This is a genomic window from Yersinia sp. 2540 StPb PI (assembly GCF_052217165.1).
GTDB lineage: Bacteria > Pseudomonadota > Gammaproteobacteria > Enterobacterales > Enterobacteriaceae > Yersinia > Yersinia enterocolitica_E.
Genome location: NZ_JAZGQC010000001.1, coordinates 3,689,905 through 4,612,650 on the forward strand (window position 1 = coordinate 3,689,905; position 922,746 = coordinate 4,612,650).

The following is a 922,746-nucleotide window of genomic DNA, read 5'->3' on the forward strand; positions in this document are numbered from 1 at the left end:
CCTTGGTGAAGTTACTTAACTTCGCCCATCGCTTTCAGTTTTTTCGACAATTCACGACGTTCTTTAGACAGATCGGCATTTTTGATGGTGTAATCATCAACACGATCTTCGTAAGCAGTACGCATGTCCGCGATAATGGCCTGAATTTCTTCAATACTCATCCCCGGCTTGATGTAATCACTCAAGTTATCGAGCAACAGAACGCGTTTTTGGTTATCACGGATTTTCTTTTCGTTATCAACGATTTCACGCTGCAACTTGTTTTTGCGACGAAACATACGCACAAACTCCAAAACGTCCTGGAAAGTCGGCTTAATTGCATTATCCATTTTTACACCTTCACTTAAGTTTTACACAAATTCAATTGCTGGTGACCAGGCTACCTGCACCATACCGCTTTGCCGTACCTGGTGACAAGATTCATTGGCTTATCTTACCTGCTTTACTCGCCAGACAGAAATTTCATCTGCCTTCAGCGGCGAGAGATCACCGGCATAACGTCATATTAATCAGATAGTCGAATTCCTCAAGCTGTTTGGTTAGCTCCATCCTCAGCCAAACATAGCCATAAATCGGCGTTTCTACCTGCTGCTCCTGCGTTACCGCCAGCATCAATGATTTCACTGCGGTCGTAATTTCACTTAATTCGGCGGCAACCTCTCGCTCATGTGCTGAACTGACTCAGGGCGGCTTTCAATTTAGGTTCTAAGCGCGGGCAGTTGACACATGCGCTGACAGGTAAGCGGCGTAGATCTGGCTGATAAGCGGATAATCAATGATGAGACATAAACTGGAAAAGTTATTCCCCGCAATCTGTCGTTATGCGGGGAGAAATGTTTATTTAAAATCAACCGCCATTTGCTGCTGGATAGTTATTCCATGGCTGGACTCCACACAACAGGCAATATAATCCGTGAAGCGTGGTGATCTTGGCATACCCAAACTGAGCAGGCGTTCATTACTGAACCGCACATTTAACACTGCAAAAGAGCCATATAAACGCATGGCTTTCAACATTAAGCGCTCATTGCAGGGGCCGAAAATGCTTTTTAGTTGGTTACGCATCTGCACCAAAGCACCGTAGTCTACCTGGCAATAATCTGTACCCATCGGTTTTTGCCGCGCGGCCCATGACATCGCTTGATCAATTTCGGCAAAACTGACGCTGTCTTTTTCTCCGGCAGAAATATGATAAATATTTTCGGTCAAGTGGGGATGGAACAAAATACACAGCAGAGCATCCGCACAATAATCGACCGGGATAACGTCGATATAGTCATCCAATGAACACATAAACTTACGCAGCATTAATGCCATGCGAAATACCCAGAAAATACTGCTAGAGGGCTGACACCCCAAACGGGTATGCCCAACGACAATCGATGGCCGGGCTAATACCAGCGGTAAATTCGGGCATTGCTCTGCCAGCAATCGTTCAATAGCTGATTTGGACTTGGTATATTCCACTAAATGCGCATCATCTTGCGCTGATAATACTTGCTCGCTAACCACCGTTCCGGCATCCGGTGTGCACGACATGGCGGTACCCACGTGGATAAAGCGCTGTAATCCCACTACATTTGCCATTCTTTTGCCAAACGCCAGAGTGCCGTCTACATTTACTTTCCAGATTAAGGGATTATTACCAAATGACGCGACAGCAGCACAGTTAATAACATGGGTCACATCATCGATACGTGGGTCATTAATAAAGCTATCCGGCTCTGCCAAATCGCCTAATAAAATATGGTTGATATTTATTTTATTCAGCCGCTGACTGGGGAGATAAAATTTCGACAGATTTTCACGGATGCGGTTTAGCCCCTGCTCCGGCGTAGTCGCCCGTACTAATAATAAATAATTAAAATCGGCGTCTGCCAACAATAACTTTTCAAGCACTGCCCCGCCCAGAAACCCTGTTGCGCCGGTTAGCAGAAGTTTTTTCACCATGATTCCTACCGTGTCATTTAGTAGGCGAATTGTATGAATAGCTGAGTAAACGGTAGGTAAATACTAATTAGATCGGCATGTTTCTGGCAAAACATAAGTATGTCGAAATAAATCCTGACGTCTCGGCGCACTTGAAATGATATTCTAACACTAACGTTATTGGTCACTGCGGCTTACCACCAAAACGGTGGCCCATCACTAAAGAATGACCATAGTAAAAAGGGTTAAACCGAATAATGTCAGATAAAAATAAGCAACCTACTTTCTACATTCACGATTACGAAATAAATAATATAATTACCTGAAATATATATGATTACACATCATAAACCTCAAATTATGTACTCAGTTATGTACTCATTTTGTCCGCGAAATCTTTGGAATGTTATCAATTCCCTATCTACCGCTAAAAAACAGATTGAATTCCTCTTTGCCGTTACTGTATAAATACACAGTAAATTAGCAAGGGGGTACCATGGCAAGAAATCCTAAAGATGAATTTACAGGGATGAGGGAACTGACTTCTTTTGATACGGCTCACAGTGCCTTTGGTGAGTTCATTATTATGCGATCGTCATTCACCGATACCCTCACCGGCTTCAGGCAGATTGAGCCGGAGCATTACCCAGACCAGCAAGTCATGATTCGTTTGGAAGCCGCTAAAAAACTGATTAGAGAACTACAGAAGCGCGTGGACTACATCGAGTCTGGTATTGAAGATGTTAACACCAAAACCCGCTATCACAGTTGAGAGGGATTTATGAAAGTTGAACTGGTTTACGATAAGCGAAACGTGAAAGAGATACCAGGTGCCAATGAACTGATCCTGGCTGAACTAACCAAGCGTGTACACCGTGTCTTCCCTAAAGCTGATGTCAAAGTTAAGCCTATGCAAGCGAACGGCATCAATACCGACGCCAGCAAAGGTGATAAGGCTATTCTCAATCGGCTGGTTGAGGAAATGTTTGATGAGGCTGATCAGTGGCTGGTTATCGATATTTAATTGAGGGGGATTTATGCTGCGTGTCGAAGTCACTATAGATAAGCTGAACGCCAAGAGTTTTCCGGCGGGCTATACCAACGCACTTACGGAAGAATTAACAAATCGCCTCAGTCGTAAATTTAGCGATCTTGACGTAAAAGTAAGGTTTGCGGGGGCCGATGGGTTAACGGTTCTTGGTGGGAGTAATGAGGACAAAAAAACGATTGAAGAGATTTTGAAGGATACTTGGGAAGGTGCTGATGATTGGTTCCAGCCTTAAGCCATCGGTCGATGATGCTAATGAATAGACCGGGCCATTAAGCCCGGTTTTGTATTTACGCTTCAGTTGAAACGGCACTCGGTACAACTGGCCACTCAATATCCGGTGTAAAAGAAACATCGATGTTCTTCACTTTTACACGATACTGTTTCCACGCTTTTAAGTCAGCACGGAGTTTATCTGGCACATCATCGCCACCATCTTCTAGCCCCTCAATTTCATCTGACAACGCACCTATCATGTCGGATGCCTGTGATAAAATCGTTGTCTGATTTTCTCTGGCTTCAATAACCATCTGTTGCAGCACTTGCGGTGAGGGGCCAACTAACCATTCGCCATTTTCATTTGCGTAGTAAGTCGGATCTGGTCTGGGGCCATTCATTACAATGCAATTTTCCGGTAACTGAAACGCATCTGAATAGCTGATATATTCAACATTGGTTCCCAGCTCTGAGTATATTTTCATGTTTAAGCCCCCAATCCATCAATTGTCCATACAACAACCCTATAGGGGGCGGAAGTAATACTGGATGCGGAGGGAAATGAGTTAGCGGTCATGTTCGCAACATGCAGAACAAAGGACGCCCCACTCCATATCACGATATTATCCCCCCATGGGATAGCTAAAGCCCCCGCTGAAAATGTTCCAGACCCAACGTTACTACCATACCCAGCAACTCCCCATATTCCACCAATCTGGACTTCACATCGATAGTCTATTTTTCTGCCGGTGAAGGGATTATCCAACACTATTCGCTGTGATAATCCAAGGGTGGCTGGTGCGGCTGCGGAACCACCCGGATAAAGATATGTGAATTTTTGATGACCCTCGAGTGAAGTTACGCGCGTTGCTAACAATGTTATTTGAGTGGCCAACTCAAGTGCGTTTATCTGCCCTTCATTGAATGAAGAACCCGCCAGTTTGATAACATAACAACCCGTTGCGTTGAGCATCCTGTTTTCATCGGCAACAAGAACATTTGCCGCAAGAGAAGCATCAAAAGTGATTTTACCCTGTCCAGCATTTGTCGCCGAGTAAGCTGGATATGGGGCTGACGTGTTTGTATTGTTGGAGAAAGCCCCGGTTGCTATATTTCCGTTTAGTACCTGAGAGTTAGGCAGACTGCCCGTTATATTTCGAATGGCATCCATCTGAATTGTGCCAGTTACACCGTTCGATTTAGCGCCATCGCCACGCCGAACGGGAGCGCCAACACTGCCAGGTGATTTACCGTTCTCATCGGGCAGTCTGAACGTAGTTGTACCGTTGCCGCTCGACCACCGCATCCTTTTAAGTGGGTCTGCTTGCCATTCAGCCTCTGTAATTACAAGGCCTTTAGCTTGAGCCTCCGCCCATGCATCCGGAAACAAAGCACGGCTTAACTCTTGCCCGTCACGGGGTGCAGTTCCATCAGGGATATGGTCGCGGTTTTCTTCCCACCAACTGAAAAGCAGCGGTAAACCTCCAGAAGGTTTTGCATCCAACTGTTGCTTGGTAACTGCACCTTTAGGGTCTATTGCGTCACCGGCTAGTATGACAGGCCCTGTAAATGTTCCGCCTGTGGTATGCATAAGTAAATCGGGATTGACGCTTGCGGCAAATTGTTCCGCTTCATTGCGTGCAGTAACAGCCCCATCTTTGCTTTGCGTTGCAGTTGTTGCAGCATCTGTCGCAGCCGATGCTGCACCGGTAGCAATTGTTGCAGCGCTAGATGCTGTAGTTGCGGAACTGGCTGCCGCTGTTTTTGCTGATTGAGCGGCGGTGTTTGCTGACTGAGCAGCAGTCTTTGCCGTGACCGCTTCATCTCTTGCCGTTTCTGCCCCAGCTACCGCCTCCCCAGCGTTCTCTATCAGCTCCCTGTTATCGTTAAACCACGTCTTCGAGTCGTTAACCCAGGCAGTCAAATCACTTAAAGATGGAATAACCACTGTCGAGCCATCAGGCGCAATAATAGTGACATCTCCTGTGCCAGTAGTTATATCTTGCCAATCCTCCAGTAGCTTCTGATATAAAGCCAATTGAACAGCAGTTCTTCGCGCTAAATCTGACATTGAATTTGATACGGTCGTGACAATTGCGTATTCGGAGTTATCAATTGGTGATGCTATATTTCGGGTTATGCGGATTTTAGTATCGCTATCGACAGAAAGTATTTCATATATAACAACCTGCCCCGCACCGGGGACAAAAATCATCTGTCCCGCAGCAATGCCAAATATTGGATTATTCCATAACGTGCCTGTTCCGGTAATCACATTCGTCCCAGCTACGGACGTGACTGTACCTGCCTCATACCAAGACATAATTGTATCCCCATTAAGTTATTTGTTAAGCGTAGCCGAGTGAGGCTTTATAATATTGGTCGTACAGTGCTGTTTCTATATAAGGGCAACCTTTAGAAAAGCCATCTGCGGAACCGCCCCCCGCACTCTGTGAAATTTGCCTGAACACTGGAGTTATAATGCCGGACGAAAAACCTGTGAAGCAAAACAGGAAAATAAGTATGGTCGGTGGGTTTGTCCCCGGAATACCCTGGGTTAGCTGCCTCGCTACTGAACAAATTGTGGCGCATGGCACTGTAGGCGCGGGTGTGGTCAGTTGCGGACGCGCCCAAAATTTGATGTCCAGTGGGAGGCAGTTCCCTGTATAGACCATCTGATTGTTTTTGTAGAAGTAAATCCCCCACTCTGGGACGTTAGCTACGAACTCCGAGAAAACGTAGAATCGCATGGTATGGACTAAACCAGCGGTCCCCGCTACGGTGTGTACTCTCCAATATCCATTGGGCCCCTGCTCGGCATAGTGTAGAACGCCGCCACTGGCACCAGATTGACTGCCGGTAGATAGCATTTTATGGAAGACAAAGCACTTCTTAGCGTTCGGAACAATAGTATCGTAATAGTATTGAGCGGATACATCCCCAGTATAGTCTGCCGACCTGTCCATAACCTGTACCAATACGGTGGGCGTGAATTCTGGGGAAGCGAATATCACCCCATCATCACGCGTTATTTGCATGCCAAATTCAGCCATTACACCACCCACACGATAATAGAATTACCGGCAGCGTTAGACCACGTTACCGTACTACCGGAAACTGTCACCACTGCCTCAGTAGCGAATGACCCCGCTGTTGTGAAGTATGCTTTAGCTCTAAGGCTCTTACCTGCGGGCACGGTATACGACCGTGAGCCGCTAGCGCTACCCACAAAATAGTCCATCATATAAGCAGGTAGAAAAGCATTAATAACATCAAACGTTCCACCCGGCATAAATAACTGAGCGCCCCATGTAGACATAGTTACACCACCAGTTTTTTGCCAATAACGACGACGACTTGATTGCTTTCATTAAATACAGTGATTCGATTATTAACAAAATTCAGTCTACCCTCCCCAGCAACAGCACCATTAATCTCTATTTGCCCCGATCTCATTCCAATACGGATGCCAGTTGTGTTGGAAACCCAATTAGTAGATTGAAGGTAATCGGTTATCTTTGCAGATCCGATTGTCGCATCAGCAATAATTGCTTCGTTTATGAACACTTGGCCGTTAGTTACCGCGAATGGGGAAAAAACATTACCAGCAGGACCCGAGAGCAATATAAATTGATCAGCAGTAAAGCCAATTGATGATTTAGCTACGCCACCAATAAACTCAGCACCGATTACCATCCCAGCACTAACAAACTGACCGTTATAATTTAGTCCCGCTCTCAAGCTGTAAGTTGCACTGGCACCATCAGCATCAACAACGGCCGTCATCTTCTGGTCAATTGCAGCGGTCTGGTCCTCAAATGTCGATGTAACAAGTGTTTCAAACTCAGCGAATGCCCGTTCAGCATCAGCCACGGTGGTGGTTAAGTGGATAACACCGGCCTTATTCTCCCCGTATTGCGCCCATTGCTGCACGATACCAGCATTATTAGCGACAGCATTTTCAAGAATACCTTCCGCATTCATGAAGTCATCATTAAGCAGTTGCTGACCCGCCACGGTGTTATTAATGAAATCATCGCCAATCGCTTCGAGAATAGCGCTTGTGTCTGTGCTCGACATGCCACGAACCCAATCTATCCACGGCGACTGATTACCGGATTTATCCACGATCCGTGCACGGAACCAGAACACTTGCCCCGCCCTTAATCCCTGCATGGTGTAGTTTCGTTGCGGATGTGGTACATCACTCAACAATAAGGGAACAGTGCCATCAGCAGACAGGCTATATTCAATCTCGGTTTTAAGCGCATCTTCCGAGCCGGCGGGGTAACCCCAGTTCAGGGTTATGCCAAAGAGAATACTGGTAGCCGCAAAACCCACTGGCATTGGAGGGTTTCCCTCTTTACCGTTTAATGCTGTTTCAGTGGCGTTGGCCCAGATACTTGATATCTCAGCCGCATTGATAGCCCTGACTCTGCACTGATAGCGCCCGGCGTAAATACCCGTAACATCAAAGCTACGTGTAGACGTGCGCGGGGCGGCGATCCAGTTGCCATTATCGCGCCGCCACTCGGCCTCGTAAGCAATTGCACTTTCAGCGGCATCCCATTCTACATGCAAGGTGGTGACAGCAAGCCCTTGGGCTATTGCAGAAAAACTGGTTATTTCAATGTTTTTTGGTGGCGGCTGAACACCAGGTGGGATTACGCTAATCGGGCGATCTTCAATAATTGCGCCGCTTTCTATCTTGGCCCATTTATTTTCATCGTACTCAATAGCATTAATTTCATAGGCTATTTCCTTCTCTGTTGATGCGTCCTTGATGCCAACAACGCGATAGAGCTGTACTGCCAGATCATCGGCATCAACACTCCAGGCACATTCAGCGGTAGGTAATTCACTGTATGCAACACTAACAGTGACCACTTTATCATTCACTGATTGCACCGTTCTTGCCTGCGCCACCCCACTCGGAAGGTTAACAATAAGGCGATGCCCTGGCTTTGCGTCAGGCTTGCGATCAAGGGTAACATTGCGCCCGACTGCGCTACTTATGCGCCCTCCAAGCACTCGCCCAGCCAATAGCTGATCGGCAACCCCAACAACCCAACCAGGCAAGGGAATGCGGCCCTCAAGCCCCACTGTGAACGAAACCGCCCTATCCTTTTCATTGGTATAAAGAACCCACTTACCTCGGCGGATAGCCTCACTGCGCCGAGTACAGCCTATGGCCGTTATGTCAGCATTTAAAGTACCGTAACGCCTAACCAGGGACCGAACGACGACAGGTTCAATATCATCCTGATAGCGATTGTCAGGATTTGAATATGACACCATAGCCTGGCTGTAATGGGTTCGCTCACTGGCCGAGCTATACTGAAAACCATCTTTCACATTAGCGCGAGAGTAAACCATATCAACTGGACGACTCATATCGGCCAGCGCCCTGATCTCGCCGCCAGCCCAATAGAACATGCCAGAAAATATACTAATGATGTCACTCAGAACGTTAATTGCATCTTCTTGCCCTTGGATATAAACATCACATAGGTGACGAGGCTCGGTACCGCCGCGACCGTCAGGGACAAGCTGATCACAATATTTTGCTATCTCGTACAATTCCCATTTTGAGGTTGAGAGATTATTTGCCTTAATCCATTGGCCCAGCCCATATTCCTCATTAATGCAGAGGTCATAGAAAATCCAGGCTGGGTTATTGGTCCATGCCCACTTAAATGAACCATCCCAAACGCCGGAATAAGTTCTGTTAATAGGATCATAATTTGATGGGACGCGAATTATGTCCATTTTAGGTTTGCACGTTATTGTCGGGATGTTCTGGAACTGTTTTGCATCAAACTGGATATACAGCAACGCCAGATTCGGGTAGCGCAATTTTGCGTCAACAATTTCGACGACGGCATCAACTAACATCCGATCGGCAACCCGGGCTGTATTTGTAGTATTTGGTGTTATCCTCCGAACGCGGATCTGCCAACCCTCTGTTGACGCGGGCAAATCAATACGGTGAGAGCGTGGATACCCCGTTGTTGATTTACCATCGACCGCAGACCGTAAAACCTCATTGTAAGCCCCGCCACCGGTTGCTAAATCAATCGCGTACTCAACTCGGTATCCAACAACATCACCATTATCGAGCTGTTGCTGCAATGCCGGCCATGATAGGCGAACACGCACGGCAGAGAGATCAGTATTGGTGATTGCCTTAACCCATGGAGTTTCATATTTCAGCTCAACGCCCACAGCAATGTCATTCTGAACATCTGGCATTCCCTGAATATAAGTTTGATGCTGGGTTCCTGGGCGAAACTCCCACTGCACGCCGGGGAAATTGACACTGCCGTCCGCATTGCCGATTGGCGTCCCATCCAGAAAAATACGAGTATTATCCAGCCCACCAACCCACTCACCATGGCCCAATACCAGCAGCATCTTTGCAAATGAAGTAGCAATTAATGAATCTGGTGATTCAACCGGAGTGTGGCTGTCTGAACCACCCGCCTTTTTACCCACAATTGCCGACATACTTTTCTCCAGGCGAAAAAAAACCGCCCGGAGGCGATTCAATATTAAAGTTAATAGTTACATCTGATCTTCGGTATAGATACCGGCTGAAATAATGGCACCGCCGATAATTCGCTCACCGTAACCGATGGGGATAGGGTTTCCCTGCGCCACTGTATTCACTGGCCCACCAAACGCATAGCTTGGGGTATTCTCTGCTGATTGCCTTGATGCAAGTCCGCCCTGTTGCGGTGATAACATTTGCACCACACCACCGAGCATCATTGCTGCACCGACTTTAAAAAAACCAGCGGCTAAAGGGCTTGCAGTACCACCAGACATCCAAGTCATAACCGCACCCACGGCGACAAGAACTGCTCCAAGTATTGTTTGGAATACACCTGCTTTCTTACTACCAATAATAACGGGGATAATACGGATAGGTTCTTTACCGTTAAGACTTAATTCATTCTCACCAATATTCCGTTTTCCATTAAAGACCGCAAATGTAAGCCCCTTGGATTCACTATCAAGCAGAAACTGCCTAAATCCCTTAATTTGTAAACTTAGAGCTTCTATTGCTTCTTTATGGTTGGATACATCCCAGTTATATTCCCGCCCGAATTTCTTACCTAAAACTCCACCGAGGGTTATTTTTCTTCGCATTTATTACTCCACGCACAAAAAAACCGCCTCTCGGCGGCTTAGTTTCAATTCAAACTTATGGGTTTTATATCTAAGTTTCCGCTTGGGTCAGAAAACAGCCTAACCCCTTTGCTTTGTCCTGCTTTTAAATTAATCTCCTGTTCTGTTGGGAGTTCGTCAGCGATACAGACTTTACCTTCTCCCTGAAACCCAATCATCCACTCCCCAGGCAACAAATAAAAACTAACTTTTTCGCCGGGATTTAAACTTGCGGCCTTCTTTCCATTAAGGAATACTGCCGCATAGCATCCACCACCAAGGAAACCACTATCTCTGACCACTGTCAGTTGCGAGGCACCTGGTAGCAAGTTTTGATATAAAAATACTCTTTCCTTGGGTGCTTGTAGCGCATTGCTTGGTTTAACAGCGGTTGTAGCGCAGCCCGATAGCCCCAACAAAAGAATTACCATAAATATATTTTTCATATCGTTACACTCATCAGTTAATTACTGATAATCATAACATCAGGGCTTTATGCCGCAACTTTACTGTAGTGCGATCTTGATAATACCCGCCAAATGGCACCATCTTACTCATATACCCGTACATGTGATGAATCATCATCCCATCGCCGATATAGATTGCTGCATGGTTCGGGACTGGTGCGCTTACTTGCATGATAATGACATCACCAGGCAATAACTCGCCGTCAATCTCCACAAACCCCGCGTTGCTATAATTATCCATGTACAAATTTTCGGTACCGGATTCCCACCAGCAGGGTGAGCGTTCAAAATTGGGCAGATCAATACCTCGTTCCAGCTTGTACCAGTCGCGAATAATGCTGAAGCAGTCCCACACCCCATGCACGAACGGACGCCCCTCGAGCGGTCGCGGCCCTATAACCGGCTCAACTATTCGTAAGTCACCTTCCGGCCAACTGACAATAACCCAGGGTAACTCGGACATATCACACTGGGCATGATCAACATTACTGGGTTGGGTTGTTGCATCAGGGTGACTGTGAGCAATATGGGTGACACGCCCCCAATCCTCGGCGGCGGCGTAATCTTCCGGGTGCAAAATGAAATTATCGCGTGGCTCAGTGGACTGATTGCGGCACGGAAAGTATTTTTCCGTTCGTCCATTGCGACAAATTAAACCACAAGCCTCGCGGGGGTAGTCTTTTTCAGCATGCGCAAAAATCGCTGTCTGGGTTTTCTTCTGCATGCTTATCTCCTTAAGAGCGATGAACCTGGCTCGGCGCCATAAGGCAAAGGTTCAGCACCATGCCGTAGTTTGCAGGCCCGAAGTGATCCACTGCATTCATCACGACTCGGATCATCAGTTGGGTTATCATTTTCATCAAAATACAGCGTTCCGGCATAATCACAGCCCCGCCCCGTTCGATACCAACCCCGCATACAATGACGGCAAACACTCCCCTGAATTTGTTCCCGAGGAATTTTGATGCCCTGCATATTGTAAGGACCGGATAAATCGAACTGTATTCCGCCTGGGCCTTCACCTGCTTTGCGGTCGATGAAATAAACATACAATGTTTCATCATACGGGCTGGCGGAGGGATTACCCTCTAAAAAATTACGCGCATCAAGATAGTGAGAGAAGGTTTTGTGTACCTGTACTTTCGCCTGAGCCAAATCCTGATAAGCGAGACACATTGCGCTGATGGTACCGTCAATGTTTCCAACGCTAAGTGCGGGGGTCGGTGCAGTACCATCACCGGCTATTTCTATTCCGGTCAACTCCACTGGCCACGGCAAATACTCGACGCCTTGCCACCAGATAGATTTAACAGGAAGTTTTGTTATATTCCCATCTGCCGCGCGCAGCTCTTGGGAGGTGTACGGTATTTTATGATTATGAAAAAAGAGTTCAGGACCATTAAAGGCGGTGCAATCAACCGCATAAAGCCAAACCTCGTTGCCGGGATCCAGCGTTTGATAATCGTGTTTTATACCCATATTAAACCTTACGGATGATAAGCAATTTCGAGGGGGACATTGAGCTGAAACATCGGTTTACCGGCTGAGTTTTTACCTTTTGCTGTCGGGTCATATGCCTTGCAAACATAAAGGCCCAGCTCACCCATGGGGTTAGTCCATTCAAAAGCGGTGTGTCCCTGATGTTCATCCAGAAAATCGAGGATTGGCTTTATATAGTCCCAATCCCCAATAAACTGGAGTGTCCATTCCGTTGATTTGGTGTTTATCCCATCACCGGCCCGCTGGATATACCCGTCACCAAACTGAATCTCTCGGGTTCGAAACTCGGTTTTTGCCGTAGCCTCTACCCGGGGGCAGAACGTGAAGACCTTTATCACTATCTACCCCCTTGGATGGCTGTTGTAATAGCGCCTCGCTGACCTAAATCTTTTTGTATCAACTCTCTGTATTTACTTTCGACGAAACGGCCAATTTCACTGCCAAACTGCTCGTATCCAGATGAAGACTGTGAGCTGGTACCACTGTCATTTATCTCAATGAAAACCTGTGGCGGCGCGCCACCCGCAGTTGATGAAATCTCAGGTTGCCGGGTTGTTAAGGCACGAACACCTAGCGAACCATCGGCTGATCGAGTCAGTGGCATAATGGCTTCCGGCCCCGCCTCACCCATAACGCCAGCACCTTTCGCAAAAGCAAAGAACGTCGGTGAACTGACAACCTGCCCGCTATAGGCGCTCAAACTCGGAGAGTCATAAACACCCCCTTTGGCGTTAAATGACAAACCACTGTAAGCCCCCGTAGAAAAAGCACTGCTGGCCGTACCCGCCGCCCCACTCGCGCCCCCCATAAACCCGCTCATTAGGCCGCCAGAAACACCGGTAATGGTCTGCATAATCGAACTGGTAATAAGGGCTTGCGCTGCCATATCAATAAGATTCTTGATAATCGACTGAGATAGTGAGGCAAATAAATTAGACATAGCCTCTTTAGTTGACTGAGTGCCATTCACTAACCCGGTCAACATATTAGTAAGGCGGTCTTGAGAATCTTGAAACAGATCCACGGCCATTCGTTGCAAGTCACCTTGTGAGGCGAATAATTGCAAGGATGCCTGGTATTGCTGTTCGCGGGTTTCTGTTTCAGAGGCAAGGATGAGCTGATTTTTACGCTGCTCAGTAATCACACCCGCTGCTGCATAGGTCTCTATCAGCGCCTGGCGTTTTGCTAATTGGTTACTGAGATTTTGTACTGGATCGACATTACCGGCCAGCTCATCATTCGCGCTGACGGCGGAACGTTGGTTAGCATCGGCTAGCGCACTTAGATAGTCCGTGTGGATCTGCTCTTTGCGGCGATAGAGTTCCTCGGTGCTTTGTATTTCACCCCCCGCAATCTGCCGCTGAAGCTGTTCCCGCGCCTGCCGCTCAGATTCTGCGGCACTGCGGTAAGGATCTGACGCAATAGCAGCATTGTGGTCTTCCCATCGCTGTTTTGACTCTGTGAGGGTTTTATTCAACAGTTCCAGTTCAGCGCGCTGACCATCAGTATATTTCGCACCAGTTTCAATTGATGCGGCAAATAATGATGCAGCAGCCTCACCCTGTGCCAATCGAACAGACTCAATCTGTATTTCTTTATTCAGGTTAGCAACAGCTTGCTCATAAGCTTTGGTTGCGCTTTCAGCCGCTTTAGTTGCACTGGCCGCCTTACTTTTTGCTTGCTCATTCGCCTTATTCTGCTCGGACTGATCGTAGTTCCTGAGTTCACCACTTACGAACTTTGATACCTCGGTGGGATCGGTGATTTTGAGCCGTTCAGCTTCCTGCCTGGCGATTTCAGTCGCCTGCGCCCTGCCCGACAGCTTCAATATAGCAAGCTTATCATCCTGCACTTTTTGCGCGTTTTTCAGTTCTTCGCTAACAGGTAAAATCAGACTGGTCGAATTAAACGCGGTTTTGGCTTGGGTAGCAATATTCAGAGAGTTGGTAAAATTAGCCATCATTCCGGCTGCAATGCCAACCTCAACTTGTTCCAGCTTGAGGATGCCTACGCCCTCCTGAATCGTGCCATTTAACTGAGCACTCAGAACATTGGCACCATTTACAGCCCTGCTTTTATTGTCCTGCGCATCAGTCAGTTCATTGAGTGCTATCGCCTGATTATTGAGAGAAACATTTAACTCTTCAGCGGCCTGCTTCCCAATGACTGAATCATCTCCCCATAAGTAAATCTGCCGGCGGTTTCGCTCAACGGCTTCAGTCGCTTTGTCGTAATTTTTTTGTGCATCTGCAACAACAGAAGAAAGTGCCGGTAATGAGTTATTCAGCTTGCCGATTTCAGCCGCTAACTGAACATTCCCCATTTCCCGCATTTTATCAATCAGCCCACCGACTCCACCCGCCAGCTCTGTCGCTGACCGTTTTGCCTGTTCTGATTTTTCGTAGAAATAATAGATTGCACCGGCTGCCAGCATTGCGGCCCCGACGGGGCCACCCACCAGACCCAGCGCCTTACTTGCCAGCCCGGAAGCAATATTCAAGCGGCCCTGTGCTGCTGCAAGAGCATCGGTTGCAGCAACTTCGGCGCGGGATGCCGCCGCAACAGCAGCAGAGTTAACTGCCAGTTGCGCACGAATACTAGCGCGGGCCTTTTCTGTTTGTGCCAACTGTAATTGAGCGACCAACGAACGTTGCGCCGCAACCGCTGATTCTCGCTCGGTCTGAATTTGTAGCAATGACGCCTGAACACCCTCAACCTGCGCAGCAGCAAGGGCAAGCTGTGATCGGGTCGCAGTTATCAGATTGCCGGTTGCACTGGTAATGCTACTGGCTAATCCACCGAAGTACCGCGCTAATCCAAGTCCCACCAAACCGGTACCGGCTGCAACCAGAACATCAATATTATCTGCCGCTGTGCCAATCACACCGGAAATTGCCGCTGTCACACCCATTGCACTATTGGCATCACCAATATAGGCTTTCCAGTGGTTTGACAGTTTAGTGATGGCATCACCGACCGTCGTCGGCATGGCCTCTGCAAGTTCAGCATTACGGTCTTTTGCCGCTATCACCGCCTTGGAAAAGGTATCCATTGATAACTTTCCAGCCGCGCCAAGTTTTTTCACCTCAAGCTCAGTGGTACCCAAATAACGGGCAATATCACCGATAACAGTCGGCATAATCTCCATGACGGCATGCCACTGATCACCAGCAACCTTGCCATTCACCATAGATTTAGACAGCGCATTAATCGCGCTTTCGCCCTTTTCAGCACTGGCGGCATTGATGGTTAGGGCGCTGGAAATTGAATCAATAAAATCAATGGTGCTGGCCGTGGAGAAGCCAAGTTCCTTCATTGAGTTAGCACTGCGTATATATAGCTCGGATTGCTCCTCGATACTTTTATACGTGCGGTCACTGATCTCCATTAAGCGTTGCTGAACGCTGTTATATTCTTCCTGTGAGCCGGTCGCCATTTTGATTCGGGATGAAATTTGCCCGTATTGGTCTGCTGTACTGATCAGACTACCTACTGCAAATGCCCCGGCAAACATCCCCACCATGCCGCTGGCCGACTCTTTCACGGTGACCAGTTCGCTATTAAGTTCAGCTAATGCACGCTTACTCTGGCGTGTAGCTGCTTCCGCCTTGCGCGAACCGCCCTCCATGGTTTTATAATACTCACTCCCCATACGTGAGGCGCGGGCCATCTCCGTTTGATAAGAGGACGAGTTAGCCGTGATTTTAACGATCAGTTCGCGCAATGCCATATCAACACCAGTAAAGTAAAAAACCCGCCGAAGCGGGTTAGGTTATGAGGGATTCAAAGAAAGACTCCAAAGCGGTACTGTCTTCCTCTGTCTCTTCAGGCTCTTTCCATTGCAGCAATAAATCTTCAAGACTGACGTTACCGCCCTGCGACCGATATACCGCACTGGCTATTTGTGCCGCATGAATATCCCCACGCCGATCCCCAATAGGGCTGCCAGCATCAAACTCAATCCACATAGCCAACTCACGCGCTGTCATTGTGGTTTCAAGTTCATGCAGGGTTCGCCCCAGTCGCAATGCCAACATCATGAGAAAGGACATGCCCGGCGTGTTTACTTTTTTTCAGCAGTTTCAATATCCTGCTTACTGAGGTCGAGCGCTTCTTTGAGCAAGCGAGCATGCACCGGCCCATAACTTTCAGCGACCAGGGGAATATCTTCATTAGAAAACGCCTGTAGACCACTCTCATCAAGAAGCACATCAACAAACAACGTGACATCGGAGAGAATATTGTTGGTGATCCGGTCCTCAATCGAGGCTTTTACCATTTCATCTGGGTTCGCCTCGCCTTTTACCGCAACCTCTCGCCAACGTAGCCAGGCACCCGAAGAGGCTTCACGTAGTATCACCGTGGCACCATCCCATTCAGGAACGACCACTGTTTTGTGTCGAAACCCTGCGCGGGGCGCAATAGCCAGTGATCGCAAATCCTTTTTAGTCATGATTATGCAGCCTCAGTAACAGTAAAATTACATGTTGCGGTAAAACCACCATCTGCCGCAGTAAAGGTGACAATTGCAGCGCCATCGTCCAGACCTTCATACTGACCGGTCACCGGATCGACGCTCACAATGGCAGGCGCTGACGAAATGAAAGTACCTGTTTTATTGGTGGCATTAGCCGGTAAAAATGTCGGGATTAACACACCGGTATCACCAACTTCGATAGCAACATTCGATTTATTTAGCGTGACGCTGGTAACAGGAACATCAGTAGCGGCAATACGAACCGGTTTACCTTTGATGCGCAGTGTGAATGATGCGGATACCACACCCGAGGTGCCAGCACTCCAACTGTTCTGACGCACTTCAGCAAGATAGGCATAACCATTGCCGCTGGGGAAAACAACCTTGATCGAACGCAGTGTGTCCGTGTCGTAGGCCTCGTTTAGTGAATATTGAGCCTCTTCGTCTGGACTCCAGTTGCGGGAGATAGTCATTTCTGACGGTGCAGGCAGTCCGTTCGTCACTTCCTGCTCTACTGAGCATAGAGTTGTGACGTCGATATCCGCCTTTTGTCCACCGGTAAAGCTGATCTCTTTGGTGGCACAAGCCGCTGACAACCACACCACCGAGCCAGTCGGCAAAGGCTGAGTCGTCACACCAGCAGAAACATAAATTTTCGTGCCCTGCGTTTTTTCATAAATACTGGTCATATTTTTCTCCAGACATAAAAAAACCGCCCGGAGGCGGCTGGTAACTTTCTTTGAGGGTTATTCCCACACCTGAACTTCAAGCAGAGCGCGGAAAAGGGAGGTATCCGGTTCGAAATCAGTGATCTCATTCATCTGAACGGGCGAAAGCGGTTTAATAAGCGCCCTCACATCACGGCGAATGGCGCGGGCCTCGTCAATGGTTCTGGCATAGACATCAATTTGAAGCATCGATGCTGTGGCAGCCTGACCATCCAACACATCATCAGTCATGCTGGATGGCAGAATGAAAACCACCCACGGCGGGGATATTGCAGGTCCACTACCATCCGTTTTTTGCGGGGCAATGTAGGGATATACCTGCCCGTTCGCCAAATGTTTGATCAGGGGGTAAATATCAGCCTCGGTCATTTTGCTAATACCTCGTCAATAGCCAGGATTGCACGGTCAATCGCAGCCTGTGCAGAGGCGTCGGCTTTAGAGTCAAATGCTGGGCGGATAAAAGGAACGGCGGGAAACTTAGACGTGCCAAGCTCAAGAAAGCGCCAATAGAATGAATTGTTCCTGTTGATCGCTTTTTTGGTATTGTCGCTATTGGTGCCTGAAGGATTTGCCCCCCTGACCCGAATACCGGCGGTTGCTTCGGTCGCACTCCCTTTACCGTTGGCAATAATGATATTGCGCTTTAGTTTTCCGGTGCGTTCTGGCACGCGGTTTTTGGCCTCCGTTTGAATAACAGCCGCTCCCGCACGAACAGCCTGCCGCAGTACGGTACGGCTTTCGGCTTTACTGAGTAATTCAAGCTCTTTGTCCAGATCCAACATGCCGGAAAAGTCGAGATTTATGTCAATCATGATTTCACTCCACGCTTACATAACAGCTCAAGCCGTGTATTATTTTCGGCGGTAATCACTGAAACAATGTCATAAATCTCACCATTGCCAGTCGGAGGCTCATGCACAATTCGATTAGCCGATGTAACGGGAAAAGAACGATAACGCCGCATCCAGATCCTGACCGTGGTTTCTGCCAGTTCAGCCCCCGAAGAAATTAGCTCTCGCCCAGAGATATCGGTTATATCAGCTCTAACGGATATTAATTTCTCCCAGTCAGTTACGGGCTGCCCGGATGGGAGAACACCAGAAGCACGTTTCTGAACGGTCACGCGGTATCGAAGTTTGCCTGCTTTCATACGCCGTAAATCCTGTAAGGTTGCAGCAGCGAATCGACTGTAAACTCAAGCTGTTTTGACGTAACGCCAATGACTGTGGCCTCTCGGTTGGTGTACCAGTGACCGATCAGTAGCAAAATGGCTGTATCAATATCCTCTTCATAAAGCAGTCCATCCTCTTCTGAATAACCCTCATCACTGGCTTCAGCATACAACTTGCGGCGGGTATAGTTTTCTACGAAGCGCTCACCGGCCTTAATTCTGGCCTCTAACCAGGCATCATCCTCCGTGAACTCCGGTTCGATGTTGCAGTGATGCTTCACCTGATCCAGTTCCAGCATAGGTTCGCCTTATTTAGCTTTAGTTTTCTTACCACCAGCACTGGAGTCAGGGGTTGGCTCCGGTGCTTCCGGTGCTTCCGGTGCTTCCGGTGCTTCCGGTGCTTCCGGTGCTTCCGGTGCTTCCGGTGCTTCCGGTGCTTCCGGTGCTTCCGGTGCTTCCGGTGCTTCCGGTGCTTCCGGTGCTTCCGGTGCTTCCGGTGCTTCCGGTGCTTCCGCAGGTTGTAATACCTCAGGCAGCTTCGCATAACCTTTTTTCAGTAATTCACGCCCATGCTGCTCACCCGTTTCAAATTCTTGACCAAGCGCCAACACGCTATAGCCGAAATAAATCTGCTTTAGTGCTATCAGTTTCATAATGTTATCTCTGATAAAGCGGCCCGCAGGCCGCTCATTGAGGTGAATTGATTAACCGCCGACAGGGGCAGGAACCGTAAACGCACCGGTAATAAACGCTTCAGGGCGATACACTGCCAGTGCGAGACGCTCTTCGCAACGAATGGTGATCATGTTTTTCTCAAAGTCGTCGGAGTTTTCGGTACTGATCACCACATTGGCGTCTTCGCGGTCAAAAATCTGAGCGCCCGCGTTAAAGGCACCGGTCAGGAACTTGCCTTTGAATGCCGCCGCTTCTGTAGCGACAACAGGCAAGCCCCATAAGGTCGGCGTAGTCAATGCTGACGGATTACCCAGGATGTAACGGCCCAACGTGTCTTTGGTCAGCTCGATCTTGGCCCAATCAATAAAGTGCAACACATGACCAGAGGCGGAGAAACGTGCAAGCTGAGACTGCAACATAGCCAGACGTAAATCATCAATGCCGTTCTGTTGGGCAACGTCAAATGACGGATCGAATACTGACGCCTGCGGCATAATCCCTTCAAGATGGACACCAGTGCCATCACCAAACAAGATCTCTTGCTCTTCGGCATATTTCAGGCCAAAGCGCATTTCAGTATCAATCGTTGATTGTAACTGTGAGAAATCATCAAGGATCTGTTTAGCGGCTTTAAACAGGTGGGCAATGGTACGAACGGGCGTGATTTTTTCTCCGAACTGAATATCGCTGTAAGGCTTTTGAGTGTTTTCAGCAACGACTCGCGCATTATTGGTGAATCCGGTCTGCTGAACCCAATAAATGGTGCTTGATTGAGTGCGACCAGGTGCAAGTAAATCACGGATAAACAAACGCTGTTTAGGCGCAACATCGATACCAGGTAGGCGGTGTGGCGCGACAATTTGCCCCGGAACATCGACAGACAATAGTGCGGCTTTCACCGGAATACTGATCCGCTGACTTGCGGCAAGCGTTGATGCAAAACCTTTTAACGCCTCGGCTGATACAACCTGCTGACCAATTGATTCAACAGTCTGTACGGCATTACTCAATGGCATCTGGGCAACGTGCTGCTCCAGTTCACCCAAGGCCACTTTGAGGGTTTTCTCTGCTGCTGTCAGAGCGTTAAACTCTAACGCCATTTTGTCTACAGCTTCTTTAGTAGATGCAGAAAGCTGGCCCGCGTTTTTAGCCTCTGTCAGCGCTTCTTCTGCCTTGGCGTTAAACTTGCCAGTGGCCTCTTCCAGTGCTGCGGAAACCTTTTTCAGTACATCGTTTACATCAGACATATATTCTCCAGATTATTGGCACGCCGCTTTCAGTCCACTTAATGCAGACTCGAAGCTAGCTAAAGTTTCAGTATTGATTTCGGTGGTAGCGCTTGGCGTACCGGATGGAGTAACAGCAGCGCCCGGCATACTGTCGGTTAAGGCTTTAAGTAATTTTCGGCGCTCGGAGCGCGGGGTATTGGCTTTCGCCAGCAGCGCATCGAGTTTGCGAATAGCTGCTGACGGGCTTTGGTCATCATTGGTAATTTCATCAGCCGATAACAAACTGTCTGCGAAGCCTTTTTCCACTGCATCACTGCCTGCAATGTAAGTTTCATTGTCCATCATGGCTGCAATATCAGCCGCTGGGAGACCGGTACGAGCTGAATAGATATCACCCATGGCACGATCAAAAGGTTCAATATCAATAGCCGCTTTTGCCAGGTCGTGGCGGTTGCCCATCATGACAATCCAACAGTTGTGGATCATCAGAAACGCCCCGCGCCCGACCTGAATTTCATCACCGGCCATTGCAATGATGGAGGCGGCAGAAGCGGCAATCCCCAACACTTTCACCGTGACCCTGCCGCTGTACTCGCGCAGCAGGTTATAGATAGCCAAACCCTCGAACATGTCACCACCGGGCGAGTTGATGTTAACCGTCACATCCTCCCCGCCCATCGACCGCAGTGCCGCGGCAATGCGTTTTGTGCTGACGCCTTCGCCCCAGTAGTCCTGCCCGATCACGTCAAAAATTGAGATACTGTTCTCGCCAGTGGCAGCGGCTTTTAACCCACCGTTCCAGCGCTCTACTGCGCTGGGCGAAACCTCACAGGAAACACCCGCGCACGGGCGGCCCACCGGAGCTGCCGGAAGGTTTTTAATTGTCATTAGGTTCTACTCCTAAGCGGCTTCTTTTAGTGGAGACTGTTCGAGGGGAATATCTGGGAACAAATACCCATGAAGCTCGGTGATGGCTTTCGCTTTAACAACAGCGTTATGTGATTTAAGGTCTTCAAGTGCAACAAGGTTAAGTTGCACGGTATAGATATCGCCGCCCGGTATCGGAGGTAGATTTTCAAGGCGGCGAACATCGTTGCGGTTCATCCAGCCATTTTGCAGCGCAGTGGTGTAGTAGGCGGAACGACCCGCACTGTCGGCGCGCAACAAACCTTCAACAGAGAATTCAGCAAAGTAATCCTCATCACCGGCCAACAGGCAACGGACAATTTCCTGCTCAATATTAACAAGTAGCGGGCGCAGGGTATTGCTCAGGAAAAGCAGGTTCATCCCCTCAACACTGGAAGCCCAGCTGCTTTGCTTGGTCATATGGCCCACCATAAATGGCGGCACCCTAAACCAGCGGCAAATCTCTTCGATGCTGAACGAACGGCTCTCCAACATCTGGGCAGATTCAGGATTCATGGTCACGCTTTGGTAGGTTAAATCCGCTTCCAGCACCATGACTTTACCGGCATTTTTGGAGCCGGCGAACTCAGAGAGACTCTTACGTAAATTTTCTCGCTGATTACCCTTCAGTGCTGCTTTACTGGAAAGAAAACCCGAGTTTTGCATACCGTTTTCAAAAATCTTCGCCGCTGACTCTTCGACCGCCATTGCAGCCCCGAATACATCACGGCCGGTACTCATTGGCATTAATCCACATATACCATCCAGACCAAACCCCCGGATGTGCATCATGGTTTTGACCGGAACAACCCGCTTATTGCCGTTCTCGGTATAGGTGTACTCGAGCTGTCCACTGTCCAGGCGCTTAACCACCATATTCTGTGGTAGCAGTGGAATAAGAGAGATAACACGATTACCGATCATTCTCTTTTCTATGAACGCATTGCCCCGCAAACAGATACTGGCCACCAGCATCAACATAAAGCGCGAGGGGGTCATTTCTGAATTTGGGCTACGGCATAGCACGAGATACAGCGGGTGATCAGTCGCCGTTCCTCGAGAGCCGTCCGGCATTCGCTTATACAATTTCAAGGGGAGAGTCGAAACTGACTCACTGATAAGCCGGACACATGCCCAGGCTGCGGCCAACTGAATAACTTTATCAGCGGTGACCACCTTGCCGCTGCTGCTGGTGCCAAACCATTCTTGAAAGAAAGTGCCAGTAGTGAGGCTAATTGGCACACCAAGCCAGTTAAGGAGCGCGCTTTTAACGCGCCCCGGATGTTTATTTCGTGCCATTAGATACCTACTATTATTGGGTTATCAAAGAAACCATCCAGATCGCCCTCTTCCTCAATATCGGCATCTTCAGCAGCGCCGATTGCCATTGCAGAAGCAACCACCCCATCAATGCGACCGGTGCTTTTCTTCTTGGCAAAGATACGGTTATCTTTCTGGTCTGCTTCGAGTACCGCCGAGGCTGCATTCCAGCGTAGACAAGGGTTACGCTTGATAATCAACTCTTTGTTATTGAGTTTTTCCTCAAACAGCTCTATAGATCGCGGCATCCATAAACCGGACTCCTGCGCTTTGTAATAGCCCTGCCCATGGGGTACCAAAACGACACTGACCGAGTTGTTTTCCAGTTCAGGCTCAAGGTATTTGATGCGGTATTGGTCAAAAGCGATGCATTTGATATCAAACATGGCTGTTAGCTCACCGATTCTGTGGGCAACAAAACCATAGTTCACAGCCTTACCCGGTGGCGCGTGGATAAAGCCAGCCTTTAGCCATTTGTCGTAAGGCACTCGGTCAGTTTTGGCCCGCTCAAGCAGACTGTCTTTAGGTGTCCAGAACTCGACAAACAAGCGGTTATGTTTGGGAAAAAAGAGCGCCAGCGAGGTTAAGTCGCGGGAGCCAGACAAATCGAGGCCGCCATAGCACTCCTCCCCCGCCAGTTCCTCAATATCGAATTCGTCTTCACAGTCCATCCAGGTATCACCGCCGATCCACGGCGTGGCTGATTCTACCCATTCACAAAAGTTGAGACGGCGCACAATGCTTTCTTTGGCGGGCATACCTCGAGCAGCGGTAACCTGTTCGCGCAGGTATTTAAGTTCAAAGGTTTGGCCTAGCGAGGGGTTAGCTTTGCCCCAGCAAGATTCGTCTTTAAATGGATCGTCACCTTCGTCCAGTGAACAGATGAAACTAAAGAAGCTGTCATCCTCCAAATCACTGTTAGCAACTTTTCTGCCATATTCGTGATAGTCATAACAAACGCTGGTCTTATCATGGCCGCTGTTAGTGATCAGGAATATCAGAGCCTGACGCCGCCCTTTTGTCCCGGCGCGCATCATTTCAACGACGGTGTTGTTCTTGTGTTCGTGCACTTCGTCAATTAGCGCACAATGGGGACGTGGACCTGATTGTCCATCATCAGAACTGATAGGCCGGAAGAATGAGCCGTTTTGCAAAAAAGCCAGATTCCACTCTTTCCCTGCTCCACCTGACGGCTCTATTCGTTGAGATAGCGCCGGTGACTGTTTAACCATCGCTACCGCATCACGAAACAGGATCATAGCTTGGTCTTTTTTAGTCGCCGCTGCATAGACCTCTGCGCGAGGCTCTTTGTCTGCAACCATGCAGTACAACCCGACACCGCCCGCCAAGGGCGATTTTCCAGAACCCTTACCAGATTCAACGTACACCATGCGAAAGCGGCGGGTGCCATCACTGGATTTCCAGCCGAATATCGAACCAACAACAAAGCATTGCCAGGACAGCAAAATAAAGGGTTTACCCTCATGCTCACCGCCGTTCAACTTCAATATTTTGGCGAAAAAGTCTATCGCTCGACTTGCTGACTCCACATCCCATACCAAGCCTCTTGCGGGGCCAAACTCCAGATCACGCAAATGCCGAGCGCAAGAGTGACGAATATCGGGGCCAGCAAGAATGGTTCCTGCTGTTACATCCATTGCATATTGTGTTGCAGGGTCAACCGAAGAACTGGGCGAGCGGGTCTTCTTCTTTTTCTCCGCCATTAATGTTCACCTTTGATCTCGCGGCTGGGGTAAGGCCGAATTCAATTAAGTAACCTTTGAAGCGGCGATCCGCATCGGCAAGTTGTCCAACGGCGGGATGCCCTTTGATAAGGAAATCACCCATTTGGGTTTTGGTTGTGTAGGTGTTGCCCTCATCAAGAACCTGCTGGCGCAACCGTAGAATTTCCGCATACAAATCACAGAGACGTTCCAACGCCATAGTATCGGCAACGGTCAATACGCCCATCTGATCAAGCAGTAAAGTCAGACGTCCCCAAGCCGCCTTACCCCAGTCAGTTAAATGAGTTGGAGGGCTTGGAATTTCGCGGGCTGGCTGAGGTTCATTCTTATTCAGTGGGCGCTTGCCCGGATTACCGGTGACCACCTTCAAGTGGGTCGGTTTTGGTCGGCGTCCAGCCATGGAAAACCTCCCAAAAAAAAGTTTTCAATTCGCGGTTGTGCACAGAAATGACGATGATAGGTCTTTGGGGATCAAAGCCCTGAACTTTCACCCCACCCTCCCCCTTTGATAGTCATTCTCATCTGCAAGTATGGAGATTGGTTCTCATTTAATGTCTGGGTTTTCGATTCGAATTGTGCTGATTGACTCTTTACCTGCCACACTCAGTGACATTGTCAATTCAGGTACTGTGTGAGGAGTGAAGTGTGTCAGATGAAGCGAGGTGATGCCTGTTACTTCCACTCCATCAATCTCAAGAATATGGAACCGTCCGTTCCTGTATTTAATAGTCAGGTCTTTCATCATCGGTTCCAATGTGAGTTAGGGTCAATCGGCATGCCATCAGCATTGCAGCCCGCCACATAGCCACTCTTCTCTTGCCGTTGCTTAGTTGAGCTATGGTGTGAGGTACACAGTGATTGCCAGTTCTTTCTATCCCAGAATAGTTTCTGAGCCTTGGCTATCTGCGCTGCGTTACCTGACATCAAGGCTTCTTTGAGTCGATGCGGTTCGATGTGGTCAACGACTGTTGCGGCTTCTATCCGTCCCTGTTGTTGGCACATCACACACAGGGGATTATCACGTAGGAAAGCCACTCGAGCCTTGGCCCATCGGCTACCGTATACCCTTGGCTCTTTCATGGCTGATTCCAAATAGAAGAGCCACCAACTTATTAGGCTAGTGGTTTAGGTTGTGCATTATCGATGGCGCTCATTGAGTACCATCTGTAATGCTTAGTCTTAGTGAGCCATCAGATCGGCTTCTTCAACCCATTCGCTTAATGCGCGCCCTGTGGCATCTTTGTAAAAGATATAATACTGAACGGAGCCTGATAGATACTCAGCCCTTGCCTTTACCGACCCTTGCTCACCACTGATCGTAATTACAACTTCTTGACCTAATTGAAACTCGAACATTAACTGCTCCTTTACTGGGATGCTTTCGTCCAGGTCTTTACGGCCTTGGGTGGGATTATCAAAGAATTCAGCAGCCATAATTAACCTCAAGAAATGCTCATGTGGATAAAACTGAATAGCCATAGAATGAACTCAATCACTCCCCAGCCAACAACCGCGCAGATGCAACCAAGAACAATGAATGTTCCTGTGCCTGGTAAGTCATACATTACGTTTTTCTCCCCGCGTTCTGCCGCCAGCTAATGATTTCATCGAGCCGACCTTTGCAGATACGCAGCTCACGCTTCAAAGCCAATGCATACAGCCCACTATCGCCCCAAGTGGTACCGACGAACTCCGGCACTTCGCATTGTGTTAATGCTGATTCTGGGGGGAGCAATAGAGGGCAAGTTGTGGCTGGACGTGGTACAGACTTACTCGCGCATGATGTTAATGCTAGCGTCAGGCATGCGCTGAATAACACACTTATCATCTGACGACGCCGCCAGAAACCGCTTAAGCCGATCTTCACTTTCATTGCGTAATTTCCTCTCGTTCTCAAGCTGGCGAGAGGTGGCAGCTCGGTTGGCAGTTTCATTTATCTGATATGCATCTATGATGTTGCCCAGTGCCGTGTTTGTGGCTTGCTCATCACTCAGCGCTTTTTCCGCTTTTTGGATATCATTTGAGAGGCGGTAACTGTTAAAGAACAGAGCCGATACAATGACCACCAGCACAGTAATGACTAATCCAATGGCCTTATTCATCCAGCCCCCAGCATGTCAGATCGCTTTCTTGTGCGCGGCGCTCAATCTGCCCGTAGCAATTGTTAGAGCGAATATTGCAATCCTTCCCGCCGTCATGTACCCAGCGCTTAATCTCAGCGCATGCGCCTTTACGGTCGCCAGCATTGAGCTTTCGATAGAACGTAGAAGTGAAGCACTTGCTTGGGCCAATGTTATAGGGGCAAAACGAAGCGATACCGGCAATCTGTGGTTCAGTCAGCGGTACCCTGATGTTTTTCTTTACCCAGGTTATAGCCTTGTCAGCCTCAAGCTTATTCACCGCAGCGCATTTTTCCGCTGTTAGCTTCATTCCTTTCACTACCGGTTTTCCATCAATTACTGTGGCACCACGGCAGATAGTCCATATTCCCTTACCATCTGGATAAGCCGAAAGCCGGTTACCCTCTTTCTCATCCAAAAGCTGATCAAGAATTACTGTAGCCGGTGCTGCGACCATAACCAAAGCCAGAACTGCCGCGCTTAATTTGCTTTTTGTCGAGGTCATCACTCACCATCCGGTTTATAACCGTGGCGACGATCCCAAATCTTGATGCCAGCATTAAGCATGAATGTCAGGGCCATGAAGAATAACGAACCAAGAACACCAATTACCGTCCACTCATCTGGTGTGAAGCCAGCAATCAGCTCTTTAACCCAGAAAATAAAACTACCACCCGACACCAGGTAGGAAGCATTAGAAGCGATATTGCTCATTTTCATGATCTCCCCCTCCCGTTCAGCAGGTTGGGCGCGTAGTGGAAATAAAAAAGGCCACGCAATGCGCAGCCTCACAATTATTTGTCTGTTATTTATCCACCTCAGGCGAGAGTGGTATCTTGGTGTGTTTAATCAACCAATAAGGAAACCTAATGTCTAAGAAAGACGATATTCCCGTATTCCCTGTGGCGGGATGGCAGGCAGGACCTCTACCTGGTCATGATATGCTCATTTTAAAATTCCAGTTCATTTCCTCACCAATGCAGAAACTTGGTGAAGCTCAGGAAAGCCAATTCTATGCTCTGCAACCCGACATGGTTAGAAGCTTGATTTCTGATTTAACCAGACACCTTGAGGTATTGGAAAGGTGCGGTGTTCAATTCCCTGTAGAGAAGAAGCACTAACACTGTAAATTTTTGAAATCTGACTTGAGTTAAAGCACCGTGTCTCGATGGTGCTTCTTAGTTTTTTGCCATCCATCTTATTCGGCATTTGTTAGTTGCTGGTATTTAGCTCACCAGTGCAACCACTCATTAGCAGTAATGTGTGTGGAGTTGATTGGGTGACTGGTGGGCTAAAATGAAAAAGCCCCAGCGAATGCCAGGGCTCAATAATTAAACGAGCTATCTCGACTGTTACATCACTACGAAGTCACACTAAAGCAGGATTTTATTAATTTTACCTTGAATCTCTAGCTGCAATGACGGCGACTCGATACTTCCACCTAGTGGGCTTTTGTCCATCAGCATGGAGTCGAGTTTCTCACGTTCTGTAGGGCTCAGAGTGCAATACAAAGCTGCAACTATCTTTTTCAATGCTAATAATTCAAGCGTTAAATGTGACGTGACGTCTGACATGCTTTACCTCTCAGGAATTCTCTTGGTTTCGAGAGTATAGCTATTTCTGGTAGAAACTCTCTAACATAAATCGATACCATAATTAATAATTTGCAAAAAACGTCAGCACCTAACCAAGCCATTGTTGCAGCAATGATCTGAATATATTGGGATATGAACCCGTTACTCAGTGAAGCTCAGGCGAATGTGGAAATGAAAAAAACCAACAGTTTAGGGTTGGACCATAAAATACAGTGCGGTGATAGCCAGTTCCACTGGATAGAACAACTGAGCCAACAGTCACTAATAAAGAAACTATAACTTCACTATATAATCAGCATTGCAAATACATACAAACACTCAAGAGCTCTGTATTTATAATTATTGCCGGTCTTTCCCGGCTGTCAGTTTTCATATTGATAAGACACGCTCAACTTTCGTTTAAAGATTGATAAGTGGTAATCAACCTGAGCATATCTCGCAATCAGTATAGTCGAAGTTTTTTCTGGCCTTCAAATTTATTACTCAACTCAATGCTGTCAGGCAATAACGCCCAGGCAACATAGAGATCATGCGACGTCAGTTAACTCATGAGCCAAGTGTAAATACCTGTGTAGCCATAGGAATCACGCACAAAGCCAATATGGTAACCATCGCAAGGATTGAGCAATAACACTGCCTTGCAGTCCATATCAGACGTTGGCTTCTCGTCTGCTGGATGAAATACCAAACTATCAGTGGACAGTTTTGACATTGTCAGACCTCAGAAACGACAAAACCCCGCCGAAGCGAGGTTTATTCGACTGGATAAGAGCTACTGCACAACCAACTCTTATCACACTCACGCTTAATTTCTAAATCGTACATTTCGCCAACGGTCTGATTAAAAAGCTCCTCTCCAGCATCCCCCTTCAGACCCAACTTTGCGGCGGCCTTTAAGACGCTCCCGAAAGTTATAACCCTTTTGATGTTAAACGTGCCACGTGCTCGACAAATAGTTGAACAGGGTTGGTACTGCTGGTAACCACCCCCGCAGTTTGATTGATAGCATCCAAGTGATCCATTGAATAATCAGAGCGGATAACTTTGCCGAGATGCATACTATAGCGCCCAACCAACCCATCATTCTGTAAACGTTCTTTTGTGAACAGAAATGAGAGGGCAACCATTGAAATATGCAGCGGATCAAAATTATTGAGCCCCTGCTCAATCGGGTTGTAATTAATCACCCCACCCCAAGAATAATAATAAACGCCATTCTCATATTCTTTACCTTCTCCTCCCCAATTGCTTGGCAAACCCTGCGGATATTTGGCATTGAATTTAGCGACGCCTTCGCTGGTGAGCGAGTTAAGCGCTGCGACACTGTCTTGTGGCAGGGAGGGACGACCAGTCATAATGGAAAGGAATGAGCCAAAAGCATTCATCACTGCGCCCGCAATCGCTTCTGGAAGGGAGCCTGGTTTCATCGCCAAGCGTACCAGATCGGCAATTTCCGAGCCAAAGTTTGCCCCATTAACGGAGGTAACAGACGCAACCAGTTCGGGATGAATGGCGGCGACGTAGCGACAGGCCAAAGGGCCTTGGCTGTGGCCAATCAGGTTGACCTTCTGGGCTCCGGTTAACTGGATGACTTGTTTTACAAAACTGAGTAATTGTTCACCACGAGCTTCATTACTGTTTTCTGCCGATATAGAGGCAGTGAATACAGTAGCTCCGGCGTTTTCCAGTGCTTGCTGAATACCGAAAAAATAAGGATAGATTCCAGCAATCTTATCGAAACCACTGAAGCCATGAACGAGAATAATGGGATATTTTAATGAATTAGACATGATGAATACCTTTCAGGATTATTTGTCGATGTGGCAAAAATAAATAGTAAATAAAGATGATGATTACAATCCGTCATTACTGTTGTGTGGCGAGTACTACAAAGAATGCCTAATGGTTACGCTGTTGATCATTAATAGAACATGCGCTTTTGAATGAAGGTATCCGCCCATTCCACAAACAAAAAAGCCCTGACTTATGTCGGGGCTTATCATTTTTGAAGTCGGTTACGGTTCCGGCGTCAACACCTACCAATGCGCTGACCGCATACACTTAAAATACAAAAGGCCCACAGAAGTGAGCCTTAAAATTAAAAAGTTGCTGATTATCTAACTGATAGTTCCAGTCGCTTGCCCAGTGCAGTCAAAGCCGCCTCTGTTGTATCAATCTTTGTGTTATGCCCTAACGTGACAATCCGCTGAACCTCCTGCGGCTTAAGCCCCATTCGGCGCGCTAATTCAGCGTTAGTTACTCCAGTCTCAAGCATTGCGTTGAGCAATAGAACTTTTGCCCATACGCTCGCCGGAGCGGACACAAAGTCATCACCCAACTCACTTGGAAGCGGGACCGGGCGATTATCTTCGAAGTAAAAATCAAATGCCATTACCAGAGCGTCACGCGCCATTTCTAAAGCTTCTTCTCTGGTTTCGCCCTGCGTTAATGCTTCCGGTATATCAGGGAAACTAACAAAGTACCCATCACCGTCTTTCTGTAATTTTACTGGATATCGCATATTTAACACGATGAACCTTTGCGAGTAACCAGCCCCTAAGGGCCAGTTTATTATTTAATGCCTAACTGTTTGATTATCGCTTTCCTTAGCGCTTCCCCTAACTCTTTACTGGGATGTATCGGCATTACTGACTGTTTGCCTTGGTAGTAGAGTTTAAGATGATTAGTACCGCTCTTAATCTCTACCCCTTGAGCTTCTAGCCATTTTCGATACTCGCTCTGCTTCACCACCTCCTTCTGTTTGTTTAACTCGGAATAATTATAAACATTTTTGTTTATATCGACAAGCTAAATATAAACATTTTTGTTTATTCATTCAGGAGGTATCCGGCTGGATACTGTTTCACAACGATTGGATTAACCAATCCAGTACCCATGTGAATGTTGGTTCACTCTTTGTTGGCTGATTCTACATAAGGGATAATCACACATGTAAAAAGCCCTCGAGCTATTAACTCAAGGGCTGGAATAGTTGCCGGTCTTTCCCGGCCGTCACTCCTTCAAGAAACTAGTGCTACTTAACTAAAGGGGACTAAAACTAAGTGCACAGTCTCTTTCTCTGAAGTATGGAGCGTCCAGCCGGGATCGAACCGGCAATATCTGCTTGGAAGGCAGGGGTTATACCATTTAACTATGGGCGCATTTGGTACACCGTACTGGACTTGAACCAGTGCCCTATTGCTTAGAAGGCAATTGCTCTATCCAACTGAGCTAACGGTGCGATGGTGGCCCTTGCTGGACTTGAACCAGCGACCTGACGATTATGAGTCGCACGCTCTAACCTGCTGAGCTAAAGGGCCAAACGATGCGGGTAATCTATCAATCACTAACACATTATGGCTATTGCGATATTTGACACTGGTATTTCATTAAAGAAAAAATAACCAACTAATAATGGCTGCATATAACTCAGAAACAACAAAACCCCGCACAACGGCGAGGTCTTAATTAATTTTCTTTGCGCTCGTCTACAGAAACGCCCATGATTTAAATAATTTACGCCAATTTCGGACAAAATGCAAGTTAATAATCAAACTTTGTCGCTAATGGCACCAATCATGACGCTATCGTGTTATTCGCTGAAACTCATCCTCAGCATAACTCTCTTCAATGTCGCATTTAGCCACCAGCGACTCATAGAATGGTTTCCAATTACGCCGCCATGTCCTTTCGTTGAGTTCTGGAAGCAACGCTGTAATCGCTCTGTAAGCTGTTGTTGAGGGTGTCCGTTTGTATCCAATTCCTGAGCAGCGTTCACACTCTTTCTCTACTGGCGCGCCAAGCCGTTTGGATTTCTCAAGGTCACGCACTTTACCGGTACCATTACAGCGGCAGCGAATAGAAATAGCACCCTTACCGTTACAGGATTGGCACAACTCCCGCACTTGTTCATTTTTGATGGTCGGGGATATCTTTTCTTCGCCATCTGCACCGATGTAACCAGAGTAAGTAACAACATCCCGAGTGACAGTGATAAATCGACGCCCACCGCAACATTTGCATGGGATAGTTGCCGCTGCTGAACTGCTGTATTCCTCGTAGGCAAATTTAGCCAGAATCACCATGCATTGAGCCATTCGGCGGCCCGATACTTTACCGACATGTTTCGGGGCATTCTTCATTGCAAACTGGGTAAGCTGTTCGACAGTTCTGATCCGGTCCTCTTTGCTGATGCCAACCTTGCCAAGATATGCAGCCATTCCGAAACTGGCCCGAGCCTCAACCATTCCCATTGCAGCAGCCAGATCAGGCCCCTTAAGCGAGTCGGAAGAGGTAGCGCGGGGTGAATCCGTAATCATCTGGCTCTTGGCGCTGAACTGTTTCATTGCTGATTCTAATTTCACTATGCTGCCCTCTTTGTATAGACCTGCTCACGAACCTGGTCGCCGTTCATCACGAAATCATTAAAATCGCCGTTATCGGGCCAGCGTACGCTGACAGATATCAAATCGTTTTTTGCTCTGAGATTGGCGGTAGCACAATTAAACGCTGCGGCCTGTCCAGTGGCTGAATGTTTATCCATATCAGCAAAAATAATGAGGTGTTTGACACCTGCCGGTACCCTGAACTTCTCCATGAATCCAGCATTGATTACTGACCATGTGTTTATCCCGTACACCTGATAGCAGGACAGTGATGTTTCAATGCCTTCAGCAATGCCCAGCGTGGAGGCAACCGGAAACATGCGGATTGCCACTGAGCGGGTATGATCAAGGTAGTTCTGTTCCTGTAGTGATTTAAGCCGTTTAGCGCTATCACCGATATTCGCTTTTTTATCCCCATCAAGCAGGGTCTGATGCAGGTAACAGAGTTCCCCCTTATCATCTGTCGCCAGAGAATAAAGCGCCTGATATACCCGCCCTGCATGCCGCTGTTTATCGCAAAACCGGACGGCTTCAACAGGAAGCCGATTAATACCGCGCTGGCGCAAATAATCTGCGGCAGTGGTACCGCGCAAATCCACCAGCTTTGAAAACTTACTGATAACTCGCTGCCGCTGTTTCGCTGCTGAACTGGTGACAGGAATGCTGATGTGTCGGTAGTTATTGCCAATAAGCTGATCCACCTCGGCGCACAGCTCAGAAAATGATTTATTCTGAGTCAGGTTAAGCAGTTTCATGCCATCGCCGCTATCACAGGTACAAATCCACATTCCAACGCCTTCACGATCATCAATACGGAACTTGCCGCGAGCACCGCATACCGGACATTCCCCCTTGAAGTGATTTTTGCCAGTGATTGGCGGTAAACCGAAGTATTCAAAAATCTCAGCCCATCGGCCCTTTGCTGCTTCTGCTGTCTTCATGCTGGTTTCCTTAAACTTTTCCGTATTTCTTCAAGGTGATTTCTGGCATCAATAATTGCTGTGGTGGCGTCAATATTTCCGGAATTACATTGCTGAACTGGTGGCTTTAATTTCTCCCGGCCTTTAGCAAAGGAGATGCGTTTATGTTTGATGTAGCTGCTGACTTCCGGTGTTATTTCCATCGGGAAATCACTTAAGCCATTAGGCCATTCGCTAAATTTGTCGTGGAAGGTATGTGAGCACCACCCATCGCTTACGGGCTTACCCATCGATGAGCGCTGACGTTGATAGAACTTGATCTGACTCCACCAGGCTTGCTTGTCGGATTGGGTGAATACACGCTTTCCCTTGCCTAATTTTTTCAGTCCGCGCTGGGTGTCGGTATCCACGTCCTGTCCTGCCAGTGGCTTAAATCCACATTTTGGGCAGACGTATACCCCTGCGGGTTTCATGAAATGACACTCGGTGCATTCTTTAGGGAGTTTTTCAGTGCGTTCCTCTGCCTCACGACTGGCGCTATCTTTCATTCCGTCGCTTTTGGATGGCAGTTCGTTGTATTCGATAGAGTCAGGGAAGCCTAAGCGGTGAACAGTGCCGCTGTGATCGAAAACAAGGCAAGACTCTTTACCCGGCGCAGTACGCAAGCCACGCCCAAGCGCCTGCAACCAACGGATTTCGCTTTTTGTGGGTCGGGCGTAGATAACGCAGCGAACATCACTATCAAAACCAGCTACCAACACGCCCACACTGACGATAATTTTTGTGGCGCCCATTTCGAAGCGATGAATAATGAGTTGACGCTCTTCATGCGGGGTTTCAGCTACCATCACCTCAGCGTTAATCCCCACCTTATTGAATTGTATGGTGACGTAATTGGCGTGATCTACATTTACGCAAAATGCCACAGTGGGCAGATCCCGCCCGTTCTGTAGCCAGTTATCAACGATGTCGCCTACGAGGTCAGCACCACACATGATTTCTGCCAATTGGTTTTCGTTGTAGTCTCGCCCGCAATCAATGGTATTAGTTGTTTTCACGCCTTTCAGGTCTGGCTTGCTCGGCGCATAGAACTCGTAACCGCTCAGGTCGCCGCGCTGGATTAACTCCCCGATGGTGGTCGGCTTAACCAGTTGCTGGTAGTAATTACCCAGGAATGGCGAAAAAGGCGTACCGGATAAACCAATAACTTTCACCTGTGTTTCGCGTGTCAGGCGCTCAATCTCAATCAGAATTTGTTTCTGCCGGAGGTGAGCCTCGTCAACGATCAGTAAGTCAATATTGTCCGGGAACTGACGGCGGATCAGCGTGGCGGCACTGGCAATCTGAATTTTTAACGTTGGATCATAGCTCGGATGTTTCTGCCAGATGAAACTAATCTCGTCCTCAGGGAGTCCATACTCGATAAAACGCTGCGCAGTCTGGTTAATTAAAATTGTGTATGGGGCAATGAAGAGCACACGCATACCACGACTAACAAACCCATCTGCGATAAATGCCGCCAAACCGGTTTTACCGCTGCCTGTCGGTGCATAGACCATGAAAGAGCCGAATGACTTCCAGTCACTGCGCAGCATGTTCAGAGCGCGTTCCTGTGCGAAGTTCGGTGTAATGTTCAGCATTGCGTAACCTCTCGCCAATTAACTATTCCAGAGAAAACCTTTCTTCTGGTCTATGCCTACTCTGCATATCATCTTGCTAGTACGGTGCATTTTGGAGGGCCAACCCCTAGATCGAGATCTACCTAACCTATGGAGTGGTCTGTTGGAAAAGGCCTATTCCAATCCCACATCCACCTCCCCCCTTACCCCCCTCCTCCTTCTCCCTTATTCATGTACTAGCTAACGAGTACATTGATACGAAAAAAGACGGACAAAGAATCTCGACCTGCTAACACCTGACACCTTCAAGTCAGCGTGTAATTTACTGCTTCAAGCCGCCACACCTTCGGGGCTGCTATTACTTCACTACCAACGGCGGACTGACTGTGTAACCCTGTAGTGCTTTTCCGTGGCTTTTCACAAACAATCTCAATCGCGTATTAGCTTCATGCCTTGCTTTGTTCTCTTGACGGTATGAAACAGACTCCGTGTAAAACGCGACCTGATAAGCCTCTGCATACTTAACGACAACCCTTCTGCGCAACGAGGGTGCCAATTGCTGTAACTGCTCCTGAATCCACTTCCCATCCTCGGGACAAAACACCGTTGGCATGATTACCGGGACGAACTGCTCATAAGCCATCAATGCCCCTTGCCGCTAAACTAATCCGAGCTGAATCTGAGACTTTGGTTGCCGCTTCCGGCTCGGCTTGCGTTCTGCTTTCGAACAATTGAACTGAACCCACAGACGCGCTTCCCTTAAGCAATCATCAAAAGCTGCACCCTTGCGGCTTGCCTGAGCAAGTTTGTGGTAGTGCTTGACGCCTTCGTCTGCCCCCCCCCTAGCAATCACGTCAGGGACACCATCAGCCACCAGCGCAACTAAAATGTGTTTGTGGATGAATGCCTCAGGAGTCATGAGTTAGTCCTGAGCGTAGAGAGAGTGATTGAATTTAAGTTTTCCCTCAGTACGATAAGCAGCCTCGGCAGCCCGCCCCTTTGGAATTAATCGGCCTGGGCGGCTACGCCACTGATAAACTGCTTCTGGTGAAATTCCATAAAAAACAGCAACTTTAACTACACCGCCAAAGTATTTTTCAATATCATCAGTTGTCATAATGCCCCCTTCAAAGGCAAAGCTAATATAACTTAGATATTAATTGCTAAGTTATATTCAGTCAATTAAAATTAAGATAACTTAGGTTTGAATGCAGGAGATTGTTATGGAATCGATAGGGCAACGCATCAAAAGACTTAGACAAGTAACTAAAACAACACAAAAAACACTAGGTCAATACTGTGGTGTTTCTGACGTTTCCGTTGGGTATTGGGAGAAAGATTTAAACGTACCCAAAGGAGAATCTCTTCTAAAACTAGCAAAGTACTTCAACACTTCTGAAAGCTACATATTATACGGTTCTGAATTACAAGGATTGGAGCCTCTAATTACAGATATGAGTAAGCTACCTATTCTTTCATGGGTTCAGGCGGGGTTATTTACTGAGAGTGAGCCGAGAGAATTGTTTGAATCTGTTGATGAATGGTTGAGTACCGGGTTAAGGGTTTCACCATCATCTTTCGCCCTTAAAGTTAGGGGCGACTCAATGACTAACCCCAATGGATTACCAAGCATCCCTGAGGGGTCAACTATTATTGTTGATCCTGAAGTAGAGGCAAGCAATGGAAAAATTGTCGTGGCTAGGGTTGACGGAACGAACGAGGCAACCCTTAAAAAATTAGTTATTGATGGGCCTAACAAATACCTTGTTCCGTTAAATCCACGCTATAACAACATCCCAATAAACGGTAATTGTGACATTATCGGTGTTGTGCGCGGCGTCCAATACGAGTTGTAGTTCCAGAGGCCTCGATATCTCAGAGGCCCCCCTCATTCCTCCTATCCTCTTCTTAATTCTCACAAATAAACTCACAGCTAATTTAACTTAATTTAATCTTGACGAAAAAGCTAACTTAAGTTAGCCTTATTTCATCGGCAACGAAAAGGCAGGAAGCCCACGCAGTAGCTGCCAATGGCATATGAAGCATTGGATAATTCGTTGACTGGTCAGTAATTACGCAAGCCAATTAATCTCTTACTAGAGAATAAATCATGACCAGAAAAATTTTATTAACCCTTCCGTTATCCCCGGAAGAAAATTATGAAATCCTAATGTATTACGATGATGGAACTTGCTTAGTATTTAGATTTAGTAGCCCAGAAAAAGTAACTAAAACACAGATCGAAAGATTGAATTTATTTAGCCCTCAAGTCATACCCAGAATAGAAGAAATACTTAAATGTAAGTTAGGGTAACAACCCAGCCCCGCACCTAATAACGAGGTTGATATGATTTCATTAACCATGCCAAAACATAAAGTTGAAGATGCCAGTGAACGCGCTGCTGAGATATTCGTTCTCGTCACTATGGTGAAAGATGCTCTCGATGGCGATAAAGAAGTAACTGATATCGCCTTTGCTGTATCAGCAATTATCAAGTTAGCAGGTGATTTAAACTCATCATTGTATTATTTATTGAATGATGGAAATGGTAAGGCTAAATAATGAGCAATTTAATTAGTGAAATAGACAAAGCAAAAATAATGGCTAGGAATTCAGAGGTTTTATTAAGAGCTGCTCTTGAACCTGATAGCGAAGATGATGGCGATGTTCTTTATTATTTAGCATTTACCCAAATTATTGAACTTCACGCATACCTTGCTGGGTTACTTAATACTATTGGGGCTAAATCATGAATAACCTATCTAATCTTGTTAGTTCGGCTCTGGTACCGCGCCAACGAAACCAGAACCTAGCCTTAAATAATGCCTGCGACGGTTTTAATAAGGTTGAAACGGATTCTATCTTAACGGTATTCATCTTTGCAACCATTAAGCGCTCTGACGTTAAAGCCAAGCCGGTAATGATGCGTGTAACCGCCCATAGTTACAAAGAAGCACGGCAACAATTGATAAGCGATTACGTTATTTCTTTTGCTGGTCGCATTCCAAGTCAGGAGAGAATGGCATGAGCAAAAAACAAATTACTCTGGATGATGTTATGTGTCGGATCCAGCAGGCTCAAACAATATTATCTTTTTGGCGTGAAACTATGACCACTGATGATGGTAGTTACCCTGACATTGTTGACGCCGTGCTAACTATTCTTGATGGGTTGCCTGACGCTGTAGCTATTGAAATGGATAAACCTAGTGGGGCTAATCATGGCTAAATTAACCAAGTTAGATTTAGCAAATATCCTTAATGATATGGCAACAATATTAGATTGCGCGGCAATTCTTCGCGGCGACCCTAACCAAGGCACGATGTTAGCAAATGAACTTGATGCGTATGTCGAAGATTACGCCAAAACAACAGCGGCCAGAATAGTTAAAGAAGGGGCTGACCATGAATAGTCTATTCGAAGTGACCGATGATGGCTGTATTTTCGATGAAGTATCCGAGGTTGTCAGTGCTCTTACTTTAGCCGAAACGACTTTAGGGCCAAAAGATAATACTTGCAGTGAATCAGCCATCATCAATATGAGCATCAAGCAGCTTAATCGTGTGTTGCGAAGAATGAGGGCGATCCATGACTAATTTACCTATAACCAATTTTCACAGCTCTGGCAACTCGGTGAATAAACATAGCAAAGCATATAACCTGAACCTGTTTACTCCAATCGAGCAAAACAAATTCATGGTAGTAATGCCCGACGACACAATGACAGGTGAAATTGAGTGTCGTGATAAGGTCATTATCGATACAACACCAATTCGTTATTTTGAAGATGGAATATTTGCTTTCTTTCTTGACGGTATTTTCATGATTAAGCGGCTCCAATTCATCCGTAATAATGTTTGGGTTCTACCATCCAATCAGTTCTATCAAAGTTTCGAGATTGCCAGTGATAGTCTCATCGAACTTATGATTATAGGTCGTGTTATTTACAGCCAAGAAATCAGGAGTCACTAACAAATGAACATTGATAAAGTTGACCCAGCCAGATTCGAAGAGTGGGAATTTGATTTAATTGATGATGGTGGTATCGAGGTTGCATTCCAATTAAGACCAGAACCTGTTTATTTCGTTATGCGTCACGGTCGCCGTAAAAAATGCTTTAGCCGTGAAACTGCGATTAATCGTCTCGCTCACTTCATGACTGAAAAAGTATTTAAACGCGCAGGTGTTAGTTCTCGGGTTGGCGAAAAATACACCCAAGTGGATGGCTGTATTCACTGGGAAAGAGGTGAGCCATCACCAAGATATATAGCCTCACATAATCGCTGTATGCGTCGCATTCGTCGCCTGCTAGCCAAGCAACGCGAAATGCTTAAATGGCAGAAGAAATATGAGGAATGGTCAAGCCAGCATATTGAGCTGATGAAAACCAAACCTTATTAATTAAGTAATCGTAAAACAAAATTTAATTACAGCCTTTCGGTTGGGGAATCTCTCAGCCCAAAGATAGAGAAAAGGTAATTAGCCATGTCAGACAAAATTAACAAAATCGAATTAAACAGACGGCGTATCGCCCTCGCCTATCTGGATTTTTGCCAGCGTCATTATGGCGGCGATTGGGCGAACGTGACCATTAACAAAGCAAAGGTTCGTGTCGAGGTTTCACAGGTAAGCATAGAGCTTTGCTTGAAAGAAATCGTAGAGAAGCAACTTCGTGCTGAATACGGCATTGCAGACGGCCAGCGCCAAATAGCCACCTCGTATGAAGCGATGCTGAACCGTGATGCCAGCAAATTAACCCCGCTGGGCGCTCAGGTCATGGAAGAAATGATGCTCGATGCCGTTACCGACAAATTGCAGAACCCGGACAGCATTTTATTGCAGGTGGTGGCATGAACAATTACGCCCAAAAAGCAGAGCAAGCAATCGAGCTTGAAGCTAAAGGGCTATACCGCCGCGCTGCATGTGTTTGGCGTGACGCGTTACCAATGGCCCCATCCATAGAACTGCAAAGCATATGCGCCAGCAATGCCCAACGCTGTTCTGACCAGGGTAAATACAAGGGGAAACCAGAACTATGACCTTATCAGGTAACCGCATCCCGCTTCGGATCTACATCGGGGCCACTCAGATTTTAAACCGGTACCGCCGTGGAGCCGTTCGCCCTCGCCGCACGTATCAGTATGGCTATCTGTCTTTACGCATTACCCACCGCTGGCGGTTGTTATCGAAAGACGGTGGGCAGCACTGGGAGGCCATGAGCCACCAGCGATACAACAAAGAGTTAGGGGTGTAACTGATGAGTACTGAACTGAATCCAGAATCGACGCCTGACGGCATTAAAACGGGGAACCGTGTCATTGGATACTCCGCTGCAATCCGTCAGCTTGATAGTGGGTATTACGACAAAAAAATCTCTGAAGGTCTGAGGACTTTAGCCTGCATTCAAGACGCGAAAGTTAACGGCTGGCTGAGTTTGAGCATTGAAAAGGAAGTCATTATTTGGCGGTGGCTCGTCGTGACCGTGTTCATCAATGAAGAGCGAGAAAAAAATGGCACGGCTGAAATCCTGAACGATGAAGGCGGATCTGACCTTGCCGTTATCTACATCGGAAAGAATGGAGGCATAAGCATTTACCCAAGCCCCCTGCGCTTCTCCTTGGCAAATCACGTTGAGGGATGCGCTATCGAGAAATATGGCTCTGGCTCTAAGGATGTATCAGGACATGGTGGTGGTGTGCCAGAAGCAAGGTTTTAAGTTATCGGCAATGGGCCGCGAAGGTCTGGAAATGCTGCACGATGAATTTATCGCGATGATCAAAACCGAAGGCATCCCAGATATGCCAGTGGTCCACTGAGGAATAGAGAATGAACAAAAAAGCTGAACTGGTAATCAATGGTGTACCCATGATGAGTAGTGAAGAGATTGCCACCCTGACAGGGAAAAACAAATCAGATGTGCATGTGGATATCTGGAATATCTTAAAGCAACTTTATGATATCGATAAAGATGATGGAAAAAACCATCATATTAAAAATCAACGAGTTGTGATTGTTAATGGCGTCATTATCAGCGTTGATGGTCGAGGATATATCTCTGAGTTTCTGCTTGATCGCCGACATACTGAAATCTTGATTTCTGGTTATGACGTCAAGCGCCGCGCTGCAATAATTGATCGTTGGCACGCACTTGAAACATCTGAAGCCCAGCCTCGCCTTGAATCGCCGCAACCTCAACAAACCTTTGCATCAATGAACGACAACATTCTTTCCCTGGCTCGCGTTGTGGCTGAGGCAACCGCATCGGCAACCATGAAAGCGGTAATTGATATTGTTGGTATTCAAAAGTATCAGCCAGTAGCTGAACCGGTTACGGCTATCACACCACCAGCACCCGAAACATTGCAGATTAATAACCAAGCGGCTGCTAGTGAAGAATCTGAGTACGCACTCGTATCTGAGCTGTCATGGGTCAGCGGCCTGTCTGACTCTACGTGCCGCCGACTGGTTACATTCGCCAACTTACTTACTCGTCTTACCAATGGAGCGCGCGGCCATTTGCAGATCAATCGTGAGTCGTTCATGAAAGCCGCTCAAACGTTGCTTGATGAATCCACACCACCCACAGGAAAACTTAAACGCTGGCAGCATCCAGCGTTCGGTGGCTTCACCTTGCGCCTGAAATCCGAAAGCCACACAGGAGAAGCTGAATGAAGAAGGTATTTGAGCTGATCATGTGGACGTTGTTCTTTTCTACCCTTGGAGGTTTTGGGCTTATTTCTGGTTTCTATGTTTGGCTTGGCTGGATTATTTGGTTACGGGAGCTGCTGGTATGAAACACGATTATTCAGATGTTGTTCCTGAGAATTTCTATACACCAGAAGGTCATATTAATTTTGAGACACTGGTTACCCGTGAGGATCACCTTTGTGCTCTGTCAGTTGCAACGCGCGCACTGGACAATATTGAAGAATATATCAGTGGGAACCCAAACGGCAGTGAAGAGTGGAGGCAAAAGGCTAATGCAGCTCATAAGCGCTGGACGTGGTTACTGGCACGTATAAGAGAGAGGTTGTCTGTTTTTAAGTCCAGAGAGAAGAATGTCAAACTGTCTCGTAGCGTCCTGATCAGAAAGTATCTGGTACAAGAACTAAAAAAGCATGTTCCTCACTCGGTTTATAAAGAATGTGATCGCATTGCTAGAAAGCTTGCACGTGAAGAAGCAAATGGGCAGCACTCAATCAAGGAGTCTATCTGATGTCTAGCACCGATATGATTGAAGAGAAAGAAGTGATGGCTAAGCTCAGGATCTCTTCTCGCATGACAATCTGGAAGTACACAAAGATTTATAATTTTCCTCTACCAGTGAGGACGCACCCAAAGCAATACTTACTGGCAGAGGTCGAGCAATGGATACTCAACGGCGGGGTTAACCAGCGAGCTTCTTAATATGCCAAAATATCTTCTCGGCATACAGTTCATAAGCTTCGCGCTGTTCTTCAATCCAGTCATGCTTGTTGTATACAGCCATGATGCCGCCTAGTTCGTGGCCCAGCATTTTTTCAATTACATGCGGGGCCACCCCTTCTTCAGACAATCTAGTTGCGAGGGTTCGGCGGAAATCATGCGCTGTCCATACCCCTGCATTAACAACGTTCCTAATCCTGCCAATATAACGATTAGCAGCAGCTATTGTCATTGGAGCATTAAGCTTTTGCCCTGGGAATAGTACGTTTCCGTAAGTCAGCTTTGCCTTTTCAAAGAGAGGGAGTACCTGGCTGAAGATTGGCCGACGAATTATTTTATTCGTTTTGGATTTTTCGGCCGGAACAATCCAAAGTTTGTCTTCTTCGTTAAAGTCACTAAGTTCTGATAGCCTTAATTCTCCATTCCTTGCACCCCACAACATGAGCATCTGATGAAGCAGCTTATTAGATGTTGACGCCCTACTACGTTCGATAGCCAGCCATATGCGGGCCAATTCATTGTAAGTAAGAACCTTGTCCCCTACCGCTGGTTTCTCACCTATATCTCGAGGGCTGATTTTCATAAGGCTACAACCATCAATAAATTGACGCCTGATACACCAATTAATCGCTGATCGAAGTTGCACTAAAAGATGGCGAGCGCGGCGCTGGTTTATTTTCTCTTCTTCAGTAAATAAATCCATCCAGTTACGAACGGTTATTTCATCAATAGGCACACCAGGGAAAGCGTTAGACATGTTCTTTATGACGGTACATCTATAAAGCTGCTGTGTCTTATCCCTCAAGGAGACACTCACGTATGTTTCTTCCCAGTAAGCAAGACAGTCCTTAACTGTTGGGCTTTTGGCGTTTTTGTTTTGACTGGTGAGCAATCGTGGATCTAATCCTCGAGCTAAATTCTCACGGAAGTCAGCAACTTTGTTTCTCGCATCTTTTAACGTTACAGCCGGGTATCGCCCTAAACCAATACGGTGTTGCTTACCTTCCCATCGAAAGCGATACTGAAAAGTTATTACGCCCTTTGGTGATACCCTTATCCCAAGCCCATCCAAATCCGTTACTTCTGGTGCTCCTGAATATGGTTTACCATACAGAGCGCGTAATTTTGTATCACTGATAGCCATTTTATTTTTTGTACTCAACATTAATAGTGATTTTGTACTAACTTGGTACTCAATATCACATGGACTATCTTAAACATCAATATACAAACACATACATTGAATTACGCACAAATACATAAGTCACATTAAACCATTGAAATTAATGTACAAACCTGGCAAACAAAGAGCATATAAATACAGTGAAAGACAAGCCAATACAAAAGACGTTTTACATTCACGATTACGAGACCTTTGGTCAGCGTCCGGCATTGGACCGGCCGGCCCAGTTTGCCGGGGTACGCACCGATTTAGATTTCAATATTATCGAAGAGCCATTGGTCATTTACTGTGCTCCCGCCGATGACTATCTGCCACAGCCAGAGGCTGTGATGATAACCGGTATCACGCCACAGCATGCCTTAGCCAATGGCGTGAATGAGGCAGAATTTGCCCGCCAAATCCATCAGGCTTTCAATGTGCCGGGCACCTGTATCCTCGGTTACAACAATATTCGTTTTGATGATGAAGTCAGTCGCAATATTTTCTACCGCAATTTTTACGATCCCTATGCCTATAGCTGGCAAGGAGGGAATTCCCGCTGGGATCTGTTAGATGTGATGCGAGCTTGTTACGCCCTGCGCCCGGAAGGTATCGTCTGGTCGGAAAATGAAGATGGCCTGCCGAGTTTCAAGCTTGAGCATCTGACCAAAGCCAATGGCGTTGAGCATTTGCATGCCCATGATGCGATGTCAGATGTGTATGCCACCATCGCGATGGCGAAATTGGTCAAACAGGCGCAACCCCGCCTATTCGACTATTTATATCAACACCGCAGTAAGCATAAAATAAACGCACTGATTGATATCGCGGAGATGACGCCGTTGGTTCATGTCTCTGGCATGTTTGGCGCGGCACGGGGCAATACCAGTTGGGTTGCGCCGCTGGCATGGCATCCTGAGAATAAAAATGCGGTGATTATGTGTGACCTGGCCGGTGATATGTCGCCATTGCTGGCGTTGGATAGCGATACACTGCGCGAGCGTCTGTATACCCGCCGCGACAAACTCAATGCACAGGATGCAGCGGTGCCACTGAAACTGGTGCATATCAATAAATGCCCGGTACTGGCTCCCGCTAAAACTTTATTACCGGAAAATGCTGATCGTTTGGGCATTGATCGCCAACGTTGCCTGCAAAATTTACAATTATTGCGGCAAAATCCGCAAGTACGTGAAAAAGTGGTGGCACTGTTCGCCGAAGCCGAACCTTTTGCGGTATCCGATGATGTCGATGCACAACTGTATAATGGCTTCTTCAGCGATGCCGACCGCGCCACCATGAAGATCATTTTACAAACTGAACCGCAAAACCTGCCCGCACTGGATTTGACCTTTCAAGATCCACGGCTGGAAGCGCTATTTTTCCGCTTTCGCGCCCGTAATTACCCCAATACGCTGACTGACAGTGAGCAACAGCGTTGGCTGGAACATCGCCGCGAAGCCCTCAATCCTGAAAGAGTGCAGGACTACGTGCTGCAACTGGAACAATTCTATAACCAGTATCAAGACGATAAAGAGAAGCTGGCACTGCTGAAAGCACTGTTTGAGTATGCCAGAGGCTTGGTGAGCTAGGGTTGTGGCAGTAAATTATCCCATAAAAAACGGAGCCATCAGGCTCCGTTTTAGTCAGCAATTGCGCAATATCAGATGCGACTACTGTGCCAGTTCGCCATTAAATTGAGGCAGAGCCTGACGGAAAACACGGGTTTTCCAGACCATATAAGCCAGACCAATCGCGCCCCACACCAGCCCCAGTGTCATTGAACTGCTTTCCAGATTCATCCACAGCACCCCCACCGTTCCGGCACCAATCATTGGCAGAATCAGGTAGCTGAAATGATCCTTAAACGTTTTGTTACGGCGTTCACGGATATAGAACTGTGAAATCACTGACAGGTTCACGAAGGTAAAGGCCACCAGCGCACCAAAGTTAATCAATGCGGTCGCCGTCACCAGATCAAAGGAAATAGCTGACAATGCCACGCCACCGACCAACAGTACGTTGATTGCCGGAGTCCGCCATTTCGGGTGCACGTAACCAAATATTTTTTCTGGGAATACCCCATCGCGGCCCATCACATACAGCAGACGCGAAACGCCAGCATGTGCCGCCATCCCTGATGCCAATACCGTGACACAGGAGAAGCACAAGATAACTGACTGGAAGAATTTGCCAGCAACAAACAGCATAATTTCCGGCTGTGACGCATCAGGATCAGTGAAGCGCGAAATATCCGGGAAATAGAGCTGTAAGAAATAAGACACCACAATAAAGATCACGCCGCCAATCAATGCCGTCAAGAAAATCGCTTTCGGGATCACTTTACCGGCATTGGGGGTTTCTTCAGACAATGAACTGATGCCGTCGAAACCCAGGAATGAGAAGCACAGTATCGTGGCCCCGGTTATCATCGGCACCAAATGGGCATTTTCAGAATAGAACGGGCGTGGGCTTACCAATGTGCCCGCACCTTCACCCTGATAAACACCATGAATCAATAGCCCCATAAAGACCACCATGATAGCCACCTGAACCACAACAATAACCGAGTTCAAGTTTGCCACCACGTTGATGCCACGCAGGTTAAACAGCGTCATCAGGCTGACCAGCGCGCCAACAAAAATCCATGATGGCACACCAGGGAAAATTGCTTCGAGGTAAATTTTTGCCAATAGAATATTAATCATCGGCATGAACAGATAGTCCAGCAGTGATGACCAACCCACCATAAAGCCAACATTCGGACTAATGGATTTCTGGGCGTAAGTATACGCCGACCCCGCAGACGGGAAGCGTTTAACCAGTTTGCCATAGCTGATTGCCGTGAACAGCACCGCAATCAACGCAATGGCGTAAGAGGTCGCGACATGACCATCGGTCAAACCGGAAACAATGCCAAAAGTATCGAAAATGGTCATCGGCTGTAAATAAGCCAGACCCATCATCACCACTTGGACCAGTGTTAGTGTTTTTCTGAGTTGGACGCGGTTGTTGGTACCCGTTTGGTTAGTACCGACTGCAACAGTAGCGTTATGCGTCATGATTCAGCCTCCCCATACCTTTAACCCGATTCGCAAGTGTAGCGCACAGGTTAGAGGTGACGGGGAAACTTCGTATCTGCCTGGGATACGTAAGTGGGGAAATAAGAGCGGAGTAACGGGTATTTGCCATACCTGCTGCGCCATAATCGCTGCATGTGCAGCGCATACCGGTGGGCACCGGTGCCAGTGTGAATAATTGCCCCATCTTTCTTTCCTCATAACGGCGATTTCAGTATGTGAATAATCGCTCGCGGACCTGTTTATCTATCCGGATCGTTGTCCGGCCTCTTGATTTGTGAAAACATGAATGCAAAAAAATAACCGACGCGTTTAAACGTCGGTTATTGCATGGCGCGTATTCTGCCCTAAGTTGAGAGCAAAAAACAAGATGTTAAAGCACTTGAAACAATATTCTTATGACAGTTTGATCTATACCCTAAATAATTCGAGTTGTAGGAAGGCGGCAAGCGAGAAAATCCCGATGAGCTTACATGAGTAAGTGATTCGGGTTATTGAGCGTAGCCAACGCACATGCAGCTTGAAGTATAACGGGTATAAACGGTTATTCCCGCGTGCTATCAGTGCTGAGCGGCCATTTCTACCCGCTCAATTGCCGCCCACAGTTTGTCTGAATTCAATGCAATAGGCAGATAATGAATTGATTCACTCGGCTTCAGAATTCGACCAATCACCCGCTCAATAGCATCGCGATCATTAATATCAACATCCAGCGCCGCTAAATGGGTTGGCAAGCCCAACTTTTTAAACGCCACAATCAATGACTGTAATGCCTCATCCTGCTCCAGCAGGGCTGTCTGGACCAAAATCCCATAGGCCACTTTGGTGCCATGCAGAAAATGCTCAGTTTGGGGTAACAGAGTCAGGCCATTGTGCACTGCATGTGCCGCCGCCACCCGGGTATAACGCTCCCCCAACCCACCAACCATGCCGCCCCCGGCAATAATCGCATCCACCACATCCAGAAAGTCCTGTGTCAGTTCAGCTTGCTTAACCGCCCGTAACGCGGCTTCACTTTGCTTTAGCAGCACATTACGAATATCCAACGCAGCCTGTAATCCGAGGCGAACGGTGAGAGATAACGTTTCCGGCTGTGGGCTAAGTACCACGGCTTCGTACCATTTTGCCAAGGTATCGCCAATACCTGCCAGCAGATATTCCACCGGTGCTTGCAAAATGATGCGCGGTTCAACTAAGACTAAGTGATTAGCATCTTTGAAAATTTCAAAATTCAGTGCCTGCCCGGCGTCGCTATACCAGACGGAGAGTGGCGTCCAGGCGGCGCAGGTTGCAGCGATAGTCGGGATAGCGACCAGTGGCAACCCCAGCTTACGTGCCACCACTTTTGCGGTATCCAATACTGCCCCACCGCCGATACCGATCACCACCTGGCGGTCATTGCCCGCCGTTTTCACCAAATCCGCAACAGTAGACTCACTGCAATGGGTTGAAAACGCAGCACGCACCGCTTGCGGCCCGTGGAACGCGGCGGGCAAGTAATCACTGGCTGCCGCCAAAGCACGCTCACCAAAGATCCACAGTGCCTTATCCAGGGCCGCCGGAGGGTAGAACTCACTCAGTTTGTCGATAGCACCCGGAAAAGAAAAATAGTTGGCCGGACCTACCTGTACCCGGATTGCATTCGTGCTCATCGCGCGTTCCTTTTAAATTACGTTCTTATCGCTGTTTTTCTCATCTTAAGGGGTAAGCCAGCAATGTTTAATAATTTTTTGATATACCTTAACTACTTTAGTTTGTTGCGAATAATAGAAACTGTGTTAAAAAAGAAATCTATCAGCAGCATTATTGACTGCCTGTTTCTCCGGTTGATTGACCTGAGAAAAATCGTAAGCCTATTTCTGAATAGCAAAAAGGGGTAGGTCGCCAAAATACTTTATAGGGCAGTCACAGAAATTTATGTCCAGCATCAGCTCCTCCCGCCTTGAGATGCGCAATATCTCTATTTCGTTTTCTGGATTCCATGCACTACAACAAGTTGATTTTACACTGGAAGGTGGTTCCACCCATGCACTGGTCGGTGCTAATGGTGCAGGAAAATCAACCTTGATGGCTATTCTTTCCGGCGCTCACAGTCACTATCGTGGTGAGATCTATATTGATGGCCAACAGATAGATATTCATTCCCCCCGACAAGCCAAACAACAGGGTATCCATGTGGTTCAGCAAGAGGTTGATGTCGCGCTGATCCCCACCCTGTCTGTGGCGGAAAATATTATGCTGGATACACTGGCAGAGCAGGGACATCTGTTTAACTGGCCGCAGCTTTACCGTCAGGCAGAAGCGCTACTCGGGCAACTTGATGTTAAATTAAATGTGCGTCAACGTCTGGAATCCTGCACGCTGGCAGAGAAACAACAGGTGTTATTAGCCCGCGCCCTTTCCCACCAATGCCGTTTCCTGATTTTAGATGAACCCACCGCACCACTGGATCAAGAAGAGAGCGCGCGCTTGTTCCGCGTAGTCCGCCGTTTGCAATCGGAAGGCATGGCAATCGTTTTCATTTCACATCGCATCCATGAATTACGCGAAATTTGCGATCAATTAACGGTGTTACGTGATGGGCGACGTGTCAGCCATGATGCCATGGGTGAGCTAAGCGGCGAGCAGATTGTGGAAAAAATGCTTGGCCATACGCTGGATGATATTTTTCCCCCTCGGCGAGCGGCGGTCAGCCGTAAAACACTGCTGGCAGTACGTGGTTTACATGATCAACACAAATTGCGCGATATTTCCCTGACACTGCATGAAGGGGAGATTCTGGGTATTGCCGGGTTAGCCGGTGCGGGGAAAACCGAACTGTGCAAAGCGTTGTTTGGCGCAACACCCAGCCGTGTCGACAGTGGCGAATTACAAGGTAAAACTTGGAAGCCACGCTCGCCCGCCCAATCTGTCGCACAAGGATTGGCATTGGTACCGGAAGAGCGGCGCAAAGAAGGTATTTTTATCCACGAAGGGATTGCGATGAATCTCAGTGTGGCCGCCGATGACAGTTTTTCCCGCTGGAGTATTTTTAGCCGCCGTCAGGAGCTAAATTGGGCCAAAGAGTTAATTCAGCGTCTTGGGATACGTGCCTCTTCGCCGCAACAGAAACTCGCGCGCCTATCGGGAGGCAATCAGCAGAAAGTGGCAATCGGCAAGTGGTTGCGCGGTGATGCGCAGGTACTGATTTTTGATGAACCGACTAAAGGTGTCGACATCAAAGCCAAGCAAGACCTGTTCACTCTGATTGACGCTTTAGCACAGAGTGGGAAAGGCATTATTTATGCATCCGGTGAATTCTCAGAATTGGTCGGTTTATGCTCTCGCATCTGTGTGTTGTGGGATGGGCGTATTGTCGCCGAACTGAACGCCGCCGATGTTGATGAAGAGACATTATTACTATTCTCTACTGGAGGAACTCCTCAGTGAACAAAGAAATCCCCCTAGCCGACGCACAACCATGGCGTCATCAGCTCTTTGATTTTCTCTACAAATGGGGGATGTTACTCACCGTTGTGGCGCTAATCGCGTTATTTGGCTTGGCATCGGATAACTTCCTCGATCCAAACAATATTATCAATATTTTGCGCTCCATCGCCATCGTGACGGTGATTGCCATTGGAGTGTCGATTTCGCTGTCGATTGGTGGTTTTGATCTGTCGGTGGGTTCCACCGCTTCGTTGGCCAATGCCATCGTGGTATCGCTATTTGTCTGGTACGGTTTTGGTACCACTGGCGCCATTATTCTAACGCTACTGATTTGTACCTTGGTCGGCCTGTTTAACGCCTTTCTGATCGTGGTACTGAAGATCCCTGACATGCTGGCCACCCTTGCCAGTCTATTTGTGATTCAGGGCGTGGCGATGACCTACAGTTATGGCGGGTCTATCACGCAAAATATGTTGCTACCCAGCGGCGATATGGCGGAAGGCGTCATTCCTGAGATGTTTTCAGCGCTGGGCCAAGTGCCGGTAATTGTGCTGATTATGCTGGCGGTGACAATTGTAGTGCAGTTGTATCTGTCGCTAACCAAGCATGGCCGGCGCATGTATGCAATTGGGGGTAATCCAGAAGCGGCTCGATTGGCGGGTATCCGTACCGTGCGTTATCGGGTGCTGGCCTATGTGCTCTCTTCCCTGTTAGCGGCACTGGGTGGCATTCTGCTGGCATCACGTATTGGCTCGTCGCAGGTGAACGCCGGGGGGAGCTACCTAATGGATGCCGTGGCAGCAGCGTATATCGGTTTCTCTTTGGCCGGTTCTGGCAAGCCTAATGCTTTCGGCACCTTAATTGGCGCGGTGATCTTGGGTGTATTACAAAACGGCCTGGTGATGCTGTCAGTACCTTATTATGCCATGGATATCATCAAAGGACTGGTATTAGCGATGGCGCTGGCGCTGACCTATATCCATCAAAAGCGGTGATAGGGCATTGATTCTTATGTTGTAATGCTTTCAATATCCATTCAAGGCATAGCGAGCGAAAGTAGTTTGGGTGCGGCCAGCGCGCAAAAACCGGAGCGTACACGTAGTACGTGAGGATTTCGAGCACTGCCCAAGCCCAAAATACAAACGCTCAGTAGCCGATAAGATAATTAATTCAAAGGCATTCGATTTGGGTCTGGATATTGATACTCAAACCCCAGCTCGCTACAAATTTTGCTGCCATCAATCTCACGTGGTGCTTCCTCAATATCCTCGGGAGCAAACTCCGGTGGCGTCAATTGTAATGCTCGCGCGCACTCAGGATAGAAATCACGCTTGGCGGGATGGTGTGGCGCACACAAATTATAAATATGGCCTCCCCTTGGCAGCTTAAGCAACAACTCGATGGCTGAAATAACATCTTCCTGATGCACCAGGTTAACCCCCAGTGAGCCGCCTTGCACACCGCATTTCCCTGCCAGAAAACGGCCAGGATGGCGATCGGTGCCCACTAGCCCGGCAAGGCGCAAGATATCCACCGAAGTATTGGGTAACTTATGCAACCAAAGCTCTAGCTCCATCAGTGTTTTACCGGCAGTGGTCACCGGTTGAAGCGGTGAACTCTCTTTGATTCGGCCACGGGTTTCGCCATACACCGAGGTAGAACTGGTAAAAATAATGCGCGGCATACCGAAAGCCAATGCGCTGTCGACCACCATCTGTACCGCCTGAAGATATTGTTCCCCACGTTCGGCGGTGCGGCTGGCAGGTAAGGTAATGACCAAAGCATCAGCGGTCATCAGTTGCTCCAGATCGTCTGGAGAGCAAATCAGTTCCGGTGTCAGTTGCAATTGAAAACAATCAACTCCGCTCATTCTGGCGGCATCGACACCATCTGGCGTAGTCTTACTGCCAACCACTTGTATTCCACGACGGATTAATGATTGCGCCAATGGCATCCCCAGCCAGCCCAACCCAATAATGGCTACTTTCTTCATTTCAATTGCTCTCCACGGATTCATACCGATAACCTATACCCTAAATAATTCGAGTTGCAGGAAGGCGGCTAATGCACATGCAGCTTGAAGTATGACGGGTGTATACCGATAACACACGTAATACGCATAAGTTACGCCAACTACTGTTACCTAACAATTACTCTCTATTATGGGCCTCTTTCTATAAATCGGTATAATGACGCTGGGTAAATATTTCATGCTTATACTGACATAAAACAAAGTGATAATGACTAAGTAGAAAACCATTACTGGTTGATAAGCCGCACCCTTCCAGGGTGAAATAAATGCATCAGGCGAAAAAAAGGTTGCGCGCTACCGAGCAGATGGTTTAGGTTGATTGACAGAAGTTATGCCACGTCATGGCTATATGGATACATCAAGGCTATTTTGATTTGCTCAAAACCGCCCAAACAGAGAAATTATTATGAACTGCGTTCAATTTAATCACCATCATCACCATCATCCTGACTAGTCTTGCAGGCCGATGTGTGCTGGAAGACGGTTAACGAATCTTCCAGGTGGCGGTAGAACGCAATAGAGAAAGCCCTCGGAAGATTATCTTCCGAGGGCTTTTTTGTTGCTCATCATTTTATATGATTAATTAATAGATTGAGGATTTACCATGCTGGATAAAACACGTTTACGCATTGCAATGCAGAAATCAGGCCGCCTGAGTGATGATTGCCATGAATTGTTATCGCGCTGCGGGATTAAAATCAATTTGCAACAACAGCGCCTGATCGCTTTTGCAGAAAATATGCCAATCGATATCCTGCGAGTACGTGATGACGATATCCCAGGACTGGTGATGGATGGGGTGGTTGATCTGGGGATTATTGGCGAAAACGTGCTGGAAGAAGAGTTACTGAGCCGCCGTGCTCAAGGCGAAGATCCCCGTTACTTCACCTTACGCCGCCTGGATTTCGGTGGCTGTCGCCTGTCACTGGCAGCCTCACTGGATACCGAGTATACCGGCCCGCAATGCCTGCAAAATAAGCGCATCGCCACCTCTTACCCACACATTTTAAAGCAATACCTTGATAAACAAGGGGTTACCTTTAAATCTTGTTTACTGAACGGTTCCGTTGAAGTAGCACCACGTGCCGGTTTGGCGGATGTTATCTGTGATTTGGTGTCAACCGGTGCCACCCTGGAAGCCAACGGCCTGCGCGAAGTTGAAGTCATTTACCGCTCCAAAGCGTGCCTGATTCAGCGTGATGGCGAAATGCCAGCCGATAAGCAACAACTGATTGATCGCCTGATGACCCGAATTCAGGGCGTTATTCAAGCACGTGAATCCAAATACATCATGATGCATGCACCCAGTGAACGTTTGGACGAAATCATTACTCTGCTGCCAGGTGCCGAGCGCCCTACTATTCTGCCATTGGCCGGTGATAAGAGCCGTGTCGCCATGCACATGGTCAGTAGCGAGACGCTGTTCTGGGAAACCATGGAAAAGCTGAAAGCGTTAGGTGCCAGCTCCATTCTGGTATTACCGATTGAAAAAATGATGGAGTAACTGATGCAGCCGACGAATTTCAATACCCTAATCGACTGGCAGCAATGCAGCGAAGAGCAGAAAAAATCGCTGTTGAGCCGCCCGGCAATTAATGCCTCTGACAGAATCACCGCAACCGTCAGCGAAATCCTTGATCGGGTGAAAGCCGAGGGTGACAGTGCCTTGCGTGATTTCAGCCAACGCTTTGATACGGTGCAGGTTACCAATATCCGCATCAGTAGCGATGAGATAACTGCCGCCGTCGGGCGCTTGAATGACGACATTAAACAAGCCATGGCGCAAGCAGTATGTAATATTGAAATCTTCCACAACGCGCAGAAAATGCCCGTGGTGGATGTTGAAACGCAACCGGGCGTACGCTGCCAGCAAATCACCCGTCCGATTGCCTCCGTCGGCTTGTATATTCCCGGTGGTTCCGCCCCGCTGCTGTCTACCGTACTCATGCTCGGTACCCCAGCACGCATTGCCGGTTGCCAGCGGGTCATTTTATGTTCCCCGCCGCCGATTGCCGATGAAATACTGTATGCCGCGCAACTGTGTGGGATTAATGAAGTGTTCCAGATTGGTGGAGCACAAGCGATTGCTGCCATGGCATTCGGTAGCGAATCAATACCGAAAGTGAACAAGATTTTTGGCCCCGGCAACGCGTATGTCACTGAAGCGAAGCGTCAGGTAAGCCAACGTTTGGATGGTGCTGCAATTGACATGCCAGCTGGCCCGTCAGAAGTGTTGGTTATTGCCGACAGTGGTGCTACACCGGCGTTTATTGCCTCTGATTTGCTGTCTCAAGCGGAGCACGGGCCGGATTCACAAGTGGTATTACTGACCCCGGATGCCGCCATTGCCCAAGCAGTCGCTGTTGAGGTAGAGCAGCAACTTAAATTGTTATCGCGCGCTGATATCGCTCGTCAGGCACTGGAAAGCAGCCGTTTGATCGTCACCAAAGATTTGCAACAATGTATTGATATCAGTAACCAATACGGCCCAGAACACTTAATTTTGCAAATCCGTCAGCCGGAAGACATTATCGATCAGATTAATAATGCCGGTTCAGTCTTTATGGGTGACTGGTCGCCGGAATCTGCGGGTGATTATGCCTCCGGTACCAACCACGTGTTACCGACTTATGGTTATACCTCAACTTATTCCAGTTTGGGTCTGGCCGATTTTGTTAAGCGAATGACAGTACAGCAATTAACACCGCAGGGCTTGCTGGGTCTGGCTTCGACTATCGAAATTTTAGCGCAAGCCGAACAACTCACCGCCCACAAAAACGCCGTTACCCTACGTGTTGCGGCCCTGACAGCCGCCCAAAAGGAGCAAGCATGAGCCAATCTACCAACGTCACCGATTTGGCCCGTGCCAATGTCCGTGCCCTGACCCCTTATATGTCTGCCCGCCGTTTGGGCGGTAATGGCGATGTTTGGCTTAATGCCAACGAATACCCGCTAGCGACCGAATACCAACTTACGGCACAAAACTTCAATCGCTATCCAGAATGTCAGCCGAAACAGGTGATTGAGCGTTATGCCGCCTATGCCGGTTTAGCAACTGATCAAGTGTTAGTCAGCCGTGGTGCCGATGAAGGTATTGAGCTGCTAATCCGTGCATTCTGTGAACCGGGTGAAGATGCGATACTCTTCTGCCCGCCAACCTATGGTATGTATGCCGTCAGCGCCGAAACCTTTGGTGTTGAATTGCGTACCGTGCAAACCACCGCGGACTGGCAGTTAGATCTACCGGCAATTAAAGAAAACCTGGATCGGGTGAAATTGATCTATGTTTGCAGCCCAAATAACCCAACTGGCAATTTAATCAACCCAGCCTCTCTGCGTGAAGTGCTGGAACTGGCGCAAGGTCGCGCTATCGTGGCTATCGATGAAGCCTATATCGAGTTCTGCCCACAGGCCTCGGTAAGCGGTTGGCTAAAAGATTATCCGAATTTAGTCATTTTGCGCACCTTATCGAAAGCTTTTGCATTGGCCGGTTTACGTTGTGGCTTTACCTTGGCCAACAGCGATATCATCCAATTGTTGCTGAAAGTGATCGCGCCCTATCCGTTGTCTACACCGGTGGCCGATATTGCTGCACAAGCGCTCAGCCCACAAGGTCTTGAGCAAATGCGCCAGCGGGTAAACGAAGTACGGACTAACCGCGCATGGTTACAAAGCGCGCTGCAAGACTGTGCCTGTGTTGAGCAGGTATTTACCAGTGAAAGTAACTATTTACTGGCCCGTTTTACCGCCGCCAGCAATGTATTCAAAACACTGTGGGACCAAGGCATCATCCTGCGTGACCAAAATAAGCAACCTGGGTTATCCAACTGCCTGCGCATTACGGTAGGCACCCGTCAGGAGTGTGAGCGAGTGATTGCCGCCCTTGCTCCCCTGCCCGGTATCAATAGCCCCAATAGCACTAATACCTCCAGCCTGCGTAAGGAAACGATATGAGCCAGAAATTTCTTTTTATTGACAGAGACGGCACCCTGATTGCTGAGCCACCGGAAGACTTTCAGGTTGACCGGCTGGACAAACTGGCGCTGGAGCCAGAAGTGATCCCGGCCTTGCTGGCACTGCAAAAAGCGGATTATCGTTTGGTGATGATAACCAATCAAGATGGCTTGGGTACCCACAGTTTCCCACAGGAAACGTTTGATCCTCCCCATAACCTGATGATGCAAATATTTAGCTCTCAGGGCGTCAATTTCGAGCAAGTGCTAATTTGCCCGCACCTACCTGCGGATAATTGTACTTGCCGTAAGCCGAAAACCGAGTTGGTAGAAAGTTATCTGGCTGAAGGCGTAATGAATAGTGCTAATAGCTATGTTATCGGCGACCGAGAAACTGACCTGCAATTGGCTCACAATATGGGCATCAGCGGCTTGCGTTATCAGCGTGATGGTTTGAACTGGTCGCAGATTGCCAAGCAGCTAACCCAACGAGACCGTCATGCCTATGTTAACCGTGTCACCAAAGAGACGGCAATTGATGTAAATGTGTGGCTCGATCGTGAAGGGGGCAGCAAGATCAAAACTGGCGTGGGCTTCTTCGACCATATGCTGGATCAAATCGCCACTCACGGCGGTTTCCGTATGGATATTCAGGTCAGCGGTGACCTCTACATTGATGACCACCACACCGTAGAAGATACGGCACTGGCACTGGGCGAAGCGATTAACAACGCGCTCGGTGACAAACGCGGTATTGGCCGTTTTGGTTTTGTCTTGCCAATGGACGAGTGTCTGGCGCGCTGCGCGCTAGATATTTCCGGCCGCCCGCATCTGGAATACAAAGCGGAATTTAACTACCAGCGCGTGGGTGACCTGAGCACTGAGATGGTTGAGCACTTCTTCCGCTCCCTCTCTTATGCCATGGCCTGTACCCTGCACTTGAAAACCAAAGGCCGTAACGATCACCACCGGGTCGAGAGCCTGTTTAAAGTGTTTGGTCGTACTTTACGTCAGGCGATCCGCGTTGAGGGCAATACCCTGCCAAGTTCCAAAGGAGTGCTGTAATGAATGTGGTGATTCTGGATACAGGGTGCGCCAACCTCTCCTCTGTCACCTATGCGGTGCAACGTTTGGGTTATGCACCCGTTATCAGCCGTGACCCTGAGATTGTACTGCGTGCAGATAAGCTTTTCCTGCCAGGTGTCGGTACTGCCCATGCAGCAATGGAGCAGTTAAAAGAACGCGAACTTATCGAACTGATTAAGAGCTGTACTCAGCCGGTATTGGGTATCTGCCTGGGAATGCAGTTGCTGGCGACCAGCAGCGAGGAGAGTGGTGGCATTGAAACTCTCGGTATTATTGATACGCCGGTAAAACAGATGATGGATTTTGGTTTACCGCTGCCGCACATGGGCTGGAATCAAATTACCCCACAAGCGGGTAATCATCTGTTTCGTGGGATCCCGGATGGGACCTATTTCTACTTTGTGCACGGATATGCAATGCCAATATGCCCAGATACCATCGCCCAGGCCAATTACGGCGAGCCGTTTACCGCCGCAGTAGAAAAAGACAACTTCTTTGGCGTGCAGTTTCATCCGGAACGCTCCGGTGCGGCTGGAGCCCAATTGCTGAAAAACTTTCTGGAGATGTGAGCACCATGATTATTCCTGCGTTGGATTTGATCGAAGGCAAGGTGGTGCGTTTGCATCAGGGCGATTACGGCCAGCAGCGTGATTACGGTAATCACCCACTGCCTCGCTTACAGGATTATCAGCAGCAAGGCGCTCAGGTGTTACATCTGGTCGATCTTACCGGGGCCAAAGATCCGGCAGCCCGTCAGATCCCCTTGCTGCGCGAGTTACTGGCTGGTGTGGATGTCCCGGTGCAGGTGGGCGGCGGTATCCGTAACGAACAAGATGTGGTCGCACTGCTGGAAGCCGGTGCAACACGGGTTGTTGTGGGTTCGACAGCCGTTAAGCAGCCAGAAATGGTGCAACAGTGGTTTGAGCGCTATGGCGCTGAAGCCATTGTATTAGCGCTGGATGTCCGAATTAATGAGGCGGGTCGCAAACAGGTGGCTATCAGCGGTTGGCAGGAAAACTCAGATGCTACGCTGGAACAAATCGTCGAGCAATACCTGCCGTTTGGCCTAAAACATGTGTTGTGTACTGACATTTCCCGCGATGGCACCCTGAGTGGTTCCAATGTAGAACTGTATCAGGAAGTGTGCCAGCGCTACCCACAAGTGGCATTCCAGGCTTCCGGTGGTATCGGTTGTCTGGATGATATTGCCCGCCTGCGTGGCAGTGGTGTGCAAGGTGTGATTGTGGGCCGCGCGCTATTGGACGGCAAGTTTAACGTGAAGGAGGCGATCGCATGCTGGCAAAACGTATAATCCCTTGTCTGGATGTGAAAGACGGCCAAGTGGTCAAAGGCGTCCAGTTCCGTAATCACGAAATCATCGGCGACATCGTGCCACTGGCGCAGCGTTATGCACAAGAAGGTGCCGACGAGCTGGTGTTTTACGATATTACTGCGTCATCTGACGGCCGTGTGGTCGATAAAAGCTGGGTATCGCGGGTCGCAGAAGTGATTGATATTCCTTTCTGCGTGGCGGGTGGGATTAAAAGCGTTGAAGATGCAGGTCAGATCCTGACCTTCGGTGCCGATAAAATCTCTATCAACTCACCGGCGCTGGCAGATCCGACCTTAATTACCCGTTTGGCCGACCGCTATGGCGTACAATGCATTGTCGTCGGTATTGATACTTGGTATGACGCGGAAAGTGACAGTTATCAGGTTTATCAATTTACCGGCGATGAAAAACGGACCAAAGCCACCACCTGGCAGACCGAGGATTGGATCAAAGAGGTCCAGTTACGTGGAGCCGGTGAGATTGTGCTGAATATGATGAACCAAGATGGCGTGCGCAACGGCTACGATTTACGTCAGTTGAAACAGATGCGAGCCATCTGCCATGTTCCGTTGATAGCCTCTGGCGGTGCAGGTACCCCAGAACACTTCCTTGAGGCTTTCCGTGACACAGATGTCGATGGTGCGCTGGCAGCCTCGGTGTTCCATAAACAAATCATTAATATCGGCGAATTGAAAAAGTATTTGTCTGAACAAGGCGTGGAGATAAGAGTGTGTTAAGCGAACAACAAATTGCCCAACTGGATTGGGATAAAGTCGACAATCTGATGCCAGCCATCGTTCAGCATGCCATTTCCGGTGAAGTTCTGATGATGGGGTATATGAATCAGGCCGCACTGACGGTGACACAGCAAACCGGCAAGGTTACCTTTTTCTCTCGCACCAAACAACGTTTGTGGACCAAGGGCGAAAGCTCCGGTAACGTGCTGAATGTAGTGAATATCTATCCTGACTGCGACAATGATACCCTGCTCATTCTGGCTAATCCTGTTGGCCCAACCTGTCATTTAGGCAATAACAGTTGCTTCGCCCCGGCGGCCAGCGATTGGGGCTTCCTGTACCAGTTAGAGCAGTTATTAGCCTCACGTAAATCAGCCGATCCAGCCAGTTCTTACACCGCCAAGCTGTATGCCAGCGGCACTAAGCGTATCGCACAAAAAGTGGGGGAAGAAGGGGTAGAAACCGCCCTCGCCGCAACAGTGAATGACCGTGAAGAGTTGACCAACGAAGCATCGGATTTGATCTATCACCTACTGGTGTTGTTGCAAGACCAAGATTTGAATCTGAGTAAAGTGATTGGCCGTCTGCGCGAACGCCACGAGAAGTAATTTTCGAGTTAGCTTTCTTATTGGCAAAAAAACGCCCTCGACTCAGCATCGAGGGCGTTTTTATTAAGGCAAATATCAAATACTGAAGTTTTGGTTGCCCGCAGTAAGACAGGAGAAACACTCAGATCGTAAAGACGCCATTAATCCATCCCTGGAGGCTCGAGCCGCACCGTCCTGGCGCGGACGCTTTACTCTTCTGAGCATTCCACCGGTTTTAAGTCATCGAATCCTCTTTGCCAAAAAAATTAAGACAAAGCGTAATCCGTTAAAAGGATTACTCCATCCACTCGGTATGGAACACACCTTCTTTATCAGTACGCTTATAGGTATGCGCACCGAAATAGTCGCGCTGTGCCTGAATCAAGTTGGCTGGCAGTACAGCTGAACGGTAGCTATCGTAATAATTAATCGCCGCAGAGAATGTTGGTGTTGGGATACCGTTTTGAACTGCATAAGACACTACATCACGCAGTGCTTGCTGGTATTCATCAGCGATCTGCTTGAAGTAAGGTGCCAACAGCAAATTAGCAATATCTGCATTTTCTGCATATGCATCAGTGATTTTTTGCAGGAATTGTGCACGGATAATACAACCCGCACGGAAAATCTTGGCTATCTCACCGTAATGCAAATCCCAGTTATTTTCGTCAGAAGCGGCTTTCAGTTGAGAGAAGCCCTGAGCATAAGAGACGATTTTACCCAGATACAACGCACGACGGATTTTCTCGATAAATTCAGCTTTATCACCGACAAAAGGCTGCACTTTAGGGCCAGTCAGTACTTTAGAGGCAGCTACGCGCTGATCTTTCAGAGAAGACAAATAGCGAGCAAACACAGACTCAGTGATCAGTGTTAATGGCTCACCCAAATCCAGAGAACTTTGGCTGGTCCATTTACCGGTGCCTTTGTTCGCCGCTTCATCCAGAATCACATCGACCAGATATTTACCGGCTTCGTCTTTTTTGGTGAAGATATCTTTGGTGATATCAATCAGGTAGCTGTTCAGCTCTCCCTTGTTCCACTCAGCAAAGGTGCTAGCCAGCTCTTCGTTGCTTAAACCTAAAGACTGTTTCAACAGGGAATAAGCTTCTGCGATCAATTGCATGTCACCGTATTCAATGCCGTTGTGAACCATTTTAACGTAATGGCCGGCACCATCGGCACCGATATACGCCACACAAGCATCACCGTCATCAGCACGGGCAGCAATCTTCTCAAGGATAGGCGCAACCAGTTCGTAGGCTTCTTTCTGGCCACCTGGCATGATAGATGGGCCTTTCAATGCGCCCTCTTCGCCACCGGAAACACCAGTACCGATAAAGTTGAAGCCTTGCGCAGAAAGTTCACGATTACGGCGGATGGTGTCTTTGTAATAAGTATTACCACCATCAATCAGAATGTCACCTTTATCCAGATGTGGAGTCAGTGAAGCGATAGTCTTATCAGTGGCTTCACCCGCTTTCACCATCAGCAGGATGCGACGCGGTTTTTCCAATGAATCAACAAAATCTTCCACGGTATAACTCGGCACCAGATTTTTACCTGGGTTCTCGGCAACCACTTCGTCGGTTTTGTCTGATGAACGGTTAAAGATAGAAACGGAATAGCCACGACTTTCGATGTTGAGCGCCAGGTTACGGCCCATCACCGCCATACCGACAACGCCAATCTGTTGTTTGGACATTAAAAAACTCCTGTCTGAAGGATGACACCTGTTACCGGCCTTGAGGCCAACAGGTTTTTGATGTGGGAAACATGTTAACTCAGGATTATGTCAGCTGGGTAGTGATTGGTGCGATAGATAGCACAACTGACCAGTTGCTGTTCGCACACGTTTGCTTTGGTAAAGTGCAAACCGATTTGACTCAATTGACCTGGCTGGTTTATAGACAAAAAAAGCAACCCCATGGATTGCTTTTCATTGCTGCTGAAATTGGCTTATGCCACGAACTCTTTCAACCAGGCTTTAAATTCTGCACCTTGTTTGGGGTGACGCAGGCCGTAGGCGACATAAGCCTGCATATATCCGAGCTTCTCGCCACAATTATAGGATTGGCCGGTTAATGCCACACCTTCGACTGGTTTAATCGCAGCCAGAGCATCAATGGCATCGGTCAGTTGGATACGGCCCCAAGCACCAGGCTTGGTTTTTTCCAGCATTGGCCAAATATCCGCAGATAAGACATAACGCCCTACTGCCGACAGATTGGATTTGAGGTCAGCCGGACTTTGCGGTTTCTCAACCATTGCGTTAATTCGGCTACTTTCACCCGGTGCCAGATCCGCTTTTTCACAAGAAATGACCGAATAGTTCGATAACGCCTCAGGTTCGACCGAGTGAACCAACACTTGGCTCGTACCGGTCTCTTCGAAACGTCTAACCAACTGAGCCAAATTATCACGGGTTAAATCCGATTTTGCGTCATCAATCAAGACATCTGGCAACAACACCGCAAATGGTGAGTCACCTACTAGCGGTTTGGCACACAACACCGCATGCCCCAAACCTTCAGGATGCCCTTGACGGATATGCATGATAGTCACACCCGGTGGACAGATAGATTGTACCTCATCCAATAGCTGACGTTTCACACGCGCTTCCAACATGGCTTCCAGCTCATAAGACGTATCGAAATGGTTTTCTACCGCATTTTTCGAAGAATGGGTTATCAGAATGATTTCTTTAATACCAGCAGCAACACATTCGTTGACCACATATTGGATCAATGGTTTATCGACAATAGGCAGCATTTCTTTTGGAATGGCTTTAGTCGCGGGAAGCATTCGCATACCTAAACCGGCAACTGGGATCACTGCTTTCAATTTGGTCATAATTAACCTACTGATTTCTTGAAGCGAATTTAAAATCTATTCCTACTCAGCCGCTAAGCTGAAGTTAGTCAATTTGCTGTTTCAGCCAGGCGGTAAAGCTCTCGCCCTCGGTGTTATGGCGCACGCCATAAGTGACAAAAGCTTTCATATAACCCAATTTGTCCCCGCAGTCGTGCGATTTACCGGTCATATGAAAAGCCTCAACATCCTCTTGCTCCATTAACATTGCAATGGCATCAGTAAGCTGAATTTCATCACCCGCCCCGCGTGGCGTTTTCTTCAGCAGCGGCCAAATGTCTTTTGACAATACATAACGCCCAACCACGGCAAGATTAGAAGGCGCATCAGCAAGTGAGGGCTTCTCTACCACTGCCGTCATTAGGGTACTTTCACCCGGAGACAAAGCCACATGATCACAATCAGCAATACCGTACTTGGAAACATCAGCTTTAGGCACCGGCTCCACCATGATCTGGCTACGCCCGGTCTCTTCAAAGCGCTTAATCATACTGGCAAGATTTTCTTTAGATAAATCTGCTGTTGAATCATCAAGTAAAACGTCTGGCAGCAGCACAATAAATGGGTTATCACCCACCATCGGTTGGGCACATAATACCGCATGCCCCAAGCCCTTGGCATGGCCTTGGCGCACTTGCATGATAGTGACATCCGGCGGGCAGATATTCTTAATCTCTTGCAATAGCTGCCGCTTAACACGTGATTCCAGTGCAGCTTCCAGCTCAAATGATGTATCAAAATGGTTTTCTATCGCATTTTTAGAGGAATGGCTGACCAGCACTATCTCTTTTACTCCGGCGGCCACACATTCATTAACGATATATTGGATCAGAGGCTTATCCACCACCGGCAGCATTTCCTTTGGGATCGCTTTAGTCGCTGGCAGCATTCGGGTACCAAGCCCGGCAACAGGGATCACAGCCTTCAATTTCTTTTCCATCTACCATACCTTTTCTGGAGTGGCCATTAAGCAGGCCTTTGAATAGATACAAATACGATCTGGTAATACGAGCAATATGACCGCGCAAGACTGTATTCCAAATCCTACTTATCCTATATTTATATATTATTTCAATGTGTTACTAATACATGTTAACTGGGAAAAATAAAAAATTAACGCCCTAATGCCGTATTATATTCCACATTAACATTTTGTTCAGCCAACCTTCCGTAATTTGCCGATTTATAAGACTCTTTTAGCTATTTTAAGAATAAACCGAACAAATATATATCATGGCTGGATGCTTTAACTGCTTAATTGATTGTTTTTCAATCTATTTAAGCAATGCTTTTCCACTTTTTGTTGCTGTTGATTATTTGCGCCATTTGCAATCAGTGTAGGTTATTACATGATTGGATGTTGAATTTTAGCTTATCAGCGCCCATTATTCACTTTGGCGGCATAAACCGTAGAAATCAAAGGTGAAATTGGATATATGGAATGGATCGCAGATCCTACTATTTGGGCAGGACTGGCAACGCTGGTCGTGCTCGAAATTGTATTAGGCATTGACAACCTGATATTTATCGCCATTTTGGCAGAAAAGCTTCCACGTCATCAACGAGATAAAGCCAGAGTTACCGGTTTACTGTGCGCACTGTTGATGCGTTTGGTGCTGTTAGCCAGTATTTCATGGCTGGCCACATTAACGGCTCCCTTGGTCACCTTATCTGGCCACCCGTTCAGCGCCCGTGACTTAATCATGCTAGTCGGTGGGATATTCTTGCTCTTTAAAGCCACCATGGAGTTAAACGAGCGGCTTGAGGGCAAGGACCAGCATCAAGGTCAGCAGCGCAAAGGCGCACGGTTCTGGCCGGTCGTCGCACAAATTGTGGTGCTGGATGCCATATTCTCGCTCGATTCGGTTATTACTGCCGTCGGTATGGTAGACCACCTCGCGGTCATGATGGCTGCGGTGTGTATTGCCATAGGTTTGATGCTGTTGGCCAGTAAGCCATTAACCCGTTTTGTCAACGCGCATCCAACCATTGTCATACTCTGTCTGAGCTTCTTACTGATGATCGGTTTCAGCTTAGTGGCTGAAGGCTTTGGTTACCATATTCCAAAAGGGTATCTGTACGCTGCGATTGGTTTCTCCGTCATTATTGAATCGCTCAATCAATTCGCACAATTCAATCGCCGTCGCTTTTTGTCAACGGTTAGACCGTTACGTGAAAGAACCGCAGAAGCAGTGTTACGTATGCTAAGTGGCAAACACGAAGAGGCCGAGCTGGATAACCATACTGCTAACCTGATCGCTGATAATACCAGTGTCGGCCAAGAGGTGTTCAATGAGCAGGAACGCCGCATGATTGAACGGGTGTTGGGGCTGGCGCAACGTACCGTGAGCAGCATCATGACATCACGGCATGATGTTGAGTATCTGGATCTTAACGATCCGCCAGAGAAACTGACTCAGTTGCTGACAAAAAATTTGCATACCCGAATTGTGGTTACTGAAGATAGTTCGACCGATGAACCCTTGGGTGTTATTCACGTCATTGATTTATTAAGGCAGCAGTTAGCAGATGAAAAGCTCGACTTACGCGCATTGATTCGCCAACCGTTGATTTTCCCCGAGCAGGTTTCGCTGTTGATGGCATTAGAGCAGTTCCGTCAGGCACAGACGCATTTTGCCTTTGTCGTGGATGAATTTGGTTCCATCGAAGGGGTGGTTACCCTGACCGATGTGATGGAAACCATTGCCGGTAATCTGCCCGTGGCCGGTGAAGAGTTGGATGCCCGTCATGATATTCAGCAAACCGAGGATGGTTGCTGGATTGCGAATGGCTATATGCCGCTGGAAGATTTGGTGCTCTATCTGCCGCTACCTATCGATGATAAACGTGAATATCACACCTTGGCCGGGTTAATCATGGAGTATACCCAGCGCATCCCGCAGGTCGGTGAACAGATGAAAATTGGTGACTACCTATTTGAGCCGTTGGAAGTCAGCAGCCATCGTATCTTGAAGGTAAAAATAACACCGTTGAAAGTGCCTGACCCAGATTATGAAGTGTAATAAACCGTCGTGATTTGGCGTAAAAGCCGGGTAAACTCGCCCGGCTTTTTTATCGTGATAGATTGTGATTACAAGTGCACAGGCACCAGAATCTCAGTGGCAACAATCACCACCACCAACCCGACTAAAACCGGTACCGAGGTGCGTTTCACCACTTCAAATGGTGAAATTTTTGCCATACCAGCAACAGCAACCACCACGCCTGAAACCGGGGATAAAGTACGCCCCAAATTTGAAGCCTGTAGCATCGGAATAACCAGATAGGCTGGATTTATCCCCATCTGAGCTGCCAGTTTTGGAATCAATTCAACAAACGCATAGAACGGCGCATTGCCTGACCCGGTGGTCATAGCCGCCAGCATCGTAATCACCACCAGTACCAGCATCATAATAATGCCACCGGTACCAAAAGATTGAGCTAGCCCAATCAGACCACTGATAAAACCAACGGTACTCAACCCTTGTGCAAATACCCCGGCGGCAACCAAAAGCATTACTACAGTAGCAAACGCATCGGCCATGCCACGATAAGCCACCTCAAGGCCGGTAAATACTGTTTTAGCACTGAAGCTGCGTAAGAATTCAATGACGGCGGCAATCAGCATGCAAATCACCAACACTGTAATAATATGCAGTTCCGGCCCCCATTTACCGTCAAATATCAGCACGCCGATAATCGGGGTAAAGGGTAAAATGGCATAGAAACCCGGCGCATTGGTGGTGATGTCATTAACATCCATCATCTCATGCTTTTCCTGACTTTTATTATCCAGATAGCGCTGCCAGAAGAAGTGCGCGATAGCCATGCAGACAATCGCGGCAATAGAGATAGGTAAGGTGGTTTTAAAAGCAAAATCGACTAATGGCATCTCAGAGGCTTTCGCTGCCAGTACCACATCGCCTGAGGTTGGCGCGAGAATAATTGCCGCCGGTGATGCACAGATTGCAGCTGCGGCACCCCGACTGATACCGACGTTAACCATCACTGGGAACAGTGTCGCCATCAGTAACACGCCCAACCCGGTTGCCGATGATACCGCCAACGACATCAAGCAAGCCACAAGATAAGCCGCAACCATCAGTAAGTATGGGGAATTGATCATTTGCAGTGGTTTAGAGGCAATCTTAACCACGACATCATTGGCACCGATATGGGTCATATAAGCCGCAAAGCCACATAACATCATGATCATCATGCCAAGATCGCCACCACGGCTCATCAGCAAGATTTTGACATATTCAACAATGTCCGTCGCCCGCCAGCCGGTTGAGGTCGCACTGGCAGGTAATACATTCTTGCCCATCAAGGCACTGATAATTAATAGCAGTAAGCCACCGACCATCAGCACACCTGTTGCTGAATAGCCTTTAATAATATAACGGCCTACACCTACGGCCACGACTATCCCAATCAAAAGATCTAACATATACCCTCTCTGAATCTTGCCTGTTGCTGTGTGTTGCTAAATATTGCTTCAGCATTATTATCGTTAAAATACTTAAATGGCTCTGCACTCTGCCCAAAGTCCATCGGCGAGTTTATGACATCTATCAATGATTCGCAGAGATTTTAGAAACAAATAGTAGTTTGTGAGCAAGAGAGAGGATTTTATGTTTTGAATGGCGAGATTGGTGAACAATTATACAACAAATAGATAACAGTATGCCGTCATTATCTCCGATAAACAGCCATGCCTATCGGAGATAATGGGTAATTAAAGCTTATCGATAAGCTTTTTAAGATCTTTGCTAGCACGGTTTTGTTGATTACGCTCTGCCCAATCATTGAGTGCTTTTTTAGCTCGCTGCTGTAATTCATTACGCAACAACTGTTCGACATTCAATTGATAGCTAAGCTGAGTCCACGGACCATAAATGCGCAGAGGGATATCAGTAGCTTGCAACATTTTTACCAGGCTATCTTGCCCGCTCCAGCCTTGCATAACCCGCACCGCCAGATTCATATCACATTGCTGTGCGGGTAAATTAAGTGACCCATTACCTTTAATGGAAATCAACGCCGAATCGGCACTAAGATTACTGACTTTCATTGATCCTCGGTGCAACGCCAAGCTCGCTTGTAGCTGTGTAACCTCAGTATAACGCTCATAACGATCCTGACCTTTGACATCACTGGAACTGCGAGTCACCGCCTGTTGAATAAGCTGTTGAATATTCAGCCCTTCCAGCCGCGCATTAGTCATGCCGAACTGCGCATCCCCCTGCCAACGGTGGTTGAATGCCTCAACATTGAGGCCATCACCAGACAACTGCGCTTTCATGGAAAATTTGCCCGTCATCATCGGCGGCAAACCGGCGGCCAATAGAACCGGCCCCAATTCCATATGGTTTATCACTGGGTTAACGGTAGCCAGGACCCTCTTGCCCGTCACATCCAGTGAGCCTGGCAACGAAAAATCGCCCTCAACCGCACTACCGGTTAAGCGGCTAATCTCTACATTCCCGCGCTGATTAGAGGCTTGAAGATTGAGTTGACTGATTTTAATCGCCCGATAGACCAGGTTATTCGCCGTTAGCGATATTTGGGCGGTAAAGTCGCGTAATGCCTGCAAGTCCTGCCCGACATCATCATCAGCCTGAATCGCAATCACCGGCGCTGTCACGGCAAGCTGTTTGGCCGTTTCTTTGCTGGCAACCGTACTTTTAGACTCCCAACCAAAAATAGAATCCAGATTAAGATTGTCGGCAGCCAAATTGATAACATAATCGGGTACCTCCCCCAAGGTGGCCTTGGCGGTCCCCGTCAACTGGTTGTTATTAGCCGAGAAGCTCAGTTGGTTCAGCAATAATTGTTGAATATCGTGTTGATAACTGGCTTGTAGTGTCCCTTCGCCGCTCACGCCGCCAACAGGAATATCCGCACCTTCCAATTTATAACTGAATTGGCTGATATTGGCGCTGTACTGCTGTGGATAATGGCGCATGTCTGCATCCGCGACCAGTGAGAAAGTCACATCACGTTGGTTACGGTTAACACGGCTGGAGAGAGAGATATGTACTTGGCGTTGGGCATCTTGTTGAAGTTCAAGATTGATATCACGTACATTGACTTGATCATTGTCTGCCCGCTGCCAAATCAACAGGCTATCAGCGATTTGTACTTTATTAATGTCGAGCTTCCAGGCACGGTGCTCATTAACAGGCACATTACCGGATGGTGCAACAGGAGCGTCAGGCTGTTGTTGGGCTTCACTGTCGGGCGTCAAGCGGATAACCGCCCCTTTCAACATCACCTGTTTTACTTCAAGTTGATGTGATAATAGAGGCCAAAGTTTGACATCCAGCCGCATATTTTCAGCACTGACAACCGGTGCCGCCGCACCGGGGGCAGTCAGCGCGGTCCGGCCAGCAATAATGCTAAGCTGGGGCCAGACATGCCAGCGCAAATCCCCTTCCAGTTGCAACTGATAACCACTTTTTCTCTCTACCTGTTTGACCATGTAGGCGCGAAAGTCATTAGGATTAACCAGCAATACTAATGCGCTCATCCCTGCAACTAACACAACCAGCAGGATAATTAACGTCGTCAGTAATCGTCTCATGACATCCTCTTGTCTAATCAGGCTAAAAAGTCCAAACAGGCTAAACTTTGCGCAAGAAATGGCTAATCTTTATCGATACGACTGGCTACAGCACCTTGTTGACCACGATATTTTGCGTCCTGACGGCTGTTATAAGGGCGCGCTGCCGGGCCGGAGAGTGGTTCAAAACTCAGCGCGCCAATTAACATCCCTGGGCGTAGCGCCAATGGCAGCTTACCTGAATTATAGAACTCCAGCACAATCCTGCCTTGCCAACCCGGATCTATACGGTGTGCGGTAACATGCACCATTAATCCAAGGCGAGCTAATGAGGAACGACCATCAAGCCAGCCGACCAAGTCATCAGGGATTGTCACCGACTCCAGTGTCACTGCCAGCGCCAACTCCCCTGGATGCAGGAAGAATGCCTCTCCTTCCGGCAGATTGATTTCATCGCTCATGACTCGTTCCAGCGCTTCGCTGACTTCATCCTTCGGACCGCTTAAGTCAATAAATGCCGCCGTGTGACCATTGAATACACGGAATTGGTTGCCTAAGCGAACATCGACTGTGGCACCATTGATACGTTCTACCGGTGGGCGAGGATCAATACCTAATTTACCGCTGTCCAGCCAGGCTTCTATGTCACGATCGCACAGTCTCATTGCTAAAATCCCCATCAAAATTCGCATGTTACAGCTTATCTACTACGCAAGCTGCCATATTAAGAAGCAAAGGTCCAGACGAACATTACTCAAAGAACTGACTGATTTTCGCTTTTAGAATATCGATCGCAATTCGGTTCTTACCACCGCGAGGAACGATAATGTCAGCATATTGTTTGGATGGTTCTATAAATTGCAGAAACATTGGACGCACAGTCTTCTGATATTGCGCCATCACAGAGTCCATCGAACGACCACGCTCATTAACATCACGCTTCATACGGCGCATCAGGCAGATATCCAGCGGGGTATCAACAAAGATCGAGAAATTCATCTCCTGACGCAGACGGATATCGGTCAACAACAAGATCCCTTCCAAAATAATCACTTTTTTGGGTTCTAAATGGACGGTTTCTTTTTTGCGGGTGTGCTCAGTGTAACTGTAAAGCGGCAGTTCAATCGACCGGCCTGCTTTCAACGATTGCAAATGCTCCAGCAATAAGTTGTGATCCATGGCACTGGGATGGTCATAGTTGGTTTTGACCCGCTCTTCCATTGACAGATGACTCTGGTCTTTGTAATAACCATCCTCAGGGATAACGCCGATATGTTGGTCACCTACCTGCTCGCGTAATTCGCGATACAGCGTGCTGGCGATAAGACTTTTTCCGGAGGCTGAGGCACCCGCTATCCCGATAATGACGCACTGGTGTGCTTTGTCAGTCATAAAATTAAAGACCTGATTACGAAGTGTGAGGGGAGACAAAGCACGCTAGGTGCTTCGAGCGCGGCAATTATAAGGAGTTAGCGGGTTTGATGCCAGCACTATACCCTGCGTCTTTGACGCCGCAGGGTATAATTTTGCGTCTTTGACGCCGCAGGGGTGTTAGCGGCTGTTACACCGCGCGGAATGAGATTTCCGTTGGGATAGCTTCCCCTTGCCAGTACATCTCTGCCGCCACATTTGATGCCAGTTGGCGATAGATATCAGCAAATTCACTGTCAGGGTGGCTAATAACCGTTGGTTCGCCGCGATCAAGATCTTCGCGCAAAGAAATATGCAATGGAATTTGGCCCAACAGTTTGCAATGGTACTTCTGCGCCAGTTTCTCCGCCCCGCCGGTGCCGAAAATAGGCTCCAAATGGCCGCAATTGCTGCAAATATGCATGCTCATATTTTCAATAATACCCAACACTGGCACATGCACTTTCTCAAACATCACAATGCCTTTCATGGCATCGATTAAGGCAATGTCTTGTGGCGTTGTCACCACCAATGCTCCCGTCACCGGGATATTTTGCGACAGCGTCAACTGGATATCACCGGTACCCGGTGGCATATCAATCACCAAATAATCCAAGTCCGGCCATAAGGTGTCTTGCAGCATCTGCATCAATGCCTTACTGGCCATCGGGCCGCGCCACACCATAGCGTTCTCATCAGTGACCAGATAACCAATCGAGTTAGTCGCCAGACCGTGAGCCATGATCGGTGCCATATGCTTGCCGTCAGGGGACGTTGGCCGCTGATTCATGGTTCCAAGCATATTGGGAATGGAAGGGCCATAAATATCGGCATCCAGAATGCCGACTTTGGCCCCCTCTTCCGCCAATGCCAGTGCCAGATTAACGGCGGTACTGGATTTCCCCACACCACCTTTACCCGAACTGACAGCCACAATATTACGCACGCCTTTGATACCCGGCTGATCATTGGCACGTTTGAGCGTGGTGATATTATGTGACAGCTTCCAATCAATAGCTTTAGCACCAGTCACTGCCAGCAATTCCCCGCTGACCGACTCTTTCAATGCATCAAAACCATATTGCCAAGCAAACGGCATCACCAGCTCGATATGCAACACATTGTCCAATAAGGCGCAATGGTGGATAGCACGCAGGGTATGGAGATCCTTTTGCAAGGTTGGGTGAGTAAAGGCCGTAAGAACCTTTGAAATTTGTGATTGCAGCAGGTCAGGGGTGGTCTGCTCGGGGGATTTTGGGCTCATCCCGGCTCCTTGAATTTATCGTTATTAACCAATGATAGTGTACCAGAACTCAGTTGCCCCTGTGTCACCAAAGTAAACCGATTATGACTTAAGGCAAAGTGCGGGTTGCCTTACCCTAGCGGCAAGCCAGCATATCGGTTAACATCAAAGACCCTTTAATCGACATAAAGAAAGCAATTTCCCACTATGGCTCAAGTCGCGAAAAAAATATTGGTGACGTCCGCGCTACCATACGCTAACGGTTCTATACATCTCGGCCACATGCTCGAGCACATCCAGGCAGATATCTGGGTCCGTTTCCAGCGAATGCGCGGCAACCAGGTTCATTTTATCTGTGCAGATGATGCCCACGGCACCCCGATCATGCTGAAAGCTCAGCAACTGGGTATCGAACCAGAGCAGATGATTGCCGAAATGAGCCAGGAACACCAACAGGATTTCGCCGGTTTCGCTATCAGTTATGATAACTATCACTCCACTCACAGTGATGAAAACCGTGAACTGTCGAGCCTGATATACAGCCGTCTGAAAGCAAACGGTTATATCAAGAATCGCACCATTTCTCAGCTCTATGACCCTGAGAAAGGCATGTTCCTGCCCGATCGTTTTGTCAAAGGCACCTGTCCGAAGTGTAAAGCGCCAGATCAATATGGCGATAACTGTGAAGTGTGTGGCGCAACCTACAGCCCGACTGAACTTATCAGCCCAAAATCGGCGGTTTCTGGTGCGACTCCGGTGATGCGCGAATCTGAACATTTCTTCTTCGACCTGCCGGCCTTCAGCGATATGTTGCAAGCCTGGACGCGTTCTGGTGCGCTGCAAGAGCAAGTTGCGAACAAAATGCAGGAATGGTTTGAGTCTGGCCTACAACAGTGGGATATCACCCGTGATGCGCCCTACTTCGGTTTTGAAGTGCCGGATGCGCCAGGTAAATATTTCTATGTCTGGCTGGATGCCCCAATCGGCTATATGGGGTCGTTTAAGAATCTGTGCGACAAGCGCGGCGATCTGGACTTTGATGAGTTCTGGCGTGAAGGTTCTGAAACCGATCTTTATCACTTTATTGGTAAAGACATTGTTTACTTCCATAGCCTGTTTTGGCCTGCCATGTTGGAAGGCAGCAATTTCCGCAAACCGACCAATATCTTTGTTCATGGTTATGTCACGGTAAACGGCGCGAAAATGTCGAAATCACGCGGCACATTCATTAAAGCCAGCACCTACCTGCAACACTTTGATGCTGATTGCTTGCGTTATTACTACGCCGCGAAACTCTCTTCACGCATTGATGATATTGATTTAAATCTGGAAGATTTTGTCCAGCGTGTTAATACCGATATCGTCAATAAAGTTGTGAATCTGGCTTCGCGTAATGCAGGTTTTATCAATAAACGCTTTGACGGTAAATTAGCCGACCAGTTGGCAGATCCGGTGCTGTATAAAACCTTCACTGATGCGGCTATCAGCATTGCAGATGCCTATAACAGCCGCGAATCAGGCAAAGCTATCCGTGAAATCATGGCACTGGCTGATATTGCCAATCGTTATGTTGATGAACAAGCCCCGTGGGTGATAGCGAAAGAGGAAGGTCGCGATGCCGACCTACAAGCGGTTTGCTCCTTGGGTATCAATCTGTTCCGCGTACTGATGACTTACCTGAAACCGGTATTGCCATCGCTGACTGAACGTACTGAGGCTTTCCTCAATACCGAACTGACGTGGGATAGCATTCAACAACCGCTGTTAGGCCATCAGATCAATACCTTTAAAGCCCTGTTCAATCGTATCGATTTAGATAAAGTTAACGAAATGGTTACTTCGTCTAAAGCGGATATGGCACCAACAGTGGTAGCCACCGGGCCATTAGCTGACTCTCCGATTCAGGAAACCATCAGTTTTGATGATTTTGCTAAAGTGGATATGCGTATTGCGCTGATTCAGCAGGCAGAATTTGTTGAAGGCTCTGATAAGTTATTGAAATTGACTTTGGATATCGGCGGCCAAACTCGCCAGGTCTTCTCTGGCATCCGTTCTGCCTATCCTGACCCGAAAGTATTGGAAGGCCGATTGACCATGATGGTGGCTAACCTGGCACCACGCAAAATGCGCTTCGGTCTTTCAGAAGGTATGGTGATGGCAGCAGGCCCTGGCGGTAAAGATATCTTCCTGCTTAGCCCAGACAGTGGTGCCCAACCCGGCATGCAAGTGAAATGATTTGATGTATGACAGAGTTCTCTGACGAAAGTGGTTGTCAGGGAATAACTAAATTGTCAGGAAATAGCAAAAATGCCGGTCAGGGGAAACCCAACCGGCATTTTTTATCGCACAATGTTGGTAATGGTGGACAACCGCTCCCGTTGCCATGCCTCCAACCAAAACAGCATATTAATAAATAAGCTTAATGAGAAAATAAGAAACAGAATACTGTCCAGCAAGGAAACCTTAATTAGCGCATTAATAATAATATTCTTATGATGTTTCATCTCGACAAAACCTGATGCGAAAAACCAAAATACGCCGATGACGCCTAATAAATTTAACATCACAACCGGCCAATGCCACCTTGCCAGTAAAAAGAAAATCCACGACAGTAACATCAGGGAAATAACGGCATCATCCAGTTCAAATAATAGAAAGAAACTTATATATAATGCACTAAAGCAAGCAATAGTGAGACCAAACGGATACTCTTCCGGTATAACAGCAGCAAATTGTTTTTTTCGCTCACAATCTGGCAGTTTCACATTATAAATATTGATAAATATCAGATACAGTAAAAATAAATCTGATAAGAATGAGGTAACTGTATTGTGTATAACCATTTCAATAATGGGGAAAAGATGAAAAACCAACCAATAAGGCGTCAGATTTTGGTAGGTTAACCGATTGTAGCAAGGCAGCAATAAGACTAATGAGTAGACTGCGGGGAAAACCTGAATCGATAAAGACAAGAGTTCATCTGCTAAATCAGGAAATAGTATCATTATTAAAAAAATGAGTACCGTTAATGCTAATAAATAGCGAATAAATAGAAATAAAAACTCACTGCGTGACAGATAAAAATAGATATTCTTATAGGTAAAACAGCACAAACTCAGTTGTGTTCTATCAGCACTCTCCTGCCTGAATTTATATAGACTGCTAACTTTTTCCATAGTGACTTTAATCCTTTAAATATCATTAACTTTAACATTACAAAACCTATCTATATTATGGAATTGAACCTCTATTATTGATTACTACACATTTTCATTAGGGTCTCAGTACTGAGCAAACAACGAAATAAAAAATTAATCCTAATAAAAATAAGGAATACTCATCGTCAGAATAAACCATTGCAATAGAAAGGTTATTAAGCCTATTTCCTCGCAGCATAATAATCCATTCGCCCTATTTTGCTGCTTATTTAAGCCATCCAAACTAAAAGATATAACCCAATCCAAAAATTCATAACAAAGTTAATTCCTAATCAAAATAGTTATGGTTATGATGCTGTACAGCAGCGAATAGACGTCTAGACACAAAGATAGCCATAACAACGACAACAACACTCACTTTGCATAACTTATCGACACCATGACGGAGTTTCGGATGAAAAAAATTGCTTCCCCTTTGCTGGCCCTGAGCCTACTGACAGCACTGCCGGTATTCGCAGCGGACACCGCCACGGTAGCCCCGATCCCAGATGCTATCGCCAAACATCCAGGGCAGATTAAAATTGCCGTGATCCGTAACCTGGGATCTGATGACAACACCACTCAGTTTTTGTCCGGTGTATTAAAAGAAGGTAAAAAGCTCGGTTTCAAAGTCGATACCTTCTTGAGCAATGGTGACGACGCCCGTTTTCAAGACTTTGTGAATCAGGCCATCAGCCAAAAATATGACGGCATCATTCTCTCTCAGGGGCGTGACCCGTACTCAACCGAACTGGTCAAACGGATTGCAGCCAGCGGTATTGCGGTATCGGTGTTCGATACCGCTATTCAGGGCGAGATTCCCGGCCTGACCGTCACTCAGCAGGATGATGCATCCCTGACCAATGAATCCTTTGGTCAATTGGTCAAAGACTTCAACGGTAAAGCCAATATCATCAAGCTTTGGGTTGCCGGTTTCCCACCGATGGAACGTCGCCAGGCCGCTTATCAGGCACTGCTAAAACAGAATCCGGGTATTCATGAACTGGAGTCTATCGGAGCCGTGTCTTCTGATGTGCAGGGTGATACCGCCAATAAAGTCGGTGCCGTATTGGCAAAATATCCGAAAGGCAAAATCGATGCAATCTGGGGAACTTGGGATGCCTTTACTCAAGGCGCTTATAAAGCCTTACAGGAAAATGGCCGTACCGAGATCAAACTCTACAGCATTGATATATCGAATCAGGATTTACAACTGATGCGTGAAGCCAATAGCCCATGGAAAGTCAGTGTTGCCGTCGATCCTAAACTGATTGGAGCCGTTAACTTGCGTTTGGTCGCCAAGAAGATTGCTGGGGAAGAGACGCCTGCCAGTTATGAGTTCCGTGCTGCATCCATTCCACAAGCCTTGCTGGCCAGTCAACCCGGCGCGGTTAACGTGGCAGGCTTGAGTAAAATCATTCCGGGCTGGGGCCAATCTGATGATTTCAACTCACCCTGGTTTGCCACCCTTGCCGCCAAAAACGGCCAGTAAATCTAACCGATTGGGAGTGAAATAGATGGCAGCGCAAGCTTCCTTGCCACAACCCGAATACAGCCGCAATATGCGGCTGATTGGCCATAGCAATCAGGGCGGAAAACCCGACGGTGTACAGGTAATGGTGCACCGTGGCTACGCCTATGTCGGCCATATGGTATCGCAAGGGGTATCAATTATTGATGTGCGGGATGCAAAAAATCCGCGCCCGGCAGGTTTTATCGCCGCCCCCCCCAATACCTGGAACGTACACTTACAAGTCCATGATGACCTGCTGCTGGTGATTAACGCACGCGACCTGTTTGCCGACGCCAGTTTTGCGCAAGAGAAAGTCTATTACACTCGCTCCGTAGCACAAACCGTCAGTACCCGGCAGGAAGGTCGCAGTTGGAGTGCCGGTTTACGTATTTTTGATATTTCGATACCGGATAGACCGCGTGAAATTAGCTTCCTGCCGCTTGATGGTATTGGTATTCATCGCATCTGGTATGTTGGCGGCCGCTGGGCTTATGTTTCTGCATTGCTGGATGGCTACAGTGATTATATTTTCCTGACCATTGATCTGGCTGACCCGCAAAAACCACTGGTGGCGGGGCGTTATGCTTTACCCGGCATGCATACTGCGGCGGGTGAGCAACCAAGCTGGCCAGAAGGCAAACGTTACGCATTGCATCATGCCATTATCAGCGGTGATACAGCCTATGGCAGTTGGCGCGATGGTGGCCTGACCCTGCTGGATGTCTCTGACCGGCATGAGCCGAAACTGATAAGCCATCGCAACTGGAGCCCTCCCTTTGGCGGCGGCACCCATACTGCACTCCCATTGCCAGACCGCGACCTATTAGTGGTGCTGGATGAGGCGGTGCTGGATAATCAGGAAGATGGTGAAAAGCATATTTGGCTGTTCGATATTCGTGCGCCAAGCAATCCGGTGAGTATCTCAACTTTTCCGGTACCTGGTGAGCGAGATTACGTCTCAAAAGGGGCGCATTTCGGCCCGCACAATCTGCATGAGAACCGCCCAGGCAGCTTTATCAGTTCGTCACTGATTTTTGCTACCTATCAAAATGCCGGAGTGCGCGCTTACGACATCAGTAACCCATACCAACCGAAGGAAACCGGTGCATTAGTGCCTGCAGCCCCGGAAAAAATGGTGGATAAACGCCCTGGTCGGCCACAAGTTATTCAGTCATGTGATGTGTTTGTTGATGCACAAGGGCTTATCTACAGCACCGATTATAACGCTGGGCTGTCAATCATCGAATATTTAGGTTAATTATCCTCTTCGTCCTTGACGTTACTGCTATGTTAGCGGTAACGCCCATGACCTTGGCGATATCAATTAATGGCAGATCGATTCAGGTCGATCTGCTGCTTACAAAAATTTTTCCTCCCTCCCCCTCTTTTTATCGCCGCAATAGTCTAATGTAGTTGGTTGAGCCACTGTCGTAGCGCTGTGCGAGTCATTCTTTTTATTAGAAATAATCCGCATAGATATATCTTATTATCCAAATAATTAAAAAAGAAAATACCATGAAAGGATTTCCATCACGTGTCACTAATTTATTGATTGCTTCGCTGGTCCTGACTATTGGGCGAGCTATCACCCTGCCCTTTATAACTATCTATTTGGCTGAGCATTTTCAGTTGGCTCCCGATAAAGTCGGGCTGGTGTTAGGGGCAAGTTTGACGCTAGGTATTTTCACTAGCCTATATGGTGGCTATCTGGTGGACAAATTCAATAAAAAGCTATTGATTTTGCTAGCAATAAGTCTGTTTTCTGCCACGTTTTTTACTTTGCCATGGATTGAGCATCCGGCCTGGATCATTCTGATTTTGGCGCTGCTGCATTCGGCCTACTCGGTTTACAGTATCGCGCTCAAAGCCTGCTTTGCTGATTGGCTGCCAGTAAATGAACGTATTAAAGCCTTTTCAGCTAACTACACACTGGTCAATGTCGGCTGGGCGGTGGGGCCGGCGATGGGGGTTTTGGTGGTTGGTTTTGGCTCACAATTGCCTTTTATCATTTCGGGGGTATTGGCGTTGCTGGTCGCGGTGGCGTTGAAATTCAGAATAAGCAGTACCGATATGTTAGCAACAGAACATTCAGCTAGCGAATCAGTACCGGATTTCCGCCAAACATTTACTATCTTACGTTGTGATAAACGGCTGATTTATTTCACCCTCGGCAGCATGCTCAGTGCTATTGTCTTTGGCCAATTCTCGGGTTATTTATCTCAATATCTGATTACGGTGTCAGATGCTAAATTTGCCTATCAGGTGATCGGGGCAGTAATGACCGTTAATGCAACTATTGTGATTACCCTGCAATACTTATTAAGTCGCCGTATGAATCAGCAGAACTTAATGCGCTGGCTGATGTTTGGCACCCTGTTCTTTATCATTGGCCTACTCGGATTTATGGCGGCTCAAGATTCAATTCCACTATGGATGCTGGCAATGGCGATTTTCTCATTGGGCGAAATTATTGTTATCCCAGTCGAATACTTGTTTATCGATTTTATTGCTCCAGCGAATCTCAAAGGCAGTTACTATGGGGTACAAAATCTCGGTCAATTAGGCGGAGCCATTAATCCGGTACTTTGTGGCTTCTTGCTAGCCTGGGCCGCACCGCAGATGATGTTCTATATGCTGATTATCGCGGCTATTTTGGGGCTGGCATTTTTCTATCGTGGCTATCGATTGGCTAAGACGCAGTCGGCTCAACCCCATCAGGTATCAGAACATACCCAATAGTCGCCCAAATGCAGCAAGGAGGGCTGCGAATAAGTTATGTGTAGTAGCAAATCAACACGCTCACAGTTTGATACATGATGAGTCTATTATTCATAGTGTGACAGCTAGCACATAATCAAACTTAATTGTATGATGAATGCACTCCGTAACTCAGGACCTTTTCTATGCGCAATGTGACTTCACTTTGCTGGCAGTACCTGCGGGCTTTCGCCATTATTTATCTGTGCTTATGGGCGGGTAAAGCACTGGCCTTGTTGCTGCCTATCACCATCCCTGGCAGTATCATTGGGATGCTGATTCTATTTGCTCTGCTGGCATCCCAGATATTGCCTTCAACCTGGGTGAAACCCGGTTGCCACCTACTGATCCGTTATATGGCGCTGTTGTTTGTGCCGATTGGTGTCGGTGTGATGCAGTACTACGACCAACTGACTAAACAGTTTGGTCCCATCGTAGTTTCCTGCTTTGTCAGCACCCTAATTGTCATGCTGGTGGTAGCTTACAGTTCTCATTATGTTCACCGCGAACGCAAAGTCATTGGTTCTCCTACCCATACCGAGGACGACAAATGATCAGCAATTTATGGTGGTCACTGCCACTCACCTTAATCGTATTCTTTGGTGCGCGTCGTTTAGCCCGCTGGCTGAAAATGCCACTGCTTAACCCATTATTGATATCGATGGTTGTTATCATTCCATTGCTGCTGGTCACGCATATGCCCTATGCCAACTATTTTGCTGGCAGCAAAGTATTGAATGATTTACTGCAACCCGCCGTGGTGGCGCTAGCTTTCCCGCTATATGAACAATTGCATCAAATTCGCGCCCGCTGGAAATCCATTATCAGTATCTGTTTTATTGGCAGTATTACCGCCATGGTCAGTGGTACGGCGGTCGCCCTGTGGATGGGAGCAACCCCGGAGATTGCGGCTTCGGTATTGCCTAAATCTGTCACCACACCTATTGCCATGGCCGTCGCTGAGTCTATCCATGGCTTACCCGCCATCAGCGCAGTATGCGTCATTTTTGTCGGTATTCTGGGTGCGGTATTTGGCCATAGCTTGCTAAATTTATTAAAGATAACCACTAAGGCCTCGCGAGGTTTAGCCATGGGTACCGCCTCCCATGCACTGGGCACCGCCCGTTGTGCTGAAATGGACTTTCAGGAAGGCGCATTTAGCTCACTGGCACTGGTAATCTGCGGGATTATCACTTCACTGTTGGCTCCTTTCCTATTCCCGGTGTTACTCCATTTGTTCGGCTAATGGCGTGAGACCCTGGCGCGCAAACGCACATCAGGGTCTACAGTAACAAGGTGAAATAGCGTCCGTTTTCAGGTTTAAATTTGAGATACATCTCTCATTTGAGATTTTACTTGCATCGATTTCATTAGTAATGAGACCTCAATCACATCAAGAAGCCCCTAAGCTGCCTAAAATAGTTTCCCGTTACTCTTGGAGAGACTCCCTATGCAAGCACGTTTTCATGCCCCTTGGGCTAAGCTACCCGCTTCACTGCAATCAGCACTTGAACCTATTCTGAGCGCAAACGATTTCCCTGCCATGTTGACAGCGAAGCAAGTGGAAACGGTAAAAAGCATCAGTGGGTTGGATGACAATGCGCTGGCATTCGCGTTGTTGCCGCTGGCTGCCGCGTGTGCGCTGGCGCCAATCTCTCATTTTATGGTTGGTGCTGTCGCTCAGGGGAGCAGCGGCAACCTCTATTTTGGCGCCAATATGGAGTTTAGCGGTGTACCGCTACAACAAACCATTCATGCCGAGCAGTGTGCGGTTACTCATGCCTGGTTACGCGGCGAAGCCAGCCTGGTCGCAATTACTGTTAATTACACTCCCTGTGGCCATTGCCGCCAGTTTATGAATGAGCTGAATAGCGGAACCGACCTGCATATCCATTTGCCGGGCCGCCCTGCCGCAACCCTGGGTCACTATTTGCCAGATTCTTTCGGCCCGAAAGATTTGGATATCACCACGCTGCTGATGGATCCGGTGTTTCATGGCTACACCGTGGCTGAAACCGATGCACTGACTCAGGCAGCCCTCGAAGGTGCGAACCACAGTCATGCCCCTTATAGCAATGCTCATAGCGGTGTTGCATTGGAAGCGGCTGATGGCGCTATCTATGTGGGCCGTTATGCAGAAAATGCCGCCTTCAACCCCAGCCTGCCACCGCTGCAAGCTGCATTGATCCTGACCAACATTACCGGTGGGGATTGCGCGGCCATTCGCCGTGCGGTGCTGATTGAGGGCAGTAATCCGACACTGACTCAGTGGGATGCCACACTGGCAACACTGGCAGCCTTGGGTTGCGATGATGTAAAACACGTGACATTTTTGCCGAAATAATACCCAACTAATCGGGGGTTACATGGCTAACCCCCGGTTATCACGCTAATCCTACCTATTCCCCTAAATAGCAGTGAAACTCATTCCCGCGTGTACGACCTGATCAATCATCTGGTATTCCAAGCCATAAGCCGGCCTGAGCGATGCCGATCATAGCACCAAGACCTCGCAACGAATGACGCCGGGTTCCAATAAACTGCTCAGCTAAATCTGCAAGTTAACTCGCACTTTTACCGATTACAGACATATTTAACTAACAAAAGCTGTACATATTCTTCTTATCTTTTAGGATCAGGGCAACAATTGCTATCAATACCCATAGTCATATAAGAGTAAAACTCATGGAACTTGAATACGAAAGTAAGCGCACCCTCTATATCCCCTACGCTGGTCCGATCCTGTTGGAATTCCCTCTCCTTAACAAAGGCAGCGCCTTTACTAATGATGAGCGCAACCACTTTAACTTACACGGATTGTTGCCTGAAGCGGTTGAAACTATTGAAGAACAAGCTGAGCGCGCTTACCGCCAGTATCAAGATTTTAAAAATGACGACGATAAGCATATCTATCTGCGCAATATTCAAGACACCAATGAGACTCTGTTTTACCGCCTGCTGGACGCCCATCTCAGCGAGATGATGCCAATTATCTACACGCCTACCGTTGGCGAGGCTTGTGAACACTTCTCTGATATCTATCGTCGTGCGCGTGGGTTATTTATCTCTTACCCAAACCGTGAACACATTGACGATATGTTACAAAACGCCACTAAACAGAACGTAAAAGTTATCGTGGTAACCGACGGTGAGCGTATTCTCGGCCTTGGCGATCAGGGCATTGGCGGCATGGGGATCCCCATTGGTAAATTGTCGCTGTATACCGCGTGCGGTGGTATCAGTCCAGCCTATACATTGCCGGTAGTGTTAGATGTCGGGACCAACAACCCGCAACGCCTGAATGACCCGCTGTATATGGGATGGCGTCATCCGCGTATTTCCGGTGATGAATATTATGCTTTTGTTGACGAATTCATTCAGGCGGTCAAACGCCGCTGGCCAAATGTGTTGTTGCAGTTTGAAGATTTTGCGCAGAACAATGCCACCCCGCTGCTGAACCGCTACCGTGACGAGCTATGTTGTTTCAATGATGATATTCAGGGTACCGCGGCGGTCACGCTGGGTAGCCTGATTGCTGCCAGCCATGCCGCAGGCAGCCAGTTACGCGACCAAACCGTCACCTTCCTCGGCGCCGGATCAGCAGGTTGCGGTATTGCTGAACAGATCATTGCACAGATGATTTCAGAAGGTTTGAGTGAAGATCAGGCCCGGGCGCGAGTCTTTATGGTTGACCGTTTTGGTCTGTTGACTGACAAACTACCTAACTTATTGGATTTCCAAAGTAAACTGGTGCAAAAGAGTGAGGCGCTACAAAGCTGGAATCTGGCCAGTGACTCAATTTCACTGCTGGATGTGGTGCGCAATGCTAAACCGACTGTGCTGATTGGTGTCTCAGGCCAGCCGGGGTTGTTTACTGAAGAGCTGATCCGCGAGATGCACCAGCACTGTCCACGGCCGATTGTAATGCCATTGTCTAACCCGACATCACGGGTTGAAGCACGGCCAGAAGACATTATTAACTGGACCGATGGTGCCGCATTGGTTGCCACGGGCAGCCCATTCTCACCGGTTAGTTACAAGGAGAAGCTGTATCCGATTGCACAATGCAATAACTCTTATATCTTCCCAGGGATTGGTTTGGGGGTGTTGGCATCGGGCGCCCGGCGGGTGACCGACGGTATGTTGATGGCAGCCAGCCGTGCATTGGCTGACTGTTCACCACTAGCATCGAACGGTGAAGGGGCATTGCTGCCGCGTATCGACGATATTCAGGCTGTGTCAAAGAGCATTGCAATGCAGGTGGGCAAAGCGGCGCAGTTGCAAGGTGTCGCCATTGTTACCTCAGAAGAAGCGCTGGCAAAAGCCATTGAGCATAACTATTGGCAGCCGCAGTACCGCACTTATAAGCGCACATCGTTCTAGTTATTATTCGGCCTGTACTTCGGTATGGGCCGAATAACGAATCCCCCTGTAGCTTCAAGGTCAAAGATAATACCCAAAGGCATTGGAGTTACAGCTAGCCGGCCAGTGAAATAATCCCGATGAGCTGACTCATGTCAGTGATTCGGGTTAGCACGCGCAGCCAACAACGCTGTAGCTTCAAGGACGAAGGGTATAAGGCTTGCGCCGCATGCGCAGGTAAAGTAGCCTTGCAAATATGACCAGTAGATTGAATGCATCAAAGGCCTGAGAATGTGGAAACGCCTGATTATTAGCTTGATTACCATCGTAGGGTTGCTGATGGTGACTGCTATTGCGCTCGATCGCTGGATTAGCTGGAAAACAGCCCCCTTTATCTATGATGAGCTACAAGACTTGCCCCACCGGCAGGTCGGTGTGGTCTTGGGTACAGCTAAATATTATCGCACTGGTGGTATTAATCAGTTTTATCAATACCGGATTCAAGGGGCGATAAACGCCTATAACAGTGGCAAAGTCAGTTATTTACTGCTCAGCGGTGATAATGCGCTGCAAAGTTATAATGAGCCGATGACCATGCGCCGCGACCTGATCGCCGCCGGTGTCGCCCCCGCTGATATCGTACTGGATTACGCGGGCTTCCGTACATTGGACTCCATCGTGCGCACCCGTAAGGTATTCGACACCAACGATTTTATTATCATTACCCAGCGCTTCCACTGCGAACGGGCACTGTTTATCGCCCTCCATATGGGGATTCAGGCGCAGTGTTTTGCCGTCCCGTCCCCCAAAGATATGCTCAATGTGCGAGTGCGTGAGATTTTTGCCCGTCTCGGCGCATTGACGGATCTCTATATTCTGAAACGCGAACCACGTTTTCTTGGGCCATTAATCCCTATCCCTGCGATACATGTGATCCCCGATGACGCACAAGGTTATCCGGCCGTCTCACCAGAACAATTGGTTGAACTGGAACACCGGCTGGCAGAAGAAAAGCAGAAAAATCCAGCACCAGCACCATGATTTTGAATTAGCTTTTGCTATTGGATTGGGTTTATCAAAGGTCAAGTGAGCTGTGAGGCACTAACTACCGAAATCTAACCCGATCCTGTTTTTAATAATACACCCGTCCGGTTAACCACTTTGCCCCAAGAATGCCCCTACATCACTCTCAACCTCCCCCATCTGCTGTAACAACTGCAAAGTTTCCAGCGCTTCCTCTTCATCCAGCCTGCTCATGGCAAACCCAACATGCACCAGCACCCAATGGCCGATTAATGCCAGACTGGCCTGCGAGTCGGCAGCCACCAGCATAATATTCACCGAACGCCGCACACCGCACACATCCACCCAGGCGGTACCGGGCTGAGTTTCATCCAGTGCGACAATTTGACCAGGGATACCTATACACATAGCCTGGCCTCTGCGTTATTCAATCGCCCAATTTCAGTTAAAAAAAGTAAACTCATTCCACCTCCAGTCGCTTAAGTATGACGCCATCATCAGATGCGCCGATGCGTAAATGGCTCCCGGCACACAATGGGCAACGTATCACTTTGCTACTCAGCAAATTAACCTGCTGCTGGCAATCAAAGCACCACACCTGTGACGGCTGCTGGCTAAGATGCAGCACACAACCTTCCGCCAGTGTGCCTCGGCATACCAACTCAAAACAGAACTCTAATGCCTGCGGTTCGACGCAGGAAAATGCGCCGGTTTCCAACCACACCCCGGTAATTCGCTGCGCGCCATGTAAGCGGGCCTGCTGTTCCATCATGGCAATAGCATGCTGGCACAAGGTTATTTCATGCATGACCGTGCTGCTCCTGTGGCGTATCCCTGACAATAGCGATGCAAAGAAGATGCCAGCCACGCGCTGATTTTCACCTGTGCGAAGAATCATCTAAACAGCTAATAAATAACACTATTACTTAGATATGGCCGCGACCAGATGATTAAGGTGAGCAATCACTGTCGAAGTGTCATTGATGAGCGGCGGTTTCGTCACTAATGTCGACACTTAACCACCGTAATTACGCCATTTTCACTGCCGTTTAAATCTCCGCTATTTACTCCCCCCGCCCCAATGCACAGCAGGCGTGCCTTCACCGCTCTTTTACAGCAGCAGCAGGCGTGCTGGCACAGAATATGCTTTGCAGCTTAGAAATGATTGCTATCAGCCTGACTGTCACCAGATTTTTGTCCCGGAGGGTATGGCTATGAACCGCTTTGTCATTGCGGAGTCAAGGCTTTGTATTGGATGCAATACCTGCATGGCTGCTTGCAGCCAGGTGCATAAAGCCAAGGGTTTACAACAGCACCCCAGATTGACCGTGATGCGAAATGCCACGGTCACAGCACCGATTCTCTGTCGCCACTGCGAGGATGCATGGTGCGCGCGAGTCTGTCCGGTCAATGCCATCACGTTGACCAATAACGCCGTTGAGTTGGATGAAACCACCTGCATCGGCTGCAAGCTCTGTGGTATCGCCTGCCCGTTTGGCGCAATTACGCCCGCGGGCAGTAAGCCATTAGCCGTACCGGAGAGCTTCCCTGAATATATTCCGATGACCGAGCTGTCTGATGTGCCATTCAGCCCAGCCAATATGAACCCATTCCTGGCCTGGACGGCCGGTGTTCGTGCCATTGCTGTGAAATGTGACTTATGTAGCTTCCAACCACAGGGACCGGAATGTGTACGGGTCTGCCCCACCAACGCGCTGATGTTGGTGGATGAACACAGCATCGAGCAAGCCAATCAGGCTAAACGGCTCGCTGCGGCCCGTGGGTTTGCCAACGACCTGCCCTTTATTACCGGGGACAGCTCGCCCACCCTCTCTCACGAGGAGCAGAAAAGATGATGAACTCTCTGGAGCTACTGTGGCTCTCCTTACTGCTCTATCTGGCTGGTGCACTACTTTCGCTGCTTTTGGCTCGTCGCGAAACGCTGGCGATTTATGCCGCAGGGCTGGCCTCATTGCTGGGTGGGGTCGCTGGCTTGTTTGCCGCCGCGCCAACCTTATTGGGGGGCGATATCATTACCTTTATCACCGCCGGACCCTTCCCCTTCGCGGCCTTCAGTCTGCGCCTTGATCCATTGGCGGCCTTTATGCTGATGGTCATTTCACTGCTGGTGGTGGTCACTTCGCTGTATTCACTGGCTTATGTGCAGGAATACAAAGGGCGTGGGGCGTGGGGAATGGGGGTATTTATGAACCTGTTCATCGCCTCGATGGTGGCACTGGTGGTGGTGGATAACGCCTTCTACTTTATTATTTTCTTTGAAATGATGTCATTGGCTTCCTACTTCCTGGTGATTTCCGATCAAGACGACGATGCTATCAGCGCCGGCCTACTCTACTTTCTGATTGCCCATGCCGGTTCCGTGTTAATCATGATTGCCTTCTTCTTATTGTACCGCCAGAGCGGCAGCCTGGAATTTGCCGCCTTCCGGCAGGTGCATCCAGAGCCGGTGATGGCTTCCGTTATCTTCCTGCTGGCTTTCTTCGGTTTTGGTGCCAAAGCCGGGATGCTGCCATTACATGGCTGGCTCCCACGCGCCCACCCCGCAGCCCCATCTCATGCCTCGGCCTTGATGTCCGGCGTGATGGTAAAAATTGGTATCTTCGGCATCATCAAGGTTGGTATCGATTTACTCGGTGCCAGCCAAATGTGGTGGGGAGTGGTGGTGCTGGCCTTTGGTGCGGTGTCATCGGTACTGGGAGTGCTGTATGCATTAGCCGAGCACGATATCAAACGGCTGCTGGCTTATCACACAGTTGAAAACATCGGCATTATTCTGATGGGCGTTGGGGTTGGCATGATAGGTATCGCGGGCCACCAGCCTATATTGGCCGCCCTTGGCCTACTGGGTGCACTCTACCATCTGCTTAACCATGCAGTATTCAAAGGGTTATTGTTCCTTGGCGCTGGCGCCGTTATCTACCGGGTGCACACCAAAGATATGGAAAAGATGGGTGGGTTGGCAAGGATGATGCCGTATACCGCACTGGCGTTTCTGGTGGGATGTATGGCAATTTCAGCGCTGCCACCCTTCAATGGTTTTGTCAGTGAATGGTTCACCTATCAATCGTTATTTACTATGACCAAAGATGGTGGATTTATTATTCGTCTGGCCGGACCGATTGCCATCGTCATGCTGGCAATTACCGGCGCGCTGGCGGCCATGTGCTTCGTTAAAGTCTACGGCATTAGCTTCTGCGGCCTGCCGCGCACGGAAAAAGCCGCACAGGCGCGGGAAGTGCCGTGGCCAATGACGGCAGCCATGCTGTTGCTGGCCCTGCTGTGCCTGGCATTGGGGATTGGTGCCACCCAGGTAGCACCGGTGATTGCCCGCATTGCCAGTAGCCTGATAGCGGTCCCTGCGGCACAGTCGTTACAGGTTGCACAAGGGGCGCTGTTGTTCCCACAACACAGTTCTCAAGCGATGCTGTCTACCCTCTACATCTTCTTCGGCTTATTAATCCTGCCATTGGTGATTTTACTGATAGCCAGTCTCTACAAAGGCAGCCGTCTGGCATTTCGCCATGGCGGTGACCCATGGGCCTGTGGTTATGCCTACGAACAAGCAATGACCGTCTCCGCCGGTGGTTTTACTCAACCCTTGCGGATGATGTTTGCCCCACTCTATCGAATACGCAAAACCCTCTCCCCCGCACCGATGATGCAACGTGCTCTTGAGCACTCGATCAGTGGTGCCGGGCGGGTAGAGCCGCTATGGGACGACAAAATTGTGGCCCCGCTTATTCGCCTGATCCAATGGCTCAGCCAGCGTATTCAATGGCTACAACAGGGTGATTTCCGCCTCTACTGTCTGTATGTGGTCGCCGCACTGGTTACCCTGCTGATAATCGCGGCTCTTTAAGGAGACGAGCAATGCCAACTACTGATATGCCCGCGGTCTCTATGATTGCCTTCGCCATTGGGCAGGCGCTTTTCATGCTGGCGCTGGCACCATTGATGTCGGGTATTTCGCGCATGGTAAAAGCCCGCATGCACTCACGCCGTGGGCCGGGCGTGCTACAAGACTATCGTGATTTAGCCAAACTGTTAAAACGTCAGGATGTAGCACCGGCGAATGCAGGCATCATCTTCCGTCTGATGCCTTATGTGTTATTAGGCAGCATGTTGCTGATTGCGATGGCGCTGCCCATTTTCACGCTGGCATCGCCATTTGGCGTGGCAGGAGACCTGATAGCCCTGCTTTATCTGTTCGCGCTGTTCCGCTTCTTCTTCTCACTGGCCGGTCTGGATAGCGGCAGCATCTTTGCCGGTATCGGTGCCAGCCGTGAGTTAACCCTTGGTGTGCTGGTGGAACCGACACTGATTCTGTCGCTACTGGTAGTGGGGTTAATCGCCGGTTCGACCAATATCGGCACCATCAGTACTGCACTTTCGACCGGCCACTGGCAATCGCCGACCGCAACCGCGCTGGCGTTACTGGCCTGTGGTTTCGCCGTGTTTATCGAGATGGGCAAAATCCCGTTTGATGTCGCCGAAGCGGAGCAAGAGTTACAAGAAGGGCCGCTAACCGAATACTCAGGTGCCGCGCTGGGTCTGGTCAAATGGGGCATCAGCCTGAAACAAGTGGTGGTGGCACAACTGTTCCTCGCCGTGTTTATCCCGTTCGGCAAGCTGGCAGTACTCACTGGATTTGGCCTGCTGTGGGCGCTACTGGCCTGCATTATCAAGCTGGTGGTGGTGTTTGTACTGGCCTCCATCGTGGAAAACAGTATCGCCCGTGGGCGCTTCCTGTTGACCTCCCGTGTTACCTGGCTGGGGTTTGGTGTTGCTGCCTTGTCCCTGGTTTTCTATCTCACCGGTCTTTAAGGAGCTAATAAACCCATCATGGAGAACATGGCTCTTATGAATATCGCCCTAATGAACATCGCCATTGCGACCATTCTGGTCCCATTTGCCGGTGCCATCCTCACGGCCTGCTTGCCACAGCAATGGGCGAAATGGTCCTGTACTTTCTTTTCACTACTGGCAACCCTCGGAACCCTGTTGCTGGCCTATATCTACTTAAGTGGCGGGAAGATTGATGTCACGGTTGATCTGATTCACTACGGCGATATGGCGCTGTTTGGCCTGACTATCGACCGCATCAGTACCTTGATTGCTTTCGCCGTCGTCTTTCTTGGGCTGTTGGTCAGTATCTATTCTACCGGTTATCTGACCCTGGATAATCGCGAGCATCCGCACGAAGGCACTAACCGCTACTACGCCCTGTTGCTGGTATTTATCGGTGCAATGGCCGGGTTGGTATTGTCATCCACTCTGCTGGGTCAGTTGTTCTTCTTTGAAATCACCGGCGGTTGTTCGTGGGGATTAATTGGTTACTACCAGAGTCAGAAGTCACTGCGCTCGGCACTGAAAGCGCTGCTGGTAACCCATGTTGCGGCTATCGGTCTGTATCTGGCGGCCGCAGTGTTGCTGGTTAATACCGGCACCTTTGCCCTAACGGCACTGGCGCAATTGGACAACAGCACCAAAATCATGGTGCTCGGTGGCATCCTGTTTGCCGCTTGGGGGAAATCCGCCCAGTTGCCACTGCATATCTGGTTACCGGATGCGATGGAAGCCCCGACGCCGGTCAGTTCATACCTGCACGCCGCTTCTATGGTCAAGGTGGGGGTTTATATCTTTGCCCGCGCTATTTATTCCGCTGGCGATGTACCACAAATAATTGGCACCGTGGGCATGGTGATGGCGGTGATTACACTGATCTATGGCTTCTTTATGTATCTGCCACAAAAAGATATGAAGCGGCTGCTGGCCTACTCCACCATCACCCAGTTGTCTTACATCTTCTTCGCTCTGTCGTTGGCTATCTATGGCTCAAAAATGGCCTTTGATGGCGGCATTGCCTACATCTTTAACCATGCGTTTGCCAAGAGTCTGTTCTTCTTAGTGGCTGGTGCGCTGAGCTATAGCTGCGGTACCCGTATGTTACCCAAACTCAAAGGCATCATGGGCAAAATGCCACTGCTGGGGGTGGGGTTCTGTGTCGCCGCACTGGCGATCACTGGGGTTCCGCCTTTTAATGGCTTCTTCAGCAAATTTCCTATTTTTGCCGCCGGCTTCTCGCTCTCTCACGAACATTGGCTACTGATACCCCTGCTGGTGCTGGCGCTACTTGAATCGGTAGCGAGCTTTGGCTGGTTCCTCTACTGGTTCGGACAGACCGTCCCCGGTAAGCCATCACCAGAGGTCGCCTGCGCCAAACCGCTGCCACTGGCGATGCAGGGGGTATTGGTGATTCTGGTGATTATGTCGGTGTGCTCAAGCTTTATTGCTGTCGCCTGGCTCGGATAAGGGAGTAGAAAATGACCGGAACACTTCTTGTCAACAATTTGGTCGTAAATAATCTCGCAGGGCTGCTGATCATTACCTCACTACTGGTAATCATCGCCAAGAAACCCGCCACTTCGGCACTGCTTTATGCCTTGCAGTCACTGGTACTGGTGCTTATTTTTCTGGTGCTGGCTGAAACCTTGGGTGCCCACGAGTTGTACCTGTGGTCGCTGAGTGCCTTTGTCACCAAGGTGGTGCTGGTGCCGTGGATTATGTATCGCGCTTTTCGCCAAATGGACGATCCCAAAGCCAATGGCGGCATCATTGGTACCGCCAGCCTGATTTTTATCGCCGCCATCATTATCTTGCTGAGCTACTTCGTGGTTGAACCGGTGCAACTGCCCATGGTCAGCGCACTGAAACCGGCTCTGGCCGTCTCATTGGGGCATTTCCTGATTGGACTGCTGTGTATCGTCACCCAACGCAATATTCTGAAAAATATCTTTGGCTATTGCCTGATGGAGAACGGGGCTCATCTGATGCTGGCGCTGCTGGCCTTCCGCGCACCGGAATTGGTCGAGATTGGCGTTGCCACCGATGCCATCTTCGCGGTGATTGTGATGACGCTAATGGCGCGCAAGATTTACCGCACGCTGCACACGCTGGATGTTAAACAACTGACGGCGCTAAAGGGGTAATGAAATGAGTAATACTGACCTGCTGTTGTTGCTGCTGGCGATACCTCTAATAGCCTCATTGCTCGCGTTCGCTTGCCGGGCGTTAGGCAGTGCCGCACGGATGGCAACCACTTGGGTGCATTTTACCGGCATCACTGTGTTGCTAGTGGTGGCGCTGACGGTAGTGTGTCGGGTTGCGCTGGGCGGGGAGATTCTGGCGGCACATAATTGGCTGCATATCGATAGTCTCAGCGCGCTGTTCCTCGCTATTCTGGGCATTATCGGCTTTATCACTGGCCTTTACTCCCTTGGCTATATGCGCCATGAAGTGAATAATGGCGAAATCACGGTTGGCACGCTGTGCAACTACTACGGTTTCTTCCATCTGTTCCTGTTCACCATGCTGTTGGTGGTCACCAGTAATAACCTGATCCTGATGTGGGTTGGTATTGAAGCCACTACCCTCAGCTCAGCCTTTTTGGTGGGATTATACGGGCAGCGCTCCTCACTGGAGGCGGCGTGGAAGTACATTATTATCTGTACCGTCGGTGTGGCATTCGGGCTGTACGGCACGGTGCTGGTATATGCCAATGCCGCGAATGTGTTGGCAGATCCGGGCAGTGCTATCTTCTGGACCGTGGTTTCTGAACACGCTAAAGAGTTGGACCCCAGCCTGATGCATCTGGCGTTTGTCTTTATCCTGATTGGCTTCGGTACCAAAACCGGGCTGTTCCCAATGCATTCGTGGCTACCGGATGCCCACAGTGAAGCCCCTAGCCCCACCAGTGCCCTGTTATCCGCCGTACTGCTTAACTGCGCCCTGCTGGTTATCATCCGTTACTACATCATTATCAGCGCCGCCATCGGGCCACATTTCCCACAAATGCTGCTGTTGGTGTTCGGCATGATGTCGGTTGCAGTATCCGCCTTCTTTATTCTGGCCCAGCGCGATATGAAGCGTTTACTGGCCTATTCCAGCGTCGAGAATATGGGGTTAATTGCGGTGGCGCTGGGCATTGGTGGCCCGCTAGGTGTGCTGGCAGCACTGTTCCACACCTTGAATCACAGTCTGGCTAAGACCTTGCTGTTCTGTGGTTCCGGCAATGTGTTATTGAAATACGGCACGCGGGATATGGGCGCGATTAAAGGCATTATCCGCGTCGCACCGCTGACTGCGGTGTTACTGGCTGGTGGCGCATTAGCGCTGGCCGGGATGCCGCCGTTTAACGTGTTTATCAGTGAATTTATGGTGGTGGCTGCCGCGATTAACGCCGGCCATATTTGGCTGGTTATCGTCCTGCTCTTGCTACTAACACTGGTACTGGCCGGATTGGTACGCATGATAGCCAACACCGTGTTGGGAACACCACCGGCAGCGGTCAGCAAAGGCGAACTGGGTATTCTGACCACCGCGCCGATGGCGATACTGTTGCTGTTGATGCTGTTGCTTGGCGTGCATATTCCGGCTCCAGTGACCCGTTTATTGACCGATGCGGCACAAATTGTTCTCAATAACGATGGCAGTGAGCCAACCCAGCAACAATTTATGCTGCCGTGGCAGCACCTCTCTCCACCGCAACCCGTAACTCAGCCCATTCCATCCGTTGCACAGAGCCATAGTGCGGTGCAACTAACCCCGAATCGTCAGGAGATGTAACGTGACTCGCGAAACCCCTATTTCAGCTATTCCGGGTTCAGGTCAGCCGGTGTCAAGCCATCCACACAGCGGTGAAAAGCTGGGTGCGGCCTATGTAGCCCGCCTGCGTGAACAATTTCCTGCGGCGATTTTAGATGAAGAGTGGCAAACCCCTGATCAACTGACCATTACCATCAAACTAAATAGCCTGCCCGATGTGGTAGAGCACCTTTATTATCAACAAGGTGGCTGGTTGTCGGTGCTGTTTGGTAATGATGAACGCAGCCTGAATGGCTATTTTGCCATTTACTATGTGCTGTCGATGGAAGGCCGTGAACAATATGGCGAAGAGACCGGTAAGCAGTATGGCGATAAGTGCTGGGTGATTGTCAAAGCACTTATCAGCCCCGAACGACCGGAGTTCCCGTCAGTCACACCTCGGGTACCTGCCGCCGTCTGGGGCGAGCGTGAAGTACGCGATATGTATGGTCTGCAACCGGTTGGTCTGCCTGATGAGCGCCGTTTAGTGCTGCCCGATGATTGGCCAGATGACCTCTATCCGCTGCGCAAAGACACCATGGACTATCGCCAGCGCCCCACGCCCACCAGCGATACGGAAACCTATCAGTTTGAAAACGAAGCAGGTAGCAGTAGCCGGGTGGTGCCTATTGGCCCAATGCATATTACCTCTGACGAACCGGGTCACTTCCGGCTGTTTGTCGACGGCGAAGATATTATTGATGCCGATTACCGCCTGTTCTATGTCCATCGCGGCATGGAAAAACTGGCTGAAACTCGCATGGGTTACAACGACGTTACCTTCCTGTCAGATCGCATCTGCGGCATTTGTGGCTTCACCCACAGCGTGGCCTACACCTCTTCCATTGAAAATGCTTTGGGCATTATCGTGCCGCCTCGGGCACAGATGATCCGCACCATTTTGCTTGAAGTGGAGCGGCTGCACAGCCATCTGCTCAATATCGGTTTGTCTTGTCACTTTGTTGGTTTCGATACCGGTTTTATGCAGTTCTTCCGCGTGCGTGAAAAAGCGATGACGATTGCAGAGATGCTCACTGGCGCACGTAAAACCTATGGTCTGAATCTGATTGGTGGCGTCCGCCGCGATATCCTGAAAGCTGATCGCATCAAAACGCTGCAATTGGTCTCGGAGATGCGTGCCGATATCGGCCAGTTAGTGGATATGTTAATGAGCACCGCCAATATCGAACAACGCACCGTGGGGGTGGGCCTGCTGGATCGCAAAATCGCCCGCGATTTCAGCCCGGTCGGCCCAATGATCCGCGCCAGTGGCTATGCGCGTGATATGCGCCATGACCACAGCTACGCCAACTATGCCAATGTGCCCAAAGAGTTGTTTACCCTCGATGGCTGCGATGTCCACTCCCGCCTGCTGGTGCGGGTGCGCGAGTTCTTTGACTCGCTGGTAATGATTGAATATGGCCTGAACCATATGCCTGGCGGGCCGCTGCTGGAAGAAAAAGTCAATTACCAACCTTACAAGTTCGCCCTCGGGTTCTCGGAAGCACCGCGTGGCGAAGATGTGCATTGGAGCATGACCGGCGACAACCAGAAGCTGTTCCGCTGGCGCTGCCGTGCGGCAACTTACGCCAATTGGCCGGTGCTGCGTTATATGTTGCGCGGCAATACCGTCTCTGATGCGCCACTGATTATCGGCAGCCTCGATCCCTGCTACTCCTGTACTGACCGGGTCACGCTGGTGGATGTGCGCAAGCAAAAATCCGTCACTGTGCCGTACAAAGAGATCGAGCGTTATGGCATTGAGCGCACCCATTCGCCGCTCAAATAGAGGGATGAAGAATGTTAAAACTGTTTAAAACCATCCTGAAAGTGGGCGACACCACGGTGAAATACCCGTTTAAGCCGCTTGAGGTCAGCCACGGTTTTCGCGGCAAACCGCAATATGATGCCGAGCAATGCATCGCCTGTGGTGCTTGTACCATGGCCTGCCCTGCCAATGCGCTAACCATGGAAACCGATCTTGCTAACGGCACTCGTCAGTGGCAGTTATTTCTCGGGCGCTGCATTTTTTGTGGCCGCTGTGAGGAGGTCTGCCCGACCCGTGCCATTGTGTTATCGCAAGAGTTTGAACTGGCCGTCTTCAACAAAGCGGATTTGTATCAGCGTGCCAGTTTTACCCTTGCCCATTGCCAGCAATGCCAGCAACCCTTTGCGCCGAAAAAAGCAGTGGATTATGTCATGGCACTGCTGATTCATTCCGGGATGGCGGCCGAGGATGTCGAGCAGCAGCGACCTCATTTTGAAACTTGCCCTGAGTGTAAGCGCAAACAGAATATCGTTATTAATAACAACGTTATGCTGGATCAGCACAACGAAGGGAGGGGCAAGCTATGAGCCAACCACATTCATTAAAACCGGGCTGGGGGCACCATGTTAGTCAACCGATCGCACTTGATCCCTCGGTTGCCCAGTTAAAAAGTAAATTATTGAAAGATATCAAGCGCTCCGCCTATGTCTATCGGGTGGATTGTGGTGGCTGCAACGGCTGTGAGATTGAGATTTTCTCCTCAATCACCCCACTGTTCGACACCGAGCGCTTTGGTATCAAAGTTGTTGCCTCCCCCCGCCACGCGGATATTTTGCTGTTTACCGGTGCGGTTACTCGCGCCATGCGCACACCGGCACTGCGCGCTTATGAATCGGCACCGGACCCAAAAATCTGCGTCTCTTACGGTGCGTGTGGTTGTGGTGGTGGCATCTTCCATGACCTGTACTGTGTCTGGGGTGGCAGCGATACCATCGTACCAATTGATGTGTACATTCCCGGTTGCCCGCCGACCCCAGCCGCGACCATCTATGGTTTTGCCGTGGCATTGGGTCTGCTGGAGCAGAAACTGAAAGGCGAAGAGCATCAGGAGAGTGCCGATGAACGCGTCGCGCTGATTCACCCCGATGCACCGCTCAATCTGCGAGTGCTGTTGGAGCGTGAAGCGCGCCGTATGGCCGGCTATCGCCAGGGGCGGGAAATCACCGACAGCTTCTTGTCGCTGCTGGTCAATCAGCCATTACCGGAATTTGAACAGCGCTGCCAGAACTACCTGCGCCAACAAGATGATCCGCGTCTGAGCGAGATATTCGCCAACCTGCAACACATTGCCCTGATACAACTGGCGGGAGGCAAAGCTGATGTTCGCTAAGGTTATTTTCTATGCACTGAATCAGAAGTTCCTCGACAGTGATGACGATATGCCCGAGCAAGCACAACAAGTGATGTATTACTCACTGGCTATCGGCCACCATGTGGGGGTGATTGATTGCTTAAAAGCCATCATGGAATGCCCGCTGGCAGAATATGAACAATGGTTTGGTCAGTTGCCCGCAGGCGAGGCTCACCGCAAGATGGCCGGCTTACTGAAGTTTGGTGAAATCACCATCGACAGTACCCATACCCAGTTATTGGCAAAAGCCTTCGCGCCGCTGGCTGAAAACCCAGCCTCGCTCCACCAGCCATGGAGCCAACAACTGCTGCAAACCCTGTACGATATCGAGCAGGAACCGGCCATCTATTTAATGGTGAAACGCCGCCCATGAACATGCCACATCCCCCCGCCACTCACACCACCGCTCTCAATCTGGTGTTAACCGTTGGCAACAGCATGATGGGCGATGACGGCGCAGGCCCACTACTGGCTGAACGCATGACACAACAACCACTGATTGACTGGCAGGTGATTGACGGTGGTTCGGCACCGGAAAATGTGGTGCATCGTATCCGCGCGTTGCAACCGACACGATTAGTTATTGTCGATGCTGCCGATATGGAGCTGCCGCCGGGTGAGATTCGCATCATTGACCCTGAGCGAATTGCCGAAATGTTTATCATGAGCACCCACAATCTGCCGCTCAACTTTCTAATTGATCAGTTAAAGGAAGATATTAGCGAAGTCATTTTTGTGGGGATTCAACCCACCTTAGTGGCGTTCTACTTCCCAATGACCGAGCCAGTAAAACAGGCGGTAGAAACGGTGTATCAACAACTACCACACTGGCAAGGTGACGGTGGTTTCGCGCATTTATAGCGAAATGACGGCATGCCGTCGTCAAATTTGCCGACGTCATGCCAGCCGACAGTTTCCCGTTAACCTCCCCGCCCACATCAGTATCCATTAATCCTTTATAAAACAATCATATTCATTCACTTTTATCTAGCCACTTCAAGTTGGCATAAACCATGCAGCATAAACCATGCAGTATGTAAGGCAATGAGCCAGATTAGCTGTTCTAAACGTGAATCTGCCAGATCTATCAATTTATACCCAATAGATTTCAAGGTGCAGGAAGGCGGCAAGCAAGTGAGTTCCGATGAACTTACTCAAGTAAGTGATTCGGGTGACAAATCTGCCGGGAGCAGATTTGAACGCTGCTTGCAGCGGCCTCGCAGAGGCGAGGCCCAAGGATGGGCCGAGTAACGAGTGCAGCCAACACCTCTGCAACTTGAAAGATGAAGATATTTATCCCCAATAGATTTCAAGGTGCAGGAAGGCGGCAAGCAAGTGAGTTCCGATGAGCTTACTCAAGTAAGTGATTCGGGCGAACGAGTGCAGCCAACACATCTGCAACTTGAAAGATGAAGGGGAAGGAGAGAAAACAATGAACCGGTTCATAATCGCAGACCCCAAAAAGTGTATTGGCTGCCGCACCTGTGAGGTTGCCTGCGTGCTGGCACACAACGGTGGCAAGCTGGACACGCTAACTAAAGCCAATTTCGCGCCTCGGCTGAAGGTGGTTAAAGGGCTAAATGTCAGTACCGCCATTATGTGTCGGCACTGTGAAGATGCCCCTTGTGCCAATGTTTGCCCGAACGGCGCAATTGTTCGAGCAGCGGACAGTATTCAAGTGTTGCAGGAAAAATGCATTGGCTGCAAAACCTGTGTCGTTGCCTGCCCGTATGGTGCGATGAGCGTCGTGACCAAACAGGTCGAAGTGATGTTTAACGGCCTCTCACAGGGATTCTGCCTGAAAGCCGAAGCACAGAAATGTGACTTGTGCGAAGGGCAAGCCGCCGGCCCGGCGTGTATCTCCGTTTGCCCAACGCAGGCGCTGCACATGATTGGCCACGACACCATGCAGGCCATGCTGCGCAAAAAACAGATGCGTGCTGCTTTAGATGAAGCCAACGAAATGAGCTTTTAGTCAATAAGGCTGCGGCCCCAAAAACGAAGGGATGACCCAAAGTAATTGGTGTTGCAGCAAGGCAGCAATTGAGCGAATCCCGATGAGCTGACTCAGGTCAGTGATTCGGGTGAACGAGAGCAGCTAACACCGCTGCGGCTCCAAGAACGAAGGATGATTAATATGCACAAGGCACTCACTGTCTGTCCTTACTGCGGCTCCGGCTGCAAAATCAATTTACTGGTCGAAAATGGCAAAGTTATTGGCGCTGAAGGCGCAAATGGCGTCACCAATCAGGGTGAGTTGTGTCTGAAAGGCTACTATGGCTGGGACTTTCTCAATGATACCAAATTGCTAACTCCGCGCCTTAAACAGCCGATGATCCGTCGCCAAAAAGGCGGCAAGCTGGAGGCGGTATCTTGGGATGAAGCGATTGAGTTTGCTAGCAGTAAACTGCGAGCAATCAAAGAAAAATATGGCCCGGAAGCCATTATGCATACCGGCTCATCCCGTGGCCCAGGTAATGAAACCAACTATGTGATGCAGAAATTTGCCCGTGCGGTTACCGGCAGCAACAATATTGACTGCTGCGCCCGTGTTTGCCACGGCCCGTCGGTCGCCGGGCTGCAAGTGACATTGGGTAATGGCGCGATGAGTAATTCAATCTGCGAGATTGAAGATACCAAATGTATTTTAGTGTTTGGCTACAACGCCGCTGACTCCCATCCGATCGTGGCCCGCCGTATTCTGAAAGCCAAAGAAAAAGGCGCGAAAGTGATTGTCTGCGATCCACGCCATATCGAAACGGCGCGTATTGCAGATCTCTGGTTACCCCTGAAAAACGGCTCCAATATGGCACTGGTAAATGCCTTTGCCAATGTGTTGATCACTGAAGAGCTGTACGATAAAGATTACGCCTCACGCTATACCGAGGGCTTCGACGAGTACCGTGAAATCGTCGCCAAATACACCCCGGAATATGTCGAAAGCATTACTGGCCTGTCGGCAAAATCAATTCGTGAGGCTATGCGTATCTATGCCGCCGCCCCTTCAGCCACTATCTTGTGGGGGATGGGTGTCACTCAGTGGGGCCAGGGGGTAGATGTCGTGAAAGGGCTGTCAGGACTGGCACTGTTAACCGGTAATCTGGGGCGCCCGAATGTCGGTGTTGGTCCGGTACGCGGGCAAAACAACGTGCAGGGTGCCTGCGATATGGGCGCATTGCCAAATATGTATCCGGGTTATCAATCTGTGACCGATCCCGCCACACTGGAAAAATTTGCCAAAGCCTGGGGGGTACCATCCCTGTCCGATAAAGTCGGTTACTCGCTGACCGATGTTCCACATAAAGTGAAAGAGGGGAAAATTAAAGCCAACTACGTGATGGGCGAAGATCCACTCCAGACCGAACCGGATTTGTCCATGATGCGTGAAGCCTTCAGCGAATTAGAACTGCTGATTGTGCAAGATATCTTTATGACCAAAACCGCAGCCGAGGCGGATGTTATCTTCCCCGCCACCTCGTGGGGCGAACATGAAGGGGTCTATTCTGCGGCAGACCGTGGTTTCCAGCGGTTTGAAAAAGCGGTTGAGCCACAAGGTGATGTAAAACCAGATTGGGAAATTATTAGTCTGATGGCGACCGCACTCGGCTATCCGATGAAATATAACAATACCAAAGAGATTTGGGATGAACTGCGTGAGTTGTGCCCGCTGTACTATGGCGCAACCTACGAGAAAATGGCAGGTTTGGGCTATATCCCATGGCCATGTACCACTGAAGACAGCCCCGGTACACCCTGGTTGTATGCCGGTAATAAGTTTGACCGCCCTGGCGGCAAAGGGTTGTTATTTGCCAGTGAATGGCGTGCGCCAATGGAACTGGTGGATGACCAATATCCACTGGTGTTGTGTACCGTGCGTGAGGTCGGCCACTACTCCTGCCGTTCGATGACTGGCAACTGTTCCGCACTGCAAACACTGGCCGATGAACCGGGTTATGTGCAAATCAGCCCGCAGGATGCGGATAAAATGCGCTTGCAGGATCAACAACTGGTGTGGGTAGAATCGCGTCGCGGTAAAGTTATTACGCGAGTTTCAGTCAGTGAACGCATTAATATCGGCGCGGTATATATGACCTACCAGTGGTGGATTGGTGCCTGTAATGAGCTGACGCTGGACCATCTGGATCCAATTTCAAAAACACCGGAATATAAATATTGCGCGGTGAAGCTGGAAGCCATCCCGGATCAGACGTGGGCAGAAAACTATGTGCAGCAGGAGTATAGCCAGTTGAAGGCGCGGTTACGTAGAGAAGCCGAAGTGGGGTGATCGGTTAACGGCTACTGCGCTTTGCCATTCTGGGTTTACGCAGTGCTCGCCACCGTCATGTACTTATGTACACTCCGGTGGCTGTGCGCTGAGCGCGCCCAGACTGGCTTTGCTCGCGACGCCTCGTTCAGGTAGAAGGGTTTGGCACTGCTTGGTTCAACACGGTATTCGGTAAATAGATACTAGTTTTATTCGAAGCAAATAAATGAGTTAATCCATCCCATCTTCATCTTCGATACTTTTTACTGATATTCCTAACCGCTGCATCCGGGATAACAAGGTGGTGCGTTTTAGCCCTAACTTAATGGCAGCCCCTTTTGGCCCAGCAACCACGCCGTTGGTTTCGCGTAATACTCGAATAATTCGCGTGCGCTCAGACTCTGAAGATTCAGGCTCTTCACTTTCGGGTAACAAGGTTTTATGCACTACCCTTTCTGCCACAGGTTTAGTAACCTCTAGCGGTGACAGATGATATTCCAGCTCTTGTAACTGCAAATTCAGCGTAGTGCCACGGCTAAGGATGACCGCCCGCTCAATAACATTTTCCAATTCACGAATATTGCCCGGCCACGGTAAACGGCTGAGCAAACGTAATGTTTCACCAGGAATTGTGTCGATAGTGCGATTCATCCGTTTGGCTATTTTTTGAGTAAAGAATTTTACCAGCAACGGAATATCTTCCGGCCGCTCACGCAGCGGAGGGATCACAATCGGAAAAACATTAAGCCGATAATAAAGGTCGCTGCGGTATTCGCGATTCACCATCATCAATTTTAAATCACGATTGGTCGCAGCAATCAGCCGAACATCCACCGGAATAATTTTACTGCCGCCAAGGCGTTCTATTTCCCGCTCTTGCAATACACGTAATAATTTAGGCTGTAGTTCCAGAGGAATATCGCCCACTTCATCAAGAAATAGTGTGCCACCGTCAGCCATTTCAAACCGGCCAATACGCTGTGATGATGCACCGGTATAAGCCCCCTTCTCATGACCGAACAGATCACTTTCCATCAATCCCGATGGAATGGCTGCACAGTTCATTTTCACCATGCGTTTATTCTTGCGGGTACTCAAATTATGAATAGCCCGGGCAATCAGCTCCTTGCCGGTGCCGGTTTCCCCCAGAATCAATACAGTACAATCACTGGAGGCCACCATCTCAACTTGTTCCAGTACCGCTTTAATCCCTGCACTATTACCGATTATTTCGCCAAACTCTTCATTATGAATAATCTGATCCGTTAGATAGAGATTTTCATTTACCAACGAATCTTTTAGGCGGGTAATTTCGTTGTAGGCCAGCGCGTTATCAACCGCAATGGCAATACGCGCCGCAATTTGGCGCAACAGTTTTACATTGCTATCAGTGAAAATATCACTCTGACATTGTGCCAGTTTCAAAACACCTAACATTTTGTGGCCGAAAAAAAGCGGCAACAGGCAGACAACTTGTAACCCTTCATCCAGCATATTTGCCAGTTGCTTATCATCCGGTGCCAAAAGAGAGATATCAGCCAAATTAACCAACAATAACGCTTTGCTCTGTAAAACCTGCCCAGCCAAAGTGCCGGTAATATCCACCCATGCCTGCTGATACTGTACGGCCTTACCACTCTGGTAGCGGGTAGAGAATACATTTAATTTATTTTTATCCTTATGGGTACCGCACAGCGCTAAGCTAATGTAATCAATATTAAAAAATCGATGTATCTCTTTTGAAACCTCTGCCGCTAATACATCCAATTCCAGCTTAGAAATAACCGTATTGGTCACATCCACTAAAATACGATAATGGTCGCGCTCAAAGCGCAGTTTTTCACGCTCAGAAAATGCCCGATTAATCTCAGCAATATTATCAACGGCAATTGCCACTACATCTGCCAGTAACCCCAGAAAAGTAACTGCTTGTTCATCAAACTCACTGTCATCAGTTTTAATAAATTCAATACAGCCTGACCAATGATTGTCATGGCCCAAGGGAAAATGGCAGCCAGAGTGCAATTCCTGATAGGGAATCAAATCACAAACAGCAGAAAACTCCCTTTGCATACGGCGATGGTCAGTCTGCAAAGGCGTCTGTTGCTGCCAGGCTAAGCCACCGGGGCCTTCGGCAAACAAGATATTTTGCGATCCCTGCACCCTGTTGGTCGCATCGTCATGGGTATAAAGGGTATTTTGGTTATAAAGAGGGTTAAGCAATAATAAATTGACCCGCTGAAAACGCACCACAGAAAAAGAGAGCTTTCTGAGTTCATTCACTAAATCGGTTATATCCCGTAGCAATAATAACTTTTTTGATACCGTGAACAGTGTATCTTGCCAAACTTGAGCCAATGTGGGACGGGGTAGTTTTTTTGCTCTATCCATAAACGTCGTTATTAAGCCCAGAAAAATGATCACTACTTTAAGGTATTAAACTGAACAAATATATATCAACAGCCGATAAGCTTGATCTGGGTTAACAAACTATTTCTCCGCAATTTATCTATCTTACCAATCAGTTGAAATTACGTCTCATTTTCATCGTAAGATAAATAAAAACATTAGGTTACATGTGATACTCACCACACATGTAACATCAAATCACAACTGGCGCTATATAAATAAATGCATATCGAAATCAAAGATACGTATTAATATCTGATTCGAAAAAAAACAATTTTAGGAAAAATACAAAATGCAACAATAAAAACCGCTCAATGAATGTCTGGTATGAAAAATGCATTACATTTAGGTCAGGAAAATAATTTATTAATATTTAGTTTTCATTCCCCTACACCGATAAAATAATAAGTAAGGAGTTATCAATGAGCATTGAAAATCCCTTTGATCTGCGCCTTCCGGTTGATATGGCAAAACTGGCAGAGCAAGTTGGTATATATAAAGCCACTAAGAATCCGGCCACCACCTTTTATTTAGCCATGACTGCCGGTGTATTCATCTCTATCGCTTTTGTCTTCTACATTACAGCAACAACCGGCACTGCTGGCGTGGTGGCATTTGGGTTGGCAAAGTTGGTAGGCGGCCTGTGTTTCTCTCTTGGCCTGATTTTAGTGATTATCTGTGGGGCTGATTTGTTCACATCCACAGTACTCATTGTGGTGGCTAAAGCCAGTGGCAAAATCAGTTGGCGGCAATTAATCTGTAATTGGGTGAATGTCTATTTCGGTAATCTTATTGGCGCACTGTTCTTTGTGGCATTGATTTGGTTTGCCGGTCAGCATACGGCGGCAAATGGTTTATGGGGTTTGAATGTGTTGCAAACTGCCGAACACAAATTACATCATACGTTTGTAGAAGCGGTGTGTTTGGGGATTCTGGCTAATCTAATGGTCTGCCTGGCAGTATGGATGAGCTATTCCGGCCATACATTGACGGATAAAATTGTGGTGATGTTACTGCCTATCGGCATGTTTGTCGCCAGCGGTTTTGAACACAGCATTGCCAATATGTTTTTGATCCCATTAGCTATTATCATCCGTGATTATGCATCACCGGAGTTCTGGCTATCAATTAATGCTACCCCGGATCAATTTTCTGCGCTGACCCTAAACAACTTTATTATCGATAATCTAATCCCGGTGACTATCGGCAATATTATTGGTGGTGGTTTATTGGTTGGCCTGACCTATTGGATTATTTATCTGCGCAATCCAGCTCATTGAGTCAATAGCGCCATTGATATCGACAAATATGACGAAATGACGTGAATAAAAGTGACACCCATAACAGAACAGCCAGCCGGGTTTACCCCTGACTGGCTGTTACGTTAATTCACAATAACCGATTATTTCTTCTTAGCGTATTTCAGTGAGTCTAATGCGACGGCAAAGATAATGATCGCACCTTTAATAATATACTGCCAATAAGGGTTCACACCGATATAAGTTAATCCGTAGTTAATAACGGTAAAGATAATTACCCCTGTCACTACACCGATAACGGTACCAACACCACCACTAAAGGACACACCGCCCACCACACAGGCGGCAATCGCATCCAACTCGTACATAAATCCAAGGTTGTTAGTCGCACTACCGATACGGCCTGCTTCCAACATACCGCCGAAGGCATAGAACACACCGGACAAGGCATAGATCATGATCAAGTTTAGTGGCACATTCACACCAGAAACTTTTGCCGCTTCCGGGTTACCGCCGATGGCAAAAATATTTTTACCAAAGCGAGTTTTATTCCACAGCACCCAGACAAAGCCGATAGCAATCAAAGCATAGAAGGTAATATAAGACAGTTTGAAATCACCAAACCGCAAGAACCCTTGAGCAAAGGTTGAGAATGCCGGATCAAAACCTGCAATCGGTGATGCGCCAACGAAATCGTAATACAGGGAGTTAATCCCGTAGACGATAATCATCGTACCTAATGTAGTAATAAATGGAGTCACATTCAGGTAAGCAATGATAATACCGTTGACCAAACCAATAATCGCACCAATCAAACAGACGGTTAAAATAACAATCGGAATCGGCACGGTGTGTAAATCAGGGAAAACTTTATTAACGTTATCCATTGCTTGCAACATGGTCGCCGCAACTACCGCCGCCAAACCTACCTGACGCCCGGCTGACAGGTCGGTCCCTTGGGTAACAATCAGCCCTGCCACACCCAGTGCGATAATAATACGCACCGATGATTGGGTCAGAATGTTACTTAAGTTCATCAGACTTAAAAACGTCGGGTCCTTAACAATAATAATTGCCAGTAATACGAACAACACCACATAAATCCCGCTCTCTTTAAGGTAAGTGAGCATACTTTTCTTATTTAACGCATTCATAATAAGAACCTTCGACTAGATTAGAGATGCAAGGATGCAAGACGTAATATTTCATTTTGCGTGGTTTGCTTAGTATCAACAATTCCCGCAACCTGACCATTACTCATTACTAAAATTCTGTCAGTGATCCCTAGTAGCTCAGGCATTTCAGAGGAAATAATAATAATCCCTTTGTCTTTCTTCGCTAATTCAGTCATTAACTGATAGATTTCAAACTTAGCACCGACATCAATACCTCGAGTCGGCTCATCCAACATTAATATTTCTGGTTGAGTCAGTAGCCAACGGCCAATAATTACTTTCTGCTGGTTACCACCGGATAAAGAGCCAATACTGGTACGGTGACCGGGCGTTTTTACACGCATCGCATCGATAACCCATTGGGTATCGCTCTTCATGCGCGTATTATCCAGCAGCCCAAATTTATTTTTATAGTTACGGATATTAGAGATTAGGGAATTAAAACCCACATCGAGATAAGCGTAAATCCCGGTTGAGCGGCGCTCTTCAGTTACCAGTGCAAACCCATGATTAATGGCTTCATTGGCACTATGGTTATTAATACTTTTGCCATGTAACTTAATGGTCCCGGCCACTTTTTCGCGGATACCAAATAAGGTTTCAACAATATCGGTGCGCTTGGCCCCAACCAAGCCAGCAATCCCCAAAATCTCGCCTTTATGCAAATCAAAGGAGACATCACGGATCGAGGGTTGGCGCAGCGAGGTCAGATTTTTCACTTCCAGAATGACTTCACCCGGCTTGTTCAGGCGATCAGGGAAACGCTGACTCAGTGAGCGCCCCACCATCATTGAGATTATCTGATCCATGGTCAGCCCTTCCAGCGGCTGGGTAGTAATCCACTGACCATCACGCAAAATAGTGATTTCATCACACAGTTGGAATATTTCTTCCATCTTGTGAGAGATATAAACAATGCCGCAGCCACGCTCTTTCAATTTACGAATAATCGTAAATAGATGATTAACCTCTTTCTCGGTTAATGAAGAGGTCGGCTCATCCATGATGACGATTTTGGCGTTATAAGAGAATGCCTTGGCAATCTCGATCATTTGCATTTGAGATACTGATAATGTTGCGACTTTATCGCGGGGATCAATATCAATATCCAATTCATCAAAGATAGCTTTGGTATCTTTGTACATTTTATCTTGATCGACAAAAAAACCTTTGGTTGGGTAACGACCCAGCCACATGTTGTCCATCACTGTACGTTGTAACACCAGGTTTAATTCCTGATGAACCATAGAGACACCGTGCTCTAATGCTTCTTTAGAGCTTTTAAATTCTATTTCTTGCCCCTGAAAGAGAATACTCCCGGAGTCTTTTTTATAGATACCAAACAGACATTTTAATAGCGTTGACTTACCTGCGCCATTTTCTCCCATTAATGCATGGATCGAACTTGGCCGCACTTTAAGATTTACGTTATCTAACGCCTTTACACCCGGAAATGATTTATTGATATTACTCATTTCCAGCAACCACTCACGGGGTTGTGCTGTATTAATATCGGCCATAGTTATACCTGGCTAAGAATTGCCACTCACCTGCGAGATAAATACCTTATCCGCCGATAAGTGCATATTCAAAATAAGGATCAATGCAAAAAACCTTCTGCCCCGGTGCTGGTTACCCAATATCGGGGCCAGAAGGTTAATAATTACTGCTTTACCCTTAGCACTGACACAGCTTTGGGCACCACCTATCACGACAGGCTGTTATTTAGTAAATTCAGCCAGGTTATCTTTATCAACACCTACATACGGAATACGTACGATTTTGTTTTCAATTTTCCAGTTAGTCCCTTCAGCAGCAGGTTTACCGGCAGCCAGATTTTTAACTAAATCGAAAGTTGCTTTAGCTTGATTGTTGGCATCGTTCAATACGGTACCGGCCATTTGGCCTGATTTCACCAGCGCTAACGCTTCTGGCAAGGCATCAACACCAAATACTGGAATACTGGTTTTGTTATGGGCTTTCAAGGCTTCTACTGCACCCATCGCCATCGCATCGTTGTTAGCAATAACCACTTCGATCTTGTTGGCGTTAGGGCCAGATAACCAGGCATCCATTTTATCTTTAGCTTGCGCGGTATCCCACATTGCAGTATCTAACTGCAATTGTTGAGTCGGCAGACCTTTTTCATTCAACGTTTTAATGACATAAGTTGTACGTGCTTCAGCGTCTGGGTGACCCGGCTCGCCTTTCAACAGCACAAATTGGATTTTGCCATCTTTGTTCAGATCCCATGCTGGGTTGGCTTTCCAGTGTTTCGCAATCAGCTCACCCTGAATAACACCAGACTCTTTAGAGTCAGTCCCTACATAGTAAGCTTTATCGTAACTATCCAATGCCTTACGTGAAGGTTCTTTGTTATAGAACACGATCGGCACATCGTTGCCGCGTGCTTTATCAATAACAACCGGTGCTGCTGCTGGGTCAACCAGGTTAATGGCCAGCCCTTTCACACCTTTAGCCAGCAATACGTCAATCTGATCGTTTTGCTTGGACTGGTCATTTTGGGAGTCATTCATCAATAAGGTAACGTCAGGAGATGCTTTAGCATCTTTCTCGATAGCTTTACGGACCACGGACATAAAGTTGTCATCATATTTATAAATAGTGACACCAATACGGGTATCAGCTTGAGCAGCCGCGCCAAACATCATGCTGGCAACCAGGGTCGCTAATGTGAAAACCTTCTTATTCATTTGTATCTCCGGGTTTATGTAGGGTAGTACAGGGTGATAACACCGTCGCCTTAACGTGAGAAAGACCCATCGTTCAAAGCTGCTGACACTGAATATCTATCGTCCTTGAGCGCACTCCACTCCGAGAAAGCCGCCTGAGTCGTCAAAAACCATGCCACTTACAAACTCAACATCTGCGGAACGCGTGTTTGTAAATCACTATTCTAAAACCCGCTACCGTGTGTTTTTTTATCCGGTAACCGATGACATATTGATACATTCAGGTAGAAAACAACTAGAGCATAGACGGGCCGTTGTTAAGAATCTGTGAATTTTCTCACAGATTGAAAACGGTTACACAAGAATAAATACGTAACTAGTGAGCGACCCCACAAATTGCGACAGAATGACGCGGTACCAATGTGGGTTTAAAACAATAAGCCGCGTGCGGGTCTGGCGGATGACTGGCCCCCTCAAGTGCCAGCTCTGTGGCTAAAGTTGCCATAGAAACAATAGGATAACGCACTGTGGTCAATTTGGGGCTGGTATAGCGGGCAATAGGGATATCATCAAAGCCCACCAGCGAAAACTGCTCAGGGACACTGATACCGTTTTCTTTCAACACCGCCAGCGCACCAGCAGCCATTGAGTCGTTATAGGCAAACACCGCACTGAGCTGTAAATTGCGACCCAGCAAGTCAATCATGGCACGCTCCCCCCCAGCCAGATCAGGAGTACCAAATGCTCGCCAACTGTCAGGAGCAGTGATACCGGCGGTCTCAAGCGCATTTAGGTAACCCGTTTGACGCTGGATAACATCATCAATCGGGTGGTTGGAACCGAGAAAACCGATACGTTGGTGCCCTTGTTTAAGCAGTAAACGGCATGCCATTTGCGCACCGCTAACATTGTCTAATCCTACACAACGGTGCTCAAACCCAGGAATAATCCTATTAATCAGAACCATACCTGGAACCTGATCTAAAAAAGCGATTAACTCACCGTCACTCAATGCCTTAGCGTGAACAACCAATGAATTACAGCGTTGACGCAGTAGCACTTCAATGGCATGACGCTCTTTATCGGCCTGGTGGTAGCTATTACCAATCAACAGATATTTTTGATGTCGTTGGGCTACGGTGTCTACCGCTTTCACCAAGGCACCAAAAAAGGGATCAGAGACATCCATCACCACCACACCGACAGTATCGCTACTTTGTGTTGCCAGTTTTTGTGCATTAGCATTTGGGCGGTAGCCCAGTTCTGACACCGCTTTCAGCACTGCGGCGCGCGTTTCTGGCCGAATAGCAGCGCTGTTATTGAGGACACGGGATACCGTAGCCAGCGAAACGCCAGCCCGCGAGGCCACATCACGAATGGTGATACTATTTCCAGATGAATGCAGAGCAGCCATGACCTTATCCTGTGAATAAGTAACCATGCGCGTGTTGATGTGAACTGGGCATGGCAGGTGGCTTATCCTACCCAGTTTGTTGAATTTGCCACGTGAAATGCGTCACAAGAAAGAAAACGTTTACATACAAATTTGCAACCCGCTCGATCATTTTTACTTTACAGACGCATTCAGGGCTTAGTGTTGCGTGGTTGTAACGATTGACCGCAAGCATAAGCGGTCAATTTTCGCCATAACCACTCGAGTGGCCCTTGGGCAAAGTAATGCAGCCATAGCAGGGAGAATAGGATATTACACAGCCAGACCAGTGGAACAATCGCGAGAAGTTGTAGGCGGTCAAGCTGTTGATATAAGCCGAAGTGATAGAAGATCAGCGTACATATCAATGTTTGCAGTAAATAATTACTCAGAGCCATGCGCCCTACCTGTGCCAACCAATGATTGACACGCCAACCGGATATTGTGGGACCGAAGCCATACAGCAGAGCCAGATAGCCCACAGCCTGTAATGGAGCCCCTAACTCACGGGGAACTTGCAACAAAAAACCGCTCCAACGGTAATCCCAGCCCACTGCCCATTGCAGTGCCACCCCCGGTATTTGGATAACTAATGAAAGCGGTATCAAACATGCCGCAAGCAAACGGTAGTGCCGCAAGCTAAAATCACCGCGTAGCCAGCCAGAACGCATTAACCCAGCACCAAATAACATCGAGCCTGCCAGCTCCCAGCCATATTGGGCGCCGATAGCAATCAAATTGGATGACAACAGATCTAACCGGTTCTTCCAGGCTTCCATGCCCCCCTGCAACTTCCAAAATTGCTCATATTGCAGATCCGCAGGCCCCGGCTGCCAAAATCGCCCCGGTTCACCATTGGTGATAAACCCCAGTAGCAGCAATACCGCGACACCCACTAAATACAGCACCGCACCGGTACGCAACAAACTGGCGGCATCTTTGGCATCACGAATCATTCGCCAACACACCAGACCGATCAAACCATAAGCAAATAGAATGTCTCCATCCCAGAAAAAGATACCGTGAATTAATCCCAGTAATAGCAATAAGGAAAGTCGCGCCCGAATCCAGCTCTTGCCGCGTTTAAGTAATAGCTCAAGGCCCGCACCAAACAGAATGGCGAAAATAGATAAGAACTTGGCCTGTGCCACAATATCGAGAATGGCCCAAGTCCAGGCATCGGATAGCGAAGGAAGGCCCAGATAGGCCGGATTAAGATAAGCAGCCTTTGACAGACCGAAGGCGCTGATATTGAGCAGCAGAATGCCAAGGATGGCCAGCCCTCGCGCACTGTCTAACGTTGCGATGCGTTGACGCATACCCGACATCCTGTGTACGGGCACCCACTGGCACCCTCTCTGAAAAGGCTAATTAGCCGTTGTGACGTTAGCTATTATGACGAACAGCACGCAGGAATTCCTGGCGTGTATTCTGGCTGGATTTAAATAACCCGCCTAATGATGTCGTGGTGGTCGCACTGGTAGCATCACGGATACCGCGCGCTTTAACGCAATAATGCACTGCATCGATAGAAACTGCGACATTATTAGTGCCTAACAGTGTCTGTAGTGCCAACAGGATTTGCTGTGTCAGCCGCTCTTGCACTTGCGGGCGCTGAGCAAAGAACTGCACGATACGGTTGATTTTAGATAAGCCAATCACACTGTCTTTGGGAATATAAGCGACAGTGGCTTTACCATCGATAGTGACAAAATGATGTTCGCAGGTACTGGTCAGGGTGATATCTCGTACCGTGACCATTTCATCGACCTTCATTTTATTCTGAATCAGGGTGATTTTGGGGAAATTTTCGTAATCCAGTCCAGAGAAAATCTCATCAACATACATTTTGGCAATACGTCTTGGCGTATCCGCCAGACTATCGTCAGACAAATCAAGATTCAGCAATTGCATGACTTCAGTCATATGCGCTTGAATCTTGGTTTTACGCGTTTGGGCATCTAACTCTTGTTTGCGCAGCGGGGTTTCAAGACCACGGGCCAGCAATGCCTCATGAACCAACTCAGCTTCTTTACTTAGCGATGACATTCTTTTCTCCAGCAGGCGTACACATCCGAACAGTATAAACATGATGTAGATCACGTTCGGATTTTGCTCCCCACTTTAGTTGAGAGCAAAATGATTATCCAGTGATTGTTATTCATATCGAATCGTTATTTACATCATGATGAAATAGTTGCATTTGGTGCATCCACGGTAGCGTAAATCAACCGGTAACCGTTTCCTGAGCGCGACGTGGCGTTTTGATAACCAACCCTCCAGCAATGAACAGTGCCACCACTGCCACGTACAGCGCAGGCTCTAACCGGTGAGTCAAGGTTGTTGAGATAGCGGATAAGATTGGGCCAACCAGTTGTCCAATAGCATAACCGGTAGTCAGTAAACCGGCCATATAGCGGGTGTGTTGCGGTGCCAGCTCCCGGCCATGCTGCAATGAAAGTTGCACCACACTCAGGAAACCGCCACCGGTCAGTAATGCCCCTAAGGCCAACCCACTCACTCCCGGCACTAGCTCCGCGCACAATACCCCCAATGCCTGTACCCAGAGTGTTAATGCCAGGCGGGTTTGCGAACTCAGGCAATGGCGGGTCAAAATACCGATAGTGATCCCTATCACCGCCGCGCCACCAAACACCGGCCAGACAAACTGGGCAAACAGGCTCTCTGGGAAGCGCGCTGCTGCCATTTGCGATAAAAATGTTGCGGGCAGAATATAACCGAATCCCGCCAAACTGTAGCTCCACACCAGGCGCTTGAGTGCTGGCGTTAAGGTCAGCGGAATCGCCGCAATATGCGGGCGATGTAGTTCCCCACTTCGCGGCAGATTAATACTTATCATGGCAATAATAACTAACGCCAATACACCATAGACCAGCCAGGCTTGAGCGGCCGATAAACCATAGCTATGAATAACCACTGCTAACATACCGCTGATGAATATGCCCGCGCCCGGCCCGGCAAATACTGCGGCACTGAGTGCCGGACGACCGAAGTGGGCCAGACGTTCATTGGTCCAGGCGGCGATAAGCACCATCGACCAGCCACTGGCCCAGCCAATGGCAAAACGTACCACGCCATGCCACCACGGCCCATCAACTACTGCGGATAGCAGCGTAAGCGTTACCGCCCCCCACAATCCGAGCCATAAACGGCGCTCCACATGGCGGCTGGCGCGCATAGCATCAAAAGCGCCAAACAGGTATCCCAGATAATTAAATGCTGCCACCAGCCCGGCACCGGTTAGGGTGAACTGATGCTCTGCGATCATTAGCGGCACTTGCGGCGTAAAAGCAAAACGGCCAATTCCCATCGCCACCACTAACGCGAGAAAACCACTTAATGCAATTCTTAATGCCATCTGCCCTGCCCATTGATTGCTGACAGATAATTCCTGCCAGACGGTTAAAAGAAAGTTGCCAATATCATGCCTGAGCATTAGAATCACAAAAAATGAATAATACTCATTAAGTTCATCACAAAAAGAGAACACCTATGGACCTGACCCAGCTACGCATGTTTTGCTGTGTAGCAGAAACCGGTTCCGTTGCCCGGGCAGCGGAGCAGATGCACCGCGTCCCGTCAAATTTGACGACCCGCCTGCGCCAACTTGAAGTTGAGCTGGGTGCCGACCTGTTTATCCGTGAAAAACAGCGCCTGCGGCTCTCCCCGATGGGCCATAACTTCCTCTGCTACGCCAACCGGATTCTGGCGCTAAGCGAAGAGGCAATGCGCATTACGCATGCTGGCGAACCGGCGGGTAACTTCCCATTAGGCTCGATGGAAAGCACTGCTGCCACCCGTCTGCCTAATTTGCTGGCGGCCTATCATCAGCGCTACCCACAGGTGTCCTTATCACTGATCACCGGGACATCGGGTGAAATCATTGAACAGGTACGGGCCGGAACACTGGCGGCAGCACTCGTTGATGGGCCAGTTCAACATGATGAACTGCACGGGTGCCGCTCTTTCGACGAGCAACTGGTGATCATTTCTTGTCTGGACCACCCTCCGATTATGCAAGCCCGCGATGCGGTGGATGAGACACTGTTTGCCTTTCGCCCCAGTTGCTCTTACCGCTTGCGCCTGGAGAGTTGGTTCCGTCAGGCCGGTGTCTTACCGGGCCATATTATGGAAATCCAGTCTTACCATGCCATGCTGGCCTGTGTTGCCAGTGGTGCCGGGCTGGCATTGATACCCCATTCGGTATTGGCGCTACTGCCGGGCCATGAACGGGTACAAGTTCATGCCTTACCGGCTGATGTTGCCAATACCGCAACTTGGCTTATCTGGCGTAAAGATGCCTTTAGCCCCAATGTCCGCAGCTTAAAAGAACTGATTATCGAGCAGATTGAAATTCAGTGACTTATCTGACGGCTTGCCGCTTATCGACCATAATTTATACAAACCATGTTGACTTACGCCCAGACAGCCAGATGCAACATATTAGATACATTAAAAATTCATTTATATAACACTCATCACACAGAAGCTATAGGAGCAACACCATGCAGATGATTAAAACTCGCGCCGCAGTCGCATGGGGGCCAAACCAGCCGCTATCGGTTGAAGAAGTTGATTTGATGCCACCGCAGAAAGGCGAAGTGCTGGTACGGATTGTCGCCAGTGGCGTATGCCACACCGATGCCTACACCTTGTCAGGCAAAGATCCCGAAGGGATATTCCCAGTGATCCTCGGCCATGAAGGTGGTGGGATTGTAGAAGCAATCGGCGAAGGTGTTACCAGCGTTGCAGTGGGTGATCACGTCATTCCGCTGTACACACCAGAATGCGGTGAATGTAAATTCTGCCGCTCCGGTAAAACCAATTTGTGTCAGGCGATCCGTAGCACTCAGGGCAAGGGTTTGATGCCTGATGGCACCACCCGTTTCTCTAAAAATGGCCAGCCGATCTTCCATTACATGGGGACTTCAACCTTCTCTGAACTGACAGTGGTACCGGAAATATCACTGGCAAAAATCAATAAAGAAGCGCCATTAGAAGAAGTTTGTCTGCTCGGTTGTGGCGTCACCACCGGCATGGGGGCTGTGATGAACACAGCAAAAGTCAAACCGGGCGACACTGTCGCCATCTTCGGCTTGGGTGGCATTGGTTTATCGGCAGTGATTGGGGCGAAAATGGCTGGCGCCAGCCGCATCATTGGCCTTGATCTCAATACCAGTAAATTCGAGCTGGCCCGCAAACTGGGCGCAACAGACCTGATTAACCCGAAAGATTATGATAAACCTATTCAGGATGTGATCGTCGAGCTGACCGATGGCGGCGTAGATTTCTCCTTTGAATGTATTGGTAACGTCAATGTTATGCGCTCAGCGCTTGAGTGCTGCCATAAAGGCTGGGGCGAATCAGTCATCATTGGTGTTGCCGGTGCCGGTGAAGAGATTTCAACCCGTCCATTCCAATTGGTCACCGGCCGTGTATGGCGTGGCTCAGCATTCGGTGGCGTTAAAGGACGCTCCGAGTTACCGGGCATCGTGCAGCAATATCTGGACGGTAAATTCGCTCTGAATGATTTTATTACCCATACCATGGGGTTAGATCAAATCAACGAAGCCTTCGATTTGATGCATGAAGGTAAATCTATCCGTACCGTGATCCATTTTAATCATTCCTCACAAAACAAATAAGGCAAGGAGGCAGGCAACGCATGAATACGTCACTTGAACTTCTCGAAGAGCACCGGATGTTTGGCGGGTGGCAGCAACGCTATCGCCACGCCGCCAGCAGCCTGAATTGCAATATGACCTTCAGCATCTATCTGCCCCCCCTACGGGATGACAACCCGCCACCGGTGCTTTACTGGCTGTCGGGTCTGACCTGTAATGATGAAAACTTTACATTGAAAGCCGGTGCGCAGCGGGTAGCCGCTGAGTTGGGTCTGGTACTGGTTATGCCGGATACCAGCCCACGTGGTGATGATGTGCCGAATGACGAAGGTTATGATTTAGGGCAAGGCGCGGGGTTCTATCTCAACGCAACACAAGCGCCCTGGTCTAAACATTTTCAGATGTATGATTATATCAGCCAGGAGTTACCGGCGCTGATCGCCCAGCATTTCGAAGTGAGTGGCCGTCAGTCTATTTGTGGCCATTCAATGGGGGGCCACGGGGCATTGATGCTAGCACTGCGTAACCCGCAGCAATACCAATCAGTTTCGGCCTTTGCGCCGATAGTCAATCCGTGTCAGGTGCCTTGGGGGCGCAAAGCCTTTACTGCGTATTTGGGTACCGATGAGAGTCAGTGGTTGCAATATGATAGTTGCCACTTACTTACACATGCCCACACCCAACTGCCGATGCTGGTAGATCAAGGTGATAGTGATCAGTTTCTGGCAGACCAATTACAACCGGCAAAATTAGCTGAATTGGCACGGCAACACGATTGGCTACTGACACTTCGTATTCAGCCGGGTTATGACCATAGCTATTTCACCATAGCCACATTTATTGAAGATCACCTACGCTTCCATGCGGAATTCTTACATCGCTAACGGATATCACTCAGCCGATCAACAATAATAGAAAACTTAAAGCTCCTTCGGGAGCTTTTTATTTTATTTAAGATATATAGCTTACTATTGTTACGCCAATAACTAATAATCCTTTAGTTTAATAACATAATTAATAAATTATTATAAAAAGCATGATGAAAAAAACATTGATAAAATAGGAGAAAAGAATTACAAATAAATAGCTCAATACTCACCGAGGGTGAGCAGCACAAGAAAGGAATAAACTTAAAAGGAGATTTATATGTTTACGTCGAATCAATCAAATGAAAGAATAAATAACACTCACTTAATGGCATTAAAGGCTAAGTTAGAGTCGTTAGAACAATCATTTAAAAATAATTTATTTTCTATAAATGACCATGAAATAGAAAATCTAAAACGCAGCAACTCCAACAACCAAATAACCGCCTGGAATTGGTCAAAAAGTTTTACACAACAATAAATCAAACAATGATGCTTTTAATTAAACCAAATTAAGATGCTATTAGTAGCATCTTAATTATAACAATCATTATCGTTTGGTGAATTTTAGAAAAAAATAACATCACCACTCTATTTTATTAAAATCAGCGAGATGTTTTCCATGCTAACAAGTGAATTTTTCAATGATCTGAAGCTAAGCCCAGTATCAAGCCTGTTAGCAATACTAATAACAGCTATAGGATTGATCTCACTATTTTTTGTATTGCTTCTTTATTTAACAAACTCTTGTATTGAAAAACATAATAGTAACTATAAAGATATATATCGGATAGAAACATCATTTAATCTACCTAACGGCGATGAAGTGAAGTCAGCACAAGTTCCATTCCCACTTATTTCCGTATTAAGAAATGATAAAGATATCAAAAAGATTGATTACATCGCACGTATTTTCACCAACCTACATATCAATGATAAGACGTATTCAAATATTGATATCTATGCAATTAGCACCGATTTTTTTAACACATTGAATCCCTATCAACAAAAAAATCTCTATCTGGCGCAGAATGAAATTATCATTACCCCAGAGTTTAACCGACAATATCTTCATCTGGATAATCCTCAAGGGCATGTCATAACGTTAGGTGATAAAGGCCAATTTCTTATTAAAGATGTTGTTGAATTTAATCCATCCAGCCGTTTTAAAACGACTGCAGTTATCGCATTCTCTCCTGAAATATTAGATGGCTACCACGATAAAAGACATGATTGGTATGATACCCATGCCTACGCTTTTATCACGATGAAATCTGGGATCAGCCCCACCCCAGAGCAACTAAACTCTCACGTTATTCAGCACGCACCACAGCTTCCAGGAGCCCCTTTTAGTCCAGAAGAATTCATTCAGCTTTCAGCACGTAATATTGCTGATATCCATTATGACAATGCATTGCCTGATGAAATTAGCACTGTAGTTTCAAACTCATACTTAAATATTTTATACGCCTCAGGTGTATTTATTTTTTTTGCTACGACAATGAATTTCTTCAATATTAACAATGTGATAAATACAAAGAAGAGAAACAGTTTCTATATAAAAAAAGCCGTTGGCGCGTCCCGTTACCAGCTAATCACAGAAGCATTTTTTATTGCTACATTCCAAACTGCATTTGTATTGTTAGTTGCTCTTTTTATTTTGATGTCACTCGTGCAATTTTCCGATAGTGCCAGAGAGCTTATCTTTACTCATGGCAGTTATGACTTCTCAACCGCGTTATCTATTACTACGGCGCTAACTTATGCAGCTATTTTACTCGCCCACTACCTCTTTTTGCTGACGCTGACTTTGCCTAATAATACCTATAGCCACAGCATTGCTGCACAATCATCACAGTCACACTATATGACTCGTATTATGTTCTGCATGCAGATAATTATTGCAGGTATCATCATATACCTGTGGGCGGGTATAATGACACAGATGCATTTTATGAAAGATTACAATTTTGGTTATGAAAAAGAAAATGTAATAACATTTATACTAAGTGACGAATTAAAATCAAAAACCGCAATAAACAATTTACAAGATGAATTAAGGAATGCAGCTGGAGTTAATAGTATCTCGCTGAGTAACTGGCGGCCATTTGACATGTCTCGGCAGAATACTTCTGTATTCCATAGTAATCAGCAAGAAAAAGACAAACTAGCCACAGTTAACATCCTAAAGGTAAATGAGCACTTTATTAATACCTGGGGGGTAAATATTCTGGCGGGGGACAAAAACCCATTATTACCCAGTGATAATAGCAAAATTTACCATGCAATTGCCACGAAATCGTTTATGACATTAATGGGACAACAGTCCTATGACCATATACTGAATACTATTTTTTATATTAATGAGAATAACTCGCAACATTCAGTTAGGGTACTGAATGTGATCGATGACTTTTATCTGGCAGATAGAGAGGAGACAGCGCCTCCCTTACTTATTCTCATTCAAAACAATCCCCAACGCTATGGCGCGGTCAAACTTGAAAACATTCAAGACATCGGGAAAATAGAGAAAATATTAAAACGCTATCACGTTAATACTGAGCATATAAAATCAGTCAGCAAGTTACACCAAGAATATTTCAGTAATAATATACTTATGTATAATACGATCAACACGGTAACATTATTTACAGTCATATTAGTATTAATAAGCACAATAATAATCAGCACCTCAGAGACCAAACGGCTCGAAAAAACACTAGCAATAATGGAGTCTATTGGCGGATCAATTTATACGCATATTATTTTCTTTATACAGCAGAACATTACACCTATCGTCATAGCAGTAATAATATCACTTCCTCTCGGTTTTATGTTATTGCATAATTGGCTGACACAATATAGTGTAATTAAAGGGTTATCTTATGTATATGCGACAGGTTCATTTATTACTTTTATTTTATGCGTAATTATCGTTATGACTATTACACTTATTTTCAATAGTAACACACTAAATAGTCAGAAGAAGAAATAACATCATGGATATAAATATTGAGCAGAGAAAAAATAAAAACACAACTGCTAAGTTAATTATTTTTTGCGTATTATTAGTTGTTATTGCTTGTCTTTATTATATTTATTATTTATCTACCGCTCAGCGCTCTTTACTCATATCACGAGAGAATGCTGTTTTCCATACTATTGAATCAGAAGTGTATCAGGATGTGCTGACAACCCGAGCTATCGCGGTACCTAAAGAAAGTATGATTGTATCAAGTGAACGAGGAGGAAAAGTCACTGAAGTCGCCAAACAGGCTTTCGATACTGTCGAGAAAGGCGATGTTATTATTCGTTTATCTAACTATGATTTTATGCTGGAAGCGACATCCAGAATAGTGAATATTACCGAGCAAATAAGCAATCTACGCAATATGAAAATACAATTGGAACAAGATAATAGAGAGACAAAACTTAATTTACAAGAGGCTCAGCATCAAATAACGACTATATCGAGAGATTTAGCCAGGCATCAAGTCCTCGACATGAAATCAATGATTGCAAAATCCGAACTGGAAAACCAAGTCGGCATGTTAAAAAACTGGCAAATAAAAAGTGAAATTTTAAAAGAACATGATAATAAAAATAAAGAATCATTCCCATTACAATTCAAGAGGATAGATGATTCTATATTATTACTGGAGAGAATGATGGATATCATAGAAAACGGGATGGAACAATTAGTTATAACAGCTCCAATTGATGGAGTTTTATCTATCCTTGATGTAGAACTGGGTCAACAAATAAAACCCGGCGAAAAAATTGCAATTATCGACAACCTTAAATCATATTATTTTAATGTTTATTTCAGTGAATATTACCTCGATAAAATTAAGCCACAAAGCCAAATCTTGGCAATAATAAATGGTCAAGATACACAACTACTTATTGAGTCAGTATCCACTATTGTTGAAAATGGTAAATTCAAAGCAAAACTAATCCCACTACATGACACTACCTCCCTACTTAAAAGAGGGCAATCTATTGAAATACAAATCCCACTACAAGAAAAAAACAGCTCTGCATTGATGGTACCAACTGATAGTATCATTTCCGATGATGATGGAAATAACTTCATCTACATATATCAGCCAGAAAATGATCTAGCTATTAAATCTAAAATAGAAATAGATCGTCGGAGCCCGATGAAAACAGAGATAATAGCAGGAATAAAGGTTGGGGAAATTATTGTCACCCCCCCAGAAACTAACAATAGTGAATACGATATTATTGAGTTCAAATAACATGCTAAATATACAAAATGCTGAAAAGTGTTATACCACCAAAACAATTAAAACCAAGGTTATTAATCATCTTAGCTTCAGCGTTGAAAAAGGTGATTTCGTTTCTATTATGGGGCCATCAGGCTCAGGAAAATCCACATTACTTAATATCATCGGTCTGTTTGACTCTCTTGATAATGGTTCATTCACACTGGCGAAAAAAAACATTATTGATATGAGCTACTCACAAAAAATAATATTAAGACGATTATTAATAGGTTATATATTTCAATCATTCAATCTCATTTCACACTTATCTATTTTTGATAACGTTGCCTTACCACTTAAATATCGGGGCATTGGTAAAAAGGAACGTACCGAACAAGTTAACCAAATTTTAAACCTGTTCGATATTGATAACCGGAAAAATCATAAACCAATGCAACTCTCAGGCGGTCAACAACAACGAGTCGCCATCGCCAGAGCGATGGTATCTAACCCTGCATTGCTCTTGGCTGATGAGCCTACTGGCAATTTAGACAGTAAAAATGCCCGTTCTGTATTACAGCAATTAAAATATATAAACCAAAAAGGTACAACTATTATTATGGTTACACATTCAGATGAAGCTTCTGCATATGGCAACAGAATAATAAACATGAGAGATGGAATACTTACATAAACAAATAGGAATATACTATGGATAATATAATTCCGGTAAAATTTATTGATTGCACTAAGATAAATGATATAGGTCTCAAAGAACTGGAAAAGCTCGATACATGTGAATACAGAACACTATCATCTTATCTTATTGGTAAAATACCAGCAAAAAAATTACTCGATAGTGATGAGCTAGATACATTCAACGAAGAGATTAAAAAAAGTATTTCAGTGAAAGCTATTCAAGCAAAAAAACTGGTTGTTGTGTTAAAGGCAACCCGTTTATGTAATCTTCGTTGTACCTACTGCCACTCATGGGCAGAAGGCCCCAATCAGACGGTGTCATTTCATACCCTCGTCCGGACAGTACGGCAGATCCTTGCCATTCCTAATGTAAATAGATTTGAGTTTGTCTGGCATGGCGGTGAAATAACACTACTAAAGCCATCATTTTTTAAAAAGCTTATTTGGTTGCAGCAACAATTCAAGCGGCCAGAGCAATATATAACCAACACCATGCAATCAAATGTCGTTAACATCTCAAATGAGTGGTTAATATTTATTAAAGGTATTGGCATGAATGTCGGAATTAGTCTTGATGGAGTACCAGCGGTAAATGATAAACGGCGGGTAGACTATCGAGGCAGAAAGACATCTGATCGCATAGCCAAAGGAATAAAAAAACTTCTAGAGTATAATATTCCATATGGTGCTCTTATTGTTGTTGACCGAGAAGTTTATCAAACTGACATGAAAGAGATGTTGGACTATTTTATCTCAATAGAATTAACCCACATTGAGTTTCTTAATATAGTTCCTGATAATAGACTCGTTAAAGGGCAGTATGTTGGCGAAGGATTTATCAGTTATGCTGAATTTATCCAGTTTCTATCAGAGCTGTTTACTATTTGGGTAAACGGTTATCAGGGAAAGATACATATTGCTGTTTTTGATGATTTTATTCGTGTATTGAAAGATACTAAAAATAAACCTTCCGCATGTTATTGGTCTGGCAATTGCTCGCAGGAAATTATCACCTTAGAACCCAATGGTGACATCTCTCCCTGCGACAAATATGTGGGTGATAAAGGTAGCATCTATGGATCTTTGTTAAATACTAACCTGGCGGATCTTTTAGCTCATTCATCGCATAATCAACAAGCCATCAATGAGGAAAAAAACGCGACTGAAAAAATGCAACATTGCGAGTGGTTTTCTATTTGTCATGGCGGCTGCCCTCACGACAGAGTTATTAATCGCAGACATACTGCAGGATATGATGATACATGTTGTGGAACAGGGAAATTACTGGCCACTATTAAGCATCATTTAGCCCATAGTTACTGAAGCCATCTTATTGTGGCTTCAGTTGTACACTACATTAGCCCTTTATAGTTCAACCTCTTGCCCTTTGCGGTGCAGGCGCAATGAAACCAGGAAGGTGACGAAGCACATTGCCGAAACGTACCAAAAGAAGCTGTTTTCCATATCAAAAGACTTGAGAGACAGCGCCACGTATTCAGCACTCCCACCAAACATGGCATTTGCAACTGCATAAGACAGGCCAACACCCAAAGCTCTGACTTCTGGTGGGAACATCTCTGCTTTTAGTAACCCGCCAATAGAAGTATAAAAACTAAGAATAATCAGAGCGGTAATAATCAGCATAAACGCAATATATGGACTGGTTACCCCTTTTAGAGCATGCAGAATAGGTACCGTTAATAGCATTGATAATAGGCCAAACGTTAGCATAGATGTACGGCGGCTAATGCGATCGGATAATGCACCAAATAAAGGTTGTACCAACATAAAAATAAATAATGCCGCCGTCATGACCAGACTGGCGGTTTTCACATCCATCCCGGCGGTATTGACTAAATACTTTTGCATATAGGTGGTGTAGGTATAAAAAGAAAGAGAGCCACCCGCGGTGAAGCCTAGTACCATAATAAATGCGCGACGGTTCTTCCATAGCCCTTTCAAGCTGCCCGCATCTTTCTTATTACGGTTCTTCTCATCCGAGGTTTCATTCAGTGAACGGCGTAAGTAAAGAGCAACCACTGCCAACAGTGCGCCCAGAACAAAAGGAATACGCCAGCCCCAACTGTGCAATACCTCTGATGAAAGTGTTTGCTGTAATAGAACCAGCACCAATAATGCCAGCAATTGGCCGCCAATTAATGTGACATATTGGAACGAAGCATAAAACCCTTTGTGCCCTTTCACTGCGACTTCACTCATATAGGTGGCACTGGTGCCATATTCGCCCCCAACAGATAACCCCTGGAATAAACGGGCGACTAACAGTAAGACCGGTGCCAGGCTACCAATTGACGCATAGGTTGGCAGGCAGGCAATCATCAACGAGCCGGCACACATCATATAGACCGAAATCAACATGGATAACTTGCGACCATGTTTGTCAGCAATATAACCAAATAACCAGCCGCCAATCGGGCGCATCAAAAAACCAGCAGCAAAAACACCGGCAGTCTGCACTAATTGGGTGGTTGGATTATCACTGGGGAAAAAAAGCGGGGCAAAATAGAGCGCGCAAAAAGAGTAAATATAGAAATCAAACCATTCAACCAAATTCCCAGAAGAGGCCCCAACAATGGCTCGTATCCGTTGCCGGGTATCTGCTTTATCTGTCAGACGTGCTGATGTTCCCTGACCTTCTACCACAGTAGTGTCTAATGAAGTTGTTTCAACCATAATGATGCGTCTGCCATATTGTTAAACGTCCATGCCATATAAGCTCAGAACCGAGAAATCACAGACACTGAACTCTCATTTTTATATTGTTAGATTGTTATATATTGGTAACATTATCGTTTCAATGAGAGTTATAGCGCAGAGAGTAGTTTAGGAAAAACCTCAATTTTCTGTGTGATGTCAATGGCATAAATATGTTAAGTCGACTATTTGGTGAAGGCTTTTTTGTGAGCGGCACGACAGAAACAAACGGGAACAGTACGTAGTAAAAGTGACGATAAGTGGCCAGCACAGCGATTTTGCTGACCCTGTATTCGTCTGCCCTTTTCCGCCTAGAAAGCAGAATCGGGCTGGAGAAGAAAAGCCTGTTCCTCTGCACTTGAGACTCGCCCAAGGATATGATTACGGTGTGGGTAGCGGCCAAAGCGATCAATAATCGCTTTATGGCGTAACTCATAATCAAGCTGATTGTCATTACCCAATTCGGTAAAGAGTTCTAATGCCTGTTTATGAATAAGCGCCGATTCGGAATGCATAAAAGGAAGATATAGAAAGCCGCGTTGAATATCAGATAATTGTTTCGTCTGACCACTGCTGATTGCTTCCTGCGCTAACACCAGCGCCATCCCGTCACAAGAAAATGACGCAGGTAAATCACGGAACAGGTTTCTGCTAAATTGATCCAGTATCAATATTTCCGCCAAACGCCCTTCAATTTTAAACCGCCAGTCGGCCAACTCCCCCTTTGATGCCGCTTGCCAAACCGGGCCAAACCGTTTGCGTAGCAGAGCATCAAAGTCCTCATCCTTTTTGAACCACAACGCCGGGTCCATCTCGTTAAACCAAAAGTCCAGAATCGATTGATACTCCATGTCACACCCCTGTGTTGCCTGCCGAAGGTTTATACCCATGAAAATAATAGCACTGATCAAGGTAGTATCAGTCTATCGTCTCTTTGCGCCGCCATCCATTCACCCACCTGACAATCTCTGCCATAATGGTTTCATTATTTGATGGTAGCTCAGCACCCATAATTACCTCTAGCTAACGGTGCACACTGACCACGGAGTCCAGCATGGATCACAGTAATACCTCGGATTTACTCTCTCTCGAACAAGCTCTGACTAAAATGCTGTCGCAGGTTACGCCATTGCAGGCAACAGAAATCATCGCATTGACCGAAGCGGCGGGACGTATCACCGCCAGTGCAATTACATCACCGATTGCTGTGCCCCCCTTCGCCAATTCAGCCATGGACGGATATGCTGTGCGTTGTAATGAGCTTAGCAGCACATTACCGCTGCCGGTGGCCGGTAAAGCTTTTGCCGGTGCGCCGTTTAAAGGTGAGTGGCCGGCCAATACTTGCGTGCGTATCATGACCGGTGCCCCAATCCCTGAGGGAGCCGATGCCGTCATCATGCAAGAACAAGCCGTGACCAGTGAACAAGGTGTCATATTCAATGGCCAGGTGCAGGTTGGGCAAAATATCCGCTTGCCGGGCGAAGATATCCAACAAGGTGCTGCCGTTTTCCCCGCAGGGGTAAAATTAGGTGCGGCGCAATTGCCGCTACTCGCCTCATTAGGCATTGCAGAGATTGCAGTATTTCGCTCACTAAAAGTGGCTATTTTCTCCACCGGAGATGAATTGCAACCAGTCGGGCAGCCCTTGGGCGAAGGGCAGATTTACGATACCAATCGTTTTGCAGTACGGTTAATGCTGCAACAGTTAGGCTGCCAGATAGTTGACCTTGGCGTGATCCGTGACGATCAACGCGCCTTGCGCACCGCATTTGAACAAGCCGATGCCGCCGCTGACCTTGTTATCAGCAGTGGTGGTGTCTCGGTGGGTGAAGCGGATTACACCAAACAGATGCTGGAAGAGTTAGGCGATATCGGTTTCTGGAAGTTGGCGATAAAACCCGGCAAACCTTTTGCTTTCGGTAAATTGGATAACGCCTGGTTCTGTGGCTTACCGGGTAATCCAGTCTCGGCTGCGCTAACATTCTATCAGTTGGTACAACCCCTTATTGCTAAACTCTCCGGCCATGCGGGGTGGCGTGCACCACTGCGCCTCAACGCAGTCGCGACGACAAAATTGAAGAAATCCCCTGGCCGTTTAGATTTTCAACGCGGTATTTTCTCCACCAATGCTAGCGGTGAATTGGAAGTACGTACCACCGGCCATCAAGGGTCTCACGTCTTTAGTTCATTCAGCCAAGGTAACTGCTTTATTGTGCTGGAACGAGAACGCGGCTCAGTCTCGATCGGTGAAACAGTTGAAATCGAACTGTTTAACGGGCTATTGGGACAATGAATTGTAAATTGTGCGGAGGCTGAGATGCTGCCAGAACTGACCGATGCCCAAGCCCTGCGTTATAACCGGCAAATCGTGCTGCGCGGTTTTGATTTTGACGGTCAGGAAAAACTGAATGCTGCCAAGGTGTTAATCGTTGGATTAGGGGGGCTAGGATGCGCAGCTGCACAATATCTGGCAGCCGCAGGCGTGGGCCACCTTACCCTGCTGGATTTTGATACGGTTTCGCTTTCCAACCTGCAGCGGCAGGTTTTGCATCGCGATAATCGTATCGGAATGTCAAAAGTGGCCTCTGCGGCATTGACGCTGTCTGAAATGAACCCCCATTTGGCACTGAAATCCATTGATGGTCAGTTAGATGACCAACAACTCGCGGCAACCATTGCTGAACATCAGTTGGTGCTGGATTGTACTGATAATGTCACCAGCCGCGAGCAACTCAATCGCCTGTGTCATGCACAACGTAAACCATTGGTTTCAGGTGCAGCAATTCGCATGGAGGGGCAAATCAGTGTTTTCACTTATCAGCCAAACCAACCCTGCTATCGCTGCCTCAGTCGGTTATTCGGTGACAATGCACTGACCTGTGTTGAAGCCGGGGTAATGTCGCCCCTGGTGGGGATTATTGGTAATTTACAAGCCATGGAAACCATAAAGCTGTTAGCTGATTATGGTCAGGTGATATCTGGGCGCATATTGATGTATGACGCCGCAACGGCAGAGTTTCGGACCATGAAGCTTGCCAAAGATGTCCACTGTGAAGTCTGTGGCAAAGATTAGCCGCCTATTTAGCGCAAAAAAAAAGCTGATGCAATGCATCAGCTCTCTTATCAACACACCATCAACTAATCAGGACTGAATACCCTGGCTACGCAGATAATCTTCGTAGTTACCGGTAAAGTCGATCAGCTTGCCTGGTGTCATTTCAATCACTCGGGTCGCCAAAGAACTGACGAACTCACGGTCATGGGAAACGAAGATTAGCGTGCCTTCGTACATTTCCAATGCCATGTTCAGCGCTTCAATCGATTCCATATCCAAATGGTTGGTTGGCTCATCCATTACCATGATGTTAGGGCGTTGCATCATCAGCTTACCAAACAACATCCGCCCTTTCTCACCACCAGACAAGACCTGTACTTTCTTCTTAATATCGTCCTGGCTAAACAGTAAACGGCCCAGCACACTGCGCACAGCCTGCTCGTCGTCTTTTTCCTGTTTCCACTGACTCATCCAGTCAAATACCGTCAGATCGATTTCAAAGTCGCTGGCATGATCCTGCGCGTAGTAACCGATCTTACTGTTTTCAGACCATTTCACGGTGCCAGAATCCGGCTCATAATCCCCTACCAAGGTTTTCAGCAAAGTCGATTTACCGATACCGTTTGGCCCGAGGATAGCCACTTTTTCACCCACTTCCAGGCGCAAATCCAGTTTTTTAAACAGCGGGCCGTCATCAAAACCTTTGGTCAACAGTTCAACTTCCAGCGCATTACGGAACAGCTTTTTATCCTGATCAAAGCGGATAAACGGGTTCTGGCGGCTAGATGCTTTCACTTCATCAAGCTGAATTTTATCAATCTGACGGGCGCGAGACGTCGCCTGTTTAGATTTAGAGGCGTTGGCACTAAAGCGGCTAACGAAAGATTGCAGCTCAGAGATCTGGGCCTTTTTCTTGGCGTTATCTGACAACAGACGATCACGAGCTTGCGTCGCCGCCGTCATGTATTCGTCATAGTTACCCGGATAAACACGCAGTTCGCCATAATCCAGATCCGCCATGTGGGTACACACCATGTTCAGGAAGTGACGGTCATGGGAAATAATAATCATGGTGCTGCTACGTTCGTTCAGCACTTGTTCCAACCAGCGGATAGTATCGATATCCAGGTTGTTGGTCGGTTCGTCGAGGAGCAAAATTTCCGGGTCTGAGAACAGGGCTTGCGCCAGCAATACACGCAATTTAAAGCCAGGAGCGATTTCGCTCATCAACCCATAATGTTGTTCAACCGGAATACCTACACCAAGCAATAATTCACCGGCACGGGCTTCTGCGCTGTAACCATCCATTTCACCATAGGCAACTTCCAGATCAGCCACTTTATAGCCGTCTGCTTCGCTCATTTCAGCCATAGCGTAGATGCGGTCGCGCTCTTCTTTTACTTCCCACAGCTCGCCATGACCCATAATAACGGTGTCCAGCACTGTGTTGTTTTCAAAGGCGAATTGGTCCTGACGTAACTTACCCAGACGCTCATTCGGGTCAAGGAATACGTTACCGCCGCTAGGAACTAAATCACCGCCAAGGATTTTCATGAAGGTGGATTTACCACAGCCATTAGCGCCGATCAGACCATAGCGATTACCGCCACCGAATTTTACTGAAATGTTTTCAAACAGCGGCTTGCTGCCGAATTGCATGGTGATATTGTTAGTACTTAGCACAGAGCTCGCTCTCGATTGGATTACTGAATAGGGATATTCAAGAATTATAGAAAATGTGATTCGGCGCGCATTATGCCACAAGATGGCAAGAGTATCGCCTCCAGTTTTGCACGAAATCTCAGCAAGAGCTTAAATCTGGCGCTAAGTGGCTGCGGCAATAAAAGCTTGATGCCACTAAAAGGGGCTATTAGCCCCTTAAATAAATACCCTAAACCCTAGGTTATTCGTGCTGTTACTCATCAATACATTGCAATGCACTGTATTTATCCAGCAGGAATGGCCGCAGATAGCCAACTGTGTTAGACATCGGTAGCACCTCTTCGCTGAGATGGATATTCAGGATATCGCTGAGATAACTACGACGTTTTTGTATTCTTTGCCAAACATCAGGATACTGTGCAGCGAGCGCATTACGTAAATGCTGATCAGCCAGTGCAATACACTCCTCAGCACTCACTCCGGCATAACCTTTTACCGAAGGAATGATATCGATTTGGAATATCATCCCACTGCGAATTATCTCTTCAGAATCGCTATAAATGGGAGAGCACAACCACTCTTCATCAGCAACTAAATGGCCGGGATTTAGCGACCAATGGTATTGTGATTTTGGGAAAACAGTTTCCACTAATGCGTACATCTCTTTCCCTGGCATACCAATACGAATATTTTCCAGCCAAGCGACGACTGTTGTGTAATAAGGTAGCGCAACCTTATCAAGATAATCTCTTTCCGCGCGCGGTAGTTCATCTGCATGATGAACCGCATAGCCGGTTCTACTGCTCAAACCGCCTTTAAACCCGGTGGTCAATGATATTTTATCGCCGAGTTGTACCGCTTTATCACTGGGATATAAATTTGCCTGTTCAAATCTGGCGCCAGTCGCAGCAATTATCACAACACTGTTCGGTTGGCCTTCATCTGCCAGATAACTGCCCAGTTGCTTTTCTGTTATGCCGATATCAACCGCCGCCAATGCATTAAGAATACAATTCGACGCCAAATTAGCGCCATATTCATAGTGCGCCAATTCATTAGCATTATTGGTCACTCTAGCTGCAATATCACTGCCAATAAATAGACTGGTGGCGTTAATAATCGTTGCTACGGATGAAGCAGACTTTTTAATCGCATCCAAAATAAAATGCGGAATATCAAATAGCTGACTGTTATCGTCCAGCTTACTGGTAAACAGTTTCCATCCTGCAACCCCAATCTTTTTAGCCTGCTGAATCCCGGTTGCTGCCAATAATTCAGTAAGCGTTTTACTGTTGTCCATTGGTTGATTTGGCAATGAAAAATAGGGAACATGAATCGCGGTATTTCTGACTCTGGCATAGTCAGATAACTTTAAATTCTCGTTACCTAATAATAAATAGACCTCGCCTGAGGCATGTAACACCATAGCCGCTTCTTCAAAACGGGGAATAAACCCCGCCAGATATTCAAAGTTACCCCCATGCTCTTTGTCCGCATACACCAATAAATAATCGATAGCGGCACGGCGCATATTACTAATAACTTTAGCTTTGCGATATTCGATGGTTTCATCATTAATGGCTACCTTAGTAACAGCATCAAACCTTGGCGGCGTATCAATAGCGTTTAGTTTTACCTGGCGCTTAATAATCATCTTGTTCATAAGAATCATTACCTTGGTTAATTTATTTACACGCCGCCATACCCACTATTGATGTTGATGCTATAACCACTTGGCATCGCGGGTAAAGGAGATGGTTAGCCACCGATGAGGGCCGGACTCGCCAATTTCTTTGGCTATTTCATCGCGTAATTGGTCAAAATAACTGACACCACTCGTCTCCATCTCTGGTGGAATAACCACATGAATCTCGATAAACAACCCCCGCCCCATGCGGGTAGCATAGTGGGAGTAATCAATAAATTTATATTTCGCCATTAACTTATCCATTAAGCTCTCAATGGCATTATCCAGATTGTCTGGCGTCATTTGTAATACTTCACGAACTGCCGAAATGACTGTTTTTATTGGCACAGGTATTAAGATCAGGGTTAACAAGGCCAATACAGCGGGGTCGGTATAAACAATCAAATGCGCATAGCGGGTACCTTCCATACACCATGAAAGCAAGAAGGCTACTAATAACGCAGAACTGATGCAGGCCGACATTAACCAGCTTTTGGTATCCAATGCAATTAGCTCGGATTTAACTCGTTTATTTAAACGACGTTGTTTTAAAAAGAGGGTGAAACAGAAAATACTGACCACTAATGCATAAACAATCGCCCACCCCAACTCCAATTCCCTGCCGCCGTCGAAAATCCCCTTAATAGCATTGACGAATGCGTAAAGACAAAGAAAGGCCAGCAAGCTGCCATTGAAAGCCAGAACCAATGGTTCAACATGCCAGAAACCGTATTGAAAGCGCCGACTGTGCGGCTGACCGAGTAATCGGGAAACCAATAGCGATAAACTGCACATTCCAGCATCTAAAGCAGAGAACATACCATCGAAAATAATCGACATCGAACCGCATACGATACCAAAAACAATCCCCATAATGGCGATAAACAAAGTGCAAAAAATTGAACGTCTTAAAATCTGCTGTTCAAGCTTGGTGTCATGTAACAGAGGTGGAGCCTGTTCACTGAGTGTCGTCATGATTTAAACCCATTTTTTATTACAACCTATTGTTTTATTACAATCTATCGTTTATTACAACCAACTGTTTTATGACAATCTATTTTTTTATTTAGCTTAATGCGTGAATCACGATAAGAGTCTGAAGGTTAATCCGCACTAATAGTAGTGTGTCATATTATCTCATTTTTACCAGTAAATTGCGCAGTAACACCCAAACAGAGAACCTTGTTAATCTCTTGTTTTTATTAATTTAAAATATAGCGAATCCTATTGGCAGGGATTTTATATCGCCAATTGATATCCAAATGGATTGTTCGGTACTTCATTTTCATCCTTATCCTAAAGCCATCAGCGCCCAGCGCTTTATACTTTAAACCTAATAACAGATTTGTTTAATTTTAATAACATCTGGCTATAAACAAGATTTTTCATTAATGCAGGTATATGAGTAGAAGTTGTTATTCGTCAAGAATGCTATTTCTGCATAACGATATTATGCACCGCTTGGGCTAATACCCGTTCAGGGGGAAATATGGCGACAAAACTTAATATTGTATTGGTCCATGGAGCATGGGCTGATGGCTCACAGTGGCGCTATATTATCCCAGCCCTGCACCAGATGGGGCACCGGGTCATTGCAATACAAAATCCGCTGACATCATTAGCAGATGACGTGGAGCGGACCATTAAGCTAACTACCGCCTTATATGGCCCTACCCTATTAGTGGGTCACTCTTATGGTGGCATGGTCATTACACAAGTCGGGCATCTACAAAATGTGGTCGGTATGGTCTATCTCGCCGCTTTTGCTCCCGATGCGGGAGAGAGCTTATCCAGTACTTTTGCACTGCGTGAACCACCTGTTAGCGCCGCTTATATTCGCCCGGATGATAATGGATTTCTATGGATTGACACTGACCAGTTCCACGAAAATATGTGTCAGGACATTGATGAGAATGAAGCACTGGTGATGTCTATGGTGCAAAAACCCTTAGCAACTCGCGCTTTTACTGATAAGTCTGCTCAGCCTGCCTGGCGGGTCAAACCTTGCTGGTATCAGGTTTCATCGGAAGACAGAATGCTGCCGGTCGAAACACAACGCGGTTTTGCTGCTCGAATTCAGGCCCAAAAGGTGATTGAGTTACCCTCCAGCCACGCCTCGATACTCTCTCATCCACAGCAGATAATCGCGCTGATTGTCGATGCCGTAAATGCGGTTAAATAGTTATCATACGTCAGCCTCACCTCTGCATCATATGACAGGCGAAAAAAATCCGCCCGAAAGCGGATTTTTATCAGACACAGCATAATACCGTGAAAGATGAGTGCTAACTATTCTAAGCAGTCGCTTAGAAAGTGTAACCTACGCCAGCAACCCAAGTACCGACATCAACGTTGCGGATGCGGCTCTGTTCGTAAGAAACGTCCAGGGCAACATTTTGCATTGGGTTGAACTGCATACCTGCGCCGTAAGTAAAGCCGTAATCGCTGGTGCTGCTTTTATCGCTAGCAGAAGTTGGGTAGTTCTGGCTGAAACGACCGTAACCCACACCTACCAGGCCATAAACGCTAGCCCAATCGTTGATACGGTAAGCTGGGCCACCGGTGATAGCATTGTATTGTGCTTTGTTGTATACCGACGCGCTGTCACCGAAGCTGCTTTTTTCAGTGTGAGTGAAAGAGGTGATGTAACCCAGTTGAGAATCACTCCACTCGTAACGGTATTTCAGGTTGAAACCTGAAGATTTGTTAGCAACACCTTGATAATCGCTCTGGGCATAACCACCAGAAACGGTGCTTTGACCGGCAAAGGCTGAACCTGCGGTCACTGCTAATACACAAGCTGCTACTGCTGAAAGACATGCAATTTTATTCATAACCACCTCGAAAGACGCAAATTTTTAGATGAAACAAAAACACCATGAAATTATAACAATAAATAGTAGGAAACTCTGCCTACATATGATTGTCTAATCATTTATTTGGTGTAACAAAGGGTTTCAAGAATCTTCCATCTTACTAATACGCTTACGAATTTCCGCCATTCTACACCTTTTTGTGACTCCCATCACCAAAAGCCATTCCAGACTATTCTTAGTTTTAGCGCTTAAATAACCAGCAGAAATAGCGTTAAAAAACCGCAATGCTGAAAATTTATTATTTCTTTCACTGCTTTCCGTTTCTTTTTTCGCTCCTTTGGTGATTTTCAAACACTTGGCTGACATTTCATTTACACTGGCAAAGATAGTTACCTAATAATTTTCTTTGAGGCTTAACAGGATGTCTTTGTCTCCTTCATCCAAACATTCACTCCCCTTACCCTTAGTCCCTATTCTGTTGCTGGTGATTGCCATGATCTCCATCCAGAGTGGTGCATCGTTGGCGAAAAGTTTGTTCCCACTGGTTGGCGCGCAAGGAATAACCTCGCTGCGGCTCGGTATCGGCACACTTATTTTGTTTGTCATCTTTAAACCTTGGCGAATGCGATTCACCTCAGGCAGCCGCTTACCCTTGCTTATTTATGGTGTGACATTAGGTGGAATGAACTTTTTGTTTTACCTGTCACTAAAAACGGTGCCATTGGGTATTGCCGTCGCATTGGAGTTCACCGGCCCGTTGGCGGTTGTCATGTTCTCTTCTCGCCGCCCGGTGGACTTTATCTGGGTAGGGTTGGCCGTTCTGGGGCTATGGTTCTTATTACCGCTGGGACATAACATTGGTACCATTGATTTATTTGGCGCGGCTTGTGCCTTGGGTGCGGGAGCCTGTTGGGCGCTGTATATTATTTCAGGGCAGAAAGCCGGCGGTGATCACGGTCCTGGGACTGTCGCGGTGGGTTCTCTGATCGCAGCACTGGTATTTTGCCCAATTGGCGTAGCATATAACGGCCTTGCCCTGTTCGATCCCGCCATTCTCCCCGTTGCTCTGGCTGTCGCTATTTTGTCAACGGCATTGCCCTACTCACTGGAAATGGTCGCACTGACCCGGCTCCCTACGCGCACATTTGGCACGTTAATGAGTCTGGAGCCAGCACTGGCGGCCATTTCAGGGTTGGTATTCTTAAATGAACATCTGACATGGGTTCAATGGTTGGCTCTGGCATCAATTATCAGTGCCTCTATCGGGGCCACACTGACTATCAAACCCAAGCCACAACTGGATCAAATTGCCTGAAGGGTGCTGGCTAGTTCAGCTCTCTCACCTTCTATCCTATTGTTATTTATCAAACGCCAGCCCAGCACTGCACGGGTTGGCGTTTTTTATTAATTATTTTCCCTTTTTTTGCATCCAAAACACCAGGCTGATTCGTATAGGTAGATGTGAGGCAAGACTTCACCTCAACCCTCCTAAAAGGAATACATTATGAAAACGCTTCTTCGTACTGCTATCTGTGCTTCCTTACTGTTCAGTACTGTCTCTATGGCCGCCATGATGTCCGAAACTGTTATGGTAGGTGGTGCTTCGATGTTGCCGAGTAAAAATATTATCGAGAATGCGGTTAACTCCAAAGATCACACGACCTTAGTCGCTGCGGTTAAAGCTGCGGGGTTGGTTGATACCCTGCAAGGCCCCGGGCCATTTACCCTGTTCGCGCCCACCAATGCCGCGTTTGCAAAATTGCCCGCCGGTGCAGTTGAAAGTCTGGTCAAACCAGAAAATAAAGCCATGCTCACCCAAATCTTGACCTATCACGTGGTGGCCGGGAACTACGATATGAAACAGTTAGAAAGTAAAATTAAAGCCGCAGGGGGTACTGCCGAGCTGAAAACTGTCAATGGCCAATCACTGTGGATTATGAACAACGGGCCACATAACATTCAGCTTAAAGATGGAAAAGGGAACATCGCTAATATCAGCACCTATGATGTACAACAGAAAAATGGCGTGATCGATGTGATTGATACTGTTCTGATGCCTAAATAAAACCCGTCTATACTGGGTGCAGTGTCTCACTGCACCTGACGGCTTTTTTAGGGATTGGCGCATGAATGAATACTCACTGGAACAACAAATCGGGCTGATCGATGCCATTGCTCAAGGTGATCAGTCCGCGTTTGAAAAACTATACCGGCTCACTTCCCCCAGACTCTTCGCGGTCGCCTTAAGAATGCTGCGCAACCCTGCTCGGGCAGAGGAGGTTTTGCACGACTGTTTTCTCACCGTCTGGCATCGGGCCGATAATTACAATGCGCAACTCAGTGCCCCATTGACCTGGTTGACCCATATTGTACGTAATCGGGCCATCGATTTGATGCGCGGCAGTGATAATCGTCTGCAAACGTTGAACGATGATCAAACCGATTATTTGACCGATGACACACTGACGCCTCTGGCTCAATTGCAGCAAGACAGTGAAGCTAAACAATTGGCAGACTGTTTGGCACATCTACCGGTTGAGCAACGACAAAGTATTATGTTGGCTTATTATCAGGGGCTTTCTCATGGGGAGATCTCTACTCATCTACAACAACCACTGGGTACGATAAAAAGCTGGATACGTCGTGCACTCGATCACTTGAAGGGCTGCGTAGGCTTATGAAAAACAGACGCGAATATGACTCAGCATTGGCCGCTGAATATGCGCTGGGAACCCTGCGCGGACTTGCCCGGCTGCGTTTTGAACGCCGATTCCGTCGTGACCCACAGTTGGCGGCAGATGTTGCCAGTTGGCAGCGTCTGTTTACCCAACTGGATAATCAATTGGCCCCGCTGGAGCCCCCTGAACGCGTATGGAAGCGGCTGGAGTTAGAGTTACCACCAATCAATCTGCGCCATATCAAACGTAATCGTTGGTCTTATTTGGGTTGGGCTGTCGCCGCCGCACTGGCCGCAGTCCTGGTTATCCCACGTTTATTGGTAGAGCCACCAACAGCCGTCCCGGTGGCCGTGCTCTCCAATAGCCAGCAAAGTGGTCAATGGGTGGTCAGTCTGGAGAAATCGACTCGTAGCCTGACATTAACTCCCCTTAACCCCGTGGTAGTCAGTGAGCGTAATAGCCTTGAATTATGGAGTATTCCGGCGGGTGAAAAACCACACTCTCTGGGGTTACTCAATACCCATGGGCCGACACAACTGACTCTGACTGAAAACCAGTTAATGGCGAATTCATTATTAGCAATCAGTCTGGAGCCTCACGGCGGTTCGCCCACTGGCCAGCCAACCGGTGCGGTGCTGTTTAGCGGGCCATTGCAGAATCTATAATAGATAAATATGCACGCGTTAGCGGCTATCACTTATCCGCATTACTGATCTTTTTCTACCGGAGGTTATGCATGCAAGACTGGGATCCTGATTTATACCGCCAATTTGAAGCAGAACGTACCCGCCCTGCCGGTGATTTGCTCGCACATATCAGCACTACCCAGCCACAGCGCATCAGTGATTTAGGTTGTGGGCCAGGCAACTCTACCCAATTGCTGCACCAGCGTTTTCCGCAGGCGCAGCTGGTTGGGATTGATAACTCGGTGGCGATGTTGGCCAGTGCGCAACAGCGCCTGCCGGCATGTGCATTTCTTGAAGCGGATATTCGCCAGTGGCAACCCGCTGAGCCACAAGATCTTATTTATGCTAACGCATCGTTACAGTGGCTTACCGATCATCAGCAACTCTTTCCTTATTTGTTCTCCAGGTTGGCTACCCACGGCATACTTGCGGTCCAGATGCCAGATAATCTGGAGGAACCCAGCCATCGAGCTATGCGTGAAGTTGCAGAAAACGGTCCATGGCAGCAAGCACTACAAGAGGCGGGGGCAATACGGGCGAAGGTTCTGTCAGCCAATCAGTATTATGACTTACTGGCCCCCAATGCAGAGCGGGTAGATATTTGGCGCACTACCTATTACCACCCGATGCCTTCAGCGCAAGCCATCGTCGATTGGCTGCGAGCCACAGGTTTACGGCCTTTTCTTGAACCGCTCTCTGACGCAATGCGATTGGATTTTTTGCAAGACTATCTGGCAATCATTGATGTGGCCTATCCGCAACAGGCCGATGGCCGCCGTTTGTTGGCATTCCCCCGCTTGTTTATTGTTGCCCACGCCCGGTAGTCATACCGGGTATGTTGGTTGAATTTATTGACTGGCATAGCTGCTGATTCGTTCCGGTACGGAACTATTCATCGCATTATATATATTATTCATGTTCGCCAAGCCATTAATTAATAACACCTTCGCCTCATCCGTGACATTAAATATTATTGAAAGCACCCAAATGGATATTGACCTCATAAAAACCATACAAATCACAGTAATAGTTATTTTCAATTAGCCATAAACACCGCGATGAAAATATTATTAAAACGAAACAATAAATTACATTTACAAATAAACACCACTATCAACTATTTAATTGATAGGCCGAATCTACCCTACAAACTTAAATATCTTTGTTATACTTATTGCGGTGAAGAAATTGGTAATCAACTCAATAAAGGGATACCTATTATGAGTACAGCAAAACTGGTAAAAACAAAATCTTCCGACCTGCTCTATACCCGCAACGATGTTGAAGAACATGTCAAAGTTGACACCGTGAAAGCATTAAACCGTATGGTTATTCAGTTTATTGATCTGTCGCTGATGACCAAACAGGCTCACTGGAATATGCGCGGTGCCAACTTTATCGCGGTGCATGAAATGCTGGATGGCTTCCGCACAGCCCTCACTGACCACCTGGATACCTTCGCAGAACGCGCCGTACAACTAGGTGGTGTCGCATTGGGGACCACACAAGTCATTAATGATAAAACACCGCTGAAAAGTTACCCAACCAATATCCATAGCGTGCAAGAACATCTTAAAGCGCTGGCAGACCGCTACGCCGTGGTTGCTAATGATATTCGTAAGGCAATTTCAGAAGTAGAAGATGAAGACAGTGCTGATATGTTTACTGCCGCATCTCGTGATCTGGATAAATTCCTGTGGTTTATCGAGTCAAATATTGAGTAATCCTCAGTATGATACCCAATAGATCGTAAAATGGCAGGAAGATAGACCGGGTAATGAGAATAGCCAATACACCTGCAATTTTAACGATGATGGGTACAGGGCCGGTTATCCGGCCCTACGCACGGAGGTCATATGGCAAGTGGATGGGCCGGCGACGGCGCAGTACAAGATCAAATTGACTCCACCGTTGAAGATGCGGTGCAACGCGCAAGACAGGCTCTTGGCAGTGGTGAAAGTGAGCTATATTGCCTTGAATGTGGTCAAGCCATTCCAGAAGCACGGCGTAAAGTTCTGGCGGGGGTTAAATATTGCCTGAACTGCCAGAATCAATTAGACAAGCATCAGGCCAGCCATGCCGGATATAACCGCCGTGGCAGTAAAGATAGCCAACTCAGATAGCAATCCCTCCCCTTCCCCCCCTTATTGCACCATTATCGAACAAAAATCGGAGATAGTTAACAATATCGTTACATTGATGTTGATTATAGATTGTACATTATTAACGAATTAGTTAATAATAAGTAAATAATGGATTAGTTGCACCAAAATGATATTAACGCACTATTTTGGTGAGTCACTATGGTGCAAATAGTGTCAGCTAAGTAATTGCGTGCTAATCACTTAGAATAATTTCGTTATTTTTAAATAACTTGCATTTCTGGCACGATCTTTTCATATTGCTATCTGAAATATAAAAAACGGATCTCTATCCACAAAAGTACAAAGGAACTCCCACTTATGAAGTCATTTGTCAAAGTTTCATTGGCCGCGCTCACGCTGGCCTTTGCTGTTAGCTCCCACGCCGCAGAAAAAGAACTGATTGTTGCTACCGACACCGCGTTCGTCCCTTTTGAATTCAAACAAGGGGATAAATATGTCGGTTTTGATATCGACTTATGGGATGCCATCGCGAAGAAACTGGATTTGAAATACACCCTGAAACCAATGGATTTCAGCGGTATCATTCCAGCACTGCAAACCAAGAACGTGGATCTGGCACTAGCCGGTATCACTATTACCGACGAACGTAAAAAAGCCGTTGATTTCTCTGATGGCTACTACAACAGCGGCCTGCTGGTGATGGTAAAAGCTGACAACAATGACATCAAAGGCGAAGCTGATCTGAAAGGTAAAGTGTTGGCAGTCAAAAGCGGCACCGGTTCTGTCGATTATGCTAAAGCCAACATCAAAACCAAAGACCTGCGCCAATTCCCGAATATCGATAACGCCTATTTGGAGTTAGGTACTGGCCGCGCTGATGCCGTTTTGCATGACACGCCAAACATCCTTTACTTCATCAAAACTGCCGGCAATGGCCAGTTCAAAGCGGTGGGTGAATCTATCAAAGCCCAGCAATATGGTGTTGCATTCCCACAAGGCAGTGACCTGCGTGACAAAGTTAACGTTGCTCTGAAATCTCTGAAAGAAGACGGCACTTACGCTGCAATCTATAAAAAATGGTTCGGCGTAGAACCTAAGTAATTCATTTTTGCCGTTTTTAGACCAGGAGAATATCCATGCAGTTTGAATGGAGCGCTATTTGGCCCGCCATCCCAATCCTGCTTGAAGGCGCCAAGTTAACCCTATGGATCTCGGTCCTGGGGTTGCTTGGCGGCCTGATTATTGGGGTTATAGCAGGGTTTGCCCGCGCCTATGGCGGTTGGCTGAGCAGAAATATCGCATTAGTCTTTATTGAACTGATCCGTGGCACGCCGATTGTGGTGCAGGTGATGTTTATCTACTTTGCGTTACCGATGATGATGCCGGTGCGCATCGATCCTTTCTCAGCAGCCGTTGTGACAATTATTATTAACTCAGGGGCTTACATCGCAGAAATTACCCGTGGTGCGGTGCTGTCAATCCACAATGGGTTCCGCGAGGCCGGTCTGGCTCTCGGCTTATCCAAACGCGATACCTTGCGTTACGTAATAGCCCCTTTGGCCCTGCGCCGTATGCTGCCACCACTCGGTAACCAGTGGATCGTCAGTATTAAAGACACCTCACTGTTTATCGTGATTGGCGTAGCAGAACTGACTCGTCAGGGTCAGGAAATTATTGCCGGCAACTTCCGCGCCATGGAGATATGGAGTGCGGTGGCGGTGATCTACCTGATTATCACCTTGGCTCTGAGCTTCGTTCTGCGCCGGTTAGAAAGAAAGCTGAAAATAATATGATTGAATTCAAAAACGTCTCTAAACACTTTGGTAAAACCCAAGTGCTTCACGACATCAATTTGAATATCACCAAGGGTGAAGTGGTGGTTATTATTGGCCCTTCCGGCTCGGGTAAGTCCACCCTGCTGCGTTGTATCAATAAGCTGGAAGTTATCACCAGTGGTGAGTTGATTGTCGATGGTCTGAATGTCAATGATCCCAAAGTCGATGAGCGCCTGATCCGTCAGGAAGCTGGCATGGTGTTCCAACAGTTTTATCTGTTCCCCCACCTGACGGCCTTGGAAAACGTCGCCTTTGGTCCGATTCGCGTTCGTGGTGCTTCTAAAGAGGCAGCCAACAAACTCGCTATGGCGTTGTTAACCAAAGTTGGATTGGAAGAACGCGCGCATCATTTTCCCGCAGAGCTATCGGGTGGCCAACAGCAGCGTGTCGCTATCGCTCGGGCGCTGGCGGTAAAACCCAAGTTGATGTTGTTTGATGAGCCGACCTCGGCACTGGACCCAGAATTACGTCACGAAGTATTGACGGTAATGAAGGACTTGGCCGAAGAAGGCATGACCATGGTCATCGTCACCCATGAAGTGGGGTTTGCCCAGAAAGTGGCATCGCGTCTTATCTTCATTGATAAAGGTCGGGTCGCTGAGGATGGCAACCCGGATAGCCTTATCTCAAATCCGCCAAGTGAACGTTTACGGGAATTCCTCCAACACGTTTCCTGATGCGCAGGCTGACATTACCCTAAAATACCTCTGGCGGGCATCTTGATGATCCCCGCCAGATTTTTTATGCTGATAGGCCAATCATATCGGCGCTTGTTGATTCTTGACCTGAGCAAATGCGGTCATGAGTTTCACCACATCCTGCATCCCAATATTGACCTGATTAATAACCTCACCGGCATCTTGGGTCAGCGTCACCCCGCCCCCCGCTTGTTCGACACAAGTCCCCATACCCTTGATAGCCGCCATCACTCCATTCTGTATGCTCTTTGTCATCTGCTCGATTTCAGCCGCTGCCTTGCGTGACTGGTCCGCTAATATTCGGACCTCACTTGCCACCACCGAGAAACCCTTGCCATGCTCACCGGCATGAGCCGCTTCAATCGAGGCATTGATCGCTAATAGATTCGTTTGAGACGATATTTTACGAATCGCTTCCACCATGGTACCAATCTCTTGTGAGCAGCGGCCCAAATCACTGACCACATCAGAGGTTTCGCGTGCAATAGACTCAACCTCTTGCATACCACGAACCGCCTGTTGAACAATCTCAGCCCCTTGTGACGCTGAACGGTCGGTGGTTAATGATAAATGGTGCACATCGCGGATCAGGTTCTCCTCATGCTCCTGCTGCAACATCAATTGTGTAATATCCTGAGCAATCTTCACCACTTTAATCACTTGTCCCTCGTTATCCATAATCGGGTTATAACTGGCCTCCAGCCATACCCGTTTGCCATGTCTATTAAGACGCTCAAAACGGCCGATAATAAACTCACCATGGGCTAACCGCTGCCAGTGCTGATGGTACTCATCGCTATGTGCAAATTCTGGTGTGCAGAGTATCTGATGAGATTTATGTTGAATATCTGCCAGTGAATAACCAATAACCTTCAGCAGATTCTCGTTGGCATCCAAAATAATGCCTTGTGGTGTGAAAGTGATCATCCCCATTGAACGGTTAAGTGCTTTTAGCAAACTCTGGTGTTCCTGAGATTGCAAAATACGCTCGGTCACATCACTGGCGAGCTTAATAATTTCAATCACATTTCCACTACTATCGAGTACCGGTGTATAGGTTCCCTGCAACCAAACAATGCTGCCATCCTTGCGGATACGCTTAATATTATCGGTAATCGGTCGCCCTTCATTGAGCAGTTGCCAGTGGCGGCGGTAGGCATCAGTGAGTACATATTGTGGGTCACAGAACAGTTTATGATGTTTGCCGACCACCTCATCCTGTTGGTATCCCATTGCTTGTAAAAATAATGTATTAGCGTGTTTCACCGTACCATCTGGCTTGAAAATAATCATCGGGACAGCACTATCAATCGATGTCAGTTCGGCACGAGGGGATGCCTGAGATGAGCTGAAATTGAACAACATAAATTGAGTCCTTATGGCGAATGATTAAGCAAAAAATAAGTCATGTGGCTATCAACCTATTTGCACAATAAAACCCCTGCCCCGTGAAAGAGGGCAGGTGTAAGTTTTATTCTTCACCCTGGACGATGAGGTAGCTGAGTTAATAAAATCAAAAAGAAAAAATCATCACAATATAAGCAAGATTTGTCAGCTATAGCGCCTGACTAAGATTTATCTTAATTAGCATAGACGAAAATATGGGGGTTTGCTGTTAGTGCAATGAGAGGGAAATAGAGCAATATCCCTATAATTGAATATTGCCCATAGATATAACAGACTCAAATCAGTGATTCGGGTAAGTGCGCGCAGCCAACACCCCTGCGGCGTCAAGGACGAAGGGTATTACCAACGTTCAGCTTTCCACGCCACCTGCTGCTCCGGCGTCAGGAACGTCCATGCCACAAACCGGCTGACTTTTTGCCCTTGTGCCATATCAATGGTACGGACCTCAACGGCGTTGGCATAGCGCAGGGCATGATAGATTGCCGGTAAGGTGGTCTTCTTCGAGATCAATGAAGTGAACCAAAAGCAGTTTTGCGCCTTAGTTGCGCTCTCTGCCACCATGCGACTAACGAACCCTTCTTCTCCACCTTCACACCACAATTCGCTATTTTTCCCGCCAAAGTTTTGTACCGGTTTAGCGGCAACTTCACTTTTACCCAGTTTGTGCAACTTGCGACGCGTGGTTGCTGCGGCCTCTTCGGCGGAGGCATGGAACGGCGGATTACATAGTGTGGCATCGTAACGTTCATTCACCGCCAGAATACCGTCGAAAATAGCTTGTGAGTCTTTTTGCTGTTTAAGTCGTAAGGTGTTTTTCAGCGTCGGGTTCATTGACACCACCATTTTTGCCGCACTGAGTGCTTGCGGATCAATGTCAGTCCCGGTAAAACGCCAGCCGTATTCCCGCTGACCAATAATCGGATAAATACAGTTGGCACCGACGCCAATATCCAACAGCGCAATATTTCTACCCTGCGGGATAACCCCTTCATTACAACTGGCCAATAAGTCGGCCAGATGGTGCACATAGTCAGCACGACCTGGGATCGGTGGGCATAAAAAGTCAGCTGGAATATCCCAATATTCAATACCGTAGAAATGCTTCAGCAATGCCCGGTTGAGCATTTTGACCGCCAGAGGATCGGCAAAATCGATAGAAATATCACCATAGGCGGTAGCTGTCAGAAAAGGAACTAACTCCGGGCAACTTACTGAAAGAGCATCAAAATCATAGCGTGAGCGATGACGATTTCGGGGATGCAATCCGCTTTTTTCTTTGGGGAATATTTTTTTGTTTTCCATCGTCTGGCTCTCTGATCGGCATTTTCTGGCGCGTAAGATAGCATAAATTGCCGCAGAACGGGTGGTGGGTATTGCCATCAAAATAACAGCGAATCCTATCGGTAGGCGACTTCATTTGATGTTATCGCCACGATTTACTCAGAATAAATGGGCTTAGTTCAGTGCCACTCTCTGATACCACTTTACCCCGTCGCTCGCGCAAAAACTCACATAGCCTCAATCTGTTGCAGCGCATGCTCGAGGGTATCAGCCCGCCCGACTGCCACCAGACAACATGCTAACTGTTTTTGGATAGCATCAGGAATAGGCCATTCACCCGCCAAACAACCTTCAATCCAGCGGGCCGTTATGGCGGCATCTTTCGACGAGGGTAACACCAGTTCGCCCTGCTCTAACTGGCGATCCAGTAAAATTTGCTGTTCCCCCCCATTGATGTAATGAATTGGTGGGCAACGCGATGGGTTAGCATAAACCTCCCCTTCGGTCCCTTGCTGTAGCAGTGCCGGTGCGCCGATCGCCTGAAAGAAACCGCCGACTTTTTGCATATATTCTGGGTGCGAAACACTGGCAAGACGCAATGCATTCTCGTGAATAAACGGTGTTGCCAGTTTCGCCAATGTGTGACTGCTATTTCTAACCCCCATCCGCCAGCGTAACTGTAATTGTTGGTCTAATTGAGTCGATAATGCTGATACAGGGATAAATACCGGCAACCCGCTATCAAGCCGTTGTTGGGCTTCAGCGGCATCAAGTGACCACGGAATATTCAGTTGCTGGAAAATCTCGGCACTGGTTACCCGGCTGCTGTCCTCAGTCACGCCGTGTACCACCACCGGTAACCCCAGACGTGAAAGTAATAATGCCAATAACGGGGTCAGATTAGCCTGTTTGCGCGCACCATTATAACTTGGGATCACCACGGGGAGTGGATAATCCATTGGCGCGCGTAGTGGCATCACCTGTTCTTGCATCGCCTGATAAAAGCCCAGAATCTCCTGTTCGGATTCACCTTTAATACGAAAGGCTATCAGGATCCCCCCTAGCTCCAACTCGGGGACCTGCCCTGCCAACATGACTTTATACAGTTCATAAGCGGTAAGCTTGTCCAGATCACGCGCATGATTCTTACCGCGCCCAATCTCTTTAATAATTTTACTGTAATCCATGGTGCGGCATTTCCCCTGTCCGTCGCGGTTAAACATAAATCAGGTAACTTATTGCTGAAACTTTATCACTAATAGTGATAGCGATACCCGAAATAATTAGAACTGCGCGGCTAATAGAGAGGAGTGGTACTGATGGTAGGCTAGCGGGTGAAACCCGCCACTGCCAGAACAACTTGCGGCAGTGACAGGCAAACTACAGTGGTTTGTTTAACTCTTCCGGTGGGCTAAATAATACCCGATAAATAGCGCCACCTAAGGCTCCGCCTACCAACGGGGCCAGCCAGAATACCCATAATTGCTGCAATGCGATTCCACCGGCAAAAATAGCTACAGCGGTACTACGTGCGGGATTTACCGAGGTATTATCCACTGGAATACTGATTAAATGGATCAGTGTAAGACATAGCCCAATAGCCAACGGCGCTGCAATTGCATGAGAAGGTTTATCGGTCGCCCCCATGATAACCATCACAAACCCCATGGTAAGAACCACTTCAGCCACCAGTACCGCTTGTAAGTTATATCCCCCCGGCGAGCGAACACCAAAACCATTACTGGCGAACCCGGCACTGACATCAAACCCGGCTTTGCCACTGGCGATTAAATACAAAATAGCGGCCCCGGCCAGCCCCCCCAGCACTTGCGCCACAATATAAGGCACTAATTGTGCGCCAGAGAAACGCCCACCCACCCATAAACCGAGTGACACTGCCGGGTTAAAATGCGCACCTGAGACATGCCCCAGTGCATACGCCATCGTGACGACAGTCAGCCCAAACGCCAATGCCACCCCCAAAAATCCAATACCCGCCACCGGGAACATTGCAGCCAATACTGCGCTACCACACCCGCCTAACACCAGCCAGAAAGTGCCAATAAACTCTGCCATTAGCTGTTTCATTCTGCTTTACCCCTGCCTGCTAAACATGTCGATAACAGTTAACGTTGCCGCTAACCAATAACCCGCAATTTACACCGGAGGTACTGCCAGGCTTGACTTGCTAGAGTCAGCTCACCAGCGGCTTATATAATCTTAGTCATTGGATTTATACGCATAGAAAAAGATTTCAGATGAAAACAGTTTTCACTGTATTTATATGCATTTTCACAACAACTTCAGAACACAATAAAAACAAAATTAAAATAGTATTCCACATAAAATGGAATTATGTTTTAATTATGTGATGTGCAACTCGAATAACTTTTAGCATTAAAGGGATACTTTATTTGTGACAACATCATTTGTCATAAAAATGTTAATAAAAATGTTAATAAAAACATATTTTACGATATGCATATCTTCGGGGTGAGGTGGTAAGTTGGATATATTGCTTAGTTTAGTAAAAACACCAGCAGTAATAATTGCCATTGTGGCATTTTTAGGTTTACTCTTTCAAAAAGCATCTGTTTCTCGTTTAATTACCGGTACTTTCCTCTCTTTTATCGGGTTTACGATGATAAAAGTCGGTGGCAGTATTTTAATGAAGGTACTTACGGCATTCAGCACACTATTTTCCAGTGCATTTAATATTGTCGGTGTCGTACCCAGTAATGAAGCTATCATGGCGGCAACAATTGATAAAATTGGTGCAACAGCAGCACTTATTCTGCTATTTTCTATGATACTCAACATTCTGTTGGCAAGGTTTACCCGGTTCAAATTTATCTATTTATCATTACACCTTGTTTTATTTATGGCTTTTGCATTGACTGCCGTGCTTATGCAACTGGGCTACAGCCATTATCCAATAGTTATTATCGCCACAATTATTATTGGTTTTTATATGGCCGTATCACCCTATATTCTTAGCCGATTCAGTCGTGAAATCATTGGTTCAAATGAGTATGCTATTTCCCATGCCGCAATTTCCTCTTACGTAATAGGCTCTTACATGGGGAAATGGTTCGGTAATAAAAACTCTGACACTGAAAACATTAAAATCAGTAATAAGTTTGATTTCCTGCGCGAACCCAATATTGCCACACTATTAACCATGTTAATTTTGTTATTGATATCTTGTATTTTTGCGACACAACCGCAGATTACAGATGCAATGAAATTGGTTTATGGGGCCGGTGCTGCTGATAAAAATGTGATTATCTTCATCTTGGAGCAGTCGGCTATTTTTACATGCGGACTCTATTTAGCTAAGGCTGGAGTTAATTTATTTACCGCTGAAATCGTCCCTGCCTTTAAAGGCTTCGCGCGAGTATTTGCACCAGGCTCTGTACCTGCCGTTGATGTTATGGTGCTATTTACCAAAGCACCTAATGCGACACTAATCGGATTTTTGATGAGTTTTTCCGTCGAGCTGGTTTGTATCCTTATCTTCCCATTTATTGGATTGCCCATTATCGTACCAGGCATTATGGCCAGTTTTATTACCGGCGGTGCAGCCGCTATTTTTGGCAATGCGACGGGGGGGTTCCGTGGAGCACTTATCGCCAGTGGTATTAACGGGCTGCTTTTATGCGTGCTACCAGCACTAACATTGCCTCTGTTCTCTCATTTGGGCGCTCAGGGTGTTACTTTCGCCGATCCAGACTTTACATTGTCTTCATTAATTCTAGATCACGTACTCCGACTGTTTAACTAAAGGTTAAGGCCGGTGATGCCGGCCTTTTACCTCAACAGAATACAGAGCGTTTTGGTCTTCGCGAAAACATATCGTTTTAATGAATAAAGAAAACATGCTTATAAAACAGTCCGTTTCCGCCGCCCTCTTTTTACCGCCGCCTTCGCCGGGGCTTTTATTACCGCAGGCGGAATAATCACCCCCGCCGGCATCTCCGGTTGTTCAATTGGGAAGACCGGTAGTGCCGCCAACAATCGTGAACCATAACCCTTAGTCAATAAACGCCGATCGTAAATAACGATCTCACCGTGGCATTGATTACTACGAATCAAACGACCAACCTGTTGGATCAGATTAAACGAGGCACTTGGCAAACTTTGCACTTCAAACGGATAACGTTTTAACGACTTCAGCCACTCCCCTTCCGTGAGAATTACCGGGCTATCAATCGGTGGGAACGAAATTTTGTGAATATGAACCTGGGTCAACAATTCACCTTTCAAATCCAACCCTTCAGCAAATGATTGCAGACCAATCAATACACTGGCAGTACCGTTATTGACCCGCTTACGGTGCTCTTCCACCAGTCGGTAACGGGGTTGGTCCCCCTGCACCAGTAGCATCAAACGCAGATCGGTCACATGGCTGAGAAAGGTTTGCATCGCCCGATGACTACTGAACAAAATCAACATTCCTTTATGCCGCCCACTGGCCTGCTGCGCACGGAAAAATTGTGCCATTTCAGCCAGATGTTCAGCTTCATGGGCCATAGTTGGCTCGAAGCGCATTTTGGGAATAATCAACTTCCCCTGTTCAATATGGTTAAACGGGGAGGACAGTGTTTCAAACCGGTCGCCGGCCTTCTCACTCAGGCCACTGAGCTCCTGCAAGCGGGCAAAGCTGTTGAGTGAACGTAATGTCGCTGAAGTCACAATCACATGGGGGACTTTACGCCATAACATTTTATCTAGCTGGTCACTGACACGGATGCCAACACAGTGGAAATAGAGGTGCGTTTGATTCTCGCGATAATCACGGGTTACCCATTTGGATATCGGCGCATTCGAGGCTTTTTCCATTGCCGCGAGCCGCCAAAGTTTGCTCATGGCCTCCAGATAACCCAGTGTACGGCTCATTTGCAGGATGGCGCGATGCAGACGCACAATATCGTGCTTACCGGTTTGCTCACTCAAATCGTTCAGTACAAATTCGACCAAACCGCGCAAAGCATCGGTCAGCTTGAATAATTTGGCGCAATCTTCTGTCAAACTCCCCGGTAACTCACCCATTTCAAAACGGTACACCGCCGGATTGGCATCGGCAGGAAGCAGCTGACTGACTTGTTGTTCCACACTCAACATCAGCTCGCGCAACTGCTCGCAATGGTCTTTCAAGCGCTCTGGATTCGCTAAACCAGGCGGATTTTTAGGCCGGTATTGCACCATGCATTGATCCACCAGCCGCACAATCATATCCAACTGCATATTGGCAAAGAACGCGGTGATCTCACCTTCAATTTCTAGCGCATCGCGCGCTACATCAGGCAAATGGTGGCCTTCATCCAATACCAACAGTAATTCTTTCGGATTGGGTAGCACCGATTCAGTTTCCAATGCAGCCATCACTAATGCATGGTTGGCGACCACAACATCGGCACTTTCGATTTCTTTGCGCGCAATAAAGAACGGACACTCACGGAAATAATGGCAGTTACGCCCAAGGCAATTAGCCTTATCGGTACTCAATTTAGTCCACAGGCTATCACTAAGCGCCAACTGATGATGGTCACGCAGCCCGTCCCAGACATGGCTGCTCAGTAGCTTAGACAGCGTCAGACAAGTCGCTTGTTCCTCACCATTGGCGGGGGCCAATTCATCGCCGAGAAACAGCGATAAATCCCCTTGGCCAGAAACATCCGTACACATAGCCGCCAGATTACGTGGACACACATATCGTCCACGCCCGAAAGCACCGGTAAATTTAAGGTCGGGAATAATTTTCTTCAATAGCGGCAAGTCTTTACTGTAAATCTGATCCTGTAGCGCCACATTAGCGGTGCTCACCACCAGTGGTTTGCTTTCTGCTCGGCTGACTGCAATGCCAGGGATCAGATAAGACAGCGTTTTGCCAACACCGGTCGGTGCCTCAATAGCCAAATGACGGCCAGCATCACCGGCCAGCGTTTTCGCCACTTCGGCGATCATCTGGCGCTGCGGTGCCCGGGAGATAAAATCCGGGATCTGCTGCTGGAGAGCCTTATACCACTGACTGATTTGTTCTTTTACTGCCGGGGACAACGCCATGCATATCTTATCTAAACTGAGTGTTGCCCTATTGTCCCACACCACAACGCTGGCGTCAGCCCGAAAGCACCGCCGTAGTAGCTGAAATCCTCTGACCTGGCAAATCACCGCGTGCTGAAATTTACGCAATGTCGCAGTTATTTATGATTTGTCATAAATATATCACACAGATGCGGTAAAAATTCTGCGCTGGCCGAATTCAGATAGATATTGAATACAGCAAAAAAATCTTCTACTCGCGTCTTTTTAAATAAGAGAAACAGGGCAAAAATATGAAACGTAATCTTCTGGCAATCCTGGTACCGGCTTTATTAGTTGCCACTACGTCACATGCAGCAGAAATTTATAACAAGGACGGTAATAAACTTGATTTATACGGAAAAGTCAAAGCACTGCATTACTTTTCTGATAATAATAAAAGTGACGGCGATAAATCTTACGTGCGTTTTGGTTTTAAAGGTGCCACCCAAATTACTGACCAACTGTCCGGTTATGGCCAGTGGGAATATAACATTGCCGCTAACTACGCAGAAAGCCAGGAAACAAAAGACAATAAAACACGTTTAGCTTTTGCTGGTTTACGTTACGGCAAATTAGGTTCAATCGATTATGGCCGTAACTACGGTGTGTTATATGACGTGGCAGCCTGGACCGATATGTTGCCTGAGTTCGGTAACGACAGCTACACCAGAACCGATAACTTCATGACCGGTCGTACTACCGGTGTGGCTACTTATCGCAACACTGATTTCTTCGGTCTGGTTGATGGGCTGAAATTCTCGCTACAATACCAAGGCAAAAACGGCAGCGAAGCTGATAGCAATAACGGCCGCGCAGATGCCACCAAACAAAATGGCGACGGTTTCGGTTTGTCTTCCAGTTATGAAATTGGTGCTGGCGTGAGCGTGGCTGCTGCATATGCTTCTTCTAACCGAACTACGGCGCAGAAGAACGGCAACTTTGGTAAAGGCGATAAAGCTGATGCCTGGACAACGGGTCTGAAATATGATGACAACGGTGTTTATTTGGCCGCAACCTATGCTGAAACCCGTAATATGACCCCTATCTCAGGTACGGCAACCATTAATAATGTGTCAACTGGTGTAAGTGGTTTTGCTAATAAAACTCAAAACGTAGAATTAGTGGCACAATATTTATTTGATTTCGGTTTGAAACCATCGCTGGCGTATGTTCAATCTAAAGGGAAAGATATCGAAGGGATCGGTGATACTGATCTGGTTAAATATGTTGATATCGGTGCGTCTTATTACTTCAATAAAAACATGTCCACCTATGTTGATTATAAAATTAACCAGTTGAGTGATGATAATAAACTGAAACTGAATACTGACAACGTTGTTGCGGTCGGTTTGGTTTATCAGTTCTAAATTTTTCGCCTTAGTATGACCCTCATTAATTTACTGTTTGAATGCTTCATTGTGAATTTATTACCTGTTATTACGCCGGGATAACTCCCGGCTTTTTTTTGTTATTTATACCCTAATTAACTATTCACCTTGCTGAGTAGTCACGGCCAATAACCAGGTATCTCGCCGCGCTTCAGTTACCGCCCCTTTGCGCTTCGCCCCTTCCTTACTCGGCATAACAGTAAAGTCGGCTTGTTTGATCCACCGCTGATAGCGATTCTCGCCTAGCGCTTTATCTGCCTGAACCATCAGTGGTACCAACCGCACTCCCATGTGATCAAGACTGCGATAGGGCCACTTTGTCTGTTCATCAGAATAAGGAGCCATAAAATCAAGCGCTTTAATCAAACTACTGCCATTAGGTGTTTGATAACGCCACAAGTCGATTTGCACTTTATCCGCCAACTGTGCCATCAACGTCGCCGCCTGCAAACTGAAATAACTGTAATGAAAAGAACGGGTCCGTGCCAATTCCAGGGGTTGCGAGCCTTCCGCAGCGAGTTGAGTATCCAGTTTGGTTTTCAATAATTCAGCCATCTCGCGAACCCGTTGTGGTTGTTGCAAATACCAGGCAATTCCAGCCACCTGGACTGTGTACCAGCTACCGTGATTATTCTGCGCCGCCGCCTCTTTTTTACCTGCCGGGCTGTGCTGTAGCCAGTGTAAGTATTCCGTCATCCACTGTTGCATCTGCTTTTCATCTTGCGCCGTCCAACGTTTATTCTGCCGCAACATAATCAGTGAATCGACAATACGAGTGGCAAAGTAGCGCCCATCCAAAACACCGGTGCCACGTCCCGCAGCAATACCCGGCACGCCCTGAGCATAATCGAGGTTCGGGTTCATGCGCGTTTGCGGGTTGATAAACCAGGTTCGAATCATGCTAATCGCTTTATCAGCATATTTCTGCTGGCCAGAAAAATACCAGGCCAGCGTCAACGCCTGTACCTGAGCGGTAAAATCAGCCAGACGCACCCCGTCACTATCCGCATTTTTACTGGCCGGATTTATCTGCCCATCTTTGCGCATCCAAGGTAACCCATCACTTTTTTGGCTATCAGGCCACCAGTAGGCACTAAGACTGAGATAATCATGTTTCGAACCACTGGGCGGCACAATACTCTTGTCAGTGACACTTTGATCTGGCCGTTGCAGCGCTTTATCCGCCTGCTGTAATAACTGCTGGTAAGCCCGTATGGTCTCCTTTGGCGCCTGGTTTTGCGCAATACTCTGCTGGTTATGCTGCAATTCACTGGCAGACCAAAAAGCATAGTCACTGTTTAGCGAATTACTCTGCGCTGCATCGGCAAACGGGATTGCGAGCAAAATAAATAGCACCATCAACCCGGCGTATCTCCGCACCGGATTTAGTGTTCGAAAATCAAACCGGCGAGTGATTAGCAAAGCTGTTGATGTCATAAATAATTCGCCTTATCTGATAATTAACAATATAAGCATCGGATTTTATGCATCATGCCTGAAGCAACCTTAGCTTGCATGGGAAGCACTGAAACTATCAGTTGTTTATTAACTCATCAGTTATTATATTCAAGAATAACTCACTGTTTTTGCGTAAATTTCAGACGAAAAATTAAAACGTAAAAAAATGATAAAAACCTTTGCTAACGGCAGCTATTCTCATGTTTACTGATACCTCGATGTTTCACCGCTCCCTTTATTATTGAATAATTATGCTTAAGCAAAATAGCCGTAATCTGTGGTTGCTGGTTGGTTCACTTTTCACTTTATACTTCGTTTGGGGTTCGACTTACCTGGTCATACGTATCGGGGTAGAGAGCTGGCCCCCATTGATGATGGCTGGCTTACGTTACCTGATTGCGGGTGTACTGCTGTTCAGCTTTTTAGCCATTCGTGGTCACGCCCTGCCCACATTCCGCCAATGGCTGGGCGCCAGTGCGATAGGTATCTTATTATTGGCTATCGGTAATGGGCTGGTTACCATCGCCGAACATCAACATGTTCCCTCAGGGATTGCCGCCGTCATGGTGGCGACTGTTCCACTATTCACTTTGTGTTTCAGTATGTTATGGGGGATGCGTAACACAAAACTGGAATGGTCTGGGATTGCTCTCGGGTTGGTAGGTATCATCTTGCTCAATACTGGTAGCAACTTATTAGGTAATCCGGTGGGGGCAATGTTGATATTATTGGCCTCAGCCAGTTGGGCATTTGGCTCGGTCTGGGCTTCACGGCTGGCGCTCCCCAGTGGTGCCATGTCCGGTGCCGCACAGATGCTGGTTGCAGGTGTGGTGTTGTTGCTTGCCAGTACGCTAAGTGGTGAACAACTGGAACAAATGCCGACCATGGGTGGCATTCTCTCGTTACTTTACCTGATTGTTTTCGGCTCAATGCTCGCCATTAGCGCTTATATGTTCTTGCTAAAAAATGTGCGCCCGGCGGTCGCCACCAGTTATGCCTATGTGAACCCGGTTGTTGCGGTGTTGCTCGGTATTGGCTTTGCCGGTGAAAGTTTATCAACCACTGAATGGTGTGCATTAGCCGTGATTGTTTCTGCGGTAATATTGGTCACATTGGGGAAATTTCTGTTTAAGCCTCGTTAAGCTGCAACCGCCGGCGTGTTTATTTTATCCAGAATATAAATGCATCAACCATGTAACATGGTTGTTTCATTCAGTGAACAGATTATAATTCCCTCTGTTTCGATAAAAAGTGAAAAAATTATGCTAAGAAAAGCACTCATTATCCTGATTGCGATAATGGCACTGAGTTCATTAGGTGGCGTTTTTCTCGCCGGGTTGAACATCTATACCCGTTCAACCACCCCACATGAAACTGAAACGACCGAATCCTCCCCACTGTCTGATATTGGCCCTGCGGGCTTATCCAACAATGGTCAGGAATCACCGTAAGCGCCCATCCAATCGCGGCATCGTTGTTGCAAAAAAGTCTGTAAACCCCTGACCCGCTCTGATACCTGCGAGCGGTGGGGGCACAATAGATTTAAGGGTAAGACTTCGCCCTGCCAGCTTGGCAATACCTGAACCAAACGCCCTGACCGGATATCATCGACTACATCAATAGCAGCCTTATTGGCAATACCCAACCCCGCCAGTGCCCAACGTCGCGCTATCTCACCATCATCACTGACGTATTCACCGGACATCGTCACCTCTTGTTCTTCCCCCTGTCGCATTAACCGCCATTGGTTATAAAGTCGACCATTGCGCTGATATAACACCGAATGATGGTCGGCCAATTGAGCCGGTGTCTGCGGCACGCCGTAACGGGCAAGATAGGCAGGGCTGGCACATAACATACGCCGATGTTGAGTTAGAACGGGCAATGCCACCAAACTGGAATCGGTAGGCACCCCGAAACGCAAAGCAATATCTACCGGTTCGCGGAAAAGGTCGGCGTGGCGGTCGTTGAGTAACAAATGCAATTGAATATGCGGATGTTGTTGTTTGAAATCATTCAGCCAATCGACTAATAAGTTACGGCCAAAGTCTGAAGGGGCTGAAAGTTGTAATACTCCAGATAAGCCCGTCATTTTTTTCTGAATTGCCTGTTCTCCCTCAACTAATGCCCCTAACGCAATACGTGCACTATCAAGATAGCTGGCCCCTGCTTCTGTTAGGCGCAAACTGCGGGTTGAGCGGACCAACAAGCGCACACCCAATTGAGACTCCAGGCGTTTTACCGCAATACTGGCTGCTGCGGGTGTGATATTGAGCCGACGAGCAGCCTCAGACAAACTACCGCAATCAACCGTTCGAACAAAAACATCCAGATCACTAAATGAGATCATTAGTAAATTTCCTTTACAGGTGATTGTCTTTTTAGTCGATTGTTAGACAACTTTCAATAGATGACTATAGATGAAGAGTGAAACCCTTATTTAAATACAGGACTCATTATGGACATCACAACGTTATCTCAGCATCAATTCAGTTCTCCACTCAATCAACAAAAACTGGTTATTCTTGGAGGCAACAGTGGTATTGGCGCAGCCGTGGCTTATGCCGCCATCAGTCGAGGTGCCAAAGTCGTCTTGGTTTCGCGCCGTTCGGCAGGCTCACAATCTGTCGATCACGATAGTGCTATGTTGCGCTTATCTGCTGATATGACTGATGCAGAATCACTCAAGCGTCTGTTTGCACAGGTCGGAACCTTTGATCACTTGGTTATTACCGCCGGGCCTGCGGTGCAAGCACACGCTTTGGCAGACACCTCTTTAAGCGAAGCTCAGGAAAATTTTGATGTAAAACTGTGGGGAGCACTGCGGGCGATACAATCAGCGTTACCTTATCTGCACGAACAGGGTTCAATAACCCTGACGTCAGGTTTGTTGTCACGTAAGTTTGTCAGCGGCCAGTTCATCAAAACAGCTATTAATGCTGCATTGGAAGCAGTCGGTAAGCAGTTAGCCAAAGAACTGGCCCCACGACGGGTCAATGTGGTCAGCCCAGGCGTAACCGCGACTGAAGCTTATAATAGTATGAGTAATGAGCAGCGACAGGCTATGTTTACAAAAATGGCAGCCTCACTACCTGTCGGTCGAGTCGGCCAACCGGTTGATATTGCGGGTGCCTTTGTGTTATTGCTGGAAAACAGTTTTATGACCGGTAGCGTGATTGATGTTGAAGGTGGCGGCTTGTTGTAATTGATATCACTTAGTTTTTCTATTGAGCCATACACGGGGCAATGACTGCCTCGTGTACTGCACAGTAAAGTGCTTATCTCAGCGATTGCTTCAGCAGAAGATTGGCTTGTTTACTCACACCAATAACACTTCTTATCAAAGTGTTATTACTCCGGCTGAGAACGCTTTTTCTTGCATCCTTCTAATTACGTCATAAGCCGAAATTGGTAAAACACTAAATGATTTTATTAATAACCTATCTTTGGCAGACGCGGCTTCAGGAGAATTAACGGTAGCCGTAATAGCCTGGCGGATCTGGGTAAGCTGTAGTGCTGAAGTTGACAATGAAGTGATAAGTGGCAGGCCAGGAGCCGCATCGGTTTGCGCTATTATTTTTAATCCGGCAACGGCTGAGGGATTGGCTCGCTGTAATAGTGCAAAACTGACACAATCTATTGCGGCAATATCGGCCTGTCGCTGTTGGATCATCGAGATCGAATGGTAATGCCCGCCAGAGGCCAAACTGTGAGAAAAAAAATGCCCATTGATCGCCAATGGTGCAATTAAAGCACGTAGTGCATTGTATCCAGACTGAGAATCCATACTGTTATAGGCAACTATTCTATGGCGAAAATCTGCCAGTTGTTGGCCTTTTTCATCAGCACGGACCATAACCAAACTACGGTAATATTCCCCCGAACAGTAAGGTGATTGATAGCTAAATACCCCAATCAATTGCACCTGCTGTTGCAATAACGTCACCAGAGGAAAACCGCAGGTTTGGCTCAACAGCAAATTAGGATCACGCCAATGTTGCAGTAAATCAGTAGGCCAGATGAGTTGATCACTTATCCCTGTAGCACCATCTATCCCTATAACCCCATGACGGTGCAGTTGTTGCGATAATAACCGCCAAAAAGGCAGAACATCCTGCGGCTCGACACCATACATAGGAAGTGAAATTAGCATAGGCACCTGTTACTAATCAGAGCGCAAAACAGCCAAAACATTAATCGTGCCGGTCTATCGGAAGAGATTGTAATTCCCGCCAACGTGACAGCCGCCTGGCCCAACGAGCAAAAATCATATCCGTAATAATAGCCAATAGTGCGACCACAACCGCCCCCTGAATAACGTAAGCCGTATTAAAACCGCTAAGTCCGATAATGATCGGAGAACCCAAGGTTTTCGTCCCAACGGTTGACGCTATTGCGGCCGTACCTATATTGATAATGACCGAGGTTCGGATACCTGCAACGATAATAGGTGCTGCCAGTGGCAATTCAACCTGCCACAAAATCTGCCTGGCACTCATTCCCACCCCTTCTGCCACCTCATGAATGCCGCGGGAGACAGACTCGATACCGGTGATAGTTCCTTGTAAAATCGGCAATAAACCATAAAGCACCAAAGCGATAATGGCGGGTTTCTCACTAAATCCCATCACCGGTACGGCAATAGCCAGCACCGCTACCGGTGGAAAAGTCTGCCCCACAGCAACAACGGTTTCCACCACTGAACGAAACTCTTTCCCCATGGGACGTGTCACAGCAATACCCGCACTCACTCCTATCAAAACAGCGATAACACTGGAAACCAGCACCAATAAGACATGAGCAACCACTAGTGACCAGAATGTATCTTGCAGGTAGACAGGCCGATCGAGATCAGGAAATAACGCGGCAAAGAAACCGTGCAGAGAGGTCATACCAAAAACCAAACCGGTCAACAGCAGCAGCGCCCAGCACAGAGGGTCTTTTAGCCAACGCAGTACATCGGATACTACCCATTTAAACGCTTTCTTTGTTGGCTTATAAGTATGAGCCGTATCACGGGTATGAGCGGTATCAGGTTTCACACGCTCCCCTTATCTGCCACCAAATCAGCAAAATAAAGTACACCTAGTGATTGCCCATATTCATCGGCCACCGGCAGTTTATCGGTCTGACGAGAAACAAACAGGGAAAGCGCCTCGCGCAGGCTGGTAGTACCGAGAATCGGCGGCCCTCTCAACGTTTCACCGCGCCTGACCCGTTGTTCAGCCCACCCCAGTGATAACAGCTTAATTCCGAGATCACTACGACCAAAAAAATCACGAACAAAATCATTGGCGGGTTGAGTTAGCATTTCAAGAGGCGTTCCCTGCTGAATGACTCGGCCTTCATCCATCAGAACTATGCGATCAGCCAGACTCAACGCCTCATCAATATCATGAGTCACCAGCACGATAGTCCGACCCGATAATTGATGAATACGGGTAATTTCAAACTGGAGTGCCGAGCGCGTCACGGGGTCTAACGCCCCAAAGGGCTCATCCATCAATAAGACTTCAGGATCTGCTGCCAAGGCGCGAGCGACACCGACACGCTGTTGCTGCCCACCAGACAATTGATGAGGATAGCGGTGGAGAAATTGTTCTGGTTCAAGATGCAGTAGCTCAAGTAATTCGATGACGCGTTGGCGAATACGGTCCTGGGGCCATTTCAACAACTGTGGCACAGTGGCAATATTGCGCTCCACCGTCCAGTGTGGAAATAAACCTATCGATTGGATGGCATATCCCATCCGCCGCCGAATATCTTCAGGTTTATAGTTACGAATTTCTTCACCAGCAAAATGAATCTCCCCCTCATCATGTTCAATAAGGCGGTTAATCATTTTTAGTGTGGTCGATTTACCGGAGCCAGAGGTACCGATGAGTACAGTAAACTCACCCTTGGCTATCTGCAACGTCAGATTATCGACCGCTCGTTTACCGGCAAAATATTTACTTACCTGATGGAAATGAATCATCGACGTGAAGTATCCATAAAAATAACCATAAATTTAAACAGCGAATCAACCACAACCGCCATCACAATCACGGGGATAACGCCAAGCAGCACGAGATCCAATGCGCTGCTAAGCAAACCTTGGAACACAATCGCGCCTAACCCACCCGCACCAATCAATGCAGCCACTACAGCCAGCCCTACTGTTTGTACCGCGACAATGCGGATACCGGATAAGATAAGTGGCATCGCAATAGGTATTTGCACCTGAAAGAACAACTGGCTGCGAGTCATCCCCATACCTCGGGCCGACTCGACAACACTGTCAGGCACCGACTCTAGCCCTGCGACCACATTGCGCACTAATGGCAACAATGCATAAAGCACCAACGCGACAATAGCCGGGGCCAGACCGATACCGCTGACACCATGCTCTGCTAACCAGGGGAGAGCCGCAGCCAGCCCCGCTAAAGGCGCAATTAGCAGGCCAAATAAGGCAATAGATGGAATGGTTTGAATAATATTCAATGTCGAAAAAATGGTGCTTTGAAAATGACGAGAGCGAAAACAGAGTAAGCCGAGTGGGATCCCCAAAAGGATGGCGGGTATCAATGTTGCGAGTAAAATCTGAAGATGTTGCCATAGCGCATCATTAAATACGTCTTGCCGGTTAACGTACTCTTTCATTAACGATAGTTGATCCAACTGCCCCATCATGAGCAATATCACTACCGGCAGAAGCAGTAAGACATTAGCCACACTGCGCCACACAGGGTTAACAATGGCACGAGATAAGCTATCGACGGCAATCAATAGACTCATCCCACTCATCAGCCAGAACCCTCCACCTAATGAGGTACGTGCCAGACTCTCGCCACCTCCGGCAAGCTGTATGGCGGTCGTGCCAGCCAATAACAACAAACCCAAAAGCAGCAACTCGGCAAATAATACTGTTAGCCAATACAGCACGATATTTTGTCTTAAGAACGCAAAAATAAGCAGGATCAGAATAGGAATTAGCACCACCCCATTTGATCCACTTATCAGCGATAACAACGAGATCCCTTGCCCGGAAATCAATCGGTTAGGTGCATGGCTCACAAAAGACAGCCCAGCACCTGATAAAACCAATAAAATAGCCAGTACTAGCAGGACCCGGTTTTTGACAGCCATAAAAATCCATCTCCATGACAGGTAACCTTTGTTGTAATAACGAGTGACCTGTTTCTTTGATAGCGCTATAAATCAGGTGCCTACAGCGCCATCTCTGACACCCACCACTATCCTTTAACAAACCCTTTTTCTTTCAGATAATTAGCTGCCACTTTTTTCGCATCCTGACCTTCAACCGCAATACGGGCATTCAGTTTTTGTAGCGTCGGCCCATCAAGGGTAGCAAATACAGGATTGAGTAAAGCAGGTATCGTTGGATGTGCTTTCAGTGTGGCCTCACGAATGATCGGCGTCGGCGCATAAATAGGTTGCACACCCTTAGTGTCTTCGAGTGTTTGTAAGCCTAAAGCAGCAACCGGGCCATCAGTGCCATACGCCATGGCAGCATTAACACCAGAGGTCTGTTCTGCCGCAGCTTTAATCGTCACCGCAGTGTCACCACCGGCTAATGATAACAATTGGTCTTGATTCAATTTAAAACCGTAAGCTTGCTGGAAAGCAGGCAAGGCATCTGGCCGTTCAATAAACTCGGCGGAGGCCGCTAATTTGAATTTACCACCAGCATTAATCCATTTGCCCAAATCCTCCAGCGTTTTCAAGTTATTCGCTTGGGCTAAATCCTGGCGTACTGCAATGGTCCATGTATTGTTCGCTGGAGCAGGTGAGAGCCACACCAGTTTGTTCTTCTCGTAATCTAACGCTTTGACTTTTTCATAGCCTGCTTTCGCATTTTTCCAAGCGGGATCTTTTTCATCCGAGAAGAAAAAAGCCCCATTACCGGTATATTCAGGGTAAATATCAATCTCACCCGCAGTGATAGCACCACGCACTACTTTGGTGGTGCCCAACTGTGATTTATTGGTGGTTTTTATCCCGTTAGCATCCAGTACCTGCACAATAATATTGCCCAGCAATGAGCCTTCAGTATCAATTTTTGAGCCAACTCGGACAGTATCTGCGGCCTGTGATATACCGGTTGATGCCGTTAGCACCATTGCCGCCAATGCAAAAATCCGTCCACGGGTTAGGGTCATTGCCATGCTTACCTCTCATGTGCTCAAGGGTGAGTTAACGTTCATTCTTACATACTTGTAGTAGCTGAATGTTTACAGGGTGTGCGGCCAGGACATCTTTAACAGATGAGTAACCATATTAGATTTAGTCCAAAACAAACCAAATAACCAATTGATATTAAATATATTATTAGCGTTACATTAGGCTTATAGGTTTGTATCTATAATACGTAACAGTTTGATAGCTAAGTATTTAAGCTGTGTTGTAACAACAAAATTTTCAGTTAAGATTACATGAAATACTGTATATAACAACAGCAATTTTCAAATAACAGAAGAGATCGCTAAGAATTTTTTCGCCTGAATCCATAGCCGTCCTAACCTCAGCGGGCTGATTTAGGTTGATTCAGAATGCTGGCTACTACTTTTAATCACACCATACCGCTCTTCTGCCGCAACAGTTTTATTCTCGCAATCGTAAAATGGGTGTACTTCTATTTCCAACGCAGTAAAAGCAAATGCGTCAAACCATTGAGTATAGCCGTTCACGACAAATTGCCCGCTGCGCTGCTGATATTGAACGCGGTTTTCCAGATAAATCTGGCGTAGCCCGTACCAAGGTAAGGCTGGTAAATCATGATGCACCAGGTGGTAATTGAGGTTTAGAAATAGCAGACGCCATGGCCATGCAGCTTCATTCAGGGCTGAGCGCGCCGAACTCTCTGGCGCTGCACGATGTTCAAAAAAAGATCTTACTTTAGTCAGACTAAGTGCCGGATAGCTAATCGCCAGTAGGTAGAAAACGGCAGAAATACCATAGCCTGCCATCCAGTGAAGTAACCCGTAAAGTAGCCCTAAATGAATCAGCCACATGAATATGGCCGAGCGATCGCCGGAAATAAAAGCCCGGGCTGCGCTGCGAAGGGTATTAATGATGTCCAGTGATGGCCCGATGGCTAGCCGCCCCACAAAGGTGTTACTCGCACGTATAATACATTTGAGTAATATGTGGAAGTATTGCCATTGTGTTGCCGTGTAGTAATAGCACTCTGGATCTTTTTCTGGGTGCGTCAAATCCTCATCGCGGTGATGTTGAATATGAGAATCACGATAAAGGCCATAGGGGTACCATACCGCCAGTGGCAAAGTTCCAAATAGCTGATTTACCCACCGCCAACGGGTTGGATGGCCGTGAATCAACTCATGTTGCAAAGACATATACCACGCACTCAACAAGATCAGCAGAACACTTCCCATCACTGGCCCTAATTGCTGCCAATGAATAACACCAACAAACCACCCAGTGTAAATGGCACCGATCAATATCCAAGTGGGGATCTCCAGACGCCATAGCCAAGAACGGGACAACTGCTTTACCCTTGCCCGTTGCTGCTCATTAAGATAATGAGCAGCAGTTGTCGCGTGATTATTACGTTTAGTGTCAGCAGTGGGCATATTTAAAACTCATACATGGCCTAATTCGGGCCAGTATCAGCTAAATGAGGCTCACCACTAACTAACTTAAGGTGCTATGTAAATCTGAGAATTAGATAACCTCTCTTCGCATTGACATTGTAGAAATTAAAAATGTTAGCTGTAGCAGAATAGTCAATCTGTTAAGACATTTACCCAGCATCGTTCCTCGGCAGAAACGGCAATAGCATCCAATACTTTCGATACTTTCCAACCTTCTTCAAAATCCGGCCACATACGGTCATCGGCAGCAATGCCGTTAATCAAATCGCGGATCTCAACCGTTTTTTGATCGTTAAATCCAATACCATGTCCTGCACTGACACAAAAAGCCGCATAGTCTGGATGCTGTGGCCCTGTAAGTAATGTTTTAAACCCTTGTCTGGCCTGTGGATCATCATGGCAATAGAGCTGTAATTCCGCCATGCGTTCTTGAGAATAACTGATCGCACCTTTAGTGCCGGTGATTACATATGTCAGCCCCATTTTACGGCCACAAGCAATCCGTGAAGTTTCTATGGTCCCCATAGCACCATTGCTAAAATGTACCAATGCGCTGGCTTGATCTTCATTCTCCACAGCAAGAAGCGATGAGGGATCTTTCGGGTCAGGGCGCCGTCTGATGATAGTTTGCATATCGCCACAGACACGGGTGATATCGCCGACCAGATAATGAGCCATATTAACAATGTGTGCGGCTAAATCCCCCAAGGCCCCCAGACCTGCCTGCGCCTTGGTACAATGCCAGTCCAAAGGTGTGAGTGGATCAGCCAGATAATCTTCATTATGAGTACCATAAAAATGCACGACCTCACCAATCTCACCGTTTGCAATAATTTCTCGCGCTAACTGACTCGTTGGATTTTTCATATAGTTGAAGCCTACCAACGTTTTTACCCCTTTTGCGCGTGCAGCATCGACCATTTCTTTAGCATCGGCAGCACTCAGCGCCAGTGGTTTTTCTGAATAAACATGTTTGCCGTGGCTAATTGCTGCTAGAGCCATCTCCTTATGCAAGAAATTTGGTGCACAAATATCCACCACATCAATATCAGGATCGGCAACCAGTTCGCGCCAATGGGAGGTAGATCGGGAAAAACCAAATTCTACCGCACGTTTTTGAGCCAATTCAGGAGTCACTTCTGCCAACATCTCTAATACTGGCTGGCCCTTGAGTGGAAAAACAGTCGCAACCTGCGCGTAAGCAATGGCATGGCAACGGCCGATATAACCAGTACCAATAAGGCCAATTCGAACTTTTTTCATTTTATTCCCCTTACCTGTTTATAAATTAAAGCCCCGATAAGGTAGCTTTACTTGCCACTGGTTATACGAAATTAAAATTTCACCATCAAGCCAATATGAAATTAAAGTTATTTTTTGCGAGGCGCTACGAAGAAAAGAGTCAAGCTAATGAAAGCTTACATAATCAGGATGCTTCTATCAGTACGCAGTTCACAGATTGAATTACAAATTCAATTAATTGATTATATATTTTCATTATGTAATTCATTGAATAATAAATTTCAATAAATGCGAAGCGTTACGCATCATGAGTCAGTCGGGGTTTCAATAGCGTAATTTCGTTATATAGTGGGCATCAAGATGAAGCGATAAATCCCATCGCTCCTTTATAATGTTGACAGGTAACTTGCTATGAACTCACCTTTTCTGGTTACAGCACAATGGCTGGCAGAACATGCTAATGATGCCGATATCGTTATTCTGGATGCCAGAATGTCACCGCCGGGATTGATACCTAAAAGAGACATTCAGGCTGAGTTCGAGCAAGGGCATATCCCGGGAGCCGTTTACTTTGATATTGATGAAATTGCAGACCACAGTACTGAATTGCCACATATGCTGCCATCGCCACAGGAATTCAGTGAGAGGGTTGGTCAATTAGGGGTAAGTGAGCAACATACTTTAGTGATTTATGACGACGGTAACCTGTTTTCCGCACCACGCGTTTGGTGGACGTTCCGTACTTTTGGTGCCAAAAATGTGCGTATATTGGCCGGTGGTATCAACGGATGGCGGCAAGCGGGCTATGCATTAGAAAGCGGCCAGGCAAAACCAACCCCGCAAGTGTTCAATGTGGCTTTCAATAGTGCTGCGGTCAAAAACGTTGATGAGGTTGTCGCCGTGCTGGGAAATAGTGACGTACAAATTATAGATGCCCGGCCAGCCAACAGATTTAAAGCCCAAGAGCCTGAGCCTCGGCCTGGTCTGCGCCTTGGCCGTATCCCCGGCAGTATTAATGTCCCGTGGGGGAGCATGGTAGAAAATGGTAATTTGAAATCGCCACAAGCACTGGCAAGTATTTTTGCCGCTCAAGGCGTGGATTTAACCAAGCCCATTATTACCAGCTGTGGTTCTGGCGTAACAGCCGCAGTGGTGGCTCTGGGGCTGGCGGCATTAAACGCACCATCAGTATCACTCTATGATGGTTCTTGGGCGCAATGGGGGGCATTCGATTCACTGCCCATCGAGGATACTCGCCTCCCATAAGAGCCTGTCAGATAGCAACCAGGCCACGGACACCGTCTAACTCCATATCAGTGCCGTGGCCACGCTGGATAATTTTGCCACGGGACATCACTAAATAGTTATCCGCCAGCTCTGCGGCAAAATCATAAAACTGCTCAACCAACAAGATAGCCATATCCCCTTGAGCAGCCAGTTTTTTGATAACTATACCTATCTCTTTGATAACCGAAGGTTGAATTCCCTCAGTTGGCTCATCCAAAATGAGCAAACGAGGCTGGCAAGCTAATGCGCGCCCAATCGCTAACTGCTGCTGCTGCCCACCAGATAAATCCCCACCACGGCGATGTTTCATTTCTTGTAACACTGGGAATAACTGATAAATACTTTCAGGTACTACCTTGCTCTGGGCGCCGGGAAAACGAGAAAGCCCCAATAGAATGTTCTCTTCAACCGTTAATCTGGGGAAAATTTCTCTACCTTGTGGCACATAAGCAATGCCTCCTTTCACCCGTTGGTGTGGTGACTGATGGCTAATATTTTTACCTTCCCATGTAATGCTACCGTTTTTGACCGGCACCAGTCCCATCAAGCATTTGAGTAACGTCGTTTTACCAACGCCATTACGGCCCAATAAGCATGTAACCTCACCTATCGCAGCCTCGAATGACAAGCCACGCAAGATATGGCTGCCACCGTAATATTGATCAAGTTCATTCACTTGCAGCATATATTGCCCTTAAATATCCAGTTAACTGTTAGTCACCAAAACCCGATCACGTGATATGGCAGGAGAAACAACACCGATCAGCCGCTATGAATCAAGGCGCAATCCCCCGAAGTTTGGTCAACCCAAATGAGGGGGGAAGCAACACAGAGTCAGAGCGGCTCAGCGCCCCAAATATACCTCGATCACTTGCTCGTTAGCCTGCACCTCTGCCAATGACCCCTCGGCCAACACCTGGCCCTGATGCAACACCGTGACATGATCAGCAATGGACTCGACGAACCCCATATCGTGCTCCACGACCATCAGTGAATGCTTCCCGGCTAATTGATTAAACAACTCGGCGGTATAGGCGGTCTCGGCATCGGTCATCCCAGCGGCTGGCTCATCCAACAGTAGCAAATGCGGGTCTTGCACCAATAACATCCCAATTTCAAGAAACTGCTTTTGACCATGAGATAACAAGCCTGCCTGCCGCTGTCGCATCTCACTAAGGCGCAACATAGTAAGCGTTTCATCAATTTGATCCCGCTGCTCACTGTTCAACTTGGCGCGCAGACTGGCCCAGACCGTTTTGGTGCTTTTTTGTGCCAATTCAAGATTTTCAAACACACTCAGCGCTTCAAATACCGTCGGTTTCTGGAATTTCCGGCCAATCCCTGCTTGAGCAATCTCTATCGTATTCATCATTGAGAGATCATGGTGTTGGTCATAGGTCATCTTACCGGTCTGGGGACGTGTTTTACCGGTTATCACATCCATCAGCGTGGTTTTACCCGCACCATTCGGGCCAATAATGCAACGCAGCTCGCCAACACCTATTTGCAATGAGAGATCACGCAAAGCATGAAAGCCATCAAAGCTAACATTAATATTTTCGAGGGTTAACACCGGATCCCGTTGCTGGCGATGCTTGTCGGCCGCATGCTCTAACGCACCGGGTTCCTGAACAATTATCTCGGGATAAATCAGTTGTTCCGTAATTTGAAACCGGCTCATTTGTCTTTCCCCCGCCGCAGTAACCCGATAACACCCTTAGGTAAGAACAACGTAACCAAAATAAATATCAATCCGAGGAAGAACTGCCAATATTCTGGCATTGCCATGGTGAACCAGCTTTTTGCGCCATTGACAATGCCAGCCCCTAATACCGGGCCAATTAATGTCCCGCGCCCACCAAGCGCTACCCAGATAGCAGCTTCAATAGAGTTGGTTGGTGACATTTCACTTGGATTGATAATGCCAACCTGAGGTACATACAACGCTCCCGCCAGAGCACAGAGTACGGCTGATAATGTCCAGACAAACAGCTTGAAACCTTTCGGATCATAGCCACAAAATGTCAGGCGATTTTCAGCATCACGCACGGCGGTCAACACTCGCCCAAACTTGGTGCGGGCCAATGCAAATCCCAGTACCAAACTGGCGATTAACAAAGCGAGTGTGGCCAGAAACAGGGCAATACGGGTAGAGGTTGCCGATACCGGGAAGCCCAGCATAGTGGTAAATCCGGTGAAACCGTTATTACCGCCAAAGCCCGTTTCGTTACGGAAAAACAGTAACATCCCCGCGTAAGTCAGCGCCTGCGTCATGATAGAGAAATAGACGCCCTTTATTTTGGAACGAAAGGCGAAATATCCAAAAATAAAAGCCAGTAAACCGGGAACCAAGACGATCAAGCACAATGCCCAAATAAAATATTGGCTACCACTCCAAAACCACGGCAACTCAGACCAGGATAGAAAAGACATGAATGCAGGCAGGCCATCACCAGCCGCCTGACGCATCAGATACATGCCCATGGCATAACCACCAAGTGCGAAAAATAGGCCATGGCCAAGAGACAGTAAACCGGCATATCCCCATACCAGATCAAGTGCGATAGCCACTACTGCATAGCATAGAATCTTACCGATAAGCGTTAAGGTATAGGTTGATATTGCGAGAGGATTATCCGCCGGCAGCAGTGCTAAAAAAGGCAAAATAATCAGTGCAGTAACAACTACAGCCCCCAATGATAAGCTGATAACAGGTGCTTTTTGCGTCAAGGTTATAGCTAAAGGTTGATTCATTAATCACTCACCCTGCCCTTGAGGGCAAACAGACCCTGCGGCCGTTTTTGAATAAATAATATGATTAGCACTAAAATCAAAATCTTACCTAATACTGCGCCAATCTGCGGTTCCAAAATTTTATTCAGCATGCCTAACCCCAGTGCTGCAACAACACTACCAGCCAGTTGTCCGACACCACCAAGCACCACAACCAAGAAGGAATCGATGATGTAGCCCTGCCCTAATTCCGGGCCAACATTTCCCAGTTGTGACAGGGCAACCCCGCCTAATCCGGCAATACCCGAACCCAGACCAAAAGCCAGCATATCAACCCTGCCGGTTGCCACCCCACAGCAAGCAGCCATGGCTCGATTCTGCGTCACTGCCCGTACCTGTAGACCGAGACGGGTTTTATTTAGCAACAGCCAGGTGAGTAACAGAACAATGATCACAAAGGCGATAACGGCGATACGATTCCATGGCAAAACCAGATTTGGCAAAATCTGTACCCCGCCAGATAGCCACGCAGGATTAGCGACTTCCAAGTTTTGCGCGCCAAAAATCATACGCACGCTCTGAATCAGCATTAGACTAATTCCCCAGGTTGCCAACAGCGTTTCCAGCGGGCGGCCATAAAGATGCCGAATTACCGTTCGTTCCAAAGCCATGCCGATTCCAGCCGTAATAAAGAACGCGACCGGCAAGGCGACCAAAGGATAGAGGGCTAGCCAATGCGGAGCTAACTGCTGAAACAGAGATTGCACCAAGTAAGCTGAATAGGCTCCCAACATCAGCATTTCACCATGGGCCATATTGATAACACCCAATAGGCCGTAAGTGATGGCTAACCCAAGAGCTGCTAGCAACAAGATAGAGCCTAGTGATAACCCGCTGAATACTTGCCCAATAATATCCCCGACCATCAACCGATTTTGTACCTGTTTCAAACTACTGGCTGCCGCGGCACGCACTTGTGCATCAGGCTCGGTTTTAGCATCGGTTAAGCTTTGCAAACGAGATTGGGTTTGTGGCGAACCTGATTTTCCGAGCAATTGCACGGCATTCAGGCGCACCAAAGGGTTACTATCGGTCAGTTGTAAATTAGCCAAAGCAATACTTAGCGCCTCTTTGACTTTACTGTCTGTTTCCAATTTAAGACGCTGATTAAGTAACGGTAATTGATCACTTTGCGCTTGCTGCTGTAACTCTAGTGCCGCTTGCCAGCGCACTGATTCATCTTCACTTGCCAGCCGTTGAGCCGTCAGTGCATTAGCAATAAGAATACGTAAGCGGTTATTGAGCCAGATTTTCTTTGGTGTACCGACAGGTTGTAACTGCCCTTCCAGCGGGGTGAAACTCAGATTATGCTGGATGAATGCCTGCCCTGTGCTATCGACCACCAACGTTTCTTGTTTCAGTGCCTGCAATAAGGGTAATCGGCTAGCATCCGGTTCGGTCGCCCATTGCTGCAACATAGCGGCTTGCTGTGAACGATTAGCCACAGCAAAATCATGGGCTGGCCCTGCTGTTGCCAAGGCTGAAAAGCTCAGTAACAGGCCTATCAGCGGCCTGAGCAAAAGATTGACTGCTCTACTCCAAACAGGAATTAACAATTTCATAGGCCCGCTCATCACTGATATATGGCAAAAAAGATCCAGAGCCAGCAAAATCTGGCCCTGGAGTGTCATCGCTACTGCGTGCTTTTCACTGGATGATCCGGTTTCTTGTCATTTCCGGCGATGAACGGGCTCCATGGCTGAGCACGAATTGGCGCATCGGTTTGCCATACCACGTTGAATTGTCCGTTAGCCTCAATTTCGCCAATCATCACCGGTTTGTGCAGATGGTGATTAGTCTTATCCATTGTCAGCGTAAATCCTGATGGTGCTGGATAGGTTTGTCCGGCCATCGCAGCACGAACCTTATCCACATCGGTTGATTTGGCTTTTTCTACTGCCTGGGCCCACATGTGCATACCTACCCAGGTAGCTTCCATCGGATCATTGGTGACAGCAGTATCTGCATTTGGCAACTTATGCGCTTTGGCATAGGCTTTCCATTGTTCAACAAACGTCTTGTTCGTCGGATTATCCACCGATTGGAAGTAGTTCCAGGCAGCCAGATTGCCCACCAGTGGTTTGGTATCAATGCCACGTAGTTCCTCTTCACCCACAGAGAACGCAATGACAGGCACATCAGTCGCTTTGATACCTTGGTTGGCTAACTCTTTGTAGAAGGGAACATTTGAATCGCCGTTGATGGTGGAAATAACGGCGGTTTTGCCATCGGCAGAGAATTTCTTAATATTACCCACAATAGTTTGGTAATCGCTGTAACCAAACGGGGTATAAATCTCCTCGATATCTTTATCCTGAATACCTTTGGTATGCAGGAAAGCACGTAGGATTTTGTTGGTAGTGCGCGGGTAGACATAATCCGTCCCTAACAAAATAAAGCGTTTTGCACCGCCCCCATCTTCACTTAATAAGTATTCCACAGCGGGGATAGCCTGTTGGTTTGGTGCCGCACCGGTATAGAAGACGTTGGGCGACATCTCCTCCCCCTCATACTGTACCGGATAGAACAGTAGACCATTTAACTCTTCAAATACCGGTAAGACAGACTTACGTGAAACCGACGTCCAGGCACCAAATACGACGGCGACTTTATCTTGTGTTAATAATTGCCGCGCTTTCTCGGCAAAGAGTGGCCAGTTAGAGGCCGGGTCGACAATAACCGGCTCCAGTTGTTTACCCAATACACCACCATGAGCATTGATATCATCAATACTCATCAAAGCCATATCTTTCAATGGTGTTTCAGAGATAGCCATCGTGCCGGACAACGAGTGCAAAATACCCACTTTGATGGTGTCGGCAGCCAGCGTGCCAAAAGCCACACCCATACTGATAACCGAAGCTGAAAGAGCAAAAACCTTAATCAAGTTACGATGTTGCATAGCGTTAACCTCTGGTCGTTGAGTAAAACACACAAGATCGGATTACTCTGCGCAATCGCCATGCCAGTTTTATATCTTAATAATTTAATTGAAGATTATAGATAACGTTGCCAAATAACCGGATAAACGGCCTAATTGTCTGCACCAATAATGCGCAACGCACGGGCACAGATAGTGCAACAATGAGAGGAAGTATGTGAGCAGGTAATTAAAAAACAGAGTGGTGTTAATTCAGAGAGTGGTGAGAAGAGTGCCGCTTAATTTTAACGAAAAACAGGAGTGCCAAATTGCCACTCCTGTTTTGTTATTAATAATCTATATCAGATAGTTATATCGATATGATCAATTTTACTTTTTAGGACCACGTATACGTAGCGTCAAACCTTTCAGGAAATAACGCAAAGCCTGATCACCACATGGGCGGAAGTTTTTGCTGCCCTCTTTGCGGAACAGTGCATTTAGCTCAGGTTTGGATACTGGGAATTCAACCGCATTAAAGACATCGTGCATATCAGTATCTTTCAACTCAAATGCCACACGTAGTTTTTTCAATACAATATTGTTGGTAATGACTGGCTCTACCGCTGGGGCCGGGAACTTGTCATCTTTACCACGTCTAAAGAAGATCAAACCATTAAGGAAATGTGCCATTACCAGATCAGGGCAATCTTGATAACCGGCCTCATCTTCTTTTTTAAGAAAATTAACGACATCCGCATTGTTCACTTCAAAATCAGCCAGCTTAATGATTTCTGCTATCTTGATATCGTTTACGTTAAGCATGTAGCGAACACTACGGAGCACATCGTTGTTCATCATATTACTGCCCTATTCCTATTATTTAGAGTAGACGTGGGCGAATATCGCAAGAAAAACAAAAGGCTTCTTTCACGTCTAGCGGGCAGTATTGTATAGATTTACGTTGATTTTCTCAATGCAAATCTGATTAATGAGAAAAGTATGCATTCCGGTAAAATACATAAAACTCAATAATAATGAAATTTGAAGGACTAAGATAAATTAATATTCCCTTCATCTTTCTACTTTATTAAACATCAGCTATTCATCTTACTGTTATAGCTGGATTGATAAAGGGCGACATCCTCACCGGAAATGTATTTTCTACGTAATGTGGCAGATATTTTATCCATAATCATAACCACCACAACCATTATTAAGGTAATAAACATCACAACATCCCAGTTCCATAAACGCATATTCTCGGCATAAACCAAGCCAATACCTCCCGCCCCCACAAAACCTAATACTGCGGCAGAACGCGTATTTGACTCAATTTGATAAAGGCTTAGCGCTAACAGTGTTGGGAAGGACTGAGTAAAAATACCAAAGCGATGTTTTTGCAAAGCATTAGCCCCCATGGCGGTCAAGCCGCGATTAGGCGATTTATCAACAGCTTCATGCCCTTCAGCATAGAGTTTACCCAACAACCCTATATCTTGCATAATAATAGCTAACACCCCGGCAAGCGGCCCCATACCAACGGCACGAACAAAAATCAGCCCCCAAATTGCCATATCAATGCCACGAAAAACATCCAAAAAGCGCCGAATTATAAAGGAAATAATACGTAATCCTGGTGTCGACATTACGTTGCGTGCGGCTAAAAATGATAGCGGCAAAGCCAGCACCGTCGCGGTTAAAGTCCCTGCGAATACAATTGCCAAGGTAATAAATATCTGACTAAAATAGTATTTAAAGGGCCAATTAATGAAATCATGCCAAACAAACATACGCAAAAAATAGCGGCTTATTTGCTGGCTTCCATTAGCAAATGTCTGCCAAGGGATACCAAAGACTTTAAAGAAAAATAGATAATATAAAAAAATACCGACAGTAATGGCGGTGACTAACCTGATATACCGTTTTTGCTGTAAGAAAAACTGCGGATGTTGCTGTTTTAAAGTCAATATCTGTGACGGTGTTAAATGATGAGCCAACATTATGAAGCTCCTTCCACAACGTGCTGACGTAATTTACCCGAGGTATAATCCAACAGCGATACCACAATAATAATCAGCAGCAATGTCATGCTCACCTGATCATAACGGTCCAATTTTATTGACGTCATCAGCTCCTGCCCAATCCCACCAGCACCAACCAGTCCTAGAATGGTCGATTGGCGGAAATTAATCTCCAGACGCATAAAGCTATAAGAGAGAAATATCGGTTTTACCTGTGGCCACAGCGCAAAACGCATTCGTTGTAATTTACCCGCACCACAGGCCGCCAGCCCACGCACTGGTTTATCAGATGCCGTTTCAAGCGATTCATAAAACAACTTAGTCAGACTGCCAATCGTATGTAATGCCAGTGCCAGAAAACCGGGAATTGCCCCGATACCAAAAGCCATAACAAACATCACTGCCCATGCCAATTCCGGCATGGTGCGTAAAAATGCCACAAAAGTTCGAATAGATAACCGTAACCAAGGCGGGCTTTGAGTATTATTCGCAGCCAGGAAGGCCAAGATAACCGCAACCACCACGGATAAAATAGTGGATGCTACCGCCAATTGCAGTGTTTCCCAAATCAGTGGCAACTGTATGGGTAACCGATAACCCCAATAAGCCAGAGAACCCTCCGTGTGACCATCGGCAAGTAAATTGTGCCAATGGAGTACCGGTATCGTTTCGGCTAGATAATCAAAAAAATGTGGTATGGAAATAAAAACAGTATGTAAATTAAACTCAGCAATACTTCCAGCACCCAGATAAATAATTGCCAGCGTTAATGACCAAATCAACGTTTCACGTTTTTGTTTACCGCGAATCTGCTGGTAGTAGTGGTTAAAATCAGTATTCAAAATAAGCTACCACCTAAAAGCAATAGCTCCGGCAAGCCAGAGCTATTTCGTTTTATCCGCCGGACCGAATTAACGATCACCTTTGGTTAATTCACGCTTCATATCAATGATAGTTTGATACTCGCTGAGGGATGTTTCACCAATATGCTGTTTGCCACCCATCGCTTTAATGAAACAACCGTGATCCTCTTTATCCAGTTTTTTAACCGCGGCGACTAATTGCGCTTTAAATTCAGGCGGTAATGCACTGCGGACAAGAATCGGGCCGTTGGGGATCAGTGGCGACTGCCAGATGATACGGATCTGTTTCATTAAATCCGGGTGATCCATACGAATCATGCGCGTAAATGCACCACTGGTATAACCGGTGTTATAGTCACCGATCATGGAAGCCCAGGTGACAGCACCGGCGAATTGTCCGTTAATGACACCCAGAATATCTTGTTCATGACCACCAGAGAATGTCACGCTAGAGAAGAAGTCGTTATATTTATTATCCGGTGTTCCACCAAATTTCTGTTTAAAACTTTGATTAGGGATTAAAAAACCGGAGGTTGAATCTGGGTCAGCAAAACCGAACGCTTTACCTTTCAAATCTTCAATTTTCTGATAAGGGCTATCCGCTTTCACCACAACCACAGAGTGATAACCGCGTGATTTGTCAGTATCATCGATAGCAATACCTACAATATCAACGGCTTTAGGATCTTTAATATAAACAGAGGCAAAAGAGGAAGGAGACATACTTAATACCAAGTCAATCTTCCCACCTAATAGGCCTTGTATTACGCCAGAATAGTCTGATGCATTATGCAAGTTTGTTTTTACATTTAACTCTTTATCTAAAAACTCTTTGACACACATATTATCGCCAATTTGTTGTGTCGCATTCTGCCCACCAAGAATACCCAGATTAATTTCTTTTGGTGCATCCGCTGCTGTAGCATTAAATACTATCAAACTTGCCACTAATGAGGTAAGACAAAGTACTTTTTTCATTAAAATAACCTATTCTGATAAAGGGATAAGTGGGGATTAATGCAAAAGCTCAGTGGATTCGTCGCTGTAAATATCTTGAATAATAGAATCATTTAACAGTGAAGGATGCCCATCAAAGACAATCCGCCCGTGGGCAATCCCAATCACTCGGGTGCAATAGTCTTTCACCAAATCAACAGAGTGTAAGTTCACAATCACAGCAATATCGTTTTCACTTATTTTCTGTAATGTATTCATAATGCGGGTTGTGTTTTTTGGATCTAAAGAAGCGACAGGTTCATCAGCCAATAATATTTTGGGGTTTTGCATCATGGCGCGGCAAATGGCCACCCGTTGCATTTGGCCGCCAGAGAGATTCTCTGCACGCTGCAACGCATGGGGTAACATATTAAGCCATTGTAATAACTCAATTGCTCTAGCCCGATCTTCATCAGCAAATATTTTGAAAAATGATTTAAACGTGGAGGTGTAACTCAGGCGGCCTAACAAAACATTAGTAATAACATCAAGGCGGGGGACCAAACAGAAATCTTGGAAAATCATGCCGCATTTTGCGCGCCATTTACGCATCTGCTTGGTTGTTAGTGCTGCAATATTTTGCGTATCGCCATTGTCATGGTAATTAATAATTTCACCCGCACTGCTGGGGATCGTGCCATTTAAAACATGTAATAATGTTGATTTCCCGGCACCGGAGCGGCCAATAATTGCAACAAATTCACCGGCATGGAGTTCAAAATTAATATCATCCAGCACGCGGTGTTGTGATTGGTACGCTTTAACTAATCCCTTAACGGCAAGTACCTTCTTACGCGGTTCTTGCACCGCAGCCGGATAGTCAGCCACAGTGAATTTACGTAATGCCTGGCCCATAACATGTCTCTCAGATTGCCTGTCGTCATGAGCTATTAACGGATAATTCTATTGCATCTTGATGAAAGTTTTATGAGAGAAAGGTGACAAAAAATAGCCACCTTTCTTATACTTTACTCAATTACAGGATATTGATGAGTATCTAACTTCTTAATTTACGGTAGACGAACAGTACAACCAGTGAACCAATAACCGCCACGACAAAGCTACCAAAATTAAACCCATCAACTTTGCCCATACCAAAGAAGACACTAATATAGCCCCCCACCAGGGCACCGACCACGCCAAGGATTACGGTCATAATAAAGCCACCGCCATCCTCTCCGGGCATAATCCATTTAGCCAAAACACCGGCGATAAGACCAAAAATAATCCAAGATAGTATGCCCATAAACACCTCCATAAAATTAATATTTGCTGATAACTGATTTGACTACCCACTGTTGTTGATCCGCCTTTCAGCTTTGCGTTCAATCTTAAACATAGGTCTCAGGTAAACATAACGGGCTTAACCTGACAGTCTTAAAGCAGCTAACATCATTAAGTTAAGACCCGATTAACAAAATCTGCAAATCAGACCAGCCAAGTTAAATACAAATCAAATAACCGGCTGTCGCGGGGTGAAAACATGATTAATTCCCTGCTGTTGTAGCTTTTTCAATAAATCATATCCACCATTTGGCACACTATGCGCAAACTCTCGTTCGCTTGTAAAAACAGGGCTGACCCAATACATATTAACCGGATCACCTTGTTGAAGAGGTAGAGTAAGATTGTCTGCATCAGCATATAACGCTGATGATAAAATATAGCCTTCATAACCCTTAGGGGCGACAGCCGACTCCAGTGTATGCCCTTCGCCAAGCCAGGTTATTTTACTCCAGGGAACGTGGGCAAATCCTGCCAGCGCACTGGCCATGTGAATAGCGTTGTCTTCGTTGACATATTGGCTATCAATTGCAATCGCCATTTCCAAGCGCCGGTATTTAGCTGCATCATCATTAAATAATATTTCAACCCATGGCTGAGGACGAATACTGACCCCCACGGTCAGAAAGTAATATATTCCCTCTTTCTCATGTTGAGAGATGGCCATTGGCGGCCACGTCCCCTGATCGATGGCATAATATTTTACCGATGGACCGAAGTGCTGTTCATAATATTGAATATATTCAGCTTGTAATGCAGGCCACGGATTTCCCTCTTCCTGTTGCCAGGCCCGCCAAAATTGACGAGTATGTTGCGCATTGGCATATTGTGTATTCGTTGAAGCTGACCCCAGAGGTAATGTCAGGGGATTATCTTTAATACAACTGGCGGAATAGCAAATTGAGTGATCAATATAGAGGCTCCAGCCAGGAATAATTGCTAACAGTTGTCCCTGATACCACAATGCCGCACCGTCGTCACTTTCAGACCAGACTATCGTAATATATTGCGCATCCAGCTCCGCCTCACCCGCCACATTACGGCAGAACTCTGCGGCTAATCGTGGGGCCAACCCTTGTTCAAGGGCGGTATTATCAGCCGATTGTGGCGCAGCAACCAGATTTCTCACCCAACAAGCACGCACGGGAAAACGCTCTTCAAATGCCTCCTGCGGATAAATATAGAAGTAAACAACCCGATTATCCTGTTGCACCACAGCAACCAATGTCTGGTTTTCATTACTGACTTCGGCCAGTACCTCAGATTCTTTCATATCGCCTCAACTGTATCGGCAAAGGGTTTCAGGCGAAACATACTGTATTGCCTGCTGTAAAATAAGCCTATTAGCGGAACACAGATAATCTCATGCTAATAACTTTAATACTGGTAGTGTAAAGCATGGCATAGTGTAAAACGTCTTATCCCTTTAAATCATCAGCAAAAGTCTCAAAAATACGCCGAATGCGATTATTATTTGAATCTTATTTTTTATAATCGATTCAATATGATCCTATAGTGACCGATCGTAATTATAGACTGTCACCTCAATACCTATAACCAATAGTTGATAGTCTACAGCCTGAATTCACGCTAAAATAAAACCATTATTTCTCGCAGAATTGAGGGTTCACATGGCATATATACCGAAGAATTACACCCGGCTGGAAAGTGGCTATCGGGAGAAAGCACTGAAAATTTTTCCGTGGGTCTGCGGTAAATGTTCACGAGAGTTTGTTTATTCCAATCTGCGAGAGCTGACGGTTCACCATATTGACCATGATCATAGCAATAACCCAGAAGATGGCAGCAATTGGGAGATGTTATGCCTTTTTTGCCATGATCATGAACACTCTAAATACACCGAAGCAGACCAATATGGGTCGACTGTGATTGCCGGGGATGATGCCCAGAATGATCAGGGTGTTGCTACCCATAATCCATTCGCCAACCTAAAGTCTTTGATGAAGAAATAACGCTGTCTGGCCGTGGTATGCAACACGGCCGACATGACATCACCATCGGCTAAAAACCTAATAGCTGCCGGTAAGATTGCGTTTCTTGTTGTTGTGGCAATAGTCCTAATTTATCGGCTAACTGTTGGCATTCGACTTTAAGGCTATCCAGGGCCGTAGCATCATCAGTCATGATGGCTATTTCGGCAAAGTCGCCAAGACCCGCCAAGCTATCAACCGTGACATGAAACTTTCCAATAAAGTAGATACTCCGTATTTTTTCCAGCATAAATGCTGGCTGATAGCCTAACGTCGCCAGCATGCTTTGAACCTTGGTTATATCCTCAATATTGCTGGCCTCACAGCGTTCAGTTCCCGGCCCTTTTACTATCCATAAACGAATACCTGACGGGTTCATCTCACGTAAAACCATACTGACCTGTTTAGCCGCTAAATCACCGCCGTTGGCTTCCAGATAGATATCTTTTTCATGATTATTGAGGGTAAATGGCAATGCTTGATGTAATGCTAGTTGTTCATGTAATTGGCTGATGTTCGATAGATGGAACTTTAACTCAACTTCATATTTACCAACAAAATGCTCACTCATAAATGCCTTACTAATCAGTGTAATCATTAAACCCGATCCTATACCTCATCACGTAATGATCAAAATACTTATCAATATCCCCATGGCTCAACCTAGCCTTGATACGCTGAATAATTTTCTGATTAATCATTAATGTTGGTAATGTTTAAACGGCGGAAATGATGAAGGTTGAAGACAATTTAAGCACTAATAACGAGAGCTAGCTCACAAAGCAAACGATTCATCAGGAAACCCTTTCCTCCCTCATGTTTACTTCATGGCATCCGAAGATGCGGTTTGCTATCAGCCGATACGTGGATGAATGCTAACAAAAGTCAATGCCATTACAGGGAGCGGCACCAATGAATCAATCCAATGATGAAAAAAGGCAAACCTTGCTGAACCAGTTGCAGCAGATTGTGGGTGCGCGCTACTTGCTAACCGGCGAACGGCAGACAGAGCGTTATCGTACGGGTTTCCGCTCAGGAGCAGGGTCTGCTCTTGCGGTGGTGTTCCCTTCGACGTTATTACAGCAATGGCAGTTGCTACAAGCCTGTGTGGCCGCCGATACCATTGTTATCATGCAGGCAGCGAACACCGGGCTGACAGAAGGCTCAACCCCCAGTGGTAATGATTATGATCGACCCATTGTTATATTAAATACTTTGCGCCTCAATCAAATCCAGCTATTAAATGATGGAAAGCAGGTTATTGGTTTTCCTGGCAGTACGCTGAATCAATTGGAAAAACGTCTGAAACCTTATGATCGTGAACCCCATTCGGTCATTGGGTCCTCTTGCATCGGAGCCTCGGTGGTGGGGGGCATTTGTAATAACTCAGGGGGGTCATTGGTTCAAAGAGGCCCTGCCTACACCGAAATGGCACTGTACGCACAGATTGATGCTCAGGGTGAGTTACAGTTAATCAATCATTTAGGAATTAATTTAGGCAATACGCCAGAAGAGATTTTGCAACGGCTGGAACGGGGTAAATATCGTGCCAGCGATATTGCACAAGGTACACAACAAGCCTCCGACCACGAATATGCTACGCGAGTAAGAGATATTGATGCGCCGACCCCTTCGCGTTTTAATGCCGATCCAAGACGATTATTTGAAGCCTCGGGATGTGCCGGTAAATTGGCCGTATTTGCAGTACGGCTTGACACTTTTCCCAGTGAAAAACAGCAGCAAGTCTTTTATATCGGCACCAATCAGACTCAGGTATTGACTGAATTACGCCGTGCAATTTTACGTGACTTTAAACATTTGCCCGTCGCTGGTGAATATATGCATCGCGATATTTTTGATATTGCTGAAGTGTACGGCAAAGATACCTTTGTCATGATAAATAGCATGGGTACCAATAATATGCCCCGTTTCTTTACCCTAAAGGGCAAAATTGACGCGCGGCTTAGCAAAGTTCCTTTTTTAATCGACCATTTAACTGATCGAATTATGCAAGGCTTCAGCCAGGTACTGCCCAACCATTTACCTAAACGCCTCAAAACATATCGGAGTAAATATGAGCATCATTTGATGCTTAAAATGTCAGGTGCAGGTATTCCTGAAGCACAGCAGTTTTTGAAGGACTTTTTTGCGAAGGCGGAAGGTAACTTCATTACTTGTACCGCTGATGAAGGCAAGAAAGCCTTTTTACACCGCTTTGCCGCAGCCGGTGCTGCTGTGCGCTATCACGCTGTTCACGCTGATAAAGTGGAGGATATTCTGGCTCTGGATATTGCGCTACCGCGCAATGAAGAACAATGGTTTGAGACACTCCCGGCAGAAATAGACCAATGCCTGGTCGCCAAACTCTATTACGGCCATTTCTTGTGCCATGTCTTCCATCAGGACTATATTGTGAAAAAAGGTGTTGATACCCAGGCATTAAAACAAAAAATGCTGGCACTGCTGAATGACAAAGGGGCGGAATATCCGGCTGAGCACAATGTGGGGCATCTCTATATAGCCAAACCAGCCTTAAAGGATTTTTACCAACAGATAGACCCAACCAACAGCTTTAATCCTGGGATTGGTAAAACCTCAAAACGTAAATCCTGGCAGAAAGAATAATATCACACCGATACTGGGCTCCATATCAAGTCGAATTAGGCATTATCTGAATTCAAGTCTTCTATCTCCTGAATTCTGCCAAACAAACTATAGTCATAGTCTAGAGCCAACGAGGTTGGTGCGGCTAACAAATGTTAGTCGGTATTAATGCTAAATCTGGGAGACAGAATGAAAATAATACTGTGGATTATCGCCATTATTTTTATTGTCGGGTTGTTGACGATTACTGGTGTGTTTAAATTAATTTTTTAATGGTTATCAGAGAGATGTAAATATCCGCCAATTGCTTTAAGCAGAATTTGCAGCCCGCCTGCAAATTCTGCTATCTACTGACGGTGTTCTCTACCTATTCCGACACCTGAGCTAAACGCCCTTGCGCATCTTTTTGCTGACGATAGCTTTTGGCAGCCCCAGGGATCGGCGCGGCTTTACCGGTTTCCATCCAACTGCGTAGGCGGTTTGCATCTGCAAAATGCGTATATTTACCAAAGGCATCTAACACCACAAGAGCTACAGGACGATTGCCAATGACGGTGCGCATTGCCAAACAGTGCCCTGCTTGATTCGTAAAGCCGGTTTTAGTGAGCTGAATATTCCATTTATCGTTATAAACTAAATGGTTAGTGTTACGAAATGGCAGCGTATAATCAGGGTCACGGAAAGTTGCCATTTTCTCAGTGGTGGTGCTTAGTTGCCCAATCAGCGGGTATTGTTTGGTCGCCACCAGCAACTTGGTCAAATCATGCGCGGTCGAGACATTATCAATCGACAGACCTGTTGGCTCAACATAACGTGTTTTGGTCATTCCCAAAGATTTCGCTTTCGCATTCATTGCGTTAATAAATGCGTTATAGCCTCCGGGATAGTGATGCGCCAGACTCGCCGCAGCGCGGTTTTCCGATGACATTAATGCTAATAGCAGCATATCTTTGCGACTGATTTCACTGTTTACCCTAACCCGAGAAAATACCCCTTTCATTTCTTTAGTTTGATGAATATCTACTGAGATAATCTCATCCAGTGGCAATTTGGCATCCAACACCACCATTGCGGTCATCAGTTTGGTGATCGACGCAATGGGTACCACTTCATCAACATTGTTAGCGTAAATCACTTTATTTGTTTGTAAATCAACCACCATCGCGCTGCCGGATGCCAGTTCCAAGGGCGTTTTCCCTTTAATTTCAGCCGCCCCACCACTGGCAGAGGCTAAAGGAACAACACTGATACCGGTAGATAAAAGCAAAAAACTTAATAGTGCAAAACGGATTTTCACATGCATGTTCGTCAGCTTAGATAGGTTGTCGGGAGTGATTGTGGTTGGTTCGGCGCATTATAAATTACAGTAATGCACGGCGCACCACACATTCTTCAAATGATTGTTACAAAGATTAAAGCTGCCTAATTGCTACTCACCGGTAAACACTTTTCAAAGAAAGGAACAAAGACTTATTGTGAGCATTATTTTGAAAGATAGTGATTGTTTATAAAATAAGCAAGCAGCCATCGTGGCTCAATTTAGGTCAGGATAATTCAATTTTGCTAAATTGTGCGGGATGTGACGTTAATTGGCGGAAAGATTAGCGCTATAAATCTAAACAGATTATCAATAATGACAAAAAAAACGCTTGCTAGACTAATTATTACCCTATAATTGCCAACATAATTTTTAGATATACCCTAAATAATTCGAGTTGCAGGAAGTCGGCAAGCGAGAGACAAATCGGTCGGGAACCGATTTGAACAGCATTTATGCTGCCCGCAGGGTGAGGCTCATTAACCCCGATAAGCTTACATGAGTAAATGATTCGGGTGATTGAACGTAGCCAATGCAGCTGCTACTTGAAGTATGACGGATATAAAACTGATTCATAGGTATTTATATGGGAACAACAATCTTTGGTATTCTCTTTGGTGTATTTCTAATCGCGGCAGGTTTAGCGGATATTCATGATGAAAATCTAGCATCACTAACCTTCTGGGTTGACGCATTGCTGATTCTTGTTGGTGCAGTATTCCTATTGGGTATTGCAAAGTTTATCGGGCGTAAGAAGAAATAGCAGTGATATTTATCAGAAAAGGCCGCGCACGGCCTTTTCATTGTCAGCCTGTTATACCAAATCACTCATCACTAATTGTGCGATTTCAAAGTAAATAATCAGGCCCGTACCATCAATAAAGGTAGCAATAAAAGGTGCGGAGACCACCGCAGGATCAATTGACATCCGTTTTAATACCATCGGAATAATCGAAGAGACAATGGCACTCCACACGGTGATAGCAACAACAGTTAAGCTCACCACAATGGTGACTTCCATCCCTACGCCCAGGAACCAAGCGCGGATCCAGGCCGCCAGCCCAATCGTTGTTGCCACCATCAGAGAAGTAGAGACCTCTTTACGCAATACCGCCCCCACATTGCGCAGACTCACCTCCCCCAAAGCCATGGCTCGTACCAGAGTCGAGGTGATTTGCGTACCACTGTTACCACCGGTTCCAATCAGTAATGGAATAAAGAAAGCCAGCGCGATAGCGGCTTCCAATTGCTCTTCAAACGCTTTCAATACTGTTCCGGTATAAGCTTCTGCCACAAATAACAGTAATAACCATATAACGCGTTTACGCCATAATGTTATCGGGCTAGTTTGCAAATAAGGCTCGTCGAGAGGCAAACTGGCTCCTTGCCGTTGGGCATCCTCAGTATTTTCATCTTCGATCAATTCGGCAATATCTTTCGCCCGTAATACCCCCACTAATTTTCCGTGGCTTAATACCGGAACAATATCCAGGCCGCTTTTTGCCAGTAAACTTGCCGCTTCATGGCGATCTTGATCTGGAGATAGTGAGAAATAGCTCTGATTGATAATTTGGAATACTTTTATATCCGGCTGATCTTCAGTCAGTAAATTCTTAACCGAGAGTAAGCCGACCAAATGCTGCTTGCCATTTGTTACCAACAATTGCGTTGGTATTTCATTATCTGAGATATTCTGCAAGAAATAGGCTTTAGCCTCAGTGACTGACATATCAGCCGATACCGTAATATAAGCATCGCTGATATAGGCACCTAAGGTGGACTCTTTATCTTCGCCTTGATTGGATTGGTTTGGTATTGCTAAATCGAAATGTGAACTCATAAATGACCCTATTACTGTTATAAATTAACTAAACAGTCCTCACATAGGGGCGTAACCAGATTAGAGAGTGCTCAATGGCTATCTCCGTGTCTAAGTTTTAGCACTATACAACGTATCTGATTTCTCAGAAGTTACTTTGGGTTATACCTTAATCCGATATAACCTGTCCTAACCTTGGGCGTCTCTGGACGTCGTCAGATCAGTAACCTGTGTTTGTATAGGAGCCTCGCCTAACGAGATACTGCATTTAAAATGCAGGCACACTATAAACGCGATACTTAAAACAAATCAAAAGAATAACTATTCTTGTTTAAGCTATATTTAAGGTTAGGATTTATATGGCTAATATATAAGTAATAGAAAATTCATACCCGCAGAATAGCCAACGCAATATCTTTTGAGTTTTTTAACGCACGGATTTCACTGAATAAATCTGTGGCTTCAGCATATTCTTTACGTAAATAACCCAACCACTGTTTGATGCGAGCAACATGATACAGGCCGGTATCGCCCTGCTTTTCCAACTGCACATATTTTTGCAGCAGTTTTACCACTTCAGACCAAGCCATACGCGGTTCGTTATACTTCACCACCCGGCTCAGATTCGGTACATTTAATGCCCCGCGCCCTAGCATCACGGCATCACAGCCCGTGACCTTCATGCACTCCTGCGCGCTCTGGTAATCCCAGATCTCACCATTGGCGATCACGGGGATAGTCAGCCGCTGGCGTATTTCGCCAATCGCTTGCCAATTAATGCGCTCGGCTTGATAGCCATCTTCTTTGGTGCGGCCATGTACTGCCAGTTCAGTCGCGCCCGCTTGTTGCACTGCGTCTGCGATTTCAAACTGACGAGCGCCAGAATCCCAGCCCAAACGAATTTTGACTGTGACTGGCAAGTGGGCAGGCACGGCTTCACGCATCGCTTTGGCCCCCTGATAAATCAATTCAGGATCTTTCAGCAATGTGGCACCACCGCCACTGCCATTCACCAGCTTTGAAGGACACCCACAATTGAGATCGACACCGTATGAGCCAAGTTCTACCGCGCGAGCCGCGTTTTCCGCCAGCCACTCAGGATATTGACCCAATAATTGAATACGAACTAAGGTGCCGGAGGGAGTACGGCTTTGATGATGTAATTCAGGGCAGAGACGATAGAAGGATTTTGCTGGCAAAAGTTGATCGACCACCCGTAAAAACTCAGTGATACAAAGGTCATAATCGTTCACTTCGCTGAGGAGTTCGCGCACCAGTGAATCTAATACCCCTTCCATCGGCGCCAATAATACTCGCATGCTAATTACCCTGATCCATTATCCGCACTCGCCCAGTATAAGCGTAAAAAAGACCGGCAATGATACGGGGGAATTGAGGTGTAAAACAAGGAATAACCCAGCAGGAACGCCAATTCAGATGAAAAAAAACCGCCTCAAAGAAGCGGTTTGATCAGCGAAAGGGATTACTGCTTATTCGCCTGGTTTACTGCTACGGCCACGTGAAGCAGGGCCAGCCGGGCGACGTTGACCATCAGCCTGGCTACGTGGGCGACTGTTACGGCTATCGCCGCGACCGGCTGCACCACCGCCATTCTGTGGACGGCCTGCGCTGCTACCACGCCCCATTCCTGGACGTTGTGCGCCACGACCCTGACGACCATTTTGAATCGGATCAGCTTTGATGCTTGGGTCCGGCTCATAGCCATCCAGCGCGATGCGCGGAATTTCACGCTTCAGTAAACGCTCAATATCACGCAACAGTTTATGCTCATCAACGCAAACCAGTGAAATCGCTTCACCGGTGCGTTCCGCGCGGCCAGTACGACCAATACGGTGCACGTAATCTTCTGGTACGTTAGGCAATTCATAGTTAACCACATGGGGTAACTGATCAATGTCCAGACCACGGGCAGCAATATCAGTGGCTACCAGAACCCGGATTTTACCGTCTTTAAAATCAGCCAATGCACGAGTACGCGCGCCCTGGCTCTTATTACCGTGAATTGCCGCGGAGGTAATGCCGTCTTTATTCAATTGTTCAGCCAAATGGTTAGCACCATGCTTAGTGCGGTTAAACACCAACACTTGCTGCCAGTTGCCCTCACCAATCATCTGAGACAATAATTCACGTTTGCGGTTTTTATCCACAAAATGAACACTTTGCGCAATTTGTTCAGAAGCTGTATTGCGGCGCGCGACTTCAACGGAAGCCGGGTTGTTCAACAGCTTGCTCGCCAGACCTTTAATCTCATCTGAGAAGGTGGCGGAGAACAGCAAGTTCTGGCGCTTAGCGGGCAGTTTTGCCAATACGCGACGGATATCGTGAATAAAGCCCATATCCAGCATGCGGTCAGCTTCGTCCAATACCAAAATTTCGATCTTGGACAAATCTACTGCGTTCTGATGTTCCAGATCCAGTAAACGGCCAGGCGTCGCGACTAAAATATCAACACCACCACGCAGTTTCATCATCTGGGGGTTAATGCTAACGCCACCAAATACCACCAGCGAACGTAGCTTCAGATATTTACTGTAACTCTGTACGTTTTCGTCAATCTGCGCAGCCAGCTCACGGGTCGGCGTTAAGATCAACGCACGTACCGGGCGACGGCCTTTAATTGGCTGTTGATCCTGACTAAGCAGTTGCAGCAATGGCAAGGTGAAACCAGCGGTTTTACCGGTACCGGTTTGCGCACTGGCCATTAAATCACGGCCTTCCAGTACCACAGGGATTGCCTGACGTTGAATCGGTGTCGGCACAAGGTAGCCCTGCTCTTCAACAGCACGCAGGATGTCGGCGTTTAGGCCGAGAGAATCAAATGACATATTACAAGAAGCTCCAGATCTTCCCAATCCCAACGATATCGTCAGGTGCAGTTTCAAGGGAAGATTATCAGACGAGGCATGAATTGAGGCATTACCACGAGGATTGGCACAAACTGCAGTGCACCATTGCGGCTGATTGTAGCAGATCTTTAGCAAGAAAAGGGATATTTACACATTTCTTAAGATTTTTATTAGCGCAAACATCAAGAGAATTGATTTATTACTTGTCATTTATCCATCCCTGATCGCAAAAACCAGGCTTTTATCCGCGCTGACTTTACATATTCTTTGGGACGACCTAAAGTTAATCATATGATTGATTAATTGTTCGACTACCTCTTAGCATTTAACTAATTTCTATTTATTGAGTATGGTGACGATGTCTCATTCCACACCTCATTCCTTAATATTATCCACGCCCGTTACCAGCCGTGGTGAGCAAGCCCGCCAACAATTGATTCAGGCGGCTACCGAATTATTCGGTGAGTTAGGCCTGAAAGGGGCTACAACTCGGGATATCGCCCAGCGGGCAGGACAGAACATTGCGGCCATCACCTACTATTTCAACTCTAAAGAAGGGTTGTATCTGGCGGTCGCGCAACAAATAGCGGATTTCATTCAGCAGACCTTCTCACCGCTGGCGCAAGAGATTGACCAGTTTCTCCAACAACCGATTCACGCACAAACCGCCGAGCAACAGTTGCATTTTATTCGCCGTGGGTTGCTGGAATTCAGCCATCTAATGACGCAGCCAGAAACGTTGAATATGAGCAAAATCATGGCGCGTGAGCAACTCTCCCCGAGCGATGCTTATCCACTGATTCATGTGCAGGCTATTGCGCCATTACACCAAAAACTCAATCTGCTGCTGGCCGCATTTATTGGTGCTGATGCCAGTGCAACCAAAACGATTCTTCATACCCATGCCTTGATTGGTGAAGTGTTGGCCTTTCGCATGGGGCGCGAGACTATCCGCCGCCAGGCCGGTTGGCTGGATATTGGTGAGGCTGAAAGTGAAATGATCAATCAGGTACTTATCGAACACATTGACCTGCTGCTTTACGGATTGCGGGACAAATCAGTACGGTGAGCGTATTGAAGGGGTCGTTATAAAATTGTAGCTATAGACATGGTCGATAGGGAGCATTATGAATCGCAAGAAGATTATAGTGGCCGTCGTTATTGTTGCCCTACTGGCGGCGATAGGTTATGGCTGGAACTACTACCGTCAACAACACGACGCATCACTGACGCTGTACGGCAATGTGGATATTCGCACAGTGAATTTAGGCTTTCGGGTCGGTGGTCGGCTGGCGTCTCTGGCTGTCGATGAAGGGGATAAAATCCAGCCAGGGGAAGTTCTGGGGAAACTGGATGACGGCCCTTATCTCAATGCACTCAAACAAGCGCAAGCCAATGTTCAAAGCGCGCAAGCACAATTGGCTTTATTGAAGGCAGGATACCGTGACGAAGAGATAGCACAGGTAAAATCTGAAGTTGCTCAGCGAGAAGCGGCATTTAGCTATGCCGATAGTTTCCTAAAACGTCAACAAGGGTTGTGGGCAAGTAAAGCCACCTCGGCCAACGAGCTAGAGAATGCTCGAACTGCCCGTAATCAAGCACAGGCTAATCTGCAAGCCTCCAAAGATAAACTCGCACAATATTTGAGTGGCAACCGGCCACAAGAAATTGCGCAAGCCGAAGCGAATCTGGCCCAAAGTGAAGCTGAACTGGCTCAAGCTCAACTCAACCTGCAAGACACTACCCTGCTCGCGCCATCAGCGGGTACCGTACTCACTCGCGCGGTTGAGCCGGGGACCATTTTATCCGCCAGTAACACCGTATTTACCCTGTCACTGACCGATCCGGTATGGGTACGGGCCTACGTCAGTGAGCCCCACTTGAATCAGGCCATCCCCGGTACCGAAGTCGACGTATTTACCGATGGCCGCCCGGACAAGCCATATCACGGCAAAATAGGTTTCGTATCACCCACGGCGGAATTTACCCCTAAAAGTGTCGAAACGCCTGAGCTGCGTACCGATCTGGTTTATCGCTTACGTATCATTATCACTGATGCCGATGAATCGTTACGACAAGGTATGCCTGTCACCGTTCGTTTCGCACAACCTTAAGGCGGCATGAGCTATGAATGGAATCCAGCATCTTATTACTTTGGAGGGTGTTGAAAAACGCTTCCCCGGACTGGATAACCCCGCCGTCGCCAGCCTGACGACCGAGATCCGCAGTGGTGCAGTCACCGGTTTGGTTGGGCCGGACGGGGCTGGTAAAACCACCCTGCTCCGTATGCTCGCCGGATTACTCAAACCCAGTCAAGGCAAGATGACGGTGGTCGGGCTGGACCCGTTAGAAAACGATCGCCAGTTACATTCTATTCTCGGATATATGCCACAAAAGTTTGGTTTATATGAAGACCTCACGGTGATGGAGAACCTGACGCTGTATGCCGATCTACGCGGGGTTACCGGTGAGCTTCGCCGCCAAACATTTGAGCGCCTGCTGACGTTTACCGATTTAACCCGCTTTACTGACCGGCTGGCGGGAAAATTGTCCGGCGGGATGAAGCAAAAACTGGGCCTGGCCTGTACTCTGGTCGGTCAGCCCAAAGTACTGTTGCTCGATGAGCCGGGCGTCGGCGTTGACCCGATTTCACGCCGCGAGCTATGGCGCATGGTGCATGAGTTAGCGAGCGATGGCATGCTTATCCTGTGGAGCACGTCATATCTGGATGAAGCAGAGCAATGCCGCGAAGTGTTGTTGCTAAATGAAGGGAAGTTGCTGTACAGCGGTGCGCCGCAAAGCCTGACACAACGGATGAGTGGGCGCACAATTTTGCTGGCAGCGCAAACCGGGACCAACCGTAAACTGTTACAACATGCGCTGGCATTGCCCCAAGTGAGTGATGGGGTTATTCAGGGGAAGTATGTGCGGTTAATCCTCAAGCCCGACGTGGATCACAGCCAACTATTGCCACTACTCAATCAACCCAATGCCGAGATAACGGAAGCAGAACCGCGCTTTGAGGATGCCTTTATCGACCTGTTGGGGGGCGGCCCCGCCAGTGAGTCCGCGTTGGCGAAAATCATGCCCAAAGTTGCAGGTAGCCATCAGGAGACCGTGATTGAAGCCCAAGAGTTAACCAAAAAATTTGGCGATTTTGCCGCTACCGATCATGTAAATTTTCAGGTCAAACGCGGTGAGATATTTGGTCTGCTCGGTCCGAATGGGGCGGGTAAATCCACTACCTTTAAAATGATGTGCGGTCTGTTAGTCCCCAGCTCAGGCAAAGCATTGGTACTGGGAATGGATCTGAAAACCAGTTCAGGTAAAGCACGACAACATTTGGGCTATATGGCGCAGAAATTCTCGTTGTATGGCAATCTGACCGTTGAACAAAACCTGAAGTTTTTCTCCGGCGTTTATGGTCTGCAAGGCAAAACGCAACGCGATAAAATAGCTGACATGACCTCAGCCTTTAACTTTACCCCAATCCTCAAACAAACCCCGGACTCACTGCCACTGGGGTTTAAACAGCGTTTGGCATTGGCCTGCGCGTTAATGCATGAACCAGACATTCTGTTCCTGGATGAACCGACGTCCGGTGTCGACCCCCTCACCCGCCGTGAGTTTTGGTTGCATATCAATGGGATGGTAGATAAAGGTGTCACCGTCATGGTTACCACCCACTTTATGGATGAAGCGGAATACTGTGATCGTATCGGGCTGGTTTACCGTGGCAAAATTATCGCAGCCGGCACACCTGATGAGTTAAAACAACAGGTTGCCAGTGATGATAATCTTAATCCCTCCATGGAAGAGGCCTTTATTGGGCTGGTGCAGCGCTATGATCAGCAAAATGATAAGGAGCAACAGTCATGACCGAGCCACATCTATTGCCAGTGGATAAATCGTCGGTAAATGAGAGCGAAACTTATCAGGACACGGGGTTTTCCTGGCGTCGCCTACGAGCCCTATGCCGTAAAGAGACCCGGCAAATACTGCGTGACCCGAGCAGTGGATTGATAGCATTCGTCATCCCGCTGTTGCTGCTGTTTATCTTTGGCTATGGCATCAATCTGGACTCCAGCAAACTGCACGTCGGCATTTTAATGGAGCAACAGAGCAAACCGGCTCAGGATCTGGCTAACGCCTTCGCCAGTTCACCTTATATTTCACCGCAAATCAGTGATAATCGCCAGGCGCTAATTCAGGCGATGCAAGCCGGCAAAATTCGTGGGCTAATTGTTATCCCCAATGATTTTGCGCAGCAGCTTGCGCGCCCCGAAAGTAAAGCCCCCATTCAGGTGATTACTGATGGCAGTGAACCCAATACCGCCAACTTTGTGCAAGGCTACGCACAAGGGGTGTGGCAAATCTGGCAACAACAACAGGCGCAAAACCTAGGGCAAAAAAACGATCCTCTGATTGAGATTCAGGTCCGTTATTGGTTTAACCCTGCCGCCATCAGCCGACACTTTATTATTCCCGGAGCCATTACCATTATTATGACGGTTATCGGCGCGATTCTAACCTCGCTGGTGATCGCCCGTGAATGGGAGCGCGGAACCATGGAAGCGCTGCTGTCGACCCAGGTCACGCGCAGCGAGTTGCTGTTGTCGAAACTGATCCCCTATTACGTCTTGGGCATGATAGCCATGACACTCTGCATGGCGGTGTCGGTATTTATCCTCGATGTGCCTTTCCGTGGCTCATTGTGGATACTGTTTGTTATGACCAGCCTATTTTTGGCCAGCACTCTGGGTATGGGATTGCTAATTTCGACCATTACCCGTAATCAATTTAATGCCGCAATGGTGGCCTTGAATGCCGCATTCCTGCCGGCTGTGATGCTGTCTGGCTTCATTTTCGAAATTGACAGCATGCCCGCTATCGTGCGCGCCGTAACCTATATCATTCCGGCCCGCTATTTTGTCAGCAGTCTGCAAACCCTGTTTCTGGCGGGGAATATCGGCACCGTGCTGGTGATTAACCTGTTGTTCCTGGTCGCCTCAGCAGCCGTATTTATCGGCCTGACGGCATGGAAAACTAATCGTCGGTTAGATTAGACGCCGATTAGATTAAAGGAAGGAAGCAAGATATGTTTCACCGCCTCTACACATTGATTATCAAAGAGTTGCAGTCACTGCTGCGGGAGCCACAGACACGTGCAATCTTAATTATGCCGGTCATATTACAAGTCATTTTGTTCCCATTCGCCGCTACTTTGGAAGTGACCAATGCCACCATTGCTATTTATAGCGAAGACAGCGGGAAAGCCTCTGTAGAGCTGACCCAACGCTTTGCCAAAGCAGAGGCTTTTTCTCATGTCTTACTGCTCCACAGCCCGCAAGAAATTCAGCCAGTGATTGATAACCAGCAAGCACTGCTTTTGATACGTTTCCCAGAGCAATTCAGTGCTGACCTGGCGAATGGCAAAACCACTCAGTTGCAATTATTGCTGGATGGGCGCAACTCCAACAGCGCGCAAATTGCCGCCAATTACATTCAGCAAATCGTACAAAATTATCAATTAGAATTAACCCAAGGCCAGATAAAGCCCAACAACAGCGAGTTAGTCATCCGCAATTGGTATAACCCAAATCTGAACTACAAATGGTTCGTAGTGCCATCATTGATTGCGATGATTACGACCATCGGGGTGCTTATTGTGACATCACTGTCGGTGGCTCGTGAGCGGGAGCAAGGGACCCTCGAGCAGTTGTTAGTTTCACCGCTAACCACCTGGCAGATTTTTATTGGTAAAGCTGTCCCGGCACTGATTGTCGCCACTTTCCAGGCAAGTATCGTCTTGTTTATCGGTATCTTTTTTTACCAAATTCCGTTTGCTGGTTCGTTGGCACTGTTTTACGGCACCATGCTGCTCTACGGCTTGTCGCTCATTGGCTTCGGTTTGCTAATTTCCTCGTTATGTTCCACTCAGCAGCAGGCTTTTATTGGCGTGTTTGTTTTTATGATGCCCGCTATCTTGCTGTCCGGTTATGTCTCGCCGGTGGAGAATATGCCTATCTGGCTGCAAAATATTACGTGGATCAACCCTATCCGCCACTTTACCGATATCACCAAACAGATTTACCTCAAGGATGCCAGTTTCGATATTATCTGGCACAGTTTGTGGCCGTTACTCGTGATAACCGCCACCACGGGGAGTGCCGCCTATGGGATGTTTAGGCGGAAAATCGCATAGCGACATTAAACGGTAGCAAGACTTACTTGCATTCACCAAAAAGCAAAAAGGACACCACAGGGGTGTCCTTTAAAATTTTGATCAACCTATACAACGAGCAAGTTTGACGCATTGCAACCCTGAATCAGCCAGCTTAAGCTGAGTTTGATTCAGTGGCGAGACCAAAAAATTGACCGACGCCCGCAGCGCAGAAAGCGCAGTTGACATCGGTCAATGAGCATTTCGAGCAGCGTACGGCAAGCAAGTTTGCCGCATTGCAACCCTGAATCAGCTAGCTTAAGCTGAGTTTGATTCAGTGGCGAGACCAAAAAATTGACCGACGCCCGCAGCGCAGAAAGCGCAGTTGACATCGGTCAATGAGCATTTCGAGCAGCGTACGGCGAGCAAGTTTGCCGCGTCGCAGCCCTGAATCAGCCAGCTTAACGGCGGTTGCCGAAAATCCGCAGTAACATCAAGAACAAGTTAATGAAATCAAGATACAGCGTCAAAGCACCCACGATGGAATACTTGCGGAAGTTATCTTTATCATTGGCATCCAACTGTGAGCCCATGTTTTTCAACTTCTGGGTATCATAAGCAGTCAAACCAACAAACACTAACACCCCGATGTAGGTCACTGCCCACATTAGCGCCGTGCTTTTCAGCCAGATGTTAACAATCGATGCCAACACGATACCGATCAGGCCCATAAACAGCATGCTGCCCATACCACTCAAATCACGCTTGGTGGTATAGCCGTAGAAACTCATGGCACCAAACATACCGGCAGCAATCAAGAATGTGCTGGCGATAGAAGAGCTGGTGTACATGATGAAAATGCTGGATATCGTCAAGCCGGTTAATGCGGAGTAGAGCATAAACAGCGAGGTAGCCATCGAGCCACTCAGGCGGTTAACCATGCCAGAAATAACAAATACCAGACCTAACTGAACAATAATCAGCCCGAAAAAAGTGATCTGACTGGAAAATATAAAGTTGAGTATCGCAGGGGTATTCGCTGCGTACCAAGCGACAACCGCCGTTAATAACAGACCACAGGTCATCCAGCCGTATACCTGCGCCATGTATGCCTGAATGCCTGTGTTGGCACGTTCGACAATCGAACCATTAGAGCGTGGATAGCGATCCATGGTAGTTACCTTATGCATATAAATAATGATACAGGCCATCTAAATTGACAGCCCACCGACTTTTTAAGGGTACCACAGAAGTACAGTCAACAAGGGAGTAAAAATAGACATTTAGCAGTGATCTTTACACTGGTTTACGCTCAATTTACCAGCGCCTGGCCGCCTGATGATCACTGTCGCGTGATTCAACCCAACGTTCGCCGTCCGTTGTGGCTTCCCGTTTCCAAAATGGTGCCTTTGTTTTCAGGTAATCCATTATAAATTCAGCCGCATCAAACGCCATACTGCGATGGGTACTGGTCACCCCGACAAAGACAATTTCATCACCGGGGAACAGTGGCCCCACCCGATGAATAACGCTAACTCGCTGTAAAGGCCAACGGCTGCGGGCGTCATCAATAATCTCAGCTAACGCCTTTTCTGTCATGCCTGGGTAATGTTCCAGCGTCAGTGCACTGACGCTATCACCCAGGTTGTGATTACGGACTTTGCCGGTAAAGGTCACCACCGCGCCATCTTCATCACACTGTGACAACCAGTGATACTCATCACCCACACTGAAGGTCTCAGTGCCCACACGAATACGGGTATGCTCCATTATCAACCTCCGGTCACCGGCGGGAAGAACGCCACTTCATCACCCGCCACCAGCGGATGGTGAACATTAACCAGTGATTGATTCACCGCAGTCAGTAATTTGCCTTCTTCAAGGGCTAATTGCCAGCGTTCGCCCCGTTGGCACAGGGATTGGCGCAGTGCCTCGACAGTGGGAAATTCCGCCGCCAATTGCAGGCTGTCGGTTCCGACCAGTTCACGCACCTGAGCAAAAAAGAGAATCTGAATCATGGGTTCACCTTAAAATCACCGGATTTCCCGCCACTTTTTGCTAACAGGCGCACCGGGCCAATTATCATGTCTTTTTGTACCGCTTTGCACATATCGTAAATTGTCAGGGCGGCAACGGAAGCTGCCGTCAGCGCTTCCATTTCCACGCCGGTCTTACCGGTCAGGCGGCAGCAAGTTTCGATACGCACACGGTTGTGTTCTGGTTGTGCTTCCAGTTGAACTTCAACTTTGGTTAGCAGCAGTGGATGGCACAGCGGGATCAATTCCCAGGTTTTTTTAGCCGCCTGAATCCCGGCAATACGCGCAGTGGCAAAGACATCACCTTTGTGGTGGCTGCCCTCGATAATCATCGCCAACGTCGCGGCCTGCATTTCAACAAAAGCCTCTGCCCGTGCTTCGCGCACAGTTTCTGCTTTAGTGGAAACATCCACCATATGGGCTTCGCCTGCGGCGTTAATGTGAGTTAGTTGGGTCATATATTCTCTTCTGTTCTTAACGTTGCCCGCTATCAACCGCCAATAAACGATAAATTCTGGGTAATACCGCTGTTGCCCTGATGCAGAAAATGGGTCTGTTTCTTGGTTTGCAATGCACTCTGGATGCGTGCCATTAACTCATCTTGCTGGTCATCGCTGCCCAGTAAGTCACGTAGCGTAATACCTTGCTCGCCAAATAAGCATAAATGCAGATTTCCCAGTGCTGAAACACGCAAACGGTTACAACTGGCGCAGAAGTCTTTCTCATACGGCATAATCAGCCCGACCTCCCCCAGATAATCCGGGTGATAGAACACCTGTGCCGGGCCATCACTGCGTGCTCGCGCTTGTTGCTGCCAACCTTGTTGGAGTAATTGCTGGCGGATGACACCACCGGAGACATGGTGTTGACGAAACAGCTTGCCCCCCTCGCCGGTTTCCATTAATTCGATAAACCGCAGTTGAATCGGCCGCGATTTTATCCAGGTGAGGAAGGCATTCAGGCTGCGATCATTGACATCACGCATCAGTACGGCATTAATTTTGACTTTCTCAAAACCAGCATCGAAAGCAGCATCAATGCCTTGCATGACCTGATGAAATTTATCCTGCCCGGTTATGGCATGAAATTGTCGCGGGTCAAGGCTATCAACACTGACGTTAATGGCTGTCAATCCAGCCTCCCGCCATTGGGTGGCGTCACGGGCTAAACGGTAGCCATTGGTGGTGACTGCCAGCGTGCGGATCGCCGGATTTTGTTTGATAGTCGCGATGATATCGGTGAAGTCGCGCCGCATAGAAGGTTCGCCGCCCGTCAGACGAATTTTTTCTGTTCCCAGCAGAGCAAAGGCGCGGCTGACGCGGCTTATCTCGTCCAGACTCAGAAAGCTTTTTAATCCGTCGGGGCGATAGCCATCCGGCAAGCAATAGGTGCAACGGAAATTGCACACATCGGTGATTGATAGGCGCAAGTAATAGAACTTGCGCGCAAATGCGTCAGTGAGTTGTACCATAACACCTTTCCAAATACGGGAGATGCAGGCATTTCTACCTCGCACCCTGGTGGCTTAAAGCCACGGCCAGAGCATCATATTGTTCGCGGACGAGACAACGTAGACGCCAAGGCTAGGAGTTTATGTTCAGTGACAGTTTACCTACTGCCCACCGAACCATGGTTTAAAAAGTAAAGCGCTTAGTGGCAGGTGAGTCGCTAAAAACCCTACTTTTCCTAGAGATTCTAACGCTAAAACGGCAGGATAGCCAATGGCTGTTTTTCGTTATATATTTTTATATACAACGACTTATCTAACAAAACTCACTGTTATTCAGTCTATTGTAATCCGTTGCTAATACTTTGTTTAAAATCACGAAAACAATGGCTTTTATCGCGTTTTCGCGGCAAATCCGTTAACTTATGCAGCAATTTCACCCTTAGCTACGCTATTAGAGCCAGGCAACAATATTTAGACAGGAAAAATATGCGAAATCGCACATTAGCGGATCTCGATCGAGTGGTTGCTTTAGGGGGAGGCCATGGCCTGGGGCGCGTGATGTCAGCCCTTTCTCCGCTGGGTTCACGCCTGACAGGTATTGTTACCACCACCGATAATGGCGGCTCGACGGGTCGCATTCGCCGTTCAGAAGGAGGGATTGCCTGGGGTGATACCCGCAATTGCCTTAATCAGTTGATCACTGAGCCGAGTGTGGCTTCGGCAATGTTTGAATACCGTTTTAGCGGTAATGGCGAACTCTCGGGCCATAATCTGGGCAATTTAATGCTCAAAGCGTTAGACCATCTCAGCATCAGACCTATCGAGGCAATCAATCTGGTGCGTAGCTTGCTGAAAGTAGAGGCATGGCTCATCCCGATGTCTGAGCAACCGGTCGATTTGCTGGCCATCGATCATGAAGGGCACCCCGTTTATGGTGAGGTGAATATCGACCAACTGGCAAAAATGCCACAAGAGATGTTGTTGTCACCGCACGTTCACGCCACGCGGGAAGCCGTGGAAGCAATTAGCCAGGCCGATGTTATTTTGATTGGGCCAGGTAGTTTCTTAACCAGTCTGATGCCCTTGTTACTGCTCGATGACTTAACTCAGGCCTTACGGCGCAGCTCTGCCAGTATGATTTATATCGGTAATCTCGGGCGTGAACTCAGTGTGGCGGCGGCCGCGCTATCGTTGCAAGAAAAACTGGCGATAATGGAAAGCAAGATTGGCCGCAAAATTATTGATGCGGCAATTGTCAGTCCACAAATTGATATCAGTGGTGTAACGGACAGGATTATTATCCAGCAGCCACTGGAAGCCAAAGATATCCCTTATCGCCATGACCGCGAATTACTGCGTCAGGCGCTGGAAACCACGTTGCAACAATTGGGTGGGGTGGGCTCGGTGTAAGTCGAACCGGTATTTTGTTGCTGGTTATCACTGAATATTGGGATGATAGGCTCCAAAACTCGCTGCTGATAATTCACTTTAGCTACGTGTATTGGTAAGGTGTAAAGCCGCGTCAATGGCTCATCAGTTAATATTTCGCCGCTGGGGCCATACAGATACTCACCCTCTGGGTAAAGCAACAAAGTGTTATCTGCTATATGCCGTGCGTGCTGCGGTGAATGGGTGGTAAATAGTACTGTTATACCCTGTCTTGTAGATAACGCCCTTAATGTACTCAGCACACGGTCTTGATTTGATAAATCTAACGCAGAGGCAGGTTCATCCAAAATAATAATTTCTGGTTCACTGGCCAATGCCCGGGCAATACAAACCAATTGTCGCTCACCGCCACTGAGTTGATCAAAAGGCTTATCAGCTAATGGCAGTAATCCCATCAGTTCTAAACAACTTTGCGTTATGTCCCGATCAACGATACCAGGCGAGGCATACCAGCGCATATGGCGTACCCGCCCTAACATCACCATAGTCCGCACTGTGTAAGGGAAGGTTATGCTTTCTTGCTGCGGAACATAAGCGACCTCAGCTGACAGGCACGTATCCCCCTGCTGTGAGGGAATAAGGCCCAAAATCGCGCGTAATAATGTTGTTTTCCCGCGCCCGTTAGTCCCCATAATAGCCGCTATCTGCCCTTTACCGAGGTGAAATGACAGATCATTAAACAAAACCTTCCCCCCATGAGACAGACTTAATCTACTCACATTAATCACGATGCCACCCCTTATCCTGATTTTTTCGTAGTAACCAGACGAACACCGGCGCGCCAATCAATGCCGTAAGAACACCCAAAGGAATTTCAGCACTAGTAGCACTGCGAGCCAAGGTGTCTATGATAATCATATAGATAGCCCCAAATACCACGGCGGTTGGAAGTAATTTCTGGTGATCTGGCCCGACAATAATCCGTGTGATATGGGGAACAACCAACCCAACCCAGCCAATAGTCCCAGCAACCGCGACAGTCGCTGCCGTAATTAATGTGGTCGCTAGCAAAACTAACCAGCGAGTTTTCTCGACTGAAACCCCCAGTGCCGCCGCATTTTCGTCCCCCAGAGATAAAACATTGATACGGAAACGCAATAAAAACAACAGTAAAATGCCAAGTAAAACAGGCAGAGTGACCAAAAATAATTTGTGATAAGTAATGGTAGAAAAACTGCCCATTAACCAGAAAACAATCGTGGGTAATGTGCTATTAGGGTCAGCAAAATAGGTCAGCAAGGATATTAATGCGGTAAAGAAAGCACTGATCACCACCCCGGCCAATATCAACATTAAAACCCGAGTACTGCCGCCATAGCGCCCAAGAAAATACACCAATGTCATCGCCAATAATCCACCAACAAACGCTAATGCCGTGGTTAGCATCAGAGAGGAAAATAGTACTATCGCAACAGCACCGCCCAATGCCGCCCCCGAAGAGACACCAATTATTTGCGGCCCCACCAATGGATTACGGAAAATTCCTTGTAGCGCAGCCCCGGCAACTGACAAACCAGCGCCAGTCAAGGCAGCGATAAGAATTCGCGGTAAACGGATAGCCATAACAACACGCTGTTCTGTCATCGTCCATTGAGTCAATAGATTCAGATCTTCAATAGGGAATATTGCTGAGACTAAAACTGCCATCACCACATTGATACTTAATGGATAACGGCCGCTACACAGTGCCACCAGTATTACCACAATCAGCAATAGGCTAATCAGAAACCAAAAAGCAGCGGTTTTTTGGCGCAAAAAATGTAGGTATCTCATGATTCATCCTTGAATAAATCGATATAATGTACCGATAATTTATTGGCCTCTAGCTGCAAGATTTTATTGAGCTCGCGTTGACTTAAGTTGTAGCCATAAAGGAAAGAATAACTTTCGATAATTTTTGATTTTAATGGGCCGCTGATGTTTTCAGGATAAAAGATATCCATAAGCCATTGCCAATACAGTGGTGTTTCCTGACTGGGCGCATCCCAGATAAATCCTCCATTGGGGATTTTATACACTCTTTTATTTTTAACGGCTGCCACCTCGGCTAATGCTGGACTGGCATATATATCCGCAGGTATCACACCCGTTTCAAAGTTACCTAATAAAATGATGTCTGGATTCCAGACTATGATTTGTTCTTGATTGATAACTCTTGGCCCGTTAAATTCAGCGGTGATACTGACCCCGCCAGCCCGTTTAATATCCTGATTGGTATGCGAAGTACGGCTAATCGTTTGTATTTCCGATAGAAACCGTGAAAGATAGAGAACTCGAGGTTTTTGCTGCTGTGGTATTGAGGTTACCACCCCATCAAGATCCCGTAGTGTCTTTTGACGCCATAGAATAATTTCCTCCGCCCGCACCTCTTGGCCAATACTTTCCCCTATCAACGATATCCATTGCTGTGTCTGGGTATCATCATGGTAAGGATATAAAATCAGCGCAATATTTAAACCCGCCAGAACAATAGGATCGACAATGTCATTCCCCAGATGTCCCCACTGCCACACCAGGTCGGGTTGAATCATTAGTAATGTTTCAATATTAGGCATAAAGCCGTGACCAACAGTATCACTGGGTAGCGATGCCATTGTCGGAAACATTGTCACGAGCATTCCTTGTTCAGCTGCCACTTTGGCAAAGGGATGAATACCCGCAAGACGATCGGTGCCTTGATCCAGACTGACCTGTAGCGAAGCTGCGGGTATCGGGATGACAACAGCACGTTTTGCCAAAGTGTTCAGAACAACACTTCGCTGTTTCATGTCAGTTAATTGAATACTATCATCAGCCAAAGCCCAGGGTATGGCAAAAAAAAACAGGCAAGTGAAAATCACAACAGAATATATATTATTAACCATAATACTATTACCATTTACATTAGTGATTGCGCCTCTGGCGATTTTGATAAAAAAACATTTTTAATGGTGAATAAATTTAAAAACTATATGTAATACCACCATTAATCGATCGTCCCATACCGGGGAATAACGTGTTATTTTTCACGGATGTCACTTCGCGCCCGGCAATTGATGCAGTGGCATAACGCTTATTGGTTAAATTATCTAAACTTAAATATGTTGACCATCCATTAGGATGGCGATAATCAATCTTAAATCCCCAAATAGCATATTTATCACGGAATTGAATATCATAACGATTAATATGATCTACCGGTGTACGGGCTGGTAACCAATGAAGATTAGGTCCTGCACGCCAGTATTGCCATTTATACAATATTTCTGCGGAAAATTGTTGCGGAGGAATCCCCCCGATTCTCTTACCTTGATATTCGCCACCCAGAAAGCGGAAATCGTTATATGTCCAGGCCAAACGATATTCCATACTCGCATCATTTAACGGAATATCGCCTTTAAGCCCAGCTTCAATACCTTGATGCAGGGTTTTATGGCGATAATTAAAGGTACCCGTCGAATTTCCCTCTTGGTCATAATGCGTAATTAATTCATTTTTCACTATGCTGCGATACAGAGAGAGATCCCAGTTAATGCCAGCCTTCAACCTACCATCGCCGCCAATTTCCACAGTAATCGCCTGTTGAGGGACTAAACGATTAACCGCACCATTATTAGAAATAATTTCGCGGAAACTGGGGGCTTCATGGCTCCAACTCAGATTGGTGAACCCACGCAATTGTGGTTGAGGTGACCAACCCCCCCCCCAGTTTTGGTGTTATTAAAAACCAGCGTTGCCTTACTGACTGCCGATCATCGCGGGGGGTAACATTACGAATCGAATGGGTACCTTTCATACCCGTACTGAGATACCAATGCTCTGCCGCTTGCCAACCAGCATCTACAACCACGTTCTGATTCTCTGCAGTCATGGCATAACTGCCAATTAATTTACCATCATAAGGGGTTTCTCGCCGATTCTGTCGCAGATCACGATTCATATCTGAACGTTCAGTTGATAAACCAACACGATAATTAAACTGATTAATGGAGAGACTTGAGAGCCATAAGGCACCGTAGGTATTGCCGCCACTCAGTACATACACTGCTGGTGTTACAAAATTATCGTGAGTATGTTGTGCCCATAATCCTAATTCCTGCTGCCAATTTTGGCCTTGCCATACGGAATAGTTGGCGAAGCGAGCTTGTTCAACATTACGCCGCGGATCTCTTACCCACACCATTGGGTAAACCGCTGTAGGATTATTTTTGACTTCTGACTGTGAAAGCGTTCCCGCAACTTCAAAGCTCAGATCTGTCCAACTTAACCAAGTACGATTAGTAAAGTTAGGTTGTTCAAAACCGACATTTGCTCTAATTGAATTGCGCTGAGAGGAGGAGTGATCACGATAGCCAGAGAAGCGATCGCCACTGATACTCAAACGCCCATCCCACAGTTCAGTTTCATCCCCCCCGATGGCTCCATGCCAACCTTGCCGTCCGAAACTACCGTATTCGTAGCGTAATCGTCCAGGTTCATCCCTGCCAGTATAGGAAATAAAATCCAGCTCACCACCCAGTGTATTATTTGCAGGATTGGTCGCATTGGCACCACGACGTACACTGATAATTTTACTTTCCCGTGGCTCCAGCAGGCTGATATGAAAGCCTCCGTCTGCATCATTCAGTGGCAAGCCATCTTGTAATAGAGTAACGCCTCGGGAGAGTGGGGCACTTTGTACACCGGAACCGCGAATATTTAAGCGAGGCTGATCAGAACCACCAAAAAAATCTTGTACCACCAACCCCGGTTGGATACTCAATACATCATGTAATGTTGCTAATCGGCCTTCAGATTTAGGAATAATAAGGTTGCTACCGCCCGGGATGACCGCTAACTTATTTTTTTCTTTAATGACGACATAGCTCTGAGCATCCCCAACCACCTCCATATGGGTATTTTTTTTAACGTTATTTTCCTCAGCTAAGGAATAGAAAGCTAATGGCATAATAGATAACAGTAATAGATTCCCTAAAAACATTCCTTTCATAAAAATAGTCCATATTAAAAGTAATCACTTAATACAAACCCACATTAAAAACAGAAAAACATTAAAAAATGTAATATTTATTATTATTTTAAGTCGCAATAAAGTAATGCCGGAAAACAATTATGTCAATTCCATTTAATTATACTAAGCACAATTCATGGTCATTTAATAAATGTAAGCTAAAGTAAATTAATAATATTAAACTAGCGATAAGCTATAAGGTAAAATAAGAATCCTCATTGAGTATGATTATATGACTAATATTAATAATATATATATGAAAAACACATAACAGCAAACTTGTTTCAGACTGTTGACAAACCTCAACGACTCGATGTTGCAAGGTAAATAGAGGTAGAAGAGTAAAGCGTCCGCGCCATCAGGGATGCTTGTTTTAACAAAGAAAGTACGGCGTCTTGACGATCTGCCCGCTTTCACCGCTACGGGCACTTTGTCATTAACCTCTAACAGCAAAGCTGCTTTTAATTATCGTGGCTTAGCCTGTTTTTACAGGCTAAAAGGTCAGTGTATTAAAACTAATCTTTCAACCAATTAGTATTGCCAATCATATGTATATACAGCGCCTCCACTTTAGTTCTAGCCCATGGTGTACGGCGTAAGAACTTCAGGCTGGATTTAATGCTGGGATTGCTGATGAAACAGTTGATATTGATACGGTATGCCAACTCCTCCCAACCATAATGCTCAACCAGTTTAGTCAACAGTTGTTCAAGGGTAATACCGTGTAATGGATCTTTCGACAAGTGATCACTCATTATTTATCTCGCACTTTTACTCTTCGACTTGGGGTTGCTGAATTGTGGGTTTGCCACCAACCTGCAACGCCAGGTTATTTGAGTATATCTAGGTGATGATTTTATTAGCCGCACACCTTAATCAGGATAGGTTGATGCGACAAGCATAAATTCCCGATTTGTCGCACCATTGCTTACCGGCCACATAATGCAGGGCTGATGAGCATCAAGATATCGCGATAAATTGCTGGCGCAACTGATGGACTTGATCGCGCAGTTCTGCTGCCTGCTCAAACTCCAGATTTTGCGCGTGGGTGTACATTTTAGACTCCAACTCACGGATTTTCTGATCAAGCGCTTTCGGTGGCAAGGCGTGATAATTATTGGGATCGGCCACTTTGCCGCCCCGCCCTTTCCCTTTACCACGGGAAGAGGCTTGGCCCAGTTGCAAAATATCGCCAATCTTCTTGTTCAACCCTTGCGGAATGATGCCACGTTCTTCGTTGTAAGCTTGCTGTTTGACACGGCGCCGTTCCGTTTCACCAATAGCCTTTTCCATTGAGGCGGTAATTCTGTCGCCATACAGTATTGCTTTACCATTAAGGTTACGCGCCGCACGGCCAATGGTCTGGATTAAAGAGCGTTCAGAACGCAGGAAACCTTCTTTATCAGCATCAAGAATTGCGACCAGAGAAACCTCCGGCATATCCAAACCTTCGCGCAGTAAGTTGATTCCCACCAATACATCAAACTCACCCAAACGCAGATCACGAATGATCTCTACCCGTTCAACGGTATCAATATCCGAATGCAGGTAACGAACACGGGCACCATGCTCTCCCAGATACTCGGTCAGGTCTTCGGCCATACGTTTGGTCAGCGTGGTCACCAGCACCCGCTCGTTAATCGCTGCGCGAATACGGATCTCTGACAGCAAGTCATCAACCTGTGTGGCTACCGGCCGGACTTCAATTAACGGATCGAGCAGGCCCGTCGGCCGCACGACCTGATCGATGATATCGCCACCGGATTTCTCCAGTTCATATTTACCCGGAGTTGCTGAAACATAAATAGTTTGTGGTGCCAGTGCTTCAAACTCTTCAAACCGCATTGGCCGGTTATCCAGTGCCGATGGCAGCCGGAAACCATATTCCACCAGTGTTTCTTTGCGTGAGCGGTCACCTTTGTACATCCCGCCAATTTGCGGAATAGTGACGTGGGATTCATCAACCACCAACAGACCGTCAGCCGGTAGATAGTCAAATAGCGTCGGTGGCGCTTCACCTGGACCACGGCCCGAAAGGTAGCGGGAATAGTTTTCAATACCGGAGCAATAGCCCAGCTCATTCATCATTTCAAGGTCAAACTGGGTCCGCTGGCTAATACGTTGCTCTTCCAACAACTTGTTATTGGCTAATAGCACCTGACGGCGGTCGGCCAGTTCGACTTTGATCTCTTCCATGGCCTGCAAAATACGCTCGCGCGGGGTAACGTAGTGCGTTTTAGGATAGACCGTAAAGCGCGGTACTTCATGCTGTAACTGGCCTGTCAATGGATCAAAGATGGACAACCGTTCGACCTCTTCATCGAACAACTCTACCCGTAGCGCCCATTCATCAGATTCTGCGGGGAAGATGTCGATAACTTCACCACGCACCCGGAAGGTACCGCGCTGGAATACCTGATCATTACGGCTGTACTGCAATTCGGATAAGCGACGCAAAATAGAGCGCTGATCAATGATCATACCCTTAGTCAGATGCAGCATCATTTTCAGGTATAAATCAGGATCACCCAGACCATAAATCGCAGAAACCGACGCCACCACGATAACATCACGTCTTTCCAGCAGTGCTTTGGTCGCAGATAGCCGCATTTGCTCGATATGCTCATTTACCGAGGCATCTTTTTCAATAAACGTATCAGAGCTTGGGACATAGGCTTCAGGCTGGTAGTAGTCATAGTAGGAGACGAAATACTCTACCGCGTTATCGGGAAAGAACTCTTTCATCTCACCATAAAGCTGTGCTGCCAATGTTTTATTGGGTGCCAGCACCATGGTTGGGCGATTCAAATCAGCAATAACATTGGCTATCGTAAAGGTTTTACCCGATCCCGTTACCCCCAACAGTGTCTGATGAGCCAGACCATTCTCTAGCCCTTCTTCCAGTTTACGGATAGCCTCAGGCTGGTCGCCTGCTGGCTTAAACTCAGAATGTAGTTTGAATAATTTACTCATGAATTTGCTACCCACTGGAGAAACACACACTATCAGGAGGCTAATTATGAAAGCCCCATAGAATTTTGCCACCTCTATGATACTGGATATAAAACCAGCTTCAAGCACCAAAATGTAGGAATTTCTTTCACCAGGAGATTGTTTGCCTCGTTACAGTGACATCTAAACGACAGCTGCACTGTAAAAGCGTTTTTATCCCCAACTGTTAACATAAACACATTAGTGATAACTAATCGATTAAAGATCACTCATCAGCACCAGTTATGATTTTTCAGCGCTTGATTTTAAATAACCCATTGAAAGTAAAATAAATTATTAAAAAGTAGAGAATGCGGACAACAGGAGCGCAAGCCGCGCCCGCTCTCGCTTGCCATCAGTTTTCTATGGCTAATGCACAAGGTTATCCACAGGAATGGTGGATAACTCATTCAACCCCACAGCGGCTGGGAGTTGGCGAAAAGCAAAGCTTGGGAGATAAATGGGGACTAACTGGCTTTTTTAGTGTTTTTTTTACATTTTTATTTCACCGCATATTTCAATTAGTGCTAACTATGTAGCTTGCTAATTCTATAATTTTCACTAGTTAACACCTGCATCTAATGGCCTCTGACCTCTCTCTTTTTCTACTGCACCATTTTCTCCACCAAAGCACCGCTTAAGTGCAAGCTCGCCATCACTCTACGCTCGCACCCCGCCAGGCTGAGCTATTTTTACCCCACGCTGCGCGTTAAAACCATTTACAGCCTGTTAACAAACAGATTTTACTCTCTGTATAGCAACTTGGCCCAAGAGTTGCTTTATATCTCTGTGAAACGGAGAGATTAAAGGGGAAATGGTCTAAAGTGGTGCAACGCATTAATAGACTAAAAATCATCCTATCGCAGGGTGATTAAGGATAAAAATAGCCTGTTGATGCCATTTAATGCCGCAATTCGCCCATTTCACCTCAATTTACACCGACAACCACCCGTTAGAAGTGTGGTGTTTTATGCTGTACTGCCGCTACCAAGTATGCAGATTTGCTGGTTAATCCTTCACTAGCCGTTACAGAACACCGGGCCACCTGTGAACTACTGAGATCGACTGAGGAGAAGCACTGATGCTGAGTTTAACCGCTGTGAATCAATACTATGGACAGAATCATATCCTTTGGGATATTAATCTCGAGATCCCCCGTGGGCAGTGTACCTGCCTGATTGGCCGTAATGGCGTAGGAAAAACGACGTTAATTAATTGCATCATGGGGCATCTGCCAATTAAGAGTGGCACCATGACCTGGCAACCGAATCATGAACCGCCGCAGAATTTGCTACAGCAGCCGGTTGAGGGGCGCACTGCTCTGGGTATTGGCTATGTACCACAAGGGCAGCAGATCTTCTCTCAACTGAGTGTGGAGGAGAATATGCTGATAGCCGTGCTGGCGGGCCGCCATAAGTCGCGCCAAATTCCGGGCTGGATTTTTGATATATTCCCCCAACTGTATGACAAACGCACCCAACGTGGTGGGGAGCTAACCCGTAATCAACAACAGCAGTTGGCCATTGCCAGAGCACTGGTGACAGAGCCAGAACTGTTGATTCTTGATGAACCGGGGAGTGGTATTTTACCGCCGTTGACTGAGGATATTGGCAATATCCTACATCAGCTCAGTCGTAGCCTGGGTTTGACGGTACTTTTGGTTGAACACCGTTTACCCTTTATTCAGCATGTGGCGGATCGATTCTGTTTGATGGCCGATGGCCGAAATGTGGCACAAGGAACATTGGCTCAATTGGATGAAGAGATGATTATTACGCATTTGGCCAGTTAATATGGCGCAGAGTGGTTTCTCCCTCATGCAAACTAAAGCCGATGATAGCGGCCATACTCCGCAAAAAACTCAGGGCTAATAATATCTATTAGCCCTTTAAGGTCATATCGCCGTCAAAAATTCAGCTCAGTGGCACCTCAGCCAAAAGTCCTAAATCCAAATAGCCACCAAGATCACGCCGCTGGGTGATGGGATACACGTCAAGGTCCGTCAGATAGGGGACGACACCTAATCGCGGGGCACTGATCATCTGTGTCAATGTTGCCATATACTCAACTTGTCGCCCCCCCGCAGGTATCACCTCATTAGCTATCCACCCCACCAGTTTCAGCCCAGCTTGTCGGATAGCCAAAGCGGTCAACAAAGCATGATTGATACATCCCAACTTGATGCCAACAACCATAATTACTGGCAATTGCTCTCGTAAAACCCAATCGGCAAAAGTTGCCTGTGGCGACAGTGGGGTAAACCAGCCGCCAGCCCCTTCGACCAATATCCATTCTGCTGAGTGCTCAAGCTGCTGTAGTCCTTGCGATAAAATTGACAAATCAATCTCAAGCCCTTCGCTGGCACTGGCAATATGGGGCGAGGTGGCCTCCAGAAACGTGAGCGGATTCACCTGTGAATAACTAAGTGCCGCACTGCTGTTTGCTTGTAGCGCCAAAGCATCACTGTTGCGCAATCCGTCAGGCGTCATCTGGCTACCAGATGCCACCGGTTTATAACCGGCGGTGCGATAGCCCTGCTGGGCTGCGGTTTGCAGTAAGGCACAACTGGCAACTGTCTTACCGACATCGGTATCCGTGCCAGTGATAAACCAACGTTTAGTCACGATAGATAACCCCATAAACTAAGTGGTAACTCAGCGGGTAGGTGCCAGATTGGGTGCTATAAGCGCGTTGCAGGGCCACCAGCCGTTGGCGACCACTTAACCCGGAATGACGCCCCTGATGTAAATGCGTAGCACCAATGCCTTGCAGAGAGCGCATAAGCGCAATTACATCAGGAAACTGTTGCTGATATAACTCGGTTGTCAGGTGATGGCGATACCCCTGACAAGCGTCACTGATATGCTGAAAGGGGAGAAAATCATTCACATGGCGCTTGCCATCTACCTGTTGCCACGCCAGCCCCAGCTCATCAAGAGACCCTTTTGCCAAGGTAGAAAACAGGATGATGCCGCCAACTCGCGTGACACGATATAACTCAGCTAGCGCCTGCGCTAAATCAGCACACCACTGTAGCGCCAGATTACTAAAACAAATATCAACGCTTTGATCTGGCAGCGGTATATTCTCGATATCAGCCAATAAATAGCTGTCCGCAGCCTGCTGTCGCCGGGCGTGATCCAACATTCCGGCGGCCAAATCTAGCGCAGTTACATATCTGTCTCGTTCACGCCAACAGCGGCTAAAATAGCCAGTACCGCACCCGGCATCCAGTACCGACGCACCAGGATGCTGATAACCCAGCGCTAATAAGGTATTCCCCGTTTCCCGTTGCAAACTTGCCGCTGAGTCGTAGCTGCCAGCAGCCCGGCTAAATGCAGCCGCAATCGCCGGTTTATCAACCAAGGGTAATCGTGGATTATCAGCGACAAACGCCATACAGCACCTCCAGCAATCTGTCGATATCATCACATTGATGCACAGCACTCAGGGTAATACGCAATCTGGCCCCCCCCGGCGGGACTGTTGGAGGGCGAATCGCCGTTACCCATAACCCCTCGGCGCGTAGTTGCTCCGCCAGTGTCAGTGTTTGCTGATTGTCACCCACCAGCAGTGGCTGGATAGCGGTTTTAGATGCCCCTAATTGCAACGGTAAGTCTGCCGCTCCACGCCGAAATTGCGCAATACGTTGCTGAAGCTGCTGTCGCAAGTCATCACCTTGCTGAATACGTAATAGTGCCGCTTGCAGCGCACAAGCCTGTGCTGGCGGCATCGCGGTGCTGTAAATCAGGTGACGGGCATATTGCAGCAGATACTCGGCAACCGGCTCCTGACACAACACTGCCGCCCCACTCAGGCCGAATGCCTTGCCAAAAGTGACCACTAACAGTTCAGGTTTTACCCCTTGCTGCCAGCAACTACCACGGCCACCTTCGCCACACACCCCAATTCCGTGCGCATCATCCACCAGTAACCAGCCACCCGCCGCCACTGTTTTTTGCTGCAAAGCAGCCAGTGGAGCGCTATCACCGTCCATACTAAACACGCCTTCGGTGACTACCAATGTTTGGCCCGCACAGGGTTTATCGAGTAGGTTTTGTAGCGCATCGGGCTGATTATGCACAAAGCGCCGCAATTGAGCCGGAGAGTGTGCAGCCGCCTCCAGCAAAGAGGCGTGGCTGAGTTTATCGGCCAGTATCCTGTCGTCGGCGGTAGTTAACGCCGCCAATACTGCCTGATTTGCCGCGTAGCCTGAGATAAACAACAATGCACGCGGATAACCCAGCCAGTCCGCCAATTGGTGTTCCAGTTGGGCATGAGGCCGGCTATAGCCGGTAACATGGCCAGAGCCACCACTGCCAACACCATAGCGTTGCGCCCCCTGCTGCCACGCCGCAATCACGTCAGGATCCTGACTTAACCCCAGATAATCATTGCTGGAGAAGTTGAGATAACGCCGTTCTGCTGATTGCAACCAGCGCCCACTCGCCCCCTCATTAACCTGACGGCTACGGTAGGCCGCGGCGTCGCGTCGCTGTTGCAGCCCCTGCTCTATCTTGCTTTGCCAGTTCATCAGATTGCCGCGTTATAAAATTGTGTGCTCTCGCCGGGCAATGAGTCACGCTGCAAGAGTTGCTCAGTCAATACTTGCTGCTGTTCGCGATCCCCTTGCTCGGTGGCGGTTTGCTGTGGATTCAGCCCCAATTTACGGAACAGTTGCAGATCTTTATCTTCTTCAGGATTCGCCGTGGTAAGCAATTTACAGCCGTAGAAAATAGAGTTAGCCCCTGCCATAAAGCACATCGCCTGCGTTTGCTCGTTCATTTGTTCGCGACCGGCAGATAAACGCACGTAAGAGGTTGGCATCATGATACGTGCGATAGCGATGGTGCGGATAAACTCGAAAGCATCGACGTCGTCGTTATTTTCCAGCGGCGTGCCTTTCACTTTTACCAGCATATTGATCGGCACACTTTCAGGCGGTTTGGGCAAATTCGCCAGTTGTACCAGTAGCCCTGCGCGGTCGCGGACAGTTTCGCCCAACCCGACAATGCCTCCCGAACAGACTTTGATACCGGCATCACGAACTTCACTGAGGGTATCGAGCCGTTCCTGATAACTGCGGGTGGTAATGATGCTGCCGTAGAATTCCGGCGAGGTATCAAGATTGTGATTGTAATAATCCAGCCCAGCCTCTGCCAACCGGTGAGCTTGCTGTTTATCCAGCGAGCCAAGCGTCATACAGGTTTCCATCCCCATGGCCTTGACACCTTCAACCATTTTCTCCAGATAAGGCATGTCACGCTCATGGGGATTCTTCCAGGCCGCGCCCATACAGAAACGGGTTGAGCCGGCGGCTTTGGCCTTTTTCGCTGACTCCAGCACTTGTTCAACCTGCATTAAGCGCTCACTTTCCAAGCCAGTTTTGTAACGCGAGCTTTGCGGGCAATATTTGCAATCTTCCGGGCAAGCACCGGTCTTAATCGACAGCAAAGTACTGACTTGCACCTGACGCGAGTCAAAATGCTGACGATGAATCTGCTGCGCTTCAAACAATAAATCCAGCAGTGGTTTTTCAAACAGGGCCTGGGCTTGCCCGACTGTCCAGCGAATATAATTTGCCATTACGGCTTCTCCAGGGAAGAGAAAAAAGTTTCGCCAGTGTAAATAAACTCGATATACTGTCAACCATTCTTGTAATGAATTGGTTTACAACAATCCTCATGACACCTTCTGACCTGGCTTTTGATCAACGTCATATCTGGCACCCCTACACCTCAATGACTGACCCACTTCCCTGCTATCCGGTGGTCGCGGCCGACGGCGTTGAGCTGCAACTGGCTGATGGCCGACGTCTGATCGATGGCATGTCATCATGGTGGGCGGCCATTCACGGCTATAATCATCCGGTACTGAACCATGCGGCACATCAGCAGTTGGATAAAATGTCCCATGTGATGTTTGGGGGTATCACCCACCCGCCCGCCGTGGAACTCTGCCAACAGTTGGTTGCTCTAACCCCTTCGGCACTAGAGTGTGTTTTTCTCGCTGATTCGGGTTCGGTGGCCGTTGAAGTGGCGTTGAAAATGGCATTGCAATACTGGCAGGCCAAAGGTGAACGGCGGCAACGGATTTTAACCCTGCGCCACGGCTACCATGGTGATACTTTTGGTGCGATGTCAGTTTGTGATCCCCAGAATTCAATGCACAGTTTGTATCAGGGGTATTTAGCTGAAAATCTGTTTGCCCGCGCGCCACAATGCCGCTTCGACCAGGCGTGGAACCCGGAAGACATCACTGATTTTGCTGAAATGATAGCCACACATTCCAGCGAGATAGCCGCAGTCATTCTGGAACCGATAGTGCAAGGTGCCGGTGGAATGCGTATCTATCACCCCGCCTATTTGCGTGAGGTCAGAGCATTGTGCGATCAGCACCAGATTTTGTTGATTGCCGATGAAATCGCTACCGGTTTTGGCCGCACCGGCAAATTTTTCGCCTGCGAACATGCGCAAATCGTGCCGGACATTCTGTGTTTAGGTAAGGCATTGACCGGCGGCTACCTGACCTTATCGGCTACCTTAACTACCCGTAAGGTGGCAGAAACCATCAGTAACGGTGATGCGGGTTGCTTTATGCACGGCCCGACATTTATGGCTAATCCATTGGCTTGCGCTGTCGCCTCGGCAAGCTTGAGTCTGTTGGCTGAGAATCACTGGCAACAGCAGGTTGCCGCCATAGAAAACCAATTGAAACACGCGTTAATGCCACTTGCAGAACATGAAGCAGTGGCCGATGTGCGGGTATTAGGAGCAATTGGGGTAGTGGAAATGAAAGAGCCGGTTAACGTCGCGCGCCTGCAACGGCAATTTGTCGAACACGGCGTGTGGATCCGCCCGTTTGGTAAACTGATTTACCTGATGCCGCCTTATATTATCTCGCCGCAATCACTGGCGCAGTTAACGGATGCGGTGAAAGCGGCGATAGTAAATATCCACTAAAGCAGTGGTGGGCAATATCGTCCGCAGACTGGCGGGGCGACTGCACCGATGGGCGTTGCGACGGCTTACGCCGTTACGACCCCTTCGACACAATTCCCCGCCCGGTAATATTATTTTTAAACTCTTGGGGCCAAAATAGTGACCCACATTGGCCCTTTCCCTACCGCATAGCGCTTCAGAGTGGTTAGCTCACCGCTGTGTTGATCAATACGATACACGGCAATATGATCCGACTTCTGGCCGGAAGAGATCAGGAAGTTACCACTGTTATCGATATTAAAACCGCGTGGCTGTGCTTCAGTCTGTTGGTGCCCGACCAACGTAATCTCACGCCCATCCTCAGAAACACTGAAAATACCCAGCAGACTGGCAGTACGGTCACTGATATAGAGATGACGGCCATTTGGCGTAATATGGATATCAGCCGCCCAACGAGTGCCGGTAAAGTCTGTTGGCATCGCATCCAGCGTCTGTATTAGCTGGTATTCCTGGCCGTTTTTGCTGATTTGATACACATCTACCGAGCTATTCAGCTCGTTAACACAATAGGCGACGTGTTTATTGGGGTGGAAGGCCATATGACGTGGGCCTGCACCGGCAGCAACCGGTATCACCGCCTGAGCGTGTGGCGTCAGTTTACCCTCAAGGCTCAGATCAAATAACCGCACCTTATCTTCTTTCAGGCAAGGTACCAGTAAGATTTGATTGGTCGGATCAATATTCGCCGAATGTGGGGCAGGCAAATCATCCAATTGCTGAATAGGTGCCTGTACCACACCCTGCTCATCAATAGGGCTAATGCTGACACAGTTAAAGCTATAAGAAGCAGAGAACAGGAAGCGGCCTTGTAAATCAGTGCCGATGTGCGTTGGGCTGCCTGGAAGTGGTGCCCTGCCAGCAGCGGTCAATGTGCCATCGTCACTGATGTTGTAGCTGATAATGGCAAAATCGGGGCGCACCCCAACATATAACTGGCGCTGGTTTGGATTGATTGTCATCGGCTGCACTTGCCCCGGCACCTCTACCGTTTGCAATAAGGTTAATGCACCGGCGGAATCTAATTGCCAAACATGGATCTGCTGACTGTCTGGGCTTGCCACGTAAACCACTTGCTTCATCTCTACTCCTTAGTCGAACCTATTATACTCGTCATACTTCAAGCTGCATGTGTGTTGGCTTCGTTCAATCACCCGAATCATTGACTGGCGTCAACTCATCGGAACTCACTCGCTTGCCGCCTTCCTGCAACTCGAATTATTTAGAGTATAGGCAACTTTAATTGGCCGAATTTGTCTTTCCAAACAAACCGTGCGCTTAACACAATTGCAAAATTGCGAATAATTTAGCCTAGCTTACCTGACTCGGCGGACATAACAACAGTCTGCTGTCGCGCTGTTTAAAACTTATCCTGCTTATTTTTAGCTGATTATGCTACCCACTCCCAAGCTTGGTTTAATCAACCCACCATCCGGTGTACCATCAAGTAATACTATGCAAACATACTATTAATGCCCTTATCGACGAGACTATAGCTGCCATGACATATCGCATAATTGCACTGGATCTAGACGGAACGCTACTGGATCACAAAAAACGTATTCTGCCAGAATCCTTGTCCGCACTGGCACAAGCCCGTGCTGAGGGCATCAAAGTGGTAGTGGTGACCGGCCGCCATCATGTTGCTATTCACCCGTTTTATCAGGCACTAGAACTTGATACACCTGCAATTTGCTGCAACGGTACCTATATTTATGATTACCATGCAAAAAAAGTATTAGATTCAAACCCCTTGCAGCCTCAACAAGCGGTTCAGGTGTTGCAGTTGCTGGAGCAAACCGGTATCCACGGGCTAATGTATGTGGACGATGCCATGCTCTATCAACAAACCAGCGGACATGTGATTCGCTCACTCAGTTGGGCTGAGTCATTACCACCCGCTCAGCGCCCGACGCTACTCCATGTTGATAGCTTGCTCGATGCGGCCCACACTGCCAGTTCCATCTGGAAATTTGCCACTTCACACTCGGATATTGAGCAACTGAGAGCGCTCGCAACCCAGATTGAGAATGAAATGGGGTTGGCCTGCGAATGGTCATGGCATGATCAAGTTGATATCGCACAGGCGGGTAACAGCAAAGGTAAGCGGCTACAGCAATGGGTTGAATCTCAGGGTTTGAGCATGAAAGATGTGGTTGCCTTTGGTGATAACTTTAATGACCTGAGCATGCTGGAAAGCGCCGGTTTGGGGGTAGCGATGGGGAACAGCGCCGATGCTATCAAACAGCGGGCTGACCTGGTGATTGCCGATAACGAACAGCCTGGAATCGCTGGCGTCATCCGCCAGCATGTCCTGGCTTGATAGTAAAATACGCCCGGCTGACGGGCGTTTTATCATCGGGTAAACTCAAGGGTTAGCGCCCTCAATTCTTGCGGTTAAACGAGACACTTTTTATCTGTGCATACACCCACTGACCGGGTTTAAGCGCCAATTCATCCCGTGCCCACGGCGTGATCCGCGCCCACAGCCATTGATCACCAACCGCGAGTTTGACATCGACCTGCCCATCCACCTCAAGGCATTCGGCAATTTTTACCGGCAAGATATTACGGATACTGCTACTTTGCGGTGGCTGTAATACCAACGAAACATCGGCTGCATTAATCCGAATACGCATTGAGCTACCCTCTTGCGCATCAAGCTTACCCACCCACAATCGCTGATCACCTAACGCCAGCGCGGTCATGGCATAGCGGTCGTGGTGACCAATGACACTGACCCGCAGTATGCTGCTCGGTTCTTCCCGTTGCAGCCACGGGCGCAATGCACTACTGGCCCACACTTCCTCCAGCCCGCCGACCGCGCGCACTTTGCCACCATCCATAACCACCACTTGATCTGCCAGCCGCAGGATCTCATCCATGCTGTGACTGACATACAAAATAGGGGTGTTAACATCTTGCGCCAACCGCTCCAGATAAGGCAGCAGCTCACGTTTGCGGGGCAAATCCAGAGAGGCCAGTGGCTCATCCATCAACAACAGCTCGGGGGCGGTCAATAATGCGCGCCCAATAGCAACACGCTGTTTCTCGCCGCCAGAGAGGGTCAGTGGGAAACGACTTAATAGTGGCTCGATACCCAGCAAACCGACAATTGTGTCAAATTGCCCACGCATTGACGGGGCCATGCCGTATTGTAAATTGCCCCGCACCCGATAATGGGGAAATAAGCGCGCATCCTGAAATACGTAACCGACTTTGCGTTTTTCCGGCGGCAGATAGATTTGCTGCTCGGCATCCACCAGCACCCGGCCATTTAACACCACTTTGCCTTGCTGCGGGCGGGTCAGGCCACCAATGACATTAATTAATGAAGTTTTACCGGCCCCCGACAACCCGAAAATAGCGGTGATACCTTGGGCGGGCAGATTGGTGGAAACACGTAAATCCAAATCGCCCAGTTGCTGACTGAAATCCAGCTCTAACATGGTGCCCCCATGCGTTTTTTACCCCAGCGGGCCAGCCATTCGGATAATAACAACGCCACCAACGACAGAATAATGGCAATGACACACAAACGCGCAGCAGCAGCTTCCGCCCCAGGGGTTTCAATCAGTGTGTACATTGCCAGTGGAATAGTGCGGGTTTCACCGGGAATATTGGAGACGAAAGTGATGGTCGCCCCAAACTCCCCCAGTGAACGGGCAAAAGAGAGCACGGTGCCAGCAATCACCCCCGGTAAAGAGAGCGGTAACGTAATGGTGAAAAACACCCGCCACGGATTGGCTCCTAGCGTGCGGGCCGCCAGTTCCAGACGCGTATCAACTGCTTCCAACGCCAGCCGGATAGCCCTCACCATCAGCGGAAAGGCCACCACCGCCGAGGCTAACGCCGCACCACGCCAACTAAAACTGAAATTAATGCCAAACCAGCTATAGAGCCACTCGCCAATAAAACCGCGCCGCCCCATGCTTATCAACAATAAATAGCCAATCACCACGGGTGGCAGCACCAGTGGTAAGTGAATAATACTGTCTAACAACGATTTACCGGGAAAACGGCAGCGCACTAAAATCCACGCCATTAAAATGCCTAACGGCAAACTGCACGCCACCGCAACCGCTGAAACCTTCAGACTCAGAATAATTGCCTGCCACTCATACTCACTCAATATCATTAGCGTGGGGTAAATCCATAATTTTTGAAAATAACCGCCGCGGCTGGGCTTTTCAGGTAATCATAAAAAGCACTCACGGTCGGGTTTTCATGGCCTTTAACAATTGCCATCGGGTATTCAACCGGCTTATGACTTGCTTCCGGGAATATCCCCACAACCTTAACTTTGTTACTGGCTATCGCATCTGAACCATAGACAATACCCAGCGGCGCTTCTGCCCGTTCGACCAGTGCCATTGCACTGCGCACGTTATTGGCCCGCGCCATTTCAGGGGCTAAAGTTGACCAGGCACCTAAATTCTCCAGTGACTCTTTGGCATAAATCCCAGCAGGAACATGATCAGGATCGCCCACTGCCAAACGGCCACCATCCAATAATTTCTTCCAGTCGGTTTTTTTATCGATTACGACTTTATCTATTTTACTGTCTTGCGGAGCAATTAATACCAGTTCATTACCTAGTAAGGTGTAGCGAGTATTGGCAACAATTTGCTGTTTATCAATAGCATAATCCATCCATTGCTGATCGGCAGAAATAAACATATCAGCCGGTGCGCCCTGCTCAATCTGGCGTGCCAATGTTGAAGATGAAGCATACGACGCCACGACATCAACCTGCTTCTCTTTTTTATACTGTACGGCAATATCTTGTAATGCATTGGTCAATGAAGCCGCAGCAAACACTGTAATGTTGTCCGCCGCTAACGTGGTGCCGGAAAATGCTGCCAGCAGTGTTGCACTCGCTACCCAAACCTTGGCGTTACCGTATTGATTCTTCATGTTGTTCTCCGCATTAATGAAATCGCTATATACATTGGAATATAACGCAACATTATAAGCAGGTCATGCAGTTTATCGGCAAGATGTGAGGTATCTTGAGCTGTGGTAACAAGTGGGGGGAATGAGGGAGAAAAACGAAAATGCCCAGCGTCTATGCGCCGGGCATTCAGAAATCAGATTAAGAGCGTTCTTTGGTGTGACCGGTCTTAGAGATGACGTTGAACACCTCGCCCAGTCCATAGATAAGCCCCAGAATCACGGCCATCACCACCGGTACCATGACCACGGCAAAGACCAGACTTTTCAATAAATCCAACATATCAGCCTCTCATTACTGCTCATTGAGCGATAACTTACGTTATCACAATAACTAGGATCTATCATTTACTGTAAATTATATCAGCGATGAATGAACCCTGTTATTTTAACTAACAGCAAAAGAATGTAACCTGCCAAACGTGCGATTCAGGTGTATACAAGCACTTAGATAGCAATAATCCTTTCCCGCCGGAGTAAAAAATCATGCAGGCTGAAATTCTTCTTACCCTAAAACTTCAGCAACGGCTGTTTGCTGATCCCCGGCGTATCGCATTACTGAAACAAATACAGCATACCGGTTCCATCAGCCAGGGCGCAAAACTGGCTGGGATTAGCTATAAAAGTGCCTGGGACGCGATTAACGAAATGAATACCTTAGCCGAGGAAATATTGGTTGAGCGGGCAACGGGTGGTAAAGGCGGTGGTGGCGCGCACCTGACTCGTTACGGCGAGCGTTTAATTCAACTTTATGATTTGCTCGCCAAGATTCAGCAAAAGGCATTTGACACGCTGAAAGATGATTCGCTGCCACTCGATAGTTTATTGGCCGCTATTTCGCGCTTCTCTTTACAAACCAGCGCCCGTAATCAATTTTTCGGCACCCTGATTGAGCGGGATCATCAGCAGGTTCAACAACACGTCAATATCCTATTATCAGACGGCAAAACCCGGTTATCTGCGGCACTCACTCAACAGAGTGCTGATCGCTTGCAACTTTCGGCGGGCAAAGAAGTGTTGGCACTGATCAAAGCCCCTTGGGTAAAACTGGTTACTGATCAGGCACTGGCGGGTGCTGCTGATAACTCTCTGCCCGGCACCGTAGCCAGTATTGAACCCGGCAACGATCACAGTGAAGTTATCGTGACCTTGACCGGGGGAGCCAGCTTGTGTTCGACACAAAACAACAGCGAATTACATAAGCTGAATTTGCATGTTGGTAGTCACGTCATTGCTCAATTCAATGCAGATCGGGTCATTATCGCTACACTTTGCTAAATAATTCAGCTTAGTTATGCAAAATAACCTTAGTATTTACTGTTGACATTTTGCCCCTTTCCGATTATCCCTAACACCCTTATTGTGTTGCAAGATATGGAAAGAATGATGTCGGAGTTGCAAATATCGCAAGGTTGTTTTCGCCTGAGTGACACCCGGACACTCAACCTGCCAGCATTGCATGTTCAATCGGGTGATAGCTGGGCATTTGTCGGTGCCAATGGCAGCGGGAAATCCGCGTTGGCGAAGGCATTAGCAGGGGAATTAATCCTGTTGAGCGGCAGCCGCCACAACCATTTTCGCCACAGCGTGCATTTGTCGTTCGAGCAACTTCAGCAGTTAGTCAGCGAAGAGTGGCAGCGCAATAACACTGATTTACTCAGCGCAGATGAAGACGATACCGGGCGTACTACCGCAGAGATCATTCAGGAAGAATACGTTGATCCGCAACGTTGTCAGCAGTTGGCAGAGCAGTTTGGTATCAGCCAGTTACTCTCGCGTCGCTTTAAATATCTTTCTACTGGTGAGACCCGCAAAACATTGTTGTGCCGAGCGCTGATGCCACAACCGGATCTGTTGATTCTGGATGAACCCTTTGATGGTCTGGATGTGACAGCCCGCACGCAGTTGGCTGGTATGCTATCCACCCTTTCAGCACAAGGTGTCACGCTGGTGCTGGTACTAAATCGTTTTGATGATATCCCTGATTTTGTGCAATACCTCGGTGTGCTGGCAGATTGCCAATTAACCCAGACTGGCCCCCGCCAGCAGATTCTTTCCGAGGCATTGATTGCCCAACTGGCGCACAGTGAAAACCTTGATGGTATGTTGTTGCCAGAAACAGAACACCCGCAACAGCAGGCCTCTTTCGCACCAGATAAGCCACTAATTATCTTGCGTAATGGCGTGGTTGAATACAATGACCGCCCTATTCTTCATAACCTGAGTTGGCAGGTTAATCCCGGTGAACACTGGCAAATTATTGGCCAAAACGGTGCTGGGAAGTCAACTTTACTCAGCCTGATTACTGGCGACCATCCGCAAGGATACAGTAATGATTTGACACTGTTTGGCCGCCGCCGTGGCAGTGGAGAAACCATTTGGGATATTAAACGCCATATTGGTTATGTCAGCAGTAGTTTGCATCTGGATTACCGCGTCAGCACCAATCTACGTACCGTGATTCTCTCCGGTTTTTTCGATTCAATCGGTATTTATCAGGCGGTGTCTGATCGCCAACAACAATTAGCCGATCAATGGTTAGACTTACTCGGTTTTTCCGCCGTGACCGCTAATCAGCCCTTCCACAGTCTCTCTTGGGGGCAACAACGGTTGGCACTGATCGCCCGAGCACTGGTTAAGCATCCTGCACTGTTGATTCTTGATGAACCCTTGCAGGGTTTGGACCCGCTTAACCGCCTATTGGTACGGCGTTTTATTGATGTAATGATCAGTGAAGGTGACACGCAACTGTTATTCGTTTCTCACCATGCTGAAGATGCACCACAATGCATTACCCACCGTTTGACCTTTGTTCCTGATGGCAATATTTATCACTACCAACAGGAAAAGTTAGCAGGTTAAAACTCTTCAGGCTTTTCGTTGAGGATAATGAGAGCTATCCTCAACGGAAGCGGCGTTTATTGGCGGGGGCTTATGCTATCATTCTTACTGCCAGCCCCTATCAGCGCCGGCGATAAAGTTAACATATTCAGCCACCATCAGGATTTATACCCTATAAATTTCAGGTGCAGGCCAGCCGCAAGAGACAAACCGCTCATAAGCCGATTTGAACTGCATGTACGCAAGTCCGCAGGCTAAGTCTCAAAAGGGCTATAGCCCTATAAGCCGAGCGAATCAAGCGGCCAACGCACCTGCGATTTGAAAGATGACGGGCATAACATTAAAGGGATATTTATGTGGGGCATACTTGCTGCTTCGTTACTTTTCTTATCAATTAACCGGGTACTTTCCCTGTTTCTCTTGCTGTCGTCACTGTCAATTGCCTTGTATCACGGTGTTTTGACTCTGCCATCAGCCGCATTCTTGCTTCTAACATTGATTGTGGCACTACTACTGAAAAAATATCGTCACCGGAAATGGCCGGCCGTCGCACTGGAATTGCTGCTGGTGATGGCATCAATCGTACTGTTTCTGCATCTGGTACCCGGTTTTAATAATCTAAATGTATTGAATGAAGTGAAAACAGGGCCACTCAGCGCGCCCTTCAGCCTGTATTACAATCTTGATAAGGCATTAATACCTTTTATTTTACTGGCTTGCCTGCCAACCTTATTTGTCGCGAAAAAGCACCCATCAGTGAGCCGTGCAAGCTGGCTGGTATTGATTGTCAGTATCCCTGCATTGCTGTTGCTGGCTGTTGCCTTAGGCGGCCTGAAAATTGAGATGCACACCCCGGCATGGATAGGTTCCTTTGTGGTCGCTAATGTGTTTTTTGTTTGTCTGGCAGAAGAAGCACTGTTTCGTGGCTATTTGCAACAAAGGTTAAGTCAGTGGTTGGGTAACTATCCGGCCCTACTGCTCACCGCCCTGTTATTTGGCGCAGCACATATTGCAGGCGGCCCGCTATTGATGGTGTTCGCCGCATTGGCGGGGTTAATTTACGGCCTGGCATGGCTGTGGAGTGGTCGTTTATGGGTGGCGGTAGCCTTTCACTTCGCCCTGAATTTGATGCATTTATTGTTCTTCACTTATCCTCTTTATTCATCGCACTAATCTTTATCTACCCTGTTATCTACCGACCCGAGGCTAGCATTCTTAACTGGAATCGGGCGGTACATAACAGGCAGGACATTTCTGCTGAATTAATGGATGAGAACGCTACCAATCCAGTTATCTATGTGGTGACTGCTATTTATCTCTTGTTTTTGCCTATCCTTGGTTATTCCCCTGTCTTTATGCTTTTGCTGGGATTAAACTGGGAGAAATTTAAATGTAAACGATTCCATTATTGAGTGCAGATCACCTTTTCTTACCTAATGGCGTGCTATCTTTCTTAGACTAAAGTCATTCGAGGAGTCTTTTATGTACGTTCTGGTAACAGGTGGTAGCGGTTACATCGGTAGCCATACCTGTGTGCAATTGATTGAAGCTGGCTACCAACCGGTCATCCTCGATAACCTTTGCAACAGCAAATCCAGCGTATTAGCCCGGATACATGCCCTTAGCGGCTATACACCGAAGCTTTATCAAGGTGACATCCGTGACCGCGCTTTACTCGACCGAATATTTGCTGAGCAGTCTATCCATGCGGTCATTCACTTTGCTGGCCTGAAAGCCGTGGGTGAGTCGGTCAGTAAGCCACTGGAATATTACAATAATAATGTCTTCGGCACCTTAGTATTGCTGGAGGCCATGCGTGCTGCACAGGTCAAAAACTTTATCTTCAGTTCCTCTGCCACGGTCTACGGCGATCAGCCACAAATTCCGTATGTCGAAAGCTTCCCGACCGGCTTGCCATCCAGCCCGTATGGCCGTAGCAAGTTGATGGTTGAGCAAATTTTGCAAGATGTGCAACTGGCTGACCCGCAATGGAATATGACCATTCTGCGCTATTTCAATCCGGTTGGCGCACATCCGTCAGGCTCCATGGGTGAAGACCCACAAGGTATCCCGAATAACCTGATGCCATTTATTGCACAAGTTGCCGTTGGTCGTCGTGAGTCGCTGGCCATATTCGGTAATGACTACCCGACACCGGATGGCACCGGGGTACGCGATTATATTCACGTAGTCGATTTAGCAGATGGTCATGTGGCGGCGATGAAAAAACTACACAATCAGCCTGGCGTGCATATTTTCAATCTGGGTGCCGGCGTGGGTAGCAGTGTTTTACAAGTGGTCGAGGCATTCAGCAAGGCGTGTGGCAAGCCGCTGGCCTACCATTTTGCCCCGCGCCGCGCAGGTGACTTACCGGCTTACTGGGCAGACCCAAGCAAAGCTGCCGCACAATTGGGTTGGCGGGTGCGCCGCTCGCTTGATGAAATGGCGGCAGATACCTGGCATTGGCAATCCAATAATCCTCAGGGCTATCCCGATTAAGGTGTTGTTATGACTGATTTTAACCCTGTGGATCATCCACATCGTAGATACAATCCATTAAGTGATCAGTGGGTGCTGGTTTCACCTCATCGGGCCAAGCGCCCATGGCAAGGCCAGCAAGAAGCCCCGGCGACGGAGAATTTACCGGCGCACGACCCTGATTGCTTCTTGTGCCCTGGTAATACTCGGGTGACCGGCGATGTCAATCCTGACTATCCATCAACCTATGTATTTACCAATGACTTTGCCGCGCTGATGCCAGATACACCTGATGCGCCGCAAAGTGATGATCCCTTGATGCGGAGCCAAAGTGCGCGCGGCACCAGCAGGGTTATTTGCTTCTCACCTGACCACAGTAAGACACTGCCGCAACTCTCTTTGCCTGCGTTGGAAGATGTTATTCAGACCTGGCAGCAACAGAGTGCCGAATTAGGCCAAACCTACCCATGGGTGCAGGTATTTGAAAATAAAGGCGCGGCGATGGGATGTTCAAATCCGCATCCCCATGGCCAAATTTGGGCCAATAGTTTTTTGCCAAATGAAGCGGCACGGGAAGATAGCCTGCAACAGCACTATTTTCAGCAAAATCAGTCCCCCATGCTGGTCGATTATGCTGAACGTGAGCGTCGTGACGGCAGCAGGACGGTAGTTGAAACCGAGCACTGGCTGGCGGTAGTGCCCTATTGGGCAGCATGGCCATTTGAAATATTATTACTGCCCAAAGCCCATGTGCTGCGGTTAGAAGACCTCTCTATGGAACAACGCAGTTGTCTCGCCATTGCCCTGAAGAAGCTGACCAGCCGCTACGACAACTTGTTCTCGTGCTCTTTTCCCTATTCGATGGGGTGGCATGGCGCACCGTATAACGCAGACGACAACACACACTGGCAATTGCATGCTCATTTTTATCCGCCGTTGCTGCGTTCGGCGTCGGTACGTAAATTTATGGTGGGTTATGAGATGTTGGCTGAAACCCAGCGCGACCTTACAGCAGAACAGGCGGCTGAACACCTGCGGGCAGTAAGTGATGTTCATTATCGAGAAGCCGGAGTCAAATAATGAGTTTAAAACAGCATACCCAGGCTATTTTCCGCCAACAGTTTAATCAAGAACCTGACATCACTATCAAAGCGCCGGGTCGCGTCAATCTTATTGGCGAACACACCGATTATAACGACGGTTTCGTGCTGCCCTGTGCCATTGATTATGAAACCGTCATCAGTTGTGGCAAACGTGATGACCGCCAGATTCGTGTTATTGCTGCTGATTATGAAAATCAGCAGGATATATTCTCACTGGATGCGCCAATCGTCCCACATGCCGAATACCGCTGGGCGGATTACGTGCGCGGCGTGGTGAAACACTTGCAACTGCGCCATGCCGATTTTGGTGGTGCAGATCTGGTGATCAGTGGCAATGTGCCACAAGGTGCCGGTCTCAGCTCTTCAGCATCACTTGAGGTCGCGGTCGGGCAAGCGTTGCAGTCTCTTTATCAATTACCCCTTAGCGGTGTCGATCTGGCGCTGAATGGGCAAGAGGCAGAGAACCAGTTTGTTGGCTGTAACTGCGGCATTATGGATCAGCTCATTTCAGCGCTGGGTAAACAAGATCATGCACTACTGATCGATTGCCGTACCCTTGAAACCCGTGCCGTGGCCATGCCGGAAAACGTTGCGGTCGTTATCATTAACTCCAATGTGAAACGGGGTCTGGTTGATAGCGAATACAACACCCGCCGCCAGCAATGTGAAACTGCCGCCCGTTTCTTTGGTGTTAAAGCCTTGCGTGATGTGGATCCAACCCTGTTCTTCTCTATTCAGGATGAGCTGGATCCCGTCGTCGCTAAGCGTGCACGCCATGTAATTACCGAAAACGAACGCACGCTAGCGGCAGCAGATGCCCTGGCCTCCGGTGATTTGAAATTGATGGGGCAATTGATGCAGGAGTCTCATATTTCGATGCGTGATGACTTCGAGATCACAGTTCCGCCGATCGATAGCTTGGTGGATATTGTGAAATCCGTTATTGGGGAGCAAGGTGGTGTTCGTATGACTGGCGGGGGGTTCGGTGGCTGCATTGTCGCACTGATGCCAACATCGCTGGTTGAGCAGGTTCGTGCGGCCGTAGCCCAGGAGTATCCGGCTCATAGCGGCGGTAGGAAAGAGACCTTCTACGTATGTCAGGCTTCACAAGGAGCGGGTTTATGCTGAAAAACGACGCTGCATCATCAAGCAGTGTTGACCAGTTAGCACCAGATGGTCACCCCTTTGAATTGACCGAATTGCATAATAAAGCCGGTATGAGTGTAACGCTGATGGACTGGGGCGCAACCTGGCTGTCAGCGGTCCTGCCGCTGACCGATGGCGAAAAGCGCGAGCTATTGCTGGGCTGCCAGACCCCCGCAGACTACCTACGTCAAGCCGCTTATCTTGGTGCCACCGTTGGCCGCTATGCCAACCGCATTGCTAACAGCCAAATCACGGTGGAGGGTCAAACCCTCAATTTGTTACCTAATCAGGGACCTAACCAACTGCATGGTGGTCCAGAAGGTTTCCATGCTCGCCGCTGGCAAAAGGTTAAGCAGGATGAGAGGCAGGTGACTTATCAACTGCACTCACCTGATGGTGATCAGGGTTTCCCCGGTAATCTGACCGCCGAAGTGCAATATCTGTTGACGGAAGATAACCGATTGGAGATCCACTATCAGGCTCAGGTCGATAAAACCTGTCCGGTGAATCTGACCAATCATGCTTACTTTAATCTTGATGGTGAAGGGCTGGACGTGCGGGCGCATCGGTTGCAGTTATTTGCGGATCGTTACTTACCGGTTGATAGTGAGGGGATCCCAAGCGGCGGATTGGCCAATGTTGAGAAAACCGGTATGGATTTCCGACAACCAAAAACGCTGGCACGCGACTTCCTGCAAGACCGTTGTCAGCAGCGGGTTAAAGGCTATGATCATGCTTACCTGCTCCATCGTACTTGCGGTGCAACGGAAAGCCCGGCGGCTCATCTGTGGTCATCTGATAACCGGGTCCAAATGAGTGTTTATACCACCGCACCTGCGTTGCAGTTGTATAGTGGTAACTTCCTTGGCGGAACACCGGCCCGCAAAGGGGGCACTTACGCCAGCTACACCGGCGTAGCGCTGGAAAGTGAATTCCTACCTGATAGCCCTAACCACCCCGAATGGCCACAACCTGATTGCTGGCTAAAACCGGGGAAAACCTACCGCGCCACCACGGTTTATCACTTTATCGCGCTATAACGCTATATACCCAACAGATTTCAAGATGCAGGAAGACGAGATCCCGATGAGCTGACATAAGTCAGTGATTCGGGTGACAAATCGGTCGGGAACCGATTTGAACGCTGTTTGAAAGATGACGGGGATAACTACCCATATTGAGCACTGCCGACTACGCTTAACAGCATCTATCTGCGGTGATACTGACCTGTTTCCCGCCCTTTCCGACCCTCTACATTATTTAAGGAATGTTTATGCGCCTAACTACCCTATGGTTACTCTGTGCGGGATTACTGCTTAGTGTCAATGTGATGGCAGCAGATACGGCGAAAACACCGTCACCCGCTCAGGCCGCACAACAGAAGAAGATGACTGACTGTAATCAGCAGGCAACGACCCAATCACTGAAAGGCGATGATCGGAAGAAGTTTATGAGCCAATGCCTGAAAGCGCAGATTCATCCCGATGAAAAAGCCCTGACGCCACAACAGCAGAAAATGAAAAGCTGCAATGCCGACGCAGCGGCCAAAGCATTAAAAGGTGATGAGCGTAAAACCTTTATGAGTACCTGCCTGAAGAAAGCCGCCTAATCCCCGCAGCCGGAGGGGTATTTAGTACCCCTTTTTTAATTGGATATAAACCGATACCTAATAAATATCAAGATCCAGGAAGGCGGTAAGCGAGGGAACCCCAATGAGCTTAACTTCCGCTAAAAAATTGGCTATGGTTAAACACAAACCATTGCTGTTGGCGGCAATCCCGCAATATAATGATAATAGTTATCATTGAATATTAATCTATACCCTCCGGTAATAGCGTGGTTAGACAGCGTCTTCAAGTCCGACGGGTATAGAGATTGAGTTTCACATTAAAGGAGTTAACGCTATGGCAGTAACTAAGCTGGTTCTGGTACGACACGGCGAAAGTCAGTGGAACAATGAAAACCGCTTCACCGGTTGGTATGATGTTGATTTATCTGAGAAAGGCCGTGGAGAAGCACAAGCGGCCGGCAAGCTGTTAAAAGACGAAGGTTTCGCGTTTGATTTTGCTTATACCTCAGTACTGAAACGTGCTATCCACACCTTGTGGAGTGTACTGGATGAACTGGATCAGGCCTGGCTGCCAACAGAAAAAACCTGGAAACTGAATGAGCGTCATTACGGCGCACTGCAAGGTCTGGATAAATCAGAAACTGCGGCCAAATATGGCGACGAGCAAGTTAAATTGTGGCGTCGTGGTTTTGCTATCACCCCACCTGCGCTGGAAAAAAGCGATGAGCGCTTCCCTGGCAATGACCCACGTTACGCAAAGCTTACCGATGCAGAATTGCCAACCACAGAAAGTCTGGCGCTGACCATCGAACGTGTTATTCCTTACTGGAATGAAGTGATCAAACCCCGCATTGTCAGTGGTGAGCGTGTCATTATCGCCGCCCACGGTAACTCTCTGCGAGCATTGGTAAAATATCTGGATGACTTGAGCGAAGATGAAATTCTTGAGCTGAACATCCCAACTGCCGTACCTTTGGTGTATGAGTTTGATGAAAACTTCAAACCAATCAAACGTTACTATCTGGGTAACGCTGATGAAATCGCTGCTAAAGCCGCCGCTGTTGCCAACCAAGGCAAAGCGAAGTAATCATCCCTGATTAGCACCATTAAAAAACCCCCGAACATGATCAATGCCGGGGGTTTTTATTTGCCTGCTCGCTATTATTGGCGGCGCGCTTTCACGGCATCTGCTAACTCACGTAATACCGTTTCGGTGTCTTCCCAGCCGATACACGCATCGGTGACACTTTTGCCGTAAGTCAGTGGTTCGCCACTTTCCAGATTCTGATTGCCTTCCACCAAATGGCTTTCAATCATCACGCCCATAATCGATTTTTCACCATGAGCAATCTGGTTGCAGACATCTTTACTGACATCCATCTGCTTTTTAAATTGCTTGCTACTATTAGCATGGCTGAAATCAATCATGATCTGTGGTTCCAGGCCCGCTTTACTCAGCCCTTCTTTAACCGCAGCAACATGAGCACTGCTGTAGTTTGGCTCTTTGCCACCACGCAGAATAATATGACAATCGTCGTTACCGGCGGTATTTACAATCGCTGAATGACCCCATTTGGTCACTGACAGGAAGCAGTGCGGCGCACTGGCCGCATTAATGGCATCGATAGCGACCTTGATAGTGCCATCTGTGCCATTTTTAAATCCAACCGGGCAAGACAGACCTGAAGCCAGCTCACGGTGAACCTGAGATTCAGTGGTACGGGCGCCGATGGCACCCCAGCTCATCAGGTCAGCCAAATACTGCGGGGTTATCATATCCAAAAACTCACCCGCGGCTGGCAGCCCGCTCTCGTTGATATCTAACAATAACTTACGCGCGATACGCAGACCGTCATTGATGTCGTAGCTAGCGTCCATATGCGGATCGTTAATCAGACCTTTCCAACCCACCGTGGTACGCGGTTTTTCAAAATAAACCCGCATCACCACTTCAAGCTCGCCTTGCAGTTCTTCACGCAGGGTTAGCAAACGGGCCGCATACTCTTTGGCCGCTTGGGTATCATGAATAGAGCATGGACCGATGACAACCAACAAACGGTCGTCTTGGGCTCGCAGGATGTTATGAATAGCTGTGCGGGTCTTGGATACCGTTTCTGCTGCGTTCTCACTGGCTGGAAACTTCTCTAACAAAGCAACAGGGGGCAGGAGTTCCTTAATTTCATTAATCCGTAGGTCATCATTCAGGTAATTCATAGTTCTTCCATTAAGTCTTGTGACGGTCATCGCACAACGTCTATCGGTACCAATCTAGTTGAACCAATCTAGCTGGTGAATTGAACGCTGTAAATCTACTTTATTACATTTGGTGTTCTGTGCAGATAAACAGCAATAATGCGGTTTACTCGATTAGGTATCAACTTATTGAATGAAGCCATCAATTTTTATCTGGATTGTTATTTGTTATAAAATCATTAATAAGAGTCATACTCGGTTATCACCCCCCTCTTATCCCTAAAGGTTAATACGGTTTATGCCTAGGTTACTGTTAGTTGATGATCACCCTGTGGTGCATGTTGCCCTTGAAGCCGCACTGATGCGCGCGACACCACGTTATCATCTGCATTGCGCTGCTGATGACCAGCAGGCTTTGGCCTTATTGGCGGAATATCACTTTGATCTATTAATTTTGGATATCAGTTTGCCACAGCTTGACGGTTTGCAGTTTTTACGCAAAATCCGCCGCCACTATCCACAGCAGTCCATCATGATTTACACCGCCCAGGAAGAGGAAGTTTATGCCAAAATGGCTTATTCCGCTGGGGCACAGGGATTTATGCATAAAGGGCAGCCGATGGATAACCTATTGCAAGCCATTGATGCCGTTATTGCCGGCCAACGAGTATTCCCCGCCAGTACGCTGGATAGCGGCACACCTAACGATGAAAAATACCATTTAACCCAGAAAGAGCTGCAAATATTGGGATTACTCAGTAAAGGCCATTCTAATTTACATATTGCTGAGTTACTGAATATCAGCAATAAAACTGTCAGCACACATAAGAAAAATATTCTCAATAAAACCGGTGCAGCAAATTTACTGGCATTAATTGCCGTATTTAACGAGCTACAACCATGAGAAAATGCGGGTTAGTATTGCTATTCATTGTCCAATTCTGCCTGCTGCTACCCGCACAAGCGACCTCTACTTTGCACTACAATTTAGTTAGCAGCTTGAACATACCGGCCAGCACACCGTTTATCACACCTAATAATCCATGGCGTAATGCCACTTTGCGGGTTGGCATCCTCAACGACAATGTGAGCCCGTATAATATTATTGTCGATGGTGACCTGTACGGTCTGAATGCCGATTACCTTAACTATATTAAGCAAGCAACCGGGGCCAATGTGGAGGTGATAGGCTTCTCCGACGCCACAACCCTGAATCAGGCATTAAAACAAGGTGATATCGACCTACTGTTTGGTTTACCTCGCAGCGCATTAAATCCCAACTTATATATATCAAAACCTTATTATATCAGTAAGTTACTGGTGTTACGTAGCCGCCAAAATAGCCGTCAGGTAATGTTAAACTCGGCTGATGCGCGCATTGCTATTAGTAAAATGGCCGGTATGCAGTTGGTCGATGAAATTCAGAATAAAACCCCGCATAACCAGCTGTTTGATAATAATCTGCAAGCCATTTACTCCTTATTAAACGGCCTTAATGACTACTTTATTGCTGATGAAACCAGTGCCAGCTTTATTATTGATCAACTGCAACTGGGGCAAATTTATCAGGTTGAGAATGATATAAAGCCCGGCAGTCTCTCTTTGGTGTTTGCGGCAACCAATCCGGCATTGATAGAGACGCTTGATCACGTTATCAGCAACGTCCCTATGGACGTTCTTAATACCATTCAGGGCCGCTGGAGTAAAAAAATCCCCAGCTATCTCGATACCGGTAATGCTGATCTTACCCGCATGGAGCAAGAATGGGTTAAGGCCCATCCCGTGGTGTATTACGCCGCCATCGATGATGACTATCCCTTTACTTATCGTGGCCGCGATAAACAACCACGCGGCTATATTGTCGATATTCTCAATACCATTGCACAAAATACTGGCCTGCAATTTTCGCCGGTCTGGAGCAGTAACCCACGGTTGGCCGATCAACTGGTGCAACAAAATAAGGCCATGATGCGGGCTTTACTGCCGCTAGCCGGTGGTTTCAAAGCGCAATATGACAGCTCGATGCCAATTCACCGTGCCTTGTGGGGGGTGTATACCAACGCGTTCACCCATAATGTCTCAACGTGGGGAGATCTATCTGGCAAGCGTCTCGGTGTGGTGGAAGGGGATTTAGGTCAGCAACTGATCCCCCCCCAGACCTTGGCCACTGTCTTTGCTAACCGTAAGGCAATGTATGATGCACTGGCTAATGGGCAGTTGGACGGGCTGATAGATAATGTCATCTCCGCCAATTTTATGGTTCTTTCCCGCTATTCCGGGGTCATCAAACTGGCATTTGCGGCAGATAACATTGCTTATCCACTGGCCTTTGGCGTCGCGCAACACTCGCCGTTACTGCTGTCGATTCTCAATAAAAACTTGCTACAAATCCCCCCCGCCACCCTGCAATCACTGCGTGATGAATGGGTATCCGATCCTCGCAATATTATTGATGCGGTAAATGAAAATCGCATGATGCCCCCTGCCACCTGGTTGTTTAGCGCCCTTGGCGGGCTGTTGATACTGCTCTTGGTGGTGATGGTCCGCCGTTTTATTCAGCGGCGCAAAGAGCGACGTGAGCGAGAAGTCTTGGAACAGGCGCGCCTGCAAGCCGAAACCGCTAATCAGATGAAAAGTAAATTTCTGGCAACTATCAGCCATGAGCTACGAACACCAATGAATGCCATCCTTGGTTTGTTGGAACTGGAGCTTAAAAAAAACACTACCGCGCAGGGCAATTTGCCCGTTATTTACAGCTCAGCATCATCGTTATTAAGCCTACTCAATGACCTACAAGATTATGCCAAGTTAGAAATTGGCTCATTACAGCTTTTACCACAACCTACTGCATTGATTCCTTGGATTAATCATATTCGCGCGGTTTATCAACCGCTGTTGGGTATGCGGCCGATAACCTTAAATGTCAGTTACAGTGATAACTTACCTGAAACAGTTCTGCTTGATGGCGGTCGCTTACTTCAGGTCATGAACAATCTAATTAACAATGCCATTAAGTTTACCTGCCAAGGCGAAATTAATGTTCGGATGGCGTGGCAACCGCAGCACGAAGGGCAAGGAGAGTTGATATTGCAGGTGGAGGACAGTGGTTGCGGAATAGCCGCTGCGGAAATACCCCACCTGTTCCAGCCCTTTTATCGGGTTGAGACCAGCAACAATCTGATGATCCCAGGCAGTGGTTTGGGTTTATCGATCTGCAAAGAGCTTATTGACCGAATGAATGGCACTATCAGCCTGGCCTCAGAGCTGAATAAAGGCACCGTGGTCACCATCAAATTATTGCTTGCCATGGAGACGGTATCGCCGTCAATCCTGAGGCCCGCGACAGAAATTACGGACACGTTATGCCTGTATCCTCTTCGTGTCGCGATGGTTGATGACCACCCGAGTAACCTCCTGTTGATGCAACAACAGCTCAGGCATTTTGGTATTGAATCCGAGCTGTTTGATAATGCCCGCCAGCTATTACACGCTCATTTTCAGCAACCGTTCGATGTGCTGTTTGTCGATTACAATATGCCTACTCTGGATGGTTTTACCCTGGCGCGAATCATTCGCCGACAAGAGCGCCCATCTCAGTCTAAAGCGGTAAAAATCATCCTTTGCTCAGCCGATGTACAAGAATTTACCCGTATCCGGCCTGGGAATATCGTTATCGACCATTGGCTGACCAAACCGGTGACACTCAGTGATATTGAGCGGGTATTACGCATACAAACCGTTATGGCCACAGAGCAACCGGTTTACGATAACCTGCGGGAAATACTATTACGATTGGGTAATCAGGACCCAAAAATGGTGCGCAAATTAGTGGTGACGCTGCTTGATTCCATGGTGCATGACCGCCAACAACTTGTACTGGTACCACAGTCGCTAGCGGCCCGTGCACAGGTATTACACCGCATTAAGGGCAGTTTTCTGATATTGCAAAATGCCGCAGGTGCCGCATTATGCCAGCAGTTAATTAGCCAATGTCAGCAAGGCAAAATCGCTCCTGCGGCCTATACTAAACTGCAGAATCTATTAGCACAGTTGATTAAAGGTTTGAATCAAACCCTGTCAGAGCTAACATAAATCGACAGTTCTGTGCACACATCTTATGGTCCAAGGATAACTATGGCTGTATCTTCATTTTTCCCCCAAGACAGCAACAGTAAACGCCTACTGATAGCTTTTGTGGTTACCACTCTGTTTATGGTGGTGGAAGCCATTGGTGGCTGGCTATCGGGTTCGCTGGCATTATTGGCGGATGCCGGACATATGCTGACAGACTCAGCCGCATTATTTATCGCATTGATGGCAGTTCATTTCTCTCAGCGAAAACCTGACTCTCGCCATACCTTTGGTTATTTGCGCCTGACCACACTGGCAGCGCTCGTCAACGCGGCGGCATTATTGTTGATTGTGGTATTGATAGTCTGGGAAGCGGTACGGCGTTTCTTTTCTCCCCATGAAGTGATGGGGATGCCGATGTTATTCATCGCCATCGCCGGATTATGTGCAAATATTTTCTGCTTCTGGATACTGCATCGTGGCGAGGAAGAAAAGAATATCAATGTGCGCGCCGCAGCCTTACATGTGCTGGGAGATCTATTAGGTTCCGTTGGGGCGATAGTGGCTGCCGTGGTCATTCTGACTACCGGCTGGACACCTATTGATCCGATATTGTCGGTATTGGTCTCAGTGTTGGTGCTCCGCAGCGCCTGGCGGCTGCTGAAAGAGAGTTTTCACGAACTGTTAGAGGGCGCGCCGCAAGAGATTGATATCACCAAATTGCGCAAAGATTTATGCGCCAGCATATATGAAGTGAGGGACGTTCATCATGTTCACTTATGGCAAGTTGGCGAAAAACGGCTAATGACACTGCATGTGCAAGTGATCCCTCCGAGGGATAACGATGAATTATTGCATCGTATCCAGCACCATTTACTGCATCACTACAATATTGGGCATGCCACCATTCAAATGGAATATCAGCATTGCGCCGCACCCGATTGTGGTATCAATCAGACCGCCAGTAACAACGCGCACCATTACCACCCTCACTGAGGGCAAAAGGCCACTGTTTCAACGGAGATAAGCCCGATAAAACAGTGGCCTGACTTAGCCGCTAGTGACTCTGAGTTGATAACGGACGTGAATGATTTCTTGCCGCGCTCTTCATCCACAACCAAGAGCCATTCAGGGCAATCAGTGTCAGTATCACGTATTCCAGAGCCATCGCATAAACCCCCTGATAGGCGAAAATCGCTACACTGATGACATCAATCACCACCCAAATCAGCCAGTTCTCAACATATTTGCGTGTCATCAAGATCATCGCCACAATTGATAACACCATCATGGTGGAATCCCAGAATGGGAATGCATCAGGTTGCAGTTCAGGCATTTGCACATTAGCGCCCAAACGCTGCATCACCACCACTGCGGCACGGGTCAACCCGGCAAAAACAGTATCAATATGCAAGGTCATTAAAGCGATACCAGCCACGCACACTGCGCCCCAAATCAATGCTTTCGGCAATGATAACCAGCGAATTTTTAATTCAGCTTGATTGTCAGGCGTTTGCTTACTCCAGGCATACCAGCCATAGATATTGGCGACGAAGAAGAACAACTGTAATAGCAGGCTGGCATAGAGCTGAATCTGGAAAAAGATTACCGCAAATAACGTCACGTTAATCAGGCCAAACAAATAGTTAATTATCTTCTCTTTGCTGGCAAACCAAATACAGAGTAACCCAAACAGGGTACCAATCGCCTCTATCCATGAAAGGTCATACCCCCCCGCACCCAGCGGAATATGCACCAATATATTGCTTGTACTGAGGAAATCCATCTGGCAATCCTTTTATTGGGGAGAAATAATAAGTATTGAGGTCAATTGGTGTCATTTACGACTCAGGCGTTGCCTTTGACCTGTAACTTCAACTGGTTGGCAAAATCCAACATCCGATTCAGCGGTATCAGCGCCTGCTGACGCAATTCTTCATCGACATGTATCTCATGCATTACACCTCCCTGCTCCAGCCCCTCAGCAATCGCTCTGAGACCATTCATTGCCATCCACGGACAGTGAGCGCATGTTCTGCACGTCGCACCTTCACCCGCCGTCGGGGCTTCGAATAATTCTTTATCTGGGCACGCCTGCTGCATTTTGTAAAAAATGCCACGGTCAGTCGCCACAATAAGTTTTTGCTGTGGCAACGTTTTTGCAGCCTGAATCAGTTGGCTAGTCGAGCCGACAGCATCAGCCATATCAACCACTGCCTGAGGTGATTCCGGGTGAACTAACACCGCAGCATCAGGATGCAGTACTTTCATGCGAGCCAGTGCCTGGGTTTTAAACTCGTCATGGACGATACAGGCCCCCTGCCAGCACAATACATCGGCCCCACTCTTCTTCTGCACATAATTGCCCAAGTGGCGATCCGGCGCCCAGATAATTTTCTCACCCAGGCTATCGAGATGCTCAATAAGCTCAACCGCAATACTGGAGGTCACTACCCAATCAGCTCGGGCTTTAACCGCCGCAGAGGTATTGGCATACACCACCACGGTGCGGTCTGGATGGCTATCACAAAATGCGGCAAATTCATCCGCCGGGCAGCCTAAATCCAGCGAACACTCTGCATTCAGGGTTGGCATCAACACTTGCTTCTCAGGGTTCAAGATTTTGGCCGTCTCTCCCATAAAACGCACGCCGGCGACCAGTAATGTCGATGCCGGATGGTTATTACCAAATCGTGCCATTTCAAGGGAATCGGCGACGCAACCGCCGGTTTCTTCGGCTAAAGCTTGGATTTCGGGATCAGTATAATAGTGAGCGACTAACACCGCATCGCGCTGCTTCAGCAGTGTTTTGATCTTCTCACGGTAAAAGGCTTTTTCCTCTTCATCCAAAAGGACAGGTCGTGGAGGAAATGGATAAATAGCCGCATTCACATCAAAAGTTTCACTCATCGCTCACATCTCTGTTGCCAGTTATTCCAGAGTCAGCAAACGTTGCTGGCTGCCAGTAACACTTGATTTGTTTTTTATCCTAAACAAAATATCCAACATCCAGCTAAAAGTCGCCAAAAATTGTCTGATAATGGTGAAAATGTTTAATGGAGTTAAAAATGAGATGGGAAAGTGAGTCGTCGAAAGGATATTAGAGGATTATAGGGGTTATATTCAGGATGGAAAGGAAATCGATAAGAACACTAGGGAGATAAATCGGGAGGAGATGATGACAACTGGAAGATAATGGTGGGTTGTGCGGGATTACTTGACATAATGGTGGGTCGTGCGGGATTCGAACCTGCGACCAATTGATTAAAAGTCAACTGCTCTACCAACTGAGCTAACGACCCATTATGTATGCTGCTAATGACAATTCAGTGCCTGTCGTGCGGGATTACTTGACATAATGGTGGGTCGTGCGGGATTCGAACCTGCGACCAATTGATTAAAAGTCAACTGCTCTACCAACTGAGCTAACGACCCATTATGTATGCTGCTAATGACAATTCAGTGCCTGTCGTGCGGGATTACTCGCACTTCGGGTACTTTTTAGACAAAACAGGAAGAAAAATCTTTGCACTGATTTCAACTTCGTACATTCAAACCGGCGTGCGGGGAGAATGGTGGGTCGTGCGGGATTCGAACCTGCGACCAATTGATTAAAAGTCAACTGCTCTACCAACTGAGCTAACGACCCGCTGTAATGCGGTACTGCTTAACATAGTGGTGGGTCGTGCGGGATTACTTGTCCTGCGGACTCGCCCTTCGGGTCAACGCTACGCGTTGCTGTCTCGCTTCGCTCGGCTCGAACCTTTACGGTTCTCATCCCTACGATTTGATACCCTGATAACTCTGCATAATGGTGGGTCGTGCGGGATTCGAACCTGCGACCAATTGATTAAAAGTCAACTGCTCTACCAACTGAGCTAACGACCCATTATGTGTGCTGCTGATGACAATTCGGCGCCTGTCGTGCGGGATTACTCGTCCTGCGGACTCGCCCTTCGGGTCAACGCTACGCGCTGCTGTCTCGCTTCGCTCGGCTCGAACCTTTAACCAATTGATTAAAAGTCAACTGCTCTACCAACTGAGCTAACGACCCATTATGTGTACTGCTTACTATAATTTCCTGCTGCTTTAACGTTTTACAAGTTGTCTTGGCAACGGCGGCATATATTACTAATTTCTCTTCACAGTGCAACTTAAATTTCTGTTGAAGCGTTTAACTGCTTGTTCTTCACTCGCCAAAGTCCAGAAATTAGTCAATATGACCAATTCCTGGACTCGAAAATGGCTAAAGAGCAGATAAACGTTTCTGTGCCTGTTTAGCAGCATCAGTATTAGGATATTGCTTGATCACTTGTTGATAAACCGCCTTCGCTTTATCGCTTTGGCCTTTATCCTGCATGATCACCCCAACTTTAAACATCGCTTCTGAACTTTTTGGAGACTTTGGATAATTTTTTACTACAACAGCATAATAATATGCAGCGTCGTCTTTCTTACCTTTGTTGTAATACAACTGCCCTAACCAATAGTTGGCATTAGGCTGGTAAGTCGACTTTGGATACTGTTTCACAAAACCTTGGAAAGCAGTGATCGCTTGATCAAATTGCTTTTTCTCAAGAGCCAAAGAAACGGCTGCATTATAATCGCTGTTTTCATCACCAGTACTTGCTGCAGGTGCCGCTGTAGCAGCCGCTGCGCCTGCGGCAGCAGTATCGGAACTTCCAGCCGCAGAATTATCTGTCGCAGCACCAGTAGCCGCAGAAGCTGAACCCTGCGCCCCCTGACCACCGCTCAGACTCTCCATCTGCTGGTAGATCTGTTTTTGCCGCTCAACAATTTGATTGAGCTGGTACTGATTTTCTTGGATCTGACCGCGTAAACTATCTACATCGCGTTGCGAATCGGATAGCTGTTGCTGAAGTTGAGTTAATAGTTGGCTGTGAGCGTTGGAAATACGCTCAAGTTGAGTGACCCGATCTTCTACCGAGCCGGAGCCGACATTACTGATTGGCGCTTGGGCAGTAGCGGCCCATGGGACCGCTACGCCAACCAGTAACGACAGACCCACTAAGTGACGTCTGAAGTTACTGTTCATGCGATTCTCTTAGTAAACCAGAACTGCACGACGGTTTTTAGCGAACGCTGCTTCGTCATGGCCCAGTACTGCTGGTTTCTCTTTACCGTAAGAAACGATAGAGATCTGGTCAGCCGAAACGCCTTTACCTTGCAGATACATTTTCACAGCATTTGCACGACGCTCGCCCAACGCGATGTTGTATTCTGGCGTACCGCGTTCATCCGCGTGGCCTTCAACAACAACTTTGTAAGATGGGTTGCTACGCAGGAATGCAGCATGTGCATCCAGCATTTGAGCGAAGTCAGAACCGATATCGTATTTATCGAAACCGAAGTAAACGATATTGTTCTTTTGCAGTTCTTGCATCTGAAGACGAGCTTGCTCTTCTGAAGACAAGTTGCTGCCATTTTCTGTACCAGTGCCAGCGCCCATGCCAGATTGGTCATTATTTGCGCTTTTGTTAGAACTACACGCAGCGATTGCCAGAACTGGCAAAGCCAACATTAGCCCTTTTAGCACTTTGTTCAGTTGCATCTCTTTGATCCTTTTATAGTTTGCCATACATACGTATTTACACATGCATCACAGATACGGCGACCAGGCAGGAAATTTGACCTGTCCATCAGTTGCCGGAAGACGCGCTTTGAAACGCCCATCAGTCGAGACCAGCTGTAACACAGCTCCCAGCCCTTGTGTCGAGCTATAGATAACCATGGTGCCGTTAGGCGCGATACTAGGCGTTTCATCCAGGAACGTGTCCGTTAATACTTGAACGGCTCCCGTTTCTAGATCCTGTTTGGCGATGTGTTGTGCCCCACCATTAGAACTAACCAATGCCAGGAACTTACCATCAGGACTCACATCTGCGTTCTGGTTCTGAGAACCTTCCCACGTGATTCGCTGTGGTGCACCACCATTAATATTCACTTTATACACTTGTGGACGACCGCCCTGATCCGAGGTATAGGCCAGATTCTGGCTATCCGGGAACCAGCTTGGTTCAGTGTTATTGCTACGGCCATCAGTAACCTGGCTGATTTGACCAGATCCTAAGTCCATAACATACAAGTTCAAACTACCGCTTTTAGATAACGCGAAAGCCAATTTAGTCCCGTCCGGTGAGAAAGAAGGCGCACCGTTATGACGAGGGAATGAAGCCACTTGTCTGATTGCACCATTAGCCAGCGTCTGAATAACCAGTGCTGACTTACCACTCTCGAAAGTGACATAAGCAATTTTGCTACCATCTGAAGACCAGGCTGGTGACATCAAAGGTTGTGGCGAACGGTGAACGACAAACTGGTTGTAGCCGTCGTAATCAGAAACCCGCAATTCGTGTGGGAATTTGCCGCCGTTGGTTTGCACAACATAAGCAATACGGGTACGGAAAGCACCTTTGATCCCTGTCAGCTTTTCAAATACTTCATCACTGGCAGTATGCGCTGAATAACGTAACCATTGTTTAGTTACTTTATACTGATTTTGCGCTAAAACGCTACCGGCTGCACCAGAAGTATCGACTAACTGGTAAGAAACCACATAGCTACCATCAGCACTCGGTTGAACCTGACCAACAACAACAGCATCAATACCCAACGCAGTCCAGGCTGCTGGCGTTACTTCTGCCGCAGTTGAAGGCTGTTGTGGCATGCGAGCCGCATCAATTGGGTTAAATTTGCCACTGTTACGTAAATCTGCGCCAACAATAGCACCGATCTCTTCAGGTGGTGTACCCGGCCCCATCCATTTAAACGGAACAACACCAATTGGACGAGCAGAGTCTACCCCTTGGGTAATCTCAATTCGAACTTCTGCATGTAACACAGAAGCCCACAAAACTAAAAAGCCTAGCGCAACTCGAAATGCCTGCTTCATCTTATCTCCCTTATCCGAGCGGGATGCCCGCGATAATTAGCAGAATTTTAACAAACCAACGCAAACAAAACTACATAATCCACGGTTGATCAACAAAGTTATACCCCTGTTAATCAACCCTTATTGAGGTTTAAATACAAGCGGAGCATTCTTAAACACTTCATAAACATCCGAGCTTGGAGGCTTAGGAATCTTCGCTTGTTTTGCAGCAGCGATAGCAGCCTGGCACAGTGCCGGGTCACCCCCTTCTGCTTTAACATCAATTAATAGACCATCTGGTGCTAATTTAATTCGCAGATCACAGGTACGGCCTTTGTAAAGATCTGCATCATAAAATTTACTCTGGATCGCGGCAGTGATCTGGCCCAAATAGCCGCTGACATCACCCGCTGATGCTCCGCTCTTCTTGCCACCACCTTTACCCGCAGCAGCAGCGCCCGCGCCGGCCCCACTTTTCGGTGCATTTTTGGAGTTAGCTAAACCACCAAATAAATCATCAACATCGGTTGTTGCCGCCGCTTCTGCGGCCGCTTTTTTCTTGGCATCAGCAGCAGCGGTTTTTTTAGCCTCTGCGGCCGCTTTTTTCTCAGCATCAGCCGCAGCTTTCTTCTCAGCGGCGGCAGTTGCTGCTTTCTCGGCAGCATCAGCCGCTTTCTTCGCCTCAGCTTGTTTCTTCGCTGCTGCTGCTACAGCCGCCTCTTTTTTAGCTTCGGCTTCTGCTTTTTTCTGCGCGTCAGCTTGTGCTTTCACGATTTTATCAGCTTCTGCTTTTGCTTGTGCGGCTGCGGCCTCTGCCTGTTTCTGCTCTTCTTTCGCTTTTGCAGCAGCGGCAGCAGCAACTTTCTGTTGCTCAGCGGCCTCTTTTTGCTGCTCAGCGGCTTGTTTTTTCTGTTCTTCAGCCGCCTGCTTGGCATCTTCTTGCGCTTGCAGACGCTCTTTTTCCAATTCTTTCAGCCGTTGTTGCTCAGCAGCCTGCTTTTGCTGCAATTCTTCTGCTTGCTGATCGGCTTTTTTCTGGCGCTGTTGTTCTGCGCGTTTAGCGTCAGTCTGCTGTTGCTGCTGACGGTTATACTGTTCTGTTACTGCGCCCGGATCGACCATGACAGCGTCAATAACTTCGCCGCCAGCACCGCCGCCGCCCATTTCAGTCTTCTGCGTCAGAGAGCCCCAAATCAACAGGGCAATCAATATGATGTGCAGAACCACCGACACGATAACGGCGCGATTCAGCTTATCATTTTGCTCGGTTGCCTTACCCACGCTCGATTTCCACACTCGATGTCCGCATCTATTGCTAAAAAACGGAACTGCTAAAAACAAGGTATCTACTGGCTGGAGTGACTCTCAATCCAACCAATATCAACGCAAATTTATATCGGTTGAGTCATTAAGCCCACCGACGTCACACCCGCCTGATGCAGCATATTCAGAGCCTTGATAATTTCATCATAAGGCACCTCTTTAGCACCACCTATCAGGAACACGGTTTTCGGATTCGATTTCAATCTGGCCTGAGCCTCTGCTACAACTTGTTCTGAAGGCAGTTGCTCCATCCGCTGGTGATCTACCACCAACGAGTATTGCCCCACCCCTGACACTTCCACAATCACTGGTGGATTATCATCACTTGAGACGGTTTTTGAGTCCGTCGCGTCGGGCAGATCCACCTCAACGCTTTGCGTAATGATCGGCGCGGTCGCCATAAAGATCAGCAATAGCACCAGCAACACGTCCAGTAAGGGAACAATGTTAATTTCAGACTTAAGCTCGCGACGTTTACGACCACGTACTCGCGCCATACAACCCCCTACTTATTTGCTCTCGGCGCTGGCAAAAGCCTGACGATGCAGAATAGCAATGAACTCTTCCATGAAGTTGTCATAGTTTTGTTCAAGTTTATTCACGCGCTGGTTCAGGCGGTTATAGGCCATAACAGCAGGGATCGCAGCGAACAGACCGATCGCGGTAGCAATCAGTGCTTCGGCAATACCTGGTGCGACCATTTGTAACGTCGCCTGCTTTACTGCACCCAGAGAAATAAAGGCATGCATAATCCCCCATACTGTACCAAACAGGCCAATATACGGGCTGATGGAACCAACAGTACCGAGGAATGGAATATGAGTTTCCAGAGCTTCTAATTCACGGTTCATTGAGATGCGCATCGCACGGGAGGCACCGTCAATCACCGCCTCTGGTGCATGGCTGTTTGCGCGATGTAAACGGGCAAACTCTTTAAATCCAGAATGGAAGATCTGCTCGGAGCCCCCGAGAGTCTCGCGACGAGCCTGGCTTTCCTGATACAAGCGAGACAGCTCAATACCGGACCAAAACTTATCTTCAAAGGCTTCTGCATCGCGGGTGGCAGCATTCAGAATACGCGTTCGTTGAATGATGATCGCCCATGAAGCAATAGAAAAGCCCATTAATACCAGCATGATAAGCTTAACGAATAGGCTTGCCTGCAGGAATAAATCCAGAATGTTCATGTCAGCCACTACTTAAACTCCGCGACAATAGACTTAGGAAGCGCTCTTGGCTTCATTTGGTGTGGATCGATACATGCGATCAATACTTCTGCACTACTCAGAAGATTGCCATGTGTGTCGAGAATTCGTTGAGCAAACGTGAGAGAAGCCCCACGCATTGCGGTAATTTCACTCTGTACTTCCAGCATATCATCAAGACGTGCCGGTGCCAGGTATTCTACCGTCATGCGGCGGACAGCGAAAGCGACATGCTCACTGAGCAATTGCTGCTGGTGAAAATTGCGTTGGCGCAACATTTCAGTGCGCGCCCTTTCATAAAAGGCAACGTAGCGTGCGTGGTATACCACGCCGCCAGCATCGGTGTCTTCAAAATAGACACGTACCGGCCATCGAAACAACGTATTACTCACTCTACTTCCCAGTAATGCAGTTAACGGACACACTATACTGAAGAGCGCTAAGCTTTGGAATCACTTGAGGGAATAGAACGAAAATAATTATGGGCCGAATGGCCCATAAGGATAGATTGTGTTCAGATTAGGCGAAACGTGTACAGATTAGACAAAAAAGTAGAATAATCCCGCGGCCAAGCAAGCAATTGCGGGAAGTGGTGAGAAAAAAGCACGCAACCATATCCGCTTAGGGCGAAAACCTACCCCATGAATCACACCGGTACAAACCGCCCACACGATAAACACCTCTTGCCAGACCTCAAGTGAACTGGTTGCCGCCGCAAAACGCGAAGGGTCCCAAAACACACAGAATGCCACAGCAAAGGCGAGCACCAGTGAAAGGGCCCGCAGCGGGCCCTTATCCAGTAAATCGTATAACTTATCGGACAACATCATCATTGCCATTATTAGCGGCTTTCGCTGCTGCATTGGCTTCACTCTGCTCCAGCGCCAGAGCAGTAATGATACCAAAGGAGCAGGCCAGAAGTGTCCCTAGAATCCAGGCAAAATACCACATGCTTTATGCTCCTTAGTACAGTGAGTGCTTATTGTTTTCGATAAAGTCTTTATCAATGCGCCCGAACATCTTGTAGTAACACCAACTGGTGTACAGCAGGATGATAGGAACAAAGATTATCGCAACAACGGTCATCACTTTCAGCGTCAACAGGCTAGAGGTGGCATCCCACATTGTCAGACTGACATTCGGCACTGTGCTTGACGGCATGACGAATGGGAACATAGTTACCCCGGCAGTCAGAATCACACAGGCAATAGTCAGTGATGAGAACAGGAAGGCCCAAGCCCCTTTTTCAAAGCGCGACAGCAAAATGGTGAACAGTGGCAGAATAACCCCAAGAGCAGGCAGCGCCCACAGGCTTGGGTACTTATTGAAGTTAATCAACCATGCACCCGCCTGATGTGCAACTTCTTTGCGCATCGGGTTAGATTCAGCCGCCGTATCCAGAGCTGAAGTTATAACGAAGCCATCAATACCTTTAACTAACCAGATACCGGCCAACAGGAAGGCCACACTCATCACCAACGCAGAGATCTGAGCCGCAGTACGGGAGCGCAGATGCAACTCACCACGGGTACGCATTTGCAGGTAAGTAGCACCTTGCGTTACCAGCATGGTCAAGCTGACAACACCCGCCAGTAACCCAAACGGGTTCAGCAACTGGAAGAAGTTACCGGTGTAGAACAGGCGCATGTAGCTATCCATGTGGAACGGTACCCCTTGCAGCAAGTTACCGAATGCCACACCGAAGACTACCGCTGGCACGAAGCTACCAGCAAAAATGCCCCAGTCCCACATATTGCGCCAACGGTTATCTTCCACCTTAGAACGGTAATCAAAACCGACCGGACGGAAGAATAACGCAGCCAATACCAGAATCATCGCAATATAGAAGCCGGAGAATGCGGCTGCATACACCATTGGCCAGGCAGCAAACAGCGCCCCACCCGCAGTGATCAACCAAACCTGATTACCATCCCAGTGAGGGGCAATCGAGTTAATCATAATACGACGTTCTGTATCATTCTTACCGATGATACGCAGCAGGATACCGACACCCATATCGAAACCATCGGTTACTGCGAACCCAATCAGCAGCACACCGATCAGCAGCCACCAGATAAATCGTAATACTTCATAATCAAACATAAGTGGACTCCTGTTTACCGTGCTTCCTGCACTGGGGCAGTCGGCTGTTCAAAATGATAGCGGCCGGTTTTCAGGCTACTTGGCCCAAGGCGCGCGAATTTGAACATCAGGTACATTTCTGCCACCAGGAACAGCGTGTACAGACCACAGATCAACCCCATGGAGAATAGAATATCCCCAGCGGTGACTGACGAGTTTGCAATTGCTGTCGGCAGCACTTCACCGATAGCCCATGGCTGACGACCATATTCCGCCACAAACCAACCTGCTTCTACTGCAATCCACGGCAACGGAATACCAAACAATGCTGCGCGCAGTAACCATTTTTTCTCACCAATCCGGCCACGAACTACGTTATAGAAGGACAGACCGATAATCAGCAACATCAGGAAACCACAGGCAACCATGATGCGGAAAGCGAAATACAGTGGCAGAACACGTGGGATTGAGTCTTTAGCCGCCAACTGAATTTGTTCTTCAGTCGCATCGGTAACGTTTTGGGTATAACGCTTCAGTAACAGACCGTAGCCCAGATCTTGTTTCGCCTTACTAAAGGCTTCACGCACCGCAGGGTCAGTGTTACCCGAACGTAATTTTTCTAGCAGACTGTAAGCATGGATACCATTACGGATACGGACTTCATGTTGAGACATCAAATCACGCAAGCCGATAACCGGTGTATCCAATGAACGGGTCGCTATTATCCCCAAGGCAAATGGAATCTGAACCGCAAATCGGTTCTCCATGGTTTCTTGATTCGGGATAGCAAACAGCGTAAAGGCTGCCGGAGGCGGTTGGGTTTCCCATTCAGCTTCAATTGCAGCCAATTTGGTTTTCTGCACATCGCCCATTTCGTAACCAGATTCATCACCCAGCACGATAACCGACAATACGGCAGCCAAACCAAAGCTCGCCGCAATGGCAAAGGAACGCTTGGCAAACGGAATATCACGGCCTTTCAACAGATAGTAAGAGCTGATACCCAGCACAAACATCGCGCCAGTCACATACCCTGCCGCTACAGTGTGAACGAATTTCACCTGTGCAACCGGGTTGAGAACCAGTTCAGAGAAGCTCAGCATTTCCATACGCATAGTTTCAAAGTTGAAATCAGATGCAATCGGGTTTTGCATCCAACCGTTGGCAACCAAGATCCACAACGCAGAGAAGTTAGAGCCTAATGCAACCAGCCAGGTTACAGCCAAATGCTGATGTTTACTCAGGCGATCCCATCCGAAGAAGAACAGACCGACGAAAGTAGACTCCAGGAAGAACGCCATCAAACCTTCGATTGCCAGAGGGGCACCGAAGATATCACCGACGTAATGTGAGAAATATGACCAGTTAGTCCCGAACTGGAACTCCATAGTCAAACCAGTAGCAACCCCCAGAGCAAAGTTAATAGCAAATAACTTGCCCCAGAATTTGGTCATATCTTTATAGATTTGTTTACCAGACAGCACATAAACCGATTCCATAATTGCCAACATAAACGCCATACCCAGCGTTAGTGGGACAAATAAGAAATGGTACATTGCCGTTAAGGCAAACTGTAACCGTGACAGTTCGACAATATCAAACATCTTGACTCCTTGCTCCTCGCAGGAAGACTCCGACTTGCGGCAACCGAGCCTCCGCTAACTAAATTGGAAGCCCTGAAATTACCCCGCAGTGAATGCCCAAAAAAACACAACAAAAATAACAATATCAACTACCCAGTATTACACCGCGGTAATAGTACGCTTCTAATCCCACACAATAAATAGGATTTTACGTGACCCAGCGTTGAGTTCTGGATACAGGTCAACAAACAGGCCATTTGCCCATCCCGCCGTAGTTTGATCTAGAACAATTTAAGCTCATATGAACATTATTGCTATATTCAAAACTTGATTTAGGACAATTAATTCTTTTTCATGTTAATTAAAAGTTTGATTGTTTTTATATAACCCCGAACTGTTAATGAAATGTAATTTTATGGTTTATCTAATGCTTTATTACTGCGTTATTATGCGATCCAGATTAACGTTTAAATTTATTACACTCAGGGTGAGTTAAATCACAATTCCGAGTTTTATATAAATATATTAGTCTAACTTGAGGGAAGCGTTCGCAAGTGTTGCCATTTTGTTGCATGATGAAATGCTATTTCTTGATAAAATATTGAATCCTCTACAATGAAAAAAATAGCGCTCACCACATTACTCTGTGTCAGTACCGCTTCCATCGCCGCGCAACAAGTTGATATCACTATTTTAGGCACCTCTGATTTACATGGTACTTTTGTGCCGTGGGACTATGCCAGCGACAGTGAAAACTTAGCCGGCAGTCTGAGCCAGATAGCCACGAAAGTGCAAAAAATACGGGCTGAACAGCCGAATGTGATTCTGGTCGATGCCGGTGATACCCTTCAGGGCAACTTTGTTGAAACCTTTAAAAATGAGCCGATAAGCCCGATGATTCTCGGCTTCAATGCCTTGAAATATGATGCCTGGGTGATGGGCAACCACGAATTTGATTTTGGCCTGAAAGCCCTTTCCACTTCACTAAAACAATTTGATGGCACGGCACTGGCGGGGAATATCTTCTGGGATTCAGGTAAACCTTACCTCCCCTCTTATAAAATCATCGAACGTCAGGGGGTGAAAATCGGCATTATTGGCATGGATACCCCAATGACTGCGGAGTTTGCACAAGGCACCGACCGTATCAATGGCATTCATTTCACCGATCCAGTACAAGAAGTGAAAAAGGTTATTCAGCAAATCCAGCCACAAGTAGATGCCATCGTGCTGGTTGCCCATATGGGAGTCGATAATGAGAATCAGCGCCCTGGCACCGGGGTTGGCGATATCGCCAAGGCCAATCCAGAGCTGGCAGCCATTGTCGCAGGCCATATGCATGTGAAGATTGATAAAGCAGTGGTTAACGGTGTCATTATCACTGAGCCGGATAAGTATGGCCGCGCGCTCTCCCGCATTGACCTGAAATTTGAGCAGCGTGAGGGGAAATATCATCTGGTGGATAAAGACAGCTATACCTACCCGATCAAGGGAGTCGAGTCTGATAAAAAGCTGGAAGCGATTTACCAGCCTTATCATGATATTTTGCGCGCCAATGCTAATCGGGTGATTGCAACCTTGAGCGGCAGTAATCTGGTACCGGCCGATGAGATTAAAGGTATTCCTCAGGTTCATATTCAGGATACCGGTATCAGCGCGTTGTATCAGGAGGCGGCACATTATTATGCTCCTCAGGCGCAGGTTATTGCCTTACAGATTGATAACGACCATCCTAAACTGGATGTCGGGGATATCACCGCTAAAGACATTGCATTTAACTATCAATATGCCGGCGGTGAAATCACCGTTTATGCTCTGACCGGTAAAGCGTTAAAACAGTACATGGAGTGGTCGGCTGATTACTTTAATCAGGTTAAAGCGGGTGATGTCACCTACAGTTTTAATCCACAACGTCGCGCTTCAAAATATTCGACCAATGACTTCTTCGATGGTGTGACTTACACCATTGATTTACGTCAGCCAGTCGGCTCACGTATCACCGACCTGCGCCTCAATGACGGCACGCCTGTTACCGATAGCACCCCTATTCATCTGGGCATGAACAGTTACCGGATGGGGCATTTGACGCAAAAAGGTGGCGCATTGGAAGGACAGAAATTCCAAGTGTTATCAGACAGTAAAGCACAGTACGGTGAGGAAGACGGCACAATACGTAATCTGACCATTCGCTATTTGACTGATATTAAGGCCGGGAAGTATGAGGGTAAAGCTCAGCAGCGCTGGCATTTAATCGGGTTGGAAGGCTACGAGAAAGAGCGGCAGATTGTTAAACAGCTGATTAATAACGGCACACTTGCTGTGCCCGTGACGGCTGATGGCCGCTATACCAACATCGCGTCTATCAATGTCAAAGATAAGTTGTTTAAGGATAGAGCCAGTTATGATGCTGCATTGGCTGCGTTGCAGCAACAAACTGCCAGTGCCAGCACTGAGCAGGCTAAGCAACAAGCGCAAACAGATATTATCTTAATCACCGCCCTGAATACGTTCTGATTAGCCACAAAAAAGGCCACCGCAAGGTGGCCTCAGGTGTCGAACTAACACTGAAACCAGTGCACTTGATGTTATTTATTACTTTGGTAAACAGCTTTCACGGCATTACCAATTTCAGCCAGGCTACGGACTGTTTTCACACCGGCAGCTTCCAGCGCCGCGAACTTATCATCCGCAGTTCCTTTACCACCCGCAATGATGGCGCCTGCGTGGCCCATACGCTTACCTTTTGGTGCAGTTACACCGGCGATGTAACCCACAACAGGTTTGGTCACGTGATCTTTAATATAAGCTGCGGCTTCTTCTTCAGCGTTACCACCAATTTCACCGATCATCACAATAACTTCAGTCTGCGGGTCTTCCTGGAACAACTTCAGAATATCAATGAAGTTAGAGCCTGGGATCGGGTCGCCACCGATGCCAACACAAGTTGACTGACCGAAGCCGATATCCGTGGTTTGTTTTACCGCTTCATAGGTCAAAGTACCGGAACGAGAAACAATACCCACTTTGCCCGGTAAATGAATGTGGCCCGGCATGATGCCAATCTTACATTCACCTGGGGTGATAACACCTGGGCAGTTCGGGCCGATCATCCGTGCATCAGACTGTTCTAATCTGACTTTTACTACCAGCATATCCAGTGTTGGGATACCTTCAGTAATACAGATGATCAGTTTGATACCGGCATCAATAGCTTCCAGAATGGAGTCTTTACAGAACGGCGCTGGCACGTAGATAACAGATGCCGTAGCATCGGTAGTTTCTACTGCTTCACGTACGGTATTGAATACTGGCAGGCCCAGATGCTGGGTGCCGCCTTTACCTGGCGTTACGCCGCCAACCATTTTTGTACCATAGGCAATAGCTTGTTCGGAGTGGAAAGTCCCCTGGCTACCGGTAAAACCCTGGCAAATAACTTTGGTGTTTTTATCAATTAAAATAGACATTATTTAGCCCCCACTGCCGCTACAACTTGCTGAGCCGCATCTGTCAGGCTGGTCGCAGCAATGATATTCAAACCGCTGTCTGCCAATTTTTTGGCACCCAGTTCAGCGTTATTTCCTTCCAGACGAACCACCACTGGCACGTTTACGCCCACTTCTTCAACCGCACCAATGATGCCGTCAGCGATCAGGTCACAGCGCACAATGCCGCCGAAAATGTTAACCAGAACCGCTTTCACTTTGTCATCAGACAGAATGATTTTGAATGCTTCAGTCACGCGCTCTTTGGTTGCACCACCGCCAACATCGAGGAAGTTAGCTGGTTCACCACCGTGAAGTTTCACGATGTCCATGGTTCCCATTGCCAAACCGGCACCGTTAACCATGCAACCAATGTTGCCATCCAACGCCACGTAGTTCAGTTCCCACTGCGCCGCATCAGCTTCACGTTTATCTTCCTGCGACTTATCACGCATTTCACGCAGTTCTGGTTGACGGAACAAGGCGTTACCATCAGCACCCAGCTTGCCATCCAGACAGATCAGATCACCTTGTTTGGTAATCACCAGCGGGTTGATCTCAACCATCGCCAGGTCACGTTCCAGGAACAATGTTGCCAGGCCCATAAAGATCTTGGTGAACTGAGTGACTTGCTTACCGCTCAGGCCCAGTTTAAAGGCTAACTCGCGGCCCTGATAAGGCTGCGGCCCCGTCAACGGATCCAATGCAATTTTGTGGATCAGTTCAGGCGTTTCTTCGGCAACTTTCTCAATTTCAACACCGCCTTCAGTGGATGCCATAAACACCACGCGACGGGAACTACGGTCAATGACCGCGCCCAGATACAGCTCCTTATCGATATCAGTCGCAGCTTCAACCAGAATTTGGTGAACCGGCTGACCGTGGGCATCTGTCTGGTAGGTCACCAGGTTTTTACCCAACCACTGTTCAGCGAAAGCACGAATATCTTCTTTGCTGTTAACCAGTTTCACGCCGCCCGCTTTACCGCGACCACCCGCATGCACCTGACATTTAACCACCCACGGGCCAGCACCGATTTTAGATGCGGCTTCTTCTGCTTCACGCGGTGTAGTACAAGCGTAGCCAGTTGGCGCTGGCATGCCATACCGAGCAAACAGTTGTTTTGCCTGATATTCGTGTAAATTCATGATGTTCTATCCATATAAGGTCTGAGATGGGCCGAAGCCTACTAGGTAGCCTGATTGCACGGAGGCAGGTTAATCAACACCTTGCAATCAGACTGACCTTGTCATTTATCTTTTTTATACGTCGAGCAGTAAGCGAGCTGGATCTTCCAGCATCTCTTTCACCGTCACCAGATAACCCACGGACTCGCGGCCATCAATCAAACGGTGATCGTAGGACAGTGCCAAATACATCATTGGCAGAATCACTACCTGACCATTTACCGCCATTGGCCGGTCTTTGATAGCATGCATACCAAGGATCGCGCTTTGTGGTGGGTTAATGATCGGAGTCGACATCAGGGAGCCGAATACGCCGCCATTGGTAATGGTGAAATTACCGCCAGTCAACTCTTCTACTTTCAGTTTGCCGTCACGGCCTTTTACAGCCAGTTCTTTGATTTTCTTCTCGATATCAGCCATACCCAGTGTATCTACATCACGCAACACTGGAGTCACCAGACCGCGCGGGGTAGAAACCGCAATACTGACATCAAAGTAGTTGTGATAGACCACATCTTCGCCATCAATAGAAGCATTCACTTCAGGATAACGTTTCAAAGCTTCAACTACCGCTTTGATATAGAAGGACATAAAGCCCAGACGGACACCGTGGCGCTTCTCGAAAGCTTCACCGTACTGCTTACGCAGGTCCATGATCGGCTTCATATTGATTTCGTTAAACGTGGTCAGCATTGCTGTACTGTTTTTCGCTTCCAACAAACGCTCAGCAACACGTTTACGCAAGCGGGTCATAGGTACGCGTTTTTCGCTACGGCTAGCCAGTGCCGCAGGTGCGGCGGCGGCTACTTTGGTTTCAGCCACTGCCGGTGCCGTTTTACGGTTTGCCAAATGACTATCGACATCTTCACGGGTAATACGGCCACCCACGCCACTGCCTTTAATGGCAGTAGCATCAAGGTCGTGTTCTGCAATCAGACGACGAATTGCCGGGCTGAGAGTATCGTTACTCTCTTCTTCCAGGCTAGCGGTCTGGCGCTGCGCCGGAGTGGACTCAGTGCTTTGACTTTTTTCTTCCGTCGGCTTACCTGAGCTGTCACTTGGACGAATACGGCCCAGTACCTGACGTGAGGTCACAGTCGCGCCTTCGTCTTCCAAAATGGCGTCTAAAATACCGTCCTGACTGGCCGGAACTTCCAGAATCACTTTGTCCGTTTCAATCTCAACCAGCACTTCATCGCGTTTAACGCTGTCGCCCGGTTTCTTGTGCCAAGTTGCTACAGAGCCATCAGCGACAGACTCAGGGAGGTCAGGAACATTAATATCTACGCTACTCATTCTCTATCCTTTATATGTTAACCGGCTCGCTACTCGACGGTCAGCGCGTCATTAACCAGAGCTTGTTGTTGTTTCTGGTGTACGGAAATGTATCCAACTGCCGGTGAAGCTGATGCCGGGCGACCTGCATAACGCAAGGAAGCGCCAAATGGAATCACTTCGCGGAAGTTGTGCTGACTACAATACCAGGCACCCTGGTTCAGCGGCTCTTCCTGGCACCAGACGAAATCATGCACATGAGCGAACTGTTCCAACACCGCTTGTACAGCATGATGCGGGAACGGATAAAGCTGCTCGATACGCACGATAGCAACATCGGTTTGCCCATTCTTACGGCGTTGTTCCAGCAGGTCGTAATACACTTTGCCTGAACACATGACGACACGTTTGACGCCTTTCGCATCCAGCTCGTCAACTTCACCAATCGCTGGCAAGAAGCTGCCATTTGCCAATTCATCAAGCGATGATATGGCCAATGGATGACGCAACAATGACTTAGGTGACATTACCACCAGCGGGCGACGCATACCACGTAATGCCTGGCGGCGGATCATGTGGTAAACCTGCGCCGGCGTAGAGGGGATACACACCTGCATATTTTGTTCGGCACAAAGTTGCAGATAACGCTCCAATCGTGCGGAGGAGTGCTCTGGTCCCTGCCCTTCATAACCATGTGGCAGCAACATCACCAGGCCACACATCCGGCCCCATTTCTGCTCACCGGAGCTGATGAACTGGTCGATAACCACTTGCGCACCGTTGGCAAAGTCACCAAACTGCGCTTCCCAAATAGTCAGGGTGCGTGGTTCTGCGGTGGCATAGCCATATTCAAATGCCAACACCGCTTCTTCTGACAGCACGGAGTCCCAGACCTGGAAGTCACCCTGCCCGCTGTGTACATTCGCCAGCGGCACATAAACCGAGCCATTTTTCTGGTTATGAATCACCGCATGACGATGGAAGAAGGTACCGCGACCCGCATCTTCACCAGATAAACGAATCGGAATCCCTTCATCTACCAGCGTTGCGTAAGCCAGTGTTTCAGCCCCACCCCAGTCAAACGGTTTCTCACCACTTGCCATCAAAGCACGATCGCCATAAATCTTGGCAACACGGGATTGCATTTCAATGGCTTCCGGTGCATGGCTGATGCGACGCGCCAGATCTTGCAGGCGTTTCATCTCAACTTTGCTTGGATATTCTTCGTCCCACTCATGGTTCAGATACGGCGACCAGGTGAAGGATTGCAAATTCATCGGACGCCACTCTTCCACCACACAGTCACCACCATCCAGCGCATCACGATACAGGTTGACCATTTCCGTGGCATCTTCCAGGCTGGCGATATTTTGCTCGGTCAGCTTGTCAGCATAAATCTTGCGCGGCGTCGGGTGTTTTTTGATCTTCTGATACATCACGGGCTGCGTTGCACTTGGCTCATCGGCTTCGTTATGCCCATGGCGGCGGTAGCAAACCAGATCGATCATCACGTCACGTTTAAAGGTGTTACGGAAATCCAACGCCAGACGGGTAACAAACGCCACAGCTTCAGGATCATCAGCATTCACGTGGAAAATCGGAGCCTGTACCATTTTGGCGATATCGGTACAGTACTGGGTAGAACGCGCATCCAGTGGGTTCGACGTAGTGAAACCAATCTGGTTGTTGATAACAATGCGCACCGTCCCGCCCACTTCATAGCCACGTGCCTGTGACATATTCAGTGTTTCTTGCACCACGCCCTGGCCGGTAATCGCCGCATCACCATGAATAGTGATTGGCAGAACCATATTACTGCGTGCTTCATCCAGACGATCACGGCGTGCACGTACCGAACCGATAACCACCGGGCTGACAATTTCCAGATGGGATGGGTTAAAGGCCAGTGCCAGGTGAACCAGGCCGCCTTCAGTTTCCACATCGGATGAGAAGCCTTGGTGATATTTAACGTCACCGGTCCCCAGATGCTCTTTATGCTTACCGGCAAATTCGTCAAACAAATCTTCCGGCTTCTTACCCAAAACGTTGATCAATACGTTGAGGCGGCCACGGTGAGCCATCCCCAGAACCACTTCGCGGGTACCATTTTTCCCCGCATGGCGAATCATCTCTTTCAGCATGGTGACCAGCGAATCGCCGCCCTCCAGCGAGAAACGCTTCGCGCCCGGGAATTTAGCCCCTAAATAACGTTCCAGACCTTCAGCGGCAGTCAATTCGCTCAGGAAGCGACGTTTTTCTTCATCACTGAATGTCGGTTTCCCAACCACCGACTCAATACGCTGCTGAAGCCAGCGTTTTTCTTCGGTGTTGGTAATGTGCATGTATTCAGCGCCGATAGAGCCGCAATAGGTCTGTTTCAGTGCTGCATACAGGTCAGACAACTTCATGGTTTCTTTGCCAATAGCAAAAGAACCCACATTGAAAGTGTTTTGGAAATCGGCTTCGGTCAGGTGGTGGTAGGAAGGCTCGAGGTCTGGAACAGACTCCTGCTTCCACAAACCGAGTGGATCAAGGTTGGCATGTTGATGACCACGGAAGCGGAAGGCGTTGATTAACTGCAACACCTTAACTTGCTTGGCATCATTTTCAGGATCGCTGATGGATGAGTTATAACGAGAGGAATCCTTCGCCAGGCGACGGAAATACTCACGTGTTTGAGAGTGGAACTGATCAGGTTTTACACCCGTTGTTGGTAGCTGTTGAAAAATTGAACGCCAACTATCATCAACGGAACCAGGATCGGTTAAAAAGTCTTCATAGAGCTGCTCTATGTAGGACTGGTTCGCGCCCGCCAGATAGGAGGAATCCAGCCAGGCCTTCATTGCGCCGTTCTGCATCATGATCCCTTAAGCTTTGAAGCTTCAGTTTTCGCCGTGGTTAACATATACACCGTAGTATCAACGGTTTGCCGTAAAAACGGTTCACTCGACGTGCTCAATGCACGTTCTGTTATGGACCTTAACGGTCCCGTTCAAGGAACCTCTAAAAACTGACTGCATGCCGGCTTTTAGAGATTCCCTACCTTGAAGCAACCCGGGAAATACATTCCCCGGGTTAATAAACTCACATCATGCACTACGTTGCAACTATCATTCGCTACCCTGTAGCTATCAATCACTACACTGTAGCTATACATGCGCTACGCTGTAACTATCATGCGCTACGCTGTAACAACATAGACTTAATGTGACCAATTGCTTTGGTCGGGTTAAGGCCTTTAGGACAAACACTGACACAATTCATGATGCTATGGCAGCGGAAAACACTAAAAGCGTCGTCCAGGTCATCCAACCGTGCTGCTGTTTCGGTATCACGGCTGTCAATCAGGAAGCGATAAGCAGCCAGTAACCCTGCCGGGCCGACAAACTTATCTGGATTCCACCAGAATGACGGACAAGATGTCGAGCAACAGGCGCACAGGATGCATTCATACAAACCATCCAGTTTTTCGCGCTGTTCCGGGGATTGCAGATGCTCACGTGCCGGCGGATTTTTGCCATCATTCAACAGGTAAGGTTTAATTTTCTCGTACTGAGTATAAAACTGCCCCATATCGACCACTAAATCCCGCACCACCGGTAACCCCGGCAATGGGCGAATCACAATCTTTTTATTACCCTTTTGCAATGCCGAGACTGGCGTAATACAAGCCAGACCGTTTTTGCCATTCATATTCAAACCGTCTGAACCACACACACCTTCGCGGCATGAACGGCGAAACGACAAGGTAGGATCTTTTTCTTTCAACTGGATGAGCGCATCCAGCAACATCATATCCCGGCCTTCTTCCGCTTCCAGCTCATAATCCTGCATGTGCGGCGCGTTATCGATGTCCGGGTTATAACGATAAATTGAGAACTCAAGTTTCATGACCTTTTCCTCCGCAACGGGTTAGGTTTAACCCTATCAACACAACACATGCATTAATAAGAACGCACTTTCGGCGGGAATGCCGCGCGTAGCTTAGGCTGCATGTTTACCTCACGGCGGGTCATGCTCTCAGTGTCTGGCAAATAGAGCGAATGGCACAGCCAGTTAGCATCATCACGGTCCGGGAAGTCGAAGCGGCTATGAGCACCACGACTTTCGGTACGGAAGTTTGCTGATACGGCAGTGGAAAACGCAGTTTCCATCAGGTTATCCAATTCCAGACATTCAATACGCTGGGTATTGAACTCGCTGGAAGTGTCATCCAGACGGGCATTTTGCAGACGTTCGCGGATAGTTCTTAACTCTTCCAACCCTTTCGCCATCGCATCACCTTCGCGGAATACCGAGAAGTTATGCTGCATGCAAGATTGCAGTGCTTTGCGGATCTCAACTGGATCTTCACCTGAACGGGTGTTGTTCCAACGGTTCATTCGTTCCAGTGAGGCTTCAATATCTGATTCGCTGGCATCGCGGCTAGCACCCTGCTCCAGTAATGACTCTTGCAGATGCATACCGGCGGCACGACCAAACACCACCAGGTCCAGCAATGAGTTGCCCCCCAGGCGGTTGGCACCGTGGACGGAAACACAGGCGATTTCACCGACCGCAAACAAACCAGGGATGACAACATCTTCACCCTTTTCATTTACTGTAATTGCCTGGCCGGTCACTTTGGTCGGAATACCGCCCATCATGTAATGACAGGTTGGAATAACCGGAATAGGCTCTTTAATCGGGTCAACGTGAGCAAAGGTGCGAGATAACTCAAGGATGCCCGGCAGACGGGATTCCAGCACATCTTTACCTAAATGATCTAACTTCAGTTTGGCATGTGGGCCCCAAGGACCATCACAGCCACGACCTTCACGGATTTCAATCATAATGGAACGTGCAACCACGTCACGACCCGCCAAATCTTTGGCGTTCGGGGCATAACGTTCCATAAAGCGTTCACCGTGCTTATTCAGCAGATAACCGCCTTCACCACGGCAACCCTCGGTAACCAGCACCCCCGCCCCAGCGATACCCGTCGGGTGGAACTGCCACATTTCCATATCCTGCACCGGTACACCGGCACGCAGTGCCATCCCCACGCCGTCACCGGTATTAATGTGCGCATTGGTGGTTGATTGATAGATACGACCCGCACCACCGGTGGCCAGCACCGTGGCCCGCGCTTTGAAATAGACCACTTCACCGGTTTCAATACAGATAGCCGTACAGCCAACAAAGGCGCCATCCTGATTTTTCACCAGATCCAGTGCATACCACTCAGAGAAGATAGTGGTGTGGTTTTTCAGGTTTTGCTGATAAAGGGTGTGTAATAGCGCATGGCCGGTACGGTCAGCGGCTGCCGCAGTTCGCGCCGCCTGCTCACCGCCAAAGTTGCGCGATTGCCCACCAAATGGCCGCTGGTAAATGCTGCCATCTTCTAAACGGGAGAAAGGTAACCCCATATGTTCCAGTTCGAGTACCGCCTCTGGACCGGTTTTACACATATATTCAATGGCATCCTGGTCACCGATATAATCGGAACCTTTTACCGTGTCATACATATGCCATTCCCAGTTATCTTCATGGGTATTACCCAGCGCCACGGTAATACCGCCCTGCGCAGATACCGTATGGGAACGGGTAGGGAAAACTTTAGATATCAGGGCACAAGACAGCCCCATTTGTGAAATTTGCAGTGCGGCGCGCATACCTGCACCACCTGCACCGACGACAACAGCGTCAAACTCTCTGACCGGCAGTTTCATTTAAGCACCCCACACCACAATTGTTCCATACAATAGATAGACCAGCAGCGTAACCACGACGGCCAGTTGTAACACCAGTCGTACCGCTAGCGGCTTTATATAGTCCGTTAATACCTGCCACAGACCAATCCAAGCGTGAGCCAGAATCGACAGTAAGGTCAGCAGGGTAAATACTTTTGTGATGTGCGAGGCAAAAAAGCCGCGCCAGATTTCATAGGTGATGTCCGGGACAATAACGACGAAGCCCAGGATATAAAGAATATAAAGAGTGATGACGATTGCAGAAGCACGCAGTAACAGCCAGTCGTGTACTCCATTACGCCCTAACGCAGAAGCATTGCTTACCATACGAGGACTCCAGCTAAAACTGACAGCACCAAGGTTAACACCATTGTTACTTGGGCGGAGCGGGTCCCCGCAGCCAAGCTCTCTTCGATGTAGCCAAAATCCATAAGCAAGTGACGGATGCCACAGCAAACGTGATAGGCCAGTGCAGTAAGAATTCCCCAGAAGATGAATTTAACAATAAAACTATTCATGACAGCCGCTGCTTGCATGAATCCCTCTTGCGAGGAAACAGACAAACCTAACAGCCAAAGGAGGATACCAACGGCAACGAAAGTAATTACGCCAGAGACTCGGTGTAAAATGGACGCTATCGCAGTAACGGGAAATCGAATCGTTTGCAGATCCAAGTTGACAGGTCTTTGTTTTTTCACGGTTTTGCCCACACAGCTCTTATTATTTTCCTTCCTCCGGGCCTTGTTGGGATCAGACAGCGTTAAGAGCCGAAACCCTTCACATCGCACATTTAAACATAACATCCTGCATGCCTAGATGACGTGTTCTATATAACGCTGGGTGCTCCTACTTCAGGGTAATCCGGAGACCTGGCGGCAGTATAGGGGGTTCACATTCTTATTACAATTCCCACACAAACCGATTGGTAACATTTCCCCTGAACAGTGATTAGGATCACGATTTACACAATTTATATAAAATTAATTATCTGATTTGACAAAGAATAAACATTTCCATTACAACTAGGGTAGAAATAAGCCCTATGATGCACTAAAGGTCTGCGGATACACTTCCCCATAAGCCTAAGTTATGCAACAGTGTATTAAGTGAATATCCCCATAGATATCGTAGGCAATGAACTATAAACGATAAGCATCCGACAAATCGTTAACAACTTTGTAACGTCGCTATCGATCCAGCCTCTCGGATCGCTGGCCGCATTGGTAAGACACTCTGTACCCTAAATCATGTTTTAATCGTGAATAAAACGTTTAATCGTGAATCAAACAGAGCAGTGCCGATAAGATAATGCCCTACAGGCATCTAAGACATTCCAGTTGTTAGCGGTTTTTAAAATAAGCGCGAAGGAGACTGTAAATGGCTGATAAAAAAGCGACGCTGAATCTGGCAGGCGAAGCTGCGATTGAACTGAAGGTTCTATCCCCAACCCTCGGCACTGACGTGATCGACGTCAGCACTTTAGGTTCTAAAGGGTATTTTACCTATGACCCTGGGTTTACCTCTACCGCGTCCTGCGAATCAAAAATCACGTTTATCGATGGTGATAAAGGGATCCTACTGCATCGTGGATACCCTATTGATCAATTGGCAAAAAACTCTACTTATCTGGAAGTTTGCTACATTCTGCTGTACGGCGAAACACCCACAACAGAAGAGTATGAAACCTTCAAAGCGACAGTAACCCGCCACACCATGATCCACGAGCAAATCACCAGCTTGTTCCGTGGGTTCCGTCGCGACTCACATCCGATGGCTGTATTATGCGGAGTGACCGGTGCACTGGCCGCGTTCTACCATGACGCACTGGATGTAAACAACGAGCGCCATCGTGAAATTACCGCCTTCCGTCTGCTGTCTAAAATGCCAACAGTGGCTGCCATGTGTTACAAATATTCCATCGGCCAGCCCTTCGTTTATCCACGTAACGACCTGTCCTATGCCGGTAACTTCCTGCGTATGATGTTCTCCACACCGTGCGAAGAGTATGAAGTCAACCCGGTGCTGGAACGCGCGATGGATCGTATTTTTATCCTACATGCCGACCACGAACAGAACGCCTCTACCTCTACCGTGCGCACCGCAGGTTCTTCGGGCGCTAACCCGTTTGCCTGTATCGCCGCGGGGATAGCATCTCTGTGGGGGCCAGCTCACGGCGGCGCGAACGAAGCCTGCCTGAAAATGCTGGAAGAGATTAAATCTGTCGAGCACATTCCAGAATTTATCAAACGCGCGAAGGATAAAAACGACTCGTTCCGCCTGATGGGCTTCGGTCACCGCGTGTATAAGAATTACGATCCGCGCGCTACGGTGATGAAAGAAACCTGTGATGAGGTATTGAAAGAACTCAAACTGGAAAATGACAGCCTATTTGCTGTCGCGAAAGAGCTGGAACGTATCGCACTGGAAGACCCCTACTTCGTTGAGAAAAAGCTATATCCAAACGTGGACTTCTATTCAGGTATCATCCTGAAAGCCATGGGGATCCCGTCTTCAATGTTTACTGTGATGTTCGCGATAGCCCGTACCATTGGCTGGATTGCTCACTGGAATGAAATGCACGATGAGGGCCTTAAAATTGCCCGTCCGCGTCAGCTTTATACCGGTTATGCCGAACGTGACTTCAATAGTCAACTGAAGAAATAAGCAGAGTAGTTAGGCTGTTTATAATGAGAGCGCCACCTGTGAAGGTGGCGTTTTTTTATAGGAAAATCAGTGGATCGCGCCGCCTGATATGTGCAGATCGTGTTCAATTTGCATGGCAATAGAGATAGCCAGTTCTAAGGCTACCAGCACTGAATGTGTTGACATACTGGGTGCTCCGGGGTGAGCTACCGCCTGTTCCGGCAGATAAGGGATATGAATGAAACCACCCTTCACCTCACTATTGAGCTGATTTAACCGATGCAATAACCCGTACATCACATGGTTACAGACATAGGTTCCGGCCGTCTGGGAGACCGAGGCCGGAATGCCCGCCTCACGGATACCCTGCACCATCGCCTTGATGGGCAAACGGGTAAAGTACGCCGCCGGGCCATCTTCAACTATCGGCTGATCTACCGGTTGATTCCCCAAATTGTCAGGAATACGGGCATCATCAACGTTAATAGCTACCCGTTCGATAGTAATATCGGCGCGTCCCCCGGCCTGACCGACAGCCAACACCAATACTGGCTGAATCTCATCTATCGCGGCATTCAACGCAGTTAATGCTTCACCAAAGGCGCAAGGCAACTGGCGAGCCACCACTCTGACCCCACCCAGCATTAAATCATTCAATTGTTTGACCACTTCCCAAGAGGGATTTACTCGCTCCCCACCAAATGGCTCAAACCCGGTAATTAATACACTTCTCATCACCACTCCTAGAGGAACATCAGGAAATACAGCAAGAATACGTTAACAATCAAAAGAGTCACCCCGGTTGGAATCTGGGCTTTAATCACCGCATTCTTATCCGGCAACTCCAGTAACGCAGCAGGAACGATATTAAAGTTGGCTGCCATCGGGGTCATTAAGGTACCGCAGTAACCTGAGAACATACCAATAGCTGCCATCACTGCGGGATTACCGCCGTGTTGCAATACTAAAATTGGAATACCGATACCGGCAGTAACGATGGGGAAGGCAGCAAAGGCATTACCCATGATCATGGTTAACAGTGCCATGCCAATAGCATAGACCGCCACGGCGACAAAGCGATGATCGACTGCCAGATATTCCTGTGTCAGATGGGCAATAGCGGTTCCGACCCCGGCGGTGGTAAACAGCAGGCCAAGGGTGGCCAATATCTGTGGCAAGATAAATGCCCAGCCGATGGAATCGAGCAAACGCCGAGCTTCCTGCACCGGTTGTGCCGCGGTTTCGTGGGTCATGACGACCGCAATAATCAAACCGAGAACACAACCAACAGTCATCGAGAATAAGGTGACTAAGGTGGCGTGGTTGCCGGTACCAAACAGCCATTGATCCAGCGCGGGGATATTGTTAAACAGCAGCACACCAATAACCGTCACCACCGGGATAGCCAATGCCGGGATGAACAGCCTATTCCCCAAACGCTTGGCACTCACTTCGCGCTGTTCTGGAGTGCGTTGATGATAGCTACCCAGTTTTACCCCACCAAAACCGGCAATCAGCGCCATAATCACCACCACCACACCGACAGTAATATTCAGAATGCGCTTCTCATCCGGCCCCTCGCCCGCCAAAGTATTGGCCAGACGATAGGTCCAATCGCCCACCAGGAAAATCAGCCCGTATAACCCCCAAAATAAACCGGTGGTGATACGGCGTGGGTTGGCCTTATCACGAAATGACATTAACGCGACAATCAACAGCACTACGCCAGCCAGCCAATAAAGATATTGTTGTTGGAAAATCATTTTGCGTCTCCCTTGGTAGCCAAAGCAGACTGACTCAGCGCGGTTAACTCAGCGGCGAGATGTTTATCCAAACGTTGCAAACGGTAGGCGTGGATCAGGAAAGCACAAATCGCAGTCGGGATACCCCACAACGCAATGTGTAACGGCTCGGTCTGAATGCCACCGGATTCCAGCATAAAGTTGTGCATAAAAATAATCGCACCGAAAGCGACAAAAATATCTTCACCGAAGAACAACCCAACGTTATCGGTCGCGGCAGACATTGCACGCAGGCGATAACGCACTTTCTCCGGTAACTCACCATAACGGGTTTCAGCCGCCCCTTCTGCCATCGGTGCCAGTAATGGCCGTACCATTTGCGGATGACCACCCAGACTGGTTAAACCCAGCGCGGCTGTCGCTTCACGCACAAACAGATACACAATCAATAAACGGCCAGAGGTGGCACTTTTAATTTGTGAAATCCACGCCTGCGCTCGCTCTTTCAAGCCGTGGCGCTCCAGCAAGCCGATAACAGCCAGTGGCAGTAACAGAATCAGAGGTAGGTTGCGGGTATTGAGAAAACCTTCACCCAGTTTTTCCAAAATAGTGGCCATTGGCATTAGCGCCGCCAGACCAGTGATGATGCCGGCGGTAATCACCACCAGTACTGCGTTGATGCGCAGTAAAAATCCGATTACGATCGCCGCAATACCAATTAGCGGCCAAAGGTTTACCGTTTGTTCCAAGGTGACTCTCCTGTCCTAAAGTGTTGTTATAAAGTGTGATATGTATCTAATTGATGAAGCCATTCCACCCGGGCCAGGCGGTTATAATTTTTACTGCCCAACGTCCATCTTACTGCGCGGTTACCGTGATATTTTGCTGCTGAAAACTGTGGCGTAAACGGCGGGCAAAATCCAAGGCATGGGCGCCATCACCGTGGACGCATACTGTATCCGCCTGTACCGCTACCCAACTGCTATCACGAGCCTGAACCTGCTGACGCTGCACCATTGCCAACGTTTGTGACAACGCCAACTCGTCACTTTCAATTAAGGCATCTGGCTGGCTGCGCGGCACTAGAGTGCCATCAGGCTGATAGCGGCGATCAGCGAATACCTCTTGTCGGGTCACCAAACCTGCGCGCTCACCGGCACGGACCAATTCGCTTCCCGCCAATCCAACCAGCCGTAACGACGTGTCCACGGCTTTCACCGCTTTCGCTATTGCATCCGCCAGCAGAGGATCAACCGCCGCCTGGTTATACAACATGCCATGAGGTTTCACATGTTGCATCACGCCGCCCTCCGCCTTCACGATGGCTGCCAAGGCACCTAATTGATAAACCACTTGGGCATACACCGTCTCAGGGGGTAACTGCATCGCGGTTCGACCAAAATTCTCGCGATCAGGGAAACTCGGATGCGCACCGATAGCAACGCCATATTCCATAGCCCAGCGCACCGACTGGCGCATGGTCTGCGCATCACCGGCATGAAAGCCACAGGCAATATTGGCTGAACTGACCAATTGCAGCAGTGCTTGATCATTAGCGCAGCCTTCACCTAAGTCGGCGTTTAAATCAATCTTCATTTGGCCTCCGTCGCATCGAATCCTTGCTGTAAACCCCATGCGATCTGTTTTAAGAAATGCTGTTGCTCCGCTTTGGCCCGCAGCGCTTCCTCAACTGTGCATGGCACAAAATGCACCGGTTCGCCGAGCCTAAGCTGAGCTAAATGGTAAAGATCTGCTTCGATAACGCAGGCAATGCGCGGATAACCGCCGGTTGTTTGCGCGTCAGCCATCAGCACAATCGGTTGGCCGTTGTGCGGCACTTGCACCACGCCGGGTAATAATCCGTGGGATAACATCTCGCGGTCCGTGGTGCGCGCTAATTCGCGCCCGGTCAGGCGATATCCCATACGGTTGCTCTGTGGGCTGAGTTGCCAGGCTTCACGCCAAAAAGCACCCTGTGCGATATCGTCGAACTCATGATATTCCGGGCCAGGAACAGCCCGGACACGGTTACCAAATAACAGTTGTTTGATACCGACTGATTCACGTGGTAAACGTGTAGCTTGGCCTAATGCCAGGGTGTCGCCATCTTTGATCAGTCGCCCCTGATAACCGCCAAAACCGGCTTTCAGGTCGGTGCTGCGTGAACCCAACATCTCCGGTACTGCAATCCCTCCAGAGATGGCTAAATAGCTGCGCATTCCCCGATGTGGCACACTGAGTTTTAGCTGCTGCCCCGGCTTGACCGGATAACGCCAGCCGGTCCACAGCAACTGATTATCAAGTCGGGCATCGCAACCGGCTCCTGTCACCGCTATCCAGCCTGGTTGCGTAAATTGTGCCGTAAACTGACCCAGGGTAATTTCCAGCCCGGCAGCATCAGGCTCATTACCTACCAGCATATTTGCCATGCTGAGCGCCGGTAAATCGAGTGCCCCACCCTGACTGATTCCCAAACGGCGAAAACCGCCACGGCCACTGTCTTGGACTGTGGTATAAATACCTGAACGAATAATATTCAGCATACGCCCTCCTTTAAGGGCAGGAAGCGCACATTATCGCCGGGCCGTAACAAGGTTGGCGGCATCTCCAGCGGATTAAACAGTGCCAATGATGTGCGGCCAATAAGTTGCCAGCCACCGGGCGTTGCCAGTGGATAGATACCGGTTTGGCTACCGCCAATACCGACAGAACCGGGTGCTACCACTAAACGTGGTTCAGCACGCCGTGGCGTGGCGAGCTTTTCCGGCATCCCCCCCAGATATGAGAAGCCCGGCTGGAACCCCAAAAAATAGACGATATAGCTCGCGCCAGCGTGGCACTCCACCACCTGACGCTCTGTCATGCCAGTGTGATGAGCCACTTCAGCCAGGTCTGGGCCTGCCTCACCGCCATAAATCACTGGAATGGTGATATCACGTGATTCAGGCACTAATGATTCGCTCTCTTCCCACCAGCGTTGGAGGCGTTCAATGGCGTCCAGCGCCGTATTTTGTGGATCTGACAATAATAGAGTCAGATTATTCATACCCGGAATCGCTTCAAGGACATCAGGATGATGAATCAGACGATCAGCCAAGCCCCAGATCCGTTGCTGGCTTGCTAATGTTACCGGCGGTTCCAATTCCAGAACCACCGCACTCTCTCCCAATAAATAGCATCGTGCTCTTTGCACTCCCGTCCCCCTAAGACATGTATAGTTTTTATTTTCATTAGATAAATAGCTTTTATAAGGACATATTTATGCGTTAGCACCTAACTGCTGTCAATAGAACTGAATCAACCAATAGATATCAGCAATCACTAGATTCAATGTAAATACTGAAATTAACCGCTGGAAACCGCGTATTTTGAAGTTTTTTACGAAGGAAAGAGGTAAATAATCGATTCTTTTCTTATTTAGAATCAGGCTATAGAGAGCAAATATTCTTAAAAACTGTCGGTTTATCATCCAACTATGGCCAGATGGTGATTTTAAATAGCCAGAGAGAGGATAAAACCTTGTTTAAAGTATGGTTTAATTGCACATAAACAAGGAGATATCTACAGTAGGTTATGCACCGATACTTATTACCAGTGCATAATGTTGCATAATGGTCAGGCGGGATTGGGGATATCGATAAAGATAACTTCAAATTGATGCTTGCTAGCCAACCATTCACCTAACGCCTTGATGCCGTAGCGCTCAGTGGCGTGATGCCCCGCAGCATAAAAATTCACGCCCATCTCCCGGGCAATATGAATTGTTTGCTCTGAAACTTCACCAGTGATAAATGCATCAACACCAAAATCAGCCGCTTGTTGGATAAAACCCTGCCCGCCGCCGGTACACCAGGCAAGACGACGCACATCTACTGGCGCTCGATCACCACAATGTAATACCTCACGGCCCAACAACTTTTCCAGCCGTTCACGTAAAATTACCGCATTTAACGGTGCATCAAACTCACCATAAGGTAAGAAAGATTCAATTTCACCCACCCCCCGAATACCCAGTAATTTAGCCAATTGCGCGTTATTGCCTAATTCAGGATGAGCATCCAGTGGCAAATGGTAGCCATACAAATTAATATCGTTGGTAAGCAATGTTTTCAGCCGGTTACGTTTCATTCCACGCACCACGACCGGTTCATTTTTCCAAAAATAACCGTGATGAACCAAAATAGCATCAGCCTGTTGCCCAACCGCAGCATCCAATAGTGCCTGGCTGGCGGTCACGCCGGTGACAATGCGCTTGATCTCTTCGCGCCCCTCAACTTGCAAACCATTGGGTGCATAGTCTTGAAAAGCCGAGATATTCAGTTGGTTATTGAGTAGAGTTTCCAGTTCGGTATTGCGCATTTCATCAGCCTCAAAAAATATAAATGGGTAGTTAAAAACGCTGGCTATCGCCTTGCTCCATCAGGATAAAATTAACCCCCATATCATTGCCTTGTTGCAACTCAGTGGCAATGGTTTTACGCACATCTTGCCCCTGTTTAAATGAAGGTTTTATATGACTGATAACCACCGGTAGCCCCTTTAATGGTTGGCCTTCACCGCTGTATTTCTCCAGATTTTTCAATTCCTTCAGCAACCACTTAGGCGTCATATGGCCGTACAACTTGCTATCAGCAACGTCATTGGGGAAAGAAACTTCGATTATCATCCCTTTCAATTGCTGCTGTTTAACCTTTTCGGCCAGGTTACGCCACACCGTATCCAGATTTTTCGACTTTTCCATCTCATCCGGGCCAGTATCACCAAAATAGGCAAATGACTGATTATTACTGCTGATCAATAACATAGCAGAGGGGGACTTATCATGGCTCAGTGGATACAATTCCCCCGTCAAACGGGTTAAGCCCAGGCTTAGAGGTTGATTTGGCCGCACCATCTGCATGCGATAGGTTCCCAGCCGGGTACCGCTGCCGCTGTCAGTAAAGTTAGGCCAGACACGCCAGTTAAAATAGTAGTTTCGCAATACATCAATCGTGTCTGCCGAGGCATAAAGGGTCTTTTTGCTGTCTTCCGGCGAACCGATAATCAGGCCGGAAACATGGTCAAGATGGGCATGACTAAGAAAATAGCTGTTGATGCGCTGGCGGAAGATATAACCCTGACGTGTCAGCGGGGCGGCGGTTTCATCGGTAATCTCGGGGAAAGCGCCCTTCTCCAGAGCTTTGGCAATACCCGGTAACACCGAACCGGCATCCAGAGCTAAATAGACCGGCTGGCTATCATCACGAATCAGATAAGATGTCAGATTGCCATCGCTGACACCCCCATCCACCCCCAGTGCCACCACCTCAAAACCGGCCGCTGCCAGCGAGCTATATAGGCTAAACGATAAAATCAGCCCGGCGTTAAGCACCATGTGGGTTATCTTATTGGTACATAACGTGGGTTTCGTTAAAACATGGGTTTTAGTTGAAACACAGAATTTAGTCGAAATATATGTCAAAAACATGCAGGCTCCTGGTGATTAGGGATCCTTGCGGCCATCCCGCTTAGCGGCTTCAAATGCCGCGAGTGTAGCCAATCTGGCCAGCTTATGATCCACCAGCGGTAGTGGGTAATCCAGATGTTGCTGTTGCCGCTGCGCCCAGCGCCATGGCTGATGGATATCACTGTCTGGCACCCTCGCCAGCTCAGGTAACCAACGGCGGATAAAAACGCCGCTCGGGTCAAAACGCTCGCCCTGGGTGGTGGGATTAAAAATACGAAAATAGGGTGCAGCATCAGTACCCGTGGAGGCAGCCCACTGCCAGCCGCCATTATTGGCAGCCAAATCCCCATCCAATAGCTGGGACATAAAATAGCGTTCGCCGTGTCGCCAATCGATCAACAGATCTTTAACCAGAAAACTGGCGCTGATCATCCGCAGGCGGTTATGCATCCAGCCGGTTTCATTCAACTGCCGCATAGCTGCATCAACAATAGGGTAACCTGTTTGCCCCTGCTGCCAGGCAAGCAGTTGCTGTTCTGAGTGATGCCATATTACGCCATCAGCCCAGTCAATAAAGGGACGATGCTGGCATAAACGCGGATAGGCCACTAACAAATGGCGATAAAATTCACGCCAGATCAACTCATTAAGCCAAGTAAAAGCACCACCGTCGGAGTTTTCCAGCAACGCGGGGCATTCTGCCAACAAGCGGTTAAAGCATTGACGGGGCGAAAGTATCCCCAACGCCAGATAAGGTGACAAACAACTGGTCCCTGCCACAGCGGGCAGATCACGTTGTTGCTGGTAGTCCTGAACCTGCTCGCGACAAAAACTGCGCAGGCGGTGTAATGCCGCCTCTTCGCCTGCCGGAAATAATTGGCTATCTACCGGTTGTTGCGGATAGTCAAACGGGAGCAGTGGTAATGGCATGGCAGCTACCACGTTATCGCGCGTTTTTGGCGCAGGGACACAGCGGCATTCACTCATCATTAAACGCTGAATAAAAGCGCGGCGAAACGGGGTAAATACTTTGTACATCTCATTATTACCCGTCAGGACACTGCCCGGCGGCAATAACACACTGTCATCGAAACGGTGACAAGTAATGGTGTGACCGGCTTCTTGCCGATGATTGAGCCGCGTCACTAGCGCCCCATCTCGCAGTTGTTCATTTAACTCATACTGTTGGTTATAAAATAGCGCATCCACTTGCTGCTGCTGACAAAAATCATCCAGCCAGATAATGGAATCCTGAAAATTATCACACTGATGATAGTGTAGCGGTATCGCCCGTATAGCCAGTGCGTGCTGTAACTGTTGTAGGTTTTGCAGCAGGAAGGTGGCCTGCCGGGGAGCCATATCATGTGCCGCCCATTGTGCCGGCGTGGCGATAAATAGCGCAATCACAGTGGCTTGTGGATCCTGACAAGCGGCATGCAGCGCCAGATTATCCGTTACGCGTAAATCATTACGAAACCAGACCAGATGCGTCGCCATGCCTTATCCTTGTGCCGAGTAAAATGTAAAATAGCGTTGTCCGGCCAGATACTCATTCGGGAATTCAACCAAGTAAGCATTTATTTGGCCGATAGGGACACTCAAAGGCAACTCACCTACCCGATACTGCTCGATAAGCTGTGCCAATGCCTGACGTTGTGTTGACGTAAGGTAAGGCCGAAAATAGCCCTGTACATGCATTAATACGTTGGTGTGATTGGCGGACGTTGGCTGATGAGACAACAAATGCAGTAAACGCTGGCGATACTCATCAGTAAACTCAATTAATGATGACCATCTATCCATTGAGGCAATAAAAGGACCAATTTCGCGATATTCAGGCTGCGAATGCGCCAACAGCACTAACTTATACCGGCTATGAAAATCCATCAATTGGCCACGCGTTATGCCTGCTGCATATAACGCATCAAGCTCGTCTCGCGCATGGCAGTACTCAATACTGTGGGTTACCTGATTACTCTCCAGCATTCTATTCTCCCTTGGCCTTGGCAACTTCAACTTTTCTCATCACAGCATAACAGTTGTTGCCCGAGAACCACGCTATTGCTTGATACCTTTATATCTGGGGCAGATATCGCAGGCAGTAAAAAGCCCGCGAGTGTTAACCCACGGGCCATTAATTTTACGCCGTTTTTATCTACGAGCAGCTTACTGATTTATCTCAGTAAAAATCCTGTATTGCCGATTCAGACTGTGCCAACCACACCGGCTTATCACTGGTTTTAGCCCAAACCCGGTGCAGGTAACTGTAAAAGCGGGCACGGTCTTTGCGGAAAAACATCACCGGCAGTGCCAGTAAACCGACCAGAATCACTGCGCTCCGGCGCAAGAGAACCTGATGCAATGGGTATGCGTTGTACATGGTCATAACGATCCTCCTTTAAAACGCCTTTGTGTAACAGCCAACTCGGTTAAACAGAGAGTCGATTTACAACTTGGCGTTGAAAATAAAATAAACAAAATTGGAAACTGGACAAAATTTTACCGTATCGGTTGAAATTTTACCACTCATCCGACCACTCAATTGCATCAAAAGCCGAAATAAATTGTCAATTCTGTAATTTTGTTACAGTAAGGTTAATTTAAAACCAATCATTGGTTACATTACAGTTATGTACTCTTTAGTAATTGGCAAATTATATGTATTGACTTAGTGCCTAACCCTTCAAGGGCCAGAATTGGCGATACTGCGCTGCCACTGGTTAATTTACACCCATTTCATGTCTGTTTTTTGACCGTTTTTATACTTTTTTTACACCTCACGGCCATTTTTTATCAGGAACTTTTCGCCCGACTTCATAAGCTGTTGTTATCAAAAATAAGCGTTGTGGAGGTGTATCGTGAGTTTCAGCATCATTAGTGGTGCGCTGTTGGTCCTACTGCTTCTTGGCTATCTGGTTTATGCCTTGTTTAATGCGGAGGATTTTTAAATGGCAGCGTCAGGATTTCTGCTTATCGCCAGCTTCATGCTGGTGTTGTTGGTGCTGTCCCGCCCGTTGGGGAGCTTTTTGGCTCGCATAATCGAAGGCGAACCCTTTGCGCCATTGCGCCAAGTCGAGGCCGGTTTATGGCGTTGTAGCGGTGTAAAAAATGAAGAGATGAACGGCTGGCAATATGCGCTCGCCATTCTCTGCTTTAACTTACTGGGTATTGCCTTGCTGTTCACGCTGTTGATGGCGCAAGGTTCGTTACCGCTAAATCCTGAACACATGCCGGGTATGTCATGGCATCTGGCCTTAAATACCGCGGTCAGCTTTGTCACTAACACCAACTGGCAAGCCTATAGCGGCGAAAACACCCTCAGTTATCTCAGTCAAATGGCCGGTCTGACGGTACAAAACTTCCTCTCTGCCGCAACCGGCATTGCCGTCGCTTTTGCTCTGATCCGTGCCTTTGCCCGCCATTCGGCCCACACACTGGGAAATGCCTGGGTCGATCTGGTGCGCATCACCTTATATGTGTTGCTGCCGATTGCGCTGATTATCGCACTAATTTTCGTCAGTCAGGGGGTATTACAAAACCTGGATGGCTACCTGCATATCACCACCCTTGAAGGGGTAAAACAGACCCTACCAATGGGGCCGGTAGCCTCGCAGGAAGCCATAAAAATGTTGGGGACCAACGGCGGCGGTTTCTTTGGCGCTAACTCCGCACATCCATTTGAAAACCCAACTGCTTTTAGTAACTTTATGCAGATGCTGGCGATTTTCCTCATACCCTGTTCACTCTGTTTTGCCTTCGGTCAGGTGGTGGGTGATAGCCGTCAGGGCCATGCGCTGATCTGGGCTATGTCACTGATTTTTGTGGTGGCCGTAGTCGTGGTGATGTATGCAGAACTGGCCGGTAACCCGCACTTAACTCAGTTAGGTGCCGACAGCAATATCAATATGGAAGGTAAAGAATCCCGCTTCGGCATTCTGGCAACCAGTATGTATGCCGTGGTCACTACCGCAGCCTCTTGTGGGGCCGTTAACGCCATGCATGACTCCTTTACCGCCTTAGGTGGCATGGTACCGATGTGGTTAATGCAGATTGGCGAGGTGGTGTTTGGTGGGGTCGGTTCTGGGTTATACGGCATGCTGCTATTCGTGCTGCTGACCGTCTTTATTGCCGGGTTGATGATTGGTCGTACCCCTGAATATCTTGGCAAGAAAATTGACGTATTTGATATGAAAATGACCGCGCTGGCCATTCTGGTCACCCCGGCTATCGTGCTGCTGGGTACCGCACTGGCACTCTGCACTGATGCCGGGCGGGCGGGGATTCTTAACCCCGGTGCGCATGGTTTTAGCGAAGTTCTCTACGCCCTCTCCTCTGCGGCCAACAATAACGGCAGCGCCTTTGCTGGCCTGAGTGTCAATACGCCGTTTTATAACCTGCTGCTGGCCGCCGCCATGTTCTTCGGCCGCTTTGGCGTGATTCTGCCGGTATTGGCCATTGCCAGCTCATTGGTGGCGAAGAAGCGGCAACCCGCGGGTAATGGCACGCTGCCAACCGCTGGACCACTATTTATCGGTTTGCTGGTAGGTACGGTGCTGTTGGTCGGCGCATTGACCTTTATCCCAGCGCTGGCCTTAGGTCCGGTTGCTGAGCATCTGCAAGTTTGGTTAGCACATTGATGAGAGAACTACTATGACACGCAAACAACGCGCGATTTTTGAGCCAGCACTGGTTCGTACTGCGCTTATTGATGCCGTGAAGAAACTGGACCCACGCGTCCAATGGCGTAACCCAGTGATGTTCGTGGTCTATCTGGGGAGTTGGCTGACCACTCTGATTTGGCTGGCGATATTAAGCGGCCAAACCACCGGTAGTGCCATGTTTACCGGCAATGTGGCTCTGTGGCTGTGGTTTACCGTGCTGTTTGCCAACTTCGCCGAAGCTTTGGCCGAGGGGCGCAGTAAAGCGCAGGCAGAAAGTCTGCGTGGGGTGAAAAAAACCAGTTGGGCCAAAAAACTGTCAGAAGCCCGCTTTGATGCGCCACAGGAGAAAGTCTCCGCCGATAGCTTGCGCAAAGGCGATGTGGTGTTAATTGAAGCTGGCGATACCGTGCCCTGTGACGGCGAAGTGCTGGAAGGTGGTGCATCCGTTGATGAAAGCGCCATTACCGGCGAATCTGCTCCGGTTATCCGTGAATCCGGTGGTGACTTCTCTTCCGTGACCGGCGGTACCCGCGTGCTGTCCGACTGGTTGGTAGTTGAGTGCAGCGTTAACCCCGGCGAAACCTTCCTTGACCGGATGATCGCCATGGTTGAAGGCGCGAAACGGCGTAAAACCCCTAACGAAGTGGCGTTGACCATTTTGCTGGTGGCTCTGACCATTGTCTTCTTACTGGCGACGGCGACTCTCTATCCGTTCTCGGTGTTCAGTGTTGAGGCCAATCATGCCGGTTCACCGGTGACAATTACGGTACTGGTGGCGCTGCTGGTTTGTCTGATCCCAACCACCATCGGTGGCCTGCTATCAGCCATCGGGGTTGCCGGGATGAGCCGGATGCTGGGCGCTAACGTGATCGCCACCAGCGGGCGCGCGGTGGAAGCTGCCGGTGACGTTGATGTGCTGTTGTTGGATAAAACCGGCACTATCACACTGGGTAACCGCCAGGCGTCTGAGTTTTTACCTGCACCGGGTGTCACCGAGCAACAACTGGCCGATGCCGCGCAGCTCTCGTCTTTGGCGGATGAAACGCCAGAAGGCCGCAGTATCGTGGTGTTAGCGAAACAGCGCTTTAACCTGCGCGAACGTGACTTGCACAGTCTGAATGCCACCTTTGTGCCTTTCTCGGCACAAACACGGATGAGTGGTGTGAACGTGCAGGACAGAATGATCCGTAAAGGTGCTGTGGATGCTATTCGCCGCCATGTCGAGTCCAATCAGGGCCATTTCCCGCGGGCAGTGGAAGACGCGGTGGAAAGTGTCGCCCGCACCGGTGGTACGCCACTGGTAGTGGCCGATGGGCCACGGGTGCTGGGTGTAGTGGCGCTGAAAGATATCGTCAAAGGTGGCATCAAAGAACGTTTTGCCGAGTTGCGCAAAATGGGCATCAAAACAGTGATGATCACCGGTGATAACCGCCTGACAGCAGCCGCCATTGCCGCCGAAGCGGGTGTGGATGATTTTCTGGCGGAAGCCACGCCAGAGGCCAAACTGGCATTGATTCGCCAGTATCAGGCCGAAGGCCGATTGGTGGCAATGACCGGTGACGGTACCAACGACGCCCCGGCACTGGCGCAGGCTGACGTCGCCGTGGCGATGAACTCGGGAACACAAGCGGCGAAAGAAGCTGGCAACATGGTGGATTTGGATTCTAACCCAACCAAGTTGATTGAGGTGGTGCATATCGGTAAACAGATGCTGATGACCCGTGGATCGCTGACCACCTTCAGTATCGCCAACGACGTTGCTAAATATTTCGCCATTATCCCGGCTGCATTTGCAGCTACCTATCCGCAGCTTAATGCCCTGAATGTCATGCAGTTGCACTCCCCGGCGTCGGCCATACTGTCGGCGGTTATTTTTAACGCGCTGGTGATTATGTTCCTGATCCCGTTGGCACTGAAAGGGGTGAGTTACAAGGCGATGAGTGCAGCGGCGCTGCTGCGTCGTAACTTGTGGATCTATGGGCTGGGTGGCCTATTGGTGCCGTTTGTCGGTATCAAACTGATCGATCTGGTACTGACCGCCCTAATGATGGGCTGAAAACTCAGTAATTAATGTTTGCAATGGCCACGGCGTGTTTTGCTGGTGGCCGCTATTAAGACCTAATAGAGAGGCAATATCCATGTCATACCTGCGACCTTCATTGGTTCTACTGATATTACTGACACTTATCACCGGGATAGCTTATCCTCTGCTGACTACCGGATTGGCAAAATTGATGTTTGCCGAGCAAGCGCGTGGTTCACTGGCGATGCTGGGTGATGAAGTTGTCGGTTCTACCTTGCTAGGCCAAAACTTTACTCAGCCAGGCTATTTTGCCGGCCGCCCATCGGTAACAGCAGATATGCCTTATAATCCAATGGCCTCTGGTGGGAGTAATCTGTCCATCAGCAATCCCGCACTGGATCAGGTTATCAGTGAGCGAGTAACATTACTGCGTCAGGCTAACCCGACACAAACTGGCCCAGTCCCGGTTGATTTGGTGACAGCATCAGGCAGTGGTCTGGATCCCAGTATTTCACTGGAAGCGGCCTATTATCAGGCTCCCCGCATCGCCAGCGTGCGCCAGATGCCATTGTCTGAAGTGAAGCAGTTGATTGATAGTAGTGTGCAAAAAGCGACACCGAACTTCTTCGGTGAATCAGTGGTGAATGTGCTGAATCTGAATATGGCGTTGGATGCCCAAAGCCCGGTAAAAGTACCGATCAACCCGGCAAAATCTTAAGGACATAACATGGTGGATGCAGAACCAACCCGCCCCGACCCCGACAGCCTGCTCGCAGCAGCCAATGAGAAGACCCGTGGCCGGCTGAAAGTGTTTTTCGGGGCCTGCGCGGGGGTGGGCAAAACTTACGCCATGCTGCAAGAGGCTCAGCGCCTGCGGACTCAAGGGCTGGATGTATTGGTTGGTGTGGTGGAAACACACGGGCGTAGCGAAACCGCAGCGCTGCTCGAAGGGCTGACCATCCTACCGCAAAAGCGAATTCATCACCGCAATCGTCAGGTATGTGAATTTGATTTGGATGCGGCCCTGGCACGCCACCCGGCCCTGATCCTGATGGATGAGCTGGCGCACAGTAATGCCTATGGCTCGCGCCATCCGAAACGCTGGCAGGATGTTGAAGAACTGCTGGATGCAGGCATTGATGTGCTGACCACCGTCAATGTACAGCATCTGGAAAGCCTGAATGATGTGGTCGGCGGCGTGACCGGTATCCGGGTGCGGGAAACCGTGCCCGATCATATGTTTGATGAAGCCACTGAAGTGGTTTTGGTCGACCTCCCCCCCGATGACCTGCGCCAGCGGCTGAATGAAGGTAAAGTCTATATTTCGGGTCAGGCGGAGCGAGCCATCGAGCACTTCTTCCGTAAGGGCAATTTAATCGCCCTGCGCGAACTGGCACTGCGCCGTACCGCGGATCGGGTTGATGATCAGATGCGTGCCTTCCGTGATACTCAGGGGCGCGAACGTGTCTGGCATACCCGTGATGCCATCTTATTGTGTATTGGCCATAACAGCGGTAACGAAAAACTGGTTCGAACCGCTGCCCGGCTGGCAGCCCGATTGGGGTGTATCTGGCATGCAGTCTATGTGGAAACCCCCCGCCTGCATGGCCTGCCAGAAGCGAAGCGCCGGGCCATTTTACGCACACTAAAATTGGCGCAAGAGTTAGGAGCAGAAACCGCTACGCTGTCAGAACCCCGTGAAGAACAGGCCATCCTGCGTTACGCCCGAGAACATAATCTGGGGAAAATCATCATTGGTCGCCGCACAGAAAAACAGTGGAAACTGCGTGGTAGCTTTGCAGATCGCTTGGGCAAGCTGGGGCCAGATCTGGATTTGGTGATTATTGCACTGGAGGGCGATACCCCCCCCAATGTGGTGAAAGAGAGTGATTCTCGTACCTTTACTGAAAAGTGGCGGATGCAACTGCGTGGCTGTGCGGCAGCCATCGGCTTGTGTGCCCTGATTACGGTGTTATCGCAGTGGCTCATCCCCGGTTTCGATCAAGCCAACCTGGTGATGGTCTACTTACTGGGTGTTGTGATTATTGCACTGTTCTATGGCCGCTGGCCGTCAGTCTTGGCGGCAGTGATTAATGTCGCCAGTTTCGATCTGTTTTTTGTTCAACCACATTGGTCACTGGCGGTCACTGATGTGCAGTATCTGGTGACGTTTGGCGTGATGCTGATTGTCGGTATCGTGGTGGGTAATCTTACCGCCGGGGTGCGCTATCAAGCCAGAATTGCCCGTTATCGCGAGCAGCGCGCCAGACATTTGTATGAGATGTCGCGCGGATTAAGCCGTGCCCTAACGCCTGCGGATATTGTCAAAACCAGTCGTCATTTTCTCTCCAGCAGTTTTCAAGCGAAAACTGACCTGTTACTGCCACAAGAAGATGGACGCTTGCAGCAAGTCGCCACTGACGAAGGCGGCGCACTTTCTGTTGATGTGGCTATTGCCCGCTGGAGTTTTGACAAAGGCGCACCAGCAGGTGCCGGTACCGACACCCTGCCCGGTGTCCCCTATCAGTTATTACCGTTGACCGCCTCCAGGCAAACTTTTGGCGTGCTGGCAATCGAACCTGCCAACCTGCGCCAATTAATGGTGCCGGAGCAGCAGCGCTTGCTGCAAACCTTTACCAGTCTGATCGCCAATGCTCTGGAAAGGCTACATCTGGCCCGCAGTGCCGAATTGGCAAAACTGGATGCCGAACGCGAGCAACTGCGTAACTCACTGCTGGCGGCACTATCTCATGATTTACGTACCCCATTGACGGTGCTATTCGGTCAGGCCGAAATTTTGACGCTGGATCTGGCAGCGGAAGGTTCACGCCATGCGCCGCAAGCCAATCAAATCCGCCAACAAGTGCTGAGTACCACCCGGCTGGTGAATAACTTATTGGATATGGCGCGTATTCAATCGGGTGGGTTTAATCTACGTAAAGAGTGGCAATCACTGGAAGAGATCGTGGGTAGCGCCCTGCATATGCTAGAAACCGCCCTCAATCATCATCACATCAACGTCGAGTTACCGGATGAAATGGTGTTGATCAACTGTGACGGCAGCTTACTGGAACGGGTATTTATCAATTTGTTGGAAAATGCGCATAAATATGCCGGTCAGGGGGCATTGCTGGGGATTCGGGCCGCAGTACAAGGTGAGTGGCTAAATGTAGAAGTATGGGATAATGGCCCAGGAGTGACCCTTGGGCAAGAACAGCTAATCTTTGATAAATTCTCCCGAGGTAACAAAGAGTCAGCCATTCCCGGTGTCGGCTTGGGTTTAGCCATTTGTCGTGCCATTATTGATGTACACGGTGGGCGCATCTGGGTTGAGAACAATAAAGATGGCGGTGCTAGCTTCCGCTTCACGCTACCACTAGAGCGCGCGCCAGATATTGATGGTGAAAACATTGATAGTGAAAACATTGATAGTGAAAACATTGATAGTGAACACCTTGATGCTGAAAAATGATATACCCTAAATAATTCGTGTTGCAGGAAGGCGGCAACTGAGTAAGTCCCCGGGAGCTTACATAAGTCAGTGACCGGGGCCGCTGCAAGCAGCTTGAAGTATGACGGGTATGAGGAGAAGTGACTATATCCCCGACTAACATTCTAATCGTAGAAGATGAAAAAGAGATTCGGCGCTTTGTTCGTATTGCGCTGGAGAGTGAGGGCTGGCGAGTATTCGAGAGTGATACCTTGCAACGGGGGTTAATTGAAGCCGGTACCCGCAAACCGGACCTGATTATTTTGGATCTGGGGTTACCAGACGGCGATGGGCTGACTTATATTCAAGACCTGCGCCAGTGGAGTGCCATTCCTATTATCGTCTTATCGGCTCGTAACAATGAAGAAGATAAAGTGGCCGCGTTGGATGCCGGAGCCGATGACTACCTAAGTAAACCATTTGGAATCAGTGAGTTATTGGCTAGAGTGCGGGTTGCTTTGCGCCGCCATAGCGGTGGTAGTCAGGAAAGCCCGCTGGTGGGCTTTGCCGATATCAGCGTTGATCTGATTAATCGTCAGGTTACCCGTGCCGGCGAAAATCTGCACCTGACACCGATTGAGTTTCGCCTGCTCTCTGCATTGTTGGCGAATGCCGGTAAAGTCATTACCCAGCGCCAGTTATTAAGCCAAGTCTGGGGGCCAAATTATGTCGAACACAGCCACTATCTGCGTATTTATATGGGCCATTTACGGCAGAAATTAGAAACAGACCCGACCCGCCCTAAGCATCTGCTAACTGAAACCGGCGTCGGCTATCGCTTTATCCCGTAACATCTTGTGTGATATAAAAATTTACATTGATACTAGGAAAATAGCTGTCAGCGGCGTAGCATCAAACTTTTAAATGCTAATAGGTCTTATTATTCATGAGTACTTGGTTGATTTACGCCCTGTTATCTGCCTTCACTGCCTCTCTGGTCGCTATCTTCGGTAAAATCGGCTTGCAGCAGTTGGATGCCAATACTGCGACCGCCGTTCGTGCTGTCGTGATGGCGCTGTTCCTGGTCGGCGTGGTGCTAGCTCAAGGGAAATTCAATCTGATCGGTGGGGTATTGGCAGATAAAAAAGCCCTGCTATTCATTATTCTCAGTGGTGTTGCAGGTGCGTTATCCTGGCTGTTTTACTTTATGGCTATCAAGCATGGCAATGTCTCTCAAGTGGCCCCGATTGATAAACTCAGTGTAGTTTTTGCGGTGATTCTGGCGGTTATCCTGTTTGGTGAAAAAATCTCGCTGGTGGCGAGTTTGGGCGTCGCACTGATTACCGCCGGTGCTTTGCTGGTGGCATTGGGGTAATAACACATTCACCAAATCAATAACAAAGACCTCATTATAATTCATAACCTTATTATTAATTAAATGACAATAAATAATGAAATTAAGCTTCATTTAAAATAATGTTGATTGCTAATATAAAAAAGCATTATCACATTATATTTCAAATGAAAGGATATTAAATGAACATTAACCAGGAACAACAAAGACCAGTAAAAAAAAGCACAATCGACTGCACAGGTAATTTAATAATAAATGGCACTATGAATTCTATTGCACTGAGAGATGAACTGTCCGACAGAATCTTCTTTCGGTATTCAGGCTCAAACCTTACCGTTATTTTTTCAGACAAAAATAAAAATAAATACGAATATAAAACCTATAAAAAAATCATTGAAAACGGTGAGCTGAAGATTAAATCTATTATTTTCTATACTAATGACAAACAGAGAAAAGAACTATTCCTATCCAATGCCAAACAACCTCATAACTTTTATGATTCACGTAAGTACCTCTATATTCATAGAGAAGATCTTGTTGAATATCCTGCCGATGAACTGTTAACCATAGGATACTCAGGGAAACAGGCTGAAACCGTGACACTTAAAAAGTCGGACAAATATTTCACGGGTAAACACAGACTAAGAAATGGCGTTATCACCGAGCCTGGCGGCGGTGATAAAACCATTATCGGTGGTAAAAAAAATGATAACCTTGCTGGTGCCGATGGTAATGATTACATAGAGGGTAAAGAGGGTAATGACGCGCTGTTTGGCTGGGAGGGTCATGATACATTAATTGGAGGTAACGGTGATGACGGCTTATATGGCGGTGCCGGCAGCGATATCCTGGTGGGTGGAGAAGGTAATGACAGTTTAAATGGTGATTTAAATTACCATGATGTTAGCCAACTTGAGTCAGAACAAAGAGCGCAATCCCGCCGCGCGCTCGGAGATGATCAACTCTATGGTGGCAAGGGGAACGATCGCCTTCAAGGTGGTAAGGGAAATGACTATTTAGCCGGTGGCGAGGGAAATGACCTCTATGTTTTCGCCGCTAACGACGGTATAAATATGATAGTAGAATATGCAGGTGAAGAAGATACTATCGCTTTGATGGATCATAAATTTGAAGAGTTAAAGTTCAATCGTTATGGTGATCACTTAGTCATCAGCAGCCGCAATGAGGGTGATGACCTTACTATCGTCGTTCGTAACCAATTTACTCCTGATGGCTATAAAGTAAAATATTTGCATACAAAATCAAATGCCATGCTTATGCAAAATAACTCAGCGGAAATACTTCACAATCTAGTGATCAATAATCCTGAAACGTATAATGAAAAATTAAGCCAACTGAATAATGACTTGGCTGTAGATTTTCGTACTCATATCAGTTTTAAATTATCTGAGATATTTAACAGAAACATGCCTGATAGTGAAAAATTATATAATACAACCCTCAGCCAAGTTCTTATAGATAAAAACAATCAGATTAACTATGATTTAGAGTATAATTTTGACTACGATTACGCTAACGGTGGTGGTGGTGCATTACCCAGTATTGGGATGATCATTGATGCCCTATCGTCCTTCGCACCCAAAGAGGCGGCTCCGCTAGAACGATCTATATCAAAGGAAAATATATCCACCCAAAGTTTAGCTCAGGGGCTATTCGCCACTAACGTTAGAGTACCATGTTGTAATCACTAACTGACTTTCGTTATCAATGATAAAAAGCCAGAACCTAATAACAACCTCCTGTTATTTGATTCTGGCCTGATACTCTTAATCAGCGGTTTATTTAGCCCCTGCCAGTACATCACTGACAATATCTACGGCTTCCTGCTCTATCTTTTCACGATGCTCTGGGCTGATAAAACTTTCACAGTAAATTTTATAAGCGTCTTCAGTACCGGATGGACGCGCCGCAAACCAGCCGTTATCCGTCATCACTTTCAGGCCGCCAATGGATGCACCATTGCCTGGCGCGGTGGTTAAACGGGCAGTAATAGGATCACCCGCCAACATGTTGGCTGTTACCATCTCAGGTGACAGTTTAGACAACGCGTTTTTCTGCGCCTGAGTCGCCGGAGCCTGAATACGGTTATAGCTCGGTGCGCCAAAGCGTTTAGCTAAATCATCATAGTGATGCTGTGGATTTTTACCGGTAACTGCTGTGATTTCTGCCGCCAGCAAACACATGATAATACCGTCTTTATCAGTAGACCACGGCGTGCCATCGAAGCGCAGGAAGGAGGCCCCAGCACTCTCTTCACCGCCAAAACCAAAGCTACCGTCGTGCAAACCGTCAACAAACCATTTAAAGCCGACCGGGACTTCTACCAACTTACGGCCTAAATCAGCCACCACGCGATCAATCATCGCACTGGAGACCAGAGTTTTACCCACGGCCACCTCAGCGCCCCATTGCGGACGGTGCTGGAACAGGTAATTGATCGATACTGCAAGATAATGATTCGGATTCATCAACCCTGCCGGAGTCACAATACCATGGCGGTCATAATCGGGATCGTTAGCAAAAGCTAAATCAAATTTATCGCGTAACGCCAATAAGCCAGCCATGGCGGATTCTGACGAGCAATCCATCCGGATCACGCCATCATGGTCCAGATGCATAAAGCGGAAGGTCTGATCGATAGAATCATTAACCAGTGTTAGATCCAACTTATAGTGCTCACCAATACGTTGCCAATAAGCAATACCGGAGCCACCGAGAGGATCAACACCTAATTTCAAACCAGCACGTTGAATAGCCGGAATATCGACCACATCCACCAAGCCTGCAACATACGGCTGAATCAAATCTTGCTCACGCAGATGATTACCACGCCAGGCTTTATCCAGCGTTTGGCGTTTGATGCCCTCTAATTTCAGGCTGAGTAACTGATTAGCTCTTTTTTCAATTACCGAGGTCAGATTGGTATCGGCCGGGCCGCCATTCGGTGGGTTGTACTTGATGCCACCATCTTCAGGCGGATTGTGTGACGGTGTGATAACAATGCCGTCAGCCAAGGCTTTCCCCTGCACATTATGGCAGAGAATAGCATGTGAAATCGCCGGGGTTGGTGTAAAACCATTATCTTGCTGTACCACGACATCCACACCATTCGCCGTCAGCACTTCTAATACCGAGATAAATGCCGGTTCAGAGAGTGCATGGGTATCTTTACCCACATAACACGGGCCGCTAATGCCATGTTGATGACGAACTTCTGCGATCGCCTGAGCGATTGCCAAGATGTGTGCTTCGTTAAAACTGTGGCGTAATGAACTGCCACGATGGCCGGAGGTGCCAAATTTGACCGCATGGGCCGGATTTTCAGCATCTGGCTGCAATACATAATATTGTGACGTTAACTGCGCAACATTTATCAAATCGCTTTGCTGAGCGGGTTGCCCGGCACGAGGGTGATTGGCCACAGTCACTACTCCCTATATATCCCCTTCGCATTTGGAGCCGCAAGCTGCGTTCACTCACCCGAATCGCTTATTTGCGTAAGTTCATCGGGATTAGGAGCCTCTGATGAGGCTCACCCTGCGGGCCAGTGCAAGTGCTGTTCAACATGGTTTACAACCCATTTGTCGTTCGCTTGCTGCCTACCTGCAACTCCAATTTCTTTGGGTATCGGTTCAACGAAATTAAATAGTCCCGCACACTTTTTCGGTCAAATCCGGCGGGAACTGCATTGCCAGCATGAGATGTTGCACCATACTGCGTTTACGCTCGGTATTGGTATTGGTAATAACCCAGTATGGCGTACCTGGGACATGTTTGGGTTTGGTGTGCGTCCCGTTTTGCAACAATGTCTGTTGGTCACCCGCAAAATAAACCCGGGTGCGACCATGTAATGATTCAGTCGCCTCGGTAAACGCCTGTGCATCCAGCGTGTAAAGTGTGGATAACACCAACATAAAGCGGTTAACCGCCCTATTTTGCTCTGCATACTCATCGGACAACAGCAATTCACGCACTGCACGAACCCGATCTCGTGGTGCTGGAGCTGCCGCCGCTTTCACCGCATCAGTGCTGGCAGGGATACTGGGTACCGGCTGACCGGCCGTAAACTTCAGCATACGTCGTAAAATATCAGACGCGCTTTCGCCAATGTGCTGCGTATGGCTGGCAATATAGCGATAAAGTTCTTCGTCGAGTTCAATAGTTTTCATCTTTATCCAGTACGGGTTTCTACTTTCTTATACATATCTTAGGATTATAAAGTCAAAGTGCGCTGACGAGTACCTTTATAATGGCTTTATCGGGATAAATGGCCCGCCCCACCCACAGCAACTCAATAATCTACATATGACTGATGATAAGGCAAATAATTGTGTAACAGCACACCTTTGTTCAGCCATGATATCCTAACCACATTATCTCTCAGTATGAACGTCGCTATGAAATTAAACTTCCGCTTACAAAACGCGCTTTCTGCCACACCGTCCCTGCCAATCATGCTGATTCATGGGCTATTTGGTAATCTGGATAACCTGGGTGTTTTGGCCCGTGACTTGCAAAAAGATCATACCGTGGTTCAGGTTGATATGCGTGACCATGGTTTATCACCCCGCTCACCGCAAGTGGATTACCCTGCAATGGCCCAGGATGTGCTGGAGCTGCTCGACCACCTCGCAATAGAGAAAGCCATTATTATCGGCCATTCGATGGGGGGTAAAGTGGCAATGGCACTGACAGCAATTGCTCCTCATCGTATTGCAAAGCTGGTCGCGATTGATGTCGCCCCAGTCAACTATCAAGTACGCCGCCACGACACTATCTTTACTGCCCTCAATGCTGTGAGTGCTGCGGGTATAACCCAGCGACAAGAAGCCGCTCAATTGATGCGTGAGTCGATAAAAGAAGAAGGGGTCATTCAGTTCTTATTGAAATCATTCCACAACGGCGAATGGCGGTTTAATGTGCCCGCACTCTGGGATCAATACGAAAATATTGTCGGCTGGCAACCTATTCCACCGTGGCCGCACCCAATCCTCTTTATTCGCGGTGAGCTGTCGCCATATATTCAAGATAGCCATCGTGATGATATTGCCCGCCAATTCCCGCAAGCCCGTGCCTATGTGGTCGCAGGGACTGGCCACTGGGTACATGCGGAAAAGCCGGATTCTGTCTTGCGGGCTATCCACCGTTTTATTGATGAAAACAGCACCGATGAAAAAGAGGCTGAATAAAAAAAGTACAGCGCACGATGGGGATTGATTAAAAATCATCCCCTGGGGAAAAAAAATGTATTTCCTGTGGAAAAATTGTGCAAAAAAGAACGAATTAGCACAATCTAATCACAGTAAAGCATTGTCGTTGCTCAGTTGGCTGGGGTATTATGGCGCGCTCTAATTTTGCTGCGGACTTCGGTCGCTGTTCACAGATCGTAACCGGTGCAAATGCAAATTCAGGCTGCTGGTATATAGGTTATTCAATGCGCTCAAGCTATGTTCTCAACCTGAAACATGTAAACCGAATCGTCAGACAAGGCTTCGTTACGCTTTCTGATGTAAATCCCTTGTAGTACTGCTACCTATGGCAAAAGAACAAACGGATCGCACGACGCTGGATCTGTTCGCAGATGAACGCCGTCCGGGGCGTCCGAAAACAAATCCATTATCCCGTGATGAGCAGCTTAGAATTAATAAGCGGAATCAACTACGGCGCGATAAAGTGCGTGGCTTACGACGCGTGGAACTGAAGATTAATGCCGATGCCGTCGATGCTCTCAACAGCCTTGCAGAGCAGCGTAACATCAGCCGTAGTGAGCTGATTGAACAAATGTTGCTGGCTCAATTAGCCCACTCACAAGAAGGGTTTTAACCCTATCGGTTACCACGACGGCGTGGCGTAATCACTTACGCTACGCCGTTTTTACTTTATCCCGCCCATACTGAAGTCACCGGGTTGTTAGCGGTTTTTAGAATGTTTCCCAGTTTGCGTTGCTATCCACTCTCGCGCTGGCAGGTGCTGCGGTTAATGGGTTGGCCCGCGTTTTCACTGCCGGTTTTACTCGTTCGTCATCGGCCTTTAGTTTAAACACCGCTACCGCCCGGTTTAACTGAGTGGCCTGTTCTTCTAGCGAGGCCGCAGCACGGGAAGCTTGCTGTACTAACGCGGCATTTTGCTGTGTCACGCTGTCCATTTCTGCCACCGCTTGTCCGACCTGGCTAATACCTTTGCTCTGTTCATCAGATGCAGAAGCTATCTCACCCATTAAATCGGTCACATTGGTGATGGAACGAACAATTTCATCCATAGTAATACCAGCACTCTCCACCAAGGCCGAACCACTACTGACACGACTAACCGACTCATTAATCAAGCCATCAATCTCCTTCGCCGCCTGTGCACTGCGTTGTGCAAGATTACGTACCTCGCTGGCAACCACAGCAAAGCCACGACCTTGTTCACCGGCACGGGCGGCTTCAACGGCTGCATTCAGTGCCAAAATGTTAGTCTGAAAAGCAATGCTGTTAATTACCGTCGTTATATCGGCTATTTTCCGCGAACTGGCTGAAATCTCATTCATGGTGTTAACCACATCTGCCACCAATATTCCGCCCTTTTTCGCGGTGGCGGAGGCATTGGCCGCCAGTTGACTGGCATGGTGCGCATTATCAGCATTGTGTTTTACGGTTGCGGTTAACTGCTCCATGCTAGCTGCTGTTTCTTCAAGCGCCGCAGCTTGCTGCTCAGTGCGGGATGACAAATCGGTGTTGCCGGCTGAAATCTCGGCTGCACCATGATAGATCCCATCGGTGCTACTACGAATTGCCTGAACAGTATTCACCAAACTGGTTTGTACATCACGCAGCAGCGGGAATAACCGCCCAACACAGTTGCGACCAAAATCAGCAATAGGCAGACCAAGCTGACCAGAAGCAATCACGCGAAAATGCTCGCGAATATCGTCCAGTGGGCGCACCAGGTTGGCAACCAGATAGCGATCTGTTGCCAGTAAAATCACCAGACCGGCGATCAGCGCTGAGATAAGGGTAATGCTGCTCACTTTGGTCAAATGAGAGAATTGATCTTTAGCCACCCCGATAGCTTTTGATGCCGCCTGATTAAACTTTTCAGCCACTGAACCATACTGGCGACTCAATGCAGGTACCGTTTTTTTCGCTAAATCCTGATAAGCGGCGCTGTTATTGTCCATTGCAGCTTGATACAGCGGCGTAACCCCTTGTTCAATTAACCCACTCCACCCATCAATCACGCCGCTAACCAAAGCGGAGTCTAACTGTGCATGGTCAATAGTTTTAAATTCTGCCAACTTTTGCTTCAGGTTTTCCAAGGCAACATTGGATGATTTCAATTCTTTGTCAGCATCCACGATATTACCGCTCTGGCGGTAATCTACTGAACGAGACAGACGTGTCACCATACGGAAATATTGATCCGTCCCCTGATTAACCAAATTCATATTTTCAACCAACACAGTATTCGCGTTGGAGGATTGTGTCAGTTGGTTGAGTGATAACAAGGTATAAGCCGATACACCGCCCCAGAGCAGACAAAATGCGCCAAGTACCCAAAGCAATGCCGCCCTGATAGTAATATTTTTTAAAAACTGCATGTTCGTTCCCCTTATATATCGGATAGTTACCGTTAGAGACTCTGGTGTTATTTGATGACCGAAAAGCAATAAAGGACGTTCATACAGCTAACGACAACTCCTTTGCCGGCAGACCTTCATCTGACGGATTTCCCCCTGGCACCGCAAATTGCAACTATTCAGTTACACAACGGTTATCGGCAATGGAGTTATAAGGTTGAGCGACTCACAAAAATTTAATATCGCATAAACTTGATAAAAGCCTGATGGGGTTCTCTGGCATTATGTCGCCCTATACATGTGTTATAATATTGGGCAGAACGCTCAGTAATTTGCATAACTATTTGAATTTAAAAGGTATTTAGCTATATGGCAACTGTAGGCATTTTCTTTGGCAGCGATACTGGCAATACTGAAAACATTGCCAAGATGATCCAAAAGCAACTGGGCAAAGATGTTGCTGAGGTTCACGACATTGCCAAAAGCAGTAAAGAAGATTTAGAAGGCTTCGATATTTTGCTGATTGGGATCCCAACCTGGTATTACGGCGAAGCGCAGTGTGATTGGGATGATTTCTTCCCAACACTGGAAGAGATCGATTTCAATGGCAAGTTGGTGGCGCTGTTTGGTTGTGGTGACCAGGAAGACTACGCAGAATATTTCTGTGATGCGATGGGTACCGTGCGCGACATCATTGAGCCACGTGGTGCCGCAATCGTGGGCCATTGGCCAACAGCGGGCTACCATTTTGAAGCGTCCAAAGGTCTGGCGGATGACGACCACTTTATTGGTCTGGCAATTGATGAAGACCGTCAGCCAGAACTTACCAATGAGCGGGTTGAGGCATGGGTAAAACAGATTACTGAAGAACTGAGCCTGTCTGAAATCGTGGGTTAATCAAGCCTGTCGGAAACGCTATGGTCGTGTTCAACACTGCCGGGCGTTTCCGTTGCCTTTTATCCTTTTGATCTGTGCTTTTTGTCATAACGTTGTTTTCTCTCTCTTTAGCTCCCATCCCCGGTGAGCAGCGCGTCCGGCTATCCGATTGTGCTTTGTTAAGCGGCCCACAGATCCACATCTTCCTGCGCGCAAAATGAAAATAAACTGCTACAAATTTGTAACTTTATCGCTCGTCACTGTACACTTAAATGATGTGTTATCCCCATTCATCAATACACTGCATGATTAATCTTACAAAGTGTGCAATTATATCTTTGTTAACAACCACGGTTTTCATTTGGGGCTAGCAGTTCTATAATGAGACGCAATTGTAATTATTGCGCCACGGATGTCATAGGCTGAACAGCCTTAATTTGAATCGATAGTAACAGGACTGAATCCGCATGACTGACAACAACAAAGCCTTAAAAAACGCAGGCCTTAAAGTAACACTGCCCCGGCTTAAAATTCTGGAAGTGTTGCAAGATCCGGCGTGCCACCACGTCAGCGCGGAAGATCTTTATAAAAAGCTGATCGATATTGGTGAAGAGATTGGTTTAGCCACGGTTTACCGCGTACTGAACCAGTTTGATGATGCCGGTATTGTTACCCGCCACAATTTCGAAGGCGGTAAATCAGTCTTTGAGCTGACGCAGCAGCATCATCATGATCACTTGATTTGCCTGGATTGCGGCAAAGTGATTGAGTTTAGCAATGAATCCATTGAATCGCTTCAACGTGAAATTTCTAAACAGCATGGTATCAAGCTGACCAATCACAGTCTGTATCTGTACGGCCATTGTGAGACCGGTGATTGCCGTGAAAACGAGTCGGCACACGATAAAAGATAATGTGGTTTGAAAGCATTATCTTATAAAGATTTTAAGCACTGAATACACTACGGCTTATGTTTAATCCAGATTGATAGGTTCTACTGTTTGGTTAACATAAGCTATCAGCAAGATGGCCACCTTTCCCGTTCTATACCTGAGTATCTCTCGGTTGGGAGTCAGGTGGTCGTTCTTATTTATGCCCTTGATATTTATTTATCCCCTTGCTACTTAAAGCCACTAGAGTGTTAGCGATGCTCTGGGTTCGTTCGCCTGCTAGCTATCCACAACACCGTATCTACCCCGTTATTGATCTTTCCTGAGTGACAAATTTACTGTTTATCGCCCCCATTTATTGACTCTCCCCCCTTTAGCAGCTGCACCAATTTTGCAGCAAAAAAAACCCCGGACCTGCCGGGGGAAAAACCATCAACTCAACTTCACTTAAATTTGTTTAGCCAAAAAATAAAGCAAACAGGAGATAACATTAGACACAGCTCGATACTACCAATTTTCAGACTTTAACCGGCTCAGCACGGCTACTACGCTTACCGTCTGGGCTGGTGGAGCGGATCATCACCTCGCCACTCACGGTAGGTTGTGCCTTGGCATCATACTTCTGCCACTGCTTACCGCCATCAGTTGAATACTCGATAATCAGGCCCGGCAGTGAGATATTGGCTTCCAACTTTCCTGCCACAACCCGAGCACCGGGGACAGGCAAGCGATATGACACACCGGCTTTATCCAGTTTTGCCAGTTCACGTTGGCCCATGATGTTGGCAAAACGTTGCCAATCGATGTCCAACGCCTTGGTATCGACCCTGTGCGTCTGGCCACCTTGATATTCGCGGCCCGCTTTGTAATCTTGCTCCCACGAAGCGCGATGCCAGGCACGCTCAGCCAATGGCAACATCCGCGGGAAGATCATGTATTCCATCTGCTCATCAGTACGGACGGTTTCATTCCATGACTGACCCGAGATGCCATGTATACCCGGCCAAGGTTTATCGCTTTTCGCGCTGAAGTGATTACCATCGCGGTCCACTGAGGTCTCGGCATTCTGCGGCATGTTGTCTGGTGCGAAGCTGAATACTTTCGCTTCGTCATTAAAGCGGGTTGCCCAGTAGTAACCGCGTTCATTCGGATTAACTTCATATGGCATATCGAAGTAGACATAATCTGGATTTGACGCGACCACTTCATAACCTTTATTGGCCCAATCATTGATTGAGTCAGCACCACCCCAATAGAGGGTATCCCAGAAGTTGACGCCAACGCGTTTAGTGGCAAACGCTTTAGCATCTTTGGCGTCTTTCAACCCATCCTGCCAAGCCTGCATCTTCTCGATGCCGTGAGCATTAACCAACTTACTGACTTCAATGGCAAAATAGCTGGAAAGATGTTCAACATCCTGCACCTTGCCTTGTTTGACCATATCCTGACAAACTTGTGATTTGGCCCAAGGTTTATCTTCAACACTCTTATCAATAATGCCTTTACCCGCTTCAATCGGCCCGTTTTTGTCCTGATAACCCGCACCCAAACGGATATTTTTCGCTTCATCGCCACCAAAGTGCCAGGTAGTCAGGGGCATACCGGCTTCTTTATGCATCTGCGCCATTTCGCCAATCACTTTATCGACAAACCGCTTAGAGGAATCGAGGCATGGGTTGAGATAGCTTTTACGCTCATAGAACTGAACTGACGTGGTATTGGAATCATCAGTCGGGTCAAGCAGACGGAATTCGTTAGCTTCTTTTTCTTTGCCTTGTTTCATCAGATTATTGTAACGGGCTTCCATCGACACTACGGCTGCACGGGCGTGTGCTGGCACATCGATTTCAGGGATCACATCAATCTGGCGTGCTTTGGCATATTTCAGAATCTCAATATAATCATCACGAGTGAAATGGCCGCTACCCATATTATTGCTGTCTGGGCCAGAACCCAATTGCGGCAGCAAGCAGGTATTCTCCGTCAAATCGTGACAACGTTTGCTACCAACATCGGTCAATTCGGGTAAGCCTGGGATTTCAATACGCCAGCCTTCATCATCACTTAGATGGAAGTGGAATTTGTTCAGCTTATAAGCTGACATCTGATCAAGTAAGCGCAGCACTGCATCTTTGGTTTTAAAATTACGGCCAACATCGAGGAACACACCACGGTATTCAAAACGTGGCGCATCTTTCGCCTCAAGAGTGGCAATAGTCTTAGTGCCGTCAGTCGGAACCAACGATAGAATGGATTGCAGGCCATAGAACACGCCGCTCGGATCAAAACCAATAACCTGTGCCCCTTTCTCGCCGATTTTCAGCTCGTAAGCACCGGAAACCGCTAAGTCACCTTTAAACGCGGCAGGTTGAATCACTGTTTTTATCGGGAAACCGGCTGAATTGGCCTTCAGACCCAGTAATTCGAAGCGCTGCTGAGCTGCCTCTGCGGCAGCTTTTGGCAATACACTCAGATCCAGCGCAACCCCGTGACTCAGATCCACATCCTGTTTATAGAGCTTAATCTCCATAGGCGTAGGGATTATTTGCCCACGCAAGTTAGCCACAGATAACGTTTTTACTGCTTCGTTTTTAACAAAGCGTGATTCCGGCGTCATCAGCACATTATTGTCATCTTTGGTGCGTTTCCACTGATCGCCGGTAAACTGTGTCAGATACTCATTGATATCTTCGGTATCGGTATTTTTTAGTACTTTGGGTTTAGCATCGCCAGCAGTGGCATACCAGCGCGGCATAAAATCAGTGGCAAACAACTGCCAGTATTCGCCAGTAATAGGGATTTCAACCGCTTGATTGGCGGGGAAACCCGTGAATTTGGCGGTAGGTTCAATTTTATGCAAATCACCCGTCAGATGAGTAATTTTAAACTGACTGTTATCGACGGTCAGAATCTGGCGGATACTATGGAAATAAATAGCCCAGTCTTGGCCGACTATCTCATCCCCGGTGTTGGTCAGAGTAATCATGACTTTATTACAAGATGCCCAGTCGGCACCCAGTTTGGCACAATCAACGCCATTTTCAGCAGCACGGTTATCCAACAATTTATAATTAACTTTCAATGTGCTGAGTTGATCAACAAGTTGCTGATTACGGGTATCAGCATTGGCATATCCCATCAAGCCAAAGGTTGCGGTTATCGCCGCTAAAGCATTTAATTTGAATTTATTCATCACTAACCTCATCCGTAATTAATAACAGCTGCCAGAACGGTTATTGACAGTATTGCTGCTAGCAGCGTTATTGTTAGCTCAATTACCGTTATCCTAATATTTTTATCTTGGATATTATTTATCTGGATTATTATTACTGCGTATTTCTTGCCACAGCTTTCCGCATTGCGCGTCATAGGCCTGACCATTACCGGTATGTGCAGCATCAATGCAACGCTGGTAATCCAACACTCGAACGGTCTCTTTCTCAGTAAAAGCCTGATGCGCTTTCTCTTGTTTCAGCACATCTAGCACCGCCTTGCAGGGGATCAATCTTTCTGGCGAACCTTCGCTGGCATTGATGCACGCGCTGTAGGCTTGTTTGAGTTTGCTATCTTCCGGTTGAACTGGGGTTTGTGGTGCGCAGGCACTTAATCCCAATACCGTGGTAATAATAAAAAGCATTTTCTTCATGGCGGGTGCTCCATTATGTCCCCGGGTTGGTTACCGGGGATGGCAATCAAAAAGTGGTCAACATCAGAAGATGGTAAAGGGTGCAATCACGATGAATTTAACGTCTTTTTCATCCTGGAATACGTTGCCAAAACCGCCGCCAAAGCTTGGAATATTGGTGTGGTTGTCATACATGGTGTAATGCAGTTTGAAGAGCGTGCCTTTCGCCCGGCCTTCTTGCAGGGTGTAGAGAACATCAAAGTTCCAAGCAGATTCTTTCAGACGCGTATTCTGGTCATAAATTGGGTTAGTACTTGGTTTTGCATCCCAGCCATACGCATAGGAGGTTCCCACTGACCAGCCCGCAAGATTCCAGTTTTTCAGGTCATACATCACGCCACCAAACAGCGCTTTTTCGCCGTTGGCGTTGAAGTCAGAGCGGGAATCCCACCAAACATCCAAACGGCCATTAGAGGTCGCATAGCCTGGCGTCATACGTTGCAGGAAGTAACCTTGGTTACCGTCAGCTTTGGCCCAGGTACCTTCAAGACGCAAGTCAAATGGACCGGTGGTGTAGCCCAATGTCAGCGCTTGTAGCCAGGCTAATCCGTCATAGACGTCGTTTACATTGCTGGCACCGCCATCAACTTTATCTTTTGCACCGTAGAACTGATAAGAGGTACGAAGATCATTGCCAGCCACCGGGAAGGCGTAAGAAGCCTTGGCGAAATACTGGTCCATGTAATCTTTTGCCTGGCCAAATGCCGCTTCCATCACCAGTTTGTTTTTGAAATCGTATTTAGCACCGATTGAGTGCAGATAACTTACGCCGGTCTTGCCATCAGCCTGGCGGAAGTTGTACATATTCTGATACCAAGGCGCTTTATATTCATCAGTCCACATGTAAGACATGGACAAGGCACCGGCAGTATCAAAATCGAATTTAGCACCACCTTCAGCCCCACGGTAGGTCCCTGGCATAAAGCTCCAGTGTGGTGCGAGCAGTGTCTGACCCGTTGGTTGGATATAACCCCCCCGCGCCCAGAAATCACCTAGCTTAAATTTGGCCGCGGCTTTATAAACACTGACGCCACTCTTATCACCGGTCCATTTCTCATCCCAACGGGTTTTAGCATCACTGAAACCAATTTCGTTTGGCGCTGCCGGGCCACTGTTGGTCATTTCAACTGCCCCGAAAGCAGCCAAGTCAATACCAAACATGTCAGCCGCATAACCGGAAGAGAAATCCAGATTGGCGTTAAAGGTAGAGTGGTGCAAGTTGGCGACATATTTGCCGTACTCCGCACTCCCTGGCGTTAAATCTTTACGGTCACGCTGACGCTGCCAATAATAAATCCCACCGGTCAGTGACGAATCATCAATAAAGCCTTTAGCCTTGGCCTCTGGGGCTACCATGAACCCCGTTCCTAACAATGCACCCGCGACTGCGAGCGCCAGCGTTTTACGTTTAGCACCGTGCGTAACCATATGAAAAAATTCCTCTTTGACATCACATTTAAAGTGCGTTGCCTGTGTCCACCACAGCTCACAGGTTTAGCCTCAAAAAAACCCTAGTGGGTAAAATTTTTGCTGGGGAGCAATAACCACCAGCCATTACTGCTAAAAACTTCTGTTGCGAAAAACAACCGCTCTGTAGATTGCTGCTGCCACACAGACTATTTTTCGCGACGCGAATTATCAATTAAAAATAACGCTAATTATTCAAAGTATGACAACGAGCACATAACTGTGAAAAAATATTACAGAGTTCACCAAAGCTTTAAAAACAATGCATAACGTCATATTTTTAATTAGAAATCTTCTCTCATTGACATATTGAATGGTTTCAGCCGATGCAATAAAGCCTGCGTTTTCTCTTAATGAAATAGGGCTTTTCCCTCAGTTAATTCGTAAAGCGAATATTTAAGAAAGACTTACAGACAGCCGCTTTGTTGCTAAAAAAAGGAGCAATATGTCGACATTGACCAGGGGATAAAACGCAGCAGTGGAAAAGAGAAAGGGAGTTATTAGTGTTTAGTACAATAAACAATTTCAGTTTTATTTCTAATAAACCGGGTGTGCCACCAGACAACGCACAGCTATCTGGATGAACTTACGCAGTCATGTAATTTGGGTGAATACCCGTTGTTAACATCAAATTTGCAGGAACTCAGGGCATAAAAAAAGCGTGGACTAAGCCACGCCAATTCTACTGTTCTGAGTGAGAACTAAAACTTAACTGGTCGCTTTTGCCGCCCAGGTATCACGCAAACCGACAGTACGGTTAAATACCAAGGCATCAGGGCGTGAATAGCGGCTATCAGTACAGAAATAACCTTCACGTTCAAATTGATAGGTTCGCTCTGGAACTGCATCAACCAAACCTGGTTCAACAAAACCCTGACGGATAATCAACGACTCAGGATTGATGGTAGACAAGAAGTCTTCCGCCGCCGCAGGGTTTGGTACGCTAAACAGACGGTCATACAGGCGAATTTCTGCCGGCAATGCATGCTTAACAGAAACCCAATGAATAACGCCTTTAACTTTGCGCCCATCGGCTGGATCTTTGTTTAAGGTTTCTGCGTCATAACTGCAATAAAGCGTAGTCACATTGCCTTCTGCGTCCTTTTCGACACGTTCAGCTTTGATAACATAGGCATTACGTAAGCGCACTTCTTTGCCTAGTACCAAACGCTTGTACTGTTTATTCGCTTCTTCACGGAAATCGGCGCGATCGATATAAAGCTCGCTATCGAAAGGAACCTGACGCGTGCCCATCTCCGGGTTATTCGGGTGATTTGGCATAGTCAGCCACTCTTCCCCGGCCACACGATTTTCAATAATGACCTTGATTGGGTCAAGAACCGCCATGGCCCGTGGGGCATTTTCGTTGAGATCATCACGGATACAAGACTCCAGTGACATCATTTCAACGTTGTTATCCTGCTTGGTCACCCCAATACGGCGGCAGAACTCACGGATCGAAGCCGCGGTGTAGCCACGGCGACGCAAACCAGAAATCGTTGGCATACGTGGATCATCCCAGCCTTCCACGACTTTCTCGGTCACCAATTGATTCAGCTTACGCTTAGACATAATGGCGTATTCTAGATTCAGGCGAGAGAATTCATACTGACGCGGATGACATTCGATAGAGATATTATCCAGCACCCAATCATATAAGCGGCGGTTATCCTGGAATTCCAGCGTACAGAGTGAATGGGTGATCCCTTCAATCGCATCAGAAATACAATGGGTAAAGTCATACATCGGGTAGATGCACCACTTGTTACCAGACTGATGGTGTTCGGCGAACTTAATACGATACAGCACCGGGTCACGCATCACGATAAACGGTGACGCCATATCGATTTTGGCACGCAGACACGCAGTACCCTCAGCAAAACCACCAGCACGCATCTTTTCAAACAGCGCCAGATTCTCTTCCACACTGCGATCACGGTACGGGCTATTTTTCCCCGGCGCAGTCAGTGTGCCACGATATTCGCGCATCTGCTCAGCGGTTAACTCATCGACATACGCCAGGCCCTTATTAATCAGCTCGACAGCGTACTGATACAGTTGATCGAAATAGTCTGAGGAGTAACGCACATCACCGCTCCAGGTGAAGCCTAGCCACTCTACGTCGTGTTTAATCGACTCAACGAACTCAACATCTTCTTTCACCGGGTTGGTGTCGTCGAAACGCAAATTACACTGACCCTGATAATCTTGTGCGATGCCAAAGTTCAGGCAGATAGATTTGGCGTGACCAATATGCAGGTAGCCATTTGGCTCTGGCGGAAAGCGGGTATGAACCGACGTATGTTTACCGCTGGCTAAATCTTCGTCAATTATCTGACGGATAAAATTACTCGGGCGGGCTTCTGCCTCACTCATTGTTCTATTCCTCAATGCAAACGCAACAAATATAACCGCATATTTACCTAATAGATTTCAAGGATGCAGGAAGGCGGCAAACGAGAGACAAATCGGTCGGGAACCGATTTGAATAGCATCTATGCTAGCCCGCAGGGTGAGCCTCAAGGATGAGGCTCATTCATCCCGATGAGCTTACACAAGTAAGTGATTCGGGTGAATGAGAGCGGCCAACACACCTGCAACTTGAAAGATGACAGGTATAATCCAACAAGCCCGACTTGGAAACAACCGTTTGTTACAGGAAATAAAACAAAAAAACGGGAAGAGATTGCTCTCTTCCCGTTGGTTCAGCTAAAAGTTAAATCGGTTATTCAGGACAGCAGTCCCTTTTCACCATTAGCCTTAAGCTAATTATTTGCCACGGATCTCAAACAATGGGCTTTGACCGGCAACAACAGAGCTGCCTGCCAATACCGAGATACCGGCATAATCATCAATATTGCTCACCACAACCGGGCTAATCATTGAGCGCGCATTGGCGTTCAGATAAGCCAAGTCCAGTTCCAACACCGGTTGACCAGCAACGACAGTGGCTCCCTCATCGACCAGACGAGCAAAGCCCTGACCGTTCAGTTTTACCGTATCAATCCCGATATGAACCACAATTTCAGCGCCGGTTTCAGTTTCCAGACAAAATGCATGGTCAGTATTGAAGATTTTAACGATAGTCCCGTTCGCCGGAGAAACCACCATTTTATCAGTAGGACGGATGGCAACACCCTCACCGACTGCTTTGCTGGCAAAAGCTTCATCAGGAACTTGATCCAGTGCGACAACATCACCGGTAATAGGTGAAACCAGTACCAGAGAAGCGGTCTTAGTGGTGTTAATAACTGCCTGAGGCTTGGCTGCTGCTGGTGCCACAGAACTGCTGGCGGCAGGAACCGAACCACTTGCCAACACCGTACGCATTGCCGAAGCAATCAATTCTGCGCGGGTACCTACAATGATTTGCACACTTTGTTTATTCAGACGAATGACACCTGACGCACCTAAGCGTTTGGCAACACTGTCATTAACCTGGGCAGAATCTTTTACGTTCAGACGCAGACGAGTGATGCAGGCATCAATGCCAGTCAGGTTATCTGAACCACCGATAGCGCCAATATAGCGACGCGCCAGCCCGTTGATTTCACTTTCGTTCACTGCTGGGGTGTTATCAACATTGACGTCATAACCATCTTCTTCACTGCCTTCAACTGCCAATTCACGCCCAGGTGTCAGCAAGTTGAATTTCTGGATGGTGAAACGGAACACCACGTAGTAAATGGCGAAGAACACCAAACCTTGTGGGATAAGCATGTACCACTGTGTGGCTAACGGGTTGCGAGAAGAGAGCACCATATCCACTAAACCGGCGCTGAAACCAAAGCCGGCAATCCAATGCATGCTGGCAGCAATGAACACCGAAATACCGGTCAGCACGGCGTGCAAGAAGTACAGCACGGGTGCAACAAACATGAAGGAGAATTCAAGTGGTTCGGTGATACCGGTGAAGAAGGCTGCAAATGCACCCGCCAACATGATACCGGCCACTTTCGCTCTATTTTCAGGACGCGCGCAGTGATAAATCGCCAACGCCGCACCAGGTAAACCAAACATCATGATTGGGAAGAAGCCAGCCTGATAACGGCCAGTGATACCCACAACAGCTTTACCAGAATCGATAGATTGTTGGCCACCGAGGAAGTTAGGAATATCGTTAATACCAGCAACGTCAAACCAGAACACTGAGTTCAGGGCATGGTGCAGGCCGACTGGGATAAGCAAGCGGTTGAAGAAGGCATAGATACCCGCCCCCACTGAACCCATATCTTTGATATATTCGCCGAAGGTCACCAGTGCGTTATAAATCAGTGGCCAAACGTACATCAGAATGAAGGCAACCACGATCATCAGGAAGGACGTCAGAATTGGAACCAGACGGCGGCCGCTGAAGAAGGAGAGTGCTTTTGGCAATTCAACGCTGCTAAAGCGGTTGTACAACTCAGCAGAGATAATACCCACCAGAATACCCACGAACTGGTTGTTGATTTTACCAAAAGCTGCCGGAACCTGATCAACCGGGATCTTTTGAATCATCGACACCGCAGCAGGCGAGCACAGCGTGGTTAATACCAGGAAACCTACAAAGCCGGTCAGTGCAGCCGCACCGTCTTTGTCTTTTGACATACCGTAAGCAACACCAATTGCGAACAGCACGGACATGTTGTCGATAATCGCCGCACCGGATTTGATAAATAATGCCGCCAGTGCATTATCACCACCCCAGCTTACCGGATCGATCCAATAGCCTACGCCCATCAGTATCGCGGCTGCTGGCAGTGTGGCCACTGGGACCATCAAGGCCCGGCCCACTTTTTGTAAGTAACTAAGAATATTCACCTTTCCCCCTATTCGTCCGCTATCGGACCCTTTAAGTAGTTTATTTATTTGATTCACTACCTTTTAGAAAAACGCATGGCACATCTTTAATTTATTCACGGCATGTATTACTCATTGCGGAGTGTAAAAAATTTATTTCGTAACGCAAATTAAAACCCCCTATTCTGTGATAAACGTCACCAAAAAACAGTCAAAAAGCACCAATGCACTAGCCATAACACAAAACTTATTTTATCATTCGAAAAATGAACAAAGTATTGTACCAGCGCATGAGTCAAAATCTGAGTTACGCTTAGCTGAATGATTCAATCCGCGTAGAGTATAGCCACTATTAGCAATCAAAGAGGTGCAAGATGAGACTTATCCCACTGAAAAACACCACAGAAGTTGGTAAATGGGCAGCACGTCATATCGTTAGCCGTATCAACGCATTTAAACCAACCGCTGATCGCCCATTTGTTCTGGGGCTGCCAACTGGCGGCACACCGATGGAAGCGTATAAGCACTTGGTTGCGATGCACAAAGCCGGTGAAGTGAGTTTCAAAAATGTGGTCACTTTCAACATGGATGAATATGTTGGGCTGCCACAAGAACATCCCGAAAGTTACTACACCTTCATGCACTCCAATTTCTTCGATCATGTTGATATCCCAGCCGAGAACATCAACCTGTTAAATGGCAACGCGCCAGATATCGATGAAGAATGTCGTCGTTACGAAGAAAAAATTAAGTCTTACGGTAAAATTAACCTGTTTATGGGTGGCGTGGGCGTTGACGGTCACATCGCATTTAATGAACCGGCATCGTCTTTAGCATCCCGTACCCGTATCAAAACGCTGACGCAAGAAACCCGCATCGCTAACTCCCGCTTCTTTGGTGGTGATGCAAACCTCGTGCCGAAATATGCGCTTACCGTAGGTGTAGGTACCTTGCTGGATGCGGAAGAAGTGATGATTCTGGTCACCGGCCACGGTAAAGCACAAGCCTTGCAAGCTGCGGTCGAAGGTAGCATCAACCACATGTGGACCATCAGTTGCCTGCAACTGCATGCCAAAGCCATCATGGTGTGTGATGAACCTTCCACTATGGAATTGAAGGTTAAAACTGTAAAATACTTCCACGAATTGGAAGCTGAAAATATCAAAGGTCTGTAACAGTCATCAGGGGGCTAAGATGTACGCTTTAACTCACGGCCGTATTTATACCAGCCACGAAGTACTGGATAATCATGCTGTTGTCGTGGCTGATGGATTGATCGAACGTATCTGTCCTGCCGATGAACTTCCGGCTGATATTGAGGTGCGCGATTTGGGTGGCGCCATTCTGGCCCCCGGTTTTATTGATGTGCAGTTAAATGGCTGCGGCGGCGTGCAATTCAATGATTCTCTCGAAGCTATCTCCGAAGAGACGTTGGATATCATGCAGCGCGCGAATGAAAAGTCTGGTTGCACCAGCTTCCTGCCAACACTCATCACATGTAGTGATGAGTTTATGAAGCACGGCATTAATGTCATGCGTTCATACCTGCAAAAAAACCAACATAAAGCGTTGGGTCTGCATCTGGAGGGGCCATATCTTAGCCCGCTCAAGAAAGGCACACATAACCCAGCGTTTATTCGCAAACCAACCGCAGAGATGATTGATTATCTGTGTGCAAATGCGGATGTGATTACCCAATTCACTCTGGCACCAGAGATGGTTGATGACAAATACATTCGCCAGTTGACTGAAGCCGGTATTCTGGTTTCAGCCGGTCACTCGAATGCCACTTATCAGCAAGCCCGCCAAGGCTTTGCGGCCGGTATCCGCTTTGCGACACATCTGTATAATGCCATGCCATACATCACCGGGCGTGAACCCGGCCTGATCGGAGCGATTTTTGATACGCCGGAAATCTACACCGGGGTGATAGCAGATGGCCTGCACGTCGACTGGGCCAATATCCGCAACGCAAAACGCCTGAAAGGTGACAAGCTGGTACTGGTAACTGATGCTACCGCTCCGGCGGGTGCTGAAATTGATCAATTTATTTTTGCTGGCAAAACAATATACTATCGCGATGGTTTATGTGTGGATGAGAATGGCACATTAAGCGGTTCAGCACTGACGATGATCGAAGCGGTACAAAATAGCGTGGAACACGTTGGCATCGCACTGGACGAAACATTGCGTATGGCGACACTGTATGCGGCCCGCGCTATCGGCGTGGATAAGCAGTTAGGGAGTATTGAAGTCGGCAAAGTGGCCAACCTGACTGCCTTTACCCGCGATTATAAAATCACTAAAACCATCGTTAACGGTAACGAGGTTTTAAAATAAGCGAGTAATTTTATTGATGAGCACCGGCGGACAGTCACAAATTGGTAATGTGGATCTTGTGAAACAACTCAATGGTGCCGTTGTTTACCGGCTTATTGATCAGCAAGGCCCTATCTCGCGCATTCAGATTGCCGATCTCAGCCAACTCGCCCCCGCCAGTGTCACCAAAATTACGCGTCAGCTGCTGGAACGGGGGCTTATCAAGGAAGTTGATCAGCAAGCCTCTACCGGCGGTCGCCGTGCTATATCTATAGTGACAGAAAACCGCCAGTTCCATACCATTGCGGTGCGTCTGGGCCGCCATGATGCAACTATTACCCTGTTTGATATGAGCGGTAAATCACTGGGTGAAGAACATTATTCGCTACCTGAACGCACGCAAGAAACGCTGGAACACGCGCTGTTTACTATTATCAGCCAGTTTATTGAAGCCTATCAGCGCAAATTGCGTGAGCTGATTGCCATTGCGGTTATCCTCCCAGGTCTGGTTGAACCGCACAAAGGTATCGTGCGCTATATGCCCCATATCAGTGTCAGCAACTGGCCATTAGTCGAAAATCTGCAAAATCGTTTTAATGTCACCAGTTTTGTTGGCCACGATATTCGCAGTTTGGCGCTGGCGGAGCACTACTTTGGTGCAACTCGTGACTGTGAAGACTCCATATTGGTTCGTCTGCACCGTGGTACCGGTGCGGGTATTATCGTTAACAGCCAGATATTCTTGGGCAGTAACGGTAACGTGGGTGAAATCGGCCATATCCAGATTGACCCATTGGGTGAACGCTGTTATTGCGGCAATTTTGGCTGCCTGGAAACGGTTGCCTCCAATGCCGCCATTGAAAATCGAGTGCGCCACCTGCTCGCTCAGGGCTACCCAAGCAAATTAACGTTGGATGATTGTCATATCGGCGCTATCTGCAAAGCGGCTAACCGGGGTGACTTGCTGGCAAGCGAAGTGATTGAGCACGTGGGCCGCTATCTGGGCAAAGCCATTTCTATCGCCATCAACTTATTTAATCCGCAAAAAGTCGTTATTGCGGGTGAAATCATTGAAGCCGATAAAATCCTACTGCCAGCCATTCAGAGTTGCATCAATACACAAGTATTGAAAAACTTCCGCCTGAATCTGCCTATCGTGACGTCGCAGCTTGATCATCAGTCTGCAATTGGTGCTTTTGCTCTGGCTAAGCGCGCCATGTTGAACGGTGTATTATTGCAACGCCTGCTGGAAAGCTAACGCGTAGATGCAAATAAGGCAACGGCAGGGGTAAACGCCTTATCGGTCATGTTATAGTGGACCATTGCCGTGCAAAAATGAGTAATATAATACCCTTCTGACTTGAGGCTGCTGCTCTCACTGACCCGAATACTGACCAGCGTCAGCGCATCGGGATGCACTCATTTGCTGCCTAACTGTAACTCCAATTAATTTGGGTTTAACCATGACAATTAAAAGCGTTATTTGCGATATCGATGGTGTGTTGTTACATGATAATAAAGCGATACCGGGCGCTAACGACTTTCTGGCCCGGATCCAAAATGCCGGAATGCCGCTGGTTATTCTGACCAACTATCCGTCACAAACCGCGCAGGATCTGGCTAACCGCTTCAGTTCTGCTGGGTTGGACGTACCAGAAAGCGCCTTTTATACCTCGGCGATGGCCACTGCCGACTTCCTGCGCAATCAGGAAGGTAAAAAAGCCTATGTTGTGGGTGAAGGTGCATTAGTACACGAACTCTATAAAGCTGGCTTTACTATCACCGATATCAATCCTGACTTTGTGATTGTCGGTGAAACCCGGTCCTACAACTGGGACATGATGCATAAAGCCGCCTATTTTGTCGCCAATGGTGCGCGTTTTATTGCCACCAACCCCGATAGCCACGGGCACGGGTTTGCTCCGGCGTGTGGCGCATTGTGCGCACCTATTGAGAAAATCTCCGGTCGCAAGCCGTTTTATGTGGGCAAGCCCAGCCCGTGGATCATTCGCGCGGCGCTGAATAAAATGCATGCCCATTCAGAAAGCACGGTGATTGTCGGTGATAACCTACGTACCGATATTCTGGCCGGTTTCCAGGCTGGGTTGAAAACGATTTTGGTCCTGTCCGGTGTTTCAACGCTAACAGATATTGAAGCCATGCCATTTCGCCCGAACTACGTTTTCTCTTCCGTGGTTGATATCAATATTATCTAATCTCTATTGGCGGTCATGTCATGGCCGCCACTCTCTTTTTTGCCCCCTCCTCCTTTAGCGCTATGCCTTTTTTTAGTGCAGTGCACCAAAGTTTCTTGCCATTACGCCCTATTTTGGCGCATTTTCTTTTATAGCCTTCGTCCTTGAAGCTGCTGGGGTGTTAGCTGGGTTCACTCACCCGAATCACTTGGCTGAGTTAAGCTCATCGGGACTGACTCGCTGGCTGGCTGCCTGCAACGTCAAGTGCTTTGGGTATAGGTACCCATTGCCGTACCAACCATTGCACCAAAATAATAGCGCTGTGAATTGGCGTATAAATTGCATGTATTTCTCACATCTAGTTTAGAAATAATTTGGATGACTGCATCGTCATGGGGCATAACTTGCATCACTCATAAGCAAGTGTGAAAAAACAGATCCAGCGATGAACGACTCAAATTCAACATCATCACCGCCAAAGCAGAGAAGTTAGGGAGATTATTATGTGTTCTATTTTCGGGGTCCTCGACCTTAAAACCGACCCCATTGAGTTACGTAAAAAAGCGCTGGAAATGTCACGTTTAATGCGCCATCGTGGCCCGGATTGGTCTGGTGTGTGGGCAAATGATAAAGCCATTCTCGCCCACGAACGTTTGTCTATCGTTGACGTCAATACCGGAGCCCAGCCCCTGTTTAATGCGGCCCACACGCATATTCTGGCCGTTAACGGTGAAATCTATAATCATCAGGCATTACGTCAGCAATATGGTGACCGTTACGCGTTTCAAACCGGCTCAGATTGTGAAGTGATTCTGGCGTTGTATCAGGAAAAAGGCCCAGAATTCCTTGATGACCTGCAAGGTATGTTCGCTTTCGTCCTGTACGATACAGAAAAAGATGCCTATCTGATTGGCCGTGACCATTTGGGGATTATCCCGCTGTATATGGGCCATGATGAAAACGGCAACATGTTTGTTGCTTCAGAGATGAAAGCATTAGTACCGGTGTGCCGCACCATTAAAGAGTTCCCAGCTGGCAGCTATCTGTGGAGTAAAGAGGGTGAGATTCGCGAATACTATCATCGCGATTGGTTTGATTTCGACAACGTCAAAGACAATGTAACTGACAAAGTTCAGTTGGCTAACGCGTTAGAAGAAGCGGTAAAAAGCCACTTGATGTCTGACGTGCCTTACGGTGTATTGCTGTCCGGCGGTCTGGACTCTTCCGTTATCTCTGCTATCACCAAAAAATTTGCCGCCCGTCGTGTCGAAGACGATGAGCGCAGTGAAGCCTGGTGGCCACAACTGCACTCCTTTGCAGTAGGTCTGATTGGCTCACCGGATTTACGTGCTGCGAAAGAAGTCGCCAACCATTTAGGTACCGTGCACCATGAAATTCATTTCACCGTGCAAGAAGGTTTGGATGCTATCCGTGATGTGATTTATCACATTGAAACCTATGATGTCACCACCATCCGCGCCTCAACACCAATGTATCTGATGTCGCGTAAAATCAAAGCGATGGGGATCAAGATGGTGCTGTCTGGCGAAGGGTCTGACGAAGTGTTCGGCGGCTACCTCTACTTCCACAAAGCACCAAATGCGAAAGAATTGCATGAAGAGACTGTGCGTAAATTGCTGGCCCTGCACATGTATGACTGTGCGCGAGCCAACAAAGCGATGTCTGCCTGGGGTGTTGAGGCCCGCGTCCCCTTCCTGGATAAGAACTTCCTCGATGTTGCGATGCGTATCAATCCGCAGGACAAAATGTGTGGTAATGGCAAAATGGAAAAACATGTCCTGCGTGAATGTTTTGAATCTTACCTACCACACAGCGTTGCATGGCGTCAGAAAGAACAATTCTCTGATGGTGTCGGCTATAGCTGGATTGACACACTAAAAGAGAAAGCCGCAGAGCAAGTCACTGATCAACAGATGGAAACTGCCCACTTCCGTTTCCCATACAACACGCCATCGTCAAAAGAAGGTTACTTGTATCGCGAAATTTTTGAAGAGCTGTTCCCGCTGCCAAGTGCCGCTGAATGTGTCCCAGGTGGCCCATCAGTCGCCTGTTCATCAGCAAAAGCCATCGAGTGGGATGAATCATTCAAAAGTATGGATGACCCTTCCGGCCGTGCGGTTGGCGTGCATCAGGACGCTTATAAATAATTGAATGTGATGGTCTGCCTATATTGACTGTCCAATCTCAAGGCTGCCCTAGGGTAGCCTTGTTTTTTGCTGGCAAATTCAACAATTAATCACCATAAGTGCTGCTTTAATCACCAGACTGTTCACAAGCCACACAAACGAACCCTTTCAGCGCTTTTTTGGGAAAAAATTAGTTGACGCAATTCGGCCATATACGCATAATGCGCCCCGCAACGCCGATGAAGGTAATGCGGAAAAAGATGGCTACGTAGCTCAGCTGGTTAGAGCACAGCACTCATAATGCTGGGGTCACAGGTTCGATTCCCGTCGTAGCCACCATCTTTTTGCGGGAGTGGCGAAATTGGTAGACGCACTAGATTTAGGTTCTAGCGCCGCAAGGTGTGCGAGTTCAAGTCTCGCCTCCCGCACCATTATTCGTTCATCGGTTTGTCACAGCGGATGGGATATCGCCAAGCGGTAAGGCACCAGGTTTTGATCCTGGCATTCCCAGGTTCGAATCCTGGTATCCCAGCCATCTTTTTTTTGGATGGATAGCTGTAAGGCAAGAGAGTTGTCATATAAAAAAGAATTGTATTTCAGTTGGGATATCGCCAAGCGGTAAGGCACCAGGTTTTGATCCTGGCATTCCCAGGTTCGAATCCTGGTATCCCAGCCATACAACTTCTCAAGATTAAAGATTTAAAGATGGCTACGTAGCTCAGCTGGTTAGAGCACAGCACTCATAATGCTGGGGTCACAGGTTCGATTCCCGTCGTAGCCACCATCTTTTGGGGTATCGCCAAGCGGTAAGGCACTGGATTCTGATTCCAGCATTCCGAGGTTCGAATCCTCGTACCCCAGCCAAATTTAGAAAAGCTCGCTTCGGCGGGCTTTTTGCATTCTGGGATTTCACTATATTCCCTCTTATTGAGTCCGATGTCTCAAGTCCAGGTTGGATTAGGTTTCGATTGATGGTTGGTTGAGGCGACAAAGCCCGCAAAGAGAACAGATCGAATTTCAACCGAAACCAGCTCCGAACTGTCCCAAATATTAACTATTGAACTCAAAAAAAACAGATCCCCCCTACAGCCCCAATGCATACCTCAACGCATGTTCTTTCAATTTGCCCGCGCGCTGAGCGGCTATCAACGCCAGATTCCGTACGAATTTCACCGGTGGCAGATCATTGCTGAATGTGGTGTAAAACACATCCATACCACTTTGCATAATCAGATTATCAGTGCGGCGGCGGCGTTGATAACGCAGTAATACCCGCTCGCTGTGCCACGGTTCTGCCCGTTCACGCGCTTGATTTAGCACCTCCAACAGCGCATCGACATCGCGATATCCCAGATTCACCCCCTGCCCGGCCAGTGGATTAATGGTATGGGCTGCATCCCCGAGTAAGACCAATCCCGGCTGTACATAACGTTGTGCATGGCGACGCACTAGCGGGAAAGAGCCAGCAGCAATCGCTTTGACAGCCCCCAAACGTGATGGGAAAGCCTTGGCAATTTCCTGATTCAACTGTGCCATCGGCAGCGCCTGAAGCTGACGAATACGCTGCGGGCTGTCGTACCACACCAATGATGCCCACTGGCCAAATAGCGGTAAGAAAGCACGCGGCCCCGTTGGGAAAAACTGCTGCCAGGTGGTGTCTTGCTGAGCTGTATCCGTCTCTACCGTAATTAACATGCAAGACTGGCGATACTGCCAGCCATTGGTGCCGATACCGGCTAACCGTCGTACCAGAGAGTTGGCACCATCAGCACCTATCACTAAACGGCCCTGTATCTGTTGCTGAGCGTCTAACGTGATTTGCCAGCACTCATCTACTCTAACCATAGTTTGCAGCCGTGACGGGCACAGCAACGTTAAATTGGGGCACTCCGCTATCTGTTGCCATAATGCCAACTGCAAAATCCGGTTCTCAACCATAAACCCCAGCTCAGGCAAAGAGAGCGAGGCGGCATCAAACACCACCTGTGAACCGGGCTGCTCCCAGGTCTCCAACCGACGATAAGGTGCATAACGCATCTGCTGTACCTGCGGCCAGACACCGAGCTGTTTCAGCAACGACACCGAAGTGCAGCCGATAGCGGAAACCCGTAAATCGGGGGCACTGCTGGCATCAAACGGGGTGGGTGCTTCATGCTCGAGTAACGCGACTGACCAGCCTGTTTGTGCCAGCCCAAGCGCGGCAGCAGCACCGACCATACCGCCCCCCACCACCACAACATCATAATTTGGTTGCGATTTATTCATTTTGGCCATTCTTTAAAAGTTAAAATAACATCCATACTTTATCTGCCCTCAGTGTACCGGATTTTTCATCACCCCACAGAATAACTAAGCCGAACTGCGGTGGTCATCGCAACTGCAAATGACTACAATACCCCGCAACTAGTGAGCCTTTGCGCCTGGCGAACACATGGATCACCGCACCGCGCGATGTGACATTTATGATGAATTTTTGATGGTAGATAAGCCATGACGAAAAAACTGCATATTAAAACCTGGGGCTGCCAGATGAATGAATATGATTCATCTAAAATGGCAGATTTGCTGGCCAGCACCCATGGCTACCAGTTGACAGAGATCCCGGAAGAAGCCGATTTACTGCTACTGAATACCTGTTCAATTCGCGAAAAAGCACAAGAAAAAGTGTTCAGCCTGCTGGGCCATTGGAAGCTCCTGAAAGAAAAGAATCCCAATCTGATTATTGGTGTCGGTGGATGTGTAGCATCACAGGAAGGCGAACATCTGCGCCAACGCGCGCCCTGTGTTGATGTCATTTTCGGGCCGCAAACCCTGCATCGCCTGCCAGAAATGATTAACCACGTCCAAGGCACGCACAGTCCGGTGGTAGATATCAGCTTCCCTGAGATTGAAAAGTTTGATCGGCTGCCAGAGCCGCGTGCTGAAGGCCCGACCGCGTTCGTGTCTATCATGGAAGGATGCAATAAATATTGTACCTTCTGCGTGGTGCCTTACACTCGTGGCGAAGAGATCAGCCGCCCAAGTGACGATATTCTGTTTGAAATTGCACAGTTAGCGTCCCAAGGGGTGCGGGAAGTGAATCTGCTCGGCCAGAATGTCAATGCCTATCGCGGTGCCACCTATGACGGCGATATCTGTAGTTTTGCCGAGTTATTGCGACTGGTTGCCGCCATTGACGGTATCGATCGCATTCGCTTTACCACCAGCCATCCGATTGAGTTTACCGACGATATCATCGATGTTTATCGCGATACGCCAGAACTGGTGAGTTTTCTGCATCTGCCAGTGCAAAGTGGTTCCGACCGAATTTTAACCATGATGAAACGCGCCCACACCGCACTGGAGTACAAAGCTATCATCCGCAAACTGCGGCAGGCGCGGCCAGATATCCAGATAAGTTCCGATTTTATTATCGGTTTCCCTGGTGAAACTCAGCAGGATTTTGCACAAACTATCAAGCTGGTCGCGGAGATTCATTTCGATACCAGTTACAGCTTTATTTACTCTCCACGCCCTGGCACACCCGCGGCAGAGCTACCAGACGATATCAGTGAAGAGGAGAAAAAACAGCGACTGCATATTTTGCAACAGCGTATCACTCAGCAGGCCATGGAAATCAGCCGCGAGATGGTTGGCAGTGTGCAACGTATTCTGGTAGAAGGCCCCTCCCGCAAAAGTGCGATGGAGCTGGCTGGGCGTACCGAAAATAACCGGGTGGTGAATTTTGAAGGTACACCAGAGATGATTGGCAAATTCGTTGATGTCGAAATTGTAGACGTTTATGCCAGTTCACTGCGCGGTATTTTGCAGCGAACCGAAGACCAGATGGCGCTACGGGTTCATGAATCGCCACAATCGGTCATTGCGCGGACCCGAAAAGAAAATGAGATTGGCGTGGGGCTGTATCAACCCTGACCATAGTTGTTCGAGTTGACTCGCATTAGCAGGCGCTGCATTGTCAGTGCCTGTTTTATTTTAGTGGGCTGCTGCGCAGATTCGTACTTTTTAAGTTGCACCTCCAGAGGGTCGCTACTTGAATAGAGCGTGAAAGCACGGATTGATAAGTAAACTTGCGTCAGCACCATGCACCATGAATAATTCTTAAATGACATGTATGATTGACGTTATATGCCCAAGGCCATTTCCAGTACGAAAGGTATAATCGGGTATCAGACAAATAATATCCGTGAATGATATATCCAGAGGAACACAGTGACTCAGAGAAATAGTTTGCACGTAGTGACACAAGAAATCTTGCTAGAGCCCACCGACAATCAGCGTTTGTTGAGTCTGTGCGGCCCTTTTGATGACAACATCAAGCAGTTGGAGCGCCGGTTAGGTATTGAAATTAATCGCCGAGACAACCGTTTCAAGTTAGTCGGTAAGAATATCTGCGTTGTTGCAGCGGCAGATATCCTGCGCCATCTGTATGTTGACACCGCCCCCATTCGGGGTGTTACCCCAGAGATATCCCCGGAAGATATCCACCTTGCGGTGAAAGAGAGTCATGTATTGGAGCAAACGGCACAGAGCGTGCCCGATTACGGAAAAGCCGTGAATATCCGTACCAAGCACGGCATGGTTAAACCGCGTACCCCCAATCAGGCGCAATACATCGCCAATATTCTTGATCACGATATTACCTTTGGGATTGGTCCTGCCGGGACCGGTAAAACCTATCTGGCGGTAGCCGCGGCAGTTGATGCTCTGGAACGCCAGAATGTGCGCCGTATCTTACTGACCCGCCCGGCCGTTGAAGCGGGCGAAAAATTGGGTTTCCTGCCCGGGGACCTGAGTCAGAAAGTCGATCCATACCTGCGCCCACTTTATGATGCACTGTTTGAAATGCTTGGCTTTGAGCGCGTTGAAAAATTGATCGAACGTAACGTGATTGAAGTGGCACCGCTGGCATATATGCGGGGCCGGACACTCAATGATGCCTTTATCATTCTGGATGAGAGCCAGAACACCACCATCGAACAGATGAAGATGTTTCTCACCCGTATGGGCTTTAACTCCAAGGCAGTTATTACCGGTGATGTGACGCAAACCGACTTACCGCGCCACCAAAAATCTGGCTTAAGTCATGCCATTGAAGTGCTGTCTGAGGTAGAAGAGCTGAGCTTTAACTTCTTCCATAGCGAAGATGTAGTGCGTCACCCCGTGGTGGCCCGTGTGGTTATTGCCTATGAGGCCTGGGAAGCGGCGGAACAAAAACGCAAAGAGACTATTGCCGAACAACGTAAGCGGGAAAACCATACCCCGTCTGAGCAGGAGGCTCCGTGAGCCAAGTTATACTCGATTTACAAATTGCCTGCGCCGATAGCCAGGGTTTACCTGCCGAAGCTGACTTTCAGCGTTGGCTGGAGGCGGTATTACCGCAGTTTCAAGACGTGGCAGAAGTGACCATTCGGTTGGTTGATGAAGCTGAAAGCCATGAGCTGAATCTAACCTATCGCGGTAAAGATAAACCGACCAATGTCTTGTCTTTTCCTTTTGAGGCCCCACCTGAAATTGAACTGCCACTATTGGGTGATTTAATCATTTGCCGTCAGGTGGTTGAACAAGAAGCTATCGAGCAAGAAAAAGCACTATTAGCTCATTGGGCGCATATGGTTGTTCACGGCAGTCTCCATCTGCTAGGGTATGACCACATCGTGGACGATGAAGCAGAAGAAATGGAGTCAATCGAAACTGAAATTATGCAAAGTCTGGGTTATCCAGATCCGTATATTTCGGAGAAAGACCCCGAATAAACCCATCATATCGGGTGTTATAATGCCCTGTTAGTCGGGGAAAACTGTCGGCGGTGTGAGTCTACTGCTACCGATAAAATATAATCTTTACCCAACGTTATTGGAATTGCAGGTAGGCGGCAAGCAAACCTCGCTAGCCCCTACGGCATCAGATACAAGGGTATAACATGAGTAAACTTAACTAAAACGCCATGAGCGACGACCACTCACAAAACAACGATAGCCCCAGTCCCAAGAAAGGGTTCTTTACTCTTATCCTTAACCAGTTATTTCACGGTGAACCTAAAAACCGTGGTGATTTGGTAGAGCTTATCCGTGATTCTGAACAAAACGATCTGATCGATCCCGATACCCGTGACATGCTGGAAGGCGTGATGGATATTGCCGAGCAGCGCGTGCGGGACATCATGATCCCCCGTTCTCAAATGGTCACATTAAAGCGTAACCAAACGCTGGATGAGTGTTTGGATGTGATTATTGAATCTGCTCACTCCCGCTTTCCGGTGATTAGCGAAGATAAAGATCACATCGAAGGTATCCTGATGGCCAAGGATTTGTTGCCGTTTATGCGCACCGACTCCGAGCCATTTAGTATTGATAAAGTGTTACGGACGGCGGTTGTAGTGCCAGAAAGTAAGCGTGTCGATCGGATGCTGAAGGAGTTCCGTTCCCAGCGCTACCACATGGCCATTGTCATTGATGAGTTTGGTGGCGTTTCAGGGCTGGTGACCATTGAAGATATTCTTGAGCTGATCGTTGGCGAAATAGAAGATGAGTATGACGATGAAGAAGACAGAGATGTGCGTCAACTCAGCAAGCATACCTATACCATTCGTGCGCTGACGCAAATTGAAGATTTCAATGAAGTGTTCAATACCCATTTCAGCGACGATGAGGTTGACACCATTGGTGGCTTGGTAATGCAGGCATTTGGCCATTTACCTGCCCGGGGTGAAACCATTGAAATTGAAGGTTACTTATTTAAAGTTGCCATGGCGGATAGCCGACGTATCATTCAGGTTCATGTAAAAATCCCGGATGATGCTCCGCAACCCAAACTGGAAGAATAAATCCTTGATGCCTATTGCTTCATATCTTCAACGCCAGTGGGTTCGCGCCCTACTGGCGCTATTTTTTGGTGCCTGCGGTACGCTGGCCTATTCACCGTTTGATTACTGGCCGGCAGCCATTGTTTCACTGTTTGGCTTACTCAGTCTAACCCTGAACCGTAATACCCGACAGTCCGCCTTTATTGGCTTTTGTTGGGGAATGGGGCTATTCGGTAGCGGTATTAACTGGGTCTATGTCAGTATTTCCGAGTTCGGCGGAATGCCAACGGCAATCAATATTTTCCTGGTGGTACTACTGGCGGCCTACCTATCGCTCTACACCCTGCTATTTGCCGGTGTGTTAGCGCGTCTCTGCCCAAAAGCGACATGGTGGCGGCTAGCGATTGCCGCACCGGTTGTATGGCAACTGACAGAATTCTTACGCGGCTGGGTGTTGACCGGCTTCCCGTGGCTGCAATTTGGCTACAGCCAGATTAATGGCCCGCTGCGTGGGATTGCCCCAATACTCGGGGTTGATGGTATCACCTTTGTACTGATGGCAATCAGTGGATTACTGGTCTACGCCTGCTATCAGCGCCGGGTGACTGCGGCAATAGTGGCGATGGCACTGTTATTGTTACCATGGCCACTGCGCCAAGTGCATTGGTTCACGCCAGAGCCGGAACGCGCTGTCAATATCGCCATGGTGCAAGGTAACATTGCTCAGTCCATGAAGTGGGACCCTAAAGTCCTGCTTTCGACCCTGCAAGTCTATCTGGATGAAACTCGCCCATTTATGGGCAAAGCGCCGATCATCATCTGGCCGGAATCTGCCATTCCTGATATTGAAACCGATCAAACCGGCTTCCTGACAATGGTTGATGATCTGATGCGAGCCAATCATAGCAGCTTGATCACAGGGATTGTCGATGCCCAGCGCCGGCCTGAAGGTCAGGGGTATCATTTCTTTAATAGCGTCATCGTCTTAGGCGATAAAGAACCGTATCAATATCCGAGCCGAAACCGTTACAGCAAACACCATCTGGTCCCATTTGGTGAATTTGTGCCGCTAGAATCCTTACTGCGTCCGCTGGCACCGCTGTTTGACCTACCGATGTCAACGTTCAGCCGTGGCAGTTATGTGCAACCATCGCTCAAGGTGGCAGGATATAACCTGACTGCGGCTATTTGTTATGAAATCGTGTTAGGCCAGCAGGTACGGGATAATTTCAATCCTGATACTAATTTCCTGCTGACCGTCTCGAATGATGCCTGGTTCGGCCACTCAATTGGGCCATGGCAACATTTCCAGATGGCACGGATGCGCGCGCTTGAATTGGGTCGCCCTCTGCTGCGTAGTACCAATAACGGTATCACTGCGGTGGTTGGCCCGAGCGGTGAAGTGCTCGCCCAGATTCCGCAATTTACCCAACAGGTGTTAGAGGCCAAAGTTACACCAACAACGGGCGTCACCCCCTATGCCCGTTTGGGTTCATGGCCGATGTGGATTATCACGCTGGTGCTTGGCGCCCTCACGCTGTACCGCGCGATCCGTAATCGTTCTGATAACAAATAACATAATATGTGGGCATGTTATCTGCATGCCCGTTAATCTTGAGAGCCTTATGTCACTGAAGCCTGAATTTATCCTCACCAGCGAAGCACAACTCAGCGAGCACTACGCCGCCCCCTTTGAAACCGTGTTGAAGAAACAGATAGATCACATTGATGATTATGCTAAAAAACTCATCGCGGCAGCCCCCTTCGCCGTACTGGGTACCCTCGGCGCCAATGGGATCGACTGCTCACCCAAAGGTGGGGAACCGGGTTTTATCCATGTACAGGACAGTAAAACCCTGATGCTACCAGACCGCCCGGGGAACAACCGCCTGGATGGTATCCGCAACCTGCTGCATAACCCCGCTATCGGTATCTTGTTCCTGATCCCCAACTGGGACGAAGGTTTTCGGGTGAATGGCCGAGCTAAGATTTCGGTCGATCCTGAACTGTGTGAGCACTTTAGCCAAAATGGCCACCCCGCCCGCAGTGTGTTAGTGATCGAGGTTGATGAAGTGTTTATTCATTGTGGCCGCGCGATTACCTTTGCCAAGCTGTGGAATCCAGAAAAACACGCCGCAAAAGAGACCATTCCGACAGCATTGGATGTGTTTAAGGCCCATTTGGCTATCAACAACCAGCAATTAGGCTAACTGGCAGTAAAGCCGCTGTTTGGCGGCTGATTAATACCCGCAACTCCCCGTGGGTATTCTATAGCTCTCAATTTGTAGAGCTATTATCCTCATCTCTTCGCCGCGACTGGCACAGACCTTGCATTGTTTCTAACCATTATGTGTTAACTCTCGGCCAATGCCCGCCAATCTTTTAGCCGTGGTCGGGGATTACCGCAACAAGTAGGGAACACAGCGTTTCAAATGCGGGATCACGATTATTTACACGCTCGTTTATAGGGCATAGCCCGCACCATAGAAGTGCATTGCTGTTTTATTGCCTCTATTTGGTGCGATTTGCGTCCCAAAAAACAAACATTTATTCATCATTCGCATAACATTTGGCTATTTTTTAAAGATAATCTGATACAAGTAACAGCGAAAACCACGTACCGGCCAACAAAACATCGGTGGTTGTACCGCTGAAACGAAACAAAACGATTTCTCGCCTGACGAGATTTAGCAACAACGTATTTTTAGCATCACAACATCAAGTAATAAAACAACAGCAAAGGAGTTGGACCATGCATATGCGTAAATTGGCGTTAGCGCTACTGTTAGCTGGGATGGCAAGTGGCGTAGCCCAAGCAGAAGAAGCGGCAGCACAACCCGCAGCGAAAGCTGAAGCCCAGGCTGATACTCTGAAAAAGATTAAAGACAGTGGCGTTATCGTAGTGGGTCACCGTGAATCTTCCGTTCCCTTCTCTTATTACGATAATCAGCAGAAAGTTGTTGGTTACGCACAAGATTATTCTAATCTGATCATTGATGCAGTTAAGAAAAAACTTAATGCTCCAGACTTACAGGTCAAACTGATCCCAATCACCTCGCAGAACCGTATTCCACTACTGCAAAACGGCACCTTTGACTTTGAGTGTGGTTCCACCACCAATAATCTGGAGCGTCAGCAACAAGCGGCGTTCAGTAATACCATTTTTGTCGTCGGTACCCGTTTACTGACCAAAAAAGGGTCTGAAGTTAAAGATTTCAAAGATTTGGCCGGTAAAGCAGTGGTTGTAACTTCAGGTACTACATCTGAAGTTCTGCTGAATAAACTAAATGAAAAAGACAAAATGGATATGCGCATCATCAGCGCCAAAGACCACGGTGACTCTTTCCGCACCTTGGAAAGTGGCCGCGCAGTGGCCTTTATGATGGATGATGCTCTGCTAGCCGGTGAGCGAGCCAAAGCCAAGAAACCAGACCAATGGGATATCGTCGGTACTCCGCAGTCTCAGGAAGCTTACGGCTGTATGTTGCGCAAAAATGATCCGGCCTTTAAAGCCTTATTGGATGAAACCATTGCCAGTGCACAAACTTCTGGTGTGGCTGAAAAATCATTCGATCGCTGGTTCAAAAACCCAATTCCACCTAAAAATCTTAACCTGAATTTCTCACTGTCTGATGAAATGAAGGCGCTGTTCAAAGCACCTAACGATAAAGCATTGAACTAACAATAATAATCAGGGCGGGCGGTTGCCTGCCCGATTCGATTGATGATGGGCCGATTGGGATACAGGAAATGAATGCGGGGTGGCCGTTCCCCACTCCGCATTTTTTTGTGAGTCCTCAAGGTCGCCACGCATTAAATCATCAGTCATCAGGATGGCTTATCCATCCTTTTAAGGGAGTTTGTTATGTCAATAGACTGGAACTGGGGCATCTTCTTGCAACCTGCCCCCTTCGGCAATACCACCTACCTCGGCTGGATCTGGTCCGGCTTTCAAGTCACCGTCGCTTTATCACTGTGCGCCTGGGTGATCGCGTTTTTTGTCGGTTCACTGTTTGGTATTTTAAGAACCGTGCCCAATCGAGTCCTGTCAGGGATTGGGACCTGCTACGTTGAGCTGTTTCGTAACGTACCCTTGATTGTGCAATTCTTTACCTGGTATCTGGTGGTACCTGAACTGTTGCCAGTTGATATTGGCATGTGGTTTAAAAGTGAACTTGACCCGAATATACAGTTCTTTCTTTCATCGATGCTTTGCCTTGGCTTATTTACCGCAGCACGTGTTTGTGAACAAGTCCGTGCCGGGATTCAGTCACTGCCTCGAGGCCAGAAAGCAGCGGGTTTGGCTATGGGGTTGACCCTGCCACAAACCTATCGCTATGTGTTACTGCCCAATGCTTATCGGGTGATCATTCCCCCGATGACCTCAGAAATGCTCAACCTGGTAAAAAACTCCGCCATTGCTTCAACAATCGGATTGGTCGATATGGCCGCTCAAGCAGGTAAATTGCTGGATTATTCAGCTCACGCCTATGAGTCCTTCACCGCCATCACTCTTGGTTATGTACTGATCAACGCCGTGATCATGCTGTTGATGCGATTAGTTGAGAAGAAAGTGCAGTTACCCGGCAATCTGGGGAGTAAATAATGTACGAATTTGATTGGAGTTCTATCGCCCCCAGCATGCCCTATCTGCTGCAAGGGTTAGTGGTCACCGCCAAGATAACCATTACCGCTATCGTATTTGGCATTATCTGGGGGACGGTTCTGGCGGTCATGCGCTTGTCGCCGATTAAAGCCATCAGTTGGTTTGCAACTGCCTATGTCAACGTGTTCCGCTCTATTCCGTTGGTGATGGTGCTGCTGTGGTTTTATTTGGTTGTCCCGAGCTTATTACAAAATGTGCTGGGCTTATCACCAAAAACTGATATTCGGTTAATCTCAGCCATGGTAGCCTTTTCGCTGTTTGAAGCGGCCTATTACTCGGAAATTATCCGCGCCGGGATCATGAGTATTTCCCGTGGGCAATCCTCTGCTGCGCTGGCATTGGGCATGACCCATGGGCAGTCAATGCGGCTGGTTATCCTGCCCCAGGCTTTCCGCGCAATGGTGCCGCTCCTGTTAACTCAGGGGATAGTGTTATTTCAGGATACTTCACTGGTGTATGTCCTTAGCCTGGCCGATTTCTTCCGCACCGCCACCACCATTGGCGAGCGGGACGGTACTCAGGTCGAAATGGTGCTGTTTGCCGGTTTGGTTTATTTCGTTATCAGCATTGCCGCGTCGATGCTGGTTAACTATTTGAAGAAAAGGACTGTTTGATGATTTCCCTGAAAAATGTTTCTAAGTGGTACGGCCACTTTCAGGTGCTGGCTGACTGCACCACCGAAGTTAAAAAAGGTGAGGTTGTGGTGGTCTGTGGTCCTTCAGGCTCAGGCAAATCAACCTTAATCAAAACTGTTAATGGGCTGGAACCTATTCAAAAAGGCAGCATTACAGTTAATGGTATTGGTGTGAATGATAAAGGTACCAATCTGGCCCAACTGCGTTCCAAAGTGGGCATGGTGTTCCAACATTTCGAGCTGTTCCCACACCTGTCTATCATTGAAAATCTGACGCTGGCGCAAATCAAAGTACTCAAACGTGATAAAGCAGAAGCGCGTGAAAAGGGGTTGAAACTGTTAGATCGCGTGGGTCTTTCTACCCATGCAGATAAATTTCCTTCTCAGTTATCGGGTGGCCAGCAGCAGCGCGTGGCAATTGCCCGTGCACTCTGCATGGACCCCATTGCCATGCTGTTTGATGAACCCACCTCCGCACTTGACCCGGAAATGATCAACGAAGTGTTGGACGTGATGGTCAAACTGGCATTGGAAGGGATGACCATGATGGTAGTTACCCACGAAATGGGCTTCGCCCGCAAAGTGGCTAACCGCGTTATTTTTATGGATGAAGGGAAAATCGTCGAAGACAGCAACAAAGATGATTTCTTTAATAATCCTAAATCAGATCGCGCCAAAGACTTCCTGGCAAAAATCCTGCATTAATCATATTGCCTCCCCTGCATCCGTAGGGGAGGAATTTGCGCCTGTTCTCTTTTTACGCCCTGCGTGATTGCTTATCCGTTTTTTTGTGCGCATCCTCTGGTTAACACTGTGACTAACAAGAGGAAAAGTGATGCCCCGCTCTATTATCATTGATTGCGATCCCGGCCATGACGATGCTATTGCACTGATTCTGGCGTTGGCCTCCCCCGAACTCAACGTAGCAGCGGTTACCACTTGTGCCGGTAACCAAACTCCCGACAAAACTTTGCGTAATGCCCTGCGTATTCTGACACTGCTCAAGCGTCAGGATATTCCGGTGGCAGGCGGCGCACTCAAACCATTACTGCGCGAATTGATTATTGCCGACAATGTTCACGGTGAAAGCGGGTTAGATGGCCCCTCATTACCGGATCCAGATTTTGCCCCACAAACTGACAATGCGGTGGAGCTAATGGCGAGAATATTGCGTGCCAGCCCTCATCCGGTGACCCTTGTGGCGACAGGCCCATTGACTAACATTGCCTTGCTGCTGGCCGGTCATGGTGCTCTGACGGCCAAAATAGCGCGTATCGTCATCATGGGGGGGCCGTGATGCTAGGAAACTGGACCGCCGCTGCTGAATTTAATATTTTTGTCGACCCTGAGGCCGCTGATCGGGTATTTAAATCAGGTATTCCGATTACTATGGCCGGGTTGGATGTGACCCATCAGGCACAAGTGATGGATGAAGATATCGATCGCATTCGTCAGTTGAATAATCCGGTCGCCGACGTGGTAGCAGACTTACTGGACTTCTTCATGCTGTATCACCGCCAGGAACGCTGGGGTTTTCAAGGTGCCCCGCTACATGACCCTTGCACCATTGCCTGGTTATTGGCCCCCGAGTTATTCACTAGCATTGAACGCTGGGTCGGCATCGAAACGCGTGGTGAATACACCCAAGGCATGACGGTGGTCGATTATTACCAGCTCACAGATAATGTGCCTAATGCAGAAGTGTTGATGGGTATCGACAGGAAAGGATTTATTGATTTGCTGGTTGAACGGGTTGCCCGCTACAGCGAATAATCGAATGACACTCCGCCACTGCGGAGTGTCTCTTTTTAGCCCAAATTAATGTTAGGGCTGGAATGGCCGGCGGTTAAATTGATCATGCCCACACTTAGGGCAGAGCGGCAACACTTCAGGGGTATAGAAAGCCAGGTGATGGTGGCACTTTTCACACACCAGATTCCCTAATCCAACCACCTCACCACTGTGATACACCCCATGGTGGCTGACATCTTTAAACACTTCACGCCACTCTAGCTGTGTTTTGTCAGTGATATCCGCCAGCTCCTGCCACAGGCTCTCTTTAATCACCCGCATAAATACACTGTCAGTGAATTCGTCCTTACTCTCTTCATAACTACGGGCAAACTCCTCCAGATCGCGGCGCACCGCCTGAATGATTTGCTCAACCTCACTCCGGCTCAACTCTTCTACTGCGTCTAACCGCTGCTCGGCGCTTTCCACCAGCTTATCGATATCACGTTCACCATTTTTCAAGCGTTCAGTCAGTGATGCCACCAACTCACGATAATATTGAGCTACCTTGTTCATACTGTCTCCTCGATCCGCGATTGTGGTACAGCAAAGGTTGTTACAAAGAAAATAGTGATAGAGCCAATCTCTCGCCTGCTTATGGTTGCCCCGCTGCTGTTGTCTGCTGGTACTTACTCTGATATTAAAGCTAACGTTTATTATTTTAGCCGTAAATGACTGAAGTCACGTCATCATAAGGTTGTTACTCCCTCACTTTGATGATTTCTGCCATTCACCGCGCAGAAAAACCGTTCTGCGGGATGCTGAGTGTTGTTGCGCCTGCCGCTTATCAGCTATGCTATGCGGATCTCTCTTTATGATATGAAACAGATGATGCTACAGGCGTAGCTGTTTTTCACTATAGGACCACTGGCCGCCATGCAAGAGCAATACCGCCCAGAAGATATCGAAACGCAAGTACAGCTTCACTGGCAAGAGAAGCAAACATTTAAAGTCACTGAAGATACCAGCAAAGAAAAATATTACTGCCTATCTATGCTGCCATACCCTTCAGGACGCCTACATATGGGGCACGTTCGTAACTACACCATTGGTGATGTTATCTCACGCTACCAACGTATGCTGGGCAAGAACGTCCTACAGCCGATTGGCTGGGATGCGTTTGGCCTGCCGGCAGAAGGTGCAGCAGTTAAAAATAACACCGCACCGGCCCCATGGACTTACGACAACATCGAATATATGAAGAACCAGTTGAAACTACTGGGCTTCGGTTACGACTGGGATCGCGAGATTGCCACCTGTAAACCTGACTATTACCGTTGGGAACAGTGGTTCTTCACCAAGTTGTATGAAAAAGGCATGGTCTACAAAAAGACCTCTGCGGTTAACTGGTGTCCACAAGATATGACCGTGTTAGCCAACGAACAGGTGATCGACGGCTGCTGTTGGCGTTGTGATACCAAGGTTGAACGCAAAGAGATCCCGCAGTGGTTTATTAAAATCACCGATTACGCTGATCAGTTGCTTAATGATCTGGACACTCTGGAAAGCTGGCCGGAGCAGGTGAAAACCATGCAACGCAACTGGATTGGCCGCTCCGAAGGGGTTGATATCGTTTTCGACGTGCAAGATAGCGAAGAAAAACTGTCAGTTTATACCACCCGCCCAGACACCTTTATGGGTGTGACCTATGTAGCGGTTGCTGCCGGTCACCCACTGTCACTGCAAGCGGCTGCCACCAACCCGGCGCTGGCTGATTTTGTGGCTGAATGTCGCAATACCAAAGTTGCCGAAGCTGAAATGGCAACGATGGAGAAAAAAGGCATGGCGACCGGCCTATACGCCATCCATCCACTGACAGGTGAGAAGCTGGCTATCTGGGCCGCTAACTTTGTCTTGATGGATTACGGTACTGGCGCGGTAATGGCGGTTCCAGGCCACGATGCCCGTGACTGGGAATTTGCCACCAAATACCACCTGCCAATCAAGCCCGTTATTTTAGCCGCTGACGGTAGCGAGCCTGATTTGAGTCAGGAAGCCATGACCGAAAAAGGCACCCTGTTCAACTCCGGCGAGTTCGACGGTCTGGATTATGAAGCGGGCTTTAATGCCATTGCTGACAAACTGGTGGCTCTCGGTGTTGGCCAGCGTAAAGTGAATTATCGCCTGCGCGATTGGGGTGTATCACGTCAGCGTTATTGGGGTGCGCCTATCCCAATGGTGACATTGGAAGATGGCACCGTCGTGCCAACACCAGAAGACCAACTGCCGGTTATCCTGCCAGAAGATGTTGTAATGGACGGTATTACCAGCCCGATCAAGGCTAATCCCGAGTGGGCGAAAACCACCGTTAACGGGATGCCGGGCCTGCGTGAAACTGATACTTTCGATACCTTTATGGAATCATCTTGGTATTACGCACGCTACACCTGCCCACAATTTGACGAAGGCATGCTGGACCCTGCCGCCGCCAACTACTGGCTGCCCGTTGATCAGTATGTAGGCGGTATTGAACACGCCATCATGCACCTGATGTACTTCCGTTTCTTCCACAAACTATTGCGTGATGCCGGTCTGGTGAACTCCGACGAACCAGCCAAACGCCTGTTGTGCCAAGGCATGGTATTGGCTGACGCCTTCTACTACACCGGTACCAGCGGTGAACGTATCTGGGTTTCACCGGCTGATGCTATTGTCGAGCGTGATGAGAAAGGGCGGATTGTTAAAGCGACCGACGCGCAAGGCCATGAACTGGTGTATGCCGGTATGAGCAAAATGTCGAAATCGAAAAACAACGGTATCGACCCGCAAGTTATGGTAGAAAAATACGGTGCCGATACTGTGCGCCTGTTTATGATGTTTGCATCGCCGGCAGAAATGACGTTGGAATGGCAGGAGTCTGGCGTTGAAGGGGCTAACCGCTTCTTAAAACGTGTCTGGCGTCTGGTGTTTGAAAGCACTGCCAAAGGTGCAACTGCGCCGCTGGATATTGCCAGCCTGACAGAAGAGCAAAAATCACTGCGTCGTGATCTGCACAAAACGATTGCCAAAGTCACTGATGACGTGGGCCGCCGTCAAACCTTCAACACCGCCATCGCTGCGGTGATGGAGTTGATGAACAAGCTGGGCCGTGCACCTCAGGAAACTGAGCAAGATCGTGCTCTGCTGCAAGAAGCATTACTGGCAGTGGTACGTATGCTTTATCCATTCACCCCGCATGTTTGCTTCAGTTTGTGGCAAGCTCTCGGTGGTGAAGGTGATATCGATACCGCACCATGGCCAATTGCTGATGAACAGGCGATGGTCGAAGACTCTAAATTAGTAGTCGTACAGGTTAATGGTAAAGTGCGTGGCAGAATTACTGTGCCTGCCGATGCCACTGAACAGCAAGTTCGCGAACGCGCTGGTCAAGAGCACCTGGTGGCTAAATACCTGGATGGGGTTACTGTGCGTAAAGTAATCTACGTCCCTGGCAAACTGCTTAACCTGGTTGTAGGTTAAGACAAGGAGGAGTTGTGCGACATCGTATTCTGACATTGTTGCTGGGGTTAGCGGTGCTGGTCACCGCTGGCTGTGGCTTTAATCTGCGAGGCACCACTCAGGTGCCACCTGAACTGCAAAAACTGTTGCTGGAAAGTAGTGACCCTTATGGCCCGTTAACCCGAGCTGTACGTCAACAGTTGCGTTTAAGCAATGTCACCATTGTTGATGACCCGATGCGTAAAGACTTACCCGCCTTGCGGATCCTTGGTTCATCAGAAAATCAGGATACCGTGTCAATCTTCCGCAACGGGGTAACGGCGGAGTATCAGTTAGTGTTGCATGTGCAGGCGCAGGTATTGATACCGGGCCATGATATTTACCCATTACGGGTTAATATCTTCCGCACATTGTTCGATAACCCGTTAACAGCGCTCGCCAAAGATGCTGAAGCTCAGGTTCTCCGTCAGGAAATGCGTGAACAAGCCGCTCAGCAGTTAGTGCGTCAGCTTCTGACCGTACATGCTGCAGAAGTCAAAAATGCGCAAGAAAATGGTGACAAGCCGGTTGGCAATAATACAGCAACAGGCGCCGCCAAGATGGCAGAAACTAAAGAAATCAATATTGGCAAACCCGCAGTCAGTACCCCGGCCCAATGATCCGAGTCTATCCTGAACAACTTGTCGCGCAGCTCCATGAGGGGCTGCGCGCTTGCTATCTGTTATGCGGCAATGAGCCATTGCTGTTACAAGAAAGTCAGGACCACATTCGTCGGGTAGCAATAGAGCATGATTTCACCGAACATTTCAGTTTTGCGCTGGATACTCATACCGAGTGGGACAATATCTTTAGTCTTTGTCAGGCACTCAGTCTATTTGCCAGCCGCCAGACATTGACGCTGAGCTTCCCTGACAGTGGTTTAACCGCACCAATGAACGAACAATTGGTCAAGTTATCGGGCCTGTTACATCCAGATATTTTATTGATTTTGCGCGCAAATAAACTAACCAAAGCACAAGAAAACAGTGCCTGGTTTAAAGCACTCGGTAGCAATGGCGTATTGGTCAGTTGCCAAACGCCGGAGCAGGCACAACTGCCACGTTGGGTCAGTACACGGGCCAAAAGCCTGAATCTGGAGGTCGATGACCCCGCCATTCAACTGCTTTGTTACTGCTACGAAGGCAATCTGCTGGCGCTATCACAAGCTTTGGAACGGTTATCGTTGCTCTACCCTGACGGTAAACTGACGCTGCCTAAAGTTGAGCAAGCGGTCAATGATGCCGCGCATTTCACCCCTTACCACTGGCTCGATGCTCTAATAGCAGGCAAAAGCAAACGCGCCTGGCATATCCTGCAACAATTGCAGCAGGAAGAGAGTGAACCGATTATTTTGCTGCGCACCTTACAGCGAGAACTGCTCTTGCTGCTAACGCTAAAGCGCCGCATGGATCAGGTGCCACTGCGCACGCTATTTGATCAATTAAAAGTGTGGCAAAATCGCCGGCCCATGATGACACAGGCTCTGCAACGCCTTTCGCTGCCACAATTGCAACAAGCCGTTCATTTGCTGGCACAGATAGAAGTTCGCTTGAAACAGGATTATGGTCAGTCAATTTGGCCTGAATTAGAAACGCTATCTATGCTGATGTGTGGCAAAATATTACCTGAGAGCTTTTTTGATGCCCAATAAATCCCCGACTCGCGCCCTACATGCCCTGTTCGGCGGTACCTTTGACCCCATTCATTACGGCCACTTGACGCCGGTTGAAGCATTGGCTCAACAAGTGGGTCTGCAACATATTATTTTATTACCCAATAATGTCCCACCTCACCGCCCACAACCCGAGGCCAATGCACAGCAACGGCTGAAAATGGTGGAACTGGCGGTAGCCGGTAACCCGCTGTTCAGCGTCGACTCGCGGGAGTTATTGCGCGATACCCCCTCATTCACCATTGATACCCTGGAATCACTGCGTAAAGAACGTGGTGTTGAACTACCTTTAGCGTTTATCATTGGGCAGGATTCATTATTGTCGCTGCATAAATGGCATCGCTGGCAATCGATATTGGATGTGTGCCATTTGCTGGTTTGCGCCCGCCCTGGTTACTCACAAACGCTGGAAACACCTGAGTTACAGCAATGGCTTGATGAGCGACGGGTCTTGGATCCGCAAGCATTAAACCTGCAACCACAAGGGTTAATCTATCTGGCTGATACACCTTTATTGAATATTTCAGCTACTGATATTCGCCATCGGCGTCATAATGGTGAAAGCTGCGATGACCTGCTGCCACGTGCTGTCCAGCGATATATTGAGTTACAAGGTTTATATCGCCAAAAGAATTGAAGTTGCAGGTAGGCAGCAAGAGAATAAATCCCGATGAGCTTACTCAGGTAAGTGATTCGGGTGAGTGAACGTAGCGAACACCCCTGCGACTTCAAGTATGAAAGCGATTCGCGGCTGAGGGTTTATATCGCGACGCATTCACCCATGTTATACTCCGCCGCTAAATTTCAGGTATTCGCTGGAAACCCGATACATTATAACCGTTCATGTCAATAACTGTTTGCCGGATCACTCGCAAAACACGACCGAAGAACGTTATATACCCAAAGAACTTGGCGTTGCAGGTAGGCAGCAAGCGAACGAATTCCGATGAGCTTATTTATGTAGGGTCAACTACAGGTGAGTGATTCGAGTGAGTATGCGCAGCTAACACCCCGGCGACTTCAAGTACGAAGGGTATGGACAGAAATCACCCGAGGGGGAACCTTTGCAAGGTAAAGCGCTCCAAGAATTTGTTATCGACAAGCTCGATGACTTGAAAGGTCAGGACATTATCACTCTGGATGTTCAGGGTAAGTCCAGCATCACTGATTACATGATCATCTGTACCGGGACTTCTACCCGCCATGTTATGGCGCTGGCAGACAATCTGGTGCAGGAATCCCGTGTTGCAGGCATGATACCGCTGGGCGTAGAAGGCCAGGGTGTGTCTGACTGGGTTGTTGTGGATTTAGGCGAAATCATTGTGCATGTCATGCAAGAAGAAAGCCGCCGTCTGTATGAACTGGAAAAACTCTGGAGCTAAGCGGTGAAACTGCAACTGGTGGCTGTCGGCACCAAAATGCCAGACTGGGTGCAGACAGGTTTCATGGATTACCTGCGCCGCTTTCCCAAAGATATGCCCTTCGAGCTGGTAGAAATACCGGCCGGTAAGCGGGGCAAAAATGCGGATATTAAACGCATTTTGGAAAAAGAAGGCGAACTGATGCTGGCGGCGGTTGGCAAGAATAACCGCATTGTCACGCTGGATATCCCAGGCACTCCCTGGGAAACACCACAATTGGCTCAGCAATTAGAACGCTGGAAGCAGGACGGCCGTGATGTCAGTCTGCTGATTGGCGGGCCGGAGGGATTAGCCCCAGCCTGTAAAGCTGCCGCAGAGCAGAGCTGGTCGCTCTCTGTGCTTACGCTACCCCATCCTTTAGTGCGTGTTTTAGTGGCTGAAAGCCTCTATCGCGCCTGGAGTATTACGACCAATCACCCTTATCACCGGGAATAAGCGGCGATGAACCTGAGTAAAGTGATGGCTTTGAGTAACGTGTTGGTTTTGGACAAGATGAAGTAGCTGCGGGATGAAAAAAGAACCTAACCCTTTTCGCGACTATTCAGCTGAATCAGCCTTGTTTGTCCGCCGCGCCCTTGTGGCTTTCCTCGGTATCCTGCTGCTAAGCGGAATATTGATCGTAAACTTGTACAATTTGCAGATAGTGCGTTTCGAAGACTATCGCACCCGTTCCAATGAAAACCGCATTAAGCTGGTCCCTATCGCCCCTAGCCGCGGTATGATATTTGATCGCAACGGCACCCCGTTGGCGATGAACCGGACCATTTATCAATTAGAATTGATGCCGGAAAAAATCGAAGACCTCCCCGCGACACTCAATGCACTACGCCCGATAGTGGATCTGACGGATGAGGATATCGCTAATTTTGAAAAAGAGCGTAAGCGCTCACGCCGCTTTACCTCCATTGCCGTTAAGACCCCCCTTACCGAGGTGCAGGTCGCCCGTTTCGCCGTTAACCAATTCCGCTTCCCCGGTATTGAAGTCAAAGGCTATCAACGCCGCTTCTATCCCTATGGTTCAGCCCTGACTCACGTTATCGGTTATGTATCGAAAATTAACGATAAAGATGTCGAACGGTTGGATAAAGAAGGCATTCTGGCTAACTATGCCGCAACCCACGATATAGGCAAGCTGGGTATTGAGCGCTATTATGAATCCGTATTACACGGCAAAACCGGTTATGAAGAAGTTGAAGTCAATAACCGTGGCCGGGTGATCCGCCAGCTACATGAGCAGCCGCCGCAGGCCGGTAAAGATATTTACCTGACGCTTGATTTACACCTGCAAACCTATATTGAAAAACTGCTGAGTGGCAGCCGCGCCGCAGTGGTGGTCACGGACCCACGCACCGGCGCTATCTTAGCCTTGGTATCGAACCCAAGTTATGACCCGAACCTATTTGTCGATGGGATCTCCAGCAAAGATTATCAGGGGTTGTTGAACGATCCTGACCGCCCGCTGATTAACCGTGCCACTCAGGGTGTCTACCCCCCTGCGTCTACCGTAAAACCTTATATTGCCGTTTCTGCCCTGAGTGCCGGTGTTATCACCAAAAATACCAGCTTGTTTGACCCTGGCTGGTGGCAACTGCCTGGCTCAGAAAAACGCTTTCGCGACTGGAAAAAATGGGGTCATGGTCGGTTGAATGTCACCAAGGCGCTGGAAGAGTCGGCGGATACCTTCTTCTATCAGGTTTCCTATGACATGGGGATTGACCGTTTGTCCTCATGGATGAGTAAATTCGGCTACGGTGAATATACCGGTATCGATCTATCCGAAGAGCGCGCGGGCCTGATGCCGACCCGTGAGTGGAAACAAAAACGCCACAAAAAACCGTGGTACCAAGGGGATACCATTCCGGTGGGTATCGGCCAAGGGTATTGGACCGCCACCCCAATCCAGATGGCAAAAGCGTTAATGACGCTGATTAATGATGGGGCGGTTAAAACACCACATCTGCTACAAAGCACCCGGATTAATGGAGAGTTAGTCCCCTATCAACAAGAAGATCGCACGCAAATTGGTGATATACACTCCGGTTATTGGGAAATTGCTAAAGATGGCATGTATGGTGTAGCCAACCGCCCGAACGGAACGGGGCGTAAGTTTTTTGAAGGTACACCTTATAAAGCAGCGGCAAAATCCGGTACCGCCCAGGTGTATAGCTATGAAACCTATAATGCCCATAAAGTGGCAGAACACTTACGCGACCATAAATTGATGGTTGCGTTTGCGCCCTACGAAAATCCAACGGTATCTGTCGCCATGATTTTAGAAAATGGGGGTGCCGGGCCTGCGGTGGGGACCATTACTCGCCAAATTCTCGACCACATTTTGTTGGGTGATAACAATACTGAATTACCGGATGCGGCCCCTCTGCCTCCAGGTGTTGAAGCAGATTAATTGAAGTGGACTAAGGTAACTCATGACTGATAATCAACAAAAAGGCTCTTTGTGGTACAAAATGCACATCGATCTGCCGTTTTTGATTTGCATCCTGGCGCTGTTGGCTTATAGCGCCTTTGTGATGTGGAGCGCCAGCGGGCAAGATATCGGCATGATGGAACGCAAAGTTGGCCAAATCGCAATGGGCCTGATTGTCATGCTGGTTATGGCGCAGATACCGCCGCGCGTCTATGAAAACTGGGCACCCTACCTCTATTTCGTGTGCGTAATTTTGTTGGTATTGGTTGATGCCTTTGGCCAAATAAGTAAAGGTGCACAGCGCTGGCTGGACTTGGGTTTTATCCGCTTCCAACCTTCTGAAATTGCTAAAATTGCGGTTCCGCTGATGGTGGCTCGCTTTATGAACCGTGACGTCTGTCCGCCCTCATTGAAAAACACCGGTATTGCGCTAATTTTAATCTTTATGCCCACCTTATTAGTTGCCGCTCAGCCCGATTTGGGTACCTCTATCCTGATTGCGGCCTCTGGCCTGTTCGTACTGTTTCTCTCCGGTATGAGTTGGCGTTTAATCGCTATTGCCGCCGTATTGGTCGCTGCATTTATCCCGATATTGTGGTTCTTCCTGATGCACGGCTATCAGCGCGACCGCGTGATGATGCTGCTGGACCCGGAAAGTGATCCGCTCGGCGCCGGTTATCATATTATCCAATCAAAAATCGCCATCGGCTCAGGTGGCTTATCAGGGAAAGGCTGGCTACACGGGACTCAGTCACAACTGGAGTTTTTACCGGAACGCCATACTGATTTTATCTTTGCCGTACTGGCAGAGGAGCTAGGTTTAATTGGCGTGCTGGTACTATTAGCGCTTTATCTCTGTCTCATTATGCGTGGTTTGGTGATTGCCGCCCACGCACAAACCACCTTCGGCCGAGTGATGGTCGGAGGATTAATGCTGATACTATTTGTATATGTGTTTGTTAACATAGGTATGGTCAGTGGAATTTTACCTGTGGTTGGCGTACCTTTGCCTTTGGTCAGTTATGGAGGCTCGGCACTGATAGTTCTGATGGCCGGGTTTGGTATCGTGATGTCGATACATACTCATCGCAAAATGTTATCGAAGAATTTATAGAGGTGAGCAATGCGTAAGGAATGGCTTTGGATAGGCATCGCAGGCGTGCTGTTATCAGCATGTACCAGTCAGCCTCCGGCACCCCAGCAACAGGTGCAACAGACGTACAACGGCCCGGTTGAAGAGATTGGCGGGGCTGAACCGCGCTATGAACCCTTTAATCCTAATTTTAATCAGGATTATAAAGCCAATGGCCAGTCTTACAGCATTATTAAAGATCCACAAAACTTCACTCAGGTGGGTCTTGCCGCTTGGTATGGCGAAGAAGCTAACGGCAATACAACCGCCACTGGCGAAACGTTCGATCCTAATGCATTGACCGCCGCCCACCCTACTTTGCCCATTCCAAGTTATGTGCGCGTCACCAATGTCAGTAATGGCCGCCAGATTGTGGTGCGCGTGAATGACCGTGGCCCGTATACCCCTGGGCGAGTAATTGATTTATCCAAAGCGGCCGCTGATCGCCTGAATATTTCGAATAACACCAAAGTGAAAATTGATTTTATCAATGTCGCACCTGATGGCTCGCTGTCAGGCCCAGGTATGGTCGGTACCACCATTGCCAAGCAAAGTTATGCCTTACCAAGTCGCCCGGACTTGACCTCCAGCGGGATGGGGACGCCAGTGCAACAGGATGCACCCGCAGTAAGTGCGCCAGTGCGCCCTATCGCTAACAGTAATTTGTCTGGTGCGGATGCCACTCAACCGGTCGCGCCACAAAGTAGCGGCTTCCTGCGGGCATCGACCCCGGTACCGGCTGGCGTGTTGGAAAGCTCAGAACCTGCCGTGGATTCTGTATCCACTCAGGGTGCAGGGCCGGTGACACCACCGGTTGTTGCCAACCCCGGTCCCGTGACCTCATCAGTAGCAACAACAGGTGCTGCGACCTCTGGTGGTTATGTGGTTCAGGTCGGTGCGTTGAGTGATGCTCAACGGGCGCAAACCTGGCAGCAAAGCCTGAGCCAACGTTTTGGGGTACCGGGTAAAGTAGACACCAATGGTAGCGTGCATCGTGTCCAACTTGGGCCATTCAGTAGCCGCCAACAAGCCGTAGAACTGCAACAGCGCCTATCGAGCGAAGCTCAGCAGCAATCATTTGTGGTCGCGGCGCCTTAAAACATACATACCTTGTAGCAATTTAAGGTCTGTCAGATAAAAATAACCGTAACCCCCTGTGCAAACAGGATGTTACGGTGAAACCAATAAACGCCACACAGGTGTATAGCCAAATTTATTGGCGTTGCAGCAAGGCCGCAAATGAATGCATCCCGATGAGCATGTGATTCGGATGAGTGAGTGCCGCTAACGCCGCTACAACGTTAAGTAAGTAAGGGTATGGTATAGTGTGGCACTTTCTTAACTTACTCCCACGGATGTTGTTGTCCTGATCATGAAATATGTAACTACTTCTCGCATTATCAAGAGCCTGGCGCTCAGCACTGTTATTGTTATGAGCACAGCGTCTGCTGCAAACGCTGATGACGTCAATCTGAAAACCATGATCCCCGGCGTGCCACAGATCGACTCCGAAGCGTATGTGCTGATTGATTACAACTCCGGCAAAGTATTGGCAGAAATGAATGCTGATGCGCGTCGTAATCCGGCCAGCTTGACCAAAATGATGACCAGTTATGTTATCGGCCAAGCAATCAAAGCAGGCAAAATCGGGCCAGAAGATATGGTTACCGTGGGGAAAGATGCCTGGGCAACCGGCAATCCAGAATTCAAAGGCTCTTCGTTGATGTTTTTGAAACCCGGTGACCGTGTACCGGTTTCTAAACTGACTCGGGGTATCAATCTGCAATCCGGTAATGACGCCTGTGTCGCGATGGCTGATTATGTTGCTGGCAGCCAGGACTCATTCGTCAACCTGATGAACAACTACGTTAAAGCACTGGGCCTGCAAAATACCCAGTTCAAAACAGTTCACGGTTTAGATGCTGAAGGCCAGTACAGCTCTGCGCGCGATATGGCGCTGATTGGTCAAGCACTGATTCGCGATGTACCGGATGAGTATGCCATTTATAAAGAGAAAGAATTCACCTTCAACAATATCCGTCAGATGAACCGTAACGGTTTACTGTGGGATACCAGTTTGAATGTTGATGGTATTAAAACCGGTCATACCGATGCTGCTGGCTACAATCTGGTGGCCTCCGCTACCGATGGTCAAATGCGTTTGATCTCAGCCGTGCTGGGCGGTCACACCTATAAAGGTCGTGAAACCGAGAGTAAAAAATTACTGACCTGGGGCTTCCGTTTCTTTGAAACTGTCGCACCATTGAAAGTGGGTAAAGAGTTTGCGTCAGAGCCAGTCTGGTTCGGCGACAGTGACCGGGTGCAGTTGGGTGTTGATAAAGACGTCTACCTGACTATTCCACGTGGCCGTATGAAAGACCTGAAAGCCAGCTATGTACTGAATACCCCAGAGATTCATGCGCCACTGGCGAAGAATCAGGTTGTTGGCATGATTAACTTCCAGTTAGATGGCAAAACTATCGATCAGCGCCCATTAGTGGTGATGAATGAAGTTAAAGAAGGCGGATTCTTTAGCCGCATGGTGGACTACATCAAACTGATGTTCCACCGCTGGTTCGGTTAGTTGGCGGGCTTGAAAATCAGCAGACTATCCCCATATTATAAATAATCTGAAACTCCCGCCCCGGCGGGAGTTATAATTTTAAGGTCGGATAATTTTTTCTTTATCCTGGCACCTATCCGGCAGTAATCTGTCCGTCAACACCCCAGGAGCGCACATGAAAACTAAACTGAACGAACTGCTTGAGTTCCCTTGTTCTTTTACCTACAAGGTAATGGGCATTGCAGAACCACAGTTGGTAAACCAGGTGGTAGAAGTGGTACAGCGCCATGCTCCGGGTGATTATACCCCGCAGGTAAAACCGAGCAGCAAAGGCAACTTTCACTCCGTCTCCATCACCATTACAGCCACCCATATTGATCAAGTGGAAATCCTGTATAAAGAGCTGGCCGACCTTGAACTGGTGCGAATGGTACTGTAGTTAAGACCATATAGTTAAGACCATATAGTTAGGATCATCGAGTTAAGTCCATATTGCCTACGAGCAAGATACTTAATTTGTACCAAGCCCGCCTTATTATGGCCCGGAGCGGTTATTCACGCTCTGGGCCTTATTTTACCTTTTAACCCCATGGTTGAACCGCAAACCTGCTTTTTTAAATGTCAAAATAGTAGCCCCACACCGCTGGGCTGGTATACTGACGCCACCATTTCTGTAACCAGATGATGCCTCGCTTGCAACAACACAAGATCATTTTACGAAAGCTAGGGCTACAACCCTATGCCCCCGTATCTCAAGCTATGCATAATTTCACTGAGTTCCGTACTGACGCCACTCCAGATGAAATCTGGCTGGTTGAGCATCAGCACGTTTTCACTCAAGGTCAGGCGGGGAAAGCCGAACATGTACTGATGCCCGGTGATATTCCGGTTATCCAAAGCGATAGAGGTGGTCAGGTCACCTATCATGGCCCCGGCCAGCAAGTCATCTATGTCATGATTGACCTCAAGCGTGCCAAAATTGGTGTGCGGCAATTGGTTACCGCGATTGAGAATACCGTGATTCAGACATTGGCTCATTTTGCTATTGATTCACAAGCCCGCCCAGATGCCCCCGGTGTCTATGTCGGCCAGCAGAAAATATGCTCGTTGGGATTACGCATCCGTAGAGGTTGCTCGTTTCACGGGCTGGCCTTGAATATCGATATGGACCTGGAGCCGTTCCAACGCATAAACCCATGCGGTTATGCTGGCATGCAAATGACCCAAGTCAGTGCCTTAAAAACAGGGACAACTGTTGCTGATATCCAGCCAATCTTGGTGCGCGAATTTACCCGCCAATTAGGCTATCCGCAAGCGGAGCAGCAGCCATGGTCACTGGCAGACTATTTATCATCTGACGTATCCTAAGTTAGCCAATTGAAATCGCGGATGCCCTGACTCTTTTAATATAACCCACGTAATTGGGGGCTGAATAGGATAGGGTAATGATGATATAATTTTTAAACAATTTTCAAAAAATTTTTAACGCAAGCCATATCACGTTGAATTTAATGAAAAATCTCAAATTGAGAGATTCAGAACTGGAACCTGTACGATTATGAGTAAACCGATTCAGATGGAACGTGGCGTAAAATACCGCGACGCAGATAAAATGGCGTTAATCCCGATAAAAACCGTGGTTACCGAACGTCAGGAACTGTTACGTAAACCCGAATGGATGAAAATCAAGCTACCCGCTGACTCCAGCCGCATTCAGGGTATCAAGGCAGCAATGCGTAAAAATGGTCTGCACTCGGTTTGCGAAGAGGCATCCTGCCCTAACTTGTCAGAGTGCTTCAACCACGGAACGGCGACCTTTATGATCCTCGGCGCAATTTGTACCCGCCGCTGCCCATTCTGTGACGTTGCCCATGGTCGTCCGGTTACACCTGATGCCAATGAGCCAGAAAAGCTGGCTCAAACAATCAAAGATATGGGATTGCGCTATGTGGTTATCACCTCGGTTGACCGTGATGACTTACGCGATGGTGGCGCTCAACATTTTGCAGATTGTATCGCAGCCATTCGAGCCAAAAATCCGACCATAAAAATTGAAACATTGGTGCCTGACTTCCGTGGCCGTATGGATCGCGCGTTAGATATTTTGACTGTCACCCCACCGGATGTGTTTAACCATAATCTGGAAAACGTACCACGGGTGTATCGCCAAGTGCGACCTGGGGCTAACTATGAGTGGTCGCTTAAATTACTTGAGCGCTTTAAAGAGGCTCATCCTGATATTCCGACTAAATCAGGTTTGATGGTTGGCTTGGGAGAAACCAATGCCGAAATCGTTGAGGTTATGCATGATCTGCGCCGCCATGGAGTAACCATGCTGACGCTGGGGCAATATTTGCAACCAAGCCGCCACCATTTACCCGTACAGCGCTACGTCAGCCCGGCTGAGTTTGACGAAATGAAAGCAGAAGCTATGGCAATGGGCTTTACCCACGCTGCTTGTGGCCCGTTTGTTCGCTCTTCTTATCATGCCGATCTGCAAGCAAAAGGGTTGGAAGTAAAATAAATAAATTGGCCTGATGAGACTTTTAGGCCAATTTTATGAAATATTTAGTTACACCTTAAATGCCAGACAAACAAAAACGGATTTCCATTGGAGATCCGTTTTCTGTTATCAGACATAATAAGTTTGCTGATAATAGCTAAGCTAAAGAATTTTCATGCTGCCGCTTTCACCGGAATACCGGTTATCTCGAGCGAGGGCAATCAGTCCTTATGCTCAATTGGCGGTGCTGTTTTGGTTTCAACGGCCGTTTTAGCTTCAGCAACAGGCGTCGCCGCAGGTGCATCATCATTACCCATAGCCTTTTTAAAGCCTTTCAGGGCAGCCCCCAGATCCGCGCCCAACGTGCGCAATTTGCTGGTTCCAAACAACAACACAATCAATATGCCGACTACCAACAATTTGGTAATACTGATACCTTCCATACTCACCTTCTTGATTAGCTCTGTTCATTAAACAATGAATATATCCTTCTTACTGGATATTGCGCCAATGTGAGCACATCTCACGCCCTGAATCACTCACATGAGTCAGAATGGTGGGATTCACTCGCGAGCGACAACGCCAATGACGTTGGATATTGTTAAATAATGGCCTATTTACGAATAAATTACCGATTAAAACAACAGTAATATGTAACAGATTTCGTTAGTGAACTATGATTACTCAGAGTCTATTATCACTTATTTTGACTCATTCCGGATGAGACATTGCCGTTAACATCCCCCCAAAGCAAAAAGAAAGAGGGAGCCGCCAATTGCCTTATTCAAGTAGAATAAACACCCGTCGGTCAGGGTTAAGTTTTGCTAAAAGAACTTATTTACCTCGAGCATTTGGCTTAGGTGTAGGTATGTTTTGTGTAGGCTCAGTGCTCTACACACAGCATTCCCCATTATGGTTATGGCTGATGCTAGCTATTAATGGGTTGATATGGCCACATATTGCATTCTTGCTGGCGTTGCGGTCTGAACAACCGTTTGAGCAAGAAATAATCAACATGAAAATAGACTCTGCGTTGGGTGGCGTCTGGGTGGCAATAATGTCGTTCAATGCTTTGCCATCCATTGTTATTCTATCCATGATGAGTATGAATAATATTGCTTCCGGGGGTAAGAACATTTTTTGCAAAGGTTTAGCCTTGCAAATCTCCTGTAGTTTATTGACCGCATGGATATTTAACTTGCCCTTTGAACCTGAAACTTCCCCCATTCAGGTTTATGCTTGTTTGCCGATGATAATTATCTACCCTTCCCTACTCGGATTAGTTACCTATCGAACTGCCAAGCGTTTGGCCGAAAACAAAGAAGAGCTATTACGTATTAGTGTAAGAGATGGGTTAACTGGTTTGTATAACCGCAGACATTGGGAACACCAGTTACATAATCAATTTGACAGTTGCCGGCGCTATCAGCACGGCGCAACACTCATTTTACTTGATATTGATAACTTCAAAGCCATAAATGACACCTTTGGCCATGCTGTCGGCGATGAAGCCATTACGGTTCTTGCTGAGGAGTTATTATTAGGGCTGCGAGCCATTGATATTGTCGGTCGCTATGGTGGCGACGAGTTCGGTGCTATTTTGCCCAATACCACCGCCGAACAAACCCGCGAAGTATTAACGCGAATTCAAGAAAAACTGGCTGAATTAGCCTTTACGCAAGCCCCCACGCTGCAACTTAGAGTAAGTGCTGGCATTGCTGATTACAGGCACGACATGATTAATTATCAGCAATGGTTGAAAGCGGCTGACTCCGCACTGTACCAGGCAAAAGATAATGGTCGTAATCGTATTGAGCTGGCCAGTTAAAAACTATTCCCAATAGATTTCATAATGTAAAAAGTCAGTGTATTATTGATTCGCAAGCTCTGGAGATGACATTCCTCCATAACCGCCCTTCAAGGCTGATGATGTCTACGTAACCTTTTCATTAAGGTGCGTAGTATTGCGCCTAAGCCTTTCTGAAAAGCCCATTAATAATGACCAACTACCCCGCACTATGGGTATCCATAATGAAAGGTATTTATGTTTAATACATTACTCGCAGTATTTATTGGTGGTGGCGTGGGCAGCGTTGCTCGCTGGCTGGTCAGTATGAAGCTAAACAGCTTATCACCCCATGTCCCCGTGGGAACACTGCTGGTAAACCTGATAGGTGCTTTTATCATTGGTCTGACATTAGCGCTGTTTACCCGCATTGCACATATTGATCCCGTATGGAAGCTTCTGATTACGACAGGTTTTTGTGGTGGTCTAACGACATTTTCCACCTTCTCTGTGGAAGTGGTTTATCTCATTCAGGAAGGTAAGCTGGCATGGGCGGCGGGGACTGTTTTACTTAATCTGGCCGGGTCACTTGCGATGACGATGCTGGCCTTTATATTGGTCAATCATTTCGCGGGGCAATAATAGCGAGTAACTATAAATAGTTTAACTTTCCGGGTAGTCCATTATATTGCCCGGAAACGCGCAAGATAAAGAAAGTCGCGGGTCGGGTGGTATCGTCTTAATGTTTTCTTAATCTACGAACCGGATAATCATTTGCCAGAGAACAGTTAGCCGATGGTGGTGACTGATGTGCTGGATAACACTATGTTTGGATTACCGAAAAAACGGGCTGAGTGGCTAACAGTTATTTTTTGCCTGGTCATCACCGTGATGTTTCTCAAAGCCTATCTGTTCTAACCTTGGTGTGTTACTTCTCTCAATTCTGCTTTGTTGATTGTAAAACAACGAGTTGTGTCGTGTCGTTCAACAAAAGCACTCTTTTTACCTTATTGGTAATACCCATAAAAAACCCGCCTATAGAGGCGGGTTTTAACAAATATGGGCTACTTAGATAGCGATAACATTAGCAGCAGATGGGCCTTTGGCACCGTTCGTGATTTCAAATTCTACACGCTGGCCTTCAGCAAGAGTTTTGAAACCATTGCTAGCGATGGCTGAGAAATGAACGAAAACGTCCTTGCTGCCATCTTCTGGGGTAATGAAGCCGAAACCTTTGGACTCATTGAACCACTTAACGCTACCTTTAATCTTAGACATCAAACTTACCTTTACGTGAATGTTGGACACAAATAGTGTGTCAACTACAGTACAGCAATAGAACCGTTTTTTGTCCACAGCCGAGATCACAAAAAGAAGAGAAAAAGTGAAAAACGCCGTTTTTTGGTTCTGTTTCTAGCACAGAAAACCACATTTTTTTGCTTTTGTAGTTCACCATTATGGCGCTGATAAGCGCCTCAGCGAACTGACAGGCTGTATCTGAACGCTATTCACCTGTATTATACTTAGCCATTGGATACGCTAATATGAGATGCATGATGAACGGTAGAATAACAACTTTTTTTGAAGATAAAGGCTTTGGTTTTATCACCGATGAGAACGGAGATAACCGTTATTTTCACGTTATTAAAGTTGCTAATCCCGAGATGATCAAAAAAGGGGCCGAGGTTACCTTTGAGCCAACAACCAATACCAAAGGGTTGTCGGCATTTGCGGTAAAAGTAGCAATTGAGAGTAAATACATATTCATTGCTAACGAGAGAATCAAACTCACCAGCATCAAGTCATTCAATACTTTTACTAAAGAAGTCCCTGCACAGGCCGAGGTAGACAAAGCTAATACTATACTTTCAGTAAATTTACTGATGAACAAAATCCGGCCGCAGGAAGAAGATATTTCAGAAAAAACCGTGCCATTGAAAATGTTATCGATAACGACATTCCAGAATGTAACTTATACGTTTTCTGAACATGAGGTTGATATCGAGAGTACGGTTGCTAAATTGAAGAGTATTTAATACTGATTCTATTTTTCTTGAAACTAGGGGATATCAGCACCCTCAAGCAGCCCCAAATGCCTTTGGGGCTGTCCGGTCTACCCGGAGAGTTAGATGCTGGCATCCCTGCCCGCTAACGCAAGAACATCCCTTTGATATCCTCTGGTGTTGACGCTAGAAATAATAAAAAATCAGATTATTTTCATTAACTACTTGAACATAAACATTTTAATCAACTCAACGTCAGTACGAGCACCTAGCTTCTTCATAGCAGAACGTTTTTGTCCGCTAACTGTCTTCTCACTTTTCTTCAAAATTCTGGCGATATCACCGCCTGAAAAACCTTCATTAAATAGTTTCAACACAATATTTTCATTTGGCGTCAAATATTGCCGCTCTGATGATGCCAGCCCCAACACCTTAGTAACTTTACGTTCGACCAGATTCTCTTTAAGTCCGCGCAGTTTTCGTTTAAATACCGAGGTAATCTTGTTGATTACTGTATCAACCGAATCTTCTCTGAAAATCATGGTTACATTGCTGAATCTGGGAATACCTTGTAAAAAGCTATTCAGTCTGGCATCACAAATCAAAAAAACATCTGCTTCAGAAGGAGCCTTATCCAAACGTTTCAGCGCTTCGAAAAAGCTGAATTCATCAACACCAATAAAAATCACATCTGCTGAATAAAATGCTTTTCGATAGAATTTAATCTCTTTTTTAAAACCTAACGATGCAAATATTTTTTTTACGACAGTTACCATACCCAGTGTTTGATATTTATCGTTATCGACTATCATACAGCTTATCATATTGGCCACACCCGTTAGCGCTTCAGCACCCCATGAATGGTTAACTCATATCTGTTTGCAATTAATTAAATATTATTACAAATCAAATAGATAACACAATATACTTTCCTACTTGTTAGTAGAACATAGGGGAAAGGAGAGCGATATAGGATGTCAACACCGGAGGGTGTAGGAAACGTCTGTTTCTCTGTGGAATATTTCCTTATTTTTTATTTTTGTTTCAGTTTGCCAAACGTGACAGCATTCAGATTGTATGCAAAAATGTAAAAATATTTAGTAGTCTGAATAGGAAGGTTCTGATGCAAACCATACACCCTATGAAGCTGCATCTCTCATTTAACCTTATTTTAAGTCAAACTACTTTATGAGAAACGTCGGTTTACATGCCCTAAAAACGTTAAGCTGCTTTTCTGCCGTTACTTTCTACTCTGCAAGTAAAACCTGTACTGACCAGTGTTTTTTAGGCGGCGAAGTAATGAGTGTTCTGTACTTTTTATCGATTATTGCTACCCCATTATTTTTCATGATCATCGGTTATATCGACTCTAATGATGAGATAGATCAAAAGGATATCCTCAGTAAATTAAAATCTATAATAACGATTATTATCTTTTGGAACGTCCTTTTCTATTTTATCAATGAGGATGGCTTCAAACGAGGGTATTTCCTGCAAAGTTGGCTTTTGTTCAGCATTGCCATTATTTATCTGCTTAACCCGCTAATCTCGAAGGTTTTGAAAAGTAACAGAACGGCCATCATAACCCTTTCGTGCCTGGTTATTTTCTCGATTACGATCGATCTGATCAGCGCCTTCACCGAAAGGCCATATTTAATTGATTTTCCACAATATTTTAGATTATGGACTTGGGTTTTCTATTATATAACCGGTAGGTTCCTCTGCTCAAAGATGTGCCAGAAAATAACCAAGTTACCGAGAGTGCGTCTCATCGCTAAAGTGCTGCTGCTGCCAACAGCAATCTCAATGTATTTTTACGAAAGTTTTATGTCGATACATGTATATAAAACAGTGAATGCAGGTTATTTCCTTGATAACTTACACGTTTTAATACTAAGTTTATGTTTATTTGTCATATTTGATAACTTTGACACTAAACACCAATGGATAAAGAAAACATTGGCCTATATCAGCCCCTCAATGATCGGGGTGTATATACTGCATGATGGAATTTTCTATTTCATTGCCAGTGCATATAACTTATCCGACGTCACGCTGAGATTTACGTTACTACTGTCAGTATTTGCTGCTTCTGTATTATTGTCGCGTATTCTATTACTCAATAAGTACACATCCCGCTTTATCTCATTTTAATTGCTATCGGCTGGCCGACCAAGCGTGATAATAGGCCAGCCAGAGCTTTTGATTATGCCTGGTTGCATCTCGTCTTGAGGTCGTTAAGAAGGTAGCAGTGGGGTTGATCGGCTACTGGATTTGAATCACGGTTAGCGTATTGCCAAATACCGCACCGGTATCGATATAAAGCTGATTTTTAAATAGTGAGGGTTTCACCAGCGGTGTATGGCCGAAGATAAATTTATCTGCCCCTACAATTTCGTGGTTTTCCCCTTTCATCGATGCGTTAAGACGCTTACGGTTCCAGAGCACTAATTGCTCACTAACAGCTTTGCCGTAGACATATTCATCTGAAGGATAATCAGCATGAGCAACAACATATTTCGCCTGGTCAGTGTTAACTTCAATAATTAAAGGTAATTGTTCTGCCCGCCTAATGAGTTGTTCTACCAGATGTTTATTACTTACATCTAGTAAAAAAAACCATCGCCCACCATTTGCTATCCAAGTGTCAACCTCTCCACCCGCTAACACATCAATTGCCATCTGTTCATGATTACCACGCACCGCATAAAACCAGTGGCTATTAAGCAGTTCGTAACATTCAATATTCTGTAAACCCCGATCAGCCAAGTCTCCGACAGAGACCAGTAAATCAGTCGAACGCTCAAACTGAACACGTTCCAAGGCATCCATCAGTTTTTTATAGCAGCCATGAATATCTCCAACCACGAAGATACGTTGGTATTCGCTGCCGTCTATTTTATGGTACATAACAGGCTCCACAGTCAGTGTATGGCCTGTATTAACCTTAGCTTACTTGAATGTTTTTTGAGCAGTAAATATCTCTATTTTCTGTGGTTCAAGCCGTTACCGCCAACGGGCTGGCACTTATTTCAGTGATTACCAATGAAAGTCTTGAGGAAATGGCGTTGGCAGCAAGAAGTGAGGTAACTGCTCTTTTTAAAGCATCGAGTGTGATCCTCGCCACCAGGCCGGCGTAATCACCGATTTGCTTGGTGAGAATGGCATATCATGATCGAATAAGCCGCCCTTAGGCGGCTTATTTAGCATTGAGGCACTGTTACAAAGGCCGGTATATGCCCCTGTAATGCGCTAATCTTTCGTGGAAATAGTCTCGTTCGTCCAACGAAAGGTTGGCCTCAACTTCATCAACATCAATGTTCTTCTTTTGGCTTTCCATAAAAGCAACCGTGGATGCCACAAAGTCCAGGCTGGTATGGCAATATTCAGAAACCAGTTTCTCTAGTGCTGACATTTCACACCCCCTACTTCGCTACCACACAAATATAATTAACACAAATCATCACATCAACACCGTGAACAAGATCACTAAAAATGACATGCGTATGTTTACTTCAATTGAAACTATCTATCACTATTTTTGGCAGCACAGGTAATACCATACTTAAATAGCATCGCTGGGGTGACAGCGATGCCATCCACAGATCAATTTTTCGCAGGGATCATTTCTCATATTGAACTGCACATCAGTGTCTTTTAAGCTATTTTCCGTTATCTTGTTGGATTAACCTCAAAACAAAAACAGACCACAGAATCGGAGCAGGAATGAGAAAGACAACCATGATTATGATAGCCATTGCACTGGCGGTATTCGCTTATACCTACTTTACCGGGGCGTAGCCATCATCCAACAATGAGACAATTGCCAGAGAGCGGTCTCTACATAACATTTTCTGGCACCGCGCGTTATTTATCTCTATTGAATCGAGGTTACATAAGTAAAAAATGCTAAAAGTTATTGCCCAAGATTTTATAAAACCGGAACACATTATCGATGTTATGCCGCTGTATAAACAATTAGTGGCCAGTACAAAGCGTGAACCACTTTGCATATCCTATGACTTATGTATCAACTATAAAGACCCAGGCCATTTTATTTTTGTTGAGGAATGGCCAGATCAAGCCGCTTTAGACATACATTGTGCCACTGCGCATTTCAGAGAATTGGTTCCACAAATCAACCGATACCAAAGAAGCGAGGGCACCTTCATCTTAATGCACTCTTTTGAATAACCCTTACGGGCGGCGAGTTACACTACGAGTTGCTCCTCCTCATGATATTGATTTTGCCACATAGCGGCGTAACGCCCATTGGTCAGTAATAGCGCGTCGTGGCGGCCTCGCTCTACAATTGCGCCGGCATCCAATACAATAATTTCATCCGCATCAATGATTGTTGATAGGCGATGGGCAATCACCAACGTAGTATGGTCGCGACTAACTTCTCGTAGATGAGCCTGAATTTCGCGCTCAGTTTGCGTATCTAACGCACTGGTTGCTTCATCGAATACCATTATTGCGGGGTTTTTGAGAATAGTGCGCGCAATGGCTACCCGCTGTTTTTCGCCACCGGAAAGCTTCAACCCCCGTTCCCCTACCCGCGTATCATACCCATCTGGCAGGCTGGTAATAAATTTATGGATATGTGCCAGTTTTGCCGCGCGTTCTATCTCTGCAAAAGTTGCAGACGTTCTGCCATAAGCGATGTTATAACGCAATGTGTCATTAAACAGCACGGTATCCTGCGGTACAATGCCGATCGCTTCGCGCAAACTTGACTGGGTAACCGCCCGAATATCCTGATTATCAATATAAATCGCGCCGCCCGTCACATCATAAAAACGGAACAATAAACGTGAAAGCGTTGATTTCCCCGCACCGGAGGCCCCCACTACAGCGACTGTTTTACCCGCAGGGATGCTGAAACTCACGTTATCCAGAATAGGTCTGCGAGGGTCATAACCAAAGCTGACCGACTCAAAACGGACTTCACCTTGTGTCAGTTTCAAAGGTAATGCATCTGGTCTGTCAGTCACTTCTTTCTTAACCATCAGCAGATCGAGCATATTTTCCATATCAATCAGGGCTTGTCTGATCTCAGAATAGATAAACCCAAAGAAATTAAGTGGTTGATATAACTGAAGCAGATAGGCATTAACTAATACGAAATCACCGATAGTCATGTTGCCCTGCGTGATACCTTGCGCCGCCATCGCCATCATGACGACCAATCCAATTGAGATTATTGCAGTCTGTCCAAGGCTCAATGCAGTAAAACTGAATTGATTTTTGATTGCCGCATGTTCATAAAGTTGCCGTGAGGTGTTGAAACGCTGCGCTTCAAACGCTTCATTACCAAAATATTTCACTGTTTCATAATTGAGCAAGCTGTCGATAGACTTAGTGTTAGCATCGGCATTGGCTTTATTTAGCTCACGCCTGAAGCGGGTTCGCCAACTGACGGCCATAACCGTAAACAAGATATAGCACCCAACCGTCACCAAAATCGCGATCGCAAACCAGCCATCTAATAGATGCCACATGATCAACGAAACCAGTGTTATTTCAAACAAAATTGGGAAGATAGAGAACAGCAAGCGCGAAAGTACAGTAGCAACGGCTTGAGTTCCGCGCTCAATTGACAGTGATAAACCACCGGTTTGTCGGTCCAGATGAAAGCGCAAACTTAGCTCATGCAATTGTTTAAATACCCGTAAGCCGAGTAACCGAGTCGCATTCTGGCTAACATGTACAAACATCACGTTTCGCAGTTCCTCAAATAAGGAGGCGCTAATTCTGGCGATGCCGTATGCAATAATGAAACCGATTGGAATAGCCAGCATCTTGGCGTTTTCACTGCTTAATGTATCAACCATTGCCTTATAGGCCAGTGGGACCAGAGTGGTACTAACCTTGGAAACCACCATAAATATCACCGCAGCAACCAAATAATAGCGAAGCTTAGGGTTATTTTTAGGCCACAGATAAGGCAGCAGGAACTTGAGTAAGCGTGAACGATCCATATTTATCTATTTGTCATCTCAGGTGAAATAGTTGTATTTATTTTTTTATATTCTGCCACGTATAAGTGGAATGGCCTAATGAGGCTATCAATATCTTGTCGTCGTAAAATTTAACGACCTACGCTGAGTTGTCCTGCCCCTAGGATGATAGGGAGTCAATGGGGAAACTCACTTCACTTGCCCCTCTTTTTTGATTAACAGACGAGTCTTATAAATCATAAATATTTGTGCACTATAATTAATGTAAATTTACTTAATTTGAGGTTATCTGATGGTGTGGCTGGAACAAGGGCTGTATCTAAGAGTCAGTGAAATGGACAATGGGCCAAGGCCACTACCACTTCAGAGCGGCTTTAATGAAACATCTGCCTATCGGGCATTAGGTCTATTCAATCCATCAGAAACCTCAGATGCTTACTATATATTGTCTAATGACCGCGATGAGATATGGTTTATCTGTAATCGCCATTTACGAACAGTGGCGTTATCGCCACATCCTGAAGATTTTAGAAGACCACTTTCCTCATTCATTGATATGCCTGCGTAAGTACCCTGTTGAGCAACGGTAAAGCAGATGAAACTCATCAATAGTTAGCGAGTTGTGCAACCGCACGCCTCTTGTTTCTGTGCAGTGATAAATTATGCTCATTACAACAAAGGGTCCATCGCCCTTATTCATTCATTTTTTTTGAACAAGATGAACGATTCTCTTTAGTATTCAAATTATGTGATCGGAGTAACATTATTCCTATCGAAAGCAACCCGCTTTCACATACACAAATAGAAGAGAATTTATTATGAAAACTACCATCGCAGCAATCGCACTTATCGCAGCAATCCTGGCACCAACTGTTTCAATGGCAAATATCGGCGACAGTGATAGCTATAAAGGGACCTACTCTATCAGCCAGGGCCAGAATACTACCACCACTGATCAGACAGCCAAAAACTAAGACAAAATAATAGCATAAAGTCCCACTTAGATTAAGTGGGGCTATTTATTAATGCCTTTACATTTAGTCCCTGTAGTATTAAACATCCCCTCAGCCATCCATAATTTATTTTATTATCGTTAAATTACTTCTTATCTTATTCCCCTTCAAATCAAATTAGCTTTATAAAAAATAGCCAATAAAAGATCGGTTATAGCCATAAAAATGCCCCGGCTTGATTAATCGTTTGGTTTGTATACAAGGTGGGAAAATCACTGCGGCCTCCGAATCTCGTCACGATATTCGCATTCGGAAGCCACTCTTGATTGCATTCTTATTCGTCGAAGAACCAGTAACCCTGATTAATCAATTCGGTTAACTCAGCCATGAAAGCTGGGTTATTTAGTGCCTCACCTAGCTCTTTCTTGCCAATCATGGTGTAACGACACAGTGCGTCAGCAGCTTTAGCATCGGTCGTTTCCAGCCGTTCACTGTTGATAAAGAAACTGTCGCCAACTTGCAGAACACGTAAGCCACTCAGGCGCGTCAAGATCTGACCATCCATCAAAGCACCCACAATTTCATCCTGCTCGTAGGGTGGTTGCGCGGCAGAGATATCCAACTCATGGCGCGGCGTAGTAGCAAAGCGGCCGAACCACTGCTTAAAATCTTCCGGCTGATTAATCATATCGACCATCATCTGGCGCAAACGATCAAGCTCGTGTTCCTCAACCCGCCCCGGATGTTCCCGGCAGGTTAAATCAGGATCACTGTAGTGCTCACCGCCGAGATCTTTCTCCAGCGCATAGTCAGCAAAACTACTGATCAGATCCCTGCCATTCGGCCCGCGAAATCCGACAGAGTAATTGAGCGCCGTTTCATGGGTGAAACCGTCGTGCGGAAAGCCCGGCGGGATATATAAAATGTCGCCCGGTTCGAGGTCTTCATCAATGATTGGTGTGAAAGGCTCAACATGCAGCAGCGCTGGATGTGGACAAAACTGCTTTAACGGCAGTTTGTCACCCACGCGCCAGCGGCGGCTGCCCATCCCCTGAATGATAAAGACATCGTATTGGTCGATATGCGGCCCGACACCCCCACCCGGTACGGAAAAAGAGATCATCAGATCGTCTAAACGCCAGTCCGGCAGCACGCGAAATGGGCGCACCAGTTCGGCAGACGGAGCATGCCAGTGGTTAACAGCCTGAGCCAACAACGACCATCCGGTCTCACCCAGGTTATCAAAATGCTCAAACGGCCCATTACTGGCCTGCCACTGGCCATTACTATGGCTGACAAGGCGGCTATCTACCTCCGCTTCCATCGCCAAACCCGCCAGTTCGTCTGGCGTAATAGGATCAATGAAGTTAGGGAAGGCATTTTTTAATATAACAGGTTGTTTTTGCCAGTATTTCTCTAAAAATTCGGGCCAATTAAGATTAAGTTGATAAGCCATGCTTTAACACCAGTGAGAAGACAAACGGCCCTGATTATAAAGTGGCTGCCCCATAGGCCGCCTTGTCATTGGTCAAGGCTATGTCGAGCGCATCAGCAAATAAGTCTATCCCCCCTTGCAAGATGGGGGGATAACGCACCCTTTCTACAGATCGACAGAAATAGTGGCCGGTCTTATTACAATGCGTTAAATCGTGTTTCCACCTCGGTTATGGCGTCTACCCGTGTTTGATGTCGCCCCCCTTCAAATTCTGCATCAAGCCAGGCATCCACAATCATCTTAGCCAGTTCCAACCCTACGACCCTAGAGCCAAAAGCCAGTACATTAGTATTATTATGTTGTCGGGAAAGCTGTGCCGAATAAGGTTCGCTGCACACTACCGCGCGGATACCGGGATGTTTATTTGCCGTAATCGAGATACCTACGCCCGTACCACAAATCAAGACGCCACCATCAGCTTCCCCAGCCGTCACCGCCTCAGCAACTTCATTGGCATAACGTGGATAATCCGTACGTTCTGTAGACCACCAACCTTTGTCAATCACCTTGATGCCACGCGTTTGTAAGTGAGCAACAATATCCGCTTTCAGAATAAATCCAACATGATCACAACCCAGAGCAATACTTTTCATTGAATAACCTCTCATTCGTCAGTAAGCCAAACTTCACAAATTTCAGTTTTATGTGAGCTAAAACGATACTTTTAGTTAAAAACCCCGGCAATGGCGCGTAGCAATGTGTCCATTTTACGCACAATAATCATCAAATTTAAATAACTCGTGTAGTAACCATAAAGAACAATCCGTTAAATACCCCCACACAAAACAATCAAACAATTGATTTTAATTATAATAAATTGATTTATAATATTTCATCCCGCCAATGAGAAACCACACAAACCATAGTTACTTTATAAATTATCAAATTCTGTGAAGTTGATTGCATATTTCGTCAACACATTGTGGTGATATAGTGACGTCTTCAATTTTTGGACATGGGACCGAGATGAGTCAGTCAGAGTTTGATCAAGGTATTCCTAACGGGATCGGTATCGCCCCCTACCTACGAATGAAGCAGGAGGGGATGACGGAAAATGAAAGCCGTATTGTTGAATGGTTTCTTACACCTGGGAACTTGAGTGCCGCACCGGCGATTAAGGATGTTGCCGAGACCCTCATGGTGTCGGAAGCGATGATTGTTAAAGTTTCAAAACTGCTGGGTTTTAGTGGCTTTCGCAATCTGCGCAGTACGTTGATTGATTACTTCTCGCAGTCTGAACAGGTGTTACCGGCTGAGTTATCGTTTGATGAAGCGCCAGAGGATGTGGTTAATAAGGTATTTAACATCACCCTGCGCACGATTATGGAAGGGCAATCGATCGTTAACGTCGATGAAATCCACCGCGCTGCACGCTTTTTCTATGGTGCCAGACAGCGTGATTTATACGGCGTGGGTGGCTCGAATTCGATTTGTGCCGATATCGCGCATAAACTACTGCGTATAGGTGTGCGTTGCCAGGCTTACCAAGACGCACACATTATGATGATGTCCGCTGCATTACTGAAAGAAGGTGATGTGGTGCTGGTAGTGTCCCATTCCGGGCGCACCAGTGATTTAAAAGCCGCTGTAGAATTGGCAAAGAAGAATGGAGCGAAGATTATATGTATTACTCATAGCTATCACTCCCCTATTGCCAAACTGGCTGATTTTATTATTTGCTCGCCAGCACCAGAGACCCCTTTATTAGGGCGAAACGCCTCAGCGCGTATATTACAACTCACATTATTAGATGCATTTTTTGTTTCTGTAGCACAACAAGATATTGAACGAGCCACGATTAATCTGGAAAAAACCGGCGCTATTGTCGACTTTTTCCGGCGAGATAAATAATAGTAATAAAAAACCGGCATGCCTCTATTTTAAGACATGCCGGAACTCTCTCCCTACAATGAGAAATGAGCCATGAATAAACTTCTAAAACTCTTTAGTGGTGCAGCCATAGGTATGATGTTATCCACCAGTGCGTTCGCTGCCGCAGAGTATGCGGTTATTTTAAAAACGCTCTCTAATCCTTTTTGGGTGGATATGAAAAAAGGAATTGAAGAGGAGGCAAAAGTATTAGGTGTCAGTGTAGATATATTTGCGTCCCCCTCTGAAGGTGACTTTCAGTCTCAACTGCAATTATTCGAAGATCTGAGTAATAAGAATTACAAAGGTATAGCCTTTGCGCCACTGTCTTCAGTTAACCTGGTTATGCCTGTGGCTCGTGCCTGGCAAAAAGGAATTTATCTGGTCAATCTCGACGAGAAAATTGATATGGATAATCTGAAAAAAGCTAAAGGCAATGTCGAGGCCTTTGTCACGACCGACAATAATGCGGTAGGTGCCAAAGGAGCGGCTTTTATTATTGATAAATTAGGCACTACCGGTGGTGAAGTCGCTATTATCGAAGGTAAAGCGGGTAACGCTTCTGGTGAAGCACGCCGTGCGGGAGCAACGGAAGCATTTAAGCAAGCCAACCAAATCAAATTAGTTGCCAGTCAGCCTGCTGATTGGGATCGTATTAAAGCGCTAGATGTCGCCACCAATGTTTTGCAGCGCAACCCCAATCTGAAAGCTATCTATTGTGCCAATGACACCATGGCGATGGGGGCAGCACAGGCAGTCGCCAATGCAGGTAAAGTTGGCAAGATTCTGGTTGTCGGCACCGACGGAATCCCCGAAGCACGTAAGATGGTAGATGCCGGGCAAATGACCGCCACGGTTGCACAAAACCCAGCGAATATCGGTGCTACCGGGTTGAAGCTGTTGGTGGAAGCGGTTCAACGGGGGAAAGTGATCCCATTGGATAAACAGCCGCAGTTTACGCTAGTGGATTCTGTACTGGTCACCAAATAGCATTATAGCCGTACCCACCCGGCTAACATCCGGTTAAAGAGCCAGCCACTCACTCGGCTTTCCTCTTACGGGTTAGCTCGGGTAAGGGTAGATTTCGGTAGGAATAAAAACTAAGGTGATTATATGGTCACGCCTTATATCTCTATGGCGGGGATCGGCAAATCCTTTGGGCCGGTTCATGCCTTAAAGTCCGTTGATTTAACTGTTTTCACACATGAAATTCATGCGTTATTAGGTGAGAATGGCGCAGGTAAATCAACGTTAATGAAAGTATTGTCAGGTATTCATTCCCCAACGAGTGGTTCAATAACTATTAATGATATTAATTACGACAAACTGGACCATAAACAGGCAGCGCAATTAGGTATCGGAATCATTTATCAGGAACTTAGTGTTATTGATGAATTGACAGTATTAGAAAATCTTTATATTGGCCGTCACCTGACGAAAAAAGTCTGCGGTATAAACATTGTAGACTGGAGAAAAATGCGTATCCAGGCAGCAATAATGTTATTGCGCGTGGGGTTAAAAGTCAGCCTTGATGAAAAAGTGGCTAATTTATCTATCAGTCATAAACAGATGTTGGAAATTGCTAAAACATTAATGCTCGATGCTAAAGTTATTATTATGGATGAGCCAACCTCATCACTGACTAATAAAGAGGTAGATTATCTCTTCTTAATTATGAATCAGTTGCGCAAGGAGGGCACGGCCATTGTTTATATCTCTCATAAACTGAATGAGATCCGCCGTATTTGCGATCGCTATACAGTAATGAAAGATGGTAGCAGTGTGTGTAGCGGCATGATTCAGGATGTCACTAACGACGATATTGTGCGCTTGATGGTCGGGCGCGAATTACAAAACCGCTTTATTGCCTTCAAAGAAAATGCCGGCAACGTGGTACGCGACACGGTGTTTGAGGTGAAAAACCTGACCAGTCGCGATAAGAAAAAAGTCCGCGATATTTCATTTGCTGTCAACCGGGGCGAGATCTTCGGGTTTGCCGGTTTGGTGGGTTCTGGCCGCACCGAATTAATGAATTGCCTGTTTGGTGTCGACAAAACCAGCCATGGCGAAGTCTGGCTGAATGGCAAAAATATCACCCCCCGCTCCCCGCTGGATGCACTGAAAAAAGGCATGGGCTATATCACTGAAAGCCGGCGTGAAAACGGTTTTTTCGGCAATTTCTCTATCGCTGAAAACATGGCTATCAGCCATAGCTTAAAAGAAGGGGGTTACAAAGGTGCAATGGGGTTGGTTAAGCCACAGCTTGAGCAGGAAATTGCCGAAGAACAACGCAGCCTACTGGCACTAAAGTGCCATTCGGTGTCGCAAAACATCACAGAACTGTCTGGCGGGAATCAGCAAAAGGTATTGATTTCTAAATGGTTATGCTGTCATCCCGACGTGATTATTTTTGATGAACCCACCCGAGGCATTGATGTGGGTGCTAAAGCCGAGATCTATAAAGTGATGCGCACCCTTGCAGATGAGGGAAAAGTCATTCTGATGGTCTCCTCTGAGCTTCCCGAAATTATTACCGTTTGCGACCGTATTGCGGTGTTTTGTGAAGGACGATTGACGCAAATCCTGACCAACCGTGATGACATCAGCGAAGAGGAGATTATGGCATGGGCATTACCACAAGAGTGAAATCGGATACGGCTGGGAAAAAGCCGTTTAACTTCGCCGCTTTTTGGGATAAATACGGCACTTTTTTCATTCTGGCGATCATTGTGGCTATCTTTGGCTCTATTTCGTCGGAGTATTTCCTTACTACCAATAACATCACGCAAATATTCGTCCAAAGCTCGGTCACCGTATTAATTGGGATGGGGGAGTTCTTTGCCATTTTAGTGGCGGGGATCGACTTGTCTGTTGGTGCGATTCTGGCGCTGTCTGGCATGGTTACCGCAAAATTGATGCTGGCAGGGGTCGATCCAATATTCGCAGCACTGATTGGTGGTGTGCTGGTAGGTGGCGCGCTGGGGGCCATTAATGGCTGTCTGGTCAACTGGACCGGCCTGCACCCTTTCATCATCACTCTTGGCACCAATGCCATTTTTCGCGGTATCACCCTGGTGATTTCTGATGCCAACTCGGTGTATGGCTTCTCGTTTGAGTTTGTAAATTTCTTTGCTGCCAGTGTGTTAGGCATTCCGGTACCGGTGTTATTCGCCCTGTTTATCGCCATAGTGCTTTGGTTTCTGACCACCCGTACACGCCTTGGTCGCAATATCTACGCCTTGGGCGGCAATAAAAACTCAGCTTTCTATTCCGGCATTGATGTGAAATTTCACATGCTCGTAGTGTTTATCATCTCGGGTATTTGTGCCGGTCTTGCTGGCGTGGTTTCGACAGCCCGCCTTGGCGCGGCTGAACCTCTGGCCGGGATGGGGTTTGAAACCTATGCCATCGCCAGTGCCATTATTGGTGGTACCAGCTTCTTCGGGGGCAAGGGGCGCATCTTTTCAGTGGTTATTGGTGGCCTGATTATAGGCACCATCAATAACGGCCTAAATATTCTCCAAGTACAAACCTATTACCAACTGGTGGTGATGGGCGGCCTGATTATTGCCGCTGTCGCCCTCGACCGACTTATCAGTAAGTAAGGACTCGATAATGAAGATATCTCCCTCCCTGATGTGTATGGATTTGCTGAAATTTAAAGAGCAAATTGAATTTATTGACCAAAATGCGGACTATTTTCACATCGACATTATGGATGGCCATTTTGTGCCTAACCTGACACTGTCCCCCTTTTTCGTCAGCCAAGTGAAGCGTATCGCCAGCAAACCACTGGACTGCCACTTAATGGTGACGCGCCCACAGGATTACATTGCTCCTTTGGCAAAAGCGGGCGCAGACTTTATCACGCTGCACCCAGAAACCCTCAACGGGCAAGCATTTCGCTTGATCGAGGAGATCCGTAGTTTAGGGATGAAAGTCGGCCTGATCCTCAATCCAGAAACACCGGTCGATAGTATGAAATATTACATTCATAAAGCAGATAAAATAACCGTCATGACGGTGGACCCGGGCTTTGCCGGACAGCCATTTATCCCTGAAATGTTAGGTAAAATTGCTGAACTGAAAGCCTGGCGTGAAAAAAACCAGCTTAATTATGAAATTGAAATTGATGGTTCTTGTAATCAGGCAACTTACCAACGTCTGATTGAGGCTGGGGCCGATGTGCTAATTGTTGGCTCTTCCGGGCTGTTCAATCATGCCTCTGATATCGATAAAGCCTGGGCGCTGATGTCGCAACAAATCATTCATGCCAAGAGTGAGGTGTTACAGCATGCCTAAATATGACGTGGTGATCGGGGTCGATATGGGGGCGACCCATATCCGCTTTTGCTTACTCAAACGCGATGGCGTGATGCTTCATTGTGAGAAATTACGTACCGCTGATGTCATTGTCTCGGGGTTAGTTACTGGATTAAGCGCCCGACTGCATCAATATCTTGAACGTTATAATGCATGCTGCCAAGGGCTGGTCATGGGGTTCCCGGCACTGGTAGAGAACGACAAAAAGAGCATTATTTCCACGCCAAATTTACCGTTAACCTCGACTGACCTGGCGGGGCTGGCCGATAAGCTGAGTGCAGCGCTGCACTGCCCGGTTCAATTCGAGCGCGATGTTAATATGCAACTCTCCTATGACGTACATGAACATCAACTTGAGCGGCAATTGGTCCTCGGTGCTTATCTTGGTACCGGCATGGGTTTTGCTATCTGGATGAATGGCGCCCCCTGGACTGGAGCACACGGCGTGGCAGGTGAATTGGGGCATATCCCCATGGGAGATGATGAAAAGCAGTGTGGATGCGGCAATTACGGCTGTTTGGAAACCACCTGCTCCGGTTTGGCGTTACGCCGATGGTATGACAGCACGCCGCGCGAGTTTGAGCTAAGTGAACTGTTTCTCTATGCCTCTGGGCAGCCGTTTATTGTGCAGTTTATGCAACGGACGGCGAAAGCCATTGCCACCAGCATTAACCTGTTTGATCCCCATGCAATAGTGCTCGGCGGCGGGGTGATGGATATGCCGGGTTTCCCACTAGAAGCATTGATCCGGCAAATACGAACTTATTTGCGCCGCCCGCTTTCCCATGACGTAGTGCGCTTCGTGCAAGCTTCATCGTCAGCATTTAACGGTGCCAGCGGCGCTGCGACAATAGCCAGTAAACAGTGGTTTATTTGACTGAACCTGCGTGTTCTTAAACGATGTCCTCTGCATCAGATATCGGCATATTGAGCCGCATGCTGATTATCTGCCCCGCAGCAGACCGGATTTCAAGTCGCCAGTGTTACCCTTCCCTGACTCAGAGCTGCCCCACGACCCATACCGGTTTTAAACAATATTCGCCGTTGCCGACCGGTATAATTTTAACATGCTGGCCTGACTTATTTTAATATCTTAGCTGCCTGTGCAAGGTAGTCGCTCTTCGACAGTCATATTATCAATATATTCTTTGGCTAATTATTTGCTGAAATTGATATTCTATTTTTCGCATATTTAAAGACGAAATTATTCTGTAGAACTGCCAATTCAAATAATCATCCTCATGATATAGTCAAATCCTATTATTTCACCAAGAAGACTCACAATAAGTGTAATTAACCACTCTTTTCATGTTGTTTTTCCAAAAACTATATATTAGATAATTTTATATAACGGGGAAGTACTATCTTATGCGCAAAATAACTTATTTAATAACAACATTAGCTATCACACTGAGCACCTTTGCATTGTCAGCCAATGCTGCGCCGAAAGGCAAAGACGCTCCGGTGACGATTTTAGTTTCAGCATTAACATACAGTTTTCCTCATTTTGTTTTTCTACAAGAGCAACTTGAAGATGAAGCTAAAAAATTAGGTAATATAAAAATCATTCGCTCTGATGGCCAATTAAGCGCACCTAAACAAATTGCCGATATTGAAGCAGCAATTGTTCAAGGGGTTGATGGCATTATTATTGCCCCAGCCGATGCAACCGCTCTGGCTCCCGTATTACGTAATGCGATTAAAGAAGGTATTTCCGTGGTCACCATTGACCGCCCGGTAAATGGGGTACCCGAAGTTATTGCCAATGTAGCCGCAGATAATTTGATTGGTGCACAGCGTCAAGGGGAAGCAGTAGCAAAATTATTCCCTCAAGGAGCCACTATTATTAACTTACAGGGCATTCCGGGCGACAAAACGGCAAACGATCGTAATAAGGGCGTGCATGACACGTTGGATAAGCAGCCTGAACTTTACAAATTTGTCGCCGAGCAAACCGCACGCTTTAACCGTGACCAGGGCTTATCTGTTACAGAAAATCTGTTAACTGGCCTGGCTGAGACCCCAACAGTTATTGTCGCAGCTAATGATGACAGCGCGTTAGGGGCCGCCCAAGCGGTTGAAGCGCGAGGCTTAAAAGGCAAAATTGCTATCTTTGGTTACGATGGTTCAACTGATGCATTAAAGGCAGTACGAGACGGTGTACTCACCGCGACAATCGATCAGTACCCTGGGAAACAAGGCCGAGAGGCAGTAAAAATTCTGACCGATTACATCCGTACAGGTGCTCGCCCGGCAACAGCAGATGTCTTGGTTAGCCCTGTCGCAATTACCAGCAAAAATCTTAATGATGCAGAACGAATCGGGCTCGTAAAATAATGTCGTCCGCTATGTTATCACTCTCATCACCACCCGATTCTCCAGAAATCAATCGGGAAACAGATGAATATATTAGTGTCAGGAATCTGACCAAATTATTTTTTGGTCAGATGGTGCTTGATAACGTCTCTTTTTCTTTGCAGGCGGGGGAAATAAGAGCGTTATTAGGCGAAAATGGGGCCGGTAAATCAACACTAATTAATATATTAAGTGGCGTGCACCAACCTGATAGCGGCACTATTATTTTGCAAGGTCATACGACCTCATTTAATAAGCCACTTGATGCCTGGAAGGCGGGTATTACAACTATTCATCAGGAATTTAGCCTGTTCCCTGATTTAACGGTGGCCGAAACTATTTTCACCGGACATTTGCCGGTGAATCGATTTGGTTTTGTCCGTTGGAACACCATAGTGAAAGATGCGCGCCACGTATTGGCATTACTTGGCGTGACTATCAATCCCTTACGCAAGATTGCTGAATTAAGCATTGCTGAACAGCAGTTAGTTGAAATTGCGCGGGCGCTAACCTCCAAGCCCCGATTAATTATTATGGATGAGCCAACCGCGGCATTAAGTCCAGCGGAAGTGGATAAATTACAACAGGTGGTACGTACCATTGCTAAAAGCGGAGTGGCTGTTATTTACGTCAGCCACCGCCTTGAAGAAATTAAAGCCTTATGCCAAACCTACAGCGTGTTAAGAGATGGTCTACTGGTCGGAGAAGGAGACGTCAAAGATGTCTCTATTGAGAGTCTGGTCCGTTTGATGGTAGGGCGCGATTTAGCGCAGTTCGACCGCAATGCGAGTCATATTACAGGTAGCAATATTCTGGAAGTCGAAAACCTGTCGAGTGCAGCGACGGGAGCTGAACGTGTCACCGTACGTAATGTCAGCTTTACGGTCAGGGCGGGTGAGATTGTCGGTTTTGCCGGGCTGGTAGGGGCCGGAAGAACTGAAATTGCCCGGCTGTTATTTGGCGCAGACCCAATAGGAAGCGGGACATTACGTATTAAGGGCAAAGCCTACCACCCGGCCTCCCCCCGTGATGCAATTGCTGCCGGTATTGGTCTGGTGCCGGAAGACCGTAAGCAGCAAGCCTTGTTTATGTCGCTGACGGTGGAAGAGAATTTCGCGATTATCTACTCCCCTTTACGCACGACCCGCCACGTCATTGATCGTCAACGTGAACGGATTTCCTTTCTTGATTTTAAAAAACAGCTAAACCTGCGCGCCGTCAGTTTGGGGGCCAATATTGCCACCTTATCAGGGGGCAATCAGCAAAAGGTAGTACTGGCACGTTGGATGGCTCAGCACCCGGCGCTGCTGATTGTCGATGAGCCGACGCGCGGCGTCGATATTGCCGCAAAAGCGGATGTCCACCGGTTGCTACGTGATATGGCGGCAAAGGGTGTCGCTATCATTCTGATTTCCTCGGATTTACCTGAAGTCCTTGCCGTCAGTGACCGTATTCTCACTCTGCGCGCCGGTCAATTGACCGGGGAGTTGTCGGCACAGGAAGCGAATGAAGAAAACGTTATGCAATTAATGACGCGCCCTATTGCGCAAGTGTGAATTAATTTATTGGATTAGAGATATGACTATGAGCTCGACAATCCTGATTAAAAATCAAAACAGCAATAAGAAGAAAGCTCTTCTGGCGCGTTATGCCCCACTTATTTTTCTTGTGTTGCTGATGGCGCTATTTACGTTATTGGCTCCGCGTTTTCTCTCATCAATCAATCTTTTTAATATTGTCAGGCAAGTTTCTATCTACGGCATTATCGCGGTGGGAATGACATTTATTATTCTGACCCGTGGCATTGATTTATCCGTCGGGGCGATTGCCGCTTTATCGGGAATGGTCGCCGCGGTAGTCGCCAAAGGCGGTATTGAAGGCCAGTTTATGTTGTTCTCTGATGGACGGGAAATTGCCTGGCAATGGGCAGCATTGGCCGCAATTATCACCGGCGGACTAGCGGGCGCATTACAAGGATTGATTATTGCCCGCCTGACTGTACCCGCCTTTGTCGTGACCTTGGGCGGGCTGACCGTATTTCGCGGGCTAACGCTGATGATAAGTAATGGCAGCCCGGTCAGTGGGGTTGATGAAGCCTTTGGTTGGTGGGGGCGTGGCATGGTTGGCCCGGTTCCGGTGCCAGTCATCGTCTTTGCGCTGGTCGCGATTATTGCCTCACTCACGTTGCACTATACCCGCTATGGCCGCTCCATTTATGCCATTGGATCGAATCCTGAAGCGGCACGTTTATGTGGCCTGAATGTGAAAGGCGTGGTGACCAGTGTTTATGCGCTAACCGGATTATTCGCCGGGCTGGGCGGCTTTTTACTCACCGCGCGCCTGAATTCGGCAGAAGCCGTGGCGGGTAACCAGTATGAATTGTATGTGATAGCGGCGGTAGTTATTGGTGGCACTAGTTTGTATGGCGGAACCGGCAGTATTTGGGGAACGGTAATTGGCACACTGCTGATTGGTGTGTTGTTAAACGGACTGGTCATTCTGAATATATCCCCATACATACAGCAGTTGCTGATCGGCATCATTATTGTTGCCGCCGTGACATTTGATATTTTCATCAAAAGGCAAAAAAGATGAGCAGAGCTGTCTTCCTTACCGGCACCTCTGCCATCGAGGCGGCCAAACAAACGCTATCAGCAACCTCTTTATCCGCTGAATTTGACAATGGATCTTTACGTTGGATTCGCTGGCATGGCGTAGAAATCTTGCGGGCGGTGACCTTCTTGGTTCGCACTCCGGGATGGGGAACGCCAGAACCGCAGATTAGTGGGTTGGATATTCATCAGAGTGATGATGCCTTTGAAGTGAACTATCAGGCACATTACGTTAATGGCAGCGAACAACTCAGGGTCAATATCCACTTTGCAGGCCGTAGCGATGGAACATTGTCAGCCAGCGCCCGTATTGCTGCCGACACCTCTTTTGAAACCAACCGTACCGGTTTTGTTGTGCTGTATCCCTTGGTCGGGTTTGCCGGTACCACCGTTCATGTCGAACATGCGGCGGGAGAAAGTACTGATTTAACCATCCCTGATGCCATCAGCCCTGGGCAACCTATATTCAATATTCGGGCAATTACCCATCGGCCAATTGAGAATCTCTCCGTTATCACTCGATTTGATGGTGATATTTTTGAAGCCGAAGACCATCGCAATTGGTCGGATGCCTCTTTTAAGATATACAGCCGCCCGATTGGTTTGCCTTATCCCTATCGCTTGCTACCAGAGCAGGTATTGCATCAATCAGTCATCATTCATATCAGCGACAACACCAACCGATCACCAGATAAACCGGTCATTGATGCGGCACCCATTGCCCGCGTGGATGTTGGCGCGCTAACCCAACAATCCATGCCAGCCATTGGCTTGGGGCTGTCTGCTGATGAGAGTGCACAGGCTATCGCTTATGCATCACAACTGGCCAATATTGGCCCGCTACATTTTTTGCTGCGCTATGACCCCTCCTCGTCACACAATATTGAACATCTCGCCGCCGCAAGCCAACTGGCTTCCCGCACGAAGTTGCCGGTAGCGGTTGAATTACTGTTAACCGCCAGCCATGACCCGGCACCGGAGATAGCACAGGCAGCAAAACTGTTGCAAGATGTTGGCATCTCGCCGGTATCAGTGGCTATTTTCGCCAAAACGGATGAACGCTCATTCCAGCCCGGTGAAGTTCGCCCACCATCCCCCACTGATACCACTATCTATGCTGAAGCTAAAAACGCCTTCCCTGGTATTCCGGTAGGGGGCGGAAGCCCTGCATTCTTTACTGAATTCAACCGCAAGCGCCCTTCTCTTGGTGCATTTGATTTTATTACACATGCGACAACACCCACCGTTCATGCGGCGGATGATGCCTCAGTAATAGAAACCTTGCAGTCATTGCCACACATCATTCGCTCCGCCCGGCACATCGCTGGCAATGTGCCATATCGCATTGGCCCGATTGGGATTGGCGCGCGGTTAAACCCATATGGCGAGGGTCCGATCGCTAATCCGAATTCTGCCCGCGTGGGGCTGGCCGCGAATGATCCTCGCCAGCGCGGCCTATTTGCTGCGGCGTGGCATGTTGGCTACGCCGCCGTAATCGCAAAATATGGCATTAATAGCTTGGTGCTGGCGGCACCGACCGGGCCGTTTGGCGTGATTTCAACTAAACAGCGCTATGCCCGTCAGTGGTGGGATGAACAGAGTGAAGGTAGCGTGTATCCGTTATTTCATGTGGTGGCTGATTTGGCTTCCGCCAGTGGTAAACCGCGCCTTGAGGTGACATCAAGCAATGAAAAACTGGCCGTTATTGGCTGGCAGGAAAACCGTGAAAACATCTTGTTGATTGCCAATCTTGCCAGTGAATCGGTGAATGTCACGGTGGCAGATGTGGATCTTGTAAAGGTTCGTATCCTGGATGTTGCTCACAGTGAGCAGGCCGCACTATCACCACAGCTATTCCGCCAGGCAAGTGAGGCACGGGATATTGGTCAGGGCATCAGTCTGGATGCCTATGCGATCGCAAGAATCAGTTATCAGAGACCATTAAATAAATGACTTCAAAACTGAAAGGGGCCGTTATTGGCTGTGGCTTTTTTGCCCAAAATCATCTGGCCGGTTGGAAAGATATTGAAGATGTCGACATTGTCGCGGTATGTGATCTGGATATTGAGAAAGCCAAAGCAGCGGCAGAGAAATTCGGCATCACGCATTATACCGACGATGCTAATGCGCTGTTGGCGGCACAAACATTAGATTTTGTCGATCTTCCTACCACGATGGAAACCCATGAAGCCTTGGTTCGCACTGCGGTGTCACACCATATTGCGGTGATTGTGCAAAAACCGTTTGCGCCCGACCTTGCGGGATGCCGACGGATGGTTGCCATGGCGCAAGCCGCGAATGTGCCGCTGATGGTCCATGAGGACTTTCGCTTTCAGAATGTATTCAGGGCCGCCAAAAAGATTATCGACCGTGGTGAATTGGGCGAATTAACCTTTGGCCGGCTCTCCTGGCGAACCGCCATTGATGTCTATTCGAACCAACCTTATCTGATAAAAGTTAAACGTTTCATGATCATGGACGTCGGGATCCACTTATTGGATCTGGCGAGATTCCTATTTGGCGAGGTTCAGGGGGTGTTTTGCCGCACGCAGCAAATCAAGGTGGGTATTGCCGGTGAAGATGCTGCCACCCTCTTGCTCTCACATGAGAATGGCGCAACGACGGTGCTCGATTTCAGCTATGCCTCACAACGCTTATCCAGACCCCTTCCCACAAACATTGGTCGAGATTGAAGGTACCGCAGGCACCTTGTTAATTGGCGCCGATCAGGTGCTAACCCTCCATACCCAGGGTGAGTCCCGGCAAGAAAAGATCGAACATGACGCGCGTTCATGGACGAGTGAGCCATGGAAACAGATTCAGGACAGCGTGGTGCATACGCAACGCCATTTTATTGAGTGTTTGCGCCAGAATCGCGAACCGGAGACGTCGGGGCGGGACAGTTTATTAACTTATGGTTTGCTTGAGGCGGCCTATTTGTCAGCGGCCACTGCACAGCAAGTTCTGCCCGAGAGAGATTAAGTATCGCGAGGTGAAATGATGGGATTAGAAAATACACGGCCACTGGGAAGATCAGGGTTTCAAATACCGACCATTGGGGTAGGAACATGCCCACTCGGCGAATTGTTCGAAGAAATTACTGAACAGGATGCGCAAGCAACGCTAGAAACCGCATGGAATAGTGGTATCCGCTTATATGACACCGCACCTTGGTATGGGCGCGGCCAAGGAGAGCATAGAACCGGGCGATTTCTGTATAGAAAGCATCGTGACGATTATGTGCTGTCAACCAAAGTAGGCCGACGCCTGCTAGCGCCTCGCGCGCGTAACACCTTCCAAACAGCACCCTGGCAAGGTGGCCTGGCCTTTGATCATGTCCATGATTACACCTATGACGGCATCTTGCGCTCGTATGAAGACAGCCTACAGCGATTGGGGATCAATAAAGTCGATATTTTATATATCCATGACTTAGATACTGGCTATTTCCCCCATGAGCAAGCGTTACTTGGCAAGTTAAAAGAGCTGGAGTCTGGCGGTTTCAGGGCATTGGAAGAGTTGAAAGCAGCCGGTGAGATTGCCGCGTTCGGGGCTGGAATTAATGAGCCGGGTATGATTAACCGCTTTCTGGATCGCTATCCCTTAGATGTGTTTCTGGTAGCGTCTCGCTACACCTTACTGGAGCAAGAGATCTACGCTGACGAGCTATTGCGGGCGCAACAACAAGGGGCCGGTATTGTCATTGGCGGCGTATTTAACTCCGGTGTCTTGGCGACCGGCATCCATGATGGCGCACGTTATGACTATGGCAAATTACCGGTTTCTGTTGCTGATAGAGTCAAAAAACTGCAAGCCGTCGCGGCTGACTTTGCGGTGCCACTCGCGGCCGCCGCCTTGCAATTTCCGTTAGGATTCAGTGCCGTCACCAGTGTGCTGTACGGCCCCGCCAGATTCGCTGAAGTTACGCAAAATTCATTGAGTTTTCAGCACCCTATTCCAACAGCATTTTGGCATGCCTTAAGAACGCAGGGGTTGATTGCGGAACATATTCCACTACCCGGCCTGCCAGTATAAGCGCAGACCCGTTATTTTTACCAGGGGGTTTTATGACATACAAAACAATAATTTCTGCCAAAGAATTAGCTGAACATCTACATGATACCGATTGGGTCATTTTGGATGCACGTTTCACGCTGGATGATGAAAGTTGGGGGCAAAGTCAGTACTTGGTGGGGCACATCCCCGGTGCTCACTATGCAAATTTGGCCACTGATTTATCTGGCACCGTCATTCCAGGGCATACCGGCCGGCGACCACTGCCACAAATTGATGTGTTTGCAAAAACACTGTCTCAGTGGGGAATTGGCCCCAACACCCAAGTTATTGTGTATGACGCAAGCGGGGGATTGATGGCTGCATCACGAACATGGTGGATGTTGCGCTGGTTGGGACATGATGCGGTGGCGGTATTGGATGGCGGCTGGCCTTTATGGCTTAAGTCCGGTTACCCAACCACCATCGAGATCCCGACACCGGCTTTTGCCACCTTCGTTGCGCAAGAGCGCCCTGATTATATTGCGAACGTAACGCAGGTCGATAACGTTCGCCAGAACCCTGAGTGGGCGGTGTTTGATTCCCGCTCGGAAGAAGGTTTCCATGGCGGGGGGGTCTATCATGATCCCGTTCGTGGTCACATCCTTGGCGCCAGGTTGGCTGACCGTGCGAACACGCTCGATAGCAATGGGCAATTTCGCTCACCACAAGAGTTACGCCAGCATTACACCCGCTTATTGGGGGATGTGCCGATTGAGCACACAATATTTTACTGTGGATCTGGGGTCACTGCGGCACAGAATCTGTTGGCTGTAGCGCATGCCGGTCTGGGGGATGCCAAACACTATGTAGGTTCTTGGAGTGAATGGATTATTGATCCCGCCCGTGCCGTTGAATTATAGCTTCCCGTGGAAATACGGCGTTTAACATTTTATTTCAATGCTGGCTGTCGCGTCAGCAGGCCACTATCTGAAGGTATCTATGAGTAATATTATTGATAAGTTGTTTTCTTTACAGGGCAAAGTGGTGCTGGTTTCTGGGGCAGGCGGAGCGATTGGCAGTGTGCTGAGTAAGGCGCTGGCAAATGCTGGTGCTACCGTGGCATTACACGATATTGACATCGCACGTATCAAACCGGTGCAAGAAGCGATTGAAGCTGAAGGAGGCAACGCCTTATCGATTACCGCTGATTTGAGTGATGTCGCGGCTTGCCGACAGTTGGTCGATACCCTGTATGACAAACTGGGGCAGATTGATGTCTTGCTCACCAGTGCCGGTGTCAATCGCAGAAAACCTATCAAAGATGTCACTGCTGAAGACTTTGATGCAATCATTGATATTAATTTACGTAGCGTCTACTTTTTGGCACAAGCCGTCCAACCCTATATGGCGAAACAGGGTGGCGGTAAAATCGTTAATATCAGCTCACTTAGCGCGAAACATGCATTCAATACGATCTCTGTTTATGCCGCATCAAAAGCAGCCGTCAGCCAATTAACCAAGGCGATGGCCCGCGAATGGGTGGGTGACAATATTCAAGTTAATGCGATTGAACCTGGTTTTATTAAAACCGAATTTACACGCCCCTTGTGGGATGACGAATATCGCTCAAAATGGTTCCAGAACTTTATTCCACAAGGGCGTTTAGGTAACCCAGATGATTTGATTGGCGCGGTACTCTTTTTAAGCTCGTCTGCCTCGGCCTATTTGACCGGGCAAGCGATTACCATTGATGGTGGCGTGTTATCAGGTTCTTCATGGTTGAATCCAGAAATAGCCTAAATATCCGCCATCCTTGAAGCCGCAGCGGGCTACAGACACTTATTCAAATGACGCTCATTAGAATCGGTGTACCGCTTGCCTGCGACTTCAATAACCTTCGGTTTTGCTTTCCAATAAATGACTTTGCTTCAGATAGTTATTCCATTAAGGCCATATAGCCGCAATTAATTTCATTATTCAACCAACAGCGCCCGCCACTATTTCCCATCACATCACTACCAGTAATAGATCTGGTGTTATTTACAAGAATAGTTTTGATGTTATTTAAGACTTTTCTTGATCCCAATCAAGACTATTCTCACACAATAGGAACTCACTTCATTCTTTGCCACATCTATCAAAAAACAGCTTTAATCCTATTATAGTTCCAAGAGAAAATGTGATACCTTCATCGCGCAAAAATATAAGGTAATATTCTTTTATCTAGAGTAAATAACTCTTGAGACTCAGCGTATTTCCTCCCAAGGCATATCACCACGGATAAACATTATATTTAATCTGTCCCAAGGACAGAGCCTCTCTTTTTGCAACGGGTTACATAACATCATTACATTACGTTTAATCTTTTTGAGGTTTTATGGACAAAACATTTTTGGCTGGAGCAATTAGTCTGTCTTTGGTTACATTACCTGTTCAGGTATTGGCTTTTACACCGATGGTAGAGGGAATAACCGTCAACAATGAAGTCGTCGATAGTGGCGAACAAATTGTGCGTAACGGTGGCGTCATTAATAATGGCTGGGTTTATGGCTCCACCAATAATGGAATAATGACGAGAGTCGCAATTGCTATCACCAACGGGAGCAGTGCCGGTACAGCCAATAATACCACCGTGGGTGATGGCGGTTGGTTACAGGTTACCGATGCTTTTGCAACCGGTACTGTGGTTAATCAGGGCGGGTTGCTTGAGGTTAAAACCGCAGGGATCGTGACAGATAGCCAGATAAATAATGGCGGTCATATGAATCTAGGACTCATTAGCCAGTCGAAAGGTTATCTTAATATCGCGGCGGGGGCGGAACTGTTTATTACCAATAACGATACCTATACCAGCGATGTGACCACCAACAATCCCGCCCTGCCTGCCAATGTCACCATTGAGAACCTCAATGTGGCTGGCTTAGTCGACATTGGCCCTTCCTGGATAGGAGCAAGTGTGGTGCCGGTTTCTCCTCCTGAAGTCTTGGGACCGGTGCTGGTTACCCGCATCAATAATGTGACGATGCAAGGGGGGGATATCAACCTGCTGCCCTATTCTGCCGGCGGGCAATTTAACCGGCTGGAGATAGAGAATCTGTCTGGTCAGGGTAATTTTGCGATGACTACCCAACTTGCCAGCAATGCCGGTGATTTTATTACGGTCTCGCAGCAGGCGACCGGCCAATTTGGTATTACCGTTCAGGACAGCGGTAAAGAACCGCAATCTGCCAACAGCCTGGCCTTGGTGCATATTAATCGTGGCGATGCTCAGTTCCGTTTACTTAATGCGGGCGGGGTGGTGGATTTAGGCGTTTACCAATACGGGCTATACAGTCAGGAAAGCAATGGCAGTACTGACTGGTATTTGGCTACCAAGGCAGCCGATCTCCCCGGCATAACGCCGAACAGGCCAAACACGGCGGTTCCCGTGCTCAGTTCTGCGGCACAAGGTGTGTTGAATATGGCGGCAGCACCACGGCATATCCTGAATGCGGAATTAAGTACCTTACGCCAGCGCCAGGGCGAGTTGAAAACCGATGCTGATGGCACCGTCGGCGTTTGGGCGCGTTATCTCACCGATGATAGCCGCTTGTCCGACAATAAAAACGTCGCTTTCAAGAATACCTTGAACGGTATGGAGATCGGGGCAGATAAACAATTGGGATTGAACCGGGGTAATGTGCTAATTGGGGCATTTACCGGCTACAGTTCATCCGATGTCAAAGCCACTCACAGTGCGGGTGCCAATGGTGATATTCGCAGTTACAGTGGTGGCCTCTACTTAACCTACCTGGATAAAAGCGGACTTTATATTGATACGGTGTTGAAAGCTAACCGTTTTAATAATGAACTGAGTACGCAAAGCGCGCGGGCGGAATACAGCCAGAATGCGTTTACCGCCTCGGTAGAAAGTGGCTATCAGTTACCTGTTTATAACAACCTGGTACTGGAACCCTATGGCAAAGTGAGTTATTCACGTATAGGTAGTGCAGATTATACCCTCAGTAACGGAATGGCTGCGGACGTGGCGAAAGCAGACAGTGTGCAAGGTGAGTTAGGCACGATATTGTCGGCTTCTTATACCGTCAATCAAATGGCAGTCAAGCCTTACGTTAAACTGGCTATTGCCCGTGAGTTTATCAAAACGAATACCGTCGCCATTAACGGTATTGGCTTCGATAACAATTTCTCCGGTAATGTCGGCAAATATGGTGTGGGTATTGATGCCACCGTTGCCAGTAACACTTCTATTTTTGCTGAAGTGAATTATCACAATGGTTCAAAAATTGAAACACCGGTAACAGCTAATATCGGATTCCGCCTGCGGTTCTAATTTTTCTGCCCCTCCTCTGAGGGGCATCTTATTTACAGCGACATTTATTACTCCCTCTCTTTTATTTTTTATTCAAAAAAAGACAATCAACAAGATATTTCCCACAAAAAAACGCCTTTTTTGTAGGATACTTCCCATGCATCACACGAGTTATTTCTCATATTTTCTTATATTCTGAAAATAGATTGAAAATAACTTTTACCTAGGCATAATGCGGCGAAATTTTATTCAGCCCTTTTATTCTGCCCCAGCCGGGCAAAGAGGATATGCCCTGTGCTGCGCGCCTGTTATTTCTCCTTTATCACGAGTGTGTTATTCCCGTTACTGGCTATTTCGCCTGTCAGTTATGGCGCGGAATTCCCCCCCGTTGAGCAAAGTATTCATCAACAGGCCCGGCAACGGGCACTGGAAGAGCGTCTGGCCCCCTCTACACCGGATGTGCGCTTATCGGCACCGGCGGCCACTTTGGACCGGATTGTCTTTCCGGTTGAAAAGCCCTGCTTTGCCATTGATCGTATAAAAATCAGTGGCGCAGAGCCTTTACCCCGCTGGTTGCCACTGCAACGCATCGCCAATCAGGCGCAAGGCCAGTGTTTGGGGGGCCAGGGCATTAACCTGCTGATGAGCCAGATGCAAAACCGCCTGATCGACCACGGCTATGTGACTACCCGGGTACTGGCTCCGCAGCAGGACTTAAACAGCGGCACGCTGGCGTTACACGTGGTGCCCGGCACAATACGCCATGTTGAGCTGACGCAGGGCAGTGACCGCCATGTCACGCTGTTCAGTGCCTTCCCTGCCCGCCCCGGTAACCTGTTGGATTTGCGTGATATCGAGCAAGGACTGGAGAACCTGCAGCGCGTCCCCACCGTGCAAGCCAGTATGGAATTGATCCCGGGTGATGCCCCCGGCGAGACCGATATCGCCCTGAACTGGCAGCAGCGCAAAATGTGGCGGCTGGCAGCCTCACTGGATGACTCTGGCACCCGCAGCACCGGCCGTTATCAAGGTGGCGCGACACTGTTTCTCGATAACCCGCTCTCTCTGAGTGACCTGTTTTATGTCTCGGCTGGCGGTTCAATAAAGAATCGCGGCGATAAAGGCACCAATAACCTGACTGGCCACTACTCGCTGCCGTTCGGTTACTGGACCGCGGGCATGACCGCCAGCAGCTATGACTACCACCAAACGGTGGCGGGTCTGAATGGCGATATCCATTACCGGGGGGAGACGGAGAACGTAACGCTGCAACTCAGCCGCCTGCTGCACCGTAATGCCAGCCAAAAAACCACCCTGACCTACGATGTGCTGACCCGCTCGTCGAAAAACTATATCAATGATACCGAAATTGAAGTGCAGCGCCGCCGCACCTCAGCCTGGCGTGTCGGGCTGGAACATCGCCACTTTATCTCGCAGGCCACACTGGACGCAGGTATCAGTTACCAGCGTGGCACCCGCTGGTTGGGTGCAGTACCGGCACAAGAAGAGTATTTCGGCGAAGCCACTGCCCTGAGCAAAATTCTGCGTTTGAATGCGCAACTGGATATTCCTTTTGTGATTGCGACGCAAAACGTCCATTACAACCTGCAATATCAGCGGCAAAGCACCAACACACCCCTGACGCCACAGGATCAATTCTCTATCGGTGGCCGCTGGTCAGTGCGCGGGTTTGATGGCGAACGCACGCTGAATGCCGATCGCGGCTGGACGGTACGCAATGATCTCGGCTGGTATACCCCGCTACCAGGCCATGAACTGTATGTCGGCGTGGATTACGGCGAGGTCAGCGGTCGCAGCGACCCTTATCTGCTGGGCCACCATCTGGCGGGCAGTGTCGTCGGTGTGCGCGGCACTGTGCTGAATACCCGTTATGACCTGTTTGCTGGCAAGCCGCTGTCTAAACCCGACGGATTCAAAACCGACTCGGTGACTGTGGGCTTTAACCTGAACTGGCAATACTAATACTCCTTTATTGCACCCAAAGTCATTGGAGTTGCAGGTAGGCAGCCAGCAAACTCATCCCGATGAGCTTACTCAAGTAAGTGATTCGGGTGAGTGCGTGCAGCTAACACCCCTGTAGCTTCAAGGACGAAGGGGATAACCTTTTGAGAATGACCATGAATAAGAACCTGTACCGTATCGTATTTAACAAGGCGCGTGGCTTATTAATGGTGGTAGCCGATATCGCCGCCTCCGGTCGGGCCGCCTCATCGCCCTCGTCAGGTCTTGGGCATACTCAACGCCGCCGTATCAGTGCCTTATCGTCGCTGAGTTTTAGTCTGTTACTGGCCTTGGGCTGCGTCTCGTTATCCGCGCAAGCCAATATTGTCGCCGATGCCAGTGCGCCGGGTAACCAACAGCCGACCATTATCAGCAGTGCCAACGGTACGCCACAGGTCAATATCCAGACGCCTAGCAGCGGTGGGGTTTCGCGTAACGTTTACAGCCAGTTCGATGTCGATAATCGCGGCGTGATCCTCAATAACGGCCACGGTGTCAACCAGACCCAACTCGGCGGTTTTGTCAACGGCAACCCGTCGCTGGCACGCGGTGAGGCCAGTATTATCCTCAACGAAGTCAACAGCCGCGACCCGAGTAAACTTAACGGTTATATCGAGGTCGCTGGCCGCAAAGCACAGGTGGTTATCGCCAACCCATCAGGCATTACCTGTGATGGCTGCGGCTTTATCAACGCCAACCGTGCGACCTTAACCACCGGTCAGGCACAGCTCAATAACGGCCAACTCACTGGCTACGATGTGGATCGGGGTGAGATTGTTATTCAGGGCAAAGGTCTGGACAGCAGTCGTCAGGACCATACCGACCTGATTGCCCGTTCGGTTAAAGTCAATGCCGGTCTCTGGGCCAATGATCTAAAAGTCACCGCCGGACGCAATCAGGTTGACGCCGCGCACCAAAATATTACCACCAAAGCCGACGATGGCAGCGCCCGCCCTACCATGGCGGTGGATGTCGCCAATTTGGGTGGCATGTACGCCGGTAAAATTCGCCTGATCGGCACTGAAAGCGGTGTCGGGGTGCGCAATGCCGGTGAGATAGGGGCGTCAGCCGGCGATATCACTATCACGGCGGATGGCATGCTGGTCAACAGCGGTCAGATCAACAGTGCTCAACATTTGGCGGTGAAGACCGCCGCCGGTATAGCGAACGCAGGTGTGCTCTATGCGCAGGGCAATACCCAGCTCACCACTGCAGGCAAGTTGAATAACACCGGCACTGTCGCGGCTGCAGGTGATACCTCGCTGCGCGCGGCAGAAGTCAATAGTAGCCGCAACTCGGTACTGGGTGCCGGTGTCAAGTCCGACAACAGCGCGATCACCAGTGGCACCTTGCGCGTTGATGCCAGCGGGATGTTAACCGCCCAAGGCAAAAATATTAGCGGCACGGCGCAAGTGCTTAACGCGCACAGTATCGATCTGAGTGGCAGCCAAACACAGAGCCGTGACCTGACACTCACCGCGCAAGGTGGCGCTATCGATCTCACCGGCGCTGAACTGTTAGCCAGTGGCAACCTGTCTGCCTCAACCGCCGCGCTGTTACGTACCGACAGCGCCAGACTGATTGCGGAGAGGGTCACGCTTAGCGCCCAATCGCTCTCCAATGTCGGCGGGGTGATAGCGCAAACCGGTACTACGGACTTCAACCTGAATCTGCCGGGTTATCTGGATAACCGGGGTGGCACCCTGCTCTCTAAAGGCAATGTGGCGGTCAATGCACAGCGCCTGGATAGCAACGGGGGCAGCCTGTTAGCGGCGGGTGTACACAGTGATGGCCGCCTGATGGATAGTGGTGACTTGAGGATAAGCACCCGTCAGGAGCTGATCGCGCAAGGGCAGACCCTCGCCGCCGGTGCGATGACGCTAACCGGTAGCCGGGTTGATTTGACCGACAGCCATACCCAAGCCCGAGAGATAGACATCACCGCCAACAGTGGCGATATCAGTACACAGCGCGCCAATATTCTCGCCCTTGGAACGCTGACCATTAATGCGGGGGCGAGTGCCGGGCAAACCCTCAATAACCAGAGTGGCACACTGGCGGCGAATAACATCGCATTGAATCTGGGCCAGCTTGACAATAACGCAGGCAAGATAGTTGCCAGTCAGGATCTGACCCTTGATTTACAGCGTGATTTCAGCAATCTGGCCGACTCGACACTGCAGGCCGGACATGATTTAACCTTAACCACCCGCGGCGCGTTAACCAATGACGGGCAGTTATTAGCGGGCGGCAAACTCAGCACCGGTTCAAGCAGCTTGCTCAATAGCGGCCATATTATTGCGACGCAAGCCAGCCTCAGCGCAGCGGGCGCATTGATTAACCGTGGTGAGATATTAACCCGCGGGCGACTCGATACCGACTCCAATACCCTGTTCAACACCGGCACCCTGATCAGTGCCGAAGCCACGCTTAAAGCACGGGAGCGTATTACCAACTCCGGCCCTGGTGCCCTGATCGGTGCCACCGATGAAAACGGCACCTTAGCCTTGTTGGCACCGGTAATTGAAAACAGTGATACCGTCACCAACACTGATTCCGCCCCAACCACCACCCTTTTAGGCATGGGCAAGGTTATCTTTGCGGGCGCGTTGGACAATAGCGGCAATTATCTGGCGGCGGCTCAGGTGCTCAATATTTCGGGTTTGATTGAATCCGGCAAAGATATGTTGATTTACGCCACGACACTGACCAATCGCCGTCATATTCTCACCGCCAATAGCAACTTTGTTGTGGCCGACACCGTGAATGGGTCCGCGGTCTGGACAGAAGAAAACCCTGATATTCCGGGGGGACGCTATGCTGAACCGCCTCATGGCGGCTCGATGAATAGCGACTATATTGGCACCGATTATACATCGACTATCGCCTATAACAGCATCGATAACATTAGCCCAGAGGCGCAACTGCTGGCCGGTGGGAACCTGACCCCACAAGTGGGTACGCTGGAGAACTTCTGGAGTAAAATCAGTGCGCAGGGAGAGATTGATCTTTCGGGTGTCACCCTGAACCAGGATGGTTGGGGGAATGCACAACGCCTGATTGAACAAACAACATCCACGGGTGAGTGGCGTTATCGGACCTACAAAGGCGATTTATGGGGCACCTCTTGGGGCCCTGAGGTTAGTGAGCGCGCGACTAACCAATATGCCTCCAGTATTACCGCACAAACCCTTAGCGGCAGCGGCACCACGATCAACAATGGTGCCAACCCCGGTGCCATTGCGCCTCCCCAGAGTAGCGACAATAGCGGAAAAGATCTGGCCATCGAGTTTAACGGTATCTCGCTGACACAGCCCAACGGTGGACTGTATAAGTTCAATACCGACTACACAGTCAGCGGCGGTTATCTGATTGAAACTAACCCGGCGTTTGCCAATCTGAATAACTGGCGCGGATCAGACTACGTGCTCCAGCAGTTGAATAGTAACCCGGATGTGATATTCAAACGCCTGGGGGATAACGCCTATGAACAGCGTCTGGTGCGGGATCAGGTACTGGCACTGACCGGTCAGGCGGTCGCCAGTGATTACCGCAGTGCACAAGAACAGTTCGAACAACTGTTTGCGGCGGGACTCGAGTACAGCAAGACGTTCAATCTTGCCCTTGGCACCCACCTCAGTGCCGAGCAGATGGCGGCATTGACCAGTAATATCGTGCTGATGGAAAGCCGCGAAGTCGCCGGGCAAACCGTGCTGGTGCCGGTGGTCTATCTGGCGGGGGTCAAGCCGGGCGATTTACAGGCCAACGGCGCATTAATTGCCGCCGAGAATATCAGCTTAACCGAGGTTCAGGGGTTCACTAATCAGGGCGCGATGAAAGCCGGCAATAACCTGAGCATTAGCATGGCGCAAGGCATCACGCTCAATAACCGCGGCGGCTTACTTCAGGCCGGTGGCAATATGCTGCTCAGTACACTGAACAGCGATATTGACCTGACCGGCGCGCGGTTAAATGCCACCAACCTGCAACTCGATAGCGGTCGCGATGTGATCCTGCGCACCGGCAGTGAGCAACTCAGCAGTGATAATGGTGCAGTTCAGCGCAGCCAAACCGTACTGGGGCCGCTGGCGAGTATCAATGTCAGTCATAACGCGACTATCAATACCGAACGTGATTTTATCATGCAAGGTGCCAGCCTCAATGTCGGTCAGGATCTTCAGGTGAATACCGGCGGCGACTGGCTGCTGAATACCGTACAAACTCGCGACCAGATAAGCACCCATGATGGCCGTGGCAGTTCGACCAGTGAGCATATCCGCCATCTGGGCAGCGAGGTGAATGTTGGCGGTGCGCTGACGGCCAACGTCGACAATCTGACTGCGGTGGGGGCTAACATTAACGCCGGCACGGTGGATGTGCAGGCGCAGAATATTAACCTCAGTGCAGCCACCGACAGCCTGCACGTCACTGGCGAATCGTCGAGCAAGCGCCATACCAGTTCAGTGGATCTCTACGATGAAACGCTGCGCGGCAGCCAGTTGAACGCCACCGGCGATATCAAGTTGCAGACGGCAAAAGACATCAATATCAGTGCCAGTGCGGTACAAACCGACGGTGCGCTGAAGCTGGCGGCGGGCGGCGATGTCACCCTCACCACCCAGACTGAACAGCATGATGCGCAGCGCACTCATACCGGCAGCAAAAAAGGGCTGGCCTCCAGCACCACCACGCGCACCGAAGATAGCCTGAGTCAGACACTGGCTGTCGGCTCCATGCTGTCAGCCGGTTCTATCGATGTCAGTGGCAAAAATATCGCGGTCATCGGCAGTAACGTGGTGGCCGATAACGATATTAACTTGCGGGCGAAAGAAAACATTACCGTCGGCACGGCGCAACAGAGCGAGAGCGAATCTCACCTGTTCGAGCAGAAAAAATCCGGCCTGATGAGCACCGGCGGCATTGGTGTCACGGTGGGCAACAACAGCCAAAAAACCACCGACACTGGCAAATCTATCTCCAACGTGGGCAGCACGGTGGGCAGTGTGCTAGGCAATGTCAGCATGACCGCCGGTGAAGATCTGACGGTGCAAGGCTCCGAGGTGTTAGCCGGTAAAGACATCAGTCTGACCGGTAAAAACGTCGCTATTTTGGCGGCGGAGAATCAAAGCAGCCAGACCCATACCGTTGAGCAAAAAAGTAGCGGCCTGACACTGGCACTGTCTGGCGCGGTTGGCAGCGCCCTCAATACCGCGGTCACCACCGCCAAAGATGCCCGCGAAGAGAGCAATGGCCGACTGTCTGCGCTGCAAGGGGTTAAAGCGGCACTCAGTGGTGCGCAGGCGGTACAAGCAGGCCAGTTGGTGCAGGCGCAAGGAGGCGATACTGCCAGCATGTTCGGCGTCAGCGCTTCATTAGGCTCACAAAAATCGGCCTCGCAGCAACATCAGGAACAGACCAGCATGACAGGCTCGGCCCTGACTGCGGGCAACAACCTGAGCGTGACGGCCACCGGTGAGGGGAACCCGGCAAACAGCGGCGATATTGTGGTGCAAGGCAGCCAGCTCAAAACCGGCGGCGACACCACCCTGGATGCGGCGCGTGATGTGCTGTTGCTCGGTGCCGCCAACACGCAGAAAACCGACGGCAGCAACAGCAGCAGCGGTGGCAGTGTGGGTGTCAGTCTGGGGTTCGGTAGCGCTGGCGGTGGTCTGAGCATCTTTGCCAATGCCAACAAGGGTCAGGGCAATGAGCACGGCGACGGCACCTTCTGGACTGAAACGCAGATTGACACAGGCGGCACACTGTCGCTCAGCAGCGGGCGTGATACTTCGCTGATAGGCGCGCAAGCCAGCGGTGAAACCGTCAAGATCGATGTCGGCCGTGACTTCCTGCTGCAAAGCCAGCAAGACAGCGATAACTATGATGCGAAGCAGACCAGTACCAGCGGCGGTGTCAGCATGGCGGTGGTCGGCGGCGGTGGCTCTGCCAACCTGAGCATCAGTAAAGATAAGCTGCACAGCAATTATGACTCGGTACAGGAGCAGACCGGTATTTTTGCAGGCTCTGGCGGCTTTGATATCACCGTGGGTGAACACACTCAGCTCGATGGCGCAGTGATTGCCAGCACCGCGGACAAGAGCAAAAACAGTCTGGATACCGGCACGCTCGGCTTCAGTGACATTGAAAATAAAGCCGATTTCAAGGCTGAACATCAGGGCGGTAGCCTGAGCACCGGTGGCCCAGTAGGGTCTGACCTGCTGAGCAATCTGGGCAGTGTGGTGCTGTCGGGTCTGGGTAATGACGGCCATGCCGAAGGTACCACGCAGGCAGCGGTCAGTGAGGGTACCATCACCATCCGTGATACCGATAAACAACAGCAGAATGTCGATGACCTGAGCCGCGACACCGACAATGCCAATGGCAGCATCAATCCTATCTTTGATAAAGAGAAAGAGCAGAACCGCCTGCGCGAAGCCCAACTGATTGGCGAGATTGGCGGTCAGGCAATGGATATTGCGCGGACGCAGGGAGATATCCTCGGGCTTGAGGAAGCTTTGAAACGCCATCCTGAGTTGAAAGGCGATGCGGAAGCCTTGCGTGAGACAAAAGAATACAAAGCCGAAATGCAGAAATACGGCACCGGCAGTGCACTGCAACAAGGTCTTCAGGCCGCAACAGCGGCCATACAGGGCTTGGCGGGTGGCGATATGGCGAAAGCGCTGGCAGGCGCCTCAGCCCCGTATCTGGCGGAAGTGATTAAGAAAAGCACGGGAGATAATCAGGCGGCTAACCTGATGGCCCATGCGGTACTGGGTGCAGTCGTGGCGCAGATCAACGGCAACAGTGCGCTGGCGGGCGCTTCGGGTGCAGCGATGGGTGAGTATATCGCCCAGCAGATGTATCCTGGTATCAAACGTGAAGACTTGACAGAAGAGCAACGACAAACCATCAGCGCATTGGGTACACTGGCGGCAGGGTTGGCGGGTGGATTGGCAGGTGACAGCACCGCTGACGCCGTTGCCGGGGCGCAGGCCGGGAAGAATGCGCTTGAGAATAATGCGCTGGGTAATAAAAAGGGCTGCGGTCTTGATCCACTTGCATGTAGAGACCCGTTGACAGAGGGCGGCGGTATTCGTGGTGGCGGCATATCAGCAAAAACACCTACAGGCTCAAAAGGAAATGTGCTCAAAGTTCAAGATGGATCTAATAAACCCACAACTATTAACGATAGACAATTTTCAGGACATGCTTTAGATCGCATGCAAAAACAAGGGATTACACCAAGTGTTGTAGAAAATGCCATCAAACCTGAAAATGCAGTTAAGGGAAAAGTACCTGGAACTACGGCATACCATGATAAAGTGAATAATATTACAATAATAGTTAATGAAAATACTGGTCGGATAGTAACTGTTGATTTTGGGCTAATAAAACAATGATAAAAATAACTGATTTTCCTGTGACTGATTATGATATGAGACAAATTAATCTCATGAAAGAGTTGGTAGATAGCTATGAAAGAAAAGAACTCAATCTAATTACTTTAATTGATAAATTAAGGGCTTTGCTAGATTGTTTACAAAATGTAAATTTTGAATGGAAACAGTGCGTTCATGAAAACTGGTTTATTTTAGAGCAAATTTACGCGGTTTCTTTAGATGAAGGTAAACCTGTAAGTGAATACAATGACTATTTGATTGAACCTATTGCTAATATTATAAAGTTATTAAACTAAATGAAGATAAGTGAGTATGACAGACGGCAACTTTCATTAATGAAGGGAAGGCTAAGCTCATTTATGCCAAATAATTTATCTTTAAAGGATTTGATTGACGATCTTGAAGGTTTGTCAAATTGTTTAGAATCTATTAATACTGAGTGGAAAGAGGCATTTCATGAACATTGGTTTATGTTAGAACAAGTTTATGCGGTAGCACTTTTTCGAAATGAATCAATCAATAGCGACGATCCTGACATAATAGAGCCTGTAAAACAGCTAGAGGCTCTATTAAACAGTTAATTTTAGGAGCGGTTCTTTCATCACAACAAGTTAAATAAAGCACCAACAAAGATCACTAGCTATTCACAACATGCATTAGATCAAATCTCTGGTCGAGATGGAGGCATAGGGGTAAGTCAATCAGCGCTGGATAGTGCTTGGTCAAATCCTTTGAAAATTGAATATGTTCCATCAAAATATGGCCCTACATTCCGATATACAGGAAATGATGCTGTTATCGTTATCAATGCTGAAGGTACAGTTATTAGGAGTCCAGACACAACTACATTTGCCATTCTTGATGCCAAATATTACGGTGCAGAAAATCTGGAAAACCTTCCTGGATGGCCCGACCTAATAAAGCAATTCTTTTACGCATTAGCGCTTCAACGGTGCAGATCTGAAATTCCTGAAAGACAATATCACGCAAGGTGATCGTTTGCTGTCTGTTATCAGCGATCCGACTTCATGGCCAGTCGCCGTTATGGGGGGGAAAGCCATCATTACTAACAGTGCGGGAGTTAAGGAACAATTAATAGCCGCAGGTGTATCAAGTGCTGCTAATACAGCCATCCAATATGGAACAAGCAAAACCGGCGAGGTCAAATTATCAGATGTTATCGGTGCCGGAGTTATCGGCCTTATTACTGCCGGCAAAGGTTACAATCCAACTGTAACTTGGAATGCAGCAGGTGGTTATTATCAGGCAGAAATCAATGGTGATGATCCATTTATGGGTGGCCTATTGAGTAAAACGGGGGCATCTGTAGGTTATACCGCTGGTAATATTATCAAAATACCAATGGATAAAAAACTTAATCCAATCTCTAAACAGTACGAATGGGTTCCGACGGGTGTATGGACTATCACAAAACCAGTTCCTCAAAATAACTTACCTTCTCTTTCTGGAAATGTGGCTGACTCAGCTGCTTCTGGGTGGTTCTCTGATGCATTACAAAACTCAATAAAAAATAAGGAGAATAGCAATGTTAATAAGTAAAAAATCACTACTGGTACTGTTGTATTTATGAGTTGCTTTCTCTTTAATGCTTTTTTTTGTAAGTTTTATTTTTCAAGTGCTTGGGTATTGGATTGGTGATGGTGATCAGATGCTAGGATATTTGAAGGATAACTTTCATAAAGTATTGAAGACTAGTTTAGTTGGGGTTGGTGTTGGATGTGCCTACTGGTTCTTTTACTATCGAAAGATCTAGCACGTTGATTCAAAATATATTTTTAGTGGAAAATAATGCGCTGAGTCTACCAAAAGGCATGGCTGATTATGGTCAATCCGTTGCTTCTTATGCGCAATATGCTCAGGACAAGAACCTACCACCAGAACAAATACAGGCCGATCTGAGGTGACTTGCCCGAAGGCGCGGATAACCCCGCAGGGAGACTGAAATGAAAATAATAAAGCTAATGGCAGACTATTATTCGTATCCACTTTGGCATAGTTCACCGGGGGAAGTAGGTAATATTGATCCTGAGGATCTGCCTATTTCGAACGAACTAAAGGAACGGCTTAATAAATGATCTGAAATTTATGATTCAATATTAAATGATGACGACCCTGTCTCATCTGGTTTTTCAACGAAAGATGATGAATTAGTGTTCATATAAGAAGGGGCTGAGTTGGCGAAATGTCTTCAGATAGAGTTTGGGGACGCTTATCAAATTATTTATCATTCTGAATATTAAGGATAATCCCAGCCACCGAGCCGGGATTACACTGGCAGCAGGATTAGCCGGGGGCGTGGTGGGTAATAGTACCGCTGACGCAGTTGCCGGGGCGCAGGCTGGGAAGAATGCGGTTGAGAATAACTTCTTGCTCTCCCTGCTTGCACCTCCTCCGCCAGTAGCAGGACAGACAACGCCTCAAACTGAAGCCAACGCTGCAATCGCCCAGAAGTTGGATGCGGCGGTGAAAGAGTTTGGTAAAGATGTTGTGACGAAATGCCTCTCCGGTGGTGATTGTCCAGTTGCCGCACAGCTAGTGATATTTGCGATGCAGGGCATGATAGGCCAAGATGAGTCTGGTTCTAATCCTAATATCGGCAAGGATCTGACGGATGAGCAGAAGAAAGAGCTGGGTGGTTCGGGGTCTGGAACGGGAACACCACCACCGCCAGAAAACGATCCGAACAAATCGGAAGAGAAAAAAGTCGATAAGCTGAATCAGAAGCAAGAAAGTGCCATGAGAAAAATCGACAACCTAATTAAAAACTCTCTGAAAGATCATGATATTACAGGTTCTCTTAAAGATATGGACAACAACCCTATTCCTAAACCTAATGGAAGTGGGGAAAACTGGAACCATATGAAAGAGATGCAAGATACTCTTAATGGTTTAAGGAATCATGCAAACACGCTAAAAAATGTTAATAATCCGGAAGCTCAGGCAGCTTACGGAAGAGCAACAGAAGCGATTAACAAAATAGAATCGGCGATCAAAGGGTACGGCATATGACAACGTTTAGGGATCTATTAATAGCAGAAGGCGGTAATTATGAGCCTAACACTAGGTCATCTCTTGATGAGTGGTTTAGCAGTATCGTAGATGCGCCGCTTGATGAGTTGAATGTTGGGGATATTGCTCGAGCTATAAGACAGGATCTGTTTTTAGTTCATGTATTACCAAGAGCAGAATCGATCTTGCGAGGAGATCCTCTAGCCGGAGATGATTACGATGGGCAATTAATATCATCAATCGCATCTTTAAGTCACAAGGAAGCAAAAGGTGTTTTATCTTCTTTAAAAAGGATAAGTCATATTTTAAATCAAGTAGATAAAACTACTCTTGATCAGCAGTTACTGTTAGACATAAAGAAAATAGATAATTTATCTTCTTGTGAGTAATACAGACCCCCGGCCAACTTTATGGGTGCAGTTCAACTGACCGAGGGTATTACTGCTAAGCCCTAAATCCCCCATCTTCCCGCCGCCGTAACTGGATCATTCCGGGTGCGGCGGTGATTTCCAGCTGTGCCACACCGGTGATCCCGGGCTCGATGATCCAGCTCCCACCGATGGTCAGCTCGCCGTTCTCGCGTAATTACTTCGTAATAGTACGGGGAAATCACACTCCAATTGATTTTCGTCTAGCGTCTTCAGGCCAAAAACGCGCGTCTGGGCAAAAGTTGGCGGAGTAAAAAAACACTGGTAAAAAAGGTTTGTAACTGGCTGACGGAACAGGGAAAAAATGAGTTAGCTGGTAAACTTCACGACGGATCGAGTTGTTGTGGAGAATAACTCACTCCATGACATTATTGATAATAAAACCTCTGGTGTGACTCAGGAACAGAAATACCAGAATGCGCAGAAAGAACTGGTTGCCGCTGTTGAAGAGTTCAAAGCACAGAACTGCGCCGGGTTAAGTGCCGATGCGTGTTCAGCCAAGATGCAGGCCAATAGCGACGAACTGCTGAAAGGGTTTGCGGGTTTTGGGATAACTCAGATGGCTCATTCTCAGGCTTTTTGGATCCAAAAAGGTGATGAAAATGGATTGTACTTTTGAAGTGGTTTTTTTTAGTGACTCACAGTATGAGGAGCTAACAGCCGAGATCTCATACAGAGGGCAGATCCTCTGTCAGCTAAATCAGGATAAGGGCGCAGATGCGGTTGAAGTTGAATTTTTTGCAGATAGCCGCCTTTTGGCAGAGTCAGTAGAAATGAAATTCCCTTTGGATGAGTTCATTAAAGTGTTAACTGAAACAAAAGCAGATCTTATCTCTTGAAAAAATCCCGGCCAAGTCGCCGGGATTTTTTTACCTGTCACTCAGCAGGCCGGATCACCAGTTGCCCGCGTTCGTGGAGAATAACTCCATGAGTGGAGATCAAGCCCGCGAGTCTGTTAAGCAGGTTACGAGCAACCTGAAAGATCAGGTAAGAGACAAACTGGGTGAAGGCACACTCTCCGCTATCGTTAACAGTATAATTAATGCGACGGCTGGGCACAGCAGTCACTTCCAGTTGTTCCGCGTCGGTAATGCCAGACTCAGTAAGCCAGTCGCCAGCAATCAACAACTCGCCGTTCTCCCGTACCCAATCTGCCCCTAAATCTTGGCGGTCTTGGCTGGCTTCGTCGGTGACGGTGGTGAACCCGGCGAACAGCGGCGAACAGCGGCGATATTGTGGTGCAAGGCAGCCAGCTCAAAGCCGGCGGCGATACCACCCTGGATGCGGCGCGTGATGTACTGTTGCTCGGTGCCGCCAACACGCAAAAAACCGACGGCAGCATAGGCGTGGGTGGTTCAGACGGTGGTGACCTGGATGGATGTGAAAGCCTTTATGAATGACTATAGCAGCCAGGATAAAGGCAAAGATCGTGTATTCCAGCCATTTATTGAAGCTAACTGGCGCCACAATACTAAAGATTTTGGTGTCACTATGGATAACGTGACAGTGAAGCAAGATGGGGCCGCCAATATCGGTGAATTAAAAGTGGGTATTGAAGGCCAAATCAATAAAAAAGTTAACCTGTGGGGTAATGTTGCCCAGCAAATCGGCAACAAAGGTTACAGTGATACTGCGGTAATGTTGGGCGTTAAATATAACTTCTAATACTAACTGTAGGATTAAAAATAAACCGACCGGGTCATTAAGCTCGGTTTTTTGCTGTTAAAAACGCAATGATACAAAAACCGTCGAGTATAGGCGCTCAGGGGGTTAACTTCCCCTTGTCACGTTCTTCGGCATACCTGAACAAATGGGCCAGTTCAGACAGGGGAATGCCGCTGCCTATGAACAAATTAGGCAATTATCAGAAATAGTTATTGAGAAAAACAGTAAGTTTCGGCCAGTAAACTAAACATTGAAATTTACCTCTCTAGCATAGATCATTTCTATGAAGGTTTAGGAATATTCTTTTTCAAGAGTTTGCGTTGTAATGTTCGTCGATGCATATTCAACGCTCTTGCCGAAGCAGAAATATTACCAAGATGATCATCCACAACTTTATTTATATACTCCCATTCCATTTGTTCTAGTGAGGGGTAGGTAAATGGGCTACCCTTATCATTTTTTAATGTTGGTATTTCATTACGAAGACTCAATAGAATGTTATCCACACTCACTGGTTTTTGCAGAAGATTATCAGCCCCCTTTTTTAACGCAATGATGGCTGAAGTGATACTAGAGTAATTTGTCAGAATTAAAATTCTAGATAATGGGTTAAGATGTCTTAATGCAGAAACCCATGCTAGCCCAGAGTCATCTTTCAACTGCAGATCTATCACGATATACATATGCTGAGTAGATTCGGCCATTCTGACGGCCTGCACTCCAGTGGTTGCTACATTAACAAAGAATCCTTTTCTAAGCAGAATTGTTGATAGCGTATTAGTAAATACATCATCATCATCCAGAATTAAGATCTTTTCCATCATAACAATCTCACCCTAATAGTGGCTGTTGTTCCGGTATAATCTGAGTATAGTTTTATTTTAGCACCAATTCTGACTGCATTAGAAAAGGCTAACATCAAGCCAATACCATATCCAGAGGTTGTGCTTTTTACCGGTTGTTTTCCCAGGAGGTTGATTAAATCATTTGGTATACCACATCCATTATCAGTTATGCTTATAATTGCATTACCATTCTCTATCTTACAACCACATTGAATGAAACCATTGTCACTGGGAATAGCCAAATTAGCATTCTCAAGTAAATTAACAATAATAGTATGAAGAATGCCAGCATTTTTGATATATACGCAGATGTTGGGTAATTTATAAATTATATTTTTATTGCACTTAAGTTTAAATGAACCAAATACGCCGTCAAGCCATAAACATAAGTTGATAGCTTCTTCATTTTCAAACTCATTAAATCCTAATGAAAATGACATATTAGCTAGTTTTTTCGTACACTCTTTTGCTTGTTCCAAGGCTAGATTTAAATACTCATCAAACTCTTTACCCGATCGCTCCTCTGGTTTAAATAGCTTAATTTCCTCTAAGGCCAGAACCGCTGTTGATATAGGTTTTGATATGTCGTGGGCAGAAGACGCGGCTTGCAGACCAAAAGAAAATATTATATCCGACTGTTTTTGATACTCTTTTGAGCGAATTAAATCATTATTGTATTCAATTGACACGTCATTCATCTTTTTTATAAAGAAAATGATAATAAATGTGGACATTAAAAAACTCACCCACGGAGCATAGTATTCTATACTTTTAGGTCTATGTGTAATTTCGAGATGATTTGATAATGTTAATTTAGATGAAATATAAAATAAAATAGCCGAGTAAATCACTATGAATGCAATATTTTTATTAGATAGAATAGCAAAGGCCATTGCTACTCCTGGAAGATAAAATGAAACACTTAATATTTCACCATGGAAATTCAACTCTTCCCAGAGAGTAAATAAAAGTAAGTCAATACAAATCTGAGCAACAAGCTCTCTTTCTTCTAGTGGTGAAGGAAGCCTCATTCTGTATAATGTCACAACAATACTGAGTAACAATAAAAATAAAATAATAGCAATGGGGAATACAAATGAATAGATGTAGTTTGATTTTCCTTTAAATAAAATAACACTTAATAGAAGTTGACTACATATTGCAAATATCCTAGCCCAAGTAATGATAGCTAGCTTCTTATGCTGAGGTAGTGCCTGTAATATTTTCATTTTAATCAGTCACGTATATATATAAAATGAAACATAGATTACAAAATTGCTTAGATCAACATAAAATATAAATTAAATTAACTTTTGTTTAACCATTGTTTAACAATGTATTTATCTTTCATCTATGGCTATTAATTCCCCAGGCGTAATTGATATCCCCCCAATAAGGGGGGATTCGTTATTACATACTTCCGTTGCCTGCGTTACCATTCCCACCGCTACCATTCCCCCCATTGCCGTTACCACCATTACCACTACCACCATTGCCCCCGTTACCACCATTACCCCCATTGCCGCCGTTGCCATTACCACCGTTACCATTACCGCCATTACCCCCATTGCCACCGTTACCATTACCACCGTTGCCGTTACCGCCGTTACCGTTGCCTCCGTTTCCATTCCCTCCATGACCACCACCATGGCCGCCGTGCTTAATCAACATCAAGTCTGAGGTCATGGACGTATTTTGTGTGTAACTTGTATCCTTCATCAATTTCGATACATCAACCGTAGCGGCTGATACATAAAAGGAACATGCTGATAATACTGAGGTTGCAGCGAGCATAATTACGTTAATCTTTTTCATAGGAATATCCTTCAATAGAATTTAGATAATATAATTTAAGATTTCAGCATGGATAAACCTCTCGGCCAATCCACGATTAAAACATAGAGCACATATTAAAAAAATAAAACAAGAATTTAATGATATTGAAAATATTTTCAATTTTTAATGATAAGTCATTTTGTTTTAAAGTAATGATGATATCATGTTTAAATATTCATCATAAAGTGAGGCATTATGTCGCACTATAAAGACGATATACCCTATTTTAATTCTTTTAAATATGTGATAGATGAGGTTAACAATAAAAACAAACATTTACATTTAATACTAAAATCCCACAATATAAATTAAAAACTCATTTATCCATTTCATCGGGGGTTAAGTAAAACATTATGATTCTGGGTAATAATTTTAGAGACTGAATGAGATTATTTTCAGAGATAGGCTCACAGCAGGATAGAATGGCTTAGTGATAGTGGAAATTTGACTGTTTTAATTAACATAGTATGCATATCATTTTTAGGAAAATAAGGTGTATCTATGGCGTAATAAAGATGGATGTCATAATATTTCACTCTTACATCCATCTTAAAATATGAAATAAATAACATTGATGAAATTTTGCCAGCTCCGGGATTTTGACTAAACTATTGAGTAATTGCAAATAGCATTCCCATTGCACCAATAAAAACAAGTATAATACCTAAAGCCAGTTTACCTCTGGTGCCAGCGTTAACATCTTTACATAAAAAACGTCGTCTCACTTTCCTATCCATAATAATTTCTCTCATTGTTAGTGCCTCAGTTTCTCGATATCTAAAACGTGATATAAATTTAATACTTATTGTTTTCAAAAGAAAGAAACATAGTCTTAATCAAATTGAATTAAGAGTTAACTTTTTGTTTTAATTGATTAAATCAAGATTCCTCAAGTGTAAAATCCGACTGTATTGCTGTTATTTTAAAGCTCAGAATCTCTTCATTTCGCCTATTATCTCTATCATAATTGAGTGGCCTAAATAGTTTTTTAGGCCGATTCAATGATACAGGTCGTCTAAACCTAAGGTATTCCATACTCAAATTTCTAATGAATATGTTACTGACAGTCTCGATGAGAATAACTTCTTAGCCTCAATGAAGGATTTTCATACAAGAATACGACCCGGCATGCTGATGCCAACATGCCACCACTCCAGTTACTTGTTTATCTATAAATTAGAATATTTTTATATACTGTAGATTAAATATAATAATATATGTTCACTAGACTTATTCGGCTATCAATTAAAAATAACATCGACAGTTGCCGAGGCGGTAACGTTACCAACAGGTAATGTGTCGCCACCGGAACATAGTCGCCAGGTGAGTTCATTTGAGAAAACTTCGCTAGATTCACCCGCATTAATTAAACCTAATTTCATTGGTTCACCATTAAACTTCAGACCTTGCGTGAGATTACATGTTCCAGCTCCTGTAACTCCCGTGATTTCACCTGTGATATAACCCCCCTCCCTCAGTGAGAGACAAACGGGTAGTTTCACCGCCATAAAGCCCTGAATTAGCCTGAAATTTTATATTAATATTAGCGGCAGGATTAGCGCTATTTTGGGTGCATCCCACCACCAGACTATCCTTCACTAGTTCTAATTCAGCCCCCAAAGTCGAATTATGTTCTACTTCGCCAAAGTTGATCGATTTGTTAATATTGATCGAGCATTGCCGTGTGGAAACTTTAACCTGATAGCCAGTAAGAATACTTGCCTTCGTAGCACTCGATATTGCACTGCTACTAAAATACATCTCAGGAATGGGGTATACTCCATCTTGCTGGGTCCCATCGGTGATAATGACCCAATCGCCCGTTATTGATCCACTGCGGACGCTATATTCCTCGAAAAAAGAGGGTGTCGAGATTGCCCGGGGTGATAAACACCAGGCAGAATTTGCAGGCGTTGCAGCAGCATTTCCAGATCCAGAGACTATCCCCTGGACTCCCGAATTGCTAAAAGTCCCGCTCATGGTTTCTGATGAGCCAGCATTTAACTGATAATTCATAGTGAAAGATGCCTGCGGTACCAAAAAAATACCTTGAGCAATCTTATACCCTTGAATTCCACCAACATCACTTAAGGCGGTGTTATTAACGCAACCCAAAGTTTCAGGAATTCCCGCCCCCGTGATGGCAACAAGACCATAATTTGGATTGAGCGTCATATAGTAGTCACCAAAACTGGTGGAAATATTCTGATTAATGGCTGGGCCTGTCCATTGTTGGCTACCACTACCAATCTCAATGATAGCTGCCTGTAATGGCATAATAACGCCCAACGACAGCAGACAAAGCCCTATTCGTAACCGCGTAAAACCAGTGGTGCTTATTTTATTTGTCACGGTGTTTACCCCTCTATTGAGTGAATTCTCGGTGCTCAACATGTTAAACCTCACAACGTAATGGCAAATGACGTATCGGATTAGCCGCTGACGGGGCTGGAGTGTTCGCCAAATTGAACGCTACATTGCATTGCTGGCTAGTATCCCCCCCCACTTCACTTTTAGACGACCACTTTCTGGTAGCCCGCTGAGATAGACCTGCCCTGCATCTCCAACAATGCTGGTATTCGGCTCTTCACCCGCGCTACCTTCAACGGCAACCACGGCACCGAAAGGGATTAATCCACCACTTTTACTCAAAGTAACCAATACTTGATAACCGACGCGTGTTGCAAAGTTAGCCTTAACCACTGCACCTTTAGTTGGGTAGAGATTTTGGCTTGACTGCGTTATGTCAACCCCCTCAGGCAGGGTTGCCGGATCCAGGCTAATATTATTGCGCTGGTAGTTTGAGAGATAAGGCACCACCGCATAACCACGACTGTCCACCTGATTATTGCCGCTCATCACCTTACTTCCTCTGGCGCCTGGTGCACTGACTAATGCAACGGTATCGCCTAAAGGTTGACTCAATGTGACTCCGTCGGCATGTGCCACCACCCCGCCGCTGGCATTCATATTCACCGCGCGGTAGCCACTACCATAGCTATATCCCATACTCGCCATGCCCTTGCTGCCACGGTAACCAGTATTCACCGACCCCATGTCACTGCTGCCGTCGTTAGACCAGCCTTGTGTCACATTGTAAGAAAGACGGTCATCCATTGATGTTCCGTTAATACCCGCCTGATTCTGAACACTACCTTGGTTGTTATTTGTCATCTGATAACTGGCGAAGCTACGGTTAGCAAGTGATGAACCGCTCAACAAACTTAATGGTACTTGAACGTTCATGGATAACTGTCTGTTCTCCGGCCAGCTATTGTCCCCTTTAATGCGGTCAATACTGTAATTCATGCCGTAAGTCACCCCGTGGTAGCTGTTGCTATAGCCCGCAGTAAGGTTGTTATTGACCTTACTGTTGTCCCAATAGTTATCCCGCATCCCAGAGATATATAGCGATCCTAAATCCCCCATATTCTGAGACAAACGTAACTGGTAACTATTGCGCTTACGGTCTTGTGACCAGGGCAACTGATCGTCGCGTAATTGGTAGCCATTGTTGTTAACATCGGAAAAACTGTAATAATTTCGGGTCGAGTAGCGCATAGTCGCGACATCAATTGATGTGCCGGTACTGGCAATATTTTTGGCATAGCGCAACCGATATGACTCCCCTTTTTGCCGGTCATCCACGTCCTTCAGCTTAGCGTTCGACTGAGTGACATCCGCAGACAATGCGCCAAAGTTCCCTAAAGACAACCCGCTCCCCACCACGCTTGAGAAGTAATCATCCGCGACCAGTCCACCACCATACAGCGTGAGATTATAGGGCAAACCATAAACCAAAGTGCCGAGTCCAAAAGTTGACTCCTGAGAGCCAACAGTGGTGCTGCCATTATATTTCCCACTGGTCAGTTCATACTTAAATGCACCAGGACGTAACATTACCGGCAGTGTTGAATAGGCGACAGTCTGGGTGCGAACGGAGCCATCAGCTTCAGTTATCGTTACCGTCAAATCACCTGAAGAACCACTCTGCCCCAAGTCATTTAGCGTAAACGGGCCTGGTGCAACATAGGTTTGATACACAATGTTGCCATTCTGCCTCACGGTTACCCTCGCATTACTTTGCGCAACACCAGAGATAACCGGAGCAAAGCCACGCAGATTGTTGGGCAACATCTCTTCGGTTGAGTTAAGTTTGACGCCACGGAACGGAATGCTGTCAAAAACATCCCCGCCACTGCTGCTTTCACCTGCCAATATTTCAGAATGCCAAGGCTGGATATCCCGCTGCAGGTAGCTATTGATAAACTGGGTGTCCTGCGTACTTTCACCCGCACGATTATCACCATTCGTCGTATTCCGGCTATGGGTAATCAGGCTGCGTAAACGCCAGGCATCAAAGTTCAACCCCGCCCGTAAGTTGGCAAAGAGGCTTGTTTGCTCTGATGTTCCCAAGTCTGATTGGGAAGAGCGTCGGCTGCGGCTGCCGTTCACGTTATAATTCAGCAAAAATGCCGGAATACCTTGATTCCACAATGAGGGATCAACCTGATTGCTACTATTTGGTTGCATTGCGACTTGGGGGATACTGATATCCAGCCGCAACTTGGCCAGCGAAAATTGCACCTGCGCATGAGGGATCAGGGCGGGCAAATCCTCCACTGGCTTATCCAGTGGTAAATTTGAGAATGTCGGCAGTGCACGGGTATTCACGCCTAACTCATTCAGTAACGCGGGCGTGAGGAGTGGCTCAACCTTATTCCGCGAGCCTTTTTGGAAAGTGATTGTTTGCTCGCCGCGCTCAATCTGATTAACAAATATCGTCACCAGATAGGCCCCTTCAGGCACCTGATCGGTAGTCTCAAACTGAGTCAAATCCACTTTTTCAGACTGCGCTTGATCAAGCATTAGCAGCCCGGCATCAAAATAATCCCGGCCCCAAGCGGGCAGAACAGACGTAAGTAATATCGCACCCGTAAATATAGGTGAGATTTTTATCCCATTAACGTGTCGTTTCATGATATTTAGCTCAACCTGGTTTATCTGTTTTGCCAATACACAAAATTGGAATTAAAAACATATGATTAACCAGCAGTTAAAATAAGTTTGTCGGTAAACTGGATATCAATATCGAGATGAGCCAGTAAGTGATTTTTGTTGTTCTAATGGCGTATTCCATGCTGTCTCATCAAGCAATTGCCACTCAACTGGCCCCTTTGTACCCGCAGGCAAGTTATAGCGTTGCTGCCCTTTTGGTGGAACCATCAGGCGCATAGCCGCATTATCAAACAAATAGTTACCAACTTTTAACCGAGAAAATGTCAACCAAAACGGCGTTGGGTTTTCAGCAACCAGCGTATTACCTTCCAGATGGAAGCGTAATTGTGAGGCAGCACCTGCCACCCCACTGTCCGGCAGGCTGGACGGGCGGTAAAATAGTTTAAGATTACTGACAACAGCTAACGTTAATTGACCGCCGTTTTGCGCCATATTCGCAGGTGTAGATGGGATAGCCTTGGTAGCAATATAAAATACTGACTCCCGATCCTGTGCTAACTCCCCTCCGGTACGCCGAATACGCAAGGTCAAATCACTATTAGGCTCCAGTCGTTGCAGCGGCGGAGTGACAATAAAAGGCATCGGAGTAACGACTTTGCTCTGCGGTGCAACGCTGCCAGTTTGAGGATCCATACTCCGAATCCAAGATTGCATTAAAAAAGGCTGATCACTTTTGTTATAGACGGTTAATGCAACACCCTGACTGGCTTTTTCCGGGTAAATAACCCGCATCACATAAAAGGAAATACCTTTAAGTTCAGCCTGATTTGCGCTCACCGATAAACTGTTCAGCATCAGTAAGCTCCCAATCATTATTAATGACAGGCGAGTCCAGAAACTTTTCATTTACTCTCCAGAAATTATGGCGGTGAATATTCGCATTTCGACGAGAGGATCCCGTAATCGGTAATCACTCGCCAGTCAGCCATTGCCAACGGTGAAATAGCTGGATAAATTTGATTACTGTGAGGGGCAATCATTGCCGGGTGCTGCTCGAAACTAACGGCGCGATGATTAATATTCAATTGCCCCAGCGTTAAAAAATAGGGTGTAGGATTTTCTACAAGGATACCCTCAGCGACTTGGGTAAATTGTAATTTGCAGTAAGCGTCTTCCGGGGTCATATTCAACCCATCGGGGCGATAGAACAGCTTAATCAAAAAACGAATTCCCATTGATAGCTGGGCCTGCTCTGTCAGCTCGGAGGCTTGAGCAGGGATCGCCAGAACAGATAAATAAAACACCGATTCATGTTGCTGCGATAATGTTCCTTTATTCTGGCGTATAATACGCAGCAAATTACGGCTATTAGGCTCCAGCCGAAATAAGGGTGGTGTCACGATAAAGGGTGCTGCTTGCTTATTATCTGGACCCAGTTGAACCAGAGACTGAATTAAATAAGTTTTATCGCCATCATTCTTAACCAGAACAGTGCGCGCCCGATCAGTTTCATTAAATACGACCCGCGTTTGTCCAAGGCTTATTCCGCCATCAGCAGCAAAAACGCTATTTCCCCAGAGGCTAAGAAGTAAGCCACTGATAAGTTGCAAGTCTCGCAAACGAAGGGCTCGAATCATAATGCACTCTTAATCGTAAAGAAAATTGAAGGTAACTCGAGCAATGAGTTTACCGGTGGTTGGATTACAGCCCCCCGAATCAATACAGGATACCCCTGCGGAAAATGCCATAGCGGCACCGGTGGCTGGCGGGACTATTCCTTGAAATTGCAGCTTGTCATCATGGCGAACGGTATTCATGTTTTGAGTTAGCAGCACACCAACCCCTTGAGCGTCTGAGTCAGCGTCACGAAACAGCCATTTGCTGCCACTGCCATCACCATTGCCAGTGACCTGGATAACAGGTTTTTGGCTACCAGGTGCCGTCCCGCTACAATTTTGTACTTTCAGAGAGAAAGTATTGGATGCAGCCACGGCTCCCGATAACAACGCGCTTGTTTGGACGCTCCCCAAATGCAAAAACTCTTGATCTAGCTTAATTTCGCAAGTTCCAGGAACAATGGTGGCACGGAAATCCACTATTTCAGTAGCTTGTACCGGCAGAGCGACTACACAGATGAAAAGGCTCGCAGAACCCGCATTACGGCACCACTTTAGTAAAGGCATCGATACCTCCAAGATCGTTGATCACCCGCCAGCGGACCTCCCCTTGTTTAACTTTGGTCGGGAAGATATGGCTACTGAAAGGGGCAATCATACTGGCTTCGGCGCGCGCCAAAGATAGCGCCTCTCCGGCAAAACTGATGCCCGCAAAGTTAATAAAATAGGGGGAGGCGTTATTAACCTGTAATCCCTCTTTCACTGGGGTAATTTGTAGGTTCTTATGGGCATTGGCGACAGTCGGGGCTAATCCAGCAGGGCGATAAAATAGCTTGATGACGTTCGCAACGCCCAGTTTTACTTCACCACCCACGCTTTGTTGCTGATCTTCTCCTGTTCCTGCAACGCTACTGGGTATAGCCCGAGCATTAATATAGAAAACCGACTCACGATCACTGGGCAAAGCCCCACCATTAGCAGAAATCCGAATTTGGTTGCTACTATTTGGTTCGAGGCGAAATAACGGCGGAGTGACCAAAAAAGGGGCGACTCCTTTCCCATCAATAGAAGCGCTGACTGTGGTCTGTACCAAATAAGGAGCATCTGGTTGCGTATTGCGCAAAGTGAGTGAAACACTCGATGCACCCTGTGGGTAAATCAGCCGAGTGGCACTAATACCAAATCCGCCAGCCTGAACGGTTTGAGTGGCAGTCAAACCAACGAATATCAAAGATAGCGTGCGAAATAAAAATTTCATTACTCAAACTCCTCTTGCCTGATGGCAGGGAGTTATCATCACCTGCCATCAGAAATGGTTAGTTATAAACAAAACTAAATGTAATTGGTGCACTAATCGTTGTATTTTCGATGGCTGATATATTAGTGGTAGCTAACGCGGCACTTAAAGAAATCGATTTTTCAAAATCTCCAGCTCCCGGCGGGTCACCCGCAGTTCCGACAAGAATAGACTCTCCACTTTGTAGGATCTTGCCTGTACCGTTATGTTTGATCATGACACCAACATTAGAACTATTATCGCTGTTAAAGATATTGCTCTCGCCACCACTCAATGTGGTACCCGAAATAAGCAAGCTCGCAGTATCATTCTCAGCCGACGGTGTCCCACAATTCATAAGTCTCACATCAAAATTTTGTGCCGTCTTATCAATAATTTGTGCCGTCTTATCAATAAAAGTATTAGGGGCAGTGAAAACGGCTGCTGTGTGGTTATTCAAATTCAATCGGTCAGTGACCGAGACATCACAGGTTGCAGTTACGATGCTAGCCTCTATCGTTATCATAGCATTACGCCCAGATTCTGCTGCAAAGGCCGTTCCAGCCGAAGCCAGCAATAACAAAGCGGCAGGTGATAAAGTTAAAAGTGTTGTACGCATGTATTTATTCCTCTAATGACACGTTGATTAAGGATTTGAGTGTGTCCTAGAGAGAGCTAAAAATTTAATGATTTAGTCTAATTAAGGTGGAGTTAAGACTCTTCAGGTTTACTTTCAATAAAAATAAATATGTAAAATATTGATTTTAAATGAATTTAACTTCACTCTTAAATGTATTGTTCAACACAGACAATGCAGAATATCAGTCCGAATATGTTTGAAACATGACAGCTAAATCCACCCATTGGGATTATGTGTTGAAGTCAGTTACCTGAGATAGCCCAGCGTTGTGGCCGACATCTTTTCAGGTTCCCTAACCCCAATAGACTGCATAAAGACCATTAACAGATAATGGAGCTTGCACATGGCTGTCTCCTCCAGGGGACATAATCAGTATGCCGGAATGAGTGGTTGGCGTTGACGGGTTACTTACAGGAGGCTGACCAGCAATGATATCCTCAGTATGCTAATAGACCACTATTTCTAAAAAGCTAAACTCTAGCGATCTCTTAAAACCTTAGAGCAGTACACATAGGGCATTGTTTTAGTCGAAATATAATAACTTCCGTTACGATTTTTAGTGAAGAAAGCAGCCATGGGATGATCATCAACTAAATAAAACCTCGATAGCATCAGATCTGAAAATAAAGATTCATTCACATTATTAGTTTCAGTCACCCAGTTTCTCTTCGATGTTAATAACAAATCATCATTAATCGCTGTTACATCAAAAAAGGTTCTACGACTTATCGTGCCTACTTTCTCATTATTTTTATAAACAATGCCATCAATATAGACAATTCCATTTTTATTATTCATAGAAAATTCGACCATAAGTTTTGTCATTAGTCCCAATTCTTCTCTATGAATGGTCAGATTCGCATTACAATTAATAACATCACTTTTATCATATCTAAATTTTAGCAGTAAAAATGAAACGGAATAGACGAACACGATAGACAGTATTATTTTCAATATGAAATAAATTTTATTCACAAGAGCAACATCGTTCATCAAAGCAAAACCTTATTATTTTAAATTAATTTGTTTTTACGTCTATTTAAAAATAGTGATTCTTATTCTTTTCAATCCAGAGGTATAGCCCTTGATTATTAATAACATTGATCTTCCTCATAACATTTCGTTTGTGAGTGCTAATGGTTTTCTCACTTAGATTCAGCAAAAGAGAAGCAGTCTTAGTGGTAATCCCATTATAAAAAAATTTGCAAATTTTTATTTGAGTTGACGTTAATTTAATCACCCCACGATCATTATAAATAACATCATGCCCGTGACCATGCTTTAGCATATTGGCGATTATACATTCAACTTTACGGCTTAATTGATTAATGCTGTCATTCCTAAAAATTACAACTTCCGAAGCCAGTTCTTTTGCCATATGTTTTTTGTCTCTAATTTTAAGAGTAACGCTGACATTCTCACAAAAGGATATAGCGATAAAGCCATCATCAGTTTCATTGTCAAGGCTCGTAGTCTTAACCAATAAACAAACTTTAAGGTGGCTCTTAAATAAATGATACAACCCATACGAAAAAAAATTATTGTGATCAGATATAGTTATCATGCAGCGCATAAAAATGTACTCTTTACTTGAGTTAAAAAATTAGAGCAGCAATTAAAACATAAGCTAAAAAATAATATAAATCATAAGGTCTTAATAAAAATTAATTAATGAAATTATGCAAAGAAGCCTATGTCAAAGTGTCACGCATGCACTATAACATATTGAAATAAAGAGTAATTATGTGATTTTCTTGTATGGAAATTTCACTACAACTGCGGGAGGAAGATGGGTTTTAGTTGAGCGAAATTTAGCCCAGTTAAGACTTGGTTAATATTCAGAATAATGAATATAACCTTAAAAAGAAATAATAAAGATATAGGGTATAGTAAAAAACTGCTTAAATATCGCTATTTAAAATAGTCAAAAATCATGCCGACGTTTAAGCAGAACACCCAATAAACTAATCCTTATTACACAGAAAACTTGCCACACCATTAGACTCAATAATATAATTATTATTGTTAATTCTATAAATAGAAATTAAGAGATTACTACCTACTTGAGACATAAAACTAGGTAGCATCTGCTCAAGGTCAGTTCGGCTCACTTCGTCTGAAAGACTAATCTCAACGCCAGTAAAAGTCAGAATGGTTTTATTATCAATATCAGAGATATTAAATAGTGTCTTCCTGGTTAATTGATAGGGTATGTTATTATTAGTAACAATTCCATTTATTATCATATAACCATTTTTGCTATATAGATTTATTTCAACATTGGACTTGATGTTAAAATTTTTACTATACGTATAATGCACACCATGGCAATTTAGTTTTTTATTGTTGTTATCCGCTAAAAAATAAGCATAAGCAATAGCGGAAACAATCATGATGACTGATATGAAAATCAGTAGTATGTATTTAGTATTTAATTTCATTAAAACCACCATGATTGACGAATATTTCAGTTCTACAATTATTCTTCTTACTATAATTAACTTCAAACTCACAAGAAATGACTGATATTGTAGGGTGTCTTATTGTATAGTTTAAGTAAATATAAGGGTAAGTATTACACTCTAATGATTGGCCACTTAGAAACGTATTAACTTTCTCCTGACTTTCCAAGTTATGTAATTCAGTGCTGGTGAATATACTGCACCCATCAATTTTTGATAAAAATGTGAAGTTTTTAGGATAATCGATTATACGCTTAGGAATACTTTTATGGATAAAATAAAACACAGCGCCAAAGAAAATCAACACAGATGCGAATAGTAATACTATATTATATATTTTATATTTATTTTTGGTTACTAATTTCTCATCTTGCTGCTGAGGGACAATATTCTCGATAATAATTTCATCAACTTCATCTTCAGGGTCAATATCGACTTCGCATTCTGCAACTTTAGTGACCGTAAAGATAAACCCTTTTCCTCTTACAGTCGTGATGGCTTCACCAGACAACCCGATATCTTGCAATGCTTTACGTAATAATGAAATATTTTGATACAGTGTGTTCGGTGTGACATTCACACCATTATCACCCCAAGCAATTGAATACAAATCACTTTGCGATATTATCAAACCAACTCTATTAACAAACGCCTCTAGTAATTGTGCTGTTGGCACGTTGATCTTAATGCGAGCGCCACCCAAAGAGGATGAGAGGATACCACTTTCAGGGTAAAATGTAATATTATCATTTATAGTATAACATTTACTCATGCCAATTATTTCCAATGATACGTATCAAAAATTTATTATAGATAGTCAGCAATAATAATCAATAAAAGAGAACATTGCGATGGCAAATCTACCAAGGGTTAGCAGTTCGTCACAAAGGTTAATCTGACTCGAATTGACAATATCAGATTAAGTAAGATACGACCCATTGAGAGTATTGTGCAGTACCTCTCTGCTAAGACTACTTTTTTCACAGTAAACAGAATGAGTAGCGACAGATGAAATGCAACTTGAACTTACATTTCGTTTCCAGGGTTGAAGAACGACGAGCCAGGATTCTCATCACAATTTTAAATATTACATACCATAACGACTCGAGCAATATAGCAGTTAAATGACATGTGCTATCTAAAGTAAGAACTGTTTGTAAAAATTAAAACCATCAACAATTGTACTCATCAGCAAGTCTACCGTGGCGAGCAATATATAAATGGAATGCTTTTTGTAGATATCCCATAATAGCCCTCCTCTTTTTTCGAGAACGTAATTTGCATTTTTCTATTTGGTGTGGTGTAGAACTCATGGATCATGATTTCATTAATCAAAGTATCATCAATACTATTTACCTCGCTAGCCCAATTATTTACTGACCTTAATAAGAGTATATCATTAATCGAGTAGACGTAAAAAATAATCCTGCGACTAATCACCCCTATACTCTTATGATCCTTATAAAGCTTACCATCAATAGAAACAATACCATTAGTAGAATTGACTGAAAAATCAATGTTAACATTGGCAACCATACCAGGTACATTACTGTGAATGATGACTTCAGCATTACATTTTATTACATTTAATCCTCTCTCTTTTTCATCATTACTGCCTCTTAAAAAGAGAAACAAACAAATAGAGATTATGATAAAAATCAAAATAGAAATCTTCAAATTTTTTTTAATGCAGATGGAGAGTATATTTTTCATAAACATTCTATTTTTATCTCGTAAAGATGATCCTAAATTCCATTATAATTAAGTAGGTACAATTTGTTCGGCTTTTATAACAGCCTTATTATACCGAATCATCTCCATCATGTTATATCACCTTTAAAACTCAGCATCGGTAGAAAGAATTGGATAAATAGATCCTATTGTTAAATTACAGGCTGCAAAGTAATGGCAGCCTGTTGTTAGTATTATCTCGATAGACCTAGTCTAGGCTATCGTTTGGACGAATCCGTTGGCACTGATATTGTCGGGTGTTTGATCCAACCTGACGATGTACCATCATCTTTAGGTAAACTACCAACAAAACTACCATCCTGTTTCGAGCCTGGGTAACTTGGGCTCATATGATTTGGATTGCTTTCTGCAGGCGGCTTACCCGAAGAAACTGGCGCTTTAGACGGCGGTGTAGACTGCCGAATCTCGGATGGCTTAGGGTATGATACTGGCTCATCTCCTGTGGCAGTTTTTTTGATCCATCGAGAAGAGTTTTTATCATCTTTTGGTAAATGACCTTTGAAATCACCACCTAGTTTAGAACCTGGATAACTAGGGCTCATATGATTTGGCTTCTCCTCACCTTTCACTGGTTTTGATGGTCGATTCTTTGGTGGTGTCGGTTTGTCAGTTTCCACCGGAGCGGGTTTCGGTGGTGTCGGTTTGTCAGTTTCCACCGGAGTCGGTTTCGGTGGTGTCGGTTTGTCCGTTTCCACCGGAGTCGGTTTCGGTGGTGTCGGTTTGTCAGTTTCCACCGGAGTGGGCTTCGGTGGTGTTGGTTTGTCCGTTTCCACCGGAGTCGGTTTCGGTGGTGTCGGTTTGTCCGTTTCCACCGGAGTCGGTTTCGGTGGTGTCGGTTTGTCAGTTTCTACCGGAGTCGGTTTCGGTGGTGTCGGTTTGTCAGTTTCTACCGGAGTCGGTTTCGGTGGTGTCGGTTTGTCAGTTTCCACCGGAGTCGGTTTCGGTGGTGTCGGTTTGTCCGTTTTCACCGGCGCGGTTTTCGGTGGTTTTGATGTATTGCCATTTTTTGCCGGTTTATTTGAACTCGATAAACCGCCAGCAGTAAATGAAATACTATTTGATGCTGTAACTTTATCAACATTTACTTGAGAAAGTGTTTCACCATCAGTATTCAGTTCACCTTGTACATTTCCTTTAATATTACCAACATCGATGGTCGCTTTTTGATCTTCCTGATATTCCACTTTTTCCACAGTGTTGTAATAGCCATTGACTGTCGGTAAGCCTGTTTTAGAAATACCACCACCGCCACCACCGTAAGCACCATCTTGATCAATAGTATCTGATAGCTCGACTGCGTTAATATTGCCTGCAACATCTACAGTACCGGTTTTGGAATCAGAAACAATGTGCGCGCCAGTAAGATTGAGGTCCCCTCCTGTAGAGATATTCAGCTCACCAGTGGTATTAATACCGGTCTGGGTCCCTGTAGTCTTCGAATCATAATGTTCGCCACCTTGGCCGTAGTTCCCAGCCAATGTTGGGATAAGTCCTCCATTGGTTGAAACAGCAACCCCGACTGATCCACCCCACTCATTACTATTAGTCTGGTTATTGACCGTATCTTGCACGCTCTGCACATTCAGATCGCCAGTAATATTAAGGTTTGCGGTTTCTGACTGAATATTACCGCCAGCTAAAGTCATATCTCCCCCAGTGTTAATGCTAATATCACTGCTATTAAGGTTGGAGTTAGTATATGTGTGGCTTGAGCCAGTTGAGGTTGAACTGCTGCCATGGTAATCAACAGAAACTCCCGCGCCAGCCCCTGTAGGCGCGGCGGAAGCCCCGGCACTGACGCCCGCTGAGTGGGTATCTTTTTGCGACCAACTCTCAGTTGAGGACTCGGCGGCTAAAATATTCAAATCACCGCCAGTAGTGATCTCTACACTGTCTGCCGATAATTCGACACCTTTTAACGTGGTATCGCCATTACTGGTAATTGATACATTGCCGGCATTTATATTAGTGATGTTTTCACTTTTAGTCGTCGATGAACTACTGGTCGTCGTGGTATCGAATCCAACTGAGACTGAGCCGCCAAGCAAATCATTAAACATAAGGTTAGAAGCACTACCTGCCACTTCTGCCGCCGTTAAACCGGCATCAATTTCTTGCCCGTCATTGCCCTTTTCAACCAAATTACCGACTTTATCAGCAGCATCAGCCACTGAACTATGAGCCTCGCCCTTTACGCCATAAAACGAAACGGTTTCCTCACTCGTTGTTATCACTTCATCTTCATATTTTGTAGACTTGACTTCATCGGCAACAATAGTCAACGCACCTTCAGTGCTAAAATTACCACCGCCGATATCAACCGTGTTTCCCGCTTCTAATGTCATAGAATCGGTAAAGTTAAGTGAAGCATTATTATTTGTCGTCGTTTGCTCAGTATCAACCGTCGTGACGGTTTCTAACCCGGCTTGGAAATTACCAGAGGAAGATGTTGGAGCACGACCAGGCTTGGACCCGGCATTGGTGATATCCGACCCAAGATTATTATGCTCACCGGTGCTGGTACTACTACTTTCCCCATCCAGACCGCTAATATCATAACCTGCCGATTGCCCAAAACCACTCGCGCCTGCACCAAATTTTAGATCAGTGCGTTCAACCGTGGTTTCAGAATAACTGTAATCTTGTGATGTTTGGATGTCTACATCGCCAGCAGCCTTCAATTCACCCGATTGGGCATTATATTCACCACCTTTGAGAACAATATCATTCGCGGAATTAACGGTAAACTTGCCGCCGGCGTTGACCGAACTATCAACACTCGTAGCACTTGAGCTGACAGTTTCTGTCGATTCGTGACTTAGTATCCCCGTAGATTTATGGCTGTATTCATAATTCCCCTCAACCTCATACATATTATTGAAGGTGACATCACCTTCAGTTGAAGTCAGGCTGATATCTTTTTCCGCAGCAATATCAACAGCATTAACTGTGATATCTTTGGCACTCATGTCAATGCTACCACCGGCGGTGACACCATCATTATAATAATGAAGTTCTTGATTACCGGAAACATTAGCGCCTTGGCTGGCAGTAAGCTCAATTGAACCATTATCTGCCTGTAAAGTGAGATCATTACCGGCACTAAGAGCAGCGCCACTGTTGGTTATAGAACCACCACTGGAGACCAATGATAAATCTCCACCTGAAGTGATACCACCATTCATGCCCACACTACTATTATTAATATTGCCTTCTGATTGAATATTAATATTGCCACCGGCACTGATCTGGCCATTAACATTATTAAAGGAGGATGCATCAACATCCATATTACCGCCAGCGTGGACTATGGCGGAACCATCATAGCGGCCACTTTCTAATTGTTCTAACGTAGTTGTTGCGAAATAAATTTTAGGTGTGAGTACATCATGACCATCGATATTTTCTGTCACAAACCAAACAATATCTTTATCCAGTACGGCAATCTGCTCATCAGTTAAAGCTTTACCGACGGTAAAATCTTCTACTCCATTCACAGTTGCAGCATTGGACATTAATTTCTCAACCAACTCGGTGCCATCAACACCATCGCGCACACTGAAAAATGTCCCTACAGACTCATTTAATTGGCGGCGAATAACTTCACTAATAAAATAATTATCGCCCACAACCAAAACAGGTGTTTCTGGTATATAGCCAATTTGGTCAAAGAAATATTGCGAACCAAAGAAAAGGCTCTGATCAATCATCTCAGTTCGAGTTTCATAAAACGGATAAATAGGGTTACTGGCACCATCCCCGACCTTGGCAGTGAAATCAACATCTTTCCATTTCTGGTTAGAAACAAATAACCCCTGAATTTTAGCGAGTTCGGTATAGGTTTTTGTGGTACTTAATCCTTTCGTCAGTTCGGCAATTGTTTTCAACCCAATATTAATTTCATAAGGATTTTGAGTTACCACAACCTCCTTATCACCGATGGCAACTGTTATTTTTTCACCTTCAAGTTTCGCACCGAATAACCCATTGTTAAATGCTCCACCATTGTGAGTCAGATTACCGCCTGCGATAATCCCACCGTTATTATCCGACAAACCATAATCTTTTAAATCTTTCAAAGAAGCATTATTGGAGCCCGTTACCCTGGCCCAATCTTGTGATAGCTTCTCTTGGCTATCAGATAACCACGCATCGCCGAACAATCTTTTCATAACACTGTTTAATTGTTCACTCTGTTTGGCCATTTCTTTTAAGCTATTAAAACTGTTGGACTGAGTATCATATATATATGATCCCTTCCCTGAGACAGATTCCGGACTTCCATCACCGAAATAAAAGTCCAGCAATTGATATAGCGTATTAAACTGAGCATAGCCAGAATCGCCACCTATCACTTTTCTATATACCTCCAGCTCAATCGGGGTACTCAGCGTCTCCGTCAAATAATAGTAAAATGACATTTCATTATATTCTGGTGCATTATTAACAGTTCCAGATATTATCATATCCTTACTTGATTGAATAATGCCACCTGTATTATTTAACGTTTTAGTACTATAAATGTTCTTTTGATTAATGTTTAAATTACCGCCGGATGAGATTTCGGCCATTTTAGTTAATTTAAAATCACCAATCCACGTTGGAATTGAACCTGAGAGTTTTGCGTTATAATATACCAGGCTTATAAAGCCTTGCTTCCATTCATGTGAACCTTCAGCATTTTGTGCAGGGCCTGTAACCCATCCAGGATTATCATACTTACTAATATTATCAATAATTTTAGCATCTAATGCCATATCGCCTTGAGAACGAATATTACCACCATCATTCTTTATATTCTCTGCAACAATATCAATTTTACCCATACTAAGAACATTAGCATTTTCTTCATTTAGAAACTTACCTTTCTCTGCATCAATAATAATATCTTGCGAGGAGAAAATCAAAGCTCCACTACTATTAGTAATATTAATTGCCTTAAGAATGACATCCTTAAGACTCAAAATAGATTGATTACTTGAAATTTTAATGTTCTCATCTGCATTAAGTAGTATGCTTGCAGCACTTTCCAGAATGCGGTCAATAATGATAGAACCCGTAGTCTTAATAGAGAGTTCACCTCTAGCATTAATATCACCACTATCATCATTGTAGCGATAATCTTTAGAGAGAATTAAAGAGAGGTTATTATCGCTAAAAATGTCACCAGATAAATTATTCAAAGATTCAGCTAGCTTAATTAATAAATTTTTAGCCGAATAAATATAACCAACACTGTTATTTAAGTTATCAGCTTGAATATCAATATTATTACCACTGATATTAGAGCCACTGTTATTTACATTTTTTGATCTAATAGAAATATCAGCATCAGAAAATAAGGTCGCTCCATTCAGGTTAGAAATAGAGTCTGACTCCACGGTAAGACCACCAACACCAATAATGATAGCGTCACCAGCAGATGACCCTTTATCACTACTGTTTACAATAGTATTAGCCTCTACGGACAATATCCCTGACGCCTGAATTATCGCATTAATATTATCTAGTTTATTGATGTTTTTGAAGGTGGCGTCACCATCAGAATTAATAATTGCCGCAATGGAATTAATAAAACTACTGACATAACTGACGTATAAATTTCTACCCGCATTAATAACACCGACATTTCCCGTCCCATCACCTATATTGGATAAAACCCCAATATTAGCTAGAGACATATCAGCACCAGAGTAAATAACACCTTTGTTATTTAGATTATCTATATTAGATATCATTAGGCCATTATCTGATGTTATAACACTACTCTTATCGTTTATAACACTATTAATAAGTTCTAGTTTTAACCATTCTCCCAATGCTGAAATATAACTTCCACCGGAATTTTCCACATTGGCAACAGAATGAATATCAATATTATTCGCGATTATCCCTGAACCAGAATATTGGGTGGTCCCAGTTCCTGTATTAAATAGATTAGTACTATTATTTATGCTTACAGTTCCATCTGCATTAATAAATCCATCTACATTCTTTATCGTTTCTATATTACTCAAATTAATATCACCAGAGGCGAGTATAGATGAGTTCTGATTAATTAATTCTGACGAATGGCTAATTGACAACTGGTCAGCCGCGAGTATTTTTGCTTCATCAGTATTTTTAATGCTATCAATATTCGTTAATATAATATCGTTCGCTTGAATGAGTGACGAACTACCTTTGTTATTTAACTCTTTAATGTCATCAAGCTTAAGTGAGCTTTCTGAAATTAGTTTTGCATTATTACTATTTGTAATAGTGTTAGCGTTACTAATTTCAATAGCACCACCTTGAATTAAACTGTTATTATTATTTATATTAACTGCATGCACCCCACTGTTATTTATTTTTAGATTAGCACCTGAGAGTATACTACCCCCATTTTGATTATTAACCTCCTTACTGATATTTAGTGATAAATCTTTAGCTGCTGTGATATCGCCACTATTGAAAACACTTTCTGTTGTTATATCAATAGATTCTTCTGAGTTAATTACCCCGGTATTTTCCAATAAACCGCCATCACTAACCTGGCGAATAGCAACATTTTTACCGGACAATACACCACTATTAATGGCACTTCCATTGACAATGGAAACATCTAACATTGAGGCAGCTGAGACAATTCTCCCACTATTATTAATACTATTTGACTTAATGGTATTGTTTTTATCAGCTTGCAGTAATCCTTTATTAATTAAAGATCCGAGAATAAGATTTGCGTCTTGCTCAGTATATAAAACACCTTTATTATGTAAATCATTAGCGACAATGCTCAGCGGACCACTCGCATTGACAACACCATCATTGTCAAATAGTTCGTTAATAGTGAAGCTTAACGTCCCCTTCTGGCTATTAACTCCCGCACCTTGATTTAAAAATGAATTAGCATTAACTATAACATTTCCTGACTGACTGCTAATAGCAGCATCAGAACTTATAGTTGCGGAGTCAATAGTTTCGCCGTTAATCGATACAATATAATTACCATCCACAAGGGATATAATTGCATTCTCTATTTTTTTACCTGAAGCATCAAGAGCGAAAAGTGTCCCTGTTATTTTATATTCACCCTTAACATCAATGAAAATGGATGTTACATCTATTTTGTCACTATCACCGCTCATTGCAAAAATACGTGCTGCATTTTGCAACAATGAATCAGCAGTAATTCTAATATTGCCATTTTTTGATACTGCATCAGCACTGAGTTTAGCTTGAGATAAAGCTCTAATAATTAGATCGCCATTACTAATAACACCACCAAAGCCTGTATCTTCATTAACTGAAATATCGATATTGTTGCCGGATAAATTAACATCACCTGACTTGCTGCTAATTGCTGTCAGTGCTAAATCACCATCGGCCGATATCTCAACAGTCTGATTACCGACTAAGCTACCTTTATGTCTAACCCCAACACCGCTTTCGGTACTGATTAGCTGTATTCTTCCCCCATACATGGAACCCAATGAACTGCCATCAATAGCAACTTTAGGGGTATCTGCAGCCGATAAGTTACGAATCTGGTGCTGTCGCGTTTGTGTGTCGTAAGTATTTAGCCCCGCAACAACTTTAATGTCGGCATTCCCAGAGACTTCACCATCGAGTTTTACCGTACGGCTGATCATATCAAAGTGGGTTAATCCTTCAGTAGATAGGCCCTGTCCTTCTACTGCAATCATACCCTTATTAACATTTAATTGAATATTACCATTCTCACCATATTCCACTCGACCTGTACTGAGAGTTAAGTTATTCGCATTAATGGTTGATACGCCATTCACAGAAATGCCATTTTCATTTGCAATGATAAGGTCAGCTTTTTTCCCAAACACTTCCATTGTGCCATTCAAATACGATCCCTTAGCACCCGTAACTTCACTAATGATAGCGCTAGCTTCTTGTTGTAGCTGACCGTTTTTAATTATATAACCACCGATACTACTAACACCATCCTGCATGCTGTTATTAAAAATCAAACCATCTGGGCCAACATTAAAGTCATCAAACTTATTGTGAGAAATCCCATTACCGTTTGGATTAATAATATTTACTGTCGGTGTTCCATTGGCTGACTCTGAAATCGTTGGCGCATTTGAACTTGTATCGGGAACTAAGTTTGCATAAGACAAACTGGGCAATACTGCAACCAATGCCAAATAAATAGGGCACAACTTTTTATGTAAATTTTCTTGAGTTAGTTTCCCAATAAAAGATGATGCAGAATTATTGGTCTTACCTTTATTTTTGCTCATGCGTAAAGCTCCTGCAGTTTGCTGGATATAACTTTATTAAGATGGAATTTCTTATTTATTTAGAATCGTAAATCAAACCTGTAACTTAGTGTTCTAGAATCAATATCAGAATTCCTTAATGTTGATGGTTTGGTTAGAGGATAACCCAATGTTAATGAAGTGGAGAAATGACTACCTACAGCCTTAAGGCCAAGAGCAGCTCCAGTTAAATACTCTGCAGGGCACGAGCCCATATCATCAGTACAGTTGTTTTTAATAAAACCAAGATCATAGCCAGCAAAAGGCGACACCTGCCATATCCCCAATTTATTGATAGCAATCGGCAGCTGAACTGTATTGGAAATGTAACCACCGCTATGTCCCGATACTGAACTTTCTTTGTAACCACGAACGGTATATTCATCACCAATTGATTGTTTACCATCACTCACTAATATATCTTTTGTAAATTGAAATCCTGAGTTAACTTCATATGATAAACTCACTGGACCATATTGGGCCAATGACTTAGACCAGCTAATGATGCCATTATATTTTATGTAGTTTAGATCAAACCCCTTTAGGTCAGGTTCATTTTTCCATGCTGCACCAAACCAGGGAACACCCGCAGTCGAACTCAGATCCCAAAATAAACCGCCCCCCCAAAGTGTGCCAACCCGAGTTACCCCAAGGGCAATACTGCTGTATTTTTTACTACTAACACCTATTTTTATATCTTCTATTTTATTAGTATTATCGCGGCCTTCAACTTTTGTATAAGCACTAAACTTCCCCACTGCGTCTCGAAAAATAACGCGGCTTAATTTAGTAGAAGCCCGCTGGGAAGTACCTTCACTATGATAGCCACCAAAGTATCCACCAATAACCTTCTCATATTCAGAACGATATAAGGAAGCATCTAGCAACCAATAGCCAAGTGGTAAACTGTAATTCATAGACCAAGAACTTTGACTATCGGTTTTGGCATACAAATCATTGTAAGCATAATAGAAAGATAAAGAGTCATTAAATCCGGAAAAATTATTTACGGTCAAAGTCGAATTGTATTGATGCCAACCATCATCTTCACGGCCTGAGTTATTCATCCCTACAGAGAGTGAAATAGGAAAATAACTTGAATTACTGAGATCTAAAGTTGAGTAGCCAAAGTCATCCGATGGAACAATTTGTAATTTATCAGTCCTTGAAACTCGAAGTAAGTTATCCAACCCTTGGTCAATATCTGACATTTTAAGCTTATTCCCTTGGGCAAAAGGAATTGCACTAAACAGCCTGGTTTTTTCAAAGAATGTGGGTGGATTCCCCTCGACACTAAACCCTGAAATCTTCCCCCATAATACCTCTAATTTAAGTATCCCCTCACGTAAACTACCCGGTTGAACAGTCACCAGCGTTGTCGCATAACCCTTGCCAACATAGAAATTGGTCAAATCCTTAACCAATTCCATTATCTCCTTTTGTCCCATCTCAGTATCTAAGAATTGCATAATAATCTTCTGCCTTTGTGGTGAATTGGCATAGATATCATCGTTTTCAATACTAATATGATGAATAAAAAACGTATATTTTGACTTCAAAAGATTATCCTCATGCTGCTCATTGAGAATATTATTCTGACGTCTTATTTCGCTCTCTCTACGTTTTTCATCTTGAATCATTGAGCGTGTACGGCTACGTTCCAGTCTATCTAATTCTCTGGATGCGTTTGATGCTTGAGTATTTAATTGTGGTGGCTGTATTTGAGCATTAACCTGTGCGCACATAAATGCGAATGGCGCGACAATGCAGCCTGTTAAATACATCCTATTAATAATAACCATTCTGACGATACCAAACATGATATTACTCTATCGTTAAATTGAAATAAACTTGGCCAGCAACATTTCCTGATGTGATGTTTTTCCTATCTGAATCCACTATGTATATTTGAGCAAAATAGTTCAGATCTTTATGTTCATCTACGTTAAATATAATTTCTGATGATTTTGTACCATCCACCTGTTGAGCAATAATCCTATTCCCAGTTAACATCCTTGTCCCTATTCCTTTCGCACCACCATTTTCAACGGGAATAGTATTTTGGATAACCCCTCTAGAGGAGCCGACAGGTTGTTGTTCAACAGTGGTAAATGCTATTTTTACAGAAGACGCCTGTGGACAATATACTGAGATTGAAAATGGAATTGGAGTTCCATGTTTACTACCTGTATTGAAATCAGAAAGAGGATAACTGCCCAAATCAATATTTAAATTTGAATTTGCGATCATGCAGGAACGTACAACAACTGAAGTATTGGCTGTTAACACTATAGATAATAATGTTAGACTATTGCTTGCCTCCTCAGCTGCAGTAAGGACAACCTTTGCAATTTCACCCTGGGGGATATCTCCTGCTGTTATTTTTCCGGTTTGAATAAATTCGATTAATAAACTGTCGTTATTTATGGTGCAAGGCGATTGACAATCTTGAATCGTTGGAAAATAAGTAGCATCACGGCTAACGGGCCATTTTATTCTGATTCCTACACCACCAATTTCAGTACTGTATACATCAGGAAGAGCTGATAAAGAATTACCGCGCGTATAAGTAGACGTTAGGCGGGTTTTTACCCCCCCCCCACAGGTATAATTTAATGTATTAACGGGAATAAGCCGCGATCCGAGAACAGAACCTATTGCTCCATTTTCTGCTGGGTTAAGAACCAATTGAGGCATAGCAACCGTTGCTACATTTCCCGAACAGGTTGCAGCTATTACACTCGAACTCATCCAACCTAACGACAAAGCAATAAGGGTTAACATCCTAATAATTAACATATAACATTCACCTCAATTAGGTTAGCTACTTTCATTACGACAAATAGTGTTGACGATTTTTATGTTTTCATAGTCAGAATAGAGTTCAGGTATATAGTTGATAAAACATTTCTGTATGCCTTCTTTACTGTTCCAAACAATAGTAATACTCTGCGATTTCTCACTCGAGAGAATGATATTCCCACCTTGACCAACCACACCTAGTGAATCACCAGCAGCATTATAGGCGTTGGCACCAAAGGGGATATAGTGTCCTTCTTCATTCTTAATCTTAAGAATTTGGTTATTAATATTTTTAGTATCAAACTTAACTAATACAGAAGCACCTGCTGTTGGCACTATTTTAATTCTATCCTCTTCAATCTCTATATTAGTTGGCATATCTTTTACATTAAGAGAGATATCATTATATTGGAATGGTGACAAATACGGTAAAATAGCATATCCATTTTTAGCTACCCGTGCATTTGTATAAGGATAAATACTGGCTCCAGTCGCACCTTTGGCTTCAATAATACCCAAGGTATCGCTAATAGAATGCGATAGGTTCACTCCGCCGGCATGCACGACAATACCACTACTTAAATTTACTGAAGCCATAGAGTTCGATCTACCTTGGCTATAACCAAGATTTATTAATGATGTGTTACCACTATATCCACCGTTAATGCCGAAATTGCGATCACTATTGCTTGTTCCATCGATCCAAGATCCATAGCTATATTCTTGATGTTCGCCAACAGTACCACTAATCGCTGTTTTTAATCGGGACTCGCGATCATTATGACTTATTGTCGACGTTAATCTTGGCCTATTACGATGACTTGAAGTCGTATCTAATGGAATGCTGAGTGATAAACGTAAGGTATTCTCACCATTACCATAGCGATTATTTAACCGATTAAAACCTAAGCTATAATTGACGGACCCTACCGAGTTTGCATAGCCAACTTGGTAGTTTAACGTATTCTTCTCATTAACATCTTTATGCCAGTATCGACCATAGTAGGTTGTTAAAAAGAGGCTTCCCCACCCAGGGGATAGATTTTGATTTATATTTGCTTCAAGTACTTCGCGATAATTTTCAGTACGAATACCTTTGCCACTCTTTTGGGCCTCAACAGTATTAAGCGCATCCATTAATGTAAAATAATTACTACTTGAGTAGCGATATGCCATTAAGCTAAAATTAGTTTTTGTTGGTTCAACGACCTTCGCCAGGCTTACTTTAAAACTCATATTGCAAAATGTAGAGTCACATTGCGATTCATCATCTGCTTTAACTGAAGTTGAAGAACGTGTCGCATCAAAACTTAACGCACCGACTGGTGTATTAAATGCAACCCCACCAAGCAATGCAAAATAATCAGTTGATATAGTTTTCTGTATACCACCATAGCCAGTAATATAATTATTAAATCCATATTGATAGCTCCCCTCAAATAACATGGGTGGATCACTAAGGTTTGAGCTTCTTATCTCACCTACTGTGGCCGTGTATCTTGAGTATCCTTCACGTAAAAGTTGAGGAATACTAGAATAAGGTACAACTTGTACTCTTATATTTCCGCTTGCTTCTCTGATAGTTACTTCAAGATTCCCACCATAACCGGCTGTATTTAAATCATTTATAATAAACTCGCCAGGGGGAACATTTGTTTCATGGATAACATTGCCATTTTGTCGGATGGTGACCAAGGCATTACTGTCGGCGACCCCTCTGATTACTGGTGCATATCCCCGCATAGAATTTGGCAGCATGCGATCATCAGTATATAGGCTGGCCCCTCGAAGTGGCGTGGTATTAAACATAGCCCCAGTAGTATTCACATCTCCAAAGATAAATTGTGACTGATTGGCCGCGAATGATCTCTGTATATAAGCAGATTGGTTATTCCACGTTACACTTTCATCGCTACTACTATTTGCCATACCATTAGTATAAAATCGCCATGGTCCTAGCTTTGCTGATGTATTCAAGCTGCCATAATAGAATTGTTTGTTTTTTTTATGATCATTATATTCAGATGAGTTTTTATAATTAGATGCATTCAAACTATAAGCTAAGGTTAATGCTGGGACACCCTCATCCCATAACTCTGGTCTAATATATCCATTAGGCATACTCTCCACATAGACCTGTGGTATCGTCAGATATAGCTTCTGATCGCCATCGTCAAAAGTTATTGTTGCATCTGGGATAATATCGTTAATTAAGATGCAACCATTGCTTTGCCAGTCCTGAGGGAGCATGCTCAGTCTTACACCAAAAGCCAGTATATCTTTCGGAGTGAAACAAGGTTGAACACCTTGTTCTTTATCTGTTTCAATAAAGTTTACATTTAAACTTTCAATATTTTTTGAGTTTAAATTCATTTCTACATAATACTTTCCAGCTTTTACTGTATCTTCACCATCAAAATCCTCTAAATTAATCCCATGCTCATAAAACTTCATAAAGCCAGACTTAAATTTAACCTGTCCCTGTGGAATAGAATTATATTTCCCCACAGCAAATGACTGTAGTGGGAAAAAACATAGGGTAATACCAAAAATGAAAAATTTCATTGTAATCATAGCGCCTGTATTGTTATTTTATATTTAATTTATTATTCTAATATTATTTCCTTTTCTACAAATGCACCTAAATCAGTAATATAACTATAAAATAACTTAATAGGCTGATTACTAAGGTCTGTAACCTTAAAATCAAATTCATAGTTCGAATAAGGAAGGATCATCCCTCCCGTTAAATCAATTTTCTTGCTGCCATCAGTTACTACAAATTTACCGATTGATATGTGATACGGTGACTTATTCTCACCTTTGATATTAATCGCCTTACCTGTCCTTTTTGCCACCCAACTAACACTTTCTGCCGCAACTCTTGGATCTGAAGATAAGCCTATCGGACGATATAAGAACTTTAAGCGTGTACGAAATGCAAGGTTTAGCTTATTTTTTGCATTATCGTTTTCCACCTCTGGGGGTATATCAAGCACATTTATCCAGAGCAATGTCTCTCTATCACGGGGAAACTTTGCTTTTGCTTCTTCTGTTTTAAAAACTCTAAACGACTTTCCTTTCCCCGCATTTATTCGCGAAACTGGAGGGCTAATAACAAAAGGCAAATCTTCTTTTTCCACATCACCAGAATCCATGGAATCCCTGGAATCCCTATCGGATTCTAACCACACTTGGACTAATGAGGGCAGATCCCCAATATTATTGACTCTAATAACTTGTTCTTTACTTTTTTCATCAAAAATTATTCGCGTTGCCATAATTTGAATAGAGGCATAGGCCGAATATCCTCCACACGCAAAAAACCCTATTAGAAGTATTTTTAATAACTTCATTTCCTACATCCTAAAACCATTGGAAAAATAATCATCGGGGACTGGCTCTTAAAGAGCAAGCCCCCAAAAATTAGTTATAAACTATAGAATAAATAAGACTTGATTCTACATTACCCGCAGTCACCACACCGGTGGCTACATATTCTGCCCAATAATCAAATCGAGCACTGTTACCTGCAATAGTTTGTTCTTGATGTTTATCATTTGCTACCGATAAATTTAAAGGAGTAGTATCTTTATTTAGAATACTAATTTGCACATTAGCAGCAGCGTCTACAGCAGAATTTTTCAAATTGCCAGTGCTATCGTCAATCGTGCCTCTGGCCCTTTCAAAATTCACATTTGCTTTTGCGCCATCAGTACATTCTGCTCCTGTTAGTGCGATATAAAATTTAGTTGCTTGCGCACGTTGACCAATACTTGATAATGCAGAAGTACTGACAGTTTTAAGAGGAACGGTAAAATCATTACTCCCAGCACTCCCTGCTTCTGTTCCACCAGTTATTTCACAAGTAACAGCCGAGACTGCTCCCGTAAAAGTAATGGTGCCATCTTCAGCCGCAGCTTGAGGTGAAGTAGAGAGTACTGAAAATGCGAAACACACAATGGTGGCAATTTTTGTTCTTAAATTACCATCCTTAATAATATCTTTATTCCTTTTGCACATAACTAAACTTCCACTCTTCGTTTTTTAAGAGGTGGGATTATTACTTCATGTCTGCAAAAAATAAAATAAAACAGTTTTAATTAATTCTTAACTAGCACACTATATATAGTTAAGATAGATAACTTAAATTTTTTAGTTGCCTACCTTACTTAACGCCCATCCAAAACTCAAACGTAACATATTGATTAATATTAAAAATATAATTATTACCATCCTCTTGATAACCTAAAGCCATGTATGAGTACAATACTCACACCTTGGCTCCCTTAATTAATTTATATCTATTTAAAATGTGGGGATATACTGAAAAATTAGATGAATACATTAGAAGAGGTATTGAACGCTCAAAAAACAATCTGGTTATACAACATTACTATCTGACGTACGGTAATGCAGCATTATCTATTTAGTGAGTCAAAATCATAAAACAACTCTGTCTTACATACATTTTTACTGTTGTTTATGATTTCATTTTTACACGATGTTAGTGAAATAGTAGAGTGAAGTTCACTCAAAGAGATATAAAGATAGGGGTAAACTTGGCAAGATGATAGAGTGCCTTCTAAAAAAACATCTATATCGGGGATGATTGAATTCATATCATTACTATTATCATAATATATGAAACATTTTTCATTTATATGGCTAAAGGAAAATCCATCAGACTTTCTTGCAACAAAATAACCAGGTTGTGATTTTATAAAAAAATACAGTAAAATTAGTATAAAACAAACTCCCATCGTTATTGAATATACAACAATCATCTTTTTTTTTGTTTTGTTATCGCTACACTCTAAACTAATGTTTTTCACAATCTCGTTATCAGTCATATTTTCTATAACTGTTGACATAGTAAAAATAAAACCTTTCCCTCTAACAGTTGTTACAGACTCACCGATAACACCAACATCTTTGAGTGCTTTTCGTAATAAAGAGATATTTTGATACAACGTGTTAGGAGTGACACTCGAACCTTTTTCGCCCCAGGCAATATTATAAAGTTCACTTTGTGAAATTGTCATTCCCACTCGGGAGACAAAAGCCTCTAATAATTGTGCCGTAGGGGCATTAAGTTTAACTGTACTACCTGTTAATAGTGAAGATACTATACCGCTGCCAGGATAGAATATGACATTCCCATTGATAATATAGCTTTTATCCATTCTTATCTCCATTTCCCTTGTCTACTCACTAAATTACTTCACCAAATATTTTAATTTATTTTTATGTGGCGTTAATCTGGCCAGCATAACATATCTTATAAAGGTGAATGAACTCTGACCTCTTCTTATATTGTATGGTTAATCGAGTACGATTCTAGATTAAGAATTATCTGGCAATAGTATTTGCTCCTATTGAAAATTATCTTTCTATTATATCAATGGTATTCGTTCCTCCCAGTGAGCAACTGGCAACTGGCAACTGGCCACCCAGTAGCGGCCAGTCAGCTACTTTCTAGAATATCGGCATAGGGATATCTCACGTTTATTACGGTATCAATTTTTTGTTCGCGACTCTTCAAACAACCGTTTTAGGAATTCTTTCTTCATAGTAGAACAACTGAATACTTGCTTGATTGCCGGGTCGTAAGCATAAATCGTGCATCCAGCGGGATAACCACTAATACCAAATAGTTTAGTTCCCTTTATCCATCAGCATTGGGTCTTCGCCTTTACGAACGTTAACACAATTGGTGTGGGCTCTGAATGATATATGAACAGATAGGGAGGCACTTTCGATATGTGTTTGTCCACACCTCAGCATGGCACCGTCCCCCCGTCTTTAAGGATAGCGTTGCGTCGACCCGTAGAGTTCACTGCACGGAGCGGACAGATACTAATTATGAAGGGGCTAAAGCACAGTTCGAACGTTCACTGAATCGCCTGCAACTGGACTATGTTGACCTGTACCTTATTCACCAGCCCTACGGTGATATCCATGCTGCATGGCGGGCAATGGAAGAACTACAGCAGGCCGGAAAAATCCGCTCTATTGGCGTGAGCAATTTTCATCCCGACAGACTTGCAGATCTTGTTGCATTCAATAAAGTCGCCCCCGCAGTGAACCAGATTGAAGTTAACCCCCTTCAACCAGCAACTGCATGCAGTACCGTGGATGCAAAGCCATGGGATTCAACCTGAAGCCTGGGCACCTTTTGCTGAAGGGAAAAACGGGCTATTCCAGCATCCCGTATTAACTGCGATTGGTGAGAAATACGGCAAAAGCGTGGGTCAGGTTGTCCTGCGCTGGATCTTCTAACGCGGCATCATTTCGCTGGCAAAATCAGTGCGAAAAGAGCGTATGGAAGAGAATAGCAACATTCTCGATTTTGAACTCAGTTCTGAAGACATGCTACAGATAGCCGCTCTTGATACCGCAACCAGCGCGTTCTTCTCGCATCGCGACCCGGCAATGGTGGAATGGCTGACTGGCCGTAAACTTGATGTCTAAGCCGCTATAGAAGAGGAGCTTATTGATGCAAAAACGTTATCTCGGAACATTCAGGCTTGAAGTGTCTGCTCTGAGGTTGGGAGTGACAACCAGTTTTAGCGTTTCTCTGGCTCAAACCACGCAGCTAATTGCAGAATATCATTTTCTTGCAAAGTCCCTGCGTTGTAGCGTAGCTCTAGCCATGATTGGAGCCAACTGTATTTCGCTTCTGCCAAATCCCGCCGCGAGTTATACAGTTGCTGCTCAGCCAATAAGACATCCAGATTGATTCGTTCACCACCCAATACGCTGCGACGGGTAGCCAGCAGTACCTTTTGCGCTGAATCTACCGTCATTTGCCACGCACGTATTTTGGCGGCACCACTACTCGTGAGATTGAACTGGCGTTTGAGCTCCGCCAATACCTGTCTGGTTTCTTGATCGAGTTCCGCCTGCGACTGTTGATAGTGTGCCGTTGCCTGCCGAGTCGCACTGGAAACACTCCCCCCAGCATAAATAGGCACATTCAACTGTAGACCAATGTTTTGCGTATCATATTTCTGGTTATAATTATATTCCGCTTCAGAGCGAGAATTACGGGAGGAGGCCACCAGTTGCAAGGTCGGCAGATGACCGCTACGACTGTTTTCTATTTCATAATGTTTGGCATCCAGATTCTCCCGCTGGCCGGCAAGGCGGGCATTATAGCGAATAGCCAGATCGCGCCACTGCGCCAGTGTGCGGTCATCGCTGATATTCTGTGGCAAAGCGTCCAACGTTAATGGCCGTAACTCTGCCAAATTAACCGATCGACCGATCATATTTTCCAGTTCGGTTAACTGGCTATCCAACACATCTTGTTGCTCAATAAGTTGTACCTGAGTCAACGTCAGGCGTGCAGCCGTTTCATCAATATCTGTTTGTGTGCCCTCCCCGGCAACCAATAACCGACGATTCAGTTGGATCTGTTCCTCATAAGCACGTAATTGGGCATTTAATAGGGCTGTTTTTTCCTGAGCTAATAAGGCGCTGCTATAAGCCCGATACAGCCGGACGATCAATTCCTGACTTTTATCCCGATAATGTTGATCTGCGAATAACTTACGCGCAATGCCTTGGCGATAGCGGGCATAGGCGCCGTAATCAATTAATGGTTGCCGCAAAGACAGCATGGAGACATAGCTATCGTAATCCCGTTTTACCTTACTGTTACTACGGTTATCAGCCTGACTCACTGTGGAGTAATTGGTGTTTGCCCCATAGCTGTATTGCAAGGAGGGTAATAAACCAGATAAACCTAAAGAAACCTCCTCTTGCCCTGCATCCCGCTCATAACCCGCGGCCCGAAATTGTGGATCATTATGTACTGCCAATTCCCATGTATCGAGTAATCCCAGTGCATTTCCCCGCTCAGGTAACACTAACAGGATGAAAAAAATGATTCGTAAAGTTAATGGCATCCAATGCTCCCTACTCTTCCGTTAATGCTATGTGCAAGCGATCCATCAATGGCTTAAATAGATAATTAATCATTGAGCGTTCACCGGTACGGACAAATCCTTGAACCGGCATACCAGGCTTGATTTCTAAGTGATCCAACGTCTGCCGCGCCGCCTCACTGACTTCTACCCGTAAACTGTAATAAGGCTCTTGCGTTCGTTCATCTAATATCCGGTCAGCCGACAACAATTTTACCGTCCCTTCTACTTTCGGCGTAGTGCTCTGATTAAACGCTGTGAACTGCAATTCCACCGCTAAGCCAGAGTGGATTTTATCCACCATCTCTACCGGTACTCGCGCATCCACAAAGAGCGGTTGATCATCAGGCAAAATTTCCATCAGAGACTGGCCTGCCGCGATAACACCACCTTCGGTAAAGACTTTCATCTCCACCACAGTGCCGGCTACCGGCGACCGCATTTGTATATTTGCCAGATCGAAATTCGCTTTTTCCAACTGGCTGAACACTTCAGTTATGGTGGATTGCACTTCCGCCATCTGGGTGTTGACCTCTTTCCGATATTCTTGTTGACGCAGTTGGATACGGAAATTTTGTTCCTGTATTTCCCGCTCGCCCCGCTTGATTTCGCCGACAATCTGCGCTATTTCGCCGTTAAGTTGCGCATAAAGCTGCTTACTTTCCAGCATTTTATTGCGCGGGACATAGTTCTCATCCGCTAACGATTTCAATCCATCCAACTGTTGGGACAATGCTTGCTTTTGGCTATTCTTACTACCAAGAACTTGCTTCTGCGCCCCCATCGCGGCCTGTAAACCGGCAATATTGGCGCGTAATCCATCACTTTCCAACTGTAATGCTTGCTGGCGGCTATCAAGTAGTAGTTGTTGTAAGGCCAGCATTTCATCCATACCAGTCTGCCGCTTCACTTGTTGTAAACGAGGCGTCTCCACCAACTGTTTATCCCCCTTTTGCTCGGCCAATAAACGAGCTTCGTTCGCCAGCAACTGATAGTACTGCGATGTTAGTCCATTACTGGCGGAGCGTGCCCTGACAGCATTTAAAGTCAGTAGCACTTCACCGGCAACTACCCTGTCGCCATCATGAACCATAATGTGGTCAACAATACCGCCTTCGGGGTGCTGAATGGCTTTTCGGTTGCCCGAAACCACCACAGTACCCGTAATCGGAACCCCTTTATCCAACGGGGCCAGTAGAGCCCAAAGGATAAAACCGCCAAAACCGGCCAATACCAACCCCCATCCCCAAGACAATGCCCGATTCTCACTGCGTTGTATTTCCTGCAAAAATGCCTGTTCCGTTTTTTTATTGTGTTCGGACATATGACTTGCTTCTCTTCTTATTGCCACTCAACCCGGTATGCCTGTTGTTTGCGCAGCGCGCTTTAGTTCAGGCTGATTAGACGCATTTAGCTGCTGTAGTTCGGCCATCACTTCGCCTGCCGGACCAAATCGCTGCTGTTGCCCCTGATTCAGGATCAATAACTTATGGGCACGAGCGGTCAACGCAGGACGATGAGTGATCAACACCAAGGTACAACCGCGTTTTTGTAGCGCATCCAGTGCCGTCAACAGGGCACGATCCCCGGCGGTATCCAGACTGGCATTCGGCTCATCCAGCACCAAAAAACAGGGATCACCATATACTGCTCTTGCCAGCGCTATCCGTTGGCGTTGACCGCCCGACAGACCCGCACCACTCTCACCAAGCTCCGTGTCATAACCTTGAGGCAGTGAGAGGATCAGCTCATGAACCCCGGCCAACTTTGCAGCGGCAACCACTTTCTCACTGTTAGTGGTACCGAATCGGGCAATGTTCTCCGCCAGAGTACCGCTGAATAATTGAATATCTTGTGGAAGGTAGCCGATATATGCACCCGATACTTCTTTGTCTAACTGATTCATATCGGCTGAATCCAGCCGCACAGTCCCTTGACTCGGCGCTTGTACTGCAACTAACAAGCGTGCCAAAGTGGATTTTCCCGAGCCGGAAGCACCCAGAATCCCCAAAGTCTCCCCCGCATTAAGAGAAAAATGAATATTATGCAAACGCGGAGGTTGATTGGTATTGGGACGGAAAGTGAGGTGTTCAACACTCAGCTCACCTGTCGGTGCTGGCAAGGTCATGCTGTCTTCACGATGGGGATGATTGTGTAACAGTAAATGCAAGCGGTTCCAGGCTTGACGTGCTGCAACCCATTGCTTCCAGACCCCAATTAACTGGTCGATAGGACTAAGCACTCGCCCGACCAAAATCGATCCGGCGATCATCATACCCGCGGTAATCTCACCGTTTACCGCCAGTAATGCCCCCAAACCTAGCATCAAAGATTGTAAAACAATGCGCGAGCTTTTCGATAAAGCAGTCACAGCCGCAGAGCGTTCACTCGCCAGATTCTGCTGGCGGATAAAACCATAGTGCTGCGCTAACCAGCGCTTACGCATATTGCCTAACATTCCCATCGCTTCAATCACTTCCGCATTGCGTAAATGCGTATTGGCCTGATGGGTTGCTTGCATTGACAGCTTATTGGCTTGCGCCAATGGGTGGTGGGTAATACGTTGGTTTAACCAGGTGAGGATGATCAGAAAAATAGCACCGCCCAACGCCAGCAGACCCAGCCACGGATGTAACAGGAAAACCACAGCGAGAAATAACGGAAACCAAGGCGCATCGAAGAAGGCAAACAGAGCATTACCGGTGACAAACTGGCGTAATTGAGTTAAATCCGTTAACGCCTGTCCTGCTTTGGCATCACCATCACGCAAGTTACGCTCAAAAGCCGCATTGAAAACCTGTTGATTGAGACGCAAATCCAGTCGGGTACCAAGACGGATAACCACCAGACTACGCACCCACTCTAGCGCTCCCATAAAAAAACATAAGCCAACCATGAGTAATGTTAGCATCAGCAATGTCATCTCATTACCCGAAGCCAAAACCCGGTCATACACCTGCAACATATACAAGGAAGGTGCCAACATCAGTATATTAATAATGGCACTGAATACACCCACACCGTAGAAACTCTGACGACATGCACCCAGCGCTTCTCGCAATCGGTCATAATTAGGAATTGAATGAGAAACCATATCTTTCCTTTAATGGTTTTCTGACAAGCGAAATATTATGTTTATGGCTTTACCTCTCAAGGAAAAAAATAAAGTCATTAGATGAAGTAGATTGGTGTTAATTCGGTATACGGCGCAATGTGACCACTCCGGTGTTATCCGGCAAAGTCATTTCATAACCTTCTTGTGCTCGTTCAAAAAATGCCAATGCATTACCAGTCCCATCAGTTAAAGTAATGCCGTCCGGTGTTGGACGCCAGCCCTGCGGAGCACTACCCAGTAACTGTTTAAGGCAGGAGGATTCTCCGCTGGCATGCCAGGTCAAGTTGGGTTTAATTGCCGTGGATTTCAGCTCAATGCCGCAGACTTTCACAACAGAGCTATTTAACTGTAATTGCCATTGACCACTTAAATCACTGGCATTCGGTAGCACCAGACTGCTCGCCATAATCGCTCCTGAACTCATTAAAGTTGATATCGCCAATATGGCACCAAACAGTGACCGATAAGGTTGACGTAATGACCTCTTCACCATAAATACTCCTTTATAAACAGTGCTCGGCTTATCACCCGGACGCTGGTTTACTCTTATCAGCACAGCCTTATAGGATAAACGCTATCTTTAGATCAGACTGTTCCATAATTCATAATATAAAGAGGCATTCAGCAATAATTAACCCACTCTACATGCAACTATAAAACTCATTATTCTTGATTCATATGCTATTTTCATCTCTAACACGGTTGAGAGTTTTTTAATTACTACTTCTGTAATACGTGATAAAAACGTCTGATTAAATCAACCAGACGTTGGATAGCAATCACATCAAACAATAAAATCAGTTGCCTGAGTTGGCTGCCCCACAATTTTCACAAGAAAATCAGGTAATAATTGCCCGCCATCAACATTTAATGCCAAATCGCTGATATTAGTCTGCGGATCATAAGTTAATAATGCTTCACTGGCAGAACCGCTAAAATGATCGACAAAGTGAATACCACCGCTGCCAGTATTAAAAACGGATAAATCGATTTTATCTATACCGCCCTCAAAATCCATGATCCAGTCTGGCGCACTTGGTGAAGAATCCGTGGTCCGGCCGAAAACGAAAATATCGCTACCGCTGCCCCCCCAAAGTTTATCTGCACCGCCGCCGCCGAACAGAACATCATTGCCTGCGCCACCACGTAGTTCGTTATCTGCTCCATTACCCACCAGAACATCATTACCAGAACCACCAATGGCATTCTCAATCGTCACGTTGGCGGCGATTGAAACGTTAGCTTTTAATCCCCCGACATCAGAAAAAGCAGCTTCTTCCAGATTGATACGTTGATCAACGCTATAGCCTGAGAAATCAAAGGTATCAATGCCGCCCGCATCCCAAACAGAGAATACTTTCTGATCACTGCTATCTGTCAGGGTAAAAGAGTCGCGCTGAGTGTTGGAGTTGAAACCATAGATATTATCTTCCGTGCGGGTATCCATATTCGCACCGTAAAGACGCTGAATTGCAAAAATATCATCCACCAGTGGCGTTGACGCGTAGTGCCCCTGATGGTCAGCCCCGGATTGCCAAGCATCCCAATAACTCATGATACTGAACTGACGAGTATCTTCACCATAAACCGCATCCTTGGCAAAAGTATTACCCTGTCCGGCGTTATAATTCGCAGGGTGACTCAGACCAAGTGCATGTCCCAATTCGTGCGCCAGAGTCAAGCGGCCATACTCCATTTTCTCTGGCTCTCGGATATTATCCATATTGTAATTATACCAAGTGCTGGTATCAGCAATTCTTTCGTTAGGACCAGAAGTATAACTGGAACTGGTATATGCCTGCCCTCCCGCCAACTGCCCATCAGCCGTTAATGAATAGTTGCCCAATGTAATATTGGCTTTTTCGGTTGGCCCCACCTCGGTGAAGTGGATATTAGCGACATCAGACCAGGATTGCAGTGAAAATTTAGTTTGTGCCACTTGCTCAGGATTGAATTTAATAAACCCGTGAACATCATCCGATTTTTGAGACTGCAAATCGAGGAATGAATAAGTTAGATCAACATCGTGCCCTAAGGTCGTTTTTCCATTCCAATTTAGTTCGCTGCGGTTTAACTGCAGAGCCGACTTACCTAAATCAAAACTAATCTTTCCACTTGACGTAGTAAAACCATCGCCTCGAACTGAGTCACGGAATAAATCAATGACAGCACTATAGCCACTTTGGTTAATAGTGTTATCGATCTGATCATTAGCTATTTTATTGATTAATTTCAACGTCAAGTTCCTTGTAATTAATTAAATTCACCACCACGTCGACAGCCCACATTAATTAATGGATAGATATTTTCCCATGTAAGAAAGTGAATCCATGTCATATCCTTTGTAGTGGCATCACATAAAGCTATACTATGATATAATATAATTTGCCGACTAATTAATAGGTAAAAAATAATTATCGAATCATCACGATGCATTCTAATTATATGCTTTGAATTATTAAAATCAAGGAATGGTAATTAAAATCAACAAAACCAAAATATCTAATTACATGCATAAAGCACAGACGATATCACTATATAACCTCATCATTCCTGGTTTAACTTACTAATAACGTCTAATAAAACTCATTAGACGTTATTTTTGTTTCATAAATATAGGTTATCAAACAATAAAATCTGTTTCTTGTGCTGGCTGCCCAATTATTTTCACTAAAAAATCGGAGAATGAATGATCGCCTGTCACATTATTTAATGCTAGCTCACTAACATTGCTTCCAGCATCATAAGTCAGCATAGCTTCGCCTGCTTTACCGCTGAAACTATTAACAAAATGGAAGCCACCACTGTTGGAAAAATTGAAAGCTGAAAGATCAATCTTGTCAATGCCACGTTCAAAATCCATTATCCAATCAGCAGCTTGTGGGGTGGAGTCACTAACTTTGCCAAATACAAAAATATCTTTACCTGCCCCACCCCACAACACATCAGCACCGCCATCGCCGAACAAGATATCATTACCATTACCTCCCATTAAGGTATTACGAGCGTCGTTACCCACGATGATATCGTTACCTGAGCCACCAATCGCATTTTCGATAGTCACACCGGCCGCAATGGAAACGTTGCCCTTCAGACCACCGACATCAGTGAAGGATTTCTCATGCAAGTTAATACGTTGATCATTGCTATAACCGGAAAAATCAAAGGTATCGTTACCATCGGCATCCCAGACCGAAAAGATTAATGCCTTACTGCTGTCCGCAGCAGTGTAATAATCACGATTGGTATTGGAATGAAAACCGTATATGGTATCACCGGTGCGGGTCGTCATATTCGCTCCGTATAAATGCTGAATAGCAGCAATATCATCCAACATCGGTGCAGCAGCATAATGCCCTTTATTATCGCCTCCGGTATTTTTTTCGTTCCAATAACTCATAATACTGAACTGACGGGTATCTTCCGCATAGGTCACATCTTTATAAGTCGGTGTTCCCTCCCCTGCATTATAATTACCGGGATGGCTAAGGCCTAGAGCATGCCCTATTTCATGGGTTAGTGTTTGCCGTCCATATTCCATGGTATCCGGGTGGCGTATATTATCGACGTTATAATTGTACCAGGTAGAACCAGATGAACTTCCACTGCCGGGCAAAAGTGCATAGGCCTGTGAATCAGCCAGTGACCCGTCGTGAGAAAGTGTAAAATTGCCAAATGTAACATTAGCTTTTTGGTTGGGAGTGATTTCTGTGAATGTAATATTGGCAGCATCTGACCATGACTGTAATGATAATTTAGCAGTGGCAATTTGTGCGGGGTTAAATTTAACAAAACCCTTATCGCCTCCCGGAATTCGAGTAACACTATCTAAAAATGAATAAGTCAGTTTTACCGGCTGATCAAAAACGTATTTACCATTCCACGTTTGATCAGTGCGAGTAATTTGTAATCCAGCATCTTCATTGGAGTAAGAAGGCTTACCGTTAATCACTAAGTCTTCACCACGCGCATGATACTGAAAAAACTCGCTTACTGCATTATAACCATTCCGTGATATCGCGGCATCAAACTGATCGGCAACTTTATTACTACTTGCTTTCATAGATAAATTTCCACGTAATTGGACTTAATCGTCATTTAACGGAACACAGCCGATGAATTAATTTAATTTTAAATTAAAAACACGGGCATCCACCTTCGTAATATTCCAGAAGAATTAACCAACAAATGAACATGCATGATGAATAATTCGCTAAGTAGTCATGCAAAATTAATTATAGCTGGTAAATATAAAATGCAAGGGAGATCGCGTTTATTTTTATTTATTCAAATTTAATTTTTAATATTGAATTAAAACAAAGGATTATAATTCATATAAAGTTGAATTGTTTTAATAAAAATAGATGCTTTTATTAATTATTCAAACAAATACGGATTGATGGTTATACGACTGTGTTGCATTAATAGTGGTAAGTCAGCAAATAGTGAGTACTTATCTTCATCACAGACTTTATCTATCAAAATCCCAATCAATTTAGTGCAAATTTAGCCCGATGAGAGCGAATGGGATATGGCAGGCTTTGTCGCATTAAGGCGTTGCTAGGTAACATGCTGTTTTTTTTTGTGATGTTACCTGCCCATGTCTCTGATCCGAAACGCCCTCTGTCGCCTGCATTATCCCGTCGATATTATTGCTCAGTGTGTCCGCTGGTATTGAGCTGCTACAGATAATCCGCAAAGGACAACTTCATCATCCTACTGGTGACGGATTGTCACCGGCAGAACAATTTTATCTGTTGGCGGCTTGAAAAATAGGCAGTGCTATTTTGCCGACCTCGCTCTGTTAATGCGACAAACCTACAAATATGGAGTAGTTTAATTTTCACGGCAAACTTAAACCAGAGCTAAACGAATGGGGGATTTACATATTTCGTATGAATAATCTGGGTAGCAATATTTTTAGTGAGATAATTACAATTAAAATCAACAGCATTTCTTACCTGATAAGGAGTATCATCGCGACAGAAAAATTACGTTAATGATGCAATCCCAACTCGAAAAATTAAAAATATAACATCCAAGATTACAATAACAAAAAAATAGAAAGAATTACCAATCACACGTTCTGTTACTTTGTTCAAAAAATAAAATTCAAATATAATTTAGCATGTTAATTAATCACTCCATGAATTATCATCTTTAGTTAATAGATAATTCACTCATATGGAGAATGATAATGAAAATCTTGTTTATCGATGGGGCACAAAAATCATTGCATTATAACAATAAGAAAATTATGTTAACAGAAAAGGAATTTTTAATGCTCGAATTGCTAATAAGCAAGAGGAAAAACAATAAGATACCTATAGATGAAATTATAACTCATGTCTGGAGCGGAAGAGAGAATACTATAGTTAAAGGCAATGTCTCACAGTTAGCCTATCGGCTAAGAAGTAAATTATCCGCCATAGGAGATGCTATCCAGATATCTATTTCTATGAATAGTGGTGGACGTTGTAAAGTTCATCGAGACGCGATAACCATTATCACAACAAATAATGGAATTCTCTGCTTATTGCTCAAATCTCTACTGAATGTTAACAAAAACGACGCCATATAATATTGGTTAGTTAGCCGGTAAGCAATCTTAAGACACTGACAATAACGACAGTTAAATTATAATTAAAGATGATCACAAGTAACAAATAGGATAAACATAAATAATTGTAAATGACTTGGATAGTATAGAGACTACAAGATATTATTTGAAATCCAACAAGTACGAAAAATTAACATAAAGCGACTATGATAAAAGGAGTTAGATCTATCCATTCGGTATGGACTAAGAATAAAGCTAGAAATATATTTTATATAGACATGGGTCTGACTATTATTTGGCCCATGTGCTGAAGTAAAATCAACTACTCCAGTTACAGGTTAAGATAATTATTTATACTGATTTTTATGGTGAAATATAATGAACAGATATTCGAAATCAGCCATTGAATATGGCTAATAAATGGAGATACATCATGTCACTAAAGCCCCCAGCAGAAACACAAGTTATTACGTGGATAATCATCGGTGTCCTATCTGCCTGGGGAGGGGTGGTGAGATATCTAATAGATAAACAAGGAACCCGTTGTAAATGGAGTTGGATGGCTGTAATTAGCCAAGTAATAATATCAAGTTTCACCGGTTTATTAGGTGGATTATTGAGCTTTGAAAGCGGTGCTAGCTATTACATGACATTCATATTTTCTGGATTGTTTGGTGCAATGGGCAGCACAGCTCTGAGCTATATATGGCGTCGTTTCTTCAATCCTTCAGGGAGGTAAAATGAGTAACTTTATTCTTAGCCACATCAGTAAGAGTAATTTACGAGGCGTTCATCCCCATCTTATTAACATTGTGTATTTGGCGCTTGAGATTACAGATATAGATTTTTGTGTCATTGAAGGCGTCCGTGATATTTCACGTCAACGCCAAATGGTACTAACCGATAAAAGCCAAACGTTAAATAGTCGTCATTTAACTGGGCATGCTGTAGATCTTGCCCCATGGATAAATCAATCTATTCCATGGGATAACTGGAGTGCATTTAAAGTAGTTGCAGACGCAATGAAAATTTCCGCAGAAAAATTAAATATTCTCATAGTATGGGGGGGCGATTGGAAGACGTTAAAGGATGGCCCACATTTTGAACTCTCACGAAAGAGCTACCCATGATATTACCTATTTCAAAAATGTATAGTATCGGACTATTTCTAGTCATACTACTTGTTTGTGTATTATGGATACGCTATCAACAACGAGCTTATAACCAAATTCAACAAGATAATAAGCAATTGAAAATGCAAAATGGCTTATTAAACAACCGGTTTTTACAACTAAAAAGTCAGGTTGAAAATTTAGCTTTTGTCATAACTAAACAAGCTCAAAATCACACTGAATTGGAGATAAAAAATGATTTATTCCGTCAAAAGACTCGTGCCGCTTTCGCGAAAACCCCTTTAGCTAATCAGCCTGTCCCAGTTGATGTTATCCGGTTTCAGCGCGAACTTATCGAACCAAAATAGCTATCATTTCGAGTTTATTCCTCGCTCTATTTTTGAAAGAAGCGACGCGCCACCATTCGATGTTGAGCGTTGGGGTGATTATCCAGATTATTTTTCCCGTCTATATCTAGCGTTGGAAAAGTGTAATCTGGATAAAGCCACTGCCGCAGAGCTAATTTTTTTTGACATGAAATACCTAAAGTCCCCTACGAAAAATCAAGAGTCATATCTTGCCCCCCTATCATGGCGCGATTCATATGTATTATGGTAATGAAAATGAACTCTTGCTAGAGTTGCGGCCGTAATAATCATGAGCCAACAATGTTCCAATTTTCAATCAACATTATGTTTCTCATTGCATTTTCTCAGAAAATAAACCCAGTAATATAATCTAAGAGTTGAATCCCATTGGTTATTTATGGGGGCTTTGTCTTTACCAATCAGAGTAAAAAAACACATTCGATTATCGCAAGGTGTTCTATCAACTAATCAAATAGACACTGTCAGTAACTGGTTAACTTGCGACTAATTATAATGAAAAATTAAATTACCGTATTATGCCGAATCTATAAGTGAAAGTAATATAACAGTAAGATAAAATACAGAATAAATAATTAAAATAAAAACATATAAATATTAATAACACTACTTTTAACCTAATATTGATTTTTTAATGAGTAACATGTTGAGTATTCTTCTGGCACCAACACTATGGTTGGCATAAAAAGAGGATGTAAAATATGAACAAGGTAACTATCACTATCAATACCGATTCAAATGAAGTAGACGTTAAAAACTTAACTGAGGCTGATACCGAGAATTTAACTTTGACCGCAGCACAAGCCCGAGCCAGGGTGCCAACTGAGGTTGCTCCTAACTCAAGTACCGAGGTTCTTTATCGCAGCACACCGATTATTCCTGAAAGTCGTCGAAATGTAATGATCACTAATGATGGTGCTGCAAATGTAATTACAGCTCAATATTATTGGTCGCACAGTTTTACAAGTCAATGGTTCTTGTATACCTCTATTGACGTAAATGTCGGTGATTCTAAGTTATTAGTTTCACCATCTAATTCATTATATTACAGTAAGGTTGTTCTAATTAACAATACAAGCCGTAAGGCATATGTTACCGCTGAGGAAAAATAAACACCGCCTTAACATAAGGTAATTTATTTTTATAAAAAGGAAAATAAAACATTAACTGGTCTCACCTTCGCAATAGTTAAGGCCAAATATTTACTATTAAATTTTGACTTCTGTTTATGCAAAAGTGAGGCCATTAATTGTCTTTAATAAAATAATGTCTTAGAAAAGGCGACATGATTTTTTATTTTAAACTTTAACTATAGGTATATTAAATGAATAACATTACAGAATATAGCAATACAGCGGCACTTGTTCCTTACAATGTATATGCTACTTCAGCCTTTGAATTTGACTGGGACTCCTCAGCAATTCTTAAGCAAGCAGTGCTTAAAGGCATATCATTCATTCCTTATGTCGGTGATTACTTATCCTCTATTATTGATTTCTTTTGGAAAGACCAAGAGAGGGATATCTGGCAGGAAATTTTGGGTCGGGTACAGCAACTTATTGAAGAGAATGTGCTTAAGGCTATTAAAGGCATTCTATTGGGTGATATTGCCGAACTTAAGGGGAAGATTGCCTCCGTAGTTGCAGCTTTGCAGGATCATCCTGGTACACCTGAAGCCAAAAGTCTATTTATGAGCGTATCGGTACATTTGGACAGTGTACAACGCAAGTTTACTACTTTTGATCACAAAACTAACTATCATATTTTGCCGATGTATTCAGCAACCGCGTTAATGCAAATAATGTACTGGACTATGGGCATTGAGCGTAAAGACGATATTGGACTGAACAGTAATGAAGTTGGGCAACTTCAACGAAATATTGATCTATTGCTTAAACATGTCGAAGGCTATATCCAAGGGATTTACGATACAGAATTAGAGATCCAATACAACGACTCTGCACCTAATACTGTAGCTAACAATGTTATGTATGTACATGGCTACTGTCGGGTACATGGCTTGGAGTACACCGAGATCATTCAAAATATCCAGAAAAATGGAAGCAATACAAAGGGACTGTATTTAAAAACACTGAGTTATTCGACCTTCTTTGGCTGGCCAACCAGTCATGCACGAATTCTTGCATTAAAAGACGAAATTAATATGCCGGAACCATTTAAGCCAAAATTAATAAATGGCCGTATAAACCAAATCAAGTCAGTTAAAGGTTTTATTCAACGTATCGGAGGCGCTTTACGGGTAGGTGGATTAGAAGTTACCTTTGAAAATGGTAATAAGTATCAACAAGGAACTGTTACCGGCGAATCTAGTTCAATTGACCTCAATGGGGGTGTCATTGAGACAATAGAAACCTGGGGTAATGGTGCTATTGACGAAGCCAAATTTACCCTAAGCGACGGACGTATCTTAACTGTTGGTCAGCGCTATTCAACAAACTACAGAAAGTTTGCGCTCGAGGGGAAATATATTTCTGGTATTTTTATTGCCAGCGATCGAAGTGAACTCGCCGGTCAAGCTGCAAATATTTGTGTTTCTTATCACCAAAAACAGTGAAATAAATAATTTAATCTATATAAAGCTGCATTTTTGCAGCTTTATCTTAAGTTAATTACAAAAGGAAAGTAAAAATGAATAAAATACCTCTGGCTTTGTTTTTATATGTTTTTTGCATTTCAGCTTATGCAGTGAAAGAAACGAGTTCAAGTTCAATTTCAGAAACAAGTATTCCACCTGAAAGGAGTATGCAACATTCTGCGAGGAATAGTGAAACCTACACCTATATAAAGTGTGTTTATAGGAAAAATAAAGATAAAAATTTTGATGCAACTTCATCTTGGGAATGGGGGCGAGCGGGTGACGCAGCCAACAATTATGCTACAGTTAATGGTCATTGGTATTCCAGCGCCATTCTGGCTAATATGTTTTATACAAATGCTAGCCACCAAGAAATAAAAAATGTTTGCATTAATACATTAAATAAAAAAGACATTAACTATAGTGACTTAATACCTTACGCATCTGATTACACTCTATCTTATTATTACTCATTCTGGAATGAAGGAAGTAATATTCCCTCAGTAGAAGTTGGCAAAGCGAAACTGGATAGAATGGTTGTTTTCGGCGATAGTTTATCTGATACGATTAATGTTTATAACGGTTCTTATGGAACAGTGCCAAATAGTAATACATGGTTTTTAGGGCATTTTTCAAACGGACTTGTTTGGCATGAATACCTGAGTAAAAAGCATATCAAGGTGCCTGGTTACACATGGGCAACGGGCAATGCAGAGAGTGGCAGTAATCTGATATTCTCAGGATTTAGTCAGCAATTAGACTCATTTGAGTCTTATATGAAAAAATCTAATGGATATGATATTGGTCAAACTCTTTTTCTTGCTATGTTTGGCGGCAATGATTTTATCACGGGAAACAAATCACCTGATGATATTGTTAATAACTATAAAACATCTTTAGTTAGATTGAAAAGTCTGGGAGCTAAGCAGGTTGCGATATTTACTCTCCCTGATTTCTCAACTATCCCTGCGGTTAAGAGCTGGAGTCAATCCGACAGAGATAAGTTAAAAAACAAATCCACTGAGTTTAATACGAAACTAAGTTCGTTAATTAATTCTTTAAAATTAACTTATCCTGATGTCAAATGGATTATGCCAGATTTAAATGCAGCTTTTGATAAAATAATCAAAAATCCCGCAAGCTTTAATTATGTAAACGCTAAAGATACTTGTCTGAATCTGAGAGATTCCAGTCTTGATTATATTGCAGGTGCATCACCTAAAGATGAATGTAAAAATAGTAATGGAGCATTTATCTTCTGGGATAACATGCATACAACGACAAAAATGCATGAAGATATCAGTGATATCTTGGGTGATGAAATTAAATTTTTACTGTAAATGATCGTTAGCAATATAAGTAACCGTTATGTAGAAATGGCGTATGTTCACTGTGGAGGATATACGCCTCTTTATATTATTATAAAGGATGAGTTGTATATAAATTATGATTATACACATGGCTATTCAAACCCTTGACGAATAGCTTTGCGAAAGAAGCGCAATGCAGCCGCAGAGTCCCGTTTAGCGGTCAGCAAAAGGTCGATGGTTTGGCCTACAGTATCGACCGCGCGGTACAGATATCGCCACTAGCCTTTGATTTTGATGTAAGTTTCATCCATTCGCCACCGCCGGCCTACTGTGCGTTTGTGTCGGCGAAAAACCTTATCTAACAGCGGCACCCAACGATGCAGCGTGGAATGGTCAATGACAATACCACGCTCTGCCATCATCTCTTCCAGGTTGCGTAAACTCAGTGAATAAGCCAGATACCAGCGGACACACTGAGCAATAATATCGACGGGATAATGCAGGCAACAAAAGGCGTTTCGGGTCAGAGACATGGGCAGGTAACATCACAAAAAACAGCATGCTACCTAACAACGCCTTAATGCGACAGAGCCATTTCATGTGGGGGTATCTCATTCCATGGAACCTCGGCTTCCCCCTATTTATACCCCAACTATCTATAAAATTCAGTCGATGCGGATAAGCCTAGGGATGCCAGGAATTGTCAGAGAGGCTGATTATATAAGGGATTTATGGAGTTAGATAGACGTTAGAAGAGGTATAGATGGTACGCCCTACAGGATTCGAACCTGTGACCTACGGCTTAGAAGGCCGTTGCTCTATCCAACTGAGCTAAGGGCGCATTTGATATTTACCGCAGCACAGAACACTGCCGGTAGTCAGTTGCGGGTTGGATTATACGGGCAGTCTCTTTCGAGTCAATGGGTTTTCGCCTTACGGTTTATCATCTGGCTATTTAATCGTTAATTAATCGTTATTATACGCCTGACAGCACGCCCCGCTTCTGACAAAATAGGCACATTCCCGCTTTTTTTAATTGATGGATCCCTCCACTGATGTCAGCAAAAATTATTGATGGTAAAACGATTGCGCAGCAGGTAAGAAATGAAGTTGCTGCGTTGGTACAGAAACGTTTGGCTGCCGGTAAGCGTGCTCCCGGCCTTGCTGTAGTATTAGTTGGTGTCAACCCAGCCTCACAAATTTATGTCGCCAGTAAGCGTAAGGCGTGCGAAGAGGTCGGTTTTGTTTCGCGTTCTTATGATCTGCCAGTGACCACCACTGAGGCAGAGCTGCTGGCATTGATTGATTCACTGAATGACGATGGTGAAATTGATGGGATTCTGGTGCAACTACCACTGCCTGCCGGTATTGATAATGTCAAAGTACTGGAACGTATCCACCCAGATAAAGATGTAGATGGCTTCCACCCGTATAACGTGGGCCGTCTGTGTCAACGCGCACCGAAATTGCGCCCTTGTACCCCACGCGGCATCGTTACCTTGCTGGAGCGTTATAATATCTCGACTTACGGCCTCAATGCAGTTGTGGTCGGTGCATCCAATATTGTAGGCCGCCCGATGAGCCTTGAACTGCTGCTAGCAGGTTGCACTACCACCGTCACGCATCGTTTTACCAAAAATCTGCGCCAACATGTGGAAAATGCTGACTTGCTGGTGGTTGCCGTGGGTAAACCCGGTTTTATTCCCGGTGAATGGATTAAACCTGGTGCTATCGTGATTGATGTAGGCATTAACCGTCTGGAAAGTGGTAAAGTAGTCGGCGATGTAGAATTTGATGTCGCCGTTGAGCGTGCGGGTTGGATTACACCGGTTCCCGGTGGCGTCGGGCCGATGACCGTTGCAACACTGATACAAAATACCTTGCAAGCCTGCGAGGAATATCACGACATCAACGAAAATTGATTGTAAGGATAGGAATGGACATTTTTCATTTGGAAAAACACCCGCACGTTGAGCTGTGTGACTTATTAAAGTTACAGGGCTGGAACGACAGCGGTGCCTCAGCGAAAGCCGCCATCGCAGATGGACAGGTGAAAGTCGACGGGAATGTAGAAACGCGTAAGCGCTGCAAAATCCTGGCTGACCAGATTGTTGAGTTTCAAGGCATGAAAGTGCAGGTTAAAGCCTAATCACCTCAGCAAAGGCGAGTTCTAGCTGGTTATTGCGAAAGACTGCCATGGCGAGATAAGGGCAAAAAAATGCGGTTACTGGTCAGCACCAGAACCGCAATTTTTTTAGATGCAGATAGCTAAATTGCACCTATCCACCCAATACCATGCTATTTACGGCGCCATATCGTCCCTTGTGGGCCATCTTCCAGCACAATACCCAGCTCATTCAACTGATCACGGGCCGAATCGGCCAGCGCCCAATCTTTACTGCTACGGGCATCGTTACGTTGCTTAATCAACGCTTCTATTTTTGCTACTTCGTCGTCATTAGTCTGCGCGCCACTTTGTAAAAACAGCTCTGGATCCTGCTCTAATAATCCCAGCACATGGGCCAGTTTACGCAATTCTGCCGCTAAGCCATTCGCCGCCATAATATCTTCAGTTTTCAGGCGGTTTACTTCACGGGCAATATCAAACAGTACCGAATAGGCTTCTGGCGTATTAAAATCATCATCCATTGCGGCACGGAAACGCGCTTCAAACTCTGCACCACCCGCAGGCGTCGCACTCGCATCAGTCCCACGTAGAGCGGTATACAGGCGTTCTAGTGAGGCACGTGCCTGTTTGAGGTTCTCTTCGCTGTAGTTAAGCTGACTGCGATAGTGGCCGGACATCAGGAAGTAACGTACGGTTTCAGCATCGTAATAGGCCAGCACATCACGAATGGTGAAAAAGTTATTCAGTGATTTAGACATTTTTTCTTTGTCAATCATCACCATACCGGAGTGCATCCAGTAGTTCACATAGGGACCATCATGGGCACAGGTAGATTGTGCAATTTCATTTTCGTGGTGCGGGAACATCAAATCAGAACCGCCGCCGTGAATATCAAAATGTGCGCCCAACTGTTTGCCATTCATCGCCGAGCACTCGATATGCCAGCCAGGGCGGCCCGGCCCCCAAGGCGATGCCCAACTTGGTTCACCCGGTTTAGACATTTTCCACAAGACAAAATCCATCGGATTACGTTTAACATCAGCCACTTCAACCCGGGCACCGGCCTGCAATTGATCCAAATCCTGACGGGACAGCAAACCGTAATCAGGATCACTGTCCACAGCAAACATTACATCGCCATTTGACGCGACATAAGCGTGATCACGGGTAATCAAACGCTCAGTCAGCGCAATAATTTCAGGAATATGGTGAGTCGCACGCGGCTCTAAATCAGGGCGTTCAAGATTCAGTGCATCGAAATCTTTATGCATTTCTGCCAGCATACGTGTCGTCAGTTGCTCACAGCTTTCATTGTTTTCCAATGCGCGCTTGATAATTTTATCGTCAACATCGGTAACGTTACGCACATACGTCAGAGAGTAACCTAAATAACGCAAATAACGCGCCACGACGTCGAAAGCGACAAAAGTACGCCCATGCCCAATGTGACACAGGTCATAAATGGTGATCCCGCATACGTACATACCAATTTTACCGGCATGAATAGGCTTGAATTCCTCTTTTTGGCGACTCAGTGTATTAAAAATCTTTAGCATCGGGACATTCCGTGGTTTTTGTTTTGCGGTAAGCATGGTTTATACCCAAACTCATTGGCGTTGCCGGTAGAGCGCAAACAACGTCAAGGACGAGGGAGATAAAAGGATATCATCAGATTATGCGGTAAATCAGCCACTGATTCAGCACTTTTTCACACATCTTGCTGGCGTTTCGAGTGCTGACTCAATCTCAGAGTTATGATATAAGAGCCGTCTAAAGAGTTACGACTCATTTGTGAATACACTATTACACTAGCAGGAACATTATTATGGTCACGTTTCATACTAATCACGGCGATATCGTCGTCAATACCTTCGCGGATAAAGCGCCGGTTACCGTTGAAAACTTCCTGAACTACTGCCGTAAGGGCTTCTATGATAACACTATCTTCCACCGTGTTATCGACGGTTTCATGATTCAAGGCGGTGGTTTTGAGCCGGGCATGAACCAGAAAACCACGGATGCAACTATCAAAAACGAAGCTAACAACGGTCTGAAAAACACCCGTGGCACCCTGGCAATGGCGCGTACCAACGATCCGCACTCTGCCACTGCACAGTTCTTCATTAACGTTGCCGACAACGACTTCCTGAACTTCCGTTCAGAGCGCCCAGATGGTTGGGGTTACTGCGTATTTGCTGAAGTCACTGAAGGTCTGGACGTTGTTGATAAAATCAAAAACGTTGCTACTGGCCGTAGCGGTATGCATCAGGATGTACCAAAAGAAGATGTGATCATCAAAAGCGTCACTATTAGCGAATAATGACAGCTTAATGAGCACGCTTTTTATTGCAGATCTGCATCTTAGCGTTCAGGAACCGGCAATCACTGCCGGTTTCCTGCATTTTATACAGCGTGAAGCCATTCATGCTGATGCGTTATATATCCTGGGTGATCTGTTCGAGTCCTGGATTGGCGATGATGACCCCGAACCACTGTACCGGCAAGTTGCCGCTGCGCTGAAATCACTCCAACAACAGGGTGTACCTTGCTACTTTATCCACGGTAATCGTGACTTTTTGCTCGGTAAACGCTTTGCTCAAGAAAGTGGTATGACCCTGCTGCCGGAAGAGATAGTCGTCGAACTGTATGACCGTAAAATTGTTATTTTACATGGTGATACACTGTGCACCGATGACACCGACTATCAGCATTTTCGTCGTAGAGTACATAATCCACTGATTCAAAAACTGTTCCTGTGGCTACCTCTGCGTTTTCGTTTACGCATTGCGGCTTATATGCGTAACCAAAGTCAGCAGAACAATAGCGGCAAATCTGAACTTATCATGGATGTAAATCCACAAGCAGTGATTGATAGCCTCCAACGTAATGGCGTCAGTTGGATGATCCACGGGCATACGCATCGCCCAGCGGTTCACACCGTAGCACTCCCCGCCACAACCGCCCATCGAGTGGTTCTTGGTGCCTGGCATGTTGAGGGGTCGATGGTCAAAGTCACGGCAGACAACGTTGAGTTGATTAAATTCCCATTTTGACCTTCAGGTTTATCTGGCGAGTGGGTATAAAAAACCGATAAATCCCACTAAAAGCCGCGACGCAACCGTTTTCCTCGCCTTTGGCTCATGATATGCTCTACGCCCTCTTCGCCAGTCACGATTTAAGTAAAATCATTCTGGCCGACGCTTGCGCAATCACAGGAGCTTTACACTCATGGGAGCTAACCTCGATTCGGCTTATGCAGCCGGGGTTAAAATCGCTATCGTAATGGGGTCCAAGAGTGACTGGGCCACCATGCAGTTCGCCGCTGACGTGCTCACCACGCTCAATGTTCCATTTCATGTGGAAGTTGTCTCCGCACACCGCACCCCCGATAAGCTGTTCAGTTTTGCCGAGTCGGCCCAAACCAAGGGCTTACAGGTGATAATTGCCGGTGCCGGTGGTGCTGCACATCTGCCAGGTATGATTGCGGCAAAAACGCTGGTACCTGTTTTAGGTGTTCCGGTACAAAGTGCTGCGCTGAGTGGCGTCGACAGCCTGTATTCGATTGTACAAATGCCGCGCGGTATCCCGGTGGGAACCTTGGCTATCGGTAAAGCCGGTGCTGCCAATGCCGCCTTGCTGGCCGCACAAATATTGGCATTGCACGATGCTGAATTAGCCGCTCGTCTGGCTGATTGGCGCAAAAGCCAAACTGACGAAGTGCTGGATAATCCAGATCCTCGGGTGCCAGACTTACAGGTGAAGGCATGAAACCAGTTTGCGTATTAGGTAATGGTCAGCTAGGGCGCATGCTGCGTCAGGCTGGCGAACCCCTGGGTATTGCCGTTTATCCGGTGGGCTTGGATGCGGAACCTGAAGCCGTGCCTTATCAGCACAGTGTGATTACCGCTGAGATTGAGCGCTGGCCAGAAACGGCGTTAACCCGTGAGCTCGCTACACACACCGCTTTTGTTAACCGCGATATCTTCCCGCGTCTGGCTGATCGCCTGACACAAAAGCAATTGCTCGATAGCCTGAATCTGCCAACCGCACCGTGGCAGCTATTAGCAAGTAGTAGCGAATGGCCGCAGGTCTTTGCAACATTAGGTGAGCTGGCCATCGTCAAACGCCGAGTCGGTGGCTATGACGGCCGTGGACAGTGGCGGTTGCGGGCCGGTGATCAGGATACCTTACCGACTGATGCTTACGGTGAATGTATTGTTGAGCAAGGGATTAACTTCAGCGGTGAAGTTTCGCTGGTCGGCGCACGCAGCAGCCAGGGCAAATCGGTGTTTTACCCGTTAACCCACAATCTGCATGAAGATGGCATCCTGCGTATGAGCGTGGCTTTGCCACAGCCCGATAGCAGATTACAGCAACAAGCTGAAAAAATGCTGTCAGCCATTATGGATGAGCTGAATTATGTTGGCGTAATGGCCATGGAGTGCTTTATCGTTGGCGACAATCTGTTGATCAATGAGCTGGCACCACGGGTACATAATAGCGGTCACTGGACGCAAAATGGTGCGTCAATAAGCCAGTTTGAACTGCATCTGCGCGCCATTTTGGACCTGCCCTTACCGACGCCGGTGGTCAACACCCCGTCAGCGATGGTCAACCTGATTGGCACGCCAGTGAACATCGAATGGCTATCTCTGCCGTTGGTGCATCTGCACTGGTATGAAAAAGAAGTGCGCGCAGGCCGTAAAGTAGGCCATCTGAATTTGAACCACCCCGATGGCGCACAATTACGTGCTGCTCTGGTCGCACTCGCGCCGTTGTTACCAGCGGAATACCAGAATGCGCTGATCTGGGCGCAGGATAAGCTGTAACTCATCTGGCCTGCCCCACAAATCATTGGCGTTGCGGCCACACTGCAACGCCAGATTACCCAAGTGGGCTAACTGTCATAATTGCGGAACAGCGCCCTTCCCTGTAACAAACGCGCACCTAACCAACCGCCACACAGTGACAACAATAGCGCGCCAGCCAACGGCAACAGCCACCACATCACCCAATTAGGCTGCCATGGGAAATCAAACACTAAGCGCTGTAATGCCCACAGTGCCGCCTCTGCTCCGATGGCAGCCGCCAGCCCGGCAACCAATCCCAGTAAGGCAAACTCCCACCACAAGGTACCTCGCAGTAAGCGTTTACTTGCGCCTAGTGTCCGGTAAACCACCAGCTCCTGACGTCGCTGACGCATCCCTACTTGAACCTGCGCTAACAGCAACAAAGTGCCACAGATGATAACCAGTATCACCATCACTTCCAGTGCACGACTCACCTGCTGCAACACCTGCCCGACCTGTTTAAGCATCGCACCAATATCCAACAAACTGAGTGTTGGGAACTGCCGATTCAGTTGTGTCAGCACCTCCCCGTCTCCTTGATAGCGGAAACTGGTCAGCCAGGTTTGTGGCTGTTTATCCAATGCACCTGGCGGGAAGATAAAGTAGAAGTTTGGCCGCAGGCTTTCCCAATCCACCTGACGAATACTGCTAACTTTGGCTTCGAATGACTGCGTATCGCCGCTAAATGTCAGTTTATCGCCGATTTTAATCCCCAGCCTGTCAGCAATTCCTTGTTCCATCGACACTTCATCGGCTTTAGGTGGCCATTGACCGGCGGTCAAAATATTGTGCGCCGGTAAATCTTGCTGCCAGGTCAGATTCAATTCACGGTTAACCGCCTCACCACCGGGTTCATCTTCACGCACCCGCTCGGTGGCCAGTTGCTGGTTAATTTCAGACAGCCGTACCCGCACGATAGGATAGAACGTTGATGGCGTTATCTGATGTTGCGTCAGAAACTCAGTTACCTGTGGCACCTGTTGCGGTGTCATATTCAGCAAGAAGTAATTCGGGCTGTCCGGCGGCAATTGTTGCTGCCAACGATCCAATAGGTCCCCACGCAGTACCAATAACAATGCTAACAGCATAAAGGATAAAGAGAATGCCGCCAGTTGCGTTAACGTCATCCACGGTTGACGTAGCAAACGGTTGATTGCCAGCCGCAATGATAGACGGGTAACAGTCAGGCGGCGCAACAGTACCAGACTGCCCCAGCCAATCACGCCCAGTAATAACGCCAATACCACCATGCCAGCCAGAATGGCCCACAATAACGCGTTCCCCCCCATCAGCAATGCCAATAAGCCAATCACGATAACCAACATTGCAGGAATAAAGTAACGCAGCGGCCAAACATTCGCGGAAACATCACGGCGCAAAACCCGTAGCGGCTGGGTCGCGAGCAGTTGCCGATAGGGGCGCACACCCACCAGCAGCGAAATCAATACCAGCGAACCCATTGACCATACCCATGGCCATAAACCGGCTGCTGGCAATGCGGCCGGTAATACTGGTGACAGTAAACGAACTAAAACCTTCTCGAATAAGAGGCCAATCACGCTGCCACACAGGCCTGCCAACACCAGCACCGACAGCCACTGACCGATAATCAACCGCCGCAGTGCACGGTGTCCTGCACCTAATGTTTTCAGTACCGCAACTAAATCATAGCGGCTACGGCAATAGTGGCCCATCGCCACCGCAACGGCAGCAATCGAAAGTAGTAACGTCAATAGCGCCGATAACAGCAAGAACTGCTGCGCCCGTTGCAGCGATTTCCCCAACGCGCCACCTGATTCTTGTAAACCATACAACCGCTGCTCTGGTTTCAATTGTGGCGTAAGCCAGTCACTAAATTGGGTGACGCCATCAGGCTGGCCGGCGAACATATAACGATAGGTCAGACGGCTACCCGGCTGAATCGCACCGGTCTTTTCCACGTCAGCCAGATTGATCAAAATACGCGGCGCGGTTTGGAATGGATTAAAGCCAGAATCAGGCTCCTGAATCACTTCACCGACAATTTTCAGTGAAGTATCACCGACATCCAGCATATCGCCGACCTTAACCCCAAGCAGCGACAACAGCCTTGGAGCCACCAACACCGTACCCGGTTCAAGCACCGCGCCAGCAGGCAACGTATCTAATTTGCCATACAGCGGATAGGCTAAATCTGTGGCTTTCACATCAGCCAGTTGTGGGCGATCGCCCGCGAAGGTCATGGTCATAAACGATAACTGGCGACTGACGGTCAACCCTTGCCGTTTAGCTTCCAGCAACCACGCTTCAGGAACCGGATGCGCCGCGCTCAGCACCCGATCGCCGGCCAAAAAATCGCGGCTTTGCTGACTTAGCCCTTTTTCCATCCGGTCACTGATGGTACCCAGCGCCAGCACACAAGCCACCGCCAGTGTTAATGCCAGCCAGACAATTAACAGTGAGGGTGAGCGCCACTCACGCCAAAACCAGCGCCAAATCATGCTTCCTCCCACAATTTGCCGTCCCGCAGCCGCAAGCGGCGCTGACAACGCCCCGCCAGTTGTACATCATGGGTAACCAGAATCAGTGTGGTGTCATAATCCCGATTCAATGAAAACAACAAATCAGCAATTCTGTCACCGGTATGGCGGTCAAGATTACCGGTCGGTTCATCGGCAAATAACACTTTAGGCCGCCCACTGAAGGCTCGGGCCAGTGCTACCCGCTGCTGCTCACCGCCAGAAAGCTGAGCGGGCAGATGATGTAGCCGTTTGCCCAATCCGAGTTGCTCTAATAACTCCACCGCATGGGCCTTACTATTGCGTTCGCTCTCTCCACGCAACAATGCAGGAAGCTGAACGTTCTCCAACGTATTGAGTGTGGGTACCAACATAAATGACTGAAACACGAAGCCGACGTTTTTTGCACGTAATTGCGCGCGCCCTTCTTCATCCATCGCGGTCAAAGACTGGCCGAGTAAACTCACCTCACCACTGCTGCCATCATCCAGGCCTGCCAGAATCCCCAGCAAAGTTGACTTGCCTGAACCCGACTCACCAATCAGCGCAATTGTCTGGGCGGGTTTGACAACCAGCTCAACTCCGGTAAGGATGGAGAGCTGTTGCTCACCCTGGCCGACGTATTTATTAAGATGATGAACTTCAAGAACGTTTTCCGCTGGCATCTTCCCTTCCTTTTACTGTTGGGATTATTCAGTTTGCGTGCCGCCGCAACCGATACACTGTTAATTCTTGGTGATAGCTTAAGCGCCGGTTACCGCCTGCCGATTGCCCAAGCATGGCCTTCACGGCTGGATAAAACATGGCAGGGAACACCGTCACTGCCGAAGGTAGTCAACGCCAGTATCAGTGGTGACACCGCCGCTCAAGGTTTGGCCCGCCTACCGGCCCTACTCAAACAACACCAGCCGCGCTGGGTGCTGATAGAACTGGGAGCAAATGACGGCCTGCGTGGTTTTCCAACGCAAGATACTCAACGGGATCTGACACAAATTATCAATCAGATATTGGAAGCAAAAGCCCAACCTTTATTGATGCAAATCCGTATTCCGCCTAACTATGGTCGCCGTTATACTGCTGCTTTCACCGCGATGTATCCACAACTGGCACAGCAATTTAACATTCCATTGGTTCCTTTTTTTATGGAAGCTGTTGCTGTGAAACCGCAGTGGATGCAGGATGATGGCTTACACCCTAACGCCGCGGCCCAACCCTTCATCGCCGATTGGATGGCGCAACAACTTAAACCATTAGTGACCAATAAGCAGTAATAGCACTTGTTCAAACAAATAGAATCACTCACCAGGTAAAGTTATGCAAAAAACTGTATTAATTACCGGTTGTTCCAGCGGTATCGGGCTGGTTGCAGCACAGGATTTGAAAAACAGGGGCTATCGCGTACTGGCCGCCTGCCGTAAACCTGATGATGTGGCAAAGATGACGCAATTGGGTCTGGAAGGTATTGAACTGGATTTGGATGACAGTGCCAGTGTGGAACGTGCTGCTGCGCAGGTTATCGAACTGACTGGCGGGCGCTTATACGGCCTGTTTAACAATGGTGGTTTCGGCCTGTATGGCCCATTGCACACCATTTCACGCCAGCAGTTGGAAAAGCAGTTTTCCACCAATCTATTCGGCACCCACCAGCTCACGCAATTGCTGTTGCCAGCAATGTTGCCTCACGGCGAAGGGCGTATAATTCAAACCAGTTCGGTGATGGGGTTGGTTTCTACCGCAGGTCGCGGCGCTTATGCGGCCAGCAAATATGCGCTGGAAGCCTGGTCTGATGCACTACGTATGGAACTGCACGACAGTGGTGTACATGTTTGTCTGATTGAACCCGGCCCGATCAGTACCCATTTTACACAAAACGTCAATCAGGCCGAGGCCGATAAACCGGTCAATAATCCCGGTATCGCAAAGCGATTTACCCTGCCCCCGCAGGCTATATTACCGAAATTACGCCATGCACTGGAAAGCCCGCGCCCACAATTGCGCTATCCTGTCACATTAGTGGCCCATGCATTGACCCTATTGCGCCGCATCCTACCGGGGCGAATGTTAGATAAAGTCCTGCGCGGTAATGCCTAACTGACTATCCAAAAATAGTTGGGGTTGAAGCAACATAATCTGCCCCCATCTAGTGTTAAAACGGATGAGAGAAATAATTCATGCTAGCACCTACTACGATTGATATTACTGAAGCAAACCTACACCAGGCCTTAGAACAATCCATGGCCGTGCCGGTACTGTTCTACTTTTGGTCCGAACGCAGCCAGCATTGTCTGCAACTGACCCCAGTGCTGGATAAACTGGCCGCAGAATATGCCGGTCAATTCATTCTGGCTCGTGTCGACTGCGATGCAGAGCAGATGGTGGCGTCACAGTTTGGTTTACGCTCAATTCCGGCGGTTTATCTGTTTAAAGACGGTCAACCGGTTGATGGCTTCCAAGGACCACAGCCGGAAGAGGTTATCCGCGAGCTATTACAACGGGTATTGCCGAAACCTGAAGAATTGAAAGTTGCCGAAGCTGCACAATTGTTAAGCGAAGGCAAAGTGCAAGAAGCACTGCCACTGCTGAAAGATGCCTGGGCGCTGAGTGGGCAAAACAGTGAAATTGGCCTGCAACTGGCTGAAGTGCAAATTCAGTTGAACCGCAGTGAAGATGCTGAAACAGTGTTGGCAACCATTCCACTGCAAGACCGTGATACCCGTTATCAAGGGCTGATTGCTCAGATTGAGTTGCTCAAACAAGCTGCCGACACGCCAGAGATCCAACAGTTACAACAGCAACTGACTGAACAGCCTGATAACGTCGAACTCGCGGTGCAATTGGCGCTACAACTGCATCAGGTTGGCCGCAATGAAGAGGCTTTAGAGCTGTTGCTGAGCCATCTGAAGAAAGATCTGGCTGCCGCGAACGGTACTGCACGTAAGACATTAATGGATATTTTAGCTGCACTAGGCACCGGCGATGCACTGGCCGCCAAATATCGTCGTCAACTTTACTCATTACTGTACTGACAGCGAAAGTTAATCGCCATAACCTTTTTGGCGATCCCCTTATTTGCTACTGCGCGGGGGCATCCCGCGCGGTTTTATTCTGCCTCAGCCAAGTTTTTTCTCATTTACACGCTTTTACCTGCCTTTAGTTAGGCATTTAACCACCGGTCACGTAATATTAAGAAACAAATATCATTGCTGACAGGAAGTTAAATATGTTTACGGTCATCCCTGTTCTTATCGTTGTAGCCCTGATTGTGGTGTTTTCCTCAATCAAAATTGTTCCACAAGGTTTTCAGTGGACTGTCGAGCGTTTTGGTCGTTATACCAAAACCCTGATGCCAGGCTTGAACATCGTTGTGCCATTTATGGATCGTGTTGGTCGCAAAATCAATATGATGGAACAAGTCTTGGATATCCCATCCCAAGAGATCATTTCCCGCGATAACGCCAACGTAGCAATTGATGCCGTCTGCTTTATCCAGGTTATTGACCCAGTAAAAGCAGCTTATGAAGTCAGCAATTTGGAATCGGCCATCATCAATTTGACCATGACCAACTTCCGTACGGTTTTGGGTTCTATGGAGCTGGATGAAATGTTGTCGCAACGTGACAACATCAACGGCCGCCTGCTGCATATTGTTGATGAAGCCACCAACCCGTGGGGCATTAAAGTGACGCGTATTGAAGTCCGTGATGTGCGCCCACCGGCTGAATTGATTTCTGCGATGAATGCTCAGATGAAAGCGGAACGTACTAAACGTGCTGATATTCTGGAAGCCGAAGGGGTTCGTCAGGCCGCAATTTTGCGTGCTGAAGGTGAGAAGCAATCACAGATTCTGAAAGCTGAAGGTGAACGTCAATCCGCATTCTTGCAAGCAGAAGCCCGTGAGCGTGGTGCTGAAGCTGAAGCCCAAGCCACCAGAATGGTTTCTGAGGCTATTGCTGCCGGTGACATTCAAGCCATTAACTACTTTGTGGCACAGAAATATACCGACGCACTGCAACACATCGGCTCCGCCAATAACAGCAAAGTCATTATGATGCCGCTAGAAGCCAGCAGCCTGATGGGTGCTATCGGTGGGATTGCAGAACTGATTGGCGAGAGTAAAAACAGCCGAGGTAAATAACCATGCTGGAGGAAATTGCCGCGAATCCAAGTTGGTTTTGGCTATCCCTCGGCGGGCTGCTTCTGGCCGCTGAGATGCTAGGTGCCAGTGGTTATATGCTGTGGAGCGGCGTTGCCGCCGTAGTCGTGGGCGCGTTAGTCTGGCTATTTCCCTTCAGCTGGGAGATGCAAGGCGTGCTATTTTCCGTCCTGACGGTGGTTGCTGCATTCCTGTGGTGGTATTGGCTGAGTAAACGCATCAAACCACAACCTGCCATGCTGAATCAACGTACCCATCAGCTGTTGGGTACGCGGGCCACATTGACCGAACCAACCATTGATGGTTTTGGTCGCATGCGGGTTGGTGACAGTAGCTGGCGTATTTATTGCGCAACCGAACTGGGTGTTGGTACCGAAGTTGAAGTGATATTCGTGGAAGGCAATACCTTGCATGTCCGCGCCATCCCTCAGTAATACCTATATTATCGTCAGTAGCATATTGACCGGCAGGCCGTCAGTTGAGCGGCCTGTCAGTTAACCAACAACCGCCTCATTCCCCACAACCGTCTGTTTGTTAACAACTTTATCCTTATCATCGCCAGCCTGCTTAGCTGCCGAATGACAACATCCCGACAAATTATTGATAATCGGGCAATCAGCGCCATCATCCCCTGGGCACTCATCTGCCAACGCTAACAAGCGCAAGCGCATCTGGTTAAGATCATCAATATGTTGCTCGATTTCCGCAACCTTTAGCAGCGTCGCCGCTTTCACATCCGCGCTGTGGCGGGCCGGGTTATGAAATAATGCCAGTAACTCGCGACATTCATCCAGTGTAAAGCCAACCTGCCGTGCCTGACGTAGCAGTGTTAACTCTTCAATGTGTTTGGCACTGTAGCTGCGATAGCCGTTATCAGTACGGATAGGCGGTGTCAGCAGTTTTTTTTCTTCGTAGAAACGTATGGCTTTGCTGGTTAAACCGGTTTTTTTTGCCACATCGCTTATGTTCATATTTCCCCCTTGACCTTCCCCTTGCTGGCAGGTCTCTGAAACTCACAGCCACCGAAGTGACTGTGAGAAATCAACAAACTACATACCCCTTTATACCCCAATTTTACCCGTTTTACCTTCTATGTGTGGTCGCAATGTGGACACGCCATTAAGGGGATTAAAGCTTACAGCATCTGTAAGGTAATCAGGTGAAAAGTGCGCATAAGTCATGGTCTGAGACACATCAGAATGTCCTAGAATTCGTTGTAACGTAATGATATTACCCCCTTTAATCATGAAGTGAGTTGCAAAAGTATGGCGTAGTGCATGCGCCGCCTGACCATCTGGTAAGTTAGGCTTCGCCTCTTTCATCATTTTACGAAAACGGCTATAGCTAACCCTGAATAAACGCCCTGACTCTCTCGTTTTCACAATACTGGCAATCTCTTGTGAAATGGGCACAACACGTTTATCACCGTTTTTGGTGTGCGAAAACATCACATGGTTATGTACGATATTTTCAGCCTTAAGCCCGTAAGCCTCCCCCCACCTTGCACCCGTCGCTAGGCATAGAACGGCGATACGGTAGTAATCACCTTGCACAAGCGCCAACAAAGTAACGATCTCTTCAGCGGTGAGATATGACATTTCAGAGCGTACCTCTTTCAATGGCGCGAGTGCTGCAACGGGGTTTTCACCGTGGTACTCATCAACTTCAGCCATTGACTTAAACACGCCACTCAAAGCAAACAGATCATGATTAATAGTTGATGCTTTAATCCCCTCCCCTAAACGATACGCTCGGTAATCGATCAGGCATCGGGAATCAATTTGGTAAAGCATGGGATCTTCCATGTCTCGACAGATTCCATTTAAGGTACTTAACCTACGTGCTGCATAAGGTAAATTACGGCCTAGCAACATCCACCATAATTCTACAAACTCACTCATGCGGCGTTTATCTGCCGGTCGACTTAGGTAATCATTAGTTTGGTATTTAGCGATAATGTCGCGCTCATAGGCGTGGGCATCAGCTTTGCGATCAAACTTTTTACGGATACGCTTTCCATTGCGGCCCCGTGGTCTTACATCCACTTCATAGCGACCATCTTCGAGTTTCTTAATAGACATAAGATAACCCTCTGATGTACTTCACTGATTCTTCCCATAGGCATTCTGCCCACAGGTAATAAATATCTAACCAATTCTCATCCCTTAGCGGGACGAGTCTGTTTCGTCGGGCATATATAGCGCGAGCGCCGGTGCAATTTGCCCCTTCGCTGGATCAGTTTTGTCGTACATAAACCAGTCCTGATATTTATGAAAACGTGGGTGACCAAATAGTTTTATGGCCGCATCGAGAGACATTTTAGCCTTGCCGAGTTCGTAGCCATTATATGTGCCGTAATTAATACCAACCATTTCAGCTACTTCCTTTGATCTAAGGCGCTCGGAGTCCCTAATCAGCTTAAGTTTTTCATTTTGTTCAATTGACATCTTATGTCAGATCTCTCATTATATAATTATATTGACATCAGGTGACGACAATCCCGCACCTGTACATAAATAACCCCATAGGGGTTCAACTAAGGACTTTATCACAAATGCAAAACATCAGTGAAATAGACCCGATATATGCAAGGCAATTTCCGGTTGATATGGGGCGGGCGATTCGCGTGTGCCGTATGACTGAGAAACAAACTCATAAGCTGCGTGATATGTCGAATGACGAACTAGCAAATCAAATTTTTGTTAGTGCGGAGGAATTCGCGTACCTCACCGGCCGCACTTTTAAGTCGGTTCTGCACCTTATGGATAGGGCACAAATTCCGGTACACCGCGAAGGTATGCCAGGTTCCAAACGCCCCAAACGTTTCATCATGATGCAGGAATATTTAGATGCCTTGCGCCATTGCCGCGCAATCATTACTTCTGATGAGCGCTATCACATTGACCGCTTGATGCGCGACAAATCTACCTATCGTCGCAGCCACGAAAGAACCAGTAAGAGAGGCGGAAATAAAGGCGCTGCCGCATGACTCACCCACTGATCGCCATCAGCCGTAACACGTCTATTTATCGCGGGTTCGTGATTAATTTTCGACGCAGAACGGCAATTAACTTGCTTAATCGGTATGAAGTTTTCTTGGGTGAGCAGTCTTTCGGCTTATTTGATGCTCAAGCCCTCGCAACAGACTTTATCGATCAGTTACATACCGAACGTGAGACGGGGGTCGCAGCATGAAATCACCTTGCCTACAGATAGCTAACGCCATTCTACAAACGCACAGTGCTGATATGGCTGAGTTAATCAGTCGCCAAGTAGGGAAAGACGGGATTTATTCATTAAGAACAAATCTCCATGCCCGTGAAAAAAAAACCATCACCAGCAATACCCTTGCAGGCTTAAGCATGATTACCGCTATAGCGTGGCAATTGCGTGAAAACGAATTAGCTACATTCCACCAACTGAATGCGGCCACGCAGCAATTCCGTGAGTCAGGTGTTCTTCCGCCTCCGTTTAATGAAGAGGTGCCAACATGTCAGGGCAACTAATTGAATTGACTGGCGGCGCGCTGGTGATGCTGGCCGTACTTATCTGGATCGCTTTTCTATCTGCCCGCGCCGTGATCCGCGATCACCGCCGCCGTACCAACATCAAGAAAGAAGTCGAGCGCAAAGAGCGCCAACAGTTTTAGTAAGGTTTTACTCACATTTATTTAAGGTGAATTAAATGGCCTGTACTTGTTTTAACGATGTCGCCGCCAAAGCAGATTCTGCATTGCGGGAAAAACACGCTGATTCAATCGGCAAAGTTGATGAGTCACGCTTTGATCGTGAAATGCTTTCGTTTAGCCGTGGCGATTATTGCCCTGTTTCTCTTAATTATATTTTCCGTTATTACCGAAAGAAAAAAGACGGCACCAATGAACAAAGAATCACCAATTCAGATGTTTATATAGTGATTAAGCATTGTCCATTTTGCGGCACAAAGTTTGACGGAAAAGCAGACTGATAGATTTTTTATAAATAGGCATTTAAGGGGCGGTAATGAAACAAGCATATTCCACATTGATTAACGACCTGTTGCAGCAATACCATTTCAAGGCCGAAAACCTGCGCACCGCATCCGCCATTGCTGACGAGGTGCGAATGTTTTCGCTAAATGATTATGCCTTTCGTCTGAGTGTTGGGCTGGAAGGTCTGTTAAGCGCTGCACATGCATCTGGAGATCAGGACAGCACCCAAATATTAGAGCAATTGGTTACTCAGTGTAATGGCGGTGATATTCCAAAACCCTTACCGCACTAACCCGCCTTAATCTGTGTTGTCTGATCAGTCACTGTCATGCCGAGAGGTGAATAGTGGAGCAAATAAAATCGGATGAATCGCCACTTTCAATGCAGGAATGGAATCAAAAAGTGGGTTTGCGGCATTTAGACCGCATAAAGGAAATGTTTAAAAAGGATCCAGATGAAGAGTTTGAGCGGCGCTTGGAATCATTAAGCAAGGGTAAGACCAAAGGCATTATTTATTATGCTGCCGGGATAAAGAAAGACAGCCATGATAGAAAATTCAGGGAATTGGAATATCACGAAAGAAAAGCAGTACGGAAAGCGGCGTTGGATTTATGGGTTGATTTAAATTCAATCCCAAAAGACTTGTTATAAATAAATAGCATTTAGCTAGCTATTAAGTATTGGCGTATTGACTGCGCCGGGACTCCTTTTATCTAAAATAAGGTGATGTGATATGGAAAAGCAAAAAGAAAATACAGACATTCCAGCAATTATATATTTACGAAATTTTATCAACAGACGTCCGGGGCATGGCCTTACTCATGGGGAGAAAGATAAGGCCCTTGCTGATCTTGCCTACCTAGAGCACGCGATCAATAAACAATCAGTCACTATAGATGCATTGAGAAAACAGGTGGAAATAGTTTCCGGTGCTGCAATGAAAGTATCAGGCTACTTGGATTCGATAGTAGCGGCGATTGAAGCAACAACGCACGGCAAAGGCTGCACCACTAATTACGCACACCAGACTGTGATTAATGTTATTTCAGCCATTAGTAAAACCGAATCAGCCTACAGGGAAGCGTTGGATATGCGGGGGGTACCAGCATTTCATGCATTAAAAATAATCCCGGAGCATTTCGACGCCGTATTCATCGGATATAAAAAAGCTGAATTTCGACTGAATGACCGTGATTATTCTGTCGGCGATTGTTTAATTTTAAATGAGTGGGAATTAAACGCCGGATATTCAGGGCGGAGTATTGTAGTTGAAGTTACGCACGTGACTCCATGTGATTTCGCTATACCCAACTACGTCATGCTCTCATTTGAGGGAATTGATTCTATAGATTGTTACCGTGATGGTTCTGACGAAGGTATCCCATTTTGAATACTAATAATTCGCTCCCTCCTTTGATCTGTTCTTTCTTCCGACTCATTAATAAGGCCGGAAAGTTATGTTGCAAGTTAATTGCAAAGCGCCGAGCCAAAAAATGGCTAAAAGATAACTGTCTTATTCTGGATACAGAAACGACGGGCCTCGGCAATGACGCTGAAATAATTGAAATCAGCATTATTGATTGCAGCGGTAAAGTGCTGCTCAATACGTTGATTAAGCCTCGTAATTCCATTCCAGCCGAGGCAACCGCCATTCATGGAATTACAAATGAAATGGTCGCTGCCGCACCAACATGGCGCGATATTCATTGGCAACTCATGGCGCTTATCCATACCAAAACGTTGGTTATTTACAATATTGATTTTGATGTCCGGTTAATTCTGCAAACGGCGGGAATAAACGGGTGTGGCTTTGGCTCGCTTGAGCTTAACGCCGAATGCGCCATGCACAATTATGCCGAGTATTACGGCCAGTGGGATGAAAAGCGCAATAAATTTAAGTGGCAAAAACTGGTTAATGCCGCCGAACAACAAGGCGTTATTATTGAAGGTACGCCGCACCGTGCATTATCTGACTGTAAAACAACGCTGGGTATTATCCGTGCTATGGCGGGGGTGAAATCATGAAGCGTATCTTCTCACCGCTAAAATGGGCCGGTTCCAAAGGCCGCATCATGCCAATATTGCGCCAGCATCTACCCGCCGGAAAACGTCTGATAGAGCCGTTCGCGGGTTCCTGCTCCGTCATGTTAAATACTGATTATGACGAATATCTCATTGCTGATATTAACGGGGATTTAATTAATTTCTATCAGCAACTACAGAAGGATTGCGAAACAGTCATTACTCTTGCAGAAGAGATTTTTAGGCTGGATAACAGCGAAACTGATTATTATTTAAATCGTCAATATTTCAATGAGCGCGAATACAGTGAGAGTGAAAACAGTAATCAATACAGCGCAGCCCTGTTCTTATATTTAAATCGTCATTGCCATGGCGGTATTTGCCGTTATAACCAAAAAGGGGAATTCAACGTTCCCTACGGAAGATATAAAGCGCCATATTTCCCCGAAGCTGAGATTCGCTATTTTTCTGAAAAAGCCAAAAAAGCCACGTTTGTATGCTGTGACTTTTCAGAAGCATTAACAATGACTAGGCCGGGCGACGTGGTTTATTGCGATCCGCCTTACATCCCAACCTCTGCGACCGCAGATTTCACCAGTTATCACACCAGCGGCTTTAGTTCTAATGAGCAATTTTGGCTATCTGAAATACTCACGATCACGGCGGGTCAAGGTTGTCACGTTATTGCATCGAATAGCGATACCCCACACGGCCGGTATCTTTACGAAAGTTTTGATATTCACAGCATTACCGCCCCACGCTCTGCCAGTTGCAAAGCCGATGGACGCAAGGCAGTGAATGAGATTATCGCGGTTATGCCCCCTCGCTTGTGGGCTGGATTTGATCCCGCTGGCGGGCCAGATTCAACAGTGATGTTTGAAATAACAGACGTCCATAACGTTGAGGGTTTGATATGAAAGCCATTGATCTGTTTGCAGGCATTGGCGGTTCATCCGCTGGCGCAACAATGGCCGGTGTGCAGGTTGTATGGGCCGCAAACCACTGGCAGGAAGCTGTTAATACACACGCGGAAAATCACCCTTTAACCATTCATGCCTGCCAGGATTTGCACCAGGCTGATTGGGCGCAGGTTCCAGATCATGATTTGATTATGGCCTCCCCCTGCTGTCAGGGGCACAGTAAATCCAGAGGTAAAAAATCAGGTAATCCCCAGCATGATGCGAGCCGTTCCACTGCATGGGCGGTTGTTTCGGTGGCCGAGTTCCATAATCCACAATTTATTATTGTCGAAAATGTCCCTGAGTTTTTGAAGTGGCAGTTATACCCCGCGTGGGAAGCCGCCATGCAAGCGCTGGGCTATTCACTGGCACCGCATATTGTTAATTGTGCTGATTTGGGTGTACCACAAAACAGGGTGCGCACTTTCATTATCTGCACCCGCAGTAAAAGCCCATTAAGCCTGAGCTTGCCAAAACTGCCACATATCCCGGCAACGTCATTTATTGATTTCAATATCGGGCGCTGGCAAGAGATTGATAAGCCAGGGCGCGCACTTGCAACTCTGGAACGTGTTCACAATGGCCGTTTGGCTTTCGGTGAGCGCTTCCTGATTTCTTACTACGGCAACACCAAAATCGGCCGCTCTCTTGATCGCCCTATCGGCACAATCACCACCCGCGACCGCTGGGCGATTATTGATGGTAACAAAATGCGGATGATCAATGCCGATGAGAATATGGCCGCAATGTCATTTCCTGCACATTACATCAGGCCGCGAACCCACAAGCTAACAGTGCACATGGCCGGTAACGCTGTTCCACCGGTCGCCATGAAAGAAATCATTCAGGCATTGAGGCGACAAGCGTGAGCGGCGAATCGCCAAGTGCTGCCACTTATTGGTGGAACACCAGACACATCGCCGCCATCGGTGGTTATGAGTTTTTAGCGCCCGTCGCCGTTGCGCGGAAACTAAAATCTCATCCGCTGGTTATTCGCTATGTGAAGCGCCTAAATGCGCTGGGCTACACCGAACTACGAGAGCCAAATAAAACATTACTTAAGATGCGCAAGGAACGCGCCGAGCTTGAGCGTCAAATCTATTTGCGTGATAAGCAACAATGGGCGGATTCACCGCAAGGTATAGAGGGGCGCATTGATCAGCAGCCTATTTTTATTAGGTCACATTTTCAAAACAAAATTCGATGGTTGCGTGAAAACCATGGCGATAAACATACCAATGCATTCTTAACCGGCACCGGCAAGAATGCATTGTTACGTCTGGATGCCGTGCGTGAATATCAGGGCGTGAGCAAGGGCCATATTTCTGAGTTAATGGCTTATTTACAGGGTATCTATAGCCATCTTGCAGAGCTGAGCAAACGCCGGGTTAAGTCGCTGGCGAATGTTGTCGCTGGTCGCATTAATGAAATGTTTTGCACTGAGGTATCAACACCTACAGACGAAACCCGCATTTTATCTGATGCCGAGTTATTGACCATTTATCGCAATATTGCGCTTGAAGTGTGGTCATTGCGTGTCAGGCCGTCGCACTGGCGTGAATTGGGGCCGAAGCCCGGCCAGCCTGTTGAGCCCGTCGATCGCACAATCTATTATTCCGCTATTGCCCGATTGATTAATCCCGATTGGTGGGAGCGTAAATTATGGCGACTGCGTAATGACTGGCGAGAAAGCCAGTTACGCGCAGCAGGCTTGATCCATAAACGCGCCGCACCTTATGTCAGTAAAGAAGCACTGGCCGACTGGATAGAGCAAAAACGCCGAAACCGTGAATTCTTCAAGCGGCATGAATTGGTTGATAATGAGGGCAACACTGTTTCTTTAGAGGCAATGGTGGATGCCAGTATCAGCAATCCAACTATTCGCCGCCATGAGTTAATGGCGCGCATGAAAGGGATCGAACTGGTCGCACAGTCGCGTGAGGATGTGGGGGTGTTCTACACCATCACTTGCCCATCCAAATATCACGCCAACAACCAAAGCGGCCACGCTAACCCAAAATGGAACCACACCACGCCACCACAGGCGCAAGCCTATCTGACAAAGCTATGGGCCAATATCGGATCCAAGCTGGGCCGTGAAAACCTGCGCGTTTATGGTTTTCGTGTTGCCGAGCCGCATCATGACGGTACACCGCACTGGCACTTACTGTTGTTCATGAAACCGCAAGAACGCCACGCTATTACTGAGATTATGCGCGCCTACGCTGTAAAAGAGGATCGTGCCGAATTGGGTAAGCGCACCGCCGCCCGATTTACCGCTAAACGGCTGGATCCGAAGAAAGGCAGCGCTACCGCCTATATTGCTAAATACATCAGTAAAAATATTGATGGTTACGCGCTGGATGGCGAGCTAGACAATGAAACCGGCAAGCCGATGAAAGAAACGGCCCGCTTTGCTATGGCCTGGGCATCACGCCACCGAATCCGCCAATACCAGCCAATAGGCACCCCGCCGGTGACTGTCTGGCGAGAGCTGCGCAAGCTAAGTAATCAACTTATTACCACCCTCAAGATTTCCGGCACCTATCAGCGGGGCAAGCCGCTATTGCGTGATCCCGCAATGGATGAAGTCACTGCCGCCGCCGATGTTGGCTGCTTTGCTACATACATCATGAAACAAGGCGGCGTCCTTATTCCTCGCGAACAATACACCGTGCGCATTGCCTATCAGGACAACGAGCAGCCCAACGCCTACGGCGAAATCACCGAGAAGATTTACGGCATCTATTCCCCGCTTTTGGGCGAGGCGTCGCGTATCTGTACCCGTCTAAAAACTTGGAAAATTGTTGCCCGCCAAAAGGTAAAGACCGCCGTTGCCGTGGGGGTTGATGCTTTTCAGCTCGGCCCCGCCGAGCCTTGGAGTTCTGTCAATAACTCTCCGGTAGAGCAAAAAACAAGCGAACCGGACGAGACTATAGACAGAATATCAGAAGAAAAAATCATTGATTTCGTCACGATCACCGACGCAGAACGTCGGGCCTTACTCCGAAGGGTGAAAAATGAGCGGCCGATAGTCATTAAAACCAACTCATTGACACCAGCCGAGGAATCATCACGCCAGGTATCAGCCGAAAAGGCCGCCCAGCGGCAAGAAAAAACTGCACAACTGGCACCCGTGACAACAAAAATCCGCGATTTTGCGGATTCAATCGGGCTTTCCATCAGCGAACAGCAGGCGCAATCACTCGCTTGCGGCGCAACGTTGACCATCGGCGGCCAGAACTGGCGGGCAAGAGGGGATGGCTGTCTGTATCAATTCCAGCGCCAACCAACCACCGTCCAAAGGGAATTTAACATCATGAACCGAGTAGCAAAATTACGAGAAGCGTATCGAGCACAGTCATAAGTGTCTGTGCGGTACCGAATACCATTAACACAGTTGGATTTGTCTGTACTGGCCAACGCGATTTTGTACCGGCAAACACAGACAAACACGTCTGTGTCAGATGTAAAAATCAGCTGCAGCACAGATACTTTTAACGATGGAGATCAAAAATGGGATATTTAGGCAGTAAGGCAGCAAGCGGGGCATATCAGGCAATTATCAGCCAGATGCCGCCCCATGATACCTATATCGAAACGCATTTAGGCGGTGGCGCTGTGATGCTAAAAAAACCGCCTGCCGAACACAGTATCGGAATAGATATTGACGCAGACACCGTGAAAAGTTTTGTTTTCAATCATGATCTGCCATCTGTCAGTGTGCTCAATGAGGATGCTGTCGATTATCTTGAAAAATTCGACTTTTCCCGCGCCGGTCGCGTCCTGATTTATGCGGATCCCCCATACCTACTGGAAACGCGCACCAGCCAAGCCCGCTACAAACATGAATACACCATTGACGACCATCGGCGCTTGATTGCGGCCCTGCGCGATATCCCCGCCTACGTCATGATTTCCGGCTACCCATCAGATTTATATGATGAATTATTGGGCGATTGGCGCTCAATTCAGTTTCAGGTCATGACGCGCGGCGGCCCACGTACAGAGCAATTATGGATGAGCTATCCGGCCGAGACTGCCTACAGCGCCACTTTTGCTGGTAGAGATTATATCGACCGGCAGCGAATCAAGCGCAAGGCTCTGCGTTGGGCCAGTAATTACAGCAGCTTATCAGCGAATGAAAGGCTTGCCATCTTAAGTGCACTTCTTGAAACCCATCAGGCGACAGGTAAATAGTTATGACTTTTCGAAAAGGTATTAATTACACCGACACCATTTGCACATTGTCAGCCGATGAACAGCGAGTTGCTCAAATGCTTGGCGATGCATGGAATCAATATTTACAGCTTCCGATTGAGCATCCCTGTGAACGTGATGAGTTCTGCCGGGCAATCCACGCCTGTCAGGGCATTGTATTGGCTCGTCCGGCAATTCGTGGGCTGGCGGAAAAGGGTCAGGGATATAAAAAATAACCCTGTTTCTATTAGGAGAATGAAATGATCAAAGCAGACATTCAGGTTTTATTTGATGAAGAAATGGAACGCCGCAGAGTTGAAATGATAGCTGTTAGGGCTGATTGCTTCGCCTATAGCTATCTCGCAGTGCAATTAGTCTTTAGAGACTTTAAAAATGAACGCCTAAAATTTCATGAGAATAGAACTGTAGATGTTTTTGCAAGAATCGAATTGCTTCACCGGATAGCAGCCCTGAAAACATTCAAAGAGGACGAAAAAAGCTATAAGCATTTCACCTCAAAAATAGAAATCATTGGCTTGGGTCGCATAAATACCAATCGATTCATGCGGATTAAATTTTAGAGGGGAATGCAGATGCTGAGTGAAAAGCAGAAATTACAGATAAATACGTTGATAAGCGATGAGCAGCATTTAGTCAGGCTAACTCAATTTTGGCCTGATGGCCATCTCATCAATCAAATGGCTCATGCTCTCATGGAAAGAAACGCTGAATTGCTATTACTGCGTGAAAAACTGGAAGCTATAAACAAAAATCTACACCGGCCGATTGCAGAGGTTGTATCAAAATTTGGTGATCTTGAATCATTTGGTGAGCGGGAAATTAAAGTGCTGGTTGACCTTAGCGCAATCCCTTATGACACCAAACTTTATGCCAACACAGGACGGGATGGTAATTAACATGACTACAGCAAGCGAGCGTAAACGCGCCCAACGCCAGCGCGATAAAGAATTAGGCATTACCGAACTGACTTTACGTATTGACTCCGCAGAACTCGCAATGCTTATGGAAGGGTGTGAACAACGCCGCATTGCTCGCGGGCCTTATGAGCGGGCTGAGTATTTGATCGGCTTGCTTCGCCAAGATAATAAATTGCTACACAAGCAGCTTGATGAGTTGAAAAAAAGCAGTTGCAAGCGATGCGGTGACACATTGCCGGGCGATAAAGCCGGTTGCTGTTTACAAGGTGATGCGGAATGCTGGCAGACGCAGGGGTATAAGAAACTGATGTTAGACACCCTATAGCGCGGGTGCTGATAGTGTACCATGGCAATATTGAATAAGATATAAAAATGAATAGATATGCGTTAGTTTGAATAAAATAAAAATATCACTCAATTTACCCTCAAGATCACCCCACACAAAAGCGCCTCTATGCCACACAGAGAGGCGCTTTTTTATTACACCTCCGATGATGCGTATTTTATGCCGAAAAGGCAGGGGCAAGCACACGCGCATACAGGGCGATTTATGCCACATATGAGGATATATGACGCCACCGACAGCACCCCGCCGCGCGAGCCCCCCCGCCTGCGCTTTGCAGTGACTAAATAGTCACTTTTTATGCACTTAGGAAGGGGTTGGAAACCCAGTATTGGCGCGGTCTAGACAGTGATTAGGGAGTGAATGGAATCATGCGGATTGTTGCGGTATGAACTTGCAGGGTTATGGTGGTCAGTTTACTCAACAATTTGAGCAATTATCACTAATTTTTGCGGTGGCCGTTGCGGCTTGCTCTTTTAAGATCGTGACATGGCACAGAAATAAAATCAAGAGGTTTGTGACATGTCACAACGCATTAATTTTTATTCGCTGTGACTGACACAATTATCAGTGCCAAGACTAAAAAGCGGTACGTTGTTTTTTTCATGTGCATATAAATGCAAAAAACCGCCTAAAAGGCGGTTAGCGTATGCATAAATTAGATTTATTCTTGCTTGGCGAGTAACTCATAGGGCTTAAATCTGATCACTTCCTCCCCCACCCAATCATTTAATTCCATTAGTCGCTCTTGCAGGGGGGCTAATTCGTTGATGGCAAATACCCGAGCGGCTTTTTCCACATCACCAAAACCGCCGGTATTATTCGGCAAAATCCCCATCAATTGGGGAGGTACTCGCTGCATGGCTAACTGGTCGTCTCGGGTGACATTCTTAATATTCATAAATTCATCCTTGGCGGCCACTTCTGCCAGCGGGATCACTTGTATGCCGTCCTTTTTACCCGCTGGGGCATACATAAACAAATTGCGGAAATTGCCCGGCCCTTTGGACTCTTTCAATGCCTTGCGTAAGGCGTCGATATCCTCCTGTTTATGGGCGGCATCATTCATATACAGAATAAATCCGGCGTGACTACCATTCAGATAGTATTTACGGCGGAATAGCGTTGCGGCCTCATTAAGCCAAGTTGAGTTTAGCGAGGCGAGATATTCAGGAACGCCGTAGATCTCCTGATTAATATCCGGGTCTAACAAATGAAATATGCTGTTAGCTTCAAACGGGTGCGGGTTAGCGTAGGATGAGACATACCAATATGTATTTGTTTCCACCCCTCGGCGGGTATATTTGGCCGGACTAGGCACTAGCTTCATCAATCCCCCCAACCGATTATAGCGAGCCTCTAAAAATGAGTTGGCGAATACTAAGAAATCCAGCGCATAACGGCTAAAATCCTGCTTTGATAGCAGCCGATGCGGCTCAAACAGGCTAACCAGTACATTACGTTTCATGTAGATAGGCGAGCTGTGATGCACTGCCGCACGAAAGGATTTAGCCAGGCCGTTGAATGATACCGGCGGCTCATACCAGCGATCCATCACTGCGCATTCCAGATAATCCAGAATATCGCGCCTGTCCATCATCGGGATCGGGTCGTCAAAAGTAAACGCTTCGGCTTGTGGTGCGCTATTTTTTGCCATTGCCGCAGTATTGCGTTTATTGCGCTGCTTACGACTCATAGTGCAGCCCCTTGATTGACTGCCTGCCTTGGCCATTGGCACATGTAAAGCATGGCAAATTCGAGTTCGCTCACCCCCCCCTTAAGGCTGACAATATCTTCCGGGCTGTATAAGCATCCATTACCGGCGATGTCTTCAATGGTGATAATTTGGCACCATTGGCGATCATTCTCTAGGGCTTGCTGCCAAAATGTAAACGCAGCGACGCTAGGTGATGGCGTCGTATAGAACGTGCGGCGGTGGCGCTTATGCATGGATATACCATCGGCCACTTTTAATAATCTGTCTGGATTATTCGCCCAAGCGTATTCACTCACATAAACATTGCCGGAATATCCCGCAGCAAGTGATTCTTCATTCAGAAAGCTGATCTGCGCGCCGTTATCCAAACGAATAGCATTCAATTTATTAACTTTGCCTCCGACAGTATCAAAATCAGCAACATGACCAATTTTCATCCAGTTAAGGGTGTATTGCTGCGCCGCACTATCCGCGTCATCTCCTGCGTTGAAATAGATTTGGTCGCGTCCGGTCTCAAGAGCATCAATTAGTCCCTCAAGAGCAAAGAATATATCTGCACCGGCCTGTCGGGTTTTGGTTATATTCCGGGTGCGATTATCAATACCAGCTTTATACCACTCACGCTGATGATTAAAGGCCCATCTACGCATCCAGTATTTAAGGTGTTCGGTACTGGTTTTATCCGAAATGGCGTGTTTCATTAATAGATCTCCATCACACTGGTGTTATTGCTGTTAATGCCCTCAAGAGGCTCATGGAATAAGGCGTGCATAATGGCCCACGCCACATCACCGTGACTGACGTCTTTGGAACGGTCAGTCACAAAGGTGGCGTTGCGGCCGCTGGCGGTCATGGTTTTACGGATAGACATAAACGCGGTGGCGATATCAATGCAGCCCGCGTCAAACTCCAAGCGGCCGCCTTGAATGATATTTTTTGCCTTATAAATCAGGTCGGCTTTCATTTCTAAGCTGTAGTGAATGGCGTTCACCGCCGGGAAGAATTGCCGCACTAGCTGCGTCACAGAGCGGCCCAGACCGGTATCGTCAATACCGATGTAAGTGACGTTATAGCGCTCGGTGATTTTTTTGATATTGCTGGCTTGATCGGCAAAATCCATGCCTTTCCACTGGTGGCGCTCCAATACCCTGAATTTACCGCCCGCCACCACTGGCGGCGCAATGACGGCACAACCGGCACTATCGCCGGTGCTGGCGGGGTCGTAGCCAATCCACACAGGACGATCACCGAAGGGGCGCAGTGCCAATAGTTTGACGTCTGTCCATTTTTCCCAGCTATCGACCATACAGCGCTGCATTTCGGCCAATTTGAACGTGGAAGCGTTATCGTCAATAAAGCCGCACATAAACAGGTTTTCAAAATCTTCATCACTGTTTTCATTGCGTAATTCATCAATGTCAAACAGGTCACAGCCGCCTTTTAGTGCATCCTCAATGGTGACAATCTGGCGGTACTGCTTGTCCTCACACAACCGGCCAGCGGCCAGCCGGGGGTAGCTGACATCAATTTCAATGCGCTTATCTTTGGCTTTTCCCTTGTTGAACAAGGTGCCAGCCCAAAACGGATAAGCTTCATGTGAGGTACTGGACGGCGTAGAAAAATAGGTGGAGCGGTATCTTTTTTGTGAGGCCATGCCGGACGCGGCGCGGCGCAACTTCTGAAAGCCGGGGATCCAAAAATATTCATCCAGATAAAGATTGCCGGGGCGGCCCTGCGCGGTACTGGCATTCGTGCCGAGAAAGTGCATTTCCGCGCCATTGGGTAAAATAATCACCTCACCGCGCAAATCAACGTCAACAAGGCGCGCAGCCGCGACAATATAGTTTTTAAACTGGTGCGCCTGTGCTTTTGAGGCCGAAACAAACATCTGATTGCGCCCTGTGTCGAGCGCATCCAGCAGGGCTTCCCAAGAAAAGAAATAGGTTGCGCCAACTTGGCGAGATTTTAAAAAGTTACGGATACGAAAATCAGGCGATAAACCGACTTCATACCAGTTACGTTGATAGTCGAACATGGATTCATTGAAAATATCTTTCAGCTTGGCAATCTGCGCCTCACTGAATACATTTTTCTGCGCAGCCTTGCGCGTTCCGCTGTTGCGCTTCTCAATATTAGGATTGAGATCGGCCTCATTGCCGCCATCATTGTATTTACCAATGCGGGCATGACGTTCAGCCTGTCGACCAAGCAAATCAATCTCTTTGTAGTCTTTAGCTTCCTTGACAGGCTTCATTATCAGGCGGCAATATTCCGCTGCCGTGGTCAGTTGCATCTGATCCAATGGCCCGTAAGCGTCCCACTTGTCGCGGCGCTTCCAACTGTGTACCGTGACGGCTTTCTCGCCGATCATTTCCGCAATTCGGGCGATACGCAGCCCTTGCCAATACAGATACATGGCTTGACGGCGGGGATCTAAATCGGCATTGATAGAAACGCTTTCCATGTGAAATAGCCTGCTTTATTGCTCAATTGCAGCAAGGCTACCTATCTGCACCTCCCCCATCCCGTATTACGCCTTGTGCCAGCCATGACACAAGAGCGCCTGATTGTTCCGCTGGTCACTGGTCGCCAACATAGGCCACTACTGTATCGAATCAGACCGGAGCATCACGCATGACCGTAAAAGCAAAAAAATTCCGCATTGGCGTAGAGGGCGCAACGACTGACGGCCGCGCCATCACGCGCGAATGGCTAACGCAAATGGCAGCCAACTACAACACCACGGTATACGGTGCTCGTATCAATATGGAGCACATCAAAGGCTATCATCCGGACAGCACATTTAAACGCTATGGCGATGTTGCCGCACTGAGCGCCGAAGAAATCAAAGAGGGGCCACTGTCAGGAAAAATGGCGCTGTATGCCGATATCAACCCAACAGACGATTTAGTCGAAATGGTGAAAAAACGCCAAAAGGTTTACACCTCAATGGAGGTGAACACTAAGTTTGCAGACACGGAAAGTGCTTACTTGGTCGGCCTAGCTGTCACCGATGATCCAGCCAGTTTGGGGACTGAAATGTTGAGTTTCAGCGCCACAGCCTCAGCGAATCCGCTCGCCTCCCGCAAGCAAGCCCCTGAGAATTTATTTACCGCCGCAGAAGAAACGCTGATTGAGTTTGAAGTGGAGCAGGAACCTAAAATCAATCTGCTAACCACTATCAAAACCCTATTTACCAAAAAACAGACCGGTGATGATGCGCGGTTTAATGATGTGCATCAGGCGGTTGAATTTGTCGCGCAGCAAGTTGAGGGGAAGTTTAGCGCCTTGACTGCATTGGAACAGCAATTTGCCGCGCTAAAAGCGGCCAGCGATGCGACAAATCAAGAGCTTGCCACGTTAAAAACCACGCTCAGCAAAACAGATAGCGACTTCTCCCAGCGCGAAATATCAACCGGCAACGACAACGCCATTCTGACTGATTGCTAAGTCATTCCGTTTGCACGTTAAGGATTTAATTTCACATGAAAAAAACAACCCGATTTCAGTACAACCAGTTTTTACAGCAAGTTGCCCGATTAAATAATTTGGACAGCAAAGAGGATATCAGCGCGAAATTTACCGTTGAGCCATCAATTGCGCAAAAACTGGAAACCAAACAACAGGAAAGCAGCGTTTTTCTGTCAAAAATCAATATTTATCCGGTGGATGAGAAAGAGGGTGAAAAGGTCGGTTTGGGTATCGAACGCCCGATTGCCAGCACCACCGATACCAGCCTGAAAGAACGCGAAGCCTCTGATCCGAGCGGCTTAGATGGTACTCGCTACAATTGCACCCAAACCAACTTTGACACGGCATTGCCTTATCCTAAGTTGGACATGTGGTCTAAGTTCCCTGATTTTCAAACACGCATCCGTGATGCCATTGTGAAGCGTCAGGCACTCGATCGCATCATGATCGGCTTTAACGGTACGCATCGGGCGAAAACCTCCGATCACACTGTCAATATGCTCTTGCAAGACGTCAATATCGGATGGCTGCAAAGCATTCGCGACAATGCGCCAGGTCAGGTGATGGATAAAGTGGTTGATGAGCAAGGTAACGTGATTTCGCCAAAAATCCGCATCGGCAAAGGCGGCGACTTCCATAATCTGGATGCGCTGGTGATGGCGGCCACTGATGAGATGATCCAACCGTGGTTCCAAGAGGATACCGAACTGGTCGCCATTGTGGGCCGTCAGTTACTGGCAGATAAATACTTCCCGATCGTCAATAAAGAACAGCCGAACACCGAAGCATTAGCGGCCGATTTAATTATCAGCCAGAAACGTGTTGGCGGTCAGCCCGCTGTGCGCGCACCTTCTTTCCCAGCAAATGCCATCTTGATCACTCGCCTAGATAACCTGTCTATCTACTGGCAAGACGGCACTCGCCGCCGCTCAATCATCGACAATCCAAAGCGGGATCGCATTGAAAACTTCGAATCCGTCAACGAAGCCTACGTGGTTGAAGATTTTGGCTGTGTGGCACTGATTGAAAACATTGAATTCGGTGATTTTTCCGTCCCAGCAGAAGGTTAATCCATTATGAGCAACCCCGTTCGCCGTCACCGGCTGTTTGTGGCGGCTCAACACTCGGACTCACTGAGTGAGGCGGCCACACTGAGCCACGCCAGTAACTACGAACTGTTGTTGTTCAAGCTGCAACAGGATATGGCCCAATTGGGCCGTATTGAGTCGATAGCCCGCAAGGCCGAGGTCAAGCAAGGCATGTTACCGACTTATCAGCCGTGGGTGGCGGGCGTACTGGCGAAAGGGAGCGGTGAGCAGGACGACATTCTTATGCGCATGTTGATTTGGCATTTGGATGTGGGCGACATCCCTCGCGGTTTGGATATTGCGGAGTACGCCATTAAGCATGATTTGGTCACGCCAGACAGCTTTAAGCGCACCACCACATGCCTGATTGCCGAGGAAGTCGCCGCCATTGCCCAGCGTACCTTGACCGATAAAAAGCCACTGGATACCACGCAGCTATTGCGCGCCCAACAAATTCTCACCGGTCAGGATATGCCGGATATGGTTTGCGCCCGTCTGCATAAATTTGTCGGTTATGCCCTGCGTCAGGACGGCGACAACGTTCTCGCGCTGGCAAACCTGAAAACGGCGCTGCAACTGGATGATAACAGCGGTGTGAAAACTGACATCAAGAATCTTGAGAAGCTGATTAAAGCATCCTCATAACTTGACGCCCCGGCGAGGGCGGCACGGTAGCCAAGTCAGGATATTTTTTACCCTAGCAAGGCCACCGTCCACCGCCCGCTTATTTTGAGAGTCTCAGCATGGAAATCGTCATTAACGGCAATCAAACACCCGAAGCGCCGGAACCGGTGGAGACAACGGAAAAGGACGTTATCAAAAACGAGGGTTTCTGGCCGGATATCGACCTGAATCAGTACCGCGAAGAGTCACGTCAAGACGGCACCATCACGCAGCCACGCGTTGTTGAAGCGGCACTGTTTGCCATCAATGAAGTGAATGATCGCTTGTCTGTTTGGCGTTTAACCCAGCAAAAGAAAGGCTACCTGTTAGCGGCTGACGTACCAGCGGAAAAACTGGACGGTGAAAGCACTCACATTCAGTTATACCGCACCGCCGTGTTTTGCCTAATGCAAGCCCGTTTGACTGATCGTTTTCGCGGGTTTGATACCACTGGCGCAGGTGGTAAACGGGCCGATTCACTGGAGCCAACCATTGATAACCTGCGCCGCGATGCTGCCTGGGCGATTAACGATATTCAGGCGATCAACCGCATGACGGTGGAGTTGATTTAATGCGCATTCTGGCGCAGCAGTACGACACCGTTGACGCGATGTGCTGGCGCTACTACGGCCGCACTGAGGGTGTGACAGAAAAAGTGTTGGCGGCTAATCCGGGGCTATCCGATATCGGGCCGTTTTTACCGCACGGTTATCCGGTGGAAATGCCCGAAGTGAGCACTGCAACCACCACGCAAACCCTGCAACTTTGGGACTAATTGCACAATTCCCCATAAGGGGGTAACGGACATGAAAATGCCAGAAAAAGATCCAAGTTGGATAGGTGCGGCACTGACCTTTTATTCCGCCCATTCCACCATGATAAATGGCTTTTTTGTCACCTTTATTGTGGCGTTTCGTCGCGTGGTGTGGGGCGGCGGTAAATTACGTGAAGGCATCGGCGAAGGTGTGGTGTGTGGGCTAGTCGGCGTCAATATTGGGCCGGTGATTTCCCCTATGCTCATTCACTTGATTGACGCCATTCCTTGGCTGAATGGCGCATTAACCGAAGTTGCCGCTGGAAAAGTAGAAATCTTTATTAGCTGCCTAATCGGGCTGATTGGCTTACAAGCCATTCGTGAACTGGTATTCAAAGTCATCAACAAAAAGGCGGGAACCACTGATGCCAAACAATAAATTCATTTTCGGTAAGGCCAGTGAGAGCAATCTGATCGGCGTGCATCCTGATTTGGTCAAAGTCGTGCGCCGTGCGCTGGAACTCACCCCGATTGATTTTAAAGTGATTGAGGGCCGCCGCACAATAGAGCGCCAGCGTGAACTGGTCAAAGCCGGAGCCAGTCAGACACTAAACAGCCGCCATTTAACCGGCCACGCAGTCGATATCGTGCCATTGCCTAACGGTAAAGTAAGTTGGGATTGGCAATATTTCCGCCCGATGGCCGAAGCGGTGAAGCAGGCAGCCGCCGAGTTGGGGATCGCCGTGGAATGGGGCGGTAATTGGACAACCTTTAAAGACGGCCCGCATTTTCAATTGCCAGCCCGTCAATATCCGGGCTAATCCATGTCAATCATCAACACAGCCCCGATCGCCTGGGCGGTTGCCGCCGCCTTGCTGCTTGCCAGTGGCGTACAAACTTATCGTTTATCTGAAGCCCGGCAAGTAGTAATTGACCAGCAAGCGGCCGATTCGGCCAGTAAAAACGGCCAACTTATTGCCCTGGCACTGACCGCCAATGCCAACAATCAGGCGCAGGCGCAGTTACGCCAACAGGTTGCCAGCGCGGATCAGTTGCTGGCGCAACGTAACAGCCAACTAAAGAGGTTATACCGTGAAAATGAAACGTTACGCCGTTGGGCTGATACTCCCTTGCCTGATGATATTATCCGGCTGCGTCAGCGGCCTGCCTTCACCGGGGCCGCAGATTACCGTCAATGGCTGTCCGAAGGTCACAGCGTGCCTGTTTCCGGCAGTCAACCCACAAACTAACGGTGATTTAAACGACGATATCGACCAATTAGAAGCGGCTTTACACGCTTGCGCCGCGCAGATTGATACGGTACTCATTTGCCAGCAAGAGGCCGCTTCCGATGCTAAAGCCTGAATCCTTACGTGCCAATATCATGAAATCCGTGTCGTACATCAAGAAAAACCCCGATTGCTTGCATGTGTTTATCGACAATGGGGTCATTATTGCCACACTGGCCCCGTCATTATCGTTTGAGTATCAGTACACCTTAAATCTGGTGATTACGGATTATGCCGATAATTTGGATTTGATCATTGTCCCTATCCTGCACTGGTTGCGCACAAACCAGCCGGATATCATGGCAAACCCCGATAAGCGTCAGGATGGTTTCACTTTTGAAGTGGATTATCTGGATAACAAGCTGCGAGATATCAGTATTGATCTCAAGCTGACCGAGCGAACCATCGTGAAAGAGCAAGAAGGTGCACTCACCGTAACTCATTTGGACGAGCCGGTGCCACCGGAATACTTTGTCAAAAGTTACAAAGTGAATGTTGACGGTGAAACTGTCGCGGAGTGGGCTGAGTGAATGACTTGCACGAACTAGACCAAACATTATCAATCTTGCTGGCGCAATTATCCCCACAAGCGCGCGGTGCGTTTATGCGTCAAGTCTCTAAAGAACTGCGCCAGCGCCAACAAAAACACATTCAGGCACAACAAAATCCAGACGGATCCCCTTTTGTCGCACGCAAGAAAAAACGCCGGGATAAACAAGGCCGCATCAAACGCAAAATGTTTACCAAGCTGCGCACCGCCCGTTTTATCAAAAGCGAATCCAACGCCGACGAGGCCGCCGTCACCTTTAGCGGAAAGGTCAATAATTTGGTTAGGGTGCATCACTACGGCTTGCGGGATAAAGTCACAAAAAACGGGCCAACGGTTAAATACGAGCGCCGCCAGTTGCTAGGCTTTACTGACAGTGATATCGAGTGGATAGGCGATTTAGCGTTAGAGCATATCGCCAAATAGTCATTTTTATCTGTGTTGGCCGCTCCCGTTATATGCCCTTAAAGTGACTCGCTCAACCATAAAAGTTCGCTGCAGTACAGATAGAAATAACCGTGCTCGATACGCTCTCTCTTGTGCCATCCATCACACAAAGCCCATCACATGCCCAGCGCGCCCGTAGGCGGCAAACTGGCCGCATGAATATCCTTATTGCTGGCCTTAAACGCCTATTGGCTAACATTATTCGTATTGGCATCGTCTCAGACGTCGATCTTGCTAGCGGATTGTGTCGAGTCAAAATAGGCAACCTTGAAACCGATTGGCTCAATTGGTTAACCCTGCGCGCCGGTCGGGTGCGCTTTTGGTCTGCGCCCTCAGTGGGTGAGCAAGTCATGGTGCTCAGTATCGGCGGTGAACTCACCACCGGTTTTGTGCTGCCCGCCATCTTCTCGGATGCCAATCCCGCGCCGTCACAATCGGCGGATGCCATTGTGATCACTTTTCCTGATGGTGCGCGTTTTGAGTATGAGCCAGAAACCAGTCATTTAGCAGTGACAGGTATCACCACGGCAACAATAGAAGCCAGTGAATCAGTCAATGTGACCGCGCCCAATATCACCTGTGCTGCATCAGTCAAAATCACACTGGATACGCCAGAAGTGGAATGCACCAACAACCTCACCACTGCGACACTTGACGTAAAGAAGGGCGGCACAATGGGCGGGGATATCACGCATTCCGGCGGCCAGTTTTCATCTAATGGTGTGGTGATTGATAAGCATGACCACGGCGGCGTGCAGCACGGTGGAAGCTGGACGGAGGGGATTAAGTGACAACTGATAAGTATATCGGCATGAACCGCAACAGCGGTTTAAACATCGGTGATATTGACCACATTCGCCAGTCAATCAGCGACATTCTCACCACGCCGCAAGGCTCGCGGGTGATGCGCCGTGATTATGGCTCGCTGTTATCCACTCTGATCGACCAGCCGCAAAATTCCGCTTTACGCTTGAAAATGATGGCTGCTGTCTATGGTGCTGTTATGCGCTGGGAACCGCGCGTGACCTTAAATGCCATCAGTATCACCACTCAGATTGACGGCCAGATGATAGTGGATTTATCCGGTAGTCGCACCGATAGCGATAGCCGGTTGAGTTTAGCCGTGCCGCTAGGGAGTCAATAATGGCAATCATTGATTTAAGTCAGTTACCGGCCCCGCTGGTGATTGAATCACTGGATTTTGAAAGCCTGTTTACCTTACGCAAAGAGGCATTTATCGCCTTATATCCGGCTGACCAACAAGACGCGGTGCGCCTAACGTTATCATTTGAGTCGGAACCTATCGTAAAACTGTTGCAGGAGAGTACCTACCGTGAATTGCTGTTGCGCCAGCGTGTCAATGAAGGGGCGCAAGCGGTGATGGTGGCACATGCGATGGGTGGCGATTTAGATCACCTCGGCGCGAATAATGGTATTGCGCGACTGACCATCACGCCAGCCAATCCAGACGCCATCCCACCGATTACCGCAGTGATGGAGTCTGACGACGATTTTCGGGTGCGTATCCCGCAAGCCTTTGAGGGTTTGAGCGTAGCGGGGCCGACCGGCGCGTATGAATACCATGCTCGCAGTGCTGACGGCCGCATTGCTGACGCCTCCGCAATCAGCCCGTCCCCCGCTTGCGTCACTGTCACTGTGCTTTCTCGCGAGGGGAACGGCACAGCACCGCAGGAATTGCTGGATAAAGTCTTTACCGCCCTGAATGACGAGAATGTGCGGCCGGTAGCCGACCGATTAACGGTTAATACCGCCGATATCGTGGAATATCAGATTGATGCCACGCTCTATTTTTACCCAGGGCCGGAAGCCGAGCCTATCCGCGCAGCATCAGAAGCCCAATTGCAAAATTACATCAGCACTCAGCGCCGATTAGGCAGGGATATTCGCAAATCTGCCATTTATGCCGCGCTGCATGTTGAGGGGGTACAGCGGGTAGAACTGGCCGCGCCGGTAGTTGATGTGGTGCTAGACAAGACGCAAGCCGCCCATTGCACCGGCTATACCTTGGCTGTGGGTGGTTCCGATGAATAAACGCCTATTGCCGGTTGGCTCCACCCCGTTGGAAATTGCCGCCGCACAAGCCTGTGCGGGCATGGCTAACATTGACGTGCCATTACGCCAACTGTGGAACGCTGACACCTGCCCGCTGGACTTATTGCCTTATCTGGCGTGGGCGTGGTCGGTCGATCGCTGGGATGAAGGCTGGCCGGAAGCCACAAAACGCGCAGTGGTCAATGCCTCGTTTTACGTCCATAAACGCAAAGGCACTATTGGCGCAATTCGTCGTGTGGTGGAGCCGCTCGGCTATCTGATCCGTGTCATTGAATGGTGGAAAACCAACGAAGCGCCCGGCACTTTTCGCTTGGATGTGGGCGTGCTAGAAACCGGCATCACCGAGGAAATGTATCAAGAACTTGAGCGGCTGATTGATGATGCCAAGCCGTGCAGCCGCCATCTGATCGGCCTGTCGATTAATCTCGATGTGACCGGAACGATCCCCATCAGCGCCGCCAGCTATGACGGCGACGAAATGACCATTTACCCCTACTTACCCGAAACCATTACCGTCACCGGCCAAGGCTATTGTGGCGGTGTTGTGCATCTGATTGATGATATGAGAGTGAACCCATGACAGTGAAATATTTTGCGCTACTGACCAATTTGGGGGCGGCCAAGCTGGCAAATGCGGCCGCTCTCGGTACTCAATTACAGATTACGCAAATGGCCGTGGGGGACGGCGGCGGCGCATTACCCACACCTAGCCCCGCACAAACGCAACTTATCGCCGAGAAACGCCGCGCTGCATTGAATTCATTGAGTATTGATGCGGCCAATAGTAGTCAAATCATCGCCGAACAGGTAATTCCCGAAACGGACGGCGGTTGGTGGATACGTGAAGTTGGGCTGTTTGATAAAGATGGCGTATTAATCGCCATTGCCAACTGCCCGGAGACCTATAAACCCCAACTACAAGAGGGCAGCGGCCGCACGCAGACCGTGCGCATGGTGTTGATTGTCAGTAGTACCGAAGCAGTCACGCTGAAAATCGATCCGTCGGTAGTGCTGGCAACACGGAAGTACGTGGATGATAAAGTGATAGAGGTGAAAACCTATGCTGATGACCTGTTGGCTGAGCATGTAAAATCGCGCAATCATCCCGATGCCAGCAAGACCGAAAAAGGCTTTGTGAAATTAAGTAGCGCCACAACCAGCGATAGCGAAACGCTAGCCGCTACGCCGAAAGCAATTAAAACGATTAGCGATGCAACTTTAAAAACAGCTAACAACTTATCTGAGATTAAAACTGCTGGCGCGGCGGCTGTTGCGGCTGCTCTCGAAAACCTTGGTTTGGGCGACGTCGCACATCTTCCGCAACTTACGGGTATTGTCGGCACATCACGCAATGCAAAAATGAGCATTGCTGCCGCATCAGCAACGGCAACTTTCACCGCAGATGAGTTAATTGTGCAAACTGCTTTAGGTGGATTGCAGTACAAACTGAGTAGTTTTAGCAAGACAATTAACCTTGCGACAAATGGCGCTGGCGGGATGGATACAGGCACGGTTCCAGTATCGGGATTTGTCGCCATATATGCGATTTATAACCCATCGACGCAAATATCAGCATTGCTGGCTGTTAATACCACGTCAGTGCTGGCACCAGAGGTGTATGGCGGGGCTAACATGCCATCAGGGTATACAGCATCTGCTTTGGTCAGTGTTTCCCCTATTGCTTCAAGCAAGTTTAAAGTTAGTTACCTGATAGGCAGAAAAGTATCATTTCCACAGGTTCAAGTGGTAGCCGCCAGTGCCACAATGCCAGCGCTCACAACGGTATCTATCGCACTGGCCGCGCCGCTCAATGCGATAACCGCTCTCGGTAATTCAAAAGTGGGTGGAGGTAGCACCGCAGCAGCGTCATTTTCATCGATGTATATCGCCAGTGATAGTCTTGGTACCGGTTATCAGGAAGTAAGATTAGGGGTTAACGCAGGTAATGGCGTTGATATGGCGGGAAATTTTTCAATTGATATCATCACTCCACAAACACTCTATTATCGTTTTGAAAGTGATATGACTGGCTCTAAAGCTGGTTCTATTTTGATTTCGAGTTATTCATTTTAATAGGGAGTGATATGACCTTATATGTGCAATTCTCTGATGAAACAGAGACAGCAATAATTACATGGTTTGCTTCACCACAATCATCAGATGACTTTGATTTTTTAGGTGAAGTTGAACCGTCAGACCCACGATATATAACCTTCTATGATTCGTTACCTGGTTATGTCAATGAGGGAATGCCTCTGCCTGAATATCCATAATTACAAAGCCGGGCTTAATGGCCCGCCTTCTCTTTGTGCCATCCCTCACACAACGCCCATCACCTGCCCCGCGCGTGACAATCCGGCATCATAGCGAATGAACGCTTAACCGGAGAAAACCGCATGTCTGCAACCGATTACCACCATGGTGTGCGCGTCATTGAAATTAGCGAAGGCACTCGCCCGATCCGCACTGTCAGTACGGCGGTAGTCGGGATGGTCTGTACCTCCGATGATGCTGACGCCACCCTGTTTCCACTCAATACCCCGGTATTACTCACCGATGTGCTGGCCGCCAGCGGCAAGGCCGGTGAAACCGGCACCTTAGCCCATTCATTGGATGCCATCAGCGACCAAACCAAACCCGTGACTATCGTTGTCCGTGTCGCTCAAGGTGAAACCGAAGCCGAAACCACTTCCAATATTATTGGTGGATCCACACCGGATGGCCGCTATACCGGCATGAAAGCACTGTTAGCCGCCCAGGGTAAGTTTGATGTCAAGCCGCGCATTTTGGGGGTGCCAGGTCATGATACCAAAGCGGTTGCCACTGAACTGCTTGCTATTGCTCAGAGCCTACGCGCTTTTGCCTACATCAGCGCCTATGGTTGTAAAACCAAAGAAGAGGCCATTATCTACCGCGATAATTTCAGCCAGCGTGAAGCGATGGTGATTTGGCCGGATTTCCTCAGTTGGGATACGGTCACTAATGCCGAGGCTACCGCCTTTGCAACCGCCCGCGCACTCGGCTTGCGCGCCAAGATTGATAATGATGTTGGCTGGCATAAAACGCTGTCTAACGTGGGCGTCAATGGCGTTACTGGCATTAGCGCGGATGTGTTCTGGGATCTGCAAAATAGCGCCACTGACGCCAACTTGCTCAACAGCAAAGACGTGACCACGTTGATCCGTAAAGACGGTTATCGTTTTTGGGGTTCTCGCTCTTGTTCCGATGATCCGCTATTTGCCTTTGAAAATTACACCCGCACCGCGCAGGTATTGGCTGACACCATGGCCGAGGCGCATATGTGGGCTAACGATAAGCCGCTTACGCCGTCACTGGCAAAAGACATTATTGAGGGCATTCGCGCCAAAATGCGCGAGCTGAAATCATTGGGTTATCTGATTGATGGCGATTGCTGGTACGACGACAGCGTGAACGATAAAGACACCCTGAAAGCGGGCCGCCTGTTTATTGATTACGACTATACGCCAGTGCCACCACTGGAAGATTTAACCCTGCGCCAGCGCATCACCGATCGCTATCTGGCGGATTTCGCCGCCGCCGTTAATAGCTAAGGAGCTTAATTATGGCCTTACCACGCAAACTTAAGTTCCTGAATGTATTCAATGACGGGAACAGCTATCAAGGGGTGGTTGAGTCCATCACCTTGCCAAAATTAAACCGCAAATTTGAAGAGTTTCGCGGCGGCGGGATGAACGGCAGCGCTAAGGTCGATTTGGGGCTGGCTGATGGCGCACTAGACGTTGACTGGACGCTGGGCGGTATTGAGTCCGAGATCTACAAGCAATGGGGCGTCACCAAGGTCGATGGTGTGTTACTGCGTTTTGCGGGTTCCTATCAGCGCGATGATACCGGTGAGACCCACGCGGTAGAAATTGTGATGCGTGGCCGTCATGAGGAAATCGACGGCGGCGACAGCAAGCAAGGTGATAACACCACCACCAAGATTTCCACCAAAAACACCTACTACAAATTGACCTGGGACGGCGAAGTACTGATCGAGGTTGATATTGTGAATATGGTCGAAATCGTTAACGGCGTAGACATGTTGGAAGCCCACCGCCGCAATATCGGCCTGTAATATGGCGGAATTTATCGCGTGGCTTATTTCGCACCTGATTTCATTTCTTCTCTTTATTTTTATTTGGAAAGTCATCATGAAAGACCCAAAATCAGCAGCAGAAAACCTTGCAACAAATGAAGTCGTTACGGCCGAGCAAGATAAATTTAATGTGATCACGCTGGATGTTCCCATCATTCGAGGTAACACCACCATTACCGAAGTGACCATTAACAAGCCTAACGCCGGAGCATTGCGCGGGGCTAAGTTGCAAGCGCTATTAGATACCGATGTTGACGCTTTGATCCGGGTATTACCGCGTATCACCACCCCTAACCTGACCGTGCCAGAAATCAGCAACCTTGATCCGGCTGATATTTACGCGCTGTCTCAGGCGTTGGCGATTTTTTTCTTGCCGAACTCGGTCAAGTCAGACTACCTGAGTGCTTAACGGTTGATGATTTGGTAGCAGATATCGCAGTTACCTTTCATTGGCCGCCATCCGCCACCGATCCAATGACCGTAGGTGAGCTTTTAGAATGGCGTCATAAGGCCATTATCCGTAACGGGGGCAGTGATGAGTAACAAGAACCTCCGCTTGCAGGTTTCTTTAAGTGCCATCGATAAAGTTACCAAGCCATTTAAATCTATGTTGGCCAGCAATAAAACGCTGGCCGCATCGATTAAAGCGACGAAAGACCAACTCAAGCAACTGGATGCTCAATCTGGCAAAATTGAGGGTTTTCGCAAGAATAAGGTGGCGGTTAATGGTGCCGCTCAGGCACTGGCCGCCGCACGCGATAAAGCGCGCCAACTCGCCAACGAATTAAAAAATAGTGCCGCACCCACCGCCAAACAGGCAAAAGAATTTAAGCGCGCCAGTGAAGAGGCCGCCAAACTAAAACAAAAATACAATGACTTACGTACCGCGCTGCATACCCAGCGTACCGCATTGCAAAATAGCGGCATTGCCACCAACCGACTAGGCCAGGCGCAGCGATCCCTTAAGGCCAATATTACCAGCACCACCGCGGCACTGACCGCGCAGCAGCGCCGGTTAGAGCAGCAAGCGCAGCAACAGCAGCGCCTTAGTGCTGCCCGTAACCGCTTTGATAGCAGCAATCAGCGTAAAGCCATTGCCGCCGGATTGGGCTACACCTCGCTATCCACCGGCCGCGCAATGGGCCGTGGGATAGAAAACGCCTTGCATGTCGGTTATGAATTTGACGCCATGATGAGTGGCACTCAGGCGGTAACCCGCATTAAAGATAAAAACTCGCCTGAAATGCAAGCTATGCGCCATCAGGCGCGCACCTTGCCGCTCTCTTCTAAATTTACCGACCTGCAAGTCGCCGAGGGTCAATATTATCTTGGTCGTACCGGCTACACCCCTAAACAAGTGGTTGGGGCGATGCCGGGTATGCTGAATCTGGCGGCGGCCGGTGATATCGATTTAGGTACCACCGCCGATATTGCCTCCAATATTCAAACCGCGATGGGTATCCCCGCCGAGAAAATGGATCGGGTGGCCGACGTGCTCACCGCTCTATTTACCCGTAATAACGTGGATATCCCGATGCTGGGTGAGTCTATGAAGTATTCCGGCGGCGTTGGCCGGGAGTACGGGCAGAGTTTGGAGACAGTCGCAGCGTCTACTGCCATGCTAGGTAGCGCCGGTATTCAGGGCAGCCAGGCCGGTACCACTATGCGCAGTATCTTAAGCCGTATTGGTGGCTCCAGTACCGTTAAAGATTTAGGCGTTAAGACTGCCGATAAAAACGGCAATATGCGTGATCTGGTTGATATTCTAAAAGATATCAATGAGAAAACCGCCAAAATGGGTAACGTTGAGCGCGGGGCTATCTTTAAAAGTATCGCCGGACAATATGCCGTGACCGGTTTTGGTGTGTTGATGCACGCTGCCGGTAATGGCTCACTAGATAAGATGCGCGGGCAGCCCGGTGAGTATGATGGCGAGGCGGCTCGCGTGGCTGCTACTAAGTTGGATAACCTCAAAGGTGACATGACAATCATTCATGCCGCCTTGGAAAACGTCAGCGTTGAATTATTTGAAAAAAATGACGCATGGCTTAGGTCAACAGCGAAAAGCATCACTGAATTTATGCATGGCGTGGCCGAGTTTCTCAAGGCTCACCCAAAAATCAGCCTGGGCATTGTGCAAGTGGGTACCGCTATCGCCATTGCTACCGCCGCATTTGGCGCACTGGCGATTGCCGTTGTCGGTATTTTGGGACCGTTCGCGCTACTGCGTTTTACCACTTCCGTATTAGGCATCCGCTTACTGCCGCGCCTGTCGTTTGGTATGTCCAAACTGGCGAGTACCACACCCATCACCACCCAGCAGATCGGCAACTTTAGCCGCTCACTGATCACCTTGTCTAAAAATGGCGGTCAGTCGGCCATTGCCACCCTCAAAGGGCTGGGTAATGGGCTGGTTAATGTGGTGCGTTCACCGGTTAAATCCAGCATCAGCGGCTTTAAAATGCTGGGTAATGGGATTAGCTGGCTGGCTAAATCTCCGCTTAAGTTCCTGCGCTTTGCCCTTGGTGGCTTAGGTGGCATATTCGGGATCTTAATCAGTCCGATTGGCCTGATTGGTGCGGCTATCGCGGGCGCTGGCTTGCTGATTTACAAGTATTGGAAACCGATTAAGGCGTTTCTCGGTGGCGTAGTGGATGGCTTTATGCAAGCTGCCGCCCCAATCAAAGAAGCACTTAAACCGCTGGGGCCGGTATTTGACTGGATCGGCGATGCAGTTAAAAACGTGTGGAACTGGTTTAAAAAGTTACTGGAACCCGTGCAATCAACCACCGCGGATTTAAACAGCGCCGCCGATGCCGGTAAATCCTTTGGTCAATTCTTGGCTGATGGTATCAATCTGGCAATGACACCGCTTAAGTTATTAATATCATCAATTAAGTGGGTACTGGAAAAACTGGACGAAGTGAAGCAACGCTCCGAGAAAACCCGCGAACTGGCGCAGAGTAATCCGGCGGTAGCAGCCGCCGCAGGTAACTACGGTATCACATGGAAACCCGCCCCCAAGGGAAACAGCGCCGCTGATATCGCCGCGAAATATACCGGTGAATACGATAATGGCGGCTATATTCCGTTGGGTAAATTTGGTGTAGTCGGTGAGCATGGCCCTGAAATCATCAACGGCCCCGCGCAAGTTACCGGCCGCCGTAATACCGCCGCAATGGCGGTCGCGGCTTCGATGTTATTCAGTGGCTATCAAGCCGCCGCCGTGCCGCTGCATCCGTATAGTTTACCGGCGGCGCAGTACCGCAGTCACAATAACGGCCAAGCCAGCAACCAACAGCAAAACCAAGTCAGCACTGGTGCGCCCATTATCAATATCTACCCGCAACCACAACATGACGCGCAAGATATCGCGCGCGAGGTAGCTCGCCAACTAGCGGCCTATCAACGCCAGACACAAAGTAAATCAAACCGCAGTTACCAAGACCATGACGACTAAGGAGTAATAACATGATGATGGCGTTAGGGATGTTTGTTTTTATGTTGCAAACCGTCCCCTATCAAGATTTTCAACATCAAATGGCATGGCGTCACCCCTCAAATGCGCGCATTGGCTTACGACCGGTTAGTCAATTTTTGGGGCCAGATGAAGAATCTATTACGTTATCCGGCGTGTTATACCCTGAATTGACTGGCGGTAAAATCTCACTCATGGCGCTGCAACTGATGGCTGAAACCGGCAAAGCTTGGTCATTGATTGAAGGGAACGGCGCTATTCATGGCATGTTTGTCATTGAGAATCTTAGCCGCACCAAAAGTATTTTTTTTAGCGACGGATCAGCGCGCAAAATTGAATTCACGCTCACACTAAAGCGCACCGATGAATCTTTAAAAGAGATGTTTGGTGATCTATCCCAGCAATTTGACGATATCGCTACTCAAATATCTGACACTGCCAGCGGATTATTATCATGACCATAATCGATAACCTGTTAAATAACGGGCATAACGCGCCGGATTATTCTATTACCGTCGACGGCGTAGATAAAAGTAGCGAAATTAAAAAGCGATTAATGTCATTAACCTTGACTGATAATCGCGGCTTTGAAGCTGATCAGCTTGATATTGAATTGGATGATTCAGACGGTCAATTAGTGCTACCACGTCGCGGGGCAAAAATCGCGGTTGCGCTGGGCTGGCAAGGGGCGGCGCTAATTGATAAAGGCGTATTTACCGTGGATGAAATAGAGCACAGCGGCGCACCGGACAAGCTGACTATTCGCGCCCGTAGTGCGGATTTCCGTGAAACGCTAAATGTTCGCCGCGATCAGTCTTACCATAAAACCACCATTGGCGGGATCATTAAAATAATTGCCGAGCGCAATAAACTTACACCAACGTTAAATAAAGCCATGTCTGATTTAACGGTTGATCATATAGACCAAACCAACGAATCGGATGGTAATTTAATTACCCGCTTGGCGAAACAATATGGCGCTATTGCCGCCGTCAAAAATGGCAATCTGTTATTTATCAAACAAGGCCAATCGAAAACCGCCAGCGGTAAACCGATACCAGTCATGACCGTTATCCGCAGTTTAGGTGACGGACATCAATTTAGCATGGCTGACCGAGGAGCATATACCGGCGTGGTGGCGAACTGGCTCAACACCCGCACCACCGAAAAACCGGCAGTAAAGGTAAAGCGTAAACGCAAGACGAAAAGCACCGCCAAACCAAAAGAACCAGAAGAGAAGCAGGGCGAATATCTGATAGGTACAGATGAAAATGTGCTGACCTTGCGCACCACTTACGCCAGTAAGAACAACGCACAACGGGCGGCCAAATCCAATTGGGAACGGCTGCAACGTGGCGCGGCGAAATTTTCCATCCAACTTGCCAAAGGTCGCGCCGATCTTTATCCAGAGGTGCCGGTTAAAGTGACCGGATTCAAAAAGCAGATTGACGATGCCGACTGGACGCTAGTCACTGTTACTCACTCAGTGAGTGATACGGGTTTTACTACCGCGCTGGAATTGGAAGTAAAAATAGATGATTTGGACATGGAATGATGATTTTTAATCAATAGTCACGCATAATTATCATTAACACCGACCATAGTCGGGATGATACCGGAGTCCGGATCATGTTTAATTGCCCTTTATGCCATAGTGCAGCCCATACCCGCAGTAGTAGCCAAATCACCACCGAAACCAAAGAGCGCTATCACCAATGTATCAATGTGAATTGCGGTCATACCTTTGTGACGATGGAAAGCTTCATGCGCTCAATATCAAAGCCCGGTGAAATTAACCCTGTGCAGCCACACCCGCAAACCAGCGGTCAGGTATTGATGTTCTGACCGTTAAACTAAATTCATCTTCTATTTTATGATCCTGCTTTTGGCAGGATTTTTTATTTGTAAGATAATTATAAGTATTAACGCATGTAACAAAAATTTACTATCAAGTTAAAGATGGAATTACAAACACAGTGAATGGGGTTAAGGATGAAAAAGAGAATTTTAGTGGCGCTTCTGATTGCTGGTTTTTCCAGCAGCGCAATAGCAGTAAAACTTAACGGAAAGTATCCAGTTTGCGAATCAGCGGACGCATTCGAACGCCTCTCGGCGATAATTCAGCATCAAGATGAGGCCGCCTTCAAAACGATTATGCAAACGGAATGTTTTATGCCAAAGGTCGCTATACCTGTAGATAAGGTCGTGACCATGGGTATTACAACAGGGGTAGCTCAAGTAAAGATTTATCATGAGGGGCAATTATTTGATCTCTGGACAAACTCCGAGAGCCTTAAAGCCGATTAAGTAACCCAACGGAAACAATAAAAAAGCCCACAATATGTGGGCCTTGTATCGAATGTGGTCGCATTGTGGACAGCGTTAATAAAAATCCTTTTCTATCAACATAATATTCTATTGACCTTCCCCTTGCTGGAAGGTTTAACCTCCATAATTAGTGAAAATAACGATGTCAGTCAAGCGGAATAAAACCTGTACAGCTTAAGGTTATGGATAAATCCATTATCAGCGACGATAAGCGATGTGACTGGGATTACCGACTAAACTTATCCCGACGAAATGAACGGATAAGTCGTTACTCGATAAGGAGTTAATTATGTTGCAAACCACAGTGCTGGCCTTGCATGGCCTTTCCTGTATGAATTGTGCCAAGCGAGTGAAAACCGCCTTAGAAAGTCGTGAAGATATTCATCATGCTGAAGTCGACGTTAACTATGCCAAAGTGACCGGTGAAGCCGATATCAACACGCTGATTGATACTGTCAAACAAGCCGGTTATCAGGCAGAAGCAGCCCAAACACCCGATACACAATTACAGCTCTCTGGCTTAAGCTGCGGCCATTGTACTGAAGCCACACGCCAAGCTCTGGAAGCCGTTCCCGGTGTAATTGCAGCCGTGGTGAGTGTGGATAGCGCTAAAGTGTATGGTAAAGCTGATCCGCAGGTGCTAATTAGCGCAGTGGAACAGGCGGGTTATCACGCCGCACTGCCAGGTGCCCCATCCCCAAAAACTGAGCCGCTGACTGACTCAGCCCCATCTCAGCCGGAATATCAGGCAGCGGCCTCTTCAACCATTCCGGCAGTAACAAGTGATATTAATGCTAACCCAACCACAGCGGTGGATATCGATAGCGTCCAGTTATTGCTAACCGGGATGAGCTGTGCCAGTTGCGTATCCAAAGTACAACATGCTCTGGAAGGTGTTGATGGGGTTGAGGTTGCGCGCGTCAATTTGGCGGAGCGTAGCGCGTTAGTAACCGGTAACCCAAGCAATGAAGCCTTAATCGCAGCCGTCAAAAATGCCGGTTATGGTGCGGAGATTATTGAAGACGAAGGCGAGCGCCGCGAACGTCAGCAACAGATGTCGCAAGCCAGTATGAAGCGCTTCCAATGGCAAGCAGCACTGGGCCTGCTGTTGGGTATCCCCCTGATGGGATGGGGGTTATTTGGCGGCAGTATGACGCTAACGCCAGAAACCCAGACACCGTGGCTTATTGTCGGGGTGATTACTCTGCTGGTGATGATATTTGCGGGTGGCCATTTCTATCGCAACGCCTGGGTCAGCCTGAAAAATGGCAGTGCCACCATGGATACCTTAGTGGCACTAGGTACCGGAGCGGCGTGGCTCTATTCCATTACGGTGAATATCTGGCCGGATGTTTTCCCGATGGAGGCGCGCCACCTCTATTATGAAGCCAGTGCCATGATAATCGGTTTGATTAACCTTGGTCATGCGATGGAACAACGCGCCAGACAGCGTTCATCTAATGCGTTGGAGCGACTGCTGGACCTGGCACCACCGACAGCACGGCGGGTATCTGACGACGGTGAGCAAGTGATCCCTCTGGCTGAGGTCCAATTGGGCATGACCTTGCGTCTGACTACCGGTGACCGAGTACCGGTTGATGGTAAAATTGTGCAGGGCGAAGTGTGGATGGACGAAGCCATGCTGACCGGCGAACCTATCCCACAACAAAAATCAGCAGGTGATGTGGTACATGCAGGTACCCAAGTACAGGATGGATCGGTACTGTTCCGCGCCAATGCTATTGGTAGCCAAACCACACTGGCTCGCATCATCAAACTGGTTCGTCAGGCGCAAAGCAGTAAACCAGAAATCGGCAAATTGGCGGATCGAATCTCAGCGGTATTTGTGCCAACCGTGGTGGCAATTGCTGTTATCGCCGGGCTGATTTGGTATTTCCTCGGTCCACAGCCTCAGTTGGTGTACACCCTGGTGGTTGCTACCACAGTGCTCATTATCGCTTGTCCCTGCGCGCTTGGACTGGCGACACCGATGTCTATCATCTCTGGCGTCGGGCGGGCGGCCGAGTTTGGTGTTTTGGTACGTGATGCCGATGCATTGCAGCAAGCCAGTAATCTCGATACGTTGGTGTTCGACAAAACCGGCACGCTAACGGAAGGTCACCCACAAGTAGTGGCAATTCATACCTTTAACGGTGTCAGCGAACAACAAGCGCTGGGATGGGCCGCAGCACTAGAAACCGGCTCTAATCACCCATTGGCTCGCGCTATTTTACAACGTGCCGAAGGGCTGACGCTGGCTACCGTCAGTCAGTTCCGCACCTTACGTGGCTTGGGTGTCAGTGGTGAAGTTGACGGCATTCCTTTGTTGCTAGGGAACAACCGCCTGCTGGAGGAACAGAGCATTGATACCCGTGAGTTGCAATCACTCATGCAGCAGCAAGCTGAAAGTGGTGCCACCCCGGTTATCCTCAGCGCAATGGGTAAACCCGCGGCACTGCTGTCGATCCGCGATCCACTGCGCAGCGACAGTGTCAGCGCTCTGCAACGATTGCATCAACTGGGATACAGTCTGGTGATGTTAACCGGTGATAACCCAATTACCGCCAATGCCATTGCCAAAGAAGCCGGTATTGATCAGGTGATCGCGGGTGTATTGCCGGAGGGTAAAGCTGAGGCTATCAAGCAACTGCAAGCCGCTGGACATAAAGTGGCGATGATTGGTGATGGTATCAATGATGCCCCTGCACTGGCACAAGCGGATGTTGGGATTGCCATGGGGGGTGGTAGTGATATCGCGATTGAAACTGCGGCTATCACGCTAATGCGCCACAGTCTGCATGGGGTTGCGGATGCCGTGGAGCTTGCCAAGGCAACATTGCGCAATATGAAGCAAAACCTATTGGGTGCGTTTTTCTACAACGCACTGGGTATTCCGATTGCGGCGGGAATTCTGTTCCCGTTCACCGGAACATTACTTAGCCCGGTGGTGGCAGGGGCGGCCATGGCGCTGTCATCCATTACCGTAGTCAGCAACGCTAACCGTTTGCTGCGTTTTAAACCTAAGCAGTAAGCGCTCCTGATATCCCCAAAGTCATTGGCGTTGCAGGTAGGCTCAGGGATGGGCCGAGTAACAAGAGCAGCTAACCCCCTGCGGCTGCAAATACAAAGGGTATAGCCTAATGGCGCACAACACTTTCATGTGCGCCATTTAGCGTTTAGCATGTTAAGAAATGCTAAAAAGGGAACCACATGGATATGGGCCAATTATTACGCCACATCGCACGATTTCTCGGTATTCTGACACCGGCGACCTACCCCTATCCGGCGTTGGATATCGCCTTACCCGGTGAACGCCACTTCCATATGGTCGGCAGTATTCATATGGGAACCGAGAACATGTTCCCCCTCCCCCACGAATTACTGAATAAATTGAATCAGGCTGATGCACTTATTGTCGAAGCTGATATCACCGACACTTCCTCACCTTTTGGTACCGATACCCTCAGCGAAGCATTAATCGATAGATTATCTGAGGAGCAATATCAGCAACTGTTACAGCGCTGCGAAGAGCTGAGCACTGATCCGCACTCGATGGCCTTTCTACCGGCATGGCAGGTCGCCTTAATGCTTCAGGCTCGCCAGGCTCAACGTCTGGGATTGCGTGGGGAATACGGCATCGATTTTCAATTATTGAAAGCGGCAGCAGCACAAGAAAAAAGTGTTATAGAGTTGGAAGGAACACAAATGCAACTCGATTTACTGGAGACATTACCTGATAACGGCATGTCTTTACTGCTTGATACTCTGACCCATTGGCACACCAACGCACGCCTGCTGCAAACCATGATTGGCTGGTGGCTGGAACATCCCCCAACTAATAACCTAACCACACTGGCACCAACTTTTAGCCAAAATCTATACGATGTGCTGATGATTCAACGGAATAAACGCTGGCAGCAGCAACTAGAACATCTGCCAGCCGGGCGTTATGTGGTCGCGGTCGGTGCACTGCATCTGTATGGCGAGGGTAATCTGCCTGATTTGTTGCAACTCGGCGAGCAGTAATCACCAATAAAAGTAAAAAAATGGCCGATATCGCTATCGGCCAGTCAAAGAGGAATTTTCATTATTTTAGTTATTAAGCGCCCACACTCCTTGCGGATAATATGAGCTGCAGGTACAGGGTAGCAACCTGACGATTAGATTAGCAACTTACATTCATCATAACTCCGGCAATCAATCATGATAGCATTGATTTTATTAGGTTAATTTTTAACTCTACCGCAATGATTGGGTGTAGGATAATCCCTTGGAATAAATTTTCATTTTTAATTGGACGTTTATTATGACACCTGCAGTCGTTTTGCTGGAAAAACAAAAAGTTCCGTTCACATTACATCCTTATCACCATGACGCAGCAGAAACCAACTTTGGCGATGAAGCTGTTAAAAAGTTGGGGCTTAATGCCGATCAGGTTTATAAAACCTTGCTGGTCGCCTTGAATGGTGATGCCAAAAATTTGGCGGTTGCCGTTACCCCTGTCGCAACCCAGCTTGATCTGAAAAAAGTTGCGCGTGCTTTGGGTGCCAAAAAGGCGGAGATGGCTGACCCACAATTGGCGCAGCGCACCACCGGTTATTTAGTCGGTGGTATCAGTCCATTAGGGCAGAAAAAGCGCTTACCGACTGTTATCGATAGCTTGGCACAGGCGTATGCCACAATATTCGTTTCCGGCGGAAAGCGGGGTTTAGATATTGAATTGGCTGCAACAGATTTATGCCAGTTGCTACAAGGCAGCTTTGCCGATATTGCCAAGCGCGATTAATTTATTTATTGCATTACAAACCCGCACCGCGCTGCATATATCTCGTGCAATTCACCAGAAGCCTCCACTGCCAAATAGAGGCTTCCAGCTTCACGCCTTACTTATAAACAATCTCACCTTTCGGCTGATACTGACTGGCATCCAGTGGAGAGTGCTTTTCAATATACTGTTTCAGTAGCTGCTGAGTTGCAGCTCAATGTATTGATATTTAAAATAATTACTAGCTTCTTGACACCTAAAATCAACTAAATCAATCGCGTTATAACCTATTGAATAGAAACAAATAAAAATTAGTTTTGCAGAAGAGGCTTCACCCTCAATCACTTGAATCTGATTGCAATCCAGATAATTACAACCGTATATTTAACCCGTCATGGAGTGTCGGGGGTCGAAGGTTCAAATCCTTTCATGCCGACCAAATATCCCAAAGAAAACCAATCCGTTAGGGTTGGTTATTTATTTGTGGGATTTGGTGATGGTAAAACAATAGTGAAACCCCGGCGATACTTTTAGTTATCATCATCACGCAACGGGTAATTCAGACCACCGGGTAGTGTATGCAGGCGATAACATCTCACGTTTCATCTGCCATGCCTTTTGTATGCCTTGTCCGGCAAACCACACCTTTCCCTTGCCTGATTTATTGATATCGTCCTGAACAGCCATCAACGCGGCACTGTTAGCCTTAGGCTGGTTATCATCGAACAGCCCCAATTGAGCCACACCCTGACTGTAAAAATCACCCAGCATCACCCCGCCTTTTTGATAACGATAGCCATCCTTCCATATCGCATCAAGACACCCTAAAGCAGCAGCGATAATATCCCGTGAGTCCTGAGTGGGGATATGAAGCTTAGTGCTCACAATGTTGCCGTAGTAAGGCTCATTGAGTGCAAAAGGGCTGGTTTTGATAAAGGCTGATATATGCCTGCAATATTGATGCTCGCCGCGTAGTTTTTCAGCCGCGCGCACGGCATACCCGCAGATAGCTTCGCGCATATCCTGATAATTAGTGATCCGCTCGCCAAAGGATCGGCTACATACAATCTGCTGCTTAGTCGGAGCGAACTCTTCCAACTCCAGGCATTGCTCACCATTCAGTTCTCTGACCGTTCGCTCTAATACCACATTGAAGTTTTTACGCACAAACTGTGAATGAGTATCAGCCAGCTGTAATGCTGTGTTGATGCCGAGTAGATTCAGCTTTTTACCAATGCGGCGACCAATACCCCAGATATCCTGTACGGGGGTGATTGCGAGTAGTTTACGTTGTCTAACAGGATCGCACGCCCCCCGTCTTACTCCACTGTTTGGCTGCATGATTTGCCAGCTTAGCCAGGGTTTTCGTTTGGGCTATCCCTACACCTACAGTGAGGCCGGTCCACTGCAATACCCGCTGCCGAACGTCACGGCCAAACTGATCCAGACTCATGCAATGATTTACCCCAGATACATTCAGAAATGCCTCATCAATTGAGTATATTTCCGTGGCTGGCGACATAGATTCCAGCACAGTCATAACCCGATTAGACATGTCAGCATAAAGCTCGTAGTTACTGCTGAAGGTAACCACACCATATTTTTGGATCAGTTCGCGCATCTTGAAATAGGGCTCGCCCATTTTAATGTCAAGCAATTTGGCTTCACGACTACGGGCTATGACACAGCCATCATTGTTTGAAAGAACTACTATCGGCTTCCCCTGCAAGTCAGGCCGAAATACAGACTCACAGGATGCATAAAAGAATTAACGTCAGCGAGGACAAACATTGGCCGCCTCGTTAATGACATATCTCACCACACCAAACGTTTCTAAATCGTCTCCTCCATCATTCAAAACGATAGGGGCATAGTCTGGATTCATTGCCTCAAGTTGCACAACAGGATGTAAGCACAGCTTTTTTACGGTGAACTCCCCTTCGATTGCCGCGATAATAATATCGCCATGTTTTGCCGTAATGCTGCGATCGACAACCAACAGGGAGCCGTCATAGATCCCGGCACCAGTCATTGAGTTACCCGAAACACGGACAAAATAAGTTGCTGCCGGGTGGGCGATACAAAGCTCATTCAGATCAAGTGGTCGCTCGATATAATCGGCTGCAGGGCTTGGAAAACCAGCGTGGATTGTCTCGTTAAACAACGGGATAAGAATAATTTTGCGAAGCGGAGAAAGTGGGTAAAAAATCATCATTCAAATCCACAAATAACTGTATATACATACAGTTTAATCAATGGGATTTTTCTTGTGAAGTAAGGTTTTTATGATTTTCGCTAAGAGATTGGATCTACTAAGAAGATTTATTCCGGCTGAGGCGGCCATTCAATATCAGGCGTTTTTGATGCGTCAATCCGTATCAATGACCAGCCAGTATTTATTTCAAGCCTCAGGTTCAGTTACTTCATTTTTCGGCATCCCCCTCCATATCACCTTGTCACCAGCTAATTTCTGAATCAGCAACACCTTTAAATTCGCCCTTCAGACTGTGCAGATTGTATCACTACTGCTTATTTGACCATTCTGCTAAATATCAAAGAATTACCATTCTATCTGTCCAGTTCTGGGAAAAACATCGACCGTGTCAATCTGATACTCACCTAACAAACATGATGTAATGTATCGCGAACATGACTTACACTGTTCCGTCTCCCTATACCACTCTAACCCTAAACTTTTTATTTCCCAATTCATTATTGACAGGTAATTATAAACACCTAGAATGCTTTCTTCTCAGGTAGTGGAGCGCTTTAGCCCCCTGAGTTTATTCACAACTCGAAATAATAACTATGCTGGATAATTAGCATGATAAAATCAGTCCATCAGTTGAGAGGGATTGCATCTCTTTTTGTAGTTTTCGTTCACTTAAAATTTTTGATCAACGATACATATGCACAAAAAAACCTAGGGGATATGCTATTTTCTAGTGGATACTTTGGTGTGGATCTGTTCTTTATGATTAGTGGTTTTGTTATTGTTTACTCAACTAAAAATGATAACAGTATATTCTCTTTCTCAGTTAAAAGATTATTTAAAATATATCCAGTATATATATTCTGCGTAGCTTTATTTGTTGTCATAAATTACCCTAACATAGTTGAAATTAATATAATCAAGTCTCTTTTATTCTTACAGTTAGATTATAATTCTGCGGCACCTTTTTATGCATATAGCTTTATAATTACCGCATGGACATTAACTTATGAATTTATTTTTTACGTATTTTTTTTGATTGCGTTAAAAATATCACATCGTTACAGAATATTGATATCGTCAGTTATGATGCTGTCTGTATTTTCCCTTTTAAATATAAAATATAATGGGTATTTAACATTAAACCCAACCACCCCCCTAAATTTCACAGCAAGTAATAGCATCCAAGGGTTAATAAAAAACTTGGCAAACCCAATATTGATTGAGTTTATTTTAGGAATGATTGCATGTGAAATATACATGAGAGTTCGTGCCGATAATGAAATATTAAAATCTGCAAGTGACTTTATATTTTACTCAGCATTAGGTGTTTTTTTGTTCTATACTTTTGGTGGTGGTGCATCGGGACATGGAGTTACAAACGTAGGTTTAGCTTGTTTTTTACTCTTAGTGGCTTCTGTTATCCGAGAAAAAATAAAAGGAGTAAGAGACAATAAATACCTAAATTTTCTAGGCGATATATCCTATCCACTATACCTCATACATCCTATAATAATGGCATTTATACCATTACACAGTAATTTATTTCAGCCATATACACATGCCTCAGGGTTTGGTAAGTTTATATACTTACTGTTCTCATCTATTTTTGTAGCTTACTTAATTCATATAGCAATAGAAAATAACACATCTAAAGTAGCCAGAACAATTATAAATAAATTCAGAGCCAAAGATGAAAATTAAAAATATAACGTATGGATGCACACCCCAAGTTATATTGTTAGTCAAATGACGAATTTACCATCATTGGTTCTATTTATAGATGCTATGGTTTTGGTATCGAGTTTATAGCAAAGGCAGGGGTAGTGTCATAGAATGCTACCCAACGATCATCTGACGGTTCAACTTCACCCAAAAAATTAAAATCAGATGATGATTGTGGTGAGGCAAACCATGTGATTATTGTTGTCTCTGTTTCATCAGAGAATTGCACATATAAGAGCATATCAACACCCCATTAAAATAAATAACTTGAAATCAAAATAGAACCAGCTTTATTGCTTGTCATATCACTTTCAAAACGATAATAGAGTGTTTGAGGTGTTATGATATCAATTGAAAAGTTACTCGCCGTATCAACACCATTCCCAGCATTAACCCCCAATCTTACTTCCTGCCAACCAGTACCAAAGCTATCACTGCCAAGAGATATTGATGAAAATGACGCTGCTGCACTGCTACCACCTCCAACTTTGCAATTGCCGTGAGCTGTTATCGCATTGAGTGGGGTGGCCAATGCAATAGATACAGCCGTAAACGCTGCCATGGATGTACTAGCTGACACAACTTGAACAAGTGGGAATGATACTTTTCTGCCTATCAGGTAACTAACTTTAAACTGGCTTGAGGCGATATCCCCTCCCCCCTTAAACGTCTGCTGCCCGATTACAAAGTTATTGAGCATCGGATTGATATGGCTATCCGTGAAAAATTTGGGCTTCCTGCCGAAATGTCTTTAGTCGTTCATTACTGCGATCTGATTATGCTGGCAACCGAACGCCAAGAACTGGATATCGATGACGGTAAGGAATGGCCGATGTTTGAAGGTATCCCCCTGGCTGACATTGCAATAGTACCAATGACACCAAGCCAGATCCGTGTCGCATTCGCGGCACGACTCAATGAGCTGACTGCGGCCACTCAATCATGATGTACGGCCTGTTTTTACTCGTTTGCTACACATTCCAGCCGTGCCAATACGAGCCGCAAGGCTACGTATACCCGGATGATAAAAACTGTATGGCAGACATTCAGCAGCAAGGTCTACCACATGAATACGAATGTCTGCCAGTTGATGGCGTTCTCTATGCGAGGAAACAGTGATGATCAAGACAATTACAGCAGCACCAGTTGAACGTGATAGCCATGGTTTCTGGACTCACCCTGATTATTTTGTACCTGCAAACGGGAATGAGTTTGGGGTTGAAGGTGAATTCGATGCATGGAAATCGTTAAACCGTGTCGTCGGTACGTTGGACTGGATGGAATGCGAAGAAAACGCCGAAGAATTGCAGGCGGCATACGAAGCGGGTGATTGTGATCTCAGCATGTGGCAACCAAAACCACCAGCAGGTGATGGTTGGTTTATGGCTTCAATTCATGACACAGAAGATGGCCCTGTCTGTTACTGGTTACGCCCTATTGAATATGATCCCGAAGCGTTATCAGCCCACCAAGAGCGTTGCCATCTTGAAGCATTAAAAATGGTGTTTTTCGCTAAGCATCAGGAAGCAGTAACAGCAGCGCACGAATATTTTGTGGCGTGTGATCTGGGTGAGGAAAGAATTATTGCGGGGGAAATATTTCAACGCCTACGTACTGCCCACAGACGCTAAGGGGAAAATCATGTCTAAAACAATAACGGTAAAAATGGCAAGGCCAAGTGAAGATAAGGTTGAATCTCTTTGGAAACTATTTCACGCAACTGAAGCAGCAGAGGACCGCTGGCGCAGGGAATCATCTGAGTAATTTCTGGAACGCCTTGACGATCAAGATATCAGTGACGAAGAGCGCACATTTATTGCCGTTGCATGGGATTCACTTGTACAGGGTCATGGCGGTTTTGGCCGCTTTATGGGGGCATATGACACCCTGATCTATAACTTCCAAGATCCAGACGCTGACCACGTAGCCATACACCCTAAATTTAATGCTCTCTTCACTGAGTCTGAATTACTACCAGTGGTATTAGAAGGTTATGCCGACGCCAGAAATACCATCGCTGAATTAGAAAATGAACGTGATGCAGCACTCAATACCTGCACTCTGATTGCCGAGACTTTGGGTATTACCGGCGCGGTAGCAGATGACACCATTGCCAGGGCGCAGCAGCTGGTTGGCGAGAATACGGCGCTTACCGATAAGGCTGCCAGTGAATTATCAAATGCATGGTTGCTGCATCGCACCATGATGGGTGCACAAGCGGCTCTTTTCTGCATTACTCAAGGGAATTTAGGTCAAGCAAGGGAATGGCTTGGGGGTACTACTGACGAGGCTCAGTTGGAAATTCCAGACGGAATGGAGGTGAATGGATTACAAGACTGGTTTGATGAAAACATGGTTGAGATAGCGCGGGAGTTGCTATCACAACGGGAACAGAATCTATCGTTAAGCCGTCAGCTAGATGTAATGACAGCTGCAGCTCAAGCATTGCGTGATGAGATGTATAAAGGAGATGCGAAACTTGCCGCTATTACAGCAGCCAAACCCGAAGCATTACCGCGCCATATTTTCTCAATGCTGGTAAATGAGTTACGCGACGTTCCAGCAATTGGTTGTAAGCGGCAATTAATTATTGGTGTATTAAACCGTCATGGCGTCATCGCTGAGCCGGTGCAGCTTGATCCACCAGCAACAGAATGATTTTAATCACGGCCTGTGTGCGGCGGGCCTTTAAATAAACAGTGTGGAGAATGACCATGGCGAGAACACAGACTTTAACAGTGTGGGCAAAAGAGGAATTTGACGAACCAGTTCCTAGTTATCCCACTCTAATAAAATATGCCAAAAGCGGCATGATCTCTCCTCCTCCAATGAAGGCGGGTAAATGCTGGCGGGTCGATAAAAATGCAAGGTTCATCGGGATAGCAATTAAGCCAATGGTTAAACAAAACGATGATCCCCGCCTGAAAAGGATAATGGAAGATGGGCAGACCACGTAAGTACAGCGTCGATGTACCAGGTCTATCATGCTATACGGACGCCAGAACCAAGAAGGTCTACTGGCGTTATAAGCATCCGGTATCAGGAAAATTTCATGGTTTAGGTGATAACGAAGTTGAGGCAAAGGCTATTGCTGTTGAGGCCAATACCCGCTTTGCTCAACAACAAATGGGGCAGCTAATGACGGATAGAGATAAAATTAGTCGGGATTTAGGTAAGGATTTATCAGTGTCAGCATGGCTTGATAGTTACTGGAAAATTCAAGAAGAACGCCAGCGACTGGGTGAGCTGAAATCATCGACCGTGAACCAGAAAAAACTCCAGTTAAAGTTATGCGATCCGTTATCGGCAACAAGTTATTGCCAGAAATAACGGTAAGAGATATAGCGGATATTCTGAGTCCATATAAAGAGAGGGGGCAACTCGTTATGGCTCAGGTGGTTCGCAGAATAATTATCGATGTATTTAAAGAAGCGCAACATGCAGGTGAAGTTCCTCCGGGCTATAATCCCGCACTGGCCACTAACAAAAGTACAGCGGCAGCGACTTAGTCTGGAAGAGTGGCAGGCTATATATAAAGAAGCCGGCACAATGCAGCCATACTTACAGAGGGCAATGCTTGTTGCGGTCGTTACTGGTCAGCGACTTGGTGATATTGCAGGCATGAAATTTTCTGATATTTGGGATGACCATCTTCATATAGTTCAGGGAAAAACAGGGGCTAGACTGGCAATTCCTTTATCACTTCGCTGTAACTCACTAAATATTACTTTAAGAGAAGTTATATCACAGTGTCGGGATCGGATAGTTAGCCCTTATTTACTGCATCATCACCACGCAGTGGCCACAGCTAAGCGCGGAGGAAATATACGAGACCAAACAATAACAATGAATTTCACTGCGGCACGGGAAGCTAGCGGGATTAAATGGAAAGATGGAACCCCGCCAACATTCCATGAACAGCGATCACTTTCCGAACGATTATATCGTGAGCAAGGCATCGATACGAAATCACTACTCGGCCATAAAAACCAAGCAATGACCGATAAATATAATGATGACCGCGGCAAAGAATGGATCACCATTGCTGTTTAATTTGCGTACCGTTTTGCAGTGGAGTTTTGCAGAAGGTTTTTTTCGAGTTTTAGATCTGGATGAAATACACCGCTTAAAATGAACTTCATCCCGATTAATTACAGTTACTTATAAACAATCTCACCTTTCGGCTGATACTGACTGGCATCCAGTGGAGAGTGCTTTTCAATATACTGTTTCAACACTTCAGCATCGATAAAACCGGTGTTCACATAGCCCGGTAAGGTATCGATTTTCGGGTAGCCATCGCCGCCTAATGCATTAAAATTCAGGGTGGCCAGACGATACGTTTTATTCGGATCTAATGGCTTGCCCTGTATTTTCACGTCACTGACGCCATTACCATCAGCGACCAGGCTGACATTGGCAAATTGTGCATAAGCACCTGAATCGACTTTTTTATTCGCCACCACGGCCAGATACTTCTCGACCTCGCTGCCTTTCATATCGGCGTAAACCAAGGTATTACCAAATGGCTGGACCTTAAGCACATTTTTATACGTGATATCACCGGCATCGATAGAGTCACGCACCCCACCACCACTCATCACCGCGAAATCTGCACCCGCTCGTTCCATTTGCGCAGCCAATAACATCCGCGCCAGGTTGGTTTGTTCGAAACGAACCTTGCTACGATCACCTTCTAGCTTGCCATTGACACTGCCAACTTTAATATCCAACTGCGCCTTACCTTGCTCTTCAAAAGGCGTAAGTAGCTTCAGCATCGATGGATCTTGCGCAATCTCCTGGGTATAAAAGACCCGCTCACTGCTACCATCAGCCTTCTCAACTTTTTTCTTTAAATTGATTGGAATTAACTGATAACTCACCAGTTTCAACTCACCATTGCGGAATTTAAAATCAGCACGACCAACATATTTACCCCACTCATGAGCTTGAACAATCCAGGTTCCGTTCTGACGATCAGGCGCACAAGGTGTACCGGGAACATAATCAGCCTGCTTATGGTTCTCACTGGCCATACAAACCGGATCTTGCGAGTGACCACCCACTATCATATCTAAATAGCCTGCGGGGAGGCTGCGAGCCATCTCTACATCACCTGGAGCATTCGAACCATGCTTGCCATCATCGTAATGCCCCATATGGGTAGCGGCGATGATAATGTCAGGCTTATCGGTCTTTCGCAGTTGATCGACGACTTGTTTTGCTTCAGCGGCCGGGACATGGAATTCAATATCCGTGAAATACTCGGGATTCCCGATCTTGGCAGTGTCATCGGTCGTTAAACCAATTACCGCAATTTTCACCCCTTGCTTATCAAACAAGGCATAAGGCTTAAACAACCGCTGTTGCGTGCTTTTCTGGTAGATATTGGCCGATAACAACGGGAAAGTTGCCCATTTCTCTTGTTGTCGCAGCACACTTAATGGATTATCAAATTCGTGATTGCCGATGGCCATCGCGTCATAACCGACCAGATTCATACCACGAAAATCAGGCTCCGCATCTTGTAAATCAGACTCAGGCACACCGGTGTTGATGTCCCCACCTGACAGCAGTAGTAGACTTCCGCCTTCGGCTGCAACTTGTTTGCGAATACTATCAACGACAGTTTTCTGTGCCGCTAAACCATATTCGCCGTGATCGTTTTGCCAGAAATGCCCATGGTGATCATTAGTGTGCAATATAGTGATATCGTAAGTTTTATCTTTTTCCCAGGCAGCAGCCCATCCCGGTGCAAACGCCAGCGACACAGCCAAGGCACATGCTGTGGTCGGTAATGAAAAACGCATGGCAAATCTCCATGTAGTCGTTAAAAACCGGCCTGATAAATACCGATTTAATGAGTGAAAAGAGTGTAATGCATATCAATAGCACGATAAATCAACACCATACCGTGACGCAGTAAGCATTGTAGTGTGATTATGTATGCATGAATTTCATAACTTTGGAATATATATCAAATTATGTCAGATGTAGTAAAAATCATTCTATCTGCATAATATGTATTCGTTACCAACATATTATTAACAGTGAAATTATTAGGCGAATACTCACTATGACCGATCGTTCTGAGACTGGATTCCAGCCCTCCGTTAATGCCGCTGTAAAACGCACATCCTTCTCTATTCTGGGGGCTATCAGCGTATCTCATCTACTCAACGATATGATCCAATCGTTGATTCTGGCGATTTATCCTTTATTACAAGCCGAGTTTTCACTGAGTTTTACTCAGATAGGGCTAATCACGCTCACTTACCAGCTTACTGCATCACTACTGCAACCCCTGATAGGGCTGTATACCGATAAGCACCCTCAACCTTACTCTTTGCCTATTGGTATGGGTTTTACCTTATCAGGCATATTGCTGCTGGCGGTGGCAACCACTTTCCCTGTGGTTTTATTGGCAGCAGCGCTGGTTGGCACCGGCTCATCGGTATTCCATCCTGAGTCATCACGGGTCGCGCGCATGGCATCCGGTGGTCGCCATGGCCTGGCTCAGTCAGTTTTTCAAGTCGGTGGCAACTTCGGTAGCGCTCTCGGCCCACTATTAGCTGCAATTCTTATTGCTCCTTATGGTAAAGGCAATGTTGGCTGGTTCTCTCTCGCAGCCTTACTGGCCATTGTGGTGCTATTGCAAGTCAGTAAGTGGTATCAGCAACAGCAAAGAGCAACACATGGCAAAGTGATAAAAACCTCATCGGCAAAATTACTGCCTAAAAAGACGGTTATTAAGACGTTAGTTATTTTAATGGTGCTGATATTCTCTAAATACTTCTACTTGACCAGCATTAGCAGCTATTACACCTTTTATTTGATGCATAAGTTCGGTGTTTCAGTACAAAACGCCCAGATACATTTATTTGTGTTCTTATTCGCAGTCGCCGCTGGCACCATAATTGGCGGCCCTCTTGGTGATCGGATAGGGCGAAAATATGTTATTTGGGGGTCAATACTGGGTGTAGCGCCATTTACCCTTATTTTACCCTATGCTTCGTTGTATTGGATGGGGGTTTTAACCGTAATCATTGGCGTCATCCTCGCATCAGCCTTCTCTGCAATACTGGTGTATGCCCAGGAGTTGATCCCAGGGAAAGTGGGGATGGTATCCGGTCTATTCTTCGGTTTTGCTTTCGGTATGGGTGGGTTAGGTGCGGCTGTACTAGGGTATGTTGCTGATTTAACCAGTATTGAGCTGGTTTACCAAATATGTGCATTCCTGCCATTACTGGGGATATTTACTGCCTTATTGCCCAATATAGAAGATAAGTAATAGTAATAACCTTATAATCCCGACTGAGACTAGCACTTCAGTCGGGAGAGTCCCCTGTGTAATCGTGACAAAAACAGCAAGTCCCCCACAAACAACCACTTCAAACAATTTCCATGCCAAACCAGACTTTTATCGATAAAAAATGAATTTTTATCGCGCATTGATCGCATAAATACAATAAACTGATGTTATTGCTGTGAAATGCTTGCTGCTCCACATATCCCAATACTCATCCAAAAGGCGGCAAGCGCGTGACAAATCTGTCGGGAATGGATGTAAACGCTCCTTGCAGCGGCCTCGCAGAGATGGGCCAAGTAATAAACGTAGACAACACACCTGCAATTTGAAAGATGGCGGGTATAACGAGAAGGAGTCTGGATGCACCACTCAACACCCTTAATCACCACGATCGTCGGAGGCCTTGTTCTCGCCTTCCTCTTGGGTTCCCTGGCCCACCGCCTACGCATCTCACCACTGGTGGGATACCTTGCCGCAGGGGTACTTGCCGGGCCATTCACGCCGGGTTTTGTTGCTGATACATCATTAGCTCCCGAACTGGCTGAAATCGGTGTCATTTTGTTGATGTTTGGTGTCGGACTTCACTTCTCGCTTAAAGACCTCCTCGCAGTAAAAGCAATCGCCATCCCCGGAGCCGTGACACAAATAGCCGTTGCTACTCTGCTAGGTATGGGCTTGTCTCATTTATTAGGCTGGGATTTAGTCACCGGCTTGGTCTTTGGGTTATGTCTGTCAACCGCCAGTACCGTGGTATTACTGCGCGCACTGGAAGAACGGCAACTGATTGATAGTCAGCGAGGGCAGATTGCTATCGGCTGGTTGATTGTTGAAGATTTGGCAATGGTACTGACATTAGTGTTATTACCCGCATTTGCCGGAGTCATGGGCAACGAAACCACGAGTCTGAGCCAACTGTTTACAGAGCTAGCGATTACTATTGGTAAAGTGATCGCCTTCATAACCTTAATGATTGTCGTCGGCCGCCGGCTGGTGCCCTGGATACTGGCTAAAACAGCCAGTACTGGCTCGCGAGAACTCTTTACTCTGGCAGTCTTAGTCTTGGCGCTTGGGATAGCCTACGGTGCTGTAGGGTTGTTTGACGTATCATTTGCTCTAGGCGCATTCTTCGCCGGAATGGTATTAAACGAATCTGAGCTGAGCCACCGTGCCGCGCAAGATACCTTGCCGCTGCGTGATGCCTTTGCCGTGCTGTTCTTTGTTTCAGTCGGCATGTTATTCGATCCGATGATTTTGCTACGAGAACCATTAGCAGTGTTAGCGTCATTGACCATCATTATCTTCGGTAAATCGGTGGCGGCTTTCATCCTGGTGCGGCTGTTTGGCCACTCAAAACGCACAGCACTCACCATTTCCGTTAGCCTGGCCCAAATTGGGGAGTTCGCCTTTATTCTGGCGGGGCTGGGTATTTCTCTTGGTTTAATGTCTGAACATGGCCGTAATCTGGTACTGGCGGGAGCGATTCTGTCTATTATGCTCAACCCGTTACTTTTCACCTTGCTAGATCGCTATTTAGCCAAGAATGAGACGATGGAAGATCTTATTCTGGAAGAGGCGGTAGAAGAGGAAAAACAGATACCTGTAGATTTATGCAATCATGCATTATTGGTGGGATATGGCCGGGTTGGCAGCTTATTAGGGGCAAAACTTAATGCGGAAGGCATCCCGCTGGTCGTCGTAGAAAATTCGCGCCCGCGAGTGGAAGCACTCCGTGAACAAGGTATTAATGCGGTATTAGGTAATGCTGCAAGCGCAGATATTATGTCACTGGCGCGCCTGGATTGCGCCCGTTGGTTATTGCTGACCATACCAAATGGCTACGAAGCCGGTGAAATAGTCGCATCAGCCAGAATTAAGCGGCCAGACCTTGAGATAATCGCCCGCGCCCATTATGACGATGAAGTGGTTTATATCTCAGACCGTGGCGCTAACCAGGTTGTTATGGGGGAGCGCGAAATCGCCAACAGCATGCTTAATATGCTGAAAATAGAAACGCTGACTGAAGAAGATAAAATGCCAGTTTGCCCAATTTAAAATTATATCTGTGTTTATAACTGAAGTTCTCTATCCAATAGATTTCAAGGTGCAGGAAGGCGGCAAGCAAGAAAATCCCGATGAGCTTACACCGGTAAGTGACTGGGGTGACAAATCTGCCGGGAGCAGATTTGAACGCTGCTTGCAGCGGCCTCGCCTTACTCGGCCCAAGAATGGGCCGAGTAAGGCGAGCAGCCAACACACCTGCAGCTTGAAAGATGATGGATATATTATCGTTCCCAGTACGACTCTTCTAAACTATCTTCCCGTTCAGGCAAGCCACGTGTTAAACGCGGCGAATGTTGATTCAATACCTGATAACTGACCCGATTGGCGTATTTACACACTTGTGCCAGCGAGGAGTAGCTAAGGTAACTACGCACATGTTTGCTAGAGTTCGGAACATTATTACGATGATAGCCATTCGCCGCAATATCATGCAGCACAGCAGATAATGCGCCATCCCCTGCCCCGTTGGTATTCATTATCTTCTCTGGCCCACCCATATAAGGGGCAATGTGAGAATAGATACGTAACGGATGGCCACAATGCTCTTGCCGCATTGCCCGGCTAAATTCATACAAGTTAAATTCTGCGATAGCGCCAGGTAATAATGGATGCTGTGTTTGGCGCTTATTTGCCTCTTCAGTATATCCCGCCATATAAAGCCCATTAGGACCCGCAGTACAAAGCACTAAATCTACCCAATTCAATGCCATGTCAGAAGCCATCAACGGATCATTCAGGCCCGTCAGTTCATAAGCCTCATCTTCATTCATCGCTAATATAGAGACATGCTCGTTGAGAAAATCGCGCCACCACTGCGGATTATCTGCAATAACATATTTCGTGCCTAGGGTCATCACGACAGGAACATCATGTTTCTTCGCATAGCTGATGGCTTGCATTGTGGCCGCAGGCATCGGTTCATCCGGCTTACAACGCACCAGATAAGCAGTCAGCACCAGAGCAGAAGCACCTGCAATCACATCTTCAGGAATACTTTCAGGACGTAGCTGATTCATTTGCCCGGGACTGATAGCAAAAGTCCGCTCACCATTATCACTAATCAAAGTAAAGCAGCGGCCAATAGCACCATCAACTGCCTGCAAATAATTCAGATCAGTGCGACTTGAGGTATTACACAGATAGCGATAGGCATAACTACCGATCTTAATATTGCTACACATGGTGCCCAACAGGATGGAACGATCATCAGCAAGGACAGAATAGTTGTGTAAGGTATTACCAATGGTACCGCCAGCAAACTCATGAGTAATCAACCCATTAGCAGTTAGTTCCTGATAAAGATTTTCAGCGATATCATCTTCAATCACTAAAGAGTGCCCTTGGCTCAGACCATAACGCGCAATAAAGTTCTCATCGACCTTGGCTTCAATATCAACCAACGTCTGGTCAATGCCAACGATATAAGAGGTACTCACTTCATTTTCAGTCTGCGCCGGTTGCAATAAAGGGTCACGGGCATTCACCGGAAAGTAGTGCTTAGATTTGCGTTTACCAGGAAATTTCATTGTTTTGAGTTACAAATTGAAATGGGAAGATAAAAAAATGAGGCCAGAGATAAAATCTCTGACACACATAAGTAGTAATACCAAAATAGTCCGTTACAGTAAGCATAATAGACACCGAAATATTAGGCACTCGTATGAGAAAATTAGTATTTTTATAACACGACAGTTCTTTATCTGGGCATAATAAATTTATTTTTTGGGTGGTTCTAATCTAGAATTATGGCGCTCACGAACAAAAAACCGCATCAATACAAATGCAATAGAACCAATTAAACCAATAAAACCAAATAAAATAATTGTCAATAAACCTTTTCTACTATTTTGAAGTATTGGTTCAGATGGGACACTCTGCTGTAGAGGATCCGATGGCTCCTGCAAGTAATTAAATGTCGGGACATCTATAACAACAGGTTGTAATGCAGTTATTTTATTCAGGTAGAGCTTTTTATTCAATAAATCAGCATTAACACTTGTGAGATCAGTTATAGACCTCTCAATTTCTAACTGCCTATTTAATGCATCATAACCCATGGATATTGGATAATTATTACTACTAGCAGAAATATCAAATGCACCAATAGCTGGCTTCTGCAAACCAGCCGCTTTAGCTATCGAAGCTGCGTATTCTAATCTCTGGATTCTGATTTTATGTTCATTCTCAACCTGTTGTAAAGCTAAATTATATTCTTCAGAGGCTATCTTTTTAGCTGTATCTATGGTGAATTTAATTTGGTCATTAACATCATCATTAACTTTCCTGTTAATATAATTAACATAACCTGAGAAAATATCATTTAAACCATATTCTAAATTAGAACTATAAGTAAGAATGTAATTATCCCTAACACCACTATCCGATTTTATATTCTGGCCTTTAACCCCAGCAAAATTATTAGCGTTAATTTTCTCTTCCGACATATATTTACTCAACATATCTTTAGAAGAGTAGTATGTCCTGAAATCCATGAACAGGTCATCTGCGGTAATATTCAAATCAATATTAAGCACTGATAATGATGACTCAACAGATTCAAGCGGTTGTATCTTACCATCAGAAGTAACTGATACTATTGCATAACTAGTCCATTCTTTTGGAGAAAAAAATGCAATCCCTCCTCCCACAAGAATAAATATAGCGAATACGATAACGATCAACTTGGATGATCTAAATATTATTGAAATTATCTCTATAAGGTCTACTTCTTCTTTATTTGAAGGCAATATATACTTTCCAAACGGGGATGGTTTTTTATCATTACCCTGTGATCTATCACTCATCAATTTTACCCATACTAATTAAATTAAGAAAAATATTGTAAATAATAACTAACAGTTATAACCATTAGGATTCATTTTTTGCCATTTCCAAGCGTCCTGAAGCATATCAACTAAAGTTCTTTTTGCATACCAGCCTAACTCCCGACGTGCTAGTGCGGGACTAGCCCAGCACTCGGCAATATCACCAGGACGACGAGAAACAATCTCAAAAGGGATTTTTATGTTCGTAATATTCTCAAATTCTTTGATGATATGTAAAACAGAATAACCAACTCCTGTGCCTAAATTATAGGTCCGATATCCAGGAGATAAATGGTTTAAAGTACTTAAATGTCCTTCAGCAAGATCCATAACATGGATATAATCCCTAACACCAGAACCATCCGGTGTATTATAATCATTGCCATATACAGCAAGCTTAGCTAATTTACCAATAGCAACTTGGGTAATAAAAGGTAATAAATTATTCGGTTTTCCATTAGGATCTTCACCAATCAAACCCGAGGAGTGAGCACCGACTGGATTAAAATAGCGTAAGGATACAATTGAAAAGTAAGGATGAGCTTGGGAGAAATCTTGCAGTATTTGCTCAACCATTACTTTTGAAGAGCCATATGGATTAGTTGTTCCACCGACCTTAGCATTCTCCGTTAATGGAACAAATTCGGGCTCTCCATATACAGTAGCCGAGGAACTAAAGATTAGTTTTGTTACATTAGCAGCATGCATTTCTTCAAGTAAAACTATGGAGCCAATGACATTATTCTGATAATACTCAATAGGTTTACTAACGGACTCGCCTACCGACTTCAATCCAGCAAAATGGATGACAGAATCAATTTCATAATTTAATAAAATACGTTTAACGCAAGCTCTATCAAGTATGTCACCTTGATAAAAAATAGGTTTTCGCCCACAAATTTTGGACACACGTGATAATGACTCAACTGATGAATTAACTAAATTATCAAGAACCACAACATTTTCCCCTTGCTCTAATAATTTGAGCACTGTATGGGAACCTATGTATCCTGCACCACCAGTAACTAGTATAGTCATATATTTTCCATTTCACACACTCTATCAATTATACATAAGATAGATAAAATTAATAACAGTCACTCTCTTAATATTCTTAAAATACTGGAAGTCTCTTCTTTCATTAACTGTTCATCATGTTTTGATTCAACATTTAATCGCACAACAGATTCTGTGTTTGAACTGCGTAAATTAAAACGCCATTCAGCAAACTCCATACTAACCCCATCAGTTTCATCAATATTCATAGCCCTAGCTTCATATGTAGCACGAACTCGAGCTATCGCAGATATTGGATCTCTTAGTTGGGAATTTATCTCTCCCGATGCAGGGTAGGCTAGCATGCGCTCTTTTACTAATTGTTCCAGACTTTTCCCCTTGACGGACATAATTTCCGAAATGAGTAACCATGGAATCATACCTGAATCACAATAAGCAAAATCACGGAAATAATGATGAGCACTCATTTCACCACCATAAACCGCATCTTCTTTTCGCATACGTTCTTTGATAAATGCGTGACCAGTTTTAGACATTATAGGTCTTCCACCGAAAGAGTTTACGATATCTATCGTATTCCAGGTTAAGCGGGGATCATGAATTATCTTGCTAGACGATTGTTTTTGAAGAAAAAATTCAGCCAAAAGACCTACAATATAATATCCTTCAATAAAATCTCCGTTATGACTAAAAAAGAAACAACGGTCAAAATCACCATCAAAAGCAATCCCCATATCTGCACCATAAGCTAACACCGCATCCGTAGTATCCTGCCGACATTCGGGTAATAATGGATTAGGTATACCATGAGGGAAAGTACCATCTGGTTCATTATGGATTTTAATCAGAGTAACCGGGATATCTAAAGCAGAAAATCGCTTTTCAAGTGCATCAATTACATGTCCTGCCGCACCATTCCCGCTATTAATAACTAATTTCAGCGGTTTAAGTAACGATGGATTTATATATCCGATTAAGTGCTCAATATAGTCATCAACAATAGATACTCTTTCATAACTGCCTTTTTTTGAAGGATCTGTTGCAGAAAATTCATTTATTTCTGCTAAACGCTGAATATCTCGCAAACCAGTATCCCCACTAATAGGGCATGCATTTTTACGGACCAGTTTCATGCCATTATAATCAATTGGATTATGACTAGCAGTTACCTCTACTCCACCATCAACATCCAGATGAAAAGTAGAGAAATATATCTCTTCAGTACCAGATAAACCAATATCTAACACATCAACACCTGCATCCTGTAGCCCCCGAGAAAGTGCTAATTTAAGACTCTCACTGGTTAATCTGACATCGCCGCCGACCACTACTTTCTTAGGTTTTTCAAACTCACCATATGCTCGGCCTATTCTGTAAGCAATATCTTCATTTAACTCATCACCTAATCGGCCACGAATATCGTAGGCTTTAAAACAACTTAATTTACTCATAATTTTCTAGCTCTATATTTTATGCTCAATTCGAACAATATCATCTTCTTCTAAGTAGCTTCCAGTGCGAACTTCTATTATCTCCAAAGGAAGTTTTCCTGGATTCTCAATAGAGTGGGCCACCCCAACAGCAATATAGGTAGATTCGTTCTCTGTTACTAAATAACTTTCGTAATCTCTGTACACTTTAGCCGTCCCAGAGACGACAACCCAATGTTCAGCACGATGATGATGAATTTGAGTTGCAGTGCGCTGCCCTGGCTTGATTGTCACATGCTGCACATGATATCGGGTGCCTTCAGCAATTGCGTCATGTGACCCCCATGGTCGATAGATTTCCCGATGCTGTAGATATTCAGATCGTAAACCAAGCTTTAGTTGCTCAACGATCTCTTTGACGCTTTGCACTTTATTTTTATCAGCGACCAATAAAGCATCTTTAGTTTCAACAATGATTAGATCATTAATTCCAACAGTGGCTACTAATCTATTCTGAGAATAGATATAACTATTATTTGTATCTTCCGTTAGCACGTCGCCGCGAACAACATTGCCATGACCATCTTTATCATTGATTTCCCAGAGCGCTGACCAACAGCCTACATCACTCCATTGTGCATTCATAGGAACCACTACCGCATCGCTTGTTTTTTCCATGACTGCATAATCAATGGACTCCTCGGGGCAGTTACAGAATGCAGCCTCATCGAGGCGAATAAAATCTAGATCCTTGTGTTGTCCCGCAATAGCATTTTTGCAGGCTTCAAAAATATCTGGTCGATGCTTTTCCAATTCTTGCAAATAACGAGATGCTTTGAACACAAACATCCCACTATTCCAATAATAATCACCAGACACTAAATATTGCTCTGCTTTAGTTAAATCAGGTTTTTCTACAAAAGCATCTACCTGAAAAGCATCATCCCCAATCTGTTTACCCTGCCGAATATAACCATATCCCGTTTCAGGTGTATTAGGGACTATTCCGAAAGTGACCAATTTACCCATTTCGGCAAGAGGCTCAGCTCGCTGGACAGCACGAATGAATGCAGGGTTATCCTGTATCACATGATCAGCTGCTAATACCAATAAGATCGGGTCTTCACCAGTTAATGTAGCAAGCAATGCCGCCAATGCAATTGCAGGAGCAGTATTACGTCCTACAGGTTCCAACACAATGCCACTATATAATAGATTTTGCTGCCGAAGTTGCTCAGCAATAATAAACCTATGTTCTTCATTACATATCACTAATGGTGAAAGATGGGGTAGATTCTGTAATCTCAATAAGGTTTCTTGGAGCATCGTTAATTCTGACGTAAGTGCCAAGAATTGCTTAGGATAGTGTGTCCGAGATAAAGGCCATAAACGACTGCCAGCTCCCCCAGCCATAATTACAGGTAATAGCATAAGTAGTTACTTCCTAAAATTGTCCTGATTATCCAAGAACCACTGATAGGTCATCTTTAACCCTTTATCCAAGGAAATCTGATACTGCCAGCCTAGTTTTTTCAAACGACTCACATCCATAAGCTTACGAGGTGCACCATCGGGTTTACTTGAATCAAAAGTCAGTTTACCGTAAAAGCCAACTACGTTAGCAATCGTTTCAGCTAGTTCACGAATAGTACAATCAACACCAGTTCCAACATTAATATGAGATAACATGGGCTGAGTATTGGTTGTATAGGCATCATCTGCCAGCTCCATCACATGTATGCTGGCTGCTGCCATATCATCTACATGCAAGAACTCACGCATCGGTTTACCAGTTCCCCAAACAATTATTTCGTTGTCATTACGCATTTTTGCTTCATGAAACCGGCGTAGTAATGCAGGAATAACATGTGAGTTCTCAGAATGGAAATTGTCATTTTCACCATAGAGATTAGTTGGCATAACACTACGGTAATCACGGTTGTATTGCCGATTGTATGATTCACACAATTTAATACCGGCTATCTTAGAGATTGCATAAGGCTCATTGGTAGGTTCCAATACACCAGTAAGTAACGCAGACTCTTTCATAGGCTGTTCTGCCATTTTTGGATAAATACATGACGAACCTAAAAGGAGTAATTTTTGTATACCCACCGAATGAGCAGTATGGATAATATTGCACTCAATTATTAAGTTTTCATAAATAAATTCAGCAGGATAATTATTATTAGCTTGAATTCCACCTACTTTTGCGGCAGCTAGATAAACTTCATCAATAGCCTCTGCAATGAAAAACTCCTGTACATCTGATTGAGACATTAAATCCAATTCTGTACGTGGCTTAAGCACCAATTCAATATCTCTACGGTCTTTCAGCTGACGGACAATAGCTGACCCAACCATACCACGATGGCCAGCCACAAATACGCGCTTCATAACCATTCTTATTAACCCTCTAAAGTAATAGACACATCAAAACCGTTAGACTTCAGCAAAGCATGCTGCTTAGCCTGCTGTAAATCACCAGCAACCATTTCAGCGCACATCTCTTCAACAGTTATCTCTGGTATCCAACCCAACTTTTCTTTCGCTTTTGTTGGATCACCTAATAGAGTCTCTACTTCTGCGGGACGGAAATATCGAGGATCAACACGAACAATAATATCACCTACTTTTGCCGAAGTTACATGATCACCGCTGATTGCTGATATCGTTGCAATTTCATCCAGTCCTTTACCTGAAAATTCAATTTCGATACCGGCCTCTTTTGCAGACATACGTACAAACTCTCTGACAGTAATCTGTTTACCGGTTGCAATAACAAAGTCTTCAGGATGGTCCTGCTGTAGCATCATCCACTGCATACGCACGTAATCTTTCGCATGACCCCAATCACGCAGAGAATCCATATTTCCTAGGTACAAGCAATCTTCCAACCCTAACGCTATGTTAGCAATAGCCCGCGTAATTTTACGAGTAACAAACGTTTCTCCACGACGAGGGGACTCATGGTTGAACAAAATACCATTGCAAGCATATATGCCATAGGACTCACGGTAATTAATTGTAATCCAATAAGCATACATCTTCGCTACTGCATACGGAGAACGAGGATAGAATGGTGTTGTTTCTCTTTGGGGTATTTCTTGAACCAAACCATACAGCTCGGAAGTAGAAGCCTGATAAAAACGAGTTTTCTTATCTAGTCCATTGATCCTAATAGCTTCTAATAAACGAAGAGTACCCATAGCATCTACGTCTGCGGTATACTCTGGCGATTCGAAAGAAACAGCCACATGAGACTGAGCGCCTAAGTTATAAATTTCGTCGGGTTGAATTTCTTTAACTAAGCGAATCAAATTAGAAGTATCAGTCAAATCACCGTAGTGCAAAAGGAAATGAGGGTTGACCTCATGAGGGTCTTGGTAAATATGATCAATACGGCTGGTATTAAAAGAAGATGAACGTCGTTTAATACCATGAACCTGATAGCCTTTCTCGAGTAAAAACTCGGCTAAATAAGAACCATCCTGACCAGTAATACCCGTGATTAATGCCTTTTTCATAACGATTCGATCGCCTCAATAATAGCTCTATTCTTGTTTACTTGATTAAAATTATTTTCTGCATAACTTCGACATTGAGTTGCCAATAATGAAAAGTCTTGAGTGCTAATTAATTTTACAATACCGTCGATCTCACCCTCGTCAAACAGAAAACCATTAATTCCAGTTTCAATCGCATCAACACACCCCGGCACAGAATAGCATATCGCTGGAACACCACATGCATTCGCCTCCATGACTACAACAGGAAACCCTTCATGTTTTGATAAAAGGAGTAAAACGTCAGTTTCAGCATAAATATTGCGAAGGTCACAAAGATAGCCATGAAAGAATATTTCCTTCTCGAACTCTATTTTTAAATTGGCTATATCATTTTCTGTAAGAGATGATGGATTTGCAGGATATGTATCACCAACAACATTGAGAATAAAATCTATACCTCTTGTCTTCAAACATCTGACTAGTTCAATAATATAGAAGATGCCTTTATCTTCAACTAAACGCCCAACATAAAGTAGTTTTATTTTTTTTGAATTGTTTTTTTTCTTAGGGTAAGGACTAAAGCTATTAATATCAACGCCTATGCCGCCAAGGACTAAATCATCCTTATGCCCTAATAAACTTTTTTCATATTCATTCATAAATATTCTTTTATTAACAAACATCATTAACAATAATTTTAGCACACTGAGAAAACCTTTATTCCTTGTAAAAAAAGAACCGACTCCTTCAATAAAACAAACACTTTTTCTCGCAAAAAAAATTGATGGAATAGATAAAATAAAGGTAACTAGAAAATGGCAAGATACGGTTAATCTAAACTTTTCTTTAAGTAAAAGCCTTAGCAAAGAAAAATTTATAAAAAAATAATTCTGTAATAGAGTTTTATTTTCTGTAGTAATAACTACAACACCATACTGCTTAAGTAAATCAACTGATTCGTGGTCATCATCTGGTGCAATACAGTACACCTTATACCCACGATGCATTAACTCTTTAATATACGACAATCTAAATACAACAACAGTTTTTATTGAATTTTGTATAATACAAATACTTCTACACTCTTTCATAGTCCCAACCAATTATATTATTAGATTGCTCAGACATGAACTGTGCATCTGACTTTGGAATAATAACTTTAGTTGATTCATTTCTATTAAGAATGGCCGCCCACCAACTAAAAGTGCTTCCACTCAAAATATAATCTTGACAGTACATTAACCCAATAAAATCCTCGATCGCTGATTTTCCAGAAAAATACTCAACTGAACTAACATCATGTAATTCCTCTTTACACCAATCGATATCATCAGAAAAAACCAAGAAACTTCTTCCAGGAAACTTTTCAATTGCTTTTTTTATATATTCGATACTGCTAACAGTATGCAATTTATTTTTAGATGTAACAAAATCCCCTCTCCTAATATGAATGCCAACATGCTTAGATATATTTTTATTAATACTTCTTATAAACTGACCATGCTTATCTAATATGCAGTCTCTGAAAGAATGAGCTGCATATATTGCAGCATCTGGGAATTGGAAATATCCATAATGACAATGTGAATTTGCTATTTTCAAACAATCGACCAGATTACTCAAAGCATCGTAATCATATATCAAAAACTTTGGCACATAACGAATATTTATCTTACGCAAAGAAAATCTAATTACTTTAGATAGTAGATCATCATTAAAAGTGATTATTTTATTCTTATAAAGAGGAACATGTGATAATTCTCCTAGCAAGGATAAAAAACTCACTGCTGAATGTTGCTTCTGCTTATAAAAAAGCCGCATATTTAAATTAACATCTAGCTTTAGCTTATCTTTCAAATAATAAGCCCAAGCAACCTGAAATAATTGATTACCTAGACCTCCTTGCACAAGAACATTAACACTCATTTTTTTTCCTTATATATTTTAAATGAGAAGTTTAAAGCCCGAATAAATCCAGATGTCATGTAATAAAAAGATCTGAAATTTGTTACGCAGGAGTACTTAATCACATACCTAAAAACATCAGGTAGTCTCTTAAAATATGAGGGAAATGAATAAAAGACTATCGGAGCATTAGGTATATTATCCCTAATAGATTCAGTACATAAAGAAATTCGATGCAAATGAGAAGATTGGGATATACTATTAGCTGTTAATCTATAAGATAAAACATACTCAGGTAAGTTTCCGAATTTATATATTCCTGACAATCTACACCATAAATCAAAATCTTCTGCTCCATCAGTACCTAAAGTATATCCATTAACTTCTTTTAATACTGTGGCTTTAATTATAGTCGCAGGATGACAAAGAGGATTAATAAATGGCATAGATGATATTATATCAAAATGATTAATTGGGAAATTTTTCTTGCCTATAACTTGATCGTTCTCATCTATTAATTTAATATTACCGCCAACAATATCTAAATCATTCCTTATCATATAATCAAGTTGTTTTTTTAGTCTTAAAGGTTCCATTATATCGTCAGCATCCATTCTTGCAATTAAATTTGAATGAGTTTTAGATATTGCAAAATTAAGAGCTGACACGATCCCTCCGTTTTCTTTTTTGAAATATTTTATTCTGTTATCATTTATTGATTGTATTATTTCGCCGCTAGTGTCAGTAGAACCATCATCGATTATTATTAATTCTATATTTACACACTCTTGAGATAAAACAGACTCCACGGCAGTCAGGATAAATTTCTCAGCGTTATAAACGGGAATGATTACAGATATATCAACATCGTTGAGCATATTACTTACTCGCATAAAGCAAATTTAAAATTTTCAATTGTGTGATGCTCTAAAATGTACTCTCTTAGTCTAAAAAAATCTTTCTCTAAAGAGAGTATTTTTTTTAGCTTCTCGTTAATATCACCTATACTATTAATTATAAAAGGTTTTGCTAAGTGTCCAGGGATCCCTGAAAAAGCTTCTTTCGTACCAAAAACTAATTTGTTTTTATACACAGAGTTTAGCAAGATATTTTTAACCCCCGCACCAGCATCTAGAGGCATAATGACAAGATCTAAACTATCAAAAAAGGTATCAAAGTCCTCAATATATCTTTTTTCAATAAAATCAACTCCGACATATAGTTCTTTAGCCTTCTGAAACCAATTTTTGCTGGCTGAGCCATGAAAGATTATAGTTTTATTTTTAAGCTCAGTTAAATCACTATAAGAAAGAAAATTTGTTGCATCTACAGAGTAGTGGTTCTGCAAATTAATAAAACCTATAGTTTTTACATTAAGAGTAAAATCACTTATTCGTCCCAAATTATATCTGGCTTGGATTGGATGAGGGAGATATTTTATATTATTTTTAGGGAACTTTCTTTTTAAGGAAATCTCATCATCTTTTGAAACGGTATAGAGCACACACCGACGCAAGGAATTTATCAGGATATATGTAATAATATATCGATAAACTTGATATGTAAACTTCAAATATGATCTATTAGCAAATCTAACTTTAGCAATACTTTGAATTGATCTCAAAGAATCATCTGGTAATATTATAATATCGTCCTTATGCGCAAGCAGGCACTTATATTCAATAGGTATAAATACAACCTTTTCGCATTTATTTTTAGAAAAAAAACGTGTAAATAAATATAGTTTTGAATATGTATTTTTACTTAAAACACTTTCTTTAAATAAAATACTTTTAAGAAAAGTCACACCTGTAGAGAAGGTATTTAATGGGTCACTAAAAGAAGGGATCATATAATATAATACTCCTGCATTATATAATTTTTTGCGAAACGTACAAAGGCCATGAGGCAGAGGAGAAGCCACATCGACTTCGATATTTTTAAGTTATAATTTAATAAAACTAAGACATACATTAAATCAAATGCAAAAACAAATCTCCCCAAGGTTGGTACCAATATAGAAAATAAAGAAACTAATATTGGTAATACTAAAAATAGTTTAGTTATAAATGAAAGTTTTATTGATGCAGTTTTCAGCGCATTGTAGAAAATAGCAAATTCGATGAACTCAAACACTGATGAAGTATAGAAAGCACCAGTATCATTATAGTAACTTTTACCATCAGAAATGTAAGATGAGAACTTACCAAAAAAGTAATCAAAGAAAATAAATATCACACACGATATTAAAATAGTTGTTTTGATAAGTGAAATTTTATTTCTATAATAATAGGCCAGTGGAAAGACTGCAATAAGTGGATGCAAAGTTAGTGACGCCAATGATACTAAACCTTTTCCAATTCTATTATTATAATAATAAAGAAGTGGCAGCAGGACTAGTAATAGATGACCCCTAACTGAAAAAGGGATAAGTAAATGAGTAAACCAGAGCCAAAACACTACATATATACCATTTTTTATTCTAAGACTTAATAAAAAAAGCGATATGGATATTAATATATTTTGAAAAATAAAAAACGCTTCAGCATTCGCACCAATACTTTTCAAACTAACCATTAGTATATAATAAAATGGAGAGTCAATAGTATTTCGAGTTATAAAAATATCAGAATAACTTTGCAAATAAGAATAAAATGTAGCATATGAACCCTTATCAGGGCCATTTAATGAAAAGAATAAGCTCAATATTATAAAAAAAGTTAACAGGAAGTATGAGGCTATTTTAGAATTAATTTCATTAATTGATATTACCATACAAAAAAACAAAAATAATAAAACAATAAATATATACTTATTAAAATAACCATTAGTAACCAGAACATAGTGTTCAACCGAAACATAATTCATCAAAAACCCTTATTTAGATCTCATCATTACTTATTAAATATATAAAAATAAACCTAAACAAAATAAAAAAAGATTATGTACTAAAGTTGCACATGTAATTATATAAAAAACCACAAAATAAATTAGAATTACAACTTATTTAATTTAAAGATATTACACTTATTTTTTAAATTCTTAATTTTATCTTTTAAGTATTTTACTAACTTCAATATAGGTTTAACCCTATAGATAATATTAATAATAATCTCACTTTGCCCTAACATTAGATAATAATCTTTCATTCTGTTCTTTTCTTCCGCAGTTCCATAAAGAGAAACTATCATCGAATTAAATAAGAATGGTCTTTCATGCAATAATACATTCAGAAATCTAGATTTTAACTCATTATTATCAGCATAAAAACCATCCGCAAGTCTTGTATATCCATTAAAATCTAGTTCAATTCGACTAACAACAGACCCTACAAAAGAGTCATTGCCTCCTCTACACATAATACATGGTTTATTTATATATTGTATAGTTGCGCCTTTTTTAATAATAGACAGGATATAATAAACATGAGTGTATGCACATCCGATATATTTGGTATCAAATATTACTTCATTCCATCTGGATCTTTTCACAATGATAGAACTCATAAAACTAAATATAGCCCCTATTGATAAGCTATTAGAAAAATAATTCAACAACTGACGCTCATCGGCCAAATTATATGAACGCTCTTCCGTACACATCCATCGCCTATCAGCTCTTTTTATTTCAATCATATCATAATCAAACTCTGTTCTTTCAACTAAATATATATCATTACTTTCATCTAAATATTTATCTATATATTCAATTGCATCATCAAATAATTTATCATCACTACCGACCAGCCAGCAATACGTGCCTGACGCAAAAGAGGGAGAGGCAATTATATTTATATCAGGGCCTAAGTTCTCCTCGTTCTTGCGATAAACTATAGGTATATTTGTTTTACTTCCCCAAGAAGAAACCATTATATCAGTACCATCATCTGATGCATTATCTGAAATACAAATCTCGACATCATCTCTATTATCACATTGAGAAACAATGCTCTCAATTAATTCAGAAAGTAAATCTCTTCGATTATATGTTGGAATGCAAAATGACAATTTAATATTATTCATTTATATAACTCTAAGCCTATACCGTATATTAAAAAACCATCGTATTTATTAAATAACACGCAATTACATGGGACTGTGTTATGTCTATCTAAAGTTTATTTGTCTCATTTATTTTAATCAAACCTTTATAGTATTTCATAAAAAGAATATAACACCATGGTAAAGATATAAATGTAATTACAGCACTATAGCTTAGCATCGTGGCAAAGGTACTTATCCTAGAAAAATAAAATATTAAAGGTAAAGTAATAAGTCCTACAACAAGTGAATTCCATAGCATAGGCTCTTGTTTGTGCGCGCGCATATAAACTGCCATTGAAAAAATAAGATGATTTATAAGAGATATAAATAAAAGAACAAGTAGAATATTAACATCGACAATCCTTGTAGCAAGTGCGATATTATAGTATTTTAAACCGACAACAAATAATAGGAATGAGCCAGATATAATCACATTTAAAAATAAAGATTTAAATAGTAAAGATTTAAATAATGAATTAAGTTTGAATCTTTCATTCCCTGCTATTAGTCCAGCCATAACGGGACTTTTTGCTGTTATCCAACTCATTGATAATGATAACATGGAATTAAATGCAGCCAATGTCAATCCTATTTTACCTGCCTCAATAGCGCCTTGATGAGCAAACAGCATCGGGTTAAAAAGTTGAAAAATAAAATAACCACTTAACCAACTGAGCGCAATCTTCCATTGAAATGGGAATATTTCTTTTCTCCATGAAATCTTGCTAGTTGCAGAATAGCTATCGTTTTTAAATAGCAATGCCCTATACTTCTTAAGCACCCAGATGAGAGATATTAACGCTGCGGTCCCACTAATTACAGGTGTTGCTATTAACCCATATCCTGATAGTAAAAGTATAATTAGAGTTGCATATCCTAAAAATGATTGGGCAAGTCTGATAGAAGCAACCTGTCCTACAAACCCCATACCTTCAAGTACAGCTAAAAATGGGCTAACAAAAAGGTTAATAGATGAAAAAAAGACTAATAATATCCAAGCAGGGAGCCATTTACTAAATGATAGTTCTCCTGTTGTATGAAAAAAATAAATTCCCGATAAAAATACTATAATAAAGAAAAAAACCGAAATAACAGCATACCATTTTCTCAAAAGAGAAATTAAGGAATAGATCCGCGAAATATTGAATTCGGCGCCATCCAATTTACCATTCTTTTTGCATGTGACATGAGCCATCTCATGACCAACTAGTTGTACTACGACAAAATTAAAACCTAGTTCAAAAAAAACCTGCATAGCTATCAGACTTGAAAACGTAAAAAAATAACCTTGTTCTGATTCTGACATTGAAAATGGAATTAATATTATTAGTATACCACCGGCGAATATAGACCAAAGTCTAAATAATAGTGTAATCCCGATATGATAATCTATTGATGTAAATTTAGATAACTTTGACAAAAAACTCATTTTACTTATCATTTTATACTACCAACAATCTTATGCATTTCTTCTACAATTGAATCCTCAGAACTATATATAGGGTTATAGTTAATGTCTTTCCCTATTTTTACATTCTTACTATAATAGAATGTCCTTTCGTTTTTCTTATTAACTCTAAAATCTATAGTTTCATCTACATACCTAAATTTCATGTTAAAGTTATGATACATAGCACAAATCATTTCTTCTTTCGAAATTATTTCTCTGGAATAACAATCTACTGCATAGTTACCAAAACCAGATATTAACACTCTATTTACTAATTGATAAAAGTCATCGGGATGTATATAATCTCGTACCATTTCATTTCTTCCTGTAATAAAGACCACATCATCCCGTATAGCCCGGTACATTTCGGATAAAATAAATTTAGATTCAAGATCCTGATTTTCACTAAAATACCCAAAAACTCTTACATCAACTATATTAAGTTTCTCTAATGACCTGTGAGTTACTTCAGCTTGAAACTTTGCTAATCCATACCAATCCGAGTCATTTAGATTATTAATATTGAATTTGCTGTAGGTATGCGACTCTTGGGCGTGTGAAAATATATCGCCATAAACTGCACCACTGCTTAAAAATATATATTTACATGAAGGATTACTATATAAATAATCAATAATCTTAGAATCAAAATATTGAGTGAGTTTGAATATACTACTCCCTAGATCTCTTACTTTTGCAGGGTCTCCAGCGCCAATAAAATTTAAAATAGCATCATATTGAGGATCAATAAATATTGTGTCTATATGATTAGATGTATATCTCTCAGAGTAACCTTTATGTATAAGCCATTCTTTTAGAATCTCTGGTTTACGTGAATATAATTCCAAAGAGTGGCATTGAACTGTTAAAAGTCTAATAATAAGGTCACGAGCTATTTGGCTTGTAGCGCCAATAATTGCCAATTTCATATAGCCCTTCTGTTATTTATAAGGAAATTGTTTATCAATTGGATTTCCAAATGCTAATCTTGGCCTGCATTCTCTAGCATCGCTCATTAAAACCTCAATAAGCATTGGTCGAGGATTGGCAATAAAATCACTTATATACTTAGAAAATTCAACATCTGTTGCAATAGTAAATGATATTATATTGTATGCTTTCCCAATACTTGCAAACGATGAACTATATCCATTCCAATATGTTGAATCATCACGTCCATCAAAATACATATCTTGGAATGCGCGGACCATACCTAAAGAATCATTATTAAGAACTATTGTCAGGATTGGTAATTTTTCACGAGCAATAATGTCTAATTCTTGGATGTTTAATTGAGCGCCGCCATCACCGGTAATTACAACCACAGCGCCATCAATTGCATAAGAAACACCTATTGCTGTCGGTATTCCAAAACCCATCGCCCCCAAACCACCAGAATTATGTATTGCTTGTCCAGAGCTTAGTCGTAACGAATGGGCAGCCCACATCTGATTATTACCAACATCGGTAACATAGTGTATTTTTTTGCTATCAAACAAACTATTTAATATTTTGCACATTTTAAATGGACTGATATTAAGGTCTTCATATTCATCAATAAACATTTTTTCCCAATGTTTATTGAGATTCAAAAACCAATCATCATATTGCCCATTAAGATTGTTATCTAATAAGTATGAAAAGAACTCCTCACTCGATGCGACAACATTAAAATAACCTTTTATCCTGTTATCTACTTGTTGTTGGTCAATATCTATTTGAACAACTTTTGCATTCCGGGCAAAATCATTTGTATCAGCCCCCGTTTGCCGAACATCTAAACGGCTTCCAACAACAATAACTAAATCTGCATGTTGCAGAGCATAATTTGCAGTACGGGTACCATAGCTGCCAATCATACCAAAATACCCTGGCAGAGCTAACGTTTTTTCACTTCCTTTCAAGCTAGCAACATGGGGAATATTTTTTTTCGAAAGGTGAGATTGCCAAGAAATAAAATTATTCGCATTTATTGCACCACCTCCAATTAGGAAAAGTGGTTTTTTTGATTTATCTAACAATTCAATTATTTTTGCAAAATCAGAGAGTGAATTCGAATCCTTTTTAACTATTATCTCTTTTTTTTCTTTAAGGTAATCAATCACACTTTTATCTAATTCTGCTCTTTGTAGATTCATTGGAATATCTATAAGTACAGGGCCAAGCCGTCCACTCGTAGCAACATCAATTGCATGCTGTAAGCAGGGAATAATTTCATCCTGATGCTTTATTTGATAAGCATACTTAGTAATACTTTTAACAATACTGACTATATCCAGCTCTTGAAATCCTTGCTGTCGAATGTTTCTCTCGCCTTTTAGTTCATTTGTATTAACCTGCCCTGTAATAAAAATACAAGGTGAACTATCTAACCAACAATCAGCAATGCCAGTAATTAAATTTGTTGCACCAGGTCCACTGGTCCCTAAAGCTAACCCTATTTTTTGATTTCCAGTAGCTCTAGCGATTCCACCTGCTGCAAATGCGGCTGCTTGCTCATGATGCACAGAGACTAATTTTGTTTTTCCTAATAAATTGATACTGTCAACGAGATGAGCAATCATCCCACCTATCAATTCAAAACCAAAATCTACATTATTAGCACTCAATACATGTGCTATAGCATCAGACGCTTTCATTTACTACCCCAGTAAAAATTGAGCCAGATTAACTAGCTCAATATATTAACTAAATTAGAAATTCAAACCAAAGAACTCTTCAAACTTACTTACAACATAATCTAAATGATCATGTGTCAGCCCTGGATAGATACCAATCCAGAACGTTTGATTCATAATTCTGTCGGTATTAGTCAATTCACCCACAACACGATATTTCACATCATGGAAATAGGGTTGACGAGTTAAGTTACCGGCGAAGAGTAAACGAGTTCCAACTTTTGCTTCATCAAGGAATTTAACCAGGTCAATACGACTAATCCCGCAATCTTCTTTCAAAGTAATCGGGAAGCCAAACCATGATGGATCTGAATTTTCAGTTGCTTCCGGTAATTCGATAAAGTCGACACAGGATTGAAGTGCTTCTTTGAGATACTTAAAGTTCGCTTTGCGTGTCTCAACAAATTCCTCTACACGCTCAAGTTGTGCCAAACCACACGCGGCCTGCATGTCAGTAATCTTTAAGTTATAGCCGAGGTGCGAATAGGTATATTTATGATCGTAACCAAATGGCAGAGAACCTAATTGCTGGCCAAATCGTTTCTTACAAGTATTATCACAACCAGGTGCACAATAGCAGTCACGCCCCCAGTCACGGAAAGATTCAATAATAGTCTTCAGTTCTGCTGATTTGGTGAATACCGCGCCCCCCTCGCCCATTGTAATATGGTGAGCAGGATAGAAACTGACAGTACCAATATCACCGAATGTGCCAGCCATTTTTCCGTCATATTTGGAACCTAAAGCATCACAGCAGTCTTCAATCAACCATAGGTTATACTTATCTGCTACTCGGCGTACTTCTGCCAAATCAAATAAGTTACCTAAAGTATGAGCAATCATGATTGCTTTAGTTTTATCACCAACAGCCGCCTCAATTAGGCTAGCATTGATGTTATAAGTCGGAATATCGACATCGACAAATACCGGAATTAGCCCATTTTGGATGGTTGGGTTAACTGTTGTAGGGAATCCGGCAGCGACAGTAATAACTTCGTCACCTGGCTTAAGTGCCCGAGCACCTAATTTAGGGGATGTTAATGCAGTGAGTGCTAGCAAATTAGCAGAGGAACCAGACGTTGTGGTCAATACATAAGGAACTCCAATATATTCACCGAGTTTCTTTTCAAATGCATCGTTGAAGCGGCCAGTGGTTAGCCATCCGTCTAAAGATGCTTCAACCATAAGCTGTAGTTCTTTGGTACCGATCACTTTGCCTGAAGGTGGGACGACACTTTTACCTGCTTCAAATGGCTTTGGGGCCATAGCCGTTTCAGCATACTGAGCAACTAACTCAGCAATCTGTTGACGTAATTGTTCTTGACTCATTTATCTATGACCTCAAATCATTTAGTGTTCATATAGCTATTAATTTCGTTAATACTGTAATCACGCATATCGGAATCTGACAACCAAGCTTGATGCCAAGCAACAATTCGAGCCAGTGTAGTATCGAGACTCCAACGTGGGTGCCAGCCTAATTGCATTTTTGCTTTAGAGCAATCCAGTTTCAGGTAATGTGCTTCATGGGGATGCTCACTGCCATCTAATTGCCAACTGGCATCTTTACCCCAGAATGACACCATTTTTTCTACGATATTCTGTACCGGCGTGGCATCCATATCATTGGGCCCAAAATTCCAACTTTCACCAAACTGAGTCCCCTCAGCGTACATTTTTTGCGCCAGCAATAAATAACCGGACAGTGGTTCTAATACATGTTGCCATGGGCGAATTGCATGTGGATTGCGAATAATAACAGGGGTTGATCTTTCAAATGCGCGTAAAATATCAGGAACTACCCTATCTAGCGCCCAATCACCACCACCAATAACATTACCAGCGCGCACTGTCGCAAGCGCAGTGCCATGTTGTTCATATTTAGTTGGATTAAAAAAAGAATTACGATAGGAGGATGTGACTAGCTCAGCGCAACCTTTACTGTTTGAGTAGGGGTCATATCCTCCCATAGCTTCGTTTTCACGGTATCCCCAAACCCATTCTTTATTGTCATAACATTTATCACTGGTGATATTAATAATGGCTTTGACACCACCAACATGTCGAACAGCTTCCAGCAGATAAACAGTCCCCATCACATTAGTCGAATACGTTTCAACAGGTTCTGAGTAAGACAAACGGACTAAGGGCTGTGCAGCCATATGGAAAACAATTTCAGGCTTAAAGTCGCTGATTGATTTTAGTAATTGGTCATAATTACGAATATCACCTACCTCCGAAATCATACCATCAGCAATACGTGCAGCCTCAAATAGGCTTGGTTCTGTCGGTGCTGTCAGTGCGTAGCCCTTTACTGTAGCCCCCATATTTTGCAGCCATAAACTGAGCCAACCACCTTTAAAACCAGTATGCCCAGTAATAAAGACACGTTTACCTTGCCAAAAACTTTGATCAATCATGATATTTATTCCCAGACTTTCCAAGGAGCCCGACCTTCTTCCCATAATTCATGCAGGTAGACTTTGTCACGCAAGGTATCCATTGGCTGCCAAAAACCGGTGTGCTCATAAGCCATTAATTCGCCGTTTTCAGCCAACGTCATTAATGGCTCTTGTTCCCAAGTAGATTTATCGCCATCAATAAGATCGATAACTTTAGGAGATAGAACAAAATAGCCGCCATTAATCATAGCGCCATCACCTTTGGGCTTTTCTTTAAAACTACGGACTTGTCTATCTTTGATATCCAATGCCCCAAAACGGCCTGGAGGAAAAGTTGCCGTTAATGTAGCCTGCTTACCATGTGCTTTATGAAAATTAATCAACTCAGTAATATTTATATCACCTACACCATCACCGTAAGTAAAGCAAAATGCTTCATCATCTTTTACATAATCTTTGACACGTTTCAAACGGCCACCAGTCATAGAATTTTCACCAGTATCAACTAGTGTTACATTCCACGGTTCAACTCGTTTTTGGTGTACTTTCATTTCATTATCGCGCATAGAGAAAGTGATATCGGACATATGCATAAAGTAGTTAGCAAAATATTCTTTTATTACATATCCCTTGTAACCACAGCAGATAATGAAATCATTAATCCCATGAGCAGAATAGAGCTTCATAATATGCCATAAAATAGGCATTCCTCCGATCTCTACCATCGGCTTCGGTTTAACTACCGTTTCTTCACTAAGACGAGTTCCTAAACCACCCGCAAGAATAACTGCTTTCACTTTACTCTCCATTGATAATTACTTTGATGGTACGAAGGCATCAGAGAAAAATTGGTCTTCAGCTAGTCCATATTCAACAAATTCCTGATGTGCCGCAGAAATCATAGCGAGTGAACCACAGGCATAGACACTGAAGTTACTTAGATCAGGAAAATCGTTTATTACCGCTCGATGAGCGAATCCTGTTTGGCCATGCCAAGAACTATCTTCTCCAGAAACGACGGGGATATACTGGATATTCGGATACTCTACTGACCATTTCTTAGCTATATCAGAATAGAAAAGTCTACCGTCAGGCATTCCCCAATAAATATGGATCGGCCGCTGGTCATTTTTATTTATAAGCTCTTCAACCATAGCCTTCACTGGAGCAAAACCTGTTCCCCCAGCTAAAAATATTAACGGCCGATTATTATCACGGACAAAAAATGTTCCTTGTGGGCCTTCAATACGGAGAAGTTGTTGCAATTTAAGTTCATTAAAAATTATTTGACTGAATATACCGTTACTTACTTTCCTTATATGTAACTCAACATTCCCACCAGGAGCATTTGCAATAGAATAGCTACGACGCTGCCCATTGATAATTAAATCAATAAATTGGCCAGCTAAATATTCTATTTTTGCACTTGGAGGGAGGCGCAGACTCAGTATAGCAATATCTAAACCGATAATCTCAATGTCATCGAGTTTACAAGGATATGTTTTTTTCTTTATATGGCTTAACTCAGGATAATAATTAACATTTATTTCTATATTAGTTTTGGGTTTTGAACAACAAGTGAGAATATACCCATTAGAAATATCTTCGTTAGTTAGGGCGTTATTTTCATCTTGTTCTATTTCCCCAGAAATTAATTTTGCCTTGCAAGAACCACAAGTACCATCTTTGCAACTATATTCGATATTGATATTATTTTCTAAAGCAGAATCTAAGATAGTTGTCGTTTCACCGGCATTAAAAGTAATACCTGATGGCTGTAATTTTATATTTAAAGGCATAAAGTCAAACCCAGCTAATTTATATAAAAGTGTATTAATATTTGAAGTTTTCGCATTGATAAGATCAGTGTACATGTCAAGTGTAAAACCTTGTTTCATTTCTAAAATGAAGAAATTATTCAATTAGAATCATGTAATTACGCCAAAAACATTAAATTATAAGCATGCTACCGCCCTTGGCTTACAGCAACCAATGCACTGATTTTAAAAAAATCTTGTAATCCAAGGTCTTACCTAGAATCATATCACTGATTCAGTTGACAAGACGGCTAAACGGCGCTTTCTGAAAAAACATCAAAAATTACGAAATTATAATATAGCCTTTAATTTTCTTACATATAACCCATCATTACAAGAAAAATATGAAACATATCATTTTTGGATATTTCACAGCACTGACTAATTGCCATCACGAAATTATAGAAATATCAATTCGGTTTATTCTGATTTAAAGAATAAAAAGCACTCAGTTAACTTTATTGAGTAAAAAAAACAATCTTCCACATGTAATTATTTCAACCAATATGAATATAGTCGCCATAAGGCTATTTTGCCACTAACACTACAAATGATCTCTAACTAGCTGTTCTAAAAGGTCTATATGCCCCTCATCGTCGTTCAACGCAGGGATATATTCAAATTTCTCGCCACCGGCGTGCATGAAAATCTCCCGGTTCTGCTCCTTGATCTCCTCTAGTGTTTCAAGACAATCGGAAGAGAAACCAGGGCAGATCAGCTGAATATGCTTAATACCTTGAGCAGGGAGACTTTTTAATGTCTCGTCGGTATAAGGCGTTAACCAAGGTTCACGACCAAAGCGAGACTGATATGTCATCATGATATTTTCGGCTGGCAACACCAATTTGCCACGTAACGCGCGGCTGGTATCTTCACAGCGTTGTGGATAATCATCCCCCAGTTGAGCATAGCGCTTAGGAATACCATGGAAGGAAAGAATTAGTCTGTCAGGTTTGCCATGCTGCGCAAAAGCACGTTCAACACTTTGCTGTAATGCCGAAATATAGGTGGGATGTTCGGCATAATCACGGATAAAAGAAACTGATGGTAACCGACGATATCCTTTCAGAATACGGGCAACAGCGTCCCACACAGCGGCACTGGTTGAACAGGAATATTGCGGATAAAGCGGCAAAACCACCAGCTTAGTCACACCTTGGGCTAATAACTTATCGATAGCATCTGGCAGATTTGGTGAGCCATAACTCATACCTAACTCAACCGGGATCTCTGGCATACGTGCCGCCAATGCTTTCTGCTGCCGTCGACTATAGACCAATAGCGGTGATCCTTCGTCCATCCAGACTGATTGATATAATTTAGCCACGCGAGGAGATCTAATAGGCAAAATGACACCGCGTAGCAGAGGCCACCACAGCCACGGGGAAGTATCAACCACCCGGCGGTCACTCAGGAACTCAGCCAGATAGCGTTTTACTGCTTGCGGTGTTGGGGCGTCCGGTGTCCCCAAGTTGACCATTAATACGCCGAGCTTACTTTGCATGATGCAAAATCCTTGTGGGGGATATTACGCTTATTATTCGAGCTTACGAATAAGCCTTCAACGAGATCCGTAAAACGAGAAAGGCGACCTTAGGCCGCCTTAGCTATCTTACCATCCAGAATTAACCGAGAATAGTCGCCAGTTCTGCACTGACTTCTGCTACTTTACGGGTTCCGTCCAGCTTAAAATATTGCGTATTGCCTGCATCAGCTTCTTTACGATAGTAAGAAACGAGTGGTGCAGTTTGTTGATGATATTCGATCAGACGTTTGCGAACAGTGGCTTCCTGATCGTCTTTACGAATAGTAAGTTCATCACCTGTTACATCATCTTTATCTTCAACTTTAGGTGGGTTGAATTTAATGTGGTAAACACGGCCTGAAGCAGCATGTACTCGACGCCCGACGATGCGTTCAACAATCAACTCGTCTGGTACAGCAAACTCCAGCACATAATCAACCTTGATACCGGCTTCTTTCATGGCATCAGCCTGAGGAATGGTACGTGGGAACCCGTCTAACAGGAAACCATCACGGCAATCGTCCTGGGTGATACGCTCTTTAACCAATGCGATAACCAGCTCATCAGTAACCAGTTTGCCGGCATCCATTATTTCTTTCGCTTTCAGACCTAACTCAGAACCTGCTTTTACAGCGGCGCGCAACATATCACCAGTAGAGATTTGCGGAATACCGTATTTCTCCATGATGAATTGAGCCTGAGTACCCTTACCAGCGCCCGGAGCGCCCAGCAGAATGATACGCATTGCGTAAATCCCCTTGCTATGTAGTTTTTCTATGTGTTTTTACTTAGAGCCTATCCCATTAGGGCTATTTTATTTGCCATTTTGAACCAAGGCAGTGCTCAGAATCCTCACGTACGATGTTGTACTCTCCGGTTCTTCCGCGCTGTCCATGTTCAAACTGGCTGCAACAATGACGCCAACGGGGATAAGCTCTTAAAAAAATCGAAATTGCGGAAAACAAGCAACCATACCATTTTCAGGGGGGTTGGCTCAAGGCGCGCGAGGCCGGTTAGCAGGAGAGAATCAATGACATCCAGGAGAAATAAAAAAATAACCCATTGAAAATAAATAAAAAAACGCCCCAGATAACACATCTATCTGAGGCGCTCTATTACTCAATTAAGCCGTTAATAACTGATTCATTCTGCGGATAAACTGGTTAGGATCATCTAATGTTCCCCGTTCAGCTAGCAGCGATTGATCCAGTAATAACTCTACCCATTCAGCAAACTGAGCATCGTCAGTCACATCAGCAGCGCGTTTAACCAAGCTATGTTCAGGATTTAATTCAAAGATATACTTCACTTCTGGTGCCTGTTGGCCCGCAGCAGCAAACAATTTCGCCATCTGCGTACTCATTTCATCGGCATCAGTCGTCACTATCGCTGGCGTATCCGTCAAACGATGCGTCAGGCGGACATCTTTCACGCGTTCGCCCAGCAGGGTTTTAACCCGCTCAACGAATGGCTCCAACGCTTTGTCGGCTTCTTGCTGATCTGGACGCTCTTCATCTGCCAGCTTATTCAGTGAGTCATCTGCTTTGCTGACTGACTGGAAAACTTTACCATCAAACTCGGTCAGGTAGCTCATCATCCATTCATCGATGCGATCAGATAACAGCAAGACTTCAATGCCTTTTTTGCGGAACAGTTCCAGATGAGGGCTGTTCTTCGCCGCAGCATAGCTGTCAGCAGTGATGTAATAAATCTTCTCCTGCCCTTCAGTCATACGGCTGACATAATCTTCCAAAGACACTGTCTGCGCTGAGCTGTCGGTATGGGTTGAAGCAAAGCGTAGTAACTTGGCAATAGTTTCTTTATTGCTACCGTCTTCCGCCGGGCCTTCCTTAAGCGCCATACCGAACTGCTGCCAGAACTGCTGATATTTCTCAGCATCATCTTTAGCCAGTTTTTCCAGCATTTGCAGCACACGTTTAGTCAGCGCACTACGTAGATTCTGAGTAATGCGGCTGTCTTGCAGAATCTCACGCGAGACGTTCAGCGGCAGATCATTAGAATCTATTAAACCACGAACAAAACGCAGGTAATTCGGCATGAACTGCTCAGCATCATCCATAATGAACACGCGCTGCACGTAAAGTTTCAAACCATGCTTATGGTCGCGATTCCACATATCCCACGGGGCCTGAGCTGGGATATACAGCAAGCTGGTATACTCCTGCTTACCTTCAACGCGGTTATGGCTCCAACTCATCGGGTCGGTGAAATCATGCGCGATATGTTTATAGAATGCTTTATATTCGTCGTCAGTAATCTCTGCTTTGCCGCGCGTCCATAATGCCTGAGCTTTATTGATTTTCTCCCAGGTGACCGTGCCGTCTTCTTCGTTTTTGCTTTGAATTTCAACTGGCAAAGCAATATGGTCTGAATATTTACTGATGACTGAGCGCAAGCGCCAATCATCCAAATACTCGTCTTCACCTTCACGCAGATGCAGGGTTATCTCTGTACCACGCTCTTCTTTGGTGATATCCGCGATGGTGTAGTCACCCTCGCCTGCCGATTCCCAGAATACGCCAGCATCAGCAGGCGCACCGGCGGCACGGGTACGAACGGTGACTTTATCTGCCACGATAAATGCGGAGTAGAAACCGACACCAAACTGGCCGATTAATTGGCTATCTTTGGCTTGATCTGAACCAATAGACTCAAGGAATGCTTTAGTCCCTGACTTCGCGATGGTACCAAGATTATCAATAACTTCGTCACGGCTCATACCGATGCCGTTATCACTTAGAGTCAAAGTACGCTTTTCTTTATCAAAAGATAAACGCACTCTCAGCTCACCGTCGCCCTCAAATAATTCAGGATTAGACAGCGCGCGGAAACGCAGTTTGTCTGCCGCATCAGAGGCATTAGAGATCAACTCGCGCAAGAAAATTTCTTTATTGGAATAAAGCGAGTGAATCATCAAATGGAGGAGTTGTTTTACTTCAGACTGGAATCCACGGGTTTCTTGACCTTTCATACTCATTAATTACCTCAATCCAAATTACCGACAGGTACATAAAATCGAACAATGAGTATCAGATGGGGCCAATAGGTGAAAGTTTCAAGTATGAGGACAGAAAAAAACAGAGAATCGAGGGCGATTGACTTATTATCCCTAACGAATTTATTCGTAAGATAATCAATAACAAGACTGTCGCCCACAGTAAAGAATGGGATCAATACTTAATAGGATTACGCCCAGCCAGTGAGTGCGATAATGTCGTACCATCAACCATTTCCAGTTCGCCGCCTACGGGTACGCCATGAGCAATACGGCTGGCTAATACGCCATACTGACCACACATCTGGCCGATATAGTTGGCAGTGGCATCCCCTTCTACGGTCGGATTAGTTGCCAAAATGACTTCAGTGATAGTTTCAGTTTCAAGCCGTTTTTCCAGCAAATCCAAACCAATATCGCCAGGGCCAATGCCATCCATGGGAGATAAATGCCCCATCAACACAAAGTAACGCCCACCAAACTGGCCGGTTTGTTCAATAGCATGGATATCTGCCGGGCTTTCGACCACACAGAGTTGGCCATTCTGCTGCCGGCGTGGGTTGGAGCAGATAGTGCAACGGTCTTGCTCGGTAAATGTACGGCAATCAGCACAGTGACCGATTTCGGACATCGCACGAGTCAACGACTGCGCCAGCCGCATTCCACCACTACGATCACGCTGTAGCAGTTGGAATGCCATACGTTGCGCTGATTTCGGGCCAACGCCCGGCAGGCAGCGCAACGCCTCCATTAATGACTCAAGGAGTGGACTGGTTTGCATCAGAACGGCATCTTAAAGCCTGGTGGTAATTGCATACCACTGGAGACCGAAGCCATTTTCTCTTTTTGCGTTTCGTCGATACGACGCGCTGCATCGTTCAATGCCGCAGCAATCAAATCTTCCAGCATTTCTTTATCTTCTTCAACCAATAGGCTTGGGTCAATTTCAACCCGGCGGCAGTTATGCGCCCCATTGATGGTTACTTTTACCAAGCCCGCGCCAGATTCACCGGTAACTTCCAATTTGGCGACTTCTTCCTGCATCTGCTGCATTTTTTCCTGCATCTGCTGGGCTTGTTTCATTAAATTGCCAATACCGCCTTTACCAAACATAGTCATCTCTCATAGCAAGGGGCCGCGTCAGTACACCATGTACTTACCGCAGCGGTTAAACCGGCCGGATACTCTCTTCATCCAATTCTGCATCGAAGAAACGACGCAGTGTCTGAATATTATTATCCGCAATAATCGACTGGCGTGCTTGTGCCAGCTTTTCTTCATAAATGGCCTGCCGCCATTCCAGCGGAGTACGCTCCGCCGGGTTGTCATCTTCGATAACGCTAAGTGTGACAGCATTACCGTGTAATTCACTCAATGCATCAGCCAGCGCCTTTTGTGCCGAGGGCGAATTTAAATGCCGCTGGCTAGAACGCAGGTGAAGGCAAATATTACCCGGTTCTATTTCTTCTTTAAATGCATTCAACGCAAGTTGCTGTACCAATTTCGGAACATGTAGCTTATCTATCTCTGCCGCCCAAGGATCCCGCACCATGGCGTCTTCAGCCAATTTGGCAGAAAGCTCTGGTGTTTTTTCATGCTCTAACGCAGAGCGCAACGCCTTAGGCGTGGTAACTGGCTCAGCTACGACCTCAGACTGATTCTGCGCGGTCCAGCGATAAGCTTCTTTCTTCGCCGGTTTCTTTTCTTCGGTTGATTTAGCGGCCAGACGCTGCTGGCTGCGCTCAGTCACCGAAGCTAAACGCTCCAGTGCCGAGGTTGCCGGCCGCGCTTTTCCTGGCGCTGCCGGCTCATTCTTTTTTGGTGTGGTTGTCCCGGATTGTCGCAACAACTGGGTCCGTGCCTGAAGGAGCTGCGCAGTAGAATCTGGCAGCTGAGTACTCACTTCAGCGGCAAGCCCTAGCGGTGGTGCATCTTGCGGTGGCCCTGAGTGAGTAGATGCGGGCTGTTGCGTATTTGGGGAGTGCTGCGGTGCATTGTTAGCCACAATCGCTGCTGGCGCACTGACAGATACACTCTGCGGTTCGGCAATTATCGCTTTAGGATGAAAAGCTAACGCTCGCAATAAGGTCATTTCAACCCCCATGCGGCGATCCGGCGCATAAGCCAGCTCTTTGCGGCCCATTAACAGTATTTGATAATATAGCTGGATATCTGTAGGCGGCAATGTGCGGGCCAGTTCGCGTAACCGAGGCTCAACCGTCGCATAGTGATTATCCAACATTGATGGCAGCAGTTGCACCATCGCAATGCGGTGCAGCAAACTTAGGGTTTCGACCAATAAGTTTTCCCAATCGACACCACGTGATGCCGCTTGTTCTACCTGAGCCATCACCCGCGCACCATCAGCACTGACCAGCGCCTCGATAATCGCCAAGGGTTGCTCGTCATCCAGCGTTCCCAGCATTTGACTGACTGTAGCTGTCGTCACATGCCCATCGCCCATCGCAACGGCCTGATCTGTCAGACTAAGCGCATCTCGCATACTGCCATCGGCCGCCCGTGCCAGTAATTGCAATGCTCGCGCATCACTACTGATTTGCTCTGCCAGCAATATTTTTTCAAGCTGCCCACGGATAACCTCAACATCAATCACTTTGAGATGGAATTGCAAACAGCGGGAAAGGATAGTCACCGGCAGTTTCTGAGGGTCCGTAGTCGCCAGCAAGAATTTCACATGAGCTGGCGGCTCTTCAAGAGTTTTTAGTAGCGCATTGAAACTGTGGCGCGACAGCATATGCACTTCATCAATTAAGTACACTTTGAAGCGGCCACGGGCTGGAGCATATTGAACGTTATCCAGCAGTTCTCGGGTATCTTCTACCTTCGTGCGCGAGGCGGCATCTATCTCGATCAGGTCAACAAAACGGCCTTGTTCGATCTCCAGGCAGTTAGCACAGGTACCGCAAGGCGTCGCTGTAATGCCGGTTTCGCAGTTAAGACCTTTGGCTAATAGTCGTGCAATCGATGTCTTGCCAACGCCACGGGTGCCGGAGAATAGATAGGCGTGATGAATTCGCCCTAATGAAAGGCCATTAGCCAGCGCCGTCAGGACATGCTCCTGACCAACGACGTCTGCGAACGTTTGGGGGCGCCACTTACGGGCAAGGACCTGATAGCTCATTAATACTTCATCATTGATTTATAAAGAATAATTTAATCACCAGTAAAAAAACCACTATTTAACCTACATATATTAAGTGGTTTGTTTTTGAACACATTAACCCGAATAGCTACAGGTTGAATCTTAGTGTACCAGTACGCCCATCCTCATTCCCACAAATTTACTTTGTGGAAGTAGAGTTGTCGATTCTTTGTACCCTGCGATGCCGTAATAATCCCGTTCTTATTTCCTTTCTGACTCTCCCCCATGTTGAAAGAATCGATATTGCCAGCAATGAATTTTACAACGGTGGCCTGTTCATTTTTATTCCACAATCTGGATGTTATGCTGGCAATCTATTGTGAAATACCGGCCTTAGTACGATCGGAAATTTGCTCTGACAGGTAACGGAGATTAGCAGAGTGTAAAGTTGCTTCCCTGACTGCTGGATTTTGCATGGTATTCAATCAGTGCCGATGCCTAGGCTATCAAGAAGTTATAGTTAATAATCAGCGGCACCCAGTTTTGGTCAATTAACAATGGACGGATTTATGACAAGTAAAAAAAGAGGGATGGGCTATATTGCTATCGTCGTTGATGATTACGATAAAGCGATTGAATTTTATACCGAAAAGTTAGGTTTTTTTCTGCGAGAAGATGAGGCACAACCAGGGAAACGTTGGGTGTCGGTTTCGCCGACAGAAGACAGTGAGTGTCGTTTATTGCTAGCTCGGGCATCCAATGACCATCAAACTGCGTTTATTGGTAATCAATGCGGTGGTCGAGTATTCCTTTTTCTTGAGACAGATAACTTCTGGCGTGATTATGAGTTGATGAAATCAAAAGGAGTGACATTCTGCGAAGAACCTCGCAAAGAGGAATATGGCATGGTGGTTGTATTCGAAGATATTTACGGTAATCGCTGGGATCTCTACCAAAAATAGTGAGTATAATTAGTGCGTTAGGAAAACAATAATGATAAGAATCATCTCGGTGAGAAGTCACCCTGAGTATAAAGATCAATCTATCCGCTATTTTCAGAATAAGTGGGCCACGGAAGAGACTAAAATGCTTTATCAGGATTGCATCAGTCTTTGTATTGCAGCTAAAAATCCTTTACCTCAATGGTATTTGATGGAAATGAATAATGAAATTATTGGTTGCGCTGGATTAATCACCAATGATTTTATTAGCCGTATGGATCTGTACCCTTGGTTATGTGCGCTTTATATTGAAGAGCAACACCGGGGGTATGCTTATGGTGAATTACTGATCAGGCATATTGCTAAAGAAACCAAACAATTAGGTTTTGATACACTACATTTATGTACTGACCATATCGGGTTCTACGAAAAGTATGGTTTTACTTTTACTGGATTGGGTTATCACCCATGGGGCGAGTCTTCACGTATTTATTCGCTGCCACTCTAATAAGTGAATGGCAGTTTGCATTGATAATATTTTCCCGATATTCATCGAATAATCTGACGGTCACGGTTGATGACCACCAGATTGTTATGCCTACCATCTTTCAGTCCAGAGTGCTGTTGGCTGCTTTCATTCACCCAAATCATCTACCTGGGTAAGTTTATCGGGATGTATTCACTTGCAGCCTATCTGCAACTCCACATTCTTTGGGGATAAAATCAATGCCCGCTGAACGAGACCAAACTATAGCAAGTGATACCTTGCTGAGTCAGACGCGCTTCGCCGCCCAATTCAGGTAAATCAATCACAAATGCAGCGTCAGTCACGACGCCACCCAGCCGACGGATGAGCTTAACCGTTGCCTCGATTGTGCCGCCGGTAGCCAGCAAATCGTCAATCACTAAGACATTATCGCCCGGTTTAATGCTATCGGTGTGGATCTCAAGTTTGTCCGTGCCATACTCCAACTCATAGCTTTCGCTGATAGTTTCCCGCGGCAATTTACCGGGTTTACGCACCGGAACAAAACCGACACCCAGCGACAGGGCTACCGGAGCACCAAACAGAAAGCCGCGAGCTTCAGTACCCACTACTTTGGTCACGCCTTTACCCAGATAGCGCTCTACCAGCAATTCGATGCTAGCGGCATAGGCTAATGGATCTTCTAGCAAGCTGGTCACATCACGAAACAGTATTCCCGCTTTTGGATAATCGGGGATGGTTTTGATACTGTCTTTAATATATTGAAGCTGTTGTGCTGTATTAGGTGCAGTAGCGGTCATAATTTGTGCCTGATAAAACTGCTGTACATACTTAAGCGCGGCCAGTCGATGTTAAATGGCATCGGCTGAGTAACTTAGTCTCACTATCGATAATACTCCGATAGTTTAAGTCACTGCATCCTTAACATTAAGGATGCAACGAGGGATTACCCCGCGCACGAAAACGCTCGAATCTATGCAAACTGGCACTAAAATGCAACTAGTGTGAATTGCTCAGCGCCGTTTTTGTTGCGATAGGTCAATAACTGGCATTCGCCACATAAAGGTCAACAGTAGGGTTAACATAATAAGTAATATGCCTCTCACCCACCAGATTTTCACCAACCAAAGTGAAACAGCAAATGTAAGTATGGTAACCAGTATTGCCTTCCATTTAGTGCCCACAGGCAATGCTCGATGTTGTTGCCAGGTACGTATATAGCTACCAAACCATGAACGGTAGAGCAACCAGTGATGAAATCGCGGGGAGGATCGTGCAAAACACCAGGCGGCCAACAGCAAAAACGGTGTGGTGGGTAACAGAGGAAGCACGACACCTAACGTTGCCAATATCACCGCCAGCCAACCCAAGGTTATCAAAAACCAACGAGACATAAGCTCCCTTTATCATCACTTTAATAAAGCGTTATCATTAACCCATGCATTGAACATCATCAATAGATATTCTTGCCATTATTTGCACAAGACGTCGGTATCTATTTTATTTACCCTCCTCCAAGCTTGTATCTGCCGCCATTCGAAGGCAAGCTGGCGGGAAATGCCAAGGAGAAGCGCCATGAGTACGGAAAAATTATTGCAGGTGCTTGAAAGTCAAATTGAAGCGCTGTCAGCGCAAGTTGGCCCTCAGGCAAACATTCCCTCTCAGCAAGCCCGTTTTGATCTAAAGCTGTTTGGTAATCATGGCAACCGTTTCCGCGATTATCTACAGGAAATACGTAAAAATATGGCACAACTAAAGCAGGTGGTTGCTGATAATCGCACACAACAGGTTGCTTTTCTCGCTGAAAAACTGGTTGCCCAGATTTCTGCATTGCAAAGAGAATTGGCTACACAAAAATTAAGAAAATCCAATCCTGAACCTCGGGATAATAAATTGGACCCTTACCATAAGCTGGCTGAACATCAAGATTATGAACGGCGAATATTGGCCATGATTCAGGATAGAGAGAGCCAACTTGGTAAGCAAAGTTTGTTATCTGAGCAGCAGAAAATACAGAAAGAGCTAGCGGCACTCGAGGGGCGCCTAATGCGCTGCCGGCAGGCGTTGATAAGAATAGAACGCAGTATTGAGAAAAAAGAGAACGGTTTTTGAATATTTGTCACATTTTTTGAATCATTGAGATTCCGACAGCAAATAGTTCTCTATAATGTTTATGCCCGCCCTCTTTCAAGTGCAGATGTTGACGGCTTGCGTTCACCCGAATTACTGACTGGTGTCAGTTAATCGGGATTACCTGGCTTACCGCTTTCCAGCATGTTGAAATCTAGTGGGTATATAGGTTGAATCAGGTCAGGTGGAACCCAGGTACGATATTCACACCCGACTTCCCGATTAACTGCAAATCAAATGTTGGTCAGATTATGTCAGTTGAAAAAGCTCCACCAGAACTGCAACTGGCAGTAGATCTTATCTATCTGCTGGAATGCAATGAGATAGCGCCCGAGACAGCACTGGCGGCGTTAGCGATCGTGCAACTTGATTATCAGCGTAAGCTCCGCCGTCAAAACTCAGATTGAAGATATCACTTCTGCTGTTTAGCCAAGGCGATACACTAACGTGTCGCCTTAGTGATGCAGGTATATTACCCGACCTGTAGAGACTCCATCAGTAATGGTGCGCTACTGCCTATACAGCCTAATGCCTTAAGCAAGCGGCTTATTGATATCCGGTAAGTCAGGCTTAGTATCTCCCAATTCCGATTGCTCAGCCGGTAAGCCCTGTTTATCAAGCGGGCGACTGACTTCCTGAATCTCGGTACCATCTGGTTTGTGCAGATACACTTCCAACTGGTTAAAGGCGATATTAATGTCATTATCACGACATAACTTATCAATAGCCCTGTTCAATTCATCCACCGTATAGCTGCGATCTCTCAATTCACGAACATACAGGCGTAACTCATGATCAAGAGTGCTGGAACCGAAGTTTAGGAAGAAGACTTGCGGTTCAGGATCAACCATAACTCGTGGATTCTCATGGGCGGCTTGTAACAGTACATCTTTTACTTTCGCCAGATCAGAACCATAGGCGACACCCACTTTAATGATGATGCGCGTAATGGTATCTGACAGTGACCAGTTGATCAGGCGCTCGGTAACAAATGCTTTGTTCGGAATAATGACTTCTTTACGGTCAAAATCAGTAATTGTCGTCGCACGGATGCGTATCTTGCTGACATTCCCCGAAAAAGTACCAATGGTAATGGTATCGCCGATACGAACGGGCCGCTCAAACAGAATAATCAAACCGGATACAAAGTTGGCAAAGATTTCCTGCAAGCCAAACCCCAAACCAACAGACAATGCCGCCACTAACCATTGCAATTTATCCCACGAAACACCGAGCGAACTTAACGCGGTTATCCCACCGACCGCCGTGATGAGATAAGTCAGAATGGTGGTGATGGCATAAGAAGTGCCTTGGCGCAGTTGCAGGCGCGACAATACCACAACCTCAAGTAAGCCCGGCAAGTTACGAGTCAGAACATAGGCAACCACCAATGCCATCAAAGCCACCAGCATATTCCCCAAGGTCACAGCCTGCGCGACGCTAGCACCAGCGACTGTTGAGGTGTAATGCCACAAAGAGATACTGTCCAGATAGGAAATAACCGTTATCAGGTCCGCCCAAATCCAATAGAAACAAGTGGCAAAAATCAGGAAGAGCGCCATCGTTGTCAGGCGTAATGACTGTTGGTTAATTTGGTCCAAGGCTAATGGCGGCTCTTCAACCGGCTCACCACCTTCAGCCCCCTCTTTCACCAAACTTTGCCGCCGGGCAATGGCCCTACGATAGGCCAAACGCCGCGCGGCTACCCCTAAACCTCGAATTGCCGTCAGGTAAACGATATTCCACAGGAACAATAAGTACAGGCTATCAATCCAGCGACCAGCCAGTTGCAGTGTCGTATAAAAATATCCTGCCATCATTAAGCCAATCAAAATGATGGGGGTTACCGCAACCGCAGTCACAATCACCAACCGCACCGCATGGGAATCTTTTTCACGCCAACTATCGCGGCAGAATGGATAGACAAACAGGGCCAGCAGTGCCAATGCAATAACAATAACAATTTGCCCGATGACATCATCGACCAATCGAAGTGGACTTTTCTCTCCCAATTCCGACCAGAATATCACCGGCAACAATGCCCCCCCTAATCGCACCATTTGGCGGCGATAATGCGCGCATCGGTCAGCCGCGATCATAAAGTGTCGCTCGGTAATTCCCCCTGGCGAGAGCATACGATAGGTCAGATCAAATATTAGCCAGAACAGCGCCAAACGTTGGAATAAGCTCCAGAGGAAATCACTAAGATTAAAGTCTGAACGCAGGCACCAATAGCCAATACCTAGGATAATTAAGGCCCCAGGCAAGACTTTCAGTAAAGTGAGCATAATGGCATTTGGCGTATGCATTTGGCTGTCGTGCTTGAGTTGCCCGACGTCAGCCGCCAACCTATCCAAATGTTTATTAATGATGTTATAGCGTGATCGGATCACCCCCACCACAATCAACATGGGTAGTAAGAACACCACTGATTTGATCAACCCCGCTAACACATCCCCCGGTGACAGGGTAAAGTGAAAATTGCTCAGTTCAGCTTTAAGTGCGCCCGGTAAGGCTTTTAGCCAAGACCAGTCCATCGGTTTATTGCTACTGACCCAAAAAATCTGCTGTGTCAGAGTATGTTGCAGTGATTCATTGACGCTGAGCAACTGCTGTTGGTTAATTTGCAGATTGATAGCCAATGTCAGTTGGTTACCCAACTGTTTATTCAACTGATCCAGTAGCTCACGGCGGATATCAACAATTTGCCCCAGCGCGTCTTCTACATCAGGACTGATCTTCTCTTTACTGTCATTCATCAGGGTTTGGATATAGTCATCCCCCTGGAATAGCTGGTCACGTTGCTGATTTATTTCAAATTGCTCCAAGCGCAAGTCAGCAATACGTGGCCCCATATTGGTTATCAAACCCGCAGCCGGTAAATTGAGCTGCTGTTGATACAAGATACGCGAAAGCAACAAGCTACCGCGTAATACGGTAATTTGTTCTTTTAAGTTACGTTCCGATTGCAGCGCGCGATCCAGCCAGTTTTTAACTCTGATATTCTGTTGTACCAGGGTGTTGCCTTCTTTCGTGGCATTAATCAGGCGCTGGCTTAATTCTTTGTTAATCGTCAGTTCTCGGCTAACTAACGGATCATTTTGAATATCAGTTGCATCATTAGGTGCTTGCGCTTCTTTGGCTGTTTTTTCTGATAGGATTAATCGTTTGCCGCTGACCACCTCTTGCAGTAGCTGTACGTAGCGCTCCAGTTGGTTTATGTGCGCAGTAGTGTAATCCCGTTGTTTTTGCAGTAAATCCTGTAAGGTGGTGTTAGCTTCCAGATTTTTACGTTGCAAATCCAACTGCGCATTTAACATCACCTGCTCAGTCAATAACTCTTGCTGCTGGGTTGGACGCAGAACCTCTTGATTTGGCGCTAATCCATTGAGTTGATTGCGAATCTGCATTAAACGCATTGATGCGTTATACATTGCACTCTGCACCCGTTCGGGCTGAGTTTGCAGGGCAATTAACTGGCTATTATAAGCGGAGAGGTCTTCCTGAGCTGATTGTAAATCATCCAGCGTTTCATTTAGACGTGATTCCAATTGGCGCAGCGAATAATTCGCCAATGACTCCCGGGTCAGCGGGTCAGCGGTACTATTCTTAAGCGCATCCAGCCCCTCTGTCGCCTGCCGTAATTTTGCGGGAGCTTGTGCCAGTTGTTGTTTAAGTTGACTGGCCTCTTGCTTGGTACGCTCAATGGTATCAAGGTATTCCAACGTTTTAGTCAGATCCTGCTGTGATAACTTTTCCGCTGGCGACAATATTTTTTGTTTTGATAGTGTATCCAGTTGGCTTAATACCTCAGTGCGGGTCGGCACATCAATATTGATTCCAGATGCAAAAGTCGATGGCAAAGATATAAAGGCAATTATAAGCAGGATAAGCATTGTCTGAAGGCGTAATAAAAATGCCCCCACTGACGTCATGACTGGCATGGATAAGGGTAAAGAATATTGATTATGGGATCTGCTGCTCATATTTGAACTTCATTTCAACAGAGAGGCTGAAATCCTATCACGTTCAGTCTCGAGTCATAATAAGAAAAATCTTTCAGAGCGTGAATAGCTGTAATAATGCGGGCTGTTACGCAGTTGTTGTTGAATAGGATGTAACAACCAGCAATATCAGTTGATTCAGGGAAGAGTAATAATCCCCTTATTACTTAGAACGTGAGAACTTTATCAGCGGCTAACGTCCATTGAGCCAACTCAACCAAAGTACCGATTTCTGCACCATCAACCAGCGTTAACCCAGTCACACCACGGGCATCGGCGCAAGTTTTGCATAATTTAACCGGAACATTCTGTGCTGTAAGAATCTCTAGCATCTGCTGTAAATTGTAACCTTCACGTGGTTGTTGCCCGTTAAGACCAGCAATGACGGCATCAGACATTAAAAAAAGGCGTAAATCGAGATCGGCTTGTTGTTCTTTTAACGCAATAGATAAACGCAGAGCATTAAATAATGACTCATGGCCATAGGCGGCCCCATTCGCAATCACAACCAGTGAACTACTCATATAAACCTCCAGTTAATCCGATGCTTTGTTATTTAACCCTTTTCGCAACGAAAGACTATGGCCTAGCATCTCCAGATAGGCATCAATTAATACCGGTGCCTCTTGTTTTATATCAAAACTTTCTGGCATAAAGAGCCAGTTTTCCATCAAACCTGTAATATAAGCTTTCATGATAATCGCAGCTCGACGAGTATCAAGGTTGACGGGCAATTGATTTGCATCAATACAGTCTTGCAAAACCGATTCAATTCGCTCATAACTAGCTAAATCAAGAACTTTACGCGCGTCATGGACTGAGGTCATCTCACCGATAAACTCACATTTATGGAATACAATCTCCATTAGTGCACGGCGTCGGCAATCCTCACGCGTAGAAACAAGAACATAGATGAGTATTTCACGCAGGATGCGGAGTGGATTATCGGGATATTTTGCCTGATACTCTAATTCGAGCTGATCAATTTTAGACTCTGATAACTCCCAAACTTCGTTAAACAGGTCTACCTTATTCTTGAAGTGCCAATAAATTGCGCCTCGGGTTACGCCTGCGGCGGCGGCAATATCAGTAAGTGAAGTGCCGGAAACGCCATGCGCAGAAAACTCCCGCACTGCGGCATCAAGAATTTGTTGCCGAGTCTCTTCGGCTTGCTGTTTGGTTTTTCGTGCCATAGCGTTGTTTTTTCGAGGGGGTGCGATTTACATACATTCACGAATGTATGTACCATAGCACGCACATATAATTTACGCAGCAATGGGTTTTAAAGCTTGTGATCCATTGAATTAAATTAAAAATCGGACACTTGAGGTTTATCTATGAGCAAAAACAGAGGGGTAATGCCTCTGGCTGCAATTCTGGTACTTTCAGGCAGCTTAGTACTTATAGGATGTAATGATAAAGATGCGGCGCAAGCCCATGCTCAACAGGCACCTGAAGTCGGTATTGTGACATTGAAAGCAGCACCACTGAATATCACAACCGAACTACCGGGCCGCACGTCCGCATTCCGTGTTGCAGAAGTTCGCCCACAAGTTAGCGGGATCATTCTTAAACGTAACTATGTTGAAGGCAGTGATGTCACCGCCGGAACATCACTTTATCAAATTGATCCAGCCACATATCAGGCCGCTTATGACAGCGCCAAAGGTGATTTAGCGAAAGCACAAGCTGCCGCTGAAATTGCCCGCCTGACAGTGAATCGCTACAAACCATTACTGGGTACCAATTACATCAGTAAGCAAGAGTATGACCAGGCTGTGTCTGACTCAATGCAAGCTAATGCGAGTGTTCTGGCAGCAAAAGCGGCGGTAGAAACAGCGCGTATTAACCTGGCATATACTCAGGTTACGTCGCCAATCAGTGGGCGTACCGGTAAATCTTCAGTTACTGAAGGTGCATTGGTGACCAGTGGTCAGGCAACGGCAATGACCACAGTTCAGCAACTTGATCCGATGTATGTCGATGTGACTCAATCAAGCGATGAATTCTTGCGCCTGAAAAAAGAGCTGGCTGATGGCACGCTCAAGCAAGAAAACGGCAAGGCCAAGGTTCGCTTGTTACTGGAAAACGGCTCTGAATACGCACAAACCGGTACTCTGGAATTCTCTGGTGTCACCGTCGATGAAACGACCGGTTCAATTACTATCCGTGCCATCTTCCCTAACCCGAACGAGGCGCTGCTGCCTGGCATGTTTGTTCGTGCCCGTTTGGATGAAGGTGTCAGACCTGATGCACTGTTGGTGCCTCAACAAGGTGTGACGCGTAACCCACGTGGCGAAGCTACTGCTATGGTTGTCGGCGCAGATGACAAAGTTGAAATGCGCACGCTGGTTGCTAATCAGGCCATTGGTAATAAATGGTTGGTTACTGAAGGATTGAAAGCAGGCGACCGCCTGATTGTTTCCGGCTTGCAGAAAATCAGACCGGGCGTGCAGGTAAAAGTGCAGGAAGTTACTGACCCGGCGCAAAAAGCAGCTCCGGCTGATACAGCGAAGAAGTCTTAAAAGGAGCCGGTAATTCATGGCTAAGTTCTTTATAGATCGCCCTATTTTCGCTTGGGTTCTCGCCATCATTCTGATGTTGGCTGGTGCACTTGCGATAATGAAATTACCCGTTGCGCAATATCCAACCATTGCGCCACCGGCAATTACAATCTCCGCCAACTATCCTGGCGCCGATGCGACTACTGTTCAGAATACAGTTACGCAGGTTATCGAACAGAACATGAACGGTATCGATAACCTGCTGTATATGTCTTCCAGCAGTGATTCCTCCGGTAACGTTCAGTTGACGTTGACCTTTAACTCAGGCACTGACCCAGATATCGCTCAGGTTCAGGTCCAGAACAAACTGCAATTAGCTATGCCATTACTGCCGCAAGAAGTGCAGCAGCAGGGCGTGAGCGTTGAAAAGTCCAGTAGTAGCTTCCTCATGGTTGCCGGCTTTATTTCTGAAGACGGCACCATGAAACAAGAAGATATCGCGGACTATGTGGGTTCTAACGTTAAAGATCCAATTAGCCGTACCGCCGGTGTGGGTGACGTTCAGTTATTTGGTTCCCAATACGCAATGCGTATCTGGATGGATCCGCATAAACTGAATAATTTCAAACTGACACCGGTTGATGTTATTAATGCCATTAAAGTACAGAACAATCAGGTCGCAGCAGGCCAGTTAGGGGGGACTCCACCCGTACCTGGTCAAGAGCTGAACTCATCAATCATTGCGCAGACCCGTTTAACCAACGCAGAAGAATTCAGCCAGATCTTGCTGAAAGTGAATACTGATGGTTCGCAGGTTCGCCTGAAAGATGTGGCTATCGTTCAACTGGGTGCTGAAAGCTATAACATCATCGCCCGTTATAATGGTAAACCTGCGGCAGGTATCGGTATTAAACTGGCAACCGGTGCTAACGCCCTGGACACCTCTGCTGCAGTAAAAGCTGAACTGGCGAAATTACAACCCTTCTTCCCGAATGGGTTGAAAGTGGTTTATCCGTACGACACCACCCCATTCGTTAAAATCTCTATTAACGAAGTGGTTAAAACACTGGTTGAAGCCATCATTTTGGTGTTCCTGGTAATGTATCTGTTCTTGCAGAACTTCCGGGCAACATTGATTCCAACGATTGCAGTACCGGTCGTATTGCTGGGTACTTTCGCTATTCTCTCCGCCTTTGGCTATTCGATAAACACCCTAACGATGTTCGGGATGGTGTTGGCGATAGGTCTATTGGTAGATGACGCCATCGTGGTGGTAGAGAACGTCGAACGTGTGATGCAGGAAGAAGGGCTACCGCCGAAAGAAGCCACCAAAAAGTCTATGGAGCAAATCCAGGGCGCATTGGTGGGGATCGCGATGGTACTGTCGGCAGTATTTATCCCGATGGCCTTCTTTGGCGGCGCAACCGGGGCGATTTATCGTCAGTTCTCTATCACCATTGTTTCAGCCATGGTGCTCTCGGTTCTGGTGGCATTGATTCTGACACCCGCACTGTGCGCGACAATGCTGAAACCTATCACCAAAGGTGAACATGGGCCGAGTACCGGCTTCTTCGGTTGGTTTAACCGCATGTTCGAGAAAAGCACCCATCACTACACTGACAGCGTTGCCAACATTTTGCGCAGCACTGGCCGTTATCTGCTGATCTATCTGCTGATAGTGATTGGTATGGGCGTGTTGTTCCTACGCTTGCCGACATCATTCTTACCAGAAGAAGATCAGGGTGTATTCCTGACCATGGTGCAAATGCCTGCGGGTGCGACGCAAGAACGTACTCAGAAAGTGCTAAATCAGGTTACTGACTATTATCTCGACAAAGAAAAAGACGTGGTTAACTCTGTATTTACCGTTAACGGCTTCGGTTTCAGTGGTCAGGGTCAGAACACGGGTCTGGCATTCGTCAGTCTGAAAAACTGGGATGAGCGTCCGGGAGAACAGAACAAAGTTCCAGCAATTGTCGGCCGCGCATCTGCTGCCTTCTCGCAAATCAAAGACGGTTTGGTCTTCGCCTTTAACTTGCCAGCGATTGTGGAGTTGGGTACTGCTACCGGCTTTGACTTCCAGTTAATTGATCAGGGTAACGTCGGCCATCAGAAATTAACTGAAGCGCGTAACCAACTGCTCGGTATGGCGGCGCAACACTCAGATATGCTGGTCGGTATGCGGCCGAACGGACTGGAAGATACACCTCAGTTCAAAGTGGAAGTTGATCAGGAAAAAGCACAGGCTCTTGGTGTTTCGATTTCCGATATCAATACCACGCTCGGTTCAGCAATGGGCGGCAGTTACGTAAACGACTTTATCGACCGTGGTCGTGTGAAGAAAGTTTATGTACAAGCTGATGCGCCTTTCCGTATGTTACCGGGTGATATCGATAAGTGGTATGTCCGTAACAACGCCGGTCAGATGGTATCGTTTAATACCTTCTCCACCGCGAAATGGGAATACGGCTCACCTCGACTTGAACGTTATAACGGTCTGCCATCCATGGAAATTCTGGGTCAGGCAGCGCCGGGTAAAAGTACCGGTGAGGCAATGGACCTGATGCAGGACTTGGCATCTAAATTGCCAAGCGGCATCGGTTATGACTGGACCGGCATGTCTTATCAAGAACGTCTGTCAGGTAACCAGGCTCCCGCGTTGTATGCCATCTCACTGATTGTGGTGTTCTTATGTCTGGCTGCGCTGTATGAAAGCTGGTCGATTCCATTCTCAGTTATGTTGGTGGTACCGCTGGGTGTTGTGGGCGCGTTACTGGCGGCCTCTCTGCGTGGGCTCAATAACGACGTTTACTTCCAGGTAGGCTTATTGACCACTATCGGACTATCGGCCAAGAACGCCATCTTGATTGTTGAGTTTGCTAAAGACTTAATGGACAAAGAAGGGAAAGGTTTGGTGGAATCAACCTTGGAAGCAGTACGTATGCGTCTGCGACCAATTCTGATGACGTCATTAGCCTTTATCCTAGGGGTTCTGCCACTGGTTATCAGTAGTGGTGCAGGTTCTGGTGCACAGAATGCGGTAGGTACAGGTGTTATGGGCGGGATGGTAACCGCGACTGTACTGGCTATCTTCTTTGTTCCGGTCTTCTTCGTGGTGGTTCGCCGTCGCTTTAGTCGAAAAAGCGAAGATGTAGAACACTCGCATGCGGTTGACCATAAGGCCAAGTAAACCTTACGTCACCACAATTGATGAAATACATCATTAAGAAAACCCGCAGACTTAGGTTTGCGGGTTTTTTATTTTCTGTACTTGAAACTCAAAAGTGAATAGCGCATAATTATTGTTATAGTATAACATAACAATTGGAGTTTTTATGAAACTTGGCATCCACCCTAACTACCGGACAGTGGTTTTTCACGACACCAGCGCAGATACCTATTTCACCGTGGGTTCCACCATTGCCACAGCACGCACCATTGAGCGCGATGGGCAGACCTATCCTTATGTCACGCTGGATATCTCCTCAGCCTCACATCCGTACTACACCGGTAAACAAAAAGAGTTCTCCAAAGAAGGCAGTACTGCGCGCTTCAATCAACGTTTTGGTCGCTTCTTGACTAAAAAAGCCAGCTAATCCTGAGAGTTAACTATGCAAGTATTGAGTTCATTACGTTCAGCTAAAAACCGTCATCCCGATTGTAAAATCGTTCATCGTCGTGGTCGGGTATACGTTATTTGTAAAAGTAACCCACGTTTCAAAGCGGTTCAGGGAGGGACTCATAAGAAGCGTTGATTTTGATTTGGTCTTTAGCCCATCAGTTGATGGTATTGATAAGCCCCGTTGCTGCCCAACGGGGCTTTTTCATGTTAAAGAAGAGAGTTATCAACCAAGGTCAAGTACTCAGCCTCTGACCAAAATCAAAGACTGAGCGCTAGCCACTTTGTTTATTGGTTTATAGTTACTTCATACTGTTCACAATGGTATCTACATTGTGTTTAAAAGCTTCAGCATAGGTTGCTGCCGGGCCACCGGTTGCAGATAAGGCTTCAGGGTAAAGCTCCCCACCAGCTTTAGCACCACTGGCTGCGGCAATCTGTTTTACTAAACGCGGATCAGTCTGATTTTCAATAAAATACGTTTTTATTTTCTCTTGTTTGATCTGTTTAATTAGCGCGGCTACATCGCTGGCACTGGCTTCAGCCTCAGTGGAGAATCCGACGGGCGATAAGAAGTTAACCCCATACTCTTGGCTAAAATAGCCGAAAGCATCATGGCTGGTCAGGACCTTACGCTTATCCATCGGGATCGTGGCAAATTGAGCTTTCGCATAAATATCCAGTTTTTCCAATTGCTGAATGTATTCTCCACCACGTTTACGGAAATAATCAGCATCCTCAGGATCGGCGACAATCAATGCATTCATTACGTTGTTGGCATACTTGATACCATTCGCCATGCTGTTCCATGCGTGGGGGTCCGTCACCCTCTTTCCCTCATCATCCATTTTACGCGTATCGATCCCGGTTGAGGCGACAACGACCTGCCCTTTATAGCCAGAAGCACTGATCAAACGCTCCAACCACCCTTCAAGCCCTAGCCCGCTGATAAACACCACATCAGCGTTAGATAACTGTTTACTATTTTTCGGCATTGGTTCAAAACTATGGGGATCCCCATCCGGGCCGACCAATGTCACCACATTGACATGCTCGCCCCCCACCTGCTGGACGATATCGCCTAAAATAGAAAAACTGGCTACAGCTTCAACAGTTTTTGCCATCGCCAATGGGCTAGACAGTAGGGCAGCTACCGCCAAACTAATAGGTAAACGCTTCATTTAACTCTCCTTTAACGACCGGTACTTCTTAACGGCGCGCGGTTGCTAAAACACCACCACGCGTTCCAAATAGAATAGATACAAAGAAAATCAGGCTGGCACTAAGGACTATTGCCGGCCCGGCAGGTAACGAGGCGTAATAAGACCACAACAAGCCGACAAAACTGGCAACTATGCCGATGGTCATGGCAATACCTAATGTATGAGGGAGATTTTTGGCCCAAAAACGGGCACTGGCAGCAGGCAACATCATTAATCCTACCGACATCAGGGTGCCAAGAATCTGAAATCCGGCGACCAGATTGATAACCACCAGCGATAAAAACAGAGCGTGGATCACCATCAGCCAGCGCCCCATACTGACCCGTAGAAAGACAGGGTCGAATGACTCAATCACCAGTGCGCGATAAATCGCCGCTAAAGCCAACATCGAAACCGTCGTGATAACGCCGACCATGGTCATGGCACTGACATCAACAGCCAAAATAGAACCAAATAACACATGAAGCAGATCCATGCTCGAGCCACGTAGAGAGACCAGCGTGACCCCCAAGGCCAGCGAGCCCAGATAGAAACCGGCAAAGCTGGCATCTTCTCTTAATAGTGTTCGTCGGCTGACCCAGCCGGACAACATAGCAACCGCTAATCCGGCAATAAACCCACCCACGCCCATTGCCACCAGTGACATTCCTGAAATGAGGTAACCGATAGCCGCTCCCGGCAATACCGCGTGAGATAGGGCATCCCCCACCAGGCTCATTCGCCGTAATAACAAGAAAACCCCTAAAGGAGCTGAACTGAGTGACAAAGCCAGACAGGCGACTAATGCCCGCCGCATAAAGCCAAAATCGACAAAAGGATCAGCAAATAAATGGAACAATGTCATCAGTTGATAACCCTTTGCTGTTCGGGTTGAGGAGCCAGAGAAGAGAGTGCGCAAGATGAGCTGTGGCAGTGATGCCATTGCGCCAGAACCTGTGCAGATGAGTCCCAACAGTTACCAAGAGGTGCCAACCACAAGGCGCGGGGGAAATGCTCAGCGACCATCGACATATCGTGTAAGACAGCAATAATTGTCCGCCCCTCATCCTGTAACCGATGAATAACATCGAGTAACAGCCGCACGGTTTGGCTATCAATACCGGTAAAAGGCTCATCCAGTAATATCAGTTGTGCCTGTTGCACTAAAAGACGGGCAAACAGCACCCGTTGCAACTGCCCGCCAGAAAGCTCACCAACGGGTTGGCGCGCCATCTCCTGCATACCGACGGTGTTTAATGCCTTTTTGATTCGTTGCCGTGATTGATGATTAATGCCCCCTAGTAGCCCACTTTGTGGCCAGCACCCCATCGCCACGACATCCTGAACGACAATGGGGAACTGTTTATCTAACTCAGCTTGCTGTGGGAGATAGGCTATTTGAGGGCGCACTTCTCCGGTAAAAGTTATTTCCCCCATCACTGCGGGTTGTAAATCTGCCAATGTTTTAAGTAGGGTTGATTTACCCGCTCCATTTGCCCCAATGATGGCCGTGAGAGACCCGGCAGTAAAACCACCATCAATTGGCGGGGTAAGTGCATGCCGATCATATCCAATCTCAATATTTCTCAACTTTATCATGGCAATATATTCGCCCAATAAATAGCTCCCCACAGCAGCAAGCAAAGTAAGGCGACTCCGCTGATACGCTGTAATGACGAAAGTGAGAACAATGTCCAGTAGGAAGGCAGGATTAACCGGGTAAGGAAAGCGTGTTTATTCATAGTAGAACAGAGCATGTGTTTTTATGTGATACATTATAACATCACATAAAATTATTAAATTCAAGAAAACATCATGATTGACGGGTTTTAAAAGTAACAAGTTTTAGCACGCTAGCCCCACCGCCCTCAGTAAACGGAAGCAAACCTGCCGCTAATGGCAAACCAGACAGCGCAAACATGCTTAGTAACAGTAAATTAAACAATTTTTACTGTTACTCCACTGGTGAGGTCAGGCAGGGTTTTGGTATTCTAACCTCAACATTGTTCGGTAATGCTCGCAAAACGATAAATTACACAATAGAAAACAGGTAATATCCTCCCCTGCTCTTGACCAAACCCGCTGAGCATTCTAGGTTAATAGAGAGTAGTTAAATTAATCGTGAGTAATAACCCTAAATATGAAGAACCCTATTTAGACTACGTTATTTTATAGGAAGAGCGTGTTATTGAAAGCAAGTGCGTCAAATAACATCACAACATGTAGCTGATAGTATTAGTTGAAAAATCTCATTAAATTTGATTTTTTTGATTCAAATCATGCTCGTAGTTGCTGAAAAACAAATGCCAAAGCATTTTTTGTTACAATAGCGATACAGGAATGAATTAATCTTGCCACCATGAGCGGACAATTAATGAACAATGAAATAGCTGGGGACTTCACCTCAGGGTGTTACGCGATTTCATTACTCAAGAGTGTTATCAGCAATAATATCCGTGAAATTGAAGGAAGTTTGGTTTCCGGCTTAATGTATTATTCGGAAAATGCCAGGTACACGGCGGGTTCATTAGAAATTCTTGATATTTCTCACGTAGAAGATAACTGTTATTCAATGACTTACTGTTATCAATGGCATATCTTTAACCCCTGTTTGGATATCAATACTGAAGAATCCTTAACCGGTGCTGTAACATTTATTGTACATCCAGAAAAAATCACTTTTGATATAATTAACAATGACAGGCCCTCAACCGCTGACGAATTGTAAGATTAAGTAATAAAGTTGCGCGGTGAGCGAAGAAATGATTTATATTCATATCAAGACAAGTTTATTTACGTTAACGATAAGCTTCTACGTTTATATGATTATCTATCTACTCACATTGTGTTATCAACACCGAATTAAGACTTTACGGAGGGGATGATATGGATGAGTACTCGCCTAAACGGCATGACATTGCCCAGTTGAAGTTTCTATGTGAGAACTTGTATGATGAAGGCATTGCTACCCTTGGCGACAGCCATCATGGGTGGGTAAATGACCCAACATCTGCCGTAAATCTGCAACTCAATGATTTGATCGAGCATATAGCTTCATTTGTGATGAGTTTTAAAATAAAATACCCGGATGACGGCGACCTTTCAGAGTTAGTGGAAGAATATTTAGACGATACATATACTTTGTTTAGTAGTTACGGGATCAATGATCCTGAATTGCGGCGCTGGCAAAAAACCAAAGAGCGTTTATTCAGACTTTTCTCAGGAGAATACATCTGTACCCTGATGAAAACTTAAGGGATAGTTTCCCTATATTAATTTGTATATCGAGAAGAAAAACCACCATGACAAAAACTGACTACCTGATGCGTTTAAGAAAATGTACGACTATTGATACATTGGAACGTGTAATTGAAAAGAATAAGTATGAGCTTTCCGATGATGAGTTGGAATTATTTTACTCAGCGGCAGACCATCGCCTGGCTGAACTCACAATGAATAAGCTTTATGATAAAATCCCACCTACGGTTTGGCAACATGTGAAATAGTCTGCTTAACGCTGGTTAAGACACACAACGTTGAGCCGATAGTCGTTATCGGCTTCAATGAACCAGGCGATTTGTTCGTGTTTTAATTTGAGATAAATGTCTTGATAGGCCCACGGTATTGAAGGTTAACTTGAATCCCGCGTTATTGCATATCAGGATTTAGGTAAAATCCAGTGAGTTATCAGCAGAATGGAAGGGCATTTAAGTCAAAGTGCTTGGTCCGTTTTATTTATTAAAATTCACTCTTACCGCTAATAATTTCAAAATATTATTAATCCTTTGCTAAATCTTAAATGTAAATAGACACCTAAACCAATAAATAAATGAGAAAAATCTTATTTCCTCCTTCATTAATACGTCTATCTGAAAATATCTGACCAATAGCATAAGAAAACTTAAAGAAGAGGTCCAGCAAGAAGGGTTGACACTTTAGATAAGCACACTAAGAAGATAACATCAGCAATGGCGGAGGCTAGCACTCATTGCCATGGCAGTGCAGGAGCCGACCTTGACCTGCAAGAACCCCAATACGGGTAAGCCATTTAGCAAGGATGAGTTTGTACAATTTGCCGACGATTATCTTGGTGCAGATATTATTTTTTGGTGCACAACGTCTCCCTGGCTGACGAAGAAATAGGTATCAATCGCTAAGGAAATAAAGCCCCGCGCGAGATCATGCCGGATATAATCACGGCAGCAGTCGGGCAAAAAATGGATGCAACCTCCTATCATCAACAGTTTACCCTAAGCAGCTATTGGCAACAGTACCAAAATAAAAGAGATGATAAGATATATATAATACTCAACGCTATCTTGTTCTCAGAAACGAGAGGAAAATACTGATGTCAAAGACAATCAAAACAACATTTTTGGCTGCCTGTATGGTCAGCCTCCTACCCTCACTATCTTATGCTCAATCGTCAAATAAATTACCAATGACTATCTTCGAAGATGTTCGGGTCTTTGACGGCACAACCTTAACGTCCAAAATGAATGTGGTTGTTGAAGGCAATAAAATCACTCAAATCTCTGCTCAACCGATTAATCCAGCAACTGATGCCGTGCATATCGCTGGCAATGGTCAAACATTGATGCCGGGCCTTATCGATGCCCACTGGCATACTTTTATGGCTCGTCCTTCCATGGCATTAGCGTCAACCGCTCCGTTAAGTTTTATCACATTGCTGGCCGGTGCTGAAGCAGAGTCAACACTTCTGCGCGGTTTTACCAGCGTTCGAGATTTGGGTGGACCCGCGTTTGGCTTAAAACTCGCAATTGATAATGGCGTAATCAAAGGGCCACGCATCTGGCCATCAGGGGCAATGATTTCACAAACGGGTGGTCATGGTGATTTTCGGATGCTTTCAGAAATACCGGCTACCCCAGATCAATTAAGTTACCCAGAACGAATTGGTATGTCAGCGATAGCTGATTCAGCCGATGAAATTCGAAAGCGCACCAGAGAGCAATTGTTGCAAGGAGCTAGCCAAATCAAGTTGACAGGAGGCGGTGGCGTATCTTCTCCCTATGGCCCATTAGATACAGTTCAACTTAGCGTCGATGAAATTCACGCCGCAGTCGAGGCCGCGGCTAATTGGGGTACTTATGTGACAGTCCATGCTTATACCCCTGAAGCCATTAGCAATGCTATCAAAGCTGGAGCAAAAGTAATTGAGCATGGTCAATTGGCAGATGATGCAACTGCAAAATTAATGGCAGATACAGGTACATGGTGGAGTCTGCAGCCTTTTTTGGCGGACGAAAATGCAAATCAACAGCCCGATCCCGCAGGACAAGCCAGAGCAGCGCAGATTTTTGCCGGGACTGATAACGCTTATCGCTTAGCTAAAAAATACGGGGTGAAAGTTGCGTTCGGAACAGATGTTTTATTTGATGGCAATTTGGCAGCCCGACAAGGCTCACAGCTTTCTACAATGACACGGTGGTATACGCCCGCCGAAGTGCTCAGAATGGCAACATCTGATAATGCAAAATTGTTAGCACTATCAGATCGACGCAATCCATATCCAGGAAAACTTGGTGTGGTCGAAGTCGGAGCCTTAGCTGATTTATTGCTGGTTAACGGCGATCCAATCGCTGATATCGGACTGCTGGCAGATCCTGAAAAAAACCTGACTATCATCATGAAAGACGGACAGATAATAAAAAAACAAGCTGGTTTCAAAGTAAAAAGGTTTGAATAGGATTCAGATTATCGCTACGGAAGCACCAAAAACACTATGCACCGGCATAATATCATTGTGATAAAGCTGATTCGAATTTCACGACGTTTTCCAAGTGTCAGGTAGACTCTAGGGTAGTACCAGATTGCATGACGGGAAAGCATAAGATGTGACATTGATTAGCTCCCAGGTGATACACAAAAGTTGTATCACTGCCGTTTCAATGCACGAGACAAGTGTTGAATATGATGGATATCATGCACTTATCAGAAATGGTGGAGGCCCTGCCAGCTACATCCCGGCACACACCTCGCCTGCTACGGCTGCTTCCTTCCGGATCTGACCGAGTTCACAAGTTAGTGTTGCGGGAGAACCAACAGGACCTCCATTGACGTTAACGGCTCCTTGTACTCTGGAGCGGTGGGCATTATCGACCATGACCCACCAAATAGCAAGACAACCCGCACTAACCGGTGGTTTCTTGCCCACTTCCCCTCAGGTTTGGGTTAAATCTATTTTCTGCTGGCACCAAAAGCATTGATGATGTTATTTATTCATCTCATTCTATTTATATCGCCCGATTTATTTCTATAGCGTGGCACTATCCGCCCATGTAGATAAAAAAGAGAATGCTGTGACATCATCAAAAACAGAGAGCCAAAATCAGCGGGAGTCTACAACATCAGATTTGCCCACAGAATCGGGTGACCTACCGTTTGTCGACAGTTTCCGCCAACGGGTCTTCCAGGTGGTGGCCGCTATCCCCTATGGACAAGTGACCACTTATGGCGATATCGCGCGGCTGATTGGCTCCCCCAGAGCTGCACGCCAAGTCGGTGGGGTTCTCAAACGCTTGCCGGAAGGCTCTGCCTTACCCTGGTATCGGGTGATTAATCGCCATGGCGAAATATCATTAATTGGTGATGATTATCTTAGACAGAAAAAGGCATTACTGGCTGAAGGTATTGATATCGATACTTCGGGTCGAATTGATTTACGCCGCTATCGCTGGCAATACCGCTAATAAAAACGCCACAGAATAGTGGCTATCCTGTGGCGCTATTGCCAAATTAATTGGCGTTTCTGAAAAACCGGCTCATGGCGGGTTAAACATTACTGGATGGTCGCACTGCCTGTTATGGTAGGCGCGCCCTGTATTGTTGCCGGTCCCCCTGGGGTTGTTTCTATAGCAACAGAGGTTGCAGGGACCAATAACAGATTAGCCTGGGTACCCGCGCCACGGTTGATCACTTCTTGCATGGTATCGGTGATAAACAATAACTGGCCATTGCGAGTGATCGCTGCACTTACAATAATACGTGCATTTGGCTGGATGTCGGCTGGGTTAAACGGCAAAGCAAAAGTAAACGGAGCCTGTTTGCCCTCAGTACGAATTGCTTTCTGGGCGATAACCCGTGATGGTGCATCAGCCAGTGAGGCATCCGACAGCGTAACCGTGACTACGGCATCAGGTGGTAATGCAATGCGCTCGCGGATGTTCACTGTCCCCTGTACAGCAGGCTGTGCAATAGGCGCAGCAGCAGTGGTTACACCTGCCGGTGCGGGAACCGGAACATCAGCCCCTCGATGAGCACACCCAGCCAAACTTACCACTAATGCTGCCCCACCTGCTATCTGCCAGAATTTCATTGATTGCCAAGGTTTCATAGGTCGCACTCCTTCTTATTATTAAGATGCAAGCTATCCACAGAACAGCCGGCGTTTAATAAGTGGCTTCAACCACCTAGCAAGCCAATTATAGCACAATATTCTACTTCCCGCCGACGCTTACCCCATTGAGGCATTTATCAGACTATTCCTTATCCGATATTCCTCAGTTGAACAGGCCTTTCACAGCAATATATTGACGAGCGCCCAACGGATTCAGCACACTGTGTATAAACTCAACCATCAGGGGCCACAACATGAGTCAAGCATTAGAAAAACTACTCGATCTGCTCTTCCTTGAGAAAATTGAAGAAGGTATCTTTCGTGGCCAAAGTGAAGATCTGGGCTTGCGCCAGGTATTTGGTGGTCAGGTAGTGGGTCAGGCTATCTATGCAGCAAAACAAACCGTACCGGCAGAGCGGGCAGTACATTCTTTCCACAGCTATTTTCTGCGCCCAGGGGACAGCAGCAAGCCCATTATCTATGACGTCGAAACACTACGTGATGGCAACAGCTTCAGCGCCCGCCGGGTCAGTGCGATTCAGAATGGTAAACCCATCTTCTATATGACGGCATCGTTCCAGAGTCAAGAAGAGGGGTTTGAACACCAAAATACCATGCCGGACGTTCCCCCGCCGGAAGGGTTGATGTCGGAAACAGACATTGCTCGCCAATTCGCACATATGATCCCCGAAAAAGTACGGGAAAAGTTTATCGGCCATCAGCCAATTGAAATGCGCCCGGTGAAATTCCACAACCCATTGCAAGGCTCGGTAGAAGAACCTAATCGCTATGTCTGGTTCCGCGCCAACGGCGCCATGCCAGATGACCTGCGGGTTCATCAGTATTTACTGGGTTATGCCTCTGATTTTAATTTCCTGCCAACGGCCTTGCAGCCACATGGGATTGGTTTCCTGGAGCCAGGAGTGCAGATTGCCACGATAGATCATTCTATGTGGTTCCATCGGCCATTCCGCCTGGACGATTGGCTGCTGTATGCAGTAGAAAGCACTTCTGCTTCCGGCGCGCGGGGCTTTGTCCGTGGCCAGATTTACAGCCGGGAAGGGATATTAGTGGCTTCTACCGTGCAGGAAGGTGTCATTCGTTTGCATCGATGATACCTCGATAGCCTTTGCCAAAAATAGAACAGGGGCGATATCATATCGCCCCTGCTGCTATCATCATTATTATTTATTTTACTGCTACTGCTACTTCTAGCTTATTGGTTGTATGCATTTTCGCCGTGGCTGTTAACATCCAGACCTTCGCGTTCTTGTTCTTCTGGTACCCGCAGGCCAACCAACAGGTCAGCAATTTTAAAGGCAACGAAGGCAACAACACCAGACCAGACCAAACACACACCGACGCTGAACAGTTGCACACCTACCTGATGGCCCATAGTGACGCCAGCGGCGTAACCTGTACCGCCCAGTGAAGCCGAGGTGAAGACACCGGTCAGGATACAACCGACAATCCCACACACGCCGTGGACACCGAATACGTCGCAGGTATCATCTACCCGCAGCCATTTCTTCAGCAGAACCACACCCCACAGACCGGCAACCCCCCCGACCAGACCGATAATCAATGCACCACCAACCCCGACTGTACCTGCCGCTGGCGTAATCGCAACCAAACCTGCGATACAACCGGAACATGCACCCAGCAGCGACGGTTTGCCGCGTAAAATCCACTCAGCAAAGACCCAAGACAAGATAGCACCCGCTGTTGCAACTACTGTATTCAAGAAGGCAAGTGCAGCAATTTCATTCGCGGCACTGGCTGAACCGGCATTGAAGCCAAACCAGCCGATATACAGAATCGCAGTACCAGTAAACACCATAGGTAAGTTATGAGGTTTGAACGCTTCTTTACCAAAACCAGCACGTTTACCCAGTAAGTAAGCGCCCACCAAACCAGCAATCGCGGCGTTGATATGCACAACAGTACCACCGGCAAAGTCCAGCGCGCCATCCATTGCCAGGAAACCACCACCCCATACCATATGTGCCATTGGCAAATATGAGAAGGTGAACCACAGTGCAGCAAAAATTAATACCGCAGAGAAACGAATACGTTCGGCGAATGACCCCACCACCAGTGCGACCGTGATACAGGCAAATGAAGCCTGGAACACCACATGGATATATTGATAGAAAGTGCCACTCAGGCTGGTCAAACCAATACCTTTTAGCATCGCCATATCGAAACTACCAAAGAATGCATTGCCGGTGCCGAAAGCCAGACTATAGCCGTAGAGCACCCACAGCACACAGATCAGAGCAAAGCTCACCATGACCTGAGTCATCATCGATAATACGTTCTTGGAACGCAGCAGACCGCCGTAGAACAGGGCAATACCGGGCACAGTCATAAACAGCACCAGCGCGGTGCAAATCATCATAAAAGCATTATCAGCTTTGTCAGCTACAGCCGGTGCTGCGGCCATTGCCAAAGAAGGCAGCATCGCTACCGAACTCAGGCCCAACATGGATAAAAGTTTTTTCATCATCAACCCATCCCTATTCACTAAATTTGAGCCTGCAAATTACAGTGCTGCTTCGTCGGTTTCGCCGGTACGGATGCGAATAACACGTTGCAATTCAGCAACGAAAATTTTGCCATCACCAATTTTGCCGGTATAGGCCGCCTTACTGATCACGTCAATCACTTCATCCAATTGATCATCAGCAATTGCAATATCAATTTTCACTTTAGGTAAGAAATTGACACTGTATTCAGCTCCCCGATAGAGCTCTGCGTGTCCCTTCTGGCGACCAAATCCTTTTACTTCGGTTACGGTCAGCCCCTGAATACCCACAGAGGATAAGGCTTCACGCACATCCTCCAGCTTAAATGGTTTGATAACCACGGTAACCAGCTTCATATTTGCCCCTTCTCGAATTAAGTCGAATTCATGTCTGCCACAAATGAAGTAAAGCAAAGGTTATGCCATAAGTAATGATAGATATAATTTAATGCGGAAATGGCGAAGCTAGGGCGGTTGAGATACATGAGCCAGCCGTGTAGCGGCTGAATTCATCGTGTTGAATAATTTTCGCGCACCAAAATAGTGCGAAGCGCGTCACAGAAGTGCACAACAGCATCGACGGCCTATTGCATTGCAAGATTATGGTGCACGAAGGCGGCAAAATGGGCATTAACGGGGCTATGCATTGACGATTTGACTTAGGAAAACACAGAAAATAGTGCGGGGCCGCTTAGCCCCACAACTTATTAATTAACTTACTACCGTCTCTACCTGATCAATGGCGGCTAAATCTTCGCTAACCAATTGCAATTGATACATTTGATAATAACGCCCATGGGCGGCCAGCAGCTCTTGATGCTTACCCTGCTCCACTGCCACACCACGGTGCAACACCAAGATGGTATCAGCATCAACAATGGTTGAAAGGCGGTGAGCAATCACTACCAGCGTGGTATTTTTTCGGATTAGCTGCAATGCCCGCTGAATGGCCTGCTCAGTACCAGAGTCAATATTGGCAGTCGCCTCATCTAAAATCAGGATTTGCGGAGCCTGTACCAATACTCGCGCCATCGCCAGCAACTGTTTTTGCCCAACTGACAAGGTATTCCCCTGCTCACCAAGCAGACTGTGCAATCCATCGGGTAGCGCATGGACTAAAGGGGCCAGTTGCACCGTTTCCAGAGCTTCCCACACTTGCTGTTCAGAGATATCACGGCCTAAAGTCACATTGGCAAAAAAGGAATCAGCCAACACCACTGGATCCTGTTGCACCATAGCCACCCCTTGGCGCAAGGTCTGATGGGATAACGCTGATAAAGGACGAGCATCCAGCAGAATCTCACCATGTTGCACCGGGTAGTAGCCCATCAGCAGGTTAGCCAACGTGCTCTTTCCGCTGCCGGTATGCCCGACCAGAGCAACAAACCCGTGCGAAGGCACATCAAGGGAGATATTTTGCAGCACCATTTTATCGCTACGATAAGCAAAGCTGACATTATCCACCTGGATACGGCCACTGGTCAGTGGGCGATCATCAGTACCGTATCCTTGCTGGGCGCGGTCCATCAGATCAAAAATACGTTCCCCAGCCACCACAGCTTGCTGCATGACTGACTGCTGTGATGTGAGTTCAATTAAGGGTTCATTTAAGCGGCCCAGATAGTTAATGAAGGCATACAGCACCCCCACCCCCACTGAGCCATCAGGACTGAAACCGAACAACAGTAACAAACCACACAGTACCAAGGCAGAAAACAGGCTCAGCAGCGGGCGCAATAAAAACCCTTCCAAGCGTAAAGTTTGCATGCGTGCCATATAGTGTGCACGGCTGGCAGACTCCATACGTTCGCCAAAACGAGCTTGCTGGCGAAACTGCTGAATCACGCCCATGCCGTTAATGATTTCATTAAAACCGTCGTTAATATCAGCCAAATAAGCTCGGACTCGCCGCACTACGGGTGTGCTGTAATGTTGATAAATGGCCATCACCACCAGCACTGCTGGAAAGATACAGATAGAAATTAGCGCCATACGCCAATCCAGACTGAACATCGCCACCAGCATCGCGCCAATTAATGCCGCGCTTTTTAATACGGTGGAGACCACCATCACATATAAATCTTTAATGACTTCAGTGTCATTTGTGACACGGGAAATCAATTGCCCAACCGGCTGGGTATCAAACGCACTGAGAGGTTGACGCAAAGCGGCATCCATCACTTCAATACGTAGGCGCTGAACCACGCCTACGGCAGCACGGTTAAAAAGCAATGCCTGAAAATAATGCAATGCTGCGGCCAACAATTGCAGCAACAGATAAGCCAATGCCAACCCACTGACTAAACCGAGGGGCAAAGTGCCTTTTGCGACCACATGGTCAATAAAATAACTTATCAAAAGCGGGCCGCTGACCTCGGCGGCAGCCGCAATCCACAACATCAATACCGCCAACCCTAACGGTTTACGATAAGGGGAGCCATAGGAGAGCAGGCGCTTAAGTGTCGGCCAAAGTTGCTGAACTTTACTCATCGGTTTTGGCCTCCGACTCACCATCATCTAATGCTGCCTCCAGTTGTTGATAACGGTACATCTCCCGATACCAGCCGGATTGACTGACTAATACGTTATGTGTCCCGCGCTGCATCACGCCACCATGCTGCATCACTAAAATTTCGCTGGCTTCGGTCAACGCTGAAAGACGGTGCGCACTGATAATCACGGTACGATGCTCACCCCATTCACGCAGATTTTTTAGGATTTCATATTCGGTCTGACCATCAACTGCGGATAGCGCATCATCGAGAATCAGGATCTCAGTATCCAGCAACAGTGCGCGGGCGATGGAAATCCGCTGTTTCTGCCCGCCAGATAGCATCACACCACGCTCACCCACTTCAGTGTCATAACCCTGAGGAAGGCGTAAAATATCTTCATGCACACTGGCTAAACGAGCAGCCCGCTCAATTTGAGCCTGCGTGGCATCAGGTTTACCCAATGCAATGTTGCCAGCAACCGTATCAGAAAAGAGGAATGGCGTTTGGCTGACCACAGATAAACGGCCACGCCAGTCATGCAACCTAATATCAGACAGCGCATGCCCTTGATAACAAATAGCACCATCATCCACATCAAACTGCCGCTGAATCAATGCCAGTAAGGTACTCTTACCCGACCCTGTAGGCCCGCATAGCCCCAACATCTGCCCCGGTGCTAATTTCAGCGCCACATCATGTAACGCAGGCTGTTCACTACCTGGATAATAGAAATGGCGAATATTCACCGCGAGCGTGCCACGCCCATCGCTCAGCTCAATATCACCATCTTTAACCACCGGCGCTTCTTCCAGCAAACTGCGAATACGGCTATAGGCGGCACTGCCTCGTTCAACGATGTTGAACATCCACGCCAAGGCAAGCATGGGCCAGATCATCAGCCCCAGATACATGATGAAACTGGTAAGTTGACCCAAAGTAATGCTGTGATTAACCACCATCCAACTGCCGCCACCAATCGCCAATAAATTCGCGATCCCGATGGCGATATAGATAGTTGGATCAAAACGGGCATCGATACGTGCGACATACATATTCTTGGCACCGGCTTCTGCCGCTACCTGAGCAAACTGCTGTGATTGGTGATCTTCCAGGCCAAAAGCTTTAATCATGCGAATACTGGTCAGGCTTTCTTGCGCCTGGTTATTCAGCGTAGAAAATGCCCCTTGAGCCGATTTGAAACGTTGATGCAGTTGGTCACCGTAATATTTGATCACCACCGCCATTACCGGCATAGGTAACAATGATAACAGTGTTAATTGCCAGCTAATTTGGGTGCTCATTACAATCAGCACCGCGCATCCCATCACCAACGAATCCACCAGCGTCAGCACCCCCTCACCGGCAGCAAAGACCACACGATCAACATCATTCGTCGCACGAGCCATTAAATCGCCGGTACGGTGACGTAAATAGAAACCAGGGGCCTGGCGGCTAAGTTGGCGATAAAAGTTTGACCGCAACTCCACAGCCAATTGATAAGAGGCACCAAATAATAAAACACGCCAGACATAACGCAGTAGGTAGACCACAATAGCGGTTATCAGCATCACACCAATCCATACCAGTAACATATTGGTAGACATCTGTTTTGTGCTGATACCATCCACAATTACCCCGACCAGCTTAGGCGGCAACAGTTGTAGGATAGCGATAATAATTAACAACAACACCGCGCCTACATAGCGGCGCCATTCACGGCGAAAATACCAGCCTAGTTGTGCAAACAATCTCACTCAGTTTTATTCCTGGTCTGACACCGAATACATCGGTATTTTCTCGCTACGCGCGATGAAGGGGGTAGCATAGCATCGGTAAAAGGGCTTTTAATCCAAATATTCACTCAGGAACAGGCAACATAGTTGTATATTTGATTTTTTCCATCGCAAAGCTTGATGTCACATCAATCAGCCCCGGAACACCATTAACCATGCGTTTGTAAAAATTGTCGTAACTTTTCATATCGGCAACTTCGACCTGCATCAGATAGTCATATTCTCCGGCCATACGATAGAACGCCAACACCTCTGGCATTTGCTTAGTAAATTCAACAAATTCCTGATACCAGCCACTATTATGCTGCTGAGTTTTAATCAGCACAAATGCCGTAAGCCCCAACCCCAATTTTTCGCTGTCCAGCAGTGCCACGCGCCCACGGATAAATCCTTCATCCTCAAGGCGTTTTAACCGTTTCCAGCAGGGTGTGGAGGTAAGATTGACGGCTTCGGCCAGTACTTGCAGTGATTGAGTGCAATCTTCTTGCAACATACAGAGGAGTTTACGGTCAGTTTTATCTAACATAACGAGTAACCATAGAATAAATTTCTACCATTTGGCGATAAAGAAGGAAAAATGGCAACGTTTTTTTCTTTAATAACCGTTAATCTAGTCATCATTAGTTTACTACCTACATCGCAGGCCATGAAATGACCAACACTTGGGTAAAAAATGCTATCAGTGAAATAGAAGCTGATTTCCAACGCTCCGCTGATACTCACCTGATCCGCCTAAATCTGCCGGCTTTCCCCGGTATTTATCTCTATTTAAAAGATGAGAGTACCCATCCAACCGGTAGCCTAAAGCACCGTTTGGCTCGTTCACTGTTTCTTTATGGCTTATGTAATGGCTGGATTACAGAAGGAACAACGATAATCGAGGCATCCTCAGGAAGCACGGCAGTGTCTGAAGCCTACTTTGCCCGGCTGATTGGCCTGCCCTTTATTGCAGTTATGCCAAGTTGCACTGCGCGGCGCAAAGTCGAGCAGATCACCTTCTACGGTGGCCGCTGTCATTTTGTTGAAAGTGCTGGGCAAATTTATGCAGCATCTGAACAACTGGCTCGTGACCTGAATGGACACTATATGGATCAGTTCACTTATGCGGAGCGCGCTACCGACTGGCGTGGCAATAACAACATTGCCGATAGCATCTTCCGCCAAATGGCGCGTGAACCTTTCCCGGTACCTGACTATATCGTCATGAGTGCTGGCACTGGCGGCACATCGGCGACCTTAGGCCGCTATATCCGCTACCAAGGGCATGACACCCAACTGATGGTAGTCGACCCAGAGAACTCAGTATTTTATGACTGTTTCTGTAACCGCGACCGCACGGTTACCGGTAGTTGCGGCAGCCGTATTGAAGGGATCGGCCGCCCACGGGCTGAGCCTTCGTTTATTCCAGAAGTGATCGACAGTATGTTGCGCGTACCCGATGCTGCCAGTGTTGCAACCATTCATTGGTTGGAAGGTATTTTGGGACGCAAAGTGGGGGCATCCACCGGCACTAACGTCTGGGGCGCATTACAATTAGCCAAACAAATGCGTGAGCGAGGCAAAACCGGCGCGATTGTGACGTTGCTCTGCGACAGTGGCGAACGCTATCTGGATACCTATTACAATACCGAATGGGTCAGTAATAACATTGGTGATCTGACCCCATTTAGTAATGAATTAAATAACCTGTAATTAACCGATAAAATTCGGTTTTCCCCTCTTGGATGACCGAGGAAAACCGAATTTTGGCAGAAAAAAACCGGATGATTATCCGGCTGGCTAATAGCTATCCTCAAGTCATCAAAAGGTGCAGTTAGGCAGCAAGCGAGTGATCCGCTGAGCTGACACCATCAGTGATTCGGGTGAATAAGCCCGTTAACACCGCTACAACTCTAAGTACCAAGGGGATAAACCTCAGAATTCGGGGGAATAGGTGAGGTGTGGTGAACTTAGCCAATGTTGCAAATAGTGAGCGACGCCTTGTTGTTCACAGCGCCCAATAACCTGTAACTGAGGTAACTCTTGCTTCAATTGCGGTAATGCGTTGCCCATCACTAAGCCAAGACCTACCCGCGATAGCATCTCTTTATCATTCATCGCATCACCAAAGGCCATACAATCGTCCAGTGTTAAATTGAGATGATGGCTTAATCGCTCTAAAGCCGCCCCTTTGTTGCATCCACGAGGCAACACTTCAAGGCAATCAACCGCTGAAAAACAAAAATCGGCTTCGCCGCCCATCTGCTGCTCAAGCTGGGTTTTAAGCTCGGTCAATTCCTGATGTGAGGCAATAAAGCAAATTTTATGATTACCAGTTAGAGGCAATGCGCGCAGTGCCGTGAGCTGAAACTGGAAGCCACTGGTTTTATGTGCAGTCAGCAGCGCAGGGTCATTACAATCAGTAAACCAGCCATCATCACGGAAAATATGGATACTGGCACGGGTCTGCCACGGAGTTCGTAACACAAACTCCACCAGTTCTGCGGGCAAATCCATACCATATAATGCTTCACCCTCTACATCACAGACTCGGGTCCCATTGCCAGTGATCAAATAACCATTTATGCCCGAGTGAGACAAAATGCCTTTCATATCAATATAATGTCGACCGGTAGCAAAGGTTAGGATCATCCCGTTGTCCACCAACTGGTGTAACGCATTCAATGTAGCGCCGCCAATTTTATGGTCGCGCATCAGTAAGGTTCCATCCATATCAAAAGCGGCTAAACGGTACATTTAAAACCTCGATAACAGCAAAACTGGTGGTATGAATAAAATTATGACGTACTATTTACGGAACTAATAGTGAACAATTAAATTAAACTATTCCTGATTTAGAGCCTATCTCAGTAGGCGTCATTGTTGCAGACAGTTTGAACATGGATAGCGCGCAAGAACCGGAGCGTACATGTAGTACGTGAGGATTCTGAGCACAGCCCAAGTTCAAAATGGCAAATAAAATAGTTCTAATGGGTAGATTCTTAATTATGCGCATTATTCATCGGCTGACCCAATATCAGCGCTTGTATCAGAAGTTTGGCGATCAACCTGCGGCGACCACCGTCAGTGAACTGGCAGGCTTACTATTTTGCAGTGAGCGACATGCCCGCACTCTGATTCAACAGCTACAAGCGAATGACTGGCTCAGTTGGCATTCACAAGTTGGCCGCGGCAAACGCGCACAACTACAATGCCTGAAAAAACCAGATGCGCTGCGCGCAACCTACCTGCAATTGTTCCTTGAGCAAGGTGACCATCAAGCTGCTCTCGCACTCGCCCAACTGGAACCTGAACGCCTTCAAGCGTTACTAAACCCTCACATGGGGGGACAATGGCAAGCCGATAGCCCAATACTGCGAATCCCTTATTATCGGGAGCTTGAACCGTTAAATCCAATGACCGTCAGTGGCCGGGCAGAGCAGCATCTGATTTATACTTTACATGCTGGCCTGACCCGATTTAACACCGGAGACCCACAGCCAAAACCGGATCTGGCCCATCACTGGCAAGTCAGCGATGATGGTTTAACCTGGCAATTCTTCTTACGCAGCCAATTACGTTGGCATAATGGGGAACATATCCGCAGCGAGCAGTTGTTGCAGACGCTGGCACTGCTGCGGGCAAATCCACGCAGCCAACCGAGTTTTGCCAATATTGCAACGATTACCCTACCCCATGCTTTATGCCTGAAATTTACGCTGCTGCATCCTGATTACTGGCTGGCACATCGGCTGGCAGATTTACCGTGTAAACTATTTCATCCCGACGCCCCACTTCTGGGGGCGGGCCCATTTAAGTTAGCGACCTTTAACCAACATCTGGTCCGGTTGGAGCAGCACGAATTTTACCATTTGCAGCATCCTTATCTGGAATTCATTGAATACTGGATAACTCCAAGCCTTGTCGTGCAGTCAGCCGACGGGAGCTGCCAACACCCGGTACGTATCACCATTGGACAGGAGGAGGATTTCCCTTTAGCCCGCCCTGTTCAGCGCAGTATGAGCCTTGGATTTTGCTATCTGGCCATCAATCGGCACCTCAATAATATTACTCCCCAGCAAATAGCCAAATTGCTGATGCTAGTGCAAACTTCCGGTATCTTAGAAGAGTTATCCATTCGGCGTGGTGTGATAACGCCTAGTCATGAAATGCTACCTGGCTGGCCTATCCCCCGGTTTAGCTCCGATGAAAACCCACCATTGCCTGCCCATCTGATACTGACCTATCAACCGCCAATGGAACTTGAGAGTGTTGCCGAACAACTAAAAGCGGTATTGGCAACCCATGGTTGCACATTAGAAATCCGCGCCAGTCGTGATAAGCAGTGGAAAGATACTCATCAAATTGAAGAAGCAGACTTATTATTAGCAGACCACTTAGTTGGTGAGTCTCCTGAAGCGGCGATGGAAAGCTGGCTCCAACTTGATCCGCTGTGGCGCGGTATACTCTCCCCGGCTCAATTAGAACTACAGCGACAAACACTGATACAGATTCAGCAAACTGAACTTGCGGCTGAGCGTTTCCGCCAATTGCGTGAATATTATAATGGTCTGATGCTGGCAGGGCTGATTCTCCCGCTATTCAATTATCAGTATCAGGTCAATGCTCCGCCACGGATTAACGGTGTTACCCTAACCGCATATGGTTGGTTTGATTTCAATCAGGCATGGCTCCCACCGGCCACTACCTGATTGCCAAATGCAGGTTGCTACCCTTTCGTCCGTGAACTGAGTAACATACCGCCAATTCTTTATTTTGCTGTGGGTTGGCTCTTTCGAGGCTCACAGCCGTACGAGGTCACAGTATGAAACGCGCTGTCGTTGTATTTAGTGGTGGGCAAGATTCCACTACCTGTTTAATTCAAGCATTACAGCAATATGATGAGGTCCACTGCATTACATTCGATTATGGGCAGCGTCACCACGCAGAAATTGATGTTGCTCGCGCCCTTGCCACGCAGCTTGGTGCTAAAGCACACAAAGTGCTAGATGTTGGCATGCTCAATGAGTTAGCGGTGAGCAGTCTGACCCGAGACAGTATCCCTATCCCCTCTTTTGATGAAGAGGATGCCGATACGGTTCCCAGTACGTTTGTCCCTGGTCGCAATATTCTATTCCTGACCTTAGCCGCAATTTATGCTTATCAGGTACAAGCACAGACGGTTATCACCGGGGTTTGTGAGACCGACTTCTCCGGCTACCCTGATTGCCGGGATGAGTTCGTGAAGGCACTCAACCATGCAATCGATTTGGGTATTGGCCGAGATATCGCTTTCGTTACCCCTTTAATGTGGCTGGATAAAGCAGAAACCTGGGCGCTAGCTGATTATTATCAGCAACTCGAGCTGGTCCGCCACGACACACTTACTTGCTACAATGGGATTCAAGGCGATGGTTGCGGCCAATGTGCTGCCTGCCATTTACGAGCCAAAGGGCTGGCGTTCTATCTTGCTAATAAACCAAAAGTGTTATTGAGCTTGAAACAAAAAACCGGGCTAGCTTGATTATTGTTCACTCAGATAGCCACTGTAATCGACCCATTGCCTTGTTCTAATCGTGACCTCGCTCATCAGAGCGAGGTATATCGCGGCCATCGCACATTTAACCAGATATTCGGGGAAAATATCCCTCCCCGGCAACAAAGCCGAGTTATCCTGTAATACCTCGATTGACAAACTCATCCAGTTTTTCCCTTAGCTCTCCCTCAATGGGCAATGCTCTCTGACTACGCAGATCGATACAGGCAAACGTTAGTTCTGCATCTGCCACCGGAATAGATTCAGGCTCTAGCGTGACAGTCTGTTTCATCACACCACTTTTACCGTTTAGCTTTAATAACTGGCTATCGATTCGTAGCAGATCCCCCAATACCGCAGGCCGACGGTAGTTGATATTGATATTAACCACGATAAAAGCGATTTGGTTTTCAGCCATCCATTGCGCTGCTGGCTCCCCATCAAGCCATTCCCAACGCGCTTCTTCGAGAAACTCTAAGTAGCGGGCATTATTAACATGTTGGAAAACATCAATATGAAAACCCCGGACTTTAATATGAGTATGCATGACAGCGAGCTTCTCCAGACAGTGAATAAAAATTATGTACCTTCGGCAGTAAAATAGCGTTGGCAAGAGAGTACCCGCACAACTGGTACGACCTCATAGCAAGATTAGCAGAGGGAAATCACTTCATCGCATGCTTACGATATAATCTAGAGCGAAATCACAGTTTCCCTCTGCTACTGCGACTTACATTATGAAAAGATGGGGATTCTTTGTGGTGAAAATAGTCACTGGTATCTGTCTGACCACAGCACATCCCCATCACCAACTAAAGTTACATTGTAAGCTTGGTATTGTTTCTCTCTAAAAACGAGGGGCCAATACCTGGAACTTCGAGTAACTGCTCAACATCAGTAAAAGGGCCGAACTGCTCGCGATAATTAACGATGGCCTCTGCCTTCTTCCTGCCAATTCCGCTCAGGAACTGGGCCAACTGTTCCGCATTAGCACTATTAATATTGATTTGGCTATATGCACTGTCCGTTGAGCTGCCAGCTGTGGTTGTTGCCGTTGCATTCGTCTTATCCGCCACTTTGGCAGGCGAAGAGCCTGCTTTTAGCTGGCTATTTATTGGAGTATGGCTTTGCGAATTGAGGTCTTTATTCTGAGTCGTACTCGTAGGGCTGACGGGAGCGGCAAAAACGACCTGCTGGATATTCAGACCTGCGAACAATGCGGTTATAACAAATAATTTTCCTATGAATTTCATGCTGTATCCTCCATGTGTTTGACAGCATGACTACCTTGCCGCAACCTCCGATTCATCACAAAGGGTAGATTTCAGATATGCGAAAGGTCGCCAAAGCGACCTTTCTTTATTACATCGAGTTGCAGATGTATGCGAGACTCATAGCAATTATGGTTTTATTGCGGCTGCTGTTGCTCCGCTGGACCCATCTTAATGGTTGCCTGTTTGTGCAGATTTGCCATCAATGCATCAAAAGTCACACCGCTTGACCCTTCTAGCATTTTAGCGCTAAAGGTCTTCATCTCGCCTTCCGGCAATTTACCCGGAGTTACTGATAGCAGTTCGATCAGTACGATGTTGTCTTGACGATCCTGGGATAAGCCATAAACCGACTGATCTTTCTGCGGATGAGGCAAGGCAAAAATAGTCTGCACTAATTGATCATCGTCTGGTGCGCGTGACAAGGTTTTCTTCTCGCCAAAGCTGATACCAGCGGCTTTCATCGCCTCTTCGCCTTTACCTTGTTTCAGTGCAGTCAGGAGTTTCTCACCATCAACACGTGCCAATTGTTCTGCTTTCTGACGTTTCACCAACTCAGCAACCTGATCGCGTACTTGATCAAATGGTTGAATACCTTCAGGTTTATGAGCATCAATGCGGATAACAAAAGCACGGTCGCCGTCAACAGTGATTACATCTGAATTACTACCTGGCGCACCATTCTCACCGACCAGGCCACCGTCAAAGATTGCCTGTACAACCGGTTTGAAGTTAACCTCAGCAGGTACTGCGTCGCGAGTAAACCAGCCGGTTTGCTTAGCTTTAGCGCCTGCTGCTTCTTCCGCTGAGGCTAGAGATTCGTTATCACTGGTAGCGGCTTCACTGACCTTTTGCTGTAACGCGTAGTAAGCGTCAACGGCTTTTTCCTGCTTAACTTGTTTTGCCAGTGCATCATGCACTTCTGACAAAGGTTTAACCAGGGCAGGTTTGATGTCATTTAAGCGAACAACCAGATAACCCACCGAAGATTTAACCACATCAGACAGTTGGCCCTTCTCGGTCAGATTCGCTTGTTTCAGTTCATCAGCCGTAGTTTCTGGTTCCAACCACCCCAGTTCCCCCCCATTTTTGCGGGAAATGATATCGGTAGATTTCTCTTTTGCCATCGCAGCAAAATCAGCACCTTTTTTCAGCTCCTCTAACGCCGCTTTGGCTTCAGCTTCAGTTTTAAACTGAATCACACTGTAGTTGCGTTGTTCCGGCTGGGTATAGCTGCTTTTATGCAGTTCATAATACGCCGCGATATCTTCCTCGGTGACCGTGATTTTGTCCTGCATCGCGACAGCATCCATCGTAATGAAACTGACTTTCATCTGTTCCGGTGCAATGAAGCTATTCTTGTTCTGGTCGTAGTAGGCTTGCAGCTCTTCATCAGTGACTTTCTGCTGTGCCTGAAGGGCTTTGAGGTCAACTGTCGCCAGACGAACTTCACGTTGCTGCAAAATCAGCTCTGACATCGCCTGTGCTTCGATAGGCAGAACAAAGCCAGTATCGCCAAACGCTTGCAGCAATTGTTGATTAATGAGCTGTTGACGCTGTAATTGCGCGAATTGATCAGGGGTGTAGCCCATCCGATTAACCAGTTCGAGATATTTGTTGTTATCGAACTTATTATCGGTCTGGAAATAAGGTGCCTGACGGATGGCATCTTTAACTTGTTCGTCGCTAGCAGTCAGGCCCAGTTTTTTGGCGTACTGGTCAAGCAACATGTTGTTGACCAACTGCCCCAATACCTGCTGGCGTAATTGCAGCATGTAGCCTTCATTTGCGGCCAGTGCGGAGAATTGTTCACCTAATTGCTGCTGCAAGCGGCCACGCTCACTCTGTACAGCCTGTTCTAACTGAGCACGACTAATCTCTTGGCCATTAACTTTGGCTGCGAAGTCGTTGGAACCGCCAATCAGATAGCTGCCAACCCCGGTCAGGATAAAGGACAACATGATCAAGGCCAGAATGATTTTGAGCACGACGTTATTAGCAGCCGCGCGTAAATTGTCCATCATAATGTGACAATACTCCGCTGTAATATGGATTAAAACTGTTGCGCAGGTCTAAATAAACCCAGCATTCCTTGCGACAGCCCTTCGTGCTGCTGCGCGTTAAACTGCTTACTCTATTTGTTACTGCCTATTTTTGCTCTAAACGGGTCGCTGATATTCTCTCGTCAGACTAACATTTTACCCCCGTTTAGCGCTCAGCCAGTTCAACTGCCTAAGCGAAAAAAAAGCGCATCATTAACGATGCGCCTTGTATCTTACCTTACCAGCTCAACTGCGTCAGGTTATTGTTTAACACAAACAATATATACCCTTGGTACTTGAAGTTGCACAGGTGCCCGCTACTTTCACTGACCCGAATCGCTGACCTGAGCAGACTCATCGGTATTCGTTCGCTTACAACCTGGCTGCTACTTCATTTCCTTTGGGTATACGCGCAGATGAGAATTGACGCGGCAATCAGTTTACTGCGTCTTTCAAGCCTTTACCGGCACGGAAGCCTGGTACTTTAGCAGCAGGAATACTGATTTCTTTGCCTGTCTGAGGGTTGCGGCCAGTACGTGCAGAACGCTCACGTACTGCAAAAGTACCAAAACCAACCAGAGCTACATCATCCCCTTCTTTCAAAGATTCAGTAACAGAAGCAATAATTGCATCTAACGCGCGCCCAGCGGCCGCTTTGGAAATATCTGCACCTGCGGCAATTTTGTCGATCAGTTGTGACTTATTCACTCTTTCATCCCCTTTAGAATTCTATCGTCGCGCCGAAAACCCCTACGGACAACACGACAGCGCAGCTGTTATATCAATCCTATCCAACCTTGGCAAGCAGCCCAAAGGCATAAACTTTTGTCGGACAGACGAACTAACTTAGCGGCACAAAAAATAGCTGGCAAGTAGCATTTCACTTACCAGCATCAGTTTTATCAATACTTCTTGCGATCCGTCACTATTTTGACGCTACCGGCTGTGCCCCGAAGGCTGGATTTTGCAACGCGATGGCTAAAACATCATCAATTAGTTTAACCGGATGAATCTCCAGATCAGCGATAACATTGTCTGGGATCTCTTCCAAATCACGTTTGTTATCCTCGGGAATCAGCACAATTTTGATCCCGCCACGGTGAGCTGCCAGCAATTTCTCTTTCAAACCGCCGATTGGCAATACTAAACCACGCAAGGTGATTTCACCGGTCATCGCCACATCCGCGCGCACTGGGTTACCGGTCAGACAAGAAACCAGCGCGGTACACATAGCAATACCTGCACTCGGGCCATCTTTCGGCGTCGCACCTTCAGGCACATGCACATGGATATCGCGTTTTTCGTAGAAATCAGGGTTAATACCTAATTTATCTGCGCGCGCACGTACCACTGTCAGTGCCGCCTGAATTGATTCTTGCATCACTTCACCCAGCGAGCCGGTGTAAGTCAGCTTGCCTTTGCCCGGAACGCATGCAGTCTCAATAGTCAGTAAGTCACCACCCACTTCCGTCCATGCCAGCCCGGTCACTTGACCTACACGATTCTCAGTATCAGCTCGGCCATAATCGACCTTCTGCACACCTAAGAAGTCTTTCAGGTTGTCACCGTTGATTTCGATGTGCTTAACCGTTTTATCCATCAGCAGATTTTTTACTGCTTTACGGCACAGTTTGGAGATTTCACGCTCCAGACTACGCACCCCAGCTTCACGGGTGTAATAACGGATAATGCTCATAATGGCACTGTCATCGATGGTCAGTTCACCTTTCTTAATGGCGTTGCGCTCAAACTGTTTCGGCAACAGATGCTGCTTGGCAATATTGAGTTTCTCATCTTCGGTATAACCGGACAGGCGAATAACTTCCATACGATCCAGCAACGGCGCTGGAATATTCATGGAGTTGGAGGTGGCAACGAACATGACATCCGACAGATCATAATCCACTTCCAGATAGTGATCGTTGAATGCAACGTTTTGTTCTGGGTCCAAAACCTCCAGCAGTGCTGACGCAGGATCACCGCGCATATCGGACGCCATCTTATCAATCTCATCCAACAGGAAGAGTGGGTTCTTCACCCCAACTTTCGCCATCTTCTGGATCAATTTACCCGGCATAGAACCGATATAGGTGCGGCGATGACCACGAATTTCCGCTTCATCACGCACCCCACCCAGCGCCATACGGACATACTGGCGGCCAGTAGCACGAGCAATAGATTGCCCCAGAGAGGTTTTACCCACCCCAGGAGGCCCTACCAGGCACAGGATTGGTCCTTTAATCTTGCTAACACGGCTCTGTACTGCGAGGTATTCTAAAATACGATCTTTAACTCGTTCCAAACCGTAGTGATCGGTATCCAGAACTTCCTGCGCTTTTACCAAGTCTTTTTTAACTTTACTGCGGCTGTTCCAAGGCACCTGCAACATCCAATCAATATAACCACGTACTACGGTTGCTTCCGCAGACATCGGTGACATCATTTTCAGTTTTTGCAGCTCAGCTTCGGTTTTTTCACGTGCATCTTTCGGCATTTTGGCCGCTTCGATTTTACGCTTCAGCGCTTCGTGCTCATCAGGCGTATCGTCCATCTCGCCCAGTTCTTTCTGAATGGCCTTCATTTGCTCGTTCAGATAGTACTCGCGCTGGCTCTTTTCCATCTGTTTTTTGACGCGATTACGAATCCGTTTTTCAACCTGTAACAGATCGATTTCTGATTCCATCATCGCCATCAGGTACTCCAGACGTTCGGTAACATCGAACATCTCCAGAACAGCCTGTTTATCATTTAACTTCAACGGCATATGTGCCGCGATAGTATCCGCAAGACGTGCTGCATCATCAATGCTGTGCAGTGAAGCCAGCACTTCTGGTGGGATCTTTTTATTCAGTTTGATATAGCCTTCAAACTGATTAATCGCCGTGCGAACCAATACTTCTTGTTCACGATCGTCCATCACTGGCGATTCAAGATATTCTGCCTGAGCAGCAAAATGCTCACCGCTGTCGGAAAGCGTGGTAATACGCGCACGCTGTAGCCCTTCAACCAGCACTTTGACCGTGCCATCAGGTAACTTCAGCATTTGTAAAATCGAGGCTACAGTGCCTACTGAAAACAGATCGTTGATACCAGGCTCATCAGTCGAAGCTTCTTTCTGCGCAACCAGCATGATTTTTTTATCATGGTCCATTGCCGCTTCCAGGCACCGAATCGACTTTTCCCGGCCAACAAACAGTGGGATCACCATATGCGGATAAACCACCACATCGCGCAGAGGCAATACGGGGATTTCTATGCGTTCGGAACGCTCAGGGTTCATAGAGCTCTCTCTTAGTTTAGCTTCCGCCAGATTACTGGGAATCTCGTGAAACACGAGTCATCACGAGTTTCACTAAATAGGTAATTGAGTATATGGGGACGAATGTCTTACATTCAACGATTACAATGCGAGGAAAAAGAAATGGGGGATAAAATCCCCCATTGTCATACTAACCATCTGGATTATTTGGCTAATTATTCGCCAGAAGCTTGGGCTTCCGGTTGGCCATAAATCAGCATCGGCGCAGATTGGCCAGCAATAACTGACTCATCTACCACCACTTTCTCCACACTGTCCATTGACGGTAAATCGTACATGGTATCTAGCAATGCGCCCTCTACGATAGAACGCAGGCCACGAGCACCTGTTTTACGCGCCATCGCTTTCTTGGCGATTGCAGTCAACGCTTCATCGCGGAACTCAAGCTCCACACCTTCGAGATTGAACAACGCCTGATACTGTTTGGTCAGTGCGTTTTTCGGTTCTTTCAGGATCTGAATCAGCGCGTCTTCACTCAATTCACTCAGTGTTGCAACTACCGGTAAACGGCCAATAAATTCAGGGATCAAGCCGAATTTAATTAAATCTTCTGGCTCAGCCTGACTCAACAACTCGCCTTCGGTTGCTTTTTCTGACTTGCCTTTTACCGTAGCCCCGAAACCGATACCCGTTCCGGTGTTAATGCGCTGCCCGATAACTTTGTCCAGGCCGGCGAAAGCACCACCACAGATAAACAGAATTTTAGAGGTATCAACCTGCAAAAACTCCTGCTGCGGATGCTTACGGCCACCTTGTGGTGGTACGGCAGCAATCGTCCCTTCAATCAATTTCAACAGGGCCTGCTGCACACCTTCACCCGAGACGTCACGCGTGATAGACGGGTTATCAGACTTACGTGAAATTTTATCAATTTCATCGATATAGACGATACCACGTTGCGCTTTCTGCACGTCGTAATCACATTTCTGCAATAACTTCTGAATGATGTTTTCAACATCTTCGCCCACGTAACCTGCTTCAGTTAGCGTGGTCGCATCTGCCATGGTAAACGGCACATCCAGGAAACGAGCCAATGTCTCTGCCAACAGTGTTTTACCACTACCGGTTGGGCCAATCAGTAGAATATTACTTTTGCCCAGTTCGATACCATTACTGGTATCACCATTGCGCAAACGCTTATAGTGGTTGTATACCGCAACTGCCAACACTTTTTTCGCCGGTTCCTGACCGATGACATAATCATCCAGGTGATGGCGGATTTCGTGCGGCGTAGGCAGCGAACTGCGCTCCCGATGCGGGGCAACTTCTTTGATCTCTTCGCGAATAATGTCGTTACACAAATCGACACATTCATCGCAGATATACACTGACGGCCCGGCAATTAGCTTACGCACTTCATGCTGGCTTTTGCCGCAGAAAGAGCAATACAGCAGCTTTCCAGAACCGTCTTTGCGCTTATCTGTCATCAGTAAACCTCTTCTTCAGTATCTGCCACACCCGAAACTATGGTGGCAGGGAGACTATTCTCGCTATTGCTGGACGCCACGCTAACCTTCAGCGGACAGCCGATATATCGGGTAGTTAGTGAACAATGTGCAATACAACTGTTCGATTACACGATTTGTTCTATTTACATACACTATAGTATATCGGCTCACAGAAATAAGTCGTTAGTCACGACGGGTGAACACGGAATCAACTAATCCGTATCCTACAGCCTCTTCAGCCGACAAGAAACGGTCACGTTCAGTGTCTCTCTCTATTTCTTCAAGAGATTTTCCCGTGTGAAGTGCCATCAGTTCATTCATGCGCGATTTCACTTTTAAAATCTCTCTGGCATGAATTTCAATATCTGTCGCCTGCCCCTGGAAACCGCCCAACGGTTGGTGAATCATTACCCGTGAATTCGGCAAGCAGAAACGTTTACCCTTAGCACCCGCAGTCAACAGGAACGCACCCATTGAACATGCCTGGCCCATACAGATAGTGCTGACATCAGGTTTAATGAATTGCATGGTGTCATAAATTGACATCCCAGCAGTGATCACCCCGCCTGGTGAATTGATATACAAAAAGATGTCTTTTTCTGGATTTTCTGCTTCCAGAAACAGCATCTGTGCCGTAATCAGGTTGGCCATATGGTCTTCAACCTGACCGGTCAGGAAAATAATGCGCTCTTTTAACAGACGGGAGAAGATATCGTAAGAACGCTCCCCACGTGAAGTCTGCTCAACCACCATTGGCACCAGAGCCATGTTAGGTGCAAATTGATCTCGTTCGCCACTGTATGACATTACCGTCTCCTAATAGAATTTACTTTGGCGCCATTCATAACCGATTCTACTTGAGATAAGTAATGATGACTATGTTCATGCATCAAGGTCGCGTGCAAGCCGTCTGGTTACCCAGACACATTCGACGGTGGTAATCAGCCAGTGTTTCATTAACATCTTATATGAACGTCTGTTAGGTTAATTGGGGGATTAATCGTCTTTTTCAAGCCCCTGAGCACTTTTTTTTAACCAAGCGGACGCTCATTATCTTTGCCGTAATCCTGACGCTCTATTGATTGTTCATCTGTTAAGTATTGCATTTCACTTTTCAAATATAGCGCAGATTAGGGCGAAACATGCCAGATTAATCATACTATTGAGTGATTATTGTTACAAAAAGAAAAGCCCGTAGCCAAAGGCTACGGGCTTAATCAGTCAAAAAACCGGATATACCCTTTGTATCAGGAGTTGCAGAGTGCCAGCTACCGACACTCACCCGAATCACTTTACTGCTTTAGCTCATCGGTATTTGTTCAATTGCAACCTACCTGCAACGCCAATTTTTTGGCGATATATTACATCCAGCTTGATGCGCTAAAAAACATTACGCAGCAGTGGTCTGATTCATCAGTTCACTGAAGGTAGTTGGTTTTTCAGTTACTTTGGCTTTAGCCAGCAGTGTTTCTACTGCTTGTTCTTCCAGAGCAACGTTACGCATATTGTTCATCAGCTCTTTATTTTTGCTGTAGAACTCAATCACTTCTTGTGGATCTTCGTAAGCAGATGCCATTTCTTCGATCAGTGCTTTAACGCGATCTTCATCCGCTTTCAGCTCGTGCTGGCTGATAACTTCGCCCAGCAACAAACCAACAACTACGCGACGTTTAGCTTGTTCTTCGAACAATTCACGTGGCAGTTCAGCAGCTTGTTTCTCGTTACCACCAAAACGCTGTGCAGCCTGACGGCGCAGAACGTCGATTTCACCTTCAACCAGTGCCGCTGGAACGTCAATTTCGTTAGCGCTGACCAGGCCGTCAATTGCCTGAGTTTTAACACGGTTGCGCACTGCGCCTTTCAGCTCACGCTCCATGTTTTTGCGCACTTCAGCACGCAGACCTGCTACTGAACCATCAGCAACACCGAAACGCTTGATGAATTCTTCAGTCAGTTCTGGCAGCTCACGCACTTCAACTTTCTTCAACACGATGTCAAATTTAGCTGATTTACCTTTCAGGTTTTCTGCGTGGTAATCTTCTGGGAAGTTTACGTCGATGGTGAATTCTTCACCGGCTTTATGGCCGATAACACCTTCTTCGAAACCTGGGATCATACGACCCTGGCCCATTGCCAGTACGAAATCAGACGCTTTACCACCTTCAAACTCTTCACAGTCGATAGAGCCGGTGAAATCCAGAGTTGCGCGATCTTCTGCAGTCGCAGCAGCGTCAGTTTCTTTCCAGGTAGCTTGTTGCTTACGCAGAGTTTCCAGCATGGTATCAACGTCAGCGTCGTTTACTTCAACAACTGGCTTTTCTACTTCAATGCTTTCCAGATCTTTCAGCTCAACTTCTGGGTACACTTCAAACTCAACGGAATAAGTAAAATCTTCGCCCTGCTTGAATTCACCAGGCACATAGTTTGGTGCGCCAGCTGGGTTGATTTTTTCTTTAATGATCGCATCAACGAAATTACGTTGCATCAGGTCACCCAGAACATCCTGGCGAACAGATGCGCCGTAACGCTGTTCAACGATGTTCATCGGCACATGGCCTTTACGGAAACCGTCGATACGAACACTTTTAGCGGCTTTCACTAATTCGCTTTTTACTGCTTTCTCAATGCTGTCAGCAGCAACAGTAATTGTTACACGGCGGCCAAGGCCTTGAGTGGTTTCAACAGAAACTTGCATCTTGTTACCTCAAAAAAATCACAGTGCTCGGTCAACTCCAGAAGCTGCAAACAAAGCAGCACCATTACCCTTTCAGGAATGATGCTAACTCTGAAAACACCCTCTAAGAACCGGGACGGCCGCATTATACAGAACCGAGTATCCCAGATGTCAGAAGCGTCCCGAAACCATTCCGGAAAAATAAGACGCGACATTATAGCGGCGCACAGGTTATGAGTCGAGGAAAGCAAGCGAATGTTGTCGCGGTAAAATTCACGCGTGAATCGTTCCTTCGGCTAAAACTCCTGTGGCGCACTAAGGAAATAAAGGTGTCGCCTATACAGAAACACAAACGGCCCTGAGGCCGCTTGCTAAATTCTCACCTACTAATACCCTAAATCAGGCCGGAATTACTACTGTTATCCAGCCTGTTTTGGATTAATACTGTCACTTAAGCCAATGTACCTGCTAAGCCAATGTACCTGCGCCACGACAAGATGGAGAAGTTGGTACCGTGTCTTGTAACCCCGCCCACTCTTTCAGCGTGTAGGTATGTAAGGCCAATGCATGAACAGTGCCGGCCAGCTCATCAGCCAACACACTATAAATCGCACGATGGCGGCTGAGAAAGCGCTGATCTTGAAATTTATCGCTGACGATCACAATTTTAAAATGACTTTCAGAACCGGCTGGAACATTGTGGCGATAACTTTCATTAATCACCTCCAAATGATCCGGTTCAAATGCCGCTTTTAGTTTTTCTTCAATTTGTTCCCGAATCAAAATCATCATGTTCTCCTTACCGCTGAGGCAGAAAGCTGCCCACTATCTATCTATTGCAAACCCACTATCTACTGCAATATTAGTTGATTTTCGCTGTTTTATAACATTTCAGATACAAAATATCCCGAATATCTCCCTTCTGCTCATTTAAGGTATAAGGCTAATCTGATAGTCAGGGGAAAAGGTTACTTGTAAGGTCTTTAAGCGAAATGAAAGGTCACAGGGCGAAAAATCACTTTTTTTGCTGAATTTCTCTACATCAGGATCTTCCACCAGCCAATCTCAGTGCTATGATGGCGCGACTGCACATTCGCAAAATAACATGGCAGCTATCCCGCTCTGATTATTAAAGAATTCCATAACTATTGAGAAAGTGAACATGCTAAAGAAAATTCTTTTCCCGCTGTTGGCTGTTTTTATACTGGCGGGTTGTGCTGCCAGTAACAACACTCTGAATGTCACCCCGAAGGTGGTATTACCACCGCAAGATCCAACTCTGATGGGGATTACTATCAGCATTAATGGTGCAGACCAGCGTCAAGATGCTGCACTGGCTAAAGTAAATCGTGAAGGCCAACTGGTGGTATTAACCCCATCCCGTGACCTGCGTTTCCTGTTACAGGAAGTGTTGGAAAAACAGATGACTGCTCGTGGCTATATGATTGGTACCGATGCTCCAGTTGATTTGCAGATTGTAGTAAACCAACTGTTTGCCGATGTACAGGAAGGTAACCTGCGCTACAACATCACCACTAAAGCGGATATTTCCATTACTGCGACCGCAAAAAATGGTAATAAACAGGTTAAAAACTACCGTGCCAGCTACAACGTTCAGGGCGCATTTACTGCAACTAACGAAAAAATCACCAATGCCGTTAATACTGTGTTGAGCGATGTTATTGCAGATATGGCGCAAGATACTAGCGTCAGCGGCTTTATCAAACAAAATGCCCGCTAATCGGTTGTTTGCTTAATATCATTATTACTGCTTAACAGAATGCTTTGCCCCGACCTTGGGGCAGAGCATGTAGGTCTCACATGCCCAATCGCTATTCAAACCTTTTTACCCAACGTAACTCCCTTATTCTTCTGTTGTTGGGGTTTGCTTCCGGCCTTCCTTTGGCCCTTACCGGTGGTACGCTGCAAGCATGGATGACGGTTGAGAACGTCGATCTGAAAACCATTGGTATCTTCTCTCTGGTTGGTCAGGCCTACGTCTTCAAGTTCCTCTGGTCCCCCTTGATGGACCGCTACACTCCCTCGTTTCTTGGCCGTCGGCGCGGTTGGTTGGTGATAAGCCAACTGTTTTTAATCGCCGCGATTATTGCCATGGGCTTTATGGAGCCTGCGAAGCATTTATGGTGGTTGGCGGCAATCGCCGTGTTGGTCGCCTTCTGTTCGGCATCGCAAGATATTGTTTTTGATGCCTATAAAACCGACTTGCTCACCGCAGAAGAGCGCGGTACTGGTGCCGCAGTTTCCGTGCTGGGTTATCGTCTCGCAATGCTGGTGTCTGGCGGGCTGGCGCTATGGATAGCGGATCGCTATCTTGGCTGGCAATCCACTTACTGGTTAATGGCCGGGTTAATGTTAATTGGGGTGTTTGCTACCTTATTGGCTCCTGAACCTGATATCCGTATCGCGCCACCAAAAACGTTGGAACAGGCGATCGTCGCCCCATTGCGTGATTTCTTTGGCCGCAACAATGCATGGCTGATTCTGTTGTTAATTGTGTTGTACAAAATGGGCGATGCCTTTGCCGCGAGTTTGAGTACCACTTTTCTGATCCGTGGTGTTGGGTTTGATGCCGGTGAAGTCGGGTTGGTGAATAAATCATTAGGACTGATTGCCACAATTATTGGCGCACTGTATGGCGGCCTGTTAATGCAACGCCTGAGCTTGTTCCGCGCGTTGATGATATTCGGTATTTTACAAGCTATCTCGAATGTGGGTTATTGGCTGTTATCCATCACTGACAAGAATATCTTCTCCATGGGCAGTGCCATCTTCCTCGAGAATCTGTGTGGTGGTATGGGAACTGCGGCCTTTGTCGCATTGCTGATGACACTGTGTAACAAGTCATTCTCCGCGACACAATTTGCCCTGTTATCAGCGCTGTCCGCCGTTGGGCGCGTTTATGTTGGCCCGATTGCTGGATGGTTTGTTGAAACACATGGCTGGCCATTGTTCTATCTATTCTCTATTGCGGCAGCCATTCCAGGCCTATTCCTACTGTATATTTGTCGCCAAACGCTGGAGCACACCCAGAAAACTGATGAATTTATGCCTCGAACTGCTTTTAAAACCGCTTATCGCTGGGCGCTACGCTTGTTGACGGTTGGCTGCATATTGTTAGCTATATGGCTAATTTTACTGATAAGTAACGCATTGGATTGGACCGCCGCCCCACACGTAGCTGATATGTTGTTGTTACGCGGTATTCAGCTCAGCGTCGTCGGGATGCTTCTGGGTGGAGTATTAGATTATCTGGCACTCAGGCGCGAAAAATTAGCCTAATAAACTGCATTAGATGACAAAGGCCGGTACTTATACCGGCCTTTTTTATGCCAGTAAAATAAGCCACCTGAATCCTTCCTTGCTCACTTATTGATATGAGTCACATATTTAAGTAACAGTTGCACATTGTTATTCACAAAATGAGATCCGCATCACTTTCAACTATTTATCCTTTCGTGCTGTGGGACTATGATGAGCGCACTTTTTGTTAAGGACTGTGTCCTTTTGTTTCCCCTGACATCTTTCAACTACACAGAGGCATTTATGCGTAAAATTCTTATCGGTGCGCTCGCGCTGACAACAGTCACTTTGGCTCCAGTTGCCCAAGCTGAATACCAGTGGGGTTTTGGTAATATCAGCATGAACTATCTTGACTGGACCCGAAGCACTACGCATAAATCAGGGGGTTCATCACATAAAGATGACTTCGCTTATATCGAGTTAGAAGGGGGGGCAGGTTATAGCTGGGGGGAGGTCTATGGTTTCTTTGATCTAGAAAACCCATTTAATTCAAAAACAGCACAACCCGGTGATAATCAGCGCTACACCTTTAAAACTACTGGCCGCTACTATTTAGGTGATACCGGTTTCAATCTGTACGGTCACGTCTATGGTACTTACTCACTACCGAGTGCTGAAGGTAATGATTACAGTAACTTCCACGAAGTGAACACCCTGTACGGTGTCGGCTATAACGCAACGCTAGCGGGCGTGTGGATGAAGCCTTTCGTGGCATTACATTATGTTGATCAAACCTATTATTCAGGTAATAACGGTTATGTGGTGGGTTGGGTTGCAGGTTATGACTTCACCGCGTTTGATGAAAAATTCAGTATTACCAACTGGAACGAGCTTGAATTCAACCGTGCAGAACGCTATGCCGCAGGCAATGGCGGCCGTAACGGTGTGAATGGTGCCATTTCACTGTGGTGGACACCGGTTAAGCAATTTACCACCGGTATTCAGTACCGCTATGCTTATAACAAGTTGGGGGAAGACTTTTTACAAGATGCTATCATTTACTCTATTAAATATAATTTCTAGCTAAATGATTCCGAGGTGGCTATTTAGATCACCTCGGAATATATTTTAATTTACTTTTACACCACATATTATTTACACAAAATAAGTCTATCTACGAATTTAAAATCAGTATTTCCCATGAGTAAAAGGCTAATTACTGTTGTTTTTCCTTAACATCCGCAGTCTGGCAACTATGTCCCACCGCCAACATATTGTTGCTATTAGTAAATTACCACGCAAGGCAACATCTGTGACCCCCTTAACATAAAGTGTCAACAAGCCGCTGACACAATCTTAAGCATGTTTACAGTCTTGCAACCTTCCCGTAAAATGCCCGCACACATGAAACGACAATAGAGCCCTTTTGTAATTGAGGTCGTTAGATGAGACTTAAGAAATACATTAAAAATATGGGTATGTTGTCTTTATTTGCAGCCACTGTAATGCTCAGTGGTTGCGATATGGCATTGATGAACCCCAAAGGCGCAATCGGAGTCGAACAAAAAACACTGATACTTACTGCTATCGGTTTAATGTTGATCGTCGTAGTTCCGGTTATTTTTATGGCGTTTGCTTTTGCATGGAAGTTCCGCGCGTCCAACAAAAGTGCGACCTACACCCCCAACTGGTCCCATTCCAACAAAATTGAGCTTGTTGTCTGGGCTGTTCCAATCATTATCATCGCTATTTTGGCGACGATAACCTGGAAAACCTCCCACGAACTTGACCCGTTCAAACCTATCGTAGTGGCTGGTAAAGAACCGATCACTATTGAAGTGGTTTCCCTTGACTGGAAATGGCTGTTTATCTATCCAGAACAAGGTATTGCTACAGTTAATGAACTGGCCTTCCCTACTGACGTTCCGGTGAATTTCAAAATCACTTCTAACTCAGTAATGAACTCGTTCTTTATCCCTCAGTTAGGCGGGCAGATTTATGCGATGGCCGGGATGCAAACCAAACTGCATCTGATTGCTAACGAACCTGGTAAATATAATGGTATTTCCAGTAGCTTCAGTGGCAAAGGCTTCTCTGGTATGAAATTCACTGCAATCGCAACACCGACGCAGGAAGAGTTCAACCAGTGGGTCGCACAGGTGAAAAAATCGCCGAACACCCTGAATACCACTGACGATTTCAATAAACTGGCTGAACCGAGCGAAAATAACCCGGTTGAGTATTTCTCCAGTGTTAAACCGGAGCTGTTTAAAGGAATTATTGGCAAGTTTATGGGCGATATGAACATGCACCAGAAAGGCGATGATACCCATTCAGGTATGGATATGAGCCAGGGCATGGATATGGGCGAACACGCCGCTCACGCCGGAGCCGAGGAATAAAACGATGTTGGGAAAATTAACACTTGATGCGGTTCCGCTACACGAACCAATCATTATGGTTACCGTTGCTGCAATTGTCCTGGGTGGGCTGGCTCTTGTTGCTGCTCTGACCTATTTCGGCAAATGGAAATGGTTATGGAGCGAATGGCTGACTTCGGTTGACCATAAAAAAATCGGTATCATGTATATCCTGGTCGCCATGGTCATGCTGTTGCGTGGTTTTGCCGACGCTATCATGATGCGTAGCCAGCAAGCACTTGCTTCCGCTGGTGAGGCCGGCTTCCTGCCACCTCATCACTATGATCAGATCTTCACCGCTCACGGCGTTATCATGATTTTCTTCATGGCGATGCCTTTTGTTGTGGGTCTGATGAACGTGGTCGTACCGCTACAAATCGGTGCTCGTGACGTTGCCTTCCCGTTCCTGAACTCATTGAGCTTCTGGTTCTTTGTGGTCGGGGTGGTGTTAATTAACATCTCTCTGGGGGTCGGTGAATTCGCGGGAACCGGTTGGTTGGCCTATCCGCCACTATCAGGTAAAGAGTACAACCCAGGTGTCGGGGTAGATTACTGGATATGGAGTCTACAAATCTCCGGTCTGGGGACCTTGTTGACCGGTGTTAACTTCTTCGCCACTATTTTGAAAATGCGTGCACCTGGCATGTCGATGATGAAGATGCCTGTCTTCACATGGGCGGCACTTTGCACCAACATTTTGATTATCGTTTCCTTCCCGATCCTGACCGTAACTGTCGCGTTACTGACTCTGGACCGTTACCTTGGCACCCATTTCTTTACCAATGATATGGGTGGCAACATGATGATGTACATCAACTTGATTTGGGCCTGGGGCCATCCAGAAGTGTACATTTTGGTCCTGCCGGTGTTCGGGGTGTTCTCCGAGGTTACTGCGACCTTCTCTAAAAAACGTCTGTTTGGTTACACCTCTTTAGTTTGGGCAACCATCGCTATCACCGTATTGTCATTTATCGTTTGGCTACACCACTTCTTTACTATGGGATCCGGTGCCAACGTTAACGCCTTCTTCGGTATAGCTACGATGATCATTTCCATCCCGACCGGGGTGAAAATCTTCAACTGGTTGTTCACCATGTATCAGGGCCGTATTCAGTTTCACTCTGCAATGCTGTGGACCATTGGCTTCATCATCACCTTCTCTATCGGTGGGATGACCGGGGTTCTGCTGGCGGTTCCAGGTGCGAACTTCGTACTGCACAACAGCCTGTTCCTGATTGCCCACTTCCATAACGTGATTATCGGTGGTGTGGTGTTCGGTTGCTTTGCTGGCCTGACTTACTGGTGGCCTAAGTCCTTTGGCTTTACGCTTAATGAGAAATGGGGTATCCGTGCCTTCTGGTTCTGGATAATCGGTTTCTTCGTAGCCTTTATGCCGCTGTATGTTCTGGGCTTTATGGGTATGACCCGTCGTCTGAGCCAAGATATCAATCCAGAATTCCACGCGATGTTGATGGTGGCTGCTGGTGGTGCAGTACTGATTGCCTGCGGTATTTTGTGTCAGGTTATTCAGGTCTTCGTCAGTATCCGTGACCGCGAACAAAATCGTGACTTGACCGGTGACCCATGGGGTGGCCGTACGCTGGAGTGGTCTACCTCTTCCCCACCGCCGTTCTATAACTTCGCCGTAGTGCCTGAAGTTGTTGACCGTGACGAGTTCTGGGATATGAAAGAGAAAGGTGAAGCGTACAAACGTCCGGCGAAATACGAAGAAATCCACATGCCGAAGAATACCGGTGCAGGTGTGATTATTGCTGGCTTCAGCTTGATCTTCGGCTTTGCCATGATCTGGTACATCTGGTGGCTGGCCATTATTGGCTTCGTCGGCATGATTGTTACCTGGATTGTGAAGAGCTTCGACGAGGATGTTGATTACTATGTGCCAGTTGCAGAAGTTGAGCGCATTGAGGATCTTCATCATGAACAAATCAGCAAAGCAGGCGTGAATCATGTCAACTGAAACTCTGACTAACCACAACGTCGCCCATGCAGAGCATGGGCATCACGATGCGGGAGCGACGAAAGTCTTCGGCTTCTGGATCTACCTGATGAGCGACTGTATTTTGTTTGCGACCTTGTTCGCAACCTATGCAGTGCTGGTAAACGGGACCGCTGGCGGTCCTTCAGGGCGGGATATCTTCGATTTGAACTTTGTTCTGGTCGAAACCTTCCTGTTGTTGTTCAGTAGTATTACTTACGGCATTGCGATGCTGGGCATGAACAAAGGCCATAAAAACCAGGTCAACACCTGGTTGGGTCTGACCTTCTTGTTCGGTCTGGGCTTTGTGGCAATGGAAATCTATGAATTCCATCACCTGATTGCTGAAGGCTATGGCCCGGATCGCAGTGCGTTCCTGTCTAGCTTCTTTGCACTGGTTGCCACCCACGGTATTCACGTTACCGCAGGTCTGGTCTGGATCATCATTATGATGATTCAAGTAGCAAAACGCGGATTGAATGAAACCAACCGCACCCGTCTGATGTGCCTGAGCTTGTTCTGGCACTTCCTGGACGTGGTGTGGATCTGCGTATTCACCGTTGTCTATCTGTTAGGAGTCATGTAATGAGTCATCCAACATCTAGTCACCCAACAACGACTCACGGTGGAGCCAGCCACGGTAGCTTGAAGTCATATCTTATTGGCTTCATTCTATCGGTGATTCTGACAGTTATTCCATTCGCTATGGTGATGAGTGGTACCGCCTCTCATACAACTATTCTGGCCACAGTGGTCGGTTTAGCTGTGGTGCAGATTATTGTGCATCTGGTGTACTTCCTGCACATGAATGGATCGTCTGAAGAACGTTGGAATCTGGTGGCGTTCCTGTTCACCGCTATGATTATCGCAATCGTTGTAGTGGGCTCACTCTGGATTATGTACAACCTCAACATCAATATGATGGTTGACTGAAGAGCTGCATGTGATGATTAAGCAATACCTGCAAGTAACTAAACCAGGAATTATTTTCGGCAATTTAATTTCTGTCGTTGGGGGATTTCTCCTCGCTTCCAAAGGCGTGATTGATTACCCCCTTTTTCTCGCCACCCTGATCGGTGTCTCGTTAGTTGTTGCCTCCGGGTGCGTATTTAACAACTATATCGACCGTGATATCGATAGCATCATGGAGAGAACGAAGAATCGTGTCCTGGTCAAAGGGCTTATCGATCCGAAAGTGAGCCTGATTTATGCGTCCGTACTGGGTATTGTTGGCATGCTGTTGCTCTACGTGGCGGCCAATCTATTAGCAATGATGCTGGCGATTATCGGTTTCGTTATCTATGTCGGGGTTTATAGCCTCTACATGAAACGCAAGTCAGTCTACGGAACATTGATCGGCAGCTTGTCAGGAGCCGCACCACCCGTAATTGGTTACTGTGCGGTCACCGGCCAGTTCGATATGGGTGCATTGATTTTGCTGCTGATTTTCAGTCTGTGGCAGATGCCGCACTCCTATGCCATCGCAATTTTCCGCTTTAAGGATTATCAGGCTGCCAACATTCCGGTTCTGCCGGTAATAAAAGGCATATCGGTCACCAAAAACCATATTACCCTGTATATTCTGGCGTTTATGGTTGCGACCCTGATGCTGACATTAAGTGGTTATGCCGGTTATAAGTATCTGGTTGTCGCAGCGGCGGTCAGTGTCTGGTGGCTGGGTATGGCATTACGTGGCTACAAAGCGACCAATGACAGCGTATGGGCGAGAAAACTCTTTGTCTTCTCAATCATTGCTATTACATCATTGAGCGTCATGATGTCAGTCGATTTCAATGTCCCTTCCTCGGTTGGATTACTGACTTACGTCGGGTAACACCTAGCGCATTGATAGACACAAATAGAGTGGCTGATGGGCCTGTTCCTGCCAGCCACTTTCTCTTTCTGCCCTACCCTGCTTTCACCTAAAATCTCGCCTGTAATACATTCTAAACATCAATAGATTTACCGGCCCCTATTAACATCATTACAATACACCCTATAGATTTCAAAGTGCGGCCAACACACCGGCACCTTGAAAGATGACGATATCGTGCAGAATGTTTTTTGAGGTGTAATGAACGACAATAAAATGACTCCGCTTGAGCTTCGGGCAACCTGGGGGCTGGGCAGCGTTTTCTCACTGCGCATGCTGGGCATGTTTATGGTTTTGCCGGTTCTCACCACCTATGGTATGGCACTGTCTGGCGCCAGCGAAGCGCTAATCGGCATAGCCATTGGCATCTACGGACTGGCTCAAGCTATTTTTCAGATCCCCTTTGGATTAGTTTCCGATCGTATTGGCCGCAAACCGCTGATCGTGGGCGGCCTGTTAATTTTTGCCCTTGGTAGTGTGATTGCTGCCATGAGTGATTCTATTTGGGGCATTATTCTGGGCCGCGCGCTACAAGGCTCCGGTGCCATTGCCGCCGCCGTCATGGCGCTGCTATCTGATTTGACCCGTGAACAAAATCGCACCAAAGCCATGGCATTTATCGGTGTCAGTTTTGGTATTACCTTTGCGATTGCCATGGTGCTCGGGCCCATCGTCACCCATGCCTTTGGCCTGCATGCCCTGTTCTGGGCTATCGCCATACTGGCGCTATTAGGGATTGTCATTACATTAGCTGTGGTGCCGGATGCTGATAACCATGTACTTAACCGCGAGTCCAGTATTGTTAAAGGTAGCGTCAGTAAGGTGTTAAGTAACAGCCGGTTGCTTAAGCTCAATTTTGGCATTATGTGCCTGCATATTTTGCTGATGTCGAGCTTTGTTGCATTACCGCAGATTATGGCCAGCGCAGGTTTAGTCCCGGCTCAACACTGGAAAGTGTATCTGGTGACAATGCTGATTTCATTCGCAGCGGTGGTGCCGTTCATTATTTATGCTGAAGTCAAACGCCGCATGAAACAGGTCTTTATGGGCTGCGTTGCGGTGCTGTTTGCCGCCGAAGTAGTGCTGTGGTCTGCCGGCCACAACCTCTGGGTGATTATTGCTGGTGTGCAATTATTCTTCATTGCGTTCAATGTGATGGAGGCTATTTTACCCTCGTTGATCAGTAAAGAGTCACCAGCCGGGTATAAAGGCACGGCAATGGGGATCTATTCCACCAGTCAATTTATTGGCGTAGCTATTGGCGGCAGCTTGGGGGGATGGCTATTTGGCATGGAAGGGGCAAGTATGGTGTTTGCTGGCGGTGCGGTGATTGCGCTCGTGTGGTTTGCAGTCAGTGCCACTATGCAAGAACCGCCCTATGTCAGTAGCCTGCGCATTACCTTATCTGAATTGGCGGTGAAAGACTCCGCATTGGAACAGCGGCTCAAGGCTCAGCCAGGGGTGACAGAAGCGGTTGTAGTGATGGCCGAACGCAGTGCATATATCAAAGTTGATACCAAACAGACTAATCGCAACCAGTTAGAGCAGTTAGTTAACGCGGTATAAGAGAGCGCTAAGGTACAAAGGCTATCAACACCTTTGTACCTGGCTCGTTAACTCAATATCAGTCGCGGAAGTTATTGAACTGGAACGGCTGCCCCAGATCAGCACCACGAATCAAGGCCATGACACTCTGTAAATCATCACGCGCCTTGCCTGTTACCCGGACTTGTTCGCCCTGAATTTGTGCCTGAACTTTCAGCTTGCTGTCTTTAATCAGCTTAACCAGCTTCTTAGCCTGGACACTTTCGATCCCTTGTTTCAGCTTGGCGTCCACACTGTAGGTTTTCCCACTGCGCTCCATCTCTTCCGGGATTTCTAATGCAGCACCTTCAATACCACGCTTGCTCAATTGAGCACGTAAGATATCCAACAACTGCTCAACCTGAAAATCAGATTCGCTGACGACTTTGATACTTTCGTTCTTTTCATTTAGCTCAAAACTCGCCGGAACATTACGAAAATCCCAACGGTTCGCCAGATCACGGGTGGCGTTTTCAACTGCGTTACGCACTTCCTGCATATCAATTTCAGATACGATGTCGAAAGATGGCATATTCCCTCCTCCTGATAAGATGACTGGCAAGCATAATAACCGCTTTATCTACGCAGACAAAGCCATGCCGCAGACAATTACTCAACGAAGCCGCGGTTATTAACGGACCCGATTTGTTGCTAGCCCTGCGTTTAATGACTAAAAAGTCTATAATCAACACATAACATTTAGAACGATGCAGTGTGCTTTCCGCTTACACCAAGGGGGTTTCAATGAAAATTACTGTGCTTGGTTGCGGAGCTCTCGGGCAGTTATGGCTATCAGCGCTGTATCAGCAAGGCCATGATGTACAAGGCTGGCTCCGTGTGCCACAGCCCTTTTGTTCAGTCAATGTTATTACGTTAAGCAATGAGGCGTTCAACCAGAACCTACCGACTAATGATCCAGAGCATTTGTCGAAAAGTGAATTATTACTGGTGTGCTTAAAGGCGTGGCAAGTATCCAGCGCTGTCATCGCCCTATTACCCAAGCTTAACCCTGAGTGTAAAATTTTACTGCTGCATAATGGTATGGGCACAGAGGACGAACTGCCGCGCCATGAGTATACCTTCCTGCATGGTGTAACCACTCATGCAGCCCGACATGACGGCAACACGATAGTCCATGTTGCCAGTGGGGTTACGCATATTGGCCCAACCTCGCCAACGGCAATAGATATCAGCCATCTGGCCGATGTACTACATCAGGCACTGCCGGATGTCGCCTGGCATAACGATATATCAGCAGCTTGTTGGCAAAAACTGGCGGTAAACTGTGTAATTAACCCGCTCACAGGGCTGTATAACTGCCGCAATGGTGACTTGCAGCGCTACCCGGAGCTGATTAGCAGTTTATGTGCCGAGGTAGCCAGTGTTATGGAGATGGAGGGCTACCACACCTCAACCAGCAGCCTGTTAAGCTATGTTAACGATGTTATCCAGAGTACCGCAGATAATACCTCGTCGTTATTGCAGGATTTACGCTGCCAGCGGCATACCGAGATAGATTACATTACTGGTTATTTACTGCGGCGTGCGCGCAACCACGGTATGACGTTACCGGAAAATGCCCACTTATATGATTTAATAAAACGTAAGGAAAATGAGTATGAGCGTATCGGCGCTGGTTTGCCTGGCTCCTGGTAGCGAAGAGACCGAGGCGGTCACCACTATTGATGTTCTGGTGCGCGCCGGTATCGAGGTAACAACCGCCAGTGTCGCCAGTGATGGAGCATTGGAAATTGTCTGTTCACGCGGTGTCCGCTTGCTGGCAGATACCCGTTTAGTGGATGTGGCGGATCAGAAATTTGATGTGGTGGTCCTGCCTGGTGGTATAAAAGGTGCGGAATGTTTTCGCGATAGCCCGCTGCTGGTTGCTACTGTGCGTCAAACCCATAATGAAGGACGACTGGTGGCCGCCATTTGCGCTGCTCCCGCCTTGGTACTTGAGCATCACAATTTGTTCCCTGTTGGCAATATGACCGGCTTCCCAGCACTGAAAGATAAAATCGATGCCACTAAATGGATGGATCAGCGGGTAGTTTATGATCGGCGGGTGAATTTGGTCACCAGCCAAGGGCCGGGTACTTCCATCGATTTCGCACTGAAGATCGTATTTTTGCTGCTCGGCAGGGAAAAGGCCGAAGAAATCGCCTGGCAGTTGGTACTACCGCCAGGGATTTATAACTATACCCTTCAGACTTGAAGCCGCAGGGTTGTTAGCTACGCGCACTACTCGGCCCGTCCATGAGCCTCGCCTCTGCGAGGCCGCTGCTAGCAGCGTTCAAATCTGCTCCGGGCAGATTTGTCACCCGAATCACTTACCTGAGTAAGCTCATTGGGATGAGTTTGCTGGCTGCCTACCTGCAACTCCAATTACTTTGGGTATATAGTGAATATGATCATAGCAACCACGGCGCAAGCCCAGAGTGGCAAAGCGCAGTAGCCGCTGACGATCCCCAACAAGGAGTCGCGAGCGAAAGGAGTTTGAGCACAACGCAAGCTCAAAATACACACGCGCAGTAGCCGTTAACTATCCCAACAAGGCGTCGCGAGCAAAGTCAGTCTGGGTGCGCCCAGCGCGCAGCCAACGGAGCGTACACGTAGTACGTGACGGCGGCGAGCACTGCGCAAGCCCAGAATGGCAAAGCGCAGTAGCCGTTAACTATCCCCAACAAGGCGTCGCGAGCAAAGTCAGTCTGGGTGCGCCCAGCGCGCAGCCAACGGAGCGTACACATAGTACGTGAGGAGTTCGAGCACTGCGCAAGCCCAAAATCCACACCCGCAGTAGCCGTCAATTATTCAAAAACTAAGGGCGGTACACTTTTACGTTTGTATACCCCTGCTCACGCAAGTAAAGCGCCTGCAAACGACTCATCACCCCGCGATCGCAATACAGCAGATAAGTCTTGCTCTGATCCAGACTGGCGAATTGCGAACTCAGTTTATAGAACGGTAATGCGTGAACTTCTACACTGCCCACGTTAAGCGGCTTTTCGTCCTGCTCATCCGGTGCGCGAATATCCAGCAACACATCGGTATCGGCCAGTTCAGCAACGGTTTCAACCTCAACAACCTGCTCACGGCTTTGCTCGGCAATTTCACGAATATCAACGTTTTTAGCTTCGCTGACGACCCGGTCCAGAATAGAGAAATCAAAGTGGGACTCCTCTTCTTCAATCTTGGCTTTGACCGCTTTCACCGTAGGGCTTTTGGAAATCACGCCGCAATATTCCGGCATGGTTTTTGCGAAATCTTCAGTGCCTATTTGCCGCGCCAGATTAATGATGTGCTCTTTATCATGGGAAATCAGTGGGCGCAAAATCAGGGTGTCTGAAGCATTATCAATTAACCGCAGATTGGTTAATGTTTGGCTGGAAACTTGCCCCAGTGCTTCACCGGTAACCAGTGCCTGCACACCATAACGTTCTGCAACCTGCGATGCCGCACGCACCATCATGCGCTTGAGTACTACGCCCATCTGACCATCTTCGACTTTTTCGAGAATTTCGCCGACAACCGGTTCAAAATCAATAGCAACAAAACGCACCCGATGGGAGCTGCCAAAACGGTTCCACAGATAATGAGCTACCTGCTTGACACCAATTTCATGAGCCGAGCCGCCGAGATTGAAGAAGCAATAATGCACGCGGCAACCACGACGCATCAGCATATAGCTGGACACACCCGAGTCAAAACCGCCTGAAATCAGCGATAACACATCTTCTTGTGTGCCGATCGGGAAACCACTCAACCCTTCATGACGCGCCTTGATCAGTGTCAGTTTGTCCTGATCAATTTCTAAATGAACCGTAACCTGAGGATGGGTCAGTTTAACTTTTGCACTTTCAATATGTTGATTCAGACCGCCGCCAACATAACGTTCAACATCACCTGACGAAAATTCATGCTTACCGCGGCGCTTCACCCGCACACAGAAAGTTTTCCCGATCAGTGTCTCGCGATAGGCTGCCAGTGTCTGCTCAAAAATATTGTGCATATCGGTGTAGCTGCGATCTTCTACTTCGAGAATATGGTGAATCCCCGGCACGCGGGTCAACGCATCACAGATAACCGGGCCAAGATTGTCATCTTTGGTACGAATTTCAATATGATCCCAATGACGGACTACCGCGAGGGTATCGTCCTCAAGGTTTTTCAGTACATTGCGGATATTCGTAGTAAGGATCTTAATGAAGCGCAATCGCACAGATTGACTCTTGATGGTGATTTCTGGGAACAATTTAATGATAAACTTCATGGCGGTCTTTAGTTGTCTGGTTATGGAGTGATGGCGCTGCTATTGATAGCAACAGTCAAAGGCTTTAGCGAAAACATGCAAGCCGAGGAGTATATCACTATTAGACGTGCCACTGCGTACTAAAAACCCGACTTAAACGTCACGATTTCCCCTTCATTATCCGCTAGAATAGCCGGTAATAATTTTTTGGCCCGAATGTAATTGGTATGGTGAGTTACTCTCAGAAAAAACCTCATTAGCAGGAATGCGTTACGCACCATTAATGTTACGTTTCATAAAAATATCGAGTCGAATAGAGCTATGGCGAAAAAACCCGCAACACCAGAAACCAAAGTGACCAGTTTTGAGACATCCCTCAGTGAACTGGAACAGATTGTGACCCGCCTGGAGTCCGGTGAATTACCGCTGGAAGAAGCGTTAAACGAATTCGAACGGGGTGTGCAACTGGCCCGCCAGGGGCAGCAAACCTTGTTACAAGCGGAACAGCGAGTGCAAGTTCTTCTCAGTGATGATGTAGATGCACCCTTGGCACCTTTCACCCCGGATACTGAATAGCCTTATGTCTATCGCCCACTCATCTGCTGATTTTTATCATCAACTTGCAGCTCATCAGCAACGGGTCAATCAGGCGCTGCTTGATTTTATTGCTCCGCTACCCTTTGGCGACAGCGACTTAGTCGCCGCCATGCGTTATGGTGCCGTGCTCGGCGGTAAGCGGCTGCGCCCTTATCTGGTTTATGCCACCGGCCAAATGTTTGGTCTGTCGCTGACTAATTTAGATGCTCCTGCGGCGGCAATTGAATGTATCCATGCCTATTCATTGATTCATGATGATTTACCGGCGATGGATGACGATGATTTACGTCGTGGGCAGCCGACTTGCCATGTGAAATTTGGTGAGGCCAATGCCATTCTGGCGGGAGACGCACTGCAAACGCTCGCGTTCTCTATTCTGGCTGAAGCGGAGATGCCCGATGTGGCAGATAAAGATCGCTTATCGATGATTGCCGAATTAGCTAAGGCCAGCGGTGTCGCGGGGATGTGTGGGGGTCAGGCATTGGATCTGGAAGCCGAAGCGCGCCAGATTTCACTGGAAGAGCTTGAACGCATCCACCGCCACAAAACCGGCGCATTGATCCGTGCCGCGGTTCGCCTCGGTGCATTGGCTGCGGGCACAGCAGGGCGCGAAGCGTTACCGTTACTTGACAGGTACAGTGAGGCCATTGGTCTGGCCTTCCAGGTTCAGGACGATATCTTAGACGTTATTGGCGATACAGCTACAATTGGTAAACGTCAGGGTTCAGATCAACAACTCGGCAAAAGCACTTATCCGGCACTGCTGGGGTTAGATTGCGCTAAAGCTAAAGCGATGGATCTGTATCAGGAAGCGCTCAGCGCCCTGAATGCCTTGTCAGAGCAATCCTATAACATAGCGCCGTTGCAGGCGTTAGCCTGTTTTATTATTGAGCGTGATAATTAGAAATATACTGACCGTTAATAAACGCTGATATACCCCAAGAACTTAGCGTTGCAGTCAGGCAAAGCGAACCCTTCTGCTGCAACAGATTCTAAGGGTATGCACCCACTTTTGATATGAGCATCGAATGAGCCTTGATATAGCCAAATACCCGACATTGGCACTTGCAGAAAATCCTGAAGAACTGCGCATGTTGCCAAAAGAAAGCCTGCCGAAGTTATGTGATGAACTACGCCAGTATTTGCTCGCGTCCGTCAGTCGCTCCAGTGGGCACTTTGCTTCCGGGCTGGGCGTAGTCGAGCTAACTGTCGCGTTGCATTACGTCTACAACACACCTTTCGACCATCTGGTGTGGGACGTAGGTCATCAAGCTTATCCCCACAAAATATTAACCGGTCGTCGCGAACAGATCGGTACTATTCGCCAGAAAGATGGTTTACATCCTTTCCCTTGGCGTGGTGAAAGTGAATATGATGTGCTCTCGGTTGGCCATTCCTCAACCTCAATCAGTGCAGGCCTGGGGATGGCTGTCGCAGCTGAACGGGAAGGTAAAGGGCGGCGGACTGTTTGTGTTATCGGTGACGGTGCTATTACAGCGGGTATGGCTTTCGAAGCAATGAATCATGCCGGTGATATTCACTCAGACATGCTGGTTATCCTCAACGATAACGAAATGTCTATCTCAGAAAATGTCGGTGGTTTGAACAATCATCTGGCTCAGTTATTATCGGGTAAGCTCTATGCCAGCCTGCGTGAAGGTGGCAAAAAGGCATTTTCTGGCTTACCACCGATTAAAGACCTGTTGAAACGGACTGAAGAGCACCTAAAAGGGATGGTGGTGCCAAGTACCTTATTCGAAGAGTTAGGCTTTAATTATATTGGCCCGGTTGATGGGCACGATGTGCAAGCATTGGCACAAACGTTGAAAAACATGCGTGACCTGAAAGGCCCGCAGCTGCTGCACATCATGACTAAAAAGGGCAAAGGCTACGCACCGGCTGAGAAAGATCCGATTGGCTGGCATGCAGTGCCGAAGTTTGATCCCGCCTCCGGTACTTTGCCGAAAAGCCAGGGTAGCCTGCCGACTTACTCCAAGATTTTTGGTGAATGGTTATGTGAAACCGCCGCCAAAGACAGCCAGTTAATGGCCGTCACCCCTGCTATGCGCGAAGGCTCTGGGATGGTGCGTTTCTCTCGGGAATACCCCCAGCAATATTTCGATGTGGCTATCGCTGAGCAACATGCAGTGACCTTTGCCGCAGGATTAGCCATTGGGGGCTACAAACCGATTGTGGCTATCTACTCCACCTTCCTGCAACGAGCATATGACCAACTGATTCACGATGTTGCCATCCAAAACCTGCCCGTTCTATTTGCTATTGACCGTGGTGGCCTGGTGGGTGCGGATGGCCAAACCCATCAGGGTGCGTTTGACCTCTCATTCATGCGCTGCATTCCAAATATGGTCATCATGACCCCAAGTGATGAAAACGAGTGCCGTCAGATGCTTCACACCGGTTATCACCACCACGGCCCTGCGGCGGTACGTTACCCACGTGGCAACGGCACCGGTACCGACCTGAAACCGTTAGAGATCATGCCGATAGGTAAAGGTATTGTGCGTCGTGAAGGTGAAAATATTGCCATATTATGCTTTGGTACTTTACTGGCTCAGGCCCAGTTCGTCGCCGATAACCTCAATGCCACCTTGGTGGATATGCGTTTTGTGAAGCCATTGGATGAGGCGTTGGTACTGGAAATGGCTGCCAGCCATGAGGTATTAGTCACCGTGGAAGAGAACGCCATCATGGGTGGTGCGGGTAGTGGCGTGAATGAATTGCTGATGGCGAAACGGCAATTAGTGCCGGTACTGAATCTCGGTTTATCGGACAGCTTTGTGCCACAAGGTGAACAAGAGGAAATGCGCGCTGAGTTTGGGTTAGATGCTGCGGGTATACAACGCCAGATTGAAACGTGGCTGGCGTGATAACAACTTAATTTACACAGATTGAGCCAAGGCCGACCACTCCTACAGCCGCTCCGGTGGCTCGCGCCACTACGACCCGAACGGAGTGTTTCCCTTGGTTCGAATTTCACCTGCAATTTGAAAGATGACCACACATACCCTATAGATTTCAAGGTGCAGGAAGGCGGCAAGTAAGTGCATCCCGATGAGCTGACATGAGTCAGTGATTCGGGTAAGCGAATGCAGCCAACGCACCTGCAATTTGAAAGATGACCACACATATACCCTATAGATTTCAAGGTGCAGGAAGGCGGCAAGTAAGTGCATCCCGATGAGCTGACATGAGTCAGTGATTCGGGTAAGCGAATGCAGCCAACGCACCTGCAATTTGAAAGATGACGGGTATTAGTAGAATAAATCAATTGGCCAATAGTGCCCGATAACAAAGATAATCGCCGCCGCAATCACCCCGGCAATAATGTCATCGATCATGATCCCCATGCCACCATGGACATTGCGATCAAACCAGCGAATCGGCCAAGGCTTCCAGATATCAAAAACTCGGAACGCGACAAAACCCGCAGCGACCCATTGCCAATGATTGACGGGCAATGCCATCAGGGTTATCCACATGCCGACAAATTCATCCCAAACGATACTGCCATGGTCATGAACCTGCATATCTTTGGCGGTACGATGACAAATGTAGACACCAATGCAGATGCTGAACATTACAGCCAAAGAATAAAGCTGCCATGGGAGCTGGATCAATAGCAGCCAGAATGGGATTGCCGCAATTGACCCCATGGTACCGGGTGCCCATGGTGATAAACCACTACCAAAGCCGGTGGCCAGCAAATGCCAAGGATTGGTTAACCGCAAACGGCGTTTGGCTTCATCCATGGGATTTACCTGTTGAGAAGTGATCAAAACCACGAAAATCCAGTTGTACTGCCTTACCTTCACGGAAGAATTTAACACCTTCCGATTGCGGGCCTACCTGCCCAATACAAGTATAGCCTGCGCCGGTATTACTGAGAGCGACATCCAGTGCACCACGGTTTATCTCAGGTACGGTAAAGCACAACTCATAATCTTCACCACCACTCAACGCCCAGCGTAGAGCCTGTTCAGCGTCAACCTGACGTGTTAGCGCATCAGAGTAAGGCAATGCATCCAACTCAATACGCGCCCCACAATTGCTCGCTTTCAGGATATGTTGCAGATCAGAAATCAGCCCGTCGGAAATATCAATGGCAGAGCTGGCAAGGTCGCGCAATGCCTGCCCTTGCAGCACCCGTGGCTGTGGCCGCAGATGACGGTGAATTAATGCAGACCTATCGGCTTCGTTATCAACTCGCAACGCATTTTGCAAAATCGCCAGTCCTGCGGCACTGTCACCTAGCGTACCGGTAACATAAATCCAGTCACCAATTCGCGCACCGGCTCGGGTCAATGCCCGCCCTTCCGGTACCAAACCTTGAATGGTCAGCGTTAGACTCAATGGCCCACGAGTAGTATCACCACCAATCAGTTGCATACCGTAATAGTTAAGTTGATCAAATAAGCTATCACTGAATGCCTGCAACCAGTCTTCATTTACATTGGGTAGGGTTAAAGCAAGAGATAACCAGGCAGGATCGGCACCCATTGCAGCTAAATCGCTAAGGTTTACCGCTAAAGATTTGTAACCAAGATCGGCCGGATCGATATCCGGTAGGAAATGAACGCCCGACACCAGTGTATCCGTACTGATGGCCAACAGCTGTTTTTCTGCCACGGTGAGAAGTGCGCAGTCGTCTCCAATACCCAGCTCTACATCCCGGCGATTACTTCTAAACCGGTCAAAGTAGCGGGCAATGAGGTCAAATTCGCCACATGCCATAATACAATTCCAGGAGTGTTTACCAATATATGATTAAGGCCGGTTCCCGGCCTTAATCATATCCCTCTTCACTTGACGCGGTGTTAGCGCTGCCAATGACTTTGGGTATATTATTTCTTTTTACGTACTGTCGGAGCTACTTTATCCAGCACGCCATTTACGAACTTGTGACTATCTTCCGCACCGAAAGTTTTGGCCAGTTCGATAGCTTCATTGATTGCCACTTTATAAGGGACATCATTACGTTTGCTCAGTTCAAACAGTGCAATACGCAGAATAGCTCTTTCAACCTGACCTAATTCCTCGAGCTGGCGGGAAAGAAAAGGTGTCATTAACGCATCCAAAGATGTGGCATTAACTGCGACCCCTGACAGCAATTCGCGAAAATAGGAGATGTCTACATCTTTGACATCCTGCTCCGACAGGAACTGTAATTCAACATCAGCGATGTCGTTTTTAGACAACTGCCAAGAGTAAAGCGCTTGAACAGCGCACTCACGAGCGCGGCGACGAGCAGCAGGTTTCACGGAATTCCCCTTAACTAAATTCAGCCTTTAATAGCTTTGATTACATTAATCATTTCAAGTGCGGTCAGGGCAGCTTCTGCACCTTTATTACCCGCTTTAGTACCAGCACGCTCAATTGCCTGCTCAATACTTTCTGTGGTCAGCACACCGAAAGCGACTGGAATATCGCTATTCATGGCTACACTTGCCAAGCCAGAACTCGCTTCACCAGCAACATATTCAAAGTGCGCAGTTCCCCCACGGATAACCGTACCCAGCGCAATTACCGCATCGTAACGATTTGTTTTTGCTAATACATTGGCAACCAGCGGCAACTCATAGGCACCCGGTACCCAAACAACAGTAATGTTGTCATCAGCTACCTGACCAATGCGCTTCAGGGCATCAATTGCACCTTCCAGCAGACTGTCGTTGATAAAGTTGTTAAAACGCGCAATTGCAATCGCCACGCGGGCATTAGGAGTAGCAACAACACCTTCGATAACGTTCATAGCTTTCCTCAATATGGGTTCATACCCCGCAGGGGGGCGGATTCTATCATATTCTTTCACGCCCCGCCCCTGCGCATTTACAAAACGCTTGGCAAGACGATGATTGAGCTTCGGGAAATTCTGCCGGAAAATTCAATTAATACTTCGGTTTCAAACGCAAACGTAAGTCTGGCCCCACCTGACGTACATCACTGAAGACAAATTCAGGGGCTTGTGCTAAATGCGTTAATCCAGCCAACTGGCACAATCCGCGGGCATCGCTACCCAACAGTTTTGGCGCGATATACAGAATTAACTCATCAACCACACCGGCCTGTAATAGTGCGCCTGCCAGTTGTGGCCCGGCTTCAACCCACACTGAGTTAATTTGCCGCTTGCCAAGTTGCATCATCAATAATACCAAATCCACACCATTACCATGGCGAGGTAACAATAACTGCTCGACATTATCTGGCCATGGCTGCTGATCCGCCTCAACCCGCGCCAGCCAGCATGGGCCATTTTGTTGTGTCACTTTGTGTTCAGGCGTTACACGGTTATGGCTATCCAATATAATCCGAACCGGTGGGCGCAGCGAATCTTGGGGATACAAGGCTTGCGTTTGGGCATCTAACTCCGACCAGCGCACCGTGAGCGAAGGGTCATCCGCTATTACGGTGGCACTGGTACTGAGAATCGCCGAACTCTCAGCCCGAAAACGCTGCACATCCTGGCGTGCCTGTGGCGACGTAATCCACTGGCTTTCACCCGAGGCCATCGCGGTACGTCCATCTAATGATGCCGCCATTTTCAATTGCAAATAAGGAAAACCGGTACGCATCCGCTTTAGGAAACCAAGATTCACGGCTTCAGCTTCCGCCAACATCAAACCGTGGTCGACTGCAACCCCGGCCTGTTTCAATTTATATAACCCACGCCCGGCAACTTGCGGATTGGGGTCCTGCATTGCCGCCACGACTCGGGTTACACCAGCGGCCACCAGTGCATCCGCACAAGGCGGCGTGCGCCCGTGGTGACTACAAGGCTCAAGGGTGACATAAGCCGTTGCACCACGCGCTTTCTCACCCGCCATGCGTAATGCATGTACTTCGGCGTGTGGCTCTCCGGCTCGCAAATGATACCCTTCGCCGATAATTTCACCATCACGCACCAATACACACCCAACATTTGGGTTTGGCGAGGTAGTAAACCGCCCTAACCGCGCGAGTTCAAAAGCGCGGGCCATATAGAACTCATCAGTCTGCATGGCTTTCCTTCCGTTTATTGCGTCGCTTTATGGCTGCGCGACCCTCGCTAAATAACCATTTGACGCGAATTAATCCTGCAAACGGGCAATTTCTTCACCGAATTCACGAATGTCTTCAAAGCTACGATAGACCGAGGCGAAGCGAATATAGGCCACTTTATCGAGCCGTTTGAGGGCTTCCATCACCAGGTTACCCACCATTTTCGTCGGAACTTCCCGCTCGCCCGTGGCGCGCAATTGGGATTTGATATGACTTATTGCTGTTTCGACATCATCAGAGCTAACCGGACGCTTTTCTAATGCTTTCAGCATGCCACGCCGTAATTTATCTTCGTTGAAGGGTTCGCGCACATCATCACTTTTAACCACGCGCGGCAACACCAGTTCTGCCACTTCGAAAGTGGTAAAACGTTCATTACAATCTAAACACTGGCGGCGGCGGCGCACTTGCGAACCATCGCTCACCAGACGGGAGTCAATGACTTTAGTATCCACAGCGGCACAAAACGGGCAATGCATAGTGCTTCCTGATGAGTGAGCCAAAACTTAGCCCCAGTTTACCGCGAACTGCCACGACAACAAAGTGCGGAAACGGCAGTTTATCTTGATTCAACTATTGAGCAGCTTCTGGTTCAGTGGATTTAGGCTTTATCAGCACAGGCCATTCCTTTTGCAGCGCTAACCAAACTTTACGATCCGGGGATAATATATTGAGAGGGTCGAAAGGGTATTGGGCTGGTGTGCCCTTAACGAATATCTGAGTAACCAGTCCATAGAGCCAATTTGCTTGCACCACTTGGTCATAACCCGTATATTTCCTTAATTCAGTAATTAGCCCTTTTAATTCTAATAAATCGTTTGCTAACTGCATATTTACATTTTTGTTATCTTGGAATAAATCAGGAAAGAGGACAGAAGCAATAGCATTCACGAATCGTGTCCAAAGCGTGTCATGCTTATTTGATAATTTTAGCAGCAGAGAGTTTATCAACGCCAAGGCATTAGGACTTGTTTTGCACACAATAACCAGGCTATTATTTAACTCAGGCAATGACCCCATATTCATGATTATTTCTTTGTCATAAGACTCTATCAGTTTCTCAATTTCTTTATATCGAAGTTGAAGTTTATCTAAGTCATGTTCCCCAGACATGCTGCCTTTAAATATGACATCTTTATTTATTGTTAAATCTTTCCCTCGATATATATTAGATTCAAATATCTTATGCTGCATTAGGCATAGACCTCGCGCGAGAGAATATAGATGTATAAGCTTCATTAGCTTATTCTCTGCACATCTAATACTCTCTCTAGCTGAATTTATTTTTTCATGATCTACAGACGCCGCATTGGAGCAAGACTCTGTTGATAACACAGCTTCCTGCGTCATATTTTCCTTTATGATAAATTGATATTTATTATTAGTCCCCTTTGATAATACATACTTATCACAGATATTAAGTTTGTTGTTTTTTGTGGCAGATTCAAGTTCGTCAATAAATCTTTTACACTTACCAGATATTCCCCACCACAAAAAACTATCATTTGCTTTTACCCGTAGGTATGCATTGATTTCATTAATAATAGATTCGATACTATCACCTTCCATAACGCTGTTTATACAAATATCAAGATTACCCCCTTCTTTTATTTCATTGCCTCCAATAGCTATTTTAAAAATGTCTGAAAGATCATGTTTCAGAGTGCTCAGTTGTGAAACACTCTCGGTATCATTGAGGTAATTAATTTTTGAGCCATCGATTTTATTAGCGTCCATCCCTACCTCTATTTTAAGCACCCATTTAAATAATGACTAAATAGTAGCAAGAATAAAATAACCAACTATCAGTTCAACTCTATAGTTTATGAAATAAATCAATTAGTTTATCTTCTATTCTTATAAATCACGCCGTGTGAATACAAATAAGAAGCTCATTCATTTCAGAAATGTTTTATTTAACAGAATAAGTAAGTTGAAAATAGTTTGTAATAAATAAAGCGGTGAGGGAAATGGCTTAATATCGTTTTTTTATGGCAAAAATGAAGTCTGGCGACTCAAACAAAAAAGCCCTGATAGCAGCTATACACCGGTATCAGGGCTTGCTTTTCGCACTGCCACTTACAACTTAAGGCAGGATTGAAGGTTGGTCTGCGCCTTCTTTCTCAACTTTCTGCTGCAACATGTGTTCACGTTTCATACCCAGTTTCAACGCCAGCGCGGACGCAACGTAGATGGATGAAACGGTACCGATGGAAACACCGATCAACATCGTCAGTGAGAAGCCTTGCAGCATCGCACCACCGAAGATGAACAGCATCAATACCACCATCAGCGTAGTTGCAGAGGTCATAATAGTACGGCTTAAGGTCTGGGTCAGAGACACGTTCATGATTTCATAAGGCGTACCGCGACGGATTTTGCGGAAGTTCTCACGAATACGGTCCGATACCACGATACTGTCGTTTAGTGAGTAACCAATAACCGACATCAATGAAGCAATGATGGTCAGGTCAATCTCAATCTGGAATAACGACAAGATCCCCATGGTAATGACCACGTCATGGGCCAAAGCGATAACCGCCCCCAGCGCCAGACGCCATTCAAAACGGAAACCGACATAAACCAGAATACACAGTAACGCGACTATCAACGCCATGCCGCCAGCTTGGGCTAAATCGCTGCCCACACTTGGCCCGACGAATTCGATACGTTTTACCGAAGCATTCTTATCAACTGACTCATTAATAACAGAGATAACTTTGTTGCCCAATTCCTGCCCGGCAGTTCCGGTGGCGGGTGGCATACGTACCATCACATCACGGGTGCTACCAAAGTTTTGCAGAATTGGCGATTCAAAGCCCGCTTTTTCCAGCGTGTCACGCAGTTGATCCAGATCCGCAGGTTTTTCCAGGTTAATTTCAATCACCGTACCACCGGTGAAATCCAGACCCCAGTTGAACCCTTTAGTGGACATCACCACAATCGATGCCACCAACAGCAACAACGAGACGCCGAAAGCGACGTAATCCCAGCGCATAAAGTCATAGACTTTACGGCCATAGTTCAGTTGTTCAACAGTATAATCCTGTGCCACAACGTACTCCTCAAATAGACAGCTTGTTAATGCGCTTGCCGCCGTAAAGCAGGTTGACGATGGCACGAGTACCGACTATAGCGGTGAACATTGACGTTATAACACCGATTGCCGTTGTAATGGCAAAGCCTTTAATCGAACCGGTACCCACAGCATAAAGAATAATTGCCGTGATAAGCGTCGTTACGTTCGCATCGACGATACTTGAGAAGGCACCTTTGTACCCTTCATGAATCGCTTGCTGGATCGTCCGCCCGTTCCTGAACTCTTCTTTTATTCGCTCATTAATCAGTACGTTAGCATCAACTGCTACCGCCAATGTCAATACGATCCCGGCAATACCCGGCATGGTTAATGTCGCCCCCGGTAACAAGGACATCACACCCACGATCAACACCAGGTTAGCCAATAGCGCCGTACTGGCAATCACACCAAATTTACGGTAGTAAATCACCATAAACAGGATAGATACCGCCAGGCCCCACAAGCAAGCTTCCAGACCTTGGGTGATGTTCTGTGACCCCAGAGTTGGCCCGATAGTACGCTCTTCCACAATCTGGATAGGAGCAATCAGAGCACCAGCACGCAGCAACAGGGAAAGCTGACGAGCTTCAGCCGGGTTATCAATGCCAGTAATACGGAAGCTGTTACCCAAGCGTGACTGAATAGTCGCTACGTTGATAACTTCTTCCTGCTTAACCAGAATCGCTCGGCCGTTAGCATCCTTTTTGCCGCTGTCTTTATATTCTACGAACAAAGTCGCCATCGGCTTGCCGATGTTGTCTTTGGTAAAATTAGACATCAGAGAACCACCGGCGCTATCGAGCGAGATATTAACCTGAGCCTGGTTATATTCGTCGGTGCTGGAGGTTGAGTCAGTAATATGGTCACCGGTCAGGATAACGCGCTTGTACAAGACAACCGGGCGGCCTTCACGAGTATTTTTGACTTCTGAATCACCCGGTACCCGACCGGAAGCAGCAACAGAGGCATCAACATTGCTATTTACCAGACGGAACTCAAGTGTTGCCGTCGCACCAAGAATCTCTTTGGCACGCGCGGTATCCTGAATACCCGGTAATTCAACCACAATACGATCCGATCCCTGGCGCTGAACCAACGGCTCGGCTACACCTAACTGGTTAACCCGGTTACGTAGGATAGTAATGTTTTGTTGAACTGCATATTCACGCGCTTCCCGCAGACGGTCATCCGTCATCACTGCCTTTAAGGTATTGCTACCATTGGAGCCAATGACCAGATCACGGTGGCGAGAAGAGAGGTAGCTGACGGCATCATCGCGGGTTTTATCGTCGCGAAAACGCACTTCAACACCATAGTTATCAAGCTTACGCACCGTGGCATACGGGATATTTTTCTCACGCAGATCGGTGCGCAGGGTATCCATCGTTTGCTCTTGCAGTTTGCCCAGCGCAGTATCCATATCCACTTCCATCAGGAAGTGCACACCGCCGCGCAGGTCAAGACCCAGCTTCATCGGCTCTGCACCTAGCTTGGCAAGCCAAGAGGGTGTTGCCGGAGCCAGATTCAGCGCGATAACGTATTTGTCACCCATCGCAGCCATCAGTGCCTCACGGGCACGCAACTGGACGTCAGGATCTCTAAAGCGAGCCAGGATTGCACCGTTCTCCAGCGCAATAGACTTGCTCGCTATGTTGTCTTTTTCTAAAACGTCACGGACTTGGACCAGCGTTGTTTCACTGGCGGCGATTCCTCGCGCACCAGTGATTTGAACAGCCGGATCCTCACCATAAAGGTTGGGAAGTGCGTATAGCAGACCGATGAAGATCACAACGATCAGCATCAGATACTTCCACAAAGGATAACGGTTTAACACGGCAATTCCCTTCGGGAAAATCGAAAATTACAGAGCCTTCATTGTACCTTTCGGTAAAACGGCAGCAACGAAGTCACGTTTGATCATCACTTCAGTGGTGTCGTTCAGTGCGATTACGATATAACCCGTTTCCGCAACTTTAGTTACACGACCAAGTAAACCACCCGTGGTTAGCACTTCATCACCTTTACCAATAGAATCCATCAGTTTTTTGTGTTCTTTGGCACGTTTTTGCTGTGGACGCAGGATCATGAAGTAGAAAATAAGACCAAATACCACCAGCATAATCACCAGGGAGTACGGGCTGCTTTGAGCCGGAGCCCCAGCGGATGCGACAGCATCGGAAATGAAAAGACTCATTAAAATTCCCTCATTGTTATCAATATCAATAATGTGAAATCAGTGCGATAAAACAGAAACGGTAAATCGTAACTGTTAGATCTACAAATACAAAGGCAATAATTTTAAAATCAGGCATTTAATGGCGGAACAGGTTTCCCAATCCGGCCATAGAAATCTTCAACGAAGACCTCTAATTTACCCTCTTCAATAGCCTGACGTAAACCCGCCATTAAGCGCTGGTAGTAACGCAGGTTATGAATAGTATTTAGTCGCGCACCCAGTATTTCGTTGCAACGGTCAAGATGATGCAAGTAGGCACGACTATAATTGCGACAAGTGTAGCAATCACAATGTTCATCCAACGTTGCAACATCATCCTTATGCGTGGCATTACGGATTTTTACCACACCGTCAGTGACGAACAAATGGCCGTTACGGGCATTACGCGTAGGCATCACACAGTCAAACATGTCGATACCACGGCGCACACCTTCTACCAGATCCTCTGGTTTCCCCACGCCCATCAGATAACGTGGTTTATCTGCCGGAATCTGCGGGCAAACATGCTCCAAAATACGATGCATATCTTCTTTTGGTTCACCCACCGCCAAACCGCCCACAGCGTAACCATCAAAACCGATATCTACCAGCCCTTTTACTGACACATCACGTAAATCTTCGTAAACACCACCCTGAATAATACCAAACAATGCATTTTTATTGTTCAGTTCATCAAAGCGTTGGCGACTACGGGCCGCCCAGCGCAACGACATCTCCATCGAACGCTTGGCATAATCCCAGTCCGCGGGATAGGGGGTGCATTCATCAAAAATCATCACGATATCGGAGCCGAGATCGTACTGAATTTCCATTGATTTTTCTGGGCTAAGGAACACTTTATCGCCGTTGATCGGGTTTTGGAACATCACCCCTTCTTCTTTGATTTTGCGCATCGCACCCAAGCTGAATACCTGGAAGCCGCCGGAGTCAGTCAGAATCGGGCCATGCCACTGCATGAAATCATGCAAGTCACCATGCAACTTCATGATTTCCTGACCTGGACGCAACCACAGGTGGAAAGTGTTACCCAGCAAAATCTGCGCACCGGTCTCTTTTACTTCTTCCGGTGTCATCCCTTTAACTGTGCCATAGGTGCCAACAGGCATAAATGCCGGGGTTTCTACCACGCCACGCTCAAAGATAAGACGACCACGACGGGCGCGCCCATCAGTTGTTTGTAATTCGTACTTCACATAACCTCCAGCACTAGAGAAACAGTCTAATGCGTGATTAAAAGGAACGCATGATAACAACTGTCTAACCCGCTACACAAGCCAGCCAGCTTAAGTGGTGTTTGTTATGCTTTGCTAATTTGTGCCATTTTGTGTCATTGTTCTGGCACAAATCTGACACACCCCACCTCATAGGCATCCCTGCCCCATGACTCCAAAAAATTAAGATTGCGGGGTAGTCTCAACACTTACATTAACTCTTGGGCTATCAAAAGCCACTCCGTTCAAGAACGTCCTAACTAAAACATAACTGCTGGTGTGATCTCTAACTGAAAGAACACTTAATCCATCTGTATTAGAATTAGCTGTTCCAGAAACTACATACGCCGCCTCAAACCCCATATTTAAAGAGAAATTAATTCTATATTGACCGACACCAGTGCGCTCAACATTTAGAACCCCGAAGCGCCCATAAATTGAACTGTCTGGTATCAGCCCTATACCCTGAATACCATTAAAAGAAACGAGCACTTTTCTAGCAATATCTAATCCATTAACTTTAATGCGTGGTCCTTTCCCCGATAAATAAGGAGTACCAATATCTATATTGTTAGCTTCTGGATAGCGTAATCTAATATTAGCACATTCAATCATTACAAACCCTGTTTCTTGGTTTTCAGGTAGCGCTCCACCATTCTCTATCTCAAAAGTATAAGATGGAGATGCTGTTAATTGCGTCACCCCTATTATGGTAGTCCTAATACATAATGAAAGATCAATAGGAGCTGTGGTATTACCCGCAAATGAATTGATACTAATACCATTAAATGTCATTCCTGTACCAGAAACTTTAAATTCCCTAAATGTTGTTGCATCAGTTACGTTACGCTTACAGGAATCTTCTGAATATAAATTGATAAACACACAAGACGCGCCTGATACATTGAGCCCTCCGCCACCATTATTATCTACGGTAATCAATTCATATGTGTTACTGACGGAGAACTTTGTTACCAACCCATAATCCTGATTAAACATGAATAGTAGTCTATAGAACTTACTAGCATTTGTAGCCTGTTTGGTTTCAATAGCAGGTTTACCAAAATTAGTACATGTTAGGTTACTGTATAGCGCATGTATAACAGCCCCATCATGAACAATAGCTTGTGAGTTAGGATAGGTAGTGTAGTCTGATGTGAATCTTATATTATGGAATTGCGTGAATACCGTATTAACCGCAGAGGAATAGAAGGCAGCTCCATTAACTTGGCATAGGATTAAAGATTGATAAGATGAGTTTGTACCACCAACACCTACTAATTTAAAAGAAGCTGACATAGGTAACGTAACTACAGTTTTGATACAATAACCCGCTAATGAGTATGGTAAATGTATATCACCATATGGATTAGCATTAATTACCTTCTGGAAAGCCGCTGCATCATCTGTAATGCCATCAGCTTTAGCCCCATAGTTCTGTGGTGTATTAACAGGCCATCCATCTAGCAACCCTAAGTTAATATAGTTTGCATCTGGTGATAATTCAGAGTTGACGTGTGGGAATGTTCCTTTATACGCATAATGAAATCCGTCAGTGTATTTAACTACTGACAGAGAAGAAGTTAATGTAATCCCTGATCCAAAACTACCCTTCTTGCGATAAATAGAAGGAGAATAGTCGCTAAATACACTACCTCCGTATGAGCTACCAACAATCTTATCTCCTCCTGGTGCGGTAATCTCTTGCCTAAGCTGATCAGGATCATACTTCAAAATATTTGGAAAATAGAATTGCTGCACGTTAAGCGCGTCATACACAGCCATTGAGTGTCCCTGTACGGTTACAAACTTGGCAATCTGACCGTTATATACAGGATAGCCACCGGCATTTATAAGAAGCGGCTGAGCAACAGGAACAAGGCTTCCATCCTCATTTTCCAGATAAACCTGAATCTGGTTAGATGGTATGGTGGGGTCGGTGTCGATAAGTCCAATATAAATTCGTCCACCAAATACCGCTGCAAATTTGCGTGGCATCGTAAATAACTGAGACGGCATTGAGACGACAACATTTGGTATGATGTCTGGCATTTAGTTTGCTCCTGGCGTGTGTAATCCCCACATGGCTTTGCATGCGTTAGATTCATTTTAAATAGTTACGTACCGAAATGGTACTATTGTGGATATATACAGTCGGAAATATGATGTTCGTCCACCCAGAGGTGAGGCGAGTTTATGGAAGACTTAGATATTCAGTTTCATTTACGACTGCCGAAAGAATTGCACGGCAAAGTAAAGCAGCGAGCAAAGATGAATGGTCGCTCAATTAATGCGGAGCTTATTCAGATAATTGATGATGCTATCGCTCGTCCATCCAGCGTGTCGGGATATCGTGACGAAGCCGACAAATTAGTACATGAGCAGGCTGCTAAATTTACGGATATAGTGGTTAAAACTTTAACTAGATTATATTCGGATAAAAAATAGGGGCGGATATAGCCCCTTAATTTAATTTTTGCAAGAAATAAGAACATTACGAGTTATCGTGCTTCCAGCAAATGCCATCTGTGGGTTAGCAGCAGCGACAAATCCACCATCCCCTGTTGATGTGAAAACGTCATATCCTTTCGCGCCACAAATATCACCAGCTTTCTCTAAACATGCCCCCCAAGTCCTAGCTAATCCAGAGCAATCGATTGAATGCGCCATTCTGCCGTCTGGCCCATAAGTTTTAGATGAACTAGCACAACCAGAGAGTAGTAAAATTGTTAATGTCAAAAATATAGCTTTATTCATTTTTAACCCCCAAAATTATAAGCATAGAGATAATAACCTCCTATAACCCTGCATGCCATATTGGATTTACATTACTCTGGTGGGTTTACTGTTTCTTCCATATCACGGATCCATGCAGCCAATCCCACTCTGGCGATCATGCGCTTATCCTTTTCAGGGAGGGAATCATAAAACGCTCTCCATTTAGGACTGCGACGAATGCGGGCTTCGGCAACTTTAGCCGGTGCTGATTTAGGCAGGGTTTTAATGGCGCTTTGGTATGCAGGCGAAAGTATCAGTTGCTCCGCAGCGTCTGCTGAACCTGCACCGCCTGCTATTCTTGCCCTTTGAGCAAGTTTTTCCCCCAAGGCTGCACCAGCCACAGCACCAAGAGGTCCACCTTTCGCACCAATCATCGTCCCAACCTTCCCTGCGTGACTAGCTACCATTTCATGAGCAGCAGTCACACGGTTAAACCGTGATGTGAATTCGTTAAGAGCACCAGTATTAATTTCATGTCCCTTAGCATCACGGATGGCCTTAGCGACAATGTAAGTGTCATCAAGTCCCTTCATCAAATCACGCGGAACGTGCTTCGCCAATAATCTAATTTGCCCGCTGCTGCGCATATTCTGATACCAATCCGCATAACCGCCCGGATTAAAATCTGAGCCTCGCTTGCCAACAGACAGCATATCTCTGAGCGCAGCACCCACCATTTCTGCTCGCATCTGTCGCGAAGGGATACTTTCCATCATCTCCCTGAACTGCTTACCATTCCCCTTAGCCATGGTCGTGAGCGAGTTAGAAACTTTGGTCGTGGCATCACCAGTCAATGTGCGACCACGAACAGCTACCATCTGCCCCTCCATATTTTTTCGCATCTGCACTAAGCGCTGGGCAACCTCAAAGTCGCGACGCGCACCTACGTCACCGAGTACGGCACGCTGATCCTCTGCTAGCTGTGAATATAATCTCGATAAAGCTGCCTCGTCAGCATCCTTGTACGGCCCACTTTTTTTGTATAGCGCCTGCCCCACCATTCTGCGCTGTTTATTTAAATTCGCATAAGTCAAACGTCCCTCCGCGCCTGGGTTGACTGCTTTAAATACACGCTGCTCAATGGGGTCGAGATTTTCCCACCCACCCAACTCATCGGCCTGACGCTCCAAGTGTGCGGCTGTATTTTGAGCTTCAACCGTCGTCCCTGGAGGCATTGCCGTATCAGTTCGCGCATACAATTGATCGCTTTTACGCTCCAACGCAGCCATTCTGCTATCCATTTGACCAACAAATTTCTCACTCATCGCTAGGGAATCAGGAGCGCCTGCCACGTCATCAATCATTTTGCCCACACTATTCGCCAATGATCTTATCGCATCATCCTCTTGGACCTTGAGCGCTGATCCTCTGCGCGATTTGAGCGCCTGCTCTACTGCCTGATACTGCGCATTACCAGACATGTGAGAAGGGAGCAATTCATCAATAACACCAAGGCGAGATGCCGCGTCTATAACTTCCTGCTTCGGCTTTACATCCAACCCCTGAAGAGACGATGCAAGCTCAGGGTTTTTCTGGCTGGACAGTTTACGCAAGGTATCTTCTGTTGCTATTTGCTCAGGTGTAACATTAGCGCCTCCTGTTGGAGTCGCATTACCAGCAACTTGACCAGGTAAAACATTATCTACAGCTTGAGCCGGTGTACGCCCAAGTGCCGCATTCGCAACTTTCCCAAGTAGCGGCACAACCACACGCGCAGCACCGCTGGCTGCGGCTCCCAGAGATAAATCTTTAGCCAGTGATCCGGCGTCATTATTGCTGCTGTTCTGCGCTAGCGCCCCAACGGTATTCTCGGCAACCATGTCAGCGGCTTTAGTTGCCAGACGCTCAGATCTACCAGAACCGGCAACAGAACCCAGCGCAGCGGCGGTTTTCTCGGCACCAATGCCTGGAATAAGGTAAGGCCCAATTTCAGCACCTAACTTGGCATACTCATCTTTTGGCCTCATTGACTCAGGTAGTTGCGCGGCAGGTATTGGTGTGTATGTGCCATCACCGCCAAATGCTTGCCCAGCCCATGCCCCGGCACTTTTGAATGCGTTAGCTATTTCGATAGGGATATTCAGGACGTTAGCGCCCGTCTGCGCAATGCCTTTCGCAGCCTCAACTACGGGGTTTCCAACGCTTTCCGGTACTGACGGTTGCTGCTGAGTCGCAGCCAATGGATATGCAGAGAAAAACGCCTCCTTTGCGGCCGGAGCCTTATCGCCCGCTTGAGGTGCTACCACGTCATTAAAATATTGCTCTTGCGCGGCGGCCTGCTGATTTGGCGGTAACTGCTGATATTGCGGGGATGCTATTACTTCTTTCCATGGTTTAGCCATTATTCACCCCATAAAGTGGAGAAGCCGCCGCCCTGCTGTTCTGTAGGAGGTGCTGATGATGCTGCTTGTATTGGAACGCCAAACGTTTTCTGAGCATTAGCTAGTTTCCCGCGCAATTGCCCCTCAATTCTATCAAGGGATTTCGTGAACTCTTTTTCGCTCATTTTTGGATCAAGCGCACCAACTGCATCAGTCAGTTTTTTACCTTCAGCGTCAGACAATGCCCCCATCCCCTTCATTGACTGAACCATGGGAAGGAATGTTTGCGCTTTGAAGGTATCCAGTTTTGCCTCAAAGTTTGCTGCATCACTGCCTGGGCGGGTATAAATCATTGACGACAGGCCGACAGCATTTTTAAGTCCAGGGGCTTCTTTCAGCTCTTTGATAGTATCTAGTGCTGTATTAAAAGTGTCATATGTTTGCTGTGCTACTTGTTGCTTCGCTAACTTAGCATCTTCTACTTTTTGCTGATTTGCTGATTGCTGCTGCCGTAAACCGTCAAGTTTAACCTGATTTGTTTCACGCGAAATCTGTCGGTCTAGTGCTTTATCGTAAAGCTCTGCCCGTTTTATCTCACGATCAAGGGATGAGTTTTGAGCGCTAATATTCTGCCCACGTAATGTAATGTCCTGACCTCTAGCTGCCGTCGCCGCCGTGATATCTTGACCGCGAGCAGTTAACTTGCGCCCTTGAGCCTTATCCTGAATATCGAAATACTTATCAGGGCCAAGAGCTGACATGCCAAGGTGATCGGCAAATTCACCGAAACCTTGCGGATTCTGCTGGTACATGGTTGCCACGTCAGCCGGATTAATTCCCACGCGAGCCAAATCACCCGCACTTGATTTCAACCACTGCCCCATAGTTTCAGGGCTTTGTGCAGCTATCCTGGCGCTCGATGCGAGGTTACCTACAGTATTACGTTGGTCGTCATCAATAAACCCCATGCCATTGCGCACGGCCTCAAACTGGTCTGGGTATTGAGTTACCAGTTTCCGCATGGCATCTCTATCACCGGATGAATAAGCGCCTGCATATGCTTGCTGGAACTCTTTCTGGCGATCTTGTTGCTGGCTTTGTTTATAAATTTGCGCGACAGATCCAATACCTTGCAACGCTTGAAGGCCAACATTATTAGCCCCGCTACGCTGTCTGTCATTGTTGTCTCGGATCAGAGAAAGAGTTGCATTAACATCACCACTTTGAGGTGCGTTAGCATTATTACCGCCGATACCAGCAAGCAAGCCTCCAGCATTGCCTTGTTCCCATGTAGCCATAACTTACCCCTTAGAACAGTGAACCAAGAGCGCCAACACCAGCACCAATTGCCGTTCCCCAACCAGGCATAATTGCTGTACCTGCCGCCGCACCTGCCGCCGCACCCTGCAATGCCCCCCCAAGCTTTGAAGGTTGATTTGAGTTTGCCGCAGACAATGAAGCCTGCTGCTGTAAAAGTTGCCCGGTATTATTGGCATATGACTGCCCAGCGTTAGACTGGCCGGTTAATGCACCGAGCCCAATGTTTGCTAAATTCTGGTAGTTATTCATCTGACCTGATAGCCATCCCTGACCAAGCTGAGGGGCAATAGTTGCCAGCCCATTACTTGTTGCTGTCGAGCCAAGGCCGCCAGTTGCCTCTGCACCTGCCAGCTGTTGGTACCTAGCCTGATTAGCTAATCCTTTGTATTGGTCAGAACCGTAATAGCCCTGAAGCGCTGAGTTTTGTCCCTCAAGAGTTGAAAGACCTTGGAGCTGATTAACGTACTGTTGCGCCAGTGGTGTAAATTGCGCAAGGTTATTCATTGTTGTTTGCCACTGCTCGCGCTGGAGTGCAGTGGCCTGTCTGGTTGCGTCAGCCTGAGCGCCTGCGCCATTATCGCCACCCTTGCAATAAACAGCCCGGTCGCGAACCTTATTCATTAGTTGGAAAATTAACATTGAAGAAAATCCTCATATTGTGTTCGCTTAAGCTGGTATAGCGTCACACCAACCGGTTTGCCATTACTGATATATGCATCATCTAGATGACCTATACGCTCAGCACCGAGCAGTCGAATAAGTGCCCGTCCATATTTAGTCGTATCGGGAACCATCGTTACTGAGTTGGTGAATGGCGAGTTTTCAAGTAGCCAGCGGCAAAATAACTTGTGTCCATCGAGCGCATACTTGCCACGGAAACCAGGGTCATAAATGGCGTGACACTCGACAACGGAATGCCAAAAGTTTCTTACTTCATGTACTCCAACAAGCAGTACCCCCTCATAAATCCCTAAATAGAGCGCGTCAGGCTTTATGAGGTATTTATCACCCGCATCCACTATATTTCCGGTGTTGTTGGGGTTATTTAGGAATGCACAAAGCCTCCCCATATCTGGGACAATGCGTAATTCCATGGAGGTAACCTCTAAATTAGTCGATTAAACCGTGTGATCGGAGTGCATCTTCTATAGCTTTCATTCTTTGCCTGGTCTGTGTAAGCGTGTCTGCCACACTCTGGACTTGAGATTGATTGTATGTAGCCCCTAAGGGGAAAACTATATCTACATTAATGGCACCTTTGTATGCAGTTCCAGTTGCAGAAGTCCATCCAGTTTGGCGGCCACCAACTACTTTAACCCCATCTACTTTGTATGAAATTAAAGTATTAACCGATCCGGATGATTGTATTTTGTCACCGGTTGGTGTTGCTATCGATCCGACAATTAACGCACCACCGCTAGACTGTATAATCTGATTAGTTATGGCTGCCTTTGATACATAGTCACCCTCTAGAGTGGTAACTCTCGTCCCTAGAGTTGTCACCGTTCCTTCGATAGTTGTCACTCTAGTTGTCAGGTTAGCTACATCATTCTGAATTAGAACAATTTCTGCCTCCGCATCAATAACTCTAATGGTCAGCTGATCAATTGCTAATGTGTTGGCGGCTATTCTTGTTTCATGATTATTAAGAATAATGTCTTGCTCATCATTTCTTACCTGTGCATCAAATGCCCCGACTCCTGCTTCATTGGCCTTACCTGCTACATTGCCAAAATCCGTGCTGTTCTGAATGACGTATAGCTGATAAGGGAGACTGAATATCGAAGGCAATAGCGTGGCGTCAATGCGTGTAGATGTTACTGTTACTGGGGTATTTAAGCTTGGAACTGCCATTATTCAACCCTCACGCTACAGTCACTCAATGTCACTGGAGAACTAGTTATTACACGAACTTTAAACCCAATATTCTTGCGTATGCGACCAATGCGACGCCATAGAACGCGCTTGTCATACTTGAATGGTGAGTTTGCTGAAATCATCTGCTCACGACCATAATTAGAACCGTCAGCAGTAGCAGAGATGAATAACCGCTCGGCAAATTGAGAGACTCCTGTTGCGGCCTCCAGCTCGAAATCAAACACCCTAGCATTGTCAGCTTTGAACATTGGTGTATAGAGCACATGCTCAGACTGTTTACCATACTGGCTGGAGATATCGAATTTAAGCGCCCCGGTCACCGATTCTGTTTTGTCTCCCACTGTGATCTGATTTCCTTCAAATATGAAATCAATCCCACGATAAACCGTATCTGATAATCCAGTTTTTAGAATGCACCATTGCGGCCCATTCTGGCTTGCTGATGCGTCATAACACAAGACATGCCGCGGCAAGTGAACAATCAATAATTCATGAGCGTCAAAGCGCAGTGACTCCATCACACCAGTAGATAACTCTTCTGCTGTGTACTCGCGGATTATTTTCTCTATCGATGCTGATGCAATTGGAGAGGCTTGACCAGAATTAACCAAGTAGATTGATGGTGCGCCGGTTGCCTGGTGGCTGATGAAAGCAAATGAATCACCAAAGATAGTTTTGCAATAGGTGCCAGCTATCCCCTTCTGTACCATTAGAGATGGTTGGGCAACATAGATTGCTGATGATGAATCAGTCGCGCCAGTTAATGAGAAATATTCAATCGTTGCGGTCCCGAACATGACAACGAAATCGCGCCATACTGCACAGCCTTGAATGCCATCTGGCTGCGACTCAGCGGCATAGAAAGGCCTAAATCGATCAGGATGTGATTCGTCTTCTAGGTCGGTGACACCAAACGTTCCACTTCCATCTTTGACCCAAATATAACGACCGCGTAAGCGACAGATGTCTCGCACATAACCAATATCATATTGAGCAAAATCCACACCATCTACAGTTGCCGGCCAGTTGCTTAGCGTTTTTACCGTTCCGTCATAGCGATAAAGGGTCATTATTCCGTTAGCAGCTACAGCCTGGCTTGTTGCGCTGAACGCCATCCCTACTCGACCTGTCCCGGAAACATCGCCAATAGATGAAATTCCGCGATAAATATTACCCCCTAAAACGCGATATGGAGCATTCTGTGACGCGTTGAATTGAGCGCACCGAGATATTCCATCAACATCAGATATCTTCTCTATGCCGGGGAATGAGCGCAGATAACCAGCAGCATTCAACACTTCTTTAGGAGTCGCCAGCATGTTCACTGGCAGTAGGTCAACATAGTCAGCGTTGCGGAAGTCCTTTCCTAGCCCTTTAGCCAGAGGAAGTTGTGTCGTCGGCATCTACTGTACCTCTCTCATCGGGGTAATAACGGTCCATCATGAAGTAATCGTATTTATTCCCCTGACCGGTTGGCATATCGCCACGGCGCAGGATTGATGGAACTTTAAGGGTCGCAGTTAGAATGGCATCATATGCTTTAGCAGCATTTGTTTCCTGTCGTGGGGTTGGCTCCATCCCGTAATCAGATAGCAATCTGAGCAGCAGTTGATATCCGACTCCTGACTTATAAATTGGAAGAAGCCCGGAATCATCATCAGGAAGTGGCAGCTCATCGTCAGCAGCGAAGATATAACCAAGGTCGCCAGGAACAATTAGCCATTCGTGCATCATATCTTCTAGATCAGATAGTGCATCTTGTACTGATTGTGGTTCTGCATCTGTTAATGTTGCATCAGATGCAATGGCCGATTTGCGCAAGGCAAATAGGACGATATCACCCTTAGTTATTATTGCCGCCATCAGTTGCCGCCTTAGTCTTTGTTTTCTTGACTATTGGCTTGACGTCATCAGCGCTGCTAACGAAGCCTATCTTTTGATAAACAGGGTAATCTGATTCCAAAATCACCGCCTGCACATGCCCAACTTCGTTATCAGCCGGGTAAAACACACTCATGCGATCCATAATTAACTCCAAGTTAAAAGGGGCCGAAGCCCCTTTGATTTATGGATTTCCGAAGAACTGGCCACCCATGTGCGGATTGAAACACACATAGGAAGGCAGTAAGTCAAAGCGCATTTTCTGTACGTTGGCATCGCCATCTGCATATTTATGTACGCGGATGGAGAAACCTTCGTAAGTCGCTACAGCAGAGTCAATACTGTGTAACTTAGGCAGGGGGATAGTGCCCAGCCCACAGAAGAACTTGTTATAAAACAGGTTTGGCTTCATGGCTTGTGATGCGGTACCAATTACTGTAACTGCATCACCTGCCGCTACCTGACGGTTAACTGCATTGTACTGCCCGTTAGTTGCGTCCAGAATCGGCACTCCGGATAGAGTTACGGTTACTAGACCACCCGCCGTTGAGTTGGCATCAGACAGAACGGTAGCGGTGAAACTGATAGGCGTTGAGCCGTTGTACAGTACCTGCTTGCTCTGCTGGTTCAACCAGTAAGTTGAGGTGAATTTCAACTGATCTCCAGCCTTCAGGAATCCGGTAACGCTTGCAGTCGCGCCGGTCAGTGTTACGGTGAATTGATATGTGTCTTTAACTGCTGTGTAGGTAACGGTTGGTGCGGTTTGAACGGTTAATGTACCTCCAAATGCACCTTGTGTCCGTGATGCCAGCCCGTTAGACATTAACGCACGAATGCCACCGAAGTTTGACGGGATCTGCGCATTCTCCCATGCAGTTTTAACCAGGTTATCTGATGCATGCAAGCCGGTCTGAGCGTCAGCAAGGCGCTGAGCCGCCCACGGGTCCATAACTGCGTAGTTATCGCCAGTGTTAATTCCAATGTCTTTCATGAATGAAGCTGTTTGCGCCACATCAGACCATTTGTTGATCGGGGTATTTGGGCTGCCGAGAGATAGAGCGCCGTTGTTCATCATGAACTGGGCTAATTCAGTCTCAAGGTCCGTGACCATACGCTCCTGAATTGGAGCAAGGATTTGGTCAAGCTGATTAAGCTTAATCGCCTCTTCCAGTTGCGCCCACTCAACAGCTACGGTGATGTAGTTACCTACACGACCAGTTGCCTTGCCTGAGATCAGATTGTTTTTTGCTTGACCTGAAATGTCACCGCCAGCCGTGCGCAGTGACTTAAATTGATGCGGACGCTTGAATGAAACACTATCACCGGTATCGGCATTGATTTCACCTGCCAGTAATTGGCGATCAACAGTCTTACACAGAACCAAATCGGACATAAACCCCGGAAGGAATTTTTTCAGTACGATTTGGCTTACGTTGGAACTTAAGTCATTAGTAGCCATTTATAGCTTCCTTATTCGATCACAGCGCCTGGGCACCGCTTATTAAAATCATCAGTTTTTGCATTGCCTGCGCCGCCGCGAATCTCGGGTTCAGGCTTTGCCGCTTGTTTTGCTTTTGGTGCCAACTTCACTTTTGCGCTCAACTGCCCGAGCTGGTACGCAACGCGTAGTGGGTCTTTCTCAGCGGCTATGCGCTGGCGGAGTTGAGGGTTTTTACCAAGCGCATAGGCGATCAGTTCAGAACCCTCATCAGCAGAATGGATAAGAACCTCTTTATGCAGGTCTGGCATCTCGGCACGAACAATTTCTTCCATCTCGGCATAGTCTTTAACCGGGAGTGATTTCGCTCGTTGCTGATGCGCGTCTACCCTCTGCTTAAATTGGTTTTGCCATTCTTGCTGTTGCTTCACTTGTTGCTGTTTTGCTTGCTCAGCACGGGTGTTGCTCTCATGCCAGCTGGTCAATTGTTTATCAAATAACTCCTCGTCGTAGTCACATGACTCCAATGTAGGTTTTGTTATCATTTGGCTTTGCTGTTGCGATGGCTGCTCTGCTGGCTTGGATTGGATCTGCTCAAGCTGGCGCTTCAGTTCGCGATTTTCTTTTTGCTGCTCCTTGAATCCCTTTCGCAAGTCTTTCACCCAATTAGGGGCTGGCTTGCCATCAATGTCTTCTTCATCGGTATGCAGCGGGATTTCTTCTTCACCGACAGTTAAGGAGTACTCCTCCTGTGTTTGATCTTCTTTACCATCCCCAGCTATTAACACCTCGGAGGCGGGGTCTTTCTTCTCACCTGCGTCAGTATTAGTTACATCTGGAACAGTGGTTTCAGTCGTGGTTGTTTCCTGATTTTCAGACATGGGAACAGCCTGACCATCGATGATCAGTTCACCTTCCATTTAAATCTCCTTAGCTCGGCTTTGAGTCTGCCGGTGACTGTGTAGGTTGGGTTGATTGCTTAATTAGTTTTGCGGCATCCAGCACCTGACTATGGCGCTGACTATTACCTTTAAGGGCGAGTTCGAAATTATCTCTGGAGTTTTGCTCTCCTTGCTGCTGAAGGCTAGCAAGTAGTTTCACTGCTTCGCGAGATGTTTCTGAGTTTTTGCTATCAACAGAGGCAAGGAGGTCCGCAATTTTTGCACCGGCAAGGAGCCGCTCTGTTTCTGCGCTTAACCGCTCTGTTTCTGCATTAATTAACTTAACCTGTACTTCTTTCCCTTTATTTTCAGCATTCAACATTTCAGCAGAGGCCAACTTATCATTCGCCATAGCCGTTATTATTTCAGGGCTTGGTTGATTCTGCTGTGACTGCTGGGCTTGCTGAACTATCTGGGCCTCTTCTTGGTTGCGTGGTTTAACTGCGCCTTGCGTAAGGAGTTGTTTCCGGTTGAACTCTTTGAAGTCGTCCAGCCCCTCCCCGTCTACGTTATCAATGATAATCCCCATTAGTGCCGCTCGCATTGGGTCTGTTGGTAGCATCCCGTTTAGTAACTGAGTCAGCGATGAGACTGTTGCATCTCGCCTTGCTGTATAGCTTGGGCCAACATCTACAGTTACGTCATATCGACCCACGGTTAGATCATTCAGCGCAACAACCTGACCTGATTGATTATCTCTAACTGACGCAGACATAATGACCACATCGTCAGTACCGTCTTCATTAACAATCCTTACTTCTCGCTCCGAACCGTAAACCTCTCGAGCCATTGACAACCAAACTTCTCCGGCACGCTTCAAACTTTTAGCCATGTTATCCAGGTAGATAAATGATGCCATATCAGAGCGGTTCATTAGGTTATTAACCGTGTCACTCGCAATATTGCTAGGCATTTGCTGCATTGCCTGGCTGCCACCGGTAACTTCCTGAATATCTGCACTGGTTAATTGAAGTAGCGTCGCCATTGCCTGATTAAGAACTGGTGGTTGGGTATATCCGGCAACGTTGGCGGCCTGAATGATATTTCCAGTCTTATCCTTGACAGCCCGAAGAGGCAAGAATGCAGGTCGCTTCTTGTTTCGTTCAGCCCAGTAGCTTTCAAGTCCACGAATCTGCTCCATATCAACGATAGGAGTTTGCCCTGGGTCTTGAGTTGATGAGTCAGCCAGCATTGATACTTGCATGTTGTATAGCCGCTGCGGGTCCATTGCTTTAGCAACGTGCCCTTCTACTCGCTCAATGTCGTCAATGAACCAGCGTTTACCATACATCGGGATAAGTGGAATATGCTCACCAGGTATACGTCGAGGCTTATCAAGGAATCCGTCACCATCAATGACACTGACGTAGATGCGGCGGCGCTTTACTGACCTGCGAGCCACCTCAATGAATCCAGCCTCGAAAAGCTCATCAGTAATATCTTCGATCTGATCACTGTCATACTTGGCTATCTCACCAGTTAGAGGTTGCTGATAACTGATAATGTCTACTGATTCCTTTCTCGCCTCGTAATATTTGGCGATATATACAACATCAGCAGAAAACCAGTCGTACTCCCAACTTGAGAGAGTTGTTATATCCATTGACGATGGGTCTTTGTCGTATTCTTCCTTGTATTTATCAGGAGATAACGAATACATGCAGAAAGCCCAATCAGCATCAGACTTGTCATACTTTTTGGCGTCAGGATCAAACCACACTGAGCGAGCCGGGTCATAGATTGGCTCAATTGCTATGCGCTGGCGCTCGTCCATTGGGTCATATTCATTAACGAGTTTAGTAGTGAGACGGAAGCAGCCAAAGCCACCGGTAGCTCCATCATCGAATGCGTTATCGCAAGCCTCTCCCCCATCAGTTTCTTGATAGTCAGCTCGGAATAACCCATTAAGCTTATTGGATAATTCTTCGCTGGCTTCTTTATCACCGGGCCGAAATTTAACAGTGATGCGGTTATTTCTGTATTCGCTGATAATTCGATTAAGTTCGGTGGCAACTTTGTTTATTTCAAACTTGGGGTATTTCTCGAAGTGGTCATTTAGTTTTGTCCCCGCAGTGGTTGCCCCTTCCCACTGACCGCCAGGCACACGGGCGAAGCGGGTTGCTTCAATGCACTTTTCTCGCACAGTCTCCTGTGGAGTATAGGCGCGGTCAAACCTCGCCATAGCTAGCGCATGCTGTTCTCTTTGAGTCTTTGCCATGTTTACCAGCCAGATGATGAAGGGACGATCAATTCGTCCTCAATAGGAGGGTTCTTTATGTCTGCAAATCGTACTGCATACCGTCTCATCATGTATGCGTACCGAACCATGTCGAGAATGTCATCGCGAACCTTAACAATATGACCGCGCTCATCACGGTGATAGAAATTGTATTCTTCGAAGAAATCTCTCAGCCCTGAGAAAACTTTAAATTTACCGCGTCTCATTAGGTCGTAAATCTCAAACAATCCCGGTTCAACAGACCGACTACCATCTTCCCATTGTGCAAACTCAGGAAGCATATTGAACCCGGCTTCTTCATAGTAAGATTTCTGCTGAAGCCCCGAACCTTTCTCTGTTTGTAGTCCATCAGGAGGCCATGCAGTGGGCACTCCATCAGCCCATACTTTAACAGCACTAAACGCTTCTGCCGGTGAGACTTGCCTAGCCTTATATGCCCTGGTTACGTAGAACGTTTCATTCTCCATATCCCAAGCAAGTTGTCCGTGCGCCTGGGGGTGATCCCAACCAAAGTCCATTGCATTAATGACCATCCAGTGATCAGGTATCGGGAATGGATCACATTTAATAAAGTCTTCACCAAGGTCATATATCCGACCATGCCCGAGCATCGGTATACCCTTAGTTCGCATATCTCGCTGGTGAGGAGGATAGGATGCAAGCAAATCCTCTTTGACTTTCTCATTAAGGTGCGGCGCATCATCCCAGCCGACATTCATACAGCATTGAGCGGACGCTGGGTTATCCATGAATTGAATAACCAACTCTGTGCGCCCATTCTCAGGCGTAAATGTGAGGATTCCTCGCCCACCGCGCCCTTTGTCACCAGTTGCCGTTCGAGTTAATACTTGTGGATAGATAGTGGGATCTTTTGGCTCTTCGTCGATATGGAACCAATCAACGGCATCGCCCATCAATGCATGCTGCCCTTGTGAGTATGACCAGAATTGTATCTTTGCTAGCGTGCCAGACTTATGCTTGATATAAGCAGAGCGAACAGCATTAGGAGTCCCCTGCATCGGCTCAGTATCAACAATCAACTCACCTGGTATTAATCCACCCTGCCAGCCCTTATCTGTTTTCCTGCCAAGGATCGGAGTTTGAAGCAAGTCGCGTATCTTTTCGCCAGAGTAACCAAGGCACCAGATGAGCGGCCCATGCTCGAACCTGTGGCCATCCCATCCATCTGGATAGTCACCCATGGCATGAATGGCATCTATGCCGGTTCCGGTATCAGTTTTGCCAGTACGGTTTGCCGCAATAAGAGCGACCTGACTGTACTCTTTCGTGTTAGCAATAAACTTTTTCTGCCAAGGATAGCGAGACTCATAAAACCGGCGATAACGGTACACATCAGAGCGCCGATTCTTTTCCTCCAGTAACTGGACTAACTCAACTTTCTGGCCCTTCGTCAGTGCAGGTAGCTTGTCCATTTGTCAGCTCCCTTATGCGGCGGTCGAGTTCATCATCAGTTTTATCTTCAATTGTGATGTGCTGGTCGTGCTGGATGCGATCGCCATACTTCTTCGGCATTATCTTTGACAAGTACCACTTACGAGTATCAATGCGAAGCCTTGAACGCTGGACGTGCTCACCATTTAGTTGGTAACCAATAGCCTCTCCGTCCTTGTCGAGCTTCTCCATCCAGTCATTAGTGCCATCATCAGCAATATCAAACAGCTCTTCTGCAATGGCTTCAGCGCCTTCAAATTTTGCGCGTGCGTATTGGGCGCGAAACTCAGCGTTGCGGCTAATCCATCTCAATACAGTTTGCTTACATGGCATCCCATCATCACGACAGACTGAGCGCAGAGATTCACCCTCTGCCAGTCGCAAGCAGATGGTTTCAGCTAACTCTTCTGTGTAATCAGATGGGCGACCAGTTTTAATTTCTTCGCCACCCATACATAACCTTATGCTTTTGTGAATGCCTGAGCGTATTCACATGTACGGCCAGGAGAGATTTGAATAACACTCATGTCACCAAGGGGCAGGAAGCCAGCAGTGATTTTTGCGTTACATTTAATAGTGAAGTCAGCGCTATCTTGGCTAACAACAATATCGTAGTCAGTTGCAGTAGCACCCCCAGCAGCGACAACCTGAAAGTATTCTGTCTTACTGATAGTTGCATGTACTCCTAACAATCCACCCTGAGGGAATCGTGATGCGGCAATGTGCGCTTTTACTACAGGCACCAGACTGGCAACTGAACCGGATGTAGCTGTTTGAATGGATGTAATAGCCATTGATTACCTCAATCGAATAGTGATAGCGCCTCTTGGCACTCTTTGATTGCTTTCTCTGTTCGGGATACAAGACCAGATTCATTAGCAGCTAGTGCGTATTGGTCTTTAAATAACTCCTGCTTAAGCGGGTCGTCGTTGATGAAGTCGATAGCTTTCTGGGCCGCTGCGGTATCTTTCATTACCAAGCGGAGAATTTCTAATCGACTGGCTTGTATTTGGGTAAGTCCGGTTTGTTCAGACATGGTTGTCTCCGTTGGTTGGCATTATCACAGGCACTCGTAAATGCCTGCTGTAATGTCAGTATTGTTTTTGTATTTGGTCAATGCTTGGGAAGCTTGGAAAACTAAAATAATCGCTCTCACTTTTACTGCTTCCATTTTTCTTATAATGCCAGGTGCTAACCGTTGCTCCGCATTCATTCATCACATAAGCCGTGTCATGGCTATCTGATGTTTCACCTTCATTCAAAGTGAGTTTGTCGCTCTCCCCTTTCTGGTCAGTGAAGTAGATTGTGTTCTCGTTGCGCTTGAACTCTGGGTCTGTAATTTCTTTAAGGATTTCATTTCCAGAGTGGCTTACTATTTTCAGTGTCAACATTCTTCCGCTCCTTCTTCTGGTTTACTTTCGTAACTGAACCAATGAACCAACCCTCCGCTATACACATCCATCTCAATAGCTGTATTCACTGCCTCAATAGCACTTTTTCCAAGGTGTATGGCTGTTATTGCCACTGTGGCGCCAGAACCTAATGCATATGGATCAACCTGAAGGCATAGACTTATTTTTGCTGAGTCTTCTTTACTGCTAATAAGATAGGCTCTATTAGGCCCACAAATAGCTATTGCAGCGAAGCCAAAAGCCGGGGAAAATTCAGTCGCGTAGGTAATCCCATTAGCTAGCTTCTCTTGCAGTTCAAATTCAGCACCGCAATCACCAGCTGCGCCTATAGCTAAGACGTTCTCGCCATTTACCAGCCATTCCACACCACTATCTGGGTAATAAATTTTTTTCTCTTTCAATGAACAGATTAAATCACCCAGAGTCGATTGACCGTCAGCCGCTAGAGTCTTCCCATCCCATGCAATAGTTGTCATTACTAGTCACCTTGTGCTTATGTTGTTCGCGGCTTTGCTACTCCTCTCGGCGTTGCTACACCACTTACGGCTTACCCGTCAGCAAGATGTGGATCACCTCTTTAGGGCTGCACAATCTGGTTCAAGCAATGCTGATGTGAATGAAACTGAATAGCCACAGGATGAATTCAATCACTCCCCAGCCAACAACAGCGCAGATGCAGCCAAGAAAAATGAATGCTCCTGCTCCGGGTAAATTATGACCCATTTCTGCTCTCCTCAATCTTGCGAATACTCGCCTTATCTGCGTTGCACTGCTCTATCACCGTTAGCAGAGTGTCATTCAGCAACAGGCTGTTACCCCAAGTTAATATCTCGGGTATCTCTGGGGGAATGCAGTCAGAAAGTAAGCTTGCTGGTATCGGTACCTGTGGCACCTGAACGTATTTGATTTGCGTGTTTCCGCAAGAGGTCAGCAGCGGCAGCAGGAACAGGCTTATTAGTACAATCGTCGCCTTTAATCGCTTCTCGAATGTAAACAATGCGAGCCTCACCCGCTTGAGCAATTTTCTGTTTGTCATTCTCGTTGGCCTTGGCGATATCGTTGATAATGCTAACCATGCGTACCTGGTTGCTGAGAATGAACCGGGCCTCGTCGCGTTCTTTGGCGGCCGCGTCTGCCTTGTCGTGCCACTCGTCAGCTTCGTTGTAGAAGTGAAGCGATAAGCCAGCCAGAATGATGAGCAGTAGCGCCGGTAGATAAGTGAATATGTTCTTTATCCCGCTAAACATAATTCCCTCTCTATTTCGCGTCGGTTCTGTAACCCCTTCCACGGCTTGCCACCGGCGTATGTCCACCGGCGTAACTCATCGCAAGCGCCTTTGATGTCGCCTGTGTTGAGTTTTTTAAGCAAAGTGGATTTAGTGAATGCGCTCTGGCCAACGTTATAAGTGAATGAGTAGAGGGCGGCTTTCTGATATTTGCTTAGTGGGACTTTTACCGCGGCGTCAACAGTGCGCTGCACTGGTGCCAGGTCTTTTTGCAATAAAGCATCACACTCAGCATCTGAATATTTTTTATTGGGGATGATGTCTTTACCAGTGTGACCATCGCAGACCGTCAGCACGCCAACGACATCCTTGTAAGCCACATACTCGCGGCCCTCTAACCCATCGTCACCACCAAGCAATACTACGGCGATTGCCAGCGCGGTACCGGCCGACGCGCCAATTATTTTATTGCGGAGAGCTGGAAACATTTGACCGCTCCCGTAGTTGATATTCTTTTCGTTTGTAGTACCAATTCACCCCGAATGTTCCAATGGTGCAGGCAATACCAATCAGAAGCGCCCACTCGTTTAATGACATTGCACCAAGCATCGTGGTTATACCGCCGAACCAGTAGGATGAGCCGCTTGAATATTTGTCCATTCTCATTTGTCTCCCCCTGCCAGTTGGCCTGGGCGTGTATTTGCTGTTTTGGGGATAGCTCGCCGCCGTTTCCACTTTTCGCTAGAGGGTGTTTGCGGTTGATTGGTGTAGGCGGGAGCTAAATCTGGAAGGGAAAGCAATCGCAAACCCCTAAAATGCAAAAAGCCCCGACCGGTTAGAGTCAGGGCTTTAAATTGGGCTGGCGCTCGTTTAAGTCAGATACGGCACCTTACCCTCTAATAGTGGCTCATTGGCTCACTGATGTCAACACGTTCTATGCAACTTTCTTTATTTTACCAACACGTTTTCGACTGATGAAAGCATGTTGCATAGGTTGATATAACATCCATACCGCAGCATCCAATATTTCATCCACTTCCCGGCGGCAAGTTATCAGTGACGGCTTCTTCATCCGATCCCCGCCTCTCGTTGACATCTTGCGGGGTTTTGCAGTCGCGAAGTAGTACGATGCAATTGCTCGCTTGGATGCCCCATGAGAGTAATAACTAATCAGAATGCCGAGGGCCTTTGTGTCAATGCGCATAACGGAATCTACGACCTGAGAAATCAACATTCCGTCATCGTCATTGCACATCGGCCTTGATGGGCTGCCCTGCGGTTCTACTGTCGCCATGTACTGAGCTATAATGCTGCTCATGCGCTTCTCTAATCTCCCTGAATAAACCCATGCGCCCCACAGTTCAAGCCATCCATTGACCCAATCATGCTGTTCTTTGGTTAGTTTTAACTGAGTTACATTCATGCTGACTCCAATTCAGTAATTGATATTGATAGCCGCCCACCCTTTTCAATCGGCTGCCGCCTAACCCTGAAATCATCTATCTGCTCGTCGTCCTGCATAAATCCAGCGTGTACCAGCGAATCAAAGACGGCCTTTTGCAGGTTGTCTAAGTCACGGCGCCGGCGGTCTGGTACGTGTGCTGATATTGATACTTTGAGTCGTGCGGAGGTGTGGATATCGAGGTTTAGCTGTTTGATGGTATCGATTACTGCTTGTCGGTATTTGGTGCCTTTCTCGCTGATGTAGTGCCTTCCCCTTGAGTGTCGCCAGTAGGTGTTAACACTGGGCGGCCAGGGTAGGTCTATGTGATATTCAGTCATATCTTCACCTTATTCTCCGACAGCAGAATTGCCTGTGTCCTAACCATTCCCTCCAGGTGAGCCAGGTGAGCACTCTCGATGTCCATGATGTGCGTACGCCGGTCTATTTCGTCATGACACGAAGAGCAGCACCATGCGCCGAAAAGGTCAGGCGGCTTGATTCCAGTACCGCATATCCCCGACAGCCGGTAGTGAGCCAGCACTACGGTTTCGTTATTCCCGTTACAGATACCAGGCAGCCTAACTTGGCACTCGCGGCCTCTAGCCTCTTTGCGTAAGTTCGCCATCTCTTTTCTCCTTCGCTGCTTTATCAATGCATTTCTGATGAGCGTAGGTTTCACCCTTGTTAAGCATCAGGAAGCAGAAGATACATATTGATTGGGGGAGTTCAGGCATGGATGTTCTCCATATCATTCATCATTAGGAATACAATCATTGCCAGCCGCAGTGGATGTTCTGGGTGATTACGCCAGTCGCTATGTTTATTTTCGCGCCAATCACTGGCAGTCCATGAGATACCGTCATAATCAATGCCAATGCCATGGCAAAGCATTATGGGATAGGCGTCTGCTGGGTTGTTGCAGGGATTGAATGCACCTAGCCTTCCCGCACCCCTTACGACAACATCGACATATGGCTCCTTAGTTAATCCCTGCCAGCCTGTTTCCTCGTGAAAAGGCTTCATGCCGAGATGAATTGCCACCGCCTTGTTAATCTCAAAATCACTCATTGCTGAATAGTCTTTCATCGCGTTCTCCTTACTCTGTCGAATTTTGCTTGCAAAAGCCCATGGACATAATCAAATGTCTTTATCTGGCTAGCGGGGATTGGAGGTTTAGGCTTGGTTCGAGATGTCTTGCGGAAGATAAGATTGTCTATGGCTATCTGGGTCGGGCTACGTTGTCGGCTCATTCATGCCGCCTTCCTGATTTGCGCAGGAAAATCCAATAGGGCCATGTGATACCAATGAAAAATGCCCTTGCATATCCAGTGACTGTTTCTTTACTGCCTTGAATGTCATGAGCCCATTCAGATACAACGCCAGCTATCCAGAAATAAGCTGCGACTAATATCAGAGTAATCATGCTGCCACCTTCCCTTTGTCACCGAACCGGTTGGCCCACTCCACATCTCGCTTGGCATCATCGCTAAACTTCACGTTATGCTCAGTGCCGAACCAGTAAGCAGCCTCGATAATTTCTACCATCTCGCTCTTTCTCATCTGGCTTGTGCGATGACCAAAGCGGACATAGCCACCTGTAATGCCCGGTGCCTGCCTGCGCTCTTGCTTCTTGGTTTCTGCTACAAGGTCGGTGATTAAATCCTTCCAGTCCTCTTTGCTGTACTTCTCGCCATGCCAGAAAACTTGTTCGGCAATGTCAGTAAGTAGCGGCCACATTTTGTTATTCTGTGGAAGGCTTCGCTTAGGTTCCTGGATAATTACTTCTTTGGGCGATTTGAAATCGAGCGGTGTGTTTCTGATGGCTGCTATTGCGTTTTGTCTGATGCTTTCGTTTAGAAGTAAATATTTTTGATTAACCATCAACTACTCCTTTCAGTTGCTGCCGAACGGTTTGTATCGTCGTTTGTAGCGCATACAAAGCATCTGGTGACCTGTCATCTTGAATGGGTGTAATCATCAGTAGTTGGGGCATCATGTTTACTGTGTTGATGTATGCGTCGCAGAGTTGGCGGTATTGCTTCTTGGATAGGGTTATTTGTTTATCCATAGTCACTTCCGAAACATCATGATGGTTAAGCCGTTTTTTGTTACTGCTTTTAGCGTGTCACTATCAGTTAACTCACCAAGATTGAAAGCGTCGTACAGTTCGTTAATGGCTTTCTGCTTTCGCTCTTCTTTCTTGCGCTTATCCCATTGCTTCCAGATGATGCTAGCCAGCCATTCGCCTGTTTTAAACATGATGTACAGGTAACCTGCAACAGCTAAGCCTACATTCAGGTAATCAGTCATAGTGGCTTCTCCGGCGCGGCGGCCAGCTGCCTGATTATTAATTTAATATCCTCAATCCTGTCATCATCAGCTGAGTCAATCGTGTCAATTCTGTCCAGCATCACCAATGCTGCATTGGCAGGGTCGCTGCTTGTCCAACCATCCGGTATCTCCGGAGAGTTCAACTGTGGGGTGGTGTAAACGATGCGGCGGCGGGTGTGGTCGTATTGGTTATAAAATCCTTTATCGCAGTCATACCAAACCCATTCAATGCCGCCGTTAAAGTCGGTACCTATCCCTGACTGATACTGATAAACAGGCTCAGCCCTCTTTGCAGCTAACGCGATTCGGGCTAGTGAAAGCAGTAATCGAGGACTTACAGGAAACTCATCGCTGGTTGGCGTGTTGTGAATCTCCTGCTGGCAGGTACTTATAATTTCTTCAATCTCTTCTACAGTGAAACTATCTAATGCTTTCATGGCTTTACCACTCCCGTAATTCTTTCACGCCAAGACAGTCGCGCTGGCTTCTGTATAAATTCACTATCTGAAATTTGGATAACCTTGACGGCACATTCATCGAATGGACGCTGGCGCTGGTCTTTCAGATAGGCTGCTTCTTTGGCGGCTTGCGTCATGTCTTGCGCCTCGATTTCGTGAACCGTGAAACCGTTGCTATGTACATGCCAGCCATGAATTACTGCGATGAACCTACTCATTCACTCTCTCCCTTGATTTATTGATAATCCCATTCAATATCTGCATTATCATCAAAGTTGATTCTGATAACCCCAAATCCACCGCATGAACGACAAACGACTGCATCACCATCATAAAAAACATTATCGATGTCGCTATCTGTGTGTACCGTCTTTTTAATACCGTTGCATTGATAGCAGTCGGTCATTTTTGTAGTATCTACGCTATGCATATAATTTCCTCTTTAAGACTTTCAATCACCCTTGATTCGAATACCGGCAGCCCTGATTGATTTTGAACAGGCTGACCTCATGCATTTTGCGGCCTCAGCAAACCCTTGATACCAATCAGCGTTAGACCCTAGAACTGGCAATTCAGGTAACTCCACCGAAATGCTTTCGCGCGCAGATTTCCAGATTCTAAAGCCCCACCCCATTGCGCAACTGCTTCTCAATTCAGCTTGTTCTGGAGCGTTCCACCAAGCTTCAAAGTCAGACTGCGATTTAGTTATGTCCATCATGATTTCCTCGTCATGTTCAGCTTGGCGCGCAGCTCGGCAATGTGATCCAGTGCCTTCTCGTTGCTGACCGGGATGTGAAGTTTAGGAATTTGCACTACCGGCGCGGGGATCGGCTCACCAGACTCAATGCGTTTCGACATGTCAGCCAGCTCTTTCCCGCAGCGTTTCCGTAAATCCTGCTCAGATAACCCCTGCACTCGCTGTTGTGAGTAAAGCTTTGTGACCATCCAGTAGGCCGGATTGCTGGGCCAAGGGAATGCTTCGGCACTGCTGAACATGTCACGACGCTTGGCATAGTCCATCACCATGTCGTAAAGATCATCTGCATCGGGCAGCCCAGCGGCGCGGGTGGCACCCTGCTTACACCATGCAATGAATTGACCAGGTGACGGGAGGAACGGCGTGGACTGCTGACGAGCAATCTTCATACCGACATCAACTTGATCCATGTTGGTAATGCCGTTTTCTATGAATGCCAACACCCACTGGCGACGTAGCTCGTTCAGGTCGCGTTGGTCTTTGATGCTAGTCATCAGCGCTGGAAATGCAGCCTTCAACTGGCGAAATAGCTCGTTGAATATATCCGCGGCCTGCTCTGGCACCTGCTGCTTTGGCTTATCAGCGGCGTACATCTGCTGCAATGATTGACCATCACGGTTCTGGATGGCTGTGACGACATTTCTCATACCGATACCCCGTTTATCCAGTCAGTGTTATCAAAATCAATAACAGGCTTACCAGTGGCGGTGCCTGATTGCTGCTTCTTGCGCTTGATGTCCAGCTTGTCCCACTTCTCGCGTAGCGTTGACGGGCAAAGCACATTGCCACACCAGAAACTATCCTGAGTGGCCCACTTGAAGAGCACACACATATCTCGGTGATTCCTGCCATCCCTTTCCCGCATCAGTCGGATGCTATTGGCCCAGCCAGCAAAAGACGGCTTTTTAGCATCGGGAGCAATCATCAGTACGGCGCTGAACATCCACTCAGCCGCTCTAAGGTCATCAGCAGTTCCCCAATTTTTACCACTTTGGATTGCAGCATCAGGACGAACCACAGGAAGCTTCTTAGGTGGGGAGTCAGGGGATTCGTTAGAATTCTCTGACGTAAAGGGTTTTATATTATTGTTATTACCTTCTTGTTCATGATGTGCGGGTTTAAGTGCGGCGTTATGTGCGGCACCACCCTCTAAAGCCGCGCCGTTACTGGCTTCACCATGTGCGGGTTTAAGTGCGGCATTATGTGCGGGTAAATTGTCTATTTTTTCGGCATATTCAGCGTAATTTAGGATGGTGATTACCGTCCCTTTTCGCTTCTCTCCACCCGTTGCAATCATCCCTTCTTTGACGAAAAAGGAGAGCATCCTGCCCACCGCATCACGGCTTGTTGGCTTACCTTCTCTATCGCACAGAGATAGCCCTAAATCAGCCGCTGTCGTGACCAGTTGACCGGCTTGAAGATTCCATTGGTGACCTTTGAAATTAACCGTACGGGGCTTTCTTTGAGCACCCAATAACAGGTCCTCCCAGAGAGTCCGCAGGAAAACATCTTTGTGCCAAGGTTTCTTCTTGATGCTTCGGTACAACGGGACATAACCAAGCTTCTGGTTCTCCATCCTGTTGCTCCTGAGTTCCCCCTGTATTTGCTCGGGAAATAATAAGATTGTCGCTGTATTCATTTGGCCTCCACCTCGTATTCAGTGAAGTAGCCACGGCACATATCACTGAAACGAGATTCAGTAACGACGTGGATTTTTTTGCCTTTTTTTGTTTTTCCATCAGGGTTAATCATGTCGCAGGTATATAAAATTCTTCGCAACCATTTACCCGGCATATCAACCACACCAAGGACATTGAGAACACGGCGGCCTTCAGCATCAGCTATGTAATAATTAGCGTACCGAGCTTCATCATCCTGCTCTTCGTGCTTATGGCAGCCTCCAATCCAAATAATTTCCATTTCACCGCTGTATTCGCCGTAATAGGAATTAACTTTCTTAAACGGATAAACAGTATCGAACACGTCACCAACCTTAAATTTTGGTGGTGACTCCTTACTGTTTACTGATCCAGTGTTTTGCATTATTATTACCTCAGAAGTTAAGTGTTATCTGTTCTGCTGAATCCCTGCCTTGCCGCGGGGATTTTTGCTTTTGCGGGTTAATCAACAACCGCATCATTCGAAGTGTCGTTGCTATCTCCCTTGCTTCATTCCCTGCTATTGCCAGAATGTTTTCAGGCTTCTCAATCTCAGCAAACTCCAGCAACCGGCAGAACTTGCTCAACATGCTGTCCTTGCCTGATATCCAGCGGCTTATCTGGCACCGGTCAACACCTACGTGCCTAGCGGCTTCCAGTTGGCCCTTGCTGCTGATGCCATTCATAACCTGTACTTCCAATTCAATTGCGTTAGTGCGTTTCTGTGCACTTTCCATTGCGTACTCTTCCCTTGTTAGATGTTGTTACGTGACAAAGCTGTGAGCTTGTCACTTTGGTAGTGTTATTTTTTGCGCACCATTGACAGTCAACCTTGACCACGCCGGGCACCCGACCGTATACCGGGTCGTTCGGTTACTAAGTTGTTTGTTAAGCTGCTTGTTCTGGGTGTTTAAACAGGTGTGGCAAGTCAGGTCGAATCTGATAGTCCTCAATAGCACCACCAGTTGCTTTAACTAATGCATCAACGTTTTCAGGCGCTACTTTTGCCTTGTTGTGCAGCCACTTCTGAACGGCTGACTGGCTTACTCCGCACGCTCTTGCTAGTTCCTTTTGAGTACCAACAATGGCGATAGCGGTTTTAATAATTTGGTTCATAAAACTACCTCCGTTGTAATTAGAGATAAATATATAACCATAGTTGTTTTATTGCAAGCAAATGGTTGTTTGACGCGTGATTACTACGGTTGTATTTTCGCGAGATGAAAATGGAACTAGCAGAACGATTGAAGAAGGCGAGGAAGGCCGCAAAACTAACTCAAGTACAGCTTGGTGAGCGTGCTGGAGTTACACAGGCGGCGATTCAGAAAATTGAAGCGGGCAAGGTCGAAAAGACTGGCTACCTCGTTGCGCTGGCTAATGCCCTGAATGTAGATCCTCAGTGGTTATCTGGCGAAGCAAATAATTTAGATAGCAACGCAAAGCCATATAGATCTGACTCTTCTATCCCCCCTGAATCTGAATGGGGAAGTGTTGATGCGTGGGATAGCGATACCCCACTGCCAGATGACGAGGTTTACATTAGGTTTTATAAAGATATAGAACTTGCTGCTGGGCACGGGAAAGAAAATGGCGATGACCATAATGCTTTTCTTTTGCGCTTTTCAAAGGCGACGTTGCGTCGCTATGGGGCTCAAAAAGAAAACGTAGTTTCATTCCCTATACATGGCAACAGCATGCTTCCTGTCATGCCAGAAAAGACAACAGTAACAATTGATACTGGAAATAAAAAGATTGTTGATGGAGGCATTTATGGCATCTGTCAGGATGGACTTTGTCGCTTAAAAATCCTCTATCGCTTACCAGGTAACAAGTTAAGCATCCGAAGTTACAACAAAGATGAGTTTCCTGATGAAGAAGCTGATCTTGGCTCGGTTGAAATTATCGGTCGAGTTATTAACTGGTCGGTAATGGCTTGGTAGCCCTAACCCACTGCTAGCCCATGGATATTTAGCAAATATAAATAAAGGTCTGGTTATGGAAAAAATATCATTTATTTACACCCACGAAATCAGAGAGGGTGATCCAGCCAGGGTGGTTAGGCAACCAGAACCTTGGATTAAAGTCTCAAATATTCCTGGAAGAATTAATCTTGGAATAATTTTTGGGTTATTCATAAGATCCTATAAAACATATAAAATTGTTGTAGATGTCCTCCATGAAGACATTAGTATTATGAATGACACCAAAGACAAGTTATCGGCTGAACCGTTAGTTGCCGCATCCCCTTCAGCTGACGATTATGTGAGCATAGAAAGCATGGCTCTTCTTGGATTGAATGTTAAAAATGAAGGCGCGCATAAGGTGGTTTGTTCCATATATTCCTCCCCAGACCAAATGGAAAATGAGAAAATATTGCATTCAGCTGAGTGTTATTTTTTTGTATCTAAAACGCAGGGAGCGCACTGATGGTTGAAGCTGTCAACATCATAACCAGAGCCCCTGTCATTGCAGATAATCAGGATATGGGCGATAATCGTCAACATGGTAGCGGAAATGGAGGAGGTGATGACATGCTTGAAAGAGTAAAAGATTTAGAAACCAAAGTCGCCACTCTCGTAACTGACGTGGCCATCATCAAAGATAAACTAGCTTCAAAAGAAGACATCCAATCAGTGAAAACTGAGTTACATAAAGAACTTAATAACCAAACTTGGAAAATTATTGGATCTCTTGTTGTAGCTGTTTTGATTGCAGTTTTGTCAAAATATTATATCAAGTAAAATGCTGTCGCTTAGAAACCCGGCCCCGCTGCCGGGTTTTTTGTGCCTGTAATCTGACACTCTCACCACCCTATCCGCTTTAAACACTACTCACCTCACACTTTTCACGCCTGATAGCCAGGTGCGAAGGGTCACGTCTGAATTATTTTCAAATTAAATTCACTTTAAAAACAACCAAATAAAACCAATTACAACTTAATTACAACCATAGTTGTTGACGACAATACAACTATAGTATTAAATTAAGTCCATCAACACGGCAGGACGCCAAAAGTAAGACAGGAAGTTAAAACTCAATCGAGCGCTGAAAAGTGCAAATAACCAAACGAGATAGGTTTGGGGTGAATGCAGAAGATGCCTGTGACAGATGGCACTTTGCGGTAGCGACCGGATTTAGTCACCCGGCTGTGTTCACCACCAAAGCTACTTCAGGAGAACAACATGATTAAGCCGCACACTATCAAAGAAAATTGCCGCAGCCGTCGTGATGCACAACGTAAAGCAAAGCAACAGGCATATGCCAGCGCTAACCCTATGTCAGTTGGTCGCAAGTATCAGGTTGACGCTTATTCCACATCACCCGTTAGACGCGCTGGTTACTCACCTGCCCCGCTACGGATGATTGCCAGAGCAGCGTTTGGTCGAGTTAAGGCGTACAAGATGCAAATTATTCGCGCTTCGTATCTCTTCGAATATGAGTTCAAGCGCAAACCGGTAATTGAGGGCGGATTGTGTTTGCCTGAAGTAGCTAAGTTTGCAGCAGGATTCCGTAACAACCGTAAAGAAGCAACTCATATTGTGGGCTAGCAGTATTTAATTTAGGAGGGAAATTATTATGACCGTAATTCTTGGTGAGCAGTCTATCGGCAGAGTGTATTTTGATGACAACCAGAAGTTTAAAAATCAAATAAACGATTCAGATATCAACCTGATAATCAAAGCATATAAGCACAACCATAAAATGGAAACTTTGTGTTCAAGTATCGGGGCAAGGGATTTCTCACCTACAGAGCTTGCAGCAGCTCATTATTATCGAACGATTAAATCAACACTTGAGCTAGTGCTTCGCCTTATAGCTGATGACGTAAAAGACCATGACGTTGAAGATTTTCTTCAGCAACTCATTCATGACTCACCACCAGATATTTCTCTGATTTTGAAAGAAATAAAAATTAAAGAATAGTTATAGAAGCCCACCACATAGTTAAGGGGTAAGAGAATGAAAACTGAATTAGGCATAAAGGTCGATATTGATGTTAAGCGAATCAAGACGTGCATCAAAGTGAGAGATACATTTACCGCCGATGTGATTGATGCTGATGGGAAAGTTATTCGAACATTAGAAAGTGAATATGTCCCTGATTGCTTCCCTGGAAACCACTACGGCGATTATCTCGAGCTTGATATCGATATTGAAACGGGGCAAATACTGAACTGGAAGAAGCCTATGCAAGCTGAATTAAGTCAGTTGGTGGGTGAATATGAAGAAGATTAACGAGGTCGCATAACGCGGCCTTTTTTATTGGCGGGTAAATGAGGAATGAATGATGAGTTCACTTGATGAACAGCGAATTGACTCAATGCTGAGAATACTGCGTGAGATGAAAACTGACATGAAGCGTAGCAGCAAGATAGGCGCAATTGATTATCGTGACTCAACACCAAGGCAATGCCAGAAGCGAAAGGCTGATGCTGACTGGATTGGCATGGCGCAAATTAAGCGCCGTCATGAGTTACACGCCTTAGCAGTTGAGCTTGGATTTGCAGAGCGTCGCGAACACTACTCGACCTTTGAGCTTACAGACGGCTGGCACCGCTATAACCACACACCACGCGAGCCAAATTAGTGACCTTACCCCTGCCACTTAACCGGTGGCAGCAATAAGACCACTAGATGAGGTGATGTATGGCATGTAAATGTTTTGATGAAGTTAGCGCGAAAATGAAAGTGCATATCTTGGAGCGTCGGGGTAATGACGTGGCCGAGGTTGCAGAAAGCGGCTTTGCGCATAGCGCTCTGGTTTTTGCTGAGGGTGATTTTTGTAGCGTCAGGCTGCCGTACACCTTCCGCTTCTATAAGCGTAAGAAGAACGGCGAGTTAGAGCAGCGTCTCACTAATGGTGATAGCAGCGTATCCATGAATTACTGCCCATTCTGCGGTACTAAGTTCGAAGGTAAAGCGGCTACATCGCAACAGTAACCGAGTAACTCCCCCCCCCCATCAATCCCCAGAGTAAATAACTGACAACTGTCGGTGTTTTGCTGTGGGCTAAACACAAGGAAATTAGCATGGCAGACGAAAACACCGGCTTGGTGGTAATTCGAATTACCTACTAATTCAAATCAAAGTAATTACAGGAGGGTTGGATGAAGAGGAAATTAATATCTGACATTATTTCAATTGAAGAACTTAACGAATTGCTTTCATACAACCATGAGAGTGGATTATTTAGCCACAAGACGAACACTACAAGAAAAAGAAAAGGTGAAGTGGCTGGGTTTAATAATAATGGATACATAAGAATAACAGTAAATAGACAGGTAATTGCGGCGCATCGTTTAGCCTGGTTCATTGTCAATAATGAAGACCCTCAAGAGCTCATAGACCACAAAAATGGAATAAAAACAGATAATAGGATATCCAACCTTAGGCTTGCAACATATTCGCAGAACTCCATGAATAGCAAAATAAGCTCTTTGAACTCAACTGGGTTTAAAGGAGTTAGATGGTGTGAGCGTAAAAAAAGATGGATAACGCGAGTAAAAATAAATGGAAAGAAAACTCAACTCGGTAGTTTTACAAATATAAATGATGCCAGTAATGCTTACTGCGAATTCGCTAAAAAGCATCACGGTGAATATTACAGGAATTCATAATGAACATGTGCCTATCTGGGTATCCCGCATCGGGATGCTCTGAGACTTTGCTCGACCGTATATTCCGCAATGCTAAGAACGCAGCTAAGCGGCTTGTTGAGATATTAAACCAGCGAGGTGAGCCATGAATATTGCCAGAGCGCTACAACTTATGGCTGCCCTCGCCATTGATAAGCACGATGACGATTTATTCGAAATGGTATTCAGCCTTTATTACCGGAGGTTGTTATGACCAAAAAGGAACTCAGGTGGTGGCATAACCACTGGCTGGTTTGCGCGAAGTCTTGCCGCAAAGCTGGGAGTAGGCGTTCAGCAGCTAATTACCTCACCTGCGCAGCCGCCAAGCGGCGTATTTACCAAATGGATGCATCGGTATCAATTGAGCTTCAGGAGGCCGCATGACGCAGGACGAGCGATTTTACGCAGCACTCGAATCAGTTGCATGGACTCGACTGATAGCGGACCCGAGATTCACGGATGAAATGGCACAGATAGAAGCCAATGCAGATCATCGCACAAGTCAGCAGCAACAAAGAATTCAGGAGGCACGTGATGACCGCTGTTTATAAAGCAATTGCAGCCGTGGCAAAGGATTTGTCAGAGATTGGTATCGCCAAGGACAGCCGGAACGCTCAGCAAGGTTTTCAGTTTCGAGGTATTGACGCTGTGTATAACGCGCTATCTCCCTCACTGGTGCGTAATGGGCTGGTTATTTTACCCCGTATAACTGAGCGAACGGTTTCGGAAAGGGTTACTCAGAAAGGCGGCGTTCTTTTTTATGTTGTGGTTAAAGCTGAGTTTGATTTTGTAAGCGTTGAAGATGGCAGCATTCACACGGTTGTGACCTTTGGTGAAGCGATGGATAGCGGGGACAAGGCCACTAATAAGGCAATGTCTATAGCATACAAATACGCCGCGTTTCAGGCGTTCTGTATCCCAACCGAAGAAACTGCGGCCGACCCTGATGCTGAAATTCATCACCCAGCCCCCCGAACTCCAGACCAAATACTTGCTGATTTCACCTCACAGGCAAGCAACTGTCAGTCACTGGATGAACTACAGGGGATTTACACGCCAGCATGGAATGCGCTGGCCGGCTCTGCTGCGCACCAGGAGAAGTGCGTCGAAGTGTATAAGCATCGCGGTTCAGAACTCAAACCTAAGAAGGCGGCGTAATGGGACACACAATAACTATCAAGCTACAGAAACCGGCAAGGGAGTTTGCCGCTGGTGATTCCATAGGATTTGGAATCCGTGGCGGGGTTCGCTACTACGACAGGAAGTCGCAGAAAAACGAATTCACCAACTACCAGGCTGTGATTTTTGCCAAGGAAGGCAAACAAGCGGAGTTTTACAGGGAGGTGCTCATGGAGGGCGCTATCGTTGAGGTGTTCGGGGAAAGCATCAAAGTCGATGCTTACGATGGTCAAAACGGACAGTCCATCACCCTTGAATTGAACAATGCCAGGTTAGGGTTTATCGAAGCTGGCAATAAGCAGGGAAAGCCGCAGCAGCAAGAATCAGGGAAGAGTTCAACGCCGCAAAATCAGCAATGGGGTCAGCAACATGCACAGGGGCAACAGCAGGCGGCACACCAAAGCAGCGAACCACCAATGGACTTCGATGATGACATCCCCTTCTGACCAATAGCCACAGCAGGTAACCACCATGCAGCCAGAACAAATACTGGCCTGCCTCCGCGCCCATCCAGATGCATACATAACCTCATTCCACCGGTCAATTGGCAGCGTGGGGCGTGGGCGTTTGTCTGGTGGTGCAACTGGCGGGTGTACGTTGAATTATAAGGACTCATTCTACAAGGGATTGGGTGAGGGATTCGAAACGGTATCGGTACACATTCCCCTGACGTATGTGCTTAACATGCGCCACTTGCTCACGGAAGAGCACTGGGAGGCTAAAGAGCTTTCAGCTAAAGGAATTATATACCGACTCAAGCCAGAGCATATGCCAGCCAACCCTACTCCGTTCTGCTCGACTCAGGAAGAGTTGTTGGCACGGCGCCAAGAATGCCTGCGACTGCTTTCGGCAGCCTAATCCCCCACCCCATTACCGGCAGTCAATCTGCTGAGGAAACAGTTATGTCTGAAAATACTGATTATGAAACGTTAAAAGCTGAGCGCGATGCGGCACTCAATGCTTGTTCACTGATTGCTGAGGCTTTGGGTATTACCGGCGCGGTAGCAGGTGACACTATTGCGCGGGTGCAACAGTTGGTTGCTGAGAGTGCGGCGCTGAGGTCGGGCAAAACATACTTCAGCTACGGGGTTGATTCTGGTTATGAAGAACACTCAACAGCAGAGAAAGCACAAGAAGCGGCTGAAGCTGATATTGATTATCACCGTGGTGATGCTTGCGACGGCTGGTCTGATGAGGTTGATCAGGTTGTGTGGGGTGTAGTAATTGAACGCTCAACTCAGACCGGACTTCGCAAGCGTACTGAAGAGGATAGCTGTGATAAATCCATTGATGAAATCTGCGACTACGCCTTGCTCCCTGAAGTCGAAACCCCTGCCACCACTCAGGCGCTTAACGAGATAAAGGCTCAGGGTGTGGATGAGTTTGCGGCGGAAATGGAAAGCATCACTGATATTGACTCCCTTGGTAAAACCAGAAAAAGAATCGCTCACCGATTTATTACGCTGGCAACTAAGTTCGCCGCCAGCCTGAGGGGTGAACATGAAATCAAATCGTGAAGCAAAGCGGCTGCTTGGCATGTTCACTAACGACGCTCAACGCATATCAAATCGTGGTTGGTTGGTATTTGGCGCCAACTATCCTCACGTCTGGATACACCGCAAGCCATCTGCCAGCCAGAACCGTGCTAAAAAACGGGCCGAGGAAGTCGAATATGCAGAATGCGTCTGCGGAGAGTGGGGCGAGGTTAATTTTGATGGTCGCCTTTATTACTGCGGCGGCTCACCACGATGCTGCCCATAAGGAACAACTGATGAATAACATCGAAGAGTTGAAGCCCTGCCCATTCTGTGGTGGTAAAGCTCATTTATTAACAAGTAATGGAAGCTTTCTAGTTGAGTGCTCAGCCTGCCTGACTGATTTCCTCAATGGCCCCGTAGGTATTGGATGGTATCGCAGTGAAAAGGATGCTGCCGCCGACTGGAATGACAGACCTAGTGAACGTGCACTGATAGCCCAACTGGAAGCGGCACAGAAAGAGCGTGACGCCTTGAAAGTGTGGAAGAAAATCGCCGCTGGAAGATATGAAAATCTGCAAGAAATCAAATCTCAACTTGAGAAAGCAGAAGCAGCGTTATCAGCGGCAAACGAGATAATTTCCAGTCTAAGGAGTGGTAGGAATGAGCGGTAATAAACTACCCATTAAATGGAATGACTATTTCACCTATGACCCAGATGAAGGATTGTTACGATGGAAAGTAAAACTATCAAACAGAACAAAAATTGGTGCCAATGCTGGGTCAATTGGCAGTCATGGTTACCAGCAGTTGATGATTTTTTGGAAAAAGACGCCTAGCGCATAGGGTCATATGGGAAATGCTTAATGGTGAAATTAGTTACGGGATGCAAATAGACCACATCGACCATAACCGATTAAACAATAAGATTGAAAATTTAAGGCTGGTTACCGATCTACAAAACCATCGAAACCTAAGTATGCCACCCAAAAATAGCAGCGGAGCAATGGGTGTAAGCTGGAGAAAATCAAGAAATAAATGGGTCGCAAGCATAAGGGTAAATAATAAACTGAAGCATCTTGGCAGTTTCGAAAATATAAATGAAGCCATTGAGGCTAGAAAACATGCTGAAAAATTTCTTGGGTTTCATCCAAACCATGGCGCTCCACGTTCAATTGAGCTGGTAGAGGGGAATGCAGATGCTGAGTAAAGAGCAGTTAGGTAATCCCGATAATTCACATCGGGAGTTGTGGGCTGATATACCTGGATTTGATGGAGCATATGTCGTGTCAAATAAAGGGAATGTAAAATCAGTAAGAACTGGAAAGGTGATGACTAAAAGCTTTGCTGGAGGCGGTTATCACTATGTCACCTTATCGAAAAACGGGAAAGGGAAGGGAAAGTCAGTCCATAGATTGGTTGCTACCTGCTTCTGCGAGATAAATGGAACGGAAGTTAATCATATAAATGGAGATAAAACAGATAATAGGGCTGAAAATCTTGAGTGGGTAACCAGGTCAGCTAATGTAAATCACAGCCTATATACCCTAGGAAATATAGTAAGGCCTGTTATTGCAACTAATTTGAAAACGGGAAAAGAAACTCATTATGCATCTATGGCAGATGCAGTGAAAGATGGATTCCATACTAACGGTATAGGGCAGTGCTGCAAAGGGAAGCATCTTCAGCACCTCGGACACTCGTTTAGGTATTCAAACCAGGCGAAACCCGTTTCAATCCCTACTGGCTTCACAATAGTTCCAATAGAACTAATTCAGGACCTCAGGGATGAAGCGTATCAATCAATAACTAAATATTGTGAGGCATGGGAAGGTCGAAGAGACAGCGAATGTGAGAGGCTAAAAAAAGTGCTCGCTGATGCAGATACCGCACTTGAAGCCAAGCCAGCGGAGGACTAATGCTAATCGGCTTTGTTCTTCTCATTACTTCCTGCTTTAACGATAGTTGCAAGGCCCTACCAGTCACAGAAGACATCTACCCTACTCAATCCGAATGTTTGCAAATATCAACGCTGATTAAAGAGCGCAGGCCAGACGTTGTGCTCATGTGCAGCGAAGTGTATCGGTAACTCGTTTTAACCCCACCACGGAACTCTCAGTAAACGGATTTCACTATCTGGAGTTCAATATGAGCGACTCATTCGAAAAGTGGCTCAACGAGCCAATCGGTCCTAACGGTGAACAACGCCGCTACGTCCTCAGCATACCCCGTCAACACTTCGCTAAAACCGTATGGACAGATTGCGAGAAAGCAATCAAAGGGAAACGGACTTCATCTAAATAACCTGGAGATTCCCTATGAAAACTCACGACCTGAAAATCAGGCCGGAATTCTTTGCGCCCGTTCGTCAGGGAGTGAAGACCGCTGAAATCCGGCTGAATGACCGCAACTTCCAAGTGGGAGATTTGCTTGAGCTCAATGAATGGAACTCAGGGCATTTCACTGGCGCTTTTGTCGTAAGAGAAATTACTCACGTTGCTGATATAAGCGAGTTTAAGCCGGGTTATGTGCTGTTGAGCATGATCCCATTCGGAATGGCGGAGGTGGCCTGATGGACGATATAAGCGAACTAATTCTGACTATTGGCCGCGCGCCGGATGACGGACGTGACCACAAAGACTGCTACCTGTGGGGCATGAAAATAAAGCAGCGACTACGAACCGGCGATAAATCAAAGAGACCGGTACCGCAGCAAGTTGTCCCGCCAACGCCAGTTAAAACAGTGAAGTCAGTGAAAGCGAAAGTGAGAAAGATAATGGAGGCGGCATGAGTAGAGGAACGATTATTTGCCTGTGCGACCTGACAGGAATTATGGCAGGACCGTGGGTAGCGGCTGGGTATGATGCAATTTTAATTGACCCGCAGCACATTGAGAAAAGTAACCAAGCGGGAATGCGAAAGTGGCCAGACACAGTTCTGACAGCAGCCAGCGCATTGGGTAATGTTATCAGGAATGAGGACGTTGTGTTTGTTGCCGGCTTCCCACCGTGCACTGATGTTGCTGTAAGTGGTGCCGCTCACTTCGAAAAGAAACGCAATGCGGATACTCATTTTCAGGCTAAGGCCGCACTTGTTGCGGAACAATGCCGAATGATTGGTGAAATAACTGGAGCACCGTGGTTCTTCGAAAATCCAGTAAGTGTTTTCAGTGGCATATTTGGAAAGCCTAATTTCATTTTCAATCCAAGTGATTACGGCGGTTATCTGCCAGAACATGATGTTCACCCAACCTATCCAGACTACATCGCTCCACGCGATGCATATCCAAAGAAAACCTGTTTATGGGCAGGGGGGGGATTTGTGATGCCGGATAAGTTGCCAGTTCCAGTGCCTGAAGGTTATTCAACTCAGCATCTAAAGCTGGGCGGTAAGTCAGAGCGTGTGAAGAACATTCGAAGCGCCACACCTCGCGGTTTCGCTGAAGCAGTTTTCCAGGCTAATGCGCCGCATCTGAAAGCGTTAAGAGAGGCGGCATGAGTGAGATTAAGCATCCGGCAATACGTTACCACGGCGGAAAGTTCAGATTGGCACCCTGGGTTATCAGTCACTTCCCAGCCCATACGCATTATGTAGAACCGTTCGGAGGCGCGGCGTCTGTATTGCTGAGGAAAGAGCGAAGCTATGCAGAGGTCTATAACGATTTGGATGGCGACGTGGTTAATCTCTTTGTCGTTCTGCGCGATATGACATTGCGTGAATGCCTCATAGAGTCATTGATTCTTACCCCCTACTCTCGCAATGAATTTACCGATGCATACGGCGAAGCAGAAACGATGGTCGAGAAGGCGCGGAAATTAGTCATCAGGGCAACAATGGGATTTGGTTCTGCCGGCGCAACAAAGGGAACGACCGGTTTTCGCCTGGATACAAAACGCAGTTCGGCAACCGCACAGCACCTTTGGGCGAGGATGCCTGAAAACTTGGCAGCAGTTGGCCAGAGATTCGAAGGTGTCCTGGTAGAGAATCGTGATGCAGTCCAATGCATGTTAGACCACGACACAGTTTCAACGCTTCACTTTGTTGACCCGCCATATGTCCATGATACCCGCGTGATTTCATCCAGATATTACCGCCATGAAATGGACAATAACGCTCATTTAAACCTACTCGATACCGTCAACAAGCTTGAGGGGATGGTCGTGCTTAGCGGCTACAACACGGATATGTATAACGACATTCTTACCGGCTGGCAGAAGCAAGAGAAACAATCATCAGCAGCCGGACGGAAAGGCTCAGTTAAGCGTCTTGAGTGCCTGTGGCTGAGTCCTAATGTTTTGTCTGGGAGTAAAGCAGCATGAAGCGACTCAAATTATCAACAGAGATATTAGTGGTGATAATTCTCACCCTATTCTCTATGTGCATGATTATCTATGTGATTGGTGATGCGCTGAAGGGAGTTCACTGATGAGAGATAAATACACTTGCGCGGTGTGTAAGGCTGAATTTGATAGCAATGACACATATGAGTATCGAGGGTTTTATAGCTGCGATGAACACTTTGATGAGCTTCAAGAAAGGGTTGACGGTAAGCGTCAGAGAATCATTGATGACTTCGACGCAAAATCAAAGCCACTGCGCGGGTTAGATATAAGTCCTGATTCAGTCATCGGCAGAGCTAACCGTGAAATATTGAAGGGTCCGATTGAAGTGTGCAGCAAAGAGACGACGATAGAGAAAGAATATTCAAACGGGATGCTTTGATAAGGATTTGCCGTGACTCCTGAAGAGAGACAGAACGCGATCCAATCCACCGCAAGAAACTGTAACAACGAAATTAAAACCACACTCGCCGCTCTGCCGGCTAACACAAATAAAGACTCCATCACCCGCCCTATCATCCTGCGCCACTACGAAAAGCTAAAGCCACTTGGCTACAAGCTGGCTTGGCTTCTTTTCGCTATCGGCGTGCTGAATGGTCAGTTTAAGTGGAATGGGTGATGGGGTTTCTCAGGAGGCCCATATGCAAGAGGTCGAGGAATTTCTAAAGGTTAAAGAATACGCCGCGATCATAAGGGTTTCAGCCGGAACCATTTACAGAAATCCACTAAAATTTCACATGTTTAAAGTTGGTGCTTGTTGGAGGGCTAACTCTGACAGTCTTAAAAAGTTTGAACAACAGGCCGCAAATGACAACAATGTTATCCGGCTGGCTGTTGTAGGCGGTAAGGAGAAGAAACGATGCCGATCTACAAAAGAGGTAAAACGTACTGGATCGATGTCTCAGCGCCAGACGGAACGAGAATTAGACGCTCTGCTGGCACCGAGGAAAAAGCAAAGGCTCAGCAGCTCCACGACAAGATAAAGCATGAGTTGTGGGCGGTAGAAAATCTGGATAAGCGCCCAGAAAAGTTATTTGAGGATTTGGTAATACTGGCTTTGCGTGATGCTGAGGGACAATCAAGCTTTCACATTAAGCAGATATACGCCCGTTACTGGCTTAGTGTTTTTGGTGGGAGGGTTATCTCTTCGATATCCGGCGAGGAAATAACAGACAATCTGCCAACGCATAACTTGATGACCAGAAGGCGCCTGGCTAACGCAACCAGAAACCGGTACCGATCATTCATCATGCGAGGGTTCTCACTGGCAGATAAAAGCGGGTGGCTGAACAGGCAACCATATGTTCAGTCTCTGCGTGAGCCGAAGGTGAGGATCCGCTGGATAGAAAAGAGTGAGGCTAAGTGCCTTATCGACAATCTGCGCCATGACTGGATGAAGCATGTGTGTTCATTCGCATTACTTACTGGGGCTAGACTTGGGGAGATCCTTTCGCTGAAGTGGAAGGATGTTGATTTGGGCCGTAGGGTTGCCGTCATCACAGCGGATAATGCCAAGTCTGGAAGAGCAAGGCCGTTACCGCTTAACGATGATGCTGTAGCCATCATGAGGAAAATACCGGTTGATAATGAATTTGTATTTTCTGCTGACGGGGCCAGAGAGGGATATATCAACAGGACCGACTTTGACCGGGCCATGTTGCTATCAGGAATTGAAGATTTCAGGTTCCATGACCTTCGCCATACATGGGCAAGTTGGCATGTTCAGAGCGGAACGCCGATCATGGTACTGAAAGAATTGGGAGGATGGGAGAAGCTTGAAATGGTAAATAAATACGCTCACCTGAGTGGTGAACATTTAAGCAAATTCAGTGGCATTGTCACATTTCTGGCACACGACGCTGGAAGTGGTGAAAACGCCAACCGAATTTCGCTTGTAAGTTAATGAAGTTAAAGTAAATTTCCGTTAACCATTAATCGCTAATCAGCAACAACATTAGAGAAACAGTCTAATGTTGTTATTGCCGGATCACACAATATGTGTGACCTAAAATTTACGGGTTAACCGTCTCTTGCGGTGCCCGTGGATTACGGCTGATAAACATCGCATCGCCGTAACTGAAAAAGCGGTATTGTTCTGCCACCGCTTGCTGGTATGCATTCATGGTATTTTTATACCCAGCGAAAGCAGACACCAACATTATTAATGTTGATTCAGGTAAATGGAAGTTGGTCACTAAGGCATCCACAACCTGATAATGATAACCCGGGTAGATAAAGATACGGGTGTCACCAAAGAAGGGTGCAATCAGGCTGTTCTCTGCCGCCTTAGCAGCACTTTCCAATGAGCGTACCGAGGTGGTCCCAACCGCCACGACACGATTGCCACGCGCCTTACAAGCCAAAACAGCAGCTACCACATCTTGAGGTACCTCTGCATATTCGGAATGCATGATGTGCTCTTCAATGGTGTCTACACGCACGGGTTGGAACGTCCCCGCGCCGACATGTAGCGTAACGAAAGCCATCTCAATGCCTTTCTCGCGCAGTGCGGCCAGCATTGGCTCATCAAAATGTAAACCGGCCGTTGGTGCGGCTACTGCCCCTGGGCGCTCACTGTAGACTGTTTGGTACAATTCACGGTCAGCATCTTCATCAGGGCGGTCAATATAAGGAGGCAAAGGCATATGGCCGACGGCATTTAGGATAGTAAAAACATCCCGCTCATCGTCAAAACGCAGCTCGAACAAGGTGTCATGGCGTGCCAACATCGTGGCTCGAATACTTTCGTCATCGCCCAACAGCAGCTCAGCACCCGGTTTAGGTGCTTTGGAGGCTTTTACATGGGCCAGTACACGATGATCGTCCAAAACACGTTCTACTAATACTTCAAGCTTACCGCCACTGGCTTTACGGCCAAACAAGCGCGCTGGAATAACGCGGGTATTGTTAAATACCAGCAGATCGCCGGGCGTCAGTTTATCCAGCAAATCGGTGAAAATTCCGTGCGTTAACGTTCCCGTCGGGCCATCCAGTGACAGTAAGCGGCAACCGCTACGCTGGGGCTGGGGATAATGGGCAATCAGAGATTCCGGCAGCTCAAAAGAAAAATCGGCAACACGCATAGCTTTCCACTTGATATCAGAACAGACCCGGCTCACGAGTATGATTGGAGCCGGTTCACAAAAACAGGCCGCTAGTCTAGAGCCCTCAAGGGCTGGCTGCAAGAAATAAGGACAATTGGTGGTCATTTGCTATAGCCAAAATAATTGTCGTCGCAGCCAGGCAGTAAATGAACGCATCTCGATAAGCTGACGCCCACCAGTGATTCAGTTGGCAAATCTGCCAGATGCGGATTTGAGCACGGCTTACAGTAGCTCCGCAGAGGTGGGCCAGGGAATTGACCGCGTAATGACGGCAGCTAACACCGCTGCAACTTCAAGTAAGAAGGGATATACTTTGCAGATGAATTTTCTCGCTCACCTCCATTTAGCCACACTGGCTGACAGTTCCCTACTGGGCAATCTGCTGGCAGATTTCGTCCGTGGTAATCCACAGGATGAATATGCCCCTGAGATTGTGGCTGGGATTATGATGCATCGCCGCGTTGATGTCATGACCGACGCGCAGCCGCTGGTCAAAGAAGCACGTCGCTATTTTAGTGCTGATTACCGCCGAGTTGCCCCTATCACTTTGGATGTGCTGTGGGATCATTTTCTGGCACGTAATTGGGATAAACTGGTGCCGGACTACACGCTGCCCGGGTTTATCCAGCATGCGCAAAGCCAGATTGTGCCCCATCTACCACAGACACCCGCGCGCTTTCAGCACCTTAATGCCTATCTGTGGCGGGAGCGTTGGCTGGAGCGCTATGCTGAACTACCCTTTATAGCTGATGTGTTACAAGGTATGGCTAATCGGCGGCCCAAACTGGCAGCACTTGCTGGCTCTTTTCAGGATATAGAACAACACTATCAGCCGTTAGAACAACTGTTTTGGGCGTTTTATCCTGCCATGATGTTGCAGGCACAACGCCAACAAATCTAGCTTAAAACATCTTTATTTGTATGGTTATTACTACTAAGTCACTTGCGCTTTCTGCCAGAATGGGTATCTTAGCAAGACTACGAAACTAAAAACGTCGTAACGATAGGTAAAAGCTATCACAGCGATTGGTATTTATCCCTTTATTCATTGCGCTTAAATACCTATGCTGTGCCGATACTTTTAAGACAACTGGTTAATCCATCCCTATTAACAGGAGTAATTTATGGTTCTGGTAACTCGTCAAGCCCCTGATTTTACAGCAGCTGCTGTTCTTGGTAGCGGCGAAATCGTTGAAAACTTCAACCTGAAAAAACACCTGAACGGCCGCCCTGCCGTCCTGTTCTTCTGGCCAATGGACTTCACTTTCGTTTGTCCTTCAGAGTTGATCGCTTTCGACCACCGTTACGAAGAATTCCAGAAACGTGGCGTTGAAGTTGTTGGTGTTTCTTTTGACTCTGAGTTTGTGCACAACGCATGGCGTAAAACCCCCGTTGATAAAGGCGGCATTGGTGAAGTTAAATACCCAATGGTTGCTGATACCAAACGTGAAATTCAGAAAGCCTACGGCATTGAACACCCAGAAGCTGGCGTTGCATTGCGCGGTTCATTCCTGATCGACAAAAATGGTATTGTTCGCAGCCAAATCGTTAACGACCTGCCAATCGGCCGTAACATCGACGAAATGATCCGTACTGTTGATGCACTGCAATTCCACGAAGAACACGGCGAAGTTTGCCCTGCTCAGTGGGAGAAAGGTAAAGCAGGTATGGGTGCATCACCAGATGGCGTAGCTAAATACCTGTCTGAAAACGCCTCTAAACTGTAATAACAGTTTATGCCGCCCCTGATTTACTCGGGGGTATCAAGCCAGTCAGTTCACCCTGACTGGCTTTTTTTATGCTGATATAAAACCAAACGACGACATACCAACAATACTGATATATCCCCAAAGTAATTGGAGTTGCAGCTAGGCGGCAAACGAGTAAATCCCGATGAGCTTACATAAGTAAGTGATTCGGGTGAACGAGAGCAGCTAACAACGCTGTAATTTCAAGTAAGAAGGGGATATTTTTGTGGCATATTCAGCCTCCTTGCCTTGCCTTTCAGCAGGTAAGAAGCTACCGTAATGTTGTTCGGCATTAGGGAGCCTCGTATTGATTAACCTCAGTACGGGGCTTTTTCCTATCTGCTTTATGACAACAACTGTTTTTACCAAGGCACTTACAGCACTGGTTCAAACAATGCCCAAAGCAGACAGCTTCAAGCACCCGCCGCAGAGTCTATATAATAATCTTTTCCATTCCCAGCTTATCAAGCTCGTAAATACTTATTTATTTTCAATAAGTTATTTTTATTTATCTTGGCGCCTTTCAAGCATAAATCAACCTATCTGCCAGACAACAACTGACAAACTCTCCTTTCGCCGCCAATTAATTAGCAGCCATAAACATTAATTCTGCTATTAATTATTACTGGTGTGTTTTTTTGCACACGCCATAAGCAGCGCTTTTAAGCTGCCAGACAAAAATGATCAGGTCATCCCTGGCGGGCAGGAACTAACAGGAGTCAGAATGTTGTTAAAAAAATGGAACAAACCCTTGGCTGTATTGGCTTTACTGGTCAGTGGTACACTGCATGCGGCCTCTACACCGGCGGTGGAAGCAAAACATGGCATGGTGGTGACCTCGCAATATCTCGCTTCACAAGTGGGAACTGATATTTTAAAAATGGGCGGCAATGCCGTTGATGCCGCAGTGGCGGTGGGATATGCACAGGCTGTTGTAAATCCATGCTGTGGCAATATCGGTGGGGGTGGTTTTATGACCATTCACCTTGCCGATGGAACTGACACATTTATCAACTTCCGTGAAACTGCACCAGCGGCTGCCAGCGCCGATATGTATTTAGATAAAGAGGGAAAAGTCACTAAAGATGCCAGCTTGTATGGTTATCTGGCAGCCGGCGTCCCTGGTACGGTATTGGGAATGGATAGCGCGCAGAATAAATACGGTAAATTGACGCGCCAGCAAGTGATGGCTCCGGCGATCAAACTGGCCCGTGAGGGCTTTGTACTGACGCGTGCCGATACTGACATTCTGGACACTACCGTCAAACGTTTCCGCCAAGACCCTGAATCCGCGCGTATTTTCTTGCGCAAAGATGGTGAAGCACTGCAACCGGGGGATCGTTTAGTTCAGGCTGATCTGGCTGAAACCCTTAGCGCAATCTCAGAGCAAGGGCCGGATGCCTTCTATCAGGGCAAAATACCGCAAGCAGTAGAGGCGGCGGCGAAAAAAGGTGGCGGTATTTTGACAGCCGCTGATTTCGCCAACTATAAAATCACTGAAACTGCACCGATAACCTGTAGTTATCGCGGTTATAAATTTGTTTCCTCACCACCACCCAGCTCCGGTGGGGTGACATTATGTGAAACTCTGAATGTGCTGGAAGGCTATGACCTGAAAAGCATGGGCTTCAATTCCGCGGCTTACATCCATACCCTGACAGAAGCTATGCGCCATGCTTATATGGACCGTAATACCTTCCTCGGTGACCCCGAGTTTGTTAAGAATCCGATTGATCGCCTGTTGAGCAAAAGCTACGCCGCCGATATCCGCAAGCAAATCGTTGCCAACAAAGCGACTCCCTCGGTAGAAGTACAACCGGGGATGCAACCCCATGAAAAACCAGAAACCACCCACTACTCTATCGTCGATAATGAAGGTAATGCGGTCTCCACGACCTACACGGTTAACGGCCGCTTTGGTGCTGTGGTGATTGCCCCGGGTACTGGCTTCTTCCTGAATGATGAAATGGATGATTTCACCGTCAAAGTGGGCGAGCAAAACCTGTATGGTTTAGTACAGGGGGCAACCAACTCCATCGCCCCCGGTAAGCGCCCACTATCGTCTATGAGCCCAACATTAGTGACCAAAGACGGTAAGACATTTATGGTGTTAGGCTCTCCGGGTGGCTCCCGAATTATCACCATCACCCTGCAAACAGCCCTCAATGTCATTGACCATGGCATGGCACCACAAGAGGCGGTAGATGCACCACGCATCCATCACCAATGGCTACCTGATGAGGTATATTACGAACAACGTGGCGTATCCGCAGATAGTCTTAATCTGCTAAAAACCATGGGATATAAGATGGTCGAACAGAACCCATGGGGTGCAGCCGAGCTGATTCTAGTGGGTTTGGCCGGAGTGGAGGGTGTCAGCCCGGCCAACTCGGGGAATGACTCGGCAGTTTCCGGCAAAGTTCGTGAAGGCTACCTGTACGGCGCTAACGATGTCCGTCGCCCAGCAGGTGCCGCCATCGGTTACTGATAGCTATACCCGTCATACTTCAAGCTGCATGTGCGTTGGCTGCTCTCAATCCCCAGAATCACTTACTCCAGTAAGCTCATCGGGACTCATTCGCTTGCCGCCTTCCTGCAACTCGAATTATTTAGGCTATATAGATATTGATTAACAATGCTATTCATCCCCCATCAATGTATTGGTGGGGGAAATTTACTGGCTTATTGATATTACCAAGGCAATGTATGCCCCTGGTAATCAATAAAACCGTGACCGCCCTTACCGGAAGCGTGCTCAATTTGGTCGACCACGCCCTTCACACTGGTCGTAATGGTCAGGGGTGCCGCATCCCCGCCCATATCCGTTTTTACCCAACCTGGATGAATCGATAGCACCGTCAGAGCCGGATCGGCCACTTCAGCAACCAAACTACGGGTCATCATATTTAGTGCGGCTTTACTGGCTGAATAGAGAGGTTTATGGCCGGAGGCATTATGACCAATACTCCCCAACTGAGAAGACATAAAGGCCAATACACTTTGAGTTGGATTACGTTGTGTCAGCAGATGCTGAGCGATACGGATAGGTGAAACGGCATTGGTTTGGAATAATTCCAGAATATCTTCCGGTTGCGCCTCAAGAGCTGATTGATGTTCCGGCCCAGAGATACCCGCATTAACAAATATGAGGTCGAATATCTGCCCCTGTAGCTGCGGCAAAAACTGCTTAATACTTTCAGGTTTATTAATATCCAATGTTAGCCAATGGGCGGCATGGGCTGCGGTATCTTTCGCAGCACCGCGTGTCGTCGCAGTCACTGACCAACCACGGCGATTAAGTTCGTCAACCAGCCCCAGTCCCAAACCTCTTGAGGCGCCAATGATCAATGCCTTTCGTTTAATTGTGCTCATATCATTTTCCCTTTGCTGAATGTTACCTGCCCACTGTTTGGTCAGCCATACGATTACCTATCATATATATAATATCTCAACAAAAGGAAAAGCGGCGCTTGGCCGCTTTTAATCGCTATCACTGCTGGCTAACGATTAAGTTAGCGCTCACCAACACCACGCCACAAAGTGACACTCTCGCCAGCCAAGTGCAGATTGACGCCTGACTCAGTGCCATCCAGCTCGGATGAGCCTTCCAGGCGCAGCCACTTAGCGACATTGAGTAAAGGGGATGCTGGCAACGAAACATTGATATCACTAATACGTTGTATCGCGACCATCACTCGTTCACGTTGGTAGCTACGAATAAACACCAAAGTGTCACCATTGGCATAAACCACCTGACAACCACCACGCCGCAGCGCCATGCTTTTGTGCCTTAGAGCCGCCAGCCGTTGGCATAATTTCAACAGGTCATTATCCCATTGAGCCTCATCCCACGGGAACGGTTTGCGGCAGAACGGATCATTACCACCATCAAGACCAATTTCATCGCCATAAAATAAGCAAGGCACACCAATCCAGCTAAATAACCACACCAGCGCCATCTGCATTCGGGCTTTGTCATTATTCAGTAGGGTTATAAAACGGGCGGTATCATGGCTGTCCAGTTGATTAAATAAACGCAACTGATGGCCGTGCGGCAATCCGGCTCGGTACTCATCCATCCAGTAGGCACAATCCTCAGCCTTGAGTTTTATCGGATGATAAGCCACATCCTGGCCCGCTAAAAAGCTACGCACCGGTAATGCAAACCCCATGTAATTCATTGCCGAATCTTCTACACCGGCATGTAACCAATTACGTGCGTCGCCAAAGTGTTCCCCCAGAATATAGGCCTGCGGATTTTCCTCTTTTGCTGCCTGATATATACCGGTCAAATGGCGCAAATTCCCTTTCGCTCCGCCGTCCTCCCCCAACATATGCACCACATCTAACCGCCAACCATCAATGCTGTAAGGGGGGCGTAACCAATAACGCACCACACTACCGTCGCCCCGATAGATTTGATTTACCACGTCCTCACTCGCGAAGTTGAGTTTCGGCAAGCTGGCATTACCTTTCCAATCCAACGCCCGCCCATCGGGGAAGAAATTAAACCAGCCACGATAAGGTGAGTCCTGATGATGACAAGCCCCATTATCCCCTTGCTGGTGCCTATCAAACCAATGATGGGAATCACCGGTATGATTAAACACCCCATCAAGTACCAATTTTATGCCGGCCTCACGGGTAGCCATACGTAATTGCAGAAAAGCCGCCTCACCGCCCAGATAGGGATCTATCTGATAATAATCTTGCGTATCATATTTATGTACGCTGGGTGCGGTAAAAATTGGATTTAGATACAACGCAGTAACGCCAAGTTGTTGTAAATAAGTGATTTTTTGACTGATACCCGCCAGATCACCGCCATAGAATGTTGAAGCGGCATTAGTGTCATCCAATGGTTGTTGCCATGCACGACGAGCCACCGAATGACCCGCAGCGTGATGATAATAGCTCGCATTTTGCATGCCGTGCTCACCCTGACTACTGGCAAACCGATCGGGGAATATCTGATAAAAGACTTGGTCGGCCACCCAGTCGGGGCCACTGTCGGGCATATCAATGGCAAACTGAGCCAGTTGCGCCGGAGGAACCCGCGAGAATCCCAGCGGGCCGAACCATTGTTGGTCGTCATCCCATAACAGTTTAAAACAGTAGCGCCGTGTAGGTTGCCCTTCATGTAAAGGCAGCGTCGCGCGATAACACCAAAAGCCATCACGCTGTTGGCCTTTCATCGTCAGTAGCCATTCTTCATTATCCGGTTCGCAGCGTAAGAAAACCTGTGCTGGTAATGTGTCGCCATGCAACCATTCACCATGCAACCATAAAGTAATCTGTAATGCGTCGCCTCGCTGACGAACAAAAGGCGGGACCGGAAGATGCCAACCACTAAGCATAAAATTCTCCTGCGTTAACCAAAACCATTCCTGTTAAGGCTATCTGGTGCAGACATTAACGCCGCGACACATTCACCTGAGATAGGCGATTTATCTGAATATACAGCTCGCCGATATAAATAATGTCATGTAGTGGCTGCTTCCCCCTCATCTGTCACTATAAATATCAGGGATGAGATTGGGGGAGGAGAAGTATGGGGGTAAATAGCAGAATGCCCCAGATTGTATAGAGCAAAAAAAGCCGAGAAATCTCCCGGCTTGATAGTAGGTATTGACTCAGTATTACTCAGTTTCTTTGGCAAGCTCTCGCTGTTTCTTTTGATGGCGCACTTTCAAGTAATACCCCACCAACAACAATGCAATCCACACTAACCCTACATACAGTGAAATGCGGGTTGTCGGGAACCAGCCAATCAGAGCGATGATAAACACCAGGAAAATGATTGCCAGCACCGAAGTAAAGGTACCGCCACGCAGTGGGAAATCCAGCGCCTTAATCTGTTCTTTGCTTAATGAACGCCGGAAACCAATCTGGGAAAACAAAATCATGATCCATACCCATACAGTGGCAAAAGTCGCCAGCGATGCGATAACCAGGAACACATTTTCCGGCATGATGTAGTTCAGATAAACCGCAATCAGCATGGCAAACATCATCACCAACACCGTCACCCAAGGCACACCACGCTTGGATATTGCCGCAAAGGCTTTTGGTGCATGGCCCTGTTCCGCCATTCCGTTCAACATACGCCCGACACCAAAGACATCACTGTTAATGGCAGATAATGAAGCGGTGATCACCACAAAGTTGAGAATACCTGCCGCAACGGTAATCCCCATATGCTGGAAGGTCAGTACAAATGGGCTACCGTTCGTGCCCACCTGATTCCAAGGGTAGATAGACATGATGACAAACAGGGTACCGACGTAGAATACCAGGATACGCCACGGCACTGAGTTAATTGCTTTCGGAATGGAGCTTTTTGGATTTTCAGCTTCCCCGGCAGTAATACCGATAATCTCAATACCACCATAAGCAAACATCACCAGTTGCAATGATAGGATCATGCCGACATAACCGTTACTGAAGAAGCCGCCGTTAGTCCATAAATTATGAATACCGGTCGGCTGCCCACCGTTACCAATACCCCAAATAATGATACCAAACCCGGCCAGAATCATGATGATGATGGTGGCAACTTTAAAGAACGAGAACCAGAACTCCAGTTCACCGAAGACTTTGACGCTCATCATATTAACTGCGCCAATAATCAGCACCACACTCAGCACCCATACCCAATGAGGCACGTCCGGGAACCAGACCCCCATATAGATACCGAAGGCGGTCACATCAGCAATAGCAACAATCAAAATCTCAAAGCAATACGTCCAGCCGGTGATATAGCCCGCCATTGGCCCAAGGTAATCTTGTGCATAGCGCGAGAAAGAGCTGGCCTGTGGGTTATTCACTGACATCTCACCCAACGCGCGCATGATGATAAATGCCACCACGCCACCGATCAGGTATGCCAATAACACACTAGGCCCTGCCATTCTTATCGCATCAGCCGAACCATAGAATAAGCCGGTACCTATTGCTGACCCTAATGCCATAAAGCGGATATGACGGGTCGTCAGGCCCCGTTTCAGCTTATTTTTGACTGGTAATTCCATGTACATTGCCCCGTCTTTTTTCAGCAAAAAGCCACGGGGATGAGCCGTGGCTAAAAAAATCCTATGGCTGTGCCGTTATTGCTTAGCAGCAACTTCCTGGCGACAGCAGAGGCGATCGTACAACCCTACGACGACGAATACCAGCAGGGAAGGCGATAACCACGCCAGACCTTGTTCAGCCAATGGCAGATGCTGAGTCCATTCAGGCAGGAAGTGCGCGAAGGTAGAAGCCTTCACCGCATCAAGAATACCGAACAGCAAACTAACCAGCATAACTGGAGCCACGATACGTGAGGCATGATGCCACCAGCGCAAAGTAAAGCTCATCAAAACCAGCACGATGCATGGCGGATATATCGCTGTCAGCACCGGAATGGAAATCTGAATTAGGTGACTCAAGCCCAAATTCGATACCATCATTGAGAAGATACCGAGAATGAATACCAGCGCCCGATAAGACAGCGGCAAGTACTGAGCAAAGAATTCAGCACAGGCACACGTTAGGCCCACAGCGGTCACCATACAGGCAATGAAAATCAATGCGGCCAGGAACACACTGCCCAAACCACCAAAGGTGTGCTGAACATAAGCATGCAACACGACTGCGCCATTCTGTGCGTCAGGCGTCAGGCTGCCACTGCCGCTGCCAAGTTTAAACAAGCTCAAGTAAACGAGCGTCAAACCGATACCGGCAATCAATCCTGCCCAAATGGTATAGCGCGTCAGCAGCCCTGCGGAAACCACTCCACGCGAACGGGCCGCATTGACGATAACGATACCAAAGACCAAGGCACCCAAGGTATCCATGGTCAGATAACCATTAACGAAACCAGAGGAGAAAGGCACGTTCTGATAGGCATCAGTGGCTGAAATCAACGGACCGGCAGGCCAAATCAACGCCGCGATACCCAAGATAGCAAGCGCCAGAATTTTCAGTGGTGCCAGAATATGACCGACGGTGTCCAGCAAACGCCCCGGATAGAGCGAAATTCCAATCACCAGCGCGAAATAAACCACACTATAAATAAACAGCGGCAACGGGCCATCACCCGTCAAAGGGGCGATGCCCACTTCGAAGGAAACTGTTGCGGTTCGTGGCGTGGCAAACAGTGGGCCGACAGCCAAATAACAGACGGTAGCCAGTACCAAACCAGCACTACGGCCAATTGGGCTACTCAGGGCATCAATCCCCCCGCCCACCCGGGCCAGCGCGATAATGGTAATAACCGGTAAGCCAACTGCGGTTATCAGGAAACCAAGAGCTGCCCACCATACATGTTCACCCGATTGTAAACCAACCATCGGCGGGAAGATGATGTTGCCAGCTCCAACGAATAAGGCAAAGGTCATAAAACCTAATGCCATAATATCTTTAGACGATAAACGATGACTCATAGTGGTGTGTGTTGCCTAAGTTAAATGGCCAAAAGGAAAAGTTCTAAGTTGTGGCCTTCCCGACGTGATCGAAACGATACAAAGCTCTGATAAACGCAAACTCCGGCGGTTAATAAGCAATCTATTTCGTCAGTATGCAGTGTTTTTGAAGTTATTTGCAGGTGGAATAGGCCAACAACGGCGCTAAGTAGACCGTTTATAGCGGAGAAAGGCAAGTCGGGATCATAAAAGCAGAATCATCATCCAGATAATTTTATCAAACCAGTTAATCATGCCATGTTTTGAGAGATACACGCCATATGATTTGTATTATTTGTAGCCAGTCGTTAACAATTTACCGCCAATCTGGTGACCAATACTCAGGAGAGACTGATCGTTTTATACGCAGAGATAATGCCAGATTGGATAAACAAAAAACGACTACTGAAACACCTTAATCAGTAAAAACCTAACGCTTTTCGGGTCTGAATCAGTACCTCGGGAGGTAGGGGTAAATAGCCATCATGGGTGACCCTTTTTTGCCCCTCGGGCGATAGAACCCGCTCAAGGAACGCCGCAGTCAATGGCTCCAGTGGCTGGCCCGGAGCTTTATTGATATAAATATACAGATAACGTGATAAAGGGTAGCGGCCATCTTTAACATTCTCAGGTGTTGGCATCACAAAATCCTGCCCCACCGCCGCCAGTGACAACGGTTTAACACCACTATTACGAAAACCAATACTGGCATAGCCAATGCCATTCAATGAGCCAGCCACCGCCTGTACCACAGAAGCGGACCCAGGCAACTCATTGACATTATTTATAAAATCACCATCGCACAACACCTTATGTTTGAAGTATCCATAGGTCCCCGAAGCTGAGTTCCGGCTATAACGTTGTAAGGAACGCGCCGCCCACGCCCCTTCCAATCCCAACTGACCAAAGCGCTGAATTTGGTGTGGCTCTCCACATCGGCGATTTTGCGAAAAAATAGCATCAAGCTGCGATAAAGTCAGTTTGTTCAGTGGGTTATCCTGATGAACAAACACCACCAATGCATCAACTGCCACAGGAACTGCCAGTGGCGGATAGCCATAACGTTGAATAAATGCGTTGATCTCACCCGCTTTCATTGGGCGGCTCATCGGCCCAAGCTGGGCGGCACCGACAGCCAACGCCGCAGGGGCAGTAGAGGAACCTGCCGCCTGAATTTGCAAATTAACGCCAGGATAGTGATGATTAAAATCATCAGCCCACAAGGACATCAGATTGGCTAAGGTGTCAGAACCCACACTGGAGAGGTTGCCTGATAAGGTATTGGTGGCAGGCACGGAAGCCATCGGCAAAACCGCAACCGGAGGGGACAGTACCGCTTCAGATTGCGCTAAAACGGCATGGCTAAACCATAACATGACATGCAACAACGTCAGTTTTGCCCATTTCATCAGCTTGGTATCCATGCAGTTTTTAGGATTTGACTGCATTCTCGGCTAAAACTGCGGGAACAATCAATCGATTCGGCAAGGTAAAGATAAATCGAGTCCCCAGACCGATTTCGCTCATGACCTCTAAACGTGCATCGTGATGACTCAATGCATGTTTCACAATTGCCAGCCCTAACCCACTGCCCCCCGTTTGCCGTGATCGGGCTTTATCCACCCGATAGAACCGCTCCGTTAGCCGTGGAACATGTTCAGGACCGATTCCCGGCCCATTATCGCTGACCTGAAATTGTGCACCTTGTGGAGTTTGCTGCCAACACACCTCAATTTGGGTACCAACAGGCGTGTGATTGACGGCGTTATAAACCAGATTTGATACCGCACTGCGCAGTTGGTCTTCGTTGCCAAACACTTTTAATTGGTCGTTAACCCGGAAGGTAATCTCATGTCGTCCGTTACTGAGAGCCTGAACTTCATGCTGTAACACTTTCAGCATCAACGGAATATCCACCCGCTCATTCATATCCACATTAGGTGCCGCTTCAATTCGTGATAGCGTCAAGAGCTGTTTTACCAACCCATCCATTCGCTTAGTCTGCTCTTGCATGATCCCCAGTGCTTTATCCCGTAATGGCCCAACCAGTTCTTGGTCATTCATCATTTCCAGATAACCTTGCAACACCGTCAGTGGCGTACGCAATTCATGACTGACGTTGGCAAAGAAATTACGCCTTGCGCCTTCCAACTGCCGCATCTGGGTAACATCACGGGCAACCATCAATAATTGCCCTTCTGAATAAGGCATCACACGAAATTCGACGTAATAACCATTGTTCAGTTGCAGAGTCAACGGGCGGGAGAACTCTTGTTGTTGCAGATATTGGCTGAATTCCGGGTAGCGCAATAAATTAAGGATGTGTTGGCCGTTATCCTCCGGCCAACGAAACCCTAACAATTGCTGAGCTAAACCGTTACACCAGAAGATATTGCCATCAATTGTAGTAATAACGACCGCGTCAGGCAATGATTCGGCACCACTGCGGAAACGTTTGATAAGCAAAGCCAGTTCGCGCCGACGCCGACGATTTCGCAACTGCATTTGGTACAAGCCGTAAAATAAAGGCTCCCAGCTCCAGCGACCAGCAGGTGGTGTCATGCTACGGTCTAACCACAGCCAGTGAGATAACTTAAGTTGATTATAGAAATTCCAAACCAGCGCCGCGACAGCTGAAATCAGCAATAGCCAAGGAAGATAGCCGATGAAGGCACCCAGGAGTAATGCAGGCAGACAAAAAAGAGCCAGCTCGAGAGCCAGCGTTTTCCATGATAAGCGTTCTAACACAACGAATTCTCCGGCACTGAAAACTCAGTAGCGCGTTGAGAAACGGTATCCAGTTCCCCGGACAGTTTGTACCATTCTGTCATGACCATCAATTTCAAGCGCCTTGCGTAGCCGACGAATATGCACGTCAACCGTACGATCTTCTACATAAACGTTAGTGCCCCAAACATAATTAAGCAACTGTTCACGGCTGTAAACGCGCTCCGGGTGGGTCATAAAGAAGTGCAATAACTTAAACTCGGTCGGCCCCATATCCAGCGCTTGCTCATTGGCCATAACCCGATGTGAGGAAGGATCAAGGCTTAGCCCTTGCATTTCAATAACTTCCTCAACCGCCATCGGCGATATTCGGCGCATCACTGCTTTAATACGCGCAACCAGCTCCTTCGGCGAAAACGGCTTGGTAATATAGTCATCTGCGCCCACTTCCAAACCGCGCACCCTATCCTCTTCTTCGCCACGGGCCGTCAGCATCATCACCGGAATATCTCTGGTCAACGCTTCACGTTTCATATGTTTAATGAACTGAATACCCGAGCCGCCAGGTAACATCCAGTCCAACAGCACTAAATCAGGGAAAGGCTCCGACAGACGAGTTACTGCGCTGTCATAATCTTCGGCTTCTAATGGTTGGTAACCATTCTGTTCCAACACAAAGCACACCATCTCACGGATTGGCGCTTCATCTTCCACCACAAGTATGCGTCTTGCCATCATCAACCCTGCCAGTATGTTAGTGGTCACTATTTGATTTCGGGAGCCATTATGCGTCAGTTTTGTGACATTTTTATGAAAAACATCACGCTTCTACTAGCAATAAGCATAGTGATAAATTTCATGATAATTGCAAAACACAGCAGTCAAGTTTGCGAGACGTCTCGGAGATTTTCCTCATAGCCTTTTTTTAGCCGCGACATCCGGCGGGCAGCGTTTATAATCAGCGCCATTATCTTTGACTGATAACCTGCCGTGCGGGAGATTTATGCGCATTATTCATACCTCTGATTGGCATTTAGGCCAGCATTTCTTCACTAAAAGCCGCGCTGCTGAGCATCAGGCATTTCTGCACTGGCTCATTAATCAGATCGAAGAAAATCAGGTAGATGCGCTAATTGTAGCAGGTGATATCTTTGATACTGGCTCCCCGCCCAGTTACGCCCGTGAGCTATATAACCGTTTCGTGGTTGAGCTCCAACCCACTGGCTGTCAGTTAGTGGTATTGGGGGGGAATCACGATTCTGTGTCAACACTGAATGAATCACGGGGTTTGCTCTCTTATCTCAATACCACCGTTATTTCGTGCGCCAACAGCAATCTCGATCAACAAATCATTATTCTAAAAGACCGCCAACATCAACCTGCGGCTCTGCTGTGTGCGATCCCGTTCTTACGGCCAAGGGACTTAGTCACCAGTCAGGCGGGTGAATCTGGAGGGCAAAAACAACTGGCTTTACAAGAAGCGATCGCGGGTCACTACCAGGCACTGTATCAGCGGGCGGTTGAACTGCGTACCGAACTGGGTTTGCCACTGCCCATTATTGCCACCGGGCACCTGACTACCGTTGGCGTCACCACGACAGACTCGGTTCGCGATATCTATATTGGTACATTGGATGCTTTCCCCGCGCAGGCATTTCCACCAGCAGATTACATTGCTTTAGGCCATATTCATCGCGCCCAACAAGTGGCTAAAACTGAACATATCCGTTATAGCGGCTCCCCCATTGCTCTCAGTTTTGATGAATTGAGCAAGGAGAAAAGCGTCTATCTGGTGGAGTTCCACCAACAGGCACTGGCATCAGTTACCCCTCTCTTCATCCCACAATTTCAGCCAATGCAATTAATTAAAGGGGATTTAGCGCAAATAGAGCAGCAACTGGTTCAATTCTCTGAGCATCAAGGCTTACCCGTATGGCTAGATATAGAAGTTGCCACCCAAGACTATCTTACTGATATCCAACGCCGTATTCAGGCTCTGACCACAGAGCTACCGGTTGAAATTGTATTGTTACGTCGCAGTAAAGAACAACGTAACAACAGTATCGAGCGGCAGGAAAAAGAGACACTCAATGAGCTGAGTGTTACCGATGTGTTTGAACGCAGGCTGGCGCTGGAGCCAGACTTAGCCGAGCCGCGCCAACAGCGGATGCGTCAAATGTTCAATCAGGTGGTTGATGACATCACGCAAGATAAAGATGCCGCACAGGAGCAGCCTGCATGAGGATTTTAAGCTTACGTCTAAAAAACATTAATTCTCTGCAAGGGGAGTGGAAGATAGATTTCACCGCCGAACCTTTTGCCAGCAACGGTTTATTCGCTATCACTGGCCCGACAGGCGCAGGTAAAACCACACTGCTGGATGCCATATGCCTTGCGCTATACCACCAAACACCACGTTTGACTGTCACGCCCAGCCAAAATGAGCTAATGACACGCCACACAGCGGAGTCACTAGCCGAAGTTGAGTTTGAAGTAAAAGGCATCTGCTACCGTGCATTCTGGAGCCAACGGCGGGCAAAAAACAGCCCGGAAGGTAATCTGCAAGCCCCTAAAGTTGAGTTGGCGCTATGCGACAGCGGTAAAATCCTGGCCGATAAAGTTCGTGATAAGTTGGAGATGGTTGCAGCGATCACCGGCCTGGATTTTGGCCGTTTCACTAAATCAATGATGTTATCGCAGGGGCAGTTTGCTGCTTTTCTCAATGCCGATGCCAATGACCGTGCTGAATTATTGGAAGAGCTAACGGGGACTGATATCTACGGGCGGCTATCTGAATATGTCTTTGAGCAACATAAACAAGCCAAGACCAATCTGGATGCTTTACATCAACGTGCCAGTGGTATTGAACTGCTCAATGAAGAACAGCGCTTGGCATTAACGCAACAAATCGATGATCTCCACCAACAAGAAAAGCAGCTTGTTTCAGCACAATCAGCGAGTCAAAACCAAATAAACTGGTTAACCGGCTGGCAGAGACAGCAGCAGAATCTACAAGAATATCAGCAGCAGCAAACAATTATTGAACAAGAATATCAGCAGGCACAACCCGAATTACAACGGCTGGCCCGTAGTGAACCGGCTGAGAAGTTGCGCCCTTTACTGCGTGACTGCTCACTCAGCCAACAGGATGTGCAACAGACACAACTGCGTATCACCGCGCTGACCCAACAGCAGCAACAGCTTCAGAGCCAACTAACCCCCCTGGCTCAAGCTCTGGAACAAGCCAATACCGCACGCCAACAACAGGCGGCCAAGCAGCATGAACAAGAAACACTGATTGAGCAAAAAGTGGTACCGCTGGATAACCTTATCGCGCAACAACAGCACTCATTAGCGCAATTTGCCACTCAATTGCAGCAATTGCGCGGCAAAGAACAACAAAGTAGACAGCAACTTGAGTTAAATGAGCAGCAGTTGCTAAAAATGCATCAGCGCCTGCAACAATTAGCTGAATATGCACAGCAATATCCCCACCATCAACACTGGGTAAAGTACCTACCGTTATGGCGCGAACAGTTCCGCCAATTGCACATACAGCACCAGCAGTCAGTGGCTAACGAGCAGCAATTACAGCAGCAAGCCTTATTACTTAGCAACTTGCAACAGCAAGCGGCCACATTAAATGAACAGGATAAACAGCAACAGGCCGTATTAGTACACGCGGCCTCGCAAGCAGGTAGCATCCAGCAGCAATTAGCAGCATTCGAGCAGCAACAGCCCGCAGCACAATTGCGCCAACAACTTGACGAGTTGCAGCAACAGCGACCGGCCCGGCAACAACTCGCCACATTATCGCCTTTAGCACAACAAGTTCAGGCACAGCACGATAAACAGCAGCAGCAATTCGCCAGCCAACAGCAACAATTAAAACAGCTTGAACAGCAGTTAGAAGAAAAACGTCAGCGCTACAAACATCAAAAACAACATCAGGCTGATCTGGAAACCTTGTGGGAACGCGAAAATCAGATAGTCAGACTGGAAGCGGAAAGAGCCAAACTCCAACCGGGAGATGCCTGCCCACTATGTGGCGCATTGGATCACCCCGCTATCACTGAGTATCAGGCGGTAAAACCGTCGGAAACAGCCGAACGCCTCGAGAAACTGCGCCGTCAGGTTGAACAGCTCGCCACTGAAGGCTCAGAATTAAGCGCGCAAAACAACAGTATGCAGCAACAGCAGCAGCATCTAGAGCAAGAGTTACAGCACAGCCGCCAGCAATTGGCCGATTATCAACAGCGCTGGCAGCTGTTGGCGCAACCTCTGGCGTTGACATTTGCATTACATGAACATGCAGCATTAATGGATTGGCTGGAACAGCAGGAACAATCAGAACAACACTGCCAGCGGAAATTGGCTGAATATGAGCGACTAAACCAGCAATATCAACAAGCTAAAGATGCTCTGGCTCAAGCAGAACAACAGCAGCAAAAACACTTGCAACAACTGGCATTAATCACTCAGCGCCAGCAAGATACTCAGCAAGCCCAGCAGAAACTGCAGTTACAGCATCAACGCCAGCAAGATGATTTAGCTCAGATGCGCCAAGACTTCAATAATAGTTTGGCTGATTTATCATTATCAGTACCAGCAGCAGACCAGCAGCAGAGTTGGCTGACTCTGCGGGAAGAGGAACACCAGCGTTGGCAGCAGAATCAGCAAGAACAACAACAGTTGGTTCTGGGGCAAAAAACACTGGAAACGCGGATTGAAGAAGAGCGTCGCCATTTACAAGAGTGCGTTGACCAATTATCGGCGCTCACCCAACAACACCAACAGGCTGAAACCCTATTACAACAACAGAGTCAGCAACGTCAGGCACTGTTTGGTAATATCAGTACTACTGAGGCTCGTCAGGTGTTGCGCCAACAACAACAACAAGCCGAGTTGATACAACAGAATGCGACAGAAATCCTGCAACAGACTCAGTCCCAGCTAAACCGATTAGCGGGGGAACTGGCGGGCTTAGAGCAACAATATCAGCATAATCAGCAGCGCGCTGCCACCGCTCAAGCTCAATTACAGCAAGCACTGGCGATCAGCGAGTTCGAGGATGAAGCCGCCTTAAACGCCGCACTGCTGGATGAAGAGGAAAGGCAACGTTTGCAGCAATTAAAACAGCAATTGAGCGAGCGACAACAACAAGTCAACATCCGCCAGCAACATGCCAATGAAGCGCTGGAGCAACTATTACAGCAGTGTCCGGCGGGTGTCGATAAAGCATCTGAATTGGTGGTATTGCAACAGCAATCAGAGCAATTGTTGATGCAACTAAAGGCCAATACATTACGGCAAGGCGAGTTACGCAATCAATTAGAAAGCGACACAGCGCGCCGTAGTAACCAGCATGCACTGTTTGAGCAAATTGAGCACAGTCAGCAGCAATATGAAGATTGGAGCTATCTCAATCATTTAATTGGTTCCAAAGAGGGTGATAAATTCCGCAAATTTGCTCAGGGTCTGACACTCGATCATCTGGTTTATCTGGCAAACAACCAGCTCAGCCGCTTACATGGCCGCTATTTGTTACAGCGCAAAACCAGCGATGCATTAGAGCTGCAAGTTGTGGATACCTGGCAGGCGGATGCAATACGAGATACCCGCACCTTGTCTGGGGGCGAAAGCTTTTTAGTCAGTTTGGCGCTTGCTCTGGCGCTGTCGGATCTGGTCAGTCATAAAACCAGCATTGACTCTCTGTTTCTTGATGAAGGCTTTGGTACGCTCGATGCTGAAACACTGGATACTGCGCTGGATGCTCTGGATAGCCTGAATGCGTCGGGCAAAACCATTGGAGTCATCAGCCATGTTGAAGCAATGAAAGACCGGATTCCAGTGCAGATTAAAGTGAAGAAAGTCAACGGACTGGGCGTTAGCCGCTTAGACAGTATCTTCCAGATAAAATAGTGTCACGCAGGTAAAGTAAAACCGCATATTAACTAGCGTCATTAGCAGCAAACGAGTAAGTCCCGATGAGCTTACACCAGTAAGTGATTCGGGTGCACGAGAGCCGCTAACAACGCTGTCGTGTCAAGGGCAAAGAGTATTACCCAAAAGCATTGGCATTACAGCCAGGCAGCAAACGAGTAAGTCCCGATGAGCTTACACCAGTAAGTGATTCGGTGCGCGAGAGCCGCTAACAACGCTGTAGTGTCAAGGACAAAGAGTATTACCCAAAAGCATTGGCATTACAGCTAGGCAGCAAACGAGTAAGTCCCGATGAGCTTACACAAGTAAGTGATTCGGGTGCGCGAGAGCCGCTAACAACGCTGTCGTGTCAAGGACAAAGAGTATTACCCAAAAGCATTGGCATTACAGCCAGGCAGCAAACGAGTAAGTCCCGATGAGCTTACACAAGTAAGTGATTCGGGTGCACGAGAGCCGCTAACAACGCTGTAGTGTCAAGGATGCTGGGTAATAGCAGGCCACAACCAAGCGGCCCCACGCACACCACTAGAATCGCCGTGAAGTGCTTTGCGCACCGGGGTCTGGCACTCACCACCAAATACCCATGGGCTGATTAGCGCGGGCAAGGTTGTATATAGCCGCTCAACATTGCTCATGCCACCTCCTAATACCACCACATCTGGGTCAAACAAGTTGATGACATGAGCTAACGACTTGGCAAAGCGCTGTTCATAATGGCTCATTGCTTGCTCTGCGATGGCATCCCCTTGTGCTACTAAGGCGATAATTTCGTGGCCTTTAAGCTGTTTGCCACTCATACGAAAATAATCTGTCGCAAAGCCGGTACCGGAGACAAAAGTCTCAATACACCCTTTTTTACCACAATAGCAGGCTACTTCCTGTTGATATTGCCGCTCTTCATCATTTTGCCACGGTAAAGGGTTATGGCCCCATTCACCCGCAATACCATTGCCGCCGGCATGTACCCGGCCATCAATAGCAATACCAGAGCCACAGCCGGTACCAATAATGGCCGCAAATACCAGATGTTTCCCCGCCCCCGCACCATCGGTAGCCTCTGATACCGCCAAACAGTTAGCATCATTTGCCAATCGCACTGGGCGGGAGAGTAGTTCTGATAAATCCTTATCTACCATCTGACCATTCAGCCACACTGAATTGGCATTTTTTACTTTGCCTGTAAACGGAGAGAGAGTCCCTGGGATACCCACCCCCACACTCCCCTGCTGGCCCGTCGCCTGCTCCGCATCTGCAACTAACGTTGCAATCGCCTGCAAGGTATTTTGATAATCGTGGCGGGGTGTATCAACCCGTTTACGAAATAACTCCTGCCCGTCGTTGGCCAATGCGATGACCTCTATTTTGGTGCCACCCAGATCTATACCAATGCGCATAGCGCTTTACCTCATTGACAGGAAAATTCATTGTTGGTGATAACCGATTTTATCAAAAAATAAGGCCCTGCTTGCCAAAAACGTGACGACAATAAGAATCTTCTTCTTTCAGTTTGGACAATACACCCCAGTGACACAATCTTTGTCGCCCGCTATTTTGCATTCTGTCGTGTTTGAATCCCTGTGGATTAAAATAGCGCTCAGCAGATGAGCGGTCGGCTCTGTTTTTTTCTTATTCTTTTTACTAGGGGCCGAGGCGTCAATTCGTTATCATGCCGCCCTGCGTTTGATTAACTCGCGCGCTCCAGGCGCGCCCGAGCCAGGGATAACACTATGTTGTGGTTTAAGAATTTAATGGTTTACCGTTTGAGCCGGGAAGTTTCACTATCTGCGGATGAAATGGAGAAACAGTTAAGCGCCCTCAGTTTCACGCCGTGTGGCAGTCAGGATATGGCAAAAACGGGCTGGGTATCACCGATGGGGTCGCATAGCGATGCATTAACCCATACGGTTAATGGCCAGATCGTCATTTGTGCCCGCAAAGAAGAGAAAATCTTGCCATCACCAGTGATTAAGCAAGAGTTGCAAGCCAAAATTGAGCGCCTGGAAGGTGAACAGCATCGTAAACTGAAAAAAACTGAAAAAGACGCATTAAAAGATGAAGTTTTGCACAGTTTATTGCCACGCGCATTCAGTCGCTTTAACCAAACCTTTTTGTGGATTGATACCGTCAACGATCTGATTATGGTTGATGCTGCCAGCGCTAAACGGGCTGAAGACACCTTGGCATTGTTGCGTAAAAGTCTGGGTTCCTTGCCGGTGGTACCACTGACCTTAGAAAACCCTATCGAGCTGACGTTAACCGAGTGGGTGCGTAGTAAAGAATTGCCCGCCGGATTTGCGCTGATGGATGAAGCTGAGTTGAAAGCCATTCTGGAAGACGGCGGCGTGATCCGTTGCAAGAAGCAGGATCTATTCAGTGATGAAATCGCAGTACATATTGAAGCGGGCAAGCTGGTCACTAAACTGGCACTGGATTGGCAGGAACGCGTTCAATTGGTTCTGTCCGATGATGGCTCACTCAAGCGCCTGAAATTCGCTGACACGCTGCGTGAACAGAATGATGATATTGATCGGGATGATTTTGCGCAGCGCTTCGATGCCGATTTTATTCTGATGACCAGTGAACTGGCCGCCTTAATTAAAAATCTGATTGAAGCCTTGGGTGGCGAGGCTCAGCACTAACTTAGGTGCATAACACAGCTTAAGCTGATATCGCCCTTTCGCGATGAGAGGGCGAGTATCCGAATTCTTTAGCTCAAATATTTACACAGATACGAAGATGCTTCAGCAACTTGCAGGTTAAACTCACTTTCCCCTGGAATGTAGAAGGTTTCACCTGGCTTAAACACTTCCCAGCCAGCCGAACCAGGAATCAGTACTTTTAAGCAGCCGGTGATCACCGTCATTTCTTCCGCTTTAGCCGTACTGAAGGTGTACTCTCCCTTTTCCATCACCCCAACGCTAGCTTGCCCAATGCTGTCACTGTCAAAACCAATAGATTTCACTTTCCCGGTAAAATACTCATTAAATTTCAGCATAGTTTTGTACCCGCGTCTTAATCAAGATTGAGCTTTCATATTAGGGTTTCTATAAACGCTCTGTCACTGATTATTATGGCGAAATGGGATCATCGCCGGATTCACTCCCGAAGTTGTGGATAAAGCGTACAATTTAGCGGCAAATTGCCCTATTGGGGCGGGTAAATAGCTGCCATATGGTTGAAAATTAGCCATAGCAAACACCTTCACAGTTCTCGTGAAGGCTCATTTATCGAAATAAGAGTGGCATTAGAGGTTGCGTAAGATGTACAGCGCCAGCGAGGTTTCAAAAATCACAATCAATATTGACCAGAACGCTGGCATAAAATTGGTGTGTTGGTGAATAAAGGATTTGAAGGTTTTCATCGGCCCGCCTTGATCGGCCTTGCCTTAAGGGGCATTTATCAACGCAAATGATTTACGCTGAAATGATTACGTAGATGATAATTGTACGCTTCGTATAATTATCAGGCAATAAGGTGGGCTAATTATTCATCGGATAAATTACGCTTACTTTCCCAGCTACTTTACGGTTTCATCAGTCAAAAGCTGCAAAATTTGTTCAACAACATCTTGCGGCGCTTGAGTCGCATCCAGCACATAGTGGGCAACCTCTTGATACAGAGCTTCCCGGCTAGCCAGCACATCCTGCATTTCCTCTACGATCGGTTTGCCTGTAAGACTTGGTCGCTGGGCATCTTCCGGGTCTTCGGCTAATCGTTCAGCCAACACATTCGCTGATGCGCGTAAATAGATAACCTGCCCATGCTTACGCATAAAAGTACGATTCTCAACAGCGAGCACCGCACCACCACCGGTTGCAACAACAGTTTTAGGCGCAGTGACAGCCTGTAGAGCCATACTTTCTCGCTGGCGGAAACCCTCCCAGCCTTCGCGAGCAACCACTTCAGCAACACTCAACTGTGAGGTTTGCTGCATAAACAGATCAGTATCTATAAAACGATATCCCAACGCCTGTGCCAACGCCTTCCCTACCGTTGTCTTACCCGCACCGCGCGCGCCTACCATGAAGATAGTCTGTGTCATTACTTGAAAGTCCTTTCGCATCAACTTCTGAGGATAAATTCTCGGCATCAAAAAATTGGCCACTATTGTCGACCAGCTAAATAGGATTAACACTCAGCTCTACACTGTAGATGCGAATCATACCGATAATTAAGGGTAGTGCAAACTTTACAGCATCGTAAAATTAACGATACACCATTAGCCATTCTACTTTACTGCCAACCTCCCAAAATTGCCCCTGCTGCGGTGGCAATCAATCTGGTTGGCAATAGACAAATTAGGTTTGAAGGATCCACTGTAACCGTCATAAAGAGAAACTTTCGGTGTCAGCTTATAGACCACACCGGTACGAGGGATCAATTGACTATCAGAGCTATCGGGATTGATGACGAAAGGCCGCCCTTTACCGGCAAAAGCATCAAACTGATCGAAACGTAAACCTGCCAGTACAACCTACTTATCTATCAGTTCAATTGAATTGGGAAGGCATTTGGATGAGAGCGAGAAGTCGCTGAAAGTCACACTCAAGCGTGTATTTGATCAATACGATTGGGCTTTTTGCCTGATAATCCTCTGGCAAACCAGAGGCTATTGCACAGGTAATATGAGGTGACTATCAAGGTTAGACCATTAACGGGGCTGACAAATATACACCAATGCAGGAGGGAAATTACGTACCACGCGTATCTTTTTCCACGTGAAATAACGAGATAACAGTGGCTCGGAAAGGTGGCTGTATTGAAATAAGACTAACACTCCGCTGTTAGCGCGTAAGCGCTGCTGAGTTTGCTGCAATATTCTAATACTGATCTTGGTTGGGATCGAGAGTAATGGCAAACAACAAAATACCACATCGTAATTCTGATCCAACTGTTCGGCTGAACGATCAGCTACCTGCAAACGTAAATCTTTGATCTGGTGTAATGCATGAACAAAGTGTGGCTGAATCTCGTAGGCCTGTAAGTGAGACTTTGCTGACATATGTGACAAAATACGCTTTGTCAGTACACCATCAGCAGCCCCTAATTCAGCAATATTAAGGTTTTGGGTCCAATCTACCTGATTCAACATCGCCTGACATAACCAAGGCGAAGAAGGAGCTAACGTACCAACGGTACGTGGTGAGGCAATAAAGCGCTGTAAATAGGAAAACTGACTTTTAAAATTACGCCGGACAGTGTTTAGCATAGCCTCTCCTCGGAAACCCGAATGGACCACAATAACACCTTATATTTATTAAGAGCGCATTAAGATTGCTCTAAGAGTTAATTATTTTTAGCAGATAAATTGATAGTACCGATGGGTAATAATGAAATGTACAGTCTTAGGTTAACAATGACCCACTATTGTTAACCTATTTTTAGAGTCTGATTAAAAAAATATTGCCATATCAATATAGTATCTAAATATTTCACTCACACTAACTTAGGCTTAGAACATTAACGATAAATCTCGGCACTGGCGTTGTAATGGCTGGAATCACCAGGGTTACTGATACCAATGACCCGATAGTGGCTGGCACCATCAGCGCTCGCTTTGGTATTCAATGCTGATTCCACATCCATGGGTGAACCGCTAACATTAGAAAGAGAAATCACCCCCATACTTTGCAATTTAGTGGCTTGTTCTGAGCTAATTTCTTGCGCGGCCAGAGTGGCGAATGAGGTGGTAGTAATAAGTGTAGCGATGATAACAGGTAATAGTTTCATAATATGCTCCAACTGACGGGTTATATGTAACGTCTTGGTGAGGTTAATTATGGGCGGACCAACGCAAGGTGACGTAATGCAATGTAAAGAAGCTCAATCATTGTGAGAGTAATAAGGAGAAAATAAATTAATTTGTGTCATTAGAAAAATAAATCACAAATATTTATGGGCAATCGTCGATGCATTAACACCGCCGCCTGCTGGTAGACCCTATATATTGCAAGATGCAGGCGGCTTGAAAGGTGATGGGGATCAGTCACGCTTTGCTACAATCATCATAATATCACTGGTAAATGAACCATCAGTTTGGATCTCATAATGCTTAATGACACCATCAGATGCTGATTTTTGTAACTCACGGATCGCGATAGCAAAATGCTGTGGAGTACGCATTCTGGCAATCCAACTACTGAACTCCAAATAGAGTCTATCGGAGGTGACCTCATTTATCACTAACCCGGCATCGGTCACTAGTGCCAGCCATTCGCCGGGAGAGTAATTTCGCACATGTGAGGTATCACGTAACACCTCCACGGTCTGCAAATAAATATCCAGCACCGGATGACCGGGGGAAACTACATCCATAAAGATTATCTTTCCGCCGGGGCGTAATACACGTTTAACTTCTCGTAATGCTTGGCCGACATCATGCCAATGATGGGCAGAATAACGGCTGATAACAATATCAAAACTCTGATCATTAAACGGCAATGACTCTGCTAATCCTTGCTGTACTTCAATATTAGTCAGTTCTTTATCTGTTGCCGCCTGACTGACCACTTGCAACATTTGCGCTGAAAGATCATAAGAAACTACAGATTTCACCACTGCCGCAGCGGTAAAACTGGCATGTCCGGCACCACATCCAAGGTCAAGTAAACGGGCATCGCCATCAGATTGCAATAGTGTAGCCAGACGCTGTAAATCTTTACCTTGAGCGTGAACCGCACTGGTCAGATAAGCATTGGCTTGATCGCCAAATTGCCGCTCAACGGCATCTTTATGGCTATTCTGCATGGTCATTACATCCCCTTTTATGGTTTAACCTTCTGATTTACTTTATGTATCTTATTTCCTACAAAACGTTACTATGTTTATCTCGAACTAAATCTACTATATACACAAAGCTATTGGAGTTGTAGGCAGACCGCAAGTAAACGCATCTCCATAAGCTTATTCAGGGGTGAGATCGCCGCTAACCCCCTTAGCACTTCAAATACCAAGGGAATATTATGGTCACACTCAGAGCAATGCATACCGAAGAGCTAAATGACTATCGGAATCTCTTTATTAGTGAGTATGCGCAAGATTTATCATCCAATAGTGGTTATAGCATCGAGCAAGCATTGGCTCATGCAACGCAAATTTTTGATGGTTACTTACCAGAGGGTGTTAATACTCCCGGTGACCGTCTGTATTGCATCGAAAATAAGGATGGCGAGAGCGATAATAACGCACTGGTGGGTTATTTATGGTACGGCCAGGCTAACAATGACAGTGCAGCTTTTATTAAAGATTTCTATGTTCTGCCGCAACATCAGCGTAAAGGCTATGGTTCTGCGTGTTTACAGGAATTAGAAAATATACTGGTCGCTCAGGGCATATTTGAGATAAAGCTGCGGGTCGCTGCGGATAATCCACAAGCTAAAAGATTGTATGAGCAAATGGCATTTGTAGTAACAGGATTTAATATGTCCAAATCACTGGCAAGAAAACCATAGGGATAAACTGGCGACTACGAGGCGAAAGACAATAAGCAGATGGCGCTTGCATCACTGCAAACGAAAAATAAAAGCCGGAACATCGGACTAACCGTTCATCAGATGGTGGCCTGCGTTAAACTGCTTTATCGTCGCCCATCTGTTGCAGTTGGTTTTTGTAAGATTTCACTTTTTGGCGTTTCTTCATCCAAATGGAAAACGATACAACAAAAATCCCGCCCGCCAGTGTTAACACACCTAACTCATGCTGATAAAACAGCATTATAATGAAATAGATAGCAGAAATGATTGCCACCCATTTAGCCGAATGACCAATAGAGCTTTTCTCATCAGTCAGACGGCGGATACTCTCTTCTTCGCTAATTCCCATGCGCTACCTCCTTAGTGACAAGTTTATAATATTGGGGCAGTTGCATGATAATTCAACATATTTTTCAGTTTTTATTTTGTTCAGTCAAGATAGTGCTAATTGACTACCCCGACTGAATCGATATTGGTTATAAAATAATAATCAGTTCGTATTCGCCACCATCCAGAGCAACTCGTACCCCGTCGGATTGATAGGCGAGTGCTAAACCATTCAATGTCGCCGAACTAATCCCCTGACAGCGCTGGGCCGGACTTTCAACACGAATAACATAGCGCGTGTTAGCCAGATTAACCGTCGCCTCAAATCCCGGCCAACTGGCGGGTATGCAAGGATTAATCACCAGTTCCCCGCCTTCACGCCGGATCCCCAGAATACCTTCCATACCCGCGCGCTGCATCCAGCCCGCAGAACCGGTATACCACGTCCAACCACCGCGCCCAACATGAGGTGCGACTGAATAGACATCGGCTGCGACCACATAGGGTTCGACTTTGTAACGCGCAATCCCCGCAGGGGTATTGCCATGATTTATCGGATTGAGCCATGCAAACAGGTTGCGGGCCTTATCCCCCTCACCTAATTCAGCAAAGGCTAAAATCACCCACATGGCAGCATGGCTATATTGCCCCCCGTTTTCCCGTAAACCAGGAGGATAGCCTTTGATATAACCAGGATCATCTGGCGTTTTGTCAAAAGGCGGAGTGAATAGCAGTGCCATCCCATCATCGGGACGAATAAGATGTTGCTCCAGTGAAGCCATTGCTTGTACGGCTCGTAGTGGGTCTGCGGCCCCCGATAGCACCGCCCACGACTGGGCAATAGAGTCAATACGGCACTCGTTGCACGCTTTAGATCCCAGCCAACTGCCATTATCAAAGGTTGCACGGCGATACCAGTCGCCATCCCATGCTTCCCGCTCTAATGCCTCGATTAAACCGCTGAGATGCTCCTGCCACTGCCTGGCCCGTCGAGGGTCACGCTTGCTCGCTAACGGAATGAACATTTTCAGCGTTGCCACCAGCAACCAACCCAACCAAACACTCTCCCCTTTTCCCCCTTCACCGACTCGGTTCATGCCATCATTCCAGTCACCGGTCCCCATCAGCGGTAAACCAAGCTCTCCGGTCAATTCAATGCATTGATCCAACCCTTTGGCACAATGTTCAAACAGTGAGGCGTTTTCCTGTGCCACCAGTGGCTGGAAGAAAGCATCGTGTTCGCCTGGGTGCAATATCGGCCCTTCGAGGTACGGTACTGTTTCATCCAGCACACCGCTATCACCGCTTGCAAGAATATACGTGGCGGTGGCAAAAGAGAGCCAAACCCGGTCATCAGAGATGCGAGTTCGCACCCCCTGCCCGGAGTGAGGCAACCACCAGTGCTGTACATCACCTTCGATAAATTGTCGCCCGGCGGCGCGCAATAGGTGATGTCGCGTCGTATCCGGTTGAACAAAGGTCAGCGCCATGCCGTCTTGTAATTGATCGCGGAAACCATAAGCGCCACTGGCCTGATAAAATGCCGATCTTGCCCAAACACGGCATGCCAGCGTTTGATAAAGCAGCCAGCCGTTGAGCATGATATCCATCTGTCGATCCGGCGTTTTCACCTGGATAGCCTTCAGCAAGGTACGCCAGTAATCGGTGACGTCACTCAACACCGCATCCAGATTTGCCGTACGGTAACGGGTAATTAAAGCTTGTGCCTCACTCACTGAAGCACACTGGCCGATAAACCACACCACCTCTACCTGCTCGCCCACCGCCAGTTCAATCGTTTGTTGCAGCGCACTACAGGGATCAAACCCGGCACCGGTCGTACCGGAAAGCGGTATTATTGCCGATAGGGCTAACGGTGCAGAGCTGTCTCGATAATGTCCAAGGAACTCGCTACGATCGGCGGTCCAGCTAGTTTGCTGTCCATTTAAGTCAGCGAAGGAAACTCTGCCGGGGAAGGCGGTGCTCCAGGGATTTCGCGCTAACATGGCACCGGTTGGTTCATCCATTTCGGTAATAATAAATGGCCCGGTCGCCCCGCGAGAGGTCGCCAGTACCCATTCGGCATAGGCGGTCACCGAGATACGACGTGGTTTATCCGACATATTGCGCAATGTCAGACGGGATATCTTGATAGGATCCGCCAGCGGCACAAATTGCAGCAGCGTCATGCCAATACCATTAGCCTGATGCTCAAACCGACTATAGCCATGACCGTGGCGAGCGATATAGGTGCCACCATCGCGGATCGGCTGTGCCGTAGGGCTCCAGAGTAGCCCAGAGTCTTCATCGCGCAGATACAGGCATTCGCCAGAGGAATCGATAACGGGATCATTGAGCCACGGCGTTATCTGGTTTTCTCGGCTATTTTCAGCCCAGGTATAGCCACTACCGGTAGCCGAAACCTGAAAACCGAAGGTCTGATTGGAAATTACATTAACCCAGGGCGCGGGGGTATTTTCCCCATCATTCAGGCAAGTTATATATTCCTGCCCTTGCAGGCCAAACCCTCCCAGACCATTAAAGAACTCCAGATTTTCAGGTAAGGGTAATAAGGTTGCCGTCGGCAAGTTAACCGGTTTGACCAGTGAGAAACTGACTTTCTTATCGGCTGTTAATAACTTTTTATCCTGTGCTAACAGGCGCTTATCTGATGTGAATAACTTTTTATCCGTTGCGAACAGCTTTTTATCCGAAGGAACAATTTTCTTGTCCAGAGTGAATAACAGATGGTTGAGTTGATTACCCAATGTGCCATAGCGGGCTGATAACACCACCCGAGCAACCGAACGGAGTAGCGATCGAGTCTCTGCACTCATCAGATCAGCACGCAAGGCATAGGCCGAACCTTGTCGTAGCTGATCACCCAAGTGTGGTCGTGACTGGCTACTGCGCACTGCGGTTTCTATAGCGATTTGCAAATCTTGTACATAAGAAGACGCCCGTTCATTGATGATAACCAGATCAACCGCCAAACGTTTCATGCGCCAGTATTCATGTGCGCGCAGTAATTGCCGCACCTGATCAATGTCTTCGATATCATCAATACGCAGCAGAACTATCGGCAAATCACCCGATATGGATTGAGTCCATAATACTGATTGGATCCCTGCACCACGTATGATAGTTGTCGATGGCGAACGGAAGCGGGCATCGGCATACAAAATAGGCGCGGCCAGTTGCTGAAAATCTGCCGCCTCCTCAGCTTTAATCTCCAAATGGCGTAACTGCACCTGTGCCTGGGTCCAGGCCAATGTTTTAGCACGGTCATACGCACTGCGGTCACGGTGTTTATCCACCATATCCAGCAAAGCTTCTTTCGATGAAGCAATCAGTGTCCAGAAGGAAACCGTAACGGTCTTACCCGCCGGTACCAGCAAGCTCTGGCGCAGTGAGAATATCGGATCCAGCACTGTACCCACGGTATTTGACAGTGCCACTCCCACTTGCATGGCAGCCGAGCTAATAACCCGGTTACCGCGACCAATAAACTTGGCCCGATCCGATTCATATTGCAGCTCACTCATCGGCAGGCCATCAGCAATCAAGAAATGCGCCGCCCAGACTTGTGGTTCTTGTGCTGTTCTGGGCCGCCGCGTCGCAATTAATGTACCCAATTCCGCCAGATATTCAGTAACCACAAACATTTTGGCGAATGCCGGATGTGCACTGTCTGCTGCGGCCGCAGTGAGTACCACCTCAGCATAAGAGGTCAGTTCAATCTCCCGCGCACGGCGGCCCGTGTTAAGTAACGAGATCCGCCGTACTTCACCATCATCTTCACTGGAGATAAGCACATCCATGGTGCTGGTCAGCGTACCGTCGCGGCAGATAAATTCGGCATGATCCTCACTGAAAATCACCTCACGATGGGCATTATCACTGGCGGCCAGTTGCGCCCCGGCAGACCAACTGCGGCCACTGCGTAAATCACGCAGGAAAATAAAGGAGCCGTAATCATCACAAGTAGCATCTTCCCGCCAGCGAGTGACCGCGACATCCAGCCATCGGCTGTAGCCAGCCCCCGCGCTGGTCAGCATCACAGCATAACGGCCATTGGATAACAGGTGAGTCACGGGTGCTCCAATAACCGGTGAGGACAAGCGGCGAATGGTTGGTAATGCACTGTCTGCCACCGCTGACAGCAACACCTCCTCGGTCCGAGGATAAGCAATCGCCACATTGCGCGGCATCCGCTCCTGCAACAGTAATTCGCAAGCCTGAACCATTGGCTCATGGTGAAAACGGTTACGCATCCGTCCTTGCTGTAAGGTATTGGCAATAGCAACAATGGTCATCCCCTGATGGTGCGCCATATAGTTGCGTACAATTACCACCTGCTGATGTTCCGGCAAGCGCGAGCGGGTGAAATCCAGTGCTTCATAGTAACCATAGCGGCCTAACGCACCCATCTCCGCCAGTTTTTCATAGTTTTGTAGCGCACCGTGTGGATCAATCATAGCTGCCAGCCCGGTAGCATAAGGCGCGATTACGGTATTTTCTGATAAACCACGTTTTAACCCCAACCCAGGGACACCAAAGTTAGAATATTGATAAGTAAACTCGATATCACGTGCACTGTACGCCGACTCAGAAATGCCCCACGGGATATTCAAGCTGCGGCCATAAGCCTGTTGCCGTTCAACCACCAGTTGATTCGTTTGTTCCAGCAAGCTGCCCGCCGGCGCGCGCATCACCAGTGAGGGCATCAGGTATTCGAACATCGAGCCAGACCATGAAATCAGCGCAGCCCCTTTACCAATCGGGGTCGCCGCTCGCCCCAGACGGAACCAATGACGAGTCGGCACATCGCCTTTGGCGATAGCAAATAGACTGGCAAGGCGAGCCTCTGAGGCCAGTAAGTCGTAGCAACTCGGATCAAGGCTGTTATCCACCAACGAATAACCGATGGATAACAATTTACGCTCGGGATCAAGCAGGAAAGCAAAATCCATCGCCAGCGCCATATGGCGGGATTCAGCAGCCAATTTCAACAACCGATCATTAACTTGCTCCTGCATCTCCTGCGTGAGTTGCTGGTCATATTCATGTTCAGCGGCCGCCAAAATGAGTACTTCAATCCAATAACTCAAATCAATAAATGCATTATCATCAATAGAACGTGCGACACCATGCACCATCGCTGAGGCTTTGACTAATAACGGTTTTAACGACAGCGGTAACATTTCAGCGTCACCGACCCCCTTTAAATCCATACGGATTTGTTCTAAAACCGCCCACAGCTTACGTTTAAAATCAGCATCACCCGCGGGTAACGCGTTAAAGGATATCTCGGCCAACAACAGGTTATCCATCAACCCCTTAGCGCCGTTAGTCGCCAGCGGTTCTGCCGCCCACTCTTCACAGGTATTGGCCAGCACAATCAAATGCCCGGCCAGGTTGCCACTGTCTACCGAAGAAACATAAGCCGGTTCCAGCGCCCGTAGATCCTGCGTGCCATACCAGTTAAAGAAATGCCCGCGGAAACGCGCCAGTTTATGAAAGGTTTCAAAGGTTGCTTCCAGCCGCACCAAGGTGCGATAGGTACCCGCCCAACCAAAATCGCGAGCAGCCACTGTCGAGAGTAAATACAATCCCATATTGGTCGGTGAAGTGCGGTGTGCCACCACCGGTTTTGGATCTTCCTGAAAGTTATCAGGCGGCAGCATGTTTTCATCAGGGGTAACAAAGGTTTCGAAGAAGCGCCAAGTGCGCCGGGCGGTCAGACGCAACTCGGGGATATCTTCCGCCGTTATCGGTTTATGTTGTGCTACCTGATGGGAACGGCTGACCCACAACGCGATGGCCGGAGCGAAAAACCATATAATGGCAAAGGGTAAAATCAGTGGCCAGGCCAAGGGCGAAACCATCAATGCAATGGCGGCCATCAGCAAACCTAATAGCGTTCCGCCCGCCATATGACGATAAAAACCGGCGACACCGGGGTGGGGTTTACCGGCAGATTGTGCAGCGGTGGTCCACTCCAGTAAATTACGATGGGTAATAAACAGGCGAATTAGCGTGCGGCCAATAGCATCAACCATCTGCCAGGCGTGGTCAGCCAGGAAAATCAATGACAACAACGTCTGACTGCCTGCTCGTTTAGTATCATCGAGTAAAGAACGTAAATGGTTACTCAGCCGAGTATTCTGAGCCGGCCATAATGAGAACAAAATGGGTAGAAAAGAGGGGAACGCGATCAGCAAGATGACTACCAACACCCCAACCCACGCAGCAGGCATGGGTAGCATCCAACTGCAACCCAGCAACATTAGCGCAAAGGGAGCAACCAGTGAGCGGCGCAAGTTATCCACCATTTTCCAACGGCCCAGCAATGGAACATTTTTGCTGTCTTTGTCGTTCCTGACCACCCAACGCAGTAATTGCCAGTCACCCCGCGTCCAGCGATGCTGACGCTTGGTAATTACGTCATAGCGGGCGGGTGACTCTTCCACCACTTCAATATCCGAAGCCAATCCGGCACGGGCAAAAATCCCCTCAAACAGATCATGGCTGAGTAAGGCATTTTCTGGCACCCTGCCGGCCAGCGAGGCTTCAAACGCATCGACATCATAAATACCTTTGCCGGTATAAGAGCCTTCGCCAAACATATCCTGATAAACATCTGAAACTGCGGCTGCGTAAGGGTCCATCCCCCCAGGACCAGAAAATACCCGTTGGTATAACGATCCACCTTTGCCCATCGGCAATGCCAGCGTCACACGTGGCTGAAGGATGCCATAACCATCGGTGACCCGCTGCTGGTCCGCACTAAAGCGTGGTTGGTTCAGCGGATGCGCCATTTTTCCAATCAAGCGCAGGGCAGCATCGCGTGGCAGTCGGGTATCGGCATCCAGCGTAATGACATAACGCACATCGGTTGGCACCTGTGGTTCACCGGCGGCGGTGGCAATAAATGAGGTGTCCGTCGCCCCCCGTAACAGGCGGTTAAGTTCATGCAACTTGCCCCGTTTACGCTCCCAGCCCATCCAGCGGTTTTCACTTTCATTAAACCTTCGCTGACGGTACAACAGCAGGAAGCGCGGCCCGGCAGGACCGGGGCCATATTGTTGATTAAGCCGTGCAATAGCCTCATCGGCTAATAGCAGTAGTGGACCATCACTCGGTATGACTTGCTGGTCTGCATCAACCCCATCCAACAGCAGAGCAAAGGTAAGAGAACCGATAGCCCCCGATAAATGGTGGACTTCTAGCTGCTCGATTTGCGCCAATAAATCACTTTTACTGGTGAGCAACGTGGGCACCACCACCAAGGTACGCAATCCATCCGGTACGCCACTGGTTAGCTCCAATCCCGGTAAAATCGTGGCACCAAAGCTCCAGGTGATAACGCGGTTTACCAGGGCAGTTGCCACATCTGTCGCAGGGATAAATGCGATTAAGGTAAATAATACCAGCCAGCCCGTCGCCAGTCCGGGGAAAGAGAGCGCCCACAGCGCCAATGCCAGTAATCCGGCAGTGACCAGAAAAATGGCTCCCATAAAACCGCCAACACCAAAGCTGACGCTCAAGCGGCTAAACCACAAACGTATTGAAGGACTGAATCTGAGTTGATTCTCCAATTCACGCCTTCCCGCCCCAATCAAGTGATAGCCTGGGTCACGGCAGCGTTCGACATTCTCTGGTTCTGCGGCCTCAGCTGTAGTTTGTGCGACTTGCAGGGCAAGAGCGGCAATTTCCAGTTCTGTGAAGGTGGAACCTCGGCATAATTGTTCGATGGCACTGCGGTACAGATTGCGGGTTTGAAAATCCATACTGGCGAAAGTGCTACCCTGGCGTAAGCATTCATCGACCAGGCTTACACTCTCAAACAGATCAGCCCAGTCAATATCCGAGATCAACCGCATACTGGTAATAACATTTCGGACCGAAACGTTAGATGCCCCCTGCCGTAGTTGAGCTCGTTGTACAACTTCACTAATCGATAGCCCTTGTAATTGAAGGCGATCTTCCAGCCAGCCCAATGCTGGCGTGGTGCGTGGGTCTTGATCACGTAACCGCTTTGCCAATTGAGATGCAAATTGCTCAGATAAAGGTTCACTGGATCGCACCGCAATATCAGACTCCAGAGCCAATCGGCTATCGCCGGCGTCCAATAAGCGATTCGCCAGCGCCTCAGCATCTGCCCGATCTTTACGACCTTGAGTTATCTGATCAGCCAGACGGCGTAAATTCTCTATCAGCACAATACGCAGCGTAATCGCCACCGCCCAGAGTTCACCAATCGTCAGCGGTTGAACACGCTGATACGCCATAATAAAACGGCATAATACATCCGGGTCCAGATGGCTGTCAGTGTGCGCCACAAAAGCCCAGGTAATGCCAAATACCCGTGGATAGCCAGCGAAGGGGCCGTCGGCCAGTTTCGGCAATTGACGGTAATAACCCGGCGGCAAATCATCACGGATCTCGCGGATCTGCTCTTCAACCAGATGATAATTATCCAACAGCCACTCAGCCGCAGGGACTACTGCGCGGCCCTTTTCCAGTTCTGCGGCACTGGCCCGATATGCTGCCAGCAGCGTATTGGCGTTATCATTCAGGCGGGCATGCAAAGTAGATACCCGTGGTGGGTGGGTAGTTATCGACTGCGCTTTGGCAAGGCTCTCAGCATGCTGTTCCAATCGCTCCACACTGAATAGTTCATCCCTTACAGGTGCAGTATCATGCCAAGGGGTAGTCGCTGCGGTGGGTGATCCAAGAATAGCCTTTAGAAATAATTTCATAGGTACCTTTCTGGTCGGGTGCTCATACAGTCTGATGGCAATCTGCATAATGAAAAGTCGGGAATAGCCGTTAAAAGGCGTATCCAAACGGATTGCTCAGGTGAGCTTCCTGAGCCGTGCGAGCCGCGTGATATTGAGCAGAAAACGCCTTACAGGCAGAATGCTGTCAAAAATGCCGAGTGAAGGTGGAAAGCAAAAGACGGATACACCAAAGTATCCAGTCATAAAAAAGGGGCGAGTAAAGGCTGACGATACGCAATAAACGTACGACAGCAAAAAAGCTGAATAGTATTAACTATAGCCCAAAGGAGAAATTAAGGATCAGGGCATAAAATGAGAGAAATAAATCAAAAGGTTGCATTAACAGCAGGTACTGTAATTTAAATACCTGCCGCCTTCCCACTATTACACAGACTGTTGGTAATCACCCCATACTTTCAGAAACTAGATGCTGTCTTGAAATTTTCGAGCCTTGGCAGTTTGCTGTTTCTCTAACTCAAAAATGGCGCGTTGCAGCCCTTTTTCTTGGATTGGACTCAGACGAGGAAATTTAAAACTCAAGCGTTGTACTGTGAGGGTTTCACCTTTGTTATTCACTACTTGTTTATCAATGGCCCGGATAAACTGCAGGTCCAGCTTAAAAACACCAAAACCACATAAATCCACTGAGGCATCTCGTAAAATACCGCATTCCTGAAGGGGGAACTCACTGCCTTTCACTGCATACAGCCCCATGCCCCCCAGGGAAATATCCCCTAATGTGTACGAGAAATTACTGCCATCAGTGAATTTCCCAGAACAATAATAAGGCGGCCATTGAGGGATGTTTACACGAAAATATTCCCGCCGTTGGATAAAATAAAGCTGCTCAGGAATAGCCGTGCTAAAGGCAGGTAGTGATAAATATTTTATTTCTTTCAGTGAATTACAAGTAAATTCAATTTTTGCGCCCGTAGGTTCTGCAATAATAGTCAATTGATTAGCAGCAAGGGCCAGACGGTTCTCGTGTTCTACACTACCAAAATCAAAAATAAACTGATTCGTCTCAGGTACCACATCCAGAATACGGCTGATAAATTGTCCGCGCGCATGCATAACCATCACTGCGGTATCGTTCTTCTTTAAATCTCGAAGAATTGCACAGATCGCTAATTTATTCGTTTTGACAAAATTTTCTTTAGACGTTTCGCTCACCTGCCATTCCCCATCTTTAATTTATTGCTCTGGCTACCCAGATTATTTTAATGAGCATATAAGTATCAATATGGTTATCGGCAGATGTTTGAATTACTTTAATTTTTTTTATAAAAAAACCGAAAGCTTAATTTCCACCCCAGGATTTCAAGATATAAGAAACCCGCATAGGCTTTGAATACGCTGTTGGGCTGAACCAGACCAATATCCTTTACAACTAATCTTAAACGGAGAGCACTAGAGAGAGAACGTGGCAATTGATAAAAATTTGTGATCCAGGCTACATTAAATCATCAGTCTGACTTGTACATTATTAACGCTCAAATTAGACATTTGAGTCATTTTTTATACCACTTGAATTTTAATAATTAATTATCAATGAATTACAAAAATATTCATGATAAAACCGCCCTCTGAATAGGTATAAAAATGGTATATAAAAATCTGGTAACAAATATTCGAAAATTAATAAATCATCAGGATATTTCGCTGGGTGATTGCTTACCATCAGAAATTCAGTTAGCAGAGCGTTTTGGCGCATCACGAATGACAGTCAGAAAAGCACTGGATGTCTTAATTCAAGATGGTTTACTGGAACGGCAACAAGGGCGAGGGACATTTATTATCGGGAAAGATCTTAAACATGATAATAATCATCTGAACAGTTTCACCGAACAGATGAAAATGCTCGGCAAGACACCACATACTGAAGTTTCTGAGTTCAAAATTATTAGGGCATCGCAAGACATTGCCAGCCAGTTAAATATCAATCAAGACGATAAAATATATTATATCAAACGATTACGTTATGCTGACAAACAGATTATTCAGATAGAAGAGAGCTATCTGCCGGTCTCTCTGATGCCGGATTTAACGTACCATCATCTTGAATCATCTAAATATGATTTTATTGAAAAACACGCTAATTATCAGATTGAAGGTTGCCGGCAGACATTTTTACCTATTGTCGCCAGTCAGGAGTTTGCCCTGCAACTCCATTGCGATCCACGTACCCTGCTGCTGCAATTACTCGCCGTATCCAATGGAACTGACGGAGTCGTGGTAGATTTTTCGGTGATAACCTTTAATCCGGTTGATTATAAAGTCAGTTACTATCTCAAACGCCATCCGCTAGATTAAAGGGTTGATTAGTGCATTAATCCTTTTTATCAGTAGATTAATGCACCAGAAGAAATATCAATAAGCCTAGCCCGGTAATAAACTACCCAAACCAATAAACAGCCCGGCGATTGTGGCACTCATCAGATTAGATAATGTTGCCGCCAGCAGTGCACGGAATCCTAAGCGCGCAATTTCAGATGATCTTTCGGGTGCAACAGCACTGAAAGCGCCCACCACGACAGCAATTGAGCCAAAGTTGGCAAAACCACACAACGCAAAAGAGATAACTGCAATCGTTTTTACATCTAATGTCGCTATGGTTTCTTTCAGATAAGGAGAGAAACTCAAATAGGCTACGAACTCATTAATGGCTAATTTCTGGCCGATAAAACCACCCGCCAGTGAAGCATGTTCCCAGGATACGCCCATAATATAAGCCAGAGGCGAGAACACATAACCAAGAATACTTTCCAGACTGAGCTGTTCGAAACCAAAGATGCCACCAATACCACCAATAATGCCGTTAATTAACGCAATCAATGCAACAAACGCCATCACGACGGTGGCAACCCCAACCGCAATTTTCAATCCCAGCATCGCGCCACTGGCTGCCGCTTCAATAATACTGGCAGGGCGTTTGTCACTGAATGTCATCTCGTTGAATTCAACTTTTGACTCTTCTGTCGCCGGGCTGATAATACGCGCAAATAATATCCCGCCAGGGATAGCCATTAACGAAGCAGCCAATAAATATTCAATCGGGACCCCAAGCCCGGCATAGCCCACCAACATAGAACCTGCAATGGACGCCATACCGCTACAGATGACGGTAAACAGTTCATTACTGTTCATCTTATTAATAAAGGGTTTAACCACCGCTGGGATCTCATTCTGACCAAGGAAGATAGTGGTGACAGCGGCAAATGACTCTACTTTACTGATACCGAGTAACTTTTGAAATATAGAACCGAGAATATTAATTAGCCATCCCATAATGCCGAGATAATAAAGAATAGAAATTAATGAAGTGATGAAAATAATGGCCGGCAAGACATGAAAAGCAAAAACAAAACCGGCGCCATCAAATAACTCATTCATTTTTGGGCTAACTAAACCACCAAAAATAAATGCGCTACCTGCGTCACTATATGAAATAACCCTATTCACTGTATTAGCAATCGAAGAGATAAACCACTTTCCAGCAGGAACATAGAGCATGACTGCACCCAATGTTATTTGCAATAATAATGCAGCCCCAACGGTCCGTAATCTTATCTTTCTTTTATTTACTGAAAAAACATAGGCGATAAACAATAAAATGCACATCCCCGCCAAACTACGCAATAAATCCATAAATCCCCCGAAGTACCTCGAAGTTCCTATATAGATAGCTCATGCTCGAAAAGGTGCCCCTCGGACAACAAATGTGTCAGGGCACCTCAAAGATATGAGCAAGTATTTTGTAATAAGGACAATATTTAAAGCGTGTTACCGTTCTTTATTAAATAATGCTCTGATAGGAGCAGGCAATTTTGGCAGCTAACTGCGCATTATTAAATACCAACTGTATGTTAGCGTTTAAACTGTCACCACCGGTTAATTCAGCTACTCTGGCCAACAGGAATGGCGTACTTTCTTTACCAATAACCCCCTGCTCTTCTGATTCTTTTACTGCCTGATTAATGGCAGCGTTGATCATCTCTTCGGGTAAAGCATATTGTGGTGGGATGGGGTTGGCAACAACCATTCCTCCACGCAGGCCGATACTCCATTTGGCATTCATTGCTGCCGCAATTTGCTCAGCACTGTCTAAGGTAATACTGACCTCAAACGGGCTGGTCCGACAGAAAAAAGCGGGCAGTGACCGAGTCTGATAACCAATAACTGGCACCCCATTAGTTTCCAGATATTCCATGGTTAGACCTAAGTCCAAAATAGATTTAGCGCCGGCGCAAACCACCGTGACATTAGTTTTCGCCAACTCCTGTAAATCGGCGGAAATATCAAATGTGGTGGCAGCACCACGGTGTACACCACCAATACCACCGGTCGCAAAAACCTTAATCTTCGCCATTTGTGCAATAATCATGGTGGAAGCCACGGTTGTGGCACCATGTTGTCCATTTGCTATCACAAAAGGCAAATCACGGCGGCTGACTTTCATAATGCTATGGCCTTCCTTGCCCAGCAATTCTATTTCGTCACGGGATAGGCCCGCTTTCATTCGGCCGTTTATAACGGCAATAGTGGCAGGCACAGCGCCATTCTCACGAATTTTCTGCTCTACCAGTAACGCTGTTTCTACATTTTGTGGGTAAGGCATCCCATGAGAAATAATGGTAGATTCTAATGCGACGACGGCTTTATTTTGCGCCAAAGCCTGTGCAACCTCTGGTGATATATCTAAATAAGATTGTGCCATTGCGTTATTTGTCATGGTTGTAATTCCAATAGTTTTTTAACACTGCCATTTGACAGATTGGGGTTATTAGTCAGTTCCGAAGAGAGCGTTAATGCTGAGCACCCTTGAGCAAAACGGATACTCTCAGCAAATTCCATGTCATCCAGCCAGCAACTTGCTAAACCAGACATCATCGCGTCTCCGGCCCCGGTAACATTCACAATGTTGATATTCAGTGGCAATGACCAGCCAACCTGGCCATCAATTTCACTGAAATAAACCCCCTCTTTTCCCATACTTAATGCCAGGCGCTGGACGCCTTGTTGGTGAAACCAGTGCGCCACCACCGGAATATCATCGTGGCTGTTAATTTTCATGCCACTGAGTATCTCTGCTTCCAGACGATTAGGTTTCAGCGTGTGAATATGGGATAACCAGTTTTTAATTCTGGGTGCTTTGAATGCTGAAACCGTATCGACGAATACAGGAACATTACCGGCATTGGTAAATATCCATGAGAGGGCTTCTTCGGTTAAATTACAGTCGACGACTAATATTCCCGCGTGTTGAATTATCTCTTTGGTGGTTGCTAATAATGACGGCGTTAGTTTTTCTAATATGCGCATATCATTAATCGCCACCAACATTTCGCCACCATCATCGAGTAACGAAACATAAGTAGAGGTATTTTCACCGTGCAAACTGTGGCAATTACTGACATTGACACCGGCGCGTTTAGCCTCATCAATCAGGGTCGCACCATAAAAATCATCACCCACCACCGAGATGAGATGGCACTCTTTGCCTAATAGCGCAATATTTTCAGCAATATTTCGCCCAACACCGCCTGGGGTGCATTTTATTTTCCCTGGGTTGGAATCTTCATAAATGAGCTTACTGGCTGCATAACCACAAACATCCATATTTACCGAGCCAACCACCACCACATAACTGTGCTCAGATAATATATATCCCTTTCCTTTGATATAACCTTTTTGCATTAAATTCATAATGTGACCCGCCACCCCCGAGCGACTAATGCCTAGAATATCGGCAATTTCTTGCTGGGGGATCAATGGATCTCGTCTCAGAAGCTGCAATATTTGTTTTTCTCGGCTGGTCATAATGGACACTTGTTTGTTTTTAAACATGTGCTTGTTTTATTATTTTGACTAAATAGAGTAAAGCGTATTTTATTACTCTATTTCAAAGTTGAGAGAACGATCGTAAGCGTGTTTTCAAGCAGTTACAGCACATTTTCTGTGAGGTAACTCAAGTTCTTCCGATAGGAAAATAAGTTTTAAATAGTAATATTCTTACAGGAAGGATATTCCACTAAAAATAAAGATAGATAATCAAGAGGATAACAATACACACAGAAGCAACCCAACAAGTGTTTGGTTGCCTATTTTTGGGGAGGTAAATTGATGAATAGCCATAAACGCGTTACATCAAATAATGATCTATTTCACACTTAAAGGCAGATGCTTCACAGGGAGGTTAACCAGAGAAAAAAATAAAACGACAGCAGCAGCAGCCTGATGTCGTTTTACTGTATATGTTCTGTCTGGTGTAAATTAGCTACGCACTAAATCGTCGCCATAGCCAACCCACTTATAAGTTGTCAATGCATCCAACCCCATCGGGCCACGGGCATGAAGTTTTTGCGTACTTACTGCCACTTCAGCGCCTAAACCAAACTGGCCGCCATCGGTGAAACGGGTGCTGGCATTGACATAAACTGCCGATGAATCCACCGCACGGACAAAATGTTCCGCGCTACTGAGTGAGCGGGTCAGAATAGCATCAGAATGGCTGGTGCCATGCTCGCGAATATGGTCAATAGCAGCATTGATATTAGCCACAATCTCCACATTCAAATCCAGAGATAACCATTCATCGTCATAATCAGCAGCTTCAACAGCCACTACCTTGGCCTTACCTTCGGTCAGATACGGCAGCGCCTGCGGGCTGGCATGCAGTGTCACGCCAAAGGCATGCATTCGGGTACTGAGTACAGGCAGGAAGCGCTCTGCAATGGCTTGATGAACCAGCAAGGTTTCCAATGAGTTACACGCACTTGGCCGCTGAACTTTGGCGTTTTCAATCACTAATAACGCTTTCTCAAAATCAGCACTTTCATCCACAAAGGTATGGCAAACCCCAATCCCACCGGTAATCACCGGAATGGTTGATTGCTCACGGCACAGTTTATGTAAACCAGCCCCCCCCCGTGGAATCAACATATCGACATAGCGATCCATACGCAGTAACTGATTTACCAATTCCCGATCAGGGCTTTCAATCGCCTGCACTGCCGCCGCGGGTAAGCCGCACTGTTCCAGTGCCTGCTGGATAACCTTCACGGTTGCCTGATTAGTGTGATGAGTCTCTTTGCCACCCCGCAAAATCACGGCATTGCCGGTTTTCAAGCAGAGGCTGGCGACATCGATCGTAACGTTAGGACGCGCTTCATAAATGACACCAATCACTCCCAGAGGCACACGGCGGCGTTCCAGCTTTAAGCCACTGTCGAGTAGGCTGCCATCAATAACGCGGCCCACAGGGTCATTCAGGCGGCATACCTGACGCACATCATTAGCAATAGCCGCTAAGCGTGCCGGGGTCAATAACAGCCGATCGAGCAGCGCCTCACTCATGCCCGTGTCACGTGCAGCCTGCATATCTTGCTCGTTGGCATGCAAAATAGCCTGACTTTCAGATTCCAACAGGTTAGCTATTACTGCCAGCACCTGATTTTTCTCTGCCGTGCTCAACATTGCCAACTGCCAGGAAGCCTGTTTGGCGGCTTTCCCCATCTGTTCCAGCATGCTCATGCTCGCTCCTTAGCTGACAATCATATCGTCACGATGAACCGCCACCGGGCCATATTCGTACCCGAGGATTTCACTGATTTGTTGCGAGTGATGCCCCGCTAACATGCGCAGCGCATCGCTGTTATAGCGTGATACACCATGGGCCAAATCCCGCCCGCCAAGATTGCGGATCCGGATCACTTCACCACGGGAGAAATCCCCTTGAACACTGCGAATACCTTTGGGCAGCAGCGAACTGCCGCGCTCCATAATAGCGGCTACAGCCCCATCATCGACCGTAATTTCACCGGCTGGCGGTGCACCAAAAATCCAGCGTTTACGGTTTTCCAACGGGGTTTCCAGTGCATGGAAGCGGGTACCAACCGGCGTGCCATCAATCACATTCGCAATAACACCGGACTGACTGCCCGCGGCAATAATCACGTCAATACCGGCGCGGCAGGCAACATCTGCTGCTTGCAGTTTAGTGGCCATACCACCAGTGCCAAGGCCTGAGACACTATCGCCAGCAACTCCGCGCAAAGCATCATCGATACCATGCACTTCGCGAATAAGCTCAGCTTCAGGATTGTTACGCGGATCAGCCGTGTATAACCCCGCCTGATCGGTCAGTAACAGTAGCTTATCGGCACCGGCAAGAATGGCCGCCAGTGCCGAGAGATTATCGTTATCGCCTACTTTGATTTCAGCGGTGGCGACAGCATCATTCTCATTGATTACCGGCACGATGCGGTTATCCAGCAAGGCATTCATGGTGTCACGGGCATTGAGAAAACGCTCTCTGTCTTCCAAATCAGCACGGGTCAGTAACATCTGACCGATATGGATGCCATAGATGGAAAACAGTTGTTCCCAGAGCTGGATTAGCCGGCTTTGCCCGACTGCGGCTAACAGTTGCTTTGAGGCAATAGTGGCAGGCAATTCTGGATAACCCAAGTGTTCACGCCCGGCCGCAATCGCCCCGGAGGTGACAATAACAATACGATGACCTTTTGCGTGTTGCTGGGCACATTGGCGCACCAGTTCAACAATATGGGCACGGTTAAGACGACGGGAACCGCCGGTCAGAACACTCGTCCCCAATTTCACAACCAATGTCTGGCTGCCACTCATAATTTTTCTGCCATTGGGATGAATAAAAGAAACAATATATACCCAAAGTAATTGGAGTTGCAGTATGGCTGCCAGCGAACTCATCCCGATGAGCTTATTCATGTAAGAACAAATGTGACTCGAGTGAATGAACCTAGCTAACAACCCTGCGGCTCTAAGTACGAAGGGGATGGGTCTTTGTAGCAGGCGGGAGGCATAATGCCAACAGTCAGAATGAGAAATTCCCCCTTTTATTGTGCTAAAGGGGGAATATTCTATTTAATTAGGCATTAACAAACAGACTTCTAAGCGGACAGCTTAATCGGCTGATCGCTAAAATGCTGCGCTGGCTCCAATCTCATTTCAATTGAAGTCAACATCTCAGCAAGGCGTTTATGGAAACCACGCAGCGTGGTCTCCAGTTTCTCTTGTATTTCAGGATCTTTAATCTTTTCCGCTTTCCAACTGCCTTCTTTATTAAACAGGCCGAACTGGTAAACGTAGGTAAAATGGTCTTCTGCCGGTTCCAACTCTATCCACCAGCCCCAAAACTCACGTTTCTCGGGGGCAAGCTTCACATTGACGCAAACAGCTAAACAGTCAAAGAAAAAATGGTCACTCTGGCACTGCCCTTCACGCAGATATGGTCCTAAAGCGGCAAAACGTTTCATAAGCTTACTTTTAGGATGAGCACTGGTCGACGTCATTCTTAAATCTCCTTATATAGACGATCCTTTTTAGCAAACTGTTAAAAATTAGCAACTCATTAACGCATTTTATCTTCTAACCACTCACTGGCTTGCAATAATGCACGGTGGAAATTGTCGTACAGCGGCGTTGATGATATAGGTAATAGCTTGCCATCCGCCGAGGAAGAACAGATTAACTTCGCCTCTTCTTTTGGGCTGAAGGGATCATTTTCCCAGTAGCCCGCCAACATAGGTGTTTGGCAACGCCGCCCCAGCAACCCCTGTGTTTTCAGCGAATAGCGGTTCATTTCTGTTCTAAGCGTTTCATCTGCCGCATCAGCCATTCCCAATCGGCTGGCCATAACATCCATATACATATCAGGCACCTGGCGCTGGCTGTCAGCGTTACACAGAAGATGATGCACAATCGGCCCAAGGCATGCCACAGCACGCACCCGCTGTGGCTCTAAATACCCCAGGCGCACCGCTACGTTGGCACCGAAACGGAAACCGAAAACACTGACTCGCTGATGATCAACCCAAGGGATATCCGGCAATGCCTGCAAGACTTGCTGATGCAGATAACTGGTGTCCTGCGTTAACTTCCAACGCGACGAAGCCCCCACCGATGGCATGTCCACCGTTAACATGGCTATCCCTTTCGGGGCCAGATAGTCACGGAACAGGCGATGATAGTCACTTTGCAATGTATCCAACCCACCGCACATCAATACCGTTGGGAATGGCGCACTGCCAACAGTCGGCATATGCAGGAACCCCGCCAGCGTACCGCCATCTGAAATCGCGAAATTAAGCTCTTTCAGGTTATACGGCAGGTGCTCAGCGGCGGCTTCATAGGCGCGGTTTGATAACACCTCGACTTGCTCGGCCAGCTCATCACCTTTCAGATGTGGGTAACCCGCAATGCTGTATAAATTGGCCGCATTTAACCAGTATTGACCCGCATTCATCGGGTCGGCCTCTTCCATGGCTTTTTGCTGCCACAGCATCCCCTGATGGGCCCACTCATAAATCCAGTTACCATTGCGATAGCCCACCACGGTATCTAGCAGTTCGTTATCGCTGTGTTCTGCCTTTGAACAGGCAATGCGTGACAACACTTCTTCTATTTCAAGAGGATCAACACCGCGCCAGGTCCATATCAAACGGTTGATCATCCGATACCAATGGCTGGTGGTATCACCGTCCAAGGCAGAATGTACCGTCATAGGATGGTTGCAGTGAGCATGCCGCACGAGAGTTGAGGTTTCAGGATGTTTGAACTTTGGTTTAAACAGAATTTCAGAGAGGTTGGCTTGTGCCATGGTAACGATAGCCTCCATAAGCCGTGATTCAGGCCCGATAAGGGCTGGTCAGATGGAGTCAAGTGTACTCATACTGCGGAGAAAATGAAACGCCCGGAGCTGACCAGGCGTTTAAAGCCAACTAAATTACTTACCGCTTAAAGGAGCAACAAAGGTTACAGCCATATCCCACGGCTGCTCAATCCAGGTGCCCTGAGGAATATCAACTACATAATCATCAACTAATGGGCGACCAGCAGGTTTGGCGAAAATAGTAACAAAGTGTGCTTTCGGATACATCTCACGGATAGCTTTCGCAGTACCGCCGGTATCAACCAAATCATCAATCACAATAAAGCCTTCGCCGTCACCTTCAGCACGTTTCAGGACTTTAAGCTCGCCTTGGTTATCATGGTTATAGCTGGCGATGCAAACGGTGTCGACATAACGAATACCCAGCTCACGCGCCAGAATACCCGCTGGCACCAAACCACCACGGCTTACCGCAATAATCCCTTTCCATTGGTCGGCTGGCAGTAAACGCTGTGCCAGCTTGCGGGCGTGAATTTGCAACATATCCCAGGTAACGACGTATTTTTCGCTCATAAAGTGTAATCCCAGCCAGTAAAGGAGTGGCTTGCCATGTATCAGAAGGGGAAAAAAGGTTGCGCGAGATTATAGTGAGCCAGCCGGATAAAAACCAGCAATTATCAGGTTAATTAATCGGGTCTAATGCGGTAATTGTGCGGCGAAACGCGCGTAATGCCGATGAAAGTGATATTCTCAAACCATCTCGCCATTCCGATGGCGGTTTGTCACTACCCTTAAAATCTTTAGTCATCAACCCGATAGCATCTCTGACATCTTCATCCTGAGGTTGCCGATATGAGCATGCTGTTACAGGAGACTTACAGTGTCTGAACTGTCTCAACTTTCGCCTCAGCCGTTGTGGGATATTTTCGCAAAAATCTGCTCAATCCCCCATCCGTCTTACCATGAAGAAGCACTGGCGCAGCACATTATGACGTGGGCCAAAGAAAAAGGTCTGCACGCTGAGCGTGACATGGTCGGTAATATCTTGCTGCGTAAGCCTGCTACCAAAGGGATGGAGAACCGTAAGCCAGTTGCGCTGCAAGCCCATCTGGATATGGTGCCGCAGAAGAATAATGATACGGTACATGACTTTACCAAAGATCCTATCCAACCATATATCGACGGTGAATGGGTTAAAGCCCGTGGCACCACATTGGGTGCGGATAACGGCATTGGTATGGCTTCTGCGCTGGCCGTATTGTCTGATGACAGCGTTGAACATGGCCCACTGGAAGTGTTACTGACCATGACCGAAGAAGCCGGTATGGATGGTGCCTTCGGCCTGCAACCTAATTGGTTGAAAGCCGATATTCTGATTAATACCGATTCTGAACAGGAAGGTGAAATCTATATGGGTTGCGCTGGTGGTATTGATTTTATCACCACTCTGGCCCTGAAGCGCGAAGCCGTTCCTGCTGGGTTCCAAACCCTGAAACTGACCTTAAAAGGCCTTAAAGGTGGTCACTCCGGTGCGGATATCCATTTAGGTTTAGGCAATGCCAACAAGCTGCTGGCCCGCTTCCTGTTTGAACATGCAAAAGATCTGGATCTGCGCGTATTGGATCTTAATGGCGGTACATTGCGTAATGCTATCCCGCGTGAGGGTTCGGTTTTCCTGGCGGTTAGTGCAGATAAAGTCGATCAATTGAAAAGCCTTAGTCAGGCGTATCTGGCAACGTTGAAAAACGAGCTGGCGGCGGTGGAAAAAAATCTGGCACTCCTGCTCGAACCGGTATCCACTGAGACAAAAGCGCTGACTAAAGACACACAACAGCGTTTAGTGGCACTGCTGAATGCCACACCAAACGGTGTAATTCGCATGAGCGATGCCGTTAAAGGCGTGGTTGAGACCTCACTGAATGTCGGTGTGGTTACCATGAATGAGAACGAAGCAGAAATCATCTGTCTGGTTCGCTCCCTGATCGACAGCGGCAAAGATTACGTGGTGAGCATGCTGACGGCAATTGGTCAGTTGGCTGGTGCACAAACGCTACCGAAAGGCGGTTACCCTGGCTGGCAGCCGGACCCAACCTCTCCTGTCATGGCATTGGTGCGGGAAACCTACCAACAACTGTTCAACAAAACGCCGAACATTATGGTTATCCACGCAGGTCTGGAGTGTGGTTTATTCAAAAAACCTTACCCGGATATGGATATGGTGTCGATTGGGCCAACCATGACCGGCCCACATTCACCGGATGAACAAGTTCATATCGAAAGCGTTGGTCAATATTGGCAGTTACTGACCGCCCTGCTAAAAGCCATTCCAGAACGGGCATAAACAAATCTGATTGATCTTTATATGATAACGGCGGTGCTTCGACCCGCCGTTTTTTATTGCATATACTATTCCCAACTAAGCAATAATTGCCGCTCAAGTTGTGGATCCAGTAAAGTGACATGTAGCCCTACCAAGCGAACTCCCCGCCCGGCTCGCCGTTCATTCCATGCAGTGCGCGCCACTTGTAGCAGATCAGTCTTATTCAGTTCCGGCCAGACATGCTCCTGCGTAGTTTGTTGAAAATCATGAAATTTCAATTTAATACCCTGACGCGCAATATGCAGATCCGGCCTCACTTTGCGTAATCGAGTTTCCAGCTCAATATAAAGCTGTTCAATCAATGCCTCACAACTTTCCCAGTCATGAATATCTTCCGCCAGCGTTCTTTCAACACCGACCGATTTACGCAATCTGTCTGGGGATATTTCACGCTCATCAATACCGTGGCTACGCTCCCACAACACATGACCGAATTTGCCAAAACGCTTTAATAGCTCAGCCTGCGGATAATTTTGTACCTCGCCGCAAGTAACCAACCCGAGTTCTTGTAAACGTTTAGCGGTCACTTTCCCCACGCCAGGGATCTTACTCAGCGGCAAATCATGCAGGAAAGGCTGAATCTGATTAGGTGTGATGACATATTGACCATTTGGTTTGTTCAGATCTGACGCAATTTTGGCCAGAAACTTTATCGGGGCAATACCGGCGGAAGCGGTCAGGCTCAGTTCATCAGAAATGGCTTGACGGATTTCCTGAGCAATTAAAGTGGCAGAACCACTGCATGCGGAGCAATCAGAAACATCCAGATAGGCCTCATCCAGCGAGAGCGGCTCAATCAGCGGGGTATAGCGAGCGAAAATTTCACGGATATGCAGCGACGCCTCTTTATAAGCCGCCATTCTGCCAGGAATAACTTTAAGCTGTGGGCAGAGTTTAAGTGCCATCGCCGTTGGCATAGCACTACGAACACCATAACGTCTGGCAGGGTAATTGGCCGTACTGATCACTCCACGCCGATCGCGGCTACCGCCAATCGCGATGGGAATATCACGCAAACTGGGATCGTCGCGCATTTCCACTGCCGCGAAGAAACAATCCATATCGACATGAATAATCTTACGCATGTTATCTTTCTCCAACCAAACCACTGTATAAGTATACAGTTAAATCGGAAAAATTCAAGATTATCCTAATCCTCAACCCGCCTCAGATTGCTTATCGCAGGCTAGCCTGCTATCTGTTTACTCAGCCCTCTCATATATATCAGCAAGTCCCGCCGATAAAGCTGGCTAGACCGCCTAAATCCACATTACCTCTCGAAAGAATCACACCACCCGTTTGCCGCGCAGATCTAACTGATCACCAAACGCAACGGCTGCCTTCAGGCAACCGCTGGGTTCAACCACAATCTTCATTTAGTGGTCGCTAAAAATAGAACTCTTCAATGACTTATCTTGCTGATGCCGTTCTAACGCCAGTTCAATCAGTGTTGTGATCAACTCTGTAGAGCCGACACCCGTGGCGCGCCAGAGTTTGGGGTACATACTGATATTAGTGAAACCAGGTAGTGTATTGATTTCATTTATAATAACGGTATTTTCTGGTGTTAAAAAGACATCTACCCGTGCCAGACCACGGCATTCAAGCGTACGAAACGCGGCTAATGCTACTGCGCGAATATTGTCGCTGGCTGCACTGTCTATCACTGCAGGGATAACCACCTGAGCACCGGTTTCATTAATATACTTGGTATCGTAGGAGTAAAATTCATCACTGACGATCACTTCACCACACAGGCTAGCTCGAGGGTTATCATTACCCAGTACCGCACATTCAATCTCGCGCCCAACAATAGCTGATTCAACTAATACCTTATGGTCAAAATCAAACGCGAGCGTAACAGCCTGCTGGTATTCAGCCGCATTGCGTACTTTACTCACCCCAACCGAGGAGCCTTGATTTGCCGGTTTGATAAATAAAGGTAAGCCAAGTTTTGCCGTTATCTGCTCAAAACTGTAATTATCTTTATTTGTCCGTGTCAGCGTAATAAAGGGGGCAATATTCAACCCGGCATCACGCAGTAACCGCTTGGTGAGATCTTTATCCATGCTGACCGCAGATCCCAGCACGCTGGATCCAACGAAGGGGATATTGGCCATGCGCAGCAAGCCTTGCAAAGAACCATCTTCGCCTAATGTACCGTGTACTATCGGGAAAATAACATCCAGTTGCGCCAATGCTGTGGCATTATCCGCCGCAATCAGTTGCTGGCGCTCTTGACCGGGAATCAACGCTACATTTCTGTTTGAGTGATTCAGGGAAATCAGCGCTGGATTCTCTGCATTTAACAAATAGCTGGATGCATCGTTAACATGCCATTTCCCCTGTTTATCAATACCCAGTAGCGTGACATCAAACTTTTCCTTATCAATCGCCTCTACGATGTTTTTGGCCGACTGCAACGACACTTCATGCTCAGCCGATTTACCACCAAAAATCACACCAACCCGCAATTTCGACACACAGTATTCCTTCTTAAAATCTGGCACTTAAAGGTGCAACAACCCAGTGAAATCTCACCTCACACTAATACAATCTTTGTCTGCTTAACTAATGGTTTTTAAGATTTATACAGAATTTTCTCACTCCGCGACAGGTAATAAACATCATCAATATCAGTATGTAATTCTATCATTGATGAATACTCCCCTATTTATTCATATCAAGATAACCACCGCGAGAAGTCATAATTATCCTAATCAAAACACCAACTAATTACGTATATAACAGAATTGAATACTGTTATTGGTTTTTTTTAGCATTTTGTCATTTATTTTTAATAAAAAACCTTTAAATTCGATAAAGTCGAAAAATGTTAGTTATATGATTAACCTTCAACTCATAAAATTCATTATTAGATAATGAATGGAAACTATATATTATGCGAAATTATATAATGGCTACCCTACTCCTTTCCGCTACCTTTGTTGTTAACGCCCAATCTGTTACCCTTGCAGCGCCACAAATTATTGCCCACCGCGCAGGAACGGCTGATGCGCCAGAAAATACCTTACCGGCTATCGATAAAGCACTGTCTAATGGTGCTGACGCCATATGGATTACATTACAACTATCGAAAGATAATATTCCGGTATTGTATCGCCCTATAGACCTCAAAGAGTTGACAGATAAGTCCGGTGCCATCTCAGGTTATACTGCACAACAACTGGCTAAAGTGGATGCGAGCGTTGCCTATGATAAGAAACATCATATTCAACCTAAGGCTGGCTCACACACAGGTATTCCCACACTTGATGAAGTGCTGAAGAAGTATCCTGACACGACATTCTATCTGGACATTAAATCGCCCGATGCCAACCCAATAACCTTTGCCAAAGCCCTAAAAGAGACGCTTACCGCAACCAGCAAGGGAGAAAAAGATCGCTTCGCACGTACCCGGGTTTACTCTACGGATGATAACTATCTGGAGGCACTGGATACAGTCAATGCAGACAGCGATGCCTCGCATAAAATCAAGCGATTTGAAAGCCGCAACTTTACCCGTACTCAATTAGCTAATATTATGATGGATCATAAATGTGAATTGCCAGCAGATAATAAAGAGCGTTGGTATGGTTTAGAGCTACATCGCAAAGTACAAGTGGTAGAAAAATACACGTTGGGCGAAGGCCGTTCTGACGCAGTATTAAGCTGGGATAAAGAGGCGATGGATTGTTTTAGAAGGAATACCAACGCACATATTATTTTCTTCGGCATCAATACTCCCGAAGATTATAAAAAAGCGAGAGAATTACAGGCAAATGGAGTTATGGTTGATTCTCCTGCACTTTTTAAAAGTATAGTGAGCAAGTAAGAATAAATAAGTAAAAAACAACCACAATGGTATAGACGTAAATCAGAAAATGAAAAAACAGCATTATCGCCGTAGACTAATCAGCCACGAATAGCACTAAAGCGTAAATACCCCCCCTGGTCAACACTGAGTTGGCTGGGGGGTTATATCTAAATTTACTTGTCGTGCATATAACCACGTTTTATACAGAATGCTCGGCATTAAAGCATCGTAATCTATAACACATCTTATAGGATACGGTATTGATCCAATTTTTTCTGGCGAGCGGCTTCCTTAGCCAAGCGCTTCTTACGAGAATCACAAGGCTCAGGGCAATCACATACTTTCTCCATCCCCAAACCCGCTATTCCTCCGCAACTGCCCTGTAAGGTTTTACGTTTTACGATATAACCTAACGACATCCCGCCGATGGCCAATAGAAAGAAAACAAAGGATGCGATAAAAACAGTCAACATATCCTCTCCTATCAAGGCCGTTTTTGCAGATAAGGTTTGAACGCATCAGAATAGCGTTCCTCAAAACCTTCATCGGTTTTTACTATCATAAACACCGGAATACCCAGTAAATTAGCGAGTGCCATCCCTCTTTCTGGCCCAAGGACATCTAACCCAGTCGACAGTCCATCTGCGGTCATACAGCTTGGGTCCAAAACAGTAATTGAGACTAATCGATGGTTAATTGGTCGGCCGGTATCCGGGTCAATCGTATGTGAGTAACGCACACCATTCTGTTCAAAGTAATTACGATAATCCCCTGAGGTTGCTATTGCCATACGTCCAGGTTCGATAACCTCTTGAGCACTTTGCGCAGAACCTGCGACAGGTTTTTCTATCGCAATGCGCCAAGGTTTATTTTCCCCATTATTGCCACGAGTCCGTACTTCCCCTCCGATATCAACCATATAGTTGGTGATATTTTGCGTTTCCAGATATTCGGCCACAACATCGACCCCATATCCCTTGGCAATAGAGGATAGATCAACATACAACTCAGGGATCCGTTTGACCAAGGCACCATTTTCTACGGCCAGATTATTAATACCGACCCATGCCTGACGTTTGGCAATTTCAGCCTCAGTAGGAACAACATCTGGCCGCCCTTCAGGACCAAAGCCCCATAAGTTAACCAAAGGTCCAACGGTGACATCCAGCGCACCATCGGTCAGGCGATTAATGCGAATAGCCTCACGCACGACTTTAGCCGTCGCCGCTGAAACCGCGAAAGGTGTATTCACTGCGCGACTTTGATTAAAGCGACTCAATTCAGAGTCGGGCCGATATGTCGACATCTGGTCATTAACCTGTTCCAACTCGCGGTCTATTTCCTGCTGTAACTTCTCTGGGCTGGGTGTGGATGAGTCACTCATATACTTAATTGAATATGAAGTTCCCATGGTTTTACCTTCGAGATTAACTTGCTCAGGACCACATCCTGTGAGCAGCAAAATCCCCACCACTGCCATGAACCAATGTGTTATCTGTTTCTGCACAATATCCCCAATTGCAGTAAAAAGCCGTGTAATGGCAAATCAGCCACCAAAATCATCAAGCATAATATTGTCGTCTTCCACACCGAGATCCTTCAGCATCTTGATAACTGCCGCATTCATCATCGGAGGGCCACACATATAGAATTCACAATCTTCCGGTGCCGGATGATTTTTAAGGTAATTTTCTAACAACACGTTATGAATGAAGCCGGTATATCCCGTCCAATTATCTTCCGGTTGTGGGTCTGATAATGCAACGTGCCAACGGAAATTATCATTCTCAGCCTGTAACTGGTCAAAATCTTCTTCATAGAACATTTCACGCCGTGAACGCGCACCATACCAAAAACTGATTTTACGCTTCGAATGTAGCCGCTTAAGCTGATCAAAAATATGCGAGCGCATCGGTGCCATACCCGCCCCACCGCCAATAAAGACCATCTCGGCATCGGTATCTTTGGCAAAAAACTCACCAAATGGACCAGAGATAATCACCTTATCACCGGGTTTTAGTGACCAGATATAAGAGGACATAATGCCCGGCGGCGCATCAGGAACTGACGGTGGTGGCGTGGCAATACGCACGTTAAGCATGATAATGCCACGCTCTTGTGGGTAGTTTGCCATCGAGTAGGCACGCACCGTTGGTTCAACGACCACTGACTCGAACCGGAACAGATTGAATTTATCCCAATCACCGCGATATTCATCAGGCACATCGAAGTCCGCATATTTAACGGTATGCGGTTCAGCTTCTATTTGGATAAAACCACCAGCACGGAATGGCACCACTTCACCATCTGGAATCTTCAGTTTCAGTTCTTTGATAAATGTGGCTTTATTATCATTAGAGATAACTTCACACTCCCACTTTTTCACCCCAAAGATTTCTTCTGGCAATTCAATTTTCAGATTTTGCTTAACGCTAACCTGGCAAGCTAACCGGCAGCCTTCTTTCGCTTCACGCTTTGAGATATGTGAAAGTTCCGTCGGCAGGATATCCCCGCCACCTTCTTTAATCGTCACGCGGCACTGCCCGCAGGAACCGCCACCACCACAAGCTGAAGAAACGAAAATACCTTGGCTGGAAAGCATGTTGAGCAGCTTATCCCCTGCCGGAGCGGTAAAACTTTTGTCCGCATCATCATTAACATCAACGGTAATATCACCGGTATTCACCAATTTTGATTTGGCAAATAGAATCATCACCGTCAATGCCAGTACGATGAGGGTGAACATCACTACGCCCAGAATTATTTCCATGAATTATTCCTGCCTTTATAAATTCACACCGGAGAAAGACATAAACCCTAAGGCCATCAATCCGGTTGTGATAAAGGTGATCCCTAACCCCTGTAAGCCCGCAGGCACATTGGCATATTTCATTTTTTCGCGAATACCTGCGAGCGCTACAATCGCCAGCATCCAACCGATACCCGAGCCAAAGCCGTAAACGATGGACTCAGGGAAGTTGTAATCTCGTTGCGCCATAAAGGAGACGCCGCCGAAGATGGCGCAGTTGACGGTGATCAGTGGCAGGAAAATACCCAATGCGTTATAAAGTGCCGGGAAATAGCGATCGAGAATCATCTCCAACACCTGCACTATGGCAGCGATAACACCAATAAAGGTGATGAAGTTGAGGAAACTAAGATCAACCCCTTCAACCAATGCGCCATCACGCAGCACCAGGTTATAAACCAGATTATTCGCAGGTACTGAGATACCCAATACCACCGTTACCGCGATACCAAGGCCAAAGGCGGTCGACACTTTCTTGGAAACAGCGAGGAAAGTACACATCCCCAAAAAGAATGCTAACGCCATATTCTCCACAAACACCGCGCGGACAAACAGACTGATGTAATGTTCCATCATCAATTACTCCTTCTCAATCTGCGCAGGTTTCAGGGTACGCAGACCCCAAATCAGCAAACCAATGATAAAGAATGCGCTTGGTGCCAACAGGAACAATCCGTTCGGCTGATACCACCCGCCGTTCTGGACGGTTTCAAATACTGTTACTCCAAATAATTTGCCGGAGCCAATCAGTTCGCGGACAAAACCCACCAACACCAGCACCACACCGTAACCCAAACCATTACCAATACCATCCATAAAGCTTTCAATCGGCGGCGATTTCATCGCATAAGCTTCAGCACGCCCCATCACAATACAGTTAGTAATAATCAGGCCGACAAATACTGATAGCTGTTTGGATATCTCATAGGCATAAGCCCGTAAGATCTGATCGACCACAATCACCAGCGAGGCAATAATCACCATCTGAACAATGATGCGCACGCTGTTTGGAATATGATTGCGAATCAGTGAGATAAAGAAACTGGAGAACGCCGTTACCAAGGTAACGGCCAGCGTCATCACTAATGCGGTTTCCAGCTTGGTGGTCACCGCCAGTGCGGAACAAACGCCAAGGATCTGTAAGGCTATCGGGTTGTTATCAAATAACGGCCCAAATAAAACCCGTTTAATCTCTTTGCTATCAGCCATTTTTTAACGCTCCTTCGCGCACTTTTTTCAGGAACGGGCCAAAGCCGTTTTCACCGAGCCAAAAATCAAAGCTGTTTTGCACCCCATTAGAGGTCAAGGTTGCGCCTGACAGACCATCGATGGCGTGAGGATCATTAGCCGGTGCGCGCCCTTTAACAATATGAATAGCCGGTTGCCCTTGCTCGTCAAATAACCGCTTACCAATCCATTGGTTACGCCAGATTGGGTTCTCAACCTCGCCTCCCAGACCTGGGGTCTCACCCTGATCGTAATAGGTGATACCACGCACCGTTTTGCCGTCAGTGTCGATGGCAACAAAGGCATACATCATTGACCACAGACCGGAGCCATAAACAGGTAGAACTATCTTGTTGATTTGACCACTTTCACCACGTACCAGGTAGATTTCAACGACATTCGCGCGCCGGCGGATGCCAGCAATATCCTGTGCGGGCGTCAGGGCAATGCTCATTTGGTCACTACGCAGTGCCTGAGCACGATCAAAGGTTGCCGGATCTTGTTGAATAAACGCACCGCTTTGCAAATCCAGCAGCCGTGGTTCAATGCGCAGCGCAAATTCCCGCTGAACGTTTTCTGCCGGCATTCTTGGTTGCAACAAACCCGCTACCGCTAGAATATTGCGCTGTTTGTCTAATAGCCGTTGCTCCTGCTGCTTGGCTTTCAAACCAACAGCCGCACCAGAAACCACCACAGAACACACCAGACAGAGCACAATTACCACCAGCAACGTTTTGCTGATGCTGTCATTATTTCTTGGTTTATCACTCGCCACGCGCTTTCCTCCGCTTGATGTTGGCCTGAACAACCACATAGTCAAACAGCGGTGCAAACAGGTTGGCGAACAGGATCGCCAGCATCATTCCTTCGGGATAAGCTGGATTAGCGACGCGGATTAACACACACATCGCACCAATCAAGCCGCCATACCACCATTTCCCTTTATTGGTAAAGGAAGCCGATACCGGGTCGGTCGCCATAAAGATCATCCCGAAAGCGAAACCACCGAGTACCAGATGCCAATACCACGGCATGGCAAATAACGGATTGGTAGTGGAACCAACCCAGTTAAATAGGTAGGCCGTGGCAATCATGCCAATCATGACCCCAGCCACAATCCGCCACGAGGCGATGCGGCCGAAAAGAATAATGGCACCGCCAATCAGGATCATCAGCGTAGAGACCTCGCCAATAGAACCGGGAATATTACCGAGGAAAGCATCCATCCACGTAATAGGCTGATTAGTAATGGTGTTAACCAAACTGTGGCTACCGTTGACACTCCATTGTGACAATGGAGTTGCACCAGAAAAACCATCAGCGGCAGTCCACACCAAATCACCGGATATCTGTGCCGGATAAGCAAAGAATAGGAAAGCACGCCCAGCCAGTGCCGGGTTGAGGAAGTTACGCCCGGTGCCACCAAAAATCTCTTTACCAATAACCACACCGAAAGAGATCCCAAGTGCTGCTTGCCATAATGGCAATGTGGGAGGGACTATCAGGGCAAACAGAATCGAGGTGACAAAGAAACCTTCGTTGATTTCATGCTTGCGGACAATAGAGAATACCACTTCCCAAAAACCGCCGACCACAAACACAACGGCATAGATAGGCAGAAAATAAACCGCCCCCAGCACCATTTTGCTTGCCCAGCCAGCATCTGGAGCCAATGACGCCCCGAGCATTTGTGCCAACCAGTAATGCCAGTCACTGGCTATAACCTGTTGCAGTTCCGCGCCACTGTAGAGTTGGTTTAGCGCCGGGATAGCCTGTAGCCCTACGTTATACATGCCCCAGAACATGGCTGGGAATACCGCCAACCATACCAGAATCATCATCCTTTTCAGGTCGATTGCATCTCGTACATGGGAAGCACCCGGTGTTACTTTGCCCTGCGTATAGAAAATAGTGGCTGCGGCTTCATATAGCGGATAGTACTTCTCTAATTTGCCACCCGCTTCAAAGTGGTGCTCTATTTTCTCAAGAAAATTTTTCAGGCCCATCAGTTATCCTTCCTGCTCAATCTGGGTCAATATGTCGCGCAGTGCCGGACCGTATTCGTACTTACCGGGGCAGACAAATGTACATAAAGCCAAATCTTCTTCATCTAACTCCAGGCACCCTAGCGCTTGCGCGCTGTCGGTATCACCGGATAACAGATCACGCAACAAATGGGTTGCCAGGATATCCAGTGGCATCACCCGCTCATAGTTGCCAATAGGCACCATAGCGCGCTCCCCGCCGTGCATATCGGTAGAGAAAGCAAACAGTTTGCGTTTGAAGAAATGGCCCAGCGTGGTGCGGGTGATCGAATATTTATCGCGACCTGGCATTACCCAACCAAATAGCTCTTTTTCTCGCCCTTCGCGGATAACCGATACTTGCTGGTGGAAACGCCCCAAATAACCATGAGTTGCGGAGAAAGCCGTGCCGCTGAGGACTGAACCAGAGATAATACGGTTCTCCCCCTCTTTTAACTTAGCCGCAGTTAATTCAGCCAGGCTGGCACCCAAACGGGTGCGCACTAATACCGGTTGATTTACCTGTGGACCCGCCAGCGCAACGATGCGGTCAGTACAGAGTTCACCACGGGTAAATAATTTACCGATAGCAATCACATCCTGATAACCCACATGCCACACCATTTTACGCAAGCTCACCGGCTCAAGAAAATGGATGTGGGTACCAACCAGACCCGCAGGATGCGGGCCGGAGAATTCATTATAAGTTATCTGGGCATTCGAATGGTTGGCAACCACCTGCCCCGGGGCATGGCCCACATGCACCTTGCCTTCAGTTAGACGTGTAAGAACAGTTAAACCATGCTTAAAGGCGTCTGACTCAGTGGCAATAATGACCTGCGGATCGGCTGCCAGCGATTGGGTATCCATTGCACTGACAAAAATAGCGCGTGGGTGACTACCAGGAACAGGGGTTTTACTAAACGGGCGGGTTCTGAATGCGGTCCATAAACCAGACGCCAGTAATAGGCTTTGCACCTGTTCATTGCTCAGATGATTAAGGTCCGCTGCATCATAGTGTGGGAAAGGAACTTGCTCATCCCCTTCAATCGCTATCACAACAGATTGTAGCACCCGGCGTTCACCACGATTAATAGCGCTAATTCTACCACTGGCGATCGCAGTAAAGGTCACCCCTGGATTTTTTTTATCTTCAAAGAGCGCCTGGCCTTTCTTAACCCAATCACCTTCTTGCACCAACATTGAGGGGCGCATGCCCACATACTCTTCACCGAGCAGAGCCACATGACGAATAGCAGGACCATCCTCTATCACCTGCACAGGTGCTCCGGCGATGGGTAGGTCGAGTCCTTTCTTTATTTTAATCATAGGTTTGAGCGACTTTATTAGTTATATCAAATGCTGTACTTAGCCCAGAGTGTACAGCCACATAAAGATAAGATACTTTCATGGTTCAGTTAAACGACGGTTTAATACCCAGTCAATTAGATAAACATAAACGCTAATTGAAAGCATCGCGGTAATGAGTACTGATACCCACATTGAATGATTTCAGGGTAAAATGGCTGTTATAACGATTACATGTGCAAGCCATCAGCAGTGGACGATTTTAGCATTTTCATTCCGCACTGTCTGACAAATGCAGTGACCTGGGTCAAGCAAACACGAATATTTTACGGCTAATTTATCTATCCACTCGGTAAAATCGTATCGTTAATTCATGTTTACCGACTTTGTGGTTATTTTATACAAAACATATATTGCTAAAATTTTTCCGACTGATAATCTGCGCCTATAAATCGAAAAATGCAGTGGCATAATTTACATAATATAAGTAGGAATAATAAATGGGCAAAATCGCACGGTTGTTTGCGATGCTTACGTTTGTGGTGATAATTGGTTTGCCTGCGGTATCCTTCACCAGCTCAGCCAGTGAGCCTGTGGCAGTATCCAAAGAGCTAAAACAACAATTACTCGGGTCATCGGTCTATATTCAGATTTTCAAAGAAGAACGTACCCTGGAATTATACGCCAGACTACAAGGTGAATATCGTTTAGTGCAAAGCTATCGCATCTGTGAATTTTCAGGTGGCCTTGGCCCAAAACGCCGTGAAGGGGATTTTAAAAGCCCGGAAGGTTTTTACAGTATTGATATGCGCCATTTAAAACCTGACAGTAAGTTTTATCGGGCAATCAATATTGGCTTCCCAAATGATTATGATAAGTCGCAGGGTTATTCAGGGAAATATCTGATGATCCACGGCGCTTGCAAATCAATCGGCTGTTATGCAATGACCGATGCCTATATGGACGAGATATTTAACTACGTGCAAACGGCATTTATCTTTGGTCAGGAAAAAGTGGATATCAGTATCTATCCATTCCGTATGACTGAACAAAATATGCAACGCCACCGTAACTCGTCGGATTACAGCTTCTGGCGGCAATTACAGCCGGGATATGCCTATTTTACCAAAAACCGGATGCCCCCCTCCGTTGCAGTGATCAACGGGCAGTATGTACTCAGCCGCCCGCCAGTCTCCAATGCACCGGTATCGCAATATGCGCTCACCAAATCAAATTCGCTCACCAAAACAGAATAATGCAAATTCACCTGGTGCAATTTTGTGCCAGGTTTCATTACCTGTCAGGGGTTGAGTCGCGATCACCGTGACCACATCTTTGGGTGTGGTCTGGCGTTGAAAATCTATCTCAACATCTTGATCCAGTAAGGTCGCTTTACCAAAAGGTGCCCGGCGCGTAATCCAATACAGATTGGTCGAACAGAACGCCATCACAAAACGCCCATCCGAGAGCAACATATTAAAGACCCCTTTTGCCCGCAACTGCTCACATAGGGTAGCGATATAGCGGAATACCGCTGGCCAGTTACTGGGAGTACGAGGGTAGCGCTTTGCCAATTGATTAAGTAGCCAGCAGAAAGCATATTCGCTGTCAGTCTGACCGATAGGCCGGAAAGTACCGGTCTCTAATTGACGATAACCTTTAAGTTGGCCGTTATGGGCATACGTCCAGTTTCGCCCCCACATTTCGCGGGTAAAAGGGTGGGTATTCTCTAACGCCACTTCACCGCGATTTGCCTGACGGATATGAGAAACCACCGCACAGGATTTTATCGGGTAGTCTTGTACCAAACGGGCTATGGGTGAATTAAAACTGGGTTGGGGATCTTTAAACGTGCGGCAACCATTACCTTCATAAAAGGTAATACCCCAGCCATCTTTATGTGGGCCAGTCCCCCCGCCCCTTTGCACCAGGCCAGTAAAGCTAAAGCAAATATCCGTGGGAACATTTGCGCTCATCCCGAGCAATTCGCACATAACCAACCTCCCGCGTATATCTTAGCTCTTGGTGTTGCAGCGTTGTAGCTGCTCTCGCTCACCGTCAAGGTGATCAACGAGATTGATAATACCGTTGATCACCACGACATATCAGGCTTTAACCATCTCTTTTTCAATCAATTGAATCAAGATATGAATCACTTTGATATGAATTTCCTGAATGCGATCGGCATAACCCAAATGGGGAACCCGAATTTCGATATTTGCCGTGCCCGCCATTTTGCCACCGTCTTTACCCGTCAGGGTGATAACCTTCATCCCTTTGGCACGAGCAGCATCAATCGCCTTAATGACATTAGCTGAATTACCAGAAGTGGAAATACCGAGTAATACATCCCCTGCGCGACCGACGGCTTCAACATAACGAGAGAAGATATAGTCATAGCCAAAATCATTACTAACACAAGAGATATGGCTAACATCTGAAATAGCAATCGCCGGATAACCTGGACGATTCTCGCGGTAGCGGCCGGTCAACTCTTCGGCAAAATGCATGGCATCACAATGGGAACCGCCATTACCGCATGACAAGACTTTACCGCCAGCCTTAAAAGAATCAGCCAATAATACGGCTGCGTTCGCAATAGCATTGATATTGCTATCATCTTGCAAAAAGTTTGCCAGTGTGTCTGCTGCTTCATTCAATTCACTGCGGATTAAATCCTGGTACATGGGAGCCTCTTTATAGTTCTATGGCATCGATATTCATCAGCCGTCAGTGTACCGGATAGCATAAACAGCGAGAAGCACTGTAATGAATAAGACATAAGAGTTTTAACTATTAATGCGGGCAGTTTGTGAGATGAGTTGTAAATAACATGTAATGGTATTGATAAAAATAATGAGATGGACTACAACAAATGTATCTCTCAACAGGTCAGACCTCCTACATCTCAGGAGCTTCACTATGATGGTTCTTAGCATTGTTGCCTTACTGGTTCTTATTGGTGTGCTGTTCTATCACCAGGTGAACCTCTATCTCAGTAGTTTGATTCTTGTCGTTTACACCGCCGCGATGGGAGCGTTGCAGTTATGGTCATTCTGGGCATTATTGCCTCTGGTGATTGTTTTGCTACCCCTGACGCTGACCCCACTGCGCCAGTCACTGTTTTCTGCACCCGCATTGCGCATGTTCCGTAAAGTCATGCCTGCGATGTCACGCACCGAAAAAGAAGCGATTGATGCAGGTACCACTTGGTGGGAAGGTGATTTATTCCAGGGCCAGCCTGACTGGAAGAAACTGCATAACTACCCAAAACCGCAGTTAACCGCCGAAGAACAAGCTTTTATTGATGGGCCGGTAGAAGAAGCCTGTCGTATGGCTAATGACTTCCAAATTACCCACGAACTGGCTGACTTGCCGCCAGAACTGTGGGCGTATCTGAAAGAACACCGCTTCTTTGCGATGATCATTAAGAAAGAGTACGGCGGCCTTGATTTCTCAGCTTATGCTCAGGCACGTGTACTGCAAAAACTGTCTGGCGTGTCTGGCATTTTAGCCATCACGGTTGGCGTTCCTAACTCTCTCGGCCCCGGCGAATTGCTGCAACACTACGGCACTGAAGAGCAAAAAAATCATTATTTGCCTGGTTTGGCCCGTGGCGACGAGATCCCTTGTTTCGCCCTGACCAGCCCAGAAGCGGGTTCTGATGCCGGCGCAATCCCAGATACCGGCACCGTCTGTATGGGCGAATGGCAAGGTAAGCAGGTACTGGGCATGCGCCTGACCTGGAATAAACGCTATATCACCCTCGCCCCGATCGCCACAGTGCTCGGGCTGGCGTTCAAACTGTCTGACCCTGAACATCTGTTGGGCGATACCGTTGATTTAGGCATCACCTGTGCGCTGATCCCAACCAACACCCCTGGGGTGGAAATTGGTCGTCGTCACTTCCCACTGAATGTGCCATTCCAAAATGGCCCGACCCGTGGCAATGATATCTTTGTGCCGATTGATTACATCATCGGCGGGCCAAAAATGGCTGGGCAGGGCTGGCGCATGCTGGTGGAATGCCTGTCTGTTGGCCGCGGGATTACCTTGCCGTCCAATGCCACTGGTAGCTTGAAAAGTGTGGCGATGGGGATCGGTGCTTACGCCTATATTCGTCGTCAGTTCAAAATCTCAATCGGTAAAATGGAAGGGATTGAAGAGCCGTTGGCGCGAATCGCCGGTAATGCTTATGTGATGGACGCGGCGGCAACCTTAATTACCAGCGGTATTATGCTAGGTGAGAAACCGGCGGTGTTATCCGCTATCGTTAAATATCACTGTACCCACCGTGGTCAACGCGCCGTGATGGATGCCATGGATATTGCGGGCGGTAAAGGGATCTGCCTTGGGCCGGCCAACTTCGTAGCCCGTGGCTACCAAGGTGCCCCTATCGGTATCACCGTTGAAGGCGCTAACATTCTGACCCGTAGCATGATTATCTTCGGCCAAGGGGCAATCCGTTGCCATCCGTTTGTTCTGGATGAAATGGCAGCAGCACAATCGAATGATGTTGCCGCCTTCGATAAAGCGCTGTTCGGTCATTTGGGCCATGTGGGTAGCAGCAAAATCCGTAGTTTCTGGTTGGGGCTGACCAATGGCCGCACCAGTGCCACACCAACCAAAGACAGCACTCGCCGTTATTACCAGCATCTGAACCGCCTGAGCGCCAATTTAGCTTTACTGTCTGATGTCTCAATGGGCGTGTTGGGTGGCAGCCTGAAACGTCGTGAACGTATCTCTGCCCGTCTGGGGGATATTCTCAGCCAAATGTATCTGGCATCAGCAACGTTGAAACGCTATGAAGACGAAGGCCGCCAAAAAGAAGACCTGCCGTTGGTACATTGGGGTGTGCAAGATGCACTGCATCAGGCAGAGCAGGCTCTGGATGATTTACTGCGTAACTTCCCAAATGGCGTTATTGCCGGGTTAATGCGGTTGGTGGTCTTCCCGTTTGGTCGCGTACATCAGGCACCGTCAGACCAGCTGGACCATCAACTGGCGCAGTTACTGCAAGTACCTTCAGCAACCCGCAGCCGTATTGGTCGTGGTCAGTATCTGACACCGAGCGAGTTTAATCCGGTAGGTTTGCTGGAAGCCGCTTTGCAAGATGTGATTGCAGCAGAGCCAATTCATAAGCGCCTGAGTAAAGAAGCGGGTAAAAGCCTGCCATTTACTCGCCTGGATGTGCTGGCAAAAAATGCGCTGGCTGAAGGGAAAATCAATGTTGAAGAGGCCGCTATTTTGACTAAAGCAGAAGAGAGTCGCCTGCGCTCAATTAATGTCGATGAGTTTGCAGCCGATGCCTTGGCAGCCAAGCCCGCACTAAAGCAGCCAACCAAACAACGGCAAACTGAAGCGGCGTAATAAATAAGTCTTATTGATGTTAGTGTCTACTCAAGCCTCCGATTCAGGAGGCTTTTTTTATCCTCTTTCAGCACCACAATCATCAAGCAGGCCTCTAATAATTAGCCCGAATTGCTCAGGTTTCCCGCTAAACAGCACATTATCAGGCTGAATTGTTAACAACTGGCGACGTAGGCTATTACGCCACTCAATATCGGTGATCAGCCGCACGGTAACCGCAATATACTCAGCCAAATCATGCGCAATCAGCTCCTCAGATAATCCCAGCCGACGGAACAATCCCTCATCGATATGTTCGTGTACTTCAGCCCCACTCAGGCAAACACCGGGTAACCCCTGACGCACAGTATCGACGATGCCATTGGTATTGCCGAAAGGAAAAGGATTAATAAACAGGTCACACTGATTAATAACCAATAAATAGTCCTGATAGGCCAAATGCTCATAGATTTTAGCTTGAGGGATAACAGCATTAACGGCTTTTTCCATCACTCGATGGGTAATTCCCCAGCAAAAACCCACCAAAAAATGAAATATCACCGGCGTTGATGTTTGCCGGGCAATCTCAGCACAGGTATCGATAAAGCGAGGGTTAATTTTCATCGCCGAGGCACAAACCGCGATATGTACTGCTGGGCGCTCATCGAAATGTTGTATCGGTTCCGGCTGGCAAATATTGGCAGGCGGCACATAGGGCAGACAGTCCTTGGGTAACGCAACCACTTTTTCGGAGAAACACTGAGGATCCCCCAGATAATCCTCTTCCACTAATACCGCATCAATATAGCCGGAATGGGTCGTTGCCGGATGGCCTAGTGCCATTATCTGTAAGGGGGCTAAGCGTAAATTAGTCAGTGCAATGGTGAGTGGGAACATCCCGACACTGGGGAAGTAGATAACATCCGGTCGCAATTGTTGCGCCAATGCCACAATAGCCTCAACCGCCCCCGCCCGCTGGACCTCGGTAAAATCATCAAAAACGTCACGGGTGATGGCATCAGTGGCCCCCACAATGGTGACGCCATGGGTGGAAAACTGCTCACGCGCGGCGCGCAACGTACTGGAGTGAGTACGGTAAATAGAATGGCCGCTGTTAAACCACTCCAGGATAACCAGCATCAATGGTTTATCCCGTGCAGGTGGGAGGGAGTGGTTATCAGATAGCCCATTGTGCAGCAACGTGTTACGTAAGTGAAAATTAATACTGCGTTTTATGGCGTGTTTTGCTGCTCTATCCGCATAACTGCAATGCATATAAACATCGTGCAGGATGCGTTCAGGTAAGCCCTCAAGATTCTCTAGCGTTAGTAGTTTTTCAGGTAACCACTCTAATAGCCGCTCACGTTTCGCATGCCCGGCAGCGCTGGGTAAAATACGTGGCGACAGTAACGCCAGAAACAGTGCCGCGGCAACCGGGGGATTAAATTGCCACAATATATCCGGCTGAAGCGGAATACCCGATTCAGGTAAATACATCAGGCAAAATTTCAGAAAATTATGGTGCTCAAAGCGCAAAGGATGAGCGCATCCCTCCCCCGCTTGATTAAGGTTGGTAATCACATGATCCGCATGACCAAAAGGTGATGCGGCAAATATCAACGCTATCCAGCGATGGAAATTAATCAGTTGTAAAAAACCTTTATCGGATACCACAAAACCAGGATCAGAAAGTAGGTTGCCAATAGCCGCAGCCAGGCGATTACAGTAATGCTCCTGTTGCTGTACCGATTGATGCTTAAGCGAAAAAACATCCCAGCGGCCATATTGGCGGTCCAGTTGCTCCAACATCAAGACCAGTAATCGCCCCGCCTCCTCATAGCGCCGCACACACACTAAAAACTCGAAATAGGGTAATGAGAATGCGGTCGACTGTTCTACCGCTGATGCTAATTCAGCCGTTTTCTCCACCATTGTCAGCTCACCTTTTTACATCGATATCACGATTTCTCTAGCAAATTTAGAGAGTTAAAAATCCATTACTCCTGACCCGATATTTTAGTCAGAGGGTTCCACTTACCGAGAACATGGGTCCCGCATAGCTCGTGCTGATTGGTAACCTGTTCGGAGGTTATACCCTTAGGAATACAAACCGTGAGGCTGATATGGTCTGTACTATCATGCTCATATTCAGTCAGGATAGAGGGCGGTAAAGTTTGTGTTTCAAAGGCACTGAGGATTTGGTTTCGTCTTCTGAGTAACGAGGCTGATTCCCCCCCCTCCTGAGACTGAGCTACCTGCGTACTATCTCCAGTCGATTTCCCTCCGGGATTAGGGGCCGGCCTGACTTTATCGCCAAAATTATTTTTATTAACAGGTTTGCCATTGATAATCACATTGTCACCAATATTCTCCGGCAAGGTGAAAAACACCGATGGCTTATATGAGCCGGTATTCCCGCTAAGCGTGATGTCAGTTATCGCTGCATAATCATTGAGGAAAATACCATGAGTATTGTCGGAACGGCCGTTGACCCTACCACCACTCATTGGGCCACCAATATGCACACCATGACCATCACCTGCGGCATCACCATTAATCGTCGTATTGCCGCTGTTGAATACTAGCCCCGTGGTCTCCACGCCATGACCATCGCTGGCATTACCGCCTAAGGTGGTGTCATTCAGCGTATTGTTGCCGCCTAACTGAACACCGGTGCCTTTCTCACCGCTAGCATTGCCGGTCACCGTCAGCAGATCATCCGGTGCCGGGCCACTGAGCGAGGCATTTTCACCAATATCAACACCGGTGCCGTTAGTGGTATCGCCTTGCACCACGCTGCCGTTGCCACCTGTCAGATTAGCGGCGAACTCTACCCCCTTACCGTCCGGGCTGTTGCCGTTGAGGATGGCGTGGTCCAGATTACTGTCATTTGCCACCTTGATGCCGCTGCCATTAGCTGATGTACCATTAATTGTGCCGCCACTGACTGCCCCGCCAAGCTGGACACCGTTGCCATTCTCCGATTTACCCCCAATCGTGGTATTACCTTCATTTTGTAGTAAGCCATTAATATCCACCCCAGTACCCTCAGTGGCATTCCCCGTCAGGGTGGTGTTATCAAGGAGATTGATACCGTCAAGCTGCACGCCGGTGCCATTCTCGCCGCTGGCGTTGCCGGTAACATTGAGCAGATCACCCAGGCCACCGCCCTCCAGGAGGATTTGTTTACCAATGTCCACCCCGGTGCCGTTAGTGGTATCGCCATATACCGCACTGTCGTTTTGCCCCGTCAGATTCGCGGCGATCTCTACCCCCTTGCCGTCAGGGCTGTTGCCGTTAAGGGTGGCGTGGTCCAGATTACTGTCATTTACCACCTTGATGCCGCTGCCATTAGCTGATGTACCAGTAACTGTGCTACCGCTGACTGCCCCTCCAAGCTGGACACCGTTGCCATTCTCAGATTTACCCCCAATCGTGGTGTTACCTTCATTTTGTAGTAAACCATTAATATCCACCCCGGTGCCGTTAGTGGCATTCCCTGCCAACGAGGTGTTATCAAGGAGATTGAGACCGTCAAGCTGCACGCCGGTGCCATTCTCGCCGGTGGCGTTGCCGGTAACATTGAGCAGATCATCCAGGCCGCCGCCCTCCAGGAGGATTTGTTTAGCAATGTCCACCCCGGTGCCGTTAGTGGTATCGCCCTGTATCACACTGCCATTGCGGCCAGTGAGGTTACCGGCGATCTCCACCCCTTTGCCATCAGGACTGTTACCGTTAAGGGTGGTGTTATTAAGTTGGGTATCACCATCAACTTTGACACCCGTACCCCTATCCGAGTTGCCATTAACCGTGCCGCCAGCGATCGCCCCGTTCAGCGCCACCCCGTTGCCGCCAGTGGCTTTGCCATCCACACGGGTATTCCAGTTATTCACCAGCGGACCGGCAATATCAACACCGGTACCCTGAGTGGCGTTACCGTTTAGCGTGGTATTATCAAGGGTATTATTACCTTCCAATTGCACACCAGTGCCTTTATCGCCCATCGCATTACCGTTGACAGCAAACAGATCGTCCGTGCCGCCACCAGTGAGAGTGGCATCTCTATCGATATACACTCCCGTGCCGTTAACCACCTCACCCTGTACTGCGCTGCCGTGGCTACCTGACAGGCGGCCCCCGATCTCCACCCCGTTACCATCCGAACTATTTCCCACCAGCACGGTATTATTCAGCACCGTGTCGCCATTGACGCCAACCCCAGAACCAGTATCGGAGATGCCATTGATGCGGCTGTCATCAAGCACACCATTCATAACTTGAACACCAATGCCACTGGCCGCAGTCCCATTCACCACACTGTCGCTCAGTTGGCCATTAACCCGCACACCAATACCGCTGCCGGAAGCAGTGCCGTTCAATACCGTATTGCCTTGATTGGTCAGTGGGCCGATGATATGCAATGCAATACCATCCACAGCCGAGCCATTTAAGCTGGTATTACTTAAATCATTATTGCCATTGAGTTTTATCCCAGTACCGGTATCTGTTGTTGCCACCCCGTTTAGTGTCAGCAAATCGGTTTCACTGGTGCCGATGACATGTAAATTTTCTGCTATATCAATGCCATAACCAACACCATCGGTGGTGCCATTAATAACACTCTGATGGACACCCTTTATATCATTGGCAATCTCTACGCCGATGCCATTAGTACTACTGCCATTGAGCGTGGCATTATCCAACACGGCATGAGTGACAATATTAGCACCCGGCAGTGGATCAATTTTCACACCACTGCCATTCATTGATTCTCCGGCCAGAGTGGTATCAGCAATAGTGGCATTGCCGCTAATGCGCAGACCTTCGGCATGGGTTGAACTCCCGGTGACATTAATACGATTAATTTGATGCTCGGCACTGAAGAGGTGAACACCGGCGCTATCAATACTGGTTCCTTCAATCGTGACCGGGCCGGTACCGTTATTAACCACACCGGAAATAGCAACCCCAATACCTTCGACACTACTGCCGCTAATGAGAGTGTCACCCTCGCCACTTAATACCACGGTATTATTACTGGTAGGAAAGTTAATGCCGACACCGCTGGTTGAGCGCCCTTCCATTTTGAAAGAACCATTATTGTTTATCGTTAACTGAGCCGCATCTGTATGGGTAATACCCTCTCCGCCAGCAGTCGCTGGTGCCCCTTTATTTTCACCGAGGAGAGATAATTGGCTACCTTTAGCAATATTGAGTGTATTCACGCCATTAAAATCAATCCCTTTGCGGGTAGCACCATTGCCTTCTGTCTCGCCTTGAAACGCAATACTCCCTTCAACCGACAAGGTACTATTGGCTCTAAAACCAACGCCTGAGCCTTGCGTCGTATTAAATGCTTTACCGATCATCGAGCCATTTTGGGCTTTTATACTGATATTCCCCCCCAAACTTAATGCAGTGCTTAATGAAGTCGGTAAAGCGGCCAGTGTTTCAGAATAAACAGTAACATTCCCCGCAGTAGCATTAAGTTCTACATCAGTAAAGTAAACGTGTCTCGAACCCTGAGACAGACCATTGATATCAATATTGTGCTCAGTTGATGTCAGCGTCGTATTTAATAGATAGACAGATGCTCGCGTAGCAGCCCCCATATCAGCCTTACCATTTAAGGTGATATTTCCTTGTGCATTAAGATTATTATGTGACGTATTTGAATCCCCTTGAATAAAAATCCCTTCGCCATCACCGGTGGCAACTCCCGTCAGATTAATATCTTTCTTAGCATTAAAAATGGTATTTGGCTTAATCAAAATACCTTCTTTTTCGGAGGTTACATTGGCATTAATATCACCTGTTGTAGCAGTAATATTAGATTCACGTATTGCCAATCCGGCAGAGCTAGTCGAGTTAGAGACAACGTTAACCTCATTTGCTGTGAGATCTAAATTGGCCCAGGTTATGCCTTTTGAACCATTGTTATTTACTGTGAAGTTTCCGTTTTTAGTTTCAATATTAGCCCCATCAATACCAACACCCGCCCCTGTAGTATTGCCATGATTATTGGCTACTATTGATATATCTTTCCCCGCAGTGATATTTACTTTGTTAGATGAGGTCCCATTTATTGTCACCGCCTCCACAGCGAGTGCTGAGGTATTGGCAACTAATAATATATCTTGCCCTGCCGTCATCGCACTATTACCGCTGAACCCGAAGGCTTTATGTGTGGCGGAGGTTAAATTGGTTCTAATATCATTTTTAGCAGTAAGAACTGTATTTTTCATCAATACAACGTCATTACCGATGATATTACCATTCATTAAAATATTATCGGCACTGATAGTGACATTATTGAAAGGGCTGCCTTTGACCCCACTGATATTTAAATTAAAATCGCCTCCCTGTGCTTTTATATTGGCAAAATCCGCAACAACTGTAGTACCGATTTCCGTTCCTTCATTAACCGCCACCAGCGATATATTACCACCGGCAGTCATATTGACCTGAACACTACTGGAGTTACCACTTATCCTGATGGCATCAGCACCCGCAACTGTAGAGTTCGTGGTTACGCCTTTCAGATTAATATCGCCACTGGCGTTTATATTAGTGTTACCTGAGATCCATAGCCCTTTATTGGTAGTAGTAGCATTAACATCAATATTACCGGCAGTTGCCGTAAGATTACTGTCTCTGAGTAATAAACCATCAACTCCAGTGATATTGATATTTAATTTTACATTATTGCCACTAACTTGAGATTCCTTTATCCGTAACCCAAGGTTAGCCTGGGTAAAGATATCACCATTGATATCAAATAAAACATTGCCAGACTTAGAGTAAATACTGCCATTAATAAAGTCCATCCCACCATATGCACTACCATTGGTATTTACCAGGAATGTGATATCTTTATCACCGGTAATGGTTGCATTCGTAAATGTGCCTACCCACGAACTTTTAGAATTAGACTTAAGAGCAAATAATATATTACCCGAACCAGTCAAGACTGAGTCATCAGATATATCAACACCACGCCACCCTTGCCCATTAGCATGACTACTTTCACCCGCTATACGCGTTTCACCTGCCACAGAAATATTAGCAGCATGACTGATACTCACCCCAATTTGCGATGCCACCCCTGCATTTCCTTCAAGAGTGAAGTTGCCGACATCATATCTCCCACCCATAATAATAATACGAGTCGCACTGTTATCATTGGCATGTTTTGCCAACAAATCCCCTTTATTTAACAACACATCACTATTATTTAATGTAATAACAGAGTCGGCAGTGGAATTACCCGCTAATAAATTAAGATTCAGCTTGCCAACATTAGCGGTAATATTATTGTTAACAACAACATTGCCGTCAGCATGTAATGTCAGCGTAGCATCGCCACCTGCTGTTTTATTGATATCAGCCTCTAGCGTAATATTGCACCAGCGGCAATTCGTTAAAGTGTGATTAGTGGTAGTCACCGTCACATTGGTGCCGCGATCGAGTTGAGTATTGATACTGCTATTCAATATTTGCGCTACCTTGGCCGTCGGAGCGAAAACCTGGGTATTTTTCACATATCCAGCAGGAATGTCCCCAACCTGAACCATTACCCCGCTCTCAGCACCACTACCAACAATACTTACCTCTGCGGGATCAAGTAACCAACTCCCCTGACTACCATGAATAGCCGCAGTATCAACCTGACCAAAAGCCTGTAAATTACGGTTACTGGATGTTTCTACCTGCCCACCATTACCTGACTGTAGCCCACCACGAGCATAAATATTGCCATAGAAGCCAGTGTAATCTTCTGACCATAGCACGGCGGTACCACCCGACCCGTGGTTTGAAGCAGAAACATCAATATCCGCACCTTTATCCATGACGACTGCTCGGGCATTTTTTATCGCATTATTTTTACCCTGCCAATCGCCCCCGACCAGGACTTTGCCACCGCCCTCAGCCCCGCGAGCATCAATTTTGCTCGTGGCGACCAAATGTATCTTTTCACCTTGCAAGATAACATTCCCGCCACGGCCCTGCGCACTACTGACATCAATAACACCTTGCTGGCTCACCACCCCTTCACTGCCGCCATCGAGGTAAATAACGCCATTTTTTTCAGATAAACTATGCGCCTGCAAAATACCGGTATTATCAATCACGGTATTCATTAACATCTCTTTGCCGCGCGCGGTCAGTTGGATAACCCCGCCATCAGCCTGAATCAGCCCGCCGTTTTGCAATAAAGTACTGACCTGCTCACCCTGAACTTGCACACTCAGCAAGCTGCCGTGATCCAGATTAAGGGTGACGCGACTCCCGCTCGCTAATGCTACTTTTCCTTGCGGCGACGCGATAACACCGGAAGCCTGATTATCAACCTGCTGGCCAATCAGCGCGATATAGCCACCAGGGGTGGTGCGCAAATTAGCCTGATTAACCAACTTGCCTTCATGTCTTCGGCTGGTCAACGTATAGCGCCCAGAAACAAAATCCTGATTTGACATGGACTTAGTACTGGCAACCAAACCACCAACATCAACTTGCGCACCTTTTCCAAACAGAATGCCATTCGGATTAAGTAAAAAGACCTGACCATTCGCTTTTAGGCTGCCATATATCTGCGATGCATCGCGACCAAGCACCCGGTTCAGCGCAATACTCTGCTGCCCTGGCTGGTTATAAATAACGCTGTTCCCCTGCGCGATATCAAAGCTGCCCCAATTGATTGCCAACTTATCGCTTTGCTGAGTCACGGTAAGGGTGGTGTTGTGAACATTCAACACACCTTGACCGATAATAATATTACCGTTAACCGGCAGTGAGGGATGGGCGAATACCCGTAGCGGTAATATGCCAAGTGCTAATCCCGTCATGATGGCCAGGCGGCTTAATATTCCAGCGTTTGTATTATTGTCATTAATGACTTTTTTGCCGCCAGACGAAAAGGACCGTCCGTAAGTTCGGGTAAATTCTCCGACAGCAATTAAACATCCCAACCGACGGCAGAAAATAAGTTTGTATAATTTACTGTTCATTATTCACGTCCATTAAATCTGACAAATATGCCAATAAGCGCTAAAACATCTTGTAAGCGCTAAGCCAAAGTTGGTCGTTATCCGGTTGTGCAATTGCAGCTTGGCCGGTTCGATGTGCCCAAGTCAGATTCAAGGTGTAATCTGCCGGACGAAAGAGTGTGATATAGGCACCAAAGCCAGACAGGTTAATATTATTCCCCGTCAGGCCCGCGATAGGCTGGCGATAGTAAGAGCCCCACCCTTGGTCAAAAAATGCCGCAAAGGTGATTTGATTCCCAGTTCCTGCCCATGTGGGAAGTAAGAGTTGCCAGTGGGTGCGTAATTCGGTAGTGAAAAGAGTGCCTTTATCCACCGCCCCTTCACCAATGCCATAGGCGCGCACCGCCAGCGGCCCACCTAATAACAGTTTTTGTGAGCTATCAAGATTCTTACTGGCCATTTGACCGGTAAATTGGTTGAAAAAGGTGAAATAAGGGCCAAAACCCTGATCATGACCGGCACGATAATTAAAACGGGCAAAAGTGCCACCAATACCAGTTAAGGAATTCATGCTTTGACTGAATTCGTCATCCAATGACAGATGGCCTGCCGTACCCAGTAAAGTGAAATTACTGAGCCCTCTAGGTACTGCGGTAAACGTACCACCAAGACCAAACTCACCGGCATCCAGATTGCGCTTTTGTTCTGGCAGCATAATCAATGAATCACGCATTCTGCTCTGATAATAACCGGTATTCACATCAATTCTAGCTGCCGAATTACGGATCCACGGATGGCGTAAATTAATGCCCCAAGTGTTAGAATGGCCATGAGCATCCAATATTTCGAAAGGCCCCTTCAGGGTATAATCCAGATAACTATAATTAAGCGCTGCACGGGTGCCATAAGTATTAATGGGGAAGTTGTAATCCAACATGCCATTGAATACATCTACCGAACTGGATAAAATCAAATCAGTGCGTAGTTGATCACCCCAGCCGGTCATATTATTGAGTGCCCCACCGACTAATAACCGATTATGACCAGAATAATCATTACCCTGATTATCCACACCGAGATATCCCATCGCAGTCTGTCCTGGGGAAATATCAGCATAAACTCTCGTCATTCCCGATTGAGTTCCCGGTTTTAATGCCAAAGCAGCATCAACCCCTGGAATTTCATTAAGAATAAGGGTGGTGCGTTCAAGGCGGGATAACTCAGCCGGAGAAGCGGCACAATCTTTATTGCCAACAAAACCCACTGCTTTGCTACAACTATTACTTTCAATCACCGCAGTAGCAAAATCAGTATTCAACCGGCTCTGATTATTAATCTCCGGTTTATCTAATCTGCCAGCAATAATACGAACTATGACAACACCTTCACGGATAGTTTGTGGTGGCAATATTGCCTGAGTGGCAACAAATCCTTGTTGTCGATAAAAGCGAGTTACCGCTAACGTCATGACTTGTAAATCATTAAAGGTTAATTGTTGCCCCAACCAAGGCGTAATTACGGCGCGTAGTGCTTTATTATTTCTGTTACTGTGCCGCAATAACTGGGTATCACCCTCGAATCTAACCTCACGTAACATGATTCTTCCCGCCGAGGTAGAACCGCCAAACGATGTAGGAGGGAGCAAAGGTGGAAGTTTGATTTCAGCTTCCTGTGGCGCACGCAATGGCACCGGTGTTGTTTGCCGTATTTCGTTACTAATCACACCCGCATTCGGTACATTTATGACCTGAGGAGCGGCGACTACCTGTGAGCAAAAAAAAAGGGCAAACATGATTACTGTGGAACTCAGTTTAGTCTGATACCGTAATTTTTCTGGATAATAAAAATGTCGCATAAAATACGCCTGCTTAGCATGATGATAACGCCAGTTTAAATAATAATAACCTCCGTCATTTAATACTGGCCCACATAGTTGATTTTAGTTAGCAAGTTAATAACATGATTAAATAAATATAAAATAGAATGTAAAATGGCATGGCTAATTAATAAATACCAACATCCCAAAGAGTAACCTCTGTTGGTTCAGACTAATATCCCCCTCATATTTATAACAAATAGTTATTTATGGTAGATATTTCATTATCGACATGAAACAATAATAGATTCACATACAAATAAACAATCAAAGTAATTATAATTTAAATAGGAAGTAAAGTAATAACTTAACCAAATGAAAACACACATTAAAATAATAGCCAACCACCCAAATAACACCAACTACAATTACATCGAAAGAAATAATAAGCCACATGGAACACTAATAATGACAATAAAAAACATTAATCGTATTTTAAAACAGCCTAAATACCCGTTAATCACTTAAATATGAACAATGCTATTTATAATTATAATTTATATAGTAATTTAAATAATAAAAAACCCCGCATTACTTAACGGGGTCACTATATTCTGGTTCAGACCATCACCTGGTACCATGAATAATTTTTGCTATCCATTCTGCCTGATGCGAGCAATCAAATTATCAATGTTATCAATGTGTGATGCGGCCAATATCAAGCTACGCCCCAAACTCAACGCATGACGCTGACATTCCCGGCGCATCTCTTCATCAGCGATACTATCCAGATCAGCAACATGTGCCAGGCCAATGGTACGCCGAATTAATTCAGTACCACAAAACCCTATCGCGTCTTGCCAAACCTGTTGCAGGAACTGTGGTACATATCCTTCGGTCGCTAAGGCCAAATCCTGCGTTTTCTCCTGACTTAACGCCACGAAACGGCTGGAAAATGTTTGCCAGATAATATGCACATCTTTCAGCCGTTGCTCGCGGCTGGCTGCGGCATCACGTGGGCCGGCCAGGCCGGGTAGTCCACAGTAATTGAGCAGCAAATTCCCTAGTGCGGTACCCACATCAAAGCCGATTGGGCCATAGAAACCAAATTCGGCATCAATAGCTTTCAAACGCCCCTCAGCAACGAAGATAGAACCGCTATGAATATCCCCGTGCAGCAATGCTTCGGCCTTACTCAAGAAGCGATGTTTAAGTGAGGCCACCGCCACCTTGAGAGCATTATCCTGGCGCAGAGCCAGTACATCAGGGAGTAATGCCGGATCAAAATTATTACGTTCATGATCAATATAAGGGTCAGTAAAGAATAGATCCTCAGTAATCTGGCACAACTCTGGATTGGTATAGCAGCTCACTGCCGCTTTTTTAGCTTGTGCTGACTGATAAAAATCTGAGGTATGGAATAAGGTTTGCGCCAAATATTCAGCCAGTTGTCCCGCCGCTTGCGGATAGTGTTTACCTGCCAGCAATTCACTGCGCCAGATATGGTGATCAGATAAGTCCTCTTGCACCATTACCGCCAATTCAGCATCGTGATGCAACACATTGACCGTGTGTTGCGGGCAGAATTGACTGTGTGTTAACAGGGTTTGCGCTTCAATTCTGGCGCGATCCAAGGTCAACGGCCAAGACTCCCCAACACAGCGCACATAAGGCAGTGCCTGTTTGACAATCACCCGACTGACGCCGGCCGCATCACGGATTTTAAACACCAGATTAAGATTGCCATCCCCGATTTCATCGGCCGTCACTAAGGTCAGTGGATCAGCAACCTGACCAAATTGGCGAGCATATTCAACAGCATCCGCAGCAGTAAATGTATGGTAGCGCGACATCTTCGACCTCTTTATTCTTTACCCGATTCTGGTTCACTCACCGCCAACTACTTGCTTAGCTGTGAAATTATTCTCTGTTAGAGCAAAAAAATCCGTATTTAGGCGTAAAACCATATAGACGTCTACACATCCATAAGATATGTTGGCAGAATAAGAAACCAGATGCAATAACGCAACATGGATTTAACTGACAATGCAGACGCTTAACAGGCTCGATTTACAAACCACCAGCTTAAGAATTATCGATAGCCAGCTCTGGATACTCGATCAGCAAGCATTACCACAGCGTCAGGAGTGGCTATTAGCTGATACGGTAGAATTACTGATTGGCCATATCCAGACATTGCGAGTGCGTGGCGCGCCGCTTATTGGACTGTCAGCAAGTTTATTATTGGCTTTGCTGGCAGAACGTGGTTTGCCGCAAGCTCAACTTGAGCAGGCACTCATCGCGCTGCGTGAATCCCGCCCGACGGCAGTCAACTTGATGAATAATCTGGCACGGATGCAGCAGGCTTTGCTACAAGCCAACTGGGTCGATAGCCTGGCTCGCGAGGCGCTACATCTGGTAGATGAAGACCGAGAATTGTGTGAGTGCATTGCCCGGCATGGGGCGGCACTGGTTAAACCGGGTAGTAACTTGCTAACCCACTGTAATACCGGTGGGCTCGCTACGGCGGGCATTGGTACCGCTATCGGCGTATTATTAAAAGCCCATCAACAAGGTAAGATTAACCAGGTGTGGGTTGATGAAACCCGTCCTTTGCTGCAAGGCGGCCGCTTAACCGCCTGGGAGTTAGGTGAGTTAGGTATTCCATATCAATTGATTTGTGATTCGATGGCTGCCAGCCTGATGGCTCAGGGCAAAGTGGATGCTATCTGGGTCGGCGCGGATCGCATTGCCGCCAACGGCGATGTGGCAAATAAAATAGGCACTTACAGTTTGGCGGTGTTGGCCCACTATCACAATATTCCGTTCTATGTTGCCGCTCCGCACACCACTCACGATCCAAACTGCCCGAATGGTGCAGCGATCCCAATCGAGCAGCGTGCCGCCAGTGAAGTGACCGGTGTCTCAGGCAGCTTTGGCAGTTGCCATTGGGCACCAGAAGATGCCGTTGTGTATAACCCGGCATTTGATGTCACACCGGCGGCATTGATCAGTGGTTGGGTATTAGACAGCGGCGTCATTAGCCCAGAACAAGTGGCGGCAGGCTTCTTCCAAGCTAAGAATGAGCAATGTTTGTAATTTTATCCCCAAAGCAATTGAAGCCGCAGCGGTGTTAGCTGCGGCTTAAAGTACGAAGGTGATCAATCCAAACGTGGATAAGCATCGGCTATCTTATCGCCAGTAAAATGTGCCACCCACCCCTCAGGATTATCAAATACCCGAATAGCCGTGAAATTCGGTGCAGACCCCATATCAAACCAGTGGCGAGTATCGGCAGGGACAGAAAGTAAGTCATTCTTTTCACAAAGTATTTGATAAATTTTACCGTTCAGATGCAAACAGAACAGCCCTGCCCCTGCAACGAAAAAGCGCACTTCATCTTCGCCGTGGGTATGTTCTGATAAAAACTTCTCACGCAACACTTCCCGCTGAGCGTTATCAGGCCGCATGCTAATCACATCCCAACTCTGATAACCCTTCTCCGCCACCAGCCGGTCAATCTCATGTTGATAAGCTGCAATCACCGCCTCCGGCTGTGGATTTTCACCCAGTTCACGATCTGCCTGCCAGCGCTCAAAGCGCACACCAATAGCAGTCAGTTGCTGCTGGATCTCTTCAGCATCACGGCTTTGCCACAGCGGTTGTTCCGGCTGCTCATCACTAAAAATCGTTAATCCGCTCATGCTGTAAAATCCTCCAAAACGATTTGATCAAAACGGCTCACCTGTGGGTGGCGGCTTTCGTTATCAGGTAAGTCGCGAATCAGTTGGCAAGTTTGCCAACCCGCCAGTTGCGCGGCATCCAACTCCTGGCGGATATCAGATAAAAACAGCAGTGCTTGTGGGGCGATAGCTAATTGACTAGCAATATTCTGATAAGAACTCACCTCACGTTTTCCCCCAACATGGGTATCAAAATAGCCACTGAATAGCGGGCGTAAATCCCCTGCATCGCTGTAACCAAACAACAGTTTCTGCGCAGCAACCGAGCCAGAAGAGTAGACATATAACCCCAAACCCTGTTGCTGCCAGTCGGCCAATTGCCGGGCCACTTCTGGGTAAAGATGACCACGAAAGTCCCCTTGCAGATAACCGGTGCGCCAGATAATGCCTTGAATCGCTTTCAACGCCGTGGATTTACGGTCTTCATCCATAAAACCATGTAACGCGGTAATCAATGTTTCAATATCAGCACCCGGCTGTGCAAGCTCATGGCGCAGACTGGTTAGCGCTACGGCAATCTCTTCATCCTGCTGATGTGCACGCAAATAGGGCGTCAGTCGCTCGCGGGCATAGGGGAACAGCACCTGATGGACAAAGCGGATGTCACTAGTGGTGCCTTCAATATCGGTAACAATAGCCTGGATCATTTAGCCCCCACGTTAGGATTGAGATCAAACCAGCGGCGTTGCAGTTCACACTGGAACAAGAATTCCAGCCCTTCCAGATGACGACGGGCTTCCACCACGCTATTTCCCCAGCAATACAGGCCATGACCGCGCACCAAGAATCCGTAGTGTAGCGGGTTATTATCTGCCAGTGCGGCAACCCGTTGGGCTAGCGCCGGAATATCCTGATCATTATCAAAAATAGGGATGGCAACCGCATCCAAATGGCTACGCTGACCCGACAGTGATTTCTGCATTTCATAACCTTGCAATACTAATTCATGGCTACGCTCAACCCGAGATAGCACGGTGGCATTCACCGAGTGAGTATGTAACACCGCATTGATCTCTGGATACAGACGATAAAGCAAGGTATGTAGCCCGGTCTCTGCCGAGGGTGTGCGCCCACTTGGAACATGGTTGTTGGCGGTTTCCACCAGTAGAAAATCGTCAGCGGTGAGGCTGCCTTTATCTTTACCTGATTCAGTAACCAGACAATGAGTCGAGTCCAGCCGCAGGGACATATTACCACCGGTCGCTGGGCACCAGCCCTTCTCCCCGATCCAGTGGCAGGCGGCTAACAGCGCGCCAAGTTGTACATTTTCTGTCATTGCATATCCCTGTTGTGGTGTAGGTGGGTCATCACATTTAGCAACCGCAATTTGCCCAACGATCAGCCTTAGTACATTTTTATCTATGCTTAGCAAATTACGGCATTTAGCCGTTTAAACATCTAAGCGTCTTGATTGCCAAATCTTAACATCGTGTTATATTGACGGCAACATACAGCGCCAGGAGTATTCATCTGCCATGAGCACTTTATCCTTTATTCCAGACAGTAAATTGCCGGCACAAGGCACCACAATCTTTACGCAAATGAGTGCATTGGCGCAAAAATACCAAGCGATTAACTTATCGCAAGGGTTCCCCGATTTTGATGGCCCAGACTATTTGAAACAGCAATTGGCCTATCATGTCAGTCAAGGTGCAAACCAATATGCCCCAATGACCGGCGTGGCACCGCTGCGCAATGCAATTGCGGAGAAAACGGCTAAAATCTACGGCTGGCAGCCCGATGCCGACAGCGAAATCACCATCACTACCGGTGCCAGCGAAGCCCTGTTTGCCGCCATTACCGCCCTGGTGCGCCCAGGCGACGAAGTTATCTGCTTTGATCCCAGTTACGACAGCTATGCACCGGTAGTTAAACTGGCGGGCGGCATACTCAAGCGCATAGCACTAAAACCCCCGACATTCGCCACCGACTGGTCTGAATTTGCTGATCTGGTTTCTGAACGTACTCGTCTGGTTATCGTCAATACGCCGCATAACCCTTCAGCGACTGTTTGGCGGGCGGAAGACTTTGAACAACTGTGGCAAGTGATTGCTGAACGTAATATCTATGTGCTGAGCGATGAGGTGTACGAACACATCTGCTTTAGCGCCGCAGGCCATGCTAGTGTGCTGGCTCATCCGCACCTGCGCCAACGCGCCATTGCAGTGTCCTCTTTCGGCAAAACCTTCCATATGACCGGTTGGAAAGTGGGGTATTGCATCGCCCCCGCCGCTATCAGTGCCGAAGTGCGTAAAATTCATCAATATCTGACCTTTTCGGTTTGCACGCCGGTTCAGCTCGCATTGGCGGATATGCTCAATGCCCAACCAGAGCACTGGCAGCAACTGCCCGATTTTTATCGCGCCCGTCGTGATCGCTTCGTCAATGCGCTGTCCACCAGCCGCCTGAAAATTCTGCCGAGTGAAGGCACCTATTTCCTGTTGGCCGATTACAGCGCGGTTTCTGATCTTGATGATGTTGAATTCTGCCAATGGTTAACCGAACATGTCGGCGTGGCAGCGATACCGTTATCGGTATTTTGTGAAGGCCCGTTCCCCCATAAACTGATCCGGCTGTGCTTCGCCAAACAGGATGCCACGCTGGATGCTGCTGCGGAGCGATTGTGTCAACTTTAAAACTGACCCTGTTGCAACAGCCATTGGTATGGTTGGATGCACAGGCAAATCTGCGCCATTTTGACATGCTGTTGGAGCCACTCCGGCAGCGTGATGTGATTGTGTTGCCAGAGATGTTTACCACCGGTTTTGCCATGAATGCGGCTGAAAATGCATTATCAGAAGGTGAGGTCATCAACTGGTTACGCCATTGGGCCACAGTTACTGATGCCCTGATTGGCGGCAGTGTGGCGCTGAAAACCACCGAGGGTGCGGTGAACCGCTTCCTGCTGGTTGAACCGAATGGGCGCGTTCATCATTATGACAAACGCCACTTATTCCGCATGGCCGGTGAGCACCACCACTATCAAGCGGGCAAAGAGCGCAAGGTGGTGGAATGGCGTGGCTGGCGAATTTTGATGCAAGTTTGCTATGACCTGCGCTTTCCGGTGTGGTCACGCAATTTGCAAGATTATGATTTAGCACTCTATGTCGCGAACTGGCCTGCTCCCCGCGCCAAACACTGGCAAAGTTTACTGACAGCGCGCGCGATAGAAAATCAGGCTTACGTCGCCGGATGTAATCGGGTCGGCGATGATGATAACGGCCATCACTATCAGGGCGACAGTGTGATTCTGGATGCTCAAGGCGAGGTGTTGGCGCAAGCAGAACCGGGACTGGCTGTGCAACTGGATGCTGAGTTGTCTTTAGAAACATTGCAGAGCTATCGCGAAGCCTTTCCGGCATGGCGCGATGTTGATGATTTTTTATTGTTGTAAAGGTAAAACCAGGGGGAGCCGTACCGCAAAAGTGCTCCCCCAGTGTATTAAACCCGTTGCCAGGATAGCACCGTTTCCAGATAAGCCTGAATGGCTAGCGCAATATCACTATGCGTGACGGATTCATCAGGATGATGGCTTACCCCTCCTTTGCAGCGCACAAACAACATCCCTACCGGCCAGCACTCAGCAACAGCAATGGCATCATGCCCCGCACCACTAGGCAGCAATAATGAGCGCCCCTGTACCCGATCAATACTGGCGTTGATTCGCTGGCGCAAAGCCATATCACATTCGGTAGCACTGATACGGTAAAACTCTTCTGATGAAAAAGTCAGGCCGCGCTGTGCTGCTATCACTTGCGCCTGCGCCAACAAACTGGCCAGTAACTGGTCCACGTGACAGTCTTGCGGGCCACGAATATCCAGCGTCAGAGCCACCTCTGCGGCAATCACATTCACAGCACCTGGCGAACAACTGAGTGTTCCAACTGTCGCCACTAAATGTTCACCATAGCAAGCAGTCAACTGTTCAACGACACCAATCCATTGTGCCGCACCGGCCAATGCATCTTGCCGCTGCCCCATCGGCACCGTACCAGCGTGGCCCGCTAAGCCAATAAATCGGCAATTCAGACGGCGCGCGCCATTGATTTCCGTCACCACGCCCAATGCCAAATCGGCCTTTTCTAAACACGGCCCCTGTTCAATGTGCAGCTCCAGATAAGCACAAAAATCACTCACCTCACGTCGCGCACTGACAATAGCCGCGGGGTCAAAATCAAGGTTCTCCATGGCCTGCGCCACACTGACACCCTCAGCATCAGTTTTACTCAACCAATCGGCCGGCCAGCACCCAGTGATACCTTTACTACCCAGCAGGGTAATACCAAAGCGCGTACCCTCTTCATCGGCAAAACCAATCACCTCAATGGCCACCGGCAGCCGCTGCTGCTGACGATACAAATACCCCACCACTTCTAGCGCACTTAATACACCTAACATACCATCGTAACGGCCGGCGTTGCGCACCGTATCAAGATGAGAGCCTAACAATAGGGCCGGCGCATCAGGTTGCAGCCCTTCATAACGGCCGCAAATATTACCAACTGCATCCTGCCAGACGTGCATCCCGACCGCCTGCATCCATTCACCCACTTGCTGATTTGCCCGCAAATGTTCAGGAGACAGGTACACCCGCGTCAGCGCATCCGCTGATTCACTGATTGCCGCCAGCACATCACAACGGGCCAAGACCCGTAATGCAGCCTGCTCTGCCTCGGCATCCGGCAGGGTAACAGCCATCAGTTCGCTCCGTTTAGTGGATCAATAACTGGTTTATCACTCTCAGCCTGATAGACATTCCACGCGCTTTGCAATCCGTTGCCCTGAACCGTGGCAAAACCTAAACGGTTTAATACCGCCTCCAATGCCACCAGCGTTTGCATCACACAATCTTTACGCGCGTTATATCCCATAGTGCCGATGCGCCAAATTTTGCCATTTAACGGCCCGAATGAGGTACCAATCTCGATACCAAAATCATTTAGCATCAGTTGCCGCACTTGCTCACCAGGAACACCGGTCGGAATAACCACCCCCAACACATTGTTCATGCGGTGCTTCATATCACCGAACACCGCCAGCCCCATTCCCTGAATGCCCGCCAACAACGCTGCACCATGCAAAGCATGACGGGCAATACCGTTATCCAATCCCTCTTCCAGTATTACTCGTGCGCATTCCCGTGCCGCAAACAACATACTGGTGGCTTCGGTATGATGATTCAGGCGCTCCGGCCCCCAATAATCCATGATCATGCCCAAATCAAAGTAATTGGAATAGATCATCTCTTCGTCGCCATCAGCATGATCCTGAGTACGGATCCCCTGCTCAATACATTTGCGCCGCCGAATTTGCTCAGCGAATTGTGGGCTGAGGGTTACCGGAGCACTGCCTGATGGCCCGCCAAGGCACTTTTGCAACCCGGCAGATACCGCGTCCAACCCCCAGGCGTCAGTTTCCAATAGGTTCCCCCCCAGCGATGCAGTCGCATCGGTATAAAACAACACTTGATGGCGGCGACAGATCTCGCCCAACTCAGCCAGCGGCTGCAACATGGTGGTTGAGGTATCGCCCTGCACCGTCAATAGCAGCCGTGGGTGCACTTTCTTGATAGCATCTTCAATCATTTCTGGGCTGAATACCTCGCCCCACGCCACTTCGATAGTGTGGACTTCGGCCCGGCAACGGCGGGCAATTTCACACAATAAGTGACCAAAACGGCCAAAAACCGGCACCAGAACTTTATCGCCAGGGCGGATGGCCGACAGCAAAACCGCTTCAATACCCGCACGAGAGGTGCCATCGATCAACATCGTCCACTGATTCTCAGTGCGGAAAACCCCACGATATAGCGCCATCACCTGATTCATATACTCTGTCATCGCCGGATCGTATTGCCCGATCAACTGACTGGCCATTGCCCGCAATACCCGGGGATCGGCATTGATCGGCCCCGGCCCCATCAGCAACCGTGCCGGTGGGTTAATCTGACAAAACAGCGGGTTAGGGTTTATTGCCGACATAGAAAATCTCCATCCTTAAATAATTCAGTGAAATGTGGCCTACAAACCACGGACCGATGATATAAACTGTTTTAATTCAGTAGTTTGTGGATTAGCAAATAAGGCGCGACTTTCGCCCTGCTCCCACACCCGCCCTTGATGCATAAACACCACCCGGTCACCCACTTCACGGGCAAAATTCATCTCATGGGTCACCAGAATCAGTGTCATACCTTCTGCCGCCAACTGTTCGAGGACTTTCAACACTTCCCCCACTAACTCAGGATCCAAAGCCGAGGTGATCTCATCGCACAGCAATACCTTCGGCTGCATCGCCAGCGCACGGGCAATCGCCACACGCTGCTGCTGCCCACCGGAAAGATTAGCCGGGTAATAATCGAGCCGGTCTGCCAGCCCAACTTTTTCCAGCATCAACGCCGCCAGTTCACGGCACGCGGTCGTGCTCTTTTTCAGTACCCGACGCGGTGCCAGCATCACATTCTCCAATGCTGTCATATGTGGGAACAGATTAAAATTCTGGAACACCATGCCTACCGAGCGGCTAATCTCCCGCGCCTGCGAATCACGATCCGTTACCGTCATACCGCCCAACTTGATACTGCCGTCCTGATATCCCTCCAGCCCGTTGATACAACGCAATAAGGTACTTTTACCTGAACCACTGCGGCCAATTATCGAGATCACTTCGCCCATCTCGATATCCAGATCTACACCTTTAAGTACATGGTTCTGGCCATAGTATTTTTGAACCTGATTAATGGTGATCAGCGGCATGGAATTTCCTCTCCAGATAATGGCTGTAACGCGACAACGGATAACACATCAGGAAATAGCCCAGCGCCACTAAGCCAAAAACTTTAAACGGCTGATAAGTGACATTATTGAGCATGGTGCCCGCTTTGGTTAATTCGACAAAACCAATGATCGATGCCAGTGCTGTGCCCTTGATAACCTGCACCGAGAAACCCACGGTCGGTGCAATTGCGATACGCATCGCCTGCGGCACAATCACCCGCAATAACGTCTGGCTGAAACTCAGGCCCAGACAGCGGGAAGCCTCCCACTGGCCTTTCGGCAACGCGGCAATACTGCCACACCAGATATCCACCAGAAAGGCACTGGTAAACAGTGTCAAAGCCATCGCCGCAGCCGCCCACGGGCTAACATCAATACCCAACAGCGCTAAGCCGAAGAAGGCCAGAAACAGTTGCATCAGCAACGGCGTGCCCTGAAACAATTCGGTATATAAACGGACAAAACGAGCAGCCCAACACCAACGACTCAAGCGCATCAACATCAATGGTAATGTCACTAATGTGCCGCCGAAAAAGGCCGTTAGTGACAGTAACAGCGTCCAGCGGGCGGCCAATAACAAGTTACGGATGATATCCCAGTCAGTAAACATCATGAGTTATGGCTCCCAAAGAATCGACGGCCAACCGCCAGCAGTAATTGGCGCATTGCGATGGCTAACAACAAATAGAGCAAGGTGGTCACCAGATAGACCTCAAAACTGAGGAAGGTGCGCGACTGAATCAGGTTGGCGGCAAATGTCAGCTCTTCAAATGACACCTGCGATACCACCGCAGAACCGAGCATCACAATAATGCACTGGCTTACCAGCGCCGGATAAATGCGCTGTAACGACGGCGGTAGGATCACGCGGAAAAAAGTCTGACTACGGCGTAACCCTAATACCCGGCCCGCCTCCCACTGGCCTTTAGCGCTGGCTTGAATGCCGGCACGAATAATCTCCGTGCTATAAGCGCCCAGATTGATAGTCATCGCCAGTAAGGCTGCCTGACCGGCGCTAAGTTTCAAGCCAAGTGCCGGTAAACCAAACACAATAAAAAACAGTTGCACCACGAATGGGGTATTACGCACAATTTCTACATAACCGCCCCATATCCGGCGCAATATAACCCTGTCACCACAGCGAATTGCGGCTCCCGCTATCCCCAGCGCAATACCGCCGAGGGTGGCCATAGCCGTCAGCTCAATGGTGGTCAACAGGCCCGACAATAGTTCAGGCAGATAAGGCCACAAAGCAGAGAAATTAAGCTGATAGGTCATAGCCAGCTCCTGTTATGCACCCAAATCAGCCGGTAACGGCGCCTTCAACCATTTCTCGGACAAACCATTTAGCGTGTTATCCTGCAATGCTTCCCCAATCAGTGCATCCACTTTGGCTTTCAGAGCCGGTTCTCCCTGACGTAAACCGATATAACACGGTGAATCTTTCAGCATAAACTTCGCCACCGGTGCCTGGGTTGGATTCTGGCGAACCAGTGCACTGACCACCAAATTGCCCGTCGCCAGATAATTCACCTGACCAGACAGGTAGGCTGACAGCGTAGTGTTGTTATCTTCATAGCGTTTAATCTGAGCATCTTTAGGGGCTAACTCACTCAGCACCATATCTTCCACTGCACCACGGGTTACCCCCACCGTTTTACCTGCCAATTGTTCTGGTTGCTTCAGTGCATCGTCTTTAGCACCAAATACACCCAAGAAAAACGGCGCATAGGCACGGCTAAATGCGATGGCTTTTTCCCGTTCAGGATTTTTACCCAAGCTGGAAATCACTAAATCCACTTTATCCGTTTGCAGATAAGGCACTCGGTTGGCACTGGTCACCGGCACCAGTTGCAACTTTAGTTTCATCTTATCGGCCAAATAATGCGCCATATCGATGTCATAACCCTGCGGCTGAAGATCCGTACCAACCGAGCCAAATGGCGGGAAATCCTGTGGAACGGCGACCCGCAACACACCACGCTGCTGAATTTGCTCTAACTGATCGGCTAACACCGAAGGAGCCTGAACCCATATCAGTGCAGCACCCAGCAAGGCCAACATCCGCTTTTTCATGTTCATAGCATATCTCCGCTAACTCAGTAATGAAACGATGGATTCTTTAAAAGCAAATACTGAAACCATCGTTGCAACTACTGTGCCAATGATAACCTATGACGAGAGGCCCATATTTAGGCTCACTACACGAATCACAAGGAATAAATCGAAGGGAAGGACTCACAATCAAGGTGCAAATCAACAATCAAAACGCACCACAAAAGTGCATTAATTGATAAAAAGAAGGCGTTAGCGCGCCGCCGGGAGGTGAAAGTGACATAAGCTGCCGCAACAGCCAGAAGAGGGTTAACCCCTTCGGACACTAAACTAAACAATAGCCTTTTGACCTATCGGGCGAACAAACTACCGTTGCTCTAACTCTCCTAAAGCATCATATAAATCAGCGATTTGATGAATTCTCTGACGCCCCTGTGCGAGCATTTCATGCAACAAAGCATTACTCAGTAAATTTGCCAGACTCATGGCCGAAGAGTAGCTATCAAAAGCCGATACGCTGTCGAGCGGCGTAGTCAACCGCCAACGTGCTAACGACAATATTGATTGAGCCTGCGGCTCACAAATCAGCAGCGTCGGCACGCCTTGTACCTGCATTTGTAGTAGGATCTCGCGGATAACTTTTGGCCGGCGGCGAAATGCCACCACCATAACTAAATCACGCGGCGTGACATCCACCAACTCCTCTGCCAGCGTCTGCCCCGCTTGCGGCACCAACTGCACGTGCTGGCGCACCTGCAACAACTGTTGACGTAAATGCAGAGCAACCGGGTAACTGTTTCGTAGCCCCAACAATAAGATACGCGGCGCATGTATCATCGCATCGATAACCTCGGCTAACTGACGGCTATCCAACTGACTCACCCAATGCGTTAAATTCGCCATTTCTTGCTTATAGTGGCGCGCCAGCAAGGTGTTCCCTTGTACCGCATCACGGCTATCGGTCAATGGCATACCGCTTTGACGCAAGGTGCGTACTTCTTCACGCATTTCCCGGTAACTGGCGTACCCCAGGCGCTTAAACAGCCGGCTAACCGTGGCTTTAGACACCCCACTCAAGCGCGCCAATTCAGCACTGTTATAGCTAATCAGGTCGTCAAAATGATCAAAAATAAAATCAGTAACGCGCTGCTCCTGCGGGGTCAATTGCGCATAATGTGCCCGCAAACGTTCATCAATCTGTTTCATACCCTTCTCCGGCCAATGAAACTATCGTTTCAGCATAAGCATTTTTGCGGAAAATAGCACACAAGCCCACCGCAGTAATAAGATAATTTTCATGCTGAGTGCTAAATCTGTCATTCGGGAGCCCGTCGGCCACGGTTCGATTAGCCTGCTTGGTTGAAGCAAAGTGATCACCGATCGAATATCAACTAAAACCCGATCTGAACTGAACTGAGATAAAATTTATCCCTTGGTTTATCATTCCTAATTATCTAATACTGTCGCTCTTATCAATTCAGAATAATTCCTTATGACACAAAAAGCTGAAAACTCCGGGTTAAGTCCGGCATTGATCGTGTTGATGTCGGTCGCAACCGGACTGGCTGTTGCCAGCAACTACTATGCCCAGCCACTGCTGGAAACCATCGCACAAACCTTTAATCTCTCGGTCAATCAGGCTGGGTTTATCGTTACTGCGGCCCAGTTGGGCTATGCCGTGGGATTAATGTTCCTGGTGCCGCTAGGGGATATGTTTGAACGCCGTGGGCTGATTGTGGGCATGACCTTGCTGGCCGCTGGCGGCATGCTGATTACCGCGATGTCACAAAACCTCACTATGATGATTGTTGGCACCGCGCTCACTGGTTTGTTCTCAGTGGTGGCACAATTACTGGTGCCACTGGCGGCCACTCTGGCTGCGCCGGAAAAACGCGGCAAGGTGGTCGGTATTATTATGAGTGGCCTGCTGCTGGGGATTTTGCTGGCACGAACCGTGGCAGGAGCACTGGCCTCCATTGGCGGTTGGCGCACCATTTATTGGGTCGCCAGCGCGCTGATGTTCGTCATGGCATTGGTATTGTGGCGCTACCTGCCGCGCTATAAACAACATACCGGTTTAAATTACGGCCAACTGCTTGGATCGATATTCTCGCTGTTTATTCGCACACCAGTGCTGCGCACCCGTGCCTTGCTCGGCGCGCTCTCGTTTGCCAACTTTAGTGTATTGTGGACGTCGATGGCCTTCTTACTGGCTTCTCCCCCCTTCGGCTATTCAGAAGCTACTATCGGGCTATTTGGCCTGGTCGGTGCTGCTGGCGCGTTGATGGCGACCAAAGCTGGCCAATTGGCGGATAAAGGTAAAGCCCGCATCACCACCAGTGTTGGTTTGGGATTACTGCTGTTGTCATGGATACCTATCGCCCTGGGGCAGCATTCCATCATCGCGCTGATTATCGGCATTGTGGTGTTGGATCTGGCGGTTCAGGGGGTGCATGTCACCAATCAGAGCGTGATATATCGCATGATGCCGGAAGCCAGAAATCGCTTAACCGCCGGTTATATGACCACTTACTTTATCGGTGGGGCGTTAGGTTCGCTGATTTCAGCAGCAGCATACCAACATGCGGGCTGGTATGGTGTGGCAATGGCCGGTTTGGTGCTATGCATACTAAATATTACGACGTGGCTGGCCGGTAAACGCTTTGATCCTCCCGCTAATCAACCCGTTGAGTGATCTCAGTTAGTTAGCTAACTAATAATCAATACAGATATAAATTTGGGTTATAGGGTGTTAAGAAAATTACCACTCTGGTAATGTTACCTAACTTGTTATTTTGCCCTGTAACCCAAAGATCTTATGCCAAGCCAAATCACCGACTCTCCGCCAACTACCCGGTCAACCGCCACCTTTACGGAGGGCATTACCGATAGCCTGCCTATCGTTATCGGCTATTTACCCGTCGCCTTCGCCTTTGGTCTGAGTTCGGTAAAACTGGGTTTTACCCCGCTGGAAGGTATTTTCTTCTCTTGCATCATTTATGCCGGTGCCAGCCAATTCGTTATTACCGCCCTGCTCAGCGCCGGGATGTCATTATGGGTTTCCGCCTTAACCGTGATGGCAATGGATATCCGTCATATCTTGTATGGACCGGCACTCAAACACCGTATTCTGACCAAATTATCCGCTAAAAAAACCGCGCTGTGGGCATTTGGTTTGACCGATGAAGTGTTTGCTGCTGCCACCACCAAGTTAATGAAAGATCAGCGGCGCTGGAGCGAAAACTGGATGCTCGGTATCGCGTTTACCTCTTGGCTATCTTGGGTGGCAGGTACCGCAATCGGTGCCATGTTTGGCAATGGCCCGTTGGAGAATTATCCCGCTATTGAGGCCTCCCTCTCCTTTATGTTACCGGCGTTGTTCTTGAGCTTTCTGCTGGCCTCATTTAAACGCCAATATAGCCTAACCGTTATCGCCTCGCTGAGTGGCGCATTGCTCGGCGCCGTGTTGTTCTCTATTCCGGTGGCAATTTTGGCCGGAATTGGCGCAGGGTGCCTGGCCGCCCTGCTGCAACCCACACCAGAAGTGGTGACCGAACACAGTGAAAATAACGAGCAGGAGCCGACACCATGAATTCAGATGTCCTGATTATTGGGTTAGTGGTGGGGACGGTAAATTACCTGTTTCGTTATTTGCCACTGCGCCTGGGACCAGCACGTAAACCAGCGGGTCTGCAACGAGGCCGCGTTTCACTGCTGTTGGACAGCATTGGGATTGCTTCTATCTGTGCGTTATTGGTGGTTTCCAGTACACCAGAAATTATGCATAACCCGCAGAAACTCATGCCGACACTGATTGGCTTTCTGGTTATCTGCGGTTGCTTTTATAAAACCAACAGTATTATCTTCGCCACGTTATTTGGCGCGATCAGCTATGGACTGACATTCAAATTGCTCATGATTTTGGGATAAGAGATTGCCTGAATTGTGAGCTAAAACACAACACCCTTACAATTAGTGATACTAATTACTTACAAACAGTGACTGAATAACACGAATTGCTAAATTTTTCTCGAATTATACCGTTTACATTATTAGTCACTATCGTTACTGTACCATTTGAAATTAATGAGGCTCATTATAATGGAAAGTTCGTTTAGTCCTATAGAACAGATGCTTAATTTTCGTGCCAAACGCCAGAAAGATTTCCCTTATCAGGAGATTCTACTGACACGCTTGTGTATGCATATGCACAGTAAGTTGCTAGAAAATCGCAACAAAATGCTGAAAGCACAAGGAATTAACGAAACCTTATTTATGGCATTAATTACACTGGATGCGCAGGAAAGTCGCAGTATCCAACCGTCTGAACTGAGTGCGGCACTGGGTTCTTCGCGCACTAATGCGACCCGCATTGCTGACGAACTGGAAAAGAAAGGTTGGATTGAGCGCCGCGAAAGCCACAATGACCGCCGTTGTTTGCATTTGCATCTGACCGAGGCGGGCGTTGAGTTTTTGAATCAGCTGCTGCCCCCACAACATAAATGTCTGCATTTTCTTTGGTCAACCCTGGACGCTGACGAACAGCAACAGCTTGAAACGCTGACGCGCAAGTTACTGTCTCGTTTAGATCAAATGGAAGTACCGGAGCAGTAATTCCAATATATCTATCCAGGCGCATTACTTGATCCAGGTAAATAACTATGCGATCCCCACATAGCTGGAGACTCACGCCTTTGTTCGCCATTTTTTAAGGGCTGAACTGACGACTGATTTACTCGGCTAACACCCGGATATTGCAGCCCAATGCCCGTTATAACACTGGGATTATCGGCAGTGATGAGCTGTTGGTAACCGAATCACAATATCTACAACAGCAACAATCGGAACTTAGCGCCAGCAACCATTTATTGCAGGCCAGGATTAGTTTGATCCGTTCATTGGGTGGTGGTTATCAGGCCCCGGTCAATGAGGGTTCACAAAATAAAACAATATAAAATGTGGGGAAGACCATGAGTACAAGCGCGGAAGCTCAAATCCCGCAACAACCGCAGAACAAGAAGAAGCAACGTAAACGCATACTTCTTCTCCTGACGGTTATTTTTATCATCCTTGGCGTGGCCTATTTTATTTATTGGTTCTTGGTGTTACGTCATCATCAAGAGACTGATAATGCTTATATTTCAGGCAACCAGATACAGATCATGTCGCAGGTTCCCGGCAGCGTGGTCAGTGTCAATTTCGAAAATACCGATTTTGTTAAAAGTGGCGATGTGCTGCTGTCTCTTGACCCAACTGATGCCGAACAGGCGTTTGAGCAGGCAAAAACCGCACTGGCTAACAGTGTGCGTCAAACCCACCAGCTCATGATTAACAGTAAGCAGTATCAGGCGAATATTGCTCTGAAAAAAACTGAACTGAGTAAATCACAAAATGACCTACAACGCCGTGTGGTGCTCGGTTCGGCTAATGTTATTGGCCGTGAAGAGCTGCAACACGCCCGTGATGCCGTCGATGCCGCACAGGCTTCGCTGGATGTTGCGATTGCACAATACAATGCCAATCAGGCATTGGTTTTAAATACCCCATTGGAAAAACAACCGGCTGTCGAGCAGGCTGCGGCCAAGTTACGTGATGCCTGGCTCTCCTTGCAACGGACCAAAGTTGTCAGCCCGGTAGACGGTTTTGTTTCACGCCGCAGTGTGCAAGTGGGTGCTGAAATTGCCAATGGCGCGCCATTAATGGCAGTTATCCCGGCAAACCAGATGTGGGTTGACGCTAACTTTAAAGAGACACAGTTAGCAAATATGCGCATTGGCCAAAGCGCCACAGTCATAACTGATTTCTATGGTGATGACGTGGTTTATCAGGGGAAAGTGGTTGGTCTGGACATGGGGACCGGCAGCGCCTTCTCACTGTTACCGGCGCAAAATGCCACCGGTAACTGGATTAAAGTGGTTCAGCGCCTGCCAGTCCGTATCGAACTGGATAACAAACAACTGGCTGAACATCCGCTGCGTATTGGCCTGTCTACCACGGTTAGAGTGGATACCGCCAACACCGATGGCCAAGTGCTGGCACAAAATGTGCGTAAAGAACCTGCATTTGTAACTAACGCGCTGTCACTGGATTTAGCACCGGTTAATCAAATGATTAGCGACATTGTTCATGCGAATGCGGGTTAATGTTGATGCAAATGCAAGTTAAGCGCGCCGGAGGCCTCTGTGGCACAAAAACCGCTTGAGGGTGCCCAACTCGCCTGGATGACGGTCGCGCTATCATTAGCAACCTTCATGCAGGTGTTGGACTCCACCATTGCAAACGTGGCTATTCCTACTATTGCCGGTGATTTAGGCTCATCCAACTCGCAAGGCACTTGGGTTATTACTTCGTTCGGGGTGGCAAATGCTATTTCGATCCCCATCACCGGCTGGCTGGCCAAGCGCATTGGTGAAGTGCGCCTGTTCCTGTGGGCAACCGGGCTATTTGCTCTGGCTTCATGGTTGTGTGGTATTTCCAACAGCCTGGGGATGCTTATCTTCTTCCGGGTGATTCAGGGGTTGGTCGCAGGGCCATTGATTCCGCTATCGCAAAGCCTGTTACTAAATAACTATCCGCCAGCGAAGCGAAGTATGGCCCTGGCATTGTGGTCGATGACAATTGTCGTGGCCCCGATATTTGGGCCGATCCTCGGCGGTTATATCAGCGATAACTATCACTGGGGCTGGATCTTCTTTATCAACATCCCTATCGGGCTGGTGGTTATTCTGGTCGCAGGCAGTACCTTAAAAGGACGTGAGACCAAAACTGAAATCAAACCCATTGATACGGTGGGGCTGGTGCTATTGGTGGTTGGGATCGGCGCGTTACAAATCATGCTTGACCAAGGTAAGGAGCTGGATTGGTTTAACTCGACCGAGATTATCGTCCTGACGGTCATTGCCGTGATTGCCATTACCTTCTTGATAGTCTGGGAACTAACCGACGACCACCCGGTGATTGATCTCTCGTTATTCAAATCGAGAAACTTTACCATTGGTTGCTTGTGCATCAGCCTGGCCTATATGTTGTACTTTGGCGCGATTGTCTTGCTGCCACAACTACTACAGGAGGTATATGGCTACACCGCCACCTGGGCTGGCCTGGCATCTGCGCCGGTAGGCATATTGCCGGTGCTGTTATCACCGATCATTGGTCGCTTCTCTCATCGAATTGATATGCGACAGTTAGTCACCTTCAGCTTCATTATGTATGCGGTATGTTTCTACTGGCGGGCTTACACATTCGAACCGGGAATGGATTTTGGTGCATCGGCGTGGCCGCAATTTGTGCAAGGCTTTGCTATTGCCTGCTTCTTTATGCCACTGACCGCCATTACGTTATCTGGCTTGCCGCCAGAGCGCATGGCCGCAGCATCCAGTTTGTCTAACTTCCTGCGAACCTTGGCGGGATCGATTGGTACCTCCATCACCACGACGCTCTGGACGCAAAGAGAATCGATGCACCATTCGCAACTGACCGAGTTTGTTAACCCGTTCAACCCGAATGCGACATTGATGTATCAGGAGTTGGAAAAACTGGGGATGAATCAGCAACAAGCCTCGGCTTATCTGGCACGGGAAATTACCAATCAGGGGCTAATTATCTCAGCCAATGAGATCTTCTGGCTCTCGGCGGGAGTATTCCTGCTGCTGCTGGCGCTGGTGTGGTTTGCCAAGCCACCCTTTACCTCCGGCGGCGGCGGCGGTGCGCACTAGCGGCTAACGCTGAGCAACAAAAAGGGCACTGATTTATCATCAGCGCCCTTTTTTATTTTTCTAGCTTAGTGATATACCCAAAGTCATTGGAGTTGCGGGTAGGCAGCAAGCAATGCCGCTAACAACCCTGCTGCTGCAAGGACCAGGGTATTATTGGGCGCTATTCTGACGCCACCACTCCGACAGCAAAATACCGGTTGCCACTGACACATTCAGGCTTTCTACCCGGCCAGTTCCGCCGATAGACACACTCATATCGCCCTGCTGCCAGGCACTGTCGGTCAGGCCATCACTCTCTTGACCTAATACCAGCACCATTTTGGCAGGCAGTTCAGCTTTTGACAGACTGACACCTTTATGACTCGATGTGGTCACGATGGTGTAACCGGCTTTACGGAAGGTATCCAACACCGAGAGGAAATCGTCTGCATTGATAGCCTTGATATGCTCCGCACCACCTTCGGCGGTACGCACTGCAGCACCCGATTCCAGCATCGCCGGATCTTGCAACAACACACCGTTAATACCGAAATGCGCGCAGGTCCGCATAATGCCGCCGAGGTTATGTGGGTTACCCACATCTTCCAGCGCCAGTACACAGTCTTTAGCTTGAGTCTGCTGTTGCAGATAGGTTTCTGCATCCAGACCCTGACGTTTCTTGATAAGGAAGCACACGCCACCATGGTGTTCAGTGCCAGAAGCCTTCGCCAGCTCCTCTTCTTCAACCACATGATAAGCCTTGCGGTTAGCCGCCATCCATTTCAGCGCTTCGCGAAAACGAGGGGTAACTGACTGCACAAACCAGGCGCGGACGATAGCGTCCGGGCGGCTTTCAAACAATGCCTTACAAGCATTCTCACCATAAACACGTGTTTCTTCAGCCCGCTGGCGGCGCAATTGCGCCGGATCTACATGACTTTTACCGCTGATGCCACCATGATCAAACTCTGGCTCTTCTGATGGCGCACGGGATACCGTTTTCCACGGTGAATCGTAAGGGCCATTGCCTTCAGAACGTGCCGGGCGGCTAGGACTCACGCGTTCATTACGGCCGGAATCATTACGACGTGAATCATTATTACGCGATGAACTGCCCCGACTTGCATTGTCACCTGGACGACCTTTGCTTGCCGGACGCTGGTTTTTACTACGGTTATTGTTGTTACGGTCGTCACTGCTGCTTTCGTCACTGCGGACGTACATCACTTTAACTTTGCCGTTTTTGCCACTAAATGAATCGTTCATTGTCTTCTCCACCAACGCGCAGGGCGCGAAGATTACCTGATGTCCGCCCGGTTAGCCATAAGCAAGCGCTAAAAGCTAGCAACTATCGTATTCATCGAATAAACCTTTTTGGCACTTATCCCATTTATCTCCATAATAGATAACAACAAGGAAACAAGTCAGCGATGTTTTCTCTTCTATCTATTGAGACACTAAATAAAGGCTAATTTATGAATACGGTATGTACAGCTTGTATGGCGACTAACCGCCTACCGGAAGAACGTATTGATGACGGCGCTAAATGTGGGCGCTGCGGCCACTCTTTATTTGATGGCGAGGTGATTAACGCCACCACTGAAACGCTGGATAAATTGCTGCAAGATGACCTGCCGGTGGTCATCGACTTCTGGGCTCCGTGGTGCGGGCCTTGCCGCAGCTTCGCGCCTATCTATGAAGATGTTGCCGCAGAACGCGCCGGAAAAGTCCGTTTCGTCAAAGTTAACACCGAAGCCGAACCCGAGCTTAGTACCCGTTTCCGTATCCGCAGCATTCCTACTATTATGCTGTACCGCAACGGTAAAATGGTCGACATGCTCAGTGGCGCATTGCCAAAAGCGCCTTTTGATCATTGGCTAGATGAGCAATTATCAGTAGAGCCAGCCGCCCGATAAGCTAGTTTAACTCATTTATCGCGTCTCGGCGCAGCGTAGTCGCCCGGTGAGATTGATGCCCTGACAGTTTTTTGTCGGGGCATTGTTTTTTTGTTTTATGGTATGACTAAGCGTAAGGGTTGATTAGAATAGCGCTATTTCATCAGGAGTCCGTCGTGACTGAAATATTGATCACTGACCATGCTTTATTAGATACGGTTCTCACGACGGAAAATGCCGTACTGCGTTTACGCCGGCAGCGTTTAGCCGCATCCACGCGCGCCTATCGTGCCCGTGGCTGTCGCGCAATACGTTGTCAGGGCTGCTTGTTGGCAGAGCGTTTTTGTTTGTGCGATACCATAAAACCGCAGCCAGCCGCCAGCCGCTTTTGCCTGATTATGTTTGATACCGAACCCCTAAAACCCAGCAATACCGGCCGCTTGATCGCAGATATTCTGCCCGACACCCAAGCCTTTCTCTGGGCGCGCACTGAGGTTGACCCTGCATTGCTGGCGGCCATTGGCGACCCTGCGCGCCAGCCATATGTCGTATTCCCAGAAAAATACGCTGAACCACCACGGCAGATACTCAATCACTTGCCCATTAGCGATAAGCCTCCGCTATTTATACTGCTGGACGGCACCTGGAACGAAGCCAAAAAGATGTTCCGCAAAAGTCCCTATCTGGCTGACCTGCCGATGCTGTCACTCAATGTCACTAATAGCTCGGATTATCTGTTACGCGAAGCCCCACGCCCAGAGCAACACTGCACGGTCGAAGTCGCCGCTACCCTGCTACAACAAGCGGGTGATATTCAGGCCGCAGACCAATTAACGGCCCATTTCCTCTATTTCCGCCAGCAATATTTAGCGGGAAAACCTCACCATCCAGTGGGGCGAGTCACAGCAACTGTCGAAGAAAGCACATAAAATCAGATAAGCTGTCTTTAACTTATACCCAATAGATTTCAGGGCGCAGGAAGGCGGCGAATCGTTCTGGAACCAGTTTGAACAGTATTGATGCGAGCCCGCAGGCTGAGTGAGCGCAGCCAACACACCTGCAACTTGAAAGATAACGGGGATAAACGATGAGCCAACGTGGATTAGAAGCACTACTACGCCCGAAGTCTATTGCGGTTATCGGCGCTTCTGAAAAACCGGATCGCGCCGGTTTCCTGATGATGCGTAATTTGCTGGATGGCGGCTTCAATGGCCCTATTCTACCGGTGACCCCAACCCATAAAGCAGTATGTGGTGTGTTGGCTTACGCAGATATCGCTAGCCTGCCGATTACGCCCGATCTGGCGATTTTGTGTACTCATGACAGCCGCAATTTGGCCCTGTTGGAAGATCTCGGCATCCGTGGCTGTAAAGCAGTCATCATTCTGTCTGCCGCAACTGAACAGTTCCCAGAGCTGAAAGCCTGCGCGCAACGCCATCATATGCGCTTACTTGGCCCCAACAGCCTGGGCTTGCTGGCTCCGTGGCAAGGGCTAAATGCCAGTTTCTCACCCGTTCCCATCAAGAAAGGGCGGCTGGCATTTATCTCTCAATCAGCCGCGGTAGCAAACACCATTCTCGACTGGGCGCAGCAGCGGGAAGTTGGCTTCTCGTATTTTATTGCGCTGGGTGACAGCCTGGATATTGATGTCGATGACTTACTCGATTTCCTGGCCAGAGATGGCAAAACCAGTGCCATTATGCTGTATATCGAACATATCAGTGATGCGCGCCGGTTTTTATCCGCCTCGCGCAGCGCTTCGCGCAATAAACCGATTCTGGTGGTCAAAAGTGGCCGCACACAGCGTGCTCAGCAGTTGCTAAATGGTCAGCAAGGGCTGGACGCGGCTTATGATGCGGCGATTCAGCGGGCCGGCCTGCTGCGGGTGCAGGATACTCACGAGCTATTCTCCGCCGTCGAAACACTCAGCCACATGCACCCGCTACGGGGTGAACGGTTATTGATTGTCAGCAATGGTTCCGCCCCGGCGGCCATGGCGCTGGATGAGCTAATCAGCCGTAATGGCAAGTTGGCAACACTGTCTGATACCACCCAATCGGCGCTGAGTGCCGTGCTACCCTCTTTTGTTTCCTTACGTAATCCCATAGACTTGCGCGATGATGCCAGCGCTGAGCGCTATCTGGCGGCGCTTAAACCGCTACTGGACAGTACCGACTACGATGCGCTATTGCTGATTCATTCCCCGAGCGCTGCTGCGCCAGGGAGCAAAACAGCAGAATTACTGATTTCCGCTATCCGTCAGCACCCACGCGGCAAACGCCTTACCCTGCTCACTAACTGGTGTGGTGAATATTCATCACAAGATGCGCGCCGACTGTTCACCGAAGCCGGGATCCCCACCTATCGCACACCGGAAGGGGCGATTACTGCCTTTATGCATATGGTGGAATATCGCCGTAACCAGAAGCAATTGAAAGAGACACCTGCGCTGCCTGTCGGCCTCACCGCCAACACCGCCCACGTGCATCAGTTGATTCGCCAGGCGCTGGCAGAAGGTGCCACCCAGCTTGATACCCATGAAGTACAACCGATACTTGAAGCTTATGGCCTCAGCACACTGCCAACCTGGATTGCCAGTGATAGCGTAGAAGCGGTGCATATCGCCGAACGATTGGGCTATCCGGTTGCCATCAAACTGCGCTCGCCGGATATCCCGCACAAGTCAGAAGTCCAGGGCGTAATGCTGTATCTTCGTACCGCAATTGAAGTACAGCGGGCTGCTGACGATATTCTTGACCGGGTAAGGCGCACTTATCCGCAAGCCCGTATCCACGGGTTGCTGGTGCAAAGTATGGCGAACCGCGCAGGCGCTCAGGAATTGCGAATTGCAGTAGAGCAAGATGCGATTTTCGGCCCGTTGATCATGTTAGGTGAAGGTGGCATCGAATGGCATCATGAAACTCAGGCCGCCGTCGCGCTGCCGCCACTCAATATGGCACTGGCCCGCTACCTGATTATACAAGCGGTCAAAGGCGGCAAAATTCGCAGCCGTGGATCATTACAACCCTTGGATATCCCTGGCTTGAGCCGTTTACTGGTACAAGTCTCTAATCTAATTCTCGATTGCCCCGAAATCAGCCGGTTAGATATTCACCCGGTACTTGCGTCAGGTAGCGAATTCACACTGTTAGATGTTTCGATGCAACTGGCACCTGTCAGCGGCGATCCGCAGGCACGGTTGGCGATCCGCCCCTATCCACACGAGTTGGAACAAAAGGTCGAACTTAAAGATGGCTCTCACTGTCTGTTCCGCCCAATTTTGCCAGAAGATGAACCACTACTAAAATTGTTTATTGATCAAGTCACTAAAGAAGATCTCTACTATCGCTACTTCAGTGAAATAAATGAATTCAGCCATGATGATTTGGCGAATATGACGCAGATTGACTATGATCGAGAAATGGCATTTGTCGCTGTGCGTCAAAAAAATGATGGCCCTGAAATTATTGGCGTCACGCGCGCGTTGTCTGACCCTGACAATATTGACGCCGAGTTTGCCGTGTTGGTGCGCTCAGACCTTAAAGGGCTGGGTCTGGGGCGGGAACTATTAGAAAAGATGATTCAGTATACTCGCAGCCATGGGTTAACACGGTTAACCGCAGTCACCATGCCCAACAACCGTGGCATGATCGGTTTAGCTAAAAAACTCGGTTTTAGTATTGATGTACAGATGGAAGATGGGATCGTTAATCTGGAGCTGACACTTTGATTTCAGTTACATGAATCACCGTGATATATACCACAACCCCAAACGATTCGGTCTTTGGCAGGCAAAACTTGCGCACAATCCGCGAAAGTAGTGGTATTATCGCCCAACTCAATGGATTAGTGTTTTTTAGGATATGGCGGTTCTGCCATCAAATAACAAGAGAAGAAGCGCACTGTGATGTTGTCAAAATTCAAACGTAGTAAACATCAACAACACCTTGCACAACTGCCCAAACTCCCTCAGTCAGTTGATGATGTCCAAACACTTTATTGCCCCAAGGTTTTCCGCTCCACTCTGCTGGATTTAATAGGCCTGGCGACCAAACGTATTTATCTGGTAGCGCTCTACCTGGAGCAGGATGATGCAGGCCGGGACGTAATGAATGCCCTCTATCAGGCTAAGCTTCAGCGCCCAGAACTGGAGATTTGCGTGCTGGTAGACTGGCACCGCGCACAACGTGGGCGTATTGGAGCCGCAGCGGTCAATACCAATGCTGATTGGTACTGTGAAATGGCAGCCAATCATCCGAATGTTTGCGTTCCGATTTACGGTGTTCCAGTCAATACTCGCGAAGCACTCGGCGTGTTGCATCTGAAAGGTTTTATCATTGATGATACTGTGATTTACAGTGGTGCCAGTATCAATGATGTCTACCTCTATCAAAACGATAAGTATCGTTATGACCGATACCAATTAATCACGAATCCATCATTGGCCGAAATTATGGTCGATTACGTGAAACAACGGATGCTAAGTGCAGGAGCGGTGCAACGCTTGGATCGTGCTGATCGACCGACCAATCCTGAGATTAAAAATGAGACCCGACAGTTTCGCTCGTCACTGCGCGACATCGGCTATCAATTTCCGGCACAAGCGAGTAATGATGAACTAGCCGTCACCCCATTGGTTGGCTTAGGCAAAAAGAGTCAACTGAATAAAACGATTCATCATTTAATGGCCTCCGCTGACGAACGACTCACTATTTGTACACCTTACTTTAATCTGCCAGCACTGTTAGTCCGCAATATCATTTATCTACTGCGTGAAGGGAAACAGGTCGAGATTATTGTTGGTGATAAAACAGCAAATGACTTTTATATTCCAGAAGATCAACCATTTAAGATTATTGGCGCGTTACCTTACTTATACGAAATCAACCTGCGCCGCTTCCTGAGTCGCTTACAGCGTTTTGTCGATAGCGGGCAATTAATCGTGCGCCTGTGGAAAGATGGCGATAATACTTATCATCTGAAAGGAATGTGGGTTGATAATAATTGGCAGTTGATTACCGGTAATAACCTGAATCCACGCGCATGGCGTTTGGATCTGGAAAATGCCATTTTGATCCACGATCCTAAGCATGAGATGCACGAGCAGCGCGCTAAAGAGCTGGAGTGTATCCGTACTCATACTAAAGTTGTTTCACATTACCTTGAGCTTGAGAATATTCAGCAATATCCAGTCAAGGTTCGCAAATTGATCCGTCGTTTGCGCAGGATCCGTATCGATCGGCTGATTAGCCGCATTCTATAAATATAAAAACCCGGTTACATGCCGGGTTTTTTGTATCTAGCCAGAGGAGAGACGGCATGTGGTGCCCACCTTATCTTCGCCCATTACTTATCGCTCCACTGTTTTTTCTCAGTTCTGCATGCACGCACATGGCTAATGATAATTGGACCGGGAAAGATAAGGCACAACATTTCTTTGCCTCCGCCGTTTTAGCCGCCGCTGGCACTGCCTATGGTGAGCATCAAAACTGGTCCGATGCCAAGAGCCGTAATTTTGGCCTGCTGTTTTCTATCGGGATCGGGGCGGGTAAGGAGTTATATGATAGTCGTCAAGGTGGGACTGGCTGGAGCTGGAAGGATTTTGCCTGGGACGTCGCTGGTGCAATGACAGGTTACAGCCTTTATCAAGCGGCAAACTGACCTCACTACAGCAATAAACACGCTATTCCTACGATAAAACCTTACTTACCCGGTTCAAATCCTCACAGCTAAATCCATAAACAAAAAAAGCCACCTATCAAGGTAGCCTTCTGTTTTATTCATCGCTGTAACGGCCGGATTTGACTCATCTGACTATGAACCCTGCGGCGCAACCACTCTAAGGTCACTATTTATACATATTTCACTATTCTGCCCATAGCAAAAACCCCACGCTTTTGGCATGGGGTCTCGGCTTTATTTGATGCCTGGCAGTGTACGAATGGCTTTCCTGCCATTCGCCCTTCGGGCCGTTGCAAGCAACGTTAAAATCGTTCCCGACGATTTTTTCCTACAATATTCGTCTCATCTTGAGGATGAGTCTCACCCCTCCGGGGCCAGCGCAAGCGCTGTTCAAACTGCATTCGCAGTAGTATTCGTCTCATCTTGAGGATGAGTCTCACCCCTCCGGGGCCAGCGCAAGCGCTGTTCAAACTGCATTCGCAGTTTGTCGCATGTCATGCTCGAGTCGAACCTGTACACCAGACAAACAAAAAAGGCCACCCGTTAGGGTAGCCTCTTTTGCTTGTTTGATGCCTGGCAGTGTCCTACTCTCGCATGGGGAGACCCCACACTACCATCGGCGCTACGGCGTTTCACTTCTGAGTTCGGCATGGGATCAGGTGGGACCACCGCGCTAAGGCCGCCAGGCAAATTCTGTCTAAACTAAACCCGCTATATGTTTCCACACAGCCAGCCAGCCCAATCTCGGAACTTCGCTGAAAATATCAATCTTTCAAATCAAAACACCTTTGGTGTTGTAAGGTTAAGCCTCACGGATCATTAGTACTGGTTAGCTCAATGCATCGCTGCACTTACACACCCAGCCTATCAACGTCATAGTCTTTAACGTTCCTTCAGGGGGCTTAAAGCCCCAGGGAAGACTCATCTCGAGGCAAGTTTCCCGCTTAGATGCTTTCAGCGGTTATCTCTTCCGAATTTAGCTACCGGGCAATGCCATTGGCATGACAACCCGAACACCAGTGATTCGTCCACTCCGGTCCTCTCGTACTAGGAGCAGCCCCTCTCAATCTTCCAACGCCCACGGCAGATAGGGACCGAACTGTCTCACGACGTTCTAAACCCAGCTCGCGTACCACTTTAAATGGCGAACAGCCATACCCTTGGGACCTACTTCAGCCCCAGGATGTGATGAGCCGACATCGAGGTGCCAAACACCGCCGTCGATATGAACTCTTGGGCGGTATCAGCCTGTTATCCCCGGAGTACCTTTTATCCGTTGAGCGATGGCCCTTCCATTCAGAACCACCGGATCACTAAGACCTACTTTCGTACCTGCTCGAGCCGTCACTCTCGCAGTCAAGCTAGCTTATGCCTTTGCACTAACCTCACGATGTCCGACCGTGATTAGCTAACCTTCGTGCTCCTCCGTTACTCTTTGGGAGGAGACCGCCCCAGTCAAACTACCCACCAGACACTGTCCTCACCCCAGATTATGGGGCCGAGTTAGAACATCAAACATTAAAGGGTGGTATTTCAAGGTTGGCTCCATGCAGACTGGCGTCCACACTTCAATGCCTCCCACCTATCCTACACATCAAGGCTCAATGTTCAGTGTCAAGCTATAGTAAAGGTTCACGGGGTCTTTCCGTCTTGCCGCGGGTACACTGCATCTTCACAGCGAGTTCAATTTCACTGAGTCTCGGGTGGAGACAGCCTGGCCATCATTACGCCATTCGTGCAGGTCGGAACTTACCCGACAAGGAATTTCGCTACCTTAGGACCGTTATAGTTACGGCCGCCGTTTACTGGGGCTTCGATCAAGAGCTTCGCCTTGCGGCTGACCCCATCAATTAACCTTCCAGCACCGGGCAGGCGTCACACCGTATACGTCCACTTTCGTGTTTGCACAGTGCTGTGTTTTTATTAAACAGTTGCAGCCAGCTGGTATCTGCGACTGGCTTCGGCGCCGGGAGCAAGTCCCATTACCTAATGCCAGCGTGCCTTCTCCCGAAGTTACGGCACCATTTTGCCTAGTTCCTTCACCCGAGTTCTCTCAAGCGCCTGAGTATTCTCTACCTGACCACCTGTGTCGGTTTGGGGTACGATTTAATGTTACCTGATGCTTAGAGGCTTTTCCTGGAAGCTTGGCATCAACTACTTCATCACCGTAGTGACTCGTCATCACACCTCAGCGTTGATATACAACCGGATTTACCAAGTCGTACCGCCTACATGCTTAAACCGGGACAACCGTCGCCCGGCTAGCCTAGCCTTCTCCGTCCCCCCTTCGCAGTAACACCAAGTACAGGAATATTAACCTGTTTCCCATCGACTACGCTTTTCAGCCTCGCCTTAGGGGTCGACTCACCCTGCCCCGATTAACGTTGGACAGGAACCCTTGGTCTTCCGGCGTGCGGGTTTTTCACCCGCATTATCGTTACTTATGTCAGCATTCGCACTTCTGATACCTCCAGCAACCCTCACAGGTCACCTTCAACGGCTTACAGAACGCTCCCCTACCCAACAACACCTAAGTGTCGCTGCCGCAGCTTCGGTGCATGGTTTAGCCCCGTTACATCTTCCGCGCAGGCCGACTCGACCAGTGAGCTATTACGCTTTCTTTAAATGATGGCTGCTTCTAAGCCAACATCCTGGCTGTCTATGCCTTCCCACATCGTTTCCCACTTAACCATGACTTTGGGACCTTAGCTGGCGGTCTGGGTTGTTTCCCTCTTCACGACGGACGTTAGCACCCGCCGTGTGTCTCCCGTGATAACATTCTTCGGTATTCGGAGTTTGCATCGGTTTGGTAAGTCGGGATGACCCCCTAGCCGAAACAGTGCTCTACCCCCGAAGATGAGTTCACGAGGCGCTACCTAAATAGCTTTCGGGGAGAACCAGCTATCTCCCGGTTTGATTGGCCTTTCACCCCCAGCCACAAGTCATCCGCTAATTTTTCAACATTAGTCGGTTCGGTCCTCCAGTTAGTGTTACCCAACCTTCAACCTGCCCATGGCTAGATCACCGGGTTTCGGGTCTATACCTTGCAACTAGACGCCCAGTTAAGACTCGGTTTCCCTACGGCTCCCCTATTCGGTTAACCTTGCTACAAAATATAAGTCGCTGACCCATTATACAAAAGGTACGCAGTCACACCACGAAGGTGCTCCCACTGCTTGTACGTACACGGTTTCAGGTTCTATTTCACTCCCCTCGCCGGGGTTCTTTTCGCCTTTCCCTCACGGTACTGGTTCACTATCGGTCAGTCAGGAGTATTTAGCCTTGGAGGATGGTCCCCCCATATTCAGACAGGATGTCACGTGTCCCGCCCTACTCATCGAGTTCACAGCAAGTGTGTTTTGGTGTACGGGACTATCACCCTGTACCGTGCGACTTTCCAGACGCTTCCACTAACACACAAACTGATTCAGACTCTGGGCTCTTCCCCGTTCGCTCGCCGCTACTGGGGGAATCTCGGTTGATTTCTTTTCCTCGGGGTACTTAGATGTTTCAGTTCCCCCGGTTCGCCTTGCATGGCTATGTATTCACCATGCAATAGTGCAACGAATTGCACTGGGTTTCCCCATTCGGGTATCGTCGGTTGTAACGCTTCATATCAGCTTACCGACGCTTTTCGCAGATTAGCACGCCCTTCATCGCCTCTGACTGCCTAGGCATCCACCGTGTACGCTTAGTCGCTTAACCTCACAACCCAAAGGTGTTTTTCGTTATTGGTGTGGCTGTGAACACACTCTGCTATGTTGTGCAGTGCGCGCAATCCTCATGAACGTTAAGTTCACTCCGGTTGCTGTGCGCTGTACGCCTTGCCGAGTGTCTTCTCGCTCACACTGCAACAATGATTAACCCATTGTCATTGCGATTATTTGAGAGACTCTATTACAGGTTACTCTTTATCTCAGTATATCTACGGAGAGATAAATTTCGGCTGTAATGTTTCAATTTTCAGCTTGTTCCAGATTGTTAAAGAGCAATATCTTAAACACGACTCCTTAAAGTCATCTTTAAGATATTCAGTTGATAATGTCTTTCACACATTATCGGAGTGGCGTCCCCAAGGGGATTCGAACCCCTGTTACAGCCGTGAAAGGGCAGTGTCCTAGGCCTCTAGACGATGGGGACACAAAAATTTCTACTGAATCACTGATTCAGTATTTTTGTGTAAAGGTGAGAATGTGGTGACACATTCGAACGACTGATGCAGTAAAAACTCGATACCGAGGTCTTATTGCACAATCATCACCCTCATCAACAGGTGCTCTTGCTCATTTACATTCATCAGACAATCTGTGTGGACACTACGCAATGCGTATCGTTTAGGTAAGGAGGTGATCCAACCGCAGGTTCCCCTACGGTTACCTTGTTACGACTTCACCCCAGTCATGAATCACAAAGTGGTAAGCGCCCTCCCGAAGGTTAAGCTACCTACTTCTTTTGCAACCCACTCCCATGGTGTGACGGGCGGTGTGTACAAGGCCCGGGAACGTATTCACCGTAGCATTCTGATCTACGATTACTAGCGATTCCGACTTCATGGAGTCGAGTTGCAGACTCCAATCCGGACTACGACAGACTTTATGTGGTCCGCTTGCTCTCGCGAGTTCGCTTCACTTTGTATCTGCCATTGTAGCACGTGTGTAGCCCTACTCGTAAGGGCCATGATGACTTGACGTCATCCCCACCTTCCTCCGGTTTATCACCGGCAGTCTCCCTTGAGTTCCCACCATTACGTGCTGGCAACAAAGGATAAGGGTTGCGCTCGTTGCGGGACTTAACCCAACATTTCACAACACGAGCTGACGACAGCCATGCAGCACCTGTCTCACGGTTCCCGAAGGCACTAAAGCATCTCTGCTAAATTCCGTGGATGTCAAGAGTAGGTAAGGTTCTTCGCGTTGCATCGAATTAAACCACATGCTCCACCGCTTGTGCGGGCCCCCGTCAATTCATTTGAGTTTTAACCTTGCGGCCGTACTCCCCAGGCGGTCGACTTAACGCGTTAGCTCCGGAAGCCACGCCTCAAGGGCACAACCTCCAAGTCGACATCGTTTACAGCGTGGACTACCAGGGTATCTAATCCTGTTTGCTCCCCACGCTTTCGCACCTGAGCGTCAGTCTTTGTCCAGGGGGCCGCCTTCGCCACCGGTATTCCTCCAGATCTCTACGCATTTCACCGCTACACCTGGAATTCTACCCCCCTCTACAAGACTCTAGCTTGCCAGTTTCAAATGCAGTTCCCACGTTAAGCGCGGGGATTTCACATCTGACTTAACAAACCGCCTGCGTGCGCTTTACGCCCAGTAATTCCGATTAACGCTTGCACCCTCCGTATTACCGCGGCTGCTGGCACGGAGTTAGCCGGTGCTTCTTCTGCGAGTAACGTCAATCAACCGTGCTATTAACACGATTGCCTTCCTCCTCGCTGAAAGTGCTTTACAACCCGAAGGCCTTCTTCACACACGCGGCATGGCTGCATCAGGCTTGCGCCCATTGTGCAATATTCCCCACTGCTGCCTCCCGTAGGAGTCTGGACCGTGTCTCAGTTCCAGTGTGGCTGGTCATCCTCTCAGACCAGCTAGGGATCGTCGCCTAGGTGAGCCATTACCCCACCTACTAGCTAATCCCATCTGGGCACATCCGATGGCGTGAGGCCCGAAGGTCCCCCACTTTGCTCTTGCGAGGTCATGCGGTATTAGCTACCGTTTCCAGTAGTTATCCCCCTCCATCAGGCAGTTTCCCAGACATTACTCACCCGTCCGCCGCTCGCCGGCAAAGTAGTAAACTACTTCCCGCTGCCGCTCGACTTGCATGTGTTAGGCCTGCCGCCAGCGTTCAATCTGAGCCATGATCAAACTCTTCAATTTAAGATTTGTTTGATTTGCTGCTAATAAAAGCAGCGATGCTCAAAGATTACTTTCTGCAAATAAGCATTCGAACCGAAGTTCAAATGTGTACTGCTTTGGTCACTCTTCAAGACTTTGATATTTCTTCTGCCTGTCGAAACAGGCTTCGATATCGTCTTGCGAGTGCCCACACAGATTGTCTGATAAATTGTTAAAGAGCGTTCGTTACCCGTTTGCCTTTCGGCGAATCTTACGGTAACGCGGGAGGCAGATATTACGCTTTCCCGCTACAGAGTCAACCACTTAATCAGTTAATTTTCTCTGCTCTTCCCGGCCACTCTGTGAAGTTGCTCACAGCGCCGTGTCGATGGATGCGCATTATAGGGAGCCGCCTCAGAATGGCAAGGGTTTATCTTAAAGTTTTTTCTAACTGCTGATTATTTGAACGCAAAGACTACTTATGACGCGTTTTTATCGCTTTTGGCAGGTCAGCCAGACTATTTAGCACCCAATCAGCTAGCACCTCTCCTTCTGCGCTAACAGGCTTGCCAGTGCGAACTAACACTTTAGTGCCGACATTAGCCGCTAATGCTGCCTGCATATCTTCAATTTTGTCACCAACCATATAAGAAGAAGCCATATCAATGTTCAATTCGCTTTGTGCTTGCAGTAACATGCCAGGCAGCGGTTTGCGGCATTCACATGTTTCACTGAACTCCGCTACACTGCCATCGGGGTGATGCGGACAGAAGTAGATGCCGTCCAGGTCAACACCACGGTCAGCCAGAGACCAATCCATCCACTCGGTGAGACTTACAAATTGCTCTTCGGTAAACATACCGCGTGCAATACCTGATTGATTGGTTACCAATACCAAAGCGAAACCCATTTCTTTCAATTCACGACAAGCATCAATAACACCGTCTATAAACTGGAAGTTATCAATTTCGTGGACATAACCGTGATCAACATTAATTGTACCATCACGATCTAAAAATATTGCGGGGACGGGCTGAGTCACTTATCTGCTCCTGAGGGCTGTAAACCCCACTAGTATCGCATGTTTTATTACCGATTGAGAATGGAAGAGAATCGGTGTTGCCAGTTGACTTGGCCGTCTAGACGCCTTAACATCCAATCTATACTTTGGTTCCGCTGAAGTTTACTTTTTATCTAGCCACGGAAACGACGATAAAATAAGAATAATATGATTAAACTTTCTCACATCAGCAAAGTGTTCCAACAGGGTTCGCACACTATTACCGCGCTTACAGACGTTAGTCTACACGTCCCTGCTGGACAAATTTATGGCGTTATCGGTGCATCAGGTGCGGGTAAAAGTACACTGATTCGCTGTGCCAATATGTTAGAGCGCCCTACCAGCGGCCAGGTTCTGGTTGATGGGCAAGATCTGACAACCTTATCTGAAGGTGAACTGACGCGTGCGCGTCGTCAAATCGGCATGATTTTTCAGCATTTCAATTTACTGTCATCTCGCACGGTGTATGGCAATATTGCGTTGCCTCTAGAGCTGGATAACACGTCACGCGCAGATATAAAGAAGAGAGTTACCGAACTGTTGGATCTGGTCGGTTTAGCGGATAAGCAAGATGCTTACCCGGCTAACTTGTCGGGCGGTCAGAAGCAGCGTGTTGCTATCGCGCGTGCTTTAGCCAGTAATCCAAAAGTCTTGTTGTGCGATGAAGCCACCAGCGCATTAGACCCGGCAACCACTCGTTCGATTCTGGAGCTGCTTAAGGACATTAATCGTCGTCTGGGACTAACTATTTTGCTTATTACTCATGAAATGGATGTGGTGAAACGCATCTGTGATCAGGTTGCTGTAATAAGTGAAGGCAAATTGATTGAGAAAGACAGTGTCAGTGAAGTGTTCTCGCATCCGAAAACCCCGCTGGCGCAACAATTTATCCAATCAACACTCCATTTGGATATTCCAGAAGATTACGCCCAGCGTATGACGCAGGAACCAACTGCAGATCGCGTTCCACTGCTGAAATTGGAGTTCACCGGTCAGTCCGTTGACGCACCACTCATTTCACAAGCGGTGCGCCGTTTCAATATTGATATCGGGATTCTCAGTTCGCAGATGGATTATGCCGGTGGCGTTAAGTTTGGTGTCATGTTAGCAGAGCTGCATGGCGACGATCAGGATGGCCTCGCTGCCATCAAGTTTTTGCAAGATCATCATGTAAAAGTAGAGGTTCTGGGTTATGTCTGAGGCAATGATGTGGTTAATGGGCCGAGGCGTCTGGGAAACTCTGATGATGACTTTTGTGTCTGGTTTCTTTGGTTTTGTGCTAGGACTGCCGGTTGGGGTGCTGCTGTATGTCACTCGCCCAGGGCAAATTATCGCCAACAATAAGATTTACCGCACCCTGTCTGGAGTTGTGAATATTTTCCGTTCCATACCTTTTATTATCTTATTGGTGTGGATGATTCCATTCACTCGAATGATTGTCGGTACATCGATTGGGTTACAGGCGGCGATTGTGCCACTAACAGTCGGTGCAGCCCCCTTTATTGCTCGTATGGTGGAGAATGCCCTACTAGAGATTCCATCTGGTTTGGTTGAGGCTGCCCGTGCGATGGGAGCGACCCCAATGCAAATTATTAAAAAGGTGTTGTTGCCCGAAGCCCTACCCGGCTTGGTGAATGCCGCCACTATTACATTAATTACCCTGGTCGGTTATTCCGCGATGGGTGGTGCAGTCGGTGCCGGTGGCTTAGGCCAGATCGGTTATCAGTATGGTTACATTGGCTATAACGCCACGGTAATGAATACTGTATTAGTATTATTAGTAATTTTGGTTTACCTGATTCAGTTCAGTGGCGATCGGATCGTAAAAGCCGTTACCCACAAATAGTTCTTAACACATCAATTACCCAAAGGAATTGATGTTGCAGGTAGGCGGCAAGCGAACATATCCCGATAAGCTTATTCAAGTAAGTGATTCGGGTAAGTGAAAATTGCTAACAACCCTGCAGCGCCAAGTACCAAGGGTATAGCGACTGCCTCACACAGCGGCGCATCTTAACGAATGTCTATAGAGGAAGGGATATGTCTTTAAAATTCAAATCTATCGCGGCAGTCAGTGCACTGATTGGTACCTTGGCTCTGGTGGGTTGCGGCCCGGCAGAGAAAGATCCAAACCACATTAAAGTTGGTGTCATTGTGGGTGCCGAGCAACAAGTTGCTGAAGTTGCTCAAAAAGTGGCAAAAGACAAATATGGTCTGGATGTTGAACTGGTTACCTTTAACGACTATGTTTTGCCAAACGAAGCATTGAGCAAAGGTGATATTGACCTGAATGCCTTCCAGCATAAGCCTTATCTGGATCAGCAAATTAAAGATCGTGGCTACAAGTTAGTGTCTGTGGGTAACTCATTCGTTTATCCAATTGCTGGTTACTCTAAGAAAATCAAATCATTGGAAGAGTTACAACAGGGTTCTCAGGTCGCACTGCCAAATGACCCGACCAATCTGGGCCGTTCTCTGTTGCTACTGCAAAAAGTGGGGCTGATTAAACTGAAAGACGGTGTTGGTCTGCTGCCAACCGTGTTGGATGTGGTTGAGAATCCTAAAAACCTGAAACTGGTTGAACTGGAAGCCCCTCAGTTACCACGTTCTTTGGATGACCAACAAATCGCCTTGGCGATTATCAATACCACCTACGCCAGCCAGATTGGTTTAACACCGGCTAAAGATGGCTTGTTCGTGGAAGATAAAGAGTCACCTTACGTCAATCTGATCGTGGCTCGCGAAGATAACAAAGATGCGGAAAACGTGAAGAAATTCGTTCAGGCATATCAGTCTGATGAAGTTTACGATGCAGCAAACAAAGCATTCAACGGTGGTGCAGTGAAAGGCTGGTAAGTGTTAATTGGCTATTTTGCTGAATATGGCGTTAGCTAAAATCAGTGTTTGCTAAATATATTGCAAGACGGGCTATGGCCCGTCTTGTTATTTGCATCATAGATTGCTTCAATAGCGCCTCTTAAATAAAAAAGGCTGAGGAATTTCTATGCGTGCGTTACCTCTGTGTCTGTTAGCACTTTCGCTAACTGGATGCTCCATGCTTCAATCAAAGCCATCCACCACAGAAAGTCCGGTTAAGCAACCACCTCCGGTGACTAAACCCAGCCCAACGGCAGCCCCTCGTCCGGCACCGGTAAAACTTTATAAAAGTGCTGAAGAACTTGTTGGCAAGCCTTTCCGCGACTTAGGCGAAGTATCCGGTGAGTCTTGCCAATCTACCGTTCAGGACTCTCCAGCCAGTATCGCCACCGCCCGTAAGAGAATGCAGACCCGTGCTTCTTATATGAAAGCCAATGCGGTGCTGCTACACGGATGTGAAATACAAAGTGGCGTTCCTGGCTGCTATCAACAAGCGGTGTGCCAAGGTTCTGCACTGAACGTTTCATCAAAATGAGTGTATTTTCCTTCAATCAGATCGGGGTGATTCGCTCACCCTATAAAGAAAAGTTTGCGGTGCCAAGGCAGCCCGGTCTAATTGAAGATGGCGGTGGTGAGTTACAGTTAGTGGCTCCCTATAATCAGCCGGAAGCCGTGCGTGGGTTATCTGACTTCAGTCATGTATGGGTGATGTTCGTTTTCCATCAAACCATGGCGGGGGGTTGGCGTCCGACGGTTCGCCCGCCACGTTTAGGCGGTAATACACGGATGGGCGTATTTGCCACTCGCTCCACTTTCCGGCCAAATCCTATCGGCATGTCGTTGATTGAGCTGAAAGGGATACGTTGCCAGGGCGCAGAGGTGATTCTGGAGTTGGGGAGTCTGGATCTGGTTGATGGAACCCCGGTGATTGACATTAAACCCTATCTGCCTTTCGCAGAGAGCCAGCCACTGGCGCGCGCTGGTTTTGCGCAGACAGCCCCAGATGCAGATATGCCGGTGTGTTTCTCAGCCACCGCTGAGCAACAGTTAGTACAGCAGCAGACGCGTTATCCACATTTGCGGCGTTTTATCAGCCAGGTTTTGGCACAAGACCCCCGTCCAGCCTACCGTAAAGACGATAATGAAAGCCGCGAATACGCGGTTCTGTTGCTGGAATTTAATGTGCGTTGGCGGGTTATGGGCCAGCAAACAGAAGTGTTGTCGCTCGACCCACGCTAAATTTCAGCCAGCTCTCTTTTGACAACCCGTACTCGCTGGTAAACTAAACCACTTTTTACTTTTTGGACTGCCTCTACTTGTTGCAGTGCTAATGGAACCAAAACATCATGCGTACTAGCCAATATCTGCTCTCCACTCTAAAGGAGACACCTGCCGATGCTGAAGTGATCAGTCACCAACTGATGCTTCGTGCCGGGATGATCCGTAAACTGGCATCAGGTCTTTATACCTGGTTACCGACCGGAGTTAGGGTGTTGAAGAAAGTCGAAAACATCGTGCGCGAAGAGATGAATAACGCCGGTGCTATTGAGGTTTCAATGCCCGTCGTACAACCGGCTGATTTGTGGCAGGAGAGTGGTCGCTGGGAACAGTATGGTCCTGAGCTATTGCGTTTTGTCGATCGCGGCGAACGCCCATTTGTGCTCGGTCCAACTCATGAAGAAGTGATTACTGACCTGATTCGCGGTGAGATCAACTCTTACAAACAGTTGCCGCTAAATTTTTTCCAAATCCAGACCAAGTTCCGTGATGAAGTTCGCCCACGTTTCGGCGTGATGCGTGCTCGCGAGTTCCTGATGAAAGATGCTTACTCTTTCCATACCACTCAGGAATCGTTGCAGGAAACTTACGACGCGATGTATGCGGCCTACAGTAAGATTTTCTCTCGTATGGATCTGAATTTCCGTGCAGTTCTGGCAGATACCGGTTCAATTGGTGGCAGTGCATCGCATGAATTCCAAGTGCTGGCCGAGAGTGGCGAAGACGACATCGTGTTCTCAACCGGTTCTGATTATGCCGCTAATATTGAGTTTGCTGAAGCAGTGGCTCCTGATGAACCACGGGCTAGCGCCACGGAAGAGCTGCGTATCATTGATACCCCGAATGCAAAAACCATCGCTGAATTGGTCGAGCAGTTCAACCTTCCAATAGTGAAAACAGTGAAAACCTTATTGGTACATGCTCACGAAGAGAGTGGTCACAAACTGGTTGCGTTGCTGGTTCGCGGTGATCATGAACTCAATGAGATTAAAGCAGAAAAACTGCTACAAATCGCCAAACCACTGACCTTTGCCAGTGAAGAAGAGATTCGTGCAGTGATTGGCGCAGGTCCAGGGTCATTAGGCCCGGTTAATTTGCAGTTGCCAATCGTGATTGACCGCAGTGTGGCAGCAATGAGTGATTTTGGTGCTGGCGCGAATATCGACGGCAAACACTACTTTGGTATTAATTGGGAGCGTGACTTACCGCTGCCACAAATTGCCGATTTACGTAATGTGGTTGAAGGTGATATCAGCCCTGATGGCAAAGGCACATTACTTATCAAGCGTGGTATTGAAGTCGGTCATATCTTCCAGCTAGGCACTAAATACTCGGAAGCGATGAAAGCCACGGTTCAGGGCGAAGATGGCCGTAACCAAGTGATGACCATGGGTTGTTACGGTATTGGCGTATCCCGTGTAGTAGCAGCGGCCATTGAGCAGAATCATGACGACCGTGGCATTATTTGGCCGGATGCGATTGCACCGTTCCAGGTAGCCATTTTGCCAATGAATATGCACAAATCTTTCCGCGTGAAAGAGTTGGCAGAAGAGCTGTATGCCACTCTGCGTGCCCATGGTATTGACGTGATTCTTGATGACCGCAAAGAACGCCCAGGCGTGATGTTTGCCGATATGGAGCTGATTGGCGTGCCACACAATATCGTGATTGGTGACCGCAATCTCGACTGCGAAGAGGTGGAATATAAAAACCGCCGTGTTGGTGAGAAGCAGATGATTAAAACCAGTGAAATCATTGAGTTCCTGCTGGGCCAAATCAAGCGCTAATTGACCCTAAATAAACCGCTGAGCCGCTGGATAGTTAACTCACTACCAGCGGCTTTTTATTGCAGCAACGGATAGATTCTATTTACTGCCGCAACTCTTACTGGCATTAAACTTAATGTTATCAGCCGGAATCAGCGTTTTGTCTGATTGCCCTTCTTCCATCGATGGCCGCACATCAAAATGGCCATTAAGGGTTAAAAATACCGGTTCACCGACCTTTTTACGGGCCTTTAAATATCCGGTTTCCAGTGCAATATTATTCTCGACTGGGAAGGTTCGGCCGGTAGCACAATCGGTAAATACGGCGGCATCAGCAAAATACTTATACATACCGCTCAACGGCATCGGCGTTTTGGGTAACGGCTGATCACTCGGGGTAAGCTGATAATTCAATGCTGACTGAATCGCCAATCCTTGTTGGTCGAGCATCACCAGATTTTTACCTACTGGCCGAAAGTAGCGTTTCTCCCCTTGCCCGTTAGTAAGTACCAACTTATCAGCAGTACGCGCCCACTGACCGTATTCAGCAAAGGTTTGATCGCTCTCGTTGTTATCGCCAGCATGAGCAGTACCACGATAAATTTCCTTCAGGATAAAAGTCCCATCGCTATCAAGGAACAGTGAGGTATCCAAACCACTGCAATCCGCGCAGGGTAATACGCCCTGATAGCTTTGCTGCATAGGTTGTAAAGCCTGTTCAACCGGTTGATGTCGATTGTTGCAACCTAATAATGACAGTGCACCTACTGCCAAAAATAGCGTTATTGTTAATTTTTTCACAGTCATTCTCCCATACTGTGTCCGATATATAAGGAATGAAGCCACATTAGTCACAATGTATAAATCCCAGGCTAAATAATGGCATCACTCCTGATGTATTTTGCCGCGCAGTGCTTTGGTCGCACCTTTGCGGACTTTGCCCTCGACTCGCCTTATTTTTGAGCCTTTGGTCGGTTTTGTCGCCCGACGAGCCTTTTCTACCACCATTGCCTGACGGATTAATGCCACCAGCCGCGCCAATGCCGCTTCGCGATTCATATCCTGGCTGCGGTATTCTTGCGCTTTGATGATAACGACACCCTCTGCCGTCATCAAATGGCTATTTAGCAATAATAACCTTTCTTTATAGTACTCTGGCAGGCTTGAAGCCTTAATGTCAAAGCGCAAATGAATGGCAGTTGAGGTTTTATTGACGTGCTGTCCCCCCGCGCCCTGCGCCCGGATCGCCGTCAGCTCAATCTCACTGTCAGGTAGACTGACATAATTAGATATAATCAGCACGCTTATTGCCCGTCGCCTTGCCATTCATCAAAACTAATTTCCAGATTATTCTGAGCATCCGACAACCAAATAGTTCCCTCTTGCAACGTAGCCTGTAACGACATATTACGATTCGCAAGTGCCGTCAACTTGGCCATCTGTTCATCACCCAAGAAGCGCACCCGCAAATTGCGGTGCCCGGATAACTTATCCCGGACTTGTGGCCACCACACCTTAGCTGCGCGTTCGCTGTAGGCATACAGCACCACTTGCTGTGACTGATTACAGGCTTTACGCAGACGTTTCTCCTCTGGTAACCCCAGCTCAACCCACAATTCAATACCGTTATGGTCATTATGACGCCAAATCTCCGGCTCATCGTCAGCGCTCAGACCTTTAGTAAACTGCAAACGCTCATCAGCGTGGCAGATCCATGCGAGTAACCTCAGCATCATACGCTGGTCAGTTTCGGAGGGGTGCTGCGCGATAGTCAGGTTAACATCCTGAAAAAAATTACGATCCATATCCGCAATGTTAACAGCAGCTTTATGGATGGTTGCTTTTAGTGCCATGGGTGACCTCTTAATTATCTGGCGGACAGTGTACTTGATCCAGTCTGCCAGCAGCCAGCCAACCCTGCATAAAGAGAACGATTAGTGGCATCAATGCGAAAAAGAAACCTTGTGCCACACTCTAATATCTCTATCACTCCTGTGCTATAGTCCTTATAAGTTCAGAGTTTATCTTCGTAGGTTGACAGTGTGTCGCTTCCGCTGAGAATCTACTGGGTTAAACTTTTCCAGGAGGATTACTGTGCAGCAATACTGTGAATTAGTACGCCGTTTTTATGCCCAAATTGGAAGTGGCGATCTGGGTTACGTACCAGACGCATTGCGCTGTGTATTGAAAGCATTGGACGAAGTTGCGGCTAACGACGCACTACCGTCCTCCGTTAGGGAACAGGCGGCCTTTGCCGCCGCTAACTTATTGGTGAGCGATTATGTCGATGAGTGAAGAGTATCAACCCATCAATTGTGATGACTACGATAATCTAGAGCTCGCCTGCCAACATCACCTGATACTGACGTTGAAGTTGAGAGGCGGTGAGATCGTAGAAGGTAAAGCCAGCGATCTGCTGCTGAGAAAAAAGGTCGAATACCTAATTATCGAGCAAGAAGGAACAATGCGCGAGTTGCGTCTGGACTATATTGCCAGCTTCAGTCACCCCGAGATAGGGACTGTTGTGGTGAGTGCATCATAGCTTCATCCCATTATATTGATGACGGGCCGCTGAAAAGTGGCCCGTTTTGCATTCAGGGCAAACCAAACCGAATTAAGGTTTTAAACTGGCATAGTAAGCCGCCAAATCAGAGAAATCCTCGTCGGTTAAAGGCGCAACATAAGCCTGCATCACTCCAGCTTGCCCACCAGTTCGCTCCCCTTTTTTATACGCTTTTAATGATTGTTCTAAATACATGGCATTTTGCCCAGCCAGATTAGGATACATCGGCACCGAAACCTTACCTTGTGCACCATGACAAGCCACACAACTGGCAGACTTAACCCGCCCCGCTTCGATATCATTTTTTGCCAACACCGAGAAACTACTCAATCCCCATAACACCATTATACTGACGACTAATTTCATCATTACTCCTCAAAATAGACTGTTCTGCGTGTTGTTATTTTATTATTCCGCGTTGGCCCAATTTAGGTGCCAACAGGGTTCGCCTTCTTTTGCCTGGCCTGCCTGAGCCACAAACACTCCAGCCGCAGCAATTAATTGTTCGCCAAAGTAGAGTAGCGGAATACGCTCCCGTTGCCACGGCGGTACCCCCAACTCTTGCCAAATCTTTTTGCTATGGCGCGAATGGTGCCGCCCAACAATCTTGATATCACCTTGTAAACCGAAACGGACGCTGATCACCTCGCCGGTTGCCGCAGCCCTGACCGCTTGCCCCCCTTCAGTAATAAAACTCAATACCCCCAGATTGGCAGGTAGAATCAAAGGGCCTGGGGGGATTGCGACATGATTAGGCCCAGCCTCAATGTTGGCCCAAGGTAGATGCCGTATATTTATCTCAGCCAGCGGTGGCAATAGATATAAATATTGCCGGAAGCGGCGAACCTGATGTGCCCCCAAAGTAAGCTGAGGCTCTGCATCTTGCCTTGCCATAGCAACTTCTAACCACAAACGTTGCAGTTGGTTTTGCGATGGCATCACTACCCCCCATCTAGCCAGCCAACGGCGTAATATCGCCCCCCGTTTGGCTTCTGAGGCCAGTAATAACCCCTCAATAGAAAGCGCGCCATCCGGGCTTTGCAGTTGTTGCAGATTATCTGCCAACAACTCATCCAATAATTGTTCCTGCTCAGCGCACAGACTTGCACTGCGCGCCGTCGCTTGAGCAAAATGCGGCCAGCGCTGATGAAGCAGAGGCAACACACTTAATCGCAAGAAGTTACGATCGAAACGATGGTCCTGATTGCTGTCATCTTCAATCCACCGTAGTTGTTGTGCTTGAGCATAGTTCTCAAGCGTTGCGCGGGAAAAGGCCAACAATGGCCGCAACAACTGGCTATGGGCAAACGGCATTCTGCCTGCCATTGAGGACAGCCCCGCCGGACCACTGCCCCGCTTAAGTGCCAGTAAGAAGGTTTCACACTGGTCATCCAGATGTTGAGCCGTAAGTAGCACTTCATTGGCAGCTAAATGTGAGGAAAATGCCTGATAGCGAGCCGTTCTGGCGGCAGCCTCTATTCCATTGTGTCGCGGGTCAATCTTCACTCGCACCACTTCAAGTGGAACTTCCCATTGATCACACTGCTGCTGGCAATGTTTTACCCAACTGTCTGCCAATGGGTTTAATCCGTGATGAATATGAATCGCGCGAACTTTCAGCTCAGGGAGCAATTGTTGGCGCAGGCTAACCAATAAATGCAGTAATACATTGGAATCCAACCCACCACTGAACCCCACCAGAACATGGCGATGATCACCCAATTGCGCGAACAAAGGATTGAGTAACACATTAGGCATAAAGGTGGCTGAGTTCATGTCATTCCAGCGTTATTTCGTATAGCTCCAGAGGTAAACCATCTGGATCAGTAAAGAAAGTAAAACGTGATTGGGTATAGGGATCAATGCGAACCGCTTCGCAAATCACACCGGCGGCCCCCAGTTCACTGACTGCCTGCTCAATATTATCAACCTGAAAAGCCAGGTGACGTAAACCACAAGCCTCTGGGCGGCTAGGCCGTGTTGACGGGGAGGGAAAAGAAAACAACTCAATAGTATATTGCCCATTTAAGGCTAAATCAGCTTTCCATGAGTCGCGTTCTTCACGATAGACCTCACTTATCAAGCTGAACCCCAGCACCTCACAGTAGAATTTTTTACTGACCTGATAATCTGAGCCAATGATTGCAATATGATGTATCTGACGTATTGCTAACATGTATTACTCCAGTTTAATCATTTGTCTTCAGCACATTGACCCAATAGCGACCATCATCATCGCGTTTAGCTCCGTGAATGTCGGTTTCAAATCCAGGGTAATGCGCGCCGATGGCACACAGCATCAGCAGGAAGTCCAAGACTGCGCGGCTCTCTTCACTGATCATTTCACCTGGCATAACCAACGGTACCCCCGGCGGGTAAGGCAGGATCATGTTGGCCACGACTTTACCTATCAAATCACGCATTTCGCAGGCCGCTATATTACCGCGAATCTGCTGTTGGAACATGTCATACGGCGTGAGTTTCATCTCTGGCAGTACATCAAAGGACTGGCGCATCAAACGGGGCAAGTCGTGTTTACGGATCAATTGGTGGATACCGGCGGCCAACTCCTGAATACGCATATGGCGGTAAAAATCGGGATCTTCAGCAAACAGATCCGGCAGCATATTTTTAACCCGCAAGTTAAGATCATAAGCGCGTTTAAATTCAGTGAGGCCGCGTAATAAGCTCATCGACTTAGTTTTATCAATGCCAATACTGAACAGGAACAGCAAATTATATGGCCCGGTTTTCTCTACCACGATGCCGCGTTCATCGAGAAATTTAGCGACTAATGCCGCAGGGATCCCTTCGTCTTCAAGTTCCCCTTCACTGCTCATACCCGGCGTCAGGATGGTCACTTTGATCGGATCCAGATACATATGATCTGCATCTGCATTGCTAAAGCCATGCCACTTTTGCCCCGGTTGCAACGGCCAACAGGCTATTTCGTCAATATCTTCTGGCTGCCAGACATCAAAGAACCAGTTGTCACTCTGTGAACGTAAACGGCGAACTTCTTTGCGAAAATGCATCGCACGCTCAATGGAGCGCATAATCATGCGCCTGCCCGGTTTACCACGCATCATTGCTGCGGCAGTTTCCATTGATGCCACAATGCCGTAATTCGGTGAGGTGGTGGTGTGCATCATATAAGCTTCGTTAAAAGTGCCTTCATTGTAATCACCTTTAATATGAATCATCGAAGCTTGAGAGAATGCGGCCAACAATTTATGTGTCGATTGCGTTTCATAGAAAACTTTACCCGCAACCCGTTCCCCGCTCATGCCACTTTTCCCTTCATAGATCTCATGGAAATTGGTATAAGGCACCCAGGCGGAATCAAAGTGAATTGAAGGGACGTCCAGTGTCTGCTTAATATAATCAGTATTATAGAGCAGCCCATCATAGGTCGAGTTCGTTATCACCGCATGCACTGGCCAGCTGGCATTCTTGGTTTGTGCAATTTTCTCAGTAATAGATTCGCGCGTAAATTCGTGCTGCGGGATGCCGCCCAAAATACCGTAAGCATTACGGGCCGGGCACAAATATAGCGGAATGATATTGGTCATCATCAAAAGATGGGTCAGAGACTTATGACAATTACGATCAATCAATACTGTACTGCCCGAGGGGGACGAATACATGCCAATGATTTTATTTGCCGTTGATGTCCCGTTCGTCACCATATAACTCTGCTCAGCATTGAAAGTACGGGCAATATACTCTTCGGCTTCCAGATGCGGGCCACTGTGGTCTAATAGTGATCCGAGTTCAGTCACTGAAATCGACACATCAGCCTTGAGGGTGTTAGCACCAAAGAAATCATAGAATAAGCTGCCTACCGGGCTTTTTTGAAATGCCGTCCCCGCCATATGCCCCGGCGTACAGAAGGTATATTTCCCTTCTTTGACGTAATTAAATAACGCCTTGGTTAGCGGCGGAGTGATGCTATCCATATACTCAGCGGTATATTGTTCAATATGCTGGGCAATATCATCTGCCGCATTTAACGTATATTCAAAGAAATAAAGAGCCATGCGCATTTCATTCAAACTGACATCCAATGAGGAGGTCGTATTGATAAATGCGTAAAGTGGGAGATATTCGTTCAGATCATTAATTTCAGTGCAAAGCTCATTACTGTGCTGGTCCCAATCGAAAATCACACCAATAATCCGCGCATTATGCTCGATCAGTTTAAGCAGATCACCACGATCCTGAGGGTAGATCAACTGAAAACCTTTAGCCAGCAGGGCATCGTTTAACTCACGAATAGGTTCATCTTTGTAGTAAACCCCCATCGGCCCCATGATTGCGATGATATTCATCGGTGAATCCTCATATTGTCCGCCAATTACCTATAACAACATGAAATTAAATTTTTGCCAAAATTATTATGGAGTTAGATATTATTACTCAGAATCTATAAGTAAAAAATCCGGCCCATAATATATGAGCCGGATTTCAATATTTCTCTGCGATGCCCAATAAATCGGGCATGCTTAATCAGCAATAACCGTAATTCATCAGACGCTGATAACGACGATTCAATAATTCTTCGTCATTCAAAACATCCAGATCACTAAGATCAGCCAACAGTTGCGCCTTCAAAGCAGCAGCAATAGTGGTGTAATCACGGTGCGCGCCGCCTAAAGGTTCAGGGATAACCGAGTCAATCATCTTTAATTCTTTCAGACGATGAGCCGTAATACCCATGGCCTCTGCGGCTAACGGTGCTTTATCAGCACTTTTCCACAGAATAGATGCACAGCCCTCTGGGGAGATAACGGAATAGGTGCTGTATTGCAGCATATTCACTTTATCGCCAACACCAATGGCTAATGCGCCGCCTGAGCCACCTTCACCAATAACGGTACAAACGATAGGAACACTCAGACGTGACATCTCACGCAGGTTACGTGCGATGGCTTCAGATTGACCACGCTCTTCTGCGCCAACACCAGGATACGCCCCTGGTGTATCAATGAAAGTAATGATTGGCAGCTTAAAGCGCTCAGCCATCTCCATCAGACGCAGTGCCTTACGATAACCTTCAGGCGCTGGCATACCAAAGTTACGGCGAATTTTTTCTTTGGTTTCACGGCCTTTTTGATGACCAATGATCATCACCGGGCGACCATCCAGACGAGCAATACCACCGACAATAGCTTTGTCGTCGGCATAAGCGCGATCACCCGCCAGTTCTTCGAAATCAGTAAAGATATTAGCGATATAATCCAGGGTATAAGGACGACGAGGGTGGCGTGCCAGTTGGGCAATCTGCCATGCGCCGAGGTCCGAGAAAATTTTCCGCGTCAGCTCAACACTTTTCTCACGCAGACGCTGGACCTCTTCATCCAGATTAATATCTAATTTTTCGTCTTGACGGCTGACTGCAGTCAGCGAGTCAATTTTCGCTTCCAGCTCTGCAATCGGCTGTTCAAAATCAAGAAAATTCAGACTCATAGCATTCCTATTTTAGTCAAATTCCAGTTCCACCTGCTCATTACCTACCAGCGTTCGCAAATCTATCAATAAGCGATCGGTGGGCGTCACGCGCCATGTGGCTCCAAACCGCAGCCGGGCGCGAGCATCTTCCCGTTGGTAATAAAGATGCACTGGGATCGTCCCCGCTCGATGGGGTTCCAACGACTGACGGAGACGGTTCAAAAGCTGGTCATCAATTTGCCTGTCGGTCAGCGATATAGCAAGCCCACGGGCATATTTTTCACGAGCTTCACTGATGTCCATTAACTCACGGGCGGTCATTTTAAGTCCACCACTAAAGTCATCAAAGCTGACCTGTCCAGTGGCTATCAGGATACGGTCTTTTTCCAATAAATGCTGATATTTTTCCAATGCATCGGTGAATAGCATCACCTCCAGACGCCCGGAACGGTCATCCAAAGTACAAATACCAATGCGATTCCCGCGTTTTGTTACCATAACCCTTGCAGCGATTACCAGCCCTACCGCAGTGGTCATTTTGCCCCGATCCGTCGGATGCATATCTTTCAAACGCAGCCCGCCAGCATAACGTTCGATTTCCTTTAGATATTGAGTAATCGGGTGGCCGGTTAGGTATAACCCCAGCGTTTCCCGTTCACCGTCTAAAACAATTTGTTCCTGCCACCGCGGCACATTAGCATAAGATTGCTCAACCTGCTCAGGTGCATCAGCCAATACGCCAAACATATCGGCCTGACCAATGGCCTCTGCTTTCGCATGTTGGTCTGCGGCTTTTAACGCTTCGCCTAAGGAGCTCATTAATGCGGCACGGTGCGGCCCCAAACGGTCAAAAGCACCGGACATGATTAACTTTTCTAATATCCGCCGATTCAGCTTTTTCGTATCGACGCGGGCACATAAATCAAACAAATCTTTGAAGTGACCGCCCTCTTTACGTGCCTCCAGTATCGCGTCGATCGGCGCCTCACCAACCCCCTTGATAGCACCAATCCCGTAAACAATTTCACCCTCATCGTTTACATGGAAGTGATACAGGCCACTGTTAATTTCTGGTGGCAGAATCTTCAGCCCCATACGCCAACATTCATCAACCAGACCAACAACTTTATCGGTGTTATCCATATCGGCGGTCATTACCGCAGCCATAAACTCAGCCGGATAATGTGCTTTTAACCACAACGTTTGGTAGGACACCAAAGCATAAGCAGCGGAGTGAGATTTGTTAAAACCATAACCGGCGAACTTCTCTACCAAGTCAAAGATTTTTATCGCCAATTCACCGTCAACACCCTGACTTTTGGCCCCATCTTCGAATACCGAACGCTGTTTTGCCATCTCTGCTGGGTTTTTCTTACCCATAGCTCGACGCAACATATCCGCGCCGCCAAGGGAGTAGCCAGACAGAACCTGCGCAATCTGCATAACCTGTTCCTGATACAGGATGATGCCATAGGTCGGCTCCAGTACAGGCTTCAGGGATTCATGTTGCCATTCGATATCAGGATAGGACAGTGCTTCACGACCATGTTTACGGTCAATAAAGTTATCTACCATCCCGGATTGCAGCGGACCGGGGCGGAATAATGCCACCAGAGCTATCATATCCTCGAAGCAGTCTGGCTTCAGCCGCTTGATAAGATCCTTCATACCTCGGGATTCAAGCTGGAATACTGCTGTCGTTTCCGAACGTTGCAGCATATCGAAGCTTTGCTTATCTTCCAGCGGAATAGAGGCGATATCTATCGGTTCCAGCCCAGTTTTGGCGCGCTTGGCATTGATCATCTCCAGCGCCCAATTAATGATAGTTAGCGTACGCAAACCGAGGAAGTCGAACTTCACCAGACCGGCATATTCCACATCATTTTTATCGAACTGAGTAACCGGGTTTTTGCCTTCCGCATCACAATATAGCGGTGCAAAATCAGTAATTTTGGTCGGAGCAATAACCACCCCACCGGCGTGTTTCCCAGCGTTACGTGTTACCCCTTCCAGCTTACGCGCCATATCAATCAGCGCCCTAACCTCTTCATCGGCTTCATAAATTTCAGGAAGTTGCGGTTCAGCGGCAAAGGCTTTTTCCAGCGTCATTCCAGGATCTGGTGGCACCAATTTTGAGATACGATCGACAAAACCATAAGGGTGGCCCAGCACGCGGCCCACATCGCGGATAACCGCTTTGGCAGCCATCGTACCGAAGGTAATAATCTGAGAAACCGCATCGCGGCCATACATCTCGGCCACATGTTCAATCACCAGATCACGTTTCTCCATACAGAAGTCAACGTCGAAGTCGGGCATTGATACACGTTCAGGGTTGAGAAAACGTTCGAATAGCAGGTCAAATTCCAGCGGATCCAGATCGGTAATCTTGAGCGCATATGCCACCAGAGAGCCTGCACCTGAGCCTCGCCCTGGCCCTACCGGAACACCATTATCTTTAGACCACTGGATAAATTCCATTACTATCAAGAAGTAACCAGGGAATCCCATCTGGTTGATAACTTTTAGCTCAATATCGAGCCGCTCGTCATACTCTGGCCGTTTTTGCGCCCGCACTTGCGAGTCGGGGAAGAGGAATTCCAACCGCTCTTCCAAACCTTGCTTTGATTTTTCTACCAAAAAATCTTCCGTGCTCATCTCACCGGTAGGGAACTGCGGTAGAAAGTATTCCCCAAGGCGGATGGTGACGTTACAACGTTTGGCTATTTCAACACTGTTGAGCAGCGCTTCAGGAATATCCGCGAACAGCTCACACATCTGTTCTTCATCGCGCATAAACTGCTGAGGACTATAATTTTTAGGCCGCTTAGGATCAACCAATGTAAAACCGTCATGAATAGCAACGCGGATCTCATGGGCGTCAAAGTCAGACTCAACAATAAAACGCACATCATTGGTCGCAACAACGGGCAGCCCACGATCAGTCGCTAGCGCGACTGCCGCATGAAGATAGTTCTCTTCGTCTGGCCGACCGGTACGGATTAGCTCCAAATAGTAACTGTCAGGGAAATGCTCTTGATAAAACTCAAGACACTGATCAACCTGAGTCTGATTGCCGCGCAGCATAAACTTGCCGACATCCCCCATCCGGCCACCGGATAGCAGAATCAGCCCCTCTTTATGCTTGATCAGCCAATCGCGATCAATTATCGGACCAGCTGCGCCATAACCACGTTGATAAGCTTCGGAGATCAATAAGGTAAGGTTTTGATAACCTTCATTATTGCGTGCCAACACAGTAAGGTGAGCCAACTCATCACCCAAGATTTCACTTTGCACGTAGAAATCTGCACCAATGATGGGTTTAATCCCAGCACCGTGGGCGCTACCGTAGAATTTCACCAAACCACAAAGGTTAGTGAAGTCAGTAATGGCCAGAGCGGGCATACCTAATGCAGCAGCTCTCTTCACCAAGGGTCCAATCTTGGCTAATCCATCGATCATGGAGTAATCGCTGTGAACACGCAGGTGGACAAAACGAGGTTCGGCCATATCCAGATACCAGAAATTAGTGGATTGAATCACACCCGCAGAACAGAGTGTCTGAGGGCATCATAACTATGAGTGTCTTTCAGCGACAATACCGGCTTATATCAGCCCTAACACGCGCTTAACCGGGCCAAAGCTGCGCCGATGGTGCTCAGTTGCGCCTAGTGCCGCCAGCCGCTCCAGGTGGAATGCTGTCGGGTAGCCTTTGTGCTGCGCAAAACCATACTCGGGGAAAATGAGATCCAGTTCAGTCATTTCACGATCACGGGTCACTTTAGCCAGAATAGAGGCGGCACTGATCTCTGCAACTCGGCTGTCCCCTTTTACAACGGCTAATGACGGCATCGCCAGTTTTGGACAGCGATTACCATCAATCAACACATAATCGGGTGTGATATGCAATCCTGCTACTGCTCTTTGCATTGCCAGCATTGTTGCATGCAATATATTTAGGTGATCAATCTCTTCTGGCTCAGCGCGACCAAGGCTCCAGGACAGGGCCTTATCCGTAATTTCGTCATAAAGTGACAGACGCCGCTTCTCACTCAGTTTTTTCGAGTCTGCCAAACCGACAATTGGCCGTGTCGGATCGAGAATAACCGCCGCAGTGACAACAGCCCCCACTAATGGGCCACGGCCAACTTCATCCACACCGGCAATCAAATTCGCCTGCGGGTATATAAAAATATCTGTCATCGACCTGCTAACTCCAATACCGCCTGTGCTGCCTGTTCATCCGCGCCACAACGGATGCTCTGATGCAAAATCAGGAAACGTTCTTTTAACGCCTCAACTGCACCACCACCTTGTAATAGCGGTAACAATGCATCGGCTAATGTTTGTGGTTGGCACTCTTGCTGCAACAATTCTGTCACCAGCTCTTCGCCTGCCAACAGATTCGGTAATGAGACATAAGGTGTTTTAACTAATCGTTCTGCTAACCAGAAAGTGAAGGGTTTCATACGATAACCGACCACCATGGGGCATTTAGCCAACATGCATTCCAACGCCGCAGTACCCGAGGCGAGCAAGGTAGCATCACTGGCAATCATCGCCACCCGGGCATTGCCAACTAATAAATGGACGGATAAGTCAGGGGCAATTTCAGCTTTAATTCGTTCAAACTGCTCACGACGCTTGCTGTTAACCAATGGAACCAGCACTTCCAGCTCAGGCAGTTGTTGCCTCAAGATGGCTGCAGTACGCAGAAAATCGGCACTGAGCATTTCCACTTCTGAATGGCGACTACCCGGCAACAGGGCCAGACATGGCGCATGTAGCGCAATCCCCAATTCTGTTCTTGCCGCTTGCTTATCAGGGATTAAAGGCATGGCATCAGCCATGGTATGACCAATAAAGCGACATGGAACATTGAAACGATCGTAAAACGCTTTTTCAAAAGGAAGAAAAGCCAACACCATATCGGTCGCTTTATCAATTTTGAAAACGCGTTTTTGTCGCCAGGCCCAAACAGAGGGGCTGACATAATGAATGGTTCGGATGCCACGCTGTTTCAAACGCCCTTCGAGGGTGATATTGAAATCAGGCGCATCGATACCCACGAAAACATCTGGGGAGAGTTCACTAAAGCGTTGGGTCAGATCTTTGCGGATCTTGAGTAACCGTGGCAAGCGTTCTAATACTTCAACAACGCCCATCACTGCCAACTCTTCCATCTCATACCAGGCTTCACATCCCTCAGCTTGCATCAGTGGCCCAGCAACACCAACAAAGCGGGCATCGGGAACCTGAGCTTTCAGCGCACGAATCAACCCAGCGCCTAAGATGTCGCCAGAAGTTTCTCCGGCTACTAAACCGATAGTTAAAGGACGCCCGGTATTCGACGGACAATCAACAGCTAATGGGCTATTTTGCATAAGTTAGCGAATAATGCCGCGAGTAGAGCGCGCAAAGAAATCACTGAATGCCTTAACCGCCGGAACCTGCTCCGCCAATTCGGCAATTTCTGGTTTCACTTCATCCAGCGTCCGACCACTGCGGTACAACAACTTGTAAGCATTACGGATCGCATGAAGTGATTCTTTGTCAAAACCACGACGTTTTAACCCTTCAATATTGATACCAAATGGTGTTGCATGGTTGCCCTGAGCAATGACATAAGGAGGCACATCCTGAGCAACGCCTGAACAACCGCCCACCATCACATGCGCACCAATCACGCAGAATTGATGGATAGCCGTCATTCCGCCAATGATGGCAAAATCGTCAATTTCCACATGACCACCCAAAGTTGCATTGTTCGCAAGAATGCAACGATCACCAATGATACAGTCATGGGCGATATGGGCATTAATCATCAGCAAATTGTCGCTGCCTACTTTAGTTAATCCACCACCTTGAACCGTACCACGGTGGATAGATACGCTTTCACGGATACGGTTACGTGAACCGATCTCAACGCGAGTAGGCTCGCCTGCATATTTCAGATCCTGATTCGCCTCACCAATGGAGGCAAATTGGTAAATCTGATTGTCACAGCCAATCTTGGTTACACCATTAACGACGACATGGGATTTCAGTTCCGTGCCAGCGCCAATTTCCACCTGAGATCCGACAAAGCAGAAGGGGCCAATACGAACGCCGGCACCAATAATGGCACCTTCTTCGACGATAGAACTTGGATGGATAATGGCGGTTTTGTCAATCACGTATCAGGACTCCTTAACTGCGGGTTCGACAACAACAGACTTTGCAACAACAGCTTCTGCTGGTGGGGTTACTGGCCTGCTACGAGCACACATCATCGTGGCAGTACAGACGATTTCACCATCGACTTTCGCAACACCAGTAAAACGGGTCAGACCACGGCGTTCTTTAACGAACTGAACTTCCATGATCATTTGATCACCAGGCACTACCGGACGTTTGAAGCGAGCTTCATCAATACCAGCAAAATAATAAAGTTCACCCGGCTCAAGTTTACCGCGGCTTTTAAATGCCAGGATACCGGTCGCCTGCGCCATCGCCTCTAAAATCAGCACGCCTGGGAAGATAGGTTTACCCGGGAAATGGCCTTGGAAAAATGGCTCGTTGAAAGAGACGTTCTTCACTGCACGCAGAAATTTTCCTTCTTCGAAATCAAGGACACGATCTACCAGCAAGAACGGAAAACGGTGCGGGAGTAGATCCAAAATCTCTTCAATATGCAGAGTATGAGTGTCAGTAGTCAAAATACTCTTCCTGTCTAAAAAACTAATGCTATCAACAACACGGCCTGCACTGCCCCAAAAGGGAGGCATTAGGCAGGCCGCAAATTAGGAACTCTGTATACCCTTCGAACTTGACGCAACAACGGCGTAACTGCACGTATTTACCTGAATCACTTGACCACATAAGTTCATCAAGATTGATTTATTTTGTCAGGCTGCGACACCAATTTCTTTAAGTATCTACTTTTGGCATCACTTGCCAATAAGCTTAATTATTGACTCAGAGTATCGGTCTTGAGTGACTACTCTTTATCGATTTTACGCTCAATAGCTTTTAAGCGTTTATTAATTCCATCGATATTCATCACTAAAGCAGCGGTCTTGCGCCAAACTTTATTTGGTTGTAACGGAATGCCGGAGGAGTATAACCCAGGTTCAGTGATTGGGCGCATCACCATTCCCATTCCGGTGATTGTGACTTTGTCACAAATCTCCATATGACCATTGATCACACTCGCGCCGCCTATCATACAATAGCGGCCAACTTTCAGACTACCTGCCATGATAACACCACCCGCAACTGCAGTATTGTCGCCAATCACAACGTTATGTGCAATCTGACATTGGTTATCAATGATGACGCCATTACCAATAATGGTATTATCTAATGCGCCACGGTCAATCGTGGTACAAGCGCCAATCTCAACACGGTCACCAATATGCACTGAACCGAGCTGTGGAATTTTTATCCAATTACCACGATCATTTGCATAACCAAAACCATCTGCACCAATGACCGTACCGGATTGAATCAGGCAGTTCTGCCCGATAACAACTTCATGATAAACGGAAACATTGGCCCACAAACGGCTACCAGCACCAATGTGAGTATTCTTGCCAATAAAGCAGCCAGCACCGATAACCACATTATCGCCTAGCACAACACCGGACTCTATCACTGCATTCGCACCGATAGAAACCTTCTCTCCCAACGTTACCAGTGGAGCGATAACTGCACTCGGTGCAATATCCTGGGCCGGTTGAGGTGTGGTATCCATTATCTGAGCCATGCGTGCATAGGTTAAATACGGATTTTTAACCACTAGAGCTGCAGATTTACAGAAAGGTAAGTCAGCCTCAGTCAATACCACCGCACCTGCATTACAAGTAGCGAGTTGTTCTTGATAGCGGCTATTTGACAAAAACGTGATTTGCGAAGGCTCGGCGGAATGCATAGAAGCGATGCCGGTGATGACGAGTGAGCCATCACCGTACACCTGTGCATCCAACTGCTGAGCTAAATCAGCCAGTCGAATTGAAGGCATGTTTTATTTAACCTGTTTCAGCACGTCAGCAGTGATATCTTTAGAAGGGTCTGCATATGCAACAGCATTTGCATCAATCACCACATCATAACCACCTTTGCTAGCAACAGATTTAACAGCATCCTGAATACGGCTCAGAATTTTGTTACGCTCTTCCATCTGACGACGGCGATTATCTTGCTCAAAAGCCTGGGCTTTAGTAGAGAAAGTTTCACGCTGTTTCATTACGTCGCTTTCCAGCTTGGTACGATCACTGGCTTTCATGGTAGAACCGTCACGTTGCAGCTTCTGCATTTTAGTTTGCAGGTCGCGCTCCATTCCTTGCAGTTCGGTTGCACGGCCTTTGAATTCATTCTCCAGCTGCTTAGCTACGGTTTCACGCGCAGGTAATTGTTGGAAAATGCTGGAAACGTTAACAATAGCAATCTTGTCAGCGGCTTGAACGCTGGCAGAAGCTGCCAATGCTAAACCAAGACCTGCGGCACACAACCACTTTTTCACTATAAACTCCTTACCATTACCCGTTTGTGTCAGAGACACTTTGAAGTGCACTTAATACTGAATAGTGCCTAAAATAGCGCCAAACTCACTAGCGCTACCTTAGGTTATTTCAACTACCAGTGCTGTCTTTAAAATTCAGAACTACTTTGCCAATCAATTACCAAGTCTTACCAATGTTAAACTGGAATTGCTCTGACTTATCACCTTCGTAATCTTTAACCGGTTTAGCATATGAGAACACTAATGGACCCAATGGCGACATCCATTGTAATGACACACCGGCAGACACACGAATATTACTCGCCTTACTGTAATCAGGTACACCAGCAGCACGCGTCAGTGCGGTATTTTCCCAATTAGTATCCCATACAGTACCTGAGTCAATGAAGAAGGAGGTCCGTACAGAGTTTGAGTATTTTTCACTGATAAACGGCGTCGGTGTAATCAGTTCTAAACTGGCCACCGCCATCGCGTTACCACCAACCGCATCGGTTGAATCTCTGATGGTCCCATTAGCATTATAGTATGCCGCTTTAGGACCGATATTATTTGATCGGAAACCACGGACAGTACTGGAACCACCGGCATAGAAGTTCTCATAGAATGGCATCTCTTTCGAACCGATACCGTCGCCATAACCCAAGCGACCACGGCCTAAGAGCACCCATGAATGATCTTCATCTAACGGTTGGTAAGCAGATGTATCGAAAGTGATTTTATAGAACTCGTTATCAGAGCCAGGTACCGTCACTTTGGTATTAACTGATGATTTAACCCCTGACGTTGGGAAGAAACCACGGTCAAGGTTGTTATAAGTCCAACCCAGATTCAGTGTGAAGTCATCCGCTGTGAAGCTGGCACGATCAGTCAGATTAGGATCTTGACCAACAGAGTCAAGATATCGCCACATCGCGACTTGTGGTTCCATGTCAGACAGGGAGTTATGGACGTAACCTAAACCAACCCGTAATGAGTTATTCTCATTAATTGGGAAGCCTAAAGTACCGTCAATACCGTAACTGCTGTTGGTATAGCCAGACAGGTCTGCGTTATCTGCTTTAAAATCATTATAGAAGATACGCCCGCCCAGACTTACACCATCAACGGTGAAGTAAGGGTCAGTTAAGGTAAATTCAGCATAAGTCTGATAGTCGTTCTTCGTACCATTAATACCGACGGTATTACCAGTACCCAACCAGTTATCTTGCTGAACCCCAACCTGGAAGCTGACACCACTTTCTGTGCCGTAACCAATACCAAAGTTTAAACTACCGGTATTGCGTTCCTTGACTTTATAAGTGACATCGACCTGATCAGCAGTTCCTGGAACACGTTGAGTTTCAACATCAACGGTTTCGAAATAGCCCAGACGGTTTAAACGTTCTTTGCCCGCTTCGACCTGATCATTACCCAACCATGCACCTTCCATCTGGCGCATTTCACGGCGCAATACGGAGTCTTTACTGGTGTCATTACCTTCGAAACGAACATTGCGGACATAGAAACGGTTACCCGCATCTACGTTGATATGCAGTTTGACTGTTTTATCAGCATCGTTAATTTCTGGTTGAGAGACCACACGCGGATAAGCATAACCATAGCGGCCCAACATCTTCTTGATGTCTTCTTCAATGCGTGTGACTTTACTGCCGTTATACAATTCACCCGGCTCAATCGCTGCCAGCTTATCAGCTTCAGATTGATGCCCTGCAAGATTACCGCTCACAACAACGCTATTAAGCTTGTATTGGTCGCCTTCGGTAATGTTGATGGTGATATAGATGCCTTTTTTATCTGGCGTCAAACTCACCTGAGTAGAATCGATATTAAATCGGGCATAACCGCGATCTAAGTAGAAGCTGCGCAAGATTTCGAGATCACCGGCGAGCTTCTGCTTCTGATATTTACGATCACCAACCACGTTCCACCATGGCACTTCATCACGCAATTGGAAGCGTGAGATAAGCTCATCAGTTGTGAAACTGTGGTTACCTACGATGTTAATCTGCTGAATTTTTGCAGAGACACCTTCGGTAAAGACCAGTTTGATATCAACACGATTACGCGGTAGCGGTGTAACAACAGCCTTCACTGAAGCGCTGTATTTACCCACACTGTAGTAGAAGTCTTCGAGTCCTTTTTCAATGCTGGATATAGTGGTACGGTCCAGGGCTTCGCCAACCCGGACGCCAGAGGCTTCCAGATTCTGCTTAAGCATGTCATCTTTCACCGCTTTGTTACCGGAGAAAGTGATGCTGGCAATCGTTGGGCGTTCTTTGACTTGAACAATCAGCGTATCACCATCGCGCAGGACGCGAACGTCCTCGAAGTTGCCTGTAGCAAACAACGCACGGATAGTTTTACCGATGTCATCATCACTGACGGTATCGCCTACGCGAACCGGCATATTAAGTAACGCCGCACCGACGGCGACCCGTTGCAGGCCTTCGAAATGAATATCTTTCACTACGAACCCGTCTGCACCGTATACGGTGGCGCTGCCAAACAGCAGCGACGCTATGAGCAACTTTTTCATCGCCATCGTTGTTATGCGTTCTTCCTAACCTATCCCCAGCCGTTAAAGACGGGAGAAATCATTGAAAAGTGCAAGCCCCATTAATAACACCAGCAAAATCGAGCCGATGCGATAACTGAAGTCCTGTACTCGCTCAGAAACCGGCCCACCCTTCAGCTTTTCTATCGCCAGGAAGAGCAGATGTCCACCATCTAATACCGGTAACGGGAACAAATTGATAATCCCTAAGTTGACACTGATTAGTGCCAAAAACATCAGGTAATACACCAATCCGTACTCAGCTGAAACCCCAGCGCCTTGTGCAATAGATATCGGGCCACTCAAGTTATTCAGTTTAACATCACCAGTAATCAGTTTACCCAACATGCCTACCGTCAACCGCATCAACTGCCAGGTTTTATCCCCAGCTTGGTAGAGTGCCGTAAACGGGCCATATTGGCGAATCGTTCTATATTCATCCGGAAGCGGTATAACTTTCGGCACTACACCCGCAAAACCTTCATTGCGGTTTTCTCCAACCGATTTTGTATCTGGTATCAAGGTTAAAGACAAGGGGGTACCACCCCTTTCAATATCTAACACCAGTGGCTTACCGGGGTTATCACGAACCTGTAAAACAAATGTTTGCCAACGATCCAGTGGCTGACCACCAACTTTAACTATCCTATCCCCTGCTTGTAAACCTGCCTTTTGTGCCGCAGACCCGGTTTGAACTTCAGCCAAGACAGATTCAATCTGCGGGCCTCGTGGAATAATACCCAACGCCACGACAGGATCTTGCTTATCAGGCTCGAACTGCCACTGTTGCAGATCCAGTGTCTTTTGCACCACATTAGCAGAACCAAATGGTGCCACACCCACCTGTGTTTGTTTATCACCGATTTTGCCGACGAGGGCCAAACGAACAGAATCCCAGTCAGGCGTTTCGATACCATCTACAGACTTAAGTTCCATTCCTGGAGAAATATTGGCTTGTGCAGCAATGGATTGTGGCGAAATGTCACCCACTACCGGGCGCACACTTGGCACACCAATGATAAACACCAGCCAGTAAGCAATGACAGCAAAAAGGAAGTTGGCAATAGGGCCCGCGCTGACGATTGCCGCGCGTTGCAAAACAGTTTTATTATTAAAAGATTGATGACGAAGCTCAGGAGCAACAGCTTCAACACGCTCATCTAGCATCTTAACATAGCCGCCCAGCGGGATAAGGGCGATAACATACTCGGTACCTTGACGATCCGTCCGACGCCACAGCGCTTTACCAAAACCAATCGAAAAGCGTTCGACACGGACACCACAGCGCCGCGCCACCCAAAAGTGACCGAACTCATGCACTGTAATTAAGATCCCCAGTGCGATAATAAACGCGGCCAGGCTCCAGAGTATGCTCATCATATTCCCTAAACTCCCCGTCAGTGACGGATTAAAACACTAACAGCATTAAGCAGGCAAATACCGGCACAGCTGCGGTCAGGCTATCGATACGATCCAGTATCCCACCATGACCAGGAATCAGATGACCACTGTCTTTGATTCCCGCTTCACGTTTAAACATACTTTCGGTCAAATCGCCAAGTACTGAGGCCAATGCAGCCACCACGGAACAGATTAACAGTTTTTCCGGGATGATATCCAACGGAGCATAACGACCGAACAACCATGATATCAGAGCTGATGTCAGTAAACCGCCAATTAATCCTTCCCAGGTTTTACCTGGTGATACTTTAGGCGCTAATTTATGTTTACCGAATAATTTACCAAACATGTAAGCGCCAGAATCCGCACCCCATACCAAAAGCATCACATACAGCAGCCACCAGGCGCCGATATGGTGGTTCTGCTCATAGCCATACTGACGTAATGCCACCATGCCCCAGAAAAAGGGAACAATAGTCAGAACGCCGAAAATTATACGTAACAGACGTGAATCGCGCCACAACGCCGCAGAGCGTGGGTAAGTAAGCACCAACAGCAATGCTGCGACCCACCAGCCCATAGAGAGCCAGAGAGGGACACTCACTTGTGGTAGATGAGCAGAATGCTGATAGGCAGGAAGGCTAAGCAGCATTGAGATCAGTAGAAAACCACAAAGTATGGCTAACCAAATACGCTGAGAACGACTAGCGAACCCGGCTAATTGCCCCCACTCCCAGGCTGCAAGCATACAGACAAAGAGAGTAACAATAGCAAAACCAACCGGCGGAAGCAGGAACAGGGCACCAATGACAACCGGAATCAAAATCAAAGCAGTTATGAGACGATACTTCAGCAAAAGTTCCCCCTAGGATGCAGTGGCATCGATAGGTGTAGTTCCCCCGAAGCGACGCTCGCGTTGTGCAAATGCATTCAGCGCACCTTCAAAGACATGTTCATCAAAATCAGGCCAGAGTACATCAGTAAAGTAAAGTTCAGCATAGGCAATTTGCCATAACAAAAAATTACTGATGCGATGTTCACCACCGGTTCTGATCACTAAATCCACCTCAGATTGCTCATGCAGGCAGATATGCGAGTTTAGCGATTCTTCACTGATATCTGTGGGCTGCAACTCACCTTGCTGTACTTGCTCAGCTAAATGGCGCACACCCTGAATAATATCCCAACGGCCACCATAATTGGCAGCGATGTTGAGTTTCAGACCGTCATTGTTGGCAGTTAGCGCTTCTGAGCGACGGATCCGTTGTTGCAAACGTTCACTAAATCGACTGATATCACCAATAACAGATAAACGAACATTATGTTTATGCAGACTTTTTACTTCACTGTCCAGCGCACGAACAAAAAGCTCCATCAGAGCGGTGACTTCCTGAGCAGGGCGATTCCAGTTTTCACTACTGAAAGCATAAAGCGTGAGCGCATCCAAATGATGACTGGCAGCAAAACTTACTGCACGACGAACTGACTTCACTCCCGCTTTATGACCGAAGACCCTTAATTTACCCCGATTTTTAGCCCAACGCCCATTACCATCCATAATGATAGCGACATGACGCGGAATCAGGGGGCACAAGTTAGCCCTATCTTCATTTACAGACGACATAATGCGAACTCATTTCCTCAATAAATCAATTGTTCGTCCCGAACATTAGGCAGTAAGCCCACAAAAAAAGCCGTGTACCAAGTCACGGCTTCTTAAGTGACAGCCAAAATAGACGGTTTAAATACCTATTGGGCCACTAATCAACAGTCTATCTATCCATTGACGGTGCAGACTATACCATCTCAGCCTTGCCCTAACAAATTCCCAAAACAGCCAATACAACTTAATGATTCAATTTTTCTATTGCTTGAGCTGCCGTATCACGGGCTTGACGATCAATGATCAGCACCTCATCCACACTAGTGGGTTCAGCCAATGATAACTGTTCCACAACCCTAAGGTTGATGGCTGCAATATCAGTGAAACGAATGCGTGAATCTAAAAATGCCATAACGGATATTTCGTTCGCGGCATTCAACGCTGTCGTGGCAGCTTGCCCTGCATTGCTTGCATCGATTGCCAATTTTAGACAAGGATAACGCTGATAATCCGGCGCAGCGAACGTCAGCTCGCGTATCTGGCAAAAATCGAGTGGTGCAACACCAGAATTAACCCGCATTGGGTACGCCATCGCATGTGCAATCGGGGTACGCATGTCTGGGGTCCCCATCTGGGCCAGTACACTACCATCGTGATAACGCACCATCGAGTGAATGACAGATTGAGGATGCAAAATAACCTCAACCTGCTCTGCACTGGCATTGAATAACCAACGCGCCTCGATATACTCCAGCCCTTTGTTCATCATAGTCGCGGAGTCGACTGAAATTTTGCGCCCCATAGACCAGTTTGGATGAGCACAAGCCTGATCTGGTGTGACATCGGCAAATTGTGATAAAGGTATTTCACGCAGTGGGCCACCTGAGCCAGTTAAAATAATGCGCGAGACGCCATTCTCACTCAGTGAAGAGTAGCCTAATTTACGCTGAATTTTCTCAGGTAAACTCTGAAAAATCGCATTATGTTCGCTGTCGATTGGCAGCAATTGTGCATGGCTGTGTTTCACTTCATCCATGAAAAGCTTGCCGCAGGTAATCAGTGACTCTTTGTTAGCCAGTAATACCTGTTTACCTGCACGAATAGCCGCCAGCGTTGAAGATAGGCCTGCCACACCGACAATTGCCGCCATCACTTGATCGACATCGTCTAACGCAGCCAGTTCACCGGCCGCTTTTTCACCATGAAAAACTTCGGTTTTCGAACCGTGCTCAGCCAATAACTGGCGCAACGCTTTGGCCGATATTTCATCTGACATCGCGGCATAGCGAGGAGAAAACTCGAGGCATTGCATTGCCATCTGCTCGACATTGCGACCAGCCACAAGTGCAGTAACGTTGAATAATTCGGGATTAGCGCGGACAACACCCAGAGTGCTGTTACCGATGGAGCCAGTAGAACCAAGAATAGTCAGTTGCTTCATGAGAGTGCTCTGAATAACTGTTTTTATGATAGGCGAGAGCGCAACCGACCCGAATAACAGGTGGTCTAATAAATATCCTCGGCCCAATTTTATAGCGTATTACTGCCGATATCGCATGACTCTACTGACCTAGTGAATCGGCAAAATAGTGATCCTGCTAAAAACAAAGCGCCACCTAAGCGACGCTCTGTTTTTTGTCAGGCAGGATTAGAAATCCATCAACTCAGCTTCTTTAGCCGCTAATGCAGTATCAACTTTCTTGATAAAAGCATCGGTCAGCTTTTGGATATCATCTTGAGAACGGCGGTCTTCGTCTTCACTGATCTCTTTATCTTTCAACAAAGCTTTCACTTTTTCGTTAGCATCACGGCGCACGTTACGAATCGATACACGGCCCTGCTCTGCTTCTGCACGAACAACTTTGATCAAGTCTTTACGGCGCTCTTCTGTCAATGCTGGCAGTGGAACACGAATAACGGTACCCGCGGAAGAAGGATTCAGCCCTAAATCGGAGGTCATGATCGCTTTCTCAACCGCGGCGCTAAGGCTGCGGTCAAACACGGTCAATGCCAGAGTACGGGAGTCTTCAACCACAATGTTAGCCAACTGGCGCAATGGCGTAGCAGTGCCATAATACTCAACCTGAATGCCATCAAGAATACTTGGAGAAGCACGACCGGTACGGATCTTACTGATATGGTTTTGGAAAGCTTCAAAGCATTTTTCCATACGCACTTCAGTATCTTTTCTAATTTCGTTAATCACGTTGTGAACCCTTGGAAACTGGTTACTTGGCAGGCCATAGCATGAGTATAGCCGGTGAATATACAAACCAACAGTTGCAGGCATTGGGGGCATATCTGAAAGCCGCATGCCCCTGACAATACAGGCTGCCGCTTATTTAGCGATCGCTGTCACTTCTTTAGTGATCAACGTCCCTTCATTCTCACCCATCACCACGCGACGCAGAGCGCCAGGTTTGTTCATATTGAAAACACGAATTGGCAAGTTATGATCACGGGCCAAAGTGAAGGCCGCCAGATCCATAACTTTTAGCTCGCGCTCCAGAACATCCTGATAGGTTAGCTGCTCAAACAGTGTTGCGTCAGGGTTTTTAACCGGATCTGCGGAGTAAACTCCATCAACTTTCGTCGCTTTCAGCACCACATCAGCTTCGATCTCGATACCGCGCAGACAGGCCGCGGAATCGGTGGTGAAGAAAGGGTTACCTGTACCTGCGGCAAAAATCACCACACGGTTATGACGCAGCAAGCTGATAGCTTCAGCCCAACTGTAATTATCACACACACCATTAAGTGGAATAGCAGACATCAGGCGGGCGTTCACATAGGCACGGTGCAGTGCATCTCGCATTGCCAGGCCGTTCATTACGGTAGCCAGCATTCCCATGTGGTCGCCCACTACGCGGTTCATCCCAGCTTGTGCCAAACCGGCACCGCGGAATAGGTTACCACCGCCAATGACCACACCGACCTGAATGCCCAATTCGACCAGCTCTTTAACTTCTTGAGCCATGCGATCCAAAACGCTTGCGTCGATACCAAAACCTTCCGCGCCTTGCAGGGCTTCGCCGCTAAGCTTAAGCAGGATACGCTGATATACGGGTTTTGCATTGGTTGCCATGGTGTTCTGTCCTAAGCAGCAGTAATAAATATTGGGAACTTGACCGTCAAATGTTCAAAGCAATACCGTGCGCTGAAAACTGACAGGACTAAGCTTATACCCTAAATAATTCGAGTTGCAGGAAGACGACAACTGAGCGAATCCTCAGAAGCTTACATAAGTAAGTGACTGAAGTGAACGAAAGCAGTCAACGCACCTGTAATTGAAGTATGACGGGTATCGAGTGGATAAAATGGAACCGCCGATTGGCGGCCCCATTTTTAGCATTAAGACTGTTTGCTCATTGCTGCAACTTCAGCAGCAAAGTCAGTCTCAACTTTCTCAATGCCTTCGCCCACTTCAAAGCGGATGAAGTTTGTTACGTCAGCTTTGTTCTCTTTCAACAAATCACCAACGGTTTTGCTTGGGTCCATAACGAAGTTCTGACCAGTCAGAGAAACTTCGCCGGTGAACTTACGCATACGGCCTTCAACCATCTTCTCAGCAATTTCACGTGGTTTGCCGGATTCGATAGCAATGTCCAACTGGATTTGGTGCTCGCGAGCAACAACTTCAGCAGGAACATCGTCTGGCTTAACATATTCTGGTTTGCTTGCAGCAATGTGCATAGCAATGTGCTTAACCAGCTCTTCATCAGCGCCAGTTGCTGCAACCATAACGCCGATACGAGCGCCGTGCAGATAAGTACCCAGAACATCGCCTTCCAGAGCAGCAATACGACGAATATTGATGTTCTCGCCGATTTTAGCTACCAAATTGGCGCGTTGCTCTTCAAACTTAGCTTTCAGATCGTCGATATTAGTGATTTTGTCAGCCAGAGCTGCGTTGATAACTTCTTCGCCAAATGCTTTGAAGCCAGCATCTTTAGCAACAAAGTCAGTTTCGCAGTTCAGTTCCAGAATCACACCGAACTTACCGTCGGCTGAAAGTTGAGCCAGGATGATGCCTTCAGCAGCGATACGGCCTGCTTTCTTGGCAGCTTTAGCCTGACCAGATTTACGCATATTGTCGATGGCAAGCTCGATGTCGCCGTTAGCTTCAACCAACGCCTTTTTACATTCCATCATGCCTGCGGCAGTACGCTCACGCAGTTCTTTTACCAAAGCAGCGGTAATAGCAACCATTTAAATTTCCTCGGTTCTCTTGTGAAAACAAGATCTCACATTAGATACGCAAAGGGGGCCTATAAAGGCCCCCTAACCAACATATTTCAATACCTGGTTAATAAGGGCTCCAACGAGCCTGACTTATTATTCAGCTTCTACGAAGCTTTCTTCCGCTTGAACGGCCAAGTCTTGAGAACGACCTTCAGTGACGGCAGTAGCAACGGCGTTCAGGTACAGTTTAACTGCACGGATCGCGTCATCGTTACCTGGGATGATAAAGTCAACGCCATCTGGATCGGAGTTAGTATCAACGATAGAGAATACCGGGATACCCAGGTTGTTAGCTTCTTTGATAGCGATGTGTTCGTGATCAGCATCAACAACAAACAGAGCGTCTGGTAAACCGCCCATGTCTTTGATACCGCCCAGGCTGTTTTCCAGCTTGTTCAGTTCACGAGTACGCATCAGCGCTTCTTTTTTGGTCAGCTTGTCAAAGGTGCCGTCTTGAGACTGGATTTCCAAATCTTTCAAACGTTTGATGGACTGACGAACAGTTTTCCAGTTAGTCAGCATCCCGCCCAACCAGCGATGGTTCACGAAGAACTGGTCGCAGTTGTTGGCAGCGTCTTTTACCGCTTCGCTTGCTGCGCGTTTAGTACCAACGAACAAGATCTTACCTTTACGGGAAGAGATCTTTTTCAATTCAGCCAAAGCTTCGTTGAACATTGGTACGGTCTTTTCCAGGTTGATGATGTGAACTTTGTTACGTGCGCCGAAGATGAAAGGCTTCATTTTCGGGTTCCAGTAACGGGTCTGGTGACCGAAGTGAACACCGGCCTGGAGCATGTCGCGCATGGAAACAGTTGCCATGATTAAAACCTCTATAGTATCAGTTGGGGTTATGCCTCCACGTGCCCCATAACGCCGACCCCATAAGAAATTGATAATCATCAAAAACTTTAGGGCACCCCGGCGTATGTGTCGACACGTGTGTGTTATTTACACATATGAGTGCGATTGGTATTACTCAGCTAAACAGCTACCTGCCATCAGGACATGCCCTGAAATCGGACCTGAAACGACAACATAATAGTGCGGTTTGCCGGCGCGCTTTATACCATAAACGGCCGCAACACACCAACTTTTGTTGCATTTAGTGTCGTCACTGCAAACGAAAGTTTGGCAGCTAATTGCAGGGCTGGTACCATTAGCGACAGGTTATTTAGGGTATATGATATTTATTACCTGCTTATTCATATTACGGCGGCTGGTTGGTATTCACAGCCCCTACGGACACTTTTGCATGGCAATCTCAATAAAAACACCTGAAGATATTCAAAAAATGCGCGTTGCTGGCCGCCTGGCTGCTGAAGTGCTGGAGATCATTGAACCTCACGTAAAACCGGGGGTAACCACTGGTGAACTCGATCGTATCTGCCACGATCATATCACCAACCATCAGCAGGCTATCTCTGCTTGTCTGGGTTACCACGGCTTTCCTAAATCGGTTTGTATTTCTATTAATGAAGTTATTTGTCACGGCATTCCAAGTGATGAGAAAGTGTTGAAAGACGGTGACATCGTCAATATCGACGTGACTGTTATTAAAGACGGTTTCCATGGCGATACATCAAAAATGTTTATCGTCGGCAAACCTACCATTTTGGGTGAGCGCCTGTGCCGCGTCACTCAAGAGAGCCTGTACCTGGCAATCAAAATGGTCAAACCGGGTATCCGCCTGCGCACTCTGGGTAAAGAGATCCAAAAATTTGTGGAAGCGGAGAACTTTTCTGTGGTGCGTGAATATTGTGGCCACGGTATTGGCGAAGGTTTCCATGAAGAACCACAAGTGCTGCACTACGATGCAGACGACGGTGGCGTAATCCTACAAACTGGTATGGCTTTCACCATTGAGCCTATGGTCAACGCAGGGGATTACCGAATTCGTACCATGAAAGATGGCTGGACGGTAAAAACTAAAGATCGCAGCTTGTCGGCACAGTACGAGCATACTATTGTGGTAACCGATAACGGCTGCGAAATAATGACGTTGCGAAAGGATGACACCATCCCCAACATCATAACGCACGAGTAATAATGACAAGCCGGCAGCCGCCGGCTTTTTTATGGGCTGCGTCTTTTTATCAGGTCGCATTTATCGGGTAAACATATGTCTGACAATCACACCGAGCACTCTGTATCCCCTGCGGTACCGAAGGTCATTCCTGAGCAGCCCGCACCACCGAGTACTTATCTCGATAGTGACCTTAATTGCCCGATTCTCAAGCAGCGGCTTGAGACTTTCCAACTTTGGCAGGCGGAAGCATTCAATGGCGGAATCAGTGCCGAGATATTAATTGCTGCGCGCAGTGATTACATTGACCGCCTGTTACGGCGGTTGTGGACATTTTATGGTTTTGATGATGTGGCTGAAACCGCGCTGGTTGCCGTGGGCGGCTATGGCCGTGGTGAACTGCACCCCTTATCAGATATTGATGTATTGGTTCTCAGCAAGCAGCGTCTAAGCGATGAAGATGCGCAACGCGTCGGCCAGTTGATCACTTTGCTATGGGACCTGAAACTGGAAGTCGGCCACAGCGTGCGCACACTGGAAGAGTGTTTGCTCGAGGGGTTAGCCGACCTCACTGTCGCCACCAATATGATTGAGTCACGTTTGATTTGCGGTGATGTAGCCCTGTTTTTACAGATGCAAAAGCACATTTTTAGCGACAATTTCTGGCCCTCGCCGCAATTTTTCCATGCCAAAATCACCGAACAACAAGAACGGCATAAACGCTACCATGGCACCAGTTATAACCTGGAGCCTGATATCAAAAGTAGCCCTGGTGGGTTACGGGATATCCACACCCTACAATGGGTAGCCCGCCGCCATTTTGGTGCCACATCCTTAAGTGAGATGGTTGATTTCGGTTTTCTGACCAAAGCTGAGCGCAATGAGCTGATTGAAAGCCAGAGTTTTCTGTGGCGCATCCGTTTCGCGCTGCATTTGGTATTAACTCGCTACGATAACCGCCTGCTGTTTGACCGCCAACTGAGTGTGGCTCAGCTTTTGCAATATCAGGGCGAAGGCAATGAACCGGTCGAACGGATGATGAAAGATTTTTATCGTATGACCCGTCGGGTCAGCGAACTGAACAACATGCTGCTACAACTGTTTGACGAAGCCATATTGGCGCTGGGTACCAATGAAAAACCACGTCCACTGGATGATGAATTTCAGTTACGCGGGGATTTAATAGATCTGCGTGATGAGAACTTATTTATCCAGCAGCCTGAAGCTATTATGCGCATGTTCTATCTGATGGTACGCAATCAGGATATCAAAGGCATATATTCCACCACAGTACGCCGCTTACGCCATGCCCGGCGGCATCTGAAACAGCCTTTATGTAACATTCCTGAAGCCCGCAAGCTATTCATGGCCATTTTGCGCCACCCTGGGGCGGTTTCCCGGGCATTATTACCGATGCATCGCCACAGCGTGCTGTGGGCCTATATGCCACAATGGGGCAGTATCGTTGGCCAGATGCAGTTTGACCTGTTTCACGCCTACACCGTAGATGAGCACACTATCCGCGTGTTACTTAAACTCGAAAGCTTTGCCGATGAAAAAACCCGGCCACGCCATCCTCTCTGCGTCGAGCTTTACCCACGCCTGCCTCAACCTGAATTATTGTTGCTAGCAGCACTGTTCCACGATATTGCCAAAGGGCGTGGAGGCGATCATTCAATACTGGGCGCTCACGATGTATTGGAGTTTGCCGAGCAGCACGGCCTTAACTCGCGCGAAGCTCAACTTGTGGCTTGGTTAGTTCGTTGCCACCTCTTGATGTCAGTGACAGCTCAGCGTCGGGATATTCAGGACCCTGCGGTTATTCAGCAATTCTCCGCCGAAGTACAAAGCGAAACTCGCTTGCGCTATTTAGTCAGTCTGACAGTGGCTGATATTTGCGCCACCAATGAAAATTTGTGGAATAGCTGGAAACAGAGCCTGTTACGCGAACTTTATTTCGCCACAGAAAAACAGTTACGCCGTGGTATGCAAAACAGCCCGGATTTGCGCGAACGTGTCCGTCACCACCGGCTACAAGCTCTGGCGCTGCTGCGGATGGATAATATCGATGAAGAAGCATTGCACCGCATCTGGAGCCGCTGCCGGGCTGATTATTTCCTGCGTCATTCACCCAATCAATTAGCCTGGCATGCCCGCCACTTATTAGAGCATGACTCAACCAAGCCACTGGTGTTAGTTAGCCGTCAGGCAACACGGGGGGGAACCGAAATATTCATCTGGAGCCCTGACCGCCCATCACTGTTTGCTGCGGTGGTCGGTGAGCTGGATCGCCGCAATCTGAGTGTTCATGATGCACAGATTTTCACCAACCGCGATGGTATGGCGATGGATACCTTTATCGTATTGGAGCCAGATGGCAGCCCACTGGCTCAAGATAGACATCCCATCATTAGTCATGCCTTAGAACAAGCGATGACCCAGCCGAATTATCAACATCCGCGCGTCAGGCGATTATCACCTAAATTACGGCATTTCAGTGTGCCGACTGAAACCAATTTCTTGCCAACCCATAACGAGCGCCGTACTTATCTGGAGTTAATTGCACTGGACCAGCCGGGCTTACTGGCTCGGGTAGGTGGGATATTTGCAGATTTAGGGTTATCGCTGCATAGCGCACGTATCACAACTATTGGCGAGCGGGTGGAGGATTTATTTGTATTAGCAGACAAAGATCGCCGCGCTTTAAGTATTGAAACCCGCCGCGAATTAGCACAACGGTTGACAGATACCCTCAATCCGAACGATAAACTGTGATACAAATAACTTTTTAGTCATTAATTTTTCTTACAACCCATTTTGAAGGGAACAGGATGCAGCAACTACAGAACGTTATTGAAACCGCCTTCGAACGCCGTGCAGATATCACGCCGGCCAACGTTGATACCGTAACCCGCGAAGCGATTAACTACGTGATTGATCTGCTTGATACCGGTGCACTACGGGTGGCAGAAAAGATTGACGGCCAGTGGGTTACCCATCAATGGCTGAAGAAAGCGGTACTGCTGTCTTTCCGTATCAATGATAACCAGGTCATGGAAGGCGCAGAAACGCGTTACTACGACAAAGTACCAATGAAATTCGCCGGTTACGATGAAGCGCGCTTCCAACGTGAAGGCTTCCGTGTCGTACCACCAGCAACCGTACGTAAAGGCGCATTTATCGCTCGTAATACCGTACTGATGCCTTCTTATGTGAATATTGGCGCTTTCGTTGATGAAGGCACCATGGTCGATACCTGGGCAACTGTCGGTTCTTGCGCGCAAATTGGTAAGAATGTGCACTTGTCCGGTGGTGTTGGCATTGGTGGCGTGCTTGAGCCACTGCAAGCCAACCCAACCATCATTGAAGATAACTGCTTTGTCGGTGCGCGTTCAGAAGTGGTTGAAGGGGTTATCGTCGAAGAAGGTTCCGTTATCTCCATGGGCGTATTTATTGGGCAAAGCACCCGTATTTACGATCGCGAAACTGGTGAAATTCACTATGGCCGCGTTCCGGCCGGGTCTGTTGTCGTTTCCGGTAACCTGCCCTCGAAAGACGGTAGCTACAGCCTGTACTGTGCAGTTATCGTGAAGAAAGTTGACGCAAAAACCCGTGGAAAAGTCGGTATTAATGAGTTATTACGCACCATCGACTAAGATGAATATAGCGGGCTAATCACCCGCTATTTTTTTGCTTTGTGAAGTTATCGCCTGCAATCACATACTTTGGCGAAATTTACCGTCATAATCATAAACTGTGGAATATAAAATCAAAAAGGTGGCGCTATGTATGACAATCTGAAAAGCTTAGGAATCACACAACCAGAAGATGTCGATCGCTATAGCCTGCGTCAGGAGGCCAATAACGACATTCTGAAAATTTATTTCCGCAAAGATAAAGGCGAGTTTTTTGCTAAGAGTGTGAAATTCAAATATCCACGCCAACGCAAAACTGTGGTGGCGGATAACGCTGGACATGGTTACAAAGAAATCAATGAAATCAATCCTAACCTCCGTTACGTCATTGATGAGTTGGATCAACTGTGTAAGCGCGATCAGATTGAAGTGGATTTGAAACGCAAAATCCTGGATGACTTGCGCCATTTAGAAAGCGTTGTTGCCAATAAGATTTCAGAAATTGAATCAGATTTAGAAAAGCTGACCAACGGCCGCTAAATCTAGCTGAACACGTATTGTGGCAGCACACTGCACGCCACAATACGTCATTGAGCAGAAGCTATGTTACTTAAGCAAGCGGCCCCATTTTTCTACCCACAACGCTGAAACCACTTCTGGCTCCGGGTGTTCCATCGCGTCAATATCCAGTCGTTCACCAATCCGTGTCGCCCCCTGCTCTTGCAGCAGTTCATCAAATGCGCGCCCTGCGCCGCAGAAATTATCATAACTGCTGTCACCTAGTGCAATGACGCCATAACGTAGCTCTGGCTGAAACCCAACCTGATCACGAACAGCGACGAACAGTTCTGCTATGCTGTCAGGGAAGTCGCCTTGTCCGGTGGTAGATGTGATAACCAGTGCATAATGTTGACGATAATACTGCCAGGCTTCTAAAGTCCCCTCTTCAAACAGTGTTACCTCATGCCCCTGCTCTTTCAGTATGTTTTCAGCTTCTTCCGCCACTAACAACGCATTACCGTAGACAGTGCCGACAAAAATCCCGACCTGAGCCATAAAAGATATTCCCTTTTAACCAGAAAAAATTATTCACTATCCTGACCTTCGGTCGCTGGAAACTCAACCCTTTCAAGATGAGGGGTAATACCCAACCAGCCAAAGTGTGACATCAAGCCTTGCCAGGATTCATCCCAACGCGCCGTAAGCGAAAGCACCTCACCAGTGACTGGATGATTCAATTGTAAATGGCTAGCGTGCAACATGAGCCGTGAGCAATCAAAGTGTTGGGCAATACCTCTATTCTGACGCAAATCACCGTGGGCACTATCACCAATAATTGGATGGCGTATATGTGCCATATGCCGCCGTAACTGATGCTTACGCCCTGTTTCCGGTTTCAGCTCCAATAAACTGAAGCGTGATGTGTCATAGCGCCCAATAGCAACAGGAACTTCCACTTGAGCCAAAGGCTGATAGTGGGTAACTGACGGTTGTGGTGCTTTATCTTGTTTGGAATGTTTATCCGCGATTTTATCCAGTTCTTCGCTCATCGCGTAATCAACCGTACCACCTTCCAGCACATAGCCACGAACCACCGCATGGTATGTTTTCTGAATCTGGTGCTGTTCGAACTGCGCCGAAAGAGCACGGGCAACATCACTGGATAACGCCATCAGCAGCACACCTGATGTTGGGCGATCCAGACGGTGGACGGTATAAACATGCTGGCCAATCTGGTCGCGCACCGTTTGCATCACAAATACGGTTTCATTACTGTCCAACCAACTACGGTGAACCAGCCAACCGGCGGGTTTATTCACCGCAACTATATATTCATCTTGGTAAATTATTTCCAGCATTAGTTACTTTCTTTATTCAACAGATCATCGAGACACTGTAATTGTGCCAGCAGTATGGTGCAATCTGGCCGACTATCACCACTTAATGCCTCTTCAAAGTATGGCGTAATGGCGAAACGTGTCGGAAGTGGGTTATTCGATTCCAGCAATGCATACATTCGGGGAATCAGTACCCATTGCAACCACTGCTCGGCATCCATGGTATCGATACTGAAAGGCTCATTACTTTCGAAGGCTGCCGCTGGCGGTGGAACAACTTGCCAAAGATCAATTGCTCGCATGGCAAGCTCAATATCCCGTAAGTTCTGACGCACCTGATTTTCTATACTCATGATTATGCTCTCAACCAAAAAACAGCCATTCGCCGGGCTGGTCCAACGGCGGCCAAGCATACCATTGAAGAAGGCGATGCCCAAACTCACGCCATAGACAACAGAAGGCTATTGGGCAAAATAAGCATAAAAAAAGGGGTACTGTTTTACCAGTACCCCTCAATTCGTTTCATAGCTATCCCGCTAAAAGTGATGCTCCCTGCTCAATCCATGAAAACTTTTCCGTGTGGTTATCCTAACCAGCAATCCGTCGCAGTGTCCTACACCATCCCGATGCTAATCCTGAGGTTATCCTAACCCACCATTCATCCTGAACCGGCTCTCAATCTCCATCCTGGAGGTGTCCTTTGTTCCATCCTGAAACATCCCTTCACTCGTCCTAAGCAGTCCCTGTGTTCTTCATCCTGAAGTGGTAGCATCCAGATACCGTCCTTCTCCGCCAGATCCTATCCGGCGATTAGAAGGATCGCTTAATCGACAAAGGGTGGCAAGACACTGTAAGAATAATGATGCTGATACTTTTACATATAAAAAAATGAACGTTTATAACAAAATGATTTTATTGAAGATAAATTTGACACAAAAATTTTACAGTTAAAGAATAGAAGTGATGTCTCACAGCCGGTGTGAGAGATCTCGCACACCGGCTTGACCAGAATAAACAATAACCACTTGCTTATTCAGGTAATACTGGACGCAATGCATCAAGAAAATGTATGAGAGTTGATGCCAGCAGGGTGCGCTTACTACTACCAAATTGCTCTAACACCACATTACCTGTGACATTGCACAATGAAGCCATTGTCATCTCTGACTCTGTGGTTGCCAAAAACAGCGTTGGCGAGAGTTTCAGCCTTTTTTGCGTGACCAGATGACCAATTAGATTCTCCTGTAAACGGATAAAATCATCTTCGCTCCACACTTGTAGCAGCGTAAAACGGTGATCACCTAAATCAGCCATCATGTCGCCAGCATATTGGCAGGTGTAAAACGCATGAATATCCGGGTGAAGCTGAATCTCCAACGCCCGTTCAATATTAGCCAATGTGGCATCGGCAACCGCTGGCTGTGGCAACCAAAATACCTGACTGTCCTGAGTTTCCACGATGCAAGGTGAAGGAACACCATAAAGTTCTTCACTGGCGGGCAGATGCCCGGTCTGCTGCTGCCATAGATTGATATAACGTTGGGTAAAGCTATTTAGTGCCGTTGAAACATTCTGGTCCATTCTCGATTCTCAGTATCGCGGCAGCTTGCGCTGTATTGCTGAGTGCTACCCCCCCACTCAGAAATGCAGTTAAACGCGGCATAAATTGATAAACTAAAGCTATTGTACCTTTCTCTCATCATGGGAACAGCATGTCTTCATATCAAGACCATAAGGCTCTGGCGGAACTGACGCTGGGCAAACCAACCGCTTATCGCGATCACTATGACGTCACCTTGTTGCAAGCTGTGCCACGCAGCATGAACCGTGAACCTCTCGGTTTATATCCAGATAACCTGCCCTTTCATGGTGCAGATATCTGGACGCTCTATGAATTGTCTTGGCTAAACAGTAATGGCCTGCCACAAGTTGCCGTGGGTGAAATCAGCCTGAATGCGGATAGTACTAATCTGATTGAATCCAAAAGCTTTAAACTCTATCTCAACAGTTTTAACCAAACCGTGTTTGCTGACTGGGAAAGTGTTCGCACCACATTGCAACGCGATTTGGCGGCCTGCGCTCAAGGTGATGTCAGTGTCACGCTATATCAACTCAATGAAATAACACATCAACCCATTGCCGATTTCTCGGGGGAATGTCTCGACCAACAGGATATTCGTATCAATAGCTATGAATTTAGCACCGATTATCTGCAAGGGGCTACCACAAGCAACAGAGTAGAAGAGAGCCTGGTCAGTCATCTGCTCAAATCCAACTGCCTGATTACCCACCAGCCAGATTGGGGATCAGTACAAATCAGCTACAGTGGCCCACAGATTAACCGAGAGGCACTGCTACGCTATCTGGTCTCTTTCCGGCACCATAATGAATTTCACGAACAGTGTGTAGAGCGTATCTTCAACGACATAATGCGTTTTTGTCAGCCTGAAACACTGTCGGTCTATGCTCGTTATACCCGCCGTGGCGGACTGGATATCAACCCTTGGCGCTCCAATACTGATTTTGTTCCATCAACTGGCCGTATGGCCCGGCAATAAATATATGCGTACATGTACGCAACATTTAAGCACAACGCACGTTAGTATTGGCAAAAACCGAGGGACAACGTTAAGGTTAATTACCGTATCTTCACGCTATTTTCAGTAGAGAAATCAGGGATAGATACTTAAAGATCTCTATGATATTCCACGGCAAAATAGAAAGCAGCATTCTGATATACCCAAAGTAATTGGTGTGGCTGGTAGGCAGCCAACACCCAGCAACGTCAAGTACGAAGGGTATACACGGACACTACCACCCTCCGGGGTGTAAAGGAGTAACTTTGATTACACATGTCAGCCCACTCGGCTCAATGGATCTGTTATCACAGCTCGAAGTGGATATGCTCAAACGTACAGCCAGCAGTGATCTGTACCGTTTATTCCGTAACTGCTCCTTGGCAGTTCTCAATTCAGGCAGCCTAACCGATAACAGCAAAGAGCTTTTATCGCGCTATGAAACTTTTGATATCAATGTATTGCGCCGTGAACGAGGTGTAAAACTCGAACTGGTAAATCCACCAGAACATGCTTTTGTTGATGGCAAAATTATTCGTTCATTACAGGCAAACCTGTTTGCGGTGTTACGCGATATTTTGTTTGTGAATGGTCAAATCGTTAACGCTGGGCGTTTTCAACATCTCGATATGGAAAGCTCCAGCCATTTGACCAATCTGGTCTTTTCTATTTTACGTAATGCCCGAGCCCTCCATCTTGATGAAGACCCCAATATGATTGTGTGCTGGGGCGGCCATTCAATCAATGAAACTGAATACTTGTATGCCCGTAAAGTGGGGAGCCAACTGGGTTTACGAGAGTTAAATATTTGCACTGGCTGTGGGCCAGGAGCGATGGAAGCACCGATGAAGGGTGCCGCCGTTGGCCATGCCCAACAACGTTACAGAAATGGCCGTTTTATTGGTATGACTGAGCCTTCCATCATTGCGGCAGAGCCACCTAATCCGCTGGTCAATGAATTGATTATCATGCCGGATATTGAGAAACGGCTTGAAGCGTTCGTCCGCATCGCGCATGGCATCATTATTTTCCCAGGCGGCGTAGGAACAGCGGAAGAGTTGCTCTATCTGCTAGGCATATTAATGGATCCAGAGAACAGTGAGCAGGTACTGCCACTTATCTTAACCGGGCCAAAAGAGAGCGCGGATTATTTCCGAGTGGTGGATGAGTTCATCATAAACACTCTCGGTGATGGCGCGCGCAAATACTACAAGATAATTATCGATGACCCGGCTGAAGTCGCCCGTCAAATGAAAAAAGCGATGCCACTGGTGAAAGAGAACCGCCGTAATACGGGGGATGCTTATAGCTTCAACTGGTCTATCCGTATCAAGCCAGATTTACAGCATCCGTTTGAACCGAGTCATGAAAATATGGCGAATCTCAATCTGTCTCATAACCAGCCACCCGAAGAACTGGCTGCGGCACTACGCCGTGCATTCTCAGGCATCGTTGCGGGTAACGTAAAAGAAGTGGGAATTCATGCCATCGAAGCCTATGGGCCTTATAAATTGCATGGCGATCCACAATTGATGAAACAAATGGATAGCTTACTGCAAGGATTTATTGCACAGCATCGAATGAAACTGCCTGGCACTGCTTATACCCCTTGCTACGAAATTTGCAGCTAAGCCTTAACTAGTAATACCTCACCGGGCAGCGCCAGCACTTAGTCGTGTGGCTGCCCGACATTAATCTGGCTTAATGACTATATAAGACAGGCTATGCAAATCCATCTTCTTATCGTTGATGCACTTAATCTGATTCGTCGCATCCATGCCGTACAAGGTTCACCTTGCATTAATGCCTGCCAGCATGCGTTGCAACAACTGATTCAGCACAGCCAGCCCACCCACGCTGTGGCCGTGTTTGATGAGGATGATCGTTCCGATAGTTGGCGTCATCAATGCTTGCCTGATTACAAAGCTGGCCGCTCACCGATGCCGGACAACCTGCAACAAGAAATGCCGCAGATCCGTGAGGCGTTTAGCTCACTCGGGGTCGCTTGCTGGCATTCTCCTGGCAATGAAGCCGATGATCTGGCGGCAACTTTGGCGACCAAAATTGGTGGAGCCGGCCATCAAGTGACGATCGTTTCCACCGACAAAGGTTACTGCCAACTGTTAGCGCCAAATGTACAGATTCGCGATTACTTCCAAAAACGCTGGCTGGATATGCCATTTGTAAAACAAGAGTTTGGTGTATTGCCACACCAACTGCCTGACTATTGGGGGCTTGCGGGCATCAGCAGCAGCAAAATTCCGGGCGTCGCGGGGATAGGTGCCAAAACTGCCGCACTGCTATTGCAGCATGCCAGCAACCTTGAAGCGCTTTATCAAGATCTGGAATCAGTGCCGGAGAAATGGCGGAAGAAATTGCAGCAACACCAAGATATGGCATTTATCTGTAAGCAAATCGCCACACTGAAAACCGATTTGACATTAAGCGGTAACTTGCAACAACTTAGGTTACCTTAAAATTAAGGGGCCAAATGGCCCCTTGCGGATAACACGATACTCATATTCCAGTAATTGGAGCCACCGCTAAACCACTGCGGCTGCAAGTACCAAAGATATATGACTATTGGCGTTCATCCCGACGCCCCGGCACACCGGACCAGATACGACGCACATGCACCGTCACTTCTTCACGGTCATGATAGAGCTGTTTAGCTTGAATATGGGCATTGATACCGTTTTCTTTCAACTGTTCATCCATCATTTCCATATTTTCCAAAACGATTTCAAAACGTTTTTTCATCGGTAATTTCAAGTTGAAAATTGCCTCACGGCACCAACCGTTTACCAACCACTTGATGATAAGTTGCGTCACTTTAGCCGGTTTTTCTACCATATCGCATACTAACCAATAGATATTGCTACGCGTTGGCTCATATTTAAAACCATCGACGCGATGATGGGTTACCTGTCCGGTATCCATCAGGCTTTGTGCCATCGCACCATTATCAATAGCCTGAACCATCATGCTGCGCTGCACTAATTGGTAGGTCCAGCCACCGGGGCAAGCACCTAGATCAACTGCATGCATACCACTGGCCAAACGCTCCTCCCATTCATCCGCAGGGATAAACACATGAAAAGCTTCTTCCAGTTTTAAGGTTGAACGGCTTGGTGCGTCAGATGGGAACTTAAGACGGGGGATACCCATATAGAACGGCGAGTTATTATTGCTGTAAGAGTAGCCAACATAACAGCAACCAGACGCGATAAAGAACACGTGTACCACTGGCCGATGAGGATTTTCACGGGCAGAAAGAATTTTTTGTTCCCGCATTGCGCTGCGTAAAGGTACCGTTAACTTACGGCAAAACTTAAGCAACTCTTTGCTTTCATTGGTATCAGGAACTTCAACACGTAACTCACCGGCTTTTTCAATAACACCGACTAACATCCCAACAATCGGTGAAACACGGTCTTCCGGCGGCAAATCTTTTAATAACTCACCCACCACCATCATCTGGCGGGCAAAAATCAACTCACGAAAAGGCACTTCACGAATCAAGCGATCGGCATCTTCCAACTGATAGCACTCAAACAACACATAACCGCTGTTTTCTTTTACTCGAGCGAAACCAAAGATTTCAAGCTGTGCCGCTTTCGCAGTAATTTCTGCCGCACACTCTTTCTCAAAGCCAGAGCGGCAATATAAAGCAATTTTATTATTCATGGCGTTCTGCCCTTTTTCTTAGACGCAGAGCGCCAATCAACATCAAAATCCATCCCGCCAGAAAACATACTCCGCCGATTGGCGTGATATATACCCACAGTTTCAGGTGCGATAGAGCCAGGCAGTATAAACTGCCGCTAAAGAGTAGCGTTCCGAGCGCTAACAAGGCACCACTCCAGTAAAACCAAATACTTACTTGCCGTTGCATCGCAACAGCTAACGCCAGAATCGCCAGCGTATGGAACCCTTGGTACTCCAGCCCAGTACGAACCCAGGCCATCTCATTCGGCCCCAGTGAGGCGCTCAATACATGAGCACCAAAGGCACCGAAAGCGACATAGAAAAAACCGCTCAGTGCGGCAAATATCAGCATTAAACGACCATTCATCGTCATTAACCTTAAATTAGATAGAGTTATACCCTTCGTACTCGACATTGCAGAAATGCTAGCTGCGACTCCAATGACGTGGGTATATCGTTATATCGCCCGACAATAGCCCATTTTATCGTAGCGGGTTACCATCGTGAATGGGTTGTCATTACTACGCAGATAGGGTGATTAATCAGTTCTCATAGCGAAAGCGTAACTTTTCTTGCTCGCTGGCAGCTCTTGCCAATATCCACTGACGAAAGGCGGCTATTTTACCTAGTTCTGCCTGACTGTCATGACAAACCAGATAAAAAGCATTTTTACTCACCAAAACATCATTAAACGGGCACACCAAGCGCCCTGCTTCAATCTCTGCCTGAGCCATGACGTTATTCACTAACGCAATACCTTGGCCGTGAACGGCAGCCTGAACCACCATAGCACTATGGCTGAATATCGGACCTTGTTGCACATTAATTTGAGGAACACCCAGTTGACGGGTATAGGCCATCCAATCCCGGCGGGAAGTATCATGCAACAACGTATGATTAGCCAGATCTGCCGGTACTTTTAATCCATGCTCACCCGTTAATAAAGTAGGCGCACAAACAGGAAGTAAGAATTCTGCATACAAACGCTCAGTACGCAAACCAGTCCAATTACCCCGACCATAGAAAATAGCCACATCAACGTCATCAGCAAGTTTGTCCTCCTCCCGATCCACCGCCTGAATCCTGACATCGATCCCCGGATAAGCCGCATTAAATCCAGATAGACGAGGAACCAGCCATTGAATAGCAAAGCTAGGAGGGAGGCTTACAGTGAGCGCGCCTTTCGCGCTACGCGCCTGCAATTTACGAGTTGCTTCATTGATGGAGGTAAAAATCTCTTTAATATCGAGGTAGTAGCTTTGCCCCTCCTCAGTCAGTAACAGCGAGCGGTTACGACGGCGGAACAGTTTTAGCCCGAGAAAATCCTCCAGGGACTTTATCTGGTGACTAACAGCCGCTTGCGTGACAAATAATTCATCAGCAGCTTTAGTAAAACTCAAGTGGCGTGCGGCCGCATCGAAAACCCGCAAGGCGTTCAGGGGTGGTAATCGTTTTGACATGAATTGGATACTTTTTTATAACGGCTCATCCTTAGATGAAACCCTTTGTTTACTTATTAGTTTTTATAATCCGAGACATTATAAATTGTCCGTTGATGATGCGCCAGCAAATACCTATAGTGGCGGCACTTCCCAAGCCGGAACGAAAAGTAGGTTTAGTATCCAGGTACTGAAATGCTTTTGGCTTTGTGGTTGTGATGTTGTGTTTGCAAATGGTCTGGTAGTCCAGACATAGTAGCTAAGCTACTGTTTTTTTTCACTTCCTGTACATTTACCCTGTCTGTCCATAGTGATTTTATGCAGCACCGCTATTTTAGCGGTGCTTTTTTTTACCCTATTTTCAGCGCTTAAATTTAAACGCGACTTTGCATTGCACATAGTCAGAGCTTAAATTTAAGTTGTTGCAGAGGGTTTGATTGCCGTATTAGGCATCTTTTGAACGGTGACTTCGCGTTAAACTACTTACCCTCAGCCATTTCTTTTACTTCTGAACGGTTAATTTGCTGCTCGGTGCCGTTGGCATCGGTGTAGCTTATCATCCCGGTTTCATCATCTACTTTAGGTTTACCATCAGCAACGATAGTGCGACCATCATTGGTATGCATAACATAGTTGCTTGAACAGGCTGCTAAGGTAAAAGTGAGCATAAGTGCAGAAATTACGGCAGCTGTCTTTTTCATGGGTGACTCCTTGCAGATTAAAATGCTAAAAAACTCATTTTCATTACCAGACAAATGGTTATGTCCGTTACTATTTAGCATAACTCACTTATGACATATTTCCAGTGAACCGAGCCATTAGCGGGCAAATTATGAACAAAATGAGTCAAAATGAGACAGTTCCGAAGTAACCCAAAGGATGAGAACAACAGTATGAAAGCCTTTAATCCCACGGATTTTCGTCAGGAATTCCCGGCTATTAGTGATGAGATAACCTATCTGGATAGTGCGGCAACTGCGCTGAAACCCCGCGCCATGATTGAGTCGACGCAACAGTTTTATCAGCAGGACTCTGCAACAGTACATCGCAGCCAACATCAATCAGCATTGTCATTGACGGTTCGTTTTGAGGAAACCCGCCAACAAGTGGCCGACTTTATCAATGCACCCGCAGCAGAAAATATCATTTGGACCAAAGGCACTACCGAAGCCATTAATTTAGTAGCACAAAGCTATGCCCGCCCTCGCCTGCAAACGGGCGATGAAATTATTGTCAGTGAAGCTGAACATCATGCCAATTTAATTCCCTGGCTTATGGTTGCAGAGCAGACAGGGGCCAGAATGGTTAAATTACCCATCGGCCTTGATCACCTACCCGACCTACAGCAATTACCGCAATTGCTTAATGATAAAACACGCATATTGGCGCTGGGCCAGATGTCTAACGTCACGGGTGGTAGCCCCGAGTTAGCTCAGGCAATCGAACTTGCCCATCAATATAACTGCGTAGTGATGGTAGATGGAGCACAAGGTGTTGTGCATAACCCGGCAGACGTTCAAGCGCTAGATATTGATTTCTACGCTTTCTCAGCCCACAAGCTCTATGGACCGACCGGCATAGGCGTGCTGTACGGCAAGTCTGAATTACTCGACGAGATGCCAGCCTGGCACGGTGGCGGTAAAATGCTCACTCATGCTTCCTTCGGTGGATTTACGTCCCATGAGGTGCCATACCGTTTTGAGGCTGGTACGCCAAATATTGCTGGCGTCATTGGTTTCTCTGCCGTTCTTAGTTGGCTCGAACATATTGATCTGGCAGAAGCAGAAACCTATAGCCAAAATTTAGCCACATTGGCAGAGAATAAACTGGCTAAATTACCGGGTTTTCGCAGCTTCCGTTGCCAGCAATCTAGTTTATTGGCGTTTACTTTCGATGGTGTGCACCATAGCGATTTAGTAACGTTATTGGCCGAACAGGGCATCGCACTACGCGCCGGGCAACATTGCGCACAACCACTCATGGCAGCATTAGGGGTAAGTGGCAGCCTGCGTGCCTCATTCGCACCGTACAATACCGCGAACGATGTTGATATATTGTGTAACGCAATAGCTAAGGCTCTGGAACTATTGCAAGATTAAGAACTAACAGATAATAATTTCGCCCAATAACCACCGGTCTAATTGAGAAGATGATGATTGCCCCACACCCTTTTGGTCACGATATTACTGCTGCTAAACTGCTGGAGATATTCAGCGTTCATAAACAGTGGGAAGATCGTTATCGTCAGTTGATTTTGCTGGCAAAACAGCTTCCGTCATTGCCGGAGCCACTAAAACAGAATCAACTGGAGCTAACTGGATGTGAAAATCGAGTGTGGCTGGGGCATCAACGCCTGCCGGATGGCAGCTTACATTTTTATGGTGATAGCGAAGGCCGTATTGTTCGTGGATTACTGGCGGTTATTTTAACTGCAGTGGAGGGGAAAACCCCACAGCAGGTATTAGCAGAAGACCCATTGGCGCTGTTTGAGCAGTTAGGGCTACGCCAGCAGCTAAGCACCTCGCGCGCCAGCGGTTTACTGGCGCTGGCGCAAGGTGTAAAGGCTATCGCCGCCCAATATATAGAGTAGGAGTTATTTCACCTGACGGGCTGCTTTCGCCATCATTTTTTTCAATGCATGGGACACAGCAACAAAACCAAAGGTCGCAGTAACCATGGTTACCGAGCCAAAACCTGAAGTACAGTCCATTTTTTTTGGGCCTTCCGCTGTACTGCGCGAAGCACAAACTGATCCATCAGCCTGGGGATAAACCAGTGGTTCGCTGGAAAAAACACAGTCGATCCCCAGTTTACCTTTGCTGTTTTTCACCACATTAAAGTCACTTTTCAACCTTTCACGTAGCTTAGCCGCCAGCGGATCCTGAATGGTTTTTGCCAGATCTACTACCTCAATACGCGTTGGATCGAACTGCCCACCGGCCCCACCGGTGGTGACTACCGGGATTTTATAGCGGCGACAATAAGAGAGTAGTGCCGCCTTAGGCCGTACACTATCAATTGCATCAATGACATAGCTAAAATTGTTATTTAAAAGTTCCGCGACATTATCCGCAGTAATAAAATCATCAATACACGTCACGCGGCATTCAGGATTGATAGCCAGAATACGTTCCGCCATCACTTCGGTTTTAGCTTGCCCGACATTGTGCCGTAAGGCATGGATCTGACGATTAGTATTGGTTACGCAAACATCATCCATATCAATCAACGTAATCGCGCCGATACCCGTGCGCGCCAGCGCTTCCGCTGCCCATGAGCCGACACCGCCAATACCAATGACACAGACATGCGCCTGCGAAAACAGTTCCAGCGCCTGCTGACCATATAGACGCGCTATGCCACCAAACCGCTGTTGGTAAGCTTCGGAAAAGGCTGTGTTCATCAATGTGTTACCTTAATTGCTTCGAAATGACGTTAATAATATCGATGATATGAAGACAAAAGCGGCCAATTGGCCGCCTGATAAAGAGTGAAACCGACCGTATACCGGCAATTGCAGGTAATAAGGAAGCTTACTGACCCTGATTATTCACCAGTAATGATAAACCATTACCCGCTGGCGCGACTGTTTTGCCACCTTGATAAGCGGTAAATAGCGGTCCGCTGCTTTGGGCATTTTTCAGTACCCAAACCCGACCATAATGATTGTAGAACCCAGCGGCCTGCCCAGCTTCATGGCCAATCCCCTGATAGATATCAAAGTGCTGACCTTTAATCGCACCACCAACATCCAATGCCACCATCAGGCGCATCTGATATTGACCCGTGAATTTCCCCTGATTATCCAGCAAAGGCACTTCAGCTAGTAATGTGGTGCCTGGCGGAATCAAGGAACGATCAGATGCAACTGACGCTTTGGCAATCAATGGAACCGCACTGGCCCCTTTCACCGGCGCGTACATTTCTGGTTTAAAGAACACAAAGGACGGATTCTGCTCTAAAAGCTCTCTGACCTCAGCTTCACTATGAGTTTCAGCCCAGTGGCGGATGGCTTGCATCGACATATCTGCTTTAGCGACTTCGCCACGATCAATCAGCACTTTGCCAATACTGCGGTAAGCATGGCCATTTTTACCTGCATAACCGAAGAAGGTCAGTGGTCGCCCATCGCCATAATCAACATAGCCGCTGCCCTGCACTTCCATCATAAAGTTATCTACCAGCGAATTGGTGTATGCGATAACTAAACTACGGTTATCCAATGCACCTGCATAGATAGCAGCGCGATCGGGTAAACGACGCTTTCCTTTAGCAGGCATCCGATAAAGTGGGTGGCGGAATTCACCTTGTGGCGTATAACGGGCCTGAAGCACCGGAGTGTAGTAGCCAGTAAACTGTACGTTACCGAAATTATCGACCCCCTCCATCTGATAGGCATTCAAACCAAATAAACTTAGCTTGCTGGTATCAGCCCCTGCCAACATCCAGTTTTCGACCGCATTGAATGTATTACTATTGCGGTTATAGAGACCCGGTGAAGATTGGTTAATCACTTTCACCTGATCAGAATAATCTTTTGCGTTAACTGGCTTACCTGTTGCATTTGGTTCATTCACCAGTTCCAGTGATTGCTCCAGACGCCCATCCTTATATTGCTGCCCACGATCGGTTGGCCGCGATTGGCACCCCGCCAGAACAGCAATCATTATTCCACTTAGTAGGTATTTGCCCCAACGACTTGTCATTTCACGCCTTCTTTTACTCATTTTATCTACTGGCGAACGATAACAAACGCCTATAGATAAAGGAATCAGCAGGTGGAAAAAAATCCTCCTGACCCCGTTATGGGGAAAAAGGAAACAGATAGTTGATAAATTAATCGAAAAAACCTCTTTACCCTAATTAAGTGGCAAAACTACTTGCAACAGATCTCATCCAGAGTATAGTGCGCTCAATCGGACGCGGGGTGGAGCAGCCTGGTAGCTCGTCGGGCTCATAACCCGAAGGTCGTCGGTTCAAATCCGGCCCCCGCAACCAACCGATACTGGCTACCAGCAGTATCAAATGTCGTTCGATAGTCTTGAAAGTTAAGACGAATTAGGTAGAATAGTAGTGAGAAGCAAATAAAAGTGTAGTGACGGACGCGGGGTGGAGCAGCCTGGTAGCTCGTCGGGCTCATAACCCGAAGGTCGTCGGTTCAAATCCGGCCCCCGCAACCAATTACACCATTAAGTAATAAAAGTAGTAGTAAGATAGAAAATAGTATTAAGACGGACGCGGGGTGGAGCAGCCTGGTAGCTCGTCGGGCTCATAACCCGAAGGTCGTCGGTTCAAATCCGGCCCCCGCAACCAACTCTTAATCATTTTCATATCAACATCAGACACCCTTAAGGGTGTTTTTTTGTTTCTGGCTTTATACCCGTCATACTTCAAGCCGCATGGCCGCATGTGTGTTGGCTGCTTTCGTTCACCCGAATCATTGACTAACGTCAACTCATCGGGATTATCTCAGTTGCCACCTTCCTGCAACTCGAATTATTTAGGGTATATCTCTCAATCAATAACAATGCCCTACGCGTTAAAGTCGGGCCATCGCCCCACCGTTAGCAAAATAGGCTTTGATGCCAGCAAAAATAGATTCTGCGACTTGTTGCTGAAAACGGCTGGTACGTAGTTTGCGCTCTTCTTCCAGATTACTGATAAATGCTGTTTCAACCAGAATTGAAGGAATATCAGGTGCTTTCAATACAGCAAACCCCGCCTGATCGACACGGTTCTTATGCAGCGTATTAATTTTCCCCATGCGATTCAGCACTTCTTTACCAAACTTCAGGCTGTCATTAATAGTCGCCGTTTGCAGTAAATCAATCATGGTATGGTCCAGATAGCGATCACCACTTTTGCTAACCCCCCCAATCTGATCGGCCTCATTCTGTGTCTGGGCCAGGAAACGCGCGGCGGTACTGGTTGCGCCCTTGGTTGATAGCGCAAAAACGGAGGAACCTCTGGCCGCCTGACTGGTAAATGCATCCGCATGAATTGAAATGAATAAATCTGCCCGCAGTTTGCGCGCCTTCGCTACCCGCACTTTCAACGGGATAAAAACATCTTCATTACGGGTCATAAACACCCGCATATTGGCTTCTTTTTGAATTAACGCCCGTAACCGACGAGCAATTTGTAGCACAATGTCTTTTTCACGGGTTTTATTTCTACCAATAGCACCAGGATCTTCCCCGCCGTGACCAGGATCCAACATGATAACTATCGGTCTATCGCGCCCTGCTTTGCCTGCTTTTGGTGTCTCTGCGGGTAAGCTACGCTCCACGTCGCCTTTATTATAATCTTCCAATAATGCCAACAATGGATCGTCCTCAGCAGAGCTGTTGCCCTGAGCGGGATATAAATCCACCACTAAACGATTTCGAAATTCAGCAAAAGGTTTTAGAGTAAATAGCTGGGGGCTGATGCTTTGCTTCAACTCCAAAACCAAACGGACGGTATTTTTATCAAACTGCCCTACTCGGGCTTGCTTCAGATAAGGGTCACCGGACTGAACCTGATTAGTTATCTGTTTCAGGACGCTATTTAAATGTACCCCTTCAATATCAACCACAATACGATCAGGATTGGTAAGAGCGAACTGACGATACTTCAGCGGAGTATTGGATTCCAGCGTGACTCGGGTATAGGTTGAAGAGGGCCAAACCCGGACTGCAATAATATGTGAGGAAGCAGCAAATCCAACTCGACTAACACTCAGCATCCAGGCGCTCGCAGCACCTTGCAACAGACGACGACGCCCAGGATTATGATTTGAATCTGCCATGTAACTCCAAAGTAACTACCAAAATATGAATAAAAAGCGCACAAAAAAATTTATGTGCAAAAACTTTAACGAATCAATCCCACGCTGTCATTAGAAAAACATTTTTATGTTATTCAATTTATTAATACAGATACGCCATACATATGCATTTGATAGTAATTTGGTGCTTGCCATCTTGGTCAAAAAAGAATAAAAATACAAAAATACCGAATAAAAATTCAAAGAGGGTCTGCCGTGAAGGAACGTAGTACTGAACTGGTCCAGGGATTTCGCCACTCAGTTCCCTATATCAACGCGCACCGTGGCAAGACATTCGTTGTCATGTTGGGTGGCGAGGCGATTGAGCATGAAAACTTCGCGAATATCGTCAATGATATCGGTTTGTTGCATAGCCTTGGGATCAGGTTGGTCGTGGTATACGGTGCACGCCCACAGATCGACAGCAATTTGGCACAGCATCATTACGAACCTATTTATCACAAGCATACCAGGGTAACAGATGCCCGAACTCTGGAAATGGTGAAACAAGCAGCCGGCCTATTGCAGTTGGATATCACTGCAAGACTATCAATGAGTCTCAATAATACCCCGCTACAAGGCGCGCATATTAATGTAGTCAGTGGCAACTTCATTATTGCTCAGCCGCTGGGTGTGGATGATGGTGTCGATTATTGTCATAGCGGGCGTATTCGTCGTATCGATGAAGAGGCAATTCACCGTCAATTAGATAATGGCGCAATCGTGTTACTAGGCCCGGTTGCTGTATCGGTGACCGGCGAGAGCTTTAATCTCACATCAGAAGAAGTTGCCACCCAGTTGGCTATCAAACTGAAAGCAGAAAAGATGATCGGTTTCTGTTCATCCCAAGGGGTGACTGACAGTGAAGGTGACATTATTTCAGAGCTGTTCCCGAATGATGCTCAAAAACGGATTGAAGATCTGGAACAAAAGGGTGATTACAACTCCGGTACGGTACGCTTCCTACGTGGTGCAGTGAAAGCTTGCCGTAGCGGTGTACGCCGGAGCCATTTACTGAGTTATCAGGAGGATGGAGCGCTAGTCCAAGAGCTATTCTCCCGCGATGGTATCGGTACACAGATTGTTATGGAGAGTGCTGAACAAGTGCGCCGCGCTACCATCAATGATATTGGTGGCATACTTGAATTGATTCGCCCGCTGGAACAACAAGGCATTCTGGTGCGTCGTTCGCGGGAGCAGCTTGAAATGGAAATCGACAAATTCACGATTATTGAACGGGATAATTTGACGATTGCCTGTGCAGCGCTCTATCCGTTCCCTGAAGAACAAATAGGTGAGATGGCCTGCGTGGCAGTACATCCTGACTATCGCAGCTCTTCTCGGGGAGAAATGCTATTAAAGCGCGTTGCTAATCAAGCGCGGCAGATGGGACTTAAAAAGCTGTTTGTACTCACCACCCGCAGTATTCACTGGTTCCAAGAACGCGGTTTTACACCTGCCGAAGTAGAGGTTTTACCGATTCAGAAGCAGGAACTGTATAACTATCAGCGGCGCTCAAAGATTCTGTTGGTTGATTTGTAGCCGTATTGATTATAAATATTGCGACCACATGCTTTATCAGGGTTTTATTTAATTTATTCCCAACATAATTAGCGTTACAGGGAGGCCGCAAGCAGCGGCCACCCTTGCCAGACCAAGGAATGGTCCGCGTAACGTGTTCCTTGTGGCTTCAAGCAGCAAGCGTATAACTCACGTCAATGCATTCAAACGATCCACTAACCCACTCAGACGAAGAGTCGGTGTGCATATCGCATTGCCCAATATCGTATCGCTACAATACAGAGTTAAACGCTGGCGGGCGCGAGTGATCGCGGTATAAACCAATTCGCGCGTTAAGACCGGCATAAAAGTATTCGGTAATACCAGGGCGGTATGTTCAAACTCCGATCCTTGCGACTTATGAACTGTCATGGCATAAGCCGTTTCATGGCTGGGAAGACGGCTGGGTTGCACCGATTTTATGTTGCCATCCGGCAACTGGAAATGCACCCGTAGCTCTCCTTCATCGTCATATAACGCGATACCAATATCGCCATTAAAAAGACCTAACGCACTGTCATTAAGCCCGATCATCACCGGCCGACCGGCATACCAACGCCCAGATGGACCAGGTGCACGCTCAATTAACCTCTTGCGATGCAACAACTGCTCAATACGCTCATTCAAGCCACTGACGCCAAATGGCCCACTTCGCAATGCACACAACAATTGATAACGACCAAATGCCGCCAGCACATCCCCAGCATGCGCACCTGTAGCTGCCAATTGGAGGTAATGCTGATAGCCCGCAACGCAATCCTCCAGCAACCGTTGGTAGTCATCTGAATCCGTCAGAGAAAAATGTTCAATATCTGAATAGGCCCCCTTTAATACTGATAATGCATCCCGATACTTGCCTGCATTAACCGCTAAAGCGAGCTGCCCGATACCCGATTTCTCATCAAACCGATAGCTCTTACGCAATAAACACAAGCTATCACGCACATTGACCGTATCCGTAGAGACTGCTCCAATCGGTATATTTCCGGCCAATGTGCATCCTGTCAGCCGTGCTAACTGTTCTGCACGAGCCTTGCTATAACCCAACTCAGCAAAGCGACAAATATCCCCCAATACCGCCCCGGCCTCAACCGAAGCTAACTGATCTCGGTCCCCGAGGAAAATGACTTGAGCTTTAGCGGGCAAAGCGGCAATTAGCCGCGCCATCATGGGTAAATCCACCATAGACGCTTCATCTACCACCAGCACATCAAGATTTAGTGGATTACCTCGGTGATAACGCAAACGTTGACTGTTTGGTTGAGCACCTAATAAACGGTGCAGAGTGGATGCTTGATCTGGGAATAACTTGCGCTCGGCATCTGTAAGTGTGAGTTGGCGGATGGCATTCCCCAATGACTCAGTCAGCCGCGCAGCGGCTTTACCCGTTGGGGCAGCAAGCTGGATACGTAAACGCTGCCCTTGGCTAAGCTGTATCAGCGCAGTTAATAGCTTGGCTACTGTGGTGGTTTTCCCCGTTCCCGGCCCACCAGAAATCACCGAGATACGGCGAGTAGCGGCTACTGCGGCGGCCACCTTTTGCCAGTCAATCTCCGTGTCTGACCGACCAAATAGGCGGTCCAGTGTCTCTGTTAATAGGCTTTCGTTAATCCCCCTGGCCTCATTAACGAATAAAGCGGTATTGTCACTGGCAATAAACCGCACCACATCACCTTCGTACTGCCACATCCGTTGGAGATACAAACGTTCATTTTGCAACACCAACGGCGTTGGCAATGAGCCATCACTGACCGCTGGAGAATTATTTAATCCTTGTATCCAACGCGACAGCTCTGGAGCACCAGCAGCCAGCCATAATGCTTGAGATAACCCAGCCTGCCGCCCACCAAACAGTTGTTCTGGTTGCAGATAACTTAATGGCAGGCACACATGCCCGGCTCCCGCCTCGGCGCTGAGAATAGCCGCCGCCAATTGCAGCATAGGGTCATCATCCCCTGCAATCATGCGAGAAAATTGAACATCCAGAGGGCGTAGTAAGTGGTCACGAACCGCTTGGTCCAGTAGAACCATCATCTTGATGAATCCTCATCTGCCTGAGCTGTACCACTTTCATGACCTGAAAGTAGAACGACCTCATTGCCACTGAATAAACAATCCATTCCTTCAATCAGCTCCTGTTCAGGGCGACAACTAAAGATACCGTTACCCGGATGTTGTTTATCGACACCACGCAAGAAGAGATAAATGACACCCCCGAAGTCCCGTTGATAGTCATAATCGCCCAAGCGATGACGTAAATAGCGGTGTAAAGCCAAGGTATAAAGCTGATATTGCAGATCATAACGATGCTCAGCCATCGCTTGGGCCATCAATTGTGCGGTATAAGCACTACTGTCTTCCCCCAGCCAGTTAGATTTGTAATCTAATAAGTAATACTTACCCTGCCAGCAGAAAACCAAGTCAATAAAGCCCTTAAGCATCCCTCTGACTTGCTGAAAATCTAACACCGGACACTGACGTGAGAGCGGGTCATAATGCTTGATTAAGGCATCTAATTGATTAGCGCGTAACAAAGTATCGATAGGCAAATAAAACTGTAATTCCGCCTGCTTACTCTCCGGCGTCAATCCTGCCAGAGTTACGCCTGCATCGTTAAGGGGGACGTGCATAATGTCACTTAGCCATTGATACAACATTGGCGACCATTGTTCACCAAAGCCCTGTTGCTGTAGTTGCTGCGCCAGCCAGTCTGGCTCAATAGGTTGGCTAAAATCTAATGGCTCAAGTAAATCATGCAGGAAAGTCCCCGGTGCCGCCCCCCGCGGGAAGGTATGGGGCGTTAAATCGGCTGCGGTGATGAGTGCCTGCTCACCGACGGCATCACTATCTAGCCGTGGCAATAGCTCCTGTAAAGGGAGATTCAGAACCTGCGATTTGGCACCATGCTGCTGTAGGCCGGAATAACTGGTAACCCGCCAAAAGTCGTGCATTTGTCGGTTAAACTGGCGCGCGGCGAGTTCTGGCAAAACTTCAGGCCGTGGCTGCCAAGCTGTAGCGTCAGGACGTTCCGCCAGTGAGACCGAAATATCACCGCCCGAAAATGTGGTTAGCTCCGCCAACTTATCCGCCAGATATTGCGCGTCGCCAGCTTGTCCATGTTGAACCAAATAGCCTAAAGCGCTAAGGTGCATGTCGCTTTCGCCCTGTTTTTTCCGCCCGCCTTTAATCAGCGGCGCAATACCGATACTACAATGATAAACCGCGCGGGTCAGCGCAACGTAGAGTAACCGTAAGTCTTCTGCCAACCGCTCTTCTTCCGCCAAAGCCTGGCTCTCTTCATCAGCATTCAGATCAAGCAGAGCCTCAAAGCTATGACGATCGTGATATAGCACGTCCTGCTGCTGACGGAAATTGCCGACAAAAGGGAGCCAAACCAACGGATACTCCAACCCTTTTGATTTATGAATTGTAATCACCTGTACCAAATGGCGATCACTTTCCAAACGCAATTGTTGATTATCTGACTGATGATTTGGTTGTGCTATTTGTTGTGCCAGCCAACGGATTAGTGCGTGCTCACTATCAAGCTGTGATGCGGCCTCTTGTAATAACTCTCCCAAATGCAGTAAGTCTGTCAGCCGACGCTCCCCACCAGGGGTCGCCAACAAGTTTTCAGCTAAATGGCGCTGTGCCATTATTTCCCGCAGCATAGGAAGCACACCACGGCGCTGCCAATGTTGGCGATAGCCATCGAATTCATCGACCAGAGAATCCCAAGCCCGTTCATCGTGATTCAATGCATCCAGCATCTGTGCATCCAACCCTAGCATCCCGGTAGCCATCGCACTGCGTAAGGCTCTTTCCTGCTCAGGGGCCAATGCAGCTTGCAATAACCACAATAGATCTTTGGCTTCTGCAGTATCAAAAACACTGTCGCGATTGGATAAGTAAACTGATGGAATAGCTAAGGCACTCAGTGCATCTCGAACCAGCGCAGCCTCTGCCCGGCTACGAACCAAAATAGTAATATCAGATGCCTGAACCGGCCTTGAGCCTGTCGTTGTCACTAATTGCGCCAGCCCATTCTGCCCATCCACCAGCCAGTCACGGATTTGACTGGCACACTGCCTGGCCATCAATTGCTGGTATTCACTAACCCCAACCCCTTCACCCGGTTGCAGCCAAAAAGAGATGGCTGGCTGTTTTTTCCCTTTAATTTCAAAAGATAGACAGCTATTTTTTTCAGCCGCCGCCACCTTGATAAAGGGGATTTGTTCAAACAGAAAAGGAACCTCAACCGCACTAAAAAGCCTGTTTACTGATTGAACCATCGGGAAAGAGGAACGCCAATTGGTCTCTAACGTGTAGTGGGCACTTACTTCTGAACGAGCACGAATATAGGTAAAGATATCTGCGCCACGGAAAGCATAAATAGCCTGTTTAGGGTCGCCAATCAGTAATAAACCACACTCACCTTGGTTACCATAAAGCGTGTGGAAAATACGGTATTGCTGAGGATCGGTATCCTGAAACTCATCAATCATTGCAACTGGATAACGGGTACGAATAGATTGAGCTAACAACTCACCACCTGGCTGCTGTAATGCCACATCCAATTTACTGAGCAAGTCATCAAAACCCAATTCTGCCCGCTGCCGTTTCTCCTGCTGGACGGAAGTTCGTATCTCGCTAATTGCACGGGCTAAAATCAAATCTCTTAGTGTCAAAGGTTGTTCGAAGATGCGGTCTATCGCACTGAACACCGAGTGTTGGGGGATCGCACCTTTTTTGGTTTTCTCAGATAATATCGATTGGCGAAACTTTTCCAGCTCTTTAGGTAACTGATAATCACCGGTTTCCTGCTCTGCCCATATAGCGACCTTTTCTAGCCAGTTAGGTAAGTATCGGCTGCTGTAGCTGCGCTTATCAACGCCAGATGCACTAATTAAAGCTTCCAACTCATGAGCCACCGCACGCCATTGCGCTTTGACAGTATCAATTTGCACAACTATTTGCTGATGCCGACTGAGTATCGTTTCATCATCACTAGGTGCTTGCCGAAATTTTGGTGTTTCACCTTGTAAATAAGCAGCAAGGTCTTTGAGCAATGCCTCCGGCCCGCTCCATTCCTGGCTGACTGCGCGTGCAACAGCCAATGGAAGCGGATAGCAGTGACGCCGCCAAAAATCGGCACAGGCCTGTCTGCGTAAGGGCTGTTCATCCTGAACCAATGTTTGTTCAAACAAGATGCCAGATTCAAAAGCATTGTTCGTCAGCATTCTCTGACAAAAACCGTGAATGGTATAAATTGCGGCTTCATCCATCTGACGCTCAGCAGTAAGTAACTGTGCTGCCGCCTCGCCCAGATCACTAATTTCAGTTAATAAAGCCTGATGCATTAGGTCATCACTGACTCCCCGTACGCAAGCAATACGCAACCCATGGATATTGTCGCGAATTCGCCCCCTCAACTCTTCAGTTGCCGCCTCAGTAAAGGTCACCACCAGGATTTCCTCTACTGTCAGGGGGCGACTGAATGCTGCCTCCCCTCCCAAACCAAGCAGCAATCGCAGATAAAGAACCCCAATGGTAAAAGTCTTACCAGTACCGGCAGAGGCTTCAATCAGCCTCTCACCGTATAAGGGGAGCGTCAGCGGCTCCAGCCGCTGGGGAGTCATTGATGTCATGGAGCTAATACCTTCTGCGGCAGGGTAGCCTGCAAGGCAGATGTTGTCGGATAGGTCGTCCATCCTTTAAGCACCGCATATCCGCCAGCCGTTTGCCCCTGACCTTTAACTTGAGAAAGCAGTGCCAGACCTTGCGGTTTAATAACCGCTTGCTGGAAGAAATCAGCTAATACAGTGCTATTAAGTTGCTTCACCTGAGCAATCATTTTTTCACGACTATCAAACGCAAAATTATTACGATTGAAATCATTACTGTAACGACTAGCCTCTTCATCCAGAGTTTGTGGTCGTTGCAGTAATTGGTTAATTAACCCTTGTTTATATTGTTCAAAATCAGCAGGTTTCATTTCACGCAGGCGCTTTTCTGCCTGTGGATAGAAAGCAAGATAGCGTTGATAAAGGTAATCAGGTTGCTTGCTGTTACTTTGCAGCAAGAACCCCAAGCCCCACTGGCGGCCAACCGACATCGGGAAGGCAAATACCGCATAGCCGAGCTGCTCTTCGGTTCGTAATTGATCATAGAACCACGGTTGAACAATTTGCCCCAGCAAAGCACTACGCGCCATACCATCAATTTCCGTATAGCCGGTTGGAACATAGACTGCCGCCAGCGCAGCATCAGAACTGCTGCCAAGCCGCTCCATATTGGCCAGTTGAGCCTTATCAACAACAACATCCTCGCCGGTCCACCAAGTGGTTCCCGTCAAAGCCAATTGTTTTCTCAACGATTCAGCCAGAGCGGTAACTTGCTGGGTGGTCATATTACCCACTGCCAATACTTCCAGCGCAGATTGCTTCAGCAAGCTATCACGATAAGTCAGCACATCTTGCACGCTGATAGTATCAAGCAATTTGCGCCGTTCGCTGCGTTCAGAATAAGGAACATGAGACAGCAATTTCGCTGGCTGAATCGCCAGTTCATAAGCTTTGCCTTTCTCAGCCACGTCCAACTGCTCGCGATACCAAGATTTAGCCTGCACTAATTGATCTTCTGTTGGCGTGAAGCTGGAATAACCTTCAACCAGCGTGGTTAGCAATTGTGGCATCCGCTGTGTGAAGCCATTAGCACTGACATATAAACCGTTGTTAGGGGCGGTTGAGAAGCTGATTCCGCCGATCGAAGCCTGATAGCTCAGTTCATCCAGTGAAAGGCCGGCCAGATAATCAGTCAGGGCGAAGAGTACCTGATGGCGGGCGGTATCCAACGCATGAGGATTGCGGAAAGCCAGCGCGATATCGGCTTTCGGTTCATCAGCAAAATACTGACTTGGCATGTAAAACACCCGTAACCCCGGTTGTTCCACAACATTCTGTGGCCGGATGATATTTTTATCTGCTTTGATCAGCGTAAAGTCATCTGGGATGTAGGGGTTAAGTGCCGGTAGGCTCAGAGTGATATTCTCCCCAAGTTGTTGCCAGTCTTTCATCTCTTGTGGGCTAATTTTATTGACCTGATAAGGGGCATCAACAAAATAGGCCACTTTATTGTGAGGCTCTTCAGGGCTGACAAACCAGATCCGCGCATTCTCTGGCGTCATTTCAGCCAACCGGGCAGCAATGGCTTTGGGATCATAATGATCCGCCAGATAGGGCGCATCAAGCACATGTGCGACAGGTACTCGCAACATCATATCCACCAGCCACTCGATGTAATCCATATCCCGCGTGATTGAGGGATAACGGAAATCCAGATTTAAAACATGGGCTATCTCATCGAAATAGCTCTGTTTAATGCCGTCTTTTTGCAACATTTTGATGTAATCAAAGATAGCGGCCACCACGACGTCACGTTTGGCCAGACCTTTATCCGTAAGTGATACCGAAATAGAGAACACCCCACCATTACGGTCTACCATTGGGTCGGCACCGGCATTAATAGCATCTGCCAGCCCCTGTTTTTGTAGCCAGTCGGACAACGTATCTTTACTGCGATTACCAATCAAATAGCTAACATAGGTATCTGTTTTGCTGCGAAATTCTGCGCTATTGTTCTCAATGCGAAAGTCTATTTTTAACTGTTTACGTGGTTGGGCTGGAACATAATGAATAATAATACCGGTTTGGTCCGGTGTTACAGCAGGTACCGTGATTGGAGGAACTTTTGCCTCCCGATTCGGAATCCGGCCAAAGGTATCAGCCGCTAATTGTGCCAACTGCTCCAGAGACTGATTGCTATACAGCACCCCCACCATCAAATTGGCAGAATAGTAACGATGATAAAAACTCAGCAGCTCATCATGTAATTTGCCATCAGGCTTGTCTTTCAGCGTATCAAGATTACCCCCCGAAAAACGCGCACTAGGATGTGCTGGATTAAGCGTTTCAGCATTAACTTGCGCCATGCGCATCCCATCGCGCGAGCGGGCCATCGTCAATTCAGCATTGACCGCATTACGTTCACGATCAGCATTGATAGGGTCTAACAAAGGCTGTGCAATAGCATCGGCTAAACGCTCAACTGCCGGAGCTAATGCATCATTTTCAATTTCAAAATAAAAGGCGGTTCGATAAGAAGCCGTACTCGCATTATGGCTACCGCCATGCTTTTTCAGAAACTCGGCAAAACTGCCTGGTTCAGGAAAACGCGTAGAACCCATCAATAACATGTGTTCCAGATAATGAGCTAAGCCCAACTGGTTATTGGGATCTTCCAATGATCCGACAGGCAACGCCAGTGCTGCCAGGGATTTAGGTGCTTGCGCATCAGAAACTAGCAATACCGTCATACCATTAGGCAACTTTATTGCCTGATATTTACGCAGGTCATGTTCACTTTTGTGAATGGCTTCTGCCAGAGGTTGCCACGCAGGCGCAGCAGCCCAACTGAGAGGTGCCAGCAAACCTAATAAGAAAAATATACCCATGATGCGGGCAAACTGTTTATGCATTCCGTTTCTCCCCTAACCCCTTAAAAATTACCGCTTAAAGCCGCAGCCAACTTTCTGGTATTGATATGTATGAAAGCCTGGTTTGGCCATCAGCAGTTCTCACGCCTTATTATGGCGGGCAATCGGTAATAAATAACGTTCCGTTTCATGTAATATCTTGTCGAGATGTGGATTATCCATCAGGCGGAACACCCTTTGCACATAGCTATCCTCACCTTCACCTGCAACTCGCTGATCACCCTGCCAAACTTGTAAAAGTTTCATGCGGGCTTTAGTTTGTGTTTCTTCATCCCACAAAATCTGACCTGACTCGCGTTCAAAACACTGGCTCAGCCATGCCCAACCACTTTTGCTCAGCAATAACAGTGGTTCACACATTCCTTGCTGATACCCACTGATTAACTGTTGTAAATAGTGATGAGCCTCATCACGGACCAAAGAATCATAGCGCCATGCAGTTCCTTTGCGACCATACATCCGGCTTTGCCCCTCACCTCCACCAGCACAATAGACCAGATGTTCAATCCATAATAAGAGCCCGTCTATCGCCGTTAATGCCGCGGGACGCCAACGAATTAATCCATCTTCCTGAACCTGATGAATCCAACCTGTAAGGGTGATGTCACCCAATTCGATATTTAGTTCAATGCTATGATGCTCAAGGCGCTCGCTACGAATCTGTTCAGCTAATGGCACCATTTCCTCTTGCTGGCTTTCCCAATAAAGCTCACCGAACGATCCATAAGGCAGGCTACCGGCCGCTCGAGCTCGGGTAAACACGCTATTGATGTCTCCCTCATCTATCAACGCATTCAGTAACTGAGTATTAAACTGATAGCGGTTGAGGTTATCTAAAGTAAATGGCTCTTCATCAGGCAATTCTGTTTCTTCAATAACAAAATTCACTCCTAGCCGGAGCTGGAAGAATGCCCTCACAGGGTGGCGATAGAAACGGATTAACTCATCCAATGTAATTTCAGATAAAGATTCAGGCGATAATGGCTGATTAAACTCTGGATGCGGTCGCCCTTTGGACTCAGCAGAGGGTAGCCATTCAGCAGCGTAACTCTGTAACTCGCTATGCTGAATAAAATTTTCTGCCGCAAACGGCATCCGCGCATGCCAGCAGAGTAAGTGCTGAATCACCCGCTGAGCGCTCTCATCAGCATTGAGCATTTCGTCACCCGGTAAATGATAACTTTGTGAGATATATTCAATCAGTTCACTGACCAGCACTGATGGATAACGCTTACTGTTATCCTGGATAGAGCGCCCGATATAGCTGATATAGAGCTGTTGCTGAGCCGAAAGTAGCGCTTCGAGGAACAGATAGCGGTCATCGTCACGGCGGCTACGGTCACCACGGCGAACCTGCTTTGCCATCAAATCAAATCCCAGCGGCGGCAGCGTTCGTGGGTAAACGCCATCGTTCATCCCCAATAAGCAAACAACTTTAAATGGGATCGAGCGCATAGGCATTAGAGTACAGAAGTTGATTGGCCCGGCAAGGAAACGCTGGCTGATGCGCTCATTATCCAAGCGCGAAGCCAGTTCATCCCGTAACAGATTAAGTGGCACCACATCGGGATATTGGGCGGCAATACCGTAGCTGATAACCTTCTGCCACTGTTGTTCAATCAGCACCAACACCGCTTCAGTGTCATTATCGGGTTCAAAGAAGGTATCCAATAATTGGCGGCACAGGGGTAACCATTCGCTGAGTGCTCGGGGTTCACTTAATTGCTGCCGCCATTGGCTTAGTTGCATCAACATATCTGCCAATTGCCCAGCGAGTTCCGCAGCTAAGCCACTCGACTCATCATATGGCAGAACACCCTGCCAATCTCCGGCGGTGCTATCCATGGCATAACCCAGCAACATGCGGGTTATACCAAAGTGCCAGGTATGCTGACCCGTCGCGGGTAAGGAGAGTTCCCGTACATTGTCATCATCCAGCCCCCAACGAATACCCGATTCCCCCACCCATTGCCGTAAGCGGCGCAAGCCATCTTCAGTAATACCAAACTTACTGGCTAAAGCAGGGACCTCCAACAGCGCCAACACTTGCTCAGAGGTGAAACGGCTTTGAGGGAGGTCAAGTAAGGTAATAAAAGCCTGTAGCGCCGGATGGGCCTGACTGGCTTTACGGTCAGAAATCGCAAACGGCAGATAGCGGTTCCCTGTCGCATTACCAAATGTGGCCTGAATATAAGGGGTATAGCTGTCAATATCGGCAACCATCACAATGACATCGCGTGGAGTAAGTTCAGGATTAGTTGAGAATAAATTCAATAGGTTATCTTGCAAAACCTCAACTTCTCGCTGAGGACTATGGCAAACATGCAGGCTAAGAGATCGATCACTGAGATCTAATCGACGCTTTTGGTCGCTACGCGCTAAGGATTCTGCCGTGGTGCCAATAATTGCGTGGTCTTCCAGCTCCAACATATCGTGCTGAATACCATGTAGTAGATTATCAGGGTCAATATCGACAAAAGCGTGGACCTCTTGAATATCATCAACCTGAGATAATAAATACATATGATCCCGCCCGAGCCGCCCCCACGAGGCTAATAATGGGTTACTGAGTTCTTGTTCACCATTCGTATTAAAGAGCTGTTCAGCCTGCTCTGGCTGGTGGAACAGATTGACTTCAATTGATTCGCGATAATGTCTACGTTTGCGGCTTTGTAATTTAGCCAAAAAAGCATAATCCTGAATATCGCCCCAAAAATAGCGGCAAGGATTCGTAAACATCAGATGAATATCAATATGTTTACCCAGCGCTTGCAGGGCTTGTAAATAGATAGGAGGTAATGCCGATATGCCGCAAATAAATACCCGCTTGGGTAACCCAGCGGGGCAGACATCCGCTTCAAGCAGGGTGCGGATAAACCGCTGGTAGAGATTGGCACGGTGCCATTCGGGCTGTTCCAATTGGCGGGTATAATTGGTCAGTTCCACCCACAACTTGGCTTGCCACAGTTGAGCATCGTCCAGATTGTCAATGAGTTGGCCCTGTTCCCAACTGGCAAGCCATTCAGGACGATATACTAAATATTGGTCGAAAAGGTCAGCAACCCGTGCTGCAAGTTGATGGATTTTGCGCTTATCATTATCGTCACTTAAATAGCGTTTCATGGGAGAAAATACCGGGCTTTCCAGTAAATCTGGCAGCAACCACATAAGTTTCCATGTCATGGCGTCTTTGCTAAATGCGCTTTCTTTTGGGATTCCGGGCAAAACACGGGTAAACATATCCCAGATAAAGGTTGCGGGCAGCGGAAACTCAATATTAGCTGCAATACTAAATTGTTGTGCCAGTTGCATTTGTAACCATTGTGCCATTCCTGGGCTTTGAACTAGCACCACTTCTTGCTGGAAAGGGTTATCCAACGGCTCTCGTTCTATCAGCGCAGTCGTTAGCGCTTTGAGTAAATCTAATTGATTAGAATGATAAACCGTGAACATGATTACTCCCTTAAGGCACTATGGAAAATAGCCATAAGTGATTAAACCAGTTTATTATCACTTGTGGGTAAATCCTGAGGCTTAATACTCTAACTTGATAATGAATGAGCGCAATAGGTTATCTCTATTATAAGACCGATATAGTTGCTCATCTGTATACCTCGGCGGTTCATCAATCAGGATCCCCTTGTTTGTCGCCTCAGCAACGTCGCATCTATGGGGGATAACTATGCCGTTAGCCACTTCCATTCGTAGAGCAAAACCATCGGGTTAACTCTGCTGACAGGTTTTTCCGTACCGCAAGAGTGAAATTAAGCTCGGTGCATTCCCCTTCAATTCGGCTAATAGACTGACGATATAACCAGTTAGGCTTCATTCCCGATATAAATCCCCTATCAGGTCTATCCTCCCCTGCACTATCAATATGTTGATGAAGCAGAAACCATGCCTGACGCTGTTGCCACACAGAAGAGAAACCCTGTAAAAGAGCCTGATGGTATTGCAACAACCCCAGTAACGAGACAGAGAAAAACAGTGCCGCAATTAAGGCTTCAGGCAGGCTAAACCCTCGTTGGTTGCGAGGATGGTATTGGTCACTCCGTTTCATCAACAAGCACCTATTGCAGCATTTTAGTAATCGCAAAACTGTGCATCCTTATCAGGACAGAAATCCAACCAGCCATGAGCTGCCTTAACCAGTTGATAGTGACCCATATACCCTTTACCAATATTCAGCATGACCCGTTGATAAAGCATCAAGGGTGGCTGCGAACCGAGGGGGTAACTCTCCCCTCTGAGAATAAAAAAACCGCTTAGTGATGCTGGTTTAACACAGGCCTTTAAGCCATATTGCTGCTGAATGCAATACCATGTTGAACCTGCCCGCCATGGCAAACTGAATGACCAATCCTGACTTATCCCCCAGTTCAGTGATGATGTTGCCTGATTAAAAGCACGTAAATAGTGCTGTTCTTCAGATGTAATCTGTTGAATATTATCCAATTGACGGTGTAGTGCTGACAGCAGAAATAAACCAAGAGCGAAAAGTGTAGCGACGGCTGCCAATGTGCTGGTCCCCCGTTGATGATTCAGCTTCATAGATTGTTCCCGCGTATCGTATAAGTAAGCTGATGATGGATGACCGGATTACCTGTTTTTTGCCCCGCTAATTGCACCCGATAAATCTGATTTGATGTTTGCTGAGGTAACCGACTAATAGAAAAATGGGTTATCGTTATCTCTTGTGGATCAAGCAGCTTTTCCCACCCACTGCCAGCGCAATTCAGTTCACCACGTTGGCCCTCTAATGCTTTTTTACGCAGGCGGTAGCCAAAGTATTCGGACTCCTGATGTTTCTCCCCTTCCCATCGACCATTTCGATTGAGATCGTAAGCAACTATCAGACACGAATTTGTCGCTTCTGCGGGATAATGATGGGTTGTAACCGCTTTTCCCTGACACTCGCCATGGCAAAATCCTGCACGCCGCAGATCTTTTTCTAGCACAACCATAACCTGACTCAGTGCCAACTCCAGATAATAGCGCTGCTGCAAGGTTGATATTTGTTTGCGTAGCTTAGGGAAAACCTCTGCGGCACCAAGCATAATCAAACTACCAATGCTCAATGCCAACATCATTTCCGGTAGCGTAAAACCTGTTATACGTTTCCGCCCAGAACAGAGCGATGCTGGCATATTTTTGACCATTATTAGCATATATGAATACCTGACATTGGCTGGCCCTCACTACACAGTCTTAAGCGCCCTCTACTGGAAATAACTAACCGGATAGACCCTGCCGGGTTACTGAGCATGATATTTCCTGCCTGTGCCGTATTCCTCACACCAAAGAAGCCCATCTCTTTTTGCAATGAAGTCGCAATAGCGACATCTGGGTAAGGTGGAATAAACACGCCGTCGGTAAGTGCTGAACAGCGAGCCGTAGGTTTATCACCACTTCCCAGGCACCCCTGGCCATTCTGCTGTATCCACAGCAATTCTGTGTCATTGCGACGATTAGCCTGCGCTTGTAAGTGTGTTAAGAAGGCGAGTAACTGACGAGCACTGTCTGCGAGCCGTTCCCGCTGCCGGTAATGATGCCAACTTTGCGCCCCCCAAAGTGCTGTTATACCCACTAATACAATCACCAGCAGCAATTCAATCAGGCTGATACCTTTTTGTTTTTTAAGATAATTTCTACGAGTCAGGTAAGTTTTCGTTAATCTTATATTGGTGTCCATGGCGTAAGTTTACGTGGCTGAAATTTGAGGTCGAGTGACGAATTATCAGGGCTGGAAACGGTGCGCAAAATTTTATCTACGACGACATAAATGCAGAAAAGAGTGCGGCACAGCTCGCATTTTTATTGCAGGAAGGATGCTGGTAGCAAAGAAAAGGGTTTGACGAAAATATACCCAATAGCTTTCCAGATGCAGGGAGGCAACAAGCAGAGGCGAGGGCTGGATATGGAGATGGACCGAGTAAACAGGAGCAGCCACCCTGAAACTTGAAAGGTGACGGGTATAAAACCGGAGCCATTGCGACTCCGGTCTAAAGATTAGATAGCAATCGGTGCTTTAATTCCTGGGTGAGGATCGTACCCCTCAATTTCAAAATCCTCAAAACGGTAATCAAACAAAGAGTCAGGTTTCCGTTTGATAATCAGTTTCGGCAATGCCCGTGGCTCACGGCTTAATTGCAGATTTGTCTGCTCAATATGGTTGCTGTACAAGTGTGTATCCCCCCCTGTCCAGACAAAATCACCCACGTCCAAATCGCATTGCTGCGCCATCATATGCACCAGTAAAGCATAGCTGGCAATGTTAAATGGCAAGCCGAGGAATACATCACAAGAACGCTGATACAGTTGACAAGAAAGCTTGCCATCTGCCACGTAGAACTGGAAGAAAGCATGGCACGGCGCCAGTGCCATTTGCTCCAGTTCACCCACATTCCATGCTGAGACGATGATACGGCGTGAATCGGGATCCTGCTTAAGCTGTTTTACCACGTTGCTGAGTTGGTCAATCTTACGACCATCTGCAGCCCCCCAAGCCCGCCATTGCTTGCCGTAAACCGGGCCAAGGTCGCCGTTTTCGTCAGCCCATTCATCCCAGATTGAGACATTATTTTCCTTCAAATAGCCAATATTAGTATCGCCATTGAGGAACCATAACAGCTCATGGATGATGGAGCGCAAATGGCAGCGCTTAGTGGTTACCAGTGGGAAACCCTCTTGTAAATTGAAACGCATCTGATGCCCGAAAATCGACACAGTACCGGTACCGGTACGGTCAGCTTTTGGAGTGCCTTCTTCCAGCACTTTTTTCATCAAATCCAGATACTGTTTCATGTTACCTCACGAAAGTTGTTGCGCAGGACGACGATACGCCCAAATCATCATAATGATACCGGCCAGAATCATAGGTACAGAGAGTATCTGCCCCATGCTGATCACGCCATCGAACAAGCCGAGTTGAGCATCTGGCTGGCGGAAACACTCCACAATAATACGGAACGCACCATAACCAATCAGGAATAGGCCAGAAACACTGCCCATAGGACGCGGCTTACGGATAAATAGGTTCAGGATGATAAATAACACCACCCCTTCAAGAATCATTTCATACAGTTGCGAAGGATGACGCGGCAGTACACCGTATTGATTGAATATCGCCTGCCATTTCGCCGGGTCAGCAGCAACGATGGCGATATCTTCGCCACGAGAGGTGGGGAATAACATCGCCCACGGGGTATCGGTAGTCACACGGCCCCATAACTCGCCGTTGATAAAATTACCGAGCCGGCCCGCGCCTAAACCAAATGGAATAAGGGGAGCAATAAAGTCAGCGACCTGGAAGAAATTGCGTTTAGTGCGGCGGGCAAACCACAACATCACACAAATGACACCAATCAAACCGCCATGGAATGACATACCGCCATCCCATACCTTAAACAGGTACAGTGGATTATCGAGGAACATCGGCAGGTTATAAAACAGCACATAACCGACACGACCACCGACAAATACCCCGAGGAATCCCGCATACAGCAGGTTTTCGACTTCTTCTTTGGTCCAGCCACTACCCGGTTTATTTGCCCGACGAACCGCCAACCACATGGCGAAGACAAAACCCACCAGATACATTAAACCGTACCAATGAAGGGAAACGGGGCCAATGGAAAAAATGACCGGATCAAATTTAGGAAACGCCAGATAGCTATTGCTCATCTATCACCACGAAATGTCTCATATTTTGAGAAAATTAATGTTCTTGCCCGGTTAGGGCTACAGGTTGCGCATAATAGCATAGGCTTAGGCCGGTCTGGGCTGCACCAAACAGAAAAGTTCTGTAAACAGCGCAACCCCAGAAAGTGAATGTCACTCGCAAACAAACCAAAAAGCCTTGGAATAGTCGCCAGTGACTGACACTAACAACGCTATAGCGCCAAGGGCCAACGGGATACGCTTACTTCCCGCCGCGGATCAAGCCGCCTAAGCCCCTGCGTTCCATAAACGCTGCTGTTAAATGACGCACATCAGTGGTCATTTGGGCGCTCAATACCCGTTCGGCCAATGCTGCTGCATCCGTTAAATCGATATTGCGCAGCAGGTATTTAATTCGTGCCACACTGCGACCGTTCATACTGAGATTGCGATAACCCAGCCCGACCAGCAACAACGCGCCCATCGGGTCACCCGCCATTTCACCACAAAGGCTCACCTGCAAACCCGCTTGTGTCGCCTGCGTCAAAATATGGCTAAGCACCTGTAGCATCGCCGGATGCAGGCTGTCATACAGCGATGCAACGCGAGTATTATTGCGATCTACTGCCAGCAAATATTGGGTCAGATCGTTGGTGCCAACTGAGATAAAATCTACTCGCGACTTGAGGTAGGGCAGCATAAAGATCATCGCGGGTACTTCTATCATTACCCCCAATTTAGGCTGTGGCAATTTATAGCCCAAGACTTCTTGAACCTCACGCCCGGCACGATCGATCAGGCGTTTAGCTTCATCGACTTCTTCCAGGCTGGTGATCATTGGCAATAGAATACCCAAATTACCGGTTCCGGCATTGGCACGCAGCATCGCTCGAACCTGGATCAAGAAGATCTCTGGCTGATCGAGCGTTACACGGATCCCGCGCCAACCCAGGCATGGATTTTCTTCGCTGATGGGCATGTAGGGCAACTGTTTATCGGCACCGATATCCAAGGTACGTAACGTGACGGGTTTGTTGGGATAAAGCTGTAACATGCCTTGATATTGCGCAACTTGTTCCTCTTCCGACGGGAAGCCGCTTTGCAACATAAAAGGGATTTCAGTGCGGTATAGACCAACACCATCAACCCGCCCACCCAGCAATTGTTCATGTTCCGGGCTAAGACCCGCATTCAGCATCACCTGAATCCGCTCACCACTTTTCAGGGCCGCAGGTTGTTCGACATCGTCTTCAGCCAGCTTGCTGAGCTCAATCTCTTCAGTAACCAGCCGCTGATACTCTTTGACCAGTACCGGTTCGGGATCAACCAGCACCTCACCACGGTAGCCATCAACAATCAATAGCCGCTGGTTCAGCAAAGCCGGCTGGATATCAGCGCCCATCACCGTTGGGATGCCCATGGCGCGCACTAAAATCGCGGCATGCGAGTTAGCGGCACCATCACGCACCACCACCCCCGCCAGACGATCTTGTGGCACCTCGGCTAATAGAGTGGCGGTTAACTCATCGGCAACCAGGATAAAACGCTCAGGCCATTGGCTGGCCCCAGAGGTGCTATCATCGAGGTGGAACAACAAGCGCTGACCTAATGCCCGCAGGTCACTGGCTCGCTCACGCATATAGGTGTCTTGCAGGCTGGCAAATTGGGCGGCAAATTGTTCAACCACTTGTTTAACGGCCCATTCAGCCACCGAACCGGCGTCAATTTGCGCAAAAAGCTCACGCTTCAGGCGGGCATCATTTAACAGGTGCGAATAGAGATCGAAAATTGCCGCGCTCTCTTTTTGTGAGCTGGCAGCAAAACGCTTACTGAAGCGACGGAATTCTGCCGCAGCCTCTTCCAATGCCTGAGTCAGGCGTTCACGCTCCTGAACAGTATCGAGCGTTGAGGCCTCATAAACCAAATCAAGGGACGGTTGTGAAGTATCCTGCCAACCTTCTGCCACTGCCACGCCAGGAGCCGCCGCCAGCGCGCGGATTCGTGTTTGACGATATTGGCCAAAAATCGCATTCAGTTGCGATTGGGAGAGGATCCCCGCCAGTTGCGTGGCCAGCGTAACCATGAACGACTCTTCGCTCTCATCAAACTGGCGATGCTCGCGCTGCTGTACCACCAACACACCCAACAACTGCCGACGATAAATAATAGGTACCCCGAGAAACGCCCGGAAGCGATCCTCTTTAACTTGTGGTACATATTTAAAACTGGGATGACTCTGAGCATCGGCCAGGTTAATGGGTTCGGCCAAGCGCCCCACCAGCCCGACGATACCTTCGTCAAAAGCCAGCGTAATGGTGCGACCACGGGGCTTTTTCAAACCCCGTGTCGCCATCAGGTAGTAACAACGGCGGTCATTATCTGCCAGATATATCGAGCAGACTTCCGTGTCCATCGCCAGACAGGTTTCATTGACCAACAGCTCTAACGCATCCGTCAGGCTGGTTGCCATCGCCACTTTCTCAACTATTTCTCGCAAACGCATGAGCATGATCGGCTTAACTTAACCTCTTTTACGGCGATAAGCGGGAGGTACCCGTGGTGGAATAACCTCCTGCACAGGCATTACGGTTGCAGCAAATTCTTTCATCACACGACGATAAACATCACGTTTAAAAGAGACCACCTGACGCACCGGATACCAATAACTGACCCAGCGCCAGCCATCAAACTCCGGGGTACTGCTACGTTGCATGTTGATATCGGCTTCATTACACATTAACTGTAGTAGAAACCATCGTTGTTTTTGGCCGATGCACACCGGCTTTGTATCCCAACGCACCAAACGCTTTGGTAATTTGTAACGTAACCAGTTACGGGTTGAAGCCAGAATTCGGACATCCTTTTTGTTAAGTCCTACCTCTTCAAAAAGTTCGCGATACATTGCCTGCTCTGGTGTTTCACCGGGGTTTATCCCCCCTTGTGGGAACTGCCAAGAGTGCTGACCGTAACGCCTGGCCCACAACACTTCTCCCTGCCGATTACAAATTACGATACCCACGTTCGGGCGGTAGCCATCATCATCGATCACCGGACTACCTCGATAAGCTTAAAACTCAAAGATGCTCTGATTGTTTCACACTAGCAACAGGCGGTAAACCACTGCTTATCAGCCAGCTAAACCTGATAACTCGGGGATAACTCACAGATATAAGCAAAGTTATGAACACCCCCAGGGCTACGCACGACATTTTATTCACTTTTTCTGTGGATATAGGTGTGTAGAACTCTAGGGAAAAGTAGGTACAACTCATTTTAACGGAATAATACGACAAAAATATCTAAAAAAATAAATGATTAATTTCAATAAAATAACAGGTTTCCCACAGGTTTCCACGGCGGTAATATGTGATCTATCTCCGTTTTGGATCTGTAGCTGGCTAAAGATCCATCAATGTAGTTTTTATCCACAGATAATGCGTCAAAGTTATGCAAAAAAGAGTAAAACTCGCAAAAAAAGCCGTCGTCAAGGCTGTAAATTGAACCAGTGATCGGGATTTATTGGGGTTATCCCATAAATCTGTGGATAAATAGGTGTAAGATCCTGTTCATTATCGCTGTCAGTAGGTGCACAAGATAATCAGAATAAAAGTATTTCATCGGTGGGAGGAAAGAAAACTTCCGTTAAATCATGCTATTATTCATTCCATCCACAATGCATAACAATACATCTACCGTCACTTTTAATTCAGCTTGTTTTTTAACCGACTTTAGCAGGTTTATCCCCCATGTCTGTTTATTCACTGCCACCAGCACCACCCACTGATGAACATCAACTTTTTCAACGTGCTCAAGCTTTGTCAGGTTTTACCCTTGGCGAATTGGCAGCGCGTGCTCAATGGGTTATTCCGGCGGACTTAAAGCGGGTAAAAGGCTGGGTTGGTATGTTGCTGGAGTTTTATTTGGGGGCCAGTGCTGGCAGTAAACCTGAACAGGACTTTGCCGACATCGGCATTGAGCTGAAAACCATACCTATCAGCGCTCAGGGCAAACCATTGGAGACCACCTTTGTTTGTGTCGCCCCCCTGACCGGCAACAGTGGCATCACTTGGGAAAGCAGCCATGTGCGGCATAAACTGGCCCGAGTATTGTGGGTACCCGTAGAAGGAGAGCGGCAGATCCCGCTCGCGGAACGTAGAGTCGGCGCGCCTTTATTATGGAGCCCGAATGCGCAAGAAGAAGAACTACTGCGGCGTGACTGGGAAGAGTTAATGGACCTTATCGTTCTTGGCAAAGTAGAAACCATCACCGCTCGCCACGGTGAGGTACTCCAATTGCGCCCGAAGGCCGCCAATAGCCGTGCGTTAACTGAAGCCATCGGTGAAAAAGGGCAACCGATCATGACACTACCCCGTGGTTTTTATCTGAAAAAGACCTTTACTGGCCCGATGCTGGCCCGTCATTTCTTGTTGTAACCGGTGCGCTAGACGCCCTACTACAACACCAATTACTTTGACTCTGTTCCGATTAATAAATAAAAGCGTATAATTGTATTTTTGTGTTTCCGTAAGGTGTATAGGCGCAATGTTTGAATGGGTTGCCGATCCAAATGCCTGGTTGGCGCTAGGCACGCTGACTATCCTGGAGATTGTTCTTGGGATAGACAATATTATTTTCCTCTCTTTGGTGGTCGCAAAATTACCTAAAGCGCAACAAAACAGAGCCCGCCGTATTGGCTTGGCTGGGGCCATGTTAATGCGTCTCGCATTACTTGCTTCTATTGCCTGGGTTATCCGCCTGACCGAACCTCTGTTTACAGTGGCAGGCCACGGTGTCTCGATGCGGGACTTGATCCTGTTGTTAGGGGGATTATTCCTTATCTGGAAAGCCAGCAAGGAAATTCATGAAACCATTGAGGGGAGCGATACTGAACACACCAGTAATGTCAGCTCTTTCTTTGCGGCTATCGTGCAAATTATGCTGTTGGATATCATCTTTAGTCTGGATTCAGTGATAACAGCAGTTGGGCTGTCAGATCATCTGTTTATTATGATGGCTGCCGTGGTTATTTCTGTCGGGGTGATGATGTTTGCTGCCAGACCAATTGGTGAGTTTGTTAATCGCCATCCATCAGTCAAAATGCTGGCGCTCTCTTTCCTGATATTGGTCGGCTTCACGCTGATGTTAGAAAGTTTCCAGATCCACATTCCAAAAGGCTACATTTACTTCGCTATGTTCTTCTCAATGGGGGTTGAAACCCTGAATTTGATGCGCGGAAAAAAGAGTAAGCCGACTGATAAAAAAATATCTACTCAATAGATTTAAAGGTGCGAGAAGGCTGCTTGCACTAGAGAGGCCCAAGGATGGGCTGAGCAGTACACTTGCAAGATAGCGGGTTCAACATCTTCCAGGGGCAGTTCACGGCCCCGTTTCCCACTTTTTTCTGTACTTTTCCCTTACACGCTTCCCCCAACTGCGGTGCTTCGATATAGTCGAATAAGGCAAGTTTTACTTATACCCAAAAAATTGGTGTTTCAGTAAGGCCAAACGAACACATCCTGAAGCAGTTATTCAAATAGAGAATTCGGGTGCGTGGGCGTAGCTAACGACGCTGCAATACCAACTACCAAAGGTATGGCCTGATAATTTCAGACATTAAGGAAGGTCGGCAATGCAATATCATCGTATCCCCCACAGTTCATTAGAAGTCAGCCTGCTGGGTCTGGGCACCATGACATTTGGTGAACAAAATAGTGAAGCCGATGCCCATGCGCAACTGGATTACGCCGTTGCGGCCGGTATTAACTTGATCGATACCGCAGAAATGTACCCAGTGCCCCCAAGGCCAGAAACCCAAGGGTTAACTGAGCAATACATTGGTAACTGGATAAAAGCACGCGGTGAGCGTGACAAAATCATTTTAGCCAGCAAAGTCTCCGGGCCATCACGCGGCAGCGATCAACCGATTCGCCCCAATATGGCACTGGACCGGAAAAATATCCGCATCGCGTTGGAAGATAGCCTTAGACGCCTCAATACTGATTATCTCGATATTTATCAGTTACATTGGCCACAACGTGAAACCAACTGTTTTGGTAAATTGAATTATCGCTACAGCGAACATACTGCTGTGGTCACCTTGCTTGAAACACTGGAAGCCCTGAATGAGCAGGTGCGGGCAGGGAAAATCCGTTATATCGGTGTATCAAATGAGACCCCATGGGGGGTGATGCGCTATCTGCAACTGGCAGAAAAACATGATTTACCGCGTATTGTCTCAATACAGAACCCCTACAGCCTGCTTAACCGCAGCTTTGAAGTTGGTTTGGCCGAGATAAGCCAACATGAAGGCATTGAGCTATTGGCTTATTCCAGCCTGGCCTTTGGCACCCTGAGCGGCAAATACCTTAATGGCGCAAAACCTACCGGCGCACGGAATACATTGTTCAGCCGTTTTACACGTTATACCGGGCCACAATCCGAGTTAGCGGTAGCGGAATATGTGGCACTGGCAAAACGTCATGGGCTAGACCCCGCACAGATGGCGCTGGCTTTCGTTCGCCAGCAACCGTTTGTGGCCAGTACCTTATTAGGTGCAACCACACTGGAACAACTGAAAAGTAATATTGATAGCCAGAATGTCGTTCTGGAGCAGGAGGTGCTTAATGCATTGGAAGAAATCCACACCCGCTTTACCTTCCCTGCACCTTAAATTCAGTTGGGTTTAAATAGCAAAAAGGCCGCTAATGCGGCCTTAGACTACTGACAATAAATAATGCCGCACTCGGCGGCATTGATATTGACTATTATCCCATCATTTAGCCGCTTTACGGCGCAGTTGCTGCCACTGCCAGCCCCATAGCAACGCAATCGCCAGCGCGAAGAGCACACCGAAACCAACGCCAACCGCGACGACTGGCGCGCCCAGTTTTACTACCACCGAGTAGAGCCCCAGCATCAACAACATTGCGGTATTCTCACCCAGATTTTGCACTGCAATGGCATTCCCGGCGCCCACACTTTGTTTGCCGCGCTCTTGTAACAAGGCATTGAGCGGTACGACAAAGAAACCGCCTAAGATCCCGATAATAATCAACAGTAAATAGGCCATTAGCATACTGTGTTGCAGTGAGAATGCCGCCACCACCACACCAATTAATACCCCCGCCGGTAAACAGCGTTTTACTGTTTTAAGTGTCACGAAACGTGCCGCAGCACCCGCGCCAATCACAATCCCAATCGCCACCATGGCATTTAACAGCGTCGGGGTTGCGTTATCGGCAATCCCCAATGCTACCGGCACCCATAGCACCAGTAGGAAGCGCAACGTGACCCCTGCGCCCCAGAACAGGCTGGTCCCCGCCAGTGAGAAGCGAGTTTCGCCATCCCGCCACAGAATGCGGCATGCGGCAAAAAAACTGCCGGTCATGGCCCGTGGCCGCCATGAGCTGCCGGTTCGGGCAGCAGCCAGATGTGGGATAAATAGATTAGCCACCACCGCAATGGCATACACCAGCGCACAGACACTCAATGCCGCGATCAGATGCCAATCAGCCAGCACCCCACCGGCGACTGAACCGAGTAAAATAGCCGCAATGGTTGATGCCTCCATCATGCCGTTGGCTTTAACCAACTGCTCGCCGGAAGTGATTTCTCCCAAGATGCCATATTTAGCTGGTGAATAAGCCGCAGCCCCTACTCCAACCAGGCTGTAACCAAGAAATGGATTCAGACCAAAACAGATAACTAATGCACCCGCCAACTTCAGGCCATTCGCGACCATCATCACTCGCCCTTTGGCAAAGCTATCAGCCACTTGCCCGACAAACGGAGCCAGGATGATATAAGTGGCCACAAAGGCCATTTGCAAGATAGGCTGGCTCCAGTCGGGATATAACTGCTGCTTAATTAATGCCAAGGTGGCAAAAAGCAGTGCATTATCACCAAAAGCTGAGAAAAACTGAGCGCCAAGTACGGCGATCATTCCTCTGGAGAGCAAAGGCTTATCTGACAATGCTTGCTGACTCATTCGCTCATCTCCGCATCTTGTGCCATTTTAGTTAACGTAACAAAGTCAGGTTTACCACTCCCCAGTAGGGGTAATGCTTTCACTACTCTGATATCACGTGGAACTGCCAGTTCTGGCACCCCACCCTCACGTGCGGCTTTAATCAGCCGTTCGCGGGTAATTTCACTGTCAGTGGTAAACAGCACCAGTGCTTCTCCTTTGGCGCTGTCGGTTTTAGCCGCTGCGGCATGTTGCCCCTCGGGCGAGATACGTAATGCCAGTTGTTCGACACTCTCCAGTGATACCATTTCACCGGCTAATTTGGCAAAACGCTTCACCCGCCCGCGAATGGCGCAGAACCCCCGTTCATCGAGGGTGACAATATCACCGGTATCGTACCAACCCTCCTCACGCTCACCCTGAGCATTATCCGCCGCCGGTTGTTCCAACACCCCCGGATGCTCTACGCGCAGATAACCGCGCATAATATTGGGGCCGCGCAATTGCAAACGCCCACCTTGCTCGATTCCCGGCACAGTTATCAAGCGCGCCTCCATACCAGGAAGAATGCGCCCAACGGTATTCACTTTCGCTGCCATCGGCACGTTAATCGCCACTACCGGCGCACATTCGGTGACGCCATACCCTTCCAGAATACGAATGCCGAATTTGTCCTGCCAAATCTGTTTGGTGCTATCAGCCAGTTTTTCAGCCCCAGCCACCACATAACGCAACCGAGCAAAATCATAAGGATGAGCAAAGCGAGCATAGTTGCCCAAGAAAGTTGACGTGCCAAACAGCACGGTGCAGTTACGGTCATACACCAATTCTGGTACCACCCGATAATGCAGCGGGCTGGGGTAAAGGAATACTCGGCTACCGGTCATCAGCGGAGTGAATAACCCCACCGTCAGGCCGAAAGCATGGAACAGCGGCAGCGAAGACATAAAGCGATCACGCGGGGTGAAATCGGCAATGGTGCGGATCTGCTCAACGTTAGCCAATATACTTGCGTGAGAATGTACCACGCCTTTTGGGTTCCCCTCCGAGCCGGAAGTGAACAAAATCAGTGCGCTATCATCCGCCTGTTGTGGCAACATCGCCCGGCGCGGACAGCATAAATGGAATAAAATCCACAATTTGTCTGCCAGCGTAACCGTATCTTTTAAATCTTCCAGATAGACCCAATTTGCCTCAGTAACCTGTTCGGGCAAATGTGTCAGTTTGCCTTTTTCCAAAAACTGGCGCGAGGTGACGATGGTTTTCAACGACGCCGCAGTAATTGCACTCTTCAACCCTTTGGCGCCCGAAGTGTAATTAAGCATTGCCGGAATACGGCCACGCAGAGAAGCACCAAAGATCGCCGCCGCAGTAATCGTCGCATTTGGTAATAACATCCCAACATGCTCGCCCTGCGCGGTGAAGCGTTGCAGGATACGGCTGACACCGAGGATTTTCTTCAGTAGCGTTTGATAACTGTCTTCTTTAAATGAAACATCCTCAATACAGGGTTTAAAACGCCCATAACGAGTTTGTGCCGATAACAACGCTTCAAACAGCGTTTCCCGTGGCACGATAGCCATACGCGCGGCCATCATAATGGCGTGTAAGTGTTCACCCGCCAACACCCGACGGTCACGGGCACGCGGCGCTTGCGGCATGGGTAACGTGGTCGCAGGCAAAACATGAATGCTGATTTTTGGGAACCAGCGGAGTTTGAGCACATCACCCAAACGCCCAAAATGAGTAAATTCTGGCCCTTCCAAACGGATTGGGACGACCGTAGCGCCTGATTTGGCGGCAATAAATGCAGCACCATCATAGATTTTCATCAATGAGCCGGTTACGGTAATACGCCCTTCAGGGAACACCACGACTGGCCTGCCTTGTTCTACCATCCTGACCAAATGTTTGATAGCCATTGGCTTGGTAGGGTCCAGTGCGACAAAATCGATATAAGGTTTTAGCCAGCGCATATACCAGCTCTCAGAAACACTGGTATAGACCGCAAAAACCGGCTTGATCGGCAGAAATAATGCGAGCAAAGCCCCATCAAGGAAAGAGACATGATTCGGCGTAATTATCAGTTTTTGATGGGTAAACTGATCCGTCACACCATCAATGGTGACACGAAATAATCGACGAAAAAGAGCACGCAATAAGCGATAACCCATGTTTATTTCCCTATAAGACAATGAATATGAAAAAGAGAGAATACTATAATAGTGGCTAAAATATTGCTAACAGGAGGCTGATAATCACAGCAGCAGGAAGAAATAAAAAAAAACCTACGCATCTGCGTAGGTTGGTGCAAATAAAAAACTGGCTTTTAACACACAGCGTATGTTGATTACTCACCAATTAATACCTCTGGGATGAATACTGTATCCGTTTCAGTGAAGCCACAGCCAGCAAGCAATCGCAACATTTACGTGCAAAGTGTAACCAGTAGTGAACATTGTCAGAAAGACGAAATAGGTTTGTAATTCATTGAGGTGCATTGCCAAAATAATGGGTGCTGCCGCTATCCCACCGGCAACACCCTAAGCCTCGCTAAGATAAAATTAGTATCGCGCCACCTCAACCAGACAACTCATTGCATTCGGGCCTTGAGTTAAACGCGAGGTACCAATGTCTAGCGTCAGAACGTTGGGGTTACCTGATTGTTCAACTTTATGTTGCTTGCCGCCGAAACCGGGATCAAACCAGGCCCCTGTTGCCATTAACACTACCCCTTGAGTGACACCATCAGTAATGCGCACTCCCGCCAGACAATGACCCCGTAAGTTGCTGACCTGAACCTGACTGCCCTCAGTAATGTCACGTTTGGCTGCATCTTGTGGGTGCATATACAACGTTTCACGGCCGGCGGTTTTATTCCCTTGCGCCAATGGCGCCGGATCAAGTTGGCTATGCAGACGATCCTCGGGTTGAATAGAGATCAGATGCAGCGGCCACTGCTCAGCCTGTGGTGCCCCTAACCACTCAACCGGTGGTTGCCACTCGGCATGAGGCGCAAAATCCTCATAGTGATAGCTGGCGATTTTCTCACTGAACAGCTCAATTTTGCCACTTGGCGTTTGCAGCGGATTAGTCTGTGGGTTTTCGCGAAAAGCATCAAAGAACACGAACTCCTTTGGCGGAGCAGGTAAATCAACATGGCCCCGTTGCCAAAAAGATTCAAAATCAGGCCATTCCACCCCGTGCGGCTGTTGTGCCACTCCGCACTCCTGGTAGATATGCCGAATCCAGGCCATTTCATCTCTATTTTCGGTAAATTCACTGCGATAACCCAGTCGTTCGGCCAAATCAGCAAAAATATCAAAATCGTTACGGGCCTGATGTTGTGGCGCAATCACCTGATGCATCGCCAATACATAGCGATCGCGTGACGAGCCACCGATATCATTACGTTCCAGCGAACTGGTCACTGGCAGCACGATATCGGCCATTTTAGCCGCAGGTGTCCACCAGATATCCTGCACAATCACGGTGTCCGGCTTTTGCCACCCCTCCACCAGCCGGTTCAATTGCTGATGATGGTGGAATGGATTGCCGCCAGCCCAATGCACTAAATGAATATCGGGATAGGTATGGGTTTCCCCTTGGAACTGATACGGCTGCCCCGGTTGCAGCAACATGTCACAAATGCGGGCCACTGGAATAGCCAACCCAGATGGATTTTTACCCACCGGCATACTTGGCCCCGGCGTGTCTATCCGCGGGTTACCCACACCGTTCATCGATCCATGACCAAATGAGAAGCCACCGCCGGGCAGCCCCACTTGCCCCAGCATGGCTGATAAGGCAATCACCATCCAGTAAGGTTGCTCACCACGGTGTGCGCGCTGTACTGAATAGGAGCAGGTCATAAAACTGCGAACACCGATAAGTTGCTGGGCTAACTGGGTAATTCTTGGTGCGGGAATACCGGTAATCTCGCTGGCCCACTCAGGTGTTTTAGCAATACCGTCATTCACCCCACGAATGTAATCAGCTAATTGCTCATAGCCCACACAATGAGTAGCCAGGAAAGCCTCATCCTGCCCGTCAACACGTTGGATTTCATAAGCCAGCGCCAGCATCAGTGCTACATCTGTATTGGGACGAATCGGTAGCCATTCGGCATTCACAAATGCCGGGCAATCATCCCGCATCGGGCTGATGTTAATCACTGGCGTGCCTTTTTGTGCCAGTTTTTCCAACCAGGGTTTTAATGAATGTTCCGCCGACCCGCCGGAAGAGACCTGAGCGTTTTTCAGTGCCAACCCGCCGAACGCAATAAACAGTTCACAATGCTCAACCACACTCGGCCATGATGTCACCCTGCCGGTCAACGGGCTAAAAGTACCAATCACATAAGGCAGAAAAAACTGTGCCGAGCCCCAACTGTAGTTGCCCAGTTGATCAACCCCGCCGCCGCCGCTGAAATAGAAACGCCGGACTAATGAACGCGCGTGATGTAAACGCCCGGCAGAAGACCAACCATAGGAGCCGGTAAATATCCCTGACGGGCCATAACGGTCCCTGACCCGGCGATTCTCTTGCGCCACTAAATCCAGCGCGACCTCCCACTCCACCTCAACAAAGTCTTCCTGACCACGCAAAGTTCGATCACTTTTCTCTCGCTGCTGTAACCACGATCGGCGTATCGCCGGTTTGCGAATACGTTTATCGGAATAAACCATGGGTGTAATGGATTCCAACAACCGAGAAGGGTTGGGATCATTGGCAAATGGCTCGCAACGGATCAGTTTGCCATCTTCAACAACAGCGGTAAAAGCGCCCCAGTGGGCAAGCTGGGGGTAACGGATGATGGACATGGCTATCTCAGGCAATTAAATAGATCATAAAAATAACATTCAGCGGGCAGTAAGACCAAAGCACAATTTCGACTAAACATAATCGTTTTGTACTAACCGTTTCATTTAATGCGCTGGGTTAACCAAGGCAGGTCAAATCGAAACCTGTGGCTTGCGAAAACCACAGGTAATCGTGCTAATTGCTGTTTCTGTGATTTTTTCTCACCAAGTTGCGATCTTCCCCCCTTGCGGGCAACACCGTTTTCCGCAAAACTGAGTGATGTAAGCGATTACCCTGAAAATCTCTGGAAGAAAAATGGCCACTATTAAGGATGTTGCCAAGCTGGCGGGTGTTTCCGTCGCGACGGTATCTCGTGTTATCAATAATTCTCCCAAGGCCAGTGAGACATCACGTATGGCGGTCTGTAACGCCATGGAACAACTGCAATATCACCCGAACGCCAATGCGCGGGCGCTGGCCCAGCAATCAACTGAAACGGTAGGCATGATTGTTTCTGATGTGTCAGATCCATTCTTTGGATCGATGGTCAAAGCTGTCGAACAAGTGGCCTATGCCACCGGAAATTTCTTGCTGATTGGTAACGGTTACCATGACGAAGAGAAAGAGCGTCAGGCCATCGAACAACTGATTCGCCATCGTTGTGCCGCCCTGGTGGTTCATGCCAAAAAACTGTCCGATGAAGAATTGACATCATTAATGGAACAGATCCCCGGTATGGTGTTGATTAACCGCACATTACCGGGTTTCGAAACCCGCTGTGTCGCATTAGATGACCGTTATGGTGCCTGGTTGGCAACCCGCCATCTGATTCAGCAAGGGCATAAACGCATCGCTATTATTTGCTCTAATCACCAAATTTCCGATGCCATTGATCGCCTACAAGGCTATTTGGACGCACTAAAAGAGTTTGAGATTCCGGTTGATGACCGCTTAATATCCTACGGTACACCAGATGAGATTGGCGGCGAACAGGCCATGACCGACCTGCTCGGCCGTGGTAGACACTTTACGGCAGTTACCTGTTATAACGACTCCATGGCTGCTGGCGCATTGTCTGTTCTCAGCGACAACAGCATCGAAGTGCCGCAAGAGATCTCACTGATTGGTTTTGATGATGTATTAATTTCTCGTTATCTGCGCCCCCGGCTGACCACCATCCGCTACCCGGTCGTTGCGATGGCGACACAGGCCGCAGAATTGGCGCTGGCGCTGGCCAACCATACCCCGTTGCCAGAAATCACCAATATGTTCAGCCCAACGCTGGTCCGCCGCCATTCTGTCGCCAGCCCGCAAACGCCCGCAGATGACTGAGAACTGTCGATAACAAAGAGCTGCAACCCGCCTGCGCTATGCTAAACTGCCGCGATATCCGGCAGTTATGCCACAAAAATCGCCCACTACGCCGCACCCAACGAGAGTGCCACGCCCGGCTGTTATGGTGTTATGACACGGGCCGACTGGGGCAATAGCTACCCAGCCAAGAGGTTTACGATTGATGATTACCATGTTGGATGTCTCTTTGCGCGCCGGTGTTTCCAAGGCCACTGTCTCCCGGGTATTAAACGGCACCGGGCAGGTGAAGGAAAGCACCCGTGAGGCGGTGTTTAAGGCGATGGACGAACTGGGTTACCGCCCTAATTTTCTAGCACAATCACTGGCCAACAGAAGCTCCAACAGCATCGGGTTAGTGGTTTCGAACTTTGAAGGCCCCTACTTTGGTCGTTTACTCCAGCAGGCTGCGAAACTGATTGAAGCCAGTGGTAAGCATTTGATCGTGACAGATGGCCACGATACGCCACAAGGCGAACAGCAGGCAGTTCAGTTACTGGCTGACCGTTGCTGTGATGCCATTATTCTTTACACTCGCTCAATGTCTGAAGCTGATTTAATGCAATTGCTTGCCAACGTAGCCGCCCCCTTAATGGTTATTAATCGTGATTTACCCCTGGCCCGTGAGCGCTGTGTGTTCTTCGAACAGCAACAAGCTGCATTTAATGCGGTTAATTATCTGATACAGCAAGGGCATCGTGATATTGCCTATATTACCGGGCCAATCACCACCTCCACGGCCCAATCCCGCCTTGCCGGTTATCAGCAAGCGCTGGAGGCGCACGGAATCGCGCTGAATGAAGATCTGATTATCCATGGCGATAGTGGCGTACCTGACGGTTATCAAGGATGTCAGGCGCTATTGGCACGCGATATTAGCTTCAGCGCGCTGTTTATCTACAATGATGATATGACTATCGGGGCGATGAAAGCCCTTAATCAGGCGGGGAAAAAGCTACCACAAGATGTTTCGTTATTTGGTTTTGATGACGAACCTACCGCACCTTACCTGCAACCGGCACTCTCAACTGTGTATCTGCCGATTGATGCGATGATTGAAGCCGCCATTACTCAGGCGTTGAAGCTGATTGCGGGCAAACCGGTGCTACCGCTGCCCCCCTTCATCGGTGAGTTAAAATTACGTGATTCGGTGGTACCGGGGCCCTATTACCGCTGAGGACGTTTGTATCAAATGCACATAGGATCAAATGCAGGTAACCGATAGCCTTGAGTTATGTCTCTGGCTATCGGCTGAGGACTTTTTTGTATAAGCTAATTCAACCTATCCTTTTGATAAAAAAGTCGTTAAATCTGCTCTAATGCAATAAGTTCTTCAATGGTTTGCCGACGGCGAATTAAGCGCGGCTGCCCCTGTTCGAACAGCACTTCCGGCAATAATGGGCGGCTGTTGTAGTTCGAAGACATCGACGCACCATAAGCCCCGGTATCGTGGAATACCAAATAATCACCAATTTTAGCGGCGGGCAATGCGCGGGTTTCCAATCCACCACCCGCTTCCTGAGTGAATACATCACCTGACTCGCACAGCGGACCGCCAACTACCGTATCAATCAACGGTGCCGATGTGAGGTCGCGCCCATCAGCAGGCAGCAACGAAATATGGTGATAACTGCCATACATTGCTGGCCGCATCAAATCGTTAAATCCGGCATCCACCAACACATAGTGGCGACGGCCCATATCTTTAACAGCCCGCACCTGCGCCACCAGAACACCTGACTCGGCCACCAGAAAGCGGCCTGGCTCAATTTCCAGGCTAACCGGATGGCCGAGATGGGCGGCAATTTGCTCTCTGGCTTTATTCCATAAGCCATAATAGTGTTCGGTATCAATCTCATCATCACCAAATTGATAAGGGATCGATAACCCACCACCGGCAGAGATAGCGCTGATATCCTGCCCCAGTGCAATCACCTGCTGAACCATGGCATCACAAACTTGCTCCAGATGTTGATAATCAACACCAGAACCAATGTGCATATGAACACCCACCAGCGTTAAACCATATTTTTTAACTTTCTCAATTGCTTGTGGTAAATCTTGATGCCAGATGCCGTGTTTGCTGTTCTCGCCGCCAGTATTGGTTTTTTGGCTATGACCATGACCAAAACCCGGATTTATCCGCAACCAAACGGGGTGCCCTGGGGCATGTTGCCCCAGTTGATCCAGCATATCGATTGAACCGGCATTGACCGGAATGTTTAATTCAGTCACCCGTAATAACGTGGCCTGATCCAGCAGATCTGCGGTAAATACGATCTCAGCCGGTTCCTGCCCCGGCTGGAAGCCAGCATGTATCGCACGTTCTATCTCACCCAACGAGACTGAATCGACTTTGACACCCTGCTCACGCATCAAACCGAGAATATGAATATTCGAACAGGCTTTCTGGGCAAAACGAATAACATCAAAATTTCGTAATTGGTTGATTTTTTGAGCAATTATCTCACCATCATACGCCCACACCGGGCAGCCAAATTGCTCAGGCAGAGCCAGCAGATTGTGGGCAGTCAGTGCCGAAGTGGTGTCATAAAGTGTGCGCGGCATAGGTTTTTCCTAATAATTGTTCATCAATATGTTGGGCGAAAAAAAAATGATTTCGCTGATACCTCATTATTAGCAACTGAATACCTGTTAGGAAAATATCTATTTACCGTGAGTCTATTCATTTATGATATGGCTTACAGTAAACCGCAGCCACTTCAGGAGTGTTGTGATGCCCACCATTTCCCTACGACAAATCGAGATTTTTCATGGTGTCATGACCACCGGTAACCTGACTGAAGCCGCCTTATTACTCCAGACATCCCAACCCACCGTTAGCCGTGAACTGGCCCGCTTTGAGCAATTAGTCCAATTAACACTCTTCGAGCGTGTACGTGGCCGCCTCTATCCCACAGTACAAGGCTTGCGGCTATTTGAAGAGGTACAACGCTCTTATTACGGTCTTGATCGCATCCGACAGGCTGCTGAGGGTATTCGTCAATTCCAACAGGCGCAGCTTTCTATTGCCTGCCTACCGGTCTTTTCTCAATCGCTGCTACCCGCTGTGTGCAAACCCTTTATTGACCGCTACCCGGAAGTCAGTCTGAGCATCATCCCGCAGGAATCGCCGCTACTGGAAGAGTGGCTTTCAGCTCAGCGTCATGACCTTGGTCTGACAGAAAACACCCAGACTCCTGCCGGTACGTTGCGCCATCCCCTGATGACCGTGAATGAGATTTGCGTATTGCCCAGTGACCATCCGTTGCGGGATAAATCACTACTGACACCACAAGACTTCCAGGGTGAAAACTTTATCAGCTTGTCCGTTACCGACAGCTATCGCCAATTATTGGATAAACTATTTATTGAACAAGGCATTAGCCGAAGGTTAGTGCTGGAAACTCACAGTGCTGCATCGGTCTGCGCCATGGTACGGGAAGGGGTGGGGGTATCGATTGTCAATCCACTCACGACATTAGACTATATTAGCAAAGGGGGCGCTGAAGGCGTGTGCGTGCGGCCATTCAGCGTCGAAATCCCCTTTACTATCAGTTTGATACAACCGAAACATCGCCCATCATCTACTTTGGTAGATACGTTTATCGAGCATTTAAAGCAGCAGGCCATCACTTTCCAGCAGCGCCTAACCCAAGTGATTACCCAACAATATTAAGTTTTCGCAACGGGCCTAAACAGCTTTCACCTTACCGGCACGCGCCCGGGAGAAGGTAAACAGGCACAGTAGCAGCCCCATCACCGCCAGTGCCGCGGCGGCAAAGGGCACGGCGGTTAAACCTAACCCACGAGCAATCACCACACCACCAACCCATGCCCCTAAAGCATTGCCGACATTAAAGGCGGCAATATTCAGGGTCGACACCAGATTAGGTGCTTTTTTACCATAGGTAACCACATTGATTTGTAGTGCAGGTACTGCTGAGAAAGCTGCCGCTGACCATAGAAACAGTGTCACTTCTGCTGCCAATAATGAATAGCTGGTCCAACTGAACAAGGCAGAAAACAGAGCGATTAACAGGAAAGTCATCGTCAGACTGACGGAAAGGTGCCAATCGGCCAGCCGCCCCCCGACAATATTGCCCAATGTCAGACCAACCCCCATCAGCAACAATGTCCAACTGACACCATGTTCTGAAACCTGCGTCACTTCTGTCAGAATGGGGGCGATGTAAGTAAAGAGAGCAAACATAGCGGCGGCAAAAAAGACCGTCATCAATAAAGATAGCCAGATTCCCCCTCCACGCAGTGCAGCTATCTCTTTACGCAGTTCGGTCGGGGCCTCTTCCTGAGAGGAAGGCAATTTACTGTAAAGGGCGGCCAGTGAGAATAAACCGATGACTGAAACCACCCAGAATGTTGAGCGCCAACCGAAAACCTGCCCCAGCGCGGTCCCTAGGGGCACGCCCAGCACATTGGCCAGCGTCAGGCCAGTAAACATCAGTGCCACCGCCGAAGCTCGTCGATTCGGCGCCACCAGATTGGCGGCAACCACGGCACCAATCCCAAAGAAAGCACCATGACACAGCGCCGTAATCACTCTGGCCAGCATCAGGAAATCATAGTTGTATGCCAGAGCACACATCAGGTTACCGATAATAAAGATCACCATTAATAGTAATAATGTCTTTTTACGTGGCAACTTTGCGGTCAGTACTGCCATGATAGGTGCGCCAATTGCCACTCCCAGCGCATAACCACTGATTAACCAACCGGCAGTTGGAATCGAGATATGTAAGTCACCCGCCACCTGAGGCAGCAGCCCCATAATGACAAATTCGGTGGTACCAATAGCAAAAGCACTCAGTGCCAATGCCAGCAGCGCAACAGGCATAATACCAGCTCCCAGTCAGACAATATCAGCCCGCCGTATATTGCGGGCAGAACAAATTGTTGCCGATAATGGTTAATTAACCGGCACCCTGTAGTGAGTCACAGAAGAGGCGAAACCGTGAGCATCGCCGAAAACGCAGTAATAACCTTATAAATTATAATTGTTTATTTTCTTAACTAACTAAATAGAAATAGCATGAGTTGAGGAATATTGACTAGTAGTGAACAAGGTTATAAATAGCGGAGTAACTAAAAAGGCAGCATTTGCTACGTATAATGCTATGAAATAAAAAGTAATTTATAGGCATCACCGATCACAAAAATATGTTTGAGAATGTAACTCACCGCTATAGCGTCAAGAAAGCAGAGTTAAGCCAATGGGGATTGGTTGCAAACCACTCCACGAGAAAATCTAACATTGTCCTTAATGTTGCTGGCATTTGCCGCCGCGAAGTATAGATACCGTAAATACCCATCGCCTGCGGCTGATAACCCGGTAATAAGCTGACCAGATCGCCTCGGGCGATATAGGGGGCAGCAGAATAACTGGGTTGCAGAGTAATCCCCGCCCCTTCCAACGCACCACTTAGCAAAACTACTGACTCATTGGCACTCAAATTGCCACTGACTGCAACGGCTGATTTTTCGCCCTGCAAATCAAAATGCCACAAACTTTTGCCAAAATATGAGTATGTCAGGCAGTTATGTACCGCCAAATCATAGGGTGTTTTGGGTATTCCGTTGGCTGACAGGTAGGCCGGAGAGGCACAGACAACGGAATGGCACATGGAAAGTGGCCGTGCAATTAAATTCGGGTCTAACTCATTGGTTATACGCAATGCTAAATCAATGCGTTCCTCTACCAGATTGACTGCCCGGTTATTGATTTGTAAATCAACCGCGACCTGGGGATAACGGCGTAAATAGTCAGTGACAGCAATCACCAAAGCACTCTGCCCAAGAGACTGAGAACAACTGATTCGCAATAAACCGCGCAATTCATCACTACCTTGCCCTGCAATCACATCCATCTCTTGGGCAAACTCAAGCATACGTCGGCAACGTTCAAGGGTGGTTTCGCCAGCATGGGTCAGGCTCAGTTTTCGTGTTGTCCGATGTAACAGCCGCGCCCCCGCCCACTGCTCCATCTCAGCCAGATAGCGTGTCACCATCGCCCGTGACATCTCTAATGCTTCGGCGGCAGCAATCATGCTGCCACGCTCGACAATCGCGACAAAAACCTCAGCAGCAGTGATCCTATCCATGATTAGCTCGATTTAAGCAACAAACAGTTGCTCATTATCAGGTTTTTCTATCGAACGATGCAATCTATTATCTAACCCATACCCCAGTCATCCTCAGGAAAACCGCTATGTTTAACAAAACGCTATTACAAATGACCTTTGCCGGTCTGGCAACCTTCGCAGCCGTAGCAAACGCAAGTGCTGCCGAACAACTCAAAATGGAAGTCTATAATCCAGGCGAAAAGAGCATCTTCCCAGTCTCTTCTGAGATTATCAGCGGCAAAACTGAAGTGGTTCTGATTGATGCGCAATTTCAGCGCAATGACGCCGAAGCACTGGTGAAGAAAATCCAGCAAAGTGGCAAAAAACTGACCACCATTTATATCAGCCAAGCCGATCCTGATTTCTATTTCGGTCTGGATGTCATCACAAAAGCATTCCCACAAGCCAAAGTACTCGCCACACCCCAGACCATTGAAGAAATAGAAGCGACCAAAGACGGCAAAATGGCCTATTGGGGACCGATTCTAAAAGAAAATGCCCCTGGCAAAATCATTGTTCCACAAGCACTACAGGGCAAGAGTTTCACTATCGATGGGCAAAAAATTGATGTTGAAGGGCTAGACGGCCCATCACCTGAAAAGACATTTGTCTGGATCCCATCCTTGAAAGCGGTTGTTGGCGGTGTCGCTGTCTCCGGTAATATCCATTTATGGGTCGCGGATACTCAAACCGCAGAATCACGCCAGCACTGGCTAACAACATTGGAAAAGATTAAAGCACTCAAACCAGTGACCGTGGTTCCTGGGCATTATCTCGATAACGCGCCACAAACATTGGCATCAGTGACCTTTACTCAGAACTATTTAACCACACTGAATACAGAGATTCCTAAGGCGAAGGATTCCGCAGAACTGATTGCGGCGATGAAAAAACACTATCCAGAGTTGAAAGATGAATCTAGCTTGGAGTTAAGTGCTAAGGTACTGAAAAACGAGATGAAATGGCCGCAATAAGCGGCGCTTAAAATTAATCAGTACGGCATTACCCTGTCATCAACCAAAGTGCCAGAAGGCGGTAACTTGAATGGTGACGGGGACGAAGAGGAGAACATAATGACCCCGCTAACTTTGCATTACATTTTCGACCCTTTATGCGGTTGGTGCTATGGCGCAGCGCCATTGGTGCAAGCCGCACAAAGCATTCCTGATCTGACACTGGTACTGCACGGTGGTGGGATGATGTCTGGACCGAATCGTCGCCAGATAGATAGCCAATGGCGTGGTTATGTGATGCCTCATGACAAACGTATTGCCGAACTCACCGGACAAACGTTTGGTGAGGCTTATTTTAATCACTTGCTGAATGATACTTCAGCGATTATGGATTCCACGCCACCTATTGCCGCCATTTTAGCGGCTGAACAATTGGCCGGACAAGGCGCGGATATGCTCCATCATATCCAGCAAGCTCATTATGTCGAGGGCCGCCGTATCGCCGACAGCTCGGTATTAATTGAACTTGCCACTGATATTGGCTTAAGCCGGACAGCATTTATCAACGCGTTCAGTTCCGCCCAGACAGCATCGACTCAGCATATTGCTGATAGCCGCGCCTTACTGGCGAGGGTACATGGACATGGTTTCCCGACCTTTGTGCTACAAGATAGGCAGGGAAAACTGTCCGCCCTACCCGCAAATGAATATTACGGTGATCCAATTGGCTGGGCCAAGATGCTGAAAAGTATGCTGGTGCACTAAAAATTGGCAGGGGCCGCTTCATAACAACCTTGAGCCGGCCGCCCAGTAGTAGGTAAACAAAAACGAGCAACAGATTGATTGAGCTGGAATGCTTGTTTTTGTAATACCTCCGATGCACCGGTGGATTGCTGGGCTAACTCAGCATTCAATTTTGTCACTTCATTAATCATCCCCACTTGTGTGGTTATCCCCTCAATACCTTGACTCTGATCGTGTGATGCAGCAGATATTTCCGCCATCAAATCAGTCACCTTTTTAACTGCATCAATAATAGCCCGTAAGTTATCACCTGACCGCGCGACCAAACCGCTCCCTGTGGAGATAGAGCTGGATGAATTATGAATAAGCCGCTTAATATTCAGCGCGGAATTGCCACTTTGATGTGCCAACAAGCCAACCTCTCGTGCTACAACGGAGAAACCGCGCCCATGCTCACCGGCGTGCGCTGCTTCAATGGCAGCATTTAATGCTAAAATATTGGTCTGAAAAGCCACCGATTCGATGAGCGTAATAATTGCCGTTATTTCCTGCGAACCGGCAGAAATATCAGCCATTGATACCACGACGCTAGACATCATTTCCCCGCCTTCACGGGCGATAACGCTGGTTTCATTAGCCAGAAGATTGGCTTGATCGGCACTCATCGTGTTCTGTTTTACCCGGGTAGTGAGCTGATACATGCTTTGTGTTGTTGCGGCCAGTGATTGTGCTTGCGACTGTGTTTGTTCAGCAAGACGATGGCTATCTGCGGCGATTTGATTAACACCTGTCAGGATGATTTCTGCACCTGCGCGAACCTGACTCACCAAGACAATTAAGCCTTGTTGCATTTGGCATATGCTATCAGCCAATTGTCCAGCCTCGCGGCTGGTAAACGATGAATATGTAATCTGGCGTGATAAATCACCGGCGGCAATAACGTTAATATGGGAAATAAGGTCATTAAGTGGCCGGATAATTAAGCGTGTAACACCGAGCCAAACTGAAAAGGCAAGGCACAGCAATACCGCCAACGCTGTAATAACCCCCTGCTTTGCTGACGATAAGGACGATAATAGCTGGCTATCCATTACAGCCCGATTATTCTCACTTTGCTGCAAATAGTGGTAATACTTTTCGGTAAAATCACTTTGAAAGCCTTGTATCGGGACTTCAAAAAACCGATCAATGTTACTGTTCTTTGACAACCCCTGCCCAAGCTCAGTCAAACCTTGATATAACTGCTGATAGCTTTCCTTTAATGCAATGAATTCTGGTCGTTTATCGTGAACAGAAAGAAGTAATAACTCACGATAATTTTGCTGTGACTGCTGCATAGATTGCAGTGCTTCATTCAAAAGACTATGCCAGCTCCCCTCAGAACCGGTCTCTTTGTCCTCCATATAATAGATACCGGCCCGATTGAATTTGTCGCTAGCAATTAATAGCTCCATTCTGGCGCGATCCATCAACACTTCTTGCTGATGGCTATAGTGCGTTTTTTCAACATTAACGGTGGTACTATCCAATATATGAGATAAATACCCGATGGAAAATAACTGCAATAAGGAGAAAAGGCTAATAACGAGTATTAGACCAAACAATATACCGAACTTTCCATCGGAGATTGGGCCTAATCCTTTAACATGAGAGAGAAGCCTTATAACAAACAACCTGATGTGATATAACATTATTTTTACACCGGCGATAATTAATATACCAACATTACTCGTCAAACATTACAAATATATTTCAGGAGATTACATCATGTATCACTGCGTGTTAATAAACGAAAATTATGAATAGGATGCCCCTGGGATTGTTCAATCAAAATAGTATTTTCATCTAATTTATAGAAAACAGGGTAACTTATTGTATAGGGTGTATTAAGGAAATCATATAAACAATTATCGTCATTATTATATATTGATAGAGATAACACATCACCGATAAAAACTCCTTTACTCGCATCAACCACACGAAAGACAATATTACGCCGTGCTTTCAAATCATGGTTTTCACCATACACATCGGCAGATGAGTTTATCTCTCGCCCCATAATATTAACTCTGGAGTAAACATGATAAATGTCAGGTGAATGATTAAAACAATAGTTCACCTCCCAATAGCCTTCAATCTGTTTCATTGGGTGAATATAAGAATATATACGCCCAGTGCCATACCCTAATCCTATTGATATAAAAACACTAAAGATCAAAATAAATATTATTTTCGCTCGCATATCAGCTCCCCAGTTTGATATTTACAAGCAATATACTCACCCTGTTTTGTTTTCTTTAAGTAAACGTAGGGTGCCTTGCGGTATGTGGATAAGAAAACTTCATCTAGCGTGTTATCCAAACCTATTAATATAGGAGTAATTGTAGGATGTAATATCTTAATTGCATGGGAATTTAATGTCACATATAACGAAGTAAAAAAACAACTTATAAACACTGCCAGTAACACAACTTTATAACGAAAACCAACGCCGGATAAAATGTATTCATTATTTTTAACAACATCAAGACAATCTACTCTCCCCCCACCACCTCTTTCTTTTTCTTTACTTGAAATAAAAATCGGCTTAATACCAATGCAATATCCTTTTTTGGGGATAGTCGTCACTAATTCATGTGCTTTATCATCTAATGCATTACGCAAGTTACTAATTGTTTGTGTTAGTGTGTTATCTGTTACATAGCTACCTCCCCATATCTCCTTCTCAATATCATCGCGGGTGAGAGAGTCTGGATAATTATGACATAATAAAGATAACACTTCAGACTCTTTATTCCTCATTTTTATCAAAGAACCCCGTTTATTGATCATTCTCTTTTGTGGAGTAAAGAGAATATCTCCAATCATTATTTCATCCATTTCCTGCCCCACATGGTAGTCATCACTAAATAAAATAGCAGAAATAGTGTTACCTGACAGTCTCCTTCAAACATTAATAAAGTTAAATCCGTTAGTTTTAAGCGAAAAATGATAGGGAATATAAGCATCAATAACAAGGATGGAAGTCTATCAATAAATATTGATAACCAACAAAAAATATCCACCATGATAATTACATTTTTGAGATATTATTAGTAACAATGAAAAATCAAGAAGGTGAATGATCATAATGAAACTCAGGGTGATTTTATTTTTCACACCAATTATTTTTGGATGTCAAACACACAAAAATGAAAATTTAACTCAAAAAGTAAAAATAGAACAATTAACTGCATTAACGGCTGGGATGCGTTATCTAAAAGAAATATGTGGTATGGAAAAGTTACCAAGTGAAGAGAAAATAGTGAGTAGTGCCATAACCATGATGAATTCTGATAACTCTCTCAGTTTACAGCAGAGTAGTCATTCGCGGTCAGAACTAACAGACGTAAGATATGAAAAATTAAAAAATGATGGTATGAATAACGATTACAAATGTAAAGAGTTGAGCGAAATATTAAATAAATTCATTATTAAAATAGGCTAACAACCTCCCCTAGAAATAGATGAGCCATACCGGCCAGACAAATATAAGGGCCAAAGGCGATGTGTTTTACTTTCTTCTTCGACAAGAGAGAAATCACCATAGAGATAATGATACCTAAACCAGAGGATAACAATATCAACATGGGTATTGCTGATACACCAAACCAAGCTCCCATAGCTGCCATTAATTTAAAATCACCATATCCCATTCCCTCGACACCCTTAAGTAACTTAAATAACCAATAGGGTAACCACAAAAAAACATAACCCACTACAGCACCTAGCACAGCAGATGACAGAGAACAAAAAACATTATTTATATTAAAAACAAGTCCTATCCATAGTAATGGCAATGTAATACAGTCTGGAAGTAAGTAACAATCAAGATCGATAAAAGACAACGTAATCAGCGACCAAATTAAAAGTAAACAGGCAACTGTTGAATAATCGCTTTCAGCCCAAAAGGCAACAAGTAAGGTTAAAATAGCCGTCAATAACTCTACAATTAGATAACGAGGATTAATTCTCTGCTGGCAGCACCGGGATCTACCACGTAATAATAACCAACTGACTACGGGAATATTGTACCTAATAAGTAACGGGCTATTGCAATTTGGGCAAAATGATTTTGGAAAACATAAATTAATGTTGTCTTTGAGGCTATTATCCTTAATTCCTCGACTAACGCCCTTATGTTTTGGCGCAGTAGCAGAAAGCATAATTGGCAGGCGATAGATAACAACATTCAAAAAACTCCCTATGCATAGCCCAACAACAGTATAAAATAAAACACCGACCAGACTATAAGTATCAATCATAATTTAATTATATTCCTTTTGATTCTCGCTTTACAAAATAAATATCCCCCATTACATACTCACCACTTTCACTGTCATTACGATAAATATTCACATCACTAATGTAAATATTATAGTAGTGAGACATAAAATGAATCACATCTAGTACGTTAGAAAATGTAACCCCATCAAAATTTATAGCAGCAGTTCCATCGGATAATGTCGATATCTGCAAGTTGTTATTCCCGCCGTTAAAAACATTAATAATCTCTTTATCAAATTTGTCATGTGAATAATAATTATGCCATACCTTATGCTGCCGACGTAGATTTAGATTTTTAGATTCTGTAGAATAATGAAGAATTTCATCCCTTAATAACACCTGTTTCTGCCGCAATATATTACAATCCATCGAAATTTTAATTGTATAAAGTACCACAATAACCATCAATAAAAGTGATAGGATGGTTCTTAATTGCCAAAAATAGTATAGAACAGAATGTGAATTTAACTTCATGGTGTATTATTAAAAATAACATCATGCGTACCATGGCCATGAGTTATTTTATTTAAAATCACTCCTTTAAGACTTTCATTTTCTTCGTTTAATTCAAGTGCTATAGCATCAGGTTCACTTGTGGAGATATTATATGACACCATTTGTGTATCTCTATTAAAATTAATACTATTTACATGTAAATTAAATCCATCAATAATAATACCTGATTTGTGCATTAAATCAATAAAGCTAGTTTTTGATAACATATCTCTATAATGATCGATGTAATCATTAAAATGACTTATATCATCAATGCCATTTTCATTAACTGGAAAAAAATTAGTATAAAAATATTTCGATTCTACATTTAGCATATCAATATCCTTCATTATTTTATATCTATCAACCCCATAATTTAGGCATACAAAAATAGATAGAAGCAAACACAGAAAAACAGGTTTAAAAATAGGTTGGCAATTAATAATTCTTTTAAAGAAATCATTATACTTACCGCAGAGAAGATTAACATCAGTATGACCGATATTTTCAGCCATAACTCGGAGTACATCGCAATATTGTGTTGATTGCCAATTGATAGCTTTACTGCCAGCCGGATAAAAGGTATTTATATGAACAGATGACAACCTTGAAGCATATATTTTTTCTAATATTTCACTACAAATTGAAAAGCCTGACATTTCACTATCTCTGATCAACCATTCATGGTCTAATTTTACCGCAAACCATTGTCCAAGACTAAATGGTAGAGCCAATACATCAGGCACAATAGTTTTTGCAGTGATATCAGCATCCTTTAACCATCCTATCCAGCGATTCATTAATTGATGTTCGACAGCTGCTACATAACAGAAATCATCATCACATTTTAAATTAATAGTATGAAATTTATCTATATCATCCACAATTGATTTCTCAAGTAAAAAAGAAATAACTTTCATATTTTTACTTGTTGCCACTCCTTTGATATCAATTCGTCTAAATATTATATAACTTGCTGGAACTAATATTTTAACGGTATATTTAGCATCGAATTTTATATTTTTAATTTCAGTGTGACTCTTGAGTTTACCATAACGACTCTTTTTACCATCATGCGATTTGATATACCAATAAACAGAATCGTGCTCATAATTCCCAAGTCTAATCAATAGAGTAGGCTGAGAGGAAACACTATTCATTATATGGTTCGCCAATGCCATACATCCGCTGCAATACCGTAACTTGTTTCTTTTTAATATGAAGAAAGTTACTTAATTGATAATATTTATCCTTACCATCAAGACCAAATGATAATGAGATAAAATACTCATCTGTTGCAAAGTTTGACATGGAAATATCTCTTATCTTTTGTCTATCATTGATTGCTACCACTGAATTGTTTAACATCGAATCAAAGAAAGTTTCAACATTACCCCAGCCAGTTGCTGGTTTGGATAATATAACCCTGACAATATCCTCTTCACTAAGAGTATTCATAAGCATTGCCTGAACGAGCTTGGCATGTTGTATTTCAAGCGTATTTATATTAACTAATAATACGTTGTCATTTCTAGTACAGATCAGTGGTGTCAGTTGTAAAAGTAACTTATTACTATTATGGGGTAAAAAAACAGCTAAATCATCATTGGAATTAGTATTCTTTGGCCTAAGTGTTGAACCAGTATAGATATTATACTTGTTATTTTCGCAACAATCACGTTTAATAAAGCCAGATATATACTCCATAATATTAGTTATTTCTTCTTTCCCTCCCCCTGAGTTAATTAACATATTTTTAAAAACCGTCCTGGCATAAGATTCTACTTTATTGTTGCATGACTTATATTTAATAGAGTAAATGTTTAAGCAGTTAGTTCTATCAACCAAATTATAATATATATCACTCTCGTTTATTTTAATGGTTTTGGGATGGGTCAAACTGTGTCCTAACTCATCACCTATATATTTAGAATTTAATAGAGGCCCAATTATTCTGTTTAACATCTTACCTTCACTTTCTAATAATATCCATTTTTGTGACTTTCTCATTTCACTTATCTTAAATAGATTATGTAAATCAGACCAATGATAAAGTGACGTAAAAGCCATAGCGCTAATCAATAATAGAATAGATAATACTAGCAATAGTGCAGCACCATGCTGTGTCTCTAAACTATTCACAATTATAAAACTCCACTATTCAACAAAATAACAACTCGTCTTACCATGCCAATACCTTCCAATTCTATGGTAAATTCAACGGCGTGAGGTAAAACAACGTCGCTCCGCCATTCATTTAGCCATTTTCTGTCATAATATATTTGCATTCTAAATGCTGAGACTCCATCTATAGCATCTAAAACCTTGTATTCCTGACCTGCCATGCAACCAATTTTAGTATAAGATAATTTTTGTAAAACCTTATTTTTCAACCTATAGCCTATACTTACTGGCATATAGTCAAAATCGTATTTTAAATTATCATTATTATTCAGTAAAAAATAAACTCCAAAATCATCACTTTCCAAAAGCCCCTTCCCTATTTGGAAGGAAACACCTTGGTAATCATTTGAAATAAAATTTCCATATGTTATCGCGTGAAATATATCATCTTCAAGTTTTTCTATTACTTGGTGTATTCTATATAATACTTTTGCCTTACTACTCGCGGCGGCACTTCCTTGCGCAATAACAATAACAGCCTGATAGATAGTTAAACTCATCATGGTAAAAATAATAACGGCAAGTAGTACCTCTAACAATGTAAAGCCATAAGATAAACGTTTACTCATTAGTAATCCGGTAGCTTTGCACTATATAATTAGGATGTTCGTTATTTTCCTGACTACGAATTTCAACGATAACTTCACGATATCCTTTACTATGATTATATACTTCTTTCGTTTGCCAATACCAAAATTGGTTAAGCATAAAATGACGTCCCTTCGCCCAATCTCCGATTTGTGTAACACTCATTATTTTAATTTCAGCTAAAACGTTATCTGCAACCCAAGAAGATGCCATTTTATCTTCTAACGCTTTGGTCCAGATTAATTGTTCACTAATATTTTTCATAATGCTGATACCAGCAATAGCAAAAATAGCTAATGAGACCATAACCTCTAATAATGTAAAACCTGTATAATATCGCAAGTAATTACCTATGTGTTGTCGGGACTCAAGTTACTACGTATATCTGTTTTTAATTATGATGATACACTCCAGTTGCCAATATCATCTTCATTACCTATTTCTCTATCCGGTCCCGCAGAAAATATATCTATCTCTCCATTCTTACCGGGATTACTCATTCGGTAAGCGTTTCCCCACGGATCTTGCGGTAATCGCCGAATATAACCATATTGAGGATAAATTCTTGGGATGGGTACCTCTGTTGGTTTGACAACCAATGAATGAATACCTTGTAACTCTGTAGGGTAATGGCCATTATCCAATTTATACATGTCCAATGCATTTTCTAAAGCAACAATATCGCTTAATGTCTTTTGCCGGTCAGCCCGGTTTTTATTAGACATCAGACTGGGTATCGTTAAGCTAGCCAAAACACCCAAAATCATGATAACCACCATAATTTCCAGCAATGTAAATCCATCCGATTTCGTCTCCTTCATTATCCCTCCTCGATATATATTATGAAATTAGGCTGTTAATCTGCAATATTGGTTGAAATATTGACAAAACAATAAAAAAGATAAATGCAGCCATGAAAACCATTATTGCTGGTTCTAGTATTGTTATAAATATATTTATCTTAAGCATCAGTTCATCTTCTTGGACAGCTGTCACTTTTTCCAACATAACATCCAATGTCCCAGTTCGTTCACCTGATGCAATCATATGTATTATCATAGGTGAGAATACTCGACTAATAGTTAAACAAGACGATAGACTACTGCCTTCGTTAATTAACTTAGCGGTGGTTTTTAACTGTGATTTAATATACTCATTCGTCAATGCCGAGTTACTTATTTTTATTGCCTGGATTAAATCAACGTCATTGCCATTTAAAATAGTTAATGTTCTTAAATAACGGGATATGTTTAACCTAATGATCATCTCTCCAACCAGAGGTATCTTCAAGTAATAATATTCAAAGAGTTCATTCATTTTCTTTATTTTCAAAATTCTATTAATTACAATTAATGCAGCAGAGATCAACATTAAAATAGTCAATATATTATTCTTTATCCCGTTGCTAACTGTCATGAGAACTTGTGTCGAAAATGGCAATGCACTACTCTCTAAGGAAAACTGCTCTACTATATTCGGGACAACTACCGATAAGAGGATAATGATTACACCGAGAGACATTAAAATTAGAATAATCGGATATATAAGTGTTTGCCCAATTTTTCTTTTCACTTTCTGCGTTTGTTCTATATGGTCCGCAAGTCGGGACAACACCATACCTAAATGCCCCGACAGTTCACCAGCAGTGATCATTGACCTATATAATGGATTAAAAACATTTGAAAAATTTGAAAGTGAATCTGAAAATGAATAGCCCTCTATAACTTTCATCCTTATGTCATATATTATACTATTCATTGCATTTATTTTATTTTGCTTCTCGATAATTGCCAATACTTCGTCTAATGGTATTGCTGCATTCACTAATGTCGACATTTGTCGAGTAACTAACACGAGATCTTCATTATTAACAGTTTTAAAGTACTTCATTACTCTTGTAAAATAATTTAATTTTATGACATTAATCTTTAATAAACACCATCTTCTTTGATAGATAATATTCCTGGCAGCCAACATACTTTCGGCATCAATATTACCTTTTATTTTCACTCCGTCATTATTGATAGCGACATATTTAAATACAGGCATGCTTGTCCTCTAAGCTTATCCTGACCACTTCTTCAATTGTTGTTAAGCCAGCCATAACTTTATCCACCCCATCTTGTTCAATGCTGCATATAGTTTGCTGCGCCAACTGAACAAGATCATGCTCACTATAGCCTTTATAAATACCTTCCCGTAAGCGATTATCAACAACCAAGAGCTCATGCAAAGCTATTCGCCCGCGATAGCCGGCCGCATTACATTTGTCGCAACCTATCGCACGATACGTATTTCCCGCTATGGTCATGCTATAATTTATGCCCAAGCTGTTTAATTGCTCCGGCATAAATGTATACTCTTGCCGACACTCGATACATAGTCGGCGCACCAAACGTTGAGATAATACTGCCAATAATGAGCTTGATAGCATAAAGGGTTCGATCCCCATATCTTTCAGCCTGGTTACAGCACCAACGGCGCTATTAGCATGTAGCGTTGATAAAACCAAATGGCCGGTTAAAGAGGCTTGTACCGCTATTTGTGCAGTTTCCACATCTCGTATTTCGCCAATAAGGATGACATCAGGGTCCTGTCGCAGTATTGCTCTTAGGCTTCGAGAGAAAGTCATGCCAATTTTTGAATGAACCTGTGTCTGAGAGATACCATCAATATCAAACTCGATAGGATCCTCGACAGTCATAATGTTCCTTTCACCTGAGTCTATTCCCATTAGAGCTGCATAGAGTGTGGTACTTTTGCCTGCACCCGTAGGGCCAACAATCAATATAATACCATGAGGCTTGAGCACCAGTTTTTGCATCAAGCCATAGTTTTTTGCTGACATATCTAAAGATTGTAAGTCCAACTTAATACTGCTTTTGTCCAGTAACCGCATAACTACGCGCTCACCATGATTTGACGGTAGAACAGACACGCGAACATCTAAAACGCGCCCGGCCAAATTCAGTGCAATACGTCCATCTTGGGGAATACGTTTCTCTGCAATATCTAATTTCGCCATAACTTTAATCCGAGAAACTAATAATAGTGCTACACTGTGTTTCAGTTCTAATATATTTTTTAATACCCCATCAATACGAAATCTGATAGCCAGTTTTTTTTTCGAAAGATTCTATATGGATATCTGACGCTAAGTTTTTAATTGCTTCTGTTAAAATGGCATTGATTAGTCTTATTACTGGAGCCTCACTATCTGAGTCCAATAGGTCTTCACTGTCAGATAGTTCACTAGCAAATGAATAAATCGCGATCTCATCACTTATTGCATTCATTATTTTATGTGACTGCATTGAACTATTTTGATACGTGGTCGTCAGAGTATTATTAAACTCATCATCAGTAACAAAATCAAGGCCCATAGGTTGACAGGCGACTCTATTCCCTTCAAGTATTGCCTCAAGCGAAGCTGAATGGCGGCATATAATTTGATATCCATTTTCTACTGGGAGTAAGATAACACCATTATCTTTAGACCAATTCAATGTTAATGGTACTAACTTCTTCTCATCTTGGTTCATAACTCAATCCCTACGTCACGGTAAAACTCCCTTATATCCTTTTTAAGTTTATTGAAATCATCATGATTTCTTTTTTCTTCCCCTCCCTCCTTATAATACTTTAGAGCACTATTTATAAATGGCTTATTTGTATTCCCATGATTATATTCAGTGTATTTTTCTGCGGTCACCAAGTTATAGTCATTTGTTTCCCTGAGTATTGTTGGCTTAATGAATAAGATAAGGTTACTTTTTTCAATTTTCTCTTTTTTCTGCCTAAAAAAACCACCAATAAAAGGAATATCCCCCAAGATAGGGACTTTATTTACTGTTTTATTTATCTTTTTATCTAATAGCCCACCCACAACAACCGTCTCACCACTTTTTACCAAAACTGCATTATTAACGACTCTCTTGTTAAAAATAGAGCCTAAATTATTAGTAGTGACGTCAGAACCGTCAGCAATACTTGATACCTCCTGTCGGATTTCAAGAAGAACCGAATCACCTTTGTTTATCTGTGGTTTCACTTTCAACATGACACCAACATTTTGCCTTGAGATTGAGTTATAGACCCTATCTGTAGATGTTGTTTGTGTCGATGTCAGTACAGGAACCTCTTGACCCACATTAAACTCAGCCTCCATATTATCCAACGTGACAATACTCGGTGTTGCCAGAATATTATTATTTGAATTAGTTGCCAGGGTAGTAAATAAACCACTCCAGTTACCTTTATAAAAGCCTGCAGTTAATCCTGTAATTGCCATGGGCAGTAGACCATCACTATTATTTCTTGTCCTTCCTGAGTTTTGGATAAAGTTGACTCCACCAGAAAATTTATTTTCCCATTGTATGCCAAGGTTTAATCCCTCTCCATTTTGGGTCTCAACTATGATGGCCTCGACCAGGACTTGAGCTCGTCTGATATCTAACTTTTCGATAACCAAGTCTAACTCTCTCATCATTTTCGGTTCAGCTGTAATGACCAAAGCATTTGTTTGATCATATGCCTTGATGGCAATATTTCCACTCTGTTTCTTGCCTGTCGAGTTTGTTTTTTTGTTACTGAGAAAACCTTGGCCAATGCCAGTTAGCACCTCCAAAAGCTTCGATGCTTGAGCATATTTCATATATATAACTTTTGTGTTTCCATAACTATTCTGTTGATGGTCAAGCTCCTTTATCATTTTAATGGCTTTTTTTCTGATATGGCTATCACCACTCACCAATACAGAGTTAGTCCTATCATCAGCAATTATTCTTCCTAAATTGAATGGCTCTTGTTTGTTGGAAGTTGTTTGATTTATGATTTCATTGACTAGTTTAGTCACATCAACAGCATTAGCATGGTTCAATTTATAGTATTCAACATCTATATCTCCGGCTTGGTCGAATGTATTGATTATCGAGTACAAGCGGTTTACTACAGCAGCGCGTCCCGTAATTAATATAGTATTTGATGGCTCATAGTGAATAATATTACCAGATTCAGAATTATCATTTAACTGGCGCAATAGTGGGGCAAGACTCTTGGCAGAGATATGTTTAAGTGGGAATATTCTATTGATAAGTTCATCCCCATAAGTTTCCCCCGATTCTCTTAGTGTAGGAACAACTGAACCTTTAGCTCGTTTTGATGGTATTACCTTCAAGATATTATTAGGCATTTCCACTACGGTATATCCGTAAACATCGAGTACATTAAGAAAGAATTGATAGTATTTCTCTTGGTCTAATAGTTCATAACTACGGACGCTAACCAAACCTTGAACTTTAGGATCTATTATTATAGTTTTATTGATATTCTTGCTTACTGTATTAATAAACTCTTTTATATCTGCATCTTTGAACAGCGCAGAGAAACTTTCACTATGCACACCTAGTGGTAAGAAAACTAGCACTATAGTTATTTTTGATAGTGTCAGTGATGTGATTTTAATAAAATTAAAAAATATACGACCATATGCCAGGAAGACATTATTGATATGCATTCACACTCCCCTTACATTATAATTCAGGGTGTACTTACTCCAATATAACCAGTGAATAATAAACTTCATCATCACTAATAATTACTTTATCCTTAAGTATTTTCACAATAATAATACTATCAGTACCTTCTACCCTATCATGAGTAAAGTAGGTTTCTTGTGCCACGCCAGAGTCTATTATGGCGATAGATTTTGACTCGTCTGCATGTTCGAGTATACCAACCAGTTTCAGCCTTCCCATATACAAGGGAGCCTTAGCTATATCGTTAGTAACATTGTTTTTTTGTATGTTATCTTTAATGACCTTGCTAAATAACTTTAACCTTTTGATCTCTTTTATCATTATTTCTTTATTTTTTACTTTATCATCCTCACCATTGTAACCTTTATATAGTATTGGAACTGGCATTTCATTTTGACTTGACACTGCATTAATAAGCATTCCTAGGGAATATAAAACAAGTAAGATTAAGAGCACATCTAGCAAATTTCTTTTATTACTAAACAGAGTTTGGCTGGGTGTTATTACTATCTTATTAAAAAATGATAACACCCTAACCTCTCATTTATAATGAGGAAAAAACAGATATGACAAGTCTATTTTAGTAGCCAACAAACCTATCATTCATTTTGTTTGATACCATATTTTTTAATATCCCTGCATCTAATCTAAGACCGTATCTGTTTATGGTTTTAACAATACCATCAGGTATCCCCGCACTTTTTAAATGTGCTCTAAACTTATGTATTAATTGATGATAATTATTATCTTAAATACTTTTATGATTTTCATACCATACTACTTTTATGATATCTTGCTTACGGTTGACATCACTAAATAAACACATTACCAATCTCTTTTGTTTTTCATTAATATCAATTGTTAGCTTTTTAGTATGAAAATGAATCTTGTTCATACAGCAATCCAGTGATATCTCTTTTTCATAATCAATCACTCCTTTCCCATTGACATCAATAAACTTACTGCCAGAGACAACAGAGACTGTATCGACATACATAAATAACCCCTCAAATACATTCACTCGGTTAATAAAGACCAATCACATACAACATTGATGTGATAAGAAAACAAGTGATTATTATTACTTTTGTTTAATGAATAAAACAAATTAAATTATATATTATAATTATATTTTATATTAAACGATAATTTAATACATACATATAATTCTTAACGGATAAAGACACCAGATAATAATTGATCAAGTCAATAATTAGACAAAAACCATTAATCATGAAAATGAATTATTCATAGTAATAAGATAATACAGCATCATGATGGTATCATTCTTATTGAAAATGTTTGAAACTTGTTTTATTCATCCCAAAAGAAACATGCAACCACAGAGGTTAAAATACAATAAAGGCGAAAAACTTCAAGAGATAAATACCATTTAACAATATGAAAGCAAGTTATTTACTTAAAAACAAAATTATAACAATTATATGTTTTGCCTTTACAAATATCCATGTACTTATTTTATGCACCCGCGATTCCATTTAAAAAACAATCTTTACCAGACACTCTGCTATCAGACGTTGATTATAACACCGTCTCATTTATATAAGCATAAATACTATTCTTAGCCAAGCAGGAGTGTGTAATAAAAAAAATAACAGGATATCTAATTTAGTATCAAATCAGAAGTAATTATTATTCCCCTTGACGTTTATCAAGGGGAATGGGATAGAATTAAAGCAAACATATTACATAATGAACTCGACCGCACCACCATTTAAGTTGTACATGCTACCTACTATTTTTACTTTCCCTTCTTTTTCTAAGTTTCTAATTATTTCGCTATTTTTACGTATCTCATCTATGGTGTGTTTGACATTATTCTTCGCTACAGCATCGACGTATTTTTCATTTTTACTGCTTTTCTCTCCATCAAATTGCGTCGACTCAATTGCTGGCTTAATCTTATTAAGTAGACCAGTCAGGTTGCCAAGTTCAACGTTATCAATAGCCCCCTTGATTGCACCACAAGCCGTGTGCCCCATAACCAGGATGACTTTAGCTCCCGCAGCAGCACAAGCAAATTCCAGGCTACCTAATAAATCATCATTAGAGATGTTACCGGCAATTCTGGCATTAAAGGTTTCACCGATCCCCGTATCCAGCACTATCTCTGCTGGTGCGCGGGAATCAATACAACTCAAAATGACCGTGGTAGGGAACTGCCCTTCTGCACTACTGCGTTTTTGTGCAAGATAATCATGTTGCTGCATTTTACCAGAAACAAACCGCTTATTGCCCTGTTTTAAACTCTCAACTATTTGATCTGGCGTTAACTTATCCCGTTCTTCTCTGGTCATAGCCGCTGCATATGATATTTGAGGTAGCCCCAAACCAATCCCACCTATGACGCTCGCAGCAGTGATACCCAATGCAGCTTTTAGCACATTCCGTCGGCTATTCGGGTGGTTATCTTCTGAACAACAACTTGGTATTTTACTCATACTCTCTCCTTGAAACTATTGTTGCCATTTTTGTTACTGCCGAATTAGTGAGCAGTCTTTTAAATGTAGTACATATAACTTGTATTACGCGACTGCCAATAGCGGAATTGAGAAAAAATAGGATCGTCTCGGCACGACAATAATCCCGGTCACACCTTGCCCTTGAGGGCTTGATGATGGTCTCTCATCCATTGGGCCAACGAATCCAATGTTGGCTGTAATGTTTTGCCCAATGACGTAATTTCATATTCAACACGTGGGGGAACTTCGGCATAGATCTTGCGATAGACCAAACCGCGTTGTTCGAAAGCACGTAACTGCCGGGTAAGCTCTTTTTGGGTGATAGGTGCAATTGCCCGCTGCAACTCACCAAATCGGATAGGAGCCGCAGTGACGATCAAACGATAAAGAATTGGGATAGCCCACTTCCCCGCGATAAGTTCGACAAATTGCACCATCGGACACTTCTCTTCCACAATCGTATTGTCCGGCTCTAATTTATTTTTTGCTGTCAGCGGCTGATAGGTTGTCATTGCTTTCCTGTTGCATCATTAGTATCCAATTGGTACCTACTATACTTTAGATACTTTTGTATTAAAAATGGTCTTCCATCGTTATTAATGAGAAGACTCACCATGAATCGTTTAAATGATAAATATGCACTAATTACAGGAGGAACCAGTGGCATTGGGCTGGAAACTGCTCGTCAATTTCTGGCTGAAGGTGCAACAGTCGCAATCACCGGTAGAAATAGCGCGGCCTTGCAGGCGGCATATGAAGAGCTTGGCGACCAAGTTTTGCTGCTAAATAGTGATGCCAGTAATATTGCCGATCAATATCAGCTAGCGACAAAACTTACCCAGGTTTGGCCACGTCTCGATATCGTCTATATCAACGCAGGCGATGTTACTCATCGTTCGATAGAAGAGTGGGATGAAGAAAGTTTTGAGCGAGTATTATCAACTAATCTGAAAGGCCCATTCTTCCTGTTACAAGCACTGTTGCCACTGCTGGCTAACCCTGCCTCGGTGATTCTTTGTGGCTCCGCCAGTGTTCATATCGGTTTACCGCAAAGCAGCGTTTATGCCGCCAGCAAGGCAGGGTTACTCTCTCTTGCGCGAACCTTGTCAGGCGAGTGGGCAGACAGAGGAATCCGGGTCAATGGCTTGAGTCCAGGGCCGACACAGACGCCGGCACTGCAAAAACTGGGGTTATCCGGCAGTGAACAAGAGCACCTGGCTGAACAAATCCGCCAACTGGTACCGATTAAGAGAATGGGAACATCTAGTGAGATTGCCCATGCTGCGGTCTTTCTCGCCTCAGATGAATCCAGTTTTATCGTCGGAACAGAATTACGGGTAGATGGGGGCGTCAGCAGCCTTTAAATACCTTATCTAACAAGAAAATTAGTCACTTACTGGGCATATTGTCTTCATAATAGATTGGGTGCAGATTGGTGGCTATTGCTAAATAGCACACTAATGTGAGGTGACACGATGAAGGCTGCAATAGTAGAGGCATTGGGTGAAGCGCCGGTTCTGGGGCAGTTTGTGGAGCCAACACCGCTGCACGGTGAAACGGTGATAAATGTTGCGGTTGCTGGTATCAAACAACTTGATCGCGCTATCGTTAAAGGCACCCATTATTCCAGCCCGAAAACATTACCTATCGTTCCTGGTACTGATGGTGTCGGGCATTTACCTGATGGTTCACGTGTTTATTTTGCCTCATTTCGCCAGCCTTTTGGTGCCATGGCCGAACGCACAGTAGCATCCTGGTATGTTCCGGTTCCGCCAGAAGTTGACAATGCGACTGCGGCAGCCTTGATTAACCCGGCATTGGCTGCCTGGTTACCGCTTTCCTGGCGGGCCAAGATTCAACCGGGTGAATCCGTGCTTATCCTTGGTGCGACTGGCACCTCAGGCAAACTGGCCATCGCAGCAGCTCGTCATTTAGGGGCGGGAAGGGTCATCGCCGCCGGGAGACGTCAGGATGTATTGGCAACATTGGGGGCTGATGCCACAGTAGACCTGACATTGCAGGGTGCGGAATTGACGCAGGCATTTACTCAAGCGGCGGGTCCCGCTGGGTATAACGTGATTGTGGATTATATCTGGGGGCCTGCTACCGAGGCTCTCTTCGCCGCACTGACCCATCATGACCTTGCCTCTCATGCTGATGGCTCTGATCAAGGCATACGTTTAGTCAATGTTGGTTCCATGGCATCTCCCACACTACAACTCCCCGCCGCGGTGTTACGCAGCGCAAATTTGCACATACTGGGTAGTGGTACGGGTAATTTCCCAGCTATCCCTGAATTAAAACAAATTGTTTCAGATATTTTCGTTCTGGCGGCACAACAAAAGCTCGCTATTGAGACCCAGCTTCATTCACTGGATGATGTCACGACAATCTGGAATATCAATAAAAACAGCGATATCCGCTCGGTGCTATCCATCGGATAATATCTGAGATAGAGAGAGCAAAATACGGGTTGGCCGAGATGGGCACAACCCGTGCTATCGCATTAAGATATCTGCAAGAAACGATCGAGCTGCCTGCGCAGTTGGTCATTTTCTTTCTTTAGCTGCTCAACCCTTTCCAGCAATGTTAGGGTCATTGCTACACCAGACCAGTCCAGATCCAACTCATTTTGTAGCCGCTGGGCGCGTTGAAGGCAACTCAGTGCATCAGCGTCAAAAATCCAGACGCTGTCAGCAGGCTCAAGTGGCACAATCACCCCCAACCCGACCACCTCGACCAGTTCATCCTGCATTATTCCTGTTGACTGACATAATTCAGTCACGGTATAGGTGATTTCTATTTCAGCCATAATCTGTTACTCCCACCCGGTGCGAGGATTAAACGACGCCTGATCTGACAGTTGTTGCCAGAGCGCTCGCATTTTCTCGTCCGGTTTTGGCGGCATCACTACCTTGAGGATCGCGTACAGATCGCCGGTGCCTTTTTTGCTGACTAGCCCCTTGCCTTTGATACGCAATTTCTGACCACTTTGGCTACCTGCCGGGACCGTTAACGTTATTTTGCCCGTTAGGGTTGGCATCTCGACATTGGCACCTAATGCTGCTTCCCATGGGGCTAACGGCACCACTATTTGCAAATTCTGACCATCAACATCAAACAATGGATGCGGCGCAATACGAATAACCAGGAATAAATCGCCATTGGCTCCCCCGGCGAAACCTGGTGCACCCTGCCCTTTAAGACGAATACGCTCGCCATCTCCCACACCCGCAGGAATTTTCACTTTTAGCGTTTTGGCGGTCTCCGCTCCCGGATACCCCGAAGCATCAACTGTCGGTATTTTATAAGAAATAGAACGCGTCTGTTCCGCTAAAGTCTCTTCTAAAAAGATGGGTAACTCCATCTCAAGATCCTGGCCGCGTACACCGCGAGGTGATCGCTGAGAGGTGTGATGAGCGGAAGCACCACGGTTGGCAAAGAAAGATTCAAAAAAGTCTGAGAAATCTTGGGAACCGGCACCCGCACTGCTGTGCCATTGTTGATTACCTGAATTATAGGCAGCCTGTTGCTGTGTAAAACGCGGGTCATTACGGTGTAGCCTTAACTCGTCGTATTCGGCACGCCGTTCAGTATCTTTTAATACCTCATAAGCCTCAGCGACCTCTTTGAACTTACTTTCAGCATCGGGTTCAGAGCTGACATCCGGGTGGTATTTGCGCGCTAACTTGCGATAGGCCGTTTTAATATCTTTCAGGGAAGCGGTTGGTTCTACTCCCATCACGACATAATAGTCTTTAAATTCCATGCGGTAATATCCTTAAATTCAATGTGCTATACCCAATAGATTTCAAGGTGCAGGAAGGTGGCAAGAAAAAGACAAATCGGTGGTGAACCGATTTGAACAACGTTGATACTCGCCCCGTCAGGTGAGCCTTAATCAGGCTCACTCATCCCGAACATGCTCATTCACGACAACTCAGTGATTAGGGGGACAAATCTGTCGGGAGCAGATTTGAACGCTGCTTGCAGCGGCCCAGAGGCAAGCCCCATGAATGGGCCAAGTAACGGGAACAGCCAACCCACCTGCATTCTGAAAGATGACGGGTAAGATATAAGATATCCCCATCTGACTTATATAAAACTCATTTATGCATATTTATCTCTTTGCCCGCCGTAGACAGTGCAAAGCTAACTGTAAACTATAGCGGTAATTGCTATTTTATGAGATAGACATTGATGATTTTCCATACTAAGAATTACAAATCATATAACTGATCCAATGGCTTATTTGCCGTAGACATCACTCTTTTCTGATTGACCTGCTTGACCGAAGCACGAGCCACTAATTTGCCCTGCAACAAGGTATTACTGAAGGGCGCATCTGGGCGTAATAAGCGTCGTTGCAATAACTGTATAGCTTCAGCCCCCAACTCATCTCGGGGAACATGCACCGCCGTCAGTGGAACATCATGAATCTCTGCCAGATTAAAACCATCCATACTCATAACGGATACGTTATCAGGCACGTTCATATTCAGTTTATTCAATGCATTAACCGCACCAACCGCCATATAGTCCCCCCCGGCTAAAATGGCTGTCGGCAGTTGGCTCTTATCTCCACAACCTATGATAAAAGCAGTTAATGCTTGCTCAGCCTCTTCCGCGCCAAAGCCATGAGTAGTAATCAGATGCTGCCCATCATCAAAGCGCATATTGTTATTGGCGAAAGCCTCTTTTATTCCCACCAAGCGCAGTTCCATCGTGTTGCGGCGTAAACATTGCAGGGTCAGGATGCGTCGATGCCCTTGCTGTATCAGATAGTTGGCAGAAAACTCACCAATCAGTTGATGGTCTGGCGACACACTATCCAATGACATTTCTTTGTCACGGCAATTAATTAACACCGACGGCTTATGCACCCCAGCTGCTAATGTATGAATGCGTGGATCGTCGATACCAATAATGATTGCTGCTTCGGTTTGAGGATGGGTTATTTTTTCCAAAAATAACGCAATATCACAGCGAGTTTCAGATAATCCACAGTAGCGAATCATCACTTCATGTTGGCTGACCGCCTCAGTAATCCCCTGAATAACTTTGTAGTAAAAAATATCGGTACGTACATCAAAGGCGCGATGAGGAGCAAATACCATAATATTATTTAGCATCAACCGCCCGCTGGACAAATTCTGCAATATCCCCTGCGACTGCGCATACGCCATTACCTGCTGTTTTGCTTTCGCACTGGTATTGGCTTTACCGGCTAATACTCTCGATACCGTGCTAATTGAAAGGCCAGTCTGATTAGCAATTTCTTGTATTTTTAGCTTTCCATTCATTTTGTGATCTCTCTCAAATTAGCAAATGAAAAAATTCTCATAGCCGGTGAATAGCTTATTCAGGCCGTTATTCAATATAAATGCTGAAATATTGTCCAGCTTATGAAAATCCTTTCAAAAAAATGCGTATTAAAGCCAATTTAAGCTAGCTACCTTGTTTTGGTAAACCAATTTTAAAAACTTATCAGTCCGGTTAATTTTGATTAAATATACAAAAAACAAATATTATCAATATGTTGAGTTTTTTAAATCGAGTTTAATGTGAACGGAGTCACATTAAAACTCAGCATAATCTTAATAACCGAAAATAGATCATACCAAAACAATAAGTTGGTCCGGTTAATTTACTGCCGACTAACATCAGGAGGCTGGGATGAGTGTTGAGATTAATCAATCCGCTAAAGTTGTCGGGCGGCGAAAAATAAAATCATTACGCTGGTGGATGCTGGCACTATTTCTACTCGGGGTCACCGTTAACTATATTACCCGTAACTCTCTGGGTATTCTGGCCCCTGAGTTAAAAACCAGCCTGAATATGACCACTGAACAATACTCGTGGATTGTGGCGTCTTTTCAGTTGGCTTACACCGTCTTCCAGCCACTCTGCGGTTGGCTGATTGATGTCATCGGCTTGAAAATGGGGTTCCTGATCTGCGCCAGTGTCTGGGCGGTGGTATGCATGATGCACGCAGGGGCTGGTACCTGGTTCCAATTAGCGGTATTGCGCTTCTTTATGGGCAGTGCTGAAGCGGCGGCAACACCGGCAAACGCCAAAGCGATTTCTGACTGGTTCCCGAAAAAGGAACGCCCCATTGCTGCTGGCTGGGCGGGGGTGGGGTTCTCTATTGGTGCGATGTTAGCCCCACCAATTATCGTATTGGCTCATGTGGCTTTCGGCTGGCAAGGTGCATTCTTATTCTCCGGTGCTTTGGCTATGGTTTGGGTTGTGCTGTGGTGGCGTTTTTATCATTCACCTGACACCCATCCAAACCTGAGTAAGGAAGAGTTTGAACTGATTCACCAAGACAATGAACCAGTACTCCCTCGACTGCCTTTCCTTAAATCATTGGCCATTCTGAGTAAGAATAAGAAATTTTACGGTATCGCTATCCCGGCATTTTTAGCCGAGCCAGCATGGGCAGTATTTAGCTTCTGGGTTCCACTTTATTTGGCAACCGAGCGGGGCATGGACCTGAAACAGATTGCCATGTTCGCCTGGCTACCCTTCCTGGCGGCAGATATCGGCAGTGTTACCAGTGGCTATTTAACCAAACTTTACCAAAAATGGTTCGGTTGCAGCCGTGTCAACTCAGTGGTCGCCAGCTCCGTAACCGGTGCCTTTATGATGGTTTCACTGGCTTTTGTTGCCATCACCAAAGACCCTTATCTGGCGATTGCTTTAATCTCTATTGGTGGTTTCGGTCATCAGGTTATCTCCTGCATGCTCAGTGCATTAGTCGTTGAGTCCTTTGATAAAAACCAAGTGGCCACCGTCAATGGCCTGCGCGGCTCTTCCGCCTGGATTGCCAGCTTCCTGTTTACTTTATTGATTGGGGCCGTATCCGACACCATTGGCTTTAACCCGCTGTTTATTGCTATGGGTTTCTTCGATTTGATTGGTGCGGTGTTCCTGGTTGCCCTGTTTGCTGAACGCCGCAATAAAACACAACCGGTTGCCTGATGCTATTAACCCGGCAACGGTGCCCCCGTACTGTTGCCAGAAAAAAGAAGAGCTGTGATGAAAACATTAAAAAACTGGCAGTTGATAAACCAATATCCCGACCATTTGGAATTACTGGTCGATGACCATCATATATTTTGTCTGTATATATTAGAGCCAAACCTCTGCCGTGTGCTGATTAAAAAGAATGGTGAACTGGCCTTAAACCGCACCTGGAGCATTGCCCCACAAGGCGATGTGCCATGGTCTGGCCGTGACCGACTTAGCCTGGACGGTTTCTCCATCCCAGGTTATCAATTGGAACACCATGAACAACAGTTGATAGTCACCACTGAATGTTTGCGGGTGACCATTTATCAACCGCTATATCTGGCATGGGAATATAAAAATCAGCACGGCGAGTGGCAGCCACTGGCCGCGGATCGGCCCACCAGCGCTTATTTACTCAGCCCCCATGGAGAGGCTATTGCTCACTATCAGCGGCGATATCCCAATGAGCAATATTACGGATTAGGTGAAAAGGCCGGTGATCTTAACCGTGCGGGTCGCCGCTTTGAAATGCGCAATTTAGATGCTATGGGTTACAACGCCGCCAGTACTGACCCACTCTACAAGCATATCCCGTTTACCATCACTCGCCGTGATGATGTCAGCTTTGGTCTTTTTTATGACAATTTAAGCAGTTGCTGGTTAGATTTAGGGAATGAGATTGATAACTACCATCTGGCCTATCGCCGCTATCAGGCTGAAGCTGGCGATCTTGATTACTATATGTTCCTCGGCCCGAAAGTGTTGGATGTTACCAAGGCCTTTGTCCGCCTGACCGGTAAAACCAAATTTGGCCCAAAATGGAGCCTTGGTTACAGCGGTTCAACCATGCATTACACCGATGCTCCCGATGCACAGGTACAGTTGCAAAAATTCATTACACTCTGCCAGCAGCATGATATTCCCTGCGACTCTTTCCAGCTCTCATCGGGCTATACCTCAATCAACAACAAGCGTTATGTTTTTAACTGGAATTACGACAAAGTGCCACAGCCCAAGGTGATGAGTCAGGCTTTCTTGCAAGCGGGCATTAAGTTAGCCGCCAATATTAAACCGTGCCTATTACAAGATCACCCACAATATCAGCACGTTGCCGAGCGCGGATTATTTATTCGTGATGGCGAAACCGGGTTACCAGAGCGCTCTTCATTCTGGGATGATGAAGGCTCCCATCTTGATTTTACCAATCCTGCAACCGTGGATTGGTGGCAGGAGAATGTGACCAAACAACTGCTGGAGATGGGGATCGGTTCTACCTGGAATGATAATAATGAATATGAAGTGTGGGATGGTGAAGCGCGCTGTAATGGATTCGGTGAATCTATCGCTATCAAACATATCAGACCGATAATGCCTTTGCTGATGATGCGTGCCTCAATGGAGGCTCAACAAGCATTTGCACCAGATATACGCCCGTATTTAATATCACGCTCTGGTTGTGCCGGTATGCAACGCTACGCCCAGACCTGGAGTGGTGACAACCGTACCAGTTGGCAAACGCTGCGCTATAACATCCGCATGGGGCTGGGGATGAGCCTGTCAGGGTTATACAACCTCGGCCACGACGTCGGCGGTTTTTCGGGTGACAAACCCGAAGCCGAGCTATTTATTCGCTGGGTACAAAATGGCGTGATGCATCCACGATTTACTATTCACTCATGGAATGACGACCACACGGTAAACGAGCCCTGGATGTACCCTGCTGCCACGCCGATGATTCGTGATGCTATGGCGCTGCGTTATCGGTTACTGCCCTATTTTTACACCTTACAGTGGCAGGCCACCCATGATGATGAGCCGATGTTGCGCCCTACTTTCCTCGATCATGAGCACGATAGCGGCACGTTTACAGAAAATGACGACTTTATGCTGGGCCGCGACTTGTTAGTTGCCAGTGTGGTAGAAGCCGGACAACGCCTGCGGGAAGTGTACTTACCTGATAATAGCCAGCCTGATAATAATGGCGGCTGGTATTGTTTCCACACAGGCCAATGGTATGGCGGCGGGCAAAAGATCATCCTTGATGCGCCACTGGAGCGTTTGCCACTATTGGTACGGGCCGGCGCAGCGCTGCCGCTGTCACGCCGCATCGCCTTTGTTAATGCCAAGTTGGACTCACAACGCGAGTTGGCACTCTACCCCACCAAGGGCGCGGGGCGATCGAGTGGAATGCTGTTTGAAGATGATGGCGAAAGCCACCGCTGGCAGCAGGGCCATGCATTGTGGCTGAGTTGGCAGGTGACTACCGATAATCACCGTATTGATATCACCTTTGCGCGCACCGGCAGCTATCAACCGGCTTGGCGTGAATTATCCGTTAGCCTGCCCGCTAATGAATATCGCAAGTTGTATATCAATGGTGTCGCCGGTAACGTATTGCAATTAAGCCAGTTAACTTAACCCACTGATAGCCAATAAAGAAACGGGTTCCATGCCAGAACCCGTTTCTTTTCCATTGATAGCCTACCTGACTAGCGCAGCAGTTTTAACGCGCCAGTCAATGAACGAACCCATTTTTCTGGCCCGGCCAATCCCAAACCATCGAGCTGTTCATCACAGAGAGAGTGTTGCGGGAACGCATCTGCATAATCCTGAAAGCTGTGCATTGCACGTGCAAATGCCGGAAAAGGCACAATTGCCCGTTCATTGGTAGCCGCCAATGCTTTCAACAGCACCTCTCTCATCTGCGAAGCATTTGCCTGTAAAATAGGTACCGGTAATTTTGAGCTAACATCAATTTCTTTCCCCCCTGAATCGGACAACATTGTCCCTGCCAGTTGCGGAAATTTTGCTGCTAAACCAATCCCTACCGCGCTGGTGGTATTGGCAATTAAACCAACAGGGAGTTCAGGGTTAACCATAATCGCGATCCGCATTTGCTCTGCCACAGCCACTGTCCTTTTACCGATAATATATGCTCATAATCATATCCCTCGCTGGCAGGTAAGTGCTTTCTTTTATCACCTGAATTCAGCTAATATTGGTAATACATTCCCAAATAAAATAACAATCAGGTAGAAAATGCCATCATCACTCATAACACCGGCAGATATTAAAATACTGAAACAGTTACAGCATGCTGGCCGTATGACGAACCAGGAGCTGGCCGATAAAGTCGGGATGGCAACTTCCCCTTGCTGGCGACGGGTAAAACAATTAGAAGAGAGCGGAATTATTACTGGTTATCAAGCCAATATCGATCGACGAAAAATTGGTTTGGGAATCTTGGCATTTATTCGGGTGAAAATTGACAGCCACAGTGAAGAAGAAGCCAAGCTATTTGAAATGCAGGTAGGGGAGTTAACGCCGGTTATCGCTTGCTATGCTGTCGCTGGAGATGCTGACTTCCTGCTGCAAGTGGTCGCGGAAGACCTCGATAGTTTTTCCACTTTCGCCATGTCAGTTATCCGCCGATTATCGGGCATTAAAGAGATGCAAACCACCTTCGTCCTGCGCGAGGTAAAACCACTCGATCATTTGCCGCTGGAATAGATAAATGCTACGACCAGGCTATGGTGTTCGTATAGCGGCTAGTTATCGGTAAAGAGAGGTCAGCTAATCCCCCACTTATCGGCCTATGCCGCCAGTACCCTATTTCGCCCTGCCGCTTTTGCACGGTAAAGAGCCTCATCCATGCGTTTGAATAAGCTATCAGTATCTTCGCCAGCCTGATGTTGTGCTACACCAATGCTTACAGTGAGTCGCGGCATATTGGGTTGACAGACTAACTGAACAGCCTCACGAATAGACTCCGCCACTTGTAATGCGCCCGCTAAATTGGTTGAAGGAAGCAGAATGGCAAACTCTTCGCCTCCCCAGCGGAAAATCATGTCACTTTCACGAATGCGAGATTCCAGGGTTCTTGCCAGTAATATCAAGACTTCATCACCCTTATGATGCCCGTGCAAATCATTTACTTGCTTGAAATGGTCTGCATCAACCAACATCAAGCTGAAGCCTTGTGCATAACGTTGGCTTTGCGCATTAGCATGTTCAACAAGATTAAAGAATTGCCGCCGATTCCCCAAGCCAGTCAGTGGATCCCGTAAGGCCGCATCTTCTAATGCCTGTTCAAGGCGTTTTTGTTCAGTAATGTCATGAATGATACAAAGCATTAGCCGCATACCATCCAACTCAACGGGGCCGGCGTAAGTTTGCACGTGACGGGTATTTCCATCGGCTAATTTATGGATGAAGTTGAGAGGCTTGTGCCCACCAGGTAGCTTGGCCACTTCACGCATTACGGGCAAAACATCCTTACCCATGGTATTAATTTCCCAAGTATGTTTCATACACATCTCATCCCGGGAATAACCATAGAAGCGGGTTGCTGCTTGATTAGCATCCACAATTTGGCCATCGTCCGATGGATCAATCAATAACATCGGGGCGGTGTTGGTGTCGAAAAATTGCTCATAAAAACCCCGTTCGTCGCGACAGTAGGGTTTAGAGCACAGTCGACCGACATTGGGGCGAGTAACCTCCGCACCTGCAATATAAAGCCCTTCGAAAACAATAACGTCTCCGTACGGTTCCAATTGTGTCAAAGAGAGCCGACAACTCAGGGGAAAGCTATTGCCTACTGTTTGAATAGTCCAGATTTCAACGATTTGATCTTCTTCCGCCAAAGCCGGCAGGTAGGCATCCAAATGCTGCTGTGCATGTGCTGAAAACCGGCCATTGCGCAGTAACTGGAGTGGGCTATCACCTGCAATTGTTCGGGCTTCCTTGTTAGCAAAAAGTATTTCCTGATTTTTGGGTAAAACGACCCAAACAGGCGTGCTCAAAATATTTAACGCATCTAAGTAGGCTATCAACATAGGGAATACCGATAGATATTTGGCATAAGAACAGAATACAGTTAATTACTTTGGTTTCACTACTTTTTAACGGCCGGCAAACAAACAGATCAGAGAGAATCACACTTCCTTCTTTTGTAGGTTATTCAGCGTAAAAACAATCACCTTCTAGCCGTAAATAGCGAGTGAGTGTGATCTTTAAGCGATCTGATTCATCACCGGCTATTGCCAACAGAACTGAACGTATCGGGTGTTTTATCGTTCCTGATGTTTTGGCTGGTTTTGAAGTGAGGAGCATAAAGAATCGCGCCTTTCAGTATGGCGATATATGCATTAACGTGCTCAGGGTATCGAGCGTAATTTCATATTCAGAGAAGATGTTTATAAAATAAAACAATAAGTTAAAAAGAAAAATACAATCTAATCAGATTAATAATGCGTTTTCTCTCACATCTTTTCCAGAAAGTGCTCGCGTAGGCCCCTCTCCGTTGCCAAACTCGCTGAATATCCCAACAACTAGGGAGGGAATTCTCATGGGTGTGCCACAAACCAAATCAGAACTCCTATTAGCAATAGACAAAAACTTCAATAAATTGTCAGGTTATCTCGCATCAATTCCGCCCGAATCAGCATCAAATGAATCAATGGAAGGACACGCGAAAGACACTGTAATGAGCGTTTGCAATCTTGTCTCCTACTTACTTGGCTGGAACAATTTAGTTATCAAATGGATAACGTTTGATGAAGAGGGAAAGCCTGTTGATTTCCCGGAAACGGGTTATAAATGGAACCAACTGGGTCTTCTCGCCCAACAGTTTTATCGCGACTATAGCTATTTGGATTTACGCTCGCTAAGCAGCCAACTACAGAACGCTAAAAGCGAAATCGTTGAATTGATCAATAAGCGATCTGACGATGACCTGTATGGAAAAGCTTGGTATGGCAAATGGACAATGGGAAGAATGATTTCTTTCAATACATCTTCCCCCTACTCCAACGCCTGCGGCAGGTTAAGAAAATGGGCAAAGGAAAACAACCTCAAGCTATGAGGGAAGCTGCCGGGAAAATAGGGCGCGGGAAGTGGTTCTCCTGGGTTTGGTACCTCCTCTCAGGTATAGCGTTCAAAAACTGCGACGACGGTAAATAAATCCTTATCTCTGCACGACAAACTGGTTACCAGACTCAACCAGATGGCTATGTGCGCTTTGACTGGCGCGGTAAACCTATGGAAGGGGAGTTTTACCGATATGAGTTGGTAAAATAAAACATTGATATTTAAGTTGGCGATTCAACATCGCCAACTTATTTAGCTCAAACTTCAAATCAAAAATCTGGAATAAACCCCTCTTTTCGCAAAGCATGAATGACACCACGCATCAGATCTGATTTCGAAAAACCGGCGGTATAAATTCGCGATCCCACTTCAACCGGTTGCAAAAGGCCACGATCAACTAACTTACCAATCTGATAGGTAATTTGAGCCGACTTCAATCCCGGTAAAACCTCTTTTAAATCATTGACTTTTACCGTCCTCTGGCTAATAGTTCGCTTAAGAATTGTAGATTCCGTCTCATTGATTATCCCCCGCCCCTTGGAATACTCGAGCGCTGGATAAAGAATTTTTGAGTTCAAAAAGTGAAGATCCGAGAGCTTATCGACTTTCTTTAACTCCGCCGATATACCGGTAAGAACATACAGGCACCATTGCTCTAGCCCCTCAACAGCCCCCGTAACGTTGTATGGTTACCTTCGATTCTTGCTGAACCCAAGCTTTCTAGCATATGAAAAATACTTTTTAGCTGGGCAAATAACAGAGGATGCACATCAGTTTCAAGGCGCAGGTGCCTTAGTAACTCAAGCTCGGTCAATGCATCAACCAATGGCGAGTCGAAACTGAGGTTTAACAGTGCTAAATCATAGTGATTAAATTTAGGCATAAAGTTAGATTATCTCAAATATGTAAATATCATTATCTTAAAAAGAGATTAAAAAACACTTTATAGCCATTATGTTAACAGATTATCATTTGTAGATTATCTCAAAAGTAACGTTATGATTATCTCAAAAATCCGTGGCGATACATCCTATTGAATATCACTGTATACCGAACTGAGATCAGCACCATCCCCCTACTACTTTCACTTTGAACCATTATGTTCGGTATCATTCAAAGCAGGGCCAACCAGAGATAACAGGAGTAATCTCATGATAAACCCAGCGGAAAAGCTCAAGGCAAAGCAGCAGGAATTTATCAGTGTCAGGGAGTTGATTGAGCGAATTTCACGTCTCCACCCCGCGATGAGTCAGGCGCAGATAGCTAACTGGCTGCTGATAGAATTGACGGATGCCAGGCCAGTGTCACCGCCGTTACTTATTCAGGACGCGCTCGGCGTGATCCGCGCCCCACGCATTTATCTGTATCACGCGTATCTGGCCTATATGGAAGCTTACGGCCATCAGCGTTCATTATCGTTGACCAAATTCGGCAAAGACTTTCCCAAAGTAATGAAAGAATTCGGCGCAGGATACAAAAAAGCCAGGACCGACAAAGGCTTCCGCTACAACATGGATTTATCCGACACCGCCAAAGACTGGCTCCCCGCCCTGGCACTGCCCCACCATCCGCAACCGGAAGAGCCACCCTACTAATTATTTCTCACCTCTGGCTTATTCAGAGTGTTCAGAAATAGATTTAATTAATTGAAATACAAAGATAAAAACCGACTGAATAGTTTACTAATAACTGTTCAGTCAGTATTCATATGTATTCATTAATTCGTGGATGGCAGGTATTAAAAACTGAACACCTGAACAGTTGCTGAAGAGTCTGATGGGGAGTGTTCAGAGAGGCTGAGGCCAGAGCGGGTGCCGGTTGTGGGGGTGATCTTGTTGCCTGGTGGAGGGGGTGAATAGTGGGGGGGGGAAGATGGGGAGTGGGCCGTTGCGTTATATCCCTATCCCATCAGCCGCAAAAATCACATTAAAAAGTATCTTGCCCCCCAAACAACTACCTGATTTCATTCAATAACTCAGGGTGTTTATCAAGCACTTGCAACAATTTTATCGTTGATGGGTGTGGCAACGCCTTACCCTTTTCGTAACGCGAAAAAGCATTCACCCCACCTCCAAAAATCTCACTAGCTTCCCGCTGGTTTAGACCCAATTTTTTTCGCACCTGCACAATATATGCGGGTGCAATCGATTCTGTATTAACCATTTTTCGCAAAAGCATTGTTTTTGCTGCATAGGTATCGGACTCAGCTTCAGTCATGATTGTTTCACCGCATGCCGGGCAATGTTGTCCTATCACGCCTTCGACGATGAACTTACGCCCTTTATAGGTAAAGGGGACGTCACGCGCTTCGTGGATTAATTCTGCGCCACCACAAACTGGACATTTCATCATTAAAGCTCCTTAAACGAGACAATCAAAACATCATCGATAACCGTGATTTTCAAATAAACTCTACCGCACGAAAGCATGGGGCGGTAAACATCCTGCCAAATCGTATGATCTTGATGTGTCGTCATACTTTTATAAAAATCGGCGCTAGTCAGTTCGCAAACTACATCACACATATCCCTAAAACTCAGCCCCAGCTCTTCAGCGCCATCTCTGGCAATTCGAGTCGATTTAACATTCCCTTTCAATACCAATTCTTTTACTTTTAGTAAACGAGTATGCGGAGTCCGTTTCTCCATTTCATTGCCATCCTTGAGCAAGTTTCACTCAATAAACATAACCTACTAGGTTATTTATAGCAAGAAAATAACCTAGTAGGTTTGTTTTGCAGATGATTTAACAAATATCAATGAGTTATGGTTATTGAGGTGACGAAGCCAGTAATTTTTATTACAGCATTTACAAAATCATCTGTTCTGCCCGGCATTTATAAATTTCTGCTAATTTCTCTCTGGTTTTCTTTTGTGGGCGAGAATCTACGGCTTCCCATTGGGATACAGCAGATTGGGTGGTGCCAAGCAGTTCTGCTATTTCATATTGCGAAAAGCCACGGTAGATACGCCATGCAGCCAGCAAACTGACACCATCGTTTACCATGATTTGAACAACTTCATTCGGGATGGTCTGATCATCATCGTGATCAGCAACATAGGGAATATCATCGTACTTCGCATTAGAGATAAGTTGCTGGTATTCGGCAATGGGTAAGACCACAAACTGAGGCTCTCCTGCTTCATCATGAATGTATTGTAGTTTTGCCATCTTATTCACCTTAGTTTAGAAAAATAACACCATGCCTTTGAGAGGAAATCTACTGAGCCAGCCTACTAATAGGTCGTTGTGGTTCTGCGTTTAACTTCCTGGATCGTACATATCACAGGGGTTCCCTCTATAATCTGAAAAATAATCCTGTAATTCCCCACTCGCATCCGATATTGGCTATCACCGGTCTGTAACTTTTTGATATCCAAATCAACAGCAGGGAAATTTGTCAGTTTATTCACTTTTTCACTGATGGATTTTCGATATCTGACATCTATTGAAAGTAACTGCTTAACCGCTTTCCTCGACCAGTCAACCTTGACCATCGTTTCCTCACTTTTATAAGTGATCACATCCGCTGTTATTGTCAAATAGTAGAGCTATATGTAAGTATGGTCAACACAAAAACCTAATTATTTACTAATTTTAATCTTATTAAAAGCTGATTTTTGAATCCAAATAATAATTGATATCGATGCATTACATACATATTACACCCACAAATGCGGCCCCTCTCGCATCTACAAAAATGTTTGTCCTAATTTACCACTGGTTAATTGAACAGTAGAGAATGGCCGGATATAGTGCCCCCGTAGCGGCAAAATCCGTTGCTGGGTTTAGCAGCCCGAGACAAAACAGAGCGCACAACCGCGCAGGCGGTTACTATGTGCGGGTACAGTTACACCTGTGAAAAAGCAATGGTGGGCTGGACGGGGGCATCGAAAGATGCGCCGGGTTCTCTGTTGACCGGTCTGCTAAGTGCCCAATGAAAGCATTTTAGGTTTGCCAGCAAAACGGTATCTGAAGCGCCAACCTTTCGAGCCATTTGGCTCCACCAGCAGAGACAATCCATTACCATCCGCTTTGGTGTAGGGCTTCTCTTGGGGTTTTGCACAGCGTATCTCAAGGTCCGTGAGTGCCATGTGTATAGAATCCAGAGTGTATAAAACATGATGTGTATAGAATTTGGAGTGTAGAGAATTTCTATACAGATAACTATACACGTTTGTATGTGGATTCCCGTGAGCAACAATAGCCGTCAAGAGACAACAACAGTGGCCTAAATCTTACTATGACTGGGTTTGATGTACTTCGGGAGATACTGCGAGACGTTAGATTGGAGCGGGTGAAGGGAATCGAACCCTCGTATAGAGCTTGGGAAGCTCTCGTTCTACCATTGAACTACACCCGCTTCGGTGTGCGGTTTGCATTATAACCGGTTCTTTCTCGTGGGCAAGCGAAGATATGGTCTAAGCGCCGGTATTTTAAGCGATTAGATTAAACCAAGTATAACTATGGCGGTTTTTGCTTAGTAAAAAGGGTGCCGTAGCACCCTTATAGATTACCGCTACCACAATAAACTTATTTAACCGGACGCATCGCTGGGAACAGGATAACGTCACGGATGGTGTGGCTGTTGGTAAACAACATCACCATACGGTCGATGCCGATGCCCAAACCAGCAGTTGGCGGCAAACCATGTTCCAGCGCGGTGACGTAGTCTTCATCGTAGAACATCGCTTCATCATCGCCAGCTTCTTTAGCACTAACCTGATCAGCAAAACGCTGAGCCTGATCTTCAGCGTCATTCAACTCTGAGAAACCGTTACCAATCTCACGGCCACCGATAAAGAACTCAAAGCGGTCAGTGATAAACGGATTATCATCATTACGACGTGCCAGCGGAGAAACCTCTGCTGGATATTCAGTAATGAAAGTAGGCTGAATCAGGTGGCTCTCTGCGGTCTCCTCGAAGATCTCGCATTGAACGCGGCCCAAGCCCCAGCTCTTCTCAACTTTAATACCTAATGACTCGGCGATAGCCAAAGCTTTGTCCATATCGTCCAAATCTGCCACATTGGTTTCAGGGCGATATTTGCAAATGGCTTCTTTCATGGTCAGTTTGGCAAAAGGCTTACCGAAATCGAATGTCTGCTCACCATACTGCACCACACTGCTACCCAATACGGTTTCAGTCAGAGTGCGGAACAGCTCTTCAGTCAGCACGATCAGATCTTTGTAATCCGCATACGCCATATAGAGTTCCATCATGGTGAACTCTGGGTTATGACGCGGGGAAACGCCCTCATTACGGAAGTTACGGTTGATTTCGAATACACGTTCAAAACCACCAACAACCAGGCGTTTCAGATACAGTTCTGGCGCGATGCGCAAGTACATATCGATATCCAGCGCATTGTGATGAGTCACAAACGGACGCGCTGAAGCACCACCTGGGATCACTTGCATCATAGGGGTTTCGACTTCCATGAAGCCTTTTTCCACCATGAAACTACGAATACCAGACATCACTTGCGAACGAACTTTGAAAGTATGGCGAGATTCGTCGTTAGCGATCAGATCCAAATAACGCTGACGGTAACGGGTTTCCTGATCAGCCAAGCCGTGGAATTTATCCGGCAGCGGACGCAGCGCTTTAGTCAACAGGCGCAATTCGCTACAGTGGATAGACAACTCACCGGTTTTAGTTTTAAACAGCTTGCCACGAGCACCCAGAATATCGCCCAGATCCCACTTTTTGAATTCTTCGTTATAAACGCCTTCCGGCAGATCATCGCGGGAAACGTACAACTGAATACGGCCACCGACATCTTGTAGTGTGACGAATGATGCTTTACCCATAATACGGCGAGTCATCATACGGCCAGCAACAGTGACTTCGATATTCAGTGCTTCTAACTCTTCATTCTCTTTACTGCCGTACTCAGCATGTAGCTGGTCAGAGAGGTGCTCACGACGGAAATCATTAGGGAACGCAATTCCCTTTTCCCGCAGCAAGGCCAGCTTTTCCCGACGAGCTTGTAACTCACTATTGAGTTCTGGTTCTTGCGCTTGCTCAGCGACTTGTGGTTTTTGCTCTGACATCTCAGTTCCTCATAGCCCGGCTTTCAAACTTGCTTCAATGAATTTGTCCAGATCACCATCCAGTACCGCTTGCGTGTTACGTGTTTCCACGCCGGTACGCAAATCTTTGATACGGGAGTCATCCAGTACATAAGAACGGATCTGGCTACCCCAACCGATATCAGACTTGTTGTCTTCCAGAACCTGTTTATCAGCATTTTTCTTTTGCATCTCAAACTCATACAGCTTCGCCTTCAACTGCTTCATCGCTTGATCTTTGTTCTTATGCTGAGAACGGTCATTCTGGCACTGAGTCACGATATTGGTCGGAAGGTGGGTAATACGTACCGCAGATTCCGTTTTGTTGACGTGCTGACCACCCGCACCGGATGCGCGGTAAACGTCAATACGCAGATCTGCCGGGTTGATTTCGATATCAATATCGTCATCAACTTCTGGATAGACAAAAGCAGAACTGAAAGAGGTATGACGACGGCCACCGGAGTCAAACGGGCTTTTACGAACCAGGCGATGAACGCCAGTTTCAGTACGTAACCAGCCAAAGGCGTAATCGCCGATGATCTTAATGGTGGCAGACTTCAGGCCTGCAACATCACCATCAGATTCTTCGATGATTTCAGTTTTGAAGCCTTTTGATTCAGCCCAGCGCAGGTACATACGCAGCAGCATGCTGGCCCAGTCCTGGGCTTCTGTACCGCCAGAACCCGCTTGTAAATCCAGGTAGCAGTTGGCGCTATCATATTCACCAGAAAACATGCGGCGGAATTCGAGCTGGCCCAGCTTGCCGTCAAGGATCTCTAACTCGGCAATGGCTTCGTTAAAAGTCTCTTCATCGTCAGCTTCAATCGCCAATTCCAGCAAGCCGGAAACGTCTTCCATACCTTGATCCAATTGATCAATGGTCGAGACAATCTCTTCCAGCGCAGAACGCTCTTTACCCAGCGCTTGCGCACGCTCAGGTTCATTCCAGACGTCGGGCTGTTCCAGCTCGGCGTTTACTTCTTCCAGTCGTTCTTTCTTGGCATCATAGTCAAAGATACCCCCTGAGAACGTCTGTCCGATCAGACAGGTCCTGAATTCGGTTTTTTACCGGGTTTATTTCAAACATGGTTTTGAGTCTTACGTTGAGTCGTAGATGACGGAATGTCATTATACCCGTCATACTTCAAGCTGCATGAGTGTTGGCTGTCTTCGTTCACCCGGATCATTGACTGACGTCAACTCATCAGAATTTACTCAGTTGCCGCCTTCCTGCAACTTGAATTATTTAGGGCACAGAATTGGTAATTCTAACGGATCTGTTCGGCGGTTTATAGCTCGTTGACTATATTTCCTGCTTACTTGAAATCACAGTGGCGTTAACGCGACTTATTCACCCGAATCACTGGCCTGAGCCAGCTCATCGGGCTTCATTGGAATGTTGCCTAATAAGGCCACAAATGCTGGACCAACAACTGAACACTACGATTACCGCGATATTCATTGATATCGAGTTTGTAAGCCAGCTTAACCTCACGCACACTGCTGTCCGGCCATAAGGTGGTATCGATATTAAACGCAATACCATCGAGTAGCGGCCCGCCATTCAGCGGCTCAATCATCAGTTTTAGATGACGCTCCCCCACCAGCCGTTGCTGCAAAATACGGAATTTGCCATCAAATGTCGGTTCTGGGAAAGACTGCCCCCAGGGGCCACCATCACGCAACAACTCAGCCGTTTCCAGCGATAATTCGTTGCCTTTCAGTTCACCATCAGACCAAATAACGCCTTCCAATTGTGAGGCATCCATCCATTCACCGACTAAATCGGCAAAACGCTGACGGAACTCATCGAATTTATCTTGTTCCAATGATAATCCTGCCGCCATTGCATGGCCGCCAAACTTCAGCATCAATCCTGGGTTCAATGTATCCAGCCGCTCAAGAGCATCGCGCATATGTAACCCAGCCACACTGCGCCCCGACCCCTTCAGTAATCCCTCACCCGCTGGGGCAAAAGCAATGACAGGCCGATGAAAACGTTCTTTGATGCGCGAGGCTAAAATCCCTACCACACCCTGATGCCATTCTGGATGGTACATCGCAATGCCGTAGGGCAATGCCGTGCTGGTACGTTCCAGTTGGTCGCACAGTTGCAGCGCCTCAACCTGCATCCCCTGCTCTATCTCTCGGCGCGCCTGATTAAGGGCATCCAAATCGATTGCTAAAGCTCTGGCCTGAGCGATATCGTCAGTGAGAAGAAGTGCAACCCCAATAGACATGTCATCGAGACGACCGGCAGCATTAAGCCGTGGGCCAAGGGAGAAGCCGAGATCGTTGGCAGCCAATTGACGGGCATCACGGTTGGCGACTTCCAATAGTGCACGGACCCCTGGACGGCATTTCCCCGCACGAATACGGCTTAATCCCTGATGGACCAGAATCCGATTATTGGCATCCAGTGGCACCACATCCGCCACCGTCCCCAGCGCCACTAAATCCAATAGTTCAGCCAGATTGGGCACGGCTAAAGCTCGTTGCTCAAACCAACCGCTCTCTCGCAAACGGGCGCGCAATGCCAACATCAGATAGAAGGTAACACCCACCCCAGCCAGTGATTTGGAGAGAAAATCACAACCAACCAGATTCGGATTAATGATAGCTTCAGCCGCTGGTAAGGTTTCACCCGGCAGATGGTGGTCGGTAACCAGCACCTGAATGCCCAAGGCATGGGCCAAATCCACCCCGGCATGAGAAGAAATACCGTTATCAACCGTGACGATCAATTCCGCACCACGGGCAGCGACCTGTTCAACCACTTCCGGGCTAAGCCCGTAGCCATCGTCAAAGCGATTGGGCACCAGGTAATCAACATTACTGCCACCCATGCTGCGCAAAGCCAGTACTGCCAGTGCAGTGCTGGTGGCACCATCGGCATCAAAATCGCCGACAATCACGATCCGCCGTTTGTCAGCCAGTGCTTGCTGTAACAGGGTAACCCCGGCATCAATGCCATCGAGTTGCTGCCAGGGCAATAGACCTTTTACGCCTCGTTCCAGTTCTGTCGCAGTTTTAACCCCACGACTGGCATAGAGGCGGCGCAGCAACGGATGCAATTGCGCCGGTAAATGGCTGTCATCCGCCGCCTCACGACGACGAAGTTGAGTTTTGAGTGTCACGGGTGATTAACCCGCCGCTTTTAAGGAAGCCTGATGCTTATTCAGCATTGCCAACATCTCTTTCGGCTCCAGATAACCGGGAACGATAGTGCCGTTTTGCAGCACAATCGCAGGCGTGCCCTGAATACCAAACTGTACGCCGAGCTGGTAATGCTTGCTAATGTCTGTTTTACAGGTAGCCGGTGATATCTCGGTACCTTTCATTGCTTCATCGAACGCTTTATTACGATCAGCCATACACCAGATGGATCGCATATCTTTTTCTGCCTGAGAGCTTAAGCCCTGACGTGGGAACGCCAGATAACGCACAGTAATGCCCAGCGCGTTATAGTCTTTCATCTGCTCATGCAACTTATGGCAGTAACCACAGGTGATATCGGTAAACACCGTAACAACATGTTTTTCCTGCGGTGCTTTATACACAATCATTTCACTGCTTAATGCTTCAAGTTTTTTCACCAACATCTGATTGGTCACATTGACTGGCTGGCTACCGCTCACATCATACAGTGGCCCTTGCAACAGATGCTGACCGTCGGCTGAGATATAAAGCACACCGTTTTCGGTCATCACCGTGCTCAAACCTGGGATCGGCGAAGGCTGGACATCAGCTTGCTGAATATCTAATTTTTTTAGCGTCTGTTGGATAGCGGCATCATCTGCGTTAACCGGGCCGGCGAATGCGGCGATGAACACCGGCAGTAACAATAAACTTTTTCTCATTTATGAATCCTATCTCTTTCCACACAACATCGTTTTTCTACAAAACAATCATGCACGTGGATGATGCTGTTGATGTAGCTGTTTCAAACGTTCCGTAGCTACATGAGTATAAATCTGGGTTGTCGACAAATCGCTGTGGCCCAGTAACATTTGTACCACACGCAGGTCAGCACCGTGATTCAGTAGGTGCGTGGCAAAAGCGTGCCGTAATACATGGGGTGAAAGCCGTTCACTATCAATACCTGCAAGGATCGCATAGTGTTTGATGCGATGCCAGAAAGTCTGTCGGGTCATTTGCTGGCTACGATTGCTGGGGAACAGCACATCTAGTGACTGGCCATTAATCAACCATGGACGCCCATGCTCCATGTAGTTTTCAATCCAGTACACCGCTTCTTCGCCCAATGGCACCAGCCGCTCTTTATTTCCTTTACCAATAACCCGCACCACACCCTGACGCAGGCTGACATCACTGATGGTCAACCCGACCAGCTCCGATACCCGCAAGCCCGTGGCATAAAGCACTTCCAGCATGGCTTTATCGCGCAATTCTAGCGGGATATCAACATTGGGTGAGTTGAGCAGCCTATCAACCTGTGCCTCACTTAAATCTTTAGGTAAGCGTTGCGGCAATTTAGGTGATGAGAGCAGAGCCGTCGGATCATCTTCACGCAGCTTTTCGCGGTATAAATATTGGAACAGACGACGCATCGCACTGAGTAAGCGTGCCGAACTGGTCGCTTTATAGCCGCCTTCAATGCGCTCAGCAAGAAAGGATTGCAAGTCCTGCGAACCTGCACGCAATAAATCACTGCCGTGATGTTCTAACCATCCGGTTAATGCATGTAAATCCAGACGATATGACGCCAGTGTATTCTCAGCCAGGTTTCTTTCCAGCCATAAGGCATCTAGAAACTGTTCAATCAGCGGGTTATTTTGCTGTTGCATTGTTGTTTCTCTCTTTGATTGAACTCAAGCGCCATTATGCCTGATGACGAGACAAATCTGGTACACTCGATGCTATTCCTTATTAGTAATGCTATGGCTATACATCATGAAGATTGGTCTCTTTTACGGCTCCAGCACCTGCTATACCGAAATGGTGGCAGAAAAAATACGCGATATTCTTGGCGAAGATTTGGTTGATTTGCACAACCTAAAGGATGCCAGTCCCCAGTTAATGGAAGCCTATTCCATCCTGATTTTAGGTATCCCTACCTGGGATTTCGGCGAATTACAGGAAGACTGGGAAGCCATCTGGCCACAGTTAACGCAGCTTAATCTGAAGGGAAAGATTGTCGCCATGTATGGCATGGGCGATCAATTCGGATATAGCGAATGGTTCCTGGATGCCCTTGGTATGCTGCACGATCATATCGCCCCATTGGGAGTGGAGTTTATCGGTTTTTGGCCGACGGAAGGGTTTGAATTTACTAGCCCAAAACCACTCAGCGCCGATGGTAAACACTTTGTTGGTTTAGCATTGGATGAGGTCAATCAATACGATTTGAGCGAAGAGCGCATCGAGCAATGGTGTGATCAAATTCTCTTAGAGATGGACGCGCTACTGTAGTCAGCCAAACGGGCACCTAATGTGCCCGCTTCTGTATCCCTTGCGTTATATCAATCCCATAAGCGAAACGCGTCGGTACTGCTGCCCTCTACTGCTAGCGGTTTATTCACCGTCTTATCGGTATTGGCTTCGGTCGATTTCTGCCCGGTCAATAGCTGTGGGTTAGCCACTTGATACCAGTCTAAACGCCGGGTTAACACCATCACTGCGGCCAGAATAATAAACAGCAGCCCTGCGCCGAGTAACAATGCATGGTCTTCCGATTGCAGCAAGCCAAACAAAACCCCGTACAACAACAATAAACCACCAGCAAACAATCCGCCTCGCCGCCACCCGCCCAGCACCGCACTCAGGTAGATTGCGATCAACAAGCTGCAACTCAAACTGGCGATAGTATAAGCCAGCGTGAAGCCAAGATGTTCAGAGAACGCCAGCAACATTAGGTAGAACAGCACCAGAGCGGCCCCCACCAGCAGATATTGAATTGGATGCACACGCAGTGAGGTCAGGCTTTCAAACAGGAAGAAGCTGAAGAAAGTGAGGCCAATAAACAGAATGGCATACTTAATGGCTCGTTCGGTTAACTGGTAGTGATCGACCGGTTCAATCAAGCTGGTGCTAAAAGCGGGTAACTCATTGAAGTCGACATGTGGGTCATCACCCGCAAAGTTGATATTTATGTTGTTGGCCAGCCAGTTAGTGCTCCAGTGGGCACGAAAACCTTTTTCGTCCACCTTGCGCTGCAACGGTAAAAACTCGCCGACAAAATTAGGATGCGGCCAATTGCTTTGTAAGGTTAGCTCACTGCTACGCCCGATAGGGACTACCGACAGGCTATTGGTGCCAGTCAGCGTCAATGTAAAGCTAATATCAAATTTTTTCTGTTGAATCTGCGCCAATGAAAGCTCTGCATGAACACCTTGCGCAGTCCGCCCCAGGAAAGCACCGGGTTCGAAGTTAATTTTTTGGCTGCCCACCGTGAGTGGCGAAATTTGCTGTATACCCCGCGAATCGCTCAGCGCCACCACCAGTGACGGTCTGCCAATAGTGACGCCGTCATGTATCAAGTCGTCCAATGCCGTAGCGTCAAATTGTGCGTCGAAATTAAGCGCCCCCTGATAGACTTGCGCTTTATAAATACCCAATCGCCGCACATCAACATCCGGCGCACCGCTAACGGTCATGACCTCCGGCAGTATGTAGCGACTGCGATTAACCCACTCTCTCTTTTTCTTGCCATCAACTTCGCTTTCTACCCATTCGCTATAAGGCACCACAATTAGCGGGCCAAGGATCTTCTGCGATCGGCTGGTGCTGTCACTGACTTTATCGATAACACTTTGCCGATAACCACTGCGTTCAGAGATAACGTTCAGTAACATCTCTTTCGGGATCATCATCAATAGAATTAAGCCCAGCAATGTGGCTATTTTCCAAAACAGTACGGACTTGAACATGACTTGCGCTCCTTTTAAGGTCAGGAGAGCAGCTTAAGTCAGTGAAGTGAAAGCAGAATGAGGCTATGTGAAGTGAAGGTGAAGTCAGCCAATCACGCGGTATCCAGCGGCAGCGTTAAATAGGCACTCACCCCTTGTGGCAAGCGGTTTTCCAGCGAAATCTGCCCGCGATGAATAGCGACCACCTCGCGCACAAAATTCAGCCCCAACCCAGTACTTTTCGGGCTATCGGCCCTTGGTAATGAATAAAAACGGTCGAAAATCTTCTCTTGAGCGTAATCGGGAATACCGCTGCCATTATCTTCAACCGTTATCAGATACTCCCCCTCATGCCGCTCGCCACTGAGTATCACAGCCCCGCCTGAAGGTGTGAAATCCAGTGCATTATCAATCAGATTGGTCAGCGCCTGACTGAGTAATAACCCATCCCCGGTTAATATTGCGCTATCGGCGCTTTTCAGTTGCAGGTAAATACCTCGGCTGACAGCCTGTGCCTCTTTCGCACTGAAGGTTTGTTTGAGTATGTGACTGATATCCAATGGAGAAAACTGTAAATCAACCCGACTCTCGAGCCGTGCCTGCACCAACATTTTATCTACCAGTTGCCGGATGCGTGCACTTTGCTGCTCAATATTAACAATAAACCGCTGGGCGGTGGCTGGCGGGGGCGACTCACGTAGCAGTTCAGCTGCACCGGTAATGGCGGCTAATGGGCTTTTCAGCTCATGAGTCATGGTGTGAACATATTGTTCGATGTAGGCTTTGCCATCCAATTTAAGACGCATACTTTCCAGTGCGCGGGCCAAATCATTCAACTCGCTACTGCCGATCGCTGGCAGCGCCACAACCTGCCCCTCGGCCACCCGTTCAGCGTAATCTACTAATTTGCCGATAGCGCGGTTTATCCACCATACGAAGCCCAAGCCAATCAACAGAGCAATACCGAGCAAGACACTACCAGCCAACAAGATCTTACGCTCACTGCGTTTGATAACGGGCGCCATGGAAATATTGGGTTTACCCACACTGAGCACCCCGATGATTTTGTTTTCAGCAATGACCGGTGCCGCCACATACATTACCGAACTTTGTTCATCTGCGGGATTGGTACGGGTGCTGCGTGCGCCATATTCACCACGTAGCGTCAGCCAAACATCATTCCAGCGCGAATAATCTTGCCCTACCGCTTTACCCGATGAATCAAAAATCACCCGCCCGTCGGCATCCGTCAGATAAACGCGATATTCGTTACGATCCTTGCGAATACCTTCAATATTGGCACCTATTGGCCGCAAATTTAGCGAAGCAAACGCTTGTGCCAATTGACCACTGGCAACGTTATCCAGCAGCATATCTTGCCGGGCAAACTGTGCCAGTAGTGTGGCGGTATCCACTAATGTGCCTTCGGTGGCGCGCCGGACGCCAGGTTTCACCTCTTGTACGAAAATACGAATAACAAAATAACCGGCAATGGCCACTATCAGAAAGTAACCTAGCAGTAAGCGCACGCCGATTTTCATCGCTGACTCTTCATAGCTAACAACTCATCATCGGTAACTCAGACTATAGCCCAACCCACGATGAGTGCGGATTGGTGACTCCTCATCGTAAGCCATACGCAATTTTGAGCGCAGGGTTTTAATGTGGGTATCGACAGTACGGTCCTGACTCTCTTCTGCCTGTGCCCAAACGATATCCATCAGTTGCTGACGTGAAAATATGCGCTCTGGGGCCAGTAATAAGGTTTTCAGTAACAGATATTCATAGCGGGTGAGCCAGAGAGGCTGCTGATGATAGGTCACCCGCGCGCCGGCCTCATCCAGGGTGAAATCACCGAATTGATGCACCATAGCAGAGGCGGCCAGAATTTGTGATTTTTGTAAGCGCCGCAATACCGTGCGCACGCGGGCACTCACTTCACGGGGTGAGAAGGGCTTAGCAATATAATCATCGGCACCAATTTCCAGCCCGACTATGCGATCCAGCTCTTCACTACGGGCGGTAAGAAATACCACCGGCAGCGTGGGTTCGCGCGCCAATAGACGGCGGCACAGGTCAAAACCATTGATATCAGGTAAGCCAACATCCACTATCGCTAAAGCGGGCGGGCCATCCGCCAGTGCTGCCAGTGCCGGTTCCCCCCGGTCAAACCACCGGAGGGTAAAACCTTCGCTTTCTAAGGTATAAATCAGCGTATCAGCGATACTTGGTTCATCCTCTACCAGCCAGATTAAGGGTTTCATTGATTCATCCCCTCATCTGAGCCAAATGAATGCCGCAATAGCTGACATAATTGCCGCCACTCATCTTCTGACATACTGTCGGCGGCCAGCCACAACCGCTTACGGGCTGAACGGCTGCTCGACTGCTGTAGATTTAATAACACGCCATAACGGGTAATCCATGGCTGTTTGGCCACGATCCATTCGAGCCTTTTCCATAGTACCAGGTTGCCGGGTTTTAACCGGATCTCGCCTTGACAGGACGTAATATTTTTCTGGCTGCGGATACACTCAAACACCACCAGCGTCAGCAATACCAACCACAATGCGGTATACCCTTGAGGCCAAGGCGCAACCAAGGTGAGTATCACTAAAACACCATGAGACAATAAAGAGAAGAGTTGAGTGTGCCAGGATACCCGCAAATCACATCGCCACTGGGCCACGGGCTTTATTTCGTGTTTGAATCAGTTTGACCATCTGACGCAGCTCGCTATCCTGCGGCTCCCCGTGATTCATCAGCCAGTTGAATAAGTCTGGGTCATCGCACTCAAGTAAGCGAATAAATGCCTGCTTCTCGTTATTACTCAAGCCATCATACTCATGTTCAAAAAACGGCATGATAGAGATATCAAGTTCACGCATACCACGACGGCACGCCCAGTGAATACGGGCTTTATTATCGATTTCCATGTCCTGATTGACTCCTCAGTGAAGGATATTATCCGAACCCGGCCGCCAATAAGCGCCTGATTCGGTGCGTTGCTAGAGTAACAATTTGATACATCCAACGGGAAGATTATCACCGTTGAATTGTCATTTTAAGATGCTAAATGCTCAGCAAATGCTGTTTTTTCAAACACCTTTAACATGCTGTTGCAGAATCTGCGGTCATTGTACCTCAGATGTCGGTTAATTTAGATATTGGATAATAATGACCAATCCGTGGAATAACTGCTTGCAAAGCTACTCCGCTATTTTACCATTGGGACATAAGCTCACGGCACCGCCTTGGCAGGTGCTATTCATTGGCAGATACTTTTCATTTGCAGGTAAGCATGGCACATAACACTCCGTTCTCTGCACAACCACCGGTCGCCTCTTCCGGGCTGCCATTAACACTCATCTCGCTCGATGACTGGGCGCTCGTTACCTTAACCGGCGCTGACCGAGTGAAATATCTGCAAGGGCAAGTTACTGCAGATATCGATGCTCTGCCCACCGACCAGCATATCCTGTGCGCCCATTGTGATGCTAAAGGGAAAATGTGGAGCAACCTGCGGCTATTTTATCGTGGCGAGGGATTGGCATTTATTGAGCGCCGCAGCCTGCTGGATAACCAGTTAAGCGAACTCAAGAAATATGCCGTGTTCTCTAAAGTGGCGATTGCTGCACAGCCTGATGCCGTTCTGTTAGGCATTGCAGGGGCAGAGGCTAAAACTGCGCTGGCTGAGGTTTTTGCCGAATTACCGAGTGCCGAGCATCCGGTGACCCAGCAAGGTAATAGCACACTGTTGCATTTCTCACTCCCCGCCGAGCGTTTTTTGCTGGTAACTGATGCCGCGCAAGCCCAGCAACTAGTAGAAACACTGGCCGACCGCGCGCAGTTTAACAACAGTAAACAGTGGCTGGCGCTGGATATTGAAGCAGGCTTGCCAATTATTGATACTGACAGCAGCGCGCAGTTTATTCCTCAAGCCACCAATATTCAGGCGTTGAATGGCATTAGCTTCAGTAAAGGTTGTTACACCGGGCAGGAGATGGTGGCCAGAGCCAAATACCGCGGAGCCAACAAACGCGCGCTGTACTGGTTAGCGGGTGCTGCCAGCCGTGTACCGGCAGCCGGTGAAGATTTAGAGTGGCAATTAGGTGAGAACTGGCGTCGTACTGGTTCCGTGTTAGCCGCGATTCAACTCAGTGATGGCACTGTGTGGGTGCAGGCGGTGTTGAACAACGATCTGGCGGCAGACAGTGTGCTACGGGTGCGCGATGATGTTGGCAGTGTGCTGACTATTCAGCCGTTGCCCTACTCACTGAGTGATGAGAAGTAGTCTTACTCGAACCAGAGGCCGGTTATCCGGCCTCAATTTATGCATGTGGCTAAAGCATCAAACGTACAAATAGATCGCCATAAAGTGGCAGACACTGCCACCCAACACAAAACCATGCCAGATAGCATGACCGAAGCGGATACGCTTAGAGGCGTAGAAAACCACCCCTAAAGTGTAAAGCAAGCCGCCAATAGTCAGTAATGCCAACCCGCCAACTTCAAGTTTCACCGCCAACTGATAAATCACAATCAGTGATAACCAGCCCATCGTCAGGTAAGTCACGAGCGACAACACCTCAAATCGATGAGCAAAAGCCAGCTTAAATATCACACCGAACAGCGCCAGCCCCCAAATGACCGCCATTAACCCTCTGGCCAGTGGCGAATCCAATCCCACTAGCAGAAAGGGGGTATAAGTGCCGGCAATCAAGATATAAATGGCACAGTGGTCAAACTTCTGTAGCCAGAGCTTCGCCTTACGGTGTGGCACGGCGTGATACAGTGTTGATGCCAGAAAAAGCAAAATGATACTGCCGCCATACAAGCTATAGCTGGTTAGCGCTTTGGTATCAGCACCACTGTCTACTGCCTGCACCAAAAGCAACACCAGCCCGATAATTCCAAACACCACACCAATACCATGGCTAATGCTATTAGCTATCTCTTCTGCCCATGGATAGGCTGGGGTCGTTGTGGCCGGTGACAATATCGATGGGGCCGCAGAAGTAGGTGGAGTAACTGTAGCAGAGGGTGTAACTGATTTATTATTCAATACTTATTATCCTGAATATTAGCTGTTGTATACCCAAAGACATTGGCGTTGCAGTCAGGCTGCAAGGTAATCAATCCCGATGAGCGGCACAGTAGGTAGCCAATTGCGCAAATATACTGCACTCAGGTTAACTGAGAATTATTCCAGTGTACACGTGTAAGCTTAAATATTCTGTCAATACATGTAACTCACCATGTCTATCGCCAGATGAAGCAAAAAAAAACAGAGTAATTACAGATAATCAGGTAACGTATTACCGGTCTATCTTTATCTGATTTGAGGGTTGTTTGTTATGTCATTAACACTGCCAGTTCTGGATTTTGGCCCCCTGACCGAGACGGTCCAGTTTCTGATGGAAGTTGATAAGCTAAAAGATATACAGCGCCGCACCAAAGTGATTGCCAGCTTACGGCAGGAAAACTCCGCTGAGCACAGTTGGCATTTTGCGGTGGCAGCAATGAGTCTGGCCCCCTATGCAGACCCGGATGTTGATATCAACCGCGTAATTCAAATGGCACTGCTGCACGATATTGTTGAAATCGATGCCGGTGATGTCATCGTTTATGATTTGGCCGCCAGAGCCGCCATTCATGAACAAGAAGTGGCCGCGGCTAAACGGTTATTCGGTATGCTCCCTCCCGCTTTAAACGCGCAATTTACCGCGCTGTGGGACGAATATGAAGCAGAAGAAACCGCCGATGCATGCTTTGCGACCGTGCTGGACCGCATTTTGCCAATGCTGATTAACCTGCATACCGAAGGGCAAAGCTGGATAGAAAATGGTATCCGTTTGCAACAAGTGCTGGATCGCAACCAACGAGTCGCTGAGCGCTATCCTCAGATCTGGCAATATTTACTGCCCCAGTTACAGGCTGCGCAGCAAAAGGGCTGGCTGAAATAATCATGTTGAAGTACATGCGGTTAGGCCAGCTATGTCAATCGACTGGCAAACCGCATCTGTTTTATTTTCCGCCCGCCAGGTCCAATACACTGCCGGTGACATAAGAGGCACAGTCTGACAGCAACCAAACAATCGCCTCAGCAACTTCATGTGGGTGACCACCCCGCTTCATGGGTAACGAACCTTGGATCCGCTCAACCCGCCCCGGTTCACCACCACTGGCATGGATATCGGTATAGATAACACCTGGCCGTACCCCGTTAACCCTAATCCCCTCAGCCGCCACCTCCAGCGACAAACCGATGGTCAGTGTATCAATAGCCCCTTTGGAGGCTGCATAATCCAAATATTCCCCCGGCGCACCAAGGCGTGACGCGGCAGAAGAAACATTAACAATTGCCCCACCATTGCCACCATGGCGCAGAGCCATGCGTTTAACCGCCTCGCGACTGCATAAGAAATACCCTGTCACATTGGTCGTTAGCACTCGGTTAATACGTTCGGCGGTCAAGCCTTCAATACTGGTTTGTGGGAACAGAATACCGGCATTATTCACTAATGCACTGATTGGCCCCAGTTGCGCCTCAAGTTGTTCAAACAGCGCCACAACCTGTGATTCATCAGCAATATCCGCCTGTAACGCAATCGCCAATCCTCCCGCAGCCGCTATCTCCGCCACCACCTGCCGCGCAGCTTGCTGGTCATTGATATAATTGACCGCCACCCGATAACCATGTTTTGCCAACAGCAATGCGGTCGCACGACCAATTCCCCGGCTGCCGCCCGTCACTAATGCAACTTTCTTATTCATATCCCGGTTCCCTATGCTGCGATAAAGAGTTCCCAAACTAGCATGCCAATACTGGCGAGATAATCAACATAGCAAAAGGGCCGCATACGCGACCCTCAGATTCATCCACAACTTATCTCTATTTAAAATTACTCATAATCAGCAATTGGGACACATGAGCAGAACAGATTACGGTCGCCGTACACATCATCCAAACGTTTCACCGCTGGCCAGTATTTGTTCTCCATCACACCTGCAACCGGGAACACAGCCAGTTCACGGCTGTAAGGGTGCTGCCAGTCCCCCACCAGCTCCGCCTGAGTATGAGGCGCATTCACCAGCGGGTTGTCTTCCAGCGGCCATTCGCCTTGGGCCACTTTGTCAATCTCGCTACGAATCGCTAACATCGCATCGATAAAGCGGTCCAGTTCCACTTTGCTTTCTGATTCTGTCGGCTCCACCATCAGTGTTCCGGCAACCGGGAACGACATGGTCGGCGCGTGAAAACCGAAATCAATCAGGCGTTTAGCGATATCCATTTCACTGATACCGGTCGCCTCTTTTAGCGGACGAATATCCAGAATACACTCATGTGCCACACGGCCATCGTGACCGGTATATAACACCGGATAGGCGGCTTTGAGGCGGGTAGCGATGTAGTTGGCATTCAAAATAGCCACCTGACTGGCTTGCTTCAAGCCATCAGCGCCCATCATGCGGATATACATCCAACTGATAGGTAAAATTGATGCACTACCAAATGGCGCGGCTGAAACGGCACCTTGCTGAGTGGTCATACCGTCGATTTGCACCACACTGTGACCGGGTACAAAAGGTGCCAAATGGGCTTTGACGCCAATTGGCCCCATGCCTGGACCGCCACCGCCATGTGGGATACAGAAAGTTTTGTGCAAGTTAAGATGCGATACATCAGCCCCGATATAACCCGGCGTTGTGATGCCAACCTGCGCATTCATGTTCGCGCCATCCAGATAAACTTGCCCGCCAAACTGATGAACGATTTGGCAAACCTCACGGATGGTTTCTTCATACACGCCGTGGGTTGACGGGTAGGTCACCATAATGCAAGACAACTCATCACCCGCTTCTTCTGCCTTTTGGCGCAAGTCATGTAAATCGATATTGCCTTGCTTATCACAGGCCACCACCACCACCGACATACCGGCCATTTGTGCTGACGCGGGGTTAGTGCCGTGGGCTGAGCTTGGTATTAAGCAGATATGGCGACTCGCCTGATTGCGACTTTCGTGGTAACGGCGGATAGCCAGCAAACCGGCATACTCTCCCTGCGCACCTGAGTTTGGTTGCATACACACGGCGTCATAACCCGTCAGTTGCACCAACCATTGTGACAGTTGACCAATCATCTGCTGATAACCGGCCGCTTGCTCCGGTGGGCAGAATGGGTGTAACTCAGCGAATTCCGGCCAGGTAATCGGGATCATCTCGGCGGCAGCGTTCAACTTCATGGTACAAGATCCCAACGGGATCATCGCCTGATTCAGCGCCAAATCTTTGCGCTCTAAACGATGCATATAACGCATCATTTCGGTTTCGCTGTGATAACGATTGAATACCGGATGGGTCAGAATCGGCTCTTGGCGCAGCATCGTAGCCTGTATCGACTGGCTGCTCTGGCTGACTTTAGCATCAAGCTGGTCAATATCCAGGCCGTGGCTATCACCGGCTAACAGGGCAAAAAGGGTCTGAATATCTTCGCGGGAGGTGGTTTCATCCAGCGTGATACCCACAGCGCCATGAATGTCAGTGCGCAGGTTAATACCAAAACTCAATGCACGAGCCAATACCGTAGCTTTGTCTTTGACTTCAACTGTCAGGGTATCGAACCAGTGCTGGAAACGGAGACTCAGGCCTGCTTGTTGCAAACCCGCAGCCAGAATATCGGTCATCCGGTGAATACGGCCAGCGATACGCTGCAAGCCCTGCGGGCCATGATAAACCGCATACAGGCTGGCAATATTGGCCAGTAGCACCTGTGAGGTACAAATGTTGGAGTTAGCTTTCTCGCGGCGAATATGTTGCTCACGGGTCTGCATCGCCATACGCAACGCAGTATTACCGGCAGCGTCGCGTGATACCCCAATAATGCGGCCCGGCATCGAGCGTTTAAATTCGTCACGGCAGGCAAAGAATGCAGCATGTGGGCCGCCATATCCCATCGGCACACCAAAGCGCTGGGCGGAGCCAAATACCACATCGGCACCTTGTTTACCCGGCGCAGTCAACAGCACCAGCGCCATAATATCGGCAGCCACGCTGGTAATGATTTTACGTTTTTTCAGTTCAGACAGCAGCGCGCTGTAGTCATGCAGTTCACCGGTGGTGCCTACTTGTTGCAGCAACACACCAAAAACACCATCCAGCTCCAGCACTTTTTCAGCACGGTCGACAATCACTTCAAAACCAAAAGTTTCCGCGCGAGTTCGCACCACATCCAGCGTTTGTGGATGAACATCATCAGCCACAAAGAAGCGATTAGCGTCCTTCAGCTTACTGGCTCGCTTGGCTAATGCCATCGATTCTGCCGCAGCAGTAGCCTCATCCAGCAAAGAGGCAGAAGCCAGATCTAAACCCGTCAGGTCTTGTGTCAATTGCTGGAAATTCAACAGTGCTTCAAGGCGGCCCTGAGAAACTTCTGGTTGATAAGGTGTGTAGGCGGTGTACCAGCCTGGGTTCTCCAGCATATTACGCAGGATAACCGGCGGGGTCAGTATCGGGCTGTAGCCCATGCCGATGTAGGATTTATAGCGCTGATTCTGGCTGGCAATCCCTTTAAGTTCCGCCAGCGCCTGGTGTTCAGTGGCAGCATCACCCACTTGTGGTGGGCTTGGCAATTGGATATCTGCCGGAACAATCTGCTGGATCAATGTACTTAACGAGTTGGCACCAATGGCGGCCAACATCTGTTGCTGTTGTTCAGCAGAGGAGCCGATATGGCGCTGAATAAAAGCATCGTTATGTTCAAGCTGGCTGAGATTCTGAGTCATTTGCTACACATTCCTGAATAGGGCATGGGACGGGAGATATTTGAGATTAACCGCGCCTTGGAGAGGTTTTAGAAATACTCACAAAGCCGAACTAAGGGGAAACACGTCGTTCGGGTCGTAGTGGCGTAAGCCACCGGAGCGCCCGTAGACGTGGTCAACCCTTAGCTCATTGCACTTCACTCACCTCAGGCTTTTTTTCATTTATTCTTCAATGGTCGCCAGATAAGCCTCGGCATCTAACAAGCCTGCCAGCTCACCTTCATCAGAGGCTTTGATGCTGAACAGCCAACCATCGGTATAAGGTGCGCTGTTGACCAGCTCTGGTGAGCTTTCCAGCTCAGTATTAACCGCAACAATTTCGCCGCTGATCGGGGCATAAATGTCGGAAGCCGCTTTAACTGATTCGGCAACAGCACAGTCACTGCCAGCTGAAACTTCACTGCCCACTTCAGGCAAATCAACAAACACCATGTCGCCCAGTAGCTCTTGCGCATGCTCAGTGATACCGATGCTATAGATGCCATCGCCATCGGCACGAACCCACTCATGAGATGACGCATATTTTAACTCTGCTGGTACATTGCTCATTGCTGCTCCTTAAAAAGAGATAGAGCCAAAAATTGAGGCTCTTATAATTCGGAAGACTTACAGCGCGACCGGTTTACCCGCCCGCACAAAACCAGGTTTTGTGACCCGCACTGGCATTTCACGGTTGCGGATTTGAACCACCGCACTCTCACCAATTCCCGCAGGCACACGGGCCAGCGCAATGCTGAACCCCAATGTAGGCGAGAATGAACCACTGGTTATCACACCGACATGTGAGTTACCCAGCGCATCAGAAAAATGCACCGGCAACTCATTACGTAATACGCCTTTTTCGGTCATGATCAAGCCGACCAGTTGCTCAGTGCCGTCCGCACGTTGCTTTTCCAGTGCTTCGCGGCCGATAAACTGGCGGTCTTCTGGCAACCAGGCTATCGTCCAGCCCATATTGGCGGCTAACGGAGAAACACCTTCATCCATTTCCTGGCCGTAAAGGTTCATACCCGCTTCCAGACGCAAAGTATCACGCGCACCAAGACCCGCAGGCTTCACCCCAGCGGCGAGCAGTTGCTGCCAAAATTCAACAACTTGCTCTTTTGGTAGTGCGATTTCATACCCTGATTCACCGGTATAACCGGTAGTCGCGATAAAGAAATCACCCGTTTGAATACCAAAGAATGGTTTCATGCCCGCGATCGCCTGCTGCTGCTCAGGAGTCAGTAAAGTAGCCACTTTCTGTTGAGCCGTTGGGCCTTGTACCGCCACCAGGGCAAGATCGTCACGCACCGTCACTTCAACCTGGTAAGGTTCAGCATGCTGGATTATCCAGGCCAGATCTTTGTCACGGGTAGCGGAGTTAACCACTAAGCGGAAATAGTCTTCTTGCAGGAAATAGACAATCAAGTCATCGATAACACCGCCGGACGCATTTAGCATCCCGGTGTAAAGGGCTTTGCCCGGTTGGGTTAGTTTGGCAACGTCGTTGGCTAACAGGTAACGCAGGAACTCACGGGTACGGGCACCGTGCAGATCAACGATAGTCATATGAGAGACATCGAACATACCGGCATCTTGACGCACGATATGGTGCTCGTCGATTTGGGAACCATAATGCAATGGCATCATCCAGCCATGAAAATCTACCATGCGCGCACCGCACGCTACGTGCTGATCATACAGCGGGGTCTGCTTAGACATCTACTCTCCCTCAAACAGTTTCATGCCATGAGTGTCTGGTACTCTGACTTACCATAAACAGGCATATACCCTAGATAATTCGGGTTGCAGGAAGGCGGCAACTAAGTGAATCCCCAGGAGCTTACATCAGTAAGTGACTGGGGTGAACGAAGGCAGCCAACACACATGCAACGTGAAGTATGACGGGTCTACGCAAACGATACCTTTTGCCCAACGTTATCACCGAACTCATCAGGTAACCATAAGCTAAAATAGGCAATAGCACGCCCTAAGAGGACAAAAGGCAGGGGTATTGTGCAGAGTTTTCCACTGAAAAAATGCGCACAGAGGCACATTATTAACAATTAATCAGTAAAAATTGCGATGTTATATAACCAAATAACCAAAACCCTGTCAGTTTCAACTTTTCAGGTTTTGGTTATCAGTGAGAAAAACTAATGCGAAAATAGGGCTGAAATTAGATTATTTCAACTGAGGGGGGTTTAGTGACTCACAAAACTACTCATCTAGCCAATCGGGTAAATCATGTAATCCCATGGCCTGCCGCACTAACGGTGGTTTTACCCCCGGCAAGTTATCAGCCAGCGTTAAGCCAATATCACGCAGGAGCTTTTTGGCAGGGTTACTGCCCGCAAACAGGGAGCGGAAACCCTGCATACTGGCAAGCATCACCGCAGCACTGTGCTTGCGGCGACGTTCATAACGCCGCAGATAGAGATGCTGACCGATATCTTTGCCTTGGCGCTGTAAACGGCGCAGCTCAGAGACTAACTCAGCGGCATCCATAAAGCCCAGATTGACGCCCTGCCCGGCCAACGGATGCACAGTATGGGCAGCATCCCCCACCAGCGCCAACCGGTGTGCCGCGAAGCTACGTGCATAGCGCCCCATCAGCGGGAAGGTCTGGCGCTCACTCTCAAGCTGGCATTGCCCCAAACGCATATCAAACGCCATGCCCAGTTCGCGGTTGAATTGCTCGGCGGGTAGCGCAGCTAACTCGGCAGCACGCTCAGGAGGAAGTGACCAGACTATCGAACTCAAGTGTGGGGAGCTAAACGGCAGGAAAGCCAGAATACCATCACCATGAAATACCTGACGCGCCGTTGCCTGATGTGCTTCTTCCGTGCGAATGGTCGCTACCAGCGCATGGTGGGCATAGTCCCAAAAAGTCAGCGGGATATCCGCATGCTGGCGCAACCATGAGTTAGCGCCATCGGCCCCAACCACCAGCCGCGCACTGAGCATACGGTCATCAGTTAGCGTGATAAAAGCTTCGCTTTCACCCCATGCCACCTGTTTGAGGCTGGCCGGTGCCAACAGCGTAATCTCAGCTAATTGGCTGGCACGTTGCCATAGCGCCTGCTGAATCACCCGGTTCTCAATGATATGACCGAGATGGCTGAAGCCATATTCATCAGCATGAAACGCTATTTTGCCAAAACTGTCTTGGTCCCACACTTCCATGCCGCTATAAGGGCTGGCCCGTAGCGCCAAAATGCTGTCCCATACCCCTATTTTTTTCAATAAGCGCTCACTGGCAGCATTGATCGCCGAGACACGTAGCGCCAACTCATCAGTCAACGGTGCAGTGAGAGGTTCTGGTGCGGGCTGATGCTCCAGAATAGCGATGCGCAAGCCACTGCCCTGTAAGCCACAGGCCAGCGCCAGACCGACCATTCCGCCACCGGCGATTACCACGTCATATGATTGCATACCGAGATATATCCCATGAAAATATGAACTTTATTTACCCTATAAATTTCTCGATGCAGGAAGGCGGCAAGCGAGATACAAATCGGTCGGGAATCGATTTGAACAGCATTTATGCTAACCCGTAGGGTGAGCCTCAAGGATGGGACTCATTAATTCCGATGAGCTTACATCAGTCGCAGCCCACACACCTGCAACGTGAAAGATGACGGGTAAAATTAACGCTCTACCCATCCCAATGTCTGCCGGGCGAAAGTATCACGTATTGCAGGCATCAGTTCCATTGACATCAGAGCAAGGTTACGCCCAACCACCAGTGGCCCATAGCGATTGGCAAACAGACGAATTAAACCATCAGTGACACCAATAGTCGCCTGTTGATCCCCTTGCCGCCGCTGCTGATATTGGCTGAGCACCGCATACTCACCGGGGTCTCCCCCCGCCTGCGCGATAGTTTCAGCCAGCGACATCACATCACGCAGCCCTAGATTGAAACCCTGCCCGGCAATGGGATGCAGTGTTTGCGCCGCATTACCCACTAACGCCAGACGGTGACTGATATGGCGCGAAGCCGTCAATAATTGCAGCGGGTAGCTGTAGCGCTTACCCGCATGGAGAATTTTACCCAACCGCCAACCAAAAGCTTGCTGCAATTGCGCCACAAAACGGGCGTCATCCCAACTATCGACCTGCTGCTTTTCGTGTTTAGCGTGACACCAGACCAGCGAGCTACGCCCTTCAGACATCGGTAATAATGCCAACGGCCCATTGCGGGTAAAACGCTCAAAAGCCCGACCTGCCGGTAGTTCGGAAGTCGTAATATTGGCAATCACGGCGATCTGTTGATAGTCCTGCTGCTGCCACTGAATATTACAAGCCCGCGCCAGTGCAGAATGAGATCCGTCGGCTGCCACTAGCAGCTTTGCACTCAGTTGTTGGCCGTTATCCAGCGTCACACCAGCTGATGCAACTGTACGAACCACATCCACCACTTTAGCCGGGCAATGCAGCGTCACTCCCGGCGCTTTCTGCAATAAGGCAAACAGCCTTTTACCGGCATCATGTAGCTCAATAACATTACCCAGTGCCGCAACACCATAATCAGCGGCGCGTAAGTTAACAAAGCCCGAATGACCGCTATCACTAACATGAACATGTTCAATGGCGGTGGCACAATCAACCAGATGCGCCCAGATACCAATGCGCTCCAGTTGTTGGCAGGTGCCTTGTGCCAAGGCAATTGCTCTGGCATCAAACCCCGGATGCTGCTTGCTATCGGGAAGTTGTGCCTCAACCAAAGCAACCGGCACCCGCCCTTTGGTGAGGGATGAAATAGCCAGCGCCAGAGTTGCTCCGGCCATACCACCACCAACAATGATTACGCTCATCAGTTATCTCGCTGCCGCCATCAGGGCTTCAATGGCATCGGGATCTTTCACCACACTGGCGGTCAGATTTTCATTGCCGTCAGCGGTAATCACGATGTCATCTTCGATACGAATACCAATACCACGGTATTCTGGCGGTACATCAGCATCTGGGGCGATATAAAGACCCGGTTCAATGGTCAACACCATTCCCGCTTCCAAAATGCGGCCACGGTCACTATTGGTATAATCACCGACATCATGCACATCCAACCCTAACCAGTGGCTCAAGCCATGCATAAAGAAGGGGCGATGCGCTTTTTCAGCGATCAATTGCTCGATATCACCTGTTAGAATGCCCAAACCAACCAGACCCGTAATCATAATGCGCGCCACCTGCTCGGTGACTTCGCGGATACTGGTACCCGGGCGGAACAATTCTAATGATTGATTAATCGAGGCCAGAACGATGTCATAAATCTCGCGTTGCGCTGGCGTGAATTTGCCGTTAACCGGGAAGGTGCGGGTGATGTCACCGGCATAGCCACGGTATTCACAACCTGCATCAATCAGCACTAGCTCACCATCCCGCAATTCACTCTCATTTTCGGTGTAATGCAGAATGCAGCCATTCTCACCACCGCCAACGATAGTGTTATATGCCGGGTAACGCGCGCCATGGCGGGTGAACTCATGCAGAATCTCCCCTTCCAACTGATACTCAAACATACCTGGGCGACATTTTTCCATCGCGCGAGTATGGGCTAGCGCACTGATTTCACCGGCGCGGCGCATCACAGCAATTTCTTCAGCTGACTTAAACAGGCGCATTTCATGCAACCATGGACGCCAGTCAGTTAGCGTGGCCGGTGCACGCAAATTTTTACGAAAACCGTTACGTAATCTTTCCAGCGCGGCAAAAACAATTTTATCTGCATAAGCATATTGCCCCTGCGCGTGATAAATCACATCAAGGCGATTGAGCAACAAATAGAGCTGTTCGTCGATTTCATCGAAGGGTAATGCGCGGTCAACACCTAACTTGAGGGGGGCCGCATCTTGCCCTAAACGGCGGCCAAACCAGATCTCGGCGGTTAAATCCCGCACCCGGTTAAACAACACGCTATGGTTATGGGTCTCATCGCTTTTTACCAGAATCAACACCGCCTCCGGTTCATTGAACCCCGTCAGGTAGCTAAAATCGCTATTCTGACGATAAGGGTATTCGGAATCCGCACTGCGCGTAGCCTCCGGTGCGGCGAAAAACAGTGCTGCACTGCCCGGGGCCATCTTCGCCAACAGCGCCTGACGGCGGTTCTGGTATTCTTGCTGAGTCATCACACCCTCCTGGAACGTCCGATTTAATCGACTTAATTCAACATATTACACCATATCATTTAATGTAGTGTTGGCTTACGCATCTCTGGTGCAGTCGGCTTCTGTTGAGTAAATTCGATATGGCACAAAATAGCGGCCACACGCACATACTCAATAACTTCTTCTAATGATTGAGCCAGCTCTTCTTGATCTTCATCTTCGTCATAGCCTAATTGGGCAATATTACGTAAATCATCAATGGCTTCACCCACTTCATCTTTCACCTGCGCCAGTTTCGGTTGCAACATACCCAAACCTAACAGGAAATGGTTGACCCAACCTGATAATGCGTCAGCACGGTCAAAAACCGAGATATCGTCCCCTTCAGGGATAAGCAACTGGAACATAAAACCTTCGTTCTCCAGCGCTTCTTGTGTTGCTTCATGTAACTGTTGTAACGGCAATCCCAACGCTTGTGAAAAGGCAACGCCGTCATTGGTCAGGTCATGTACCAGCGTGCGCCAGCCATTGTCTTTACTGCCACCACAGAGCATGCCGCTGATCAGGCCATGCATTTCTGCGGGGGTTAATGCTACCGCTTGCTGGCTTAACGCCAAGGCAAGTGATTGGTAAGTTGGTAATGTATTCTCTATAGACATGCGTATTGGTCATCGTTGGCAGGATAAGTTCGTGTTATGCTACCACCAAGAAAGGTCGCTATACCAGAAAACGCAACGCGCCAGACCCTAATACCCAGCGGGTATTAGTGGTTGAATCTTGGTATCGAGATATATATAGTGACGCCCGCTTTGCAACTACGAGCATTTTGCCTCTGGTTTACAAGGTTGGCGCGAAAATTAGTCAGGAAGGTGGCATGTCTGCACAACCGGTAGATATTCAAATTTTTGGTCGCTCGTTAAGAGTCAATTGTCCGCCAGAACAACAAGACGCGTTGAACATGGCAGCAGAAGATCTTAACCAACGGTTGCAAGATCTCAAAGTTCGCACTAGAGTCACAAATACTGAGCAGTTAGTTTTTATCGCAGCATTGAACGTCTGTCACGAATTAGCTCAGGAAAGGTTGAAAACCCGTGACTATGCATCCAATATGGAGCAACGTATTCGGATGTTACAACAGACCATTGAACAGGCGTTGCTTGAACAAGGTCGCATCTCTGAACGTCAGGATGCACAGTTTGAATAAATCTCTGTTGAATGATAGATTCAGCAGTGAGTAAAAAATTTCTCTGAGGTGTTTGCCAGCGGGCCAGTCCCCTGAGCCGATATTTAATACCAACAGAATGTAGTGACTCCGTAACTGGTGCGCATGCTCGGTCCGCCGAGAAGCCTTAAGGTTGCGACGCTACGTTCACCTTGAACCATGGGTTCAAGGGTTACAGCCTGCGGCGGCATCTCGGAGATCCCCCCTTTATCGGGTAACCAGCATTTGGGGTTATCACGTTCGTTTTACATTGGCTGTCTACTGGCATCAGCAATATATCTTGCGAATCAATAAAATGTCTTTTTAATCAAAAAATTATACTTTAAATCAACAACATATTTTTGAATAAATAATATGCCTTTGACTGCGCAATATGCCCTTGAGCGACAAAAAATTCGTAGTGAGATCCGTGAACGTCGGCGACTGTTGACTGCGGAACAACAGCATCAGTCAGCGCATCTGGCGGCAAAGCATATCGCTGAGCATGACAGAATCCGTCAGGCTAACACCATTGCCGTGTTCCTCTCCTTCGATGGTGAACTCAATACCCGCCCCATTATTGAGCTGCTATGGCAGCAACAAAAACAGGTTTATCTGCCGGTTTTGCACCCTTTCAGCCTCGGTAATTTATTATTTCTGCGTTATCGCCCTGATAGCACGCTTATCCGTAATCGCCTGAAAATCCTTGAACCACAATTAGATGTGCGAGAAGTTCTGCCACTAAACCAATTGGATATGGTGATAACCCCGTTAGTGGCGTTTGATAGCCTCGGGCAACGTTTAGGTATGGGTGGTGGCTTTTATGACCGTACGCTGCAACACTGGCAGCAAGGACGCCCTTATCCTATTGGCCTGGCCCATGATTGCCAATGGGTAGAGCACTTGCCCTGTGAGCTTTGGGATGTGCCATTGCCAGAGATAGTGACACCAACAAAAGTGTGGCAGTGGTAAGAGATAATCCTGCAAAATAAAAAAACACCCGATATTTTATAGATAGCGGGTGTTTAGTCATTTAATACAAATATTTATACCCAAAACCATTGGTAATGCGGCCAGGCAGCAAGTGAACGACAAATTGGTCGTAAACCATTTTGAACGGCGCTTGCGCTGGCCCGCAGGGTGAGCCTCTGATGAGGCTCATAATCCCGATGAGCTTACATAAGTAAGTGATTCGGGTGAGCGAAGGCCGCTAACAATGCTGCAATATCAAGGTCGAAGGGGATACTAGTAAAGCAAACGAGCACGGATAGTTCCCGGGATCGCCTTCATCGCCTGCAATGCTTTTTCTGCATTTTCCGCATCATCAGTCTCAACATCAATGACGACATAACCGATTTCAGCACTGGTTTGCAGATACTGTGCCGCAATGTTGACATTCTGTTCGGCAAAGATTTTGTTAATGCTGGTCAGGATGCCTGGGCGGTTCTCATGGATATGCAACAGACGGCGGGTATTATCGCCGTGAGCAGGCAGAGAAACCTCAGGGAAGTTGACCGCAGACAGCGTTGAGCCGTTGTCGGAATACTTCGCCAGCTTACCTGCCACTTCATCACCGATATTTTCCTGCGCTTCCTGAGTGGAACCACCAATATGTGGTGTTAGCAACACATTATCAAACTCGCACAAGGGTGAATTGAACGGGTCCTTATTAGTTGCAGGCTCTTCAGGGAATACGTCGATTGCCGCGCCTGCCAAATGATTGCTGGCCAACGCATCACACAAGGCCGGGATGTCGACCACGGTACCGCGTGAGGCGTTAATCAGCATCGCACCCGGCTTCATCAGAGCCAACTGTTCAGGGCCAATCATGTTTTTAGTGGAGTGGTTTTCCGGCACATGCAGGCTAATCACATCACTCATATTCAGCAGATCAGACAGGTGACGCACCTGCTGTGCATTCCCTAACGACAATTTATTTTCGATATCGTAGAAAAATACTTTCATCCCGACACTCTCTGCCAGAATCCCTAGTTGGGTACCGATATGACCATAACCGATAATGCCCAGCTTCTTGCCACGGGCTTCATAGGAACCCACCGCCAGCTTGTTCCACTCACCACGGTGAGCTTTGGCGTTAGCCGATGGAATGCCCCGGAACATCAGCAGTAACTCGCCCAGTACCATTTCAGCTACCGAACGGGTATTGGAGAAAGGTGCATTGAATACTGGCACACCGCGTTTGGTAGCCGCTTTTAAATCAACCTGATTAGTACCGATACAGAAACAACCTACTGCGACTAATTTTTCTGCTGCCGCAAAAACTTCTTCAGACAGATGCGTACGCGATCGAATGCCGATGAAGTGAGCATCTTTGATCGATGCTTTCAGTGATTCGGTGTCTAAGGCACCTTTATGATATTCAATATTGCTATATCCGGCAGCACGCAGATTATCAACCGTGCTCTGGTGCACCCCTTCCACTAACAGAAACTTAATTCTGTCTTTCTCCAGTGATACTTTTGCCATGTCCCCGACCCTATTTTCAGACTTCAGATGTGGCTGCCGCTATCGAATGAATCCGGTCAGCACCCTGTCAACATAACAAATATTACGCGGGCAGCAATACAAACGATTGCCTGCCGGCCAGCATAACAATCAGTGCCAATGTTAATTTATGGAATAAAAAACTGGCGTGAAGAGGGTTAATGGCAGGTTAATAAAACGAAATGAAGAAATGTGATATATATCACCAAATTTAGCGATTTTAAGAAAAGATATTTAAAGGCAAAAAAACTTTCAGGATGAAGTAGCGAACCTCATCCTGAGAGCGCGTTAACCGATCACTTTAATTTTATGGTCTTAACGCCGTCGGCGGTGCCAATCAGTGCCACATCAGCCCCCCGATTAGCAAATAGGCCGACCGTAACGACACCGGCAATACCATTGATTTTATTTTCTAACGCAATGGCATCCAAAATACTCAGATTGTGGACATCCAAAATAACGTTGCCGTTATCAGTCAGGACGTTCTGACGATACTCCGGTAAGCCACCCAGCTTAACCAGTTCACGAGCCACATAAGAGCGGGCCATTGGGATAACTTCAACCGGCAGCGGGAACTTACCCAATATAGCAACCTGCTTGGACGCATCCGCGATGCAGATAAACTGACGAGCAATAGCAGCAATGATTTTCTCGCGGGTCAGCGCAGCACCACCGCCTTTGATCATCTGCATCTGGTCGTTAATTTCATCAGCGCCATCAACATAGATATCCAATACATCCACTTCATTACAATCGAATACATGGATGCCGTAACTTTTCAGTTTGGCAGTAGAGGCATCAGAGCTGGAAACCGCCCCCTCTATCTGGCCTTTGATGGAGCCAAGTGCGTCAATAAAATGTGCTGCGGTCGAGCCAGTGCCGACCCCAACGATGGTACCGGGTTTAACATAATCTAATGCTGCCCAGCCCACTGCTTTTTTAAGTTCATCCTGAGTCATGGTAAGTTCACGCCTTGATGTGAAAGAAAACCTGAGGTCATTATAGAGCATCCGCAGTGGTGATTGTGTGAATAAAGCCAACTCGCGTGGTAGTTAATTCTAGCCGGATCACAGTTATGCCGGTTTATTTGTGGCTGACACCTTGGCATCCTGTCATAACAAACTGGCTAAAATGTGGCATAGTGCTGTATCGACTTAATATTTGGAGAGATGACTCCGATGAAACGCCCAGACTACCGTACGCTACAAGCGCTGGACGCGGTGATCCGTGAACGCGGTTTTGAACGCGCTGCACAAAAACTTTGCATCACCCAATCGGCGGTATCTCAACGCATCAAGCAGTTAGAGAATCTGTTCGGACAACCGCTGCTGGTGCGCACCGTGCCACCACGGCCTACCGAACAAGGGCAGAAACTGCTCGCGTTACTGCATCAAGTTGAGTTACTGGAAGAAGAGTGGCTGGGCAATGATAATGGCGGAGATACACCACTGTTATTGTCGCTGGCAGTCAACGCCGACAGTTTGGCGACCTGGTTGCTACCGGCATTGAAACCGGTGCTGGCTGATTCCCCTATCCGGCTGAATTTACAAGTCGAGGATGAGACTCGAACTCAGGAACGGTTACGTCGCGGTGAGGTTGTGGGTGCTGTCAGTATCCAACCTCAACCGCTCCCCAGTTGTCTGGTTGATCAACTCGGTGCGCTGGATTACCTGTTTGTCGCCTCCAAACCTTTCGCTGAGCGTTATTTCCCTAATGGCGTAACCCGCTCGGCATTGTTGAAAGCGCCAGCGGTGGCGTTTGACCATCTGGATGATATGCATCAGGCGTTTTTACAGCAGAACTTTGATTTATCACCGGGCAGCGTGCCCTGCCATATTGTTAACTCTTCCGAAGCTTTTGTGCAGTTAGCACGACAAGGAACCACCTGCTGTATGATCCCGCATCTACAAATCGAGAAAGAGCTAGCTTCAGGCGAATTAATCAATCTGACGCCAGGATTACTGCAACGGCGAATGCTGTTCTGGCACCGGTTTGCACCGGAAAGCAGAACCATGAGAAAGGTGACTGACGCCCTATTGTCTTATGGGCGTCAGGTATTACGGCAGGATTGATTTATTTAGCGGTACTGGTCGCAGTTTGGAGTTCAAACACGACATCAACCTGATCATCAAAATGGATGGTCTGCTGTTCGTAAGTCTGTGCGGCATCGGTGGCTGGTGCCGCTTCAGCGCTTTTAAACATGCGTGCTACCGGCATAGGCTGGTAGTTAGCGACGTGGTAACGAATGCTGTAGACCGGCCCAAGTTTAACTTTGAATCCATCAGCCAATGATCCTGCCTGGCTAATGGCATTTTCAATGGCTTTTTTACGCGCCTGCTCACGGTATGTGTCCGGGTTTGCTACCCCGAGTTCCACCGCACGGATCTCGTTTAGACCAGACTTCAGCGCACCATCTAGCAGCTCATTCAACTTATCCAGTTGGCGTAATGTTACCTGAACCTGGCGCACGGCACGGTATCCCTTCAAGACCGCTTCACCGCTTTTCTGGTAATCGTATTCAGGTTGGGTACGAATATTGGCAGCATTGATATCTTTCTTTTCAATGCCACTTTTACGTAAGAAATCAAAGTATTGCGCGACCCTTGTATCCGCCTGTTTTTTGGCATCTGCCGCATCTTTGGCAGATACACTGACTTCAATAGCGATAGTGGCAATATCCGGTGTCGCATCAACACTGGCGGTACCGGAGGTGACAACATGCGGCCCTTCTGGCACTTCGGCTGCCTGAACTTGTAGCGCCAAAGGTAACGTCCCTAATCCCATCATTGCGGCCAAAGCCAATGTCTTCAACTTCACAGTGCCTCCTAAGATATACATGGCAAATTATTTATGACAACTCAGTCGACCTCAGCCAGATAACCAGTGAATTCAATCAGCGACAAATACATTTGCAGTTAATTACACTCACTCGAATCTCATTGGCAGCGTGATTAATTTGCTGTCGGTAACCGGATTAACACATCAACCGTAGCATATCTTATGAATCATGGGATTCGGATTAATGATAAAAACTCACAGATTTAGTGCTTGTTGCGCTAGCTGAAAAGCAATAAACCACATTACCCCTCCGACCAACAGATTAATCACCCGCTGCGACGTTGGGCGGTTAAGCCACGGTGATAACCACGCAGCCAATAGCGCGAGGGCAAAAAACCAGGCAATAGAGGCACTCACGGCCCCCAAAGCGAACCAAGGCCGGGAGTCGGGTAATAACTGGCTGCCAAGGCTACCGAGCACCACAAAGGTATCGAGATAGACATGCGGATTGAGCCAGGTTACCGCCAGTAGGGTTATAACTATTGGCCAACGCCCTTGTGCGCCGGTTGCGGCGGCAGATGAGGAGCCCCCTCCACGCCAGGCAGCCATCAATGCGCCCCAGCCGTACCACAGCAGGAAAGCCACTCCGCCCCATGTGACCAGTGCCAGTAGCAATGGCGAACGGCTCAGCAAGGCACTGCCGCCAAAGATCCCCGCACAAATCAAGATAATGTCACTCAGCGCACAAAGTGAGGCACTCATCAAATAGTGCTGACGCTTAATCCCCTGGTTCATCACAAAGGCATTTTGTGGTCCGAGGGGTAAAATCATCGCAGCACTGAGGGCGAAGCCCTGTAAATAGACAGCTAACATACTGTTACCTTTAAATAATACTCAAAACTGACCGAGAGAATTGGAGAGGAATTAGCAGCATATTACGGGGAGAGTAGCATCAGAGGAAATTGATATTTCTTATCAATAATAAGTAAAACTAATAATGGCTAAGCAAGAGGGGAAACAAGGATGGAAAAAGGAAAAAACGGGCCGATAACGACCCGATTTGACATGGCTATAGCCAAATTGTAAACAACACTACAGCTTCAAGTACCCAGGCTCTCAGGCTAATCTGCCTCAGTTTTGGCTACCTGATGCAAATGCACGTCCATCTGCGGGTAAGGAATGCCAATTTTGTTAGCATCCAACGCACGCTTGAAGTTTTCCATCAGATCCCAATACACATCCATCGCATCGCCATTGGTAGTCCAGACGCGCACCGTGAAGTTAAGGGAAGAGGCCGCCATCTCATTCAAACGCACGGTAACCCCTTTGTCATGCATGATACGTTTATCTGCGGCAATGATGTCACCCAGCACTTTCTTTACCACATCAATATCAGCATCATAGGCAACACCGATGACCATATCGGTACGGCGATTCGGTTCACGGCTGGTATTAATGATGTTATTAGCAATAATTTTGCCGTTGGGTACCACGATGATTTTGTCGTCGACCGTCCGTAGGGTCGTTGAGAAAATTTGCACCTGAACCACAGTACCTGCTACACCGCCCAGATCGACATACTCACCTGCCTTAAATGGACGGAAGGCTACCAGCAGCACACCGGCGGCAAAGTTCGATAGCGAGCCTTGTAGCGCCAAACCAACAGCTAAACCCGCGGCACCGATAACGGCAATCACCGAGGCGGTCTGCACTCCCAAACGTCCCAGCACCGCAACGATAGTGAAAGCCAGAATGCTGTAACGCGCCATTGCTGCCAGGAAGTCTGCGACGGTGACATCAATGCCACGTAACTTCATGACCCGACCAAGCATCCGTGACGCAATTTTGGCGATGATTGAACCGACAGTTAAGATAAGTAATGCTGCGACCAGATTAACCGCGTATTGAATCAGCAAATCTTGGTTATTCACCAACCAGGTACTCGCTTCATTGATACCATCAACTACGTTTAATTCTTCCATTTGAATCATCCTACAAAAAGCTCCCTGCGGGAGAGATTACGCAAAAAATCACCGCAAAATGCTGACGGCTACAACTGACAGCCTGTTTAGGGTAACTAACAATGAGCCTGTTGCCAATTTTGGCAGAGAAATTTACGCTGAAATATCAGACTACTCAGTCAATCAAGGCGGCGGAAATGAGGTTAGATTCGTTTTTTGCAAAGAAAAAAGGCCCCAAGGGGCCTTTTAAGTCGGTCAAAGCAGTATTGAATTACAGAACATCTTTGGCGTTCAGTTCTTCAAAAGCTTTTTCCAGACGAGCAACCATAGTCACCTGTGCAGCACGCAGCCACGCACGTGGGTCGTAGAATTTCTTGTTCGGCTTGTCAGCACCTTCTGGGTTACCCAGTTGGCCTTGCAGATAAGCTTCGTTCTTTTTGTAGTAGCCCAGAATACCTTCCCACGTTGCCCATTGGGTATCGGTGTCGATATTCATTTTAACTACGCCATAGCTAACCGCTTCTTTAATTTCAGCAGCAGTAGAACCTGAACCACCGTGGAATACGAAGTTCAAGCTGTTGTGCGGCAGATTGTGTTTCTTGGAAACATAATCCTGAGAATCACGCAGAATAGTTGGGGTCAGTTTCACGTTACCTGGTTTGTAAACACCGTGTACGTTACCGAAAGAGGCAGCGATGGTGAAACGTGGGCTGATAGCGTTCAGTTTTTCGTAAGCGTAATCAACATCTTGTGGCTGAGTATACAGAGAAGATGCGTCCATATGGCTGTTGTCCACGCCATCTTCTTCACCACCGGTGCAACCCAGTTCGATTTCCAGCGTCATACCCAGTTTCGCCATGCGAGTCAGGTATTTGCTACAAATTTCGATGTTTTCTTCCAGGGACTCTTCAGACAGGTCGATCATGTGAGAAGAGAACAGTGGTTTGCCGGTAGCCGCAAAGTGTTTCTCACCTGCGTCCAACAAGCCGTCTAACCATGGCAGCAATTTCTTGGCGCAATGGTCGGTGTGCAGAATAACAGGAACACCATAGTGTTCAGCCATCTGATGGACATGATGTGCACCAGAGATAGCGCCCAGGATTGCAGCACCCTGACCTTCTGCTTTAACGCCTTTACCTGCGATAAATGCTGCACCACCGTTAGAGAACTGAACGATAACTGGCGCACGCACTTTGGCTGCTGTTTCCAGCACTGCGTTAATAGAGTCGGTGCCGACACAGTTAACTGCTGGCAGAGCAAAGTTGTTCTCTTTGGCTACTGCGAACACTTTCTGAACGTCATCACCTGTGATGACACCTGGTTTTACGAAATCAAAAATTTTAGACATGTACGTTGTCCTGTTTCGTCGACTGAAGATAGCAGCTATCCGGTGAGGATAGGCCCTAAATGTAAATCGCCTATACCCGTCATACTTCAAACTGCATGTGCGTTGGCTGCCATCATTCACTCAAGTCATTGAGTTATCTCAACTCCTTGAGTTCATTTCGTTGCCGCCTTCCTGCAACTCGAATTATTTAGGGTATAAAGCCCGCGAGCTTCATTAGCTAAAAGCGAAACGGGCGGCTTTCGCCCCCCGTTATCTAAATTACTGCTTAGCGCGCTCTTCCAGCATCACCACCGCTGGCAGTTTTTTCCCTTCTACGAACTCAAGGAATGCACCGCCGCCGGTAGAAATGTAAGAGATTTGGTCAGCAATACCGAACAGATCGATTGCTGCCAGAGTGTCACCACCGCCCGCGATAGAGAATGCGTCGCTCTCAGCGATAGCGCGAGCGACTATCTCGGTCCCTTTACGGAAATTAGGGAACTCGAATACACCAACCGGGCCATTCCACAGAATGGTTTTGGCATTTTTCAGGATCTCAGCCAGACGTTGTGCAGACTCGTCGCCCAGATCAAGAATTTGTTCGTCATCTTTGATTTGGTTAGCTGGTTTCAGTGTCGCAACAGCAGTTTCAGAGAATTCGGTTGCCACACGCACATCGGTAGGAACCGGGATATCACAGGTTTCCAGCAGGCGCTTGGCTTCTGGAATCAGGTCTGCTTCGTACAGAGATTTACCGACATTGTTGCCTTGAGCTGCAACGAAGGTATTGGCGATACCACCACCAACAATCAGTTGATCGGCGATTTTAGACAGTGCGCCAAGCACGGTCAGTTTGGTTGATACTTTAGAACCACCCACAATGGCAACCATTGGGCGTGCTGGGTTACCCAGCGCTTTACCCAGTGCTTCCAGCTCTGCTGACAACAGCGGGCCGGCACAGGCGACAGGAGCAAATTTACCCACACCGTGAGTAGAAGCTTGTGCACGGTGAGCAGTACCAAACGCATCCATCACATAGACGTCACACAGTGCCGCATATTTCTTAGACAGCGTTTCGTCGTCTTTCTTCTCGCCTTTGTTAAAGCGAACGTTTTCCAGCACAACCAACTCGCCTGCTGCAATCTCAACGCCGTCCAGATAGTCTTTCGCCAGACGTACCGGAGAAGACAGTTTGTCTTTCAGGTAGTTAACTACTGGCAGCAAGGAAAACTCTTCATTGTACTCGCCTTCGGTCGGGCGACCCAAGTGAGAGGTAACCATTACTTTAGCGCCTTGCTTCAGTGCCGCTTCAATCGTCGGCAGAGATGCACGGATACGCGCATCAGACGTCACTTTGCCATCTTTTATCGGCACATTGAGGTCCGCACGGATCAGCACGCGAAGGCCTGCCAGACTCAGATCGGTCATCTTAATTACAGACATGGTGAATCCTCTTGTTGATTCTCTTTAAAGTTGCATAAGCTGCACATCAACGCAGTTATAACCGCAGTAAAACACGGAAAAACAAGACGTTAACATGCCATACTAGAAACCACTTCGGGCCATCGCCAATGTCGTATCCAACATTCTATTGGCGAAACCCCATTCGTTATCGCACCATACCAAGGTCTTAATCAGGTGCTGCCCACTGACCCGAGTCTGCGTGCAATCGACAATTGCACTGTGCGGATCATGGTTAAAATCGATCGACACCAAGGGTAATTCCGTATAGTCAACTATACCACGAAATGAACCTCTTGCTGCCTTTTGAAAAAGCTGGTTAACCTCAGCAACACCAACCGGGTTTGTCACGCTAACGCTTAAATCAATAGCGGTTACGTTGATGGTTGGCACCCGTACCGAGATAGCTTCAAACCTGTCACAAAACTTCGGAAAAATACGGGTAATCCCTGCCGCCAGTTTAGTGTCAACCGGGATAATTGACTGACTTGCTGCCCGGGTACGGCGTAAATCCTGATGATAAGCATCGATAACGGGTTGATCATTCATTGATGAATGAATGGTAGTCACAGTGCCAGACTCGATGCCATAAGCGATATCCAACAACTGAATAATAGGAATAATGCAGTTCGTAGTACAGGAAGCGTTGGAAACAATCCGGTGCTCCGCCAGTAAATCTTGATGGTTTACACCATAGACTACTGTTGCGTCTAAATCATTGCCGCCAGGATGGGCAAACAGTACCTTTTTGGCACCGGAGGCAATATGCGCCTCGCCATCGGCACGGCTGCCATACACGCCGCTACAATCCAGAACAACATCAATTCCTAACTCACCCCAAGGTAACTGCTCTATTTCTGGCTGATGTATCAGCCGGATAATATCGTCACCGACGTACAAATTGTCACATTCCTGACGAACATCCCAGGCAAACCGGCCATGGCTGGAGTCATACTTCAGTAAATGGGCCATCCCTTGTGCATTAGCCAACTCATTAATAGCAACTACTGAAATTTCTGCCCGGCGACCTGATTCATACAATGCGCGTAAAACGCTACGGCCAATACGGCCAAAGCCATTTATCGCTATGCGGATTGTCATGTTACTCCCTGTTTCTGGTTATTATCATGCAATCCCATAGCGTACTGCACCGTACCCTAAGATGTTAATCGTCTTATCACAATTGGGCCAGAATACTTCCGGCTTTTTCCTCAGCGAATTTTACTGAAACTGAAAATCAATCATGACTGAAACGCTTCAGCCAGAATAAACCAAACTAATCATAAAAGGAATATCTGCCTGATAAAGGGCACAATACATCCATCAATTGGCGAAAAAAAAGACCGCCGAAGCGGTCTTTTAACAGGTGTATTACCGGGATTGTCATCACCGTTTACACCCGATATACCCTTTGGGCTTGGAACTGCTGTAATGCTAGCGGCACCGCCAAGTTTTTTGGGCATATTTAATAGTAATGCAGTCTCTTATTTCAACAGCGCCTGAGCTTTCGCTACCACGTTTTCAACAGTGAAACCAAACTCTTTGAACAGCAACTCTGCTGGTGCAGATTCACCGAAGGTGGTCATACCAACCACCGCGCCATTCAGGCCAACGTATTTGTACCAGTAATCGGCAATACCGGCTTCAACGGCAACGCGCGCGCTAACCGCTGCTGGCAATACAGATTCACGGTAAGCGGCGTCTTGTTTGTCGAATGCATCAGTTGATGGCATAGAAACAACACGCACTTTGTGGCCTGCGGCGGTCAGCTGATCTGCTGCTGCCACTGCCAGTTCAACTTCAGAACCGGTAGCAATGAAGATCAGTTCAGGCTGGCCTGCACAATCTTTCAGTACATATGCGCCTTTAGCGATATTGGCTAACTGCTCAGCAGAGCGTGGCTGTTGTGCCAGATTCTGACGGGAGAAGATCAGTGCACTCGGGCCATCTTTGCGTTCCAGCGCATACTGCCATGCCACCGCAGACTCAACCTGGTCACAAGGACGCCAGGTGCTCATGTTTGGTGTTACACGCAGGCTGGCCATCTGCTCAACCGGCTGATGGGTTGGGCCATCTTCGCCCAGACCAATAGAGTCATGGGTGTAAACGAATATGCTGCGGATTTTCATCAGAGCAGCCATACGCACCGCGTTACGGGCATATTCCACAAACATCAGGAAGGTTGCGCCGTAAGGAATGAAACCACCGTGCAGAGCAATACCGTTCATGATGGCAGACATACCAAATTCACGTACACCGTAGTGAATGTAGTTACCCGCCAGATCATCGCTCAGTGATTTAGAACCAGACCAGATAGTCAGGTTACTTGGTGCCAGGTCAGCAGAGCCGCCCAAGAATTCAGGTAACACTTTACCGAAGGCTTCCAGCGCATTTTGTGATGCTTTGCGGCTGGCAATCTTGGCAGGATTAGCTTGCAATTGTTCGATGAAATTCTTGGATTCAGTCGCCCAGTTAGCAGGCAATTCACCGCTGACACGACGTTTGAATTCAGCAGCCAGTTCTGGATAAGCTTTGGCATAAGCTGCGAACTTCTCGTTCCAGGCAGCTTCTTTTGCCTGACCGGCTTCTTTAGCATCCCACTCAGCATAGATATTTTGTGGGATTTCAAATGCAGGGTATTTCCAACCCAATGCTTCACGGGTAGCAGCAACTTCATCAGCACCTAATGGTGCACCGTGTGAGTCATGCGTACCGGCCTTCTTCGGTGAGCCAAAACCGATAATGGTTTTGCACATCAGCAGTGAAGGTTTGTCGGTAACTTTGTGAGCTTCTTCGATAGCCGCTTTGATTGAATCAGCGTTATGGCCATCAACACCACGAACCACATGCCAGCCGTAAGCTTCGAAACGTGCCGCCGTGTCGTCAGTGAACCAACCTTCAACGTGACCATCGATAGAGATACCGTTGTCATCATAGAAAGCGGTCAGTTTGCCCAGCTTCATGGTGCCCGCCAGAGAGCAAACCTCGTGGGAGATACCTTCCATCATGCAGCCATCACCCATAAATGTGTAGGTGTGATGATCAACAACGTCATGGCTTGGGCGGTTAAACTGTGCGGCCAGCGTGCGTTCTGCAATGGCGAAACCAACCGCATTCGCAATGCCCTGACCCAGCGGGCCGGTGGTGGTTTCTACGCCAGCGGTATAGCCATATTCAGGGTGACCAGGCGTTTTAGAGTGTAACTGACGGAAGTTTTTCAGCTCTTCCATCGGCAAGTCATAGCCAGTGAGATGCAGCAAGCTATAGATCAACATGGAGCCGTGACCATTCGATAACACGAAACGGTCGCGATCAGCCCAGTGTGGATTGGTTGGGTTATGGTTCAAATAGTCACGCCACAAAACTTCGGCGATATCTGCCATACCCATAGGGGCGCCGGGGTGGCCGGAATTCGCTTTCTGCACTGCGTCCATGCTTAGTGCGCGGATCGCGTTGGCAAGCTCTTTACGAGAGGACATGTTTTACTCCAGGTCGGATTAAAAAAAAGCGTTCAAGTTTACCATTTTCTCAGACTCAGCATTGAAACGGCAATCACTAAAACTAAATGAGCTAAAACTTCCATATTTTCAGAATAAAGCTATAGCTGTAACGATTGAGTCGCGTTACCCTCGCTGCGTTTTTAGCCACACAATGAGTGTATTAACCACTCTGTCGGCTGGCAGTGTTCGTTTTTGCAAACAAACCGATATAAACCATACGTTGCCACGAATATTTCGGGCAAGACCTATTGCCGACAGAGTAGAACAACCGTCGTCGATTCAACAGCGATTAATGCAATAGTTAATAAGAATGCAACAGTGACTGTTGGCGAATAATGATGGATAGATAACGCAACTGATACGTTATCATCACGAAGAGAACGGTCCTCTCCAATAATAAAATGGCATAACCACAGGAAGAAAGTGTTATGAAAATTCGTACCTCAATGATTGCACTGAGCCTTACAGCACTGCTTAGCGGCTGCCAGAATATGAATACTGATGGCTTAATGCAGTCAGGCGCACAGGCATTTCAAGCGGCAACCTTGAATGATGCTGATGTAAAAATGCTCAGCGAAAAATCTTGCGCTGAAATGGATCAGAAAGCGCAGATAGCGCCAGCAGACAGTACCTATGCCAAACGGTTGGTGAAAATTTCAGCCGCATTAGGCGATAACATTAATGGTACGCCAGCTAACTATAAAGTGTATGTCACAAAGGATGTGAATGCCTGGGCCATGGCAAATGGTTGTATTCGTGTCTATAGCGGCCTGATGGACATGATGACCGACAATGAAGTGGAAGGTGTACTCGGTCATGAGATGGGCCATGTGGCATTGGGACATACCCGTAAAGCGATGCAAGTGGCCTATGGCACCACAGCCCTGCGCACCGCAGCCAGTTCCGCGGGCGGGATTGCCGGGCAGTTATCTCAGTCTCAATTAGCAGATATTGGTGAGAAGTTGGTTAACGCTCAATTTTCACAGAAACAAGAAAGCGAAGCGGATGATTACTCATTCGATTTGTTGAAAAAACGCGGTATCGATCCAAATGGTTTAGTCACTAGCTTTGAAAAATTGGCAACCATGGAAGCAGGCCGTACCAGCAGCATGTTTGACGATCATCCATCTTCACAAGCGCGGGCTGATCATATTCGCCAACGTATTGCTGCTGAGAAGTAAATCCCGTCAATTATCACTGTATAACGCCCGTGATTTGGCGGGCGTTAGTCTCTTATTACTAAATATTACCCGCCACTACCTACGTCCAGATTTACCTCAATCTGATCACCTTTAATGCGCACTGGATAGGTTGCTAAATCCCTATCGCCTGGCTCACGCAAGCACTGGCCGGTCCGCACATCAAATAGTGCACCGTGCAGTGGGCATTCAACGGTTTCTCCATCCATAAAACCCTGACTTAGCAACGCATTAGCGTGAGGGCAAATATCCTGCATCGCGAAATACTCACCATCGATGACATAGACGCCAATCCTTTTATCATCAATCTGCGCTGAGAAAGGAAAATCGGGCTTAACGTAATTTACCTTACAAACACTGACCCATCCCATTCAAGCACCTCTCAGCTAAGCATCATAAATGACCAATATTAGTGTGGTTGATATTTGGACAATCACCAGTGACAGGGGCAAACAAAAAGGGCAAACCTGAGTTTGCCCTTAAATAGAGAGATTTATTCCGTTGAGATAGAAGCCGTTAGCCGTTACTCATCTTCGAGATAAGTATAACCGTACAGTCCTGCTTCGAACTCTTCCATAAACTGCGCCTGCAACTCGGTATCCAGATCAGTTTCTTTCACCTGATCACGGAATTGGTTCAACAATTTCTCTGGGTTCAACTGAACATATTCCAGCATATCTGCGACGGTATCACCTTCGTCAGTCTGCTCAACTTCAACCGTGCCGTCTGGGAATACATACACATCAACCGCGGCAGTATCGCCAAACAAGTTATGCATATTGCCCAGAATCTCTTGATAGGCACCAACCATAAAGAAGCCCAACAATGGCGGGTTTTCTGCATCATATGGCGGCATCGGCATGGTGGTTGCTACCCCATCACCGTCGATATAATGGTCGATGGTACCGTCTGAGTCACAAGTAATATCCAGCAATACCGCACGGCGCTCTGGTGGTTTATCTAGCCCTTCCAGTGGCAAAACTGGGAATAGCTGATCGATACCCCAGGCATCCGGCATAGATTGGAACAGCGAGAAATTCACGTACAGCTTGTCAGCCATACGTTCTTGCAGCTCATCAATAATTGGCCGGTGTGCACGGTTGCTTGGGTCCAGTTGCTTCTGGATATCATTGCAGATACTCAGATACATCTGTTCTGCCCAAGCGCGTTGTGTCAGATCCAATATACCGTGGGCATATTGGCTATGCACATCATGTAAGTCCATTTGACTGTCGTGTAGCCATTCGCGCAGAGAGCGGCGGTTTTCCGGCTCTTGCATTTCCAGCCAGGTATCCCACAGGCTTATCAGCGCACGAGGTGCATCTTCTTCCGGTGGCTGTGGCTCATTAAATTCATTGCGTTCTACGCCGATCACATTGGAAACCAGCACGGTATGGTGCGCGGTGACTGCGCGGCCCGATTCCGTAATCACGGTAGGATGCGGCAGGCCATGTTCATTACAAGCATCACCGATCCCCCAGATAACGTTGTTGGCATATTCATTCAGGCCATAGTTTACTGAGCAATCGGACTGAGAACGCGTCCCTTCGTAATCCACCCCCAAACCACCACCCACATCGAAGCACTGGATATTGACACCCAGCTTGTGTAATTCCACATAGAAACGTGCGGACTCACGAACCCCGGTGGAGATATCACGGATGTTGGATAGCTGAGATCCCAAATGGAAATGCAGTAATTGCAGGCTTTCGAGACTATTGGCGTCACGCAGCATATCAACCAATTGCAGCACTTGGGTGGCAGACAAACCAAATTTGGATTTCTCACCACCGCTGGCCTGCCATTTACCGGAACCTTGTGATGCAAGGCGCGCACGAACACCCAGGCGCGGAACCACATTCAAGCGTTCGGCTTCTTCCAATACCATTTTGATTTCTGACATCTTTTCGATGACCAGATAAACCTTATGGCCCAGTTTTTCGCCGATTAATGCCAGACGAATATATTCGCGATCTTTATAACCGTTACAAACGATGACCGAACGGGTCATACCTGCATGGGCCAAAACCGCCATCATTTCAGCTTTAGAGCCAGCTTCCAGTCCCAACGGCTCACCAGAATTGACTAAAGACTCAATAACCCGGCGATGCTGGTTTACTTTAATCGGGTAAACCAGGAAGTAGTCGCCTTCATAGCCAAATGACTCACGCGCACGTTTAAATGCACCGTTAATTGAGCGTAGGCGATGTTGTAAAATTTGTGGGAAACAGAATAGTGCAGGCAGACGTTGCCCCTGCTCAAGCTGCATTCCTTTGACCAGTTGCGCCAGATCGACACGCGCCTCACGAACATCGGGATCAGGGCAAACGCTGATATGACCCAACTCGTTGACGTCATAATAGTTGCCACCCCAATAGGCGACGTTATACGTGCTCAGCATCTTGCTGGCATTACGGTCATTCATGGCAACCTCCTGCATAGAGCGTAAAGAAACATGTGCGCCCGCAGCTACCGGACGGCCAATCAAGTTATCATCAGACATAATTCGCCTCTATTGCGATACTGACGATAAAGTCAGCCACTATCGCAGCTACAACCAGCAAGGACAACCCACGTGGACGCCGAATCGGCAGAATATTACGCTGCAAAGCGCTATCCACAAGTGGTTTATCACTCAGCTATTCATTACCCAAAAGGGTAAAACACGTTTAAATGGAAAATACGTTCGACTGTAAATACGTATTGAGATTTTGTGAATCGGATTAGCCGCAAAGTGGTCAGGCTAGCCGAATTCAGTGCTTCAGGCGGCTGTTAACCTGCCCGCGAATCCTGAGACGCACCCATGTGGGTGTAACATCGCCTTGATGGAGTACAAGAAAGGAAGGTTGCAAAGGGGGATTGAACGTCAGAACGACGTAGCTGTTGATGTGCAGCAACCAGTTGACAACGGATCATTAATCCAACCACCTCCACGCATGCCGCTCAGATTGAACGGACAAGACTTTAAATAAACCCGTCATCTTTCAAGTTACAGGGGAAATAGCTGCATATTGAAATCTATTGGGTATAGACAGATTAAGTAACAGTTTGATGACGCCACTATT

Annotated in this window: 866 protein-coding genes, 19 tRNA genes, 3 rRNA genes, 4 other RNA genes, 22 pseudogenes, 3 riboswitches and 2 other annotated features; of the genes and pseudogenes, 404 read left to right on the forward strand and 510 right to left on the reverse strand. The window is 47.0% G+C overall.

Features of this window, described 5'->3' with window-relative positions; genetic code table 11:
- Positions 1 to 11 precede the first annotated feature (11 nt).
- The 3 genes from tmaR to V1956_RS17055 form a co-directional block, all read right to left on the reverse strand.
- Positions 12 to 329: a PTS system regulator TmaR gene (gene tmaR / locus V1956_RS17045; RefSeq protein WP_005187773.1), complete on the reverse strand. Its 318-nt coding sequence runs from the start codon at positions 327 to 329 to the stop codon at positions 12 to 14.
- Positions 330 to 486: 157 nt separating this feature from the next.
- On the reverse strand, positions 487 to 612 hold the full coding sequence (locus tag V1956_RS17050; protein ID WP_442825371.1) for a hypothetical protein: 126 nt from the start codon (positions 610 to 612) through the stop codon (positions 487 to 489).
- A gap of 225 nt (positions 613 to 837) precedes the next feature.
- Complete coding sequence (locus tag V1956_RS17055; RefSeq protein WP_442825825.1) at positions 838 to 1,947, reverse strand: SDR family oxidoreductase; 1,110 nt, start codon at positions 1,945 to 1,947, stop codon at positions 838 to 840.
- 478 nt (positions 1,948 to 2,425) lie between these two features.
- Between V1956_RS17055 and V1956_RS17060 the strand changes: the two genes are divergently transcribed.
- The 3 genes from V1956_RS17060 to V1956_RS17070 are packed head-to-tail and all read left to right on the forward strand — an operon-like array spanning position 2,426 to position 3,212.
- Entirely contained in the window at positions 2,426 to 2,701 is a 276-nt protein-coding gene (locus tag V1956_RS17060; RefSeq protein WP_418398621.1) for a hypothetical protein, read from the forward strand.
- Positions 2,702 to 2,710: 9 nt separating this feature from the next.
- On the forward strand, positions 2,711 to 2,953 hold the full coding sequence (locus V1956_RS17065; RefSeq protein WP_050875351.1) for a DinI-like family protein: 243 nt from the start codon (positions 2,711 to 2,713) through the stop codon (positions 2,951 to 2,953).
- Between the two features lie 13 nt (positions 2,954 to 2,966).
- On the forward strand, positions 2,967 to 3,212 hold the full coding sequence (locus V1956_RS17070) for a DinI-like family protein (protein ID WP_442825372.1): 246 nt from the start codon (positions 2,967 to 2,969) through the stop codon (positions 3,210 to 3,212).
- A gap of 55 nt (positions 3,213 to 3,267) precedes the next feature.
- On the opposite strand, the gene V1956_RS17075 is transcribed toward V1956_RS17070, so the two are convergent.
- The 31 genes and pseudogenes from V1956_RS17075 to V1956_RS17225 all read right to left on the reverse strand — a co-directional run bounded on the left by V1956_RS17075 (position 3,268) and on the right by V1956_RS17225 (position 27,421).
- A complete protein-coding gene (locus tag V1956_RS17075) occupies positions 3,268 to 3,678 on the reverse strand; it encodes a tail fiber assembly protein (protein ID WP_442825373.1) in 411 nt (136 codons plus the stop codon).
- A 2-nt stretch (positions 3,679 to 3,680) separates the two neighbouring features.
- Positions 3,681 to 5,516 (reverse strand): phage tail protein, encoded by a 1,836-nt coding sequence (locus V1956_RS17080; protein ID WP_442825374.1) that lies wholly within the window; start codon positions 5,514 to 5,516, stop codon positions 3,681 to 3,683.
- Between the two features lie 25 nt (positions 5,517 to 5,541).
- Positions 5,542 to 6,246, reverse strand: coding sequence for a hypothetical protein (locus V1956_RS17085; RefSeq protein WP_442825375.1), 705 nt, complete (start codon positions 6,244 to 6,246; stop codon positions 5,542 to 5,544).
- Positions 6,246 to 6,512 (reverse strand): hypothetical protein, encoded by a 267-nt coding sequence (locus V1956_RS17090; RefSeq protein WP_439310341.1) that lies wholly within the window; start codon positions 6,510 to 6,512, stop codon positions 6,246 to 6,248. Before V1956_RS17090 ends, V1956_RS17085 begins: the two co-directional genes overlap by 1 nt.
- A 2-nt stretch (positions 6,513 to 6,514) precedes the next feature.
- A complete protein-coding gene (locus tag V1956_RS17095; RefSeq protein WP_442825376.1) occupies positions 6,515 to 9,700 on the reverse strand; it encodes a host specificity protein J in 3,186 nt (1,061 codons plus the stop codon).
- A 57-nt stretch (positions 9,701 to 9,757) separates the two neighbouring features.
- On the reverse strand, positions 9,758 to 10,345 hold the full coding sequence (locus V1956_RS17100; RefSeq protein WP_098080969.1) for a tail assembly protein: 588 nt from the start codon (positions 10,343 to 10,345) through the stop codon (positions 9,758 to 9,760).
- A gap of 44 nt (positions 10,346 to 10,389) precedes the next feature.
- On the reverse strand, positions 10,390 to 10,809 hold the full coding sequence (locus V1956_RS17105; protein WP_004390486.1) for a hypothetical protein: 420 nt from the start codon (positions 10,807 to 10,809) through the stop codon (positions 10,390 to 10,392).
- A 31-nt stretch (positions 10,810 to 10,840) separates the two neighbouring features.
- Positions 10,841 to 11,554, reverse strand: coding sequence for a C40 family peptidase (locus tag V1956_RS17110; protein ID WP_442825377.1), 714 nt, complete (start codon positions 11,552 to 11,554; stop codon positions 10,841 to 10,843).
- Between the two features lie 2 nt (positions 11,555 to 11,556).
- The gene (locus tag V1956_RS17115) at positions 11,557 to 12,309 is read right to left on the reverse strand and encodes a phage minor tail protein L (RefSeq protein ID WP_442825378.1); all 753 of its coding nucleotides are present in this window, start codon (positions 12,307 to 12,309) and stop codon (positions 11,557 to 11,559) included.
- A gap of 8 nt (positions 12,310 to 12,317) precedes the next feature.
- The gene (locus tag V1956_RS17120) at positions 12,318 to 12,668 is read right to left on the reverse strand and encodes a phage tail protein (protein ID WP_404975914.1); all 351 of its coding nucleotides are present in this window, start codon (positions 12,666 to 12,668) and stop codon (positions 12,318 to 12,320) included.
- Positions 12,668 to 16,060, reverse strand: coding sequence for a tape measure protein (locus tag V1956_RS17125; RefSeq protein ID WP_442825379.1), 3,393 nt, complete (start codon positions 16,058 to 16,060; stop codon positions 12,668 to 12,670). Before V1956_RS17125 ends, V1956_RS17120 begins: the two co-directional genes overlap by 1 nt.
- Positions 16,061 to 16,097: 37 nt before the next feature.
- The gene (locus V1956_RS17130) at positions 16,098 to 16,370 is read right to left on the reverse strand and encodes a phage tail assembly protein T (RefSeq protein ID WP_049606691.1); all 273 of its coding nucleotides are present in this window, start codon (positions 16,368 to 16,370) and stop codon (positions 16,098 to 16,100) included.
- A gap of 23 nt (positions 16,371 to 16,393) precedes the next feature.
- Positions 16,394 to 16,783 carry a phage tail assembly chaperone gene (locus tag V1956_RS17135; RefSeq protein WP_442825380.1) on the reverse strand — a complete coding sequence of 130 codons (390 nt, stop codon included), beginning with the start codon at positions 16,781 to 16,783 and terminating at the stop codon, positions 16,394 to 16,396.
- Positions 16,784 to 16,785: 2 nt separating this feature from the next.
- A pseudogene (locus V1956_RS17140) lies at positions 16,786 to 17,034 on the reverse strand (Ig-like domain-containing protein); the annotation flags it as partial.
- Positions 17,035 to 17,496: pseudogene (locus V1956_RS17145) on the reverse strand (phage tail tube protein); the annotation flags it as partial.
- A 57-nt stretch (positions 17,497 to 17,553) separates the two neighbouring features.
- Positions 17,554 to 17,904: a tail completion protein gp17 gene (gene gp17, locus V1956_RS17150; protein WP_442825381.1), complete on the reverse strand. Its 351-nt coding sequence runs from the start codon at positions 17,902 to 17,904 to the stop codon at positions 17,554 to 17,556.
- Entirely contained in the window at positions 17,901 to 18,347 is a 447-nt protein-coding gene (locus tag V1956_RS17155; RefSeq protein WP_442825382.1) for an HK97-gp10 family putative phage morphogenesis protein, read from the reverse strand. Before V1956_RS17155 ends, gp17 begins: the two co-directional genes overlap by 4 nt.
- Complete coding sequence (locus tag V1956_RS17160) at positions 18,344 to 18,685, reverse strand: phage head closure protein (RefSeq protein ID WP_427267380.1); 342 nt, start codon at positions 18,683 to 18,685, stop codon at positions 18,344 to 18,346. The genes V1956_RS17155 and V1956_RS17160 overlap by 4 nt, the downstream gene beginning before the upstream one ends.
- Complete coding sequence (locus tag V1956_RS17165) at positions 18,682 to 19,005, reverse strand: head-tail connector protein (RefSeq protein WP_221866428.1); 324 nt, start codon at positions 19,003 to 19,005, stop codon at positions 18,682 to 18,684. The genes V1956_RS17160 and V1956_RS17165 overlap by 4 nt, the downstream gene beginning before the upstream one ends.
- Before the next feature lie 9 nt (positions 19,006 to 19,014).
- Positions 19,015 to 19,359, reverse strand: coding sequence for a hypothetical protein (locus V1956_RS17170; RefSeq protein WP_442825383.1), 345 nt, complete (start codon positions 19,357 to 19,359; stop codon positions 19,015 to 19,017).
- A 51-nt stretch (positions 19,360 to 19,410) separates the two neighbouring features.
- Positions 19,411 to 20,628, reverse strand: coding sequence for a phage major capsid protein (locus V1956_RS17175; RefSeq protein WP_442825384.1), 1,218 nt, complete (start codon positions 20,626 to 20,628; stop codon positions 19,411 to 19,413).
- Positions 20,629 to 20,640: 12 nt separating this feature from the next.
- Positions 20,641 to 21,498: a head maturation protease, ClpP-related gene (locus V1956_RS17180; protein ID WP_442825385.1), complete on the reverse strand. Its 858-nt coding sequence runs from the start codon at positions 21,496 to 21,498 to the stop codon at positions 20,641 to 20,643.
- Between the two features lie 12 nt (positions 21,499 to 21,510).
- Complete coding sequence (locus V1956_RS17185) at positions 21,511 to 22,815, reverse strand: phage portal protein (protein ID WP_442825386.1); 1,305 nt, start codon at positions 22,813 to 22,815, stop codon at positions 21,511 to 21,513.
- Positions 22,815 to 24,560, reverse strand: coding sequence for a terminase large subunit (locus V1956_RS17190; protein ID WP_442825387.1), 1,746 nt, complete (start codon positions 24,558 to 24,560; stop codon positions 22,815 to 22,817). Before V1956_RS17190 ends, V1956_RS17185 begins: the two co-directional genes overlap by 1 nt.
- On the reverse strand, positions 24,514 to 24,981 hold the full coding sequence (locus V1956_RS17195; RefSeq protein ID WP_442825388.1) for a phage terminase small subunit P27 family: 468 nt from the start codon (positions 24,979 to 24,981) through the stop codon (positions 24,514 to 24,516). Before V1956_RS17195 ends, V1956_RS17190 begins: the two co-directional genes overlap by 47 nt.
- A gap of 341 nt (positions 24,982 to 25,322) precedes the next feature.
- Positions 25,323 to 25,661: an HNH endonuclease signature motif containing protein gene (locus V1956_RS17200; protein WP_442825389.1), complete on the reverse strand. Its 339-nt coding sequence runs from the start codon at positions 25,659 to 25,661 to the stop codon at positions 25,323 to 25,325.
- Positions 25,662 to 25,760: 99 nt separating this feature from the next.
- Positions 25,761 to 26,060 (reverse strand): hypothetical protein, encoded by a 300-nt coding sequence (locus V1956_RS17205; RefSeq protein ID WP_442825390.1) that lies wholly within the window; start codon positions 26,058 to 26,060, stop codon positions 25,761 to 25,763.
- Between the two features lie 85 nt (positions 26,061 to 26,145).
- Complete coding sequence (gene lysC, locus V1956_RS17210; RefSeq protein ID WP_442825391.1) at positions 26,146 to 26,454, reverse strand: Rz1-like lysis system protein LysC; 309 nt, start codon at positions 26,452 to 26,454, stop codon at positions 26,146 to 26,148.
- Positions 26,351 to 26,683: a DUF2570 domain-containing protein gene (locus V1956_RS17215; RefSeq protein ID WP_442825392.1), complete on the reverse strand. Its 333-nt coding sequence runs from the start codon at positions 26,681 to 26,683 to the stop codon at positions 26,351 to 26,353. Before V1956_RS17215 ends, lysC (V1956_RS17210) begins: the two co-directional genes overlap by 104 nt.
- A complete protein-coding gene (locus V1956_RS17220) occupies positions 26,676 to 27,206 on the reverse strand; it encodes a lysozyme (RefSeq protein WP_442825393.1) in 531 nt (176 codons plus the stop codon). The genes V1956_RS17215 and V1956_RS17220 overlap by 8 nt, the downstream gene beginning before the upstream one ends.
- The gene (locus V1956_RS17225) at positions 27,206 to 27,421 is read right to left on the reverse strand and encodes a phage holin (RefSeq protein ID WP_050096147.1); all 216 of its coding nucleotides are present in this window, start codon (positions 27,419 to 27,421) and stop codon (positions 27,206 to 27,208) included. Before V1956_RS17225 ends, V1956_RS17220 begins: the two co-directional genes overlap by 1 nt.
- Positions 27,422 to 27,570: 149 nt before the next feature.
- On the opposite strand from V1956_RS17225, the gene V1956_RS17230 reads away from it, so the two are divergent.
- Positions 27,571 to 27,822: a bssS family protein gene (locus V1956_RS17230; protein WP_442825394.1), complete on the forward strand. Its 252-nt coding sequence runs from the start codon at positions 27,571 to 27,573 to the stop codon at positions 27,820 to 27,822.
- A gap of 252 nt (positions 27,823 to 28,074) precedes the next feature.
- Here the strand turns inward: V1956_RS17230 and V1956_RS17235 are convergent, their stop codons facing one another.
- The 13 genes from V1956_RS17235 to V1956_RS17295 form a co-directional block, all read right to left on the reverse strand.
- Positions 28,075 to 28,275, reverse strand: a complete 201-nt coding sequence (locus V1956_RS17235) for a hypothetical protein (RefSeq protein ID WP_442825395.1) — start codon at positions 28,273 to 28,275, stop codon at positions 28,075 to 28,077.
- A gap of 932 nt (positions 28,276 to 29,207) precedes the next feature.
- Positions 29,208 to 30,086 (reverse strand): lipase family alpha/beta hydrolase, encoded by an 879-nt coding sequence (locus V1956_RS17240; protein WP_439309182.1) that lies wholly within the window; start codon positions 30,084 to 30,086, stop codon positions 29,208 to 29,210.
- Between the two features lie 323 nt (positions 30,087 to 30,409).
- Positions 30,410 to 30,817, reverse strand: coding sequence for a type II toxin-antitoxin system HicB family antitoxin (locus V1956_RS17245; RefSeq protein ID WP_442825826.1), 408 nt, complete (start codon positions 30,815 to 30,817; stop codon positions 30,410 to 30,412).
- 50 nt (positions 30,818 to 30,867) lie between these two features.
- On the reverse strand, positions 30,868 to 31,044 hold the full coding sequence (locus V1956_RS17250) for a type II toxin-antitoxin system HicA family toxin (RefSeq protein WP_442825396.1): 177 nt from the start codon (positions 31,042 to 31,044) through the stop codon (positions 30,868 to 30,870).
- 339 nt (positions 31,045 to 31,383) lie between these two features.
- Positions 31,384 to 31,457: transfer RNA gene (locus V1956_RS17255), tRNA-Gly, on the reverse strand.
- Between the two features lie 3 nt (positions 31,458 to 31,460).
- Positions 31,461 to 31,537, reverse strand: a tRNA-Arg gene (locus tag V1956_RS17260).
- Positions 31,538 to 31,539: 2 nt separating this feature from the next.
- Positions 31,540 to 31,616 (reverse strand) — tRNA-Ile (locus tag V1956_RS17265).
- Positions 31,617 to 31,880: 264 nt separating this feature from the next.
- Positions 31,881 to 32,660 carry an antitermination protein Q gene (locus V1956_RS17270; protein WP_442825397.1) on the reverse strand — a complete coding sequence of 260 codons (780 nt, stop codon included), beginning with the start codon at positions 32,658 to 32,660 and terminating at the stop codon, positions 31,881 to 31,883.
- On the reverse strand, positions 32,660 to 33,622 hold the full coding sequence (locus V1956_RS17275) for a DUF7146 domain-containing protein (protein WP_442825398.1): 963 nt from the start codon (positions 33,620 to 33,622) through the stop codon (positions 32,660 to 32,662). Before V1956_RS17275 ends, V1956_RS17270 begins: the two co-directional genes overlap by 1 nt.
- Positions 33,619 to 35,241: a DEAD/DEAH box helicase gene (locus V1956_RS17280; protein WP_442825399.1), complete on the reverse strand. Its 1,623-nt coding sequence runs from the start codon at positions 35,239 to 35,241 to the stop codon at positions 33,619 to 33,621. Before V1956_RS17280 ends, V1956_RS17275 begins: the two co-directional genes overlap by 4 nt.
- A 337-nt stretch (positions 35,242 to 35,578) precedes the next feature.
- Complete coding sequence (locus V1956_RS17285; protein ID WP_442825400.1) at positions 35,579 to 35,863, reverse strand: hypothetical protein; 285 nt, start codon at positions 35,861 to 35,863, stop codon at positions 35,579 to 35,581.
- Positions 35,864 to 35,878: 15 nt separating this feature from the next.
- Positions 35,879 to 36,139 (reverse strand): hypothetical protein, encoded by a 261-nt coding sequence (locus tag V1956_RS17290; protein WP_442825401.1) that lies wholly within the window; start codon positions 36,137 to 36,139, stop codon positions 35,879 to 35,881.
- 3 nt (positions 36,140 to 36,142) lie between these two features.
- Positions 36,143 to 36,337, reverse strand: a complete 195-nt coding sequence (locus V1956_RS17295) for a Cro/CI family transcriptional regulator (RefSeq protein WP_427264796.1) — start codon at positions 36,335 to 36,337, stop codon at positions 36,143 to 36,145.
- A gap of 106 nt (positions 36,338 to 36,443) precedes the next feature.
- On the opposite strand from V1956_RS17295, the gene V1956_RS17300 reads away from it, so the two are divergent.
- The 17 genes and pseudogenes from V1956_RS17300 (at position 36,444) to V1956_RS17380 (ending at position 42,628) form a co-directional block, all read left to right on the forward strand.
- Positions 36,444 to 37,076 (forward strand): LexA family protein, encoded by a 633-nt coding sequence (locus V1956_RS17300; protein WP_442825402.1) that lies wholly within the window; start codon positions 36,444 to 36,446, stop codon positions 37,074 to 37,076.
- A 491-nt stretch (positions 37,077 to 37,567) separates the two neighbouring features.
- Positions 37,568 to 37,783 carry a hypothetical protein gene (locus tag V1956_RS17305; protein ID WP_442825403.1) on the forward strand — a complete coding sequence of 72 codons (216 nt, stop codon included), beginning with the start codon at positions 37,568 to 37,570 and terminating at the stop codon, positions 37,781 to 37,783.
- Positions 37,783 to 37,974, forward strand: coding sequence for a hypothetical protein (locus V1956_RS17310; RefSeq protein ID WP_442825404.1), 192 nt, complete (start codon positions 37,783 to 37,785; stop codon positions 37,972 to 37,974). The genes V1956_RS17305 and V1956_RS17310 overlap by 1 nt, the downstream gene beginning before the upstream one ends.
- A complete protein-coding gene (locus V1956_RS17315) occupies positions 37,971 to 38,249 on the forward strand; it encodes a host cell division inhibitor Icd-like protein (protein ID WP_442825405.1) in 279 nt (92 codons plus the stop codon). The genes V1956_RS17310 and V1956_RS17315 overlap by 4 nt, the downstream gene beginning before the upstream one ends.
- Positions 38,246 to 38,449, forward strand: a complete 204-nt coding sequence (locus tag V1956_RS17320) for a hypothetical protein (protein ID WP_442825406.1) — start codon at positions 38,246 to 38,248, stop codon at positions 38,447 to 38,449. Before V1956_RS17315 ends, V1956_RS17320 begins: the two co-directional genes overlap by 4 nt.
- Positions 38,442 to 38,633, forward strand: coding sequence for a hypothetical protein (locus V1956_RS17325; protein ID WP_442825407.1), 192 nt, complete (start codon positions 38,442 to 38,444; stop codon positions 38,631 to 38,633). Before V1956_RS17320 ends, V1956_RS17325 begins: the two co-directional genes overlap by 8 nt.
- A complete protein-coding gene (locus tag V1956_RS17330) occupies positions 38,626 to 38,817 on the forward strand; it encodes a hypothetical protein (protein ID WP_442825408.1) in 192 nt (63 codons plus the stop codon). The genes V1956_RS17325 and V1956_RS17330 overlap by 8 nt, the downstream gene beginning before the upstream one ends.
- Entirely contained in the window at positions 38,810 to 39,193 is a 384-nt protein-coding gene (locus V1956_RS17335; RefSeq protein WP_442825409.1) for a S24 family peptidase, read from the forward strand. Before V1956_RS17330 ends, V1956_RS17335 begins: the two co-directional genes overlap by 8 nt.
- A gap of 3 nt (positions 39,194 to 39,196) precedes the next feature.
- Positions 39,197 to 39,622, forward strand: a complete 426-nt coding sequence (locus V1956_RS17340) for a hypothetical protein (RefSeq protein ID WP_442825410.1) — start codon at positions 39,197 to 39,199, stop codon at positions 39,620 to 39,622.
- Positions 39,623 to 39,706: 84 nt separating this feature from the next.
- Positions 39,707 to 40,075 carry a hypothetical protein gene (locus V1956_RS17345; RefSeq protein ID WP_442825411.1) on the forward strand — a complete coding sequence of 123 codons (369 nt, stop codon included), beginning with the start codon at positions 39,707 to 39,709 and terminating at the stop codon, positions 40,073 to 40,075.
- Positions 40,072 to 40,260, forward strand: coding sequence for an ANR family transcriptional regulator (locus V1956_RS17350; RefSeq protein ID WP_439322566.1), 189 nt, complete (start codon positions 40,072 to 40,074; stop codon positions 40,258 to 40,260). The genes V1956_RS17345 and V1956_RS17350 overlap by 4 nt, the downstream gene beginning before the upstream one ends.
- Entirely contained in the window at positions 40,257 to 40,475 is a 219-nt protein-coding gene (locus V1956_RS17355; RefSeq protein ID WP_442825412.1) for a ParE family toxin-like protein, read from the forward strand. Before V1956_RS17350 ends, V1956_RS17355 begins: the two co-directional genes overlap by 4 nt.
- 3 nt (positions 40,476 to 40,478) lie before the next feature.
- Positions 40,479 to 41,037 (forward strand): annotated as a pseudogene (locus V1956_RS17360) (hypothetical protein).
- Positions 41,038 to 41,047: 10 nt separating this feature from the next.
- On the forward strand, positions 41,048 to 41,893 hold the full coding sequence (locus V1956_RS17365; protein WP_442825413.1) for a transcriptional regulator: 846 nt from the start codon (positions 41,048 to 41,050) through the stop codon (positions 41,891 to 41,893).
- On the forward strand, positions 41,890 to 42,015 hold the full coding sequence (locus V1956_RS17370) for a sodium:solute symporter (RefSeq protein ID WP_442825414.1): 126 nt from the start codon (positions 41,890 to 41,892) through the stop codon (positions 42,013 to 42,015). Before V1956_RS17365 ends, V1956_RS17370 begins: the two co-directional genes overlap by 4 nt.
- Positions 42,012 to 42,437, forward strand: a complete 426-nt coding sequence (locus tag V1956_RS17375; RefSeq protein WP_442825415.1) for a hypothetical protein — start codon at positions 42,012 to 42,014, stop codon at positions 42,435 to 42,437. The genes V1956_RS17370 and V1956_RS17375 overlap by 4 nt, the downstream gene beginning before the upstream one ends.
- Positions 42,437 to 42,628, forward strand: coding sequence for a helix-turn-helix transcriptional regulator (locus V1956_RS17380; protein WP_083159324.1), 192 nt, complete (start codon positions 42,437 to 42,439; stop codon positions 42,626 to 42,628). The genes V1956_RS17375 and V1956_RS17380 overlap by 1 nt, the downstream gene beginning before the upstream one ends.
- On the opposite strand, the gene V1956_RS17385 is transcribed toward V1956_RS17380, so the two are convergent.
- Positions 42,609 to 43,790 (reverse strand): tyrosine-type recombinase/integrase, encoded by a 1,182-nt coding sequence (locus V1956_RS17385; RefSeq protein WP_427212929.1) that lies wholly within the window; start codon positions 43,788 to 43,790, stop codon positions 42,609 to 42,611. The two genes, V1956_RS17380 and V1956_RS17385, sit on opposite strands and share 20 nt — an antisense overlap.
- A gap of 179 nt (positions 43,791 to 43,969) precedes the next feature.
- On the opposite strand from V1956_RS17385, the gene sbcB reads away from it, so the two are divergent.
- On the forward strand, positions 43,970 to 45,400 hold the full coding sequence (gene sbcB / locus V1956_RS17390; RefSeq protein ID WP_442825416.1) for an exodeoxyribonuclease I: 1,431 nt from the start codon (positions 43,970 to 43,972) through the stop codon (positions 45,398 to 45,400).
- 81 nt (positions 45,401 to 45,481) lie between these two features.
- Here sbcB and V1956_RS17395 read toward each other — a convergent pair whose 3' ends face one another.
- The 3 genes from V1956_RS17395 to V1956_RS17405 form a co-directional block, all read right to left on the reverse strand.
- Positions 45,482 to 46,870, reverse strand: coding sequence for an APC family permease (locus V1956_RS17395; protein ID WP_442825417.1), 1,389 nt, complete (start codon positions 46,868 to 46,870; stop codon positions 45,482 to 45,484).
- Positions 46,860 to 47,075: a hypothetical protein gene (locus V1956_RS17400; RefSeq protein WP_032906857.1), complete on the reverse strand. Its 216-nt coding sequence runs from the start codon at positions 47,073 to 47,075 to the stop codon at positions 46,860 to 46,862. The genes V1956_RS17395 and V1956_RS17400 overlap by 11 nt, the downstream gene beginning before the upstream one ends.
- Positions 47,076 to 47,448: 373 nt before the next feature.
- Complete coding sequence (locus tag V1956_RS17405) at positions 47,449 to 48,540, reverse strand: oxidoreductase (protein WP_442825418.1); 1,092 nt, start codon at positions 48,538 to 48,540, stop codon at positions 47,449 to 47,451.
- A gap of 265 nt (positions 48,541 to 48,805) precedes the next feature.
- Here V1956_RS17405 and V1956_RS17410 point away from each other — a divergent pair, with 265 nt between their 5' ends.
- Both V1956_RS17410 and V1956_RS17415 read left to right on the forward strand, forming a co-directional pair.
- Positions 48,806 to 50,317 (forward strand): sugar ABC transporter ATP-binding protein, encoded by a 1,512-nt coding sequence (locus V1956_RS17410; RefSeq protein WP_372558475.1) that lies wholly within the window; start codon positions 48,806 to 48,808, stop codon positions 50,315 to 50,317.
- Positions 50,314 to 51,312, forward strand: a complete 999-nt coding sequence (locus tag V1956_RS17415) for an ABC transporter permease (RefSeq protein ID WP_420070922.1) — start codon at positions 50,314 to 50,316, stop codon at positions 51,310 to 51,312. Before V1956_RS17410 ends, V1956_RS17415 begins: the two co-directional genes overlap by 4 nt.
- Positions 51,313 to 51,482: 170 nt before the next feature.
- On the opposite strand, the gene V1956_RS17420 is transcribed toward V1956_RS17415, so the two are convergent.
- Positions 51,483 to 52,310, reverse strand: coding sequence for an SDR family oxidoreductase (locus V1956_RS17420; protein WP_372559861.1), 828 nt, complete (start codon positions 52,308 to 52,310; stop codon positions 51,483 to 51,485).
- A 445-nt stretch (positions 52,311 to 52,755) separates the two neighbouring features.
- On the opposite strand from V1956_RS17420, the gene hisL reads away from it, so the two are divergent.
- The 9 genes from hisL (at position 52,756) to hisIE (ending at position 60,066) form a co-directional block, all read left to right on the forward strand.
- Positions 52,756 to 52,803, forward strand: a complete 48-nt coding sequence (hisL, locus tag V1956_RS17425) for a his operon leader peptide (RefSeq protein WP_105877057.1) — start codon at positions 52,756 to 52,758, stop codon at positions 52,801 to 52,803.
- Positions 52,779 to 52,909 (forward strand) — a sequence feature (His leader region). (Overlaps the previous gene by 25 nt.)
- A gap of 44 nt (positions 52,910 to 52,953) precedes the next feature.
- Complete coding sequence (hisG, locus tag V1956_RS17430) at positions 52,954 to 53,853, forward strand: ATP phosphoribosyltransferase (protein WP_004388789.1); 900 nt, start codon at positions 52,954 to 52,956, stop codon at positions 53,851 to 53,853.
- Positions 53,854 to 53,856: 3 nt separating this feature from the next.
- Positions 53,857 to 55,182: a histidinol dehydrogenase gene (gene hisD, locus V1956_RS17435; RefSeq protein ID WP_442825419.1), complete on the forward strand. Its 1,326-nt coding sequence runs from the start codon at positions 53,857 to 53,859 to the stop codon at positions 55,180 to 55,182.
- On the forward strand, positions 55,179 to 56,303 hold the full coding sequence (gene hisC / locus V1956_RS17440; RefSeq protein ID WP_442825420.1) for a histidinol-phosphate transaminase: 1,125 nt from the start codon (positions 55,179 to 55,181) through the stop codon (positions 56,301 to 56,303). Before hisD ends, hisC begins: the two co-directional genes overlap by 4 nt.
- Complete coding sequence (hisB, locus tag V1956_RS17445; protein ID WP_049603572.1) at positions 56,300 to 57,367, forward strand: bifunctional histidinol-phosphatase/imidazoleglycerol-phosphate dehydratase HisB; 1,068 nt, start codon at positions 56,300 to 56,302, stop codon at positions 57,365 to 57,367. Before hisC ends, hisB begins: the two co-directional genes overlap by 4 nt.
- Positions 57,367 to 57,957, forward strand: coding sequence for an imidazole glycerol phosphate synthase subunit HisH (gene hisH, locus V1956_RS17450; protein ID WP_420074899.1), 591 nt, complete (start codon positions 57,367 to 57,369; stop codon positions 57,955 to 57,957). The genes hisB and hisH overlap by 1 nt, the downstream gene beginning before the upstream one ends.
- Positions 57,958 to 57,962: 5 nt before the next feature.
- A complete protein-coding gene (gene hisA / locus V1956_RS17455) occupies positions 57,963 to 58,700 on the forward strand; it encodes a 1-(5-phosphoribosyl)-5-[(5-phosphoribosylamino)methylideneamino]imidazole-4-carboxamide isomerase (protein WP_005187731.1) in 738 nt (245 codons plus the stop codon).
- The gene (gene hisF, locus V1956_RS17460; RefSeq protein WP_083159333.1) at positions 58,682 to 59,458 is read left to right on the forward strand and encodes an imidazole glycerol phosphate synthase subunit HisF; all 777 of its coding nucleotides are present in this window, start codon (positions 58,682 to 58,684) and stop codon (positions 59,456 to 59,458) included. Before hisA ends, hisF begins: the two co-directional genes overlap by 19 nt.
- A complete protein-coding gene (gene hisIE, locus V1956_RS17465) occupies positions 59,452 to 60,066 on the forward strand; it encodes a bifunctional phosphoribosyl-AMP cyclohydrolase/phosphoribosyl-ATP diphosphatase HisIE (RefSeq protein WP_372558472.1) in 615 nt (204 codons plus the stop codon). The genes hisF and hisIE overlap by 7 nt, the downstream gene beginning before the upstream one ends.
- Positions 60,067 to 60,340: 274 nt before the next feature.
- On the opposite strand, the gene gndA is transcribed toward hisIE, so the two are convergent.
- The 3 genes from gndA to galU (V1956_RS17480) form a co-directional block, all read right to left on the reverse strand.
- Complete coding sequence (gndA, locus tag V1956_RS17470; protein ID WP_420070924.1) at positions 60,341 to 61,750, reverse strand: NADP-dependent phosphogluconate dehydrogenase; 1,410 nt, start codon at positions 61,748 to 61,750, stop codon at positions 60,341 to 60,343.
- 254 nt (positions 61,751 to 62,004) lie between these two features.
- On the reverse strand, positions 62,005 to 62,898 hold the full coding sequence (gene galU / locus V1956_RS17475) for a UTP--glucose-1-phosphate uridylyltransferase GalU (RefSeq protein ID WP_420075412.1): 894 nt from the start codon (positions 62,896 to 62,898) through the stop codon (positions 62,005 to 62,007).
- A gap of 64 nt (positions 62,899 to 62,962) precedes the next feature.
- Positions 62,963 to 63,856, reverse strand: a complete 894-nt coding sequence (gene galU / locus V1956_RS17480) for a UTP--glucose-1-phosphate uridylyltransferase GalU (protein ID WP_372568912.1) — start codon at positions 63,854 to 63,856, stop codon at positions 62,963 to 62,965.
- Positions 63,857 to 64,352: 496 nt separating this feature from the next.
- Here galU (V1956_RS17480) and V1956_RS17485 point away from each other — a divergent pair, with 496 nt between their 5' ends.
- The gene (locus V1956_RS17485) at positions 64,353 to 65,939 is read left to right on the forward strand and encodes a TerC family protein (RefSeq protein WP_372558460.1); all 1,587 of its coding nucleotides are present in this window, start codon (positions 64,353 to 64,355) and stop codon (positions 65,937 to 65,939) included.
- A gap of 68 nt (positions 65,940 to 66,007) precedes the next feature.
- Here V1956_RS17485 and dcuC read toward each other — a convergent pair whose 3' ends face one another.
- The 5 genes from dcuC to apbC all read right to left on the reverse strand — a co-directional run bounded on the left by dcuC (position 66,008) and on the right by apbC (position 72,155).
- Entirely contained in the window at positions 66,008 to 67,366 is a 1,359-nt protein-coding gene (gene dcuC, locus V1956_RS17490; RefSeq protein ID WP_005187706.1) for an anaerobic C4-dicarboxylate transporter DcuC, read from the reverse strand.
- 288 nt (positions 67,367 to 67,654) lie between these two features.
- On the reverse strand, positions 67,655 to 69,502 hold the full coding sequence (gene asmA / locus V1956_RS17495) for an outer membrane assembly protein AsmA (protein WP_420075114.1): 1,848 nt from the start codon (positions 69,500 to 69,502) through the stop codon (positions 67,655 to 67,657).
- A gap of 62 nt (positions 69,503 to 69,564) precedes the next feature.
- On the reverse strand, positions 69,565 to 70,146 hold the full coding sequence (gene dcd / locus V1956_RS17500; RefSeq protein ID WP_032906849.1) for a dCTP deaminase: 582 nt from the start codon (positions 70,144 to 70,146) through the stop codon (positions 69,565 to 69,567).
- Positions 70,147 to 70,231: 85 nt separating this feature from the next.
- On the reverse strand, positions 70,232 to 70,873 hold the full coding sequence (gene udk / locus V1956_RS17505; RefSeq protein WP_083159353.1) for a uridine kinase: 642 nt from the start codon (positions 70,871 to 70,873) through the stop codon (positions 70,232 to 70,234).
- A 169-nt stretch (positions 70,874 to 71,042) separates the two neighbouring features.
- Positions 71,043 to 72,155 carry an iron-sulfur cluster carrier protein ApbC gene (apbC, locus tag V1956_RS17510; protein WP_083159354.1) on the reverse strand — a complete coding sequence of 371 codons (1,113 nt, stop codon included), beginning with the start codon at positions 72,153 to 72,155 and terminating at the stop codon, positions 71,043 to 71,045.
- A 186-nt stretch (positions 72,156 to 72,341) separates the two neighbouring features.
- On the opposite strand from apbC, the gene metG reads away from it, so the two are divergent.
- Positions 72,342 to 74,369, forward strand: a complete 2,028-nt coding sequence (gene metG, locus V1956_RS17515; RefSeq protein ID WP_442825421.1) for a methionine--tRNA ligase — start codon at positions 72,342 to 72,344, stop codon at positions 74,367 to 74,369.
- A 104-nt stretch (positions 74,370 to 74,473) separates the two neighbouring features.
- Here the strand turns inward: metG and V1956_RS17520 are convergent, their stop codons facing one another.
- On the reverse strand, positions 74,474 to 75,310 hold the full coding sequence (locus V1956_RS17520) for a hypothetical protein (protein ID WP_442825422.1): 837 nt from the start codon (positions 75,308 to 75,310) through the stop codon (positions 74,474 to 74,476).
- 436 nt (positions 75,311 to 75,746) lie between these two features.
- Between V1956_RS17520 and V1956_RS17525 the strand changes: the two genes are divergently transcribed.
- The 8 genes from V1956_RS17525 to sanA all read left to right on the forward strand — a co-directional run bounded on the left by V1956_RS17525 (position 75,747) and on the right by sanA (position 85,004).
- The gene (locus V1956_RS17525; RefSeq protein WP_193784687.1) at positions 75,747 to 76,823 is read left to right on the forward strand and encodes a sugar ABC transporter substrate-binding protein; all 1,077 of its coding nucleotides are present in this window, start codon (positions 75,747 to 75,749) and stop codon (positions 76,821 to 76,823) included.
- A 25-nt stretch (positions 76,824 to 76,848) separates the two neighbouring features.
- Entirely contained in the window at positions 76,849 to 78,102 is a 1,254-nt protein-coding gene (locus V1956_RS17530; RefSeq protein WP_442825423.1) for an LVIVD repeat-containing protein, read from the forward strand.
- A 257-nt stretch (positions 78,103 to 78,359) separates the two neighbouring features.
- Complete coding sequence (locus V1956_RS17535; protein ID WP_083159359.1) at positions 78,360 to 79,583, forward strand: MFS transporter; 1,224 nt, start codon at positions 78,360 to 78,362, stop codon at positions 79,581 to 79,583.
- 164 nt (positions 79,584 to 79,747) lie between these two features.
- Positions 79,748 to 80,155: a CidA/LrgA family protein gene (locus V1956_RS17540; RefSeq protein WP_005187673.1), complete on the forward strand. Its 408-nt coding sequence runs from the start codon at positions 79,748 to 79,750 to the stop codon at positions 80,153 to 80,155.
- Positions 80,152 to 80,847 (forward strand): CidB/LrgB family autolysis modulator, encoded by a 696-nt coding sequence (locus V1956_RS17545; RefSeq protein ID WP_032906846.1) that lies wholly within the window; start codon positions 80,152 to 80,154, stop codon positions 80,845 to 80,847. The genes V1956_RS17540 and V1956_RS17545 overlap by 4 nt, the downstream gene beginning before the upstream one ends.
- Before the next feature lie 204 nt (positions 80,848 to 81,051).
- Positions 81,052 to 81,945 carry a cytidine deaminase gene (gene cdd, locus V1956_RS17550; RefSeq protein ID WP_420072313.1) on the forward strand — a complete coding sequence of 298 codons (894 nt, stop codon included), beginning with the start codon at positions 81,052 to 81,054 and terminating at the stop codon, positions 81,943 to 81,945.
- Between the two features lie 341 nt (positions 81,946 to 82,286).
- The gene (locus V1956_RS17555; RefSeq protein ID WP_372558454.1) at positions 82,287 to 83,984 is read left to right on the forward strand and encodes an NAD-dependent malic enzyme; all 1,698 of its coding nucleotides are present in this window, start codon (positions 82,287 to 82,289) and stop codon (positions 83,982 to 83,984) included.
- Positions 83,985 to 84,254: 270 nt separating this feature from the next.
- Positions 84,255 to 85,004 carry an outer membrane permeability protein SanA gene (gene sanA / locus V1956_RS17560; protein WP_420071640.1) on the forward strand — a complete coding sequence of 250 codons (750 nt, stop codon included), beginning with the start codon at positions 84,255 to 84,257 and terminating at the stop codon, positions 85,002 to 85,004.
- A 111-nt stretch (positions 85,005 to 85,115) separates the two neighbouring features.
- Here the strand turns inward: sanA and V1956_RS17565 are convergent, their stop codons facing one another.
- A complete protein-coding gene (locus V1956_RS17565; protein WP_372558452.1) occupies positions 85,116 to 85,394 on the reverse strand; it encodes a HypC/HybG/HupF family hydrogenase formation chaperone in 279 nt (92 codons plus the stop codon).
- Between the two features lie 52 nt (positions 85,395 to 85,446).
- Positions 85,447 to 85,794 (reverse strand): hydrogenase maturation nickel metallochaperone HypA, encoded by a 348-nt coding sequence (gene hypA, locus V1956_RS17570; protein WP_083159365.1) that lies wholly within the window; start codon positions 85,792 to 85,794, stop codon positions 85,447 to 85,449.
- A 406-nt stretch (positions 85,795 to 86,200) separates the two neighbouring features.
- Here hypA and V1956_RS17575 point away from each other — a divergent pair, with 406 nt between their 5' ends.
- The 13 genes from V1956_RS17575 (at position 86,201) to fdhF (ending at position 101,114) form a co-directional block, all read left to right on the forward strand.
- Complete coding sequence (locus V1956_RS17575; protein ID WP_420071639.1) at positions 86,201 to 86,842, forward strand: 4Fe-4S dicluster domain-containing protein; 642 nt, start codon at positions 86,201 to 86,203, stop codon at positions 86,840 to 86,842.
- Complete coding sequence (gene hyfB / locus V1956_RS17580) at positions 86,839 to 88,866, forward strand: hydrogenase 4 subunit B (RefSeq protein WP_442825424.1); 2,028 nt, start codon at positions 86,839 to 86,841, stop codon at positions 88,864 to 88,866. The genes V1956_RS17575 and hyfB overlap by 4 nt, the downstream gene beginning before the upstream one ends.
- An 11-nt stretch (positions 88,867 to 88,877) precedes the next feature.
- Positions 88,878 to 89,831, forward strand: a complete 954-nt coding sequence (locus tag V1956_RS17585) for a respiratory chain complex I subunit 1 family protein (protein ID WP_083159367.1) — start codon at positions 88,878 to 88,880, stop codon at positions 89,829 to 89,831.
- Between the two features lie 36 nt (positions 89,832 to 89,867).
- Entirely contained in the window at positions 89,868 to 91,319 is a 1,452-nt protein-coding gene (locus V1956_RS17590) for a hydrogenase 4 subunit D (RefSeq protein ID WP_442825827.1), read from the forward strand.
- An 11-nt stretch (positions 91,320 to 91,330) separates the two neighbouring features.
- Positions 91,331 to 91,996 carry a hydrogenase 4 membrane subunit gene (gene hyfE, locus V1956_RS17595; RefSeq protein ID WP_083159369.1) on the forward strand — a complete coding sequence of 222 codons (666 nt, stop codon included), beginning with the start codon at positions 91,331 to 91,333 and terminating at the stop codon, positions 91,994 to 91,996.
- A 4-nt stretch (positions 91,997 to 92,000) separates the two neighbouring features.
- Positions 92,001 to 93,632 (forward strand): hydrogenase 4 subunit F, encoded by a 1,632-nt coding sequence (locus V1956_RS17600; protein ID WP_420071636.1) that lies wholly within the window; start codon positions 92,001 to 92,003, stop codon positions 93,630 to 93,632.
- A gap of 1 nt (position 93,633) precedes the next feature.
- Positions 93,634 to 95,439: a hydrogenase large subunit gene (locus V1956_RS17605; RefSeq protein WP_083159372.1), complete on the forward strand. Its 1,806-nt coding sequence runs from the start codon at positions 93,634 to 93,636 to the stop codon at positions 95,437 to 95,439.
- Between the two features lie 11 nt (positions 95,440 to 95,450).
- Complete coding sequence (hyfH, locus tag V1956_RS17610; protein ID WP_442825425.1) at positions 95,451 to 96,005, forward strand: hydrogenase 4 subunit H; 555 nt, start codon at positions 95,451 to 95,453, stop codon at positions 96,003 to 96,005.
- Positions 96,002 to 96,808 carry an NADH-quinone oxidoreductase subunit B family protein gene (locus V1956_RS17615; protein ID WP_372568905.1) on the forward strand — a complete coding sequence of 269 codons (807 nt, stop codon included), beginning with the start codon at positions 96,002 to 96,004 and terminating at the stop codon, positions 96,806 to 96,808. Before hyfH ends, V1956_RS17615 begins: the two co-directional genes overlap by 4 nt.
- Positions 96,798 to 97,202 (forward strand): formate hydrogenlyase maturation HycH family protein, encoded by a 405-nt coding sequence (locus tag V1956_RS17620; RefSeq protein WP_442825426.1) that lies wholly within the window; start codon positions 96,798 to 96,800, stop codon positions 97,200 to 97,202. The genes V1956_RS17615 and V1956_RS17620 overlap by 11 nt, the downstream gene beginning before the upstream one ends.
- Positions 97,203 to 97,204: 2 nt before the next feature.
- On the forward strand, positions 97,205 to 97,690 hold the full coding sequence (gene hycI / locus V1956_RS17625) for a hydrogenase maturation peptidase HycI (protein ID WP_083163776.1): 486 nt from the start codon (positions 97,205 to 97,207) through the stop codon (positions 97,688 to 97,690).
- A gap of 571 nt (positions 97,691 to 98,261) precedes the next feature.
- Positions 98,262 to 98,804: a 4Fe-4S binding protein gene (locus V1956_RS17630; RefSeq protein ID WP_442825427.1), complete on the forward strand. Its 543-nt coding sequence runs from the start codon at positions 98,262 to 98,264 to the stop codon at positions 98,802 to 98,804.
- A gap of 162 nt (positions 98,805 to 98,966) precedes the next feature.
- Positions 98,967 to 101,114 carry a formate dehydrogenase subunit alpha gene (fdhF, locus tag V1956_RS17635; RefSeq protein WP_420071633.1) on the forward strand — a complete coding sequence of 716 codons (2,148 nt, stop codon included), beginning with the start codon at positions 98,967 to 98,969 and terminating at the stop codon, positions 101,112 to 101,114.
- Between the two features lie 210 nt (positions 101,115 to 101,324).
- Here fdhF and flhA read toward each other — a convergent pair whose 3' ends face one another.
- The gene (gene flhA, locus V1956_RS17640) at positions 101,325 to 103,484 is read right to left on the reverse strand and encodes a formate hydrogenlyase transcriptional activator FlhA (protein WP_372558444.1); all 2,160 of its coding nucleotides are present in this window, start codon (positions 103,482 to 103,484) and stop codon (positions 101,325 to 101,327) included.
- A 440-nt stretch (positions 103,485 to 103,924) separates the two neighbouring features.
- Between flhA and focA the strand changes: the two genes are divergently transcribed.
- The gene (gene focA, locus V1956_RS17645) at positions 103,925 to 104,782 is read left to right on the forward strand and encodes a formate transporter FocA (RefSeq protein WP_372558443.1); all 858 of its coding nucleotides are present in this window, start codon (positions 103,925 to 103,927) and stop codon (positions 104,780 to 104,782) included.
- A gap of 122 nt (positions 104,783 to 104,904) precedes the next feature.
- On the opposite strand, the gene mglC is transcribed toward focA, so the two are convergent.
- The 7 genes from mglC to V1956_RS17680 all read right to left on the reverse strand — a co-directional run bounded on the left by mglC (position 104,905) and on the right by V1956_RS17680 (position 113,440).
- Positions 104,905 to 105,915: a galactose/methyl galactoside ABC transporter permease MglC gene (gene mglC / locus V1956_RS17650; protein WP_005187595.1), complete on the reverse strand. Its 1,011-nt coding sequence runs from the start codon at positions 105,913 to 105,915 to the stop codon at positions 104,905 to 104,907.
- Positions 105,916 to 105,935: 20 nt separating this feature from the next.
- A complete protein-coding gene (gene mglA / locus V1956_RS17655) occupies positions 105,936 to 107,456 on the reverse strand; it encodes a galactose/methyl galactoside ABC transporter ATP-binding protein MglA (RefSeq protein ID WP_372558442.1) in 1,521 nt (506 codons plus the stop codon).
- Between the two features lie 201 nt (positions 107,457 to 107,657).
- Positions 107,658 to 108,650 (reverse strand): galactose/glucose ABC transporter substrate-binding protein MglB, encoded by a 993-nt coding sequence (gene mglB / locus V1956_RS17660; RefSeq protein ID WP_372558441.1) that lies wholly within the window; start codon positions 108,648 to 108,650, stop codon positions 107,658 to 107,660.
- A gap of 355 nt (positions 108,651 to 109,005) precedes the next feature.
- On the reverse strand, positions 109,006 to 110,043 hold the full coding sequence (gene galS / locus V1956_RS17665) for an HTH-type transcriptional regulator GalS (protein ID WP_420071964.1): 1,038 nt from the start codon (positions 110,041 to 110,043) through the stop codon (positions 109,006 to 109,008).
- 170 nt (positions 110,044 to 110,213) lie between these two features.
- Positions 110,214 to 111,380 carry a DUF418 domain-containing protein YeiB gene (gene yeiB, locus V1956_RS17670; RefSeq protein ID WP_083159389.1) on the reverse strand — a complete coding sequence of 389 codons (1,167 nt, stop codon included), beginning with the start codon at positions 111,378 to 111,380 and terminating at the stop codon, positions 110,214 to 110,216.
- A 67-nt stretch (positions 111,381 to 111,447) separates the two neighbouring features.
- The gene (folE, locus tag V1956_RS17675; RefSeq protein ID WP_042569448.1) at positions 111,448 to 112,110 is read right to left on the reverse strand and encodes a GTP cyclohydrolase I FolE; all 663 of its coding nucleotides are present in this window, start codon (positions 112,108 to 112,110) and stop codon (positions 111,448 to 111,450) included.
- A 178-nt stretch (positions 112,111 to 112,288) separates the two neighbouring features.
- Positions 112,289 to 113,440 (reverse strand): YbfB/YjiJ family MFS transporter, encoded by a 1,152-nt coding sequence (locus V1956_RS17680; RefSeq protein ID WP_372558439.1) that lies wholly within the window; start codon positions 113,438 to 113,440, stop codon positions 112,289 to 112,291.
- A 134-nt stretch (positions 113,441 to 113,574) separates the two neighbouring features.
- Here V1956_RS17680 and ptrR point away from each other — a divergent pair, with 134 nt between their 5' ends.
- The 8 genes from ptrR (at position 113,575) to darE (ending at position 122,823) form a co-directional block, all read left to right on the forward strand.
- Complete coding sequence (gene ptrR, locus V1956_RS17685) at positions 113,575 to 114,444, forward strand: putrescine utilization regulator PtrR (protein WP_372558438.1); 870 nt, start codon at positions 113,575 to 113,577, stop codon at positions 114,442 to 114,444.
- A 143-nt stretch (positions 114,445 to 114,587) separates the two neighbouring features.
- Positions 114,588 to 115,727 (forward strand): S-(hydroxymethyl)glutathione dehydrogenase/class III alcohol dehydrogenase, encoded by a 1,140-nt coding sequence (locus tag V1956_RS17690; RefSeq protein WP_442825428.1) that lies wholly within the window; start codon positions 114,588 to 114,590, stop codon positions 115,725 to 115,727.
- A 20-nt stretch (positions 115,728 to 115,747) separates the two neighbouring features.
- Positions 115,748 to 116,590, forward strand: coding sequence for an S-formylglutathione hydrolase (fghA, locus tag V1956_RS17695; RefSeq protein WP_420071962.1), 843 nt, complete (start codon positions 115,748 to 115,750; stop codon positions 116,588 to 116,590).
- Between the two features lie 262 nt (positions 116,591 to 116,852).
- Entirely contained in the window at positions 116,853 to 117,053 is a 201-nt protein-coding gene (gene darA, locus V1956_RS17700) for a darobactin family peptide antibiotic (RefSeq protein ID WP_372558436.1), read from the forward strand.
- Positions 117,054 to 117,194: 141 nt separating this feature from the next.
- On the forward strand, positions 117,195 to 119,567 hold the full coding sequence (darB, locus tag V1956_RS17705) for a darobactin export ABC transporter permease subunit (protein WP_442825429.1): 2,373 nt from the start codon (positions 117,195 to 117,197) through the stop codon (positions 119,565 to 119,567).
- A 4-nt stretch (positions 119,568 to 119,571) separates the two neighbouring features.
- Positions 119,572 to 120,834, forward strand: a complete 1,263-nt coding sequence (darC, locus tag V1956_RS17710; RefSeq protein WP_442825430.1) for a darobactin export ABC transporter periplasmic adaptor subunit — start codon at positions 119,572 to 119,574, stop codon at positions 120,832 to 120,834.
- A gap of 1 nt (position 120,835) precedes the next feature.
- Positions 120,836 to 121,495, forward strand: coding sequence for a darobactin export ABC transporter ATP-binding protein (gene darD, locus V1956_RS17715; protein WP_442825431.1), 660 nt, complete (start codon positions 120,836 to 120,838; stop codon positions 121,493 to 121,495).
- Positions 121,496 to 121,512: 17 nt separating this feature from the next.
- Entirely contained in the window at positions 121,513 to 122,823 is a 1,311-nt protein-coding gene (gene darE / locus V1956_RS17720; RefSeq protein ID WP_442825432.1) for a darobactin maturation radical SAM/SPASM protein DarE, read from the forward strand.
- Positions 122,824 to 122,865: 42 nt separating this feature from the next.
- On the opposite strand, the gene V1956_RS17725 is transcribed toward darE, so the two are convergent.
- Positions 122,866 to 124,194, reverse strand: a complete 1,329-nt coding sequence (locus V1956_RS17725; RefSeq protein WP_083159411.1) for an MFS family transporter — start codon at positions 124,192 to 124,194, stop codon at positions 122,866 to 122,868.
- 332 nt (positions 124,195 to 124,526) lie between these two features.
- A complete protein-coding gene (locus tag V1956_RS17730; protein WP_372558431.1) occupies positions 124,527 to 125,066 on the reverse strand; it encodes a DUF924 family protein in 540 nt (179 codons plus the stop codon).
- A gap of 203 nt (positions 125,067 to 125,269) precedes the next feature.
- Here V1956_RS17730 and moeA point away from each other — a divergent pair, with 203 nt between their 5' ends.
- Positions 125,270 to 126,508, forward strand: coding sequence for a molybdopterin molybdotransferase MoeA (gene moeA, locus V1956_RS17735; RefSeq protein WP_442825433.1), 1,239 nt, complete (start codon positions 125,270 to 125,272; stop codon positions 126,506 to 126,508).
- Positions 126,509 to 126,532: 24 nt separating this feature from the next.
- Positions 126,533 to 127,288, forward strand: coding sequence for a molybdopterin-synthase adenylyltransferase MoeB (moeB, locus tag V1956_RS17740; RefSeq protein WP_372558429.1), 756 nt, complete (start codon positions 126,533 to 126,535; stop codon positions 127,286 to 127,288).
- A 69-nt stretch (positions 127,289 to 127,357) separates the two neighbouring features.
- Here moeB and V1956_RS17745 read toward each other — a convergent pair whose 3' ends face one another.
- The 3 genes from V1956_RS17745 to V1956_RS17755 form a co-directional block, all read right to left on the reverse strand.
- A complete protein-coding gene (locus tag V1956_RS17745; protein ID WP_071843536.1) occupies positions 127,358 to 128,953 on the reverse strand; it encodes an ABC-F family ATPase in 1,596 nt (531 codons plus the stop codon).
- 232 nt (positions 128,954 to 129,185) lie between these two features.
- A complete protein-coding gene (locus tag V1956_RS17750; RefSeq protein ID WP_442825434.1) occupies positions 129,186 to 130,595 on the reverse strand; it encodes a Xaa-Pro aminopeptidase in 1,410 nt (469 codons plus the stop codon).
- Between the two features lie 60 nt (positions 130,596 to 130,655).
- Entirely contained in the window at positions 130,656 to 131,594 is a 939-nt protein-coding gene (locus V1956_RS17755) for a cation diffusion facilitator family transporter (protein WP_372558427.1), read from the reverse strand.
- Between the two features lie 514 nt (positions 131,595 to 132,108).
- Here V1956_RS17755 and V1956_RS17760 point away from each other — a divergent pair.
- A complete protein-coding gene (locus V1956_RS17760) occupies positions 132,109 to 132,801 on the forward strand; it encodes an alpha/beta fold hydrolase (RefSeq protein ID WP_442825435.1) in 693 nt (230 codons plus the stop codon).
- 124 nt (positions 132,802 to 132,925) lie between these two features.
- Here V1956_RS17760 and ompX read toward each other — a convergent pair whose 3' ends face one another.
- Together ompX and V1956_RS17770 are read right to left on the reverse strand one after the other, a co-directional pair.
- Positions 132,926 to 133,453: an outer membrane protein OmpX gene (ompX, locus tag V1956_RS17765; protein ID WP_372558425.1), complete on the reverse strand. Its 528-nt coding sequence runs from the start codon at positions 133,451 to 133,453 to the stop codon at positions 132,926 to 132,928.
- A gap of 123 nt (positions 133,454 to 133,576) precedes the next feature.
- Positions 133,577 to 133,786 (reverse strand): hypothetical protein, encoded by a 210-nt coding sequence (locus V1956_RS17770; protein WP_227746547.1) that lies wholly within the window; start codon positions 133,784 to 133,786, stop codon positions 133,577 to 133,579.
- Between the two features lie 70 nt (positions 133,787 to 133,856).
- Between V1956_RS17770 and rhtA the strand changes: the two genes are divergently transcribed.
- From rhtA to glnQ, 10 genes are all read left to right on the forward strand, one after another.
- On the forward strand, positions 133,857 to 134,750 hold the full coding sequence (gene rhtA, locus V1956_RS17775; RefSeq protein WP_442825436.1) for a threonine/homoserine exporter RhtA: 894 nt from the start codon (positions 133,857 to 133,859) through the stop codon (positions 134,748 to 134,750).
- 189 nt (positions 134,751 to 134,939) lie between these two features.
- Positions 134,940 to 135,500, forward strand: coding sequence for a fasciclin domain-containing protein (locus V1956_RS17780; protein WP_442825437.1), 561 nt, complete (start codon positions 134,940 to 134,942; stop codon positions 135,498 to 135,500).
- A gap of 61 nt (positions 135,501 to 135,561) precedes the next feature.
- Positions 135,562 to 136,116 carry a sigma-70 family RNA polymerase sigma factor gene (locus V1956_RS17785; protein WP_083159432.1) on the forward strand — a complete coding sequence of 185 codons (555 nt, stop codon included), beginning with the start codon at positions 135,562 to 135,564 and terminating at the stop codon, positions 136,114 to 136,116.
- Positions 136,113 to 136,778: an anti-sigma factor gene (locus V1956_RS17790; RefSeq protein ID WP_420075368.1), complete on the forward strand. Its 666-nt coding sequence runs from the start codon at positions 136,113 to 136,115 to the stop codon at positions 136,776 to 136,778. The genes V1956_RS17785 and V1956_RS17790 overlap by 4 nt, the downstream gene beginning before the upstream one ends.
- 71 nt (positions 136,779 to 136,849) lie before the next feature.
- Positions 136,850 to 137,623 carry a trans-aconitate 2-methyltransferase gene (gene tam / locus V1956_RS17795; protein WP_420075367.1) on the forward strand — a complete coding sequence of 258 codons (774 nt, stop codon included), beginning with the start codon at positions 136,850 to 136,852 and terminating at the stop codon, positions 137,621 to 137,623.
- Positions 137,624 to 138,019: 396 nt separating this feature from the next.
- Positions 138,020 to 138,523, forward strand: a complete 504-nt coding sequence (gene dps, locus V1956_RS17800) for a DNA starvation/stationary phase protection protein Dps (RefSeq protein ID WP_372558421.1) — start codon at positions 138,020 to 138,022, stop codon at positions 138,521 to 138,523.
- A 132-nt stretch (positions 138,524 to 138,655) separates the two neighbouring features.
- Entirely contained in the window at positions 138,656 to 138,922 is a 267-nt protein-coding gene (locus V1956_RS17805) for a DksA/TraR family C4-type zinc finger protein (protein ID WP_083159440.1), read from the forward strand.
- 339 nt (positions 138,923 to 139,261) lie between these two features.
- Positions 139,262 to 140,005 carry a glutamine ABC transporter substrate-binding protein GlnH gene (glnH, locus tag V1956_RS17810; RefSeq protein WP_372558419.1) on the forward strand — a complete coding sequence of 248 codons (744 nt, stop codon included), beginning with the start codon at positions 139,262 to 139,264 and terminating at the stop codon, positions 140,003 to 140,005.
- 35 nt (positions 140,006 to 140,040) lie between these two features.
- Positions 140,041 to 140,697 (forward strand): glutamine ABC transporter permease GlnP, encoded by a 657-nt coding sequence (gene glnP / locus V1956_RS17815; RefSeq protein WP_004709093.1) that lies wholly within the window; start codon positions 140,041 to 140,043, stop codon positions 140,695 to 140,697.
- Positions 140,694 to 141,416, forward strand: a complete 723-nt coding sequence (glnQ, locus tag V1956_RS17820) for a glutamine ABC transporter ATP-binding protein GlnQ (RefSeq protein ID WP_372558418.1) — start codon at positions 140,694 to 140,696, stop codon at positions 141,414 to 141,416. The genes glnP and glnQ overlap by 4 nt, the downstream gene beginning before the upstream one ends.
- A gap of 81 nt (positions 141,417 to 141,497) precedes the next feature.
- Here the strand turns inward: glnQ and V1956_RS17825 are convergent, their stop codons facing one another.
- The 4 genes from V1956_RS17825 to aqpZ form a co-directional block, all read right to left on the reverse strand.
- Positions 141,498 to 142,802: a methyl-accepting chemotaxis protein gene (locus V1956_RS17825; RefSeq protein WP_420072399.1), complete on the reverse strand. Its 1,305-nt coding sequence runs from the start codon at positions 142,800 to 142,802 to the stop codon at positions 141,498 to 141,500.
- A 381-nt stretch (positions 142,803 to 143,183) separates the two neighbouring features.
- Positions 143,184 to 144,146 (reverse strand): 23S rRNA (adenine(1618)-N(6))-methyltransferase RlmF, encoded by a 963-nt coding sequence (gene rlmF / locus V1956_RS17830; RefSeq protein WP_442825828.1) that lies wholly within the window; start codon positions 144,144 to 144,146, stop codon positions 143,184 to 143,186.
- Between the two features lie 206 nt (positions 144,147 to 144,352).
- A complete protein-coding gene (gene ybiB / locus V1956_RS17835; protein WP_372558416.1) occupies positions 144,353 to 145,312 on the reverse strand; it encodes a DNA-binding protein YbiB in 960 nt (319 codons plus the stop codon).
- Between the two features lie 193 nt (positions 145,313 to 145,505).
- Positions 145,506 to 146,213, reverse strand: a complete 708-nt coding sequence (gene aqpZ, locus V1956_RS17840; RefSeq protein ID WP_083159448.1) for an aquaporin Z — start codon at positions 146,211 to 146,213, stop codon at positions 145,506 to 145,508.
- A gap of 418 nt (positions 146,214 to 146,631) precedes the next feature.
- Here aqpZ and V1956_RS17845 point away from each other — a divergent pair, with 418 nt between their 5' ends.
- Positions 146,632 to 147,909: a PTS ascorbate transporter subunit IIC gene (locus tag V1956_RS17845; protein WP_083159450.1), complete on the forward strand. Its 1,278-nt coding sequence runs from the start codon at positions 146,632 to 146,634 to the stop codon at positions 147,907 to 147,909.
- A 98-nt stretch (positions 147,910 to 148,007) separates the two neighbouring features.
- Here V1956_RS17845 and dinG read toward each other — a convergent pair whose 3' ends face one another.
- Positions 148,008 to 150,191 carry an ATP-dependent DNA helicase DinG gene (gene dinG, locus V1956_RS17850; RefSeq protein ID WP_372558413.1) on the reverse strand — a complete coding sequence of 728 codons (2,184 nt, stop codon included), beginning with the start codon at positions 150,189 to 150,191 and terminating at the stop codon, positions 148,008 to 148,010.
- Between the two features lie 272 nt (positions 150,192 to 150,463).
- On the opposite strand from dinG, the gene ompF2 reads away from it, so the two are divergent.
- Positions 150,464 to 151,579, forward strand: coding sequence for a porin OmpF2 (gene ompF2 / locus V1956_RS17855; RefSeq protein ID WP_372558412.1), 1,116 nt, complete (start codon positions 150,464 to 150,466; stop codon positions 151,577 to 151,579).
- 120 nt (positions 151,580 to 151,699) lie between these two features.
- Here ompF2 and V1956_RS17860 read toward each other — a convergent pair whose 3' ends face one another.
- Complete coding sequence (locus tag V1956_RS17860) at positions 151,700 to 153,037, reverse strand: alginate lyase family protein (protein WP_420074808.1); 1,338 nt, start codon at positions 153,035 to 153,037, stop codon at positions 151,700 to 151,702.
- A gap of 272 nt (positions 153,038 to 153,309) precedes the next feature.
- On the opposite strand from V1956_RS17860, the gene yedA reads away from it, so the two are divergent.
- A complete protein-coding gene (gene yedA, locus V1956_RS17865; protein WP_083159458.1) occupies positions 153,310 to 154,200 on the forward strand; it encodes a drug/metabolite exporter YedA in 891 nt (296 codons plus the stop codon).
- A 120-nt stretch (positions 154,201 to 154,320) separates the two neighbouring features.
- Positions 154,321 to 154,509 carry a hypothetical protein gene (locus tag V1956_RS17870; protein ID WP_032815427.1) on the forward strand — a complete coding sequence of 63 codons (189 nt, stop codon included), beginning with the start codon at positions 154,321 to 154,323 and terminating at the stop codon, positions 154,507 to 154,509.
- On the opposite strand, the gene V1956_RS17875 is transcribed toward V1956_RS17870, so the two are convergent.
- Positions 154,494 to 155,408: a LysR family transcriptional regulator gene (locus tag V1956_RS17875; RefSeq protein ID WP_372558410.1), complete on the reverse strand. Its 915-nt coding sequence runs from the start codon at positions 155,406 to 155,408 to the stop codon at positions 154,494 to 154,496. The genes V1956_RS17870 and V1956_RS17875 overlap by 16 nt on opposite strands.
- Before the next feature lie 108 nt (positions 155,409 to 155,516).
- Here V1956_RS17875 and V1956_RS17880 point away from each other — a divergent pair, with 108 nt between their 5' ends.
- Positions 155,517 to 156,263, forward strand: coding sequence for an SDR family oxidoreductase (locus V1956_RS17880; protein WP_420074809.1), 747 nt, complete (start codon positions 155,517 to 155,519; stop codon positions 156,261 to 156,263).
- Positions 156,264 to 156,398: 135 nt separating this feature from the next.
- Here the strand turns inward: V1956_RS17880 and V1956_RS17885 are convergent, their stop codons facing one another.
- The 7 genes from V1956_RS17885 to V1956_RS17915 all read right to left on the reverse strand — a co-directional run bounded on the left by V1956_RS17885 (position 156,399) and on the right by V1956_RS17915 (position 163,938).
- Positions 156,399 to 157,193, reverse strand: a complete 795-nt coding sequence (locus V1956_RS17885) for a phosphate/phosphite/phosphonate ABC transporter substrate-binding protein (RefSeq protein ID WP_442825829.1) — start codon at positions 157,191 to 157,193, stop codon at positions 156,399 to 156,401.
- Positions 157,194 to 157,251: 58 nt separating this feature from the next.
- Positions 157,252 to 157,950 (reverse strand): ABC transporter permease, encoded by a 699-nt coding sequence (locus tag V1956_RS17890; protein WP_372559849.1) that lies wholly within the window; start codon positions 157,948 to 157,950, stop codon positions 157,252 to 157,254.
- A gap of 146 nt (positions 157,951 to 158,096) precedes the next feature.
- The gene (locus V1956_RS17895; RefSeq protein ID WP_442825438.1) at positions 158,097 to 159,035 is read right to left on the reverse strand and encodes an ABC transporter ATP-binding protein; all 939 of its coding nucleotides are present in this window, start codon (positions 159,033 to 159,035) and stop codon (positions 158,097 to 158,099) included.
- Positions 159,032 to 160,186 carry an ABC transporter permease gene (locus tag V1956_RS17900; protein ID WP_420074811.1) on the reverse strand — a complete coding sequence of 385 codons (1,155 nt, stop codon included), beginning with the start codon at positions 160,184 to 160,186 and terminating at the stop codon, positions 159,032 to 159,034. The genes V1956_RS17895 and V1956_RS17900 overlap by 4 nt, the downstream gene beginning before the upstream one ends.
- Before the next feature lie 107 nt (positions 160,187 to 160,293).
- Positions 160,294 to 161,226: a glycine betaine ABC transporter substrate-binding protein OsmF gene (gene osmF / locus V1956_RS17905; protein ID WP_083159470.1), complete on the reverse strand. Its 933-nt coding sequence runs from the start codon at positions 161,224 to 161,226 to the stop codon at positions 160,294 to 160,296.
- Between the two features lie 369 nt (positions 161,227 to 161,595).
- Positions 161,596 to 162,654 (reverse strand): fatty acid desaturase, encoded by a 1,059-nt coding sequence (locus V1956_RS17910; protein ID WP_372558406.1) that lies wholly within the window; start codon positions 162,652 to 162,654, stop codon positions 161,596 to 161,598.
- A 153-nt stretch (positions 162,655 to 162,807) separates the two neighbouring features.
- Positions 162,808 to 163,938: a Gfo/Idh/MocA family protein gene (locus V1956_RS17915; protein ID WP_372558405.1), complete on the reverse strand. Its 1,131-nt coding sequence runs from the start codon at positions 163,936 to 163,938 to the stop codon at positions 162,808 to 162,810.
- Positions 163,939 to 164,328: 390 nt separating this feature from the next.
- Here V1956_RS17915 and sseA point away from each other — a divergent pair, with 390 nt between their 5' ends.
- Complete coding sequence (sseA, locus tag V1956_RS17920) at positions 164,329 to 165,183, forward strand: 3-mercaptopyruvate sulfurtransferase (protein WP_420075306.1); 855 nt, start codon at positions 164,329 to 164,331, stop codon at positions 165,181 to 165,183.
- A gap of 7 nt (positions 165,184 to 165,190) precedes the next feature.
- Here sseA and urtE read toward each other — a convergent pair whose 3' ends face one another.
- From urtE to V1956_RS17980, 12 genes are all read right to left on the reverse strand, one after another.
- Positions 165,191 to 165,889 (reverse strand): urea ABC transporter ATP-binding subunit UrtE, encoded by a 699-nt coding sequence (gene urtE, locus V1956_RS17925; RefSeq protein ID WP_420075307.1) that lies wholly within the window; start codon positions 165,887 to 165,889, stop codon positions 165,191 to 165,193.
- Between the two features lie 159 nt (positions 165,890 to 166,048).
- On the reverse strand, positions 166,049 to 166,885 hold the full coding sequence (gene urtD, locus V1956_RS17930; protein ID WP_372558402.1) for an urea ABC transporter ATP-binding protein UrtD: 837 nt from the start codon (positions 166,883 to 166,885) through the stop codon (positions 166,049 to 166,051).
- Positions 166,882 to 167,958 (reverse strand): urea ABC transporter permease subunit UrtC, encoded by a 1,077-nt coding sequence (gene urtC, locus V1956_RS17935; RefSeq protein ID WP_420075308.1) that lies wholly within the window; start codon positions 167,956 to 167,958, stop codon positions 166,882 to 166,884. The genes urtD and urtC overlap by 4 nt, the downstream gene beginning before the upstream one ends.
- A complete protein-coding gene (gene urtB, locus V1956_RS17940; RefSeq protein WP_420075309.1) occupies positions 167,958 to 169,559 on the reverse strand; it encodes an urea ABC transporter permease subunit UrtB in 1,602 nt (533 codons plus the stop codon). Before urtB ends, urtC begins: the two co-directional genes overlap by 1 nt.
- Before the next feature lie 71 nt (positions 169,560 to 169,630).
- The gene (urtA, locus tag V1956_RS17945) at positions 169,631 to 170,899 is read right to left on the reverse strand and encodes an urea ABC transporter substrate-binding protein (RefSeq protein WP_083159486.1); all 1,269 of its coding nucleotides are present in this window, start codon (positions 170,897 to 170,899) and stop codon (positions 169,631 to 169,633) included.
- Positions 170,900 to 171,247: 348 nt separating this feature from the next.
- Entirely contained in the window at positions 171,248 to 171,718 is a 471-nt protein-coding gene (locus tag V1956_RS17950) for a DUF1456 family protein (RefSeq protein WP_083159488.1), read from the reverse strand.
- A 236-nt stretch (positions 171,719 to 171,954) separates the two neighbouring features.
- Complete coding sequence (phnE, locus tag V1956_RS17955) at positions 171,955 to 172,860, reverse strand: phosphonate ABC transporter, permease protein PhnE (RefSeq protein WP_442825439.1); 906 nt, start codon at positions 172,858 to 172,860, stop codon at positions 171,955 to 171,957.
- Positions 172,860 to 173,723: a phosphonate ABC transporter, permease protein PhnE gene (gene phnE / locus V1956_RS17960; protein WP_372558398.1), complete on the reverse strand. Its 864-nt coding sequence runs from the start codon at positions 173,721 to 173,723 to the stop codon at positions 172,860 to 172,862. Before phnE (V1956_RS17960) ends, phnE (V1956_RS17955) begins: the two co-directional genes overlap by 1 nt.
- A gap of 69 nt (positions 173,724 to 173,792) precedes the next feature.
- On the reverse strand, positions 173,793 to 174,722 hold the full coding sequence (gene phnD / locus V1956_RS17965; RefSeq protein WP_420074576.1) for a phosphonate ABC transporter substrate-binding protein: 930 nt from the start codon (positions 174,720 to 174,722) through the stop codon (positions 173,793 to 173,795).
- A gap of 36 nt (positions 174,723 to 174,758) precedes the next feature.
- Positions 174,759 to 175,595, reverse strand: coding sequence for a phosphonate ABC transporter ATP-binding protein (gene phnC, locus V1956_RS17970; RefSeq protein WP_083159494.1), 837 nt, complete (start codon positions 175,593 to 175,595; stop codon positions 174,759 to 174,761).
- Positions 175,596 to 175,737: 142 nt separating this feature from the next.
- Positions 175,738 to 175,986, reverse strand: coding sequence for a GlsB/YeaQ/YmgE family stress response membrane protein (locus V1956_RS17975; protein ID WP_083159496.1), 249 nt, complete (start codon positions 175,984 to 175,986; stop codon positions 175,738 to 175,740).
- Positions 175,987 to 176,193: 207 nt separating this feature from the next.
- The gene (locus V1956_RS17980; protein ID WP_372558395.1) at positions 176,194 to 177,297 is read right to left on the reverse strand and encodes a suppressor of fused domain protein; all 1,104 of its coding nucleotides are present in this window, start codon (positions 177,295 to 177,297) and stop codon (positions 176,194 to 176,196) included.
- Positions 177,298 to 177,655: 358 nt separating this feature from the next.
- Here V1956_RS17980 and yajD point away from each other — a divergent pair, with 358 nt between their 5' ends.
- A complete protein-coding gene (yajD, locus tag V1956_RS17985) occupies positions 177,656 to 177,997 on the forward strand; it encodes an HNH nuclease YajD (RefSeq protein WP_005189583.1) in 342 nt (113 codons plus the stop codon).
- 49 nt (positions 177,998 to 178,046) lie between these two features.
- Here yajD and V1956_RS17990 read toward each other — a convergent pair whose 3' ends face one another.
- Positions 178,047 to 178,586, reverse strand: a complete 540-nt coding sequence (locus V1956_RS17990) for a class IV adenylate cyclase (RefSeq protein WP_372559848.1) — start codon at positions 178,584 to 178,586, stop codon at positions 178,047 to 178,049.
- Between the two features lie 341 nt (positions 178,587 to 178,927).
- On the opposite strand from V1956_RS17990, the gene dld reads away from it, so the two are divergent.
- Positions 178,928 to 180,640, forward strand: a complete 1,713-nt coding sequence (gene dld / locus V1956_RS17995) for a D-lactate dehydrogenase (RefSeq protein ID WP_372558394.1) — start codon at positions 178,928 to 178,930, stop codon at positions 180,638 to 180,640.
- Between the two features lie 168 nt (positions 180,641 to 180,808).
- Entirely contained in the window at positions 180,809 to 180,892 is an 84-nt protein-coding gene (locus tag V1956_RS18000; protein WP_017346848.1) for a membrane protein, read from the forward strand.
- 94 nt (positions 180,893 to 180,986) lie between these two features.
- Here the strand turns inward: V1956_RS18000 and pbpG are convergent, their stop codons facing one another.
- Positions 180,987 to 181,922 (reverse strand): D-alanyl-D-alanine endopeptidase, encoded by a 936-nt coding sequence (gene pbpG, locus V1956_RS18005; RefSeq protein ID WP_372558393.1) that lies wholly within the window; start codon positions 181,920 to 181,922, stop codon positions 180,987 to 180,989.
- Positions 181,923 to 182,523: 601 nt separating this feature from the next.
- Between pbpG and V1956_RS18010 the strand changes: the two genes are divergently transcribed.
- Positions 182,524 to 182,700, forward strand: coding sequence for a hypothetical protein (locus V1956_RS18010; RefSeq protein WP_005189574.1), 177 nt, complete (start codon positions 182,524 to 182,526; stop codon positions 182,698 to 182,700).
- Between the two features lie 51 nt (positions 182,701 to 182,751).
- On the opposite strand, the gene V1956_RS18015 is transcribed toward V1956_RS18010, so the two are convergent.
- The 3 genes from V1956_RS18015 to rhlE form a co-directional block, all read right to left on the reverse strand.
- Positions 182,752 to 183,777, reverse strand: coding sequence for a magnesium transporter (locus V1956_RS18015; protein ID WP_372558392.1), 1,026 nt, complete (start codon positions 183,775 to 183,777; stop codon positions 182,752 to 182,754).
- Positions 183,778 to 183,852: 75 nt separating this feature from the next.
- Positions 183,853 to 184,022, reverse strand: a riboswitch (M-box (ykoK) riboswitch).
- A gap of 120 nt (positions 184,023 to 184,142) precedes the next feature.
- On the reverse strand, positions 184,143 to 185,075 hold the full coding sequence (gene dusC, locus V1956_RS18020; RefSeq protein WP_372558391.1) for a tRNA dihydrouridine(16) synthase DusC: 933 nt from the start codon (positions 185,073 to 185,075) through the stop codon (positions 184,143 to 184,145).
- A 171-nt stretch (positions 185,076 to 185,246) separates the two neighbouring features.
- Positions 185,247 to 186,602 carry an ATP-dependent RNA helicase RhlE gene (gene rhlE / locus V1956_RS18025; protein ID WP_372558390.1) on the reverse strand — a complete coding sequence of 452 codons (1,356 nt, stop codon included), beginning with the start codon at positions 186,600 to 186,602 and terminating at the stop codon, positions 185,247 to 185,249.
- 379 nt (positions 186,603 to 186,981) lie between these two features.
- Between rhlE and cecR the strand changes: the two genes are divergently transcribed.
- The 5 genes from cecR to V1956_RS18050 are packed head-to-tail and all read left to right on the forward strand — an operon-like array spanning position 186,982 to position 192,828.
- Positions 186,982 to 187,692: a transcriptional regulator CecR gene (cecR, locus tag V1956_RS18030; RefSeq protein WP_372558389.1), complete on the forward strand. Its 711-nt coding sequence runs from the start codon at positions 186,982 to 186,984 to the stop codon at positions 187,690 to 187,692.
- A 58-nt stretch (positions 187,693 to 187,750) separates the two neighbouring features.
- Positions 187,751 to 188,737, forward strand: coding sequence for a secretion protein HlyD (gene hlyD / locus V1956_RS18035; RefSeq protein WP_372558388.1), 987 nt, complete (start codon positions 187,751 to 187,753; stop codon positions 188,735 to 188,737).
- Positions 188,738 to 188,750: 13 nt separating this feature from the next.
- Positions 188,751 to 190,502 carry an ATP-binding cassette domain-containing protein gene (locus V1956_RS18040; protein ID WP_420074571.1) on the forward strand — a complete coding sequence of 584 codons (1,752 nt, stop codon included), beginning with the start codon at positions 188,751 to 188,753 and terminating at the stop codon, positions 190,500 to 190,502.
- The gene (locus V1956_RS18045) at positions 190,499 to 191,689 is read left to right on the forward strand and encodes an ABC transporter permease (RefSeq protein WP_083159516.1); all 1,191 of its coding nucleotides are present in this window, start codon (positions 190,499 to 190,501) and stop codon (positions 191,687 to 191,689) included. The genes V1956_RS18040 and V1956_RS18045 overlap by 4 nt, the downstream gene beginning before the upstream one ends.
- A gap of 32 nt (positions 191,690 to 191,721) precedes the next feature.
- Positions 191,722 to 192,828 (forward strand): ABC transporter permease, encoded by a 1,107-nt coding sequence (locus V1956_RS18050; protein WP_442825440.1) that lies wholly within the window; start codon positions 191,722 to 191,724, stop codon positions 192,826 to 192,828.
- Between the two features lie 419 nt (positions 192,829 to 193,247).
- On the opposite strand, the gene V1956_RS18055 is transcribed toward V1956_RS18050, so the two are convergent.
- The 5 genes from V1956_RS18055 to moaA all read right to left on the reverse strand — a co-directional run bounded on the left by V1956_RS18055 (position 193,248) and on the right by moaA (position 196,293).
- On the reverse strand, positions 193,248 to 193,958 hold the full coding sequence (locus V1956_RS18055) for a Bax inhibitor-1/YccA family protein (protein ID WP_083159520.1): 711 nt from the start codon (positions 193,956 to 193,958) through the stop codon (positions 193,248 to 193,250).
- Positions 193,959 to 194,103: 145 nt separating this feature from the next.
- Positions 194,104 to 194,556 (reverse strand): molybdopterin synthase catalytic subunit MoaE, encoded by a 453-nt coding sequence (gene moaE, locus V1956_RS18060; protein ID WP_193784695.1) that lies wholly within the window; start codon positions 194,554 to 194,556, stop codon positions 194,104 to 194,106.
- A gap of 2 nt (positions 194,557 to 194,558) precedes the next feature.
- Positions 194,559 to 194,804, reverse strand: a complete 246-nt coding sequence (gene moaD / locus V1956_RS18065) for a molybdopterin synthase sulfur carrier subunit (protein WP_032907188.1) — start codon at positions 194,802 to 194,804, stop codon at positions 194,559 to 194,561.
- Complete coding sequence (gene moaC, locus V1956_RS18070) at positions 194,801 to 195,280, reverse strand: cyclic pyranopterin monophosphate synthase MoaC (RefSeq protein ID WP_372558386.1); 480 nt, start codon at positions 195,278 to 195,280, stop codon at positions 194,801 to 194,803. The genes moaD and moaC overlap by 4 nt, the downstream gene beginning before the upstream one ends.
- A gap of 32 nt (positions 195,281 to 195,312) precedes the next feature.
- Positions 195,313 to 196,293: a GTP 3',8-cyclase MoaA gene (moaA, locus tag V1956_RS18075; protein WP_372558385.1), complete on the reverse strand. Its 981-nt coding sequence runs from the start codon at positions 196,291 to 196,293 to the stop codon at positions 195,313 to 195,315.
- A riboswitch (molybdenum cofactor riboswitch) is annotated at positions 196,280 to 196,424 on the reverse strand. It overlaps the preceding gene by 14 nt.
- Positions 196,425 to 196,758: 334 nt before the next feature.
- Between moaA and V1956_RS18080 the strand changes: the two genes are divergently transcribed.
- Positions 196,759 to 197,682, forward strand: coding sequence for a gluconeogenesis factor YvcK family protein (locus tag V1956_RS18080; protein WP_442825441.1), 924 nt, complete (start codon positions 196,759 to 196,761; stop codon positions 197,680 to 197,682).
- Here the strand turns inward: V1956_RS18080 and V1956_RS18085 are convergent.
- The 7 genes from V1956_RS18085 to uvrB all read right to left on the reverse strand — a co-directional run bounded on the left by V1956_RS18085 (position 197,631) and on the right by uvrB (position 205,684).
- Positions 197,631 to 198,449 carry an ABC transporter ATP-binding protein gene (locus tag V1956_RS18085; RefSeq protein WP_442825442.1) on the reverse strand — a complete coding sequence of 273 codons (819 nt, stop codon included), beginning with the start codon at positions 198,447 to 198,449 and terminating at the stop codon, positions 197,631 to 197,633. The two genes, V1956_RS18080 and V1956_RS18085, sit on opposite strands and share 52 nt — an antisense overlap.
- Positions 198,442 to 199,494: a FecCD family ABC transporter permease gene (locus V1956_RS18090; RefSeq protein ID WP_442825443.1), complete on the reverse strand. Its 1,053-nt coding sequence runs from the start codon at positions 199,492 to 199,494 to the stop codon at positions 198,442 to 198,444. Before V1956_RS18090 ends, V1956_RS18085 begins: the two co-directional genes overlap by 8 nt.
- Positions 199,491 to 200,585, reverse strand: coding sequence for an ABC transporter substrate-binding protein (locus tag V1956_RS18095; RefSeq protein WP_442825444.1), 1,095 nt, complete (start codon positions 200,583 to 200,585; stop codon positions 199,491 to 199,493). Before V1956_RS18095 ends, V1956_RS18090 begins: the two co-directional genes overlap by 4 nt.
- A gap of 76 nt (positions 200,586 to 200,661) precedes the next feature.
- Positions 200,662 to 201,378 carry a TonB-dependent receptor domain-containing protein gene (locus tag V1956_RS18100; RefSeq protein ID WP_442825445.1) on the reverse strand — a complete coding sequence of 239 codons (717 nt, stop codon included), beginning with the start codon at positions 201,376 to 201,378 and terminating at the stop codon, positions 200,662 to 200,664.
- A complete protein-coding gene (locus tag V1956_RS18105) occupies positions 201,344 to 202,690 on the reverse strand; it encodes a TonB-dependent receptor plug domain-containing protein (protein WP_442825446.1) in 1,347 nt (448 codons plus the stop codon). Before V1956_RS18105 ends, V1956_RS18100 begins: the two co-directional genes overlap by 35 nt.
- Before the next feature lie 536 nt (positions 202,691 to 203,226).
- Positions 203,227 to 203,466, reverse strand: coding sequence for a VF530 family DNA-binding protein (locus V1956_RS18110; protein WP_442825447.1), 240 nt, complete (start codon positions 203,464 to 203,466; stop codon positions 203,227 to 203,229).
- Positions 203,467 to 203,671: 205 nt separating this feature from the next.
- Positions 203,672 to 205,684, reverse strand: a complete 2,013-nt coding sequence (uvrB, locus tag V1956_RS18115; protein WP_372558384.1) for an excinuclease ABC subunit UvrB — start codon at positions 205,682 to 205,684, stop codon at positions 203,672 to 203,674.
- Between the two features lie 1,099 nt (positions 205,685 to 206,783).
- Here uvrB and V1956_RS18120 point away from each other — a divergent pair.
- Complete coding sequence (locus tag V1956_RS18120; protein WP_083159528.1) at positions 206,784 to 207,494, forward strand: ABC transporter ATP-binding protein; 711 nt, start codon at positions 206,784 to 206,786, stop codon at positions 207,492 to 207,494.
- A gap of 121 nt (positions 207,495 to 207,615) precedes the next feature.
- Here the strand turns inward: V1956_RS18120 and bioD are convergent, their stop codons facing one another.
- From bioD to bioB, 4 genes are read right to left on the reverse strand one after another with little or no spacing between them, the layout of a single operon-like run.
- The gene (gene bioD / locus V1956_RS18125) at positions 207,616 to 208,326 is read right to left on the reverse strand and encodes a dethiobiotin synthase (protein WP_420074425.1); all 711 of its coding nucleotides are present in this window, start codon (positions 208,324 to 208,326) and stop codon (positions 207,616 to 207,618) included.
- The gene (bioC, locus tag V1956_RS18130; RefSeq protein WP_420074426.1) at positions 208,319 to 209,101 is read right to left on the reverse strand and encodes a malonyl-ACP O-methyltransferase BioC; all 783 of its coding nucleotides are present in this window, start codon (positions 209,099 to 209,101) and stop codon (positions 208,319 to 208,321) included. The genes bioD and bioC overlap by 8 nt, the downstream gene beginning before the upstream one ends.
- Positions 209,085 to 210,236, reverse strand: coding sequence for an 8-amino-7-oxononanoate synthase (gene bioF / locus V1956_RS18135; protein ID WP_420074427.1), 1,152 nt, complete (start codon positions 210,234 to 210,236; stop codon positions 209,085 to 209,087). Before bioF ends, bioC begins: the two co-directional genes overlap by 17 nt.
- Positions 210,236 to 211,288 (reverse strand): biotin synthase BioB, encoded by a 1,053-nt coding sequence (gene bioB / locus V1956_RS18140; protein ID WP_372558379.1) that lies wholly within the window; start codon positions 211,286 to 211,288, stop codon positions 210,236 to 210,238. Before bioB ends, bioF begins: the two co-directional genes overlap by 1 nt.
- A gap of 98 nt (positions 211,289 to 211,386) precedes the next feature.
- Between bioB and bioA the strand changes: the two genes are divergently transcribed.
- A complete protein-coding gene (gene bioA / locus V1956_RS18145; RefSeq protein ID WP_420074428.1) occupies positions 211,387 to 212,664 on the forward strand; it encodes an adenosylmethionine--8-amino-7-oxononanoate transaminase in 1,278 nt (425 codons plus the stop codon).
- Between the two features lie 116 nt (positions 212,665 to 212,780).
- Here the strand turns inward: bioA and pgl are convergent, their stop codons facing one another.
- A complete protein-coding gene (pgl, locus tag V1956_RS18150; protein WP_420074429.1) occupies positions 212,781 to 213,782 on the reverse strand; it encodes a 6-phosphogluconolactonase in 1,002 nt (333 codons plus the stop codon).
- 419 nt (positions 213,783 to 214,201) lie between these two features.
- Between pgl and V1956_RS18155 the strand changes: the two genes are divergently transcribed.
- Positions 214,202 to 215,023 (forward strand): pyridoxal phosphatase, encoded by an 822-nt coding sequence (locus tag V1956_RS18155; protein WP_420071767.1) that lies wholly within the window; start codon positions 214,202 to 214,204, stop codon positions 215,021 to 215,023.
- A 61-nt stretch (positions 215,024 to 215,084) separates the two neighbouring features.
- Here the strand turns inward: V1956_RS18155 and modC are convergent, their stop codons facing one another.
- The 4 genes from modC to V1956_RS18175 all read right to left on the reverse strand — a co-directional run bounded on the left by modC (position 215,085) and on the right by V1956_RS18175 (position 217,936).
- A complete protein-coding gene (gene modC, locus V1956_RS18160) occupies positions 215,085 to 216,149 on the reverse strand; it encodes a molybdenum ABC transporter ATP-binding protein ModC (protein ID WP_083159544.1) in 1,065 nt (354 codons plus the stop codon).
- Positions 216,143 to 216,838 (reverse strand): molybdate ABC transporter permease subunit, encoded by a 696-nt coding sequence (gene modB / locus V1956_RS18165; protein WP_032907071.1) that lies wholly within the window; start codon positions 216,836 to 216,838, stop codon positions 216,143 to 216,145. Before modB ends, modC begins: the two co-directional genes overlap by 7 nt.
- Positions 216,838 to 217,617: a molybdate ABC transporter substrate-binding protein gene (gene modA, locus V1956_RS18170; RefSeq protein WP_083159546.1), complete on the reverse strand. Its 780-nt coding sequence runs from the start codon at positions 217,615 to 217,617 to the stop codon at positions 216,838 to 216,840. Before modA ends, modB begins: the two co-directional genes overlap by 1 nt.
- 178 nt (positions 217,618 to 217,795) lie before the next feature.
- Positions 217,796 to 217,936: an AcrZ family multidrug efflux pump-associated protein gene (locus tag V1956_RS18175; RefSeq protein WP_083159548.1), complete on the reverse strand. Its 141-nt coding sequence runs from the start codon at positions 217,934 to 217,936 to the stop codon at positions 217,796 to 217,798.
- A gap of 203 nt (positions 217,937 to 218,139) precedes the next feature.
- Between V1956_RS18175 and modE the strand changes: the two genes are divergently transcribed.
- From modE to gpmA, 9 genes are all read left to right on the forward strand, one after another.
- Entirely contained in the window at positions 218,140 to 218,931 is a 792-nt protein-coding gene (gene modE / locus V1956_RS18180) for a molybdenum-dependent transcriptional regulator (RefSeq protein ID WP_372558375.1), read from the forward strand.
- A 108-nt stretch (positions 218,932 to 219,039) separates the two neighbouring features.
- Positions 219,040 to 220,515 (forward strand): molybdate ABC transporter ATP-binding protein ModF, encoded by a 1,476-nt coding sequence (modF, locus tag V1956_RS18185; protein WP_420071372.1) that lies wholly within the window; start codon positions 219,040 to 219,042, stop codon positions 220,513 to 220,515.
- A gap of 333 nt (positions 220,516 to 220,848) precedes the next feature.
- The gene (locus tag V1956_RS18190; protein WP_442825448.1) at positions 220,849 to 221,667 is read left to right on the forward strand and encodes a CPBP family intramembrane glutamic endopeptidase; all 819 of its coding nucleotides are present in this window, start codon (positions 220,849 to 220,851) and stop codon (positions 221,665 to 221,667) included.
- 309 nt (positions 221,668 to 221,976) lie between these two features.
- Entirely contained in the window at positions 221,977 to 222,993 is a 1,017-nt protein-coding gene (gene galE, locus V1956_RS18195; RefSeq protein WP_372558372.1) for a UDP-glucose 4-epimerase GalE, read from the forward strand.
- Between the two features lie 9 nt (positions 222,994 to 223,002).
- Entirely contained in the window at positions 223,003 to 224,052 is a 1,050-nt protein-coding gene (gene galT / locus V1956_RS18200) for a galactose-1-phosphate uridylyltransferase (RefSeq protein ID WP_420074433.1), read from the forward strand.
- Positions 224,052 to 225,203: a galactokinase gene (gene galK, locus V1956_RS18205; RefSeq protein ID WP_083159560.1), complete on the forward strand. Its 1,152-nt coding sequence runs from the start codon at positions 224,052 to 224,054 to the stop codon at positions 225,201 to 225,203. Before galT ends, galK begins: the two co-directional genes overlap by 1 nt.
- Positions 225,197 to 226,261 (forward strand): galactose-1-epimerase, encoded by a 1,065-nt coding sequence (galM, locus tag V1956_RS18210; RefSeq protein ID WP_083159562.1) that lies wholly within the window; start codon positions 225,197 to 225,199, stop codon positions 226,259 to 226,261. Before galK ends, galM begins: the two co-directional genes overlap by 7 nt.
- A gap of 233 nt (positions 226,262 to 226,494) precedes the next feature.
- A complete protein-coding gene (locus V1956_RS18215; RefSeq protein ID WP_420071360.1) occupies positions 226,495 to 226,830 on the forward strand; it encodes a PsiF family protein in 336 nt (111 codons plus the stop codon).
- Between the two features lie 295 nt (positions 226,831 to 227,125).
- Positions 227,126 to 227,878 carry a 2,3-diphosphoglycerate-dependent phosphoglycerate mutase gene (gene gpmA, locus V1956_RS18220; protein ID WP_083159566.1) on the forward strand — a complete coding sequence of 251 codons (753 nt, stop codon included), beginning with the start codon at positions 227,126 to 227,128 and terminating at the stop codon, positions 227,876 to 227,878.
- Between the two features lie 74 nt (positions 227,879 to 227,952).
- Here gpmA and aroG read toward each other — a convergent pair whose 3' ends face one another.
- Complete coding sequence (gene aroG / locus V1956_RS18225) at positions 227,953 to 229,005, reverse strand: 3-deoxy-7-phosphoheptulonate synthase AroG (protein WP_083159568.1); 1,053 nt, start codon at positions 229,003 to 229,005, stop codon at positions 227,953 to 227,955.
- A 277-nt stretch (positions 229,006 to 229,282) separates the two neighbouring features.
- Between aroG and V1956_RS18230 the strand changes: the two genes are divergently transcribed.
- Genes V1956_RS18230 through zitB form a run of 3 tightly spaced genes read left to right on the forward strand, consistent with a single transcriptional unit; the run spans position 229,283 to position 234,051 of the window.
- Entirely contained in the window at positions 229,283 to 229,888 is a 606-nt protein-coding gene (locus V1956_RS18230; RefSeq protein WP_420074435.1) for a response regulator, read from the forward strand.
- The gene (locus V1956_RS18235) at positions 229,885 to 233,076 is read left to right on the forward strand and encodes an ATP-binding protein (protein ID WP_442825449.1); all 3,192 of its coding nucleotides are present in this window, start codon (positions 229,885 to 229,887) and stop codon (positions 233,074 to 233,076) included. Before V1956_RS18230 ends, V1956_RS18235 begins: the two co-directional genes overlap by 4 nt.
- Before the next feature lie 42 nt (positions 233,077 to 233,118).
- Positions 233,119 to 234,051 carry a CDF family zinc transporter ZitB gene (gene zitB, locus V1956_RS18240; protein ID WP_442825450.1) on the forward strand — a complete coding sequence of 311 codons (933 nt, stop codon included), beginning with the start codon at positions 233,119 to 233,121 and terminating at the stop codon, positions 234,049 to 234,051.
- A gap of 61 nt (positions 234,052 to 234,112) precedes the next feature.
- On the opposite strand, the gene pnuC is transcribed toward zitB, so the two are convergent.
- The 19 genes from pnuC to cydA all read right to left on the reverse strand — a co-directional run bounded on the left by pnuC (position 234,113) and on the right by cydA (position 246,161).
- On the reverse strand, positions 234,113 to 234,841 hold the full coding sequence (gene pnuC / locus V1956_RS18245; RefSeq protein WP_420071356.1) for a nicotinamide riboside transporter PnuC: 729 nt from the start codon (positions 234,839 to 234,841) through the stop codon (positions 234,113 to 234,115).
- A 62-nt stretch (positions 234,842 to 234,903) separates the two neighbouring features.
- Positions 234,904 to 235,965: a quinolinate synthase NadA gene (nadA, locus tag V1956_RS18250; RefSeq protein WP_083159576.1), complete on the reverse strand. Its 1,062-nt coding sequence runs from the start codon at positions 235,963 to 235,965 to the stop codon at positions 234,904 to 234,906.
- A 316-nt stretch (positions 235,966 to 236,281) separates the two neighbouring features.
- Positions 236,282 to 236,357 (reverse strand) — tRNA-Lys (locus tag V1956_RS18255).
- Between the two features lie 57 nt (positions 236,358 to 236,414).
- Positions 236,415 to 236,490, reverse strand: a tRNA-Lys gene (locus tag V1956_RS18260).
- A gap of 138 nt (positions 236,491 to 236,628) precedes the next feature.
- Positions 236,629 to 236,704: transfer RNA gene (locus tag V1956_RS18265), tRNA-Lys, on the reverse strand.
- 27 nt (positions 236,705 to 236,731) lie between these two features.
- A non-coding RNA gene (locus tag V1956_RS18270) (RtT sRNA) lies at positions 236,732 to 236,853 on the reverse strand.
- A 14-nt stretch (positions 236,854 to 236,867) separates the two neighbouring features.
- Positions 236,868 to 236,943, reverse strand: a tRNA-Lys gene (locus tag V1956_RS18275).
- 27 nt (positions 236,944 to 236,970) lie between these two features.
- Positions 236,971 to 237,102: non-coding RNA, RtT sRNA (locus tag V1956_RS18280), on the reverse strand.
- Between the two features lie 199 nt (positions 237,103 to 237,301).
- Complete coding sequence (gene cpoB / locus V1956_RS18285) at positions 237,302 to 238,111, reverse strand: cell division protein CpoB (RefSeq protein WP_032907063.1); 810 nt, start codon at positions 238,109 to 238,111, stop codon at positions 237,302 to 237,304.
- Between the two features lie 9 nt (positions 238,112 to 238,120).
- Complete coding sequence (gene pal / locus V1956_RS18290) at positions 238,121 to 238,627, reverse strand: peptidoglycan-associated lipoprotein Pal (RefSeq protein WP_004393299.1); 507 nt, start codon at positions 238,625 to 238,627, stop codon at positions 238,121 to 238,123.
- Positions 238,628 to 238,675: 48 nt separating this feature from the next.
- Positions 238,676 to 239,968 carry a Tol-Pal system beta propeller repeat protein TolB gene (gene tolB, locus V1956_RS18295; RefSeq protein WP_372558366.1) on the reverse strand — a complete coding sequence of 431 codons (1,293 nt, stop codon included), beginning with the start codon at positions 239,966 to 239,968 and terminating at the stop codon, positions 238,676 to 238,678.
- A 120-nt stretch (positions 239,969 to 240,088) separates the two neighbouring features.
- Positions 240,089 to 241,228, reverse strand: coding sequence for a cell envelope integrity protein TolA (gene tolA, locus V1956_RS18300; RefSeq protein ID WP_442825451.1), 1,140 nt, complete (start codon positions 241,226 to 241,228; stop codon positions 240,089 to 240,091).
- 110 nt (positions 241,229 to 241,338) lie between these two features.
- Entirely contained in the window at positions 241,339 to 241,767 is a 429-nt protein-coding gene (gene tolR / locus V1956_RS18305; protein WP_083159585.1) for a colicin uptake protein TolR, read from the reverse strand.
- A gap of 12 nt (positions 241,768 to 241,779) precedes the next feature.
- Positions 241,780 to 242,466: a Tol-Pal system protein TolQ gene (gene tolQ / locus V1956_RS18310; protein WP_005188971.1), complete on the reverse strand. Its 687-nt coding sequence runs from the start codon at positions 242,464 to 242,466 to the stop codon at positions 241,780 to 241,782.
- Complete coding sequence (gene ybgC, locus V1956_RS18315) at positions 242,466 to 242,867, reverse strand: tol-pal system-associated acyl-CoA thioesterase (protein WP_032907060.1); 402 nt, start codon at positions 242,865 to 242,867, stop codon at positions 242,466 to 242,468. Before ybgC ends, tolQ begins: the two co-directional genes overlap by 1 nt.
- A 147-nt stretch (positions 242,868 to 243,014) precedes the next feature.
- On the reverse strand, positions 243,015 to 243,302 hold the full coding sequence (ybgE, locus tag V1956_RS18320; RefSeq protein WP_420075156.1) for a cyd operon protein YbgE: 288 nt from the start codon (positions 243,300 to 243,302) through the stop codon (positions 243,015 to 243,017).
- Positions 243,289 to 243,426, reverse strand: a complete 138-nt coding sequence (cydX, locus tag V1956_RS18325) for a cytochrome bd-I oxidase subunit CydX (RefSeq protein ID WP_004712290.1) — start codon at positions 243,424 to 243,426, stop codon at positions 243,289 to 243,291. Before cydX ends, ybgE begins: the two co-directional genes overlap by 14 nt.
- Positions 243,427 to 243,438: 12 nt before the next feature.
- On the reverse strand, positions 243,439 to 244,578 hold the full coding sequence (cydB, locus tag V1956_RS18330) for a cytochrome d ubiquinol oxidase subunit II (RefSeq protein ID WP_083159589.1): 1,140 nt from the start codon (positions 244,576 to 244,578) through the stop codon (positions 243,439 to 243,441).
- Between the two features lie 14 nt (positions 244,579 to 244,592).
- On the reverse strand, positions 244,593 to 246,161 hold the full coding sequence (gene cydA / locus V1956_RS18335; RefSeq protein WP_372558364.1) for a cytochrome ubiquinol oxidase subunit I: 1,569 nt from the start codon (positions 246,159 to 246,161) through the stop codon (positions 244,593 to 244,595).
- A gap of 594 nt (positions 246,162 to 246,755) precedes the next feature.
- Between cydA and V1956_RS18340 the strand changes: the two genes are divergently transcribed.
- Positions 246,756 to 248,654, forward strand: a complete 1,899-nt coding sequence (locus V1956_RS18340) for a bifunctional metallophosphatase/5'-nucleotidase (RefSeq protein WP_420075061.1) — start codon at positions 246,756 to 246,758, stop codon at positions 248,652 to 248,654.
- A 71-nt stretch (positions 248,655 to 248,725) separates the two neighbouring features.
- Here V1956_RS18340 and sucD read toward each other — a convergent pair whose 3' ends face one another.
- The 8 genes from sucD to sdhC all read right to left on the reverse strand — a co-directional run bounded on the left by sucD (position 248,726) and on the right by sdhC (position 258,526).
- Positions 248,726 to 249,604 (reverse strand): succinate--CoA ligase subunit alpha, encoded by an 879-nt coding sequence (gene sucD / locus V1956_RS18345; protein WP_442825452.1) that lies wholly within the window; start codon positions 249,602 to 249,604, stop codon positions 248,726 to 248,728.
- The gene (sucC, locus tag V1956_RS18350; RefSeq protein WP_372558361.1) at positions 249,604 to 250,770 is read right to left on the reverse strand and encodes an ADP-forming succinate--CoA ligase subunit beta; all 1,167 of its coding nucleotides are present in this window, start codon (positions 250,768 to 250,770) and stop codon (positions 249,604 to 249,606) included. The genes sucD and sucC overlap by 1 nt, the downstream gene beginning before the upstream one ends.
- Before the next feature lie 114 nt (positions 250,771 to 250,884).
- Complete coding sequence (gene odhB / locus V1956_RS18355) at positions 250,885 to 252,105, reverse strand: 2-oxoglutarate dehydrogenase complex dihydrolipoyllysine-residue succinyltransferase (protein WP_083159597.1); 1,221 nt, start codon at positions 252,103 to 252,105, stop codon at positions 250,885 to 250,887.
- A gap of 29 nt (positions 252,106 to 252,134) precedes the next feature.
- The gene (gene sucA, locus V1956_RS18360) at positions 252,135 to 254,942 is read right to left on the reverse strand and encodes a 2-oxoglutarate dehydrogenase E1 component (RefSeq protein WP_083159599.1); all 2,808 of its coding nucleotides are present in this window, start codon (positions 254,940 to 254,942) and stop codon (positions 252,135 to 252,137) included.
- A gap of 316 nt (positions 254,943 to 255,258) precedes the next feature.
- The gene (locus tag V1956_RS18365) at positions 255,259 to 255,975 is read right to left on the reverse strand and encodes a succinate dehydrogenase iron-sulfur subunit (protein ID WP_083159601.1); all 717 of its coding nucleotides are present in this window, start codon (positions 255,973 to 255,975) and stop codon (positions 255,259 to 255,261) included.
- Between the two features lie 53 nt (positions 255,976 to 256,028).
- The gene (gene sdhA, locus V1956_RS18370; protein WP_083159603.1) at positions 256,029 to 257,795 is read right to left on the reverse strand and encodes a succinate dehydrogenase flavoprotein subunit; all 1,767 of its coding nucleotides are present in this window, start codon (positions 257,793 to 257,795) and stop codon (positions 256,029 to 256,031) included.
- The gene (gene sdhD, locus V1956_RS18375; protein WP_050098880.1) at positions 257,796 to 258,143 is read right to left on the reverse strand and encodes a succinate dehydrogenase membrane anchor subunit; all 348 of its coding nucleotides are present in this window, start codon (positions 258,141 to 258,143) and stop codon (positions 257,796 to 257,798) included.
- Complete coding sequence (sdhC, locus tag V1956_RS18380; protein WP_372558360.1) at positions 258,137 to 258,526, reverse strand: succinate dehydrogenase cytochrome b556 subunit; 390 nt, start codon at positions 258,524 to 258,526, stop codon at positions 258,137 to 258,139. Before sdhC ends, sdhD begins: the two co-directional genes overlap by 7 nt.
- A gap of 667 nt (positions 258,527 to 259,193) precedes the next feature.
- Between sdhC and V1956_RS18385 the strand changes: the two genes are divergently transcribed.
- Positions 259,194 to 260,480: a citrate synthase gene (locus V1956_RS18385; RefSeq protein ID WP_372558359.1), complete on the forward strand. Its 1,287-nt coding sequence runs from the start codon at positions 259,194 to 259,196 to the stop codon at positions 260,478 to 260,480.
- A 66-nt stretch (positions 260,481 to 260,546) separates the two neighbouring features.
- On the opposite strand, the gene pcp is transcribed toward V1956_RS18385, so the two are convergent.
- The 11 genes from pcp to V1956_RS18440 form a co-directional block, all read right to left on the reverse strand.
- Complete coding sequence (gene pcp / locus V1956_RS18390) at positions 260,547 to 261,194, reverse strand: pyroglutamyl-peptidase I (protein WP_420071017.1); 648 nt, start codon at positions 261,192 to 261,194, stop codon at positions 260,547 to 260,549.
- Positions 261,195 to 261,202: 8 nt separating this feature from the next.
- Positions 261,203 to 262,222 (reverse strand): DUF979 domain-containing protein, encoded by a 1,020-nt coding sequence (locus V1956_RS18395; RefSeq protein ID WP_372558357.1) that lies wholly within the window; start codon positions 262,220 to 262,222, stop codon positions 261,203 to 261,205.
- Entirely contained in the window at positions 262,219 to 262,950 is a 732-nt protein-coding gene (locus V1956_RS18400; RefSeq protein WP_372558356.1) for a DUF969 domain-containing protein, read from the reverse strand. The genes V1956_RS18395 and V1956_RS18400 overlap by 4 nt, the downstream gene beginning before the upstream one ends.
- 109 nt (positions 262,951 to 263,059) lie before the next feature.
- On the reverse strand, positions 263,060 to 263,797 hold the full coding sequence (pxpA, locus tag V1956_RS18405; protein WP_420071016.1) for a 5-oxoprolinase subunit PxpA: 738 nt from the start codon (positions 263,795 to 263,797) through the stop codon (positions 263,060 to 263,062).
- Positions 263,794 to 264,744 (reverse strand): 5-oxoprolinase subunit PxpC, encoded by a 951-nt coding sequence (gene pxpC / locus V1956_RS18410; RefSeq protein WP_442825453.1) that lies wholly within the window; start codon positions 264,742 to 264,744, stop codon positions 263,794 to 263,796. Before pxpC ends, pxpA begins: the two co-directional genes overlap by 4 nt.
- On the reverse strand, positions 264,738 to 265,394 hold the full coding sequence (pxpB, locus tag V1956_RS18415) for a 5-oxoprolinase subunit PxpB (protein WP_442825454.1): 657 nt from the start codon (positions 265,392 to 265,394) through the stop codon (positions 264,738 to 264,740). The genes pxpC and pxpB overlap by 7 nt, the downstream gene beginning before the upstream one ends.
- A gap of 422 nt (positions 265,395 to 265,816) precedes the next feature.
- The gene (locus V1956_RS18420) at positions 265,817 to 266,560 is read right to left on the reverse strand and encodes a type 2 GTP cyclohydrolase I (protein WP_372558354.1); all 744 of its coding nucleotides are present in this window, start codon (positions 266,558 to 266,560) and stop codon (positions 265,817 to 265,819) included.
- Between the two features lie 31 nt (positions 266,561 to 266,591).
- A complete protein-coding gene (locus tag V1956_RS18425) occupies positions 266,592 to 267,575 on the reverse strand; it encodes an MBL fold metallo-hydrolase (RefSeq protein ID WP_372559846.1) in 984 nt (327 codons plus the stop codon).
- Between the two features lie 108 nt (positions 267,576 to 267,683).
- A complete protein-coding gene (gene phrB / locus V1956_RS18430; RefSeq protein ID WP_372558353.1) occupies positions 267,684 to 269,144 on the reverse strand; it encodes a deoxyribodipyrimidine photo-lyase in 1,461 nt (486 codons plus the stop codon).
- Positions 269,145 to 269,147: 3 nt separating this feature from the next.
- Entirely contained in the window at positions 269,148 to 269,633 is a 486-nt protein-coding gene (locus V1956_RS18435; protein ID WP_083159615.1) for a YbgA family protein, read from the reverse strand.
- Between the two features lie 193 nt (positions 269,634 to 269,826).
- Positions 269,827 to 270,033, reverse strand: a complete 207-nt coding sequence (locus V1956_RS18440; RefSeq protein WP_420071015.1) for a YbfA family protein — start codon at positions 270,031 to 270,033, stop codon at positions 269,827 to 269,829.
- 472 nt (positions 270,034 to 270,505) lie between these two features.
- Here V1956_RS18440 and V1956_RS18445 point away from each other — a divergent pair, with 472 nt between their 5' ends.
- The 8 genes from V1956_RS18445 to V1956_RS18480 all read left to right on the forward strand — a co-directional run bounded on the left by V1956_RS18445 (position 270,506) and on the right by V1956_RS18480 (position 280,827).
- Positions 270,506 to 270,595, forward strand: a complete 90-nt coding sequence (locus V1956_RS18445) for a K(+)-transporting ATPase subunit F (protein WP_032907040.1) — start codon at positions 270,506 to 270,508, stop codon at positions 270,593 to 270,595.
- Entirely contained in the window at positions 270,596 to 272,284 is a 1,689-nt protein-coding gene (kdpA, locus tag V1956_RS18450; RefSeq protein WP_442825455.1) for a potassium-transporting ATPase subunit KdpA, read from the forward strand.
- A 13-nt stretch (positions 272,285 to 272,297) separates the two neighbouring features.
- On the forward strand, positions 272,298 to 274,364 hold the full coding sequence (gene kdpB, locus V1956_RS18455; RefSeq protein ID WP_372558350.1) for a potassium-transporting ATPase subunit KdpB: 2,067 nt from the start codon (positions 272,298 to 272,300) through the stop codon (positions 274,362 to 274,364).
- Between the two features lie 82 nt (positions 274,365 to 274,446).
- A complete protein-coding gene (kdpC, locus tag V1956_RS18460) occupies positions 274,447 to 275,049 on the forward strand; it encodes a potassium-transporting ATPase subunit KdpC (RefSeq protein WP_083159620.1) in 603 nt (200 codons plus the stop codon).
- A gap of 9 nt (positions 275,050 to 275,058) precedes the next feature.
- Complete coding sequence (kdpD, locus tag V1956_RS18465; RefSeq protein ID WP_442825456.1) at positions 275,059 to 277,803, forward strand: two-component system sensor histidine kinase KdpD; 2,745 nt, start codon at positions 275,059 to 275,061, stop codon at positions 277,801 to 277,803.
- 119 nt (positions 277,804 to 277,922) lie between these two features.
- Complete coding sequence (gene kdpE, locus V1956_RS18470) at positions 277,923 to 278,612, forward strand: two-component system response regulator KdpE (protein WP_083159624.1); 690 nt, start codon at positions 277,923 to 277,925, stop codon at positions 278,610 to 278,612.
- Between the two features lie 95 nt (positions 278,613 to 278,707).
- The gene (locus V1956_RS18475; protein WP_372558348.1) at positions 278,708 to 279,136 is read left to right on the forward strand and encodes an EamA family transporter; all 429 of its coding nucleotides are present in this window, start codon (positions 278,708 to 278,710) and stop codon (positions 279,134 to 279,136) included.
- 161 nt (positions 279,137 to 279,297) lie between these two features.
- Positions 279,298 to 280,827 carry a calcium-binding protein gene (locus V1956_RS18480; RefSeq protein WP_442825457.1) on the forward strand — a complete coding sequence of 510 codons (1,530 nt, stop codon included), beginning with the start codon at positions 279,298 to 279,300 and terminating at the stop codon, positions 280,825 to 280,827.
- 87 nt (positions 280,828 to 280,914) lie between these two features.
- Here the strand turns inward: V1956_RS18480 and pgm are convergent, their stop codons facing one another.
- Together pgm and seqA are read right to left on the reverse strand one after the other, a co-directional pair.
- A complete protein-coding gene (pgm, locus tag V1956_RS18485; RefSeq protein ID WP_372558346.1) occupies positions 280,915 to 282,558 on the reverse strand; it encodes a phosphoglucomutase (alpha-D-glucose-1,6-bisphosphate-dependent) in 1,644 nt (547 codons plus the stop codon).
- A 219-nt stretch (positions 282,559 to 282,777) separates the two neighbouring features.
- Positions 282,778 to 283,305: a replication initiation negative regulator SeqA gene (gene seqA / locus V1956_RS18490; RefSeq protein WP_372558345.1), complete on the reverse strand. Its 528-nt coding sequence runs from the start codon at positions 283,303 to 283,305 to the stop codon at positions 282,778 to 282,780.
- Between the two features lie 228 nt (positions 283,306 to 283,533).
- Here seqA and ybfF point away from each other — a divergent pair, with 228 nt between their 5' ends.
- Together ybfF and ybfE are read left to right on the forward strand one after the other, a co-directional pair.
- Entirely contained in the window at positions 283,534 to 284,325 is a 792-nt protein-coding gene (gene ybfF / locus V1956_RS18495; protein ID WP_372558344.1) for an esterase, read from the forward strand.
- 346 nt (positions 284,326 to 284,671) lie between these two features.
- On the forward strand, positions 284,672 to 284,959 hold the full coding sequence (gene ybfE / locus V1956_RS18500; RefSeq protein ID WP_005163374.1) for a LexA regulated protein: 288 nt from the start codon (positions 284,672 to 284,674) through the stop codon (positions 284,957 to 284,959).
- Between the two features lie 97 nt (positions 284,960 to 285,056).
- On the opposite strand, the gene V1956_RS18505 is transcribed toward ybfE, so the two are convergent.
- Positions 285,057 to 286,718 (reverse strand): methyl-accepting chemotaxis protein, encoded by a 1,662-nt coding sequence (locus V1956_RS18505; RefSeq protein ID WP_442825458.1) that lies wholly within the window; start codon positions 286,716 to 286,718, stop codon positions 285,057 to 285,059.
- Positions 286,719 to 287,066: 348 nt separating this feature from the next.
- Between V1956_RS18505 and fldA the strand changes: the two genes are divergently transcribed.
- Positions 287,067 to 287,594: a flavodoxin FldA gene (gene fldA, locus V1956_RS18510; protein ID WP_083159633.1), complete on the forward strand. Its 528-nt coding sequence runs from the start codon at positions 287,067 to 287,069 to the stop codon at positions 287,592 to 287,594.
- A 446-nt stretch (positions 287,595 to 288,040) separates the two neighbouring features.
- Positions 288,041 to 288,487: a ferric iron uptake transcriptional regulator gene (gene fur, locus V1956_RS18515; RefSeq protein ID WP_083159634.1), complete on the forward strand. Its 447-nt coding sequence runs from the start codon at positions 288,041 to 288,043 to the stop codon at positions 288,485 to 288,487.
- Between the two features lie 493 nt (positions 288,488 to 288,980).
- Here fur and V1956_RS18520 read toward each other — a convergent pair whose 3' ends face one another.
- The 5 genes from V1956_RS18520 to nagE all read right to left on the reverse strand — a co-directional run bounded on the left by V1956_RS18520 (position 288,981) and on the right by nagE (position 298,418).
- Positions 288,981 to 291,656, reverse strand: a complete 2,676-nt coding sequence (locus V1956_RS18520) for a beta-N-acetylhexosaminidase (RefSeq protein WP_442825459.1) — start codon at positions 291,654 to 291,656, stop codon at positions 288,981 to 288,983.
- A gap of 114 nt (positions 291,657 to 291,770) precedes the next feature.
- A complete protein-coding gene (gene chiQ / locus V1956_RS18525; protein WP_083159636.1) occupies positions 291,771 to 292,109 on the reverse strand; it encodes a ChiQ/YbfN family lipoprotein in 339 nt (112 codons plus the stop codon).
- A 63-nt stretch (positions 292,110 to 292,172) separates the two neighbouring features.
- Positions 292,173 to 293,576 (reverse strand): chitoporin ChiP, encoded by a 1,404-nt coding sequence (gene chiP, locus V1956_RS18530; RefSeq protein WP_083159637.1) that lies wholly within the window; start codon positions 293,574 to 293,576, stop codon positions 292,173 to 292,175.
- Positions 293,577 to 294,323: 747 nt separating this feature from the next.
- Positions 294,324 to 295,991 (reverse strand): glutamine--tRNA ligase, encoded by a 1,668-nt coding sequence (gene glnS / locus V1956_RS18535; RefSeq protein ID WP_420070762.1) that lies wholly within the window; start codon positions 295,989 to 295,991, stop codon positions 294,324 to 294,326.
- 393 nt (positions 295,992 to 296,384) lie between these two features.
- Entirely contained in the window at positions 296,385 to 298,418 is a 2,034-nt protein-coding gene (nagE, locus tag V1956_RS18540) for an N-acetylglucosamine-specific PTS transporter subunit IIBC (protein WP_372558340.1), read from the reverse strand.
- A 353-nt stretch (positions 298,419 to 298,771) separates the two neighbouring features.
- Here nagE and nagB point away from each other — a divergent pair, with 353 nt between their 5' ends.
- The 11 genes from nagB (at position 298,772) to V1956_RS18595 (ending at position 305,922) form a co-directional block, all read left to right on the forward strand.
- On the forward strand, positions 298,772 to 299,572 hold the full coding sequence (gene nagB, locus V1956_RS18545) for a glucosamine-6-phosphate deaminase (protein ID WP_372558339.1): 801 nt from the start codon (positions 298,772 to 298,774) through the stop codon (positions 299,570 to 299,572).
- Between the two features lie 19 nt (positions 299,573 to 299,591).
- Positions 299,592 to 300,737: an N-acetylglucosamine-6-phosphate deacetylase gene (gene nagA, locus V1956_RS18550; RefSeq protein ID WP_372558338.1), complete on the forward strand. Its 1,146-nt coding sequence runs from the start codon at positions 299,592 to 299,594 to the stop codon at positions 300,735 to 300,737.
- A gap of 16 nt (positions 300,738 to 300,753) precedes the next feature.
- Positions 300,754 to 301,974 (forward strand): DNA-binding transcriptional regulator NagC, encoded by a 1,221-nt coding sequence (gene nagC, locus V1956_RS18555; RefSeq protein ID WP_193784698.1) that lies wholly within the window; start codon positions 300,754 to 300,756, stop codon positions 301,972 to 301,974.
- A 205-nt stretch (positions 301,975 to 302,179) separates the two neighbouring features.
- Positions 302,180 to 302,932, forward strand: coding sequence for an HAD-IIA family hydrolase (locus tag V1956_RS18560; RefSeq protein ID WP_032908027.1), 753 nt, complete (start codon positions 302,180 to 302,182; stop codon positions 302,930 to 302,932).
- Between the two features lie 482 nt (positions 302,933 to 303,414).
- Complete coding sequence (gene asnB, locus V1956_RS18565; RefSeq protein WP_005193277.1) at positions 303,415 to 305,079, forward strand: asparagine synthase B; 1,665 nt, start codon at positions 303,415 to 303,417, stop codon at positions 305,077 to 305,079.
- A gap of 241 nt (positions 305,080 to 305,320) precedes the next feature.
- Positions 305,321 to 305,397, forward strand: a tRNA-Met gene (locus V1956_RS18570).
- A gap of 7 nt (positions 305,398 to 305,404) precedes the next feature.
- Positions 305,405 to 305,489 (forward strand) — tRNA-Leu (locus tag V1956_RS18575).
- Positions 305,490 to 305,518: 29 nt separating this feature from the next.
- A tRNA-Gln gene (locus V1956_RS18580) sits at positions 305,519 to 305,593 on the forward strand.
- A 66-nt stretch (positions 305,594 to 305,659) separates the two neighbouring features.
- Positions 305,660 to 305,734 (forward strand) — tRNA-Gln (locus V1956_RS18585).
- 31 nt (positions 305,735 to 305,765) lie between these two features.
- Positions 305,766 to 305,842: transfer RNA gene (locus V1956_RS18590), tRNA-Met, on the forward strand.
- 5 nt (positions 305,843 to 305,847) lie between these two features.
- Positions 305,848 to 305,922, forward strand: a tRNA-Gln gene (locus V1956_RS18595).
- 219 nt (positions 305,923 to 306,141) lie between these two features.
- Here the strand turns inward: V1956_RS18595 and ubiF are convergent.
- Positions 306,142 to 307,323: a 3-demethoxyubiquinol 3-hydroxylase gene (gene ubiF / locus V1956_RS18600; RefSeq protein ID WP_420074301.1), complete on the reverse strand. Its 1,182-nt coding sequence runs from the start codon at positions 307,321 to 307,323 to the stop codon at positions 306,142 to 306,144.
- Positions 307,324 to 307,548: 225 nt separating this feature from the next.
- On the opposite strand from ubiF, the gene miaB reads away from it, so the two are divergent.
- The 11 genes and pseudogenes from miaB (at position 307,549) to rihA (ending at position 318,936) form a co-directional block, all read left to right on the forward strand.
- Complete coding sequence (gene miaB, locus V1956_RS18605) at positions 307,549 to 308,973, forward strand: tRNA (N6-isopentenyl adenosine(37)-C2)-methylthiotransferase MiaB (protein WP_442825460.1); 1,425 nt, start codon at positions 307,549 to 307,551, stop codon at positions 308,971 to 308,973.
- 297 nt (positions 308,974 to 309,270) lie between these two features.
- Positions 309,271 to 310,344: a PhoH family protein gene (locus V1956_RS18610; RefSeq protein ID WP_442825461.1), complete on the forward strand. Its 1,074-nt coding sequence runs from the start codon at positions 309,271 to 309,273 to the stop codon at positions 310,342 to 310,344.
- A complete protein-coding gene (gene ybeY, locus V1956_RS18615; RefSeq protein ID WP_083159651.1) occupies positions 310,341 to 310,814 on the forward strand; it encodes an rRNA maturation RNase YbeY in 474 nt (157 codons plus the stop codon). The genes V1956_RS18610 and ybeY overlap by 4 nt, the downstream gene beginning before the upstream one ends.
- A 191-nt stretch (positions 310,815 to 311,005) precedes the next feature.
- On the forward strand, positions 311,006 to 311,884 hold the full coding sequence (gene corC, locus V1956_RS18620; RefSeq protein WP_083159653.1) for a CNNM family magnesium/cobalt transport protein CorC: 879 nt from the start codon (positions 311,006 to 311,008) through the stop codon (positions 311,882 to 311,884).
- 7 nt (positions 311,885 to 311,891) lie between these two features.
- Complete coding sequence (gene lnt, locus V1956_RS18625; RefSeq protein ID WP_420070759.1) at positions 311,892 to 313,439, forward strand: apolipoprotein N-acyltransferase; 1,548 nt, start codon at positions 311,892 to 311,894, stop codon at positions 313,437 to 313,439.
- A gap of 49 nt (positions 313,440 to 313,488) precedes the next feature.
- Complete coding sequence (locus tag V1956_RS18630) at positions 313,489 to 314,073, forward strand: MSMEG_1061 family FMN-dependent PPOX-type flavoprotein (RefSeq protein ID WP_442825462.1); 585 nt, start codon at positions 313,489 to 313,491, stop codon at positions 314,071 to 314,073.
- 542 nt (positions 314,074 to 314,615) lie between these two features.
- Complete coding sequence (locus V1956_RS18635) at positions 314,616 to 315,545, forward strand: amino acid ABC transporter substrate-binding protein (RefSeq protein WP_083159659.1); 930 nt, start codon at positions 314,616 to 314,618, stop codon at positions 315,543 to 315,545.
- Between the two features lie 183 nt (positions 315,546 to 315,728).
- Positions 315,729 to 316,469, forward strand: coding sequence for an amino acid ABC transporter permease (locus V1956_RS18640; RefSeq protein WP_372558332.1), 741 nt, complete (start codon positions 315,729 to 315,731; stop codon positions 316,467 to 316,469).
- Entirely contained in the window at positions 316,469 to 317,143 is a 675-nt protein-coding gene (gltK, locus tag V1956_RS18645) for a glutamate/aspartate ABC transporter permease GltK (protein WP_032905734.1), read from the forward strand. Before V1956_RS18640 ends, gltK begins: the two co-directional genes overlap by 1 nt.
- On the forward strand, positions 317,143 to 317,868 hold the full coding sequence (locus tag V1956_RS18650) for an amino acid ABC transporter ATP-binding protein (RefSeq protein WP_025377565.1): 726 nt from the start codon (positions 317,143 to 317,145) through the stop codon (positions 317,866 to 317,868). The genes gltK and V1956_RS18650 overlap by 1 nt, the downstream gene beginning before the upstream one ends.
- 130 nt (positions 317,869 to 317,998) lie before the next feature.
- Positions 317,999 to 318,936 (forward strand): annotated as a pseudogene (gene rihA / locus V1956_RS18655) (pyrimidine-specific ribonucleoside hydrolase RihA).
- Positions 318,937 to 318,987: 51 nt separating this feature from the next.
- Here rihA and V1956_RS18660 read toward each other — a convergent pair.
- Positions 318,988 to 319,470, reverse strand: coding sequence for a zinc ribbon-containing protein (locus tag V1956_RS18660; protein ID WP_372558329.1), 483 nt, complete (start codon positions 319,468 to 319,470; stop codon positions 318,988 to 318,990).
- A gap of 360 nt (positions 319,471 to 319,830) precedes the next feature.
- Between V1956_RS18660 and leuS the strand changes: the two genes are divergently transcribed.
- The 13 genes from leuS (at position 319,831) to lipA (ending at position 334,168) form a co-directional block, all read left to right on the forward strand.
- Positions 319,831 to 322,413 carry a leucine--tRNA ligase gene (gene leuS, locus V1956_RS18665; RefSeq protein WP_083159665.1) on the forward strand — a complete coding sequence of 861 codons (2,583 nt, stop codon included), beginning with the start codon at positions 319,831 to 319,833 and terminating at the stop codon, positions 322,411 to 322,413.
- Between the two features lie 14 nt (positions 322,414 to 322,427).
- Positions 322,428 to 323,051, forward strand: a complete 624-nt coding sequence (lptE, locus tag V1956_RS18670) for an LPS assembly lipoprotein LptE (RefSeq protein WP_420074304.1) — start codon at positions 322,428 to 322,430, stop codon at positions 323,049 to 323,051.
- Positions 323,048 to 324,082, forward strand: coding sequence for a DNA polymerase III subunit delta (holA, locus tag V1956_RS18675; protein ID WP_442825463.1), 1,035 nt, complete (start codon positions 323,048 to 323,050; stop codon positions 324,080 to 324,082). Before lptE ends, holA begins: the two co-directional genes overlap by 4 nt.
- Positions 324,072 to 324,740: a nicotinate-nucleotide adenylyltransferase gene (gene nadD / locus V1956_RS18680; RefSeq protein ID WP_372558327.1), complete on the forward strand. Its 669-nt coding sequence runs from the start codon at positions 324,072 to 324,074 to the stop codon at positions 324,738 to 324,740. The genes holA and nadD overlap by 11 nt, the downstream gene beginning before the upstream one ends.
- A gap of 427 nt (positions 324,741 to 325,167) precedes the next feature.
- Positions 325,168 to 325,485, forward strand: coding sequence for a ribosome silencing factor (gene rsfS / locus V1956_RS18685; protein WP_083159674.1), 318 nt, complete (start codon positions 325,168 to 325,170; stop codon positions 325,483 to 325,485).
- 3 nt (positions 325,486 to 325,488) lie between these two features.
- On the forward strand, positions 325,489 to 325,959 hold the full coding sequence (gene rlmH / locus V1956_RS18690; protein ID WP_083159676.1) for a 23S rRNA (pseudouridine(1915)-N(3))-methyltransferase RlmH: 471 nt from the start codon (positions 325,489 to 325,491) through the stop codon (positions 325,957 to 325,959).
- A gap of 73 nt (positions 325,960 to 326,032) precedes the next feature.
- Complete coding sequence (gene mrdA, locus V1956_RS18695) at positions 326,033 to 327,928, forward strand: peptidoglycan DD-transpeptidase MrdA (RefSeq protein ID WP_372558326.1); 1,896 nt, start codon at positions 326,033 to 326,035, stop codon at positions 327,926 to 327,928.
- 22 nt (positions 327,929 to 327,950) lie between these two features.
- Positions 327,951 to 329,063, forward strand: coding sequence for a peptidoglycan glycosyltransferase MrdB (gene mrdB / locus V1956_RS18700; protein ID WP_005182719.1), 1,113 nt, complete (start codon positions 327,951 to 327,953; stop codon positions 329,061 to 329,063).
- 9 nt (positions 329,064 to 329,072) lie between these two features.
- Positions 329,073 to 330,179, forward strand: coding sequence for an endolytic peptidoglycan transglycosylase RlpA (rlpA, locus tag V1956_RS18705; RefSeq protein ID WP_420070758.1), 1,107 nt, complete (start codon positions 329,073 to 329,075; stop codon positions 330,177 to 330,179).
- A gap of 274 nt (positions 330,180 to 330,453) precedes the next feature.
- A complete protein-coding gene (gene dacA / locus V1956_RS18710; protein WP_083159682.1) occupies positions 330,454 to 331,665 on the forward strand; it encodes a D-alanyl-D-alanine carboxypeptidase DacA in 1,212 nt (403 codons plus the stop codon).
- A gap of 154 nt (positions 331,666 to 331,819) precedes the next feature.
- Complete coding sequence (gene ybeD, locus V1956_RS18715) at positions 331,820 to 332,083, forward strand: DUF493 family protein YbeD (RefSeq protein ID WP_032905731.1); 264 nt, start codon at positions 331,820 to 331,822, stop codon at positions 332,081 to 332,083.
- A gap of 242 nt (positions 332,084 to 332,325) precedes the next feature.
- Positions 332,326 to 333,012, forward strand: coding sequence for a lipoyl(octanoyl) transferase LipB (gene lipB, locus V1956_RS18720; protein ID WP_442825464.1), 687 nt, complete (start codon positions 332,326 to 332,328; stop codon positions 333,010 to 333,012).
- A 190-nt stretch (positions 333,013 to 333,202) separates the two neighbouring features.
- Entirely contained in the window at positions 333,203 to 334,168 is a 966-nt protein-coding gene (gene lipA / locus V1956_RS18725; RefSeq protein ID WP_083159686.1) for a lipoyl synthase, read from the forward strand.
- Positions 334,169 to 334,368: 200 nt separating this feature from the next.
- On the opposite strand, the gene tatA is transcribed toward lipA, so the two are convergent.
- Entirely contained in the window at positions 334,369 to 334,590 is a 222-nt protein-coding gene (tatA, locus tag V1956_RS18730) for a Sec-independent protein translocase subunit TatA (RefSeq protein ID WP_372558323.1), read from the reverse strand.
- Between the two features lie 332 nt (positions 334,591 to 334,922).
- Here tatA and V1956_RS18735 point away from each other — a divergent pair, with 332 nt between their 5' ends.
- Both V1956_RS18735 and crcB read left to right on the forward strand, forming a co-directional pair.
- On the forward strand, positions 334,923 to 335,975 hold the full coding sequence (locus V1956_RS18735) for a diguanylate cyclase (RefSeq protein ID WP_083159690.1): 1,053 nt from the start codon (positions 334,923 to 334,925) through the stop codon (positions 335,973 to 335,975).
- Positions 335,976 to 336,027: 52 nt separating this feature from the next.
- A riboswitch (Fluoride riboswitch) is annotated at positions 336,028 to 336,090 on the forward strand.
- A gap of 101 nt (positions 336,091 to 336,191) precedes the next feature.
- Positions 336,192 to 336,575: a fluoride efflux transporter CrcB gene (gene crcB, locus V1956_RS18740; protein ID WP_083159692.1), complete on the forward strand. Its 384-nt coding sequence runs from the start codon at positions 336,192 to 336,194 to the stop codon at positions 336,573 to 336,575.
- Positions 336,576 to 337,001: 426 nt separating this feature from the next.
- On the opposite strand, the gene cspE is transcribed toward crcB, so the two are convergent.
- Complete coding sequence (cspE, locus tag V1956_RS18745) at positions 337,002 to 337,211, reverse strand: transcription antiterminator/RNA stability regulator CspE (RefSeq protein ID WP_002210315.1); 210 nt, start codon at positions 337,209 to 337,211, stop codon at positions 337,002 to 337,004.
- A 278-nt stretch (positions 337,212 to 337,489) separates the two neighbouring features.
- Between cspE and V1956_RS18750 the strand changes: the two genes are divergently transcribed.
- Positions 337,490 to 337,969 (forward strand): cold-shock protein, encoded by a 480-nt coding sequence (locus V1956_RS18750; RefSeq protein WP_083159694.1) that lies wholly within the window; start codon positions 337,490 to 337,492, stop codon positions 337,967 to 337,969.
- A gap of 188 nt (positions 337,970 to 338,157) precedes the next feature.
- Here the strand turns inward: V1956_RS18750 and V1956_RS18755 are convergent, their stop codons facing one another.
- Positions 338,158 to 338,748 carry a helix-turn-helix transcriptional regulator gene (locus tag V1956_RS18755; protein WP_102970450.1) on the reverse strand — a complete coding sequence of 197 codons (591 nt, stop codon included), beginning with the start codon at positions 338,746 to 338,748 and terminating at the stop codon, positions 338,158 to 338,160.
- 376 nt (positions 338,749 to 339,124) lie between these two features.
- On the opposite strand from V1956_RS18755, the gene V1956_RS18760 reads away from it, so the two are divergent.
- A complete protein-coding gene (locus V1956_RS18760) occupies positions 339,125 to 340,090 on the forward strand; it encodes an acyltransferase (protein WP_372558322.1) in 966 nt (321 codons plus the stop codon).
- A 111-nt stretch (positions 340,091 to 340,201) separates the two neighbouring features.
- On the opposite strand, the gene V1956_RS18765 is transcribed toward V1956_RS18760, so the two are convergent.
- On the reverse strand, positions 340,202 to 340,846 hold the full coding sequence (locus tag V1956_RS18765) for a metallophosphoesterase (RefSeq protein WP_372558321.1): 645 nt from the start codon (positions 340,844 to 340,846) through the stop codon (positions 340,202 to 340,204).
- Between the two features lie 80 nt (positions 340,847 to 340,926).
- On the opposite strand from V1956_RS18765, the pseudogene V1956_RS18770 reads away from it, so the two are divergent.
- Positions 340,927 to 341,076 (forward strand): annotated as a pseudogene (locus V1956_RS18770) (TOBE domain-containing protein); the annotation flags it as partial.
- An 80-nt stretch (positions 341,077 to 341,156) separates the two neighbouring features.
- Here V1956_RS18770 and V1956_RS18775 read toward each other — a convergent pair.
- Positions 341,157 to 341,351 carry a glycogen synthase gene (locus V1956_RS18775; protein ID WP_372558320.1) on the reverse strand — a complete coding sequence of 65 codons (195 nt, stop codon included), beginning with the start codon at positions 341,349 to 341,351 and terminating at the stop codon, positions 341,157 to 341,159.
- Between the two features lie 491 nt (positions 341,352 to 341,842).
- On the opposite strand from V1956_RS18775, the gene V1956_RS18780 reads away from it, so the two are divergent.
- A complete protein-coding gene (locus V1956_RS18780; RefSeq protein ID WP_442825465.1) occupies positions 341,843 to 342,130 on the forward strand; it encodes a putative quinol monooxygenase in 288 nt (95 codons plus the stop codon).
- A gap of 17 nt (positions 342,131 to 342,147) precedes the next feature.
- Here the strand turns inward: V1956_RS18780 and V1956_RS18785 are convergent, their stop codons facing one another.
- Positions 342,148 to 343,920 carry an ABCB family ABC transporter ATP-binding protein/permease gene (locus V1956_RS18785; protein WP_420070754.1) on the reverse strand — a complete coding sequence of 591 codons (1,773 nt, stop codon included), beginning with the start codon at positions 343,918 to 343,920 and terminating at the stop codon, positions 342,148 to 342,150.
- Between the two features lie 271 nt (positions 343,921 to 344,191).
- Between V1956_RS18785 and V1956_RS18790 the strand changes: the two genes are divergently transcribed.
- Both V1956_RS18790 and V1956_RS18795 read left to right on the forward strand, forming a co-directional pair.
- The gene (locus V1956_RS18790; RefSeq protein WP_083159708.1) at positions 344,192 to 344,467 is read left to right on the forward strand and encodes a hypothetical protein; all 276 of its coding nucleotides are present in this window, start codon (positions 344,192 to 344,194) and stop codon (positions 344,465 to 344,467) included.
- 250 nt (positions 344,468 to 344,717) lie between these two features.
- The gene (locus V1956_RS18795) at positions 344,718 to 344,873 is read left to right on the forward strand and encodes a hypothetical protein (RefSeq protein ID WP_193784700.1); all 156 of its coding nucleotides are present in this window, start codon (positions 344,718 to 344,720) and stop codon (positions 344,871 to 344,873) included.
- Positions 344,874 to 345,186: 313 nt separating this feature from the next.
- Here V1956_RS18795 and V1956_RS18800 read toward each other — a convergent pair whose 3' ends face one another.
- Positions 345,187 to 346,308, reverse strand: coding sequence for a ribosomal protein uL16 3-hydroxylase (locus V1956_RS18800; RefSeq protein ID WP_083159711.1), 1,122 nt, complete (start codon positions 346,306 to 346,308; stop codon positions 345,187 to 345,189).
- A gap of 176 nt (positions 346,309 to 346,484) precedes the next feature.
- Positions 346,485 to 346,940, reverse strand: a complete 456-nt coding sequence (gene rpiB / locus V1956_RS18805; RefSeq protein ID WP_050081743.1) for a bifunctional allose-6-phosphate isomerase/ribose-5-phosphate isomerase RpiB — start codon at positions 346,938 to 346,940, stop codon at positions 346,485 to 346,487.
- Between the two features lie 373 nt (positions 346,941 to 347,313).
- Between rpiB and V1956_RS18810 the strand changes: the two genes are divergently transcribed.
- The 31 genes and pseudogenes from V1956_RS18810 to V1956_RS18960 all read left to right on the forward strand — a co-directional run.
- Complete coding sequence (locus tag V1956_RS18810; RefSeq protein ID WP_083159713.1) at positions 347,314 to 348,198, forward strand: MurR/RpiR family transcriptional regulator; 885 nt, start codon at positions 347,314 to 347,316, stop codon at positions 348,196 to 348,198.
- A 72-nt stretch (positions 348,199 to 348,270) separates the two neighbouring features.
- Complete coding sequence (gene alsB / locus V1956_RS18815; protein ID WP_420072129.1) at positions 348,271 to 349,206, forward strand: D-allose transporter substrate-binding protein; 936 nt, start codon at positions 348,271 to 348,273, stop codon at positions 349,204 to 349,206.
- Positions 349,207 to 349,329: 123 nt separating this feature from the next.
- Complete coding sequence (gene alsA, locus V1956_RS18820; RefSeq protein ID WP_442825466.1) at positions 349,330 to 350,862, forward strand: D-allose ABC transporter ATP-binding protein AlsA; 1,533 nt, start codon at positions 349,330 to 349,332, stop codon at positions 350,860 to 350,862.
- Positions 350,841 to 351,821: a D-allose ABC transporter permease gene (alsC, locus tag V1956_RS18825; RefSeq protein WP_049605299.1), complete on the forward strand. Its 981-nt coding sequence runs from the start codon at positions 350,841 to 350,843 to the stop codon at positions 351,819 to 351,821. The genes alsA and alsC overlap by 22 nt, the downstream gene beginning before the upstream one ends.
- 10 nt (positions 351,822 to 351,831) lie before the next feature.
- Positions 351,832 to 352,518 (forward strand): D-allulose 6-phosphate 3-epimerase, encoded by a 687-nt coding sequence (alsE, locus tag V1956_RS18830; RefSeq protein ID WP_442825467.1) that lies wholly within the window; start codon positions 351,832 to 351,834, stop codon positions 352,516 to 352,518.
- Positions 352,511 to 353,416 (forward strand): allose kinase, encoded by a 906-nt coding sequence (gene alsK / locus V1956_RS18835; protein ID WP_420075319.1) that lies wholly within the window; start codon positions 352,511 to 352,513, stop codon positions 353,414 to 353,416. Before alsE ends, alsK begins: the two co-directional genes overlap by 8 nt.
- Before the next feature lie 491 nt (positions 353,417 to 353,907).
- Positions 353,908 to 354,876: a substrate-binding domain-containing protein gene (locus V1956_RS18840; protein WP_083159721.1), complete on the forward strand. Its 969-nt coding sequence runs from the start codon at positions 353,908 to 353,910 to the stop codon at positions 354,874 to 354,876.
- Positions 354,876 to 356,450, forward strand: coding sequence for a sugar ABC transporter ATP-binding protein (locus tag V1956_RS18845; protein WP_442825468.1), 1,575 nt, complete (start codon positions 354,876 to 354,878; stop codon positions 356,448 to 356,450). Before V1956_RS18840 ends, V1956_RS18845 begins: the two co-directional genes overlap by 1 nt.
- Before the next feature lie 28 nt (positions 356,451 to 356,478).
- On the forward strand, positions 356,479 to 357,489 hold the full coding sequence (locus V1956_RS18850; RefSeq protein WP_372558312.1) for an ABC transporter permease: 1,011 nt from the start codon (positions 356,479 to 356,481) through the stop codon (positions 357,487 to 357,489).
- Positions 357,486 to 359,459, forward strand: coding sequence for a hypothetical protein (locus V1956_RS18855; protein WP_420075077.1), 1,974 nt, complete (start codon positions 357,486 to 357,488; stop codon positions 359,457 to 359,459). The genes V1956_RS18850 and V1956_RS18855 overlap by 4 nt, the downstream gene beginning before the upstream one ends.
- Entirely contained in the window at positions 359,456 to 360,199 is a 744-nt protein-coding gene (locus V1956_RS18860; protein ID WP_442825469.1) for a Gfo/Idh/MocA family protein, read from the forward strand. The genes V1956_RS18855 and V1956_RS18860 overlap by 4 nt, the downstream gene beginning before the upstream one ends.
- Positions 360,147 to 360,488 carry a hypothetical protein gene (locus V1956_RS18865; protein ID WP_442825470.1) on the forward strand — a complete coding sequence of 114 codons (342 nt, stop codon included), beginning with the start codon at positions 360,147 to 360,149 and terminating at the stop codon, positions 360,486 to 360,488. The genes V1956_RS18860 and V1956_RS18865 overlap by 53 nt, the downstream gene beginning before the upstream one ends.
- 15 nt (positions 360,489 to 360,503) lie before the next feature.
- Positions 360,504 to 361,541, forward strand: coding sequence for an aldo/keto reductase (locus V1956_RS18870; RefSeq protein ID WP_442825471.1), 1,038 nt, complete (start codon positions 360,504 to 360,506; stop codon positions 361,539 to 361,541).
- A 32-nt stretch (positions 361,542 to 361,573) separates the two neighbouring features.
- The gene (locus V1956_RS18875) at positions 361,574 to 362,422 is read left to right on the forward strand and encodes a sulfurtransferase (RefSeq protein WP_442825472.1); all 849 of its coding nucleotides are present in this window, start codon (positions 361,574 to 361,576) and stop codon (positions 362,420 to 362,422) included.
- Between the two features lie 79 nt (positions 362,423 to 362,501).
- Complete coding sequence (locus V1956_RS18880; protein ID WP_442825473.1) at positions 362,502 to 363,302, forward strand: SDR family NAD(P)-dependent oxidoreductase; 801 nt, start codon at positions 362,502 to 362,504, stop codon at positions 363,300 to 363,302.
- 577 nt (positions 363,303 to 363,879) lie between these two features.
- The gene (locus V1956_RS18885; protein ID WP_442825474.1) at positions 363,880 to 365,835 is read left to right on the forward strand and encodes an autotransporter outer membrane beta-barrel domain-containing protein; all 1,956 of its coding nucleotides are present in this window, start codon (positions 363,880 to 363,882) and stop codon (positions 365,833 to 365,835) included.
- A 276-nt stretch (positions 365,836 to 366,111) separates the two neighbouring features.
- Positions 366,112 to 367,797, forward strand: coding sequence for a ShlB/FhaC/HecB family hemolysin secretion/activation protein (locus V1956_RS18890; protein WP_420071541.1), 1,686 nt, complete (start codon positions 366,112 to 366,114; stop codon positions 367,795 to 367,797).
- Positions 367,798 to 367,952: 155 nt separating this feature from the next.
- A complete protein-coding gene (locus V1956_RS18895) occupies positions 367,953 to 375,236 on the forward strand; it encodes a hemagglutinin repeat-containing protein (RefSeq protein WP_442825830.1) in 7,284 nt (2,427 codons plus the stop codon).
- Complete coding sequence (locus V1956_RS18900) at positions 375,233 to 375,532, forward strand: hypothetical protein (RefSeq protein WP_442825475.1); 300 nt, start codon at positions 375,233 to 375,235, stop codon at positions 375,530 to 375,532. Before V1956_RS18895 ends, V1956_RS18900 begins: the two co-directional genes overlap by 4 nt.
- A 63-nt stretch (positions 375,533 to 375,595) precedes the next feature.
- Positions 375,596 to 375,817 carry a hypothetical protein gene (locus tag V1956_RS18905; protein WP_442825476.1) on the forward strand — a complete coding sequence of 74 codons (222 nt, stop codon included), beginning with the start codon at positions 375,596 to 375,598 and terminating at the stop codon, positions 375,815 to 375,817.
- A gap of 150 nt (positions 375,818 to 375,967) precedes the next feature.
- Complete coding sequence (locus V1956_RS18910) at positions 375,968 to 376,231, forward strand: LlaJI family restriction endonuclease (protein WP_420075354.1); 264 nt, start codon at positions 375,968 to 375,970, stop codon at positions 376,229 to 376,231.
- 4 nt (positions 376,232 to 376,235) lie between these two features.
- Positions 376,236 to 376,796, forward strand: coding sequence for a hypothetical protein (locus V1956_RS18915; RefSeq protein WP_442825477.1), 561 nt, complete (start codon positions 376,236 to 376,238; stop codon positions 376,794 to 376,796).
- 179 nt (positions 376,797 to 376,975) lie between these two features.
- Positions 376,976 to 377,161, forward strand: coding sequence for a hypothetical protein (locus tag V1956_RS18920; protein ID WP_442825478.1), 186 nt, complete (start codon positions 376,976 to 376,978; stop codon positions 377,159 to 377,161).
- Between the two features lie 364 nt (positions 377,162 to 377,525).
- A pseudogene (locus V1956_RS18925) lies at positions 377,526 to 377,627 on the forward strand (VENN motif pre-toxin domain-containing protein); the annotation flags it as partial.
- Positions 377,628 to 377,831: 204 nt separating this feature from the next.
- A pseudogene (locus V1956_RS18930) lies at positions 377,832 to 378,266 on the forward strand (VENN motif pre-toxin domain-containing protein); the annotation flags it as partial.
- The gene (locus V1956_RS18935) at positions 378,263 to 378,655 is read left to right on the forward strand and encodes a contact-dependent growth inhibition system immunity protein (RefSeq protein WP_442825479.1); all 393 of its coding nucleotides are present in this window, start codon (positions 378,263 to 378,265) and stop codon (positions 378,653 to 378,655) included. The pseudogene V1956_RS18930 and the gene V1956_RS18935, both read left to right, overlap by 4 nt.
- 382 nt (positions 378,656 to 379,037) lie before the next feature.
- Positions 379,038 to 379,313: a hypothetical protein gene (locus V1956_RS18940; RefSeq protein ID WP_420075358.1), complete on the forward strand. Its 276-nt coding sequence runs from the start codon at positions 379,038 to 379,040 to the stop codon at positions 379,311 to 379,313.
- A complete protein-coding gene (locus V1956_RS18945; protein ID WP_261373784.1) occupies positions 379,297 to 379,533 on the forward strand; it encodes a hypothetical protein in 237 nt (78 codons plus the stop codon). Before V1956_RS18940 ends, V1956_RS18945 begins: the two co-directional genes overlap by 17 nt.
- Before the next feature lie 88 nt (positions 379,534 to 379,621).
- A complete protein-coding gene (locus tag V1956_RS18950) occupies positions 379,622 to 379,855 on the forward strand; it encodes a hypothetical protein (RefSeq protein WP_442825849.1) in 234 nt (77 codons plus the stop codon).
- A 59-nt stretch (positions 379,856 to 379,914) separates the two neighbouring features.
- Positions 379,915 to 380,061, forward strand: a pseudogene (locus V1956_RS18955) (hemagglutinin repeat-containing protein); the annotation flags it as partial.
- Between the two features lie 7 nt (positions 380,062 to 380,068).
- A pseudogene (locus tag V1956_RS18960) lies at positions 380,069 to 380,359 on the forward strand (autotransporter outer membrane beta-barrel domain-containing protein); the annotation flags it as partial.
- A 281-nt stretch (positions 380,360 to 380,640) separates the two neighbouring features.
- Here the strand turns inward: V1956_RS18960 and V1956_RS18965 are convergent.
- The 23 genes from V1956_RS18965 to V1956_RS19075 form a co-directional block, all read right to left on the reverse strand.
- Positions 380,641 to 381,183 (reverse strand): response regulator transcription factor, encoded by a 543-nt coding sequence (locus tag V1956_RS18965; RefSeq protein ID WP_372558305.1) that lies wholly within the window; start codon positions 381,181 to 381,183, stop codon positions 380,641 to 380,643.
- Complete coding sequence (locus tag V1956_RS18970; protein ID WP_442825480.1) at positions 381,180 to 382,433, reverse strand: sensor histidine kinase; 1,254 nt, start codon at positions 382,431 to 382,433, stop codon at positions 381,180 to 381,182. Before V1956_RS18970 ends, V1956_RS18965 begins: the two co-directional genes overlap by 4 nt.
- Positions 382,434 to 382,614: 181 nt before the next feature.
- Positions 382,615 to 383,019, reverse strand: coding sequence for a hypothetical protein (locus V1956_RS18975; protein ID WP_372558303.1), 405 nt, complete (start codon positions 383,017 to 383,019; stop codon positions 382,615 to 382,617).
- A gap of 1,262 nt (positions 383,020 to 384,281) precedes the next feature.
- A complete protein-coding gene (locus V1956_RS18980) occupies positions 384,282 to 384,422 on the reverse strand; it encodes a hypothetical protein (protein ID WP_442825481.1) in 141 nt (46 codons plus the stop codon).
- A 67-nt stretch (positions 384,423 to 384,489) separates the two neighbouring features.
- The gene (locus V1956_RS18985; RefSeq protein WP_442825482.1) at positions 384,490 to 385,392 is read right to left on the reverse strand and encodes a hypothetical protein; all 903 of its coding nucleotides are present in this window, start codon (positions 385,390 to 385,392) and stop codon (positions 384,490 to 384,492) included.
- 120 nt (positions 385,393 to 385,512) lie between these two features.
- Positions 385,513 to 388,020, reverse strand: a complete 2,508-nt coding sequence (locus tag V1956_RS18990) for a fimbria/pilus outer membrane usher protein (protein ID WP_442825483.1) — start codon at positions 388,018 to 388,020, stop codon at positions 385,513 to 385,515.
- Between the two features lie 105 nt (positions 388,021 to 388,125).
- The gene (locus tag V1956_RS18995; protein ID WP_372558299.1) at positions 388,126 to 388,905 is read right to left on the reverse strand and encodes a fimbrial biogenesis chaperone; all 780 of its coding nucleotides are present in this window, start codon (positions 388,903 to 388,905) and stop codon (positions 388,126 to 388,128) included.
- Between the two features lie 14 nt (positions 388,906 to 388,919).
- Positions 388,920 to 389,636, reverse strand: a complete 717-nt coding sequence (locus V1956_RS19000; RefSeq protein WP_442825484.1) for a fimbrial biogenesis chaperone — start codon at positions 389,634 to 389,636, stop codon at positions 388,920 to 388,922.
- 9 nt (positions 389,637 to 389,645) lie between these two features.
- The gene (locus V1956_RS19005; RefSeq protein ID WP_420075287.1) at positions 389,646 to 390,182 is read right to left on the reverse strand and encodes a fimbrial protein; all 537 of its coding nucleotides are present in this window, start codon (positions 390,180 to 390,182) and stop codon (positions 389,646 to 389,648) included.
- Positions 390,157 to 390,873: a fimbrial biogenesis chaperone gene (locus tag V1956_RS19010; RefSeq protein WP_420072231.1), complete on the reverse strand. Its 717-nt coding sequence runs from the start codon at positions 390,871 to 390,873 to the stop codon at positions 390,157 to 390,159. Before V1956_RS19010 ends, V1956_RS19005 begins: the two co-directional genes overlap by 26 nt.
- A gap of 58 nt (positions 390,874 to 390,931) precedes the next feature.
- Positions 390,932 to 391,510 carry a fimbrial protein gene (locus V1956_RS19015; RefSeq protein WP_442825485.1) on the reverse strand — a complete coding sequence of 193 codons (579 nt, stop codon included), beginning with the start codon at positions 391,508 to 391,510 and terminating at the stop codon, positions 390,932 to 390,934.
- A 498-nt stretch (positions 391,511 to 392,008) separates the two neighbouring features.
- Positions 392,009 to 392,524, reverse strand: coding sequence for a hypothetical protein (locus V1956_RS19020; RefSeq protein ID WP_442825486.1), 516 nt, complete (start codon positions 392,522 to 392,524; stop codon positions 392,009 to 392,011).
- Between the two features lie 46 nt (positions 392,525 to 392,570).
- On the reverse strand, positions 392,571 to 393,014 hold the full coding sequence (locus V1956_RS19025; protein ID WP_442825487.1) for a helix-turn-helix transcriptional regulator: 444 nt from the start codon (positions 393,012 to 393,014) through the stop codon (positions 392,571 to 392,573).
- Positions 393,015 to 393,495: 481 nt separating this feature from the next.
- On the reverse strand, positions 393,496 to 393,972 hold the full coding sequence (locus tag V1956_RS19030) for a hypothetical protein (RefSeq protein ID WP_372558293.1): 477 nt from the start codon (positions 393,970 to 393,972) through the stop codon (positions 393,496 to 393,498).
- On the reverse strand, positions 393,956 to 394,765 hold the full coding sequence (locus V1956_RS19035) for a winged helix-turn-helix domain-containing protein (RefSeq protein WP_372558292.1): 810 nt from the start codon (positions 394,763 to 394,765) through the stop codon (positions 393,956 to 393,958). The genes V1956_RS19030 and V1956_RS19035 overlap by 17 nt, the downstream gene beginning before the upstream one ends.
- A 425-nt stretch (positions 394,766 to 395,190) precedes the next feature.
- Positions 395,191 to 395,706, reverse strand: a complete 516-nt coding sequence (locus V1956_RS19040) for a hypothetical protein (protein ID WP_372558291.1) — start codon at positions 395,704 to 395,706, stop codon at positions 395,191 to 395,193.
- 236 nt (positions 395,707 to 395,942) lie between these two features.
- Entirely contained in the window at positions 395,943 to 404,006 is an 8,064-nt protein-coding gene (locus V1956_RS19045) for a two-partner secretion domain-containing protein (protein WP_442825488.1), read from the reverse strand.
- 59 nt (positions 404,007 to 404,065) lie between these two features.
- Positions 404,066 to 405,844, reverse strand: a complete 1,779-nt coding sequence (locus tag V1956_RS19050) for a ShlB/FhaC/HecB family hemolysin secretion/activation protein (protein ID WP_442825489.1) — start codon at positions 405,842 to 405,844, stop codon at positions 404,066 to 404,068.
- Positions 405,845 to 405,848: 4 nt separating this feature from the next.
- Complete coding sequence (locus V1956_RS19055; protein ID WP_442825490.1) at positions 405,849 to 406,823, reverse strand: fimbrial protein; 975 nt, start codon at positions 406,821 to 406,823, stop codon at positions 405,849 to 405,851.
- A gap of 21 nt (positions 406,824 to 406,844) precedes the next feature.
- A complete protein-coding gene (locus V1956_RS19060; RefSeq protein ID WP_442825491.1) occupies positions 406,845 to 409,391 on the reverse strand; it encodes a fimbria/pilus outer membrane usher protein in 2,547 nt (848 codons plus the stop codon).
- 41 nt (positions 409,392 to 409,432) lie between these two features.
- A complete protein-coding gene (locus tag V1956_RS19065) occupies positions 409,433 to 410,182 on the reverse strand; it encodes a fimbrial biogenesis chaperone (protein WP_442825492.1) in 750 nt (249 codons plus the stop codon).
- Between the two features lie 70 nt (positions 410,183 to 410,252).
- Positions 410,253 to 410,849 (reverse strand): fimbrial protein, encoded by a 597-nt coding sequence (locus V1956_RS19070; protein ID WP_420075611.1) that lies wholly within the window; start codon positions 410,847 to 410,849, stop codon positions 410,253 to 410,255.
- Between the two features lie 398 nt (positions 410,850 to 411,247).
- Positions 411,248 to 412,012, reverse strand: a complete 765-nt coding sequence (locus V1956_RS19075) for a winged helix-turn-helix domain-containing protein (protein ID WP_372558284.1) — start codon at positions 412,010 to 412,012, stop codon at positions 411,248 to 411,250.
- Between the two features lie 669 nt (positions 412,013 to 412,681).
- Here V1956_RS19075 and V1956_RS19080 point away from each other — a divergent pair.
- Positions 412,682 to 413,300 (forward strand): annotated as a pseudogene (locus V1956_RS19080) (aldo/keto reductase); the annotation flags it as partial.
- Positions 413,301 to 413,395: 95 nt separating this feature from the next.
- Here the strand turns inward: V1956_RS19080 and V1956_RS19085 are convergent.
- The 6 genes from V1956_RS19085 to V1956_RS19110 form a co-directional block, all read right to left on the reverse strand.
- A complete protein-coding gene (locus tag V1956_RS19085) occupies positions 413,396 to 414,739 on the reverse strand; it encodes a TolC family outer membrane protein (RefSeq protein ID WP_442825493.1) in 1,344 nt (447 codons plus the stop codon).
- Positions 414,740 to 414,749: 10 nt separating this feature from the next.
- Complete coding sequence (locus V1956_RS19090; RefSeq protein ID WP_372558282.1) at positions 414,750 to 416,081, reverse strand: HlyD family type I secretion periplasmic adaptor subunit; 1,332 nt, start codon at positions 416,079 to 416,081, stop codon at positions 414,750 to 414,752.
- Between the two features lie 27 nt (positions 416,082 to 416,108).
- Positions 416,109 to 417,851, reverse strand: a complete 1,743-nt coding sequence (locus tag V1956_RS19095; protein ID WP_372558281.1) for a type I secretion system permease/ATPase — start codon at positions 417,849 to 417,851, stop codon at positions 416,109 to 416,111.
- 97 nt (positions 417,852 to 417,948) lie between these two features.
- The gene (locus V1956_RS19100; RefSeq protein WP_050086261.1) at positions 417,949 to 418,365 is read right to left on the reverse strand and encodes a protease inhibitor Inh/omp19 family protein; all 417 of its coding nucleotides are present in this window, start codon (positions 418,363 to 418,365) and stop codon (positions 417,949 to 417,951) included.
- Positions 418,366 to 418,656: 291 nt separating this feature from the next.
- A complete protein-coding gene (locus V1956_RS19105; protein ID WP_442825494.1) occupies positions 418,657 to 420,108 on the reverse strand; it encodes a serralysin family metalloprotease in 1,452 nt (483 codons plus the stop codon).
- Between the two features lie 387 nt (positions 420,109 to 420,495).
- A complete protein-coding gene (locus V1956_RS19110) occupies positions 420,496 to 421,935 on the reverse strand; it encodes a serralysin family metalloprotease (protein WP_442825495.1) in 1,440 nt (479 codons plus the stop codon).
- 537 nt (positions 421,936 to 422,472) lie between these two features.
- Here V1956_RS19110 and V1956_RS19115 point away from each other — a divergent pair.
- The 9 genes and pseudogenes from V1956_RS19115 to V1956_RS19155 form a co-directional block, all read left to right on the forward strand.
- A pseudogene (locus V1956_RS19115) lies at positions 422,473 to 422,547 on the forward strand (IS6 family transposase); the annotation flags it as partial.
- Positions 422,540 to 422,641: pseudogene (locus V1956_RS19120) on the forward strand (IS6 family transposase); the annotation flags it as partial. The pseudogenes V1956_RS19115 and V1956_RS19120, both read left to right, overlap by 8 nt.
- 428 nt (positions 422,642 to 423,069) lie before the next feature.
- A complete protein-coding gene (locus V1956_RS19125) occupies positions 423,070 to 423,453 on the forward strand; it encodes a winged helix-turn-helix domain-containing protein (RefSeq protein ID WP_372558278.1) in 384 nt (127 codons plus the stop codon).
- Between the two features lie 412 nt (positions 423,454 to 423,865).
- Positions 423,866 to 424,171, forward strand: coding sequence for a phage holin family protein (locus V1956_RS19130; RefSeq protein ID WP_372558277.1), 306 nt, complete (start codon positions 423,866 to 423,868; stop codon positions 424,169 to 424,171).
- 1 nt (position 424,172) lies between these two features.
- A complete protein-coding gene (locus V1956_RS19135; RefSeq protein ID WP_372558276.1) occupies positions 424,173 to 424,562 on the forward strand; it encodes a M15 family metallopeptidase in 390 nt (129 codons plus the stop codon).
- Positions 424,559 to 424,912 carry a hypothetical protein gene (locus tag V1956_RS19140; RefSeq protein WP_442825496.1) on the forward strand — a complete coding sequence of 118 codons (354 nt, stop codon included), beginning with the start codon at positions 424,559 to 424,561 and terminating at the stop codon, positions 424,910 to 424,912. Before V1956_RS19135 ends, V1956_RS19140 begins: the two co-directional genes overlap by 4 nt.
- A 719-nt stretch (positions 424,913 to 425,631) precedes the next feature.
- Positions 425,632 to 426,042, forward strand: coding sequence for a hypothetical protein (locus V1956_RS19145; RefSeq protein ID WP_372558274.1), 411 nt, complete (start codon positions 425,632 to 425,634; stop codon positions 426,040 to 426,042).
- Positions 426,043 to 426,254: 212 nt separating this feature from the next.
- Positions 426,255 to 427,505 carry an insecticidal delta-endotoxin Cry8Ea1 family protein gene (locus V1956_RS19150; RefSeq protein WP_442825497.1) on the forward strand — a complete coding sequence of 417 codons (1,251 nt, stop codon included), beginning with the start codon at positions 426,255 to 426,257 and terminating at the stop codon, positions 427,503 to 427,505.
- A gap of 74 nt (positions 427,506 to 427,579) precedes the next feature.
- Positions 427,580 to 428,866 (forward strand): SGNH/GDSL hydrolase family protein, encoded by a 1,287-nt coding sequence (locus V1956_RS19155; protein WP_442825498.1) that lies wholly within the window; start codon positions 427,580 to 427,582, stop codon positions 428,864 to 428,866.
- A gap of 137 nt (positions 428,867 to 429,003) precedes the next feature.
- On the opposite strand, the pseudogene V1956_RS19160 reads toward V1956_RS19155, so the two are convergent.
- Positions 429,004 to 429,369: pseudogene (locus V1956_RS19160) on the reverse strand (IS6 family transposase); the annotation flags it as partial.
- Positions 429,370 to 429,600: 231 nt separating this feature from the next.
- Positions 429,601 to 429,677, reverse strand: a tRNA-Arg gene (locus V1956_RS19165).
- 214 nt (positions 429,678 to 429,891) lie between these two features.
- Here V1956_RS19165 and folD point away from each other — a divergent pair.
- On the forward strand, positions 429,892 to 430,758 hold the full coding sequence (folD, locus tag V1956_RS19170) for a bifunctional methylenetetrahydrofolate dehydrogenase/methenyltetrahydrofolate cyclohydrolase FolD (RefSeq protein ID WP_083159903.1): 867 nt from the start codon (positions 429,892 to 429,894) through the stop codon (positions 430,756 to 430,758).
- A 14-nt stretch (positions 430,759 to 430,772) separates the two neighbouring features.
- Positions 430,773 to 430,985, forward strand: a complete 213-nt coding sequence (gene ybcJ / locus V1956_RS19175) for a ribosome-associated protein YbcJ (protein WP_004390634.1) — start codon at positions 430,773 to 430,775, stop codon at positions 430,983 to 430,985.
- 149 nt (positions 430,986 to 431,134) lie between these two features.
- Here ybcJ and cysS read toward each other — a convergent pair whose 3' ends face one another.
- Positions 431,135 to 432,520: a cysteine--tRNA ligase gene (gene cysS / locus V1956_RS19180; protein ID WP_442825499.1), complete on the reverse strand. Its 1,386-nt coding sequence runs from the start codon at positions 432,518 to 432,520 to the stop codon at positions 431,135 to 431,137.
- A 269-nt stretch (positions 432,521 to 432,789) separates the two neighbouring features.
- Here cysS and ppiB point away from each other — a divergent pair, with 269 nt between their 5' ends.
- From ppiB to purK, 4 genes are all read left to right on the forward strand, one after another.
- Positions 432,790 to 433,284 (forward strand): peptidylprolyl isomerase B, encoded by a 495-nt coding sequence (ppiB, locus tag V1956_RS19185; RefSeq protein WP_005182430.1) that lies wholly within the window; start codon positions 432,790 to 432,792, stop codon positions 433,282 to 433,284.
- 10 nt (positions 433,285 to 433,294) lie between these two features.
- Complete coding sequence (locus tag V1956_RS19190) at positions 433,295 to 434,017, forward strand: UDP-2,3-diacylglucosamine diphosphatase (protein ID WP_372558236.1); 723 nt, start codon at positions 433,295 to 433,297, stop codon at positions 434,015 to 434,017.
- A gap of 175 nt (positions 434,018 to 434,192) precedes the next feature.
- Positions 434,193 to 434,732 (forward strand): 5-(carboxyamino)imidazole ribonucleotide mutase, encoded by a 540-nt coding sequence (purE, locus tag V1956_RS19195; protein WP_420071276.1) that lies wholly within the window; start codon positions 434,193 to 434,195, stop codon positions 434,730 to 434,732.
- A complete protein-coding gene (purK, locus tag V1956_RS19200) occupies positions 434,729 to 435,793 on the forward strand; it encodes a 5-(carboxyamino)imidazole ribonucleotide synthase (protein WP_372558234.1) in 1,065 nt (354 codons plus the stop codon). The genes purE and purK overlap by 4 nt, the downstream gene beginning before the upstream one ends.
- Positions 435,794 to 435,861: 68 nt before the next feature.
- Here the strand turns inward: purK and ybbP are convergent, their stop codons facing one another.
- Together ybbP and ybbA are read right to left on the reverse strand one after the other, a co-directional pair.
- A complete protein-coding gene (gene ybbP / locus V1956_RS19205) occupies positions 435,862 to 438,294 on the reverse strand; it encodes a putative ABC transporter permease subunit YbbP (RefSeq protein WP_372558233.1) in 2,433 nt (810 codons plus the stop codon).
- Positions 438,291 to 438,977, reverse strand: coding sequence for a putative ABC transporter ATP-binding protein YbbA (ybbA, locus tag V1956_RS19210; RefSeq protein WP_372558232.1), 687 nt, complete (start codon positions 438,975 to 438,977; stop codon positions 438,291 to 438,293). The genes ybbP and ybbA overlap by 4 nt, the downstream gene beginning before the upstream one ends.
- On the opposite strand from ybbA, the gene tesA reads away from it, so the two are divergent.
- From tesA to V1956_RS19235, 5 genes are all read left to right on the forward strand, one after another.
- On the forward strand, positions 438,948 to 439,583 hold the full coding sequence (tesA, locus tag V1956_RS19215) for a multifunctional acyl-CoA thioesterase I/protease I/lysophospholipase L1 (RefSeq protein ID WP_372559845.1): 636 nt from the start codon (positions 438,948 to 438,950) through the stop codon (positions 439,581 to 439,583). The two genes, ybbA and tesA, sit on opposite strands and share 30 nt — an antisense overlap.
- Before the next feature lie 43 nt (positions 439,584 to 439,626).
- Positions 439,627 to 440,403, forward strand: coding sequence for an SDR family oxidoreductase (locus tag V1956_RS19220; RefSeq protein WP_372558231.1), 777 nt, complete (start codon positions 439,627 to 439,629; stop codon positions 440,401 to 440,403).
- 80 nt (positions 440,404 to 440,483) lie between these two features.
- Positions 440,484 to 441,338, forward strand: coding sequence for a co-chaperone YbbN (locus V1956_RS19225; protein ID WP_083159919.1), 855 nt, complete (start codon positions 440,484 to 440,486; stop codon positions 441,336 to 441,338).
- Positions 441,339 to 441,532: 194 nt separating this feature from the next.
- Positions 441,533 to 442,447: an SPFH domain-containing protein gene (locus V1956_RS19230; protein WP_004704953.1), complete on the forward strand. Its 915-nt coding sequence runs from the start codon at positions 441,533 to 441,535 to the stop codon at positions 442,445 to 442,447.
- Between the two features lie 2 nt (positions 442,448 to 442,449).
- Positions 442,450 to 442,899 carry an NfeD family protein gene (locus tag V1956_RS19235; RefSeq protein ID WP_083159921.1) on the forward strand — a complete coding sequence of 150 codons (450 nt, stop codon included), beginning with the start codon at positions 442,450 to 442,452 and terminating at the stop codon, positions 442,897 to 442,899.
- A 60-nt stretch (positions 442,900 to 442,959) separates the two neighbouring features.
- On the opposite strand, the gene cueR is transcribed toward V1956_RS19235, so the two are convergent.
- The 3 genes from cueR to V1956_RS19250 form a co-directional block, all read right to left on the reverse strand.
- Positions 442,960 to 443,436, reverse strand: a complete 477-nt coding sequence (cueR, locus tag V1956_RS19240) for a Cu(I)-responsive transcriptional regulator (RefSeq protein ID WP_442825500.1) — start codon at positions 443,434 to 443,436, stop codon at positions 442,960 to 442,962.
- A gap of 90 nt (positions 443,437 to 443,526) precedes the next feature.
- Entirely contained in the window at positions 443,527 to 444,546 is a 1,020-nt protein-coding gene (locus tag V1956_RS19245) for a phage integrase (RefSeq protein WP_442825501.1), read from the reverse strand.
- Between the two features lie 84 nt (positions 444,547 to 444,630).
- Positions 444,631 to 444,912, reverse strand: a complete 282-nt coding sequence (locus tag V1956_RS19250) for a helix-turn-helix transcriptional regulator (RefSeq protein ID WP_408573599.1) — start codon at positions 444,910 to 444,912, stop codon at positions 444,631 to 444,633.
- A 107-nt stretch (positions 444,913 to 445,019) separates the two neighbouring features.
- On the opposite strand from V1956_RS19250, the gene V1956_RS19255 reads away from it, so the two are divergent.
- The 17 genes from V1956_RS19255 to V1956_RS19335 all read left to right on the forward strand — a co-directional run bounded on the left by V1956_RS19255 (position 445,020) and on the right by V1956_RS19335 (position 454,879).
- Entirely contained in the window at positions 445,020 to 445,454 is a 435-nt protein-coding gene (locus V1956_RS19255) for a hypothetical protein (protein ID WP_442825502.1), read from the forward strand.
- Positions 445,451 to 445,660: a hypothetical protein gene (locus tag V1956_RS19260; RefSeq protein WP_442825503.1), complete on the forward strand. Its 210-nt coding sequence runs from the start codon at positions 445,451 to 445,453 to the stop codon at positions 445,658 to 445,660. Before V1956_RS19255 ends, V1956_RS19260 begins: the two co-directional genes overlap by 4 nt.
- A complete protein-coding gene (locus tag V1956_RS19265; protein WP_442825504.1) occupies positions 445,657 to 445,971 on the forward strand; it encodes a hypothetical protein in 315 nt (104 codons plus the stop codon). Before V1956_RS19260 ends, V1956_RS19265 begins: the two co-directional genes overlap by 4 nt.
- Positions 445,956 to 446,114 (forward strand): hypothetical protein, encoded by a 159-nt coding sequence (locus V1956_RS19270; protein ID WP_442825505.1) that lies wholly within the window; start codon positions 445,956 to 445,958, stop codon positions 446,112 to 446,114. The genes V1956_RS19265 and V1956_RS19270 overlap by 16 nt, the downstream gene beginning before the upstream one ends.
- Positions 446,115 to 446,149: 35 nt before the next feature.
- The gene (locus tag V1956_RS19275) at positions 446,150 to 446,431 is read left to right on the forward strand and encodes a hypothetical protein (protein WP_145588348.1); all 282 of its coding nucleotides are present in this window, start codon (positions 446,150 to 446,152) and stop codon (positions 446,429 to 446,431) included.
- A gap of 35 nt (positions 446,432 to 446,466) precedes the next feature.
- Positions 446,467 to 446,727 carry a hypothetical protein gene (locus tag V1956_RS19280; RefSeq protein ID WP_442825506.1) on the forward strand — a complete coding sequence of 87 codons (261 nt, stop codon included), beginning with the start codon at positions 446,467 to 446,469 and terminating at the stop codon, positions 446,725 to 446,727.
- A gap of 53 nt (positions 446,728 to 446,780) precedes the next feature.
- A complete protein-coding gene (locus tag V1956_RS19285) occupies positions 446,781 to 447,086 on the forward strand; it encodes a hypothetical protein (RefSeq protein ID WP_442825507.1) in 306 nt (101 codons plus the stop codon).
- Positions 447,087 to 447,168: 82 nt separating this feature from the next.
- Complete coding sequence (locus V1956_RS19290; RefSeq protein WP_442825508.1) at positions 447,169 to 447,825, forward strand: DUF3850 domain-containing protein; 657 nt, start codon at positions 447,169 to 447,171, stop codon at positions 447,823 to 447,825.
- 47 nt (positions 447,826 to 447,872) lie between these two features.
- Positions 447,873 to 448,460, forward strand: a complete 588-nt coding sequence (locus V1956_RS19295) for a 3'-5' exonuclease (protein WP_442825831.1) — start codon at positions 447,873 to 447,875, stop codon at positions 448,458 to 448,460.
- Positions 448,457 to 449,374 carry a DNA adenine methylase gene (locus V1956_RS19300; RefSeq protein ID WP_442825509.1) on the forward strand — a complete coding sequence of 306 codons (918 nt, stop codon included), beginning with the start codon at positions 448,457 to 448,459 and terminating at the stop codon, positions 449,372 to 449,374. The genes V1956_RS19295 and V1956_RS19300 overlap by 4 nt, the downstream gene beginning before the upstream one ends.
- A complete protein-coding gene (locus V1956_RS19305; protein ID WP_442825510.1) occupies positions 449,371 to 450,285 on the forward strand; it encodes a DNA cytosine methyltransferase in 915 nt (304 codons plus the stop codon). The genes V1956_RS19300 and V1956_RS19305 overlap by 4 nt, the downstream gene beginning before the upstream one ends.
- Positions 450,282 to 452,783, forward strand: a complete 2,502-nt coding sequence (locus V1956_RS19310) for a replication endonuclease (protein ID WP_442825511.1) — start codon at positions 450,282 to 450,284, stop codon at positions 452,781 to 452,783. Before V1956_RS19305 ends, V1956_RS19310 begins: the two co-directional genes overlap by 4 nt.
- A 149-nt stretch (positions 452,784 to 452,932) precedes the next feature.
- Positions 452,933 to 453,616, forward strand: a complete 684-nt coding sequence (locus V1956_RS19315) for a DNA adenine methylase (RefSeq protein ID WP_442825512.1) — start codon at positions 452,933 to 452,935, stop codon at positions 453,614 to 453,616.
- Positions 453,617 to 453,618: 2 nt separating this feature from the next.
- Positions 453,619 to 453,852 carry a hypothetical protein gene (locus V1956_RS19320; RefSeq protein WP_050879700.1) on the forward strand — a complete coding sequence of 78 codons (234 nt, stop codon included), beginning with the start codon at positions 453,619 to 453,621 and terminating at the stop codon, positions 453,850 to 453,852.
- Positions 453,853 to 453,876: 24 nt separating this feature from the next.
- Positions 453,877 to 454,197: a hypothetical protein gene (locus tag V1956_RS19325; protein WP_050879701.1), complete on the forward strand. Its 321-nt coding sequence runs from the start codon at positions 453,877 to 453,879 to the stop codon at positions 454,195 to 454,197.
- 12 nt (positions 454,198 to 454,209) lie between these two features.
- Positions 454,210 to 454,533, forward strand: coding sequence for a hypothetical protein (locus tag V1956_RS19330; protein WP_050879702.1), 324 nt, complete (start codon positions 454,210 to 454,212; stop codon positions 454,531 to 454,533).
- Position 454,534: 1 nt separating this feature from the next.
- Positions 454,535 to 454,879, forward strand: coding sequence for a hypothetical protein (locus V1956_RS19335; RefSeq protein ID WP_442825513.1), 345 nt, complete (start codon positions 454,535 to 454,537; stop codon positions 454,877 to 454,879).
- A gap of 682 nt (positions 454,880 to 455,561) precedes the next feature.
- Here V1956_RS19335 and V1956_RS19340 read toward each other — a convergent pair.
- Genes V1956_RS19340 through V1956_RS19350 form a run of 3 tightly spaced genes read right to left on the reverse strand, consistent with a single transcriptional unit; the run spans position 455,562 to position 459,078 of the window.
- Positions 455,562 to 456,593 (reverse strand): phage portal protein, encoded by a 1,032-nt coding sequence (locus V1956_RS19340; protein ID WP_050879704.1) that lies wholly within the window; start codon positions 456,591 to 456,593, stop codon positions 455,562 to 455,564.
- A complete protein-coding gene (locus V1956_RS19345) occupies positions 456,590 to 457,315 on the reverse strand; it encodes a terminase large subunit domain-containing protein (protein WP_442825514.1) in 726 nt (241 codons plus the stop codon). Before V1956_RS19345 ends, V1956_RS19340 begins: the two co-directional genes overlap by 4 nt.
- Complete coding sequence (locus V1956_RS19350) at positions 457,315 to 459,078, reverse strand: terminase large subunit domain-containing protein (RefSeq protein ID WP_442825515.1); 1,764 nt, start codon at positions 459,076 to 459,078, stop codon at positions 457,315 to 457,317. The genes V1956_RS19345 and V1956_RS19350 overlap by 1 nt, the downstream gene beginning before the upstream one ends.
- A 170-nt stretch (positions 459,079 to 459,248) precedes the next feature.
- Between V1956_RS19350 and V1956_RS19355 the strand changes: the two genes are divergently transcribed.
- The 29 genes from V1956_RS19355 to ybaK all read left to right on the forward strand — a co-directional run bounded on the left by V1956_RS19355 (position 459,249) and on the right by ybaK (position 481,658).
- Complete coding sequence (locus tag V1956_RS19355; protein ID WP_442825516.1) at positions 459,249 to 460,064, forward strand: GPO family capsid scaffolding protein; 816 nt, start codon at positions 459,249 to 459,251, stop codon at positions 460,062 to 460,064.
- Positions 460,065 to 460,099: 35 nt separating this feature from the next.
- On the forward strand, positions 460,100 to 461,155 hold the full coding sequence (locus tag V1956_RS19360) for a phage major capsid protein, P2 family (RefSeq protein WP_442825517.1): 1,056 nt from the start codon (positions 460,100 to 460,102) through the stop codon (positions 461,153 to 461,155).
- Between the two features lie 6 nt (positions 461,156 to 461,161).
- The gene (gpM, locus tag V1956_RS19365) at positions 461,162 to 461,818 is read left to right on the forward strand and encodes a phage terminase small subunit (RefSeq protein ID WP_442825518.1); all 657 of its coding nucleotides are present in this window, start codon (positions 461,162 to 461,164) and stop codon (positions 461,816 to 461,818) included.
- Between the two features lie 98 nt (positions 461,819 to 461,916).
- A complete protein-coding gene (locus V1956_RS19370) occupies positions 461,917 to 462,408 on the forward strand; it encodes a head completion/stabilization protein (RefSeq protein WP_075356653.1) in 492 nt (163 codons plus the stop codon).
- Entirely contained in the window at positions 462,408 to 462,611 is a 204-nt protein-coding gene (locus tag V1956_RS19375) for a tail protein X (RefSeq protein ID WP_032910092.1), read from the forward strand. Before V1956_RS19370 ends, V1956_RS19375 begins: the two co-directional genes overlap by 1 nt.
- 31 nt (positions 462,612 to 462,642) lie before the next feature.
- Entirely contained in the window at positions 462,643 to 463,029 is a 387-nt protein-coding gene (locus tag V1956_RS19380) for a phage holin family protein (protein ID WP_442825519.1), read from the forward strand.
- Positions 463,016 to 463,411 (forward strand): M15 family metallopeptidase, encoded by a 396-nt coding sequence (locus V1956_RS19385; RefSeq protein WP_442825520.1) that lies wholly within the window; start codon positions 463,016 to 463,018, stop codon positions 463,409 to 463,411. Before V1956_RS19380 ends, V1956_RS19385 begins: the two co-directional genes overlap by 14 nt.
- Positions 463,412 to 463,414: 3 nt before the next feature.
- Positions 463,415 to 463,840, forward strand: a complete 426-nt coding sequence (lysB, locus tag V1956_RS19390; RefSeq protein ID WP_442825521.1) for an Rz-like lysis system protein LysB — start codon at positions 463,415 to 463,417, stop codon at positions 463,838 to 463,840.
- On the forward strand, positions 463,731 to 463,955 hold the full coding sequence (gene lysC / locus V1956_RS19395) for an Rz1-like lysis system protein LysC (RefSeq protein ID WP_442825832.1): 225 nt from the start codon (positions 463,731 to 463,733) through the stop codon (positions 463,953 to 463,955). Before lysB ends, lysC (V1956_RS19395) begins: the two co-directional genes overlap by 110 nt.
- A complete protein-coding gene (locus tag V1956_RS19400) occupies positions 463,942 to 464,409 on the forward strand; it encodes a phage tail protein (protein ID WP_442825522.1) in 468 nt (155 codons plus the stop codon). Before lysC (V1956_RS19395) ends, V1956_RS19400 begins: the two co-directional genes overlap by 14 nt.
- Complete coding sequence (locus V1956_RS19405) at positions 464,406 to 464,852, forward strand: phage virion morphogenesis protein (protein ID WP_050879713.1); 447 nt, start codon at positions 464,406 to 464,408, stop codon at positions 464,850 to 464,852. Before V1956_RS19400 ends, V1956_RS19405 begins: the two co-directional genes overlap by 4 nt.
- Positions 464,853 to 465,028: 176 nt before the next feature.
- Positions 465,029 to 465,664, forward strand: coding sequence for a phage baseplate assembly protein V (locus tag V1956_RS19410; RefSeq protein WP_442825523.1), 636 nt, complete (start codon positions 465,029 to 465,031; stop codon positions 465,662 to 465,664).
- A complete protein-coding gene (locus tag V1956_RS19415) occupies positions 465,661 to 466,017 on the forward strand; it encodes a GPW/gp25 family protein (protein WP_442825524.1) in 357 nt (118 codons plus the stop codon). The genes V1956_RS19410 and V1956_RS19415 overlap by 4 nt, the downstream gene beginning before the upstream one ends.
- Positions 466,017 to 466,925, forward strand: coding sequence for a baseplate assembly protein (locus tag V1956_RS19420; RefSeq protein ID WP_442825525.1), 909 nt, complete (start codon positions 466,017 to 466,019; stop codon positions 466,923 to 466,925). The genes V1956_RS19415 and V1956_RS19420 overlap by 1 nt, the downstream gene beginning before the upstream one ends.
- A complete protein-coding gene (locus V1956_RS19425) occupies positions 466,918 to 467,526 on the forward strand; it encodes a phage tail protein I (protein WP_442825526.1) in 609 nt (202 codons plus the stop codon). The genes V1956_RS19420 and V1956_RS19425 overlap by 8 nt, the downstream gene beginning before the upstream one ends.
- Positions 467,523 to 469,019 (forward strand): phage tail protein, encoded by a 1,497-nt coding sequence (locus tag V1956_RS19430; protein ID WP_442825527.1) that lies wholly within the window; start codon positions 467,523 to 467,525, stop codon positions 469,017 to 469,019. The genes V1956_RS19425 and V1956_RS19430 overlap by 4 nt, the downstream gene beginning before the upstream one ends.
- 11 nt (positions 469,020 to 469,030) lie before the next feature.
- Positions 469,031 to 469,219 (forward strand): hypothetical protein, encoded by a 189-nt coding sequence (locus V1956_RS19435; RefSeq protein WP_442825528.1) that lies wholly within the window; start codon positions 469,031 to 469,033, stop codon positions 469,217 to 469,219.
- A 123-nt stretch (positions 469,220 to 469,342) separates the two neighbouring features.
- Positions 469,343 to 470,518, forward strand: a complete 1,176-nt coding sequence (locus V1956_RS19440; protein ID WP_442825529.1) for a phage tail sheath protein — start codon at positions 469,343 to 469,345, stop codon at positions 470,516 to 470,518.
- 11 nt (positions 470,519 to 470,529) lie between these two features.
- Positions 470,530 to 471,045, forward strand: coding sequence for a phage major tail tube protein (locus tag V1956_RS19445; RefSeq protein WP_004706390.1), 516 nt, complete (start codon positions 470,530 to 470,532; stop codon positions 471,043 to 471,045).
- Between the two features lie 76 nt (positions 471,046 to 471,121).
- Entirely contained in the window at positions 471,122 to 471,475 is a 354-nt protein-coding gene (locus tag V1956_RS19450; RefSeq protein WP_442825530.1) for a phage tail assembly protein, read from the forward strand.
- Between the two features lie 11 nt (positions 471,476 to 471,486).
- Positions 471,487 to 471,609 carry a GpE family phage tail protein gene (locus V1956_RS19455; protein WP_049648479.1) on the forward strand — a complete coding sequence of 41 codons (123 nt, stop codon included), beginning with the start codon at positions 471,487 to 471,489 and terminating at the stop codon, positions 471,607 to 471,609.
- Entirely contained in the window at positions 471,602 to 474,526 is a 2,925-nt protein-coding gene (locus tag V1956_RS19460) for a phage tail tape measure protein (RefSeq protein WP_442825531.1), read from the forward strand. The genes V1956_RS19455 and V1956_RS19460 overlap by 8 nt, the downstream gene beginning before the upstream one ends.
- 11 nt (positions 474,527 to 474,537) lie before the next feature.
- Positions 474,538 to 475,002, forward strand: a complete 465-nt coding sequence (locus V1956_RS19465) for a phage tail protein (RefSeq protein WP_099462208.1) — start codon at positions 474,538 to 474,540, stop codon at positions 475,000 to 475,002.
- The gene (locus V1956_RS19470) at positions 474,999 to 476,099 is read left to right on the forward strand and encodes a phage late control D family protein (protein WP_442825532.1); all 1,101 of its coding nucleotides are present in this window, start codon (positions 474,999 to 475,001) and stop codon (positions 476,097 to 476,099) included. Before V1956_RS19465 ends, V1956_RS19470 begins: the two co-directional genes overlap by 4 nt.
- 74 nt (positions 476,100 to 476,173) lie before the next feature.
- Positions 476,174 to 476,389, forward strand: coding sequence for an ogr/Delta-like zinc finger family protein (locus V1956_RS19475; RefSeq protein WP_050880077.1), 216 nt, complete (start codon positions 476,174 to 476,176; stop codon positions 476,387 to 476,389).
- Between the two features lie 147 nt (positions 476,390 to 476,536).
- Positions 476,537 to 476,851, forward strand: coding sequence for a hypothetical protein (locus V1956_RS19480; protein WP_050879723.1), 315 nt, complete (start codon positions 476,537 to 476,539; stop codon positions 476,849 to 476,851).
- 310 nt (positions 476,852 to 477,161) lie between these two features.
- Positions 477,162 to 479,903, forward strand: a complete 2,742-nt coding sequence (gene copA / locus V1956_RS19485; protein ID WP_372558229.1) for a copper-exporting P-type ATPase CopA — start codon at positions 477,162 to 477,164, stop codon at positions 479,901 to 479,903.
- Positions 479,904 to 480,088: 185 nt separating this feature from the next.
- Positions 480,089 to 480,898: a TraB/GumN family protein gene (locus V1956_RS19490; protein ID WP_442825833.1), complete on the forward strand. Its 810-nt coding sequence runs from the start codon at positions 480,089 to 480,091 to the stop codon at positions 480,896 to 480,898.
- 280 nt (positions 480,899 to 481,178) lie between these two features.
- Positions 481,179 to 481,658: a Cys-tRNA(Pro)/Cys-tRNA(Cys) deacylase YbaK gene (ybaK, locus tag V1956_RS19495; protein ID WP_083159927.1), complete on the forward strand. Its 480-nt coding sequence runs from the start codon at positions 481,179 to 481,181 to the stop codon at positions 481,656 to 481,658.
- A gap of 97 nt (positions 481,659 to 481,755) precedes the next feature.
- Here the strand turns inward: ybaK and V1956_RS19500 are convergent.
- The 3 genes and pseudogenes from V1956_RS19500 to umuD all read right to left on the reverse strand — a co-directional run.
- Positions 481,756 to 481,839 (reverse strand): annotated as a pseudogene (locus V1956_RS19500) (5'-nucleotidase C-terminal domain-containing protein); the annotation flags it as partial.
- A 341-nt stretch (positions 481,840 to 482,180) separates the two neighbouring features.
- Positions 482,181 to 483,428: pseudogene (gene umuC, locus V1956_RS19505) on the reverse strand (translesion error-prone DNA polymerase V subunit UmuC).
- Positions 483,412 to 483,849 (reverse strand): translesion error-prone DNA polymerase V autoproteolytic subunit, encoded by a 438-nt coding sequence (umuD, locus tag V1956_RS19510; protein ID WP_420074694.1) that lies wholly within the window; start codon positions 483,847 to 483,849, stop codon positions 483,412 to 483,414. The pseudogene umuC and the gene umuD overlap by 17 nt, the downstream one beginning before the upstream one ends.
- A gap of 612 nt (positions 483,850 to 484,461) precedes the next feature.
- Between umuD and V1956_RS19515 the strand changes: the two genes are divergently transcribed.
- The gene (locus V1956_RS19515; protein WP_442825533.1) at positions 484,462 to 485,553 is read left to right on the forward strand and encodes an acyltransferase family protein; all 1,092 of its coding nucleotides are present in this window, start codon (positions 484,462 to 484,464) and stop codon (positions 485,551 to 485,553) included.
- 274 nt (positions 485,554 to 485,827) lie between these two features.
- Here V1956_RS19515 and V1956_RS19520 read toward each other — a convergent pair whose 3' ends face one another.
- Positions 485,828 to 486,136, reverse strand: a complete 309-nt coding sequence (locus V1956_RS19520) for a hypothetical protein (protein WP_420075084.1) — start codon at positions 486,134 to 486,136, stop codon at positions 485,828 to 485,830.
- 147 nt (positions 486,137 to 486,283) lie between these two features.
- Between V1956_RS19520 and V1956_RS19525 the strand changes: the two genes are divergently transcribed.
- The 6 genes and pseudogenes from V1956_RS19525 to V1956_RS19550 all read left to right on the forward strand — a co-directional run bounded on the left by V1956_RS19525 (position 486,284) and on the right by V1956_RS19550 (position 489,627).
- Positions 486,284 to 486,520 carry a hypothetical protein gene (locus tag V1956_RS19525; RefSeq protein WP_420075085.1) on the forward strand — a complete coding sequence of 79 codons (237 nt, stop codon included), beginning with the start codon at positions 486,284 to 486,286 and terminating at the stop codon, positions 486,518 to 486,520.
- Between the two features lie 172 nt (positions 486,521 to 486,692).
- Entirely contained in the window at positions 486,693 to 487,205 is a 513-nt protein-coding gene (locus V1956_RS19530) for a hypothetical protein (RefSeq protein ID WP_420075086.1), read from the forward strand.
- A gap of 10 nt (positions 487,206 to 487,215) precedes the next feature.
- Complete coding sequence (locus V1956_RS19535; RefSeq protein ID WP_420075087.1) at positions 487,216 to 487,338, forward strand: hypothetical protein; 123 nt, start codon at positions 487,216 to 487,218, stop codon at positions 487,336 to 487,338.
- Positions 487,339 to 487,443: 105 nt separating this feature from the next.
- Positions 487,444 to 488,232: a hypothetical protein gene (locus V1956_RS19540; RefSeq protein WP_442825534.1), complete on the forward strand. Its 789-nt coding sequence runs from the start codon at positions 487,444 to 487,446 to the stop codon at positions 488,230 to 488,232.
- A 56-nt stretch (positions 488,233 to 488,288) separates the two neighbouring features.
- A complete protein-coding gene (locus V1956_RS19545; protein ID WP_420075089.1) occupies positions 488,289 to 488,531 on the forward strand; it encodes an excisionase in 243 nt (80 codons plus the stop codon).
- Positions 488,515 to 489,627: pseudogene (locus V1956_RS19550) on the forward strand (phage integrase Arm DNA-binding domain-containing protein). The gene V1956_RS19545 and the pseudogene V1956_RS19550 overlap by 17 nt, the downstream one beginning before the upstream one ends.
- Positions 489,628 to 489,731: 104 nt before the next feature.
- Here the strand turns inward: V1956_RS19550 and ushA are convergent.
- A complete protein-coding gene (ushA, locus tag V1956_RS19555; RefSeq protein ID WP_420071274.1) occupies positions 489,732 to 491,384 on the reverse strand; it encodes a bifunctional UDP-sugar hydrolase/5'-nucleotidase UshA in 1,653 nt (550 codons plus the stop codon).
- A 266-nt stretch (positions 491,385 to 491,650) separates the two neighbouring features.
- Between ushA and V1956_RS19560 the strand changes: the two genes are divergently transcribed.
- Positions 491,651 to 492,865: an MFS transporter gene (locus V1956_RS19560; protein WP_083159931.1), complete on the forward strand. Its 1,215-nt coding sequence runs from the start codon at positions 491,651 to 491,653 to the stop codon at positions 492,863 to 492,865.
- Positions 492,866 to 493,243: 378 nt separating this feature from the next.
- Positions 493,244 to 494,935, forward strand: coding sequence for a YbaL family putative K(+) efflux transporter (gene ybaL / locus V1956_RS19565; RefSeq protein ID WP_263699323.1), 1,692 nt, complete (start codon positions 493,244 to 493,246; stop codon positions 494,933 to 494,935).
- A gap of 230 nt (positions 494,936 to 495,165) precedes the next feature.
- On the opposite strand, the gene V1956_RS19570 is transcribed toward ybaL, so the two are convergent.
- The 25 genes from V1956_RS19570 to dnaX all read right to left on the reverse strand — a co-directional run bounded on the left by V1956_RS19570 (position 495,166) and on the right by dnaX (position 525,703).
- On the reverse strand, positions 495,166 to 496,470 hold the full coding sequence (locus tag V1956_RS19570) for an inosine/guanosine kinase (RefSeq protein WP_442825535.1): 1,305 nt from the start codon (positions 496,468 to 496,470) through the stop codon (positions 495,166 to 495,168).
- Positions 496,471 to 496,659: 189 nt separating this feature from the next.
- Positions 496,660 to 497,748 carry a Wzz/FepE/Etk N-terminal domain-containing protein gene (locus tag V1956_RS19575; protein WP_442825536.1) on the reverse strand — a complete coding sequence of 363 codons (1,089 nt, stop codon included), beginning with the start codon at positions 497,746 to 497,748 and terminating at the stop codon, positions 496,660 to 496,662.
- 48 nt (positions 497,749 to 497,796) lie between these two features.
- Entirely contained in the window at positions 497,797 to 498,807 is a 1,011-nt protein-coding gene (galE, locus tag V1956_RS19580; protein ID WP_420075329.1) for a UDP-glucose 4-epimerase GalE, read from the reverse strand.
- 59 nt (positions 498,808 to 498,866) lie between these two features.
- Positions 498,867 to 500,237, reverse strand: coding sequence for a phosphomannomutase CpsG (cpsG, locus tag V1956_RS19585; RefSeq protein ID WP_442825537.1), 1,371 nt, complete (start codon positions 500,235 to 500,237; stop codon positions 498,867 to 498,869).
- Positions 500,238 to 500,249: 12 nt separating this feature from the next.
- Positions 500,250 to 501,647, reverse strand: a complete 1,398-nt coding sequence (locus V1956_RS19590; protein ID WP_442825538.1) for a mannose-1-phosphate guanylyltransferase/mannose-6-phosphate isomerase — start codon at positions 501,645 to 501,647, stop codon at positions 500,250 to 500,252.
- Between the two features lie 6 nt (positions 501,648 to 501,653).
- Positions 501,654 to 502,619, reverse strand: coding sequence for a GDP-L-fucose synthase (fcl, locus tag V1956_RS19595; RefSeq protein ID WP_420075332.1), 966 nt, complete (start codon positions 502,617 to 502,619; stop codon positions 501,654 to 501,656).
- A 5-nt stretch (positions 502,620 to 502,624) separates the two neighbouring features.
- The gene (gmd, locus tag V1956_RS19600; RefSeq protein ID WP_420075333.1) at positions 502,625 to 503,743 is read right to left on the reverse strand and encodes a GDP-mannose 4,6-dehydratase; all 1,119 of its coding nucleotides are present in this window, start codon (positions 503,741 to 503,743) and stop codon (positions 502,625 to 502,627) included.
- Entirely contained in the window at positions 503,740 to 504,714 is a 975-nt protein-coding gene (locus tag V1956_RS19605) for a glycosyltransferase (RefSeq protein WP_442825539.1), read from the reverse strand. Before V1956_RS19605 ends, gmd begins: the two co-directional genes overlap by 4 nt.
- A gap of 88 nt (positions 504,715 to 504,802) precedes the next feature.
- Positions 504,803 to 505,651 (reverse strand): alpha-1,2-fucosyltransferase, encoded by an 849-nt coding sequence (locus V1956_RS19610; RefSeq protein ID WP_442825540.1) that lies wholly within the window; start codon positions 505,649 to 505,651, stop codon positions 504,803 to 504,805.
- Positions 505,648 to 506,508 (reverse strand): glycosyltransferase family 2 protein, encoded by an 861-nt coding sequence (locus tag V1956_RS19615; protein ID WP_080608510.1) that lies wholly within the window; start codon positions 506,506 to 506,508, stop codon positions 505,648 to 505,650. The genes V1956_RS19610 and V1956_RS19615 overlap by 4 nt, the downstream gene beginning before the upstream one ends.
- A gap of 5 nt (positions 506,509 to 506,513) precedes the next feature.
- A complete protein-coding gene (locus tag V1956_RS19620; protein ID WP_442825541.1) occupies positions 506,514 to 507,554 on the reverse strand; it encodes a hypothetical protein in 1,041 nt (346 codons plus the stop codon).
- 1,072 nt (positions 507,555 to 508,626) lie between these two features.
- Entirely contained in the window at positions 508,627 to 509,652 is a 1,026-nt protein-coding gene (locus V1956_RS19625; protein WP_442825542.1) for a glycosyltransferase family 2 protein, read from the reverse strand.
- An 88-nt stretch (positions 509,653 to 509,740) separates the two neighbouring features.
- On the reverse strand, positions 509,741 to 511,114 hold the full coding sequence (locus tag V1956_RS19630) for a hypothetical protein (RefSeq protein ID WP_442825543.1): 1,374 nt from the start codon (positions 511,112 to 511,114) through the stop codon (positions 509,741 to 509,743).
- Complete coding sequence (locus tag V1956_RS19635) at positions 511,111 to 512,052, reverse strand: NAD-dependent epimerase/dehydratase family protein (RefSeq protein ID WP_442825544.1); 942 nt, start codon at positions 512,050 to 512,052, stop codon at positions 511,111 to 511,113. The genes V1956_RS19630 and V1956_RS19635 overlap by 4 nt, the downstream gene beginning before the upstream one ends.
- Before the next feature lie 12 nt (positions 512,053 to 512,064).
- Positions 512,065 to 513,762: a thiamine pyrophosphate-binding protein gene (locus tag V1956_RS19640; protein WP_420075364.1), complete on the reverse strand. Its 1,698-nt coding sequence runs from the start codon at positions 513,760 to 513,762 to the stop codon at positions 512,065 to 512,067.
- A gap of 54 nt (positions 513,763 to 513,816) precedes the next feature.
- Positions 513,817 to 515,130: a lipopolysaccharide biosynthesis protein RfbH gene (rfbH, locus tag V1956_RS19645; protein WP_420075363.1), complete on the reverse strand. Its 1,314-nt coding sequence runs from the start codon at positions 515,128 to 515,130 to the stop codon at positions 513,817 to 513,819.
- 17 nt (positions 515,131 to 515,147) lie between these two features.
- A complete protein-coding gene (gene rfbG / locus V1956_RS19650) occupies positions 515,148 to 516,221 on the reverse strand; it encodes a CDP-glucose 4,6-dehydratase (RefSeq protein ID WP_420075362.1) in 1,074 nt (357 codons plus the stop codon).
- 5 nt (positions 516,222 to 516,226) lie between these two features.
- Complete coding sequence (gene rfbF / locus V1956_RS19655; RefSeq protein ID WP_420075361.1) at positions 516,227 to 517,000, reverse strand: glucose-1-phosphate cytidylyltransferase; 774 nt, start codon at positions 516,998 to 517,000, stop codon at positions 516,227 to 516,229.
- Positions 517,001 to 517,018: 18 nt separating this feature from the next.
- Complete coding sequence (locus V1956_RS19660; RefSeq protein ID WP_442825834.1) at positions 517,019 to 518,002, reverse strand: CDP-6-deoxy-delta-3,4-glucoseen reductase; 984 nt, start codon at positions 518,000 to 518,002, stop codon at positions 517,019 to 517,021.
- Between the two features lie 562 nt (positions 518,003 to 518,564).
- Complete coding sequence (gene hemH, locus V1956_RS19665) at positions 518,565 to 519,527, reverse strand: ferrochelatase (RefSeq protein WP_263699557.1); 963 nt, start codon at positions 519,525 to 519,527, stop codon at positions 518,565 to 518,567.
- Between the two features lie 118 nt (positions 519,528 to 519,645).
- The gene (adk, locus tag V1956_RS19670) at positions 519,646 to 520,290 is read right to left on the reverse strand and encodes an adenylate kinase (RefSeq protein WP_083159957.1); all 645 of its coding nucleotides are present in this window, start codon (positions 520,288 to 520,290) and stop codon (positions 519,646 to 519,648) included.
- A gap of 378 nt (positions 520,291 to 520,668) precedes the next feature.
- Positions 520,669 to 522,537, reverse strand: coding sequence for a molecular chaperone HtpG (htpG, locus tag V1956_RS19675; protein WP_372559842.1), 1,869 nt, complete (start codon positions 522,535 to 522,537; stop codon positions 520,669 to 520,671).
- Positions 522,538 to 522,736: 199 nt separating this feature from the next.
- Complete coding sequence (recR, locus tag V1956_RS19680) at positions 522,737 to 523,342, reverse strand: recombination mediator RecR (RefSeq protein WP_083159961.1); 606 nt, start codon at positions 523,340 to 523,342, stop codon at positions 522,737 to 522,739.
- Positions 523,342 to 523,674: a YbaB/EbfC family nucleoid-associated protein gene (locus V1956_RS19685; RefSeq protein ID WP_019081276.1), complete on the reverse strand. Its 333-nt coding sequence runs from the start codon at positions 523,672 to 523,674 to the stop codon at positions 523,342 to 523,344. Before V1956_RS19685 ends, recR begins: the two co-directional genes overlap by 1 nt.
- 55 nt (positions 523,675 to 523,729) lie before the next feature.
- The gene (gene dnaX, locus V1956_RS19690; RefSeq protein WP_442825545.1) at positions 523,730 to 525,703 is read right to left on the reverse strand and encodes a DNA polymerase III subunit gamma/tau; all 1,974 of its coding nucleotides are present in this window, start codon (positions 525,701 to 525,703) and stop codon (positions 523,730 to 523,732) included.
- Positions 524,336 to 524,399: a sequence feature (DnaX frameshifting element), on the reverse strand. It overlaps the preceding gene by 64 nt.
- A gap of 530 nt (positions 525,704 to 526,233) precedes the next feature.
- Here dnaX and V1956_RS19695 point away from each other — a divergent pair.
- Entirely contained in the window at positions 526,234 to 526,626 is a 393-nt protein-coding gene (locus V1956_RS19695; protein WP_372558216.1) for a VOC family protein, read from the forward strand.
- A 31-nt stretch (positions 526,627 to 526,657) separates the two neighbouring features.
- Positions 526,658 to 527,113, forward strand: a complete 456-nt coding sequence (locus tag V1956_RS19700) for a GNAT family N-acetyltransferase (protein ID WP_372558215.1) — start codon at positions 526,658 to 526,660, stop codon at positions 527,111 to 527,113.
- Between the two features lie 215 nt (positions 527,114 to 527,328).
- Here V1956_RS19700 and apt read toward each other — a convergent pair whose 3' ends face one another.
- Positions 527,329 to 527,892 carry an adenine phosphoribosyltransferase gene (gene apt / locus V1956_RS19705; RefSeq protein WP_083159969.1) on the reverse strand — a complete coding sequence of 188 codons (564 nt, stop codon included), beginning with the start codon at positions 527,890 to 527,892 and terminating at the stop codon, positions 527,329 to 527,331.
- Positions 527,893 to 528,105: 213 nt separating this feature from the next.
- A complete protein-coding gene (locus V1956_RS19710; RefSeq protein WP_372558214.1) occupies positions 528,106 to 528,486 on the reverse strand; it encodes a DUF454 family protein in 381 nt (126 codons plus the stop codon).
- 181 nt (positions 528,487 to 528,667) lie between these two features.
- Here V1956_RS19710 and priC point away from each other — a divergent pair, with 181 nt between their 5' ends.
- The gene (gene priC, locus V1956_RS19715; RefSeq protein WP_372558213.1) at positions 528,668 to 529,204 is read left to right on the forward strand and encodes a primosomal replication protein PriC; all 537 of its coding nucleotides are present in this window, start codon (positions 528,668 to 528,670) and stop codon (positions 529,202 to 529,204) included.
- A 269-nt stretch (positions 529,205 to 529,473) separates the two neighbouring features.
- Entirely contained in the window at positions 529,474 to 529,629 is a 156-nt protein-coding gene (gene rsmS / locus V1956_RS19720) for a pleiotropic regulatory protein RsmS (RefSeq protein ID WP_050086075.1), read from the forward strand.
- A gap of 126 nt (positions 529,630 to 529,755) precedes the next feature.
- Here the strand turns inward: rsmS and mscK are convergent, their stop codons facing one another.
- From mscK to acrR, 3 genes are all read right to left on the reverse strand, one after another.
- A complete protein-coding gene (gene mscK / locus V1956_RS19725; protein ID WP_372558212.1) occupies positions 529,756 to 533,208 on the reverse strand; it encodes a mechanosensitive channel MscK in 3,453 nt (1,150 codons plus the stop codon).
- 185 nt (positions 533,209 to 533,393) lie between these two features.
- A complete protein-coding gene (locus V1956_RS19730) occupies positions 533,394 to 533,750 on the reverse strand; it encodes a DsrE/DsrF/TusD sulfur relay family protein (protein WP_083159977.1) in 357 nt (118 codons plus the stop codon).
- Positions 533,751 to 533,762: 12 nt separating this feature from the next.
- Positions 533,763 to 534,419: a multidrug efflux transporter transcriptional repressor AcrR gene (gene acrR, locus V1956_RS19735; RefSeq protein WP_372558211.1), complete on the reverse strand. Its 657-nt coding sequence runs from the start codon at positions 534,417 to 534,419 to the stop codon at positions 533,763 to 533,765.
- Positions 534,420 to 534,563: 144 nt separating this feature from the next.
- On the opposite strand from acrR, the gene acrA reads away from it, so the two are divergent.
- The 4 genes from acrA to ykgO all read left to right on the forward strand — a co-directional run bounded on the left by acrA (position 534,564) and on the right by ykgO (position 539,485).
- Positions 534,564 to 535,751, forward strand: a complete 1,188-nt coding sequence (acrA, locus tag V1956_RS19740; protein ID WP_372558210.1) for an efflux RND transporter adaptor subunit AcrA — start codon at positions 534,564 to 534,566, stop codon at positions 535,749 to 535,751.
- Between the two features lie 16 nt (positions 535,752 to 535,767).
- The gene (acrB, locus tag V1956_RS19745; RefSeq protein ID WP_372558209.1) at positions 535,768 to 538,920 is read left to right on the forward strand and encodes an efflux RND transporter permease AcrB; all 3,153 of its coding nucleotides are present in this window, start codon (positions 535,768 to 535,770) and stop codon (positions 538,918 to 538,920) included.
- Positions 538,921 to 539,065: 145 nt separating this feature from the next.
- Positions 539,066 to 539,326 (forward strand): type B 50S ribosomal protein L31, encoded by a 261-nt coding sequence (locus V1956_RS19750; protein ID WP_442825546.1) that lies wholly within the window; start codon positions 539,066 to 539,068, stop codon positions 539,324 to 539,326.
- Between the two features lie 15 nt (positions 539,327 to 539,341).
- Positions 539,342 to 539,485, forward strand: a complete 144-nt coding sequence (gene ykgO / locus V1956_RS19755) for a type B 50S ribosomal protein L36 (protein WP_038402146.1) — start codon at positions 539,342 to 539,344, stop codon at positions 539,483 to 539,485.
- A 166-nt stretch (positions 539,486 to 539,651) separates the two neighbouring features.
- Here the strand turns inward: ykgO and V1956_RS19760 are convergent, their stop codons facing one another.
- From V1956_RS19760 to V1956_RS19770, 3 genes are read right to left on the reverse strand one after another with little or no spacing between them, the layout of a single operon-like run.
- Entirely contained in the window at positions 539,652 to 540,530 is an 879-nt protein-coding gene (locus V1956_RS19760) for a metal ABC transporter substrate-binding protein (RefSeq protein WP_420071374.1), read from the reverse strand.
- A 28-nt stretch (positions 540,531 to 540,558) separates the two neighbouring features.
- On the reverse strand, positions 540,559 to 541,416 hold the full coding sequence (locus V1956_RS19765; protein ID WP_442825835.1) for a metal ABC transporter permease: 858 nt from the start codon (positions 541,414 to 541,416) through the stop codon (positions 540,559 to 540,561).
- A complete protein-coding gene (locus tag V1956_RS19770; protein ID WP_420074622.1) occupies positions 541,416 to 542,150 on the reverse strand; it encodes a metal ABC transporter ATP-binding protein in 735 nt (244 codons plus the stop codon). The genes V1956_RS19765 and V1956_RS19770 overlap by 1 nt, the downstream gene beginning before the upstream one ends.
- A gap of 775 nt (positions 542,151 to 542,925) precedes the next feature.
- Between V1956_RS19770 and V1956_RS19775 the strand changes: the two genes are divergently transcribed.
- From V1956_RS19775 to V1956_RS19790, 4 genes are all read left to right on the forward strand, one after another.
- Complete coding sequence (locus V1956_RS19775; protein ID WP_420074623.1) at positions 542,926 to 543,279, forward strand: hypothetical protein; 354 nt, start codon at positions 542,926 to 542,928, stop codon at positions 543,277 to 543,279.
- A 158-nt stretch (positions 543,280 to 543,437) separates the two neighbouring features.
- The gene (tomB, locus tag V1956_RS19780; RefSeq protein ID WP_083159993.1) at positions 543,438 to 543,806 is read left to right on the forward strand and encodes an Hha toxicity modulator TomB; all 369 of its coding nucleotides are present in this window, start codon (positions 543,438 to 543,440) and stop codon (positions 543,804 to 543,806) included.
- 47 nt (positions 543,807 to 543,853) lie between these two features.
- A complete protein-coding gene (gene ymoA, locus V1956_RS19785) occupies positions 543,854 to 544,057 on the forward strand; it encodes an expression modulating protein YmoA (protein WP_002208622.1) in 204 nt (67 codons plus the stop codon).
- A gap of 842 nt (positions 544,058 to 544,899) precedes the next feature.
- Positions 544,900 to 546,261 (forward strand): amidohydrolase family protein, encoded by a 1,362-nt coding sequence (locus V1956_RS19790; protein ID WP_442825547.1) that lies wholly within the window; start codon positions 544,900 to 544,902, stop codon positions 546,259 to 546,261.
- A gap of 261 nt (positions 546,262 to 546,522) precedes the next feature.
- On the opposite strand, the gene ffs is transcribed toward V1956_RS19790, so the two are convergent.
- Positions 546,523 to 546,619: signal recognition particle sRNA small type (gene ffs, locus V1956_RS19795), an RNA gene on the reverse strand.
- Positions 546,620 to 546,928: 309 nt separating this feature from the next.
- Between ffs and V1956_RS19800 the strand changes: the two genes are divergently transcribed.
- A complete protein-coding gene (locus tag V1956_RS19800; RefSeq protein WP_372559840.1) occupies positions 546,929 to 547,264 on the forward strand; it encodes an MGMT family protein in 336 nt (111 codons plus the stop codon).
- A gap of 89 nt (positions 547,265 to 547,353) precedes the next feature.
- Here the strand turns inward: V1956_RS19800 and V1956_RS19805 are convergent, their stop codons facing one another.
- Complete coding sequence (locus tag V1956_RS19805) at positions 547,354 to 547,908, reverse strand: YbaY family lipoprotein (protein ID WP_372558203.1); 555 nt, start codon at positions 547,906 to 547,908, stop codon at positions 547,354 to 547,356.
- Between the two features lie 257 nt (positions 547,909 to 548,165).
- On the opposite strand from V1956_RS19805, the gene tesB reads away from it, so the two are divergent.
- Positions 548,166 to 549,026 carry an acyl-CoA thioesterase II gene (gene tesB / locus V1956_RS19810; protein WP_083160001.1) on the forward strand — a complete coding sequence of 287 codons (861 nt, stop codon included), beginning with the start codon at positions 548,166 to 548,168 and terminating at the stop codon, positions 549,024 to 549,026.
- Positions 549,027 to 549,127: 101 nt separating this feature from the next.
- Here tesB and amtB read toward each other — a convergent pair whose 3' ends face one another.
- From amtB to V1956_RS19835, 5 genes are all read right to left on the reverse strand, one after another.
- Entirely contained in the window at positions 549,128 to 550,417 is a 1,290-nt protein-coding gene (gene amtB / locus V1956_RS19815) for an ammonium transporter AmtB (RefSeq protein ID WP_083163833.1), read from the reverse strand.
- A 39-nt stretch (positions 550,418 to 550,456) separates the two neighbouring features.
- The gene (glnK, locus tag V1956_RS19820; protein WP_002208627.1) at positions 550,457 to 550,795 is read right to left on the reverse strand and encodes a P-II family nitrogen regulator; all 339 of its coding nucleotides are present in this window, start codon (positions 550,793 to 550,795) and stop codon (positions 550,457 to 550,459) included.
- A 354-nt stretch (positions 550,796 to 551,149) separates the two neighbouring features.
- Positions 551,150 to 552,928 (reverse strand): SmdB family multidrug efflux ABC transporter permease/ATP-binding protein, encoded by a 1,779-nt coding sequence (locus V1956_RS19825; protein ID WP_372558201.1) that lies wholly within the window; start codon positions 552,926 to 552,928, stop codon positions 551,150 to 551,152.
- The gene (locus tag V1956_RS19830) at positions 552,921 to 554,687 is read right to left on the reverse strand and encodes a SmdA family multidrug ABC transporter permease/ATP-binding protein (RefSeq protein WP_083160005.1); all 1,767 of its coding nucleotides are present in this window, start codon (positions 554,685 to 554,687) and stop codon (positions 552,921 to 552,923) included. Before V1956_RS19830 ends, V1956_RS19825 begins: the two co-directional genes overlap by 8 nt.
- 103 nt (positions 554,688 to 554,790) lie before the next feature.
- Positions 554,791 to 555,252: an Lrp/AsnC family transcriptional regulator gene (locus V1956_RS19835; RefSeq protein WP_083160007.1), complete on the reverse strand. Its 462-nt coding sequence runs from the start codon at positions 555,250 to 555,252 to the stop codon at positions 554,791 to 554,793.
- Positions 555,253 to 555,377: 125 nt separating this feature from the next.
- Here V1956_RS19835 and V1956_RS19840 point away from each other — a divergent pair, with 125 nt between their 5' ends.
- Positions 555,378 to 556,418: a PLP-dependent cysteine synthase family protein gene (locus V1956_RS19840; RefSeq protein ID WP_083160009.1), complete on the forward strand. Its 1,041-nt coding sequence runs from the start codon at positions 555,378 to 555,380 to the stop codon at positions 556,416 to 556,418.
- Between the two features lie 222 nt (positions 556,419 to 556,640).
- Here V1956_RS19840 and cof read toward each other — a convergent pair whose 3' ends face one another.
- Complete coding sequence (gene cof, locus V1956_RS19845) at positions 556,641 to 557,462, reverse strand: HMP-PP phosphatase (RefSeq protein ID WP_372558200.1); 822 nt, start codon at positions 557,460 to 557,462, stop codon at positions 556,641 to 556,643.
- A gap of 251 nt (positions 557,463 to 557,713) precedes the next feature.
- Between cof and V1956_RS19850 the strand changes: the two genes are divergently transcribed.
- Both V1956_RS19850 and queC read left to right on the forward strand, forming a co-directional pair.
- Positions 557,714 to 559,417, forward strand: coding sequence for an SgrR family transcriptional regulator (locus tag V1956_RS19850; protein ID WP_442825548.1), 1,704 nt, complete (start codon positions 557,714 to 557,716; stop codon positions 559,415 to 559,417).
- Positions 559,418 to 559,530: 113 nt separating this feature from the next.
- On the forward strand, positions 559,531 to 560,229 hold the full coding sequence (queC, locus tag V1956_RS19855) for a 7-cyano-7-deazaguanine synthase QueC (protein WP_442825549.1): 699 nt from the start codon (positions 559,531 to 559,533) through the stop codon (positions 560,227 to 560,229).
- On the opposite strand, the gene V1956_RS19860 is transcribed toward queC, so the two are convergent.
- From V1956_RS19860 to bolA, 10 genes are all read right to left on the reverse strand, one after another.
- Positions 560,230 to 560,406, reverse strand: a complete 177-nt coding sequence (locus tag V1956_RS19860; RefSeq protein ID WP_442825550.1) for a hypothetical protein — start codon at positions 560,404 to 560,406, stop codon at positions 560,230 to 560,232.
- Positions 560,375 to 560,788 (reverse strand): acyl-CoA thioesterase, encoded by a 414-nt coding sequence (locus tag V1956_RS19865; protein WP_372558197.1) that lies wholly within the window; start codon positions 560,786 to 560,788, stop codon positions 560,375 to 560,377. The genes V1956_RS19860 and V1956_RS19865 overlap by 32 nt, the downstream gene beginning before the upstream one ends.
- A 271-nt stretch (positions 560,789 to 561,059) precedes the next feature.
- On the reverse strand, positions 561,060 to 561,494 hold the full coding sequence (locus V1956_RS19870) for a ComEA family DNA-binding protein (RefSeq protein ID WP_372558196.1): 435 nt from the start codon (positions 561,492 to 561,494) through the stop codon (positions 561,060 to 561,062).
- Between the two features lie 155 nt (positions 561,495 to 561,649).
- Complete coding sequence (gene ppiD / locus V1956_RS19875; protein WP_442825551.1) at positions 561,650 to 563,536, reverse strand: peptidylprolyl isomerase; 1,887 nt, start codon at positions 563,534 to 563,536, stop codon at positions 561,650 to 561,652.
- A gap of 453 nt (positions 563,537 to 563,989) precedes the next feature.
- Positions 563,990 to 564,262 (reverse strand): nucleoid-associated protein HU-beta, encoded by a 273-nt coding sequence (gene hupB, locus V1956_RS19880; protein ID WP_004392663.1) that lies wholly within the window; start codon positions 564,260 to 564,262, stop codon positions 563,990 to 563,992.
- Positions 564,263 to 564,479: 217 nt separating this feature from the next.
- Positions 564,480 to 566,834, reverse strand: a complete 2,355-nt coding sequence (gene lon, locus V1956_RS19885) for an endopeptidase La (protein ID WP_005182204.1) — start codon at positions 566,832 to 566,834, stop codon at positions 564,480 to 564,482.
- Positions 566,835 to 567,028: 194 nt separating this feature from the next.
- Complete coding sequence (clpX, locus tag V1956_RS19890; protein ID WP_004703362.1) at positions 567,029 to 568,300, reverse strand: ATP-dependent protease ATP-binding subunit ClpX; 1,272 nt, start codon at positions 568,298 to 568,300, stop codon at positions 567,029 to 567,031.
- 204 nt (positions 568,301 to 568,504) lie between these two features.
- Complete coding sequence (clpP, locus tag V1956_RS19895; protein WP_005272733.1) at positions 568,505 to 569,128, reverse strand: ATP-dependent Clp endopeptidase proteolytic subunit ClpP; 624 nt, start codon at positions 569,126 to 569,128, stop codon at positions 568,505 to 568,507.
- Positions 569,129 to 569,711: 583 nt separating this feature from the next.
- A complete protein-coding gene (gene tig / locus V1956_RS19900) occupies positions 569,712 to 571,016 on the reverse strand; it encodes a trigger factor (RefSeq protein ID WP_442825552.1) in 1,305 nt (434 codons plus the stop codon).
- 447 nt (positions 571,017 to 571,463) lie between these two features.
- A complete protein-coding gene (bolA, locus tag V1956_RS19905; protein WP_372559839.1) occupies positions 571,464 to 571,784 on the reverse strand; it encodes a transcriptional regulator BolA in 321 nt (106 codons plus the stop codon).
- 373 nt (positions 571,785 to 572,157) lie between these two features.
- Here bolA and V1956_RS19910 point away from each other — a divergent pair, with 373 nt between their 5' ends.
- The 9 genes from V1956_RS19910 to V1956_RS19950 all read left to right on the forward strand — a co-directional run bounded on the left by V1956_RS19910 (position 572,158) and on the right by V1956_RS19950 (position 582,111).
- Positions 572,158 to 572,736, forward strand: a complete 579-nt coding sequence (locus V1956_RS19910) for a lipoprotein (RefSeq protein WP_083160027.1) — start codon at positions 572,158 to 572,160, stop codon at positions 572,734 to 572,736.
- An 80-nt stretch (positions 572,737 to 572,816) separates the two neighbouring features.
- On the forward strand, positions 572,817 to 574,295 hold the full coding sequence (gene ampG, locus V1956_RS19915; protein WP_420071247.1) for a muropeptide MFS transporter AmpG: 1,479 nt from the start codon (positions 572,817 to 572,819) through the stop codon (positions 574,293 to 574,295).
- A 264-nt stretch (positions 574,296 to 574,559) separates the two neighbouring features.
- The gene (locus V1956_RS19920; RefSeq protein WP_372558193.1) at positions 574,560 to 575,339 is read left to right on the forward strand and encodes a nucleoside-specific channel-forming Tsx family protein; all 780 of its coding nucleotides are present in this window, start codon (positions 574,560 to 574,562) and stop codon (positions 575,337 to 575,339) included.
- A 362-nt stretch (positions 575,340 to 575,701) separates the two neighbouring features.
- Positions 575,702 to 576,658, forward strand: coding sequence for a cytochrome o ubiquinol oxidase subunit II (cyoA, locus tag V1956_RS19925; RefSeq protein WP_083160033.1), 957 nt, complete (start codon positions 575,702 to 575,704; stop codon positions 576,656 to 576,658).
- Between the two features lie 4 nt (positions 576,659 to 576,662).
- Complete coding sequence (gene cyoB, locus V1956_RS19930; RefSeq protein ID WP_372558192.1) at positions 576,663 to 578,654, forward strand: cytochrome o ubiquinol oxidase subunit I; 1,992 nt, start codon at positions 576,663 to 576,665, stop codon at positions 578,652 to 578,654.
- Positions 578,644 to 579,258: a cytochrome o ubiquinol oxidase subunit III gene (locus V1956_RS19935; RefSeq protein ID WP_083160037.1), complete on the forward strand. Its 615-nt coding sequence runs from the start codon at positions 578,644 to 578,646 to the stop codon at positions 579,256 to 579,258. The genes cyoB and V1956_RS19935 overlap by 11 nt, the downstream gene beginning before the upstream one ends.
- Complete coding sequence (locus V1956_RS19940) at positions 579,258 to 579,605, forward strand: cytochrome o ubiquinol oxidase subunit IV (RefSeq protein WP_032812973.1); 348 nt, start codon at positions 579,258 to 579,260, stop codon at positions 579,603 to 579,605. The genes V1956_RS19935 and V1956_RS19940 overlap by 1 nt, the downstream gene beginning before the upstream one ends.
- Before the next feature lie 13 nt (positions 579,606 to 579,618).
- On the forward strand, positions 579,619 to 580,506 hold the full coding sequence (cyoE, locus tag V1956_RS19945) for a heme o synthase (protein ID WP_083160039.1): 888 nt from the start codon (positions 579,619 to 579,621) through the stop codon (positions 580,504 to 580,506).
- Positions 580,507 to 580,746: 240 nt separating this feature from the next.
- Complete coding sequence (locus tag V1956_RS19950) at positions 580,747 to 582,111, forward strand: MFS transporter (RefSeq protein ID WP_102970458.1); 1,365 nt, start codon at positions 580,747 to 580,749, stop codon at positions 582,109 to 582,111.
- Positions 582,112 to 582,169: 58 nt separating this feature from the next.
- Here V1956_RS19950 and V1956_RS19955 read toward each other — a convergent pair whose 3' ends face one another.
- Positions 582,170 to 582,661 carry a YajQ family cyclic di-GMP-binding protein gene (locus tag V1956_RS19955; protein WP_083160041.1) on the reverse strand — a complete coding sequence of 164 codons (492 nt, stop codon included), beginning with the start codon at positions 582,659 to 582,661 and terminating at the stop codon, positions 582,170 to 582,172.
- 212 nt (positions 582,662 to 582,873) lie between these two features.
- Between V1956_RS19955 and panE the strand changes: the two genes are divergently transcribed.
- Complete coding sequence (panE, locus tag V1956_RS19960; protein WP_372558190.1) at positions 582,874 to 583,785, forward strand: 2-dehydropantoate 2-reductase; 912 nt, start codon at positions 582,874 to 582,876, stop codon at positions 583,783 to 583,785.
- Positions 583,748 to 584,344: a protein deglycase YajL gene (gene yajL / locus V1956_RS19965; protein WP_372558189.1), complete on the forward strand. Its 597-nt coding sequence runs from the start codon at positions 583,748 to 583,750 to the stop codon at positions 584,342 to 584,344. Before panE ends, yajL begins: the two co-directional genes overlap by 38 nt.
- 603 nt (positions 584,345 to 584,947) lie before the next feature.
- Here the strand turns inward: yajL and thiI are convergent.
- Positions 584,948 to 586,399 (reverse strand): tRNA uracil 4-sulfurtransferase ThiI, encoded by a 1,452-nt coding sequence (gene thiI / locus V1956_RS19970; RefSeq protein WP_372558188.1) that lies wholly within the window; start codon positions 586,397 to 586,399, stop codon positions 584,948 to 584,950.
- A gap of 300 nt (positions 586,400 to 586,699) precedes the next feature.
- Here thiI and xseB point away from each other — a divergent pair, with 300 nt between their 5' ends.
- From xseB to dxs, 3 genes are all read left to right on the forward strand, one after another.
- Positions 586,700 to 586,954, forward strand: coding sequence for an exodeoxyribonuclease VII small subunit (gene xseB / locus V1956_RS19975; RefSeq protein ID WP_372558187.1), 255 nt, complete (start codon positions 586,700 to 586,702; stop codon positions 586,952 to 586,954).
- A gap of 4 nt (positions 586,955 to 586,958) precedes the next feature.
- Positions 586,959 to 587,879, forward strand: a complete 921-nt coding sequence (gene ispA, locus V1956_RS19980) for a (2E,6E)-farnesyl diphosphate synthase (RefSeq protein ID WP_372558186.1) — start codon at positions 586,959 to 586,961, stop codon at positions 587,877 to 587,879.
- A gap of 124 nt (positions 587,880 to 588,003) precedes the next feature.
- Entirely contained in the window at positions 588,004 to 589,863 is a 1,860-nt protein-coding gene (dxs, locus tag V1956_RS19985; protein ID WP_442825553.1) for a 1-deoxy-D-xylulose-5-phosphate synthase, read from the forward strand.
- 384 nt (positions 589,864 to 590,247) lie between these two features.
- Here the strand turns inward: dxs and pgpA are convergent, their stop codons facing one another.
- The 12 genes from pgpA to V1956_RS20045 form a co-directional block, all read right to left on the reverse strand.
- A complete protein-coding gene (pgpA, locus tag V1956_RS19990) occupies positions 590,248 to 590,745 on the reverse strand; it encodes a phosphatidylglycerophosphatase A (RefSeq protein ID WP_338628848.1) in 498 nt (165 codons plus the stop codon).
- The gene (thiL, locus tag V1956_RS19995; RefSeq protein WP_083160057.1) at positions 590,738 to 591,727 is read right to left on the reverse strand and encodes a thiamine-phosphate kinase; all 990 of its coding nucleotides are present in this window, start codon (positions 591,725 to 591,727) and stop codon (positions 590,738 to 590,740) included. The genes pgpA and thiL overlap by 8 nt, the downstream gene beginning before the upstream one ends.
- A gap of 110 nt (positions 591,728 to 591,837) precedes the next feature.
- Complete coding sequence (gene nusB, locus V1956_RS20000) at positions 591,838 to 592,254, reverse strand: transcription antitermination factor NusB (RefSeq protein WP_083160059.1); 417 nt, start codon at positions 592,252 to 592,254, stop codon at positions 591,838 to 591,840.
- Between the two features lie 20 nt (positions 592,255 to 592,274).
- On the reverse strand, positions 592,275 to 592,745 hold the full coding sequence (gene ribH, locus V1956_RS20005; protein WP_005182120.1) for a 6,7-dimethyl-8-ribityllumazine synthase: 471 nt from the start codon (positions 592,743 to 592,745) through the stop codon (positions 592,275 to 592,277).
- A gap of 136 nt (positions 592,746 to 592,881) precedes the next feature.
- Positions 592,882 to 593,991, reverse strand: coding sequence for a bifunctional diaminohydroxyphosphoribosylaminopyrimidine deaminase/5-amino-6-(5-phosphoribosylamino)uracil reductase RibD (ribD, locus tag V1956_RS20010; protein WP_420074246.1), 1,110 nt, complete (start codon positions 593,989 to 593,991; stop codon positions 592,882 to 592,884).
- Between the two features lie 69 nt (positions 593,992 to 594,060).
- On the reverse strand, positions 594,061 to 594,510 hold the full coding sequence (gene nrdR / locus V1956_RS20015; protein ID WP_005182112.1) for a transcriptional regulator NrdR: 450 nt from the start codon (positions 594,508 to 594,510) through the stop codon (positions 594,061 to 594,063).
- A 94-nt stretch (positions 594,511 to 594,604) separates the two neighbouring features.
- Positions 594,605 to 595,768, reverse strand: a complete 1,164-nt coding sequence (locus V1956_RS20020; RefSeq protein WP_442825554.1) for a hypothetical protein — start codon at positions 595,766 to 595,768, stop codon at positions 594,605 to 594,607.
- A gap of 349 nt (positions 595,769 to 596,117) precedes the next feature.
- The gene (gene secF, locus V1956_RS20025) at positions 596,118 to 597,086 is read right to left on the reverse strand and encodes a protein translocase subunit SecF (protein WP_083160065.1); all 969 of its coding nucleotides are present in this window, start codon (positions 597,084 to 597,086) and stop codon (positions 596,118 to 596,120) included.
- A 10-nt stretch (positions 597,087 to 597,096) separates the two neighbouring features.
- A complete protein-coding gene (gene secD, locus V1956_RS20030; protein ID WP_083160067.1) occupies positions 597,097 to 598,944 on the reverse strand; it encodes a protein translocase subunit SecD in 1,848 nt (615 codons plus the stop codon).
- Positions 598,945 to 598,971: 27 nt separating this feature from the next.
- Positions 598,972 to 599,304: a preprotein translocase subunit YajC gene (gene yajC / locus V1956_RS20035; RefSeq protein WP_005166605.1), complete on the reverse strand. Its 333-nt coding sequence runs from the start codon at positions 599,302 to 599,304 to the stop codon at positions 598,972 to 598,974.
- Positions 599,305 to 599,414: 110 nt separating this feature from the next.
- The gene (tgt, locus tag V1956_RS20040) at positions 599,415 to 600,539 is read right to left on the reverse strand and encodes a tRNA guanosine(34) transglycosylase Tgt (RefSeq protein WP_372558182.1); all 1,125 of its coding nucleotides are present in this window, start codon (positions 600,537 to 600,539) and stop codon (positions 599,415 to 599,417) included.
- Positions 600,540 to 600,740: 201 nt separating this feature from the next.
- Positions 600,741 to 602,609 carry a phage tailspike protein gene (locus tag V1956_RS20045; protein ID WP_442825555.1) on the reverse strand — a complete coding sequence of 623 codons (1,869 nt, stop codon included), beginning with the start codon at positions 602,607 to 602,609 and terminating at the stop codon, positions 600,741 to 600,743.
- 144 nt (positions 602,610 to 602,753) lie between these two features.
- Between V1956_RS20045 and V1956_RS20050 the strand changes: the two genes are divergently transcribed.
- Positions 602,754 to 603,005: an Arc family DNA-binding protein gene (locus tag V1956_RS20050; RefSeq protein ID WP_442825556.1), complete on the forward strand. Its 252-nt coding sequence runs from the start codon at positions 602,754 to 602,756 to the stop codon at positions 603,003 to 603,005.
- 21 nt (positions 603,006 to 603,026) lie between these two features.
- On the opposite strand, the gene V1956_RS20055 is transcribed toward V1956_RS20050, so the two are convergent.
- From V1956_RS20055 to V1956_RS20255, 41 genes are all read right to left on the reverse strand, one after another.
- A complete protein-coding gene (locus V1956_RS20055; RefSeq protein ID WP_442825557.1) occupies positions 603,027 to 603,314 on the reverse strand; it encodes a hypothetical protein in 288 nt (95 codons plus the stop codon).
- Positions 603,315 to 603,385: 71 nt separating this feature from the next.
- The gene (locus V1956_RS20060; RefSeq protein WP_442825558.1) at positions 603,386 to 605,677 is read right to left on the reverse strand and encodes a hypothetical protein; all 2,292 of its coding nucleotides are present in this window, start codon (positions 605,675 to 605,677) and stop codon (positions 603,386 to 603,388) included.
- Positions 605,677 to 606,954 (reverse strand): phage DNA ejection protein, encoded by a 1,278-nt coding sequence (locus V1956_RS20065; protein WP_442825559.1) that lies wholly within the window; start codon positions 606,952 to 606,954, stop codon positions 605,677 to 605,679. Before V1956_RS20065 ends, V1956_RS20060 begins: the two co-directional genes overlap by 1 nt.
- A 10-nt stretch (positions 606,955 to 606,964) precedes the next feature.
- The gene (locus tag V1956_RS20070) at positions 606,965 to 607,615 is read right to left on the reverse strand and encodes a DNA transfer protein (protein WP_442825560.1); all 651 of its coding nucleotides are present in this window, start codon (positions 607,613 to 607,615) and stop codon (positions 606,965 to 606,967) included.
- Positions 607,609 to 608,070: a DUF2824 family protein gene (locus V1956_RS20075; protein WP_442825561.1), complete on the reverse strand. Its 462-nt coding sequence runs from the start codon at positions 608,068 to 608,070 to the stop codon at positions 607,609 to 607,611. Before V1956_RS20075 ends, V1956_RS20070 begins: the two co-directional genes overlap by 7 nt.
- 16 nt (positions 608,071 to 608,086) lie before the next feature.
- Positions 608,087 to 608,830 (reverse strand): phage tail protein, encoded by a 744-nt coding sequence (locus V1956_RS20080; protein ID WP_442825562.1) that lies wholly within the window; start codon positions 608,828 to 608,830, stop codon positions 608,087 to 608,089.
- Positions 608,830 to 610,257, reverse strand: coding sequence for a packaged DNA stabilization protein (locus tag V1956_RS20085; protein WP_442825563.1), 1,428 nt, complete (start codon positions 610,255 to 610,257; stop codon positions 608,830 to 608,832). Before V1956_RS20085 ends, V1956_RS20080 begins: the two co-directional genes overlap by 1 nt.
- Positions 610,229 to 610,717: a packaged DNA stabilization gp4 family protein gene (locus tag V1956_RS20090; RefSeq protein ID WP_442825564.1), complete on the reverse strand. Its 489-nt coding sequence runs from the start codon at positions 610,715 to 610,717 to the stop codon at positions 610,229 to 610,231. Before V1956_RS20090 ends, V1956_RS20085 begins: the two co-directional genes overlap by 29 nt.
- Positions 610,698 to 610,880, reverse strand: a complete 183-nt coding sequence (locus tag V1956_RS20095; protein WP_442825565.1) for a hypothetical protein — start codon at positions 610,878 to 610,880, stop codon at positions 610,698 to 610,700. Before V1956_RS20095 ends, V1956_RS20090 begins: the two co-directional genes overlap by 20 nt.
- Before the next feature lie 39 nt (positions 610,881 to 610,919).
- Complete coding sequence (locus V1956_RS20100; protein ID WP_442825566.1) at positions 610,920 to 612,194, reverse strand: P22 phage major capsid protein family protein; 1,275 nt, start codon at positions 612,192 to 612,194, stop codon at positions 610,920 to 610,922.
- Positions 612,195 to 612,205: 11 nt separating this feature from the next.
- Complete coding sequence (locus V1956_RS20105; protein WP_442825567.1) at positions 612,206 to 613,093, reverse strand: phage capsid protein; 888 nt, start codon at positions 613,091 to 613,093, stop codon at positions 612,206 to 612,208.
- 10 nt (positions 613,094 to 613,103) lie between these two features.
- Positions 613,104 to 615,332, reverse strand: coding sequence for a portal protein (locus V1956_RS20110; RefSeq protein ID WP_442825568.1), 2,229 nt, complete (start codon positions 615,330 to 615,332; stop codon positions 613,104 to 613,106).
- 2 nt (positions 615,333 to 615,334) lie between these two features.
- Positions 615,335 to 616,786, reverse strand: coding sequence for a phage terminase large subunit family protein (locus V1956_RS20115; protein WP_442825569.1), 1,452 nt, complete (start codon positions 616,784 to 616,786; stop codon positions 615,335 to 615,337).
- Positions 616,746 to 617,258 carry a DNA packaging protein gene (locus tag V1956_RS20120; RefSeq protein ID WP_442825570.1) on the reverse strand — a complete coding sequence of 171 codons (513 nt, stop codon included), beginning with the start codon at positions 617,256 to 617,258 and terminating at the stop codon, positions 616,746 to 616,748. Before V1956_RS20120 ends, V1956_RS20115 begins: the two co-directional genes overlap by 41 nt.
- Positions 617,259 to 617,266: 8 nt before the next feature.
- Positions 617,267 to 617,599, reverse strand: coding sequence for a DUF1737 domain-containing protein (locus V1956_RS20125; RefSeq protein WP_442825571.1), 333 nt, complete (start codon positions 617,597 to 617,599; stop codon positions 617,267 to 617,269).
- 8 nt (positions 617,600 to 617,607) lie between these two features.
- On the reverse strand, positions 617,608 to 617,841 hold the full coding sequence (locus V1956_RS20130) for a DUF2560 family protein (protein WP_076707037.1): 234 nt from the start codon (positions 617,839 to 617,841) through the stop codon (positions 617,608 to 617,610).
- A 55-nt stretch (positions 617,842 to 617,896) separates the two neighbouring features.
- Entirely contained in the window at positions 617,897 to 618,196 is a 300-nt protein-coding gene (locus V1956_RS20135; protein ID WP_442825572.1) for a hypothetical protein, read from the reverse strand.
- The gene (locus V1956_RS20140) at positions 618,190 to 618,693 is read right to left on the reverse strand and encodes a hypothetical protein (protein WP_442825573.1); all 504 of its coding nucleotides are present in this window, start codon (positions 618,691 to 618,693) and stop codon (positions 618,190 to 618,192) included. The genes V1956_RS20135 and V1956_RS20140 overlap by 7 nt, the downstream gene beginning before the upstream one ends.
- A gap of 121 nt (positions 618,694 to 618,814) precedes the next feature.
- Complete coding sequence (locus V1956_RS20145) at positions 618,815 to 618,940, reverse strand: hypothetical protein (protein WP_442825850.1); 126 nt, start codon at positions 618,938 to 618,940, stop codon at positions 618,815 to 618,817.
- Positions 618,930 to 619,109, reverse strand: coding sequence for an Rz1-like lysis system protein LysC (lysC, locus tag V1956_RS20150; RefSeq protein ID WP_427190851.1), 180 nt, complete (start codon positions 619,107 to 619,109; stop codon positions 618,930 to 618,932). The genes V1956_RS20145 and lysC (V1956_RS20150) overlap by 11 nt, the downstream gene beginning before the upstream one ends.
- On the reverse strand, positions 619,072 to 619,464 hold the full coding sequence (locus V1956_RS20155; RefSeq protein WP_442825574.1) for an exotoxin: 393 nt from the start codon (positions 619,462 to 619,464) through the stop codon (positions 619,072 to 619,074). Before V1956_RS20155 ends, lysC (V1956_RS20150) begins: the two co-directional genes overlap by 38 nt.
- On the reverse strand, positions 619,449 to 619,931 hold the full coding sequence (locus tag V1956_RS20160; protein ID WP_442825575.1) for a lysozyme: 483 nt from the start codon (positions 619,929 to 619,931) through the stop codon (positions 619,449 to 619,451). The genes V1956_RS20155 and V1956_RS20160 overlap by 16 nt, the downstream gene beginning before the upstream one ends.
- On the reverse strand, positions 619,909 to 620,109 hold the full coding sequence (locus tag V1956_RS20165; protein WP_042661434.1) for a phage holin family protein: 201 nt from the start codon (positions 620,107 to 620,109) through the stop codon (positions 619,909 to 619,911). The genes V1956_RS20160 and V1956_RS20165 overlap by 23 nt, the downstream gene beginning before the upstream one ends.
- A 268-nt stretch (positions 620,110 to 620,377) precedes the next feature.
- Positions 620,378 to 620,866, reverse strand: coding sequence for an antiterminator Q family protein (locus V1956_RS20170; RefSeq protein ID WP_442825312.1), 489 nt, complete (start codon positions 620,864 to 620,866; stop codon positions 620,378 to 620,380).
- Positions 620,863 to 621,225 (reverse strand): RusA family crossover junction endodeoxyribonuclease, encoded by a 363-nt coding sequence (locus tag V1956_RS20175; RefSeq protein WP_442825313.1) that lies wholly within the window; start codon positions 621,223 to 621,225, stop codon positions 620,863 to 620,865. The genes V1956_RS20170 and V1956_RS20175 overlap by 4 nt, the downstream gene beginning before the upstream one ends.
- Complete coding sequence (locus tag V1956_RS20180) at positions 621,222 to 621,512, reverse strand: DUF1364 domain-containing protein (protein WP_411918630.1); 291 nt, start codon at positions 621,510 to 621,512, stop codon at positions 621,222 to 621,224. Before V1956_RS20180 ends, V1956_RS20175 begins: the two co-directional genes overlap by 4 nt.
- Positions 621,513 to 621,613: 101 nt before the next feature.
- On the reverse strand, positions 621,614 to 621,973 hold the full coding sequence (locus V1956_RS20185; RefSeq protein ID WP_420072405.1) for a phage protein NinX family protein: 360 nt from the start codon (positions 621,971 to 621,973) through the stop codon (positions 621,614 to 621,616).
- Positions 621,970 to 622,137, reverse strand: a complete 168-nt coding sequence (locus V1956_RS20190) for a NinE family protein (RefSeq protein WP_038636030.1) — start codon at positions 622,135 to 622,137, stop codon at positions 621,970 to 621,972. Before V1956_RS20190 ends, V1956_RS20185 begins: the two co-directional genes overlap by 4 nt.
- A complete protein-coding gene (locus V1956_RS20195) occupies positions 622,134 to 622,310 on the reverse strand; it encodes a hypothetical protein (RefSeq protein ID WP_442825576.1) in 177 nt (58 codons plus the stop codon). Before V1956_RS20195 ends, V1956_RS20190 begins: the two co-directional genes overlap by 4 nt.
- The gene (locus V1956_RS20200; protein WP_442825577.1) at positions 622,307 to 622,768 is read right to left on the reverse strand and encodes a recombination protein NinB; all 462 of its coding nucleotides are present in this window, start codon (positions 622,766 to 622,768) and stop codon (positions 622,307 to 622,309) included. The genes V1956_RS20195 and V1956_RS20200 overlap by 4 nt, the downstream gene beginning before the upstream one ends.
- Positions 622,761 to 622,955 (reverse strand): hypothetical protein, encoded by a 195-nt coding sequence (locus V1956_RS20205; RefSeq protein ID WP_442825578.1) that lies wholly within the window; start codon positions 622,953 to 622,955, stop codon positions 622,761 to 622,763. The genes V1956_RS20200 and V1956_RS20205 overlap by 8 nt, the downstream gene beginning before the upstream one ends.
- A 2-nt stretch (positions 622,956 to 622,957) precedes the next feature.
- Complete coding sequence (locus V1956_RS20210) at positions 622,958 to 623,197, reverse strand: DUF4752 family protein (RefSeq protein ID WP_057532851.1); 240 nt, start codon at positions 623,195 to 623,197, stop codon at positions 622,958 to 622,960.
- Complete coding sequence (locus tag V1956_RS20215) at positions 623,194 to 623,655, reverse strand: hypothetical protein (RefSeq protein ID WP_442825579.1); 462 nt, start codon at positions 623,653 to 623,655, stop codon at positions 623,194 to 623,196. The genes V1956_RS20210 and V1956_RS20215 overlap by 4 nt, the downstream gene beginning before the upstream one ends.
- Positions 623,652 to 623,894 (reverse strand): hypothetical protein, encoded by a 243-nt coding sequence (locus V1956_RS20220; RefSeq protein WP_408562817.1) that lies wholly within the window; start codon positions 623,892 to 623,894, stop codon positions 623,652 to 623,654. The genes V1956_RS20215 and V1956_RS20220 overlap by 4 nt, the downstream gene beginning before the upstream one ends.
- Positions 623,895 to 623,911: 17 nt before the next feature.
- The gene (locus V1956_RS20225) at positions 623,912 to 624,106 is read right to left on the reverse strand and encodes a hypothetical protein (RefSeq protein ID WP_420072425.1); all 195 of its coding nucleotides are present in this window, start codon (positions 624,104 to 624,106) and stop codon (positions 623,912 to 623,914) included.
- 21 nt (positions 624,107 to 624,127) lie between these two features.
- A complete protein-coding gene (locus V1956_RS20230; protein ID WP_442825580.1) occupies positions 624,128 to 624,394 on the reverse strand; it encodes a hypothetical protein in 267 nt (88 codons plus the stop codon).
- Positions 624,391 to 625,080 carry a replication protein P gene (locus tag V1956_RS20235; protein WP_442825581.1) on the reverse strand — a complete coding sequence of 230 codons (690 nt, stop codon included), beginning with the start codon at positions 625,078 to 625,080 and terminating at the stop codon, positions 624,391 to 624,393. The genes V1956_RS20230 and V1956_RS20235 overlap by 4 nt, the downstream gene beginning before the upstream one ends.
- A complete protein-coding gene (locus tag V1956_RS20240) occupies positions 625,077 to 626,009 on the reverse strand; it encodes a replication protein (protein WP_442825582.1) in 933 nt (310 codons plus the stop codon). Before V1956_RS20240 ends, V1956_RS20235 begins: the two co-directional genes overlap by 4 nt.
- Before the next feature lie 59 nt (positions 626,010 to 626,068).
- On the reverse strand, positions 626,069 to 626,476 hold the full coding sequence (locus V1956_RS20245) for a hypothetical protein (protein ID WP_442825583.1): 408 nt from the start codon (positions 626,474 to 626,476) through the stop codon (positions 626,069 to 626,071).
- Positions 626,477 to 626,486: 10 nt separating this feature from the next.
- Positions 626,487 to 626,828: a CII family transcriptional regulator gene (locus V1956_RS20250; protein ID WP_442825584.1), complete on the reverse strand. Its 342-nt coding sequence runs from the start codon at positions 626,826 to 626,828 to the stop codon at positions 626,487 to 626,489.
- Between the two features lie 151 nt (positions 626,829 to 626,979).
- Positions 626,980 to 627,207 (reverse strand): transcriptional regulator, encoded by a 228-nt coding sequence (locus V1956_RS20255; RefSeq protein ID WP_050322422.1) that lies wholly within the window; start codon positions 627,205 to 627,207, stop codon positions 626,980 to 626,982.
- Positions 627,208 to 627,311: 104 nt separating this feature from the next.
- On the opposite strand from V1956_RS20255, the gene V1956_RS20260 reads away from it, so the two are divergent.
- The 27 genes from V1956_RS20260 (at position 627,312) to V1956_RS20390 (ending at position 640,624) form a co-directional block, all read left to right on the forward strand.
- The gene (locus V1956_RS20260; protein WP_186371971.1) at positions 627,312 to 628,031 is read left to right on the forward strand and encodes an XRE family transcriptional regulator; all 720 of its coding nucleotides are present in this window, start codon (positions 627,312 to 627,314) and stop codon (positions 628,029 to 628,031) included.
- 55 nt (positions 628,032 to 628,086) lie between these two features.
- Positions 628,087 to 628,518 carry a hypothetical protein gene (locus V1956_RS20265; RefSeq protein ID WP_442825322.1) on the forward strand — a complete coding sequence of 144 codons (432 nt, stop codon included), beginning with the start codon at positions 628,087 to 628,089 and terminating at the stop codon, positions 628,516 to 628,518.
- Positions 628,518 to 628,832: a hypothetical protein gene (locus V1956_RS20270; RefSeq protein ID WP_240442743.1), complete on the forward strand. Its 315-nt coding sequence runs from the start codon at positions 628,518 to 628,520 to the stop codon at positions 628,830 to 628,832. The genes V1956_RS20265 and V1956_RS20270 overlap by 1 nt, the downstream gene beginning before the upstream one ends.
- Positions 628,833 to 629,273: 441 nt before the next feature.
- A complete protein-coding gene (locus V1956_RS20275; RefSeq protein ID WP_442825585.1) occupies positions 629,274 to 629,639 on the forward strand; it encodes a hypothetical protein in 366 nt (121 codons plus the stop codon).
- A 28-nt stretch (positions 629,640 to 629,667) separates the two neighbouring features.
- Complete coding sequence (locus tag V1956_RS20280; protein ID WP_442825586.1) at positions 629,668 to 630,015, forward strand: hypothetical protein; 348 nt, start codon at positions 629,668 to 629,670, stop codon at positions 630,013 to 630,015.
- Positions 630,016 to 630,051: 36 nt separating this feature from the next.
- Entirely contained in the window at positions 630,052 to 630,327 is a 276-nt protein-coding gene (locus V1956_RS20285; RefSeq protein WP_442825324.1) for a hypothetical protein, read from the forward strand.
- A 49-nt stretch (positions 630,328 to 630,376) separates the two neighbouring features.
- The gene (locus V1956_RS20290; protein WP_442825325.1) at positions 630,377 to 630,679 is read left to right on the forward strand and encodes a regulator; all 303 of its coding nucleotides are present in this window, start codon (positions 630,377 to 630,379) and stop codon (positions 630,677 to 630,679) included.
- A gap of 59 nt (positions 630,680 to 630,738) precedes the next feature.
- Positions 630,739 to 631,032, forward strand: coding sequence for a hypothetical protein (locus tag V1956_RS20295; protein WP_442825587.1), 294 nt, complete (start codon positions 630,739 to 630,741; stop codon positions 631,030 to 631,032).
- Positions 631,033 to 631,199: 167 nt separating this feature from the next.
- Positions 631,200 to 631,709, forward strand: a complete 510-nt coding sequence (locus V1956_RS20300; RefSeq protein WP_442825588.1) for an HNH endonuclease — start codon at positions 631,200 to 631,202, stop codon at positions 631,707 to 631,709.
- 5 nt (positions 631,710 to 631,714) lie between these two features.
- Positions 631,715 to 631,837 (forward strand): protease FtsH-inhibitory lysogeny factor CIII, encoded by a 123-nt coding sequence (locus V1956_RS20305; RefSeq protein ID WP_442825836.1) that lies wholly within the window; start codon positions 631,715 to 631,717, stop codon positions 631,835 to 631,837.
- Positions 631,838 to 632,261: 424 nt separating this feature from the next.
- Complete coding sequence (locus tag V1956_RS20310; protein WP_442825589.1) at positions 632,262 to 632,885, forward strand: ERF family protein; 624 nt, start codon at positions 632,262 to 632,264, stop codon at positions 632,883 to 632,885.
- Complete coding sequence (locus tag V1956_RS20315) at positions 632,885 to 633,352, forward strand: hypothetical protein (RefSeq protein WP_442825590.1); 468 nt, start codon at positions 632,885 to 632,887, stop codon at positions 633,350 to 633,352. The genes V1956_RS20310 and V1956_RS20315 overlap by 1 nt, the downstream gene beginning before the upstream one ends.
- A gap of 25 nt (positions 633,353 to 633,377) precedes the next feature.
- Entirely contained in the window at positions 633,378 to 633,764 is a 387-nt protein-coding gene (locus tag V1956_RS20320) for a hypothetical protein (protein ID WP_442825591.1), read from the forward strand.
- A 44-nt stretch (positions 633,765 to 633,808) separates the two neighbouring features.
- On the forward strand, positions 633,809 to 634,423 hold the full coding sequence (locus V1956_RS20325; protein ID WP_442825592.1) for a hypothetical protein: 615 nt from the start codon (positions 633,809 to 633,811) through the stop codon (positions 634,421 to 634,423).
- Positions 634,407 to 634,667 (forward strand): hypothetical protein, encoded by a 261-nt coding sequence (locus V1956_RS20330; protein ID WP_442825593.1) that lies wholly within the window; start codon positions 634,407 to 634,409, stop codon positions 634,665 to 634,667. The genes V1956_RS20325 and V1956_RS20330 overlap by 17 nt, the downstream gene beginning before the upstream one ends.
- A 10-nt stretch (positions 634,668 to 634,677) precedes the next feature.
- Positions 634,678 to 635,055 (forward strand): Lar family restriction alleviation protein, encoded by a 378-nt coding sequence (locus V1956_RS20335; RefSeq protein WP_442825594.1) that lies wholly within the window; start codon positions 634,678 to 634,680, stop codon positions 635,053 to 635,055.
- A complete protein-coding gene (locus tag V1956_RS20340) occupies positions 635,045 to 635,227 on the forward strand; it encodes a hypothetical protein (protein ID WP_442825595.1) in 183 nt (60 codons plus the stop codon). The genes V1956_RS20335 and V1956_RS20340 overlap by 11 nt, the downstream gene beginning before the upstream one ends.
- A 13-nt stretch (positions 635,228 to 635,240) precedes the next feature.
- On the forward strand, positions 635,241 to 635,591 hold the full coding sequence (locus tag V1956_RS20345; protein WP_442825596.1) for an HNH endonuclease: 351 nt from the start codon (positions 635,241 to 635,243) through the stop codon (positions 635,589 to 635,591).
- Positions 635,581 to 636,300 carry an NUMOD4 motif-containing HNH endonuclease gene (locus V1956_RS20350; RefSeq protein WP_442825597.1) on the forward strand — a complete coding sequence of 240 codons (720 nt, stop codon included), beginning with the start codon at positions 635,581 to 635,583 and terminating at the stop codon, positions 636,298 to 636,300. The genes V1956_RS20345 and V1956_RS20350 overlap by 11 nt, the downstream gene beginning before the upstream one ends.
- 229 nt (positions 636,301 to 636,529) lie before the next feature.
- A complete protein-coding gene (locus tag V1956_RS20355) occupies positions 636,530 to 636,685 on the forward strand; it encodes a hypothetical protein (protein ID WP_155412594.1) in 156 nt (51 codons plus the stop codon).
- A 14-nt stretch (positions 636,686 to 636,699) separates the two neighbouring features.
- On the forward strand, positions 636,700 to 636,954 hold the full coding sequence (locus V1956_RS20360) for a DUF3850 domain-containing protein (protein WP_057631432.1): 255 nt from the start codon (positions 636,700 to 636,702) through the stop codon (positions 636,952 to 636,954).
- The gene (locus V1956_RS20365; RefSeq protein ID WP_442825598.1) at positions 636,954 to 637,172 is read left to right on the forward strand and encodes a hypothetical protein; all 219 of its coding nucleotides are present in this window, start codon (positions 636,954 to 636,956) and stop codon (positions 637,170 to 637,172) included. The genes V1956_RS20360 and V1956_RS20365 overlap by 1 nt, the downstream gene beginning before the upstream one ends.
- Positions 637,169 to 637,879, forward strand: a complete 711-nt coding sequence (locus V1956_RS20370; RefSeq protein ID WP_442825332.1) for a dcm methylase — start codon at positions 637,169 to 637,171, stop codon at positions 637,877 to 637,879. The genes V1956_RS20365 and V1956_RS20370 overlap by 4 nt, the downstream gene beginning before the upstream one ends.
- The gene (locus tag V1956_RS20375) at positions 637,876 to 638,700 is read left to right on the forward strand and encodes a DNA adenine methylase (protein ID WP_442825333.1); all 825 of its coding nucleotides are present in this window, start codon (positions 637,876 to 637,878) and stop codon (positions 638,698 to 638,700) included. Before V1956_RS20370 ends, V1956_RS20375 begins: the two co-directional genes overlap by 4 nt.
- Before the next feature lie 106 nt (positions 638,701 to 638,806).
- Positions 638,807 to 639,103, forward strand: a complete 297-nt coding sequence (locus V1956_RS20380) for a hypothetical protein (protein WP_442825599.1) — start codon at positions 638,807 to 638,809, stop codon at positions 639,101 to 639,103.
- A gap of 12 nt (positions 639,104 to 639,115) precedes the next feature.
- Positions 639,116 to 639,340 carry a hypothetical protein gene (locus tag V1956_RS20385; protein ID WP_442825600.1) on the forward strand — a complete coding sequence of 75 codons (225 nt, stop codon included), beginning with the start codon at positions 639,116 to 639,118 and terminating at the stop codon, positions 639,338 to 639,340.
- Positions 639,341 to 639,580: 240 nt separating this feature from the next.
- On the forward strand, positions 639,581 to 640,624 hold the full coding sequence (locus tag V1956_RS20390) for a tyrosine-type recombinase/integrase (protein ID WP_442825601.1): 1,044 nt from the start codon (positions 639,581 to 639,583) through the stop codon (positions 640,622 to 640,624).
- Between the two features lie 109 nt (positions 640,625 to 640,733).
- Here V1956_RS20390 and queA read toward each other — a convergent pair whose 3' ends face one another.
- Positions 640,734 to 641,804, reverse strand: a complete 1,071-nt coding sequence (gene queA / locus V1956_RS20395; RefSeq protein ID WP_420072183.1) for a tRNA preQ1(34) S-adenosylmethionine ribosyltransferase-isomerase QueA — start codon at positions 641,802 to 641,804, stop codon at positions 640,734 to 640,736.
- A 340-nt stretch (positions 641,805 to 642,144) separates the two neighbouring features.
- Between queA and V1956_RS20400 the strand changes: the two genes are divergently transcribed.
- The 3 genes from V1956_RS20400 (at position 642,145) to ggt (ending at position 646,061) form a co-directional block, all read left to right on the forward strand.
- Positions 642,145 to 642,726 (forward strand): acyl carrier protein phosphodiesterase, encoded by a 582-nt coding sequence (locus tag V1956_RS20400; RefSeq protein ID WP_372559838.1) that lies wholly within the window; start codon positions 642,145 to 642,147, stop codon positions 642,724 to 642,726.
- A gap of 223 nt (positions 642,727 to 642,949) precedes the next feature.
- Positions 642,950 to 643,552: a peroxiredoxin C gene (locus tag V1956_RS20405; protein WP_372558180.1), complete on the forward strand. Its 603-nt coding sequence runs from the start codon at positions 642,950 to 642,952 to the stop codon at positions 643,550 to 643,552.
- 745 nt (positions 643,553 to 644,297) lie between these two features.
- Positions 644,298 to 646,061, forward strand: coding sequence for a gamma-glutamyltransferase (ggt, locus tag V1956_RS20410; RefSeq protein ID WP_442825602.1), 1,764 nt, complete (start codon positions 644,298 to 644,300; stop codon positions 646,059 to 646,061).
- Between the two features lie 203 nt (positions 646,062 to 646,264).
- Here ggt and V1956_RS20415 read toward each other — a convergent pair whose 3' ends face one another.
- From V1956_RS20415 to phoB, 7 genes are all read right to left on the reverse strand, one after another.
- Positions 646,265 to 646,945, reverse strand: coding sequence for an SDR family oxidoreductase (locus tag V1956_RS20415; protein ID WP_420071189.1), 681 nt, complete (start codon positions 646,943 to 646,945; stop codon positions 646,265 to 646,267).
- Positions 646,946 to 647,085: 140 nt separating this feature from the next.
- Complete coding sequence (malZ, locus tag V1956_RS20420) at positions 647,086 to 648,930, reverse strand: maltodextrin glucosidase (protein WP_420074420.1); 1,845 nt, start codon at positions 648,928 to 648,930, stop codon at positions 647,086 to 647,088.
- A 282-nt stretch (positions 648,931 to 649,212) separates the two neighbouring features.
- The gene (gene proY / locus V1956_RS20425; RefSeq protein WP_372558176.1) at positions 649,213 to 650,604 is read right to left on the reverse strand and encodes a proline-specific permease ProY; all 1,392 of its coding nucleotides are present in this window, start codon (positions 650,602 to 650,604) and stop codon (positions 649,213 to 649,215) included.
- Positions 650,605 to 650,679: 75 nt separating this feature from the next.
- Entirely contained in the window at positions 650,680 to 651,999 is a 1,320-nt protein-coding gene (brnQ, locus tag V1956_RS20430; RefSeq protein WP_083160081.1) for a branched-chain amino acid transport system II carrier protein, read from the reverse strand.
- 437 nt (positions 652,000 to 652,436) lie between these two features.
- Positions 652,437 to 653,426, reverse strand: coding sequence for a PstS family phosphate ABC transporter substrate-binding protein (locus tag V1956_RS20435; RefSeq protein ID WP_420074419.1), 990 nt, complete (start codon positions 653,424 to 653,426; stop codon positions 652,437 to 652,439).
- A 22-nt stretch (positions 653,427 to 653,448) separates the two neighbouring features.
- Entirely contained in the window at positions 653,449 to 654,765 is a 1,317-nt protein-coding gene (phoR, locus tag V1956_RS20440; protein ID WP_442825603.1) for a phosphate regulon sensor histidine kinase PhoR, read from the reverse strand.
- Between the two features lie 24 nt (positions 654,766 to 654,789).
- The gene (gene phoB / locus V1956_RS20445; RefSeq protein ID WP_025377384.1) at positions 654,790 to 655,479 is read right to left on the reverse strand and encodes a phosphate response regulator transcription factor PhoB; all 690 of its coding nucleotides are present in this window, start codon (positions 655,477 to 655,479) and stop codon (positions 654,790 to 654,792) included.
- A 268-nt stretch (positions 655,480 to 655,747) separates the two neighbouring features.
- Between phoB and sbcD the strand changes: the two genes are divergently transcribed.
- Both sbcD and V1956_RS20455 read left to right on the forward strand, forming a co-directional pair.
- Entirely contained in the window at positions 655,748 to 656,986 is a 1,239-nt protein-coding gene (sbcD, locus tag V1956_RS20450) for an exonuclease subunit SbcD (protein WP_372558173.1), read from the forward strand.
- A complete protein-coding gene (locus tag V1956_RS20455; RefSeq protein WP_442825604.1) occupies positions 656,983 to 660,666 on the forward strand; it encodes an AAA family ATPase in 3,684 nt (1,227 codons plus the stop codon). The genes sbcD and V1956_RS20455 overlap by 4 nt, the downstream gene beginning before the upstream one ends.
- A gap of 494 nt (positions 660,667 to 661,160) precedes the next feature.
- Here V1956_RS20455 and mak read toward each other — a convergent pair whose 3' ends face one another.
- Positions 661,161 to 662,081 carry a fructokinase gene (gene mak, locus V1956_RS20460; protein WP_372558171.1) on the reverse strand — a complete coding sequence of 307 codons (921 nt, stop codon included), beginning with the start codon at positions 662,079 to 662,081 and terminating at the stop codon, positions 661,161 to 661,163.
- A 333-nt stretch (positions 662,082 to 662,414) separates the two neighbouring features.
- On the opposite strand from mak, the gene rdgC reads away from it, so the two are divergent.
- Positions 662,415 to 663,326 (forward strand): recombination-associated protein RdgC, encoded by a 912-nt coding sequence (gene rdgC, locus V1956_RS20465; RefSeq protein ID WP_083160093.1) that lies wholly within the window; start codon positions 662,415 to 662,417, stop codon positions 663,324 to 663,326.
- Positions 663,327 to 663,394: 68 nt separating this feature from the next.
- Here the strand turns inward: rdgC and ppnP are convergent, their stop codons facing one another.
- From ppnP to V1956_RS20500, 7 genes and pseudogenes are all read right to left on the reverse strand, one after another.
- A complete protein-coding gene (gene ppnP / locus V1956_RS20470; protein ID WP_005189270.1) occupies positions 663,395 to 663,682 on the reverse strand; it encodes a pyrimidine/purine nucleoside phosphorylase in 288 nt (95 codons plus the stop codon).
- Positions 663,683 to 663,745: 63 nt separating this feature from the next.
- A complete protein-coding gene (locus V1956_RS20475) occupies positions 663,746 to 663,877 on the reverse strand; it encodes a hypothetical protein (RefSeq protein WP_372558169.1) in 132 nt (43 codons plus the stop codon).
- A gap of 327 nt (positions 663,878 to 664,204) precedes the next feature.
- Positions 664,205 to 664,729 carry a shikimate kinase AroL gene (gene aroL / locus V1956_RS20480; protein WP_372558168.1) on the reverse strand — a complete coding sequence of 175 codons (525 nt, stop codon included), beginning with the start codon at positions 664,727 to 664,729 and terminating at the stop codon, positions 664,205 to 664,207.
- A 184-nt stretch (positions 664,730 to 664,913) separates the two neighbouring features.
- Positions 664,914 to 665,194: pseudogene (locus V1956_RS20485) on the reverse strand (TonB-dependent receptor domain-containing protein); the annotation flags it as partial.
- Positions 665,195 to 665,338: 144 nt separating this feature from the next.
- On the reverse strand, positions 665,339 to 665,896 hold the full coding sequence (locus V1956_RS20490) for a class I SAM-dependent methyltransferase (protein ID WP_083160097.1): 558 nt from the start codon (positions 665,894 to 665,896) through the stop codon (positions 665,339 to 665,341).
- A 251-nt stretch (positions 665,897 to 666,147) separates the two neighbouring features.
- Positions 666,148 to 666,417 carry a YdgH/BhsA/McbA-like domain containing protein gene (locus V1956_RS20495; protein ID WP_372558167.1) on the reverse strand — a complete coding sequence of 90 codons (270 nt, stop codon included), beginning with the start codon at positions 666,415 to 666,417 and terminating at the stop codon, positions 666,148 to 666,150.
- A 252-nt stretch (positions 666,418 to 666,669) separates the two neighbouring features.
- The gene (locus tag V1956_RS20500; protein WP_372558166.1) at positions 666,670 to 667,440 is read right to left on the reverse strand and encodes a class I SAM-dependent methyltransferase; all 771 of its coding nucleotides are present in this window, start codon (positions 667,438 to 667,440) and stop codon (positions 666,670 to 666,672) included.
- 209 nt (positions 667,441 to 667,649) lie between these two features.
- Between V1956_RS20500 and V1956_RS20505 the strand changes: the two genes are divergently transcribed.
- A complete protein-coding gene (locus V1956_RS20505; protein ID WP_420071184.1) occupies positions 667,650 to 668,138 on the forward strand; it encodes a GNAT family N-acetyltransferase in 489 nt (162 codons plus the stop codon).
- A gap of 115 nt (positions 668,139 to 668,253) precedes the next feature.
- Here the strand turns inward: V1956_RS20505 and V1956_RS20510 are convergent, their stop codons facing one another.
- The 3 genes from V1956_RS20510 to V1956_RS20520 form a co-directional block, all read right to left on the reverse strand.
- Entirely contained in the window at positions 668,254 to 668,508 is a 255-nt protein-coding gene (locus tag V1956_RS20510; protein WP_083160103.1) for a hypothetical protein, read from the reverse strand.
- Between the two features lie 127 nt (positions 668,509 to 668,635).
- Positions 668,636 to 677,251 (reverse strand): GH36-type glycosyl hydrolase domain-containing protein, encoded by an 8,616-nt coding sequence (locus V1956_RS20515; protein WP_442825605.1) that lies wholly within the window; start codon positions 677,249 to 677,251, stop codon positions 668,636 to 668,638.
- A gap of 444 nt (positions 677,252 to 677,695) precedes the next feature.
- Positions 677,696 to 678,445: a flagellar brake protein gene (locus V1956_RS20520; RefSeq protein WP_372558163.1), complete on the reverse strand. Its 750-nt coding sequence runs from the start codon at positions 678,443 to 678,445 to the stop codon at positions 677,696 to 677,698.
- Between the two features lie 429 nt (positions 678,446 to 678,874).
- On the opposite strand from V1956_RS20520, the gene V1956_RS20525 reads away from it, so the two are divergent.
- Entirely contained in the window at positions 678,875 to 679,585 is a 711-nt protein-coding gene (locus V1956_RS20525; RefSeq protein WP_083160109.1) for a GntR family transcriptional regulator, read from the forward strand.
- A gap of 66 nt (positions 679,586 to 679,651) precedes the next feature.
- Here the strand turns inward: V1956_RS20525 and V1956_RS20530 are convergent, their stop codons facing one another.
- The 8 genes from V1956_RS20530 to gpt form a co-directional block, all read right to left on the reverse strand.
- Positions 679,652 to 680,920 (reverse strand): NupC/NupG family nucleoside CNT transporter, encoded by a 1,269-nt coding sequence (locus tag V1956_RS20530; RefSeq protein WP_372558162.1) that lies wholly within the window; start codon positions 680,918 to 680,920, stop codon positions 679,652 to 679,654.
- A gap of 148 nt (positions 680,921 to 681,068) precedes the next feature.
- Entirely contained in the window at positions 681,069 to 682,004 is a 936-nt protein-coding gene (locus tag V1956_RS20535; protein WP_372558161.1) for a pseudouridine-5'-phosphate glycosidase, read from the reverse strand.
- Positions 682,001 to 683,119 carry a PfkB family carbohydrate kinase gene (locus tag V1956_RS20540; protein WP_372568751.1) on the reverse strand — a complete coding sequence of 373 codons (1,119 nt, stop codon included), beginning with the start codon at positions 683,117 to 683,119 and terminating at the stop codon, positions 682,001 to 682,003. The genes V1956_RS20535 and V1956_RS20540 overlap by 4 nt, the downstream gene beginning before the upstream one ends.
- Positions 683,120 to 683,545: 426 nt before the next feature.
- Positions 683,546 to 684,799: a glutamate-5-semialdehyde dehydrogenase gene (gene proA, locus V1956_RS20545; RefSeq protein ID WP_372559837.1), complete on the reverse strand. Its 1,254-nt coding sequence runs from the start codon at positions 684,797 to 684,799 to the stop codon at positions 683,546 to 683,548.
- Positions 684,800 to 684,814: 15 nt separating this feature from the next.
- Entirely contained in the window at positions 684,815 to 685,918 is a 1,104-nt protein-coding gene (gene proB, locus V1956_RS20550) for a glutamate 5-kinase (protein ID WP_083163836.1), read from the reverse strand.
- A 284-nt stretch (positions 685,919 to 686,202) separates the two neighbouring features.
- Positions 686,203 to 686,604 (reverse strand): sigma factor-binding protein Crl, encoded by a 402-nt coding sequence (gene crl, locus V1956_RS20555; protein WP_372558159.1) that lies wholly within the window; start codon positions 686,602 to 686,604, stop codon positions 686,203 to 686,205.
- Between the two features lie 59 nt (positions 686,605 to 686,663).
- Positions 686,664 to 687,911: an esterase FrsA gene (gene frsA, locus V1956_RS20560; protein ID WP_372558158.1), complete on the reverse strand. Its 1,248-nt coding sequence runs from the start codon at positions 687,909 to 687,911 to the stop codon at positions 686,664 to 686,666.
- A 126-nt stretch (positions 687,912 to 688,037) separates the two neighbouring features.
- Positions 688,038 to 688,496 carry a xanthine phosphoribosyltransferase gene (gene gpt / locus V1956_RS20565; RefSeq protein ID WP_083160123.1) on the reverse strand — a complete coding sequence of 153 codons (459 nt, stop codon included), beginning with the start codon at positions 688,494 to 688,496 and terminating at the stop codon, positions 688,038 to 688,040.
- Positions 688,497 to 688,803: 307 nt separating this feature from the next.
- Between gpt and pepD the strand changes: the two genes are divergently transcribed.
- Positions 688,804 to 690,264 carry a beta-Ala-His dipeptidase gene (gene pepD / locus V1956_RS20570; protein ID WP_442825606.1) on the forward strand — a complete coding sequence of 487 codons (1,461 nt, stop codon included), beginning with the start codon at positions 688,804 to 688,806 and terminating at the stop codon, positions 690,262 to 690,264.
- 65 nt (positions 690,265 to 690,329) lie between these two features.
- Here the strand turns inward: pepD and dinB are convergent, their stop codons facing one another.
- Together dinB and ddlA are read right to left on the reverse strand one after the other, a co-directional pair.
- The gene (dinB, locus tag V1956_RS20575; protein WP_083160127.1) at positions 690,330 to 691,388 is read right to left on the reverse strand and encodes a DNA polymerase IV; all 1,059 of its coding nucleotides are present in this window, start codon (positions 691,386 to 691,388) and stop codon (positions 690,330 to 690,332) included.
- A 291-nt stretch (positions 691,389 to 691,679) separates the two neighbouring features.
- Positions 691,680 to 692,786, reverse strand: a complete 1,107-nt coding sequence (gene ddlA, locus V1956_RS20580) for a D-alanine--D-alanine ligase (protein WP_372558156.1) — start codon at positions 692,784 to 692,786, stop codon at positions 691,680 to 691,682.
- 419 nt (positions 692,787 to 693,205) lie between these two features.
- On the opposite strand from ddlA, the gene V1956_RS20585 reads away from it, so the two are divergent.
- A complete protein-coding gene (locus tag V1956_RS20585) occupies positions 693,206 to 694,138 on the forward strand; it encodes a glycerophosphodiester phosphodiesterase family protein (protein ID WP_372558155.1) in 933 nt (310 codons plus the stop codon).
- A gap of 227 nt (positions 694,139 to 694,365) precedes the next feature.
- Here V1956_RS20585 and nqrM read toward each other — a convergent pair whose 3' ends face one another.
- From nqrM to V1956_RS20625, 8 genes are read right to left on the reverse strand one after another with little or no spacing between them, the layout of a single operon-like run.
- Positions 694,366 to 694,593, reverse strand: coding sequence for a (Na+)-NQR maturation NqrM (gene nqrM / locus V1956_RS20590; RefSeq protein WP_372558154.1), 228 nt, complete (start codon positions 694,591 to 694,593; stop codon positions 694,366 to 694,368).
- 11 nt (positions 694,594 to 694,604) lie between these two features.
- On the reverse strand, positions 694,605 to 695,627 hold the full coding sequence (locus V1956_RS20595) for an FAD:protein FMN transferase (protein ID WP_372559836.1): 1,023 nt from the start codon (positions 695,625 to 695,627) through the stop codon (positions 694,605 to 694,607).
- Between the two features lie 39 nt (positions 695,628 to 695,666).
- The gene (gene nqrF, locus V1956_RS20600) at positions 695,667 to 696,890 is read right to left on the reverse strand and encodes an NADH:ubiquinone reductase (Na(+)-transporting) subunit F (RefSeq protein ID WP_372558153.1); all 1,224 of its coding nucleotides are present in this window, start codon (positions 696,888 to 696,890) and stop codon (positions 695,667 to 695,669) included.
- A gap of 15 nt (positions 696,891 to 696,905) precedes the next feature.
- On the reverse strand, positions 696,906 to 697,502 hold the full coding sequence (nqrE, locus tag V1956_RS20605) for an NADH:ubiquinone reductase (Na(+)-transporting) subunit E (protein ID WP_004392325.1): 597 nt from the start codon (positions 697,500 to 697,502) through the stop codon (positions 696,906 to 696,908).
- Between the two features lie 6 nt (positions 697,503 to 697,508).
- The gene (locus tag V1956_RS20610; protein WP_083160140.1) at positions 697,509 to 698,138 is read right to left on the reverse strand and encodes an NADH:ubiquinone reductase (Na(+)-transporting) subunit D; all 630 of its coding nucleotides are present in this window, start codon (positions 698,136 to 698,138) and stop codon (positions 697,509 to 697,511) included.
- Positions 698,131 to 698,931 (reverse strand): Na(+)-translocating NADH-quinone reductase subunit C, encoded by an 801-nt coding sequence (locus tag V1956_RS20615; RefSeq protein WP_420071434.1) that lies wholly within the window; start codon positions 698,929 to 698,931, stop codon positions 698,131 to 698,133. Before V1956_RS20615 ends, V1956_RS20610 begins: the two co-directional genes overlap by 8 nt.
- The gene (locus tag V1956_RS20620) at positions 698,921 to 700,162 is read right to left on the reverse strand and encodes an NADH:ubiquinone reductase (Na(+)-transporting) subunit B (protein ID WP_083160144.1); all 1,242 of its coding nucleotides are present in this window, start codon (positions 700,160 to 700,162) and stop codon (positions 698,921 to 698,923) included. Before V1956_RS20620 ends, V1956_RS20615 begins: the two co-directional genes overlap by 11 nt.
- A 3-nt stretch (positions 700,163 to 700,165) precedes the next feature.
- The gene (locus V1956_RS20625) at positions 700,166 to 701,509 is read right to left on the reverse strand and encodes a Na(+)-translocating NADH-quinone reductase subunit A (RefSeq protein WP_442825607.1); all 1,344 of its coding nucleotides are present in this window, start codon (positions 701,507 to 701,509) and stop codon (positions 700,166 to 700,168) included.
- A 479-nt stretch (positions 701,510 to 701,988) separates the two neighbouring features.
- Between V1956_RS20625 and dpaA the strand changes: the two genes are divergently transcribed.
- Positions 701,989 to 702,744, forward strand: coding sequence for a peptidoglycan meso-diaminopimelic acid protein amidase (gene dpaA, locus V1956_RS20630; protein ID WP_083160149.1), 756 nt, complete (start codon positions 701,989 to 701,991; stop codon positions 702,742 to 702,744).
- Here dpaA and V1956_RS20635 read toward each other — a convergent pair.
- Both V1956_RS20635 and lpcA read right to left on the reverse strand, forming a co-directional pair.
- Positions 702,718 to 703,482, reverse strand: coding sequence for a class II glutamine amidotransferase (locus V1956_RS20635; protein ID WP_102970460.1), 765 nt, complete (start codon positions 703,480 to 703,482; stop codon positions 702,718 to 702,720). The two genes, dpaA and V1956_RS20635, sit on opposite strands and share 27 nt — an antisense overlap.
- A gap of 111 nt (positions 703,483 to 703,593) precedes the next feature.
- Entirely contained in the window at positions 703,594 to 704,175 is a 582-nt protein-coding gene (gene lpcA / locus V1956_RS20640; RefSeq protein ID WP_420071431.1) for a D-sedoheptulose 7-phosphate isomerase, read from the reverse strand.
- A 235-nt stretch (positions 704,176 to 704,410) separates the two neighbouring features.
- Between lpcA and fadE the strand changes: the two genes are divergently transcribed.
- Complete coding sequence (gene fadE / locus V1956_RS20645; RefSeq protein WP_083160153.1) at positions 704,411 to 706,858, forward strand: acyl-CoA dehydrogenase FadE; 2,448 nt, start codon at positions 704,411 to 704,413, stop codon at positions 706,856 to 706,858.
- A 57-nt stretch (positions 706,859 to 706,915) separates the two neighbouring features.
- Here the strand turns inward: fadE and V1956_RS20650 are convergent, their stop codons facing one another.
- The 4 genes from V1956_RS20650 to mtnK form a co-directional block, all read right to left on the reverse strand.
- On the reverse strand, positions 706,916 to 708,769 hold the full coding sequence (locus V1956_RS20650; RefSeq protein WP_372558147.1) for a glycosyltransferase: 1,854 nt from the start codon (positions 708,767 to 708,769) through the stop codon (positions 706,916 to 706,918).
- 65 nt (positions 708,770 to 708,834) lie between these two features.
- Positions 708,835 to 715,845: a two-partner secretion domain-containing protein gene (locus V1956_RS20655; RefSeq protein ID WP_420074646.1), complete on the reverse strand. Its 7,011-nt coding sequence runs from the start codon at positions 715,843 to 715,845 to the stop codon at positions 708,835 to 708,837.
- Positions 715,846 to 715,885: 40 nt separating this feature from the next.
- Positions 715,886 to 717,679, reverse strand: a complete 1,794-nt coding sequence (locus V1956_RS20660; protein ID WP_442825608.1) for a ShlB/FhaC/HecB family hemolysin secretion/activation protein — start codon at positions 717,677 to 717,679, stop codon at positions 715,886 to 715,888.
- Positions 717,680 to 718,293: 614 nt separating this feature from the next.
- Complete coding sequence (mtnK, locus tag V1956_RS20665) at positions 718,294 to 719,493, reverse strand: S-methyl-5-thioribose kinase (protein ID WP_372558144.1); 1,200 nt, start codon at positions 719,491 to 719,493, stop codon at positions 718,294 to 718,296.
- A gap of 193 nt (positions 719,494 to 719,686) precedes the next feature.
- Here mtnK and mtnA point away from each other — a divergent pair, with 193 nt between their 5' ends.
- Positions 719,687 to 720,739 (forward strand): S-methyl-5-thioribose-1-phosphate isomerase, encoded by a 1,053-nt coding sequence (mtnA, locus tag V1956_RS20670; protein WP_420071337.1) that lies wholly within the window; start codon positions 719,687 to 719,689, stop codon positions 720,737 to 720,739.
- 62 nt (positions 720,740 to 720,801) lie between these two features.
- Here the strand turns inward: mtnA and V1956_RS20675 are convergent, their stop codons facing one another.
- From V1956_RS20675 to V1956_RS20685, 3 genes are read right to left on the reverse strand one after another with little or no spacing between them, the layout of a single operon-like run.
- Complete coding sequence (locus V1956_RS20675; RefSeq protein WP_083160165.1) at positions 720,802 to 721,344, reverse strand: 1,2-dihydroxy-3-keto-5-methylthiopentene dioxygenase; 543 nt, start codon at positions 721,342 to 721,344, stop codon at positions 720,802 to 720,804.
- Positions 721,341 to 722,030: an acireductone synthase gene (gene mtnC, locus V1956_RS20680; RefSeq protein WP_372558141.1), complete on the reverse strand. Its 690-nt coding sequence runs from the start codon at positions 722,028 to 722,030 to the stop codon at positions 721,341 to 721,343. Before mtnC ends, V1956_RS20675 begins: the two co-directional genes overlap by 4 nt.
- Positions 722,027 to 722,659 (reverse strand): methylthioribulose 1-phosphate dehydratase, encoded by a 633-nt coding sequence (locus tag V1956_RS20685; RefSeq protein ID WP_442825609.1) that lies wholly within the window; start codon positions 722,657 to 722,659, stop codon positions 722,027 to 722,029. Before V1956_RS20685 ends, mtnC begins: the two co-directional genes overlap by 4 nt.
- Before the next feature lie 199 nt (positions 722,660 to 722,858).
- Here V1956_RS20685 and V1956_RS20690 point away from each other — a divergent pair, with 199 nt between their 5' ends.
- A complete protein-coding gene (locus tag V1956_RS20690) occupies positions 722,859 to 724,019 on the forward strand; it encodes a pyridoxal phosphate-dependent aminotransferase (protein WP_420074581.1) in 1,161 nt (386 codons plus the stop codon).
- Positions 724,007 to 724,777 carry an amidohydrolase gene (locus V1956_RS20695; RefSeq protein WP_372558138.1) on the forward strand — a complete coding sequence of 257 codons (771 nt, stop codon included), beginning with the start codon at positions 724,007 to 724,009 and terminating at the stop codon, positions 724,775 to 724,777. The genes V1956_RS20690 and V1956_RS20695 overlap by 13 nt, the downstream gene beginning before the upstream one ends.
- Positions 724,778 to 724,824: 47 nt before the next feature.
- Here V1956_RS20695 and hpxK read toward each other — a convergent pair whose 3' ends face one another.
- The 7 genes from hpxK to V1956_RS20730 all read right to left on the reverse strand — a co-directional run bounded on the left by hpxK (position 724,825) and on the right by V1956_RS20730 (position 731,420).
- The gene (gene hpxK, locus V1956_RS20700) at positions 724,825 to 726,081 is read right to left on the reverse strand and encodes an allantoate amidohydrolase (protein ID WP_442825610.1); all 1,257 of its coding nucleotides are present in this window, start codon (positions 726,079 to 726,081) and stop codon (positions 724,825 to 724,827) included.
- Positions 726,081 to 727,364 carry a pyridoxal-phosphate-dependent aminotransferase family protein gene (locus tag V1956_RS20705; RefSeq protein ID WP_372558136.1) on the reverse strand — a complete coding sequence of 428 codons (1,284 nt, stop codon included), beginning with the start codon at positions 727,362 to 727,364 and terminating at the stop codon, positions 726,081 to 726,083. Before V1956_RS20705 ends, hpxK begins: the two co-directional genes overlap by 1 nt.
- Positions 727,365 to 727,403: 39 nt before the next feature.
- Positions 727,404 to 728,138: an amino acid ABC transporter ATP-binding protein gene (locus V1956_RS20710; protein WP_420074579.1), complete on the reverse strand. Its 735-nt coding sequence runs from the start codon at positions 728,136 to 728,138 to the stop codon at positions 727,404 to 727,406.
- A complete protein-coding gene (locus V1956_RS20715) occupies positions 728,119 to 728,772 on the reverse strand; it encodes an amino acid ABC transporter permease (protein WP_372558134.1) in 654 nt (217 codons plus the stop codon). Before V1956_RS20715 ends, V1956_RS20710 begins: the two co-directional genes overlap by 20 nt.
- Entirely contained in the window at positions 728,769 to 729,437 is a 669-nt protein-coding gene (locus V1956_RS20720) for an amino acid ABC transporter permease (RefSeq protein ID WP_083160181.1), read from the reverse strand. The genes V1956_RS20715 and V1956_RS20720 overlap by 4 nt, the downstream gene beginning before the upstream one ends.
- 12 nt (positions 729,438 to 729,449) lie before the next feature.
- A complete protein-coding gene (locus V1956_RS20725; RefSeq protein WP_372558133.1) occupies positions 729,450 to 730,241 on the reverse strand; it encodes a transporter substrate-binding domain-containing protein in 792 nt (263 codons plus the stop codon).
- 339 nt (positions 730,242 to 730,580) lie between these two features.
- Complete coding sequence (locus tag V1956_RS20730) at positions 730,581 to 731,420, reverse strand: MurR/RpiR family transcriptional regulator (RefSeq protein WP_442825611.1); 840 nt, start codon at positions 731,418 to 731,420, stop codon at positions 730,581 to 730,583.
- A gap of 286 nt (positions 731,421 to 731,706) precedes the next feature.
- Between V1956_RS20730 and V1956_RS20735 the strand changes: the two genes are divergently transcribed.
- The 7 genes and pseudogenes from V1956_RS20735 to emrB all read left to right on the forward strand — a co-directional run bounded on the left by V1956_RS20735 (position 731,707) and on the right by emrB (position 737,929).
- Positions 731,707 to 732,909: an MFS transporter gene (locus tag V1956_RS20735; RefSeq protein WP_372558131.1), complete on the forward strand. Its 1,203-nt coding sequence runs from the start codon at positions 731,707 to 731,709 to the stop codon at positions 732,907 to 732,909.
- A 123-nt stretch (positions 732,910 to 733,032) separates the two neighbouring features.
- Positions 733,033 to 733,806, forward strand: a complete 774-nt coding sequence (locus V1956_RS20740; protein ID WP_442825612.1) for an AzlC family ABC transporter permease — start codon at positions 733,033 to 733,035, stop codon at positions 733,804 to 733,806.
- Positions 733,803 to 734,144 carry an L-valine transporter subunit YgaH gene (gene ygaH, locus V1956_RS20745; RefSeq protein ID WP_372558129.1) on the forward strand — a complete coding sequence of 114 codons (342 nt, stop codon included), beginning with the start codon at positions 733,803 to 733,805 and terminating at the stop codon, positions 734,142 to 734,144. The genes V1956_RS20740 and ygaH overlap by 4 nt, the downstream gene beginning before the upstream one ends.
- A 171-nt stretch (positions 734,145 to 734,315) precedes the next feature.
- Positions 734,316 to 734,828: a transcriptional repressor MprA gene (mprA, locus tag V1956_RS20750; protein ID WP_083160191.1), complete on the forward strand. Its 513-nt coding sequence runs from the start codon at positions 734,316 to 734,318 to the stop codon at positions 734,826 to 734,828.
- Positions 734,829 to 734,977: 149 nt separating this feature from the next.
- Positions 734,978 to 735,169 (forward strand): annotated as a pseudogene (locus V1956_RS20755) (efflux transporter outer membrane subunit); the annotation flags it as partial.
- Positions 735,170 to 735,184: 15 nt separating this feature from the next.
- On the forward strand, positions 735,185 to 736,357 hold the full coding sequence (gene emrA / locus V1956_RS20760; protein WP_420071329.1) for a multidrug efflux MFS transporter periplasmic adaptor subunit EmrA: 1,173 nt from the start codon (positions 735,185 to 735,187) through the stop codon (positions 736,355 to 736,357).
- Positions 736,358 to 736,396: 39 nt separating this feature from the next.
- Positions 736,397 to 737,929, forward strand: coding sequence for a multidrug efflux MFS transporter permease subunit EmrB (gene emrB, locus V1956_RS20765; RefSeq protein WP_083160195.1), 1,533 nt, complete (start codon positions 736,397 to 736,399; stop codon positions 737,927 to 737,929).
- A 150-nt stretch (positions 737,930 to 738,079) separates the two neighbouring features.
- Here emrB and V1956_RS20770 read toward each other — a convergent pair whose 3' ends face one another.
- Positions 738,080 to 739,174 (reverse strand): tRNA/rRNA methyltransferase, encoded by a 1,095-nt coding sequence (locus V1956_RS20770; RefSeq protein ID WP_083160197.1) that lies wholly within the window; start codon positions 739,172 to 739,174, stop codon positions 738,080 to 738,082.
- Positions 739,175 to 739,383: 209 nt separating this feature from the next.
- Between V1956_RS20770 and trxC the strand changes: the two genes are divergently transcribed.
- The 5 genes from trxC (at position 739,384) to V1956_RS20795 (ending at position 745,464) form a co-directional block, all read left to right on the forward strand.
- Entirely contained in the window at positions 739,384 to 739,824 is a 441-nt protein-coding gene (gene trxC, locus V1956_RS20775) for a thioredoxin TrxC (RefSeq protein WP_420071328.1), read from the forward strand.
- A gap of 155 nt (positions 739,825 to 739,979) precedes the next feature.
- The gene (locus V1956_RS20780) at positions 739,980 to 740,732 is read left to right on the forward strand and encodes a tRNA-uridine aminocarboxypropyltransferase (protein WP_372558126.1); all 753 of its coding nucleotides are present in this window, start codon (positions 739,980 to 739,982) and stop codon (positions 740,730 to 740,732) included.
- 158 nt (positions 740,733 to 740,890) lie between these two features.
- A complete protein-coding gene (locus V1956_RS20785) occupies positions 740,891 to 743,533 on the forward strand; it encodes a bifunctional acetate--CoA ligase family protein/GNAT family N-acetyltransferase (RefSeq protein ID WP_420071326.1) in 2,643 nt (880 codons plus the stop codon).
- A gap of 180 nt (positions 743,534 to 743,713) precedes the next feature.
- Positions 743,714 to 745,066, forward strand: coding sequence for a CDP-diacylglycerol--serine O-phosphatidyltransferase (gene pssA, locus V1956_RS20790; protein ID WP_372559835.1), 1,353 nt, complete (start codon positions 743,714 to 743,716; stop codon positions 745,064 to 745,066).
- Positions 745,067 to 745,122: 56 nt separating this feature from the next.
- Complete coding sequence (locus V1956_RS20795; protein WP_083160207.1) at positions 745,123 to 745,464, forward strand: YfiM family lipoprotein; 342 nt, start codon at positions 745,123 to 745,125, stop codon at positions 745,462 to 745,464.
- Between the two features lie 592 nt (positions 745,465 to 746,056).
- On the opposite strand, the gene rrf is transcribed toward V1956_RS20795, so the two are convergent.
- The 5 genes from rrf to gmhB form a co-directional block, all read right to left on the reverse strand.
- A 5S ribosomal RNA gene (rrf, locus tag V1956_RS20800) occupies positions 746,057 to 746,172 on the reverse strand.
- Positions 746,173 to 746,283: 111 nt separating this feature from the next.
- Positions 746,284 to 749,190: ribosomal RNA gene (locus V1956_RS20805) — 23S ribosomal RNA — on the reverse strand.
- Positions 749,191 to 749,549: 359 nt separating this feature from the next.
- Positions 749,550 to 749,625, reverse strand: a tRNA-Glu gene (locus tag V1956_RS20810).
- Positions 749,626 to 749,824: 199 nt separating this feature from the next.
- Positions 749,825 to 751,367 (reverse strand): 16S ribosomal RNA (locus tag V1956_RS20815).
- Together the 16S, 23S and 5S rRNA genes with 1 tRNA gene alongside form the textbook arrangement of a ribosomal RNA operon.
- Positions 751,368 to 751,800: 433 nt before the next feature.
- Entirely contained in the window at positions 751,801 to 752,367 is a 567-nt protein-coding gene (gmhB, locus tag V1956_RS20820; RefSeq protein WP_372559751.1) for a D-glycero-beta-D-manno-heptose 1,7-bisphosphate 7-phosphatase, read from the reverse strand.
- A 186-nt stretch (positions 752,368 to 752,553) separates the two neighbouring features.
- On the opposite strand from gmhB, the gene metN reads away from it, so the two are divergent.
- The 6 genes from metN (at position 752,554) to proS (ending at position 758,327) form a co-directional block, all read left to right on the forward strand.
- Positions 752,554 to 753,585 (forward strand): methionine ABC transporter ATP-binding protein MetN, encoded by a 1,032-nt coding sequence (gene metN / locus V1956_RS20825; RefSeq protein WP_083162968.1) that lies wholly within the window; start codon positions 752,554 to 752,556, stop codon positions 753,583 to 753,585.
- Positions 753,578 to 754,231 carry a methionine ABC transporter permease MetI gene (locus V1956_RS20830; protein ID WP_050078607.1) on the forward strand — a complete coding sequence of 218 codons (654 nt, stop codon included), beginning with the start codon at positions 753,578 to 753,580 and terminating at the stop codon, positions 754,229 to 754,231. Before metN ends, V1956_RS20830 begins: the two co-directional genes overlap by 8 nt.
- 194 nt (positions 754,232 to 754,425) lie before the next feature.
- The gene (locus V1956_RS20835; RefSeq protein ID WP_442825613.1) at positions 754,426 to 755,241 is read left to right on the forward strand and encodes a MetQ/NlpA family lipoprotein; all 816 of its coding nucleotides are present in this window, start codon (positions 754,426 to 754,428) and stop codon (positions 755,239 to 755,241) included.
- Positions 755,242 to 755,389: 148 nt separating this feature from the next.
- Positions 755,390 to 755,797 (forward strand): Rcs stress response system protein RcsF, encoded by a 408-nt coding sequence (rcsF, locus tag V1956_RS20840; protein WP_083162966.1) that lies wholly within the window; start codon positions 755,390 to 755,392, stop codon positions 755,795 to 755,797.
- Positions 755,794 to 756,501, forward strand: coding sequence for a tRNA (N6-threonylcarbamoyladenosine(37)-N6)-methyltransferase TrmO (gene tsaA, locus V1956_RS20845; RefSeq protein WP_372559753.1), 708 nt, complete (start codon positions 755,794 to 755,796; stop codon positions 756,499 to 756,501). Before rcsF ends, tsaA begins: the two co-directional genes overlap by 4 nt.
- A gap of 107 nt (positions 756,502 to 756,608) precedes the next feature.
- The gene (proS, locus tag V1956_RS20850; protein WP_442825614.1) at positions 756,609 to 758,327 is read left to right on the forward strand and encodes a proline--tRNA ligase; all 1,719 of its coding nucleotides are present in this window, start codon (positions 756,609 to 756,611) and stop codon (positions 758,325 to 758,327) included.
- A 78-nt stretch (positions 758,328 to 758,405) separates the two neighbouring features.
- On the opposite strand, the gene nlpE is transcribed toward proS, so the two are convergent.
- From nlpE to V1956_RS20865, 3 genes are all read right to left on the reverse strand, one after another.
- Positions 758,406 to 759,107: an envelope stress response activation lipoprotein NlpE gene (nlpE, locus tag V1956_RS20855; RefSeq protein WP_193784790.1), complete on the reverse strand. Its 702-nt coding sequence runs from the start codon at positions 759,105 to 759,107 to the stop codon at positions 758,406 to 758,408.
- 84 nt (positions 759,108 to 759,191) lie between these two features.
- Positions 759,192 to 759,608: an alternative ribosome rescue aminoacyl-tRNA hydrolase ArfB gene (arfB, locus tag V1956_RS20860; RefSeq protein ID WP_372559755.1), complete on the reverse strand. Its 417-nt coding sequence runs from the start codon at positions 759,606 to 759,608 to the stop codon at positions 759,192 to 759,194.
- Positions 759,609 to 759,610: 2 nt separating this feature from the next.
- Complete coding sequence (locus tag V1956_RS20865) at positions 759,611 to 760,159, reverse strand: YaeQ family protein (protein ID WP_442825615.1); 549 nt, start codon at positions 760,157 to 760,159, stop codon at positions 759,611 to 759,613.
- 241 nt (positions 760,160 to 760,400) lie between these two features.
- Between V1956_RS20865 and V1956_RS20870 the strand changes: the two genes are divergently transcribed.
- Together V1956_RS20870 and rof are read left to right on the forward strand one after the other, a co-directional pair.
- Positions 760,401 to 760,601, forward strand: coding sequence for a YaeP family protein (locus V1956_RS20870; protein ID WP_005185672.1), 201 nt, complete (start codon positions 760,401 to 760,403; stop codon positions 760,599 to 760,601).
- Complete coding sequence (gene rof / locus V1956_RS20875; protein ID WP_083162954.1) at positions 760,588 to 760,848, forward strand: Rho-binding antiterminator; 261 nt, start codon at positions 760,588 to 760,590, stop codon at positions 760,846 to 760,848. The genes V1956_RS20870 and rof overlap by 14 nt, the downstream gene beginning before the upstream one ends.
- 72 nt (positions 760,849 to 760,920) lie before the next feature.
- Here the strand turns inward: rof and V1956_RS20880 are convergent, their stop codons facing one another.
- From V1956_RS20880 to rpsB, 21 genes are all read right to left on the reverse strand, one after another.
- Positions 760,921 to 761,238, reverse strand: a complete 318-nt coding sequence (locus tag V1956_RS20880) for a c-type cytochrome (RefSeq protein ID WP_372559757.1) — start codon at positions 761,236 to 761,238, stop codon at positions 760,921 to 760,923.
- Between the two features lie 39 nt (positions 761,239 to 761,277).
- Positions 761,278 to 762,645, reverse strand: coding sequence for a tRNA lysidine(34) synthetase TilS (gene tilS, locus V1956_RS20885; protein ID WP_442825616.1), 1,368 nt, complete (start codon positions 762,643 to 762,645; stop codon positions 761,278 to 761,280).
- Between the two features lies 1 nt (position 762,646).
- Positions 762,647 to 763,045: a VOC family protein gene (locus V1956_RS20890; RefSeq protein WP_372559759.1), complete on the reverse strand. Its 399-nt coding sequence runs from the start codon at positions 763,043 to 763,045 to the stop codon at positions 762,647 to 762,649.
- A gap of 13 nt (positions 763,046 to 763,058) precedes the next feature.
- On the reverse strand, positions 763,059 to 765,200 hold the full coding sequence (locus V1956_RS20895) for a lysine decarboxylase LdcC (protein ID WP_442825617.1): 2,142 nt from the start codon (positions 765,198 to 765,200) through the stop codon (positions 763,059 to 763,061).
- A 178-nt stretch (positions 765,201 to 765,378) separates the two neighbouring features.
- Positions 765,379 to 766,338, reverse strand: a complete 960-nt coding sequence (gene accA / locus V1956_RS20900) for an acetyl-CoA carboxylase carboxyl transferase subunit alpha (RefSeq protein ID WP_372559761.1) — start codon at positions 766,336 to 766,338, stop codon at positions 765,379 to 765,381.
- Between the two features lie 12 nt (positions 766,339 to 766,350).
- The gene (gene dnaE, locus V1956_RS20905) at positions 766,351 to 769,833 is read right to left on the reverse strand and encodes a DNA polymerase III subunit alpha (protein ID WP_372559762.1); all 3,483 of its coding nucleotides are present in this window, start codon (positions 769,831 to 769,833) and stop codon (positions 766,351 to 766,353) included.
- A 96-nt stretch (positions 769,834 to 769,929) separates the two neighbouring features.
- Positions 769,930 to 770,526: a ribonuclease HII gene (rnhB, locus tag V1956_RS20910; RefSeq protein WP_372559763.1), complete on the reverse strand. Its 597-nt coding sequence runs from the start codon at positions 770,524 to 770,526 to the stop codon at positions 769,930 to 769,932.
- Positions 770,523 to 771,707, reverse strand: coding sequence for a lipid-A-disaccharide synthase (gene lpxB, locus V1956_RS20915; RefSeq protein WP_442825618.1), 1,185 nt, complete (start codon positions 771,705 to 771,707; stop codon positions 770,523 to 770,525). Before lpxB ends, rnhB begins: the two co-directional genes overlap by 4 nt.
- A 3-nt stretch (positions 771,708 to 771,710) precedes the next feature.
- Entirely contained in the window at positions 771,711 to 772,499 is a 789-nt protein-coding gene (gene lpxA / locus V1956_RS20920; protein ID WP_083162935.1) for an acyl-ACP--UDP-N-acetylglucosamine O-acyltransferase, read from the reverse strand.
- 3 nt (positions 772,500 to 772,502) lie between these two features.
- A complete protein-coding gene (gene fabZ, locus V1956_RS20925) occupies positions 772,503 to 773,021 on the reverse strand; it encodes a 3-hydroxyacyl-ACP dehydratase FabZ (RefSeq protein WP_083164110.1) in 519 nt (172 codons plus the stop codon).
- Between the two features lie 281 nt (positions 773,022 to 773,302).
- Positions 773,303 to 774,325, reverse strand: a complete 1,023-nt coding sequence (gene lpxD, locus V1956_RS20930; RefSeq protein WP_372559764.1) for a UDP-3-O-(3-hydroxymyristoyl)glucosamine N-acyltransferase — start codon at positions 774,323 to 774,325, stop codon at positions 773,303 to 773,305.
- A gap of 3 nt (positions 774,326 to 774,328) precedes the next feature.
- Entirely contained in the window at positions 774,329 to 774,826 is a 498-nt protein-coding gene (gene skp / locus V1956_RS20935; RefSeq protein ID WP_032820361.1) for a molecular chaperone Skp, read from the reverse strand.
- Positions 774,827 to 774,983: 157 nt separating this feature from the next.
- Positions 774,984 to 777,368 carry an outer membrane protein assembly factor BamA gene (gene bamA, locus V1956_RS20940; RefSeq protein ID WP_372559765.1) on the reverse strand — a complete coding sequence of 795 codons (2,385 nt, stop codon included), beginning with the start codon at positions 777,366 to 777,368 and terminating at the stop codon, positions 774,984 to 774,986.
- A 36-nt stretch (positions 777,369 to 777,404) separates the two neighbouring features.
- Entirely contained in the window at positions 777,405 to 778,760 is a 1,356-nt protein-coding gene (rseP, locus tag V1956_RS20945) for a sigma E protease regulator RseP (protein WP_083162929.1), read from the reverse strand.
- 28 nt (positions 778,761 to 778,788) lie between these two features.
- Positions 778,789 to 779,637, reverse strand: coding sequence for a phosphatidate cytidylyltransferase (cdsA, locus tag V1956_RS20950; protein WP_083162927.1), 849 nt, complete (start codon positions 779,635 to 779,637; stop codon positions 778,789 to 778,791).
- A 9-nt stretch (positions 779,638 to 779,646) separates the two neighbouring features.
- Positions 779,647 to 780,405, reverse strand: a complete 759-nt coding sequence (gene ispU / locus V1956_RS20955) for a (2E,6E)-farnesyl-diphosphate-specific ditrans,polycis-undecaprenyl-diphosphate synthase (RefSeq protein ID WP_372559767.1) — start codon at positions 780,403 to 780,405, stop codon at positions 779,647 to 779,649.
- Between the two features lie 223 nt (positions 780,406 to 780,628).
- Positions 780,629 to 781,825: a 1-deoxy-D-xylulose-5-phosphate reductoisomerase gene (gene ispC / locus V1956_RS20960; RefSeq protein ID WP_372559768.1), complete on the reverse strand. Its 1,197-nt coding sequence runs from the start codon at positions 781,823 to 781,825 to the stop codon at positions 780,629 to 780,631.
- 207 nt (positions 781,826 to 782,032) lie between these two features.
- Positions 782,033 to 782,590 carry a ribosome recycling factor gene (gene frr / locus V1956_RS20965; RefSeq protein ID WP_083162921.1) on the reverse strand — a complete coding sequence of 186 codons (558 nt, stop codon included), beginning with the start codon at positions 782,588 to 782,590 and terminating at the stop codon, positions 782,033 to 782,035.
- Positions 782,591 to 782,722: 132 nt separating this feature from the next.
- A complete protein-coding gene (gene pyrH, locus V1956_RS20970) occupies positions 782,723 to 783,469 on the reverse strand; it encodes a UMP kinase (protein ID WP_083162919.1) in 747 nt (248 codons plus the stop codon).
- A gap of 266 nt (positions 783,470 to 783,735) precedes the next feature.
- A complete protein-coding gene (gene tsf / locus V1956_RS20975) occupies positions 783,736 to 784,593 on the reverse strand; it encodes a translation elongation factor Ts (RefSeq protein WP_372559769.1) in 858 nt (285 codons plus the stop codon).
- A 126-nt stretch (positions 784,594 to 784,719) separates the two neighbouring features.
- Positions 784,720 to 785,445, reverse strand: coding sequence for a 30S ribosomal protein S2 (gene rpsB / locus V1956_RS20980; RefSeq protein ID WP_083164108.1), 726 nt, complete (start codon positions 785,443 to 785,445; stop codon positions 784,720 to 784,722).
- Between the two features lie 433 nt (positions 785,446 to 785,878).
- Between rpsB and map the strand changes: the two genes are divergently transcribed.
- The 4 genes from map (at position 785,879) to V1956_RS21000 (ending at position 790,824) form a co-directional block, all read left to right on the forward strand.
- The gene (map, locus tag V1956_RS20985) at positions 785,879 to 786,670 is read left to right on the forward strand and encodes a type I methionyl aminopeptidase (protein ID WP_083162917.1); all 792 of its coding nucleotides are present in this window, start codon (positions 785,879 to 785,881) and stop codon (positions 786,668 to 786,670) included.
- 75 nt (positions 786,671 to 786,745) lie between these two features.
- Complete coding sequence (gene glnD / locus V1956_RS20990) at positions 786,746 to 789,424, forward strand: bifunctional uridylyltransferase/uridylyl-removing protein GlnD (protein WP_420070728.1); 2,679 nt, start codon at positions 786,746 to 786,748, stop codon at positions 789,422 to 789,424.
- 56 nt (positions 789,425 to 789,480) lie between these two features.
- Positions 789,481 to 790,305: a 2,3,4,5-tetrahydropyridine-2,6-dicarboxylate N-succinyltransferase gene (dapD, locus tag V1956_RS20995; protein ID WP_442825619.1), complete on the forward strand. Its 825-nt coding sequence runs from the start codon at positions 789,481 to 789,483 to the stop codon at positions 790,303 to 790,305.
- Between the two features lie 129 nt (positions 790,306 to 790,434).
- The gene (locus tag V1956_RS21000; protein ID WP_004706707.1) at positions 790,435 to 790,824 is read left to right on the forward strand and encodes a DUF3461 family protein; all 390 of its coding nucleotides are present in this window, start codon (positions 790,435 to 790,437) and stop codon (positions 790,822 to 790,824) included.
- 66 nt (positions 790,825 to 790,890) lie between these two features.
- On the opposite strand, the gene V1956_RS21005 is transcribed toward V1956_RS21000, so the two are convergent.
- The 4 genes from V1956_RS21005 to syd form a co-directional block, all read right to left on the reverse strand.
- Positions 790,891 to 791,340: a flavodoxin gene (locus V1956_RS21005; protein ID WP_420070727.1), complete on the reverse strand. Its 450-nt coding sequence runs from the start codon at positions 791,338 to 791,340 to the stop codon at positions 790,891 to 790,893.
- Positions 791,341 to 791,369: 29 nt separating this feature from the next.
- Positions 791,370 to 792,143, reverse strand: a complete 774-nt coding sequence (gene truC / locus V1956_RS21010) for a tRNA pseudouridine(65) synthase TruC (RefSeq protein WP_372559772.1) — start codon at positions 792,141 to 792,143, stop codon at positions 791,370 to 791,372.
- Entirely contained in the window at positions 792,143 to 792,475 is a 333-nt protein-coding gene (locus V1956_RS21015) for a YqcC family protein (RefSeq protein ID WP_083164106.1), read from the reverse strand. The genes truC and V1956_RS21015 overlap by 1 nt, the downstream gene beginning before the upstream one ends.
- A gap of 676 nt (positions 792,476 to 793,151) precedes the next feature.
- Positions 793,152 to 793,703, reverse strand: a complete 552-nt coding sequence (gene syd / locus V1956_RS21020) for a SecY-interacting protein (protein ID WP_083162908.1) — start codon at positions 793,701 to 793,703, stop codon at positions 793,152 to 793,154.
- 131 nt (positions 793,704 to 793,834) lie between these two features.
- On the opposite strand from syd, the gene queF reads away from it, so the two are divergent.
- The 3 genes from queF to xni all read left to right on the forward strand — a co-directional run bounded on the left by queF (position 793,835) and on the right by xni (position 797,175).
- Positions 793,835 to 794,680: an NADPH-dependent 7-cyano-7-deazaguanine reductase QueF gene (gene queF, locus V1956_RS21025; RefSeq protein ID WP_420070726.1), complete on the forward strand. Its 846-nt coding sequence runs from the start codon at positions 793,835 to 793,837 to the stop codon at positions 794,678 to 794,680.
- Between the two features lie 284 nt (positions 794,681 to 794,964).
- Positions 794,965 to 796,329 (forward strand): nucleotide 5'-monophosphate nucleosidase PpnN, encoded by a 1,365-nt coding sequence (gene ppnN / locus V1956_RS21030; protein ID WP_372559775.1) that lies wholly within the window; start codon positions 794,965 to 794,967, stop codon positions 796,327 to 796,329.
- A gap of 93 nt (positions 796,330 to 796,422) precedes the next feature.
- Positions 796,423 to 797,175 (forward strand): flap endonuclease Xni, encoded by a 753-nt coding sequence (gene xni, locus V1956_RS21035; protein WP_372559776.1) that lies wholly within the window; start codon positions 796,423 to 796,425, stop codon positions 797,173 to 797,175.
- A gap of 103 nt (positions 797,176 to 797,278) precedes the next feature.
- On the opposite strand, the gene rlmM is transcribed toward xni, so the two are convergent.
- From rlmM to V1956_RS21055, 4 genes are all read right to left on the reverse strand, one after another.
- Positions 797,279 to 798,385, reverse strand: coding sequence for a 23S rRNA (cytidine(2498)-2'-O)-methyltransferase RlmM (gene rlmM, locus V1956_RS21040; protein WP_083162900.1), 1,107 nt, complete (start codon positions 798,383 to 798,385; stop codon positions 797,279 to 797,281).
- A complete protein-coding gene (locus V1956_RS21045; RefSeq protein ID WP_083162898.1) occupies positions 798,378 to 798,773 on the reverse strand; it encodes a DUF423 domain-containing protein in 396 nt (131 codons plus the stop codon). Before V1956_RS21045 ends, rlmM begins: the two co-directional genes overlap by 8 nt.
- Before the next feature lie 175 nt (positions 798,774 to 798,948).
- Positions 798,949 to 799,866, reverse strand: coding sequence for a transcriptional regulator GcvA (locus tag V1956_RS21050; RefSeq protein ID WP_083162896.1), 918 nt, complete (start codon positions 799,864 to 799,866; stop codon positions 798,949 to 798,951).
- A 458-nt stretch (positions 799,867 to 800,324) separates the two neighbouring features.
- Positions 800,325 to 800,546 carry a YgdI/YgdR family lipoprotein gene (locus tag V1956_RS21055; RefSeq protein ID WP_005166349.1) on the reverse strand — a complete coding sequence of 74 codons (222 nt, stop codon included), beginning with the start codon at positions 800,544 to 800,546 and terminating at the stop codon, positions 800,325 to 800,327.
- Positions 800,547 to 800,738: 192 nt separating this feature from the next.
- Here V1956_RS21055 and csdA point away from each other — a divergent pair, with 192 nt between their 5' ends.
- A complete protein-coding gene (csdA, locus tag V1956_RS21060; RefSeq protein WP_372559777.1) occupies positions 800,739 to 801,944 on the forward strand; it encodes a cysteine desulfurase CsdA in 1,206 nt (401 codons plus the stop codon).
- 50 nt (positions 801,945 to 801,994) lie between these two features.
- Positions 801,995 to 802,435 (forward strand): cysteine desulfurase sulfur acceptor subunit CsdE, encoded by a 441-nt coding sequence (gene csdE, locus V1956_RS21065; RefSeq protein ID WP_420070724.1) that lies wholly within the window; start codon positions 801,995 to 801,997, stop codon positions 802,433 to 802,435.
- Positions 802,436 to 802,438: 3 nt separating this feature from the next.
- Here the strand turns inward: csdE and tcdA are convergent, their stop codons facing one another.
- Both tcdA and mltA read right to left on the reverse strand, forming a co-directional pair.
- Positions 802,439 to 803,248, reverse strand: a complete 810-nt coding sequence (gene tcdA, locus V1956_RS21070; RefSeq protein ID WP_420070723.1) for a tRNA cyclic N6-threonylcarbamoyladenosine(37) synthase TcdA — start codon at positions 803,246 to 803,248, stop codon at positions 802,439 to 802,441.
- Between the two features lie 130 nt (positions 803,249 to 803,378).
- Positions 803,379 to 804,551, reverse strand: a complete 1,173-nt coding sequence (mltA, locus tag V1956_RS21075; RefSeq protein WP_420070722.1) for a murein transglycosylase A — start codon at positions 804,549 to 804,551, stop codon at positions 803,379 to 803,381.
- Between the two features lie 215 nt (positions 804,552 to 804,766).
- Here mltA and V1956_RS21080 point away from each other — a divergent pair.
- The 3 genes from V1956_RS21080 (at position 804,767) to V1956_RS21090 (ending at position 805,158) form a co-directional block, all read left to right on the forward strand.
- Positions 804,767 to 804,843: transfer RNA gene (locus tag V1956_RS21080), tRNA-Met, on the forward strand.
- Between the two features lie 105 nt (positions 804,844 to 804,948).
- A tRNA-Met gene (locus V1956_RS21085) sits at positions 804,949 to 805,025 on the forward strand.
- Between the two features lie 56 nt (positions 805,026 to 805,081).
- Positions 805,082 to 805,158: transfer RNA gene (locus V1956_RS21090), tRNA-Met, on the forward strand.
- Between the two features lie 226 nt (positions 805,159 to 805,384).
- Here V1956_RS21090 and amiC read toward each other — a convergent pair.
- The gene (gene amiC / locus V1956_RS21095; protein WP_372559781.1) at positions 805,385 to 806,635 is read right to left on the reverse strand and encodes an N-acetylmuramoyl-L-alanine amidase AmiC; all 1,251 of its coding nucleotides are present in this window, start codon (positions 806,633 to 806,635) and stop codon (positions 805,385 to 805,387) included.
- 234 nt (positions 806,636 to 806,869) lie between these two features.
- On the opposite strand from amiC, the gene argA reads away from it, so the two are divergent.
- The gene (argA, locus tag V1956_RS21100; RefSeq protein ID WP_420074736.1) at positions 806,870 to 808,195 is read left to right on the forward strand and encodes an amino-acid N-acetyltransferase; all 1,326 of its coding nucleotides are present in this window, start codon (positions 806,870 to 806,872) and stop codon (positions 808,193 to 808,195) included.
- A gap of 168 nt (positions 808,196 to 808,363) precedes the next feature.
- On the opposite strand, the gene recD is transcribed toward argA, so the two are convergent.
- From recD to rppH, 12 genes are all read right to left on the reverse strand, one after another.
- A complete protein-coding gene (gene recD / locus V1956_RS21105) occupies positions 808,364 to 810,247 on the reverse strand; it encodes an exodeoxyribonuclease V subunit alpha (RefSeq protein WP_420074735.1) in 1,884 nt (627 codons plus the stop codon).
- A complete protein-coding gene (gene recB / locus V1956_RS21110) occupies positions 810,244 to 813,861 on the reverse strand; it encodes an exodeoxyribonuclease V subunit beta (protein ID WP_442825837.1) in 3,618 nt (1,205 codons plus the stop codon). The genes recD and recB overlap by 4 nt, the downstream gene beginning before the upstream one ends.
- The gene (gene ptrA / locus V1956_RS21115) at positions 813,858 to 816,749 is read right to left on the reverse strand and encodes a pitrilysin (protein WP_372559784.1); all 2,892 of its coding nucleotides are present in this window, start codon (positions 816,747 to 816,749) and stop codon (positions 813,858 to 813,860) included. The genes recB and ptrA overlap by 4 nt, the downstream gene beginning before the upstream one ends.
- A 99-nt stretch (positions 816,750 to 816,848) precedes the next feature.
- A complete protein-coding gene (gene recC, locus V1956_RS21120; RefSeq protein ID WP_442825620.1) occupies positions 816,849 to 820,220 on the reverse strand; it encodes an exodeoxyribonuclease V subunit gamma in 3,372 nt (1,123 codons plus the stop codon).
- Positions 820,221 to 820,455: 235 nt separating this feature from the next.
- A complete protein-coding gene (locus V1956_RS21125; protein WP_372559786.1) occupies positions 820,456 to 820,827 on the reverse strand; it encodes a prepilin-type N-terminal cleavage/methylation domain-containing protein in 372 nt (123 codons plus the stop codon).
- Positions 820,828 to 820,850: 23 nt separating this feature from the next.
- Positions 820,851 to 821,318, reverse strand: coding sequence for a YgdB family protein (locus V1956_RS21130; protein ID WP_372559787.1), 468 nt, complete (start codon positions 821,316 to 821,318; stop codon positions 820,851 to 820,853).
- Complete coding sequence (locus V1956_RS21135) at positions 821,315 to 821,935, reverse strand: prepilin peptidase-dependent protein (RefSeq protein WP_420074734.1); 621 nt, start codon at positions 821,933 to 821,935, stop codon at positions 821,315 to 821,317. The genes V1956_RS21130 and V1956_RS21135 overlap by 4 nt, the downstream gene beginning before the upstream one ends.
- A complete protein-coding gene (locus V1956_RS21140; protein WP_372559789.1) occupies positions 821,929 to 822,459 on the reverse strand; it encodes a prepilin peptidase-dependent protein in 531 nt (176 codons plus the stop codon). The genes V1956_RS21135 and V1956_RS21140 overlap by 7 nt, the downstream gene beginning before the upstream one ends.
- 317 nt (positions 822,460 to 822,776) lie before the next feature.
- Entirely contained in the window at positions 822,777 to 823,571 is a 795-nt protein-coding gene (gene thyA / locus V1956_RS21145; RefSeq protein WP_442825621.1) for a thymidylate synthase, read from the reverse strand.
- Between the two features lie 6 nt (positions 823,572 to 823,577).
- Entirely contained in the window at positions 823,578 to 824,450 is an 873-nt protein-coding gene (gene lgt / locus V1956_RS21150; RefSeq protein ID WP_083162866.1) for a prolipoprotein diacylglyceryl transferase, read from the reverse strand.
- Between the two features lie 238 nt (positions 824,451 to 824,688).
- Positions 824,689 to 826,935 (reverse strand): phosphoenolpyruvate--protein phosphotransferase, encoded by a 2,247-nt coding sequence (ptsP, locus tag V1956_RS21155; RefSeq protein WP_372559790.1) that lies wholly within the window; start codon positions 826,933 to 826,935, stop codon positions 824,689 to 824,691.
- A gap of 12 nt (positions 826,936 to 826,947) precedes the next feature.
- Complete coding sequence (gene rppH / locus V1956_RS21160) at positions 826,948 to 827,475, reverse strand: RNA pyrophosphohydrolase (protein WP_083162862.1); 528 nt, start codon at positions 827,473 to 827,475, stop codon at positions 826,948 to 826,950.
- A gap of 697 nt (positions 827,476 to 828,172) precedes the next feature.
- Between rppH and mutH the strand changes: the two genes are divergently transcribed.
- The 3 genes from mutH to V1956_RS21175 all read left to right on the forward strand — a co-directional run bounded on the left by mutH (position 828,173) and on the right by V1956_RS21175 (position 831,096).
- The gene (mutH, locus tag V1956_RS21165) at positions 828,173 to 828,859 is read left to right on the forward strand and encodes a DNA mismatch repair endonuclease MutH (RefSeq protein ID WP_050073625.1); all 687 of its coding nucleotides are present in this window, start codon (positions 828,173 to 828,175) and stop codon (positions 828,857 to 828,859) included.
- Positions 828,860 to 828,968: 109 nt separating this feature from the next.
- Positions 828,969 to 829,703, forward strand: coding sequence for a TerC family protein (locus V1956_RS21170; RefSeq protein WP_372559791.1), 735 nt, complete (start codon positions 828,969 to 828,971; stop codon positions 829,701 to 829,703).
- Positions 829,704 to 830,055: 352 nt separating this feature from the next.
- Positions 830,056 to 831,096, forward strand: a complete 1,041-nt coding sequence (locus V1956_RS21175) for an NADP(H)-dependent aldo-keto reductase (protein WP_372559792.1) — start codon at positions 830,056 to 830,058, stop codon at positions 831,094 to 831,096.
- A 102-nt stretch (positions 831,097 to 831,198) separates the two neighbouring features.
- Here the strand turns inward: V1956_RS21175 and lplT are convergent, their stop codons facing one another.
- The 3 genes from lplT to V1956_RS21190 all read right to left on the reverse strand — a co-directional run bounded on the left by lplT (position 831,199) and on the right by V1956_RS21190 (position 837,215).
- A complete protein-coding gene (gene lplT / locus V1956_RS21180) occupies positions 831,199 to 832,413 on the reverse strand; it encodes a lysophospholipid transporter LplT (protein ID WP_442825622.1) in 1,215 nt (404 codons plus the stop codon).
- Positions 832,410 to 834,566 carry a bifunctional acyl-ACP--phospholipid O-acyltransferase/long-chain-fatty-acid--ACP ligase gene (gene aas / locus V1956_RS21185; RefSeq protein WP_442825623.1) on the reverse strand — a complete coding sequence of 719 codons (2,157 nt, stop codon included), beginning with the start codon at positions 834,564 to 834,566 and terminating at the stop codon, positions 832,410 to 832,412. Before aas ends, lplT begins: the two co-directional genes overlap by 4 nt.
- A 390-nt stretch (positions 834,567 to 834,956) precedes the next feature.
- Positions 834,957 to 837,215: a molybdopterin guanine dinucleotide-containing S/N-oxide reductase gene (locus V1956_RS21190; RefSeq protein WP_442825624.1), complete on the reverse strand. Its 2,259-nt coding sequence runs from the start codon at positions 837,213 to 837,215 to the stop codon at positions 834,957 to 834,959.
- Positions 837,216 to 837,510: 295 nt separating this feature from the next.
- Between V1956_RS21190 and galR the strand changes: the two genes are divergently transcribed.
- Together galR and V1956_RS21200 are read left to right on the forward strand one after the other, a co-directional pair.
- Entirely contained in the window at positions 837,511 to 838,527 is a 1,017-nt protein-coding gene (gene galR, locus V1956_RS21195) for an HTH-type transcriptional regulator GalR (RefSeq protein ID WP_083162848.1), read from the forward strand.
- A gap of 184 nt (positions 838,528 to 838,711) precedes the next feature.
- Positions 838,712 to 839,722 carry a LacI family DNA-binding transcriptional regulator gene (locus V1956_RS21200; RefSeq protein ID WP_420071958.1) on the forward strand — a complete coding sequence of 337 codons (1,011 nt, stop codon included), beginning with the start codon at positions 838,712 to 838,714 and terminating at the stop codon, positions 839,720 to 839,722.
- A 128-nt stretch (positions 839,723 to 839,850) separates the two neighbouring features.
- Here V1956_RS21200 and lysA read toward each other — a convergent pair whose 3' ends face one another.
- On the reverse strand, positions 839,851 to 841,113 hold the full coding sequence (gene lysA, locus V1956_RS21205) for a diaminopimelate decarboxylase (protein WP_442825625.1): 1,263 nt from the start codon (positions 841,111 to 841,113) through the stop codon (positions 839,851 to 839,853).
- Positions 841,114 to 841,282: 169 nt separating this feature from the next.
- Between lysA and V1956_RS21210 the strand changes: the two genes are divergently transcribed.
- Entirely contained in the window at positions 841,283 to 842,224 is a 942-nt protein-coding gene (locus V1956_RS21210) for a LysR family transcriptional regulator (protein ID WP_442825626.1), read from the forward strand.
- 15 nt (positions 842,225 to 842,239) lie between these two features.
- On the opposite strand, the gene V1956_RS21215 is transcribed toward V1956_RS21210, so the two are convergent.
- On the reverse strand, positions 842,240 to 843,400 hold the full coding sequence (locus V1956_RS21215; RefSeq protein WP_420071961.1) for an MFS transporter: 1,161 nt from the start codon (positions 843,398 to 843,400) through the stop codon (positions 842,240 to 842,242).
- A gap of 346 nt (positions 843,401 to 843,746) precedes the next feature.
- Positions 843,747 to 844,664 (reverse strand): LysR family transcriptional regulator, encoded by a 918-nt coding sequence (locus V1956_RS21220; RefSeq protein ID WP_420075403.1) that lies wholly within the window; start codon positions 844,662 to 844,664, stop codon positions 843,747 to 843,749.
- A gap of 107 nt (positions 844,665 to 844,771) precedes the next feature.
- Between V1956_RS21220 and V1956_RS21225 the strand changes: the two genes are divergently transcribed.
- The gene (locus V1956_RS21225; protein ID WP_420072342.1) at positions 844,772 to 845,659 is read left to right on the forward strand and encodes an MBL fold metallo-hydrolase; all 888 of its coding nucleotides are present in this window, start codon (positions 844,772 to 844,774) and stop codon (positions 845,657 to 845,659) included.
- Between the two features lie 99 nt (positions 845,660 to 845,758).
- The gene (locus V1956_RS21230; protein ID WP_420075405.1) at positions 845,759 to 846,403 is read left to right on the forward strand and encodes a DsbA family protein; all 645 of its coding nucleotides are present in this window, start codon (positions 845,759 to 845,761) and stop codon (positions 846,401 to 846,403) included.
- On the opposite strand, the gene V1956_RS21235 is transcribed toward V1956_RS21230, so the two are convergent.
- The 3 genes from V1956_RS21235 to V1956_RS21245 form a co-directional block, all read right to left on the reverse strand.
- Complete coding sequence (locus V1956_RS21235) at positions 846,400 to 848,073, reverse strand: methyl-accepting chemotaxis protein (RefSeq protein ID WP_420072340.1); 1,674 nt, start codon at positions 848,071 to 848,073, stop codon at positions 846,400 to 846,402. The genes V1956_RS21230 and V1956_RS21235 overlap by 4 nt on opposite strands.
- A gap of 74 nt (positions 848,074 to 848,147) precedes the next feature.
- Positions 848,148 to 848,624 (reverse strand): hypothetical protein, encoded by a 477-nt coding sequence (locus V1956_RS21240; protein ID WP_420072344.1) that lies wholly within the window; start codon positions 848,622 to 848,624, stop codon positions 848,148 to 848,150.
- The gene (locus V1956_RS21245) at positions 848,609 to 849,262 is read right to left on the reverse strand and encodes a winged helix-turn-helix domain-containing protein (protein WP_442825627.1); all 654 of its coding nucleotides are present in this window, start codon (positions 849,260 to 849,262) and stop codon (positions 848,609 to 848,611) included. Before V1956_RS21245 ends, V1956_RS21240 begins: the two co-directional genes overlap by 16 nt.
- A gap of 250 nt (positions 849,263 to 849,512) precedes the next feature.
- On the opposite strand from V1956_RS21245, the gene gspS reads away from it, so the two are divergent.
- Positions 849,513 to 849,869 (forward strand): type II secretion system pilot lipoprotein GspS, encoded by a 357-nt coding sequence (gene gspS, locus V1956_RS21250; protein ID WP_420072503.1) that lies wholly within the window; start codon positions 849,513 to 849,515, stop codon positions 849,867 to 849,869.
- Here the strand turns inward: gspS and V1956_RS21255 are convergent.
- The 14 genes and pseudogenes from V1956_RS21255 to V1956_RS21320 all read right to left on the reverse strand — a co-directional run bounded on the left by V1956_RS21255 (position 849,856) and on the right by V1956_RS21320 (position 862,507).
- Positions 849,856 to 850,686 carry a prepilin peptidase gene (locus V1956_RS21255; RefSeq protein ID WP_442825628.1) on the reverse strand — a complete coding sequence of 277 codons (831 nt, stop codon included), beginning with the start codon at positions 850,684 to 850,686 and terminating at the stop codon, positions 849,856 to 849,858. The genes gspS and V1956_RS21255 overlap by 14 nt on opposite strands.
- Before the next feature lie 7 nt (positions 850,687 to 850,693).
- A complete protein-coding gene (locus V1956_RS21260) occupies positions 850,694 to 851,062 on the reverse strand; it encodes a hypothetical protein (protein WP_442825629.1) in 369 nt (122 codons plus the stop codon).
- Between the two features lie 116 nt (positions 851,063 to 851,178).
- Positions 851,179 to 852,363, reverse strand: coding sequence for a type II secretion system protein GspL (gene gspL / locus V1956_RS21265; RefSeq protein ID WP_442825630.1), 1,185 nt, complete (start codon positions 852,361 to 852,363; stop codon positions 851,179 to 851,181).
- Entirely contained in the window at positions 852,356 to 853,345 is a 990-nt protein-coding gene (locus tag V1956_RS21270; RefSeq protein WP_442825631.1) for a type II secretion system protein GspK, read from the reverse strand. Before V1956_RS21270 ends, gspL begins: the two co-directional genes overlap by 8 nt.
- A gap of 2 nt (positions 853,346 to 853,347) precedes the next feature.
- On the reverse strand, positions 853,348 to 853,956 hold the full coding sequence (gene gspJ / locus V1956_RS21275) for a type II secretion system minor pseudopilin GspJ (protein WP_442825632.1): 609 nt from the start codon (positions 853,954 to 853,956) through the stop codon (positions 853,348 to 853,350).
- On the reverse strand, positions 853,949 to 854,317 hold the full coding sequence (gene gspI, locus V1956_RS21280; protein WP_420072558.1) for a type II secretion system minor pseudopilin GspI: 369 nt from the start codon (positions 854,315 to 854,317) through the stop codon (positions 853,949 to 853,951). Before gspI ends, gspJ begins: the two co-directional genes overlap by 8 nt.
- A 53-nt stretch (positions 854,318 to 854,370) precedes the next feature.
- Positions 854,371 to 854,796 (reverse strand): type II secretion system major pseudopilin GspG, encoded by a 426-nt coding sequence (gspG, locus tag V1956_RS21285; protein WP_442825633.1) that lies wholly within the window; start codon positions 854,794 to 854,796, stop codon positions 854,371 to 854,373.
- Positions 854,797 to 854,815: 19 nt separating this feature from the next.
- A complete protein-coding gene (locus V1956_RS21290) occupies positions 854,816 to 856,024 on the reverse strand; it encodes a type II secretion system F family protein (RefSeq protein ID WP_442825634.1) in 1,209 nt (402 codons plus the stop codon).
- Positions 856,011 to 857,481 (reverse strand): annotated as a pseudogene (gene gspE / locus V1956_RS21295) (type II secretion system ATPase GspE). The gene V1956_RS21290 and the pseudogene gspE overlap by 14 nt, the downstream one beginning before the upstream one ends.
- A gap of 32 nt (positions 857,482 to 857,513) precedes the next feature.
- The gene (gspD, locus tag V1956_RS21300) at positions 857,514 to 859,490 is read right to left on the reverse strand and encodes a type II secretion system secretin GspD (protein WP_442825635.1); all 1,977 of its coding nucleotides are present in this window, start codon (positions 859,488 to 859,490) and stop codon (positions 857,514 to 857,516) included.
- A 34-nt stretch (positions 859,491 to 859,524) separates the two neighbouring features.
- Positions 859,525 to 860,043: a type II secretion system protein N gene (locus tag V1956_RS21305; protein WP_442825636.1), complete on the reverse strand. Its 519-nt coding sequence runs from the start codon at positions 860,041 to 860,043 to the stop codon at positions 859,525 to 859,527.
- 49 nt (positions 860,044 to 860,092) lie between these two features.
- Positions 860,093 to 860,509: pseudogene (locus V1956_RS21310) on the reverse strand (winged helix-turn-helix domain-containing protein).
- 709 nt (positions 860,510 to 861,218) lie between these two features.
- Positions 861,219 to 861,974: a carbonic anhydrase gene (locus V1956_RS21315; RefSeq protein WP_420072286.1), complete on the reverse strand. Its 756-nt coding sequence runs from the start codon at positions 861,972 to 861,974 to the stop codon at positions 861,219 to 861,221.
- Positions 861,975 to 862,123: 149 nt separating this feature from the next.
- Positions 862,124 to 862,507 carry a winged helix-turn-helix transcriptional regulator gene (locus V1956_RS21320; protein WP_420072287.1) on the reverse strand — a complete coding sequence of 128 codons (384 nt, stop codon included), beginning with the start codon at positions 862,505 to 862,507 and terminating at the stop codon, positions 862,124 to 862,126.
- Positions 862,508 to 862,609: 102 nt separating this feature from the next.
- Between V1956_RS21320 and V1956_RS21325 the strand changes: the two genes are divergently transcribed.
- Positions 862,610 to 863,359 carry an SDR family oxidoreductase gene (locus V1956_RS21325; protein ID WP_442825637.1) on the forward strand — a complete coding sequence of 250 codons (750 nt, stop codon included), beginning with the start codon at positions 862,610 to 862,612 and terminating at the stop codon, positions 863,357 to 863,359.
- Positions 863,360 to 863,470: 111 nt separating this feature from the next.
- Positions 863,471 to 864,439: a quinone oxidoreductase family protein gene (locus V1956_RS21330; RefSeq protein ID WP_442825638.1), complete on the forward strand. Its 969-nt coding sequence runs from the start codon at positions 863,471 to 863,473 to the stop codon at positions 864,437 to 864,439.
- A gap of 62 nt (positions 864,440 to 864,501) precedes the next feature.
- Here the strand turns inward: V1956_RS21330 and cbpM are convergent, their stop codons facing one another.
- From cbpM to V1956_RS21345, 3 genes are all read right to left on the reverse strand, one after another.
- Positions 864,502 to 864,807: a chaperone modulator CbpM gene (gene cbpM / locus V1956_RS21335; protein ID WP_083162789.1), complete on the reverse strand. Its 306-nt coding sequence runs from the start codon at positions 864,805 to 864,807 to the stop codon at positions 864,502 to 864,504.
- Positions 864,808 to 864,813: 6 nt separating this feature from the next.
- Positions 864,814 to 865,764, reverse strand: a complete 951-nt coding sequence (cbpA, locus tag V1956_RS21340) for a curved DNA-binding protein (RefSeq protein WP_442825639.1) — start codon at positions 865,762 to 865,764, stop codon at positions 864,814 to 864,816.
- Positions 865,765 to 866,215: 451 nt separating this feature from the next.
- Positions 866,216 to 867,298: a LacI family DNA-binding transcriptional regulator gene (locus V1956_RS21345; protein ID WP_420075326.1), complete on the reverse strand. Its 1,083-nt coding sequence runs from the start codon at positions 867,296 to 867,298 to the stop codon at positions 866,216 to 866,218.
- 373 nt (positions 867,299 to 867,671) lie between these two features.
- Between V1956_RS21345 and V1956_RS21350 the strand changes: the two genes are divergently transcribed.
- Both V1956_RS21350 and V1956_RS21355 read left to right on the forward strand, forming a co-directional pair.
- Positions 867,672 to 868,979, forward strand: a complete 1,308-nt coding sequence (locus V1956_RS21350; RefSeq protein ID WP_442825640.1) for an MFS transporter — start codon at positions 867,672 to 867,674, stop codon at positions 868,977 to 868,979.
- 57 nt (positions 868,980 to 869,036) lie between these two features.
- Entirely contained in the window at positions 869,037 to 871,427 is a 2,391-nt protein-coding gene (locus tag V1956_RS21355; RefSeq protein WP_442825641.1) for a TIM-barrel domain-containing protein, read from the forward strand.
- 71 nt (positions 871,428 to 871,498) lie between these two features.
- On the opposite strand, the gene V1956_RS21360 is transcribed toward V1956_RS21355, so the two are convergent.
- Entirely contained in the window at positions 871,499 to 871,921 is a 423-nt protein-coding gene (locus V1956_RS21360; RefSeq protein ID WP_420072149.1) for a DUF2000 family protein, read from the reverse strand.
- 127 nt (positions 871,922 to 872,048) lie between these two features.
- On the opposite strand from V1956_RS21360, the gene V1956_RS21365 reads away from it, so the two are divergent.
- Complete coding sequence (locus V1956_RS21365) at positions 872,049 to 872,519, forward strand: Lrp/AsnC family transcriptional regulator (RefSeq protein ID WP_083162779.1); 471 nt, start codon at positions 872,049 to 872,051, stop codon at positions 872,517 to 872,519.
- An 83-nt stretch (positions 872,520 to 872,602) separates the two neighbouring features.
- On the opposite strand, the gene V1956_RS21370 is transcribed toward V1956_RS21365, so the two are convergent.
- On the reverse strand, positions 872,603 to 873,847 hold the full coding sequence (locus V1956_RS21370) for a sensor domain-containing diguanylate cyclase (protein WP_442825642.1): 1,245 nt from the start codon (positions 873,845 to 873,847) through the stop codon (positions 872,603 to 872,605).
- A gap of 512 nt (positions 873,848 to 874,359) precedes the next feature.
- On the opposite strand from V1956_RS21370, the gene V1956_RS21375 reads away from it, so the two are divergent.
- Positions 874,360 to 874,875, forward strand: coding sequence for a ClbS/DfsB family four-helix bundle protein (locus tag V1956_RS21375; RefSeq protein WP_420072147.1), 516 nt, complete (start codon positions 874,360 to 874,362; stop codon positions 874,873 to 874,875).
- A gap of 274 nt (positions 874,876 to 875,149) precedes the next feature.
- Here V1956_RS21375 and V1956_RS21380 read toward each other — a convergent pair.
- Positions 875,150 to 875,763 (reverse strand): annotated as a pseudogene (locus V1956_RS21380) (hypothetical protein).
- Between the two features lie 268 nt (positions 875,764 to 876,031).
- On the opposite strand from V1956_RS21380, the gene V1956_RS21385 reads away from it, so the two are divergent.
- Positions 876,032 to 876,475, forward strand: coding sequence for a winged helix-turn-helix domain-containing protein (locus tag V1956_RS21385; RefSeq protein WP_442825643.1), 444 nt, complete (start codon positions 876,032 to 876,034; stop codon positions 876,473 to 876,475).
- 358 nt (positions 876,476 to 876,833) lie between these two features.
- Here V1956_RS21385 and V1956_RS21390 read toward each other — a convergent pair whose 3' ends face one another.
- The 11 genes and pseudogenes from V1956_RS21390 to xerD form a co-directional block, all read right to left on the reverse strand.
- Positions 876,834 to 877,232, reverse strand: a complete 399-nt coding sequence (locus V1956_RS21390; RefSeq protein WP_049562359.1) for a type II toxin-antitoxin system MqsA family antitoxin — start codon at positions 877,230 to 877,232, stop codon at positions 876,834 to 876,836.
- A complete protein-coding gene (locus V1956_RS21395; RefSeq protein WP_420075100.1) occupies positions 877,232 to 877,528 on the reverse strand; it encodes a type II toxin-antitoxin system MqsR family toxin in 297 nt (98 codons plus the stop codon). Before V1956_RS21395 ends, V1956_RS21390 begins: the two co-directional genes overlap by 1 nt.
- 160 nt (positions 877,529 to 877,688) lie before the next feature.
- Positions 877,689 to 878,051, reverse strand: coding sequence for a helix-turn-helix domain-containing protein (locus tag V1956_RS21400; RefSeq protein ID WP_050113809.1), 363 nt, complete (start codon positions 878,049 to 878,051; stop codon positions 877,689 to 877,691).
- Between the two features lie 65 nt (positions 878,052 to 878,116).
- Positions 878,117 to 878,377 carry a type II toxin-antitoxin system RelE family toxin gene (locus V1956_RS21405; RefSeq protein WP_049611878.1) on the reverse strand — a complete coding sequence of 87 codons (261 nt, stop codon included), beginning with the start codon at positions 878,375 to 878,377 and terminating at the stop codon, positions 878,117 to 878,119.
- Positions 878,378 to 878,812: 435 nt separating this feature from the next.
- Positions 878,813 to 878,974, reverse strand: a pseudogene (locus V1956_RS21410) (Arm DNA-binding domain-containing protein); the annotation flags it as partial.
- Between the two features lie 195 nt (positions 878,975 to 879,169).
- Positions 879,170 to 879,243 (reverse strand) — tRNA-Gly (locus V1956_RS21415).
- Positions 879,244 to 879,413: 170 nt separating this feature from the next.
- On the reverse strand, positions 879,414 to 880,937 hold the full coding sequence (lysS, locus tag V1956_RS21420) for a lysine--tRNA ligase (RefSeq protein WP_083162773.1): 1,524 nt from the start codon (positions 880,935 to 880,937) through the stop codon (positions 879,414 to 879,416).
- Positions 880,938 to 880,946: 9 nt separating this feature from the next.
- A protein-coding gene (prfB, locus tag V1956_RS21425) for a peptide chain release factor 2 (RefSeq protein WP_102970535.1) occupies positions 880,947 to 882,045 on the reverse strand; the annotation gives its coding sequence in 2 pieces (ribosomal slippage) (positions 880,947 to 881,969 and positions 881,971 to 882,045; 1,098 coding nt in all).
- A 316-nt stretch (positions 882,046 to 882,361) separates the two neighbouring features.
- Positions 882,362 to 884,095: a single-stranded-DNA-specific exonuclease RecJ gene (recJ, locus tag V1956_RS21430; protein WP_372560660.1), complete on the reverse strand. Its 1,734-nt coding sequence runs from the start codon at positions 884,093 to 884,095 to the stop codon at positions 882,362 to 882,364.
- Between the two features lie 6 nt (positions 884,096 to 884,101).
- Entirely contained in the window at positions 884,102 to 884,818 is a 717-nt protein-coding gene (gene dsbC, locus V1956_RS21435) for a bifunctional protein-disulfide isomerase/oxidoreductase DsbC (protein WP_083162767.1), read from the reverse strand.
- Positions 884,819 to 884,866: 48 nt separating this feature from the next.
- A complete protein-coding gene (gene xerD / locus V1956_RS21440; RefSeq protein ID WP_005185989.1) occupies positions 884,867 to 885,766 on the reverse strand; it encodes a site-specific tyrosine recombinase XerD in 900 nt (299 codons plus the stop codon).
- Between the two features lie 106 nt (positions 885,767 to 885,872).
- Here xerD and fldB point away from each other — a divergent pair, with 106 nt between their 5' ends.
- Positions 885,873 to 886,391 carry a flavodoxin FldB gene (fldB, locus tag V1956_RS21445; protein WP_083162765.1) on the forward strand — a complete coding sequence of 173 codons (519 nt, stop codon included), beginning with the start codon at positions 885,873 to 885,875 and terminating at the stop codon, positions 886,389 to 886,391.
- Between the two features lie 50 nt (positions 886,392 to 886,441).
- Here the strand turns inward: fldB and creD are convergent, their stop codons facing one another.
- The 5 genes from creD to sdhE all read right to left on the reverse strand — a co-directional run bounded on the left by creD (position 886,442) and on the right by sdhE (position 890,763).
- Complete coding sequence (gene creD / locus V1956_RS21450) at positions 886,442 to 887,848, reverse strand: cell envelope integrity protein CreD (protein ID WP_442825644.1); 1,407 nt, start codon at positions 887,846 to 887,848, stop codon at positions 886,442 to 886,444.
- Between the two features lie 92 nt (positions 887,849 to 887,940).
- Positions 887,941 to 889,368, reverse strand: a complete 1,428-nt coding sequence (gene creC / locus V1956_RS21455; protein ID WP_442825645.1) for a two-component system sensor histidine kinase CreC — start codon at positions 889,366 to 889,368, stop codon at positions 887,941 to 887,943.
- Positions 889,369 to 889,395: 27 nt separating this feature from the next.
- Positions 889,396 to 890,091 (reverse strand): two-component system response regulator CreB, encoded by a 696-nt coding sequence (creB, locus tag V1956_RS21460; RefSeq protein ID WP_372560657.1) that lies wholly within the window; start codon positions 890,089 to 890,091, stop codon positions 889,396 to 889,398.
- Positions 890,088 to 890,516: a protein YgfX gene (locus V1956_RS21465; protein ID WP_083162757.1), complete on the reverse strand. Its 429-nt coding sequence runs from the start codon at positions 890,514 to 890,516 to the stop codon at positions 890,088 to 890,090. The genes creB and V1956_RS21465 overlap by 4 nt, the downstream gene beginning before the upstream one ends.
- Complete coding sequence (sdhE, locus tag V1956_RS21470) at positions 890,497 to 890,763, reverse strand: FAD assembly factor SdhE (protein ID WP_083162755.1); 267 nt, start codon at positions 890,761 to 890,763, stop codon at positions 890,497 to 890,499. Before sdhE ends, V1956_RS21465 begins: the two co-directional genes overlap by 20 nt.
- 365 nt (positions 890,764 to 891,128) lie before the next feature.
- Between sdhE and ygfZ the strand changes: the two genes are divergently transcribed.
- Entirely contained in the window at positions 891,129 to 892,121 is a 993-nt protein-coding gene (gene ygfZ / locus V1956_RS21475) for a tRNA-modifying protein YgfZ (protein ID WP_372560656.1), read from the forward strand.
- A 57-nt stretch (positions 892,122 to 892,178) separates the two neighbouring features.
- Here the strand turns inward: ygfZ and trhA are convergent, their stop codons facing one another.
- Positions 892,179 to 892,892 carry a PAQR family membrane homeostasis protein TrhA gene (gene trhA, locus V1956_RS21480; RefSeq protein ID WP_372560655.1) on the reverse strand — a complete coding sequence of 238 codons (714 nt, stop codon included), beginning with the start codon at positions 892,890 to 892,892 and terminating at the stop codon, positions 892,179 to 892,181.
- Between the two features lie 292 nt (positions 892,893 to 893,184).
- Between trhA and V1956_RS21485 the strand changes: the two genes are divergently transcribed.
- Complete coding sequence (locus tag V1956_RS21485) at positions 893,185 to 893,793, forward strand: HD domain-containing protein (RefSeq protein WP_442825646.1); 609 nt, start codon at positions 893,185 to 893,187, stop codon at positions 893,791 to 893,793.
- 61 nt (positions 893,794 to 893,854) lie between these two features.
- On the opposite strand, the gene V1956_RS21490 is transcribed toward V1956_RS21485, so the two are convergent.
- The 8 genes from V1956_RS21490 to V1956_RS21525 all read right to left on the reverse strand — a co-directional run bounded on the left by V1956_RS21490 (position 893,855) and on the right by V1956_RS21525 (position 904,408).
- Positions 893,855 to 894,604: an SDR family oxidoreductase gene (locus V1956_RS21490; RefSeq protein WP_442825647.1), complete on the reverse strand. Its 750-nt coding sequence runs from the start codon at positions 894,602 to 894,604 to the stop codon at positions 893,855 to 893,857.
- 128 nt (positions 894,605 to 894,732) lie between these two features.
- Complete coding sequence (gcvP, locus tag V1956_RS21495; protein ID WP_442825648.1) at positions 894,733 to 897,612, reverse strand: aminomethyl-transferring glycine dehydrogenase; 2,880 nt, start codon at positions 897,610 to 897,612, stop codon at positions 894,733 to 894,735.
- Between the two features lie 201 nt (positions 897,613 to 897,813).
- Entirely contained in the window at positions 897,814 to 898,200 is a 387-nt protein-coding gene (gene gcvH, locus V1956_RS21500) for a glycine cleavage system protein GcvH (RefSeq protein WP_005193111.1), read from the reverse strand.
- Between the two features lie 57 nt (positions 898,201 to 898,257).
- A complete protein-coding gene (gene gcvT, locus V1956_RS21505; RefSeq protein ID WP_372560652.1) occupies positions 898,258 to 899,355 on the reverse strand; it encodes a glycine cleavage system aminomethyltransferase GcvT in 1,098 nt (365 codons plus the stop codon).
- Between the two features lie 498 nt (positions 899,356 to 899,853).
- Positions 899,854 to 901,068 (reverse strand): FAD-dependent 2-octaprenylphenol hydroxylase, encoded by a 1,215-nt coding sequence (ubiI, locus tag V1956_RS21510; RefSeq protein WP_420070946.1) that lies wholly within the window; start codon positions 901,066 to 901,068, stop codon positions 899,854 to 899,856.
- A 215-nt stretch (positions 901,069 to 901,283) separates the two neighbouring features.
- Positions 901,284 to 902,453 carry a 2-octaprenyl-6-methoxyphenyl hydroxylase gene (ubiH, locus tag V1956_RS21515; protein ID WP_420074275.1) on the reverse strand — a complete coding sequence of 390 codons (1,170 nt, stop codon included), beginning with the start codon at positions 902,451 to 902,453 and terminating at the stop codon, positions 901,284 to 901,286.
- Positions 902,454 to 902,456: 3 nt separating this feature from the next.
- A complete protein-coding gene (pepP, locus tag V1956_RS21520) occupies positions 902,457 to 903,770 on the reverse strand; it encodes a Xaa-Pro aminopeptidase (RefSeq protein WP_372560649.1) in 1,314 nt (437 codons plus the stop codon).
- Between the two features lie 59 nt (positions 903,771 to 903,829).
- Positions 903,830 to 904,408: a YecA/YgfB family protein gene (locus V1956_RS21525; RefSeq protein WP_372560648.1), complete on the reverse strand. Its 579-nt coding sequence runs from the start codon at positions 904,406 to 904,408 to the stop codon at positions 903,830 to 903,832.
- Positions 904,409 to 904,623: 215 nt separating this feature from the next.
- Here V1956_RS21525 and zapA point away from each other — a divergent pair, with 215 nt between their 5' ends.
- The 3 genes from zapA (at position 904,624) to V1956_RS21540 (ending at position 905,922) form a co-directional block, all read left to right on the forward strand.
- Complete coding sequence (zapA, locus tag V1956_RS21530; protein ID WP_004706812.1) at positions 904,624 to 904,953, forward strand: cell division protein ZapA; 330 nt, start codon at positions 904,624 to 904,626, stop codon at positions 904,951 to 904,953.
- 37 nt (positions 904,954 to 904,990) lie between these two features.
- Positions 904,991 to 905,174, forward strand: a non-coding RNA gene (gene ssrS / locus V1956_RS21535) — 6S RNA.
- A gap of 151 nt (positions 905,175 to 905,325) precedes the next feature.
- On the forward strand, positions 905,326 to 905,922 hold the full coding sequence (locus tag V1956_RS21540) for a 5-formyltetrahydrofolate cyclo-ligase (RefSeq protein WP_442825649.1): 597 nt from the start codon (positions 905,326 to 905,328) through the stop codon (positions 905,920 to 905,922).
- A 273-nt stretch (positions 905,923 to 906,195) separates the two neighbouring features.
- Here V1956_RS21540 and serA read toward each other — a convergent pair whose 3' ends face one another.
- Both serA and rpiA read right to left on the reverse strand, forming a co-directional pair.
- Entirely contained in the window at positions 906,196 to 907,437 is a 1,242-nt protein-coding gene (gene serA, locus V1956_RS21545; RefSeq protein ID WP_083162735.1) for a phosphoglycerate dehydrogenase, read from the reverse strand.
- Between the two features lie 314 nt (positions 907,438 to 907,751).
- Positions 907,752 to 908,414, reverse strand: a complete 663-nt coding sequence (gene rpiA / locus V1956_RS21550) for a ribose-5-phosphate isomerase RpiA (protein WP_083162733.1) — start codon at positions 908,412 to 908,414, stop codon at positions 907,752 to 907,754.
- Between the two features lie 219 nt (positions 908,415 to 908,633).
- On the opposite strand from rpiA, the gene V1956_RS21555 reads away from it, so the two are divergent.
- Entirely contained in the window at positions 908,634 to 909,527 is an 894-nt protein-coding gene (locus tag V1956_RS21555; protein WP_005163344.1) for a LysR family transcriptional regulator ArgP, read from the forward strand.
- Between the two features lies 1 nt (position 909,528).
- Here V1956_RS21555 and V1956_RS21560 read toward each other — a convergent pair whose 3' ends face one another.
- The 7 genes from V1956_RS21560 to tkt form a co-directional block, all read right to left on the reverse strand.
- Positions 909,529 to 910,272, reverse strand: coding sequence for an oxidative stress defense protein (locus V1956_RS21560; RefSeq protein ID WP_083162731.1), 744 nt, complete (start codon positions 910,270 to 910,272; stop codon positions 909,529 to 909,531).
- Positions 910,273 to 910,488: 216 nt separating this feature from the next.
- Positions 910,489 to 911,106 (reverse strand): arginine exporter ArgO, encoded by a 618-nt coding sequence (gene argO, locus V1956_RS21565; RefSeq protein WP_442825650.1) that lies wholly within the window; start codon positions 911,104 to 911,106, stop codon positions 910,489 to 910,491.
- Between the two features lie 248 nt (positions 911,107 to 911,354).
- A complete protein-coding gene (mscS, locus tag V1956_RS21570) occupies positions 911,355 to 912,215 on the reverse strand; it encodes a small-conductance mechanosensitive channel MscS (RefSeq protein ID WP_083162727.1) in 861 nt (286 codons plus the stop codon).
- Between the two features lie 250 nt (positions 912,216 to 912,465).
- The gene (fbaA, locus tag V1956_RS21575; RefSeq protein WP_005192802.1) at positions 912,466 to 913,542 is read right to left on the reverse strand and encodes a class II fructose-bisphosphate aldolase; all 1,077 of its coding nucleotides are present in this window, start codon (positions 913,540 to 913,542) and stop codon (positions 912,466 to 912,468) included.
- A 258-nt stretch (positions 913,543 to 913,800) separates the two neighbouring features.
- The gene (gene pgk / locus V1956_RS21580; RefSeq protein WP_372560644.1) at positions 913,801 to 914,964 is read right to left on the reverse strand and encodes a phosphoglycerate kinase; all 1,164 of its coding nucleotides are present in this window, start codon (positions 914,962 to 914,964) and stop codon (positions 913,801 to 913,803) included.
- Between the two features lie 102 nt (positions 914,965 to 915,066).
- Entirely contained in the window at positions 915,067 to 916,083 is a 1,017-nt protein-coding gene (gene epd / locus V1956_RS21585; protein WP_420070942.1) for an erythrose-4-phosphate dehydrogenase, read from the reverse strand.
- A gap of 383 nt (positions 916,084 to 916,466) precedes the next feature.
- Complete coding sequence (gene tkt / locus V1956_RS21590) at positions 916,467 to 918,461, reverse strand: transketolase (protein ID WP_372560642.1); 1,995 nt, start codon at positions 918,459 to 918,461, stop codon at positions 916,467 to 916,469.
- Between the two features lie 449 nt (positions 918,462 to 918,910).
- Here tkt and V1956_RS21595 point away from each other — a divergent pair, with 449 nt between their 5' ends.
- A complete protein-coding gene (locus V1956_RS21595; RefSeq protein WP_372560641.1) occupies positions 918,911 to 919,663 on the forward strand; it encodes a M48 family metallopeptidase in 753 nt (250 codons plus the stop codon).
- Between the two features lie 65 nt (positions 919,664 to 919,728).
- Here the strand turns inward: V1956_RS21595 and V1956_RS21600 are convergent, their stop codons facing one another.
- The 3 genes from V1956_RS21600 to V1956_RS21610 form a co-directional block, all read right to left on the reverse strand.
- On the reverse strand, positions 919,729 to 920,052 hold the full coding sequence (locus V1956_RS21600; protein ID WP_420070941.1) for a non-heme iron oxygenase ferredoxin subunit: 324 nt from the start codon (positions 920,050 to 920,052) through the stop codon (positions 919,729 to 919,731).
- Between the two features lie 152 nt (positions 920,053 to 920,204).
- Complete coding sequence (speA, locus tag V1956_RS21605) at positions 920,205 to 922,184, reverse strand: biosynthetic arginine decarboxylase (RefSeq protein ID WP_372560639.1); 1,980 nt, start codon at positions 922,182 to 922,184, stop codon at positions 920,205 to 920,207.
- 269 nt (positions 922,185 to 922,453) lie between these two features.
- Positions 922,454 to 922,597, reverse strand: a complete 144-nt coding sequence (locus tag V1956_RS21610) for a hypothetical protein (protein WP_420070940.1) — start codon at positions 922,595 to 922,597, stop codon at positions 922,454 to 922,456.
- Between the last annotated feature and the right edge of the window lie 149 nt (positions 922,598 to 922,746).

Coding starts and splice junctions, on each gene's coding strand:
- tmaR (WP_005187773.1), bottom strand. CDS start 329: ATGGATAATGCAATTAAGCCGACTTTCCAGGACGTTTTGGAGTTTGTG.
- V1956_RS17050 (WP_442825371.1), bottom strand. CDS start 612: ATGCTGGCGGTAACGCAGGAGCAGCAGGTAGAAACGCCGATTTATGGC.
- V1956_RS17060 (WP_418398621.1), top strand. CDS start 2,426: ATGGCAAGAAATCCTAAAGATGAATTTACAGGGATGAGGGAACTGACT.
- V1956_RS17065 (WP_050875351.1), top strand. CDS start 2,711: ATGAAAGTTGAACTGGTTTACGATAAGCGAAACGTGAAAGAGATACCA.
- V1956_RS17070 (WP_442825372.1), top strand. CDS start 2,967: ATGCTGCGTGTCGAAGTCACTATAGATAAGCTGAACGCCAAGAGTTTT.
- V1956_RS17075 (WP_442825373.1), bottom strand. CDS start 3,678: ATGAAAATATACTCAGAGCTGGGAACCAATGTTGAATATATCAGCTAT.
- V1956_RS17080 (WP_442825374.1), bottom strand. CDS start 5,516: ATGTCTTGGTATGAGGCAGGTACAGTCACGTCCGTAGCTGGGACGAAT.
- V1956_RS17085 (WP_442825375.1), bottom strand. CDS start 6,246: ATGGCTGAATTTGGCATGCAAATAACGCGTGATGATGGGGTGATATTC.
- V1956_RS17090 (WP_439310341.1), bottom strand. CDS start 6,512: ATGTCTACATGGGGCGCTCAGTTATTTATGCCGGGTGGAACGTTTGAT.
- V1956_RS17095 (WP_442825376.1), bottom strand. CDS start 9,700: ATGTCGGCAATTGTGGGTAAAAAGGCGGGTGGTTCAGACAGCCACACT.
- V1956_RS17100 (WP_098080969.1), bottom strand. CDS start 10,345: ATGCGAAGAAAAATAACCCTCGGTGGAGTTTTAGGTAAGAAATTCGGG.
- V1956_RS17105 (WP_004390486.1), bottom strand. CDS start 10,809: ATGAAAAATATATTTATGGTAATTCTTTTGTTGGGGCTATCGGGCTGC.
- V1956_RS17110 (WP_442825377.1), bottom strand. CDS start 11,554: ATGCAGAAGAAAACCCAGACAGCGATTTTTGCGCATGCTGAAAAAGAC.
- V1956_RS17115 (WP_442825378.1), bottom strand. CDS start 12,309: ATGGGTATAAAACACGATTATCAAACGCTGGATCCCGGCAACGAGGTT.
- V1956_RS17125 (WP_442825379.1), bottom strand. CDS start 16,060: ATGGCATTGCGCGAACTGATCGTTAAAATCACGGCTAACTCGTCCTCT.
- V1956_RS17130 (WP_049606691.1), bottom strand. CDS start 16,370: ATGATGTTGGCATTGCGACTGGGGCGAACCCTGCATGAACTTGAAACC.
- V1956_RS17135 (WP_442825380.1), bottom strand. CDS start 16,783: ATGACTAAAAAGGATTTGCGATCACTGGCTATTGCGCCCCGCGCAGGG.
- gp17 (WP_442825381.1), bottom strand. CDS start 17,904: ATGACCGAGGCTGATATTTACCCCCTGATCAAACATTTGGCGAACGGG.
- V1956_RS17155 (WP_442825382.1), bottom strand. CDS start 18,347: ATGATTGACATAAATCTCGACTTTTCCGGCATGTTGGATCTGGACAAA.
- V1956_RS17160 (WP_427267380.1), bottom strand. CDS start 18,685: ATGAAAGCAGGCAAACTTCGATACCGCGTGACCGTTCAGAAACGTGCT.
- V1956_RS17165 (WP_221866428.1), bottom strand. CDS start 19,005: ATGCTGGAACTGGATCAGGTGAAGCATCACTGCAACATCGAACCGGAG.
- V1956_RS17170 (WP_442825383.1), bottom strand. CDS start 19,359: ATGAAACTGATAGCACTAAAGCAGATTTATTTCGGCTATAGCGTGTTG.
- V1956_RS17175 (WP_442825384.1), bottom strand. CDS start 20,628: ATGTCTGATGTAAACGATGTACTGAAAAAGGTTTCCGCAGCACTGGAA.
- V1956_RS17180 (WP_442825385.1), bottom strand. CDS start 21,498: ATGACAATTAAAAACCTTCCGGCAGCTCCGGTGGGCCGCCCGTGCGCG.
- V1956_RS17185 (WP_442825386.1), bottom strand. CDS start 22,815: ATGGCACGAAATAAACATCCGGGGCGCGTTAAAAGCGCGCTCCTTAAC.
- V1956_RS17190 (WP_442825387.1), bottom strand. CDS start 24,560: ATGGCGGAGAAAAAGAAGAAGACCCGCTCGCCCAGTTCTTCGGTTGAC.
- V1956_RS17195 (WP_442825388.1), bottom strand. CDS start 24,981: ATGGCTGGACGCCGACCAAAACCGACCCACTTGAAGGTGGTCACCGGT.
- V1956_RS17200 (WP_442825389.1), bottom strand. CDS start 25,661: ATGAAAGAGCCAAGGGTATACGGTAGCCGATGGGCCAAGGCTCGAGTG.
- V1956_RS17205 (WP_442825390.1), bottom strand. CDS start 26,060: ATGGCTATTCAGTTTTATCCACATGAGCATTTCTTGAGGTTAATTATG.
- lysC (WP_442825391.1), bottom strand. CDS start 26,454: ATGAAAGTGAAGATCGGCTTAAGCGGTTTCTGGCGGCGTCGTCAGATG.
- V1956_RS17215 (WP_442825392.1), bottom strand. CDS start 26,683: ATGAATAAGGCCATTGGATTAGTCATTACTGTGCTGGTGGTCATTGTA.
- V1956_RS17220 (WP_442825393.1), bottom strand. CDS start 27,206: ATGACCTCGACAAAAAGCAAATTAAGCGCGGCAGTTCTGGCTTTGGTT.
- V1956_RS17225 (WP_050096147.1), bottom strand. CDS start 27,421: ATGAAAATGAGCAATATCGCTTCTAATGCTTCCTACCTGGTGTCGGGT.
- V1956_RS17230 (WP_442825394.1), top strand. CDS start 27,571: ATGTCTAAGAAAGACGATATTCCCGTATTCCCTGTGGCGGGATGGCAG.
- V1956_RS17235 (WP_442825395.1), bottom strand. CDS start 28,275: ATGTCAGACGTCACGTCACATTTAACGCTTGAATTATTAGCATTGAAA.
- V1956_RS17240 (WP_439309182.1), bottom strand. CDS start 30,086: ATGTCTAATTCATTAAAATATCCCATTATTCTCGTTCATGGCTTCAGT.
- V1956_RS17245 (WP_442825826.1), bottom strand. CDS start 30,817: ATGCGATATCCAGTAAAATTACAGAAAGACGGTGATGGGTACTTTGTT.
- V1956_RS17275 (WP_442825398.1), bottom strand. CDS start 33,622: ATGAAGACAGCAGAAGCAGCAAAGGGCCGATGGGCTGAGATTTTTGAA.
- V1956_RS17280 (WP_442825399.1), bottom strand. CDS start 35,241: ATGCTGAACATTACACCGAACTTCGCACAGGAACGCGCTCTGAACATG.
- V1956_RS17285 (WP_442825400.1), bottom strand. CDS start 35,863: ATGGCTTATGAGCAGTTCGTCCCGGTAATCATGCCAACGGTGTTTTGT.
- V1956_RS17290 (WP_442825401.1), bottom strand. CDS start 36,139: ATGACTCCTGAGGCATTCATCCACAAACACATTTTAGTTGCGCTGGTG.
- V1956_RS17295 (WP_427264796.1), bottom strand. CDS start 36,337: ATGACAACTGATGATATTGAAAAATACTTTGGCGGTGTAGTTAAAGTT.
- V1956_RS17300 (WP_442825402.1), top strand. CDS start 36,444: ATGGAATCGATAGGGCAACGCATCAAAAGACTTAGACAAGTAACTAAA.
- V1956_RS17305 (WP_442825403.1), top strand. CDS start 37,568: ATGATTTCATTAACCATGCCAAAACATAAAGTTGAAGATGCCAGTGAA.
- V1956_RS17310 (WP_442825404.1), top strand. CDS start 37,783: ATGAGCAATTTAATTAGTGAAATAGACAAAGCAAAAATAATGGCTAGG.
- V1956_RS17315 (WP_442825405.1), top strand. CDS start 37,971: ATGAATAACCTATCTAATCTTGTTAGTTCGGCTCTGGTACCGCGCCAA.
- V1956_RS17320 (WP_442825406.1), top strand. CDS start 38,246: ATGAGCAAAAAACAAATTACTCTGGATGATGTTATGTGTCGGATCCAG.
- V1956_RS17325 (WP_442825407.1), top strand. CDS start 38,442: ATGGCTAAATTAACCAAGTTAGATTTAGCAAATATCCTTAATGATATG.
- V1956_RS17330 (WP_442825408.1), top strand. CDS start 38,626: ATGAATAGTCTATTCGAAGTGACCGATGATGGCTGTATTTTCGATGAA.
- V1956_RS17335 (WP_442825409.1), top strand. CDS start 38,810: ATGACTAATTTACCTATAACCAATTTTCACAGCTCTGGCAACTCGGTG.
- V1956_RS17340 (WP_442825410.1), top strand. CDS start 39,197: ATGAACATTGATAAAGTTGACCCAGCCAGATTCGAAGAGTGGGAATTT.
- V1956_RS17345 (WP_442825411.1), top strand. CDS start 39,707: ATGTCAGACAAAATTAACAAAATCGAATTAAACAGACGGCGTATCGCC.
- V1956_RS17350 (WP_439322566.1), top strand. CDS start 40,072: ATGAACAATTACGCCCAAAAAGCAGAGCAAGCAATCGAGCTTGAAGCT.
- V1956_RS17355 (WP_442825412.1), top strand. CDS start 40,257: ATGACCTTATCAGGTAACCGCATCCCGCTTCGGATCTACATCGGGGCC.
- V1956_RS17365 (WP_442825413.1), top strand. CDS start 41,048: ATGAACAAAAAAGCTGAACTGGTAATCAATGGTGTACCCATGATGAGT.
- V1956_RS17370 (WP_442825414.1), top strand. CDS start 41,890: ATGAAGAAGGTATTTGAGCTGATCATGTGGACGTTGTTCTTTTCTACC.
- V1956_RS17375 (WP_442825415.1), top strand. CDS start 42,012: ATGAAACACGATTATTCAGATGTTGTTCCTGAGAATTTCTATACACCA.
- V1956_RS17380 (WP_083159324.1), top strand. CDS start 42,437: ATGTCTAGCACCGATATGATTGAAGAGAAAGAAGTGATGGCTAAGCTC.
- V1956_RS17385 (WP_427212929.1), bottom strand. CDS start 43,790: ATGGCTATCAGTGATACAAAATTACGCGCTCTGTATGGTAAACCATAT.
- V1956_RS17395 (WP_442825417.1), bottom strand. CDS start 46,870: ATGACGCATAACGCTACTGTTGCAGTCGGTACTAACCAAACGGGTACC.
- V1956_RS17400 (WP_032906857.1), bottom strand. CDS start 47,075: ATGGGGCAATTATTCACACTGGCACCGGTGCCCACCGGTATGCGCTGC.
- V1956_RS17405 (WP_442825418.1), bottom strand. CDS start 48,540: ATGAGCACGAATGCAATCCGGGTACAGGTAGGTCCGGCCAACTATTTT.
- V1956_RS17410 (WP_372558475.1), top strand. CDS start 48,806: ATGTCCAGCATCAGCTCCTCCCGCCTTGAGATGCGCAATATCTCTATT.
- V1956_RS17420 (WP_372559861.1), bottom strand. CDS start 52,310: ATGAAGAAAGTAGCCATTATTGGGTTGGGCTGGCTGGGGATGCCATTG.
- hisG (WP_004388789.1), top strand. CDS start 52,954: ATGCTGGATAAAACACGTTTACGCATTGCAATGCAGAAATCAGGCCGC.
- hisD (WP_442825419.1), top strand. CDS start 53,857: ATGCAGCCGACGAATTTCAATACCCTAATCGACTGGCAGCAATGCAGC.
- hisC (WP_442825420.1), top strand. CDS start 55,179: ATGAGCCAATCTACCAACGTCACCGATTTGGCCCGTGCCAATGTCCGT.
- hisB (WP_049603572.1), top strand. CDS start 56,300: ATGAGCCAGAAATTTCTTTTTATTGACAGAGACGGCACCCTGATTGCT.
- hisH (WP_420074899.1), top strand. CDS start 57,367: ATGAATGTGGTGATTCTGGATACAGGGTGCGCCAACCTCTCCTCTGTC.
- hisA (WP_005187731.1), top strand. CDS start 57,963: ATGATTATTCCTGCGTTGGATTTGATCGAAGGCAAGGTGGTGCGTTTG.
- hisF (WP_083159333.1), top strand. CDS start 58,682: ATGCTGGCAAAACGTATAATCCCTTGTCTGGATGTGAAAGACGGCCAA.
- gndA (WP_420070924.1), bottom strand. CDS start 61,750: ATGTCCAAACAACAGATTGGCGTTGTCGGTATGGCGGTGATGGGCCGT.
- galU (WP_420075412.1), bottom strand. CDS start 62,898: ATGACCAAATTGAAAGCAGTGATCCCAGTTGCCGGTTTAGGTATGCGA.
- galU (WP_372568912.1), bottom strand. CDS start 63,856: ATGGAAAAGAAATTGAAGGCTGTGATCCCTGTTGCCGGGCTTGGTACC.
- V1956_RS17485 (WP_372558460.1), top strand. CDS start 64,353: ATGGAATGGATCGCAGATCCTACTATTTGGGCAGGACTGGCAACGCTG.
- dcuC (WP_005187706.1), bottom strand. CDS start 67,366: ATGTTAGATCTTTTGATTGGGATAGTCGTGGCCGTAGGTGTAGGCCGT.
- asmA (WP_420075114.1), bottom strand. CDS start 69,502: ATGAGACGATTACTGACGACGTTAATTATCCTGCTGGTTGTGTTAGTT.
- dcd (WP_032906849.1), bottom strand. CDS start 70,146: ATGAGACTGTGCGATCGTGACATAGAAGCCTGGCTGGACAGCGGTAAA.
- udk (WP_083159353.1), bottom strand. CDS start 70,873: ATGACTGACAAAGCACACCAGTGCGTCATTATCGGGATAGCGGGTGCC.
- apbC (WP_083159354.1), bottom strand. CDS start 72,155: ATGAGCCCAAAATCCCCCGAGCAGACCACCCCTGACCTGCTGCAATCA.
- metG (WP_442825421.1), top strand. CDS start 72,342: ATGGCTCAAGTCGCGAAAAAAATATTGGTGACGTCCGCGCTACCATAC.
- V1956_RS17520 (WP_442825422.1), bottom strand. CDS start 75,310: ATGGAAAAAGTTAGCAGTCTATATAAATTCAGGCAGGAGAGTGCTGAT.
- V1956_RS17525 (WP_193784687.1), top strand. CDS start 75,747: ATGAAAAAAATTGCTTCCCCTTTGCTGGCCCTGAGCCTACTGACAGCA.
- V1956_RS17530 (WP_442825423.1), top strand. CDS start 76,849: ATGGCAGCGCAAGCTTCCTTGCCACAACCCGAATACAGCCGCAATATG.
- V1956_RS17535 (WP_083159359.1), top strand. CDS start 78,360: ATGAAAGGATTTCCATCACGTGTCACTAATTTATTGATTGCTTCGCTG.
- V1956_RS17540 (WP_005187673.1), top strand. CDS start 79,748: ATGCGCAATGTGACTTCACTTTGCTGGCAGTACCTGCGGGCTTTCGCC.
- V1956_RS17545 (WP_032906846.1), top strand. CDS start 80,152: ATGATCAGCAATTTATGGTGGTCACTGCCACTCACCTTAATCGTATTC.
- cdd (WP_420072313.1), top strand. CDS start 81,052: ATGCAAGCACGTTTTCATGCCCCTTGGGCTAAGCTACCCGCTTCACTG.
- V1956_RS17555 (WP_372558454.1), top strand. CDS start 82,287: ATGGAACTTGAATACGAAAGTAAGCGCACCCTCTATATCCCCTACGCT.
- sanA (WP_420071640.1), top strand. CDS start 84,255: ATGTGGAAACGCCTGATTATTAGCTTGATTACCATCGTAGGGTTGCTG.
- V1956_RS17565 (WP_372558452.1), bottom strand. CDS start 85,394: ATGTGTATAGGTATCCCTGGTCAAATTGTCGCACTGGATGAAACTCAG.
- hypA (WP_083159365.1), bottom strand. CDS start 85,794: ATGCATGAAATAACCTTGTGCCAGCATGCTATTGCCATGATGGAACAG.
- V1956_RS17575 (WP_420071639.1), top strand. CDS start 86,201: ATGAACCGCTTTGTCATTGCGGAGTCAAGGCTTTGTATTGGATGCAAT.
- hyfB (WP_442825424.1), top strand. CDS start 86,839: ATGATGAACTCTCTGGAGCTACTGTGGCTCTCCTTACTGCTCTATCTG.
- V1956_RS17585 (WP_083159367.1), top strand. CDS start 88,878: ATGCCAACTACTGATATGCCCGCGGTCTCTATGATTGCCTTCGCCATT.
- V1956_RS17590 (WP_442825827.1), top strand. CDS start 89,868: ATGAATATCGCCCTAATGAACATCGCCATTGCGACCATTCTGGTCCCA.
- hyfE (WP_083159369.1), top strand. CDS start 91,331: ATGACCGGAACACTTCTTGTCAACAATTTGGTCGTAAATAATCTCGCA.
- V1956_RS17600 (WP_420071636.1), top strand. CDS start 92,001: ATGAGTAATACTGACCTGCTGTTGTTGCTGCTGGCGATACCTCTAATA.
- hyfH (WP_442825425.1), top strand. CDS start 95,451: ATGTTAAAACTGTTTAAAACCATCCTGAAAGTGGGCGACACCACGGTG.
- V1956_RS17615 (WP_372568905.1), top strand. CDS start 96,002: ATGAGCCAACCACATTCATTAAAACCGGGCTGGGGGCACCATGTTAGT.
- V1956_RS17620 (WP_442825426.1), top strand. CDS start 96,798: ATGTTCGCTAAGGTTATTTTCTATGCACTGAATCAGAAGTTCCTCGAC.
- hycI (WP_083163776.1), top strand. CDS start 97,205: ATGCCACATCCCCCCGCCACTCACACCACCGCTCTCAATCTGGTGTTA.
- V1956_RS17630 (WP_442825427.1), top strand. CDS start 98,262: ATGAACCGGTTCATAATCGCAGACCCCAAAAAGTGTATTGGCTGCCGC.
- fdhF (WP_420071633.1), top strand. CDS start 98,967: ATGCACAAGGCACTCACTGTCTGTCCTTACTGCGGCTCCGGCTGCAAA.
- flhA (WP_372558444.1), bottom strand. CDS start 103,484: ATGGATAGAGCAAAAAAACTACCCCGTCCCACATTGGCTCAAGTTTGG.
- focA (WP_372558443.1), top strand. CDS start 103,925: ATGAGCATTGAAAATCCCTTTGATCTGCGCCTTCCGGTTGATATGGCA.
- mglC (WP_005187595.1), bottom strand. CDS start 105,915: ATGAATGCGTTAAATAAGAAAAGTATGCTCACTTACCTTAAAGAGAGC.
- mglA (WP_372558442.1), bottom strand. CDS start 107,456: ATGGCCGATATTAATACAGCACAACCCCGTGAGTGGTTGCTGGAAATG.
- mglB (WP_372558441.1), bottom strand. CDS start 108,650: ATGAATAAGAAGGTTTTCACATTAGCGACCCTGGTTGCCAGCATGATG.
- galS (WP_420071964.1), bottom strand. CDS start 110,043: ATGGCTGCTCTGCATTCATCTGGAAATAGTATCACCATTCGTGATGTG.
- yeiB (WP_083159389.1), bottom strand. CDS start 111,380: ATGCGTCAACGCATCGCAACGTTAGACAGTGCGCGAGGGCTGGCCATC.
- folE (WP_042569448.1), bottom strand. CDS start 112,110: ATGTCATCGCTAAGTAAAGAAGCTGAGTTGGTTCATGAGGCATTGCTG.
- V1956_RS17680 (WP_372558439.1), bottom strand. CDS start 113,440: ATGGCATTAAGAATTGCATTAAGTGGTTTTCTCGCGTTAGTGGTGGCG.
- ptrR (WP_372558438.1), top strand. CDS start 113,575: ATGGACCTGACCCAGCTACGCATGTTTTGCTGTGTAGCAGAAACCGGT.
- V1956_RS17690 (WP_442825428.1), top strand. CDS start 114,588: ATGCAGATGATTAAAACTCGCGCCGCAGTCGCATGGGGGCCAAACCAG.
- fghA (WP_420071962.1), top strand. CDS start 115,748: ATGAATACGTCACTTGAACTTCTCGAAGAGCACCGGATGTTTGGCGGG.
- darA (WP_372558436.1), top strand. CDS start 116,853: ATGTTTACGTCGAATCAATCAAATGAAAGAATAAATAACACTCACTTA.
- darB (WP_442825429.1), top strand. CDS start 117,195: ATGCTAACAAGTGAATTTTTCAATGATCTGAAGCTAAGCCCAGTATCA.
- darC (WP_442825430.1), top strand. CDS start 119,572: ATGGATATAAATATTGAGCAGAGAAAAAATAAAAACACAACTGCTAAG.
- darD (WP_442825431.1), top strand. CDS start 120,836: ATGCTAAATATACAAAATGCTGAAAAGTGTTATACCACCAAAACAATT.
- darE (WP_442825432.1), top strand. CDS start 121,513: ATGGATAATATAATTCCGGTAAAATTTATTGATTGCACTAAGATAAAT.
- V1956_RS17725 (WP_083159411.1), bottom strand. CDS start 124,194: ATGGTTGAAACAACTTCATTAGACACTACTGTGGTAGAAGGTCAGGGA.
- V1956_RS17730 (WP_372558431.1), bottom strand. CDS start 125,066: ATGGAGTATCAATCGATTCTGGACTTTTGGTTTAACGAGATGGACCCG.
- moeA (WP_442825433.1), top strand. CDS start 125,270: ATGGATCACAGTAATACCTCGGATTTACTCTCTCTCGAACAAGCTCTG.
- moeB (WP_372558429.1), top strand. CDS start 126,533: ATGCTGCCAGAACTGACCGATGCCCAAGCCCTGCGTTATAACCGGCAA.
- V1956_RS17750 (WP_442825434.1), bottom strand. CDS start 130,595: ATGAACAAGATGATTATTAAGCGCCAGGTAAAACTAAACGCTATTGAT.
- V1956_RS17755 (WP_372558427.1), bottom strand. CDS start 131,594: ATGACGACACTCAGTGAACAGGCTCCACCTCTGTTACATGACACCAAG.
- V1956_RS17760 (WP_442825435.1), top strand. CDS start 132,109: ATGGCGACAAAACTTAATATTGTATTGGTCCATGGAGCATGGGCTGAT.
- ompX (WP_372558425.1), bottom strand. CDS start 133,453: ATGAATAAAATTGCATGTCTTTCAGCAGTAGCAGCTTGTGTATTAGCA.
- rhtA (WP_442825436.1), top strand. CDS start 133,857: ATGTCTTTGTCTCCTTCATCCAAACATTCACTCCCCTTACCCTTAGTC.
- V1956_RS17780 (WP_442825437.1), top strand. CDS start 134,940: ATGAAAACGCTTCTTCGTACTGCTATCTGTGCTTCCTTACTGTTCAGT.
- V1956_RS17785 (WP_083159432.1), top strand. CDS start 135,562: ATGAATGAATACTCACTGGAACAACAAATCGGGCTGATCGATGCCATT.
- V1956_RS17790 (WP_420075368.1), top strand. CDS start 136,113: ATGAAAAACAGACGCGAATATGACTCAGCATTGGCCGCTGAATATGCG.
- tam (WP_420075367.1), top strand. CDS start 136,850: ATGCAAGACTGGGATCCTGATTTATACCGCCAATTTGAAGCAGAACGT.
- dps (WP_372558421.1), top strand. CDS start 138,020: ATGAGTACAGCAAAACTGGTAAAAACAAAATCTTCCGACCTGCTCTAT.
- V1956_RS17805 (WP_083159440.1), top strand. CDS start 138,656: ATGGCAAGTGGATGGGCCGGCGACGGCGCAGTACAAGATCAAATTGAC.
- glnH (WP_372558419.1), top strand. CDS start 139,262: ATGAAGTCATTTGTCAAAGTTTCATTGGCCGCGCTCACGCTGGCCTTT.
- glnP (WP_004709093.1), top strand. CDS start 140,041: ATGCAGTTTGAATGGAGCGCTATTTGGCCCGCCATCCCAATCCTGCTT.
- glnQ (WP_372558418.1), top strand. CDS start 140,694: ATGATTGAATTCAAAAACGTCTCTAAACACTTTGGTAAAACCCAAGTG.
- V1956_RS17825 (WP_420072399.1), bottom strand. CDS start 142,802: ATGTTGTTCAATTTCAGCTCATCTCAGGCATCCCCTCGTGCCGAACTG.
- rlmF (WP_442825828.1), bottom strand. CDS start 144,146: ATGGAAAACAAAAAAATATTCCCCAAAGAAAAAAGCGGATTGCATCCC.
- ybiB (WP_372558416.1), bottom strand. CDS start 145,312: ATGGATTACAGTAAAATTATTAAAGAGATTGGGCGCGGTAAGAATCAT.
- aqpZ (WP_083159448.1), bottom strand. CDS start 146,213: ATGAAACAGCTAATGGCAGAGTTTATTGGCACTTTCTGGCTGGTGTTA.
- dinG (WP_372558413.1), bottom strand. CDS start 150,191: ATGGCGTTGTCCCCGGCAGTAAAAGAACAAATCAGTCAGTGGTATAAG.
- ompF2 (WP_372558412.1), top strand. CDS start 150,464: ATGAAACGTAATCTTCTGGCAATCCTGGTACCGGCTTTATTAGTTGCC.
- V1956_RS17860 (WP_420074808.1), bottom strand. CDS start 153,037: ATGACATCAACAGCTTTGCTAATCACTCGCCGGTTTGATTTTCGAACA.
- yedA (WP_083159458.1), top strand. CDS start 153,310: ATGCTTAAGCAAAATAGCCGTAATCTGTGGTTGCTGGTTGGTTCACTT.
- V1956_RS17870 (WP_032815427.1), top strand. CDS start 154,321: ATGCTAAGAAAAGCACTCATTATCCTGATTGCGATAATGGCACTGAGT.
- V1956_RS17875 (WP_372558410.1), bottom strand. CDS start 155,408: ATGATCTCATTTAGTGATCTGGATGTTTTTGTTCGAACGGTTGATTGC.
- V1956_RS17880 (WP_420074809.1), top strand. CDS start 155,517: ATGGACATCACAACGTTATCTCAGCATCAATTCAGTTCTCCACTCAAT.
- V1956_RS17885 (WP_442825829.1), bottom strand. CDS start 157,193: ATGTATGGTGTCGAGCCGCAGGATGTTCTGCCTTTTTGGCGGTTATTA.
- V1956_RS17890 (WP_372559849.1), bottom strand. CDS start 157,950: ATGACCTCTCTGCACGGTTTCTTTGCCGCGTTATTTCCTGATCTCGAT.
- V1956_RS17895 (WP_442825438.1), bottom strand. CDS start 159,035: ATGATTCATTTCCATCAGGTAAGTAAATATTTTGCCGGTAAACGAGCG.
- V1956_RS17900 (WP_420074811.1), bottom strand. CDS start 160,186: ATGGCTGTCAAAAACCGGGTCCTGCTAGTACTGGCTATTTTATTGGTT.
- osmF (WP_083159470.1), bottom strand. CDS start 161,226: ATGGCAATGACCCTAACCCGTGGACGGATTTTTGCATTGGCGGCAATG.
- V1956_RS17910 (WP_372558406.1), bottom strand. CDS start 162,654: ATGCCCACTGCTGACACTAAACGTAATAATCACGCGACAACTGCTGCT.
- V1956_RS17915 (WP_372558405.1), bottom strand. CDS start 163,938: ATGAAAAAAGTTCGAATTGGCCTTATTGGTACTGGTTATATCGGCCGT.
- sseA (WP_420075306.1), top strand. CDS start 164,329: ATGAACTCACCTTTTCTGGTTACAGCACAATGGCTGGCAGAACATGCT.
- urtE (WP_420075307.1), bottom strand. CDS start 165,889: ATGCTGCAAGTGAATGAACTTGATCAATATTACGGTGGCAGCCATATC.
- urtD (WP_372558402.1), bottom strand. CDS start 166,885: ATGAGCCGGTTTCAAATTACGGAACAACTGATTTATCCCGAGATAATT.
- urtC (WP_420075308.1), bottom strand. CDS start 167,958: ATGAATCAACCTTTAGCTATAACCTTGACGCAAAAAGCACCTGTTATC.
- urtB (WP_420075309.1), bottom strand. CDS start 169,559: ATGAAATTGTTAATTCCTGTTTGGAGTAGAGCAGTCAATCTTTTGCTC.
- urtA (WP_083159486.1), bottom strand. CDS start 170,899: ATGCAACATCGTAACTTGATTAAGGTTTTTGCTCTTTCAGCTTCGGTT.
- V1956_RS17950 (WP_083159488.1), bottom strand. CDS start 171,718: ATGATGAACAACGATGTGCTCCGTAGTGTTCGCTACATGCTTAACGTA.
- phnE (WP_442825439.1), bottom strand. CDS start 172,860: ATGTTGGCTCATCATTTAACACCGTCACAGATATTGACTTTAAAACAG.
- phnD (WP_420074576.1), bottom strand. CDS start 174,722: ATGAAAAAAGTACTTTGTCTTACCTCATTAGTGGCAAGTTTGATAGTA.
- phnC (WP_083159494.1), bottom strand. CDS start 175,595: ATGGGCCAGGCATTACGTAAATTCACTGTGGCTGACTATCCGGCTGCG.
- V1956_RS17975 (WP_083159496.1), bottom strand. CDS start 175,986: ATGGGCATACTATCTTGGATTATTTTTGGTCTTATCGCCGGTGTTTTG.
- V1956_RS17980 (WP_372558395.1), bottom strand. CDS start 177,297: ATGAAAGAATCTGAGGTACTGGCCGAAGTCAGTAATGAAAACCAGACA.
- yajD (WP_005189583.1), top strand. CDS start 177,656: ATGGCATATATACCGAAGAATTACACCCGGCTGGAAAGTGGCTATCGG.
- V1956_RS17990 (WP_372559848.1), bottom strand. CDS start 178,586: ATGAGTGAGCATTTTGTTGGTAAATATGAAGTTGAGTTAAAGTTCCAT.
- dld (WP_372558394.1), top strand. CDS start 178,928: ATGAATCAATCCAATGATGAAAAAAGGCAAACCTTGCTGAACCAGTTG.
- V1956_RS18000 (WP_017346848.1), top strand. CDS start 180,809: ATGAAAATAATACTGTGGATTATCGCCATTATTTTTATTGTCGGGTTG.
- pbpG (WP_372558393.1), bottom strand. CDS start 181,922: ATGCATGTGAAAATCCGTTTTGCACTATTAAGTTTTTTGCTTTTATCT.
- V1956_RS18010 (WP_005189574.1), top strand. CDS start 182,524: ATGGGAACAACAATCTTTGGTATTCTCTTTGGTGTATTTCTAATCGCG.
- V1956_RS18015 (WP_372558392.1), bottom strand. CDS start 183,777: ATGAGTTCACATTTCGATTTAGCAATACCAAACCAATCCAATCAAGGC.
- dusC (WP_372558391.1), bottom strand. CDS start 185,075: ATGCGAGTATTATTGGCGCCGATGGAAGGGGTATTAGATTCACTGGTG.
- rhlE (WP_372558390.1), bottom strand. CDS start 186,602: ATGTCATTTGATTCTCTCGGCCTAAACGCCGACATCCTGCGTGCTGTT.
- cecR (WP_372558389.1), top strand. CDS start 186,982: ATGTCTCATTCCACACCTCATTCCTTAATATTATCCACGCCCGTTACC.
- hlyD (WP_372558388.1), top strand. CDS start 187,751: ATGAATCGCAAGAAGATTATAGTGGCCGTCGTTATTGTTGCCCTACTG.
- V1956_RS18040 (WP_420074571.1), top strand. CDS start 188,751: ATGAATGGAATCCAGCATCTTATTACTTTGGAGGGTGTTGAAAAACGC.
- V1956_RS18045 (WP_083159516.1), top strand. CDS start 190,499: ATGACCGAGCCACATCTATTGCCAGTGGATAAATCGTCGGTAAATGAG.
- V1956_RS18050 (WP_442825440.1), top strand. CDS start 191,722: ATGTTTCACCGCCTCTACACATTGATTATCAAAGAGTTGCAGTCACTG.
- V1956_RS18055 (WP_083159520.1), bottom strand. CDS start 193,958: ATGGATCGCTATCCACGCTCTAATGGTTCGATTGTCGAACGTGCCAAC.
- moaE (WP_193784695.1), bottom strand. CDS start 194,556: ATGGAGCATACCCGTATTCGTGTGGGCACTGAGACCTTCAGTGTGGGT.
- moaD (WP_032907188.1), bottom strand. CDS start 194,804: ATGATTCAGATTCTCTTTTTTGCTCAGGTGCGTGAACTGGTCGGAACC.
- moaC (WP_372558386.1), bottom strand. CDS start 195,280: ATGACCCAACTAACTCACATTAACGCCGCAGGCGAAGCCCATATGGTG.
- moaA (WP_372558385.1), bottom strand. CDS start 196,293: ATGGTACAACTCACTGACGCATTTGCGCGCAAGTTCTATTACTTGCGC.
- V1956_RS18080 (WP_442825441.1), top strand. CDS start 196,759: ATGCGAAATCGCACATTAGCGGATCTCGATCGAGTGGTTGCTTTAGGG.
- V1956_RS18090 (WP_442825443.1), bottom strand. CDS start 199,494: ATGAGATACCTACATTTTTTGCGCCAAAAAACCGCTGCTTTTTGGTTT.
- V1956_RS18095 (WP_442825444.1), bottom strand. CDS start 200,585: ATGGTTAATAATATATATTCTGTTGTGATTTTCACTTGCCTGTTTTTT.
- V1956_RS18105 (WP_442825446.1), bottom strand. CDS start 202,690: ATGAAAGGAATGTTTTTAGGGAATCTATTACTGTTATCTATTATGCCA.
- V1956_RS18110 (WP_442825447.1), bottom strand. CDS start 203,466: ATGAGTGATCACTTGTCGAAAGATCCATTACACGGTATTACCCTTGAA.
- uvrB (WP_372558384.1), bottom strand. CDS start 205,684: ATGAGTAAATTATTCAAACTACATTCTGAGTTTAAGCCAGCAGGCGAC.
- V1956_RS18120 (WP_083159528.1), top strand. CDS start 206,784: ATGCTGAGTTTAACCGCTGTGAATCAATACTATGGACAGAATCATATC.
- bioC (WP_420074426.1), bottom strand. CDS start 209,101: ATGGCGTTTGTCGCTGATAATCCACGATTACCCTTGGTTGATAAACCG.
- bioF (WP_420074427.1), bottom strand. CDS start 210,236: ATGAACTGGCAAAGCAAGATAGAGCAGGGGCTGCAACAGCGACGCGAC.
- bioB (WP_372558379.1), bottom strand. CDS start 211,288: ATGGCAAATTATATTCGCTGGACAGTCGGGCAAGCCCAGGCCCTGTTT.
- bioA (WP_420074428.1), top strand. CDS start 211,387: ATGACACCTTCTGACCTGGCTTTTGATCAACGTCATATCTGGCACCCC.
- pgl (WP_420074429.1), bottom strand. CDS start 213,782: ATGAAGCAAGTGGTTTACGTGGCAAGCCCAGACAGTCAGCAGATCCAT.
- V1956_RS18155 (WP_420071767.1), top strand. CDS start 214,202: ATGACATATCGCATAATTGCACTGGATCTAGACGGAACGCTACTGGAT.
- modC (WP_083159544.1), bottom strand. CDS start 216,149: ATGTTAGAGCTGGATTTCAGTCAGCAACTGGGCGATTTGGATTTACGT.
- modB (WP_032907071.1), bottom strand. CDS start 216,838: ATGATATTGAGTGAGTATGAGTGGCAGGCAATTATTCTGAGTCTGAAG.
- modA (WP_083159546.1), bottom strand. CDS start 217,617: ATGAAGAATCAATACGGTAACGCCAAGGTTTGGGTAGCGAGTGCAACA.
- V1956_RS18175 (WP_083159548.1), bottom strand. CDS start 217,936: ATGTTGGATTTATTGAAAAGTCTGGTCTTTGCCGTGGTCATGGTACCG.
- modE (WP_372558375.1), top strand. CDS start 218,140: ATGCAGGCTGAAATTCTTCTTACCCTAAAACTTCAGCAACGGCTGTTT.
- modF (WP_420071372.1), top strand. CDS start 219,040: ATGTCGGAGTTGCAAATATCGCAAGGTTGTTTTCGCCTGAGTGACACC.
- V1956_RS18190 (WP_442825448.1), top strand. CDS start 220,849: ATGTGGGGCATACTTGCTGCTTCGTTACTTTTCTTATCAATTAACCGG.
- galE (WP_372558372.1), top strand. CDS start 221,977: ATGTACGTTCTGGTAACAGGTGGTAGCGGTTACATCGGTAGCCATACC.
- galT (WP_420074433.1), top strand. CDS start 223,003: ATGACTGATTTTAACCCTGTGGATCATCCACATCGTAGATACAATCCA.
- galK (WP_083159560.1), top strand. CDS start 224,052: ATGAGTTTAAAACAGCATACCCAGGCTATTTTCCGCCAACAGTTTAAT.
- galM (WP_083159562.1), top strand. CDS start 225,197: ATGCTGAAAAACGACGCTGCATCATCAAGCAGTGTTGACCAGTTAGCA.
- V1956_RS18215 (WP_420071360.1), top strand. CDS start 226,495: ATGCGCCTAACTACCCTATGGTTACTCTGTGCGGGATTACTGCTTAGT.
- gpmA (WP_083159566.1), top strand. CDS start 227,126: ATGGCAGTAACTAAGCTGGTTCTGGTACGACACGGCGAAAGTCAGTGG.
- aroG (WP_083159568.1), bottom strand. CDS start 229,005: ATGAATTACCTGAATGATGACCTACGGATTAATGAAATTAAGGAACTC.
- V1956_RS18230 (WP_420074435.1), top strand. CDS start 229,283: ATGCCTAGGTTACTGTTAGTTGATGATCACCCTGTGGTGCATGTTGCC.
- V1956_RS18235 (WP_442825449.1), top strand. CDS start 229,885: ATGAGAAAATGCGGGTTAGTATTGCTATTCATTGTCCAATTCTGCCTG.
- zitB (WP_442825450.1), top strand. CDS start 233,119: ATGGCTGTATCTTCATTTTTCCCCCAAGACAGCAACAGTAAACGCCTA.
- pnuC (WP_420071356.1), bottom strand. CDS start 234,841: ATGGATTTCCTCAGTACAAGCAATATATTGGTGCATATTCCGCTGGGT.
- nadA (WP_083159576.1), bottom strand. CDS start 235,965: ATGAGTGAAACTTTTGATGTGAATGCGGCTATTTATCCATTTCCTCCA.
- cpoB (WP_032907063.1), bottom strand. CDS start 238,111: ATGAACAGTAACTTCAGACGTCACTTAGTGGGTCTGTCGTTACTGGTT.
- pal (WP_004393299.1), bottom strand. CDS start 238,627: ATGCAACTGAACAAAGTGCTAAAAGGGCTAATGTTGGCTTTGCCAGTT.
- tolB (WP_372558366.1), bottom strand. CDS start 239,968: ATGAAGCAGGCATTTCGAGTTGCGCTAGGCTTTTTAGTTTTGTGGGCT.
- tolR (WP_083159585.1), bottom strand. CDS start 241,767: ATGGCGCGAGTACGTGGTCGTAAACGTCGCGAGCTTAAGTCTGAAATT.
- ybgE (WP_420075156.1), bottom strand. CDS start 243,302: ATGTTGTCCGATAAGTTATACGATTTACTGGATAAGGGCCCGCTGCGG.
- cydX (WP_004712290.1), bottom strand. CDS start 243,426: ATGTGGTATTTTGCCTGGATTCTAGGGACACTTCTGGCCTGCTCCTTT.
- cydB (WP_083159589.1), bottom strand. CDS start 244,578: ATGTTTGATTATGAAGTATTACGATTTATCTGGTGGCTGCTGATCGGT.
- cydA (WP_372558364.1), bottom strand. CDS start 246,161: ATGTTTGATATTGTCGAACTGTCACGGTTACAGTTTGCCTTAACGGCA.
- V1956_RS18340 (WP_420075061.1), top strand. CDS start 246,756: ATGAAAAAAATAGCGCTCACCACATTACTCTGTGTCAGTACCGCTTCC.
- sucD (WP_442825452.1), bottom strand. CDS start 249,604: ATGTCTATTTTAATTGATAAAAACACCAAAGTTATTTGCCAGGGTTTT.
- sucC (WP_372558361.1), bottom strand. CDS start 250,770: ATGAATTTACACGAATATCAGGCAAAACAACTGTTTGCTCGGTATGGC.
- odhB (WP_083159597.1), bottom strand. CDS start 252,105: ATGAGTAGCGTAGATATTAATGTTCCTGACCTCCCTGAGTCTGTCGCT.
- sucA (WP_083159599.1), bottom strand. CDS start 254,942: ATGCAGAACGGCGCAATGAAGGCCTGGCTGGATTCCTCCTATCTGGCG.
- V1956_RS18365 (WP_083159601.1), bottom strand. CDS start 255,975: ATGAAACTTGAGTTCTCAATTTATCGTTATAACCCGGACATCGATAAC.
- sdhA (WP_083159603.1), bottom strand. CDS start 257,795: ATGAAACTGCCGGTCAGAGAGTTTGACGCTGTTGTCGTCGGTGCAGGT.
- sdhD (WP_050098880.1), bottom strand. CDS start 258,143: ATGGTAAGCAATGCTTCTGCGTTAGGGCGTAATGGAGTACACGACTGG.
- V1956_RS18385 (WP_372558359.1), top strand. CDS start 259,194: ATGGCTGATAAAAAAGCGACGCTGAATCTGGCAGGCGAAGCTGCGATT.
- pcp (WP_420071017.1), bottom strand. CDS start 261,194: ATGAGAAGTGTATTAATTACCGGGTTTGAGCCATTTGGTGGGGAGCGA.
- V1956_RS18395 (WP_372558357.1), bottom strand. CDS start 262,222: ATGATTTTCCAACAACAATATCTTTATTGGCTGGCTGGCGTAGTGCTG.
- pxpA (WP_420071016.1), bottom strand. CDS start 263,797: ATGAAGATTGATTTAAACGCCGACTTAGGTGAAGGCTGCGCTAATGAT.
- pxpC (WP_442825453.1), bottom strand. CDS start 264,744: ATGCTGAATATTATTCGTTCAGGTATTTATACCACAGTCCAAGACAGT.
- V1956_RS18420 (WP_372558354.1), bottom strand. CDS start 266,560: ATGCGCAATACCGAACTGGAAACTCTACTCAATAACCAACTGAATATC.
- V1956_RS18425 (WP_372559846.1), bottom strand. CDS start 267,575: ATGGTGCTTAACGCCGGGCTGATTTTATCGTTTAGCCTATATAGCTCG.
- phrB (WP_372558353.1), bottom strand. CDS start 269,144: ATGGCGACGCATCTGGTCTGGTTTCGTAATGATTTACGCGTAACGGAT.
- V1956_RS18435 (WP_083159615.1), bottom strand. CDS start 269,633: ATGCTGGAGAGTAATCAGGTAACCCACAGTATTGAGTACTGCCATGCG.
- V1956_RS18440 (WP_420071015.1), bottom strand. CDS start 270,033: ATGACCATGTACAACGCATACCCATTGCATCAGGTTCTCTTGCGCCGG.
- kdpA (WP_442825455.1), top strand. CDS start 270,596: ATGGCAGCGTCAGGATTTCTGCTTATCGCCAGCTTCATGCTGGTGTTG.
- kdpB (WP_372558350.1), top strand. CDS start 272,298: ATGACACGCAAACAACGCGCGATTTTTGAGCCAGCACTGGTTCGTACT.
- kdpC (WP_083159620.1), top strand. CDS start 274,447: ATGTCATACCTGCGACCTTCATTGGTTCTACTGATATTACTGACACTT.
- kdpD (WP_442825456.1), top strand. CDS start 275,059: ATGGTGGATGCAGAACCAACCCGCCCCGACCCCGACAGCCTGCTCGCA.
- V1956_RS18475 (WP_372558348.1), top strand. CDS start 278,708: ATGAGTACTTGGTTGATTTACGCCCTGTTATCTGCCTTCACTGCCTCT.
- V1956_RS18480 (WP_442825457.1), top strand. CDS start 279,298: ATGAACATTAACCAGGAACAACAAAGACCAGTAAAAAAAAGCACAATC.
- seqA (WP_372558345.1), bottom strand. CDS start 283,305: ATGAAAACTATTGAACTCGACGAAGAACTTTATCGCTATATTGCCAGC.
- ybfF (WP_372558344.1), top strand. CDS start 283,534: ATGAAATTAAACTTCCGCTTACAAAACGCGCTTTCTGCCACACCGTCC.
- ybfE (WP_005163374.1), top strand. CDS start 284,672: ATGGCAAAAGAACAAACGGATCGCACGACGCTGGATCTGTTCGCAGAT.
- V1956_RS18505 (WP_442825458.1), bottom strand. CDS start 286,718: ATGCAGTTTTTAAAAAATATTACTATCAGGGCGGCATTGCTTTGGGTA.
- fldA (WP_083159633.1), top strand. CDS start 287,067: ATGGCAACTGTAGGCATTTTCTTTGGCAGCGATACTGGCAATACTGAA.
- fur (WP_083159634.1), top strand. CDS start 288,041: ATGACTGACAACAACAAAGCCTTAAAAAACGCAGGCCTTAAAGTAACA.
- V1956_RS18520 (WP_442825459.1), bottom strand. CDS start 291,656: ATGAATAAATTCAAATTAAATGCTTTAGCGGCGATAACCGCAACCTTT.
- chiQ (WP_083159636.1), bottom strand. CDS start 292,109: ATGAAGAAAATGCTTTTTATTATTACCACGGTATTGGGATTAAGTGCC.
- chiP (WP_083159637.1), bottom strand. CDS start 293,576: ATGGTTACGCACGGTGCTAAACGTAAAACGCTGGCGCTCGCAGTCGCG.
- glnS (WP_420070762.1), bottom strand. CDS start 295,991: ATGAGTGAGGCAGAAGCCCGCCCGAGTAATTTTATCCGTCAGATAATT.
- nagB (WP_372558339.1), top strand. CDS start 298,772: ATGAGACTTATCCCACTGAAAAACACCACAGAAGTTGGTAAATGGGCA.
- nagA (WP_372558338.1), top strand. CDS start 299,592: ATGTACGCTTTAACTCACGGCCGTATTTATACCAGCCACGAAGTACTG.
- nagC (WP_193784698.1), top strand. CDS start 300,754: ATGAGCACCGGCGGACAGTCACAAATTGGTAATGTGGATCTTGTGAAA.
- V1956_RS18560 (WP_032908027.1), top strand. CDS start 302,180: ATGACAATTAAAAGCGTTATTTGCGATATCGATGGTGTGTTGTTACAT.
- asnB (WP_005193277.1), top strand. CDS start 303,415: ATGTGTTCTATTTTCGGGGTCCTCGACCTTAAAACCGACCCCATTGAG.
- ubiF (WP_420074301.1), bottom strand. CDS start 307,323: ATGAATAAATCGCAACCAAATTATGATGTTGTGGTGGTGGGGGGCGGT.
- miaB (WP_442825460.1), top strand. CDS start 307,549: ATGACGAAAAAACTGCATATTAAAACCTGGGGCTGCCAGATGAATGAA.
- corC (WP_083159653.1), top strand. CDS start 311,006: ATGAGCGACGACCACTCACAAAACAACGATAGCCCCAGTCCCAAGAAA.
- lnt (WP_420070759.1), top strand. CDS start 311,892: ATGCCTATTGCTTCATATCTTCAACGCCAGTGGGTTCGCGCCCTACTG.
- V1956_RS18630 (WP_442825462.1), top strand. CDS start 313,489: ATGTCACTGAAGCCTGAATTTATCCTCACCAGCGAAGCACAACTCAGC.
- V1956_RS18635 (WP_083159659.1), top strand. CDS start 314,616: ATGCATATGCGTAAATTGGCGTTAGCGCTACTGTTAGCTGGGATGGCA.
- V1956_RS18640 (WP_372558332.1), top strand. CDS start 315,729: ATGTCAATAGACTGGAACTGGGGCATCTTCTTGCAACCTGCCCCCTTC.
- gltK (WP_032905734.1), top strand. CDS start 316,469: ATGTACGAATTTGATTGGAGTTCTATCGCCCCCAGCATGCCCTATCTG.
- V1956_RS18650 (WP_025377565.1), top strand. CDS start 317,143: ATGATTTCCCTGAAAAATGTTTCTAAGTGGTACGGCCACTTTCAGGTG.
- V1956_RS18660 (WP_372558329.1), bottom strand. CDS start 319,470: ATGAACAAGGTAGCTCAATATTATCGTGAGTTGGTGGCATCACTGACT.
- leuS (WP_083159665.1), top strand. CDS start 319,831: ATGCAAGAGCAATACCGCCCAGAAGATATCGAAACGCAAGTACAGCTT.
- holA (WP_442825463.1), top strand. CDS start 323,048: ATGATCCGAGTCTATCCTGAACAACTTGTCGCGCAGCTCCATGAGGGG.
- nadD (WP_372558327.1), top strand. CDS start 324,072: ATGCCCAATAAATCCCCGACTCGCGCCCTACATGCCCTGTTCGGCGGT.
- mrdA (WP_372558326.1), top strand. CDS start 326,033: ATGAAAAAAGAACCTAACCCTTTTCGCGACTATTCAGCTGAATCAGCC.
- mrdB (WP_005182719.1), top strand. CDS start 327,951: ATGACTGATAATCAACAAAAAGGCTCTTTGTGGTACAAAATGCACATC.
- rlpA (WP_420070758.1), top strand. CDS start 329,073: ATGCGTAAGGAATGGCTTTGGATAGGCATCGCAGGCGTGCTGTTATCA.
- dacA (WP_083159682.1), top strand. CDS start 330,454: ATGAAATATGTAACTACTTCTCGCATTATCAAGAGCCTGGCGCTCAGC.
- ybeD (WP_032905731.1), top strand. CDS start 331,820: ATGAAAACTAAACTGAACGAACTGCTTGAGTTCCCTTGTTCTTTTACC.
- lipB (WP_442825464.1), top strand. CDS start 332,326: ATGATGCCTCGCTTGCAACAACACAAGATCATTTTACGAAAGCTAGGG.
- lipA (WP_083159686.1), top strand. CDS start 333,203: ATGAGTAAACCGATTCAGATGGAACGTGGCGTAAAATACCGCGACGCA.
- tatA (WP_372558323.1), bottom strand. CDS start 334,590: ATGGAAGGTATCAGTATTACCAAATTGTTGGTAGTCGGCATATTGATT.
- crcB (WP_083159692.1), top strand. CDS start 336,192: ATGTTTAATACATTACTCGCAGTATTTATTGGTGGTGGCGTGGGCAGC.
- cspE (WP_002210315.1), bottom strand. CDS start 337,211: ATGTCTAAGATTAAAGGTAGCGTTAAGTGGTTCAATGAGTCCAAAGGT.
- V1956_RS18750 (WP_083159694.1), top strand. CDS start 337,490: ATGAACGGTAGAATAACAACTTTTTTTGAAGATAAAGGCTTTGGTTTT.
- V1956_RS18755 (WP_102970450.1), bottom strand. CDS start 338,748: ATGATAGTCGATAACGATAAATATCAAACACTGGGTATGGTAACTGTC.
- V1956_RS18760 (WP_372558322.1), top strand. CDS start 339,125: ATGAGAAACGTCGGTTTACATGCCCTAAAAACGTTAAGCTGCTTTTCT.
- V1956_RS18765 (WP_372558321.1), bottom strand. CDS start 340,846: ATGTACCATAAAATAGACGGCAGCGAATACCAACGTATCTTCGTGGTT.
- V1956_RS18775 (WP_372558320.1), bottom strand. CDS start 341,351: ATGTCAGCACTAGAGAAACTGGTTTCTGAATATTGCCATACCAGCCTG.
- V1956_RS18780 (WP_442825465.1), top strand. CDS start 341,843: ATGCTAAAAGTTATTGCCCAAGATTTTATAAAACCGGAACACATTATC.
- V1956_RS18785 (WP_420070754.1), bottom strand. CDS start 343,920: ATGGATCGTTCACGCTTACTCAAGTTCCTGCTGCCTTATCTGTGGCCT.
- V1956_RS18790 (WP_083159708.1), top strand. CDS start 344,192: ATGGTGTGGCTGGAACAAGGGCTGTATCTAAGAGTCAGTGAAATGGAC.
- V1956_RS18795 (WP_193784700.1), top strand. CDS start 344,718: ATGAAAACTACCATCGCAGCAATCGCACTTATCGCAGCAATCCTGGCA.
- V1956_RS18800 (WP_083159711.1), bottom strand. CDS start 346,308: ATGGCTTATCAACTTAATCTTAATTGGCCCGAATTTTTAGAGAAATAC.
- rpiB (WP_050081743.1), bottom strand. CDS start 346,940: ATGAAAAGTATTGCTCTGGGTTGTGATCATGTTGGATTTATTCTGAAA.
- V1956_RS18810 (WP_083159713.1), top strand. CDS start 347,314: ATGAGTCAGTCAGAGTTTGATCAAGGTATTCCTAACGGGATCGGTATC.
- alsB (WP_420072129.1), top strand. CDS start 348,271: ATGAATAAACTTCTAAAACTCTTTAGTGGTGCAGCCATAGGTATGATG.
- alsA (WP_442825466.1), top strand. CDS start 349,330: ATGGTCACGCCTTATATCTCTATGGCGGGGATCGGCAAATCCTTTGGG.
- alsC (WP_049605299.1), top strand. CDS start 350,841: ATGGGCATTACCACAAGAGTGAAATCGGATACGGCTGGGAAAAAGCCG.
- alsE (WP_442825467.1), top strand. CDS start 351,832: ATGAAGATATCTCCCTCCCTGATGTGTATGGATTTGCTGAAATTTAAA.
- alsK (WP_420075319.1), top strand. CDS start 352,511: ATGCCTAAATATGACGTGGTGATCGGGGTCGATATGGGGGCGACCCAT.
- V1956_RS18840 (WP_083159721.1), top strand. CDS start 353,908: ATGCGCAAAATAACTTATTTAATAACAACATTAGCTATCACACTGAGC.
- V1956_RS18845 (WP_442825468.1), top strand. CDS start 354,876: ATGTCGTCCGCTATGTTATCACTCTCATCACCACCCGATTCTCCAGAA.
- V1956_RS18850 (WP_372558312.1), top strand. CDS start 356,479: ATGAGCTCGACAATCCTGATTAAAAATCAAAACAGCAATAAGAAGAAA.
- V1956_RS18855 (WP_420075077.1), top strand. CDS start 357,486: ATGAGCAGAGCTGTCTTCCTTACCGGCACCTCTGCCATCGAGGCGGCC.
- V1956_RS18860 (WP_442825469.1), top strand. CDS start 359,456: ATGACTTCAAAACTGAAAGGGGCCGTTATTGGCTGTGGCTTTTTTGCC.
- V1956_RS18865 (WP_442825470.1), top strand. CDS start 360,147: ATGCCTCACAACGCTTATCCAGACCCCTTCCCACAAACATTGGTCGAG.
- V1956_RS18870 (WP_442825471.1), top strand. CDS start 360,504: ATGATGGGATTAGAAAATACACGGCCACTGGGAAGATCAGGGTTTCAA.
- V1956_RS18875 (WP_442825472.1), top strand. CDS start 361,574: ATGACATACAAAACAATAATTTCTGCCAAAGAATTAGCTGAACATCTA.
- V1956_RS18880 (WP_442825473.1), top strand. CDS start 362,502: ATGAGTAATATTATTGATAAGTTGTTTTCTTTACAGGGCAAAGTGGTG.
- V1956_RS18885 (WP_442825474.1), top strand. CDS start 363,880: ATGGACAAAACATTTTTGGCTGGAGCAATTAGTCTGTCTTTGGTTACA.
- V1956_RS18895 (WP_442825830.1), top strand. CDS start 367,953: ATGAATAAGAACCTGTACCGTATCGTATTTAACAAGGCGCGTGGCTTA.
- V1956_RS18900 (WP_442825475.1), top strand. CDS start 375,233: ATGATAAAAATAACTGATTTTCCTGTGACTGATTATGATATGAGACAA.
- V1956_RS18905 (WP_442825476.1), top strand. CDS start 375,596: ATGCCAAATAATTTATCTTTAAAGGATTTGATTGACGATCTTGAAGGT.
- V1956_RS18935 (WP_442825479.1), top strand. CDS start 378,263: ATGACAACGTTTAGGGATCTATTAATAGCAGAAGGCGGTAATTATGAG.
- V1956_RS18945 (WP_261373784.1), top strand. CDS start 379,297: ATGGATTGTACTTTTGAAGTGGTTTTTTTTAGTGACTCACAGTATGAG.
- V1956_RS18950 (WP_442825849.1), top strand. CDS start 379,622: ATGAGTGGAGATCAAGCCCGCGAGTCTGTTAAGCAGGTTACGAGCAAC.
- V1956_RS18965 (WP_372558305.1), bottom strand. CDS start 381,183: ATGATGGAAAAGATCTTAATTCTGGATGATGATGATGTATTTACTAAT.
- V1956_RS18970 (WP_442825480.1), bottom strand. CDS start 382,433: ATGAAAATATTACAGGCACTACCTCAGCATAAGAAGCTAGCTATCATT.
- V1956_RS18975 (WP_372558303.1), bottom strand. CDS start 383,019: ATGAAAAAGATTAACGTAATTATGCTCGCTGCAACCTCAGTATTATCA.
- V1956_RS18980 (WP_442825481.1), bottom strand. CDS start 384,422: ATGAAATTAGGTTTAATTAATGCGGGTGAATCTAGCGAAGTTTTCTCA.
- V1956_RS18990 (WP_442825483.1), bottom strand. CDS start 388,020: ATGAAACGACACGTTAATGGGATAAAAATCTCACCTATATTTACGGGT.
- V1956_RS18995 (WP_372558299.1), bottom strand. CDS start 388,905: ATGAAAAGTTTCTGGACTCGCCTGTCATTAATAATGATTGGGAGCTTA.
- V1956_RS19000 (WP_442825484.1), bottom strand. CDS start 389,636: ATGATTCGAGCCCTTCGTTTGCGAGACTTGCAACTTATCAGTGGCTTA.
- V1956_RS19005 (WP_420075287.1), bottom strand. CDS start 390,182: ATGCCTTTACTAAAGTGGTGCCGTAATGCGGGTTCTGCGAGCCTTTTC.
- V1956_RS19010 (WP_420072231.1), bottom strand. CDS start 390,873: ATGAAATTTTTATTTCGCACGCTATCTTTGATATTCGTTGGTTTGACT.
- V1956_RS19015 (WP_442825485.1), bottom strand. CDS start 391,510: ATGCGTACAACACTTTTAACTTTATCACCTGCCGCTTTGTTATTGCTG.
- V1956_RS19020 (WP_442825486.1), bottom strand. CDS start 392,524: ATGAACGATGTTGCTCTTGTGAATAAAATTTATTTCATATTGAAAATA.
- V1956_RS19030 (WP_372558293.1), bottom strand. CDS start 393,972: ATGAAATTAAATACTAAATACATACTACTGATTTTCATATCAGTCATC.
- V1956_RS19035 (WP_372558292.1), bottom strand. CDS start 394,765: ATGAGTAAATGTTATACTATAAATGATAATATTACATTTTACCCTGAA.
- V1956_RS19040 (WP_372558291.1), bottom strand. CDS start 395,706: ATGAAAAATATACTCTCCATCTGCATTAAAAAAAATTTGAAGATTTCT.
- V1956_RS19045 (WP_442825488.1), bottom strand. CDS start 404,006: ATGAGCAAAAATAAAGGTAAGACCAATAATTCTGCATCATCTTTTATT.
- V1956_RS19050 (WP_442825489.1), bottom strand. CDS start 405,844: ATGTTTGGTATCGTCAGAATGGTTATTATTAATAGGATGTATTTAACA.
- V1956_RS19055 (WP_442825490.1), bottom strand. CDS start 406,823: ATGTTAATTATTAGGATGTTAACCCTTATTGCTTTGTCGTTAGGTTGG.
- V1956_RS19060 (WP_442825491.1), bottom strand. CDS start 409,391: ATGAAATTTTTCATTTTTGGTATTACCCTATGTTTTTTCCCACTACAG.
- V1956_RS19065 (WP_442825492.1), bottom strand. CDS start 410,182: ATGAAGTTATTAAAAATACTTCTAATAGGGTTTTTTGCGTGTGGAGGA.
- V1956_RS19070 (WP_420075611.1), bottom strand. CDS start 410,849: ATGTGCAAAAGGAATAAAGATATTATTAAGGATGGTAATTTAAGAACA.
- V1956_RS19075 (WP_372558284.1), bottom strand. CDS start 412,012: ATGGATAAAAGCTATATTATCAATGGGAATGTCATATTCTATCCTGGC.
- V1956_RS19085 (WP_442825493.1), bottom strand. CDS start 414,739: ATGCCATTAACTTTACGAATCATTTTTTTCATCCTGTTAGTGTTACCT.
- V1956_RS19090 (WP_372558282.1), bottom strand. CDS start 416,081: ATGTCCGAACACAATAAAAAAACGGAACAGGCATTTTTGCAGGAAATA.
- V1956_RS19095 (WP_372558281.1), bottom strand. CDS start 417,851: ATGGTTTCTCATTCAATTCCTAATTATGACCGATTGCGAGAAGCGCTG.
- V1956_RS19100 (WP_050086261.1), bottom strand. CDS start 418,365: ATGGTGAAGAGGTCATTACGTCAACCTTATCGGTCACTGTTTGGTGCC.
- V1956_RS19110 (WP_442825495.1), bottom strand. CDS start 421,935: ATGAAAGCAAGTAGTAATAAAGTTGCCGATCAGTTTGATGCCGCGATA.
- V1956_RS19125 (WP_372558278.1), top strand. CDS start 423,070: ATGAAAATCTTGTTTATCGATGGGGCACAAAAATCATTGCATTATAAC.
- V1956_RS19130 (WP_372558277.1), top strand. CDS start 423,866: ATGTCACTAAAGCCCCCAGCAGAAACACAAGTTATTACGTGGATAATC.
- V1956_RS19135 (WP_372558276.1), top strand. CDS start 424,173: ATGAGTAACTTTATTCTTAGCCACATCAGTAAGAGTAATTTACGAGGC.
- V1956_RS19140 (WP_442825496.1), top strand. CDS start 424,559: ATGATATTACCTATTTCAAAAATGTATAGTATCGGACTATTTCTAGTC.
- V1956_RS19145 (WP_372558274.1), top strand. CDS start 425,632: ATGAACAAGGTAACTATCACTATCAATACCGATTCAAATGAAGTAGAC.
- V1956_RS19150 (WP_442825497.1), top strand. CDS start 426,255: ATGAATAACATTACAGAATATAGCAATACAGCGGCACTTGTTCCTTAC.
- V1956_RS19155 (WP_442825498.1), top strand. CDS start 427,580: ATGAATAAAATACCTCTGGCTTTGTTTTTATATGTTTTTTGCATTTCA.
- folD (WP_083159903.1), top strand. CDS start 429,892: ATGTCAGCAAAAATTATTGATGGTAAAACGATTGCGCAGCAGGTAAGA.
- ybcJ (WP_004390634.1), top strand. CDS start 430,773: ATGGACATTTTTCATTTGGAAAAACACCCGCACGTTGAGCTGTGTGAC.
- cysS (WP_442825499.1), bottom strand. CDS start 432,520: ATGCTAAAGATTTTTAATACACTGAGTCGCCAAAAAGAGGAATTCAAG.
- ppiB (WP_005182430.1), top strand. CDS start 432,790: ATGGTCACGTTTCATACTAATCACGGCGATATCGTCGTCAATACCTTC.
- V1956_RS19190 (WP_372558236.1), top strand. CDS start 433,295: ATGAGCACGCTTTTTATTGCAGATCTGCATCTTAGCGTTCAGGAACCG.
- purE (WP_420071276.1), top strand. CDS start 434,193: ATGGGAGCTAACCTCGATTCGGCTTATGCAGCCGGGGTTAAAATCGCT.
- purK (WP_372558234.1), top strand. CDS start 434,729: ATGAAACCAGTTTGCGTATTAGGTAATGGTCAGCTAGGGCGCATGCTG.
- ybbP (WP_372558233.1), bottom strand. CDS start 438,294: ATGATTTGGCGCTGGTTTTGGCGTGAGTGGCGCTCACCCTCACTGTTA.
- tesA (WP_372559845.1), top strand. CDS start 438,948: ATGAACTTCAAGAACGTTTTCCGCTGGCATCTTCCCTTCCTTTTACTG.
- ybbA (WP_372558232.1), bottom strand. CDS start 438,977: ATGCCAGCGGAAAACGTTCTTGAAGTTCATCATCTTAATAAATACGTC.
- V1956_RS19220 (WP_372558231.1), top strand. CDS start 439,627: ATGCAAAAAACTGTATTAATTACCGGTTGTTCCAGCGGTATCGGGCTG.
- V1956_RS19225 (WP_083159919.1), top strand. CDS start 440,484: ATGCTAGCACCTACTACGATTGATATTACTGAAGCAAACCTACACCAG.
- V1956_RS19230 (WP_004704953.1), top strand. CDS start 441,533: ATGTTTACGGTCATCCCTGTTCTTATCGTTGTAGCCCTGATTGTGGTG.
- V1956_RS19235 (WP_083159921.1), top strand. CDS start 442,450: ATGCTGGAGGAAATTGCCGCGAATCCAAGTTGGTTTTGGCTATCCCTC.
- cueR (WP_442825500.1), bottom strand. CDS start 443,436: ATGAACATAAGCGATGTGGCAAAAAAAACCGGTTTAACCAGCAAAGCC.
- V1956_RS19245 (WP_442825501.1), bottom strand. CDS start 444,546: ATGTCTATTAAGAAACTCGAAGATGGTCGCTATGAAGTGGATGTAAGA.
- V1956_RS19250 (WP_408573599.1), bottom strand. CDS start 444,912: ATGTCAATTGAACAAAATGAAAAACTTAAGCTGATTAGGGACTCCGAG.
- V1956_RS19255 (WP_442825502.1), top strand. CDS start 445,020: ATGCAAAACATCAGTGAAATAGACCCGATATATGCAAGGCAATTTCCG.
- V1956_RS19260 (WP_442825503.1), top strand. CDS start 445,451: ATGACTCACCCACTGATCGCCATCAGCCGTAACACGTCTATTTATCGC.
- V1956_RS19265 (WP_442825504.1), top strand. CDS start 445,657: ATGAAATCACCTTGCCTACAGATAGCTAACGCCATTCTACAAACGCAC.
- V1956_RS19270 (WP_442825505.1), top strand. CDS start 445,956: ATGTCAGGGCAACTAATTGAATTGACTGGCGGCGCGCTGGTGATGCTG.
- V1956_RS19275 (WP_145588348.1), top strand. CDS start 446,150: ATGGCCTGTACTTGTTTTAACGATGTCGCCGCCAAAGCAGATTCTGCA.
- V1956_RS19280 (WP_442825506.1), top strand. CDS start 446,467: ATGAAACAAGCATATTCCACATTGATTAACGACCTGTTGCAGCAATAC.
- V1956_RS19290 (WP_442825508.1), top strand. CDS start 447,169: ATGGAAAAGCAAAAAGAAAATACAGACATTCCAGCAATTATATATTTA.
- V1956_RS19300 (WP_442825509.1), top strand. CDS start 448,457: ATGAAGCGTATCTTCTCACCGCTAAAATGGGCCGGTTCCAAAGGCCGC.
- V1956_RS19305 (WP_442825510.1), top strand. CDS start 449,371: ATGAAAGCCATTGATCTGTTTGCAGGCATTGGCGGTTCATCCGCTGGC.
- V1956_RS19315 (WP_442825512.1), top strand. CDS start 452,933: ATGGGATATTTAGGCAGTAAGGCAGCAAGCGGGGCATATCAGGCAATT.
- V1956_RS19320 (WP_050879700.1), top strand. CDS start 453,619: ATGACTTTTCGAAAAGGTATTAATTACACCGACACCATTTGCACATTG.
- V1956_RS19325 (WP_050879701.1), top strand. CDS start 453,877: ATGATCAAAGCAGACATTCAGGTTTTATTTGATGAAGAAATGGAACGC.
- V1956_RS19330 (WP_050879702.1), top strand. CDS start 454,210: ATGCTGAGTGAAAAGCAGAAATTACAGATAAATACGTTGATAAGCGAT.
- V1956_RS19335 (WP_442825513.1), top strand. CDS start 454,535: ATGACTACAGCAAGCGAGCGTAAACGCGCCCAACGCCAGCGCGATAAA.
- V1956_RS19340 (WP_050879704.1), bottom strand. CDS start 456,593: ATGAGTCGTAAGCAGCGCAATAAACGCAATACTGCGGCAATGGCAAAA.
- V1956_RS19345 (WP_442825514.1), bottom strand. CDS start 457,315: ATGAAACACGCCATTTCGGATAAAACCAGTACCGAACACCTTAAATAC.
- V1956_RS19350 (WP_442825515.1), bottom strand. CDS start 459,078: ATGGAAAGCGTTTCTATCAATGCCGATTTAGATCCCCGCCGTCAAGCC.
- V1956_RS19355 (WP_442825516.1), top strand. CDS start 459,249: ATGACCGTAAAAGCAAAAAAATTCCGCATTGGCGTAGAGGGCGCAACG.
- V1956_RS19360 (WP_442825517.1), top strand. CDS start 460,100: ATGAAAAAAACAACCCGATTTCAGTACAACCAGTTTTTACAGCAAGTT.
- gpM (WP_442825518.1), top strand. CDS start 461,162: ATGAGCAACCCCGTTCGCCGTCACCGGCTGTTTGTGGCGGCTCAACAC.
- V1956_RS19370 (WP_075356653.1), top strand. CDS start 461,917: ATGGAAATCGTCATTAACGGCAATCAAACACCCGAAGCGCCGGAACCG.
- V1956_RS19375 (WP_032910092.1), top strand. CDS start 462,408: ATGCGCATTCTGGCGCAGCAGTACGACACCGTTGACGCGATGTGCTGG.
- V1956_RS19380 (WP_442825519.1), top strand. CDS start 462,643: ATGAAAATGCCAGAAAAAGATCCAAGTTGGATAGGTGCGGCACTGACC.
- V1956_RS19385 (WP_442825520.1), top strand. CDS start 463,016: ATGCCAAACAATAAATTCATTTTCGGTAAGGCCAGTGAGAGCAATCTG.
- lysB (WP_442825521.1), top strand. CDS start 463,415: ATGTCAATCATCAACACAGCCCCGATCGCCTGGGCGGTTGCCGCCGCC.
- V1956_RS19400 (WP_442825522.1), top strand. CDS start 463,942: ATGCTAAAGCCTGAATCCTTACGTGCCAATATCATGAAATCCGTGTCG.
- V1956_RS19410 (WP_442825523.1), top strand. CDS start 465,029: ATGAATATCCTTATTGCTGGCCTTAAACGCCTATTGGCTAACATTATT.
- V1956_RS19420 (WP_442825525.1), top strand. CDS start 466,017: ATGGCAATCATTGATTTAAGTCAGTTACCGGCCCCGCTGGTGATTGAA.
- V1956_RS19425 (WP_442825526.1), top strand. CDS start 466,918: ATGAATAAACGCCTATTGCCGGTTGGCTCCACCCCGTTGGAAATTGCC.
- V1956_RS19430 (WP_442825527.1), top strand. CDS start 467,523: ATGACAGTGAAATATTTTGCGCTACTGACCAATTTGGGGGCGGCCAAG.
- V1956_RS19435 (WP_442825528.1), top strand. CDS start 469,031: ATGACCTTATATGTGCAATTCTCTGATGAAACAGAGACAGCAATAATT.
- V1956_RS19440 (WP_442825529.1), top strand. CDS start 469,343: ATGTCTGCAACCGATTACCACCATGGTGTGCGCGTCATTGAAATTAGC.
- V1956_RS19445 (WP_004706390.1), top strand. CDS start 470,530: ATGGCCTTACCACGCAAACTTAAGTTCCTGAATGTATTCAATGACGGG.
- V1956_RS19450 (WP_442825530.1), top strand. CDS start 471,122: ATGAAAGACCCAAAATCAGCAGCAGAAAACCTTGCAACAAATGAAGTC.
- V1956_RS19460 (WP_442825531.1), top strand. CDS start 471,602: ATGAGTAACAAGAACCTCCGCTTGCAGGTTTCTTTAAGTGCCATCGAT.
- V1956_RS19465 (WP_099462208.1), top strand. CDS start 474,538: ATGATGATGGCGTTAGGGATGTTTGTTTTTATGTTGCAAACCGTCCCC.
- V1956_RS19470 (WP_442825532.1), top strand. CDS start 474,999: ATGACCATAATCGATAACCTGTTAAATAACGGGCATAACGCGCCGGAT.
- V1956_RS19475 (WP_050880077.1), top strand. CDS start 476,174: ATGTTTAATTGCCCTTTATGCCATAGTGCAGCCCATACCCGCAGTAGT.
- V1956_RS19480 (WP_050879723.1), top strand. CDS start 476,537: ATGAAAAAGAGAATTTTAGTGGCGCTTCTGATTGCTGGTTTTTCCAGC.
- copA (WP_372558229.1), top strand. CDS start 477,162: ATGTTGCAAACCACAGTGCTGGCCTTGCATGGCCTTTCCTGTATGAAT.
- V1956_RS19490 (WP_442825833.1), top strand. CDS start 480,089: ATGGGCCAATTATTACGCCACATCGCACGATTTCTCGGTATTCTGACA.
- ybaK (WP_083159927.1), top strand. CDS start 481,179: ATGACACCTGCAGTCGTTTTGCTGGAAAAACAAAAAGTTCCGTTCACA.
- umuD (WP_420074694.1), bottom strand. CDS start 483,849: ATGATTTTTTACCCACTTTCTCCGCTTCGCAAAATTATTCTTATCCCG.
- V1956_RS19515 (WP_442825533.1), top strand. CDS start 484,462: ATGATAAAATCAGTCCATCAGTTGAGAGGGATTGCATCTCTTTTTGTA.
- V1956_RS19520 (WP_420075084.1), bottom strand. CDS start 486,136: ATGGCAGCGTTTACGGCTGTATCTATTGCATTGGCCACCCCACTCAAT.
- V1956_RS19525 (WP_420075085.1), top strand. CDS start 486,284: ATGGCTATCCGTGAAAAATTTGGGCTTCCTGCCGAAATGTCTTTAGTC.
- V1956_RS19530 (WP_420075086.1), top strand. CDS start 486,693: ATGATCAAGACAATTACAGCAGCACCAGTTGAACGTGATAGCCATGGT.
- V1956_RS19535 (WP_420075087.1), top strand. CDS start 487,216: ATGTCTAAAACAATAACGGTAAAAATGGCAAGGCCAAGTGAAGATAAG.
- V1956_RS19540 (WP_442825534.1), top strand. CDS start 487,444: ATGGGGGCATATGACACCCTGATCTATAACTTCCAAGATCCAGACGCT.
- V1956_RS19545 (WP_420075089.1), top strand. CDS start 488,289: ATGGCGAGAACACAGACTTTAACAGTGTGGGCAAAAGAGGAATTTGAC.
- ushA (WP_420071274.1), bottom strand. CDS start 491,384: ATGCGTTTTTCATTACCGACCACAGCATGTGCCTTGGCTGTGTCGCTG.
- V1956_RS19560 (WP_083159931.1), top strand. CDS start 491,651: ATGACCGATCGTTCTGAGACTGGATTCCAGCCCTCCGTTAATGCCGCT.
- ybaL (WP_263699323.1), top strand. CDS start 493,244: ATGCACCACTCAACACCCTTAATCACCACGATCGTCGGAGGCCTTGTT.
- V1956_RS19570 (WP_442825535.1), bottom strand. CDS start 496,470: ATGAAATTTCCTGGTAAACGCAAATCTAAGCACTACTTTCCGGTGAAT.
- V1956_RS19575 (WP_442825536.1), bottom strand. CDS start 497,748: ATGAGTGATAGATCACAGGGTAATGATAAAAAACCATCCCCGTTTGGA.
- galE (WP_420075329.1), bottom strand. CDS start 498,807: ATGACTATACTAGTTACTGGTGGTGCAGGATACATAGGTTCCCATACA.
- cpsG (WP_442825537.1), bottom strand. CDS start 500,237: ATGAGTAAATTAAGTTGTTTTAAAGCCTACGATATTCGTGGCCGATTA.
- V1956_RS19590 (WP_442825538.1), bottom strand. CDS start 501,647: ATGCTATTACCTGTAATTATGGCTGGGGGAGCTGGCAGTCGTTTATGG.
- fcl (WP_420075332.1), bottom strand. CDS start 502,619: ATGGTTATGAAGCGCGTATTTGTGGCTGGCCATCGTGGTATGGTTGGG.
- gmd (WP_420075333.1), bottom strand. CDS start 503,743: ATGAAAAAGGCATTAATCACGGGTATTACTGGTCAGGATGGTTCTTAT.
- V1956_RS19610 (WP_442825540.1), bottom strand. CDS start 505,651: ATGAGTGTTAATGTTCTTGTGCAAGGAGGTCTAGGTAATCAATTATTT.
- V1956_RS19615 (WP_080608510.1), bottom strand. CDS start 506,508: ATGCTCAACGATGTTGATATATCTGTAATCATTCCCGTTTATAACGCT.
- V1956_RS19625 (WP_442825542.1), bottom strand. CDS start 509,652: ATGAATAATATTAAATTGTCATTTTGCATTCCAACATATAATCGAAGA.
- V1956_RS19630 (WP_442825543.1), bottom strand. CDS start 511,114: ATGATAAGTAAAATGAGTTTTTTGTCAAAGTTATCTAAATTTACATCA.
- V1956_RS19635 (WP_442825544.1), bottom strand. CDS start 512,052: ATGAAATTGGCAATTATTGGCGCTACAAGCCAAATAGCTCGTGACCTT.
- V1956_RS19640 (WP_420075364.1), bottom strand. CDS start 513,762: ATGAAAGCGTCTGATGCTATAGCACATGTATTGAGTGCTAATAATGTA.
- rfbH (WP_420075363.1), bottom strand. CDS start 515,130: ATGAGTCAAGAACAATTACGTCAACAGATTGCTGAGTTAGTTGCTCAG.
- rfbG (WP_420075362.1), bottom strand. CDS start 516,221: ATGATTGATCAAAGTTTTTGGCAAGGTAAACGTGTCTTTATTACTGGG.
- V1956_RS19660 (WP_442825834.1), bottom strand. CDS start 518,002: ATGCCTTTAAATATAAAATTACAGCCATCAGGTATTACTTTTAATGCC.
- adk (WP_083159957.1), bottom strand. CDS start 520,290: ATGCGTATCATTCTGCTGGGCGCTCCGGGCGCTGGTAAGGGTACTCAG.
- htpG (WP_372559842.1), bottom strand. CDS start 522,537: ATGAAAGGTCAAGAAACCCGTGGATTCCAGTCTGAAGTAAAACAACTC.
- recR (WP_083159961.1), bottom strand. CDS start 523,342: ATGCAAACCAGTCCACTCCTTGAGTCATTAATGGAGGCGTTGCGCTGC.
- V1956_RS19685 (WP_019081276.1), bottom strand. CDS start 523,674: ATGTTTGGTAAAGGCGGTATTGGCAATTTAATGAAACAAGCCCAGCAG.
- dnaX (WP_442825545.1), bottom strand. CDS start 525,703: ATGAGCTATCAGGTCCTTGCCCGTAAGTGGCGCCCCCAAACGTTCGCA.
- V1956_RS19695 (WP_372558216.1), top strand. CDS start 526,234: ATGACAAGTAAAAAAAGAGGGATGGGCTATATTGCTATCGTCGTTGAT.
- V1956_RS19700 (WP_372558215.1), top strand. CDS start 526,658: ATGATAAGAATCATCTCGGTGAGAAGTCACCCTGAGTATAAAGATCAA.
- apt (WP_083159969.1), bottom strand. CDS start 527,892: ATGACCGCTACTGCACCTAATACAGCACAACAGCTTCAATATATTAAA.
- V1956_RS19710 (WP_372558214.1), bottom strand. CDS start 528,486: ATGTCTCGTTGGTTTTTGATAACCTTGGGTTGGCTGGCGGTGATATTG.
- priC (WP_372558213.1), top strand. CDS start 528,668: ATGAGTACGGAAAAATTATTGCAGGTGCTTGAAAGTCAAATTGAAGCG.
- rsmS (WP_050086075.1), top strand. CDS start 529,474: ATGTCAGTTGAAAAAGCTCCACCAGAACTGCAACTGGCAGTAGATCTT.
- mscK (WP_372558212.1), bottom strand. CDS start 533,208: ATGAGCAGCAGATCCCATAATCAATATTCTTTACCCTTATCCATGCCA.
- V1956_RS19730 (WP_083159977.1), bottom strand. CDS start 533,750: ATGAGTAGTTCACTGGTTGTGATTGCGAATGGGGCCGCCTATGGCCAT.
- acrR (WP_372558211.1), bottom strand. CDS start 534,419: ATGGCACGAAAAACCAAACAGCAAGCCGAAGAGACTCGGCAACAAATT.
- acrA (WP_372558210.1), top strand. CDS start 534,564: ATGAGCAAAAACAGAGGGGTAATGCCTCTGGCTGCAATTCTGGTACTT.
- acrB (WP_372558209.1), top strand. CDS start 535,768: ATGGCTAAGTTCTTTATAGATCGCCCTATTTTCGCTTGGGTTCTCGCC.
- V1956_RS19750 (WP_442825546.1), top strand. CDS start 539,066: ATGAAACTTGGCATCCACCCTAACTACCGGACAGTGGTTTTTCACGAC.
- ykgO (WP_038402146.1), top strand. CDS start 539,342: ATGCAAGTATTGAGTTCATTACGTTCAGCTAAAAACCGTCATCCCGAT.
- V1956_RS19760 (WP_420071374.1), bottom strand. CDS start 540,530: ATGAAGCGTTTACCTATTAGTTTGGCGGTAGCTGCCCTACTGTCTAGC.
- V1956_RS19765 (WP_442825835.1), bottom strand. CDS start 541,416: ATGACATTGTTCCATTTATTTGCTGATCCTTTTGTCGATTTTGGCTTT.
- V1956_RS19770 (WP_420074622.1), bottom strand. CDS start 542,150: ATGATAAAGTTGAGAAATATTGAGATTGGATATGATCGGCATGCACTT.
- V1956_RS19775 (WP_420074623.1), top strand. CDS start 542,926: ATGAACAATGAAATAGCTGGGGACTTCACCTCAGGGTGTTACGCGATT.
- tomB (WP_083159993.1), top strand. CDS start 543,438: ATGGATGAGTACTCGCCTAAACGGCATGACATTGCCCAGTTGAAGTTT.
- ymoA (WP_002208622.1), top strand. CDS start 543,854: ATGACAAAAACTGACTACCTGATGCGTTTAAGAAAATGTACGACTATT.
- V1956_RS19790 (WP_442825547.1), top strand. CDS start 544,900: ATGTCAAAGACAATCAAAACAACATTTTTGGCTGCCTGTATGGTCAGC.
- V1956_RS19805 (WP_372558203.1), bottom strand. CDS start 547,908: ATGAAACCTTGGCAATCAATGAAATTCTGGCAGATAGCAGGTGGGGCA.
- tesB (WP_083160001.1), top strand. CDS start 548,166: ATGAGTCAAGCATTAGAAAAACTACTCGATCTGCTCTTCCTTGAGAAA.
- amtB (WP_083163833.1), bottom strand. CDS start 550,417: ATGAAAAAACTTTTATCCATGTTGGGCCTGAGTTCGGTAGCGATGCTG.
- glnK (WP_002208627.1), bottom strand. CDS start 550,795: ATGAAGCTGGTTACCGTGGTTATCAAACCATTTAAGCTGGAGGATGTG.
- V1956_RS19825 (WP_372558201.1), bottom strand. CDS start 552,928: ATGAGTAAAGTTCAGCAACTTTGGCCGACACTTAAGCGCCTGCTCTCC.
- V1956_RS19835 (WP_083160007.1), bottom strand. CDS start 555,252: ATGTTAGATAAAACTGACCGTAAACTCCTCTGTATGTTGCAAGAAGAT.
- V1956_RS19840 (WP_083160009.1), top strand. CDS start 555,378: ATGACCAACACTTGGGTAAAAAATGCTATCAGTGAAATAGAAGCTGAT.
- cof (WP_372558200.1), bottom strand. CDS start 557,462: ATGTACCGTTTAGCCGCTTTTGATATGGATGGAACCTTACTGATGCGC.
- V1956_RS19850 (WP_442825548.1), top strand. CDS start 557,714: ATGCGCATTATTCATCGGCTGACCCAATATCAGCGCTTGTATCAGAAG.
- queC (WP_442825549.1), top strand. CDS start 559,531: ATGAAACGCGCTGTCGTTGTATTTAGTGGTGGGCAAGATTCCACTACC.
- V1956_RS19860 (WP_442825550.1), bottom strand. CDS start 560,406: ATGAGTTTGTCAATCGAGGTATTACAGGATAACTCGGCTTTGTTGCCG.
- V1956_RS19865 (WP_372558197.1), bottom strand. CDS start 560,788: ATGCATACTCATATTAAAGTCCGGGGTTTTCATATTGATGTTTTCCAA.
- V1956_RS19870 (WP_372558196.1), bottom strand. CDS start 561,494: ATGAAATTCATAGGAAAATTATTTGTTATAACCGCATTGTTCGCAGGT.
- ppiD (WP_442825551.1), bottom strand. CDS start 563,536: ATGATGGACAATTTACGCGCGGCTGCTAATAACGTCGTGCTCAAAATC.
- lon (WP_005182204.1), bottom strand. CDS start 566,834: ATGAACCCTGAGCGTTCCGAACGCATAGAAATCCCCGTATTGCCTCTG.
- clpX (WP_004703362.1), bottom strand. CDS start 568,300: ATGACAGATAAGCGCAAAGACGGTTCTGGAAAGCTGCTGTATTGCTCT.
- clpP (WP_005272733.1), bottom strand. CDS start 569,128: ATGTCATACAGTGGCGAACGAGATCAATTTGCACCTAACATGGCTCTG.
- tig (WP_442825552.1), bottom strand. CDS start 571,016: ATGCAAGTTTCTGTTGAAACCACTCAAGGCCTTGGCCGCCGTGTAACA.
- bolA (WP_372559839.1), bottom strand. CDS start 571,784: ATGATTTTGATTCGGGAACAAATTGAAGAAAAACTAAAAGCGGCATTT.
- V1956_RS19910 (WP_083160027.1), top strand. CDS start 572,158: ATGCTAAAGAAAATTCTTTTCCCGCTGTTGGCTGTTTTTATACTGGCG.
- ampG (WP_420071247.1), top strand. CDS start 572,817: ATGCCCAATCGCTATTCAAACCTTTTTACCCAACGTAACTCCCTTATT.
- V1956_RS19920 (WP_372558193.1), top strand. CDS start 574,560: ATGCGTAAAATTCTTATCGGTGCGCTCGCGCTGACAACAGTCACTTTG.
- cyoA (WP_083160033.1), top strand. CDS start 575,702: ATGAGACTTAAGAAATACATTAAAAATATGGGTATGTTGTCTTTATTT.
- cyoB (WP_372558192.1), top strand. CDS start 576,663: ATGTTGGGAAAATTAACACTTGATGCGGTTCCGCTACACGAACCAATC.
- V1956_RS19935 (WP_083160037.1), top strand. CDS start 578,644: ATGTCAACTGAAACTCTGACTAACCACAACGTCGCCCATGCAGAGCAT.
- V1956_RS19940 (WP_032812973.1), top strand. CDS start 579,258: ATGAGTCATCCAACATCTAGTCACCCAACAACGACTCACGGTGGAGCC.
- cyoE (WP_083160039.1), top strand. CDS start 579,619: ATGATTAAGCAATACCTGCAAGTAACTAAACCAGGAATTATTTTCGGC.
- V1956_RS19950 (WP_102970458.1), top strand. CDS start 580,747: ATGAACGACAATAAAATGACTCCGCTTGAGCTTCGGGCAACCTGGGGG.
- V1956_RS19955 (WP_083160041.1), bottom strand. CDS start 582,661: ATGCCATCTTTCGACATCGTATCTGAAATTGATATGCAGGAAGTGCGT.
- panE (WP_372558190.1), top strand. CDS start 582,874: ATGAAAATTACTGTGCTTGGTTGCGGAGCTCTCGGGCAGTTATGGCTA.
- yajL (WP_372558189.1), top strand. CDS start 583,748: ATGAGCGTATCGGCGCTGGTTTGCCTGGCTCCTGGTAGCGAAGAGACC.
- thiI (WP_372558188.1), bottom strand. CDS start 586,399: ATGAAGTTTATCATTAAATTGTTCCCAGAAATCACCATCAAGAGTCAA.
- xseB (WP_372558187.1), top strand. CDS start 586,700: ATGGCGAAAAAACCCGCAACACCAGAAACCAAAGTGACCAGTTTTGAG.
- ispA (WP_372558186.1), top strand. CDS start 586,959: ATGTCTATCGCCCACTCATCTGCTGATTTTTATCATCAACTTGCAGCT.
- dxs (WP_442825553.1), top strand. CDS start 588,004: ATGAGCCTTGATATAGCCAAATACCCGACATTGGCACTTGCAGAAAAT.
- pgpA (WP_338628848.1), bottom strand. CDS start 590,745: ATGGATGAAGCCAAACGCCGTTTGCGGTTAACCAATCCTTGGCATTTG.
- thiL (WP_083160057.1), bottom strand. CDS start 591,727: ATGGCATGTGGCGAATTTGACCTCATTGCCCGCTACTTTGACCGGTTT.
- ribH (WP_005182120.1), bottom strand. CDS start 592,745: ATGAACGTTATCGAAGGTGTTGTTGCTACTCCTAATGCCCGCGTGGCG.
- ribD (WP_420074246.1), bottom strand. CDS start 593,991: ATGCAGACTGATGAGTTCTATATGGCCCGCGCTTTTGAACTCGCGCGG.
- nrdR (WP_005182112.1), bottom strand. CDS start 594,510: ATGCATTGCCCGTTTTGTGCCGCTGTGGATACTAAAGTCATTGACTCC.
- V1956_RS20020 (WP_442825554.1), bottom strand. CDS start 595,768: ATGGACGCTAATAAAATCGATGGCTCAAAAATTAATTACCTCAATGAT.
- yajC (WP_005166605.1), bottom strand. CDS start 599,304: ATGAGTCTTTTCATTTCCGATGCTGTCGCATCCGCTGGGGCTCCGGCT.
- V1956_RS20045 (WP_442825555.1), bottom strand. CDS start 602,609: ATGCCAGACATCATACCAAATGTTGTCGTCTCAATGCCGTCTCAGTTA.
- V1956_RS20050 (WP_442825556.1), top strand. CDS start 602,754: ATGGAAGACTTAGATATTCAGTTTCATTTACGACTGCCGAAAGAATTG.
- V1956_RS20055 (WP_442825557.1), bottom strand. CDS start 603,314: ATGAATAAAGCTATATTTTTGACATTAACAATTTTACTACTCTCTGGT.
- V1956_RS20060 (WP_442825558.1), bottom strand. CDS start 605,677: ATGGCTAAACCATGGAAAGAAGTAATAGCATCCCCGCAATATCAGCAG.
- V1956_RS20065 (WP_442825559.1), bottom strand. CDS start 606,954: ATGGCTACATGGGAACAAGGCAATGCTGGAGGCTTGCTTGCTGGTATC.
- V1956_RS20070 (WP_442825560.1), bottom strand. CDS start 607,615: ATGTTAATTTTCCAACTAATGAATAAGGTTCGCGACCGGGCTGTTTAT.
- V1956_RS20075 (WP_442825561.1), bottom strand. CDS start 608,070: ATGGAATTACGCATTGTCCCAGATATGGGGAGGCTTTGTGCATTCCTA.
- V1956_RS20080 (WP_442825562.1), bottom strand. CDS start 608,830: ATGGCAGTTCCAAGCTTAAATACCCCAGTAACAGTAACATCTACACGC.
- V1956_RS20085 (WP_442825563.1), bottom strand. CDS start 610,257: ATGCCGACGACACAACTTCCTCTGGCTAAAGGGCTAGGAAAGGACTTC.
- V1956_RS20090 (WP_442825564.1), bottom strand. CDS start 610,717: ATGGCGGCAATAATAACTAAGGGTGATATCGTCCTATTTGCCTTGCGC.
- V1956_RS20095 (WP_442825565.1), bottom strand. CDS start 610,880: ATGGATCGCATGAGTGTGTTTTACCCGGCTGATAACGAAGTTGGGCAT.
- V1956_RS20100 (WP_442825566.1), bottom strand. CDS start 612,194: ATGGCTACTAATGACTTAAGTTCCAACGTAAGCCAAATCGTACTGAAA.
- V1956_RS20105 (WP_442825567.1), bottom strand. CDS start 613,093: ATGGAAGGTGAACTGATCATCGATGGTCAGGCTGTTCCCATGTCTGAA.
- V1956_RS20110 (WP_442825568.1), bottom strand. CDS start 615,332: ATGGCAAAGACTCAAAGAGAACAGCATGCGCTAGCTATGGCGAGGTTT.
- V1956_RS20115 (WP_442825569.1), bottom strand. CDS start 616,786: ATGGACAAGCTACCTGCACTGACGAAGGGCCAGAAAGTTGAGTTAGTC.
- V1956_RS20120 (WP_442825570.1), bottom strand. CDS start 617,258: ATGGGTGGCGAAGAAATTAAAACTGGTCGCCCATCTGATTACACAGAA.
- V1956_RS20125 (WP_442825571.1), bottom strand. CDS start 617,599: ATGGCTATTACATCCATTCAAACAGCTACATCCGGTTCAGTTGCCAGT.
- V1956_RS20130 (WP_076707037.1), bottom strand. CDS start 617,841: ATGTCTGAACAAACCGGACTTACCCAAATACAAGCCAGTCGATTAGAA.
- V1956_RS20135 (WP_442825572.1), bottom strand. CDS start 618,196: ATGTTGACACTGAAAATAGTAAGCCACTCTGGAAATGAAATCCTTAAA.
- V1956_RS20140 (WP_442825573.1), bottom strand. CDS start 618,693: ATGACAACTATTGCATGGGATGGGAAGACTCTAGCGGCTGACGGTCAA.
- V1956_RS20145 (WP_442825850.1), bottom strand. CDS start 618,940: ATGGGTCATAATTTACCCGGAGCAGGAGCATTCATTTTTCTTGGCTGC.
- V1956_RS20155 (WP_442825574.1), bottom strand. CDS start 619,464: ATGTTTAGCGGGATAAAGAACATATTCACTTATCTACCGGCGCTACTG.
- V1956_RS20160 (WP_442825575.1), bottom strand. CDS start 619,931: ATGTTTCCAGCTCTCCGCAATAAAATAATTGGCGCGTCGGCCGGTACC.
- V1956_RS20165 (WP_042661434.1), bottom strand. CDS start 620,109: ATGAGAATGGACAAATATTCAAGCGGCTCATCCTACTGGTTCGGCGGT.
- V1956_RS20170 (WP_442825312.1), bottom strand. CDS start 620,866: ATGAATGTAACTCAGTTAAAACTAACCAAAGAACAGCATGATTGGGTC.
- V1956_RS20175 (WP_442825313.1), bottom strand. CDS start 621,225: ATGACTGAATATCACATAGACCTACCCTGGCCGCCCAGTGTTAACACC.
- V1956_RS20180 (WP_411918630.1), bottom strand. CDS start 621,512: ATGGCGAACTTACGCAAAGAGGCTAGAGGCCGCGAGTGCCAAGTTAGG.
- V1956_RS20185 (WP_420072405.1), bottom strand. CDS start 621,973: ATGAAAGACTATTCAGCAATGAGTGATTTTGAGATTAACAAGGCGGTG.
- V1956_RS20190 (WP_038636030.1), bottom strand. CDS start 622,137: ATGAGCCGACAACGTAGCCCGACCCAGATAGCCATAGACAATCTTATC.
- V1956_RS20195 (WP_442825576.1), bottom strand. CDS start 622,310: ATGATTACTCTGATATTAGTCGCAGCTTATTTCTGGATAGCTGGCGTT.
- V1956_RS20200 (WP_442825577.1), bottom strand. CDS start 622,768: ATGGTTAATCAAAAATATTTACTTCTAAACGAAAGCATCAGACAAAAC.
- V1956_RS20205 (WP_442825578.1), bottom strand. CDS start 622,955: ATGGATAAACAAATAACCCTATCCAAGAAGCAATACCGCCAACTCTGC.
- V1956_RS20210 (WP_057532851.1), bottom strand. CDS start 623,197: ATGACTGATTACCTGAATGTAGGCTTAGCTGTTGCAGGTTACCTGTAC.
- V1956_RS20215 (WP_442825579.1), bottom strand. CDS start 623,655: ATGAAAGCATTAGATAGTTTCACTGTAGAAGAGATTGAAGAAATTATA.
- V1956_RS20220 (WP_408562817.1), bottom strand. CDS start 623,894: ATGAGTAGGTTCATCGCAGTAATTCATGGCTGGCATGTACATAGCAAC.
- V1956_RS20225 (WP_420072425.1), bottom strand. CDS start 624,106: ATGCATAGCGTAGATACTACAAAAATGACCGACTGCTATCAATGCAAC.
- V1956_RS20230 (WP_442825580.1), bottom strand. CDS start 624,394: ATGATGGACATAACTAAATCGCAGTCTGACTTTGAAGCTTGGTGGAAC.
- V1956_RS20235 (WP_442825581.1), bottom strand. CDS start 625,080: ATGAGAAATGTCGTCACAGCCATCCAGAACCGTGATGGTCAATCATTG.
- V1956_RS20240 (WP_442825582.1), bottom strand. CDS start 626,009: ATGGAGAACCAGAAGCTTGGTTATGTCCCGTTGTACCGAAGCATCAAG.
- V1956_RS20245 (WP_442825583.1), bottom strand. CDS start 626,476: ATGCAAAACACTGGATCAGTAAACAGTAAGGAGTCACCACCAAAATTT.
- V1956_RS20250 (WP_442825584.1), bottom strand. CDS start 626,828: ATGGAAAGTGCACAGAAACGCACTAACGCAATTGAATTGGAAGTACAG.
- V1956_RS20255 (WP_050322422.1), bottom strand. CDS start 627,207: ATGAACCAAATTATTAAAACCGCTATCGCCATTGTTGGTACTCAAAAG.
- V1956_RS20260 (WP_186371971.1), top strand. CDS start 627,312: ATGAAAATGGAACTAGCAGAACGATTGAAGAAGGCGAGGAAGGCCGCA.
- V1956_RS20265 (WP_442825322.1), top strand. CDS start 628,087: ATGGAAAAAATATCATTTATTTACACCCACGAAATCAGAGAGGGTGAT.
- V1956_RS20270 (WP_240442743.1), top strand. CDS start 628,518: ATGGTTGAAGCTGTCAACATCATAACCAGAGCCCCTGTCATTGCAGAT.
- V1956_RS20275 (WP_442825585.1), top strand. CDS start 629,274: ATGATTAAGCCGCACACTATCAAAGAAAATTGCCGCAGCCGTCGTGAT.
- V1956_RS20280 (WP_442825586.1), top strand. CDS start 629,668: ATGACCGTAATTCTTGGTGAGCAGTCTATCGGCAGAGTGTATTTTGAT.
- V1956_RS20285 (WP_442825324.1), top strand. CDS start 630,052: ATGAAAACTGAATTAGGCATAAAGGTCGATATTGATGTTAAGCGAATC.
- V1956_RS20290 (WP_442825325.1), top strand. CDS start 630,377: ATGATGAGTTCACTTGATGAACAGCGAATTGACTCAATGCTGAGAATA.
- V1956_RS20295 (WP_442825587.1), top strand. CDS start 630,739: ATGGCATGTAAATGTTTTGATGAAGTTAGCGCGAAAATGAAAGTGCAT.
- V1956_RS20300 (WP_442825588.1), top strand. CDS start 631,200: ATGAAGAGGAAATTAATATCTGACATTATTTCAATTGAAGAACTTAAC.
- V1956_RS20305 (WP_442825836.1), top strand. CDS start 631,715: ATGTGCCTATCTGGGTATCCCGCATCGGGATGCTCTGAGACTTTGCTC.
- V1956_RS20310 (WP_442825589.1), top strand. CDS start 632,262: ATGACCGCTGTTTATAAAGCAATTGCAGCCGTGGCAAAGGATTTGTCA.
- V1956_RS20315 (WP_442825590.1), top strand. CDS start 632,885: ATGGGACACACAATAACTATCAAGCTACAGAAACCGGCAAGGGAGTTT.
- V1956_RS20320 (WP_442825591.1), top strand. CDS start 633,378: ATGCAGCCAGAACAAATACTGGCCTGCCTCCGCGCCCATCCAGATGCA.
- V1956_RS20325 (WP_442825592.1), top strand. CDS start 633,809: ATGTCTGAAAATACTGATTATGAAACGTTAAAAGCTGAGCGCGATGCG.
- V1956_RS20330 (WP_442825593.1), top strand. CDS start 634,407: ATGAAATCAAATCGTGAAGCAAAGCGGCTGCTTGGCATGTTCACTAAC.
- V1956_RS20335 (WP_442825594.1), top strand. CDS start 634,678: ATGAATAACATCGAAGAGTTGAAGCCCTGCCCATTCTGTGGTGGTAAA.
- V1956_RS20340 (WP_442825595.1), top strand. CDS start 635,045: ATGAGCGGTAATAAACTACCCATTAAATGGAATGACTATTTCACCTAT.
- V1956_RS20345 (WP_442825596.1), top strand. CDS start 635,241: ATGCTTAATGGTGAAATTAGTTACGGGATGCAAATAGACCACATCGAC.
- V1956_RS20350 (WP_442825597.1), top strand. CDS start 635,581: ATGCTGAGTAAAGAGCAGTTAGGTAATCCCGATAATTCACATCGGGAG.
- V1956_RS20355 (WP_155412594.1), top strand. CDS start 636,530: ATGAGCGACTCATTCGAAAAGTGGCTCAACGAGCCAATCGGTCCTAAC.
- V1956_RS20360 (WP_057631432.1), top strand. CDS start 636,700: ATGAAAACTCACGACCTGAAAATCAGGCCGGAATTCTTTGCGCCCGTT.
- V1956_RS20365 (WP_442825598.1), top strand. CDS start 636,954: ATGGACGATATAAGCGAACTAATTCTGACTATTGGCCGCGCGCCGGAT.
- V1956_RS20370 (WP_442825332.1), top strand. CDS start 637,169: ATGAGTAGAGGAACGATTATTTGCCTGTGCGACCTGACAGGAATTATG.
- V1956_RS20375 (WP_442825333.1), top strand. CDS start 637,876: ATGAGTGAGATTAAGCATCCGGCAATACGTTACCACGGCGGAAAGTTC.
- V1956_RS20380 (WP_442825599.1), top strand. CDS start 638,807: ATGAGAGATAAATACACTTGCGCGGTGTGTAAGGCTGAATTTGATAGC.
- V1956_RS20390 (WP_442825601.1), top strand. CDS start 639,581: ATGCCGATCTACAAAAGAGGTAAAACGTACTGGATCGATGTCTCAGCG.
- queA (WP_420072183.1), bottom strand. CDS start 641,804: ATGCGTGTTGCCGATTTTTCTTTTGAGCTGCCGGAATCTCTGATTGCC.
- V1956_RS20400 (WP_372559838.1), top strand. CDS start 642,145: ATGAATTTTCTCGCTCACCTCCATTTAGCCACACTGGCTGACAGTTCC.
- V1956_RS20405 (WP_372558180.1), top strand. CDS start 642,950: ATGGTTCTGGTAACTCGTCAAGCCCCTGATTTTACAGCAGCTGCTGTT.
- ggt (WP_442825602.1), top strand. CDS start 644,298: ATGTTGTTAAAAAAATGGAACAAACCCTTGGCTGTATTGGCTTTACTG.
- V1956_RS20415 (WP_420071189.1), bottom strand. CDS start 646,945: ATGAGCACAATTAAACGAAAGGCATTGATCATTGGCGCCTCAAGAGGT.
- malZ (WP_420074420.1), bottom strand. CDS start 648,930: ATGCTTAGTGGTTGGCATCTTCCGGTCCCGCCTTTTGTTCGTCAGCGA.
- proY (WP_372558176.1), bottom strand. CDS start 650,604: ATGGAATTACCAGTCAAAAATAAGCTGAAACGGGGCCTGACGACCCGT.
- brnQ (WP_083160081.1), bottom strand. CDS start 651,999: ATGAGTCATCGTTTATCGTCTAAAGATATTATGGCATTAGGTTTTATG.
- V1956_RS20435 (WP_420074419.1), bottom strand. CDS start 653,426: ATGAAATGGGCAAAACTGACGTTGTTGCATGTCATGTTATGGTTTAGC.
- phoB (WP_025377384.1), bottom strand. CDS start 655,479: ATGGCAAGACGCATACTTGTGGTGGAAGATGAAGCGCCAATCCGTGAG.
- sbcD (WP_372558173.1), top strand. CDS start 655,748: ATGCGCATTATTCATACCTCTGATTGGCATTTAGGCCAGCATTTCTTC.
- V1956_RS20455 (WP_442825604.1), top strand. CDS start 656,983: ATGAGGATTTTAAGCTTACGTCTAAAAAACATTAATTCTCTGCAAGGG.
- mak (WP_372558171.1), bottom strand. CDS start 662,081: ATGCGCATTGGTATAGATCTGGGTGGCACCAAAATAGAGGTCATCGCA.
- rdgC (WP_083160093.1), top strand. CDS start 662,415: ATGTTGTGGTTTAAGAATTTAATGGTTTACCGTTTGAGCCGGGAAGTT.
- ppnP (WP_005189270.1), bottom strand. CDS start 663,682: ATGCTGAAATTTAATGAGTATTTTACCGGGAAAGTGAAATCTATTGGT.
- V1956_RS20475 (WP_372558169.1), bottom strand. CDS start 663,877: ATGGCTAATTTTCAACCATATGGCAGCTATTTACCCGCCCCAATAGGG.
- aroL (WP_372558168.1), bottom strand. CDS start 664,729: ATGACACAGACTATCTTCATGGTAGGCGCGCGCGGTGCGGGTAAGACA.
- V1956_RS20490 (WP_083160097.1), bottom strand. CDS start 665,896: ATGCTAAACACTGTCCGGCGTAATTTTAAAAGTCAGTTTTCCTATTTA.
- V1956_RS20495 (WP_372558167.1), bottom strand. CDS start 666,417: ATGAAACTATTACCTGTTATCATCGCTACACTTATTACTACCACCTCA.
- V1956_RS20500 (WP_372558166.1), bottom strand. CDS start 667,440: ATGACCATGCAGAATAGCCATAAAGATGCCGTTGAGCGGCAATTTGGC.
- V1956_RS20505 (WP_420071184.1), top strand. CDS start 667,650: ATGGTCACACTCAGAGCAATGCATACCGAAGAGCTAAATGACTATCGG.
- V1956_RS20510 (WP_083160103.1), bottom strand. CDS start 668,508: ATGGGAATTAGCGAAGAAGAGAGTATCCGCCGTCTGACTGATGAGAAA.
- V1956_RS20515 (WP_442825605.1), bottom strand. CDS start 677,251: ATGAAATTATTTCTAAAGGCTATTCTTGGATCACCCACCGCAGCGACT.
- V1956_RS20525 (WP_083160109.1), top strand. CDS start 678,875: ATGGTATATAAAAATCTGGTAACAAATATTCGAAAATTAATAAATCAT.
- V1956_RS20530 (WP_372558162.1), bottom strand. CDS start 680,920: ATGGATTTATTGCGTAGTTTGGCGGGGATGTGCATTTTATTGTTTATC.
- V1956_RS20535 (WP_372558161.1), bottom strand. CDS start 682,004: ATGACAAATAACGCAATGGCACAATCTTATTTAGATATATCACCAGAG.
- V1956_RS20540 (WP_372568751.1), bottom strand. CDS start 683,119: ATGTTTAAAAACAAACAAGTGTCCATTATGACCAGCCGAGAAAAACAA.
- proA (WP_372559837.1), bottom strand. CDS start 684,799: ATGCTGGAACAGATGGGGAAAGCCGCCAAACAGGCTTCCTGGCAGTTG.
- proB (WP_083163836.1), bottom strand. CDS start 685,918: ATGAGTGGCAGCCAGACATTGGTTGTGAAATTGGGGACGAGTGTTCTG.
- crl (WP_372558159.1), bottom strand. CDS start 686,604: ATGACGTCGACCAGTGCTCATCCTAAAAGTAAGCTTATGAAACGTTTT.
- frsA (WP_372558158.1), bottom strand. CDS start 687,911: ATGGCACAAGCCAACCTCTCTGAAATTCTGTTTAAACCAAAGTTCAAA.
- gpt (WP_083160123.1), bottom strand. CDS start 688,496: ATGAGCGAAAAATACGTCGTTACCTGGGATATGTTGCAAATTCACGCC.
- dinB (WP_083160127.1), bottom strand. CDS start 691,388: ATGCGTAAGATTATTCATGTCGATATGGATTGTTTCTTCGCGGCAGTG.
- V1956_RS20585 (WP_372558155.1), top strand. CDS start 693,206: ATGCGAAATTATATAATGGCTACCCTACTCCTTTCCGCTACCTTTGTT.
- nqrM (WP_372558154.1), bottom strand. CDS start 694,593: ATGTTGACTGTTTTTATCGCATCCTTTGTTTTCTTTCTATTGGCCATC.
- nqrF (WP_372558153.1), bottom strand. CDS start 696,890: ATGGAAATAATTCTGGGCGTAGTGATGTTCACCCTCATCGTACTGGCA.
- nqrE (WP_004392325.1), bottom strand. CDS start 697,502: ATGGAACATTACATCAGTCTGTTTGTCCGCGCGGTGTTTGTGGAGAAT.
- V1956_RS20610 (WP_083160140.1), bottom strand. CDS start 698,138: ATGGCTGATAGCAAAGAGATTAAACGGGTTTTATTTGGGCCGTTATTT.
- V1956_RS20620 (WP_083160144.1), bottom strand. CDS start 700,162: ATGGGCCTGAAAAATTTTCTTGAGAAAATAGAGCACCACTTTGAAGCG.
- V1956_RS20625 (WP_442825607.1), bottom strand. CDS start 701,509: ATGATTAAAATAAAGAAAGGACTCGACCTACCCATCGCCGGAGCACCT.
- dpaA (WP_083160149.1), top strand. CDS start 701,989: ATGGGCAAAATCGCACGGTTGTTTGCGATGCTTACGTTTGTGGTGATA.
- V1956_RS20635 (WP_102970460.1), bottom strand. CDS start 703,482: ATGTGCGAATTGCTCGGGATGAGCGCAAATGTTCCCACGGATATTTGC.
- lpcA (WP_420071431.1), bottom strand. CDS start 704,175: ATGTACCAGGATTTAATCCGCAGTGAATTGAATGAAGCAGCAGACACA.
- fadE (WP_083160153.1), top strand. CDS start 704,411: ATGATGGTTCTTAGCATTGTTGCCTTACTGGTTCTTATTGGTGTGCTG.
- V1956_RS20650 (WP_372558147.1), bottom strand. CDS start 708,769: ATGGTGGAGAAAACGGCTGAATTAGCATCAGCGGTAGAACAGTCGACC.
- V1956_RS20655 (WP_420074646.1), bottom strand. CDS start 715,845: ATGAACAGTAAATTATACAAACTTATTTTCTGCCGTCGGTTGGGATGT.
- V1956_RS20660 (WP_442825608.1), bottom strand. CDS start 717,679: ATGCGACATTTTTATTATCCAGAAAAATTACGGTATCAGACTAAACTG.
- mtnK (WP_372558144.1), bottom strand. CDS start 719,493: ATGTCGCGCTACCATACATTTACTGCTGCGGATGCTGTTGAATATGCT.
- mtnA (WP_420071337.1), top strand. CDS start 719,687: ATGCAGACGCTTAACAGGCTCGATTTACAAACCACCAGCTTAAGAATT.
- V1956_RS20675 (WP_083160165.1), bottom strand. CDS start 721,344: ATGAGCGGATTAACGATTTTTAGTGATGAGCAGCCGGAACAACCGCTG.
- mtnC (WP_372558141.1), bottom strand. CDS start 722,030: ATGATCCAGGCTATTGTTACCGATATTGAAGGCACCACTAGTGACATC.
- V1956_RS20685 (WP_442825609.1), bottom strand. CDS start 722,659: ATGACAGAAAATGTACAACTTGGCGCGCTGTTAGCCGCCTGCCACTGG.
- V1956_RS20690 (WP_420074581.1), top strand. CDS start 722,859: ATGAGCACTTTATCCTTTATTCCAGACAGTAAATTGCCGGCACAAGGC.
- hpxK (WP_442825610.1), bottom strand. CDS start 726,081: ATGGCTGTTACCCTGCCGGATGCCGAGGCAGAGCAGGCTGCATTACGG.
- V1956_RS20705 (WP_372558136.1), bottom strand. CDS start 727,364: ATGTCGGCAATAAACCCTAACCCGCTGTTTTGTCAGATTAACCCACCG.
- V1956_RS20710 (WP_420074579.1), bottom strand. CDS start 728,138: ATGCCGCTGATCACCATTAATCAGGTTCAAAAATACTATGGCCAGAAC.
- V1956_RS20715 (WP_372558134.1), bottom strand. CDS start 728,772: ATGATGTTTACTGACTGGGATATCATCCGTAACTTGTTATTGGCCGCC.
- V1956_RS20720 (WP_083160181.1), bottom strand. CDS start 729,437: ATGACCTATCAGCTTAATTTCTCTGCTTTGTGGCCTTATCTGCCTGAA.
- V1956_RS20725 (WP_372558133.1), bottom strand. CDS start 730,241: ATGAACATGAAAAAGCGGATGTTGGCCTTGCTGGGTGCTGCACTGATA.
- V1956_RS20730 (WP_442825611.1), bottom strand. CDS start 731,420: ATGAAACAGATTGATGAACGTTTGCGGGCACATTATGCGCAATTGACC.
- V1956_RS20735 (WP_372558131.1), top strand. CDS start 731,707: ATGACACAAAAAGCTGAAAACTCCGGGTTAAGTCCGGCATTGATCGTG.
- V1956_RS20740 (WP_442825612.1), top strand. CDS start 733,033: ATGCCAAGCCAAATCACCGACTCTCCGCCAACTACCCGGTCAACCGCC.
- ygaH (WP_372558129.1), top strand. CDS start 733,803: ATGAATTCAGATGTCCTGATTATTGGGTTAGTGGTGGGGACGGTAAAT.
- mprA (WP_083160191.1), top strand. CDS start 734,316: ATGGAAAGTTCGTTTAGTCCTATAGAACAGATGCTTAATTTTCGTGCC.
- emrA (WP_420071329.1), top strand. CDS start 735,185: ATGAGTACAAGCGCGGAAGCTCAAATCCCGCAACAACCGCAGAACAAG.
- V1956_RS20770 (WP_083160197.1), bottom strand. CDS start 739,174: ATGAACGATTCATTTAGTGGCAAAAACGGCAAAGTTAAAGTGATGTAC.
- trxC (WP_420071328.1), top strand. CDS start 739,384: ATGAATACGGTATGTACAGCTTGTATGGCGACTAACCGCCTACCGGAA.
- V1956_RS20785 (WP_420071326.1), top strand. CDS start 740,891: ATGAGCCAACGTGGATTAGAAGCACTACTACGCCCGAAGTCTATTGCG.
- V1956_RS20795 (WP_083160207.1), top strand. CDS start 745,123: ATGTGGTGCCCACCTTATCTTCGCCCATTACTTATCGCTCCACTGTTT.
- metN (WP_083162968.1), top strand. CDS start 752,554: ATGATTAAACTTTCTCACATCAGCAAAGTGTTCCAACAGGGTTCGCAC.
- V1956_RS20830 (WP_050078607.1), top strand. CDS start 753,578: ATGTCTGAGGCAATGATGTGGTTAATGGGCCGAGGCGTCTGGGAAACT.
- V1956_RS20835 (WP_442825613.1), top strand. CDS start 754,426: ATGTCTTTAAAATTCAAATCTATCGCGGCAGTCAGTGCACTGATTGGT.
- rcsF (WP_083162966.1), top strand. CDS start 755,390: ATGCGTGCGTTACCTCTGTGTCTGTTAGCACTTTCGCTAACTGGATGC.
- tsaA (WP_372559753.1), top strand. CDS start 755,794: ATGAGTGTATTTTCCTTCAATCAGATCGGGGTGATTCGCTCACCCTAT.
- proS (WP_442825614.1), top strand. CDS start 756,609: ATGCGTACTAGCCAATATCTGCTCTCCACTCTAAAGGAGACACCTGCC.
- V1956_RS20865 (WP_442825615.1), bottom strand. CDS start 760,159: ATGGCACTAAAAGCAACCATCCATAAAGCTGCTGTTAACATTGCGGAT.
- rof (WP_083162954.1), top strand. CDS start 760,588: ATGTCGATGAGTGAAGAGTATCAACCCATCAATTGTGATGACTACGAT.
- V1956_RS20880 (WP_372559757.1), bottom strand. CDS start 761,238: ATGATGAAATTAGTCGTCAGTATAATGGTGTTATGGGGATTGAGTAGT.
- tilS (WP_442825616.1), bottom strand. CDS start 762,645: ATGAACTCAGCCACCTTTATGCCTAATGTGTTACTCAATCCTTTGTTC.
- V1956_RS20890 (WP_372559759.1), bottom strand. CDS start 763,045: ATGTTAGCAATACGTCAGATACATCATATTGCAATCATTGGCTCAGAT.
- V1956_RS20895 (WP_442825617.1), bottom strand. CDS start 765,200: ATGAATATCATCGCAATCATGGGGCCGATGGGGGTTTACTACAAAGAT.
- accA (WP_372559761.1), bottom strand. CDS start 766,338: ATGAGTCTGAATTTTCTTGATTTTGAACAGCCGATTGCAGAGCTGGAA.
- dnaE (WP_372559762.1), bottom strand. CDS start 769,833: ATGGCCGAACCTCGTTTTGTCCACCTGCGTGTTCACAGCGATTACTCC.
- rnhB (WP_372559763.1), bottom strand. CDS start 770,526: ATGACAGATATTTTTATATACCCGCAGGCGAATTTGATTGCCGGTGTG.
- lpxB (WP_442825618.1), bottom strand. CDS start 771,707: ATGCAAAATAGCCCATTAGCTGTTGATTGTCCGTCGAATACCGGGCGT.
- lpxD (WP_372559764.1), bottom strand. CDS start 774,325: ATGCCTTCAATTCGACTGGCTGATTTAGCTCAGCAGTTGGATGCACAG.
- bamA (WP_372559765.1), bottom strand. CDS start 777,368: ATGGCGATGAAAAAGTTGCTCATAGCGTCGCTGCTGTTTGGCAGCGCC.
- rseP (WP_083162929.1), bottom strand. CDS start 778,760: ATGATGAGCATACTCTGGAGCCTGGCCGCGTTTATTATCGCACTGGGG.
- ispU (WP_372559767.1), bottom strand. CDS start 780,405: ATGTCGTCTGTAAATGAAGATAGGGCTAACTTGTGCCCCCTGATTCCG.
- ispC (WP_372559768.1), bottom strand. CDS start 781,825: ATGAAGCAACTGACTATTCTTGGTTCTACTGGCTCCATCGGTAACAGC.
- pyrH (WP_083162919.1), bottom strand. CDS start 783,469: ATGGCAACCAATGCAAAACCCGTATATCAGCGTATCCTGCTTAAGCTT.
- tsf (WP_372559769.1), bottom strand. CDS start 784,593: ATGGTTGCTATTACCGCTGCTTTGGTAAAAGAACTGCGTGAGCGTACT.
- rpsB (WP_083164108.1), bottom strand. CDS start 785,445: ATGGCAACTGTTTCCATGCGCGACATGCTCCAGGCCGGTGTTCACTTC.
- map (WP_083162917.1), top strand. CDS start 785,879: ATGGCAATCTCAATAAAAACACCTGAAGATATTCAAAAAATGCGCGTT.
- glnD (WP_420070728.1), top strand. CDS start 786,746: ATGTCTGACAATCACACCGAGCACTCTGTATCCCCTGCGGTACCGAAG.
- dapD (WP_442825619.1), top strand. CDS start 789,481: ATGCAGCAACTACAGAACGTTATTGAAACCGCCTTCGAACGCCGTGCA.
- V1956_RS21000 (WP_004706707.1), top strand. CDS start 790,435: ATGTATGACAATCTGAAAAGCTTAGGAATCACACAACCAGAAGATGTC.
- V1956_RS21005 (WP_420070727.1), bottom strand. CDS start 791,340: ATGGCTCAGGTCGGGATTTTTGTCGGCACTGTCTACGGTAATGCGTTG.
- truC (WP_372559772.1), bottom strand. CDS start 792,143: ATGCTGGAAATAATTTACCAAGATGAATATATAGTTGCGGTGAATAAA.
- V1956_RS21015 (WP_083164106.1), bottom strand. CDS start 792,475: ATGAGTATAGAAAATCAGGTGCGTCAGAACTTACGGGATATTGAGCTT.
- syd (WP_083162908.1), bottom strand. CDS start 793,703: ATGGACCAGAATGTTTCAACGGCACTAAATAGCTTTACCCAACGTTAT.
- queF (WP_420070726.1), top strand. CDS start 793,835: ATGTCTTCATATCAAGACCATAAGGCTCTGGCGGAACTGACGCTGGGC.
- xni (WP_372559776.1), top strand. CDS start 796,423: ATGCAAATCCATCTTCTTATCGTTGATGCACTTAATCTGATTCGTCGC.
- rlmM (WP_083162900.1), bottom strand. CDS start 798,385: ATGAATAATAAAATTGCTTTATATTGCCGCTCTGGCTTTGAGAAAGAG.
- V1956_RS21045 (WP_083162898.1), bottom strand. CDS start 798,773: ATGAATGGTCGTTTAATGCTGATATTTGCCGCACTGAGCGGTTTTTTC.
- V1956_RS21050 (WP_083162896.1), bottom strand. CDS start 799,866: ATGTCAAAACGATTACCACCCCTGAACGCCTTGCGGGTTTTCGATGCG.
- V1956_RS21055 (WP_005166349.1), bottom strand. CDS start 800,546: ATGAAAAAGACAGCTGCCGTAATTTCTGCACTTATGCTCACTTTTACC.
- csdA (WP_372559777.1), top strand. CDS start 800,739: ATGAAAGCCTTTAATCCCACGGATTTTCGTCAGGAATTCCCGGCTATT.
- csdE (WP_420070724.1), top strand. CDS start 801,995: ATGATGATTGCCCCACACCCTTTTGGTCACGATATTACTGCTGCTAAA.
- tcdA (WP_420070723.1), bottom strand. CDS start 803,248: ATGAACACAGCCTTTTCCGAAGCTTACCAACAGCGGTTTGGTGGCATA.
- mltA (WP_420070722.1), bottom strand. CDS start 804,551: ATGACAAGTCGTTGGGGCAAATACCTACTAAGTGGAATAATGATTGCT.
- amiC (WP_372559781.1), bottom strand. CDS start 806,635: ATGGCAGATTCAAATCATAATCCTGGGCGTCGTCGTCTGTTGCAAGGT.
- recD (WP_420074735.1), bottom strand. CDS start 810,247: ATGATGGTTCTACTGGACCAAGCGGTTCGTGACCACTTACTACGCCCT.
- recB (WP_442825837.1), bottom strand. CDS start 813,861: ATGACATCAATGACTCCCCAGCGGCTGGAGCCGCTGACGCTCCCCTTA.
- ptrA (WP_372559784.1), bottom strand. CDS start 816,749: ATGCATAAACAGTTTGCCCGCATCATGGGTATATTTTTCTTATTAGGT.
- recC (WP_442825620.1), bottom strand. CDS start 820,220: ATGTTCACGGTTTATCATTCTAATCAATTAGATTTACTCAAAGCGCTA.
- V1956_RS21125 (WP_372559786.1), bottom strand. CDS start 820,827: ATGAAACGGAGTGACCAATACCATCCTCGCAACCAACGAGGGTTTAGC.
- V1956_RS21130 (WP_372559787.1), bottom strand. CDS start 821,318: ATGAAGCTGAATCATCAACGGGGGACCAGCACATTGGCAGCCGTCGCT.
- V1956_RS21135 (WP_420074734.1), bottom strand. CDS start 821,935: ATGCTAATAATGGTCAAAAATATGCCAGCATCGCTCTGTTCTGGGCGG.
- V1956_RS21140 (WP_372559789.1), bottom strand. CDS start 822,459: ATGGACACCAATATAAGATTAACGAAAACTTACCTGACTCGTAGAAAT.
- thyA (WP_442825621.1), bottom strand. CDS start 823,571: ATGAAACAGTATCTGGATTTGATGAAAAAAGTGCTGGAAGAAGGCACT.
- lgt (WP_083162866.1), bottom strand. CDS start 824,450: ATGAGCAATAGCTATCTGGCGTTTCCTAAATTTGATCCGGTCATTTTT.
- ptsP (WP_372559790.1), bottom strand. CDS start 826,935: ATGCTCATGCGTTTGCGAGAAATAGTTGAGAAAGTGGCGATGGCAACC.
- mutH (WP_050073625.1), top strand. CDS start 828,173: ATGTCTGTTTATTCACTGCCACCAGCACCACCCACTGATGAACATCAA.
- V1956_RS21170 (WP_372559791.1), top strand. CDS start 828,969: ATGTTTGAATGGGTTGCCGATCCAAATGCCTGGTTGGCGCTAGGCACG.
- V1956_RS21175 (WP_372559792.1), top strand. CDS start 830,056: ATGCAATATCATCGTATCCCCCACAGTTCATTAGAAGTCAGCCTGCTG.
- lplT (WP_442825622.1), bottom strand. CDS start 832,413: ATGAGTCAGCAAGCATTGTCAGATAAGCCTTTGCTCTCCAGAGGAATG.
- aas (WP_442825623.1), bottom strand. CDS start 834,566: ATGGGTTATCGCTTATTGCGTGCTCTTTTTCGTCGATTATTTCGTGTC.
- V1956_RS21190 (WP_442825624.1), bottom strand. CDS start 837,215: ATGTCCATCATCCGTTACCCCCAGCTTGCCCACTGGGGCGCTTTTACC.
- galR (WP_083162848.1), top strand. CDS start 837,511: ATGGCCACTATTAAGGATGTTGCCAAGCTGGCGGGTGTTTCCGTCGCG.
- V1956_RS21200 (WP_420071958.1), top strand. CDS start 838,712: ATGATTACCATGTTGGATGTCTCTTTGCGCGCCGGTGTTTCCAAGGCC.
- lysA (WP_442825625.1), bottom strand. CDS start 841,113: ATGCCGCGCACACTTTATGACACCACTTCGGCACTGACTGCCCACAAT.
- V1956_RS21210 (WP_442825626.1), top strand. CDS start 841,283: ATGCCCACCATTTCCCTACGACAAATCGAGATTTTTCATGGTGTCATG.
- V1956_RS21215 (WP_420071961.1), bottom strand. CDS start 843,400: ATGCCTGTTGCGCTGCTGGCATTGGCACTGAGTGCTTTTGCTATTGGT.
- V1956_RS21220 (WP_420075403.1), bottom strand. CDS start 844,664: ATGGATAGGATCACTGCTGCTGAGGTTTTTGTCGCGATTGTCGAGCGT.
- V1956_RS21225 (WP_420072342.1), top strand. CDS start 844,772: ATGTTTAACAAAACGCTATTACAAATGACCTTTGCCGGTCTGGCAACC.
- V1956_RS21230 (WP_420075405.1), top strand. CDS start 845,759: ATGACCCCGCTAACTTTGCATTACATTTTCGACCCTTTATGCGGTTGG.
- V1956_RS21235 (WP_420072340.1), bottom strand. CDS start 848,073: ATGTTATATCACATCAGGTTGTTTGTTATAAGGCTTCTCTCTCATGTT.
- V1956_RS21240 (WP_420072344.1), bottom strand. CDS start 848,624: ATGCGAGCGAAAATAATATTTATTTTGATCTTTAGTGTTTTTATATCA.
- V1956_RS21245 (WP_442825627.1), bottom strand. CDS start 849,262: ATGGATGAAATAATGATTGGAGATATTCTCTTTACTCCACAAAAGAGA.
- gspS (WP_420072503.1), top strand. CDS start 849,513: ATGAAACTCAGGGTGATTTTATTTTTCACACCAATTATTTTTGGATGT.
- V1956_RS21255 (WP_442825628.1), bottom strand. CDS start 850,686: ATGATTGATACTTATAGTCTGGTCGGTGTTTTATTTTATACTGTTGTT.
- gspL (WP_442825630.1), bottom strand. CDS start 852,363: ATGAATAGTGTTTCCTCTCAGCCTACTCTATTGATTAGACTTGGGAAT.
- gspJ (WP_442825632.1), bottom strand. CDS start 853,956: ATGAGTAAACGTTTATCTTATGGCTTTACATTGTTAGAGGTACTACTT.
- gspG (WP_442825633.1), bottom strand. CDS start 854,796: ATGAAGGAGACGAAATCGGATGGATTTACATTGCTGGAAATTATGGTG.
- V1956_RS21290 (WP_442825634.1), bottom strand. CDS start 856,024: ATGCCTGTATTTAAATATGTCGCTATCAATAATGACGGAGTGAAAATA.
- gspD (WP_442825635.1), bottom strand. CDS start 859,490: ATGCATATCAATAATGTCTTCCTGGCATATGGTCGTATATTTTTTAAT.
- V1956_RS21315 (WP_420072286.1), bottom strand. CDS start 861,974: ATGAGTAAAATACCAAGTTGTTGTTCAGAAGATAACCACCCGAATAGC.
- V1956_RS21320 (WP_420072287.1), bottom strand. CDS start 862,507: ATGACAACCTATCAGCCGCTGACAGCAAAAAATAAATTAGAGCCGGAC.
- V1956_RS21325 (WP_442825637.1), top strand. CDS start 862,610: ATGAATCGTTTAAATGATAAATATGCACTAATTACAGGAGGAACCAGT.
- V1956_RS21330 (WP_442825638.1), top strand. CDS start 863,471: ATGAAGGCTGCAATAGTAGAGGCATTGGGTGAAGCGCCGGTTCTGGGG.
- cbpM (WP_083162789.1), bottom strand. CDS start 864,807: ATGGCTGAAATAGAAATCACCTATACCGTGACTGAATTATGTCAGTCA.
- cbpA (WP_442825639.1), bottom strand. CDS start 865,764: ATGGAATTTAAAGACTATTATGTCGTGATGGGAGTAGAACCAACCGCT.
- V1956_RS21345 (WP_420075326.1), bottom strand. CDS start 867,298: ATGAATGGAAAGCTAAAAATACAAGAAATTGCTAATCAGACTGGCCTT.
- V1956_RS21350 (WP_442825640.1), top strand. CDS start 867,672: ATGAGTGTTGAGATTAATCAATCCGCTAAAGTTGTCGGGCGGCGAAAA.
- V1956_RS21355 (WP_442825641.1), top strand. CDS start 869,037: ATGAAAACATTAAAAAACTGGCAGTTGATAAACCAATATCCCGACCAT.
- V1956_RS21365 (WP_083162779.1), top strand. CDS start 872,049: ATGCCATCATCACTCATAACACCGGCAGATATTAAAATACTGAAACAG.
- V1956_RS21370 (WP_442825642.1), bottom strand. CDS start 873,847: ATGTTGATAGCCTACTTAGATGCGTTAAATATTTTGAGCACGCCTGTT.
- V1956_RS21375 (WP_420072147.1), top strand. CDS start 874,360: ATGGGTGTGCCACAAACCAAATCAGAACTCCTATTAGCAATAGACAAA.
- V1956_RS21385 (WP_442825643.1), top strand. CDS start 876,032: ATGATAAACCCAGCGGAAAAGCTCAAGGCAAAGCAGCAGGAATTTATC.
- V1956_RS21390 (WP_049562359.1), bottom strand. CDS start 877,232: ATGATGAAATGTCCAGTTTGTGGTGGCGCAGAATTAATCCACGAAGCG.
- V1956_RS21395 (WP_420075100.1), bottom strand. CDS start 877,528: ATGGAGAAACGGACTCCGCATACTCGTTTACTAAAAGTAAAAGAATTG.
- V1956_RS21400 (WP_050113809.1), bottom strand. CDS start 878,051: ATGGCAAAACTACAATACATTCATGATGAAGCAGGAGAGCCTCAGTTT.
- V1956_RS21405 (WP_049611878.1), bottom strand. CDS start 878,377: ATGGTCAAGGTTGACTGGTCGAGGAAAGCGGTTAAGCAGTTACTTTCA.
- lysS (WP_083162773.1), bottom strand. CDS start 880,937: ATGTCAGAGCAAAAACCACAAGTCGCTGAGCAAGCGCAAGAACCAGAA.
- dsbC (WP_083162767.1), bottom strand. CDS start 884,818: ATGAGAAAAAGTTTATTGTTACTGCCGGTGTTCATCGCCGCATTCGCC.
- xerD (WP_005185989.1), bottom strand. CDS start 885,766: ATGCAACAGCAAAATAACCCGCTGATTGAACAGTTTCTAGATGCCTTA.
- fldB (WP_083162765.1), top strand. CDS start 885,873: ATGAAGATTGGTCTCTTTTACGGCTCCAGCACCTGCTATACCGAAATG.
- creD (WP_442825644.1), bottom strand. CDS start 887,848: ATGTTCAAGTCCGTACTGTTTTGGAAAATAGCCACATTGCTGGGCTTA.
- creC (WP_442825645.1), bottom strand. CDS start 889,368: ATGAAAATCGGCGTGCGCTTACTGCTAGGTTACTTTCTGATAGTGGCC.
- creB (WP_372560657.1), bottom strand. CDS start 890,091: ATGAAACCCTTAATCTGGCTGGTAGAGGATGAACCAAGTATCGCTGAT.
- sdhE (WP_083162755.1), bottom strand. CDS start 890,763: ATGGAAATCGATAATAAAGCCCGTATTCACTGGGCGTGCCGTCGTGGT.
- ygfZ (WP_372560656.1), top strand. CDS start 891,129: ATGGCACATAACACTCCGTTCTCTGCACAACCACCGGTCGCCTCTTCC.
- V1956_RS21485 (WP_442825646.1), top strand. CDS start 893,185: ATGTCATTAACACTGCCAGTTCTGGATTTTGGCCCCCTGACCGAGACG.
- V1956_RS21490 (WP_442825647.1), bottom strand. CDS start 894,604: ATGAATAAGAAAGTTGCATTAGTGACGGGCGGCAGCCGGGGAATTGGT.
- gcvP (WP_442825648.1), bottom strand. CDS start 897,612: ATGACTCAGAATCTCAGCCAGCTTGAACATAACGATGCTTTTATTCAG.
- gcvH (WP_005193111.1), bottom strand. CDS start 898,200: ATGAGCAATGTACCAGCAGAGTTAAAATATGCGTCATCTCATGAGTGG.
- gcvT (WP_372560652.1), bottom strand. CDS start 899,355: ATGTCTAAGCAGACCCCGCTGTATGATCAGCACGTAGCGTGCGGTGCG.
- ubiI (WP_420070946.1), bottom strand. CDS start 901,068: ATGCAATCATATGACGTGGTAATCGCCGGTGGCGGAATGGTCGGTCTG.
- ubiH (WP_420074275.1), bottom strand. CDS start 902,453: ATGAGCGTAATCATTGTTGGTGGTGGTATGGCCGGAGCAACTCTGGCG.
- pepP (WP_372560649.1), bottom strand. CDS start 903,770: ATGACTCAGCAAGAATACCAGAACCGCCGTCAGGCGCTGTTGGCGAAG.
- V1956_RS21525 (WP_372560648.1), bottom strand. CDS start 904,408: ATGTCTATAGAGAATACATTACCAACTTACCAATCACTTGCCTTGGCG.
- zapA (WP_004706812.1), top strand. CDS start 904,624: ATGTCTGCACAACCGGTAGATATTCAAATTTTTGGTCGCTCGTTAAGA.
- V1956_RS21540 (WP_442825649.1), top strand. CDS start 905,326: ATGCCTTTGACTGCGCAATATGCCCTTGAGCGACAAAAAATTCGTAGT.
- serA (WP_083162735.1), bottom strand. CDS start 907,437: ATGGCAAAAGTATCACTGGAGAAAGACAGAATTAAGTTTCTGTTAGTG.
- rpiA (WP_083162733.1), bottom strand. CDS start 908,414: ATGACTCAGGATGAACTTAAAAAAGCAGTGGGCTGGGCAGCATTAGAT.
- V1956_RS21555 (WP_005163344.1), top strand. CDS start 908,634: ATGAAACGCCCAGACTACCGTACGCTACAAGCGCTGGACGCGGTGATC.
- argO (WP_442825650.1), bottom strand. CDS start 911,106: ATGTTAGCTGTCTATTTACAGGGCTTCGCCCTCAGTGCTGCGATGATT.
- mscS (WP_083162727.1), bottom strand. CDS start 912,215: ATGGAAGAATTAAACGTAGTTGATGGTATCAATGAAGCGAGTACCTGG.
- fbaA (WP_005192802.1), bottom strand. CDS start 913,542: ATGTCTAAAATTTTTGATTTCGTAAAACCAGGTGTCATCACAGGTGAT.
- pgk (WP_372560644.1), bottom strand. CDS start 914,964: ATGTCTGTAATTAAGATGACCGATCTGAGTCTGGCAGGCCTTCGCGTG.
- epd (WP_420070942.1), bottom strand. CDS start 916,083: ATGACAATCCGCATAGCGATAAATGGCTTTGGCCGTATTGGCCGTAGC.
- tkt (WP_372560642.1), bottom strand. CDS start 918,461: ATGTCCTCTCGTAAAGAGCTTGCCAACGCGATCCGCGCACTAAGCATG.
- V1956_RS21595 (WP_372560641.1), top strand. CDS start 918,911: ATGAAAATTCGTACCTCAATGATTGCACTGAGCCTTACAGCACTGCTT.
- V1956_RS21600 (WP_420070941.1), bottom strand. CDS start 920,052: ATGGGATGGGTCAGTGTTTGTAAGGTAAATTACGTTAAGCCCGATTTT.
- speA (WP_372560639.1), bottom strand. CDS start 922,184: ATGTCTGATGATAACTTGATTGGCCGTCCGGTAGCTGCGGGCGCACAT.
- V1956_RS21610 (WP_420070940.1), bottom strand. CDS start 922,597: ATGATCCGTTGTCAACTGGTTGCTGCACATCAACAGCTACGTCGTTCT.